Here is a 919,621-nt window from a genome sequence, read left to right on the forward strand (position 1 = left end):
GCCGGATCAGCATGAACCTGGAGACCTGGGACCTGCTCGGCCGCACCGACCGGGAACTGGCCGTCGGCCGCCGCCTCGACACCGGCGCCCCACTCACCGGCGCCGCCGAGCACGACGTGCCCGACTTCGCCGCCACCGGCCCCGACGGGCTGACCGTCATCCCCGACTTCTCCCACCTCACCCGCGCCCACGTCGGCGACGACCGGCTGAAGATCCTGCGCCGCCCCTACAACTACGACGGGGTACCCACCGCCGAGGGGCACGCCGACAGCGGCCTGATCTTCGCCTCGTACCAGGCCGACGTCGCCCGCCAGTTCCTTCCCATCCAGCGGCGCCTCGCCGAGCGGGACCTGCTCAACGAGTGGACCACCCCGATCGGCTCCGCCGTCTTCGCCGTACCGCCCGGCTGCCCCGAGGGCGGCTGGATCGGCCAACAACTGCTCGGCTGACCACCACCCACGAGGAGAAGCACCAGACATGCACACCCGGCCCCGCCGCCCGACCCTCGTCGCCGCCGCGCTGGTCGCAGCCGCGCTGCTGCTCGTACCGGCCGCCCCGGCCGCCGCGCACAACACGCTGCGGGCAGCCAGCCCCGCCGACGGCGACCGCCTGGCGACGCCGCCGACGCGGGTCACGCTGGAGTTCACACAGCGGCTCGACCCCACCTTCACCACCATCGCGCTGTCCGACGCCGCCCGGCGGAAGATCCCCACCGGGGCGCCGGCCGTCGACGGCACGAAGGGCACGGTGACGGTCGACGAGACGCTGGGCGAGGGCACCTACACCGTCGCCTACCGGATCGTCTCCGCCGACGGGCATCCCGTGCAGGGGTCGTACACCTTCACCGTCGCCGCTGGCGGCGACACCGCCGGCGGCCCGACCGCCGCACCGGCCGCCGCGCCACCTGCCGCCGGATCCGCCGCCGCCGCGACCGGCCCCGCCGCCGCGACCGGCTCCGACGGTTCCGGTACGGGCGTCGTCGCGCTGGTGGCCGCCGGGGGCCTGGTCGCCGTCCTCGGCGGGGTCGCGCTGCTGCTGCGGCGCCGCCGGACCCGCTGACCGGCGGCACTCCCCGACCCTGACACTCCGGGGCAGCGCCGCGTGACGCCGGGCGCCGCCTCCTTCCGCACACCATAGGGACACCGACGTGCCAGACACCACCTTCCGCCCCGCCCAGCCCGCCCGGGTCCGGGGCACCGACCGCGTAGCGGGCGACGCCGGGGCGGTCGCCCGCCCGCCTGGCACCCGCGGCCGAGGCCGTGGCGGGTGGCTCGTGCCCGTCGCGGCCGTGGCGTCGGCGGTGGCCGTGCTCCTGCTCGGGCTGCGGGCCGGCGACGCGCTCGCGGTCGCGATCCCCGGGCTGCCGGATCCGGGGCCCGTCACGGCGTGGGCGCTGCCCGTGGTCCGGCTGCTCGCCGACACCCTCGCCACCCTGACGGTCGGGATGCTGGTGACGGCGGCCTTCCTGCTGCCGGGCGACGGGCGCAGCGTCTCGGCGTACGGCTGGCTGCTGCTGCGTCGCGCGGGCGCGGCGGCTGCGGGCTGGGCGGTGGCCTCGGTGGCGCTGATCGTGCTGACGGTCTCGGACCTGCTCGGCGTCCCCGTGGACCGCCTCGGCGTCGCCACCGTGGTCAGCTTCGCCACCTCGATCTCGCAGGGGCAGGCGCTGCTGCTCCAGGCGGGGCTGGCGCTGGCGGTGGCGGTGCTGGCCCGGGCGGGCCTCTCGCGCGGGCTCGCCGCCGCGACGGCGTTGATCGCGCTGGTCGGGGTGCTGCCGCCCGCGTTCACCGGGCACGCCGCCGGGGCCGGCAACCACCAGATCGCGGTCTCCAGCCTCGCCCTGCACGTGCTGGCCGCCGCCCTCTGGGTCGGTGGGCTGGTGGCGCTGCTGATGGTGCGGCGCAGCCGGCAGCTCGCCGACGCCGCCGACCGGTACGGCCGCCTCGCCCTGGGCTGCTTCGTGGCCGTCGCGGTGAGCGGGTCGGCCAACGCCGCCGTACGCCTCGGCGACGTGGACCAGCTCTGGCAGTCCCGGTACGGCTGGCTGGTCCTCGGCAAGCTCGCCGCCCTGGCGGTCCTGGGCACCCTCGGCGCGTGGCACCGGTCGCGGACCCTGCCGGCCCTGCGCGCGGGTCGGCGGGGCGCGTTCGCCCGGCTGGCCGCCGGTGAGGTGGTCGTGTTCGCCGCCACCGTCGGGCTGGCCGTGGCGCTGTCACGCAGTCCCACCCCGGTGACGCAGGACCCCCTCGACGCCGACCCGATCACCGAGCTGCTGGGCTTCCCGATGCCCGCCGCGCCGACCCCGGAGCGCCTGCTGGGTCAGCCGCTGCCGGACATGTTCTTCCTGACCCTCACCGTGCTCGGCGTCGGCGGCTACCTGGCCGGGGTGTGGCGGCTGCACCGGGCCGGGCACCGCTGGCCGCCCGCCCGTACGGCGAGCTGGCTGGCGGGGGTGCTGCTGCTGGCCGCCGTCACCAACCTGGGCGTGGCCCGCTACGCGTACGTGCTGTTCAGCGCCCACATGGTGCAGCACATGGTGCTGTCGATGCTGGTGCCGATCCTGCTCGTCGGCGGCGCCCCGGTCACCCTCGCGCTGCGCGCCCTGCGTCGCCCCACCGACCCGCAGGTCCGCGGCGTCCGGGAGTGGCTGCTGCTGGCGCTGCACAGCCGGCCCGCGAAGCTGCTCACCCATCCCCTGGTCGCGTTGGGCATCTACGCGGGCAGCCTCTTCGGCCTCTACCTCAGCGACCTGCTCGGCACGCTGATGCGCTCCCACCTCGGGCACCTGGCCATGCTCACGCACTTCGTGCTCGCCGGGTACCTGCTGTTCTGGGTGCTCATCGGGGTCGATCCGGGCCGACCGAGGCTCGCCCACCCGCTCCTGGTGATCATCCACCTCGCGTCGATGATGGCGCACGGCTTCTTCGGCCTCGTACTGATGCAGACCACCACCCTCATCGCCCCGGACTGGTACGTCGCCGTCCACCCCGACTGGGCGTCGTCGCTCATGGAGGACCAGCGGCTGGGCGCGGGCATCGCCTGGGCGTTCGGGGAGATCCCCGCCGCGGTCGTGCTGGTGGTGCTGGTCCGCCAGTGGGTCCGCGCCGACCGGCGGGAACAGGACCGCCTGGACCGGGCCGCCGCCCGGGCCGACGCCAGCGGCGAGCCGGACGACCTGGCCCGCTACAACGCCTTCCTCGCCGCCGCCGGCCGAGCCGGATCCGCCGGTCCTGATGGTTCCGCCGGTCCCGCCGCCCCTGGTGGTTCCGCCGGTCCCGGCGACGGTCGGGCCGGCGCGCGGGGGGCCGGCTGAGGGCGCCTCAGCCGGACGCCGGTCAGGGCGCGGGCGGGTGGTAGGTGATGGCGGGCCGGCCGGTGGCCGGGTGCGCCGCGACGTCGGCCCGTACCCCGTAGACGTCGGCGAGCAGCCCGGGGGTGAGGACCTCGGCGGGCGTACCGGCGGCGACGACCCGCCCGGCGGCCAGGACGACCACCGCGTCGCAGAACATGGCGGCCAGGTTGAGGTCGTGCAGCGCCGCCAGCGTGGTGACCCCCGAGCGGCGGACCAGGTGCAGCAGGTGCAACTGGTGGCCGATGTCGAGGTGGTTGGTGGGCTCGTCGAGCAACAGCAGCAGCGGTTGCTGGGCCAGGGCACGGGCCAACTGCACCCGCTGCCGCTCCCCGCCGGAGAGGGTGTGCCAGCGGCGGTCGGCGTACCCGGCGAGGTCCACCCGGGCCAGCGCGTCCGCCGCAGCGGCGCGGTCGGCGGCGCTGTCGGACCAGCGCGAGCCACGGTGGGGCGTACGACCGAGCAGCACCACCTCGCCGACGGTGAGGTCCAGGTCCGTGTCGGCGTGCTGGGCGAGCAGCGCGGCACGGCGGGCCAGCGTGACCCGGGGCAGGGTGGCGACGTCGTCGCCGCCGACCGTGACCAGCCCGGCATCCGGCGCGGCGAGCCGGGCGACGACACGCAGCAGGGTGGTCTTGCCGCAGCCGTTGGGGCCGAGCAGCCCGACGAGGCTGCCCGCCGGCACCACGCAGGTGACGTCGTCGAGGATCCGCCGGGCCGCGGCGGACCAGGACACGCCGGTGACGGCGAGCATCAGCCACGCACCTTCCGGCGGTGCAGCAGCACCACGAAGGCGGGCACCCCGAGCAGCGCCGTCAGCACGCCGACCGGCAGTTCCCGGGGCGCGAACAGGGTCCGCGCGGCGGTGTCCACCCAGACCAGGAAGATCGCCCCGGCGAGGACGGCGACGGGCAGCAGGCGCCGGTGGTCCGCCCCGGTCAGGAACCGGGCGGCGTGCGGCAGGATCAGCCCGACGAAGCCCACCGCGCCACTGACGGCGACCAGCGACGCGGTGAGCAGCGCGGTGGCGACCAGCAGCAGCCACCGCACCCGGGCGACGGGGACGCCGAGGGTCGCCGCGGCGTCCTCGCCGAAGGCGAACGCGTTGAGCGTGCGGGCGTACGCCGCCATCAGGGCGAGCACGGCGGCCAGGACCGGCGCGGCCCAGGCCAGGGCGGCCCAGTCGACGCGGGCCAGCGAGCCGGAGAGCCAGAAGGTGATGCTCTGGGTGGCGTGCGGGTCGGCGACCCAGATGATGACGAACGAGGTCGCCGCACCGCAGAGCTGCGCGACGGCCACGCCGGCCAGCACCACCCGGGTGGGGGCCAGCACGGCCCGCCGGCCGGCCACCGCGGCCACCACCGCGAACGCGGCCAGTGCCCCGGCGAAGGCGCCCCCGGTGAGCGCGGCGGCCCCGCCGCCGAAGCCCAGGACGAGCACCGCGACCGCGCCGAGCGACGCCCCGGAGGAGACCCCGAGCAGGTACGGGTCGGCCAGCGGGTTGCGGGTGACGGTCTGCATGACCGCGCCGACGGCCGCCAACCCGCCCCCCACCGCCGCGGCCCCGAGCACCCGGGGCAGGCGCAGCCGCCAGACGATGTGCTCGCGCAGCAGGGGCACCTCGGCGTGCGGGAGCCCCAGGCGGTCGGCCACGACCGACCAGACGGTCGACACGGGGATGTCGGCGGGCCCGATGGTGACGGCCACGCCGATCGACACGACCAGGCCCGCCAGCAGGGCCACCAGCAGCACCGCCAGGCCGACCGGGTGCGCCGCGCGGAACCCGGCGTGACGCACGGTTCCGGGGCCGGCGGGCCGGGTCGGGTCGGCGGCCGTGCGGCGGACCACGGCGGTCAGCGGTCCGCCCCGGCGGGGAGCTGCGCCACGCCCGCGGCGAGCGCCTCGACGCCGAGCACGACGCGTACCCCGGCGGAGGTGGACGAGAACGGGATGACGACGAAGCGTTGCCCGGCCACGGCGGGCAGGTCCTTCAGGCTGGGGTGCCGGGTCAGGAATGTCCGCTTCGCGGCGGCCGGGTCCCAGCCCGCGTCGACCAGCACGATCGCGTGGGGATCGCGGTCCACGACCGCCTCCCAACTGGTGTCGGCCCAGCCGCCGGTGAGGTCGCCGAACGCGTTGCGCACCCCGACCGCCGACATGATCATGTTTGGGCCGCCGCAGCAGGCCCCGACGCTCGGGGCGTCGGTGCCGGCGTCCCACCAGAGCACGGAGACGTCCCGCGCGCCGCCGATCCGGGCGGCGGCCGTGGCGATCCGGGAGCGCTGGTCGGCGATGAGCTTCTCGGCCCGCTCCGGCACCCCGAAGACGGCCGCCACGTCCCGGATCTCGGCGAACACGTCCTCGACGGTCAGCCTCGCCGGCCGGTGCTGCTTCGGGCATCCGGCCGGCGAGAGGTACGTGCCGACGCCGAGCCCCGCCAGCGCGGCGCGGTCGCCGACGCCCTCGTCGCCGAAGGCACTGTGGAACGAGGCGTAGACGAAGTCGGGCGCCGCCTCCAGCAGCTTCTCCTTCGCCGGGTACCTGTCCGACAGCACCGGCACGGCGGCGTACGCGGCGGCGTGCTCGGGCAGGATCGCGTCGTCCAGGTACGCCGTGCCGGCCATGCGGTCGGCGAGGCCGAGGGCCAGCATGATCTCGGTGGCGGGCTGGTTGAGGGTGACCGCCCGCTCGGGCGGGGCGGCGACGGTGACCGGCGTACCGCAGTTGGTCAGCGTGACCGGGGCGGCGGCCGGCGGCGGCGCCGTGGCCGGGTCGTCCGTGGCGCAGGCGCCGAGCAGGACGACGAGGACGGACATGGGCGCAACGCGCCGGGACAGGGTGGACCGCACTGCGCGCACGCGCATCGGGACCGCCTTCCAACACCTCGTGGACGGGTCATCGCAGTGCCGTGGCCGGTCTCCTGGCTGACGGGAAATGCGTCCGTGGCCGGCCTTCCCAGGCTTGACGCCCAGTGACCTCTTACGACGAGGGCCGCGAACTTCCCGATCACAGTGGCGAGGGCCGCACCGGTCTTCCACCGGCTTCCCGAACACCACGGCAGCGTCACCCTAGCCGCCGGCCGCCCCGGAAGTCACGGTGACGAACACCATCAGGGACGGTCGCGCCGAAGGCGGCCGGCGGGACGGCCGGTCGGGGCTACGCGGCGGCCGGCAGGTCGACCACGCGGGTCGCCCAGCGGGCCATCAGCGCCGGGTCGTGGGTGATGAGCAGGACCCCGGCGGCGTGCTGCCGCTGGTAGTCGGTGATGACGGCCGCGAGGTGCGCCTGGGTGGAGGCGTCGAGCATGGCGGTGGCCTCGTCGCAGAGCAGGTAGTCGGGCCGGTGCACGAGCGCGCGGGCGAGGCAGGCGCGTTGCAGCTGCCCGTCGCTGACCGCGTGCGGGCGGCGGGCGAGCAGGTCGGGCGTGAGGCCGACGAGGTCGGCCAGCTCCGCCGCCCGGGCCCGCGCCTGCTCGTCGGGGGTGCCGGTGGCGCGCAGCGGCTCGGCGATGATGTCGGCGAGGCCCAGCCGGGGGTCGGTGGCCGCGCGAGGGCTCTGGAACAGGATCGCGACGCGCGTACGGACGGCGGCGGGCAGCCGGTGCCGGGCCCCCGCCACCCGGTGGCCGTCGAGGGTGACGTGCCCGGCCTCGGGGGCGTGCAGCAGGGCGAGCACCCGGGCGAGGGTGGACTTGCCGCTGCCCGAGGGCCCGCGCAACCCGACCGTCTCACCGGGGGCGACGCGCAGGTCGACGCCGTCGAGGACGCGCCGGCCGCCGTAGGAGACGGCGACCCCGTGGGCCGCGAGCGCGGTGCTGGTCATGCCGGCGCTCCGGCGGTACTGGTCATGCCGGCGCTCCGAGGGTCAGCGGGTGGTGGCAGGCGACTCTGCCCGGTCCGCCCGCCGGGGGCGCGGGCGGGGTGCGGCAGACGTCGGTGGCGCGCCCGCAGCGCGGGGCGAAGGCGCAGCCGGGCGGCAGGTCGGTGAGCATCGGCGGATGGCCGGGGACGGGCCGGAAGGCCCGTTCGGGCAGGGCGTCGAGCAGACCTGCGGTGTACGGGTGGGCGGGCGCCGCGAACAACTCGGCCGTCGGCCGCCGTTCCACGATGCGGCTGGCGTACATGACGGCGACCGTGTCCGCGACCCGACGGGCGGCGGCCAGGTCGTGGGTGATGAGCAGGACGGCTCCGCCGGAGTCGCAGCGGCGGCGCAGCAGGTCGAGGGTGTGGTCGACCAGTGGCCGGTCGAGGCCCGTGGTGGGCTCGTCGGCGAGCAGCAGCGGCGGGTCGGGAGCGAGGGCGAGGGCGGTGGCCAGGCGCTGGGCCATGCCGCCGGAGAGTTCGTGGGGATAGCGGTCGAGGTCGGTGGGGTCGAGACCCACCTCGGCGGCGACCCGCTCGGCCGCCGCGGGTGCCTCGCGCCGGGAGTGCCCGTGGGCGCGCAGGGTCTCCTCCAGCAGCCGCCGTCCCGTCCGTACGGGGTTCAGCGCGGTGGCGGGGCTCTGCGGCACCAGCCCGACGGCGCGTCCGCGTACGACGCGGGCGAGCTGGCGCTCGGAGGCGCCGGTGAGGTCGACCCGCTCCCCGGTGGGCCGGTGCAGGCGGGCCTGACCGGTGACCGTGGCGTTGCCGGGGAGCAGGCCGAGCAGGGCGTGCGCGAGCACCGACTTGCCGCAGCCCGACTCCCCGACCACCGCCAGCAGTTCGCCCGGGTGGACGGTCAGGTGCAGGTCGGTGACGGCCTGCACCACGGCGTCGCGGAGCTGGAAGCGGACGGTCAGCCCGTCGACCTCCAGCAGGCCGGGCCGACCGCCGGCGCCGACACCACCCGTGCCGCCGGAGTCGGCCGGATCGACGGTTCCGGGGGTGGTGGTCACAGGTTCAGCTCCGCTCGTACGCGCGGGTCGAGGCGGTCGCGCCAGCGGCCGGTGAGGGCGGCCAGGGCCAGCGTGACGACGACGAGGAGCAGGCCGGGCACGATGCTGGCCCACCAGGCGCCGGTGAGCAGGGACCGCTGCCCGTCGTTGATCATGTTGCCGATCGAGGCCAGGTGCGGGGGCAGGCCGAGACCGAGGAAGGACAGCGCGGTCTCGTGCCAGACGGCGTGCGGCACCATCAGCGTGGTGGCCAGCGCCAGCCGGGGCAGCACGTGCGGGAGCAGATGTCGGGTGATCACCCGGGTGCGGCTGGCGCCACCGGAGATCGCGGCGTCGATGAACGGCCGGGTACGCAGGCTGAGCAGCTCCGAGCGGACGATGCGGGCGGTGGAGAGCCAGTGCGTCAGCCCGATCGACAGGATCACCGCGCCCAGGCTCGGGCGCAGCATCGCGACGATGAAGATGCCCAGCAGCAGGTGCGGCAGCGCCGCGATGGTGTCGACCACCCGCATCAGCACCCGGTCGACCCAGCCGCCCAGGGTGCCGGCCACCGCGCCGACGAGGCCGCCGATCACGGTGGCGACGAGCGCGGCGACCGCGCCGACGAGCAGCGAGACCCGCAGGCCGTAGAGGCTGCGGTGGGCCACGTCGCGACCCAGGTCGTCGGTGCCGGCCGGGTGCGTCCAGGAGGGCGCGAGCCTGGTCCGGGCCAGGTCCACCGCGCTCTCGTCGAGCGGCCAGAGCACGGGGGCGAGGAGGCAGGCCAGGCCCGCGCCGACGAGCACGGCCCAGGAGACGGCGGCACCGGCGCGGCCCGTACGGAGCTTCGGCCGCCGGGTGCTGGCGGGCAGGGCGAGGTCAGTCATCGAGGCGTACCCGTGGATCGGCGGCGGCGTAGGCGAGGTCGGTGCCCAGGTTCGCGGCCAGCACCACGACGGTGGTGGCCAGGGTCGTGGCGGCGAGCAGCGGGAAGTCGCTGCCCAGCGCGCCCTGGACGGTCACCGCGCCGAGGCCGGGAAGGGAGAACACGGTCTCCACCAGGACGGCCCCGCCGATCAGCTCCGGCAGGTGGGTGCCGACGAGGGTGAGGAAGGGCAGCAGCGCGGTACGCAGGGCGTGGCCGAACAGGACCGTACGGCCCGGCAGCCCCCGCGCCCGGGCGGCGAGGACGTGGTCGTCGCGGAGGCTGTCGGCGACGGCGTCCCGGATGAACAGCACGAACCACGGCGTCTGGGCGACGGCCAGCACGCCCACCGGCAGGATCAGGTGCCGCGCCACGTCGGCGGGGTCGGTGCCGGTGGCGGTGATGTCGGTGAGCCCGCCCGCCGGCAGCCACCCGAGGGTGAGGGCGAACAGGGCGATCGCGGCCAGCCCGATCCAGAACACGGGCATCGACTGCACGGCGTACGCGGTGGCGCGCAGCGCCCGGTCGAACCAGCCGCCGCGCCGGTACGCGGCCAGTGTGCCCAGCAGCAGGCTCGCCACGAGGACGAGGGCGAGCGCGGCGCCGACGAGCAGCAGGGTCCAGCCGGCGCGGGCGGCGAGCACGGAGGTGACCGGCTCGTGGCGGCTGGTGGACCAGCCCAGGTCGCCCTGGAGCAGGTTGCCCACCCAGCGCAGGTACTGCACGGGCAGGGGGTCGTCGACGCCCCAGTTGGCGCGGATCTGCGCCAGGTTCTCCTCGCTGGTGGTGAACGCCGCCGCGCCCGCGTACTGCTGGGCGGGGTCGATCGGCGAGGCCGCGCCGAGGGTGAACATGCCGACGCTGGTCGCGGCGAGGATGGGTACGGCCACCAGCAGCCGCCGGCGGACCACCGCGCCGGCTCCCGCCAACCGCCGCGTCCGGCGCCGGGGGGTGGCCTTCGCCGGTGCGGCTGTCGGGGCGGAGGTCGTCACGACTTCCTCGTCCAGGTGTGGATGTTCCACCAGAGGCTGTTGGCGACGTCGTGCTCGTGCGGCTCCACCCGCGGGGTCACCCCGGCGAGCCCGTCCTTCACCACGTAGGTGTGCTGGAGGTAGGTGAGGAACACCCACGGCATGTCGGTGGCGAGCTGCTTCTGGAACGTGGCGTACGCGGCCTTGCGGGCGGCCGGGTCGGCGTTGGCGCGGCCGTCCTGCAACGCCCTGTCCGCCACCGGGGACCGGTAGGAGCCGGGGTTGAAGAAGCCCTGGCCGGCGAAGGCGGAACCGAACAGCTTGTAGGTGACGAAGTCCGGGTCGTACGGGGTGCCGTAGCCCATGACCAGCGCGTCGCTCTTCATCCGGGGGGTGATCGCGTCCCAGGTCAGCCCCTCGGGGGTGATCTTGATGCCCACCTTCTTCGCGTCGGCGGTCACCGCGAGCGCGAGTTCCTTGCGGAGGCTGTCCGTGGCCGGGTACATCAGCGCGAACGCGGCCTGCCGGCCGTCGCGGACGCGGATGCCGTCCGGGCCCGGCTTCCAGCCGGCGGCGTCGAGGGCGGCGGTCGCGGCGGCCGGGTCGGCGGCGGGTCTGCCGACGATCGAGGGCTCGGCGAACTCCGACGTCGGCGGGACCGGCCCGAACGCCGGCTCACCCGCCCCGCCGAGCAGCCCGGTGACCATCGCCGCCCGGTCCACCGCGGCGTTCAGCGCCCGCCGCACGGCGAGGTCGGCGGTGACCGGGTTGCCCATCGGCAGCATCACGCCCCGGTAGTCGGCGGTCGGCACCCGCTGCACCCGGTAGCCGGCCTGCCCGTCGAAGCCGGTGGCCAGCTTCGGCGCCAGCTCCGCGGCGTCGAACTCCCCCGCCCGCATCCGCTGCGCGCGTACGTTGTCGTCGGCGACGAACGCCACCACCACGCCGCTGTTGGCGGGCCTGCCGCCCCAGTAGCTCTCGTTGGCGGCGAGCACGAGCCGGTCGCCCGGCGTCCACGACGTCACCCGGTACGGGCCGGTGCCCACCGGCTTGCGGTTGAACTCGGCCTTGTTGATGTCCTGCCCGGTCAGCGCCTTGGCCGGCACGATCCCGAGGGCCAGCCGCTGCGCGAACGGCGCGTAGGCGTACTTGAGGGTGAAGACCACGGTCGACGGGTCGGGCGCGGCGACCGAGGCGAGCATGTCCAGGTCGGAGCGGAGCGTGGAGTCGACCTTCGGGTCCAGCACCGCCTGGTAGGTGAAGACCACGTCCTGCGCGGTGAACGGGCTGCCGTCGTGGAACAGCACGCCCTCGCGCAGCTTCGCGGTGACCGTCCTGCCGTCCGCCGACACGGTCGGCAGCTCGCGGGCCAGGGCCGGCACCAGCTCGTTGCGGGCGTCGCGGGCGACCAGCCCGTCGAAGATCAGGGAGCCGCCGTCGACCCCGAAGTTCAGTACCGGGTTCAGCGCGTCCGGCTCACCCGCCGTCGCCACGACGAGGGTGCCGCCACCCGCGCCCGTCGACGTGGTCGTCGGCGACGAGCAGGCGGCCACGGCGAGGACGCCGGCGACGGCCACCGCCGTCACGCGCCTGGACACACGCGTACGCATGACATGCTCCCGGGTCTGTTCGTCGCACGACCGCCCGGTGTGGTGTCGGGCCGGCGTCCTGGATCTGAGGTGCCGGGACAACCGGCCACTAACGCCAGCATTCCGCAATTGCCAAACTGATGCAACAAGCCACCGTCGGATGTGTCGCCCAGGCCACACCCCCGTGCGCGCCGGGGGTGGGGTCAGCCGGCGTCGCCACGGTCGTACGCGGCGCGGGCGCGATGGACCTGCTCGATGTGCGTCTCGGCCCAGTGCTTGATCGCCTGCTGGATCGGAAGGAGGGTACGGCCCAGCGCGGTGATCTCATAGTCGACCCGCACCGGCACCGAGGGCGTCACGGTGCGGGCGAGCAGGCCGTCGCGTTCCAGCTTGCGCAGCGTCTGGGTCAGCATCTTCTGGCTGGCGCCGGAGATGGTGCGACTCAGGTCGCTGTAGCGCCGGGGCCCGTCGGCGAGGGCGGCGAGAACCAGCGTGACCCACTTGTCGCTGAGCGTCGCCAGCAGCTGGTGACCCGGGCACTGCGCGAGGAAGGCGTTGTACTCGTCACGCTGACGCTCCCGCAGCTGGGCGGCGCTCAGGGTGGCCATGACGAACCTCCGGGAGGGTTACATACCTTCGGGTACCTACTTACCGCCGGAGAGTAGCAGCCCTAGCGTGAGCGGCATGAAGGCTGTCGCCGTACGCCGCTTCGGCGGCCCCGAGGTCCTGGAAGTCGTCGACGCCCCCGTGCCGGAGGCCGGGCCCGGCCAGGTACGCGTCCGCGTGGCCGCCGCCGCGGTCAACCGGATCGACCTCTCCACCCGCAACGGCGCGCTCAGCGCCGCCGGCCTGCTCGCCCCCGCCCCGGTGGTGTGGCTCGGCTGGGACGTGGCCGGGCAGGTCGACCAGGTCGGCCCCGGCGTCACCCGCTTCGCCGCCGGGCAGCAGGTGATCGGCCTGCGCGACGTGCTGTCGGCCGGCGGCGCCCAGGCGGAGTACGTCGTCCTGGACGACGACGCGGTGGCCCCGGCGCCGGCCGGCGTTCCCGCCACGCGGGCCGCCACCCTGCCGCTCAGCGGGCTCACGGCCGACCGGTCGCTCACCCTGACGGGCCTGCACGCCGGGCAGACGCTGCTCGTCACGGGTGCCGCGGGCGGTGTCGGCGGGATACTGCTCGAACTCGCCGCCATGCGGGGCGTCCGCACCGTGGCCGTCGCGGGCAGGGACGACGAACCGCTCGTCCGCGACCTGGGCGCGACCTGGTTCGTGCCCCGCACGGAACGGCTCGCCGAGGCCGTACGCCGAGAGGTCCCCGGCGGCGTCGACGCGGTGGTCGACGCGGCGGTGGTCGGCGTCGCGGCGCACGAGGCGCTGCGGCCGGAGGGCACCTTCGTGGCCCTGGTCGCCCCGTTCGCGCCGCCGCCCCTGCGGGCCACGCGCGTCGTCGTCCAGGAGGTGTTCGCCGACGGCGCGCGGTTGACCGAGCTGGCCGCGCTGGCGGGTGCGGGACGGCTCAGTACGCGCGTGGCGGGCACCCTGCCGCTGGACCAGGTCGACGTCGCCCACGGACGCCTCGCCGCAGGCGGCCTGCGCGGACGCCTCGTCCTCGTCCCCTGACCACGTGCGGACATCCGCAGGCGGGCCGGCCCGCCTGCGGATCAGCCGAGGGGCAGGGCGTCCAGCCAGTCCTGCCAGGCCCGCTCGGCCTGGGCCGGGTCCTGCCCGACGGCGAAGACGTGGTGGCCGAGGACCAGGGCGTCGCCCCGCTCGGCACTGGAGTGGAGGAAGCGGTAGAGCGCGTCGGGGGTGCGGACACCGACGTAGGTCGGGAGGCCGGCCAGGTCGACGACGCCCTCGATCGGCGGCAGGCCCGCGACGGTGAACCGGACGCGGTCGCCCTCGGCCAGCGGACCGGCGACGCCGAAGGCGTCGGTCACGGCTGTCCACGCCCGGTCCGCGCCGCCGACGCTCGGGCGGAACGCCGAGACGGGGGCCGCGGTCCGGCCGGAGAAGTGGGTGAGGTACGCGGCCAGCGTCCCGAGGTACATGTCCCAGCCGACCGCCATGGCCTCGTACTCGGTCTCCCAGTTGTCCCCGAGGACGCCACTTTGCACGAGCCGCAGGGTCGTACTGCCCCGCTCGCGGCCCTCGATGAGGTATTCCATGGCCATGAACGTCCCGTCCGGGGCCGGCTCGGTGCGGTCGGCGAGCCGCTTGCCGGGCTCCCACGCGGTGATCGTCGCCTCTTCGACGTGCCCGGCCAGCGTCAGGCGCGTACGGCCACCCTCGCCCGGCTCGACCTCGCTGCGGCCCATGAACCAGGAGTCGATGCCCGGCCCGGTGGCGATGGCCTCCCACACCTGCTCGGGCGTGGCGGCCAGCTCGACGTCCTTGCGCAGCTCGAAGTGGTGTCCCATGTCAGTGCTCCTCGGTCGCGGTCGTGTCTTCGGGGTCGGCGCTGGGGTGCAGGGCGACCACCACCCGGTGCTCACGGCCGCCGGGGGCGTTCTCGTCGTGGTACCTGCCGACCAGCGCGGTGACGGTGGCCGCCAGTTCCTCGGCGAAGGCCGCCCGGTCGCGCGCCGAGGCGAACCGGACGGTGCCGTCGACGGCGAAGGTGGCCACCCGCTGCTTCGCCCGGTCGGCGCCGGTGATGAGCGCGCCGACGTCCTGCACCAGGCGGGCGGCCAGCGCGAGCAGCCACCGCGCCGACAGCCGGTCCGGCGACTGGGCCGGGTCGGGCCGCACGGCGGCGAGGGCCGCGGGCGAGATGACGTACGACGCCGCCGTCGCCCGCATGACCCGCTCGGTCACGTTGCCCTTCCGGCGCTCCTCCACCAGCTCGACCAGGCCGTGCTGCTCCAGCGCCCGGAGGTGGTAGTTGACCTTCTGCCGGGGCAGGCCGACGCGGGCGGCGAGCATCGTCGCCGAGGCCGGCTCGGCGAGCGCGGCCAGCAGCCGGGCCCGCATCGGGTCCAGCGACGCCTCGGCCGCCGCCGGGTCCTCGATCACTGCGATGTCGAACATGACCACAGCGTCGCACCGACGAATTTTCTTGTCAAGACAATCCAGTTGTTCGGCGCGCTCCCTCACTCGTCCACGGGACGCAGGCGTACGCCGCGCAGGAGCTGGGCGTTGAGCGCCACCACGATCGTCGAGGCGGACATCAGGATCGCCCCGACCGCCGGGCTGAGCGTCACCCCGGCCCACGCCAGCACGCCAGCCGCCAGCGGAAGGGCGACGACGTTGTAACCGGCCGCCCAGGCCAGGTTCTGGATCATCTTCCGGTACGAGGCCCGGGACAGCCGGATCACGCCGGTGACGCCGCGCGGGTCGGAGGAGGCGAGCACCACCCCGGCGGACTCGATCGCCACGTCGGTGCCGGCGCCGATGGCGATGCCCACGTCGGCCCTGGCCAGGGCGGGGGCGTCGTTCACCCCGTCGCCGACCATCGCCACCCGCAGCCCCCGCCGCTGCAGGTCGGCCACGGCGTCGTCCTTGTCGGCGGGCAGCACCTCGGCGAAGACCTCGTCCACGCCGGGGCGGAAGCCGAGGTCGGCGGCCACCGCCTCGGCGACCGGCCGGGCGTCCCCCGTGATCATCACGATCTTGCCGACGCCCTGCTGCCGCAGCTCGGCGATCGCCGCCCGGGCCTCGGGGCGGACCTGGTCCTCCAGCGCGAGGGCGCCGAGCACGCTGGCCGCGTCGCCGTCGAGGCGCAGCAGGTGCAGCACCGCCGCGCCCCGCTGCGACCAGTCGGCCTGCCGCCCGGCCAGGTCGTCCGGCACCTGCGCGCGCAGCTCGCGGAGCAGGGCGGGCCCGCCCACCGCGTACGTCACGCCGTCGACCTCGGCGCGGACGCCGCGCCCGGTCAGCGAGCGGAACCCCGTCGCCCGCCGCGCCCCGCCGCGCTCGGCCCCGGCGGCCACGATGGCCCGGGCCAGCGGATGCTCGCTGTCCGCCTCCACGGCCGCGGCCAGGGCGAGCACCTCGTCCTCGTCGCCGCCCCCCGTGGCCGACACCCCCGACACCACGTGCTCGCCCCGGGTCAGGGTGCCCGTCTTGTCGAACAGCACCGCGTCGACCGTGCGCATCCGCTCCAACGCCAGCCGGTCCTTGACCAGGATCCCGCCCTTGGCCGCCACGGCGGTCGACAGCGCGATCACCAGCGGGATGGCCAGGCCGAGCGCGTGCGGGCAGGCGATCACGAGCACGGTGACGGTACGCACCACGGCGTCGCCGGGGTCGCCGAGCACGGCCCAGGTCACCAGGGTCGCCAGGGCCACCACGGTCGCCACGTAGAACAGCCAGGCGGCGAAGCGGTCGGCGAGCACCTGCGCGCGACCGCTGGACTGCTGGGCCTGGGAGACCAGGCGCTGGATCCCGGCCAGCGCGGTGTCCTCGCCGACCGCCTCGACGCGCACCCGGATCGCCGCGTCGGTGGCCACCGTGCCGGCGACGACCCGGTCCCCGACGTCCCGCGAGACCGGCCGCGACTCGCCGGTGACCATGGACTCGTCCAGCTCGGCGCCGCCCTCGGTGATCCGGCCGTCGGCCGGCACCCGCGCGCCGGGGCGGACCAGCACCAGGTCGTCGACCCGCAGGTCCGCCACGGACACCCGCTCGGCGCCGCCGTCCGCCGTCACCCGCTCCGCGTCGTCCGGCAGTAGCGCCGCCAGGGCGGACAGCGCGCCCTGCGCCTGCCCGATCGCCTTCATCTCCTGCCAGTGCCCCAGCAGCATGATCGTGACCAGGGCCGCGAGTTCCCACCAGAAGTCCAGGTCGAAGACGCCCAGCGCGGTCGCCGCCGAGGCCACGTACGCCACCGTGATGGCCATCGCGATGAGCAGCATCATGCCGGGCGCCCGGTCGCGCACCTCCCGTACCGCGCCGAGGAGGAACGGCCAGCCGCCGTAGAGGAAGACGACCGTGCCGAGGACCGGGCCGACCCACGCCACGCCGGGGAACTCCAGCCGGTAGCCGAACCAGTCCATCACCATCTCGCTGGTCAGCACGATCGGCACGGTGAGCGCCAGGCTCAACCAGAACTTGCGGCGGAACATCTCCGGGTCGTGCCCGGCGTGCTTGTCGTGCCCGGCGTGCTTGTCGTGCCCGGCGTGCTTGTCGTGCCCGGCGTGCTTGTCGTGCCCGGCGTGCTTGTCGTGCCCGGCGTGCTTGTCGTGCCCGGCGTGCTCACCAGGCCCGACAGGGCCGTGGCCGCGCCCGGCCTGCTCGTCGAGCCCGACGGAACCCTGGGCGCGCCCGGTCGACCCGTCGGCGTCGACGGCGCGCTCCTCCTGGTCGGGGGGCCCGTCGGCGTGCCTCGCGGCGGGTGGCCCACCCGGTGCCGGGCGAAGCGGCCGAGGATCATGGTGCTCGTGGCGCGGGTCTTGGGACATGGTCGCCTCCTCCCGACCACCCTATACCCCCCTCGGGTATCCGGCCGCCAATCCCGCAGACCAGGAAGTGCCCGACCCGCACCCCAAGGCCCCACCGCCCCGCCCCGCCCCACCCCACCCCACCCACCCCGGCACTGTTGATCATGAAGTTATTGCCCTGGGTAAAAGCTTTCCGGGGCAATAACTTCATGATCGTGCGGGTAGACCCCCGCCCGGGGAGTGGTGGCGCGGCGGCGCCGGCGTCCCGGCGGGACGCCGGCAGCCACGCGCGCCGGCCCGCGCGCGCCGGCCCGGGCCGGCCGTCGTGGGGAGGGTCAGCTCATGGTGGCGAGCAGTTCGCGGCAGGCCCGCTCGCACGCCCGGCAGGCGTCGGCGCAGACCCGGCAGTGCTCGTGCATGCCCGCGTGGCCGGCACACTCGTCGCCGCAGGACTTGCAGGCCGTGGCGCAGGCCTCCAGCAGGCTGCGGCTGATGTTGGCGTCGTAGCCGGTGTGCCGGGACAGCACCCGGGCGGTCGTCGTGCAGATGTCCGCGCAGTCCAGGTTCGTCCGTACGCACTTCGTCAGCTCGGCGACCATGTCCTCGCTGAGGCAGGCGTCGGCGCAGGCCGTACAGGCCTGGGCGCAGGTGTTCAGGGCGTCGATGACGGCGGCCAGCTTCGCCCGGTCCAGGTTGATCGACTTCGGGTACGTCTCGAGCATCGGCATCGTGGTGCTGGGCACGGCGTTCTCCTCTCGGTCGTTGCCTGTGCACTACCCGCGACCGTCGCGCGGCATGCCGTCACGGGCGGGCCGCGCCGATCCCGGCCCGGTCCGCGTCGACGAGCGGGCGCGCCCAGTGCCACGCGCCGGGCCACGACGCGGCCGGGTCCCACCGGCTGCCCGGTGCCGCGCGGCCGGGTGACCGACGCGTCCGGGTCCCACCGGCTGCCCGGTGTCGGGGGCGGGGGCGCGCCGGTCGCCGCGCTGGCCGATGATCGGTCCATGTTCAGACGCCTCCGCGAGACGGCCCGCGAGAACCGCCGGCAGCAGCGGCTCATGTCGAAGTCGAAGAACCCCGACGGGTGCTGCGACTGCTGCGACCTGGGGCTGTTCTCCACCCTGTTGATGCTCGGGTCGGCGACGGCGGCGGCGACCCGGGTGCCGGCGCTGGACCGGGCGGGGGTGGCGGCGATCCGGGGCTACCGTCGGTGGCTGTCGCCGCACTGGCCGGGGCGCTGCCGGTTCACCCCGACCTGCGGCGCGTACGGGCTGGCGGCGGTGGAGCGGCACGGGCTGGCGGTGGGCGGACGGCTGGCCGCCGAGCGGGTGCGCCGCTGCCGCCCCGGGGTGCCCCGGGGCACCCACGACCCGGTGCGCTGACCGACGCGCCCTGGCGTGAGCCGGCAGGAGATCGGGTAGAACCAGACCATGGGCCAGCTGAGCAGTTCCCCACCCCCACCGCAAGCCGTTGAGCTGCGCCGGTGGACCCTGTCGGAGGCGGCGGACCTGCGCAGCCTGCGCGCGTCCCTGCACGAGGAGCTGACCGGCGACGTGCTCGGCGAGGGCGAGGCCCTGGCGGAGGTCCCCGAGCTGGTGGCGTTGATCGCGACGGAGCTGGCCACGAACGCCCTGCGCCACGGGATCCCGCCGACCATCGTCCGGCTGCTCGCCACCGACGACTACCTCATCCTCGACGTCGCCGACCACGACCTGGGTTCCCTGCCGCAACTCGCCGAGGCGCGACCCACCGGCGACGGTGGGCGCGGCCTGGAGCTGGCCCGCGCCCTCTCCCTGGACGTCGGCTGGTACGCCACCAGCACCACCAAGAACATCTGGGCGTCCTTCCCCCGCTCCGAACACCTGACCCCCACCTGACCCCCGCGCGGGCGATCGTGCGGTCGTGGTGTCCCGATCGGGGCCCTTCCGAGTGTTCTGCACCCACCACGACTGCGTACCGACGCGGTCAGGGCTGTTCGCGGGGGCGGGGTGGGTCACCGGGCGTCCTACACTGGGTGCGTGAGGGAACCGGCATGAGCAGCAGGGCACGGCGCGGGGCGCCGGGCGGTCATCTCTGCTGGTCGTACGACGATCCGGAGGCCCTCGCCGACCAGACGGAGCGGCACCTCGCCGCGAGCCTCGCGGCCGGCGAGCGCTTCTGGTACGTGACGCCGCGCCCCTCGGACCTGGCGGCCGAACGGCTGCGCGCCCTGCCGGGCTTCACCGACGCCGAGCGCCGGGGCGCCGCCGCGGTGGTCCCCCTGATGTCGACCTACTCGCCCGACCACGTCGTCGACCCGGTGGCGCAGGTCGCGGCCTACGCGACCGCGACGGACGAGGCGCTGGCCGCCGGGCACACCGGGCTGCGGGTCGTCGCGGAGGCCACCGAGCTGGTCCGCACCCCGGCCCAGCTCGACGTCTTCACCCGCTACGAGCACCTCATCGACCGCTACATGCGCACCGGGCCGTTCAAGGCCGTGTGCGCCTACCACCGGCCGAAGCTGGGCGACCGGACGGTCACGGAGCTGGCCTGCATGCATCCGCAGAGCAACGTCGACGACCTGCTGTTCCGGTTGTACGCGGTGGCGCCCGAGGACGGGCACGCAGCGCTGGCCGGCGAGTTGGACATGTCGAACCACGAGCTGTTCCGCACCGCCCTGGACCGCGCCGACCTGCACCCCGTCGACGGTGAGCTGGTGCTGTCGGCGGCCAACCTGCGCTTCCTGGACCACCGCGCCCTGAGCCTCCTGGCCGAGTACGCGCACCGGCGCGGCGCGACCGCCGTGCTGCGTACGCCCCGCTCGGCCACCGCCCGCCTGGTCGGCCTGCTGCATCTGCCCGCGATCCGGGTGGAGGTCACGTCGTGAGGACGGGCGCGGCCGCCCAGCACCAGGGCTACTACCACGAGGCCGTCCGCTACGGCTCCGACGACGAGTTGCTCGCGGTGGTGGTGCCGTTCCTGCTCGGCGGCGCCGACGCGGGCGAGCCGACCTTCGTCGCGCTGGGCGAGCGCACCGGCGGACTGGTCCGCTCGGCGCTGCCGGCCGGGTGCAAGGTCGAGTTCCTGCCCGGTGGCGATCTCTACTCCCGGCCCGCCGCCGCCATCCGCTCCTACCGCGAGCTCCTCGCCGAGCAGGTGGCCGCCGGCGCCGGCCAGATCCGGATAATCGGCGAGATGCCGCCCGGCTCGTTCGGCGCGACCTGGGACTGGTGGGCCCGCTACGAGTCGGCGATCAACCACGCGTACGACGACTTCCCACTGTGGAGCATGTGCGCGTACGACACCCGGATCACGCCGCCGGCGGTGCTGGCCGACGTGGCCCGGACGCACCCCCGCTTCGCCACCGCCGACGGGCGGCACGTGCCGAGCCCGGCCTGGACGCCGCCGCGGGACTACCTGCGGCAGGACCTTCCGGTCGTGCCCGACCCCCTCCAGGCGCGGCCGCCGGCCGTCGAGCTGACCGACCCGACGGCGGCCGAGGCGCGCGCCGCCGTGCACAAGGTCGACCAGGGTCAGGTGCCGGTCGACGACGTGGAGGATCTGGTCGTCGCCGTCAGCGAGATCGTCACGAACGCGCTGCGCCACGGCAGGCCGCCGGTCCGGCTGCGCGTCTGGGCCGGCGACGACCGCATCGTGGCGACGGTCAGCGATGCCGGCGACGGGCCGGGCGACCCGTTCTGCGGGCTGCTCCCCGCGTCCAACGGCGCACCGGGCGGGCTCGGGCTCTGGATCACCTACCAGTCCTGCAACCACGTGACCTGGCAGCGCGACGACGACGGGTTCACGCTGCGGTTGACGGCCGGGAACGCGTACACCGGCTGAGCGCGGCGGGCTCGCGGCCCGGTGCCGGACCGGACGGTGGGGTTGCGGCGGAGCGCGCCGGCCGGCGCGGCCGGCGCCGGTGGTACCAGGCGGCGAACAGGGCGGTGGCGAGCAGAAGTTCGGCGACGTCGCCGCCGTAGTACATCAACCGGGCCGCCGCGCGCAGCGCCTCGACGTCCCGGTCGGGCAGCCCGGGCGGCAGGGTCGCGGCGTGCGCGTAGAGGTACTTGGCCAGCACGGCGTGCCCCGCCCCGGCGGCGAGCAGCGCGCCGGCCCGCACCGCCGGGCGCGGCCGACGCGGCGCCGGGTCCGGGCCGGCCACCGACCAGGCGAGGAGGTAGCCGGCGGCGACGTAGTGCGCGTGCAGGGCGTGGTGCAGCACGGGGTTGCGCTCGGCCGCCGCGTAGAGCGGCGTGAGCAGCACCAGCGCCAGTCCGCCGGTGCTGAGCAGCGCCGCCGTCACCGGATGGGCGAGCACGTGCACCGGCCTGGTGCGCAGGAGCCGGCCCACCCGGCGGCCGACCGGCGGCGGCACGACCCGCAGCAGCAGGGTCACCGGCGCGCCGAGGGCCAGCGCGAGCGGCGCGACCATGCCGAGCAGCAGGTGCTGCGCCATGTGCACGCGCGGATCGCCGGGGCCGGCCGCCAGCGGGCCGAGGGCGACCGCGAGCACCGCGCAGCCGGCCAGCCAGGCGACCGTACGGCGGCGACGCCAGCCGCGCCGGTCCCGGGACACAGCGAGCAGGTAGCCGGCGGCGAGCACCGCGACCGCCGCGAGCGGCAGCGGGTCCGGCCCGGCGGCGGCACCGGTGTGCGCGAGCGCCGTCACGGCACGTCGCGGCCGTGGCGGGAGCGCACCCGCCAGGTCACCCACGCGCCGAGCAGCAACAGCACCACCGCCGACACGTTCCACACCACGTCGTACGGGAGCAGGTGCACCCCGTAGCGGATCTGGTGCAGCCGCAGCACCTTGTGGTCGACGATGCCGTCGAAGAGCTGGAACGCCCCCGCGCCGAGCAGGAACCCGCCCCAGGCGGCCCGGGGCAGCAGGGCGCCCCGGCGGCGCAGGTCGGCGTACCAGAAGAAGCCGCCGACCAGGGCGACCAGCTCGGCCGAGTGCAGCAACCCGTCGGAGAGCAGCCCGACGGAGAGGGTGGACCGGTCGTAGAAGTGGTGCCAGCCGAGGATCTGGTGGAAGACGATCTCGTCGACGGCCGCCATCACGGCCACGCCGACGACCGCGGCGGCGAGGACCGACCGGCGAAGATCGGGCGCGGCGGGGCCGCCTACCGGCACTCCCGCCATCTCATCACCTCGCATCGCTCGCGTCGGTGTCGAACTACCCGGGGGCGGCCGAAGCATGCGGAAGTCCCCGCGACGGGACGGTCGTGCCGTACGGTTCCGGTGGCTCCGGTCACGACCGGCGGACGGTGGGCGGGCCCGCGGGTACCTTCGGCGGGCGGGCGACGATCGTCTCCCCGGGCGGGAACAGCAGACTCCGGGAGGACACGGCCGTGCCGGACGCCGAGGAACTGGTCAGCGACGCGCTCGCGGCGGTACGCGGCACCGACGTACGCCTCGCGGAGCGGCAGCTGGACCGGCTGATGATCGGCACGGGCGCCGCGGACGGCGCGGGCGCGGTGGACGCCGCCCTGCTGCGCCGCCTCGCCCTCGGCGTGGGGCGGCTGGCGCGGCACGGCTGGCAGCCGGTGGATCTCGGCCGGCTCGCCGCCCGCCGCCTCGGCCCCCGGGCGGCGGGGCTGGTCACCGACGCGCTGGCCGCGCACCGCCGCGACCTGGCCGGGCCGGTGCCGTCGTGGTGGGACGACCAGCTGCGCGACCTCGGCGCCGGGGTGTGGTGGGACGCCGACGAGGGCCACCTGACCGCCTGGGCGAACCGCGTCGGGTCCGACCGGTTCACCGCGCTGCGGGCGGCGGTCGACGCCCTGGCCATGGTCGAGGGGCTCCCGCCGGTCGCCGTGCTGCGCCCGCCGCCCGGCGCGCCGTCGACGGGCGTCACGAACGGCGGGTCGCACGGCGGATCCCGGATGCTCGACCGGGTACGGGCGCTGCTGGCGAAGGCGGAGTCGACCACCTACCCGGCCGAGGCGGAGGCGCTGACCGGCAAGGCCCAGGAGCTGATCGCCCGGCACAGCATCGACCAGGCGCTGCTGGCCGGCGTCGCCGAGCCCGCCGACCGCCCCGGCGGGGTGCGCCTCGGCACCGAGCCCCCGTACGCGGGCGCGAAGGCGCTGCTGGCGCAGGAGGTGGCGGCGGCGAACCGCTGCGAGGCGGTCTGGTCCGACGACCTCGGGTTCACCACCGTGCTGGGTTGGCCCGCCGACCTGGAAGCGGTCGAGCTGCTCTACACCTCGCTGCTGGTGCAGGCCACCACCGCGATGCTGCGCGGCCGGGGCGAACGGCGGGCCAAGGGCACCGGCCGGCGCACCCGGGACTACGACGAGTCCTTCCTCAACGCGTTCGCGCTGCGGATCGGCGAGCGGCTGCGGGCCGCCACCGACGCGGCCGACCGGGAGGCGACGGCGCAGGCCGGGCCGGAGCGGCTGCTGCCGGTGCTCGCCACCCGCGCCGAGGCGGTACGCGAACACCTCGACACGCTCTTCCCCGGCGTCGTACGGGGGCGGCTCACCGTCCGCGACGCCGAGGGCTGGTCGTCGGGCACCTCCGCCGCCGACCGGGCCTCGCTCGGTTCCGGACCCGCCCCGAAACGGCAGGTACGCGGGCGGCGCTGAGATTCCTCACCGCCGGATGTCGAAACCGGCGGTTCAGCTCCGACCCCTGTTTGGAGGCCCGCCGCCGTGGGCGGGCCCCGGCGTGAGGGCCGGCGGGTCCCGGCGTCAGCGGGTAGTCACATCGACGGACGCCGGCCGGCGTGCGGCACGGGGTGCAGGCCGGTCGGCGTCCCCCGTCGGGGTCGGCGACGCCGGTGCCCACCGGCTCAGGCGCGGCACTCGCGGCTCAGGCGCGGCACTCGCGGCTCAGGCGCGGCACTCGCGGCTCAGGCGCGGCACTCGCGGCTCAGGCGCGGCACTCGCGGCTCAGGCGCGGCACTCGCGGGTCAGCTTCGGCGGGATGCCGGTGAAGGTGGCGTCCATCCAGGCGGCCGGCCGGGGCGCCCGGGAACCGGCGTCGATGCGCTCGGCGGTGTCCTCGATCAGGGCGCGGATCTGCGGGTCGGCGGCCCGGCGGGCCTGCGCGCGTACGTCGTCGGCCAGCTTCGCCAGGTTGCGCCGGAGCTGGTCGGCGACCTGCTCCCCGGTCAGGTCACGGCTGACGGAGGCCGCCGAGTCGGTGGCGATCCTGCGGCTGCCGGCGACGATGGCCCGGTCGACCTCGCGGCAGACCTCGGCGGTGTTGGCGGCGGTCGTGGCGACCGGGGACGGGCTGGGAGCGGTGGCGCTCGCCGTGGCCGTCGGGCTCGGCGGGGTGGCGCCGCCCCGGGCGGCCTCCTCCCGGGCGCTGTCCTGGCATCCCACGGCCAGCACCCCGAGCGCCACCGTGGCGGCGGCCCGGCGCGCGTAGACGACGGATCGGGACACGGGACCTCCCGTTCGGGCTCTCGGGCCGTCCCGCGGGTGACGGCACGGGTTCGGCCGACGGCGGGCGGCGGGGCGTCAATGTGGCAACGAGGGGCACGGCCTGCGGGACACGTCCGCCGGACGCGCCAGTACGCCCTCCGCCGGGTCGGCCCGAAGACCGATCCGGCGGAGGGCGCGTACGCGTGTCAGCTCTTGAAGGCGTCCTTGATCTTCTCGCCGGCCTGCTTGAGCTTGGCGCTGGCCTGCTCGTTGCGCCCCTCGGCCTCGAGCCGCTCGTTGTCGGTGGCCCGGCCGGCGCCTTCCTTCAGCTTGCCGGCCGCATCCTCGGTCGTGTTGTTGATCTTGTCGTCGAAACCCATGTCAACCTCCCGATTGGCAGTGCCGGTACGCCCCTGATGTACCCCGTCCCGCCGCCGTCCAACCGTCCCGGTCACCCACCGGCGTCCCGCGGCCCGCGCCGGCACGCCGGCGGACCCCCGGCACGCACCGTGCCGCCGGGCCCGAGGGGCGGGCCGGCGGCACGGTGCGGAGGCTCAGGCGACCGGGCGGAAGCCCCGCAGCCGGAGGCTGTTGGCGACCACGAAGACCGAGGAGAAGGCCATCGCAGCGCCGGCGATCATCGGGTTCAGCAGGCCGGCGGCGGCCAGCGGCAGGGCCGCCACGTTGTAGGCGAAGGCCCAGAACAGGTTGCCCTTGATGATGCCGAGGGTGCGCCGGGCGAGCCGGATGGCGTCCACGGCGGCCGTCAGGTCGCCCCGGACCAGGGTCAGGTCGGACGCCTCGATCGCCACGTCCGTGCCGGAACCCATGGCCAGGCCGAGGTCGGCCTGGGCCAGCGCGGCGGCGTCGTTGACCCCGTCACCGACCATCGCCACCGTCCGCCCCTCGTCCTGGAGTCGCCGTACGACGTCGACCTTTTCGGCGGGCAGCACCTCGGCGACCACCTCGTCGATGCCCAGCTCGGCGGCCACCGCCCGGGCGACCGTCGTGTTGTCGCCGGTCAGCAGCACCGGCGTCAGGCCGAGCGCGCGCAGCTGTGCGATCGCCGCCCGGCTCGTCGGGCGGACCACGTCGGCCACCGCGAGGACGCCCCGGGCCCGACCGTCCCAGCCGGCCAGCACCGCCGTACGCCCCTCGGCCTCCGCCGTGGCCGCCGCCCGCGCGACCTCCTCCGGTACGTCGAGACCGTGCTCGCGCAGCAGCCGGGGCCGGCCGATCAGCACCTCCCGGTCCTCGACGGTCCCGCTCACCCCGAGCCCCTCGGCGTTGACGAAGCCGGCCACCGGCGGCAGCGTGCCCGCCTCGGCCGCGCCGGCGGCGATGGCCCGGGCGATGGGGTGCTCGGAGGCGGACTCCAGCGCCCCGGCGAGCCGCAGCAGCTCCGCGCGGTCCTCGCCGGTCGCCGGCACCACGTCCACCAGGGTCATCCGACCGGTGGTGACGGTGCCGGTCTTGTCCAGCACGACCGTGTCCACCTGCTTCGTGGACTCCAGCACCTCCGGGCCCTTGATCAGGACGCCGAGCTGCGCACCCCGGCCGGTGCCGACCAGCAGCGCGGTCGGCGTGGCCAGCCCGAGGGCGCACGGGCAGGCGATGATCAGCACCGCCACGGCGGCGGTGAACGCGGCGGTGGTGCCCGACCCGCTGCCGAGCCACCAGCCGAGGGTGCCCACCGCGAGGGCGATCACGATCGGCACGAAGACGCCGGAGATCCGGTCGGCCAGCCGCTGCACCGCCGCCTTGCCGGTCTGCGCCTGCTCGACGAGCCGGGCCATCTGGGCCAGTTGGGTGTCGCCGCCGATCCGGGTGGCGGTGACCACCAGCCGGCCGCCCGCGTTGACGGTGGCGCCGACCACGGAGTCGCCCGGACCGACCTCGACCGGGACCGACTCGCCGGTGAGCATGCTGGCGTCGACCGCCGAGGTGCCCTCGTCGACCACGCCGTCCGTGGCGATCTTCTCGCCGGGCCGGACCACGAACCGGTCCCCCACCACGAGCTGGTCCACCGGGATCCGGGTCTCCGTGCCGCCGCGCAGCACCGCGACGTCCTTGGCGCCCAGTTCGAGCAGGGCGCGCAGGGCCGCGCCGGCGGTCCGCTTCGCCCGCGCCTCGAAGTAGCGGCCGGCGAGGATGAACACGGTCACCCCGGCCGCCGCCTCCAGGTAGATGTTGCCGGCGCCGTCGGAGCGGTTGATGGCGAGACTGAACGGGTGGGTCATCCCCGGCGTCCCGGCGGTGCCGAGGAAGAGCGCCCAGACCGACCAGCCGAACGCGGCCAGGGTGCCGAGCGAGACCAGGGTGTCCATGGTCGCCGCGCCGTGCCGCAGGTTGATCCAGGCCGCCCGGTGGAAGGGCAGCCCGCCGTAGACCACGACCGGGGCGGCCAGGGTCAGCGACAGCCACTGCCAGAAGTCGAACTGCCAGGCGGGCACCATCGCCAGCGCGATCACCGGCACGGTGAGCACGGCCGAGACCCACAGCCGGGTACGCAGGCCGCGCAGCTCGTCCACCGGCTCGGCGGCCGGTTCGCCACCGGCGGGCGCGGGCGGGGGCGGCAGGGCCGCCGTGTAGCCGGTCTTCTCCACCGTGGCGATCAGGTCGTCCGGGGTGACCTCGTCGGCGTAGCGGACGGTGGCCTTCTCCGTGGCGTAGTTGACGGTGGCGGTCACCCCGTCCATACGGTTGAGCTTCTTCTCGATCCGGGAGGCGCAGGAGGCGCAGGTCATGCCGCCGATCGCCAGCTCGATCTGGTTCGGCGCGGTCAGCAAGGGCTTGGTGGTCATCACGGTCCCGTCAGTCGTGCCCGTGGCCGGGGACGCCGTGGCCGGCGTCGGCGGTCGGGGAGCTCGTGGCGGCGGGGGTGCCCGCCGTCGGGGTGCCCGTCGCGGCCGGGACACCCGGCGTGGTCGGACTGCCGGCGACGACGGTGAACTCGGCGGTACGCACCACGCCGCCGTGCTTGAAGTCCAGGTAGAGGCGGTAGGCCCCGGCCGACGGCATCTCCGCCGAGAAGCTCACCTCGGGGCCGGGCCGCGTCCGCCCGTCGCCCGGCTCGCCGTGCGGGTGCACGTGCAGGTACGCCAGGTCGCCCTGGCGCAGCGCCACCAGGTGGCCGTACGCGCCCAGGTAGGGCTCCAGGTCGGTGACCGGCGCGCCGCCTCGGCTCACGCTCAGGGTCAGCTCGGCGGTGCGCCCGGGCTGCGGGGCGCCGGCGAGGGTGACGGTGTAGCCGTCGACCGTGGTGCTGGTCGCCGGGGCAGGCAGGGGCCGCCCGGTCAGCGCGCCGGGAACGGTCACGTCGACGCCCAGGGTCAGCGCCTCGCCCCCGGTCGGGGTGAAGTCGGCGAACGCCCGCCAGACGCCCGGCCCGGCGAGCGGCGAGTCGACCCGCCAGGTGCCGTCCGGCGCCATCTCGGGGTGCACGTGCCGAAAGCCGGAGAGGTCGCGGCGGGCCACGATCAGGTGCATGCGCTTGTCGTGCGCCACGTCGTACGCGGTCACCGCCCGGCCGTCCGGACCGGTGACCTGGAAGGCGAACTGCCCGGCCGGGGCGTCCACCGGACGCAGGGTGTACCCGCGGTCGGAGACCAGCAGCCCGCCGGGCAGGTGGGCCGCCGCGCCGTTGTCGCCCGCGTGTCCGGCTCCGCCGTCGTCGCCGTGCCCCCCGCCGGCGTCGTGCGGGGCCTCGGCGGGCGGCGACACGGGGTCGGCCACCCGACCGACCCCGTACGTCGCGCCGAACACCACCGCGAGGCCGAGGGCGAAACCGCTCAGCTTCGTCGCCGTGTTCATGGTGTGCCTCGTCTTCCCCGTGCCCGCTCTCAGGCGCCGACGAGGTCGTAACCGGCCTCGTCGACGGCGGAGCGCACGGTGTCGGTGTCCAACGGGCCCTCGCTGGTGACGGTGACCCGACCGGCGGCGACGTCGACCTGGACGTCGCTGACGCCCTGGATCGCGCCGACCTCGTTGCTGACCGCGGTGGCGCAGTGCCCGCAGGTCATGCCCTGCACCTGGTACGTGGTGGTGATCATGGAACTCTCTCCTCTCGACGCCCCCAGCCTATACCCCCCAGGGGTAATACGGAGGCATTCGACTGCCCGTGCGGCGTACCGGTACCCGGTGGGGGTATCTCGGACACGGAGGACCGTACCATACCCCCGAGGGGTACGTTATCCTCGACCTCATGACCACACCGACGCCCACCCCGACCAGGGGCTACACCGCCACCAAGGACCAGCTGCTCGCGCGGCTGCGCCGCGTCGAGGGGCAGGTCCGTGGCATCGAGAAGATGGTCGACGACGACCGCTACTGCATCGACGTGCTCACCCAGATCTCCGCGATCCAGGCCGCCCTGGACAAGGTCGCGCTCGGTCTGCTCGACGGCCACGCGCGGCACTGCATGCACGAGGGCGCGGCCGAGGGCCGGGCCGACGAGATGGCCACCGAGATGATGGCCGCCGTCGGCCGCCTGATGAAGCGCGGCTGACCGCCGGCAGGTCCTTCATCCGTCGGCACACCGGGTCCACCCGACGGGCTCCTCCCGGCGAGGTCCGGCTGCGGCGCCCCGGCGCCCCCGGCCGGGGACGGTCGCGGCGTCCCGGCGCCCCCGGGTCGGGGACGCCGGGACGTGCGGGTCAGAACCGGCCGAGGATCTTGCGCATCGTGTCGATCTCCGCCTGCTGGGTGCTGGCGATCTGCTGGGCCAGGGCCTTGGCCTCCGCGTTCACGCCCCGGGCCAGCTCGTCGCGGGCCATGGTGATGGCGCCCTCGTGGTGGGCGATCATCATGGTCAGGAACTGCCGGTCGAACTCCCGGCCGGTGGCGGCCGCCAGCTTCGTCATGTCGGCGTCGGACATCATGCCGGGCATGCCGTGGTCCATGTGGGGCATCCCGCCCGGCGACGGCACCGGCCGACCCCAGGCCGCCAACCAACCGCTCATCGTGGCGATCTCGGGCGCCTGGGCGGCCTTGATCTCCGCGGCGAGCCGCTTGACCTCCGGGTCCGCCGCCCGCGTCGGCGCCAGGTCGGCCATCTCCACCGCCTGCCGGTGGTGCGGAATCATCATCTGGGCGAACATCGCGTCGGCGTCGCCGAACGCGGCCGCACCGGTGGCGGTGGCCGCCGGCCCGCCGGTGCCGGGGGTGCCGTGCCCCGCGCCCGGCGACGAGTGGTCGTCGCCGCCGCAGGCGGCGAGGGCGAGGGCGGTGGTGACCGCGACGCCGGCCAGGACGGCACGGCGCGCGAGGGTACGAGTGGTCATGGTGGACCCTTTCGGAGTCGGAACGTACGCGGCACGACGAGGACGCGGAACGGCGTGCAGCCGCACCCGCGTCGAACGCGTCCTACCTGCGCAGCACCGAGACCGTGGCGAGCCGCAGACCGACCGGCCGGGGCGGCGGGGCCCGGGGCGGCGGGAAGGCGCCGGCCGAACCGCCCCGGGTCGGGCCGACGGCGCGTACGCGGACCGACAACAGCGCCGCCAGCAGCAGCGCGGCCGCGAACGCGCCCAACACGGCCAGGCACACGCCCCACCCGGACGGCCCTCCCCCCGTGCCCCCGCCGGCAGGCAGCAGTTCCTCGGAGGCGCAGCCCCCGGGACAGCCCACCACGGCCTGGAGGGCCGCCCCCACGGCGTGCGGAGCGGCGACGTCCTGCGAAGGCGGCAAGAGCGCGGCGTGCGGGACGGGCGCGAGCGCGGCGTGCGGGACGGGCGCGAGCGCGGCGTGCGGGACGGGCGCGAGCGCGGCGTGCGGGACGGGCGCGAGCGCGGCGTGCGGGACGGGCGCGAGCGCGGCGTGCGGGACGGGCGCGAGCGCGGCGTGCGGGACGGGCGCGAGCGCGGCGTGCGGGACGGGCGCGAGCGCGGCGTGCGGGACGGGCGCGAGCGCGGCGTGCGGGGCGGAGGCGACGCGCGCGCGGGCGGCGTGCGGCACGGGCGCGACAGGCACGACCGCGGCGTGCGGGACGGGCACGACGGTGGCGTTCCGGGCGGGCGCGACGGCAATGTGCGGCGACGGGTCCGCGGGATGACCGGTCTGGTGCGACTCGTGGCCGATCGTGTGCATCGCGGCCAGCCCGAGCAGCGTGCCGACGAGCAGCAGGAGCCGCGCGCCCCGCGCCGCCGTCACCGTCTTCCGCACATCCGTCACGCTAGCGCGTCGGCCCGTTCCGCACGGGTACCACCCGCGGCGACCCCCGCACGTGAGCGCGGCCGGGCGTGCGTAGGTCACGCACGTGGGCGGGCCGGACCTGCGCGGCGAAGGTCCGCGTCGCGACACCACCCGCACGACCTGCGCCCCGATGCCGGGGTGGCTACCATTCGGCCGGTGGCCCTCCGGACTCCGCACCGCCCGCCCCGCGCCCCCCGCCGGGCGACGGCGCCGGTCACCCGTCGCCGGGCGGGAGCCGACGACCACGGCACGTGACCACACCGCCAGGTGGGGGACGGTTCCCGCCCCGCCTCCGTGGCGACGTTGAACCGACCGGCCCGCCGGCCCGTACCCCGCCCTGGATCCGTTGGGAGAAACTCGTTGGGCGCCGACCACACCCGTCCCGTTCCGTCCGCCCCGCCGAGGGTGCGGCGGATCCTCGTCGCGACGGTGGTGCCCCTCTTCGTCGCCACGCTGATCGCCGCCCTGGTGCTGTGGCCGTGGGACGCGCCCGACCCGGCGGCCGGCACCGAGCCACCCCGCCACCACGGCACCGTGACCCGGGTGGTGACGGAGCCGTGCCCGCCGGCCCCGGAGGTGCCGGAGGGAAGCCCCGACGCCCCGCGGGGCCCCTGCGGCACCGTCACCGTACGGGTCGAGGACGGCCCCGACGCCGGCCAGCAGGTCCAGACGCCGGTCCCGGCCGGCCCCGGTGCGCCGACCGTCGCCGTGGACGACGAGATCATCCTGGTCGAGCTCATCGACCCCGCCGATCCCACCGCCAGCTCCTACAACATCGCGGAGCACCAGCGCGGCAAGCCGCTGGTCTGGCTGGTGGCGCTCTTCGCGGCCGCGATCGTCGCCTTCGGGCGGTGGCGAGGGCTGGCCGCGCTGGCCGGCCTGGCGGCGAGCTTCGCCATCCTGCTGACCTTCGTGCTGCCGGGCATCAGCGCCGGGAGCCCCCCGCTCCTGGTCGCGGTCGTCGGCGCCGCCCTGATCATGTTCGTGGTGCTCTACCTGACCCACGGCGTGACCGCGCAGACCTCGGTCGCCGTACTCGGCACGTTGGGCAGCCTGGTGCTGACCGGCGTCCTCGGCACCATCGCCACCGCCGCGACCCACCTGACCGGCTTCGGCTCCGAGGACGCCACCACGCTGTCGATGTACCAGGCCGACGTCGACCTGCACGGGCTGCTGCTGGCCGGGATCATCATCGGCTCCCTCGGGGTGCTCGACGACGTCACGGTCACCCAGGCCGCCACCGTCACCGAGCTGGCGCACGCCAACCCGGGCCTGTCCCGCAGGCAGCTCTACCGGGCGGCGACCCGGGTCGGGCGGGCGCACATCGCCTCGACGGTGAACACGATCGTGCTGGCGTACGCCGGCGCCTCGCTGCCGGTGCTGCTCCTGCTCACCGCCGACTCGCGGGCGGTGACCCAGCTTCTCACCAGCGAGTTCCTCGCCCAGGAGATCGTCCGCAGCGCGGTCGCCACCCTCGGGCTGATCGCCGCCGTGCCGCTGACCACCGGTCTGGCGGCCCTGGTGACCACGGCGGGCCGGCGGGCCGGGGAGCCCACCGACCGCGCGGCCCCCGCGCCGACGCCTCGGCCGGCGGCCGACCGGGCCGAGGCGCTGGAGGCGCTCAGCGGGCCGCGCGGAGACGTGCCGTCCGCCGCTCCCGCCGGATGGCCCGACCACAACAGGAGAACGGACACCGCATGGTGACACTCCTCTGCGTGACGATTCGGGGTTCCCGCCCTGATAAACGCGTCACTGGTCACCGTCAGCCATTACGAAATAACGCATTTAGTCGGCTTAGGGACGTAGATCCCCGGGAGTGCTCTCAGGTAACCTCGCTGCCGGTCACCGCCGAAGGCGCGCAGCGGCGCCTGCGGTGCCGCCGCCCAATCGCCGCCAGGCGAGCCGGGGACCCAGGCACGTGGGGTGAATCCGCGACAGCGGTAGGGGCCACTTCCGCCCCGAACCCGTCAGCTAACCCGGTCGGCGGTCGACGGAAGGGAAAACTGTGACGGCACCCCTACGCCGCTGGCTGACGCCCGTGGTGGCCGTACTCGCCGCCCTGGCGGTCTTCGCCGGGCCTCTCCCGGCGGTGGCCGCGCCCACCCCACCCAAGCCCTCCGGCCACGGCGACGACGAGCCCAAGCTGCTCGACGACCTGATCGAGGCCCGCAACCGGTCCTACGTGCAGGCCAAGGCGAAGCTGGAGAAGTCGAAGAAGCGCCAGCTCGAACTGGCCCTGGAGGTCAACCGGGCACAGGCCGAACTGAACGCGCTGGCCCCGCAGGTCAGTCAGATCGCCGCCCAGTCCTACCGGACGGGACGGATCGGCGCGGTGTCGATGCTGCTGGACACCGCCAGCCCCGACTCGTTCGTCAAGCGCGCCGCCGCCCTCGACGAGCTGAACCTGGTCAACTCCAAGAAGCTCGCCGAGGTGAACGCGGTCAAGAACCGCGCCGAGCAGGCCAAGCTGGCGCTCGACGCCGAGGTCCGCGAGCAGCAGAAGCTGACGAACGAGATGGCGCGCGGCAAGCGGGAGGCGGAGAAGGCGCTCGCACTGGTCGGCGGCAGGGGGCTGACCAGTGGCAAGGTGGTCGCCACCTCGCCGGTGGCGAAAATCGCGCCGGGACGTACGGCCGACGGCGACTGGAAGCCCCTGGGCTGCACCGAGGACGATCCCACCACCTCCGGCTGCATCACCGCGCGCACGCTGCACATGTACAAGGAGGTCAAGCGGGTCGGCTTCAACCGGTTCGTCGGCTGTTACCGCTCCGGCGGGCCGTACGAGCATCCGAAGGGCCGGGCCTGCGACTGGTCGTTGCAGAGGAGCGGCTTCTCCCCCTGGCACAACGACGACACCTACATGTACGGCAACAACCTGACCGCGTTCCTGGTCCGCAACGCCGACCGGCTCGGCATCTACTACGTGATCTGGAACCGGCAGATCTGGTTCCCGGCGACCGGCTGGAAGTCCTACAGCGGCCCGTCGAACCACACCGACCACGTGCACGTGTCACTGCTCTAGCCGCCCGCCCACGGGCCGGCGAAGCCGGGACCGACACAGGGCCGCCCCCACCGGACGCGGGAGCGGCCCTGTGTCGTCGTGCGGCCCGACGACGACCGGTCGGGACGGCTCGGCGGGAGGATCAGGCGGCGCTGGCGGCCGGCTCCGGCGCGTCGACCGTACGGGCGGGCACGGCGGCCACCGTCCGCACCTCACCGGCGGTCAGCCGGTACGACATGCCGACCACGCCGCAGCGGCCGGCGGCCACCTCCGTGGCGAGGACGGCGGAACGGTCGAGCATCGCCTCGACGGTGTGCGCGATGTGGATGTCGACGATCCCGTCGATGTCCTCCACGCCCTCGGCGGCGGCCCGCCGCAGGCTGGGCACCACGGCGTCCACCACGGCGCAGAGGTGCCCGACCGGCGGGGCACCGGTGGCGTCCGCCGTACGCGCCGCCTGGACGGCCCCGCAGGAGTCGTGCCCGAGCACCACCACCAGGGGCGTGCCCAGGACGGTCACGGCGTACTCGACGCTGCCCAGCACCTCGGGGCCGATGGTGTGCCCGGCGGTGCGGACCACGAAGAGGTCACCCAGGCCACGATCGAAGATGATCTCGGCAGCGAGGCGGGAGTCGGAGCAGCCGACGATCACCGCGAAGGGGTGCTGCCCGTCGGCGACCGCGGTACGGTGCCCGGCGTCCTGGTTGGGGTGGCGCGGCGCGCCGGTCACGAACCGCCGGTTGCCGGCGTGCAGCTCGGCGAGCGCCTGCTCGGGACTCGCGGGGACGGCCGGCGCGGTGCTGGCGTCGGCCGGGGCGGTGCCCATGGTCGACACCGGCAGCGTCCGCTCCGGGCCCGGTTGAGTGCCTGGCGATCCGGGACGACTCATCCCAACACCTCGCTCCTGACGTGAACGGCCTGGTCACCCGGGCCGACGCTGGACGCGGGCTGCCACCACGGTCACACGCACCGCAAGGTACGTCAAGGTATGCGTGATATCCATTTCATATGTTTGTCGGCGCCTGGTACGCCGGCCGCCGGCCGCCCGCCGACCTGCGGTTCACGCGCAAGCGCGTCAGCCAGCGCGCGAGGGCGCACGGCAGGCGCGAGGAAAGGGCCATACGATGGCGGGCATGGCGACGACTGGGGAGAACGGGAGCACCCGCAACTGGACGTTCCTCACCAACCACGGGCACGTGCTGCTCGCCATCGCGCGCAACCCCACCGCCCGGCTCCGCGACGTCGCCGACGAGGTGGGTGTCACCGAACGGGCCGCCCAGGCGATCGTCGCCGACCTGGAGGCCGGCGGTTACCTCAACCGCACCCGGGTCGGCCGGCGCAACGAGTACACGCTCAACCCCGCCGGCCGGTTCCGGCACCCCGCCGAAGCGGACCGGCAGGTCGGCGCCCTGCTCGCCCTCTTCACCGACGAGCAGGAGCCGGTCGAGCCCGCCGAGGGCCCCTGACGGCGGCACCCACCCCGTCCGTCCCGACCGCCGGCCCCCCCGACCCGCGCCGCCCCCGCCGCGCTCCCGCCCATGCGGGACGCTCCGGTCCGGCGAGGCCGCCGTCCCGGTCCCGTGCCCCGGAGGCGGTGACGCGCGCCTGCGGCCCCCGGCGGTAATCTCACCGCGTGCGCGAGAGTTTCCGACCGGGCGGGACCGAGCGGGCCCGGCGACCCGGGCGCGGTGCCCGTGCGGTCCTGCGTGGAGCGGCCGCGGTCCTGCTCGGCACCGCCGTCGTCGTCCCGTCGCCCGCCTCGGCGGCCCTTCCCCGCTGTGGGCCCCCCGGCGTCGCGGCCCCCGCCGAGACGCCGTGGCCGCTGAAGCGACTCGAACCCTCGTCGGCCTGGCGGATCTCCCGGGGCGCCGGCGTCACGGTTGCGGTCATCGACTCCGGCGTCTCCGCCACCCATCCCGCGCTGAAGGGCCAGGTCAGGGTGGGCCGGGACTTCAACGGGCTGCCGCAGCAGGAGGGCCGCTGCGACCTGGCCGGGCACGGCACCATCGTCGCCGGCATCATCGCCGGGAAGGAGCGCGCCGGCACGTCGTTCAGCGGCATCGCGCCGCAGGCCAGGATCCTTCCGGTACGCGTCCTGCCCGACACCCGGACCACCGTCGACGAAGGGCTGCCGGGGCAGATCGCCACGGCGATCCGGTGGTCCGTGCAGAACGGCGCCGACGTCATCAACCTGTCGCTGGTGACCCTGGACCGCAAGGAACTCGCCGACGCCGTCCGCTACGCCCTCGACGAGGGGGTGGTCGTGGTCGCCGCCGCCGGCAACCGCCAGGAGAACCAGCAGGACATGCCCGCGTACCCGGCCGCCTACCCGGGCGTGATCGCGGTCGCCGGCGTGGACGAGGAGGGCGGCCACGTGGGCAGCTCGGTGAGCGGGGACTACGTCGACGTCGCGGCGCCCGGGCTGAACATCCTCGGTCCGGCTCCCGGGGGCGAGGGCTACCTGGCCGAGCCGCAGGGCGGCACCAGCTTCGCCGCCGCGTACGTCTCCGGGGTGGCCGCGCTCGTCCGGGCCGCCCACCCCGACCTCGGCCCGGAGCAGGTCGCCGACCGGCTGGTCCGGACGGCCGACAGCCCGCCCGAGGGGAAGAACGCCGAGGTCGGCCACGGGGTGGTGAATCCGTACCGGGCGGTGGCGAGCCTGCTCGGCAGCCGCATCGACCCGCCCGCCGGGGCGATGCCACCACCGCCCTCCACCGAGGATCCGCTCGCCTGGCAGGGCACCGTCGCGGTCTGGGTCGCCGCCGTGGGCGCGCTCGTCGCCGGGCTGCTGTTGTCCGTCAAGCCGATCCTGATCCGCGGGCGCCGCCGGGGCTGGCGCCCGGGCCGTCGCCCCTCCGGAGTGGACGCCACGACCGGCTGACGGCCCTTCCCACACCGCTGCGAGGGTGGGCCCAGGGCACGGCCTGCCTCATGAACCGTGACTGGCTGCGCCGGACCTCGGCGGCCGGCGGTGCAGTCCCCTCGGCTCGATACCACACGGGTATTTATATGCCGCGCAGGTATCAGCGTTCCGGCGGCAGTGGTTCCTCAACTCCACGCGCCTCCCACGTCTGCTGTCAGCCAGAACGCCGCCGGGACCGCGATCAGACCCGACACCCCGTGAGGCGTACGCCCCGCCACGCCCCTGGTCCCGGCGCACCTCGGGTGTCGGCGGGCGCCGCACGGCGCCCCGGACAGAGCGGAGCGCCGCCCACCGTGCGGTGGACGGCGCTCCGTCAGCGTCAGCGCAGGATGCCCGGCGTACCGCCGCCGTCGGCACCCCAGACGTCCTCGTCCTCCTCCAGCCAGGTGTTGCGCGCGGTCTCCTCGTCGCCGTAGCCGGCGCCACCCATACCGGCCATGCCACCGACACCCCGGGCCCCCGCGCCCTTGGCGCCGACACCGGCGGCACCCGCGCGCCCGCCGCCACGGCCGGCCCCGCCGGCCGCACCGCCGCCCATCATCGGACCCATGCCGCCCGCGCCCAGCTTGCCGCCGGCGCCGAGCTTGCCGCCGCCCCGGCCGCCGTTGCGTCCGGCGCCGGCCGCGCCCCCGCCCATCATCGGACCCATGTTGGGGCTCACCGGCCGGCCGAGCGAGCCGCCGCCCGGGATCACGCCCCCGCCGCCCAGGCCGCCGCCACCGGAGCCCAGCCCGCCACCGGCACCGAGCCCGGAGGTGCCGGGCAGGCCGCCGCCACCGGCACCGCCGAGGCCCGAGACGGGCGGGGCGCCGGCGCCGGCCAGCCCACTGCCGTAGTTCTCGCCGAGGCTGCCGGTGTTCGGCGGGTAGCCCCCGGTGCTCGGGGTGTAGCCGGTGCCCGGCGTGTAGCCGCCGCCGTTCAGGCCGGGGTGCGCGGTGGAGCCGACACCGACGCTCCCGGTCTCGGGCACGCCGGCCCCGCTGAGCGACGGCATGCCGCCACCCGGCATGCCGCCGGTCGAGGGCATTCCGCCCATACTGGGTGCGCCGCCAGGGCTGCCGGCGCCGGGGCCGCCGCCGAGGTCCGGCGTCTCCACGTTCGGAGTCCTGTCGAGGATCGGGGTGCTCTGGCCGGGCGTGCCCGAGTCGACGGTCACGTAGTCGCCGCTGACCTGGTTGTAGACCTTGGCCGCTTCCTCGGACTTGTCGTTGATCCAGTCGGCGAGCGAGGTGAGCGGGTCGAGCAGGCCCAGGAAGTCGGGCTTGACCTTCATCTCGAAGAGGCCCGTGTCGATCACGATCCGGCCGTTGCGTGCCTCCAGCACGTCGTTGACGCAGCTCGCGGGGATGGGGAAGTCGGCCTGCGCGGCACTGAGCTTGTCGGCGGCGGTCTTCAGCGACTGGACGATGCCGTTTTGCTTCTCGGCGTCGTCGACGACCCGTCCGGTGTCCGTGGCGATCTGCTTGATGTGAGTCTTGAAGGACTCGTACGCCGGGCCCTTCCACACCTCACCGAGATCGGCGACGTTCGTCTCCAGGCTCTCCTTGACGGAGTTCAGGTTCTTCAGCAGCTGCTCCCAGCCCAGCGCGGCGCTGGTGACGTCGCCCGGCCTGCCCGCGACGACGATCTGCTGGCACATCTCTTCCCAGCTCGGCATCCTGTCACCCTCCCGATCAGCCGTTGGATCCGTTGGTGGCGGCTTGGCTGAAGGCGCGCTCCATCTCGGCGGCGGACATGGCGTTCGCCTTCTCCGCCGTCTCGTAGTTCTCCTTGACCTCGCGCAGCGCGTTGGCGGCCTGGTAGAGGTCCTCGGCGAGCTTCCGGACGCTCTGCTGCGTGGCGGTGAAGAGGCTGCCGTGCTTGCGGGCCAGGTCGCCCGCCCGGTCGAAGGCGCCGAGCGGGCTCGTCGCCCCGCCGCCCACGCCGTTCATGCCGCTCGACGCCGCCGCGCCGCCCATCTTGTCCTGGATCTCGACCATCGTGTACGACTGCTTGTTGAGAAACGAGGCGTGCGACTCCAACCACTCGATGGCGCTGTCCAGGCTGGACGCGTCCCACTCCGTGTTGTCGCCGCTCTCGCCCGCCCCCGGCACCAGGCCGGAGGGCGTCTGCGCCCGGTTGACGTTGTCCATCGTGATGCCGCTGACGTGCACGGTGGGTGCCAGCGGGGTGATGGGCATGTAGGGGGTGTCCACCCGGATCTCGTCCGGCTGCTCCGTCCTGTCCACCCGTGGGCTCGTCCGGTCGTCCGTCATCGGTTCCTCCCCGTCGCCGACTGACAATCTGGCTTACTGCTGGTGCCCGCCGGGAGCCGGCGGAGGTGGGGGTGCCGTAGGCGCGGCGCCGGGCGGCGGCCAGGCCCCGGCCTGGGGTCCCGGCGGCGCACCGTACGGGTGGGGTCCGCCGGTGGGCGTCGGGCCGTACCCGGGCGGGGGCCCCGCCTGGGGCGGTGCGGGCATGCCCGGTGCTGCGCCATGCGGTGGGTAACCGGGCGGTGGGTAACCGGGCGGTGCGTGACCGGGCGGTGGGTAACCGGGCGGACCGGATCGGACGACGGCCGCCTTCCGTCGGGACCGGCGCACCAGCACGATCACGAGGATCAGCAGCGCGAGGGGCACGAGCAGGCAGAGCGCTCCCTGCACCAGCGCGCCGGTGTCCTTCTTCATGCTGATCGACACCGCCGGACCGTCGCCCTTCGACGGCGTCGCGGCACCCGCGGACGGGCCGGCACCCCCGGTGGCACCGGCGAGCAGTGGGTGCGCGTCCACCGCCGGCACGGACCGGGTCAGCGCGGCGAGCGGGTCGACCGCGCCGAAGCCGTACTGGTTGTCGCGGCCGGCCGGGCCCTTGTCGCGGGCGGTGCGGATCAACCGGTTCACCACGTTGGCCGCGTCCAGGTCCGGATACTTCGCGCGGACCAGCGCCGCCACCCCGGACATGATGGCGGCTGCGTCGCTGGTGCCGCTGCCGAGGCCGTAACCGTTGGGCGAGACGTACGTCGGCCGTGGCGAGATGATCTTCTCCATGGGCGCGGCGAGCACCGCCTCCGGCCCGCCGACGCTGTCGGCGAAGTGCCCGCCGTCCTTCGCCAGGCCGGTCACGGCGATGATGCCGGGAATGCTCGCCGGGCTGCCGACGCCCCGGGCACCCTGCTTCCGGTTGCCGGCGGAGGCGACCACGACGGCGTCCTTGTCCAGGGCGTACCGGACGGCCGCGACCTCCTCCGGGCTGGGCTGCGCGTCGGACCCGATGGACAGGTTGATCACGTCCGCGCCGGCGTCGGCCGCCCACCGGACGGCTTCCGCGACGTCTCCCGTGTCGAAGGGCCTGCCGAGCGCGACGGGCAGGATCCGCGCCTCGGGCGCGATGCCGAGGCACCGCATCACGCCGCCACCTCGCGACGCGATGATGCCCGCCATCGCCGTGCCGTGGGCCAACTCCCTGTCGTCGTCGCGCCGGCCGTCCGCTGCAGTCGCGGCGCCCACGCCCTTGCCCGGCAGGACCTGGCCGCGCAGGTCGGGAAGGCTCGCGTCGACACCGCTGTCGATGACCGCGACGGTGACGCCCTTGCCCTTGGTGAGCTTGTGGGCCTGCGGGATCTTCATCGTGTCGAGGTACCACTGAAGGCCGCGCACCGTGTCGGCGTGTGCCGGAGCAGGCGCGGCCAGTGGACCGGAACCGACGCCGACGACCACCGTCAGCGCCGCGACGGCCAGCCGGAGCTTGGACCGCGAAGGCTTGCCCGCACGCATGATTCTCCCAGGACCTATCGACGCACAACGCGACGCGGCTCCGGCCCGGTCGAACCGGACCGGAGCCGCGTCGGCGATTGTGTCAGTTCCACGCCTTGGCGTTGCTCATCTCGGTGCTGACGTAGTTCTCGCGGGCGATGCCCACCGCGCCACCGATGTCGTTCAGGATCTTGTTGATGTCCCGGACGGCGGCGTCCCACTGCGCCTGGTGCTGCTCGTAGGCGGCACGGTCCTCACCGTCCCACTGCAGCTTGGACAGCATCGAACGCAGCGTGTCCAGCTTCTCGTCGATGGTCCGCGAGATGGCCATCATCTGCTGGTTGCTGCTCTCGAGGACCGCGTAGTCGACCTTGATGCTCATGAGTTCCTCCCCTGCTCGTGTCGGCGGATCACGGGTTGAGTGCAGAGTGGAACTTGTCCAGCATCTGCTGCTGCTCTTCGTCGTTGACCTGGTGCGTCGTACCCGACTTGTCGAGCAGGTCGGCGATGTTGTCCATCGCCGTCAGCAGCTTGCCCGTGTCCTCGTTCCAGCGCTGCATGAGCGACTGGAAGCCGGTGGACGCCTGCCCCTTCCAGGCAATGGCCAGGTCGTCGACCACGTTCCACAGCTTCTTCAGCTCGCCGTCGACATCGCTGCGCGTGGAGCGCACGTCACCCGCGGCGGTATGCAGAGTCGCTGCTTCGACCTCGAACGCCATGCTTCACACCCTTCCGTCTTCTTGTGGCGGCGCAGTCGCCGCGTCCTCCCCCGCCGCAAGGCAATCACCCCACCGACGGACACTCAGCCAAGACGGTAGCGGACGCCGTCCAATATGCGCAGCCCTGCCCCAGCCAGCCGCTCGACGGCCGCGTCCCCTAGGAGGAACGGGAGTACGAGCGGACGTGCATCACCAGGCCCCCCACGAAGATGACGATCAGCATCACTACCGTGGCCCACTGCAGTCCGTCGTCCGCGACGGAGCCGAGAGCCACCGCGAACGCGGCCGCGCTACTGAGCACAACGATCTCCGCCACCCGCCGGACCGGACGCGAGCCGGTCACCTGCGCGACCAGCCCGAGCACGACGAAGACCGGCAGGGCGACCAGTGCGTACACGAACAGGACCGTCTGCCACGCCACGGCGCCGCCCACCTTTCGTCCGGCCGCTCAGGCCGTGTAGAACCCCGAATCCTGCACCCAGTCGATCTTGATGTCCTTGATGTCGGGATCGGGCCCCGAGGCGAAGCCCGGCCTGGACTCGGCGGTGAACTGGTGCACCTCGGCCCCCCGGAACGAGCTCGCGATGGTGGAGAGCGCCGACCCGATGTCCTGGAAGACGAGCGCGATGATCGCCATGCTGGCGGTCAGGCCGGCCACCCCGATCGCGTTCGCCAGCGGGATGGTGGGCGGGAACGCCTGGAGCGCCACCGCCGCGATCACCGCGATCAGGATCGTCGTCAACACGGCGACCAGCGCGTCGATCACGGAGTTGTAGTGGTCCTGGAGGCCCTGCAACGCGTCCTTGTTGGCGTTGAGCGCCTCGGCGAGAGCCGCGACCTCCATGTTGAGCTGCTGCACGAACGTGTCGAACGCCGCGCGGTCCTCGAAGTTCCACTCCTCGGCGGACGGCGGCACGCTCTCCATCGCCTTGCCGAACTGGTCCCCGCCGAGATAGGCGGCCGCGTCGCCCCAGTTCTTGACGGCCTTGGAGATCTCGTCGTTGTCGAAGGACTCGAGGTGGACGATGGCGGCGATGAGGATGCCGGCACCGGCCAGCCACATCCAGTTGGCGCGGGCCGCCCCGGCCAGCGTACGCACCGGCGCGGTCTGCGCCGCGACACTGTGCGTCCCCACCACCGAGCCCGAGGAATTGGCGATCAGGATCTCCGGCATCAGCGCCTCCCTGCGTCCTGCGCCCGCGAGGTCACTTGACCACCCAGGGCTGGTCCGACTTCTCCCAGTTGCTTGCGGTCTGCTGAAGGTTGTCGGCCGCCTTCTGCAGGTGCTCGACGCCCTTGCTCAGGTTGTCGACGTGCTCGTCGATCACCGCGTTGTGCCTGCCCACGGCGCCGATGCCCAGGATGGTCATGGACAAGCTGGAGAGCTTGACCTCGTCCAGCTTCTCCTTCGCGTTGCGCAGGAACGCCTTCGGGCCGTCCTCGGCGGCGAGCTTCTTCGAGGCATCCCTGATCGCGCCGACGTCGACCGTGTTCGCCACTGTCCTCCCCCTTCGTCGTCAGCCGCGCAGCCGGCGCAGCGGGTCGTTGATGTCCACCCCGAACTGACGGAACCACTCCTCGGGGGTCACCTTCCCCGCCTCGGCCCGCCGGATCAGGTCCGCGCCGCCGACCATCTCCTCCACCAGCTCGCGCTGCCGCTCGGCGTGCGCGGCGTAGGCGGCGTCGATCGCCGCCTGGAGCGACTCGACCAGCGTGAAGCTGTCCAGCCGCATGGCCCGGGGGTTGATCTCGATGTCGCCGACCTTCATGTCACCGTCGACGGTGACCTGGACCAGGCCGTCCGGGCTCTCCCCGACGACCCGCAGCTCGGCGCGCTGCCGCTGGAAGTCCGCGAGCCGGCGCTGCTGCTCCTGCGCCTGCTGCAGGAGACCCTGCAGGCCGGCCACTCCCGCGCCGCCGGGCGTCCACGATGTGCTCAAAACGGTCCCTCTCGTCGACTGCGACGCTCGTGCCGCAGGTTACCGGATGCCGTCACACCGGGGCGGTCCCGCCGACCGCCGCATCGGCGGGAGACCTCAGACCGGCTCCGCCCAGGCGGTCTGGATGAGCTGCTGGCCGTCGCGCCGGCGCACCAGCGTGCCCCGGCCCGGCGGCTGCGGGCTCGGCCGCAGCGTACCGAAGACCGCACCCTCCTCCCGGTTGCCCGACATCAGCAGGCCGGGCTGGTCCAGTTCGCGCAGGCGTTGCAGGACCGGCTCGTAGAGCGCCCGGGCCACGCCACCCACGCGCCGGGTGATGATCAGGTGGAGGCCGATGTCGCGGGCCTGGGGCAGCAGCTCGTGCAGGGCGCTGAGCGGGTTGTTGCCGCCCGAGGCGACCAGGTCGTAGTCGTCGACCAGGATGTAGAGGTCCGGCCCCTTCCACCAGCTGCGGTCGCGCAGCTGCGCGGTGGTGACGTCCGGGCCGGGCAGCCGGTTGGACAGGGCGCTGCGGATCGAGGCCAACCCCTGCGCGAAGACCTGGTTCGACGGCGCGTAGTCGAGCAGGTGGTCCCCCTCGACCGCGCCGAGCAGGCCGCGCCGGTAGTCGGCGATGACCAGCCGGGCCTGCGCCGGGCTGTAGCGCTCCGTGATGCCCCGCGCGATCAGCCGCAGCAGGTTCGTCTTGCCGCACTCGGCGTCGCCGAAGACCGTCAGGTGCGGCTCGTTGACGAGGTCGAGGTAGACCGGCGCCAGCGCCGACTCGTTGACGCCGATCGGCAGGCCCGGCGCCGAGCGGTCGACGACCCGGGCCAACTCGCCGAGGGGCAGCCGGCGCGGCAGCAGCCGGACCTTGGGTGCCGGCTGGCCCTTCCACGCCTCGGCGACGTGCCGGGACAGGGCGATGGACGCCTCGGTCAGGTCGTCGATGTCGCGCCGACCGTCGATCCGGGAGATGGCCGTGAGGAAGTGCAGCTTGTCGCGGGTCAGACCGCGTCCGGGCGAGCCGGTCGGGACGTTCGCCGCGGCCCGCCGGTCGATCTCCGACTCGTTGGGATCGCCGAGGCGCAGCTCCAGCTTCGTGCCGAGCAGGTCCCGCATGTTGATCCGGATCTCCGCCCACCGCACGGCGGTCAGCACCACGTGCACACCGAAGCCCAGGCCACGGTTGGCCAGGGTGGTGATGGTCTGCTCCAGCTCCTCGTACTCCTGGCGCAGGGTGTTCCAGCCGTCGACGACGAGGAAGACGTCGCCGAACGGGTCGTCGGCGAACTCCCCGGCCGCCCGGCGCCGGCGGTAGCTGGCCACCGAGTCGATGCCGTGCTGGGCGAACCGGTTCTCCCGCTCGTCCAGGACGGCCACCACCTCGGCCACCGTGCGGCGTACCGCCTCGGTGTCCCGCCGCCCGGCCACGCCGGCCGTGTGCGGCAGCCCGTCCAGGCTGCGCAGCGCGCCGCCACCGAAGTCGAGGCAGAAGAACTGCACCTCGCGCGGGGTGTGGGTGAGCGCGAGGGAGGCGAGCATGGAGCGCAGCATGGTGCTCTTGCCGCTGAGCGAGGCACCGACGATCACCACGTTGCCGCCGGCGCCGGCCAGGTCCACCAGCATCGGGTCACGGCGCTGCTCGTACGGTCGGTCCACGATGCCCACCGGAGCGGCCAGCCGCCCGCGCCCTACCCAGGAGGCGGTGCAGAGGCCGAACCTCGCATCGACGCTCAGCGGCGGCAGCAGCTCGCCGAGGCCCGGCGGCTCCGCCAGCGGCGGCAGCCAGACCTGGTGCGCCGGGCGGCCCCGCCCCTTGAGCCGGTCGATGAGCACGTCCAGCATCGCCACGACCTTGCCGTCGGCGGGCTGCTCCGGCTCGGGCGCGTCCGGCACCGGCATGGTCGGGTTCTGCAGGGGTACGAAGTCCACCCCGTACCGCACGATCCGGCGCTGCACCAGCGCCCGCGACGACGCGGCGGCCTGCCCCGGGGCGCGGTACGGCCCGGACACGTACGCGGCCCGGAACCGCAGCATGGTGCTGGTGTCGGTCTTCAGGTAGCCGTGGCCGGGGGCGTTGGGCAGCTCGTACGCGTCCGGCACGCCGAGCACGATCCGGCTCTCCACCGCCGAGAAGGTACGCAGACCGATCCGGTACGACAGGTGGGTGTCCAGGCCGCGCAGCTTGCCCTCCTCCAGCCGCTGGCTGGCCAGCAGCAGGTGCACGCCGAGCGACCGGCCCAGCCGGCCGATCATCACGAAGAGGTCGATGAAGTCGGGCTTCGCGGCGAGCAGCTCGCTGAACTCGTCACAGATGATCAGCAGGCTGGGCATCGGGTCCAGCGGCTCGCCGGCCGCCCGGGCCTTCTCGTAGTCGTATCGGGAGACGTAGTTGCCGGCGGCCCGCAGCACCTCCTGGCGGCGGGTCATCTCGCCGGCCAGCGCGTCCTTCATGCGGTCGACCAGCGTCAGCTCGTCGGCCAGGTTGGTGATCACCGCGCTGGTGTGCGGCAGCGCGTCCAGCGAGGCGAAGGTGGCACCGCCCTTGAAGTCGACCAGGACGAAGTTGAGCTCTTCTGAGGAGTGCGTCACCGCCAGCGCGCCGACGATCGTACGCAGCAGCTCGCTCTTGCCGGAGCCGGTCGCGCCGATGATCAGGCCGTGCGGGCCCATGCCCTCGTGCGCGGACTCCTTGAAGTCCAGCTCGACCACGTTGCCGTCCGGCCCGACGCCGAGCGGGATGCGCAGCCGGTCGCGGTGGCTGCGCGGGCGCCAGGTCTGCTGCACGTCGACGGCGGCGGCGTCGCCGACGCCGAGCAGGTCCGGCAGCTCCATGCTCTTGGCCAGCGGCTCCTCCGACGTGGTCTGCTGCTGCGACAGCCGGAAGGGGGCGATCTGCCGGGCCAGCCCCTCGGCGGCGGCCTCGGTGAGCCGGTCCGGCCGGCCGAGCCGCGACGAGGAGGTGCCCCGGACGAGTTCGAGGGCGCTGCCGTCGCCGACGTCGAGGCAGAGCAGCCAGCGGCCGGCGTCGCGGGGCACGGTGCCGGACAGGTCGATCACGGTCGCGCCGAGCAGCCCCGGCCCCATGAGCTGGCACGCCGCCGAGACCTCGCCGCCGTCGATCACCACGACCAGGTGCGGAGCGGTGGTCAGCGGCTTCGCCTCGGGGGCGAAGCGGGGCCGGCCGGCCAGCTCACCGGCGAGCGCCTCCTCCGCCTCGGCGAGGCTCGCGAAGACCATCCGGCGGGCGCCCGCCGCGTCGGTCCGCGCGCCGTGGTGGTTGTGCGGCAGCCACTTGACCCAGTCCCAGGACGGCTGCCGGTCCGGTGCGGCGACGATCGCGACGACCATGTCGTCCGGGGCGTGGAAGGTGGTGAGCTGACCGAGCGCGGCCCGGGTCAGGTCGAGCACCGGCTCCCGGTCACCGCGCAGCACCACCCGGCTGAACGCCCGTACCGAGAGCGCGGTCGGCAGGTCCGGCACGCTCGAGTGGGCGCGTACGAAGCGACGCAGCGCGATGGCGCTCATCGGCTCCAGGTCCTCGACCGGCTTGGTCTCCGGCGGGACGATCTCCACGGCGAGGCGCTGTGGGCCGGTGGCGATGCGGGTCTCGCCGAAGTCGTCCTCGGTGATCCGCCGCTCCCACAGCCGCCGGGAGGCGGCGATGGACCAGAGCGCGTCCGGCTCCGGGTGCCGCCAGGCCATGGCCGCCCGCTGCTGCTCGGCGGCGCGCCGGGTGCGCTTGCGCATCTGGGCCAGGTAGCGCATGTAGTCGCGCCGGTCGGCGTTCAGCTCGGCCTTGTCGTTGTTGCCGTGGCTGAGCGATCCGAGCGCCATGCCTAGCATCGAGACGCCGAAGAGGCCGCCGGCGATGTAGGTCATCGTGCCGCCGCCCCGGCCGGCGTAGAGGAACGCCATGGCGCCCACGCCGCAGACCATCGGCAGGATCATCAGCAGCTGCCCCATCCCGCGCGGGGTCGGCTCGGGCAGCTCCGGAGGCGACTCCAGCAGCACCTCGCCTCGCGGCAGCGCTGGCCCCGGCTGACGCGGGAGCCGGCGGAACACCACCGTGCTCACGGCTGTCTCCTCCCAGAAGCGGCCCTGATGAAGTTCGGCGAGCGACCGGAGTCGTCGGGTGGGCATCGTACGTGCCCGCCATCGTAGGTAATCTCCCGTGGGCGTCAGGAACCCGTGCGTCGGCGTCGCCGGCCAGGGGTGATCGTAGAGAGCGCGAGGAGGCCACTGTGGCGACGAAGACGGCGACCGGCGGCCTGAGCCGGATCACCATCGTGGCGCCCCGCACCCGGATGGACCTCGCGCTGCCGTCGGACGTACCGCTCGCCGACCTGCTGCCGACCCTGCTCCGTTACGCGGGTGAGGACCTGGCCGACGAGGGGGTGCGGCACGGCGGCTGGAGCCTGGCCCGGCTCGGCGGTCAGCCGCTGGACGGCGGCCGGACCGCCACGCAGCTCGGCATCCGCGACGGCGAGGTGCTCTACTTCAACCCCCGCTCGGCCACCGCGCCGGAGATCGTCTTCGACGACGTGGTCGACGCCGTGGCCACCGCCACCAACCAGCGCCCGGGCGCCTGGCAGGTCGGCACGACCCGCTCCTTCGCGGTGCTCTTCGCCGCCGCGGCCCTGGGCGCCGGCGCGCTGGCGGCGCTGTTCACCGGTCCGCCGCACCTGCCGGGCGCGCTGGCCGCGTTGGTGGTCGCGGTCGCCCTGGTGGTCACCGCGGCCGTGTTGTCCCGCGCCGCCGCCGACAGCGCGACCGGGTCGGTGCTGGGCGTCGTCGGCCTGGCGTACGCGGGGGTCGGCGGTCTGCTGCTGCTCGCCGGCGACCGCCCGCTGACGGAGCTGGCGGCGCCGCACGTGCTCCTCGCCGCCACGGCGGTGGTGGTCTGCGCGGCGGTGGCCGCGCTGGCCGTCGGCGACCGGCTTCCGCTCTTCTTCGGCGCGGTCGCGGTCGGCGCCGCCACCGGCCTCGGCGCGCTGGTCAGCCTGGCCTTCGACACCGACGCGCCGGCCGCCGCCGCGGTGGTCGCCGCGATCGCGTTCGGCGCGGTGCCGGCGTTGCCGATGGCGGCGTACCGGCTGGCCCGGCTGCCGGTGCCGTCCATCCCGACCGGGCCCGACGACCTGAAGACCGACACCGAGTCGGTGGACGGCCGGCAGGTGCTCCAGCTCAGCGAGCGCGCCGACGAGTTCCTGACGGGCCTGCTCTGGACGGTGTCGCTGCTGGTGCTCGGCGCCCAGGTGGTGCTCGCGCTGCACGGCAGCCTGCCGGCGGTGCTGCTCTGCCTCGTGCTGGCCCTGCTGTCGCTGCTGCGGGCCCGGCCGTTCCTGGGCCGCGCCCAGCGCACCCCGGTCCTGTTCGCCGGCACCGCGGGGCTCGGCCTGACCGCCGCCGCCACGTTCGGCAACGGCTCGACCGCCGTACGCCTCGGCCTGATCCTGGGCGGCCTGGTGCTCGCGGCCGTGGTGAGCCTGATCTACGGGCTCACCGTGGCCGGCAAGCGGATCTCCCCGGTCTGGGGCCGGCTGCTCGACATCGTGGAGATCATGCTGATCATCGCGCTGATCCCGCTGGCCGTCTGGGTCGTCGGCCTCTACGGCTGGATCGTCAACCTCCGCCCCTGACCTGCCCGCGCGCTCAGGCGGTCGGGTGCAGGGTCGTCACGGTGGTGGCCGCCGGGGCGGTGGCGTAGACGCCGGGGCCGTGCTGGCCGTCCACGGGGCGGGCCGGGGCGCCCGACCGGCGCGCCACCTCCCGCACCGCCTTGACCAGCGCCTCCACGTGGTCGTCGAGCGCCGCCACCCGCAGCATCGGCGGGGCGACGCGCCCACCGGGCAGCACCACGACGGCCAGGGTGTGCGACGGGGCGGACGTCGCCGTCACCGCGTCCACCAGCGGGCCGAAGGGCGCGTCGGCCCGGGGCCGCAGCACCAGGCAGCGCTGGGTCCAGCCGCCGCCGCGCAGCCCGGTCCAGGTCTCCGCCGGGGGCGCCGGCGCCAGGTCCAGCCCGGCCGCCGAGACCACCGCCGCCCGCAGCTCGTCGCGGCCGAGCGGCCGGTGGTCGAGCCCGGCCGCGGTCAGCGCCTTGCCCAGCCGGCCGATCCCGGCGGCCAGCGTGCGGTGCACGCCGGGCATGCCGCCGCCCCGGCTGACGGTCTCGACGCGGGCGTCGCGTACGGACAGCCGCAGCGCCAGCCAGACCGTCCGGTGCGCCGCCGGGGGCGCACCCGGTGCCGGGTACCAGACCAGGGTGTGCGACACCACCTGGGCGCGGGTGACCGGGCCGGTGAAGTCGGCCAGCACGCGCAGCGCCCGGTCCAGCACCGCCGCCTCGACCGATCCGGCGGGCGCCCCGGCGCGGCCCTGCAACGCCACCGCCGCGAACCAGCCCTGCGCGTCCTGCCCGATGCCGAGCCGGGTGCCACGGTCGGTGAGTTCCGTCACAGTCAGCTCGGGGGCGAGAGCGGCCAGCCTCGGGTCGGCCCCGCCGCCCGCCGCGACGGTGCTCCTGGCCGCCTCCCGACGCCGCCGCAGCCGGCGGCGCAGCAGCAGGTCCTCGTACCACCAGCGGCCGCCGCGGCGGGCGAAGACAGCGACCGCCACCGCCAGCGACAGCGCTCCGACGGTGGCGGCGAGCCAGACGGGGCCGCCCAGCGCCGCCCAGACGGCCAGGGCGCAGAGCTCCAGCACGACGAGCTGCCCCACGGCGACGGGACCGATCCGACCACGGTCGCGCCGGTCGGCCGGGACGACCGGCCGCCCGGCGACGCCGGACGGCTGCGGTGCCGGACGACCGGGTGGCGCCTGAACCTGCGTCATCGCTGACAGTCCTTTCTGGACGGCGGAGCGTCCGCCGGATCGGGTCGGGCGCTGGTCCCGGTGACCCGTCGACGGCCCCTTATCGTAGGGAAGCCCGCGACACCGACTCGGACCTGCTCGTCGCGGACCCACCCCCGCCGGAGGTAAGTCATGCGGACCCGCCGCGATCAGGTGCAGGCGTACCGCTTCGTCACCCGCCGGATCGTCTCGGCGCTGCTGTCGGGCGACCCCGAGACCAGCAACCTGCCGATGCGGCGGCTCGGCATGGCGGTCTTCGGCAGCGTGATCGCCGCTGCCGTGGTGCTCGGCGGCGTGGGCGCGTACGGGCAGTTCACCGGCAACACGGCGCCGCTGGAGCCGAACACCCTGGTGATCGAGCGGGAGACCGGGGCGACGTACGTCTTCGTCGACGGCAAGCTGCACCCGACCCTCAACTACGCCTCGGCCCGGCTGATTATCAACGAGCCGGCCCCGCAGGTGCGCACGATGTCCCAGGCGTCGATCCGGGACCGGCCCCGGGGCCGTACGGTCGGCATCGTCGGCGCCCCCGACGCGCTGCCGGACCGCAAGTCCCTGACGGGCCTGCCCTGGTCCGTGTGCGACGTCCCGGACCCGGCCGACCCCCGCCGCTCCGGCACGCGGGTGGTGATCGACCGCCCGCTGCCCGGCGGCGCGCCGCTCGGCGACCGGGCTGTGCTGGTGGAGGCCGACGGCCAGCGGCACCTGCTCACCGGCGACACGCGGTTGCAGGTGAGCGGCGGCGACTCCGCGCTGGCCGCGCTGCGGATGGCCAACGCGCCCCGCCTGCCCGTGGGGCAGCAGTTGCTCAACGCCGTGCCGGCCGGGCCGGTCCTGCGCAAGCCGGCGATCGCGGGCGAGGACGAGGCCAGCACCCTGACCGAGCGCCCGGCCAAGGTCGGTCAGGTGTTCCGGGCGGCGGGCCAGCACTACGTGCTCACCCGGGAGGGCCTCTCCGCGATCGGCGAGATCAGCGCGCTGCTGCTGCTGCGCGACGGCGGCCAGGTCACCGACATCACCCCGGCCCAGGCCGGCAAGCTGCTGACCGACCAGCGGGCGGAGGAGGCCGGGATGCCGCAGGCCCTGCCCACGCTGCACCCGGTCGACGCCGGCCGGACGGCGGTCTGCGCGACCTACCGGGCGGGCGCCGACGGTGGGCCGCCCACCACCACGTTGGAGGTCTTCGACCGCGTGCCGGCGGAGCTGGCCGAGCCCGCCGGTGTCCCGGTGCGGCAGAGCGCCCGCGACGGCGTACGGACCGCCGAGGGCGTGCTGCTGCCCGGCGGCAAGGGCGTGCTCGTGCAGGCCACCCCGGGCGCCGGCGAGAGCGGCACGGCCGCCCCCGGCGCCACCGTCCATCTGATCAGCGCCCAGGGCGTCCGCTACCCGCTCGGCGTCGGCGCGATGTCGGCGCTGGGCTACGAGGGGGTCACCCCGTTGGCCGTACCCGCGTCGCTGCTGGCCCTCGTGCCCACGGGGCCCACCCTCTCGCGGGACGCCGCGCTCTCCCACTTCGCGCCCGGCCCCGCGCCGTCGGCCCCGGCGAAGCCGACGGGCGGTGCGGCGAAGCCGACGGACAGCCCCGCCCCGGAGCGGTCCGGTGCGCCGGTGACGCCCTCCGGGGAACCGGAGTCGGAGGCGCCTGCCTCGCCGGACGCGTCGTCCGCCAGCCCGGGAGCGGACGGCTGAGGTCGGCCCGGCCGCGACCGGGGCGGGGCCGCGTCCGGACTTGACGGATCGACGCCGGTAGCGGGTCGCCCGCCTCGTGCCGGTCGACTAACCTGAGGCTCACCAACGGATATCGACGATGACGTACGGGGATGCCATGACCGGGCGCACGACAGTCGACCTGCTGTCCCTGGAAGACTTCCACCAGAAGTTGGCCAACCGGCTGACCGAGGCGGAGAAGGCGTTGCGGAAGCTGCGCACCGAGATGCAGAGCCGGCCACCGGCGCTGGGCTCGTTCGCCGACGCCACCGAGAACTCCCGCCGCTACTCCGAGATCCACCAGTCCTACGTGGACCAGGTCGACCGGCTGCGTGCCGCGGTGAAGGCGGCGCAGAGCGCCACCGCGACGATCCTGGCCAACTACCGCACCGCCGAGGAGCGCAACGCGGCCAACTCCGCCGACATCGCCGCCGCGCTCAACGGGGTGGACGACGCGTTGAAGCGGAAGGAGGAACCGCGTGTCTGAATACACCCAGCGCTACCAGCACGTCAGCCACCAGCAGCTCTACGACGGCGTGATGGCCGGTCAGCCGGGCCAGATCGACGGCGTCGCCGCGCAGTGGACGGCGCTCAAGGGCATGCTCGACGGGCTGTCCCGCGAGCTCAGCGGCGACCTCGACAAGCTCGCCAACACCTGGACGGGCTCGGCCTCGCAGGAGTTCCAGCGGCGGTTGACGCTCGTCACCGACTACGCCGACAAGCTCGGCGACGGCATGGCGGACGTCAGCCGGGGCCTGACCCTGATGGCCGGCGAGCTGCGCACCGCCCGCGCGCAGGCGGAGAGCCCGGCCGAGACCGACGACCACGACCAGGCGCTCTCCGGCGCGGCCAAGGGTGCCGTGTTCGGCGTGCCGGGCATCGTGGTCGGCGGGCTGCTGGGTCACCAGCAGGACAAGGCCGAGCAGGAGAAGGCGCACCAGCGGATGGTCAACGTGGTGGCCGAGCTGGCCGCCGGCTACGACCTCTCCGCCTACGGCCGGCTCGTCGCGCCGCCGCCGCCGCACCCGGACACCCCCGGCCTGACCAGCCGCGACTCCTCGACGACCCCGCGCAGCGGCCCGGGCGCCACCACGCCGACGGCCGCGCCGACCGCCTCCGGCCTCGCCGGGCAGCCGGGCGGCGTCACCGTCGCGGCCCCCGCCACGCCGAGTTCGGGGCCGGGTGGCGGTGGCTCCGGGACGGCCACGCCGGGCACCGTCGGCGGCGGGCACCCGGGCGTCAGCCCGGTCTCCGGCGCTCCGGGCGGCGTAGCGGCCGGCACCTCCCTCGCCGGTGCCACGCTGCTGACCGGCGTGACCGCCACGACGGGGTCCGCCGGGCTGGGCGGCACCTCGACGGCCTCGGCCGGCGGGCCGGGCATGCAGTTCGGCCCGCAGGGTGGCCCGGCCGGAGGGGTGCTCGGCACCGGTGCCCTCGCGGCGAGCGGCAACGCGCCGACCTCTGCGGTCCGCGCCGCCGGCGGCAGCCCGGTGGCCGACAACCGGTCCGCCGCCGGAATGGGCCGGCGCTTCGACAACGCGCGGGACGGTTCGCGACAGGGCGACCGGGCGGCCAGCGCGGCGGGCCGCGCACGCGGCGCCACGGGGCGCCCCGGCGTCCTGGGCGGCAGCCAGGGGGCGCACGACGACGACACCGACGGCCGGCTGACCTGGTTGACGGAGGACGACATGGTCTGGGGCGACGGCGCAGCCGCCGCTCCGCCCGTGCTCGGCACCGACGGCTGACCCACCACCGCACGACGACGGCCCACCCGGCGGGCGTACCACCGGGTGGGCCGTCGCACGTCCGGCGCCGCCCCGGCCGGACGATCCATTTCGGACACCGTGGCGGCGGTCACCCGTTCCCGGGCGGTCGCCGTGCTGCACGCGCCGGGCGCGGGCGATAGGTTGGACACGTGCCGTCCGTAGCGTCCGTCGACCCGTTCTGGTCGGTCACGCTGCGCTCCCTGCGCGAGCTGACCCGCCTGGCGGTCGCCGCGCTCGTGCTCGCCGTGGGCCTCGGCGCCGCCGCCGCACCGGCACCGTCCGCCACCGGCCCGGCCGCTGTCACCGCCGCCGTTCCGGCCGCCGACGCCCGGCTCGCGCTGACGCGTCGGGAGCCGATGGCGGAGCACGTCAGCGGTGCCGCCGCCGCACCGGCGCCGCGGATCGCCGCCGCACCGGCCGACACCTCCGCCGCCCCGGTGGCCCGCCCGGACGGCCCCGCCCGCGACCCCGGCCGGGGCGACCCCGCCCGGCGCGGTCCGCCCGTCGCCTGACCGTCGGCCACCGGCTGCACAGCCAGGGGCGCCGCCCGCGACGAACCGTCGCCGCGCGACACGGGTCCCTCCGACCCGCTCCCCTGCTCCGGTCGCCACGTCGCCGGCCCACCCGGCCGCCCGCCGCCCCGTGACGGTCCGCCGCCGGGTCGGCCACCGCCGCGGTACGCCCCGCACGCGCGCCCGATACCCACCCGCCCGTACGCCGGGCACAGACCCTGTCGATTCCCCTCGATCGACCGCGAGGTGCTGACCATGCAAAACGTGTTCTCCTCCGTCCTGCTCGACGTGCCCCGGGCCGCCGTGATCTGGCTGAGCCTGCTCGGCGTCGTCGCCGTCGCCGTGGCCGGCCTGCTGCTGCTGCGGCCCGGCCGGCTCACGTTCGACGCCGGTTCCCGGATCCGGCGCGCCGCGATGCCGAGCGAGTTGGAACGGGTCGAGGAGGAGCGCGAACGCTCCCGGTACGCCGGGGAGGTCTCGGTCGCCGCGGAACGGGCCGCCACCACCGCCGCCCGGTTGCGGGCCGAGTGGCTGGCCGCGCAGGAGGAGGTCGAGGCGGCCTGGCAGGCGTACGAGGCCGCCGAGGCGGACGTCCGTCGGCTGGCGGTCGCCGAGGCGATGCCCCTGCCGCGTACCGTCCGGACGCCCGCCGAGTACGCGGAGCGCGAGCGCTTCCTGCACCGGGCCGCCCTCGACGCGTACTGGCGCAAGGAGCTGTCGGTGGAGCAGCTCAGCGACGTCTTCGCGCACCGCGACGGCTGGGACCCGCGGCTGCACCCGGTCGAGCAGGAACTCGTCCTGCGCCGGGCCGTACGGGACAACCTGCTCGCCCGGCAGCGGGCGGCTCGGGAACGGGAGCAGGCCGCGTGGCGGGCCGCCGAGACCGCCGCCGAGGCGGCGCGCAGCCTGCGGGACGAGGCGTTCGCGGCGGTCAGCCCCCGCGCCGAGGAGTCGCCGTCGCTGCTGCCGCTGATCGAGGGCGCCGGTACGGCGGAGCAGACCCGGGAGTTCCCGGTGCTGACCGGCCGCGACGTGCCGTCGGTCGCCCGGGGCCGGGCGGCGGTCCCCGCGTACTGACCGGCGACCGGGGCGCAACCGGTCCCGCTGGGCTAGCGTGACGGTGTGTCCAGGGAAGCGTGGGTCGTCGTCGGCGTCGTGGCGGTCGTCACGTTGGTCGGCGCGGTGGTGCTGGCCATCCGTGTGATCCGCACCCGCCGGCTGCTCGGCACGCTCGGGGTGAGCGGCAAGGTGGCCTTCTACGGCGCGCTGCTCTACACCGTCCTGCCGATCGACCTGCTTCCCGACCCCATCTACCTGGACGACATGGCGGTGCTGACCGGCGCGCTGCTCTACCTCGGCCGGCTGGTCCGGCAGCGGCGCGCCGCGAACCGACCGCTGACCGGCGCACCCGACGTGCCGGCCGACCCCGCCCGGAGCCGGCGCCACGTGCCATGATCGCTGCCGCACCGCGAGACAGGGGACCGACATGCCCGGCGACCATCGGTTGGCGCCCCACGACGAGCGGGTCGTGGCGTTCTGCCGGGAACGGCACCTGGCCACGTTGACCACCCTGCGCCCGGACGGCACCCCGCACGTCGTACCGGTGGGGGTCACCTTCGACGCGGCGGCCGGCCTGGCCCGGGTGATCACGGGCGGGGCGTCCCGCAAGGCCCGGCACGTGGCCGCCGCAGGCCCCGGGGGCGCCCCGGTGGCCGTCTGCCACGTCGACGGGCGACGTTGGCTGACCATCGAGGGACGGGCCGTCGTGCGTGCCGACCGGCCGGCCGTGGCCGAGGCCGAACGCCGGTACGCCGAGCGCTACCGGACCCCCCGCCCGAATCCCGACCGGGTGGTCATCGAGATCACCGTGACCCGCCTGCTGGGCAGCCTGTGACCATCTGACCGGTTCGTCCGGTATCGCCGCCCCGTCCTCCGTCGAAGCCGCGCGATCGAGGACGTCGCCCGCACGGCGCCGGGCGTGTGACGCGCGGCATCCGTACGCCGGAATCCTGCTGCCCACCGGCCGGTTGAACCCGACGTGCGGCCGTACGCCGGCCGCGCGGGCCAGGAATGTCCTCCTCAGCAGGACCGTTGCGTCCCCGAGTACGCCCGCGGGCCGACCGCCGCGGGGCGTCGAATCCCCACAGAGCCGAGCGCCTTTCCCCGGTGCTGCACGCCTCCCCGCCGGAGGCGTCGACCCCCGATTGGAGCCCGACCATGAATTCGATCGTGCAGAGGAGCGGCCTCTCCGTCGCCGGTCTGCTGGTGGCCGGCGGCTGCCTCGCGGGCCCGGCGGCCACCGCCCAGGCCGCACCGGCGGCGACCGCGCCGGTCGGTTCGGTGCACACCGACGGCCACACCGACAGGAACGGCCGCGCGGACCGGCGCGCCGAGCGCTCGGTGGGCATCGAGTACCAGGCCCAGCCCAACTTCTACTACTGCGGCCCGGCCGCGACCCGGATCGCCCTGTCGGCGCTGGGCAAGGCGCTGTCCCAGGACGAGGTCGCCAAGCGGCTCGGCACCACCGAGGCCGGCACCGACTCCGCCCTGGACACCACCCGCGTGCTCAACGAGCTGACCGGCCGGGGATACCGGACCACCGAGATCCGGGACTCGGTGGCCAGGCCGGAGCAGGTCGACCGGCTGCGCTCCGACGTGGTCGCGGCCCTCGACGAGGGCCGGCCGGTGGTGGCCAACATCAAGGGCACCGCCGTCGACACGGTCGGCAACCCGCACTCGTACGAGGGTGGGCACTACCTGACCCTGGTGGGCTACCGCGACGGCGGGGACCTGATCCGCATCGCCGACCCGGCCGCCCCCGAGGGCGAGTACTGGATGACGCTGGAGAAGGTCGCCAACTGGATCGCCGAGCGCGGCTACTCGTCCTGACCCGTACCCCGACGAGGGCAGGTCCCCACGCGGGGCCGGCCCTCGTCGGCCGCTCGCGACCGGGACCGGCGGGCGGCCGTCGTCGGTGAGGGACGTCGATCGCTCGCCGTGGGTTCGGTCGACGGTTCGCGGGTACCAGGGCTCACAGCCGACCGTTCCGCAACCGGTAAGGGGCAGACATGACCAACCCATCCGCAACCAGCGGTCAGGACGTGGTGGACGTCCTCACCGCCGACCACCGTGAGGTCGAAGCACTCTTCGTGCAGTTGGAGAGCCGGCAGGGCACCCCCGAGCACCGCCGGCAGCTGGCCGACGTGATGATCGCCGAGCTGGTCCGTCACGCCGTCGCCGAGGAGATGCACGTCTATCCGACCGCCCGCAAGGCACTGCCTGACGGCGACCAGATCGCCGAGCACGAGATCTCCGAGCACGCCGACGCCGAGCGGACCATGAAGGAGCTGGAGTCGGTCGACCCGTCCGACCCGCGCTTCGACGAACTGCTGGCGCACCTGACCAGCACGATCCGGCACCACGTCAAGGACGAGGAGTCGGACCTCTTCCCCCGCCTGCGCGCCGCCGTGGCCAGCGAGGAGATGGTCGAACTGGCCGAGAAGGTGGAGGCGACCAAGAAGACCGCCCCGACCCGGCCGCACCCGGCCGCGCCCGACCGGCCGCCGGCGAACCGGCTGCTCAACCCGGGCGCAGGCCTGGTGGACCGGATGCGCGACGCGTTGAGCGGCCGCGCCACGTCGATGGCGGAGCTGGGCGAGAAGCAGCGCTGACCGCCCGCGCCCACGGTGGCCACGCCCGGCCCGGGGCGTGGCCACCTTCGTGCGCACCGGCGGCGCCGGTCGGGTCCGCCCCCGCGAGGTCACGCGGAGCCGGTCGGTCAGGGCTCCGGCGCGATCCGGCGCAGGCCGTCCGCCTCGGAGACGATGACCGCCTCCATCGGGCAGGAGTCCGCGGCGTCGACCAGCGCGTCGTCCGGCGCCACCCGCTCGACCAGCGGACGGGCCAGCCCGTCCACCAGCACGAAGTGCTTCGGCGCGGTGCCCGCGCAGATCCCCGACCCGATGCACCGGGTCGGGTCCACATGCACCCGCCACTGCTCGTTCGACTCACTCACCGGTTCACCACCTCACCGGCATGGCGACGAGGCCCCGCACCAGCAGGCCGCTCTTCCAGGTCAGTTCGGCTTCCGGCACGGCCAGCCTCAGGTCGGGCGTGCGGTCGATCAGGGTCTCCAGGACGACCTGGAGCTCCATCCGGGCCAGCTGGGCGCCGACGCAGTGGTGCACCCCGTGGCCGAAGCCGAGATGAGGGTTCGCCTCCCGGGTCAGGTCGAGGCGGTCCGCCTCGGCGAAGACCGTCTCGTCCCGGTTGGCCGACGAGATCGACACCACCACGGGCTCGCCGGCGCGCACCAGCACGCCGCCCAGCTCGACGTCCTCCAGGGCGTAGCGGGCGAAGGCCGAGGACGCGCCGAGCGGCACGAACCGCATCAGCTCCTCGACGGCACCCGGCACCAGCTCCGGCCGGGCCCGCAGCCGGGCCCACTCGTCGGGGTGGTCGAGCAGCGCGTACACGAAGTTGGGGATCTGGGTGACCGTCGTCTCGTGCCCGGCGGCGAGCAGCCCGGCGGCCAGCCGCACGACCTCGTCCTCCGCGAGCCGGTCGTCGGCGTCCCGGGCCCGGACCATCGCGCCGAGCAGGTCGTCGGTGGGCTGCTCGCGTCGCCGGGCGATCAGCTCGCCCATGTACGCGAAGAGGCTGTCGATGTACTCCTGGGCCCGCTCCGGGGTCAGCGAGGTGGTCGACACGATCGCCTCCGACCAGGTGTGGAAGCGGTCCTGGTCGGACACCGGGACGCCGAGCAGGTCGCAGATGACCCGGATCGGCAGCGGGGTGGCCAGGTGTGCCACGAGATCGGCCGGCGGACCGGCGGCGAGCATGCCGTCAACCAGCTCGTGGGCCACCTGCCGGGTACGCGGCCGCAGCTCCTCCACCCGCCGGGCGGTGAACGCCTTCGCCACCAGTCGGCGCAGCCGGGTGTGCTCCGGCGGATCCATCGACAGGATCCCGCCCTCCTGCTGCCGCGGCGAGTTGCGGGGCTCGTCCCGGCCCACCGAGGCGGCCCGGCTGAACCGGGCGTCGCCGAGCACGGTGCGGACGTCGGCGTGACGGGTGGCGAGCCAGGCCGGCTCGCCGTACGGCATGCGGATGCGGGTGAGCGGTTCGTCCCGGCGCAGCCGGGCGTAGCGCGGGTCGAGGTCGAGCCGGTCGGGGTCGCTGAACGGATAACGCTGGGGGGCGGTCGTCTCGGGGGCCTCAGTCACCGGATGACTTCCTCTCGTCACGGCGCCCCAAGGGGTGGGCACCGGCCCGGTCGGGGACTACTCCACGTTGAGTCATGTTCCGACTGCGGATGGTAGCGAGAGTGGTCGATCCTTGGCTAGCGGTACGCGTCGATCGGCGCAAAGCGAGCGTCCCGGGCCGTCGACCGCGACGACCCGGGACGCCCAACAGGCTCAGCGGACCTGGTCGCCCTCGCCGGTACGCGTCTGGGCCTGGTCCACGCCCTTGTCGATCTGCTCGTCGTACTTGCCGCCGGTGCGCTTGTCGGCCATGTCGCCGCCCTTCTCCAGGCCCTGGTCGACCTGCTTGTCGTGCTTGTCGGCGAAGTCCTTGGCCTTGTCCATGAAGTCGCTCATCGGGTCCTCCTCGAATCCGGGTCCGATCTCTGCGTTCCCTGAGGTCGCTGGCGCAAACAGACGGACGGGCGACCGGAGCGCGATCGGGAAACGGGTGGTCTGCCCCGGCGCCTGGGCCGCCCAACTAGCGTGAAAGGGGACGCGGGTGTCGGATGGACGCCGGCCGGGTACCGACTCGCCGGAGATCGAGGAGGGCCGACGTGGTCGCAGACGGTGCCGGGCGTACGCCCGAGGGGACGACGGACCGGGGCGCGGGCCCCCGACAGACCTGGGCCGCGCTTCCCTGGCTGGTCCGCTCGGCCGTGGTGTGGAGCGCCTGCCTGGTGGTGGTCGTCGCCGGGCTGTACCTGCTCGGAAAGATCGCGGTGCTGCTGGCGCCGCTGGCCATCGCGCTGGCCGCCACCATCTTCCTCACCGCCCTGCTCGACCCGGTGCAGCTCGCCCTGCGCCGGCTCCGGCTGCCCGCCTCCCTCGCCGCCCTGCTCACCGTGCTGCTGCTGCTCGGCCTGCTGTTCGGCGTCGGCGCGCTGGTGTGGAGCCTCACCGCGGGCCAGTTCAGCGAGTTGAGCCAGGAACTGGGGCAGGGAGTGCAACGCACCCGGGACTTCGTGACCTCGACGTTGCCGGTCACCGACCAGCAGATCGACCGGCTGCTCGGCCAGGCCCGCGAGGGCCTCGGGCAGGACTCGGTCGATCCGGTCTCCAGCGCCAGGACGGCCGCGGAGGTGCTCGGCTCGGCGCTGCTCGCGCTCGTCCTGCTGTTCTTCCTGCTCAAGGACGGCCGCTCCATGTGGCACTGGACGCTGTCCCGGGCGACCGGGCCGAACCGGACGGTGACCGCCGAGGCGGGCCGGACGGGTTGGCGGACGCTCGGCGCGTACAGCCGGGGCACGATGATGATCGCCGCGATCGACGCGATCGGCATCGGCCTGGCGCTGGTGCTGCTCCGGGTGCCGCTGGCCCTCCCGCTCGCGCTCATCACCTTCTTCGGCGGCTTCATCCCGATCATCGGGGCGACCGTGGCCGGCGCGGTGGCGGTGCTGGTCGCCCTCGCGGCGAAGGGACCGGTGACCGCGCTGCTCGTCCTGGCCGCCGTGATCGCCGTACAGCAGATCGAGGGCAACCTGCTCGAGCCGCTGATCATGAAGCGCCAGGTACGCCTGCACCCGGCGGTGATCCTGGTGGCGGTGACCGCCGGCACCCTGATCGCCGGCATCGCTGGGGCCTTCGTCTCGGTGCCGATCACCGCCGTCGTCTGGCGGATCGTCGACACCGTCCAGCAACACCGCCGACACCCGGCACCCCCGACCCCCGCCTGACCCCGGGGACGGCGCTCAGCGGGAGGCCGGCAGGTGGGTGGTGAACCAGTCGGCGGCGCAGTGGGCGACCTGCTCCAGGGTGCCGGGTTCCTCGAAGAGGTGGGTGGCACCCGGGATCACCGTCAGCTCGGCCGTCTCCGGCAGCGCCTCCTGTGCCTGCTCGTTGAGCGTGATCACCTGCTCGTCGAGGCCGCCGACCAGCAGCAGCGTGGGCGCGCGCACCTGGCCGAGGGCCGGGCCGGCCAGGTCGGGGCGGCCGCCCCGGGAGACCACCGCGCCGACGAGGTCCGGTCGGGCGGCTGCCGCCACCAGGGCGGCGGCCGCCCCGGTGCTGGCCCCGAAGAGGCCAATCGGCACCGCGCCGGAGGGTCGCTCGGCCGCCAGCCAGTCCACGATCGCGGCGAGCCGTTCCGCGAGCAGGGTGATGTCGAAGCGCAGCTCGGCGGTCCGGGCGTCCACCTGGTCCTCGGCCGGGGTGAGCAGGTCGACCAGCACGGTGCCGAGGGCGGCGCGGTTGAGCACGTGCGCCACGGCGGTGTTGCGCGGGCTGTGCCGGGAGCTGCCGCTGCCGTGCGCGAAGAGCACCACGCCGGCCGGCTCCGCCGGGATCAGCAGATCGGCCGGGAGTTCGGCGTCCCCCGCCGGGATCGTCACCGCACTGCTGCGCATGTCCATCTCGCCTCCGTACGTCCTCGGTCTCCGGCCGCATACCCGTCCTCCGGGCCGGCAAGCCGCCCGGCGCGGCCGGCGTTTGTCGCCCGGGGGCCCGGGTAGGCGGCGGATGACCGCAGGCCGTACCGGCGCAACCGCGCCCCGACGGATCGCGAGGATCGCCATGGCGCAGCAGCGAGAGACCCGGCAGCAGGACACGGACCGGGACCGGCGGGAACAGGACACCGAACGCGGCCGGGACTGGGCGGACGACGCGGCCCAGGCGCGCACGGCCGACGACCCGCGGGCGACGGCGCCCCGCGACGCCGCCGGCCGCCCGTCACAGGGCAGGCCCGTCTGACCGGCGGCGCCACCGTCGAGGGCACGCAGACCGGTGCCGCCGGCCCGTCGTGACGTACGCGGGCCGGCGGCGGCCGGTCACGGCTCGTTCTCGGGCAGGCGGAGCAGGGGCGCACGCCCCGGGGCCTGCTCCGGGGCCGGGCCGGACACCTCCGCCGGGGGGATCGGCATCGTCACCGGCTCCCCGCAGGTGACCCGCACCGGCTCGCCGTGGTGCCGCAGCTCCAGCACGTCCCCCGGGTCGCCGCGGCGCAGCGCGTACGTGGTCTCGTGCGGCCGGACGTCGACCCGCAGCCGCATCCCGCGCCACTGGAGCGAGAACTCCAGCCGCTCCAGCCGGCTGGACAGCCGCGGCGCGAAGGACAGGTTGCCGTCGTGGTCGCGCAGCCCGCCGAACCCGGCCACCAGGGCGATCCAGGCGCCGGCGAGCGAGGCCATGTGCACGCCGTCGCGGGTGTTCTCGTTGAGGTCGTGCAGGTCCATCAGGGCGGCCTCGCGCAGGTAGATGTGCGCCAGCTCCGGGTGGCCCACCTCGGCCGCCAGCACCGCCTGGGTGCACGCCGACAGCGAGGAGTCGCGCACCGTACGTCGCTCGTAGTAGAGGAAGTTGCGCAGCTTCTGCTCCGGGGTGAAGGCGTCGCCCCGCCAGTGCATCGCCAGGACCAGGTCCGCCTGCTTGACGACCTGCTTGCGGTACAGGTCGAAGTACGGGTAGTGCAGCAGCAGCGGGTACTTCTCCGGCGGGGTCTGCGCGAAGTCCCACTCCTGGAGCCGGGTGAAGCCCTCGACCTGCTCGTGGACGTCGATCTCCTCGTCGTACGGGACGTGCATGGCGGCGGCCGCGTCCCGCCAGGCCGCCGCCTCCTCGTTGGTGACGCCGAGGTGGAACGCCTCGTCCCGGTAGCGCGTCACGGCGTCGGCGGCGGCGATCAGGTTCCGCTGCGCCATCAGGTTGGTGTAGATGTTGTCGTTCTTGACGGCCGTGTACTCGTCGGGGCCGGTGACCCCGTCGATGTGGAACTGGCCGTGCCGGTCGTGGTGGCCCAGGGAGCGCCAGAGCCGGGCGGTCTCGACCAGCAGTTCGAGCCCGATCTCGCGTTCCAGTTCGGTGTCCTGGGTGACCTGCACGTAGCGGCGCAGCGCGTCGGCGATGCCGGCCGCGATGTGGAAGGCGGCGGTGCCCGCCGGCCAGTACCCCGACGACTCCGGCCCCTCGATGGTGCGCCAGGGGAACGCCGCCCCCTCCAGGTTGAGCGTCCGGGCCCGCTCGTGGGCGGCGGCCAGGGTGCCGTGCCGCCAGTGCAGCGCGTCCCGCACGGCGGCCGGATGGGTGTACGTGAGCACCGGCAGGACGAACATCTCCGTGTCCCAGAACGCGTGCCCGTCGTACCCCGGGCCGGTCAGGCCCTTCGCGGCGATGGGCCGCCGCTCCGCCCGGGAGCCCGCCTGGAGGACGTGGAACATGCCGAAGCGGACGGCCTGCTGGATCTCCGGGTCGCCCTCCACCACCACGTCGGCGGCCTCCCAGAACTCCTCGAGGTATTCGCGCTGCTCGCGGCGCAGCCCGTCCCAGCCGTCGAGTCGCGCCCCGGTCAGGGCGGCCTCGACCTGGTCGCGCATCGCCGGCAGCGACCGTCGGCTCGACCAGCCGTACGCGAGGTACTTGACCACCCGCAGCGTCTCGCCGGGCTGGAGCACGCACCCGATGGTGGTGCGCACCCAGTCCTCGTACCCCTCGGACTGGATGGTCTTGCGCGCCGGGGCGTACACCTCGTGTTCCATCGCGGCGGCCACCCGCAGCCCGGAGACCTTGGTCCGGTGGATCAGCAGCCCGCCGTCGGCGGTGGTGAGCTCCTCCTCGGCCTGCAACGGCGACTCCAGCACGGCCGCGACCCGCGGGTCCCTGCTCTGCGGGGGCAGCGCCTCGTTCGCCACGAGTTCCGACTGGAGGATCAGCCGCAGCGGGCCGTCCACCGCCTCCACCTCGTAGTTGATCGCGGCGACGGCGCGCTGGGTGAACGAGACCAGCCGGGTGCTGCGGACCTTGACCTCGCGGCCGGCCGGGGAGCGCCAGTGCAGTTCCCGGTGCAGGGTCCCGGCGCGCAGGTCGAGGACCCGCTCGTGGGCGAGGAGTTCGCCGTAGCGGACGTCGAGCGGCTCGTCGTCGACCAGCAGCCGGATCAGCTTGCCGTTGGTCACGTTGACGATCGTCTGGCCGGACTCGGGGAACCCGAAGCCGGCCTCCGCGTACGGCAGCGGGCGCAGCTCGTAGAAGGAGTTGAGGTAGGTGCCGGGCAGGCCGTGCGGCTCCCCCTCGTCCAGGTTGCCGCGCAGCCCGACGTGCCCGTTGGAGAGGGCGAAGACCGACTCCGACTGGGCCAGGACGTCCATGTCCAGCCGCGTCTCCCGGACGTGCCACGGCTCGACCGGATAGGCGCGTTCCCGGATCACGCGGGCCGCCCGGTGTCGAGCAGTTCGGCGAGGTCGGTGACCACGACGTCGGCGCCGTGGGCCAGCAGGTCGGCGGCCTGGCCGACCCGGTCGACGCCCACCACGTACCCGAATCCGCCGGCCCGCCCGGCGGCCACCCCGGCGAGGGCGTCCTCGAAGACGGCGGCGTCGCGCGGGTCGACCCCGAGCAGCCGCGCGCCGGCCAGGAAGGTGTCCGGGGCCGGCTTGCCGCGTAGCCCCTCGGCGCGGGCGACGAGCCCGTCGACCCGGGCCTCCAGCAGCGGTTCCAGCCCGGCGGCGGCCACCACCTCCCGGCCGTTGGCGCTGGCCGTGACGACCGCCCGGCGCAGGCCGGCGGCGACCGCCGCCTCCAGGTAGGTCACGGAGCCGGGGTAGACGTCCACGCCGTGCGTACGCAGCCGCTCCAGCAGCAGCACGTTCTTGCTGTTGCCGACGCCGTTGACGGTGTCGGCGTCCGGCGGGTCGTCGGGCGAACCCTCCGGCAGCACGATGCCCCGGGAGGCGAGGAAGGTGCGCACCCCGTCGGCGCGCGGCCGGCCGTCGACGTAGCGGTTGTAGTCCAGCCCCGGATCGAAGGGGCGGAACTCCTCGCCGGTGACGGCGGCGCGGCGGCGCAGGAAGCCGTCGAACGTCTCGGTCCAGGCGGCGTTGTGCACCCGGGCGGTCTGCGTCAGCACACCGTCCAGATCGAAGAGACAGGCGGTCACGTGAGCAGGCAGGCCCAACACGGTACGAATCTATCCAGACCTCCGGGTCCGCAAACCGCTTTCGGTCCCCTTTGCCGCCCGGCTCAGTTAGGGCGCAGCGTCCAGACCACGGTCATCTCGCCGGTCTGCTTGCCCTCCTCGGTGGCGATGGCCACCTGCACGGGGAACTCCGGCCGGCTGCCGGACTCCAGCTCCGCGACCACCTCGGCGACCGGTCGGCAGAGGCGCGCGGTGGCCCGCACCGGCCCCATGGCCAGCTTCCGGTACGCGATGTCGGCGCGCACGGCCAGCGGCGTGGCCCGGTCGAGCAGCGTGCCGAACGCGGCCAGCACGACGGCGCCGGAGGCGGTCTCGCCGAGGGTGAACATGGCCCCGGCGTGCGGGCCACCGACGTGGTTGTGGGTGGCCGGCGCGTCGGGCAGCCGGACGGTCACCCGTACGCCGCCCTCCGCCTCGGGGGCCACCTCGACGAATTCGATGCCGAGCGTGCGGGCGAACGGCACGGCCTCCAGGATGCCGGCCGCCACCTGGCGCGAGTCGATGGTCATGACCCGACGTTACTAGCCGGTAACTTCCCCGGCAAGGGTCGCCCCCCCCGTCAGCGCCAGCCCACGTCGATCCGGTCGCCGCGCTCGTCGAAGAAGTGCAGCGCGTCCATGCGTACGGAGACGGCCAGGGGGTGACCGGCGGAGACCCCCGGGTACGGCGCGAGCCGGACCGCCAGCTCGGCCGGGCGCCGGTGGTGCCGGCCCGGGTCGTTGAGCACGCTGGTGCGGGTCACACCGGTCGGCGCGGCCACCTCCTCCGCGGCGCGCCCGGTCAGCCGCTGCACGACCTGCCCGAAGCGGCGCCGGCCGCGCTGGGTGGCGGGCGCGTCGGCCCTCGCGCCCATCTCGTCCACCACGATGGCGGTGGCCCCGACGTCGAGGAAGGCGAGCGACTCGTGCCCGTGGTGCTCCAGGTAGCGGATCCGGCCGTGCAGCACGGCGCCCTGGGCGTCCGGCGCCACCGGGGTGAGCGCCTCGGCCCGCATCCCGACGACGATCCGTTCCCCGTGGTAGTGCGCGACGGCCCGGCTGCGGATGTCGTCCCACGGCAGGTGCAGCGCCTGCTCGCCGAGGGTGAGGGTGACGTAGCGGTCGAGATGGACGTAGACCGAGGCCTCCAGCAGGTTCATCCGCGGGCTGCCCAGGAACGCGGCCACGTAGAGGGTGGCCGGGCGGCCGTAGACCTGGGTGGGGGTGCCGACGTCCTGGAGGACGCCCTTGCGCATGATGGCGACCCGGTCGGCCATGGTCAGCGCCTCGGCCTGGTCGTGGGTGACGTAGATGGTGGTGACGCCCAGCTCCCGGGTCAGGCCCGAGATCTCCGCCCGCAGCTCGGCGCGCAGCCCGCTGTCGAGGTTGGACAGCGGCTCGTCCATCAGGAACACGCCCGGGCGGCGCACGATCGCCCGGCCCATCGCGACCCGCTGGCGCTGCCCGCCGGAGAGCTGGCTGGGCTTGCGGCCGAGCACGTCGCCGATGCCGAGCGCGCTGGCCACGTCGGTGACCCGCTCGTCGCGCGGCTCGGGCTCCAACCCGGCCAGCTTGAGCGGGAAGGCGATGTTGTCGCCGACGGTCATGTGCGGGTAGAGCGCGAAGTCCTGGAAGACCATGGCGATCTTCCGGTCGCGCGGCGGCAGGTCGTTGGCCAGCTCGCCGTCGAGCATGACCGCGCCCGACGTCGGGTCCTCCAGCCCGGCCACCATCCTCAGCACGGTGGACTTGCCGCAGCCCGACGGGCCGAGCAGCACCATGAACTCGCCGTCCTCGACGTCGAGGTTGACCTTGTCGACGGCCAGCGTGCCGTCCCTGAACACCTTCGTGACGTCCTTGAGCGCGACGGTTGTCACCGTGCCCTCCCCCCAGCTCGTCGGGCGAACCCCGAATGACTGTGACGAGGATCATCCGTTTCGCCCATCGGGTAAACGTGCCATGTTCGGCTTGTGACGGCCCTGTGACGCCCACCCGCCGGGACGACGCCGCGCGCTCACCGCTCGCCGAGGAAGACCCGCCGGACGACCCGCTCGGCGGCGTGGCCGTCGTCGAGCGCGCAGAACCGGGCCCGGAACCGCTGCCGGGCCTTGCGCGCCGCCTCCGCGTCGACCCCGCCGGCGCGGAACAGGTCGAGCAGGTCGTCGAAGCTGGTGGCCACCGCGCCCGGTGGCTCCGCGGTCACGTCGAAGTAGACGCCCCGGGCCAGCCGGTACGCCTCCCAGTCGGGGGCGTAGACCACGATCGGCCGGTCGAGCACGGCGTAGTCGAACATCGCCGAGGAGTAGTCGGTGATCAGCACGTCCGCCACGAGGTAGAGGTCCTCCACGCACGGGTGGCCGCTGACGTCGCGTACCCGGTCGCGCTCCGCCGGGCGGCGGGTAGGGCGGTCCCGGTCGTGGAAGTAGTGGCTGCGCATCAGCAGCCGGCCGGCCGGGCCGAGCACGTCGAGCAGCCGCTCGGGGTCGAACGGCGGCCGGTAGCCGGGCAGGTGCTCCCGGTGCGTCGGGGCGTACAGGACGACCTGCTCGCCGGGCCCGAGGCCGAACCCGGCCCGTAGCCGCAGCACCTCCTCGGCGGTCGCGGTGACCAGCCGGTCGTTGCGCGGATAGCCGACCTCCAGCGTCGTGTACGCGGCCGGGTACGCGCGCTCCCACATCTGGCTGGAGAAGCTGTTCGCGCTGATGCTGTAGTCCCAGCGGTCCACCCGGCGCAACAGCCCGGCGAAGTCCATCCCGACCGCGCCGACCGGGTACCGCTGCTGGTCGAGCCCCATCACCTTCACCGGCGTGCCGTGGTGGGTCTGCACGTGCACGGTGCCCGGCCGCTTGCGGACGTGGTCCGGGAAGTTGACGTTGTTGACGAGCCAGCGCGCCCGCGCCAGCGCCCGGTAGTACGCGCGCGTCCCGGCGACCACGTACGCGACACCCTCCGGCACGGTGTGCACGCGGTCGCGCCGGACGACCCACACCCCGCGCACCTGCGGCGCCAGCCGGCGGGCCGCCTCGAAGATCGCGGCCGGGTTGTCCGCGTACCCCCGGTACCAGTAGGCCGCGTAGACGGCCAGCGTGGGGTCGACCGGCCGGCGCAGCTCGGCCCGGTAGTACTCGCGCAGCAGGGTGTCCCGGGCCGCCCGGGCCGCGCGCCGGGCCGGGGGCGCCAGTCGCCGCTTCGTGCCCCGCGCGGTACGCCGGGCGGCGTCGCGCGCCCGGTAGGCGGCGCGCAGCGCGCTGAACGTACGCCAGCGGCCGGCGGCCACCAGCCGGTGCTTGAGCCCCTCGGCACCGGCCGGCGTCGGGTAGCCGCCCGGCGGCAGCCAGCGCGCGTGGTCGGCGGCGATCTGGGCGAAGAAGGCCGGGCGCAGCGCGGGGGCGATCCGCTCCCCGTTGCCGAGCACGGTCAGGTAGTGCCAGATCATCCGCTCGAACAGCGCGGGGCGCAGGTCGTCGACGTCCGCTCCGCCAGCGTCCAGCAGCCGGAACACCCGGTGCCACTGGTCGAAGACCTCGAAGTGCCGCTCGCCCCTGGTCCGGGTGATCGCCCCGGTGCGGCGCTGCCGGTAGTTCACGCAGACCCGGTCCAGCACGCCGATCCGCTCGGCGGCCAGCAGCACCGGGTAGCTGAACGAGACGTCCTCGTACCAGCCGGGGGCGAAGCGCAGGCCCTGCTCCAGCAGGAACCGTCGGCGGACCAGCCGGTTCCAGGCGGTGTGCAGCAGCCGCAGCATCTCGGGCCGGTCCCGCAGCCGGAAGGTCTGCTCGCCGGGCGACTCCGGGAAGACCTCCGCCATCGCGCTGCGGCTGGTGGCGTTGTTCCAGTGGGTCCGGACGTGGTCGACCAGGAGCACGTCAGGGCGGGTCGCGCGCAGGCGCCCGGCCACCTCGGCCAGGCAGTCCGGCGCGAGCCAGTCGTCGCCGTCGACGAACCAGACGTACTCGCCGGTGGCCCGGTCCAGCCCGACGTTGCGGGCCGGACCGAGCCCGACGTTCTCCGTCAGCCGGACGGCGTGCACCCGCGGGTCGCGGGCCGCGTACTCGGCGAGGAGCCCGCCGCTGTCGTCCGGCGAACAGTCGTCGACGCCGATCACCTCGATGTCGGCGACCGGCTGGTCGAGGATGGAGTCCAGGCACTCGCGCAGGTAGCCCTGCACCCGGTAGGCCGGCACGACGAAGCTGATCAGTGTCATCGGCCGGCCCCCTCCGTCAGCCCGGCGAGCGACCTCCCGCGCCGACCAGGCCCACCGACGCCCGCGCGGCGCGGGCGGGCAGGACCACCCAGGCGAGGGCGACACTCCCCACAAAAACCACGAGAAGGTACGTACCGAGTGTAGCCATCCCGATGCCCGCAAAACCGACGATCGCCGCCAGGGCCAGCAACACCGAACGGCCCTCCCAGCCCAGCGTGACGCCGTGCAGCGGCGGGGCCGACTGCCGCTTCTCCAGCCGCGCGGTCAGGTCGTAGTGGTGCAGGGTCAGCACGAAGACGTACCCGAAGATCAGCCACGGCGGCACGCCGCCGACCACCCCGACCGCGATGGCGAACAGGTACTCGCCCGCCCGCAGCGCGGCCGGCACCAGCCAGTCCAGCGGCCCGTTGTGCGCCGCGCCGGCGCCGAGACCGGCGGCCAGCAGCACCAGCAGCGCGGCCGGCACCGCCCACCGCAGGCCCTCCACCCCCGCGCCGTCGCGGGTCAGCAGCGCCGCCACCAGCAGCGCCGCCGGGCCCAGCGCCGCGCCGACCGCCAGCGTCAGCGGGCCCACCGGGCGGAGCACCGGCAGGACCCGGGCCAGCGGCCCGTCGTCGCGGTGCAGGGTGGCGTCGACCGTGTCCAGCACCGGCACCCACATCCAGCGGGCCCGCAGCGTCCGCAGCGCCCCGGTGTACGCGAACGCCAGCACCCCCCAGGCCAGCACCGCGTACAGGCTGACCAGTGGGCCGAACAGCGCCACGGTGATCGCGATCAGCGCCCACCGCTCCCCGATCGGGAAGACCACCGTCCGCTTCAGCCAGTACGACACCGAGCCCGTGTCGGCCTGCACCCGGTTGGAGGCGGCGTTCAGCTTGTCGCCGATGCCACCGCCGGAGGTGCCGACCGCCTTCGGCCGGCGGGCCGCCTCGTCGTGCAGCACGCCGTACCAGGTGTCGGTCATGTGCCGGACGGTCTGGAGGGTGATCGCGGCGATCGCCAGCGCCCAGCCGTACCGGAAACCGGCCTGGGTGGCCCCGTAGCCGAGGCCGGCGTAGACCACGTACTCCTTGGCCCGGTCGGCCATGGTGTCCAGCCAGCCGCCCCAGGCGCTGAAGTGCCGGGTGTAGCGGGCGAGCTGGCCGTCCACGCAGTCGAGCACGAAGCCGAGGTAGAGCAGCACCGCACCCGCGACCAGCGCCAGCCGGCCGCCCGTGCCGAAGAGCACGGCGGCGGCCACCGCGAAGGCCACCGAGATCATCGTGACGGCGGTGGGGCCGAGCCCGAGCTTCGCCGACGCCTTCGTCACGTACGGCGACCAGGTGCTGACGAAGAACGTGGTGAAGAAGTCGTCGCGCTCCTTCACCGAGAGCTTCAGCTCCGCCCGGTCCTCGTCGACGGCGGCCACGGCCGCCTCCGCGGCGGCCAGCCCCGACGGGTCGGCCACCCGGTGCGCGACGAGCAGGCGTACGCGCTGGGCGAAGGTGAGCGTGCCGAGCCCGGTGAGGCCCGCGAAGAGCCGGTCCACGGCGGGCCCGGCCGGCGCGGCGGCCGACGGCGCGCCGGCGGGGACCACCCCGGCGGCGACCGCGCGCGCGGCGGCGGCGAGCGACGGCAGGTCGTCGACGCCGACCCGCAGCGCGCCGCCGAAGACGCCGGTGGCCTCGCCGTCCAACGCCTCCGGCGGCCCGGCACCGACCACCTGGCCGCGCTCCTCGCGCACGGCCGTACGGCCCTCGCCGGGCGGGTCGGTGAGCACCAGCGCCACCGTCGGCCCGACGGGGCTGGTGGCCAGGTGCCGCAGGACGGCGGTGTGCGCGACCAGGTCGGCGCCGGTCACGAGCACCGGTCCGGTGGCCGCGTCGGCCAGGGCGGCCAGCTCGTCCAGGTCGACGACGTGGCGCACCTTGTCCGCCCCCGCGCGCCGGAGCTGGTCGGCCAGCCGGTCGGCGAGGGGCTCGCCCGAGCGGGTCGGCAGGCTCGCGGCCGGGGCGTCGGCGGCGAGCACGATCGCGAGCGTCACCGCGGAACCGCGGCGTGGTACGCGTGCAGCGCCTCGGCGATCGTGCCGTCGACGCTCAGCCGGCCCCCGTCGAGGTACAACCCCCGACGGCAGAACCGGGTCAGGTCCTTTTCGTTGTGTGACACCAGCACCAGAGTGCGCCCCTCCCCGAGCAGACGGTCGATCGTCGCATAACACTTCTTGCGGAACTCCTCGTCCCCGACCGCGGTCACCTCGTCCATGAGCAGGATCGGGTGCGGCAGGTGCGAGATGATGGCGAAGCCGAGGCGGACCTTCATGCCGGACGAGTAGTGCCGCACCGACGTGTCGACGGCCCGCTCCACCTGCTCGCCGGCGAACGAGACGATGTCGTCGAAGTGCCGGCGCAGGTAGCCCGACGGCAGCCCGTGCAGGCCGCCGACCAGGTAGAGGTTCTCCCGCCCGGTCAGGTCGCTGGAGAACCCGGCGGAGAGCTCCAGCAGCGGCGCGACGTCCCCGCGCACCCGGATCCGGCCCTCGTCGGGGATGAGCACGCCGGCGACCAGCCGCAGCAGCGTGCTCTTGCCGGTGCCGTTGCGCCCGACCACCCCGACGGTCTCCCCGGCGCCCACCGAGAACGACACGTCCCGCAGCGGCCAGAACCGGCCGTCGTCGGCACCGCGCCGCCCCCGGTGGATGAACAGCTCCCGCAGCCGCAACTGCCGCCGCCGGTTGCGGACGAACCGGATGCCGAGCCGGTCCGCCTCGATGATCGCCTCGGCCATCCCTACAGTTCCTTGAGCACGGCGGGCTCGAGCCGACGGAACGACCACCAGCCGGCGACCAGCACCAGCAGGCTGACGCCGACGGCGGTGGCGAGCAGCCGGGCGTCCGGGAACTCGTCGGGGTACCAGACCGCGTGGTGCAGCTGGAAGATGCCGACCAGCGGGTTCAACTCGTACGCGGCCTTCAGCCAGCCCGGCAGGTCGGCGTCGCGTACGAGGCTCAGCGGATAGATGATCGGGGTGGCGTAGAAGAGCACCCGGACGACCAGCCGCATGAAGCGCTCGACGTCGCGCATCAGCACGTTGACCGCCGAGAGCAGCAGGGCCAGCCCGACCAGCAGGACGCCCTGCACCGCCACCGCCAGCGGCAGGGCCAGCAGCGACCAGCCCGGCTCGACCCGCCCGGACGCGGCGTACCCGACGGCGACGGCGACGAGGATCGGCAGGCCGGCGGCGTACTCGGCGAAGCGGCCGGCGACCCGGCCGATGGGGAAGACCTGCCGGGGCAGGTTCATCGTCGTGATCAGCCGGGCCTGACCGGTCAGCGCGTTGGTGGCCTCGCTCAGCGCCGAACTGGTCCACATCCAGGCGAAGATCCCGGTGAGCAGGAACAGCGGGTACGAGTCGGCCGCGTCGCCGAGGTGGCGGTTGGTGTCCCGCGAGTAGAGGACGCCGAAGACGAACCAGTAGATCGCCCCCAGGCCGAGGGGCTCGATCAGCGACCAGAGGTACCCGAGCACGGACTGCTGGTACTTCACGGCGAGGTCGCGCCTGACGAGGATGCGCAGCGAGGTGCGGTGCGACCACAACGCCGCGACGCCAGAGGTCACCGCCGCCTCCCGCCTCACCGGACGGACGACAGGCTAGCAGTCGATGAACGAACGCCCCCTCAGCACTCGATCACGTTGACGGCCAGTCCGCCGCGCGCCGTCTCCTTGTACTTGACCTTCATGTCCGCGCCGGTCTCGCGCATCGTCTTGATGACCTTGTCCAGCGACACGTGGTGCACCCCGTCACCACGCAACGCCAACCGGGCAGCCGTGATCGCCTTGATGCTAGCCACCGCGTTGCGCTCGATGCAGGGGATCTGCACCAGACCACCAACCGGATCACAGGTCAACCCGAGATTGTGTTCCATGCCGATCTCGGCGGCGTTCTCCACCTGCTCGGGGGTGCCGCCCAGCGCCTCGGCCAGCCCCGCGGCGGCCATCGAACAGGCCGAACCCACCTCGCCCTGACAACCCACCTCCGCACCCGAGATCGACGCGTTCTCCTTGAACAACACCCCGATCGCGCCCGCCGCCAACAGGAACCGCACCACCCCCTCCTCGCAGGCACCCGGCACGAAACGGGTGTAGTAGTGCAGCACCGCCGGAATGATCCCGGCAGCCCCGTTCGTCGGCGCCGTCACCACCCGACCGCCGGCCGCGTTCTCCTCATTCACCGCGAGGGCGAACAGCGTCACCCAGTCCATCGCCCGCAGCGGATCAGCCGCATCGGACTCCGTCTCCAGGCTGCGGCGCAGCTCGGCGGCGCGGCGGCGGACCTTCAGACCACCGGGCAGCACCCCGTCCCGGGAGCAGCCCCGCTCGACGCACTCCCGCATCACCCGCCAGATCCCCAACAGACCGGCACGCACCTCACCCTCACCACGCCAGGAGAGCTCGTTGGCGAGCATCACCTCACTGATCGACAGCCCCGTCGACGCGGTCACGCCGAGCAGCTGCGCACCGGTCAGGAACGGATACCGCACCCGCGTGCCGTCGGGCTTGATCCGATCCGCCCCCGCCGCCGCCTCGTCCACCACGAACCCACCACCCACCGAGTAGTACGTCCGCACCCGCAACTCCGCGCCCGCGTCGTCGTACGCGACGAACGCCATCCCGTTCGGGTGGTACGGCAACGACCGACGCCGGTGCAACACCAGATCCCGGTCCACATCGAAATCAACCTCGTGCGCGTCGAGCAGACTCAGCCGCCCCTCGACGCGCACCCGCCCCACCCGCGCCTCCACCGCGTCCGTGTCGACCGACTCCGGAACCTCACCGGCCAACCCCAGCAACACCGCCCGATCACTGCCGTGACCATGCCCCGTCGCGCCCAGCGACCCGAACAACTCCGCCCGCACCCGAGCCGTCCCAGCCAACAACCCATCGGCCTTCAACCCCGCGACGAACGTACGGGCCGCCCGCATCGGCCCCACCGTATGGGAGCTGGACGGCCCGATACCGACACTGAACAGATCGAACACACTGATCATGGCTGCGCTTCCTCGCCGTCGTACCTCGTGGGTCTCCGGCACGGTCGTGGCCGGCCCGGTCGGGGCGGCCGTCCGGCACCCGGGGTGGGGGTGCCCGACCGGCGAGCCTACCCGCCCAGGTCAGCGCCCGCCCGTCGTTCGCGACCGGCCGTCGGGAGCCGGCGGAACCGGGGGCGTCGCGGGGCCGGTTCCCGGGTAACCACCTACGGGTACGGGCGCCGCCGCTCCTCCTCGCGACCGAGGGCACGGTGGCCACCCCTTCCTACCGTTGAGGGCAGAGGCGGCGAACGCCGCAGAGTGGGAGTACGACGATGAGTCGCAAACTGGTCCGCCCCCGTCAGGGGCGCATGCTCGCCGGCGTCTGCGCCGGCCTGGCCCAGCGTTTCGGCAGGTCGGCCGGCTTCATCCGGCTGCTGTTCCTGCTGTCGCTGCTGCTGCCCGGCACCCAGGTGGTCGTCTACCTGGTGCTCTGGGTCCTGATGCCGAACGAGGACCGCCACGCCGCCACCCGCTACTGAGCCCACCCGCCCCGCCCGACCCGCAGGCAGCACGAGGCGCCCGTCCCGACGACCGGGGCGGGCGCCGTCGCGTCCGTGGCGGCCCGCGTCACGGGGCGGTGTAGGTGACCGTCACCTTCTCGTAGCCGAGGGAGCGGAGCAGCCCCTCCAGCATCTTGCGGGTGTTCTCCTCGGCCCGCTGGGTCAGGCCACTGTCGCGGGCAGCCGTGGTGATCCGCTCCTCGGCGAGCTGGTAGACCTGCTGCTGGCGGTTGGGGTCGCCCTTGACCAGCTCGCCGACCCGGTTGAGCAGCCCGCGCTCCTCGGCGAAGACGTAGCTCTTCTCCAGGTCGAGGTTGGTCTTGGCGAGCTGCGGCGCCGGCAGCCTGATCTCCACCGACTTGCCGTCGGCCGACTGGACCACCGCGCCCTCGGAGATCTTGGCGAAGTCCACGTACGCCTCGACGCTGCCCGCGCCGACGAAGAGGGTGCGCTGGCTGAGCAGCCAGTCGGGCACGTTGCGCCGGTCGTTCTGCAGGTCGACGACCACCTGGAAGTTGCCCTCGGCCGCGACGTAGCGGCTGAGATCCTGGATCGACTTGAGCAGCGGCGGTTGGCTGCGGTCGGTCTGCTCCTTGGCGAAGGGGTTGCGGAAGTCCGGCAGCAGGCCGGTGGCCTGCACGCCGAGCAGCACCACCACCGCCAGCGCCGCCGCGCCGAGCACCCAGAGCAGGCCCCGGGCGGGCCCGCCCCCGGGCGGTGGCGCACCCGGCTCCGGCTCGGTCGTGACAGCCGAGCGCTCCTTGAGCGCCTCGCCGGTCGGATAACCGGGGAACTCCCTCGTGGGCTCGTTGATGTCACCGTCGCGGGCCATGGCCCTCACCGTCCTCGTCAGACACGTCGTCTGAGGATGACGGTACGGCTCCTGTGCGACACCCGCTCGGCGAAGGACGCACCGCCGCGCCGATCCGACAGAACCGCAGGTCAGGACGGGTCGGACAGCCGGCGTCCCGCGCTCACTCGATCGGGCCGGAGAGGACGAGCACCCGGGCGTGGATCTGGTTGCGCTGCTGGAGCGCCGCGCGCAGGGCGCGGTGCAGTCCGTCCTCCAGGTAGAGCCCGCCGTTCCACTGCACCACGTGCGGGAAGAGGTCGCCGTAGAAGGTGGAGTCCTCGGCGAGGAGCTTGTCCAGCGCCAACTCGCGCTTGGTGGTGATCAACTGATCCAGGCGCAGCGGCCTCGGCGGGATCTCCGCCCACTGCTTGAGCGTCAGGTTGTGCTCCGGATAGGGACGCCCGTCCCGGACCGCTCTGAAGATCACGACGGCACGCTCCCCTCCCCCTGGCCGGGCCGACCCACGACACCGGGTCGGGTCGCGGCGCGGCGCCCACGACCCGCGGCACCGATGACCGTGCCAGCGTAGCCGCCTGCACCACGCCGCGTTCTGCTCCCTGACGTCAGTTTCACTACCCACCGTCCGGTTCGCCAGCGGACGGCACGTCCGACGGGTCATCCGCCGCCGGTCAGCTCCACCGTCCCCGCCGGACGACCTCGTCCACCGGTCGGCGCCCCCGGCGCAGCGACGGTGACCGGTGGTCGGACGCACGGTAACCCACCGTGACGGCACCGACGGGCTCGTACTCCGCCGGCACCCCGAACGCCTCCCGGTACGCGTCGAGGCGCTGGGCGGGGATGCCGAAGAAGCACGCCCCCAGCCCCTCGTCCACGGCGGTCAGCAGCATCAGCAGGGCGGCGAAGCCGGTGTCCACGTACCAGTAGGGCACCGGCCAGCGCTCCGTCGAGCGGTCCGCCCAGCCCTTGTCGGGTTCCGCGTACCGCTCCAGGTAGGCCGACCGGTTCGCGTGCGGGACGACGATCAGCGGCGCCCGCCGCATCCCCGCCAGCCACCGCTCCCGGCCGCCGCCGCCCGGGGTGGTCGCCGTCCAGAACCGCTCCCGGTCCTCCGGCGCCTCCAGCACCAGGAAACCCCAGCCCTGGGCGAAGCCGGCCGACGGCGCGCGGACCGCGTGGTCGAGCAGCCGCTCCACCACGTCGGGCGGGACGGGACGGTCCGGGTCGTAGTTGCGCACCATCCGGCGCCGCCGGACCACCTCGCTGAACTCCATGCGCTCCCCCGCTCAGACCCCGGGCCGTACGCCCCAGACACCCCGCCAGGTCGCGCCCGGCTTCAGGGTGATCACGTCCCGGCCGGAGCGGAACGCGTCCGGCGGGCAGGTCATCGGCTCCACCGCCACCGACCGACGCCGCCGCTCGCCGGGCAGGGCGTCGCCGGTGAACACCTGCCACCAGCCGAACTCCCGGTCCGCCCAGATCCGTACGCCCGCCGCGCCGTCCGGGGCGGCCAGGCTGACCACCGAACCGCCGTCCTCGTCGCGGACCACGTCGCCGAAGCAGAGGTCGAGTTGGGCGCCGCCGATGCGGCGGGGGCTGGTCCAGTCGTACTCGGTGCCCTCGACCGGGGTGACGCCGATCGGCAGCAGCCTGCCGTCCACGTGCAGCCGCTTCCGGGCGGGCAGCCGCATCGACAGGTCGTCCACCGCCACCCCGGGCACCCGCAGGTACGGGTGCACCGCGAAGCCGAACGGCGCCGGCTCGTCGCCGAGGTTCGTCGCCTCGTGCTCCGCGCGCAGGCCGTCCGGCCCGACGCTCCACCGGGTACGCAGCCGCAGCGGCCACGGGTAGCCCGGCTGCGGCGGCAGGTCGTAGCCGACGGTCACCGCGTCGGACGACTGCTCCACCAGCCGCCACGGCACCCAGTTGACCAGCCCGTGGATGGCCACGCCCCGGTTCGGCTCGCTGAGCGTGAGCTGCAACGACCGCTCGCCGAAGGTGTAGCGCCCGTCGCGGATCCGGTTCGGCCAGGGGGCCAGCACCTGCCCGGCACAGCCGGGGCAGAGCTCGTCGGCGTCGTACCCGTCGAGGTGGTCGGTGCCGTCGTGCCGGTATGTCCGGACCCCGCCGCCCACCTCAACGATGACGGCCTCGTGGCCGGCGGCCGAAATGCTCCACTGCGCGCCCGAGGGCGGACGCTGGTCGGGGGTGTCCATGCGGGGGACCCTAACGGTTCCCGCCCCGCCGTCGCTCGCCCCGACCGGGCCCGTCACCCCCGGTCGTCGCCGGAGCGGGCCGCCGCCCGGTAGCGCAGCAGCACCGGGAACGCCACCGCGAGCAGCACCGCGAGCGCCGCCGAGATCAACCCGCCGCTGACCCAGGCGACGCCGCCGCCGAAGCCCGCCGCCACCGCGCCGGCCCGCAGGTCGCCCAGGCGCGGACCGCCGGCGATGACCACCGTGTTGACGCCCATGAGCCGCCCGCGCATCCGGTCCGGCGCGTAGACCAGCAGCAGCGACTGCCGCAGCACCGCGCTGACCAGGTCGGCCGCCCCGGCCACCGCGAGCAGCAGCACCATCAGCCAGAGCTGGCCGGCCAGCCCGGCCGCCGCCACGGCCAGCCCCCAGCCGACCACCGCCACCACCAGCACCAGCCCCTGCCGGCGCAACCGACCGATCCAGCCGGAGGTCAGCCCGCCGAGCATCGCGCCCGCCGCGATCGCGCTGTAGAGCCAGCCGACCGCCGCGCCGCCACCGAACCGGGACTCGGCGATCTCGGGGAAGAGCGCCCGGGGCATCGCCAGCACCATGGCGATCAGGTCGATCACGAAGGAGAGCAGCAGCACCGGCGTGGTCGCCAGGTAGCGCAGCCCGTCGACGATGCTGGCCAGCCCGGCCCGGCGTGGGGAGCCCGGGGCGGCCCGGCCCGCGTCCGGGTCCGGCTCCGGCGGCATGGCCGGCAGCCGCACGGTCGCCCAGACGGCCACGGTGTAGAGCGCCGCGTCGGCCGCGTACGCGATGGGCAGGCCCAGGTCCGTGCCCCACCAGGCGAAGATCAGGCCGGCGACCAGCGGGCCGAACACCGAGGCGGCCGTGTGGGTGGTGAAGTTCAGCGTGCTCGCCGCCGGCACCAACTCCGCCGGCACCAGCCGGGGCAGGATCGCGTTGCGGGTGGGCGAGCTGACCGCGAAGGCGACCGACTGCACCGCCACCAGGGCGAGCAGCAGCAGCGGGCTGCCGACGCCGAGCACCGCCTGCACCACCAGGCCGAACGTGGCGACCCAGAGCACCGCCGCGGTCGCCAGCAGCACCTTGCGCCGGTCGTGCGCGTCGGCCAGCGCACCGCCCCAGAGCCCGAAGACCAGCAGCGGCAGGAACGCCGCGATCCCGATCAGGCCGACCCAGAGCGAACTGCCGGTCAGCGCGTACATCTCCACCGGCACGGCGACCGCGGTGAGCTGGATGCCGAACATCGCGATGCCGTTGCCCAGCCACATCCGCCGGTAGGCCGGCACGGCCAGCGGGCTCAGGTCGATCGCGAAGCGGCGCAGCCCGCCCGGCCGGGGGGCCTTGAGCTGGGTCACGGGGCCAGCCGTTCCACGACCCACTCCCCGGCCCCGGTACGCCGGAACCGCAGCCGGTCGTGCAGCCGGCTGACCCGGCCCTGCCAGAACTCCACCGCGTCCGGCCGCACCCGCAGGCCGCCCCAGTACGGCGGGGCGGGGATCGGCTCGACCTCGGCGAAACGCTCGGCCGCCGCCCGGTACGCCTCGTCCAGCACGGCCCGCCCGGGGATCACCCGCGACTGGGCGCTGGCCCAGGCGCCGAGCTGGGAGCCGCGCGGCCGGCTGGCGAAGTACGCCTCCGTCTCCGCCCGGTCGACCCGCTCGACCCGGCCGGTGACCGTCACCTGCCGGTGCATCGGGAACCAGGGAAAGACCAGGCTGACGTACGGGTTGGCGGCCGCCTCGGCGCCCTTGCGGGACTCGTGGTTGGTGTAGAAGACGAAGCCCTCCGGGTCGTACCCCTTCAACAGCACGGTCCGGGCGCTCGGGCGGCCCGCGGCGTCGGCGGTGCCGACCACCATCGCGTTCGGTTCGGGCAGCCCGGCGGCGACCGCGTCGGCGAACCAGCGGGCGAACTGACCGTGCCAGTCGGCGGCCAGATCCGCCTCGGAAAGGCCCAGCTCCGCGGCGTACTCGTTACGCATGCCCGCCGGCCGGGCTGTGTCCCCCGTCACGTTCCCCCTCCTCCTCGTCGGCCCCGCCCACCCTCTGCGGCGCAGGCCAGCCCGCACCGCACAGTGTCACCGACGCGCTCCGGGCCACCCGGACCGGGGATGTCGTGTGCGGCACAGTCGCCGTGGGTCGCGAATCCGGTTACCCAGCAGGCAAGATGTCACGAACACATCCCTGAGGGTCGCCTAAGGTGCTCGACCGGCTGGGCCGGGACCGGAGCCCCGGGCGGGCGCGCCGAGCAGATCCAGGAGAGCGACATGGCCGATTTCAAACCCGGACTGGAGGGCGTCGTAGCCTTCGAGACCGAGATCGCCGAACCCGACCGCGAGGGCGGCGCGCTGCGCTATCGCGGGGTCGACATCGAGGATCTGATCGGCCAGGTCTCCTTCGGCAACGTGTGGGCGCTGCTGGTCGACGGGCGCTTCGGCCCGGGCCTGCCGCCGGCGGAGCCGTTCCCGGTGCCGGTGCACTCCGGCGACATCCGGGTGGACGTGCAGTCCGCCGTCGCGATGCTGGCCCCGTACTGGGGTCTCAACCAGCTGCTCGACATCTCCGACGAACAGGCCCGCGAGGACCTCGCCCGGGTGTCGGTCACCGCGCTCTCCTTCGTCGCCCAGTCGGCGCGCGGCCTCGGCCTGCCGGCCGTGCCGCAGAAGGAGATCGACAAGGCGTCCACCATCGTCGAGCGCTTCATGAAGCGCTGGCGCGGCGAGCCCGACCCCCGGCACGTCAAGGCCGTCGACGCCTACTTCATCTCGGCCGCCGAGCACGGCCTGAACGCCTCCACCTTCACCGCCCGGATCGTCGCCTCCACCGGCGCCGACGCCGCGGCCTGCATCTCCTCCGGCATCGGCGCCCTCTCCGGCCCGCTGCACGGCGGCGCCCCGTCGCGGGTGCTCAGCATGCTGGAGGCGGTCGAGCGCAGCGGCGACGCCGAGGGCTACGTCAAGGGCGTCCTCGACCGGGGCGAGCGGCTGATGGGCTTCGGCCACCGCGTCTACCGGGCCGAGGACCCGCGGGCCCGGGTGCTGCGCCGCACCGCCAAGGAGCTGGGCGCGCCGCGCTTCGAGATCGCCGAGGCGTTGGAGAAGGCCGCCCTGGCCGAGCTCCAGGCCCGCCGCCCGGACCGGGTGCTCGCCACCAACGTCGAGTTCTGGTCCGCCGTGGTGCTGGACTTCGCCGAGGTGCCGGCGCACATGTTCACCTCCATGTTCACCTGCGCCCGGATGGGCGGCTGGAGCGCGCACATCCTGGAGCAGAAGAAGCTCCAGCGGCTGGTCCGCCCGTCGGCCCGCTACGTCGGCCCGGGCACCCGCAAGCCCAGCGACGTCGAGGGCTGGGACGCCATCCCGCACGGCGTCTGAGCGTCACGCCGAGGGCCCCTTCCCGTCGCCCCGTCGACGGGAGGGGCCCTCCGTCGTACGCGGGCCCAGCCGGCGCGCGGGCTGTGGTGCACGCCTCAACGCCGCTGGTGGGACCAGGGGTCGGTGCGGCCCGAGCGGGTGGGAGGATGAAGGCCGGCAGTGTCGCCGGACCGGGCCCGGGTCCCGGCCACGTCGTGCGCCTGAGCACGCGTCCGCCGTTCGATCCGCGCCCGCCTGAACACCGGGCCCGCCCTCGCCCCTGCGGAAGGATCTCGACAACCGTGGCTGACGCACCGACCATCCGGATTCCCGACGACCTCAAGCCCGCCGACGGGAGGTTCGGCTGCGGGCCCTCCAAGGTCCGTCCGGCGGCGGTCTCCGCCCTCGCCGACGTGGCGACCAGCTACCTGGGCACCTCGCACCGGCAGAAGACCGTGCGTGACGAGGTGGCCCGGCTGCGCCGTGGCATCGCCGACTTCTTCTCCCTCCCCGAGGGCTACGAGGTGGTGCTGGGCAACGGCGGCACCACGGCGTTCTGGGAGGTCGCGACGTTCGGCCTGGTCCGCGACCGGGCCCAGTTCGCCAGCTTCGGCGAGTTCGGCGCGAAGTTCGCCAAGTCCGTCAAGGACGCCCCGTTCCTCGGCGAGCCCACCGTCCGCAAGTCGGAGGCCGGCAGCGCGCCGACCCTGACCGCCGAGGCCGGGGTGGACGTCTACGCCACCCCGCACAACGAGACCTCGACGGGTGTGGCCGTGCCGATCAGCCGGGTCGCCGGCGCCGACCCCGGCTCGCTGCTGCTGGTCGACGCCACCTCGGGCGCCGGCGGGCTCGACGTCAACGTCGGCGAGACCGACGTCTACTACTTCGCCCCGCAGAAGTGCTTCGGCTCCGACGGCGGCCTGTGGCTGGCCCTGATGTCCCCCGCCGCGCTGGAGCGGGCCGGCGAGATCAAGGCGTCCGGCCGCTACATCCCGGCCTTCCTCGACCTGGTCACGGCGATCGACAACTCGCGGCTGGAGCAGACCTACAACACCCCGGCGCTGGCCACCATCTTCCTGGCCGCCGAGCAGACCGACTGGATGAACTCCCAGGGCGGGCTGGCCTGGGCGGCCAAGCGCACGGCCGAGAGCGCCGCGATCGTGTACGGCTGGGCTGAGCGCTCCGAGGTGGCGACGCCGTTCGTCACCGACCCGGCGCTGCGCTCCAACGTGGTCGCCACCATCGACTTCGCCGACTCCGTCGACGCGACCGCGATCGCGAAGGCGCTGCGCGCCAACGGCATCGTGGACACCGAGCCGTACCGGAAGCTGGGCCGCAACCAGCTCCGCGTCGCGCTCTTCCCGGCCGTCGAGCCGGCCGACGTCGAGGCCCTGACCGCGTCGATCGACTACGTGGTCGAGCGGCTCTGAATCGTCGTCACGGTCGGTGGCCGCCGGGCGCGTCGGCGGCCACCGACCGTGATCATCGTCGCAGCTCAGTCGCGACATGCGGGTGTCGCATCCCCCACCTGCGGGCAGATGCGCGTACGGTGGTGCGAGGACGCCCGGGTGGCCGGCTCGTGGCGTGACGGCCAGCGAAGCGGGACGGAGGCAACGCCATGCGCCCAGTACGCTTCGTCGCCCTCTCCGAGGACGGCCAGGCCCTGGTGCTCGCCGACGAGGTCGGGCGACTGCTCGCCCTGCCCATCGACGAGCGGATCGCCGGCGCGTTGCACGCCGAGCCCGGCGCCCCGCCGCTCGCGGTGGCCCCGGCGGCGACCGCCGATCCGGTGCCCTCACTCTCCCCACGGGACATCCAGGCCAAGATCCGCTCCGGCGAGTCCGCCGAGGACGTCGCCCGCATCGCCGGCGTGCCCGTCGACCGGGTGCTGCGCTACGCCGGCCCGGTGCTCCAGGAGCGGGCCATGCTCGCCCAGCACGCCCGCCGCACCCGGCTCAAGGGCGCGGAGAAGCCCACCCCGCTCGCCGAGGTGGTCAACGGCCGGCTGGCCCAGCACGGGATCGACACCGAGAAGATCTCCTGGGACGCGTGGCGCCGCGACGACGGCACCTGGCGGATCGTGGCGACCTGGCCCTCGGGCAAGGCGACCGCGCAGGCGATCTGGGATCTCGACAAGACCCGGCAGGCGGTCACCCCGCACGACGACATGGCGCAATACCTGTGCGCCGAGCGGCCCACGCCGATCCTCGGCCAGGAGCCGGCGCCGGAGCGGGGCGGCCACGCGCTGCCCGGCCCGTCGCGCGGCGAGCCGACCCGGGGCGGGCACGGCCTGCCGGCGGCGGCCGAGCACAGCCGTCCCGGCCGCGACCCGATCCGGGCCGGGCGGGACGCCCTGCTCGCCTCGCTCGACCGTCCGCTCGGCTCGACCTCGGGCCGCGGGCTCGAACCCCGCAGCCCGGCCGCCCTGGCGGGGCAGGACGCGCCGCGCCAGCGGCCGGTAGGCGGCGGGGCGGCGGCGCTGCTCGGCGGCGGCCAGGGTTCCGCGTTCGACGACGACTCCGACGCGCCCAAGGAGGTGCCGGCCGTGCCGTCGCTGGCGGTGCTCCGGCCCCGGCGCACGGGCGCGCCCTCGGCAGCGGCGGCCGGCGAGTCGACCGACGCCGGCGGCAAGCCGCGCAAGCGCCTGCCGAGCTGGGACGACGTGCTCTTCGGCAGCGGCCCGGCGGCCCGCGAGTCCTCGTGACCGCCTGACTCCGGCGACGGATCCCCGTCGCCGGAGTCGACGCGAGGCACTCGAAGTGCCGCCGTGGGAGGGTGGCCTCATGGAGTACACGAACCTTGGCCGTACGGGCCTGTCCGTCAGCCGCCTCTGCCTCGGCACGATGAACTTCGGGCCGCAGACCACCGAGCCGGACAGCTTCGCGATCATGGACCGGGCCCTCGAGCACGGGATCAACTTCTTCGACACCGCCAACGTCTACGGCTGGCAGACCGGCGAGGGGATCACCGAGCAGATCATCGGACGCTGGTTCGCCCAGGGCGGCGGCCGGCGGGAGAAGGTCGTGCTGGCCACCAAGGTCTACGGAAAGATGGGCGAGTGGCCCAACGAGCAGGGCCTCTCCGCGCGGCACATCGTCCGGGCCTGCGAGGACTCGCTGCGCCGGCTCCAGACCGACACCATCGACCTCTACCAGATGCACCACGTCTCCCGCAGCACGCCGTGGGAGGAGATCTGGCAGGCCATGGAGACCCTGGTCGCCCAGGGCAAGGTGCTCTACGTCGGATCGTCCAACTTCGCCGGCTGGCACATCGCCGTGGCGCAGGAGGCGGCGGGGAAGCGTCACTTCCTCGGCCTCGTCTCCGAGCAGTGCATCTACAACCTGATGACCCGGCACGTCGAGCTGGAGGTGGTGCCCGCCGCGCAGCACCACGGGCTGGGTGTCATCCCGTGGTCGCCGCTGCACGGCGGGCTGCTCGCCGGGGTGCTGCGCAAGATGGCCGAGGGCGGGGCCGCACGCGGCGCCAGCGGCCGCTCCGCCGACGCGCTCGCCGAGCACCGGCCCACCATCGAGGCGTACGAGAAACTCTGCGGCGACCTCGGTCACGACCCGGCGGACGTGGCCCTCGGCTGGCTGCTGTCGCGGCCCGGGGTGACCGCTCCGATCATCGGGCCGCGCACCACCGGGCAGCTCGACCGTTCCCTGGGCGCCCTGACCGTCGACCTCGACGAGGGCACCCTCTCCCGCCTGGACGAGCTCTTCCCGCCCGTCGGCAACGGCGGCCCCGGCCCGGAGGCCTGGGCCTGGTGACCCGGGAGCGTCAGAGGGGCCAGGCGGCCAGCCGGTCGTAGGTGGGGCGGGGGCCGGGGTGGCTGCGCACGAGCACCATCTCGCCGGCCGGCCACTCCGGGCCCTCGTAGTCGTCGAGCGTGGCCACGTCGGCGGCCACGTCGGCCGGGGACACCCGGTCGCCGGGGCGGGCGATCGTCAGGTGCGGGCGGAAGGGCTTCTCGTCGTACGGCAGGCGGCCGTGCCGCAGCCGGGAGCGGATCAGCCGGGCCAGCACCTGCACCGGCTCCACCTCGCCCCGGAGGTCGACCCAGAGGACGGTGAACCGGCCCCGCCCGAACCGCCCGCCGCCGGCCAGTCGGAGCCGGGGCGCGGCCTGGCGGCCGTCGCGGGCCCACTCGGCGGCCAGCCCGAGCGCGCTCTCCACGGCGACCAGCCGGTCCGCCTCGACGTCGCCGAGGAAGGCGAGGGTGACGTGCGCGTTGCCGGGGTCGGCGAGCCGGACGTTGGTCCCGGCGGCGGCCGCCGCGCCGACGCGCAGCCGGGCGACCTGCGCGCCGAGGTGCGTGACCGCCCCGGGTGGCGGGTAGAGCGCGACGAAGAGCCTCACGCGCCACCCTCAGCGGTGCCGCTGCCGGTGGCCGGCCCGGGCGGCGGGCAGGGTCAGCCCGGCGGCGTGCAGCAGGCCCTCCACCCGGACCCGTTCCAGCTCCAGGTCGACGCCCTCCAGCTCGGTCAGGTGCTCGGTGAGCCCGAGGGCCCGGCAGGCCAGCCGGAGGCGGTCGTCGTACGCCCGCAGGATCGTGCCGTGCCAGACGGGCTGGCGGCCGTCGGAGGCGGCCCCCTGCCCGCGCAGACGACGCAGGTCGGCGGCGAGTTCCTCCAGCGGGCGGCGGTCGGGCCGGTCGAAGTCGGTGAGGTCGATGTCGCGGGTCAGCGCGTCGGCCTCGACGGCCCGGTCCAGCCGGGCGATGGTGCGCCGTTCCCGGCGGCGCTCCCGCCACTCCGCGTACGCGCAGGCGACCCGGTCGATGATCTCGTCCGCGCAGAAGGCCAGGGCGATCAGCACCGGCAGGCTGGCCGCGGCGACGAAGATCAGGATCAGCAGCAGCGCGCGCCCGGGCTCCACGTATCGACGCTAAGCCTCTTTCCTCCTTACCGCCACCGCTTTCGTGCCATCCACGCCATCCGCAGGATGGGACGGATCGTCCCACTCCGGGGCGGGGACGCTCAGCAGTCGGCGGAGGTGACGTAGAAGCGCGGCATCGGCAGGACGCGGAAGCGCAGCCGGGCGCCGGAGCGGCGCAGCTGCCAGGTGAGCGCGATCAGGATGGTGGCCAGCGAGATCAGCCCGCCGATCCAGATGCTGGCGCCGGCGCCGTAGGTCTCGGCGACCCAGCCGATGAGCGGCGCCCCGACCGGGTTGGTGCCGAGGAAGACCAGCACCCAGAGGGCCATCACCCGGCCGCGGAAGGCGGCGTCCGTGCCGAGCTGCACCCGCTGGTTGGCCGCCTGGGCGAAGAACACCATGAAGAAACCGGTCGGCAGCAGCAGGGTCACCACCATCCAGTACGCCGGGGCGAGCCCCACCAGCGTGCCGAAGACGGCGCAGCCGACCCCCGCGCCGAGCACCAGCCAGACCGACGGACGACTGCGCCGCCCGGTGCCGGCGAGCGCGCCGACCAGCGCGCCGACCGCCAGGGCGGTGCTGAACAGCCCGAACGAGGCGGCACCGGTCTGGAACACGGTCTTGGCCAGCGCGGCGAGGGTGAGCTGGAAGTTGAACAGCGACATGCCGATCACCGACATCACCGCCATGGGCAGCAGCAGGTCGGGCCGGCGCCAGACGTAGCGCAGGCCGTCGACCACCTTGGCCGACGCCCGCTCGTCGCGCGGCGGCAGCGCCTCCCGGTACAGCTCGGCGGGGCGCATCCGGATCACGGTGACCAGCGGGGCGATCGAGCTGAGCGCGGTGAACATGAAGACCGGCCCGACGTCGAAGGCGGCGATGGCCAGGCCGGCGACGGCCGGCCCGACGATCCGGGCGGAGTTGAACACCGCCGCGTTCAGCGAGAGCGCGTTCGGCAGCAGCGACGTGCCGACCAGTTCGGAGACGAACGCCTGCCGGACCGGGGTCTCCACGGCGTTGGCGACGCCGAGCAGGGCCGCGAACGCGAAGACGTGCCAGAGCTGCACGAGGCCGGTGATCACCAGCAGGCTCATGGCGAGCGCCAGCACGGTCCAGAACGCGTTCGCGACGAAGAGCAGCATCCGCTTGTCGTAGCGGTCGGCCAGCCGCCCGGAGAGCAGGGTGAGCAGCAGCACCGGGGTGAACTGGAGCGCGGTGACCACGCCGAGGGCGGTGGCGGAGTTGTCGGAGAGCTCGAGGACCAGCCAGTCCTGGGCGATGAACATCATCCAGACGCCGATCAGCTTGATCAGCTGCCCGGATGCGAAGAGCCGGTAGTTGCGGACCTGTAGGGACTGGAACATCGTGCTCAGCTTCGCCTGCACTCTTGGTGCGCCTCCTCGCGGTCGTACGCGTCATCGACGTCGGACGGCGCGGTGGCACGAGGCGCGGGTCAGGCGCGGGCGACCTGCTGAAGGATCTCGGCGGCCTGCCGCAGGGTGTCCCGTTCGGCTTCGGTCAGCTCGGCCAGCCGGCGGGCCAGCCACTCGTCACGGACCCGCTCGAACTGGTCGAGCACGGCCCGTCCCCCCTCGGTCGCCGCCAGGATGACCTGCCGGCCGTCGGTCGGGTGGGGGGTGCGCTGCACGAGGCCGCGCTCCTCCAACTTCGCAACGATCTTGGTCATCGTGGGCGGCTGCACCCGTTCCACGTCGGCCAGTTCCCGAGGCGTCAGCGCACCCGCCAGCCGGAGGCTGGTGAGCGCGGAGAGCTGGGTGACCGTGAGGTCGCCGACCGGCCGGGCCTGGCGGACCCGTCGGTTGAGCCGGGTGATCGCGTCACGCAGCTGGGGTGCCAGCTGCGCCGGTGGCACGCGTTTCGCCGTCACCGTCCGCTCCGTCACGATAGTTAGCCTAGCTAATTAGCCAGGCGAATGAGATGCGATATGACCATGCTCACGAGAAGTTTGCCCTGCTCCGGGCCGGGTACCTGAATCGGCCGACCGGCCCGGAGCGTGGCGTGTCGAGGATCAGAGCACCAGGGACTCGATCGGCCCGCGCAGGAAGTAGAGCACGAAGAGGGCGGCCACCCCGTACAGCAGCGGGTGGATCTCCCGTGCCTTGCCCCGGGCGAGCTTCACCACCACGTACGAGATCAGGCCGGCCCCGATGCCGTTCGAGATCGAGTACGTGAAGGGCATCAGCACGATCGTCAGGAACGCCGGGATCGCGATCTCGTAGTCCGACCAGTCGATCGTCCGGACCGCGGTCATCATCAGGAAGCCGACCACCACCAGCGCCGTGGACGCCGCCTCGAACGGCACCACCACGACCAGCGGCGCCAGGAACATCGCCAGCAGGAACAGCCCGCCGGTGACCAGGTTGGCGACGCCCGTACGGGCGCCCTCCGCCACACCGGCCGCGCTCTCGATGTACGACGTGTTGCTGGACGTGCTCGCCGCACCGCCGGCCGCCGCCGCGATCGAGTCGACCAGCAGGATCTCCTTCGCCCGCGGCGGGGTGCCCCGCTCGTCGAGCATGTTCCCCTCCTGGCCGACCGCGACCATCGTGCCCATGGTGTCGAAGAAGTCCGTGATCAGCAGGGTGAACACGAACATCAGCACGACGACCCAGCCGGCGCGGCCCCACGAGTCGAACACGTTGAAGTTGCCGAGCAGCGACAGGTCCGGCACGTCCACCCAGGTCTTCGGCAGCTCCGGGACGTTCAGCGCCCAGCCCTTCGGGTTGGGCTTGCCGTCGACGAAGGACGGCCCGATGTTCGCCACCGCCTCGACGATGATCGCCAGCACGGTGGAGCCGAGGATGCCGATCAGGATCGCGCCCCTGACGCGGCGCACCAGCAGCACGATGGTCAGCAGCAGACCCACCACGAAGACCAGCAGCGGCCAGCTGGCGAGCTTGCCGCCGATGCCCAGGCTCACCGGGACGGTGCTGTTCTGCACGTCCGGCACCCGGCGCACGAAACCGGCGTCGACCAGGCCGATGATGGTCAGGAAGAGGCCGATGCCGACGCCGATCGCCGTCTTCATCTGCGTCGGCACCGAGCGGAACACCGCCGTACGCAGGCCGGTCAGCACCAGCACCGCGATGATCACACCCTCGATCACCACGAGGCCCATCGCGTCCGCCCAGGTCATCTCCGGGGCGATCTCGTACGCGACCAGCGCGTTGACGCCGAGGCCCGCGGCGAGCGCCAGCGGGAACCGGCCGACCACGCCCATCAGGATGGTCATCAGGCCGGCGACCAGGGCGGTTGCCGCGGCGAGGGCGGCGATGGAGAGCTTCTTGCCGTCGCCGTCGACGGCACCACCGATGATGAGCGGGTTGAGCACCACGATGTACGCCATCGTGAAGAAGGTCGCCAGGCCACCGCGTACCTCGCGGCTCATCGTCGAGCCACGGGCGGAGATCTCGAAGTACCGGTCGAAACCGTTACGCGGGTGCGCTGGATCGGGTGGTGTGCCGTTCTCGGGCGGCGCTACTGACATCAGGTCCTCGCAGGTGATCTTCCGTTGTCGCGCGCATCGTCGCAGATCACCGGCCAGCAGGAAAAGTTGATCGCGTACGCTTGCCGCGTGCCGAAGGAGCAGCCACCGCGGCCCGAGCCGCTCGACCCGCCGATGGTGCCGTTCGCCCTCGCGGGGATGGCCGCCTGGGCGCTCGCCGGGCTGGTGCTGCTGGTCTTCTTCCGCGACTGGCTGACCGCGCACGATCACCAGGATTGGCTGTGGACCTGCCTGGCCGGTTTTCTGTGGGGTTTCCCCGGTCTCGCCGTGATGATGCGGCACGACGCCAACCGGCGCCGCCGCCGCGCAGGCCGCTGACCTGCGACGACACCGATCCGTCGGGCCGGCCCGCGCCCGGTCGCGTCAGGGGTGCCCGTACGGCTCCGCCGGCTCGGCCGCCTCGACGGAGCCCGGTGCCCGGCTGACCGCCACGGGCTCGACCGCGCTGTCGTCGTAGACCGTCGGCATCTCCTCGACCGGGGTCTCGGCGGCCTCGATCAGCGTCTCCGAGTGGGCCCCACAGCCGTGGTCGGCGCTGACCACCCGACCGTCGTCGGGGGCGTAGAAGTTGCCGCACGCCCCGAAGGCCTGCCGCAGGGCGCCGGCGAGCGGCAGGTAGAAGCCGCAGGTGCCGCAGCGGGCGGCGGCGGGGGCGGCTGCCGAGATCGCGGCGGACGGGCCGTGGTCGCCGTCGTACCAGCGCTGGGCGGCCTCGCTGCGCCCCTCGCGGGAGAGCACCCGGGTCCGGCCGAGACCGAGCTCCCACGCGGTCTCCTCGACCGCCGGGTCGTCGGAGAGCAGGTAGCCGGGCTGGAGCCGGTCGTCGTCGGCCGGGGTGGGCAGCAGGTCGCCGGGGCCGAGGTCGCCCGGCTTGAGCCGCTCCTGCCACGGCAGCCAGCCGGGGGCGAGCATCGCGTCCGTGCCGGGCAGCAGCACGGTCTCGCAGACCGTGACGTTGCGGCTGCGCGGCACGCGGGTGACGGTGACCGCCCAGCGCCAGCCCCGGTAGCCGGCGAGCCGGCACTCGAAGTAGTGCGTGACGAGCCGGTCGCCCTCCGCGACAGCCTGCAGGTGGTCGCCGACGTCCGAGGCGTCGACCTCGGTGATGGCGTCACGCGCCACCTCGACGGCGGCGGCACAGACCTGGTCGAGACGAGCGGCACGGGCGGAGGCGGGCCTGGTCACCAGACCATTGTTCCCCATGCGTACGGCAGACCGACAGGCACCCGCCGATGACGTTCTGGGACAGTGGTGCGGCACGGACGGACCGGATGGGTGAGGATGGTGGGCATGCCGCTGTTCTCCCGCTCCGGGCGGTCCGTACTCGGGCGGACCGTCGGCACCGGCATCAAGGCCGTCCGCCTGCTGTTCCGGGGCTCGGTCAGCGGTGGGCGCTGGATGACCCGCCGGGCGGGCCGGGCGCGCGCCCGGGGCGCCGGGGGCGAGGTCGGCATGGTCCGCCTCTTCGACCTGCACGCGCTCTCCTGCGCCGGCGACACGCTGATCGCCATCGGCCTCGCCGGGACGATCTTCTTCAACGTCCCGCTCGGCGAGGCACGCAGCAAGGTCGCGCTCTACCTGCTGGTGACCATGGTGCCGTTCGCCATGCTCGCCCCGGTGGTCGGCCCGCTGCTCGACCACTTCCGCCACGGCCGCCGGTACGCGCTGGCCGCCACCATGCTCGGCCGGGCCTTCCTGGCCTGGCTGATCTCCGACTACATCCACGGCTTCGGCCTCTACCCGGCGGCCTTCGGCGTGCTGGCGCTCTCCCGGGCGTACGGGGTGGCCCGCTCGGCGGCGGTCCCGCGCCTGCTGCCCGAGGGGCTGGGTCTGTCCCAGGTGGGCGCCCGGGCCAGCGTCTACGGCACGGTGGCCGGCGCCCTGGTCGCCCCGATCGGGCTGGCCGCCTTCTGGTTCGGGCCGCAGTGGCCACTCCGGGTCGCCTCGGTCATCTTCCTGGTCGGCATGGTGATCTCCCTGCGGCTGCCGCCGAAGGCCGACTCCGAGCCGCCGGAGCGGGTGCCCCGACCGCTGCGGGCGCTCGGCCGACGCGGCGGCGACCGCCCGCTGGGGCGGGGACGACCGGCGGGCCGGCTCGTGATCGCCACCCTGATCGGCGCCGCGACGCTGCGCGGCCTGTACGGCTTCCTGCTGCTCTTCCTCGCCTTCGCGATCAAGGCCGGCGACCTGACCACCGTCGTCTTCGGCCGCGACCTGGGCGACGAGGGGGCGCTGGGCCTCGTCGGCGCGGCGCTGGCCGTGGGCACCTTCCTCGCCACCGCGATCGGCACCCGGCTGCGCATCCACCGACCCGTGGCGATCCAGTCCAGCGGCATGATCATCGTGGGCGGGGTGGCGGTCCTCGCGGCGCTGATGTTCTCGCTGCCGATGGTCGCCCTGCTCTGTCTGGTGGCCGCGCTGGTCAGCGGCATCGCCAAGCTCGCCGTGGACGCCTCGATCCAGGAGCGCATCCCGGAACGGCTGCGGGCCAGCTCGTTCGCCCACTCCGAGACCGTGCTGATGCTCGCGTTCGTCGCCGGGGGCGGGCTGGGGCTCGTCCCCTTCGACGGCCGGATCGGCATCGCCGTCGCCGCCGGGGTCGGCACGCTGGCCGCCGTGCGCGGCGTGGTGGTGGCGGGCCGCCTGCGTGCCGAGCGGCTGGCCGGCCGCCCGCTCGCCGACGACGAACTGGCCGACGACGCGGGCGGGGACGACGGCAGCGGCGGGAACGACGGGCGCGACACGGCCGGCGCGCACACCGGCACGGCAGACGCGACCGGCACGCGCGGCACGGGCAGCGGCGCCGGCGCGCGCACCGAGGCGGAGGCCGGTCCCGAGACCGGGGTCGCGCCCGTCTCGCCCGCCCCGGCGCAGGGCGGCCGGCCGCTGGACGACCCGTCCCTGGCCCCGCCCGGGTACCACATCTACCGGCCGTCCTCCGCCGTCGCCGGGACGGGCGGAGCGGACGACGAGACCCGCCGGGAGCCGCAGGGACCCCTGCCGTGACGGGCCTGCTGGTCGTCACGGCGGTGCCCGCCGAGGCCGAGGCGGTCCGCGCGGGCCTTCCGGACCCGTCGACGGCGGTGCTGCCGGTGGGGGTCGGGCCCGCCGTCGCCGCCGCCACCACCGCCCGGCTGCTGGCGCTCGCCGAGGCGGCCGGGCGCCCGTACCGCGGTGTGGTCAGTGCGGGCGTGGCGGGCGGCTTCGCCGGCCGGGCGGACGTCGGCGCGACGGTGCTGGGCTCCGTGTCCGTCGCCGCCGACCTGGGTGCCGAGTCGCCGGCGGGCTTCCTCCCGGTGGACGAGCTGGGCATGCCGCCGGAGTGGCTCGGTGGCGGCCTCGCGCTCGCCGCCGATCCGGGGCTGCTGGCCGCCCTGCGGGCCGGGCTGCCGACGGCGACGGTGGGCGCGGTGCTCACCGTCAGCACGGTGACCGGCACCGCTGCGAGCACGGACGCCCTGCGCCGGCGCCACCCCGACGCCGTCGCCGAGGCCATGGAGGGGTACGGCGTGGCCGTCGCCGCCGCGCAGGCCGGCGTCCCGTTCGCCGAGCTGCGTACCGTCTCCAACCCCGTCGGTCCCCGCGACCGCGACGCCTGGCGCATGCGCGAGGCGCTCGCCGCCCTCACCACCGCCGCCGCGGCCCTGACCTGAACCCGCCTACGCCGAGGGCCAGTTCGCAGCCGCGGGCCGACGGTCGAGGCGCAGGGCCCACGGCCGGCTCGTCTTGAACTGGTATCCGCAGGCGAGCAGCAGATCGACGCCGGTGTCCTCGGCGATCGCGTGGGCGGTGCGGATGCCGGAGCGATCCATCTCGTCGGCCAGCAACCCGACCAACCGGCGCCCGATGCCGAGCCGTCGACAGCCCTCCGCGACGAGAACACCGTCGAGCACGACCTCCCGTTCCTCACCCGGATCGTCGCCGTCGACCAGGTGCGGGCTGCGCTCGTGGGCCCGCAGCTCACCCACCAGCTCCCCGCCCGGCAGTTCCGCCACGAACCGCCACGACGTCGCCGGCAGGCCGCCGCCAGTCACGCGACGCAGCCGTACCGTCCGCTGGATCTCCATGGCACGTCGACGCCGGTCCCGGTGGCGACGATTCCGCTCGTACGTGGCCGGTGGCAGCGGTAGCGGCCAGCGCGCCGGGGGAAGGTTGTACCAGTTCGCCCACCAGGCACCCGGCCAGTCCTTCGGCTCCTTGACCTCCCAGACGTCGAGGTGAGCCGGGTACCGACGCCCTGCTTCGTCCCGCAGCGCCTCGTGCGGCACCGGTGGCAGCACCCGGTCGGCGGTCGCGGAGGTGTCGCGTACGCCGACTGCCACCTCCCCGCCGGCGGCCCGGAGGAGCCGTTCCACCGTACGGAACCGCGGGTCGGTAGCCCGGCCCGACTCGATCCGGGCCAGGGTCGCCTGGGGCACCCCCGACCGCTCGGCCAGTTCCCGCTGGCTCAGGTCCGCTCGGCGTCGTAGCGCCCGCAGGGCCGCACCAAGGTCGACGGCATCCGTCAGCTCTGCCACGACAACATGCTCCCGGTGCAACGCCTCGCCCTCAACACCCGTCCGCAGCCTGTGGATAAGCTTGTGGACAACGTTGACGCCAAGGGGTCGACCCACGGCACCGGACCGTCCACCGATCGGAACAGCCGCTCAAGGACGAGGACAGGACTCCTTCGCGACGCTGTCGAGCTGAATCGTCTACGACATCAGGCACCGCTGCGCGCGGCGCGTCCCAGGTGTCCCGCCCTGGCAGGGAGAAGAGCCGTGACCGCAGCGGCGATGAGGCAGCGGGCCGGGAGTGGGCGGCGGACGCGAGCAAGGCTGAATCGTCTACGACATCAGCTCGAAAGGACGCGTCAGGCAGGATCCGGCCGGCAGAGCGGAAGAGGTCAGGCGGGCGCGGCGGAGCGGATCCGGGTCACACCGGCGCTGGCGCGGTCGGGCGCTGGCACAGGGCGGGGATACGGTGAGGGCGTGGCGCTCTCGCTGGCTATCTCGCCCTGCCCCAACGACACGTTCGTCTTCCACGCCCTGGTGCACGGCCTCGTGCCCGGCGCCCCGCCGGTCGACGTCACGTACGCCGACGTGGACGTGACCAACACGGCTGCCGAGCGGGGGGCGTTCGACCTGGTCAAGGTGAGCTACGCGGCGCTGCCGTGGCTGCTGGACGACTACCACCTGCTGCCCTGCGGGGGTGCGCTCGGCCGTGGCTGCGGTCCGCTGGTGCTGACCCGCGGCGACCGCGGCCCCGGCCAGCCCGACGGCTCCGGCCGCGCCGACCTGAGTGGTGCCACGGTGGCGGTGCCGGGCGACCGGACCACGGCGTACCTGCTCTTCCGGCTCTGGGCTGCCGAGCGGCCCCCCGCGCGGATCGAGGTCGTGCCGTTCCACGAGATCATGCCGGGCGTCGCGGCCGGCCGGTACGACGCCGGGCTGGTCATCCACGAGGCCCGGTTCACCTACCCGCGGCACGGCCTGACCGCCCTGGTCGACCTCGGCGAGTGGTGGGAGGCCGACACCGGCCTGCCCATCCCCCTCGGGGCCATCCTGGCCCGGCGCGGCGCCGTCGACCCGGAGGCCGCCGCCGGGTGGGTCCGCGAGTCGGTGCGCCGGGCCTGGGCCGATCCCGCCGCCAGCCGGGAGTACGTGCTGGCGCACGCCCAGGAGATGGAGCCCGACGTGGTGGACCGGCACATCGGGCTCTACGTGAACGAGTTCACCGCCGACCTGGGGGACGCGGGGTTCGCCGCCGTCCAGGCGTTGCTCGGCCGGGCCGCCGACGCCGGGCTGGTGCCTCAGACCTCCAGCTCGTTGGCGACCGCGTGGACCAGCTGAGCGATCTTCTGCGCCGTCTTGCGGTCCGGGAAGCGACCCCGGCGCAGGTCCGGCTGGACCTTCGCCTCCAGCACCTTGATCATGTCCTCGACGAGGCCGTGCAGCTCCTCCGCCGGCCGGCGGCGCAACTCCGCCATCGACGGCGGGGCGTCGAGCAGCTTGACCCCCATCGCCTGCGAGCCCCGGCGGCTGTCCACCACGCTGAAGTCGACCCGCTGACCGCCCTTGAGGTCGGTGACACCCGTCGGTAGCGCGCCCTTGGGCAGGAACACGTCGCCACCTTCGTCGCTGGTGACGAACCCGTATCCCTTGGCCGCGTCAAACCACTTCACTCGACCCGTCGGCACCTGAGAACCCCTGCTTCGCTTGAGCTTGAGACGTCTACCGCTCCAAGGCTAGCCGGATCATCCCGTCGAGCGCCGCCGGGAATCCGGTGAGATCGTCCAGCACCACCGCCGCCCCGGCCGCGCGCAGCTCGTCGGGGGTGCACGGGCCGGTGGCGACCGCGATCCCGGGTACGCCCGCCGCCCCCGCGGCCGCCATGTCGGCCACGTGGTCGCCGACGTAGTGGGTCGCGCCGTGCTGCCGCAGCGCGGTCGCCTTCCCCTCCGCGAACAGGTCGCCGGCCACCTCGTCGACCACCAGCCCGAGGTGGTCGAGGTGCAGCCGGGCCAGGCGGCCGTGCTTGGCGGTCACCACCAGCGCGCGACCTCCGCTGTCGCGTACGGCGTCGAGCGCGGCGACGGCGCCGGGGAGCGGGACCGTGGGGGTGATGGCGTACGCCGGGTAGAGCTCGCGGTACGCCCGGACGGCCTCGTCGACCTGCTCTGGCGGGAACCAGCGGGCGATCTCGGTACGCAGCGGCGGGCCGAGCCGCGACACGACGGCCTCGACGTCCACGTACACGCCCGTGCGGGCGATCAACGCCCGGAAGGTGTCGGCGATGCCGGGACGCGAGTCGACGAGGGTCATGTCGAGGTCGAAGCCGACCGTGAGCGCTGCCATGCGGAAGAACGTACCCGCCCATCCCCGGGTCAGCCGGACGTCCGAGGGGCGCGAGGACCACCTGCCGGGCTAGCGTGGAACGACGATGACCACCTCACTCGCCGACCACCTGCGGTCGCTGCCCGACGAGTCGCTCGCCGCCCTCCTCCAGCTGCGGCCGGACCTCGTCGTACCCGTGCCGGCCGACGTCTCCGCGCTCGCCACCCGGGCCCAGTCCCGGGTCTCGGTGGCTCGCGCCCTCGACGCGCTGGACCAGTTCACCCTGCTGATGCTGGACGCCGCCCGGCTGACCCGGGACGCGGCCGAGCAGACCACCTCCACCGACGCGGTCCTCGCCATGGCGACCGCCGGGCCGCAGCCGCCCGCCCCCACCACCGTCCGCGCCGCCGTGCACCGGCTGCGCGCGCTCTTCGTGCTGTACGGCCCCGAGCACGCCCTGCGCGTGGTGGCGAGCGTCGACGAGGTCTCCCCGTACCCGGCGGGGCTGGGGCGACCGGCGACGGAGCTGGACGCGCGGGCGGCGGCGCTCTGCGCGGACCCGGCGAAGCTGCGGCGGACGCTGCTGGCCGCGCCGCCCTCGGCCCGGGCGATCCTGGACCGGCTGGCCGCCGGACCGCCGGTCGGCAGCGTGCCGGCGGGCGCGTTGCAGGCGCCCGCGCTCGGCGCGGAGGACGACCTGCCGCCGGACCCGACCAACGGCGGCGCGCCCACCGGCTCGCCGGTGCGCTGGCTCGTCGACCACCACCTGCTGGTGCCGGTCTCCGGCGGCCGGGCCGGCGTCACGGGCACCGTCGAGCTGCCCCGCGAGGTGGGCCTGCTGCTGCGCCGCGACAGCGGCCCGCTCGGCCCGCTGTGCAGCAGCCCACCGCCCGTGGCCGCCGCGCCGCGCGAGCCGAAGGCCGCCGACTCCGCCGGGGCCGGGCAGACCATGGAGGTGGTACGCCACACCGAGGCGCTGCTGGAGCAGCTCGCCGCCGAACCGGCTCCGGTGCTGCGCTCGGGCGGCCTGGGCGTCCGTGACCTGCGCCGACTCGCCAAGGCCGTCGGGTTGGACGAGCCGGCGGCGGCCCTGCTGCTGGAGACGGCGTACGCGGGCGGGCTCGTCGGCGAGATCGACCTGCCCGGGGCCACCACCACCCGGCACGGCGCCGACCAGCAGGTCCTGCCCACCGCCGGGTACGAGGTGTGGCGGGCCGGGACGCTCGCGCAGCGCTGGGAGCAGCTCGCCCGGGCCTGGCTGACCATGACCCGGCAGGCCGGGCTGGTGGGGCAGCGCGACGACCGGGACCGGCCGATCACGGTGCTCTCCGCCGAGGCGGAACGGGCCGGCGCGCCGGCCGCCCGACGGGCAGTGCTGGAGGTTCTCGCCGACCTGGAACCGGCCACCGGACCCACCCCCGAGGAGGTGCTGGCGCTGCTCGACTGGCGGGCGCCACGGCGCAGCCGGGGGCGGGAGGCCGCGCACCGGGAGGTGCTGGCCGAGGCGGCCACGCTGGGCGTGACGGGGCTGGGGGCGCTCACCTCGTACGGGCGGCTGCTGCTCGCCGACGTGACGGCGGCCGACGAGCGGGGCGGCGACGACCCGCTCGGGCTGCATTCGGACGCCGAGAGCGGCGACGCGTCCAACGCCGTACGCGCGCTCGACGCGCTGCTGCCCGCCCCGGTCGACCACTTCCTCGTGCAGGCGGACCTGACGGTGGTGGTGCCCGGCCCGCCCGATCCGGCGCTGGCCGCCGAGCTGGAGGTGGTGGCGGAGCACGAGTCGGCCGGTGGGGCGAGCGTGCACCGGGTCACCCCGGCGAGCGTGCGCCGGGCCCTGGACGCCGGCTACTCGGCCGACGACCTGCACGCCCTGTTCCGACGGCGGTCCCGCACCCCCGTCCCGCAGGGGCTGACGTACCTGGTGGACGACGTGGCCCGCAAGCACGGCGGGCTGCGGGTCGGCTCCGCCGGTGGGTACGTGCGCAGCGACGACGAGGCCCTGCTGACGGAGGTGCTCGCCGACCGGCGGTTGGAGCCGCTGGCGCTGCGCCGGCTGGCGCCGACGGTGCTGTCGACGCCGTACCAGGTGGGTCGGATGCTGATGGCGCTGCGCGACGCCGGGTACGCCCCGGTGCCGGAGGACGCGAGCGGGGCCGCGGTGCTGGCCCGCCCGAAGACCCGGCGGGCCCCGGCCCGGGTGCCGGTGACGACCAGGACGCTCGACCCGCTGACCGCACCGAAGCTGGCGATGCCCCGCCTGCTGGGAGTGGTGGAGCAGATCCGGCGCGGCGACGCGGCGGCGCGGGCCGCACGGCGGGCGCCGGCCGTGGTCCGGGGCGGGGTGGGGCGCACCGGTCCGGCGCCGGTGCTCTCCCACAGCGACGCGATCGCCGTGCTCCAGCAGGCGGTCCGGGACCGGGCGCTGGTCTGGGTGGGTTACGTCGACGCGCACGGGGCGACCGCGTCCCGGCTCGTCCGGCCGGTCTCCATGGGCGCGGGCTACCTGCGCGCCGAGGACGACCGCACGGAGATGCTGCACACCTTCGCCCTGCACCGGATCACGGCGGCGGTGCTGGAGGACTGAGCGGGTCGGGTCAGCGGCGGCTGCGGCGTACCGTGCCGACGACGGAGACGATCAGCAGGAGCGTGAACCCGGCGCCGGCGGACTCGCCGACCGAGTCGACGAAGCCCTGTTCGAGCACCAGCCAGCCGAAGAGGAACCAGCCGACGAGCACCACCGCCGCCATCGCGTACGCGACCACGGTGGCGGTGGAGACCTCCTCGACGGGCGACCGGTCGTGCGCGGGACTGTGCTCCGGGATCACTTCTCGGTCGACCGTCATTCCCAGCCTCCCCGTCCGGTTCGACGCCTGACGTCCAGCGTGACACCGCCGTGGCGCGAGTGACAGGGGATAAAGCCCGGATCGGACGAGTTGTGCGATGTCTCAGAGGCGTGTCGGGGCGGTTCAGGTGCCCCGGGCGGCTCAGGTGCCGGGGCGCCGCCCGACCAGCACGACCTTGCTGCCCACCTTGCCCAGCTCCCAGAAGCGGACGGCGTCGCCGGGGAGCAGGTTGACGCAGCCGTGCGAGCCGATCGACTTCTCGTGCAGGTAGGTGGTGGTCTGGTGGAAGCCCATGCCCCGGGTGAAGTGCTGCCAGTACGGCAGCCACACCTCGTACGGGTCGGACCACTCCTTGACGTTGCGGTAGTTGATCGTGAACGTGCCGGCCGGGGTGCGGTAGCCGGGCATGCCGGTGCGGGTGACGGTCGGCTTGACGAGCACCCTGCCGTTGCGCATGACCCAGGTGGTCTGCCGGGTCAGGTCGATGCAGAAGGTGGTGCCCGAGCCGGCCCGGCAGCGCGCCGTGTCGGTGGTGGCGAGCCGCTTAGCCACGTCGTGGGTCGTGGGGCCGGCGCGGCCGTGGGCGGGGCGGATGTCGTACCGCTTCTGGAACTTCTTGATGGCCGCGCAGTCGGCGGCGGACTGGCGGCCGTCGACGGTCACCCGCCCGAACCCGCCCAGCCGGGCGAGGTACGCCTCCACCGCGCGCTGGTGCTCGCCCTGCGGGCAGCCGGCGGCGGACGGCGACGTGGTGGGTCTCGTCGCGGGGCGCGTCGGCTTCACCGTGGGGCGCGTCGGTGCCGGCGTGCCCCGCGTCGGCTTGACCTTGGGCTTCGGCGGCGCCGTGCTCGGCCGCGCCCGCTGGTCCGGCCCGGGCGCACCGCTCGCCCCCGTTACCCGCTCCGCAGCCCCGGCCGCGACGGGTCCCCCGCCCCCGCCGCCGTCGGCCTGCGGATCGAACGTGCACGCACCGGCACCGACCAGCGTGACCACTGCCAGAGCGACGAGCCGGCTGCTGATCCGGACGTGTTTCATGCTGCCTCCCTGACAGGTGTCCCCTTTGCTAGACGTTGCGAGTGCCGCTCCGGTTGCTCCAGGTGAGCAGATTTTTCTGCCGTCACCCGGGTGCGTGCAACACTGGTGGGTCGGCCTGGGCGGGTCAGTCGCCTCCCGGACAGCCGGCGACCCGAGGCGGAGGAGAGGCACTGGCGTGAGCGGTGGACCCCTGATCGTGCAGTCGGACAAGACCCTGCTGCTGGAGATCGACCACCCCGACGCGCAGGCGTGCCGGATGGCCATCGCGCCCTTCGCCGAGCTGGAGCGCTCCCCCGAGCACGTGCACACCTACCGGCTGACCCCGCTCGGGTTGTGGAACGCGCGCGCCGCCGGCCACGACGCCGAGGGCGTGGTCGACTCCCTGATCAAGTACTCGCGCTACCCGGTGCCGCACGCGCTGCTGGTCGACGTGGCCGAGACGATGGACCGGTACGGCCGCCTCCAACTCGCCAACGACCCGGCGCACGGCCTGGTGCTGCGGGCACTGGACCGGGTGGTGCTGATCGAGGTAGCGAAGAGCAAGAAGCTCGCCGGGATGCTCGGCGCGAAGCTCGACGACGACACGATCGCGGTGCACCCGTCGGAGCGCGGCCGGCTCAAGCAGGCACTGCTCAAGCTGGGCTGGCCGGCGGAGGACCTGGCCGGCTACGTCGACGGCGAGGCGCACCCCATCGAGCTGGCCGAGGCCGGCAAGGACGGCGGGAAGCCGTGGACGCTGCGGTCGTACCAGCGGGAGGCCGTGGAGGCGTTCTGGGCCGGCGGGTCGGGCGTCGTGGTGCTGCCGTGCGGCGCCGGCAAGACGCTGGTCGGGGCGGCGGCGATGGCCGAGGCGAAGGCGACCACGCTGATCCTCGTCACGAACACGGTCGCCGGGCGGCAGTGGAAGCGCGAGCTGATCGCGCGCACGTCGCTGACCGAGGAGGAGATCGGCGAGTACTCGGGCGAGCGCAAGGAGATCCGCCCGGTCACCATCGCCACGTACCAGGTGCTCACCTCGCGCAAGAAGGGCGCGTTCACCCACCTGGACCTGTTCGGGGCCCGCGACTGGGGCCTGGTCGTCTACGACGAGGTGCACCTGCTGCCCGCGCCGATCTTCCGCTTCACGGCGGACCTCCAGGCCCGCCGCCGGCTGGGCCTCACGGCGACTCTGGTACGCGAGGACGGCCGCGAGGGCGACGTGTTCAGCCTGATCGGCCCGAAGCGGTACGACGCGCCGTGGAAGGACATCGAGCAGCAGGGCTGGATCGCCCCGGCCCAGTGCACCGAGGTACGCGTGACCCTCACCGACGCGGAGCGCATGTCGTACGCGACGGCGGAGGCCGAGGAGCGCTACCGGATGGCGGCGACCGCCCGCACGAAGCTGCCCGTGGTGAAGGCGCTGGTGGACCGGCACCCGGACGAGCAGGTGCTCGTCATCGGCGGCTACATCGACCAGCTCCACCAGCTCGGCGAATACCTGGACGCCCCGATCGTGCAGGGCTCGACCACCAACAAGGAACGCGAGCGGCTCTTCGACGCGTTCCGCTCCGGCGAGGTACGCACGCTGGTCATCTCGAAGGTCGGCAACTTCTCCATCGACCTGCCCGAGGCGGCCGTGGCGATCCAGGTGTCGGGCACGTTCGGGTCACGGCAGGAGGAGGCGCAGCGGCTGGGGCGGGTGCTGCGTCCCAAGGCCGACGGCCGCCAGGCGCACTTCTACACGGTCGTCTCCCGCGACACCATCGACACCGAGTACGCGGCCCACCGGCAGCGCTTCCTGGCCGAGCAGGGGTACGCGTACACGATCGTCGACGCCGACGACGTGCTCGGCCCGAAGCTACCCACGGTCGACTGACAGTTCTGCGGTCAGGCGGCTCGGAGCTTGCGGAGGACGTACTGGTTGAGGCTCATCCCGTCCTCGGCTGCCTGGATGGCGAGTTCCCGGTGCAGACTCTCTCCGACACGCAGGTTGAACTTGCCTGAATAGCTACGCTCGGCGAACGGCTGCGGCACCGCTTCGCCCTGCTCCTGCATGTCCTCAATCACCTCGCGCAACAGGTCCTGAAGCCCCTGCAGAGCCTCGATCTGGGAGGAAGCCAGCCAGGAGAGTGAGGGAAACTCGGCGCATGTGGCGACGAACTCGCGGTCCTCGGCGGACCAGGTGACGCGGTAGGTGTAGTGGGTGATCTCGGGACGGGGATCGGTTTGCATCACATGGCCTCCTTCTTGTCGATCGCCTTGAGCACCTGCCCGGACCTGGTACGCCTTCGCCTTACCCTTGTCGTTCTGAATGTTCACACGTGGGTCGCCGGCCCAGGGCGTCTTGAACACCGCGTGAGAGCTGCCAGCTTGGCGCGGCTTCCCGAAGTAGTGTTCGCATGCCCGGTAGAGATCGTTGCAAGCGATGTTCTGCTGGCTTGTCCGCATCGCTGCAACGACCTTGTCTATGGACGCCACGCGGCCGATGGTACTGCGGGCGGTACCATAATCGCAAGCACCTCACGGTGTACGGGCACCAGGGAGTGGGACAACCAGGACAGCGCCCAAGCGGTGCTCGGGGTCATACGCGGCCGCACTCGAACGCTTCCCGAACGCACTGGAGTCCTCGCTCCGGTCCCTGCCCTGGCTCTATCCCGATCGCGGGGAGGACTTCCCGGACCAGCCGAGCAGCAACCATGTTGCGGTGATCACCATCAACACCAGAGCGGGACCGGCCACGACCTCCGTCACGACAGCCCAGGCCGGAAACGGGCCACCGTCGTTCGGGACGCTCACGAGAAAGCCGCCATATGCGGACCGGACGAGGATCGGACCGGTCCACAGATGAAGCAGGGCGCGGCCGGGCCTGACCCGATGACGAACCAGCAGCCCACCGGCGGCGAACAGAACGGCCGCGCCGGTCACCGAGGTGACCACCAGCATCAGCAGCAGGACGACATCCATTCCGCCGCCGTACATCGCCTCCGCGTCAAGCGCGTCACGAAGGACGATGCGGGCTCCGCTCGCTGATTGCGCAAGACCCAACGCACCACCAGCGAACAGCAGGAGGGAAGGACGCACGGGGCACGCTATCAAGCTGGACGGGGAACGAATCGCGTCCATGTGGACGGGAATTCCGGCTCACCGGCTCAGGACGGTCTCCCGTTCCATGTGGGACAGCTTCTCGGGATTGCGTACGGCGTAGATCCCGGTGATGAGGCCGCCGTCGACGCGCACGGCCAGGACCGTGTCCATCTCGCCCTTGAGGTGGAGGATCAGCGCCGGGTGGCCGTTGACCTGTGCCGGCCGCCACGACGTGGTGCCCGCGACCTTGCCCCATCCGCCGGCCAGCAGGCGGGCCACCTTGTCGGCTCCGAGGATGGGCCGCAGGACTGCCTGCTTGATGCCGCCACCGTCGCCGAGCAGGACCACGTCCGGCGCGAGGATGTCGAGCAGGCTCTGCAGGTCGCCGGTCTCGACCGCCCGCTGGAACGCGTCGAGCGCGTACCGGGTCTCGGCCGCGGAGACGACGCGGCGGGGCCGGCGCGCCGCGACGTGTGCCCGTGCCCGGTGGGCGATCTGCCGGACAGCGGCGGGGTTCTTGTCGACGGCTTCGGCGATCTCGTCGTACCCGAGGTCGAACACCTCGCGCAGCACGAACACCGCCCGTTCGGTCGGTGCCAGCGTCTCCAGCACCAGCAGCATCGCCATCGAGACGCTGTCGGCCAGCGCGACGTCCTCGGCGACGTCCGGAGCGGTGAGCAGCGGCTCGGGCAGCCAGGGGCCGACGTAGGACTCCCTGCGGCGGCTGAGCGTACGCAGTCGGCCGAGTGCCTGACGGGTGGTGACGCGGACCAGGTAGGCGCGCTGGTCCCGGACCGTGCCCAGGTCGACGCCCGCCCACCGCAGCCAGGTCTCCTGGAGGACGTCCTCCGCGTCGGCGGCCGAGCCGAGCATCTCGTACGCGACGGTGAAGAGCAGGTTGCGGTGGGCGAGGAACGCCTCGGTGGCCGGGTCCGGGCGATCGTCGGCAGCGGTCTGCGGCGTACCCACCATGGGTGCCTCCTGTTCCCTCGCGACTGCGTCACCCATCAGATGCCGGACCGGGCCGTTCTGTGACACCTCCGGCTGTGGCAGTCGTCACCCCGGCCGCGCCGTCACGCGGCGCTGCACGCCGGCATCTCGTGTCCGTCCAACCGAACCCCAGGAGTGAAGGACGGAAGCATGGACGCCCGATTCAACTTGTTCGACAACGAGGTCGCCGGGAAGTTCGCCAAGCGGTTCGCGAACGCCGGCCTGGTGATCCAGCAGTCGCCGCTGCCCAAGGCCACGCAGGAGCTGGTGTCGCTGCGGGCCAGCCAGATCAACGGCTGCGGCTGGTGCATCGACATGCACACCAAGGAGGCCGCGGCGGCCGGCGAGAGCGCGGTCCGGCTCAACCTGGTCGCCGCCTGGCGCGAGTCCACCGTCTTCACCGAGGCCGAGCAGGCCGCGCTGGCGCTCGCCGAGGAGGGCACCCGGCTCGCCGACGCCTACCAGGGCGTGTCCGACGAGACCTGGGCCGAGGTACGCAAGCACTACGACGACGACCAGGTCGCCGCGCTGGTCGCGCTGGTCGCCCTGATCAACGCGGCCAATCGCCTCGCCGTGATCGTGCATCAGCGGGGCGGTTCCTACCAGCCGGGCATGTTCGCCGCCGCGTTCGACTGAATCGAGATCCGGCCCGGCCCGGGATCAGCCGGTCCGGGCCGACGGTGGCGGCCGGTCGACGACCGGCCGCCACCCGCGCACTGCGTCAGCCGGCGCCGCCGGCCCGGAACGCGACCCAGGCGTCGCTCATCCGGTCCGCCTGGCCCGGCGTGAACATGTTCATGCAGGAGTCCTGCGTGTAGTCCATGAAGTTGTGGATCGGGTCCAGCCCGGGTGCGGTGCAGGTGTCCGCGCCGACCGGGCAGTTGAACTGCGGCGTCGCCTCGCGCGGGGTGTCCGCGACGAAGTCGCCGGAAGCCGAGCAGCCGTGCGCGAAGGTGTGCTCCAGCATCAGCCAGTGCCCGACCTCGTGCGTCAGCGTGTCACCGAGGGCGTACTTGCCGGCTGTGCCGCCCGGCATCGACTCGTCGAGCATCACCACGCCGTCGATGAAGTCACGGCCGTTGTTGTAGCCCTTCGGGAAGTACGCCCAGCCGAGCAGGCCACCGCCGATGTTGGCCGCGTACACGTTGAGGGTCTCGGAGTCGCCGGTGTGCAGCGCCTTCTTCATGTCGCGCTCGTTCTTGCCCGGCACGACGGTGTACCAGGCGCTGTTCACCGTCCACGTCGTGTCGACGAGGTCGAACCGGAACGGCGTGTCGGAGGCGTTGGCGGCGGTGCGGCCCGCGAACGAGTCGTTGAGCACCTTCATCTGCGCCGCGATCAGGGTGTTCCACCTGGTCGTCTCGGCAGCGGTGAGCGGGTGGTCGGAGATCATGTGGAAGACCGTCGGCACCGTGACGCTGCCGTTGGCCAGGCGCGGGGCGTCCTTGATGACGCCGTAGGCGTTCGCCTCGTTCTTGGAGTACAGCTCCGGCTCCTGGGCGGTGGCGCCCTCGGCGAGGCGGGCCGCGCCGTGCCCGTGGGCGTCCGGCTCGCACTCGGCGCCACCCGGGGAGACGGGCACGGGCGCCGCCGATACCGCGCCGTAGGCGCCACCGGACGCCAGGAGCGTCGCGGCGGTGGCGGTGAGGACCGCAAGTCGGAAGATCGGTCTCCTGTGCATCGGTGCACCTTTCAGGAGGATGAGGGCGGTGCGGAGTCGACGCGGGGTTGCCACGACCAGGTCGATGGCGTCGTCTTCCCGGTATGAGACCACGCCGATCGCGCATGCAACAGACCTGCGGAAAGGGCCTTTCTTCCCTGTAACGCCAGGGGGCCGGGGAGCGCTGATCGAAGGCGCGCGGGGCGTTCCGCGGGCCGCGCCGCGCCTCTTCGGGACGTACCGGCGAGGCTCGTTTCGTCCTTTCGGACGGCTACGGTCGGCGGACCCGGTAGTAGAGGTGGGTGACCCGGTCGCCCGCGACGACCGTCGGGTCGGACAGCTCGACGGGGGCGTCGCGGACGTGGTCGAAGAACGGTACGCCGTCGCCGAGGAGCACCGGCACCAGGTTGACCCGGATCTCGTCGAGCAGCCCGGCCGCCAGGCACTGGCGGGCGATGCTGCCGCCGTTGACCGCGACCCAGCGCCCGCCGGCCAGCTCGCGGGCCCGCCCGACGGCAGCCTCGACGCCCTCGGTGACGAAGGTGAACGGCGCGCCCGGCCGGGGCCAGCCGTCCGGCACGTGGTGGGTGACGACCACGACCGGCTTGTCCATGGGGTGCCGGCCGTCCCAGCCGCCGACGAGGTCGAACAGCCGCCGGCCGACGACCAGGGCGCCGGTGTCGTCCAGGGTGTGCCGCAGGTGCCCGGCGCTCGCCTGCGAGGTGCGGAACGTCATCTCCGGCTTGGCGGTCGCGGTGGCGACGTCGCCGTTGCCGTACCACTGGAAGAGCCGGTCGAAGCCGGTCTCGCCCGGGCCGGCGATGTAGCCGTCCAGCGACATGCTCGCCTCGGTGTAGACCCCGCCCATCTACAACACCCGGGTGATCTGCTCGGCGGCGATCCGGGCGTCGAGCCGGGCCGGGTCGAGGTTGGCGCAGAGCACCACCGACGCGCCGACGGCCAGCGGGGCCAGCAGCCAGTACACGGGCTGCTCGTGCTCGGCGACGTCGACCAGCAGCCGGTCGCCTGCCCGCAGGTCGAGCCGCTCGGCGACGGCCAGCGCGACGCTGCCCCACTGGCGGTAGCTCGTGCCGTCGGGGCTGGCCGCGTGGGCGCTGGTCAGCGGGGCGGACGCGGGCAGCGCGTCGGTGTGCCGGCCCACCTCCGCGAGCCAGTCCCGGTATTCCTCGGAAGCGGGGGCGCGCGGGGTGACGCCGAGGGAGAGGACGAAGCGGTGCCGCGCCTCGGGCACGTCCTCCAGCCAGTCGTCGAGCCGCTCGGCGCTGACGAAGACGGCGTCGTACGGCTCGTCGGCGCCCGGCTCGACCGGCGGCAGGCCGGCGGTCGCCCGGGGCCGGAAGGACACCGCCACCCCGGCCGACCAGGCGCCCAGCAGCACGGCGGCGCTCTGCCAGTGCGCCGGGAGCAGTACGGCCGCCCGGTCGCCGACGCCCAGCTCGCAGCCCTCGCGCAGCAGCCCGGCGGCCCGCGCCGCCCAGCCGCCCAGTTCCGTGGCGGTCAGGTCGACCCGCTCACCGGTCGCGTCGTCGAGGTAGGTGAGCAGCGGCAGGTCCAGCTTGGTCGCCCGGCCCTCGGCCAGCGGCTCCCGGACGAGGGCATCGGTCATGTTCATGGCGCACTCCTCGGCAGGCTGCGGCCAGCCTACTCAACCGTCGACGGGCCGGAACGGCATCGCCGCGCCGGTCCCGGGCATTGACCGGCGTTGCCACACTCGTGGCGCGGACGGTCCGCCGAGGCCCAGGGAGGCTGCACATGCAGACGGACGAACGAGTGCCCCGGGCCCGTCGAGGCAGGACGCTGCGGGGCGCGGTGGCGCTGGTCGTGCTGCTCGCCGGGGCGGCCCTGGCCCGGCCGGCGCCCGCCGCGGCGGACCGGCTGCCGGATCCCAACCCCACGGTGACCGCCACGGTGTGGGCGCACTCCCCGACCACGGCCGAGTACCGCATCACCGGCGGCTACAGCGCCCACTCCGGCGACGGCGACGTCGTCGTGCGGCGCACCGGCACCGGGGCGTACACGGTGGTGCTGGAGGGGGCGGCGACCAGCGGCGGGGTGACGCACGCGGTGGCGTACGGCGGCGGGCCGGTCTTCTGCACGGTGGTGAGCTGGTACCGCAGCCCGATCGGTGCCCCCGACCTGCTGATCCAGGTGCGCTGCTTCGCCGCGACCGGCAGCCCCGTGGACAGCCGCTTCGTGGCCACCTTCACCAACGTCCGGCAGGTCGGCCAGGGCCGGCTGGCGTGGTTCGTCACCGACCAGGCGCAGCCGACCGGCGTACGCACCCTGCCCGCCGCCTACCGCTACGACTCGACCGGCGGCACGATCTCCTACGAGCGCCTCGACAAGGGCCGGTACCGCTTCCTGATGAATCCGAACCCGCCCAGCGAGGGCGGGGCGACCTTCCCGATGGCGCACGTGACCGCGCTGGGCGGCACCGCCGTGCACTGCCAGCTCGATCCGCCGGACGTGTGGGTGGTGCACTGCGCGAACGCCGCCGGCAACCCCGTGGACGCCCGCTTCGTGGTCACCTACGGCTCCCGGGTGGACCTGCTGGGCCGGGCGTTCGGGCCGCGCTTCGCCAGCGGCGTGTTCTACGGCGAGGACGTACGCGACACCTGGATCGGCGGGGAGAGCTACAACTCGACGATCCCGGGCTTCGGCGGCGCGGCGGGCACGGTGCTCGGCACCGGCCGCTACCAGGCGCGTTTCGCCGGCACCGGGACCGGCTACGGCACCGCCTTCGTGAACTCCTTCGCGACCAGTCTGGGGCGTCCGCCGCGCGGCTACTGCGTACTGGCCGGCTGGTCCCCGTCCGGGGCCGACACCCTGGTCTCGGTCAACTGCTACGCCTGGCTGGGCGTGCCGGCCAACCTGAACGCGCGGATCTCGTACACCACCTGGCCGGCCGCCTGACGCCGCTGCCCGGCCGGCCCGCTCCCGCCGGCCGGGTGCTGTCAGGGGGCGGGCAGTTCGGGGCCGCCGTCGAGCAGCGGGGCCAGCAGGTCGCCCTGCTTCTCCACCCGCTTGAGCACCTCGCCCGCCGTGTACGGCTTCGTCGCCGGCCGCTTCCCCGCCGCGCCCGCCTCGACCTCGTCCCAGGTCAGCGGGGTGGAGACGGACGGCACGGACTGCGCCCGCAGCGAGTACGGCGACACGGTCGTCTTGGCCGCGTTGTTCTGGCTCCAGTCGATGAAGACCTTGCCCAGCCGCAGGTTCTTCGCCATCTTCGACACGACGAGCTTCGGGTGCGCCCGCTCCAGCTCCTGCGCGATCCGTTTGGCGTAGGCCGAGACGTCCTCGGCGTCCTGGGTGCCGGCGACCGGGCAGCACAGCTGCATGCCCTTCTTCCCGGACGTCTTCGGATAGCTGTCGATGCCGTCGTCGGCGAGCCGGTCGCGCATCAGCAGCGCCACCTGGCAGCACTGGCGCAGCGCCGCCGGCGGCCCGGGATCGAGGTCGACGACCATCATGTCGGGATGCTCGCCGACCTTCCACTGGGGTGTGTGCAGTTCCAGCGCGGCGAGGTTCGCCAGCCAGACCAGGGTGGGCAGGTCGTCGGCGACCACGTAGTCGATGGTGTCCCGGCCCTTGCTGGACCCGGGCGCGGGCAGCGTCTCGGTGCGTACCCAGCCGGGGGTGGCGGCCGGGGCGTTCTTCTCGAAGAACGAGCCGCCCGTGACGCCGTTGGGGAAGCGGATGCGGGTGAGCGCCCGGTCGGCGAGGTGCGGCAGGAGCACCGGGGCGATACGGGTGTAGTAGTCGATCACCTCGCCCTTGGTGAAGCCGGCGTCGGGATAGAGCACCTTGTCCAGGTTGGACAGCTCCAGCGCGCGCCCCTCGACGTCCACCCGGAACCGCTCAGCCGGCATCGTCGACCTCCTCGGCGGGTTTGTCCGGCCGCAGCCGGAGCACCCGGGGGAACCGCAGTCGCCCGTCCGGGGTGCGCTGGCCGTACTTCACCTCCACCACGACCCGTGGTGTTACCCAGATCGCGCCCCGGGCATCCTCGCGCGGCACGTCCCCGGCGAACGGCGACGCGCCGCTGCGCAGCGGCTCCAGCTCGCGCAGCAGCTCCCGCTCGATGGCCGCGCCGATGCCGCCACCCACGCGCCCCCGGTAGGTGAGCCGGCCGTCGGGGCCCGGCACCCCGACCAGCAGGCCGCCGATCCGGCGCGCACCGGGCCGCCAGCCGCCGACCACGAAGTCGCCGGTGACCTCCAGCTTGACCTTCATCCAGTCCGGGGAGCGCACGCCCGGCCGGTAGACCGACTCGACCCGCTTGGCCATCACCCCCTCCAGGCCGTGCTCGCCGGCCGCCTCGTAGGTGGCCGGGCCGTCGCCGAAGAGCGGCGACACCGCCCATCGGGCGCCGCCGAGCGCCAGGCCGTCCAGGGCCTCCCGCCGGCGGGCGTACGACCAGCCGGTCAGGTCCTCGCCGTCGAGCCGGAGCAGGTCGAAGATCATGTACGTCACCGGGGCGACCGCCGCCAGCCGGGCGGCCTTGTTGCGGTCGCGCACGTGCATCCGCTCCGCCAGGGCCGTGAACGAGGGCTGGCCGGTCTCGCCGAGCAGCACCACCTCGCCGTCGAGCAGCGCGTCGCCCACCTGCTCGGGCAGGGCGGCCAGCTCCGGGTAAGCGACGGTGATCTCCACGCCGCTGCGGGCGTACAGGTGCTGCCGGCCACCGGAGATGTCAGCCAGCGCGCGGACGCCGTCCCACTTGAACTCGTAGGCCCAGCCGGCACCCGCCGGGAGCTGCCCGGTCATCGCGAGCATCGGCTTGAGCGGCGCGCCGGGCACGTCCCGACTGTACTTGCGCACCGAAGCGCTCGCGTGGCCTTCGATCATTTGCGATCCTGGGCTGTACCGGCGAGAGGAGCACGGGGATGCGGGCCATCTGGAAGGGAGCCGTCTCGTTCGGCCTCGTCTCGATCGGGGTCAAGCTCTACTCGGCCACCGAGGAGAAGGACATCCGCTTCCACCAGGTGCACCGGGAGGACGGCGGCCGCATCCGCTACAAGCGCACCTGCCAGGTCTGCGGCGAGGAGGTCACCTACGACGACATCGCCAAGGGCTACGACATCGGCGGCGGCGAGATGGTGATCCTCACCGACGAGGACTTCGCCGAGCTGCCGCTGTCCAGCTCGCGCGCGATCGACGTGCTGGAGTTCGTCCCCGCCGAGCAGGTCGACCCGATCCTCTACAACAAGGCGTACTTCCTGGAGCCGGAGGGCACCGCCACCAAGCCGTACGTGCTGCTGCGCGACGCGCTCGCCGACTCGGAACGGGTGGCGATCGTCAAGGTGGCGCTGCGCCAGCGGGAGCAGCTCGCCACGCTGCGGGTCCGCGAGGGCGTGCTGCTGCTCAACACCATGCTCTGGCCGGACGAGATCCGCAAACCCGACTTCGGCTTCCTCGACGAGGACCTGAAGGTCCGCCCGCCGGAGCTGGCGATGGCCAGCTCGCTGATCGACTCGATGGCCGGCGAGTTCGAGCCGGACGCGTTCACCGACGACTACCGGGCGGCATTGCAGGAGGTCATCGACGCCAAGGTGGAGGGCCGCGAGGTCGTCCAGCCGGAGGAGGTCGAGGAGGCGCCGGCCGCAGCGGTGGACCTGATGGCGGCGCTGAAGGCGTCCGTGGAGCGCGCCCGGTCCGCCCGGGGCGAGGCGCCGGCCGGCGGCGGCGGGGAGCCGACCCCGATCTCGGCCGCCCGCTCGGCGCAGAAGAAGGCCGCCGAGAAGAAGGCGGCGAAGGCCCCGGCCAAGAAGACCGCCGAGAAGAAGGCCGCGCCGAAGAAGGCCGCCGCCAAGAAGGCCGCCGAGGGCGAGAAGAAGCCGGCGGCGAAGAAGGCCGCGCCGAAGAAGGCCGCGCCGAAGAAGGCCGCCCGCAAGACCGCCTGACCCCGGTGGTTCGCGTCCCCCGCACGTCGGAGGCGTGGCGTACGCCGAAGGCACCGCGCGGTCCGACGTTTGCCTTGACGCCGGTGGCAAGGTCTAGCGTCGGTCGGGTCGGACGAGGGAGGTCGGATGCTGATCGGTGAACTGGCGGAACGCGCCGGCACGAGCACCCGGGCCCTGCGCTACTACGAGACCCACGGCCTGGTCCGGGCGGCCCGCTCCGCCAACGGCTACCGGGTCTACGACGAGGCGGAGCTGCCCGTCGTACGCGAGATCCGGGCCCTGCTGGCGGTGGGCTTCGGCCTGGACGACATCCGCCCGTTCGTCGCCTGCCTGCGGGCCGGCAACGCCTCCGGTCACGTCTGCCCGGACTCGGTGGCCGTGCTGCGACGCAAGCTGGCCGAGGTCGACGCCGGCATCGACCGGCTGCACGCGGTCCGCCGGGAGCTGCGCGACCAGCTCGCCCACGCCATCACCCACCGGGAGGAAACATGCTCGAGACTGCGTCGGACGGCTCGCTGACCGTCGTCACCGACGACACCTTCGCCACCGTGGTGCTCGCCGCCGACTGCCCGGTCGTGGTCGACTTCTGGGCCGACTGGTGCCCGCCGTGCCGGGCCGTCTCCCGCAGCCTCGCCGAACTCGCCGAGGAGTTCGCCGGGCGGATGGTCGTCGCCACGATCGACACCGACGCCAACCCGGCGGCCACCCGCGCGTACTCGGTGATGTCCCTGCCCACCCTCCTGGTATTCCGCCACGGCACGGTGGTCGGCTCGATCGTCGGGTCCCGCCCCAAGCACCACCTGCGCCAGTCCCTGGCACGGCATCTGGACGGCTGAGCCACCGGCCGGTGTGGGCGGTCTCGCCCGCCACCGGCCACCGCGGGTACGCTCCGCCGGCCCCCGCCGCGAGAGGAACCCCATGCCGTACACCCCCGAGCTGGACCGGCTGCTGACGCCCGGCGCCCGCTTCGCCGACGAGCACGCCACGTACGTCATGGAGGTGCACCCGGTGGGCGACGTCGTGCTGCCGACGGGGCGGGTGGTCGGCTGCGATCCGGTGGCCTGCCCCGAGGACGAACCGTTCACGGTCGAGGTGGCCCCCGGCCGCTACCCGGCGCGGGCGTGGGTCGCCGTGGTTCGGGGCGAGGACACCGAGGCGGACCGGCGGGTGGCCGCCCTCGAACTGGTGATCCACGACGAGCCGGCGGCCCGCTGGGAGATGGCGCTGGTCGGCGACCAGGACGTCGCGGACCTCAAGTCCGACGGCTGGTTCGGCTACGGGGTGGACACCGGCATCGGCACCCTGGCCGACCCCACCGCGCTGGCCGCCCTGGAAACGTGGGACGAGGACGCGGTGACGGACGTCTTCGTCGCGGACGAGCCGGCGGGCGGGCCGGTGCCGGGGCACGTCGCCGCGGTGCTCGACGAGACGACCGGGGCCAACGTGGTGACGGTCTGGTCCGGCTGGGGCGACGGCTGCTACGGCACCTGGATCGGGCGTACGGCGGACGGCCGGGTCACCTCGTTCGTGACCGACTTCATGGTGGTGCCGGGGCCGGCGTGACCTGTGCGGTGGGAGCGGCCACCGTCGAGGGGGCGCGGTGGGCGGCCGGGCGGGTACCGTGTGCGTCGGCTTTCCCCCCGGCACTCCGATGCCGGCCACCACCTTCGCAGCAGGGAGTCGACGCCGTGAGCGAGCGTACGCAGAACCGGTCCCAGAAGTCGGAGCGGCGGCTGGCCGCCCAGTTGGCCGCCCAGAAGGCGGCCGAGGCGAAGCGCCGCCGGCAGGCCTGGGCCGGCGGGCTCGCCGGGGTCGCCGTCGTCGCGGTGCTGATCACCGTCTTCGTGACGATCGGGCGCAACAGCGACGGCGACAAGGACCAGACGGCCGGCGCCCCCTCGGCGGGCCCGTCCGCCAGCGCCCCCGCCGCCGACACGCCCCCCGCCCCGCAGCTGCCGGAGGGGGCCGACCCGGCCCTGGGCAGCAAGCCGACCGTCGCCGCCGGCAAGGGCGAGCTGAAGAAGCTCACCGTGACCCCGCTGATCAAGGGCAAGGGCCCGGCCGTGCAGAAGGGCCAGACGATCACCACGAACTACGTCGGCGTCTTCTACAAGGACGGCAAGGAGTTCGACTCGTCGTGGAACGGCGGGCAGCCGGCGTCCCTCGCCATCGGCGTCGGCCAGGTCATCCCAGGCTGGGACCAGGGCCTCGTCGGGGTGACCGTCGGCAGCCGCGTCCAGCTCGACATCCCGGCCGAGCTGGCGTACGGCACGAACCCTTCCGGCGGCCGTCCGGCCGGCCCGCTGCGCTTCGTGGTGGACGTGCTCGCGGCGCAGTGAGCCGTCGGTCCGCCGGTGACCGGCCCGTTCGTCCCGGCCCGCCCGTGACCGGTCCGTTGCCCCGCGGTGGCGGCCCGGTTCGCCCGGGATGTCGCCCGTTGTTGATGCAGTAGCCCACATGGGGCTTCCGGCCCCTCACCCACTCGCAGTAGGTTCAGCGTCACCCCGGGCGGTCGGCCGTCCGGGGTGACGACCGGACCGGACGCGGAGGTGCACGTGACGGCGCTGGACGAAGCGGGGCGGGCCGCCCGGGTGATGTGGACGCACTACGAGCCCGTCCACGCGATCACCTACTTCCACCCCCGCGCCCGGGCCGCCTTCGAAGCGGTCGGCCTGCGGGGCTTCTGGCGCGGCTACTTCGCCGGCCGGGCCGCGCCGCTGGGGCCCGCCGAGGCCGCGCCGGTCACGGCGGCGTTCTTCAACTTCGCCCCGCACACCGTGGCGCGGGCGCTGCCGGCCGTCTGGCGGCTGGCCACGCCGGAGGAGGCGCTGCGGGCGCGGCTCACGGGCGCGGTGCAGGCGCTGGCCGAGCTGACCTACGAGCTGCCGGAGTCGCACCTGGTCGAGGCGGCCGAGCTGCTGGAGGCCGCCGCCGCCGAGGCGGAGCCGGCCGGCCGGGTGCTGGGCGCCGCCAACGCCGCCCTACCGCGCGGCGAGTACCCGCTGGCCCGGCTCTGGCAGGCCGCCACCACGCTGCGCGAGCAGCGCGGCGACGGGCACATCGCCGCGTTGGTCGCGGCCGACCTCGACCCGGTGGAGACGCTGGCCTGGCGGGTCGCGGTCGACATCTCGCCGCTGAACCTGCTCGGGCGCGGCTGGTCGGAGGAGCAGTGGGCCGCCGCCCGCGCCCGGCTGGCCGAGCGGGGCTGGCTGACCCCCGACGGGGAGCCGACCGAGCAGGGCCGGGCCCGGTTCCAGGCGATCGAGGACGCCACCGACGCCGCCGCCGCCCGCCCGTGGCGGACGCTGGGCCCGGAACGTACGGGTCGGCTGCGCCAACTGCTCGAACCGATCGCGCGCGCCGCGCACACCGTCATCCCCGAGGGCAACCCGATCGGCCTGCCCGCCCTGCGGACCTGACCGCCCGCCGGACCGCTGCCCGCCGCTGCCCACTCGCCTGCGCGCTGCCCGCCCCTGCTCGCCGCCCTGCCGCCCTGCCGCCCGCATGCTCGCCGGCTCGCCGCCCTGCCGCCCGCTGACCGCCGCCGCCTGCCCGCTGGCCGCCGGTGGGGCAGGATGGGTTCGTGGCGGATGCGGTGATCTTCGACCTGGACGGCGTGATCGTGGACTCCGAGCCGGTGTGGGAGGAGGTCCGGCGGGCGTACGTCGCGGCGCACGGCGGCACCTGGCAGCCCGACACGCAGCGCCGGCTGATGGGCATGAGCACCGGCGAGTGGGCGCGCTACCTCAGCGGTGAGCTGGGCGTCGACCGTAGCCCCGAGCAGGTCGCCACCGAGGTCGTCGAGGAGATGACCCGGCGCTACGCGCAGCGCGTACCGCTGATCGACGGGGCCGACGAGATCGTACGCCGGCTGGCCGAACGGTGGCCGCTGGGGCTGGCCAGCTCGTCGCCGACGCGGCTGATCGCGGCGGCGCTGGCCGCGACGGGCCTGACCGGGGTGTTCGGCGCCACGCTGTCGACCGAGGAGACCGAACGGGGCAAGCCTGCGCCCGACGTCTACCTGGCGGTCGCCGAGCGGCTGGGCGTCGACCCGGCCCGCTGCGTGGCCGTGGAGGACTCGTCCAACGGCGTCCGGTCGGCTGCCGCCGCCCGGATGACCGTGGTGGCGGTGCCGCACGGGACGTACCCGCTGGACCCGGACGCCGAACGGCTAGCGGCCGTGGTGCTGGACGCCATCGGCGACCTGACCCCACAGGCCATCGACCGCCTCGGCTAGGCGGCCCACCAGCACACACCACGACGCGCCAAGCGCCAGCGCCAGCGCCAACCCGGTGATCAGGACGCCCTGGACCCTAAACCCGCCCGGTAACGTCCATCGCGTCCTGATCACCGGTGCTCGCAGCGCCCGCACCACCGCAGGGCGGGGTGCTCGCACCGCCCGGCAGGTTGCGCGTCCGGGCGGTGGCGCCCGGGTTGTCCGGGTTGTGGGGGGGCGGGATCGGCATGAGCGGGGATCCGCCGGGTACCGCAGCCGACGGCGCCCCGCCGGGGGCCGCCGGGTGAGGAGACGGGGATGAAGGCGATCGTGTACGAGCGCACCGGCGACGCCTCGGTGCTGCAACTTCTCGACCGGCCGGTGCCGGAGCCCGGCCCCGGCGAGGTCCTGGTGCGGGTGGCCGTGTCGGGGGTGAACCCGACCGACTGGAAGGCGCGCCGGCAGGGGCCGCTGCCCGACGGCTGGCAGACACCCGGGCAGGACGGCGCGGGGGTGATCGAGGCGGTCGGGGAGGGTGTCGACCGGGACCTGATCGGCGAGCGGGTCTGGCTGTGGGAGGCCGCGTGGCAGCGGCCCTGGGGCACCGCGGCCGAGTACACGGTGGTGCCGGTGCGGCAGGCGGTGCCCCTCGGCGACGCCTCCTTCGACCTGGGGGCCTGCCTGGGCATCCCCTTCCTCACCGCGCACCGCTGCCTGACGGCCGGCGAGTACACGCCGGACCGGTTGCACGCGGGCGCGCTCAGCGACCACACGGTGCTCGTGCAGGGCGGGGCGGGCGCGGTGGGCAACGCGGCCATCCAGCTCGCCCGGTGGGCGGACGCCTGCGTGGTCGCCACGGTCAGGAGCCCGGAGAAGGCGCAGTTGGCGGCGGCGGCCGGGGCGTCCTTCGTGATCGACTACCGGCGGCAGGACGTGGTGGAGGAGGTCCGCAAGATCGCGCCCGACGGGGTGCACACGATCGTCGAGGTCTCGCCGGCACGCAACGCCGCCGTCGACGTAAAGCTGCTCCGCCGCGGTGGCGCGGTCTGCGTCTACGCCGACGACGGTGGGGACGAGGTGACCCTGCCGATCCGGCCGTTGATGGCCCCGAACGCGCGGTTCCAGTTCGTGCTCGTCTACACCGAGCCGAAGGCGGCCAAGGCCCAGGCGGTGGTGGACGTGGCTGCCGCGGCTGCCCAGGGCGGGGTCCGGGTGGGCGAGGACGCCGGCCTGCCGCTGCACCACCATCCGCTCTCGGCGGCCGGCGCGGCCCACCAGGCGGTGGAGAACGCGGTGGTCGGCAAGGTGCTGATCACGACCAGCGAGAGCGGGTGACGCCCAGCCTCACGGAAAGCCTTCTGAGGTGGGCAAATTTCCCCATAGTGGGCACAGAGGCGAACAAGTTTCGCAACAATGACGGTGCGGGTCACCCGCATGGAGCGGGCGGCCCCGGCGCGGTGCGAACGCCGGGGCCGCCCCTGGGGAGGGATTTCAGGAGTGGTCCCTACCCCAACAGGCGACGGTGCGCCTGAGAACGTTACGGGGCGGTCAGCTCCCGGACACTCAGTTCGCCCCCGGCGTACCGGGAACGGACGACCTTCTTGTCGAACTTGCCGACGCTGGTCTTCGGCACCGCGTCGATGACGGCCCAGCGCTCCGGCAGCTGCCAGCGGGCCACCGACCCGGCCAGGAACTCCCGCAGCTCCTCGGCCGTCGCCGACGCCCCCTCGCGGAGCACCACCGTGGCAAGCGGCCGCTCACCCCAGCGCTCGTCGGGCACCCCCACCACGCAGGCCTCGAGCACGGCCGGGTGGGCCATCAGGGCGTTCTCCAGCTCGACGGAGGAGATCCACTCGCCGCCGGACTTGATGACGTCCTTCGCCCGGTCCGTGAGCGTGATGTAGCCGTCCGGCGAGAGGGTGCCGACGTCTCCCGTACGTAGCCAGCCGTCGCGGAACTTCTCCTCGTCGGGCACGTCGTCGCCGACGTACCGGGCGGTCACCCACGGCCCGCGTACCTCCAGCTCGCCGACGGCCGTCCCGTCGGCGGGCAGCGGCTCGCCCAGCGGGCCGACGATGCGGGCCTCGACCCCGGCCGGCACGCGGCCCTGCGTGTAGCGGTAGCGCCAGGCGTCCTCGCCGGTCGCGCCGGCCGGCGGCCGGGAGACCGAGCCCAGCGGGGACATCTCGGTCATCCCCCAGGCGTGGATGACGTCGATGCCGTGCCGGTCGGCGAACGCGTGCATCAGTGCCGGCGGGCAGGCCGAGCCGCCGACGATGACCTCCCGCAGCGAGGAGCTGTCCACGTCGTGGGCGTCCAGGTGGGCCAGCAGGTCGTTCCAGATCGTCGGCACCGCGCCGGCCAGGGTGGGCCGCTCCGCGGCGATCATCTCCGCGATCGGCCCGGCCTGGAGGAACCGGTCCGGCATGATCAGCGACGCCCCGGAGAGGAAGGCCGCGTACGGCAGGCCCCAGGACATCGCGTGGAACATCGGCACGATGGCCAGCTCGCGGTCGGTCGGCCCGAGGCCGAACCCCTCCGGCATGCAGACCTGGAGCGAGTGCAGGTAGATCGAGCGGTGCGAGTAGGCGACGCCCTTCGGGTTGCCGGTGGTCCCCGAGGTGTAGCAGAGGGCGGCGGCGTCGCGCTCGTCCACCTCGGGCCAGTCGAAGACGTCGGGGCGCTCGGCGAGCAGCGCGTCCCAGTGGTGCACGGCGATCCGGTCGCCGGCCGCCGCCGTGAGCGGGGCCGGGTCGCCGCCGCCGACCACCACCACGTGCCGCACCGTCGTCATCTCGCCGATGACCCGGGCCAGCAGCGGGATGAGCGTCGAGTCGACCAGCACCACCCGGTCCTCGGCGTGGTTGGCGATGTAGGCGACCTGGTCCGGGAAGAGCCGGATGTTGAGGGTGTGCAGCACCGCGCCCATGCTGGGCACCGCGAAGTACGCCACCAGGTGCTCCGCGTTGTTCCACATGAAGGTGGCGACGCGCTCGTCGCCGGTGACACCGCACTCCGCGCGCAGCGCGTGGGCCAGCCGGGCCGCCGTGCGCCCCACCTCGGCGTACGTCATCCGGCGCGGCTCGGCGCCCGTCCAGGTGACCACCTCCGCCGTGCCGTGCACGGTGGCGCCGTGGCCGAGGATCCGGGAGACCTGGAGGGGGGCGTCCATCATCGTGCTACGCATGGGTAACAAAGTAGTGTCGGCGGTCACAGGTTGGGAACCCTAGAATGCCGGTCGACCCCGAACCGGCCCCGTAAATTGTCCGGGTGAGCATCTCCTGGGCCGATTCGTACGTGGGACAACTGCGCGCGCTCGCCGGTGACCGGACGCTGATGTTCGTCGGCGCCCGCGCCGTGGTCCGCGACAACGCGGGACGCCTCCTGCTGATCCAGCGCTCCGACAACGGCCAGTGGGCCATGCCCGCCGGTGCGATGGAGCTGGGCGAGTCGATCGCCGACTGCGCCGTCCGCGAGGTACGCGAGGAGACCGGGCTGCGCGCGCTGCGGGTCAGCGCCTTCGCCCTCTACACGGGCCCGGACCGCACCCACACCAACATGTACGGCCACACGTACCAGATCTTCACGACCGCGTTCCGCGTCGACGAGTGGGACGGCGAACTGGCCCGGATCACCGACGAGACGATCGACGCGGGCTTCTTCCACCGGGCGCAGCTGCCGGCCCCGCTCTCCGCCAGCGTCGCCGAGACCCTCGCCGACCTGGACGTCTTCGAGCAGACCAACCGGCTGATCCTCAAGTAGTGCCGACCGGGCCGGCCTCGGGCGCGGCCCGGCCCGCCCGGTCAGAGCATCGTCTGGCTCTTCGCCTCCATCTCGGCGGCCGCCTCCTGCTTCGACTCCTTGGTCAGCGGCTTGCCGCCCGGTGCCGGTCCCTCGCCGCCCAGGCCGTCCGTGCCGCCCGTGGCGCCGTCCGGGCCCGCGCCACGCAGCTTGTCGTCCGGCAGCGCCAGGGTGACCAGCACCGCGACGATCGCGATCAGGCCGGTGGTCAGGAAGACCAGGTGCAGCGACTCGACGAACGCCGCCTGGACGGCCTCGCGCACCGGTGCCGGGAGCGCCAGGATGGTCGCCGGGTCGTTCACCGAGACGTCCGCCCCGCCGCTCGCCGCCACGGCGGCCTGCTGCTGCGGCGGCAGTTGGGCGATCGCGCCCGGCATCCGGTCGGCGAGTTCCGCGGTGAGCCGTGACGACAGCACCGCGCCGAGGATGGCGACGCCGAACGAGCCGCCCAGCGACCGGAAGAACGTCGCCGACGAGGTGCCGGCGCCCAGGTCCCGCATCGACACGGCGTTCTGCACGGCCAGGATCAGCGACTGCATGCAGAGCCCCAGCCCGACGCCGATCACGACCATGTAGCCGAAGGCCAGCCAGAGCGAGGTGTCCACCTCCAGCCGGGTGAACAGCAGCATGCCGACCACCAGCACCGCCGCGCCGACCACCGGGAACCACTTGTAGCGCCCGATGCGGCTCATCGCCCGGCCCGTCAGCACCGAGGTGACGATGACGCCGGCCATCATCGGCAGCATCAGCAGGCCGCTGCGGGTCGGCGAGGCGCCCCGCACGATCTGGAGGTAGAGCGGGATGAAGATGATCGAGCCGAACATCACCAGGCCGAGCACGAAGCCGGCCGAGTTGGCCAGCGCGAACGTGGCGCTGCGGAACAGCCGCAGCGGCAGGATCGGCTCGGCCACCCGCGCCTCCTGGAGCACGAAGAGCACGCCGAGCACCGCGCCCGCGACGAAGAGGCCGACGATCACGCCGGAGCCCCACGCGTACTCGTTGCCGCCCCAGCTCAGCGCGAGCAGCAGGCAGCTCACCCCGGCGACCAGCAGCGCCGCGCCGATCCAGTCGATCGAGTGGTCACGCCGGGTGAACGGGATCAGCCGCAGCACCCGGGAGCACACGATGAGTGCCAGGATCCCCAGCGGCACGTTGATGTAGAAGATCCACCGCCAGTCGGTCTCGGCGAAGTAGCCGCCGACCAGCGGACCGGCGACCGAGGAGAGGCCGAAGACCGCCCCGAACAGGCCCTGGTAGCGACCGCGTTCCCGGGGCGACACCACGTCCGAGATGATGGTGAACGCGAGCGTCATCAGGCCGCCGGCGCCGAGGCCCTGGACCCCCCGGGTGACGATGAGCTGGGTCATGTCCTGCGACAGGCCGGCCAGCAGCGAGCCGAGCAGAAACGTGCCGATGGAGAAGAGGAAGACGGGGCGTCGCCCGTACAGGTCGGCCATCTTGCCGTAGAGCGGCGTCGAGGCCGTGGAGGCGAGCAGGTACGCCGTCACCACCCACGAGTAATGGTTGATCCCGCCCAGTTCGCCGACAATGGTCGGCAGCGCGGTGCCGACGATGGTCTGGTCGAGCGCGGCCAGCAGCATGCCGGTCATCAGGCCGAACATCAGCAGCCGGATCTGCCGCCCGCCGAGTGCCGGGGCTTGCGTGGTCATCCCGCCTCCTTTCCCCGCCCACCCGAGACATGCGCGAGGAACGGCGTACACCTCGTCGGTCGTGGGTCGGCGCCGCTGCGGGCCACCGACCGCACGACCGACGACCGGTCAGCGGGACGAGTGCGGGCCCTCGGCGAACTCTTCGACGATCCTGGCACAGAAGGCCGGCAGGTCGTCCGGCTTACGGCTACTGACCAGGTTGCCGTCCGTGACGACCTGCTCGTCGACCCAGGTCGCGCCGGCGTTCGTCAGGTCGGTGCGCAGGCTGGGCCAGGAGGTGACCCGGCGGCCCCGCACCACGTCCGCCTCGATGAGCGTCCACGGCCCGTGGCAGATCACCGCGACCGGCTTGCCGGCGTCGAAGAACGCCCGCACGAAGCGCACCGCGTCCGGATCGGCCCGCAGGAAGTCCGGGTTCGCCACCCCGCCGGGCAGCACCAGCGCGTCGAAGCCGCCGGCGTCCGCGTCGGCCACGCTCACGTCCACGTCGTACGTCTTGGACTGGTCCAGGTGGTTGAAGGACTGGATCGTGCCGGGCTTGAGCGAGACCAGCTCCACCGTGGCGCCGGCCTGCTCCACCGCCTCGCGGGGCTGGACGTACTCGACCTCCTCGACGCCGTCGGCGGCCAGGAACGCGATCCGCTTGCCCTGAAGTGTCGTCGCTGCCATGTCGGTGTCTCTCCTCTCCGGGGTACCGTCCGTCCCTTCCCGGGGCCCGGTGCCCGAAACCCCGTCCCGGGGGGCGGCAGGTGTGCGCCCCGTCCCCGGTGGCGGCAGGTTTGGCCCGGATGCCCCGGGGGACCCGGGACGGCATGGCAGGAGGAGCAGCGGAACAGCGCCGGCTCGCCGCGGTGGTGGAGGGCTGGCTCGGGCGTCCCGTCCTGGTCGTCGGTGACGCCATGCTCGACGAGTGGCGGTTCGCCGAGTCCGACCGGCTCTGCCGGGAGGCGCCCGCCCCGGTCCTCACCCTGCGCCGGCGGATCTCCGCGGCCGGCGGGGCGGCGAACACCGCCGTCAACGTCGCCGCGCTCGGCGGTCGGGCGGTGCTGGTGGCGCCGGTGGGCGCCGACGTGGCCGGCGACGAACTGCACGACTGTCTGGACCGCGCCGGCGTCTGGGACCGTACGGTCGCCCAGCCGGGCCGGCCCACGCCGGTCAAGCGGCGCATGCTGGCGGGCAACCAGATCCTGCTCCGGGAGGACTCCGGCGACGCCGACGACGCGCTCGACGACGACGGGGTGGCCCGGCTGCTCACCGCGCTGGACTGCGCCACCGAGGAACTGCGCGCCGCCGGCGGCGAGGCACCGACCCTGGTGGTCTGCGACTACGGTCTGGGCGCGCTGTCCGCCGCCGTGCGCGCCTGGCTGGTGACCCACCGGGAGCGGTACGCCACGGTGGCACTCGACGCCCACGACCTGGCGGACTGGCGCGGCCTGGCGCCGACGGTGGTGACCCCCAGCTTCGCCGAGGCGACCCGGCTGCTCGCCCGGGCCGCCGGAACCCGGCCGGCGCCCGGTGCCGGGCTGCACCTGGACCACCCCGACGGCGACCCGGCCGACGGCCCCTCCGAACTCACGGTGGGCGTCTCCCCGGGCGGCACCCTGGCGCACCACGCCGCCCACCGCCCCGGCCCGACGAACCCGACCGGTGAGCCGACGGCCGGCGAGGGCCGGGTGGCGATGACCGGGGACGGGCTGACCGTGACCGGCACCGGCGTCACCGTGAACGCCACGGCCGGCGAGGGCGTCGACCGGGCCGTCCTCGCCGAGTCCCGCCTCGCCGAGCTGCGCGCGCACACCGGCGCGGACGTGGTGGCGGTGACCCTGGACACCGAAGGCGCGGTGGTCGGCGGGGCGGACGGCGAGCCCCGGCGCAGCCACAGCACCCCGGTGCCGGCCAGCCACGCGGTCGGGGCGGGCGACGCGTACCTGGCGGCGATGACGCTCGCGCTGGCCGCCGACGCGCCGCTGCCCACCGCCGCCCAGCTGGCCCAGCTCGCCGCGACCATCACCGTCTCGGACACCGGCACCTGCGTGTGCCGCCGGGAGGACCTGCTCGTGGCGCTGGACGCGCCGGTCGGGCGGGCGGGCCACCGGGCGCTGGTCGGCACCGACGAGCTGGCGGCGATCGTCGCGGAGCATCGCCGGGCGGGCCGGGCCATCGTCTTCACCAACGGCTGCTTCGACGTGCTGCACCGGGGCCACGTGCGCTACCTGGAGCAGGCCCGCGCGCTCGGCGACCTGCTGGTGGTGGCGGTCAACTCCGACGGCAGCGTACGCCGGCTGAAGGGCCCGGACCGGCCGGTGAACCCGGTCGAGGACCGCATCGCCCTGCTCGCCGCGCTGGTCTGCGTCGACCACGTGGTGGTCTTCGAGGAGGACTCCCCGGCGGAGCTGATCGAGACGGTCCGCCCCGACGTGTACGTCAAGGGCGGCGACTACCCGCCGGAGATGGTGCCGGAGGCGCCGCTGGTGCGCCGCCTCGGCGGGCAGGTCCGCACCCTCGGGTACGTTCCCGACCGGTCCACCTCGGCGATCATCGACCGGATCCGGGCGCACGGCCAGGAGCCGCACGAGGACACCTCCCTCACGCCCGAGCCGTCGTGAACCGCCCGTTCGACCTCGGCACGGCCGGCGGGTTCCGCGCGCGACGGCTGCTCGACGTGCTGATCCCGACCCGCAACCGCCCCGCCGAACTGGCGGTCACCCTCTCCGGGCTGGCCGCCCAGGAGGGTGTGCCCGGCTTCGGGGTGGTGGTCAGCGACCAGTCCGACGGCGACGCCGCGTACCGGCACCCGGCGGCGGCCACCATGGTCCGGGTGCTGCGCCACCGGGGGCATCCGGTGCTGCTGACCCGCCGGCTGCCCCGGCGCGGGCTGGCCGAGCACCGGGCGTACCTGCTGGCCGCCTCCGCCGCCCGGTACGTGCTCTGCCTCGACGACGACGTCTGGCTGGAGCCGGGCGCACTGCGCCGGCTGGTCACCGCCATCGACGAGCTGGGCTGCGGCTTCGTCGGCAACGCGGTGCACGGGCTGTCGTACGCCGACGACGTCCGGACCGAGACGCACCGGCACTACGAGGAGTGGAGCGGCCGGCCCGTCCCGGAGCGGATCCGCCCGGGCACCCCGCAATGGGAACGGGCGTCGATCCACTCGGCCGCGAACCTGCTGCACGTCACCCGCCGGCTGGACCTGCCGGCGGGGGCCTGGCGGGCGTACAAGGTGTCGTGGATCGGCGGCTGCGTGCTCTACGACCGCGCGAAGCTGCTCGACTCCGGCGGGTTCGACTTCTGGCGGCGGGTGCACGAGAAGCACCAGGGCGAGGACGTCGCCGCGCAGCTCGCCGTGCTGGCGCGCTTCGGCGGCGCCGGCGTCCTGCCCAGCGGCGCGTACCACCTGGAGTCGCCGACCACGGTCACCGAGCGCGACGTGGAGGCGTGGGAGGTCGTCCTCGCCGAGGAGGAGTCGACCCAACCGGCCTGAGACCGACGCGGGCGTCCGGCCGCGCGGCGGCGGCACCCGACAGACGTCGGCGCTCAGGGGGCGCCGGGTTCCGGACGGAGCAGTTCGCGGGCCGCCTCCAGGACCTCGACGACCGGCACGTCGGTCACGAAGGAGTCCCGGTGGGGGCACTCGCCGTCGCCAGGGCGGTGCGGGTAGATGCCCGGGGTGCAGTCCACCCCGCAGACCGGGCAGAGCACCGTCCACGAGCTGATCGGCCGGTGCCGGCCGCGCAGCAGGTTCGCCACCGTGATCAGGTTGCCGACCCAGTAGACGCCGACGGTCGCGGTGCCCACGGCGGCGGCCAGGTGCAGCGGGCCGGTGTCGTTGGAGACCACCAGCTCGCAGCCGGCGTAGCAACCGGCCAGCCCGCCGAGGCTGAGCGTGCCCACCTGCGGCCGGAGGGGCACCCCGGCCGCCGCGACCACCCGGTCCACCACCTCCTGCTCGGCGGGGGTGCCGGTGACCAGCACCTCGTACCCGTCGCCGACCAGCTCGCGGGCCACCTGCGCGAAGCGTTCGGCGGGCCAGCGCCGGCGGGTGTCCGTGGCGCCGGGGTGCAGCGCCACCCTGGGCCGCCGTGCCGGGCCGAGCACCTCGTCGGCCTCCGCCCGGTCGGCGTCGGTCACGGCGAGCGTCGGGACCATGGTGGTGGCGCCCGCGCCGACCAGCCCGGCCACCTCCAGGTAGCGGATCACCTCGTGCTGGTAGTAGACGTACCGGATCCAGCGGTCCAGCGGCGGCGCGTCCTCGGCGCGCAGCCCGGCGGTGACCCGCGCGCCGAGGGCGGCGACGAACGGGTTGGAGTTGGCGCCGCCGCCGTGCAGCTGCAACGCCAGGTCGAAGCGTTCCCGGCGGGCCGCGGCGAGGAAGTCGTCCGGCGCCGACTCCGGCTCGCCCGGATCGGGGCCGCGGATCCCCGGCGCGGGCGGCACCACCAGCACGCGGTCCACCGGCCCGGGCCGGTCGCGCCAGAGCTTCGCGTGCCACGGCGCCCCGAGCAGCACGATCTCCGCCTTCGGGTACGCGGCCCGCAACGCCTCCAGCGCCGGCAGGACGAAGATGAAGTCGCCGAGCGCGTTGGCGCGCAGCACGGCGATCCGCTCGACGTCGGGCACGCGCCCGGCGGCGGAGCCGAGCAGGTCCGGGGTGACCACGCGGCCCGTTACGGCCGGTCGGTCTCGTCGAGCGCGATGTCCGGGCGGTGCATCTCCCGGTCCGCGGCCGGGTCGACGACGCTCGGCGTACCCCCGGCGGGGCCGGCGGAGCGGGGTCCGGTGCGGCCGACGGTGATGGAGCGCGGCGCGGGCCGGGCGGCCCGGGGCAGTCGCACCCGGAGCAGGCCGTGGTCCATGACCGCGTCGATGGCGTCGGGGTCCACCCGGGACGGCAGGTCGACGCGGTACTCGAAGCCCCGGGTCTCGAAGCCGCCGGGGATGCCGTGGTCGGCGTTGACCTCGGCCTCGGAGCGGGCGCGGACGCAGAGCTCGCGGTCGTCCAGCTCGACCGCCACCTCCTCCGGCGCCACCCCGGGCAGCCGCACCACGGCCTCCCAGCCGTCGGCGGTCTCGGTCAGCTCGACGTCCGACGACCCGGTCCGGCCGCCGACCAGCCGGCGCAGCTCCGAGCGCAGCGACTGGAGTTCACCCATCGGGTCCCAGCCCTGCTGCCGGCCGCGCCAACCCCGGCCGGAACCGCCGCTCTGCTCGCTCATGCCAGCCCTTCCGCTCTGCTCGCTCATCGCGCCTCTCCGATCCGCTGGGTGGCCGCCGGGGGCCGCAGTGAGCTGGGGGCGTCCAGGCCGGCCTCCCGGTCCACGCCGACGCCGAGCCGGTCGACGAGTTCGCCGCCGAGCCAGGCGCTGACGCCGAGGATGGCCAGGGCGACCACCTCGATGGCGATCAGCGCGCCGCCGGCGCCCCGGGAGTCGGCGTTGAGCCGGACCACCCAGATCGCGGCGAAGAGCAGGATCACCGCCACGTTGGCGGCGGCGTGGGTCAGCGCCACCCGCTTCGCGCGGGTGTTCGGCGGGATGGCCAGCAGGTCGAACGTCCCGGCCGCCGCGGCCAACAGGCCGCCGACCAGGCCGACGGTGATGTTCCAGTACGCGACCTCGCCGAGGAAGTCCGGCCCGCCGACGGTGTCCACCAGGTCGAACAGCACCGCGGTGACCAGCAGGCCGACGGGGAACATGACGAGCATCGGGTGGACGGGGTGGCCCAGCACCTTGAGTCGGCTCTCCATCGGGCCTCCACTGCTCGGTCTCTCCGGGCGGGTCGGGTGAGGCGGTACCCCCACCTCGGAGTGACAAACCTGGCGCTCGTCGCGCCCTCCTAGGCTGAACTGACGGCGGGCAGGCCGCCACCGGGGTCAACGCACGGGGGAGGATCACGTGACGGTGGAGATCACCTCGCACGAGGAACTGCGCGAGCTGCTGGGGGCGCCGACGCCGCGGGCGCTGGCCAAGGAGCGGCCCGTCCTGCACCAACGGGACCGGGACTGGCTGGCCGCGTCACCGTTCTGCCTGGTGGCGACGGCGGGCGCGGACGGCAGTTGCGACGTCTCGCCGAAGGGCGACCCGCCCGGCTTCGCGCTGGTGCTGGACGAGCGGACCATCGCCGTCCCGGAGCGGCCCGGCAACCGGCGGGCCGACGGTTACCGCAACATCCTGGACAACCCGCACGTCGGGTTGATCTTCCTGATCCCCGGGCGCACCGACACGCTGCGGATCAACGGCCGGGCCCGGTTGGTGCGCGACGCCCCGTGGTTCGACGACATGGTGGTCGAGGGGCACCGGCCGGTCCTCGCTCTGGTGGTGGAGATCGAGCAGATCTTCTACCACTGCGCGAAGGCGTTGCTGCGCTCCGAGCTGTGGCAGCCGAAGAGCTGGCAGCCGGACGCGCTGCCGTCCCGGGCCCGGCTGGTCAAGGAGGTCGAGAACCCGGCGGAGAGCCTGGCCGACCTGGAACGCCACTACGGCCCGCGATACGCCACCACCATCTACAGCTGACGCCGCCCCCTTCCCCGCCCCGAGGCCTGCCGCTACCGGACGCTTTTTACGTCCATGGCGCCCTGATCACCTCTGGCTGATGCCTTCGGGACGGCGTCGCGCGGGGTGGGTGGCGCAGGCGTCATCCTTCGCGATGCGCCCTGCAGCATTGCTGAAGCTATCTTTATAAAGATAGCTTTAGCGTATGTCGCTGCCCGAGGTGAAGCTCTCCGACCCCAAGGCCCTGCGCGGCTACGCGCATCCGCTGCGGATGGCCATCATCGGGCTGCTGCGCCAGCACGGCCCGCTGACCGCCACCCAGACCGCCGAGCGGCTCGGCGCAAGCGTGCCGAACTGCTCGTTCCACCTCCGGCAGCTCGCCAAGTACGGGCTCGCCGAGCGGGTGCCCGGCGCCGACGCCCGGGAGCGGCCCTGGCGGGCCACCGCGCACAACACCTCCTGGGACGACGACTCCGACGACCCGCAGGTAGTTGCCGCCACCAACGCCCTGAGCGCGACGCAGCTCGCCCTCTACACCCACCGCGCCGAGGAGTTCCTCGCCCGGCGGGCCGACGAGCCGGTGGCCTGGCGGGCGGTCACCGGGTTCACCGACCGGCCGCTGTACGTGACCGCCGACGAGATGGGCCGGCTGACCCAGCGCATCGAGGCCCTGCTCGCCGAGTACGACGACCGGGTCACCGACCCGACGAAGCGACCGGCCGAAAGCCGGAAGGTCACCCTCGTGCAGCTGGCCGTCCTCACCGAACCACCACCCACCGATGCCCTCGCCGACACCACCGGCCCGACCGCCCCTACCGCTGCCGCCAGCGCCAACGCGACCGCCCCCGGAGCCAGCCCGCCCAACGCCAACACGGCCACCGCCGGCGCCGGAGCCGGTCCGACCGCCGACCACGCCGACGCGGCCACCGCCGGCGCCGTCAGCGGCTGCGACGGGGAGCTTCCGGTCAGCGGACCGGTTGCCCGCGACCCCGGCAAGCAGAAGGGCGACCGGTGAGCGGTCAGGCAACCGGCATTCCGGTTGCCGCCCCGCCCGGCGGTCCCGCGCGGCGCGGCCCGCTGCCCCGGCTGCTGCGCGAGCGGGTGTTCCGCCGGTACTGGTCGGCGCAGACCGTGTCGTACTTCGGCGACGAGATCTCCACCCTGGCCCTGCCGCTGCTGGCCGTGCTGGTGTTCGGCGCGTCCCCGGCCGAGATGGGCTACCTGACCGCCGCCGCGCTCGCCCCGAACCTGCTCTTCCCGCTGCTCGCCGGCGCCTGGGTGGACCGGCTCCCGCACAAGCGCCGGGTCATGATCCTCACCGACCTCGGCCGCGCGCTGCTGCTGATCGCGGTGCCGGTCGCCCACCTGCTCGGCGTACTCACGATGGCACAGCTCTACGCGGCGGCCTTCGCCGTCGGCACGCTCGCCGTGTTCTTCGAGGTCGCCCGGGGGCCGCTCTTCGTGTCCATCGTGGCCCGACCCGACTACGTGGCGGCGAACACCCTGGTCAACGGCAGCCGCGCGATGTCACAGGTGGCCGGGCCCAGCGTCGGCGGCATCCTCGTTCAGGTGCTCACCGCCCCGTTCGCCCTGGTCGCCGACGCGCTGTCGTACGTCGTGTCCGCGTACTTCCTGGGGCGGATCCGGCCGACGGAGCCGGCGCCCGCGCGCGGCGGCGGCCTGGCCCTCGGCGCCGGGCTGCGGTTCATCGCGCGGACGCCCATGATGCGCGCGATCCTGCTCGGCACCACCACCGTCAACCTGTTCAACTTCATGTTCATCGCGCTCTTCGTGCTCTACGCGACGCAGGAACTCCACCTCGCGCCCGGCCTGCTGGGCGCGGTGCTCGGCGCGGGCGCGGTCGGCGGACTGGTCGGCGCGACCGCCACCGGCCGGCTGGCCCGCAGCTTCGGGGTCGGCCCGGCGCTGGTCGCCTCGTTCGTCCTCTTCCCCGCTCCCCTGCTGCTCGTTCCGCTGGCCAGCGGACCGGGCCCGCTGGTGCTCGGGATGCTCTTCGCCGCTGAGTTCCTCTCCGCCGCCGGGGTGATGATGCTCGACATCGTGGGCGGCTCGGTGCAGACCGCGCTCACCCCGCCGGCGCTGCTGGCGCGGGTGACCGGGGCCCGGCGCACGGTCAACTACGGCATCCGGCCGATCGGCGCGCTGCTCGGCGGCGCGCTCGGGACCGCCCTCGGCGTACGGCCGGCGCTCTGGATCGCGACGACGGGTGCGCTCGCGGGGGTGCTGTGGGTGGCCTTCTCGCCGGTCCGCCGACTGAGCGGGCTCCCCGAACAGGCCGCCTGACCGGCCGGGCCGGGGGCGCGCCGCGGCCCTCCGATGTGGTGTCTCGGCAGGTCGGGTGGTTGAGCGTCCTCGGCAGGGGTAGGAGTTTGTTCGACGAGGACGGCTCTCCCCACCGAACGAGAGCGGTTCGACCTGACGAGGAGGATTACCCGTGACCACGAAGGTCGAGAAGTCCATCGAAGTACAGGTTCCGGTCAGCACCGCCTACAACCAGTGGACGCAGTTCGAGGAGTTCCCCCGGTTCATGGGGGGCGTGCGTGAGGTCCGCCAGCTCGACGACCGGCGGATGCACTGGGTCGCCGAGATCGGTGGCGTCCAGCGCGAGTGGGACGCCAAGGTCCTGGAGCAGGTGCCCGACCAGAAGGTGGCCTGGGCGGCCACCGAGGGCGTGACCAACGCCGGCGCGGTCTACTTCCAGCCCGTCGACGCCGACCGCACCGTGGTGCGGCTGCACCTGGAGTACGAGCCCGAGGGCCTGATCGAGAAGGCCGGCGACAAGCTCAACATCATCGAGCGGCAGGCCGAATCCGACCTGCGGAAGTTCAAGACGTACATCGAGGAGCGGGGCGTCGAGACCGGCGCCTGGCGCGGCACGGTCGACAACGGTGTCGGTGTCGGCACCCCGGGCGTCGAGCACGCCGCCGCTACCCGCGGCGACAACGGCAGCGCCGGGGTGTCCGGCAAGGCCGTGGCGGCGGGCGCCGCCGTGGCCGGGGTGGCAGCGGCCGGAGCCGCCGCGGCGGCGAAGCGCCGTTCCGACGCCGACACCGACGACCGGCCGGCCACCACCACGACGACCGACACGGAGTACTTGGTGACCGAGGTCGAGGTCGTCCCGGAGCCGGGCACCGCCGGCTACCCGCACCGCCCCCTCTGATCTCCTCCGTAAGCCTGCCCCTGTCACCGGACGGCCCGGGTCCACACGACCCGGGCCGTCCGGTCGTGGCGTCCGGAGGCACGCCGCCGTCCGGGTAGAGGCCCGGCCGGGCGGCGCCTCGCGGGCGGCGTCAGTGCGCCTCGGCGAGCACCGTCCAGAGGTGACCGTCCGGATCGGCGAAGGTGCCCGTGTAGCCCCACGGCTGCTGGCCCGGCTCCACGACGATCTGCGCGCCGGCCGCCCGCGCCCGCCCGACCAGCTCGTCGACCTCGGCCGGCGTCGCGGCGGGGAGGCTGACGACGCACTCGCTCTGCCCGCGCCGGGCCACCTCGTGGTCGCCGATGACCCAGCCGAAGCCGCCGGTGGGCACCAGCATGACGCGCAGGCCGTCGTTGAGCGCGTACTGCAGGGGCTCGGGGACGCCGTCGTCGGCCGGCTCGCCGACGGCCTGCAGGCCGAGCCCCTCGGAGTAGAAGCGGAACGAGGTCGGGCGGTCGGCGATCGGCAGGGCGACGACGACGGGTGCGTACGGCATGAGGCTGCCTCCACGGAGTTGACGGCTGCGTACGTTCAGTGTGTATGTCGCCGGGCGAATGTCGTGGATCCCGCCCGGGGGTGGCGCGGGTGTCAGGCGTGCCAGCCGGCCGCGTTGGTGCAGGACTCCCGGGAGATGCCCGAGCCGGTCTCCGGCCATCCGCCGAACCGCTCCCTGTGCAGGTGGGCGAAGAAGTAGCACATGGCCTCGCACTCGCCGTCGGGCACGGCGACCCGGGGATCGGCGCTCACCGCCTCGTAGAACCCGCGCCCGAGCGCGACGACGTGCCCCCGGCAGTAGAGGAACCCGTCGTCGGAGCCGTCGGTCACCTCGTGCACGTCGGCCCGGTCGATGTCGTGCAGCTTGCGCTCGACCACCCGGTCCAGGTCGGTCAGCTCCCGGCTGGACAGGTCGGCCGTGAGCTGGCGGAGGTTGTCGAGGAACCGGTCGAGCCAGGCGTCGATGGCGTAGAGACCCTCGTCGCCGGCCTCGGGGTCCCGCGTGAGCAGCGCCCGCCGGAGCGCCGCGGGCTCGTCGCCGAGCCGCTCCCAGGCCGCCTCGACGAGGGCCCAGAACCTGGCCTCGTCCTCCACGCTCGGCACCCGTGTGCCATTCACCGGATCAGTCACGCCGGGAGGGTAGCGACCACGACCGACAGGAAATCGGGGGTCGCCCACGTACCCGCAGCTCCCGGCTCCGGTCTCCGCACCGCAGGCGGCGGGGTCGCGTCAACGCACGGTCTGCGCGGTCAGCTCCCGGATGATCCGGAACAGGTTGCCGGGCCCGGGTGCGACAGGCGTCAGCGACCGTCGTGCCGGGCGTGCCGGCCGCCCGCGGCGGGTGCCGCCGGGACCGCACCCTGCTCCGTGTGCCGGGCGGCCCGCTCGGAGATCAACTGCCCGAACAGCCCGCTGGGCCCGCCGCAGTCGCCGCACAGGAAGTTGTCGTCCAGTCGCCCGCCGCCGCAGTGGTCGCAGCGGCCCCGGTCGCGCGGATCGTGGTACGCCCGCAGCGCCTCCACCAGGGCGCGGGCGACCGGGGCGCTGAGCGCCAGTCTCGACTCGACGCCGCGCAGGCCGACGACCAGCTCACCCCGCGGCGGGGCGGCCGGATCGAGCGCGTCGACGCGGGCGACGAAGTCGCGGAGGGCGGCCAGGACGTCATCGGGGGCGGACATGGACCGACCGTACGACACGGCCCCGGCGCCGGGCTCGCGGACGCCGCCAGCGGCACTTCCGTGCGAAGGAGACGGCACCCGTAGGATCCGGCGATGACCGACGAGCCGCTGGGCCCCGGCCCGCCGACCATGGGGCGCGAGCCGTCGCCTCGGCCGTCCAGCATCGTCGCGAGCATCCTGCTGCTCGCGTTCTGGTTGGCGTACACGGTCGCCGTGAACACCGTGCTGCTCGCCGACGTCGGGGGCACGGGAAACTGGCTCACCATGGTCTGTTGCACGGTGGTGGCAGCAGCCGTGCTCCGGGGGCTCTGGCGCGGCAGCCCGACGGCGTGGTGGGTGGTGCACCGCTTCGCCGCTCCGGTCGCCGCCGCGTTCCCGGTCGGGCTCGGCATCATGCTGCTCTTCGGACCGCGCCTCGGCTCCCTCGTCACGCCCCCGATCGACCCGGCCTTCATCGCCGCCACAGCGGGCGCGGTGCTGGCGGTGCTGGCGCTGCTGGTCAGCGGGCTGCTGGTCCGTACGGCGCCGGCCCGTGCCTGGTGCGGCCGCCCGAGCCCGTCCCGGCGGTGACGGGGTCCGACCGAGGGCCGCCCGTACCCGGTCGGATACTTTCTCCGCAGGCGGGAGGCGAAATCTCCACAGCCGACGACAATGGCGCGGTGCACCCCACCTTCACCGGCCTGCTCCTGCTGCCCCTGACGTCCCCGCTCAGGCGTACCGTCACCGTCACCTCGCGCGACGGGACCCCGGTCGCCGTCATCCGTCGCCGGTTCGTCTCCAAGCGGCGACGGTTCGAGATCCGCGACGCCACCGCCGCCACCGTGCTGGCCACCGGCGCCGCCACCAGCTTCGCCAACGACCACTACCGGCTGGTCGGGCCGCAGTCCGAGTTCATCCTGGATTTCATGATCGACTACTCGGGTCGAAGACGCGGCGCGGTGACCCTGGCGGACGGCCGGGCACTGACGACCGGAGGCAACTGGAGCGCCCGGGACTTCACCATCGCCGACGACTCCGGCAACCTCGTCGCCACGCTGGTGACCACGAGCAGCGCGCTGTCGATGCGCTCAGCCGACCTGGCGTTGGACGTCAGGGCACCCGTGATGTCGCTGCTGCAGGCGATCGGCATGGCGCAGTGCCTCCTCACGGCGGTGGGTTCGCCCCGAGGCGACGCCACCTGAGACGGCGACGAGGCTTCGGCTGCCGCCCGGTGGGCCGACGGCAGGCAGAAGGCCCGGCTCATGACCGGCGATCGAGCCGGTGACCTGGTATCGGGCAAGGATGCCCTCCGGTCGGTACGTCCCGCACCGATATCAGCGGTCAGAGTGAACCAGCGGCAGCGCCGGATGTCCGCACCAGCAGGGCACACCCCAGCGCCGAGACGACCGCCTGCGCGAGCAGCCAATGCCAGCCGAGCGCCTCTGGCGCCTGCAGCGTCACCAGGCCGGCCGAGACCGGCAGAGTCAGGACGGCCAGGACGTCGATGCCGTTGAGGAGCCACAGCAGCATGCCGGCTGGGAACGCCCCGAGCGGCGTGTCGACCAGGATGGTGCCGATCGAGGCGGCGCTCGCCTTCGCCCGTTGGAAGGCGCCCACCGCGACGGCCGGGCCGGCCAGCAGACCGAGCGCCCACCACGGTCCGGCGAGCGAGCCGGCGGCCTGCAGCGCGGCCAGGGTGACGGTGAGCCACACGCCGGCGACGACAGCGGGGACCACGAGCCGCTGAGCGGTCATCTGGCGGCCCGTGACGCCGAGCAGCCGCAGCATCGCCGGGTTCGAGGCGTCGCCGTGGGTGGACTCCGCGGTGAGGCCGGCGGCGGCGAGCGCGCCGATCAGGACCACGCCGAGAAGGAGCCAGGCGGGGCCATTCGCGAGGTAGACCGGGACGGCGGCCGCACCCAACGGCCACCAGAGCCGCGCGGCCTTGCGTCGCAGGATGATCAGATCCTGGGCGATGAGCGGCGGGACCCGGCGGGCGGTCAGGAGGCGCGTCGTCCGTATCCGGGTGCGGCTGCGCCAGAAGCGGCGGGCGCTCATCTCGGTCAGGTAGGACGGTTCGACCGCGTAGACGACGTCGGCGTACGCGCCCGCGTTGATCGACGCCTCGGCGATCGGCGCGGTCGGCCAGTTCTCCAGCGCCCGCCAGGTCAGCACGATCGCGATCAGCCCGACGGCCAGGGCGGCGGCGCCGGTGGCGAGCACTGCCACGGGCGGTATGAGCGGGGAGGGCAGGCGGTGGTCGCCGGTGGTGCGCAGCGCGGCGGCCAGGACGAGGCAGCCCGCGCCGATCGCGATGCCGATGCCGTCAGCGAGCCGGGCGAGGGAGGGCCGTCGCTGGCAGGCGAGCGCGAGCAGCGTCGCGAGAACCGCGGCCGCCGCGCCGGTGATGGCGCCGGCCCCCAGCACCAGGAGCCCGGCCGGGCGGGCGGCGACGTGCCCGGTCACGGCGATACCGGTGACGGCGCCGACGACAAGCGCGGCGACGGTGGTCAGAGTGAGCGCCGGTGCGAGCAGGGTGCGCCGGGGAAGCGGAGCCGGCAGCAGCCAGGTGGCGTCGCTACGGCTGACTGACAGCGGACCGAGCTGACGCAGTACGACGACGAACGCGGCGGAGACGGCCACGGCCCCGAGGAACGGAGTCAGCGCCGGGTCCCCGTCGGGCGCGTCCGGCGGCCAGACGACGCGGACCAACGGCTGTCCGAGGAGCGCGACGGCCATCAGTAGAGCGAGGGTCGCCGCGTAGACCGTGCCGATGTCGGCGCGGCCCTCGACGGCGATGCGGCGGCGGCGAATCCAGCGGCGGGCATCGACGGCGGCGGGGACGCCCCGCCGGGCCGGGGCCTCGATTGCGGTCACCTCAGCTCTCCGGGCGGGTGAGCACGATCTCGTCCGCGCCGACGCCGACCCGGAACCCGTCGTCGTGGCTCGCCATGATCAGCGTGCCGCCGGCCCTCACGTACGACCGCAGGTGCGCCGCGATCGCACGCTTGATCCGAGTGTCGAGACGCTGCTCGGGCTCGTCGAGGACGAGCAGCCGGCTGGGCCGTACGAGGGTCGCGGCGAGCAGGAAACGCTGGCGCTGGCCGGAGGAGAGCGTGATGGGCAGGCTGTCGCAGAGCCCGGTCAGGCCGAGGGTGGTGCAGAGTTCGTCGATGTGCCCGTCGCCAGGGTCGCCGCCGTTGACCACCCGGACCAGGTCGAGATGCTCGCGCACGGTCAGGCCCTGGTACCAACTGGGCGACTCCACCGTGGTGGCGACCTGCCGCCAGAAGTCCGCGCCGCGTCCGGGCACCGCCTCGAAGACGGAGATGTCGCCGGCGGACGGCTCCTGAAGGCCGGTGATGCAGCGCAGCAGGGTGGACTTGCCGGCGCCGTTCTCACCGACGAGCGCGACGGCGGCGCCCTCGGGAACCCGCAGGTCGATACCGTCCAGCACCAGCGTCGAGCCGTAGGTGACAGTCACCTGCCGGACGTCGACGGCCGAGGTCATCGCAGCAATCTCAAGATCAGGACTCCGCATTCCGCCGTAGAAGTCGTATCGCTTTCACCGGACATGGTGACAGGAATTCGGCGGCAGCCGGAAGCGCGCGCCGGGAAGCCCGTGGAGGGCGAATATGGGATGCGCGGCATCGTGTCGCCCGGCATCGACGGCACCTGGCCCCTCGCAAGGATCACCGCCCGACTCACCCGTGCTGTCCTGTCCCCGCGGTCGCTCGACCGTGGCCACACCCTCGCCGCCGCCGAGCGGTTCGACGCCCCGACCCACCTGGTCGCGAGCCGCAATGTCCGCCGGCCTTTTGTGGACCGGATGCGGACCGCTGACCCCTGATCCGTGGCCTCGACGCGAGGCCGGTCACGGACGGGGCAACGATTTGGCGTGGACGACGGGTAGCATCGCCACGTTTTGACCTGCAACGGGGAAGAAGATTCACATGCGATGGAAGCTACCGGCCGGCGTCCTAATGGCGCTGGCCTTCCTGGTTCCGGCGGCGCCGGCGACGGCTCAAACCGAACCGCCCGTGCTGAACGAGGCCTGCCAAACGGTCGAGCGCAAGGTGTACAAGGACATCCGCGAACTTGTCACCATCGACCTGGATTCCGCCACCGATGTGGAGGTGCGCGTGTTGGCCAACCAGATCCTGGCCGCGGCGAAGGCCGACTCGTTGCCCGTTCTGCCTGACGCCATTCAGGAGCGCCTGGACGGCACCGCGGATGATCTGCGCGCATTCCTCAAGGCGGACGTGCGGAAGGCCTGGTCAACGGCGCTGAGGGTCACGGTGGTCCGGACGTTGACGGGCGCTGGTGTCAACGTGAAGGCGGCCGCGCAGAAGGCGCTTGATGAGGGGACCGTCGATGTGTACCTGGCTTACCTGAACAACGGCCTGTACGCCGCACGGGCGCTCGACTGCGCGTCTCAGCCCACGCCGACGGCAACGTCTCAGCCCACGCCTGCACCGAGCACCACGCCCAGCCCCGCGACGACCATTGCACCGACTCCTGCTTCCTCCGCCAGCCTGGGCGCCCCCGGCGGCGGCGACGGCGGCGGGCTGCCCGTCACCGGTGACGGCACCGGGACCGTGGCCGGCATCGGCGGTGCGCTTCTGCTCCTCGGCGGCGCTGGCTACCTGATCGGACGCCGACGCCGTTCCCGCTTCGTGGCATAGCCCGCTCGACGCGCCCGGCTCGACGCTCCGTCGGGCTGGGCGCGATCGGCGCCGTGCGCTGCGCGGTTCGTCGCGGTCGCTGCGCGGGTGCGGACCACCTTGGGGACTGGCACCACCGGCGGCGGGGTGATCGACCTCGGGAACGGCGAGTCCCAGGTCGTTGAGCTGGGCTTCTTCACCGCTGACGGAGCCGAACCGCCGACCTACGCTTACCGGATGTCACGGTCCGGAGTTGTCATTGGTCGCTGAAATCCGCCGTTGAATTGCATGGACCCCATCTTCGATTCATCGACGCTCGACAATGGCAGTCGAACTTGACAGGGTTTTTCGGGGGCACCGATACTGTTGCCGGGACGTCCGCGCGGCCCTGTCCCGCACCCAATTCGGATACCGTCGCCACCGACGCCCGCAGGGCCCCGCAGAGGGCTTTCCCAGCAGTCGCCCGCCGCCAGCCAATCGCCCATACGACCTCAGGTAGTGCTCGCGTCTGACCGGCGCGCCGCCCCTATGGATTTCGTCAAGCGGTGACAGGATGGTTCGGCGTGGTCAATAGGAAATATTGTCCCGGAGCAAGGCGCAGAGGACGTCGCAGCGGCGTCGGGCGAGGCGGACGGGGGCGGCGTTGCGGCCGTTTGCCTTCGGCTCTCTCTTGCGGTCGCAGCAGACCCTCCTGATGGAGTCGGCGAATGCGGCGAGGAAGAGCGCGCGGCTGAGCTGTTTGTTGCCGCCTCGGGGCGGGTGCCAGTCGCAGATGCCGCCGCCGGATCGTGGGGTGACCGTTGCGAGGCCGGCGTAGGCGGCGAGGTGGCCTGGTGTCGGCAAGGTGGTGCCGTCGCCCGACTTCACGCAGGATCCGGGCTGCGGGCCTGACGCCGGCGCCGGGCACCGAGCACTCCGGTAATGGTCGACTCCAGTTCAGGATCCGCACCGCCGAATCCGCGGACTGCGACTCAACGGTCCAGCGGGCCACTTTCCGGCATAGCCAACTTGACGCCCGCCTGGAACCTGGTTTCGACTCCGAGATATTCCAACAGTTCACCAACTCGCCGGCTGAAAGTCCTCGGCGAACAATTCAACTGATGGCTGGCAGCAACGTCCGTTGCCCCGCTGAGCAGGGCCGCGACAATTACGTTTAGGTGCGGAGGGATTGGCTTCAGGGGGAAGGATTCACCGCCATCGCGATCACGAATAGCCCCGTCAAGCTTACTCTTTGTCATCCCAACTTCCTTATCCAGCAGTCACCACGAGGCAGGCGCGGACTTCAACAACGAGGCCGACCGCGCGACCCCCATCCTGCCAGAGGGGCACCAGGTAGGCGTTGTTACAAAATGGCAAAGACCTGCCGGAAAAAGCAACCACACGGTTACTCAAAGTGCGAACGACTAGCGAAATGTTGAACATCTTGCGGGGGTGCCCGTGACACAGAACACTGGCCTAGTCCGATTATGATCATTTTGTTCCGGAACCCTCGCCGACACCGGAGTCGAGCCTCGGGCAAATCCGACAGAGGAGCGGTCGTTATCTACCAACTAGATGCGATGCGTTGATTAGGGCGTCTTTGCCTGGCTGTCGCCGATCGATAGCGACCCCACGAGCCGCGCGAGGAGGGGCGGGCTCGGACAGGCACCCGACCTACGCGGTCCACTCGTCGGTCCGTTCGGCCCGTTCGGCCAGGGGCGGCCCCGACGAGCGGATGATCGCCAATCCCCTAACTTGATCTTCAACCCGTTCGGCGTGGCCGGGGCGTGCGGGACGGCTTCGGTATCGTTTTCGTCGTGCCGGACTCGGTCCGAGCGCATCCGCGCGAGGATCTGCACGGGCAGATCACGCAGGAGGAACGCCAACCGGGCGCGTCGTGGGCGTCAGCCACCACCAGGATGTTCGGATCGCCGGCCTGCCACCGGCCGGCCGCGACCGGCCGTCCCACGATGTCCCGCAGCTGCCCGGCGGTGACCGCCGCCGCGTCGTGACCAGGCACCAACCGCACCGCATCAGCGGCGCAGTCCACCAGACACGGCCCGACTCCAACGCCACGACCGTCGAGTACGGCCAGCCAGGGACCGTGATGGCCTGGCCCTCGCCGCATCCGTCTCTCCCGACAGGAAGAACGATCGACCAACTGTCACCATGATCAGCCGGGTCACCGACCAGCCGCCAAGGCGAAACATCAAGTCGGACAAGGCCCGGAGCACCGACGGCGGGAACTGGCGGCAAGACGCCGACAACGCCGCGCCTCGCCCGGTCTGCTGTCCGGCATCAGCTCGGTGGTGTTCGCGCCCGGGCGGACTCGGCGGCGCGCACGATTCGGCGACACGCCCTCACGGTCGGTCCACCCCGCCTCGCCCAACCATCCCCTGCCGCCCGAGGCCTTCCTTCAGGTGCGCGGCGGTCGGTGTGACCGCCGCCAAGACCCAGCGGCAGAGCACCGGCACCGTTCAGGAACGCCGACGATGTCGGGCCAACGCCACGCCGGTCGTCGCCATGGACACCGCCGCCAACCCGGCCAGCAGGCCCAGGCCCGTCAGGACCCTCCCCAGCTCCAGACTGTCGTTGAACGAGTCGCGACACAGTTCCACCGCCCAGTTGACCGGGTTCGCGGCGATCGCCGCGGCAACCCATCCCGGCACCAGGTCCTTGGGCATGAAGGCACTGGAGAGGAACGTCAGGGGCATCACGATGAAGTTGACCATCGCGATCAGGGACTCCTCCCGCCCCACGATCAGCGCGACGGTGCTCGACAGTGCGGCGAGCGCGCAGGCGACCCCCGCGAGCGCGAGGATCATGACGACAACTCCGAGCACGCCCCCGTGGAATCGCACCCCGAGCCCGTAGCCCACCACGAGCAGGATGGCCGTCGGGATCACCGCGTTGACCACCTGCTGCACCAGCGGACCGATGATCAGGGCGATCGGGCGCACCGGGGACGCCAGCAGCCGGTCAAGGGTCCCCCGCTCCATGTCCGCCAGCAGGGACAGACCGTTCCAGCCACTCGCGAGCAGGACCGTCATCACGATGAGCCCCGGCAGGAAGAACTGGGCGTAGTTGTCGGAGCCAAATCCGGGGATGTCGGCGATACGGCGGAAGGTCCCGCTGAACAGCAGCAACCACAGGAACGGCTGGACGAGGTTGATCGCGATGAGCCAGGGCTGACGGAACGTGTGCAGGATGTGCCGACGCGCGATGTAGGCGGACTGTCCGACGAGCTCACTCACGATGACTGCCCTCCGGCGCTTGCCCCGGCATCCGCCTGGGTAGCGAATCTGCGTCCCGTGTACGCCAGGTACACGTCATCCAGGGTCGGCTGGGACACGCTGACCGACCGTACCGCCATGGCTTCCTGGCCGAGCCGCGCGAGGACGACCGGAACCGCCGCCCCGCCGATCGGCGCCCGTGCGTGCAGCCGGCGTCCGTCGACGCGGATCTCGTCCAGACCGTCGAGCCCCGCCAACGCGCCGCGGATCGCTTCCTCGGACTGGTCCGACTCGAACTCGACCTGCAGGGTGTCCCCCCGCAGCTTCTGCTTCAGCGTCTCCGGGCTGCCCGTCGTCACGATCCGGCCGCTGTCGATGATGGCGATGTCGTTCGCCAGGGCGTCGGCCTCTTCGAGGTAGTGGGTGGTCAGCAGGATCGTGATCCCCTCCTGCCGGACCAACGCGGTGAGGTCGCTCCAGAGCTGCACGCGGATGTCCGGGTCGAGGCCGGTCGTCGGCTCGTCGAGATAGAGGACCCGGGGGCGGTGCACGATCCCCATGGCGATGTCGACCCGACGCTTCATGCCACCGGAGCAGAAGCCCGCCTGCCGGCCGGCGACGTCCGAGAGCGCCAGCATCGAGAGCACCTCGTCGGTCCGGGTCGCCAGCGCCCGGCCCTTGAGGCCGAACATCCGGCCCTGGAGGAGCACGTTCTCGCGCACGGTGGCGGTGGGTACGGCACTGAGGCGCTGTCCGACGAGACCGATCCGCCTACGCACCTCGGTCGCCTGCCGAACGACGTCGTACCCGGCGACGAGTGCCTGCCCCGAGTCCGCCCGGGCCAGCGTCGAGAGGATCCGCACCGCCGTGGACTTGCCAGCCCCGTTGGGTCCCAGCAACCCGAACAGGGTGCCCTCAGGCACAACGAAGCTCAGCCCGTCGAGGGCCCGGACGCCCCGCGGGTAGCTCTTGACCAGGTCACGTACCTGGATGGCCATCTCGGCCATGTGCGTTCCTCTCGTCCTTGGTGGATGTCAGAGGTCGAGCTCGGCCAGCAACAGTTCGCCTAGCCGCGCCGAGGCCGACCCGAGGAAGTCGTGCCCGCCCGGCATGATCCGCAGGGTGAAGTCCTTGCTTGTGTGGTCCTGCCACATCGCGAGGTCCGCGAAGTCCACCGACGCGTCCTCCCGGGCGCCGACGACCGTGACCGGCATCCCGAGTGGCGCACCGGGCTGGTAGTCCCAGTTCTCGTAGACGGCGAAGTCGGCGCGGATGGCCGGTTCGAACATGCCGAAGAGGTTCCGGTCCGACAGCACCGACTCGGGGGTGATGCGGGAGTCCCGCAGGTAGGTGATCAGGTCCGGCTCGGCCAGCGTGTGGATCCGACGCTCGGGGGCGACGGCCCTCGGCCCCGGCGAGGCCAGCACGATGAGCCGGACCGGCGGACGACCCGCCTGGGCCAGCTCGCGCGCCACCTGGTAGGCGACGAACGACCCCGAGCAGTAGCCCAGCAACGCCAGCGGCACGCCGTCCCACTCGCCCAGAGTCTTGATCACCTCCGCGACGGTTTCGTGCATGTCCGTGAGCGGGGTCTCCCGTCGGCGGGACTCCCGGCCCGGCAGTCGCAGGGCGCAGAGGTCGACGCTCGGCGGGAGGACCGTGCTGAGCGGCCGGAAGGTCGCCGTACCGCCGCCGGCCTGTGGAAAGCACAGCAGCCGGACCCGCGGGTCGTTCACCGCCCCGATCCGGACGATGGTGGATTGGGCTCGGACGGTCATGCCGAGTCCGCCTCCATCAGCAGCCGCAGGCTGCGGGGCCGCATGTCGGTCCAGACCGTGGTGATGTGGTCGAGGCACTCCTGCCGGGGGCCGGAGGGGCCGGACGCCGTCCACCCAGCCGGGATCGGGCGGTCGTCGGGCCAGATCGAATACTGTTCCTCGTCGTTCATGACCACCTGGTAGGTGCGCCCGTCGTCGTCGAACACCTTGCTCACTCTCCGTTCTCGCCTCGGTACTGCTGACTGTCGACGCAGGTCAGCCTGAACTCCGCCGTGTAGCCCCGGCCCTGCGAATCGCGCAGCCACAGCTGGTCGGGTCCCGGCAGCATCTCGGTGATCGAGACGCTGCCACCGGGGTCACGTTGCCGGCCACGGCGCAGCTTCGCCCAGAGCGTGTCGATCAGGGTGTCGTCGCGCAGGTCGACGTAGATCGGCTTGGCCTCGCCCGCGACGACCCAGAACGCGACGTCGGGCAGCCCTCGGCCCGCCGCGACCTGCCGTACGTGCGACACCACCGTCGCCAGCCGGGCCTGCGCGAACTCGGCGAACTCGGTGAACGGGAGCTGCCATCGCTCACGCGACACGACGACCCGGTCGATCTGGATCCGTGGCTGGTACGGGGACGGAGCCAGCAGCCCGAACCGGTTGAACGCGGCCAGGGCGAGGTAGTCGTCCAGCACCTCGATGAGGTCGGCCTCGAAGTCGTCCACCACGGAGCGGACGATCAGCCGTCCAGCCTCCCGGTGCACCCGCAGCGCGCCCGCCGCCACGACGTCGGCCCGCGGTGGCGCGTACGACTGCTCGGAGGAGACCCCCAGGTAGGTGTAGCCGGGCGAGTGGTACGCCTCGGGCGGGCCGGTACGGGAGTTCACCAGGCCGTCGGTCATCGAGTAGAGCGGGACGATCCGCTTCGGCATGTCGCTGTCGATGTCCCGCCGCAGCCCTGCCTGGTCGGGGTGCGACCACGAGAAGCACAACTGGTCGAGCGAGTTGATCGTGGGGTGGACCTCGCCGAGGACGGCCAACCACCGGCCGTCGCGCAGGTCCTCCGGGCTGGCCGCCGCGAGCATGAGATCCGGACTGTGCCACCGTGCCGTCGGCCAACCCGGCGCCGTGGCGGGGAAGGCCGTGAGGACCTTGTCCCGCAGCTCCTGCGACGAGTACGTCACCGGACCGGTCATCGGCTGCGGGGCCAGAATCTCCGTCCAGCGTCGACGCAGTTCACGCGTCGCGGCGCCGGTCGGTCCGGTCGTACTGTCCTGGAAGGTCGGGGCGAGCTGGGCGAGCAGCCTGGGCAGGGGGTAGCCGGCGGCGGACCGGTCCGGCTCCCGCGCGAGCAACTCGCCGACCAACGACCGGTATCCCCGGGCGATCTCGACCGAGAACCACCGCGCGCTCTGCAGCAGGAGGCCCAGGGCCGGTGCCACGTCAGCCCGCAGCTCCGCCCCAAGCTCCGGGACGGTGTCGGCGCGACATTCCTCGTAGACGACCGTACGGCCGGCGTAGTACCTGCCGTCGTGTCGCCGCGACGACTCGAGGGCGATGGCGGTGAACCGTTCGTGCAGCGCCTCCAGCGCCGAGGCCACCGCGGCCGGGTCGCCCACCGCGGCCGCGACCCGGTCCCGGGCCCGCACCAGCGACGTCAGTTCGTCCTGTGCCGCCTGCCGGCGCACGGGATCGGCCACCCGGGCCAGCTGCATGGCCAGCCGGCGCTCGGGGTGCTGGGCCTGCGGAATGAAGAACCCCCGGGTCAGCACCCCCATCGCCTGCAACTTACGGATCTCGGTGACGACCCGCGCGGCGTCGGCGGTCCCGTCGTCCAGGACAGCCGCCACATCCGAGACGGTCCGGAAGCCGTCGACCGCCCCGAGGACCCGTTGGCCCGACTCCGACAGGGACAGGAACGAGCCGTCGCCCAGGTGGACGCCGCCCGGCCCCGGCGCCACGGCCGACGCCACCTGCGGGACCGTCCAGTCATGCAGGTCGTGGCGCTCCGCGAGCGCCCTGCCCACCGCCTGGACGGCCCACATCTCGAAGAACACCTGGCCCCTGGTTACCGACCCCTGCTCGGGAACGACCGTGTCACCGTCGGTCCAGCGGCCCCAGGCCGTCGGTCCGAAGAACCCGATCGAGTCGTTCTTCACGCAGTACCGCGACCGGTAGCTCGCCAGCGTCCTCGACAGATCCCGCTTCATCGGCCTGCCGTCGGCGACCCGGCGTTGGGCGAGCTCGGCGACCTCGAGGTGTTGCCAGGTCAGCGCCTCCAGGAACAGCGGTTGCCGGACGATCTGCGGATCAGCGACCCAGTCGAACGGCATGCCGGCGCTACGCAGGCAGAACCGACGCCAGACCGAGAACTCCTCGTCGCCCAACGGCAGCAGATGATCGGGGATCATGCGCCAGCGCTGATCCCGTACGTGGCGCGAAGCGTCTGAAGGCAGGTCTCGTAGCCGCGCTGGGCGGTGCCCGCCGGGGCGATCACGACCTCGTCGACGCCGGCCTGTCGGTAGGCGGCCAGACCGCGGGACACCTCCTCCGGGTCGATCGCGACCAGGGCCGACACCATCCGGTCGTCGGCCCGGCCCGTCTCGACGCAGTTGGCGAACCCGCTGTTGCCGAACAGCGTGCGGTAGGTCGCCACCCGCAGGTACGACGCGAGGAGCCGGCCGAACAGCTCGCGGTCGCGGTCGGGTTCGTCGCTGATCGCCACGTGCATCATCGCGACCACGCGGAAGCCGGCCGGGCGACCACCCCGCTTCGCCCAGCCGCGACGCAGCGCGGGCAGCACGACATCGGTGACGTACTGCGGCGTGCACATCCAGAGGATCGCCCCGTCAGCGACCTCCCCGGCCAGTTCGAGCATCCGCGGGCCGAAGGCGCCGAGCAGGACGGGAAGGTCGTCACGCTGCCCCGCCGGGAGCGAGGCGTGCCCGCCGTACCATTCACCGTCGACGTTCACCTCGCCCTCACGGCACAGCTGCGTGACGACGCCGAGATACTCGCGGGTCCCCGCGATCGCCGGCACCGAACGGCCACCGACCATCCAGTCGCCGATTCCCCGGTGACCCAGTCCCAGCCCGAGGTTCACCCGCCCGCCGGACATCTCGTCGATGGTCACCGCGGTCTGCGCCATGACCACCGGAGGGCGCGAGTACATCGGCAGGATCGCCGTGCCCAGTCGCAGCCGGTCCGTCGTGACGGCCAGCCCGGCGAGCAGCGTGCCGACCTCGAGCTGATTGGGCATCTGCGGCAGCCACACCGAGTCCATGCCCAGCTGTTCCACGTCGCTGGTGAGCCTGAACATGTGCTGCGCCGACATGCCCTGGCCGCCCACGACGGCCCCGACAGCGAGCCTGTCAGCCGGCATCGGTGGTCAGCCCCATCGTCTGCGCGACCTGCTCTTCCGACATCGCCGAGATCTTCGCCACCAGGGCGGCCTCGATGACCTGGCCCAGGCCCCGCACGTGGCGGGAGTCGAACAGCTGAGCGGCCGAGACGTCGACCGAGAAGCGCTGCCGGATCCGGGACACCAGCTGGACCGCGAACAACGAGTTGCCGCCGAGGTCGAAGAAGTCGTCCTCGGCCCCGATCTGCTCGACGCCGACCGTGTCCGACCAGAGTTGCGCCAGGGCCCGCTCGAGGTCGCTGCTCGGTTCCACATACGGCGTGGACAGGGTCCGTGCCGTGCCCGTGGAGGTACCGCCGGCGGTCAACTGCTCGGTGACCGCCGCCCGGTTGACCTTGGAGGTACGCCGCAACCGGACGTCGAGGCCCTCCGGGCACCAGATGACCTGCGGGCCCACGGCGCCACCGAGAATCAGGCGCAGTGCCTCCGCCCCGGCCTCGGGGGTGACCTCGTCCAGCGGCTCGGCGACGGCCGGTGCGGCGACCGACGTCCCCTGGGTCCGCTCGGGCAGGTCCTCCGGCATCCGGAAGATGGTGAACCGCTCCACCGTCAGAACCTCGTTGCCGTCATCGTCGATGAGCGTCACGTCGGTGCTGGCGGTCTCACCGAGGGTGTCGTCGAGGTGCCGGATGATGGCGTGCACCCGGCCGGGCAGCGCGCTGTGGACGCGGATGCGACCGTAGCTGAACGGCAGGTAGAAGCCCTCGCCCCGGATGACCTGGCCGATCCCGATGCTGCAGTCCAGGATCGCCGGATGCAGGTGGTACTCGTCGAGGTCGGAGCGGAACCGCTCGTCGAGCTCGACGGTCACCAGCTCCATGCCCGGCGCGGACCAGCGGCCCCGGATTCCGGACCAGCGGGGGCCGAACTTGAGCACGCCCTCGAAGTTGGCGAGATCGGGGACGGAGATCTCCGTCGCCTCGGCCCGGAGTTGCGCCAGGTCGTGCTTGGTCGGGTCGACGGCGTCTCCCGGGCCGACCCGGCCCTGTGCGTACTGGTTGCCGTCGGGACTGCGCAGCACCACCTCGAACCCGTCGGGCTGCCGGCGCAGATCGAGCTGACACCGCAGGCCGGGGTGGGCGACCAGTGGCTGGACGAGCATGAGGTCGGTGATCTCACCGTGCTGCTCGCCGGTCAGATCGGCGAACGCGGCGCGCACCAGCTCGATGATTCCCGTGCCCGGCATCGTCGGGATGCCGGTCATCCGGTGCTCGTCGAGAACCCAGTTCGTCGCGGACAGGTCGACGTCGAAGGTGCTGAGCGAGTCGTCGACGTCGGTCCGTGCGGAGAGCATCGGGTGCGCCACCGGACGGACCTCCGCGTCGGCGGGCTGCTCCCCCCAGGCGATCTGGGCGAAGATCGACGGGGCCTCGACCTCCTGCGCCATGCCCACCTCGGCGAACGGCGGCCAGTTGATGGAGACCGTGTGCCGGCCCTCCGCCCACCGTGCCTGTGCGAAGGCGTCGAGCACGGCGTTGGCGCCGACGTAGTCACCGAGGCCGAAGTCGGAGGAGAGCACCGCGATCGACGAGTACAGCACCATCAGGTCCGGCTGGAAGATCTCGTCGAGCAGGTACGTGCCGCGCACCTTCGGCGCGAGCACCGCCTGCGCGTCCTCGTGGGACCGGGTCTCGAGCATGCCGCCACCCGCCACGGCCGCCAGGTGGAACACCCCGTCGACCGGTCCGAAGTGGTCGAGCACCCGGTCGCGTACCGCCCGCATGCTGTCGGCATCGGTGACGTCCGCCGCCAGCGTCAGAACCTGCCCGCCGGACTCCTCGATCTCCTGGACCGCGCGGATCCGGTGCGCGACCGGCGCCTGCGGGGTGGCGGCCAGCACGGCCGGCCACTCCTCCCGGTCGGGCAACCCGCTGCGACCGAGCAGCACCACCTTCGCCGACACCAGGTCGACGAGCTGACGGGCGAGGACCAGGCCGAGCCCGCCCAGGCCGCCGGTGAGGAGGTAGACACCACCCTGACGGAGCGCCGGCGGCGCACCCGCCGGCGCCGTCACCGAGATCCCGGCGTACGACCAGGCCCAGCGCTTGCGACCACGGTAGGCGACCTGCTGCTCCGTGCCCTTCCCGGCGATCTCCGCGAAGAGCTGCGCCATCGCCAGGTCCTCGCGGTACGTCCCGCCGAGGTCGATGCTGCGGCTGGTGACCGATTCAAGCTCCTTCGGCGCGAGCTTGACCACGCCCAGTACCGCTGCCTTGGCCGGCTCGACCAGGCCGTCGCCGGTGACGTCCTGCATCTGGCTCGTCACGACGACCAGCTCGACGGGCGTACCCGGCAGCCGGCGAACGGCCTCCTGGAGCATCCGCAGCACGCTGTGGAAGCCGTTCTCCAGCCAGTACCCGGCGGCGGCGGCCTCGGTCAGGCCCTCGGGCCGGGTCCCGACGCAGAGCCCGTGCACCAGCGTCACCGGCGCCGGCAGGTCCGCCGGCAGGTCGGCCAGGAGCGCCATGGCCTGCTCGTCCGTCGTCGCCAGCAGCACGCTGGCGCCGGCGGCCCTGGCCCGCTCCGCCACCCGGGGCAGGACGGTGTCGTCCGGCGGGGAGAGGACGAGCCAGGTCCCCTCCGCGGCGACCGGATCCGGTGCCGGGGTCTCCAGCCACACCGGTGCCGTGTACGCACCAACCGGTCCGGCCGTGACAGCCGCCCCGCCGACAGCGGCCGGCTCTTCCTCGTCAGGTTCGATCCAGTAGCGCTGACGCTGGTAGGGGTACTCGGGCAGGGCCAGCAGGTTGCGCCGCTCGTCCGACCAGAACCCGGCCCAGTCCACCGGCACGCCCTCGGCCCAGAGCCGGCCGACCGCGCCGAGCAGGGTCTCCGCGTCGGACTGCTGCTGCTTCGGGTGGCGCAGCGTCGCCACCGCCACCGCCGAGCGGTCCTGGGCGGTGACGTAGCCGGTGAGGGTCCGGCCGGGCCCCACCTCGACGAAGGCCCGGTCGCCGTCGGTGGTCAGCAGCTCCACACCGGCGGCGAACCGGACGCAGCCGCGCAGGTGCCGGGCCCAGTAGCTCGGGTCGGTCGCCTCGTCGTCGGCGATCCAGGTTCCGGTCAGGTTCGACACGAAGGGAATCGCCGGCGGGTGCAGGGTGGTCTTTCGTACCGCCTCCTCGAAGCGGTCGAGGATGCCGTCCATCGTCCGGGAGTGGAACGCGTGCGAGGTGTGCACCCGGCGGCTGGAGACGCCGTGCAGCATCAGTTCGTCCTCGAACCGTTCCACGTCCTCGGTCCGGCCGGCGACCACGCACACCCCGGGTGCGTTGATGGCCGCGATGTCCAGCGTGTCGTCCAGCATCGGGACGAGCAGCTCCTCGGGCAGGGTCACCACGAGCATCGACCCGCTCTCGGCCGTCTGCATGAGCGCACCCCGCTCAGCCACCAGCCGCACCGCGTCGTCCCGGCTGAACACGCCGGCCAGGGCCGCGGCCACGTACTCGCCGATGCTGTGCCCGAGCATCGCGGTCGGCTGGATGCCGAGGCTCTGCATCGTCCTGGCGAGCGCGTACTCGATCGCGAACAGCAGCGGCTGCGTGTTGCGCGTCTGGTTCTGCGTCTCGCTGTCCGCCTTGAGCAGCAGGTGCAGCAGGTCCACGTCGTGGGTGGCGCGCAGCGCCGCCGCGCAGGCGTTGTACTCCGCCCGGAACACCGGCTCCGAGTGGTACAGCTCGAGGGCCATTCCCGGGTACTGCGCCCCCTGACCGGGGAAGAGGAAGGTGGCGCCGCGTGCCGCGGTGGCCCTGAAGGCGGGCAGGTCGACGGTCAGCCGGGCGGCGGCGTCCGCCGGGGCGCCGGCCACCACGAAGCGGCGCAGCGGCAGCGCCCGACGGCCCGTGCTCAGGGTGTACGCGAGGTCGGCGAGCTCCTCGTCCGTGCCGGACAGCCAGTCGGCCAGCCTGCCGGTGAGCGCGTCGAGCGCCTCCGGCGTGTGGGCGGAGACGGGGATGAGCTGGAAGGACCGCCGCCCGGGGCGGGACGCCGCGCGGGCCGGCGGCTGCTCGATGATGACGTTGGCGTTGGTCCCACCGATGCCGAACGAGCTCACGGCGGCCCGCCGGGGACGGTCCGACGCCGGCCAGGAGCGCAGTTCGGTGCTGACGTAGAACGGGCCGTTGACGAAGTCGATGCGCGGGTTGGGCTCGTCGAAGTTGATGACCGGGGCCAGCACTCCGTCCCGGACGGTGCAGACCGCGTTGACGAGACCGGCCACGCCGGCCGCCGCCCCGAGATGACCCACGTTGGCCTTGACCGACGCGATCGCGCAGTAGCCGGCCTCGTCGGTCTGCTCACGCCACGCGGTGCTGAGCGCGCCGACCTCGATCGGATCGCCGACGAGGGTGCCCGTGCCGTGCGCCTCGACGTAGCCGATGGTGGCGGGATGAACGTCGGCGTCCCGCAACCCGGCGCGGACCACCGCGACCTGGCCGGAGGCGCTGGGTGACGAGAAGGCACCCTTGTCGCTGCCGTCGTTGTTGATCGCCGTGCCGCGGATGACGGCGTGCACGGGGTTGCCGTCGGCCAGCGCGGCGGCCAGCGGCTTGAGCAGGACGGCACCACATCCGTTGCCGAAGACGGTGCCCTGGGCCTGGGAGTCGAACGGCCGGATCCGACCGTCCGGCGAGAAGATCCCGCCGTCCTTGTAGACGTACCCGCCGATCTCCGGCAGGCAGATCTCGACGCCACCGGCGAGGGCGACCTCGCACTCACCGGCGCGCAGCGCCCGCACGGCGACGTGGACGGCCACCAGTGAGGTGGAGCACGCGGTCACCATGCTGATCGCCGGGCCGGTCAGGCCGAGTCGGTAGGCCACGCTGGTGGCCAGGTAGTCCGTGTGGTTGCTGATCGAGGCCAGCAGGTTTCCCGCGCTCCGCATCGCCTGCGTGCTGCGGTAGATGTTGTCCTCGAGGTAGTTGTTGGGCCGCGATCCGGCGTAGACACCGATCCGGTCGCTGCCCTGACCGGGGACCACGCCGCCGTTCTCCAGCGCCGAGTGGCACGTCTCGAGGAACACCCGGAACTGGGGATCCACCAGCTGAGCCTCGCGGCTGCTGAGCCCGAACAGGGCGGCGTCGAACATGTCGACGTCGCCGATGACCGGAGCTGCCCGCACGTACGCCGGGTCGGCCAGCTCGGCGTCGGTCACGCCGGCGGCCCGCAACTCCTCGTCGTCGAAGAAGGAGATCGACTCGACGCCGTCGAGAAGGTTGTCGCGGAACTCCTCAACGGAGCGGGCACCGGGGAATCGACCCGCCATGCCGATAATCGCGATGGGTTGTCCAACCGTCCGGGCGACGGGATCAAGACCAGCCTGATGCGCCATGGGGCACATGCTTGTTTCTCGTGGGTCCACGCATCAAGGTCGCGGCGAGTTCCTGGCGACAACTCGCCAGGTTCTTCCCGGCCACCGAGCGGCCCTTGCATCCTTTGGCAATGCTGGACAGGAATCGGAGGATCGCACCGACCCCGGTCTCAGAGCTCCTCGTGACGCGTGGCGGCGACCATCACACGGTACTCCTCAAGCACGAGTGTCGACATCCGTCCGGCTCAGTGAAGGAACGGACCGCCCTCGGTCTGCTGCGTGCCCTCGACCGGGAGCGACCACTGGTGGCGGGCACAGTGGTGGTGGAGTCCACGTCGGGCAACCTGGGCATCGCGATGGCGCGTCTGTTGGCCGACATCGGCTGTCACTTCATCGCGGTCGTCGACCCGAAGACCCCGGCCGTCTCCCTGCGGGCGCTCACCGAGGCCGGCGCCGAACTGCACCTCGTCGAGGAGCACGACGGTCGGGGTGGATACCTGCTCACCCGGCTCGACGCGGTACGGCGGATCCTCCGGTCACGGCCGGACTACCGCTGGCCGAACCAGTACGAGAACCCGGCGAATCCGGATGTCCACGAGGAGAGCACCGCGCCGGAGATCATCGAGCAGGGCGGCCAGCACCTGGACGCCGTCTACGTCGCGGTCTCCACCGGTGGCACCGCCGCCGGGATCGCCCGGCACGTCCGCGGGTCGGGCAGACGAATCCGGGTGATCGCCGTGGACGTGTTCCACTCGCTGGCGAGCGAGGTCTCCCCGGGTCCGCCCACGGAGATGCCGGCGACCGCCCGTCTCCTCCCGGGGATCGGTGCCAGCCGCCGGTCGTCGTTCCTCGAGGCGGGTTCCGTCGACGGCCGGCACCAGATCCGCGACAGCGACGCGATCGCGATGTGCCGGATGCTCCGGGAGGACACCATGATCGGCATCGGCGGTTCGGCGGGATGCGTGTTGACCGCGTGTGTGACCGACCTGTTCGGGCCGGCGGCTCCGGCGTTCCCCCTGCTGCTGATGCCCGACGACGCCAGCAAGTACGAGGACACGGTCTACGACGACGCCTGGCTGGCCGAGGTCGGGCTGCTCGATCCGGTCGAGTCCGCGATCCGGTCGTTCCGCCGGCAGGGCCTGTCGTTCAAGGCGAGCGAGCCGGCGCGGGCCGGCTGACCCCTCACTCGCGGCGCCGCAGGCCCCGCCGGACGACGGCCAGGCTCAGCAGCAGGCCGACGACACACCACAGTCCCAGGACCAGGGCCACCCGCCCCAGCTCCCAGGAGCCGGCCAACTCCTGCGCTGCCATCGTGTCCGGCAGGAACGCCGCCCGGAACCCCTGGCCCATCCACTTCAGCGGGAACAGGGACGACAACGTGGTCAACGGCGCGGGCAGCACGGTGATCGGGGTGACGAAGATACCCGAGGTGAAGACCAGGACGAGATAGGTCAGGTTCGCCGCCGCGCTCGCCCCACGGACCGACCTGGCCAGCCCGCTCAGGACGATACCCAGCAACGAACACGCCGTCGCTCCCAACAGGAACACCCAGGCCAGGGTCAGCCAGGACCCGGGATCCGTCGGCAGCGCCAGGTCGAACAGCAGCACGCCCGTGGCCACCATCAGCACGGCCTCGGTGACGCTGACCACCAACACGAGAAGCAGCTTGCCCAGGACGTACGCGGCCGGTGGCGCCGGCAGCCCGCGCAGCCGCTTCAGCGTCCCGTTGGCCTGGTCCTCGGCGATGCCCACAGCGAGAGTGACGAAGGTGGCGGAGGCGATGCCCGCCGCGATCATGCTCGCGGTGATGTGTTGACTCGCGGTCACACCGGTTCCGGCGTACTCGGTGGAGAAGATCGATCCGAGCAGCACGAGCAGGACGATCGGCAACGCGAACGTGAACAGCACGGTGTCGCGTTCCCGGAAGAAGGTCCTGATCTCCACGGCCCCACGGGCCAGCCCGAGCCGGCCCGTACGGGTCAACGAGTCAGTCGTCGCGTGCGTGGTCACGGCTTGTTCCCTCCCACCAGGTCGAGGTAGACGTCCTCCAGCCGGGGGCGGCTGACCGTCAGTCCGGGCACGGACGGCCCGAGCCGGGCGACCAGCTCGTTGACGAACGCGCCCGGGTCGGCCGTCCGGGCGCTGCGCGCCTCGGCGTTCTCCAGCCAGCTCACCGTGGCCTCCCCGCTCATCCGGCCGCCGAGCGTCGCCGGGTCACCGTCGGCGCGGACGACCCCGTCGGCGATCACCACCACGCGGTCCGCCAACGCCTCGGCCTCCTCGAGATAGTGGGTGGTCAGCAGCACGGTGGTGCCCTGCTCGTCCCGCAGGCCGCGGACCAACTCCCAGAACTGCCGTCGCGCCTGCGGGTCGAACCCGGTGGTCGGCTCGTCGAGGAACAGCAGCCGTGGCCGGCCCACCACCCCGACGGCAACGTCGAGCCGACGCCGCTGACCGCCCGAGAGGGTGCGGACCCGGCGCCCGGCCGCCTCGGCCAGGCCGACCTTCCGCAGCAGGTCGGTCGGATCGTGCGGGGACGGGAAGTAGCCGCCGAAGTGCCGCAGCGTCTCCAGCACCGTCAACTCACCCGCGTCGCTCGCCTCCTGAAGGACGATGCCGATGCCGTACCGCCAGGACGACGGGGCCCGCCAGGGGTCCACGCCGAGCACGCTGACCTCGCCGGCGTCCCGACGCCGGTGCCCCTCGAGGATCTCCACGGTCGTCGTCTTGCCGGCGCCGTTGGGCCCCAGCAACGCGACCACCTCACCTTCCTGGATGTCCAGGTCGATGCCCTCCAGCGCGACCACGGGCCCGTAGCTGCGCCGCAGGCCGCGTACCGTCACCACGGGGCCGGTCATGTGGCACGCACCTCCTCGGGATGTCCCATGCCAAACTCCTCAGGATTTCCGACGATGCCGGCGACGACCTTGCCGAGACCCTCGATGTGTGGCGGCAGCATAGAGGTGATGTTGCCACCGGATATCCGGTGCACCTCGACGCCGGCCGGCACCAGGCGCCGCCACCGGCCGACGTAGCCCTCAGGCTCGAGACCGGCCAGGCTCTCGTGCGTGCCGTTGACGAGGTCGTCGCAGGTGAGCAGGTGCAGCTTCCCCTCGTACGGCTGGTACAGGTACGAGAGCCGGGCCTCCATCTGCTGCCGCCACGACCGCACCGCCAGGGGCCAGACGTGGTCGAAATCGGGATCGCGCAGCGCGTCGTGGAAACCCTCCACGACGATGCGCGGCAGCAGCTCGGCTATCTCCGCCCGCAGTTCGACGGCGCGTCCGGGCGCCGGGTCCTGGGCGAGCTCCTGGTACGCCCGATCGCACCGGGCCAGCAGCCGCAAATTCTCGCCGCCGTCGCCGGGGACGTCGGGCAGCTGGAGCACCGGGTCCTGGAGGATGAGCGTCACGCTCTCGTCGGTCGCGCGCAGGCCCCGGGCCATCTCCCAGGCGATCGGCCCCCCGCCACACCAACTGAAGATGTGGTAGGGCCCCTGCGGCTGATCGGCACGCAGCTCGTCGAGGTAGCGCCGGGCCAGATCCGCGGTCGAGCGGGACGCCTCCCCCGGATCGAACAGACCGGGATGCTGATACGCGACCACGTCCAGGCTCTCCGGCAGGTGCCGCGCCAGGTTGTCGTACCAGTGCGCGCTTCCCCCGCCCGGGTGCACGCAGTGCAGCACCGACCGGCTGCCGTTCCGGCGTACCCGGATCTGGCTGGAATCGGCCGTCCCGACCACGGACAGCACCTTCGCCCGCGGGTCGGGCGCCGGCCGGTCAGGCTCGGGCACGGGGGACGGCGACGGGGCGGCGGGCCGCGGGCCGGGCTGCTGCCCGGCGCCGCCGGGGCCCGTGCGCGCGGCCTCCGGCGCGGCGCCCTGCCGCCCCGCGATCAGCTCGGCCAGGGCCGCCACCGTCCGCCGCACCAGGATGTCCGTCGGTGAGATGACCATGTCGAGCTGACGGCCGAGCCGGATCGCGATCCGCATCGCCCCGAGCGAGTCCCCGCCGAGTTCCAGGTAGTCACGCTCGACGCTGACCTCGCCGCAGCCCAGCTCGCGCTGCCACACCTCGGCGATCGTCCGCTCCAGGGCGTCGCGCGCGGGGACGTGGTCCGCCGCCGTGCTGCCGTCGTCCTCCGGCCTGGGCAACGCCCGCCGGTCGATCTTGCCGCTCACGGTCATCGGGAACTCGGGCAACACCACGAAGTGCGCGGGAACCAGCAGCGCGGGCAGCTGGGCACGGGCGTGCGCCCGCACCGCGTCGACGTCCCACTCGAGGTCGGGGCGGGTCAACAGGTACGCGGCCAGGCGCGGCGCATCGTCGTCGGAGACCACGGTCACCGCGGCGGCCCGCACCGCGGGATGAGCCGACAGCACCCGCTCGATCTCACCCGGCTCGATCCGGACCCCACTGATCTTCACCTGCTGGTCGAGCCGGCCCAGGTACTCGATGACGTCGCCGTCGAGCCACCGTACGAGGTCACCGGTCCGGTACAGCCGACCACCGGGTCCACCGAACGGGTCAGGCACGAATCGGCTGGCGGTCTCGGCCGGTCGGCCCACGTAGGACTGCGCGACACAGTGCCCGCCGAGATACAGCTCGCCCGGCACGCCGACCGGCACCGGGTTGAGGTCGACGTCGAGGACGAGGTTCGTCACGTTGTCGATCGGGCGGCCGATCGGCACGCTCGTCGCCCCCGGGTGCGGCTGCGGGGCGAGCTCGTACCAGGTGCAGGCGATGGATCCCTCGGTCGGCCCGTAGAGGTTGTACACCCTGGCGTCGGTCCGCTCGGCCAGGCGCCGGGCGGTCGACAGGGTGAACTTCTCCCCGAGCAGCATGACCTCACGCAGACAGCCGGGGATCCCCGGTACCGCGTCGAGGAACGCGTCCATCATCGACGGTACGAAGGTCGCGTGGCTGACCTGGTGCCGCTCGATGAACGCGGCCAGGCCCAGCGGGTCGAGGTGCAGCCTGTCGGGCGCCATCACCAACGTCGCCCCGGCGACCAGCGGCCGGAAGATCTCGCCGACCGACACGTCGAAGGTGTAGGGGGTCTTCTGGACGACCCGGTCACCGCCGCGCAGCGGCAGCGCCCGTTGCAGCCAGTGCACGTAGTTGGCGGCACCCAGGTGCGGCACGGCGACACCCTTCGGGCCACCCGTGGACCCCGAGGTGAACAGGACGAAGGCGGGGTGGCCTCCGGTCGCCTCGACGGGTGCCCGCTCCGGGCCGCCCGCGTGGGGGCCGAGCACCGGCACGACGCCGGTCAGCACCTCGTGCAGTTCCTCGTCGGCCACCACCAGCGCGACGTCCGCGCCGACCAGCCGCTGCCGCAGCCGCGCCGCCGGATCGTCCGGATCGAGCGGCACGAACGCCGCACCGGACTGGAGGATGCCCAGCAGCACGGTCACCAGGTGGGCACTGCGCCGCATGCAGACGGCGACCGGCCGGTCCGGCCCCGCCCCCGCCGCCGCCAGTCGCCGGGCGAGTGCCGTCGCGGCCACGACGAGCTCCCGGTACGTGAGCGTCCCGGTGTCGTCGCGGACCGCCACGGCGTCCGGGGTCATCGCCGCCTGCCGGAGGACGCCACCGTGCAGCGTCGTCTCGGCCGGGGAAACCGGCGCGGACACCGGCCCGGACAGCCGCCGCGCGAGCTCGGCGCCGGAGAGCAGCGGCCCGGTGGCGGACCCGCCGACATCGGCGAGCATGTCGGTCAGCACCCGGTGGTACGCCTGCGCCAGCCAGTTCAGACGTTCCGGGCGGACCCGCTCCGGCATCGCGGTGAACATGACGTACCCGGGCAGGACGGTCACGGCCAGCGGGAACTCGTTGGGGCTGTCGTCCTCGGTCTGGGACGTCTGCACCGCGGTGTCGCGCAGCAGGTAGTAGTCGAGGAAGTTGAAGACCGCCTCGACCAGCGGCTGCGTCGTCCCGGCCAGCGACTGGAGCCGGGGCAACGGGTAGCGCCGATGGGGCAGCAGTCCGGTTTCCGCCTCGGCAGCGGCCCGGATCAGGTCCAGCCAGGTGCCGCGCGGGCGCAGGCCGAGCACCGGCGGCGTGTTGAGGTACATCCCGAGCACCTCGTCACCACCGCTGACCTCCGGGCGGCCGTTGCTCACCAGGCCACACAGGAAGCCGTCGGCGCCGCTCAGGGCGCTCATCGTCTTGAAGAACGCGGCCAGGTACACACTCTTCACCGGGACGCCGACCGCCGCGGCCAGTTCTCGCAGCCGGTCGGCGTCGGTACCGAGCGGCTGCGCCACCGTGTGCGGGGCACCGGACTCGGCCGCTCCCCACTCCTGAGGAAGGCGCAGCGTCTCGTACCGGTCCAGCATCCTGGTCCAGTACTCGCGGCTCTCCGGATCGGCGACCACCGCGCGTTCCATGGCGATGAAGTCCGCCCAGCGACGCGCCGGCCGGTCCATCGACGGCGGGGTCCGCTCCTCCCGCGCCGCCACGTAGCGGTCCATCAACTCGCCGAGCAGCGAGTTGTGGCTCCAGCCGTCGAGAATGACGTGGCACTCCACCCAGGCCAGCACCCACTTGGTGGCACCGGTGCGGTAGGCGAAGAGACGCCACAGCGGCGCCCGGTCCAGCACGACGGGAGCCAGCCGGTGTCGGGCGGCCTCCTCCCGGATGAGGAGCTCCTGCTCGGCCTCGTCGAGCCCGTCGAGATCCTGCACCACCACCTCGGCCCTGGCCGACGCGTGCACCAGTTGCAGCGGCTCACCGTAACTGGTGAGGTCGAAGGAGGTACGCAGCACGTCGTGCCGGGCCACGACCTGCCGCACCGCGGCCCGCAGGGCGGCGGCTGACAGCGGCGCACCGTCGTCGACGACGTACAGCGTCACGTTCTGGTACGGCCGGCGTTCCGCGTCGGCCATCAGCTCGTAGAGCATGCCGGCCTGGACGTCCGACAACGGGTAGGCGTCGAGCACGTCCTCCGGGAGCTTCGCCCGGTCGGCGGCCGATATCTGCCCGAACTCCTCGGTCACCAGGTCGTCCGGCCGGTCGTCGAGGCACTGCCGGGCCACGGCGGCGACGGCGGCGACGGTGCGGTGCTGGAAGAGGTCCTGCACGCTCACCGCCAGGCCGGCCTCGCGCAGCGCACCGACCAGTCTGATCGCGCGCATCGAGTCGCCGCCGAGGGCGAAGAAGTCGTCCGCGCCGCCCACCTGTCGCACCTGGAGGACCTCGGCCCACACCCGCGCGACCAGGTTCTCCTCCGGGGTGCTGGGCGCGACGTACGCGGTGCTGGTCGTGCGGGCCTCCTGCTCCGGGGCGGGCAGGGCGCGACGGTCGATCTTCCCGCTGCTGGTCCGGGGAAGTGCGTCCAGGGACACGAACCGGCCGGGCACCATCGCCGCCGGCAGCACCCCGGAGAGTCCGGCGCGGAGCCGGTCCGGCGTGGCGTCCGCACCGTCGCGCGCCACGACGTAGGCGACCAGTTGGGCGGGCATGTCCGCGGGCCGGTGCAGGGAGACCGCGGCCTCCGCGACCGCCGGGTGCTCCATCAGCCGTGCTTCGATCTCACCCAGCTCGATCCGGACGCCGTGCAGCTTGACCTGCGCGTCGATGCGGTCGAGGAAGTCGATGGTCCCGTCGGCGCGCAGCCGGACCAGGTCGCCGGTGCGGTACATCCGTTCGCCCGGCACGGACGAGAACGGGTCCGGCACGAACCGCTCGGCGGTGGTGCCGGGCCGGTTGCGGTACCCGTGAGCCAGCCCGATGCCGGCCAGGTAGAGCTCACCGGGCCAGCCCACCGGCACCATCCGCAGCTGCTCGTCCAGGATGTGGACGCGGATGTTGCTGATCGGCGTGCCGATCGGTACGCCGGCGGTGTCGAGGGTGGCGAGCAGCCGCTCGTCGACCCGTTGGGCGGTGACGTCGACCGACGCCTCCGTCGGGCCGTACAGGTTGTGCAACGCCGCCGACGACCAGGCCGCGAAGCGCCGGGCGGTGACGGCGCGCAGCGCCTCGCCACTGCAGAACACCTGCCTGAGGCTCGGCGGCGCCTGCGCGACGACGGCCAGGAAGGCGTCGAGCATCGACGGCACGAAGTGCAGGTGCGTCACCGCCTCGTCCCGGATCAGGCGGGCCAGCTCCAGCGGGTCCCGGTGCACGCCCGGCGGCGCCACCACGATGGTCGCGCCCGTGATCAGCGGCCAGAAGAACTCCCACACGGCCACGTCGAACGTGAACGGGGTCTTCTGCAACACCCGGTCGCCGGGACGTAGCTGGTAGCTCTCCTGCATCCAGGTGAGCCGGTTGACTATCCCGCCGTGATCGATGACCGCGCCCTTGGGGCGCCCGGTGGAGCCGGAGGTGTAGATGACGTACGCCCGGTCGTGTGCGGTCAGTTCCGGAAGGCCCGTGGGCTGCCCGTGGAGGTCGGCCGCCCCGTCTTCCGGGGCCCCGGTAACCGGAGGGACCACCGGCACGTCGCCGAACGCGGCCGCGTGGTCGGTTCCGGCCACCACCGCACGTACCTGGGCGTCGGTCGCCACCTCCGCCCGGCGCGCAGCCGGGTCCTCCGGGTCGAGGGGCAGGTAGGCGCCGCCGGCCTTCAGGACCGCGAGCAGCGCGCCGACGAGTTCCGCGCTGCGGGGCAGGCAGACCCCGACGACGTCGCCCCGACCGACGCCGTGCCGGCGGAGGGTGTGGGCCAGGGCGTCGGAGAGCTGGTCCAGCTCGCCATAGCTCCACCTGCGTCGCCCGTCCCGTACCGCGACCGCCGCCGGGTCCCGCCGGGCGCGGTCCCGGACCAGCTCGTGCAGGGGGCTGGCGGGGACGTCCCGGCGGACACCGGTCAGCACTGCCCGCAGCCGGTGGCGCTCAGCCTCATCGAGGACGTCCAGCGCGCCGACCGACGTCCCCGGCGCGGTGACGGCGCGTTCCAGCAGGACGAGGTAACGGGTGACGAGCTCGTCGACGGTCCGCTCGTCGAACAGGGCGGTCGCGTAGTCGATCGCGCCGAACAGCCCGTCGGCGGTCCGCCGCAGCCCCATGCTCAGGTCGAGTTTGACGCCCCGTGGCGGGGTGGCGACGTCGACGACGTCGAGGTCGTCGAAGCGTCCCGGCAGCCCCCCGTTCTCGTCCTCGAACAGGAACATCGTCGACACCAGCGGGTTGCGGGACAGGTCCCGCTCCGGCGCGACCGCGTCGACGACCCGGTCGAAGGGGATGTCCTGGTGGCTGACGGCGGCGTGCAGCGTGTCCCGCACCCGGTCGACCAGCAGGTCGAAGCTGGGTGCACCGGAGCAGTCGCAGCGCAGCACCAGCGTGTTGAGGAAGGGGCCGACGACGGCGTCCACTCCCGTCCGGGTCCGGCCGCTCACCGGCATCCCGACGGCGACGTCGTCCTGCCGCGTCAGCCGGGCCAGCAGTGCGGCGAAACCGGCGAGCAGCACGACGTACGGCGTGGTCCGGTGCCGCTGGGCCAACTCGGCGCAGGCCCGGTCGACGTGCGCCGGCACCGCGAAGGTCACCCGGGCGCCGGCCGGATCTCGCGGGGCCGACCGGGGCCGGTCGGCGGGCAGGTCGAGTTCGGTCAGCCCGGCCAGGGCGTCCTGCCACCAGCGCAGACCAGCCTGTGCCTCCGCTGTGCCGAGGTGTCGCTGCTCCCATCTCGCGTGCTCGGCGAACTGTCCCGGCCGGGCGGGCTGCGGGGCCCCGGTCCGGGCCGCGTGGTAGAGCCCGGCGAGGTCGGCGCAGAGCAGCTGCACGGACCAGCCGTCGCAGGCGATGTGGTGCAGGTGCGCGACGAGTACCTGTTCGTCGTCGCCCAACCGCACCAGGACCGCTCGCCATACCGGGCCGGCGGCGAGGTCGAATCCGCGTCCGGCCTGGTCGGCCAGCAGGGCGGCGAGCCCGGCCTCGTCGGTGGTCACGACCGGCAGGTCGACCGGCGCGGGCGGATCGATGACCTGGACCGGCTCCCCGTCGTGCAGCTCGTACCTCGTCCGCAGGATGTCGTGACGGGCGGCCAGGCTGGTCAACGCGCCGCGCAGCGCCTCGACGTCGAGCACACCGCGCAGCCGCAGCACGAGGGGCACCAGGTAGTCCACCCCGCCGGGCGCGAGTTGGTCCAGGAACCACATCCGGCGCTGCGCCGACGACAGTGGCGCCGGCCCGGTGTCGGTCACGTCGGCAGCGGGTCCCTCGTCGCGCCGCCGTACCCGGCCCGCGAGGCGTTGCGCCACCAGCCGGCGACGCAGCTCCGCCCCGCTGTCGGCCGCCGGACGTGGCCCCGCGGTGTCGCTCATCGTCTCTCCCCAGGCTCGTCCTGATCCAGCAGGAGCGCGGCCACCTCGTCCTCGGGCAACGCGTCGACCTCGTCGACGACGAGTCGGGTGACCAGTTCCACCTGTTGCCCGACCGTCGTCGCCCCGAACAGGTCCCCCAGCGGGATGGTCACCGCGAAGAGGTCCTGGATCCGGGTACGGACCCGGGTGGCCAGCAGCGAGTTACCGCCGATCGCGAAGAAGTCGGCATCGTGCTCGACCGCGGGGAGACCGAGCACGGCGCACCAGATCTCGGCTATCAGGTCCTCGACGGTCGCCTCGGCGGACGCCTCCCCGGTGCGCTCGCCCTCGTCGTCGCCGGCCTCGGCGGCGATCGGCGGGAGCGCCCTCAGGTCCACCTTCCCCGCCCCGGACTTCGGCAGCTCGGCGAGGAAGACCCAGTGCCGCGGGACCATCGCCTCCGGTAGCCGTGCCCGCAGGTACGCACCGAGATCGCGCGCGTCCGGTGGGGTGGGGTCGGCGGCCACGACGTAGCCGACAAGCTGCGCTGCGCCGCCCCGCGTGGCGGCGGTGACACTCGCCGCCCGGATCCCCGGGTGGGTGAGCAGGCACGCCTCTACCTCGGCGGGCTCGACCCGGAAGCCGTTGATCTTCACCTGACGGTCCGCCCGGCCGTGGAAGTCCAGCACCCCTTCGGCGTTCCGGCTGACCACGTCACCCGTGCGGTACATCCGGGCCCCGGGCACCGTCGAGAACGGATCCGGCAGGAAGCGCTCGGCGGTGAGCGAGGGGCGTCCGTGGTAGCCACGCGCGAGGCCGCCCCCCAGGAAGAGCTCGCCCCGGGCGCCGGGCCGCACCTGTCGCAGCTGCTCGTCGAGCACGTAGCCGACGGTGCGTCCCACCTCGGTGCCGATCGGCACGACCGCCCCGTGGGGCAGGCCGGCGGCACGCGCCTCGGTGACCTCGTAGAGGGTCGACGTGACGACGGCCTCGGTCGGCCCGTAACAGGCGATGAAGCGCGCGTCGATGCCGAGTTCGTGCCACCGGTGCACGTCCTCGGCGTACACCACGTCCGTACCGATGTTGACCGCGCGCAGGGTATCCAGCCGGCTGTCGGCCTTCACGACCCGGTCGAGCATGTCCCGCCACGCCATCGGCGGCAGGTCGAGGAAGGTGACCCGCGTGGCGGCGACCAGATCGGGCAGGTCGGCCGGGCTCCACCCGCCGGCGGCGGCGAGCACCAGGGTCGCGCCCGACACCAGGGTCATGCCGAGGTGTTCCATCGCGACGTCCACGAAGGGCGGACTCGTCGTCAGGATCCGGTCGGTGGCGGCCAGCCCGTACCGCAGCGCCACGTCCTCGCAGTGGGCCAGGAACGCGCCGTGTTCCACCTGCACGCCCTTGGGCTCGCCGGTGGAGCCGGACGTGTGGATGAGATATGCGAGCTGTCCGGCAAGGGCGGTGTCCGGCCGGTCTCCGGCTCCCGGGCGTCGTACCCCGCCGTCGTCCGTGGGGGCGGACGTCCGCAGGTCCTCCGGCACCAGCACCGCCGGGCCACCGGAGGGCACCGACCCGACGGCGTCCGGCGTCACCACCACGACGGCGGGGTCCATCGACGCCACGATCGACGCCAGCCGCGCTCCTGGCCCGGTGACGTCGAGCGGGGCGTGCACACCGCCGGCCGCCATCACCGCGAGCGCGGTCACGATCAGGTCCAGGCCACGGGGAAGACAGACCGCGACGGTCGACTCGGGCCCCACCCCGGCGGCGCGCAGGCGGGCCGCCGCCACGCTGACCCGCCGGGCCAACTCACCGTAGGTGAGGCGGTCGCCGCCCTGCTCCACCGCGACGGCGTCCGGCCGCGCCGCCGCCTGACGCCCGAGCAGTTCGGGCAGGGTACGGGCGGCCAGCCCACCGACGGACGCGTCCGGATCGGTGGCGACCTGCTGGAGCAGGTGTCGGTAGCGGCGGATCAGCCGTTCGATGCTCGCCGGCCGGAAGAGGTCCGTCGAGTACTCGACGAGCCCCAGGTAACCACCGTCCGGTTCCTCGCTCAGCGTGACGGTGAGGTCGTAGATCGCCGTCGGCCACGGCAACGGCAGCAGATCCAGCTGCTCCGGCAGGTCGGGAAGGTACGACGGCCGCTCCTGCCCCACCTCGAACATGATCTGGAACAGGGGGTTACGGGAGCGGTCGCGGGCGATCCGCAGGCTGTCCAGGACCCGGTCGAACGGGATGTCCTGATGCGCGTAGGCGGCCAGGGAACTCTCCCGGGTCCGCCGCAGCACGGCTCGGAAGTCGTCGCCCGGGTCCACCTCGGTACGCAGCACGAGGATGTTCGCGAAGTAGCCGATGAGCTTCTCCACCGCCGGGTTGGTCCGACCGGCGACGGGTGCGCCGACGACGATCTCCCGGGTGCCGGTCAGCTCTGCGAGCAGGCAGTTGAACGCTGCCAGGAAGGTCATGAACGGGGTGGCGCCGAGTTGCTGCCCGACCTGCACGAACGGGGCGGCGACCGGGGGCGGCACCCGGAACACGTACAACGCGCCACGGCCCTGCCAGTGGGCGGGCCGGGGCAGGTCGGTGGGGAGTTCGGTCGCGCGTGCCCCGCGGAGCAGCCGCTGCCAGTGCTCGAGTCCACTGGCCGCCTGCGGGCCCGCCAACCAGGACGACTGCCAGGCGGCGTAGTCGGCGTACTGAACGGCCGGTGCGGCGGCCGGCCCGGGGGACGACAGTTCGGCGGCGAGGATCTGCGTCGACACGCCGTCCCAGGCGATGTGGTGCACGAGCAGGACCAGCGACTGCCGGTCGGGGCCGGAGCGGACCAGCCGGGCGCGCAGGACCGGGTCGGTGGCCAGGTCGAAGGACCGCTGGGTCAGCTCCCTGATCTGCCGGGTCACCGCGTCCGCGCCGGTGGCCTCGACGAGCTGGATCTCGACAGGGGCGGGCGGATCGACGACCTGGGTGAGCTGCTCGTCGACCATCTCGTAGCGGGTACGCAGGATCTCGTGCCGCTCGACCACGCGGGCGAGTGCGGCGCTCACCTCGGTGAGCGTCATCTGCGCCGGCAGCGGCACCACCACCGGCACCATCTGCTCCGGGCTGCCCGGACTCAGCTGCTCCGCCATCCACATCCGCTGCTGTCCGGCCGACAACGGCAGCAGCCCGTTTCTGGGCAGCACCTCGATCTCGGGTGCGGCGGGTCGGTCCGCCGCGTCGGTCCCGTTGCCGGCCACCGCCGCGTCCCGGCGCAGCAGGTCGGCCTGGTCGGCGACGGTGGTGGCCTGGTACAGCTGTGCCAGCGAGACGGCCCCACCGGTACGCGTCCGCAGCCGGGCCGCCAGTTCCCCCAGTTGCAGGGAGTGTCCACCGAGCGCGAAGAAGTCGTCGTGCCTGCCCACGGTGTCGGCGGTCGCCAGTACCGTGGCCCACTCCTGCGCGACGACCTGTTCCAACTCGTCGGTGGGCAACGCCCGCTCGCCGGGCGGCAGCCCGTCCGGAACCCCGTTCAGCAGGGCAACCGCGTCGATCTTGCCACTGGACGTGGTGGGTATCGCGTCCACCCGGACGAACAGCGCGGGCAGCATCGCCTCCGGCAGGGTCCGACGCAGGTGCGCACGCAGCGCACCGGTTTCGATGGCGGCGTCGGTGACCAGGAACGCCACGAGCTGACGCCCCCCGTCTGGACGCGGACGCCCCAGCACGACAGCCGCCCGCACCGGGGGATGCGTCTCCAGCGCCCGCTCGACCTCGCCGGGCTCGACGCGGACACCGTTGATCTTGATCTGGTCGTCCGCCCGGCCCACGAACTCGAATTCCCCACCGGACCGCTGCCGCGCCAGGTCACCGGTGTGGTACATCCGCGATCCGGGTGGCCCGTACGGGTCGGGCACGAACCGGGCGGCGGTCAGGTCGGGCCGCCCGACGTACCCCCGGCCGACGTTGACGCCGCCGACGTAGAGCTGGCCGACGGCCCCCCGGGGAACCAGTTCGCCGTCCCGGCCGAGCAGGACCGCCCGCAGCCCGTCCAGCGGGCTGCCGATCGGCACCGGCCCCCGGCTCTGCTCCTGTGGCCACCGGTACGCGGTCACGTCGATCGCGCACTCGGTGGGCCCGTACGTGTTGACGATCGTGACGTCGACCCGGTCGCGGACCTGCGCACACAACTCACCGGTGAGCGGCTCGCCGGCGCTGAACAGCAGCCGCAGCGAGGTGCAGCCGGCCCAGCCGTCCGCGGCGAGCAGCTGCCGCAGCACCGAGGGCACCACCTGGAGCACGGTCACCGCCCCCTCGGCCACCGCGCGCAGCATCACCGCCGCGTCACGTGGCGCGTCGGGCGGGGCGACGACGACGGTGCCGCCACTGATCAGCGGGCCGAACATCTCCCAGCCCGCGGCGTCGAAGGTCAGCGCCGTCTTCTGCAGCACCCGGTCCGACGCGCCGAGCCCGAGCCGGTTGACCGGCCACCAGACCCGGTTGGCGATGCCGCCGTGGGTGACGACCACACCCTTGGGTCGCCCGGTCGAGCCGGAGGTGTACATCACGTACGCCGCGTGCCCGGCCGCGAGCCGGACCTGGGGGAACGGGACGCCGCGCGCGGATTCGTCCACCGTGAGGACCTCGACTCCGAGCTCCGCCAGGCGTCCGGCGTCGGCCGGGGCCGCGAGCAGGGTCCGTACGCCCGCGTCGGCGACGATCGTCTCGATGCGCGCCCGCGGGTGCTCGGGGTCGAGCGGGACGTAGCAGCCCCCGGCCCGCCAGACCGCCAGCAGAGCCACCACCGCGGCGGCGCCCCTCGGCAGGTGGACCCCGACCGGGGTCTCCGGCCCGACACCCCGCTCGGCCAGGCGGGCGGCCAGCGACTGCACCTGGTCCAGCAGCTCCCGGTAGGTCAGCGAGGTGCCGCCGTCCTCGACCGCCACGGCGTCCGGGGTGCGGGCGGCCTGCGCGGCGACGAGTTCGGGCAACAGCGCCGGTGGCGTCTCGGACCCGCCCGTGACTGCCGACCTGGCGGTGAGCGGCACCCGGCCCACCGCGAGCGCCGGGTCCGCCGTGAGCCGGTCCACCAGCTCGACGTACGTGGTCAGCAGGTCCGTGGCCGTCGACTCGTCGAACAGCGCGGTGGAGTATTCGAGTTCGACCCGCAGGGCGCCCTGCGCGGCCGGTACGACGTGCACGGTGAAGTCGAGCAGCGACCCCTGCGGTGTGATCGGCAGTGCGGGCCGCACCCGGTAGGCGGTGTTCTCCTGCGTCGGCATGTTGAAGCCGACCTGGGCCAGCGGCGGCTGGCTGGGACTGTGCGTCGGGCTGGTCTCGCGCACCACCACGGCGAACGGCACACCCTGGTGCTCCAGGGCCTCCGCCACCCGGTCACGGACCTGGGGCAGCAGCGTCTGGAAACTCTCCCGGCCGGTGACCGTGGCGCGGATCGGCACCACGTTGACCAGCATGCCGATCATCCGTTGCAGCTCGGGCCGGACCCGACCGGACACGCTGGCCCCGACGATGAGATCCGAGTCGCCGGTGTAGCGGTGCAGCAGCACGAGATAGGCCGCGAGCATCGTCATGTAGGTGGTCGCGCCGGACGCGCGGCCGACGGCGTGCAACCGGTCCACGACCGCCTTCGGGACGTCCCGGTGGATGGTCGCGCCGGAGAGGTCGCGGTGCGCCGGCCGGGGCCGGTCGGTCGGCAACGCCAGCGGGTCGGGCAGCGCCGCGAGCCGTCGGCGCCAGTAGTCCAGGTCGGCCTTCGCGCCGCCGTCGCGGATCCGGTCCCGCTGCCAGACGGCGAAGTCGAGGAAGCCGACCGGCGGTGGACTCCCCCCACTCGCCATGTCCTCGATGACGAGGGCGAGCGACGCGGCGTCCAGGGCGATGTGGTGCGCGGCGAACAGGGCCAGCCGGCGTCCCGAGGGCGTGGTGATGACCGCGGCCCGCCACAGCGGCGCCTGGTCGAGCCGGTACGGCCGGGCGGTGACGGCCAGGGCGGCGGCGAACACGCCGTCCGGACCGTCCCCGTCCGCCGCCGTCAACTCCTCCACCTCGACGGGCACCTCGGCGGCCACGGTCAGCAGCGGCCTGCCGTCGGCGCCCGCCTGGATCGCCATCCGCATCGCGTCGTGGCGCTCGACGACCCCGCGCAGCGCCCTCACGAAGCTCGCCGCGTCCGTGCCGTCGGCCATCCAGTCCGCGGCGACCACGTTGAACAGCGGCACGTCACCGGCGATCTGGTGCAGGTGCCAGACCGCCTCCTGGGCGTACGAGAGCGGCACCGGATCGTTGCCGCGCCGGCGCGGCAGTGTCGCCGGCGCCGGCATCGGTGCGCCCACGCCGCCGCCCTTGATGATCTGGGCGAGCAACTGCCGCTGGAGCGGCGAGAGTTCGGCACTCACGACAGGTCCTCCTTCGCCGGGACGAAGTTCTCGATCCGCGCGCCGAGACCCGTGTCCCGGGCGATCCTGACGGCCAGCCCGGCCACCGCCAGGTCGAGCACACCCAGCCCGAAGGGAGAGACGACGGTGACCCGGTGCGGATCCCGCGGGGGAGTCCCCGGCCGGGCCGCGAGTTGACCGATGGTGGCGGCGATGAAGTCGTGGTGACCGACCTGTCGTGCGGCGACGTCGACCGAGGTCGCGGCGCGCAGGACGTGGTCGACGTCGTCGACCACGTTGACCGCCTCGAGGACGGCGTCGGGCAGCACGTCCCGCAGCGAGATGTGCAGCACCAGCGTGCCCGGCCGCAGCTGCCGGGTGTCCAGGTACGGCGTCAGCGCGTTGGTCGCGACACTCACCAGGGTGTTGCGGCCCAACGCCCGCCCCTGGTCCGGCTCGACGTGCACCGTGAGGGAGGGCAGCACCTCCGCGCACCGGGCCTGGAACGCGGTGGCCCGCTCCGTGTCGACGTCGTGCACCGTGACGTCGGCGAGGCCGGGGACGACCTGACTGAGGAACCGCAGCACGGCGAAGTTGATGACCCCGCAGCCCAGCAGGGTCACCCCGGCCTGGTCGCTCTCGGCGGGCAGGAGCCGGGCCGCCAGGGTGGCGCTGGCGGCCGTACGCCAGGCGGAGACCCGGGCCCCCTCGAGCAGCACCTCGGGCTGCCCGGTGCGCATCGAGTTGAGGATGATGGCGGACGACGCCCGCGGCACCCCCTGCGTGATGTTGGCCGGGAACGACGAGATCCACTTGACCCCGGCCGTCGGTTCCGGGCCACCCAGGTAGGCCGGCAGCGCGATGATCCGGTTCCGGTCGTTCTCGGGGAACCGGAGGAACACCGAGTGCGGCAGCGCCGACCGCCCCGCCTCGTGCGCGAGATACGCCTGCTCCACGGCGTGCAGCACCTCGGCCTCCCGGCCGTGCAGGGCCGCGCGCACGTCGGTGCTGGTGAGGATCAACATGGGTTCTCCGTTCGCCCTGCGTCGGCCAGGCCGGGCAGCACCCGCGCCCTACGGTCCACCGCGACCATGCGGAACTCGCTGGTGTAACGCCGTCCTGCCGCGTCCCGCAGCCACAGCTGGTCGGGGCCGGGCAGCATCTCCTGGAGCACGACCGGTCCCCGGTCGGCCCGCCGCCAGCTGCGAGCCAGGTTCGTCACCAGCAGCGGCGCGTCACGATCGACGTAGAACGGCTTCGGTTCACCCGGCAGTTGTGCGAACAGGTGCCGTGGCAGGCCCCGCTCGGTGAGGAAGGCGCTGAGCACCTCGGGCCGGTAGCCACGGGCGCCGAGCACCTTCGGCGGTAGGTCGTCGGCCGCGAACGCCCAGGTCGCCCGCCGGATGACCAGGTCGTCCAGGGTGATCCGCGGGCCGGGCCCGGGAATCCGGAACCGGTTGACCGTGATGGCCGAGAGGAACTCGCCGAAGAATTCGGCGACCGGCAGCTCCCACCGCCCGTCCCGGGGGCCGGCGGTGAGCCCCTCGTCGCGGTCCCGGACGACGAGTCCCGCCGCCGGCAGGACCGACACGCCGTCCGGGGCGCCCATGTCCGTGCTGTGCGCCCAGTACAGGTACCGGTCGGGCACGTGCACGGTCAGCGGCGGATACCGACGCGAGTCGATCTGCGGCCCGTACGGATAACTCGGCACGATCCGGCCACCGGCCATGTCCCGGGCCGTCAGCTCCACCAGTTGCCCGGGCTCGTCCGCGAGGGTGTGGAAGAACCGCGACTCCAGGGTGTTCATGGCGGTGTGCAGCTCACCGAGGACCCAGAGCGGCCGCCCCCCGCCCGTGGCGAGCATGAGGTCGGGACTGTGCTGCCGGGCCGCCGCCCAGCCGGGCTCGCACGGGGGGAACAGCCGGTCGACCAGCGCCTCGATGTCCTCGCTGGCCAGTTGGACCGGGTCGGTGCCGGTCGCGTCGCGCAGGATCTCCGACCACCGCAGCCGGAAGTCCTCGGCGATCTCGTCGATGAGCGTCCCGGGGGCGCCGGCCAGCACGTCCGCCGCGGCGATGTGCAGGTCGGAGAGGAGGACCGTCTCCCGCCGGTTGCGCAACTCCGCGTAGGCCTCGCACAGCCGTTCGTCCACGGCCGCCCGCACCTCACCGGTCAGCCACCGGGCCGACTGCAGGAGCAGCCCCAGCGGCTCAGCCACCTGATCGACGAGGCCGGCGGGCACCACCGCGTCGAGGTCCCGCCGGCAGTCGACGTACGCGAGGGTGCGTCCGGCCGCCGCCTCGTCCTTGGTCCGCTGGGCGGCCTGGCCGGCGAGTTCGGCGAACCGCTGTTCCACCGCGGTCAGCACCGGGGCCAGTTGCGCCGGCTGCCGGACGAACCGCTCGGCCGCCGCGAGCTGGTCGATGAGGCCCGTCAGGTCCGCCACCGCCTGGTCGCGTGCCTCGGTCTCCGGCAGCTTCACCAGGTGGGCCAGCAGTTCCTGCTCCGGATGCGCGCCCGGTGGCAACACGAACTCGGCGACGACGATCCGGTCGGCGACCAGTCGGGCCAGGGCCAGCCGCTCGTCGGCGCTGAGCTCGGCCTCGGTGAAGCCGGCCTTGGCGAGGCGGTCCAGCAGGGCGAGCTGCGTCGGCTCCAGCGTCAGCGGCGCCTGGAACGGCCGGTGCGCCCGTCCCTCGTGGACGCTGACGCTGGGCACCCGTCGCACCGGGAGATGCGGCCGGATGGCGGGGTCCTCGGCCCACCGCTGCGCCAGGGCGCGCACCGCCCACAGTTCGAACGAGGCGCTGGTGCTGCGTACCCCCGCCGTTCCGGTCACCCTGAGCGAGTCGCCGGCCGCGCCACTGAAGGTGGCCCAGCCGACCGGGCCGAAGAAGCCGATGCTGTCGTTCTTCGCGCAGTACCGCTGGGCGTACCTGGTCAGCACCCCCGCGCGGTACGAGGTGAGCGCGGAACCGGGCCGCCGGGCCCATTCGGCCGCTGCCGGATTCTGCCAGGTGAGCGCGGCGAGGAAGTCCGGCTCGGCCAGCAGCTCACGGACGGCGGCAAGCCCGTCCTCGGCGAAACCGGCGAGCCAGTCGAACGGCATGCCGGCAGCGCGTACCGGGGCCACCGGCCACAGCGCCCAGTCACTGGTGAGCACGACGGGTTCGTTCACCGAAGTCCCTGCTCCCGCAGCAACGTGGCCAGTGCCGCGATCGTCGGGTAGTCGAAGATCGCCCCGATCGAGAGTTCCACCTGGAACGTCTCCCGGATGGCGGAGATCAGCGCGATGGCGGTGAGCGAGTTGCCGCCGACCGAGAAGAAGTCGACGTCCATGCCGATGTCCGGGTCGCCGATCGCCTCGACCCACAGCGCCTTCATCCGGGACTCCAGGCTGTTCGCGTCGCCCGGCGCGGCGGTGGCCGCCACCGGCCCGGCCGACGCCATCCCCGCGACCGCCCCGGCCAGGGCGTCGACGACCGCGGTGGGAACTGCCGCTGCCGGGAGCTGACCGACGGCCGGACCGGTCGGACCCGGCCGTTCGGGAACTTCGCGGCTGCGCAGCGGCTGGGCTCCGCTCTCCACGAGAACCTGCCCGGGATGCCGGGCGCCGAGGATGGCCAGGGTCAACGCGACCCCCAGCCGGGGTGGGATCCCGTCGGCCGCCTCGCTCGACCCGCCGTCAGAGGGGACGGTCACCTTCGTGCCGGGTTGGATCTGGCGCAGGGTGTACCCGGTCGCCACGCAGAGCGGCTGCCCGTCGAGCCCGAGCAACTCGAGATCCGCCCGGATCACACCCGGCCCGCTGGCCTGCCGCCGCACATGTACGAACACCTCTGCCGGCAACCGGCCGTAGAAGGCGATCGACTCGCAGCAGAACGGCAGGTGGAAGCCGTCGTCGGGCCGCCGGAACGCGGTCGACGCCGAGTCCAGCACGGTGGGGTGCGCCGGGTACACCTTCAGGTCGTCGGCGAACTCCTCGGGCAGTCGCAGCTGTACCAGCAGCTCGGAGGTGTCCTCCCCGGTCCGGGTCCAGGTGGCGACGGTGTTGTCCCACCTGCGGCCGAGGTGGAACAGCCGCGGCCCGTCGGCCTCCGACTCCATCAGCTGGTGGTTGAAGGACGAACGCAGCTCCTCGATCGGCCGGGGCCCGCCCGGCTCACCGGCCGCGACGACCCGGGCGCTGGCATGCCGTACCGCCGGGGCGCCCGGGTCGCTGCCCGAACGCGACCACGACTCCAGGGTGCCGTCGGTGTGCAGCCGGATCTCCACCCGTCGCTCGTCCTCGGTGGCGAGGACCTGGTGGTAGACCACGTCGGTGAGCCGCACCGGCAGGTCCCGCCCGGTCAGCTCGCAGTAGCCGCGCAGCATGAGGTCGAGCTGCCCGGTCCCGGGCAGGATCGCCTCGCCCTCCAGCCGGTGCTCGTCCATGATGGGGCTGAGCGCCGGGCCGATGGTGGTCGACCAGGTCCGCACCCCGTACTCGGCGGCCATCCCGACCTCCGCCCAGGACGGCCAGTTGATGGAGACCGCGGGCACCCCCGCCCGGCGCAGCGTCACGGCGTACGCGTCCTGGAAGGCGTTCGCGGCGGCGTAGTCCGCGCTGCCGACCAGCCCGTCATGGGCGGCCCGGCTGGAGAAGCAGGCGAAGAAGTCGAGTGGCGGGCCGGACCGCAACGCCTCGTCGAGCACCACCGTCCCCCGGACCTTGGGGTCGAGCACCGCCGCGACGTCGTCGAGTTCGCGCAGCCGCACCAGGCCGTCGCCAGGCAGCCCGGCCAGATGGAAGACCCCGTTGACCGGCCCGAACCTGGACACCGTGACGTCGAGGGCCCGGCGCAGTCCCCGGCGGTCGGCGACGTCGCCGGTCAGGACGCGGACCTGTGCGCCCAGCCCGGTGATCTCCGCGAGCTGGGCGCGCAGGCGCTCGGAGCGTTCGTCCGTCGCGTCGTCGTTCAGGCCGGTGCGGCTCAGCAGGATCAGCCGTGGTTGCAGCCCGGTGCCGGCGAGACCGCGCGCCAGCGCCATGCCGAGTCCGCCGGTGCCACCCGTGATCAGGTAGACCCCCTGCCGCCGCAGCGGCGACGGCGACTCCCACGGCGCCGCGTCGAATGCCACCTGGGTCGGCACCCAACGCCGCGTACCGCGCAGCGCGACGACCTCGTGCCGCCGCCACTGTCCCAGCTCGCACGCGAGCTCGTGGTCGGCGGGCAGGGCCACGTCCACCACCCGGCAGCCCAGCTCGGGCGCCTCCTTCGCCAGCGAACGGGCGAAACCGACGAGCATCGCGGCGGTCGGGTCGATCGGCTCGGCGCCCGTGACGTCGACCGCTCCCCGGGTGAGCACCAGCAGCCCCGCCGTGCCGCCCGCCGGCAGGGCGGCGACCGTCTGGGCGGTGACGAAGAGGCTGGTGAAGCCGGCCTCCACGGCCCGGTTCACGCCCGCGCTGGTCAACGCCGGGTCGGACCCGGCGGTGAAGGCGTGCACCACGAGCGTGACCGGTGTCCCCCGGCCGGCCAGCGCGGCCAGCACCCGGTCCAGGTCGACCCGGGAGCCGGGGCGGATCCGGAATTCCGCGCCCACCTCGGCGTACGCGTCCGCCGGCCGGGCGACCGTCACGGCGGCGCCGGCCTGCTGCACCGCCAGTACGACGGGAAGGCTGTCCGCCTCGGACGCCGGCGCCAGGAGCAGGCACAGCCCCGACACGGTGCTCTTCGGCAGCGCCTGCGTCTCGGTCCACACCACGGTGGACAGTGGTGTCCCGGCCTCGGTCGGCTCACCGCTGACCGGGAGGGCCGCCTCGACCGCCGGGACAGCCGCCACCGCCGGCGGCGTCGTCTGCGCCGGTGCGTCCACCCAGTGCCGGCGCCGCTGGTAGGGGTAGCCCGGCAGCGGCACCCGTCGTACCGGGCCGCCGTCGTCCGGCTCGGGCCACTCGACGTCGTGTCCGTCGACCCAGAGTCGCGCCACCACCGCCAGCAGCCCGGCGAGGTCCGTGTCGGTCCGCGGCAGGGCCGGCGTGAACGAGGAGCCCGGTCCCCCGGTTCCCCTGCCGAGATCGCTGAGCACCCGGCCCGGCCCGACCTCGAGCACGCGACGTGGTCCGTCGCCGAGCACGGCGGCCACCGCCCGGTCGTACCGGACGACGCCGGCCACCTGGTCGGCCCAGAAGTTGGGGTCGACAGCCTGGTCCTCGCCGATCAGACCGCCGGCGGCCGCGGAGTAGAACGGGATCGTCGGCGCCGACAGCTCGACTCCGTCGAACGCGGCGGCGAACTGCACCGCGGCCGGGATCATCAACGGGCTGTGGAAGGCGCCCGCGGTCGGCAGGACCTTGGCCAGGATCTTGCGGCTCTGCAGCTCGGACTGCGCGGCGAGCACGTCGTCGCGGCTGCCGCTGAGGACGACCTGTCGGGGTTCGTTCACCACGGCCACCGTCAGGCCGGCCAGCAGGTCGGAGGAGAGTTCCTCCAGGGGAGCGGCCACCGCCAGCATCGCACCCGTCGTGACGGCGGACATGGCGCGGGCCCGCGCCGCCACCAGGGCGACCCCGTCGGCCAGCGAGAACACCCCGGCCGTCACGGCGGCGGCCAACTCGCCGACGCTGTGCCCGAGCACCGCCCCGGGACGCACCCCCCGGGCCCGCAGGGACCGCACCAACGCGCACTCGACGGCGAAGAGCGCCGCCTGGGTCACGACGGTGCCGGCCAGCCGGTCCGGGTCGCCCGAGAGCCAGTCCTCCCGAACGTCGATTCCGTGCGCCCCGAACAGATCGAGCACCTCGTCCATGGCCTCGGCGAAGGCCTTGTCCTCGCGGTAGAGACGGTGTCCCATTCCCGCCCGCTGGGAGCCCTGACCGGGGAAGGCGAAGACCAGGTCCCGCCGCTCCGCACCGGCTCCCCGCAGCACGCCGTCGTCAGCGGCGAGTCGCGCGGCGGCCACCGCCGGGTCGTCCGCGACGACCGCGGAGCGCAGGGGGTACGGCCGGCGGCCGTGCTGCAGGGTACGCACCGCCGCGGGGAACGTCTGCGGGTCGTGGTCGGTGAAGTACCGGGCCAGGTTCTCCTGGTACTGCCGGCCGGCGGCCTCGCTCTGCGCCGACCAGACCACGATCCGGGGTTGTGACCGCACCGGCTGCGGTACGCGCGCCGGAGGCTCCTCGATGACCACGTGGGCGTTCGTGCCCCCCACGCCGAAGGAGCTGACCCCGCCGACCAGGGGCACTCCGGGGGCCCGGGTCAGCGGCGTGAGCCGGTCGGCGATGACGAACGGCGTCGAGTCCAGGTGCAGCTTGGGGTTCGCCTCCTGGAAGTTCACCGTGCCCGGGAGAGCACCGTGCCGGAGGGCGAGGACGCCCTTGATCAGCGAGGCGATACCCGCCGCGTGACCGAGATGTCCGATGCTCGACTTGACCGAACCGAGCGCGACTGTGGTCCCGGCGTCGTCACCCACCGCCTGCAGTGCGCGATGCAGCGCCGCCACCTCGATCGGGTCCCCGAGTGGGGTGCCGGTGGCGTGACACTCGACGAACGCCAGTTCACTCGCGGACACCTCGGCCATGGCGAACGCCTCGGCCAGCATCGTCGCCTGGCCGATGACGGAGGGGGCGGTGAAACCGGCCTTCGCCGATCCGTCGTTGTTGAGCGCGGTGCCCCGCAGGACGGCGTGCACGGTGTCGCCGTCGGCGAGCGCGTCACTGAGTCGCTTGAGCACCACGGCGCCCGCGCCGGTGGAGAAGAGCGTGCCGTCGGCCTTGCCGTCGAAGGGTCGCACGTGGCCGTCGCGGGAGAAGGGGCTGCCCTGGGCCCACAGATAGCCGTGCCCGAACGGCATCTCCACCTCGGCGCCACCGGCGACAGCCAGGTCACACTCCCCGTTGCGCAGCGCCTGGCTGGCCAGGTGCACGGCGACCAGGGAACTCGAACAGGCCGTGGAGACGGAGATCGCCGCCCCCCGCAGGTTCATCTTGTACGCGGCGGTGATCGCGACGTAGTCGGTGTTGTTCAGGGAGGTCAGCGCGAAGCTCGTGCTGGCCGAGGCGTCACTGTTAAGGCCCAGGTTGTCGACGTACCGGTTGGTGCCGGCGGAGCCGTAGACCGCGATGGTCGCCTCTTCGCGGTACGGGTCGTAGCCGGAGTGCTCCAGCGCCGCGTGTGCGCTCTCCAGGAACATCCGGATCTGCGGGTCGGTGAAGTCGGCTTCCTTCGGGGTGTAGCCGAAGAGCGCCGAGTCGAAGTCCTGGACCCCCGGGGCGGTGGCCACCGCCTTGACGTAGTCCGGGTGCCGCAGCATCTCCTCCGAGACCCCGTACGCGCGCAGTTCGTCGTCCGTGGGGAACTGGACGCTCTCCACCCCGTCACGCAGGTTGGCCCAGTACTGGTCGAGATCCGCCGCTCCCGGGAATCGGGCAGCCATCCCGACGATCGCGATGTGGTGCCGGTCGCTCATGACATGTCCCTTCGCAATGTCTCGCGTATCCGCAGCCGGCGCGCGGAGTCCAGGGAGACTGGTCGCCTGACGGAACGGACCTCGACCGCTGTCTCCTGCTCGCCCGCGACATACGCGGCGAGCGATCGAACCGTCGGAAGTTCGAAGAGTTTGAGCACCGGCACGGGGCGTCCGAGGCGCTCCTCCAGTGCCTGCTGTACGCCGATCGCCAGCAGCGAGGTGCCACCGAGGTCGAAGAAGTTGACCTCGCGGCCGACCTGCGCGACGCCCAGCACGTCCTGCCAGGTGCGGGCGATCGTCTCCTCGACAGCCGTGGCGTAGACCGGGGCGGCGGTCTCCTCCGAGGCTCCGTCGACGCCCGGCCGCCACGCCGGCAGGCGGGTCCGGTCCGGCTTGCCGTTGGCCGTCAACGGCAGGTGGTGCAACCGCACCACTCCCGCCGGCAGCATGTGCGCCGGCAGCAGGATGCGCAGGTCCGCTCGCAGCTGGGCGGTGGACACGGCCTGGCCGTCCACGGAGGTGAGATAGCTGACCAGGCGTGCCTCGTCACCCGAGCCGACCAGCACGGTGACGCAGTCGGTCACGTACGACAGGCTCCGGGCCGCCACGTCCACGTCCTGGAGCTCGACCCGGTATCCGGCGATCTTGACCTGGCCGTCGTCCCGGCCGAGCACCTCGATCATGCCGTCCGGCAGCGTCCGTCCCAGGTCGCCGGTGTGGTATTCCGGACCGCACCCGTCGGCGAGCGCCTCGCCCCGTACCACGATGCGACCGCGCTCCCCCACCGCGGCGGGGCGGCCGTGCCCGCCCAGCACGACGACGCCGCCGCCGTGGATGCCGGTGTCGACCGGTATCCGGCGATCCGGTCGACCCACCGGCTGACCCGGCCGGATCGCCGACCAGGCCGCGACCTGCGGGGTTTCGGTGGCCCCGTAGGCGTTGACCACCGTCACCCCCGGGGCCGACCGTCGGATGGCGGTGACGTCGCCGGCGAAGAGCTGGTCGCCCGCGACGACGGCGAGCCGCAGGTGCGGCAGCGGCAGGTCCGCGACCAGGAGCAGCCGCAGCAGCTGCGGCGTCAGGTGGACGACGGTGACGCGCTCCCGGACGAGCCAGGCGTGCAGCTCGTGTGGGGAGCGGATCACCTCCTCGGGCGGTACGCAGAGCGTCGCACCGACGGTCAGCGGCGCGAAGACGTCCCGCAGCAACGGGTCGTGGCCGAGACCGGAGAGCAGGGCGAACCGGTCGGCCGGCCCGAGGCCGAACTCCGCGGTGTAGCGGGCCAGGAAGTGGGCCAGCGGTGCGTCGCCAGCCCGCACGACGCGCGGTCTGCCCGTCGTGCCCGAGGTGAAACCCACGTGACCGGCCGGGCCGGCCACCGGGGAGAACTGGCCACCGCCCCGGACCGGACCGACCTGGATCACGGTCGGCGCGATCGCGGCGAGAGCGGACGGCAGATCACCGTCGACGAGGACGGCTCGGGCCTGCGCGATCTCGCGGAGTTGCGCCACCAGCCGGGCGGGCGGATATCCAGGGTCCAGCACGCAGAACCGCGCGCCGATCGACGAGACGGCCAGCAGCGCCGCGACCAGTGCGACGCCGCGCGGCGCGAACACCGCCACGAGGTCTCGACGGTGTACCTCGCCGAGCGACAGGTCCTGGGCGATGGCGCTGACCCAGTCGCCGAGCTCGCGGTAGGTGAGCGTGCCGCCGGACGCGCTCAGGGCCGTCGCCTCCGGCGCGCGCTGCGACTGCTCCGCGAAGCGGGTGCTGACCACGACCTTCTCGGCGTGGTCCAGCTTCGGGGTCAGGGGCGCGGCAGGTGCCGGCGCGCCGCCACCGACGCCCAGGACCTGCCGGTCGAACGGCATCTCGGGGTCGGTCGACATCGCCGACAGGATCTCGATGAACTGGTCGAGCAGTTCCGCGCCGAGGCGGGGCTCGATCGTCGCCCGGTCGTGCACGACGGTCACCGCGATCCGGTCACCGAGGTCGGTGAGGTAGACGTTCAGGTCGAAGATCGCCCCCGCCGGGTCCTGGTCGACGACGCGGGTGGTGAGGCCGGGCAGCTCCGGGGGGATGTCCGGGCCGCCGAGGAAGTTGAACCAGGAGGTGAAGGACAGGTCCGTCCCGCGCCTGCGCAGATGGTGGTGCAGCACCTCGAAGGGCACGTCCGCGTTGGCGGCCGCGTGCGCGACCGCCGCTCTCGCCGCGCGGATCAGGTCCGCGTACGACGGCGCCTCGGGCACGGTCACCCGCAGCGCGGCGGTGCTGACGAAGAACCCCACGAGCGATTCCGTGCCCGGCACGGTACGGGCACCGAACGGTGCCCCGATCAGGGCCTCGTCCTGCCCGCTCCACCGGCGCAGCAGGCCGGCGTAGGCGGCCAGCAGCGTCACGAACATGGTGCTGCGGTACTCGGTCGCCAGCTCCCTGAGCTCGGCCGTCCGGTCCGCGTCGAGGTGCCGGCGATGGGTGACCGTCCCGGGCACGGCGTCGGCCGGGGCCGGGAAGCGCTCCGCCGGGACGCAGCCGTCCAGCCGATCGACGAGTTCGGCGAGCTGCCCCTCGTAGGCTCCGGCCGCGAAGCGGCGAGCCTGCCAGGCGCTGTAGTCGAGATAGGTCAACGAGCCCGGTGGATCGGCCGGTGGAGGGTCTGCGGCAACGGCGGCCCGGTAGTGCCGGCCGAGGTCGTCGAGGATGATCCGGACGCTCTGCCCGTCGGCGACGAGATGATGCAGGGTGAGCACCAGCCGGGAGTCCGCGCCGGGCAGCCGGACCAGGGCGGCCCGCAGCATCGGCGGCCGGGCCAGGTCGAACGGACGCCGGATCTCGGCGTTGATCCACTCCTCGGCCTCCTGCGGACCGGCCACCTCGACCTGGCGCAACGGCGGTGTGGCCAGGTCCCGCACCCGCTGCCGGGCCCGGCCGTCGTGGACCTCGAACGCCGTACGCAGGGCGCCGTGACGGCGAACCAGACCGGCGACGGCGGCAGCCAACGCGGGCACGTCCACCTGTCCGTGCAGGGCGAGGACGATCGGGATGTTGTACGCCGAGGAAGCCTTGTCCGTCTTGTCCAGCAGCCAGAGTCGCTGCTGTTCGGGAGCGAGCGGACCGACCAGGGCGGCCGTGTCGACCGGGACCGGCTCGGCGGCGACGGCCCGGCTGACCAGCCCGGCCAGCTCTCCGAAGGTGGGCTGGGTGAAGAGCACACCGGGCGGCAGTTCCACGCCCAGCTCGGTCCGGACCCGGATCACCAGTTCCGCCGCCCGGAGCGAATCCCCACCGCAGTCGAAGAAGTCGTCGGTGCCGCGTACCCGGTCGGCGGCGAGCAGTTGCGACCAGATCCGCCGCAGCGCCTCGCGGGGACCGTGCCCGGCATCCTCGGCCGGCACCGCCTCGAACCCTCCGGCTGCCACCTCGGACCGCAACGCGGTGAGGTCGACCTTGCCGCCCGAGGTCGTCGGCAGAACCGGCACGACAGCCATCACGGTCGGCACCATCGCCCGGGGCAGACGAGCGGCGACCCACCGACGTACCTCGGCGACATCCAGCTCGGTGCCCGGATCGGCCGAGACCAGGTAGGCCGCGAGCACCGTCCGTGCGTCGTGTTCGAGCAGGTCCACCCGGGCCGCGCCCACGCCCGGACAGTCGGCCAGGACGGTCTGCACCTCCGCGAGACTCACCCGGACGCCGTTGACCTTGACCACGTCGTCCAGGCGCCCCAGGTGTACCAGGACGTCGTCGGCGTCGTAGTTGACCAGGTCCCCGGTGCGGTAGAGGCGGGCTCCCGGCGGCCCGTGCGGAGCGGGCACGAAGCGGGCCGCGGTCGCGGCCGGATCGCCCAGGTATCCGCGCGCTACCTGGCCGCCACCGAGGTACAGCTCACCGTGCCGCACCGGCTGCAGGTCCTCGTCCAGCACCAGCACCTCGGTCGAGGCGAAGGCTGTGCCGATCGGCACGCTGCCCTGGGAGTAGCCGGCGTCGACGTCCGTCTCGTACCAGGTGTTGTCGACCGTGACCTCGGTGAGACCGCAGGTGTTGAAGATCCGGACACCCGGGCCGGTGACCGCACGGGCCGCGCGGTACTCGGCACCGGACCAGAGCTCGCCACCGACGACGAGGTGGGTCAGGCAGTCCAGCCGTTCCCCGGCAGCCGCCAGGTGGGCGACGAGCGGGCGGAGCACCGACGGGGTGATCTCGACGTACTCGACGTCGGCGGCGCGGATGAGCCGGACCAGGTCCGGCGGGCTGAGCACCGTCTGCTCGGGGCACATCACCAGGCATCCGCCGGTGAGCAGGGTACGCGCGACGTCGGCGGTGGCGACGTCGAAGCCGAAGCCGGCGAGCTGGAGGACCCTGGTCACCTTCTCCCCCACCCCGTACAGCCGGCGGTAGGAGTCGACCAGGGACAGCAGGGACCGGTGGCTGACGGCGACGGCCTTCGGCTGGCCGGTCGAACCGGAGGTGTGGATGACGTAGGCCAGGTTGTCGGGGTGGACCGGTGCCGCCGGCGACGCCGCCGCCCTGTCACAGACGTCGGCTGCGCCACGCTCGTCGTCCCCCGCGCACCGCTCGTCGATGACGAGCGTGGGAGCGCCCAGCGCGTCCGCTCGCCGGCGCAGTCCCGACTCGGTGAGGACGGCGGCCGGTCGCAGCTTGCCGCCGATCGACCGCAGCCTCCTACGCGGCGTGTGCGGGTCCAGGGCGATGTAGGCGGCGCCTGACTGCCAGACACCGAGTACGCACGCCGGCAGCGCGGCCGAACGATCCACCATGACCGCGACGAGCGACTCCGGGCCGACCCCCAGGTCGCGCAGCAGTCCCGCCACCGCGTCCGCGCGGCGGTCGAGTTCCGCGTAGGTCAGGATCCGCTGACCGTCGACCACCGCCGGTGCGCCCGGCCGGTCCGCGACGACCGCGCGGAATTGGCTGTGGCAACTCACCGGCTGTCGGTCCCGCCAACGCACCACTCGAGGACCGCCTTCGCGCTGTGGAACTTCTGCTCCGCCTGCCGGAAGGCGATGCTGGCCGGCCCGTCGAGGACCGCGCTGGTCACTTCCTCGCCGCGGTGTGCCGGAAGGTCGTGCATGAACACCGCCTCCGGGTACCGGGCCATCAGTTCACCGTCGACCTGGAACGGCGCGAACGTGTCCCGCCAGTTCGGATCCGGCTTGGACGTCCCCGTCGTCTGCCAGCGCGTGGTGTAGACGACGTCGACCTCGGACGGCCCGGCCGCCAGCTCGTGCGTCTCGGTGATGCTGCTGGCGTTGGTCTCCGCCGCGCGCTGGGCGCGGGCGAGCAGCGCCGGGTCCATCCCGTATCCCCGGGGGGTGGCCAGGCAGAGACTGACGTCGCGGAACCGGGCCAGCGCGAGAGCCAGCGCGGCAGCGGTGTTGTTGCCCTCGCCCACGTACAGGATCCGGATGCCGTCGACCCGCCCGAACTGCAACTCGATCATGGAGAGGTCCGCGATGGCCTGGGTCGGGTGTTCGTCGGCCGTCATCGCGTTCACCACGGCCATGCCGTCCTGCGCGGTGAGGGCGGCCAGTTCGGCCGGGTCGCCGGCGGTACGGACCACCAGCGCGTCCAGCATCATGCCGAGCACCCGGGCCGTGTCGGCCATGGTCTCGCCCGTGTTCAGCTGCAGATCGTGCGGACCGTAGGCGATGTGGGACGCGCCGAGCCGCAGCGCCGCCGACGCGAAGGCCGTCCGGGTCCGGGTCGAGGTCGCACGGAAGTAACTGCCAACGACCCGGCCGCGAAGCGGCTGCCCGACGGCCTCACCTTGCTCCGCGTACCACGCGGATCGCCGGACAAGCCGGTACAACTCGTCATCGCTCAGATTGTCAACCGAGGTGAGGTGCCGCACGCCGTACAGCCTGGCCGAGCGATGACCGGGCATCAACGCCACCGGAGAACGTTGGCGAGAAGTCGTCACCACCTTGACCAGCCCAGACGGATCACATCATCCCGACGCACGCCTGAAGCGAACCCAGTGGCCCCGGCCTGGCGGTCCAGCGGTCCAGCGGTGAAGGACGGATGCCGGACCTCAGCGCCGACGGAGGCGCTGCGCGCGCTGACCCGGCCTTGTCTCGTCATGGCGTTCGGGGCGGATCTCATCACGCCCCCGCAGAGCGGACGTGACGTCGAAGAGACCGACTGGAAGGCTGGCCGCGCTGGTCTTAGGCTGTCGCGGCGCTGGTCTCAGGCCGTCGCCGCGCGCAGGCAGACGGCTCCGCCCGGGGCGCAGCCCATACGATCAGGGGAAGAACCATGGCGTTGAGCCGAGAGACCTACAACTACCGCGATGGCCGTGTCGGCATCGCGATCGACTCTTCACCCGAGTACGGCAGCCCGGCCATCTGGCCCTCGGTCGGCGAGTATCCGATCTACGATCCGTACCTCTACTACGCGATGAGCAACGACACCGTCCGGAACGACGCCTTCCGGGCGGCGCTGCTGCCGGCCTGCCCGGGTCGCCGGGTGCTCGACATCGGCACCGGCGAGAACGTCCACTGGGCGCTGGAGGCCGCCCGTCAGGGAGCCCAGAGTGTCGTCGCCCTGGAAGCCATGCCCCGCAGCCACGCCGTGGCGACGAAGCGGCTGGCCCAGGCACCGGAACGCGAGAAGGTCGACCTCCGCTACGGCGTCTCCTTCGACCACGACCTCGACCCCCGAGCGGACGTCTGCGTCGCCGAGCTCATTGGCTCGTTCGCCAGCTCGGAGGGAATGCTGGCGGCGATGGCGGACGCCCACGCACGGCTGCTGAACCCCGGCGCGGTGGTCGTCCCGGCCGCCTGCGACACGCTCGTCGCCCCGGTCTCCCTGCGCGATCTCTTCCCGGCGGGCCTCGCCTTCTCCAGCGACGCGCTACCGTATCTGCGGCAGATCTTCGATTTCAACGGCGGCCCCTTCGACCTCCGCCTGACGGTCGTCAACCCCGATCCGGGCTGCGTGCTGTCGAGCGGCGGGGTCGTGGAGCAGCTCCGGTTCGATCGTGCGGAGCCACTCGACGCCACGACCGAGGTGGAGCTCCGGATCGAGCGGGCCGGAAGGGTCGACGGGCTGCTGTGCTGGATTCGGCTGGACGCCGGTCCCGGCGCAGACACGACGATCGACTCGCTCCTGGACAAGACCAACTGGACGCCCGCCTACCTTCCGTTGTTCGATGAGAGCCTCGACGTGTGCGAGGGCGACGTCGTCACGGTGAGCTTCGAACGCCGGACGAGCCCCGACGGCGTCCATCCCGATTACCTCGTAGACGCCACGCTGACCAGATCCCTCGGCGTCGTTTCGGGCAGCTTCGTGTCGTGCTACCGGGGGCGGTCGTTCGGCACCGCTGCCGTCTACCGGGAACTCTTCTCGTCCTGACCGCCTGCCGGTCGCTGGCCTCGGCCTCTCACGCCGCTGTGGCTCGACAGTGCACGTGCCCGAGGAGTTCCGGGCGACCTTGCGGCAGACTTGGACCTTGTGCCAACTCAGCCGCTGCTTCGCAAGGTTCGCTTCGAGATCCGTCCGTGGGGCCAGGGTCCCGACCCGGCGCGCGAGTTATTGCCGTACGCCGACAACGTGAGCTTGGTGGACCTGGTTTCGGGCTTCGAGCACGCCGCTGGCCACGATGTGCCCGGCGCCTATGCCGGAATCGTTCTCGATCACTTCAACTTCGGTGACCTGGCTGCCTACCTCACCGGACGATCGGACTCCGCCTACCGGTCCAGGCAAGGCGTGATCGCCCTACTCGGTTGCGACTGCGGCGAGGTCGGCTGCTGGCCCCTGGAAGCGCAGGTGGTTACTACCGAGGACTCGGTGATGTGGCGCGGCTTCTCCCAGCCCTACCGCCCCCAGCGCGACTATGGGGACTTCGGCCCCTTCGTGTTCCGTCGGGACCAGTACGAGCGCGCAGTTCGCGAGGCGATGGCCGCCAGCCTGCCCCCATCCCCCCGATAGGGTGTCAACGCGGGGCTGTTCGGTGACGACCTGGACGCGGTCGCCAACCGGCTGGACGAGGCGTTCGCGGCACGGGATGCGGATCATTTGCGGACTGGCACCACGGACGGTGCACCGTGACCGACCTCGGGAAACGGCGAAGCCCAGGTCGTTGACCTGGGCTTCTGTACCGAGCCGCCTGACGGAATCGAACCGTCGACCTACGCATTACGAGTGCGTCGCTCTAGCCGACTGAGCTAAGGCGGCAACGATCAGCAAGTGTACGGCACGACCCGCCCGCCGATCGAACGGGATCCCCATCCGGACATCCGGCCCCGATCCGTCGTCCGCCGGACAGCGACCGCCGCCGGCCGGGACTACGCTGCGGCGGGTGAACGACGATCGCGCCCCCGCCGCGGATCCGCAGGACGCCGCGGCGGTGAGCCCGCACGCGAGCGAGGCGGCCGGCGGGCGGACCGCGCGCCGGCCGCGTGGCGTCGACCCCCGGGAGCTGGGCTTCACCCCACGCAGGCCGGTGCCGTGGCTCGCGCCGTTCCTGCTGGTCAGCACCGGCATCCGCACACTGCTGGCGATGCTCTTCGGGGCGTACCTGGACAAGCGGGAGCTGCAGAACTCCCTCGACGCGGGCATCGCGCGACAGGTCGGGCCGGACGGCGGGCTCTGGCTGGACTACGTGGCCGACCTGGGCGACGGTTTCAACGCCACCTACTCGGTGGCCTACCTGATCGCCCAGCCGGAGCTGGAGGTGGACGGGCACCGCCTGCCCCGCGCGCAGACCCTGGTGATGGGCGGCGACCAGGTCTATCCGTCGGCGGCCTTCGAGGCGTACGAGGACCGCTGCAAGGGGCCCTACCAGGCCGCGCTGCCGGTCACCCCGCCCGAGCGGCCCACGCTGTTCGCGGTACCCGGCAACCACGACTGGTACGACGGCCTGACCGCCTTCCTGAGGCTCTTCGTCCGCTCCCGGGACCGGCACTTCGGCGGCTGGGACACGGGCCAGTCCCGCTCGTACTTCGCGGTGGAGCTGCCCGCCGGCTGGTGGCTGCTCGGCCTCGACGACCAGTCCGGCTCGTACCTGGACGATCCGCAGCTCACCTACTTCGACCGGGTCGCCGAGCGGCTGGGCCCCGAGAGCCGGGTGATCCTGGCCGTGCCGGCGCCGACGTGGGTCAAGGCCGTCGACCAGCCCACGGCGTACGACTCGATCGACTACTTCGTCCGCACCATCGTCGCGCCCACCGGCGCCCAGGTGCGGCTGCTGATCTCCGGCGACCTGCACCACTACGCCCGCTACGCCGGCCCGGACCGGCAGCTGATCACCTGCGGGGGCGGTGGCGCGTACCTCTACCCGACGCACAAGCTCCCGGAGCGCATCGAGGTGCCGCCGCGCGACACCCTCGCCCGGCGGGCCAGTGCCTCCCACCCGTACGAGTTGGCCGGCCGCTACCCGGACGCCGCCCGCTCCCGGCGGTACGCCTGGGGCATCTTCCCCCGCCTGCCGCTGCGCAACCCGGGCTTCACCACGCTGCTGGGCACCCTGCACACGCTGCTGATGCTGGCGATGGCCGGCGTCGCAAGCAACCCGGAGGGCATCGAGCAGCGGCTGTTCAGCGTGCCGCTGATGGTGATGCTGATCGTCACGATGCTCGGCGCCGCGTTCTTCGCCAAGCCGCCCAGCTCCGGCGGCAAGCGGCACGCCCGGCACTGGATCCTCGGCGTGGGCCACGGCCTGGCCCAGATCGGGCTGGGTGCCGCCGGCACCTGGGCCTGGCTGGCCCTGCCCTTCTACGACTGGCCGTGGCCACTGCCGGCCGTCGCCGCGGCGGTGCTCTACGGTCCGGTGATCGGGCTGGTGTCGAGCCAGTTGGTGGCCGCGTACCTGCTGGTGGCGGGCGCGTTCGGGGTGAACGTCAACGAACTCTTCGCAGGGCAGGGCATCGAGGACGCGAAGGCGTTCCTGCGGCTGCGCATCGACCCCGACGGCACCCTGACGATCTACCCCATCGCCGTCGACCGGGTCGCCCGCGACTGGCAGGTCAACCCGGACCAGTCCGCCGAGGCTTCCTGGCTGGCCCCGAGGCAGCCGCTGCGCCCCCGCCTGGCCGAGCCGCCCACCACCCTCACCCCCTGACGGGGAACGCTGCGGCCCGAACCGGCCGTCGCCCTGTCCCGCCGGCACTCGACTGCCAAGGGCGGGGCGGGATCACCGCCGTCGGCGCCGACGTACGTCGGTCATCGCGCTGCGCCCGCCGGACCTGTCTGGTCACGGCCTTCGTAGGCGCGGCGGGAACCGCAGACGTCGGCGCGGGAGCACATGGAGCGCGAGCCGTCGGCGTCCAGGCGTACGGTCACGGCGTCTCTCGGGACGCTGTGGCCGACCACGCGGCCGTCCCCTTCCGGCGTGGTGACGCGGGTGCCGACCGCCGGGGCGGTCTCCTGGAACTTGGCGTAGAGGGGATGTTCGTACTTCAGGCAGCACATGAGCCGGCCGCACGCGCCGGAGATGCGCAGCGGGTTGAGCGGCAGGTCCTGGTCCTTCGCCATCCGGATGGTGACCGGCTCGAAGTCGGTGAGGAAGGTGGCGCAGCAGAGGTCCCGGCCGCAGGAGCCGATGCCGCCCTGCACCCGCGCCGAGTCCCGGGCGGAGAGCTGGCGCAGCTCGACCCGGCAGTGCAGGGTCGCGCCGAGGTCCCGCACCAGCGCGCGGAAGTCCACCCGGTGCGGGGCCGTGAAGTAGATGGTGCTCCGCTCGCCGCCGCCCTCGGCGGCTCCGAGGACGTGGTCGATCGCCACCACCTTCATCGGCAGGGCGTGCTCACGGATCAGCCGCTTCGCCGCGACCTTGGCCTCGGCCTTGCGGCGGCGCACCGTCTCGTCGCGGCGCAGGTCGTCCTCACCGGCCAGGCCGGCCAGCCGGGGAAAGCCGTCGGTCTCCTCGGTGACCCACTGCGCCGCCCAGACGCACTCGGCCACCTCCGGCCCGTCGTCGGTCGGCACCAGCACCTTGTCGCCGACCTGGGGCCGCAGCTCGCCCGGGTCCAGGTAGTAGAGGCGCCCGTACCGCTGGAAGCTGACCGCGCAGAGCATGCCCATGTCTGACACCCTACGACGCGCGGGCCGGGGCGGCCCGGCCGGCCGTCGCGGCCCGGCTACGGTGCGCAGCCATCCACGCCCGCCGAATCGGCGTGGTGCGGCGCGCGTCGTGCCGGCACGAGCACGCCGGCAGGGGGCGTCACCAGCCGACGCGGGTGGGGGTGTCGTAGCGGGGGCGTTCGGCGACCGGCTCGCGCCAGCGGGACTCGGCGAGGCTCGGCGCCCACTGGCGCAACAGGGTCTCGGCCCCGTCGTACGCGACGCAGAGCACCGCCAGCACCCGCGCGGCGATCTCGGCGGCCTCCGTCCCGCCCGGCCCCGCCGCCCCCGGCGCGCGGGTCGGCACCGACGTCGCGGCGACCACGGTCACCGCCTCGGCGCAGCGCAGGACGTCGGCCAGCGCCCGGGCCAGTGCGAGCCGGCTGCCCTCCACCCAGTCGGCGAGCGCGTCGGCGTAGCCGGCCGTCGACTCCAGGCGGCCGACCAGGCTCTCCGGCCCATCGTCGAGGTGGCGCAGCAGGGCCGCCCGGGCCTGCCCGTACGACGACGCGGCCGGACCGGACCAGAGGACCGGGTCGGTCAGCGCGGCGGAGGCCTCGTCGTAGCCACGCACCAGGCGGCGGGCGGTGTGGCCGGCGGTCGCCAGCGGCGCCGGATGCAGATCGAGGAAGTTGCGGACGGCCTCGCCGGGAAGCACCTGCATCCGGCGCAGCAGCGGCCACACGCGGTGCCCCTCGGGGGCGCCGACGGCGAGCAGCGTGTCGACCCGGCGGAGCAGGTCGAGGCCGGGCTCGGCGAGCCGGTCCAGCGCGTCCATCACGCCTCCCCGGTCAGCCGGTAGCGCGCGGCGCGGTCGACGTCGGCGTAGTGGTCGGCGGCGGCCCGCACCGCCGCCGCGACGGCGGCCAGCCGTTGGGCGGCGACGTGGGCCTCCCGGGCCCGGTCGCCGGTCGCGGCGGTCCACTGCCGGTGCAGGGCCCGCCCGATCTCCCCGGGCCGGCCGGGGGCGTCGGCGCCGAACGCGGCCTGGGCCGGGTCGCCTGCGGTGACCGTGCGGGAGACGGTGGTCATGGTCTCGCTCGCCTCGTCGAGCCGGGCGGCGAGGGCGCGCAGGCTGTCCATCTCAGGCTCCCGCCAGCGGCCGGTAGGCGGCGAAGGTCTCGTTGTGCAGCTTCTCCCGGGCCCACTGGGCCGCGTCGGCCGCCGCCGTGACCGCCGCCTGCACCGAGCCGGCGACGTCGCGCGGGTTGCGGGAGTGCAGCGGGCCGCGGAAGCGCACGTCGGTGATCCGCCCGCCGGCGGTGACCACCACCTCGACCAGCCCGTCGGGCGATCGGACGGTGACCTCGACGGTCGACACCGCCTGGTCGAACTCGGCCTGGAGGGACTCGATCCGGCGGTAGCGCCGCACCGCCTCCTCGATCCAGGCCTCGTCGATCTCCCCCCGCGGCATCGGCGGACTCCTCCCGGAACAGGGAATCACTGTGCGTGCCGCCACGGTCACCACGGCACACCGGACCGTACCGCACAGCAATCGCGCCTGTCGATGCCTGTGGACGGCCGGTCCGGCCGGCGGGACCCATCCGCGCGGGACCAGCCCGCGCGGCCGGTGGTCGGCGGGCTCAGCCCTTCCAGAGCGCGAGCATCATCGCCTCGACGGCGATGCGGGGCTTCACGTTGGCCTCGATGGCCGCCCGGCACTCCAGCACCGCCTCCAGGCGGCGCAGCGTCCCCTCAGCGTCCCATTTCTGGGCGCCCGCCCCGGCCAGCGCCGCGGTGTCGGTGTGCACCGGCGCCACGGGGGCGCGCAACGCCATGGTGAGCGCGTCGCGGTAGAAGCCGGCAAGGTCGACCAACGCCCGGTCCAGCGCGTCCCGCTGCGCCCGGGTGGCCCGGGACCGCTGCCGCTTCTCCAGGTCCTTCAGCTGCCCGGCGGCGCCCCGGATCGCGCCGGCCGCCCCCCGCCCGGTGCCGCCGGCGCCGAGCGCGGTCTCCAGCGCCGCCCGCTCGGCCGCGTCGGCCTCCGCCACGGACGCCTCGGCCTCCGCCTCGGCCGCCTCGATCAGCGCCGACGCCGCGTCGAACGCGGCGCCCACGCCGGTCAGCCGGCGCGGCACCGCGAGCACGGCCTCCCGGCGCTTGCGCGCCTCCGGGTCGCGGGCCAGCCGCCGGGCCCGCCCCACGTGCCCCTGCGCGGCCGCCGCCGCCCACCGCGCCACGTCGGGCGTGACCCCGTCGCGGCGGACCAGCACCTCGGCCACCGCGTCGGGCGAGGGCTGCCCCAGCGGTACGACCCGGCAGCGCGACCGGATGGTCACGGAGATGTCCTCGGGGTGGGTGGACGGGGCGCAGAGCAGGAACACCGTACGCGGTGGCGGCTCCTCGATGGCCTTGAGCAGCGCGTTGCCGGCCGCCTCGGTGAGCCGGTCCGCGTCGGAGATGACCACCACCTGCCAGCGCCCGCCCGACGGGGTGCTGGCGGCGCGCAGCACCAGCGCCCGCATCTCGTTGACGCCGATGGAGAGCCCCTCCGGCACCACCATCCGGACGTCGGCGTGGGTGCCCGTCATCGTGGTGTGGCAGCCGGGGCACGCGCCGCAGCCGGTGCCGTACGCGCACTGGAGGGCGGCGGCGAAGGCCCGCGCCGCCACCGAGCGGCCCGACCCGGGCGGCCCGGTGAAGATCCAGGCGTGCGTCATCCCCGCCCCCGCGTCGGCGGCGGCGGACGTCGGCGGGCCGTCCGACTCCTCGGCGAGCGCGTCGGACCCGTCCCCGTCGGAGTCGGTCGTGGGCGCGACGGCGGCAGCGCGCAGCACGGCGGACGCCGCGGCGGCGGCGCGGCGCAGCGTGTCGACCGCCTCGTCCTGCCCGACCAGGTCGGCGAAGACGTCGGGCATCAGGTCCGGTGCTCCATCGGTACCAGCTCCGATTCGGATAACTCCGGCTGCACCGAGGTGTCCGGCCCGTGCGCGGGGCGGGGGTGCACGATGCCGCCGGGAGTGCCGAACATCTCCTCGATCCGCTGGGCCACCTGCCCGGCGATCTCCTCGACCGGGCGGGACGCGTCGAGCACGAGATAGCGCTTCGGGTCGGCGGCGGCGAGGTCGAGGAAGGCGTACCGGACCCGCTCGTGGAAGGCGACGGACTCGGCTTCCAGGCGGTCGGCCGCCTCGGCGCGGGCCGCCGCCCGGGCCAGGCCGGTGCGCGGGTCGACGTCCAGCAGCACCACCAGGTCGGGCTTGAGCCCGCCGGTGGCCCAGGACGACAGCCAGGAGACCTCGTCGACGGGGAGCGTGCGCCCCGCCCCCTGGTACGCCAGGGACGAGTCGACGTACCGGTCGCTGATCACCACCGCGCCCCGGACCAGCGCCGGCCGGACGACGGTGGCCACGTGGTGCGCCCGGTCGGCGGCGTAGAGCAGCGCCTCGGCGCGCGGCGACGGCCCGTCGGAGCCGGGCGCGCCGAGCAGCAGCGACCGGATCCGCTCGCCGACGGCGGTGGCCCCCGGCTCGCGCGTCACCACCACGTCGCGCCCCTGCCCGCGCAGCCGCTCGGCGAGCGCGGCGAGCTGGGTGGACTTGCCGGCGCCCTCGCCGCCCTCGAAGACCACGAAGAGGCCGGCGGAGACGAACGGCTCGGCCGGCATCAGCGGGCGGCCCCGGATCGAGCCCCAGAGGTCGGCCAGGACGGGGACGCCCTTCTTGTCGTCCATCTGCCCGAACGCGCTGATCCCGGCGAAGATGCCGGCGGCGCCGGCGGCGAGCAGCAGCAGTCGGGTGGACGAGATCGACACGCCCAGGTCGGCCAGCTCCAGCCGGCGCGAGCCGCCGACGCCGGCGAGCAGGCTGCCGAGGCCGATCGCGAGGATCAGCACCAGCCGGGTGCCGATCTGCACCACCGCGAAGACCCGGCCGCGCACCTCGTCGGCGATCTCCCCGCCGAGCAGGGTGGTGCCGGAGAGGAAGGCCATCCCGGCGCCCGCGCCGACCAGGATCGCGCCGACCATCGCCATGGAGAGGTGGATGGCGAAGGCCAGGGTCATCACCGAGGCGCTGGCCAGCACGATGCTCATGCCGAACCAGCGCCGCCGGGACATGTCCTTGACGATCATCGGGCCGAGCCCGATGCCGAGCGCGAGGCCGACGAAGATGGCGCCGAAGAGCAGGTAGAAGGCGGCGTCACCGGCGCCGAGCGAGATGGCGAAGAACTTGGCGGTGCCGATCACGATGCCGCCACCGGCGAACGCGCCGAAGATGCCGAGCACCAGGCCGCGCACCAGCGGGGTCTGGCCGATGTAGCGCCAGCCCTCCTTGAACTGGCGCAGCATGCTCTGCTCGCCCCCGCCCCGCTCGGCGGCCTGCCCCTGGCTGATCTCCTTGATGCCGTACGCCACCACCAGCGCGGTGGCCAGCCGGGAGAACGCGTTGAACCAGAGCGCCAGATCGGCCGGCTCGGCCCAGTCCGGCGCCGCGCCCCCGGTGACCCCCCGCACGATGCCGTCGAGCGCGGCGAGGATCAGCGCGGCGAGGACCGGGGTTAGGCCGTACGTGGTGATCAGCGTGAGCTGGTTGGCGGCCTCCAGCCGGGCGCGCGGGATCAGGTTGGGGACCGCGGCCTCCTTGGCCGGGATCCACAGCAGCGTGAGCGACTCGATCAGGAAGGTGGCGATCGCCGCCCAGAGGACCACCGCCCCGCCCGAGGCGCCGAGCAGCGCCACCAGCGGGATCGAGGCGAAGAGCAGGAACCGCAGCACGTCGCAGATGACCATGGTCCAGCGCCGGTCGAAGCGGTCGGCCAGCACGCCGGCGATCGGGCCGAGCACCAGCGCCGGCAGCAGCCGGATGGCGATGACGCCACCGAAGGCGGCGCCCTTGGCGGTGCTCCCCTCGACCTGGGAGGCGGCGAAGACGCTGGTGGCGAGCAGGCCGAACCAGTCGCCGAAGGAGGCCGCGCCGAGCACGATCCAGAGCCGGCGGAACGGGGTGATCCGCAGCACCGAGCGGATGCCCGCGTAGCCGGACAGGTCGGCACCGGACTTCTCGGCGGCGCCGCCGGACGGGTTCGGGGACGGCGACACGCCGGGCGACTCGCCGTTGAACTGGCTTTCGATGGCCGTACCTCCACGTGCCGGCCCATCGCTGGGCAGTCCCGGTGGAACACTCTAGACCCGGCGGGGACCCGCCCCGCCGCGACATTCTCCTGTTCGCCGAGCCTAGGCCGCCGTGACCACCGCCCGCAGCCCGGACAGACGCGAGGGTGTTTCGCATTGCCTCCCAGACAGTTAGCGTGCACACGTGGCCATCGAAAGCGACAAAGTTCGTGAGCGCCTCGACCGGGCGACCGCGCACCTCGACCCGCCGTACGCCGTCGTCGACCTCGCGGCCTTCGACGGCAACGCCGCCGCGCTGGCCGACCGCGCCGCCGGCAAGCCGGTCCGGATCGCCAGCAAGTCGGTCCGCGCCCGGGACCTGATCGGCCGGGCGCTGGCGCGACCCGGCTGGGCAGGCGTGATGGCCTTCACCCTGCCCGAGGCGAGCTGGCTGGTCCGCACCGGCGTGACCGACGACGCGCTGGTGGCGTACCCCACGGTCGACCGGGGGGCGCTCGCCGCGCTCGCCGCCGACCCGGCGCTCGCCGCGGCCGTCACGCTGATGATCGACGGCACCGACCAGCTCGACCTCGTCGACGCCGTGTGCCCGCCCGGCCGCCGCCCCGAGCTGCGGGTCTGCCTCGACCTGGACGCCTCCTGGCGGCCGCTGGGCGGGCGGGTGCACGTGGGGGTGCGCCGCTCACCGGTGCACAGCGCCCGGGCGGCCGGCGCGCTCGCCGCCACCGTCGCGGCGCGCGCGGGCTTCCGGCTGGTCGGGCTGATGGCGTACGAGGCGCAGATCGCCGGCCTCGGCGACGCGCCGCCCGGGCGGGCGGTGCTCGGCTCCGCGATCCGGCTGGCCCAGCGCGGGTCGTACCGCGAGTTGCTGGCCCGCCGGGGCGCGGCGGTGGCCGCCGTACGCGAACACGCCGACCTGGAGTTCGTCAACGGGGGCGGCACCGGCAGCGTGGCCGCGACCAGCGCCGATCCCGCGGTCACCGAGGTCACCGCGGGATCGGGCCTGTACGGGCCGACGCTGTTCGACGCGTACCGCGCCTGGCGCCCCACCCCGGCGGCGGCCTTCGCCTGCGCGGTGGTGCGCCGCCCGGGGCCCGGCCTCGCCACCGTGCTCGGCGGCGGCTGGATCGCCTCCGGCCCGGCCGAGGACAGCCGGCTGCCCCGGCCGTGGCTGCCGGAGGGCCTGAAGTTGATCGGCACCGAGGGGGCCGGCGAGGTGCAGACCCCGCTGGCCGGTTCGGCGGCCGGCGCCCTGCGGGTCGGCGACCGGGTCTGGTTCCGGCACGCGAAGGCCGGTGAGCTGTGCGAGCACGTCAACGAGTTGCACCTGGTCGACGGCGACACGGTCGTGGCCACGGTGCCCACCTACCGGGGTGAGGGCCACGCCTTCCTCTGATCCGCCGGCCCGGCGCGTCCCGGACCGTTCGCGCCCGGGCCGAAGCCCGCAGGCGGGCGCCGGCGCGGCCGGGTCAGCCGGGCTGGCCGGCGTCGGCCAGCGCGTCGACCTGGCGGTGCAGGTACTCCCGGATCAGCGCCTTGGCCTCGGCCAGCACCCGGTCGTCGCCCTCGGGCAGCCGGCGGAACGCCAGCTTGATCAGCGCGTCGGCCGCCTCCACGGCGATCTCGAGGTGGAACCGGAGATCGGGGACGTCCAGCCCGAAGCGCTCGGCGAGCACGCGGGCCAACTGGTCCGCGATCACCCCGTTGTTGTCCCGCTGCTCGTCGAGCAGGTGCAGGTCGACCACGTCGCCGAAGTGCAGGGTACGGAATCCCGGAACGGTACGGTGCATCGTGATGTACTCGTCGATGCCCGCGTCGACCCCGTCCCACCAGTGGGTCAGGTCGTCGGAGGCGAAGCGCTCGTCGAGCCGCTGGAGGTAGGACTCCATCGTGCGCAGGGTCAGCGCCTGCACGATCGCCCGCTTGTCCGGGAAGAACTGGTAGACCGACCCGATCGCCACCTCGGCACGCTCGGCGAGGAGGGTCGTGGTCAGTCCCTCGTACCCCACCTCGTCGACGAGTTCGGCGCAGGCGTCCAGCATCCGCTGGACCCGCGCGACACTTCGACCCTGCACCGGTACGCGGCGCAGCGGCCCGGCTGTGGCGGCTGGTGTGGACACTCGCCACCCCCCTTCGACGGATGAACATATCTGCACGTCACGGGTTCGTGACTACCGGTACAACGAGCAAACCTCGATTGCGGTATTTACCTGCTACAACGTTCCTGATATGAAGTCACTTCACGTTCATGTCGAGGAGTGCGCATGGCCGGCACCGCACCGCCCACCCTGGCAGGCTGGTCCAACTGGGCCGGCAACCAACGCGCCACCGCCACCGCCATCCTGCGCCCCACCTCCCTCGCCGACGTGGCCGACGCCGTGCGCGCCGCCGCGACGACCGGGGACCGGATCAGGGCGGTGGGCAGCGGCCACTCCTTCACCGGCGTCGCGGTCACCGACGGGCGGCGGATGGAACTGGCCGACCTCGACACCGGGGTACGGGTCGACGTCGATCGCCGACTGGTCACCGTACCGGCCGGGACCACCCTGCGCGCGCTCAACGATCTGCTCGCCGCCCACGGCCTGGCACTGCCCAATCTGGGCGACATCGACGCCCAGACGATCGCCGGGGCGATCTCCACCGGCACCCACGGCACCGGCGCCGGGTACGGCTGCCTCTCGACGTTCGTCGAGGCGCTCACGCTCGTCACCGGCACCGGCGAGGTGCTGCGCTGCTCCGCCGACGAGCACCCCGACGTCTTCGCCGCCGCCCGGGTGTCGCTGGGCGCGCTCGGCGTACTCGTCGAGGTGACCCTGCGCTGCGTGGACGCGTTCGTGCTCCTCGCCCACGAACGGCCCGCGCCGCTCGCCGCCGTGCTCGACGAACTGCCCTCGCTGGTGCGGGAGCACGACCACGCCGAGTTCTACTGGTTCCCCTACACCGATCGGGTGCAGGTCAAGACCAATGACCGGGTGCCCGCCGACGACCGGCCGCTGCCCCCGTGGCGCGGCTGGCTCGACGACGAGTTCCTGTCCAACACCGTCTTCGCCGGGGCCTGCCGGCTGGGCCGCGCCGTGCCGGCGCTCGCCCCGGGCATCAGCGCCGTCTCCGCCCGCGCGCTCACCGAGCGCCGCTACACCGGCCGCTCCGACCAGGTCTTCTGCACCCCGCGCCGGGTCCGCTTCTTGGAGATGGAGTACGCGCTGCCGCGCGACGCCCTGCGCGAGGCCCTCGACGCGCTGCGCCGGATCGTCGACGGGCTGCCGTTCAAGGTGCTCTTCCCGGTCGAGGTGCGCTTCACCGCCCCCGACGACATCTGGCTCTCCCACGGCTACGGGCGCGAATCGGCGTACGTGGCCGTCCACCAGTACGTCGGCATGCCGTACGAGCCGTACTTCCGGGCCTTCGAGCAGGTCGCCGCGAGCCTCGGCGGCCGACCCCACTGGGGCAAGCTGCACTGGCGCGACGCGGAGTCACTCGCCCCGGCGTACCCCCGCTGGGCGGACTTCCAGGCGCTGCGCGCCCGCCTCGACCCGCACCACCTCTTCACCAACCCCCACCTCACCCGAACCCTGGGCTGACCCCACCGCCGCCCGCCGCCCGCCGTTGGGGAGCGGCGCCGTTGGGGAGCGGCGAGATCTTGGCAGGAAGCGGCCCTCAGACGGGCCGGTAGCTTCCAAGATCTCGTTGCGGGGTCAGCCGGACCAGCCCGCTCTGCGCAGTGCCGTACGAAGTTGGGCCATGACCTCGGCCGGGTGGGCGCGGAGGGCCCAGGAAGGGAATCGGAGGACGCGATCCCCTTCGGCCCACAGGTCGTTCTGGCGGCGCATGTCGGCCCAGGCCGCACGCGGGTCGAGATGCTGTCCGCCGTCGATCTCGACGTGCACCTTCCACTCCTCGAAGTACGCGTCGAGGTAGCGGCGCCGGCCCGTGGCGTCGTACCTCATCTTCTGTCGAGTGGGTTCGGGCAGTCCGGCACGGCGGGTCAGGGTCAGGAAGTCCAACTCGGCCAGGGAGTGCGCCCCGCCGCCCGCGTCCGTGGCGACGCTCAGGATCAGTTTCCGGCGACGCAGCCGTGGCATCCGGTCGAGGACCTCGCGCAGGTCCTCCTCGGACACGATCCGTTGCTGGAAGCCTGCCGCGACGATCGCCCGGGCCTCCGCGTCGGTACGCGCCCACTGCGCCGCGTCCACGACCGACCGGGCGGGCATCGTCCGACGTGGCTGCCCGACGGCGAGCACGTCTCGCTCCGGCAGATGGGTCGTCCGGTGTGCCACCACTCGTTGCGGCAGCTCCCGCCGCCGGCCAGCCGGCAACAGGAGATGGACCGCCAAATCGGGAAAGCCGCGTAGGCCTCCCGCCTGGGCGGCCGTGAGCCCACCGAGCATCGCGCCCGGCCCGGCGGCCAGCACCGCGATCCACCGAAGCTGTGCGGGGCCGATCGGCCCGCTGTGGGCGACGAAGACGGCACGGTGAACGTGTCGCCACCGTCCGCTGGTCACCCGGTGCCGGATCGCCTTGTGGGTCAGGTGTCGAAGCGCCTGGTCGAGGCTGATCACCTCGTCCTGCCGGAAGAGCAACCAGGTCAATTCGTCGGCGTCGTCGCCGGGCACCGCCCGGCCCAGCGCCGCCAGGGATGGTGTGAAGCGGGCTATCACGCCCTCCACCCTGCCCACGCGGCACCGCCGCGCGCTGCCCCTGTGGACAAGGCAAGAGATCTTGGCAGGCGGTGGCCCTTCCAAGGGCCGGGACCTGCCAAGATCTGTTGCGGCAGCAGTTGCCGGCTAGCGGTGGGCGGTCAGTCGGGGCTGGTGGTGGCCTTCCGGGGGGCCGCCTTCTTGGCTGGGGCCTTCTTCGCCGTGGTGGCCTTGGCCGTCGTGGTCTTCTTCGCGGCCGTCGACTTGGTCGCCGCGGCCGTCTTCTTCGCCGCCGTGGCCTTCTTGGCCGGCGCCTTCTTCGCGGGTGCCTTCTTCGCGGCGGTCTTCTTCGGCGCCGGCCCCTTCGCCCGCTTCTCGGCGAGCATCTCGGAGGCCTCCTCGATGCTCAGCGCCTCCGGGGTCTGGCCGCGCCGCAGCGACGCGTTGGTCTCGCCGTCGGTCACGTACGGGCCGAAGCGGCCGTCCTTGATGACCAGCGGCTTCTCCGTCAGCGGGTCGACGCCCATCTCCCGCAGGGGCGGCGCGGCGGCCCGACGCTGGCGGGCCTTCGGGGCGGCCAGCAGGGCCAGCGCCTCGTCCAGCGTGACGGTGAACATCTTCTCTTCGGAGTCCAGCGAGCGGAACTCGTCGCCGCGCTTGACGTACGGGCCGTAGCGGCCGTTGTTGGCGAGCACCTCGGCGCCGTCCGGGGCCAAACCGACCACCCGGGGCAGGCTGAGCAGCTTCAGCGCCTCGTCGAAGGTCAGCGAGTCCGGCGACTGCGAACGCAGCAGCGACGACTTGCGCTCGCCGCTGGCCACGTAGGGGCCGAAGCGGCCCGACTTGAGCAGGATCGGCTCGCCGGTGGCCGGGTCGTCGCCGAGCTTGCGCTCGCCCCCGCCGCCGAGGAACAGCTCGTGCACCTTCTCGGGGGTCAGCTCGTCGGGCGCCAGCCCCTCGGGGATCGGCGCCCGGTCGCCCTGGCCGCCGCCCTCCTCGCCCTCGGCGGCCGGCGCCTGCTGCTCGCCCGGCACCGCCCGCTGGAGGTACGGCCCGTAGCGGCCCACCCGCACGACGACCTCGCGGCCCTCGTCGTCGGTGAAGAGCGGGATCGAGTTGACGCTGCGCGCGTCGATCTCGTTGAGGTTCTCGGTGACCAGCTTCTTCAGCCCGCCCGAGCGGGCGATGTCCTGGTCGCCGGCACCGTTGGCGCTGCCGAAGTAGAACGCGGTGAGGAAGTCGACGGCAGCGTGGTCACCACCGGCGATCTCGTCCAGCTCGTTCTCCATGCTGGCGGTGAAGTCGTAGTCGATCAGGCGCGGGTAGTGCCGCTCCAGCAGGCCGATCACCGCGAACGCCAGGAAGGTCGGGATCATCGCCTGGCCGCGCTTGGTCACGTAGCCGCGGTCCTGGATGGTCTGCATGATCGACGCGTACGTCGACGGGCGGCCGATGCCCAGCTCCTCCAGTGCCTTGACCAGCGACGCCTCCGTGTAGCGCGACGGCGGCTGGGTGTGGTGGCCCTGCGCGGCCAGCTCGTCGGCGGTGAGCGGCTGGTCCTTGACCAGGTTGGGCAGGCGGCGCTCGGCGTCCTCGGCCTCGGCGTTCTCGTCGTCGCTGGACTCGACGTACGCCCGCAGGAAGCCCGGGTCGGTGATGGTCTTGCCGGTCGCGCCGAAGTCGGCCTCCTCCTGGGCGGAGGAGACGGCGCGGATGCGCACCGAGACGCTGGAGCCGACGGCGTCGGTCATCTGCGAGGCGATGGTGCGCCGCCAGATCAGCTCGTAGAGCTTGAACTCCTCGGCCGACAGCTCCTTGGCCACGTCGCCCGGGGTGCGGAAGTTGTCCCCCGCCGGGCGGATCGCCTCGTGCGCCTCCTGCGCGTTCTTCACCTTGCCGGTGTAGCGGCGCGGCTCCGGCGGCACGCTGCGCTCGCCGTACAGCTCGACGATCTGCCGGCGGGCCGCCGCGATGGCGGTCTCCGACAGGTTCACCGAGTCGGTACGCATGTAGGTGATGTAGCCGTTCTCGTAGAGGCGCTGCGCGGTGCGCATCGTCTGCTGCGACGAGAACCGCAGCTTGCGGGCCGCCTCCTGCTGGAGGGTGGAGGTGATGAACGGCGCGTACGGGCGGCGGCGGTAGGGCTTCTCTTCGACCCGGGTGACGGTGAACGGCCGGCCCTCCAGGCGGGCCGCGAGCCCCCGGGCGCCGCCGGAGTCGAGGTGCACGACGCCGGCGCCGGCCTTCACCCGGCCGGTGGTCGGCTCGAAGTCCTTGCCGGTGGCGATCCGGTCACCGTTCAGCGCGACCAGGGTGGCGTTGAAGGTGCGCGGCCCCTCACCGGCGTTCGCGACGGCCAGCGTGGCCAGGATGTCCCAGTATTCCGCCGTGCGGAAGGCCATCCGCTGCCGCTCGCGCTCCACCACGATCCGGGTCGCCACGGACTGCACCCGGCCCGCCGAGAGCTTCGGCATGACCTTCTTCCACAGCACGGGTGAGACCTCGTAGCCGTAGAGGCGGTCGAGGATGCGCCGGGCCTCCTGGGCGTCGACCAGGTCCCGGTCGATCTCGCGGGGGTTGGCCACCGCGGCCTGGATGGCCGGCTTGGTGATCTCGTGGAAGACCATCCGCTTGACCGGCACCTTGGGCTTGAGGGTCTCCACCAGGTGCCAGGCGATCGCCTCGCCCTCGCGGTCCTCATCCGTCGCCAGGAAGATCTCGTCGACCTCCTTGGCGAGCTTCACCAGCTTGCTGATCTGCTGCCTGCGGTCGGCGGAGACCACGTAGAGGGCGTGGAAACCGTTGTCGACGTCCACCCCGAGACGGGCCCAGGGCTCGCCCTTGTACTTCGCCGGCACGTCGGCGGCGTTGCGCGGGAGGTCCCGGACGTGGCCGAAGCTGGCCTCCACGACGTACCCCGGGCCGAGATAGCCCGAGATCGTCTTGGCCTTCGCCGGTGACTCGACGATGACCAGACGGGTGGTTCCAGCTTTGCTCGGCACGTCTCTCCCCGACCTCACTCCTGCTCGTAGCCACCGGCGCCCGGTTCGGGCCGCATTCGGCCCGCCGACCCCCGGCGGTCCGGATGTCCAACGTAACGCGCCGCCCGCGTTTCGGGTTTCGCGGGCGGCAAACCGTCCCGTGGGGCGGCCTCTTCGATCCACCGGCGGCTGGGCGTGCCGGACGGCGCCACCGTACACCGTGCGTGTGCCGTCGGGCGGGACACTGTGACGATGGCGGACCCTCGGCCGAGGCGTCACCCGGCCGTTTTCTGCGAAATTGCGCACTTGCTGTCCCGCATCGGACAGGCGCGACCGGCTCGACAGGGCGGGCGCCGCCGGGCGGTCAGGAGCGGGCCGGCCACTCCGTCGCGGGGGCGGTGGGCGGCGGGTCGCCGACCAGCTCGGCCAGGCGGGCGAGCCGCCGGCGGCCGGTGATCCGGTACGCCGGCCCGCCCTCGCCGGGCCCGAGCAGCGCCCCGGAGAGGCCGACCGCGTCGAGCGCCCCGCCGACCGGCCCCCAGCACTCCTCGTCGTCGGCGCCGAGCCCGAGCAGGAAGCCGGACGGCTCGGCGGCCCCGGCCGCGGCGAGCCAGATCCGCAGCCGCCGCCCGTTGAGGTGGAGGCCGGCGGGCGGTCGCTTGCCGGTGCCGCGCAGCCAGGCCACCGCGAGCGGCTTGAGGGTGCGCGCGTACGAGGTGCGCACCGCGTGCCGGCCGTCGGCGGTCGCCTCCCAGGTGGCCGCCACCCCGCGCAGCGCCAGCTCGGCGATGAGCACGTGCACCCGCCAGGCGGCGTCGACCACGACCGAGAGCCGGGCCGTGCCGCCCATCCGGACCACCTCGCCCGGGCCGGCCAGCAGCCCGGCGAGGTCGGCGAGGGACGGGTCCGCCGCCTCCGCGCCGAAGAAGGTCAGCTGCCGGGCGGAGCCGTCGGCGTCGGCCGGCGGGGGTGCGGCGGTACGGCGGGCGGCCGGCGCGACCCGCTCCGCGGGGGCCGGGAAGAGCACGGGCAGCGCCTCGCCGCCCGCCGGGTCACCGGTCCCGCTCAGCGACACTCCGGCACCTCGTCGAAGGCGCGTTTCAACTCCTCGGAGTTGAGCCGGCTGGTGTCGAGCGCGCTGGCGTCGTACTCCTTGTTCAGGGTGTCCACGGCGGCGCGGACGCCGTCGTAGAAGACGGTGGGCTGGCCGGTGCCGAGCCCGTCGATGGTGTCGCGGGCCCTGCCGTACGCGTCACGCATCTTGGCCAGCGACGTGCGGAAGCCGGCGGAGACCTCCTCGCCCTGCTCGGCCTCCGGGACGCCGGCCTCCTCGACCTTGCGTCGGGCGGTCTCGCTGGCCTGCTCGGCGCCCCCGAAGAGCCGCACCAGGTTCTCCTTCGCCTGCGCCGGGGTGGTCTGGGCGGTCATCTGCTGGTCGGTGCTGCTGGTCAACTTGCTGATCTCGGCCCGCCACGGGGTGAGCGCGGAGCAGACCGACGCCGCCCACGCCCGCGGGCTGGGGCCGCCGCCGCAGCCGGCGAGCACGAGTACGAGCGTGGCCAGGACCACCGTGAGCTTTCCGGCGGCTGCCGCCCGGCACGTGCGCATGCGTTGCAGCGTACGGCCTCTGTCGAGTCGCGGCACCGGACAGGTTTGCCGGGCGGACGGGCGGTCCCCGGCCGGCCACGCGGGCCGACCGGGGACCGGGACACCGGACGGATCAGGCGTTGACCGTTTCCGGCCGCTGGCCGGGGCTGCCCGCGCCCGAGCCCGAGTCGGAGTCGGACATCGCCACGCCCTTGCGCTTGCTGAACACCACCGCCGCGACGATGATCAGCGTCGCCACCACGGCGATCCCCACCCGCAGGGCGGTGTTCCGCTCGTCGCCCACGCTCCAGGCCACCACGGCCGGCGCGATCAGCAGCGAGACCAGGTTCATCACCTTGATCAGCGGGTTGATCGCCGGACCGGCGGTGTCCTTGAACGGGTCGCCGACGGTGTCGCCGATGACCGTGGCGGCGTGCGACTCGGAGCCCTTGCCGCCGTACGCGCCGTCCTCGACGAGCTTCTTGGCGTTGTCCCAGGCGCCGCCGGAGTTGGACAGGAAGACCGCCATCAGCGTGCCGGCGCCGATCGCACCGGCCAGGTACGCCGCCAGCGCGCCCGGCCCGAGGCCGAAGCCCACCGCGATCGGCGCGAGGATGGCGAGCAGCCCGGGGGTGATCAGCTCGCGCTGCGCGTCCCGGGTGCAGATGTCGACGACCTTGCCGTACTCGGGGCGTTGGGTGCCGTCCATGATGCCGGGCAGTTCGCGGAACTGGCGGCGTACCTCCATCACGACCGCGCCGGCCGAGCGGGAGACCGCGTTGATGGCCAGGCCGGAGAAGAGGAACACCACCGCGGCGCCGATGATCAGGCCGACCAGGTTGCGCGGGTTCGCCACGTTCAGCGAGTTGAGGATCTCGGCGCCGACGTCGCCCACCCCCGCGTCGGAGTACGCGCTGCGCAGCGTGTCGGTGTACGAGCCGAACAGCGCCGTCGCGGCGAGCACCGCCGTGGCGATCGCGATGCCCTTGGTGATCGCCTTGGTGGTGTTGCCGACCGCGTCCAGCTCGGTGAGTGTCCGGGCGCCGTGCTCGTCGATGTCGCCGGACATCTCCGCCACGCCCTGGGCGTTGTCGGAGATCGGGCCGAAGGTGTCCATCGCGACGATCACGCCGACCGTGGTCAGCAGGCCGGTGCCGGCCAGCGCCACGGCGAACAGCGAGAGCGTGATGGAGCTGCCGCCGAGCAGGAACGCGCCGAACACGCCGGCGCCGATCAGCAGCGCCGAGTAGACCGCCGACTCCAGGCCGACGCTGATGCCGGCGAGGATGACGGTGGCGGCGCCGGTCTGCGAGCTCTTGCCGATGTCCTGCACCGGGCGCCGGTTGGTCTCGGTGAAGTAGCCGGTCAGCGCCTGGATCGCCGCCGCCAGCACGATGCCGATGACGACCGCGCCGATGGCGACCACCCGCGGGTTCTCGCTGACGTCGGTCAGCCCGCCCTCCAGCTCGGCGAAGGTGGCCGGCAGGTACGCCCACGTGGCGATCGCCACGAGCACCGCGGAGAGCACCGCCGAGATGTAGAAGGCCCGGTTGATCGCGGTCAGGCCGTTGCGGTCGGAGGCGCGCAGCCGGGTGATGAAGACGCCGACGATCGCGATGAGCACGCCGATGGTGGAGACGATCAGCGGGAAGACCAGGCCCTGCTCGCCGAACGCGGCGCGGCCGAGGATCAGCGCGGCGACCAGGGTGACCGCGTACGACTCGAAGAGGTCGGCGGCCATGCCGGCGCAGTCACCCACGTTGTCGCCCACGTTGTCGGCGATGGTCGCGGCGTTGCGCGGGTCGTCCTCGGGGATGCCCTGCTCGACCTTGCCGACCAGGTCGGCGCCGACGTCGGCGGCCTTGGTGAAGATGCCGCCGCCGACCCGCATGAACATGGCGAGCAGCGCGGCGCCGAAGCCGAAGCCCTCCAGCACGGTCGGCGCGTCGCTGCGGTAGAACAGCACGACCAGCGCGGCGCCGAAGAGGCCGAGGCCGACGGTGAGGAAGCCGACCACGCCACCCGTACGGAAGGCGATCTTCATCGCGGCTTCCCGGCCGCCCTCGCGCTCCCGGGCGGCGGCGGCCACCCGCAGGTTGGCCCGGGTGGCCAGCCACATGCCCGCGCCGCCGATGAACGCGCTGAACAGCGCGCCCACGACGAAGAAGACGGACCGGCCGATCTTCACCGCCGTCTCGCTGCCGTCGGTGTCGTGCACCGGCAGCAGGAAGAGCAGCACCACGGCGACGACCACGAAGATCGCCAGGGTCCGGAACTGCCGCAGCAGATAGGCCGAGGCGCCCTCCTGGACCGCGCCGGAGATCTCCTGCATTTTGTTGGTGCCCTTGCCGGCGGCCAGCACGGCCTTCGTCAGCGCGCCGGCGAAGGCGAGCGCCACCAGCGCGATGACCGCGGCGATGACGACGTACGTGACGTTGTTTCCGGTGAGGGAGATCCCGCCGCCCTCGGCGGCCAAGGTGTCGGACATCTGTGTCCTCCTGTACCGAACGCTCGCGCCGGCCGGTGGAGACGCACCGCCCGGCGCCTGGATGCGGAGTCGCAAGCGCGCGCCACCCCACCCCGGGCGGACCAGCGATGAACAACCGTTCCCGCTGGCTGCGGGATGGATCACTTGCTGACAACCCGCGTACTGTAGCCCTCCACAGTGTTGGAGGTCACACCGAGGGGGCACCCCGGGCCGATGATCTTCGTCGCTGTGTTATGAGGAAAAATCTGATATAGGAGTCCATCCATGCCAGAGAGGCCGCGCCCCGGCGGGACACGGCCTCTCACGGCGTACGACGCCCTCGACGAGGGCGGTGGAAGATCAGCTCAACGGCCGACGGGCCAGACCATCCGCACCTCGGTGCCGACGCCCTCCTCGACCGGGCGGACCTGGAGATCCTCGACGAAACCGGCCAGCAGGGCGAAGCCGACGCCGGTGGTCAGGTCGTCCTCGTTGAGCGACTCGTTGGCGAGCTGGTCGGCGTTCAGCGCGGCCAGGCCGAGACCCGCCTCGATCGGCGCGCGGTCGACGACGCGCACCGCGTACACCCCCGAGTCGGACATCTCCACGAGCACGGGCTCGGGCACGCCGTACTGGCGGTGCAGGGCGACCGCGCGCGTGCACGCCTCGCCGATGGCCAGCCGTACCTCGTCGAGCAGCTCCTCGCGGACCCCGGCCCGCCGGGCGACCGCCACCCCGACCAGGCGCGCGGTGCGCACGTGCACCGGGGCCGGCGAGAAGGAGAGCTTGACGGTGGCCATCAGACGCCGGTGCCGGCCGGGCCGGCGCCGATCGCCGCGTCGACCGTGGGATGCAGCGGGAAGACCTGGTCGAGCGCCGTGATCCGGAAGATCTTGAGCAGCGGCTCCTTGTCGCAGACCAGCGCGAACGAGCCGCCGGCCGCGCGCAGCCGCTTGAGCGCGCCGACCAGCACGCCCAACCCGGTGGAGTCCAGGAAGTCGACCCGGCCCAGGTCGACCACGACGTGGCGGGCCCCGCCGTCGATCAGCTCGAGGAGCCGTTCCCGCAGCCGCGGCGCGGTGTAGACGTCCACCTCACCGCCGACCTCGAGCACCGTGTGCTCGCCCACGGTGCGGGTCGTCAGCGACAGCTCCATCGGTCCTCCCTCGCAAGAGCCGTAAACTCTCCTGGGCATCTAACCATCCCCGCCGGAGACCGGCTCTGCTCACCGGCGGAGGCCTCCCCATACCCCGGCCCCCCGTATTCCATCTCCGAACACCAGTGCGAGAGTGCAGGACGTGACCTCCGACCCGGCGCGCCGCAACCCGGGGCCGTCGTCCGCAGCCACCGTAGTCGCAGGTGGCGGGCTCGGGCGAACGCCGGCCGACCTGCTGGGCAGGCTGCGCGCCCGCACCGGCGCCGACCCGGTCACCCACGTCGAGCGGGTGCCGGCACGGGCCGGCGAGCCCGCCGGATGGCCGGACTGGGCGCCCGAGGAACTGCGCGCGGCGTTCGCCCGCCGCGGCGTGGTCGCGCCCTGGCGGCACCAGGCCGAGGCGGCCACCCAGGCGTACGACGGCCGGCACGTGGTGGTGGCCACCGGCACGGCGTCCGGCAAGTCCCTGGCCTACCAGCTTCCCGCGCTGGCCACCCTGCTCGCCGACCCCCGGGCCACCGTGCTCTACCTGGCGCCGACGAAGGCGCTCGCCGCCGACCAGTTGCGCGCCGTCGCCGCGCTGGAGCTGGAGGGCGTACGCCCGGCCTGCTACGACGGCGACACCCCACGCGCCGAGCGGGAGTGGATCCGCAAGCACTCCCGGTTCGTGCTGACGAACCCGGACATGCTGCACCACGGCATCCTGCCCGGGCACGCCCAGTGGTCCGGCTTCCTGCGCCGGCTCACGTACGTCGTGATCGACGAGTGCCACACCTACCGCGGCGTCTTCGGCTCGCACGTCGCGCACGTGCTGCGCCGGCTGCGCCGGCAGTGTGCCCGGTTCCGCAGCACGCCCGTCTTCGTGCTGGCCTCGGCCACCTCCGGCGACCCGGCGACGGCGGCCGGGCGGCTCACCGGGCTGCCCGTCGCCGCCGTCACCGAGGACACCTCGCCGCGCGGCGGGGTGACGTTCGCGCTCTGGGAACCGCCGCTGCTGCCGCCGCCGGACTCCGCCGCCGACCAGCAGGCGGACCTCACCCAGGTCCGCCGCTCGGCCCTGCGGGAGACGGCCGACCTGCTCGCCGACGCGGTCGCCGAGGGCGTACGCACGCTCGCCTTCGTGCGTTCCCGGCGCGGCGCCGAGGTGGTCGCGGCGAACGCCCGTCGCGCCCTCGACGAGGCGGTACCGGGGCTCGGCGACCGGGTGGCCGCCTACCGGGCCGGCTACCTGCGCGAGGAGCGGCGCGAACTGGAACGCGCACTGCTGCACGGCGACCTGCTCGGGCTGGCCTCGACCAACGCGCTGGAGCTGGGCGTCGACCTGGTGGGCCTCGACGCGGTGCTCATCTGCGGGTACCCGGGGACCCGCGCCTCGCTGTGGCAGCAGGCCGGCCGGGCGGGGCGCTCCGGGCAGGAGGCGCTCGCCGTGCTGGTCGCCCGGGACGACCCGCTCGACACCTACCTCGTGCACCACCCCGAGGCGGTCTTCGGGCGCCCGGTGGAGGCCACCGTGCTCGACCCGGCCAACCCGTACGTGCTGGCCCCGCAGCTCGCCTGCGCGGCGGCCGAGGCGCCGCTGACCCCCGACGACCTGGCACTCTTCGGCGACGGGGCGAAGGAGGCGGTGGACCAGCTGGTGGCGGCCGGGGCACTGCGGCAGCGGCCGACCGGCTGGTACTGGCGGCACCGGGAACGGCCCGAGGTCGACCTGCGCGGCGAGGGCGGCGTGCCGGTCTGCGTGGTCGAGGCGGCGACCGGGCGGCTGCTCGGCACCGTCGACGGCGGCTCCTCGCACTTCCTGCTCCACCCCGGCGCGGTCTACCTGCACCAGGGCGTCTCGTACGTGGTGGACTCGCTCGACCTGGCCGACGGGTGCGCGCTGGTGCACCCCGAGGAGCCGGACTGGTCCACCCACGCCCGCGACGTCACCTCGCTGTCGGTGGTGAACGTGCGCTCGTACGTGGACGCCGGTCCCGTCGGGCTCTTCCTCGGCGAGGTCGACGTGACCAGCCAGGTGGTGTCGTACCAGCGGCGGCGGATCGCCACCGGCGAGGTCATCGACACCCGTCCGCTGGACCTGCCGGCCCGGGAGCTGCGTACCGTCGCGGTCTGGTTCACCCTGTCGCCGCAGTCGCTGACGGCCGCCGGCGTGGAGCCCGCCGACGTACCGGGCGCACTGCACGCCGCCGAGCACGCCGCGATCGGCCTGCTGCCGCTCACCGCGACCTGCGACCGCTGGGACATCGGCGGGCTCTCCACGGCTCTGCACCCGGACACCGAGGCCCCGACCGTCTTCGTCTACGACGGGCACCCGGGTGGGGCCGGCTTCGCCGAGCGCGCGTACGGGACGGCGGCCGCCTGGCTGCGCGCCACCCGGGACGCGATCGCGGAGTGTGGCTGCGAGACGGGCTGCCCGTCCTGCGTGCAGTCCCCGAAGTGCGGCAACGGCAACAACCCGCTCTCCAAGCCGGACGCCGTCCGGGTGCTGGAGGTGGTACTCGCCAACCTGCCCGACGGCGTACCGGCCCCCGGCCCGTCCGAGGGCCGGCCGGGCGACCCTCCGGTTCCGGCGGGACGCGCCGCTCCGGACGACGACACCGTCCCCGGCGCGCCGAGCGGCCCGGGTGCTCAGCGCGATCCGGGCGGCCCGTCCCGGCTCGCGGAGGCGGGCTCGGGGGACGTTGCCGTCCCGGGTGGTGGAAAGCAGGCATAGAACCCCTTCGCTCGGGGCAACTGAAGGCATGGGAGCGCTTCCACCGGTGCTCGCGGATCCATAGCCGTCCTTGCCGTCCTCGCCGTCGAAGGAGGAGTCGTGGCCGACACCATCGCCGAGACCGTCGACCTGCTCTACACGATCAACCAGGAGAAGCTCACTCCCGACCAGCAGATCGCCTTGGGCACCGCGCTAGCCAGCCTGGCGCAGGCCGAACGCCTGGAACAGATCAACGAGCGGCTGCGCAGCATCCACCAGGTCCTCAACGCGTGGGCGCTCAAGGCGACCGTCGACGGGGGCCGATGAACCCGGCCGTCCCGGATCAGCGAGGGCCCCGCCAGCAGCAGCGCACCGAGCAGCCCGACGAGACCGCCCGCCGGGCTCGGGACGGATTGCGCAGGCGGGGCGGCTTGCGCAGGCGGGGCGGCTTGCGCAGGCGGGGCGGCTTGCGCAGGCGGGGCGGCTTGCGCAGGCGGGGCGGCTTGCGCAGGCGGGGCGGCTTGCGCGGGCGGGGGGTGGCACCGCCCGGGTAGCGGGGGTGGTCGGGGCAGCCGGTGGCCGGGCGGGGACGGCTTCGGGCACTCCCTTCGGGGGCGGCAGCCTTGTGGCGGGAGCGGTAGCGGCGGCGGTGGGTGGGGCCCGGCGCGCCGAACTTCGGTCGGGCGGGCGCGTGACCTGCGGGGAGGGCCGCGTGACCTGTCGGCGGCGGCGCGGTTGAAGCTGTGCGACACTCCGGCGACCCCTCGAAGGAGAACCCATGCAACTCGACAACCTGCAGGCCCAGCAGCAGTTCCACATCCGGCAGCGGCTCCGGATGATGGTCAACCAGTACGAGGTCCACGCCGTCGCACCGGACGGCTCCGAAGGCGGGCTGCTGGCGTTCGCCCAGCAGAAGCGGCTCGCCTTCAAGGAGCAGGTGACGATCTACACCGACGACTCGAAGCAGCAGCCCCTGCTCGGGTTCAAGGCCCGCCAGCGCCTCGACATCGGCGCCACGTACGACGTGACCGACCACGCCGGCAACCCGATCGGCCTGTTCCGCAAGGACTTCGCCCAGTCCCTGCTGCGGTCCACCTGGCACGTCGAGCAGCCCGGCCTGCCGCAGGTCACCGGCCAGGAGCGCAGCATGCCGGTGGCGCTGCTGCGCCGGTTCGTCGACTCGCTGTCCTGGCTGCCTTACCACTTCGACTTCGTCGCCGGCGGTCAGCCGGTCTTCTCCGTCATCAAGCAGTGGGGCCTGCGCGACCGGTACGTCGTACAGATCCACAACCCGCAGGTCGACCGCCGCCTCGTGATCGCGATGGCCGTCGCCCTCGACGCCCTCCAGGGGCGCTGACCCGCCCGGGTCGGGGTGCCGACTGCCGTCGCCCCGGCCCGGTCGTGTCCGTACCCGCCTGCCGCTCAGCCACGGACGGGGCCGGCGCGGGCGCTCGCCGTCGCCACCCGCGCCAGGCCGGGCAGCGGGGTGACGGCGACCTCGGCGGTCACCAGGAGGTCCAGGCCGTCGAGCCGACAGGCCAACAGCCGCCCACCGTTGGCGCCGGCGATCTCGGCGGCCCGACCGCAGGCCGCCGACTCACCCAGGAGGGCCTGACCGGCACCGGCGAGCGCGCCGAAGTCCGCCGCCACCCGGGCCTGCTGCCGGGCCGTGCGGGCCGCACCGACGGCCGCGCCGAACAACCCGACCACGACGAACGCCAGCCCCACGGCGAGCAGGCAGACGGTCGCCCCACCACGATCTCCGGTAGGCCGCGCCCCTTCCTCCCGCGCTTGCGCCGAGCCGCCGCGCCGGTGACCGGCGCCCCTGCCCCGCCCGGTGACCGCCCGCCCTCCCCCGGCTCGACGGTCGGCGTCGCGACCTGCGCGGCACCGGCGGCCGGCACCCCTGGGCCGCCCGGTCACGGCCCGCTCTCCGCCGGCTCGGCGACCGACGTGGCGGACTCCGCGACACCGGGCGGCGCCGACGCCCCTGGGGTGGTCGACCGGACAGGTCTGCCGGCGGACTCCGCGACGCCGGGTTCGATGGCTGCCACCGCCGTGGCGGTCACGGAGATGCGGGGCAGCCGGGAGCCGAGCGCGCGTACGGGCGCCCGGACGGTGGCGACGACCCGCTGGCCATCGACGGTGACGGTCACCTCCGCTCCCGGCGGGGTCGCTCGGCTGGCTGCGGCCGCCCCGTCGGCGCCCCGGGAGGCGGCCAGCGCCGCCTCCCGGGCCGCGTGCAGGCAGCCCGCCCTCGTGCCGACGGCGTTGACCGCCGACAGCCCGGCGAGCAGGAGCAGCAGGAGCGCCGGCAGGCCGGCCGCCAGTTCGGCCGTGAAGGAACCCCGGTCACGGCCGGCCGGCCGGCGCCGGTTCACTTGAGTGCCCGGTCGATGACGGCGGTCAACGCGGACTGCACGTTGCCCGAGGTCAGCACCTTCAGCAGGATCCCGGCGAAGGCGACCGCGGCCAGGGTGCCGACGGCGTACTCCGCGGTGTTCATTCCGGCGTCCCCGCGCAGGCGGGCGAGCAGTTTGCGCACGTTCTGGTCCTTTCTCGAAGGTGGTCAGAGCACGTCGCCGAGGACGGCGACGATCACCGGCACCAAGCCGGCGAGAATGAAGGCCGGCAGGAAGCAGAGCCCCAACGGCAGGACGATGAGCACACCGGCCCGGCGCGCGGCCGCCTCCGCGGCGGTGGCCCGGTCGGCGCGCAGGTCGTCGGCGAGTCGGGTCAGCGCGCCGGCCAGCGCGGCTCCGCTGTTGGCGCTACGCAGCACGGCGGCCGTCAGCCGGTCGGCTCCCGGCACCGCCGCGAGCGGCGCCCACGCCTCCTCGGGGCCGCCGCCGAGCCGCAGCAACCGGCCGACCCGGGCGAGTCGGTCGGCGAGCGGCCCGTCCAGCGCCCCCGCCACGGCCAGGACCGACCTGTCCACGGGCGCCCCCGCGCGCATCGCCGCCGCCAGCAGGTCGGCGGCGAGCGGCAGGTCGGCCGCCTCCCGCAGCCGCCGGTTCCGTACGGCCGGGGGCTCGATGCGACGGAGCAACCGGTCGAGCAGCAGCGTCGTCGGCAGGGCCGCCACCACCCCGGGCCAGCCGCCGACGACGACCACCACCGCCACACCGCCCAGGCCGGAGGCGACCCGGATGGCGTCCGGCCGCCGCCGGGGACGGGCGCCATCGGTCGCGGCGTCACCGGGCCCGGCAGGTAGGCGGGGCGGCGCTGCCGGGTGGACGCCGACGGGTGCCCTGCGCAGGGCGCGCAGCCGGCGCAGGGGCCGCCGGCCCGCCGCGAGCGTCGCGGCGAGCAGGGCCACCGCCACCACGAGGCCCACCACCAGCGTCAGCCGGGGCATCAGCTCGCCCGTCCCGGCGTCGCGCCGAGCCGTTCGGCCCAGAACAGCCCCGCGACCTGGAGCGCGATGGCGACGACCGCGCACGCGCCACCGACGGGGGTGTGCAGCAGGACCGCCACCGGATCGACGCCGATGCCGTAGCCGAGCCCGATGCCGCCGAGCGGCAGGGCGGCGAGCAGCAGGGCGGTGGCACGCGCCCCGGCCGCCTGCGCCTCCGCCGCGGCCAGTCCACGGTCCGCCGACCGGGCGTCCGCCTCGATCCGCTCCAGCAACTCCGCCAGCGGCGCGCCCGTCTGGTCGGCGAGACGTACGGCGGCGCGGGCCAGGTGGTCCAGGCGTCCCGGCCGGCCCCGCTCGTCGCGGCCGGCCGCGTCGCCGCCTGCGGTTCCGCCCCCGCCCGGACTGCCACCGTCGCCCGTGGTTCCGCCCCCGCCCGTGGTCCCACGCCTGCCCGGGATTCCGCCGTCCCCCGAGGTGAGCCGCTCGGCGGCGACCGGCACCGGCAGGCCGGCCCGGAGGTCGGCGGCCAGCCCGCAGAGCTGGTCCAGCCGGCGCCGCCGGGCCCGGACGGCGTACCGGCCCTCCCTGCGTCGGAGGAGCGCGCGGGCGGCCAGCGTGCCGTAGGCGCCGACGGCCACCGCCGCGACCGGACCGGCCAGCAGCAGGCCCACCCCGGTGCCGGCCGCCGCGGCGAGCAGCAGGACGCGCCCCCGCGACGCCGTCGACGCGTACGACCGCAGCCACGCCGGTCGCCGTTCCTCGCCGGGCGGACCGGTCGCCGCGCCGGGCCGGCGAGACGAGGCAGCTGGCGGGGCGGGCGTCCCGCCGGGGCGTCGGGCATCCCGCCGGGCCGGTGGCCGCAGCCGATCGGGGCCGCCGCCCCCGGGTCTGGTCGATCCCGTCGCGCCACGGTCGTCTCCGGCCGGCCAGGGCCACGGCGACCGGTCGACCGCGTCCCACGACGCCCACCGCGCCCCGCCTTCCGCCTCGCGCACACCTCGGAGGGTGCCGCCGGCCGGAACGCTCGGAGGCTGCCCCGGACGGACCGGAGGTTCGTCGTACGGGTTCCGCCGGTCGGCGGCACGCGGACGAACGACGCCTCCGGCCGTGCGCGCCGCCGCAGCGGTCTCCGCGCCCTGATCGGGTGTCCGGCGCAGCTCGGTGACCCAGGCGACGAGCGGGTCCTCGGTGCCGGCGCCCGCGCTTCCCCCGCCGACGGCCAACACGCCCCGCCGGTTGCGACCGCCACGCACCACCCCGGCCACCAGCACCGCCGCGGCGAGCGCGGGCAGCAGCGCCACCAGCGCGTACGGGGCGGTCACTTCGGTCCCGCCGATCCGGGCCACGGCTCGGTCAGGACCGGCGGCACCGGTACACCCCGCTCCCGCAGCAGCTCGGCGAGCGCCGGTGCGGCGAGGTCGGGCCCACGCCCGCGTACCCAGGCGGGAACCGCCGTGACCAGCCGGTCCGGGCCCTCCGGCAGGAGCAGGCAGACCGACTCCAGCACCCGCCCCTCGGCACCACGGCGCACCTGGAGCAGCACCTGGAGCGCGGCCGCCACCTGGGCGTGGAGCGCCGGGCGGGGCAGCCCGCCGAGCATCCCGAGCGCCTCCAGCCGCGCCGGCACGTCCGACGGGGTGTTGGCGTGCAGGGTGCCGGCACCTCCGTCGTGGCCGGTGTTCAGGGCGGCGAGCAGGTCGACCACCTCCCCGCCCCGGCACTCGCCGACGACCAGCCGGTCGGGCCGCATCCGCAGGGCCTGCCGCACCAGGTCGGTGAGCCCGACCGCGCCGGAGCCCTCCACGTTGGCCGTCCTCGCCTGCAATCCGACGACGTGCGGGTGCCGGGGGTGCAGCTCGGCCGCGTCCTCCACCAGCACGATCCGCTCGGTGCCCGGGACCAGCCCGAGCAGCGTGTTCAGCAGGGTCGTCTTGCCCGAGCCGGTGCCGCCGGTCACCAGGTACGCCAGCCGGGCCGCCACCACGGCGGAGAGCACCGGCGCCACCGGGCGGGGAACCGTCCCCTGGCTCACCAACTCGTCGAGGGTGAATGGCCGCTGCCGGAAGGTCCGCAGGGACAGGTAGGGCCCGTCGGTCGCCACGGGCGGCAGCACGGCATGCAGCCGGGTGCCGTCGGGAAGCCGGGCGTCCGCGTACGGGGAGCCGTCGTCGAGCCGCCGGCCGGCGCTGGCGGTGAGCCGTTGCGCGAGTCGGCGTACGTCGTCGACCGTGCCGAGCGGCACCGCGACCTGGTGCAGGCCCCGCCCCCGGTCCACCCAGACCCGCACGCCGTTGACCAGCACGTCGGTGACCTCCGGGTCGGCCAGCAGCGGGGCGAGCGGCCCGGCTCCCACCAGGTCGTCGTGCACCTGGTCGGCCATCCGCAGCACGGCGGTGTCGCCGAGGACGGCGGCGGTGGGCTCCGCCCGTACGGCCGACACGATCGCGGCGGGGGTGACCGGGGCCGCGGCGGCCGCGATGCGCTGTCGCACCCGTGCGGCCAGGGTCTCGCCCTCGGACGGCCCGGTCATGCCGCACCCGCCGCCGGCGCACCGGTCAGCTCCGCGACGATCCGCTGGCAGAGCGCGGCCAGCGGCCCCCGACCGTGCGCGGCGGGTGCCTCGCCCCGCTCCAGCCCACGGGTCAGCGCGGGTTCCGGGCGCAGCGTGCCGGCCAGCGGCAGCGCGAGCGCCCGGGCCACCTCCGCCGCGCCGAGGCGGCCCGGTGCCGGACCGCGCACGATCACCGACATCGCGGCGCAGTGCGGAGCGGCGGCGGCCACCACCCGGGCCGCAGCGGCGGTGGCCCGCAGCTCGGCCGGGACCACCACGTAGACCTGGTCCGCCGCCTGCAACGCGGTAACGGCCGCGTCGTCCAACTGCCGAGGCAGGTCCACCACCACGAAGTCCCGGCCCCGCCGGGCGGCGTCGACGGTCGCGGCCATCGCCTGGGCGGGAAGGGCGAGCAGGTCGCCCCGGTCCCAGGAGAGCACCACCAGGTCGCCCCGGCTCGGCAGGGCCCGCACCAGCGCCGGCGCGTCCACCCGGCCGTCGGCGCCGGTCAGCGCCGGCCAGCGCAGCCCCTCCAGCTGCTCCCAGCCAAGCACCAGGTCGAGCCCGCCGCCAAGCGGGTCGGCGTCGACGAGCAGGGTGCGCAGCCGGGCCCGGGCGGCGGTGACGGCGAGCCCGCCCGCCAGGATGCTCGCGCCGGCACCGCCCCGCCCGCCCAGGACGGCGACGATCCGGGCGCCGCCCCGCTCGACGCCCTCCGGCCCACACTCGGCGAACCGGTCGACCAGCCAGGGCTCGGCGGCCGGCAGCGTCGCCACGTGCTCCGCGCCGATCAGCTCGGCAACCTGCCAGCCGGGGTCGAGCTCTCCGGACCGGCCGACCAGCACCATCCGGAGCCGCTGCGGCAACCGCGCCCGCAGGCAGGGCTGGGCCTGGTCGGCGCCGACCAGCACGAGCGGGGCAGGCAGCCAGCGGGTGCGGGCCGCGGCGGGGTCGGCGGCGAGTTCCACCTCGACGCCGCCCGCCGCGGCGAGTCGGAGCAGGTCGTCGAGCAGGTCGCCGTCCGAGGTGACGAGCAGCGGCAGGGGCCGGTGCGGCGGGACGGAGGTACGGGGTGGCATCGCGGCCTCCAGCGGTCGGGGTTGCTGACCGAGACCCTGCTCCAGTGCCACCCCGGTCGCCGCCCTGTACCCACAGCCTGTGGACAACCGCGCGCCCTGTGGACAACGCCCGCCGGGCGAGTCGATCTGCTATGGACTCCGGCGGGCCGCACGCGCCCGCCCGGTCCGGAATCACCCCGGCTACCGCGCCGGCGGCGCGGGCTCCATGCGGGCCGTACGGATCGATAGTCTGCGCTGCATGCATCGCAGTCGCGTGTACGCCGTCCTGATCGACACCCCTCGTGCCGAGGCTGCCCGGGCGGTGTCCTTCTGGTCGGGAGCCCTGGGTGTCCCAACCGAGTCCGACCCGTCGTATCCGCAGTTCATCGGCCTGCATGACGCCCTGCCCGGGCTGGTCATCGCCGTGCAGGCGGTCGACGACGAGCCCCGTTTCCACCTCGACTTCGAGACCGACGACGTCGAGGCCGAGACCGCCCGCCTGGTCGCCCTCGGTGCCACCCGGGTGGCGCAGTGGCAGGAGTGCCGGGTGCTGCGCGTACCCGGTGGGCATCTGGTCTGCGTCCTGCCCGTGGAAAGCCCGCCGGAGGTCTTCGACGCGGAGGCCCGGACCTGGCCGTGACACCTGTGCCAGCACACCGAGAGCCGCCCGGCGAGCCGGCCCGTCGACGAGCAGATGCCGGGCATCGTTACGCCCGCCTTCGCAGGTTGTCGGCTTTCCTCGGCTGGGCGCTCTACGTCGCAGCGGGCATCGGGCTGAGGTGGTACCCGAAGTGGTGGTAGGCCAGAGCCGGCGTGCTCTGGCTGCCCTCGCTGGTGCGTTCCGGGCTGCTCGGCCAGGTCGTCAGCCCCGGCCCGCATCGGTCCCGCCCCGCTGGCCGGACCGGGATGGTGTCGAGTGGTCCGCCGAGTTCATCACCGAGCGGGAAGCAATCGTCTGCGTGGCGCCGAAGGCTGTCGGCGGAATGCGGTTCCACGATCTGAGACACGCCTACGCTACCTGGCCACCAACGGCGTCCCGATCAACCTGGTGCAGCGGGTCATGGGCCACGAGCAGGCGTCAACGACGCTCAATCGTTATACGCACACCCCGGACGACTACGCCGCCCGGGTCCTGGTGGCCTACGGCCTCTCTGCTGCCTCCGGCCGAGAATCCGCCTCCGGAGAGCGGCCTCCATGGGGATTGAGACGACCTGCGGCCTGGGTAGAAGCGCTCCAAGGGGAAAGGGACGACCCCCGTCGGGGGGAGACGGGGGTCGTCGAAGGTTCGGCTCCGGGGGGGTCGAGCCGAACCCACTCGGCGGTCACGGGGGGTGCAACCGCCGAGGGTCTGCCTGTTGTACGAGATGTGAACACTCGTCGCGTCGTCAAGTCTGCCTGAGCGGACCTGTATACGTCGAGTGGTGTCGCCTCCACTCCCTGCGAAATAATGTTCGCAGAGTGTGACCATCGTCACTATGCGCGAGGGTGGGTGGGGGCCGGCCCGCAGGTCCGAGGGGTCGCCGGGCCCCGGGCACCCGCCGACCATAGACCATCCGGCTAGACTTTCGCGCCGTGGGCCGAAGTGCCGCTTTCTTCGATCTGGACAAGACCGTCATCGCCAAGTCGAGCGCCCTGGCGTTCGGTCGGCCGTTCTACCGGGACGGCCTGATCACCCGGCGTGACGTGGTCAAGTCGGCGTACGCGCAGCTGATGTTCCGGCTGGGCGGCACCGACGAGCAGACCATGGCCAGGACCAGGGACTACCTCGCCGCGCTCTGCAAGGGCTGGCAGGTGGAACAGGTCCGCCAGATCGTCGCGGAGACGCTGCACGAGCTGATCAACCCTTACGTGTACGCCGAGGCCGCCGCTTTGATCGAGGAGCACCAGGCCGCCGGGCGGGACGTCGTCCTGGTCTCCGCCTCCGGCGAGGAGATGGTCCGACCGATCGGTGTGCTGCTCGGGATCACCGACGTGATCGCCACCCGGATGGGCGTGGTCGACGGCCGCTACAGCGGCGAGGTCGAGTTCTACGCCGCCGGCCCGAGCAAGGTCGACGCGGTCGGCGAGCTGGCCGCCGAGCGCGGCTACGACCTGGCCGACTCGTACGCCTACTCCGACTCGTACAGCGATCGGCCGCTGCTGGAGTGCGTCGGCCACCCGTCGGTGGTCAACCCGGACCGGCAGCTGCGCCGGCTGGCGGTCGAGAACTCCTGGCCGGTGCTGGAGTTCCGGCACCCGATCCCGCTGGGGCGGCGGCTGCGCGAGCGCCCGGCCGTCCCGGTCGCCGCCGCGGCGCTGGGCGTGGGCGTCGGCGTGGCCATCGGCATCGCCTGGTACGGCCGCCACCGCCGCACCCGCACCGCCCCCGCGCCCGCCTGAGCCCCGCCCGCGCCACGAGAACGGCGCCCGGCCCAGCCCGAGGACCGCGCGCGACCGCCCGAGCCGCGAGGACGGCGCCGACGACAACGCGGGGACGGGCCGGCTCAGGCCGCCGCGAGGACCTCGTCGCCGATGGCGGTGAGCTGGTCGGCGCCCACCTCCACCGCCGCCATGTAGTGGCGCAGCCAGGAGCGCAGGCCGTCCGGGGTGCCGGTGGCGAAGGCGCCGGCCGAGCCGACGTACTCGGGCTCGCGCTCGTGGTGACCCACGTCCACGGCGAGCAGGCCCCGCGGGTCGAGCCCGCTGGACAGCAGCACCAGCCGGGCGGCGCCCCGGGCCACCACCCCGGACGGCCCGGCGAAGGGGCGCAGGTTCAGCAGCTCGCCGTGCACGACGGCGGCCAGCACCAGCGGCGAGACCTTCGTGCCACCGGCGACGAGCCCGGCCAGCGCGTCCAGCCGGGCGGCGACGACCGGGTCCGCCACCGGCCGGCCCAGCTCGGCCTCGCCGACGACGTCGCGGGCGGCGAGCACGTGCAGCCGGGCCAGCGCCTGCCGGGGCGCCTTCGGCCAGAGTTCAGACAGCCCGGGCAGCGCCCCGGCGACCCGCAGCGCGCCCTGCACCACCGGCTCGGTCACGGTTCCGGCGCGTACCGCCTCGCGCTCGCGGGCGTACCCCTCCAGGGCGGCGCTGGCCACCGCGGACCGGAGGCTGACCTCGGCCGCGACCTGGCCGCCGTGGCGGCGCAGCGCGCGGTGCCCCAGGGCCTGGTCGAACCGCTCGCGGGCCCGCTCGACGGCGGAGGCGATGTCGGCGAGCGCGAGCAGCGGGGCGAGCGGGTCAGCGGTCACCCCGTCACGCTATCGACTGCCCGGCGCGACCCGCCGGCGAGCCGCCCGGAAGCGACCACCGCCACCCGCGGCCGGTCGGCCGGCGAGCCCTCCCGGACAAATGGCGTCGGCACGGCGGCCCGCGTCGCCGTCCGGCGCGCGGTGGGGGCCGCTCGGCGCGCGTCGGCCGGACCGGCGGTCGCCCGCACCGGCCGCCACGACTAACCTCGTGCCCTAGAGAGACGCAGGTCACCTGAGCGACGAGGGAGTACGGCATGAGCGAGGCATTGGCAAATCTGCTGAACGAGACGCGCCAGTTCCCGCCGCCGGCCGAACTCGCCGCGAACGCCAACGTCACCGCCGACGCGTACGCGGAGGCCGAAGCCGACCGACTGGCGTTCTGGGAGCGACAGGCCGGGCGGCTGACCTGGGCGCGGCAGTGGGACCAGGTGCTCGACTGGTCGAAGCCGCCGTTCGCCAAGTGGTTCGTCGGCGGGCAGCTCAACGTGGCCTACAACTGCCTGGACCGGCACGTCGAGGCCGGGCTGGGCGACAAGGTCGCCATCCACTGGGAGGGCGAGCCGGGCGACACCCGGACCATCACGTACGCCGATCTGCACCGGCTGACCTGTCAGGCGGCGAACGCGCTGACCGACCTGGGCGTCTCCGCCGGCGACCGGGTGGCGATCTACCTGCCGATGGTGCCGGAAGCGGCGGTCGCGATGCTCGCCTGCGCCCGGATCGGTGCCACGCACAGCGTGGTCTTCGGCGGCTTCTCGGCCGACGCGTTGACCAACCGCATCCAGGACGCCAGCGCGAAGGTGGTGATCACCGCCGACGGCGGCTACCGCCGGGGCAAGCCGTCGGCGCTGAAGCCGACCGTGGACGAGGCGGTGGCGAACTGCCCGTCGATCGAGCACGTGCTGGTGGTCCGGCGTACCGGCGAGGAGGTCGCCTGGTCGGCGAAGGACCGCTGGTGGCACGAGACGGTCGAGACCGCGTCGGCCGAGCACGCCGCGCAGCCGTTCGACGCCGAGCACCCGCTGTTCATCCTCTACACCAGCGGCACCACGGCCCGCCCGAAGGGCATCCTGCACACCACGGGCGGCTACCTGACCCAGACGTCGTACACGACGCACGCGGTCTTCGACCTGAAGCCGGAGACCGACGTCTACTGGTGCACGGCCGACATCGGCTGGGTGACCGGGCACTCCTACATCGTCTACGGCCCGCTCTCCAACGGCGCCACCCAGGTGATGTACGAGGGCACCCCGGACACCCCGCACAAGGGCCGGTTCTGGGAGATCGTCGGCAAGTACAAGGTCAGCATCCTCTACACCGCCCCGACGCTGATCCGCACGATGATGAAGTGGGGCGACGACATCCCGGCCGGCTACGACCTGTCCTCGCTGCGGCTGCTGGGCAGCGTGGGCGAGCCGATCAACCCCGAGGCGTGGATGTGGTACCGGCAGCACGTCGGCGGGGGTGAGCTGCCCATCGTGGACACCTGGTGGCAGACCGAGACCGGGGCGATCATGATCTCGCCGCTGCCGGGCGTGACGGCGACCAAGCCGGGCTCGGCGATGACGCCGCTGCCCGGGATCGTCGCCGACGTCGTCGACGACCAGGGTCAGTCGGTGCCGAACGGCGGCGGTGGCTACCTGGTGCTGCGCGAGCCGTGGCCGTCGATGCTGCGCACCATCTGGGGCGACGACAACCGGTTCATCGAGACGTACTGGTCGCGCTTCGAGGGGATGTACTTCGCCGGGGACGGAGCGAAGAAGGACGACGACGGGCACGTCTGGCTGCTCGGCCGCGTCGACGACGTGATGCTGGTGTCCGGGCACAACATCTCCACCACGGAGGTGGAGTCGGCGCTGGTCTCCCACCCGTCGGTGGCCGAGGCGGCGGTGGTCGGCGCGACCGACCCGACCACCGGGCAGGCAATCGTCGCGTTCGCCATCCCGCGCGGCACCACGGACATCGCCGGCGACGCCGGTGAGAAGCTCATCGCCGAGCTGCGCAACCACGTGGCGAAGACGCTCGGCCCGATCGCCAAGCCCCGGCAGATCATGCTGGTGCCGGAGCTGCCGAAGACCCGTTCGGGCAAGATCATGCGCCGGCTGCTGCGCGACGTCGCGGAGAACCGCTCGCTCGGCGACGTCACCACGCTCCAGGACTCGTCCGTCATGGACCTGATCTCGTCCGGCATGGGCGGCGGGAAGTCCGACGAGGACTGACACGCGTACGCCCCGATGGGTGACGGCCCGCGCGGGCCGTCACCCATCGTCGTCTCTTACGCATGGGCAACCGGCCGGATGCGGGCTGTCACATCGGTCGGTCGGGTGAGCCGGGAGAAGCTGAACGGACACAGGCAGTCGTCGACCCCTGTCAATCGCCTGTTTTCTGATTTAGGTTCACGCAGGTCGGGTCGGTTCGATGGATGTCACATCGATGGAGGGCCGGCCGACTTCTTCCTCCCCCATGCCCGAGAAACGGAGCGGCATGAACCAAAATCCGCAATCCGGGTCGCGTCGACGCCTGCTCGTCGCGCTGCCCGCCATCGCCCTCGCCGCCACGTCACTGACCGTGACCGGTGGCGCGGCGGCGGCGGAGCCCGGCCCCGCCCGAGCCACGATCGGCGCGGACGAGTACTACATCAACTACGCCGAGCCGGCCGTCCAGCCGGACAGCAGCGGCCGCGAGGTCAAGGGCAAGGGTGGTGTCTTCGCCCCGGCGGTCGAAGAGGCGCGCGCCTTCGACCGCAAGTACGCCCGCGGCAACCCCGTCGCGGCCGAGCAGCTCGCGAAGCACGAGGCCAAGGCGATCAAGACGGGCAAGAGCCCGCGGCAGATCAAGCAGGCCCCGAGCACCCAGACCGCCAAGCTGCTGACCCTGCTGGTGGAGTTCAACGACCAGGCCAACGACGACTTCACCGACGTCATGGTGCCCAGGACGGTCTTCGAGGACCGGAGCTGCGTCCTCGGTTCCGTGCAGAACGGGCCCCTGCACAACAAGATCCCCAACCCGGCGAACCTGCCGCACGAGGACAACAACTCGATGTGGGTGCCGGACTTCTCGCCCACCCACTACGACAAGATGCTCTACACCAAGGAGGGCATCACCGAGCGGGTCCGCCCGGACCTGACCGGGCCGGACGGCAAGCCGGGCGTCAGCCTGGCCGGCCGGACCATGCACAACATGTACCTGGAGATGTCCAAGGGCGCGTACACGGTCGACGGGCAGGCCAGCCCGTGGATCAAGGTGCCGCACTCCGAGGGCTGGTACGCGGCCTCGCGCTGCTTCCAGGACGAGAACGGCAACTGGGTCCCCGGGCGCCAGCAGTCGATGAACGGCCACCCGGACAACCCGCAGGGCGCGGGCCGGCTCGCCACCGACGCGATCGACACCCTCGCGAAGACGGACCCGGACTTCCCGTGGGCCGACTACGACATCGAGGACCAGGGCGACCGCGACGGCGACGGCAACCTCTTCGAGCCGGACGGCGTGATTGACCACCTGGTGCTGGTGCACGCCGGACAGGGCAAGTCCCGCGGCGGCGGCGCCGAGGGCACGTACGCCATCTGGGCGCACTCGTCGTCGATCGCCGGCGGCTACACCATCCCCGGCACCGACCTGCAGGTCTCGAACTACATCGTGCAGCCGGAGGATGCCGGCGTCGGCGTCTTCGCCCACGAGTTCGGCCACGACCTGGGCCTGCCGGACCTCTACGACACCTCCGGCAACGCCGACTCCGACGTCGACTTCTGGGACCTGATGGCCTCGGGCTCGCACTCGGGTGAGATCTTCCAGGCGCTGCCGACGCACATGGGCCTGTGGGACAAGTGGGTGCTCGGCTGGGCCGACCCGCTGACCCTCGCGCCCGGCTCCGACCCGCGTTCCGTGCAGCTCGGCCAGACCTCGCGGACCCCGCGCGGCACCAAGGACGGCATCAAGATCGACCTGCCGGACAAGGTGATCACGCTGGCCACGCCGCACAGCGGCGCGAACATGTGGTACTCCGGCGCCGACCAGGACTGGGCGGACGTCAAGATCGCCCGTCAGGTGGCCGTGCCGGCGGCGGCCGACGCGAAGTTCTGGATGTGGAACAACTTCGTCATCGAGGCCGACTGGGACTACGGCTTCGTCGAGCTCTCCACCGACGGCGGCACCACCTGGACCGAGCAGAAGGTCTACGACTCGACCGGCAAGCTCGTCACCACGAACGACGGCTACGCCGACCCGAACGGCCGGATGGTGGACTTCGGCAACAAGAAGTACGGCCTCACCGGTGACACCCACGGCTGGCGGCACGACTACGTGGACCTGTCGGCGTACGCCGGGCAGACCGTGCAGCTGCGGCTGCGCTACGCCACGGACGAGGCGTTCGCGGAGCGCGGCTGGTTCGCCGACGACTTCTCGGTGACCGGCGGTGGCGCCACCACGTGGAGCGACGACGTCGAGGGCGGGGCCAACGGCTGGACGGCGACCGGCGGCACCTTCGTCGACACCACCGGCCAGGGCTGGCACATCGACACCGGCACCTCGACCCAGGCGCACTACTACCTGGCCGAGTGGCGCAACTTCGACGGCTTCGACGAGGGCCTGAAGTACACCTACGACACGATCTACTCGCGCGACGCGTGGAAGGTGGACCGGGTCTCCTACAACGCGCCGGGCATGCTGGTCTGGTACCGCGACACGGAGCGGGGCGACGTCAACCACACCACGGCGCAGATGACCGCGCTGCCCAGCTACGGCGCCAAGGGCGGTCTGCTGATCGTCGACTCGCACTTCGACCCGTACCGCCGCACGGGTGAGGCGGCCGTCAAGGACCCGTCGGTGCTGGACAACCTGCCCAGCCGCCCGCAGTCCGCGAACGCGGCCTTCTCGCTCAAGCCCACGTACCCCTTCAAGGAGTGCCTGGAGGCGGCGGACGAGCCGTACAGCGAGTACTGCACCAGCTTCGGCCCGCAGGCGCCGGTGCGGGGCTTCACCGACGCGAAGGGCTGGTACCCGGGCATCGAGATGCGCGACGGCTCGCCGTACGCGCGGGACAACGACGCCTCCGTGGTCGTCCCGTCGAAGGGCAACGCGCCGTACACGACCCGGGTCACCAACCCGGACGGTACGCCGGCGACGTCCTACTACGGGGTCACCCTGGGCGGCGGGGCGATCGTGCTGGGCACCGGCAACCCGGGTGACCAGGGCGTGTCCTACGGCGTCACCATCACCATCAAGCGCGCCGCGAGGGACAACTCGTACGCGACCGTGCACGTCACGCCCGCGCGCAACTGACCCGAGGGTCGGCCGAGCGGTGACAGGCGGGGCCCGTCCGGGAGCACACTGCTCTCCGGGCGGGCCCCGCCCACGTGTTCGCGGAGGCCGCACTCCCGCGAGCCGGAGTCGAGCCGGCGGCCCGCCCCGTGACGGTTTCCCGGTTCCCAGCGCTCCCCTAAGGGGACCTCAGAATCACCGTCACCCACAGTGATCGTGGCCAAAACGTGACGTTAAAACGCGTCATCGGGGGACGGCTTTTGGGTCTCATTTATGCGCATTTACGGGCCCAGACGTGCGTTCTCCAGCGTCAGTCGACCCGTGACAAGCACCCACGCGCTCTGTAATGGTGAGTCCCGCATCACATGACGGGTGCGGCTCGTACCGCGCTCGTCATGTAACAGATCCACAAAGGAGGAGGACCTTTGAGGAGACGAGTCACAGCCGGTCTGGCCTCGGCCGCGGCCGCGCTGCTGGCGGCGGGAGTCGTGTCGGCGCCGGCCTCCGGCGCACCGGCCGCGGACCCGGCCCCCGGTTCCGACAAGGCGAAGCACGGCAGGGACAACCTCCCCGATCCGAAGTCGGATCAGCAGCGGGAGATCCGGAAGAAGGCCATCGCCGACCTGCTCTCCGGCAAGGCCAAGCTTCAGACACGCAACGGCTCGAAGGTCATCCAGGTCAAGGACGACCTGTTCGTCGAGTACCAGCAGGCACCGAAGACCGACCCCATCTTCACGATGCTGGTCGAGTTCGGCGATCAGACCGACCCCCGGACCGGTGGAGCTGCCGGCCCGGCGCACAACCAGATCGCCGAGCCGGACCGCAACTGGGACGGCAACTCGACCGACGACAACAGCACGCTGTGGCGGCCGGACTTCAACCGGGCGCACTACCAGGACATGATGTTCGGTCCTGGCGAGTCGATGCGGGACTTCTACTACAAGCAGTCGGGCGGGCGCTACACCGTCAACGGTGACGTGACCGAGTGGGTGCAGGTTCCGTTCAACGAGGCCCGCTACGGCAGCAACGCCATCCCCGAGTCCGACGGGTACTGGAACTTCGTCAAGGACACCGCCACCGCCTGGTACCAGTCCCAGGTCGCGGCTGGCAAGACGCCGGAGCAGATCAAGCAGTACCTGGCCCAGTTCGACATCTGGGACCGGTACGACTTCGACGGCGACGGCGACTTCAACGAGCCCGACGGCTACATCGACCACTTCCAGGCGGTGCACGCGGGCGAGGGCGAGGAGGCCGGCGGCGGCGCCCAGGGAGAGGACGCCATCTGGTCGCACCGGTGGGCGGCGTTCCCGAACCTGGCCGGCAGCGCCGGTCCGGACACGAACAAGGCCGGCGGTGTCCAGATCGGCGACACCGGCATGTGGATCCGTGACTACACCACGGAGCCGGAGAACGGTGGCCTGGGCGTGTTCGCCCACGAGTACGGCCACGACCTCGGCCTGCCGGACCTCTACGACACGGCCGGCGGCGACAACGGCGTGGGCTTCTGGAGCCTGATGTCCTCCGGTTCGTGGCTGAGCCGCGGCAAGGACGACATCGGGTCGACCCCGGGTTACATGGACCCGTGGTCGAAGCTCTACCTGGGCTGGCTGAACTACTCGGTGGTCGAGGAGAAGAGCGGCACCACCCGGGTCACGCTCGGCCCGGCCGGCGACAGCGACGGGCCGAAGGCCCAGGCGGTCGTGGTCAACCTGCCGGCGCAGACCCAGACCACCAGCTACAACACGCCGTTCGGCGGGTCGTACGAGTGGTGGGGCGGCAGCGCGGACGACCTGAACACCACGCTGACCCGTCAGCTCGACCTGACCGGTACGACGTCCGCGTCGATCACCGCCAAGGCCTGGTACGACATCGAAGAGGACTACGACTACCTCTACGCCGAGGTGTCGACCGACGGCGGTGCCACCTGGACGGCGCTGAGCAACTCGTCGGTCGACGCCGGTGAGACCGGGGTCGACGGCTCGACCAGCGGCGCCTGGGTGGACCTGTCCTACGACCTGTCCGCGTACGCCGGGCAGGCCGTGCAGTTCCGCTACCGCTACCAGACCGACGGCGGCGTGCACCTCGCCGGCGCCTTCCTGGACAACGTGTCGCTGATCAAGGGCGGCACCGTCGCCTGGACCGACGACGCCGAGACGCTGGCCGCCGAGTGGACCGCCAAGGGCTTCACCCGGATGACCGGCTCGGTGACCGACACGTACCCCCGCTTCTACATCGCGGAGAACCGGTCCTACGTCGGCTACGACGACACGCTGCGGACCGGCGGGTACAACTACGGGTTCAACAACACCCGCCCGAACTGGGTGGAGCGGTTCTCGAACCAGCCCGGCATGCTGGTCTGGTACGTGAACTACGCCTACGGCGACAACAACACCTCGGAGCACCCGGGCTACGGCCTGAACCTCCCGGTGGACGTCCGACCGAACAAGATCACCGTCGACGGCCAGGGCACCATCACCAACCGGCGCAACGGCTTCGACGCCACGTTCAGCCTGTACGCCAAGCCGGCGCAGACCTTCCACCTCAACGGTGTCCCGGTCACGCTTCCGGCGCTCGCCCCGCAGCCGGTCTTCTCCGACAGCGGGCCGAACAAGTACTGGACGGCCGGCAACCCCTGGAACTCGGTGAAGGTGGCCGGTTCCGGCACCCGGATCGAGATCCTTCAGCAGGGCACCAACCCGACCGACGACATGGTCGTCAAGGTCAGTAACTGACGATCGGGGCACTCGTGGGGCCGGTGGCGGTGACGCCACCGGCCCCACTTTTCGCGTACGCGATCACTCCTATCGAAAACCGTCTCTTTCTTCTCCGGGCCGGCCGTTCGCGCTGCTCACGGTGTCGGTGAACGGCCGGGATGTGACGGTGAAAAGCATTCCCAACAAAACTTTGCAACAAATCGACGCACGCGTCTTCCCACCGGTCACACGAGTGTCTATGTTCACCATTGGTCCCACTAGTGGGATCGATCTCCACCGGCCCGTACCCCCGTTGGGCCGGTTCCCTCACACCGGAGGTACCACGTGCGCAAAGTCGCAGTGGGTCTGCTCGGGCTTTCGCTGACCGCGACAGGACTGGCGTTCGGTTCGTCCGCCACCGCCGCGCCGCAGCCGAAGTTGCCGACGGCCGCTCCGTCGGTCGCCGAGCCAGCCCATGTCGACCACGACCTGCCGAACCCGCTGGAGGAGAAGCGTCGCGCCCTGCGCCAGGAGGGGCTGAGCGACGTCCTCTCCGGCCGGGTCAAGCCGCAGAAGGTCAACGGCAGCACGGTCGTCAAGGTCGGCAAGACCCAGGCCGAGGGGGCCAACGCCCGCTCGACCCGGGCCAACGCCGCCACCCAGACCGAGGACCAGTACGTCGAGCTCTCCCGGGAGAAGACGGACCGGATCTTCGTCATCCTGGCGGAGTTCGGCAACGAGCGGCACCCGAACTACCCGGACCAGGACACCGACCCGGACACCGCGGGTCCGACCCGGTTCGACGGGCCGCTGCACAACGAGATCCCCCAGCCCAACCGGGCGGTGGACAACTCCACGGTGTGGCAGGCGGACTACAACGCCGACTACTACCGCAAGCTCTACTTCGGCACCAACCCCGGTGACGAGTCGGTGAAGCAGTACTTCGAGGCGCAGTCCTCGGGTCGCTACAGCGTCGACGGCACCGTCACCGACTGGGTGAAGGTCCAGTACAACGAGGCCCGCTACGGCCGCTCCGGCGGCTACCCGTGCGCCTCGAACGTCTGCACCAACACCTGGGCGCTGGTCCGCGACGCCGCGAACCAGTGGGTCGCCGACCAGAAGGCCGCCGGCCGCACCGACGCCCAGATCGCCGCCGATCTCAAGGCGATGGACGAGTGGGACCGGTACGACCACGACTCGGACGGCAACTTCAACGAGCCGGACGGCTACATCGACCACTTCCAGATCGTCCACTCGGGCGGCGACGAGGCGGACGGTGACCCGCACCAGGGCGAGGACGCCATCTGGAGCCACCGCTGGTACGCCTTCGCGTCCGACCAGGGTTCGACCGGCCCGGTCGGCAACCCGCTCGGCGGCACCCAGATCGGCAACACCGGCCTCTGGATCGGCGACTACACCATCCAGCCGGAGAACGGTGGCCGGAGCGTCTTCTACCACGAGTACGCCCACGACCTCGGTCTGCCGGACGACTACAACGTCACCAGCGGTGGGGACAACAACAACGAGCACTGGACCCTGATGGCCCAGAGCCGGCTCGGCGCCAAGAACGACGCCGGCATCGGTGACCGGGGTGGCGACCTCGGCGCGTGGAACAAGCTCCAGCTCGGCTGGCTCGACTACGAGGTGGTCGTCGCGGGGCAGAAGCGGACCATGACCCTCGGCCCGCAGGAGTACAACAGCGACGAGGCGCAGGGCGTCGTCGTGGTGCTCCCGCAGCGGGACTACACGTTCGAGCACGGCGCCCCGTTCGAGGGCTCCAAGCAGTTCTTCTCGGGCAACCGGGACGACCTCAACAGCACGATGACCCGGACCCTGGACTTCACCGGGAAGTCGTCGGCGTCGCTGTCGATGAAGGGCCGCTACAACATCGAGGCCGACTACGACTACCTGTTCTTCGAGGCGTCGCTGGACGGCGGCCAGTCCTGGGTGACCCTGCCCGGCACGGCCAACGGCCAGCCGCTGAAGGAGATCTCGGCCGGCCGCTACGCGCTGGACGGCAGCAGCGGCGGCGAGTGGGTCGACGTCGTCATCCCCATGGACGTGGCGGCGGGCAAGGTCGCGCAGTTCCGGCTGCGCTACCAGACCGACGGCGGCGTCTCCGAGGGTGGCTTCTACGGTGACGCGATCACCGTGACGGCCGACGGTCAGACCGTCCTCTCCGACGGCGCCGAGACCGGCGCCGCGGGCTGGACGCTCGCCGGTGGCTTCGAGACCGCCGAGGAGAGCTACACCAAGGCGTACGACAACTACTACATCGCGGGCACCCGGCAGTACATCTCGTACGACAAGTACCTGAAGACCGGCCCGTACTTCTTCGGCTACCAGAACACCCGCCCGGACTACGTGGACCACTACGCGTACCAGGAGGGTCTGCTGATCTCCTACTGGAACACCCGCTGGGCGGACAACGACACGTTCGCGCACCCGGGTGAGGGTCGCAACCTGATCATCGACGCGCACCCGCGGCCGATCTACAACCTGACCGGCCAGCCCTGGCGGGCCCGCGTCCAGGTCTACGACGCGCCGTTCAGCCTGAAGAAGGCCGACTCGTTCACGCTGCACCTCAACAGCCAGCCGCAGTACATCCGTGGCCAGGCCGCGCAGCCGCTGTTCGACGACACCAAGCAGTACTGGTTCCCGGAGCTGCCGAACCACGGCGTCAAGCTCCCGGCCACCGGCACCAAGATCAAGGTTCTGGAGAAGGACGGCGTCTACACCAAGATCCGTATCTCCTGATCCACTGATCGCGCACCACCCGCACCACGCGATGCCCGGGCAGGTCACCTGCCCGGGCATCGCCCTTTCCACGTGCACCGGGGCGGGAACCGACGCGGCGCGCGGCGCGTCGGATGGGCCGTGACCCCCACCATCCGTGCGACCCTGGGCACGCTCGGCCCCGGCGTCGCGCTCACGCTGGCGCTGTCCGGCTGCGCCGGGTCGCGGAACGGAGACGTCGTGTCCGCCGAGCAGACCCCCGGCGCCCCGTCGACCGGCGCGGCCGGTTCCGACCCGGCCGCCGGTTCCGCCGACGCCGCGCCGACCGCCGGCGCCACCGGTGCCGCCCCGTCCGCTCCGGGCCCGACATCCCCCTCCGGCCGGAGCACGCCGCCGCTGTCGGCGACCCGGCCACCCACCCTCGGTCCGCCGACGGCGCCGCCCAGGTGGCCCAGCGACCTGCGCATGGCCAACGTCCTGGCCGGGCGGATCACCCGGGGCGGCGCCGGCCCCTGCTACGGCCTGGTCACCGACGACGGCCGCGAGTACGCCCTGCACGGCCCCGACAAGGGCGCCTTCGCCACGGGTGCCTGGGTACGGGTGACCGTCGGCCCCGCCGACCCGACGGCGGACTGCGGCCCGGGCACCCCGGCCAGCATCGTGAAGATCGATCCGGTCGGCTGACGGCCACCCCGCCCGCCCGTCCCTACGCGGCACGGCTGCGCCGCCACCCGCATCCCGACCGCTTGCAGACGCCGGCCGGGTCGGGCCAGTGAGCGGTCCCGGCCACCCCGCGGGGTCGGCGACGGAACGGACCGGCGACGGGGACCTAGGCTGTCCCCATGACCGAGCAGCGCGGCGGGCCCGTCGACGAGTCGTGCGTCCTCACCGAGGGGCCGTGGACGCACCGGTTCGTCGGCGCCAACGGCAGCCGCTTCCACGTCGTGGAGGCCGGCACGGGCCCGATGGTGCTCTTCCTGCACGGCTTCCCCGAGCACTGGTGGGCCTGGCACGAGATGCTGCCGGCCGTCGCCGACGCCGGCTTCCGGGCCGTCGCGGTCGACCTGCGCGGCTACGGCGCCAGCGACAAGCCGCCCCGGGGGTACGACGGCTACACCCTCGCGGCCGACGTCGCCGGGCTGATCCGGGCGCTCGGCGAACGCTCCGCCACCGTGGTCGGCACCGGTGTCGGGGGCATGATCGCGTGGACGGTGGCCTCGTTCCACCCGTCGCTGGTGCGCCGGCTGGTGGTGCTCGGCGCCCCCCACCCCCTGCGGCTCCGGGCCGCCATCTTCGCCGATCCGCGCGGGCAGTTCGCCGCCGCCACGCCCACCCTGAAGTTCCAGCTCCCCCGCTACGAGCACGTGCTGACCCGCGACGACTCGGCGGCCGTCGAGGAGATGCTGCGCCGCTGGGGCGGGCCGCGCTGGGTCGAGGGGCCGGGCTTCGAGGCGTACGCCCAGCGGTGCCGGGAGGCCATGCGCATCCCGCAGGCGGCGTTCTGCGCCCTGGAGGGCTACCGCTGGGCGTTCCGCTCGGTGCTCCGCCTGCACGGCTACCGCTTCGTCCGGCTGATGCAGAAGCCGCTCGTCACGCCGACCCTCCAGCTGCACGGCGCGCTGGACGAGGCCTCCCTGCCGCGCACCGCCCAGGGCTCCGGCCGGTACGTGGTGGCGCCCTACGAGTGGCGGCTCCTGGACGACATCGGGCACTTCCCGCACGTGGAGGCCGGCGACCTGGTGTTGGGCGAGGTCCTGCGCTGGGCGAAGTCCTGAGTCAGACCCGCTGCTCACGCAGGTCGGCGACCTCGGCGGCGGGCGCCCAGCCCTGGTAGACGCCGAAGTCGAAGACCTCCAGCCCCATCGCCCGGGCCACCGGCCAGCGTCCGCCCGTGTACTCCACCCGCAGCCAGCCGTCGTGCTCGCCGAGGACGATGAACGGCTGCCCCTGCCAGGTGCAGGTGGTCCGCACGTACGCCAGGTCGTCGAGCTCGGTGGCCGGCAGCACCCGGACGTAGCGGCCGGGGCGGATCTCCTCGAAGCCCTCGTCCGGCTCCGGCTGGTAGAGCCGGACGTCGTCGCCGTCCGGACTCGCCTGGTACTCCCGGCCCTTCCAGCGGGCCACGTAGCCGTCGCGCGTCACTGCTCACCGACCTGTCGCCACCGCAGCGCGTCCGTGTCGAGGATGGCGACCACCCGTTCGGTGCCGTCCGCGCCGATCCGCCACAGCTGCGCGCCGTGCGGCAGCCGGGCGCTGTCCACCTTGAACTCCGCCACCACGTCGCTGCTCTCGCCCGGCGCAAATCCGTTGCCCCGGAACGGCGGGCGCTCGATGACCCAACCCTCCATGGCCCGCATGGCGGCCTCGTTCTGCCCGCCGTACGGGATGCGGTAGAGGCTCGGCCGGTGCGCGGGCCAGCGCAGCACGTAGATCTCCCCGGCGTCGCGGGCGAAGGGGGAGTCGGGGTAGCCGAGGCCGAGCGCGTCGTGCAGCTGGGCGGGGGTCGTGAGGTGGGCCAGCTCGCCGGCCCGGTGCACGAAGCCGGAGACCCGGTCGTAGCCCCGCTCCAGGTAGTACGCGAGCTGGCTGGGCGCGACCGCCTTCTGCATCACGATGGGGCGCGCCGGATCGGGCGCGGGCGGGGCGTAGCGGGGGCGGCTGACCGGCTCCTCGGCGGCAGGCGGCTCGGCCTCGGTCCCGGTGTCGTCGCCGAGGCCCACCTCGGCCGCCCAGTTGGCCAGCCCGACGATCTGCTCACCGGGCAGCTTCGCCCCGACCGGGGTGCCCGGGTTGACCGCGAACGACCAGGCCTCGTCCGGCCAGCGCCGGATCAACTGGACGAACCTGACCTCGATGGTCTCGACGGTCGCGTCGGTGTGGTCGGCCAGCCGCTCCGGCGAGGTGTGCACGACGACGAACGTCTCGCCGTCCAGTTCCTCCGTACGCCACACGAAGCCGGGCTCGCCGGGCCGGCTGCCCGGCGCGGAGTCGGCCGCGACCGGCAACAGCACGCGGGCCAGCAGCAGGGTCGACAGGAACGTGTCGGTGCTGCCGGCGCCGGCGGCGTCGAGGAGGTTCTCCTCGACCTCGTTGGCCGGCTGGAAGCCGACCGGCTCGGAACCGGCACCCGACGACCCGTCCGCGGTCCCGGTCAGAGGCGCAGTGACCGGCTCGTCGGCGATCGCCGGACCGGGCACCGGCGGCCCGACGTCGGGAACGCCGGCGTCGGGCCACGCCGCGTCGGCAGGCGACTCGGGATCCAGGGAAACGGTCGGGTCCAGAGACACCGTCGCATCACCCGACGACACAACCGGCTGCGTCCGATCCAACGACACCGTCGGATCCAAAGACACCGTCGCATCACCCGACGACACAACCGGCTGCGTCCGATCCAACGACACCGTCGGATCCAAAGACACCGTCGCATCCAGAGACGCGGTGGCGTCGCCGGACCACGACGGGGCGGCGGACCGCACGGTGTCGGCGGGCGGCGACGGACGGGCGGGCGCCGTTGGTGCGGGCTCGGCGGTCACCGGTTCCCGGCGGCGCCGGACCGGCTCGAACAGCGAGACGGTCTCTTCGGCGGGCGGGCCGGGCTCGGGGGCGGGCGGCCCGGTGAGGTCCCGCGACTCGATGATGGTGCCCTCGATGACGATGGGCGTGAACCCCCGTCGGGAGGCGGGTGGCCCGGAGACCGGTTCCGCGTCCGCCACCGGCTCGGGCCCGACCGGTTCGGGGGTGGTCTGCCGGCGCGGCAGCGCCTGGGTGAGGTCCTCGGCCGGCTGCGGTCGGTCTGCGCCGTATCCCGGTGGCGGCGGCCCGGGGTCCGGGCCGGGAGCACGGAGGTCCCGGGTGGCGTCCTCGCCGGACCCGCGCGGCGGCAGCACCTGCGTGGCCTCGCCGCCGGGCATCGCGAAGGCCCGGGTGGGCTCGCCGCCGGGCGCCGTGAAGGCGTGGGTCGGCTCCCCGGCGGGCGCCGTGAAGGCGTGGGTCGGCTCCCCGGCGGGCGCCGTGAAGGCGTGGGTCGGCTCCCCGGCGGGCGCCGTGAAGGCGTGGGTCGGCTCCCCGGCGGGCGCCGTGAAGGCGTGGGTCGGCTCCCCGGCGGGCGCCGTGAAGGCGTGGGTCGGCTCGGCACCGGTCGGCGTGCTCGGGATCGGGCGGGTCGGTTCCTCCGGCACCGGCTCGCCGAGCGGCCGGCGGCGGGGGAACGGCTGGCTGCCGGCCGCGAGGCGGGACGGCGGCACCGCCCGCTCGCCCGAGCGCAGCGCCTCCTGCCGGTGCGCGGCGGCACGGCCGGAGGCCGGCTCGAAGAACGACCGGTTGGGTCGCTCCGGGGCCTCCCCGGCCGGGCGGCCGTTGGTCCCCGGCGCCGGGTGGGCGTCGGGCGTCGGCAGGCCCCTCGGGCGCTCGGTGAGCGGCGAGGGACGCGGCAGCGGGACCCGCTCGGGGGCCGCCACGGCGTCGGTCCGCGCGGGTCCGCCGGCCGTCGGGTCGCCGCGCCGCGGATCGAGGTGTTCCGTCGGGAAGGCGGGCGGGCGGGCCGGCTCGGCCGGCGCAGGGACCCGGCCCGTACTCGACGCGGCCGTCGGCGCGGGCCGGAGCGTGCCGTTGGGCCGGGCCACGCCAGTGGTCGGCCCGACGTCCGGCCCGGGCGGCATGTCGTGACCGGCCGCCTGGGCCCGCGCCCGGGCGGCCGTCTCCACCCGTTCCAGCCGGGCCCGCGCGCCCATGGTGCGGCCGGGCAACCGGACGTCGCCCCGTGAGAGCTGGGCGACGAACCAGGCCGGCAGGTAGCCCTCGATGGGCAGCCCGGGGTTCACCGCCAGCCACCACTCGTGGTTGGGCCAGCCGTCGGCCAGGTCGGGGTACGAGACGCGCCGGACGGCGCCGCCGTTCTCGCCGAGGCAGGCGCGTACGGCCGCCCCGGAGGTGAACGCCAACACGTGGGTGCGGCCACCCGTGGTCCAGGTGCCCCAGCCCACCGGCGCCGTCCCCGCGAGCGCCTCGGCGGAGACCGGCAGCAGCAGTTCGGTCCGGGCCAGGACGCGGAAGTAGAGCTGCTGGTCGTTGGCGCGCAGCGCGTCCCGCATCGCCGCCTCGGCGTCGGTGGCCGGCTCCCACTCGGTCACGGCCACCCCTCCTCCCGCGAACAGGCCATACGTATCGCGTACAACCTACAAGGTAAAAGCAAGATCACAATCGCTGGCCGGCGGCGGTGCGCCCATTGCCGCCGGAGGCGCTAACATCCCGTTCCGGAGTCGACACGATACGGAGGCGGTCGATGTCCCGGTCCCCCGCGCGCCAGCTTCTCGCCGCCCTCGCGACGGCGTTGCTGACGGCCCTCCCGGCCACCGCCGCGCCCGCCGGACGCCCGGCGGGACCCGCCCCCGGCCCGGTGCCGGCCGGCCGTTCCGCGCCCGCGCCGACCGCCGCGCGCGCGGCCCCCGGCTGCGCCTCCCCCTCGCCCCGGTCCGGCCGGTTTCCGCGCGTCCCTGGCCCCAGCAGCGGTACGCCCCGGAGCGCCTGGCGGCGCTCGCCACGGGCGCCGGGGTGACGGTCGCGGTGATCGACTCGGGCGTGGACCGACGGCACCCGCAACTGGCGGGCCGCGTACTCGACGGCACGGACCTGCTCGACGCCGGCGGCGACGGCAGCCGGGACTGCGCCGGTCACGGCACCGGTGTGGCGAGCATCATCGCCGCCGCCCCCCGCGACGGGGTGGCGTTCCACGGCCTGGCCCCCGGCACCCGGATCCTGCCCGTACGGGTCAGCGAGCAGCAGGTGGTCGAGGGGCGGGAGTCGGGGCGCACGGTCAGCGCCGGGGACTTCGCCCGCGCCATCCGCTGGGCGGTGGACCACGACGCCGACGTGCTCAACCTCTCCGTCGTCCTGTACGCGGACGACCCGGCGGTGCGCGCCGCGATCGGCTATGCGGTCGACCGGGACGTGATCGTGGTGGCCGCCGCCGGCAACCTGCACGACGCCGGCGATCCCCGGCCCTACCCGGCCGCGTACGACGGGGTGCTCGGGGTGGGCGCGATCGGGGCGGACGGATCGCGCGCCCCGTTCTCCCAGACCGGCGCGTACGTCGACCTGGTCGCCCCGGGCAGCGACGTGCTGATGGCCGCCCCCGGTCAGGGCCACCACTGGGCCGAGGGCACCAGCTACGCGGCGCCCTTCGTGGCGGCCACCGCCGCGCTGCTGCGCGAGTACCGGCCGGAGCTGACCGCGGCGCAGGTGGCGCAGCGGATCGCGGCGACCGTCGATCCGGCCCCGGGCGACGGTCGGGGCGGCGGGTACGGCGCGGGGGTGCTGAACCCGTACCGGGCGGTCACGGAGACCGGGGGCGGGGTGCCGGAGCGGGTACGCCAGGTCACGGCGCTCGCGGACGACCGGGCCGAGCCGGCGGTGCTGGCGCAGCGGGCCCGCCGGGCGGCGGCCCGGGACCGGGCGTTGCTGGTGGCTGGGGTCAGCGGAGGGGTGGTGGCCCTGGCGGCGCTGCTGGCGCTGGTCGTGCCGCGCGGGGCGCGCCGCCGCTGGCGGCCGGCCGGACCGGCCTGACCGGACCGGCGGTCGCGCCACGGCCCAGGTCGTCGGTGCGGTGGGTGGTTGCGCCGCCCCGGACGGCCGATGGTGGCGCCGACCGGCTCACGGTCGACGCCACCACCGGGCGGGGCTCACTGGAACAGGCCGACGTTCTTCTTCTCCGTGTCGAGGTAGTCGGTGGCGGAGTCGTTCACCGCGAGCTTGATGTCGCGCAGCATGGCCTGGAGGTCCTGCGAGGCGGAGCGCCAGCGGGCCTGGCGCTGCTCGTAGGCCTGGCGGGCCTCGCCGGACCAGCTCGCCACGAGCGGGGCGGCGTCCCGTTCGAGCTGCCCGAGTTGCGAGTCGAGCGCGTTCAGCGCCTTCTGGATGTCCGCGCCCGCCTGTTGCAGGGCGGCGAAGTTGACGACGAGTACACCGTGGTCCATCGGATGTCTCCTCCCCCGAGGCCGGGTCAGAGCGGCAGCTGGATGCCGCCGCGGTTGGTGGTGGACACGCGGCTGGCGGCCTCGGCGTCCGAGACGTCGTAGTGCTGGCCGGCCGTGCGGATGGCGCCGGCGGTCTCGCGCAGCGCCCGTTGCAGCGCCGCCTGGTCCTGTGCCCACTGCTGCTTGACCTGCTCGAACGAGCGCCCGCCAGCACCGCGCCAGGCCTGCTGCAACACCTCCAACTCGGCCATCAGGCTGCTCAGCATGGACTGCAGGGACTGGTCGACCTGCTCGAACTTCGCGGCGGTCTGCTGCATCACCGCTGCTTCCGCCTGGGTCTGGGACACCTGGGACGTCACCTCGTCTCGTCGGTCGTGGCTGGCCGCCGGCGCGCCCGCCCATTGGGCCGCCGCTCGCGCCGCCCGGGCGTCGAGCGCGGCGGGCGCGGGGTCAGCAAACTCGTCGCTGACGGTAGCGGTCCGGTCGCGGTTCTGCTACCCCGTGGGCCTCCCCTGTGGACGACCGCGGCCCCCATCCCGTCGGGCGCTCCGCTTACGATGGGCGGCGTCGATGTCGCGGCGAGTGACCGGTCGAGGAGGCGCGGTGACGGTGACGACCGGCGCGGGTCCGCACCGGCCGGCCCCGGGCCCCGGTCCCGGTCCGGCCGCCCCGGCCCTCGTGCCGGCAGCGCCCGGCTCGGCTGGACCGCCCGGCCCGGGCGGCGTGGTGGCGGGCGCCCCTACCTCCCGCGTCGCCCCGCCGGCAGCGTGGATCCCGGCCGGCCGTCGCGGTGGCGCGGGTGTCCGGGCCGGTCAGGTCGTCGCCACGCAGGTGGCGGTGGCCGCCGTGGTGGCGGCTGCCGGTCGCGGGGTGCTGGCGACGATGGCCGCCGTGGGGGTGGCCGCGCTGCTGCTGCCGGTGGCCTGGGTGCGGCTGCGGGGGCGGTGGCTCTTCGAGTGGCTGACCACCGGGCTCGGCTACGCCACGCGTCGGCGCGCCCTGCCGCCGGCCGCCGGCCCGACGGCCCTGCTGGACCTGGTCGACCCGGGTGCGGTCGTCCGCCCCGCCGAGCTGGCCGGCGCGCCGGCCGCCGTGCTGGACGACGCCGCCGGCATGGTGGCCGTGCTGGAGGTCGGCGACCCGGCCGATCTGCTCGGCGACGCTCCCCGCGCGCTGCCCGTCCCGGCGTCGCTGCTGCCGGCCGCCGCGTCGGACGGTCCCCCGGTCCGGCTCCAGCTCCTGCTGACGGGCTCGCCGGCGCCGACGGTCGGCGCGGGTGGTGGCGCGGTCGCCACCTCGTACCGGCAGCTCACCGACGGGCGGCTCGCGGGCCGGGAGCGGGCCGTGCTCGCCGTGCGGGTGCTGCGCGCCGAGGGCTGGACCGCGGAGGAGCTGCGGCGGGCGCTCTCCGGGACGGTGCGCCGGATCGCCCGCCGGATCGGGCCCGTCACCGCCCGCCCGCTGGGCGAGCACGCCACGCTGCGGGTGCTGGCGGAGCTGGCCCACCACGACGACCACCCCGCGCAGGAGACCTGGCAGGCGGTCCGGGCCGGCGACCTGCTCCAGACCACGTTCCGGCTGCGCCGCTGGCCCGACGCGCGTGGCGACGCCGGTCGGCGGCTGGTGTCCCGGCTGCTCGCGCTGCCCGCGACGGCGACCACCGTCTCGCTCGGCGTGGGGCCGTGGGCCGGCGCCGACCCCGCGTCGGCGCCGACCGAGCTGGCCGTACGACTGGCCGCCGCCACCCCGGCGGAGCTCTCGATCGCGGCGCAGGCGCTGCGCCGGCTGGTGGCCGAGGTGGGCGGCGAGGTGCACCGGCTCGACGGCGCGCAGCTCGACGGGCTGGCCGGCACGCTGCCGCTCGCGGCGGCGGGCGCGTCGGGTCCGGGTCCGGCGCCCGACGGCCTGGAGCTGGCCCTCGGCGAGGCGGGGCTGATGGTCGGCGCCAACCGGCACGGCGGCGCGGTGACCGTCCGGCTGTTCCGGCCGGAGAGCACCCGGGTGATGCTGGTCGGCGGGGTGCGCGCGGCGCAGCTGGTGGCGGTGCGGGCCATGGCGCTCGGCGCCCGGGTGGTGGTGCAGACCGCCCGCCCGCGCGCGTGGGAGCCGTTCGTCCGGGGCGTCGGCGCCCCCGGCACGATGATTCCGGTGGTGCCGCCCGGCCGTCCCGTGGGCGAGCCGGGTTCGCCGCTACGTCCGCTGCTGGTGGTGGTCGACGCCGGTGCCACGCCCGCCGAGACGGAGCCGGGCTCGGCGTGGCGGACGACGTTGCTCGTACGCGACGAGCTGACCCCCGCCGACGCCGACGCGCTGGGCCGCGCCGACCTGGCCCTGCTGCAACCGCTCGACGCGGCCGAGGCCGCCGTGGCGGGCGGCGCGCTGGGGCTCGGCGCGTCGGCGGAGTGGCTGACCCGGATCCGGGACGACATGGTGGCGGTGGTCAACCGGCGGGCGTTGCGCTGGGCGCTGCTCTCCCCCACCCCGATCGAGTCGCAGCTGATCGGCCGCCCCTCCCGTCGATGAGCGGCGATCTCGCGGCTTCCGCACGTTGTCCGTCCGTGGCACGATCCCGGCCATGGGTTTCCTCAAAGGTCTGCTGATCCGGCTGGGCAGCACGGCGCTGGCCTTCTGGCTGGCCACGCTGCTCATCCCGGGCATCACCCTGGATTCGGCGTCCGCCAGCGAGACGGTCGTCACGCTGGTCCTCGTCGCGGTGATCTTCGGCGTGGTCAACGCGGTGCTCCAGCCGATCATCAAGACGGTCGGCTGCGGCTTCTACCTGCTGACCCTCGGGCTGATCGCGCTGGTGGTCAACGGGCTGTTGTTCCTGCTCACGAGCTGGATCGCCGACCAGGCCGGGCTGCCCTTCCACGTCGACGGCTTCTGGCCGGAGGCGGTGCTCGGCGCGCTGTTCGTCGGCATCGTGACCTGGATCCTCGGCGCCGTCCTCGACCGGGACTGACGGGGCCGACCAGCGGCGGGCCGCGAACCAGGTGGGCGGGCCGCGACCAGAGGGCGGGAATTGGCCGCTGTCCGATGCGGGTGGCCGGGTTAGCGTCGCGGCATGTTCACCCTGACCCGCGCCGACGGCTACCTGCTCAGCACCGACCCGGACCGAATCGACCTGGGCCTCGTGCACCACTGGCTCTCCACGGACGCGTACTGGGCGATCGGGCGGGACCGGGAGACGGTGGCCCGGGCGTTCGCCGGGTCGGTGCCGTTCGGCGTCTACCGCCCCGGTGACGGCCGGCAGGTCGCGGTCGCCCGCGTGGTCACCGACGGGGCCACCTTCGGCTGGCTCTGCGACGTCTACGTCGATCCCGGTGAGCGCGGCCGGGGGCTGGGCACGTGGCTGGCCGGCGCGGTCCGCGACCACCTCGCCGCCCTGGGCGTACGCCGGATCCTGCTGGCCACCGCCGACGCCCACGCGGTGTACGCGAAGGTCGGGTTCGCCCCGATGACGGATCCGCACCGCTGGATGCAGCTCGACCAGCGGGAGCAGCCCGTGAGCCGGGTCACCGGCAAGGATCCGGACGGCCGGTCGCCCCTTACGGTGGACGCGTGACGCCACTCCGCCTCGGCTACCTCTACGGCTTCATCGCGTACCTGCTCTGGGGGTTCTTCCCGCTCTACCTGCGGCTGCTGCGCCCGGCGGGGTCGATCGAGATCCTGGCCCACCGCATCGTCTGGTCGGTGGTGTTCGTCGCCCTGCTGCTGGGTGCGCTGCGCAACGTCGGTTTCCTGCGGGCGCTGCTGCGCCGGCCCCGGGCGCTGGCCGGCATCGGCGTCGCCGCCGCGCTGATCGCGGTGAACTGGGGCACCTACATCTACGGCGTGAACTCCGACCGGGTCGTGGAGACCGCCCTCGGCTACTTCATCAACCCGCTGGTGGTGGTGCTGCTGGGCGTCACCGTGCTGCGCGAGCGGCTGCGCCCCACGCAGTGGGTGGCCCTCGGCATCGGCGGCCTGGCCGTGGCCGTGCTGACCGTCGACTACGGCCGGCTGCCCTACCTGGCGCTGGTCCTGGCGTTCAGCTTCGCCGGGTACGGCCTGGCCAAGAAGCAGCTCGGGCTGCCGGCCGCCGAAGGGCTCTTCGTCGAGTCGGCGGTGCTGGCGCTGCCCGCGCTGGCGTACCTGGGGTGGCTCACCGCCGTCGGCGACGGCACCTTCGGGCAGGTGTCGGTCGGGCACACCCTGCTGCTGGTGTCGGCCGGGGCGGCGACCGCGATCCCGCTGCTGCTCTTCGCCGGGGCGGCGAACCGGCTCCCGCTCACCGGCCTCGGCATGATCCAGTACCTCGCCCCGATCCTCCAGCTCGGCTGCGGGGTGCTGATCTTCCACGAGCCGATGCCGCCGGCCCGCCTCGCCGGCTTCGCGCTGGTCTGGGCCGCGCTCATCGTCTTCACCGTCGACGCCGTGCGCCACTCCCGCCGTACCCGCGCCGCGGCCCTCGCCGCCCGCCGGGCCGAGGCCGTCGCCGCGACCCGCTGACCGACGCGCGGCGCGGTCAGCGGACGTCGTAGGCGAGGACGGGGGTGCCGTCGGCGCGCAGCAGTTCCAGCCGCACCAACTCCGCGTCGGTGAACCGGGTGGCGCCGGTGATCCGCAGGTCGTCGCCGGGCGCGGCGAGCCAGGACCCGATCTGCTCCGTCGCGCCGCCCGGGCCGTGCGCCACCAGCCGGAAGGCGTACGCCTTGGCGTAGCCGGCCTTCGCGTCGTACCCGCAGCGCATCCGCACCTCCGTGCCCCACTCGGTGCCGTTGAGGGCGATCTCGGCGTGCACCGGCACCGTGCCGGCGACCGGCTGCATGGCGACCATCCGCACCTCGACCGGGGTCGGGGCGGTCGCCTCCCGGGGCAGCAGGACGGCGGTGCCGACGCCGACGAGCAGGGCCGCCACGGCCGCCGCGAGCGTGGTGAGGGCGTACCGGCGGCGGGTGGCCGAGCGGTCGCGGCGGCGGCGCTCCCGCGCGGCGGCGAGCAGTTCGGGCACCCGGGGGTTCTCCGGCGGCGGCAGGAACTGTTCCAGGCCGGCCGGGTCGAGGCGGCCGAGCAGGCCGGGCAGGACGGCGATCTCGGCGACCGCCTGGCGGCAGGCGGCGCAGCCGGCGAGGTGCCGCTCGTAGGCCACCCGTTCGGCGGGAGCCAGCGCACCCAGCACGTACGCGCCGTCGTCGTGCGCGAACTCGCACCGGGTCATTCCGTCACCCCCATCTCGGCCAGGACCAACCGTAGTGAGCGCAGGGCGTAGTGGGTCCGGGACTTGACCGTGCCGGCCGGTACGCCCAGCCGGGACGCCGCCTCCGCCACCGACCGCCCCTGGTAGAAGCACTCGACCAGCACCTCCCGGTGGGTGGGGCTGAGCCGGTTCAGCGCCTCGGCGACGGTCCACGCCTCCACCGCGCGTTCCGCCTCGTCCACGGCCTGGACGGGCTCGGGCAGCTCGTCGGTGAAGACCTCGCCGACCCGGGCGGAGCGGCGCCGCCAGGCGTCGATGGCCAGGTTGCGGGCGGTGGTGAAGAGCCAGGAACGGACCGAGCCGCGCGTCGGGTCGAGCGACTCCGGGTGCCGCCAGGCCCGCAGCAGCGTCTCCTGCACCAGGTCCTCGGCCCGTTGCCGGTCGCCGTTGACCAGCCGCAGGGCGTGCGCGTACAGCGCCTCCGCGTGCTCGTCGTGCAGCGCGCGGAGCAGTTGGGCGTCGTCGTCGCTGATGGCGGTCTCCTCGCTGTCGACGCGAGTCCGGCGGTGGCGTTCGCCCGGGAATACGTGCCGCCGCCCCGATCGGTTCAGCCGCAGGTCACCGTGGGATTCCCGGCCGAGGTGTTCACGCCCGGTTCACGCCGCCGCCGACGGTCGCTCACCGCGCCCTCCTAGCGTCCGGCGGGTACGCACGCCAGCGGCTGGTCCGGCGTGCACCGACCCCCATCAGGAGGCTCCTTCCATGAGCGACCGTCCCCGGCTGCTCCCGTTGCTGGGCGCCACCCGCCACGGCAGCCGCGACGCCATGACCTGTCTCTACCGGTGTGGCAACGCGTGCGACCACCCGGTGCCGAACACCTCCGACAACGCGTACTTCGGGGACGTGGTGAACGCGGAGGTCTCCCGGCGCGGCCTGGTCCGGGGCGGCGCGGTCGGCGCGCTGGTCCTCGGGTTCGGCGGCGCGGTGGCCGGTGCCGCCCCCGCCGCTGCCACCCCCGCCGCCCCCGTGGTCCCCGAGGCGGCCGGCTTCGCCCGCCCGGCCGGCGGCGTCGGCAACGGCGCGCTGACCTTCAAGCCGGTCCCGCCGAACACCCTGGACAGTCTCGTCGTGCCCAACGGGTACGACCACGCGGTCGTCATGCGCTGGGGTGACCCGGTCGTGCCGGGCGCCCCCGAGTTCGACCTGCACGCCCAGACCGCCGCCGCCCAGGCCCGGCAGTTCGGCTACAACAACGACTTCGTCGGGGTGCTGCCGCTGGACGGACGTCGGCGCGCGCTGCTCGTGGTCAACCACGAGTACACCAACGAGGACCTGATGTTCCCCGGCTTCACGGGCCAGGACGCGCTGAGCGTCGAGCAGCTCCGGATCGCCATGGCCGCGCACGGCATGTCCGTGGTGGAGCTGGAGCGGGTCGACGGCACCGGGCAGTGGCGGCCGGTCACCAAGGGCCGGCGGCCGTACAACCGGCGGGTCACGGCGCTGGCCACGAAGTTCGAGCTGACCGGGCCGGCCGCCGGTTCGGCGCACCTGCGGACGGCCGCCGACCCGAAGGGCCGTACGGTCGTCGGCACGCTGAACAACTGTGCCGGCGGGGTGACCCCGTGGGGCACCGTGCTCTCCGGCGAGGAGAACTTCAACCAGTACTTCGTCGGCGGCGACGCGGTGGCCGAGGAGGTCAAGCCGAAGCTGGCCCGGTACGGCGTCACCACCACCACCCGTTACCCGAGCGGCAGCCGCAAGTGGGAGCGCGCCGACGAGCGGTTCGACCTGGCGAAGCACCCGAACGAGGCCAACCGGCACGGCTGGATCGTGGAGATCGACCCGTACGACCCGGAGAGCCGCCCGCGCAAGCACACCGCGCTGGGCCGGTTCAAGCACGAGGGCGCGAACGTCATCGTGGCGAGGAGCGGGCACGTGGTCGCGTACATGGGCGACGACGAGCGCTTCGACTACCTGTACAAGTTCGTCTCCGACAAGAAGTTCATGAAGGGCAACTCCTGGGTCGCCCGCCGGCACAACCTGACCCTGCTGGAGTCGGGCACCCTCTACGTCGCCAAGCTCGACGAGACCAGCGCCGGCGAGATCGACGGCTCCGGCCGGCTCCCGTCCGACGGCGCGTTCAACGGCCGGGGCCGGTGGATCAGGCTGGTCAGCGGCAACCGCTCGTACGTCGACGGGATGACGGCCGCCGACGTGCTCACCTTCACCCGGCTGGCCGGCGACAAGGTCGGGGCGACCAAGATGGACCGCCCGGAGGACGTCGAGCCGAGCCTGCTCACCGGCAAGGTGTACGTGGCGCTGACCAACAACACCGACCGGGGCAAGGCCGGCAAGCCGGCCGCCGACGAGGCCAACCCGCGCAACCTCAACAAGCACGGCCAGGTGCTGGAGCTGGTCGAGGACCGTGGCGACAACGCGGGCGAGACCTTCGCCTGGTCGCTGCCCATCGTCGCCGGTGACCCGGCGGACCCGTCGACCTTCTTCGCCGGGTACGACAAGACGAAGGTCTCCCCGATCTCCTGCCCGGACAACGTGGCGTTCGACGCCACCGGGAACCTCTGGATCTCGACGGACGGCAACGCGCTGGGCAGCAACGACGGCCTCTTCGCCACGGCCGTCGAGGGGCCGAAACGGGGTCACCTGAAGCAGTTCCTCACCGTGCCGGTGGGCGCGGAGGCGTGCGGCCCGTTCATCACCGGGGACAACCGCTCGGTCTTCGTGGCGGTGCAGCACCCGGGCGAGCTGATCGGGGCGTCGGTCGAGAACCCGGCCTCGAACTGGCCGGACGGCGACTTCGCCAAGCCGGGCGTGGTGGTGGCCTGGCGCCTGGACGGCGGCCCGATCGGCAGCTGACCCCTCCTCGGGCGGTCCGGCGCTGGACCGCCACCGGGGCCCTCTCCCAGCCGGGGAGAGGGCCCCCGGTCGTTGCGGCCCGACCCGACCGGCGCCGGGGCAGCAGCGGGACACGGAAGCGTGCCCCGGGGCCGCCCGCCCGGCCGGGGGCGGGCGGGCGGGCTCAGCTGTCGGCGACCAGGTTGTCGGCGATCGTCCGGGCGGCGGTGAGCAGCTTCGCCCGCACGACTCGGGCGGAGGTCATCATCTCGCCGGCCGGCAGCGCGCAGGCCAGCACCACCCGGCGTTCCATGTCCTTGTCGGGGCTGACCAGCACCGCCGCGCAGGCCACGCCCTGCCGGAACTGCCCCAGCTCCAGCTGCATGCCCCGCCGGTCCCCGGCGGCCAGGTCGACCTCGAACGCCTCGGCGGTCGTCAGGGTCGCGGAGGTGAACGGGCGCATGCCGTAGTCGCGCAGGTAGCGGAAGCGTTGCTCGGCGGTCAGGGTGGCGAGCAGGGCCTTGCCGAGGGCGGTCGCGTGCGCGCCCTCGTCGAAGCCGGGCACCAGGTCCTCCAGGTACGGCGAGCGCGGGCCCTCGGCCACGGCCGTGACCGCCACCTGGCCGCCGACGAAGCGGCCGAGGTAGTGGCTGTAGCCGGTGTCCACGGCGGCCCGGCGCAGGCTCTCCCCGACCGACGGCGGCCCCCGGAACGCCGTGACCAGCTCGCGGTAGCGGTCGGCCACCTCCAGACCCACGATGTACGTGCCGTCCTCGCGCCGGATCACGTAGCCCTCGTAGGCGAGGGTACGGACCAGGTGATAGGTGGTCGCCACGGTCAGCTCGCAACGCCGGGCGATCTGCTTGACGGTGAGCCCCTTCGGGGCGCGACCGACCGATTCGAGCACTCGTAGCGCGCGGGACACGCTCCGGATGAGGTCCGAAGGTTCCGCCAAGGGGTCGCGCACAACCACCTCCGCCGCCGGGGACTTACACCATATGAAAAACAGGCGCGGTGCGAAATGCCTGTTCGGGTGGAGGATGCCAGATCGTCGTGAACGGCACGTGCCCCGACAGGCACGTTCCGTGACGTAATCGCTGCTCGCGTAGGTTTGCCGGACCATGACCGACACCGCGTTGCAGCCACCCCCGGGCCTCGCGCCGTCCCGCCCCGCCCGGGCGGTGACCGGGGCCGTCGCCGTCACCATCGCCTGTGTCCTGCCGGTCTTCCTACTCGGCGGCCTCGCCGTGCAGATGGGCGAGGACCTCGGATTCTCCCCGGCCGGCCTGGGCCTGGCCGTGTCGGTCTACTTCGGCGTCGGCGCGCTGGCCTCCGTGCCCTCCGGCGTCCTCGCCGAGCGGTACGGGCCGACCGTGGTGGCCCGTGCCGGCATCCTGCTCTCCGCCGCCTGCCTGCTGGCCGTGGCGGGGCTGGCCCGCTCGTACGCCGTCCTGCTCGGGCTGCTCGCGCTCGCCGGCACCGCCAACGCCCTCGGCCAGCTCGCCAGCAACGCCACCCTCGCCCGGCACGTGCCACCCCGCCGGCAGGGCCTGTCGTTCGGGGTGAAGCAGGCCGCCATCCCCGTCGCCACCCTGCTGGCCGGGGCGGCGGTGCCGACCGTGGCGCTGACGGCCGGCTGGCGCTGGGCGTTCGTGGCGGCTGCCGGCACGGCCCTGGCCGCGCTGCCGACCGTACCCGCGCGGGAGCCCCGCCCGGCGCGGACGGCCGCCCCCGCCCGCGCCGGCCGCGCCACCGCGGCCCTGGTGGTCGTGGGGGCCGCCGGGACCTTCGCCGCCGCCGCCGCGAACGCGCTCGGCACCTTCGTCGTCGACTCCGCCGCCGGCCGGGGGCTGTCCCCCGGGCTGGCCGGGCTGACCCTCACCCTGGGCAGCGCGGTCTGCGTCGCGGCCCGGGTCACCGTCGGCTGGCTCGCGGACCGCCGCGCCACCGGGCACGTCGCCCTCATCGCCGGCATGCTCATGGTCGGCGCGGCCGGGCTGGGCCTGCTGGCCGTGGCCGGGCCCGTGCCACTGGTGGCCGGCGTGCTGCTCGGCTTCGGCCTGGGCTGGGCGTGGCCGGGCCTGATGACCTTCGCGGTGGTCCGGCTGCACCCGCGGGCCCCGGCCGCCGCCACCTCGGTCACCCAGACCGGGGTGTACGCGGGCGGCTGCCTCGGCCCGCTCGGCCTGGGTGCCGTGGCCGCGCACGCCGGCTACCCGACGATGTGGCTCGTGGCCGCCGCCTCGATGCTGCTGGCCGCCGCGCTGATGCTCACCGGCAGCCGGATGCTCGCCCGCCCCTAGCGGGCGCGTCGGGCCGAACTACCCACGACCACGCGCACCCGGACGCCGGTCTGCCCGCTCGGCCGGCGCGTCAGCTGGTGCGGTCGGCGATGTAGTCGCAGAGCGATTCGAGGGCGCGGCGGGCCGGGCCCTGCGGGAGCGGCGAGAGCTGCTCCCGGGCCTCCTCGGCGTAGCTGCGGACCGTCTCCCGGGCCCGCTTCAGCGCCGGGCTCTCACGCAGCAGGCCGAGCGCCTCGGCGTGCAGGGCGTCGTCGGTCAGCGGGCCCGTCGCCAGGATCTCCCGCAGCCGCACGGACGCGGCGTCGGCGTCGTCTGAGGCGAGCGCGTAGAGCACCGGCAGGGTCGGCACGCCCTCGCGCAGGTCGGTGCCGGGCGTCTTGCCCGACTCCACCGACTCGGAGGCGATGTCGAGCAGGTCGTCGGAGAGCTGGAAGGCCACGCCGATCGTCTCGCCGTAGCCGGCCAGCGCCTCGGTGTGCTCGGGGGCGGCGCCGCCGAACATGCCGCCGAAGCGGGCCGAGGTGGCGATCAGCGAGCCGGTCTTGCCGGCGATCACGTCGAGGTAGTGGGCCACCGGGTCGTCGCCGGGGCGGGGGCCGACGGTCTCGGCGATCTGGCCGTGCACCAGCCGGGCGAAGGTGCGCGCCTGGAGGCGTACGGCCTCGATGCCCAGGTCGGCGGCGATGTCGGCGGCGCGGGCGAAGAGGTAGTCGCCAACGAGGATGGCGACCGAGTTGGTCCACCGGGAGTTGGCGCTCGGCGCCCCCCGGCGCACGTCGGCCTCGTCCATCACGTCGTCGTGGTAGAGCGTCGCCAGGTGGGTGAGCTCCATCACCACGGCGGCCGGCACGACCTGCGCGTTGGTCGGGTCGCCGAACTGCGCGCCCAGCGCGACCAGCAGCGGCCGGAACCGCTTGCCGCCGGCCTCCACGAGGTGCCGGGCAGCCTCCGTCACGAACGGGTCGGCGCTGGCCACGCTCGCGCGCAGCTCCGTCTCGACGCCCTCCAGCAGGCCCAGCACGGACGCCTCGACGCGGGGGTCGGCGAGATAGAGGCCGAGCGCGCCGAACTGACTCGTGCTCACCCTGGTCCGACGGCCGCCGGACCCGGGGGCACCTGAACGTTCGCCAGCCGGATTCACCACGCCATCAACCATGCCACACCCCTCCGACCTGCCCGGGACGGGGGATACGGCGCGGGGGCCGGCACGCCGTGGCGTACCGGCCCCCGCGGGCGTCAGCGTCGGTCATCTGACAAATTCGGCGGCGCCGCTGGCCAGGTCGAGCAGCGGCGCGGGCGCCACACCGAGCACCAGCGTGGCGAGCACGCCGATCATCAGCGCGGCCGAGGTCAGCCCGCCGGGCACGGCGACGGTCGGCGTCGACTCGCCGGGCTCGGAGAGCCACATCATCACCACGACCCGCAGGTACGGGAACGCCAGCACCATGCTGGTCAGCACGCCGGCGATCACCAGCCACGCCTGCCCGCCGTCGAGCGCCGGGCCGAAGACCGCGAACTTGCTCGTGAAGCCGCTGGTCAGCGGGATGCCGGCGAAGGCCAGCAGGATGAAGGTGAAGATGCCGGCGTAGAACGGCGAGCGCCGGCCCAGCCCTGCCCAGCGGGACAGGTGGGTGGCCTCCCCGTCGGCGTCGCGCACCAGGGTCACCACGGCGAACGCGGCGAGCACCGAGAAGCCGTACGCCACCAGGTAGAACATCGTCCCGGAGATGCCGTCGGCCCCCGGCGCCAGCACGCCGACCAGCAGGTAGCCGGCGTTGGCGATCGAGGAGTACGCCAGCAGCCGCTTGATGTCGGTCTGGGTGACCGTCAGCACCGCGCCGACCAGCATGGTCAGCACCGCCACCGCCCCGAGGACCGGGGTGAAGTCCCACCGGGCGCCGTCGAAGGCGACGTGGAACACCCGCAGCAGCGCGCCGAACGCGGCGACCTTGGTGCAGGCGGCCATGAAGCCGGTGATCGGGGTCGGCGCGCCCTGGTAGACGTCCGGCGTCCAGACGTGGAAGGGGGCGGCGGCGGCCTTGAAGAGCAGGCCGATGGCGAGCAGCGCCATGCCGGCGAAGAGCAGCACCGGGCTGGCCGGCGAGTCCGTGACGGCGGCGTCGATGGTGGCGAAGTCGACACCGGCCTGCCGGCCCGGGGTGCCCGCCGTGAAGCCGTAGATCAGGGCCACGCCGAACAGGAAGAAGGCCGAGGCGTACGCGCCGAGCATGAAGTACTTCAGCGCGGCCTCCTGGCTCAGCAGCCGCCGGCGGCGGGCCAGGGCGCAGAGCAGGTACAGCGGCAGCGAGAAGACCTCGAGCGCGATGAACATGGTCAGCAGGTCGTTCGCCGCCACGAAGATCAGCATGCCGCCGATCGCGAACGTGGTCAGCGGGTAGACCTCGGTGAGGCCGTTCTTGCCCTCGGCCTGCCGCCGGTCGTCGGCCGACTCGGCGGTGACCGCGGCGTGGGCGACGAACGCCCCGCCCCGCTCCACCGAGCGCTCGCCGATGAGCAGCAGCGCCATCGCGGCGAGGACCAGGATCGCGCCCTGGAGGAAGAGCGTCGGCCCGTCCACGGCGATCGCCCCGCCGATGGTGATCTTCCGCTCGTCGGCCGCGAGCACCACCATGGTCAGCGCGGCGAGCACCGCCAGCAGGGCCAGCGTCAGCTGGACCACGTGCCGGAGCCGGCGGGGCACGAACGCCTCGACCAGCACGCCCAGCAGCGCGGCGCCCAGCATGATCAGGGTAGGCGCGAGCGCCGCGTAGTCGATCGAGGGCAACTTGAGCTCAGTCACTGCGCAAACCTTTCGTTCGCGACTGCGGGGCCCACTCGCTCCGCTCGTTCACTCCTCGCGCTCACTCGGCCTCTTTCGATCGCGACTGCGGGGCTCGCAAGCTCACTCCTCGCGCTCACTCGGCCTCTTTCGATCGCGACTGCGGGGCTCGCAAGCTCACTCCTCGCGCTCACTTGGCCGCCTCCTGGACGGTGCCGCCCGAGGTCGGGGCTGGGTCGGTTCGGCCGACGTCCTGCATGGTCGCCTGCACGGCCGGGTTGATCACGTCGGTGACCGGCTTCGGGTAGAAGCCGAGCAGCACGATCAGCGCGATCAGCGGGGCGACCACGACCTTCTCGCGGAGGTTCAGGTCGCGCTTCATGCCGTCGATCTGGGTCAGCGCCGGGTTGAGCGTGCCCTGGGTGGTGCGCTGCACCATCCACAGCACGTACGCGGCGGCCAGGATGATGCCGAGCGTCGCGATCACCGCGACCGGCTTGTTCACCGTGAACGTGCCGATCAGCACCAGGAACTCGGAGACGAACGGCGCGGTGCCGGGCAGCGCGAGCGACGCCAGGCCGGCGAAGAAGAGCACCCCGGCCAGGAGCGGCACCAGCTTGCCGGCGCCGCCGAAGTCACTGATCAGCGCCGAGCCCCGCCGGGCGATGAGCATGCCCACCACCAGGAAGAGCAGGCCCGTGGCCAGGCCGTGGTTGACCATGTAGAGCACCGCGCCGGTGCCGGCCTGGGTGGTGAAGGCGAAGATGCCGACCCCGATGAAGCCGAAGTGCGCGATCGAGGTGTACGACACGAGCCGCTTGAGGTCGTTCTGGCCGACCGCCAGCAGCGCGGCGTAGATGATGCCGATCACGCCCAGCGCCAGCGCCCACGGCGCGAACCACTTGGCCGCGTCCGGGAACAGCGGCAGGCAGTAGCGCAGGATGCCGAACGTGCCGACCTTGTCGAGCACGCCGACGAGCAGCGCCGCCGCCCCCGCCGGGGCCGCGCCACCGGCGTCCGGCAGCCAGGTGTGGAACGGGAAGAACGGCGCCTTGATCGCGAAGGCGAGGAAGAAGCCGAGGAACAGCCAGCGCTCCGTGCCGGTGGAGATGTCCACCTGGGACAGCGCCTGCCAGTCGAACGTCTTCCCGCCGACGACCCAGAGGCCGATCACCGCGGCGAGCATGAACAGGCCGCCGACCAGCGAGTAGAGGAAGAACTTCACCGCCGCGTACTGCCGCTGGTGGCCGCCGTAGCTGCCGATCAGGAAGTACATCGGCACCAGCATGACCTCGAAGAACACGTAGAACAGGAAGACGTCGGCGGCGGCGAAGACGCCGATCATCGTGCACTCGAGGACGAGCAGCAGGGCGAAGTAGACCGGCACCGACCGCTTGGACGACTCGGCGTCGTGCCACGACGCCAGGATCACCAGCGGTACGAGCACCGCGATGAGCATCAGCATCACCAGCGCGATGCCGTCGGCGGCGAAGGTGAAGTTGACGCCCCAGTTCGGGATCCACGCGTAGGACTCGCGGAACTGGAAGCGGTCACCGCCGACCTTGAAGGTCACCCACATGACCACCGACAGCGCCAGCACCAGCAGCGACCAGCCGAGCGCCACCTGCTTGGCCAGCTCCGGCCGGCTGCGCGGCAGGAAGGCCACCACCAGGGCGCCGACCAGCGGTGCCACGGTGAGCACCGAGAGGAACGGGAAGTCGGACATTATGCGGCCTTACCTCCGTCGTCACTGCGCGGTCCGCCGGTGACGGCCGCCTGGAAGAGGTCGATCACGTCAGCCACCCCGCCTCGACGGCCAGGAACGCCGCCAGGACCAGCAGCGCGCCGGTCAGGATCGAGGTGGCGTACGACCGGACGAAGCCCGTCTGGAGCCGCCGGAGCCGGCCCGAGCAACCCCCGATGCCCGCCGCCAGACCGTTGACCAGCCCGTCGACGCCCCGGTTGTCCAGGTAGACCAGCGCCCGGGTGAGGAAGATGCCCGGCTTCTCGAAGACCGCCTCGTTGAACGCGTCGGTGTAGAGATTCTTCCGGGCGGCGGTGACCAGCACGCCGGCCGGCTGCGGCGCGGTGGCCGTGCCGTTGCGGAAGAGGAACCAGGCCAGACCCGCGCCGAGGATGGTGATCAGGATCGACAGGATCGTGATCACCGTGTGGGAGAGGACGCCGTGCGCCTCGCCGCCGGGCTCCTCCCCGAGCACGGGCGTCAACCAGGAGGCGACTCCGTCGTTCCAGGCCATCAGCCCACCGGCCACCACGGACCCGATCGCCAGGAGGATGAGCGGGATCGTCATCAGCTTCGGCGACTCGTGCGGGTGCTCGATGTCCTCCGTCCAGCGCTTCGGCCCGTGGAAGGTGAGCACGAAGAGCCGGGTCATGTAGAAGGCGGTCAGTCCGGCACCGAGCAGCGCCGCGCCGCCGAAGAGCCAGGCAGTCCAGCCCTCCCGCTCGAAGGCGCTCGCGATGATCGGCTCCTTCGAGAAGTAGCCGGAGAGCGGCGGGATGCCGATGATCGCCAGCCAGCCGGCCGCGAAGGTCAGCCACGTGATCTTCATGTTCTTCGAGAGACCGCCGAATCGGCGGATGTCGACCTGGTCCTTCATGCCGTGCATGACCGAGCCGGCGCCGAGGAACATGTTGGCCTTGAAGAAGCCGTGCGCCAGCAGGTGGATGATCGCCAGCGCGTAGGCGCCTCCACCCAGGCCGACGCCGAGGAACATGTAGCCGATCTGGCTCACCGTCGACCAGGCCAGCACCCGCTTGATGTCGTCCTTGGCCGCGCCGATGACGCAGCCGATCAGCAGCGTCAGCGCACCGACGCTCACCACGACGAGCTGGAGCGTGGAGTTGGCCGAGAAGATCGGGTTCGACCGGGCGATCAGGTACACGCCGGCGGTGACCATGGTGGCGGCGTGGATGAGCGCCGACACCGGGGTCGGACCCTCCATCGCGTCCGGCAGCCACGCCTGGAGCGGGAACTGGCCGGACTTGCCGGTCGCGCCGAGCAGCAGCAGCAGGCCGAGCACCAGCACCGTGGTCGCGGTCAGCGAGCCGACCCCGTTGAAGACCTCGTCGTACTGGGTGGTGCCGAGGGTGGCGAACATGATGAAGATGCCGATGGCCAGGCCGGCGTCGCCGACCCGGTTCATCAGGAACGCCTTCTTGCCGGCGGTGGCGGCGCTGGGCCGCTCGTACCAGAAGGAAATCAGCAGGTACGACGCCAGACCGACGCCCTCCCAGCCGAAGTAGAGCATCACGTAGTTGTTGCCGAGCACCAGCAGCAGCATGGCGGCGACGAACAGGTTGAAGTAGGCGAAGAAGCGCCTACGCCCCGCGTCGTGCGACATGTACTCGACCGCGTAGAGGTGGATCAGGAAGCCCACCCCGGTGATCAGCAGCACGAAGACGGCGGCCAGCGGGTCGAAGAGCAGACCGAAGTCCACCCGCAGGTCGCCGACCGTGATGAAGTCCCACAGGCTCAGCTCGACCGACTTGTTCTCCAGCCCACGGAGCTGGAGGAAGTAGGTCAGGCCCAGCACGAACGCGGCGCCGATGGCGGCCACCCCGAGCCAGTGCCCCCAGCGGTCCGCCCGGCGGCCGAGCAGCAGCAGGACCACCGCGCTGACCAGCGGGATCGCCACCAGCAGCCAGACGCTGCCCAGCAGCCCGTCCGCCGTCGCGTAGGCGACGGTGCCCACCGGCTCAGCCGGGGCGTTCGTCAGAATCGTTCCCACCGCAGGACCCCTCAGTACTTCAGCAGGTTGGCGTCGTCGACGCTCGCGGAGCGCCGGGTCCGGAAGATCGCCATGATGATCGCGAGCCCGACCACGACCTCGGCCGCCGCCACCACCATCACGAAGAACGCCATGATCTGTCCGTTGAGGTCACCGTTGATCCGGCTGAAGGTGACCAGGGTCAGGTTGGCCGCGTTGAGCATCAGCTCGACGCACATGAACAGCACGATCGCGTTGCGCCGGATGAGCACGCCGACCGCGCCGATGGTGAACAGCACCGCGGCCAGTACCAGGTAGTAGTCGGGGGTCATTTGTCCGTCCCCTTCAGGGTGGTCTCCTGGGCGGTCAGCTCGCGCACCGGCAGGATGTCCGGGGTGCTCCGATCGGTCAGCCGGCCGTCCGGCAGGCGGGCCGGGGTGGCCACGGAGGAGGAGGTCGCGTAGACACCCGGGCCGGGCTTCGGGCCCGGGTAGTTGCCCGGGGCGAAGCGCGCCCGCATCGTCTTCGGCTGGTCCAGCTTGTCTTCCTTGCGCCGCTCGATGTGAGCCAGCACCATCGCGCCGACCGCGGCCGTGATGAGCAGCGCCGAGGTCAGCTCGAAGGCGAAGACGTACTTGGTGAAGAGCAGCCGGGCGATGCCCTGCACGTTGCCCTCGGCGTTCGCCTGCTCCAGGCCCACCGCCGTGGTGCCCTCCAGCGCGCGCCACAGCCCGCCGCCGACCAGGCCGGCGAAGCCGAGCCCGAGCACCACCGCCGCCACCCGCTGGCCCCGCAGCGTCTCGATCAACGAGTCCGAGGCGTCGCGGCCGACCAGCATCAGCACGAAGAGGAACAGCATCATGATGGCGCCGGTGTAGACGATGATCTGCACCATGCCGATAAACGGCCCGGCCTGGAGCACGTAGAACACGCCCAGGCAGAGCATCGTCAGCACCAGCCACAGGGCCGAGTGCACCGCGTTGCGCGCCGCGACCATGCCGATCGCGCCGATCAGCGCCAGCGGGGCCAGGATCCAGAAGGTCACCTGCTCCCCACCGGAGACCCCGCCCGCCGCGGCGAGCACCGTCTGCGTGGTCATGCTCCGTCTCCCTTGGCGGCCGCCGCCCGCTGGGCGTGCTGCTCGGCGCCGGGGAAGGTCACCCCGGGGTGTTCCTCCACCTGGTACCGGCCCGGGTTGTTGGCCGAGTGCTCCGCCCCGGCCGAGGTGCCCGGGTTGGTCAGCGCGCCGACGTAGTAGTCCTTCTCGCTGTCGCCCAGCCGCATCGGGTGCGGCGGCTGCTCCATGCCCGGCAGCAGCGGCGCGAGCAGCTGCTCCTTCGTGAAGATCAGATCCTGCCGGTTGTCCCGGGCCAGCTCGTACTCGTTGCTCATGGTGAGCGAACGGGTCGGGCAGGCCTCGATGCAGAGCCCGCAGAAGATGCAGCGGGCGTAGTTGATCTGGTAGATGCTGGCGTACCGCTCACCCGGCGAGAAGCGCTGCTCGTCGGTGTTGTCGCCGCCCTCGACGTAGATCGCGTCGGCCGGGCAGGCCCAGGCGCACAGCTCGCAGCCGATGCACTTCTCCAGCCCGTCCGGGTGCCGGTTGAGGATGTGCCGCCCGTGGTAGCGCGGCGCCGACACCGGCGGCTTGAACGGGTAGTCGGTGGTGATGACCTTCTTGAACATGTGCGAGAAGGTGACACCGAAGCCCTTGAACGTTCCGGTGATCGCGCCCACGTCACACCTCCCTGGAGTCCGGGCCGGCGGCGATGTTGGCCGGTTCCCGCTCGGCGACCACGCGCCTCGTGCGCGGGCTCGGTGGTACCTGCAGGTCCATCGGGGGCAGCGGGAAGCTGCCGTGCGGCCGGTCGTTGACCTGCTCCTGGACCGTCGGCTTCGGCTGCGGCTTGCGGCTCGGCCAGAGCAGCGTGGCGAGCAGCAGGATGCCGGCGGGGATGCCGACGGCGATCAGCTTGCCGCGCGAGTCCCAGTCCTCGATCGAGCGCAGGCCGGCCAGGACCATGATCCAGACCAGGTTGATCGGGAGCAGGACCTTCCAGCCGAAGCGCATGAACTGGTCGTAGCGCAGCCGGGGCAGGGTGCCCCGCAGCCAGACGAAGACGAACACCAGCATGACGACCTTGCCGAAGAACCACAGCATCGGCCACCAGCCGGAGTTGGCGCCCGCCCAGAAGGCGGTGATCGGCCACGGCGCGTGCCAGCCACCGAGGAAGAGCGTCACGGTGAACGCCGACATCGTGACCATCGCGACGTACTCGCTGAGCATGAAGAGGGCGAACTTCAGCGAGCTGTACTCCGTCTGGAAGCCCGCCACCAGCTCCGACTCCGCCTCGGGCAGGTCGAACGGCGCCCGGTTCGTCTCACCGACGATCGCGATGAAGAACATGATGAAGCTGGGGAGCAGCAGGATCGCGTACCAGCCGGGGGCCGGAAGCTCGAAGCCCCCGATGTTCAGCCGGGTGCCGTCGCCCTGGGCGGCGACGATCCCGCTGGTCGACATGGTGCCGGCGGTCATGAAGACCGCGACGACGCTCAGGCCCATCGTGACCTCGTACGAGACCAGCTGGGCGGCGGAGCGCAGGCCGCCGAGCAGTGGGTACGTCGAGCCGCTGGCCCAGCCGCCGAGCACGATGCCGTACACGGCCAGCGAGGAGAAGGCCAACACCACCAGCACCGCCACCGACACGTCGGTGACCTGCAACGGCGTCCGGTGCCCGAAGATGCTGACCATCGGCCCGAACGGGATCACCGACAGCGCGGTGACCGCGCAGACCACCGAGATCACCGGGGCGAAGAAGTAGACGACCTTGTCGGCGGTCCTCGGGAGGATGTCCTCCTTGAAGGCCAGCTTCAGGCCGTCGGCGAGGGTCTGCAGCAGGCCGAACGGACCGGCCTGGTTGGGGCCGGGCCGCACCGCCATGCGGCCCACGACCCGGCGCTCGAACCAGACGCCGAGCAGCGTGGCCAGCACGGCGACGACGAACGCGAAGACGATCTTGCCGAGAACCAGCCACCAGGGGTCCCGGCCGAAGTCGGCCAGCGTCGGATCCTGGGCCAGGTAGACCGCGTTCACTGCTGTACACCCCCTGCGTTGAGGAGCGGGCCCGGACGGTCCGCCGCGTCGGCGGCGACCGCGGCGGCGGAGATCCGCACGAACGCTCCGGACGTCGCGCCGAGGCTGCGTCGCACGGTCGAACCGGGCGAGTTGGTCGGCAGCCAGACGACGCCGTCCGGCATCTCGGTGATCGCCGCCGGCAGGGTCAACGCGCCGCGGTCGGTGCCCACCGTCACCGGATCGCCGTCGGCGACGCCGAGCGCCTCCGCGGTGCCCTTGCCCAGCCGGACCACCGGCGGGCGGGCGGTACCGGCGAGGTACTCGTCGCCGTCGGTCAGGCTGCCCAGGTCGATCAACTGGTGCCAGGTGGCGAGCACCGCCTCACCGGCCCCCGGCTCCCGGACCGTGGCCGGCGCCACCGACGGGGCGGCGGGGCGGTCCGTACGGGTGCGGGGCAGCGCGCCCAGCTCGCGGCGGACGCTGAGCACGTCGCCGGTGCCGAGCTGCACGTCGAGCTGCGCGGCGAGCGCGTCCAGCACGCGGCCGTCGGTCATCGCGGCGGTGTGCAGCACCGCCTCGAAGGTGCGCAGCCGGCCCTCCCAGTCCAGGAAGCTGCCGGCCTTCTCGGCCACCGGCGCCACGGGGAGGACGACGTCGGCCCGGCGGGCCACCGCGCTCATCCGCAGCTCCAGGCTCACCAGGAACGGCACCTCGTCCAGGGCCTTCTCGGCCAGCCGCGGGTCGGCCAGGTCGGCCGGGTCGACCCCGGCCACCACCAGCGCGCCGAGCTGACCGCCGGCGGCGGCGGCGAGGATGCCGTCGGTGTCGCGGCCGGCCTGGCTCGGGATCACCCCGGCGGGGATGTCCCACGCCTCACCCAGCTCGGCCCGCGCGGCCGGCTCGTTGACCAGGCGGCCACCGGGCAGCAGGTTGGGCAGGCAGCCCGCGTCGACCGCGCCGCGATCACCCGCGCGCCGCGGCACCCAGGCCAGCTTCGCACCGGTACGCCGGGCCACGTCGGCCGCCGCGGAGAGGCCGCCCGGCACGCTGGCCAGCCGCTCCCCGACGATCAGGATCGCGCCCTCGGCGCCGAGCGCCTCGGCGACGGTGGCGTGCTCGGCGAGCACGGTCGCCTCCTCGCCCGGCACCACCCGGGCCAGCTTGGCGCCGAGCTTCTCCAGGCCGCGGGTGGCGAACGGCGCGATCGCGTAGACCGTCAGCTTCTTCTTCAGGTACGCCTTGCGCAGCCGCAGGAAGAGGATCGGGCACTCCTCCTCCGGCTCCAACCCGACCAGCACCACCGCCGGCGCCTTCTCGACGTCGGCGTACGTGACATCGGTGACTCCGGCGACCGAGCTGGCCAGGAAGTCCGTCTCCTCGCGGGAGACCGGCCGGGCCCGGAAGTCGATGTCGTTGGTGTTCAGCGCGACCCGGGCGAACTTCGCGTACGCGTAGGCGTCCTCGACGGTCAGCCGGCCGCCGGTGAGCACCGCCGTGCCGCGCCCACCTTCGCGCGCGGCGCGCAGGCCCTCGGCGGCGACGGTCAGCGCCTCGCTCCACGCCGCCTCACGCAGCTCACCGGTCTGCGCGTCGCGGACCAGCGGGGTGGTGAGCCGGTCGAAGGCGCGGGTGTACTGGAAGCCCCACCGCCCCTTGTCGCAGTTCCACTCCTCGTTCACCGCCGGGTCGTCGCCGGCCAGCCGGCGCAGCACCTTGCCCCGCCGCCAGTCGGTGCGCTGGGCGCACCCCGCCGAGCAGTGCTCGCAGACGCTGGGGGTGGAGACCAGGTCGAACGGGCGGGCCCGGAACCGGTACTGGGTGCCGGTCAGCGCGCCGACCGGGCAGATCTGCACCGTGTTGCCGGAGAAGTACGAGTTAAAGGGCACGTCGCCGGAGTCGGCCTCGTCGGCGCCGGGGCAGCCCGCGCCCACGTCCACGCCGTAGTCCTCGTCCCGGTAGATGTTGATCTCCTCGGCGGACGACCGGCCCATCAGGTCGATGAACTTGTCGCCGGCGATCTCCTCGGAGAACCGGGTGCAGCGCTGGCAGAGCACGCAGCGCTCGCGGTCGAGCAGCACCTGCGTGCTGATCGGCAGCGGCTTCGGGTACTCCCGCTTGTGCTCGTGGAACCGCGAGTCGGCGCGCCCGGTGGACATCGCCTGGTTCTGCAGCGGGCACTCGCCGCCCTTGTCGCACATCGGGCAGTCGAGCGGGTGGTTGAGCAGCAGCAGCTCCATGACCCCCTCCTGCGCCTTCTTGGCGACCGGGGAGGTGAGCTGGGTACGCACCACCATGCCGTCTGCGACGGTCTGGGTGCAGGAGGCGACGGGCTTGCGCTGCCCCTCCACCTCGACCAGGCACTGCCGGCACGCGCCGGCCGGGGCCAGCAGCGGGTGGTCGCAGAACCGGGGGATCTCGGTGCCCAACTGCTCGGCGACCCGGATCAGCAGCGCCCCCTTGGGGGCGGTGACCTCGACGCCGTCGATGGTGAGCGTGACGGTCTCGGTCTGCTTCGCTACGTCGGTCACAGTGCTTGCCTTTCGCTCGCGACTGCGGGGCTCGCTCCGCTCACTCCTCGCGCTCGCATCAGTGCGCTCCCACTAGCTGCTTGTCCGACAGCTTCGGCGCGGTACGTCCCTCGATGTAGTCGAGGTAGTCCTGCTTGAAGTACTTCAGCGACGAGGTCACCGAGCTGGTGGCGCCGTCACCGAGGCCGCAGAACGAGCGGCCGAGGATGTTGTCGCAGGTGTCCAGCAGGGTGTCCAGGTCCTCGTGGGTGCCCTGACCGGCGAGGATCCGCCGGTAGACCCGGACCATCCAGTAGTTGCCCTCGCGGCACGGGGTGCACTTGCCGCACGACTCGTGGTGGTAGAACTCCAGCCACCGGTAGGTCGCGTAGACCGGGCAGTCCTGGTCGGAGAAGATCTGGGTGGCCGTGGTGCCGAGGATCGAGCCGGCCGCCGCCACCCCCTCGAAGTCGAGCGGCACGTCCAGGTGCTCGGCGGTGAGCAGCGGCGTCGACGAGCCGCCCGGCGTCCAGAACCTCAGGTTGTGGCCGGGCTGCATGCCGCCGGCCAGCTCGATCAGTTCCCGCAGGGTGACGCCCATGCCGCACTCGTACTGGCCGGGGTTGGCGATCCGGCCGGAGAGCGAGTAGATCATCGGGCCGGACGACTTCTCCGTGCCCATCGTCTTCCACCAGTCGGCGCCGCCCAGCACGATGTAGGGCACGCTGGCGATGGTGCCGACGTTGTTGACCACCGTCGGGCTCGCGTACAGGCCGTGGGTGGCCGGGAACGGCGGGCGCAGCCGGGGCTGGCCCCGGAAGCCCTCCAGCGAGTCCAGCAGCGCGGTCTCCTCGCCGCAGATGTACGCCCCGGCGCCCGAGTGCACCACCAGCTCCAGGTCGTACCCGGAGCCGAGGATGTTGCGGCCGAGGTAGCCCTTGGCGGTCGCCTCCCGCACGGCGTTGCGCAGCCGGCGCGCGGCGTGCACCGCCTCGCCCCGGATGTAGATGTAGGCGCGGTTGGCCCGGATCGCGTACGACGCGATGATCACGCCCTCGACGAGGGCGTGCGGGTCGTGCGTCATCAGCGGGAGGTCCTTGCAGGTGCCCGGCTCCCCCTCGTCGGCGTTGACCACGAGGTAGTGCGGCTTGCCGTCGCCCTGCGGGATGAACCCCCACTTGAGACCGGTCGGGAAGCCGGCGCCGCCGCGACCGCGCAGGCCGGAGTCCTTGATCAGCTGGATCAGGTCGTCCGGGTGCGCCTTGAGCGCCTTGCGCAGGGCCGCGTAGCCGTCGAGCTTCTCGTAGGTGCCGATGCGCCAGGCGTCCGGCGACAGCCAGCGCTTGGTGAGTACCGGCGTCAGCTTGGCCAGGGTCTCCGGCCGGGGAGTGGTCACTTCTGGACCCCCGTCTCGCTCGCGACGGCGGAGCCCGCGCCACCGGCGCTCGTCCCCGCCTCGGCTTCCTTGAGGTTGCGCTCCTGCGCCCCGGCATCGTCGCCGGCGGGCTTGCCGTCGCCGGCCGGCGCGTTGGCCGCCACGCCGGCGGCCTCCGCCTCCCGCGCGTCGCGGGGAGCCGGCGGGGCGCCGTCCACCGGAACCTTGGTGCCCGGGGCGTCCGGCACGGCGGTCGCCGCGTCGGGCTGCCGGGTCTCGGCCGTACGCACCTCGGGCGACTTGGCGTCCGGCGCCTTCACGTCGCGGGTGGTGCTGCCGGCCGCCTGCGCCGGGGTCGCCGGCTCGCCGGTGCCCGCGTTGCCGGCGGTAACCGGGCGCGCGGCGCCACCGTTCGACGGGGCCGGCGCGGTGCCGGCCGGCTTCGCGGCGGCCTTCGCCTCGGCGGTCTTGTCCGCCTCGCTGCGGGCCTTCGCCTCGGCGGCGGCCTTGTCGGCCTCGGCCTTGCTGCGGATCGGGGTGTTCGGGTCGAAGCCCGGCACCGAGATGCCGTGCTCCTGCGCCAGTCGCAGCCCCCGCAGGGTGGGCTCGCCCGGCCCGCCGTCGGCGACCGCGCCCTCCCGCTCGTCGGCGAAGCCGGCGAGCTGCACCGCCATCTCCTTGAGGGTGCAGAGCCGGGCGCCCCGGGTCGGCATCGGCCGGCCACCGGCGCGCAGCTCGTCGACCACGCCGCGCGCGGTCTGCGGGTCGACCCCGTCGAAGAAGTCGTAGTTGACGGTCATCACGGGCCCGTAGTCGCACGCCGCCAGGCACTCGGCGTGCTCCAGGGTGATCTTCCCGTCGGCGGTCGTCTCGTCGTGCCCCACGCCGAGGTGCTCGGCGAGGGTGTCGTAGACCTCCTGGCCGCCGAGCACGTTGCACATGGTGTTGGTGCAGACGCTCACCAGGTAGTCGCCGGTCGGCCGGCGCTTGTACATGGTGTAGAAGGTCGCGACCGCCCCGACCTGGGCCTTGTTGAGGCCCAGCACCTCGGCGCAGAACGCCACACCGGCCGGGGAGACGTAGCCCTCCTCGGCCTGCACCAGGTGCAGCAGCGGCAGCAGCGCCGACCGGGACCGGTCGGCCGGGTAGCGGGCGATGATCTCCCGTGCCCGTTCGCGGGTCTCGTCAGTGAAAACACTCATCGGTCACAACCACCCATCACAGGGTCCAGCGAGGCGCCGCCGGCGATCACGTCGGCGATCAGGCCGCCCTCGGCCATCGCCGGGAGGGCCTGGAGGTTGACGAAGCTCGGCTCCCGGTAGTGCACCCGGTACGGCCGGGTGCCACCGTCGGAGACGGCGTGCACGCCCAGCTCGCCGCGGGGCGACTCGATGCCGACGTAGACCTGCCCCGGCGGCACCCGGAAGCCCTCGGTGACGAGCTTGAAGTGGTGGATCAGCGACTCCATCGACTGACCCATGATCTTCGCGACGTGCTCCAGCGAGTTGCCCATGCCGTCGACGCCGATGGCGAGCTGCGCCGGCCAGGCAATCTTCTTGTCGGCCACCATCACCGGGCCCGGCCGGAGCCGGTCCAACGCCTGCTCGACGAGCTTGAGCGACTCCCGGATCTCGGCGAGCCGGACCAGGTAGCGGCCCCACACGTCGCCGTCGGTGTGCGTCGGCACGTCGAACTCGTACGTCTCGTAGCCGCAGTACGGCATGGTCTTGCGCAGGTCCCAGGCGAGGCCGGCGGAGCGCAGCACCGGGCCGGTCACGCCCAGCGCGAGGCAGCCCGTCACGTCGAGCACCGCGACGTTCTGCGTCCGCTCGAGCCAGATGGGCTGCCCGGAGAGGAGGTTCTCGTACTCCTTGAGCCGCTTCGGCATCAGCTTCAGGAACTCACGGATCTTGACGATCGCCTCGTCCGGCACGTCCTGCGCCACGCCGCCCGGGCGGACGTACGCGTGGTTCATCCGCAGGCCGGTGATGATCTCGAAGATCTCCAGCACGTACTCACGCTCGCGGAAGCCGTAGAGCATCATGTTGATCGCGCCCAGCTCCATGGCCGTGGTGGCCACCCAGACCAGGTGCGAGGAGATCCGGTTCAGCTCCATCATGAGGACCCGGATGGTGTTCGCCCGCTCGGTGATCTGCTCGGAGATCCCGAGCAGCTTCTCCACCGCGAGCGCGTACCCGGTCTCGTTGAAGATCGGGGCGAGGTAGTCCATCCGGGTCACGAAGGTGCTGCCCTGGACCCAGTTGCGGTATTCGAGGTTCTTCTCGATGCCGGTGTGCAGGTAGCCGACGACCGAGCGGGCCTCGCGGACCGTCTCGCCCTCCAGCTCCAGGACCAGCCGGAGCACGCCGTGCGTCGACGGGTGCTGCGGACCCATGTTGACGACGATGCGCTCGTCGTTGATCGGGTCGGTGCCCGAGACGACGCTGTCCCAGTCGCCACCGGTGACGGTGAAGACCTTGCCCTCGGTGGTGTCGCGCTCGCTGGCGTAGTTCGACGTGGTCACTGGTAGGACCTCCTCCGGTCCGGCGGCGGGATCTCAGCGCCCTTGTACTCGACGGGCACGCCGCCGAGGGGGTAGTCCTTGCGCTGCGGGTGCCCCTCCCAGTCGTCCGGCATGAGGATCCGGGTCAGGTTGGGGTGACCGTCGAAGACGATGCCGAACATGTCGTACGCCTCGCGCTCCTGCCAGTCCGCCGTCGGGTAGACCGACGTGACGCTCGGCAGGTGCGGGTCCTCGGCGGAGACAGCGGCCTCCAGCCGCACCGTGCGGCGGTAGGTCATCGAGGTGAGCTGGTAGACGACGTGCAGGCGGCGGGCGTCGGCGCCGAGGTAGTCGACCCCGGACACCGAGGAGCAGAGCTCGAAGCGGAGCGCCATGTCGTCGCGCATCACCTGGCAGACCTCGGCGATCCGCTCGGGGCGGATGTGCAGCGTCAGCTCGCCCCGGTCGACCACGACCTTCTCGATGGCGTCGGCGAAGTCCGGGTACGCCTCCTCCAGCGCGTCGCGGACCTCGTCGAAGTAGCCCCCGTACGGCCGGGGGGCGTCCTCGATGGTGCGGCGCTGGCGGACGAGGCCGCCGAAGCCGGACACGTCCCCGGAGCCCTGGTTGCCGAACATGCCCCGGCCGGCCGGGCTGGCCGGGGGGTACTCGGCGGGCGCGGTGCTGCTGGCACCGGCCGGCGTGACCGGCACCGGTACGCCGCCGTCGTCTTTCCTGTCCTGAGGCGCGGTCACTTCTGGACACCCCCGTGCTGCAGGTGGTTCTGGGCCTTCATCCAGTTCTCGATCCGCAGCTGCTCCTCGCGACCCTCACGGACCGCCTTGGTCCACTCGGCCCGCCGGGCCTTGTCGCTGCGGTACGACGACGGCATCGAGCCGTACGGGACGACCGGGACGTCGCCGCGGGCCTGGCGTGCCTCGAGCATCTTGCGGCCGTTCGGGCCGAGCGGCTCGTGCCCGATCTTCTCGCGCAGCTTGAGGACCGCGTCGATGAGCATCTCGGGCCGGGGCGGGCAGCCGGGCAGGTACATGTCGACCGGGACGATGTGGTCGACGCCCTGCACGATGGCGTAGTTGTTGAACATGCCGCCGCTGCTGGCGCAGACGCCCATCGAGATGACCCAGCGGGGCTCCGCCATCTGGTCGTAGATCTGGCGCAGCACCGGGGCCATCTTCTGGCTGACCCGGCCGGCCACGATCATCAGGTCGGCCTGCCGGGGCGAGGCCCGGAAGACCTCCATGCCCCAGCGGCCCATGTCGTAGTGCGGGCCACCCGCGGCCATCATCTCGATCGCGCAGCAGGCCAGGCCGAAGGTCGCACCCCAGACCGACGTCTTGCGCGACCAGTTGACCAGCTTCTCCACCGAGGTGAGCAGGACACCGGCGGGGAGCTTCTCCTCGATACCCATCTGAGGTTCCTCCCTCAGTCCCAGTCCAGGCCGCCGCGCCGCCAGACGTAGGCGTATGCGACGAAGACCGCGACGATGAACAGGACCATCTCCACGAAGCCGAAGATCGGCAGGGCGTCGAAGGAGACCGCCCAGGGGTAGAGGAAGATGATCTCGATGTCGAAGACGATGAAGAGCATCGCCGTCAGGTAGAACTTGATCGGGAACCGGCCGCCGCCGACCGGCTGCGGGCTGGGCTCGATGCCGCACTCGTACGCCTCGAGCTTGGCCTTGTTGTAGCGCCGGGGACCGGCGAAGCGGGCAGCGGCCACGGAGAACAGCGCGAAGCCCGTGGCGAGGGCGAACAGCCCGATGATCGGTGCGTAAGGCGAGAGCGACATCGTTTTCTCCTGCTCGTCCTTCCCTGCCCCTGGTCCTTGTCAAAAATCACACTATTCACGTCCCTCGCGACGGTTGTCGGCGGGGGTCGATCTCCCATGTCCGCGCCCGCGCCCGTCGCCGACCGTGGACGGGGCCGTCACACGCGTCTGCCTTCGTTCGCGACCGCGGGGGTTCGCACGATCACTGAGAGCTACACGGCCGGCGCCACTCTCGTCATCGCGTTGATGACGCGGTCCATGGCGTCCCCGTCCCGGGGGTCGGTCAGGTTGGCCAGCAGCTTCAGCACGAAGCGCATCAGCATCGGGTGCGGCATGCCGTGCTTCGTGGCCATCCGCATGATCTCGGGACGGCCGATGAGCTTCACGAAGATGCCGCCGAGCCGGTAGTAGCCGCCGAAGCGGGCCTTCAGCTCCGTCGAGTACGCCGCCAGGGCCCGTTCCCGGTCCGCGCCGGCGGGGCGCGCGAGCGCCTGCACGGCGATCTCCGCGGCCAGCTCGCCGGACTCCATCGCGTACGCGATGCCCTCGCCGTTGAACGGGTTGACCATGCCGCCGGAGTCGCCGACCAGCATCACGCCCCGGGTGTAGTGCGGCACCCGGTTGAAGCCCATGGGGAGCGCTGCGCCGAGGATCGGGCCCTCCGCGTTCGCCTCGTCGGTCATGCCCCAGTCGGCCGGCGTGTTGGCCAGCCAGTCGGTGAGCAGCCGACGGTAGTTGGTCTTGCCGAACGCGGACGACGAGTTGAGCACGCCGAGGCCGACGTTGACCCGGCCGTCGCCCAGCCCGAAGATCCAGCCGTAGCCGGGCAGCAGGTTGTCGCCGCTGTCCTTGCTGCGCAGCTCCAGCCAGGACTCCAGGTAGTTGTCGTCGTGCTTGGCCGGCGAGCGGTAGTAACGCCGGACGGCGACGCCGATCGGCCGGTCCTCGCGCTTGGCCAGCCCGAGGGCGAGCGGGAAGCGGCCGGAGACGCCGTCGGCGGCGACGACCAGCGGCGCGTGGAAGGTGGCGGGCTCCTTGCCGGGGCCGACCTCCGCCTCCACGCCGGTCACCCGGCCGTCGGGGCCCAGCACCGGGCCGGTGACGTTCACGCCGGTACGCAGCTTCGCGCCGGACTCGACGGCACGCCGGGCGAGCAGGTCGTCGAAGTCGAGCCGGGTGCGCACCAGGCCGTAGTTGGGGAAGCTCGCCAGGTCGGGCCAGTCCAGCTCCAGCCGGACGCCGCCGCCGATCACCCGCAGTCCGCGGTTGTGCAGCCAGCCCGCCTCGGGCGAGGTGTCCACGCCCATCCGGATCAGCTGTCGCACCGCGCGCGGGGTCAGCCCGTCGCCGCAGACCTTCTCCCGGGGGAACTCGGTCTTCTCCAGCAGCAGCACCCGTACGCCGTGCCGAGCCAGGTGGTACGCGGTAGCCGACCCACCGGGACCGGCGCCCACGACGATCACGTCGGCGTCATGTTCCACCGCGGTCATCCCGCGCCTCCTCCCGCATGCTCGTGAAATGCTTCACAAGCCAGACGGAGGGAGTCTATGACCGACGTCATGACCACGCCGGATCAGGGGTACCTAAGTTGCCCGGGACACGTCCGCCGAGGTCGGGGCCGGGGTGCCGGGGCGGGGCGTCAGCGCCGGGCGGCGGTCGCCCGGTCCAGGCCGGCGTCGTGCCGGATCGTCTCCGGCAGGTGCTCGCGCAGCGCGCCGCCGGCCGCGCGGTCCAGGGCCGCCAGCACCTCGACCACCACCTGACGGACGTCGGCGGGATCCGCGCCGGCCAACTCCTTGAGCTGGGCGATGAGTTCGGCCGCGTCGTCGTCGGTGGCCTCCGCGCCGACCGCCTGGTCTGGTCCCGTCATGGGGGCGAGCTTACGGAACAAAGTAGAGCAAAAAGGGATACTTGCGGAAATCCGGCCGGATCGACCTATTCGCGGACCGCGCGGTGCAGCGCCGCGATCCCGCCGCTCAGGTTGCGCCAGGCCACCCTGCCCCAGCCCGCCGCGCCGATCCGCGCGGCCAGGGCCGGCTGGTCGGGCCACGCCCGGATCGACTCGGCCAGGTAGACGTACGCGTCGGGGTTGCTGGAGACGGCACGCGCCACGCTCGGCAGCGAGCGCATCAGGTACGACAGGTAGACGGTGCGGAACGCCGGGTTCACCGGGGTGCTGAACTCGCACACCACCAGCCGGCCGCCCGGCCTGGTGACCCGGGCCAGCTCCCGCAGGGCGGCGTCGGTGTCGTTCACGTTGCGCAGCGCGAACGAGATGGTCACCGCGTCGAAGCTGGCGTCGGCGAAGGGCAGCCGCAACGCGTCCCCGGCCAGCAGCGGCACCCGGGGGCGGGTGCGCTTGCCGACGCGCAGCATGCCCAGGGACAGGTCGGCGCCCACCGCGTACGCGCCCGACTGGGCCAGCTCCTCCGTGGAGACGCCGGTGCCGGCGCCCACGTCGAGCACCCGCTCACCCGGCCGCAGGTCGAGCGCGGCGCGGGTGGCCCGCCGCCAGAACCGGTCCTGCCCGAAGGAGAGGACGGTGTTGGTCAGGTCGTAGCGAGCCGCCACGCCGTCGAACATCGCGGCGACCTCGTGCGGCTGCTTGTCCAGGCTGGCGCGCTGGCCCTGCGGGGTACGGCTCACCCCTCCACTCTGCCAGCCCCGCCCGCCGGGACGCCCGGTGGGTCGTCCCGGCGGCGCGGGCCGCTGCTCGACGCGCCGACGCCCGGGTACGACGCGGGGGCGGGGCAGTCGCCCACCCCGCCCCCGCGTCGTCGTACGTCAGTCGGTCGACCTCTCGTCGCCGGGCGCCACCAGGACGACCTTGCGCCGCCGGGAGAGCAGCAGCAGCGCGCCGCCGGCCAGCAGCACGGCCGCGCCGATGCCGCCGATCAGCCCCGCCTGCACGCCGGTCACCGGCAGCCCTCCGTCGCCACCGCCACCGCCACCGGTGCCGGGGGTGGTGGTCGGGCCCGCCGTGGGTACGCCGGTCGGGGTGGCCGTGGGCGCCACCGTCGGGGTCGGCGTCGGGGTCGGGCTCGGCTGCGCGGACAGGTCGACGAAGGCCTCGAAGATCGTGTGGTTGTCGCTGATGTCGACCTCGGAGAAGGCCTTCCGCTGCGCCTGGCCGGCCACCCGCGGCTCCTCCTCCGGCTCGCCCTCGGCGGCGTCCAGCCCGTACGCGAAGAGGTCGCCCTCGCGCAGCACCGGCTCGGTCACGTCGTCGCCCACCTTCACCGTCACGTCGGCGGTGTAGTACTGCCCCCGGCGGATGATCGCGCCGGCGTCCTCGCAGAACGCCTGCTCCTTGCCGAGGAACACCTGCTGGGCGCAGCCCTGCGGCAACGTCACGAAGCTCACACCGGGCGGGAGGGTGATGCCGTAGAAGACGCCGGTGGCGGGCCGGCTGCCGTCGTTGTAGACCGCCCAGTCCAGCGGGACGGTCTCGCCCCGGCGCACCGGCTCGAGGTCCGGCTCGTCGGCCACCGCGCCGTTGACCACGACGCCTGCCTGGATGTCCTGCACCCAGGCGGTGAGGTCGTAGCCGGGCTTCGTCACGGTGACCGGCACGACGACCTTGTCGCGAACCTCGCCCCCGGGCGTCGCGGTGACGACGTGGACGACGAGCTTGCCGCCGTCGCCCCGGCCGCCCTTGCTGAACAGCGGAACGCCGAAGTCCTTGCTGGTGCCGGCGGGCAGGTCGCCGAGGGAGCACTGGTAGAGGTGGTTCTCGATGGCGCGGCAGCCCTCGGGCACCAGGAAGCCGACGCGCTTGTCCTTGAGCTGCCGGGTGTTCACCCGGTACGAGACGTCCTCCGCCGTGGCCGTGCCGGCGTTGGTGACGGTGAACTTGAACGGCTTGCTCCGGGCCGCGTCGACACCCTTCGCGAGCTGGGTGCTGATCGGACTCAGGGCGAGGTCCGGCCCGTCGGCGGCCTGGGCGGGAACGGCGACGGCGGTCAGGCCGCCCGCCGCGAGAAGTGCCACGGCACCGGCGCGGGCCAGGGCCGAGCGATGGAACAGGGTCATCGGTCCCCCGGGGGGTTAGGGAAGAAACGAATGGTTGCGGAACCCGGGCGGACGCTATCGGAGGTCGATGCGGCGCGCCAGCAGGGAGAACGTGTTTCGTCCGTCCGTCCGGCCGATCCGGACGGACGGCCCGACGCACAGCGGGGGCGGGATGGTCACCCATCCCGCCCCCGCTGCCGTGCGTTATGTGAACGACCCTCGCGGGTCGATGGAGGACGACCGTCAGGCCGTCGGCTTCTCGTCGCCCGGGGTCACCAGGACGACCCGGCGCCGCCGCGCCACCATGAACATGGCCGCGCCCGCGACCAGCACCACGCCGCCGATGCCGCCGATCAGCGTGGTCTGCGCGCCGGTGACCGGCAGGCCGCCGTCGTCGTCACCGCCGCCCGCGCCGCCCTTGGCCGCGACGATCACGGCGTAGCCGTCGGAGTTGTCGGTGGCGTCCACGTCGGAGGCCTGCAGGCCGGTGACGTTCTCCGGCAGGGTGACCGCCGCCGTCCGCGCCCGGGTGGGCTCGGAGCCGACCGGCTCGACGCTGACCAGACCGCCCTTGAGGGCGCCCGGCTTCACGTCCGCCGCCACGTCGAACAGGTGGTAGAAGCCGTAGGCCGAGTAGAGCTTGTCCTCGGCGTTGGTGTCCTCGTCCTGCGGGATCAGCCCGAAGTTGGCGTAGGTGCAGGTGAAGGTGGACTTGTCGGCCGCATACTCGCAGCCGGGCTCCACCTCCGTCGGGGTGACGCCCTTGGGCAGCTTGACGCTGATCTTCAGACCGGCCGCGGCCTTGTCACCCTGGTTGGTGATGAAGTAGGTCAGCGCAGAACGGCCGCCCGCGTGCAGGTCGCCGGAGTAGACCGGGTTCCCGTCGACGATCTTCACGCCCTGCTTGACGTCCTCGGCGACGACCGAGAGGTCCGGCCCGCTGGCGTCCGAGAAGTCCAGCGTGGCGGTCTTGGTGTTGTTCGCCGCGTTGGTGTCGTCCTTCGAGACGAGCTTGAAGGAGAGGGGCGCCTGGTAGGTGCCGGTGCCCTCGAACTTGAACAGGACGACCGGCAGGTCCGTGGTCTCGCCCGGGCCCGGCAGGCCCTTCTCCGTCGCGTAGCAGATGAACGCGGTCGGCTTCTCCCCGGCGAACTCCACGTCGCAGCCGTCCTCGACGGCCGGCACGGCGGCGACCTTGTCGAAGTCGACCTTGGACACGTCCACCCGCACGGCCAGCTCGCTCGGGGTGTTCTTGCCGGTGTTGGTCACCTTGGCGTAGGCGAACTTGCCCTGCGCGTTGGCGGCGACCCGCGTGCCGGCCACCTCGATCGCGAGGTCCGTCTCGGTGCCCGAGGCCTGGGCCGGGCTACCGAAAGCGGTCAACGCGCCGGAGGCGAGCAGCGCGCCGGCGCCGATACGCGCCAGCGAACGGTTACGGAAGATCATGGAAAGGGTCCCCCCGTTGGGGCGAAGGAAAGGTACGGCCGGGGACGTTAGCGGTAAGCGATCACGCTCGCCACCCCCAAGGTCGGGCGCGTTGAACAGCCAGGCTAAGAATCACTTAAGGAATGCCCGGATTGATATGTCTTGCTGCCCAGGCCACCTCGCGGCCGACTCCGAACGGCAACCCAATCGAGATCAACGGTCCACGGGAATTCACCCGATCGGCCAGCCGGCGAGGCCGCCAATGATCACTCTCCGTACGGCGGCGCTCCACGCAGGGACCCGCGTACGACGGCACCCCACCGCCGGGGACGACGGTGGGGTGCCGGGGTCGTACGGGTGAGCGCGTCAGCGGACGTCGACCAGCGGCAGGGACTTCCCGGCGCCGCCGCCCGGTATGGCGATCGAGGAGAAGTGCGAGACCACCCGCTCGTCGGTCGGGTCGTCGGCCGGGGTGTGGTGCACGGCCAGCCGGTTGTAGAGGGTGTCGCGCTGGGCGGGGATCCGGTCCGCCGAGCGGATCATGCCGATCAGCTCGTGCAGGTTGGAGCGGTGCCGCGCGCCGGCGGAGGAGATGACGTTCTCCTCCAGCATGATCGAGCCGAGGTCGTCCACGCCCATGTGCAGGGCGAGTTGCCCGACGTCCTTGCCGGTGGTCAACCAGGACGCCTGCAGGTGCGGCACCGTCTCGAAGAAGAGCCGGGCCACCGCGACCAGCCGCAGGTACTCCAGCGTGGTCGCCTGCGTACGGCCCTTGAGGTGGTTGTTCTCCGGCTGGTACGTCCACGGGATGAACGCCCGGAAGCCCTTCGTGCGGTCCTGCACGTCGCGGATCATCCGCAGGTGCTCGATCCGCTCGGCGGCGGTCTCGCCGGTGCCCATCATCATGGTGGCGGTCGACTCGACGCCCTGCCGGTGTGCCAGCTCCATGACCTCCAGCCAGCGCTCGCCCGACTCCTTCAGCGGCGCGATGGCCTTGCGCGGGCGGGCGGGCAGCATCTCGGCGCCGGCGCCGGCGATCGAGTCCAGCCCGGCCGCCTTGATCCGGGCGATGGCCTCGTCGAGGCTGACACCGGAGACCTTGGCCATGTGCAGGATCTCGCTGGGGCCGATCGAGTGGATGGCGAGCTGCGGGTAGGCCTTCTTGACCGAGGAGAACAGCTCCTCGTAGTACTCCACGCCGTAGTCCGGGTGGTGCCCGCCCTGGAGCATGACCTGGGTGGCGCCCAACTCGACCGCCTCGCCGCAGCGGCGCAGGATCTCCTCGGTCGGGTGGGTCCAGCCCTCCCGGTGCTTCGGGGCCCGGTAGAACGCGCAGAACTTGCACGCCGTCACGCAGACGTTGGTGTAGTTGATGTTGCGGTCGATCAGGTACGTGACGACGTTGTCCGGGTAGCGGCGTCGGCGTACCGCGTCGGCGGCCTCGCCCAGGGCGTGCAACGGCGCCTCGGTGTAGAGCAGCAGGGCCTCCTCGGGCGTGATCCGCCCGCCGTCCGCGCCACGCTGCAGGATGTCGTCGATCTCCCGGCTCACACTCACCCCCCGAGCCTACGTCGCCCCGCCCCGGGGCCGCCCCGCCGGACTCCTGTCGGCCACGCCACAGGCTCCGCCCGGGCGGCGGCCCGAGGGACTTACCCCTGCCGCATCGATCAACTAGCATCAATGGATGATTTTCCCCGCGCCTTCGCCCGCACCTCCACCCCTACGTCGCCGGGCGCTGCTGGGCCTCGTACCGCTCGGGGCCGCCGCTCTCGCCGTCGCCACGGTGGGCCGACCGGCACGCGCGGCCACCACGGCCCGGGCGCCGGAGTGTCTCGCCGACCTGACGGCGGCCTGATGGCGACCGTCCCCTGGCTCGCCGACGTGCTCCGCGCCGCCGGCGTCACCGTGGTGGAGCACGGCAACTGGCTCGGCCGGGTCTCCGGCAGCTCGTTCGCCCCCATCGGCGTGCTCTGGCACCACACGGCGGCCACCTCCAGCGCCGGCAACCCGCACCCCGCGCTGAACATCTGCATCAACGGCCGCTCCGACCTGCCCGGACCGCTCTGCCAGGCCCTCGTCGACTACCACGGCGTCTTCCACGTCATCTCCGGCGGGCGGGCCAACCACGCCGGCGTGAGTCGCGGCAGCGGCCCCATCCCGGCCGGCGACGGCAACACCCTGATGATCGGCTGGGAGATCGACTACAACGGGGTCAACCAGGCCATGACCGGCGCCCAGTACAGCACCTCGGTGCTCGCCACCGCCGCCGTGCTGCGCCGGCTCGGCCGCGACGCCAGCCACGCCCGGGGGCACCGGGAGACCAGCACCAGCGGCAAGATCGACCCGTCGTTCATCGACCTGGACTCGATGCGTGCCGACGTGGCCCGCCAGCTCGCCGGCAACCCACCCCTCGACCTCACGGAGAACGACATGAAGCTCATCCAGTCACCCGGCCGCGGCATCGCCCTCGTCGGCCCCGGCTACTTCCGCCAGCTCCGCAACGACGAGGAGGTGCACGCCGCCGTCGCACTGGCCGGCAACCCGCTGGTCGGCAACGACCGCCAGTTCGACCTGTGGCGCAGCATCGCCTACGACGGCCAGGTCAAGGCCCCGAGCTGACCCTCACGCAAGGGGTCGGCGGGTGCGACGCGGTGCCTGCGCCGACCCGCCGACCCGGCTGCGCCCGCCGAGCGGCGGGCGGACCGGTCAGGCGTCGTAGTCCACCGTGAGCCGGTCGGTCGTCGGGCTGGACTGGCAGGTGAGCACGTAGCCTGCGGCCACCTCGTCCGGCTCCAGCGCGTAGTTGCGGGCCATCGTCACCGCGCCGTCGACCACCTTGGCCTTGCAGGTCGAGCAGACCCCACCCTTGCAGGCGTAGGGCAGCTCGCCGCGCACCTTCAGCGCCGCGTCCAGCACCCGCTCGTCGCGCCGCATCGTGAAGCGCGACGACCGGCCGTCCAGCAGGATGGTCACCTCGGCCCCACCCCCCGGCTCGTCGGCCGGACGTCGCGGCGGGGCCGGGGCCTCGGCGACGTGGAACAGCTCCGTGTGCACCGCCGACTCCGCCACGCCGCGCGCGGCGAGCACCTCCCGGGCGTCCACCACCATGTCGTACGGGCCGCAGAGGAACCACTCGTCGACGGCGTCGCCGGGCACGACGGTGTCCAGCAACCGGCCCAGCCGGTCGGCGTCGATCCGGCCGGAGAGCAACGGCGACTCGCCCTGCTCCCGGGAGAGCACGTGCACCAGGTGCAGCCGGGTCGGCCACCGGTCCTTCAGGTCGGCCAACTCCTCGGCGAACATCACGGTGTTCGCCGTGCGGTTGCCGTACACCAGGGTGAACGTGCTGGCCGGCTCGACGGCGAGCGCCGTCGCGACCAGCGCGAGCACCGGGGTGATGCCCGAGCCAGCGACCACCGCGCCGTAGTGGCGGGCCCGCTCCGGCGCGAAGGCCGTGGTGAAGTGCCCGAGCGGCGGCAGCACCTCGATCGTGTCGCCGCCGCGGAGCGCGCCGCAGGCGTACGCGGAGAAGGCACCACCCGGGATCTCCCGCACGCCGATCCGCAGCCGGCCGTGCCGGACCAGGTCGTCGGGCGTGGAGCAGATGGAGTACGACCGCCGCACGTCCTCGCCGGCGTCCGTGCTGCGCCGCACGGTGAGGTGCTGGCCGGCGGAGAACGCGAACGTCTCGCGCAGCTCCTCCGGCACGGCGAAGGTGACCGCCACGGCGTCGTCGGTGAGCCGGTCGACGGCGGCGACGGACAGCGGGTGGAAGACCGGCCGGCGACGGACCGGGCGGGTGATCGTGACAGTCACAGCGCCTTCAGGTGGTCGAAGGGTTCACGGCAGGAACGGCAGCGCCAGAGCGCCTTGCACGCGGTCGAGCCGAAGCGGCTGACCTGCTCGGTCTCGGGCGAGCCGCAGCGCGGGCAGCGGACGGCGAGGGTCAGCGGCACCACGTTGTCGGCGCGCGCGGGCGCCGGTGGGGCGATGCCGGCGGCGGCGAGCTTGGCCCGCCCGGCGTCGGAGATCCAGTCGGTGCTCCACGCCGGGCTGTAGACCGTCCGCACGTCGGCGTCGGGGCGGCCGACGGCGGCCAGCGCCCGCCGGATGTCGGTGCGGATCACGTCCATCGCCGGGCAGCCGGTGTAGGTGGGGGTGATGGTCACGACCACCCGGCCCGACGCCGGGTCCTCGTCGACCGCCCGCAGGATGCCGAGGTCGTCGATGGTGACCACCCGGATCTCCGGATCCACCACCGCCGCCACGGCCTCCCGCGGTGTCACCGGTGCCGCCTCGCGCTCACCAGCGGGCCCCGGGGTGGGCGCGGTGCAGCACCTGCATCTCCGCGAGCAGGTAGGACAGGTGCTCGGTGTGCACGCCGTCCCGCCCGCCGGCCGGCGCCCAGCCGGACTCCGGCCGGGTCAGCGTGGCCTCGTCGAGCACGGCCGCGACCCGGGCGTCGAAGTCGGCCCGCAGGGTGGCCGGGTCGACCGGCGCCGCCGGGTCGGGGGCGAACAGCTCGTGGACGTACGGCCAGACCTGGTCGACCGCCGCCTGCATGCGCCGGTGCGACTCCTCGGTGCCGTCACCGAGCCGCCGTACCCACGTCGACGCGTGGTCGAGGTGGTAGGCCGACTCCTTGCGGGCCTTGGCCCCGATCGCGGCCAGCCGCTCGTCGGCGCACCCGGCCAGCGCCGTGTAGAGGGGGAGCTGGTAGGCCGCGAGGAAGAGCAGCTTCGCCATGGTCACCGCGAAGTCGCCGTTGGGCAGCTCCACCAGCAGGCAGTTGCGGAACTCGCGGTCGTCGCGGAGGAACGCCAGCGCGTCCTCGTCCCGGCCGGCGGCCTCCAGCTCGCCCGCGTACGACAGCAGGAGCCGGGCCGCGCCGAGCTGGTCGAGGGCGATGTTGGCCAGCGCGATGTCCTCTTCCATCTCGGGCGCGCGGGTGGTCCACTCGGCCAGCCGCTGCGCCGCGATCAGCGCGTCGTCGCCGAGCGCGAGAGCGAAGTCGAAGCGCCCGCTCACAGGTGGGCCACCCCCTCCGGCACGTCGTAGAAGGTGGGATGGCGGTAGACCTTGTCGGCCGCCGGGTCGAAGAAGGCGTCCTTCTCGTCGGGGCTGGACGCGGTGATCGCGGCGGCGGGCACCACCCAGATCGAGACGCCCTCCTGGCGGCGGGTGTAGAGGTCCCGCGCGTTTCGCAGGGCCAGCTCGGCGTCGGGGGCGTGCAGGCTGCCGACGTGGGTGTGCGACAACCCGCGCCGCGCCCGCACGAAGACCTCCCACAAGGGCGAAGGACCGCTCACGCCGCGCTGGTCCGTCCGCTCGCTACGCTCGCTCACGCCGCCACCTTCTCCTTCTGCTCCACCCGCTTGGCGGCGTACGCCGCGGCGGCCTCACGCACCCAGGCGCCGTCGGCGTGGGCGCGGCGACGGTGCTCCATCCGCTGCCGGTTGCACGGGCCGTTGCCCTTGATCACCCGCATCAGCTCGTCGTAGTCGGGCTGGGTGAAGTCGTACGACTGGCGCGACTCGTTCCAGCGCAGGTCCGGATCCGGGATGGTCAGGCCGAGGATCTCCGCCTGCTGCACGCACATGTCCACGAAGCGCTGGCGCAGCTCGTCGTTCGAGAAGCGCTTGATCTTCCAGGCCATGGACTGCGCCGAGTGGGTGGAGTCGGTGTCCGGCGGGCCGAACATCGCCAGCGACGGGTACCACCAGCGGTCGAGGGCGTCCTGCGCCATCGCCTTCTGCTCGGGCGTGCCGTGCGCGAGGGTGTGCAGGATCTCGTAGCCCTGCCGCTGGTGGAACGACTCCTCCTTGCAGACCCGGATCATCGCCCGCGCGTACGGCCCGTAGGAGCAGCGGCAGAGCGGGACCTGGTTGACGATGGCGGCGCCGTCCACCAGCCAGCCGATCGCGCCCATGTCGGCCCAGGTCAGCGTGGGGTAGTTGAAGATCGAGCTGTACTTCTGCCGGCCGTTGAGCAGCAGCTCGACCAGCTCGTCGCGGCTGATCCCGAGGGTCTCGGCGGCGGCGTAGAGGTAGAGGCCGTGGCCGGCCTCGTCCTGCACCTTGGCCAGCAGGATCGCCTTGCGCTTGAGCGAGGGGGCGCGGCTGATCCAGTTGCCCTCCGGCTGCATGCCGATGATCTCGGAGTGCGCGTGCTGCGCGATCTGCCGGATCAGCGTCTTGCGGTACGCCTCGGGCATCCAGTCGCGCGGCTCGATCTTCTGGTCGGCGTCGATGACCTCGGCGAAGTACGCCTCGAGGTCCTCGTCCGGGCCGGGGGCGCCGCCCCGGCGGCCACGTGCGGCGGCCTCCCGCAGGGCCGCCTCCGCTGCCTCGACCTCGCCGAGCAGGCCGCCGCCGGGTGCGTCCTCGGCGGAGAAGTCGTTGCCATACATGGGGTCAAGTGTTACAGCTCGCCTCTCGGGACACCAGAGGGTGTAACAGGTTTCCGGAGACACTTTCAGCGCGGCCCGGCGGCTCCCGGCAGCCGGTCAAACTATGACTTGGGTCACTATGGAAAGGTGAATCCACCCAACAGCCGCATAGCGGCTCGATATCCCGCCTACTTGGCAAGTTGCCAGGTGTCGGGTTCTGGCGCCGCGCCGATCCGCACGTAGACTTCCCCCGTCACACCGATCGGCTGCCGACGATCGCCCGAGAAACACGGAGGGCGCATCCCCCGCCTCGGCGAGCCGCCGATCCGTCCGACAACCAGCCGGGCCCCCCGGCCCTGACATCTGGAGCTCATCCACTCATGCGATCCCGCGTGACCCTGGTGCTCGCCGTCGTGGCGGTCCTCCTCGGTGGCGGCCTGCTCGTCCCGGCCGCGTACGCCCGACTCGCCGGCGACGACTCCGCGAGCGGCGGAAGCGGTGGCGGAAGCGTCGCGGCGCCCGCGCCGGTCCCGCCCGCGCCGCCGACCCTGGCCGCCGGCCCGGTGGCGGTGGACTTCAAGGGCGAGTTCTTCTCGTGGGCCCTGATGGACCGGGAGACCGGCGAGATCTCCGGGTCGAAGAACCTGGCCTCGACCAGCTCCACCGAGTCGATGATCAAGGCCTGGTTCGCGGCGGACTACCTCCGCCAGCTCGGCGACAAGCCGCTGCCGGCCGAGCGCAAGAAGCAGATCACCACCGCCATCCGGGACAGCAACGACGACGCCGCCAACGCCCTGTACGGCGCGGTGGGCCGGGCCGCCACGATCAAGCGGATGATCAGCACCTGCGAACTCACCGACACCAAGCCGGGCAACGTGCCCGGCTACGTGGGCTGGTGGAGCTTCACCCGGATGTCCCCGCGCGACGCCGTCCGGCTCGGCGACTGCATCGCCGACGGCACGGCCGCCGGCCCCAAGTGGACGAAGCTCCTGCTGGACGAGATGAGCAAGGTCAGGGGCAGCACGGCCGCCAAGGACCAGAAGGCCCGGTCCGGCGGCGGCCGCTGGGGCATCATCGACGGCCTCCCCCCGTCGATCGTCAGCCAGGGCCCGGTCAGCATGAAGAACGGCTGGACGCCCCTCAACTACGACGGCAACTGGCACGTCAGCTGCCTCGCCGTCACCGACAGGTGGAGCCTCGCGGTGATGCTCCGCTACCCGCAGAAGAGCGGCCTCACCTACGGCGCGCAGGTCTGCGCCTCGGTCGCCAGCCAGCTCGTGACCCCGCAGCCGGGCGCCGCTCTCAAGGTGCCGCAGCCCGTCGGGAAGCTCTGATGGCGCGGCAGCGTCGGGCCTCCGGGTCGGCCGACGCCTCCCCCGGCAAGCTGATCGTCATCGCGGTGGTCCTCATCGGCCTGGTGCTCGTCTCGCTCCGGTTGCTGCCGGGCTCGCCGTTCGAGTCCACCGCCGCCGCGAAGTGGGGCACCCCCGCCGGCTCCGCCGAGCGCGCCACGACGGCTCCCAGCGACCGCAGCTCGCGGCCGTCCCCGTCGCCGACGCCGAGCCCCGCCCCGGAGCCGCTGCCGTTCGAGGCGAAGGACCTCGACCTGGACATCGAGGGCTGGTACTCCTGGAGTGTCCTCGACCGCCGCAACGGCGAGATCATCGGCTCGGACAACATGGACGAGACCAGCACCACCGCGTCGCTGATCAAGGCGTGGATCGTCGCGGACTACCTGCGCCGCGCCGATGAGAAGGGCCAGACCCCGAGCGCCGCCAAGCTCGCCGACGCCACGAAGATCATCCGGGACAGCGACAACACCCGGACCCAGCAGTTCTACAACGCGCTGGGCGGGTCCGCCTCGATCAAGCGGCTGCTCTCCAAGTGCGAGCTGACCGACAGCAGCGTCGCCAGCGACGGCGGCTGGAGCCGTACCGCCCTCTCCCCCCGGGACACCGCCCGGATGGGCGCCTGCATCGCCGACGGCCGCGCCGCCGGGCCGCAGTGGACCAAGTGGCTGATCGGCGAGATGCGGCTCGTCCGGGGCGGCGGGGACTTCGGCATCCGCAAGGCGTTCCCGGCCGCGGAGCGCAAGACCATCGCCATCAAGAACGGCTGGATCGACCGTACGCGCGAGCAGGAGATGCACATCAACTGCCTCGCCATCGGCGACACCTGGACGATGGGCGTGATGGTCCGCTACCCGATCGGCAAGGGCTACGAGTACGGCATGAAGAACTGCCAGAAGATCACCGAAGCCCTCCTGCGCCCCACCACCTAGACCCGGCCCCCGCCGGTTCGGTCGAAGGGCTCAGCCCATGAAGAAGGCGGGACCGGCGGCGGGCAGGGGCGGGGCGGCGCCGACGGCGGCGGCGCGGCGGGCGAACTCGCGCAGGCCGGCCACCTGGCGCTCCCCGAGGGAGAAGTCCAGCGCCCGGAAGTACGTCGCCAGCGTCGCCGCGTCGAAGGGCTCCCAGCGGGCGGCCGCCTCGGCCACCTGGTCCAGCTCCGCCAGGCAGAGGTCCCGGGAGCGCAGGAACGCCTCGTGCACCTCCTTGACGAGGCCGGGGTGCGCGGCGGCGAAGTCGCGGCGTACCGCCCAGACGGCGAAGACCATCGGCAGGCCCGTCCACTCCCGCCACGCCTGCCCGAGGTCAGTGACCTCCAGCCCGCGCTTCGGTGCCTCGTAGAGGGCGCGCAGCGCCACGTCACCGATCAGCACCCCGGCGTCGGCCTCCAGCAGCATCTGGGTCAGGTCGGGCGGGCAGCGGAAGTACTCCGGGCTGACCGCGTACCGCTCGCCGAGCAGCAGCTGGGCCAGCAGCACGCCGGTCCGCGAGGTCGAGCCCAGCGCCACCTTGCCGTGGTCCAGCTCGGCCAGCGGGCGGGTGGAGACGATGTTGACGGACAGCACCGGGCCGTCGCTGCCGACCGCCAGGTCGGGCAGGAGCAGCAGCTCGTCGGCGTGGCGCAGGTACTCCACGTGGGAGATCGGGCCGATGTCCAGGTCACCGGCGACCAGCGCGGCGCTGAGCCGGTCCGGGGAGTCCTTGTGCAGGTCGACGTCGATCAGGGCACCGGAGCGCATCAGCCCCCAGTAGATCGGCAGGCAGTTCAGGAACTGGATGTGCCCGACCCGGGGGCGTGCGACGTGCTCAGCCATGCCCCGACCGTATCCCCGCCACCGCCCGGTGGCTCAGCGGGCCGGGGCGGGAGTGGCCAACCCCGCATCCGCCGCCGGCCCCTCCTCCCGCCCCTCGACCGGCCCGCCGTGCCCGGGTGCCCCCGATCCGGCTGGGGCGCCGGTCGCCCGGGCACGGCGGACGGACCGGACGACGACCGGCACGAACGCCGCCACCACCAGCAGGCCGGCCACGCCGGCGCCCGCGATCAGGGGGCGCGGCGCCAGCAGGGCCAGCAGGGCGCCCCCGATCAGGTAGCCGCCCATCGAGCCGCCCTGCACCGCCGCGCCGTAGAGGGCGTACGCCCGGCCGCGCGACACCTCCGGCACGCGCCGGGCGGTGAGCAGGTTGGCGAAGACGTTCTCCCCGCCGTTCGCCGCGCCCGCGACCAGCCAGAGCGGGACCAGCAGCGCGGCCGTGGGCACGGCGGCGGCGACGATCACCGTCAGGCAGATGCCACCGAGCGTCGTCAGCACCCCGTACACCAGGGCGGCGTCGTCGCTGAGGCGGTGGGCGAGCCGGGCGCAGAGCCAGCTGCCCGGCAGCATCCCCGCCATCCAGGCGGCACCGACCAACCCGTACGTGGTGGGCGTGCCGCCCAGGGTCTCCCGGATGAAGAAGACCTCGATCACGTTGATGCCGCCCACGGCCGTGATGACCGCGGCCGTGCCGAGGACGACGACCAGCAGCAGCGGGTCGCGACGCAGCCGCCACGCCGGGGCGCCCTCGACCCCGCGCGCGGGTGTGGCGGCGGCCCGTCGGCCGCCCCGGCGGGTGCGCAGCAGCAGCCCCGCGACCACCAGCGCGAGGTAGCTCCCAGCGTCGATGAGCAGCGGTACGCGCGTGCCGAACTGCCCGACCAGAAGCCCGGCGAGCACCGGGCCGGCCAGCGCGCCCAGGGTGCTGGCCGTCTGGCTGATCGCGCTGGCCCGGGGCAGGTCGGCGGGGCGCACCATCGCCGGCAGCAGGGCCGCCAGGCAGGGCTGGGTCACGGCGAGCCCGCAGGCGAGCAGCGCGACGAGCCCGACGATCAGGGCCGGGTGCTCGGCGAAGGCGAGCAGGGCGCAGACGCCGGCCTGCGCCAGGCCGGCGGTGACCAGCAGCGTACGGCTGTCCACCCGGTCGGCGAGCCGTCCGGTGAGCGGGGCGAGCACCACCAGCGGGAGGGTGGCCGCCAGCAGCAGTCCGGAGACGGCGAGGCCGCCGGCCCCGGCGGCCTGGAGCGCGAGCGCCAGGGCGGTGGCGGCGAGGAAGTCGCCGCACATCGAGGTGCCGCGCGCGCCGGCGGCGAGCCAGACGTCGGACCAGCGCGATCCGTCAGCCATGAAGGACATACTTCGAAAATAATCCTTCACAACTGCGCGGGGCAACCCCTCCTACGCCAGCGGCACCGTCCGGTACTGCACCGCCACCGTGCGCGCCCCGGCCGGCGGATCGGCCTGCCGGTTGCGCTGCCGGTACGGCTCGAACAACGCGCTGACCGCCTCGTTCAGCCCGGCCAGTTCGTCGGCGGTGAGCAGCAGCAGGGTGTCGCTGAACAACGCGACGTCGTACCACTCGGCGGGCTCGTCACCGGCGCGGCGCAACCAGTCCCGCGTCCGCTGCATGTCGCGGGCCGCGTGTGCCTCCACCAGCGCTTCCTCGGCGGCGCGCGCATCGGGGCCGGCGGAGCGACCCGCGTCGACCATCAGGCTCCGGCCGACCGTGCGCCACAGCCGCTCGCGCGCGTCCCCCCGGCTCGGCGCCTGCTCCACCAGGCCCGACTTCGCCAGCGCCCGGAGGTGGTAGCTGGTCGCGCTCGGCGACAGCCCGGCGACCTCCGCGCACTCGGTGGCGGTCGCGCCGCCCTCCACCACGCCCAGGTGTTCCATGATCGCGATTCGGGCCGGATGGGCCAGCGCCCGCATCACCTGCGGGTCGCTGACCGTCATCCGGCGCTGTTCGGGACGCGCCTCCGTCATGCGCCCATGATTCCTGGTCGCCCGCCCGCGTGGGCCGCCGGCCGGGCAGTACCGGGGGTTCGCCCGGCGGCGGCGCCACGGGCGAAATCCGGTGGAGCGTGCCGCGCCGGGCGCGTAAAATGTCAGGCCGCTGACGGCCATGGTGAGAGTGACCACCGCATCGGACGTCCCGCGCCGGGGGCCGGCCATCCGCCCGCCGGACACGCGAGCGATCGGCAGATGACCCGATGGGATCCACCGTGACCGCACTCGACCTCGACCTCGATGCCGACCTCGCCGCCGAGCGCCAGCACCTCGCCACCTCCCGGGCGGCCCTGGCCCAGATGCGGCAACGCGCCGAGGCCCTCTTCTCCACCGGCGACCAGGTGGCCGGCGACGCGTACGCGGCCGAGACGCTCGGGCGCACCCTGGCCCGCCGGGTCGCCGAACTCGCCGACGACCCCACCACGCCGCTCTTCTTCGGACGCCTCGACTTCGGCCCGGCGACCGGCGCCCCACCCGCCGACGACGACCGCCCCGGGGACCCCGACGACGGAACCGACGGGTGGCACGCGGACCACGCCGGACGGCGCTACCACGTCGGCCGGCGGCACGTCACCGACGACCGGGGCGAGCCGCTGGTGCTGGACTGGCGGGCGCCGGTCTCCCGGTCGTTCTACCGGGCGAGCGCCCGCGACCCGCAGGGCGTGGCGGTACGGCGCCGCTTCGGGTTCAGCAACGGGACGCTGACCAGTTTCGAGGACGAGCGCCTCGACCGGGGTGAGGAACTGGGCACGGCCAGCCGCATCCTGACCGCCGAGATCGAACGGCCGCGCGTCGGACCGATGCGCGACATCGTGGCCACCATCCAGCCGGAGCAGGACGAGCTGGTCCGGGCCGACCTAGCCGACTCCATCTGCGTGCAGGGCGCCCCGGGCACCGGCAAGACGGCCGTCGGCCTGCACCGGGCCGCGTACCTGCTCTACCTGCACCGGGAACGGCTGCGCCGCTCCGGCGTGCTGATCGTGGGGCCGAACCGCACCTTCCTGTCGTACATCGCGGCGGTGCTGCCGGCGCTCGGCGAGGTGGAGGTCGAACAGGCCACGGTGGAGGACCTGGTCGCCCGGGTGCCGGTGCGGGCCGTCGACGACCCGGCGGTGGCCGCGGTCAAGCACGACGCCCGGATGGCCGAGGTGCTGCGCCGGGCGGTCGACGCGTACATCGGCGAGCCGGCCGAGCCGATCATGGTGTCGGACGGCTCGTTCCGCTGGCGCATCGGGCTGGACCCGCTGCACCGGGTCGTCGAGGAGACCCGCCGGGAGCGGCTGCCGTACGCCACGGGCCGCGAGCGCGTCCGGGCCAGAGTGGTGGCGCTGCTGCAACGGCAGGCCGAGGCGCGGCGCGCCGAGTCCCCGAGCGACGCCTGGCTGCGCCGGATGGGCAAGGCCACCCCGGTCACCGCCTTCCTCGACGCGGTCTGGCCGGCGCTCACCCCGGAAGGGCTGGTGCACGCCCTGCTCGGCGACCCGCAGCGGCTCGCCGCCGCGGCGGACGGGCTGCTCGACGCCGAGGAGCAGGCGCGGCTGCGCGGGCTCGCCACCCCGGCCGGCGCGGCCGACCCGACGGCGGTCGGCGCCACGGAACCGGCGCGCGCGTCGGCGCGACGCCCCGCCCCGGCCGGCACGAAGCTCGGGCGTACGCCGAAGGCCACGAAGTGGACGGCGGCCGACGCCGTGCTGATCGACGAGGCGGCCGGGCTCATCGAGCGGCCGGGCGGCTTCGGGCACGTCGTCGTCGACGAGGCGCAGGACCTGTCCCCGATGCAGTGCCGCGTGATCGCCCGGCGCAGCGAACACGGGTCGATCACCCTCCTCGGCGACCTGGCCCAGGGCACCGCCCCGTGGGCCGCCGCCGACTGGCGGGATTCCCTGCGCCACCTCGGCAAGCCGGACGCCGTCGTGGTGCCGCTGACGGTCGGCTTCCGGGTGCCCGCCGCCGTCGTCGCTTTCGCCAACCGGCTGCTGCCGGCTCTCGCCGTCGACGTGCCCCCGGCCGAGTCGCTGCGCCGCGACGGCGCGCTCGACGTGCGTACCGTCGACGACCTGGCCGCCGCGACGGTGGCCGAGGTGCGCGCGGCGCTGGCGTTCGACGGCTCGGTGGCGGTGATCGCCGCCGACGACGCGGTCGGCGACCTGCGGGCGGCGCTGGACGCCGCCGGCGTCGACACCGCGACCGTCGACGAGCCGGCCGCCACGGCGCGCGTCACGGTCGTGCCCGCGACCCTGGTCAAGGGCCTGGAGTACGACCACGTCATCGTCGTCGAGCCGGCGGCGATCGTGGCCGCCGAACCGCGCGGCCTGCACCGGCTCTACGTGGTGCTCACCCGGGCGGTCTCCCGGCTCGCCGTGCTGCACGCCCGGCCGCTGCCCGCGCCGCTCGGGTGACCGGCGACTTGCGCCGGGGCGGTAGACAGGTGTCCGTGACACCCTCGACGAGCGTCCCGTGATCCTCGCCCGCGCCGAGGCGGTCAGCCGCCGCTACGGCGACGTGCTCGCCCTCGACCGGGTCGACCTGGAGGTCTCCGCCGGTGAGTTGGTCGGCCTGCTCGGCCCCAACGGGGCGGGCAAGAGCACCCTGCTGAACCTGCTCGTCGGGCTGCGCCGGCCCACCGCCGGCCGGGTCGAGCTGTTCGGCGGCGACCCGCGCGACCCGGCGAGCCGGCGGCAGATCGGGGTCACCCCGCAGGAGACGGGCCTGCCCGGCACGCTGCGGGTCGGCGAGGTCGTGGACTTCGTCGCCGCCCACCACCCCGACCCGGTCCCCCGGGGCGAGCTGCTCGACCGCTTCGGCCTGGGCGAGCTGGCCCGGCGGCAGACCGGCGGCCTCTCCGGCGGGCAACGCCGCCGGCTCGCGGTGGCGCTCGCCTTCGTCGGCCGGCCCCGGCTGGTGCTGCTCGACGAGCCGACCACCGGGCTGGACGTCGCGGCGCGGCACACCCTGTGGGAGGCGATCCGGGCGTTCCACGACGACGGCGGCACCGTGCTGCTGAGCAGCCACTACCTGGAGGAGGTCGAGGCGCTGGCCCGGCGGGTGGTGGTCATCGGGCACGGCCGGGTGCTGGCCGACGACACGGTCGACGCGATCCGGGGGATCGTCGGCGTACGCCGGGTCAGCCTGGTCGCCGACGAGCTGCCCGCGCTGCCCGGTGTGGTCCGCACCGAGCGGGTCGACGGGCGCACCCACCTGCTCACCACCGACGCCGACGAGCTGGTGCGGGCCCTGGTCACCGCCGGGGTCGCGTTCGCCGACCTGGAGGTACGCCCCACCTCGTTGGAGGAGGCGTTCCTCGCCATCACCGCCGCACCGGGCTCGGAACCCGGCCGTCCGACGGCCGCCGTGGCCGGCCCGCCGGCCACCGCCTGAGGGAACGGATCAGCCATGCGCCTCGCCCTCGTCCACGCCCGCTACCAGCTCCTGGAGACGGTCCGCATCCCGGTCGCCGTCGTCGGCAGCGCCTTCTTCCCCGCCGTGGCGATGCTCTTCTTCGTGGTGCCGTTCGCCGGGAAGGACCCGGTCGCCGCCACGTACGCCACCGCCGCCATGGTCACTTTCTCGGTGATGAGCGCGAACGTCTTCCAGTACGGCGTCGGGGTCGCCGAGGACCGCGACCAGCCCTGGAACCCGTACACCCGCACCCTGCCGGCGGGCCCCGCGCCGCGCTTCGCCGGGCGGGTGCTGGCCGGGCTGGCGCTCACCTACCTCTCCCTGGTCCCGGTGGTGGTGATCGGGGCCACGCTCACCGAGGCGCGGATCAGCGCACCCGCGTTCCTGCTGGCCCTGGCGACCGTCACGGTGATCTCGGTGCCGTTCACGCTGCTGGGGCTCGCCATCGGCTACTCGATGCCGAGCAAGGCGGCGATCGTGGTGGCGCAGGTCGTCTTCTTCCCCCTCGCCTTCGGGGGCGGCCTGCTCTCCGCCCCGGACCAGGCGCCCGGGTTCGTCGAGGCCGTCGCGCCGTTCCTGCCGACCCGGGGCGCGGTGGAGCTGATGTGGGCGGCGACCGGCGACTACCCGGTCGACCCGCTGTCGATGGTCATGCTCGGGGTCTGGGTGGTGCTGCTGGCGGTGCTGGCCGGGTGGGCGTACCGGCGCGACGAGGGTCGACGGTTCAGCTGACGATTCGTCCGATCCGCCCCGTGACGCGGCGGGTCGGTGCCACGATTCCGGCAGGGGCGTGCCGGCGTGGCCGTCCCCCGCCGAGAGGGGTCGTCGTGAGCACCGTCCCGCCGGGCACACCCTGCTGGGCCGACCTCGCCACCCCCGGGCTCGCCGAGGCGCGCCGGTTCTATCCCGAACTGTTCGGCTGGACCGGCCGGATCGACCCGGAGCCCGAGGCCGGCGGCTACACCGTCTTCCTGCTCGACGGGCGGGCCGTGGCGGGCGCGGGTCCGCCGGCCGTCCCCGACCAGGTGCCGATCTGGTCCACGTACCTGGCGACCGACGACGCGGACCTGGTCGCCGGCCGGGTCGAGCGGGCCGGCGGCCAGGTCGTGGTGCCCCCGTTCGAGGTCTTCGACCAGGGCCGGATGGCGGTCTTCGCCGACCCGGCCGGGGCGGCGTTCAGCGTCTGGCAGCCGATGGCGATGCCCGGCGCCGAGGTGTTCGACGTCCCGGGGGCGCTCACCTGGACCGAGCTGGTCACCCCCGATCCGGAGGGTGCCAAGGTCTTCTACGAGCTGGTCTTCGGCTGGCACCCGGACGACCAGCGGGCGGGCCCGGTCACGTACACCGGCTGGCGGCTCGGCACCCGGATCGTGGCCGGCATGGTGCCGCCGCTCGGCGACGGGTTCCCGGCGGACACGCCCGCGTACTGGTCGGTGCACTTCGCCGTGGCCGACGCCGACGCGGCCGCCGCCCGCGCCGCCGAACTCGGCGGCACGATCCTGGTCCCGCCCCAGACCACCCCGGCGGGCCGCTTCGCCGCCCTGCGCGACCCCCACGGCGCCCTCTTCAACGTCCTCACCCGCCCCTGACCATCCCCACCCGCGCGGGGCAGGACGGTCAGCGACGAGGGCGGATCGGGACCACCAGGGGGCCGTGGTCGCCGTCGACGACGCGGACGGTGGCGCGGTACCAGGTGGCGAGGAGCTGCTCGGTGAGCACCTCGCGGGGGGTGCCGGCCGCCACCACCCGGCCCTCGGCCAGCAGCACCATGCGGTCGGCGTACTCGCCGGCGATGGAGAGGTCGTGCATGGTGGCGAGCACCGTCAGGCCGTGCTCGCGGCGCAGCCGGTCGACCAGCTCCAGCACCTCCTGCTGGTGGCCGATGTCCAGCGCGCTGATCGGCTCGTCCAGCAGCAGCAGGGTCGCGCCCTGGGCCAGCGCGCGGGCCAGGAAGACCCGCTGCCGCTCGCCGCCGGAGAGGGTGGCCAGCTCCCGGTCGTGGAAACCGGCCAGGTCCAGCCCGTCGAGCACCTCGTGGGCGGCGGCCAGGTCGGCGGTGGACTCCCGGCCCAGCGGCGCGATGTAGGGGGTGCGGCCCAGCAGCACGTAGTCGAACACCGACATGCCGGCCGGCACGACCGGGGACTGGGCCACCGTGGCGACCACCCGGGCGCGGTCGCGGCGGCGCAGCGCCTCGCTGGGCGTACCGAAGAGGGAGACGGCGCCCGACGCGGGCAGCAGGCCGCCGACGGCGCGCAGCAGGGTCGACTTCCCGGCGCCGTTCGGGCCGATCACGGTCACCCACTCGCCGGCGGCGACGGTCAGGTCGACGCCGGCCAGGATGGGCGTGCCGTCCAGGCGTACGTGCAGGTCGCGCACCTCGACGGCGGCCACGGCGGCCGCGTCGGAGGACCGCACGGCCCCACCGTCCGCCGGCCGCGCGGCCGGCACGCGCCGCGCGCTCACCCGAGCACCCGGCGGGAGGTACGCAGGACCAGGACGAAGAACGGGCCGCCGAGCAGCGCGGTGACCACGCCGATCGGGATCTCCGACGGGGCGGCGACGGTGCGGGCCACCACGTCGGTCAGGGCCAGGAAGGCGCCGCCGAAGAGCAGCGACAGCGGCAGGATCACCCGGTAGCTCGACCCGGCGAGCAGCCGGACGGTGTGCGGCACGATGATCCCGACGAAGCCGATCAGGCCGGACGCGGAGACGGCGGCGGCGGTGCCGAGCGAGGCGGCGGCGATGAGCAGGTAGCGGGACCGCTGCGGGTGAAGCCCGAGGCTCGCGGCCTCGTCGTCGCCGACGGAGAGCACGTCGAGCTCCCGCCGGTGCAGCAGCACCACCAGGGCGGTGAGCAGGAAGTACGGCAGCACCAGCCGAACGTCGTGCCAGCCGGCGGTGGCGAGCCGCCCGAGCAGCCACGAGTAGACCTGCTGGATGCTGTCGGAGTTGCGTTGCAGCAGGTAGGTCTGCCCGGCCGAGAGGAACGCGGAGACGGCCACCCCGGCGAGGATCAAGGTGGCCGTGGAGCGTCCGCGCCCGCCGGAGGCGCCCAGCAGGTAGGTCATCGCCACGGCGCCGATCGAGCCGACGAACGCGGCCAGCGGGATGGTGAGCGGCAGCCCGGTGAGCGCGCCGGCCGTCCCGGCGCCGAGGGTGATCACCGCGGTGACGGCGAGCCCGGCCCCGGCCGCCACCCCGAGCAGGTACGGGTCGGCCAGCGGGTTGCGGAACACCCCCTGGTAGCAGCCGCCGGCCAGGGCCAGCAGCCCGCCGACCAGCAAGCCGAGCACCGCCCGGGGCAGCCGCAGCTCGGTGACGATGGCGATCTCACGCTCGGTCAGCCCGCTGTCGAGGCGTACGCCGGGGATGAGGTTGAGCAGCTCGGCCGCGACGCTGCCCGGCGGCAGGCTGACCGGGCCGAGGGACACCCCGGCGACCAGCGCGACCAGCACCGCGGCGACGCCGGCGAGGAGCCAGCGGGGCCGCAGCCCGGCGGGCCGGGACGCGGGGAGCGTCCCGGCCGGCCGGGCGGGCGGTGCCTGCACGAGCGGGCGGCTCATGGACGGTTGCGACTCACGCGGGGACCTTGGCGGTCGCGTCGACGATCACGCGGAGCAGGTCCACCACGCGGGGACCCCAGCGGGAGGCCACGTCGTCGTCGAGGGCGACGATCTGGTTGTTCTTGACGGCGGTGACGCCCGCCCACCCGGCGCGCGCCTTGACCGTCTCGGCGCTCTGCTGGCAGCACTTGCTGTCGGCGAGGAAGACGAAGTCCGGGTCGGCCTTGACGATGACCTCCTGGGAGAGCTGCGGGTAGCCACCCTGCTTGCCGTCGGCGTCGGACGCGTCGGCGATGTTCTCCAGGCCCACCATCGTGTAGAGCGAGCCGATGAAGGTCTTGCTGGTGGCCGTGTAGAGCTCCGGGCCCAGCTCGTGGAAGTAGGTCAGCTTCTCGGCGCGCTTCGGCAGGTCGGCGACGAGCTTGGCGATGTCGTCCTTCATCCGCTTGGTCAGGTCGGCGGCCTCGCCTGCGTGACCGGTGAGGGTGCCGAGGTCGGTGATCTGCCGGTACGAGTCGTCGAGCGTGGTCGCCGCCGGGGTGAGGTAGACCGGGATCTTCAGCGTGGTCAGCTGCTCGACGATCTTGTTGCGGTCGTCCGAGAGCACCACCAGGTCGGGGCTCTTGCCGGCGATCGCCTCGGCGTTCGGGGTGAAGCCGGAGAGGTCGCTCTTCGGGGCGTCGGCCGGGAAGTTCGACTGGTCGTCGACGGCGGTGACCTGCTTGCCGGCGCCGATGGCGAAGAGCATCTCGGTGGCCGTCGGGGAGAGCGAGACGATCTTCTCGGGCCGCTTCTCGAGGGTCACCGAGCCGACGGTGGCCGGGAAGGTGGCGCCGGCCGAGCTGGCGCCGGCGGCGGGGGTGTCGTCGGAGCTCTTCTCGGCGCAGGCGCCGAGGGCGAGCGCGGCCACCGCGAGGGTCGCGGCGAAGATCCGGGGGGTACGTCTGAGCACGGGTCCTCCTGTCGGTCGAGGAGCGTGGTGCTTCGCCGACAGGGAGCGGTGGCGCCCGTCCGCGAGGCGCCCTTCCTCGAGAGCGCGTGTCGCGACCACGGACGCAGGCGACCTGGCTCGTCCCCGCCGCGGCCGGCGTTCGGCCGGGGTGGCGGGACATCACAGTTGCGGGACAGCGCCGGTTTCGCACCGGCTTCGCTGCGCGTGGTCGGTAGAACGGTAGCGCACGCCCCGGACGTGCCTCGTCGATCCGGGGCGCATCGGCGCTCGTTGATCATCAACGGCGGCGATATGCCCTGGATCGACGTCTGGTGGCCGGTGGTGGGGCCCCGCCCGGGGGCGGGGCGGGGCCCCACCCGGTTCAGGAACTGGTGATGGTGACGTTGTCCACAGCCGCCTCGACCAGGCTCGCGCCCGAGGCGTCCGCCGCCTCGACGAGGATCCGCACCGACTGGCCGGCGTACGGGGTGAGGTTGGCGTTGGACACCGCCCAGGCGCCGTTGCGGTTGGTGGCCGCCCCGGACTGGGTGAACAGGGCCGTGGTGCCACCGTTGTGCACCACGCTGACCCGCAGGTAGTCGGCCGCCGACGCGTTGGAGCCGTGGGCCAGGTACCAGGCGAGGGAGAGGGTCAGCGTGCCGCTCGACGGCAGCGTCACCGCCGGCGACCGGGCGCTGGTCACGCCGCCGTCGACGTCGTAGTCACCGGCTCCCGTGCCGGCCAGCCGACCGGTGACGAGGTCGTTGCTGCCGGCGTACGGGGTGAGCTGCTTGGCCCCGCTGGAGCTGGTCGCCTGGGCGGCGCCCCGCTCCCACGCCCCGGTGGTCGCGGTGTCGGTGCCGTTCGGGTTGATCGTCCAGCCGGTGGCCGTCTCGAAGGTGTCCGACCAGACCGTGGTGCCGCCGCCACCGCCGCAGTACTGCGCCTCCTTGCCGATGGCCCGGTACGGGCAGTCGGCGTACTCGCTGAGCAGCAGGACCGCCTCCCGGTTGCGCGACGTCTGGGCGGGGATCACCTCGTCGGGCGGGTAGAAGCCGCCACCGCCGGCCGAACCGGGGTACATCTCGAAGGTGTACGCCCAGATGCCGTGCTGGCCCCACATCCAGTCGATGCTGTCACCGTCGGTGATGTAGAGGTCGCTGGACTGCTGCGGGGTGTAGCCGTTGGTGTTCGCCATCTGCTGGCCCAGGGTGGCGAAGGTGTTGTACTGGTCCGTCGTCATCCCCGGCGCCGTGTTGTTGTACGTGTAGCCGAACGGCCAGAGCACCAGCTCCGAGTACGTGTGGAAGTCGATGTTGGCCTTGATCTGCTGGGTGCCGCCGACGACCCGGCTGTTGACGAAGTTGCGCAGCGCCGCGGTCTCCGGCGCGGAGAACGCCGACGGGCCCCGGTAGGTGTCCGACGAGGTCGAGCCGGACGAGCCGCCGCAGCAGCCCCACTGGTAGGACCAGTTGCGGTTCAGGTCGGTGCCGACGTACGACGAGCCGCTGTTGGGCTGCCGGTTCTTGCGCCAGGAGCGGTACGAGCCGGTGGCGATGTCGTACTCGCTGCCGTCCGGGTTGACCGTGGGCACGATCCAGATCTCCCGGGTGTTCACGATGTTGGTGACCCGGGAGTCGCTGCCGTAGCTGTCGGTGAAGAGGTTGAGCAGGTAGATCGCCATCTCGACGGTCAGGTGCTCGCGGGCGTGCTGCTGCGAGTTGAACAGGATCTCCGGCTCGTTCTCGTCGGTGGCGACGTTGTCGGAGATCTTCACCGCCATCAGGTCCCGGCCCTCGTACGAGGAGCCGATGCTGATCTTCCGGGCGATCGACGGGTGGTCGGCGACCACCTTGTTCACCACGGCGGTCAGTTCGGCGTAGTCGTGGTAGTTGGAGTCGGCGGGCGGGAAGGCGGCCGTGCCGACGTCCCCGTCGGCGTGGTCGTGCCCGTCGGCCGACGGGGCGGCGACCGCCTCCAGCCGGAAGCCGAGCCGGGTGATCGCCGCCGCCTCGGCCGGGGTGGCCGAGACGTTCAGCACGCCGTGCTCGACGAAGTCGATGGCGGCGCCGGTGCCGGCGACGGCGGTGCGGTCGTCGACGGTACGCGGGCCGAGCACCCGGTAGGACGTCGTCGCGGAGTCGGCCCGGTCGGGGGCCGGCCGGGCGGTGGCCGGCGCGGCGGCGACCGCGAGCAGGCCGAATCCGGCTGCTACGGCCACCGCCAGGCGACGGCGGAGGGCGGTGTTGCGGAAGGCCATGGACAACCTCCTCGGGGGGCGGGAGAAGATCCCGCTCGGTGGAGGACACTCCACCACGCCCGCATGGTCATATCAACATTCATCGCTGCCTTGTTCCATGTCATCCTGGTCGTCACATCGGCAAGGATTTTCCAACTGTCGGCCTCTGGCGAAAGTTCCCTCCGAGCGGGACACTGACCCGCAACGATCCGTCCGTCCCTGCGGAGGACCCATGGCCAGAACACGCCTGCGCACGGCCGCCCTCGCGGCCGCCACCGCGCTCACCCTTCTCGGCACCGCGGCACCCGCCGTCGCCGCCGCACCCGTCGCGGCCCCGTCGACCAGTCGACCGGTGGTCCACGACGAGCAGATCACCTTCCAGGACTGGTCGCGCTACCCCGACTGGCGTCGCGGCAGCCACGCCGGCACCCGGGCCGTCCCCGGCGTCCGGCCCGGCGTCACGCTGGCTGGACCGCTCGGCACCACCGACTACACCGACCCGCACACCGGCGTGACCAGGAGCTGGGAGTACGGGACCTGGACCTCCCCGGTCACCCAGATCGGGTTCGACGCCACCGAGCTGATCGCCTCGTGGAACGCGCAGACCCCGGCCGGCACCTGGATCCAGGTCGAGATGCAGGGCACGTACAACACCGGCGTGCAGACCAAGTGGTACGTCATGGGACGGTGGGCCTCCGGCGACGCCGACATCAAGCGGACCAGCGTCAACCGGCAGGGCGACCCCTGGTCGACCATCTGGACCGACACCTTCAGCATCGACGACGCCTCGGTCGGCGTGCTGCTGCGGGCGTACCAGCTGCGGCTGACCCTCTACAAGGCCCCCGGCCAGCGCGCCGCGCCGGTCGTGCACACCGTCGGCGCGATGAGCTCCAACGTGCCCGACCGGTTCACCGTCGAGCCGAGCGCCGGCGGCATCGCCTGGGGCAAGGAACTCGCCGTGCCCCGCTACTCGCAGAACATCCACACCGGCCACTACCCCGAGTACGACGGCGGCGGCCAGGCCTGGTGCTCCCCCACCTCCACCACCATGGTGATCGAGTACTGGGGCCGCAAGGCGTCCGAGGAGGACACCTCCTGGGTCGACCCGACCTACCCGGACCCGACGGTCAACCACGCCGCCCGGATGGTCTACGACTACCAGTACGACGGCGCCGGCAACTGGCCCTTCAACACCGCGTACGCGGCCAGCTTCCCGGGCCTGGAGGCGCGGGTCACCCGGCTGCACTCCCTGGACGAGGTGGAGCGCTTCATCGCCGCCGGGATCCCGGTCGTGACCAGCCAGTCCTTCCTCGCCAGCGAGCTGGACGGGGCGGGCTACGGCACCTCGGGCCACCTGTTCGTGGTCGTCGGCTTCACCGCCGACGGCGACGTGATCGTCAACGACCCGGCCTCGTCCAGCAACGAGGCGGTGCGCAACGTCTACAAGCGTGAGCAGTTCGAGCAGATCTGGCTGCGTACCAAGCGGACCAACGCCAGCGGCGGCGTCTCCGGCGGCTCCGGCGGCGTCGTCTACCTGATCAAGCCCACGTTGAAGCCGTGGCCGAAGGTCGCCAGCGCCACCAACTGGTGACCTGACACCGACCCGATCGTTCGAGGGGTCCGCGTCGCCCGGCTCAGCCGGCGACCGGGCCCCTCGGCCGTTCCCGGCCACCGACCCGCTCGGCCGACCGGGGCACCTGCCCGCAGCGCGGCGAAGTGCGGTCGGAGCCTGGCCCTTTCATCGAGGCTTCGCTGGTGGTAGGTGACGGATCCGGTCGCTGGCTGACGGTTCGGGCGCAACCCGTGCCGGGGCGCGACGGTTCTGAGCGGGTACCAGCCGGCCCGCGACCTCGACCACCCCGACACCTGGTGACACCACCCCGGCGCCGATAGGAAATTGGAGGACCCGACCGTTCACTCATCTGCGAGGCGACATGAACGCCGGCCGGCGACGCAAGTTCCCTCGTCCCGATACCACAGGGGTATTTTAATGCCCCTCAGGTATCAGCGTCCCGGCGGCATTGGTGCACCAGCTTCACGCGCCTTGCACGTCTCCCGTCAGCCAGAACGCCGCCAGGGCTGCGCGCAGGTCCTAGTTGGGCGGCGTCTCCCCGTCCTGATCCTCGCCGGCGAGGGCGGAGCGGAGGCGCTCCTTCTCGGCACGGCGCCGCTCGGCGGCGGTGGCCATCTCCTCGGCCATCTCGTCCCGCCAGCCCTTGAGCAGGAAGAACGACAGCGCGGCCGAGAAGGCCAGCGCCACCATCAGCTTGATGAAGATGTTCATCTCGACCAGCCAGAGGGCCGCCAGCACGGCGACGAACAGCCCGATCCGGCCCAGCGTGTACTTGACCGCCGCGCTCACGTTCCGCACTCCGTTCTCCGCCGCCGGGACCTCCGGCGGCAGGTTCAGCCCGTCCGGCGGGCCAGCCAGTGGACGCCGTGGAACCAGACCACCGCGTACCCGATGGTGAAGGTCGCCGCCCCCAGCCCGCCGGAGAGCAGCGGCGAAAGCCCGGCGGCGAGGCCGGCCACCACGAGCCCGGCGACCATCCCCACCGCGGCGGCCGCCAGGGCCGCCACCACCCGGGCCGCGCCGAACTCCCAGGCGCGGAAGTCGTCCCAGAACAGCCAGGCCGGCAGGATGATCGCAAGCCAGCCGTTGGCGCCGCCGAAGTCGCCGGCGCCGATCAGCTCGAACGCCCAGTCGAACAACACCACCGCCAGCACGCCGATGACGAGGCCGGCCAGGCTCACCCCGAGCAGGTCGCCCAGGGTGAGGATGCGCCCCTCGGCGTCCCGCCGGGGGAACCCGCTCCGCTGCTCGGTCATGGCCTCAGAGGGTACGTGCCGGCTCAGGCCCAGACCTGCTGCGGCTCGGCGCGGCGCTCGGCCAGGGACGGGGCGGCGTCGTACTCGCGGACCACCTCGTAGCGGGTGTTCCGCTCGACGGGGCGGAAGCCGGCGTCCCAGATCAGGTGCAGCAGGTCGTCCCGGTGCATCGTGTTCGGGGTGCCGTACGAGTCGGCGTCGTGAGTGATCTTGTATTCCACGACCGAGCCGTCCAGGTCGTCGACGCCGAAGTTCAGCGAGAGCTGGGCGACCGACAGCCCGTGCATGACCCAGAAGCACTTCACGTGCGGGACGTTGTCGAAGAGCAGCCGGGAGACCGCGAAGGTCTTCAGCGACTCGGCCGGCGAGGCCATCGTCGTACGGGCCTGGATCCGGTTACGGATCTTGCCGTCCGCCGAGTCGACGAAGTCGTGCTGGTAGCGCAGCGGGATGAAGACCATGAAGCCGCCGGTCTCGTCCTGGAGCTCACGCAGCCGCAGCACGTGGTCGACGCGGTGCCGGGGCTCCTCGATGTGGCCGTAGAGCATGGTCGACGGGGTCTTCATCCCCTTGGTGTGGGCCAGCCGGTGGATGCGCGACCAGTCCTCCCAGTGGCAGGCGTGGTCGACGATGTGCTGGCGGACCTCCCAGTCGAAGATCTCCGCGCCGCCGCCGGTCAGCGACTCCAGGCCGGCGTCCATCAGCTCGTCGAGGATCTCGTCGGCGCTCAGGCCGCTGATCTTCTCGAACCACTGCACCTCGGTCGCGGTGAACGCCTTGAGCTTGACGTTCGGCAGCGCCGCCTTCAGCTCGCGCAGCACCTTCGGGTAGTAGCGCCAGGGCAGGGTCGGGTGCAGGCCGTTGACGATGTGCAGCTCGGTGAGCTGCTCGTCCTCCATCTCCTTGGCCTTGCGGACCGCCTCGTCGATGCGCATCGTGTAGGCGTCCTTCTCGCCCGGCTTGCGCTGGAACGAGCAGTACGCGCACGAGGCGGAGCAGACGTTGGTCAGGTTGAGGTGCCGGTTGACGTTGAACATCACCCGGTCGCCGTTGAGCTCGGTGCGCCGGTGGTGCGCCAGCCGGCCCAGCCACGCGAGGTCGTCGCTGTCGTAGAGGGCGATCCCGTCCTCGCGGGTCAGCCGCTCGCCGGCGTACACCTTCGCTTCGAGCTCACGCTTGAGTCCGGCGTCCATCGAAAGCCACGTCCCTTCCACCTGCGGTAGGAATCGAGCGTACGTCGGCCCGCCGACGCCGCCGCAGCACGGTCGGCCCCCGTGCGCCCGCTCACCGAACTCTCAGGCTCCTGTTACCCCCAACGCATCGACATCGCTGCGTGGGTGCGGTAAGACAGGGTGGGACGTTCGCCACACGCTGGTAGCGTCCCCACGGCCGCGCCCACCCGGCGCGGCGAGTCACGCCGGACGGGGAGCGGAATGGTCGACAGTGGGCGCGGGCGACGGCAGCGACGACGGAGCCCGGTGATCTCGCCGGTGCTGCGCCCGGCGCTCTGGTCCGCACTGCTCGGCGCCGTCGCCGCCACCGTCCTGGCCAACCCGGTCATGGCCGACCCGGCACTGCCCACCAGCGTCCCCGACACCGGGTCGCGCCCCTCCTACTCGGGGCCGCTCCAACTCCCCGGCGGCGTGCCGGTCCCCGGCCTGCCGGGCACGGTCCCGGGTCTGCCCGGCACGGTCCCGGGTCTCCCCGGCGGGCCCGGTGCTGTCCCCGGCGTGCCCGCCGGCAGCCTCGGCACCGGCCCGCTGGCCGCCCAGATCTACGCCGCCGAGGCCCAGGTCGGGCAGCTTCGTGACCAACTGCTCTCGCTGCGGCAGAAGCGCACCGAGGCCGAGGGGCAGCGCGCCACCGCCGAGCGCAACCTCGCCCAGGCCCGGGACGCGGTGGCCCGCGCGCAGGAGAGTGCCGACGTTGCCGCCGCAGGCGCCTTCAAGGCCGCCGCCGCCCTCCCGCCCGGCGAGTTCGCCAACGACCTGCACGAGCTGAGCCGGCTTTCCCGGATCATCCGGGGCGAGAAGGCCGAGGGCGGCACCACCGCCGCCGAGGGCGAGGTGTCCCGGGCCCGCGTCGGCGAGCAGGCCGCCAGCCAGGCGATGGTCTCGGCCGATTCCCGCCTCGCGGGCGCCAAGACGGAGTACGCCGCCGGCGAGAAGGCCCTGCGCGAGGCAGAGAAGAAGCTGGAGAAGCTGAAGCGGGACAACGCCGCTCAGCTCATCCAGATCGAGCGCCAGCAGGAGGCCGCCGAGCAGCGCCTCGGCGCCGGCTACCTCGGCAACGAGACCGCCAACGGCCTGGCCGCCCACCCGACGGCCCTCAAGGCCCTGGCGTACGCGAGGGCGCAGCTCGGCGACCCCTACCTGTGGGCCGCCGAGGGGCCGGACCGCTTCGACTGCTCCGGCCTGATCTACGCCGCCTACCGGTCGGCGGGCTACTACGGGCTGCCCCGGGTCTCGCGCGACCAGTACTACGCCACCCGTTCCCGCACCGTGTCCCGCACCGCGCTGCTCCCCGGCGACCTGCTCTTCTTCGCCTCCGGCACGAGCTGGACGACGATCCACCACATGGGCATGTACGTCGGCGGCGGCAAGATGATCCACGCGCCGACCACCGGCGACGTGGTCAAGATCTCCACCGTGCGCTGGTCCCGGCTCTACGCCGCCACCCGCGTCATCGGGGCGGTGCCCGCGCCAGCCAGCACCCCCTCGCCCACGCCGACGCCGAGCAAGCCGCCCGCGACGAAGCCGCCGGCCAGCCCGAAGCCCACCGCCAGCCCGAAGCCGACCGCCAGCCCGAAGCCCACTCCCAGCCCGAAGCCCACCCCAGCGTCGCCGAGCCCGTCGACCTCGCCGTCGCCGACGCCGACCGGGTCCCCCACGCCCACGCCCACGCCCAGCACCTCGCCGTCGGCGTCGGCGTCGGCGTCGGAGACCTCTTCGCCGAGCGCCTCGACCGGTAGTGTGGCGCCGACCACGGCGCAGAGCAGTTCCGCTCCGTCGAGCAGCACCCCGGCCAGCGCCTCGGCGAGCGCCGGTAGCTGACCAGGGCCCTCGGCAGGCCGTCCGACCGGGCCGGCCGGCCGCCGACCGAGGGCGGGCCGACACGGCCCCGCAACGCGCTCCGGCTGTGCCGCCGGGCCGGAATGTGGCACGGTGACAGTCAGGCACGCCCGGTCCGACGTAGCGGATCCGGGCGCGAGCGTGCGCGGAGGGCGAGCATGGCCGAGCAAGAGGTTCCGGCGGAGCCGGTCGACCACGGATCCGCGCCCGACCGGAGCCGTGCCGGGGCACCGCACCCCCTGACGCCCGTCGGCGCCCCGTCGGCGCCCCCGCCCGGGGGCGCAGCCACGGCGGCGGCCGGCTCCGCGGAGCCGTCCGGGTCGTCGTCCGAGCCGCCCGCCGACGACGTACGCCGACAGCCCGCCGCGCCGGCCCGGGGCCGGGTGTCGGTGACCACCGCCGCCGTGCCCGCCAAAGGCGACGCGGCGCCGTCGACCGGCCCCAGCGCCGGCACCACCTACCGGGCCGGCGGAACGGCCACCCCCGCCGCTGCGGTCCCCGGGCAGCGGGGCACGGCGGGGGCGCGGGCCAGCGCCGCCGTACCCGGAATGAGGCGGATCTCGGCCGACGAGGCCGGGGCGATCCGCTCCCGGACGGGCGAGGCCCGGATCTACCGGGCGGCGCCGGTCAACCCGGAACCCCCGGAGCCCGTCCAGCCGCCGGAGCCGGCTCAGCCACCGACCCCACCGATCCCGGAGCCCGAGCCGGCGCCCGCCCCCACGCCGCCGGTGCCGGGCCCGAACCCGCCGTCGCCGGCCCCGCCGGTCCCGACCCCCACGCCCCCGGTCCCCGGGCCCTACCCGCCCGGTCCGGTGCCCCCGGGCCCGGGGCCCAGGCCCCCGGCGCCGGTACCGCCCGTGCCGGGTCCGCCCGTGCCGCCACCCGGACCACCGGTGCCGGCCCCGCCGCCCCCGCCCGGCCCGATGCCGGCGCCACCGTTCCCGCCGCCGCCCCTCACGGCCACGCCCGGCGCCGGACCGGGACCCTTCGCGGGCGCCCCGCCGTTCTCCGCGCCCCCGACGAGCGCCCCGCCGTCCTCCGCCCCGCCGGCATTCGCGCCGCCGTTCTCTGCGCCTCCGGTGAGCGCGCCGCCGGCAGCCGCTCCGCGACCGGTCGCGGCCTCGTTCTCCGCGCCGCCTGCGTCCGCCCCGCCGTCCTCCGCGCCGCCGGCGAGCGCCCCGCCGTCCTCCGCGCCGTCGTTCTCCGGGTCGGCGTCCGCGCCGCCACTCTCCGGGTCGGCGTCCGCGCCGCCGGTCGTGCCCGCGCCCGCGCTGCCGGCCTGGCCGCCGCCCACCAGCCCCGGCGACCGCCGGCCGGGTGGTGCGGAGCCCGCCGCCGCGCCCCGGGAGGCCCGCAAGCTGGCCGGCGGCGGCTCCGCCACGCGCGCCGGACGGCCCGAGGGCACCGCGGCGGGCCGCTACGACGGCGGGCCCGACCTGGGCACGATCTACGGTGCCGGCACCGAGGGCCCCGGCTTCAGCACGGTCGCGTTGCCGAGCAACCCGGTGGAGAACTCCGGCTCGTTGACCGGGCACATCCTGGCCCAGGGCTGGACGGAGACCCCCACCGAGGAGCGCTCCAGCACGACCAAGGTGGTGGTCGTACTGGCCGCCTCGCTGGGCCTGCTGGTGGCGATCAGCGTGCTCGTGGTGCTGCTCGCCAACGACACGGTGGGCGGGCTGGTGGGCGGCGTCCTGAGCAAGTGAGCCGCGTACGACGTCGATGGTGAGCCCGCCCACTACCCTTCCAAGGTCGGGTGGCGGGTTCGTCCCGTCCCCGTACACTGGTGAGGATCACTGACCCGGCGCGCCCCGCGCGCCCATGGGCGATCTTGCGGGCGATTCGGCGGCGTTCAGCTGCGGCAGGCCATCGCGAAGATGCGCCCCGCTCGAAAGGCATTTCTTGACGACCTTTGCTGAACCCAGCACGTTTCTGCCCGCCCTCGACACCGCCGACGCGCAGACCGCCGTCGAGCGGGACGGCACCGGCCAGGACCCGGCCGCCCCGGTGACTCCCGAGGCCACCGACTTCGCCGCGTTGGGGCTGCCCCAGCCGCTGGTCCACGCGCTCGCCCGACAGGGCATCACCACCCCGTTCGAGATCCAGCGCGCCACCATGCCCGACGCGCTCGCCGGCCGGGACGTCCTCGGCCGGGGCCAGACGGGCTCCGGCAAGACCCTGGCCTTCGGCCTGCCCCTGCTGGCCCTGGTGGCCGACCGCAACCGGGCCCGGCCGCTGCGCCCCCGGGCCCTGGTCCTGGTGCCGACCCGGGAACTCGCGATGCAGGTCAACGACGCGCTGATGCCGCTCGGCAAGGCCGTCGGCGTGTTCCTGAAGACCGCCGTCGGCGGCGTGCCGTACGACCGGCAGGTCGACGCCCTGCGGCGCGGGGTGGAGATCATCGTGGCCACCCCGGGCCGGCTGGGCGACCTGATCGCCCGGGGCGTCTGCCACCTGGACGACATCGAGGTCACCGTCCTCGACGAGGCCGACCAGATGGCCGACATGGGCTTCCTGCCCGAGGTCACCGAGCTGCTCGCGAAGACGCCGGCCGGCACCCAGCGGCTGCTCTTCTCGGCCACCCTGGACGGCGACGTCGACGCGCTGGTCAGGCGCTTCATGACCGACCCGGTGACGCACTCCACCGCGCCGTCCACCGCCTCGGTGTCCACCATGGACCACCACATGCTGCTGATCCCGCCGCACGACAAGTTCCCGGTCGCGGCGTCCATCGCGGCCCGGGACGGGCGGACGATGGTCTTCGCCCGTACCCAGCTCGGCGTCGACCGGCTGGTCGAGCAGTTGGCCGCCGTCGGCGTACGGGCGGGCGGGCTGCACGGCGGCAAGACCCAGCGGATGCGTACCCGCACGCTGGCCGAGTTCCGTGAGGGCCGGATGAACGTCCTGGTCGCCACGGACGTGGCGGCCCGGGGCATCCACGTCGACGGTGTCACGCTGGTGCTGCACGTCGACCCGCCGAAGGACCCGAAGGACTACCTGCACCGTGCGGGTCGTACCGCCCGGGCCGGCGAGTCGGGCGCGGTGGCCACGCTGGTGCTGCCGAAGCAGCGGCGGACCACCCTCGCCATGCTGGAGAAGGCCGGTGTGGCGCCGGCCGAGACCCGGGTGCGCGTCGGCGACCCGGCGCTCGCCGAGCTGACCGGCGCCCGCGAGCCGAGCGGCGTCCCGGTGCGCGTCGAGGTCGACGAGCCGCGCCGGCACGGCGACCGGCCCGGCGGCCCGCGCCGCTACGGCGACCGACCGCAGGGTGAACGGCGCTACGGCGACCGACCCCAGGGCGAACGCCGCTACGGCGACCGGCCGACCGACGGTCGTGGCTACGGCGAGCGGGGCTTCGCGGACCGTGGCGAGCGGCGCTACGGCGACCGGCCCACCGAGGGCCGCAGCTACGGCGACCGGCCGCAGGGCGAACGCCGCTACGGCGACCGCCCCACCGACAGTCGTGGCTACAGCGACCGGCCCCAAGGCGAACGCCGCTACGGCGACCGGCCCACCGACAGCCGCAGCTACGGCGACCGGCCGCAGGGCGAACGCCGCTACGGCGACCGCCCCACCGAGGGTCGCGGCTACGGCGACCGGGGCGGCTTCCGGCCCGAGGGCCGGGGGCGGGACGAGCGGCCGCGCGACGATCGGCGGGGCTTCGGCGGGCGCCCGCCGGCGCGTACGCACTGATTTCCAGCGTCATCGGCGAACGCCGCCTCGGGGCCCCGGCTCCGGGGCGGCGTTTCCGCATCCGCTGCCGGTGTCGGCCGGGTCGCGTAACGTCCGGCTCATGCCGACCATGCCGAAGTCGCTCTTCTGGACCCGGACGGACACCGCCGGCGCGGAGCACGCGTTGTTCGACGACGGCCGTGGGCTGACCGCGCGGGGCACCCTGACCGCCGTCGACCCGATCCCCTACACCTGCCGCTACCAGCTCGCCACCGACCCGCAGTGGGCCAGCGCCCGGGTGGAGGTCGAGGCGGAGGGCACCGGATGGCTGCGGAGCGTACGCCTGGAACGGGTGGGCGACGGATGGCGGGTCACCACGGCCGAGCAGGGTGACCTGGACGCGGCGCTGCGGGCGGCCGGCCACCCGCCGGTCGGGCTGCCCGGCAGCGACGACCCGGGCCGGCTGGCCGGTGCGGTGGACGTCGACCTCGGCGGGGCGGCGCTGTTCAACACGCTGCCGGTGCACCGGCTCGGGCTGACCCGTGCCGCGGCCGACGTCCCGCACCGCATCGACGTCGCCTGGGTGCTGGTGCCGAGCCTGCTGGTGGTGCCCGCCGAGCAGGTCTACACGCCGCTCGGCCCGGGCCGGGTGCGCTTCACCAGCGACACCTTCACCGCCGACATCGACCTGGACGGCGACGGCTACGTGGTGCGCTACCCCGGGCTGGCCGAGCGCGTCGACCCGCGCTGACCGGGCTGCGAGGCATCGGCCCGGCGACTCCGGCCGGCGGGCGGCTCAGGCCGGCCAGGCGCCGGTGGTGAGGAAGCGTTCGACCGTCGCGAGGTGCGGCGTCGGGTCGAGCCCCTGGGCGGCCAACCAGTCGTCGGAGTAGTAGGTGTCGGCGTAGCGGTCGCCGGCGTCGCAGATCAGGGTGACCACCGAGCCGGTACGTCCGGCGGCGAGCATCTCCGCGATCAGCCCGAAGGCGCCCCACAGGTTCGTGCCCGTCGAGCCGCCCACCCGGCGCCCGAGCACGGCCGAGCCGGCGCGCATGGCGGCCAGCGAGGCGGCGTCGGGCACCTGGACCATCCGGTCCACCACCGACGGCAGGAAGGACGCCTCCACGCTCGGCCGGCCGATCCCCTCGATGCGGGAGCCCCGCCCGGTACGTACCGACCAGTCGGCGGCCTGCCAGGCGGGATAGAACGCGGAATTCTCCGGGTCGACCACGCACAGCTTGGTGGGCAGCCGCTGGTAGCGGGCGTACCGGCCGATGGTGGCGCTCGTGCCACCGGTGCCGGCGCCCACCACGACCCACGCCGGCACCGGGTGCCGTTCCAGGGCGAGCTGCGCGTAGATCGACTCGGCGATGTTGTTGTTGCCCCGCCAGTCGGTGGCCCGCTCGGCGTAGGTGAACTGGTCCATGAAGTGCCCGGCGGAGTCCTCCGCCAGCCAGCGGGCCTCCACGACCACCTTGGCCGGGTCGTCGACGAGGTGGCAGCGACCGCCCTGGAACTCGATCTGGGTGATCTTCTCGGGCGAGGTGGAGGCGGGCATCACCGCGATGAACGGCAGCCCCAGCATCCGCGCGAAGTATGCCTCGGAGACCGCCGTGGAGCCGGAGGACGCCTCCACGATCGTGGTCTCCGGACCGATCCAGCCGTTGCACAGCCCGTAGAGGAAGAGCGAGCGGGCCAGGCGGTGCTTCAGCGAGCCGGTCGGGTGCACCGACTCGTCCTTGAGGTAGAGGTCGATCCCCCACGACCGGGGCAGCGGGAACGGCAGCAGGTGGGTGTCGGCGGAGCGGTTGGCGTCCGCCTCGACGGCGGCGATCGCCTCGGTCACCCAGCGCCGGCTGGCCTCGTCGCACCGGTCGAGATGAGTCACGCTCGAAACCTAGCAAGCCGTTCAGTCCCCAGTGGCCCCCACCCGACGGCGCTGGCGGCGCTGGCCGGCCCGGCCGGCCGCGAGGATCAGCGGGGCGAGCCGCACGGCGGCACCGGGCAGCGCGTCGAGGAGCCGGACCTGCGCGCCGCGCCAGCGGGGGACACTGACGACCGGGCGGGGCCGGCGGGCCAGCCGCGCGGCCCGCCGGGCCACCCGCTCGGGGGTCAGCAGCGTCCCGGTGAAGGAGGCCGCGGCGCCCGGGTCGTCGAGCCGGTCGTGCAGCATCGGCGTCCAGATCCCGTCCGGGCACAGGCACGACACGTGTACGCCCCGGTGCCCCGCCAGCCGCAGGTCGGCGAGGGTGCCGATGCTGAAGGCGATCAGGGCGTGCTTGCTGGCCGCGTAGACGGTCTCGCCGGGCGCGGCCACCAGGCCGGCCAGCGACACGACGTTGACCACGTGCCCGTGCCCCTGGGCCCGCATGACGGCCAGCGCGGCGAGGGTGCCGTTCATCGCGCCGAGGGCGTTGACCTCGACCACCCGGCGGCGGGTCGCCGCGTCGTGCTCCCACGAGGGGCCGGTGACGAGAATCCCGGCGTTGTTCACCCAGAGGCCGAGCCCGCCCCGGCCGGCCGCCTCGGTGGCGACGGCGGCGCAGGCGTCCTCGTCGCGTACGTCCAGCGGGCGGGACCAGCCGCCCAGCGGCGCGGCGGCCCGGGCCACCGCCTCGCCGTCGTGGTCGGTGAGCAGCACCGGCCAGCCGTCGGCGTGCAGCGCGGTGGCGATGGCGCGGCCCAGGCCGCCGGCCGCACCGGTGACCACCGCCGTTCCGGGGGCTGGCTTCGTCATCGGCGCACGCTATCGCCGTCCGGCGACCGCGCGCCAGAGCTGGCCGGGGCGGCGCCGGGGACGGGTCAGGCGGCGGGCGGCACCGGGGCCTGCGGGCGGTTCTCCCACTTGGTGGAGAGGGCGATGCCGGTCCGGGTGGAGGCGACGCCCGGGGTCCGGTTCAGCCGCACGATGAGCCGTTCCAGCTCGGCGATGGTGCCCACCCGGGCCTTGAGCATGAACGACTCGACGCCGGCCATGAAGTAGCAGGATTCGATCTCGGGCATCTGCCGGAACGCCTCCAGCACGTCGTCGGTGTCGCCGCCGGAGTCCTCGACGATCCCGATGAGCGCGGTGACGGCGAAGCCGATCGCCTCGGGGTCCACCTCCGCCCGGTAGGCCCGGATCACGCCGCTGGACTCCAGCTTGCCGACCCGCTCGTGCACGGCGGGCGCGGAGAGGCCGACCTGCCGGGCCAGCTCGGCGTAGGACAGGCGGGCGTTGCCGCGTAGCAGCTCCACGAGGTTCAGGTCGATGGCGTCCACGGACTGTGACCCTAGCGGTCCGGGCGTAACGTCGGGCATCCGGCGCGCGTTGGACATGACAGGGTGTAGTCGTTCGCAAACTCGCAGTCAAGGGAGCCGCACGCAGGTAATATTTCCTAACTTCCCACTCAGTGCGTTTTTCGCGTTTGGCGGACAGGCCAGGTCGCTGGTGCTGTAATTGCCATACGTCCCTCATGACGGCTCTGGGCTCGCACCGGCCGGGGGCAGTGTGTTCAGCCGGGGGCTTCGTCGACGCGAGGAGGGGGCTGTGGACACTGGAGATCGCCTGCTGACACCGGGTGAAGTTGCCGCGCTGTTTCGGGTTGACCCGAAGACTGTGACGCGCTGGGCGGCGGCGGGCCGGATAGGCAGCATCCGGACTCCAGGCGGGCATCGCCGGTTTCGGGAATCCGAGGTGCGGGCCCTGCTTGAGGGGGAGGGCATGTTGGACGAGGCGGAAGACGTCGGCAAGCCGCGTAACGCGGGGCCGGCCGCCTCGACCGGGCCGGGCCCGGCCAACGCCGGCATGTACTGAATGGTGCGGATCATCGCGCGGACCGGACGCAGGCTCCGGTCCGCGTCCCGGTGAGCCGGGCCCGGGTCACTCCCGCGCCGCGCCGAGCTCACCCGACCAACGGCGGAACAGCGTGTGCGGTACGCCGAGGGCGTCCAGCACCTTGCCGGCCACGAAGTCGACGAGCTGCGGCGCCGAAGCCGACGCCCCGGCCCCATAGAAGCCGGGGCTGGCCGGCAGCACCACCGCCCCGGCGTCGTGCAGCGCGATCAGATGCTCCAGGTGGCTGCGGGTCACCGGCGTCTCCCGGGGCACCACCACCACCGGCCGGCGCTCCTTGAGGTTGACCTCGGCGGCCCGCTGCAACAGGTCCTTGGAGAGCCCGATCGCGATGCCGGCGCAGGCCGCCGTGCTCGCCGGGACCACCGCCATCCCGCGTACGCGGTAGGAGCCGCTGCTCGGGCCGGCCGCCAGGTCACCGGCGGGCCAGTGCCGCACGTCGGCTCCCGTCAGGTCGCGGCCCAGCCAGGCGGCGAGGTCCTCGGCCCAGTGCCCGTCCCGGAACGGGCGGCCGGTCTCGTCGAGGACGGTCAGCCGGGCGGCCCGGGAGACGATCAGGTCCACCGGCTCGCCCGCGTCGAGCAGCGCCCGCACGACGGCCGCCGCGTACGGCGTGCCGGACGCCCCGGAGACTCCGACCACCCATGGTTCACGCATGCCTCCAGCCTGCCTGGTCGCCTCCTTCCGACGCCGGGCACCCCGCCCGCTGCGTCCGTGATGTCCCCCTCGGGTGTCGGTTGTCCTGCGGCGGGCGCGATGTCGGGCCGGGAACGCGCCCATCCCCGTGGCCTGACATGCTGCCGGTGGCAATTCGCACGCGAAGCGGATCGCACCCGGAAGGAATCGGTGATGACCGGCGAGGTCCTCTGGTCGCTGCGCTCCGAGTGCCCGATCCCGCCCCGGCTCTCGCCGTACGCCGACCGCGTGCAGGAGTGGCTGGTCGGCGACCTGCTGCCGGGACTCGGCCTGGCCGCCGACGACGCGGCCCCGGGGCGGCTGGCGCACGCCGGCGTCGCCCGGTACGCCGGCCGGCTCTACCCCCGGGCCGCCGAGGCCGACCTGCGGGCGTTGACTGCCCTGTTCACCTGGTTCTTCCTGGTCGACGACGCGTGCGACGGGCCGGGCCGGCTCGGCACCGACCGGATCCGGGCGCTGCGCGACGGGGCGCTCACCCTGCTGCACGCCGGTCCCCGGCTCCGGCACGCCGGCCTGACCGGGCCGCTGCGGCGGCTGCTGGTGCACGGGTGGCGGGAGCCGCGCCGGCGGATGCCGGCCCGCTGGCGGCTGCGCTTCGCCGACGCCGTCGCCGACCACCTCGACGGCACGTGGCGGGAGGCGACGAACAAGGCGGCCGGCCGCCGCCCCGGCGTCGCCGAGTACGTGGCGCTGCGGCGCGCCACCTCCGCCGCGTACGTGTCGTATCCGCTGGTGGAGTTCGTCACCGGGCGCCCGCTGCCCGACGCGGTCCACCACCACCCGCTGCTGCGCGAGATCGCCGACACCGGCAACGACCTGCTCTCCTGGTACAACGACCTCGCCTCGCTGGAGCGCGACGAGGCCACCTCGGGCGGGCACAACCTGGTCCTCGCGACGGCGGCCGAGCAGCGGGTGCCGGTGGCGGCCGCCGTGGGGCTGACGGCCGAGCGCTGGCGGGCGTCGATGGGACGGTTCGTCGAGTTGCGCGCGGCGGTGCCGTCGTTCGGCCCGGGGCTGGACCGGGCGGTGGCCGACCACCTCGACGGGGTGGCGAACGCCGTACGGGCCACCGTCGACTGGACCCTGGAGAGCGCCCGCTACCCCGGCGCCCGCGCCGAGCCCGTCGCTCTCCGCTGAGCCGCCGGGCCTCGCGAGGAGCCAGGGCCGGCGTCGGCGACCGGCCCAGGGTCAGGCGCGCAGGCCCAGGCGGATCACCAGGTCGAGCAGCGCGAAGACGAACAGGGCGATGCCGACGAACCCGTTGGCGGTGAAGAAGGCCCGGTTGACCTTGCTCAGGTCGGTCGGGCTGACCACCAGGTGCTGGTAGCCGAAGGCGAGCGCCGTCAGCCCCAGCCCGATCCACCAGAGCCAGCCGAAGCCGATCAGCGCCCCGAACCAGATGAACAGCGCGAACGTCACCACGTGCGCCACGGTGGAGGCGTGCAGCGCGAACCGCAGCCCGTAGCGGGCCGGCACGCTGTGCACGCCGATCTGCCGGTCGACCTCGGCGTCCTGGCAGGCGTAGATCAGGTCGAACCCGCCGATCCACAGGCCGACGGCCACGCCGAGCAGCCACGCGGGCCAGGAGCCGTCGAGGGTGCCGGTGACACCCAGCCAGGCGCCGACCGGCCCGACGGCCTGGGCGACGGCCAGAATGGCGTGCGGCCAGTTGGTGAACCGCTTGCCGTACGGGTAGACGACCAGCGGCACCACGGCGAGCGGCGCGAGCACCAGGCAGAGCGGGTTGAGCAGGGCGGCGGCGGCGAGGAAGACCGCGAGCGCGACCGCCGCGCCGGTCCAGGCCGTCCGTACGCTCACCGCCCCGGTGACCAGCTCCCGGGCGGCCGTACGCGGGTTCCGCGCGTCGATCCGGCGGTCCAGGATCCGGTTGGCGGCCATCGCGAACGTCCGCGCGCCGACCATCGCCACGGTGATCAGCAGCAGGTCCAGCCACCGGACCCGCCCCCCGTGCACCTGCATGGCGGTGAGCGCCGACAGGTAGGCGAACGGCAGCGCGAACACGGAGTGCTCGATCGCCACCAGCTTGAGGAAGGACTTGACCCGGCCCGGCCGCTGCGCCGGTTCGACGGCGGTGACCATCAGATGCCGTACTCCTTCCAGCGCTTGTCGACCAGGGAGATGACCTCGGGGGCCATCCGCATCTCTTCCGGCCAGCCCCGCGTGTAGCCCTCCTCGGGCAGCTTGCGGGTCGCGTCGACGCCCGCCTTGCCGCCCCAGAACTGCTGGTAGGAGGCGTGGTCGAGGTGGTCCACCGGGCCCTCGGTGAGCAGCAGGTCCCGGGCGTAGTCGACGTTGCCGAAGGCGCGGAAGGCGACCTCGTTGTAGTCGTGCACGTCGCAGTCCTCGTCGACGATCACGATCAGCTTGGTCAGCGACATCATGTGCGCGCCCCAGATCGCGTTCATGACCTTCTGGGCGTGCTTCGGGTAGCGCTTGCGGATCGACACGATCGCGCAGTTGTGGAAGACCCCGGCGGCGGGCAGGTCGTAGTCGACGATGTCCGGGATCAGGAAGCGCAGCAGCGGCGCGAAGATCCGTTCGGTGGCCTTGCCGAGGCCGTGGTCCTCCTGGGGCGGCTGCGACGTGACGATCGTGTGGTAGACCGGGTCGCGCTGCATGGTCATGCACTCGACGTGCATGACGGGGAAGGGCTCCACCGGCGTGTAGAAGCCGGTGTGGTCGCCGAACGGGCCCTCCGGGAGCCGCTCGCCCGGCTCGATGTAGCCCTCGAGGACGACCTGCGCGTGCGCCGGCACCTGCAACGGGACGGTCAGGCAGTCCACCATCTCGACCCGCTCACCGCGCAGGTAGCCGGCGAACAGGTACTCGTCGATGTCGGCGGGCAGCGGCGCGCTGGCCGAGTAGGCGACCGCGGGGTCGGCGCCGATGGCGATCGCCACCGGCAGCCGCTGCCCGAGCCGTTCGGCGACCGCGTGGTGCGCCGTGGAGTTCTTGTGGATCTGCCAGTGCATGCCGATGCTGTTCTGCGAGTGCTGCTGCAACCGGTAGAGCCCCAGGTTGCGCTTGCCGGTCTCGGGGTGCTTCGTGTGCGTCAGCCCGAAGTTGTGGAAGATCCCGCCGTCACCCGGCCAGACCTGGAGCCCGGGCAGCCGGTTCAGGTCGACGTCGTCGCCCCGGTAGACCACCTGCTGGCAGGGCGCGGTCCTGACCTTCTTCGGCGGCATCGAGGTCAGCTGCCTGACCTTGCCGAGGCCGTCCATCATGCCCGAGAGGCCGACCGGCAGCTCCGGCTTGAGCATGTTGCCGATCCGCTCGCCGATCTCGTCCAGCGACTCGACGCCGAGCGCCATCGCCATCCGCTTCTCGGTGCCGAAGAGGTTGACCGCCACCGGCATCTCGCCGCGCGTCGGCCGCTCGAAGAGCAGCGCCGGGCCGCCCGCGCGGACCGTCCGGGTGACGATCTCGCTGATCTCCAGGGTGGGGTCGACGGGGGCGCTCACCCGCCGCAGCTCGCCCGCGCGCTCCAGCGCCGCGAGGAAGTCCTTGAGATCGGTGTACGGGAAGCCACGTGCCGCCATGCCTGCCAGTCTCCCGCACCGGCCTCGGCGGCGACCACGCCGGGTGGTGTGACACCCGCGATCACACGGCAGGCCCCCAGGCGTACGCGGCCAGGGGCGCGTCGAGCGGCGCACCGGTGAGCCGGTTGGCGAAGGTGGAGATGGTGTACGTGCCGACGCCGAGCACCACGTCCAGCGCCTGCCGGGGCTGGTAGCCGGCCGCCAGGAAGGCGGTGATGCCGTCCTCGGGCACCGCGCCCCGGTGGTCGAGCACGGCGAGGGTGAAGCACCGCAGCGCCTCCAGCCGGTCGTCGGGCAGGGGCGTGCCGGCGCGCAGCGCGCCGATCAGCTCGGGCGACGCGCCGTGCCGGGTGAGGGCGGCGGTGTGCATGGCGACACAGAGGTGGCACTCGTTGCGGGTGGCGACCGTCAGGACGACGACCTCCCGCTCGACGGGGTCGAGGGCACACTTCTCGAAGATGCCGTTGACGGTGAGGAACCCGTCGAGCAGCTCCGGGGAGCCGGCCATCAGGCCGACGGCGGCGGGCAGGTGCCCGAGCCTGCGGCGTACGCCCTCGATGGTCGGCCGGGCGGCGGCGGGGGCGGTCTCGACGGTGTGCGCGGTGAACGGGGGCACGGGGAACCTGCTCTCGGGAGGTCGGGGACGGTCGGCGTCGCGCCGCGCGTGACGTATGATCGTCAACGTGGTTGTCGAAATAGTAAACGTGGTTGTCGAACATGGCAACGACTGAACCCGACCGGCCCGGCTTCCTGCTGCCCCTGCTGCTGCTGGCCGGCTTCCGTACGCTCATCGACGACCTGCACGCGGAGCTGGCCCGGCAGGGGCACCCGGAGCTGCGGCCGCTGCACGGCTTCGTCCTCCAGGCCGTCGGCGGCGACGGCACCACCGCCACCGAGCTGGGCCAACGACTCGGCGTCTCCAAGCAGGCGGCCGGCAAGACGGTGGACCGGCTGGTCGCCCTCGGCTACCTGGAGCGCGCCGACGACCCGCGCGACGCCCGACGCAAGCTGGTCCGGGCGACCCCGCACGGCCTGGACGGCCTGCGCCGCTCGGCGGCCGTCTTCGACCAGCTCCGGCAGCGGTGGGCCGCGACCCTCGGCCCCGACCGGGTCGCCGCCCTGGAGGACGACCTGCGCACGGTCACCCCGACCAACCTCTTCCGCCTCGACGCGCCCGGCTGGTTCGGCGGCTGACCACCCTCCCCTGGCGTTCGCGGCCGGGCTTGGTTCCCCGTGTGGGACCTGCCCGGAGCCGGGAGCGGGTCGGCGTGGGGGTCGCCGTCGTGCGTCGAGCGGATGAACCACTGCCGCCGGAACAGCGATACCACACAGGCATATAAATGCCTGTGTGGTATCGGGAGGCACCGACCACCCGTCGAGAGTCGAGGTCCGGCGCAGCCGCTTCGAGCCCAGGGCGGGCGACGAGCAGTTCGCGCGCCCGCGTCTCCGAGCGGGCGGGTCGGCTCAGTCCAGGCCGCCGTACGAGTGCAGGCCCTCGAAGAAGATGTTCACGCCGAAGAGGTTCATCAGCATGGTGAGGAAGCCGACGATGGCGAGCCAGGTCGCCACGTTCCGCTTCACACTCGGGGTGGCCCGGGCGTGCAGGTAGCCGGCGTAGATCACCCAGGAGATGAACGACCAGGTCTCCTTCGGGTCCCAGCCCCACGGCCGCCCCCACGCCGCCTCGGCCCAGATCGCTCCGGCGATCACCGCGAAGGTGAAGACCGGGAACGCGAAGGCGTGCAGCACGAAGGTCAGCCGCTCCAGCGCCGCCGCCGCCGGCAGCCGCTTCGCCAGGGTGTACGGGAAGCTGCGCCTGCCCTGCTCGTAGCCGGCGCGCATCAGGAACGCCACCGCCGGCACCGCGCCCAGCAGGAAGATGCCGGAGGCGAAGACGATCGTCGAGACGTGGATGACGAACCAGTACGAGTTGAGCGCCGGCACCAGCGGCACGATCGGGGTGTAGAGCACCAGCTCGGCGGTCGCCACCAGCAGCACCATCACCAGCGACAGGAAGAGCCCGAGGCGGCGAAGCTGCGGCCGCTTCCAGAGCACCACCAGCCAGCCGGCGACCCCGATCCAGGTGCCCGTGAGCACGAACTCGTACATGTTGCCCCAGGGCATCCGGTCGGCGGCGAGACCGCGCGTGACCAGCGCCCCGAGGTGCAGCAGCGCCCCGAGCGCGGTGGCCGCGACGGCGACCAGGCCGCCCAGCCGGGCGCGTCGGGCCGTACGCTCGGCCGCCGCCGCGCCGGGGTCGACGGGCGCGTCGGGGGTGCTGCCCCCGGCCGCGCCGACGCCGGCGCCGACCAGCTCGCGGGCGGGCGCAGCGGCGACCCGGGCGCGGGAGTTACCCAGCGCGTACTCGACGGCGTGGCTGATCATCGCGACCAGGTACGCCAGGATCGCGAACGACACCAGCTGGTCGGAGAGTGCGGACATCACTCGGCTCCTTCTCGCGCTCCGGCCCGGTCGCCGCCGTCGCGGTCGACGCCGGCCTCGTCGTCCGGCCGCCCGTCGCCGCCGATCGCGGCCACGAGCTGCGCGAACTCGTCGGCGAACCCAGGGTGGTCGGTGCGCGGCAGGCCACCGGCCTCGACCAAACTACTACCGCTCGTCGGAGATCCACTCGTCGGGTCGGCGGTGCCGGCCGGCAGCACCCGGAAGAAGACCCGGCGGCGCCGCCCGAACAGCGAGCCCATCAGCCCGACCAGCAGCACGCCGGAGCTGACCAGCAGCGGCGTCGCGCCGGGGTCGTACCGGACCGACAGGGTGATGTACGGCACGGTGCCCAGGAACTCGACGGTGGTGCCGTCGTCCAGCTCCCAGGTCTCGCCCTTGCGGAGCAGCTTCGTGCCGACCTCCTTGACCTTGCCGGCGCGCACCTGCCGCTGGTCCAGCTCGTAGACCGAGCCGGGGATGCCGGCGTCCATGCCGAGGTTGCCCCGGTAGGCGACGAGGTTCAGCGCGGGATTGCGCTCGGTCGGGTACTCGGAGCGGGCGAACGGCGCGGCGGCCGGCGCCGTCGGCAGGTAGAGACCGGAGAAGGCCATCTGGAGGTTCGGGTCGCGGGTGCCCGTGGCCGGGTCGACGTTGATGTCCGGGAACGCCGCCAGCCCCTCGCTGGTCAGCCCGACGTCGCCGGTGGTCAGGAACGGGAAGTTGCTGGTCTGACTCTTGCCGAACCGGTCGGTGTAGCGGATCACCGGGGCGTAGCCGTGACCGAGCAGGTAGACGTTCGCGCCGTCGAGGCGCAGCGGGGAGTTGACCGAGAAGTTGGCCTGCCGCCGCTCGCCGTCGGCCTCGTCCACCGTCACCTTGGCGTCGAAGAACTCCGGCTGGCCGGACTCCAGGAACCGGGCCTCGAAGTCGTCGAGCTGGATGCAGAAGCCCGGCAGGTCGGCGCTGCTGACGCGGGGGCCGAGCTTGCTCTCGGCGTACTGCTGGCGGGTGTTGCAGAACGCGTTGTCCTTGCCGGCCACCAGCAGCTTGTTGCCGCTCCAGCCGTACCAGGAGCCGAGCGCGACGCCGACCAGCACGACCACCATCGAGCTGTGGAAGAGCAGGTTGCCGGTCTCCTTCAGGTAGCCCTTCTCGGCGGAGACCTCGTCGCCGCGCACCACCACCCGCCAGCGCCGCCGGCGCAACGCGTCCGCGATCGCCGCCGCGCCGCCCTCGGGCGCGGCCAGCACGGCGTGCTGGGGCAGCCGGTCCAACCGCCTCGGCGCGGCCGGCGGCTTCGACCGCAGCGCCCGCACGTGGTCGCGCAGCCGGGGCGTGATGCAGCCGATCAGCGACGTGAACAGCAGCAGGTAGATGGCGGAGAACCAGACCGAGCCGAACGCCTCGAAGGCGCCGATCCGGTCCAGCACCGGGGCCAGGTCGGGGTGCGCGGTGAAGTAGTCCTGCACGTCCTCCGGGTTGACCCCGCGCTGCGGCAGCACCGAGCCGGGAATGGCGGCCACCGCGAGCAGGAAGAGCAGCACCAGGGCCGTACGCATGCTGGTGAGCTGCCGCCACGAGTTGCGCAGCAGGGCCAGCAGTCGGTTGGGCCGGCGCCGGGGGGCCTCGGCCGGCGGTGCCGGCCGGTCGTCGACGGCGGTCATCAGATACTCACCTCGCCCACCCCGACGGTGGTCTGCAACCAGATCACGAAGTTCGTCCAGCCGCCGGTGACCAGCGCGAGGCCGATCAGGACCAGCAGCGCGCCGCCCAGCCGGGTGACCCAGCGGCTGTTGCGCCGCACGGCGCGGAACACCCCGAGCAGGCGCTCGAAGCCCAGCCCGAAGACGACGAACGGTATCCCCAGCCCGAGGCAGTACGCCACGGCGAGCACCACGGCCCGGTCGGTCTGCCCGCCGACGGCGGCCATGCCGATCACCGCGCCGAGCGTCGGGCCCACGCAGGGCACCCAGCTCAGCGCGAAGACCGCGCCGAAGACCGGCGCGCCGAGCAGCCCGGCGGCGGGCAGCCGCTGGAACCGGAACTCCCGCTGCAACCCGGGAACCAGCCCCACGTAGCTCAGCCCGAGCACGACGATCAGCGCGCCGATGACGATCTCCAGCGTCCGCTCGTACTCGAAGAAGACCCGGCCGACGCCGGCGAAGAGAATCGCGGTGGCGGTGAAGACGGCGGTGAAGCCGGCGATGAACAGCATCGTGCCGGCCAGCACCCGGCCCTTGACCGCGGCCTTCGGCGCCTGGGTGCGCTCCCGTACCGCCACCCCACCGCCGCTGCCGGCGCTGTCGTTCCGCACGCTCGGCCGGCGGGCTTCGAGGTCCGCGCCGGCGAGGCCGGTGACGTACGACAGGTAGCCCGGCACCAGCGGGAGCACGCACGGGGAGAGGAAGCTGACGAGCCCGGCGAGCGCCGCCGCGCCGATGGCGAGCAGCAGCGGCCCCGACTGGGCGAGCTCGGAGAACGTCCCGCCCATCAGCGGGAACCGTTGGGGGCCGGCTTCTCGGCCGCGATCCGCTCGACGATGGGCTGGAGGCCCTCCTGCTTCACCGCCGCCCGGATCACCACGGCGATGCGGCCGTCGCGGTCCAGCACGACGGTGGCCGGGATGGTGTTCGGCGGGATGTCCAGGGCGAGCGCCAGCCGGCTCGGCGGGTCGAAGAGACTCGGGTAGGTGACCTTGAAGCTCTCCTCGAAGGCGAGCGCCTTGTCCCGCTGGTCCTGGATGTTGATGCCCAGGAACGTCACCCCGGAGGCCTTGGTGGCCTGGTAGGTGTTCTCCAGGTCGTCGGCCTCGGCCCGGCACGGCGCGCACCACGAGCCCCAGAAGTTGACCACCACGACCTGCCCCCGGTCCCTCGCCACGTCGTGGCTGCCGCCGGTGAGCAGCTCACCGGCGAGCTTCGGGGCGGCCGAACGCTGGTCGGGGGCGCACTCGATGATGCCGCCGGAGTTGTCGCAGGCCTCCTCCCCGTCGCGCGACGAGCAGCCGGCCAGCGCCACCGTCGCGACGGCGGCGAGCAGACCCGCGGTCCACCTCCGGGCGTTCATCAGGCCCCCTTGGCCGTCCTGGCTGTCGGCGACATCGCGATCAGGTGGGCGGCCGGCTCGGAGTAGCCGATGCCGACGACCTTGGCGCCGTCGAAGTGGAAGGAGGTGAGGCTCGCCAGCCCGCACTGGCGCTTGCGCGGGTCGTGCCAGAGCCGCTTGCGCTCCACGTACCGGCGCAGCGTCCAGATCGGCAGCTGGTGGGAGACCAGCACGGCCTCGCGCCCCTCGGCCGCCACCCGGGCGGCCTGGAGTGCGCCGAACATCCGCTCCGCGATCGCGCGGTAGGCCTCGCCCCAGGACGGGGTGACCGGGTCCCGCAGCACCCACCAGTTGCGCGGGTCGCGGAACGAGCCGTCGCCCGGGGAGACCTTCTTGCCCTCGAACCAGTTGGCGCTCTCGATGAGCCGCTCGTCCACGCCGACCGGCAGCCCGAACTGCGCGGCGATCGGCTCGGCCGTCTGCTGGGCGCGTTCCAGCGGGCTGGCCACCACGTGCACGACCTCCCGCTCGGCCAGCCCCTGCGCGGCGGCCTTGGCCATCTGCACCCCCAGCTCGGAGAGCCGGAAGCCCGGCAGCCGGCCGTAGAGGATGCCGTCCGGGTTGTGCACCTCGCCGTGCCGCAGCACGTGGACCACCGTCTTGCTCACCGTACGCTACCCCCCGTGACCCGCCGCTGCCGCAGCGTTGGCCGCCACCGGCAGGGCGGCGGCGATCTGCTCCAGAGCGGCGTCGTCCAGCGCCGCAGACACGAACCACGCCTCGAACGCGCTCGGCGGCAGGTAGACGCCGCCGGCGAGCATCGCGTGGAAGAACGCCTTGAACGCCGGCACCTGCTGGGTGCGGGCGCTGTCGTAGTCGACCACGTCGGCGTAGGTGAAGAAGATCGAGAACATGTTCCCCGCGTACGACAGCCGGTGCGGGACCCCGGCGGCGGCCAGCGCGTCGGCGGCGAGCCGGCCCACGACGGCGGCCGCGTCGTCCAGCTTGCGGTAGAGCGCGTCGTCGGCGAGCCGCAGCGTGGCCAGGCCGGCGGCGCAGGCCAGCGGGTTACCGGAAAGCGTGCCGGCCTGGTAGACGGGGCCGGCGGGGGCCAGGCGTTCCATGATCTCCGCGCGCCCGCCGAACGCCGCGGCCGGCAGCCCACCACCCATGACCTTGCCGTACGTCCACAGGTCGGCGTCGGAGGGGTCGAGGCCGTGCCAGCCGGCGCGGGAGACCCGGAACCCGGTCATCACCTCGTCGACGATGAGCAGCGCGCCGTGCGCGTGCGCGATCCGGGCGAGCTGGGAGTTGAAGCCGTCACGCGGGGCGACCACGCCCATGTTGCCGGCGGCGGCCTCGGTGATGATCGCGGCGATGTGCTGGCCCTCGGCGGCGAACGCCTGCTCGACGGCGGCCACGTCGTTGTACGGCAGCACGATCGTGTCGCCCGCCGCCGCGCCGGTCACGCCCGGCGAGTCGGGCAGGCCGAGGGTGGCCACCCCCGAGCCGGCGGCGGCCAGCAGGCCGTCGGAGTGCCCGTGGTAGCAGCCGGAGAACTTGACGATCCGGGGGCGGCCGGTGAACCCGCGCGCCAGCCGGATCGCCGACATGGTGGCCTCGGTGCCGGAGTTGACCAGCCGGACCTGCTCGACCGGGGTCCGGTCGACGATCTCGGCGGCCAGCTCGACCTCGCCCGGGGTGGGGGTGCCGAAGCTCGTGCCCCGGGTCGCGGCCGACCTGATCGCGTCCACGACCTCCGGGTGGGCGTGGCCGAGGATCAGCGGACCCCAGGAGGAGACCAGGTCGACGTAGCGCCGGTCGTCGGCGTCGTAGAGCCAGGGCCCCTCCCCCCGGACCATGAAACGCGGCGTGCCGCCGACGGCACGGAACGCGCGCACGGGGGAGTTCACCCCGCCGGGCACGATGGCCTTGGCGCGGTCGAACAGGGCCTCGGAGGCCGGCGCGTCGGCCGGGTAGCGGCCAGATCCGGCGGGAAACATATCGGTCACGATGCCGCCATTGTGTCAGCGTCGGACGGCGAATCGGCAGGCACCCCGCACCGGGGTTACCAGGCTCACCCGGACCGGCCTCCCGCACTCCCCCGGCGGATGCCCGGGACGCCTCCGCCCCGCCATCCCTGAGAGCGGGTCCGCCCGCACCCCGCCGGGACGACGACTCCGCTCCGCACTCCGGGAGGGCGCGGCCGTCGCGCTCCGCTCTTCGCAGGCGCGGCCGTCGCGCTCCGCTCGCACTCCGGGAGGGCGTGGCCGTCGCGCTCCGCGCGTCGGGAGGGCGTCGTCGGCGCCCAGCACCGCCGGGTGGGTGTGGTCGGCGCCCTGGTGTGGGGATGTTTGCGCTGGCGGGAGCGGTGTCGCGGCACTCGGCTGGCTCCGTCGCCACCGCTCGACAGGCCGGGTCACTCGGATCGCGCTAGGCTGACCCGGTGGATCGTGCCGAACTGTCCATCACGCTACACCGGACGGGTGACGAAGCCGTGCTTCGCCTGGCCGGTGAGATCGACATGCTCACGGCCGCCCAGCTGTCGACCGTCGTCAACGAGGTGCTCGCCGAGCCGCCGCCGCGGATCGTCCTCGACCTGGGCGGGGTCACCTTCTGCGACTCGCAGGGTCTCGGCACCCTCGTCGTGCTGAGCCGCAAGGCCAGTCACGCCCAGAGCCTGCTGATCCTGACCAACGTGGGCGACTTCCTGCTCCGGGTCCTGGACATCACGGGCCTGCGCAGTGCCCTGATGATCCGCAACGACCAGACCACCGGCTGACCCGCCCCCGGCCCACCGGGCTGACCTACCGCCCTCTTCCCGGCCCCTCCGCGCCCTGCGCACCGGTCGCACGTTCCGCGCAGGCGGCGAGACCTTGGTGGGAAACGGCCCCTCCGGGGGCCGCCAGCCACCAAGATCTCGCTACGCACGTGGGTGGGTCAGGGGGTGTTGCCCCAGCGGGCCTCTTCGAGGAGCTGCACCGCGCGGTCGCGGGCGTCCGCCTCATCCAGGCGCAGCATCGTGGTGGCCTCGTCGACCGCGTCCGTCAGCACCCGCAACTGCGCGTCACGCTCCCGCACCAGGTCGGACTGGGCCGCGAGCTGCCGGGTCTTCACCCACAGCTCGACGAAGACCGACACCTTGGCGCGCAGCACCCACGGGTCGAACGGCTTGGTCAGGTAGTCGACCGCGCCGACCGCGTACCCGCGTAGCGCCAGCTGGGCGTCCCGGTCGGCGGCGGTGAGGAAGATGATCGGCACGTGCCGCGTACGCTCGCGCCGCTTGATGTGGCTGGCCGTCTCGAAGCCGTCCATGTCCGGCATCTGGGCGTCCAGCAGGATCACCGCGAAGTCGTCGACCAGCAGCTGCTTCAGGGCCGCCTCACCGCTCTCGACGGCGACGGACTGCACCGGCAGGCCCTGGAGAATCGCCTCCAGTGCCATCAGGTTCTCCCGGCGGTCGTCCACCAGCAGCGCCTTTGCCATCTGGGTCACGAACTCTCCTCGGTTCGGCTGCCGCTGATCCAGGACGACATGAGTTCGATCAACTCGTCCAGGTCGACGGGCTTGGTGATGTAGTCACTTCCTCCGGCCGCCAGCGCCGACTCGCGGTCGCCGGGCATGGCCTTCGCGGTCAGGAAGACGATCGGCAGGTCGGCGAACCGGTGGTTGCGCCTGATCTGTCGGGTCGTCTCGTACCCGTCCTGATCGGGCATCATCGCATCCATCAGGACGATGTCCACCTCCGGATGCTCGGCCAGCAGGCGGACGCCGTCCGCCCCGTTGTCCGAGTACAACACGGTGAGGCCGTGCAGCTCCAACGCGCTGGTCAGCGCGAAGACGTTCCGGACGTCGTCGTCGATGATCAGCACGGTGGCGCCCTCCAGCCGCCGGGTCGCCGGCGTGGAGGCCGGCTCGGGCAGCTCCGGCGGCGGCATGAGCAGGGACGACGGCAGCCCGGCCCGCGCCGGTGACGGCGGCAGCGGCGCCACCACCGCGTCCGGGGCGAGCACGTCCGGCACGAAGAGGGTGAACGTCGAGCCCTGGCCGGGCGCCGACGCCACCACGATGCTGCCGCCCAGCAGCCGGGCCAGGTCGCGGCTGATCGACAGCCCCAGGCCCGTACCGCCGTAGCGGCGGCTGGTGGTGCCGTCGGCCTGCTGGAACGCCTCGAAGATCAGCGACAGCTTGTCGTCGGAGATGCCGATGCCGGTGTCGACCACCGTGAACGCGATGACCTGCCGCGCGTTGGTCAGGGCCGGTACGTCGAAGACCGTGCTGTCGGGCGCCGGCGCGATCCGCAGCGTCACCGCCCCGTTGTCGGTGAACTTGACCGCGTTGGAGAGCAGGTTGCGCAGGATCTGCTGGAGCCGCTGGGCGTCGGTGACCAGCGCCTCCGGCAGGTCCTTGCTGATCCGTACCTGGAAGTCGAGGCCCTTCTCCTCCGCCTGCGGCGCGAACGCCTGCTCCACGTAGCCACGGATCTCGTCGAACCGGACCGCGGTGGGCTCGACGTCCATCCGCCCCGCCTCGATCTTGGACAGGTCCAGGATGTCGTCGATCAGCGACAGCAGGTCGGAGCCGGCGCCGTGGATCGTCCGGGCGAACTCGATCTGCTTCGGCGTCAGGTTCTGCTCCGAGTTCTCGGCCAGCAGCCGGGCGAGCAGCAGCAGCGAGTTCAACGGCGTACGCAGCTCGTGGCTCATGTTGGCCAGGAACTCCGACTTGTACGCCGACGCCCTCGTGAGCTGCTGGGCCTTCTCCTCCAGGCCGAGCCGGGCCAGCTCGATCTCCCGGTTCTTCGTCTCGATGTTGCCCTTCTGCTCCGAGAGCAGCTGCGCCTTGTCCTCCAGCTCGGCGTTGGTGCGCTGGAGTTCGGCCGACTGCTCCTGCAACTCGTGGGCGAGCCGCTGCGACTGCGCGAGCAGTTCCTCCGTACGCCGGTTGGCCTGGATGGTGTTGACGGCGATGCCGGTGGTGAGCACGAGCCGCTCCAGGAACGACAGGTGCAGCTCGGAGAAGGCCGCGACGCTGGCGAACTCGATGACGCCGAGCAGCTCGCCCTCGAAGAGCACGGGCAGTACGACCAGGTCGGCCGGCGGGGTCTCGGCGAGCCCGGAGCGGAGCATCAGCTTGCCGTCCGGTGCCCCGCCCATCCGGATCGTGCGACGGGACAGGGCGGCCTGGCCGACCAGACCCTCGCCGGGGCCGAACGTGACCTCGTGCCCCCGGGCGACGTAGCCGTAGGAGGCGGTCAGCCGCAGCCGCATCACGCCCTCGGAGTTGTCCGCCAGGAAGAACGCGCCGAGCTGCGCGTCGACCAGCGGGGTCACCTCCATCATGATCATGCGGCAGACCTCGCCGAGGTCGCGCTGCCCCTGGAGCAGGCCGCCGATCCGGGCCAGGTTCGAGTCGAGCCAGCCCTGCTCCGCGTTCTTCTTGGTCGTCTCCCGGAGGGTGACGATCATCTGGTTGATGTTGTCCTTCAGCTCGGCGACCTCGCCCTGCGCCTTGACCGCGATGCGCTGGGTCAGGTCGCCCCGGGTCACCGAGGTGGAGACCTGTGCGATGGCGCGCAGCTGGGTGGTGAGGGTCGAGGCGAGCTGGTTGACGTTCTCGGTGAGGTCGCGCCACGTGCCCGAGACGCCCTTGACCTGGGCCTGGCCGCCGAGCTTGCCCTCGCTGCCCACCTCGCGGGCCACCCGGGTGACCTCGTCGGCGAACGACGAGAGCTGGTCCACCATCGTGTTGACCGTCGACTTCAGCTCCAGGATCTCGCCCTGGGCGTCGACCGTGATCTTCTGCGACAGGTCACCCTTCGCCACGGCCGTGGTGACCGAGGCGATGTTGCGCACCTGCGACGTCAGGTTCGACGCCATCGAGTTCACGTTGTCCGTCAGGTCCCGCCACGTACCGGAGACGCCCTTGACCTGGGCCTGGCCGCCGAGCTTGCCCTCCGTACCCACCTCGCGGGCCACGCGCGTCACCTCGTCGGCGAACGACGACAGCTGGTCCACCATCGTGTTGACCGTCGACTTCAGCTCCAGGATCTCGCCCCGGGCATCCACGGTGATCTTCTGCGACAGGTCACCCTTCGCCACGGCGGTCGAGACCTGGGCGATGTTGCGCACCTGGGCGGTCAGGTTCGACGCCATCGAGTTCACGTTGTCCGTCAGGTCCCGCCAGGTGCCGGCGACACCTCGCACCTGGGCCTGGCCGCCGAGCTTGCCCTCCGTACCCACCTCGCGGGCCACCCGCGTCACCTCGTCGGCGAACGACGACAGCTGGTCCACCATCGTGTTCACCGTCGACTTCAGCTCCAGGATCTCGCCCCGGGCATCCACGGTGATCTTCTGCGACAGGTCACCCTTCGCCACGGCCGTGGTGACCGAGGCGATGTTTCGCACCTGCGACGTCAGGTTCGACGCCATCGAGTTCACGTTGTCCGTCAGGTCCCGCCACGTACCGGAGACGCCCTTGACCTGGGCCTGACCGCCCAGCTTGCCCTCCGTACCCACCTCGCGCGCGACGCGCGTCACCTCGTCGGCGAACGACGACAGCTGGTCCACCATCGTGTTGACGGTGTTCTTCAACTCCAGGATCTCGCCCTGGGCGTCGACCGTGATCTTCTGAGAGAGGTCACCCTTCGCCACCGCCGTGGAGACCTGGGAGATGTTGCGGACCTGGCTGGTCAGGTTGCCGGCGAGCTGGTTGACGTTCTCGGTCAGGTCGCGCCAGGTGCCGGAGACGCCGCGTACCTGGGCCTGGCCGCCCAGCTTGCCCTCGATGCCCACCTCACGAGCCACCCGGGTCACCTCGTCGGCGAACGACGACAGCTGGTCCACCATCGTGTTGACGGTGTCCTTCAGCTCCAGGATCTCGCCCTGCGCCGCCACGGTGATCTTCTGCGACAGGTCGCCCCGGGCCACCGCCGTGGAGACCTGGGCGATGTTGCGCACCTGGGCGGTCAGGTTCGACGCCATCGAGTTGACGCTGTCGGTCAGGTCCTTCCAGGTGCCGGCCACGTTCGGCACCTCGGCCTGGCCGCCGAGCTTGCCCTCGGTGCCCACCTCGCGGGCCACCCGGGTCACCTGCTCGGCGAAGAGCCGCAGGGTGTCGGTGAGGTAGTTCATCGTGTCGGCCAGCTCGGCGACCTCGCCGCGCGCGCTGACCGTGATCTTCTGCGACAGGTCGCCCTTGGCCACCGCCGTCGCCACCTGGGAGATCGACCGCACCTGGCCCGTCAGGTTCGACGCCATGGTGTTCACCGAGTCGGTGAGGTCCTTCCAGGTGCCGGCGACGCCGCGTACGTCGGCCTGGCCGCCGAGCTTGCCCTCGGTGCCCACCTCCCGGGCGACCCGGGTGACCTCGTTCGAGAAGGACGAGAGCTGGTCGACCATCGTGTTGACCGTGCGGCCGATCCGCAGGTACTCACCGCGCAGCGGCCGGCCGTCGATCTCCAGGGCCATGTGCTGGGAGAGGTCGCCGTCGGCCACCGCGACGATGACCCGGGCGATCTCGGTGGTCGGCCGGCCCAGGTCGTCGATGAGCGAGTTGACCGCCCGCTGCCCCTCCGCCCAGGAGCCGTCCAGGCCCTCGTCGTCCAGGCGCTCGGTGAGCCGGCCGTCCCGGCCGACGATCCGGCTGATCCGCCGCAGGTCGAGGTACTGCCGCTCCTGGAGCGACACGACCTCGTTGAAGGCGTCCGCGACCTCGCCGGCCCGGCCCGCCCGGCGGGGCAGCCGGACCTTCAGGTCGCCCCGACCGACCCGCCGCAGCGCCTCGGTCAACTCGCCGAGGAGCGCCTCGTGGTCGGGCGCGGACGGGTCCACGGTCGCCGACTGTTTCGTGGTCATCATTCCTCGCTCAGCTCGGGGCCACCGGCTCCTGCCGACGCCGGCCATCCCCTCATTGTGCCCGCGACCTCCCCCACACCAAGCCCACGCGCCCACCCACCCCGCCCCGACCCCGCCGAACCCCACCGCCCCCCCACCCCACCCCGGGCGGTTGACCATGCAGTTGCGGCGCCCCGCAGAACGGGCCAGTCGTCAGGAGATGCCGGCCACAGATGCGTGATCGACGGGGTGGGAGGTGGGGAGTGGCTTGGCAGTCGCGCGGGTGGCGGTGGAGGATACGGGGATGTCGGCGGAGACGGGGCCCGCGGCGACCGGGGGCCGAGACGAGCACGTCCGGCGTGTCAGGCTCCCCGCAGACCGGCGTACGCCCGCCGCCGCACGGGCCCTCGTGCGGTCCGTCCTCACCGAGGCCCACCTGGACGGGTTGGCCAACGAGGCCATGCTGCTCACCACCGAGCTCTCCACCAACGCCGTGGAGCACGCCCGCACCGAACTGGACATCGAGGTGGTCGCCGACCCGGTCGGGATCACCGTCACCGTGTCCGATTTCGCCGCCGGCCCCGTGGAGGAGCTGATCGTCGGCGTCCGCAACGACGCCACCGACATCGACGAGGTCTCCGAACGCGGTCGGGGGCTGCTGCTCGTCGACCACTTCGCCAGCCGCTGGGGCACCACCTACCTGCCCACGGGCAAGGGGGTCTGGTTCCGGCTGGACCTGCCCGACCCGGGCGGGCGCGACCGGGTGGCGGGCAGGCCCGCCGCCGCGACCGCCGGGGGCGGCACGCCGACGATCCCCGAGAGCTCCGCGCCGAGCGCCGGGGCCATGAGCGAACTGATGCAGACCACCCCCGACCCGTACGCCGAGGATCCGTTGCCCGACTTCGCAACCAGCCTGCTCACCCGGGTGGCGGAGATGGTCGGCGCGGCGGGCGGGGTGGTACGGCTGGACCGGGGCGACGGGCAGGGCATCCAGGTGCTGGCCCGGTACGGCCGCCAGCCCCGGCCCGGCAACGAGCTGCTCCGGGTGCCGCTGGCCGTGCACCGTCCGTACGCCGGCGAACTGGAGCTGGACGCGGCCCCGTCGGCGTACGCGCGGCCGCTGGCCGTGCTGATGGCCGAGCGGCTCTCGCTGCACCTGGAGAACGACCGGCTACGCCGGGCGGACGTCCGCCGGCAGGCCTGGCTGACCTTCCTCGCCGAGGCCAGCGAGCTGCTCGCGCAGTCGCTCGACGTCGAGTTGACCATGGCGCTCGTCCCGCAGCTCGTGGTGCCCCGGCTCGGGCAGTGGTGCGCGGTGCACACGACCGACGAGTGGGGCCGGCTGCGCCTCGCGGCGGCCAGCCACGCCGACGAGTCGGTGCTGCCCCAGCTGCACCAGGTGCTCGAGGAGACCGGGCCAGACTCGGTCCAGGCCCGGCTACGCGAGGCGTCGCGCAACGGCGCCCAGATGCCGCTCGGCGCGCCGATGGAGGGCTTCGCCGTCCCACTGATCGCCCGTGGCCAGCGGCTGGGCACGTTGGCCGTCGGCCGGCACCAGCGGCACCGGCACGACCCGGACGAGGTCGCCGTGCTGGAGGACGTCGCCCGGCGGTCGGCGCTGGCGATCGAGAACGCCCGCATCCACGCCGAGCGTCGGCGCGTCGCGCACACCCTCCAGCAGTCGCTGCTGCCGCCGGTGCTGCCGGTGGTCGAGGGCATCGGCTTCGCCGCCGAGTACGTCCCGACCGGCGGCGACGTCGACGTCGGCGGCGACTTCTACGACGTGGTGCCCCTGCCGGACGGCCGCTGGCTGGTGGTGATCGGCGACGTGTCGGGCAAGGGCGTGCAGGCGGCGACGGTCACCGGCCTGGTCCGCGACGTCATCCGGGTGCTGGTGGGCGACGGCAAGCCGCTGCCGGAGGCGCTGGCCCGGGTCAACGAGACGCTGTTCGAGCGGGGCGGCGGGCGCTACTGCACGCTGGCCCTGGCGGCGGTGGGCCCCGGCGACGGCGACCAACTGGACGTCTCCCTGCACCTCGCCGGCCACGACCGGCCGGTCCTGCTGCCCGCCCGGGGCGGGGCGCGTTTCGTCGGCACCGGCGGCACCGCGCTCGGCCTGCTCGACTCGATCGCCTCCCCGACGGCGGTGGTGCCGCTCGATCCGGGCGACGCGCTGGTCTTCTACACCGACGGGGTCACCGAGCGGCGGCGCGGCCGGGAGCTGTTCGGCACCGACCGGCTGCGCGACGCCGCCGCCCCGCTGGCCGGCTACTCGGCCGACGTGATCGCGGCCCGGCTCCGCTCGACGGCGATCGGCTTCTCGACCGAGGCGCCGCGCGACGACATCGCCATCCTGGTGCTGCGCAACGACGCCAGCTGACATTTGCACTTCACCTGGACTCGGGCCTGATCTGCCAATATTCAATTGGCACCCCGCCCACGTCGACCTCCAATTGCCACAGGCCACGAGCGGCCATCCTTCGGCGAGCGCCACCACCATGGATGACGACTCGAACACCGAAAGTGAGGGATGGTCGAGGCTGCGGCAGCCCTAGTTGATCACCACGAGGGCGATCTGAGCGAGAAGCTTAAATGGAGTGACTGAGATCACAGGAGGCCCTACAACGTCCGCTATAGTCACATTTCATGCATTTCATATGGCACACTTCTTCTCACATTCCGAGAAGATGCAGATCCGCCACTCGCCTTAGTGATATTCAATAACGCGCCCACGCGCGGGTGCGCACGCCCGGGGGCACGGGCGCGTGTGCACGCGCGATCCAAAAGGCGTATACGCGCGCGCACGCGCGCACGCGAGCAGCGCACATAACTGCGTGCGGCCAGAGAGCCTTTAGGCGAATACGCACGCACGCAACGCGCGATTATCACTCCAATTGCCGTCCGGCAACCCGCTCCAATCGACCCACCGGGGTCGGAAACGGAGTGACTTGACGGCCAATCTGCCAGCCGTTCAAATTGGCACTGGTCAGACCAGAGGATGTCCAGATCGGGTTCGCCTGGACACAAAGAGAACGCCCGGCTGCCACCGGGCGTCCTCGACGACTCCGGTCACCTGACATGTCACCGCAGGCAGGAGGAGCCTTGACGACCGTAACAAGCAACGAGAAGCGGGACAACGAGACGCCGGCTCGGCACCGGTTGGTACTGGCATACCTGAGGACACTGCCCGCCACGCTGACCGGTGTGGCTGCCCTCATCGCGGCATTGGCCGCACTGTGGAATCGCTGACGGGCCAGTGAACGTGACCGGGCCTGATCTTCAAGGGCCCGGTCACGGCGTCCGCACGTGGCATCTCGGCCCGGTCAGAGGCCGCCGGGGAGGCGGCCCGGGGCGAGGCGGTGGTGGGGGTCGAGGTGCGCCTTGGCCGCGCGCAGCCGGGCCAGCCCGGCCAGCTCGCCCCACAGGTCGACGGCCCGCCGGACGGCCGGCGGCGCGGAGACCACCACGCACCGGCCCTGCCGGGCGAGGAGCACGCCGCGGACGGCGGCCAGGATCGACGCCACCCGGTCGGGCGACATGGCGCCGGGCAGGGCCGCGTGCACCACGCCGAGGCCGGCGGAGCCGCGCACCGGGACGGGCCCGCCGGCGGCGTCGCGCAGCGCGTAGACGGCGGCGTGCAGGTCGGCGATGGGCACCTCGATCCGCAGCGCCGTGTCGCCCGGGCCGAACGGGTAGCGCCGCCACCAGTCGGGTGCGGCGTGACTCGCGGCCGCGCCCGGGCCGAGCAGCGCGACGAGCCGGTCCGCGCGCTCGGCCACGTCGGCCGGACCGCCCTCCAGCAGCACCACCAGCCGCCCGGCACCGCCCGGGCCGCCGCGGACGCGCCCCGCCATGGACGGGTGCGCGGCCATCGCGGCGGCCCGGGTGCCCTGGCGCGGCCGGGATCCCGCGCCGGCCGGCAGGTCGAGCTCGACCGCCGCCGGGTCGAGGCGCGCGGCGAGCACGGTGCGGATCAGGTCGTGCACCTCCAGCGGGGTCCAGACGGGTCGGCTGACCCAGATCCGGCCCGCCGGGACGGCCTGCACCCGCAGGGTCGCGGAGACCAGCACGCCGAGCGCTCCCTGCGAGCCGCAGAGCAGGCGGGCCAGTTCCAGACCGGCGGCGCCACCCCCGGCGTCGACCAGCTCGCCGTCGGCGTCGAGGTAGCGCACCCCGACGAGCTGGTCGCAGGGGCTGCCGTGGCGGTGCCGCAGCGGCCCCGCCTCGCCGGCGGCGAGCACGCCGCCGAGGGTGGCGCCGGGCGAGGGGGCGTCGAGCGCCAGGCGTTGCCCGGTGCGCTCCAGCGTGGCCTGCACCGCGCGCAGCGGGGTGCCCGCCCCGACCTGCGCGGTGGGCGAGCCGGCCGGCTCGTGGCCGATCCCGGCGAGCCGGCCGGTGTCGAGCATGATGTCGACCCGGTCGGGGGCGGCACCCCAGTCGATCTTCGTGCCGGCCCCGCGCGGCACCACCGTCAGGTCGTGCCGGGCGGCGAGCCGCAGCACCTCGGCCGCGGCGTGCGCCCCACCCGGGACGGCGACCCAGCGGGCCGGGCGGCCGGCCACCTCGTCGGCGGGGCCGGCGAAGCGGGCGAACGGCGGGCCGCAGATCTCGGTCAACCGCCGGGTGATGTCGAGGGCTCCGGGCCGGTCGGTGGAACTCGCTGCAGCCGCCATGCCGGCCATCGTACACATGTTCGAAAGATGTGGCGGCGGGTCGTCGACGAGGCCGCGCGGCGGGCGGCGCGCGGCCGGTAACGTGACGCCGTGACCACCGAGACCCCCGTGCCCACGGCGAAGCGGGTGCCCAGCGAGCGCACCCACCACGGCGACACCGTCGTCGACGAGTACGCCTGGCTCACCGCCAAGGACGACCCGGAGACGATCGCCCACCTCACCGCCGAGAACGCGTACACCGAGGCCCGCACGGCGCATCTCGAAGGGTTGCGCGCCGAGCTGTTCGAGGAGATCCGCCGACGCACCCAGGAGACCGACCTGTCGGTGCCCGGCCGCAAGGGCGGCTACTGGTACTACACCCGCACGGTCGAGGGCCAGCAGTACGGCGTGCAGTGCCGCCGGTCGGTCCGCGACGGCGAGACCGAGCCGCCCGTCAGTGTGGACGGCGCTCCGCTCGACGGCGAGGAGGTGCTGCTCGACGGCAACGTGCTCGCCGAGGGGCACGACTTCTTCTCGCTCGGCGCGTTCGACGTCAGCCCGGACGGGCGGTGGCTGGCCTACTCCACCGACTTCTCCGGCGACGAGCGGTTCACGCTGCGGGTCAAGGACCTCGCCACCGGCGAGCTGCTACCCGACGAGGTCCCCGGCACGTTCTACGGCACCGCCTGGTCCGCCGACGCCTCCGTGCTGTTCTACGTGACGGTGGACGAGACGTGGCGCCCCAACCGGGTCTGGCGGCACACCCTGGGCACGGCGTCCACCGAGGACGTGGTGGTCTACCAGGAGGACGACGAGCGGTTCTGGGTCGGCGTGGAGCTGACCCGTTCGGAGCGGTTCGTCCTCATCGACGTGCACAGCAAGATCACCAGCGAGGTGCTGGTGATCCCGGCCGGCAACCCGACCGGCGCGCCGGCGTCCGTGGCGCCCCGGCGGCAGGGCGTGGAATACACCATCGAGCACCACGGGCACCGCTTCCTGATCCTGCACAACGACGGCGCCGAGGACTTCGCGCTGGCCTGGACCTCGGCGGACGCGCCCGGCGACTGGGTGCCGCTGATCGAGCACTCGCCCGGCACCCGGCTGGAGGCGGTCGACGCCTTCGCCGACCACCTGGTCGTCTCGCTGCGCACCAACGGGCTGACCGGGCTGCGGGTGCTGCCCGTCGGCGGCGGCGACGCGTACGACATCGACTTCCCGGAGCCGCTCTACAGCGTCGGCCTGCACGACAACCCGGAGTACCGCACCGGGCAGATCCGGCTCCGCTACGCCTCGCTGGTCACCCCCGACTCGGTCTACGACTACGACCTGGTCACCCGGCAGATGGTGCTGCGCCGGCAGAAGCCGGTGAAGCCCGGGCCGGACGGGCGGGCGTACGACCCGGCCGACTACGAGCAGCACCGCGACTGGGCGCTCGCCGACGACGGGACCCGGGTGCCGATCTCGCTGGTCTGCCGGGCCGGCACCCCGAAGGACGGCTCCGCCCCCTGCGTCATCTACGGCTACGGCTCGTACGAGGCGAGCATGGACCCGTGGTTCTCCATCGCCCGGCTCTCCCTGCTGGACCGGGGCGTCATCTTCGCCGTCGCGCACATCCGGGGCGGCGGCGAGCTGGGCCGCAGCTGGTACGACCAGGGCAAGCTGCTGGCCAAGAAGAACACCTTCACCGACTTCGTCGCCTGCGCCCGGCACCTGGTCAAGGCGGGCTGGACGGCGAGCGACCGGCTCGTCGCCCGGGGCGCCTCGGCCGGCGGGCTGCTGATGGGCGCGGTCGCCAACATCGCCCCCGACGCGTTCGCCGGGATCGTCGCGCAGGTGCCCTTCGTGGACGCGCTCACCTCGATCCTCGACCCGTCGCTGCCGCTGACCGTCACCGAGTGGGAGGAGTGGGGCAACCCGCTGGCCGACCCGGAGGTCTACGCGTACATGAAGTCCTACACGCCGTACGAGAACGTGCGGGCGGTGGACTACCCGGCGATCCTCGCGGTGACCAGCCTCAACGACACCCGCGTGCTCTACCACGAGCCGGCGAAGTGGATCGCCCGGCTGCGGGCGGTCGCGCCGCAGGGCGACTACCTGCTCAAGACCGAGATGGGCGCCGGCCACGGCGGCCCCAGCGGCCGTTACGACTCCTGGCGCGAGGAGGCGTTCGTCAACGCCTGGATCCTCGACCGCCTCGGCCGCGCCTGAGCAAGGTCGGGCGGGGCCCCTCCTCACGCCGGGAGGGGCCCCGCCCGACGCTCTCAGCCGAGGACGCCGGCCAGCACCGCCGGGTCGACGTTGCCGCCGGTCACCACGGCGACCGTACGACCGGGCGGCAGCTCGGCGGCGCGGAACAGCCGGGCGGCCACGGCCACGGCACCGCTCGGCTCCACCACCAGGCGGGAGTCGCGCACCAGGCGGCCCATCGCGGCCCGGATCTCCTCCTCGGTCACCGTGACGATGCGGTCCAGCCGGGCCCGCAGGTGGGCGAGGGTCAGCTCGGACGGCGGCAGACGCAGCCCGTCGGCCATCGTCCGGTAGGTGCGCTCCTCGCCCCAGACCACCACCGAGCCGGCCGCCAGCGAGTCCCGCGCGTCGGCGGCGAGTTCCGGCTCGACACCGATCACCGTCGCCGCCGGGCGCAGGGCGGTGACCGCGGTCGCGACGCCGGAGGAGAGCCCGCCGCCACCCACCGGCACCAGCACCACGTCGACGTCGGGCAGGTCCTCGACGATCTCCAGCCCGACCGTGCCCTGCCCGGCCACGATCCGCCGGTCGTCGAAGGGCGGCACCAGCACCGCACCCGTCGTCGCGGCGATCCGCTCCGCCTCCGGGCCGCGTCGCGGGGGCGGCACCAGCAGCACCTCGACGCCCAGCGCGCGGATCCGGTCGACCTTGGCCGCCGGGGCGCCCTCGGGCACCACGATCCGGCACGGCACACCGGCCGCGCGGGCCGCGTACGCCAGCGCCAGGCCGTGGTTGCCCGACGAGTGGGTGACCACGCCGCGCGCCCGCTCCTCGGGCGTCAGCCGGGCCACCGCGTGGGTCGCCCCGCGCAGCTTGAACGACCCCACCGGTTGCAGGCTCTCCGGCTTGAGCCACAGCTCCGCGTCCCATCCGGTGCGCAGCAACGGGGTACGCAGCACGGTGCCCGCGATGTCGGCGGCGGCGTTGCGGACGTCGGTGATCGAGACCAGCTCCATCGCCCCATCCTGCCCGACGCGCGGGGGCACCACGGGTCCTGGATCGCCCGGTCGCCGCGCGGCACGTGGGCCGACCGAGGCGTGTCCACCCGTCCGGGCGTCGGCGCCCGGTGGGCCGCCCGTCGGTGCCTAGACTGCCGGAGTGACCGGGGCCGGGGTGGACGACGACGAGGCGGCCGAGGACGTGCCGGCGGCGGGATGGCGGGCGGCGGCGCGCGACCGTCGGGTCTGGGCGATCCTCGCGGTGGTCGCGTTCCTGCTGGTGTGCTGCTGTTCCACCGCCGCCGGAACGCTGCTCGCGCTCTCCGCCGGCCTGTTCACCGCCGGTTGACGCGCCAGGCGTCAGAAGGGCGCCCGTCCCTGCGTCCCGACCAGTGCGGCCGCCTCGCCGGTGCGTACCATCCGCTGCCAGCGCAGCCGGTTGCCGACCAGCGCGGTGACCACCGACTGCACCACCACCAGGTACATCACCTGCCGGTAGATCAACTGCTGGAACGGCAGACTCCACAATGGACCGAAGCGTTCCCGGTCCAGTCGCAGCGCGTACGCGGCGGTGAGCGCCTGGAGCAGCAGCAGCCCCGCCCAGGCCAGAACCAGTGTCGACCAGGGCAGGAACAGCAGGCCGTAGACGGCGTAGACGTCCACCGCCGGGGCTGCCAGCGGCAGCACGATCTGGAACACCGTCAGGTACGGCAGGCCGCGCCGGCCGAGCCTGCCGCCGGCGCCCCGCTCGCGCAGCGCGTGCCGGTGCTTCCACATCGCCTGCATCGTGCCGTAGCACCAGCGGTAGCGCTGCCGCCAGAGCTGCCGCAGCGAGGAGGGCGCCTCGGTCCAGGCGATGGCAGCCTCCTCGTAGACCACCCGCCAGCCGGCCCGCAGCACCTTCATGGTGAGGTCGGTGTCCTCCGCCAGCGTGTCCGCGGGCACCCCGCCGACGGCGAACAGCACCTCGCGGCGGAACGCGCCGATCGCGCCGGGGATCGTCGGCATGCACTCCAGCACGTCGTACATCCGGCGGTCTAGGTTGAAGCCGATCACGTACTCCAGGTGCTGCCAGCGGCCGAGCAGCCGGCGCCGGTTGGCGACCTTGGTGTTGCCGGAGATGGCCCCCACCGTGGGGTCGGCGAAGCCCTGCACCAGCCGGTGCACGGTGTCCGGCTGGAAGACGGTGTCGCCGTCGACCAGCACCAGCAGGTCGGCGCGGGCGGCCCGGATGCCGGTGTTCAGCGCCGCCGGCTTGCCCGCGTTGGCCTGCCGGACGACCCGCACCCCGCGCAGGCGGAGCCGCTCGACGATCCCGGCGGTGTCGTCGTCGGACCCGTCGTCCACGACGATCACCTCCAGCGCGGGATAGTCACTGGCCACCAGCGACCGGACGGTCGCGGCGATGTTCGCGGCCTCGTTGTAGGCCGGCACGATCACCGACACCGGGGCGGTGACCGTCGGCGGCACCCGCCTCGGTCGGCGGACCCGCCGCACGTGCACCTGGGCGCAGGCCACCTGCACGACCAGCCGGGCCACGCCCAGCACCAGCGCTACCCCGAGCAGCAGGTCCATCGCCCCGGCCAGCCAACCGGCGCCGGCCTGGGTCCACCGCAGGGCGTGGCCGCTCAGCCGACTGCCCCCGCCCGCCGGCACCATGGAGGCCGGCGCGTCGATCCCCCCGGAGACGGTGGTGAACCGGTAGCCCTGCCGGGTCAGCCCGGGCAGCAGCCGGTCGAGGGCGGCCACCGTCTGGGCCCGGTCGCCGCCGCCGTCGTGCATCAGCACCACCGCGCCGCGCCCCCGTTCCGGGGTGGCGGCCTCGACGATGGCGGGTACGCCCGGCCGCTGCCAGTCCTTGGTGTCCCTGTCGGCGAGCACGGCGACGTGCCCGGTGCCGGCGGCGGCGCTCAGCGCGGCGTACTCGGGACCGGTCAGCGCCGACGGCTGGGACGAGAACGGCGGCCGGAGCAGGGTGACCTCGCGGCCCACCGCCCCGGCGACCGCCTTGCGGGTCAACGAGAGCTCCAGGTCGCGCCGCCAGTCCGGGGCGGAGCCGAGGTCGGCGTGGGTGAAGCTGTGCGAGCCGATCTCGTGCCCCTCGGCGAGGATCCGGCGGACCAGCTCCGGATGCTCGTTGACCCGGGCGCCGACCACGAAGAAGGTGGCGCGCGCGCCGTGCCGGCGCAGCGCGTCGAGGACCTGCGGCGTCCACCGCGGGTCCGGCCCGTCGTCGAAGGTCAGCGCGACCGTACGGTCGGGCATGGCCCGGCTGACCGGCCGGTCCTGGTCGAGCCGCAGCACCGGCCCGCCGGTGACGACCTCCTTCGGCACCGCCGGCCCGGCGGACGTGTCCGCCCGTGCCCCGCCGGAGCCGCCGGCGAGCCCGGTGACCAGACCGTCGACGGTGAGCGCCGCCAGCAGCAGCGCCAGCCCGAGCAGGAGCAGGACCCAGTGTGCCCGCGGGTCCCGGCGGGCGATGTGCCGCCCCACCGCTACCTCGGCTTGCCCGGGGACCGGCTGGGCTTCGCGGTGCGCCGTTCGTCGCCCCGGCCCGGCTCGTCGGACCGGCTCGGCCGGACGGTGGGAACGCCGGTGGCCGGGGCGGTGCCGTCGCCGGCCGTGCGGGTGGGAACCGGGACCGAGGTGCTGGTCACGGGCGACGGACGGGGGCGGGCCGGTGGCCCGCCGCCCATCTCGCCGCGGACGTCCGCCTCGGCTTCGCGCGGTGCCGCCGGGCGGGTGTCCGACCAGCCGGGCAGCGACACCGACGAGTCCATGAAGAGGCCGGCGGCGATCAGGCCGAGGCTCGTGAGCAGGCCCAGACCCATCGCGGTGCCGGCGATCACCGTGAGCCGGCGCCGCCGTCCGGTCCGGTCGACGAACACCGGCGGCGCTCCGCCCGGCTGGTTGCGCATTTACTGACTCCCGCTGCCGCACACACCGGGGGCCGTCGGACCCCCGCCGGGCCCGTCGGCCGGGCCTCCGAGCAGACAGCGTCCGGGTCGCCGCCGGCGTTACAGCTCAGGTCGTCCGCAGCTCCTCCACCGCCGTGCTCGCGCGCAGGAACAGCAGGCCCACCCCGAGGTGGACACCGCGTCACCACTCACCGGGTGAATCGTGACGGTGAAGGAGGCCCGCGCGGCGGGGCGCCGCGCGGGCCCGTGGCTGAGGTGGGCTAGATCAGGCTCAGTCGAGCGCCGACCAGCCCGGGTCCCGTCCCGTCAGGGCGAGCAGGCGGTCGATCTCCGGGGCATCCGACGACGACGTGCCCACCGGCGCCGCGAAGACGCCCCGCTCCCGGGCCGTCGGCCCCAACTGCTCGGTCAGGGCGCACAGCGGGGGCAGCACCTCGGGAGCGGGCTGGTACGGCTGCCCGGTGGCGACGGCCAGGTCCCAGGCGTGCACGGTCAGATCCAGCAGCACCATGCCGCCGACCGTCTCCTGTGGCAGCCCCAACCCGGGCGAGACGCCATCCAGCACGGCCGGGTCCGACCACGCCTCGACCAGCTTCGCGGTCTCCGCCTCGAACCGGTCCCGCCAACCCTCGGCCAGATGGTCGGGCTTCTCCGCCCACTCCGGCTGCCGCCTGTGCGCGAGGGCCTGGAAGTTGACCACCACGTCGTGGAGGTGGTTGAGCAGGTCGCGCACCGTGTAGTCGCTGCACGGGGTGGGCAGGTCCAGTTGGTCGTCCGAGATGCCCCGGACCACCGCGACGGCGCGGGGGGCCGTGGCTGCCAGCAAGTCACCAGTCTTCGTGGCCATGGGCTCAGGGTACGAGGATGCCCCCGGCGTTGCCGCCCCCCGCGAGGCCGACCGGAGGCCGGCTCAGTTGCGGCGCAGGGCGACCACGGCGACGTCGTCGTGGATCTCCGGCGGAGCCAGCTCGACCAGGAGCCGCTCGCAGAACCGGTCCAGGGCGTCGTCGACCCGGCCGGCGGAAGCGGCCAGGGCGGCCAGCCCGTCGTCGATCGTGGCGTCCCGGCGTTCGATCAGGCCGTCGGTGTAGAACACCAGCGTCGCCCCGGCCGGCAGCACGAACTCCAGGTCGGGCGGCCGGGGCGCGCGGACCCCGAGCAGCGGGGCCGAGTGCTGCACGAACTCGACCTTGCCGTCGAGGCTGAGCAGCGGCGGCAGGTGACCGGCGCTGGCCAGCCGGATCCGGCCGCTGGGCGGGTGCAGCAGCAGTACGCAGATCGTGGCCAGCTCGTTCGGCAGCAGGGTGCGCATCAGCTCGTTGACCCGTTCCAGGATCTCGCCCGGCTGGTGCCCCTCCACCGCGTACGCCCGCACCGCGTGCCGCAGCTCGGCCATCACCGTCGCGGCGTGCAGCGAGTGGCCGGCCACGTCGCCGATCGCCAGCAGCAGGTGGCCGTCGAGCATCACCAGCTCGTAGAAGTCGCCGCCCACCTCGGTCTGCGCGCTCGCCGGCTCGTAGCGCACGGCCAGGTCGAGCCCGCTGACCTGCGGTATCCGGCGCGGCAGCAGGCTGCGCTGGAGGGTCACCGCGATGCGGTGCTCCTCGTCGAAGGAGCGCTGCGCCTCCACCGCCGCCGCCACCGCCTGGGCGAGCTGCCGAAGCACGGGGGTGCGGGCGGTCTGCGTGGCGGTGGGCACGACGACGTAGAGCGGCGCGCGGTCCTCGCGCAGCCGGGCGGCGGCCACCGTGACCGTGTCGTCCGCCGGCCACTCGATGAGTCCCCAGGCGGCCGGATCGTCCACCCGGACCGTCGTCCCGGTCGGCACCCCGGTGTCGTCGACGATCCAGGGGACGATCGTGGCCGCGCCGTCGGAACCGTCCGCGATTCCGGCGAGACAGTCGCCGTCGAACGTCTCGGCGACCACGGCGGCCGGACTCTTGAAGATCTGCGCGGCGCCGGCCGCCGCCGCCTCCAGCAGCCTCGCGAAGTTCGGGGCGGAGTGCACCGCCATGGTGGTGTCGGCCAGCCCGAGGAGCCGTTCGGCGAGCAGTTCCGCGCGCTGCCGGGCCCGGTAGTAGCGCAGCACCGCGTGGGAGGTGGCGACCAGTTCCTCCGGCTCGATCGGCTCCGCCAGGTACGCGTCCGCGCCTCGGGTCAGTCCCTGCGCCCGGTCCGTCACGTCCACCGCGTGCGCGGACACGTGGATCACCGGCATCGCCGGGTGCGCCGACTTGATCCGTTCGCAGACGTCGAACCCGTTCAGGTCGGGCAGCCGCACGTCGAGCACCACGAGATCGATCGGGTCCACCCCGACCCGGGCCAGCGCCTCGCCGCCGCTCTCCGCCTCCAGCACCGCGAAGCCCGCACGGGAGAGCCAGCTCACCAGGAGATAGCGCTTGGTGGGGCTGTCGTCGACCACCAGGACCGTCGCCGGGCCGCCCTCCACGTCACGCTCCGCCTACAGGCAGGGTGACGGTGAACGTGCTGCCCCGGCCCGGCTCGCTGGACACCACCAGGCTGCCGCCGAGCAGGGTCACCAGCCGCCGCGCGTACGGCAGGCCGAGGCCGGTGCCGCCGACCCGGGTGGCGCCGGGCACCTGGTAGAACTCCTCGAAGATCCGCTCGTGCAACTCCGGGGGGATGCCCGCGCCGGTGTCGGAGACGGCCAGCGACCACTGGTCGTCCCGCCGCTCCGCCCGCAGCCGGACCTGCCCGCGCTCGGTGAACTTGAGCCCGTTGTGCAGCAGGTTGCGCAGGACCTGGGCGAGCAGCACCTCGTCGGTGCGCAGCGTCGAGGGCACGGGCGGCTCCTCCACCACCAGCTCGACGTCGGGCCGGGTGGCGAGGGCGCGCAGCGTGCCGCGCAACTGGCCGAAGACCGGCCGCAGGTCGACCTCGCTCCAGTCGGGCTCGATCCGGCCCGACTCGGCCTTGGCCAGGTCGAGCAGCTCGTTGACCAGCGTGAGGAGGTCACCCGCCGACGAGCGGATCAGCCCGACCTGGCGGGCCTGCTCGGCGGTGAGCGGGTCGGAGGCGGAGTCGCCCAGCAGCCGGCCCAGCCCCATGATCGCGGTGACCGGGGCCCGCAGCTCGTGGCTGACGTTCGCCAGGAACCGGCTCTTCGACTCGCTCGCCGCGCGCAGCTGGGCCGACTTCTCGTCCAGCTCGGCGTAGAGGGCGACCACGCCCCGGTTGGTCTCCTCCAGCTCCTCGGTGAGCTGGTTGTAGAGCGCCATCACGCCCCGGTTGGTCTCGGCCAGCTCCTCGTTCAGGACGGCCAGCTCGTCGCGCTGGCTGCGTACCTCGTCGAGGGCGGCGATCAGTTGCGCGTTCTGGGCGGCCAACTCGTCCAGGGCGCTGCCCGGCGCGTTCCGGTCGAGCTCGGCGCGCAGCTCGGCGAGACGCTCGGGGGTCAGCACCTCTGCGGTGACCGGGACACGTCGGGACATCCTCACGACCGTATCCCCCTCCCGTGGCACCACGCTCAACTTGTCCACCAACCGCGCCACCGCGCCGGACCGCGGCTCGTACCGCCCGTCGGGCAGCGGACGCACCGGGAGGAGGTCCACCCGCAGGTGCCGCCTGCCGTCGGCGGGATCACCGACGAGGACGAACGCCACCTCCGCCCCGCCGGCCGAGTGCAGCAGGTCGCGGGCCACCTCGCTGAGCGCCGTGGCGATGCGTACCTGGTCCTGGTGTTCCAGCCCCACCGCGGCGGCGACCTCGCGGCCCCGCTGCCGGACGACGAAGATGTCGTGTTCGACCCGCAGCGCCATCGTCAGCAGGGGCGCCCCGGCGGGCCCGGTCACGACCATCCCCGCGCGACCAGGACGCACGCGTCGTCGCGACGCGTGCCGGCGTCCCGCAGCAGCGTCGCGGCCACCACCAGGGGCGACCGGTCGACGAGACCGGGATAGTCGGCGAGCTGCCAGCGGTCGACCACCCCGTCACTGTGCATGACCAGCAGGGTGTCGGCCTCGAAGGGGTAGTCGTACTCCCGGATCGGGGGGCGCTGGTGCCCGGCGATGCCGGGCAGCGAGACCAGGCCCCGCCGCTTGCCGTCGGCGCCGATCACGGCGGCGGAGATGTTGCCCAGCCCCGAGTAGCGCAGCACGCCGGCCGACGGATCCGGCTCGGCCACCGCGAGCGCCGCGCCCCGGGTGTGCGACATCGAGCGGTGCAGGTGCGCGACGACCGCCGCCGGCGCCCCCGCCGGTGCCTTACGGAACGCGTCGAGCGCGGCGTCGGTGGCGGCGGAGGCGAGCGGCCCGTGTCCCAGGCCGTCGCAGACCAGCACCTGACGACGGCCCTCGACGATCCGCCACGCGTACCCGTCGCCACTGACCGACTCCCCGGCCAGCGGCCGGCTGAGCGCGCCGACCCAGGGCCACCGCTCGTGCCCGCCGGGGCGGTTCGGCCAGATCTGCACGGCCAGCACCGTGCCGCGCTCCGGTCGGGAGTAGCCGTCGAACCAGGTGGCCTGCCGGACGATCGCGCCGAGGCCGATGCCGAGCGTCCCGGCGGTGGAGTGCCCGTCCTGGGAGGAGGCGGTGAGGTCGGCCATCCCCGGCCCGGTGTCGAGGGCGACCAGTTCCACACCGGCCTCCCCGTCGCGCCGCACCGGACGCAGCAGCAGGACACCGTCGTCGGCGTGCTTGACCAGGTTGCTGGTCAGCTCGGCGGCGACGATGGCCAGGTCGGCGGTGCGGTCGGCACCCAGATCGAGCTGGACGCCGAGCCGCTCGGCGGCCCGACGCACCGTGCTGGCCGCGCTGCCGTTCTCGACCCGGAACCAGACTCCGCGGTCGGAGACCGCGTCGTCGTTCATCGGGACCACTTGGTGACCGTGATCCTGGTTCCCTCACCAACGGCGGTCTGGATGTCGAACTCGTCGACGAGCCGGCGTGCGCCGCTGAGCCCGAGACCGAGCCCGCCGCCGGTGGTGTAGCCGTCGGTCAGCGCCAGGTCGAGGTCGGCGATGCCCGGGCCGGAGTCGGCGAAGACGATCCGCACGCCCCGCCGCCGGCCGTTGTCGACCGTGGCCACCTCGACCGTGCCGCCGCCGCCGTACACCAGGGTGTTGCGGGCCAGCTCGCTCGCCGCGGTGACGACCTTGGTCTGGTCGACCAGCGAGAGCTTGACGGCCACCGACACCGTACGCACCAGCTGTCGGACGCGTACCACGTCCTCGTCGCTGCGGATCGCCTGCGCCTGCGGCTGGCCCAGGTCGACTCCGGCGGTCATGACAACGCCGTCGTCTCGGCGTCCGGTTCGTCGTCGAACGCGAGCTCGTCGGCGTGGGCCGCCGCGATCAACTCCATGCCCCGCTCGACGTTGAGCGCCGTCCGGATGCCGTTGAGCGACAGGCCCAGCTCGACCAGGGTGATGGCGACGGCGGGACGCATGCCGACCACGACCGTCTCCGCGTCGAGCACCTTGGAGATCGAGGCGATGGTCGACAGCATCCGCCCGACGAAGGAGTCGACGATGTCCAGGGCGGTGATGTCGATGATCACACCGTGGCAGCCGGTGGCGACGATCCGCTCCGCGAGGTCCTCCTGGAGCTGGACCGCCGTCTGGTCGGACATGTCGACCTGGATGGAGACCAGCAGGATGTCGCCGATCTTGAGGATCGGCACCCGTTCCATCAGGCCTCCCGGCGCTGGCGGCGGCCGGTCTCGACCCCGGTGAGCCGGAGCACGTGCCGCAACGCGTCGGCGAGGCTGGCCTTGGTGGCGATGTCGCCGAACTCGATGCCCAGCGCCACGATGGTCTGCGCGATCTGCGGCCGGATGCCGGAGATGATGCAGTCGGCGCCCATCAGCCGGGCGGCCACCACGGTCTTGAGGACGTGCTGGGCGACCTGGGTGTCCACCGCCGGTACGCCGGTGATGTCGATGATCGCGTAGGGCGAGCCGGTGTCGACCAGGGTCTGGAGCAGCCGCTCCATCACCACCTGGGCCCGGGCCGAGTCGAGGGTGCCGACCAGCGGCACGGCGACCACGCCCTCCCAGAGCTTCACCACCGGGGTGGACAGCTCCAGCAACTGCTCCGCCTGGTCGGCGATGAGGCTCTCGCGGGTGCGCACGAAGCTCTCGAAGGTGAACAGACCCATCTGGTCGATCAGCCCGGAGAAGGCGACGTAGTCGCGCAGCCTCTCGGAGCCGCCCTCGGCCTCCAGCAGCTCCAGCAGCACCTCCTTCAGCGCGAACACGCTGATCGCGGTCTCGGAGGCGGAGAAGCCCTGCCGGGCGCGCCCCCTGGACAGCTCGGAGAGCACGGCGCGCAGCTCCGTGGCCTGCTCTGAGTCCAGGTCGACGGCGCCCTGCTCACTCGCAGTGATCATGCTAGAGTGCAGCTCCTGCACCTGCCGACGCAGCTCGCCCTGGCTGAGCCGCCCGCGCAGGGACGCGGCGACGATCTCCGTCCAGCGCTGCGTGACCCGCTCGGCGTGACCGGTCAGCAGACCGGCCAGCCGGTTGCCTTCCTCCGTGCTCAACGCCATGGTGAACCCCCTTCGACCTCGACGGCGGACTCTATCACCGGAGGCCGGAGCGCTAGTTGCCGCAGGGCAAACGAATGAGCACGGCCACCGGATACCGCCTCCCGTTCTGCGTACCACCCCGATGGTGGGATACCGTTTCCCCGATAACAGGAGGTCTGGCGAATGTCCTTGACGGTGCACACGGAACAGCGCGGCGACGTGGTCGTCGTCTCGGTCGCGGGCGAGCTGGACATGGCGACCGCACCGCAGCTTCAGGACCAGATCACCGACCTGCTCGACAAGGGTCGCAGCCGACTCGTCTTCGATCTGGCGAACGTCTCGTTCTGCGACTCCACGGGGCTGTCGGTGTTCGTCCGGGCCAAGAACAGCTGCGACGAGGCCGGCGGCGTGGTGCGGCTGGCCGCCCCGCAGCGGGGCGTGCTGCGCATCCTCGAGGTGAGCGGCCTCGTCGAGGTGCTGCACACCTACCCCACGGTCGAGCAGGCCGTGGCCGGCGACCCCACGCCCGCCACCTCCTGACGGTTCCCCTCACGCCTCGTCCTCGATGTGCCGGGGACGGGCGATCACCATGCCCGCGCCGGTCTGCACGGCGAGTGCCACCAGCAGGAACCCGATCGGGACGGTCCACCCGCCGGTGGTCCCGTAGAGGATGCCCACGAGCAGCGGCCCCAGCGCGGCGATGAGATACCCGACGCTCTGGCTGAACGCGGAGAGCGCCACCGTCCCCTCGGCGGTGCGCGCGCGCAGCCCGATGGTGGCCAGGATCATCGGGAAGGCGCTCTGCCCGATCGCGAGCAGCACCACCCAGAGCAGCGCCCCGTCGTGCGGCGCGACGGCCATCCCGACGTAGGCGAGGGCCATCGCGGCGGAGAGCGTCAGCACCAGCGGGTGCAGGGTGCGCAGCCGCCCGGCCAGGGTGGGCATCAGCAGCGCGATCGGCACGCCCAGGGCGGTCACGCCGGCGAGCAGCAGGCCCGCGTCCTGCGGTCGGTAGCCGGCGTCGCGGAAGAGCTGGGCCAGCCAGCCCATGATCGCGTAGGCGCCGAGCGACTGCGTCCCGAAGTAGACCGCCATCGCCCAGCCGAGCCGGGTCCGCCCGGGCCGGATCCGCCCGGGGCGGGACGCCGCCGCCGTCGGGGTCGCCGCCCGTCGGGCCGCGCGCGCCCGCAGCGCCAGGGGCACCCACGGGAGTACGGCCACCATGGCCAGCCCGGCCCAGACGGCGAGCCCGGCCCGCCAGGTGCCGAAGAGGTGCGCCACGGGCACCGCCGCCGCGGCGGCCACCGTCGCGCCCACCGTCAGCGTCATCGAGTACGCCCCGGTGACCAGTCCGATGCGGTGCGGGAAGTACTGCTTGACCAGGAGCGGGAGCAGGACGTTCGCCACCGCGATCCCGGCCAGCGCGAGGGCGCTGCCGGCGATGAAGACCAGCGCGGAGTCCGTGCCGACCCGGACGAGCTGCCCGGCGGCGAGGATCAGCATCGCCACCACCAGCACCCGGGCCGGGGAGTGCCGGCGGACGAGCCGGGGCGTGAGCGACCCGAAGACGGCGAAGGCCACCGCGGGCAGGGTGGTCACGACCCCGGCCAGCGCCCCGGAGAGGGCCAGGCCGCCGCGTACCTCGTCGAGCAGGGCGCCGAGGCTGGTGATGGCGGCCCGCAGGTTGAGCGCCACGAGCAGCATGCCGACGAGCACGAGCAGCCCACCGGCGACCGGTCCGGCCGGCGCGGGGGTGGCGCCGACGGGGCCGGCGGCAGGAGCCGTCGCATCCGCCGGCGCGGGCACGTCGTCCGGCCCGGCGATCGTCTCCCGCGCGGAACGCGGCGAGGTTCCGGCGTCGACAGCGGCGGTGGTTGGCGGGGTCATGCGTCCGAACCTACAATCATGGGATGAATTCCTGGCGGGTGTTGTAACCAGTGCCACCGTCGGTTGATTCCGCCGCCGCGCCGCCCCGGGGGCACCGGGTGCGGCAGACCATCGCGCAGCTCAGGGAGCGGATCCTCGGTGGCGAGTGGGCTGTCGGCGGACGGATCCCCACCGAGCCGCAACTCGTCGCGGCGCTCGGCGTGGGGCGCAACACCGTCCGCGAGGCGGTACGGGCGCTGGTGCACGCCGGGGTGCTGGAGTGCCGGCAGGGCTCCGGGACGTACGTGGTGTCGACCGACGAGCTGGCCCCGGTGGTGGCCAGACGGCTCACCGCCGACCGGATGGCCGAGGTGGTCGAGGTGCGCCGCGCCTTCGAGGTGGAGGCCGCCCGGCTCGCCGCGCTGAGGCGTACGGCCGAGGACCTGGCGGCCCTGGACGGCGCGCTCGCCGCCCGCGAGGCGGCCTGGCGCGACGGCCGGTTCGACGAGTTCGTGGCGGCCGACGCGGCGCTGCACACCGCCGTGGTCGCGGCGGCGCACAACGGCATGCTCGCCGAGCTGTACGCCTCGGTCGGCACCGCGCTGCACAGCACGATCGCCCAGTCGATGGGCGGCGCGCTGGAGCCGGAGCGCTACGCCGACCACTCCCGGCTGGTCGAGGCGATCCGGGCCGGCGATGCGGACCGGGCGGCGATCGAGGCCGGCGCTTTTCTGGAGCCCACGCCCGGGGCATAGGTTGTGCCGGACGAAAGACCGGACACCTCGGGAGTACGGATGTTCAAGGGCTTCAAAGAATTCATCATGCGCGGGAACGTCGTCGACCTGGCGGTCGGTGTCGTCATCGGCGCCGCGTTCACGGGCGTGGTCACCCAGCTCACCAAGTCGTTCCTGGAACCGCTGATCCGGGTCTTCGTGCTGCTCATCACCGGCAGCGACAAGGGCCTGGCCGGCACCGCGCCGATGTTCCGCGGCATCGCCTTCGACTGGATCGCGTTCGTCAACGCGCTGATCACGTTCCTGCTCACCGCGGCGGCGCTCTACTTCCTCGTGGTGTTCCCGATGAACAAGCTGGCCGAGCGGCGCAAGCGGGGCGAGGAGCCGCCGCCGAAGGCGCCGAGCGAGGAGGTCAGGCTGCTCACCGAGATCCGCGACGCCCTGGTCGCCGCCGGGCACACCACCCCCGGGCAGCAGCGCGGCGCGCTCGACGACGTGCTCGGCCGCCGGGAGGAACCGCCCACCCCGCGCTGAACCCGGCGCACGCACATCGGCCCCTGCGGGAATCCCGCAGGGGCCGCACATTTTCGTACGTCTGTTCGATAGAGTCCCGCCATGGAGCAGCGGAAGCACTGGTGGAACGGGAAATGGGGCCGGCTGGCCCGGCGCGACGTCTTCCTCCGGGTGGACGGCGACCGGTGGCACGTCGAGCAGCGCGCCGGCGGCTCCGAGGGCGTCTCCCGCTTCTACGAGCACGGCACCGCCGACGAGGCCGAGGAGACGGTCCGAGCACTGCTCCAGGGCACCGACACGTGGCGCGAGCTCTCCCCCCGCCCGCCGAGCGCCTGGTCCCCGGAGTCCTGACCGGTACGCCACCACGAGATCTTGGACAGTTGCCGTTCGGCCCGAGCGACAACTGTCCAAGATCTCGACGATGGTTTAGCCGGAGCGGGGGCCGGGAACCGCGCCAGGATGGAGCAGCAGGGCACCGAGCGGCAGACGACAGTTTCCCGGGTCACCACGGGCATGCGGGTGATCGACGTCGACGGCACCGAGTTCGGCACCGTCGACCTCGTCCAGCGGGGCGACCCGAACGCGGTGACCGTGCAGGGCCCCACCGCCGACCCGGGCAGCAGCCTCGACGAGCTGATCGAGTCGACGGCGGTCGAGGAGCCGGACGTGCCGGCCGACCTGGCGGCCCGCCTGCTGCACAGCGGCTACCTGAAGGTCTCCACCGACCTGGCCCGCACCGGCGCCGTCTACGTGCTCGCCGAGCAGATCGCCGCCGTCGCCGACGGCCAGGTCCGCCTCGACGTCCCCGCCGGCGACCTGCCGCCGGAGGAGTGACGCGCCACTCCGACCGCCGACGCGCCACTCCGACCGCCACAGCCGCACGCCATCGCGGCCGGCGGACGCTCAGTCGCCGTCGGCCCGGCCACCGCTTGGCGACGAGGCGACCGCGACGGAGTCCGGCCCGGGTGACGCCGGCCGTGGCGGCGCGGTCGCGGGTTCGGATGGTGGTTCCGGCGCGGTTGGCCCGTCGGAGCGCCGGCGGAAGAGCAGGAGCATCACCCCGCCGGCGACCAGGCCCCAGAACGCGCCACCCACGCCGAGCAGGGCCACCCCGGAGGCGGTCACCACGAAGGTGACCACCGCGGCCTCGCGGGCCGCCGGCTCCGCCAGCGCGGAGGTGAGCGCGGTGGCCAGCGCGCCGAGCAGCGCCAGCCCGGCGACCGCCTCGATCAGCACCGGCGGGGCGAGCGCCACCAGCGCGGTGGCCGCCCCGGCGCCCAGCCCCAGCAGGGCCAGCCCGATCCCGGCGGTGACCGAGGCGATCCAGCGACGGTCGGGGTCCGGGTGGGCGTCCGGGCCGGCGGCCAGGGCGGCGGTGATCGCGGCGAGGTTGACCGCGTGCCCACCGGCGGGCGCGGCGACCACGGTGGTCAGCCCCGTGGCGCGCAGCGCGGCGCCGAAGGGTGGACGGTAGCCGTAGCCGACCAGCACCGCCATTCCCGGTACGTTCTGTGCGGCCATGGTGACCAGGAAGAGCGGCAGCGCGAGGCCGACCATCGCGGAGACGTTCCAGGCCGGGGCGGTCAGCTCGACCACGGGCAGTAGCCGCGCGCCGCCGAGCCCGGAGACCGGGGTGGTCAGCGCGATCGCCGCCACCGCGACGACCAGCGCGCCGGGCACCGCCCAGCGGCGGGCGAACCGGTGCAGCAGCAGCCAGGCCAGCACCACTGGGACGGCCAGCCGGGGCACCTCGACCAGCGCGCGGACGGGGGCGGTGCACAGCGGCAACAGGACCCCGGCGAGCATCGCGCCGGCGATCGGCCGGGGGATCGCCGCGACGGCCCGCCCGAGCGCGGGGAACAGCCCGGCGGCCACGATCAGCGCGCCCGAGACGAGGAACGCCCCGACGGCGACGGGCCACCCGCCGGGCATCGCACCGGTGGCGACCAGCAGCGCCGCGCCCGGGGTGGACCAGGCCACGCTCATCGGGATCCGGTGCCGCAGGCCCAGCCACACGGCGGAGAGCCCGGAGGCCACGCACACCGCCAGCAGCCCGGAGGCGGCCTGCGCGTCCGAGGCGCCGACGGCCCGCAGGCCGGCCAGCACCACCGTGAACGAGCTGGCGAACCCGACCAGCGCGGTCACCACGCCCGCCAGCACCGGTTGCGACCGTCCCGCCATCCCACTCCCCCGACCGTTCCGTTTACGGAACAAGAACCTGTAGCACCATAGCGGGGTGCCGCAGACGTCACCAGTCCACCGATCGGCCCCCGATCCGGGCGCCGAGGCCGTCGGTCGCCGGGTACGCGCCCTGCGCGAGGAGCGCGGGATGTCGCTGTCCGCCCTCGCCCGGCTCGCCGGGGTGGGCAAGGCGACCCTCTCCGGCCTGGAGAACGGCACCCGCAACCCGACCCTGGAGACGCTCTACGCGATCACCGCGCAGCTCGGCGTACCGCTGACGGCCGTGCTCTCCGGCCCGGCGGCCGGGCCGGTCGTACGCGGCGCCGCCGTCAGCGCCATCCTGCTGGAGGTCTTCGAGGACGGCGACGCCACCTACGAGCTGTACCGGATGCTGGTCGCGCCCGGCCCCGAGCAGCTCTCCCCCGCGCACCAGCGGGGCGTCACCGAGCACGTCACCGTCTTCTCGGGCGTGCTGCGCGCCGGCCCGGTCGACGCGCCGCTGACCGCCGCCGCCGGCGGGCACCTGCGCTGGACCTCGGACGTGCCACACGTGTACGCGGCCGTCGGCGACGAGGAGGTCGCCGCCAGCCTCCTGCTCCGCTACCCCCGCCCCTGAGCACCCGTCGGCGACGCGGGCCGCGCCGGCCCGGCCGGGCGTCGGCTCAGCCGTCGACCGGCGTCGGCACCGGCAGCCGCCGCTGCACCGCCCAGATCGCCGCCTCGGTACGCGACGCGGACCCGGTCTTGCGCAGCAGGTTCGACACGTGCACGGTGACGGTCCGCACCGAGATGCCGAGGGCCCGCGCCACCTGCTTGTTGGACATCCCGGCGACCAGGCAGCCCAGCACCTCGATCTCCCGCCCGGTCAGCTCGGCGTCGACCGGGTCGGCGGGCCGCTGCGGCGCCGCCCTCGGCACTCGCGGGGCGGGCGGCGGCCGGAGCAGGGCCTCGGGTCCCCGGGCGGCGTGGGCGGCGAGCAGCTCGGTGAGCGCGTACGGGTTGCCGCCGGTGCGCTGCCAGACGGCGCGCACCAGCCGGCCGGACGGGCGCGGGTCCGCGTACACCTGGGTCAGCACCTCGGCGACCTCGGCCGGCAGCAGCGGTCCGAGGTGTTGGCGGACGGCGCCCCGGACGCCGCAGAGCCGGGCCAGGGCGCGGACCGCGAGGTCCGGCGCGACGGCGTCCTCGGCGGGCCGGCTCGCCACCACCAGCAGCGCCGGCAGGTCGGCGGCGGTCGCCAGCTCGCCCACGAGGTTCAGGCTGGCCGGGTCGAGGGCGTGCAGGTCCTCCACCACCAGTACGGCGGGGCCGGCGCCGACGAGCAGCCGGACGACCCGCACCGCGAGCCGGAGCAGGGTGCCCGGCGCGTAGCGCTCGCGCGGCGCGGTGGGCTGCTGGGCGAGCCAGGCCAGCGCGTCGGGCGGCAGGTCGAGCCGGCTCGTGTCGCGGCCCGTGAGGACGGCGGCCAGCCAGTCGTACGGCGCGGGGCTGTGCACGCGCGCGGCGCCGGAGAGCACCACCGCCGGTCGGGGGGCGAACGCGTCCAGGGCGGCCGCGACCAGCAGGGACTTGCCCACCCCGGCCTCGCCGGTGAGCACCGCGACGGCCGGCGTGGGGCGCCGGGAATCGACCACGGTGGACCACGCCCGGTCGAGCTCGGCCAGCTCACCGGCGCGCCCGACCATGGACACCGGCATCATTCCCCAACCCTACGCAGTAGTGCGTAGAGACGGCGGCAGGGTGTTCTTGGCAAGCTTGACCCCATGACGCTGATCCTCCGCTCGGCCATCCTCAACGACATCGGCCTGGTCCGCACCAACAACGAGGACTCGGCCCTCGCCGGCGACCGCCTCGTCGCGGTCGCGGACGGCATGGGTGGCCTGCCCGCGGGCGAGGTGGCGAGCGAGATCGTCATCCGCATCCTGGACGAGCTGAGCCCGCCCACCACCCCCGACGAGGCGGCCGGAGCCCTGCGGGCCGTGGTGAGCACCGCGAACCGGCGCATCCACGCCGCCATCACGGTCGACCCGGCGCGCGACGGCATGGGTACGACGCTGACCGCCGCCCTGCTCGCCGGGGACGCGCTGGTGCTGGCCCAGGTGGGCGACTCCCGCTGCTACCTGCTGCGCGACGGGGAGCTGACCCAGCTCACCCGGGACGACACCTTCGTCCAGGCGCTGGTCGACCAGGGGGCGCTCTCGCCCGAGCAGGCGCGGCACCACCCGCAGCGGTCCCTGGTGACCCGGGCGGTGCAGGGCTCGGACACGCCCCCGGCGATCGGGGTGCTCACGGTGGTGGCCGGCGACCGGCTGCTGCTGTGCAGCGACGGGCTCTCCGACTACGTCGAGGACGGCACGATCGCCGCCGCGCTGAGCACGTACGGCGACCGGCACCAGTGCGGCGAGCAGCTCGTCAAGCTCGCCCACCAGGCCGGCGCGCCGGACAACGTGACCGTCGTGGTCTCGGACGTCGTCGCCGTCTGAGCGCGTCCGGGCTCCCGTCGCGGTCGGCCGCCGGCAGCTAGGTAGTTGTGCCAGCTAGGTAGTGCCGCTATGTTCCTCGGGTGGATTCCGACCGGCGCGGGCAGTGGCTGCGCGGGGTGCTCGACCTCTGCGTCCTGGCCCTGCTTCGCGAGGGCGAGTCCTACGGCTACCAGCTCGCCCAGTCGCTGGAGGCCGCCGGCATCGGGCCGATCCAGGGCGGCACGCTCTATCCGGTGCTGCTGCGCCTGCAACGCACCGGCCTGGTCACCGCCGACTGGCGGGAGGGCGCGTCCGGTCCGGCCCGCAAGTACTACCGGCTCACCGACAGCGGGCGGGCGACCCTACGCCAGGGCGGCAGCGCCTGGCTCGCGTTCGTCGCCCCGGTGACCGGCCTCGTCACGAAGGGGGTCGACGGATGAACGCCGACGAGTGGCTGCGGGCGTTCGCGGCCGAGCTGAACCGGCGCCGGGTCCGGGCGGACGCCGCCCGGCACGTGGTCGCCGAGGCCGCCGCGCACCTGCGCGACGGCGGGGGCGACCCGTGGGCCGTCTTCGGCCGGCCGCAGGACTACGCCGCCGCGATCGTCGAGACCATCGGCACCTCGCCCGCTGCGCGCCCCGGACCGGTCCGGCTGGACGCGCGGGGCATCACCAAGCGGTACGGGCGACGCACGGTCCTGCGCGACGCGTCCCTGGCCGTCCGGGCCGGTCAGATCGCCGCCGTGATCGGGGCGAACGGCTGCGGCAAGAGCACCTTCCTGCGCGTCTGCGCCGGGCTGGTCTCCCCCGACGCCGGGGACGTGACCGTCTCCGGCCGGGTCGGCTACTGCCCCCAGCAGGGCGGCACCGCCGACTTCCTGCTGCCCGACGAGCACTTCGTGCTGATCGGCGCCGGCCGGGGCGTGGCCCGGGGACTGGCCCGCCGTGCCGGTCGGGCGGCGGCCCGCCACCTCGGCTGGGAGGCCGACGGCGACGTCCTCGCCCGCAACCTCTCCGGCGGCACCCGGCAGAAGCTGAACCTGACCATGTCCACCCTCAGCGAGCCGGACGTGCTGCTGCTCGACGAGCCCTACCAGGGCTTCGACCAGGGCACGTACGTCAACTTCTGGGACCAGCTCGCCCGGCTGCGCGACGAGGGACGGGCGATCGTCGTGGTGACCCACCTGCTCAACCAACTCGACCGGGTCGACCTGGTGCTCGACCTGACCCCGGCCACCCAGGGAGGGCGTGCGTGAACCGGCTCGTCACCGTCGCCGAGATGACCCTGCGGGAGCTGCTGCGCCGTCGGGGCGTGCTCCTGCTGCTGCTGTTGATGCCGCTGGCGTTCTGGCTGATCCGGCGGGACTCGCACGTCGGGCAGTCCGTACGCTCGCTGCTGCTCGGCATCAGCTGGGCCGTCAGCACCGCCGCCCTCTTCGCCACCGGCGCGGCCCGCGAACTGGAGCCCCGGCTGCGGCTGGCCGGCTACCGCCCGCACGACCTCTACCTCGGCCGGATGCTCGGCCTGTGGGCGACCGGGCTCATCCTGTCCGTGCCGTTCTTCGTGCTCACCGTCGTCGACGCGCCCGAGCTGCGGCACGGCGGGGTGGCGGTGGCGATGCTCTGCTGCGTGGGCGTGGCCGCGCCGTTCGGGATGCTGATCGGCGCCCTGCTCCCCCGCGAGCTGGAGGGGACGCTGCTGCTGCTCACCGTGGTGGCGGTGCAGATGCTGATCGACCCGGCCGGCACCGGCGCGAAGCTGACCCCGTTCTGGTCCAGCCGGGAGATCGCCACCTGGGCCGTGGACCACACCGACTCCGGCTACCTGACGCGGGGGTCGCTGCACGGGCTGGCCGTCACCGCGCTGCTGATCGGCACCGTGGCGACCGTGTTCAGCGTCCGGCTGCGCCGCCGCCGGCACCTTCGACACCTGCCGATCGGCTGACCGTCCGCCGGTCCGGTCACCGGCGATTGCGGTTGCGGCGACCGCCGGGCCGGGATGGGATGGGCGGATGACCGTCCGCCGGGTGAACGCCGAAGAGAGACTGTCCACCAGCTTCGCGCTCGGCGCGTACGCCTTCGAGGCGTCGCCGCGCAGCGCGGCCCGGGCGGAGGAGTTCCGCGGCTACCTGCCCTACAACGAGGGCAACCGGACGCTGGTCGTCGAGGAGGGCGGCGTCACGCTGGCCGCCGCCTCGGCGATCCCGATGCGGCAGAACGTACGCGGCGAGGTGCTGCCGATGGCCGGCGTCGCCGGGGTCGCCACCCATCCGCTGGCCCGCCGGCGCGGGCACGTACGCACCCTGCTGCACCGCCTCCTCGACGAGATGCGCGACGAGGGGCACCAGCTCAGCGCGCTCTACCCGTTCCGGCCGTCGTTCTACGCCCGGTTCGGCTACGTGGGGCTGCCGAAGCCGCGTACGGTCACGTTCTCGCCGGCCGACCTGGGCGAGCTGCTCGGTGCCGACCTGCCCGGCGAGGTCGGCTGGCAGCGCATCGGCGAGGGCTACCAGGACTGGCGCCGGTTCACCGAGCGGTGCCTGAACGAGCGGCACGGCTTCGCGATCTTCCCCAGCTACCGGGACGTGGGGTTGCGCGACCGCGACGAGCACTGGCTGCTGACGGCCCGCACGGGCGGCACGGTCACCGGTGCCGTGATCTACCGCATCGACGACCACGGCGGCACGCTCACCGCCGGTGACCTGCTCGCCGCCGACCCGGTCTCCCGGGCGCTGCTGTTGCAGTTCTTCGGCCGGCACGTCGACCAGGTGGAGCGGGTCACGGTGCAGGTGCCCGTCGACGAGGCGCCGGAGCTGTGGCTGACCGACCTGGCGGTGCACGTCGAGGCGCAGGTGGCCCGGCCGGGTTCCTCCGCGCCGATGGCCCGGCTGTTGTCGGTCGACGCGCTGGCCGGGCTGCCCGTCGGCCCGGGCCGGGTGCGGGTGGAGCTGACCGGCGACCGGTGGCTGGCCGGGTCGTACCTGCTGGACGGCACCACCGGCACGCTGGAGCTGGTCACCGGCACCGCCGCCACGGCCGGCTCGCCGCCGACCAGCACGCTGACCGCCGCCGGCATCTCCGCCCTGGCGTACGGGGTGCTGGACCCGGTCGAGGTGGGTCTGCGCGGGCTGGGCGACGTGTCGCCGGAGGCGGCCGCCGAGCTGCGCCGCCTCTTCCCCCGTCAGCACCCGTACCTCTTCGCCGACTTCTGACCCCACCCGCGCCCCGCCTTTTCGATCAAGAGGTTTGCGTTCTCCGGGGCGTCGATCCGAGGCGCGAACCTCTTGACCGACCGAGTGGTGGCGGACGCGGTCGGCGTGGTCAGTAGGGGTTGCCGTGGCCGGCGGGGCGGCCACGCAGCAGGGCGGTGGGGCGGCCCGGCAGGTCGCCGGCCGCCGACATCGGCGGGCCTGCGGCGTGCGCGCCGTCGGCCATGCCGGCGAAGAGTTCCTTCAGCGCGCTGAGCGCGTCGTGGCGCGGGTGCCAGCCCAGCTCCGTCTCGGCGCGCTCGCTCGACATCAGCGGCGCGTGCAGCGCCAGCTCCACCCAACCGGCGTCGATCGGTTGCAGCCGCGCCCGCCAGGTCAGCGCGGCGGCGGCGCGCAGCACCGGGGCGGCGACGGGCACCGTCCAGCCGTGGAAGTGCCGGGCCACCAGCTCCGGGGTCAGCACCGGGTCCGCGGCGACGTTGAACGCGCCGCGCGCGTCACCCAGGACCGCCCGGGCGTACGCGTCGGCGACGTCGTCGGTGTGCACCGCCTGCATCCTCAACCGCCGGTTCGTCGGCACCAGCGGGATCCGGCCGAAGCGCAGCAGCCGGACGGGCGCGAACGGGCCGAGGAAGTAGCGGGTGATCTCGGTGGCCGCCGCCCGCTGGAAGTTCAGGCCGGGCCGCAGCCGCACCACCCGCAGCTCCGGGTGCTCCCGCTCCGCCCGGTCGAGCAACGCCTCCACCTCGGCCTTGTCCCGGCTGTACGACGAGCCGGGCACCCCGGTCGCCGGCCAGCGCTCGGAGACCGGGTGGTCCTTCGGGCCGGACGCGTAGACGCCGACGGACGACGCGTACACCAGAGCCGGCACGCCGGCGCGGACCACGGCGTCGATCACGGCCGCGCTGCCGCCCACGTTGGTGCGGTGCAGTACGCGCTGGTCGTGGCTGGGCTGGATCTGCCAGGCCAGGTGCACCACCGCGTCGGCCCCGGCGAAGACCTCGGCGAGCTGGTCGGCGGCGCCGGGCAGGCCGACGTCGCAGGAGTGCCACTCCACCTGCTCGTACGGCTCACCGCACTCCGGCCCGGGCAGCCGGCGGGCCACCCCGGCGAGATCCACTCCGCGTTCCCGCCGCAGCCGGCGCAACACCGCGGTGCCCGCGTTGCCGGTCGCCCCCACCACCACGATCCGCATGCCCGACCCCTACCCGTTCCGCAGCGCGTCAATCGCTTCTGGGGCAACGGCTCCCGCCGAAAACTAGTACGCTCGCGGTCGCGTCCGGCGGACTCGATCACGGCAGCGGCGCGGGGCGGCGGTCGCGGGGCGAGCGGCGGAAAGGGTGGGCAGGATGGAGAACCACCTCGATCGAAGCGGCCGGCCGCGGGCGACCGTCTATCCGGCGTCGCTGACCCAGAGCCGCCTGATCAAGGGGCGTCACGCGCCGGGCGGCCCGCCCGCGCAGATCGTGGGCACCCACCTGCTGATCCGCGGGGCGCTGGACGTCGACCGGCTCCGCGACGCGCTGATCGGACTCGTCCGCCGGCACACCATCCTCCGCACCAACTACGCGTTCGCGGAATCGGGAGAGGTCCTGGCGATCGTCCATCCGGGCGAGGGCCCGGACGTGTTCACGATCGCACCGGCCACCGGGCTGTCGGACGAGGACGAGATACGCAAGCACGTGAGCGACGTCCTCGACGGCGCCACCCACCGGTTCACGTCCCCGGACCGCCACACGATGCTCCAGGCGATCCTGATCCCGCACACGCCAGGCGTCCACAGCCTCCTACTGGTCATCGACCACATCGCGATCGACGAGCGTTCGAGGGCGGTTCTCCAGCGCGATCTGGCCGCGCTCTACGCGGGCCGGTCGGAGGATCTCGCCGAGCCGTACGCCTACGATTCGTCCGCCGTCCGGAACACGTTCCCGAGCATCGAGGACTCGCCGGAGATCCTCGATCTCCTCACGCCGCTGCCGCCACGATTCCTGACCGATCTCGAGGCGGAGACAACTGTGCCGGTGGTGACCGAGGGTCTGCTCGGCCCGGAGATCTCCGCTCGCATGGGCGCCGCGGCGAGGCGGTTGGGCTGCACGCGCTTCATCATCCACGTCACCGCGCTGCTCTGGGCGCTGAAGCAGTTCTCCGGGACCGACGACGTCAGCCTCGTCACGGCCGTGGACACCCGACTGCGGCCGCAGGACTTCGACACCGTCGGCTTCTTCCAGAACCTGATCCTCCTGCGCTCCCGCTCGCCCCGGTCCGCGGGCCTGCAGCGGACCTTCGAGGAGTGCCGGACGCTCGTACGCGACTCGCTGCGGCGGCGTGACTACCCCATCGCCTCGCTGATCGCCCACGCCGCCGAGAGGCGCGAGGGAGGCACCCGCCGGAACCCGCTCTACCAGGTCGTGCTGGCGTACGCGCGGGAGGACGTGGACCTCAACTGGGCGCTGGACGGTGTCGACGTGCGAGCGATGGAGATCGATCACCCACAGGCGTCCATCGAGCTGCTCATGTTCGTCACCGAGTCCCCGTCCGACACGAACACGCTGCTGATCGGCGCGGCGGACGTGCTCGGAGCGGACGATCTGCACCGACTGCTGGCCCTGTGGCGGGAGACGGTCGGCGAGCTCACCCGGGACGGATCGGTCCACCCGGCCGGCACCCGGGCGGAATAGTCGCGAAGCCGCCGACGTCGCCCGCCGTTCCGCAGGCCGGCGCTGGCCGGGTGGTGGTCAACGCGTGGCCAGGTGCTCGGCCAGGAAACGTTCGACGGCTTCGTAGTAGGCCTGCCGGTTCTCCGGGCGGGTCAGGCCGTGGCCCTCGTCGGGAAAGAGCAGATAGTCGTACGGCACGCCCTTGGCGCGAAGCGCGGCGACGATCTGTTCCGCCTCGTCCTGGGTGACCCGTACGTCGTTGGCACCCTGCGCGACCAGCACCGGGACGGTGATGTCCTCGACCCGCGACAGCGGCGACCGCTGCCACAGCATGTCCTGCTCGGTCTCCGGGTCGCCCACCTGCGTCCGCATGAACGCGGCCAGCGGCGTCCGGTACGGCGCCCCGCCGGCCAGCATGGTCAGCAGGTTCGACGGGCCGCACAGGCTGATCGCGCAGGCGAACACCCCGGGGGTGAACGCCACACCGGCCAGGGCCGCGTACCCGCCGTATGAGCAACCCATGATCGCGAGCCGGGACCGGTCGACGGCGCCGGACGCGACGAGGTGGTCCACGGCGTCGAGCAGGTCGGTGTGCATCGCGGCACCCCACTGCTTGGTGCCGAGGTTGCGGAAGTGCTTGCCGTAGCCGGTGGAGCCGCGGAAGTTGACCTGGACGCAGGCGTATCCCCGGTTGGCCAGCAGTTGCGCCTCCTCGTCCAGACCGAACGAGTTGCGTGACCACGGCCCGCCGTGCACGTTCACGACAGCCGGCAGGTCCCGGCGCTCGGCGGCGGGTGGCCAGGTCACGTAGCCGTGCACGGTGACGCCGTCGCGGGCGGTGAACGTGAAGGGTTCCATCCGGGCGAGCCGGTACCGGTCCAGCTCGGGCTGGTGGTTGAACAGGTACGTCAGCCGGCCGGCACGGCGTTCGTAGAGGTAGTAGCGGACCGGGTCGGCGCTGGTGACCACGGAGAGGATCCAACGTTCGTCGGCGCGGTCGGTGCGATCGACGTACACCTCGGCGTCGATGCCGGCCACCGCCAGGTCGCTGTGGATGCGGGCCAGGTCCTTGGCGTACTCCTCGTCGAGGAAGACGCGCTCGTCGCGGTCCTTGGCGAACACGACCGCCTCCGGTCGGCGCGTCGCCGGGTCCAGCTCGACACGGCGGATGTCGTACGTGGGGTCCGCGGCGAGAAGCGTCTGCGCACCGGTGGTGGTGTCGACCGCGTACAGCCGGTTGGCGTTGGCCCCGATCGACGACAGCAGATAGCACGTCGCGCCGTCGCGGGTGAATCCGAGGACGCGGGTGCCCATGGTGTCCTCGTACGGGACGTCGAGCCAGGGTTCACCGTCCAGTTCGATGGTGGTGCCGCCGTCCGGGCGCATCCGCGTGCCGCCGCGGACCCGCAGGTCGGTGTCGACGATCCAGCTCAGATACCCCGGGTTCGTGGCGACCTTGGTGAGCGTGCCGGTCGGCAGGTCCAAGCGGTACACGTCGTGCAGGTGCCGCTGGTCGCGATTCAGGCCGAGCAGGACGACGTCCGGATGCCACCGGTTGTGTGCCATGATCCGCGTCTGGACTCCGTCGAACGGGGTGGCGCAGCGCTCCGCGCCGGTCACCAGGTCGACCAGATACAGCCGCCAGCTCTCGTCGCCGTCGGCGTCGCGCAGGTAGAACAGCGTGCGGTCGTCGTGGCAGACGCCGAACGTGCGGACCCCCCGGCGCCGGTCCCGGGTCACGGGCGTGGCGGCGCCCGGGTCGTCCACCGGGGAGCTCCAGACGTTCAGCACGCCGTCGTACGGTGCCAGGAACAGCAGGCGGGTGCCGTCCGGGGAGATCTCCGGTTTCAGGTAGGCCGGGTTACCGAACAGCGTGGCGTACGGAATCAGGGGTACGTCGTCAGCGCTCATGTCGTGCTCCTCACCGGGGCGGAACGCCACCAGTCGTGCAGCCGCGGATACTGGGCGATCGCGTCGTCCGTGCTCAGCAACGCCGGCGGCGGCTCGGCCAGGGCCTGCCGCGCGGCCTTCCCGACCGCCGACTCGGGGGCGATCAGGGTCTGCGCCCCGAACAGTCCGGTCAGCAGCGTCCGATCGCCCAGCATGCAGCGGCCCAGCCGCAGGCGCAGGGGCGCCGGGACGGGGGCGGCACCAGCGTCGCCGCGGTCCTTGCCGACCGCCATCCGCCACGGCGTGTCCACCTCGGACGCCACGGCGGCCTGTAGTTCGGCGCTGTGCGCGGGACCGGGTCCGTGCCGGGCCAGTGCGCGCTGCAGCGCACGGGCGCCCAGCGCGGCCACCGACATCCCGTGCGAGTACACCGGATTCGTGGTGGCGAGGGCGTCGCCGAGCACCATGAAGCCGGCGGGGCCCGGGTGGTGTTCGAAGTAGCGGCGACGGTTCGCGGTGACCCGGTACGGCCGGACGTCGCCGAGCGGTTCCGCGTCGGCGAGCAGTTCCGCGATGATCGGGGAGCCGAGCGCGTACGCGCAGGAGGTGAACTCGGGCGCGGTGACCGGCGGCCGGTTGCCGCGGGTGCCGGTCAGGGTGACGATCCACCGGTCGCCCTCGATCGGGAAGAGTGTCGCCCCGTGTCCCTCGCGGCCCTGTTCGGTGCGCGGGTGCAGCATGATCGCCGGTAGGCCGGTGCCGAGTCCGGGCGGCGCCCGGTAGACACGGGTCGAGTACGCCAGCCCGGAGTCGACCGTCTCCTCCCGCACCGGCGGCCCGCCGAGGGCGGCCAGCCAGCGGGGGGCCTGCGAACGTCGGCCGGTGGCGTCCACCACCAGGTCGGCCGGGATGGTCCCGGTGCCGTGCGGCCCGGTGACGGCGACACCGGTGACCTGGTCGGCGTTCCCGGTGAGGCCGCGCACCCGCGTCCCCTCGCGGACCCGCACCGCCGCGTGGGCGAGGACGCGACGGCGTACCACGTCGTCGGTCAGCCAGCGGCTGCACGAGATCACGTAGGCGTCGGTGTGGTGCCGGTGGAACCAGCCGTCGGCGCCACGGATCAGGGCATCACCGGTGAGCCCCCGCCGGTGCGCCCCGGCGGCGAGCAGGGCCGCCACCGTGCCGGGAACCAGCGCGTCCAGGGCGCGGGCGCCGCCGGTGACCAGCACGTGGTTGTGGTGTGCCTGGGGCAGGCCCGGCCGTGGACCGGGCCTCGCGGGGTACCGCCCGGACTCCACGATCGTGACGTCGTCGACGTGACCGGCCAGCACGTATGCGGCCAGGACGCCGGCGAACCCGCCGCCGAGGACCACGGCGGTGGTCATGCCCGGTTCCTTCCGATCATGCCTGCACGGTCTCGACGAGCATGCCGCGCTCGACCATGGTGTCGAGGAACGCGTCCACGTCCGCCCGGATGCGCGCGCCGATGGCGGCGTTGCCTGCCCCGTACAGCAGCGACAGCTTGGTCTTCACGGCCTCCGGGTCGCCGTCGTCGGAGAGCAGCACCCAGATCTTCGCGGCGGTGTCGTTGAGTGAGCGGAACTCGCCGGTCTCGACGTGGTAGAGCGAGACGCCGTCGCCCATCTCGTTCCAGATGACGGCATCACTGATGTGCAGGGACACTGTCCGACCTCCTCGGTACCGGCGTGACGGGGATGAGCTGGCCGGCCCGGATCGCCGGGGCCGGCGGGGCGACGTACGTCTTCCACTGGTCGTACACCTCGTGCACGGCACCGTCGGCGACCCTGCGCGGAACCGTCATCGCCTCGTCGTTGGCGGCGATCTCCGCGCGGCTGACCCCCGACTCCTGCCAGAGCTGGGTGACCAGGCCGTGGCGCAGGATGCGGCAGTAGTGCCGGTCGTTGCGCCGCAGGTCACCGGAGAGCGACATGTGGGTGGCCCGGCAGCCGCCGCCGCAGTTGGAGCGGATGTAGCAGGCCCCACAGTCGGCGTGGAACTCGCCGCCGTACACCGTGCTGCGCCGCATCGCCCCCAGCACGGGGCTGGCGAAGATCTCGGCGAGTGGCTGCCGGCGGATGTTGCCGGCGTGCTCGGCGCGGCCGGTGACGAGCTTGCACGGGTAGACGTCGCCGAGCGAGTTGATGTAGATCTCGTTGCCGCCCAGACCGCAGTTGCCCTTGACCGAGCAGGGGGTGACCGGCCGCGGCCCGTCCGGGCGCAGCGGCCCGGCGATCGGCGAGGTCCAGACGAGCTGCTGGACCCGCAGGTGGTCGGCCCAGCCGAAGTCGTACTCGTCGTCGACGCCACGGCCGAGCTGGCTGTGGTTCATCAGCCGCACGCTGTGCACCCGCAACCCGGCGATGAAGGCCCCGAAGTCCTCCAGCTCGTCGATGTTGTCGGAGGTCACGATGTGGTTGATCCGGGGCTCCACGCCCGCGTCGTTGAGCAGTCGCACGGCCTGGTGCGTCTTGGCGAACGAGCCCTTGCCGCGGGTACGGTCGTGGGTCTCCGCGGTGCCACCGTCGAGACTGATGGTGACGGCGTCGAAGAGCTCGGCGAACCGCTGCGCGATCTGTGCGCTGCGGATCATGGTGGCGTTGGTGATGACGTTGCACAGCAGGCCGCGGGACTTGGCGTGCTCGACGACCTGGAAGAGGTCCTTGCGCAGCATCGGCTCGCCACCGGTGAAGATGATGGTCCTGGTGCCCATCGCGGCGACCTGGTCCACCAGGTCCAGCGACTCGGCCGTGTTCAGCTCCCCCGGCAGGCACTTCTCGGAGGAGGCATAGCAGTACGGGCAGCGCAGGTTGCAGCCGTCGGTGATGGCGTAGTAGGCAGTGTTGAGCGGCGACTCACTGACCGTGACGGTCGGCCGGTGACCGTTGAAGTAGACGATCCATTGCAGGATGAGCTTGCCGAGCGTGCGTTCGGTCGCCTCGTCCGGCTCCAGCGGCGTCCCGGTGACCAGTGCCCGCAGGACGCCGAACTCCCGCGTCGTGAGCACGCAGCGGGCGCCGACCTGCGGATTGATGACAAGGTGGGACTCGCCGTGCACGAAGTACGTCAGGTCCTCCGGCACGTCGAACCGGCTGCGGTTGCGAACCAGGTGCCCGCGCATGAACGCCTCCTTCCGATGGGCGCCGAGTGCGGCCCGGTGTCCGGGCCGCACTCGGCGCGCGGGTCGAGCTAGTTGGCCTCGCCGGAGCCGGACCAGAGGCCGCACGCGCACATCATGGCCGCGTCGAAGCCCTGCTCAGTCGCCTTCGGCTCGGACCACTCCTGGCTGTGCGCCACCACGTCCGGGAAGAACGACACGAGCCGGTTGCGGGTGGAGATGAGCACCTGCGTCTCCTGCTCGGTCAGGGTGTTGCAGAACTCCTCGAGCTCCGGCGACATCTGGCTGCCACCGATGATGCCGGCTTCACGGAGGGCGTCCGCTGCGTTGAAGGTCATCATTTTCCTTTCGCTGTCGCGGGTCGAACTCGATGCGATCGAGAATGCGGTTCGAAATACCGTCCCGGCAACCCCACGAATGTGGGGTCGAGGGCAATTCGACGACCATTTTTTGGGCAGGCGGAAAGAGCTCTTCAGAACGGGTTGAAAGCCGAGTTCAGACCAGGTCAGATCGGCGCCGACAATTCGATCCGGGTGCCTCAGAAAGGTGGGCCGATCCCGCCGAGGGCGAAGCCGGCGCTACGGGACGACACGAGCTGGATGAACGACGGCATCGCGGCTCACACTTCTCCGGATGTCGGCTGGAGCAGCACGGGCAGTTGGCGTACGCCGTGCAGGAACAGCTCCGGCGTCCACCGCAGATCGGCCGGGTCGACGGCGAGCCGCAGCGCCGGGAAACGGCGTACCAGCGTGCCCACCGCCGCCCGGGCCTGCATCCGCGCCAACGCGGCGCCCAGGCAGAAGTGGATGCCGTAACCGAAGCCGAGGTGCCGGTTGGGGTGCCGGCCGATGTCGAAGACGTCCGGGTCGGCGAAGACCGCCGGGTCGCGGTTCGCGGCCAGCAGCACCGGCACCACCACGTCGCCGCGCGGGATCACCGTGCCGCCGATCTCCACGTCGGCCAGCGCGTACAACTGGCCGGTGTGCCCGACCGGGCCGTTGAACCGGATCACCTCCTCGATCGCCGAGTCGATCAGGTCCGGTGCCGCCCGCAGCCGGGCCAGTTGGTCGGGGTGCCGCAGCAACTCCAGCACCGCGTTGCCGATCAGGTTGACGCTGGTCTCGTCGCCGGCGAGCAGCAGCTGGAACACCCCGCCGAGCAGCTCGGCGCGGCTGAGCCGCCCACCGTCGCGGTGCGCCCGGATGAGCTCCGACAGCAGGTCGTCGCCCGTCGCTTCGCCACGTTCGGCGATCACCTTCGTCAGGTAGGAGGTGAACTCCACCCCGGCCCGGTGCGCCCGCCGCGGGTCGCGGCTGCGGGCGATCTCATCGCTCCAGTGGCGCAGCCGGTCCCGGTCGTGCAGTGGGAACCCGAGCACCTCCGCGACGACGAGCACCGGCAGCGGCAGCGCCAACGCCTCGATCACGTCGACGGGCCCGCGGGCCGGCGCCATCGCGTCGGTCAGTTCGGCGACGACGCGGCGTACGTGCCTGTCGATCGTGGCCATGGTGCGGGCGCCGAACGCGGGTGCGAGCAACCGCCGCAGCCGGGTGTGGTCGGGCGGGTCCAGGTGGAGCACGTTGCGCCGTAGCATCACCAGCGGATCGCCCGTGGCCTGCCGGTGGACGGTGGCCAGGTTCGGCGGCAGGCGGTCGAGCTGACGGCCGAGTTGCGGGTGGAGCAGGGCCCGCTGCACGTCCGCGTAGCGGGTCACGTACCAGAACGCGCGGCCGCTGCGCGGGGCCTGGTGGCGGTAGACCGGAGCCTGCGCGCGCATCCGGTGCAGCAGCGGATGCGGGTCCGGGCGGTGCCGGGCGGCGGTCGGGTCGAACACCGGGGCGGTGGCGGTCCCGCCGGTCACCGGGCACCCCGCCGCCGGTCCGGCGACCGTGACGTGCCCGGACGCGACGGCTTCCCGTGGTGCCATGTGCGCGTCACCCCGGTTCACAGGTTCCGGGTGCGGCGCAGCAGTGCCCGGCCGGCCACCACGTTCGTGACGGCCGCGACCGCGACCAGCACCAGCAGGCTGGGCCAGGCCGCACCGAAGCCGGACACCAGGGCGTCGCGCATCCCGTTGATCGCGTACGTGACCGGGTTGACCACTGAGATCCAGCGCAGCACCGTCGGCAGTTGCTCCACCGGTGACACCGACGGCGCGGTGAACACCAGCACGAGCACGGAGACGGTGCTGAGCACCGAGAACGTGCGGTAGTCACGGATCAGGATGGCCGCCGCCAGAAACAACCCGTTGAACGCCACCGACGCCAGCACCAGGGCCGCCAGCATGGTGATCCAGTGCGACACCGGGAACGGATACCGGAACAGCACGACGGCCACGCCCAGCGCCAGCAGGGTCTGCGCGAGCACCAGCGACACTCCGGCGAGGATCTTGCCCAGCAGGAACCGGGACCGGCGCAACGGCCAGGACCACAACTGGGTCGACACGCCGCTCATCTCCTCCTGGAACAGCGCCATGCCCGTGGTACCGGACGCGCTGACCACCGACATGGCCAGCACCATCGGCAGGAGGAACATCTCGAACGGCAGCGTCGTGCCCCGGTAGTCGATGTCGCCGACCACATTGCCCAGCGACGTGTTGACCAGCAGGAGGTAGACGAGCGTCGGGGCGAGACCGAAGATCAGGTTGACCCGGTTGCGGGCCAGCAGGGCGTACTCGCGGTAGAACACCGCGGACAGGTCGGCGGCCTTCGCCGTCGAGACCGGCGGGGTGTGCGTGAACGTCAGCTCGGCCACGGTCAGCCTTTCTCGGTCATCCGCAGGAACACCTGCTCCAGGGAGTCGGTGACGGTGCCGAAGCTGCTGATCGCGACGCCCGCGTCGGAGCAGTGTCGGACCAGCGCGGGCAGCACGTCGTGGTCACCGGCGTTGGCGATGCGCACCTCGGTGTCGTCGACGGTGGCCAGATAGCCGGCGCCGTCCGCCCACTCCGCGACGACCTTCGCCGCCACCTGGTCGGCCGTGGTCACCACGAGACCGCTACCTCCGAACTCGCGGATCAGCTCGCGGGGCTGGGCGAAACGCAGCACCCGGCCCTGGCTGATCACCAGGACCCGCTGGCAGTTGCGTTCGATCTCGTCGATGTGGTGGCTGGTCCAGAGCACGGTCACGCCGTGCTCGGCACGCAGCCAGTGCACGAACCGCTCCACCTGGTGGCGGCCCGCCACGTCGAGGCCGGCGGACGGCTCGTCCAGCACCAGCAGCCGCGGGATGGTCAGCAACGCCCGGACCAGTTGCAGCCGCTGCCGCTGCCCGCCCGAGAGCTGGAAGACCAGCCGCTGCAACGCGTCGGTCAGCCCCAGGTACGCGGCCACCTCCATCGCCCACGGCTCGGTCTCGCGCCAGGACAGCCCACGGAACCGCGTGGCAATCTTGAGATTGTCCAGGCCGGACAGCATCTGGTCGTAGGGGCCGGACTGGTGCATCGCGCCGATACCGTGCTTGGTGACCACCGGATCCTCGACCGGATCCCGACCAAGGACCCGGATCCGGCCGCTGGTCGGAGGGGTCACCCCGCAGATCATCTTCATCAGGGTCGTCTTGCCCGCACCGTTGGGTCCGAGCAGCCCGACGGTCTCCCCCTCGTTGATCTCGAACGATACGCCGTCCACGGCCGGCGTCGCCTTGCCGCGATAGCACTTGGTCAGCTCGGCCGCGTCCACCATGTCACCCGCCACGTCCCCTCCCTCCTTCGCCATCGCCAAATATTGCTGCGACCGTACGGGAACCAGATCGCAGGGAAACCACCTCGAACGGAACTGCCGCGAAGCTGCCGCCTAGCTGCCATTGCAAGCCGTTCCCGGTCCCTAGCATCTGTGTATGGCACTGTCCGGTTCCAGTGAGCAGAACGCGCATCCCGCCGTGGTGCTGGTGAATGGCGCGGGCGGCGCGGAACTGACCGGCGTGCACGAATTGCTGACCGACGGATTTCACACGCCGTCAATTCTGCTGACCGCCCGCGACCTGTCCGCCCAAGCTGTCGGCCTGGATCCGGAAACGGGGACCCTGGAGGTCGCCGGGCGCCGGGTCCGGCCCGCGGTGGTGTGGACCCGCCACTGCGCGCCCGACACGCTGACCGCGCACGCCCGGCCGGCCGGCTCGGTCACCGCGCTCGACGCGGTGGCGTGCTCGCGCTTCCTCGCGCAGCTCGCCGCGGCCGCCGACGTCACGGTGCCCGGACCCGCCCCGCTCGGCACCGACCAACTGCGGCAGGCACGACCGCTCGGCGTACGCACCCCGCGCACGCTGCTCACCACAGACATCGCCGCCAGCGCCAGGAGCCTCGGCGCGGCCCGGGTGATCGTGAAGACGCCCGACTTCCGACTGGTCGAACCGGACCCGGAGCGCTGGGCGTCGCACCTGCCGGTCGTGCTCGACGCGGCCACGGCGACGGGGCACCCCGGCCGGCCGGTGGTCCTGCAGGAGTACGTGGAACACGCCGCCGAACTGCGGGTCTACCACCTCGACGGCGGCCTCTGCGCGTTCCAGGTGCGCCAGCCCACACCGGCGGCGCGGTGGACCGACCCGGACGTCGTGACGGTGACCCGGGTGGAGTGCCCGGCCGCGGTCGCGGCGGCGGTACGCACGCTGGCCACCGCGTGGGGACTGCGTTACGCCGCGTTCGACCTGCTCCTCACCTCCGCCGGTGAGGTGGTGCTGCTGGAGGCGAACCCGGACGGCGACTGGCTGTTCTACCAGCGCCGGGCCGGTTGGACAGGGATGTCGTTCCTGGCCGCGGTGATGGTGCGGCAGTTGTTCGTCGAGGCGACGTCGAGAGGAGGCCGTTCCGATGCGCGCACCGCCACTTGACCGGGTGTCTGCCCGCGACCTGCAGTTGCTGGCCATGCTGGCGCGTGGCTACACCACCGACCGCGCCGCCCGCGAGTTACGGCTCAGCCGACACACCGTGGGCGAGGAGATCAGTGTGCTGCTCGGCCGGTTCGGCTGTCGAAACCGGGCCGAGCTGGTGGCTTACTGCTATGTCCACCGGCTGCTGCCGATCGACATCTGGCCGCCACCGTACGACCGTCCGGACGTTCCGACCCATTTGGTAGGTGAGCAGAATGCATGACCCCCTGGACGCCCTCCGCTCGGCGGGCTGCCCCGTCGACCAGCTCAGCGCGGCGCAGTGCGAGGTGCTGGCGGCGCTGACGGAGGCCGAGACGGCCGTGCTCGTCGCCCTGCAACAGCGGTTGCGTGACGCTGAGGGCGACGTGCTCGCCCACAACCTGAAGCTCCTCTGAGCGCGGGAGGCGACGCCCGGTGAGCCGCAGACTGGTGGTGGTCCTCTTCCTGGATCTGGTCGGCTGGACCCGGCTCGCCGAACGCGTCGATCCGGAGCCCCTGCAACTGATGCTCGAGCAGTACTACGAGCTGTGCTCCGGCGCCGTGCAGGAGCACGGCGGCGTGGTGGAGAAGTTCATCGGCGACGCCGTGATGGCGGTGTTCGGCGCCACCCACACGCGGGAGGACGACGCCTTGCGGGCGCTACGGGCGGCGGGGCAGATCCGCACCGACGTGGCCGGGCTGGCCACGCCCGGCCCGGGTGGTCCACCGGAGATCCATTGCGGCATCGCTGCCGGTGAGGCGCTGGTCACCCACTCATCCCGGGCCGGGCTACGGGTCGTCGGCGACGTGGTGAACCTGGCCGCACGCCTGCAGTCGGCGGCAGGTCCGGGCGAGATCATCGTCAACGAGACAGTCGCCGACCTGGCCCGGCCGCACTATGCCATGCAGCCGGTACCGCCGCTGACGCTGAAGGGCAAGGCCCGACCCGTGCCGGCACTGCGGGTCGCCGGACCGGCTGGCGACGCCGACGACGACGGCTCCCCGATGGTGGACCGCGACGCCGAACGCCACCGCATACGCGCCGCGTACCACCGGGTGGCGGCGGACCGGCGGGCCCGCACCATGCTCCTGGTCGGCGCGCCGGGGATCGGCAAGACCCGCCTGGCCCGGGAGGCGGTCGGTGAGCTCCAGCGCTCCGGTGCCCTTTCGTACGCCGCCTACGGCAGTTGCCCGTCCTACGGCCCGCGCGGCGACGCCGTCGCGCTGGTGCAGGTGCTGGACCAGTTGGCACAGCGGTCTCCGGCCGTCGGCGCGCTGCTGCGGACGCGCCCCCGGCTGGCCGCGGTGCTGGACGACGTACGCGCGGCCGCGCGCGGGCGGGCCCCCTCCGCCTGTCTCGGAGCGGGTGTCGAGGAGGTGGCCTGGGCCGCCCGCGAGCTGATCACCGCAGCGGCCACCACCCCCCTGGTGGTGGTCTGGGACCATCTGGAGTGGGCCGGGCCGTCACTGCTGAGGCTGCTCGGCGAACTGTCCGCCGACCTGGTCCGACAGCCGGTGCTGATGATCTGCGTGGCGCGGCCCGAGCTACGTGAGTCGCAGGCGGCGTGGCTGCGTACGCTGCCCGCCCGCGACGTGCTCGAGGTGGCCGCGCTGACCCCGGACGACAGCGCGCAACTGGCGGCGCAACTGGCCATGGCCGGCGCCGAGGTGCAGGCGCACGACCTCGGGGTGGTTGACCGGGTGACCACGCACAGTGCCGGCAATCCGCTGTTCATCCGGCTGATGCTGGAGTCCGCCGCCCCCGGACGGCCCGCCGACGTGGTGCCGCCGACCATCACCGCCCTGGTCGGCGCGATGCTGGACCGGCTGCCGACGCCGGCCCAGGAACTGCTGGCCGCGGCCGCGGTCGTCGGCGCCACGTTCGCCGCGGACGAGCTCGCCGCGCTCGGCGTAGCGGCGACGGAGGCCGACCTGGACGCGCTGGTCGCCCGGCACCTGATCGCGCCCACCCTGCCGGCCGGCCGGTACCGGTTCGTGCAGCAGCCGGTGCACGAGGTCGCCTACGGACGGCTCGACAAGCACCAGCGGCTGGCCTGGCACCGGCAGCTCGCCGAGCACGACATCAGCCCTGCGTTCCATCTGGACGCGGCCGTACGCCTCCTCGACGACCTGCGCCCGGACGACCCGGATCGGGGGCACCTGGCCCGCTCGGCGGCCCGGGCCCTGCTACGGGAAGGCACCGCCGCGCTACGCCAGCGCGACCTGCCGGCGGCGATCGGCCTGCTGGAACGGGCTCTGGCGCGCACTCCGCAGGCCGACGACCGGTCGGTGGCGGCGCTGCGGCTCAGCGACGCGCTGCTGCTGACCGGTGACACCCGGGGTGCGTTGACGGCAGCCTCCGCGCCTGGGAGCGGGCCGGACACCGGGCCGGGGCCAGCCTGCCGCGTGCAGCAGCAGGTGCTCAGGGCTCGGCTCGGCGCGCCGGACGAGATCGCGGTGGCGGCGCTGCACGCCGAGCTGGACAACGCCGGCGCGGACCGGCTGGCCCGGTGCCGCCTGGCGCAGGTGGACATGTTGCGCCAGCTGGACCAGGGCAGGTTCGGCGCGGCGGAGCGTGCGGCCCGGACCGCGCTGGCGCACGCCCGAGCCGCCGGCGACGACTACGAGGAGGACCGGCTACTGGTGGCGCTCTGTGAGCTGCGGCAGTGGGCGCCGACACCGATCAGCGAGCAGTTGGCCGCCTGCGCCGAGCTGGCGGATCGGTTCGCCGCCGACCGGTTCCTGCTGGTCCCGGTGCTCGCCGCACGGGCCCGGGGCCTGGCTCTGATCGGCGACGACGCCGGGGTCCGCGCGGCACTCGACGAGGCGGGGACGGCCGTCGTGGAGCTGCGGCTGACCATGGGCCGGGTGCTGATCGACCAGGTTTCCGGGCTGGTGTCCTCGTTCGCTGGCGCGCACGCCGAGGCGGCGCTGCGGTACCGCCATGCGGCGACCGTGCTGGAGCAGGCCGGGCACGCGTCGACCGCGCTGACGCTGCGCGTACAGGCGGCTCGGGAACGCGCGCGCTGCGACCCGTCGAGCGCGGAGATCAGCGCTCTGCTCGCCCGCAGGGCGGAGATGGACGCCCGCGGGCGACTCCTGTGCCTGTCCACCGCGGTACGCCTCCGGCTGGACAACCTGGCCGCGCTGCAGGCCGAACTGGAGGCGCTGCTCGCCGGTACGGACGACGCCGTGCTGCGCGGCGACGTGTGGGCCGAACTGGCGCGGGGGCACCGGGAATGGGGCGACCCCGCCGCGGCCCGGGCCACGGCGCTGGCCGCGATCGACAGCTACGCCACGGTCGGGGCGACCCGGCCGATGGGGGAGGTGCGGGCATGGCTGTGAATCCTCTGCCGTGGCGACGGGAACGCCGCAGGCACGCGCGCGGCATGCCCGCCTGGGGCATGTCGCAGCAGGACTCCCGGGACAACCTGGTGCCGGCCAGTCTGTTCGGCAGCATCGACCGGCAGTGGGCGCTGGCCGGCGCAGACGGCACCGGGGTCCGGGTCTGCGTGCTGGACAGCGGCGTGGACGGCGACCATCCGTTGGTCGCGCCGGTGGAGCAGGCGTGGGAGGTGGTGACTGAGGAAGGCCGTTCGCCGCGAATCAGCGAGTGCGAGCCCCGCGACCCGGCCGGTCACGGTACCGCCTGCGCCGGAATCATCCGCGAACTCGCCCCGCGGGTGTCGATCAGCTCGGTCAAGGTGCTCACCGACGGCCGCTCGGGCAGCGGGGGCGCGCTCATCGCGGGGCTGGCGCACGCCATCGACCAGGGCTTCGACATCATCAACATGAGCCTGTCCACGAGCCGGCTGGAGTACCGCAACCGGCTGTCGGAGCTGTGCGACCGCGCGTACTTCCGCCGCTGCACGCTCGTGGTGGCCGCGCACAACCTGCCGATCCAGAGTTTTCCGTGGAACTTCGCGTCGGTGATCTCGGTGGCCAGCCACACGGAGCCCGACCCGCAGCGCATCTACTACAACGCCACACCGCCGGTGGAGTTCTGTGCGCGTGGCGTACGGGTTCCGGTGGCCAGCCCCGGTGGCGGCACCACCCGCAACACCGGCAACAGCTTCGCCGCGCCGCACGTCGCCGGAATCGCGGCGCTGGCCCTGAGCAAGCATCCGTGGCTCACGCCGTTCCAGCTCAAGAGCGTGCTTTACCACTGCGCCGCGAACGTATCGACCGAGGGGAATGAAGGTGGAGTACATGTCGCACCCGTCGCATAGCGAGATCACCGAGCGTCAGCTGCTGCAGTCCATGGTCTCGGTCGCCCGGCACGTCTACGCGGCGGCGGCGTCCTCGGTGTTCATGGTCGACCCGCAGACCGGCGAGCTGACGTTCGCTGCGGTCGCCGGCGCGGGCCAGCAGAGCCTCGTCGGCATGCGGTTCCCGGCCGGCACCGGCATCGCGGGCTGGGTGGCGGCGAGCTGCCAGACGCTGATCGCGGACAACGTGGTGGAGACGGACCGGTTCGCCCGCGACGCCGCGGCCTCCACCGGTTACCTGCCGACCAGCATCATGGCGGCGCCGCTGATCGCCGACGACGAGTGCGTCGGCGTGCTGGAGGTGTTGGACCGGCGTACCGCGGCTTCCGACGCGCAGGAGCTCGACGACCTGGAACTGCTGGACCTGCTGGCCGCACAGGCGGCGCTGGGGCTGGCGTTGCTGCGGCGCCGAGAGCGGACCGCGGTGGTGCCGCGGATGGGCAACCTCGTCGCGCGGCTGTCCGAACACGCGGCGATGGATTCGTACGACCCGCTCGCCGTCGCGCTTCTCGGCGTCTCGCTGGACCTGTTGGAACGCACTCCTCCGGAGGCGTCCATGTCGGCCTGAGAAGCTTGACCGCCCGCCCGTCGTCCTAGATGATTTGGATGTCTCTATCGGGCTAGACGTGCGAATGGAGTCGGAAGATGAACGAGCCGCTTGCGGACCCGCGAGTCAGACCATGACCGAGGTCGCCATGCCCCTCGCGCCGCTCGGGTCCGACACCGCCGCCGATCGGCCCTTTTCCGAACTGCTCCGCCGCCAGCGGATCCGGGCCGGGCTCACCCAGCGGGCGCTCGCGGACCTGTCCACGGTCAGCGCCCGGGCCATTCGCGACCTGGAGGCGGGTCGGGCCAACGCCCGTACCCAGACCATCCATCTGCTCGTCGACGGCCTGCGGTTGCAGGGCGTGGCCCGCGAGGAGTTCATCCGGGCCAGCCTCAGTGGCCGCCGCACCGGCCCCTTCGATCTCGACGGCACGGCGGCGGCGCCGGGTGCGATCGGTGCCCTGCACGGCCGCGACGCCGAGGTCGGCGCCCTGGTCAAGATGCTGTCTTCCGGCAGCCGGCGGATGGTCTCGCTCTCCGGGCTGCCCGGGGTGGGAAAGTCCCGGATGGCCGCGGAGATCGCGGCCCGGGTGGGCTGCGGACACGACTGGCCGGTGCTCTGGCTCGGCACGGAACTGCCGGGCGCCGGACCCACGCTCGAGCCGGCACCGCGCTCGCTGCGGGCGCTGCTCGACGAGTCAGCGCAGGACGCGATCGCCCACCTGCGCCGGCTCGTCGGCCGGCACCGGGCGGTGCTGGTACTCGACGGCGTGCCGGAGGCCACCCTCGCCGCCGGGGTGGCGGACCTGTTGTCGTACTGCCCCGGGCTGCGGCTGATCAGCACGTCGCGTGCCCCCTGGCACGTGCCGGGGGTGCAGGCGGCGGTGGTCTCGCCCCTGGCCACGCCGGGTCCCGAAGGGCCAGCCGGCTACCGCCCGGAGACGCTCGCCGAGGTGCCGTCGGTGCGGTTGTTCGTCGAACGGCTCGGCGAGGTACGGCCCGGCTTCACCCTCGACCGGGCGAACGCGGGTGCCGTCGCCGCGCTCTGCCGGCGGCTGGACGGCCTGCCGCTGGCCTTGGAGGTGGCCGCGTGCCAGGGCCGGGTGCTCAGCGTGCATCAGCTGACCCAACTGCCAGTGCCCGAGTTGCTCGACCTGGGCGTGCCGGCCCGCGGCGACGAGCGACCGCGGACACTGGGCGGGCTGCTCGGCGCGACCGTGGCCCGGCTGAGCGACGGTCAGCGAGCGCTGCTGCGGGAACTTGTGCGCCACGACCGGGCGTGGACCGTGCCGGAGGTGGCCGCCGTGGCCCGCTGCCCGTTGGGCGAGACGGTCGGCGCACTGGACGTGCTCGTCGGCCGCGGACTGGTCCGGACGTCACACGGCGAACCGGCGGACGGGCTGCGGGTGCCCAACCTGCTGCGGACGTACCTGCGGCGCGAGCTCGCGGCCGGGCGATCATGAGCCGGCGGGCAGTCGGTCACGACCCGACGGGCAGCGGAGTGCACCCTGCGGCGCCGGCGTACAGGTCCAGCCGTCGGTGGACATTGTCGCGCAGCGCGGGGCAGGGTGGCATGCCCTCCCGCCACAGCTTCGGGCACGCGCCACCGCAGACCGGCAGGATCGCGCAGTCCCGGCACGCGGTGGCGCCCGCGTCCACCGTGTCGTACCAGTCGTCGAACGCTCCGGTCGGCCGCAGCTCCGCCGGGTCTAGAGTGGAGAGCCGGCCCAGATGATCATCGCTGACACCCGGCACCAACGGCTGTTCGGTGCAGCTGTAGATCCGCCCGTCCGGCGCGGCGACCTCGCTGTGCCGGGTGGTGGCGGCGCAGACCACCGGCCGCGGCGCGGACGGCAGGAGCGAGAACCGCAGCCCGTGCCGCCGGTACGCGGCGAACCAGGCCAGCTCCGCGTCCGCCATCGCCCGCCGGGACACCGCCATGTCCGTGACGTCATTGCCCCACGAGTGGATCGGCGCCGGGTAACAGACCACCCGGTCGTGGGCCAGCCCGGCGCCGGCCAGCGCGGCGGCGAACGGCTCGGCCAGCTCGGCGTTGTGTACGCCCACATTGGTCCGCACCACGAACCGCAGCCCGGCGAGCTCGGGCTCGGCCAGCGCCGCGGCGAGCACCCCGACGATCTGGTGGAAGGAACCGCCGCCGCGCTTGAGTGGTCGGCCCGCGTCGTGCGCCGCGGCCGGTCCGTCGAGAGTGACCTCGATCCGCTCCACCCGGCACTCCCCGTGCAGGGTGCGCAGCTTACGCACGTCCAGCAACACGCCGTTGGTGACCAGCCGCGCCGAGTACCGCACACCCGCCGCGTCGGCGCTCGCCGTGAAGCTGCGGGAGAGGTCGCGCAGGACCGCGTACGCCATCAGCGGCTCGCCGCCGAACCAGCGCACCGCGAGTGCGTCGTACCGGCCGGAGCCAACCGCGCGGTCCGCCCGCTCGGTCAGCGCGGCGCGATGCCCACTGTGCAGGAGGCTCCGCTCGTGGCGCTGCCCGCAGTAGCCGCAACCCATGTTGCAGTACGCGCTGGGCATGACCACGAACTCACGGATGCGCCGGTCCCGGGCTGCGGCACGGCTGGCGGCGAGCACCTCGGCGGCCTCGTCACGCTGGGCATCGACGAGCAGCCCGGCGGCGGTGAGGCGCTGTTCGCGGTCCCCGTCCCCCGGGCCCGGTTGCCGGCCGTCGAGCCGGGCCGCGGTGTCGAGGTCGGCGAGGAAGACCCGGGCGGTCGTGGTCAGCCACACGGGGCGTACCAGACGGCCGGACGGGTGGCGGAAGGTGGTAGCGCCTACGACGACGTATCGACTGGGTCGCAGCACGGGACGCTCAGCACTCGGAACAACCTCCGTTGACGCTGACTATGCCGTTGTCAAGGCCGGTGGGGGTGTAGGTGATCTCCTCCAGCAGCACCTGGGACTCGTGCGGGGCTGCAGAGAGGGCCAGCATCAGGTGCGTCGCCGCGTGCTCGGCCAGGTCTGCCGCATGCAGAAGGAGCCAGGATTCGAACAGCAAAGTGCCACCCCTGATCCTAGATTGTGGGACGTGTCGACTATCCAACATCCAAATCTTGCCAGATGACCAAGTAAAGTCAAGCGGTCAAGAGGTGCCCGGCGTCCAGATTCCTTTGGGCGTACCACTATGATCTTCAAACCGCATCTAGTTGAAGGGGATGAAGCCATGGCCGCGGCCCCTCGCGTCGTCTCAGACGTCCAGACCCTCAAGGCGCTCGCCGATCCGGCCCGCCTGGCGATCCTGGAACTGATGATGGGCGACTACGCGCGCTCCTGGACCGCGAAGGAACTCGCCGCCGAGATCCAGATGCCACCCAAGAAGCTCTACTACCACCTCGGCCTGCTGGAACAGCGCGGGCTGCTGGAGGTGCGCGCCACCCAGGTCGTCAACGGCATCATCGAGAAGCACTACGGCGCCGGGCAGCGCAGCATCACGTTCCAGCGCGGCTCCGGCGCGGCCGAGGCGGTGGAACTGGCACCGGACACCGCCGAGGAGATGGGCCAGGTGGTGACCACCCTCTTCGACACGGTGCACGCCGACATCCTGGCCGGCCTGCGCTCCGGCGCGACCGTGATGCACCGCGAGGCGCCAGACGCCAAGCGGGTGGTGGTCAGTTACGCGACAGCGGGCATGCCGCCGACGCGGGCGGGCGAGTTCCGCGCCGCGTTGCTGTCTGTGGTGGAACAGTTCCAGGCCGCCGCGGTGCCGGGCGAGCCCCGGTTCGAACTGCTCGTGGCGATCGCACCGCAGTCCGACACCGCGTCCGCCACGCCGCCTGGCTGACCCGGTCGGTGACCCCCAAAGGTCGTCAGTCCCCACCCAGGTAGCCCTCGCGCTGCGCGTCGTACAATCTCGCGTACAGGGGCACGGCGAGCAACTGCTCGTGCGGACCCACCCCGGCCACCCGGCCCTCGTGCAGCAGGACCACCTCGTCGGACGCGGACGCGAGCGACATCCGGTGGGTGACCACGACGACGATCCCGGCCCGCTCCCGCGCGACGGCGCGTGCCCGCGACATGAGCCGGTCGAGCAGCATCTCCTCGGCGATCGGGTCGATGGCGGCGGTCGGCTCGTCGAAGAGCAGCAGAGCGGCATCCGACCGCAGGAAGCCCCTGGCCAGTGCCACGCGCTGCCACTGTCCGCCGGAGAGGCGGCGCCCGTTCGTCAGGGTGGCGCCCAACGGCAGCCCGAGGCCGTGCTCCCTGACGAGCTGCCCCAGGCCCGCGCTCTCCACCGCGTCTTCGACGTCGGTGTCGGTGAACCGGTCGTCGCCGAGCCGCACCGCGTCGCCAAGCTCGAACTCCAGCTCGGCAAAGTCCTGGGTGATGTAGGTGGTGTCGACAGTCCGCCCCGGCGCCCGGCCCTGGTCGGCCGCCCCCGCACCGACCAGCCGGATCTCCCCGGACGAGGGGGCGATCAGGCCGCTCAGCAGGCTCACGAGGGTCGTCTTCCCGCTCCCGTTCGCGCCCACGAGGGCGTAGATGCGGCCCTCGACGAGCCGGAGGGAGACGCCCTCGACCGCCGCGGTGGCGGCTCCGGGATAGCGGTAGGAGACGTCGTGCAGCTCGATCGCGGAGACCTCGCCCGCCGGGCTGTCCTCGACCGGGTCGCGGCGCAGCCGCCCGCGCACCCGGTCGAGGGAGCGGACCACGCGGACCGAGTCCGCGCAGGACGCCAGATAGCGCGCCAGGGCGCCGACCAGCGACGTGGTCGTCGAGAGCAGCAGCAGCGAGGCCAGCGTCGTCGCCATGCCCACGGTGCCGTCCGCGAGCGCGTGGACGAGGCCCGCCACTCCGACGGCGAGCGCCGCACTCGTCAGGACGACCCCGAGCATCGTCCACCGGGCACCCCGCCACAGGCCGGCGGTCCGCGTCGCCTCCGCCGCCGTGGCCGAGGCGCGGTGCGCTGCCAGGAGGTACTCGCTCCCCCGGGACAGGACCAGCTCGTCGGTGTACTTCTCGTCCATGCCGATGCTCGCCAGTTCGCCGCTGACCCGCGCGTTCTCCGCGGCCGCCCGCTGGGCTGCCCCGACGGCCGCGTCGCGCCGCCGGACGCACAGGTACGCGCCCACGGCGGCGAGCGGCATGAGCAGGAGCCACGGAGTCGCCAGCACCGTGATGACCACGGTCATGGCCAACCGGACGGTCGTGCCGAGGATGAGACCGACGACGTCGGCGCCCTCGGTGAGCCGCGCCTGCTCGGAGCGCACGATCTGCAGGTCGTCGACGAAGGGCCGCTCCGAGAAGTGCTCGGTCGACCTGGCGTCGTAGAGCGCGCGCTGCACGTCCTCGTCGATGAGCCGGTTCGTCCGGTCGATCAGCACAGCGGAGACGGCGAGCGAGTAGCGGCCGAGCAGCACCTGCGCCACCAGGGCCACACAGGCCAGGCCCAGGAATGGCACCCCCGCCGCGGGCTCCCCCGCGGCCCAGAGGGCCACCATGATCGCGATCGCGACCGACGCGGCGACGGTGGCGACGGGTCGTACCGTGAACGCCACGAGGGTGACCCAGGCGGCACGCCGATCCGCCCGGATGGACAGGCCCAGAAGCTCGCGGAGCGCGGCCCGGAAGGTCATCTGGCCACGCCCCCCTCGCTCGGCGTCCGGTAGCGGTCGGCCTGCGAGCGGAACATCCGCGCGTACGTCCCGTCGTCGTGCATGAGCGTCGCGTGCGTCCCGCGTTCGGCGATCGTGCCGTCGTGGAGCACCAGGATCTCGGCCGCTCGTCGGACGCCCGCGAAGCGGTGCGACACCATCACCGTCGTCCGGCCGGGGCCCGCGAGTTCGCCGAGCTGGGCGAAGAACCGCGCCTCGGCCTGCGCGTCGAGCGCCGCCGTCGGCTCGTCCAGCACCAGCACGCGCCGATCGTCGTCCACCATGCCCGCGAGCGCGCGCGCCGTCGCGAGGCGTTGCCACTGCCCGCCGGAGAGGCCGGTCCCCGCGCCCATCGCCGCCGTGAGGCGTGGTGCTCCCGGCACGAACAGCTCCGGATCGAGGTCGTCGAGCAGGGCCCGCACCCGCGGTTCGCGCACGGCCGCACTCTCCGCGCGGCCCAACGTCACGTTGTCGTACGCCGAGGCCGGGTAGCGGACGTACTGCTGGCCGAGGAACGCGAACGAGTCGCGCCAGGCGACACGCAGCGCCTCGGACGACACCTCGACCCCGTCGCAGAGGATCCGTCCCGAACTGGGCGCGAGCAGCCCGACGAGCAGCTTCAGCAGGGTGGACTTCCCCGCTCCGTTCGCGCCGACGATCGCCAGGCTGCGCCCGAGTTCCACCTCGAAGCTCAGCTCCGAGAACACCGGCTCGGCCGCACCGGGATAGCGGAACGTGACCCGTTCGAACTGGATCCTGCTGCCCGGCCCCGCTCGGGGAGCACTCCAGCCGGTGCCGACCGGACGCGGGTGTGCCGTCGTCGTCGCGAGCCGGACCCGGTCGAAGACCTCCACGCCCATCGACGAGTAGACCACGTCCATGGTGACGCCGAAGACGAGCATCAACGCGACCAACGAGGACACGCCCATCACCACCTGGGCGGGCGCCAGGCCGGCCCGCATCAGCACGAACAGCGCGAACGCCATCGCGACCACCGCGAGGACCGACGCCGCCAGCAGCGGCGGGCCGATGCGCGTGGCCGGACGGGCACCGTGAGCGGCCTCGCGGAACCTGCTGATCACCCAGTCGGTCGCGCGGAAGACGATCACCTCGCGGGCCGTGCGGCGGTGGAACGCCAGACCCGCGAGGTACACCGCGCGCGCACTCGCCTCGTCCGCCGAATACGCCGCCGACTGCTCGGCCGTGTAGTCCTTCTCCATCGTCACGGACAGCACGACGAACGCGACCAGGACCGGGACGCCCGCGAGCGGCTCCACGAACACGAGCACGAGTCCAGGGATCACCGCCTGCGCACGCAGCAGCAGGTAACGCACCGTCGACACCACGAGCCGCCGCATCGGCGGCGCGGAGCTGACGGCATCCAGCGCCTCCCGGAGAGCCCACGAACCCGCACCGGGGTCGGACAGGCGGGCTCGGATCAGGGCGCGCTCCGACTTCTCCTGTATCCGGCCCCCGTAGCGCTCCGCGAGGACGTCGATCACCACGTTGCAGAGCTGACCGACGACGAAGAGGACCACGAACGCCGCACCGGCCAGCACGACCGCTGACGAGCCGCTGGCCGCGCCTCCCACGACGAGACCGATCGCCACGATCGACGCGGCCGGCACCGTCGCTGTCGCCAACAGGAGCAGGACGATGCCCAACGTGAACCCGGGGAGCAGCCGCCACCCCAGGGCGAAGAGGTTCAGCCGGAGCCGCCTGACCACCGTCGTGCCGACGCCTGGACGTGTCGGTGCCACCCGTCGCTCCGTCACCTGCTCATTCAACGGTGACCTGCGATGGCCGCCGGCGGCGGCCTCCCCACCCGCCGACGAGCCGGCTGCCGCACCGTGGGTGTCCCGAAGCCCTCATTCGTCCAGTCCCTGCTCGACCATGTCCACGATCGCCTCCACGGTCTCCGCCGTGAGCAGGTCCAGGACGTCCAGGACCACTCCCCACCGCTTGCCGATGAGGTTGACGACGGCGAGCAGGTCGACCGAGTCGATCCCGAAGTCGAGCAGCCCGACCACCATGAGTTGGTCGTCGTTGAGGTGAGCGAAGTCGCCGCGCTGCCGAAGCACCTCCACGAGCCCGCTGACGATCTCCTCCCGCCCGGGGCGGGGTCTCGTCCCGTCTTCCGGCCGGGCGACTCCACTCGCCTCGGCCTCGGCCGCCGCGCGCTGCGGGGCAGGCGCGGACGCCCGGCCCGCGACGCCGCCGACGCCGATCGACAGGCGCTCCCGGCCAGGCACGTCGTGCCCGTCCCCGGGCCCGCCCGGCCGGGCACGTCCAGCGGAGAGCACCATGTGCACGCTCGTGCCGCTCGCCCCGAAGCCGCTGACGCCGACTCGCGCGGCATCCGTACGGAGCGGAACAGGACGGAACGACGGCTGGGCGATCCATTCGCGCGCGTCGGCGTTCAGTTCCTCGAAGTGCACCGTCGGCGGCATCCAGCCGCGCTTCAGCCCGAGCAGGACGTTCACGAGGGACGCGACGCCCGCAGCCGTGTCGAGGTGACCCAGCGCCGGCTTCACCGATCCCACGGGAAGGGCGTCCCGGCGCGTGCCGAACACCTCGTGGAGGGCGCCGAGTTCCACGATGTCGCCCACCGTCGTTCCCGTGCCGTGCCCTTCGACGTACGCGATGTCGTCCGGTCCTACGCACGCGTCGTCCATCGCCCGACGAATGACCCGTACCTGACCGTCGAACGCGGGCGCGGCATAACTGGCACGCTGCGCGCCGTCGCTGGCGGAGAAGATTCCCTCGATCACGCCGTGGATCGTGTCGCCGTCGGCGACGGCGTCGGCGTGGCGCCGAAGCACGAAGACGCCCCCGCCGCTACCGCCGACGGTGCCGTCGGCCCGGGAGTCGAACGCCCGGCACTCCCCGGTCGGCGACAGGATCCCGCCGCGCTCCCACTGGTAGCCCCGACGATCGGGGAAGTACAACGCCGCGGCGCCCGCGAGGACGGTGTCGACCCGGCCGCTGCGGAGCAGGAGCACCGCGTGCTCCACCGCCGCGAGCGCCGTCGAGCAGGCCGTCTGGACATTCACGCTCGGACCGATCAGCCCGAGCCGGTAGGAGACCCGTCCGACGCAGTGGTCACTGCTGTTGCCGATGAGGATCTCCGGGAAGGCGAGCTGGTCCCGCAGGGTGAGGTCCCGCTGCAACCGCGTCGTGAAGTACGAGTCGAGCGACTGGCCCGAGTACAGACCCATGCCGATGCCGCCGACCACGCCGATCTCGCGGCCACGAACGCTGTCGGGACTCATCCCCGCGTCGTGCAGCGCCCCGATGCAGCAGTCGAGGAAGAGCAGGTGCTGCGGATCGGTGATCGTCAGTTCATGTGGGGTCAGGCCAGCCAGGTGGCGTGCGGTGTCGGGCGTCCACGCCGCCCTGGCCGACCGCGCGACGTAGCCTTCGCGGCCGAAGTCCGACTCGGCGACTCCCGCGGCGAGCATCTCGTCACGGGAGACATCCACGACGGCGCTCGTTCCCGACCGCAGGAACGAGTCGATCTCTACACGCTCACGTCCGGCAGGCAGACATGCGTCGTACCCGACGATGGCGATCTCGCCGCTCACCCGACATTCCTCTTCCCGCTGTCGTCGATGTGGTCCGCGAGTGCCGCGAGACTCGGGAACCGCATCAGCTCCAGTACTCCGATCTTCCGGTCGGTACGGCCCGCGAGAGCGCGGGCGAGGTTCGGTAGGTCGACCGACGTCAACCCCAGGTCGAACCAGCTGGCGTGCGGGCGCACCGTTTCCGCGCCGACGAGCGGGCGCAACGCGAGCGCGAGCGCCTTGACGGTCGGCGACCACCCGGTCTCGTCCGTCGTCCCGACATCCGAAGAGTCGGAAGTGGACGAGTGTTGCGCGCCGCCGTCCCGCTGCGGGAGGAACGCGACGTCCTCGCGCACCCCGAGCAGCACGGAGCGGGAGGGCCGGGCCAGTAGGCAGGAGGCGATGTCCAGGACGCTGATCTCGTCGAGCCCCAGGGCCTCGGCCACGGCCACGTTCGCCTCGTCGGTCTGCCGTGCCTCGCGCACCGACGTCACCGACACGACGGTGACGGGGATCCGGGTGGCCTGCTCCGCGATCATCTCGGCCGCGGCGCACGCCGCCGAATAGGTCTCCACACCCGTCCCCGCGACGTGCGCGTTGACGGAGGAGACGACCGCGAGCGGGGCATCCAGGGCGTGCGCCAACTCGACGGCTGTGCGGACCCCGTCGGTCTTCGGACCGAGAAGCCGCTCGAGCGCATCCTGCGGCGCGGGCCGTGGCTCCCCCGCCAGGTGGACGACCAGGGTCCGCTCCGCGGGAGCCCACCCGGTCTTCTCCAGCAGGTCGCCCACCGCCGCGGTCGAACCGATGTCGGTGAAGACCCGGTCGAGCCCGTCCGCCGGGGCGCTCCCCGGCCGGGCGCGGTGGCCGACGAGCGTGACGCGCAGGCCGCGAGCGGACAGTTCGGCGCCGAGCGCCTCGCCGAGTCGTCCGGTGCCACCGAGGAGCACGGCATGGGTCGCCGGCGGGACGTCGCCCCCGATGGAGACCGGCGCGAGGACACGACGCCAGAGGTCACCGCCAGGGCCTACGAACAGATCCGCGACGGCCGGGCGCGCGCCCGCCGCCGAGGCCAGCTCCTGCGCCAGGACGTCGTCGAGTTCCTGCTCGTGCACGAGCGGATGCACCCAGACCGTACGTACGGAGCGCGCGCCCGCCCCGTGCGCGACCGCGCGGAGGAACGCCGCCACGGGATGCGACCGGGGTAGCCGTCGAGCGTCACCCTCGCGCGCCTCGACGAGGATCACGACGTCCTGCCCCCGCAACCGGTCGGGTTCAGCCATGTGACGCCAGTGCTCGAGCACCTCGTGCAGCTGCCGCGGTGTGCAGCCGGCCATGGCCGAGTGGACCAACCCGCGCCCGCGCAGGACGACCGGCTTGCGGACCTGACCCTGCGCTCCTGCCGGTGTCACCTCCGAGGAGGCCGGCCGGGCAACCCACGCCAACTCCCACAGCCGCGGCGGGTCGGGGTTGACGAACCTCCGCACGAGCCTTCCCTTGCGGACCTTGCCGATGCTGGTCCGTTCGATCGCACCCGGCGGAATGTCGACCACGTGCGCGACGGGCACGCCGATGATCGTCTCCACGCACCGTCTGACTTCGCCGCGCACCGTCGACGCGTCGCCGTCGACGGCACAGAACACGGCGATCTGATCACGATCGAGACTCGGCGCCCGGAAGGAGGTGATCGCGCAGGTTCCCGGCACCACGCCGTCGACCTGCTCGACCTCGCCCTCAAGGTCAGCGGAGTTCCAGGTCACGCCGTTCGCGACGATCCTGGTGCCGTCCCTGCCGACGAAGTGCACGCCGCTGTCGTCGATCCGGGCGAGGTCGCCGGTCCGGAACCAGCCGTCGGCACCCATGGCGAGGTCTCCGCCCACCAGATAGCGCTCCAGCACCGGTGAACCACGAACTTCCAGGTGCCCCACGCCGAGGCCGTCCTCCGCGGCGTCCGCCGCCACGATCCGGACCTCCACCCCGGGAAGCGGAAAGCCGACCGAGACTGTCGGAGACGAGTCCGCGAGTGGGTCGTAGTGCGGGGAGTACAGGACCCCGGAGCACGTCTCCGCCATGCCCCAGGCCGGTGCGATCGTGCCCTTGGGCAGGCCCAGACGGCCCAGTGCGTCCTCGAAGCGCGCGCAGTCCCTGGCGGAGACCGCCTCGCCGCCGTTCAGACAGAACCGGATGCTCGTGAGGTCGACGGAGGCGTCGGCCGGGATGTTCCCGGCCTCGTTGGCCAGCAGCCGATAGGCGAAGTTGGGCGACCACACCGCGCTGACGCGGTGCTCGGTCACGAGCCGGAACCACTCCGCGGGATTCGTGAGGATGCGTTCGGTCGCGACGGAGAGGTGCCTGGCCGCGATCACGGCGTCCCGGACGTGGGCCATGAGCATGCCGCCGACATGCGAGAGCGGCATCCAGTTGAAGCCGACCGTCGCGGAGTCGAGCCCGTTCACGGCCACGGCGCCGAGCGCCATGTCGATGATGCCCCGGTGCCGCTGCGGCACCACCTTCGCGGCGCCCGTGCTCCCCGAGGTCATGAAGTGCACCAGCGACAGGGGACCGTCCTCGGCGGCAGCGGGATCGGCGCCGTCGTGCCCGCCCGGCTCGTCCAGGTCGAGCGGAATCGGGTCGATTCCCCACTTCAACGCCTCGGAGACGACCCGGAATCGGGCGGCCCTGGCGTGGACGAGTGCGCGGACAGGCGCGTGCTCGGCGAGCGCGGCCAACCACTCGCCCCCTCCCGCGCGATCGTCGAGGAGCTCGGCCGGCACCAGCAACGGCTCGGCCCCCGCCACGACGCTGCTCCAGAAGAGCGCGAGGATCTCCGACGGTTCGGTCGCGGCCACGACCACGATGGAGCCGCGGTCGAGGCCCCCGCGACGGGCGTCGCCGGCGATCAGCCGTACGCGGTCCCGGAAGACTCGCCAGGTCTCTTCGCGCTGCGTCCCGTCGGAGTCGATCGTGCCGACGGTGGACGTGCCTTCCGCCGCCCGGTCGAGGACCTCCGAAAGGCTCTGCGGCGTCCCCTCGGTCCGTACCGTGGCAAGGGGCTGACCCGCAAGCTGGGCGATAACGCGGTGCTCGGTCTGCATCTTTACCGACTGACCACCGGACGCCCGTCACGCAGGACGTTGAACTGCGTGTGCGGGTTGTTCGCCGGGCTGATGACCTTGTCGCCCCACGGGTCGATCGCGATCCGGTTCATGCCGTCCGGGGCGTACTCGACGACGAGCGCCTTGCGCGTCCAGTTCTGGAAGTTGCCGCCGGTCATGTGCGGGAGCAGGCCCGCGAAGACCATGATGGATCCGGCCCGCATCGGCAGCGGGATCATTCCGGACGGGTCCTCCGCGAACACCCGGTTGCCGAACTCGCCCTTCTCGTGCACGAGCGGTCCCACGCGGTGACTGCCGGGAAGCACCCACATGCACCCCGAATCCTCGTCCGCGTCGGTGAGCGCGAACCAGGCGGTGACGATCTTTCCGGGCTGGTCGACGTACGTGTAACCGGTGTCCTGGTGCCACGGGAAGGCCAGACAGGAGTTCGGGCTCTTGTAGACCGACTGGTCCCAGTACAGGCGGACGTTCGGCCCGATCAGGTCGTACATCATGTGCTGCAGGAGCGGCAGCGCGATGAGCTTGCGCAGCGGTGCCGAATGACGCGCGAGCTGGACGTTGAACGACACCTTGCCGGCCTGCGTGATGTTGTTCTTGCCGCCGGCGGCGTTCGCGGCCGTCACGCGCTCCGCTTCGAAGCGGTCGAGGTCGGCGACCACTTCCTCCAGGAACGCCTTGCTGAGCACGTCTTCGACGATCACGTAGCCGTCGCGGTCGTACGCCTCGGCCTCGGCGTCGCTGAGCACCCGCTTGCCGCTGCCGACCGATCGCCAGAGAAAGCTGTCGCTGAGCGGGTGACGGCGGAACGACGGCCAGCGCGAGGACCGGAGCCCGAACCGTTCCTGGCAGAACAGCGCCCAGTCCGCACGGGCGTCGTTGACGATCGGACCACGACCGTTCGTCATGGACACGGCGAGATCGGAACCCACGATCGCCTGAGCGCTGTCGGGAATCGTCCTGTCCTGGAAGCCGTACTGCGCCGCGATCCGCGCGTCTGGCTCCACCCACGCAGCGAACTGGCGGAGTTCCCCGAACGTCGTCCTGACTTCCTGAGCCATTCCTTCACCCCTCGATCGAAGCAGCCTGACTTGTCTCAGATGCGCGCGGTAACCGTGCGGCTCAACTGGCTGACCGTCGGATTGTCGAAGATCAACGCCACATCCAGCTCGGTGCGCAGCTCCTGATTCAGGATCGCCATGATCCGGATCGCGTCGACCGAGTCGCCACCCAGATCGAAGAAGTCGTCCTCGTCCCCGAACTCGACGGACCCGTCGAGCACGCGCTTCCAGATTCCCCGCACCAGCTCGGGAACGTAACCGTGGATCTCCGCGCCGGCCGGCCGGCGGCCGTCACCGTCGTGGTCCGGATCCACCTCGCCCACGTACTCGTCGACCAGCGCCCGGAGCGCCGCCATGACCTCGGCCCCCTGGTCAGCTCGCACCGAGCGGAGCACGTGCGACAGGGCCGCGTCGAGGTCCTCGGCCGACGACGGGCTGAGTGCGAGCCCCTCCTCCGCGCCCACCATCGCCCAGCGGCTCAGCGCGAAGACGGTGCGGTCGCCATCGGACCCTCCGCCCGACCGGCCCGTGCCCACGATGACGAGCCGACCGGACGCGCCCGCCTCACGAACCCGGCCCGCGAGACCCACCATGCCGGTCACCAGCAGCGCGACGGTGGCGTCGAACGCGGTGTCGATGTCGATCACCACCGCCTCGGCGTCGAGAGACCCCGGTTCCTCCTCCGCGAGGACGCGCGCGGACGCACGTGCCTTCGTCACGACGAGGTCGAGCGGACGGACTCGGCCATCGAGCCGCGCCTCGGCCGCGCCAGGGTCCCCCAGGGGCGCGGCAAGGCCACGGACGAGCCGGGCGAGCGCCTGCGCCGAGACCCGCTCCGCGCGGTCCACGCCAGCGTCCTCGCGGCCCCGCTCGTCGCCCGCCGTGGCCGCTTCCGGCTCGGCCGTCGGAACGAACCGCTCCTCGAGACCGCGAATCAACCGCGCGAGCAGCAGTTCGCCCCGGTCCTGCGGAAGGAACGCCCGCGCCGCGTCGATCGACAGTTCGACGTCGCCACCGGGCCGCTGGGTGAAGGTCACGGCGAGCGGGAAACGGACCACGTCGGTGGGCATCGACACCTCGTCGACCTGGTGGCCACCCAGTGCGAACGCCTCGAGGTTGTCCCACGACACCGTCACCGTGGGCGTCTGCACGCGACGGGTGACGTCGTTGAACACCTGACGGAAGGTGAGCGAGCCGTGTTCGACCCCCGACATGACGGCGCCCTTGACCGAGGGGCGCGGGTCGTCCCCGGCCACCGGGCCCAGCCAGAACGGCGCCAGCACGGCACAGCTGCCGTACTCCACCACCGACGGCTTGGCAGGGAACGCGTAGAGGTGGTGACGTCCGAGCGTCTCATCGATGATCTCCGCCGCCGCCCGGAGAGCCTCGGCGAACGACGTCGACCGCTCGGAGCGGGCGTACGACGCGAGGCCCGCGCGCAGGTCCGAGGCGAGGCGACCCGACAGCCGGTAGCCACGGCGGTCGAGGGTCCGCGCGTCGAACCCGGTCTCGAACGCCTCGTCCGGCAGGGCGTTCACCCACCGGGTCCAGTGCGCCCGGTCCCGCTCCCTGCTCTCCCGGTCGAACTCCGCCACCGGGGGGATCGCCAGCGCCTGGACGGGCCTGCCCTGATAGCGCGCGGCGACGGAGTCGAGCAGTTCGGCGAATCGCATCCCGTCGAGGACGACATGCGACGCGCGGAGGTTGACGAACACCCCGGTGCCCGAGCGCTGGCAGGTCAGCCGGACGCCGCAACGCGCGACAGGGTCGAGCGGTTCGGCGGACGACCTCACCCTGATGGCGGCAGCGAAGTCTGCCACGGACTGCGCGACCCCGTCGATCAGTTGCCAGCTCCGGCGATGCGCCTCGCCAAACGGCTCCACCCACCCGTCAACGCCATCCGTATTGACGCGTAGACGATAGGCAGGCTGCGCCTCGATCGTGTCGAGATAGGCTCGCCGCAGTCGGTCGAGATCGACTGCCGGGGAGATGAGGAAGGTGCGGTCGATGACGTACGCCTCGCGCGTCTCGGCGCTGATCTGACACGCGGCCCAGATCTCGCGGGCGGCTCGGCTGATCGAGACGGGAAACGGGTCCCGCGCCGCCGAATCGACGGGCTTCACCTCATCCGCGCGGTGGGCCACCCCGGCATCGGGCTGGTGCACCGGCCGAGGTTCCGTACGGTCACCACCGGACTCGCCCGGCACCGCGTCGATCTTCTCGGCCGGTTCGGTCGGCTGCTCCGCTGTCGACGCCACTTCGGTGGTGGTGCTCGCCAACCGCTCGCTGAGCCGGCCGAGCGCTCGCATCGTGTCGTTCCACGCCTGCCCCGGTGGCAGGAAGTCGACGAGACACGCGATGTCGGTCACGCCGAGCCGGGCGAGCGCGGCGGTCAGCTTCGACCACTCCTCCTCGGGGCCGACGAGCGACAGCCCGTCGCGCAGCCGACTCGCGGCCGCCTTCATACGCGGCGCCCAGGTGCCCACCGAGACCAGTTCGGGGTTGTCGTGCGTGCTGCGGAAGGTGGCGAACATGTAGCGCTCCAGCGCTTCCATGTTCCGCTGCTCCGCCGCCTCGTCCGTGGACACCGCCGCGTGGAGCAGGACCGTCACGTCTCCGCCGTCCGGCGGGAGCCCACCGTCGCGCCGTCCCTGCCGATAACGTTCGAGGTTGCCGGTGAGCTGGGCCAGGTCCTGCTGGATCAGATTGGTGAGCACACCGCGCCCCGCCCGGCCCGCCTCGTAGAACGAATCAGGCGACCCGACGCACGCCTGCCATAGTCGAAGTTCGCTCAGTGGGCGCGGGTGCAGCCGGACCTCCGTACGCTCGCCGGACCCCCCTTCGATCGCGAGGGCTTCGCCGCGCCAGAGACGCTCCAGTTGCGCGACACGCGTCCGGAAGAGCTCGCGGCGATCGGCGTGGGTCCCGTCGGAGAGGACGAAGTCGCGCTTCATCCAGCCGGATGCCACGCCGAGCCCGACCCGCCCGCCGGAGGCGACGTCGACCATCGCCCAGTCCTCCGCCACGGACATCGCCGAGTGGAGCGGCAGCACACTGCTGCCCGCCCGAATCCCGATCCGCGAGGTGCGCATCGCGACCATGGCGCCGAGCACCGCCGGGTTCGGCGAGAACCCTGCGAAGTCGTCGAAGTGACGCTCGGGCAGCCAGACGTTCTCCAAACCCTCGGCCTCCGCGACTTCGACCAGGTCGAGCAGGCGCGAGTAGATGTCGTTCTCGCCGTTGGCCGCGAAGCCGAACAGCGCGAGGCTCACCGACGGGGACCGACCGCTCTCAGGCGCGACCTCAGCGTCGCCGCCGCGGGCGAGCCGCTGTGTCGCGCCGGCGACCGCATCGAGGACGGCGCGGCGGACACCGGCCGTGTGGGCGGGCGACAGGAAGCAGTTCCCCGTCTCCGGTACGAGTACGCCTTCGGCGATCATCATCCGCCGGAACTCGTGGAACGCCTTTCCGCCGTACGCGAAGCTCGTCGAGGCCGCAGGCACGAAGCGGAAGAAGGACCCGGTCCCCAGCACGCGGACGCCGACGCCGGAGTCCTCCAGGACTCGCGCGATCGCCTCACGCAGGTCTTCGCCCGCGGCGTTGAGTTCGGCGAGTACGCCGTCCCCCTCCCGGGCGAGCTGCCGCAGCACCGCCCCCGCCGCGGCCACGGACAGCGGGTGCTTCGCGTAGGTCCCCCCGGTGAACGACAGGCGGTCCGGGTCGGCGCGCACCTCGTCGGTCCAGGGCCCCCCGTCGATCAGGTCCATGATGTCGGCACGGCCCGCCACGGCGGCCATCGGCAGACCGGCGGCGAGCGTCTTCCCGTAGGTGGCGAGGTCCGCACGGACGCCATAAATCTCCTGGAAGCCCCGGACGTGGAACCGGAACCCGGTGAGGACCTCGTCGAACACGAGAAGGGCGCCCGCCTTCTCGGTGAGGCTCCGCGCCGCTCGCGCGAGCGAGCCGAGATCGACGCCCGGCGACTGGTTCAGCCGGGGCTCCATCACCACGGCGGCGACCTCCTCGCCGTGCGCGGCCATGAAGGCGGTCAAGTACTGCTCGCTCACGGGCAGTACGCGGACATCTTCCGCGGCGCCCGGGGACACACCGGGAAACGACGGGGTCGCCAGGTGGTCGCGGCGCCTTCCCGGACGCGGGCTGAAGAGGGTGGAGTCAGAGTGACCGTGGTAGGCGCCCTGCAGGAGAACGACGAGTGACCGTCCCGTGTAGGCGCGGGCGAGGCGCATCGCGGTGAAGACCGCCTCGGTTCCGGTGACACAGAAGTTCACCCGGTCCATCTGCGTCAGCTCGCAGAGCAGCTGCGCCACCTGCGCGGTTTCCGCGACCTCGGCGCCGATGTGAAGCCCGCGCTCGATCTGCCGCTCGACTGCCTCACGGACGAAGTCGGGATTGTGGCCGAAGAGGTGAGCGCCGTAACCCATCGTGAGGTCGATCAGCTTCCGCCCGTCGACATCCCACACGTGGGCGCCGCTCGACCGGTCGATCCAGATCGGATAGGACGCCGCGCGCTCCTCGTGCTCACGCTGGGCGATCTTCCGGTTGTTGCACAGGTGCCCCTGGCTCCGCTGACTGAGCGCACGCGAAGCGACGGTGGCCGCGGCGTAGGTCGCGCCTCGGTCCCGCTGGTGCCCCGGTCGTTCCACCGCCGGCGCCGCCTGGATCTCACCGGCGCCACCCCGGGCAGCAGGCGTCGCCGACGGCTCACCACTCACCACGACCGGCTGCGACACCACCACGCCACCGCCGCCCCGAACCACCGATTCCGAAACCCACCGCCCCACAGCACGAACCGTCACCACATCCTCAAGCAACTGCTGAACCGAAACATCAACCCCGAACCGCGACTTCACCTCACGCGACAACTCAACCAACACCAACGAATCAGCACCCAGATCCAACAACGGCACCGAACGATCAACCGACCCCGGATCCAACTCCAGCAACTGCTCCACAAGACCAGCCACCGCACCCTCGACGTCGCCAGCGCCGCCCCCCGAAACAGGCACCACCGCCGACTCACCACTCACCACGACCGGCTGCGACACCACCACGCCACCGCCGCCCCGAACCACCGATTCCGAAACCCACCGCCCCACAGCACGAACCGTCACCACATCCTCAAGCAACTGCTGAACCGAAACATCAACCCCGAACCGCGACTTCACCTCACGCGACAACTCAACCAACACCAACGAATCAGCACCCAGATCCAACAACGGCACCGAACGATCAACCGACCCCGGATCCAACTCCAGCAACTGCTCCACAAGACCAGCCACGGCATCCTCAGTCAGCAATCGAACCCCTCCAGTCGCCTACGCACGAAAGCGTTAGCCGCCGAAGGCGCCTTATGGGCCGCCTCACGCAGAGATTGTTGAGTCACCCGGTGCACCCTCGCAGCGAATCGCGCTCACGGTAGCACCCGCCCCCACACCACGGAACACTTCGCCCGCTGATGCCAGCGAACCCTCAGCACCCTCCCCGGCACTCTGACGTCCGGTGTGGAGTCGGTGCGGGACAAGACATCCAACTATGTCCGCACAAGGCGGTGAAGATGCGATAGCTGTTATCGGCCGAGTATCCTAGCCAAAATGGCTGGTCACCGGCCGGAATGACCGGCGGCAGCCCTCAGCCGCCTACCCGATGACCCCTGTCGCTACTTTGTGCTCCTTGACTGCAACGGGCAGGATCTGATAGAGGACCGACGGCATCACCTATATATTTGGCAACACCATCTATAGTTCTGGCGACATCACCTATAGACGCAGCGACGCGCAGAACCAGCGCGCCTACGGCATGTCGGAACGATATCGCCCCGGCATCGTCGTCGGGGGACGACGACCGCCCGCCGGACGTGCGGCTGGCGATCACAGGCCGGCACGTGAGCGGCACTTTCCGTCTTCCACCACGGCGATGCCGGCAGTCGGAGACACGGCGGCATCGTCGCCCAGTCCCTTCCCGCCCGGCCATTCCCGCCCGCCCGCAACCCCACTCGACACACGTGCTCGCCCGGCCGCTTCGGCACCCGCACTCAGTAGACCGGCATCCGCAGGCCGCGTAATTGGTGGCCGGAGCGAGACAGGCTCCTCACAGCGAATTCCAGACCGATGTCCCCCTGGGCCGGGAGACGATTGCGTGAGCGTTCGTTCCGGAAAGACCGAACGCGCTGACGCCCACATTGTCGATCTTGTCAGGATGGTCGAACTCGCCGAATGCCGGCCGGATGTTGTGCTCTGCCCAGGGGATCAGCTCACTGGGTTGGCCCGTGCCCGTCCTGCCGGGTGGACGCTGATTCTCGAGGACCTCGATCGCGACCATCAGGGACAGCAGCCCTGATGCCGACTCAAGATGCCCGAATCGGGGCTTGTTGGATCCGATGAGCAGCGGGGATTTGCGGTCCGCAGTGCGATAGGCCGCCGCGAGTGCGGCGACTTCGATGGGATCCCCGAGCGGAGTCCCCGTCCCGTGCGCTTCGATGTAGTCGATCTCGGAGGCGTCGAGTCCGCTCATGCGTAGTGCGCGCTCGAGCACGTCGCGCTGTGCTTTGAGATTCGGGACGGTCAGGCCCGCGGTGCGGCCATCGTGGTTGACCGCGCAGTGCACCCGCCCGAGCGAACGCGCCCCGGAACCCTCGGGCGCGAGAACCACAGCCACGACACCCTCACCAATGGTGAATCCGTCGGCCCTGGCGTCGAACGCCCGGCAACTGTTGGACGCCGAGAGCGCCCCTGTCACCGCGCGGATCATCTTTCCGAAATCGCTTCGCACCAGGTGGCTCGCGATGACGAGCGCGAGATCGGCGTCGCCGCTGACCAGCGCCATGATCCCGTGGCGGAGGGCGACGAGCCCGGAGGAGCACGTCGTGTCGACCTGCCAGCTGGGGCCGTGGAGGTCGAACGTGTAGGAGACGCGGCCCGCGGCCGCCCCACGGACATTGCCGATACCGAGATACGACCGGTTCCTGTCGGCGATCTTGTCCACGTCGAGTGTGTGCACGAAGTCCGATTCGCTCATCCCGACGAACACGCCGGTCTGGCTGCCCGCAAGGTCCGTCGGGTGGATACCGGCGTCCTCCAGGGCGCGCTCGGCGCAGTCCAGGACCAGCAGGTGCTGCGGATCCATGACCCGGGCCTGACGTGGAGCGATCCGGAACCGAGCGAAGTCGGTCCGGAGTTCGTCGTCAGAGAAGGCGATGGCCCGGTCACCGTGGTCTTCGTCCTCGAACAGTGCCGCGCCGAAATCCGCCCGGCTCCGCACGCCCCCAGGAAGGAACATCGACGCTCCGACGACGTGTACGTTCATGCTTTCCCTCTCTACCGTCACCCCCGGCCGACCGGGACACCGACCCGAACGCCGTCCTAGTTGACGCCGCGCCTGATCGGTATCGCAGAACTGACTCGGTCACTCGCGAGCGCGAGTCTGGTCGCGTCCAGCTTTCCACTCAGCGTCAGCGGAATATGCTCGAGCACGGTGAAGACTCGCGGTATCGCCGATACCGGCAGTTCTTCCCGAAGGTGGCTCCGCAACGACTTCGTATCCGGCGGGCTGGCCGGATCTGCCGGGATGACGTACGCGCTGAGACCTGTGCCGTTGTCGTGGACGACCACGGCGTTACGCACATCCGGGCATCGCCGCAGCGCGGCCTCGACCTCGCCGAGTTCGATTCGCTGACCGTGAATCTTGACCTGGCGATCGTTACGCCCGAGAAACTCGATGTCGCCACTGGCGAGCCGGCGAACCGTGTCACCGGTTCGATATGCGATCGCGGGTCGCGCGCCGGCGGTAGACGATCCGAGCCACGACGGGAGCGGCACGAAGCGCGCACGGGTGGCGTCCCGTGACCCCAGATAGCCCAGGGCCACGCATTCTCCCCAGACCAGGAGTTCCCCTGTTTCACCCGGACGCACCGCGCGGAGGTCCTCGCCCACTACTTCGACCGACACTCCGTCGATCGGTTTTCCGAGCGGAACGTGAGCGCTCGAGCGATGCTCCTCTCGGCGTGGATCGACCGCGTAGGTCAGCACCCCGATCGTCGTTTCGGACGGGCCGTAGTGATTGAGCACTTCGCACGTGCCATCCTGCGCCACCTGGTCGACGAGATCCCAGCTCAGAGGCTCTCCACCGAAGATCATGAGCTTGCGGGGGAGAACATCGCGGGCACCGTGGTCAAGATGCACCGAAATGTGCGACGCCGTCGACTTGAGCACGTCAACCGAGTGCGCACGCATGTAGCTTCCGAATGCCAGCGGGTCCATCATGGTGGGCTTGTCCACGAGATGCACCGTGTCGCCCGAGACCAATGCCGGAAAGATCGCCGTGTGGCCCAGATCGGTCGCAAAACTGGTCACGCTGGCGCACGACAACGGAGCGCCTACCGATCTGACCTGATCCAGCACGGAGGAAAGGAACTGCGAGTAGTTGTTGAGGGCACGGTGCGGAACAGCTACCGACTTGGGCGCACCTGTCGTCCCGGAGGTGAAGACGATGTAGGCGGCATCATCGACGTCGGGCGAGGCCAGCTCAGGGCCGGGGCCCGTGTCCTCGACGGTCGAGATGCGCAACGTCGGAACGCCTTCGGCAGCGTACGCCGCATTCGCCTCCCCCTCTACGACGAGCCACGTCGCGAGGGAAGCGCGAATTTGTGCTCGACGACGTTCAGGCGCCTCGTCAACATCGACGATCGCGAACGGTGCCCCGATCCACATCGCCGCGAGCGCCGTGATGATCTGGGGAGTTCCACGACGGAGCGCGATGGCTGTGATATCACCATCGAGCACTCCGCAACGCTGCATCTCGCCCGCTGCGGCTGCCACGCGCCGGACGAGCGCGCTGTAGGTCAGCGTCCCATCTTCCGCCACCAGCGCGGCACGCTGGGGATACAGCTGAGCATTCTGCACCAGCGACCGCATGATCCAACTCATCGTCATGAACCTACCGGTGAATCGGGCGCTCCTGTCAAGGAAGACGACGCCACCACCACCGCCCCGGCCTGTCGGACAGGATGTCGGTCCTACCCGAGCGGGAAAGCCCAGCGGCAGTGAAGAAGGACCCTGCTGCTGCTCGGCGGACAGCCGACTCCGGTCGATCTGAGGTCCGCACCAATGACGGTCGAGGTCAAGGTCGCGATTGTGACCGTCAAGGGCGGGGCGAGTGGCGGACCCAGCTCTTCTGCCCGCCCCGGCGGCGGCCGGCGGAGGCGGCCAGACAGCGTGGGCAGATCCGGCCGACCGGATCCGCCCCGGTGAGCACGTCCGTCGAGGTGTACTCGAACCGCACGTGCGGGAAGCGGCGCAGCCGGGTCCGGCTGAGCGGCAGCCCGCAGACGGTCTGGTTCTGCCCCGGCAGCCAGGCGTGCACCTCGCCGGCCGGTTCCCGTACGCCTTCGGGGCCCGTCTCCTCGCCGGAGGCCGCCACGGCCGGGGTGCTGCTCATCCTCATCCGGACACCATTCCCCGACGCCGACCGCCCATGCCTGCCGCCTCGGCCGCGCGGTCGGCCGGGTGCTCCGCGAGCCGCCCTTGCGGGGCCCGACCCGCGAGCCGCCGTGGCGGCGGCCCGGCGCGGCGTCGCTCAGCCCCGCCCGGCCAGCAGGGCGGCGATCAGGCAGGCGAACGCGGCCACCGAGGAGATCGTGCGGACGATGTTCCCGCGCACCCAGGTCGCCTCGAACCAGGCCCGCACCTCGCTCAGGTCGGCGACCCGGTCCACTGGACCGGCGGCCTCCAGCCGGTTGTTGAGCGGCACGTTGAGGCCGACGGTGACGCCGAAGGTGACCAGATGGCAGGCCAGCGCGGCGACGGTCCAGAGCAGGACCGGCCCGCCCCGGGTGAGATGGGTGGCGACGGCTGCGGCGAGCAGTGGCAGCGCGCCGAGGAAGGCACTCAGGAACCAGCCGTTGAGAATCTTCCGGTTGATCGATTGCATGGTGCCGACCAGCGTCCGGTCGTCGGTGGCGGCCAGCCCCGGCATCACCGCGCAGGTGAACGCGAAGAACAGCCCCGCCACCAGCCCGGTCGTCAGGGTCGCCCCGGCCAGAGCGGCGGTACGGATCGTCTCGGTCATGGGTGGTGGCCCTTCCCCGTCGTCGTTCCACCAGTCAACCGGACGTCACCCCTCCCACCCACGACCGCGCCGCCCCGCACCCCTCACCCGCTCCTCACTCGGCGACACCCACGTCACGTTTGGTGGTGGGTCTCCAGCCTCGAACTGATCGTCGTGAAACCCCCGCCGTCCCGGGCGGCGGCGGCGATGGCCGTGAGCACCTCGAGGACGTGGAGCCCCCGTGTCGCCGAGGCCAGCGCGGGCTGCCCCGCCAGGATGGCCCTGGCCATCTCGACCAGGCCCATCCCCATGAATCCGTCGGAGTCGCGTGGGCCGGGGAGCACCTCGACGAAGTCGGTGCTGCCCGCTGCCGTGAGCAGCACGGGGCCGCCCCACGAGTTGGCCTGCGCCGCGACGATCGTGCCCTCGGTGCCGTGGATCTCGAGGTGCGGCGTACGCGTCGCCACGACGTCGAAGCTGGTCACCAGCATGCCCGTGGCCCCGCTGGCGAACTCCAGGACGCTGTTGACGTGGGTGGGCGTCTGCACGCTGAAGGTCGACCCCGCGCGGGGTCCGGCCAACACGACCCGCTCGGTACGCGCGGTCGCGCCCAGCGCCCCCACCCGGACGATGGACCCCATGAGTTCGGTCAGGACGGTGAGGTAGTACGGACCGATGTCGAACAGGGGCCCGGCACCCTCCTGGTAGAGGAACTCCGGCTCGGGGTGGAACCGTTCCGGCCCGGCGTTCATCATGGCGGCGTTCACCGAGGTCGGGGTGCCGATCGCGCCTTCGGCGAGCAGTGCGGCGCAGGTCTGCGCCCCGACGCCCAGGAAGGTGTCCGGAGCGGTGCCGACCTGCAACGACCGCGCCCGGGCGGCCTCGACGATCCGGTGACCGTCGGCCATGGTGGTCGCCAGGGGTTTCTCCGTGTAGACGTGCTTGCCGTGCTCCAGGGCCCGCAGGGTCACCTCGGCGTGCGCCCTGGGTGGGGTCAGGTTGAGGACCAGGTCGATCTCCGGATGGGCCAACAGGTCGGCTACCGGGTGCACCTCCGGCACCGCGTGGGCAGCGCCGAGCGCCCGCGCGCGCGCCGGGTCGGCGTCGGCGCAGGCGACGACGGTGACCGCCGGTTCCCCGGCGACGTTGGCCAGGTAGCGGGAACTGACGTTCCCGCACCCCACGACCCCCACCCGCACCGACGCTCCGATACCGACCATGTCACGAGAGCCTGATCTCGTGGCCGGCCCGCGCCGACTCGTAGATCCCGTCGAGCATGCGCATTATCTCCGTACCGTGGGAGACGGGTGCCACCTGCTCGGCCTCGCCCAGGCACAGCGCGACGAAGTGCGCGATCTCGTTGGCGAACCCCTCCGCGAAGTCGAAGCTGAGGTGGTCGATCTGTGGCCCCACGTTGAGGACGGTGTCGTGCATCTCGGTGGCGATCCGCAGCTGGGGTTCGAGTTCCGCGCCACCGCGCTCGCCGAACACCGCCACTTCGAGGCGGTCCTCGAGCGCGTGCAGGGAGTAGCTGGTCTCCAGCGTCAGGGACGCCCCGTTGTCGAACCGGATGAAGGCCGCGGCGAAGTCCTCGACGTCGCTCCGGGTCGGGTCGTAGTCCGCGACCTTGTACCGCGACAACGACGTGACGTTCGCCCGGTTGCCCAGCCGGGCGTGGGTGACCGCGCTGACCGTGACGGCCCTGGGGGTGCCCATGAAGTACCAGCAGAGGTCCAGGACGTGCACGCCGATGTCGATGAGCGGTCCCCCGCCGGACCGCTTGTGGTCCGCGAACCACCCACCGGGGTTGCCGAGTCGTCGGATGTTGGTCGCGCGGGCGTGGTAGACGTCGCCCAGCAGCCCGCTGTCCACGAACGACTTGAGGACCTTGGCGTTCGCGCCGAACCGCCGGACGAAGCCGACCTCCAGGTGCCTGCCACTGCGCTCGACGGCCTCGACGAGCGCCTCGGTCTCACCGGCCGTACGACTCAGGGGCTTCTCCACCAGGACGTGCTTGCCGGCGTCGAGCGCCGCCGTGGCGATCTCCGCGTGGCTGTCGTTCCACGTGCAGATGCTCACCGCGTCGATCTCGGGGTCGGCGAGCAGGCTGTCGAGCGTCGGGTGCACGCGGGTCACGCCGAAGGTCTCGGCCTTCTGCGCGCTCCGCTCGTGGTTGACGTCGAACACCCCGACGAGGTGGACGTCCGGGTTGGCGGCGTACGCGCCCAGGTGCATCTCCGCGATGCTCCCGACGCCGATCACGCCCACGCCGAGCCGGCTCACTTGGCCGCCTCCGCTTCGGCGAAGAGCCGCTTCGCGTTGGCGAGACCGATCGGGTTGGCCATCAGGCACTCCTCGATGCCCTCGAACTCGATGGACACGAAGCCGTCGTAGCCGGCGTCGACGATGCCCCGCACGATCCTGCGCATGTCGAGGTCGCCGTAGCCGACGATGGAGCCGAGCAGGTAGGTGCCGCCCGGGGTGTGGTGCCAGCCGTCGCCCGGGTACTGCGAGCGGACGTAGAAGTCCTTCAGGTGCACGATGCTGGCGTACGGGGCGTTCTCGGCGACCGACACCACCGGGTTGTCGTCCACCGACATGAAGTTGCCGACGTCGAGGGTCGTCTTGAAGTTCGGCTCGTCGACGAGGTGGATGAGCCGGCGTACGCGCTCACCGCCGTTCATCAGCAGCCCGTGGTTCTCCACGCTGGTGGTGATGCCGTACGGGGCGGCGTACCGGGCGATCTCCTTGCACGCCTCCACCATGCGGGGCAGCAGCGCCTCGAACTCGGCGACGTCCTTGGCCCGGTGGGCCCACTTGGCGACGTCGTGGCGGAAGAGGGTGATGTCCAGCGCGGCCGCCACCTCGATGTGCCGCTTGACCCGCGCCATGTTCTTCGCCGCGTCCTCGCCGAGGAGGTCGGCCGGGACGACGAGGTTGGACAGGGTGACGCCCTGGTCGGCCGCGCGGGTCTTGATCTCCTGGACGAATCCGGGGTCCTGGTCGAGGGTGGAGGTGTCGTTGGAGATCTCCGGGGAGAGCGACACCGTCGCGATCTCCATGTGGGTGGCGTCGCTGGCACCGATCCAGTCGATGACCTCGAGGAGGCTCATCCGGCCGGTGCGCAGGTGCTGGTAGAAGGAATAGGAGCTGAAGCCGAACTGCACGGGTACTTCCTTCGGTCGGGTTGGAGGGGTCAGGAGGAGAGCGCGGCGTACTGGCGGCGTCGTTCCGCCTGGCGTGCCGGGTCAGGGATGGGCGACGCCATGAGCAGCCGATTCGTGTACGCATGGCGCGGTCGCGACGTGACGGTGTCACCGTCACCGGTCTCCACGATGCGGCCCTTGAGCATGACCGCGACCCGGTGGCAGATGTAGCGGACCACCGACAGGTCGTGGGAGATGAAGAGGTACGCGACGCCGGTCTGCTCCTGGATGTCGATGAGCAGGTCGAGGATGCGTGCCTGGGTGGAGAGGTCGAGGGCGCTCACCGGCTCGTCGCAGACGATGAGTCGGGGCTTCAGCGCGAGGGCGCGGGCGATGGCGATCCGCTGCCGTTGCCCGCCGGAGAACTCGCGCGGGTACCGTCGTCCGGCGTCGGCTTCCAGGCCGATCTGGCCCAGCAGCTGACCGATCCGCGCGGAGGCTTCGGCCCCGGGCACCCCCTGCGCCCTGAGCGGCTCGGCGAGGATGCTCTCGACGGACATCGCCGGATTGAGCGACGAGTACGGGTCCTGGAAGACGACCTGGATGTCCCGGCTCAGGGCCCGGCGGGCGCGTCGGTTCGCCCGGGTGATGTCGGCCCCGTCGAACGTGACCGTGCCGGCGCTGATCGGGGCGAGCCCCAGGAGCGCCCGGCCCAGGGTCGTCTTTCCCGAGCCGGACTCGCCGACCAGGCCGACCGTCTCTCCCGCCCGGATCTGCATCGAGACGTCGTGCAGCGCGTGGAAGGACGGACTGCGCCATCGGGACCCGCGATAGACGACGTTGACGTCGCGGACGTCGAGCAGTGGGGCGCCGGAATTGTCGCGGGTGCTCATGACTGCGCCTCCTGAAGGTCGTCGCGCGACCGCCGGGGAGGGGCGTCCTCCAGGGTCGCGTCCAAGAGCATGCGGGTGTACTCGTGCTGTGGGTTGGCGAAGAGTTCGGCGACCGGTTGCTGCTCGACGACGAGGCCGTCCCGCATCACCGCGACCCGGTCGCAGAGGTCGGCGACCACACCCAGGTTGTGGGTGACCAGGATGAGGCCCATGTCGCGCTCCCGTTGCAGGTCACGGAGGAGTTCGAGGACCTCCGCCTGGACCGTGACGTCGAGGGCGGTGGTCGGCTCGTCCGCGATGAGCAGCTCGGGATCGCAGGACACGGCGCCCGCGATGAGCACCCGCTGTGCCATTCCTCCGCTGAGCTGATGGGGGTAGGCGGCGAGCGTGCGGGCGGGGTCGGGAATGCCGACGCGTTCGAGCAGGTGCAGGGCCCGCTCGGTCGCGGCCTTCCTGGACAGGTTGAGCTTGCGCCGCATCGGCTTCGTCAGTTGGGCACCAATGGTGAAGGACGGGTCCAGGTTGGACATCGGCTCCTGCGGCACGTAGGCCATCTTCGGCCCGCGCAGCTTCTGCAACTCGCCCTCGCGCAGCCCGATCAGGGACCGCCCGTCGAGGGAGAGGTGCCGGGCGGACACGGAGGCATCGGGTGGCAGGAGTCCGAGGATCGCGAAGGACGTCTGGGACTTCCCGGAGCCGGACTCCCCGACCAGGCCGAGCACCTCTCCTCGCGCGACGTGCAGCGACACGCCCCGCACCACGTCCTTGGTAGCTCCGTCCTCGGCCACGTACCGCACCGACAGGTCCTCGACGCGGAGCAGGGTGTCCGCGGGGAGGGCGGTCGCGGGCGTACGGGCGGTTTCGCCCTGGGTGATCGTCGTGTCGTCCCGGCGGGCGGACCGCGCCGCCCGCTCGGCCTTTGGTTTGCGGCTGACCCCCAGCGAATCCGCCAGGGCCGTGCCGAAGAGCACGAGTGCCATGACCGTGCAGCCGATGGCGACGCCGGGTGCGATGACCAGCTCGGGCGCGCGTTGGAAGTTCTGGAAGGCGTTGCTGAGTTCGCCACCCCAGCTGGGGCGCTGCGGGTCGCCGAAGCCGAGGAACTCCAGACCGGACTGGACGATGATCGCCATGCCGAAGATGAACGAGGACCGCACGAGGACCGGCCCCAGCACCACGGAGAGCACGTGGCGAAAGATGATGCGCAGGTCGGACAGTCCCGCGACGCGGGCGGCGTCGAGGTAGAGCTCCTCGCGCACCGCGATCACGGCGCTCCGGGTCAGCCGGAAGATGTCCGGCGACGCCAGCACGCCAAGGGTGATCATCGTCGGGGCGAGGCCGCTGCCGAGGGAGGCGATGACCACGATGATGATGAGGATCTCCGGCAGGGACATCAGCATGTTGAAGATCCAGCTCGACACCCCGTCGAACCGCTTCGCGTGGTAGCCGGCGAGGAGACCCGCGGGAATCCCGCACAGGAGAGCGACGGCGACCATGATCGCGCCCGCCTGGAGGCTCACCCGGCCGCCCCACAGGAGGCGGCTGAGGATGTCCCGCCCGTTTCCGTCCGTGCCGAGCGGGTGGTCGCCGCTCGGCGGGCGGAGCGCCTCCGAGAGCACCACCAGGTTCGGGTCCTGCGGGGCGAGCAGCGGCGCGAGGATGCTCGCCACGACGATGGCCAGCAGGACACCGCCCGCCACCACGCCCATGGGGTTACGCAGGAAGGAGCGGAATCTCCTGGCTGTCAGGCCCGCGCGGGCCGTCACGTCGGCGCTCATGCGTTCCGTACCTTCGGGTTCAGTGCGGCGTAGAGGATGTCGACCGCGAGATTGACGAGTACGACGACGAGCACGGTGAAGAGCAGGACGCCCATGATGACGGGGATGTCGCTGTTGCCCGAGGCGTTGATGGCGACGGCGCCGATGCCTTGGAGGCCGAACACCCGCTCGATGATGGCGGCGCCGCTCATCGCCGCGATGAACTGCAGGGAGAGCATCGTCAGCGCCGGCGGAGCCGCGTTGCGCAGGACGTGGGTGAGCAGGATGTCGCGCTGCGAGAGACCCCGGCTGCGCAGCGTACGGACGTAGTCCTGGCTGTTGACGGTGATCACGGAGTTCCGCAGCTGTTGGGCGATGGCGGCGATCGAACCGATCGACAGCGCGACGATCGGCAGGGTGATGGACCAGAGCCACCCGCCGGGTGAGTCGCCCAGGTGGACGTAGCCCGTGGCGGGGAACCAGCCCAGTTGCACGGCGAAGACCAGGGCCAGGATGATCGCGACCCAGAAGTTCGGAAGGCTGAAGCCGAGCACCATGAACACCTGGAGTACGCGGTCGAACGTCCCGGGTCGGGTCGCCGCGAGCAGCCCGAGCACGACACCGAGGACCGCGGCCACCAGGACGGCACCCAACGCCAGGGAGACGGTGACCGGCAGCCGCGTCACGATGAGGTCGCTCACCTCGGCGTTCTGCGCGGACGAAACCCCCAGGTCACCGCGTACGACCCCGCTCAGCCAGCTCAGATACTGCTCGACGAGCGGCCGGTCGAGGCCGAGCTGCTCCCGCTTGACCGCGACCTGTTCCTCGGTGGCGTAGAGGCCGAGCGCCCCCCGGGCCGGATCGGAGCCGGTGAGCATGAGGAAGAAGAACATCCCCGTCACGACCGAGAACGCCAGCAGCAGGCCCGTGGCCAACCGCCGACCGATGAAGCCCAGCATGCCTGCTACCTCCTAGATGAGCTGTAGTGATCCACCGGATGGGCCGGCCCGTCGTCCGACCCATCCGGGGTTGATCGGCGGTTACTTCGCCGGGGCGAAGAAGCGGAGGCTCGGCATGAGCTGCGCCTGCTGCATGGTCACGTCGATGTCCGACTTGAACAGGTAGACGTTCTCCTGCGTGACGATCGGCGCGAACCAGGCCTGCTCGACGAGGTGGGTGTTCAGCTCCTTGTAGAGAGCGGCCTGCTTGTCACCCTGCGCGGCCGGGATCTCCTTGAGCAGCCGGGTGACGGTCTCGTCGGTGTACTTGAAGTTGTTCCACAGCGACGTCGGGGTGAGCTTGTTCAGCACGTCCGTCCACGCCGGGATGTTCGTGGAGAACGAGAGCATGAACGCCGGCTGGCCCTTCAGGGTCTCCAGGCCACCGTTGGCGAAGCCGTTGACCGGCACCTGCTCGACCGTGATGCCCACGTCGCCCAGGTACTGGGTGACGATCGGCACCAGCGGGGACATGAAGCCCTCGCTGTACGAAACCTTGATCTTGAAGCCGCTGCCGTAGCCCGCCGCGGCCAGCAACTCGCGCGCCTTCGCCGGGTCGTACGGGTAGCGCGCGTTCAGCTCCGGGACCCACGCCTCGCTGGACGGGTTGAAGGTCTGGGTGGATACCTGGCCGAAGCCGCCGTAGTGGGTGTCGAGGATGGCCTTGCGGTCGAGCGCGTGGTTGATCGCCTGCCGCACCCGCACGTCGCCGAGTGCCGCCGACGCCTTGCCGGCGCGGTCCTGGAGGATGATGCCCTGCCACTCGCCGGGCACCGTCTTGACGGTGAGCCCGTCGGTCTTGGCCTTCGGCACCATGTCGGGGGTGCCGTACATGAACTGGATCTGGCCGGTGGCGAGCGCGTTGTACCGGGCGGTGAACTCCTCGTACGGGCGGATCACGACGTTCTCGAAGGGGAACGCCTCGCGGTTCCAGTAGCCGTCGCGTGCCTTGAACGTGTACTTGACGCCCTTCTCGGAAGCGCCCGAGTCGTACGTGTAGGGCCCGGAGCCCACCGGGTTGGAGGCGATGGTGCCCGAGCTGAGCGCCGTGGGGCTCGCCATGTATCCCAGGTACGTCGCCAGGGCGGCCAGGAGGCCGGGGCTGGGCTCGCTGAGGTGCAGGCGCACCGTGGCCTTGTCCACGACCTCGACGCGCTCGATCGCCCGGGCCGCCTCGGAGGCGCTGCCCGCCCCCTTCTTGCGCGCTTCGAGGTTGACCTTCACCGCGTCGGCGTCGAAGGCGGCGCCGTCACTGAAGGTGACGCCGTCGCGCAGCTTCAGGGTGAGCTCGGTGAGGTCGGCGTTGTACTCGTACGCGGTGGCCAGGTTGCCCTCGATCTTCGACTCGGGCGTCTTGCGGAGCAGCGGGTCGTAGACGGCCTCCGCGTAGTGGATGACCGCGCCTTCCTTCATCTCGGCGGGGTCCCAGGTCAGCACGTCGCCGTTGTTGCCCAGTACGAGCTGGGACGAGCCTGCTTCATTCGCCTGCCCGCCACCGCTACAACCGGCGAGGGCGAGAGCGACTACGGCAAACGCTGCCGTCAGCGTGCGTGTCAGTTGCACCGTGTTCCCTTCTATTGCTGCAAAGCCAGCGCCGGTCGGCGTCGCTCCAGGTGACGGGGATCGGATCGTGCGGTTCAGGCGATCCCGAGTTGTTGGCTCATGACCATGGCGGTCGCGCCGCGCAGGACGATGTCGTCGCCGAGCTCCGAGAGCCGCAGGACGATGTCGCCGTGGACCTCGGTCAGGGCGCGCTGCCGGATGGTTTCCATCGCCGCGGCGGCCAGCGGTCCTTCCAGCACCCGGTGCGGCCCGCTGAGGACGATTTCCGAGACGTTGATGGCGGCCACGATCGGGGCCAGCACGGAACCGAGGGCTTCGCCAGCGGCGGCGAGGACCCGGGTGTGCTCCGCATCGGTACGGGCTTCCGAGAGGTCTTCCTGGATGCGCCGGGTCGACAGCCAGGTCTCGAGACAGCCGAACTTTCCACAGACACAGGCCCGCTCGCTGCCGGTGTCCACGACCACGTGGCCGATCTCGCCGGCCGCGAACCTGCTGCCCAGGACGGGCGTCCCGCCGAGCAGCAGACCCGCCCCCACGCCGACGCCGACCCGCACGAGGAGGGTGTCCGCCGCGCTCTCGCCGTAACTGCGCTCGGCGAGCGCGGTGGCGTTGGCGTCGTTCGACACCACCACAGGGCAGGCGAAGTGCCCGGTCAGCACCGAGCGGAGGTCGAGGTCCTTCCACCCCAGGTTGGGTGCGCTGAGGACGACGCCACCGAGGTCCACGATTCCCGGGGTGCCGATGCCGATGCCGAGCAGCGGCGCCGTCACCTGTTCGCGCAACGCCCCGACGAGACCGACGACCTTCGCCAGCGCGTCGGCGCCGGTGCTGCCCTCGATCTCGACCTGCTGACGAGCCACCACTGATCCACCGAGGTCGAACACGGCCCCCCGGTAGAGCGTCGAGTGGCTCAGGTCCACGGCGACCGCCTGATAGGCGTGCTCGTTGAACTCGAGCATCATCGCCGGCTTCCCGGGCCGCGTCCCCGCCCGCGTACCCACCTCGACCACGAGGTCGTCCGCGAGGAGGTCGCTCACGACGTCCGAGACCGAGACCCTCGTCAGCCCGGTGCGCCGCGCCAGATCCGCCCGGCTGTGCGGCCCCTCCCGGTAGAGCATGCGCAGCAGCAACTCGCGGTTGTGCACGCGGGCCTGCTCCGGGAGCACCTTCTCGCCGGAGCGGACCCGGGCCGGAACCCGGTCTCGCCGCACGGTCCCCACCGCGCGGCCCTGTGGCTCCGGCGGCGTGGTCCCCGTCTCATCAATGCACGTCACACGGTTAGTACAGGCGGCTAACAAACCGCCGACAAGAACGCGGCTCGCGTTGTTCCCAAGTTGTTACATTCCCATGGCCCGGTTTTTGCGGCAGCTTCGACCAGCCAACACCCCTGGTGGAGCCGCCGGTAACGGCGCTGGGCGAGCCCACCAGCGCGCCGGCGAGCCCGCACGGCGACGAGGAGGGACACCGCGGGCGCCGACTCTCCGATAGGGTCCCACCGGAGGATCGCCAGCCTTCTTCGGCATCGATCACCGGACCACGTCCGGCCCGGCCTGCCAAGATCAAAAGGCCTCTGCGGGCCGCGGCCAGGAGGGCAGTTGACCTCCCGGCACCGTCCGCGCCGCCCGGCCTGACTCTTCCCGTACGCCCGGAGGCGCCGCCGTGGCCGGGCGACGAGGCGCGCTCCTCCCCTGAGCTGCCGGTTCTTCCTACGGCACGAAAGCCGAGAGTCGCAACCGGCCGCCTTCCGGTAACCTGAGCGCGCGGGCCGCTAGCTCAATGGCAGAGCTGTGGACTTTTAATCCATAGGTTCAGGGTTCGAGTCCCTGGCGGCCCACTCCTCCGCAGGTCACCGGCCCCTTCGCGGGGCCGCTTGCACCGTGATCTTGGCTCGTGCAGCAGCACCCGTGGAGCCACCGTCAGGTCGACCAGGGACGAGACGCAGGTCCGTCCGACGTACAGTTTCCTGTACCTACCCCCGGAGGTGGTCATGCGGACCGTGAACTTCACCCAGCTACGGCAGAACCTGGCCGCCGAACTCGACAGCGTCATCAACGACGCGGAGGAAGTGGTGGTGACCCGGTCGGGCCACGAACCGGTGGTCATCGTGCCGCTTGCGGAGTACGAGGCGATGAAGGAAACCGAGTACCTCCTCCGCAACCCGGCCAACGCCGCAGCCCTGCGCCGCTCGATCGCGGAGCTTGAGGAGGGCGACGCGGCCGAGCGGGACCTGGTCGACCCGGCCACGGTGCGGGACGTCACGTGAGGCTGGTCTTCACCGCGACGGCCTGGAACCAGTACCTCAGCCACACCGACCGAAAATTGGTCAAGCGCATCAACGACCTCATCGCGGACGTGATGCGCAACGGATACGAGGGCATCGGCAAGCCGGAACCCCTTCGGGGAGAGCTGTCCGGCTTCTGGTCCCGCCGGATCGATCGCGAACATCGGCTGGTGCATCGGATCACCACGGACGACATCGAGATCATCGCCTGCCGCTACCACTACGGCGATCGATAGCGGACCGGGCTGGAGTTAGGAACGTCGGTTGTCCCGACCGAGTCCGTACGTCCTACCGGTCGAAGCGCGCTGCCGGGTCCAGCGCCACTGTGCAGATGTTGGGCAGTGGCACGCTGACCACGGCGACCTTCCTTCCTGCCGCTTCGTGCCACGCATTCCGCACAGCAACCCGCAGCGGCTGCAGCCGCATCCCATGAGTGAGTGCCACTGAGCACAGCGACCAGACTCCCGCAGGCATCCACGGTTGTCGGCCGGTCTGGTGCCCTCAGTCCAGCAGCCCACCGGTGCGGCGGGACAGTTCGTCACCTACGACAAGTCGGTGGTGTCGCCACATGACGGCTCGGTTCTCGGGCTGCCGTTCGCGGTAGCGGTCGGGCATGTCGGGCGAGCGATGGCGCCGGAGCTGGCGGATCTGCCGGCGCGGCCGAGCGTCGGCAAGGACTTGTTCTGGCCTGCGGATTTCGCTCGCGCCTTTGGTTCCCGGCCGGCTTCAGCCACGCCGCTGCACGGTGTGGTGCTGTGCGAGGCCGACTTCGCGGCGTCCCGTATCGAGGTGCTGACCGACGTCGACCAGGACGAGCGGCGGATCGCCCTGGAACGCGACATGACGGACTTCGGCGACGCCATGATCCCGCAACGGCTGAGGACCGGCCGCACGCGGGACGCCGAACTGCCATCGCTTCCGGCCGAGTGGTCGGTGATGCCCTGGGTCCGGCCACGGGGAAATCCATGGACCATGACCCGCGATACCGTGAGCGCCGTGCGGACAGCGTTCGACTTCCAGAGAGTCGTGTGATGACGATGCGGGTGAAAGCCGTCCTGCTGGACCTAGACGGCACTCTGCTGGACCACAGGGGTGCCGCGGAGAAGGCATTCCTCGCCGCCTGCCTGCAATGGCTTCCCGACCTCGACGAGGAGGCGCGGTACGCGGCTCACACAGAGTGGCAGCGGCTGGAGGCCGTCCACATGCGGGCGTACTTGGACAAGACAATGACCTTCCAGGAACAACGGCGGGCTAGGCTCCGCGGTGTGCTGTCCGCCTATGGACGAGACACCGGAGCCGTGAGCGACGACCAAGCCGACGACCTCTTCACGATCTACCTGCGCCACTATGAGAATTCCTGGGCAGCGTATGGCGACGTCCCGGAGGTGATGCGTTTCCTCGGCGGGGCACCCGCCGGTGTGGCGGTGTTGAGCAACGGCGATCGCGCGCAGCAGGAAGCTAAACTGGCCTCGCTCCGTCTCCCCTCGACGCCACCGCTGTTCACGCCCTCCGACGTCGGTGCTTCGAAGCCGAATCCCACAAGCTTCCTCGGCGCCTGCGAGCGGATGGGCTGGGAACCCTCCGAGGTTCTGTACGTCGGTGACGATCTTCAGGGCGATGCCTTAGCGGCCGCCGCCGCGGGATTACGGGGATGCTGGCTGGACCGGCAGCAGACGTACGGGGCCGCGGCGCCCGAGGGCATCCTTCGCGTACACAGCCTGTTCGACCTTGCGACGGCCGACCTCTTCGACCGGAGCACGGCCTAGCTGTGCTGCTATCGGTTGGGGGAGGCGTAGGACGGAGAGAAACCAGAATGTCCCCGGCAAAGAACCACAAGGGATGGCTGATTGCTGCCATCCCGATCGCCCTGTACTTGACGGCGCTTTTCGTCCCGCTCATTTCGCCCTTTGCGCGATATCCGATCTATTTCATAAAATGTGGCGGCCGCCCTGTAGTGGCGACGGATTTTGCAGCGGCTTACACGTACCGTGCACCCGGCAACGACGACTACGGCGTGGACGTTCTGGTGACAGATTTCTTCTGCACGGAGGCCGAAGCCCAGTCTGCAGGATTCAGTCGGAGCGATCTGCCAGCCCGGTGACTACCGCCGTGCCCGTTGCTGGGCGCTGGAGGCCAAGGCGTCGGAAGGTCGTCCGTGTCCACTCGGCCAACCCGGCAGGTGCGGGCAAGATGGCCCAGGCCCTGCGACGGTGGGGAGACCAAGTCCGGATCGCCTCCAAATCCAAAGCAGTCGTCCCCCTGACGAGGTGACCGGAGTCTCGGTGCGGCCAACGCGACGAGATCGGGCGCTCGGTGGTTACCTTCGCCAGGCGGAGCCGTCAAGATCAGGGATCGGACCAGGGCACCCGATACCCGGAGGCGTCACCATGACCCCAGACGAGGCTGAGCAGCAGGCGAGAATCAGATTCCTCCTCGCCGGGACGGCGTTCTTCCGCGCCGGGCAAGTGGCGGCGTGGGTCGGGGTGACCTACGCCCTCGTAGCGTTGGTTCAGCGGGTCAGCGGCTGACAGCCCGGGAACCTCGACGGCGCAGACGACCGTACCGCGCGATGCTTCCACGATCACGAGCCTTCCGGCCGGGGCAGCGCCGCAGTTCTGGTGAACCTGCGGGCGAGGTGTGCGAAGGCCTCGTTCAGTTCGGCGGGGCCGACGACTTCGATGTCGGCGTCGTCGGGCGATGGTGGCCGCGAGGCTGGGCCAGGACCAGGAACCGAGGGTGAGGCGGCAGCGGCCGGGGCCGGCCTCTTCGAGGATGCCTTCGCGGGTGTACTGGGCGACCGTGGTGGCGGGCAGGTCGAGGATCACCGTGCCCTGGCAGGGCCACCCGCCGCCGTCGCCCGCTCCACGGAACGTGTCGACGAGGTAGGTGGCGACGTCTCCGCCGGGGAGTTCGCGTGGGGTGAAGCGTGCTGCGCCACCACGACCCGAGCGCCGGACAGATCACCGTCGGCGGCGTGGACCTGCGCGACCTCGGCGACGCCGACCTGCGGCGCACGGTCACCGTGGTGCCGCAGGACGTCCACCTGTTTCCCGGCTCGATCGCCGACAACATCCGGCTGGGCCGCCCGGACGCCACCGACACGGAGGTTCGTGCCGCAGCCGGCGCCGCCCAGCTCACACCGTTCCTCGACGCGCTACCGGCCGGTCCGGACACGCCGGCCGGTGAGCGGGGGGCGGCACTGTCCGGCGGTCAACGGGCCCGGGTCGCCGTCGCCCGGGCCCTGATCACCGGCGCACGGGTGCTCGTCCTCGACGGCGGGCGGATCGTCGCCGACGACGCCCCTGAGCAGCTTCGCAGCCGGGGAGCACTCGCCGCTGCGGTCCGGGGCGGGGAGGCTGATCCGTAGCTCCGACGGGGCCAGTCAGCGGGTCTTCTTCGTCGCCCGCTTGCGGGGTGGCGTCAGCAGGTCCGCGATCGCGGCGATCGCGGACGGCACCAGGCGGTAGTACGCCCAGACGCCACGCTTCTCACGCTCGAGCAGACCGGCCTCGGTGAGGATCCGAAGGTGGTGACTCACGGTGGGCTGGGAGAGACCGAGCGGCGCGGTGAGGTCGGTCACGGATGCTTCGCCCTCCGGCGACGACTGGATCAGGCTGAGCAGTCGCAGCCGGGCCGGGTCGGCGAACGCCTTCAGCACTCCCGCGAGCCGCTCGGCATCGGCACGATTGATCGGCTCGCCGGCAAGGGGCGACATGGCAGGCGTCGTAGTCTTCGCAGTTCCCACGTCTTGCATCGTTGCAGCAACACCACCCGTAGGCCGGTCAAACGAGGGCTGGATCACGACAAGTTCCGCAGGAGGCGAACAGCGAGGGTCGCGGCGCGGCGGCTCGTCCGGGTGCAGAAGGTACGGCCAGCCGGGAGCGCTTGACGGTGTCGTCAGCAGCAGGTCATCAGGTACGACTGGAGCTCGGCCAGCGCCGCGACTGCGCCGTCGCGGTCGGCCCGGTAGTACACGGTCTTGCCTTCGCGGCGCGAGGTGACCACGCGCCCACGGCGCAGCAGGGTCAACTGCTGCGACGCCGTGGCCTGACTGATGCCCGCGAGCTCGGCCACCTCCCCGACCGACAACTCGGCGCCCCGCGCGAACAGCATCATGATCCGCTGTCGCGTCGGGCTGCCCAGAGCCTTCAGGAACTCCTGGGTGTCCAAACCCAACCCGGTCGGCCCGGCGCTTCGCGCCCCGGCTGCGGGTGTCGAGTGGTCCATGGCTCCACCCTCCCGCACCACCTTCATATTGTCATTCAACGAAAAGACAATATGATGTCGAGGTGAGCGCCTCCCCGGAACCTGTGATCATCGTGGGCGGCGGCCAGTCCGGCCTCGCCGCCGCTCGTGCCGCCCTGTCCGCGCGCCTGCGCCCGGTCGTACTCGAAGCGGGGGAGGAGTCGGTCGGCTCGTGGCCGGACTATTACGACAGCCTCACCCTGTTCTCCCCGGCGCGCTACAGCGCACTGCCCGGCAGGGCGTTCGACGAGGGGGATCCGGACCGCTACCCGACGCGCGGCGAGGTCGTCTCCTACCTGCGCCGCTACGCCCGCCACCTCGACGCCGACGTCCGTACCGGCGTCGGTGTCACCGCCGTGCGGCAACGCCGGGGCGGCGGCTACCTGGTGCACACCCGCGCTGGTGATGAGATCGCGGCGGCGGGCGTGGTCGCCGCCAGCGGCTCCTTCGGCAACCCGCACCTGCCGGAGCTGCCCGGTCGCGTCGAGTACACCGGCGAGGTGCGGCACGTCGCGCGCTACCGGCGGCCCGAACCGTATGCCGGCAAGCGGGTCGTCGTGGTCGGCGCCGGCAACTCCGCCGTCCAGGTCGCCCACGAACTGGCCCCGCTCGCGAGGGTCACGCTGGCGACCCGGGCGCCGGTCCGGTTCGTGCCCCAGCGCATCCGCGGCCGGGACCTGCATCACTGGCTCCACGTCACGGGGGCGGACCGCCTTCCGCGCCCGGTGCTCACCCGCCTGATCCGTCATGCCGCCGTGCTCGACACCGGCGTCTACCGCGACGCCATCGCCTCCGGCCTGCTCCCCCGGCGGGACATGTTCACCGCCTTCACCCCCGACGGCGTCCGCTGGCCCGACGGCACGTCCGAGCCGGTCGACGCGGTCATCTTCGCGACCGGCTACCGCCCGAACCTCGGCTATCTCGCCACGCTCGGAGCCCTGGCGCCCGACGGCACGCCCCGGCAGATCAGCGGGGTCTCCACCACCCATCCCGGGCTGGTCTACCTGGGGTTGGAGTTCCAACGGTCGTTCTCGTCGAACACCCTGCGCGGCGTCGGCCGCGACGCCGCGTACGTCGTCGCCGCCATGGCCGAGGGCCTGCGCGGTGCGGGGCTCGGACCGTGGCTCAGGCGTCGGCGGCCGGTTCGACGGTGAGCAGTGCGGCGAGTTGGCGCAGGATGACGGGCCGGGCCCGGTAGTACACCCAGGTGCCCCGCCGCTCGGCATCGACGAGGCCCGCCTCGCGCAGCGTCCTGAGGTGGTGCGAGATGGTCGGCCCGGTCAGGTCGAACGCGGGCGTCAGGTCACAGACACAGGCCTCCCCGCCCTCGGCCGACGCGATCATCGACATCAACTGCAGTCGCACCGGGTCACCGAGCGCCTTGAACGCCGGCGCGAGGACAGCGGCGGCCTCGGCCGGCACCCGGCGCTGCGCCAGCGGCGGGCAGCACGGCGTGTCGGCGGTGAGGTCGAGGACGGGAAGCGACGCCGCTTGCTTTGACATCCCTCTAGGTTGACAGGCGTCTAATCAGCGTGCAACTCTCTGCTTCGACAAACGTCGAGACAGGCACCACGGAAGGGGACCCCATGCACGGCCCGGCGGTCGGCGGGAGCACGGTCCTGCGGCTCCCGCGCCGGCCGCCCCGACACCCGCTAGACTTCCATCGTCGATCGGCGATAGACGATAGAAGGAGGCGGGTGGGCGTGGACGAGCTCCTCGAACGGGCGACCGCACAGCGGTACGCGTCGTGGTTCCGGGCTCTCGCGGACCCGACCCGGGTGCAGATCGTCGAGTACCTCGCCCGCCACGCCAGGCCGATGAGCGTGGGAGAGATCGTCGCCGCCGTCGGCCTGGCCCAGTCCACCGTCTCCCAGCACCTGAAGATCCTCACCGAGGTGCGGTTCGTCCTCGTCGACCCGGTCGGCACGGCCCGGCACTACCGCATCAACGACGCCTGCGTCGGCTGCTTCCCCTCCGCCGCCGACGTCGTCATGGGCCGGCCCGCTCCTCACCCGAACGGAGCCTGCTGATGACCGACATCACCGTCCGCCCCATGGCGGCCGACGACGCCGAGCGGGTCCTCACCATCTACCAGGCGGGCCTCGACGACGGACAGGCCAGCTTCGAGACCGACGCACCCACCTGGGCGACGTTCGACGCCGCGAAGCTGCCCGCGCACCGCTTCGTGGCCGTCGACGGCGACGACCTCGTCGGCTGGATCGCCGTCTCGCCCACCTCGACGCGCGCCGTCTACGCCGGCGTGGTGGAGCACTCCGTGTACGTCGACCCCGCCGCCCAGGGCCGAGGCGCCGGGCGGCGGCTCCTCGATGCGGTGATCGCCTCCACCGAAGCCGCCGGTATCTGGACCATCCAGTCCGGCGTCTTCCCCGAAAACGCCGCCAGCCTCGCCCTGCACCGGCGGGCCGGCTTCCGGATCATCGGCACCCGCGAACGCGTCGGGCGCCACCATGGCCGATGGCGCGACGTCGTCCTGCTCGAACGACGCAGCCCCGCCATCACCTGACCAACCCCAGCCCGGGCAGAGCGCCCGTCCGCCTCACTGATTCGACAGTCTTCAAGACAGAGGAGTTACCTGATGAGCACGCTGACCCAACTGCCCGTCGTGGTGATCGGCGCCGGCCCGGTCGGTCTGGCCGCCGCCGCGCACCTGCACGAACGCGGCATCGCCTTCACCGTCCTCGAAGCCGGCGACACCCCGGGCGCGGCGGTGCGGCAGTGGGGGCACGTGCGGGTGTTCTCCCCCTGGCGGTACAACATCGACCCGGCTGCCCGCCGGCTCCTCGACGACGCGGGCTGGGTCGCCCCCGACATCGAGGCCCTGCCCACCGGCGCCGAACTCGTCACCGCCTACCTCCAGCCCCTCGCCGAGCTGCCGGCTCTCAAGCCGCACCTGCGCTACGGCACCCGCGTCGAGGCGATCAGCCGACCGGGCCTGGACCGGCTGCGCACCGCCGGCCGCGACACCACCCCGTTCCTCGTCCGCCTCGCCGACGGCGAGGAGATCCTGGCCCGGGCAGTCGTCGACGCCTCCGGCACCTGGGGCAACCCGAACGTCCTCGGCGCCTCCGGTCTGCCCGCCCGCGGCGAGCGCGACGCGACCAGGTACCTGGAGCACGCGCTGCCGGACGTCCTCGGCGGCGACCGGGACCGGTTCGCGGGCCGGCACACCCTCGTCGTCGGCGCCGGCCACTCCGCCGCGAACACCCTGCTGTCCCTCGCCGAGCTGGCCGCCGAACAGCCGGGCACCGAGGTGACCTGGGCGATCCGATCCTCCTCGCCGGCGCGCTCCTACGGCGGCGGGGACGCAGATGCCCTGCCGGCGCGCGGCGCGCTCGGCTCGCGGCTGCGCACGCACGTCGACGCCGGCCGCATCCGGCTGCTCACCGGTTTCTCCGTGCACGCCCTCACCCCGACCGACGACCGCGTCACCGTGCTCGTCCGGCACGCCGACGGCAGCGAGGAAGCGGTCACCGTGGACCGCATCGTCGCGGCCACCGGCTTCCGCCCCGACCACTCCATCGCCGCCGAACTGCGGCTCGACCTCGACCCGGTCATGGGCGCCACGCGCGCCCTCGCCCCACTGATCGACCCGAACGAGCACTCCTGCGGCACCGTCCCCCCGCACGGCGTGGACGAACTGTCCCACCCCGAGCCGGGCTACTACGCCGTCGGCATGAAGAGCTACGGCCGGGCCCCCACCTTCCTCATGGCCACCGGCTACGAGCAGGTCCGCTCCGTCGTCGCCGCCCTCGCCGGTGACTGGCGGGCAGCCCGCGACGTCCAGCTCGACCTGCCCGAAACCGGCGTATGCAACAGCAACCCCGACGACTCGGCGACCAGCGACAGCTGCTGTGGGCCGGCCCCGGACGCCGAGCCGGCGGCACGCGGGCTGGCCACCGGCGTCTCCGGTGGGCTACTGGCCGCACCGTTGCAACTGGTCACCCTCGACACCGCACCCGCTGGCGGTCAGGCTGGCGGCTGCTGCGGCAGCTGATGCCCGCCACCACCACAGTGCCCGCCGGCCGCACGGTCGGCGGGCACCACGCCCAGGGTTGGCGGATCGTCGCCGCTCTCGCCGTCACCTCGACCGTCGGCTACGGCGTCCTCTACTACGCCTACGCGGTCCTGCTGGCCCCGATGGCCGCCACCCTCGGCGTCTCCACCACCGCCGTCACCGGCGCGCTCACCGCCTCCGTCCTCGCGGGCGCCCTCACGGCCATCCCCGTCGGCCGGTGGCTCGACCACCACGGCGGACGTGCGCTCATGACCGCTGGTTCGCTCGCCGCGACCGGCCTGCTCGTGGCCTGGTCGCAGGTCCGCACCATCAGCCAGCTCTACGCCGTCATGACCGGCATCGGGATCACGAGCGCGATGGTCCTCTACGAACCCGCCTTCGCCGTCATCGTCTCCTGGTTCACCCCTGACCGACGCACCACGGCGCTGCTGGCGGTGACGGTCGTGGCCGGGTTCGCCAGCACCATCTTCATGCCCCTGACCGGCCTGCTCGAGGCACACCTCGGCTGGCGCGACACGCTGCTCGTCCTCGCCGCCATCCACGGCCTGCTCGCCGTGCCCCTTCACGCGCTCACCGTCCGCCGCCCGCCGACAGCGACGACGGCACCCGCCAGCACCACGCGGACCGGGCACGCCCAGCGGCGCGCGGTCGTCACCGCCGCGATGCGCGACGCCCGGTTCTGGATCCTCGCCGGCAGCCTCGTCGCCCACGGCGCCGCCACCAGCACCATGACCGTGCACCTCATCGGCTACCTCGTCAGCCGTGGGCACCCCACCACCTTCGCCGCCACCGCGGTCGGCCTACTCGGTGTCCTGTCCGTCACCGGCAGGCTCGTCCTCACCGCCGCCCGCCGACACCTGCGGGTCACCACCATCGTCGCCGCCGTCTTCGCCATCCAGGCCGCCGCCGTCCTCGCGATGCCCCTGCTCGCCGACACCCGCACCGGCGCCATCGCGACCGTCGTCGGCTTCGGACTCGGCTTCGGCATCACCAGCCTCGCCACGCCCGCCCTGCTCGCCGACCGGTACGGCACCACCGCCTACGCCACCATCGCCGGGCGACTCACCGCCCCCGTCACCATCGCCAGAGCCGCCGCGCCCCTGGTCGCGGCCACCCTCCTGCACACCGCCGCGGGGTACGTGCCGCTACTCGCCGCCATCGCTGGATGCTGCGCCATCGCGGCCATCGGCATGCTCGCCCGCGCCGCCACCACACCACCCGCCCCGGCCGGCTGAGACGGAAACCGCACGACACCGGCGCGCCACCCGCCAGCCCGGGCCTCAGCCGCGTTCCCGCCGCCGGCTCCCTCGCCTGGGCACGGCCATGGACAGGTCAGCGACGCGCCGAGACGGTGGCGGACGTGTCCGCTCGGGGAGCCGCCGTCGTGGTGCGCGCAGAACGGAACCGCGTCGGGCAACTCAGAAGGTGCGCACCTTCGTCCGAGCGTTCAGGATCAAGGTCCTGGGATCGGGGGAGTCGCGACCGACCGCGTCCCGGGCGGCGACGACCGGCAGCATGCCGGGGATCCGCCGTCGGGACGTGCGGGTCGCAGTCCTCGCGAGACCGTGACACGACCGGGTGCCCGGGGGTGTCCATGGTCGGCGCCGCCGCGACGTGCCCGCCGACGAAGTCCGATCCACGGGACTCACCACCCGGGGATCGGGCCCGTCGATGCCCTGCCCATCCGCTCCGCCCGAGGTCGTCCAGCCCGTTCGACCGTCCCTGACATGACACAGTTGAGGAGGACAGCTCACCCGTGAAGGGAATCGTCCTGGCCGGAGGATCCGGTACGCGGCTCTATCCGTTGACCATTCCGGTGTCCAAGCAGCTGCTGCCCATCAGCGACAAGCCGATGATCTACTACCCGCTCTCGGTCCTCATGCTCGCCGGCATCAGGGAGATCCTGATCATCGGCAAGGCCGCCGACCTGCCGCAGTTCCGGACCCTGCTCGGGGACGGCTCCCACCTCGGCCTGGACCTCACCTACGTCGCGCAGCCGGAGCCGCGCGGCATCGCCGAGGCGTTCCTGCTCGGTGCCAACCACATCGGCGACGACCAGTGCGCCCTGGTCCTGGGCGACAACATCTTCCACGGCACCGCCTTCTCGAAGCTGCTCCGTGACGAGGTCCGGGACCTGCGGGGTTGCACGCTCTTCGGCTACTCCGTCAAGGATCCGGAACGCCACGGCGTGGGCGTGACCGACGAGCACGGCAAGCTGATCGACATCGAGGAGAAGCCGTCCCGGCCGCACTCCAACCGCGCGATCACCGGCCTGTACCTCTACGACAACGACGTGGTCGACATCGCCAAGAACCTGCGCCCGTCGGTCCGGGGGGAACTCGAGATCACCGACGTCAACCGGGCGTACGTCGCGGCGGGCCGGGCCAAGCTCATCGACCTCGGCCGCGGCTTCGCCTGGCTGGACGCGGGGACACCGGAGGCGATGCTCCAGGCCAGCCAGTACGTGCGGACGCTGGAGGAGCGGCAGGGCGTACGCATCGCCTGCATCGAGGAGACGGCGCTGCGGATGGGCTACATCGACGCGCAGACGTGCTACCGACTGGGCACGAGCATGTCGGGCTCGAACTACGGTCGGTACGTGATGGACATCGCCGAGGAGTTCGGGGCGTTGGTGTGACCAGGATGCTCGTCACCGGCGGAGCCGGTTTCATCGGTACGAACTTCGTGCGCCACACCCTGGCGCACCACCCGGGCTACCGCATCCGGGTGCTCGACAAGCTGACCTACGCCGGTCACCGGTCCGTCGCCGAAGACGCGGAGTTCGTGCACGGCGACGTCTGCGACGCGGAGCTGGTCGAGCGGCTGGTGGCCGGCAGCGACATCGTCGTCCACTTCGCGGCCGAGTCGCACGTCGACAACTCGCTGCGGGACGCCGACGCGTTCGTGCACAGCAACATCATCGGGACGTACGCGCTGCTCCAGGCGGTGCGCCGGCACGACGTACGGCTGCACCACATCTCCACCGACGAGGTCTTCGGCGACCTGCCGCTGGAGGGCTCGGAGCTGTTCCACGAGGGAACGCCCTACAACCCGTCGAGCCCGTACGCGGCCACCAAGGCGGCCTCCGACATGCTGGTCCGGGCGTGGGTGCGTTCGTACGGGGTGGCGGCGACGTTGTCGAACTGCGCCAACAACTACGGCCCCTACCAGCACGTGGAGAAGTTCATCCCCCGGCAGGTCACCAACGTCATCGAGGGCCGGCGGCCCCGCCTGTACGGCCAGGGGGTCAACGTCCGCGAGTGGACGCACGTCGACGACCACAACCGGGCCCTGCACCTGATCCTGGACCGGGGCCGGATCGGCGAGACGTACCTGATCGGCTCGGGCGACACCCGCACCAACCGGGAGGTCGTCGAACTGGTGAACCAGCTCATGGGGAGGGATCCGGGCGACTTCGAGCACGTCCGGGACCGGGCCGGGCACGACCTGCGCTACGCCAACGACAGCACGAAGCTGCGCAGCGAGCTCGGGTGGGCTCCGGAGTACGCGGACTTCCGGGCCGGCCTGGCGGCGACCATCGACTGGTACCGGTCGAACCGGGACTGGTGGCAGGAGGACAAGGTCTCCACCGAGGCGGGTTACGCACTCGTGGATCAGTAGAACCGCGCCACCGACCAGGCGGGCGCCGATTCCGTCGCGCTCTTTCGCTCCGATCACCCCCCAGCGGACGCGTGAGGGCTACGGGCACACATCGGCGCCCGCCTCTTGTCGCAAACGCGACACATTTCATTCGCCGCCGGTTCTCCGGATCGGGGTGCCGACCGCCGCCCGTCCGGAAGACCGTCCGCGCCCCCTCCGCGCGCTGGCGCATCCCCCTTTTCTGCCACGCGCAGCGGAGGGCCGTAACAACAATTACAGGGCCCCGCGAATGGCCTGCCTTCCGTTCCAAACCGGAGTCGTGCGTTCCGCCCTTCGCGCCGGCCATCGGCCCCCACCTCGGGTGATCCGCCGTTCCTCGCGCCGCGCGTCGCTCCCGCCGATCCTCCGCGAGGACGCCCCGCCGCACGTGATACAAAGACAGCCTCCGATGTCAGGGCGCCTTTGGTGGCGCCCGGTCGCCCTCGTCCTAGGCGCGCGCAGAGCGGACCAACCACACCAATTTCGCAACTCGCCCAAAATCTACAGTTCCGCCATAGGCAGGCTATGGCCCAAATGCCATAAAGCTATCCGAATCATCACGAGGCGGGCGGTAATCGCACGGAAATAGTCCGCCTGAGTCTGATATGCGGACCAGTCATTCGACTACTTTCCGCAACGTTGACCGCCACTTTCCGTTGACATAGCATCGAGTTGGCCCATTGAGGCGCGGACATTGTTTTCGCAACTCGGCAATTGGTAACCAGTCACCCGACCGCACTCGCGCATGGCGAGGCGGGCCTTTCATGACCAAAATCCAAATCATTACCAACGACAGGGTCTCTCGCAACGGTAGCGTCAGGGACCTGTTCGCCGACATTTCCTCTCGTTGGGGGCATGATGGAAGATCACGTCAGAACAGCGATCCAACGCGTCATCGAGAAAATGCACAGCGATGTGGGTGAGCAGTTCACCGTGGACGAAATGGCACGCACGGCCGGGTTCAGCAAGTTCCATTTCTGCCGGGTCTTCCACCGGATGACCGGGGTCTCCCCCGGGCGCTTCCTCTCCGCGCTGCGCCTGCAACGGACGAAGTACCTGCTCGTCTCCACCTCGTTGAGCGTCACCGAGATCAGTCACCTGGTCGGCTACACCAGCGTCGGCACGTTCAGCACCCGCTTCAGCAGCAGCGTCGGCACCTCACCCACCAACTACCGCCGGCTCGGCGGGGTGCTGCCCCGGCCCCGTACCGACCAGTGCACGCCCCCGCCCGCCGGCACGGGCCCGGCGCTGCGCGGCGAGGTGCGCACGCCGCCGGGCACCAGGCCGCACTGGATCTTCCTGGGGCTCTTCCCGAGCCGGATCCAACAGGGCGAGCCGGTGCGCTCGGTCTTCCTGCCGGGTCCGGGGCCGTTCGTCCTCGACCAGGTGCCGGCCGGCGAGTGGTACCTGATGGCGCACGCGGTCGACCCGGGCGCCGGCGCACCCCCGGCCGCGGACACGCCCCGCGACCTGCTCGTCGGCGCCCACGGGCCGGTCGTGGTCCAACGTGGCGCCCCGCCCCGGCCCGTGGACCTCGTCCTCCGGCCGCGGGAAGCCTTCGACCCGCCGGTGGTGCACGCCGTCGCCGACGCTCCCCCGGGCGAGGGGCTCCTCGACGCGCGGGCCGGCGGGCCGACCGTCGAGCCGTACGGCCCGGTGGGCGACCACGCCCGGTGCGAGGGTGCCGGACGCTCGCTGGTGGTCTCCGCGCGGCCGCGTCGCATGACCGACGGCGTACGGCCCAGCCGGCCCACCCCGACCCGGGCCCCCGGGCCGTCCCGGCCGGGACGGAACACGCGGCCGTACCTTCCGTGGCCACCGCCGCGACCCGAAGGGCCGACGCAGCAGTCCACCGACGAGGTGGACGGCGGCAACCGCGGCAAACAGTGAGGCTCACGGCCCGGCCGAGGTCCCGTCGGCCGGGCCGTGCCATCCCTACGTGTCGACCCGGTCGGCCTTGACCAGGGCCGCTGCCACCCGCTCCCGGGCAGGTGCCGCAGGCGTACGCGCCGACGGGGCCGGCATGTCCCGCGACAGCCAGAGCACCCGGGCGAGCAGCCGGAACCGCCACAGCTCCCGGGGGCGGTCGATCAGGCCGGCGAACCGCATGTACGCCCGGGTGACCTCCGGATCCTTCGTGCTGGCGTACTGCACCCGGCGCAGGTAGGCGTTGTAGATCCGGGTACGCAGGGGACGGGGCGCCACCACCCCCGGGAAGTCCAGGTCGCCCCGCGTCGAGATCCGCCAGGGGTCGATCATGAGTCGGGCCACGTCCCGCAGGAAGGGGCGCGGGTCGGCGGCGACGTCGCGGGCCAGGTGCCGCCGCAGGGCGGTGATCTGCATCGCCGCCGCCGTCATCCCCTGCCCGTAGACCGGGTTGAAGCTGCACACCGCGTCACCGAGTACGACCAGGCCGGCCGGGAACCGGGACAGCCGCTCGTAGTGCCGCCAGACGCTGGCGGGAAACGTGAACGACATCGGGGCGCTGGTCGGCTCGGCGTGCTCGACCGCCTGGTAGATGTCGGGCACCGGCAGCGACCGGACGTACTCCTGGTAGCCGTCCGGATCGGTCGGCGGGTGGTCGCCGAGGATCCCGGTCAGCGACAGCCGGACGTCCCCGGTGGCGGTCTGGCCGAAGAAGGCGCCCCGGGGGTGGGCCGGCGAGGCCACCGGGTTGATCGCCATCGGGCCGTCGAACGTGCCGGGCGGCCGACGGTAGGTGCGGGTGGTGTAGGCCAGGCCGATCGTCATCCGTTCCTCGGTCGGGCGCTCGTACCCCAGCTCGGCCAGCCACACCGGCAGGCGGGAACCCCGGCCGGTGGCGTCCACCACCAGGTCGGCCCCGACCTCGAACGCCTGCTTGCCCTCCCCTCGCTCCACCAGCCGTACGCCGGTGACCCGGCTCCGGTCGGGCGAGGAGAGCAGCCCGAGCAGTTCCGTGGACTGCCGGTAGGTGACGTTCGGCAGCTCCGCCACCCGCGTACGCAGGTAGTTCTCCAGGACCGGTCGGTTGCCGGCGATCGACAGCAGGCCGGTCTCCGTGCGGTACATCGGCCGGCCGTCGAAGTACCACCGCATCAGACCGAAGTCGCGCACCGGCAGGCCGAGTTCCCGCGCGTCCTCCAGCAGGTTCGGAAACAGCTCCGCGAGGATGCCGTACCCCCGGGCGTGCAGGCCGTGCGCGTGCACGGCGTGCGAGGCGCCGCGCCGCGGGCCGACCGCGCCGAGCACCTCGTCCCGGTCCACCACCACGACCTCGCGGTACCACTCGGACAGCACCCGGGCGGCCAGGGTGCCCGCGATGCTCCCGCCCGCCACCACCGCCCGCTCGCCGATCAGCCGGGGGGTCGGTGCCGCCGGCGGCCGTCCCCGGATCGCGGCCAGCAACCGACCGACCAGCCCGCCGTCCCGGTCGCCCGTGCCTGCTCCAACTTGGTCGCCCATCGCTCCGATGCCTCCTGTGGGGTCGCCCGGTTCGCGAGGGTGGACGAGGTCGCGTCCACCGTCGCGGCGCCGAGCCGCAGCAGGGCCACCGAATCGCCCGTGCGCACCGCCCGTGTCGTGAGGCTCGGCCGTGTGCTGCCCATGCAACCACCGGGCGTCCGGCCGGATCTTCCTCCAACGTGCCCAGTCCCCGCCGCCCCGCGCGACCGGTACGCCCCAGCGCATTCTCGAAGGTGAATCCGGTGCCGGCCTCGGACCATCGTCATACCGGCGGTCGCAGTCACCGCCCCCGCCGTCGGGTGGGCTGCGAGATGAGGACGGACAGATGCCCCAGTTGACTCACAACGAGGACGGCTCCACCACTCTGAGCATCAACTCCAACGAGTTGAAGGCCCTGCGGGACCTCGTCATCGACCGCGTACCGGAGCTGAAGCGGGTGCGGGAGATCGCCGACAACCCGGACGTCCGGACGACCCTGCGGTTCGTGAAGTCCGTCATCAGCTGACCGCACGACACCACGTGCGGTCGGTCGCCTGTGCTCCTCGCCCGCCCAACTGGAAGGACGATGACGTGAGCGTCATGACGAGGGACGTACGCCGCAGCGGGGGTGCGGGCACCGGCGGCGGCCGGTCGCCGGCGATCTTCGGCATCCGGGGCCTGGCCGCGCTGGCCCTGCTGACCGTCCACGTGGCCATGTTCTCGGGGCTGCTGGGCACCAAGGCGTTCGGTACGCCACGCCCGCCGAGCAACTGGCTGGGCGCGTTCTTCGTCAGCGGGCTGCCCTCGTTCATCGGGGTGTTCTTCGTCCTGCCCGCGCTGTTCCTGTACCTGCCCCTGGCCAAGGCGATCATCGCCGGCACCGAGCGTCCCCCGCAGGGCCGCAACGTCGTACGCCGGCTGATGCGGCTGCTGCCCGCGTACTACGCCATGTACCTGGTGGTGCTGGTCCTGCTCAACCGGGACGCGGTCGACGGACTCTGGTACGTCCTGCGGCCGATCCTGCTGCTCCAGATCTACTCGCCCACCCCGTTCGCGCCGAACTTCATCAACGGCATGGAGGTCAGCTGGACCGTGCCCAGCATGGTCCAGTGGTACCTGGCGCTGCCGCTGATCGCCGCGGCCACCCACCGGTTCGCGGCCAAGGGCGCCACGCCGGTGAGCCGGGCCCGACGGCTGCTGCTCCCGGTGCCGGTGCTCATCGGCGTCGGGGTCGGCTGGCTGTTCCTGGTCAAGGGCAACGGCTGGGACAACCGGATGGTGTTCTGGTGGCCGCAGGGCTTCGCGCCCACCATCGGCATCGGCATCGCGCTGGCCGTCCTGCTGGCGTTGTCCAAGGTGTCGCCCGCCGACACCCCCCGGCTGCTCCGCGCGGCGGCGGCCCGTCCCCACCTGTTCTGGTTCGGCGCGCTGCTGGTCTACCTGGTCAACTGCGCCCGCCCGTTCAGCGTGATCGGCATGGACGCGATCTACTCGACCAGCGGCCTGTTCATGACGTACGTGATGGTCGCGCTCTTCGGGCTGCTGGCGTCGCTGCCGCTGATCTCGCCCGGCGCGGCGCCCTACCGGCCGGTCCACGCGGTGCTGACCGCCCGGCCGATCGTCCACCTCGGCCGGGTCTCCTACGGCGTGTACCTGTGGCACTTCGCCGTGATGCACTTCTACCTGCAACCCGGCAACATCCTGCGCGGCGAGGTGCGCCCCATCCGGGAGCTGTACGGCCAGGCCGGGTTCTGGGAACTGGAACTGGTCACCCTCGGCGGCGCGGTGCTCCTCGCCTCGCTCAGCTACTACCTGCTCGAACAGCCGCTGGCCGCGCGGGTCGACCGGCTCCTGGGGCGGGGGAAGGCACGCCCGCGCGCGCTGCCCCGGGCCCCGCTGGTCGCGACGCCCGCCGCCGTGGTGCTCAGCGGGGACGAGGCCGCCACGACCGTGGCCACGGTGGTGGCCGACCGGGACGCCATCCAGGCCAACCTCGTCGACCTCGAGCGCGGCTTCGAGCGGCAGCCGCTCGTCGGGACGGAACTGACCGGTGGGAGCCGGCAGAGCAGGGACCGGGCGCGGGCCGATCTGGCCCGGCTGTGGGAGATCTTCAACGCCTACTCGGCGGTCGTCGACGAGGTGGCCCGCCCGCTGGCCGCCGACCGTGGGCCGACCGCCGCCGACCTGGACCGGATCAGTGCCCTGCTGAGTCAGGCGTCGATCCTGGTCGAGGGCCCGCCGCCGCCGCTGGTCCAGCGTCACATCACCGAGGACGGCCGGGTCCGGTTGACGGTCGCGGCGGCGGTCGAGCAGATGAACGAGCTGTTCCACCGCACCGCCGTGCTGGTCGCCGCGGCCCAGGCGGTCCGGACGACCGTCGCGCCCCGGCTGGCGCAGCTCGACGCCGACCTGGTCTCGGCGGGGCGTCTCGTCGCGGACCACGGCGACGAGTCGCTCGCCACCGCCCTCGCCACGGTGCGGGACGACCTCCGGCGGCTGCACGACACGTTCCGCACCGACCCGCTGGCCCGCTGGCGGGACGGCGAGGTCACCACCGCCGACCTCGACGAGCTGCGGGACCGGATCGCGGCGGCGCGGGATCGCGTACGTGCGCACGCCCCCGAGGCGCAGGACGCCTCCAGCTGACCGTCAGCCGACCGGCTGGCCGTCCCCGAACCGGACAGGAGACCCGCATGACCGTAGCCGTGCACCGTAGCGGCGTGACCACCTTTCGCGGCCGACCCATCACCCTGCTCGGCCCGGAACTGCACGTCGGCGACACCGCACCGGACTTCACCGTGCTCGCCAACGACTTCACCCCGGTCACCCTCGCCTCGTCGGCCGGGACGACGCGGATCTTCTCGGTGGTGCCGTCGCTCGACACCGACGTGTGCGACCAGCAGACCCGCCGGTTCAACGAGGAGGCCGCCCGGCTGGACGGGGTCAGCGTGCTGACCGTCTCGGCGGATCTGCCCTTCGCGCAGAAGCGCTGGTGCGGTGCCGCCGGCCTGAGCGGCGTCGAGACGCTCTCCGACCACCGTGACCTCTCGTTCGGCACGGCCTACGGCGTGGCGGTGGCCGAACTCCGGCTGCTCGCCCGCGCCGTCTTCGTGGTCGATGCCGGGGACCGGCTGGCGTACGTCGAGTACGTGCCGGAGATCGGCCAGCATCCCCGCTACGACGACGCCCTCGCGGCGGCGGCGCGGGCCGGCGGCTGACCCGACCTCCATCCACCGCGTCGTCGGCGACAGTCCGTACGACACGAGGTGCCCTCCGATTCGGTGACCGGATCCACGTCCGGCCCACCGAATCGGGGGGCACCGTCCGTGTGTGGCGAATCGTCGACGGGTCGGCCCGCCCGTACCCGATAATCCTGGGCAAGCGGACCGGCCCGGCGGGGACGCCGGGGCGCGGGTGGCCGATCGGACAGCTCCTCCGCACCCCCGGCCTGGCCGGTCCCGACGATCTCCGGCCGGATGTCGTGACCGGCAGCTCGGCTTCGACATCATCGGGACGGACGTCGCACAGCGGTTACTCCCCAGCGATCCAGGGCAAGAGGAGACGACATGACAACGCCACGGGCGACGTCCCAGCGGGTACACGCGGCTGAGGAGCGGTTCATCCCGGCCAACGACGTCGAACTCTGCGTCGAGACCTTCGGCGACCCGGGCGCGCCGCCGGTCCTGCTGATCAGCGGTACGGCGTGCTCGATGGACTGGTGGGAGGACGACCTCTGCCGGCGACTGGCGGCCGGCGACCGGTTCGTGATCCGCTACGACCACCGGGACACCGGCCGGTCCACCGGTTTTCCGTCGGGCGAACCGCCGTACCGGTTCGACGATCTCGTCACGGACGCGGCGGTGCTGCTCGAGCGGCTCGGGGTGGGGCCGGCGCACGTCTGCGGCGTCTCCATGGGCGGCGCCGTCGCGCAGCGTCTCGCCATCGAGCACCCCCGCCTGGTGTCCTCGCTGACCCTGCTCTCCACCAGTCCGGCGCTCCGGGTCAACAAGCGTCCCCACCCCGACCTGCCGCCGATCTCGCCGGCGCTGCTCGCCAGCTTCGCCGAGGAGCGGCCGACGCCCGACTGGACCGACCGCGCGGCGGTGATCGACCACGTCGTCGCCGGTCAGCGCCCGCTGGCCGGCGCGCTCGCCATCGAGGAGACGCGGCTGCGCCGCATCGCCGGACGGATGTTCGACCGCAGTGGCGACATCGCCACCAGCCTCTCCAACCACTGGATGATCGACGGCGGGTCGGACTACCGCTCCTCGCTGTCTCGGATCACCGTGCCCACGTTGGTGATCCACGGCACCGAGGATCCGCTGTTCCCGCTCGGGCACGGCGAGGCACTGGCCGACGAGATCCCCGACGCCCGGTTGCTGCCGCTGGCCGGGGTCGGGCACCAGATGCCCCCGGCGGCCACCTGGGAGACGGTGGTGCCCGCCGTCCTGGCGCACACCGCGGGCTGATCGGCCCCGGCACTTCCGTACTCGTGGATGTCCGACCGCCGGAGGTACCACCCCGGCGGGGCCGGACCGGGGACCCCTGCCACCCGATGGGACAGTCCCTTCAGGACGGATGTACCCGCATGAGATTTCTACCGGCCAGGATTCCACCGTTGAGCAATCGCGCGTAAGACAGCACGCCCCCGTTCTGGGAGAGTCGACACGGCTTCGCGGCGGTGATCCACCGCAGACCCGGGGCCGACCGACCTGGGAGCGTGACGCCATCACCGACGCCCGACCCGACGCGCGGAGCACCTGCTTCCCGATCCCGCAGGGCCGCGCCGTCGGAGTGACGGCGCGGACGTCGTCGGTCCCGCCCCGTCCCGGAACGTACATGTAGAGGCTCGGTGGTGGCCGTGCTCCGTCTCGTCGCCCTGCGCCTCGCGTGGGCCCTGCCGATGTTGTTCGTCGTCTCCTTCTTCTGCTTCCTGCTGGTGTCGCTCGTGCCCGGCGACCCGGCCCGCTCGGTGCTCGGCCCGCTCGCCCCGCAGCAGCAGGTCGACGCGCTGCACCAGCAGATGGGGCTCGACCGGCCGCTGCTGCACCAGTACGTGAGCTGGCTGGGCCGGTCCGTCCAGGGCGACCTCGGCGTCTCCGTGATCACCGGGGCCGAGGTGGGGCCCATGCTCAACGCGCGGCTGGCGCCGACACTCTCCCTGATCGTCCTCGCCACCCTCACCGCCATGCTGTTGGGCGTGGGCCTCGGCGTGTTCAGCGGGGTCCGCGGCGGCCCGCTCGGCCGGATGGTCGACGTGCTCTCCGTGGTCGGCCTCGCGGTACCGGGCTTCTGGCTGGCCCTGATGCTGGTCTCCTGGTTCGCCGTACGGTGGCCGCTCTTCCCGGTGACCGGGTACGTCCCGGTCACCCAGTCCCCGGGCGACTGGCTGGGGTCCCTGGTGCTGCCGGTGGCGGCCACCTCGCTGGCCGCCGTCACGGCGGTGGCCAAACAGACCCGCGACTCCATGCTGGACACCCTCGACCGCGACTTCGTCCGGGTCATGCAGGCCAACGGGTTGTCCCGCCGGTCGATCGTCTACCGGCACGCCCTGCGGACCGCCGCGGTGCCGGTGGTGTCCCTGCTCGGGGTCATCTCCGCCAGCCTGCTCGGCACGACCGTGCTGATCGAGAACATCTTCGGCCTACCCGGGCTGGGCTCCGGCGCCGCCCTGGCCGCCGCCCAGCACGACATCCCGGTGCTGCAGGGCGCGGTGGTCTACTTCACCCTCATCGTGATCGTCATCGGCCTGCTGGTGGACCTCTGCCAGGCCTGGCTCGACCCCCGGGTGCGGCACCGGTGAGCGGGCCGGAGAGCTTCGCGCTGCGGCTGCTGCGCCGGCCGCTGGCCGTGGCCGCCCTGCTGTGGCTGGTCGTCGTGGCGGTGTGCGCCCTCTTCCCCGACCTGGTCACCGACCGGGACCCACTGGAACAGGACCTGATCGCCGCGTTGCAGGGGCCCTCGGCGGAGCACCCCCTCGGCACCGACCGCCTCGGTCAGGACCTGCTCAGCCGCCTCGTGCACGGGGCCGGAACGACGCTGTGGGGCGTCCTCGTCGCGGTGCTGACCAGCACGGTGCTCGGTGTGCTGCTGGGTCTGCCCGCCGGCTACCTGGGCGGGGTGGTCGACGCGGCGATCCTGCGGGTCTCCGACCTGCTCTTCGCCGTCCCCGCGATCATCATCCTGCTGGTGGTGGTGGCGGTGTTCCCGGAGAACGTCACCATCGCGATGGTGACGTTCGGTGTGCTGCTGGCCGCCGGCCTGATCCGGGTGGTACGCACGGCGACCCGGTCCACCCGGGAGGAGCTGTTCATCGCGGCGGCCCGGGTCTCCGGGCTGTCCTCCGGGCAGATCCTGCGCCGGCACGTGCTCCCCCGGCTGCGTGGCCTCGTCATCGTCCAGGCCTCCCTGATCGCGGCGGTCTCCCTGGTCATCCAGGCGGGGCTGGCCTTCCTGGGCTTCGGGCCGCAGCCGCCGCAGCCGAGTTGGGGCGGCATGGTCGACGAGGCGCGCGACGTGATCGTGCAGCACCCCTGGGCCCTGGTCCCGCCCGGCCTCGCCGTCGCCATCACCGTCCTGGCCTTCACCCTGCTCGGTGACGCCGTACGGGACACCGCCACGCAGTCCTGGTCCTCGTCGAAGCTGGTCCGGTCCACGCCGCGGCGCGGGTCGGACCCGGCGCCGAACGGCGCGGCCACCCTGGTGCCCGAGGGCGTCCTGCTGTCGGTCCAGCACCTGTCGGTGGAGATCCCGGTGCGCTCGGGACCGCCCGGCGCGCCCGCGGCACCGGTTGTCGGCGACGTGTCGTTCGACGTCGCCGACGGCGAGATCGTCGGCCTGGTCGGCGAGTCCGGCTGCGGCAAGACGGTGACCGCGCTCAGCATCCTCGGCCTGGTGCCCGGCGGCGGGCGGGTCACCGGCGGCGCCTTCCTGTTCTCGGACCACGACCTGGCGCGGGCCTCGGAGAGCGAGTGGAGGGAGGTGCGCGGGCGCGGGATCGGGTACGTCGCGCAGGACTCCATGGTCAGCCTCGACCCGGCCGTCCGGGCCGGTGCGCAACTCGCCGAGGCGGTCCGGCGGCACACCGGGGTCCGCCGGGCGGAGGCCGCCGACCGCGTCCTGGAACTGCTGCGCGACGTGGGGGTGCCCGACCCCGCCCGGGTCGCCCGGCTCTATCCGCACCAGTTGTCCGGCGGGCTGGCGCAACGGGTGGCCATCGCCTTCGCGCTGGCCGGCTCCCCGAGGCTGCTGATCGCCGACGAGCCGACGACGGCGTTGGACGTCACGGTCCAGGCGGAGATCCTGGCCCTGCTGCGCAGGCTGAGCCGGGAGCGCCGGATGGCCGTACTGCTGGTCACGCACGACCTGGGCGTGGTGGCCGAACTGTGCGACCGGGCGGTGGTCATGTACGCCGGGCAGGTGGTCGAGGTGTGCCCGGTGTCGCGGATGTTCAGCCGCCCGCGCCACCCGTACACGATGGGTCTGCTGGCCGCCGATCCGCACCGGGCCGCACCCGACGGGCGGCTGCCGACCATCGCGGGAACGGTGCCGGCGCCGTCCGACTGGCCGACCGGCTGCCGGTTCGCCGACCGGTGCCGCCTCGTGGAGGAGCGGTGCCGCCGCGAGCCGGTCGGACTGAGCCGACCCGAACCGGGACACGTCGCGCGCTGCCTGCGTGCCGACGACGATCTCCAGCGAGAGGTTGCAGTGTGACGCGACACCCTCTGCTCGACGTCCGGGACCTGACCGTGGAGTACGGCCGGGGAAGGACCGCCTTCCGCGCGGTCGACGGGGTGAGCCTCTCCGTCGCGGAGGGAGAGACCGTGGGCCTGGTGGGCGAGTCCGGCTCCGGCAAGTCGACCATCGGTCGGGCCGTCGTCGGGCTGGCCGCCGCCACCGCCGGCTCCGTCACCTTCGACGGCGAGGACATCACCCGGGCCACCCGCCGACGGCGGCGGCAGCTCAGCGCGGCGTTGCAGATGATGTTCCAGGACCCGTACAGCTCGCTCAACCCGGCCCGGACGGTGGGTGACAGCCTGGTCGAGCCGCTCCTGGCCCGGCGCGACGTGGAGCCGCGCCGGCGCCGGGAGCTGATCGAGGCCGCGCTGCGCCGGGTGGGCCTGCCGGCCGACACGGCCCAGCGCTACCCCGCGCACTTCTCCGGCGGGCAGCGGCAGCGCATCGTGCTGGCCCGGGCGCTGGTCGGCACGCCCCGGCTGGTGATCTGCGACGAGCCGGTCAGCGCCCTGGACGTGTCGGTGCAGGCACAGGTCATCAACCTCCTCGCCGACCTCCAGGCCGACCTCGGGCTGAGCTACCTGTTCATCGCGCACGACCTGGCCGTGGTCCGCCACCTGTCGCACCGCGTCGTGGTGCTCTACCGGGGCCAGGTGATGGAGTCGGGCCCCGCCGAGACCGTCTACTCCCGACCCGCGCACCCGTACACCCGGGCCCTGATCGCGGCGGCTCCCGTGCCCGACCCGGCGCGGGCGCGCACGGGAGCCGACTCGCCCGTCCAGCCGGACCAGCCCGCCGAGCGGTCGGCACCGGCCGGCGGGCCGGGTTGCCGGTTCGCCGGCCGGTGCCCGTACGTCGTCGACGAGTGCACCCGCCGGCGCCCCCCGCTCACCCAGGCCTGGAGTGGTTCCCAGGTCGCCTGCCTGCGGCAACGGGAGATCGCGGACCTCGCCCGGCCCAAGGTCGCATCCATGGCCCACTGACCACCACTCGCCGAACCCCCTCCGACACCGGCAGTACGCCGGGAAAGGACGACCATGTCTCGTCATGTCCTACGAGCGGGCACGCGCCGGGTACGTCTCCTGGCCGCCGCCTCGCTCTTGGCCGCCGCGGCGCTGACCGGATGCTCCGGCGCCGCCACCGACGGCGCGTCGAACGCCGACACCCAGACGCTGACCCTGGCGATCTCGGCGCCACCCAACCTCGACCCGTACAAGGCCAACATCGACCTCAACAACATCCCGACCGTCGCGTTGGCCTACGCGCCCCTGATCCGGATGAACGCCGACCGCACCTTCACCGGTGAGCTCGCCGAGTCGTTCGGGTACGTCGACCAGCAGAACAAGACCTTCCAGATGAAGCTCCGCCCCGGGCTGACCTTCGCCGACGGCACGCCGTTGGACGCCAAGGCGGTGGTGGCCTCCCTGGAGTACATGCGCAAGGTCAGCCCGAAGGCGAAGACCTGGGCGGGCACGATCACCAGCATCACCGCCCCGGACGCCAGCACCGTGGTGGTGACCAACAAGGCGCCCAACCCCTCCATGCGCCAGATCTTCAGCCAGGCGGTGCTGTCCGGCTCGATCATCTCGCCGGCCGGGCTGGCCGACCCCGACCAGTTGGCCCAGCGGACCTTCGGCGCCGGCCCGTACGTGCTCGACGCGGCCGAGACCGTGCCGAACGACCACTACACGTACGTGGCGAACCCCCGCTACTGGAACAAGGCGGACCAGCACTGGAAGAAGGTGGTGGTGCGGATCATCCCCGACTCGAACTCCACCGTGCAGGCGATCCAGTCGGGTCAGGTGGACTACGCCGCGCTGAACGCCGACGCCGGCCCGGCGGTCAAGGCCGCCGGTCTGCGGCACGTGACCGCCAGCGTCGCCCTCGTCGGTGTGGTCCTCGCCGACCGGAACGGCACCGTGGCGCCGGCGCTGAAGGACGTCCGCGTCCGCCAGGCGCTCAACCACGCCATCGACCGGGCCACCATCACCAAGACCATCTTCGGTGACTTCGCGCACCCGACCAGCCAGACGGCGGCGCCCGGCTTCGACGGCTACCAGCCGGCGCTGGACGACCGCTACCCGTACGACCCGGCGAAGGCGAAGCAGCTGCTGACCGAGGCCGGCTACCCGAACGGGTTCACGCTGAAGGTCGAGGCGCACACCCCGGGCATCGGCGTGGTCACCCAGGCGGTGATCGGGCAGTGGAAGAAGATCGGCGTCAACGTGGAGCTGACCACGGACACCCAGGTGCAGCAGTGGCTGGAGAACGTGCTGTCGCGCAAGTTCCCGGTGGTCGGCTTCGGCTACGGCAACCTGCCCACCTACCTGTCGTCGCTGGACTTCATGCGTCCGGTGCCCAACCCGTTCAACCCGTTCGCGACCGCCGACGCCGAGCTGGCCCGGCTGCTCGACCAGGCCATCGCCGAGCCCGACCAGGGAAAGCAGTCCGCGCTGTTCAAGCAGGCGGTCGCCCGGACGACCGAGCTGGCCTGGTTCGCTCCGGTGGTGCGGATGGACGGGATCGGTGTGATGGGTCCGCGTACGGCCGGGGTGCAGACCACCGCGGACAACGGTCTGCCGAGCGTGGTGACGCTCCGGCCGGCCTCCTGAGCCGCTGACGAGCGGATGTGCGACATCTCTGCCAGATAGGGCAATCGGGGAGATGTCGCGCATCCGCTCCTCTGTCACGATCAAGCCGCAACATCAGCAGCCGGTAGGAACCGCCGCCGGGCGGAACGGCACCGGCCCCACCTTCCTCGACCGTGGAGCTCAGATGCGCGTGCTGTTCACCACCGCACCGATGCACGGTCACCTCTTCCCGCTCGTGCCGTTGGCCTGGGCCTGCCGGGCGGCGGGGCACGAGGTGCTGGTCGCCACCACGGAGCACTTCGTACCGAGCGTCGTGCAGGCCGGCCTGCCGGCGGCGCCCGTCGGGCCGGGAATGACGCTGAGCGAGTTGGCCGCCCCGACCGCGGCACACGGCATCGACGACGCCCCGTACGCCCACGGCGAGGTGTTCGGGGCGATGGCGTCGCGGAACCTGGCCGACACCCGCGCCCTGGTGGAAACCTGGCGCCCCGACCTGGTGGTCAACGAACGCTCCGAACTCGCCGGTCCGGTCGCCGCAGCCGCAGCCGGCACACCCCACGCCGAGCTCCGGTGGGGGGTGGCGGAGCTGACGGAGTACCGGGTGGCGGGCGAGGACGTCCTGCGCGGCCAGCTGCGGGCACTCGGCCTGCCCGGGCTCCCGACACCCGGGCTGAGGCTGAGCCCGTGGCCGCCGAGCCTCCGGCTGCCGCACGCCCGTGCCGACCTCAGCCTCCGGCACGTGTCCTACAACGGGGCCGCCGTGGTGCCGGCCTGGGCGTCCGCGTCCGGCACCCGGCCACGGGTCTGCCTCACCCTCGGGACGGTGATCCCGCTGCTCTCCACCGACGGCGCGGCCGGGTTCCTGCGCCGGCTGGTGGACAGCCTGGGCGGGCTCGGCTGCGAGCTGGTGATCGCGGTCGACGACACGGTGGCCGAGGAGTTGGGCACGCTGCCGGAGACGGTGCTGCACGCCGGTCGGGTGCCGCTGGCCGAGGTGCTGCCGGGCTGCCGGCTCCTGATCCACCACGGCGGCCAGGGGTCGGCGCTGACCGGCCTGGCCGCCGGGTGCCCCCAGGTCGTCCTGCCCCGGTTCGACGACGCGCTGGAGAACGCCCAGGCGGTGGTCGACGCCGGGGTCGGCCTGTCGCTGCGGCTGGAGCAGGCCACCCCGCAGGGGGTGGCGGACCACGCCGGGCGCGTCCTCGCGGACCCCCGGTTCCGCGCGGCCGCCGCGACGGTGGCCCGGGAGATCGCCGCCCAGCCGGCCCCCGCCGAGGTCGTCGGCGTACTCGAACGGCTGGTGGCGGGCGGAGCCGCAGCCGGACCCGGGCGGCCGGCGGAACCGGCCGCCGGCACCGCCACCTTCACCGGACGCCGCTGAGGCCGATCACGGCCGCCGGGCCCGGCCGACCGACGGCGGGTTCGTGGACGTCGGCGCGGTCGCTGCCGTTCCCCACCGCCTCCGGCCCAGCGCCGGTCCGAGAACCACCGCGTCCGTCGCACCGTTTTGTCGTGACCAGGAGAGGAAACACACCATGAGCGACCGCAAGGCTCTGCTGCTGGACGAGGTACGCAAGTACCACCAGGACGTGCAACCCGACCGGGCGTTCGAGCCGGGCGTCACCGAGATCTGGCCCTCCGGTGCCATGCTCGACGCCGACGACCGGGTGGCCCTGGTCGAGGCGGCGCTGGACATGCGCATCGCGGCCGGAGGCTACGCCCGTACGTTCGAGTCACGGTTCGCCCGCACGCTGGGCCGGCGCAAGGCGCACCTGGTCAACTCCGGCTCGTCCGCCAACCTGCTCGCGGTCACCGCGCTGACCTCCGAGGTGCTCGGGGAGCGGCGGCTCCGCCCCGGCGACGAGGTGATCACCGTCGCCGCAGGCTTCCCGACCACCGTCAACCCGATCATCCAGAACGGCCTCCTGCCGGTCTTCGTGGACGTCGAGCTGGGCACGTACAACACCACGGCGGAGCGGGTGGCCGCCGCGATCGGGCCGAAGACCCGGGCGATCGTGCTGGCGCACACGCTGGGCAACCCGTACGAGGCGACCGAGATCGCCGAGCTGGCCCGGGAACACGGCCTGTTCTTCGTCGAGGACAACTGCGACGCGGTGGGCTCCACCTACGACGGCCGGCTCACCGGCACCTTCGGTGACCTCACCACGGTCAGCTTCTACCCCGCGCACCACCTGACGATGGGCGAGGGCGGGTGCGTCCTGACGTCGAACCTGGCGCTCGCCCGGGTCGTGGAGTCGCTACGCGACTGGGGCCGGGACTGCTGGTGCGCGCCCGGGGACTCGAACACCTGCCTGAAGCGCTTCAAGCACCAGCTCGGCAACCTGCCGGCCGGGTACGACCACAAGTACATCTACTCGCACGTCGGCTACAACCTGAAGGCCACCGACCTGCAGGCCGCGCTCGGCCTCACCCAGTTGGCGAAGCTGGACGACTTCACCGCGCTGCGGCGCCGCAACTGGCGTCGGCTGCGGGAGCAGTTGGACGGCGTACCGCACCTGCTGCTGCCGGAGGCCACGCCGCGCAGCGAGCCGAGCTGGTTCGGCTTTGTGATCACGGTTGCCCCCGACGCCCCCTTCACCCGCTCGCAACTGGTGGCCTTCCTCGAGGATCGCAAGATCGGCACGCGACAGTTGTTCGCCGGTAATCTGACCCGGCAGCCGGGATATCTGAATCAGCCGTACCGGGTGGTGGGTGACCTGACCAACAGCGACATCATCACCGAGCAGACCCTCTGGGTGGGCGTCTATCCCGCGTTGACCGAAGAGATGATCGACTACGTCGCGGCCACGGTCACCGAATTCGCCACCGGTCGCGCATGACGTCCACGCCGGGCTGACGTCGAGGCGTTCCCGTCGGTTTCGACACAGTGGTGGGATAATGGGCGAGACCCATGGAGGTACCGTGAAGTATCTACTCCTGATCACCCATAATCAGCAGACACGGAACGCCTGGCAGAACATGTCCGAGGCCGAGCGCGAGTTGGGCCTCAAGGCTCATGCCGCCCTGGGCGGCGAGCTGGCCGAGGCCGGCGAGCTGATCGTGTCGGAGGCGCTGGCCGACCAGAGCCGCAGCAAGCGGGTCCTCGTGAAGAACGGCAGAGTGACCACCACCGACGGCCCTTTTCCCGAGGTCAAGGAGTACCTCGCCGGGTTCTATCTGATCGAGTGCGACGGCATCGACAGTGCCGTCGCGCACGCCGCCCGGATTCCGGAGGCCGCCTTCGGCCAGGTCGAGGTACGCCCGGTGCTCGGCGCCGGGGACACGGGACGGTGAGCACCGCCACGGATGTCGAGGACCTGCTGCGCGAACACGCGCCACAGGTCCTCTCCGCGCTCGTCCGCCGTCACGGCGGCTTCGACACCTGCGAGGACGCCGTACAGGAGGCGCTGCTGGCGGCGGCGGTGCAGTGGCCGGCGGACGGTGTGCCGGCCAACCCCATCGGTTGGCTGACCACCGTCGCCTCCCGCCGCTGGACCGAGCTCTGGCGCAGCGACGCGGCCCGGCGGCGCCGCGAGCGGACCGCCGCCGCGCTGGCGTCCCCGGGCTCCGGCCCGGTTCCCGAGGCCGACGACACGCTCGCCCTGCTGATGTTGTGCTGCCATCCGTCGCTCACCCAGGTCTCGCAGGTGGCCCTCACCCTGCGCGCCGTGGGCGGGCTGAGCACCGCCGAGATCGCCCGGGCGTTCCTGGTGCCCGAGTCCACCGTCGCCCAGCGGATCAGCCGCGCCAAGCAGCGGATCCGGGCCAGCGGGGCCGAGTTCCGGATGCCCTCGCCGGCGGAGCGTCCCAAGCGGGTGGCCGCGGTGATGGAGGTGCTCTACCTCATCTTCAACGAGGGCTACACCGCCTCCTCCGGCGCCGCCCTCAACCGGATGGAACTCACCGCGGAGGCCATCCGCCTGACCCGGCAGCTGCACGCCCGGCTCCCCGACGACGGCGAGGTGGCGGGGCTGCTGGCGCTGATGCTGCTCACCGACGCCCGTCGCCCGGCGCGCACCGGCCCGGACGGCGCCCTGATCCCGCTCGCCGAGCAGGACCGCTCGCTGTGGGACAGCCGGGCCATCACCGAGGGGATCGCCCTGATCACGAGGACGCTGGCCAGCGCCCCGGTGGGTCCGTACCAGATCCAGGCCGCCATCGCCGCCGTGCACGACGAGGCGCCCCGCGCCGGGGACACCGACTGGCGGCAGATCCTCGGCCTGTACGACCTGTGGCAGCGCATCGCGCCCGGTCCGATGGTCGCCCTCAACCGGATCGTCGCCGTCGCCATGGTGGAGGGCCCGCACGCCGCGCTGCGTCAGCTCACGGCGGCGGAGGCCGATCCGGCCCTGGCCGGGCACCACCGGGTGCACGCGGTCCGCGCCCACCTGCTCGACCTCACCGGTGACCGGAGGGCCGCCCGCACCCACTACGAGCTGGCCGCCCGGGAGACCCTCAGCCTGCCCGAGCAGCGCTACCTCTACTCGCGGGCCCGGAGCGCGACCGGCGGCTGACCCCCGCCCGCCCGCAGCCACCCTCCCGGTCGACCCGACCGCGTCCTTCGCCGCCGGGTCGCGGATGTCAACTCCGCAATTGCGGAGATGTCCGCACCCCCTCGATCAGTCCAGGATGGACGCGGCAGGTCGGTGTCGTACGCGACCGGGGGCGCCGCCGCCCCGGCGTCGAAGAGCCGGGTCTGCTCGTTGACGACATCCGACGACGGGGGCGCGCTCTCGACTGGAGCCTATTCTCGGCAACGGGCGGAATCCGGCTTCGGCAATAAGCCGGGCCGCCATTCGACGCGTCTTGATTCGGCGGGCAGAGGGCATTTCCCGGCTCGTTCCGCAGCACCATCCCTGGCCCGCACCCAGCTCTTATCCGGATGGCGCCGGTAATCGTCCTGACGGCCGGAAGACACTCAACGGTATCGAGGATTATCTTGCCGGACGCGACCGCGTAATCTCCCCGGCAGCATTCAGCTAGCGTCGGCCACCCCGCTACTCACGGCCGTACGCGGCACCGACCGGACTGCCCTGTCGGGACCGATCGGCAACCGGTACGACGTCACGTAAACGGAGGCCGTCCCGGCAAGATTGGATAGTGGAGAGCAGAACATGGCCATCCCCACAGCAAATGTCCCCAGCACCGCCACCAGCGGCTCCGAACGGCTCCACGCGCTCGACGCGGTACGGGCGGGAGCTCTACTGCTCGGAGTCGTCCTTCACGCGACACTCTCCTTTCTCGAACCGCGGACCTGGGTGGTGGGCGACGTGTCCACCAGCCCGGCCATGAACAGCGTCTATTTCGTGGTGCACGTCTTCCGGATGACGCTGTTCTTCCTGATCGCCGGCTTCTTCGCGCGAATGTTGCTGCACCGCCGGGGCACCGGCGGCTTCATCCGCAACCGGGCGGTACGGATCCTCGTGCCCTTCGTCGTCTTCTGGCCGCTGATGATGGTCTCGACCGTCGTGGTGATCATCTGGGCCGCCAACCAGGCCGGCGAGGAGGTGCCCGGTCCCACGCCCATGACCCCGAGCACCTTCCCGTTGACCCACCTGTGGTTCCTCTACTGGCTGCTCATGCTCTACGTGGCGGCGCTCGTCGTACGCGGGATCGTGGTGTCGCTGGACAAGGCCGGCAACCTGCGGTCGCGGGTCGTCGACCCGGTGATCCGGACCATCGTGAAGACCGACCTGACCCCGGTGGTGATCGGGGCGCCGCTCCTCGTGGCGTTCCTGCTCAAGGACGACTGGGAGATCTGGTACGGCGTGCCGCCGGCGGAGAACGGCGTCGTCCCGAACCCGGTGGCGGTGGTCGCCTACGGCACGGCCTTCGGCTTCGGCTGGCTGCTGCACCGGCAGATCGACCTGCTCCGCTTCTGGGAGCGGCGCGGGCTGCGCAACCTCGCGATCGCCGTGGTGCTCACGGGCGTCGCGCTCGCGATGGCGGGCACCATCCCGCCCGACGGGGCCGAGCCGATGGGGGCCAGGAAGATCGTCTACGCGGTCGTCTACGTGCTCGCGATCTGGGCCTGGACGATGGCGCTGATGGGGCTGGCGATGCGGTACCTGTCCAAGCCCAACCCGCGCATCCGCTACGTCTCGGACGCCTCGTACTGGATCTACATCATCCACCTGCCGGTGGTCATGGCGTTGCAGACGGCCGTCGCCCAGGTGGGCCTGCCGTGGTTCGTCAAGTACCCGCTGATCCTGCTGGTCGCCTACCCGCTGACCCTGGTCAGCTACCGCTACCTGGTGCGTTACACCTTCATCGGGCGCCTGCTCAACGGGCGTCGGCGCAAGGGTGAGTCGGCTGAGAAGGCGCCGGAGACGACGCCACCGGTGGCCGCTCACTGAGCCGGCCACCGAGCGAAATGCCCCGCCGCGTTCGCGGCGGGGCATTTCGCGTCGCGGGCCGGGCGGCCCCGGCCGGCGGGTCCGGACGCGGCGCCGGGAGATCCGGAGGCCGCGACCGGTGGACCCGGAAGCCGCAGTGCTCAGTGAGTCGGCGTCGGGTCGCCGGCGACCTGCTCGGGTTCGCTCTTCCGGGGAGCCCCGGTCAGCTCCGGAGACACGGTGATCCGCTCCAGGGCCAGGAGGACGACCACGGCGCAGACCAGGAGCACACCGGCGGCGATCCGCAGCGACAGGGCGTAGCCCTCGGTGGCGGCCACCGCGGGCGCCGCGCCCTCGCCCAGCTGGCTGTTGCCGAACCGCAGGGCCAGCGCGACCAGGACCGAGAGGCCCAGGGCCCCACCCACCTGCTGCATGACGTTCTGCATCGCCGAAGCCAGGCCCGTGTCCTGGGTGGTGACCTTCCACAGGGCGGTGTTGGCGGTGCCCGGCATGGCCAGACCGAAGAAGAGGCCCAGCACGATCATGCCCGGCATGATGCTGGCGGTGTAGGTCGCGTCGACATCGATCATGCTGGTGTAGATGAGGCCGGCGGAGGCGCCGATGAGACCGATGATGATCACCGGCTTCACGCCGAGCTTCGGGATCATCCCGGTGGACAGGCCGACGCCGAAGGCGATGCCGAGGCCGACCGGGATGAAGGACAGCCCGCCCTTGAGCGGCGAGTAGCCGAGCACCTGCTGCTCGAAGAGGGTCACCAGGAAGGTGAACCCGAAGAACGCGCAGGACAGGGCGAGGCCGACCAGGTAACCCACGGCGCGGGTGCGGTTGGCGAAGAACCGCAGCGGGATCAGCGGCGCCGAGGCGCGCGCCTCGATCAGGACCATGAGCCCGAGCAGCGCGACACCACCGAGCAGCGGCACGAGCACCTGCCAGGCGCCCCACGACCGCTCGGCGGCCTGCAACAGGCCGTAGACGATGGCCACCAGACCACCGGTCGCGGTCAGCATGCCGGTGAAGTCCAGCCGCTGGCCGCGGCGCTCCATCCTGGTCTCCGAGACCAGCCGGGGCACCATGATCAGCGCGAAGATGGTGACCGGCACGTTGATGTAGAAGATCCAGCGCCAGCTCGTGTCGTTGGCGATGAGGCCACCGACCACCGGCCCCAGGGTCCCGGCGATGCCCGAGAGGCCACCCCAGATGCCGACCGCCTTGACCCGGTCAGCCGGCTCGGAGAAGAGCAGGAAGACCATGCCCAGCGCGGCGGGGGCCGCGATCGCCTCACCGACGCCCTGGAGGAAGCGGCTGAAGATCAGCATCTCGGAGTTCACCGCGGCGCCGGACGTGACGGAGGCGACGGCGAAGATCACCACACCGGTCATGAAGATGCGCCGACGGCCGAACAGGTCGGCCAGCCGGCCGCCGAACAGCAGCAGACCACCGGCCATGAGCACGTAGCCGTTGACGACCCACGCCAGGCCGGCCCGCGACATCCCGAGATCGTCCTGGATCCGGGGCAGAGCCACGTTCACCACGGTCATGTCGATCACGAACATGAACTGGACGAACCCGAGCAGGGCGAGCGCGCGCCACCGGCGCGGATCCGTGCCCTCCCCGGGCGCACTCGGCGCGTCGTCCCGGCGCGGTGTTGTACCGGTGCTCATGTAGACCTCCCTCGACGTTGGCGCACTTTCAAGTGCATCCGTCTGCATGTCGAAGCTGCGGGATCGGTTTCGACATGGGGGTGGAAGGTTCGCCCAGCCCCACGGGAGGCAAGCAATGAAGTACATGATCCTGATCAACCACAACAAGCAGACCCGGGACGCCTGGCAGAACATGTCCGAGGCCGAGCAGGCGGTGGGCATGAAGGCCCACATGTCCCTCGTGGGGGACCTCTCCGAGTCGGGCGAGCTGATCGTGTCCGACGCGCTGGCCGACCAGAGCCAGGCCAAGCGGGTCCTGGTCAAGGACGGTCAGGTGAGCACCACCGACGGCCCCTTCCCCGAGGTCAAGGAGTACGTCGCCGGCTTCTACCTGATCGAGTGCGACAGCCTCGAGAAGGCCGTCGAGCACGCCGCCCGGATCCCGGAGGCCAACTTCGGCATGGTCGAGGTGCGCCCGGTCCTCAGCGCCGGCGGCCCGGACATGTGACGTCCGTCCGCACCGCAGGGACCTGCGGCACCACGTGCCGCGGGTCCCTGTCCGTCCGCGGCGACTCCCCCGGGCGTACGGCACGTCGGGCGGAGCCGCCTCATGGACGGGGTGGACACGACGAGGCCGTGGTGACGACTCTGTGCAGCCGTCACCACGGCCCCGCAACGGGTGGACCGAGCCGGTCGGCGCGCGGGCACGACCGGCCAGGGATCAGCCCTTGATCGGGCTGCTCTGGTGCGACACCAGCCTCACCTGGCCGTCCGGCTGCCGGACGATCACCCAGGTGGCCCTGATGAGGTTCTCCGACGCGATGTCCGTGTCCCCCGCCATGATGATGCCGCCCTCGGTGACGACCATGGCGACGTCCTCGGAGAGGAACGTGACCTCGACGGGCCAGCCCTTCACCCGCGCGCCCTTGAGGCCGCCCGCGAAGCCCTGGGCCATGTACTCCCGGATCTCCTCACGGCTGACCAGCTGGTTGTCCTGCATCAGCAGGCTGCCGTTGTCGGTGAACACCTCGGCGAACGCGTCCGCGTCGTTCGCCGCCCAGGCCGCCTGGACGCGCATGCACGCCGTCAGCGCCGCCTTCTCGTCCGGGGCGGTGAACCGACCGTAGTAGGAGGTGTCCTCCTGGACACCGGCCTTGGCGAGCAGCGTCGAGGCGTCGCCCCACCGTGCCTTCGTGGTCATGGACCCTCTCTCCTGTCGTGATTGTCCCGGTGGTGACGGCGGTCGATGCCACCATCGAAAGATCGATTCCGGAAGTGACCCGGTGCGGTCCGCGTGCCGGTCAGCCCGTCACCGGGCTGCTCTGGTACGAGGCGAGCCGCCAGTCGCCGTTCTGCTTGACGGCCACCCACATCATGCGGACCCGGTCCGCGTCGCCGAGCGATTCCTGACCGTCCGGAATGATGCCGCCGTCGGTGATGGCGATGGCGACGGAATCGGTCAGCATCCGGATCTCCCGGACGTCGGTGACCAAACTCGACCCCTTGAGTCCGCCCGCGAACGCCTCCGCCATGTACGACCGGATCTCCTCGCGGTTCATCAGCTGCCGGTCGCCGGCGAGGAAACTGCCGTTCTCGACGAACATGTCGGCCAGCGCCCCGGGGTCGTTGGCCGCCCAGGCGGCGCGGAACCTCAGCGGCGCGGTGAGGACGGCGCCCTCCTCACCGTTGGAGTAGTCCCCGTACAGCGTCGCCCACTCCTTGGCCCCGGCCACGAGCGCTGCGGCGTCGTTGCTCATCCTGCTCTCCTTCTCGTCGGATCGGTCACCAGCGCAGGGTGGCGCCCTCGCCGCGCGGGCTGTTCTGGTAGCCGGCGAGCTGCCACTGACCGTCCTTCTTCACCGTGACCCAGGTGGACCGCACGGCCAGCTCGGGCGCGATCTCGGCCTGCCCGGCCGCGAGGATCCCGCCGTGGGTACGGATGAGGGCCACGTCGTCGGAGAGGATGCGCAGGTCGACGGGGTTGCCGGTCACCCCGGTGCCCTTGAACGGGCCGGCGTACGCGGCGGCCATGAACGAGCGGATCTCGTCCCGGCCCTTCTTGTAGACGTCACCGGGAAGGATGAGGATCCCGTCCTCGGTGAAGACGTCGGCCACCCCGTCGGCGTCGTTGTGGGACCACGCCCCCACCAGGCGCAGCGGCACGCTGAGGACCTCCTTCTCCATTTCACTGGTGAAGGGCCCGTAATAGGCGTCGAGGGATTTCTTCTGGGCGGTGGTCGTGGACATTTCGGTGACCCCTTCTCCTATAACGAGATGCGAGACCGGACAGCGCTGGTCGGCCGGCGTAATCCGTTTCTCCATCACCATCCTCACGCCTGTGGTGGGGACGGACATCTTTCTGCGTGCGAACCGTAGGGCGGGGAGGGAGGACCCATTATTCGGCCAATGCCGATGCGCACGGCAGCCATTGAATCGACAGCCGCAGCGACGGCTCCGGCACCGGTCCACCCCGGCGTCGTGCCGGCTCGTGGCGTACGCGAAGGTCTCCGGTGGAGGGTCGAGCGCAACCCTCCACCGGAGACCTCGCTACCTGTCGGACTCCGGCGCGCGGAGCTCGTCAGGTCGGTACGGGCCCGGCACCGACCTCGGCCGGGGCCCTAGGCGGCCGGGGCCCCGGCCGCGCCCGCCGGGACGGGCTCGGCGTCGGCGACCGGCCGGAGCGCGTCGATGATGTGCTCGGCGAGCGCGGTGATGGTCGGCTTGTTCCACAGGATGTTCGGCGGCAGGTCCAGCCCGTAGCGGCGCTGGAGCCGCACCCGCAGCGCGACCGTCATCACCGAGTCCACCCCCAGTTCGACCAGCGGGCGCCGCAGTTCGAGGTCGGCGGGGGCGAGGTTGAGTTCGGCGGCGGCCTGCTCGCGTACGTCCGCCGTCACCTGCGCCCGCAGCTCCTCCTCCGGCAGGCTCCAGTCGACGACCGGTCCCTGCGCCTCGTCGTCGCCGGTCTCCGACCTGGTCGCGGTCAGCTCCCGCAGCATCGGCATCCGGGGCGCGTTGGGCGGCGTCGGCAGCACCCGCAGGATGGCCTGGTACGGGGTGTCGAACCGGTCCGCGAACGCCCAGGCCCGGAACGCCTCGGTCACCGAGACCGCGTCGAGGCCCCGCGAGTTGGCCTCCATCATCGTGGTGGAGATGGACTGGGACATCCCCACCCCGCGCCACGACGTCCAGCCGAGACTGGTCGTCTCGTGGTGCCCGCTGGCGTGCCGGTGGGCGGCCAGCGCGTCGAGGAACGAGTTCGCCGCCGCGTAGGTCGTCTGGCCGGTCAGCCGGGTGAACTGCCCGCAGGAGGAGAACATCACGAAGAAGTCCAGCGACCCCGGGGGGAAGAGCCGGTGCAGCACCATCGCGCCGTGCACCTTGGGGCCGAGCACGTCCCGGAGCCCCTCCCGGTCGACCTTGTCGACCATGGCGTCGCGCACCACGCCCGCGGCGTGCACGATGCCCCGGACCGGCGGCATCCCGTGCGAGGCGGGATCGAGGGCCGCCGCGACCTCGTCGGCGTCGGTGATGTCCAGCGCCAGGGCGCGGACGGTGACGCCGAGCGCCTCTAGTTCCAGCACGCCCTCGATCTGCCGGCGGGTCTGGTTGTCCTGCTCCCGGCCCCACTCCGCGCGCGGCGGCAGACCCCGCCGGCCGGCCAGCAGGATCCGGCGGGCGCCCCGGTCGGCCAGCCAGCGGGCGACCATCAGGCCGAGCACCCCGAGGCCGCCGGTGATCAGGTACGTGTCGGTCGGCCGGCACTGGAGGGCCGCCCCGTCCGAGGGGCGCTCGATCTGGCTCAGCCGGGCCACCGACACCCCGTCCGCCCGGACCGAGATGACGTCCTCGCTCCCGCCGAGCTGCCGGAGGACCTGCATGATCTTCTCGACGGTGTCCCCGTCGACGGCGTCGACGTCCAGGACTCCGCCCCACATGTCCGGCTGCTCACCGGCGATGATGCGGGCGATCCCCCACATCGGGCCGTGTGCCAGCGCGCTCTCCGCGGCGGCGTCCCGGACCCCCTGGGTGACGGGCCACAGCCTGGGCAGCGGAGCGCTCGGGTCCCCGCTGGCCGCCTTCGCCTCGATCAGGGCCTGCGCGGAGCGGATCAGCGTCCAGCCACAGCGCTCGGCCGCCTCCTCGGGTGCCTCGTCGGGCTGGCCCGCCGCCGGCACCACCAGCACCGCGTCCAGCTCGGAGACGGGCAGGAGGGCGAGGTCGTCCGGCGTGGCGACCTGGCGGGTGTCCAGCCCCGCGCCGATCAGGCGCGCGGCCAGCCCGTCGGCGCCGGCGCCGGCGCCGACCACGGCCAGCCGGGTCAGCTCCTGCGCGATGCTGTCGTCGGTCAGCTCCATCGGGCGCCACACCATCTCGTGCACCAGCTCCCGGGGCGCCGCGACCGAGCTGTCCTCGTCCGAGATCGCCGAGAAGCGCAGCCCGCGTACCTGGCAGACGACCCGGCCGGTCTCGTCGGCGACGGACACGTCCACGGTGTCCTCCGGCGAGCGGGGCGACCGCACCGAGTGCACGGTGATCTTCGCCGGCGGGTCCCCCCGGAAGACGACCGAGTCGATGTGCGAGGACATCCACTGGTGCCGGGCGTACTCGGGGGTCACCAGCACGGCGCTGATGGTCAGCGCGCCGTCGATCACGTGCGCCCAGCTGGTGGCCCGCTCCGCCGGCGGCGGCACGATGGTGATCTCCGCCAGCTGCTCGGTGCCGTTGCGGCGCAGCTCGTGCACGTCCCACGGGAAGGCGTACCCGCCGACGCCCATCCGCCGGAACATGTCGTCGACCCGCTGCCACGACCACTCCTCCGGGCAGCGGGCCTTGACCGCGCCGCCGTCCACCCGTCCCTCGACCAGGTCCGTGCTCCAGTCGATGGTCGCGGTGGAGTGGGTGATCCACTCGTACTCCTCGTCCTCGCTCGCACTGTCGCCCTGACCCGCGATCCGGGTCGCCAGCCGGGCGGTGTTCTCCGACAGGACGATCTGGACGATCCGCGGCGGCGCCACCGCCAACGGCGTACGCAGCACGATGTCGGCCAGGCCCGGCAGGCGGCCGCCCTGCTCCGCCGCCAGGGCGAAGCTGTTGATGATGACGGCCGCCGGGGTGATCTCGACGTCCACCACCTCGTGGTCCAGCGGGTACGGCCGGCTGTCCATGTCGAGGTGGGTCTGCCACACCTGGCGCGGCGGCGCCCCGCTGACCGTCATCCGGCCACCGAGCAGGCTGTGCTTGTCCGGGTCGTGGCCGCCACCCGGGCCGGCGTCGGCGTGCGCCTCCGGGAAGATCCAGTAGGGCCGGTGCTGCCAGGCCATCGCGGGCAGGTCGACCAGCCCACCGGCCGGGTGCTCCCGCGACCAGTCCACCGCCGCCCCATGGCAGTGCAGCTCGGCGAGGCTGCCCAGCAGCGTCTCGGTCTCGTTCGTCTCCCGGCGTAGGGAGTGGATGACGATGGCCTCCTCCACCCCGGCCCGCTCCAGGCCCTCCCGGATCGAGTGGGTCACCACCGGGTGCGACGAGATCTCCAGGAAGAGCCGGTGGCCGTCGGCGAGCGCGGCCTCCACCGCCTCGGCGAACCGTACCGGCTGGCGGAGGTTGGCCGCCCAGTAGTCGCTGTCCCGCGCGGCTGTCGACCGCGGGTCCGTCATGGCGGTGCTGTACAGATCGACCCGGGCGGGCCGGACGGTCAGCTCGCGGGCGGCGTCGGCGACCTCCGCCACGATCGCGTCGACGTGCGGGCTGTGGAAGGCGATGTCGGTGTCGACCCGCCAGACCCCCAGGCCCTCGCCGCGCCATTCCTCGGCCAGCCGCTCGACGACCTCCCGGTCACCGGAGACGACGGTCGACTCGGGGCTGGCGGAGATCGCGGCGACGACCTCCGTACGCCCGGCGAGGCGCGCCTGCGCGTCGGCGAAGGAGAGGCCGACGAGCGCCATGCCACCCTGTCCCTGGAGCCGCCGCAGGGCCGTGGCCCGCCGGCAGGCGAACCGCGCGGCCTCGATCATGTCCAGGCTGCCGGCCACGACGGCGGCCGCGATCTCGCCCACCGAGTGGCCGATGACCGCACCCGGGGTGACCCCGTGCCGCCGCCACACCTCGGCGAGACCCACCTGCGTGGCGAAGGTCAGCGCCTGCACCTCGTAGCTGCTCCACGGGCCTCCCGACGCGAGGGCCTCCCGGGGGGTCCAGCCGATCTCGTCCCGGAACACGTCGGCCAGGGCGTCGATGGTCTCGGCGAACACCGGCTCGTCGCGCAGCAACTGCTGGCCCATGCCGGGCCACTGCGACCCGTGTCCGGAGAAGACCCAGACCACGGGGGACGACTCGCCGGCGGCGACGCGTGCCGTGACCACGCCGGGCGAGCGCTGCCCGTCGGCCAACGCGCGGAGCCGTTCGGCCAGCTCCCGGGTGGAGCCGGCCACCACGGCGGCGCGCTGCGCCAGGTGCGAGCGACGCTGGGAGAGGGTGTGCCCGACCGAGGCCAGCGCCACCGTCGGGTTGGCCTCCAGCCAGTCGGCCGTCCGGGCGGCCATCCCGGCGAGCCCGGCCTCCGACATCGCGGACACCGGGAACACCGCCAGCTCGCGCTGGAGGCCGGCCCCCTCGGACGCGTCCGTCGGCTCGGCGGTGACCGCCGGCGCCTCCTCGACGATGATGTGGGAGATCGAACCACCGACGCCGTAGCTGGAGACCCCCGCCCGGCGCGGCTCACCGCCGGTGGGCCAGGGCTTCGGCGCGCCGACCAGGCGCAGCCCGGAGCCGACCCAGTCGAAGTCCGGGTTCGGCTCCCGGTGCAGGCTCGGCGGGATCTCCTCGTGCCGCAGCGCCAGCACCGTCTTGATCACTCCGGCGATTCCGGAGCCGGCCTCCACGTGGCCGATGTTCGGCTTCACCGAACCGATCAGGCACGGGTCGTCGGCCGGCCGGTCGGCACCGAAGACGGCGGCGAGGGCCTGTGCCTCCTCCCGGTCGCCGACCGGCGTGCCGGTGCCGTGCGCCTCCACGTAGTCGACCGTCTCCGGCGCGATGCCGGCCCGCGCGTAGGTCAGCCGCAGCATGTGCTCCTGGGCCGTGCCGTTCGGGGCCATCATGCCGTCGGAGCGGCCGTCCTGGAAGACGCCGCTGCCACGGATGACGGCCAGCACCCGGTCACCGTCGCTGAGGGCGTCCACCAGGCGCTTCAGCACCACCACGCCGGCGCCCTCGCCGCGGCCGTAGCCGTCGGCGTCCTTGTCGAAGGCCTTGCTCCGCCCGTCCGGCGCCGTCGCGCCGGCCGCGTCGAGCGCGACGAACAGCGCCGGGGTGGCCATGATGTTGATGCCACCGACGATCGCCACCGGCGTCTCGCCCTCACGCAGGCTCTGGCAGGCCATGTGCAGGGCGGTCAGCGAACCGGCGCAGGCGGTGTCGACGGCCAGGCTCGGCCCGCGCAGGTCCAGGAAGTACGAGACCCGGTTCGCGATGCCGTAGTAGGTGGTGCCGTTGACCGCGTACGCCCCGGTGCGCGGGATGTCCTCCAACAGGCGCCGGCCGTAGTCGTTCGAGTTCGCGGCGACGAAGACGCCGGCGTCGCTCCCGCGCAGCGACATCGGCGGGATGCCGGCGTCCGCGAGCGCCTCCCAGGACAGCTCCAACACGATGCGCTGCTGCGGGTCGAGGAAGTCCGCCTCGCGGGGAGAGATTCCGAAGAAGTCGGCGTCGAAACCCTCGATGTCCTTCAGGAACGAGCCCAGGCGGGTCGTCCGGCGCATGATCGCCGTCGCCTGCGGGCTGGTTGAGGCGTACGGCTCCCAGCGCTTGTCCGGCATCTCGCTAACGGCGCTGTGGCCGCCGGCCAGAAACTCCCAGAACTTTTCCGGGGAGTCAAGGTCAGGGGCAAATCGGCAACTCATGCCGACGATAGCCACTGCGTCAGAAATCTCCCGATCCTGCCTCACGTCCAGGCTCCTCTCCCAGTCACCGACCGGATCCGCTTGCAGGATCGAATCCAGTGATTACCACCGTTCGGAATTGTCATCGGTTCCGCCGTTGCCAGGGCCACGGAAAGCGTCGGTGCGGTGGCCGCCGTCCGGCGGGCGGTGCCACCGGGCCCGGCGGCACCGCCCGCGCTCGCACCGGCCGCGAGCTGGTCACCGTCGAAGCAGATTCCCCCAGCCCACGGATCGCATCGACAGAGGCGGACACCGACATTGACTGCGACACATCATGTGTGGGGGCGGATCGGCCCAGCATCTTCGTGTGTGCGATGTGCCGAGCGGTCCGCTTCGGCGTGAGAATGCGCACCGACACCGCCCGACCGAACGGGAGTCCGCGCCCCCATTCGATTCATGTCGGAGATTGCGGTCACCGGGCCGAGCATTTCAGGAGAAGGCTCCGGATGCGTCGGTCCGTACCGTTTCCTCACGGAGATCGGCGCATTCGGCGCGTCGACCGGCACGCACCCCCGCGGACCGCGCGGATCCCCCACTCCGCAGGAGGACGAGATGTCTACGCACCCGATCCGGTCGACCCGCGCGGACGTCGTCCCCTGGCCGGAGGACGTGGCGGCCCGCTACGTCGCGGACGGCTTCTGGTCGGGCCGCTCGCTGGGCGCCCACCTCTACGCCGCCGCGGACGTCGACCCCGAGGCGGTCTGCCTGGTCGACGGCGCGACGCGGCTGACCTTCGGGGACCTGACGGCACGGGCGGACGGGGCCGCGACCCGGCTGCGTGCCCTCGGCATCGGCGCCGACGACCGGATCATCGTGCAGCTGCCGAACTGCTGGGAGTTCGTGGTCCTGATGGTGGCGTGCTTCCGGCTCGGCGCCCTTCCGGTGATGGCCCTGCCGGCGCACCGCCGGCGGGAGCTCACCGCCATGGCCGAGCTCACCGGGGCCCGGGCGATCGTGGTGGCGGACGAGGTCAAGGGCTTCGACCACCAGGAGTTGGCGCACGAGGTGGCCGCCGGGTCGGACACCCTGCGGCACGTCCTGGTGAGCGGCTCCCACCAGCGTCCGGACAGCGTCGACCTGGCTTGGTTGTGCCGGCCCGCCGCCGACGTGGCGCGAGCGCGCCGGGAGCTCGACGGCATCGCCCCGGACGGCACGGCGGTCGCCCTGTTCCTGCTCTCGGGCGGCACCACGGGGATTCCCAAGCTCATCGCCCGGACCCACAACGACTACGCGTACATGGCGGGTCGGGCCGCCGAGATCTGCGGTCTGGACCGGAGCACGGTGTGCCTCGCCGTCCTGCCGCTCGCTCACGGCTACCCGATGGCGGGGCCGGGCGTCCTCGGCACGCTCCTCGTGGGAGGCCGGGTCGTCATCCTCCCCTCCCCGGCGCCGAAGCGGGCCTTCGAGACGATCGAGCAGGAGCGGGTGACGTTCACCTCGCTGGTGCCGGCGGCCGTGCAGCGGTGGTTGGAGTACCGGGAGGAGGACGTCAGCCACGACCTCGGGTCGCTGCGGCTGCTACAGGCCGCCGGGTCCCGGCTCGCGGACAGCGTCGCCGTCCGGATCACGCCGACCCTCGGCTGCCGCCTGCAACAGGTGTACGGCATGGCCGAGGGGCTGCTCTGCATGACCCGCCCGGACGACCCGCCGGAGGTCATCTGGCACACCCAGGGCCGCCCGATCTGCCCCGCCGACGAACTCGTACTGGTGGACGAGGACGGCGCCCCGGTGCCGCCGGGCGAGCCGGGGGTGCTGCTGACCCGGGGCCCGTACACGCCTCGCGGCTACTACCGCACGCCGGAGCTGACCGCCCTGGCGTACAGCCCCGACGGCTGGTACCGCACGGGCGACATCGTCCGCCTGCGTCCGGACGGCAACCTGGTCGTCGAGGGCCGGGACAAGGACCTCATCAACCGTGGTGGCGAGAAGATCTCGGCCGAGGAGGTGGAGAACTTCGCGTACCAGCTCGACGGCGTACGGCTGGCCGCGGCGGTGGCCATGCCCGACGCCGACCTGGGCGAGCGGGTCTGCCTGTACGTCGCGCCGCAGCCGGGCCGGCAGGTGTCGCTCGGGGACGTGCGTGCCCTGATGGAGCGCGCCGGTGTCGCCCACTTCAAGCTTCCGGAGCGGTTGGAGGTCGTCGACGAGCTGCCGGTCACCCCCGTCGGGAAGGTCAACAAGAAGGCGCTCCGGGCCGACATCGCCCGGCGGCTCGTCGCCAGCTGAGCCGGGCGCCCCGGCGGTCCCCGTCCGGCTGTCAACTCCTGGAGTGCCATTCGGCCGATCACCTACTGTAGTCGTCCTACTTCCGCAGGTAAGCGGGCCAAAGCCGCTCTGAGAAAGGCATTCGAGGAGATGTGCGCTCAGCGGTTGACCGAGATCATGGGACGGCGCGACGTCGCCGACCGGGCGGCGATCCCGCCGGCCGGGTGCCGCCCCCTCGCGTCGGCGCCACGCACCCGAGGCCACGCCTGTCGACGGTTGGACACCATAGTCAAGGAGACCGGATGAAGGTCCTGTTCGTACCGCACGCCAACAGGGCACACCTGCACATCATGGCGCCGTTGGCCTGGGCGCTACGGACAGCCGGGCACGAGGTCCGCATCGCGAGCCAACCCGAGATCGCCGACGCCATCATGGCCGCCGGCTTCGTTCCGACCGAGGTCGGCCAGGTCCGTACGGCGATGCCCGACTTCTATCCGGGGCGGCGGGCCGACGAGGCCCAGCCCATCGTGATGGCCCCCGGCGACCGTCAGGAGATGCCGCTCCAGCAGGACCTGAGCCGCGACGGTGCGCTGGAGAAGCTGTCCCGCGCGTCGTGGGGGTTCGCGCTCTTCTCCACCGAGGCGATGATCGCCGACCTGGTCGACCTGATCCGGGCCTGGCAGCCGGACCTGGTGCTCTGGGACTCCATGGTCTACGCCGCACCCGTCGCCGCGAAGGTGTGCGGGGTCGCCCAGGCCCGGATCATGATGGGCCCGGACGCGATCACGCAGCTCCGGCAGGCCACCCGCGACGAGGGCGATCCGCTGCGCGACTGGCTGGCGCCCGTGCTGGAGGGGTACGGCTCGCGCTTCGACGAGGACGTCGCGGTCGGCCAGTGGAGCATCGACCCGATGCCGCCCTGGCAGTGGCGGCCGGAGGGGCCACACTTCGTGCCGATCCGGCCCATCCCCTTCAACCCGCCCGCCCGGATCCCCGACTGGCTGCGCCAGCCGCAGGAGCGGCCCCGCGTCTGCCTCACCCTCGGCGAGTCGCACCGCAACGGCCGGGGGACCGAGGCGCCCACCTCCGACCTGCTGGACGCCGTCAGCGGAATCGACGCCGAGGTGATCGCCACGTTCAACGCGAAGCAGCTCGCCACCGTGGACCGGCTCCCCAGCAACGTCCGGGTGGTCGACTTCGTCCCGCTGAGCGTGCTGCTGCCCACCTGCTCGGCGGTGGTGCACCACGGCGGCGCGGGCACATTCTCCACCGCGCTCGACTGCGCCGTGCCGCAGCTGATCATTCCCGGCACCCACTGGGGTTTCCAGTGGTGGGGTCCGGTCGCCCACGCCAACGGGCTGCAACAGCAGGGCGCGGGCCGCTTCGTGGCCGACGCGGACCACCTCACCAAGGAGGCCCTCGCCGAGGACCTGGCCCTGGTCCTGAAGGACCCGTCGTTCCGGGAGAACTCGGAGCGGCTGCGCAGGGAGATCACCGGCGTACCGACGCCGAACGACATCATCCCCGTCCTGGAGAAGCTGACCAGGGAGTACGGGGCCGGCCCGACGACCAGTTGAGGTGAGTGTTGTGACGGAACAACTGCGGATCCCGACGACAGTGGGCACCTTCGACGCGCTCGCCGCCGGGCCCGGGGACGGGCGGCCGGTGCTGCTGCTGCACGGATTTCCGCAGGGCGCCCGGGAGTGGGACCACCAGCTCGCCGCCCTGGCCGACGCCGGCCACCGCGCCGTCGCCCCGGACCAGCGCGGCTACTCGCCCGGGGTACGACCGGACGAGAGCGACGACTACCGGATGGACGAACTCGTCGCCGACGTGCTGCGGATCGCCGACGGCCTCGGCTGGGCGCGGTTCGACCTGGTCGGGCACGACTGGGGAGCCGCGGTGGCCTGGGCGCTGGCCGACCGGCACCCGGATCGGCTGCGGACGCTGACCGCGGTGTCCGTCCCGCATCCCCGCCCGTTCGGCGACGCGCTGCGCGACGACGAGGATCAGCAGCGCCGCTCGGCGTACCTGGCGATGTTCCGTCAACCCGGTCAGGGCGAGCAGATGCTGCTCGCGAACGACGCCGCCGGCGTCCGTCAGATGCTGGCGCGGGCGGTGCCGGCCGAGAAGCTGGAGGAGTACGTGGCGCGGATCGCCGCGCCCGGGGCGGCGACGGCGATGCTCAACTGGTACCGGGCGACCCGACCCGAGGAGGTCGAGGCCGGCACCGTCACCGTGCCCACGCTGTACGTGTGGAGCACCGCCGACGCCGGCGTGGGGCCGGCGGCGGCGAAGGGCACGGGCGACTGGGTGTCGGCCCCCTACCGGTTCGAGACGTTCGAGGGCGTGTCGCACTGGATCCCGGAGGAGGCCCCGGAGCGCCTGTCCACCGTCCTGCTCGAGCATCTGGCCGCGCACCCGGGCTAGCCCGTACGACCGGTCGGCGGTGGGGGTGTCTCGTCCTCCGCCGCCGACCGGCGTGCCGGTCGCACCCCACCGACAGCCACCGCCCGGCGAGCGGCCCCCGGCCCTCGCCGTTCCGCGTTGAACCACGGCCACAGAAAGAGACGATCATGACCATCGACTTACCGGGCGCCGGGGCCACGACGTCCACCGTCGACGCGCCTGACTTCCCGATGACCCGCATCTGCCCGTTCGATCCGCCCGAGGAGTACGTGGAACTCCGCGCCAAGGAGCCGGTCAGCCTCGTCCGGGTGCCGGACGGCCAGCTCGCCTGGCTGATCACCCGGTACGCCGACGTCCGGCGGCTGCTGGTCGACCCCCGGATCAGCTCGAACCGTCATCACCCCAACATGCCGCTGACCGAGTCGGTGACCCCGCAGACGCGGCGCAACATCGCCGCCGTCGGGCGCTCGCTGATCGGGCTCGACCAGCCGGAGCACGGGCCGCAGCGGCGGATGCTGATCCGGGAGTTCACCCTCCGCCGGGCGCAGGAGATGCGGCCACACATCCAGCACACCGTGGACCGGTGCGTCGACGAGATGCTCGCCGGGCCGAAGCCGGCGGACATCGTGACGGCGCTGTCCCTGCCCGTGCCGTCCACCGCCATCTGCACGCTGCTCGGCATGCCGTACGCCGACCGGGAACTGATCGAGCGCAGCGCCAACGCGCAACTGCGCCGCAACGTCTCCGCCCAGGAGCGCCAGGACACCAGCAGCGAACTGCGTGACTACGTCAACCGGCTGGTCAGCGCGAAGGAGGCCGAGCCCACCGACGACCTGCTCGGCCGCCTGATCCTGCAGAACCGCGAGACGCCGCTGTTCGACCACGACATGCTGGTCGGCCTGGCCATGCTGCTGCTGGTCGCGGGCTTCGAGACCACCGCCAGCATGATCTCCCTCGGGGTGGCCGGCCTGCTGGCGAACCCGGACCAGCTGGCCGAGGTCACCGCCGACCCGTCGGCGATGGGGCTGGCGGTGGAGGAACTGCTGCGGTACTTCAGCGTCGTCGACGCCCTCCCCCGGGTGGCCACCGCCGACATCGAGGTCGGCGGGGTGACCATCGCCGCCGGGGAGGGGCTGCTGCTGTCGTTCGCCTCGGCGAACTGGGACGAGACGATCTTCCCCGACCCCGGCATGCTCAACGTCCGCCGGGGCGCCCGCAACCACATGGCCTTCGGGTACGGCATCCACCAGTGCATCGGCCAGAACCTGGCCCGGGCCGAACTGGAGATCGTGTTCCGGACGCTCTTCACCCGCATCCCCGGGCTACGGCTGGCCGTCGACGTGGACGAACTGCCGTTCAAGAGGGACTCCAACATCTACGGCGTCGACCGGGTGCCGGTGACGTGGTGACCGGGAGGCAGCAGGAGATGCGGCTCGTCGTGGACCGTGAACTGTGTGTCGGGGCCGGGCAGTGCGCCCTGTCGACCCCGGAACTCTTCGACCAGGGCGACGACGGGCGGGTCGTGCTCCGGCGGACGCTGCCCGAAGGCGAGCTGGCGGCGAAGTCCCGCACCGCCGTGGACCTGTGCCCGTCCGGGGCACTGACCCTGACCGACGACTAGCGCCTGTCCCACAGGCTGAACGAGGGTGTGATGACAGGCTTCGAGGGAAGAGTCGCCGTGGTCAGCGGCGCCGGGCGGGGCATCGGGCAGGCGATCTGCCGGGCCCTGGCCCGCCGGGGCGCGGACGTGGTCGCCGTCGACATCGTCGATCCGGTCGAGACCGTCGGCATGGTCGAGGCCGAGGGCCGCAAGGCCGTCGGCCTCACCGGCGACGTGTCGGACCCCGACGACGTACGCCGGATCGGCCAGCAGGTCACCGAGCGGATGGGCCGCTGCGACATCCTGGTCAACAACGCCGGCATCTATCCGGCGAAGAACGTCTTCAAGCTGGACTACGACGCCTGGCGTCGGGTGATGGCGGTCAACCTCGACTCGCAGTTCCTGATGACCAAGGCCGTCCTGGACCACATGTGCGAGGCCCGGTGGGGCCGGATCATCAACATCACCTCGAACTCGGTCGGGCTCGCCCTGCCGGGCTTCACCCACTACATCGCCAGCAAGATGGGGTCCATCGGCTTCACCCGGGCGCTGGCCAGCGACGTCGCCTCGTTCGGCATCACCGTCAACGCGGTCGGTCCCACCCTGTCCCGGACGCCGGGCCTGGCGGAGAGCGTCATCGGCGACGGCGCCCTCCAGCACGTGAGCGGGCTTCAGGCGATCAAGCGTCCCGGCGAGGCCGAGGACGTCGTGGGCACCGTGCTCTTCCTGGCCGGCGACGACTCCGCGTTCGTCACCGGCCAGACGATCATGGCCGACGGTGGACTGGTACGTCTCTGACCGTGCGGCGGTGCCGGCCCGCCCCGGCGGGCTGGCACCGACCGCCGGGAGCCCCGACGGCGTCCACGGCAGCACACGGTCGCCGAAGGTCCCCGAAGGGTCACCATGGGTGGTGGATGATGTCCATCGGACATGGAGAGACAGCGTTGAGGAGCCACTGTGACTCTGACGAACAGGCCCACGGAGGCCCCCGGTCGGCTGCGGTTGGGAAGCGAGCTGGACGTCAACCGCCTGGGGTTCGGGGTCATGCAGCTTCCCGGGCCGGGCTGTTGGGGACCGCCGAGGGACCGACGCGCCGCGCTGGCGGTGCTGCGACGCGCCGTCGAACTGGGCGTCGACTACATCGACACCAGCGACTTCTACGGGCCGCACGTCGCCAACGAGCTGATCCGCGAGGCCCTGCACCCGTACCGGGACGACCTGGTGATCGGCACCAAGGTCGGTGTCGTCCGGGACGGCCGGGGCGACTGGCGGCCGGCCGGTTCGCCCGACCAGCTCCGTACGCAGATCGAGCAGAACCTCGCCCGACTGGGCAAGGACCGGCTGGAGCTGGTCTACCTGCGGGTGGGTGGTGACGGGCTCCTCCCGGCCGGCCGGGACGCCTTCGGCGAGTCCGTCGCCACCCTGGTCGAGCTGCACGGGCAGGGGGTGATCGGCGCCCTCGGGCTCAGCGGGGTCACCACCGGGCAGCTTCGCCAGGCACTGGCCACGACCCCGGTGGTGGCCGTGCAGAACCGGTTCAACCTGCTCGACCGGGGCAGCGCGGACGTGCTGCGGCTGTGCGAGGAGAACGGCGTCGCCTTCGTGCCGTACTTCCCGCTCGCGGCGGGCACGCTCGGCCCCGGCGGGCGTGGCCTGCCCTTCGGCCCGACCCTCGACCGGGCCCGGGCCAAGGTCCTGGACCGGATCGCCGACGCGCACCAGGCGACCCGGGCCCAGGTCTCGATCGCCTGGTTGTTGGCCCATTCGCCGACGATCCTGGTGATCCCCGGTACCAGTTCGGTGGCCCATCTCGAGGAGAACCTGGCCGCCGGTGGGCTGCGCCTGTCCGAGGCGGAGGTGGCCGCCCTCGACGCGCTGGCCTGAGCAGCCCCGACGGCCGGGGCCCATGGCCCCGACCGTCGGCGGTGCCGCGCCGGGCCGCGCCCTCAGGGCGTGTAGGGCGTGTCCGTGTGGCTGACCTCGACGAGCCGGCTGCCGCTGAGCTGGTAGACGGCCGTACGCCGGACGGCGACCTCCGCCGCGGAGGCGTCCTCGGGGCGGGTCAGGTAGACCACCGTCGCCCGCCGGGAGCTGATCGAGACGGACTCGACGGGCGTCCGGTCGCCGATGTCGACCATCGTGACGTAGACGGGTCGACCGTCGATGTTGCCGTACATGACGATCTGCCAGAACTTGCCGGTCCCGCCCCCGTCCATCAGCACCGGGACCAGCGCGTCGGCCGCCTCGTCGCCGGTCAGGTCGCCGATGGCGCAGGGCTGTTGCAGGTGGACGACGGTGCCGTCCTCGCCGGACCACATGCCGTCGACCAGCGGGATCGGTTCGGCGTAGCCGTTGTACCGCTCACTTCCGTTGCCCAGCGCGGCGGTCTTGAGCTGCTCGCAGGTGAGGGCCCGCAGCGTGGTGGGCGCTCCGGTTGTGTCCGGTACGGCCGAGGGCGCCGGGTCCGCGGTCTCGTCGTCCGCCACGCCGGTGCTGACCGTCGGTTGTCCGGAGGCCACCGGCTCCGGGTCGTCCGCCGGTGCGGTGATGGTGACGCATCCGCTCAGCGCCGCCACCAGGGCGAGAGCCGCGACGGGCAACAGGGTCCTACGCATTGGTCTTCCCTCTCCTTCAGGTCGCCCGGAGCGTAGTGCGCCCCCGCCACAGGGCTCCTATGTGGAGCCGAGAAAAGCGCGGCCGGAGCGGGGGCGGTGGGGACGGCGGGCCGGAGCGGGGAGAGCGGGCCGGGCCGGGCCGGCCGAGGTCCGTTCAGGTACGCCGGCCGCCGTGCTGGTGCAGCCGGTCGCGCAGCGTGTCGGCGAAGCCCTCGGCCATGGCGAGCTGGTCGCGTAGCGCGCCGACGCGCGCGGTGGCGGCGGCGTGGAACATGCCGAGCCGGTCGAGCAGCGCCGCCCGGTCGGCGCCCTCGGCGCTGTCGAGGGCGTCGAGGACGGCGAGCAGGTCGCGCATCTCGTCGAGGCTGAAGCCGAGCGGCTTCATCCGCTTGACCACGGCGAGCCGGTCGAGGTCGGGTGCGGTGTAGAGGCGGAACCCGCCGTCGCTGCGGGCCGAGGGGACGATCAGGCCGACGTCCTCGTAGTGCCGGATGGTGCGGATGCTCAGCCCGACCCGCTCGGCGGCCTCACCGATCTGCATCAGCCGCCCTTCGGCCGCACCGCCGACGGGCTCCGCAGCCGGGCCGGGGACGGGGCCCGCAGCCGGGCCGGGGACCGGCTGCGGGCCGGCCGTACGGTTGCCGGGGACCATCAGTGGCCGACGCCGAGCCGGCCGGCGAGGGTGCCGTGGATGTGGGCGCTGGGACGGTTCAGCTCGACGATCTCCACGGTCTTGCCGCGGGCGGCGTACTTGGTGGTGACGGCGTCGAGCGCGGCGACGGAGGAGGCGTCCCAGACGTGGGCATGCGTCATGTCGATGACCACGCTGTCGGGGTCGTTGGCGTAGTCGAACTGGCCGACCAGGTCGTTGCTGGAGGCGAAGAACAGCTCGCCGTGCACCGAGTAGATCCGGGTCGTCCCGTCGGGGTCGAGGACGCTGGTCACCTCCACCAGGTGGGCGACGCGGCGGGCGAAGACGACCATCGCGGTGAGCACGCCGACGACGACGCCGACGGCGAGGTTGTGGGTGGCCAGGGTGGTGACGACGGTCGTCACCATGACGATCGTCTCGCCGTACGGCATCCGCCGCAGCGTGGCCGGGGCGACCGAGTGCCAGTCGAACGTCGACACCGCGACGATGACCATCACGGCGACCAGGGCGGCCATCGGGATCACCGCGACCACGTCGCCGAGCGCGACCACCAGGATCAGCAGGAAGACGCCGGCCAGGAAGGTCGACAGCCGCGTACGGGCACCGGACGCCTTCACGTTGATCATCGTCTGGCCGATCATGGCGCAGCCGCCCATGCCACCGAAGAACCCGGTGACGATGTTCGCCACGCCCTGTCCCCACGACTCCCGGGTCTTGCTGGACGGGGTGTCGGTGATGTCGTCGACCAGCTTCGCGGTCATCAGCGACTCCATGAGCCCGACCAGCGCGATCCCCAGGGCGTACGGGGCGATCAGGGTCAGGGTGTCCATGGTCCAGGGGATCTGCGGCAGGCCGAGCGTGGGCAGGCTGTCCGGCAGCGCCCCCTCGTCGCCCACCGTCGGCACCGCCAGGTGGGTGGCCACCGTGACCCCGGTCAGCACCACGATGGCGACCAGCGGCGCCGGGACGGCCCGGGTGAGCCGGGGCAGCCCCACCATGATCGCCAGTGCGACCGCCACGAGCGGGTACACCAGCCACGGCACTCCGAGCAGGTGCGGCACCTGGGCGGCGAAGATCAGGATGGCCAGGGCGTTGACGAAGCCGACCATCACGCTGCGCGGGATGAACCGCATCAGCTTCGCCACCCCGAGCACGGCCAGCAGGATCTGGATCACGCCGCCGAGGATCACCGCGGCGATCAGGTGGTCGAGGCCGTACTCCTTGGCGAGGGGCGCCACGACCAGGGCGATGGCGCCGGTGGCGGCGGAGATCATCGCCGGGCGGCCGCCGCAGATCGCGATGGACACGGCCATCGTGAACGAGGCGAACAGGCCCACCCGGGGGTCGACCCCGGCCAGGACCGAGAAGGAGATCGCCTCCGGGATCAACGCCAGGGCGACGACCAGGCCGGCGAGGACCTCGGTGCGGAACACCTTCGGGGACAGCCAGGACGGGCGGGGCAGGCGCGGGCGGGAGGCCACGGACGGCACAGAGGACATACAGCCATTTCCACTCGGGGGAGGCGCGCACGGCGCGGCGACCCGACGGACCCTACTCTTCCGCAACGGAAGAGTTCCCTTCCGCGTGGCGATCGTCACCACCGGTACCCGCCGCGCGGCACGTCCTCCCCGCCCGGCGGCGTGCCCCGGAGGTCAGGTCGGCCCGGCGCCCGGGGCCGGGACCGCCTGCTCGGCGGCGCGGCTCACCTCTTCCCAGCCGGCCCAGACATCCATGCGTCGCTTCGAGATGTCGAAGGCGAGGTCGTAGACCATGCTGCCCAGCAGCAGCCGCAGCGGCGGGTCGTCGCTGGCGACGAGCTTCATGAGCGCCTCGGCGGCCAGCCGGGGTTCGCTGTCGATCGACCCCTCGGCCCACTGCCGCGCCAGTTCCTCCCGCAGCGGGTCGTACGCGGGGTTCGAGGCGGCCGCCGTGCTGCGGGCGTAGAGGTCGGTCCAGTAGCCGCCCGGCTGGACGATGGTGACCTTGACGCCGAAACGGGCGGCCTCGGCGGCCAGTGCCTCGCTCATGCCCTCCAGCGCGAACTTGCTCGCGCTGTAGAGCCCGGTGCTGGGGAAGCCGCCGAGCGCGCCGATGCTGGAGACCTGCACGACGTGCCCACCGCCCTGGGCGCGCAGGTGCGGCAGGACGGCCTGACTGACCCAGAGCGCGCCGAAGAAGTTGAGGTCCAACTGGGCGCGGGCCTCGGCCTCGGTGAACTCCTCCACCATGCCCATGAAGAGCGCTCCGGCGTTGTTCACGACGACGTCGAGGCGGCCGAAGTGCCGTACCGCCCGGTCGACGACGTCGACGACCGCCGCGCGGTCGGTGACGTCGAGGCGCGCCGCCAGCAGGCGGTCGGGATGCCGGGCGGCGAGGTCGTCGAGCGGCGAGACGTCCCGGGCCGCGCCGACGACCCGGTCGCCGGCGGCGAGCGCGGCCTCGGTGAAGGCGCGACCGAGGCCGCGGCTGGCGCCGGTGACGAACCAGACCCGCGGCACGGCGGTGACTGAGGCTTCCATGCCTGCCCTCCTCCTTGGCGAGACGGACCGTCTCGTCTTGTTGACGGGAGTGACCATACCCGAACCCGGCCCCCTGTCAAGACGGACCGTCTCGTCTCATCTTCTTGCTAGATTGGGTCCGTGCCCACGCCCAAGGTCGCCCCCGACTCCAGCCGACGCAGCGAGACCGCCCGCCGCGCCATCCTCGCCGCCGCCTTCGACCTCGTCGGCGAAATGGGCTACGCGAAGCTGAGCATCGAGGGCATCGCCGCCGCCGCCGGCGTCGGCAAGCAGACGATCTACCGCTGGTGGCCGTCGAAGGGCGCGCTGCTCTTCGACGCCTTCCTCGCCCTCACGACCGACGGCGGCCAGGGCGGCGCCCTACCGGACACCGGCGACCTGGCGGCCGACCTGAAGCTGGTCCTGCGGGCCACCGTCGACGAGCTGCACGACCCGCGCTACGACCTGCCCATGCGCGCCCTGCACACCGAGATCGTCCACGACCCGGCGCTGGCCGCCGACTACGCGACGCGGCTGGACGGGCCCATGCGGGAGCTGAAGAAGGAGCGCCTGCGCGCCGCCCAACGCGCGGGCCAGCTCGCCGAGGACGTCGATCTCGACGTGGCCGTCGACCTGATCTTCGGTCCGCTCCTCAACCGGTGGCTCCAGCGCACCGGCCCGCTGACGCACGCGTACGCCGACCAGGTGGTGGACACCGCGCTGGGCGGCCTGCGTCCCCGCGAGGCGTAGACCTGGGCCGGTCCCGCGTCCCCGGACGGACACAACACCGGGCCCCCGGTCGTCGTTGATCCGGTCGTACGCGCCCCGCCCGCCACGACGGTGCGGGCACCGACCGTGGAGGAGGCACGCCGATGACCAGTCAGCGCGAGACCGTGGAGGTCGACCCGGTCCTGTTCCGCGCCGTCTACGACTCGCCCGCCTCGCTGCCCGGCCGGCACCGGTGGACGACCCCGGAGTCGGACGTACGGCGGATCGAGAAGCTGCTCGGCATGCCGCTGCGCAGCATCGGCGCCCCGCTGTGGGTCAGCGGCGACCAGCCGGACTGCCCGAAGTGCGGCCGCCGGGTGAACTGGTACGACATCGTCTCCTCCGCCCTCTCGGGCGTGCACGACCGGATGATGATCGCGACGGTCATCCTCGGCGACCGCCGGTACGTCAACACGGAGGTGCCGGACGCGATCGCCGGGGTGCGCTGCACCGACTGTCGCACCGCGATCGAGGGGTTGCGCAGCTTCAAGTGCCACAACTGGGCGTACGCCTTCGAGGCGCTGGAGACCGTCCGGCAGCGGATGTCCGGCGCGTCAGTCGTCGGCCGCCAGCCCGCGGGCGAACCGCAGCCCGGGGCGCCCGTCGAGTGACACCTCGCCGACCGGCGTGAAGCCGGTACGCCGGAGCACCGCCAGCGAGCCCGCGTTGTCCAGCGTGGTCCCGGCGGTCAGCCGGCGCAGCCCGTACGCCTGGCGGGCCAGTGCCACGACGCGGCGCACGCCGTCGGTCGCCACCCCGCGCCCGGCGGCCCGCTCGGCCACCCGGTAGCCCAGCTCGGCCCCGCCGTCGGCGACGTCGACCAGGTTGAACCGGCCCAGCACCGACCCGTCCGGCTCGACCAGGACGTGGAAGTGGCAGCCGCCGGTCTCCTGCTCGGCGAGCAGCCCCGCGTGCCGCGCGGCGAAGTCGGCGAAGTACGCGTCGCCCCGGTCCGGCACCGACCGCGCGAACCACTGCCGGTTCTCGCGCTCGAAGCGCAGCAGCGCGGCGGCGTGGTGGGCGGCGAGCCGCTGGAGATCCGACACCGCGCCACCCTACCCAGGCGCGCCGTCCCGCCTCAGCGGTCGCCGGCGGAGCGGCGGGCGGGTCGGCGGCCGGGCGGGGAGGGCGGCTCCGGCCCCGGGTCGGGCACCTCGGGCATCGGCCGGGTCACCGGCCCGGCGCCGGTCACCCGCAGCGGCTCGCCGTGGTGCCACACCTCGACGCCGGTCTCCGGGTCGGCGTCCGGCAGCTCGTAGCGGGCCTCACCGGAGGTCAGGGTGACCCGCAGCCGGTGGCCGTGCCAGCGCAGGCTGAAGGCCAGCTGGTCGATCGCCGCCGGCAGCCGGGGGTCGAAGGAGAGCACCCCCCGGTCGTCGCGCATCCCGCCGAAGCCCTGCACGAGGGCCAGCCACGCCCCGGCCAGCGACGCCAGGTGCAGCCCGTCGCCGGTCTTGTCGCCCAGGTCCGCCAGGTCCTGGAGCACCGACTCGGCGAACAGGTCGTACGCCAGGTCGAGGTGCCCGACCTCGGCGGCGAGCACGGCCTGCGGGGAGGCCGACAGCGACGAGTCCCGCACGGTCCGCGCCTCGTAGTAGGCGAAGTTGCGGGCCTTCTCGTCGGCCGTGAACTCCCCCGGGCAGCGCTGCATGGCGAGCACCAGGTCGGCCTGCTTGACCACCTGCTTGCGGTACAGCTCCAGGTAGGGAAAGTGCAGCAGCAGCGGGTAGTCGTCGTCGGAGGTGTCGGCGAAGTCCCACTCCGGCTGCTCGGTGAAGCCGGCGGACTGCTGGTGCACCCCGCGCTTGCGGTCGTACGGGATGAACACCGCGTCGGCTGCGGCGCGCCAGGCCGACACCTCGGCCGGATCGACCCCGAGCCGGGCCGCCGCCTCGGGGTGCCGCTCGGCGGCGTCGGCGGCGCCGCGCAGGTTGCGCCGGGCCATCAGGTTGGTGAAGAGGTTGTCGTCGGCCAGGGCGCTGTACTCGTCGGGACCGGTCACGCCGTGCAGGTGGAAGGTGCCCGTGTCGGACCAGTGGCCGAAGCCGTGCCAGAGCCGGGCCGTCTCGACCAGCAGTTCCAGCCCGGCCCCGGCGAGGAACTCCTCGTCGCCCGTGGCGCCGACGTAGCGCAGCACCGCGTCGGCGACGTCGGCGTTGAGGTGCAGCCCGGCCGTGCCGGCCGGCCAGTAGCCGGAGCACTCCCGCCCGCCGAGGGTGCGCCACGGGAAGCTCGCCCCGGTCAGCCGCAGCTCCGCCGCGCGCTCGCGGGCCTCCGGCAGGTGGGCGTGCCGCCAGCGCAGCGCCGAGCGGGCCAGCGGCGGGTCGAGGTAGGTCAGCACGGGCAGCACGTAGCCCTCGGTGTCCCAGAGCACGTGCCCGTCGTAGCCGTTGCCGGTCAGGCCCTTGGCGGGGATGGTCCGGTCGCCGTCCGCCCGGCCCGCCTGGAGCAGGTGGAACACCGAGAACCGGATGGCCTGCTGGAGTTCGTCGTCGCCGTCGAGCTGCACGTCGGCGGTCCGCCAGGCCACGTCCAGCGCCGCGCGCTGGCCGGCCAGCAGCGCGTCGAAGCCCTCCGCGCGGGCCGCGTCCGCCTCCGCCACGACCTGGCGGGCCAGCTCCGTCGGGGGCACGGCGTCCACCGGGGTGCACTCGTACGCGGCGAACTTGGTCAGTTGCAGCCGCTCCCCGGCGCGCAGCGTCCCGGCCAGCGTGAGGCGCAGCCGGTCGGGGGTGCAGTCGACGCCGGGGGCGAAGCCGTCCGGGGCGTGTACGTCGTGCGCGACGGCCACGGCGACCCGCTGTTCGCTGTGCCCGGTGCGGTGGACGAGGACACCGTCGTACCCGTCGGAGTGTCGGTACTCGGCGGTCAGCGGGTCGGTGATCACGGAGGCGGCGCGGGGGTCGTCGGAGCGCTCCGGCACCCGCTCGTTGGCGAGCAGGTCGGCGCAGACCCGTACCTCGACCGCGTCGTCCAGCGGCTCGACGGACCACCGGACGGCGGCCACCGGGCGCCGGGCCAGGGAGACGAGCCGGACGCTGCGCACGCGTACGCCGTGCCCGGCCGGTGAGATCCACTCGGTGTGCCGCTCGACCACGCCGGCCCGCAGGTCGAGCACCCGCTCGTGGGTGCGCAGGGTGCCGGTGCGCACGTCCAGCGGCTCGCCGCCTACCCAGAGCCGGATGAGGGCCGCGTTCGGCGCGCTGATCACCGTGTCGCTGAACTGGGGGAAGGCGTAGCCGTCCTCGGGGTAGTCGAGTTCGCGCCGCTCGTGGAAGCCGTTGAGGTAGGTGCCGGGCATCCCGTAGGGCCTGCCCTCGTCCAGGGTGCCGCGCCAGCCGACCCAGCCGTTGCCCAACGCGAAGATCGACTCGGTCTCGGCGAGGCGGTCCATGTCCGCCTCCGTACGCCGGATCCGCCAGGCCTCGTCGTCCCCCGTGCCCTGCCCGGTCGGCGGCCGATCGGCGATGGGGGTGTCGTGCACTGCGCCTCCAGGGAGTCCGACGTACCGGGGCCAATCGAAGCAGACCGGGCTGAGAGGTCGCTGAGACGAAGGTCAGGGTCGCCACCCGACCAATGCACACTGCGCCCGACTTCCAGATGTTCCATGGTTGTCTGCGAGGTAAACGAGGTATGAACGATGCGTGAGGTGAATCATGATTGATGCCGACTCGCCGGATGTTCCGGAGATCAGTGTCGAGTGGTACCAGGACATCGTCGACTTCGCCGCCGACACCCCGCAACCGGTGCAGTGGTTCGCCGAGCACTTCACCGAGGGCGCGATCCTGCTGCTCGGCGCGCTGTGGCTGATCGCCGCCGTGTCCCGGCTCGGCGGCGGCCCACGCGACCGGGCGTACGCCCTGGTGTCGCCCGCGCCGGTGGTGCTCGCGTACGGGTGCAGCGAGCTGTTGAAGACGGTGGTCGACCAGGAACGCCCCTGCCGGGCGCTCGCCACCGAACTCACCATCATCGCCGGCGAGTGCCCGCCGACGGGCGACTGGTCGTTCCCCAGCAACCACTCCACCATCGCGGGCGGACTGGCGGTGGCGACGCTGCTGCTGTCCCGCCGCGTCGGGCTGGTGGCGCTGCCGTTGGCGGCGCTGGCCGCGCTCTCCCGCACCTTCGTCGGCGTGCACTACCCGCACGACGTGCTCGCCGGCGTCCTGCTCGGCGCCCTGTTCGCCGCGCTGCTCACGCCGCTGTTCGCGCGCCCCGCCGCCGGGCTGCTGCACCGCCGCGCCCGCCAGGCGGAGCGTCCCGTCCGCGACCCGGCCACCCCGACGTCCCGCCGCTGACCGCAGCGGGTACGCGGCCTGCGCCCGCAGGACGGAGGAGCGGCCTGCGGAGGGCGGATCAGAGCAGGAGGAGGGCGGCGAGAGCGCCGAGGACGAGGAACGGGCCGAAGGGGAGGTCGCTGCGCCAGCCGACACGGCGGGTGGCCAGCAGCGCGACGCCGACCGCCCCGGCGAGCAGCAGGGCGCACACCAGCCCGGCCACCGGCACGGCCCAGCCGTACCAGCCCAGCAGCGCGCCGACGCCGAGCGCCAACTTGGCGTCGCCGAGGCCGAACCCGCGCCGGCCGAGCAGCAGCGTGGTGGAGGCGAAGAAGAGCGCCAGCGCGACGCCGGCCGCGGTGGCGCGCAGCCAGGGCCCCGGGCCGGCCCCCGCGACGGCGGCCAGCCCCAGCAGCAGCCAGGTCCCGCCCGCGGCGGGCCAGGTGAGCCGGTCCGGCAGCCGGCGCACGGCCGCGTCGACGAAGACCAGCGGGATCGCCCAGGCCAGCCACCAGGCCGTGGCCGCCAGCACCGGCGCGGGCGGCCCGAGCAGCACCAGCGCCCCGACGGCCGCCACGACGGCGAACTCCACCGTGCCGGGCGGCGGGCCGACGCGCGCCCCGCACCGCCCGCACCGGGCCGTCGGGCCGAGCGCCGGCCAGGGCCGGGCCAGCCCGATCGGGGCACCGCACCCGTCGCACCCGGTCCGGACCGCCACCCCCGGCGGTACGGCGTGCCGGATCGCGGCGAGCCGGAGTGCCGGGGCGAGCGCGAGCGCGGCGAGCAGCGGCGTCCCGCGCGCGGCGAGCTTCGGCGCGGTCGGCCCCGCCACCGTCGGTGGCCCGGTCAGCGCCACGAGGGCCCCCCGACCTCCGCGCCGGGCACGAACACGCAGGGTAGCGACCCGGGCGTCGCGGAGTGATGGCCGAAGCGGCCCGCACCCCTCCCGCGCGCCGCGCCGAGCCGAGCGCGGAAATGGCGCACCGACCCGCGCGGGAATCCCGCGTGAACGGAATATCGGTGCGATTCGCCGGGGGACGGATCGGACCAGCCGCCACGTCCGGGACAACCGCCCGCCGCCACGATGTCGCACCGACCGCAGCGCGCGGTTTCCACGCCGTCGTCACGCCGGCCGCCCCGCCGACCCCCGCCGCACCGCCCGCCCCCACCAGCCACGACCACCCGCCGTCACCACCCGTCATCACTCACGGTGTTCGATCGAATTGCCTCTGTTGCATCGGCGAACGTCAGCCTATGCTCGCCCCTTGGGTGTGGTGCAACCCACATCGAGACGACGAGACGAAGCGGGACATCGCATTCACATAGATCCACAAGGGTAAATGCAGCGGCGCTTTCCGACAGGTCCGGACGACCTCATCCGGGCGCGCCGCCGCATGCCCGGAGGTCGGCACGCCGGCCCCGGGCCCCCACCGAGGAGGCACGACGTGCGCGGACGGCGGTTCGGCCGATGGGCAACCTGCCTGCTCGCCATCGCGGCGCTCGGCGCGGCCCCGGCCTGCGGCGTCGAGCCCGGACCGGCCCCGGGCGCGGCGCCTGTCGGGGACGCGCCCGCCCCCACCCGCCCGGCCGCCGACGAGCAGGCGGCGAGGAGGGCGGCGCTGGAGGCGTACGCCGGATATCTCGCCGCCTCGCGCGCGGCGAGCGGACGCGGCGATCCCCACCACCCGGAGCTGTCCCGGTTCCTCGCCGACCCGCTGCTGACCCGGGTCCGGCTGACCATCCGCGACGCGAAGGAGCACGGCGCGATGCGTACCGGCACGTTGGTCTCCGACCCCACCGTGACCTCGGTGAGCCTGGATTCGAGCCCGCCCACCGTGGAGATCCAGGACTGCCTGGACGCCACCGGCTACCGGCTGGTCTACGCCAGGGACAAGCGGGTCGTGCCCGGCACCGGCGGAACGCGGCACCTGGCCACCGCCACCGCCACCCGCTTCCCGGACGGTCGCTGGCTGATCAACGCCGGCGTCTCCCACGAGGACCTGCCGTGCTGACGCGGGCGGGACGGATCCGCACCGCCGGGGACGGACACCGGACGGAGCCCGGCGATCCGAGGCACGGCCGGGGCGGGGCGGCCCGCCGGTCGCTCGCGGGCGCCGGCCTGGCCCTGCTGCTGGCGCTCGGGGCGGCCGTGCCCGCGATCGCCGCCGGGCGCGCGGACCCCGGCGCGGAGTGCCCGCCGGGGCAGAGCGACTGCAGCGTCTGGGACGACGACCCCGGCACCCCCGGCGACCCCGGTGGCGGGGGCGACGGCGGGGGCGGCGACCCGGATGGCGGGGGCGGCGGCAAGTGCCAGTGGAACGGTCGCACCGTCAAGTGCTACGACGACGTGCTCGGCTGGTTCAACAACGGCGACGGCTGCTACTACAAGCTCGCCGAGCCGCAGCCCGAGGCGCCCGAGGGCCAGCAGTGGTACACGCGCACCTGCAACGGCGGCGACCTCGGCACCCAGACCAACGTCCTGCGGGACACCCCGCCGCCCGGCTTCGGCGCACCGCCCGACCCCGAGGAACTCGCCCGCCGGGCGCTGGCGAAGATCACCATCGCGGCGCCCCGGATCGCGGTCGCCCCCCGCCGCAGCAACGGTCCCGGCCTGGTCGGGCTGCCGGTCTGGATGTGGGGCAGGAACGACGACCGGAAGTACTTCGGGCCGACCCAGCGGGCGTCGGAGACCGACCGGGGCCTGACCGTACGGATCACGGCGACGTTCGACCGGATCGTCTGGGACATGGGCGACGGCCGGAAGGTCACCTGCCGGGGCGCCGGCACCCCGTACCGGGCCGACGGCCCGCTCGCCGGCCGCCGGTCCCCCGACTGCGGTTACCACAGCGGCTACCCGAAGGCCGGCGACTACCGGGTACGCGCCACGACGTACTGGACGGTGACCTGGGAGGGCGGCGGCCAGAGCGGCGTCATCCCGGTCAACCGGACGACGGGCACGGTGCCGGTCCGGATCAACGAACTACAGGTGGTGGCTCAATGAGTGTGGCGACCCGCAACGGAACGGGACCGGCGGACGCGCCGGTCGCCCCGCCCAGGGTGGTCCGGCAGCGCCGGATGCGGCCCGGGCTGCTCGGCCTGGCCGTGCTGCTGATCGCCCTCGGCGGCCTCGGGGCGGCGTTCGCGGTCACCTCGGTACGCGCCACCGGCAGCTACCTGGCGGTGGCCCGGCCGGTCGAGGTCGGCCGGCAGGTCAGCGCCGACGACCTGGTCCCGGTGCAGGTGGCCGGCGGTCAAGGGCTGTCCCCGGTGCCCGCCGGCCGGCTCGACGAGGTGGTCGGCAAGCGGGCCGCCGTGTCGCTGATCCCCGGCACGCTGCTCACCATGGCCCAGCTCACCGACGCCCCGCTGCTCGGGCCCGGTCAGCAGCAGCTCGCGCTGGGACTGGGCCCCGCCGAGGTACCCGCCCGCAGGCTCCACCCGGGCGACAAGGTCCTGCTCGTGAGCACGCCGGACGGCAACGACGACCGCCCGGCCGGCGCCGCCACCCGGTTCGAGGCGACGGTCATCGACGCCGTCGCGTCCGACCGGGACGACGAGGTGGTGGTCTACCTGGCGCTCGCCGTCCGGGACGTGCCGGCCGTCGTCGCGTTGTCCAGCCAGGAGCGCATCGCCCTCGTACTGACCGAGGCGGCCTGAGGATGGCGATCATCGCGCTGGTGTCGGCGAAGGGCTCGCCGGGCGTCACCACCACCGCCCTGGCCTGCGCCCTGAGCTGGCACCGGCGGCTGGTGCTGGCCGAGTGCGACCCGGCCGGCGGCTCGATCCTCGCCGGCTACCTGGGCGGCGCCCTCGACGGCCCCCGGGGCATCGGCGAGCTGGCGGTCGGGGAGCTTCGCGACGGCAACCTGGAGTCGGCGTTCTGGTCGCAGCTGGTCGACCTGGACGCGCCGAAGCGGGAGCGGCTGCTGCTGCCCGGCGTCGTCGATCCCGCCCAGGCCGGCAGCGTCATCCCGCTCTGGCAGCGGTTCGCCGACTTCTTCGGCGCCCTGGAGGGCGGCGACCCGCCGTACGACGTGGTGGTGGACTGCGGGCGGCTGCACGTCGTCGGTCCACCGTGGCCCATCCTGCGCGCCGCCTCGGTGGTGCTGCTGGTCAGCGGCGCCCGGCTCCCCGACCTCTCCGGCACCCGGGCGATGGTCAGGACGATCGAGCGGGACTTCGCCGAGCACCGGGTGCCGTCGGGCACCCTGCGCCTGCTGCTGGTCGGCGACGGCCACGGCAGCGGCGAGGTCAGCAAGGCCCTGCGGCTGCCGGTCATCGCCCGGCTGCCGCACGACCCGCGTACGGCCCAGGTGCTCAGCCTCGGCGGCACGGTGCGGGCCGGGCGGCCCCTGATGCGCGCGGCCGGGGCCCTGGAGGTGCCGGTCGGGGCGCTGCTGGAACGCCGGCGCGCCCGGCTGGCCTGGCCCATGTCGCAGGGGGTACCGGATGCGGTTTGAACCGGTCTCCGGCGACCCGCGCCGACAGCCGCCCGGCGCCACCTCGACCGCCCCGCCGCTGGCCCCGCCCGACGGGCGCCACCATCCCGTGCCGCTTCCGGTGCCGGTCACCGCGTCGCGGCCGGAGCAGCCCCCGCCCCGCGCCCGGGTCGACTTCCAGGTGGTCCGCGAGCTGCGCCGGGAACTCAGCGAACGGCTCGCCCTGTGGCAGCGCGGGCGGGAGTTCACCGTCGACGAGGAGGACACCGAGCGCGCCCGGCTCGCGGTGGCGGTGGTGGCCGAGTACGCCGACGCGGTGCGCCGGGCCGGCACCCCGATGGCGTCCGGCGAGGAGCGGATCCTGCTCGACCAGGTGACCGCCGAGCTGGCCGGGCTCGGCCGCCTCCAGACGCTGCTGGTCGACGACACCATCGAGGAGGTGCACATCCTCGGCTGCGACCAGGTGCGCGTCACCCGGCACGGCGGCGGGGTCGACTGGGTGGAGCCGATCGCCGACAGCGACGACGAGCTGGTGGAGATCCTCCAGGCGGCGGCCCGCCGGGCCGGGGCCACCGAGCGTTCGCTGTCGACCTCCAAGCCCACCCTCGACCTGCAACTGCCCGACGGCAGCCGGCTCGCCGCCGTGTTCCTGGTCAGCCACCGCCCGTACGCGGTGATCCGCAAGCACAACACCCTCGACGTGAGCCTCGACGACCTCGCCGGTGGCCGGGGCGACCTGGACGAGATGGTCGACCCGCTGGTGCGCGACTTCCTCCGCGCGTCCATGCGCGCCGGGCTGAACATCATGGTGGCGGGCCTCGCGGGCGCCGGGAAGACGACCGTGATCCGGGCGCTGATGGACGAGATCCCGGCCGACGAGCCGTACGTGCTGCTGGAGGAGAGCCGCGAGCTGCTGCCGGCCCGCCGCCGGCTCAAGCACCGGGCGGTGATGAGCTTCGAGGCCCGGGAGGGGCACGGCGAGCGCGGGGCGGACGGCCGCCCGGCCGGCGAGGTGAGCATCGCCGACCTGATCCCGGTCTCCCTGCGCATGGGCGTGCTGCGGATCATCGTCGGCGAGGTCCGGTCCCGGGAGATCGTCCCGATGCTCCAGGCCATGACGACCAGCCGCGGTTCGATGTGCACCATCCACGCCCGTACGCCCGCCGGGGTCAGCGAGCGGATCATCGAGCTGGCGCTCGCACACGGCCGGGAGATGACCGTCGACCAGGCCCGCCGGATGGCCGGCAATGCGCTCGACCTGATCGTCTACGTCACCGTCGAGGACGAGACCGCGATCGGCGGGCGCAAGCACCGCTTCGTCTCGCACGTCGAGGAGGTCATCGGCGTCGGCGACGGCAACCGGATCACCACCACCCAGGTGTTCGGGCCCGGGCCGGACGGTCGGGCCGTACCCCGGCACCTGCCCGAGCGGATCCGCGCCCAACTCCTGCGCGTCGGCTACGACGCCCGGCTGCTCAGCCGCTGGATCGAGGCCGGCACGGGCGCGTGGCGGCGGCCCCGGCACACCCGGCTCGGACGGCGGTGACGCCGGTGCCGGACAACGTCGAACTCGTCGCGGTGGCCTCCGGGGCCGCCTGCGTCGCGGGGCTGCTGCTGGCGGTCGTCGCGCTGGTCGGCACCCGCCGGCCCCCCGGCGGCGGACCCGGCGCGGGCCGGGGCCTGGGCCGCCTGTGGAAGGGCCCGAGCGCCAACCCGCGCGAACAGCGGGCCCACCAGGCGCTGCTGGTCGGCGCCCTGGTCGCGGGCGCGCTGGCCTTCCTGGTCACCGGACTGCCGGTGGTCGGGCTGCTGGTCGCGGTGGCCGTCCCGGGCACCCCGTGGCTGTTCTCCGTCGGCAAGGCCGAGCAGCGGGCCATCGCCCGCATCGAGGCGGTCGGCGAGTGGACCCGCCGGCTCAAGGACGTCTCCGCCACGGGCCAGGGGCTCCAGCAGACCATCATCGGCACGGTCGCCACCGCGCCCGAGGAGATCCAGGAGGAGGTACGGCTGCTCGCCGCCCGCCTCCAGGCCGGCTGGCTGGCCCGCTCCGCGCTGCTCGCCTTCGCCGACGAGATCGGCGACCCGGTCTGCGACCAGGTGGTGGCGGCGCTGATCCTGCACGTGACCGACCGGGGCGAACGCCTCGGCGACGTGCTCGGCTCGATCGCGCACGCGGCGGCGGCCGAGGTCGCCACCCGCCGCGAGATCGAGGCGAAGCGCACCCAGCCCCGCTTCGCGGTCCGCTTCCTCACCGGGATGACCCTGGCCACCGTCGCGTACGGGCTGCTCAACACCGAATACGTCAGCCCGTACGGGACGCCCTCCGGGCAGCTCGTGATGGCGGCGCTCGGCGCGGCCTTCGTCGGCCTGCTGGCCTGGGTGCGGTCGATGAGCCAGCCGCGCCGGCCGGCGCGCTTCCTGCCGGCCCCGGACCCGGAAGAGGTGCTCGCGTGAGCGTCGTCCTCAACTGGCAGCTCGCCGTCGCCGTCTGCGGCGGGGCGGCGGTCGGGCTGGGCGCCTTCCTGGTGGTCCGCGAGCTGGTGCCGGCCACCCCCGCGCTCGGGCCCGCGCTGCGCCGGCTGCACCGACCGGCCGGCGCCGGGCAGCTCACCGCGCCTGCCGACCGGCGGCTGGAGTGGCTCACCGGGCTGTCCCGCTGGCTGCGGCCACCGCACCGGCAGCTCGCCCTGATCGACCGCACGCCCGAGCAGTACGCCCTGTCGATGCTGCTCTCCGCGCTGATCGGGCTCGCCGCGCCGACGCTGCTCGGCGTCACCCTGTTCACCGTCGGCGTCCGGCTGCCGGTGGTCGTACCCGTGCTCGGCAGCCTCGGGCTGGCGCTGCTCTGCGCCCTCGTCGCGCACCGGTCGGTGCTGGATCGGGCGGACAAGGCGCGCGACGAGTTCCGCCAGGCGGTCTGCACCTACCTCGACCTCGTCGCCCTGCAACTCTCCGCCGCGCACGGGCCGGTGCAGTCGCTGGAACGGGCGGCGGCGGTCTGCGACGGCTGGGTCTTCGACCGCATCTCCGAGGCCCTGCGGATCGCGCAGATGCAGATGCACTCGCCGTGGGACGAGCTGCGCGACCTCGCCGAGCGCATCGGCATCCCGGAACTCGGCGACGTCGGGGCGATCATGCGCGCCTCGGGCAGCGAGGGCGCGCAGGTGCACGAGACCCTGCGCAGCCGCGCCGACTCGCTGCGCGACCAGATCCGCACCGACAACCTGGCCCGGGCCGAGGGGGTGACCAGCCGGCTCGACATCCCCGGGGCGCTGCTCGTCTTCGTCCTGCTCGGTTTCGCCGTCTATCCGTTCATCGCCCGCCTGTGATCCGACCCTGAGAGAAGGAGCACGTCATGTCCGTCATCACCCGCCTGCACGTCGCGCTGACGACACGCCTGGCCGAGCTGCGCGAGGACGGCGAGCGGGGCGACAGCCCCGTACCCACCGCAGTGATCATCTTCGGTCTGGTCGCCGTCGCGATGGCGGTCACCGCCGCCGCCCTCGGCGCCGCCAACGACTGGATGAGCAACATCCCGAAGGCCCCGAAGTAGCACCGGGCCGTGCGCCGAGCGAACCCCGCCCCGGGGCGCCGGGTGGCCGCCGCCGCCCGGCGTCCCGTCGTGCCCGCCACCCGGTGCCCCGTCCGGTCAGCAGCCCGATGCGGCCTTCCGGTTGCCGTCCGACGGCTCGTCCCGGCCGCCGCCCGGCGGCTCACGGCCGGTGGGGTCGATCGGGGGGCCAACCCGGTCGAGTTGGCGGTGGCGATGCCGGCGATCCTGCTGCTGCTCTTCGCCTCGATCCAGACCGCGGCCTGGTTCGTCGCCCGCTCCACGGCGCTCAACGCCGCGCAGAGCGGGGTCAACGCGCAGCGGCTGCACCAGGCTCCGGCGGGGGCCGGTGAGGCCCGGGCCGTCCGGTTCCTGCGGGCCTCGGGCGGCTGGCTGGTCGGCTGGGAGGACCCCGCACCGAGCTGCCTCACCGCCGCGACCGAGGTGACCTGCACGGTGCGCGGTCGGTCCCTGTCGGTCGTCCCCGGGGTCAGCTTCCCCGTACGCCAGACCGCGCACGGGACCGTGGAACGGTGGACGACGCCGTGAGCCGTACCGCCGAGCGGGGCTCGGTCTCGATCGAGGTGGCGGTCCTCGCGCCGGCCTTCATCGCGCTGATCGTCCTGGCCGGCGTCGCCGGGCGTACGGCCGTGGCCGCCGAGGCGATCGACGCCGCCGCCCACGACGCCGCCCGCGCCGCCTCGATCTCCCGCGACGCCCGCACCGCCCGCGCCGAGGCCCGGGACGCGGCCCGCCGGCAGCTCGACTGGCGCGGCCTGAACTGCGCCGGCACTCCCGAGGTGACGTTCAGCGGCGCGGTACGCGGCGCCCCCACCAGCTTCGACGCGGCGTTCCGCAGCCCGGCCGGGCAGGACGCCTCGGTCACGGTCCGCATCGCGTGCACGGTCTCCTACGGGGACCTGCGCCTGTCCGTCCTGCCGGGGATGCCCGCGAGCAAGCGCGTGTCGGCGAGCTTCACGTCGCCGCTGGACCGCTACCGGAGCCGGGGATGACCGCCGTCGCCGGCCGGCACGACCAGGGCCGGGTGAGCGTCTTCCTCGCCGTGGCCATGGTCGGCGTGCTCTCCGTCATCGGGCTGGCCTTCGACGGCGCGGGCCAGCTGCGCACGTTGCAGCGGGCCGACAACCTCGCTGCCGAGGCCGCCCGCGCCGGGGGCCAGGCCATCGACCGGGCTACCGCCATCGAGGGCGGGCCGACCCGGATCGACCGTCCCCAGGCCCGCCGGGCCGTCGCCGACTACCTGGCCGCCGCCGGCGCCGCCGGCCACGCCGTCAGCTTCCCGGTCGTCGACGGTGAGACCCGGGTCCGGGTACGCGTCACCGTCACGCACCGCCGGGCCATGCTCGGCCTGTTCGGCTTCGACGAGACCGTCACCGTCTCCGGCGAGGCGACCGCGCGGCCGCTCACCGGGGCACCGTAGGAAGGGAAGGCAGCCATGGCCACATCGGGGCGTTCCGCCGTACGGCGGACCGGACGCATCCTGACCGGGTTCGGCGCGCTCGTCGTGCTCTGCGCGGTGCTGGTCGGCGCGCCGGTGGCGCTGCTCGCCCTCGCCGGCAACCCGCTGCCCGACCACCTGCCCAGCCTCGCCGAGGTCGGCTCGACGCTGACCAGCCGCGACGACGGGCGGCTCTTCCTGCGGGCGCTGGCGCTGGCCGGCTGGTTCGGCTGGGCCACGTTCGCCTTCTCCGTGCTGGTCGAGCTCGGCGCGCAGGCGCTGCGCCGACCCGCGCCCCGGCTGCCCGGGATGAGCCGCCAGCAGCGGGCCGCCGCCGCGCTGGTCGGTTCGGTCGCGCTGATCCTCGCGGCCAGCCCGGCGGCGAGTGCCGCGACGGCGATGACCGGCCCGTACGCCCTGCCGGCAGCGCCGCCGGCAACGGTCGCCTCGTCCGCCCCGGCCACCTCCGACGACGCTCAGGCGGTCTACCGGGTGGCCCGGGGCGACCACCTGGGCGCCGTCGCCCGGCGTTACCTGGACGGGTTCGCCGACTACCGGGAGCTGGCCGAGCTGAACCGGCTCGGCGACCCCGACCGGATCCACCCGGGTCAGCTGCTGAAGCTCCCCGGGGACGCCGAGGACCGTGGTGCCCGCCGGCACGCCACCGGCCGCCTCGTCGCCCGCCCGGCCCCACCCGAACCCGCTCGCCCGGCACCCCCTCGCCCGGCCCCTGGGCAGGCCGTCCCGGAGCGGGCGACGCCGCCTCCGCCGGCAGCCGAGGCCCCCGTGCCGCCCCCGGCGGGAACGAACGCCGGTGAGGCCCCGACCGTGACGGTGGGAGCCGCCCGGGCCGGCCAGCCCGATCGGGTGAACCGGCCTCTCGCGGTCTCCGCCGTCCTGGCGGTGGCGAGCATCGTCGGCGCGCAGATCGGCGCGGTCCTGGGCCTACGTCGCCGCCCGGGTCACGTACCGGCCGGCGGGTCGGCCGGCCGGGCCCACCCGGGCTCGGCCCGCGACACCTCGATCGGCCGTCACCGCCGCCCGTGACCAGCCCCTGACCCGCTCCTGACCACCGCCCCGGGCGAAGCGAACCGCCTCTCCACGTCGCCGCCCGCCAGACGCTCCGGGCCGGGCCGGTAGACATCGATCAAGAAGTTCGGTCAACCCGGGAGATCGAACCCGACCCGAACCTCTTGATCGCCCCCGGGAGGCTGAGCCGGGAGGCCGGGAGTCGCGGCGGCCGGAAGGCCGGGGCGCGGCGGCCGGGCCGGTCAGGGGAGGCGGGTCTCCAGGACGCCGTCGACGATGCGGGTCGGCAGGACCTGCTGGTCGTTGCCGGACGGGCCGTGCACCACCTCGCCGCCGTTGAGGCGGAACGCGCTGCCGTGCCACGGGCAGACCACGCACGCGTGACCGTCGATCTCCTGCACCTCGCCCTCGCCCAGCGGACCGCTCTGGTGCGGGCAGCGCTCCAGCATGACGGTCACCTCGTCGCCGTGCCGGTAGAGGATCACCGAGACGTCGTCGACCTCCCGGGTGATCAGTTGGCGCTGCGGCAGGGCGGCCATGTCGGCGAGGGAGTGCCACCCGTCGCTCATCCGGTGCAGCTCGGAGATGCTCTGGTTGACCTGGGCGCCCTGCTTGTACGCGAGGTGCCCCCCGATGTACGCGCCCATGCTGGCCGCACCGAGGCCGAGGAAGCCGAGCGTACGGCCGAGGTTGTGCCGGCCGGTCATCCGGGCGGCCACCGAGCCGGCGTAGAACGCCAGGCCGACGCTGTTGGACGCGGCGTGCACCAGGCCGACCCGGCGCTGGTCGCGGGCCAGTGCCGCCCAGTCGTTGAGGCCGGCGACGGCGGCCGGGAGGGCGCTGACGGTGCCCACCGCGCACAGCGTGGTGGCGGCCCGGCGCTGCCCCGGCATGAGGTCCAGCACCGCCGTGCTGATCCACGCGCCGACCGGCACCTGCACCATCGCCGGGTGCAGCGGATGGCCCAGCCACACGCCGTGCAGCAGGTCACGGACCCGCTGCGGTCGGAGGGTGGCCTGGACGGCGCGCTGCAACCGGTCGCCGACCCGGTCCAGCCCGGATGCCTGCTCGATCTTCGTCAGGAGTGCTCGCACCCGTACCGACTTCCCGGCAGGAGCCGCCGCAAACCGGTCGGCGGTGACGGATCCGCAGCGGTACGTGAGGAGCGCCCCGCCGACCCGGAACGGGACGCCCCCACCGAGGTCAGCGTGGGCAGGACTCGCGGGCCAGCGCGGTCAGGGCGCCGTCGGGGCCGCCCAGCGGTCGTGGTGGATCGCGTCGGCCAGCGGGCGCTTCTGCCGCCAGCCGTGCCGGGCGAGGTCGGGTACCGCCTCGAAGTGGGTGACCGGCCCGAGGCAGAGCCACGCCACCGGTCGGATCCCGTCGGGGATGCCGAGCAGCTCGGCGAGCCAGAGCTCCCGGTAGAACGACACCCAGCCCACCCCGAGCCCCTCGGCGGTCGCGGCGAGCCAGAGGTTCTGGATGGCGAGGCAGGTCGAGTAGAGCCCGGTGTCGGCGATGGCGTGCCGGCCGAGCACGGCGGGGCCGCCCCGGGCCTGGTCGTGGGTGACCACCACGGACAGCGTCGACTCCAGGACACCGTCGATCTTGATGCGGGCGAACCGCTCGGCCACCTCCCCGTCGAGCGTCGCGGCGAAGGCGTCCCGCTCGGTGTGCACGTGCTCGTGGAACCGGCGGCGCAGCTCCGGGTCGCGCACCACGACGAAGTCCCAGGGCTGCGAGTAGCCGACGCTCGGCGCGGCGTGCGCCGCCGCCAGCACCCGGTGCAGCGTCTCCTCGGGCACCGGCGCCCCGGTGAACTGGGCGCGTACGTCCCGGCGGCGGTGGATGACGTCGTACAGATCCAAGGCAGGCTCCCGCTGCGCTCGGCCCACGCCACACCGGACGCGGGCACCGGACGCGAGGCCGGTCTTCGGACTCCCGGATCGACGCCTGGCCGTCCGCCTTCCCGGCCCGGGCGGGCCAGTGGCTGCGCGTACGCGTGGACGGTGGCTCCCCGGTCACCGCGGCGGGCCCGTGCCGGATTCGCACCGGCTTCCCGATTCTCCCCGCTCGCGCGGGGCACCTCACATGATCGTGCCGTCGGCGATGCTAGCGCCGCCCGGCCCGCCCCGGTCCGGCGGGCGGCGCAGCGCACCCGCAGCAGTGGAAATCCGGTCGCGGGCCGCACGCTCCGGTACCACTGTGGTCCGGGTGTACGCACTCTCCTCCCGCCCGCTGCCGGCCGGTCGACCGGCGACCCGACTGACGCTCGCGCTGGGGCAGCCCCGGGCCGTGCCGCCGCCGCTGCTGATGCTGCTCGGCATGCTCTCCACCCAGGTCGGCGCGGCCGTCGCCAAGCAACTCTTCGGCAGCACCAGCGCCAGCGGCACCACCACGCTGCGGCTCGGCTTCGCCGCGCTCATCCTGCTGGTCCTGGCCCGGCCGGGGCTGCGCCTGGGCTGGCGTACCGCCGGTCTGGTCGCGGCGTTCGGGCTGGCCCTGGCGGTGATGAACCTCGCCTTCTACGCGGCCCTGGACCGGGTGCCGCTGGGCGTCGCGGTCACCATCGGCTTCGCCGGGCCGCTGCTGGTGTCGCTGGCCGCCAGCCGCCGGCTCACCGACGTGGCGTGGGCGGCGCTGGCCGGCGGCGGGGTGCTGCTGATCAGCGGGCTCGGCGGGACGGGGGTGGACCGGCTGGGGCTGCTGTGCTGCGTGGCCGTCGCGGCGGGTTGGGCCGGCTACGTGCTGCTCGGCAAGGCGGTCAGCGCCCGGGTGCCGGGCAGCCGGGGCCTCGCGCTGGGGATGGCCGTCGCCGCGCTGGCCGTGCTGCCGTTCGGGGTCGCCGGCAGCGGCACGGCCCTGCTCGACCCGTGGACCCTCGCGCTGGGCGCGGCGGTGGCGCTGCTGTCGTCGGTGCTGCCGTACTCGGCGGAGATGGCGGCGCTGCGCCGGATGCCGGCCCGCGTCTTCGCGATCCTGCTCAGCCTGGAGCCGGCGATCGGCGCGCTGGTCGGGCTGGTGCTGCTGAGCGAACTGCTGGCCTGGCCGCAGGTGGCCGGGGTGGCCTGCGTGGTCGGCGCCGCGCTGGGCGCCACCCTGGTCCGCCCGGCCAGGTCCGCCCCGCGCTGACGCCCCTGGCGCCGCCGGCACCGCCGGGGGCATGCTGTCGGAATGGGCGTACGCGTCGAACGTGCCGCGGCGGTGACCACGGTGATCCTGGACCGCCCGGCGGCCCGCAACGCGGTCGACGGGCCGACGGCCCGGGCGCTGGCCGACGCGTTCCGTGCCTTCGAGGCCGACCCGGACGCCTCCGTGGCGGTGCTCTGGGGGGCCGGCGGCACGTTCTGCGCCGGGGCCGACCTGAAGGCCATCGGCACGCCGAGCGGCAACCGGGTCGAGGCGCAGGGGGACGGCCCGATGGGCCCGACCCGGATGACGCTCGGCAAGCCGGTGATCGCCGCGATCTCCGGGCACGCGGTGGCCGGCGGGTTGGAACTGGCGCTCTGGTGCGACCTGCGGGTCGCCGAGTCCGACGCGGTGCTCGGGGTGTTCTGCCGCCGCTGGGGGGTGCCGCTGATCGACGGGGGCACGGTCCGGCTGCCCCGGCTGATCGGCGAGAGCCGGGCCATGGACCTGATCCTCACCGGCCGGCCGGTGCCGGCCGAGGAGGCGTACGCCATGGGGCTGGTGAACCGGCTGGTCGCGCCGGGTGAGTCCCGGGCGGCGGCCGAGCGGCTGGCCGCCGAGATCGCCCGGCATCCGCAGACCTGCCTGCGCAACGACCGGGCGGCGCTGCTCGCCGGCGCCGGCCTGCCCGAGCCTGAGGCGATGACGGGCGAGCTGGCGTACGGGATGGACTCGCTGGCCGCCGACGCCGCCGCCGGGGCGGCCCGGTTCGCCGCCGGTGCCGGCCGGCACGGCGCCCCGGCCCACTGACAGCCGGCAGCCCGACGGTCCGGTCTGGTCCGGTCAGGACATGTCGCGCAGCGCGTCCTCGATCGCCCGGTGGAAGGTCGGGTAGGCGTAGATCATCTGCCGGAGCCGGGCGAGCGGCACGGCCGCGTGCACCGCCACCACCAGCGCGGAGAGCACCTCGCCGCCGGCCGGCCCCACCGAGGTCGCGCCGATCAGCACGCCCTCGTCGGCGTCCGCCACCAGCTTGACGAAGCCCTCGTTGCCGGCCTTGTGGATCCAGCCCCGGGCCGACGACGGCACCCGGGCGAGACCGACCTGCACGTTGACGCCCCGCTCCCGGGCCTGGTGCTCGGTGAGGCCGACCGCGCCGACCTCGGGGTCGGTGAACGTCACCCGGGGCAGCGCCCGGTAGTCGGCGCGCGGCACCGCACGAGCGGCACCGCCCGCCCCGGTGGCCCCCGCCGCGCCACCCGTCGCGCTCGCGGTGCCGCTGGGATCGGCCCCGGCCCCGGCGCGCCGGGCGTGGTCGAGCACGTCGGCGACGACGATCCCGGCCTGGTACATCGCGACGTGCGTGAACGCCCCCTCGCCGGTGACGTCGCCGACCGCCCAGATCCCCTCGGTCACGTGCAGCCGGTCGTCCACGGTCAGGTAGCGCCGGCCGGCGTCCACCCCGACGGTGTCCAGGCCCAGCTCGTCCAGGTGCGCCCGGCGACCGGTCACCACCAGCAGCCGCTCGGCGGTGAACTCCGCCCCGTCCGCCCCGCGCAGGGTGAAGCCCCGCCCGTCGTGGCTCACCCGCTCCGCCCGTACCCCCGTGTGGATCTCCACCCCGTCGGCGCGCAGCGCGGCGGCGGCCACCTCGGACGCCTCCGGCTCCTCGACGGCGAGCACCCGGTCCAGGGCCTCGACCACGGTGCCCCGTACGCCGAACCGGGCGAAGACCTGCGCCAGTTCCAGCCCGATCGCCCCGCCGCCCAGCACCAGCAGCGACTCCGGCAGCTCCTCGACCTCGATCGCCTGCCGGTTGGTCCAGTACGGCGTGTCCGCCAGGCCGTCGACCGGCGGCACGGACGGCCTGGTGCCGGTGCCGAGCACGATCCCGTGCCGGGCCTGGAAGACCCGCTCGCCCACGCGCACCCGGCCGGGCCCGTCGAGTCGGGCGGTGCCCCGGACGAACCGGCCGCCCTTGCCGGTGAACCGCCGCACCGCCACGGTGTCGTCCCAGGTGTCGGTGGCCTCCTCGCGGATCCGCCTCGCCACCGGTGCCCAGTCGGGCCGCACCTCGGCGGAGCCGGCGAGCCCGTCGACGCGGCGGGCCTCGGCGATCGCGTTGGCCGCGCGGATCATCATCTTGCTCGGCACGCACCCCCAGTAGGGGCACTCCCCGCCGACCAGGTCGCGCTCGACGCCGACGACGCTCAGCCCCGCCTCGGCGAGCCGCCCGGCCACCTCCTCGCCGCCGACCCCGAGCCCGACCACGACCACGTCCACCAGTTCCGGATCAGCCATTCCGCCAGCATCGCGCACCGCCCGGCGGCCGGCCAGCCGGCCGCGCCGGAATTGCGCTGCCCGCCGACGTCCCGACCTCCTACCGTGGCCGGATGCGCGCACGCTTCTCCGCCGTCCACGACCGCTTCGCCGAGCTGCTCGCCGAGGGCCGGGAGACCGGGGCCAGCCTGGCGATCTGGTACGACGGCGAGCCCGTGGTCGACGTCGTCGGCGGCGAGCGGTCACCGGGACGGCCGTGGCTGCCGGACACGCTGGTGAACGTCTACTCCGTCGCCAAGCCGGTGGCCGCCCTCTGCCTGCTGACGCTGGTCGACCGGGGCCGGCTCGACCTGGACGACGCCGTCGCCGAGCACTGGCCCGGCTTCCGCGCCCCGGCGACCGTCCGCCAGGTGCTGACGCACACCGCCGGGCTGCCGGCCTTCCCGGTGCCCCGGCCGGCCGCCGCCGTCGCCGACTGGAACCTGCTCTGCGCCGACCTCGCCGCCGCCGAGCCCGAGTGGCCGCCCGGGTCCGTCGCGGGCGAGCACGCCTGGACGTACGGGCACCTGGTGGGCGAGCTGGTGCGGCGGGTCGACGGGCGGTCGGTGGGCCGCTTCCTGGCCGAGGAGATCGCCGGTCCGTGGCGGCTGGACCTCGGCTTCGGTCTCGGCGAGGCGGACCAGCGGCGCTGCGCCGAGCTGCGGTACGGCGATCCGGGCTGGCCGGACCGGGTCGCCGGGGAGCCGGGTTCGCTCTGGGCGCGGGCGCTGGACAACCCGCCCGGCGGCCGGGACCTGGCGGTGGTGAACAGCCCGCTCTGGCGCGGCGCCGAGGTGCCGGCCGTCAACCTGCACTCGACCGCCGGCGCCCTGGCCCGCCTGTACGCGGGCCTGCTCGCCGGCGGCGTCCTCGACGGGGTGCGGCTGTTCAGCCGGGAGCTGGTGGCCGAGGCCACCCGGGTCCAGTACGACGGCGACGACCTGCTGCTCGGCCGGCGTACCCGGTGGACGCTGGGCATGCAGTGGGAGGAGGACGGCAGCTGGGGCATGGGCGGGATCGGCGGCAGCTCCGCCTGGGCCGACCCCGGACGCGGCTACACCTTCGCCTACGCCACCTCGCACCTGGCCGACCACGACCGCGTCGACACCCTGGTGGAGGCCCTGCACTCCTGCCTCTGACGGTCGCCCGCCGCCGACCACCCGGTCGCCTCCGACGAACCGGGCGTGGCCGGTCGGCGGCAGGGACCCGTCACGGGATGGACGGGACCAGCGGGCCGGGCGCCAGGGCGGGTCCGGGGATCACCACGGGGGTGCCGGCGGGGGTGATCAGGGCGCGGGCGGCCACCGCCATTCGGCGGCGCTGCGGCACCAGCGCCCGGTCGGCGAAGACGTCGTAGTCCCGCGCGGCCACCTCGTCGAGGATCCCGCCGTACAGCGCGTACGCGGTGCGCATGCAGGCCTGCGAGGCGGGCGCCAGCAGGGTGATGCCGGGGGCCGCCGCGGTGTAGTGCGCCTGGGCGCGGCTCACCTCGTACGCGATCAGCTCCCGGACGCGCGGCGTGGCCCGGCCCCGGGCACGCGCCTCGACCAACTCCTCGCGGGTGACGCCGAACTGGGCCATGTCGTCGTCGGGCAGGTAGGTGCGCCCCCGGTCGAGGTCCTCGGCCACGTCCCGGATGAAGTTGGTGAGCTGGAAGGCGAAGCCGAGCTGGCGGGCCGGCTCCCGGGCCGCCGCCGGGTCCGAGCTGCCCAGGATCGGCAGCATCATGGTGCCGATCACCGCCGCCGAGCCCTCCATGTAGTCGAGCAGGTGCCCGTAGGTGCGGTACGAGGTGACCGTCAGGTCCATCGCCATGCTCTTGAGGAACGACGCGAAGTCGTCCCGGTCGAGGTCGAAGACGGCGATCGTGTGCAGCACCGCCGGGAGCAGGGGGTCGTCCACCGGTTCGCCGTGCAGTCCGGCGACGAAGCGGCCGGCCCAGTCGTCGAGTCGCGCGGCGCGCTCGGCGGGGGGCAGCTCCTCGGTGCGGTCGACGATCTCGTCCGCGTAGCGCGTGAATCCGTACAGGGCGTGGACATGCCGCCGTTTCCAAGCGGGTAGGAGCCGGGTGGCGAGATAGTAGGTGCGGCCGTGCCGTTTGTGCAGCTCACGGCAGCGGCCATAGGCCGCGGCGAGATCGGTTTCCACCGGCCCTCCTCAATTTCGACGCACAAATCGACGCAACTCGTAAGCCTAGGGTACGCTCGGCCGCATGGCCAACGACGCAGTTGCGGGTAATTCGCTCCGCGTGGCCCCCGCCGGCCCGGCCGACGGGGACGATCCGGTGCGCGCGGTCCTTGCCGCTTACACGAAGGACCTGGTCACGGCGGTGGAGGACACCATCGCCGCCTTCCTGGCCGCGGAGGTCGACGCGCTGGGCGAGATCGACGCGGCGATGGGCGGATTCGCCGCGACGGCGCGCGACTGCGTGCTGGCCGGTGGCAAGCGCGTCCGCCCCACGTTCGCCTACTGGGGGTGGCGCGGCGTGCCCGGCGGCACCGGCCCGCTGCCGCCGGTGCTCCCCGCCTTCGCCGCCCTGGAGCTGCTGCACACCTTCGCCCTCGTGCAGGACGACGTGATGGACGCCTCCGCGACGCGCCGGGGCCAGCCGAGCGTGCACGAGGCGCTCGCCGCCCGGCACACCGCGTCCGGCCATCGGGGCGACCCGCGTCGGTTCGGTGAGTCGGTCGCGGTGCTGATCGGCGACCTCTGCATGGTCTGGGCCGACCGGCTCCTAGCGCACGCGGCCCTGCCGCCGGCCCGCCTGCTCGACGTCCGGCGCTGCTACGACCAGATGCGCGTGGAGACGATCGCCGGGCAGTACCTCGACGTGCTCGGCGAGAGCGACGCGGCGAACTGGTCGGTCGACCGGGCGCTGCGGGTGGCCCGCTACAAGACCGCCAGCTACACGGTGCAGCGCCCGCTGCTCTTCGGCGCCCGCCTGGCCGGCGTCGGGGACGACGCCCCGCTGACCGCCGCGTACACCCGCTACGGGCTCGCCGTCGGCGAGGCGTTCCAGCTCTGCGACGACCTCCTCGGCGTCTACGGCGACCCGGCCACCACCGGCAAGCCGGCCGGTGACGACCTGCGCACCGGCAAGCCGACCGTGCTGCTCATGCTGGCCAGGCAGCTCGCCACGCCCACCCAGCGGCACGTGCTGGACGGCCTCGGCGCCGGCGTCGGGGACGCGGAGGTCGCCCGCCTCGCCGAGGTGGTCGCCGACACCGGGGCCGTCGACCGGGTCGAACGCATGATCTCCGAACGCGTCACCGAGGCGCTGACCGCGCTCGGCACCGCGTCGATCGACGAGACCGCGCGCACCGCGCTGACCGGTCTCGCCACCGCCGCCACCAACCGGCGGGCATGATGGTCAACTTCGCACAAGGAGGTGGTCGCGTGCGCACCGTTGACGGGCGTACGGACCGGGTGGTCGTCGTCGGCGCCGGGCTGGGCGGGCTCGCCTGCGCGCTGCACCTGGCGGGCAGCGGTCGGCAGGTGACCGTGCTGGAGCGCGAGCCGGTGCCGGGCGGCCGGGCCGGCCGGCTCAGCGTGGACGGCTACGAGTTCGACACCGGGCCCACCGTGCTCACCATGCCCGACCTGATCGCCGAGGCGCTCGGCGCGGTCGGCGAGGAGCTGGACGACTGGCTGGACCTCACCCCGCTCGACCCGGCCTACCGGGCGTACTACCCGGACGGGTCGACGCTGGACGTCATCACCGACACCACGCGGATGGCCGCCGAGATCGCCCGGGTGTGCGGCCCGCGCGAGGCGGACGGCTACCTGCGCTTCGTCGACTACGCGCGCAGGCTCTGGCAGTGGGAACGCGCCGACTTCATCGAGCGCAACCTGGACGCCCCCACCGACCTGCTCACCGGCAACCTGGTCAAGCTGCTGGCCGGCGGCGCCTTCCGCCGGCTCCAGACGAAGATCAACCAGTTCTTCCGCGACCCGCGCACCCAGCGGATCTTCTCCTTCCAGGCCATGTACGCCGGCCTCGCCCCGCACGACGCGCTGGCCATCTACGCGGTCATCGCATACCTCGACTCGGTCGCCGGGGTCTACTTCCCGCGCGGCGGCATCCACGCCGTCTCGCGCGGCATGGCCGGCGCCGCCGAGAAGCACGGCGTCGAGATCCGCTACGACACCACGGTGACCAGGGTGCAGACCGCCCACGGCCGGGCCACCGGAGTGGTGACCGCCGACGGCGAGCTGATCCCGGCCGACGTGGTCGTGCTCAACCCCGACCTGCCGGTCGCCTACCGCGACCTGCTGCCGCCGAGCCGCCCGCGCAAGCTCACCTACTCCCCCTCCTGCGTGGTCCTGCACGTCGGTTCGACACAGGGATATGGGAAGATCGCCCACCACAACATCCACTTCGGACGGTCGTGGAAGGGCACCTTCGATGAGGTCATCAGGCGGGGCCAGCTGATGAGCGACCCGTCCCTGCTGGTCACCAACCCGAGCCGGACCGACCCGTCGGTGGCCCCGGCCGGGCGGCACACCTACTACGTGCTCGCCCCGGTGCCCAACCTCGACCGGGCGCCGTTCGACTGGCGGGGCGACTTCACCGAGCGCTACGCCGATCAGCTCGTCGGCACCCTGGAGGAGCGCGGCTACCTCGGCTTCGGTGCCGGCGTCGAGGTGCTGCGGGCCGTGACCCCGGCCGAGTGGGCCGAGCAGGGCATGGCCGCCGGCACCCCGTTCGCCGCCGCGCACAGCCTCTTCCAGACCGGCCCGTTCCGCCCGTCGAACCTGCACCGCACGCTGTCGAACGTCGTCTTCGTCGGCTCGGGCACCCAGCCCGGCGTCGGCGTGCCCATGGTGCTCATCTCCGGCAAGCTCGCCGCCGGCCGCATCACCGGGGATGCCTGATGGCCCGCCCCCTCGGACCAGGGAGACACCTGCCGTGACCAGCCGCGAGACGCACCTCGTCGAGCTCGTGGACGACGCCGGACTGGCGCGGGGCGAGACCACCGTGTCGTCCGCACACCAGCCCCCGGGCCAGCTCCACCGCGCCTTCTCCGTGCTGCTCGTCGACCCCCGGGGCCGGGTGCTGCTGCAACGGCGGGCAGCGGTCAAGACCCGCTTTCCGCTGCGCTGGGCCAACGCGTGCTGCGGCCACCCGGCGCCCGGCGAGTCCCTCGTCGAGGCCGCCAACCGCCGGCTGCGCGAGGAGCTCGGCGCCGACCCGGTCGAGCTGACCGAGGTCGGGGTGTACATCTACTACGCCGAGGACCCGGCCACCGGTCGGGTCGAGTTCGAGTACGACCACGTCCTGCGGGGCGAGTTCCGGCCGGGCAGCCCACTGCTGCCGGATCCCGACGAGGTGGCCGAGCTGCGCTGGGCCGACCCCGCCGCGCTGACGGCCGACCTCGACGCCGACCCCCGCGCGTACGCCCCCTGGCTGGGCGGGGTGGTGAACCGGCTGCTGCGCCCGTCGGGGCCCGCCGCCGGCCCGCCGGGCCAGCCCGGCACCCCGTCCGGCCCGCCGGCGAACGACGCGTCGGAGCGGTCGGGTGGCCGATGAGGCGCTGAGCGCGGGAGCCGTCGCCCGACGGCTGGGCGTGGCCGTGACCACCCTGCGCACCTGGCACCAGCGCTACGGCCTCGGGCCCAGCGAGCACGTACCCGGGCACCACCGGCGCTACACGCCGGCCGACCTCGCGCGCCTGGAGATCATGCGGCGGCTCACCGCCCAGGGGGTCACCCCGGCGGAGGCGGCCCGCTGGGCCCGTCGGGCGCCGGACGCCGTGCCCGCCGACGCGGCCGTACCCCCACGGGTGCGCGCCGTCGCCGGCCGCGACGGCGGCGGTTCGACGATCCCGGTCGGCCGGGCCGGACCGGCGGCCCGAGGGCTGGCCCGCGCCGCCATGCGGCTGGACTCGGTGGTGATCGGCGAGACGATCGCCCGGGCCCTGGAGGCGGACGGTGTGATCGCCACCTGGGAAGGTCTGCTGCGTCCCGTGCTCTTCGGCATCGGCGAGCGGCACGCCGCCACCGGCGGCCTCGTCGAGGTCGAGCACCTGATGTCGCGCTGCGTCTCGGAGGCGTTCGCGGTGGTCGCCCGCGCCGCCGCGCCCGCCGGGCCGGCGCGCATCGTGCTCTCCTGCGCCGACGAGGAGCAGCACACCCTGCCGTTGGAGGCGCTCGCCGCCGCGCTCGCCGAGGCCGGGGTCGGCTACCGGATGCTCGGCGCCCGGATGCCGCTGCCCGCGCTGCTCGAGGCCGTCAACCGGACCGGGCCGGCCGCCGTGGTGATCTGGTCGCACACCCGGACCACCGCCGATCCCGCCCAGCTCAACGCCCTCCTCGCCGCGCCCCGCCGGCCGCTGCTGGTGCTCGCCGCCGGGCCGGGTTGGCTGGCGGACTCGCTGCCCGCCGGGGTGGTCCGGCCGGTCGACCTCACCGAGGCGGTCTCGCTGGCGCTCGCCCTGCGCGACTCGCTGGACCAGGCGTCGGCGGACTGACGGGGGATCCCGGGGCGGGACGCCGTCCACTAGCGTCGGGAGGTCCGCCGACCCCGACCCCCTCCGGGAGCGAACGATGCGCCCACGCGCCGTGCTGGCCGCCGGCCTGGCACTGGTCCTCGTCCTCGGCGGCTGCGGCGACGGCACCACGAGCGGCCGGCGGGCCGCCGGTCCCGCACCCGTCGCCTCCGCCCCGCTGCCGGCCGAGCCCGCGCCGTCGGCCGCGCCGCGGCCCAGCCGCACCACCCCGCCCCGGCGCCTGGTCCGCCCGCTGCCGACCAAGCTGCCGACGGGGCTGCGACGCACCACCGGCGTACGGGCGGTGGCGTTGACCTTCGACGACGGGCCGGACCCGACCTGGACGCCGAAGGTCCTCGACCGCCTCCGGGCGGCCCGGGTCACCGCCACCTTCTGCGTGGTGGGCAAGCAGGCCCGGCGCCATCCCGACCTGGTCCGGCGGATCGTGCGGGAGGGCCACCAGCTCTGCAACCACAGTTGGAACCACGATCTGGATCTCGCCCGACGGCCGGCCGCCGAGATCCGGCGGGACCTCCTGCGCACCAACGCGGCCATCCGGGCGGCGGTGCCGGGCGCCAAGGTGCCGTTCTACCGGCAGCCGGGCGGCCGGTGGACGGCCGAGGTGGTGACGGTCGCCAAGCAGCTCGGCATGCGGTCGCTGCACTGGCACGTCGACCCGCAGGACTGGGGCAAGCCGACCGCCGCGACGATCGCCAAGCGGGTACGCGCCGCGGCCCGCCCCGGCTCGATCGTGCTGCTGCACGACGGAGGCGGCGATCGGGCGGCCACGCTGGCCGCCAGTCCACGCCTGATCGCCGACCTGAAGCGCCGCTACGGCGTCGCCCGGCTCCGCTAGAGCCCCCTGACCTGCGGTTTTGCGGGGCGCTGTGGCTAGGGCCATACCGGTTTGGTCGACGGACCGATCATCACGTAAGCTATCCAAGCCTCCGGCGGGGCCGGATGGGAGCAAGTCCGCTTGAAGTTGCGAGTGTGCAATGATGGCGGGGCCGCCCTCATCGTCTAGCGGCCCAGGACGCCGCCCTTTCAAGGCGGTAGCACGGGTTCGAATCCCGTTGGGGGCACGGTCCGGCTTCGGCCGGAGGCAACAAAGCTAGGTCCTGTGGAGCAGTTGGAGTGCTCGCCGCCCTGTCAAGGCGGAGGTCGCGGGTTCAAGTCCCGTCAGGACCGCCAGCGGAGAAAGCCGCGCCCTGCGCGGCTTTCTGCGTATCGGGGCATGTGACCCTTCCGGCGGAGAACCCGCCGTGCGGGTAGCATGAACCGAGCAACACGGCCAGGTAGCTCAGTTGGTACGAGCGTCCGACTGAAAATCGGAAGGTCGGCGGTTCGACCCCGCCCCTGGCCACATAGCCTTTCGCCGGGCTACTGAAGCGCCGACCAGCGGAAACGCCGGTCGGCGCTTCTGCGTACGGGTTGCTGCCGTGGGCCGCCACCGGGTAGCGACCGGCTTCTCGCTCGCCGCCGCGGTGCCCGCGTGTCCGCCCGCGGACGCTTCAGTCGTGTTCGGGGATGCCGCGCACCCGGTGCGAGGCCGCGTGCATGACCTCGGTGACCAGCCGACGCACGTGACCTCCTCTGCCGCTGTAGAGCGCCCGCCGGCCGTCGCGCCGCATCGTGACCAGTCCCGCCAGGCGCAGCTTGCCGAGGTGCTGCGACACCGCCGGCCGCGCCACTCCCAGCGCCGTCACCAGGGCCGTGACGTCGTGCTCTCCGTGGACGAGCAGCCACATCAACCGCAGTCGGGTGCCGTCCGCGAGCATCCGCACCATCTCGGTAGCTGCCTCGACGTGGCTGTCGACAGGGAGACGTTGTTGCAGGTCGTTGGCACCTGCCGCATTGTCGCGTGCATACATGGGCACATATTATCGCCGTCGTCGGGGATACCGGTCCGCTGAGCCGTCAGGGACGTTGGGAGACGCGGTGGAAGACCACGAGCACGGCCACGACCACCCGCACGATCACGGTCATCACCAACAGGGGCGGCTCGCCGCCCGCTGGCATCGGCTGACCCACGCGGTCGTCCCGCACTCGCACGACTCCCGCGCGAAGGTCGACCCCGCGCTGGAGTCCTCCCGGGAGGGCCTACGCGCCCTGTGGATCTCACTCGTCGGCCTCGGGGCCACCGCCGTCGCCCAGGCCGTCATCGTCGTGCTGTCCGGCTCGGTCGCCCTGCTCGGCGACACCCTGCACAACGTCGCCGACGCCCTCACCGCCGTACCGCTGGCCATCGCCTTCCTGCTCGGCCGGCGGGCCGCCACCCGCGCCTACACCTACGGCTACGGCCGCGCCGAGGACATCGCCGGCATCATCATCGTCGCGGTCATCGCCGCGTCCGCCGTCGCCGCCGCCTGGACCGCTGTCGCCCGGCTGCTGCACCCGGCCGAGGTGACCCACCTGCCCTGGGTGGCCGCGGCCGGCCTCGTCGGCTTCGTCGGCAACGAGCTGGTCGCCCGCTACCGCATCCGCATCGGCCGCCGCATCGGCTCCGCCGCCCTGGTCGCCGACGGCCTGCACGCCCGTACCGACGGCTACACCTCCCTCGCCGTGCTCCTCGCCGCCGGCGGGGCCGCCCTCGGCTGGCGCTGGGCCGACCCGGCCGTCGGCCTGGCCATCGCCGTCGCCATCACCCTCGTCCTCAAGGAAGCCGCCCGCGAGGTCTACCGACGGCTCATGGACGCCGTCGACCCCGCCATCGTCGACCAGGCCGAAGCCACGCTCCGCGCCGTCGACGGCGTCCGCGACGTCACCACGGTCCGGCTCCGCTGGATCGGTCACCGCCTCCACGCCGAAGCCGAACTCGTGGTGGACGCCCACCTCAGCCTCGTCGCCGCGCACGGGATCGCCGCCGACGCCGAACACCAGCTCACCCACGCCGTGCCCCGGCTGACCAGCGCCACCGTCCACACCGATCCCGACTGCCATCCCGGCGCCCACCATCACGCAGACCTGTCGCACGAACGCCGGCAGACGATCTGAACGGCCCCCGGTGCACCCCGTGCCCGGGTGTCCGCGTCCCACGGGCCGCCGGCGCGTGCTCAGCTGACGGCAGCCCCGAACCACCTCGGCAGCTGACCGACCAGCCCCGCCTGGTCGTCGCCGACCCAGGCCACGTGGCCGTCCGGCCGCAGCAGTACGGCGGGCACGTCCAGTTCGTCGCTGCCGTCGACGACGTGGTCGACCCGGTCGTCCCACCCGGCGACCGAGAGCCGACCGGTCCGGTCGAGGAGCAGCCCCCGGCCGGCGTGCAGCAGCTCGTAGAGGCGTCCCCGCTTCAGGCCCACGTCGCGCAGCCGCCTGCCGAGTAGTTCGTGGCCCTCGCCGAGGTCGTAGCGGACCCCGATCGCGGTGATCTTCTCGATCAGGTGCCGGTTCACGTCCTGGAAGTCCATCAGCTCCGACAACAGTCGACGCACCGCCTGCGGGCCCGGCTCAGTCGACAGCAGGTGCATCTGCGCCAGGGTGTTGTCCAGCACGTCGGCGGCCACCGGGCGACGTTCGGCCTGGTAGCTGTCCAGCAGCCCCGCCGGGGCCCAGCCGTCGATCTCGGCGGCCAGCTTCCAGCCGAGATTGAACGCGTCCTGGATTCCGAGGTTGAGCCCCTGCCCACCCGTAGGCGGGTGGACGTGCGCCGCGTCGCCGGCCAGGAGCACCCGGCCGATCCGGTAACGCTCCGCCAGCCGGGTGGCGTCGCCGAAACGGGAGAGCCAGCGCGGGGAGTGCACGCCGAAGTCGGTGCCGGCAGTCACCCGTAGCTGCTGCCGGAACTCCTCGATGGTCGGCGGGACGGCGCGGTCCTCGGCCACCCCCGCGGCGGGCACGACGACCCGGTAGCACCCGTCCCCGAGAGGCGCGGCGCCGAACCTCAGCTGGGTCCTGCGGACCTCCGCGACGACGGCGGCAACCGTGGCCGGGTCCTCGGCCACCTCCATCTCGCCCAGCAGCGTCTCGACCCTGGTGGGCTCACCGGGGAAGCCGACGCCGAGCAGCTTGCGCACGGTGCTGCGGCCGCCGTCGCAACCGACCAGGTAGCGCGAGCGCAACCGGGTGCCGTCGGCCAACTCGGCGTTCACCCCCTCGTCGTCCTGGCTCAGCCCGACCAGCTCGCAGCCGCGCCGCACCTCGGCGCCGAGTTCGGTGGCGCGCTCGGCCAGCAGGCGGTCGGTGGTGGTCTGCGGAATGCCGAGGACGTACGGATGGGCGGTGTCCAGCCGGTCCGGCGCCGGCTTGGGGATGCCGGCGAAGAAGCCGCCGAGCGGATGCTGCCCACCGAGCGCGCGGAAGCGCCCCAGCAGGCCCCGCTGGTCCAGCACCTCGATGCTGCGCGCATGCAGGCCGAGCGCGCGGACGAACCTGGTCGGATCCCGCTCCTTCTCCAGCACGAGCACGCGTACGCCGTGCAGCCGCAACTCGCTGGCCAGCATCAAGCCGGTCGGCCCGCCGCCGACCACGATCACGTCGATCATGGTGCCCCTCATTCACGAGATGGGAACTGGGCCAGCCGCCGCGCTGTGCCGCCGCGCCGGTCTCCCGCAGCCGCGCCGCGGGTCCGTCGGCGTCCGACGTCCCGCCCCGGACCGTACGCCGACAACGGCACGGAACGCGCAAAGCTCTGATTTCCGCAGGTTCTGGCCTCGGCCGACAATTCTGGGGCACCACCCGGGTCTTGCGGCAAGTCCCCCCGTCCGATATACGTTGAAGGTGGCGGGAACGAGATCCCGCACCCTCCTGGCCCTTCCCCGCAGTCGGTTCGCTACTTCGGCTGTCGGACGTGGGCGATACCGTCCCGCCATGGCGACCAGGATCAGTCTGACTCTCGACTGCGGCGACGCGAAGCTCCTCGGCGAGTTCTGGAAGACGGCACTGGGCTACGTCGACGAGCCCCCGCCCGCCCCCTTCCACACCCGCGAGGAGTGGCACGCGAGTTTCGACCTGCCGGAGGACGACCCGGTGGACGACGCGGCGTGGCTCTGCGACCCCGAGGGCGTCGGCCCCGCACTCTCCATCCTCAGGGTCCCCGAGCCCAAGACGGCGAAGAACCGGTTGCACATCGACGTCCGGGTGCCGGGTCACGGCACCCCCGAGGAGCGGTGGGCGCGGATCAGCGCAGAGGCCGAGCGGCTGGTCCGGGCGGGCGGGACCGTCCTGGAGGAGGTCACCGGGCACCACGTCGTCATGGCCGACCCGGAGGGCAACGAGTTCTGCGTCGCCGCCGCCTCGGCGTGACGGCGCGCCCCGTCCGCCCGTGCCGGCGACGCCGATCGACGGATCCGGGACAGCGGTGGACGGCCCGGCCGTGCCACGCTGACCCCGACCCGCCCTCGCGACCGGTGCGCGTCGCCTCCGCCGCGCTGATCGCCGTCTTCGTGGTGGGCACGGCCGCGCTGCGAGCCCTCGGCTGATCGCCCCGGCGTGGCGGCCGAGCAACCAGCCCGGCGCGGGAGACGAATTCGGTTGCAGCGGGGGGCCGCGCTGCGATTGCGTACACCCATGCTGACCGTCCGTGTCGATTCGTACTTCGTCTGCGGCACCCCGCGCACCGGCAGTTCGCTCCTGCTCGGGTTGCTGGAGTCCACCGGCGTCGCCGGTCGTCCCCAGGCATACTTCCGCTCCCCCGACGAACTGCTGTGGGCCGACCGGTGGCGGCTCCCCCGCACGGCCGACGGCGGCTTCGATCACGCGGACTTCGTACGCGCCGCGCTCGCCGCCGGCCGCACCGACAACGGCATGTTCGGCGCGAAGCTCATGTGGGGAACGCTGGAGGAACTGCTGGCCAGGCTCGGGGCGAGCCATCCCGACCTCGCCGGCGACGACGTCGCGTTGCTGGGCAGGGCGTTCGGCCGTACCGGTTTCGTCTTCCTGCGACGCGACGACGTGCTGGCGCAGGCGGTGTCGCGGCTGCGCGCCGAGCAGACCGGCGAGTGGTTCGACGGGGGCAGTGGGGAGATCAGCGGCGACGCCGGCAACGGGCGGGCACCCCGCTTCGACGCGGACGGCATCCGCCACCACCTCGACGAGATCGGCGAGCACAACGCGGCCTGGGAGCAGTGGTTCGCCTCGCGGGGGATCCGACCGCACGTGGTGCGCTACGAGGAACTGGCCGAGGACATGGCCGCCACCACCCGCCGCATCCTCGACTTCCTGGGGCTCGACGTGCCCGAGGACGGCTGCGCCGTCGTTCCCCGGCACCGACGCCAGGCCGACGAACTCAACCGGCAGTGGATCGAGCGATACCGGGCGGAGATGATCGGCCGCTGACCGCCGGGCCGCCGAGCCCGGCCCGGCGCGGATGGACCTGCGGGTCGGCCTGCCCCGGCGCGGGTGGGCACGCCCCGGCGCTCACCCCGCCGGCCGTCTGGGCCGCCCGTCAGCGCCGCTGCTGGCGGTGCTGGGCCACCCCGTCCTGGATCGCCTCCCAGACGCTCCGGCCGGCCTGCCGGAGCGTCTCCCCCGCCTGCTCGGCGAGCTGCGCCGCGCTCTGCGCACCGCCCGAGGTTCCGGGTCGTCGACCCGAGCCGCCCTCGGGCGGACCCTCCGGCGACTCGGCCCCTCCGGCCTCCTGGCCACCACCGGGTCCGCGATCCCCGCCGCCCGTTGCGGCGGTGCCACCGCCGGGACCGCCGACCCGTTCACCGCCCGGTTGCCGCGCGCCCTGTTCCTCGCGCCCCGGCCGCTGCCCGCCGTGCTCCTCGCCGCCCGCCTCCGACTTGCCGCGCTCCGCACCGCCCGGTTGCTGCCCGCCCGGCCCGGAGGCAGCCGGCTGCCTTCCGTGCTCGCCGCCCGCTTGCTGCCCGCCGCGCTCCGGGGCGTCCTGGGCGTGTTCCTGTTCCCCGGGCCCGGTCGGCTGGCGGGCCGCCTCGCGCCCCGCCTGCTCGCGTGCGCGCTGCGCCTGCCCCTGCTCGCCCCCGCCCCCGGACCCGCTGGCGAGGCCGCCACCCCGAGGAGCCTGCCCGGCTCCGGGAGCCCCGCCCGGTCCGCCTTCCGGAGCCCCGCCCGGTCCGCCTTCGTGGGCCCCGCCCGGTCCGCCCTGCGCAACCCCGCCCGGCCCAGGACCACCCTGCCCGGGGCCGCCCGGCTCACGCAGGGACCGGTCGGCGACCGCACCGATGGCGCCGACCTGCTGCCCGAGGTCGTCGGTCGCGCCGCCGGCCCGCTCCAACGGGGGCTGCCCCGCCGGGCCGGTGAGCTGCTCCACAGGGCCGACGGCCCGCTCGCCCAGGTTGGCGATCCGCTGCGTCGCCCGGTTGACGTCGTCCAGCGAGGCCGTCGCCGTACGCGACAGCGCCTCGATGATCTGGGGGTTGCGGTCGATGGTGGTCAGCGCCCGGTCGAGGATCTCCACCAGCTTCTCCAGCCGCACCTTCAGCAGCGCCTCGGCGTGCACCCCGGTGATGTCCAGCTCGACGCCCTTGAGGTGCACCCGGACCCCGGCGTCGAGCTGGAGGAGATTGGCCAGCCGGGTTCGCAGGGAGACGTCGGCGTCCAGCTCGTCCACCGCGAGCCGCACCGAGTCGACCGACACCTCGGGTATGTCCAGCAGGACGTCCGGCTCGGCGTCCCCGCCCCGACGGGCCGGCTCCATCCCCCTGTCGCGGCGGGGCGGCTCGGCCTCCCCGTCGCGCCGGTTCGATCGACCGCCGAGCTGGTCCGGATTCCGCTGCTGCGCGTTCTCGCTCATGCTCCCCGCTCCGCATCCTCCGGCCGGGCCGGCCGGGACCGTTCGGCGCGGGTACCCGCTATCCGGCCGAACATCCCGCCGGACGACCGCGCGAGCGGCCACACGGGCCGGGACGGGATCGCCGTCGGCCCCGGCCGGGGAGGCGCGGAGCGGACGGTCGCGAAGCTGCGCACCCGGGCATCAGCCGGTATGGTCCGGGCCTATGGGACAGGAGATGGCTGACCCGGCCGGCATCCGGCAGGAGTCCGAACGGTTCGCGCTGCGCAGCGCCCTCCTGGTCCCCGCTCCCGCCCAGCGGGCGTTCGAGGTGTTCACCGGCGGCCTGGCGCAGTGGTGGGTGGTGGAATACACCTGGTCGGGGCCGGAGCAGCTCGCCGACCTGGGCATGGAGCCGCGCGCCGGCGGCATGCTCTACGAGATCGGCCCGTACGGCTTCCGCTGCGACTGGGGCCGGGTGCTGACCTGGGATCCGCCCGAGCGGCTCGTCTTCACCTGGCAGATCGGGGCGGACCGGGCACCGGTGCCGGATCCCGCCAGGGCGAGCGAGGTGGAGGTGCTCTTCCACCCGGAGGGGCCGGAGCGGACCCGGGTGCACGTCGAGCACCGGCACTTCGACCGGCACGGCGAGGCGGCGGAGGGCTACCGGCAGGCCCTGACCGCTGGCTGGCACGAGCTGCTCACCCGCTACGCCGCCCGGGTGGCCGACCGCACCGCCGACTGACCGGCCTCCGACACCACACCGCCCGTCACCGGCCACCGGCTGCTCCGGTGCGTCGCCGCCAGGGTCGTGGCGGGTCAGCGGCCGAGGCCGGGACGCGCGGCCCGCGCCGTGGCGGCGTCCCGACCGCCGAGGTCGGCGCGACGGCCCGCCTCGGCGCCCCGGCCGAACCCGCCGCCCGCAAGCCGGCGCGGCGCGGCGGTACGCAACTGCGGGTACACCTCGGCGACGCGGTGCCGGACCCGGTCCGACCGGTCGGCCAGGACCAGTGCCACCGAGGGCGCGCCCGCCTCGGCGACGGCCCCGGCCTCCGCCGCCCGGAGCCGCACCCCGACCACGTGGGCGAACCCGGCCAGCCACGAGCGCCGGAAGGCGGCGACATGCGCGCCGGCCGGCGGCGCGGCGCCGGCAAGTCCGTGCGCGGCCTGCACCAGCAGCGACGTGAACAGCAGTTCGACGCGTTCCAGGTCGCTGGCGAAGCCGAACAGGTGCATGGCGAAGCCGGTACCCTCCCGGCGGCGGACGCAGCGGCAGCGCAGCGGGTCGGCGACCGCGGCGAGCAGGCCGGCCTTGTCCCGGGCGTACGGGGCGACGACCTCGACCACCCGGTCGCCCACCGGGTCCGAGGCCGGGTCGCGGGCGGCCAGCAGCGCCCGGTCCACGCCGTAGCGGGCGATCAACTCGGTCGCCTTGGCGGTGAACGCGGCCGACTCGGCGGGGGTGCAGGCCGGGTCCTCGGCCTGGGCCAGCAGCTTGCGCACCTTGCTGAGCATGGCGTCGGACATGCCGCTCAGCCTGTCACGCCGGCCCGGCCCCGCCGCACCGCGACCGGCGGCCGGCGGATGACCCGGTGACCGACCACGCCGGCCCGACCTCGCCGCACGGCGGCGGCCCGACCTCGCCGCACGGCAAGTCGGCCGGACGCGGTGACCGTGCCGACGACCGGCGAGGGGTGCCCAACGGAGAGACGGGTCAGACGGCCCGGCTACGCAGCGTAGCCACGGTCGAGCCGGCGAGCGTGAGCAGGCACTCCGGCAGCAGCCCGTCGGCCGCCGCCGCCCCGAACAGCGCCTCGCCGGTGTCGTCGTCGGCGTTGGCGTACGCGCTGACGAAGCGCGCCACCCAGCGGGTGTCGTAGCCCGCCTCCTCGATGCCGGGGAAGTCCAGCGCGCACGTGCCCGGCGGCACCGGGTCGCCGACCATGGTGGCGGCGAGACACCAGGCCACCCCGTACGCGCCGGCCAGGCCGGACCGGTCGACGACCGCGTCGAACGCCCCCGCCACCGCGTCGCCGTCCCCGGCCAGCGCCGAGCGGAGCACGGCGGTCGCGTCGTCGAGCGTCTGCTGTGGTGAGTCCGTCACCCACAGCACGGTAGGGGTAGGGGTCAAGCCACCCGGCGGTGGTTACTTTCCGTAGTTAGGGCGGGCGACCTGCGGATTGAGCCGCCTCCGTGGTCCCGCGGCACGGCCCAGCACGCTAATGTGCGCAGCGGACCTTCGCCGGAGGAAGGACGACCATGTTCAAGTCACGCGCCTCGCGGGCGGCCACCCTGGCTGCCTGCGCGACGTTCCTGCTCGCCACGAGCGCCTGCGGGACCGAAGAGCCCGAGGAGGCGGCCACCCATCAGGTGCGCCTCTACGGCACCGACGGCAACATGCTGAACTCGTACCCCGCCGAGCTGAAGGATCGCGCCAGCCTGGTCGACGGCATGAAGGGCACGACGCCGCTCACGCCCCTGCCCGAGGACTTCAAGAACCGGCTCCGGTCCCTCGACCCGAAGCTGGGCGACTTCCTCTACTCCGCCGAGGCGTACGACGCGGTGGTGATCAGCGCGATCGCCGCCCAGCTCGCGGGCACGACGGATCCGGCGGCCATCGCGAAGCAGATCGTCGGGGTGACCAACGGCGGGCAGCGCTGCGAGACGCCAGCGGAGTGCCTGGCCCTGGCCCGCGCGGGACGCGACGTGGAGTACCGCAGCGTCTCGCTGACCCGGGCCGGCTTCACCGACGCCGGCGAGCCGTCCACCGCGAGCTACGGCACCCTGCACTTCGACGGCCAGCGGCTCAACGACGGCAAGACGGAGTTCGTCGGGGCCGGGGACGAGTCGGCGGCGAGCACCAAGGCGCCGCCGAAGGCGAAGAAGCAGCGCGGCGGCCGCACCGACCGCAGCGACGGCTCACCGCTGGTCATGGGCGGCCTGCTGCCGCAGACCGGTGACCTGGCGCTGGCGTACCCGCCGATCTCCGCCGGCACCAAGCTGGCGATCAGGGAGATCAACGCGGCGGGCGGGGTGCTCGGCGAGCCGGTGGTCTGGATCGACGGCGACGACGGCACCAACCCGGCGGTCGCCAAGGCCACCGTGGCCAGCCACGTCGCGCGGAACGTCCACGTCATCATCGGCGCCGGCGCCTCCGGCATCTCCCGCGCCGTGCTGCCCGACGTGGTGCAGGCCGGGAAGGTGCTGTTCGCCCCGTCGAACACCGACGCCAGCCTGACCGAGCTGGACGACAACGGCCTCTACTTCCGTACCGCGCCGCCGGACAGCCTCCAGGGTCGGGCGCTGGCCGACGTGATCCTCCGCGACGGCCCGCAGAAGATCGCCATCGTGGCCCGTAAGGACTCCTACGGCGAAGGGCTCCAGAACACCGTCCGGGCCGAGCTGGAGCGGGCCGGCATCGGCGGCGACCGGCTGAAGCTGCTGACCTACGAGCCGCCGGCCGACACCAAGGCGAACCCGGTGGACTTCGGCGCCGGCGCCAAGGAGATCAAGGACTTCGGCGCGGAGGCCGTGCTGATCATCGGCTTCGCCGAGTCCGCCCAGGTGATCCGGGCCCTCGCCGACGCTGGGGTGCAGATCCGGCACTGAGCCACCTCGGAACACGGACGGCCGCACCGGTGACCGGTGCGGCCGTCGTCGTCGCGGGAATCAGCGGGGGCGGCGCCGCTCGAGGAACTCCGTCATCCGCCGGTGCTTCTCCTCGTCCTCGAAGAGCACCGCCTGGCTGACCAGGTCGAGGTGCGGGTGCGCGGCGGCCGGCGCGTCGACCGCCAGCTTGGTCAGCCGCAGCGCCAGCGCGGAGCCCTTCGCCATCTCGTCGAGCAGCCCGTGCGCGGTGGGCAGCAGCTCGCCGGGCTCGGCCACCACCCGGTTGACCAGCCCGATCCGCAGCGCCTCCTCGGCGTCCACCCGGCGGCCGGTGAAGAGCAGTTCCTTGGCCCGGGCCTCCCCGATGAGCGCCGGCAGCCGGTGGGTCGCGCCCGCGCCGGCCAGGATCCCCAACCGGACCTCCGGCTGGCCGAACACCGCCCGTGCCGTGCAGACCCGCAGATCGCAGGCGTACGCCAGCTCGGCGCCGCCGCCCAGCGCGGGCCCGTCCACGGCCGCGACGGTCGGCATCGGCAGCGCCCGGATCCGGGCGAAGGCCGCCGAGTTGATCGCCGCGAGGGCGTCCAGCCGGCCCCGCTCGCGCAACTGCCCGATGTCCGCCCCACCGGCGAAGATCCCCTCGGTGCCGCCGGTGAGCAGCAGCAGGCGGGGCCGCGCCTCCAGCTCCGCGCAGACCTGGTGCAACTCGGCGATCAGGTCGGCGTCGATGGCGTTGCGCTTCTCCGGCCGGTCGAGCGTCACCACCAGCCGGTCCGGGTGCTCCTCGATCCGCAGCCCGCTCATGAGCGCACCCCGCCTTCCCAGCGGTAGAAGCCCTCGCCGGACTTCTTGCCCAGGCGGCCGGCGGCCACCATCTCCTCCAGCAGCGGCGGCGGGGCGAACCGGTCCCCGTACGCGGCCTGCAGGGTGCGCGCGATGTCCAGCCGCACGTCCAGGCCGACGATGTCGGTCAGCTCCAGCGGGCCGACCGGGTGCCGGTAGCCGAGCACCATCGCCTTGTCGATGTCGGCGGGGCTGGCCACCCCGTCGGCGACCATCCGGATCGCCTCCAGCCCGAGGGTGACCCCGAGCCGGGAGGTGGCGAAGCCGGGCATGTCGCGTACGACGACGGGGTCCTTGCCCAGCCGGCCGGCGAGCGCGACCGCCTCGGCGGTGGTCTCCGCCGCGGTGGCCGGGCCGACCACGACCTCCAGCAGGGCCATCGCCCAGACCGGGTTGAAGAAGTGCAGCCCGAGGAAGCGCTCGGGCCGCGCCAGCCCCTCGGCCAGCGCGGCGATCGGGATGCTGGAGGTGTTGCTGCCCAGCAGCGCCGGCCGCAGCGCCTCGGCCTCGCGCAGCACCGCCCGCTTCAGGTCCGGCCGCTCCGGTACGGCCTCGACCACCACGGCCGGCTCCTCGGCGACCTCGGCCAGCCCCGTGCGCAGCGTCACCCGCTCCCGGTTCGTCGCGGCCCGCTCGGCGTCCAGCTTGCCGCGTGCCACCGCCCGGTCCCACAGCTCGCCGAGCCGTTCGAGGGCCGCCGCGCCCCGTGCCCGGTCCACTTCGACCAGCTCGACGGCGTGCCCGGCCCCGGCGGCCACGTACGCGATGCCGAGCCCCATCGTGCCGGCACCGACGACGACAAAGCGGTCGCTCATGACGCCTCCCTGTCTCCGGTGGCGGGACGGGGTCGACCCGTGCCCCGCCGCCCGCTCCACTCGCTCATGGGCCGACCCTATGCAGCGGCGATCTCCCCGGCATGCGTGGGGGCGCGGCGGATCGGGTACCACGGCACCCAACCGAGGGAAGGACGGGCCAGATGAGCCAGGCACCGGAGACCGTGCACGCCGCCGACACGGCGGAGACCGTGGAGACCCGCGGGGACGAGCGGGTCGACCTGCTGCGCGCCGACACCAACAACGACGGCCGCACCGACGTCTGGGTGGTCGACACCGACGGGGACGGCAAGCCCGACCTGTTCCAGTTCGACACCGACGGCGACGGCAAGGTGGACATCACGATGGTCGACCTCGACGAGGACGGCACCCCGGACGAGGTGGTCGACGGCGACGGTGGCCTCCCGCCCGAGCAGCTTCCCCCGACCGTCCAGGTCTGACGCCCGCGCCCCGGGTTCCCGCCGCGGGCGGGAATCCGGGCGTGCGGCCCTCCGCCGGGGCGTCAGCCGGCGAGGCGCAGGGTGGCGAGGTAGTACGGCGCGTCCCGGTCGTCCACGTCGGTCAGTCGCCAGCCGCTGCCCCGGACCAGCTCGGCCAGCTCGTCCGGGGAGCAGACCAGGTAGTCGAACCACTCGGTGCCCAGCTCCCGGTAGCGCAGCCGGAGCCGGAGCTGCCCGCCGAAGCGCCCCCGGCGCCGGTTGCGCTCGTGGTAGCCCGTGTGCACCGGGTCGCGGGTGCCGTACGGGTCGGTGCCCTGGGCGATGACCTGTGCTCCCGGCCGGGCCAGCGCGGCGAGCGCGGCCAGCAGGGCCGGTGCCCGTTCCCGCCCCTCCAGCAGGCCCACGTTGTTGCCGAGCAGCAGGAACGTGTCGTAGCGGCGGCCGTCGGCGGCGTGCGCGTCGACCGTGCCGTGCACCAGGTCGCGTACGCCCCGGCGGCGGCAGACGGCCAGCGCCCCGGCCGAGGTGTCCAGCCCGGTGACGGGCACCCCCCGCTCCTGGAGCAGCAGCGCGATCCGGCCCGCCCCGACGCCGACGTCCAGGGTCGCGCCCCGGACCCGGTCCACGGCCCGGTGGTCGTACGGCTGCCAGTCCGCCGGCCCGTCGAGGTAGTGGGCGGCGGGCGCGCCGTTGATGAGCCCGTCGTCGCGCTCGATGATCTCGATGACCGGTCGCGGCAGCCGCCCGCCGGCCAGCGGCCGGGGGCCGACCCCGGTGGCCACGGCGTACGCGTCGCGCAGCATCTCTCCGAACACGTCACCGATCCGTGGCTCCGCCGTCACGGGCTTCACGCTATCCGGCCGGTCAGTCAACGCGGCGGCCGTATCCTGGCGGGATGACCACCCTGGACCGCCTCGGCGCGGAGAAGTACATCCTGCTCACGACCTTCCGCAAGGACGGTCGGGCGGTGCCGACCCCGGTCTGGGCGGTGCGCGACGGCGACGCGCTGGCGGTGTGGTCGGCGGCGGACGCCGGAAAGGTGAAGCGGATCCGGCGCAGCGGCGACGTCACGGTGGCGCCGTGCGACGTGCGGGGCCGGCCGCACGGCGAGGCGGTCGCCGCCCACGCGACCCTGTGCGACGCGGCCGGCACCCGGCGGGTACGTGAGCTGATCAAGCAGAAGTACCGGCTGGTCGGCCGGCTCAGCCTGCTCGGCAGCCGCCTGCGTCGCGGCGAGAGCGGCACGGTCGGCATCCGGGTCGTGCTCACCGACCGGCCGTCGACCGACGCCTGATCCATCCGCCGTACGTGGGCGGGACGAGACACGACGAAGGGCGGCGGACCATGTCCGCCGCCCTTCGTCCACACCTGTTCACTCCCGGTCGGTCAGTCTCCCTGCCGCTGCTGCGGGATCTGACCCTGCAACAGTGCCCTGACCTCCGACTCCCGGTACCGACGGTGGCCACCCAGGGTGCGGATGGCGCTGAGCTTGCCCGCCTTGGCCCACCGGGTCACCGTCTTCGGGTCGACACGGAACATCGACGCCACCTCGGCCGGTGTGAGTAGCGGCTCTGGTTCGTGCGTTCGCGATGCCATCGGTCACTCCTCCACATGTATAGACATCGGCCGGGGTCCCGCCGGCCGACGCGTCTCCCATGGTCCGGCTAGTCCCCGATGTCCGACATGGGCCGAACGGCCGAACGTCCCTAGACGGACGGATGAACCATGCCCGATTTATGCGACTTTTACACGGCAGAAAGTACCTTATTCGGACTCATGATCACGGTTCGTGATGAGTCAACTACGAGCTTGCCTCGACTTGGGAGCGCTCCCTGGGCGTTTTCGCCTCAGTTGCACCGTTCCAGCAGCTGGACCGCCCGCCAGCGCGCGACCAGCCGGTCGTACGCCGCCGACGCCTCCTCGGCCTCGCCCTGGGACAGTCCGGCCAGGCCGGTCGCCACCAGCTCGGGCGAGTCGTCGGCGGCCAGCGTCTCGTCCGACAGCAGCTCGACCAGGCCCCCGTAGTCCAGCTCCACCATCGAGCGGGGGTGGAACTCCTCCAGCCAGCGGGCGGCCTCCTCGACCGCCTCCGTGATCGGGGCGTCGCCGATCGACTTGCGCAGCACGGACAGGGCCCGCGACGACCGACGCCGCGCCTTGGAGATCTCCGTCCGGTAGCACAGCGCCCGCAGCCCGGGGTGGGTCACGTGGTTCCGCTCCTCCGGGTCGAAGAGCACGAACCAGCGCAGCGGCACACCCCACGTCGCGGTCTGCTCGTGTACCCGTGGCACGCCGTGCTCCAGCACCCGGGCCCCGCTGCGCCAGTCCTCAACCGCCGCCTTCGCCTGCCCGGCGAGCACCGGCGGGACGAAGGCGTCGGCCAGCACCGGCGGCACGCCGTCGCGGGCGTTCAGCGCCGCCTCGGCCACCCGGATGCGCAGGTTCCACGGGCAGACCAGCAGGGTCTCGTCGGTCTCCAGGACGTACGCCTCGTCCGGCAGGTCGGGCAGCCGGGTCCAGCCGGCGCCGAGCGCCTCCAGCACCGACGTCCGTTGCCGGACCGGCCCCTCCACCGGTGCCACCGCCCGCCCCTGCTCGACGTAGCGCCGCCAGTACGACTGGCGGTCCCGGTCGAAGGCGGTCAGCGGCTCGTACACGCGCAGGTATGAAGCGAAGAGCGACGGCACGGCGCGATCCTCCCACGAATCGGAACCCGGCCGACGTCGGCGGCCCGATCACGCGCGCCTTGGGCGGCCGGACGGCGTCGGCCGATACTAGGCTCACCGACACCGGCAGCATCCCGCCGGCGGTCCACAGGTCCGCGTCCCACAAGGACGCACCCCACACCAGGAGCGAGTCATGGGCGTATTCGCCACCACCGAAGACCCGGGGTCCAGCGGTCACGAACAGGTCGTGTTCTGCCAGGACAAGCAGACCGGCCTCAAGGCGATCATCGGCATCTACTCCACCGCCCTGGGCCCCGCGCTCGGCGGGACCCGGTTCTACCCGTACGCCAGCGAGTCCGAAGCCCTGGCCGACGTGCTCGACCTCTCCCGGGGCATGGCCTACAAGAACGCTCTCGCCGGGCTGGACCTGGGCGGCGGCAAGGCCGTCATCTGGGGCGACCCCGAGCGGATCAAGAGCGAGGCGCTGCTGCGCGCGTACGGCCGCTTCGTGGAGTCCCTCGCCGGGCGCTACTACACCGCCTGCGACGTCGGCACCTACGTCGCCGACATGGACGTGATCGCCCGCGAGACCTCGTACGTCACGGGCCGCAGCGTCGAGCACGGCGGCGCGGGCGACTCCTCCATCCTCACCGCGTGGGGCGTCTTCCAGGGCATGCGGGCCGCCGCCGAGCACGTCTGGGGCGCCCCGAGCCTCGCCGGGCGGCGCGTCGGCGTCGCCGGCCTGGGCAAGGTCGGCAAGTACCTGGTGGGCCACCTGGTCGACGACGGCGCCGAGGTGGTGGCGACGGACGTGAACCCGAAGGCCCTGGAGTGGGCGCGCGCGACCCACCCGCAGGTCGCGCTGGTCGACGACGCCGCCGCGCTGGTCGCCGCCGACATCGACGTGTACGCCCCCTGCGCGCTGGGCGGCGCGCTCAACGACGACACGGTGCCCGCGCTGCGCGCCAAGGTCGTCGCGGGCGCGGCCAACAACCAGCTCGCCCACTCGGGCATCGAGAAGCTGCTGGCGGACCGCGGCATCCTCTACGCCCCCGACTACGTCGTCAACGCCGGCGGCGTGATCCAGGTGGCCGACGAGATCGAGGGCTTCAACTTCGAGCGGGCCAAGCTGCGCGCGACCCGGATCTACGACACCACCCGGGAGATCCTGCGGCTGGCCGACGCCGAGGGCGTGCCGCCGGCGGTGGCGGCGGACCGGCTCGCGGAGCGGCGGATGGCCGACGTCGGCCGGCTGCGCACGATCCACCTGCGCTGAGCGCCCCCGGGGGCGGAGCGTCGTTCCGCCCCCGGCCCCGCAGGGCGGCCCGTCCCGTTAGGCTGGATTCAGGAGGCTTTGCCCGGTGTCACGGGCGCTCCCGGTGCCGCTCCTTACCGGGTACAATCGGTGACGGCCGGATGACCGCGACGCGCGGTGTCGGTCGACGGTAACCCGAGGTGCCGAACGATGGCATCCCCATGTACCGTAAGAGCCACGAGAGATGCCTGACGTCATCGGGGCCCGCCTTCGGGCTGCCCCGCATTCTGTGCGAGGGGGTCGAGCCATGGGGCGCGGCCGTGCTAAGGCCAAGCAGACGAAGGTGGCCCGGGAGTTGAAGTACCACTCCCCGAACACCGACCTCACCGCCTTGCAGCGCGAACTGGCGGGTGCTGGTAAGTCTGAGCACAACTTCGACGACGACTACAAAGAGTATGTCGACGACGATGATGAGGATCACGCGGACGAAGACCCGGATCCCTGGGTACGTCCGCCCCGCTGACCTCCGGTAACAGCTGAGCACGCGGTGTCGCCCGCGTGCTCACGCATGTGCCCATCGAAGCGGCGCCAAGACCGACGATCAGGGACCTGCCCGTGCCGGAGAACCCTCCGGCCGACCGGCAGGTCCCTGATCACGGTCCGGCTCAGCGGGGACGGTTGTTCCAGTTGTAGAACGTCGGGATGTTCTCGAAGTGGTTCCAGGCACACACGGCGCTCGCGCCGTCGCCGCCCGCCACCTCGGCCCGTAGTCGCCGCGCGGCCTCGGCCTCGTGGAGGAGTGCGGAGAGTCCCGGCGCGGCTTGCCGCACCCGATCGGCGACCTCGTCCGGGGTGTCCGTCCTCCGGTCAGGCTGCCGGTGACTGGTGGTCTCGGGCATGCTCCAACACTCCCTCCAGTAAGTGGATCTTGCTGTTGCGGCAGTGCGCGGTCTGCGTACCGTCGAAGCGCCCCTGTTCGAAGTAGCGGTTGGCCGCGTGGCCCCCGCCGCAGAACCCGAAGTAGGGGCAGGACGAACGGCACGCCTCGACGCCGGCGAGGAACTCGCCGACCCAGGGCGTCCGGTCCGCGTGGGCGAGGATCTCGGCCAGCGGGGTGGTCAGCACGTTGCCGCTGCTGAAGTCGCCGTAGCGGACGTCGGTGAAACCGGCCAGCTCCGGGGAGAGCACGATCACCGAGCCGTCGTGGCCGACGGTCGGGATCGGGTCCAGCCGCCGGGGGAGCACGTCGTCCGCGCTGCCGTCCAGCACCGCCGCGGCGTACCGCAGCGACCACTCGACCTCACGCAGGTGGATCCGGGGCTCCCGGCGCCAGGCCGCCACCAGCTCCGCCCAGAAGGCGGTCACCAGCTTCTCGTCGTGGGAGTTGTCGCGGAGGTTGACCCCCTCGGTCTCCTCGATGTTGACCCCGAGCACGTCACAGCCGAGGTCGAGGAAGTAGTCGTACAACTCGGTGGCCAGGCCCGGCCCGGGGCGGCCCACCACGGCCAGCGCCGAGAACGGCAGGCCGTGCCGGCGCAGCGCCGCCACCCCCCGCATGATCCGGTCGTACGCGGGGCCGCCGCCCCGGGTGACCCGCTCGCCGTTGCGCTCCCGGGGACCGTCCACGCTCACGCTCACCCGCACCCCGTGCTCGACGAAGAACGCGCACCAGGCGTCGTCGATCAGCGTGGCGTTGGTCTGGACGTGGTGCTCGACCTGCGGCCCGAACGGCGCGATCAGCGCGGCGAGGTGCTCCCGGCCGGCGGCCAGCGGCTCGCCGCCGTGCCACACCACCGAGAAGCGGCCCGCCGCCGCCCAGGGATTGACCGACGCGGCCACCGCCTCGGCCACCGGCACCGACATCCGCCGGTCGACCGCCCGCAGCGGCAGGTAGCAGTAGGCGCAGTCCAGGTTGCACAGGGTGGTGGGCTGCATGACCACGTACGAGGGGACGGCGGCCAGGCCGCGCATCCCGCTGAACGACCGTCCCCGAGCAGCCATTGCCCTCCTCAGCGCCTGAAGGGCTGTCGGGAACCCGGGCGGGTGACCCGACAGCTTGAGGGTGCCCTTCAGGCTAGGCGGCTACGGCCACTCGGGTGAAGCCCTGATCAGGTGCCCGTACGATCACCGCGAGTTGATCAGCCCCGGGTGTGCTGGCCGATCATCTGCACGTTGCCGGAGCCCTCGATGATCTCGCCGGCCTGCCACGCGTCGACGCCCCGGCCCGTGAGGGTGGCCAGCGCGCGGTCCGCGTCCTCGGCGGAGACGATCGCGAACATGCCGACGCCCATGTTGAAGGTGGCCTCCATCTCCGGGTCCTCGATCCGCCCCTTGGACTGGATCAGGTCGAAGATCGGCTGCGGCTTCCAGGTGGAACGGTTGACCACCGCGTCGACGTGCTCGGGGAGCACCCGGACCAGGTTGCCGGGGATGCCGCCGCCGGTGACGTGGGCGATGGAGCGCACCTCCGCCTCGGCGATCAGCTTGAGGCAGTCCTGCGCGTAGATCTTCGTCGGGGTCAGCAGCTCCTCGCCGAGGGTGCGCTGCCGGCCGAAGTCGTCGATCACCACGTCGAGCCGCATCCGGCCCGCGCCCAGCAGCACGTGCCGCACGAGCGAGTAGCCGTTGGAGTGCAGGCCGGAGGAGCGCATCGCGATGACCACGTCGCCCACCTCGACCCGCTCCGGGCTGAGGATGTCGCTCTCCTCCACGACGCCGACGCCGGTAGCGGAGATGTCGTACTCGTCCGGACGCAGCACGCCCGGGTGCTCGGCCGTCTCGCCGCCCAGCAGGGCGCAGCCGGCGTAGCGGCAGCCGTCGGCGATGCCGGCGCCGATCTCGGCGACCTTGTCCGGCACGACCTCGCCGGTGGCGATGTAGTCGAGCAGGAAGAGCGGCTCGGCGCCGCAGGCCACCAGGTCGTCGACGACCATCGCCACCAGGTCGATGCCGACCGTGTCGTGGATGTCCATCTGCTGGGCGATCACCAGCTTGGTGCCCACGCCGTCCGTGGACGAGGCGAGGATCGGGTTCTTGTACTTCTTCGTGTCCAGGCGGAACAGCCCGGCGAAGCCGCCCAGGTCACCCATCACCTCGGGGCGCCGGGTCTGCTTCACCTTCGACTTCAGCAGCTCGACCGCGCGGTCGCCCGCCTCGATCGAGACGCCGGCGTCCGCGTACGAGACCGAGCGTTTGCGCGCCGGGCGGCCGGTGCCGGCCGTCCAGGGCTGGCGGTCGCCGTTGGCGCCGGTCGGGCTGCTTCCTGCGCCGCTGCGCTCGGACACGTGCGTCACGGTTCTCCCCTTTGGTTCTGGCGCCGTGCCGGCGGTGACCGGCCGCGCCGGGTGGTGCTACGGGCGGTGTGTGGTCACGCCGCCCGGAGTGGCGACGAGCGGGGCGGTGTGCTCCGAGGTGTCGGACGCCTGCGCGGCGACCCGCCGGCCCACCCCTTCGAGCACGTGCTTGCCGATCAGGTTGCCGGCGGGGAGCTCGATCGGGTATTCCCCGTCGAAGCACGCACGGCACAGCCGGGTCTTCGGCTGCTCGGTGGCGGCGATCAGGCCCGGGAGCGACACGTAGCCGAGCGTGTCCGCCCCGATGGAGCGCCGGATGCCGTCGTTGTCCAGCCCGTTTGCCAGCAGCTCGGCGCGGGTGGCGAAGTCGATGCCGTAGAAGCACGGCCAGTTGACCGGCGGCGAGGAGATGCGTACGTGCACCTCCAGCGCGCCGGCCTCGCGCAGCATCCGCACGATCGCCCGCTGCGTGTTGCCGCGCACGATCGAGTCGTCGACCACGACCAGCCGCTTGCCCCGGACGTTCTCCCGCAGCGGGTTGAGCTTGAGCCGGATGCCGAGCTGGCGCAGCGTCTGCGACGGCTGGATGAAGGTGCGCCCGACGTACGGGTTCTTCATCAGGCCGGCGCCGTAGGTGATGCCCGACTCCTCGGCGTAGCCGATCGCGGCCGGAGTGCCCGACTCCGGCACCGGGATGACCAGGTCGGCCTCGACCGGGTGCTCCTTGGCGAGCTGGCGGCCGATCTGCACCCGCGCGGAGTGCACGTTGCGCCCGGCGATGGTGGCGTCGGGGCGCGCGATGTAGACGTACTCGAACAGGCAGCCCTTGGGCTCCGGGGCGGCGAACCGGCTGGAGCGCAGCCCGTCCTCGTCGATCGCGATCAGCTCGCCGGGCTCGACCTCGCGGACCACGCTCGCGCCGACGATGTCCAGCGCGGCCGTCTCGCTGGCCACCACCCAGCCACGCTCCAGCCGGCCGAGCACCAGCGGGCGCACGCCGTGCGGGTCGCGGGCCGCGTAGAGGGTCGACTCGTCCATGAACACGAAGCTGAACGCGCCCCGCAGCCGCGGCAGCACCTCCAGCGCCGCCGCCTCGACCGACAGGTCCGGGCGGCTGGCCAGCAGCATCGTCACCAGGGAGGTGTCGTTGGTCGAGCCGTCGGCGAGCAGGCCCCGCTCGCTGACCTCGCGCTGGAGCTCCGCCGTGTTGACCAGGTTGCCGTTGTGGGCCAGCGCGATCGTGGTGCCGGACGTGGTGGAGCGGATGGTCGGCTGGGCGTTCTCCCAGGTCGAGCCGCCGGTGGTGGAGTAGCGGGCGTGCCCGATCGCCACGTGCCCGCGCAGGCTGGCGAGGGTCGGCTCGTCGAAGACCTGGGCGACGAGGCCGAGGTCCTTGTAGACCACCACGCCCGAACCGTCGCTGACCGCGATGCCCGCGGCCTCCTGGCCACGGTGCTGGAGGGCGTAGAGACCGAAGTACGTCAGGTTGGCGACCTCCTCCCCGGGCGCCCAGACGCCGAAGACGCCGCACGCGTCCTGGGGGCCTGGTCGTTGGGGATCAAGGTCGTGGCTCAGCCGGCCGTCGCCTCGGGGCACCTGCGCTCCCTCATGCTGGTCTGGACCGGCCTTGCGGAATCACGCGGGGGCGGGATCCGCACTCCTCGGCCGGGACCACTGTCGTCGCCTGACAGTGTACGCGAATCCATGTCGATACAGAAAGTCACGATACGGCTCCGACGCGTCACCGGTCGATGGACATCGCGGCAGCTAGAGCGGTAGGTACGCGGAGAGATCGGCCCGGATTCCGCTCACCCGTACGCGACCGTGGGTGATCGCCTCGGCCCATTCGAGCCGTCCGGTGGCCACCTCCAGCCAGGTCCCCGGCTCCATCTCGACGACGTTCGCGGGGGTGCCGCGGGTGTGTCGGGGACCGGAAACGCACTGAACTGCGCCGTAAGGTGGGACACGCACCTCCACCGATCGGCCGGGGGCGCGCTCCGCGAGGACGGTCAACAGGGCACGGACCGCCTCCCGGAGGACCGGTCGATCGGGCGTACGCCCCTCGTCGAGCGCCGACAACGCCGCCGCGACCGCGGCGGACTTAATGTGCGGAGAGGACACGACGGGACGATACGGCTTCAGCGCGCCACGCCTGACGCTGGCCCTGGGTCGCGCCGATCCGGTCAGACAAGGCATAGTTGCCGACGGCGTATTCGTACCGTGATGATCCCCGGCCCGGCGACCCGCCGCCGAGGGAAGTCAGTCCGGAAGGCGGTGGACGTGTCAACACACCGACGTGCCTGGAAGCAGCGGGCCGGTGTGGTCGTGGCGCTGGTTGTCGGCGCTCTGCTCGCTGCCCCCGCCACACCAGCCCTGGCCGCGGACGTCACCGTGTCGCCCGGCTCGGTCACCGTCAACGCCGGCAGCGACGCCGCCGTCACCGTGCAGGTGACCCCCCGGGACGGCGACGAGAAGGTCCAGATCAGCCTCGCCGGCCTCCCGGGCGGCGTGAGCTGCGCCGGCGGCTGCGGGACGATCGACTTCAACAACGACCGGCCGAGGTCCCAGCTGCTGCGGCTGCGGGCCAACGACAACGCTGGCGACGCCAACGTCACCGTCACGGTGGCGGCCGAGGGCGACAAGTCCGGCCCCGGCACCGCCACCTTCCAGCTCGGCGTCAAGGGCAAGGCCCAGCCGTCCCAGCCGGCCCCGGTGCAGACCGTCAAGTCGGTCTCCGGCAAGGTCGTCGTCCAGGCCAACGGCAAGGCCGTGCCGAACGCCGTGGTCATGCTCCAGGACGGCGCCGGCAAGAAGATCGACACGATCAGCGACGACGACGGCAACTTCCGCTTCAGCGGCAGCAGTGAGAAGCCGATCGCGCCCGGCCGGCTCGCCGTCGGCGCCAGCGTCGGTGAGGTGTACGCCACCAAGAGCTTCGACGCGTCCGCCGGGCAGAGCGTCACCGGCCAGCGCATCGCCCTGGCGATCAAGGTCGAGACGACGCCGAGCGCCACCCCCTCGGCCACCGAGGAGGCTCTCCCCACCGAGGAGCCGGTCGAGGAGACCCCCGAGGAGAGCGCCGAGGCGACCCCGGGCGCGGCGGCCAACGCCAGCAACGAGGACTCCGGCGGCATGGGCTCCTGGCTGATCATCCTGCTCGGCGGCCTGCTCGTCGCCGCCGGTGTCGGCACGATCGTGCTGCTCTGGATGCGGCGCAAGGACAGCGGCGACGAGGTCGACGACACCCCGGCGGGCGCGGCGGCTGCCGGCGCGGTCCCGGCGGCGCGCGGGGCGTTCCGGGGCGCGGACGACCAGACCCGGGTGGTCAACCGGGTGGGCGCCACGCCGGATCCGACGATGGTCGGCGGCACCGCGCTGAGCGACGCCCCGACGATGATGCACCGCCCCGTGGTCGACGACGTACCGCCGGACCCGTACGGCGCCCCCCCGCAGCCCTACGGCGCGGCGGGCAACCAGCAGGGCTGGGCCGGCAGCGGCTACGGCGACGAGCCGGCCGGCCCGGGTGGCTACGGCGCCGCCGGCTACGGCAACGCGCCCTCCTCCGGCGGCGGCTACGGCAGCGGCGGGTCCGGCGGCGGCTACGGCAACGCGCCGTCCTCGGGCAGCGGCTACGGCAGCAACGACTACGGCGCTCCGACGGGCGCGGCCGGAGCCGCGGGCTACCCGCCGGCGGGCGGCGGCCGGGGCTACGGCGAGCGCTACGACGAGCCGACCGGCCGCTACACCGGCGACGCCACGCAGTACCCGGCCCCGGCCGACCCGTACGCGACCGGCGTCTACCAGCCGGAGCAGGGTCAGGGCTACGGCCAGTCCGAGCCCGGGGCGTACGGCCGCGGCGGCGAGTCGACCGGCGGCTACGAGCGGGGCGGCTACGGTCAGTCGGGCGGCTACGGCGGTCAGGAGCCCCCGGCGTCGCGCGGCGGCTACGGCCAGCCGAGCGGCTACGACCAGCCCACCTCGTACGACAACCAGGCCGGCTACGGGCAGGGCGGGTACGGGCAGGAGCCCCCGCAGCAGCGCGGCGGCTACGAGGACCGTGGCGGCTACGGCGGCCAGGAGCCCTCGACGTCGCGCGGCGGCTACGGCCAGCCGGGCGGCTACGACGAGCCGACCGGTCACGGCCGCCCGGACGGCCCACCGCAGCAGGACCGGGGCGGGCGCCGGCTGGACTGGCTCGACGACTGACCCGCGCGGGGTACGCCCCGACGACACAGCACCACGGCGAGGGCCGTCCGGATCCCGGGCGGCCCTCGCCGCCGCTCGCGGCTCCATCCAGGACGGGCCGGACTCCGGGCACCCTTGCCGCTCGCGGCTGCGCCGGGATCGGGCCGGATCGTCGCAGCCGGCCGACGGCCTGCGCGAGCCCGTACAGCAGGTCGCGTCGAGGCCCGCGCGGCAGGGCCGTCAGGTGGCGGAGAAGACGCCCTGGCGCAGCACCGGGACCACGCCCGACACGCCGACCCGGACGGCGACCTCGACGTCCTCGCCGAAGCCGCCCTCGGTCAGCTCGCGGCCCGACACGCTGCCACGGACCGCGGCGGGCACGTCGGGGGTGCTGGCGAGCGCGGCGAGCGCCATCGCCGCCTCCACGGACAGACCGCCGGGCACACCCGACAGGGCGTCCAGCACGCAGGCCGCCCCCAGCTGGTCCTCCACGGAGGGCCGAAGCGAGCCGTCCGGCCAGCGCTCACCCGAGGCGATCACGCCGATCGGCGCGTCCGTCGCGCCGTACCCCTGGTGGGTGAGCCAACGGCCGACGGCGCGCGCGTTGCGCAGGCAGGCCGCGACCACCGGCAGCCCGGTGGCGCTGGCCGCCGCGCTGATCGCCGAACCGTTCGGCGACGGCAGCACCAGGTCGGCGACGACCGGCGCGGTGCTCAGCGCCGCCGGGGAGAGCGACCACGGATGGTCCGGGCCCACCTGCCGGCGGCCCACCGCCGCGACCGCGCCGACCCGCCGCGCGTAGTCGGCCGCCTGCTCGCCCCACGGGAACGGGTGCACCCGCATGCCGCGCCCGACCGCGACGTCCACGGCGGTGGTGAACGACAGCACGTCCACCACCACCAGCACCGCGCACACCCGGCCCAGCTCGGCCGCCCCCGTCAGCCCCCAGTCGAACCGGGCACCGGAACCGGGTTGGACGTGGACGGCCGCGGCCACCGCCTCAGCGCTGACCGGGCTCGGTGTCACCGGGCTCGGGAACCGACCCGGCGGCCTCGGCCGCCGGCTGCTCCGGGCGGGGCCCGGCGGTCTCCGCCTGGGCCACCGGCTCGACGGCACCCGTCGGCGGGACCGGCGCGGCCGACGCGATCGGCTCGCTCGCGACGGCCGACGGATCCACCGACGCCGCCTCGGCCGACTCGGCGACGGGCAGCGGCACGGCCTCCACCGCACCCGCCACGCCGGCGGCCGGGGCGGGCACCTCGACGACCCCGGCGCCCCCGAAGAGGCGCGGCAGCGTCTCGCTGTGCGCCGCCCGCAGCTCGTCCAGGCCGATCCGGAACTGGCCGTGCACCTCGAGCGCCCCGCCGGTCGGGTCGGTGACGCCGATCAGCTCGAACGGCACGCCACGCTCGGCGCAGAGGGCGGTGAACGCCTTCTCGTGCCCGCGCGGCACCGACACCAGGACCCGGCCGGCGGACTCGCTGAACAGGTAGACGAACGGCATCGAGCCGCCGTCGAACCGCTCCGGCACCGCGATCCGGGCGCCGACGCCGCGCCGCAGGCAGGACTCCACGAGGCTCTGCGCGAGGCCGCCGTCGGAGAGGTCGTGCGCCGAGCTGAGGTGCCCGACCCGCGCGGCCTCCGCCAGCAGGTCGGCCAGGAGCCGCTCGCGGGCCAGGTCGACCTGCGGGGGTACGCCGCCGAGGTGCTCGTGGGTGACCCAGGCCCACTCCGAGCCGGAGAGCTCCACGTGCGTGTCGCCGAGCAGGAAGAGCTGGTCGTGGTCGCCGCCCGGCCGGGCCACGAAGCCCATCGGCACACGATCGGCCACGTCGTCGAGCACGCCGAGCACACCGACCACCGGGGTCGGGTGGATCGGCGCGGCGCCCGTCTGGTTGTAGAAGCTGACGTTGCCACCGGTGACCGGGATGCCCAGTTCGGCGCAGCCGTCCGCCAGGCCACGGACGGCCTCGGCGAACTGCCACATCACGCCCGGGTCCTCCGGCGAGCCGAAGTTGAGGCAGTTGGTGACGGCGATCGGCTTCGCGCCGGTGACGGCCACGTTCCGGTACGCCTCCGCCAGCGCGAGCTTCGTGCCGTGGTAGGGGTCGAGCCGCGCGTACCGGCCGTTGCCGTCCACCGACAGGGCCACGCCGAGGCCGGTCCGCTCGTCGATCCGGATCACGCCGGAGTCCTCCGGCTGGGCGAGCACGGTGTTGCCCAGCACGTAGCGGTCGTACTGCTCGGTGACCCAGGTCTTGTCGGCCAGGTTGGGCGACGCGATCATCCGCAGCACGGTCTCGCGCAGCGCCTCCGGGTCGGCCGGCCGGGGCAGCGTCTCGGCGCGGTCGGCCTGGAGCAGGATCAGGTCGGCCGGCTCGCGCATCGGGCGGGCGTAGACCGGACCGTCGTCGACCAGCGAGCCCGGCGGCACGTCCACCACGAGCTGGTCACGCCAGGTGATCAGCAGCCGGCCCGGCTGGCCGTCCGGCGCCGGCGGGGTGACCTCGCCGATCGCCGTTGCCCAGACGCCCCACTTCTCGGCGGTCTTGAGCACCGCGTCGAGCTTCTCCGGCTCGACGACCAGCAGCATCCGCTCCTGCGACTCGCTGGCCAGGATCTCGTGCGGCTCCATCGAGGGCTCGCGCAGCGGCACGCGCTCCAGCCAGACCCGCATGCCGGTGCCGGCCGCCGCGGCGGTCTCGGTCAGGGCGCAGGTCAGGCCGGCGCCGCCGAGGTCCTGGATGCCGACGACCAGCCGGGCGTCGTAGAGCTCCAGGCAGGCCTCGATGAGGAGCTTCTCCATGAACGGGTCGCCGACCTGCACGGACGGGCGGCGCTGCTCGCTGCCCTCGTCGAAGGTGGCGCTGGCCAGCACCGACACGCCACCGATGCCGTCCCGGCCCGTCCGCGCGCCCATCAGCACGACGACGTTGCCCGGGCCGGCGGCGGCCTTGTTCTGGAGCCGGTCGACCGGCAGTACGCCGAGGCAGAGCGCGTTGACCAGCGGGTTGCCCTGGTAGCAGGGGTCGAAGACGACCTCGCCGCCGATGTTCGGCAGGCCCAGGCAGTTGCCGTAGCCGCCCACGCCGGCGACGACGCCGGGCAGCACCCGGGCGGTGTCGGGGTGGTCGGCGGCGCCGAAGCGCAGCGGGTCCATCACCGCGACCGGGCGGGCGCCCATGGCGAGGATGTCCCGCACGATGCCGCCGACGCCGGTGGCCGCGCCCTGGTAGGGCTCGACGAAGCTCGGGTGGTTGTGCGACTCGACCTTGAAGGTCACCGCCAGCTCGTCGGAGACCTGCACCACGCCGGCGTTCTCGCCGATGCCGGCGAGCAGCCGGTCGCTGGGCGGGGCCTTCTCGCCGAACTGGCGCAGGTGCACCTTGCTCGACTTGTAGGAGCAGTGCTCGCTCCACATGATCGAGTACATCGCCAGCTCGGCCTGGGTGGGCCGCCGGTCGAGGATCTGTCGGATCCGCTCGTACTCGTCGTCGCGGAGCCCCAGCTCGGCGTACGGCTGGAGCTCACCGGGGGTGTCCCCGGCGCGCGGCACGGTGTCCAGGCCGTCGGCCCAGTCGGCGGTCGCCGGCCCGGTACGCCCGGCTGGCGGCACGACGGCGGCCGGACGCGGCTCCACCGGCTGCGCCGGCGCGGCCGGGAAGGCCTCCGGGTTATCCCGTACCTCGTCCGGATGGGTGGTCATGACGTCTCCTCGCTGCGCTCGCGTCCGCCCGACGGGCGGGTGAGCCGACCGATGATGCCGCGCACGGTCACGCCGGCGCCCCCACCAGGTGCTTGAGCACCGAGGTGAAGAAGCCGAGACCGTCCAGGGAGGGGCCCGTGAGCGCCTCCACCGCGTGCTCGGGATGCGGCATGATGCCGACCACGTTGCCGGCGGGGTTCGTGATCGCGGCGATGTCGCGCTGCGACCCGTTGGGGTTGCCGCCGACGTAGCGGGCGACGACCCGGCCCTCGGCTTCGAGCTGGTCCAGCGTCGCGGTGTCGGCGACGTAGCAGCCCTCGCCGTTCTTGACCGGGATCAGCACCTCCTGGCCGGGCTGGAACGCGTTGGTCCACGCGGTGCCGGTCGACTCGACGCGCAGGACCTGGTCGCGGTTGCGGAAGTGCAGGTGCTGGTTGCGGGTGAGCGCCCCGGGCAGCAGGTGCGCCTCGCAGAGGATCTGGAATCCGTTGCAGATGCCGAGCACGGGCAGGCCGCCCCGGGCCGCGTCCACGATCGTCTGCATGACCGGCGCGAACCGGGCGATGGCGCCGCAGCGCAGGTAGTCGCCGTAGGAGAAGCCACCGGGCAGGACGACGGCGTCGACCCCGTGCAGGTGCGGGTCACCGTGCCAGAGACGGACCGGTTCGGCGCCCGCGATCCGTACGGCCCGGGCCGCGTCCCCGTCGTCGAGCGAGCCGGGGAAGGTGACCACACCGACCCGGGCGGTCACGAGCGGGCGTCCACGGTCTCGTCGGCCTCGACCACGCGGACCGTGAAGTCCTCGATGACCGGGTTGGCGAGCAACTTGTCGGCGATCTCCCGGGCGCGGTCCAGGTCCGGTTCACCGGTGAATTCGATCTCGATCCGCCTGCCGATCCGAACCGAGGCGACGTCGCTGACGCCGAGCCGGGGCAGCGCGTTTGCGACGGCCTGGCCCTGGGGATCGAGGATCTCGGGCTTGAGCATGACGTCGACGACGACGCGAGGCACTGGGCACTCCTGACTGTGTACGCAGTTGGGTGCCGACCCACAACGGGCGAGCGCAGCCAGCCTACCTGGCAGATACCGCCCCGGACGCACCGGCCGGACGCGGTTCAGACAGTGATCGACATTCCCGGCGTGGGGCCGGGAGACCGATACGGGTTCGTTGCGATCCCGATGCGTATCCGTTGCCGACCAGCCCGTTTCGCCCCGCTCCGTCGGGACGTCGGACTGCCGCCCGATCGCCCGGCCCGCCATACCATCTCATCCATCATTTCCGATGGATCTCTTGTGAACGACATCTCAGGGGCCCTACCGTACATCGTCGTACGTCGATCGGACGTGCCCGACCGTCGGGCCACCCCCGCCCGCCGGCCGTCAGCTCGACCCGGTGAACCCGGGCCCCGTCCCCGAAGGAGCCCCCATGCGCATCCGATCCATGATCGCGGTGCTGGCCACCGCAGCGGCCGGCCTGCTCGGCGCCAGCTCCGGCGCCCTCGCCGCCCCGGCCGGCCCGCAGCCGATCATCGGCGGTGGCACCGTCTCGTCGGCCCCGTGGGCCGCCGCCGTGTTCAGCAACGGCTCGTTCACCTGCTCCGGCACGATCATCGCACCGCAGTGGGTGCTCACCGCCCGGCACTGCGTGAGCGGCACGATGTCCGTCCGGGTCGGCAGCGTCTACCGCTCCTCCGGCGGCCAGACCCGCACCGTCAGCGCCAGCTACAGCCGCTACGACCTGGCCCTGCTGCGCCTGTCCAGCTCGGTGAGCACCTCGTACGTCACGCTGGCCACCAGCAACCCGCCGATCAACTCCACCAACTCGATCTACGGCTGGGGCATGACCTGCTACAGCGGCTGCTCGGCCTCCAGCCAGCTCAAGACCGCGTCGGTCCGGGTGACCAGCAACAGCGCCACCGACGCGTACGGCGGCCAGGCGATCCGGAGCACGCGGATCAACGGCAACGCCTGGCGGGGCGATTCGGGCGGCCCGCAGTTCTACAACGGCCGCCAGGTCGGCGTCGCCTCCACCGCCGACGGCCAGAGCATCCAGAACTACGGCAGCGTCGCGTACAACCGGGCCTGGATCTCCCAGACGGCCGGTGTCTGACGGTTAGCGCCACGCTAGGCGCGGATGGCCGGCAGCGCGCCGGCCGTCCGCGCCGCGCCGTTTTGCAGCATCCGATCAGGTGAACAAGGCCGACGATCGGGCGCCCGCCGCCCTGACAACATCGGAAGCGTGCTGGTCGTGACGACGGAGCAACTGCCCGGGTACGAGATCCGCCAGATCCTCGGCGAAGTGGTGTCATCGATGGCCAGGACGCGGAACCCGTACCGCGAGGGGGTCAAGAACCTGCGCGGTGGCGCGTACGACCCGATGGCCCCGGACAACCTCACCCGGTGGCGTACGGACTCGGTGGCCCGGCTCGGCGAGGAGGCCCGTCGTATCGGCGCGAACGCCGTGGTGGGGATGCGCTTCGACAGCCGCGACTGCGGCGAGATGTGGATGGAGATCTGCGCGTACGGCACGGCGGTGGTGGTGGCGCCCAAGATGCCCGACGTCATGCCGCCCGACCAGCCGCTGGTCGCCGCGGAGACCGCGCACGACCCGGCCTTCGCCGAGTCCCCGGGCGGCATCGCCGAACCGGCGAGCGCCCCCAACCTCCGCACCGCGGCGGAAACCCCCACCCGCGACGCCTGACCCATCCACCCCGCCCGCGCCCGTCCCGACCCCGTTGGGCGAGGGATCAGAGGATGGGGGGTGGGGTGTAGGTAGCGGCCTGGGGGTGGGCGTCCGTCACGGCGGCGATGCGGCGGGCGACCGCCTCGACCTGGGCCGGGGCGGCGCCTACGAAGGCGGAACGGTCGGCGACCAGCGCGTCGATCTCGGCGCGGGTCAGGCCCAGGCGGCCGTCCGCCGCCAGGCGGTCGAAGAGGTCGTTCTCGGCGGCGCCCTTCTCGCGCATGGCCAGCGCCACCGCGACCGCGTGCTCCTTGATCACCTCGTGGGCGACCTCGCGGCCGACGCCACGCCGGACCGCCGCCACCAGGATCTTCGTGGTGGCCAGGAACGGCAGGAAGCGCTCCAGCTCCCGGTTGACCACCGCCGGGTACGCGCCGAACTCGTCCAGCACGGTGAGAAAGGTCTGGAACAGCCCGTCGGCGGCGAAGAACGCGTCCGGCAGGGCGACCCGGCGGACCACCGAGCAGGAGACGTCCCCCTCGTTCCACTGGTCGCCGGCCAGCTCGCCGACCATCGACAGATAACCACGGATGATCACGGCGAAGCCGTTGACGCGCTCGCTGGAGCGGGTGTTCATCTTGTGCGGCATCGCGCTGGAACCCACCTGGCCCGGCTTGAAGCCCTCGGTGGCCAACTCCTGGCCGACCATCAGCCGGATCGTGGTCGCCAGCGACGACGGGGCGGCGGCGATCTGGGCCAGCGCGGAGAGCACCGCCAGGTCGATCGAGCGCGGGTAGACCTGCCCGACGCTGTCGAGGACCCGGTTGAAGCCGAGGTGCCCCGCCACCCGGCGCTCCAGTTCCGCCACCCGCTCGGCGTCGCCGTCGAAGAGGTCGAGCTGGTCGGCGGCGGTGCCGACCGGGCCCTTGATGCCGCGCAGCGGATACCAGTTGATCAGGTCGTCCAGCCGCTCGTACGCGATGAGCAGCTCCTCCGCGGCCGACGCGAAGCGCTTGCCCAACGTGGTGGCCTGCGCCGCGACGTTGTGCGAGCGGCCGGTCATGACCAGGTCGGAGTGCTCGACGGCGAGGCGGGCGAGCCGGGCGAGGGTGGCGACCACGCGGTCGCGGATCAGCTCCAGCGAGCGGCGCACCTGGAGCTGCTCGACGTTCTCGGTGAGGTCCCGGGAGGTCATCCCCTTGTGCACGTGCTCGTGCCCGGCGAGCGCGCTGAACTCCTCGATCCGGGCCTTCACGTCGTGCCGGGTGACCCGCTCCCGCTCGGCGATCGAGGCCAGGTCGACCTGGTCGAGCACCCCCTCGTACGCCTCGACGACGCCGTCGGGCACGGGGACGCCGAGATCCCGCTGGGCCCGGAGCACGGCGAGCCAGAGCCGCCGCTCCATCCGGATCTTCTCCTCGGGCGACCAGAGGGCGACCAGCTCGGGTGAGGCGTACCGGTTGGCGAGCACGTTCGGGATCGTCACGTACCTCAGTCTTTCACGTCGCCCGGGACGGCCCGGACGAGGACGTCCGCCCGCCCGACCGCGCGGACACCGTGCTCGACCGGCGCAGGATATTCCGGAACAGGACCAGGGCAGCGCTGGAGAGGACGGCGACTTTGCCGCAGGGGAGGTGGGAAGGCCGGCGCTCCGGCTGCCAAGCAGGCACGCCGCGCGTGCCACCTCACTGGCCGGGCAGTTCCCGCCCCGGTGCCCGACACGAAGCGATCTGTTGCGGCCGGTATCACCAGGCGGGGCGGGCGGCCGGGTCGAGGGCGAGGTCCCGGAGCTGTTCCGGGGTGAGCACGAACCGTCCGTCACGGCTGTGCAGCCAGATCCTGATCCAGGTGCCGTCGGGGTACAGGACGTCGACCCGCCGGAAGTGGGTCACGTCCCCGCCCCCGAAGGCTTCCATGACGCGCGCGGTCTCCCGGACGCGCGCGCCGTCCGGCCCCGTCGACAGGCCGCACGAGTCGACGATCTGCTTCCCGCAGTCCATGACGTCGCGGTTCAGGCCCGGCTGCGGCTCGGCCAGCGCCAGGACGGACAACTCGTTGCCGAACGCGCCGGTGGGGTCGACCGGATAGGCGCGCACCGAGAAACCGACGTTGCGGTAGTCCTCGGACGCGACCCCGGCCGGCGCGTCGCGGGCCGGTGCCGTCGGAACGACGCCGCGGCCCACCCCGGTCGGTGGCACCCACCGGACTCCGGGCGCCCGCGCCACGAGGGCCGCCGCCACCCCGTCCCGGTAGCGCCCGGCCGCCTCCGTGGGCAGGTGCTGGTTGCTCTTGCGGTGCGGGGGGCGCGAGGCGGACGCCGGGGCCGCCGGCTGCAGGTCCGGACGGTCGACCACCAGGCCCGCGCCGAGCACCAGCGCGAGCACCCCGCCGGCCGCCGAGGCGTACGCCCCGAGCCGGCGCGTGCGGACCAGCCGGCGCTGCCGCAGGATCACCCCGTCCAGGTCGATCGAGGAAGGCGGCGCGTGGCCGATCGCCGCGTCGAAGATCTCCCGGTACGTCACGCGAACCCTCCCGTCCGCAGGGCCGGCTGGTCCACGGCCAGCAGGCGTAGCGACTCCAACGCTCTGGCGGCCTGGCTCTTCACCGTGCCGGTGGTGACGCCGAGGATCTGCGCGGTGTCCTCCACGGAGAGGTCGCAGTAGAAGCGCAGCACCACCACGGCGCGCCGCCGCTCGGGCAGCTTGCCGAGCAGTTCGAGCAGCAGCTCCCGGTCGGCCAGGTCGGGTTCGGAGTCCGGCGCGGCACCGTCGGGAACCTCGTCGGTGCTGCGTTCGCGCCGCCACGGCCGCCGCCGCTCGTCCAGCCAGACGCGCGTGAGCACCCGCCGCACGTACGCGTCGACGTTCTCCGCCGCGCGGACCCGGGGCCAGGCCCGGTAGAGCTTGCCGAGCGTGATGGAGACGAGGTCGTCCGCGGTGTGCCAGTCCCGGCAGAGCAGGTACGCCGTGCGGCGCAGGTGATCCAGCCGGGCACCGACGAACTGCCGGTACTCGTCCTCGTCCGCCCGCCTCATCCGTCCCGCCTCCGCCGCCTCATGCCCAGGGGACGGAGCGCGGGGCCGCGCGGGTTGCCCGCGCCGGGGTCAGCGTTCGAGGATGGCGGTCACGCCCTGGCCGCCTGCGGCGCAGATGGAGATCAGGCCCCGGCCGCCGCCCTTTTCCGCCAGCAGCTTCGCCAGGGTCGCCACGATCCGCCCGCCGGTGGCCGCGAACGGGTGCCCCGCGGCCAGCGACGAGCCGTTGACGTTCAGCTTCTCCCGGTCGATCGCGCCGAGCGGGGCGTCCAACCCCAGCCGGTCCTTGCAGAACTCGGGGGACTCCCAGGCGGCCAGGGTGGCCAGCACCTGCGAGGCGAACGCCTCGTGGATCTCGTAGTAGTCGAAGTCCTGAAGCGTCAGCCCGGCCCGCTCCAGCAGTCGGGGCACCGCGTAGGCGGGGGCCATGAGCAGCCCCTCGTCGCCGTGCACGAAGTCGACGGCGGCGGCCTGCGACCAGGAGAACCACGCCAGCACGGGCAGGTTGTGCTCGCGGGCCCACTCCTCGCTGGCCAGCAGCACCGTCGAGGCGCCGTCGGTCAGCGGCGACGAGTTGCCGGCCGTCATGGTCGCCGCCTCGGCGTCGGGTCCCTTCGCGCCGAAGACCGGCTTCAGCGTGCCGAGGCGCTCCAGGCTGGTGTCGGGACGCAGGTTCTGGTCCCTGGTGAGCCCGAGGTAGGGGGTGACCAGGTCGTCGAAGAACCCCCGGTCGTACGCGGCGGCGAGCCGCTGGTGCGAGCGCAGCGCCAGCTCGTCCTGGGCCTGCCGGTCGACCTGCCAGCGCAGCGCCGTGCGGGCGGCGTGCTCCCCCATCGACAGCCCGGTACGCGGCTCCGCGTTGCGCGGGATCTCCGGCTTGAACGGCTGGGTGGGGCGCAGCTTCGCGGCGATCCTCAGCCGCTCGCCGAGGGTGCGGGCGCTGTTGAGCCGGAGCAGTGTGCGGCGCATCTCCTCGTTGACCGCGAGCGGCGCGTCGGAGGTGGTGTCCACGCCGCCGGCGATGCCGACCTCGATCTGCCCGAGGGCGATCTTGTTGGCGACCAGGATGGCGGCCTCCAGCCCGGTGCCGCAGGCCTGCTGGATGTCGTACGCGGGGGTGTGCGGGTCGAGCTTCGAGCCGAGCACGACCTCGCGGGTCAGGTTGAAGTCCTTCGCGTGCTTGAGCACCGCGCCGGCCACCACCTCGCCGACCCGCTGGCCGGCCAGGCCGAACCGGGCGACGAGCCCGTCCAGCGCGGCGCCCAGCATGTCGGCGTTCGACGCGCTGGCGTACCGCGAGTTGGACCGCGCGAAGGGGATGCGGTTGCCGCCGATGACCGCGACCCGCCGGATGCTCTGCACGATCCCGCCTCCTCGAAAGACTTGCCCTTACCTTACTCGCCAGTAGGCTACGCCTATGACCGACAGGTACGCGAGCTTCGTCCGATCGGGGGCCGGCCGCACGCTGGTCAAGCGCCTCGGGCTGCCCGACCCGCCGCGACTGCGCCGACACACCCCCGGCGACCCCATCGTGCCCGGCCCCGTCCTGCTGGGCGCCGCGACCGGCGGCCGGCTCGCCGAGCAGGCCGGCAAGGTCCTGACCGCCGCCGGGGTCGAGCTGCGCGATCCCGGCGCCGTGGAGTCCACCGAGCGCTTCGCCGCCCTGGTGTACGACGCCACCGGCGTCACCGACTCCGCCGAGCTGCGCCAGCTGTACGACTTCTTCCACCCGCGCGCCCGCTCGGTGCTGCCCAGCGGCCGGGTCGTCGTGCTCGGCACCCCGCCCGACGAGTGCGGCTCGCCCCGGGAGGCGACCGCCCAGCGGGCCCTGGAGGGGCTGACCCGCAGCATCGGCAAGGAGTTCGGCCGGGGCGTCACCGCCCAGCTCGTGTACGTGACGAAGGACCCGGACGCCGGCACCTGGACCAGCGTGGAGGCGACCCTGCGGTTCCTGCTCTCCGGCCGGTCCGCGTACGTCTCGGGGCAGGTCGTGCGGGTCGGTGCCGGCACGGCCGTCGCCCCGGCCGACTGGGACCGCCCGCTGGACGGGCAGGTCGTGCTGGTCACCGGGGCGGCCCGGGGCATCGGCGCGGCGCTGGCCCGGGTGCTGGCCCGCGACGGCGCCCGGGTGGTCGCGCTGGACATCCCGGCGGCCGGGGACGAGCTGGCGGCGGTCGCCAACGAGATCGGCGGCACGGCCGTCCAGTTGGACCTGACCGCCCCCGACGCCCCGGCCCGGCTCGCCGCGCACTTCGCCGACCGGCACGGCCGGGTCGACGTGGTGGTGCACAACGCCGGCATCACGCGCGACAAGACCCTCGGCCGGATGGACGCCGACCGGTGGGACTCGGTCATCGACGTCAACCTCTCCAGCCAGGAACGGATCAACGACGTGCTGCTGGAGCGGGAGCTGATCCCGGCGGGCGGCCGGATCGTCTCGGTCTCCTCGATCGCCGGCATCGCCGGCAACCGGGGCCAGACCAACTACGCCACCAGCAAGGCGGGCGTGGTCGGGCTGGTGGAGTCGCTCGCCCCGGCGCTGCGCGGGCGGCAGATCAGCGTCAACGCGGTCGCCCCCGGGTTCATCGAGACCCGGCTGACGGCGCGCATCCCGCTGGTGATCCGCGAGGCGGGCCGGCGGATGAACAGCATGTCCCAGGGCGGGCTGCCGGTGGACGTCGCCGAGACCATCGGCTGGCTGGCGTGGCCGGCCTCCGGCGCGGTCAGCGGCAACGTCGTCCGGGTCTGCGGCCAGAGCCTGCTGGGGGCGTGATGGCGAGGAGAGGACAGCCGCCGCAGGAGCCGGACGACCTGTCGGTGCACGAGCTGATCGACGGCCCGACCGAGATCCTGTCGCAGGACACCCTGGACGCGATCCGCGGGCCGGAAGCGTCCGGCCACGACCTGAGCCTCGAACAGACGCACGACCTCTCCGCCTCCGCCGTGGAGGTGACGCAGGACCTCGCCGGCGCGGTCGGGCCGGCCGGGACGGGTGCCCGGGAGCGCGTCGAGCTGCCCCGGATGCCGGCGGCCGGTGCGCTCTACCGAAGGGCGCTGCTCGGCGCGCTGCCCGGCCTCGGCGGTGGGCGGCGCTCGTCGGGCGTCCCGGCGGTCGAGTTGGCCGTCGGCGGGATCGCCGTCGACCGGACGCACCTCGCCGACTACGACCGGGTCTGCGGGTTCCGGCTCACCGACCGGCTGCCCGCCACGTTCCCGCACGTCATGGGCTTTCCGTTGGCCCTGCGGCTGATGACCGCGCCCGAGTTCCCCATCCCGCTGACGGGCGTGGTGCACGTCGGCAACCGGATCACCGTGCGCCGCCCGGTCACCGCCGACGAGACCCTCGACTTCTCCGCGTACGCGGAGAACCTGCGTCCGCACGACCGGGGGCGGCAGGTCGACGTGGTGCTCGTCGGCTCGGTCGGCGGGGAGGAGGTCTGGCGGGGCGTCTCGACGTACCTCGGCAGGGAGGGCAAGCGGGGCGGCGGCGGGCGGCGCGACCAGCCCGGGCGGCCCACGACGCCGGCCGGCTCGGCGCGCTGGCGGGTCGAGCCCCGCGTCGGTACGGACTACGGCCGGGTCTCCGGCGACCACAACCCGATCCACACTTCGCGCCTCGGCGCCCGGCTGTTCGGTTTCCCCCGGCCGATCGCGCACGGGATGTGGAGCAAGGCGCGCTGCCTGGCCGCGCTGGAGAACCGGCTGCCGGACGCCTACACGGTCGAGGTGGCCTTCAAGCTGCCGGTGCCGCTGCCGAGCACGGTGAGCTTCGGGCTGCTGCCGGAGGGCGGGTTCGCCCTGCACGACTCGCGCGGCCGGCCGCACCTGGCGGGCCTCGTGCGCTGAGCCGCCCCCGGCCGACGCTGAGCCGCCCCCGCCGAGGCTGACGCGCCCCTGACGAAGCCGACACGCCCCTGCCGGATCCGCTCCCGGGCTTGGCAGGGGCGTTTCGGTGCGCTAGGTTGTTCTCACATCGAGATGTTCTCAGGATGAGAGAGACATGGTTGACGAGCAGGACTTCCTGGCCGCGTACGACCCCCGGGCCTATCCGTCGGTCGCCGTGACCGTCGACGTGGTGGCGCTGACCATCCGGGACGGCGCGCTGCACCTGCTGCTGATCCGGCGCGGCCAGCCCCCCTTCGAGGGCCACTGGGCGCTGCCGGGTGGATTCGTCCGCCCCGACGAGGACCTCGCGGCCGGCGCCCGGCGGGAGCTGGCCGAGGAGACCGGGCTCGGGGGCGAGGGGCTGCGCCGCGTACACCTGGAGCAGTTGGGCAGCTACGGCACCCCCGACCGCGACCCGCGGATGCGCGTCGTCTCCGTCGCCCACCTCGCGTTCGCCCCCGACCTGCCGGACCCGGCCGCCGGCACCGACGCCGACGAGGCGATCTGGCTGCCGGTGACCGCGCTGACCAGCCGACAGCTCGCCTTCGACCACGGCCGGATCATCGACGACGCGCTGGAGCGGGCCCGGTCCAAGCTGGAATACACCCCGCTCGCCACGCGCTTCCTCGCCGGCGAGTTCACCGTCAGCGAGCTGCGCGCCGTCTACGAGACGGTCTGGGGCCACCCGCTGCACGCCGGCAACTTCCACCGCAAGGTGCTCTCCGTGCCGGGCTTCGTCGAGAGCACGGGCACCAGCACCGAGCGCGGCGGCGCCCGCGGCGGCCCCCGCGCCCGGCTCTACCGGGCCGGCGACGCCCGGCTGCTGCACCCGGCGCTGCTGCGCCCCGCCCGGGAGGAGACGGTGCGATGAGGACCGCGGAAGCCGTCCGCCTGGTCACGGCGGCCCGCACCGACGCCGACCTGTTCGGCACGGACCAGTCGGCCCGCCGCTACCGCGAGCTGGTCGCGGCCCTGCACCCCGACCGCCTGCCGGCCGACCCGGCCGTACGCGCCGAGGCCACCGACGCTTTCATCCGGGTCACCACCCGCTGGCGGGCCCGGCAGGTCACCGTGCTCGGCGACTACCGCCTCGGCACGCCGGCCCACTCGGGCGACCTGGCCGACCTCTACGACGTCGGGGCCGACCGGCTGCTCAAGCTGCCCCGGCGCCCCACCGACAACGACCTGATGGCCCGGGAGGCGCACGCCCTGCGCACCATCGCCGAGCGTGGCGACCCGCGCTACCTGCCGTACGTGCCCCGGCTGGTGGACTCGTTCAGGCACTCCGACGCCGCGACCGGCGCCGAACGGCGGATCAACGTGCTCGCCACCGCGCCCGGCCTGCACGACCTCGACGAGATCCGGCGCGCGTACCCGGACGGGGTCGACGCCCGCGACGTGGCCTGGATGTGGCGCCGGCTGCTGGTGGCGCTCGGCCTGGCCCACCAGGCGGGCGTCGTGCACGGCGCGGTCCTGCCGCCGCACGTGCTGATCGAGCCGGACGGGCACGGCGTGGTGCTGGTCGACTGGTGCTTCTCCGCGCCCGTCGGCAGCACCGTCCCCGCGCTGGTGCCCGGCTACGACGCGCGGTGGTACCCCGACGAGATCCCCCGGAAGCGCCCCTGCGGGCCGGGCACCGACATCGCGATGGCCAGCGGATGCATGAGCTGGCTGATGGGGCCGCGCGCGCCCCGCGAGCTGGACGCCTTCGCGCGGGGCTGCCGGCAGCGGGCGCTGGGCGCCCGGCCCGACGACGCGTGGCTCCTGCTGCGCGAGCTGGACGAGGTGCTGGACCGGCTCTACGGGCCGCGCACCTTCCGACCCTTCACCCTCACCCCGTAAGGAGCTGTCATGGGCAGTGGAATGTGGTCCACCGACGTGTACGACGCCGCCGACCGCTACCGCCGGAAGACCGGCAAGAGCGCGTTCTCCTACAGCGACAGCGGGGCGCGCAAGGTGCACCCCGCCCTCGACCCCCGCGACGCGATGCGCGAGAGCCGCGACTCCGCCGAGCACCCCCGGTCGACGCCCATCGCGGTGCTCTTCGACGTCACCGGCTCGATGCGCAACGTGCCGCGCGTCCTGCAGACCAAGCTGCCGCAGCTGCTCGGGCTGCTGCAACGGCAGGGCTACGCCAGCGACCCGCAGATCATGTTCGGCGCGATCGGCGACGCCACCTGCGACCGGGTGCCCTTGCAGGTCGGCCAGTTCGAGTCGGACAACCGGATGGACGACGACCTGGGCCGGATCGTGCTGGAGGGCGGCGGCGGCGGGCAGATGACCGAGTCGTACGAGCTGGCCATGTACTTCATGGCCCGGCACACCGTGACCGACGCCTGGGAGAAGCGCGGCCGGCGCGGCTACCTGTTCATCATCGGCGACGAGCTGGCGTACCCGCAGGTGAAGTCCCGGGAGGTGGCCCGCGTCATCGGCGGCGACCTGCGCGAGGACGTGCCGCTGCGGCAGATCGTCGACGAGGTGACCCGCCGCTGGGACACCTACTACCTGCTCCCCGCGGGCAGCCACTACTCCGGCAACGCCAAGGTGCTCGACTCGTGGCGGGACCTGCTCGGGCAGAACGCCGTCGTGCTGGACGACCTCGACGCGGTCTGCGAGACGATCGCGCTCACGGTCGGTCTCGGCGAGCAGGCCATCGACCTGGACGAGGGCCTGCGCGACCTCGACCGGGCCGGCTCCGGCGCCACCGGCACCGTCTCGAAGGCGCTGGCCCGCCTGCGCGGCGGGCGGCGCGCCGAGGTGTCGACGCTGCCCGCGTTCCGCGACACCGGCGGCGAGGTGACCCGGCTGTGAGACCCGTGGCGGTGGTCGGCCCCGGCTCCGGAGAGGTGACCCGGCTGTGAACCACGTGGCGGTGGTCGACCTCGGCTTCGGCGACGCCGGCAAGGGCACGGTCGTGGACTGGCTCTGCGCCACCCGACCCGTGCACACGGTGGTCCGCTTCAACGGGGGCGCGCAGGCGGCGCACAACGTCGTGCTGCGCGACGGGCGGCACCACACGTTCGCGCAGTTCGGCGCCGGCACGTTCCATCCCGGCGTCCGTACGCACCTGTCGCGGCACGTGGTGGTGGACCCGCTCGCGCTGGCCGCCGAGGCCGACCACCTCGCCTCGGTCGGGGTGCCCGACGCGCTCGACCGGTTGACCGTCGACGGGGAGGCGCTGCTCGCCACCCCGTACCACCGGGCCGCCAACCGGGCCCGGGAGATCGCCCGGGGAGCCGACCGGCACGGCTCCTGCGGGCTCGGGGTGGGCGAGGCCGTCGCGTACGGTCTCGCCCACCCAGACGAGGCGCCCCGGGTGGCCGACTGCGGCGACCCGGGGCGGCTGCGCCGCCGGCTGACCGCCCTGCGGGACCGGCTGACCGCCGAGCTCGGCCCGCTGGACGCGCCGCCCGTCGCCGACTGCCTGCCCGCGTTCACCGGCTTCGCCGCGCGGGTCGCGATCGTCGACCGGAGCTGGCTGGCCGGGGCGCTGCGCGCCGGCACCTGCGTCTTCGAGGGCGCGCAGGGGGTGCTGCTCGACGAGTGGCACGGCTTCCACCCGTACACGACGTGGAGCACCACCACCTTCGCCAACGTCGACGGCCTGCTCGCCGAGGCGGGCCAGGCCGGTACGGCCACCCGGATCGGGGTGCTGCGCGTGGTCACCACCCGGCACGGCCCCGGCCCGCTGGTGACCGAGGACCCGGCCCTGCCGCTGACCGACCCGCACAACCCGACCAACCCGTGGCAGGGGCGGTTCCGGTTCGGCCACTTCGACGCGGTCGCCCACCGGTACGCCCTCGCCGCGGCCGGCGGGGTCGACGGCCTGGCGCTCACCCACGTCGACCTCGCCGGCCCCGGGCTGCGGATCTGCCGCCGCTACGACACCACCGACCGGCTCACCCCGGGCCCGCCCGGCGACCTGGACCGGCAGGCCGCGCTCACCACCCACCTGCTGCGCTCCCGCCCGGTGTACGACGACGCCCCGCCGCCCGACTGGACGGCGGCGGTGCAGGAGGAGCTGGGCGTGCCCGTGGTGTTGACCTCGCGGGGTCCCACCGCCGACGACAAGACCCCACACGGTCCGCTGCCCGCCCGGCGCCCCCTCCCGTCGGCCAGAACGCCGGCCGAGGCGTCGGCGTGACGCCGGGCGTCGCCGGAGGCCCGAGAGGGTCGATCCGGCGACTCGGCCACCGGGCGGATCGCGCCCGGCCAGCATGGGAGACATGGAGTCCGCGCTCGACCTGCTCCGGCAGCTGGTCACCTCACCGTGGGTGTACCTGCTGATCTTCGGGCTCACCGCGGTCGACGCGTTCTTCCCCGCCGTACCCGGTGAGGCGGCCGTGATCACCGCCGCCGTGCTCGCCACCGGCGGCAACCCCAACCTGGTGGTGGTGATCGTCGCCGCCGCGCTGGGGGCCTTCGCCGGCGACCACGTCTCGTACGCCATCGGGCGCGGCGGCGGCGCGAGCCGGCTCGCCCGCCTCCCGGACGGCAGCCGGCGCCGGGCCAGCTCCGAGTGGGCCCGGCGGGCGGTGCACCGGCGCGGCGGGCTGATCCTGACCACGTCCCGGTACGTCCCCGGTGGCCGGACGGCGGTCACCCTCACCATGGGCGCGGTCCGCTACCCGCTCCGGTCGTTCCTGCTCTTCGACGCCGTCGCGGCGGTGAGCTGGGCGCTCTACTGCGCCCTGCTCGGCTACTTCGGCGGGCTGGCCTTCGAACGCGACCCGATCAAGGGCATCCTCGCCGGCGTGGGCCTCTCGCTGGCGATCACGCTGCTGCTGGAGGCGCTGCGCTGGCTACGCCACCGCAGGCGCCGCTGACCGGGCGACGACTACTGCCGCGCGGATGCCCGCCGCCGGTGGGCAGGCGGGGTGGCGGGTCAGGACGGGGGCACCAGTGGGTGCCAGGTGGCGCCACGGAGGAGTTGGCCGGCGCCCAGCCAGGCGACGTTCATCATCCGGGTCGCAGTCTTCTCCGGGTCCGCGTCGGGGTGGTCGGCGAGCCAGTCCGCCAGCGACTCGGTCGCCCCCACGAGGGCGTACGCGACGACCTCCAGGTCGGTCTCGCCCACCTCGCGGCCCTCGGCGCGCAGCGCGTGGTCGAGCATCCCGGCGACCACGTCGACCAGCCGGGCCCGCATGCCGGCCAGTTCGCCGGCGAAGGGCTGCTCGCCCCGGGCCTGCCGGTAGAGCACGGCCCACCCGTCGCGGTGCGCCCCGACGAAGCCGAAGAACGCGCGCAGCCCCCGCCAGAGTCGCTCGTCGGCCGGCAGTTCGGGGGCGGCCGCCCCGGCGATGGCCTGCATCATCCGGGTGCCCTCCCGGTGCAGGCAGGCGACGAAGAGTTCTTCCTTCGTGCCGAGGTACGCGTAGACCATGGGCTTGGAGATGCCGGCGTCCTCGGCGATCTCGTCCATGCTGGCCGCGTGGAAACCCCTGCGTGAGAACACTTTCACGGCCGCGTCGAGCATCTGCTGCTCGCGTACGGCGCGGGGTAGGCGCTTGAAGGTGGGTGGGGTGGACACCTTGCGAGCATACCTACTCGCCCGTAAGGTTACGCACGAGTAGCCAATACCCGGAAGGTGCAGCCCCATGACTGACTTCGACCCGGCCAACTTCGCGAACGTCGGCCCCAAGGAGTTCGCCCAGCTGGTCAAGTCCACCCCGGACGACAAGATCGCCGAGGTGATGTCCGGCGACCTGCGCGGCAAGATCCTCGGTGAGGTCTTCGGCCGGATGCCGCAGCTCTTCCGCGCCGACCGGGCCGGCTCGACCAACGCGGTCATCCACTGGAACATCACCGGCCGCCCCGACGGTGGCACCGACACCTACGAGGTGGTCATCGCCGACGGCGCGTGCACCGTCAACGAGACCCCGCAGCACGACCCGAAGCTCAGCCTCACGATGGGCCCGGTCGAGTTCCTGAAGATCGTCTCCGGTGGCGCGAACCCCGTCATGATGTTCATGACCGGCAAGCTCAAGGCCAAGGGCGACCTGGGCCTGGCCGCCAACATCGCCAACCTGTTCGACATCCCCAAGGCCTGACATGGCCGAGTTCTCGCTCGACCTGAACGAGGAACAGCGGGATCTGCGCGACTGGGTGCACGGCTTCGCCGCCGAGGTCGTGCGCCCGGCCGCGGCCGAGTGGGACGCCCGGGAGGAGACCCCCTGGCCGATCATCCAGGAGGCGGCGAAGGTCGGCCTGTACGGCTTCGAGTTCCTCGCCACCTGCTGGGCCGACCCCACCGGCCTCTCCCTCCCGATCGCCAGCGAGGAACTCTTCTGGGGTGACGCCGGCATCGGGCTGGGCATCTTCGGCACCTCCCTCGCGGTGGCCGCCATCTACGGCGCCGGCACGCCCGACCAGATGGTCGAATGGGTGCCGCAGTGCTTCGGCACCGTCGACGAGCCGGCCGTCGCCGCGTTCTGCACCACCGAGCCCGAGGCCGGCTCCGACGTCGGCGCGATGCGCACCCGGGCGGTCTACGACGAGGCCACCGACGAGTGGGTGCTGCGCGGGCAGAAGGCGTACGCCACCAACGGCGGGATCGCCGGGGTGCACGTGGTCACCGCCTCGGTCGACCCGGCGCTCGGCTCCCGCGGGCAGGCGGCGTTCGTCGTACCGCCGGGCACCGCCGGCCTCACCGCGACCCGCAAGCTGCGCAAGCTGGGCCTGCGCGCGTCGCACACCGCCGACGTCTTCCTCGACGACGTACGCGTGCCGGGGCGCTGCCTGCTCGGCGGCCGGGACGCCCTGCTCGAACGCCTCGACCGGGCCCGCTCCGGCAAGCGCGCCTCGGGCCAGGCGGCGATGCGCACCTTCGAGCTGTCCCGGCCCACCGTCGGCGCGCAGGCGCTGGGCGTGGCGCGGGCCGCCTACGAGTACGCCCTGGACTACGCGAAGGAACGGGTGCAGTTCGGGCGCCCGATCATCGAGAACCAGGCGGTCGCGTTCGCGCTGGCCGACATGAAGATGGAGATCGACGCCGCCCGGCTGCTGGTCTGGCGGGCGTCCTGGATGGGCCGCAACAACCGGCCCTTCACCGCCGGCGAGGGCTCGATGTCCAAGCTGAAGGCCGGCGAGGTGGCCGTCTCCGTCACCGACAAGGCCGTACAGCTGCTCGGCGGGGCCGGCTTCCTGCGGGACCACCCGGTCGAGCGCTGGTACCGCGACGCCAAGATCTACACCATCTTCGAGGGCACCTCCGAGATCCAGCGGCTGGTCATCTCCCGGGCCATCTCGGGCGTCCAGATCCGCTGACCGGCCGCTGGCGCGCGCTGCCGTACCGGACACGTGCCGGTCCGGGCGGCCGCAACACCCGTACCACTGCGCACCTGATCTCCAGACCGCCCGCGTGGGGCCCCGGCCCGGGGTCCCACGCGCACCGCCTGAGGAGGTTGCGTCATGGACCTGCCGTTCGTCGTCGCCACCCTGACCCGACGCGGGCTACTCACCCCCGGCCGACCGATCCGCGTCGCCGCCCAGCTCCAGGCGCTGCGCAGGTGGGGCTGGAACATCGCCGGCGAGCTGCGCCAGGCCGCCGCCCGCGACCCCGACCGCACGGCCGTCGTCGACGAGCAGGGCACCAGGACGACGTACGCCGAACTGCTCGACCGGTCGGAGCGGCTGGCCCGGGGGATGCGGACGGCGCTCGGGGTGCGGCCCGGCGACCGGGTCGGCGTGCTCTGCCGCAACCATCCCGGCCTGGTCGAGTCGATCGTGGCCGCCACCCTGCTCGGCGCGGACGCGGTGCTGGTCAACACCGGGCTCTCCGCCGCGCAGCTCGCCACCGTGGCCGAGGAGCAGCGGCTGCGGGTGCTGGTGCACGACGCCGAGTTCGTCGACCGGGTCGCCAATCTCGCCGCCGAGGTGCTGCGCCTCGACGAGCGCGCCCGGGAGGAACTCGTGGTCGGCTCGCTTTCCGGCGAGCTGCGTCCCCCCGGGCGCGACGGCCGGATCATCGTGCTCACCTCGGGCACCACCGGCGCGCCCAAGGGCGCCCGGCGCCCCACCCCGAACGGCTTCGGCCCGCTGGTCTCCATCATCGACCGCATCCCGCTGCACGCCCGGGACACCGTCATGATCGCCGCGCCGCTCTTCCACACCTGGGGGTACGCCGCCCTCCAGGTCTGCTTCGCCCTGCGCGCCACGATCGTGCTGCACCGCCGCTTCGACCCGGCCGCCACGCTGGCCGCCCTGGTGGCACAGCGCTGCGACGCCCTCTTCGCCGTACCGGTGATGCTGCAACGGCTGCTGGAGGTGCCGCCGCCGGAGCCCCGCCCCCCGCTGAAGGTGGTCGCGGTCAGCGGCTCCGCGCTGCCGGGCGGCCTCGCCCCGCGGTTCATGGACGTCTACGGCGACGTCCTGCACAACCTCTACGGCTCCACCGAGGTCTCCTGGGCGTCCATCGCCGGCCCCGCCGCGCTGCGTGCGGCGCCCACCACCGCCGGCCGGGCACCGCACGGCACCCGGTTGCAGATCCTCGACGCGGCCGGCGAGCCGGTGCCACCCGGGCGGGTCGGCCGCATCTTCGTCGGCAACGAGATGCTCTTCGAGGGCTACACGTCCGGGACCACCCGGGAACACCGCGACGGCCTGCTCGACACGGGCGACCTGGGGCGGCTGGACGCCGACGGGCTGCTCTTCGTCGACGGCCGGGCCGACGACATGATCGTCTCGGGCGGGGAGAACGTGTTCCCGTCCGAGGTGGAGGACCTGATCGCCCGGCTGCCGCAGGTACGCGAGGCCGCCGTGATCGGCGTACCGGACCCCCGGTACGGCCAGCGGCTCGCCACGTTCCTCGCCCTGCACCCCGGCGAGACGCTCGACCCGGAGGCCGTCCGCGAGTACGTCCGGCACTACCTGGCCCGGTTCTCCGTACCCCGGGACGTGGTCTTCGTGAAGTACCTGCCCCGCAACGCCACCGGCAAGGTGCTGGCCCGCGAGCTGCACCGCTACTACTACAGCTGACCGTTCCCCGGCCGTTACTGCCCGGATGCTCCCCCGCCCCTAGGCTGGCGGCACCATGATCGGTTCCGGACCGCGCCGCCGTGCCCGACACCGCCACCATGCCCGTCACCGTCCGCCACGACCCCGGATGGCACCGCTCCTGCTGGTCGAGGCGGCGACGCTGCTCTCCAACACCGGCAACGGGGTGGCCAACGTGGCCCTGCCCTGGCTGGTGCTCGAACGCACCGGCAGTCCCACCGCGGCCGGCGTGGTAGCGGCGGCCACCGCCCTACCGATGCTGCTGTCCGGCCTCGTCTCCGGCACCGTCGTGGACCTGCTCGGCCGGCGACGTACGGCGCTGGTCTCCGACACGCTCTCCGCCGTCTCGGTCGCCGCGATCCCGGTGGTCGACGCGCTGCTCGGGCTGAACCTCGGCTGGATCGTGGCGCTGGCCGTGCTCGGGGCGGTGTTCGACCCGGCCGGCCTGACCGCCCGGGAGACCCTGCTGCCGGCCGCCGCACAGGCCGCAGGCTGGCGCATCGAACGCGCCAACGGGGTGCACGAGGCGGTCTGGGGGCTCGCCTTCCTCATCGGGCCCGGCGTCGGCGGCGTGCTCATCGCCGCGATCGGCCCCGGCTCGACGCTCTGGGTCACCGCCACCGGATTCGTGCTGGCCGTCGCGATGATCGCCGCCGTCCGACTGCCGGGGGCCGGCCGCCCCGAACGCCCCCCGTCCGGGCTGTGGCGCGGCACCGTCGAGGGGCTGCGGTTCGTCTGGCAGGACCGGCTGCTGCGGACCATCGCGCTGCTCACGATGGTGCTGGCCGCGCTCTACCTGCCGGTCGAGGGCGTGCTGCTGCCGGCGTGGTTCGTCGGCCGGGGGGAGCCGGCCCGGCTCGGCGCGCTGCTCATGGCGATGAGCGCCGGCGGAGTCGTCGGTGCGCTCGCCTCCGGGGTGGCGGGCCGGCTGATCCGGCGGCACACCCTGATGGTGATCGCCCTCGTCGTCATCGGAATGGCCCTCGTGGGGCTGGCCACCCTGCCGCCGTTCCCGGCCATGATCGGCTTCGCCGTCGCGATCGGGCTCGCGTACGGGCCGGTCAACCCGCTGTCCAACTACGCCATGCAGACCCGCACGCCGGAACGGTTGCGCGGGCGCGTGGTCGGGGTGATGACCTCGTTCGCGTACGCCGCCGGCCCGGCCGGCTACCTGCTCGCCGGGCCACTGGTGGAGTGGCTCGGCCTGCGTACCGCCTTCCTGGTGCTGGCCGTGGCGCTGCTGGTGGCGACCCTGGGCGCCGCGCCGCTGCCGGCACTACGGGCGCTGGACGAGCCACCCCGCTACCCGCCCGCCCCGCCCGGCGGCCCGACGAACCGGGTGGAGGAACGCGTCCCGCTCAACGGGCAGTACGCCCCCGCGACGCGCCGGGACGCGCCCCGCGTACAGGGGCGCGTCCGGGTCGAACAGCTGTGGCCGCCCGCCCCGGACCGGGACGCACCCGTTCGGGGCTGACTTCCCGCGTCAGGGATGGAGCGTCAACCCGGGCGTGGTGGCGATGGCCGTCAACTGCGCCACGGTGAGCACCGGCGGCGGGCCGAACCGGAACGTCGGCGGCACACCGTTCTCCCCGCCCTCGATGTGGTGGTTGTCCGTCGTCACCGTCACGGTCGTGCCGTCCGCCCGCTGCACCTGCGCCCAGCGCTGCTCGAAGCCCTCGTCGCCCGGGGTGACCGTGCTGGTGGTGAGGGTGCCGCCGTCCGGCAGGCGGCTGCTCGTGCAGGTACGGGGATCGGGGGCGGCGGCGCATCCCTCGGACGCGTCGACGGCCGTCGGGATCAACGACACCGTCACGTTGTCGGCCTGCCCGTTGCCGCGCAGCCGGGCGTGGGCGTAGTAGTGCCAGTGGCTCTTCTCGTAGGTGAACTGCACCGGGTCGCAGCCCGGGATCGTGCCGTGGACCGTCAGCCCCGCCGGCACGACGGCCGCCAGCGCGGGACGCAGCACGAGGGTCAGGCGGGCCACGCCGGCGTCGGGGCGTTCGGTCGGCCGGTCGCGCACCGTGTCGTACGACTGCTGCGGCGCCGGCGGTCCGCTGGGCTCCGGTTCCGCCACCGGGCAGAGCGCCGCGTCGGCGGACGGCGAGCCGTCACCGGTCGGCAAGGTGGGCCCGCCCGGTCCGGCGGCCGGGCCGACGAGCAGCGCCGGTGTCAGCACGACCGCGGCGACCAGGGCGGCGACCCCGGTGCCCGCCGTCGCCCACACCCGATGACGGCGTCGTCGCCGGTCGTCGGCGAGCAGCCGGTCCACGTCGATCCGGGTGGGCGGCGGCGACGCCACCGCGGTGCGCAACTGCCGGGCGAGTTCATCCATCGGTGCGTGCCTCCTCGGCTCGGGCCGGCGCGCCCACGAGGCGGCTCCGCAGCGCCTCGATCGCGCGCGCCGACTGGCTCTTGACGGTGCCGGTGGTGCAGCCGAGTTCCCGGGCGGTCTCCTCCACGGACAGGTCGCAGAAGTAGCGCAGCACCAGGACCGCGCGGCGGCGCGGCGGCAGCTCGGCCAGCAGGGCGAGGATGGTCAGCCGGTCCGCGGCACCGTCGGTGGCGGAACGGACGGCGCCGTCGGGGACCTCGGCCCAGGCGGCCTCGCGCCGCCACGGCCGGCGCCGCTCGTCCAGCCACACCCGCAGCAGGGTGCGCCGGACGTACGCGTCGGGGCTGTCCATCCGCGACACGCGCCGCCAGTGCCGCAGCAGCTTGACCAGCGCCGTCGACACCAGGTCGTCGGCCGTGTGCCAGTCGCCGCAGAGCAGGTACGCCGTGCGGCGCAACGGTTCCAGCCGCGCCCCGACGTACTCGCGGTAGCCCTCGATGTCGGCAGGCAATCCCGCCACCTCCTCGCCTCACCGCTCAAACGGAGGCGGGGAGGGTGGAGGTTGCCCGGTCAGCCCGGAATGCTGATCCGCCCCTCGACGGCGGCGGAGGCGATGTCGGTGCGGTGCTGTGCCCCGGCCAACTCCACCCCACCCACCAGCGCGTACGCGGCGTCCCGCGCGGCGGGCAGGTCGGCGCCGGTGGCGGTGGCGCAGAGGACCCGGCCACCGGCGGAGCGCAGCGCCCCGTCGGCGTCCCGGCGGGTGCCGGCGTGGATGATCCCCGGCGCCTCGCCCCCGGTGATCACATCGCCGGTACGCGGGGCGGCCGGGTAGCCCTCGGCGGCGACCACGACCGTGACGGCGGCGCCGTCGCGCCAACGCAGCGGTGGGTGCCCGGCCAGCGTGCCGGTCGCGGCGGCGTGCAGCAGCCCGGCCAGCGGCGTCTCCAGCAGCGCGAGCACCACCTGCGTCTCCGGGTCACCGAAGCGGGCGTTGAACTCGATCACCCGGGGGCCGTCGGCGGTGATCGCCAGCCCGACGTAGAGCAGGCCCGCGAACGGGGTGCCCCGGCGGGCCATCTCCGCCAGGGTCGGGTGCACGACGTCGCGCATGACCTCGTCGACCAGGCCGGACGGCGCCCAGGGCAGCGGCGCGTACGCCCCCATGCCGCCGGTGTTCGGGCCGGTGTCGCCGTCGCCGATCCGCTTGAAGTCCTGCGCGGGCAGCAGCGGCACCGCCGCCTCGCCGTCGGTGACCACGAAGAGGGAGACCTCCGGGCCGGCCAGGTATTCCTCGACGACGACCCGGCCGCACTCCTCGGCGTGCCGCAGCGCGGCGGCGCGGTCGTCGGTCACCACGACACCCTTGCCGGCGGCAAGCCCGTCGTTCTTCACCACGTACGGCGCGCCGAACTCGTCCAGCGCCCTGGCGGTGCTCTCCGCGTCCGTGCAGGTGTACGCGCGGGCCGTCGGTACGCCAGCAGCGGTCATCACGTCCTTGGCGAACGCCTTCGACCCCTCCAGCCGGGCCGCCTCGCCGGACGGCCCGAAGGCGGCGATCCCCTTGGCGCGTACGGCGTCGGCGACCCCGGCCACCAGCGGCGCCTCCGGCCCGATCACCACCAGGTCGGCCCCGGTCTCCACCGCCAACGCGGCCACGCCCGCCGGATCGCACGGATCGACGCTCCGCAACGAGGCGAGCGGAGCAATGCCGGGATTACCGGGCGCCGCGACCAACTGCTCGACGGCCGGATCCGCAGCCAGCCCGAGCGCGAGCGCATGCTCCCGCCCCCCACCACCAAGAAGAAGTACGCGCACACCCGCATCCTACTGACCCCCTCCCCGACGGCGATGGCCCGACGAACGGTGTCAGGGACGTAGGCGGGGTGCAGGGTGTCGGCCCAGGTGAAGCGGAGGATGGTCCAGCCGGCATTGACCAGGCGGTTCTGGCGGCGGCGGTCGGCGTGGACAGCCTCCGGGGTGCCGTGCGGACCCCGCCCGTCGGCCTCGGCGATCACCCTCGGGCCCCGCCAGCCGAGATCCCCGATCCCGAGCAGGTAGCCGTCGTCGTCGCGCACCTCGAGTTGGAGGGCATCCGGTGGCACCCGTCCGTCGACGCAACGTAATCTCGTCCGCGTCTCCAGCGGGGACTGCGCCCGGCCGTCCGCCTCCGCAAGATGAGAACGCGCCGCCACCGCACCGCGTCGACCTCTGATCAGGCGCGACACGGCGAGCAGGTCGTCGTCGGTGACGAGCCCCCGGTTCAGCGCGGAGTCCAGCACGCACACCGCGGTGTAGCGGTCTTCCCGCAGGACCAGGTCGGCGACAGTCCGCAGCGGCGAGGTGACGGCGATGCCGTCGAGCCGGACCAGTTGACCGGGCGCGACTGTCAACTGGTGCACCACCACCTCGGGATGAGCCAGCCGGGAGTGCCTCGCGACCGGACCGGGCATCGACAGGTGGATCGCCTGTGTCGACCGGGGCCCCGCGATGCCGTGCAGTTCGGCGGCCGTCGTCAGGACCGCTGCGGCAGGCGCACCGAAGGATGCGACAGCCGCCCTGATCCGCGCCCGTCGAGGGATGCCGTCGTAGCAGTCGGCGTCGACGAGGTAGCCGCCACGGATCACCGCGCGCCAGCGACCGGATCGACAGAGCCGGTGCACGTCGTGCACCGTGAGCCCGGCCGTACGCGCCTGCGCAAGCGTCACGATGCCGTCGCGCGCACCAGCCATCGCGCGTACGACTGCCAGCGGATCCGTCCCCATACCGCTCAACTGTCCCGGCATCCGGCGACCGGCGAAACCCCCTGTGGATAACCCGCCCCGCCCTGTGGACAGCCCCCCGATCCCACCCGGTTGATCATGAAGTTGTTGCCGTCGGCGTCGGCGTGTCGAAGCAATAACTTCATGATCAACTCGGAGGGGGGTGGGGGGCCGGGGGGGTTAGAGGAGGGGGTGGCGGAGGACGTTTTCCTCGCGGCCCGGGCCCACGCCCACGACGCTGACGCGGGTGCCGCAGAGTTCCTCGATGCGGGCGATGTAGCGGCGCGCGTTCTCGGGGAGCTCGTCCTCGGTGCGCGCCTTGGTGATGTCCTCCCACCAGCCGTCGAGCTCCTCGTAGATCGGAGTCGCGTGGTGGAAGTCGGTCTGGGTCATCGGCATGTCGTCGAAGCGCTCGCCGTTGATCTCGTACCCGACGCAGATCGGCACCTTCGGCAGGCCGGTGAGCACGTCGAGCTTGGTGACCACCAGGTCCGTGACGCCGTTGAGGCGGCAGGCGTACCGGGCGACGACGGCGTCGAACCAGCCGCAGCGGCGCTCCCGGCCGGTGGTGGTGCCGTACTCGTGGCCCACCTTGCGCAGGTGCTGCCCGTTGTCGTCGAACAGCTCCGTCGGGAACGGCCCGGAGCCGACCCGCGTCGTGTACGCCTTGCTGACCGCGATCACCTTGCTGATCGCCGTCGGCGGGATGCCGGCGCCCACGCAGGCCCCGCCGGCGGTCGGGTTCGACGAGGTCACGAAGGGGTACGTGCCGTGGTCCATGTCGAGCATGGTGGCCTGGGCGCCCTCCAGCAGGACCGTCTCGCCGCGGTCCAGCGCGTCCCAGAGCATCACCCGGGTCTCGGCGATGTACGGCTTGAGTCGCTCCGCGTACCGCAGGTATTCCTCGACGGTCTCGTCGACGTCGATCGCCTTGCGGTTGTAGATCTTGAACAGGAGCTGGTTCTTCTCGCGCAGCGCCAGTTCGAGCTTCTTGCGCAGGATGCCCGGGTCGAGCAGGTCCTGGAGCCGGATGCCCATCCGGGCGACCTTGTCACCGTAGGCCGGGCCGATGCCCCGGCCGGTGGTGCCGATCCGGGAGCTGCCGAGGTAGCGCTCGACCACCCGGTCCAGGGCCCGGTGGTGCGGCATGATCAGGTGCGCGTCGCCGGAGATCCGCAGCCGGCTGACGTCGACCCCGCGCTCGGCGAGCCCGTCGATCTCGGCCAGCAGCACCTTCGGGTCGACCACGACGCCATTGCCGATGACGATCATCGCGCTCGGGGAGAGCGCGCCCGACGGCATCAGGTGCAGCGCGTACTTCTGGCCGTCCGGCGTGATCACCGTGTGGCCGGCGTTGTTGCCACCGGAGTAGCGCACGACGTAGTCGACCCGCTCACCCAGCAGGTCGGTAACCTTGCCCTTGCCCTCGTCGCCCCACTGGGCACCGAGCAGCACGATCGCTGGCATCTTCTCGCCTCCAGAAGGCTCGGGTGCCAGGTGGCGACCGGTCGGCGAGCCCGGGGTGTCAGGCTAACAAGTAGTGGCGGCGCGGCCGGCAGGGGTCGCGTCGGGAGGCAGGAGGCCTTTTCGTGTACGACGTGGTGCTGCTCACCCTCGGCTCGGAGCGCGACGCGCCCGCCGGGGCCTGCGGCAGCGGCGGCTGCTGCGGCGCGGCGCCTGAGAAGGGCGCCGCGACGGCCGACGACGGCGCGAAAGCCGACGCCTGCGCGACCGACGGCGCGACGGCCGACGCCTGCGCCCCCGCCGGCGGCGCGACGGTCGACGGGCGCTGCGACACGCCACGGGTGCCGGTGCTGGCCTGCGCGGACGCGCTCACCGCCCGGGGCGCCCGCGTCGAGACGGTCACCGCCCGCTCCGACGCCGAGATCGACGAGGTGCTGGCCCGGTTCGACGGCCCGACCCGCCCGGACGGTCTCCCCTGGCCCGACCCGGACTCCAAGACCCGGCTCGTGGTCGCCTCGGCCAGCGACGCCCAGTTGCGCGCCGTCGTGCGCCGGCTCGTCCGGCGGTACGCCCCACCGCCGAGCCGCCGCCCCGACGACCTGCCCGGCAACCGGACGGTGCCGGACCTGCCGCCGATCGGCGTACTCCCGCTCGATCCGGCGCGGAGCACGACGCACCGTGACCTGGCGGCGCAGCTCGGGCTGCCCCGGGACCCGGCGGCGGTGGCCGCCGCGGTGCTGGACGGCACGCCCCGCCGGCTCGACCTGCTGCGCAACGACGGCGGCTCGGTGACCCTGGACGGCGCGCTCGTCGGCGCCGCCGACGACAACGGCCGGCCGCTGCACTGGCGCGGCCGGGTGGAGGTGGACGACGCCGTGCTCTCCAACGGCGACGACCCGCTGCTGGCCTGCGCGATCGGCAATGCCGGCGGGTACGCCCAGCTCGACGACGTGGCCCTGCTCGGCGCCCCGGACCCGACGGACGGCCTGGTCGAGGTGGCGGTGGCCGTGCCCGTGGTGACCCGCTCGGCGTTGGGCAGGAAGCGGGTGCGGCTGGAGGTACGACGCGCCCGGGGGCGGGCTGTGGCCGTGCTGCCCCGCGAGGGGAAGGTCCCGTTCCTCGACGACGGAGCCGAGGGCGAGCTGAGCCGGAAGCGGTCCTGGTGGACCGAACCGGGCGCCTGGGCGGTCTGGGCGAGCTGACCTCGGCGTCCCCGACGCGACCGCCGCGACCGGCCCGTGACGGCCGGCCGGGCGCGGCCACTGGGCCTATCCTCGGCAGGAGGAATGGGGAGGAACCGTGGTGGACGAGAACGTCGACCGGGTCCACGCGCCCGGCCAGCAACCGATGCCGGAGCGGGACATCGAACCACTCTGGCCGCCGGACCAGATCGGCGCCGGCACACCGCCCTGGGCGTCGACCGCCTCACCCCCGTCCCCCGTACCGCCCCCGGTCCGGCCGGGTCAGCCGCCCTCGCCGGCCGACTATCCGTCCCTGACCGGCGGCGTGCCGATCCCCGGCGGGGCACCCGTCTCCGGCGCGGCACCCATTTCCGGCGAGGGGACGACCGCGCCGCAGGGCCCGGGCGCCGGCTGGTCGCCCCCACCGGTCACGACCTCGGGGACCGCATCGGCCGCTGCCTCGGGGCCTCCGCCGGTCGCGGCCCCGTTGCCCCCATCGGTCGACGCCTCGGGAACCGCATCGGTCACAGCCTCGGGGGTTCCAACGGTCGCGGCATCGGGGGCCTCGGCGGCCGACGCCTCGTGGGGGCCGGACGCCTCGGCCTGGGCGCCGCCGACACCCGCGCAGGGCAGACCGGCCACGCCGGAGACGGCCGGAGGCGTGCCCGCTCCCCGGGCCCCGCAGACCGGCCCCGGCCTGGTCGACCTCGACATGCCCTTCAGCCTCGACCAGCCGGTGGTGCCCGTGCCCGTCACGTCCCCGCGCCCGCTGACTGCCGCCCGGACCTCCCCGGGTGCGGGCGAGCCGACGCAGGGGCTCGCCCGGCGGCGGGAGGATGCCTCGCCGGTCACCGTGGCTGACGCCTCCCCCGGTAGCCGGCCGTCACCCCACGACACGGTGCGCGGCCCCGACGCGCCCGCCGAAGCTGACCGCCCCGGTCCGGCCGCCGACGCCGCGAGGCCCGGCCCCGGCGAGCCCGCCGGAACTGACCGCCCCGGTCCGGCCGCCGACGCCGCGAGGCCCGGCCCCGGCGAGCCCGCCGGAACTGACCGCCCCGGTCCGGCCGCCGACGCGACGACGCCCGACGGCCCGTCGACGGGAGGACACGAGACCGGCAGCCGGGCGAACGGAATCGCGGCGACGAACGACAGCCCCCCGAACGGGAGTGCCGGCGGCCCGGCCAACGGAAGTGCCGGCGGCCCGGGGAGCACCGATGGCGGCAGTCCGGCCAACGGGAGTGCCGGCGGCGGGGTGGCGAGCGGCGGTCCGGTACCGGGCGGCGGGGCCCGGATGCCGGCGGAGTCGCCGTGGGCGCAGCCGCCGCAGCGCCCCGCCGCCGCAGCCGCCGCGGCCGGCCCGGGGCCCGGTGCCGCCGGCCAGACGCCCGCGTCCCAGGCTGCCGAACCAGGACAGGTCTCCCAGCAGTACCCGAGCCAGCGCGGCCCGGCCGACCAGGGCCCGCACCCGTGGCACCCGGGCGAGCAGGCCCCGCCCCAGACCGACGCCCTCCACGGCCCGAGCCCGCAGGGCCAGGCTGGGCAGGACCCGCCGGTCGGGACCGCCACGGACCTCGGGGCCGACCCGGCAGCGCCACAGCAGGCCGCACCGCCCGGGCCCTACCCGCCCCAGCAGGCCGCACCGCCCGGGCCGTACCCGCCATCCCAGGCCGGGCCGTACCCGCCGCAGCAGGGCGCGCCGCCCCCCGGGCCGTACCCGCCCGGTTGGTATCCGCCGCCCTGGCCGCAGGCCACCCCGGGCGGCCCGGCTCCGCAGCAGGCGTACCAGCCGGCGGAGGGGGTCACCGCGGTGCCGCCGGCGCAACCCGACGCCACCTGGCATCCGGCGATCACCGACCCGCCGACCGCCGAGGACTTCGCCCGCCGCCGGCAGGTGCGGCCCGCCGACCCGGTGGCCACGATGGGCGTACGGGCGGTGGTCAACCGGATGGGGCTGCGGCTGCCGCCCGGCCGCCACGAACAGGAGGTGCGACGGGACATCGAGACGGTACGCCGCAACTTCGGCGGGCTGCGCCAGGTGACCGTGGTGAACCCGAAGGGCGGCGCCGGCAAGACGGTGGCCATCCTGCTGCTGGCGATGACGTTCGGCCAGAAGCGCGGCGGCTACGTGCTGGCCTGGGACAACAACGAGACCCAGGGCACCCTCGGGATGCGCGCCCAGCAGGACTTCCACTCCCGTACGGTGCGGGACATGCTGCGGGACCTGGGCCAGTTCCAGGGCGCGCACGGGCGGGTCGGCGACCTGTCGCAGTACGTCCGCTCGCAGGGCGAGGGGATGTTCGACGTCCTCGCCTCGGACGAGTCGGCCACCGGCGGCGAGATGCTCACCGCCGCCGCGTTCGCCGAGATCCGCGAGGTGGTCAGCCGGTTCTACAAGCTGATCTTCGTGGACACGGGCAACAACGTCCGGGCCCAGAACTGGCAGGCCGCGATGGACGCCACCGACCAGTTGGTGGTCACCATGTCGGCCCGCAACGACTCGGCGGAGACGGCCGCCCGGATGCTGGACCACCTGGAACAGAGCGGCCGGCAGCGGCTGGTCCGGCAGGCGGTCACCGTGGTCTCGATGCCGCCGTCACGCAAGGAGATCGACCTGCCGGCGATCCAGGAGCACTTCGCGGCGCGCACCCGGGCGGTGCTGCTCGCGCCGTACGAGCGCCTCATCGACACCGGCGAGCCGATCCGGTACGGCGGGCTCTCCGCAGCCAGCCGGGACGCCTGGCTGAAGATCGCCGCCGCCGTCGCGGAGGGGTTGTAGGGCGTCGCCGATGGCCCCGGTCACCCACCTGGCGACCTGCGGGCCGCCAGGTGGACGGCCAGGGGGACCTGGGCGAGCCGACGGCCGGGGCGGGCTGAGCCGCGCCGGCCGTCGGACCCGCCGTCAGTTGCTGGCCAGCGCGTCCGCGGCGGCGGGGTCGCAGTCGCGGAGGAACTGGGCGCAGCGGGCCGCCTCGTCGGACTCGCCGATCTCGTCGGCCGCCCGCGACAGCACGTAGAGGCAGCGCAGGAAGCCCTGGTTCGGCTCGTGCGACCACGGCACCGGGCCGAAGCCCTTCCAGCCGCTGCGGCGCAGCTGGTCCAGGCCCCGGTGGTAGCCGGTGCGCGCGTAGGCGTACGCCGGAACGACCTGGTCGGCGGTGAGGGCCCGCGCGGCCAGCGCGCCCCAGCCGGCGCTGTAGGTCGGGAAGCGCGCCGCCACCTCGGCGTGGGCCTCGTCGCTGCCGGCCTTCTCGGCGGCGGCCAGAGCGGCGTCGGCCTCGTCGTGCGCGGGGAGGAGGGTGGCCGGTGGTTCCGGCAACAGGTTCTGCATCGCCCCATTCAACCCGCTTCGCACCGGGGTGCGCGAGGGGGTTGGGCGAGCCGGCTGGCTGAACGGCTGAGGAGTTGGTCACGCCTGCGGCCCATGCCCCCGGCCGATACTTTCGACTACAACTATTGGTCCGGAGCCTCCCCAGGACCGGGTACTGCGGAAGCCCGGCGGCCACGACCGCCGGGCTTCCGTCGGTCCGGCCCAGGTCAGGCGGCGAGCCGGCGCAGGTTTGGCCGGTTGACCCGGCGGGGCAGGATGGCCAGGGTGCCGACCCCACCTCCCGCGGACGTCATCGAGCCGCACACCTGCACCGACGAGATCGAGACCCGCGCCGAGTTCGACCGGCGGCTGACCACCGGCAGCCTGGTCGGGCTGACCGTGCAGGGGCTGCGGCTCGACCTCGATCCCGTCCCCGACCTGACCGCCGTCGAGGTGACCGGCACCCTCTTCGTGGGCTGCCGCTTCGCCTCCCGCGAGGTCGGCGCCGACCTGGTCCGGCGCGGCGCGAACGTCGTACCGCCGTTCTCCGGACTGCCCTACCCGACGCAGCCGTCCCACCTCTACACGCCGGAGGACCTGGCCGCCGGCTTCGCCGAGGGCGGCTTCGCCGGGATGTACGACACCCAGGTCTACGAGCACTTCCGGGCGCACGGCGGGGCGCTGCCGGACGTCCGGGAGGCGCTCGGTCAGCGGCTGCACGACCACGGCGTGGACAACGCGCTGGCCGACGCCACCCGCGCCTGGCTGGCCACCCACGGGCCGCAGTCGGTGGTGGGCATCATGGGCGGGCACGCGGTGCCGCGCGGCAGCGCGCCGTACCGGATGGCGGCGGTGCTGGGCTGGGAGCTGGCCCGGGCCGACCGGCTGGTGGTGACCGGCGGCGGCCCCGGGGTGATGGAGGCCGCCAACCTCGGCGCCCACCTCGCGCTGCGGCCGGTCGAGGACCTGGACGCCGCGATCGACCTGCTCGCCACGGCGCCCGACTTCACCGACCACGACCGTTACACGGCGGTGGCGCTGCGGGTCCGGGAACTCTACGGCCGGCCGGTGGCGCTGCCCCGACCCGAGGCCGCCGACCCCGGCAGCGTCTCCCGCGCCGACTCCGCGGAGCTGGCCGGCGGCGACGTGGACTGGGCCCGCGCGGGCGGGCTGGCCATCCCGACCTGGCTGTACGGGCACGAGCCGGCGAACCTCTTCGCCGGCCGGATCGCCAAGTACTTCTCCAACGCCATCCGCGAGGACACCATCCTGCGGCTGGCCCGGGGCGGGATCGTCTTCGCCCCGGGGCGGGCGGGGACGGTGCAGGAGGTGTTCCAGGCGGCCACGAAGACCTACTACGGCACCGACGGGGCCAGCGGCGCGTACGTCTTCCTGGACCGCGCGTACTGGACGCACGAGCTTCCGGTGGAGGCGCTGCTGCGGCCGCTGCTGGGCGCCTCGCCCTTCGGCGACCTGTCGTCCTCCGTGCACCTCACCGACGACGTCCACGAGGCCGTCCGGGTGCTCACCGCGACGGCCTGACGGCCCCGGACACGCCGACGGCCGGCTCCCGGGGCGGGGAGCCGGCCGTCGGTCGTACGCGTCAGCGCGTCACTTCGCCAGCGTGGTGCCCGTCGAGCGCAGGTGCTCGCAGGCCTCCGCGACCCGGGCGGCCATGCCGGCCTCGGCGGCCTTGCCCCAGACCCGCGGGTCGTACATCTTCTTGTTGCCGACCTCGCCGTCCACCTTGAGCACGCCGTCGTAGTTGCGGAACATGTGGTCCGCGACCGGCCGGGTGAAGGTGTACTGGGTGTCGGTGTCGATGTTCATCTTCACCACGCCGTAGTCGAGCGCCTCGCGGATCTCGGAGAGCAGCGAGCCGGAGCCGCCGTGGAAGACCAGGCTGAGCGGCTTCTCCTTGCCGTACTTGGCGCCGACCGCCTCCTGGATCTGGTTGAGGATCTCGGGGCGGAGCTTGACGTTGCCCGGCTTGTAGACGCCGTGCACGTTGCCGAAGGTCAGCGCCGCCATGTAGCGGCCCTTCTCGCCCAGGCCGAGCGCCTCGACCATGGCCAGGCCGTCCTCGACGGTGGTGTAGAGCTTGTCGTTGATGGCGTTCTCGACGCCGTCCTCCTCGCCACCGACCACGCCGACCTCGATCTCGAGGACGATCTTGGCCTCGGCGGCCCGGTCGAGCAGCTCGGCCGCGATCTGGAGGTTCTCCGCCACCGGCACGGCCGAGCCGTCCCACATGTGCGACTGGAACAGCGGCTCCTGGCCGGCGGCCACCCGCTCCTTGGAGATCTGCATGAGCGGCCGGACGAACTTGTCCAGCTTCTCCTGCGGGCAGTGGTCGGTGTGCAGGGCGATGTTGACCGGGTACTTCTTGGCCACCTCGTGCGCGTACGCGGCGAACGCCACCGCGCCGGTGACCATGTCCTTCACGGAGGGGCCGGAGAGGTATTCCGCGCCACCGGTCGAGACCTGGATGATGCCGTCGCTCTCCGCGTCGGCGAAGCCCTTCAGCGCCGCGTTCAGGGTCTGCGAGGACGTCACGTTGATCGCGGGGTACGCGTACCGGCCGGCCTTGGCGCGGTCCAGCATCTCCGCGTAGGTCTCGGGGGAAGCGATGGGCATGTCGAACGCTCCTTACTTACCGCTGTCGGCCGTCACCGGCCGCTGTTGTCCCTGGGTGCGCCGGACCGCGCTGTCCACCGTCGGCAGTATCCCGTAGAAGACGGGGGCCGGCACAACCGACCCGGTACGCGCCCGGTCCCTGGCCGCCTCGTCACCGCCCCTCCCACCTGTCGGGCACGACGACGCTGATCAGCCAGGTCACCACGGCCATCACGATGGCACCCCAGAACGCGGCCCAGAAACCGTCCACGTGGAACGGCAGGTCCAGCGCCCGGGCGATCCAGTCGGTCAGCAGGAACAGCAGGGCGTTGACCACCAGCGCGAACAGGCCGAGGGTGAGCAGGTAGAAGACGCAGCCGACCACCTTGACCAGCGGCTTGAGCACCGCGTTCACCACGCCGAAGATCAGGGCCACGACGACCAGCGTGAGGGCGGAGTTGGTGCCGGACCGGCCGCTCACCTCCACCCCGGGCACGACCAGCGTGGTCACCCACAGCGCGACGGCGGTGATCGCCAACCGGATCAGGAAGCCCACCGTCCCATCCTGGCACCGGGGGCACCGGCCGGTGGGCCGATTCGGTCGACTCGGCTTCCGAGCGGCGGGCGGGTGCAACCCGTACGGTGTGTGGGGAACTGTCCGCCGAGATCCCGGGAGGGACTGATATGGGTCAGCCCGAAGAGGACTTCGCACCCAGCGACCACCTCAGCCCCGAGGAGCGCGACATGGAGGCCGAGCCGGCCGACGCGGTCGAGCAGGCCGCCGTGGTCGATCCGGGCGACGCCGACACCGAGCCCCACCGTGGCCTGGAGGTCGGCGACTGGGACGCGATGGAGCAGGCGCGGGTGGTCGCCGCCGACGAGGACGACTACCGCTGAGCCGTACGCGGGCCGGACGACGCCGGACGACCCCGGTGGCGTCCGGCCCGCGCGTCAGCGGGTGCCGTTGACCCGGTCCGGATGCCGCGCCACCCACTGCGCCAACCGGTCCTCCCGCAACGCCGCGAGGAACGCCGGGGCTTGCTCCGGGTCCGGTGACAGCCGCCAGCCGAGGTCGTCCGGCGGCCCGACCGGGAGGCTGAGCCCGACCGGGTCGACGGACTTCAGATCCGGAAGCACCCGCAGCAGGTCCACGAGAGTCGTGCCCCCGTCGTCCGTCATCACGTCCGTGCCGACGATGTCGGCCAGGGTGAGGAGCCTGACGGGGTTGGTCAACACCCCCTGTTGACTGGCCTGCCGGATCAACCCGGCGGCGAAGAGCTGCGCGTGCCGGTCCCGGTCGAGCCCGCCCTCAGGCAGTCCCCGCCGCTGCCGCAGCAGGTCGACCGAGGCGGCGCCGTCGAGCCGCTGGCAGCCGCTCGCGAAGACCCGCTCGGTGTGGACGGAGCGCACCTCGCGCGGCAGGCAGACCTCCACGCCACGGACCTCGTCGGTGAGCCGGACCCCGACAGCACGCGCCCCACCCCAGACCCACCCGACGGCACGGCGCGCGCCCACCGTCCGGGACCGGCACGACCGGACGAACCCGGACCATCACGGGTTTCCGGGGGAGCCCCGCCCGCAAGCACCCCGAAAACGGGGCGACGCAAGATCGACGCGGCTGAGACCATGGGCGCGTGCTGCTCACCCTGACCACCACGCACCGGCCGGCCACCGACCTCGGGCACCTGCTGATCAAGCACCCCGACCGCGTGCACTCCTTCGACGTGCCCGTCGGCACCGCGCACGTGTTCTACCCGGAGGCCGGCGAGCAGCGCTGCACCGCCGCCCTGCTGCTCGACGTCGACCCGTTGCGGCTGGCCGGCGCGCGGGGCAAGGGCCGCGGCCGGCAGCAGGCCCCGACCCCCGACAGCTTCACCCTCGGGCGGTACGTCAACGACCGACCGTACGCGGCGTCCAGCCTGCTCTCCTCCGCGCTGTCCAAGGTGTACCGCTCGGCCCTGCGCGGCGAGTCCCGCGAGCGCCCCGACCTGGCCCGTACGCCGATCCCGCTTCAGGTGCGGGTGCCGGTGCTGCGGTGCCGGGGCGGCGCGGACGTGGCCGTCCGGATGTTCGGCCCGCTCGGCTGGGTGGTGACCGCCGCCCCGATCCCGCTCGACGAACGGCACCCGGAGTGGAGCGACAGCCGGTACGTCGACCTGACGCTGACCGGCACGGTGCGCGTCGCCGACGCGCTCAACCACCTCTACGTCCTGATGCCGGTGCTGGACGACGCCAAGCACTACTGGGTCGCCCCGGACGAGGTCGACAAGCTGCTCCGGGCTGGCGAGGGCTGGCTGGCCGCGCACCCGGAGCGTGACGTGATCATCCGCCGCTACCTGGCGCACCGGCGGGCGCTCGCCGGCCTGGCCCTGGCCCGGCTCGCCGAGCGACGCCCGACCGACGAGCCGGCCGCCGAACCGACGGTGGACGAGGCGACCGGCGACGCGACGAACGGGGACGAGGCGAGCGGCGGGGACACCGGGGGCGGGCAGCTCGCCGCCCGGCGGGCTTCGCTGGCCGCGCGACGCCGGGAGGCGGTGCTCGGCGCGCTGACCGAGGCGGGTGCGAGCCGGGTGCTGGACCTCGGCTGCGGCGGCGGTGCCCTGCTCGCCGCGCTGGTCGGCGACCGCCGGTTCACCGAGATCGTCGGCACCGACGTGTCCACGCACGCGCTGACCCTGGCCGCCCGGCGGCTGCGGCTGGACCGGCTGCCCGAGCGGCAGCGGGACCGGATCCGGCTGTTGCAGTCGGCGCTGACCTACCGGGACGACCGGCTGTGCGGGTACGACGCGGCGGTGCTGATGGAGGTGATCGAGCACGTCGACCCGCCCCGGCTGCCGGCGTTGGAGGATGCCGTACTCGGTCACGCCCGGCCGGCGACCGTCGTGGTGACCACGCCGAACGTCGAGTACAACGTCCGCTACGAGGGGCTGCCCGCCGGGCGGTTCCGGCACGCCGACCACCGCTTCGAGTGGACCCGCGCGGAGTTCGCCGCCTGGGTCGACCGGGTGTGCGCCACGTACGGCTACACCCCCGCGATCGGCGGGGTCGGCGACGACGATCCCGAGGTCGGCGCCCCCACCCAGCTCGTCGTGCTGACCCGGAAGGAGATCCCGTGAGCACCCTCGACATCCCCGAGCTGGCCCTGGTCGCACTCGTCGGCGTCTCCGGCTCCGGCAAGTCCACCTTCGCGCACCGGCACTTCGCGCCCAGCCAGGTGCTCTCCTCGGACACGTTCCGGGCGATGGTGGCCGACGACGAGAACGACCAGTCCGCCTCCGCCGACGCCTTCGACGCGCTGCACCACGTCGCCGCCACGCGGCTGCGCCGGGGCCGGCTCACCGTCGTCGACGCGACCAACCTCCAGCCGCACGCCCGGGCCGCCCTGGTGCGCGTGGCCCGCGAGCACGACGTGCTGCCGGTGGCCGTCGTGCTGGACGTGCCGGAGGCGCTGGCCTGGGAACGCACCGAGGGCCGCGCCGACCGCACCTTCGGCCGGCAGGTGCTCGCCCGGATGCAGCGCGACCTGCGCCGCTCGTACGGGCAGCTGGCCCGGGAGGGCTTCCGGAAGGTGCACGTGCTGCGTGGCGTCGAGGAGATCGACGCCGCCGAGATCCGCTACGAGAAGCTGTTCAACGACCGGCGCGAGCTGACCGGGCCGTTCGACATCGTCGGCGACGTGCACGGCTGCCGCGCCGAGCTGGAGGCGCTGCTCGTCCGGCTCGGCTGGGAGCTGCGCCGCGACGAGCGGGGCCGGCCGGTGGACGCGACGCACCCGTCGGGGCGTACCGCCGTCTTCGTCGGTGACCTGGTGGACCGCGGCCCGGACTCCCCCGGCGTGCTCCGCCTGGTGATGGGCATGGTCGCCGCCGGGCACGCGATCTGCGTGCCCGGCAACCACGAGCAGAAGCTGCTGCGCCGGCTGCGCGGCCGCGAGGTGCGGCTCACCCACGGGCTGGCCGAGACGATGGAGCAGCTGGCGGCGGAACCGGACGCCTTCGTGGCCGAGGTGGCGAGCTTCATCGACGGCCTGGTCAGCCACTTCGTGCTCGACGGCGGCCGGCTGGTGGTCGCGCACGCCGGGCTGAAGGAGGCCTACCAGGGCCGCGCGTCCGGCCGGGTGCGCTCGTTCGCGCTCTACGGCGAGACCACCGGCGAGACCGACGAGTACGGGCTGCCGGTGCGCTACCCGTGGGCGCGGGAATACCGAGGCTCGGCGATGGTGGTCTACGGGCACACGCCGGCCGCCGTGCCGGAGTGGGTGAACAACACGATCTGCGTCGACACCGGCTGCGTCTTCGGCGGCCGGCTCACCGCGCTGCGCTACCCGGAGAAGGAGCTGGTCTCGGTGCCGGCGGAGCGGGAGTGGTACGCCCCGGTCCGCCCGCTGTCCGCCGCTCCGGCCCGGCCGGACCAGGTGCTGGAGCTGACCGACGTGACCGGCCGGCGGCACATCGAGCACGCGTACGGGTCGCTGACGGTGCCGGCGGAGAACGCCGCCGCCGCGCTGGAGGTGATGAGCCGCTTCGCGGTCGACCCGCGCTGGCTGGCGTGGCTGCCGCCGACGATGGCGCCCTGCTCGACGGCCACGGCGGGCGGCTTCCTGGAGCACCCGGCGCAGGCGTTCGCCGACTACCGCGCGGCGGGCGTGGACCGGGTGGTCTGCGAGGAGAAGCACATGGGCTCGCGGGCGGTGGTGCTCGTCTGCCGGGAGCCCGACGGCGGGCCCTTCGGGCCGGGCGGCGGGGTGGTGCACACCCGAACCGGCCGCCCGTTCTTCGGGGCGCCGCTCGACGCGGAACTGCTCGACCGGGTGCGCGCGGCGGTCGGCGGGGTGGGGCTCTGGGACGAGCTGGGGACCGACTGGCTGCTGCTCGACTGCGAGCTGCTGCCCTGGTCGGCGAAGGCGGGTGGCCTGATCCGCGAGCAGTACGCCGGGGTCGGCGCCGCCGGCCGGGCCGCGCTCCCGGCGGCGTTGGAGGCGCTGGAGGCGGCGGCCGGCCGGGGCCTGCCCGTGGCCGGGCTGCGCGACCGGATGGCCCGCCGCCGCGACGAGATCCTGGCCTACTCGGACGCCTACCGGGCGTACGTGGGGCCGACCGACGGGCTGCGCGGGGTGACCCTGGCTCCGTTCGCGGTGCTGGCCGGCGCGAAGGCCAGCTACGCCGACCGGGACCACGGCTGGCACCTGGGGCTGGCAGACCGGCTCTGCGCCGCCGACCCGGAGTTCTTCACCCCGACGCGCCGCCAGGTCGTCGACCTGGCCGACCCGGCCGCCGAGGCGGCGGCCACCGAGTGGTGGCTGGCGCTGACGGCGGCCGGCGGCGAGGGCATGGTGGTGAAGCCGTACGCCGGGCCGGCGGCCCGCACCGAGCGGGGTTCGCTGCTCCAGCCGGGCATCAAGTGCCGGGGCAGGGAGTACCTGCGGATCATCTACGGTCCGGGCTACGACGAGCCGGAGCAGCTCGCCGCGCTGCGCCGCCGGTCGCTGGGGCGCAAGCGGGGGATGGCGCTGCGCGAGCACGGGCTGGGGCTCGCGGCGCTGGACGCGCTGGTCGCCGGTGCTCCGCTGTGGCGCCGCCATGAGCTGGTCTTCGCGATCCTGGCCTGCGAGTCCGAGCCGGTCGACCCCCGGCTGTGACGTCGAGCACCAGCGTGGGGGGCAGCCACCTAGACTACGGACGTTCCGTCACCGACCGGCATACTTCGGAGGTCGCCTCGTGCCGACGCCCACCACCACCCTGGCCCTGGGGCCGAGTTGGCTCGATCCAGAGGTGTTGATCTCGACGTTCGGGCTGATCGGCATCCTGGTGATCGTCTTCGCCGAGTCCGGCCTGCTGATCGGGTTCTTCCTGCCGGGCGACTCGCTGCTGTTCACGGCGGGGCTGCTCACCGCGGACGGGAAGTACATCACCTACCCGCTGTGGCTGGTCTGCCTGCTCATCACCATCGCGGCGATCGCCGGCGACCAGGTCGGGTACGCGTTCGGCCGCAAGGTCGGTCCGGCGCTGTTCCGCCGGCCGAACTCGAAGCTTTTCAAGCAGGAGAACGTGCTCAAGGCGCACGAATTCTTCGAGAAGTACGGCGCGCGCTCCATCGTGCTGGCCCGCTTCGTGCCGATCGTGCGGACATTCACGCCGATCGTGGCCGGGGTCAGCCGGATGAACTACCGCACGTTCGTGATCTACAACGTGATCGGCGGCGTGCTCTGGGGCACGGGCGTGACGGTGCTCGGCTACTTCCTGGGCCAGATCCCGTTCGTCAAGGCGAACATCGAGGCGATCCTGATCGCCATCGTTTTGATCTCGGTGGTCCCGATCGCCGTCGAACTGCTCCGCGCACGGATGGCCGCCAAGCGGGGCACCACCCCGCAGGAGGTGGCCGCCGCCGAGGAGGCGATCCGGGAGACCCGCGAGCACTACGGCAAACACTGACCGCCCGGCCGTCCGGTGCCGTTCCCGTTGGGGGATGGCACCGGACGATCGGTGAAGGTCAGCGCGCCTTCTTGGTGGCGCGCTTGCGCGGCGGCGTCAGCAGATCGGCGATCGTGGCGATCGCCGTCGGCACCAGCCGGTAGTAGGCCCAGACACCACGCTTCTCCCGCTCCAGCAAGCCGGCCTCGGTGAGGATGCGCAGGTGGTGACTGACCGTCGGCTGCGAGAGGCCGAGGGGTGCGGTCAGGTCGCACACGCACGCCTCGCCCTCGGGCGCCGACTGGATCAGGCTGAGCAGCCGCAGTCGAGCGGGGTCGGCGAGGGCCTTGAGGACCCCCGCGAGACGCTCGGCATCGGCACGTTCGATCGGCTCGCCGGCAAGCGGCGAGATCTGAGGCATAGTCATTTCAGCCAACGCAGTTCCCACGAATTCCATCCTTCCACCAGCAGCATCGATCCGCCTGCATATCGGCGGATCCGAATCGGCAGACTTTTACGCCACAAGGCCGAGGTCAGCCAACGTAAAGGCCGCCCGATACGGCAATCCGGCGGCTCGCACCGCGTCGCCGGCGCCTCGATCAACAATAACCGCCACACCCACGATCTCGGCCCCGACCTCGCGAAGGGCCTCGACCGCCGTCAACACGCTTCCCCCGGTGGTGGACGTGTCCTCCACCGCCAATACCCGCCGGCCGGCCACGTCCGGCCCTTCGATCCGACGCTGGAGCCCGTGCGTCTTTCCCGCCTTGCGAACCACGAACGCGTCCACGGGGCGATCGGTGTCGGACGCGGCGTGCACCATCGACAGCGCCACCGGGTCGGCGCCGAGGGTCAACCCGCCCACCGCTTCGTATTCCCAGTCGGCCGTCAGGTCACGCATCACGCGCCCCACCAAGGGAGCGGCCTGGTGATGGAGCGTAACGCGACGTAGATCGACGTACCAGTCGGCCTCGCGGCCAGAGGAGAGCACCACCCGGCCGTGGACCACAGCCAGGTCAGTGATGAATTTACGCAGGTCGTCGTGGTCCCCCATGCCGATAGAGGGTACTGCTCAAGTCTGTACGTCGCGTGTGGGGTCCACCCGGGTCAGCCCCGGGAACGACCTCGGGTGGCGAGAACCGGCTACGCTGAGCGACCGTTCAGTCGGACATAACAGGCAATCGAGGGGGGTCGACGCAACGAGCCGTCGTCGAGCCGCCACTCAGCCGTCGTCGCGGCCGATCCGCCCCCGGGTGTCGCGGGACACCGCCTCCAGCAGTCGCCTGGGCGCGTGCCGCAGCCCCGCCACGGCGAGCTTGTACTTCCACGCCGGAACGCTGACCAGCTTGCCTTTCCGCAGGTCACGCAAGGCTTCGTCGACCACGTCGTCGGCCCGCAGCCACATCCACTCCGGCGTCTTCGACATGTTGATGCCGGCGCGCTCGTGGAACTCCGTACGCGTGTAGCCGGGGCAGAGCGCCATCACGCGTACGCCGAAGGGCCGGGCGGACTGGCCGACGGACTCGCTGAAGTTGGTAACCCACGCCTTGCTGGCGGAGTATGTCGAACCCGGCATGACCGCGCCGAAGGCCGCGACCGAAGAGACATTTATCACTGCCCCGGAGCGCCGCTCGGTCATCGGGCGCAGGGCCGCGAGGGTCAGCCGCATCACGGCGTGCACGTTGAGGCGCAGCAGCCGCGCCTCGTCCTCGGCGGAGGACCGCAGGAACGGGGTGTTCAGGCTGATCCCGGCGTTGTTCACCAGCAGCCCGATCGGCGTGCCCTCGGCCAGCCGCCGCTCCACCATCGCGCAACCGTCGTCCGTGGACAGGTCGGCGGGGATCGTCTCGACCTCCCGGCCGTGGCGCCCGGTCAGCTCGTCCGCCGTCGCGGTCAGCCGGGTCGCGTCGCGGGCCACCAGCACCAGGTGCCAGCCGTCGGCGGCCAACCGGCGGGCGAAGGCGGCACCGATGCCGGCGGTCGCTCCGGTGATCAGGGCCCGCCGCTCGCTGGTCGGCTCGTCGAGCGTCACGGGCGGTCCTCACCTCGGCGGGTACGGGGGCGCGGGCGGCGCCCCGGGCGGCTGGTGCGGGTGTGGCGACGCGGGCGACGCCGGGTGGTGCTGCAGGGCGGACGGCGCGGGCCGCCGGCGGAACCAGGCGCTCGCCGCCGGCAGTGCCAGCAGCACGGCTACCACAAGGTAACCGAGCACCTGGCCGACGGAAAGCCCCGCCCCCAACGGGATCCACCAGGACGGGTAGGCGTCGGCGAGGAGGCCGAAGAGTTCCGCCGTCGCCCGATCGTCCTCACCCGACCCCAGCGGGGTGGCGCGCTGGCCGATCAGCAGCGCCAGACCGCAGCACCCGGCGACCAGTCCCAGCGCCGAGATCACCCAGGTCGCCGTGCGGGCGCCGTCGCGGCCGGCCCGCAGGCCGGCGGCGAGGCCGGCGAGGAGCAGCCCCGCGAGCAGGCTCACCACCGCCGTCAGCACGGTGGACACGCCGAGCAGGCCGACCACCCGGTCGATCTGGTCCGGGCCCGCCGAGGTCTCCGCGGCGTCGGCGCGGAACCGGTCGACGGTGCCGCCACGCGTCGCCACGCTGGCGACGGCGTACGCGAGGGCGGCGACCGCCATCAGCGCCAGCAGCGCCACGGCCGCCGTGACCACGGCCGGGCGGCGGGCCGGTGCCCGATCGGGGTGCGACACGACGGGTCCCTCCGGTAGGCGTCGGGTTGCAACCTACTCGGAGGGACCGTCGGCGTCGCTGTTATCGACCGGTCAACTCACCGGCGGCGGGGTCGGGCCGGGACGGTCCGGTCCCGGCTGGTCGCCACCCGGGTTCGACCCCGGCTGGTCCCCGCCGTACGGAGCGGACGGCGGCGGGTAGCCCGGCTGGTCGGAGCCCTGCGGCTGCCCCGGGGCCGGCGGATAGCCCGGCTGGTCGGGGGCCGACGACTGGCCCGGCGTCGACGGGTACCCCGGCGTGGGCGGGTAACCGGGCTGGCCCGTCTGCGGGTAGCCGGGCTGACCGGACTGCGGGTAGGCCGCACCCGGGGTCGGGGGCTCCCAGCCCTGCTTCGGCTTGCGGAAGAACTCGTTGGCCTTCGGCAGCGCCAGCAGGATCAGCGCGGCGAGCAGCGCGAGCAGCCCGAGCACGCCCAGGAGGGTGGTGACCGGGTTGAACCAGCCGGGCAGCGCCTCGTCGAGGCGACGCTGGATCTCCTCCGCGCTCGGCGCGTCGCCGGTCGTCTGACCGGTGCCGATGCCGCCGCCAAGGCCGCTGACCAGGCCACCGCCCGTGCAGCAGACCATGATGCCGCCGAGCACCCAGGTGGTGATCCGCGATCCGTTGCTGCCCTTGTTGTTGAACACCCCGAGCACGGCCAGCACGACCGCGAGCAGGAGCACGAAGACGGCACCACCGATGGTGATCATCGTGGTGATGTCGGCCAGGTTCTGTGTGCCGTTGGCGTCGGTGCCCCGGTACGCCTCGTCGAGCACCTCCGAGATGGTGCCGACGGTGGCGAGCGTGATGATGAGGCCGATCAGCTGGGTGAGCGCGAACAGCCACAGCAGATACGTGGATATGGTCACCACACCCGGCCGGGTGCGGGCCGGCGTGTTGTGGGAATCGACCATGATTCTCCTTCCCTAGATCGCGGTCACACCGTATCCAGGTCGGGCCACTCCGGCACGTCAGACGGACATTGACCCGCCGAGACGGCGACGATCGCGGCCCCGGGCACGCCTCAGTAGCCGCGCCACTCCGCACGGGCGTACTCGAGCACCCGGGGCTGGAGCAGGGTGGAGGCGGGCACGTCGACCCGGCGGCGGTCGGCCGGGAAGTTGGCGGCGGCGGAGAGGGTCGCCGCGTCGAGGAAGCGCAGCGCGGGCGCGGCCGGCGGCAGGGCCAGGGCGGGCGCGGTCGGCCCGGGGGCCGCGAGCAGGAAGCCCCAGTCGCCGAAGGACGGCACGTCCACGTGGTACGGCGTGGTCGCGAAGCCCGCCTCGCGCAGCGACGCCTCGATCGACCAGTAAGACCGGGGCGCGAAGTACGGCGAGCCGGACTGCACCACCAGCCGGCCACCCTCGGCGAGCACCGCCCGTACCAGCGCGTAGAACTCGACCGTGTAGAGCTTGGCGGTGGCCGTCTCGTCCGGGTCGGGCAGGTCGGCCACCACCGCGTCGAACCGGTCGGCGGCGGTACGCAGCCAGGCGAACGCGTCGGCGTGCACCACCCGCACCCGGGGATCGTCGAGCGCCCCGGCGTTGAGCCGGCGCAGCTGCGGCTCGCTGCGGGCCAGCGCCACCACCGCCGGGTCCAGGTCCACCACGGTGACCCGCCGGACGTCCGGGTAGCGCAGCAGCTCGCGTACGGCGAGGCCGTCCCCGGCGCCCAGCACCAGCACCTCGCCGCGCGGGCCGTTGAGCACCGGATGCACCAGTGCCTCGTGGTAGCGGTACTCGTCGACGGAGCTGAACTGGAGGTCGCCGTTGAGGAAGAGCCGCAGGTCGGTGCCGGCGTGGCCGGTCTCGGCGACCGAACGGGTGAGCACGATCTCCTGGTACCGGCTGCGCTCCGCGTGCACCACCGGATCCCGGTAGAGCTGCTGGCGGGCGGTCAGCTCGAAGTCGTGCGCGGTCACCCACGCGTACCCGAGGCTGAGGAAGACCACGACGCTGCCGGCGCCGAGCGCGACGCGCGCCCGGCGGCTCAGCTCCCGCCGGAACACCGTGCAGACCAGCGCGAGCCCGGCGACGGCGTTCACCGCGCCGACCACCAGCGCCCCCTTGAGCTGGCCGAAGACCGGCAGCAGCAGGAACGGGAAGGCCAGCCCGCCGAGCAGCGCGCCGACGTAGTCGGCCGCGAACAGGTCGGCCACCGCGCTGCCGGCGGCCTGCTCCCGGATGCGTTGCAGCAGCACCATGAGCAGCGGGATCTCCGCGCCGATCAGCAGGCCGAGCACGAACGCGGTGCCGATCAGCGCGGGGCCGTACAGGTCCAGCCACGCGAAGGCCGCGTAGAGGCCGAGCACGGAGAGGCCACCGAGCAGGGCCAGGGCCAGCTCGATCGCGGCGAACGCGGCGGCGGCCCGGGGCTGCAACGGCTTCGCGGCCAGCGCGCCGACGCCCATCGCGAACACCATCACGCCGAGCACGATCGACGCCTGCCCGACCGTGTCCCCGATCAGGTAGCTGCCGAGGGCCACCAGGGCCAGCTCGTAGACCAGGCCGCAGGCGGCGCAGACGAAGACGGCGACGAGCACCGCCGCCCGGGACAGCCGCCACCGGGCGGGCGGTGCCGGCGCCTCGACGGTCACCGACCCTCCGGCGTACGCCCGCCGGCCGGCACGCCCTTCGCCCGCGCCGTCCCCTCGGCGCCCTTACGGCGCTGGCGACTGCGCTGCCAGAAGCCGGCGGCGAACAGCAGCGCGGTGAACAGCAGCAGGCCGATCGCGGCGAGCAGGTAGCCCCAGCGGTCGCGCCAGAGGTCGCTACCCGCGTCGGGCAGCGGCGCCGGCTCGGCGGTCGCCGCCGCCGGGGTCGGCGCCGGCTCCACCACCCCCGCCTCGGCGGCGAGCAACGGCAGCGAGACGGCCGCCCGGGTGACGGCCCAGCCGGGCTCGTCGACGAAGGCGTCCTCGGTCAGCCCGAGCCGTTCCAACCCGTTCTGCATCCGCAGCCGGGCGGTCGCGGAGACGTCGTCGGACGCCTCCACCGTGACGCGGGCGAAGTCGTTACTCTCGCTGCTCTCCGAGGTGTATGCGACCCGGGCGACCACCTGCACCCAGCGCGGGCACGCCGCGTTCTCCTCGACCGCCACCCCGTCGCCGAGGTTCGACCCGACGCTGAGGTCGGTGTAGCCGTAGTAGTCCTGGAGCACCCAGCCGTAGCAGACGCCCTGGCTGGCGCTGGAGCGTTGCAGGATCGGCACGGTGTCGCCGCGTTCCTGAGAGGTCGGCGGCGGCACGTCGTCCCCGCCGTCGCGGCCGTTGACCACGCCGATGCCCACGCAGCAGAGGACGACCACCCCGATGACCACCCAGACGACCCAGGTGCCCTTGGTCGCGTTCGCGCCCGCCGCCTTCTGCCCGCCGGTGGTCTTCGCCCCGGCCATCAGCTGATGGCGGCGGCGATGATCGCGCCGGTGGCGAGGTGCACGACGGCGGAGACCCAGACCGCCGGGTGCGGCTGCTGGTCGACCAGGATCTCGCCGAGTTTGCCCGGCGTGGCCACGTCGAGCAGTACGAACGCCGCCGCCATGATAACCAGGCCGAGGATCCCGTACGCGGACGCGCCGACGATGCCGAGCACGAAGTCGTCGTCGCTGGCGGCGATCGCGGCGACCACGATGATGCCGACGCCGGCCAGGTTCGAGGCGAGCAGCAGCGCGGCGTTGCGGTTGCGCTCGGTCCAGATCAGCTGGTTCAGCCGGCCGGGGGTGGCGAGGTCCACCAGGACGTAGCCGATACCCATCAGCAGGACACCGACCGCCCCGTAGGCGAGGGTGACCAGCAGATCGGTGACGAGGGTCTGCACAGGAGGCTCCAGGGTGAGGGGGGTCGGTGCGTCACTTGCCGCTGCCGGGGCCGCCGCCCCGGACGGTGCTGCCACGGCCCCAGCCCCAGTGGGAGCCGACCGTGGAGTGGTAGCGGGGATAGGCGGTGCTCATGCGCTCCAGCAGGATCACCGAGCCGGCGGCGATCGGCAGGATCACCACCGAGTCGTCGTCGTAGCGCAGGTACACGCCGCTGCCGTCGACGTACTGGTCGGCCGGCTGCCACGCGTCGGTGACCTCCTTCGCCACCTGACTCGGCGAGCGGGGCGAGGTGTAGGCGACGGCGTTGCGGCCGATGTCGTGGCTCGCCGCCCGCTTGTACTTGTCCTCCACGTAACCGCGCGGGGAGAAGCTGCCGTAGAAGATGGCGAAGGCGGCGACCAGGGCGCCGATGACGGCGAACGCCACCCCCACCACGAACCAGCGTCGGTACGTCATCGCAGTGCCACCACCGTCTCGGTCAGGACCAGCTCGTTGGTCTGGGGATACGCGTGCCAGGTGCGCCAGGCGAGGGTGCCGGCCGGCGGGTCGGGGCGGACCGCCAGCGCGGTCACCGCGTCGGCGTCGCCGGGAAACACGCCCACCAGGGCGTACGGGTCGTCGGCCAGGTCGGCGCGCAGGGCGGCCACCTGCTCACTCAGCCCCGCTCCGGCGGGTCGCAGCACGGTCGCCGTGAAGTGGTAGCCGCTCGTCTCGTCCCGCACCGCACCGGGCAGCTCGGGCGGGCGGCCGGGCAGGCAGGCGACCGTCTCGGTCAGCGTGGCGCCGGGCGCGTGCAGGACCACCTGGTGCGAGGCGCCGAGCAGCCGCAGCCGCAGCCGGACGCCGTCGGGCAGGTCGAGGTCGAGCACGTGCAGCGCGGGCCGCTCGACGTCGTCCAGCGCGAGGCTGAGGTCGGCGGCGCTGGTGTCGACGTACGGGGCGTCGAGGGTGACGAGCATCAGCCCACCTCGGACTGCGGATAGATCATCACGTCGCCGCGGTGCAGCAGCTCACCGAGCGCCACCTCCCAGCCCGCCTCGCCGTACGCCTCGAAGGAGAGCCGGGCCCCGCCGGGCGCCTGGTAGTCGTGGTACCGCATGGTGCCGGTCGGGTCGAGGCCGGTGTTGCCGACGGCGGTGAAGCGCGCCTGGCCGGACTCGTTCCAGTTGTAGCGGCGGCCGGCGAAGTCGATCGTCGGCGCGCCCGGGGTGACGGTGGCGCCCTGCTCGGCCCCCCAGAGCACCAGCTCCAGCTCCGGGTCCTCCTCCACGGAGAGCCAGCGGCGCACGCCGGCGGCGTCGTCGAGCAGGTGTTCCGCCCAGCTCCAGCCGCCCTCGACGAGGCGGATCGAGCCGCGCACCGCGTACGACACGCCCCGGATCTCGACGATGTCGCCGGGCTTCAGGCGACGCGGGTCGCCGCGCAGCGCGTCGGCGTCGCGGTCCCGCAGCGGGTCGCCCGGCCCCTTGGCCCGTTGTTGCGGGCGGGACCGCGTCCGGTTCCAGGCCACCACGGCCACCACCAGACCCGCGACCCCGACCAGACAGCCCATCGCCGCCAGCACGTATGCGATCGTCCCGCTCATCCCGACCACCTCCCCAGGTACGTCGGCGGAGACGGTAACAACCCCGCGCACCTGGGGAAACATGCTGTCTCCTGAGTGAGGGAACGGTCACCCGGCGTACCTGCGCCAGTGTCGTGCCCCGGAGCCGTTCCCGAGTGGCCGGGGTCAGCCTCGGGAGTGGTGCTCGGTGGCGTACTCGCGCAGCGTGGTGCGGCCCATGACGCAGCCGGTGAAGGTGCCGAACTCGGCAGGGTCGTCGCGCAACGCCGTCCAGGCGGCCCGCCCGGCTGACGGGTCGGCACGCTCCAGCAGCGTGGCGGCGTAGACGCGCCCTGCCGGGGTGCCTTCGGCGAGCAGCCGGTCGAGTTCCCCGCGTACGCCCTCGGGGTCGTCGGCGAGCGCCGCCTCCACCCGCCGGTACGCCTCGGTCACCGGCAGCAGCGTGCCGGCGATCCCGACCCCGCCGAACGCCACCGTGTCGGCCTGCCGCAGCTCGTCGAGCGCCGACGACAGTTCCCGGTCCCGTTTCTTCCCGATCCCGAACATGCCCCTGTTCCTTCCCCCGCCGCGGCCCGCCCACCCTGTCGATCAAGAGGTTTGCGTCGCCGACCGAACGCTGCCGGGACACGAACCTCTTGATCGTCACGGTTCGCCCCGGTCGGCGGCGCCGGCCGGGGCGAGGCGGAACGGTCAGGCCGCCGAGACCCTCAGGGCGTCCTTGGCGTCCGCCAGGTCGACCTCGACCGTGTCGCCGTCGCGGATCTGGCCCGACAGGAGCGCCTTGGCCAGCTGGTCGCCGATCGCCGTCTGGACCAGGCGACGCAACGGGCGGGCGCCGTAGATCGGGTCGTAGCCGTGCTCGGCGAGCCAGACGCGGGCCGGTTCGGTGATCTCCAGGCCGAGGCGGCGGTCGGCGAGCCGCCTGCGCATCCGGTCGAGCTGGATGTCGACGATGGCCCGCAGGTCGTCCCCGCGCAGCGCGGCGAAGACCACGATGTCGTCGAGACGGTTGAGGAACTCCGGCTTGAAGTGCGAGCGGACCACCGCGAGGACGCCCTCCCGCCGCTGCTCCTCGGCCAGCGTCAGGTCGCCGATCACCGACGAGCCCAGGTTGGAGGTGAGGATCAGGATCGCGTTGCGGAAGTCCACCGTGCGGCCCTGCCCGTCGGTGAGCCGGCCGTCGTCGAGCACCTGGAGCAGGATGTCGAAGACGTCCGGGTGGGCCTTCTCGACCTCGTCCAGCAGGATCACCGAGTACGGCCGGCGGCGCACCGCCTCGGTGAGCTGGCCGCCCTCCTCGTAACCGACGTAGCCGGGCGGGGCGCCGACGAGCCGGGCGACGGAGTGCTTCTCGCCGTACTCGCTCATGTCGATGCGGACCATGGCCCGCTCGTCGTCGAAGAGGAACTCGGCGAGCGCCTTGGCCAGCTCGGTCTTGCCGACGCCGGTCGGGCCGAGGAAGAGGAAGCTGCCGGTCGGGCGGTCGGGGTCGGCGACGCCGGCCCGGGCGCGGCGTACCGCGTCGGAGACGGAGCCGACCGCCTCGGCCTGACCGACCACCCGGGCGCCGAGCGACTCCTCCATCCGCAGCAGCTTGGCGGTCTCGCCCTCCAGCAGCCGGCCGGCGGGGATGCCGGTCCAGGAGGCGACCACGGCGGCGATGTCGTCGGCGCCGACCTCCTCCTTGAGCATCGCGCCCTCGGCCTGGAGCCGGGCCAGCTCCTCCTCGGCCTGCTTCAGCTCGGTCTTGAGGGCGGGGATGCGGCCGTAGCGCAGCTCGGCGGCGCGCTCCAACTCGCCGTCGCGCTCGGCCCGCTCGGCCTCGCCGCCGAGCCGCTCCAGCTCCTCCTTGGCGGTGGAGAGCTTGGTGATGTGGCTCTTCTCCAGCTGCCAGCGCTCCGACAGGGCGGTGAGCTGCTCGCGCTTGTCGGCCAGCTCCTTGCGCAGCCGCTCCAGCCGCTCGGCGGAGGCGGCGTCCGGCTCCTTGGCCAGCGCCATCTCCTCGATCTCGAGCCGGCGCACCGCCCGCTCGATCTCGTCCACCTCCACCGGCCGGGAGTCGATCTCCATCCGCAGCCGGGACGCGGACTCGTCGACCAGGTCGATGGCCTTGTCCGGCAGGAACCGGTCGGTGATGTAGCGGTCCGACAGGGAGGCGGCGGCGACCAACGCGGCGTCGGTGATGCGTACGCCGTGGTGCACCTCGTAGCGCTCCTTCAGGCCGCGCAGGATGCCGATGGTGTCCTCGATGGTCGGCTCGCCGACCAGCACCGGCTGGAAGCGGCGCTCCAGGGCCGGGTCCTTCTCGATGTGCTCGCGGTACTCGTCCAGCGTGGTCGCGCCGACCATCCGCAGCTCGCCGCGGGCCAGCATCGGCTTGAGCATGTTGCCGGCGTCCATCGAGCCCTCGCCCTTGCCGGCGCCGACGACGGTGTGCAGCTCGTCGAGGAAGGTGATGACCTGCCCGTCGGAGTTCTTGATCTCCTCCAGGACGGACTTCAGCCGCTCCTCGAACTGGCCCCGGTACGACGCCCCGGCGACCATCGCGCCGAGGTCGAGCGAGACGAGCTTCTTGTCCCGCAGCGACTCGGGCACGTCGCCGGCGACGATCCGCTGGGCCAGGCCCTCCACGATGGCGGTCTTGCCGACGCCCGGCTCACCGATGAGCACCGGGTTGTTCTTGGTGCGGCGGGAGAGCACCTGGATCACCCGGCGGATCTCCGAATCCCGGCCGATGACCGGGTCGATCTTGCCGTCGCGGGCGCTCGCGGTCAGGTCCACGCCGTACTTGGCCAGGGCCTGGTAGGTCTGCTCGGGGTCGGCGCTGGTGACCCGCCGGTCCCCGCCGCGTACCGACGGGAACGCGGCGACCAGCGTCTCCTCGGTGACGCCGGCGGACTTGAGCGCGTTCGACACCGCGCCGCCCACGCGGGCCAGGCCGGCGAGCAGGTGCTCGGTGGAGGTGTACTCGTCGCCGAGCGGCCGGGCGATCTGCTCGGCGGCCCCGATGGCGTTGACGAACTCCCGGGCCAGGGTCGGCTCGGCGATGCTGGAGCCCCGCGCGGCGGGCAGGTTGTCGACCGAGCGCTGGGCGACCCGACGCAGCTCGGCGGGGTCGGCCCCAACTGCGCGCAGCAGGCCGGCGGCGGTCGAGCCGTCGGTGTCCAGCAGTGACAGCAGCAGGTGCCAGGGCTCCACGGTGGCGTGCCCGCGCTGGTTCGCCAGCGCGACGGCACCGGTGATGGCTTCGCGGCTCTTGGTGGTGAGACGTTCCGTGTTCATGGGCTCCCCCGGATCGGCGTGTCCACTGAGAAGGACACAACCAGAGTTGAGCCTATTCCGCTCAACCCTGGGAGCGTGAGCCGGATCACACCTGCGACCCCGGGAGCCGCCCGGCGGTCGCGGCACACCCCGATGTCGTACGCCATCCTCGCGGCCGGGCACGGGCGTCCGTCCGTGGCGGACGGGTACCGCCGGATCACTGAGCGGTAACCGGCCTCCTGACGATATTCGCAGGTGACAGCGGGGAGTAGCCTGACCGCCGTGCGCGTACGTGTCGAACAGACCGCCCTGCCCGGCATCGGGGTCCGTCACGATCTGCTGACGGAATCCGGCCGCCGCCTCGGCGTCGTCTCCCACCGCAATGGCCGCCGTGACCTCGTCCTGTACGACCCGGACGATCCCGACTCATGTCAGCACGACATACCGCTGACCGACGACGAGGCGGAGGCGCTCGCCGACATCCTCGGCGCGTCCCTGATGCTCGGCCAGCTCTCCGGGCTGCGCGAGCAGGCCGCCGGGCTGCTCACCGAGCAGATCGCCATTCCGGCCGGGTCGAAGTACGTCAACCGCAAGCTCGGCGACACGCAGGCACGCTCCCGCACGAGCGCCTCGATCGTCGCGGTGCTGCGCCACGGCGAGGTGATCGCCTCGCCGGACCCGTCCTTCCGCTTCGCCGCCGGTGACGTGGTGGTCGTCGTCGGGACCCGCCGGGGTCTCGACGGAGTGACAGCCATCCTCGCCGACAGTGACCCGGACGGCTGAGGCGCGGATGCACCACACCACGACCCTGCTCGTCGAAGTCGGCGCGCTGCTGTTCCTGCTCGGCCTCCTCGGCCGGCTGAGCCGCCGCATCGGCCTCTCGCCGATCCCCCTCTACCTGCTCGCCGGGCTCGCGTTCGGGCACGGCGGGTTGCTCCCGCTCAACGCCAGCGAGGAGTTCTTCGCCGTCGGCGCCGAGATCGGCGTGATCCTGCTGCTGGTGATGCTCGGCCTGGAATACTCGGCCAACGAGCTCGTCGGCAACCTGCGTGCCGCCGCCCCCGCCGGCCTGATCGACGGGCTGCTCAACGCGTTGCCGGGCGCGGCGTTCGCGCTGCTGCTCGGCTGGGACTGGGTGGCCGCCCTGGTGCTGGCCGGCATCACCTGGGTCTCCTCCTCCGGCGTCATCGCCAAGGTGCTCGGCGACCTGGGTCGCCTCGGTAACCGGGAGACGCCGGTGATCCTCTCGATCCTGGTGATCGAGGACCTCGCCATGGCGTTGTACCTGCCGCTGCTGACGGCCGTGCTCGCCGGCAGCGGCCTGCTCGGCGGCGGGATCGCGCTCGGCGTCGCGGTCGGCACCGTGCTCCTGGTGCTGATGGTCGCCATCCGGTACGGCAACCTGATCTCCACGGCCATGTCGGCGAAGGACCCGGAGGCGCTGCTGCTCGGCGTACTCGGGATGACCCTGCTGGTGGCCGGCATCGCGGCGAAGCTCCAGGTGTCGGCGGCGGTCGGGGCGTTCCTGGTCGGCATCGCGCTCTCCGGGCCGGTGGCGCACCACGCCACGGAGCTGCTCACGCCGCTGCGGGACCTCTTCGCCGCGGTCTTCTTCGTCTTCTTCGGGCTGGTCACCGACCCCCGGGACATCCCGCCGGTGCTGCTGCCCGCGCTCGCGCTGGCCGTCGTCACCATGGGGACGAAGACGCTCACCGGCTACCTGGCCGCCCGCCGCGTCGGCATCGCCGAGCCCGGTCGATGGCGCGCCGGCCTGGCCCTCGTGCCACGGGGTGAGTTCTCCATCGTCATCGCGGGCCTCGCGGTGGCCGCCGGCAGCGTCGAGCCGAAACTGGCGGCGCTCGCGACGGCGTACGTGCTGATCACCGTGGTGACCGGGCCGATGCTGGCACGCCTGCCCGACTTCACGTGGTTCAAGCGCTGGCTGCGGCAGCGCGGCGCCGCCCAGCAGACCAGGCCGGCAGCCGTACCGGACTGACCGCCATCTGCCGAGGGCCGAGCCCGTAGCCGAGTGCCGATGGCTGTGGCCATGGGCCGGGTGCCCGGGCCGGGGGCCGGATCGACCGTACGGTCGGCCCGGCCCTCGGCCGACGGATGTCGAATTGCTCCCCGCAGGGTCTACCGCCGAACAGCGCTCCGGGTTACCGTTTCGCCCCAGCAGCCAGAGCTCGCGGGTGGCCGACGCCCCCTGCGGACGAGAGCGGAAGGTTGGCCGTGAGCGTGCAGGAGTCGACGTTCCACGGCTTCGCCAACCCCGTCGACCCGAGCCCCACCGAGCTGCGCGCCTGGGCCTACCAGCCCGACTCCGTACCGCTCACGTCGATGCCGCCCGACTGGGACCTGCTGGTCTCCGGCGACCGGCTGGTGGCGGTGCTCTTCGACCTGGCGATGGACCCGTCCTGCCCGGCGCGCCGCTTCGCGCTGCACTGCCTCTACATCTACGCCGCCGACGGCATCCGGACGAACTTCCGCGCCCACCCGAAGCGGCGCTTCCGCAAGCTGGTGGAGCAGGCCGAACGCAACGGCGACGACCTGATGCGCACCTGGGCGTACAACAGCCGGGCGCTGCTCGCCCGCCCGGAACTCTTCGTCTACCGGGACTGGTGCGAGGGCGGCCTGGTCCGGGAGAACCGCCGCATCGCCTGAACCCCGGATCGGGCCGGGCGTCCCGGCCCGCGCTCTTCGACGGCGCACGGGCCAGACCCCGCACGGAACCCCACGGCGTCCCGGCCCCGCAACCGCGAACGGGCCGGGACCCCCCGTGGGTCCCGGCCCGCACGTCGGCGGATCGTCAGTGTTCCGATCCGCCCTGCTCGCGGCGTCCCGTCCGGTCACGCTCCTGGTCGGTGCCATGGTCGGCCCGATCGGCGAACGCGCCCTTCTTGACCTTGTCGGTGAAGCGGCCCTCGGTGACCCGGTCGAACCTCTCCCGGGCGTTCTTCGCCACCTCCTGGAGCCGTTCCTCCGCCTGCTCGGCAACCTTCCGCGCGGCTTCCGTCATGGCTCCCCCTGCCATTGGAGTCCGGATTAAGCGGGTTGGACCTGATTCGCAGGTTAGCCGATCCGGCACCTTCCGCGCGGGCGAACCGGCAACCGCGCGCGAGTGGACGCGCCCGGCCGGCGCGGAGGCCCGGTGCAAGGCGTGCGGGCCCCTCAGGGACGACGCGAGCCGTGCAGAACCGCCCGGCCGGCACGAGCGCGCGCAGAATCCGCCAGGGCTGCGCAACCGCGCGGGGCCGCCGGGCGGGCCGGGAAGACGGTCGCGCCCGGCCGCGAAAGGGCGGCCGGGCGCGATGCGGTGCGGTGTCGTCAGCGCTCGGGGCGGCGGGGACGCCAGACCACCAGCGCGGTGGAGGTGCGGTTGGTCGGCACCAGGTCGCTGCCCGGGAAGCGCGCCAGGGCCTCCAGCTCGGCGATCCGGCGGTACGCGGCGTCCAGTTCCGCCTCCAGCCGGGCCACCCGCTGCTGCGCCTCCTCCAGCAGCCGCTCCAGCCCGATGATCCGCTTCACCCCGGCGAGGTTGATGCCGTCGTCCTGGCTGAGCCGCTGCACCTCGCGCAGCAGCACCACGTCACGGACGCTGTAGCGCCGCCCGCCGCCGGCTGCCCGTCCCGGCTGGACGAGGCCCAACCGGTCGTACTGACGCAGGGTCTGCGGGTGCATCCCCGCCATCCGCGCCGCCACCGAGATCATCAGCACCTTGGCCTCGTAGGCAGGGTCACTCGAGCCGACGAACTCGTCCGACATCCCGCTCACCTCCGCGTGCGCTCCACCGAGCCGACTGAACACCGGGTCAACTGAATCGACGTACCCGCGCCTCGAGATGTTCCCGGGCGGCCGGCGGGGTCTGCGCGGCGAAGCTCTCCAACGCCGCACGCGCCTCGTCGGACACCTTCGCGGGCACCACCACGTCGAGCGTCACCAGCAGGTCGCCCGCCTGGCCGTCCCGGCGGACCACCCCCTTGCCCCGGGCCCGCAGGATCCGGCCGCTCGGCGTGCCCGGTGGCACCCGCAGGGTCACCGTGCCGTCGAGGGTGGGCACCCGCAGGTCCGTGCCGAGCACGGCCTCCGCGAAGGTGACGGGCACCGTCAGCGTGAGGTCGTCGCCGGTACGCCCGAACAGCTCGTCCGGCCGCACCTTGACGTGTACGAAGAGGTCGCCCGCCGGGCCACCCCGCGCACCCGGCTCGCCCCGCCCGGCCAGCCGGATCTTCTGACCGTCCGCCACGCCGGCCGGGAAGCGGACGTTCAACGTGCGGGTCTTGGTCACCCCGCCGGTGCCGTGGCACTCGGGGCACTTCTCCTCCACGACCGTGCCCACGCCCTGGCAGTTGCGGCACGGCTCGGAGAAGCTGAACGACCCCTGGTTGCGGTTGGTCACCCCGGCCCCGTGGCACACCTGGCAGGTGCGCGGCGAGGTGCCGGGCTTCGCCCCGTTGCCGTGGCAGGTGTCGCAGACCCCGGGCGCGCGCAGCGTCAGCGGGAGCGTCACCCCGCGTACGGCGTCGCCGAAGTCGAGGGCCACCTCGGCCTCGACGTCGCGCCCCCGGGCCGGGCCACGGGCCGCCGTACCGGCGGGACCGCCGGCGCCGCCCGAGAAGATCGAACTGAACAGGTCCTGGAAGCCGGCCCCGCCGAAGCGGCGGTCACCGCCTCCGCCGGCGGCGCCCCCGAACAGGTCGGAGACGTCGAACGGCACGCCGCCGGGCTGGCCGGCGCCCCGGGCGCCACGGCGGAAGGCGCCCGAGCCGAACAGCGACCGCAGCTCGTCGTACTCCCGCCGCTTGGCGTCGTCGCCGAGCACGGCGTACGCCTCGGAGGCGGCCTTGAAACGCTCCTCGGCCTTCGGGTCGCCGGGGTTGTGGTCCGGGTGCGAATCCCGGGCCACCTTCCGGTACGCCTTCTTGACGTCGTCGGCGGAGGCGGCCTTGTCCACGCCCAGCACGGCGTAGAAGTCCTTCTCGATCCAGTCCTTGGAACTCACCGGTCCACCCCCTTCCCTAGCTGGGGACCGACCGTCCCGCCCGCCCTCGACGGGCGGGCGGGACGGTCCGGTCGTCGTACGGCACTACTCCGGGTCGGCGACCGCGACCATCGCGGGCCGCAACAGCCGCTCACCGACCTGGTAGCCCCGGCGCATCACCTGTACGCAGGTGGCCTCGGTGACGTCGGCCGAGGTCTGGTGGGCGACCGCCTCGTGCCGGGTCGGGTCGAACGGGTCGCCCTGCTCGCCGAACGGGGCCAGCCCGAACTTGCCGAGCGCCGCGACGAGCTGGTCGGCCACGCTGCCGAACGGGCCGACCAGGTCGCCGTGCTCGCGGGCCCGGTCCAGGTCGTCGAGGATCGGCAGCAGCGCGGCGAGCACCGCGCCGGTCGCCTGCTCGGTGACCAGGCCCTTGTCCCGGTCCACCCGCTTGCGGTAGTTGGCGTACTCCGCCGTCACCCGCTGGAGGTCCCGGGTCCGCTCGTCGAGATCCTTGCGCAGCGCCTCGAGTTCGGCGCCGAACGCGGTCGGACCACCGTCGACCGGCTGTGCCGGGGCGTCCACCACGGGCGGGCCGGTCACCTCGGCCGCCTCGACCTCGATCTCGTCGACGACGACCTCGGACTCCTCGACCAGGCCCTCGGCGGGGGCGTCCGAACCGGCGTCGGCGGCGGCCGGCTCGGACGTCTCGCTGATCTTGCGGTTGTTACGGATGACGACCCGCGGCCCGTCGCCGGCCTGCTCGGCGGGCGCGGAGCCACCCGGCGCCGACCCGGTCGCACCCGGGTCGGCAGCTCGTGGCTTCTCCGTCATGGGGCTACCTCATCCCTCTGCCGTGGTTCCGTGTCCGGGGACGAACCGTCACTTCTTGTCCTTGTCCTCGTCCACGATCTCCGCGTCGACCACGTCGTCCGCGCCACCGGCGGGGCCGCCGGCCTGCGGGCCACCGGTCGCCCCGGCGCCAGCGGCGCCCGCCGTACCCGGGCCGGCCTCGCCCTCCTGCTCGCCCTGCTGGTTGTAGAGCAGCGAGCCGGCCTGCTGGGAGACCTGCGCCAGCTTCTCGTGCGCCGACTTGATCTTCTCGATGTCCTGGCCGCCGAGCGCGCCACGCAGCTCGCCGAGCGCCTCGTTGATCTGGTCACGGGACTCCGACGGCAGCTTGTCGCCGCTCTCGGCCAGGAACTTCTCGGTCTGCCACTGGAGCGCCTCGGCCAGGTTGCGGGTCTCGGCCTCCTCGCGGCGACGCTTGTCGTCCTCGGCGTGCTCCTCGGCGTCGCGGCGCATCCGCTCGATGTCGTCCTTCGGCAGCGAGGAGCCGCCGGTGATCGTCATCTTCTGTTCCTTGCCGGTGCCGAGGTCCTTGGCGTGGACGTTGACGATGCCGTTGGCGTCGATGTCGAAGGTGACCTCGATCTGCGGCACGCCGCGCGGCGCCGGCGGGAGGCCGGTCAGCTCGAAGGTGCCGAGCTTCTTGTTGTAGGCCGCGATCTCCCGCTCGCCCTGGAACACCTGGATCAGCACCGACGGCTGGTTGTCGTCCGCCGTGGTGAAGACCTCGGAGCGCTTGGTCGGGATGGTGGTGTTGCGCTCGATCAGCTTGGTGAAGATGCCGCCCTTGGTCTCGATGCCCAGGCTCAGCGGGGTCACGTCGAGCAGCAGGACGTCCTTGACCTCGCCCTTGAGCACACCGGCCTGGAGGGCGGCGCCGACGGCGACGACCTCGTCCGGGTTCACGCCCTTGTTGGGCTCCTTGCCGGTGAGCTGCTTGACCAGGTCGGTCACGGCCGGCATCCGGGTCGAGCCGCCGACCATGATGACGTGCTCGACGTCGGAGACCTTGATGCCGGCGTCCTTGACGGCCTGCTCGAACGGGCCCTTGCAGCGGTCCAGCAGGTCCTGCGTCATCCGCTGGAACTCGGCCCGGCTGAGCGTCACGTCGAGGTGCAGCGGGCCCGCCGCGCCGGCGGTGATGTACGGCAGGTTGATGTTGGTGGTGGTGGCGGCGGACAGCTCGATCTTGGCCTTCTCGGCCGCCTCGCGGAGCCGCTGGAGGGCCATCTTGTCCTGGCCCAGGTCGATGCCGTGCTCGCCGCGGAAGGTCTTCACCAGGTGGTCGATGATCCGCTGGTCCCAGTCGTCGCCACCGAGGTTGTTGTCACCGCTGGTCGACTTGACCTCGACGACGCCCTCGGCCAGCTCCAGCAGCGACACGTCGAAGGTGCCGCCGCCGAGGTCGAAGACCAGGACGGTCTGCTCCTTGGAGCCCTTGTCCAGCCCGTACGCCAGGGCCGCCGCGGTCGGCTCGTTCACGATCCGCAGCACGTTGAAGCCGGCGATCTCGCCGGCCTCCTTGGTGGCCTGGCGCTGGCCGTCGTTGAAGTAGGCCGGGACGGTGATCACCGCGTCGGTGATCTGCTCGCCCAGGTACGCCTCGGCGTCCCGCTTGAGCTTCATCAGCGTGCGGGCCGAGATCTCCTGCGGGGTGTACTTCTTGCCGTCGATGTCGACGGACCAGTTGGTGCCGATCTCCCGCTTGACCGAGCGGATCGTCCGGTCCGGGTTGGTCACCGCCTGGCGCTTGGCGACCTCACCGACGAGCACCTCGCCGTTGCGGGCGAACGCGACGATCGACGGGGTCGTCCGCGAGCCTTCAGCGTTGGCGATGACGGTGGGCTCACCGCCCTCCAGGACGCTGACGCAGGAGTTCGTCGTGCCGAGGTCGATACCGACCGCACGTGCCATCTTCGCTTCCTCGCTTCATCACGTTGTGGGCAGGTGACGGGCGACGCCCGTCGAGCTGCCCGGCGGGCGTCGCCCGCAGCGACCCCACCACAAGTTGAGTGAACTTGACTCAATAGTGCCACGCCCCGCGAAATCGTCAAGTCGAGGTTGAGCCGACCCGACGCAACCCCAGGTTCTTACCGATCGGTTGTCTTCCCTTGCGTCGGTCGGGCACGCTTTAGCGGTGACGACGCACGGCGATCCCGCCACCCCGGCCGGCACGCCCACCGTCGCAGCCCGCACCGGCCCCACGGACGCCGGGGAGGACCGGCCCGCCACCACCGGGGACGACAGCCTGCCCGCCGCGCTGGCCGGCCTGCGCGCCGCGATCGGGGCGGCCCGGTTCCCCCTCGCGCTGCCCTCCGCCGAGCCCGCCCGGCGCGCCGGCGGAAGCCTCACCGACCAGCTCGACGACTACCTGCTGCCCCGGCTGCGCCGGCTCGACGCGCCGCTGCTCGTGGTGGTCGGCGGGTCCACCGGCGCCGGCAAGTCCACCCTGGTCAACAGCCTGGTGCAGGCGCGGGTGAGCGCCGCCGGGGTGCTGCGACCGACCACCCGTTCCCCGGTGCTGGTCTGCAACCCCGCCGACTCGGGCTGGTTCCGCAAGGGCGAGCTGCTGCCGGGCCTGACCCGCACCACCGAGCCCAGCGAGGACCCGCGCACCCTGCAACTGGTCACCGCCCCGGCCCTGCCCGCCGGGCTGGCCTTCCTCGACGCCCCCGACATCGACTCGGTGGTCGACGCCAACCGGGCCCTGGCCGGTCAGCTCCTGGCCGCCGCCGACCTCTGGCTCTTCGTCACCACCGCCGCCCGCTACGCCGACGCCGTGCCCTGGGAGCTGCTGCGCAGCGCCCGCGCCCGGGGCGCGGTCATCGCCATGGTGCTGGACCGGGTGCCCCCGGAGGCGGCCGACGAGATCGCCGCCCACCTGTCGGAGATGCTCGCCGCGCAGGAACTGGGGGCGGCCCCGCTCTTCGTGCTGCCGGAGACCTGGGTCGACGGGCAGGGCCTGCTGCCCGACCGGGTCACCGCGCCGCTCGCCGCCTGGTTCGCCCGGCTGGCCGCCGACGCCGACGCCCGCGCCGCCGTGGTCCGGCAGACCCTGGACGGCGCGCTCGGCGCGCTGCACCCCGCGGTCGAAGGGCTCGCCGACGCCGCCGAGGAGCAGGTCACCGCCGCCGACGCACTCGACGAGCGGGTGCTGGCCGCGTACCGGGGGGCGCACCGGACCGTCGAGCAGGGGCTGAAGGACGGTCGGCTGCTCCGCGGCGAGGTGCTCGCCCGCTGGCAGGAGTTCGTCGGCACCGGCGAGTTCTTCCGCACCCTGGAGGCCCGCATCGGGCGGCTGCGCGACCGGGTGGTGGCGGCGGTCACCGGCCGGCCCGCGCCCGCGTCCGAGCTGCGGGACGCGATCGAGTCGCAGCTGGTGACCCTGCTGCGGGGCGTCGCCGCCGAGGCGGCCGAGAACGCGTACACCGGGTGGAAGGCGCATCCCGCCGGGGCGGCGCTGCTCGGGCCGGAGCTGGCCCACCCCTCCGCCGACCTGCCGGAACGGGCCGAGCGGCTGGTCCGGGAGTGGCAGCGGGGTGTGCTGGAGCTGGTCCGCGCCGAGGGCGGCGACCGCCGCTTCGTGGCCCGCACGGCCGCGTACGCGGTCAACGCCACCGGGCTCGCCGTGATGATCGCGGTGTTCGCCTCGACGGCGTTCATCCCCACCGGCCTGGAGGTGGCCACCGGGGCCGGCACGACCGTCGCCGCGCAGACCGTGCTCCAGGCGATCTTCGGCGACCAGGCCGTGCGTACGCTGGCCGCCAAGGCCCGGGCCGACCTGCTGGACCGGGTGCGGGCCCTGCTCGACGACGAGGCCGCCCGCTACCTGGACCGCACGGCGCAGGCCCGGCCCGCCGCGGACACGGCGGAGGCCCTGCGCGGTGCCGCCGACCGGGTGGAGATCGCGCGCAACCGCAGCGGCCTCGCCGGCGCGGCCGCCGCGGGCCTGCCCGGCACCGGGGGTGGAGGGTCATGACCAACATCGTCGGGCGGATGCGCGAGGCGTTCCGCGGAGACCAGCGGGTGGACGCCGACGCGCTCGTCGCCCGCCTCGACGCCGTACGCCGGTTCCTCACGGTCGTCGACGGCCACCTGCCGGACGCCCAGCTCGTGCCGGCGCACACCCTGGTCGAGCGGGCAGGCACCCGGCTGGCGCTCTCCCGCGACCACACCGTGGTGGCCCTGGCCGGCGCGACCGGCAGCGGCAAGTCCAGCCTGTTCAACGCGCTCGCCCGGATGGAACTCTCGACGGTCGGGGTGCGCCGCCCCACCACCGGCGTCGCCCACGCCTGCGTCTGGGGGCCGCTCGACGGCGGCAACCGCCTGCTCGACTGGGTCGGCGTGCTGCCCCGGCACCGTTTCGTCCGGGAGAGCGTGCTCGACGGCGACGACGAGTCCGCCCTGCACGGGCTGATCCTGCTCGACCTGCCCGACTTCGACTCGGTGCAGCGGTCCCACCGGCTGGAGGTGGACCGGCTGCTCGGCCTGGTCGACCTCGTGGTCTGGGTGGTCGACCCGCAGAAGTACGCAGACCGCCTCATCCACACCAGCTACCTGCGCGAGTTCCACCGGCACCGGGACGTCACCCTGGTCGTGCTCAACCAGGCCGACCGGCTGCCCCCGGCCGAGCTGCCCCGGGTGCTGGCCGACCTGCGCCGGCTGCTCGACTCCGACGGCCTGGACGGCGTACCGCTGCTGGCGACGACCGCCGTCGACCCGGCGGGCATGGCCGGGCTGCGGGAGGCGCTGGAACGCACGGTCGCCGAGCGGCAGGCCGCGCTGCGGCGGCTCCAGGGCGACGTGGACGCGGTGGTGGCCGGGCTCGACGAGTTGGTAGGGGACGCCTCGCCGGCCGGCGGGCCGGACGACGCCGCCGTCACCGCGCTGCACCGGGCGCTGGCCGGCGCGGCCGGGGTGCCGGCGGTCGCCGAGGCGGTCGAGCAGGCGTACCGGCACCGGGGCGCCGCCACCACCGGCTGGCCCCTGGTCCGGGGCTGGCGGCGGCTGCGGCCCGACCCGCTGCGCCGGCTGCACCTGCCGGGCCCCGCCGCCGACCGCGACGCACCGGCGGAGAGCCTCGTCGCCGCGACCTCGGTGCCCGACCCGACCGCCGCCCAGCGCTCGGCGCTCGGGCTGGCGATCCGGTCGGTGGCCGACCGGGCCGGGGCCGACTTGCCCGCCTCCTGGCCGACGGCGGTCACCGCCGCCGCCCGGTCCCGCCTCGGCGACCTGCCGGACGCGCTGGACCGCGCGGTGGCCGGCACGGACCTCGGCATGGACCGGCGACCGCTCTGGTGGCGGTTCGTCGGCGGCCTCCAGTGGCTGGTGACCCTGGCCGCGCTCGCCGGGCTGGGCTGGCTGGCGCTCGGCTACGCGCTGCGCGCGCTGGGCCTGCCGGCGCTGGAACACCCGATGGTCGGCGAGGTGCCGCTGCCCACCCTGCTGCTCCTGGGCGGCCTGCTCGCCGGGCTGCTGGTGGCCGCCCTGACCAGGCCGATCGTCCGCTGGGCGGCCCGCCGGGCCCGGCGCCGGGCCGAGCGGCGGCTCACGGCCGCGGTGGCGACGGTCGGCGAGGAACACGTGCTGACCCCGGTGCGGGGAGTGCTCGCCTCCTACGCCGAGGCCCGTACGGCGCTGGAGGAGGCCGCCGGGCGCTGAGCCGGAAATCCGGTTCCGTCGGCAACCGCAGGTCGGCGGCGTGCCGCCGCGACGCGGGCCGGACGCTCGGGTCGCTCGTACCCTCCCGGGGCGGGCGGCGGCGTAGGGTCGGTGGATGGGAACGCCTCAGACCCCGTACGACGCGGTGCTGCACGCCGCCCGCGACGTGGCCAAGCTGGACAACGCCCTCGACGCGGAGATGCTCGGCGCAGCCCTGCTCGGCAGCGTCTACTCGGTCGCCGAGACCGAGCGTGACGCCGCCGTCCGGGACTTCGTGGCCGGCTTCCTGGCCGCCACCTCCCGCCGCCGGTCGGCCGCGGCGACCACCATCCGCTCCGTCTTCGCCGCGCTGGTGCCCGACGCCGAGGGCGCCGGCCGGGTCCGGCCGGGCGCCGCCACCCCCGCCTGGGTCGCCCAGCTCGGCCGCGTGCACCTGACCGGCTGCTGGTCCTACGGCGACGTGTACGGCGACCAGAGCTCCTACCTGGCGACCTTCGCCTACGACGACCCGGCCGGCGGCTCGGCGCACGCCGTGGTGACGCTGCTCGACCACAACATCGGCATCACCAAGGACGTCTTCGTCGGCGGGCCGCCCGACCGGATCCTCGACCAGGTCCGGCAGATGTGCTCGGGGGACGAGCTGACCTGGTTCCGCGACGAGGAGCCGGCCAGGATGCGCGCCGAGGTGACCCGCCACCTGGCGATCACCGACGGACTGACCGAGCTGCCCGGGGAGGGCTCGCTCGCCACCGACCGCGCCCTGCTCGGCGCCCGGCTGGCACTGCTGCCCCGGGCGGCCGGGGCGGCCCCCGCGCCCGCCGAGCCGCTCTCCGCCGCCGAGCGTACGGACCTGGTCCGTCGCTTCCTCGCCTCGCCCGAGGCGGCCCGCTTCGGCCTGGACGCCATCGACGGGGCGGAGCTGGCCTCGCTGCACTTCTGCCTCAGCCTGCTGCTGGACCACGCGGCCAGCTTCCCGGACGCCGACCCGATGCGGTGGAGCCCCACCGTGGCCGGGCTGTTCCTGCTCGACTGGGTGCACCGGCGGGCCGTGCTGGACATGGACGACGCCGCGCTGCTGCCCCGGGTGCTACGCGCCTGGGCCGGGTACGCGGCCCGTAAGCGCGGGCTGCCCGCGCAGGCGGCGGCCCAGACCGACACGGCCATCGAGGAGATGGTGCCGGAGTTCGCGCGCCTCTACAGCACGGGCGAACGCCGCAGCCCCGCCACGGCCGCCGTGGCGCAGCTCATGGCCGACGGCGTCGACCCGGACGACCCGGCCGCCCTGAACGCCTGGATCGAGGCCAACCGCCACCGGCTGACCGACGACCCCGCCTGACGCCATCCCGGCGCGTCTCGTGTCGTCGGTGGTTCAGGCGGCCCGCCGCGTTGATCATGAGGTTGGCGATGTCGATCTTCCTGGCTGCCGCCAATCTCATGATCACGGCCGGACCCGCGGAAGCGGCGACGCGCGGGGCCCAGGTCAGGGAACGCGTCCTAGTCACCAGCGGCCAGGCGTTGGGCCTGCCCGTGGTGCACATCGCTCACCCACTCCCAGCCGGGCTTGGCCGAGGGGCCGATCCGTGGGTCATCGGGCTCGCGGCCGGCACGCAAGGCGAGCACGTACGCCCGGTCCCGCTCGATCCGCTCGTGCACCTGACCGGCTCCGCCGACCGACCCGTGACCTGGGACGACGACGTCGACGTCGGCCGCCACGCCCTCCAACAGCCGCAACGCCGCGAGGTAGTCCTCGATCGGGTCGGCGGCGCCGTCCAGGTCGAGCATCGGGATCAGGACGTCGGAGAGCATGTCGCCGGCGACGAGAACCCCGCGCTCCTCGACGAGCAGCGCCGCGTGGCCGGGCGCGTGCGCTCGATGCTCGACGATCCGGACTCCCGGACCGTCCCAGGGAATCCGCGCCGTCCCGGCGGGCAGGGCGGTGATGAGGCCATACAGGTCCAGCGACACCTGCCCGGCGATTTCCGTCTCGGCCAGGTGTTCGGTGATGTGGGCCTTCGCCTCCGGGTCGGACAGCTGTTCCTGGGCGGCGGCCGCGCAGCGGGCCGTGCCGTAACGGGGCGCTTCGCCGAGCTGTGCGTGCCAGAGCAGGTGATCCCAGTCCGGATGCGTCGAGAAGCCCGCCACGACGGTCCGGCCCGATGCGGACAGGTCGTTCGCGAGGCAGGCCAGTTCGTGGTCCTGCAACCCCGGGTCGATGAGCAGCACGCCGGCGCGGCCCTGCACGACGATGGTGTTGCTCTGGAGGAATTCGCTCTCGTGAACCAGTACGCCGTCCGCGACCTGCCTCAGCACGAGTTCGTCTCCCGGATGGCGTAGTGGTGCATCGTGACGCCCTGCTTGAACGATCGCTGCTCGATCAGGTCGAGCTCGATCGGCATGTCCCAGTCATCGAACAGCGGCCGGCCGAAGCCGAGGATCGCCGGGTGGGTGAAGAGCAGCAGTTCGTCGAGAAGCCCCGCCCGGAGAAGCTGCGTGGCGAGCGCCGCGCCGCCCACACCGAGGGTGCCGTCGGTCTCAGCCTTGAGGGCAGCCAGTTGCTCGATCGCGTCGTCCCCGCCGATGATCCGGGTGCCGTGATCGGCGCTGTGGCGGGTGCGGGAGACGAGCACCTTGGGCGCGGAGGTCCAGATCTCGCCGTACTCACGCATGAAGTCCGGCAGCGACGCGTCCTCGCGCGCCCGCGGCCAGAACTCCTCCATCGTCTCGTGGATGACCCGGCCCTGGACCATGCCCGCGAGCGTTCGCGCCCGCGCGTTGAACTCCCGGTGCAGTTCCTCGTCGATGCGCAGCCACTCGCCGGCGCCGTCGTCCCCGGGAACCTGCTCGATCCGCAGGTCGAGGGACACATTCATCCAGTACAGGAAGCGGCCCATCATCCCTCCTCCGCCAGTGGTTGCGATTTGCAACCACTATATTGGGGGCCAAGTACCTGTCAAGGAGGAGTCGTGGAACCACGGTCCGGGTGTCCGATCAACGCGGCCGTCGAGGTGCTCGGAGACCGATGGGCGCTGCTCGTGCTCCGCGACGTCATCTTCGGCGACCGCCGCCACTTCCGGGCGCTGCTCACCGGGTCGATCGAGGGCATCGCCTCGAACATCCTCGCCGACCGCCTCGTGCGGCTCGTCGAGGCGGGGATCCTCACCCGCGGCACCGCGATGCGAGGGCAGCGCGCCCGCTACAGCCTCACCGAAGCCGGCATCCGGACGGTTCCGGTCCTCTACGCGCTCGGCAACTGGGGCCTCGACTGGCGCCCGGGCACCGAGAAGCTCCAGATCCGACAGCGGATGATGCGCGACGCGGGTCCGGCGTTCATCGAGGAGCTCATGGACGAGCTCCGGGTACGCCACCTCGACGCCCCGCCGAAGCCCCACGATGGCCCGGGCCCCCTCGACCGCCTGAACGCCGCCTACGCCGAGCAGAAACGCCGCGACTAGCTAGGGCCGGTTCCGCGCCGGAGCGGCGACGGCCGGTTCCGCGGGAGTCAGCGCAGGGGGGCGAAGACCAGGGCGGCCACCAGGGCGCCCAGGGCGAGCCCCGCGACCACCTGGGGCACGGTGTGGTCGCGTAGGCGGACCCTGGACCAGCCGACCAGTGCGAGCAGCGGCGCCGTCGCCAGCAACCCGGCCCCGAACGTGAGCACCAGCACGACCACCGTGCCGGCGGCCACCGCCGAGTGGATCGACATCTTCCACCAGTGGCTCACCGTCACGGCGACCACCAGGCCGACGAGCCCGGCCGCCGCCAGGGCCAGCACCGGGCGCGGAGCGCCGAGCACCGCGAGCAGGGCCAGCCCGGCGGCGACCGAGCAGAGCCCGAACAGCAGCGGGACCCGGCGCTGCTCGCGGATCCCGACGTGGTGGTCGGTCAACCGGCCCCGTCGCACACCGCCGAGGATGTACGCGAACGGGATCCCGCTGACGAAGAGCGTGGCCAGCAGCCCCCACGCGAGGCCGTGGGTGCCCCGGGTGCTGTGCCAGCCGACCGCCAGCGTCAGCGCCGAGACCAGCACGGCGGGCGCGGTCAACTCGGTGACGAACCGGGCGAGCCGGAGGGTCGGGCCGGGCCGGGGCACGGCGGTCTGCCGGGTCTGAGGCCCCGCGTCCGAACCGCCCGATCCGCTCAGCGTCCCGCCTCTGCTCCGCCCCGGGCCGCCGCCCGGGACCGTCCCCGTCCGCTTCCGGCGCGCCGGCGGGACCGGGCCCCGTCGTGGATCACGTGCCGTCGACGTCACCGTACCCGCGACGAACCGGCCCGGTGCCCGGTCCCGGCCGGTACCGCCGGTCAGGCCGGATCGACAACGCGGCTGGCACCGCCGGTCGAGCCGACCCCGCCGGTCGAGCCGACCCCGCCGGTCGGGCCGAGGTCGACGGTCGGGCCGAGGTCGACGCGCCGGCCGGGAGCGACCCTCGATCCGGAGCCGACCGGCGGGCCGGCGGCGGTCGGGCCGGCGGTCGGGCCGGCGGTCGGGCCGGCGGTCGGGCCGGCGGTCGGGCCGGCGGTCGGGCCGGCGGTGGAGCCGGGAGCGGCGGTCGGGCCGGGGTCGACGGTCGCGCTGGCGGTCGGGCCGTCCGGTGACGGGGGCGCGGGCGTCGCCGTTGGCCCGGGCGGCGGTAGCGAGAGGCTGCTCGTCGGCTCCACCGAGGTCGGCTCGGCGGTCGGCGTGGGCGCCGGACTCGGGCTCGGCGACGGGCTCGGCGACGGCGGCGGGGAGGGCTTCGGGGACGGGCTCGCCGGGGGCCGCGGGACCGGCCGGCCGCCGGGCCGGGGCGGCGGCGGGGGCTTCGGGCGCGCCGCCGGGGCGTGCGCCGGGGGCGGGGCCGGCGCGGCGACGATCGGCGTACGCGGGAAGGGCACGACGGTCCGCCAGTCGCCCGGGGCGGGCACGGCGGGGGACGGGGTCGCCGGGACGACCGGCGGCTGACCCGTCGCCGGCACCGGGATGACCACCGGGCCGATCGAGGGGGTCGGCAGGAACGGGGTGCTGGTGTCCGGCAGGGCGGTGCTGCCGACGGTGGCGGAGCCGGTGCTGATCGCCGCGAGGATCGGCATCGACGCCGTGCCGGCGAGCAGCGCCACCGTGAACAGGTAGCCCCGGGACGGTCCGCCCTGACCGGGCGCCCGGTGCGCGCCGACCAGGCGGCGGTAGCCGCCGGCGGCACGGTGCCGGCCGAGGAAGGGAGTGGCGGGATCTCGACCTGGCTCGGACACCACGCACTCCTCCTCGTCGCTCCGGCGGCGGACGGGTCGTACAGGACCGTCCGGGGCGCCGCCCCGACGCGCGGGAGCGGCAAACCGCCCGACGCGAACGATCCCGTGCCAAACAGCCTGGACCAGTGACGCTGGGTAAGCCAACCCTGCACAGCGTGTCGACACGCGTATATGGCCGAACGGTGACGAACCACCGCCGGATCGGCCGGGCGTCGATGCAACGGACACCGGGCACTTCGTGCGACGAAGCGGGCCGCCGCCCCTGCCTGGGGAAGGCGCACTGTGGGCACGCTCACGTGTGATGCGAATATGGACCACGACGGCAACGCAGCCACGACCTCCGCGCACCCTCGCGGCAGGCGCGGCTGGGCGCCGGCGCTCCCGAACCGGGTTCGGCCAGAATCCGGCTCACGCCGCGCGGCAACCCCTACCGGGGCTAGGCGCGGCCGCCAGGAACCCGTCCGGCACCAGCCGGGCAGGCGCACGAGTTGCGCGGCCGGGTGACCCCCCGGTGCCGACGCAGACAGACAGGGAGAGACGGATGGCAAAGGGCGACCCCGGGGTCTCCAGTCGCGGCCGACGGGCCGCACCCCGGTCCAGGAAGGGTGCGACCGGCGACCCGCAGCTGGTGCAGCTGCTCACCCCGGAGGGTGAGCGGATCGAGAGCGCGACCGGCCCGGACGGGACCGAGTACCGCGTCGACTTCACCGACGAGGAGTACCGCGGGCTCTACCGCGACCTCGTGCTGGTCCGCAAGCTCGACGCCGAGGCCACCGCGTTGCAGCGCCAGGGCGAGCTGGGCCTGTGGGCCAGCCTGCTCGGCCAGGAGGCCGCGCAGGTGGGCTCGGGACGCGCGCTGCGTACGCAGGACATGGCCTTCCCGACCTACCGGGAGCACGGCGTCCTCTACTGCCGGGGCATCGACCCGATCATGCCGCTCGGCCTGTTCCGGGGCGTCGACCAGGGCGGCTGGGACCCGAACGAGTTCAAGTTCAACATGTACACGATCGTGATCGGGGCGCAGACCCTGCACGCGACCGGGTACGCCATGGGCGTCCACATGGACGGCAAGACCGGCACCGAGGACGGCGAGGCGGTGATCGCCTACTTCGGCGACGGCGCCACCAGCCAGGGCGACGTCAACGAGGCGTTCGTCTGGGCCAGCGTCTTCAACGCCCCGCTGGTGTTCTTCTGCCAGAACAACCAGTACGCCATCTCCGAGCCGCTGGAGCGGCAGACCCGCGTGCCGCTCTACCAGCGGGCGGGCGGCTTCGGCTTCCCCGGTGTGCGGGTGGACGGCAACGACGTCCTCGCGTCGTACGCGGTGACCCGGCACGCGCTGGACAACGCCCGGCTCGGCCAGGGCCCCAGCCTGATCGAGGCCTACACCTACCGGATGGGCGCGCACACCACCTCCGACGACCCGACCCGCTACCGGATCGCCAGCGAGGTCGAGGCCTGGCAGGCGAAGGACCCGATCGCCCGGATGAAGGCGTTCCTGGAGAAGCAGCAGATCGCCGACGCGGACTTCTTCGCCGCCGTCGACGAGCAGGCCCGCACCGAGTCGGTGCACCTGCGCGAGCGGGTGCTCGCCATGCCCAACCCCGATCCGGTGACGATGTTCGACCACGTCTACCCCAACGGGTCCCCCGAGCTCGACGAGCAGCGGGCGCAGTTCACGAAGTACATGGAGTCGTTCGAGGGGAGCGCCCACTGATGGCCACGGAGACGCTCACCCTCGGCAAGGCCCTCAACACCGGTCTGCGCAGGGCCCTGGAGAACGACCCGAAGGTCGTCATCATGGGCGAGGACGTCGGCAAGCTCGGCGGCGTCTTCCGGATCACCGACGGCCTCCAGAAGGACTTCGGCGACCAGCGCGTGATCGACACGCCGCTCGCCGAGTCCGGCATCATCGGCACCGCGGTCGGCCTGGCCATCCGCGGCTTCCGGCCGGTCTGCGAGATCCAGTTCGACGGCTTCGTCTACCCCGCGTACGACCAGATCGTGTCGCAGGTGGCGAAGATGCACTACCGCTCGCAGGGCAAGGTGCGGATCCCGATGGTCATCCGGATCCCGTTCGGCGGCGGCATCGGCGCGGTCGAGCACCACTCGGAGTCGCCGGAGGCGTACTTCGCCCACACCGCCGGCCTGAAGGTGGTGTCCTGCGCCAACCCGCAGGACGCGTACACGATGATCCAGCAGGCCATCGCGTCGGACGACCCTGTCGTCTTCCTGGAGCCGAAGCGGCGCTACTGGGAGAAGGGCCCGGTCGAGCTGGACGCCCCGCTGTCGGGGGCGTACCCGCTGCACTCGTCCCGGGTCGTGCGGACCGGCACGGACGCCACGGTGCTGGCGTACGGGCCGATGGTGCGGACCTGCCTGGACGCGGCGACCGCCGCCGCCGAGGACGGCCGGGAGCTGGAGGTCATCGACCTGCGCTCGATCTCCCCGCTGGACCTGGCCGCCGCGTACGAGTCGGTGAAGCGCACCGGCCGCTGCGTGGTCGTGCACGAGGCCCCGGGCAACCTGGGCCTGGGCTCGGAGATCGCCGCCCGGATCACCGAGGAGTGCTTCTACTCCCTGGAGTCCCCGGTGCTGCGGGTGACCGGCTTCGACACCCCCTACCCGGCTTCCCGGGTGGAGGAGGAGTACCTGCCCGACCTCGACCGGGTGCTCGACGCCGTCGACCGCACCTTCGGTTGGTGAGCGGCATGTCACGGATCAAGGAGTTCAACCTGCCCGACCTGGGCGAGGGCCTGACCGAGGGTGAGATCCTCGCGTGGCTCGTCAAGGTCGGCGACGTGATCGAGCTGAACCAGCCGATCGTCGAGGTGGAGACGGCCAAGGCGGCCGTCGAGATCCCGGCGAAGTGGGCCGGCCAGGTGCAGGCGATCTTCCACCCGGAGGGGAGCACGGTCGAGGTCGGTACGCCGATCATCGCGATCGACACCGACCCGGGCGCCGGGCCGATCGAGCAGTCGACGACCGGTGCGCCGGCCTCCGCCCTGCCCACCCCGTCGGCGGCGTCGCTGGCCGCGGTCGAGGTGGCGCCGGCCGAGGGCGCGGTCGAGCCGGGCCTGATCGGCGGTCCCGCCCCGGGCGGCCGTACCGCCGTGCTGGTGGGCTACGGCCCGCGCACCGCGGCGGCCAAGCGCCGCCCGCGCAGGGGCGACGCACCGGTGCCGGCCCAGGCTACGACGCCGGTCGCACCGACGCAGCCGGCCCCGGTGGTCGCCGCGCCGTCGAACGGTCACGGACCGGCCGGTGGGCCCGTGCTGGCCAAGCCGCCGGTACGCAAGCTCGCCAAGGATCTCGGCGTCGACCTGTCCACGCTGACCGGGTCGGGGCCGCTGGGCTCGATCACCCGGGAGGACGTACAGCGGGCGGCGAGCGGGGCCACGACGGTGGCCGAGCCGCTCGCGGTGTCGGCGCCGGCCACGGCGGCTGCGAGCTTCGGCGCGGACCGCGAGCAGCGCATCCCCGTCAAGGGGGTACGCAAGCTCACCGCCGAGAACATGTCCCGCTCGGCGTTCACCGCTCCGCACGTCACGGAGTTCCTCACCGTCGACGTGACCCGGGCGATGAAGGCCCTGGACCGGCTCCGCAACCGGCGGGAGTGGCGCGACGTACGGGTCTCGCCGCTGCTGCTGGTGGCCAAGGCGGTGCTGCTGGCGGTCAAGCGTCACCCGATGGTCAACTCGACCTGGGCCGGCGACGAGATCGTCGTCAAGGACTACGTCAACCTGGGCATCGCGGCGGCCACCGAGCGCGGGCTGATCGTGCCGAACATCAAGGACGCCGGCCGGCTCTCGCTGCGTGAGCTGGCGGACGCGATGACCGACCTGGTGCAGACGGCCAAGACCGGAAAGACCTCGCCGGCCGACATGTCCGGCGGCACGCTGACGATCACCAACGTCGGCGTGTTCGGGGTGGACACCGGTACGCCGATCCTGCCTCCGGGCGAGTCGGCGATCCTGGCCTTCGGCGCGGTCCGCGAGATGCCCTGGGTGCACAAGGGCAAGGTGAAGCCGCGTCAGGTCACCACGCTGGGCCTGTCCTTCGACCACCGCATCATCGACGGTGAGCTGGGCTCGAAGTTCCTGCGCGACATCGGGGAGTTCCTGGCCGATCCGGAGGCGGCGCTGCTCGCCTGGACCTGACGGTCCTGAAGCCAGCCGAACGGCCGGTGTGCGACGGGTTGACGCCCGGCACACCGGCCGTGTCCGTTTGGGGGCGTGCTCACGCCCGGCATCGGACCGACTCCAGAGACAGAGGAATGCGTCGGTCACAAGCCCTTCACACCTTCGATTGTTCGGCTCGTGTCCCAGCTCACCTAATAATCGTTGGAAGTTGGCGCCGTCTTGGGGTTCAATGGAGTCATCAAGGGGCTGACAACCGAATAGCCAGGAGGAGAGACCCGTGAGCATGATCGAGCGAATCCGTAACCGCCGCGACGCCAACCGCCGCGCCCGTGCCATCGAGCACGCGCTGCGCTCCGCGAACTCGCCCGCGGTCCGCGAAGAGATCCTCGCCATCGCCCAGCGTCACATGAGCTGACGCCCGGAACCTTCCTCACCTCCTCCAGATCGACGACCCGCCCGGTCCCGCCGGGCGGGTCGTCGGCGTTTCGCAGCGGTTGGCACCGGGATTCCACCTCGCCCCAGCGCCCGGTACGGTGGGCTTCGGTCGTCGCCCGCCGACCCGGAACAGTCGAGTCGATAGAAGCCGCTCGACACCGTCCGGCCACGGGGAGTGACGGCCGTGCTCCCCGGACGCCCTCGGGTGGTCACCCGATACGGTGCGGGGAGCCGGCACGGCCGGTACACCGGCGACGCCGGCCACCCTGCCGAGAAGACCGATCGGCAGCGGCGGCCGACAGGTGATGGAGGAGGCGCACGCATGACGTCCGAGGGCACGCACCACCCCGGCCAGCAGCCGGACGAGGTGTCGCCGGGCGCCGGCGGACCGGCGCCGTACGGCGACCGCCCGGCACAGCAGGACAACGGCTACGGCGCCGGCGCCCCCGACCTGGGCTGGGCGCCCCCGCCCCCGTCGGGCCGACCGAACCCGCCGGCCTGGGGCGCGCAGGGTGAGCAGCAGCAGGCCCCCGCGTGGGCCGCCCAGGCGCCGCAGCAGACCGACCCGGCCCAGCCCGGCCAGTGGGGGCCGCCCAGCGGATCGCCGCAGCCGGCGTGGCCCGGCGCGCAGGAGCAGTCCGGCCCGGCGTGGGCCGCCGCCGCTCCTCCTCCGCAGCAGCCGCCGCACGCCGGCCCGGAGCAGCCCGCGTGGGCGCCGGCCGAGCAGGCGTCCCCCGCCTGGGCCCAGCCCGAGCCCGCCGCCCGTGGCGCCGCCCGGGTCCCCCAGGCCGCACCCGCCCCCCAGCCCTGGCCCGCCCAGGACGACCCGGCCCGCTCCGGCGGCTGGAACGCAGCCGAGCAGCAGCAGGGCGAGCAGGCACGTCCCGGCGCCTGGGCCGACGGTGCCGCGCCGGACGACCGCCCCCCGCAGGCCGACTGGGCCGCACAGCAGGACGACCCGAACCGCTCCGGCGGCTGGAACGCAGCCGGCCAGCAGCACGACGACCCCAACCGCTCCGGCGGCTGGAACGGCGGCGGCCAGCAGCAGGACGAGCAGGCGTCGCCCGCCTGGGCCCAGCCCGAGCCCGCCGCCCGTGGCGCCGCCCGGGTCCCCCAGGCCGCACCCGCCCCCCAGCCCTGGCCCGCCCAGGACGACCCCGCCCGCTCCGGCGGCTGGAACGCCGAGTCCCCTCAGGACCCGGCCGGCAGCTGGCCCCCCGCAGCGCAGCAGGACGACCCCAACCGCTCCGGCGGCTGGAACGGCGCCGAGCAGCAGCAGGACGAGCAGCCCGGCTGGGACGCCGGCGCGGAGCAGCGTCCGGACGGAAACTGGACCGCGCCCCGCGACGACCAGCCCCAGGGCGACGAGTGGTCGGCCCGGGACGAGCGCTCCGCACGGGGTGCCGCCTCCGTCCCCCCGCCGCAGCCCGACGACCGGGACGCCAACGGCTGGGGTGCCGCACAGCCCGCCGCCACCCCGCCCGGCCGCGCATCCGTCCCGATGCCCGGCGACGGCGGGCAGCAGCCGTGGGGTTCCGCCCCCGAGAGCCTGCCGCAGCGGGGTGCCAGCGGCGAGCGCCCGGCCGTACCGGACGTCGAGCCCTGGTCTGCGGACGAGGCGTGGGGTCGCGCGGAGACGGGCGAGCCCGCACCGGCCCAGGCCGGCAACGGCTGGGAGCCGGAGCGGGCCGAGGAGCCGCCGATCTACCAGCCCGCACCGGGGCCCGGCATCTCGCCGGCCAACGCCGTACCACTGCCGCCGCAGGAGCAGCGGGTGCCCGGCGCGAGCCTGGCCGCCGCGCCGCCCGCCGACTACGCCCCGCCGGCCCAGTTCGCCCCCGAGCAGCCGGGCCGCGACGGCACCCCGCAGGCGTACGAGCACGAGCAGCCGGGCTGGGCCCAGGCCGGCTCCCGGCACGACGAGCCGCAGTCGCCCGCCGGTCCGGTGGTCCCCGCACCCCGTACCTCGCCGGAGGCGGGCGGGCGGGCTTCCGTACCGTCGCCGGAGGCTGCCGATCCGGCGGCCGGCAGCGTGTCGGCGAGCGCCTCGGTGCCGCTGGCCAGTCGGGTCATGCCGCCCACCGACCAGGCACTGCGGCCGGTCGGCACGCCGGCGCCGCAACCCCGGGTGTACGGCAGGCCGGCCCGCCCCGAGCCTGCGGACGAGCCGGAGCAGGACGCCCCGGGCGGGCACCGGCCCGACCACCCGCCGGCGCCCAGCTTCAACCAGGGACCGGAGCCGCGCTTCGGGCAGGGGCCCGACCCCCAGTTCGACCAGGACCCGCGCTTCGGCCAGGGGCCGGATCCCCGCGTCGACGAGCCGCGCTTCGGCCAGGGCCAGGACAACCGGTTCGGCCAGGGCCAGGACAACCGCTTCGACCAGGGACCGGACGAGCAGTTCGACCGGAGCCCCGACAGCCGGTTCGACCAGGGTCCGGAGGCTCGCTTCGACGACCGCGACCGGGCGCCGAGCGGGACCGCCGTCTTCGGCGCGGTCGCACCCATGGCACCCGCCTCGCCGGCCGCGCCCCCGGCCTTCCCGCCGGGCGTGCCGTCCTTCGTCGACCCGCCGGCCAGTGACCGGCCGGTGAACGGGGTCCGGCCGCACGACAGCGCGGACCGGCCCGCCGACCCGTTCGGTACGCCGTCCGGCGGCGCGGCACCCGGCTACGGGCCCGCCCCGACCGCCGCGCCCACGTCGGGCGGCGCGTTCCCGGCGGCGTTCCCGCCGCCCCCGCAGCAGCCCGGCCCCTGGGACCAGGGCGGCCCGGAGCAGGAGCAGAACCGCTTCGACTCGTTCAAGCCGATCGCGGAGCCGAAGGCCGAGCCCGCCCCCACGCCCAAGGTCCGCAACGGCCGGGTGCTCGCGGCGGTGCTGGTCGCGGCGGTGCTCATCCTGGCGGTACCCCTGGGCCTGCTCATGCTGCTCGGCAAGGTCGGCGGCGACGACCCGGCCCCGGCGTTCGACCCGGCGGTCGGCAGCTGCGTGAAGAAGTCGGGCGAGAGCGCGGCGGCGGCGCAGTGCGGCGAGGCGGGCGCCTTCACCGTGGTCTCCAAGGTGGACGCGAAGGACAAGTGCGCCGACCCGACCCAGCCGCACGTGGAGCTCCAGGGCGGCGGGACCAACCGGGTGCTCTGCCTCAAGCCGGCAGGCCAGTAACTCACCGCGCGACGGCGGGGCCACGGTCATCCGTGGCCCCGCCGTCGCTTGCACCGCCGAGGATCAGGCGCTTGGGGGGGGACTAATCAGAGGACCGCCCCAACCCGTCCCGGTGGAGAGGTAGAAGGTGGTTTGCTCCTCAACAGTCGAGTGGTCGGCTCGCCCGTCTCCATTGAGGTCCACCCACCCGTTCCCACTGATGTAGCTGTAGTTCCCGGACGGGTGCGAGTAGGTGACGCCGAAGGAACTGCCGTTCGACACCGTGCAGACGCCGAGAGCGTTGGTGATCCGACAGAAGTCGAGGCGGCCGTCACCGTTGAAGTCGGCCCATCCTCGGGTGACCCAATAGCCGACATCCATGGCAGCCGAGGTGATGGTCGACCCGAAGTTGTTGCCCGTCGAGAGCGTGCACTGGACCGACTTCGAGAAATTGCCGACAACCCGGCAGTAGTCGACCCGCCCGTCGCCGTTGAAGTCGACCCAGTCACGGCTGTCGTCCCATCCGCCGTCCAGGTTGGCGGACGTGAAGGTGGTGCCGAACCCCGTGCCCGTGGAGAGCGTGCACTGCAGCTTGCTGGAACTGACGACGCGGCAGTAGTCGGCTCGGCCGTCCCCATTGACGTCCGCCCAGTCCCGGCCGGCGTCCCAGCCCGCGTCGATGTTGCCGGAGGTGTAGGTGGCGCCGAAGCCGGTGCCCGTGGAGACGGTGCACTGGACCTTCTGGCTCCAGGTCCCGATCACCCGACAGAAGTCGGCACGCCCGTCCGCGTTGAAGTCGACCCAGGCCTGACCCGCGGTCCAGCCCGGGTCGAGCCCTCCTGACGTGTACGTCGACCCGAACGACGTGCCGTTCGACAGGGTGCAGGACAGAGATTTACCTCCGGCCGCGACCACCCGGCAGTAGTCGACCCGACCATCACCGTTGAAGTCGACCCAGGCCCGCCCCTCCTGGTAACCAGGGTCCTGGTTGAACCCCGTGATCCGCTGGCCGAGGCCGATACCCGTTGAAAGTACACACCTCAGTTCCGTAGACGACCAGTCAGAGCAGTAATCAGCCTTCCCGTCGGCGTTGAAGTCGACCCAGGCCATGCCGAACTGAACGTTGGTGGTTGGCGATTTGGCGTGCACGACGGCTGGCGGCGTAACGGCAATGGAACCGATGAGGAGAGCGGCGGCAAACAGCACACGAGCCCCCCATCTTCTGAGGTTTCGTTCGTACAGCATTCGTGGACAACCCACTTTCTCGTGCTGCGGAGATTGCGGCTACAAATGATTCTTTTCGCCAATCAGCGGAATTCACACGCTCCGACTGGCGTCAGCACTGATGATGTCCCGACCTCTCGCCCGCACGCCTGAGTAGTGAATACTCAGATAAATGTGCCCCAGGTCACACAAGGCCCGCAGGGCAGGGCTGTGGACGGGCAGCGGTGTCCGGCAGCCGGGGGCATCGGCGAATGGGCGGGACGGCTACCCGTCTGGGCAGGGCGAGTCGACTGGACGTGCCGGCACCCGGGCCTGGCGCTCGATCTAGGAGGCCTGCCAGCCGGATATCCTGGCAGACCGGCCTCGTGACCCCGGTGCTGCGAACACCCGCCCAACAGGAGTTCCCGTGCCCGACGCGATGATCAGCTCGACCGCTCAGATCGGACGGCGGTGGCCACTGGTGGGCCGCGACCCCGACATCGACCGGACGATCGATCGGCTGTTGGCGCCCGAGGGGCGCGCAGTGCTGGTCACGGGGCCTACCGGAGTGGGCAAGAGCCGGGTCCTGGAGGCCGTCCTGCACCGTTGCGTGGCCAAGGGCCACCATGTGCTGCCAGCCAACGGAACCATGACGGACCAGGGTGCTCCGCTCGGCGTGGCCCGTCACCTGGCTCCGCAGGTGGAGCCGCTCGACACCGCGCCGGCAGGAGCCCTGCACCGGCTCATCGAGAGCCTTCCTCGGCCGACCGGCCAGCACCTGGTGGTTCTCGCCGTCGACAACGTGAGCGGCCTGGACGAGGCTGCCGCACGACTCGTGGGAAAACTGGCCTCGGAGCAAAGGGTGCGGGTGCTGCTCGCGGCAGCGGAGACCGCGATCGGCACGGGCCCGGTCGATGTGCTGCGCCGGACCGTACGGCTCGACCGGGTGGATCTCGCACCACTGGATTGGCAACACACCAGGCAGCTGATCTCCGCCGCGTTCGGTACCGACGTCGACGGGCTCACCGCGGACGGATTGTGGCGGCTCACCGGCGGTAATCCGCTCCTCCTGCGCGAACTGCTGCGGAACGCGGTAGAGAACGACGCGCTGACCCTCCACGATCACGTGGTGGGCTGGCGACAGGGCACGGTCGTCCGGGCCTGGGCCGGTGACGCGTTGACGGGACCGTTGGAGCCGCTGTCGACGGAGGAGTCCGCGGCACTGCGATACATCGCCTATGGGGACGGGGCTCCGGTCGACGTGATCGAACACCTGGCCCCGATGTCGGTGATCGAACGTCTGGAGGAGCTCGGCCTCATCCGGCTCGACCAGTCCGATCCGTCCACGCTGGTCACCGTGGCCCACCCAATCACCGCTCGTACCGTCCGTACGCGGACCGGGCCGTTGCGGGCCCGGCGCGTGCACGCCGAGTTGGTCGCGGCGCTGGAGGCGACCGGGTCCCCCGACCGGGTCCGCGACGTCCTGTGGCGGTTGGCCGCCCGGTTCGAGGTTCCCGATGACGAGGTGCTGCGAGCCTCCGCGGAGGCGCTACTCGGCCACGACGCGGCCACCGCGGAGCAACTCGCACGACAGGTGCACGGGCCCGCAGCCGCCTGGCACCTCGGCCGCGCACTGCTTGCCCGAGGCAGTCATCGCTCGGCAGAGCGCTGGTTGGCCGAGGCGTACCGGAACCTGACCGATCCGGCGGCACGCGCGAACGCCGCCGCCCTGCGCGCCGTCAACCGGTGTTGGGGAATCGACGAGCCGGACAGCGCGCTCCGGATGATCGCCGAGGCGCGGGCCGCGCTGCCCGCCGACGTCCACGCCGACCTGCTGGCGGCCGAGGCGTTCGTCATGGCCTTCGGCGGCCCGGCCGCCGAGGCGGCCGACGCGGTGGACCAGCTCTCGCAGCACCCGCCGCGCGACCCGCTCCTGGCGGGCGTGGTCCCGCCGCTCCGCCCGCGACTCCTGCTGCTGGGCGGAAGACCCGAGCGGGCCGTCGCGGAGTTCCCCACGGACCTGAGCGGAAAGCCCTCGATCTGGCCGGCGATGCGCGCGCTCCTCCAGGCCACTCACGTGCAGGCCCTCATCATGGCCGGTGCCGTCCGCCAAGCGGCGGACCTGGTGGGACGCCACTACCGGGACGCCGTGGAGCACGGCACGCCGGACGGGGTCGCCACCATCGCCCTCGCGGGCGGGATCTGCGCCTACTACCAGGGGAACGCCGGGCAGGCGGCACGGTGGTTGCGTGAGGCCCGTGCGCTCACCGCCGAGCGGGTCGGCTTCAGGTTCCGGGAAACCCTGCTGGCTATCGGCGTCGGTGTCGAGGCACAACTCGGGCAGGTCGAGAAGGCACAGGAGCTGCTTTCCCGACTCCGTCGGGGCGCGACGGCACGCACCGCTTCCGACTATGGCGCCTTCGGCGAGGTGTGGGCGCTGGTCATCTCGGGCAACCGGACCGGAGCCGCCACCCTCCTACGCCGCCTGGCGGCCGAGGCGGCCAGGGCCGGGGATCTGCTGATGGCCACGGAGTTCCTGCATGTGGAGGTGCGGCTCGCCCCGTCCGCCGCCGCGGCCAGCCGGGTCCGCGAACTCGCCGCCAAGACGGACGGCAGACTCTTCGCCCTCCTCGCCGAGCACGCGGAGGCGTTGGCCCGCCGGGACGCGCGGGTACTCAACCGGGTCAGCGCCACGTTCGAGGAGCTCGGATACCGCGGTTTCGCATTGGAAGCTGCGGCCAACGGGGCGATGTTCGGTGGCGGCCGGGTCACGAACGCACTGGCCAGAAGGACCCAGCGGTTACTCGGCGAGCACCAGGGCACCTGGCCGGAGTGGCTGCCCGAGCCCAGGACCGCTCCGGCTCTGACCGACCGGGAACGGCAGGTCAGCGAACTCGCCGCGACGGGTATGGACACCCCCGCGATCGCCAGGGCGCTGACCATCTCGGCGCGCACCGCCGAGAACCACCTCCATCGCGCCTACAGCAAGCTCGGCATCCATCGCCGTCACGAACTCGCCAGGGCGCTCGCCGAGGACGGTTTCGTCCTCCCCACGATCGCCCGCCAGGTCGTGTAACGGCCCCGGTCGACCTGTCGCGGCCCGTCGGCCTGCCAGCCAACCATCCCGTGGGACGACCGGCACCGAAATGGCGTCCGCAGCGTCGGCCCCGGCTAGCGCCGGTTCGCCCGCGTGACCAGGAACCAGACCAGGCCGCCAATGAGCGCGGCGGACGAGACCACACAGCACAGCGTGGCGAGGTGCCACGGCTTGAGAGCACCCATGCCACACACCGTACCGATTCGCCACCGTCCCGAGGAGCCCCCGATGCCCGGCTCGGCTCCAGCAAGACATGGCAGGCTGGCTGACATGGGATCGACAGCGCGCGTACGTGCCCCCGAACTGCGGGGCCGGCAGTGGCTCAACACGGGTGGGCGGAACCTGACCTTGAAGGACCTTCGAGGTCGCTGTGTCTTGTTAGATTTCTGGACCTTCTGCTGCATCAACTGCCTGCACGTGCTCGACGAGCTGCGCCCGCTGGAGGAGAAGTACGGCGACGTGCTCGTCGTGATCGGCGTGCACTCGCCGAAGTTCGAGCACGAGAAGGACCCGGACGCGCTGGCCGCCGCCGTGGAACGGTACGGCGTGCACCACCCCGTGCTCGACGACCCCGAGCTGGAGATGTGGCAGCAGTACGCGGCCCGCGCCTGGCCCACCCTGTCGGTGATCGATCCCGAGGGCTACGTGGTGGCGACGATGGCGGGCGAGGGTCACGCCGAAGGGCTCGCCCGGCTCGTCGACGACCTGATCGACACCCACGAGGCGAAGGGCACGCTGCACCGGGGCGACGGCCCGTACGTCCCGCCGGCCGAGCCGGAGACCACGCTGCGCTTCCCGGGCAAGGCGGTGCTGCTGGAGAGCGGCAACCTGCTGGTGTCCGACTCGGCCCGGCACTCGCTGGCGGAGCTTGCGCCCGACGGCGAGACGCTGGTCCGCCGCATCGGGGCGGGCACCCGGGGCCGGGCCGACGGTCCCGCCGGGGCCGCCACCTTCTCCGAGCCGCAGGGGCTGTGCCTGCTGCCGGCGCACACCGCCGAGGTGGCCGGCTACGACCTCGTGGTCGCCGACACCGTCAACCACCTGCTGCGCGGCGTACGGCTGGCGGGCGGCGAGGTGGTGACCGTCGCCGGCACCGGCCGGCAGTGGCGTTCCACGGTTGACGACCACTCGCACGACGCGCTCTCGGTCGACCTCTCCTCCCCCTGGGACCTGGCCTGGTACGACGACAAGGTCGTCGTCGCGATGGCCGGCATCCACCAGCTCTGGTGGTTCGACCCGGTGAAGCGCACCGCCGGCATGTACGCGGGCACCACCGTCGAGGCCCTGCGCGACGGCCCGCTGGCGGAGGCGTGGATGGCACAGCCGTCCGGCCTCTCCGTCTCCGCCGACGGCGCCCGGCTCTGGGTGGCCGACAGCGAGACCAGCGCGATCCGGTACGTCGAGAACGACGTCATGGGCACCGCAGTCGGGCAGGGGCTCTTCGACTTCGGGCACGTCGACGGGCCAGCGTCGGAGGCGCTGCTCCAGCATCCGCTGGGGGTGTGCGCGCTGCCGGACGGCTCGGTGCTGATCGCCGACACGTACAACGGGGCGGTCCGCCGCTTCGACCCGGAGAGCGACCGGGTCTCGACGGTCGCCGACGGGCTGGCCGAGCCGAGCGACCTGCTGCTCACCCCGGCCGGCGAGGTGCTGGTGGTGGAGTCCGCCGCGCACCGGCTGACCCGGCTGGCACCGGGCGCGCTCTCGGCGGCCGGCGCCAGCACCGTCGACGGCCCCCGGCACCGCACCGAACGCAAGTCCACCGACGTGGCGGCCGGCGAGGTGACCCTGGACGTGATCTTCACGCCCGCGCCGGGGCAGAAGCTCGACGAGACGTACGGCCCGTCGACGCGGCTGGTGGTGTCGGCGTCGCCGCCGGAGCTGCTGGTGGAGGGCGCGGGCACCGGCACCGAACTGTCCCGGCGGCTGGTGGTCGACGGCACGGTGGCGGGGGGCGTGCTCCAGGTGACCGCCCAGGCGGCGACCTGCGACGCGGACGTCGAGCACGCGGCCTGCCACCTGACCCGGCAGGACTGGGGCGTGCCGGTCCGGGTCGTCGAGGGCGCCGCCGTGCGGCTCCCGCTGGTGCTCCGCGGCCTGGACGACGCCTGACGCCCGGCCACGGCCGACGCCGGGCGGGTCCCGTCCTTCGCGGGACGGGGCCCCGCTCAGGCGAACGGAGTGAGCGTCACCCCCGCGTCGATCAGGGCGGCGCGCACCAGTTCGGCGCAGCGCACCGCGCCGGGCGTGTCGCCGTGCAGGCAGATCGACTCGACCGGGCACGGGACGACGCTGCCGTCGACCGCGACCACGGTCCGCTCGACGGCCATCCGCACGGCCCGGGCGGCCACCTCCTCCGGGTCGGTGACCAGCGCCCCGGGTGCGGTGCGCGGCACCAGCGAGCCGTTGGGCAGGTAGCCCCGGTCGGCGAAGCCCTCGGCGACCACCCGCAGCCCGGCGCCGGCGGTGAGCTGGGCGAGGACCGAGCCGGGCGGGCAGAGCAGCGGAAGCTGGTCGTCGTAGTCGCCGACCGCCGCGACCAGCGCCGCCGCCTGGGCCTCGTCGCAGGCGGCGGCGTGGTAGAGCGCGCCGTGCGGCTTCAGGTAGCGGACCCGGGTGCGGGACAGCCGGCAGAACGCGTCGAGGGCCCCGAGCTGGTAGGTGACCTCGTCGCGCAGCTCCGCGAAGGCGTACGCGACGTGCCGCCGGCCGAAGCCGGCGAGGTCCCGGTAGCCGACCTGGGCGCCGACGGCCACCCCGCGCGCGGCGGCGCCCTCACAGACCCGGCGCATGGTGGACGCGTCGCCGGCGTGGAAGCCGCAGGCCACGTTGGCGGAGGTGATCAGGTCCAGCAGCGCGGCGTCGTCGCCGAGTTGCCAGATGCCGAATCCCTCGCCGAGGTCAGCGTTGAGGTCCATGGAACCTGACCGTAGTCCCTGGCCGGGCCTGCGCGAGCGGGGTCACGTCGTCCACCACCCCGACGACGGGGTACCCGCCGGTGGTCGGATGGTCGGCGAGGAAGACCAGCGGTTGACCGTCCGCCGGCACCTGCACCGCGCCGAGCACGATGCCCTCGCTGGGCAGTTCCCCGGCCACCGCGCGGGGCAGCGCCGCGCCGGTGAGTCGCGCGCCGACCCGGTTGCCCACCGGGCTCACCGTGTACGCACTGCCGAACAGCCGCTCCAGCGCGGTGGCGGTGAACCAGTCGTCGCGTGGGCCGAGGCGCAGGGCCAGCCGCAGCTCGGTCGGGACGGGTGCGGCGACGGTGACGTCCACGCCGGCGGGCGGTCCGGTCGGCGTACCCAGGGGCAGCCGGTCGCCGTCGCGCAGCGGGGGCGGGCCGAGCCCGGAGAGGGTGTCGGTGGCGCGGCTGCCGAGCACCGGCTCGACGGCGATGCCGCCGCCGACGGCCAGCCAGTTGCGCAGGCCCTCGTGGGGCGGGCCGATCCGCAGCACGGCACCCGCCGGCACCGCCAACGGCCGGCCCACGTCGCCGGGGCGGTCGTCGATCCGTACGGCGGCGTCGGCACCGGTCACGGCGACCGCCGTCGCGCGAAGGAACCGCAGGTCGCAGCCGGTCATCGTGATCTCCAGGCCGGCGGCGGACTCCGGGTTGCCGACGAGCCGGTTGGCCAGCCGCAGCGCGACCGGGTCGAGCGCGCCCGACCGGGGTACGCCCAGGTGTGCCCAGCCGGCCCGGCCCAGGTCCTGCACGGTGGTCAGCGCCCCGGCACGCAGTACCTCGACGGCGCGGGTCACGCGGCTACCAGGCGTACCCGGGTGCCCGGGGCGAGCCGGGCCGGCGGATCGGCGTGCACGTCGAAGAGTTCGATCCCGGTGCGCCCGACCAGCAGCCAGCCGCCGGGCGAGGCCGCCGGATAGATCCCGGCGTACGGGCCGGCCAGGGCGACCGCGCCGGCCGGCACCCGGGGGCGCGGGGTGGGCAGTCGGGGCACCGCGAGTTCGGCGGGGAGCCCGGTCAGATAGGCGAAGCCGGGGGCGAAGCCGCAGAAGGCCACCCGGAAGGGGGTGCGCCGCAGCCGGTCGACCACCCCCGGCACGTCCACGCCCCAGTGGTCGGCGACTCGGGGCAGGTCCTCCCCGTCGTACGTCACCGGGACGTAGACCGGCCCGTCGCCGGTTGCGGCGGTCGTCGGGCCGGGTGCCTCGGGCGGGCCCGGGCGGGGCTGCCAGGCGGCGATCCGCGCGGCCGTCGTGGCCGGATCGGGTACGCCGTCGAGCAGGACGGTGGTGGCCGCCGGCACGATCTCGACGGCGCTCAGCTCGCCGCGTTCGCGCCGCCGCCACAGCTCGGCCCGCCACGCCTCCACCTGGTCGGCGCCGGCACAGTCGATCAGCAGGGCGTGCGCCCCGACGGGTCGGATCCGCATCCCGCCATACTCCCCGACGGGCGCGAGGCGCCAGGGTCGGTCGACCGCCGTCCCACGTGACCGAACGCTCTACTTGAAAGTAACCTACGGTGTCGTAACCTAGTTGCGTGACCACCTCCGCACCGCTTCGACTGAAGCCGGTCGACATCGGTAAGCCCCGGATGCGCGGCTGGCTGCACACGTACGCCTTCTTCGTCGCCCTCGTCTGCGGCATCGTGCTCAGCGCGGTCGCCGCCACCCGGCCCGGCTGGGCCCCGCTGGTCAGCTGCCTCATCTACAGCGTGACGGTGTGTGGGCTCTTCGGCACGAGCGCGCTCTACCACCGGCGGGTGTGGTCCGAGCGCGGCTACCAGATCATGCGCCGGATGGACCATTCGATGATCTTCGTGTTCATCGCCGGCACCTACACGCCCTTCTGCGTACTGCTGCTGGAACCCCGGCCGGCCGCGATCATGCTGGCGCTGGTCTGGGGCGGCGCGCTCGCCGGCGTGGCGCTCAAGCTGGTCTGGCCGCACGCCCCGCGCTGGGTCTCCGCGCCGCTCTACCTGGCGCTCGGCTGGGTCTCGGTCGCGATGCTGCCCGACATCCTGCACCAGGGTGGCGTCACCGCCCTGGTGCTGCTCATCGTGGGTGGCGCCATCTACAGCGTGGGCGCGGTCTTCTACGCGCTCCGTCGACCCAACCCGTGGCCCACCGTCTTCGGCCACCACGAGTTCTTCCACGCCTGCACGCTCCTGGCGGCGCTCAGTCACCACATCGCCATCTACTTCGCTCTCTTCGCCTGACGGCACGCACCGGGGGCCCCGCCCTGCGGCGGAGCCCCCGGAGAAGATGTCGCGGATCTCAGACGGTGCGGCGCGGTCGACGCACCTCGCGGTACTCCTCCACCACGCGGTCGTCCTGCACCGGCACGACCTGCTCGGCGACGACCCGCTCACCGCGCACCGGGGCGACCACCGCCCGACGGCGCGAGTTCCAGAAGTGGAGGGTGAGCAGCAGGCCGGCCACACCGGCGAGCATCAGCACCCAGCCGACCACGGCCAGGTTGAGCCAGCCGAGATCCGCCTCCACGGCGAACGCGAAGATCGCCCCCAACGCGATCAGGAAGATACTGCCACCAAAGCCCATCTCGTCGCCTCCTCGGCTGTCCCCTGGCGTTTCCTTCCGCCGCGGCCATCGATGAGGTTGCGGCATCCATCGACTTACCCAGGCGCTCTGATCGCCAATCGGGCAAGCTGAGGGCATGACGGACGCTTCCGCCCAGGGGCGCACGCTGGTGCTGCTCCGGCATGCCAAGGCCGAGCCACCCGGAGAGGGGCCGGACGCGCGGCGTCCCCTGGCCGCGCGGGGGCATGCCGACGCGGCCGCCGCCGGCGTGTGGCTGGCCAAGCACGACCTGCTGCCGGACGTGGTCGTCTGCTCGACCGCCCGGCGCACCCGGGAGACCTGGCACGGCGTGGCGATGGGGATGACCGGATCCCCGCCGGAGGGCGGTTCGGCCGGTCCCGCCCCCGTCGTGCGCTACACGGCAGAGGCGTACGAGGCACACCCGGAGGACCTGCTCACGCTGCTCCGGGCCGTGGACCCGACCGCCCGCACGGTGCTGCTGATCGCACACAACCCGGGCATCTCGCTGCTCTCGGTACTGCTCGACCCCGAGCGGGCGGACCAGGACGGCATGCGCACCAGCGACGTGGTGGTGCACCGGCCCGACGTCGACTGGCCGGAACTCGCCCCGAACCGGGCGCCGATCACCGACCGGCACACCGCACGCGGCTGAGCCACCCGCCGACACGTGACGGGTGGCTCAGCTCGCCGCTCTCGGGCCCGGCCGGCTCGCGGGCCGTAGACGGTGGATCAGGACCGACGGCGCAGTCGGCCGTGGGTCAGGACGGCGGTGCCGTCGGCGGCGGCGGGTCGGGCGGCGGTGGCATCATCGCGGTCGGATGCGAAAGCCGGTTCTCCTCGACGATGAGGGTCCGCGCCCGCTTGCGGCGGTCCTGCCAGAACCAGAGCGTGGTGAGCAGGACGCCCAGCCCGGCCAGGATGAACACCCAGCCGACCGCGCGCAGGTCGACCCACCAGACGTTGGCTCTGATGGCGAAGGTCAGGATCGCGCCGATGGCGATCAGGAAGATTCCGCTACCAATGCCCATGTGCGCTGCACTCCCCCGTGCGGTGGCTCTGGGCGTTCTCTGACGTGACCTCGCGACGGTTACCCGCCACACCGCCCGGCTACCCGGATGAGGTCTGCGAATAGCACCCGCCGGGGCCCGCCGCTGCGGTACCGCAGTCGCCGTCCTCGCCTCGGCCGCCCCGCCATCGCTTCAACTACGCAGGGTGACCAGATCCGGAGGAGCCGCCACAACTACCGACAGTCACACCTTTCTGACGCAACGAATCGGACTATCAACCTTAAATACCGCATTAGTGGCCGCTGATAGCCCGATCGGTGCCCCACTGCCCCCACCCTCACGGCCGCTTTGCTCTGCAGCCACGGGCGCACCAGTAACTCCGGGTGCCCGGTGCGTCCGTGGCTGCAGAGCAAAGCGTCGAAAGGGGTGGGGTCTAGGGGATCGCTTGACGTGACGTTCCGTTAGCGGTCTGCCGCTTACATCAACGAGTTGGTGGGGGTCGACGTCCGGCACCGCCTCGGCTCGGCAGGCCGGCATACCGCCAAGCCCGCCAAGCCCGGCTGCCCGGCAGCCGGGCAGCCGGGCAGGCGGCGAGCGTGCACCGGCGCCGCGGCTGAGCTGCGTCCGGTTCAGGGACGGACGACGACGGCTGGCGGGCTGTCGCCCACCGGCCGTCGTGCCGATCATCGTCGAGTCACCGCCGGGTCACCCCGGCTGGCTCCGTCGCCGCGCCGAGGCGCGCTACGGCGTACCTCAGAAGGCCTCTTCCGGGAGGTCCATGATGTCCAGGTCGGTGCCCTCGACGATCCGCCGGTCGGCACCGATGCGGGGCAGCACCTCGCGGGCGAAGAACCGGGCGGCGGCTACCTTGCCGGTGTAGAACGCCTTGTCGGCGGCCGAAACCTCGCCGGCCAGCGCCTTCAGGGCCACGTCGGCCTGCTTCTGGAGCAGCCAGCCGACGACCAGGTCGCCGATCGCCAGCAGGAAGCGGCGGCTGCTCAGGCCGACCTTGTAGAGCGCCCGGGTGTCGCCGCCCTGCGCCTCGCCCAGCCAGCCGGTCATCACGCCGAGCATGTTCTGGATCTCGGCGAGCGCCTTGCCCAGCGCCTGCCGCTCCTCCTTGAGCTGGCCGTTGCCGGCCTCGGTGGCGATGAACTCCTGGATCTCACCGGCGACCGCCATCAGGGCCTTGCCGTTGTCCCGGACGATCTTCCGGAAGATGAGGTCGAGGCTCTGGATCGCCGTGGTGCCCTCGTAGAGGGTGTCGATCTTGGCGTCCCGGACGTACTGCTCCAGGGGGTAGTCCTGGAGGAAGCCGGAGCCGCCGAAGGTCTGCAACGACTCGTGGCCGAGCAGCTCGTACGCGCGCTCCGAACCGACGCCCTTGACCAGCGGGAGGAGCAGGTCGTTGACCCGCTTGGCGAGCTTGGTCGCCTTCTCGTCGCCCGCCGCCTCGGCGATGGCGACCTTGTCCTGCCAGGTGGCGGTGTAGCAGACCAGGGCGCGCAGGCCCTCGGCGTACGACTTCTGCAGCATCAGCGAGCGGCGCACGTCCGGGTGGTGGGTGATCGTGACGCGCGGCGCGGTCTTGTCCGCCATCTGGGTCAGGTCGGCGCCCTGCACCCGGCTCTTGGCGTACTCGAGGGCGTTCAGGTAGCCGGTCGAGAGGGTGGCGATGGCCTTGGTGCCGACCATCATCCGGGCGCTCTCGATGATCATGAACATCTGCCGGATGCCCTCGTGCTTCTCGCCCAGCAGCCAGCCCTTGGCCGGTACGCCGTGCTCACCGAAGGTCAGCTCGCAGGTGTTGGAGACCTTCAGGCCCATCTTGTGCTCGACGTTGGTGGCGAAGACGCCGTTGCGCTCGCCCAGCTCGCCGGTGTTCTCGTCGAAGTGGTACTTCGGCACCACGAAGAGGGACAGGCCCTTGGTGCCCGGGCCGCCGACACCCTCGACGCCGACCGGACGGGCCAGCACGTAGTGGATGATGTTGTCGCTCAGGTCGTGCTCGGCCGACGTGATGAAGCGCTTCACGCCCTCGATGTGCCAGGAGCCGTCGGGCTGCTGGATGGCGCGGGCCCGACCGGCGCCCACGTCCGAGCCGGCGTCCGGCTCGGTGAGCACCATCGTGGAGCCCCACTGCTTGTCGACGAAGAGCTTCGCCCACTTCTTCTGCTGCTCGGTGCCCTCGACCTGCAACACGTGCGCGAAGGACGGGCCGGAGGCGTACATCCACACGGCGGCGTTGGAGCCGACGATCAGCTCGGCGAGGGACCACACCAGCGCCCGGGGCGCGTTGCTGCCGTCCAGCTCGGTCGGGAGCTCCAGCCGCCAGAACTCGGAGTTCATGTACGCGCGGTAGGACTTCTTGAACGACTCCGGCAACGGCGCGGTGTGCGTGGCCGGGTCGAAGACCGGCGGGTTGCGGTCGCTGTCCGTGTAGCTGGCGGCCAGATCCTCACGGGCGAGGCGGTCGACCTCGGCGAGGATGTCGCGCGCGGTGTCGACGTCCAGGTCCGTGTACGGCTCCTGGCTGAACGCCTGGTCCGCCCCGAAGACCTCGAAGAGGTTGAACTCGAGGTCCCGAAGGTTGCTCTTGTAGTGGGTCATGCTCGCTGGCCCCGCTTCCGGACAGGTGTTACCGATCAGTAACCCTGACTGTATTACCGATGGGTAGGCAGCGACAAGCCGATCTCGGAAGTGACGGCGATTACACACTTCCCGTTCAGGTTGCGAACGGGCCCGCGTACCCACATCCGGCGGGCCGGCACGACGCAGCCGAGCGGGGTACGAACGGCGCCCACCGCGCCGGTCGGCTCAGCTCTCGGCCGCGCCGACCTCCCAGCTCGGCACGGCCACCGTCGCGGCGCCGCGCGAGCCCGTGTACTCCATCAGGACCAGGGCGATGTCGTCGTCGAGCCGGCCGTGCACCCACTCCACCAGGGCGGTCTCCAGCGAGGCGAGCCCGTCGCCGACGGTGCCGTGGCCGAGCAGCCGCCAGGCCCGGTCGGCGGTCGGGAAGAACTCCCCGTCCCGGCGCGCCTCGCCGAGCCCGTCGGTGAAGAGCAGCAGCCGGTCGCCGGGCTCCAGCCGCTCGACCCGGGGGCGCACCACCGGCATGAAGCCCAGCGGCGGGGCGGGGGCCGGCGGTTCGAGCGGGATCACGGCACCCCGGCGCAGCAGCAGCGGCGGCGGGTGGCCGCAGTTGACGATGGTGAGCGTGCCGCCCCGCTCCTCGACCAGCGCGGCGGTGACGAAGTCCTCGTCGCCCACGCTGCGGGCCACCGCCCGGTCCAGGTCGGTCACGACGGCCCGCAGGTCCGCGCGCTCGTACGCCACGTGCCGGTACGAGCCGAGCACGATGCTGGCGAGCCGTACCGCGTCGAGGCCCTTGCCCCGCACGTCGCCGATGATCATCCGCACCCCGTACGGCGTGTCGACCGCCTCGTACAGGTCGCCGCCGATCTCGGCCGTGGCGGTGGACGAGATGTAGCGGGCAGCGACCGAGAGCGAGCCGACCTGTGGTCCGAGCGGGCGCAGCACGGCCTGCTGGGCGACCGAGGCGAGTCGGGACAGCTCGGCGATCCGCTCGGCCTGCCGCTGTCGTACGGCTGCCGTGGCGACCGCGATCGCGGTGCCCAGCGCGATGCCCGCGACGGCGACCGTGGTGGGCAGCGCCACGGTCTCCTCCCAGAGGGCGAAGCCGGCCCCCAGGGCCGTGGCGGCCAGGCCCACGCCGAGCGTGATCCGCCACGACGCCAGCGCCGCGGTCAGGAACGGCGCGGCCACCATGAGCGCGATGTAGTTGGCCGGACGGCCGTCGGCCAGCTCCACGGCCGAGACGATCGCGAGCAGGACGAAGGCCGCGCCGAGGCCGGCGCGGGATCCGGGGCTCAGTGGGCCGGGGCCCGACTGGAAGGGTCGCGTGCGTACGAGGGACAGCATGCCTGATTGACGTGAGCGGGTGAATGAACCTGGCCCGTCGTCCGAGAATCTTCTGGCCGGCCGGATCGTGCCCGCGGGCCGATCGCCACCCGGCGCGTGCTCAGCCGAGCACCTCGTAGCGGACCTCGACGTGGCCGGCGTCGAGCGAGGCGATGTCGGCGAAGGCGGCCCGGGACAGGTCCAGGCAGCGCCCCTCGATGAACGGGCCACGGTCGTTGATGCGTACGGTCACGGACTTGCCGTTGGCCGGGTTGGTCACCCGGACCCTCGTGTCGAACGGCAGCGTCTTGTGGGCGGCGGTCAGCGCGGACGGGTCGAAGTTCTCACCGTTGGCGGTGAGCTGCCCCTCGGAGTAGAAGGACGCGCCGCACGAGCCGCTGTCGACGACCGGGCGGGCCGTGCTGCTCCTCTTCGTCGCGGTGGGCTTCGGCGCGGCGGCACGCGGCTTGCTCCGGGACGGTGCCTGGGTGGACCGGCTGGCCTTGGGCCTCGCGGTCGCGCTCGGCGACGCGCTGGCGCTCGGCGAGCCGCTCGCGCTCGGCGCGACCGCCGGCGAGCTGGGAGCGCCGGTGGGCAGGCCGGTGGGCGCGGGGTCGACGGCGGCGGGCCGGGCGCTCGGCGCGCCCGAGGTCAGCTGCACGGCGCCGACGGTGCCACCGACGGCGAGGGCAACCCCGACCGCCGCGGTGGCCGCGATGCCGGCCGGCGAGGAGAACATGCGGGTACGGGAGTGCCTGCCAGTCACCGGTGCGGTCCTTTCGCCTTCCGAGCAAATCGGGTCGGACCGTAACGAGAGAAGCACTTCCGAAGTCAACGTGATCATGATGGTATGGCCGGAATTGCAGCGATACGTGTAGCCGATCATCCGACCCGTGGTGGCCCGGGCGGCCCGGGTACAGCTGCGGCTCGGCGCCCTGGAGCCGGATGGGGCGGGCCACCCGGGTCGCTCCCGTGCCGGAGGATGGGTGCATGCCATCCGAGCTGAGCGGACGCCTCGCCGCGCTGGTCAGGTGGATCGACCCCGGCCCCGGCGCCAGCCACCTGGTCAGCGACGTGTCCGGTTGGTGGCGGGACGCGGAGATCCTCGCCCGGCTGGGACCGGCCCTCGTGGCGCCGTTCCGGGCCGCCCGGCCCACGGTGGTCGTCTCGCCGGCGGTCACCGGCTACCTGCTCGGCCCACTCGCCGCGACGGCACTCGGGGTCGGCTTCGTACCGGCGCACAAGCCGGGCGACGGCCGGCTGCCCGCCGGGGCGCTCACCTGGGCACAGAGCCCGCCGGACTTCCGGGGCCGGCGGGTCGACCTGGCCGTACGCGACCACGGGCTCGGCCGGGGCGACCGGGTGCTGGTGGTGGACGACTGGGTGGCCACCGGGGCGCAGGTCCGCGCGCTCTACGAGATCTGCGCCGCGCGCGGGGCGGAGCCCGTCGGCACCGCCACCGTCGTGCTCGACTGCCCCCCGACGGTCGCCACCGAGCTGCGCGTCCGGGGACTGGTGGACGGCGCGGACCTCACGGCGTGACCTGAACCTCGGTTCGACTCCGAGGATCGCCCCATGGGTGAGATCCTGCCGCCGTGGCGACCCTGCGGCCGGCGCGCGTGGCCGCCGCCGGACATGCCGGTCAGCTGATTCGAACGAAGTCCTCGACGGCCGTGCAGACCCGGCCGAGCGCCTCCGCCGAGCGGGCCAGCGGGCCCGGCACCATCAGCGCGTGGTCGGCCTGCTCGATCTCCACGACGTGCGGGGTGAGCCGGCGGGCGAGCGAGCCGTCCCAGGACGGGTCCGCCGTGCCGCCCACCAGCAGGAACGGCGCGGTGGCGCGGCGCAGGCCGTCGACCACGGCGGGCACGTGCAGCAGCGGGGTCAGCCAGACGGCCGGCAGCCGGCGGTCGGCCGCCAGCGGCGTGGCCATCGAGCCGAGCGACTTGCCGACCAGCAGGTCCGTGGGCTCGGCGAGGGTCGGGGCGACCTGGTCGATCACCCATTCGACGGCCTGCCCCGGCCCCTCCCGGTCGGGTGCCAACCGCTCCGGCACCTCCCACGTGACGGCGTGCAGGGCGTAGCCGGCGCGGCGCAGCGCCTCGCCGGCGTAGACGAAGAGCGGGAACCGGGTGTCGTAGCCCCGACCGGGGATGAGCACCACGCGCCTGTCCGCCATGCCGCCTCCCGATCGTCGCCCCACCCACCGTAACGTCCGCCGCACCCACGGTGGGGGCGGAAATGCCACGGCGGGTGGCCGGCGGCGCCGGTACCGTCGGCAGGATGTGGCCTCGGATCGGTGGACTGCGCACCCTCGCCCTCGGCACCCCCGGTGAGCTGCGGGCGCGGCTCAACACCCTGGTCCTCGCCGGGGTGAAGACGGCGACCGCCGGGCTGACCACCGAGTACGCCGAGGAGGGCGAGGAACTGGAACACGTCGGCGAGCGGTTGGCCTTCGTCGACGACGAGGACGCGCTGGTCGGTGTCGTGGAGGTCACCGGCGTCGAGGTGGTCCGCTTCGCGGACGTGCCGTGGGACTTCGCCCGCTCCGAAGGGGAGGGTGACCGTTCCATCGAGGAGTGGCGGTCGGGCCACGCCGCCTACTGGGCGCGCGTGGGCACCCCCGTGACCGACGACAGCGAGGTCGTCTGCATCCGGTTCCGGCTGGTCTCGGGCGGCGACGGCGGCATCGCCACGGGGGACCTCGGCACCTGAGCGCGCCCGGCCACGGCCGACCACGACCGGGCAGTGCGCGTGGGCGGCCGCGATCCGCCGCACCGACCGGGACACCCCGCCCCGCGGCTGCCCGACGCGCCCGTCGGCGTGCTCAGGCGCGACGCAGCTCGGGCAGCAGGCGGGTCGCCACGTCCACCAGGACGGCCTCGTCGCCCGCGTACCAGCTGCTGTCGCGGGGCCAGTGCGTGACCACGTCGGTGAAGCCGAGGGCGGCGGCCCGGCCGACCTGGTCGGCGAAGAACTCGGCGCTGCTCAGGGAGAAGACCGGCGCGGAGTCGAGCGAGAGGTAGCGGTCCAGGGTGCCCGGGTCGCGGCCGGCCGTGGCGAGCGTCGCGTCCATCCGGGCGGCGGCCTCGGCCACCTCGGCCCACCAGCTCTCCAGGTCCTCCACGGCCGGGCCGGTGGTGACCCAGCCCTGGCCGAAGCGTGCCACCAGCCGCATCGACCGGGGCCCGTTGGCGGCCACCACGAACGGCACCCTTGGCGTCTGCACGCAGCCCGGGTTGCTCCGGGCGTCCACGGCGGAGAACCACTCCCCGCGCCAGGTCGTGCCGTCCTCGCGCAGGATCAGGTCGAGCAGCTCGGTGAACTCGGCGAACCGGTCCACCCGCTGGCGTGGCGGCAGCGTCTCCCCACCCAGCACGGCCGAGTCGAAGCCGATGCCGCCCGCGCCGAGGCCGAGCAGCAGCCGCCCGTCGGAGACGTCGTCGAGCGCGGTGACCTGCCGCGCGAACGCCGCCGGATGCCGGAAGTTCGGCGAGGCGACCAGCGTGCCGAGCCGGATCCGGGAGGTCACCGTCGCGGCGGCGGTCAGCGTGGTCACGGAGTCGAACCAGGGCCCGTCGACCAGGTCCCGCCAGCCCAGGTGGTCGTACGTCCAGGCGTGGTCGAAGCCCCACTCGTCCGCCTGCCGCCAACGGCGCCGGGAGTCGGACCAGCGCTGGTCGGGAAGGATCACGATGCCAATCCGCATGGCCGCCAGCCTAGAGCCGCCGCCGCCCGGCCGCCCGACCGCGCGGACCTTGACCATATATCGATGATCTGACTATCGTGTCGCCCGTGACCGCGATGCGTGAGCCGACCTTCCTGATCCTCACCGCGCTGGCCGGCGGTCCACGGCACGGCTACGGCATCATCCGGGAGGTCACCGCCCTGTCCGCCCAGCGCGTCACCCTGCTGCCGGGCACCCTCTACACGGCGCTGGACCGGTTGCACGCGCAGGGGCTCGTCGCACCCGACCGCGAGGAGACCGTCGACGGCCGGCTCCGCCGCTACTACCGCCTCACCCCGGACGGGATCCGCGCGCTGGACGCCGAGACCGTCCGGCTGCGTCAGCTCACCACCGCCGCCGAGACCCGGCTGCGCGCGCTGCGCCCCGGCACCGCCTGACCGCCCGCACCAGCGGAGCCCGTACGCCGCACCGTACGACCGCACCGCCTGCCACCTCCCGCACCGGCCCGCCGGTGCGTACCGATCGGAAGGACAGCCATGCCGACGACCGGCGACCCGCTCGCCCGCCGCTACCGGCGGCTGCTGTTCTGCCACCCCCGCGCCTACCGGCGGGCCCGGGCCGACGAGATCGTCGGGGTCCTGCTCGACGCGGCGCTGGCGGGCCGCACCCGCCCCACGCCGCGCGAGGCCGCCAACCTGATCCGGCACGGCCTGCGCTGCCGGCTGGGCCGACCGGCCAGCCGCACGGTCGGCGTCTGGGCCACCCTCGCCGCCGTCATCTGCGGCCTGTTCACCGCCGCCCTCGCCACCCGCGCCGCCTGGGAGACCTCCGCCCCGCAGCCCGACCGGGCCGAGACCGCCGCCGTCTTCGCCGCCGTGCTGCCCGGTCACGAACTCGGCGACGTCGACCTGGCGCCGGCGCTCTTCACCTTCTACGGCCAGCCGCTGACCGTGCGGGCGCTCGACAACCTGCTGCTGGGCGACGGCGGCGAATACCAGCGGAGCGAGGTCCTGGCCGGCACCGCCGGCACGCCCCGGATGTCCGCCGACGAGACGCTCGCGCTGGCACAGCGGCGCCTGCGCGAGACCGGCTGGCAGACGTACGCCCCGACGGTGCACAGCTATCCGGGCTGTGTCGACAAGACGTGCGCCCCCGCCGTCACGATCACCGACACCACCCTGCTCGCCCGGCGCGGCGACACGGTCCTCCAACTCCATGTCGCCACCCCGCCCTCGCCCGACGGCAGCCACCTGTCGCTGGCCCTGAGCCGGACGGCCCCAACGGTCGTGCTGCCGGCCGGTGTCGCCGGCGGACTGATCGGGGCGGCCCTCGGCTGGCTGGTCTTCGGTTGGGCCAGCCGGCGCACCGAGGCGGCACACCCCGCCCGGGGAGCGGTCGGCGTCCTGCTCGCGATCACCCTGTTCCTCTGGTGGACGCCCGTCCTGCTGACCGTCCCCAGCCTGCTGCGACACCACCGCGCCGAGCCGCACCCGACCTGGCACCCGCTGTGGGAGTGGCTGGGTCAGCCGGCTGCCTCCCTGCCGTTCGTGGTGGGTGCGGCGAGCGCGCTGCTGACGCTGGCGCTGGCTGCCGCACCCCGACGCAGCCCGCTGCCCACGACCGCCGTCGGCTGACGCCGCCGGACTGATCCGAGATCAGTCCCACCAGAACGACCAGGAGTGCGCGCCGAGGAGCTGATCGGCGTAGGCGGCCAGCGTTTCGGCGCCCTGCCAGACGTTGTCCGGGCAGAAGGCGAAGTGCTCGGCCGCGACCGCCAGGGCGTGCCCGGTGGTGGTCGGTGGCGCGGCCACGCTGACGTACAGGGTCGCGAATCCGACGCCGACCACGCGTACGCCGAACCGGTCCTCCCAACTCCGCAGCACCGCCGAGATCTCCCCGGCGTCGCCCGTGTGGTTGGTCGGGCCGGACCAGCCCGCCACGGCGAGGGTGTCCGCGCCGCGGACAGCCGGCACGAGCCCCAGACGCGTCCGCCCGTCCACGAGGAACTCCGCGCACTCGTCGGCGAGCTGGTCGGGCGGCTCCGCCTGGTCGCCGGGCGTGGCGAGGCCGGGCCAGTCCTGGCCGAACGGGGCCGTGACAGCCGACCCACCGTCCTCGTCGGTCGTCGCACAGCCGGCCCACCACCGGGCCAGCAGCTCCGCCACGTCGTGCTGCTCCGGCGACGACATGTCGGCCGGAGACACCTCGCCGGCGACCCACGGGCGCCTCTCGTCGCTCGACAACCCGGTCAGCAGCAGCGGCCAGAGCCCGGACTCCGGATGCCGCGACCGCAACCGCGCCCACAGTTCGAGATCAGGTGGAGCGTCGCTCAGCCAGTACGGCGCAGGCCCGCCGTCCTCCGGCTCGACCAAGCGGCCGGACGGCAACGTCGTGGGCGGTAGCGAACTCAGCAACTGGGAGAGGTCCGGAATCACGGCGAGAGCGTAGGCGACCCGTACGACCTAACCGGCCGGCGTCAGGATCAGCCATCCGAAGCCGACGACGTCGCGGTAGCCGTCGAGGTATTCGGCACGCCGTTCGTCGGCGAACGCACGCGCCTCCGGGGTGCCGAGGCGTTCGACGCCCGCACGCCAGTCTGACTCGAAGTCGTCCCACTCGGCGATCGTGGACACGGCGATGTGCAGCGGCCGGAATCCCGCGTCCACCGCGAGCTGGGCCAGGGTCGCCAGGTCGGGCAGGTCGCCGAAGGTCTCACGGACCTGCGCGCCGGGCCTGGTCTGGTAGAAGCCGTCGGCGAACAGCAGTTTCCCGCCGGGGTTGGTGAGCCGGTGCAGGGCGGTGAGGGCCCTCGCCGTGTCGCCCCAGATGTGGCCGGCGCCGACGTTGACGACGAGGTCGGCGGGCCGGTCCCAGGTGGCCGCGTCCGCGCTGTGGAACCTGACCCGCTCGGCGGCTCCCCGTTCCGTCGCGCGTCGCCGGGCCCGTTCACCGTCGTCGGCGTGGCGTTCCACGCCGTCGCCGGCGATGCCGTGAGCCTCGCACAGCCGCAGGAGCAGCTCGCCGTTGCCGCAGCCCAGGTCCAGGGCTCGCCAGCCCGCCCCGGTGGGGGCCAGTCGCCGGACCAGGTCCGTCACCCGATCCTCGCCGAGCGGCGCGTTGTAGGTCAGGTTGGCCGCGGCGGCGGCCAGGTACGTACTGCGATCCTGGCTCTTCACCGGGCCACGGTACGACAGTGTGCCCGTGCCCGAGGGACGTCACGGCGGCGGCCGGGACTCCCCCAGTTGTATGGAGGGCCCGGAACCGAAGTGGGATGCTGTTGGTTAATTCGGGTTCTGCTGCTTCGCCCCGTCGGATCTATCCGGCGGGGCGAAGTTGTGCGAAGTGGCTGATGCGGGCGGCGGCTCGGGGTGTTTCGGTGAGGTGGGCGTCTATCCGGGCGAGGTTCATCGCGGCGCCGGTGAGTTGGTGTTGCAGGGCAGTTTTGTCCAGGCCGCGGTAGCGGGATCTGCGCAGGCCGCAGCGTTGGACGCCTTGGGAGATGGTCCCCTCGACGCCGGCGCGGATCTTGTAGCGGTGTTTCCAGTCGTCGGTCTGCTGTTGTCGTCTGGCGTTGCGGACGGTGTCGTGTTCGGCCCGGTGGCGCAGAGTGAGCTCCCGGCGTTCGGCTTTGGGTGAGCTGACGCAGTCGCGCAGGCTGGGGCAGACGCGGCAGTCGGCGGGGTTGAACCGGACCCGGATCACCGGCAGGCCGTGCTGGGAGCGCCGATGATGCCATTGCGTGCTGGTGACGCCGGTGGGGCAGGTCAACATGCTGCCGGTCCCAGTCGATAGTGAAGGCATCCTGCCCATGGCGGCTGCCGCGTTGCGTCGTGGTGTCGGCACCGATACGCCCCTGCAGGTCGACGTCGTGTTGGGTGCGGGCAGCCACAACTTGAGCGGCGTTGGGGTATCCGGCATCGACCCAGTGCTCCGCGGGCAGGCAGTCACGCCCGGCGAGACCGGCGTGGATCACCTCTGCCATCACGCTGTCCGCGACGGTGGCGCAGGTGGTGGCCACGTTCGTGACCAGGTTCGGGGCGTGCGGCTCACAGGTCTTGGTGAGGTGGACCTTGTATCCGTCCCAGCAGGTGTCCCGCTTGACGCTGCCGCGTGCCTCGGCGTCATGCGGGGTGACCAGGCGTATCGCGCCCGGCGGCCGGTCTTTTGGGTCCCGCCGTCGCACCTCGCCCTCGACCAGGTGGAAGTGCTGGACCCACACCTGCCGCAGGATCTCCACCGCCTCCAGCTCCCGCGCCTGCTCAGGCGAACCGGCCGAGAACACCGCCTCCAGCCAGCCCGGGGCATCCCGAGCGAGCGCGTTCAACGCCGCACGCAGTGTCTCGACGACCATCCAACCAACACAGCTCACGAGCCGCCGAGACCACGTGCGTGGAGTCGGTCCTGGCCCGACCCGTCGTCTTCAGCAGCCCTTTCTCCCGGGCTGCGGCCAACACGCCGTCCAACACCCGCCGCCCCGCGTCCGCCTGCACCAGCCGGTCCCTGAACTCCGACAACACCGAGAGGTCGAAGCCCGGATCATCCAGCTCCAGCCCCAAGGCGTACTTGAAGTCGATCCTGGCCCGCACCGCCTCCGCGGCCTGCCGATCGGTGAGCCCCTCAACGAACTGCAACACCAACACCACCACCAACCGGCCCGGTGACCAGGCAGGCTTCCCCCGGACCGGGAACAAGTCCGCGAAATCAGCGTCGGTGAACAACACCCCCAACTCGTCGCGCACCCGAATCGCCAGGCTGCCCTTCGGGAACGCGGCCCGCGCCACCCGCACCGTCTCCGCCGGAATCTCCCCCAACACCCGCAACCGCAACGACACCCGCAACCCACCCCAATACGAAAACGTCGGCCTTCAAGACCACAACCAGGTCTTGAAGGCCGACGTCACGCAGAACCCGAATTAACCAACAGCATCCCGAAGTGGTGCCGGGCCCTCGCGCGCTGGTGGTGCTCAGCCGGCCGTGATGGTGAACGAGGTGGTGTCGTCCGCCGGGTCCACGTCGGTCAGGCTCACCACGTAGTCCGAAGTGGGCGTGTATGAGCCCGTGCCCAGTTCACCCGTCGGGGTGCCGGCCGGCGCGGTGAGGATGACGTCGAAGGTGCGCGCCTCACCGGGCACGAACCGGCCGCCCGGCACGGTGAACCAGTCCCAGGAACTCGGCATGTCCTGCGGCTCGATGTGGTCCACCACGACGCCGGCCGGCAGGTCGGCGATGACGTTGAGCCCGAACGAGGGCGCGTCGTTGCCGTACCGGACGGTCAGCGGCATGCGGCCCTGGAGGCTCCCGTCCGGGAGCCGGTCGAGCCTGACCTGGTTCGCGCTCAGCGAGACGTCGGTCTGGGTCGCCTGCACGTACGGCCGAGGCTTGGTGATCTTGCCCTTCGTGGAACGGAACAGGGTCGTGAACGGGGCGCTCTGGACCGGCTCCTGATCGCCGTTCGGCACCACGCCGATCCAGCTGCCGTCGACGACCATCGGGTAGTCCCGAGGGGTCGTCCCGACGTGGAACCGGACGCTGTGCGCCCGGCTGGCACCGGACGCCAGCTCGCCGCTCCCGCTGCCGCAGTTCACCAGGGTGCGGACGCCGACCACGCCCTGCCAGACGCAGGCGTCCTCGGGGAAGACGTGGCCCTCCGCGGCGCCGGCCGGTTCGAGGAAGCTCAGGCTGTAGTAGCTGGCGGTCGGGCCGTTGTTCGTGACCGTGGCATTGAGCGTGCCGACGTAGCCCTGGTCGGTCGGCTCCAGGATCAGCCGCTGCGCCGCGATGGACAGCGTGCCGGTGCCGGACGTGTGCGGCGCGGCGACGGCCGGGGCCGCGCTGGCGACGGCGGCGGCCGCAACGACCGCCAGGCCGAGCGCGGCGGCCGAGACGCGACGCCCTGTGGACAGAGTGATGGACATGCTGGACGCACCTTCCCCCGTGGTTCATCACGCGCCGTAGCGGACGCGTGCTGCCCGAGCAACATAACCAGGCTCGTTCCGTCCACGCTGTCCCCCGGGACGAAACGGACCAGCCGCCTCGATCTGCCCTGCCGGCGCCGGCTCTGCCGCCGGTCCACTCGCGACGAGCGCAGCGGCACGTAGCTGGAAGGGACGCACGGGCCAGCGGCCATCGTCTTGCTCCCCACTGGCATGCTCGTCGCATGCACCCCCACCAGCCCCGCTACGAGCCGATCATGGCTCCGCCCGCACGCCCGGGCCGATGGCGGGTGTGGCTGGCGGTGGTCGCCGGGGCACTCCTGCTGTCCTACGCCCTGTTCACCATCGGTCAGGTGCGCTACCTCGACGCGAACGGCGTCACCACTCAGGCAGAGGTCGTGGACAGGCAGCTCGGTGGCCGCTCGGACTTCGTGCGCGTGCGCGTCAGTTCCGGGGAGGAGATGAACCTCTGGGCGTGGGAGGGATCTCCCGAGGTCGGCGAGACGATGACGGTGGTTCACCTTCGGGGGTCGGACTGGGCCAAGGACGCCCGCGCGTTCGCGCCGGAAGGAAGCGTCTGGCCGGACCTGTGGCTGGGCGCCCTGTTCCTCGGCGGAGCGCTGTGGCAGCAACGCCGCACCCGGCGCGCGTCCGCACCGGGCGGGTACTGACGCGGAGAGTGATTCCGGCAGGTCGGACCGGCACCACTCGGGCAGGCTCTCCGGGCGCCACCGGCCGTCGCGCTTGATCGACTGCCGATGCTGGTTGGCCGGTACCGGGGCAGACCGGGTTCGAGACCTGGCCAGGACGGCATCTTGGTCTGCCAACCCGGGACCGGGGCGGCAGGCCAAGGGTATTCGACCGACGGACGACGGTCAGGAGCTCTTGGGGAGTTCCTGAGGCCACCGCTGGCGGTCGACGCTGTCCCGCCAGTCGGCCACCGGGCCCGATCGCCCAGCACGGGCCGCTTCCCGGTCAACGACCGGGAAGTCTGCCCCGCCAACCAGTTGGTGCGTCCCACGCCCCTGCTCCGTCTTCGCCGCCAGCACATAGGTCGTGCCGGGCCGCAGCAAGGGCTCGCCCTCGACCCGCCAGGTGTCCTTGCCGAGGGTCCCACCCAACTGGACCACCCGTAGCGTCTTGACCGGCTCGCCCTTGAGGGTCATGTCCACTGTCACGTCGAAGACGGTGTAGGGCGCACCGTCGCGCTCCTGCACCTCGGCGACACGGTCCACCGTCGCAACGACGACGTAGTCGGCGAACCCGGCCACCTTCGTCTCATCCTTCACATCGAACGCATAGGACGAGTGCACCGAGTGCATCTCACCCGCGCGCAGCGAGTCGTAGGCCAACCACCCGCCAGAGGCCACCGCGATAGCGACGGTGCCTGCGACCAGCGGTCGAACAAGGCGGCGATCCATGCTCAGCACCCCCATCGTTGTGGTACGAGTCGATGTCCCACGACTACAGGTCGTTGCTCACGTTCGGGTTGTAGCCGTCCACGTGATGCGTGTTCAGTTTGCTGGCTCGATGGTTGTCAACGAACCTGACGATCAGCGAACGCCACCGCATGGGGTAGCGATCACCAGGAACTGCCCGCAGTCCGGTTCGGGCACCACCGCCGACTCGACGGGCCCTAGCATCGTCGGCATGGCAACGCGGCTCGTGCAGATCAACATGAAGGCTCGGGACGACTCCGCCCTGGGCGGCTTCTGGGCCGAGGTGCTCGGGTGGGGAGTCTCCAGCGAGGGCCCCGGCGTGACCAACCTCGAACCCGAGGGCTTCGTCTACCCCGACCCCGTCGCCGTCTGCATCGACCTCATCGTCTCCCCGGAACCGAAGACGGTGAAGAACCGCGTGCACGTCGACCTCGCCACCACCTCTGCGGTCCATCAGGCGGAGATGGTCGCGCGCCTGAAGGAACTCGGCGCGACACCCGCCGACGTAGGCCAAGGCGACGTCCCCTGGACGGTCATGGCCGACCCGGAGGGCAACGAGTTCTGCGTCCTGGACCCCCGTCCGCTCTACCGCGACACCGGGCCGATCGCCGCGGTGGTGGTCGACTGCGCGGATCCGCGTGCCATGGCCCGCTTCTGGGGCGAGGCCACGGACTGGACCCTGCACGAGGTGACCGACCACCACGCGGTGCTGCGCTCCGCCAAGGGTGTCGGCCCATACCTGCGGTTCCTCCGCACACCCGACGCGAAGACCGTGTGGAACCGCGTCCATCTCGACATCCGCCCGTACCCGGGTGACGACCTGGCGGCCGAGGCGGCCAGACTGCGATCCCTGGGTGCCACCGTCATCGACCTCAGCCAGGACGATGTCCCGTGGACCGTCCTCGCCGACCCGGAGGGCAACGAGTTCTGCCTCCTCACTCCCAGCTGACCCGGACCCTCGTCGACCGCGTTCAATGGGGCGCGGCGACAGGTGGAGCTAGGCGATCGGCTGCTCCGTCCACGGAACGGACCGCAGCGCGATCGGCCGATGGGCGCTGGCTCGGTCGACAACCTCGACCGGTGTCAATTCCGGTGCAACCGTGAAGATCAGATCCGAGATGTCCGGGTAGCCCAGGTCGCGTTCGAGCCGGTCCAGCCAGTCGCTCAGCTCGGCGTCGTCCGCGTAGTCGAGCCGCATGATCCGCTCGACGAGCTGAATCGCCTCGTTCCGCGTCAGCTTCGCGGGCAAGGCGCCTCCTCCGACCGGGGCTGATGGCACGCCATCGGCGCGCCGCATGATCCTTGACCGTGGAACCGCGAAGGCCCCGACCGGATCCAAATCCTGGTCGGGGCCTTCGCGCTGGAGCGGGTGACGGGAATCGAACCCGCACTGTCAGCTTGGGAATCAGTTTGGGAGGTGCCTTGACTCGCGAACATGCTCCAACGGCCGTGCTGGTGATCAGGTCGGGCTCCCCGCCACTCGCTGTCGGGGTCGGGCTGGGAGGTGCCGTTGGTGCCCCTTGTTGACCGGTCCTGCGGGCACACAGCGGGCACGGCGAGCAGTCAGTCCGATCTTGCTACGGTGCGGCTATGCGATTCGATAGCCGTCCCTGGACGGGCATATTGGCGGTTGGACTCGGGTTGCCGGTGGGTTGGCTTTCGGCTGGCGCTGGCGGCTCGGTTCAACGCGCCCCCGCCGCCGTCCTCGTGATGGCGCTCGGACTTGGCGGCGCTGGCCTACTCATCGGCCTGGTATCGGGCTACGGGAATCACGGACGTTGGTTTGTTTCGGCGCTGGTGCTGCTGGCCGGCTTTTACGCCGGCACGTGGCTGAACTCGCCCCACCACAGCCCCGCCGGGGATGCGCTCGTCCTAGCCATCTCCGCCATCCCGGCTTGCGTTGGTGCCGGTCTCGGGTCCGCAGTCGGTCAGCACCTCGCGACCCGGCGACCTCAGACCCCTTCGGTGTGAAGGAACCATCGCTGACTAACGAGCTGCGCGCCCGACAGAGGTGACCTGCTCGAACGGTCCGCCAGAGTCCGCAGGCGTCCGTCTTCGCTCACCTCGGTCGTCACCCGGTTAGTCACTCAGTCCACGGGCGGGCTTCCTTGGCCGCGTGCGTTCTAATGGCCTCGTGCCGAAACCCTCGACCCCCTCACTTCTCTACTACCTGCGGTTCCCCTTGTGGCTCTTCATGTTGCCCGTGCTGCTGTTCGCCGGCCTTCCTGCCCTGATGTTGGCCGGTCACGGCGAGTTTGGCGCAGCTGCGCTGGCCTTGATCAGCAACGTCTACGCGATCATCCTCGGCCGCCTGCTCCTCGCTAGAACGCTTCTCGGGAAGGGAAGGGTGAAGCCCGAGGACTTAGCCTGAACGCTTCCAAACTCGTCCCCCGTCTGCGCTCGTCAAGCGGGCCTTGACGCACGTACGGACGCTGCCGGAGTCGATGTCGGCTCTCGTGTCACGGACCGCGCCCCCGGCGGACACCGCCACAGTGGCGCAGTTGACCTAACCTCGCCCGGCGCGGACCCGGCTCCCGGGGTCGGAGGTGGCCACCGGCGGCCACCTCTCCCCCTCCCAGGTGAGCGGTTGATCTGACCTGAGTGGCTGTGGAGCCGGCTCCTGGACGACCGGCATGCCGCCGCGCGGACACCGCCCCCATGCTTGGGGCTTGCCGCGCGGACCCGGCGCGCGCCCTCCTTGCGCCGCGCTGCTCGGGCGCGGCGCGGCCGGCTGCCGGCGACGGACCTTCACCACTCTCTGAGCCACCCCCGTCTGCGGCGGCCCCTCCGGGCTTTCCGCTCTCCGCGCCAGCCGCCGGGCGTGTTGCGTGGCCGGAGTCGGAGCGCCAGCGGAGCGACGGACGCGCGCCCAGGCGGCGGCGCGTGCGGCCCGTTCAGGGCCGCCTTGAAGACGTACAGAAAGTTCTCACCACTGCGCCGGCAGGCGGCCTGTCCTCCGTCGGCTGATGTGCGACACGCGTCCGCCAGGTGATCTGCGACAGTGGTCGGTTTCGGCACTCTGAGCCCGACGTCTCCGCGGGGCGTCGGGACTCGGGGAGGCCGGGATTGGCGCTGGTTGTCTTGTCGGTTGTCGAGCAGCGGTTGGACGCGGTCCGTGCGGTGCTGGCCGGGTCGGATGTGGTGGAGGTGGCCGCCAACTGTGGGGTGCATCGGTCGACGGTGCATCGGTGGGTGGGCCGGTATCTGACTGAGCAGTTGGCGGGGTTGGCTGACCGGTCGCACCGGCCTCACTCGTGCCCTGGTCAGGTGGCGGAGGCGGTTGAGGTCGCGGTGGCGGAGATGCGTCGGGAGCATCCCCGGTGGGGGTCGCGGCGGATCCGGTTGGAGATGCTGCGCAAGCCCGGCCCGTGGGTGGTCGAGGACCTGGCGGTGCCGTCGGAGCGGACGATCGACAGGATTTTGCAGCGGCAGGGGCTGCTGCGGGTCCGGCCCCGGAAACGGCCGAAGGACTCGTATAAGCGGTGGGAACGGCCTGCGCCGATGCAGTTGTGGCAGATGGACATCGTCGGCGGAGTGCAGTTGGTCAACCCGGCCACTGGTGTAGTGCGGGAGGCGAAGCTGGTCACCGCCGTTGACGACCACTCCCGGTACTGCGTGATCGCGAAGGTCGTCGAACGGGCCACCGGCCGGGCGGTGTGTCTGGCGCTGGCGGAGGCCCTGACCCGGTTCGGGGTCCCGGAGGAGATCATCACCGACAACGGCAAGCAGTTCACCGACCGGTTCGGCAAGTATCGTCCCCGCACCGGTGAGGTGCTGTTCGACAAGATTTGCCGCCATAACGGCATCACGCACCGGCTCACCGCGCCGGCTTCACCGAACCAGAACGGCAAGGTGGAACGGTTCCACGGCACCGTCCGCCCGGACTTCCTCGACACCGCCGAGGCGTTCACCAGCCTCCGGGAAGCCCAGGCCGCGGTGGACGCGTATGTGTTGCACTACAACACCGACCGGCCCCACCAGGCCCTCGACCCGAGAACACCGGTCACCCCTGCTGACCGGTTCCAGCCGGTCGGAGCCCAGCAGCGGACGCTGGTCGACCTGTGGCTGCCGCCCACCCTGGACCCCGTCCCCTCCACCGAGGTCCAGCCGGTGGCAGCCGACGCACCACCGGTCCAGGCCCAGGAGACGGCGGTGGAGCCGGGTGGACCCGTGGAGTTCGACCGGGTTGTCCCGGCATCGGGCAATCTGATGGTCTGCCAACGCCAGTTCTGGATGGGCACCCACCGGGCCGGCATGGTGGCCCGGATCTGGGCCGACTGCGACCTGATCCACGTCCTCATCGCCGGCATCCGGATCAAGACCGTCCGGTCTCACCTGAGCGTCAACGACCTGGCCACCCTCGTTCGCCAGGGCGCCGTCCCGGCCGGCCCCGCACCGCTGCCGCCGATCGAGGACGGCGACGCCATCGAGGTCGAACGCTGCGTCAACCGAGGCGGCGGGGTCTCACTGGGCCAACACATCGTCCTGGCCGCAGAGATCCTCGCCGGCCGCCGCGTCGGCATCCGCATCGAGCCGACCACCCTTATGTTCTACGACCTGGACACCCGCGAACTGCTGCGCACCCGCGCCAACCCGCTCCGCCCGGAACAGATGAAGCGCCTGCGTGGCGCCCGACCGGCAGGACCACCACCACGACCCTCCGTCGAACCCGTTCGGGTGCAACGGAGGGCTTCCAACAGCGGGATCATCATGGTCGCCGGCCAGAAAGTAGCCCTCGGCCGGCTGCACCGCCACCAGACAGTCACCGTGACCGTGTCCGAAACGACCCTGGCCATCGAACTCACCGACGGCGACACCAAGGTCATCCGACGCACGACCACGCAGCCAGTCCGTAGCATCAAAGGCCAGCGACCGCGGATCGCTACCTCAGTTTCCTAGACCACCCGTCGCACATCACCTGGCAGAGCTGCGTCGCACATCAGCTGTCGGATCACACGCCGGCAGGCGGCCCGGAAGGGTGTTGCGTTGAACGTCTTACGCACGGGGACAATGGCAACGTGACCGGAGATAACACGGATGATGTAGGCGATGCGGAGTGGTGGACGACCTCGGACGTTGCGGCGTACTTGGGCGTCCAGGTGTCGACGGTCACGAACTACCGGAAGCGTGGGCAGATGCCCGAGCCCGACATGACCGTCGGTCGCACGCACATGTGGCGGCCTGCCCGAATCAGGTCGTGGCAGCAGGAGCGTCCTCGGCCTGGCGTCGGTGGTCGACGGGCGGGCCAATCGGGATCGGCTAGCTGACGCTTCTACGCGGCGAGCGTCCGCACCTCTTCGAGGTAGGACGACACATCCGGCTGCTTCGGGTAGCGCTGGGCCAAGAAGTTCGTCAGCTCGCGAGAGCACATCAGCAAGGACGGCAGGGACTTCCGGTCACCTTGCAGAGCCTTGCGGCCATGTGCGATTGCGGCCTCTACATCGCCAGCGCGAGCGGCGGTAACTCCGAGCGTTATCCGTGCTTCGGCTATCCGCATCGGCTTGCGTTCCTGTCCGTTCGGGTCGGTCGATGACTTGATGACCTCCCGGGCGTACATCTCGGCAAGTCGGTCTTCGCCGGCGATGCGGTAGCAGTCCATGGCGTAGAAGTCGAACTTGGCGGGATCGACCACAAAGTGATGGTCGGTGTCCTCCGGGTAGGGCAGGGATTCCAGCAGCCGGCGGCCACGGTCGAGGGAAGTCTCTACCTGCCGGCGGTCGCCGAGTCGCGCCCATGCCTTTGCCTGTTGCGCGGCGAGTTGCACCGCCGCGCCGTCGCTGCTCGCTGTCGCCTCGCCGGCTTCGGCCGCTGCGATGACGCCTCGGTAGTCGCCCTGAGTCAGCGCGTACCAGGCTCGCATCTCGTAGGCCCATGCGGATACGGCGGCATTACCGGCTTCCTCGCCGAGTGACAAGGCCGCCTTGCGCGTGCCTTCCGCCGCCCTTCGCTGCCCCATGTCGTACTCGACGCAGCCGACCAGCAACGCAATCCAGCCCGCGAGCGTCAACACCTCTCGGTGCTGAGCCAGTGTCAGCCGCCGATCCATGAGCGAGGTGATCCGCCGTAGCCAGGCGTGGCCTTCCGCGTGCAGTTGCTCGGGAGGTAGGTAGGGATACTCGCAGCACAGCCGATCGGCGGTGATCCGCAAGGCATCCAAGGTTGCGGGCGAAACGTCAGACGCTCGGACTCTCGCGACGACTTCGAGCGTCTCCATTCCCGTGCCTGCGAGTAGAACGTCGTCTCTCTCCCGGGCGGCCTGGGGAGGGAAAAACGCGGCGGTCACGGTGCCGAACGTCTCCGCTACAAGCGTCTTGTAGAAGGTGTCGGGCTCGGACCCGCCGGCTTCCCAGCGCTTCCAGTTGCGAAGCAGGGTGCTATCGGCCGGTAGCGGCTCCCTGGAATGCGCTCGCATTGCCCGAACCGCGTCCGCCTGCGACCACCCTCGGGCGGTGCGCTCGGCGCGGAGCCTGGTTGCCCAGACGGGCCGGTCGTCGGTGTGGTCCAAGCTCTCTGCCATACGTCCAGTATTGCCCTTCTCGACGGGGACATGGGAGGGGACATCTGCCTGTCACCGCAGTGACACCTGTCGTTGTCTGCGCGTCAAGGTCATCGTTGAGATCGACGCGCCGACCTCAACGCGAGGTGTAGGCACTTACCAACTGAGTTGGTATTGTCGCGTCTAGAGATGGCCCCAGCGGGCTGCCACCCGCTGAGGCCGGTGCATCGGTCTACCTCTGCGAAAGGACCACACGATGCCTGTTCAGCGTACCCATGTCCCTGCGCGTCGCGTCTCGGGTCTTCAGACGAACGCCCCGGCCCTGCCGTCTGTGTATCGGCAGCGTTCGGCGGCGTCGACCCCTGTGAAGGCGTCCTTCGACGCGCCTGCTGGTGCTCGTTCGCACCTGGCTCTTGCTGACCTTCGGCCCACTACCACCGGCACCGCTACCGCCACCACGACCAACCCCATCAACGAACGGCTACGCGAGACTCTGCTCTCGCTTGGCGAGTCACCGGCTGACTTCGCCACGAAGCTCGGCGTCGATCCGAAGACCGTTGAACGGTGGATCAGCAACGCCAACCGTCACCCGCATCCACGTACCGCCTACCAGGCCGCACGGCTGCTCGACGTGGATGTCACCTACCTGTGGCCCACCATCCACGGCAACCGCCTGAGCAAGATCTCCGGCACCGACGAACTGACCGCGTGCTGGCCCGGACGGGCCAGCGTTCCGCTCGGACTGTGGACCCAACTGGTCACCGACGCGCAACGGCGCATCACCATCATGGGCGACTTCGGACTGCCCGACCTCATCGTCAACCTGCCCCGCCTCCTAGCCGACAAGGCCGCCCAGGGCGTCCAGGTGCGGATCATCGTCGCTGACCCGCACGCCGCTACCAACCCCGTAGACACCGCCCGTGCCCTCGCGGCCGAAGCCATCTTCGCGCCCCTGGCCGACCACGGCGTCACGATCGCCCGCTACCCCGGGCACCTGTCCACCACGATCCTGTGGGTCGACGACGACCTGATCGTCCGCACCGGCATCGACGGCTGCCCCGCCGCCTTCGCGCCGATCATCCACCTACGGGCCCTGCCGAACGGGCCACTGTCGCGGCTCTACCTGACCAGCCTCGACGCCATCACCGAAAACTCCGTCCCCGTCGTCACGACGACCATGTCGGCGGTGGCCTGATGACCACCACCCCCGCTCCCGTGGCCTACGTCTGGCGTCAACCCCGCCTTGCCAGGGGTTGGGAACCCGTCCAACTCATCGGCCGCATGAAGATCCTCGCCGCTCGCGACGGGATCGAGCTGCCGAAGACCTACCAACTCATCCGCGACATCTACCTGTGGGAACACCACCGGGCCGACCTGCCCGCGCACGTGGCGTCCCTGCTCGGCCGGATCTTCGATCACCCGAACCCGTTCGGCACCGGCCCCATCCAGCACCTACCAATGAAGGCGGTCCGCACCCGTGGCCGCTGACCGCACCACCGGCGTCTCGGACCAGACTCACCCGTCTGGTCCGGGGCTCCGGCCCACCACCGGCTCGTTCGTCGGCCGCGACGAGTCCGCCTTCGCCCGCGCCTGCGACCCGCAGGTGTTCGACTGGCTGGATCACGTGAAGGCAGCCGCGGGCTGCTCCCAACCTGTTCGCCTCTCGGGTGAGGTTGCCACCATCGACCGGGCCACCGGCCGACTTCTGGCCTCGGTGTCGACTGCTGACCTGCCGGATGGGGAGATCTACAAGCCGTGCGGCAACCGTCGCCAGGCCGTGTGTCCCTCGTGCGCCCGCACCTACCAGCGCGACGCCTACCAACTCGTGCGCGCCGGACTCACCGGCGGCAAGGGCATCCCGGCCTCGGTCGCCGGGCATCCGGCGGTGTTCGTCACGTTCACCGCCCCGTCGTTCGGTCCGGTGCACACTCAGCGCACCGACCGGCACGGCCGGTCGATGCCGTGCCGTCCCCGCCGTCAGGCTGAGCCCTGCCCGCACGGTGTGCCCGCACGCTGTCACCGCACCCATGCCGACGACGATCCGCAGCTCGGCCAGCCGCTCTGCCTAGACTGCTACGACCACCACGCCCAGGTCGTGTGGAACCACAGCGCGCCGGAGTTGTGGCGCCGCACCACCATTGCCGTCACTCGCCACATCCGCGCCCGCGCCCGCGCTCTCGGCCTGCCCTGGGTCGAGCAGGTCACCGGCAGCGGGAAGGTCCGCCGGGTGCCGCCGGTCAAGCTGTCCTTCGGCAAGGTCGCCGAAATGCAGCGCCGGGGCGTCGTGCACTACCACGCCATCGTTCGCCTCGACGGCGTCGACACCGACCCGAGCGCCATTGTGCCGCCGCCGGCCGGGCTCGGCGTCGACGACCTGACCGCCGCCATCGAACGCGCCGCCGCCACCGTCGCGTTCACCACCCGCCCCCACCCGACCATGCCCCTCGGATGGCCGGTCGCCTGGGGCGAGCAGACCGACGTACGGCCGGTCAACGCCGCCGGCGACATCACCGACGGCAAAGTCGCCGGCTACCTCGCCAAGTACGCCACCAAAAGCACCGAGGTCACCGGCCATGTCTCCCGCCGCCTCGACGGCGAAATCATCGACCTCTACGCCAACGAGCACGGCAACCACCCCGAACGACTCATCGACGCCTGCTGGACCCTCGGCGGACACCGCGACTGGCAGATGCTCCGACGTTGGGCGCACATGCTCGGCTTCGGCGGCCACTTCCTCACCAAAAGCCGCCGCTACTCCGTCACCTTCCGCCTCCTCCGTGACGCCCGCATCATCTGGCGACGCACCGAAACCGGCCACGAGTACGCCGACGACCAGGGCGACGACACCACCCTGATCGTCGGCCTACTCACCTACGCCGGCTCCGGCTGGCGCACCACCGGAGACGCCCTCCTGGCCAACACCGCCGCCGCCATGGCCCGGGAGCGACACGAAACCGCCCGAGAGGAGATGGCTGCTGCCGCCTGAATCCGCGCCACCCATCCGTCATCACGAAAGGAGTACCGCTCTGAACGAACCCCGCGACGTCGACATGCTCACCGTCGAGGAAGCCGCCAAGCGACTCGGCACCGGAGTCCGCTTCGTGCGCCGCATCGTCGCTGAGCGCCGCATCCGCTTCTACAAGGTCGGCAAGTACGTCCGGTTCCACCCCGACGACATCACCGACTACATCCGTCAAGGCCGCATTGACGCCATCCGACCTGTCCTGCGCTACCGGAAGGGAGAGCACGTCTATGGCTGACAAGCGTCGCTTCGGCCGCGTCCGCAAGCTGCCCTCGGGCCGGTATCAGGCTCGCTACCTCGGCCCGGACGGCATCGACCGGCCGGCACCGCACACCTTCGCAAGCAAGACCGACGCCGACCGGTGGCTCACCGCCATTGAGGCGGACATGATCCGGGGAACCTGGCGTAACCCGAACCTCGGCCGAGTCGCCCTCGGCTCGTACCTGGCCGAGTGGATCGATCACCGTCCCGGGCTGCGCCCGAGGACTCTCGATCTGTACCGGTGGCTGCACCGGAAGTACATCGAACCGACGTTGCGTGATCGCCTGTTGAGCGAAATCACGCCCGGCATCGTCCGCGCATGGCGAGCCGAACTCCTGGCCGAAGGCGTCAGCCCGACGATGGCCGCCAAGGCGTACCGTCTGCTGCGCGCTGCCCTGAACACCGCCGTTGATGACGAACTCATCCGGCGCAACCCTTGCCGGATCAAGGGTGCCGGCACCGAGCGCGCGGCTGAGCGACCTACCGCCACTGTCGCCCAGGTCTTCCAGCTCGCCGACAACGTGCCCGGCCGGTTTCGCGCCCTGGTCCTGCTTGCCGCCTTCGCAAGCCTCCGCTACGGAGAGCTAGCCGCCCTGCGCCGTCGCGACTTCGACCCGCGCTGTCGGACCCTCACGGTCCGCGCGACTCTGGTCGAGCGCTCAGACGGGAGCCTCGCCTTCGGACCGCCGAAAACCGATGCGGGCATCCGGACCGTCACCATTCCCGACGCGATCCGCCGCGACATCCGCGCACACCTGGACGACCTCGTCAACGAGGACCAGGACGCGCTCGTCTTCACCGGAGCCAAGGGCGCTGTCCTGCGCCGCTCCAACTTCCAGACCGCCTGCAAGTGGCGTGACTCGGTGGCTGCGGTCGGCCTGCCCGGCTTCCACTTCCACGACCTGCGGCACACCGGAAACACCCTGGCGTCTCGAACCGGTGCCAGCCTCGCGGACCTGATGGCCCGGATGGGTCACGCCTCGACTCGGGCCGCGATGATCTATCAGCACACTGCCCGCGAGCGTGACGAACACATCGCAGACGCACTCAGCTCGCAGATCAAGCAAAGCCAGAATCGGGCACGTAGCGGGCACGGCCAGCGCAAGAAGCGATAGCAACGAATGGGGCCCCAGCCAGGGAATCTCTCCTGAGCTGGGGCCTCACGTTGGAGCGGGTGACGGGAATCGAACCCGCACTGTCAGCTTGGGAAGCTGATGTTCTGCCATTGAACTACACCCGCAGGCGGCACCACTGTACCTGAGTCGTCACGCCGGTGCACCCAGGCACCCCTCCGTCGCTCCCCGGTGTCCCGACCTTGGCAGCGAACGGCCCCCACAGGGGCGTGAACCCGCCAAGATCTCGCCACGGCCTCACGGCGACCTCGCCGGGCCGCCCCCGCCCACCGGCAGCCGTCAGCCGCACCCCCGGCCAGGAAAAAGTTTCAGCGCGGCAACATATGGCCGTTCTCAAATCCATCGATCAGTTGTAACGTCTGCCCAACGTTCTCAGCCACGGCGTGGCATACCCCCTGTCGCGCCGCCAGAAAGAGGTGGGCCCATGGGACTCCGTCCCAACCTGCTGACCCGGCGTACGGCCGGCGTCGCGTCGACGACCCTCGCGTTGCTGCTCAGCACCGCCGCCGTCGGCGTCGTGCCGGCCGCTTCGGCCTTCTCCGCCGCCCCGGGCGAGGTCTGCGTCGAGCCGGCCGACGTCCACTCGGACGCCCGCATGAAGCCGGGCGGCGGGGCCAAGCACGAGCCGAACGAGCTGACCCTCGCGGAGACCCGCGAGCGCGAGGCCGACCTCGCCGCCGCGCTGCGCGAGCGGGCCCGGTTCCGCGCCGGTGCCGGCGCCACCACGATGGCGGCCACCGTCACCATCCCCGTGGTGGTGCACGTGATCCAGGAGAACAGCACCCGGACCGGCGGCAACATCCCCGACTCGATGATCAACTCACAGATCAGCGTGCTGAACCAGTCGTTCAGCGGGGCGACCGGCGGCGCGTCCACCGCGTTCAGCTTCCAGCTCCAGACGATCAACCGGGTGACGAACCCGTCCTGGTACCCGATCGTGCAGGGCTCGTCGGCGGAGCGGTCGATGAAGAACTCGCTGCGCACCGGCGGCAAGAACACCCTGAACATCTACCTGGGCGAGCTGAGCGACAGCCTGCTCGGCTGGGCGACCTTCCCGACCCGGAAGCTCAACAGCATGGACGGCGTCGTCGTGCTGAGCGAGTCGCTGCCGGGCGGCACCGCCACCAACTACAACCAGGGCGACACGGGCACCCACGAGGTCGGCCACTGGCTGAACCTCTACCACACCTTCCAGGGCGGCTGCTCCGGCTCGGGCGACAGCGTCAGCGACACGGCGGCCGAGGCATCCCCGGCCTACCAGTGCCCGACCGGGCGGGACACCTGCACCGCCCCGGGCACCGACCCGATCACCAACTTCATGGACTACACGTACGACTCCTGCATGTACCAGTTCACCGCCGGGCAGGCCAGCCGCATGCTGACCGCCTGGAACGCGTACCGCGCGGCGTAGTTCCGCCGTACCTCCGCACCGGTGCCGGCCTCGCTCGACGGGGCCGGCACCGGCGTCTGCGCGGCCGGGTCGGCGCGCGGGAGCGGGACGGTGGTCACGGTGTGGCGGCGTGGCGCCCCGGGCGGGGGATGGCCCGGGGCGCCACGCCGCGTCTCAGGCGGCCGGGCGGGCGGCGTGGCCGCCGGCGCTCCCCGACCGCGTATCGGGCAGCACGGCGGTGCCCGAGGCGGCCGCGCCGGGATCGAGCCACACCTGGACGGCGGGCCGGCCGTGCGACTCCGCGGCACCGCCTGCCACGCCGGACTCGCGGCGGGCCAGCATCGCCACGTCGACGGTGAACTCGAAGACCCGCCAGTCGACCTGCGGCGCGGCCCGGTGGCTGCGGGCCAGCCGGGCGACCCGGGCCGGATCGGTCACCGGCCGGGCGTGGCCGGCGACGTAGGCCTCGTCGTCGCTCTCCTCGGGCGGAAAGGAGTGCAGCGCGTAGCGGCCGTCGCGTTCGAGGTCGCGCCGCTTGGGCGAGTCGACGACGAAGCAGAAGAGCCCCTCGTCGGTGATCACGGGAGAGACCGGGTGCACCCGGGGACCGCCGTCGGCGCGGACGGTGGCCAGGTAGCCGAAGCCCGGCCCGTACTGCTGCATGAGGAGGCGGATCCCGTCGGCGAGGCGGGGCTCGTCGGCGGCGAATTCGGACCAGGAAGCCATGCCGGCATTCTATCGAACAAACGTACGAAGATGCACTCCGACACGCAGGTCACGCGTGTCGCTCGCTAAGGTGTGCGGATGCTGCTCTCCGACCGCGACCTGGCCTCCGAGATCGAGGCGGGGACGCTCGCGCTGGAGCCGTTCGAGCCCGCGCTGGTGCAACCGTCCAGCATCGACGTACGCCTGGACAAGCTCTTCCGGGTCTTCAACAACCACCTCTACACCCACATCGACCCCGCGCAGCAGCAGGACGACCTCACGTCGATGGTCGAGGTGCCCGAGGGCGAGCCGTACGTGCTGCATCCGGGCGAGTTCGTGCTCGCCTCGACGCTGGAGGTGATCTCGCTCGGCGACCAGCTCGCCGGCCGCCTGGAGGGCAAGTCGAGCCTGGGCCGGCTGGGCCTGCTCACCCACTCCACGGCGGGCTTCATCGACCCGGGCTTCTCCGGTCACGTGACCCTGGAGCTGTCCAACGTGGCGAACCTGCCCATCACCCTCTGGCCGGGCATGAAGATCGGCCAGCTCTGCATCTTCCGGCTCTCGTCGCCGGCTGAGCACCCGTACGGCTCGGCCGTCTACGGCTCCCGCTACCAGGGGCAGCGCGGCCCGACCCCGAGCCGCTCCTGGCAGCACTGGCGCACCTGGCCGACGCGCTGACCCGACCCTCGGCCGGGCGGAGGGCCCCCGCCGGGCAGGGATCCTCCGGGCACGTCAGCCGGGCCGGCCGTAGCTGTGGATCGGGCCGTCGTCGACCTTCTTCATCCTGACGGGCACCCCGGCGCGGGAGGCGTGCACCACCCAGCCCCCGCCGACGTACATGCCGACGTGGTGCAGGTCGCTGTAGTAGAAGACCAGGTCACCCGGGCGCAGTTCGCCCCGGCTGACGGACGCGGTGGCCCGGCGCTGCTGGGCGGCGTTGTGCGGCAGCGAGACCCCGGCCTTCGCCCAGGCGGCGAGCATCAGGCCGGAGCAGTCGTACGAGTTCGGCCCCTCGGCGCCCCAGACGTAGGGCTTGCCGATCTGGGCACAGGCGAACTTGACGGCGGTGCCGGCCGGACCGCCGGGATAGCCGGTCGGGCAGGGGGCGGGACGCAGCGGCCCGCCGCCGCCGTTGCCGTAGACGCGCAGCCGCAGCTTCTGCAACCGGTCGATCTCGGCGTTGATCTGCTTCTTCTTCGCCGCGAGCTGGGCCTCGGTGCGGCTGAGCTGGGCGACCATCTCGTCCAGCGGCGCCTTCTTCGCGGCCAGCCGGTCGCGCAGCTCGGCGACCTGCCGTACGTCCTGCTGCTGATGCTGGGCGAACCGGTCGAGCAGTTCGAGCTGCCCGACCATCTCGCCGGGCGAGCGGCTGCCCAGCAGGGCGTTGACGACGGAGACGTTCTCGCCCTTGTAGGCGCGGGCGGCCAGTGCGCCCACCTTCTCCATCGCCTGGTCGACCTGGCGCTCCAGCGGCCCGATCTGCGCGGCGAGCGCGTCGGCCTGCCTGCGCCTGGCGGCCAGGTCCTGCCGGGTGGCGTTGTGCCGTTCGATGACGGGTTCGAGCTTGTTCCAGTCCTCGTCGATCTGCCGCTCGATCTCGGCGACCGTCGGTTCGGCGTGGGCCGCCGTGGCGCCGCCGGTCAGGACGACGGCGAACGCGGCCAGGGCGGCGAGGGCGGTGGTGCAGCGGTACCAGCGTGGGCGCGGCGCAGCCGTCGTCGGATCGGCGAGGGCCGACCGGACCGACGGTGGCCGCGGGGCATGGTGTGCCACCGGGTTCCGTACTCCTTCTTCCGTACCGCCTACCGGGTTAGCTGACGGGTTCGGGCGGGAAGGGGCGCCCTACCGCAGGGACTGCGGATTCACCCCGGGGTACCTGGGTCCCCGGCTCGCTCGTGAGCGACTCGGCGGTGTCGGACCGTCACCGCCCTGGTTGGACGGATTGTCACCGGCCGACGAATGACCAGAGTAGAGACGACCGTTATCGATCCGCAACCCTCGCGGCGGTGACACTCCGTACTCACCACGGTCGGGCGATTCCGCAACCCGGGGGGCGAAGATTTTCTTCCTTCTGAAGTGTCTGGCAGAAAGGTATTGACCAGAGGCGGCGGACGGGGCGAAGGTGGCCCCACCTTTGCCCGCCCGAACTGGGGGTCTGATGCACCTGTCAGCGACATCGAGGAGCAGACGCGTCCTGCTGGCCGCCGCCGTGGCCGCCGCCCTTGCGGCGACGCCGCTCACCGCCGCCGGATCCGCCGCCGCGGCGCCGACCAACGACCGGCAGCAGCAGTACGCCGCCGCGGCGGCCGAGTACGGCGTGCCGGAGAGCGTCCTGCTCGGGGTCTCCTACCTGCAGTCCCGCTGGGACACCAACGCCGGCACGCCGAGCACCAGCGGCGGGTACGGACCGATGCACCTCACCGACGCCGAGCACGTCGCCGCCTCCGGCGGCACCCACCACGACGAGGGCACCGAGGACCCGCGCGGGGACGACTCCCGCCGTTCCCTGGCCGAGGCCCACGAGCCGCCGGCCGCCGCCCCGCCCGCCGAGTCGGCACTCCGTACGGTCGACGCCGCCGCGGACCTGACCGGCGCCAGCGAGGAGGCGCTGCGCACGGACGTCACGACGAACATCCGGGGAGGCGCGGCGCTGCTGGCCGCGTACCAGAAGGAGATCGGCGCCCCGGTCGGCGCCGGCACCGACCCTGCGGCCTGGTACGGCGCGGTGGCCCGGTACTCCGGCGCGGACAGCGCCGACGCCGCGGCGGCCTTCGCCGACGAGGTGTACGCCACCATCGCCACGGGCGACAGCCGGCTGACCGACGACGGGCAGCGGGTCACGCTCGCCGGCAGCGCGGTCCAGCCGGAGCGCTCCTGGCTGGACCGGCTGCGCCTGCGCAAGCTCACCCGGCCCGACGGCCTGGAGTGCCCGAGCGACATCTCCTGCGAGTGGATCCCGGCCCCCTACCAGCAGTACGGCCCCACGCTCGGCGACTACGGCAACCACGACCTGGGGAACCGGCCCGCCCAGCAGAAGATCGAGTACATCGTCATCCACGACACCGAGGGCTACTTCGGTCCCAGCGTCAACCTGGTCAAGGACCCGAAGCGGGTGGGCTGGCACTACACCCTGCGCTCGGTGGACGGCCACATCGCCCAGCACATCAAGACCAAGGACGTCGGCTGGCACGCCGGCAACTGGTACGTGAACTCGAAGTCCATCGGCCTCGAGCACGAGGGCTTCGCGGGGCACGGCACCTGGTACACCGAGGCGATGTACCGCACCTCCGCCAAGCTGGTCCGCCACCTGGCGCGAGCGTACAACATCCCGCTGGACCGCAACCACATCATCGGGCACGACAACGTCCCCGGCACCGTCGCCGCGAACGTGCGCGGCATGCACTGGGACCCAGGCCCGTACTGGAACTGGTCGCACTACTTCGACCTGCTCAAGGCGCCGTTCAAGTCGACCGGCACGCACCGCACCGGGCTGGTCACCATCAACCCGGACTTCGCCACCAACCAGCCGCCCTTCACCGGCTGCAACCGGCAGCCCCCGGGCGTGCCGAACCCGCCCCCGGCGGCCGCCCCCTGCCCGCTGCGCGGCTCCTCGGCGCTGTTCCTGCACAACGCGCCGAGCCACGACGCGCCGCTGCTCAACGACATCGCGCTGCGACCCGACGGCACCCCGAACACCACGTACGTCTCCGACCACGGCGCCCGGGTCTCGGCCGGACAGACGTACGCGCTGGCCGAGGTGCAGGGCGACTGGACCGCGATCTGGTACCTCGGCCAGAAGGGGTGGTTCCACAACCCCGCCGCCAAGCCGACGGCGAAGTGGTCCGTCGGGCTCGTGGTGACCCCGAAGGCCGGCAAGGCCACCATCCCGGTGTACGGCCGCGCCTACCCGGAGCAGGCCGCGTACCCGGAGGGCGTGCCGTACCAGGCGATCTCGCCGCTGCAGTACACCCTCTCGGCCGGTGAGCGGTACGCCGTCGGCAACCTGCTCCCCGGCGAGTACTACCGGGCCGTCACCTTCGACGGCTCCGCCCCGGGTGACCGGACGGTCGTCCGCGGCGACAACCGGTACGTGCAGATCCAGTTCGGTCACCGGATCATGTACGTCAACCTGGACGACGTGAACCTGGTGCCCTCCCCGCTGGGCGCGCCCCGCTGATCCACCCGCACGAGAGCTGATCCACCCGCACGAGAAGAGCCCCCGGTCGATCCGACCGGGGGCTCTTCCGTCGCGTACGCGGGATCAGCCGGGCCTGCGGAACCCGGCGACCGGCATGGTGTTGATGCTGGAGACGTTGACCGGCTTGCCGGCCCGGGGCGCGTGCACCATCTTGTCGTTGCCGAGGTAGAGGCCGACGTGGTGCAGGTCGCTGAAGAAGAAGACCAGGTCACCCGGACGCGCCTCGGAACGCGGGATGGCCTTGCCCTCGTTCCACTGTGCACCCGTGAAGTGCGTCAGGTGGATCCCCGCCGCCTTGTAGGCGTACTGGGTGAGACCGGAGCAGTCGAACGAGTTCGGGCCGGTGGCACCCCAGACGTACGGATCGCCGACCTGCGCGCAGGCGGTACGGATCGCGGTGCGGGCCGCGTCGCTGACCACGCCGTTGATGGTCGGGCACTTCTCCGTCTTGACGGTCGTGACCGGCAGCGACGCCTCGAGCTTCTTGATGTCGGAGTCGATCTGCTTCTTCTTGGCAGCCAGGTCGTTCTGCTGCTTCGTCTGCGAGACGATCAGCGTGTCGAGCTTCTGCTTCTCCGCGTCGAACTTCTGACGGACCTTGGTCACGCCCTCGAGCTGCTTACGCTCCTGCGCGGCGAGGCGGTCCAGCAGCGTCAGCTGCTCGGTCAGCGTGTGGGGCTTGGCGCTGACGAGCAGCGCGCCGATCTCCTGCGACGGGCCGGAGATGTAGTAGCGGGAGGCGAGGGCGCCGACCCGGTCCATCGCCAGCTCACTCTCCAGCGCCAACGGCTGGATCTTCTTCTGGAGGTCCTCCGACTTCTTGCGGTTGACCTTCAGCTGCGCCCGCACCTTGTTGTACTGCTCGATGGTGGGCTCGAGCTGCTCCCACTTCTGGTCGATCGCGGCCTCGATCTCGTCGACCGAGGGCTCGGCGTGGGCGGGCGCGGCCAGCATGCCGGCGCCGACCGCCGCCGCGGCGACCAGGGTGAGCAGACGGTGGGCGACCCTGCGCAGGCCACCCGGACGAGCAGACCGTCGAGGTGCGTGACGATGAGGGGGCATGGTTGCCACCGGCACCGACTCCTTTTGCAACCCGGCCGCTTGGCGCCTCGCGCGAGGGAAGAGGGGCGAGACAGACGACCCACAGCGGCCGGTGCCCAACATTAGGGAAGGCCGCCAGCGGAATCAAGGCGACCGAGGTCCACTTCACGCCTGCGCAACCGCTTGCGCACCAAGGGTATCCGCCCGCTGCTCAAAGAGGGCAATCGATGCGACGGCGGGCGTGACCACCCTCCCGGAGGGTGGTGACGATCCCCGGTCGCGGCGCAGAAGGCCGCCCGCCCCGCCGGGCCCGGCTACCGTCGGGACATGGCACCGCTCACGCTCGCCCACGAACTCGCCCTGCTCGGCTACGACGACGCGGGGGACAACCGGCTCGGCCGGCCCACGCTCGACTACGGCCTGGCCGGCGCCCTGCTGCTGGAACTGGCGCTCGCCGGCCGGGTCGAGATCGTCGACGGCCGGATGGTGGTGACCGACCCGACCCCCGTCGGGCAGCGGCAGCTCGACGACGCGCTGACCCGGATCGCCGCCGACGAGAAGCGGCGCAAGCCGACGGACTGGATCGGCCGGCTCGCCAAGGACCTGCCCGAGCAGGTGCTGGACGGGCTGGTCACCGCAGGCGTGCTCCGCCGCGACTCGGACAAGGTGCTGTGGGTCTTCCCGCGTACCCGCTATCCCTCGTCCACCGGCGCGGAGCCGGCGGTGGAGACGCAGGCCCGGCAGCGGATGGTCGCCGCCGTGGCCGGGGAGGGCCCGGTGGACGGGCGCACGGCCGCCCTCATCGGCCTCGCGCAGGCCGTCGGCCTGGATCGCAAGCTGTTCGCGGAGCTGCCGAAGGAGCACGTCAAGCGCCGGCTGACCGAGATCGCCGCCGGCGACTGGGCGTCCGCCGCCACGAGGAAGGCCATCGAGGAGACCCAGGCCGCCGTGCTGATCGCCACCACCACGGCGACCACGGCCGCCATCATCACCACGACCTCCTGAACGCCGACGGCGGCGGCACCGGGAGGGTGCCGCCGCCGTCGGGGCGTCGCAGGGGGTACGCGTCAGCCGGCGACCGGCAGCCGCTCGGTGTCGGTGCCACCCGGTGCGTCGGGCTTGACCGACCGGAGCAGCACGCTGGCCACGTCGACGACCTCGACCTGTTCCCCGGCGCCCTTGCCGTTCACGCCGTCGTTGAGCATCGTCGAGCAGAACGGGCAGCCGACGGCGACCGTCTTCGCCCCGGTGGACATGGCCTCCTCGACCCGGTCCACGTTGATCCGCTTGCCGATCTTCTCCTCCATCCACATCCGGGCGCCGCCGGCGCCGCAGCAGAAGGAGCGCTCGCTGTTGCGGGGCATCTCGGTCAGCTCGCCGGAGATGGCGGACCCCAGCACCTCGCGCGGCGGGGCGAAGACCCGGTTGTGCCGGCCCAGGTAGCAGGGGTCGTGGTAGGTGACGCCGCCGTCGACCGGCTGCACCGGGGTGAGCTTGCCGGTGGCGACCAGGTGCGCCAGGAGCTGGGTGTGGTGGACCACCTCGAACTCGCCGCCGAGCTGGCCGTACTCGTTGCCGAGGGTGTTGAAGCAGTGCGGGCAGGTCGCGACGATCTTCCGCTTGCTCTTCTCCCGGCCCTCGAACGCCTCGTTGAGGGTCTCCACGTTCTGCTGCGCGAGCATCTGGAAGACGAACTCGTTGCCGATGCGGCGGGCCGGGTCGCCGGAGCAGGTCTCGCCCTCGCCGAGGATCGCGAACTTGACGCCCGCCTCGTTGAGCAGCGTGGCGACCGCCCGCGTGGTCTTCTTGGCCCGGTCCTCGAACGCGCCAGCGCAGCCGACCCAGAAGAGGTACTCGAAGTCGTCGACCTCGCCGACCCGCGGCACCTCGAAGTCCAGGCCCTTGGTCCAGTCCTCGCGGGTGTTCTGCGGGGCGCCCCACGGGTTGCCCTTGTTCTCCAGGTTGCGCAGCATCACGCCGGCCTCGGACGGGAAGCTCGACTCGATGAGCACCTGGTAGCGGCGCATGTCGACGATGTGGTCGACGTGCTCGATGTCGACCGGGCACTGTTCGACGCAGGCGCCGCAGGTGGTGCAGGACCAGAGCACGTCCGGGTCAATGACGCCGCCCTCCTCGGCGGTGCCGATCAGCGGCTTCTCGGCCTCGGCCAGCGCCAGCACGTCCATGTGGGCGAGCTGGGCGGCGGTGGCCTTCTCCTCGCCGGTCAGGTCCTTGCCGCCGCCGGCCAGCAGGTACGGCGCCTTGGCGTACGCGTGGTCGCGCAGGCTCAGCACCAGCAGCTTCGGCGACAGCGGCTTGCCGGTGTTCCAGGCGGGGCACTGCGACTGGCAGCGGCCGCACTCGGTGCAGGTGCTGAAGTCCAGCAGGCCCTTCCAGGTGAACTGCTCGACCTGGGCGACGCCGAACTGGTCCTTCTCGGGGTCGGCCTCCTCGAAGTCCAGCGGCTTGCCCTGGCTCGTCATGGGCCGCAGGGCGCCGAGGCCGGAGACGTTGGCGCCGGGGTCGCGCTTGAAGAAGATGTTGAAGAAGGCCAGGAAGCGGTGCCAGGCGACGCCCATGGTGACGTTCAGCGCGATCACGATGAGCCAGGTCATCGAGATGGCGATCTTGATGAGCGCGGCGATGCTGACGCCGGCCTCCCAGTTCGGCAGCACGCCGCCGACGGCGTGGCTGAGCGGGGCGGCCCAGACCGGGTACTCGAAGTGGTCGGTGGCGACCTTGAAGCCCCGGATGACGAAGCCCATGATCAGTACGGCGAGGATGATGCCCTCGACGAAGTAGCCCTGCCACATGGTCGAGCCGGTGAACCGGGACTTCCCACCCGGCCGGGTGGGCCGGTTGCGGAGCCGGATCGCGATCAGCACCAGGATGCTGACGAGGCCCAGGATCGCGAGCCACTCGGTGACCAGCCCGTAGATCGCCCAGTTGCCGACCAGGGGCAGCCCGCCGGTCGGGGAGACGACCTCGAAGTACGCCTCCAGCACCAGCAGCGACAGCACGATGAAGCCGACCATCACGAACCAGTGGGCCGCACCCACGACGCTCCAGCGGAGCATGCGGGTGTGGCCGGCGGTCTCGGCCAGCATGGTCTTGGTGCGGGTGCCCTTGTCACCGAAGCGGGTCGGATCCGGCTGACCCAGCCGGATGACGGCCACCATCTTCATGACCGCGCGTACCGCAAGCCACACCGCCACGGCGGTGATGGCGAACGCGAGGATCGTGGTGACGATCTGGACGCTGCCCATCGAGTTGGCCTCCCCGGTCTGCTGCCTGTCGAGCGGCTCGGCGACCGGGGCCGGGTCAGGGCGCGATCGGCGAGCCGCAGCTGCCGCACCCTCGACCGGACCGGTCGATGACCTCGCTCCGCTCGGTCATGCAGTGCAGCCTACGCGCAAGGTTACCCAGCAGTAACGTGAGTCATCTCGCACCCAGGCCGCGCCGCCCTGCGCACACCATAGGGCGCGGGCACCGTCACCGCCGGGCAGGGGCTCCACCGGGTGACATGGATTGCCGGCAGCGGCCGGGCCGCGGCACCGTCGACGGCAGGGGTGGTCGCGCTCGGCGGCCCCGCCGCCGGGCCGGCGGCGGGGTCGCGACGCTCAGCGCCAGCGGGAGAGCAGGATCAGGGAGGCGACCATGGCGCCGAAGCCCACCGCGAGGTTCCAGTAACCCCACGCCATGACCGGGTACTCCTGCTCGGAGAGGTAGTAGACCACCAGCCAGCCGATGCCGAAGACGATCAGGGCGACCGCCGAGACCGGCAGCCAGACCGGGCTAGGCTTGCGCGTCGCCGCCGTCGCCGTCGGACGGACGTCCGTCGGCGGGGTGTACACCTTCTTCTTGCGGACCTGAGACTTGGGCACGACGCTCTCCAGAGGGGTTACGACCTCGTCCGGCCTGACAACCGGGCGCGGGGGCGACGGTCCATGGCCAATAATGTTCGACAGCTAGCGTAGTCCCGAAGGCCCGTCCAATCCACGAATGGGGCGAGGCCGATGCAGCCAGTGACCGAAAAAGGCGGGACTGTTCGGGTCGCCGCAGCGGTCCGCGCCTCCGCGGGCTGAACCAGACGACGGGGAAGGAACGCTCGGTGGAGTACACATCCGGCGCGGCCTCCTGGCAGAAGGTGCTCCGGCGGGCCGTCGCCGGGCTGCTGCCTCGGCGCCCACGGCAGCGACGACCGGGCTGGTCGATCGGGGTGCCGCTGATCGCCGCCGCGGCCGGGCTGCTCTTCACCACCACGGCCACCACCGCCGGCGGCACCGCGCTGCGGGAGGACCGCCGGCCCCAGCTCAACCAGTTGATCGAGGACCGGCGCGCGGAGGTGGCGGCCAGCGAACAGCGGGCGGCCAACCTACGCGCCGAGGTCGAGGGCCGCACCAACGCCCTCGCCAGCTCCGACGGGCCGATCAGGGAACAGCAGAACCGGGCCGCCGCCAGGCGGAACGACGCCGGCTTCACGGCGCTCGCCGGCCCCGGGGTGACGGTGGAACTCGACGACGCGCCCCGCCGCAACGACGGCGCGCTGCCCGCCGGGGCCACCAACGACGACCTGGTCGTCCACCAGGGGGACGTGCAGGCGGTGGTGAACGCGCTCTGGGCGGGTGGCGCCGAGGCCATGTCCATCATGAACGTCCGCGTGCTGTCGACCAGCGCGGTACGCTGCGTGGGTAACACCCTGCTGCTGCACGGCCGGGTGTACTCCCCACCATTCAAGATCGTAGCAATCGGCGATCCCGCTGCCCTCCAGCAGGCCCTCGCCGACTCTCAGGGAGTCCGGTTGTTCAGGGACCTGGTCGACGACTACAAGCTCGGTTACAAGGAGACGGTCTCCACGGTGACCGTGCCGGCGTTCGAGGATTCGACCACGCTGCGCTCGGCGACGGTGCCACGGTGAGTCGCCCCCCTGACGACTGGTCCGAGGACCGGGACGGCCGCCACCGCGACCAGGGTGACGGGCCGACCGCCTTCCTACCCAAGGTCGACCGGCCCGGCCCCGCCCCCGCCCGTCCCGCCCCGGCTGGCGCCTGGCCGGAGCCCACGCTCCCGCCCCAGTCCCCGGCCCTCCGCCCGCCCCACGTGCCCGGCCCGGCCGCCGACGGCCGCCCGGGCGCCGAGTGGTCGCGCGACGCGCCGGGGCCGGGCCGCCCGACGCCGGAGCCGGGCCGTCGCGCCAACCCCGGCAGGTTCCCGAGCGCCGACCAGCCCCGTTATGCCGGCAACCCCGCCCGGCCCACCGAACCGGGCCGTCCCGGTCCCACGGACTTCGACCGGCCGAGCCCCGCCGACTTCGGCCGCCCCGGCCCGGACCAGCGCGGGTCGGACTTCGACCGGCGCGGAGCCGACTTCGACCAGCGCGGGTCGGACTTCGGGTCCGGTGACCTCGGCCGACCAGCGTCCGCCGACTTCGCCCGGTCTGCCGGCGGCGACCGCCCCGGGCCCGCCGGCTTCGACCGGTCGGGTGCGGACGCCCCCCGCCGTCCCGGCCCCACGGGCGTCGACCGCCCGGACTCCGCCGACTTCCGCCGGCCCGGCCCGACCGGTTCGGGCCCGTCCGCGGGGTCCGGTGCCGGCCCGCTGCCGTGGTCCGGTGCCGGCCCGGTCCGGCCGGCCGCTCCGGCGCATCCCGGTCCGCCGTCCGACGACCGCCGACGTCCGGGCGCCGCCGAGGCCGGTAGTGGGCAGCACCCGTCCCGCCCGCCGGTCGATCGCGCCACCGCCCGGGAAGGCCGGCCGACCGGCGACGCGCCGACCGCCTTCATCCCCAAGGTGGGCGCGTCGGCCACCGGCCCGTCGGCCCCGGTCTCCCCGGCCGCCCCGCGCGACGTCGATCCCGGGGCAACCGCCCTGATCCCGGCCGTGCCCGGGCGTACGCAGGCCGCCCCGGCCGCGCTCGTCGAGTCGACCGCCCTGATGGGCGCGGTGCCGCGTCCCCCGAAGACGGACGAGCCGGAGAGCTCCGACGCCCCTGCCGGCGAGCAGCCCCGGCCGCGCCGGGGTGAGCGGGTGGTCCAACTCCGCCCGGAGCAGACCGGGGAGGGTTACAAGAGCGTCTACTCGGAGCTCACCCGGCCGTCGCTGGGCTCCCGGCTGCGTACCGGCGTCCGGATCAGCGGCGAGCTGCTGATCACCTTCGGTCTGGTGGTGCTGCTCTTCGCCGGCTACGAGGTGTGGGGCAAGTCCGCGATCGTCGACGCGCACCAGAACGACCTCAGCCAGCAGTTGGCGCAGGCCTGGGGCCCCGAAGGCGACCCGACCGTGGCACCGTCGGCGAGCGCGTCCGCCAAGCCGAAGCCGCCCGTACAGGGCAAACCCATCGCCGGGCTCCACATCCCCAGGCTCGACAAGAACTGGGTCGTCGTCGAGGGCGTCACGCAGAAGGACATCCGGTACGCGCCCGGCCACTACCCGTCAAGCGCCCTACCGGGCCAGGTGGGCAACTTCTCCGTCGCCGGGCACCGCAACCGCGCCACCTTCTGGCGGCTCGACGAGCTGGACGACGGTGACGCCATCGTGGTGGAGGGCAAGACCGAGTGGCACGTCTACAAGGTGACCGAGAGCCGGATCGTCAAGCCCACCCAGATCGAGGTGGTGGCGCCGGTGCCCGGCAGGCCCGGGAAGAAGCCGACCAAGGCGATGCTCACCCTGACGACCTGCAACCCTAAGTTCGACAACTACCAACGCCTGATCATTCATGCCGAGCTGGCGCGCAGCCAGCCCAAGTCGGCCGGGCGCCCGGCGGAACTGGGGACCTGACGGTGTACGGCTGGATCTGGCGCAAGCTTCCCTTCGGGCTGCCCGGCAAGTTCGTCGGCAGCCTGCTGATCGCCAGCGCGATGGTGGCCCTGCTCTGGTACGTGGTCTTTCCGTGGGCCGAGCCCCTGCTGCCCTTCGACGACGTGCAGGTCACCCAGGACTCCGGCGACCCCGGTGGCGACGTGGTGCCGGGCGGCGGGGAGGGCGACGGCGCCCCGACCGGCGACGAGCACGACCTGCCGTACGACACCGAGCAGAACAACACCCCTCCCGCCTCCCCGGACGAGTGAGCCCCTGATGCGTGTCCTGGTGATCGACAACTACGACTCGTTCGTCTTCAACCTGGTGCAGTATCTGGGCCAGCTCGGCGTCGACTGCGACGTCCGGCGCAACGACGAGATCGAGGTCGCCGAGGTGGGCAGGGTTGGCGCGGCCGGCGTCCTGCTCTCGCCCGGCCCCGGCAGCCCCGACCGCGCCGGCATCTGCCTCGACGTCATCCGCGCGTACGCGGGCGAGCTGCCGATCTTCGGCGTCTGCCTGGGTCACCAGGCGATCGGCGAGGCGTTCGGCGCCACCGTGACCCGCGCCCCCGAACTCCTGCACGGCAAGACCTCCGAGGTACGCCACCGCGACGTCGGGGTGCTCGCCGGCCTGCCGGACCCGTTCACCGCCACCCGCTACCACTCGCTCGCCGTACTGCCCGAGACGCTGCCCGAGGAGCTGGAGGTCACCGGCTGGACGGGTTCCGGGGTGGTCATGGCGATGCGGCACCGTACGCTGCCGATCGAGGGCGTCCAGTTCCACCCGGAGTCGGTGCTGACCGAGGGCGGTCACCTGATGCTGGCGAACTGGCTGGCAGCCTGCGGCCACCCGGAGGCGCTGGAGCGGGCTCCGGCGCTGGCCGCCGAGGTGGACGCGCGCCGCCGCGCCGCCTTCGCCACGGCCTGACGCGAGGGTCTGGCGCCCGGGGCGGGGGTCAGTCCCTGAGCGCGTCCTGGACCGCCGGGTCGGCGGGCGAGCGGACCGCAGGCGGGCGGCGTCGGACCGCGTCCCAGGCCGCCTTGCCGCTGGCGAAGTAGTCGCGGACGCCCTTGCCGACGAGCAGGACGGGCCCGCAGCCGGGACAGCGGGCGAGCACCCCGTCGACGTCGAGGCCGAGGTGCCGGCACAGCGTCACCGCACGGGACAGGTGGTAGGACTGGGTCACGATCAGGGCGCGTTCGACGCCGTACACGTCGCGCGCCCGGGCGCAGGTGTCGTAGGTGTCCAGGCCGTACGGGTCCGCCACGACGCGACGCGCGTCGACGCCGAGTCGCTCGGTCAGGTGGGCCGTCATGGCCGCCGTCTCGTCGCCGGATGCGCCGCCCCCGTCGCCGGACACGAGGACGACCCGGGCCCGCCCGCTGGTCACCAGCGCGGCGGCGGTCTCCAGGCGGCCGGTGAGCCGGTCACCCGGTTGACGGCGGTCCGCCGCCACCGCCGTGCCTAGGACGATCACGACGTCGGCGGCCGGCGCGTCGGCCTCGCCGTACAGGTGGCCACGGGCGGCGGTCGTCGTCCAGAGCCAGGGGAGGCTGGCCAGGAGCAGCGCCACCAGGCCCAGAGCAGCGGTACGGATCAGGCGTCGCCGCCATCGGCTCGCGCGGTCCGCCGCGCCGGTCGCCGGCCGTCCGTCGTCGCCGCCAGCCAGAGGGCGAAGCCCGGCGGCAACAGAAGGATTCTGCTCGGCGGCGTCGACAGGGTCCTGACCGGCGGCATCCGCAGGGCGCTGCCCGGCCGGGTCCTCCGCGCTCACGAGCGCGTCAGCGCTCGGGGAGCCGGATCGGCGGAGTGGTCGGCAGCGGGAGGCCCCCGCCGCCACCGCCGTCCCCGGGGGTGGTCGGCGTGGTGCTGGGCGTCGGGCTCGCCGAGTCGGTGGGCGTCGGCTCGGCCTGCGGCACGGTGACCACGATCGTCACGGTCTTGCCCCTGGCGAGGTTGCTCCCGGCCGGCGGGTCCTGCTTGGTGACCTGGCCGGCCTCCTCCGGCGGCACCTCGCGGCCCTGCTTGACGTTGACGTCGTAGCCGGCCTCGTCCAGCTCCTCCTTGGCGTCGTCCTCGCTGTCGCCGACCACGTTGGGCACCTTGCCGACGTTGCCCCTGGAGACGGTGAGGGTGACCGTGCTCTCCGCGGCGACCTGCTTGCCCGGCGCGGGCGACACCTCGAGGACGATGCCCGCCTTCTCGGCGTCGTCCTTCTCCTTCTTGTCCACCTTGAAGCCGGCCGCCTCCAGCCGCTCCTTCGCGCTCTCGTAGGTGGAACCGACGAGGCCCGGCGGGATGGTCTTCATCTCCACGCCGCCGCAGACCTGGACGACGACCTCCTGGTTGGGCTCCAACGGGGAGTTCGCGGGCGGGGCCTGGTTGACCACCTGGCCCTTCTGACAATCCTTGTTGAAGACCTGCTCGCCCTCCTTGGGCACCAGGTTGGCCTGCGAGATCCGGGCGAACGCCTCCTGCTGGGTCAAACCGGTCACCGTGGGTACCGTGACCCGGTCGTCGCCGTCGCGCTGGCTCAGCAGGGCGGCGGCAAGGGCGATCACCGCGAGGACGCCCACCGCCGCGAACGTCGCGATCAGCCAGGAGGACGCCTTGCGTCGGCGCGGGTCGCCGACCCGGGCCGGCATCTGCCGGGTCTGCGGTGCTCCGGGGGCGCCCGCGTAGCCGGCGGCGGCCGGGGCGAGCTGCGCCGTCTCCTCCTGCGGCAGCACCGGGGTCGCCATCACCGGGCGGCCGGCGGCCGCGCGGAGCAGGTCGGCGCGCATCTCGCCAGCGCTCTGGTAGCGGTTCAGGGGGTTCTTCGACAGCGCCTTGAGCACGATCGCGTCGACGGCCGGGTTGACGTCCGGGTTGATGTCGCTCGGGGTCGGGGGCGTCTCGCGTACGTGCTGGTAGGCCACGCTGACCGGGCTGTCCCCGACGAACGGCGGGTGCCCGCAGACCAGCTCGAAGAGCACGCAGCCGGCGGCGTAGACGTCGGAGCGGGCGTCGACCGCCTCGCCGCGCGCCTGCTCCGGCGAGAGGTACTGCGCCGTACCGATGACCGCGCTGGTCTGGGTCATGGTGGTGGCGCCGCTGGCCAACGCCCGCGCGATGCCGAAGTCCATCACCTTGACCTGGCCGGTCTGGGTGAGCATCACGTTGCCGGGCTTGATGTCGCGGTGAATGATGCCGTGCCGGTGGCTGAACTCCAGGGCCGCGCACATGTCGGCGCAGATCTCCAGCGCCCGGCGCGGCTGGAGCCGCCCCTCGACGCCCAGCACCTCCTTGAGGGTCCGCCCGTTGACGAACTCCATGACGATGAACGGCAGGGTCTCCCCGGTGGGCGCGGTCTCCTCGCCGGTGTCGTAGACGGCGACGATCGCCGGGTGGTTGAGGGACGCGGCGTTCTGCGCCTCCCGGCGGAACCGCATCTGGAAGGTGGCGTCCCGGGCGAGGTCGGTGCGGAGCATCTTGATCGCGACGTCCCGACCGAGCCGGAGATCGCGACCGCGGTGCACCTCGGCCATACCGCCATAGCCGAGCAGCTCGCCGACCTGGTACCTGCCACCGAGCAGGCGGGCCTGCGCTGTCATCGCGTCTGTCGTCCTTCGCTCGTCGTCTCGTCGCTGCCCGACCGGGGCAGTTCCTGTCGACGGTACGACGTTCCGGTCGGATCGTCGCGTCCGTCGGGCCACAGCGCGCCGACCCTCACCGCCGGCGGAGTGACCGCGCTCGACTTCGTGCTCTCCCGCACGCTGTAGGAAATCACGCCGGAGCAGACGAGGACCAGCACAGCCACGATGATGGCGAGGAACACCATCCCGGGCCGGGACCGCTGGCCACCCGGCTGGTGCGCCGGCGGGGCGGCGTGTCCCGCGTACGACATCGGCCGGGCCGGCTGAACGGGCGCCGCGCCGCGCGGGTAGCCGGTCGGTGCCATCTGCGGATGCTGGGCCGGCGCGGCGGGCGCGACCGAGGTGGGGCGGTGCGGCGCGGCGGGCGCGACTGAGGTGGGGCGGTGCGGCGCGGCGGCCGGCCGGGGGCTCGCCACGGGCGGCCGGTGCGCCGCCATGGGCGGACGCGGCGGCTGCGCGGCGACGTTCGGCTGCCGGTGGGGCGGCGACGCCGGCGGACGCGGCGGCGGCACCTGGGCGCGCCCGGGCGGGCCGGCCGGCGACGCCGGGGCGGCGGAGATGGGCTGGCCTGCCGCCCGGGCCTGCTGGGAGAGCTGGGCCTTCAGCTGGCGGGCGACCCCGGCCAGCGTGGCGGCGCTCGGCCAGCGTGCCGCCGGGTCCTTCGCCAGGGCCCGCTCGACCACCGCCCGGACCTGCGGCGGAATGTCGGCCGGCAGCGGACGGGGCGTCTCCCGCACGTGCCGCATCGCGATGTCGAGGGGATTGTCGCCCTCGAAGGGGCGTCGGCCGGCGAGGCACTGGTAGGCCACCACGCCGAGCGCGTAGACGTCGGACGCGGGCGTGGCGACGCCGCCGGTGGCCTGCTCCGGGGAGATGTACGAGGCCGTACCGAGCACCGAGCCGGCCGCCGTGAGCTGGGCGACCAGCTCCGAGCGGGCGATGCCGAAGTCGGTCAGCACGAGGGTGCCGTTGGGCCGGACCAGCAGGTTGCCGGGCTTCACGTCCCGGTGCACGATGCCCTTCACGTGCGCGGCGTGCAGCGCGTCGGCGGCCTGGGCGACCAGCGCCATCGTGCGGGCCGGGGTGAGCCGGCCGACCCGGGCCAGCGTGGCGGACAGCGCGTCGCCCTCGACGTACTCCATGACCAGGAAGGCGATCTGCTGGTCGTTGCCGAAGTCGTAGACGTCGACCACGCCAGGATGGTTGATGGTGGCCATGGTGCGGGCCTCGCCGCGGAAGCGCTCGGCGAAGTCGGGGTCGTCGAGCAGCGCGGGGAGCAGGCTCTTGACGGCGACCGTACGGCCGAGCACCTGGTCGGTGCCGCGCCAGACGTCGCCCATGCCGCCGCTGGCGATCCGCTCGTCCAGGCGGTAGCGGTTGCCGAGCTGCACCCCGGGGCTCAACATGTCAGCGGCCCCCCGGGTCGGTGATGGCGGCGCGCATGACCTGCCCGGCGATCCGGGCCGCCTCAGCGCTGCCACCGGGGCCGGCCTGCTCGAGCACCACGCAGACCGCGGAGACCGGCGTGCCGTTCTTGTCCAGGGCGAAGCCGATGAACCAGCCGTGGTCCGGCCGGTCCGGCGCGGACTGGGCGGTGCCCGTCTTGCCGCCGACCGTGTAGCCGTTGATCCGCGCGTTCTCGCCCGTGCCGTTCTTGACCACGCTGACCATCATGTCCCGCAGGTCACTGGCGACCTGGCCGCTGACCGGCTGCCGCAGCTCCTTCGGCTTGGCCGTGTAGTAGCTGGTGGTGCGGTCCGGGGCGAGCAACTGACGGACCAGGTACGGCCGCATCTGGCTGCCGTCGTTGGCCACCGCCGCAGCGATCATGGCGCCCTGGAGCGGGGTCATCCGCACGTTGTTCTGGCCGATCGAGGACTGCGCCAGCGCGGCCGGGTCGGTGCTGCCGTCCGGGTTCTGCATGTCCCCGGTCCGGCTCGCCGCCACCGGGTGCCCGCCCTTGTCGACGCGGCCGACGGTGAGGTCCTCCTGCTCGAAGCCGAACTGCCGGGCCTTCTCCTTGACCTTGTCCGCGCCGAGCCGGACGCCGAGCTGCGCGAAGCCGGTGTTGCACGACTCGGTCACCGCGTTCATCAGGGTGACCTCGTCCTCAGGGCAGATCGACGGCGCCGCGTTGCGGATCGGGGAGCCCGAGGTGGGCGGCGTGTAGCTGGCACCGGCCGGGATCCGGGTCTCCTGACCGACGCCGTTCTCCAGCGCCGCGGCGGCCACCACGATCTTGAAGGTGGAGCCCGGGGGCAGCACCTCGCCGAGGGCCCGGTTCTTCAGCGGACCCGCCGGGTCCTGCTCCAGCTTGTTGTACGCGGCCGTCGCCTCGTTGGTGCTGTGGCTGACCAGCGGATTCGGGTCGAAGCTGGGCATCGAGACCAGCGCCTGCACCGCCCCGGTACGCGGGTCGACGGCGATCGCCGCGCCCCTGGCGGCGTCGACCCGGTTGTTGCGCAACTGCTCGAACGCCGTGTTCTGGGCGCCCTTGGAGACCGTGAGCAGCACGTTGCCGCCGCCGGTCTGGTCGCCGGTGAACATGTCCTTGACCCGGTTGGCGATGAGCGCGTCGCTGGTGCCCGCCAGGAAGTCGTTCTCGAACTTCTCGATGCCGGTCTCGGCGAGGTTGACCGGCTTGTAGCCGAGCACGTGCGCGTACCTCGCCCCGCCGGGGTAGCTGCGCTGGAACTTCAGCTCGCCGTCGGTCTCCTTGCTGACCGCGAACGCGGTGCCGCCGGCCTCGATGTTGCCGCGCTTGCGGTCGTACTCGGCGACCTGGACCCGGCCGTTGTAGTCGCTGGTGCGGTACTCGTCGGCCTTGTAGGCCTGGATCCAGTTCAGGTTCGCGAAGAGCAGGCCGAAGAGGACCATGACGACGATGCCGACGCGGCGCAGGGGTGCGTTCACGGCTTGATCACCTCCGTGGGGGCACCGTGCAGCTGCTCCGGTGGGCCGCCGGACGGTCGGGCCGCCTTGCCGCCGGCGCCGGTGACGGACCGGCGGGCGCCGTCGGAGATCCGGAGCAGGACCGCGATGAGCAGCCAGTTGGCCATCAGCGAGGAACCGCCGGCGGAGAGGAACGGGGTGGTCTGGCCGGTCAGCGGGATGAGCTTGCTGATCCCGCCGACGATCACGAAGACCTGGAGCCCGAGGGTGAACGCCAGGCCGCCGGCCAGCAGCTTGCCGAACGAGTCCCGCACCGCCAGCGCCGCCCGCAGCCCGCGCTCGACGATCAGCAGGTAGACGACGAGCAGCGCGGAGAGGCCGAAGAGCCCGATCTCCTCGCCGATGCCGGCGAAGATGAAGTCGTTCTGCACCTCGGGCAGCAGGCCCGGCTGGCCGCCGCCCGGGCCCGCGCCGAACAGGCCGCCCGTGCCGAGGGCGAGCAGCCCCTGCACGAGTTGGTAGCCGTCCTCGTACGGGTCGGCGAACGGGTCCAGCCAGATCTGCGCGCGCAGGTAGAAGTTGGCGAACGGCCCGCCGACCACTTCCCCCAGCACGTACGCCAGGTAGACGCCGCCGAAGAAGAGCACCAGACCGATGAGCAGCCAACTGACCCGCTCCGTGGCGATGTAGAGCGTCACCACGAACATGCCGAAGTAGAGCAGCGAGGTGCCGAGGTCCTTCTCGAAGACGAGGACCAGGACGCTGATCAGCCAGACCACGACCACCGGGCCGAGGTCGCGCCCGCGCGGGAAGTCGATGCCGAGGAACCGGCGGCTCGCCAGCGACAGCACCTCGCGCTTGCGCACCAGGTAGTAGGCGAAGAAGACCAGCAGGGCCAGCTTGGCGAACTCGCCGGGCTGGATGGAGAAGCCCCCGACCCGGATCCACAGCTTCGCGCCGTTGATCTCGGAGAACCGGCCGGGCAGCACCGCCGGGATCATCACCAGCACGATGCCGGCCAGCCCCAGCGTGTACGCGTAGCGGGACACCGAGCGGTGGTCGCGCATGAGGGCGAGCAGGCCGGCGGCGAGGACGACCGAGGCGAGCGTCCAGGCGAGTTGCCGGCCACCCGTGCCGGCGAAGATGGCCAGGTCCTCCCGCTCGGCGGGCGCCGCGTTGCCCAGGTCGAGCCGGCGCAGGAAGCCCACTCCGATCCCGTTGAGCAGGGCGACCGCCGGCAGCAGGGCCGGGTCGGCGAAGGGTGCCAGGAACCGGATCACCAGGTGCAGGCCGAGGAACACGGCGGTGAGCGCGGCGGCCGGCATCCAGAAGTCGGCCGTGATCGTGTCGAGCACCTTCGCCTCGACCATCGCCCCGTACGCCGCCACCAGCGCCATGGCGACCAGCAGCAACGACAACTCGGCGTTGCGCCGGGACCGGGCCAGGCGTACGCCGGGCTGCTCGCCCGTGGTGGCGGGCGAGGGTGCCGGAAGGGCCGCTGCGGTCACGGAACGTCCTCGGATCGAGCCGCGCCTACTCCGGCGACCGGCACGCGGCGGGGTCGAGCGCCGGCGAGTCGGTGTCGGAGGGCGGGGCGTCGGGCGTGGTGGTCGGCGCGGCCGGCGTGCTCGGTCGACCGCTGACCGGGGCGCTCGCGCTGGCGGTCGGGGCGGGCGACACCGGGCCGGTGGTCGGCGTCGGGGCGGTGGTGACCGCGGCGGCGCTCGGGCTGGGGCTCGGCGGGCAGATGGGCTTGAGGTTCGGGTTCATCGGGTTGTCGCTGGTCAGTTCGGCCAGCCGACGCTCGGCGTCGGGCTCGCTCTTGGCCGGGATGCCCTGCTTGACCTGCTCCTGGGCGGCCAGTGTCAGGTCTTCGAGGTCGGCCGAGCTGGTGGAGTGCACGGTCGACAGGTCCATGCCGGCGATCTCGCCCTGGATGCCCCGGAACACGGCGACCTGGCCGTTCTCGGTCGCGCCCACGTAGTACTGGCGCTGGGTGTAGCTCCAGCCGCCGAAGACCGCGCCGCCCACGAGGACCAGCAGCGCCACCGAGATCGCGGCGGCCCGCACCGGACGACGCCTCGGGCGCTCCGACTCGTCGTCGGCGCCGGCCGACGGCTCCTCGGGTGCGGGCGGGCGGGGCGCGGAGAGGGCGGACGCGCGGGCGGCCGGAGTGGAGACGTCGGCGGAGGTCGCCATGCCCCGGTCCCGGGCGGCGGCGCCGCCGACGATCGGGCTCGCCTCGACGATGTCCTGGTCGGTGGCGTCCGCGATGATCACGGTGATGTTGTCCGGGCCGCCGCCGCGCAGGGCGAGCTGCACCAGCCGCTCGACGCACTGCTGCGGGTCGGCGTACTCGCGCATCGTCTCGCCGATGGTGTCGGCGCTGACCACACCCGAGAGGCCGTCGCTGCAGATCAGGTAGCGGTCGCCGGGGAGCACCTGGCGGACGCTGTATTCCGGGTCGATGTCGCGGCCGTCGAGCGCGCGGGTGAGCAGCGACCGCTGCGGGTGGCTGCTCGCCTCCTCGGCGCTGATCCGGCCCTCGTCGACGAGCATCTGGACGTACGTGTCGTCCTTGGTGATCTGCGCGAACTCGCCGTTGCGCAGGAGATAGGCCCGCGAGTCACCGATGTGGACCATGCCCAGCTTGCTGCCGGAGAAGAGGGTCGCGGTGAGCGTGGTGCCCATCCCCTCCAACTGGGGGTTGGCGTCCACGGTGTCGCGGAGCTGCTGGTTGGCGGTGCCCACGGCCGAACGCAACGCGTCGACGAGAGCGTCACCTGGGACGTCCTCGTCGAGCGGCGCCATGGCACCGATGACGATGTTGCTGGCGACGTCACCGGCGGCCATGCCGCCCATGCCGTCGGCGACGGCGAGTAGCCGCGGCCCGGCGTAGACGGAATCCTGATTACCGTCTCGGATCAGACCGCGGTCGCTGTGGGCCGCATAGCGCAGGGTCAGAGTCATGGCCGTAATTCGAGAGAAGTGCGGCCGATCCGGATCGGCACGCCGAGGGGGACGGGGGTTGGTCCGGTGACCTTAGCGCGATCCAGGTAGGTGCCGTTAGTCGAGCCGAGGTCCTCGACGAACCACTGGCCGTCGCGGGGCACCAGACGGGCGTGCCGTGCCGAGGCGTAGTCGTCGGTGATGACGAGGGTCGAATCCTCGGCCCGGCCGATGGTGATCTGGGCTTCGCCGAGGGTGATCCGGGTCCCGGCCAGCTGACCGGCGGTCACCACGAGCTGGTGCGCCGCCCTGCCCCGCTTCGCCTTCGCCGGCTTCGACGCCTGCCCGAGCGTGGCGCCGACCGCCCGGGGGGCGGCCACCAGCCGGCCCGACCGGGCGCCCGCGAAGAGGTCCCGGCGGATCACGCCGACCACTGTGAACACGAAGATCCACAGCAGGATGAGGAACCCGAACCGGGCGACGGTGATGACGAGTTCCGGCAACGCGGGTCAGCCGTCCACGCGGAAGGTCAGCGTCGTGGTGCCCAGCTGGATCATGTCGCCGGGGTTGAGCGCGACGGCGGAGACCCGCTGGCCGTTGACCATGGTGCCGTTGGTCGACCCGAGGTCGGTCAGCACGACCTGACCGCCGTCGAAGTCCAGCCGGGCGTGTCGCCGCGAGATCCCGACGTCGGGCAGGCGCAGGTTGGCCTGGTCGCCACGGCCGATCACGGTCGAGCCCATCTGGAGGGGATAGGTGCGCCCGTCGCCGGAGACCAGCCGCACGTTGCGGCCGCCGCCATGGCCGGGCGGGGGACCGTAGCCACCCCCCTGGTCGTACGCGGGGTAGGCGGGCTGGCCCGAGTCGTAGCCGGGTGCCGAGACCGGGGCGACCTCGCCGCCGGTGTAGACCTCGGCGGTGACCCGGAACATGCCGGTGTCCAGCCCCTCGCCGCGCTCGATCTCGACGATCACGTCGCCGTAGACCGTCCAGGCCTGCTCGCCGATGAACTCCGCCTGCGACTGGGCCAGCTCCTGGGCCAGCGCGGCAGCGTACGGCGCCAGACGACTGTGGTCGTAGGGCGAGAGATCGATCACGTAGCGGTTGGGCACCAACGTGCGCCCACCGGCCAGGATCGCCTTGTGCGCCTCGGCCTCCCGCTGCATGGCGTTGAGGATCTCCACGGGGTGGACCACCCCTTTGAAGACCTTGGCGAAGGCCCCCTCGACCAGGCCTTCCAGACGCTTCTCGAAGCGTTGCAGCACGCTCACCGGCTCCTCCTCGGGTCCCGAGGACATGATGGTATCCGGCCGGCGCGCGCGCAGCTCACACGCCGCTCGGCCGTCTGACGGCGGCCCGTTCGGACGGGCCGATACTGCCGTGCTACTCTTTCGTCCGCCACGAACGGTAACCGCTCCTCGGACGGTAACCAATCGTCGCAACGATCACGGACCGGGTAGGATGTCCGGGCCCGCTGGAGACAGCAGGACCGGCACAGACTACAGTGTTCGAGGTCAAGCCACGGGGAAGTGGCGGAATGGCAGACGCGCACGGTTCAGGTCCGTGTGCCCGAAAGGGCGTGGGGGTTCAACTCCCCCCTTCCCCACCAATACGCGAGGGCTCCGCAGCGATGCGGGGCCCTTGCGCCGTATCGGGGCGTGCCGTACGTCACGCTATGCTCCGATGGTTTCTGCCTCCGACGGACCAGGAGTGTCGTGTGAGTGTCGCGTTCGTGACCGGGTCGGGCGGTCTGATCGGCTCCGAGGCGGTCCGGCACTTCGCCGGCCTCGGTCTCGAGGTCGTCGGCATCGACAACGACATGCGGCAGGAGTTCTTCGGCGAGGAGGCGTCCACCGCGTGGAACGTCCGCCGGCTGACCGACGAGCTGGGGTCCGCGTACTCGCACCACAGCATCGACATCCGGGACCGGGCCGCGCTGGCCAAGCTCTTCCAGCGGTACGGCACCGACGTCGCCGTGGTGATCCACACCGCCGCCCAGCCGTCGCACGACTGGGCGGTGCGCGACCCGTTCACCGACTTCGACGTGAACGCCGCCGGCACGCTCAACGTCCTGCAGAACGTGCGCGAGCACTGCATCGAGGCGCCGGTCATCCACTGCTCGACGAACAAGGTCTACGGCGACCGGCCGAACAGCCTGCCGCTGGTGGAACTGGAGTCGCGCTGGGAGATCGAGCCGGGGCACCCGTACGAGCAGGGCATCCGTGAGGACATGTCCATCGACGCCTGCCTGCACTCGATCTTCGGCGCCTCGAAGGTGGCGGCCGACGTCATGGTGCAGGAGTACGGTCGCTACTTCGACATGCGTACGGCCTGCTTCCGGGGCGGGACGCTGACCGGCCCGGCGCACTCCGCGACGGAACTGCACGGCTTCCTCGGCTACGTGATGCGCGCCAACATGGAGCGCCGGACGTACAAGATCTTCGGCTACCAGGGCAAGCAGGTCCGCGACGCGATCCACAGCTCGGACGTGGTCTCCGCGTTCGAGGCGTTCTTCCGTAACCCGCGCCCGGCGGCGGTCTACAACCTCGGCGGCGGGCGGCACTCGAACACCTCCAACCGCGAGGCGTTCGCGCTCGCCGAGCAGATAACCGGCCAGGAGATGGTCACCGAGTACGTCGAGGCCAACCGGATCGGCGACCACAAGTGGTGGATCGGCTCGAACGAGGCCTTCCAGGCCGACTACCCCGAGTGGAAGCAGATCTACGACGTGCCCATGATCATGCGGGAGATCTACGAGGCCAACGTGGACAAGTGGGTGCCGGGGGCATGACCGCCAAGGGCAAGCGGAACGTCCTCGGGGTCCTGGTCGACGCCACCGACTACGCCGCGGCGACCGAGCAGGTGGTGGCCGCCGCGCAGGAGCGCCGCCCGCTGGCGCTGACGGCGCTGGCCGTGCACGGCGTGATGACCGGGGTGCTCGACCCGGCGCACAACGCCCGGCTGAACTCCTTCGACGTGGTCACCCCCGACGGCCAGCCGGTGCGCTGGGCGCTCAACCTGCTGCACGGCGCGGGGCTCACCGACCGGGTCTACGGCCCCACCCTGACCCTGCACGTGCTCTCCCGGTTCGCCGACGAGGGCCTGCCGGTCTACCTCTACGGGTCGACCGAGGAGACCCTGGCCAGGCTGATCCCGGCGCTGGAGCGGATGTTCCCGGCTCTGAAGATCGCCGGCGTCGAGCCGTCCAAGTTCCGGGCGGTGCAGCCGGGCGAGGACGTGGAGATCGCCGACCGGATCAGGTCCAGCGGGGCCCGGCTCGTGCTGGTCGGCCTGGGCTGCCCGCGCCAGGAGGTCTTCACGTACGCCATGCGGCCGCTGCTGGACATGCCGCTGATGGCGGTCGGGGCGGCCTTCGACTACCACGCCGGACTGCTGCGCCAGCCCCCGCCGTGGATGCAGCGGGCCGGCCTGGAGTGGTTCTGGCGCCTCGGCCTGGAGCCCAAGCGGCTGTGGCGACGCTACGTGATCCTCAACCCGGCCTACCTGACCCGGCTCGCCGGGCAGAAGACGGGGCTGTGGAAGGCGCGGCCGCCGGCCCCGGCCACGGATCGGCCGGCGACCTTCTCCGTCTGAGTCTGCGGCGGCGGAAGCAGAGTCCGGTCCGGCTTCACCCTGCCCGGCCGGCCCTCGGCGGCTGTGCATGGAGCATGCGCCAAAAGGGCAGGTGGTGGGCCTGGAGTTCCGGGTCCACCACCTGCCCTCACACGAATGCCGGATCAGTCGTGCGGCAACCGCAGCACGACTCGGCGGCGCCGGAACAGCACGATCAGCACCGCACCGAGCGCGAGCACCGCAGCGCCCGCGCCCGCGAGGAAGCCGGCCGGTACGCCGGTGACCGGCAGACCGCCGCCGGAACCGCCACCGTCGGTGGTGATGACGATGCGGGCGGTGTTGTTCGGCGGATTGGACTCGGCGGACGCGCCGACACTGCGGGCGTGGACCGTGCCGTCGGTGCCCGGCTCTGACTTGATCTTCAATTGGACGGTCGCCGTGATCCTGCCGTAGCCGGAGGCAACGGTCGGGAACTCGCTCTCGAAGTTGCAGCGCAGCTTCGTCGATTCCGGCAGCGACTCGTATTCGGTGCCGTCGGTGTAGCACCACTCGGCGGGGAGCAGCACCGTACCGGTCGGCGCGGTGATGACCACTGACGGGCCGCCACCGTCGGACGGGCCGTTGTTCACGACCTCGTACGTGAGGTCGACGGTCTGCCCGACGGCACCCTTGACGGCCGGGGCGGTGACGGCCACGTCAAGCGTGTTCCCCTTGCTCCAGAACGCGAAGTCCGCCTGGTTGTCCGACTCGTCGAGTTCTCGTCGCGTGTCGACGTCGCCCTTCGCGACCTTCGCCTGCTGCTTGCGTACGGCCGCTGCGAACGACGGACCGGTACCTTCGGCACGGGCGGTCTTCTTCGCCCCTCGTGCCTCCCCGGCAAGGGCCACGTCGAAGAAGCCGTAGTACTCGAGCGGACCCGCCAGGTTACGGCCGAAGGTGACGTTGAACAGCGACTTTCCTGTCGCGTCGTCGAACAGCCACAGGGCGTCTCCGGGTGCCAGGGTCAGTGGCACGACGCAGCTGACCTCGCCCGGTCCGTAGACGTAGGGCCGCCCGGTGTCCTTCGGGTAGTAGTCCGTGTAGGTGCAGTCGCTGTACCGCTCGACGAACGTGGCGCCGGTGGGGACGACGACCCTGACGGTGAAGTCGCTCGCGGCCGTGTCGCCTTCGTTCGTGACGCGCGTGTACAGCGGGACGACATCGCCGGGGCCGACCAGGTCGTCCTTGCTGTTCAGGTTCCGCGCCGCGGCGACCAGGTCGGGGCCGGACGGACTCACCGTGACCGGGAACGAGGTGGTGTTGTCGCCCGGGGAAATGTCGTCTTCCGCGCCGGCGATGGTGACGGTGACCGATCCCGCGTCGCCAGGAACGGCACCCTGGCGGCTGGCCAGCGACAGCGGGCTCACGGTCGTGACCTGGCCGGCCTGAAGGACACCGATGGCACAAGTGACCTTGGCATCGGCAAGCTTGCAGGAATCGGTCCACTCCGGCACCGAGACGGTGACCGAGTCGGCGACCTTGCTCAGGTCCAGCGTCACGGTCACCGCGGTGGCGGTGGCACCGCCGTAGTTGTAGACGTACATGCCGACGGTGGTGCCGTTGTTGTCGATTTCGGCAACCGGGTCGCGGTCGAACGAGACAGACAGGTCGGGCAGCGGATCCGCGGCATGGGCGGCCGTTGGGGCACCAATCATCGCGACGGTTGCCAGTACGGCCGCCCCTGCCGCGACGCGAGACCATACCCGGGGCTCATGTGTCATTTTTTCTCCGGTCAATTGACATAGATGCCGCACTTTATCCTGCAACCTGAGGCAGAACACCTGACCGATCGTCCTAAGATCATCACAAGCGGGCATGGCGCGACAGTGCGGGCCCCGGCCAGGTCGTCGGCCAAGGCCCGCAGGCGTCAGGAAGGCCCCTTCCCTACGCCCGCGTGGATGCGTTGGGAAGGGGCCTTCCTCGTCACTCTGTCAGAGGGTGAGCGTCCAGGTGTTCAGGTACCCGGTGTCGCCCGAGTAGACGTCGCGCACCCGCAGCTGCCAGGTGCCGTTCGCCGCCTCGCTCGACAGGTTCGCCGTGTAGGTGGTGTTGATGTTGTCCGCGCCGTCCCAGAAGCTGCTGTTCTTCAGCCGGTAGGACGAGCCGTCCGGGGCGACCAGGTCGATGACGAGGTCACCGCGGTAGGTGTGCACGATGTTCACCGCGACGGTGGAGGCCGACGAGGCGTTGCGGGCGCAGCCGGAGATCACGATCGAGCTGCTGGCCGTGGCACCCGTGTCCGGGATCGCGACGTCGGTGCCGTTGGTGCCGGAGCAGCCGCCGCCACCGGTGCCGGTGACCGTCAGCGAGTAGGTCGCGGTCCTGCTGCCGGAGGCCGCGGTGCCCGTCACGGTCACGGAGTAGGTGCCGGGCGGGGTGCTCGCCGAGGTGCTGATGGTCAGCGTCGAGGAACCGCCCGAGGTGACGGTGGCCGGGCTGAACGAGGCGGTGGCCCCGGACGGCAGGCCGCTGGCGGACAGGCTCACCGACTGGGCGGAGCCGTTGGTGGTGGCGGTGGCGACCGTGGCGGTCACCGAGCCGCCCGGCGCGGTCGAGCCCGAGGTCGGCGAGACCGAGACGGAGAAGTCGTTGGTCGGCGGGGTGTCGCCGTTGACGACGTAGAGCAGCTTGTTGGGCGAGCCGGTGCCCGGGTTGGTCACCACGTTGCTGGTGGCGTTGTTGACCAGGTAGTCGCGGACCTGCTGCGGCGTCCAGGCCGGGTTGGCGCTGGCCACCAGGGCCGCCGCGCCCACCACGTGCGGGGTCGCCATCGAGGTGCCGCTGATCGTGTTGGTCGAGGTGTCGCTCGTGTGCCACGCCGAGGTGATCGACGAGCCCGGCGCGAAGATGTCCAGGCAGGTGCCGATGTTGGAGAACGACGACCGGGCGTCCGTGTTGGTCGTCGACCCGACGGTGATGCCCTCGGCGGTGCGGGCGGGCGAGGTGTTGCAGGCGTTGCCGCCGGAGTCGTTGCCGGCCGCCAGGCCGTAGCTCACGCCGGAGTTGATGGAGTTGCGTACGGCGGTGTCGAGCGTGGTGTTCGCGCCGCCGCCGAGGCTCATGTTGGCCACGGCCGGCTTGGCCGCGTTGGCGGTCACCCAGTCGACACCGGCGATGACGCCGGCGTTCGTGCCGCTGCCCTGGCAGTTCAGCACCCGTACGCCGACCAGCTGGACGCCCTTGGCGACGCCGTACGCCGAGCCGCCGACGGTGCCGGCGACGTGTGTGCCGTGCCCGTTGCAGTCGTCGGCCGAACCGCCGTCGACGGCGTCGTAGCCGGAGACCGCCCGGCCACCGAAGTCGCTGTGGCTGAACCGGATGCCGGTGTCGATGATGTAGGCGTGCACGTTGCTCGCCGTGTTCGGGTACGTGTAGGAGCTGTTCAGCGGCAGCGCGCGCTGGTCGATCCGGTCGAGGCCCCAGGAGGGCGGGTTGGTCTGGGTGCCGCTGATGGAGACCGTGTGGTTCTGCTCGACGTACGCCACGGCGGGGTCCGCGGCGATGCGGGCGGCGGCCTTCGCGCCGACCCGGACCTCGAAGCCGCGCAACGCGGCGGCGTAGGTGCGGGCGACGGAGCCGCCGTGCCGGCCGACCAGCCGCTGCGCGGAGTCATCGACCCCACCGCGGGCGACCGAGCTGTCCTTGAAGACGACGATGTAGCTGTCGGCCACGGCGGTGGCACCGCCCGCGGCGCGGATCGTGCCCACCGGTTCGGCGGCCATGGCCGGCGTGGCGGTGGCCACCATGGCCAGCGTGGCCACCCCGACGAGTACGGACCTGCGTGGAAGACCCATCTTCTACTCCCTCCGACCGGCACCGACCGTCCAACTGTTCGTGACGAGTGAATCGATGAATGCCGATCAAGCTGAGGGTAGGTGGGGGTAAACCGGAATTCAAACATGTCGACTTACCCATAACATCGAGAAGATGGCCCCTAGGGGAGGCGGCTGCGGGACGAACCGGGGACCTGCCCGGATTCATGACCGTCGAAAACGGGCAAGGCTGTGGGTCATGGAGAGTCACCTCGCCGTGCTGCTGTCGCTGACCGCCGTCTGGCTCGCCGCCGGATGGCTCGCGGACGGGCTGCCCCGGCTGGACCACGCCCGCACCCTGCGACGGCGCACCGGATGGGTGCTCGCCCTGACGCTGACCGGCCTGGGGCTGACGGCCGCCGTGCTGGTCGCGGGGCTCTCCAGCGCCGGCGCGACCGCCGCCGACCGGGCGGCCGCCGGGCTCACCCTCGCCGCGCTCCCCGCGCTCGTGGTCGCCGCCTGCACGGTGCGCCGGGTACGCCGGCTCCGGGCGGGTGCGGGCGCGCTCTCCTCGGCGCCGGAGACCCCGGCGCCACACGGCCTGCGGGCCTCCGCCGCGCACCCGCTGATCGGGCTCCCGGTGCAGGTCACCGGCCTGGCGATCCTGCCCGCGGTGATCGCGGCGAGCACCCCGGATCTGCTGTTCGGACCTGGCGTGACCGGTCCGGCGATCACCGTGGGCGTGCTGGGTGTCGCCGCCATCGGCGTACGCCACGCGCTGCGCCACAACCGGCTCGTCGAGCGGGCCGCGCCCGCCCGGCCCGCGCCCGCCCGGCCCGCGTCAGCGCGAGCGGCCGGGCCCCTGCACGTATAGCAGCTCCAGGATCGCCCGGGTGGCCTCGAACCACCGGTCGAGCCAGCCGGGCGGCGGGACGCTGCCCTTCGGCGGCAACTCCATCAGCAGCCCGCGCAGGAGCGGGTGGTCGACCAGCGACTCGGCCGGCTCCACCGACCAGCCACCGGGCGGGAACGACGGCTCCGTCAGCGGATTGGGATCCAGCGAGGGCAGGGAGAGCGGCGGACCGGCCTGCTCCGGCGGGGCGGCCGGGGCCTCCCGGGCGCCGATCTCGGTGTCGGTCGACACCACCTCCGTGAGGACGGTGTCCCGGCGTGCCCCCCGGTACTTGCCCCCGAACCGTTCCGGCTTACCCGGCCCGTTGGTGAGGTTGTCTGACCCGATCGTCGTCATCCGTCTCGCCTGCCTCGCTCGGTTGCCGTCCGTGCGGCGGGTCGTCGACCAGCGCCGTACCCGAGGGGTACAACGACACGGGACCCGATGTGGCGACGCCGACGGCGGGACGTCTTCGTCGGCCGGGGCGGACGCGGACACGACGATGCCCCGTCCGGCGCGCAGCCGGACGGGGGCACCCCGTCAGATCACGGTCCCGTCAGCCCTTGTCGAACACACCGCCCCTGGTGCCGGCGACGAAGGCGTGCCAGTCACCGGGAGCGAAGACCAGGGCCGGGCCCGTCTTGTCCTTCGAGTCCCGCACGCCGACCGCCCCCGTCACGTATGCCACCTCCACGCAGTTGTCGCAGTTCGGCCCGCTCTTCGAGCTCTTGAACCACGTCGCCTGCGTCAGGTCCACGGGGAACCCATTGGTCGCCATTTCCACAACGGCTCCTCTGCCAGTTTCGCGATGTGTGCGATGGACTCCTCCGGACGAATGGCCGCCGCTCGGACGTGATCGAAGATGAAGCTGTACTTCTGCAGTTCGTCACTCTTCTCCAGGAAGAGCCCACCCGTGGCATTCTCCGCGTACACGACATCCGGATCACCGGGCTCAGGGAAGCTGAGGATCGTGAAGGTGCCGTCCATGCCGGCGTGCGCCCCCACCGCGAACGGCAGGATCTGGAGCGTCACGTTCGGCAGTTCCGCCACCTCGACCAGGTGTTTGAGCTGGTCACGCATTACCTCGTCCCCGCCCACCGGACGGCTTACCACCGCCTCATCGAGCACCACCCACAGATCGACCGGATCATCCTGCGTCAACAACGACTGACGGCCCAGACGGACACGCACCCGTTGCTGCACCTGCTCCGGCGTGAAGTCAGGCCGGGCGGCCCGGATCATCGCACCCGCGTACTCCTCGGTCTCCAGCAGCCCGGGCACCACCTGCTGCTCGTACGCCCGGATCGAGCTGGCCGCGGCCTCCAGCCCGACGTACGCGCCGACCAGCACCGTGCTGTAGGGGTGCCACCAGCCCTTCTGCCGCGCCTCCCGGGCGATCTGCACCAGCTCGTCGCTCTCGGCACCCACCACGCCGTAGATCCGCAGCATGTCCCGCACGTCGCGCGGGGTGGCCGTGGTGTGGCCGGTCTCGATCCGCGAGACCTTCGACGCCGAGCACTCCAACTGCTCGGCGACCGCCTCGATGGTGATCCCCGCCGTCTCCCGCTGCCGACGCAGTTCGGCGCCGAGGCGACGACGTCGGATGGTGGGGCTGCGCCGCTCGCTCACGGGGCCACCTCGGTCCGTGACCGCGGGTCGGGCCCACCTGTCGCGGTCACGGGACCACCGGCCCCGCTGGTCGGGACCACCGGCTGTCAGGCCTCACCGGTCCACCTCCGCCTCGCCGTGCGCCACTGTCGGCACCCGCCAGGGGCGCGACCGTCGTACGGCGGGCGTCGTTCGCGGCGTGGGGTGGTGCCGGTCATCGGCCGGCCGCGACGGGCGAAACCGGACCCCAGTGTGCCGGGCGGACATGAACCCCTTCAAGCGCTGCTTTGCGCGAGCCGCTCATGTATCGGCAAAAGTCGACGTGCAACTTGCATGAAGCACGTCGCTGATGCAGTCTGTCCGTATGGCACGGGTTACTCACCGTCTCCGTCCGCTTCCCCGCCGTGGTGATCCCACGGGCCACGGGACGCGCGGCAGTGGGGCCGCCCGTCAGTCGACAACCAGACCTGCCCCGGGTTGATGACCTCGCCGCTGTACGCCAGTTGGCTGCGGCGGCGGGAGCGGTACCCGGAGCAGCCGGGTGTTGGTCGGGTGGCGGTTCGCCACCAGCGGGTACGGCCCGACCACCACCGCCCGCGACAGCCGGTCCACGAGGCACGACCCGCCACCGGGCCACCGACGTCCCCCGACCCGCACCGCCGGCCCGTGCGCCGGCCGACCCTTCCCAGGAGCCCATGTGCTTCCCCGCTCCGGTGACGTACTGCACGTGACTCGCGCGGCGAGTGTCCAGTTCCTCAGGCCCATCATGTTCCGGGTCATCCGGGTCCTCGACTGGCCGACCTACGACGGCTGGATCTGGCTCGAAGGCTACGAGCTGAACGCATCGGGGGACGCGGTCAGCCGGCGCTCGATCTTCGTCCAGCGGGAGGGGCTGCGCCACCTGCGGTCGGCCCCCGAGCCGCGCCCGCACACCGTGCGCGCGCCGCGGCGGCCCGTCGCCCGCACCCCGGTCCGGGTGGGCTGACCTGCGCGATCGGCAGCCCGGGGGCGTGCCGTCGCCATAGAATGAGGTACGCCCACCCCGGCACGTTCCACCCCGCGCGTCCAGGACCCCGAACCTGGGATGGCCATGGTCCTTCAGCCCGCCGCGCGGCGGCACCACCGCTCCCGTATCGCCTACGCCTTCGGACTCCTGGCGCTGATCGGCGCCGCCACCCTGCTGGTGGTAGTGGTCCGTGATCCCGCCCTCTCGTCCACGACGCGGCTGACCACCCCGGTCCCCGCACCGGAGATCACCGTGGTGGACGAGGACCCCGACGACGAGCCGGACGCCCTCGACGCCCCGTACGCCTGGGGCGGCCCGGACGAGCCGGACGCGCTCGGTGCCGCCGACGAGCCCGAGCCGGCCGTCGCCGGGACCGACGTACCCACCGACGCCCAGGCCGGCGCGGCGCAGGCCGGCCGTCCCGCACCGGACGACGTCCGCCGTTCCCTCTTCTGGTCCGGCATCTTCGGCCTGGCCATCTCGCTGGCCGGGCTCGGCATGGTCGGCACGAGGCGACGTATGTGGTGACGCGGCGGCCCCGGTCAGCGGCCCACCGGGTCAGCGGCTCACCGGGTGGCGGTCGGTTCGACCGACGGCGTGACCCCGTCGGTCGGCGAGGCGGCCTCGCGGGCCACCACCAGCGTGACCTCCTCGTCCCGCGGCACCAGCTCCCCCGCCTCCGGCTCGCTGCGGATCACCGTGCCGGCGGGACGGTCGGACGTCTCGTACTCCACCCGGTGGCCCAGCCCGACGTCGTCCAGGATGGCCTGCGCCGTCGCCAGCGGCAGGTTCACCACCGGCGGCATCGGCAGTTCCACCGGCGCCGAGGGCGACGGGGACGCCGAGGGCGACGCGCTGGTGGGGGCGGCCGAGGTCGGTGCCGGAGTGGTCGGCGACGCGCGGGTCACCGACGGCGACGGCGACGGCTCCGGCCCGCTCGGGTCGTCGTCCCCCGACTGGAGGGCCAGCCACAGCCCGACGCCGAGGAGGCCGACCAGCAGCAGCACGATCACGCCCCACAGGATCGGCAGCCACCAACGCCGCGCGCCCTGGTCCTCGGCGTACCACTCGGCCTCCGGCTGGTCGGCCGGACCGGCGGGCCGCACCTCCGCCCGGCCCGACCACGTCGCCGGCATGGCTGCCGTACGGTCCAGCGGGGCGGTGCCGTCGACGGGCACCGGCCGGGTGGCGTCGCCGGCATCCGCGGCACGCCGGTCGGGGCGCGGCAGTGGCTGCGTACGGTCGGGTTCCGGCCCGGTCGGGGCATCGCCCGGCGGAGGCAGCGGGCGGGTCTGGTCGTCGTGTTCCCCGGCGGACGGTTCCCGGCGATCGTCGCTCATGCCGGCACTCCGCTCCGCTGCGTGCCGACCTGAGACACCACCGCACTGTGCCGATGACTCGCTCGCTGACGCTCGCTCATCGCACGTCCTCTCCCGGCCCGGGCGGGCGTCGCGGGCCCCTGACCGCCAACCTAGCGGTCCCCGGGGCCATCGGCCGGGATCAGCGTGCCGGAGCCGTCACGGTGTCGGGGAGGCCGATCCGTCGTCCTCCGGCACGTCGCCGCACCAGATCGACACCTGGTCGTTCCACCGGCCCGTGCCGTCGCCGGCCGGATCCTGACGGCTGACCGTGCCCGTCCTGCCCGTGCGGTACTGCGGGTAGAAGCCCTCGTCGACGAGTTCGTCCGCCGCGTCGTCGCAGTCGTCGCCCACCACGTCCGGCACGGTCGCGGCCGGCGCCGGACCGCTCACGTAGAGCGTCACGGTGCGCCCGGGCTGCACCTCCGTACCCACCGCCGGGGAGGTGCGCTCCACGGTCGTCCCGGTGCCCCGGCCGAAGACGAGCCGCCAGCCCAGCCGCTTCTCGCGCAGCTCGTCGCGGGCGTCCGTGAAGTCCTCGCCGACGACCGCCGGCACCGTCAGCCCGGCGGAGCGACTCGGCCCGGTCGTGCGGGGAGCCGCCGGCGCGGACCGGCCCGGGGTCGACCGGGCGGCACCGGGGGTGCCGGTTGCGGAGGGCAGGCGTTCCGCCGCTGCCGGCGGTGCCGCCGGTGGCTCGTCCTCGCCGGCCAGCAGCCAGCCGCCGGTCGCGCCGACGGCGGCCAGCAGCACGACCGCCAGACCGCCCCTGAGCAGCACCGTCGACCGCTCCGCGGCGGCGTCGTTCCGCTCGCCCGTGTCGCCGTCCGTCATCCGCCCACCCCGCCTCGATCACCGGCGACCGTACCCGTCCGCGCCGGCGTCGGCGTCATCGCGGTCCACCCTGGCGGACCGTCACGACTCGCCGCGCCGACCTCGGGACGTTACGCTCCCCCGCATGGCCAGACGGGGCTGGGGAGGATCGATCGCGACCGCGGTCGGCGTCGCTGCCGGCGCGGGCGCGGCCCAACTGGGCTTCGGCTACGGGCTGGGCATCATCAACTGGGCGCCGGCGGACGCGAGTGCCGGCGCGACCGCCTGGGTGGCGGGCCTGATCTGGGCCACCTGGATCGCGGCCACCTCGACGGTGTTCGGCGCGGTCTGCGCGCAGCGACTGCGGGACCGCGCCCCGGCGCCGGACGCCGATCCGGCTCCGGCCGGGCCCGGCGGCGGCGCCCTCGGCTCCGCCGCGCTCGCCGTGGCCGCCGGGGTGGGCGCGCTGATCACCGTGCTGCTGGTGGCCGTACCGGCCCGCGAGGCGGTGGCGGTGGCGGACACCGGCTCGCCCCGCAACGTCGCGGCGGCGTACGCGGCCGTCGGCGTGCTGGTCGGCGTGCTGACGGCGGTCTGGGCGCTGCGCTCGCGGGCCGCCGCGACCAACGTCATCGCCACGGTCGGCTGGCTCTGGCTGCTCGCCGTGATCGCCGTCGTGGACGGCGTACTGGCCGGGCGGGGCCTCACCAGTGCCCAGCTCGGGATCTGGCAGCTCGGTCCCGACGACGGGCGCTACTGGATCCGCGACTACTTCTACTGGCCCGGCGCGCTGCTGTCCCTCGGCTCCGCGCTGGTGATCGGTGCCCTCGCCGCCCGGCGGGACGCCCGCGACCCCGACCGTCGGGTCGGGGCGGCCGCCTCGGGTGCGGCCGGGCCGCTGCTCGTCGCGACCGCGTACTTCCTGGCGGTGCCGAGGCTGACCGCGATCAGCCCGGAGCAGGTGTCGGCCCACCTGATCGCGCCGTACGCGGTGATCATCGGGGTCGGCGGTGCCGTCCTGGTCACCGGCCTCGCCCAGCGGGCCGCCCGGCGGGCCACGGCCCGGGGACCGGTGCGGGTGCCCCGCCAACGCACCGGCGAACCCGCCGACCAGCAGAGTGACCCGGCCCGGCCGGACGGTCCTGGTGCCGGCGACCCGTCGTCGGGACGGCACACCCCACCGGCCGGAGACACCGTCGCCACGCCGGGCGGCACCGACACCGACGCGGCGGCGCCCGGCTCCCTCGCGGCGCCGGGCGGCTCCGGCGACCACGGGACGCCGGTCGGCACCGCACCGGGCCGGGACGCCATCGCGGCGGGTGCGGGGACGCCCACGGGCCTCCCCGCCGACCGGGGACCGGTGCCGGCTCCGGCCGCCAGCTTCGCGGCCACGTCCGGCCCGTCGGCCGGGGAGCCGGCCACCCCGTCCGCCGGCACGCCGGCGTCGGCGCCCGCCGGAGAGCCGGCCGAGCCGGCCGCCGACGAGCCGACGGAACCGCAGGCCACTGGCCGTCGCACTCGTTCCGGTCGCCGTACGCGCTGAGCGCCGGCCCGGCCCGGGTCAGTCGACGGGCCAGGTGTGCACGGGTTCGTTGCCGCGTTGCAGTTCGGCGTAGCGCTGCACCATGTGGTGCAGGGCGGCGTCCCGGTCCATGCCCCGGTGCCGCTCGGCCGCCCACACCGCCTCGGTCTGCCAGACCGCGCCGTTGCGGCCCGTACGGCAGCGCTGCTCGATGATGCCGAGCAGCCGGTCGCGTTCGGCCGGGGCCACCCCGAACCGGTCGAGCCCGGCGGCGGCCGTGGGCAGCAGGACGTCCAGGACCAGCTTGGTCACCGGCACCTCGCCGAGGCGGGGCCAGTGCTGGACGGCGTCCATGCCGCGCCGGGCGGCGGCGTGGAAGTTCTCCTCGGCGGAGCTGAAGGTGAGCTGGCTCCAGATGGGTCGTTCCGCCTCCGCCAGCCCTCGCGCCAACCCGAAGTAGAAGGCGGCGTTGGCCAGCATGTCGACCACGGTCGGGCCGGCCGGCAGGACCCGGTTCTCCACGCGCAGGTGCGGGCGGCCGTTCATGATGTCGTAGACCGGCCGGTTCCACCGGTAGACGGTGCCGTTGTGCAGGCGCAGCTCGCCCAGGACCGGTACGCCGCCGCCGTGCAGGACCTCGACCGGGTCCTCGTCCTCGCAGATCGGCAGCAGCGGCGGGAAGTAGCGGACGTTCTCCTCGAAGAGGTCGAAGATGGAGGTGATCCAGCGTTCGCCGAACCAGACCCGGGGGCGTACGCCCTGCGCCTTCAGCTCGTCCGGCCGGGTGTCGGTGGCCTGCTCGAACAGGGCGATGCGGGTCTCCGCCCAGAGTTGCCGCCCGTAGAGGAACGGCGAGTTGGCCCCGACGGCCACCTGCACGCCCGCGATGGCCTGGGAGGCGTTCCAGTAGTCGGCGAAGCTGTCCGGGGCGACCTGGAGGTGGAACTGGAGGCTGGTGCAGGCCGCCTCGGGGGCGATCGAGTCGGTGTGGGTCTGGAGGCGTTCGACGCCCCGGATGTCGAGTTCGATGTCCTCGCCCCGGGCGCCGACGATCTGGTCGTTGAGCACCCGGTAGCGCTCGTTGGTGGAGAGGTTGTCCTCGACCAGGTGGCGTTCCGTGAGGGTGGGCAGGATGCCGACCAGGACGATCTTCGCGTCCGACTTGGCGGCCCGCTCGTCGGCGCGCGAGAGGCTGCCGCGCAGGTCCTGCTCGTAGTCGGCGAACCCGTTCCCCTCGATCAGCCGGGGCGGCGCGTTCAGCTCGAGGTTGAACTGGCCAAGCTCGGTCTGGAAGAGCGGATCGGCGATGTCGGCGAGGATCTGGTCGTTGCGCATCGCCGGCTCGGCCGCCGAGTCGACCAGGTTCAGCTCGATCTCCAGCCCGGTCATCGGCCGGTCGGCGTCGAAGCCGAAGTCGTCCAGCATCAGGGCGAAGACGTCCAGGCAACGTCGGACCTTCTGTCGGTAGCGGACCCGGTCCTCCCGGGAGAAGGCGCCCTGCTCGACGTCCCTGCCCATGTTTCCTCCCGGCGCGAGGCGCAGTCGGGCCGTGCCGGCCCGGTTAGCGCGTGGTGAACCCTCCACGTTAGGAGTGTCGCCATCGTCGGGACCAGAGGAGGTCCCGGCGATCCCACGGCCGGGACGCCCCTGTTCCGGTCGGCGGACGCGCTCCCGGCCGCATCTCTACCCAGCCGGTGCCGCCGGCACCGGGCCGGACCGCGAATGAGTCGTGACAAATTACACCCGCCCGGCGCTGCGCACCCCCGTACACGCGTCGGGCCCGCGCCGCGGTGCGGCGCGGGCCCGGAGGCGGTACGACGGATCAGGCTTGGCGGACGGCCTCGCCCTCGATCTCGATCTTGATCTTCTTGCCGACCAGCACGCCCCCGGTCTCCAGGGCGACGTTCCAGGTCAGGCCGAAGTCCTCGCGGTCGATCTCGGTCATGGCGGAGAAGCCGAAGATGTCCTGCCCGAACGGGCTACGGCCGACGCCCTCGAACTCGACCTCGAGGTCGACCGGGCGGGTGACGCCCTTGATGGTCAGCTCGCCGGAGAGGACGAACTCGTTGCCGTCGCGGGACTTCACGCCCGTGCTACGGAACTCCAGGGTCGGGAAGCTCTCGACGTCGAGGAACTCGGGGCTGCGCAGGTGCGTGTCGCGGTCGGCCTGGTTGGTGTTGATGGTGGCCGCCTGGATGGTGGCGCTCACCGCCGACTGCATCGGGTCCTCGGCGACGGTGATGGTGGCGCTCGCGTCGGCGAACTCACCGCGCACCTTGCTGACCATCATGTGCCGGGCGACGAAGCCCACGCGCTTGTGTGCCGCGTCCAGCAGGTAGGTGCCGGCGGTCGGGATCGTGAGGCCGTCCCAGTCGCGGGTGACCGGTGCGGTGCTGCTGGTCATGGAAACTGCCCTCCGTGGGGGAATTGGTTTAGTAGCCCAACGACTGTCACAGCAACTATAGGCATAACAACATTCCCGGTGTCAAGTACTGCTACGATGGGCGGGTGGACCAGAACGTGTTCGATGACCCCCGGATCACCGCCGTCGGCCTGCTCGTCGAGGCGCACGCCGGGCTCTCGGCCCGGTTCGCCGCCCAGTTCGAGGAGCACGGCCTCTCCCCGGTCGAGTTCGAGGTGCTGACCAGACTCGCCCGCTCACCCGGCAACCAGTTGCGCATGACCGACCTGGCCGCGCAGACCTCGCTGTCGACCAGCGGCGTCACCCGCGTGGTGGACCGGATGGAACGCGACGGGCTGCTCACCCGCCGCGCGTGCCCCTCAGACCGGCGCAGCTCGTTCGCCGTGGTCACGGCCTCCGGCCTGCAACGACTCGACGAGACCCTGCCCGGGCACCTGCGGATCATCGAGCAGTGGTTCACCGGCCAACTCGACCCGGCGGCGCTGGGCGCCCTGCTCGACGGGCTGCGCCGGGTCCGCGACGCGGTGCACCCCGGCGCCACCGCCGGAAGCACCGGATCCGCCGCCGACCTGGACGAGACCGGCACCCCGTCCTGACGCGTACCCGAGGGCCGCTCGGCACCGGCAGAAAGAGCGGCAGAACTGCCGCACCCACGCGCCGATAGACGATCAAACCGGACGAGGCCGCGTGCGGGCGGTGGCTAGTCTTCGGGCAGTGGGGACGCACCGGGGGGTGACGGCGCGGACGACGAGCGAGGGGTAGCAAGAGGGGCTCCGTCGTCCGCGCCACCCCCGGTCCGGTCCGCGGACCAGCCCCTTCGCCGACCCGGCCGCCACCGCGCCGGCCCGCCTTCCCCGCGCTATCCGTTCCGGCTCGCGGTCGACGCGCGCAGCAACTCCTCCTCGTGCGGCAGCAGCCGTACGCCGCTCTGCCGGCAGGCCCGCTCCAGGTGGTCCATGACCACGGGATCGCCCGAGCTGGCGGCCAGGCCCACCAGCGCCTCCACCACGTCCCGCCGGTCCTGACCGCCGGCGCCCGCCGCCGCGGCGGCGGCGAACCACTCCGCCGCCAGCTCACGATCGCCCCGGTGCAGGGCCAGGTTCCCCTCGATCAACGCGCAGATCCCGTCCTCGGGTCGCACCCCCTGCGTCACGCCCGGAAGGCGCCCCGGCGGCCAGGCCTCCCCGAGGCGCGGCGCGGGCGGCCCCGGGGGCGGGCGCAGCTCGGCCAGCACCGCGACGGCCTCGGCGGAACGGCCGGCGCGGGCCAGTGCCAGCCCCACCGTGCCGAGCACCCGACGGCGGTGGCCGGGGTCGCCGAGGTCCGCCAGCGCCGCCACCACCCGCCGCCCCTGGTCGACGGCGTCGGCGTACCGGCCCTCCAGGCGGGACACCTCGGCCAGGTTGGCCCGGGCGAGGACGCGCAGCCGCTGTTCACCGCTCTGCGCGGCGAGCCGGTCGACCGTGGCCAGCCGGCGCCGGGCAGCCGCCAGGTCGGCGACCCGGATGTCGTGCCAGGCCAGGTTGTTCTGCGCCACCGCCATGTCCCGGACCCGCCCGTGCCGGACGGCCAGCGCGAGCACCGTCTCGGCCTGCGTGCGCGCCTCCCCGTACTCGCCGAGGGCGATCAGGAGGGCGCAGAGCACCGTGCGCGCCTCCAGCTCGCCCGTGACGTCGCCCGCTTCCCGGAACGCGGCCAGCGCCTCCCGCGCCGCCGGCAGCTCCTCGGCCCCGGCACCGTGCTCCGCCGCGAGCCGGGCCACCCCGAGCGACGCCCACGCCCGCAGCACCGGGTCGACATCGGCCGTACGCGGGTCCGCCAGCAGGCGCCGCAGCCACTGCCGGCCCGGCACGTCGCGCCCCCGGAACCGCCACCAACGCGACAGCGCCGCCGCCAGCCGCAACGCGGTCAGCGGGTCGTCGACGGCGGCGTGCGCCAGGGCGGAACTGATGTCGCCGCTCACCTCGTCCAGGCGGTGCACCGCCGCCGGCAGGTCGGCGCCGACCAGCTCCGGTGCGGTCCGCGCCACCAGCCGGGCGACGACCTGCGCGTGCCGGCGCCGGATCGCGGTCAGCTCGCCGGCGCCGGTCGCCTGCTCCGCGGCGAAGTCGCGTACGGCGTCGAGCAGGCGGAACCGGAACGGCCCGCTGCCCCGGACACTCAGCAGGCCGAGTTCGACGAGCCGGTCGAGCAGCGGCACCGGGTCCACGACCACCGTCCCGTCGGTGTCGGCGGGGTCGGCGAGCATCTCCTCGGCCAGCGCGACCGACCAGCGGTTGCCGAACGCGGCGAGCCGGCGCAAGGCGGCCCGCTCGTCCGGGGCGAGGAGGCGGTAGCTGACGGCCACCGCGTCGCGCAGCGTCTCCGCCACCGCCGCCCGGGGGCTCTCCGGGCGGCCCGGATCCCTCGTGTCCCAGCCCGGCCGCTCGGCCGCCCCGGACGAGGTGGCCAGGTCGAGGACGCGGTCGCCGTACCGGTCGAGCAGCTCGTTGAGGTCGAGGATCCGGCCCCGGGCCGCCATCAGCTCGATGGCGAGCGGGAGCCCGCCGAGGCGACGTACGAGGGCGGCGAGGGCGGGCAGCTCCGCCGGACCGGGCGGCTCCCGGCGCACCTGGGTGAGGCGGGCGATGAAGAGGGCCACGGCGGGGTAGTCGCCCAGCGCCGCCGGGCCCTTCCGCTCGCTGCCCGGCGGCGGTACGTCGAGGGGGGCGACCGGCCACACCCGCTCCCCGGGCAGGCCGACCGGGTGCCGGCCGGTGACCAGCACCCGCAGCGACGGCACCGCCCCGGTGAGGCGGTGCACCGTCTCGGCGACCGCGTCGGGGGCCCGCTCGGCCGCGTCGACGAGCAGCAGCGCCGCTCGGCCGTCGAGGCGGGCGGTCAGTTCGGACAGCCGGGCGACGCCGAAGACGGCGACCGAGGCGGAGAGGACGTCGGCGGCGTCCGAGCCCTCGCCGATGAGCACGCCGGCCGCGCCGCCGGGATGCTCGCGGGCGACCGCGTGGACCACCGACAGGGCCAGCGCGGTCTTGCCCACGCCGGCCAGCCCGACCAGGCTGACCAGCCGGGGCCCGTGCCCGTCGGTGAACAGCCCGGCCAGCTCGACCAGGTCCCGGTCGCGGCCGACCAGCGCGACCGGGGGCGGGAGCGGGGCCGGCGTACCGGCGTGGTGGTCGAGGTCGACGCGGGCCGGCGGGGCGCCTCCGGGGGTGACCGGCCCGGCGGCCGGGACCGGCCCCCGGGCGGCGGCCAGGAACGCCGACCGGGCGGGCCCGGCCAGCTCCAGCGCGCTGGCGAGCAGCTCGACGGTGGTGCGCTGCGGCCGGGACGAGTGGCCCCGTTCGAGGTCGCGGACGGTCCGGACGCCGACGCCGGCCCGGCTCGCCAGCTCGGCCTGGGTCAGGCCGGCGGCGAGCCGGTGCCCGCGCAGCAGTGCAGACAGTCCGGTCCGACCGCCCGGTTGCGGCGAACGATCATGATCCGGAGTCATGGGCAGGAAGGGTACGGACGGGGTACGACCGACGGCAGACGACCGTCGTCCTGCCGACGCACCGGTGCGGAAATCCGACAGGGGTCCGGACGGACGACGACGCGCGACGGGCCCGGTGGCGCGAGGGGGGCCGCCCCACGCCACCGGGCCCGCGCCGGGTCACATACCCAGGTCGCGCGCAATGATCATGCGCTGCACCTCGGACGTGCCCTCGCCGATCTCCAGGATCTTGGAGTCGCGCCAGAACCGCGCCACCGGGTACTCGTTCATGAAGCCGTAGCCGCCGTGGATCTGGGTCGCCTCGCGGGCGTTGTCCACGGCGATGGTGCTGGCGTGCAGCTTGGCGATGGCGGCCTGCCGCTTGAACGGCTCGCCGGCGAGCATCCGCGCCGCCGCGTCGTAGTAGGCCAGGCGGGCGGTGTGCGCCTTCATCTCCATGTCGGCGATCTTGAACTGGATCGCCTGGTAGTTGCCGATCGGCTGGCCGAACGCCTGGCGCTCCTTCGCGTACCTGACCGACTCGTCGACGCAGCCCTGGGCCAGGCCGACAGCCAGGGCGGCGATGGCGATCCGCCCCTCGTCGAGGATGCGCAGGAACTGGGCGAAGCCCCGGCCGCGCTCGCCGAGCAGGTTCGCCGCCGGCACCCGGCAGTCGTCGAAGGTCAGCTCGTGGGTGTCCGAGGCGTTCCAGCCGACCTTGGAGTAGCCCGGCGCGACGGTGAAGCCCGGCGTGCCGGAGGGCACGATGATGGTGGAGAGCTCCTTGGAGCCGTCCGGGCGGGTGCCGGTGACCGCGGTGACGGTGACCAGCGCGGTGATGTCGGTGCCCGAGTTGGTGATGAACGCCTTGGACCCGTTGATCACCCACTCGCCGGTGGACTCGTCGAGCACCGCGCGGGTCTGGGTGCCCCCGGCGTCCGAGCCGGTGCCCGGCTCGGTCAGCCCGAAGCCGGCCAGCGCCTCGCCGCTGAGCAGCTTCGGCAGCCACGTCGCCTTCTGCTCGTCGGTGCCGAAACGGTAGATCGGCATCGCGCCGAGCGAGACCGCCGCCTCCAGGGTGATCGCCACGCTGGAGTCGACCCGGGCCAGCTCCTCCAGGGCGAGGCAGAGCGCGAAGTAGTCGCCGCCCATGCCGCCGTGCTCCTCGGCGAAGGGCAGGCCGAACAGGCCCATCTTGCCCATCTGCCGGATCACCTCGTACGGGAAGGTGTGCTTCTCGTAGTGCTCCGCGATGACCGGGGCGACCACCTCGCGCGCGAATTCCCGCACGCTCTCCCGCAGCGCCTCTTGCTCCTCGGTGAGCCGGAAGTCCATGGAATCCTCCTGTGTGGATGGGCCGCCGGGCGCTCGTGACGCCGGGAACGGACAGGTCGCTGGTGCGCGGTGCGGATCCGGGCCGGCCGGGTGGGCCGGCGACGGGATCAGACCGGGGTGACGCCGTGCCGGCGCCGGGAGAAGTGCCGCTCCTTGGTGCGGGCGGCGGCGAACCGCCGGACCAGCTCGGCACGCAGCTCGTGCGGCTCGATGATCGCGTCGACGACCAGTTCGCTGGCGAGCCGCACCACGTCGATGTCGCGCTCGTACTCCTCGCGCTTCGCGGCGACGAACGCGGCCCGCTCGGACTCGTCCTCGATCGCCGCGATCTTGTTCGCGTAGACCGCGTTGACCGCCGCCTCGGCGCCCATCACCGCGATCTTGGCGGTGGGCAGCGCGATCGTGGCGTCCGGCTCGAAGCCCGGCCCGGCCATCGCGTAGAGGCCGGCGCCGTACGCCTTGCGGACCACCACGCAGATCTTGGGTACGGTCGCCTCCGAGATCGCGGTGATCATCTTGGCGCCGTGCCGGATGATGCCCTGCTTCTCCACCGCGCTGCCGACCATGAACCCGGGCACGTCGGAGAGGAAGAGCAGCGGCACGTTGAACGCGTCGCAGAGCTGCACGAAGCGGGTCGCCTTGTCGGCCGAGTCGACGAAGAGCACGCCGCCCTTGAACATCGAGTTGTTGCCGACCACGCCGACGACCTCGCCGTTCAGCCGGCCGAAGCCGATCGTCAGCTCCTTGGCCCAGAGCGCCTGGATCTCGAAGAAGGAGCCGTCGTCGAGCAGGCCCTTGACGTACCGTCGCATGTCGAACGCCTGCCGCTCGCTCGCCGGCACCAGCGCGGCCAGGTCGGCCTTCTCCGGCGCTTCGACGGCGGACGCGGCCGGCGGCTGCTGCGTCCAGTTGGTCGGGAGGTAGGACAGGTAGCGCCGCACCACGTCGAGGGCGTCGGCCTCCGTCTTGCAGAGGAAGTGCCCGACGCCGGACTCGGCGCAGTGCACCTTGGCCCCGCCCATCGCCTCCAGCGTGGTCTTCTCGCCGGTGACCATCTCGACCATCCGGTCGGAGCCGAGGTACATGCTGGCGTTGCCGTCGACCATGGCGACCACGTCGCAGAACGCCGGGATGTACGCCCCGCCGGCCGCGCTCGGCCCGAACAGCGCGCAGACCTGCGGGATGGAGCCGGAGGCGCGGACCTGGTTCCAGAAGATCTTGCCGGCGCCGCGACGGCCGGGGAAGAGGTCGACCTGGTCGGTGATCCGGGCGCCGGCCGAGTCGACCAGGTAGACCATCGGCACGCTGGTCGAGTAGGCCCGCTCGATGATCCGGATGATCTTCTCGACGGTACGGGCGCCCCAGCTACCCGCCTTGACCGTGGAGTCGTTCGCCATCAGGCAGACCGGGCGGCCGTCGATGGTCGCGGTGCCGGTCACCACGCCGTCGGCGGGGAGCCCTTCGGCCATCGCGTTGGCGTAGAGGCCGTCCTCGACGAAGGAGCCCTCGTCCACCAGGAGCGCTACCCGCTCCCGGGCGAAGAGCTTGCCCTTGGCGGCGTTCGCCGCGTGGTACTTGTCCGCACCGCCGGCCCGGGCCCGCTTGCGCAGCTGCTCCAGTGCCTCACCGTCGAGCGTCACGCCGACTCCCTCGCCACCTGAGCCGGTCACCTCGCGGCGGACCGGCTGACCTGAACGATCGTTAGGCTAGCGCATCTGCACGGAGCTCGGCGAGCCGCGGGCGCGGAGGAGTCGGAACCGGGTCGCACCCGTCGGCCAGGCATTGAAAATCATGAATTTATAGGGCTACGCTCCGGATACCCCTCCACCCGGATTGGAGTCAGCGATGACCTCACGACTCAACCGGCTCGCGGCCGCGTTCGCCGCGACGGCGCTCGCCACCCTCGGCGTCACGGTCGCCAACCCGACGCCCGCCTCGGCTGCCATGACCATCTGCTACAACACCAGCCAGGCGGGCAGCTTCGCCGGTACGGCCAACCAGGCCGCCTCGATCTGGAACAACGCCACGTCGAACCTGACGCTCACGGCGAACTGCGGCTCCAACCTGCGGATCTACCAGATCACCGGCGGTGGCTCGTACGCCATCCGGACCAGCCTCGGCAACGGGCGGGTCTACATCGACACCCAGCAGGCCCAGCAGTACAGCCCGCTGCGGATCATGACGCACGAGATCGGGCACATCCTCGGCCTGCCCGACAACTACAACGGCAACTGCGCGCTGCTGATGTCCGGCGGCAGCGCCGGCACCAGTTGCACCAACCCGTACCCGAGCACCACCGAGGCCAACCGGGTGTCCAGCCTCTTCGCCGGCACCCTCAGCACGAACCGCGTCGGGTCGCAGATCTTCCGCGACAGCTGGCCGGCCACGCCCGCCACGGTGGGCTGACCGACCGGGTACGTCGGAGGGGCCGGCATCGTGCCGGCCCCTCCCCGCGCGCTATCAGCCCGGCAGCGGCGTCAGCCGGGTACGCGGGCCCGCGCGGAGCACCCCGGACGGAAGCTGCCTGCCGACCAGTTCCTCGGCCAGCTCGGCCACCTCGATCAGGGCGTCCAGGTCGATGCCGGTATCGACGCCCATGTCGTGCAGCATGTGCACCGCCTCCTCGGTGGCCAGGTTCCCGCTGGCTCCGGGCGCGTACGGGCAGCCGCCGAGGCCGCCGACGCTGGCGTCGAACTCGGTCACCCCCAGCTCCAGGGCAGTCAGCATGTTGGCCAGCGCGGTGCCCCGGGTGTTGTGGAAGTGCAGCAGCACGGGAACGTGCGCGTTGCGGTCGCGTACCGCCGTCAGCAGCTCGCGCACCCGCCGGGGCGTACCCATGCCGGTGGTGTCGCCGAAGGCCACGCGGTCGGCGCCGTCGCGGACCACCCGGTCCACGATGGCGGCCACGCGCGCCGGATCGGTGTCCCCCTCGTACGGGCAGCCGAAGCTGGTCGCGACGATCACCTCGGCCTGCGCGCCGACGCCGTGCAGCAGGTCGATCAGCTCGGCGATGTCGTCCAGCGACTCCTCGGTGGAGCGGTTCACGTTGCGCCGGTTGTGCGTGTCGCTGGCCGAGACCACCACCTCGATCTCGGTGAACCCGGCGGCCAGCGCCCGCTGCGCGCCCCGGGTGTTCGGCACCAGCGCCGAGTAGCGCACGCCGTCGGCCTTCGCGGCCCGCTGCCACACCTCGTCGGCGTCGGCCATCTGCGGGATCGCCTTCGGGTGTACGAAGGAGACGGCCTCGATCCGCTTCACCCCGGTGCCGGAGAGGGCGTCGAGCAGCCGCACCTTGGCCTCGGTCGGGATCGGCTCCTCGTTCTGGAGCCCGTCGCGGGGCCCGACCTCCCGGATCGACACGGAGTTCGGCATTTCCGCCATAAGGGGTCACCTCACTGTGACGCAGTGCTTGTGCTGGGTCCCTCCAGCCTCCCACCCACCCCGCCCGTTCCGCACCCAGCCGCGAAGGGTCAGCACATGCGGGAGACGATGCCCGTGTCGTAGTCGCCGGAGAGGAACTCCTCGTTCTCCAGCAGCTCGGCGAAGAAGGGGAGGTTGTTCTTCGGGCCGGCCAGCTCGAACGCGGCCACCGCCGCCCGCGCCCGCTCGATCGCCTCGGCCCGGGTCGCGCCGTCGACGATCAGCTTGGCCATCAGGCTGTCGTAGAACGGAGTGACCGTGTTGCCCTCGACGTAGCCCGAGTCCACCCGTACGCCCTCGCCGGCCGGCTCCACCCAGGTCTTGATCACGCCGGGGCCGGGCAGGAAGCGCTTCGGGTCCTCGGCGTTGATGCGCAGCTCGATGGCGTGCCCGCGCGGGGCGAGCGCGTCCGGGTCGAACGTCGGCGCCAGGCCGGCGGCCACCCGCAGCTGCTCCTCGACCAGGTCGACGCCGTAGACCAGTTCGGTGACGGGGTGCTCCACCTGGAGCCGCGTGTTCATCTCCAGGAAGAAGAATTCCTCGGAGCCGGAACCGTCGCCCTTGGCGTCCCGCTCACGCGGGACCAACAGGCACTCGACCGTGCCCGCGTTGCGGTAGCCCACCGCCTCGCCGGCGCGCACGGCGGCGGCCAGGATGCGCTCGCGCAGCTCCGGGGAGACCGCCGGCGACGGCGACTCCTCGACCAGCTTCTGGTTGCGCCGCTGCACCGAGCACTCCCGCTCGCCGAGGGCCACCACCCGGCCGTCGGCCAGGCCCAGGATCTGCACCTCGACGTGGCGCACCCGGGGGAAGTACCGCTCGATCAGCACCGAGCCGTCGCCGAACATGCGCTCGGCGAAGGAGCGCACCTTGTCGTACTCGGTGCGCAACGCGGCCTCGTCGGTCGCCACGCCCATGCCCATGCCGCCGCCACCGGCCGCGGCCTTGACCATCACCGGGTAGCCGATCTCCGCCGCCGCCGCGACCGCCGCGTCGAGGTCGGCCGCCGGGTCGGTGGTGCCGGGCGCGACCGGCACGCCGGCCGCCGCCATCAGGTTCCGGGCATTGATCTTGTCGCCCATCGCGGTGATCGCGTCCGCGCCGGGCCCGATCCAGATGAGCCCGCTCGCCTCGACGGTACGGGCGAAGTCCGCGTTCTCCGACAGGAAGCCGTAGCCGGGGTGGATGGCCTGCGCACCGGTCGACTTGGCGGCGGCGAGGATGGCCTCGACGTTGCGGTAGCTCTGGGCCGGGTTGGCTGGTCCCACGCACACCGCCTCGTCGGCCTCCGTCACGAACGGCAGGTCGGCGTCGGCCTCCGAGTGCACCGCGATCGCGCGGATGCCGAGCCGCCTGGCGGTCCGGATGATCCGGCGGGCGATCTCGCCCCGGTTGGCGACCAGCAGCGACTCGATCATGTTTCCTCCCAGCGTCCGGGGGTGGGGACGGGTGCTAGGGAACCATGGCCGGAAGGTTACTCACGAGTTGGCCCGGGGTCAGGAGCCGGGGTGGGCCAGGAGGGCGGCCAGGGTGGCGGCGCGGAGCAGCTCGGCCCGGCGGCGCCGGTCCACCTCGCCGCCCAGGAACGGCGTCGAGTTCATCAGGCCGAACGCGGCGTGGGCCAGCACCCGTGCCTCGCCGTCGGGCATGCCCGGGTGCAGCGCGGTCAGCACCGTCACCCACTGCTCGACGTAGAGCCGCTGGAGCCGGCGGATCCGGCGGCGCGGCTCGTCGGGAAGGCGGTCCAGCTCGTGCAGGTGCAGGGCGATCACCGCCGGGTTGGCCAGCGCGAAGTCGACGTGGAAGTCGATCAGCGACTCCAGCGCGCCGCGCGGGTCGTCGGGGTGGCCGGCGGACCGCTGCTGGCCCCCGGCCAGCAGCTCCTCGCTGACCGGGATCAGCGCGGCGACCAGCATGGCCTCCTTGCCCGCGAAGTGGTGGTAGAGCGCCGGGCCGGTGACCCCGGCGGCCGCGCCGATGTCGTCCATCGAGACGCCGTGGTAGCCCCGGGAGGCGAAGAGGCCGACCGCGATCTCCAGGATCTCGTCCCTGCGGGACCGGCGCCGGCCCGACCCCGCGGCACCGTTCGCCCTGCCCCGTGCCTGCTGCTCCACCGTCACCGGGCAAGCGTAGACCTCGACCGGCCTGCCGTGGAGCCTCCGTTACCCGTCGGTTGGCTCACGTCCGCCGCCCGTGACGCCAGGTTCGGGCCCCAGTGAAGCGTGCGGTCCTGCGCGCGCAGGAGGAGCGGGCGGGGCGGCCGGAGCCTCGCCCCCACGGCGCTGCTGCGCCCTTGACCCTCGACCGGGTCGAGCCCCGAGGGTCGCCGCCATGACCGCACCCCCGCTCGGCCGCGACTACCGACTGCTCTGGTCCGCCGCCGTGTCCTCGCGCCTGGGCGACGCCCTGCGTACGCCGGCGCTGGCGCTGCTGGCCGCGACGCTGACCCGCGATCCCCGGGTGATCGCGGCGGTGACCGTGGCCGGGCAACTCCCGCCGCTGCTGTTCGGCCTGCTCGGCGGCGTGTACGCGGACCGCTGGGACCGCCGTCGGACGATGGCGGTGGTGGACGGCCTGCGCGCGGCGGTGGTCGGCGGACTCGCCGTCGCGGTCTCCCTCGACCGGGCGGGCGTCGCCGCGTTGGTGACGGTGGCGTTCCTGCTCGCCGCGCTCGGCACCCTCTTCGACTCCGCCTCGTTCGCGCTGCTGCCGTCGGTGGTGCCGCCGGCCGCGCTGCCCCGCGCCAACGGCCGCCTACAGGCTGGCTCGGCGGTGGCGGGTGGCTTCCTCGGCGCCCCGGCCGCCGGCGTGCTGTTCGCCCTCGCCGCGCCGCTGCCGTTCGCCATCGACGCGCTCACCTTCCTCTGCGCCGCCCTGCTGACCCTCGCCCTGCGCCCGACCCCGCCGCGCCCCCGCCGCCCCGAGACGCGCCCCCGCCGCCCCGAGACGCGACCTCGTCGCCCGGAGAGAGGCCCGGAGAGCGGGCGGGCGCGGACGGTGTGGCGGGAGGCCGTCGAGGGGGTGCGGTGGGTACGCGGCGACGCGATGCTGTGGCGGCTGACCGTGGCGACTGCCGGAAGCAACCTGGCGATCAGCGGGCTGATGGCGGTGCTGGTGCTCTACGCGCTCGACGTGCTGCGGGTGCCGACGGCCGGGTACGGCCTCTTCGCCGCCGGGGCCGTCCTCGGTGGGCTCGCCGGAGGACTCGGGGCTGGCCGGCTGGCGGCGCGGCTCGGCACGGTGCCCGCGCTGCGCCTCGTACTCGCCGGCCAGGCCGTCGCGCTGACCGGGCTGGCGCTGGCCCGGCACCCCGTGCCCGGCGGGCTGGCGCTGGCGGTGTTCGCGGCCGGCACGACGGTGTGGAACAGCCTCTGGGCCTCGTACGGGCAGCGCCACGTGCCGGCCGCCCTGCTCGGCCGGGTGGGCGCCGCCCAGCGGCTGGTCGGCCTGCTCACCGCGCCGGTCGGGGCGGCGCTCGCCGGGCTGGGCGGCGCGGCGTACGGGGTGGGGCCGGTGGCGGCGGCGCTGGCCGGGGTCTTCGTGCTGGTCACCCTCGCGGTGTGGCGGTTGCTGCGGCCGGTCCCGCCGGCACCGGCCGCCCTGTTCCACCGGGCAGCCAGCCGCGCGACCCACCGGGATGCCTAGTCGTGCGCACCGTCGCGGTGGTGCAGGCCGGAGAGGCGCATCGCGACCCGGTGCCGGGCCGGCGGCACGGCGCCGAGCAGGCGGAGCAGCAGGTTCCGGGCCGGCCGGGCGGCCGGTGGCAGGGTGGCGAGCCGGGTCAGCCGGGCGGCGAGGGCCACCACCTCCTCGGCCATCGGGCGGCGCCGGGCCGCGTACGCGTCGAGCAGCGTCTCGGGCGCGCCGGCCAGCACGTCGGCGAGCGTGTGACCGAGGTCGACCGCGTCCACGATGCCGAGGTTCATTCCCTGCCCGCCGGCGGGGCTGTGCACGTGCCCGGCGTCGCCGGCGAGCAGCACCGGCCCCCGGCGGAAGGTGTCGGCGATCCGGTGGTGGATCCGGAACCGGGATCCCCAGAGCACCTCCGTCACCCGGTCGGGGCGGCGGGCCGGCCCGCGCTCGTCTAGCAGCGTCTGGAGGTGTGCCCGGTCGGGCGCGGCGGGCGCCTCGGCCACCGCCGCGACCAGCCGCACCACCCCGTCGGGCAGCGGCGCCCAGACCAGCGGGCCGGAGCGGGCCAGGAAGAGGGACACCCGGTCGCGGGGCAGCGCGCTCTCCAGCCGGACGTCGGCGAGGACGAACGACTCCTCGCCGCCGGCCGGACCGGAGAAGCCGATCCCGGCCCGCTCCCGCACCGTGCTGTGCATCCCGTCGGCGCCGACCAGGTAGCGGGCCCGGACCGTCGCGCCGCCCGCGAACGTGGCGACCACGCCGGCCGCGTCGGGGGCCAGTCCGGTCATCGCGTACGGGCGCAGCACCGGGACGCTGAGCGCGGCGAGCTGCCCGGCGAGCACCTCCTCGGTGACCGACTGGGACACCATCAGCGCGTAGGCGTGCCGGGAGGGCAGCGTGTCGAACGGCACGGTGAGCAGCGCCCGGTCGCGGTCGCGGACGGTGAACCCCGGCGACCGCAGCCCGCGCGCCACCAGCGGGGCGCCGGCGCCGATCCGGTCCAGCGTCTCCAGGGTGTACGCGTGCACGACCGCCGCCCGGGAGGTCTGCGGCGGCCGGTCCAGCCGGTCGACCACGGTCACCCCGACCCCGCGCAGGGCCAGGGCCAGCGCGGCGGTCAGCCCGGTCGGGCCCGCCCCCACCACCAGGACGTCCGTGCTCGTGGGCAGCATCGTCGGCCTCCGTCCGTCCATGCCAACGCCTGTTGGCAAACGCTTGTTGGCAACGTTAGGCCGGCCGCCGATGGAGTGTCAACAGGTGTTGGCATACGGTCGTGGGCATGACCGACGCCGCGCCGACCCGTACCCGCCGCTCCGACGCCACCCGGGCGGCGATCCTCCGCGCCGCCCGCGAACGCTTCGCCGCCGACGGCTACGACCGGGCGACCATCCGGGCCATCGCGGCGGACGCGCGGATCGACCCGTCGATGGTGATGCGCTACTACGGCAGCAAGGAGGGGCTCTTCGCGGCGGCGGCCGAGTTCGACCTGCGGCTGCCCGAGCTGGCCGACGCGCCACCCGAACAGCTCGGCGAGCTGCTGGTCCGGCACTTCGTCGACCGGTGGGAGACCGACGGGACGATGGCCGCGCTGCTGCGTACGGCCGCCACCAACCACGCGGCCGCCGAGCGGATGCGGGGCATCTTCGCCGACCAGCTCACCACGGCGGTGGCCCGGGTCGTGCCGGAACCGACGCAGGCCCACCGACGGGCGGGGCTGGTCGCCAGCCAGATGCTCGGCCTGGCGCTGACCCGGTACGTGCTCCGGCTGCCCCCGGTGGTCGACGCCGACCCGGCCGAGCTGGTCGCCTGGATCGCGCCGACCGTCCAGCGCTACCTGCGCGGCGCACCCGACGCCTGACCGGACCGCAACAGCCGCGCGGCCCATCACGTGGGATTTGAGCACCCGGCGCGTGGTCGCCGGTCCCGCGTCGTCGCGCCGACGCCGTCCGGCACTTCGCGAACGGCCACCCAACCTTTTCCGGGTCCCGGTGCGTCTGGCTGGTGACGCGGAACGCGCGACGGCCGGCCGGAGGGAGGGCGGATGGGACCGCCGACGACCGACGACGGGCGGGACGGCTACGTCACCTTCGTCGAGTGCCACCAGCACCGGCTGCTGCGCGCGGCCTACCTGGTCTGCGGCAACCGCCACCAGGCCGAGGACCTGCTCCAGGAGGCTCTGCTCAAGCTGGCCCTGCGCTGGCCCGTCGTGCGGCACGGCGACCCGGCCGCGTACGTGCGGGCCATCCTCTACCGCGACGCCGTCTCCTGGTGGCGCCGGCGCCGCCGCGAGTGGCTGGCCGCGTACCCGCCGGAGCGGGCGACGACCGAGGGCGACGGGGTGCTGCGGCTCGCGCTGCGCGACGCCCTCGGCCAGCTGCCGCCCCGGCAGCGGGCCGTGCTGGTGCTTCGCTACTTCGAGGACCTCACCGAGGCCGCCACCGCCGAGGCGCTCGGCGTCACCGTGGGCACCGTGAAGAGCCAGTGCCACGCCGCGCTGCGCCGGCTCCGCGAGGTGGCGCCCGAGCTGGCGCGCGACGAGGGGCGCTCCGGCGGCCTGGCCACCGGCATGGAGGTGAACCCGTGAGGGAAGAGAATCTGCACCGGCTGCTCACCGTCGCCACCGAGGACGTCCGGCCGACGCACCCGGCGGCGACCGGCTGGGAACGGGCCCGCCGGGTGCGACGAGCCCGCCGCGCCGCCGGCGCCACCGTGCTCGCCGTCGCCCTGCTCACCGGCGGTACGGCACTGGCCCTGCGCCCCGCCGACCGGCCACCACCGGCCACCACCGCGACACCCGGGAAGAGCCCGACCCCGCACCCCGTACCCGTGCAGACGCCCCCGGCCGAGCTGGCCTATCCCGGGCACCCGCTGGGCCGCCTCGGCGACCCGGTCGGCGCGACGCTCTCCGACCGGCCCGTAAGCCGGGCACTGGCGCTGCACCAGCCCGTCGACCCGGGAACCGGCGTCGCCAGCGGGATCCGGGTCCTCGGCGACGACGGCGTCGTACGCGACCTCGACGTGTTCACCCCCGCCCCGACCCGCGACGCCTGGGGCAACGAGGCGGTGCCGTTGAAGAGCGGCAGCCTCTCGCCGGACGGGCGGACGGCCGCCTTCGCCCAGACCGACGAGGTGGTCGTGGTCGACCTGACCACCGCCGCCGTACGCCGCCACCCGCTCAAGGGCTACCTGGAACAGGTCGTCTGGTCCGGCGACCGGCTGCTCGTCGGCGACGACGACACCACGTACGAGCTGGACCCGAGCACGGGCGCCAGCCGGAAGGTCCCGGTGTCGCCCTGGAACGTCGTCGCGCCCGACTCGACGGCCCCGCCGAACGTTCTGCTCGAACTGGGCGGCACGCCGCCGAACCTGACGGCGGTCCGGTGGAGCGACGACGAGACGCACCGCGGCTACGGCGCGGTCGACTTCCGCGCGCTACCGCCCGGCCACCGGGTCGACGAGTTCTACGGGCGGGGCTGGCAGCGCGGCGAGCGGGTCGCCCGCGCCGGCTGGATCACCACCGACACCATGGGCGGGCTGGAGGGTGTCGCGCTGCTGAACGCCCGGACGCGCGTGGTGACCTATCTGCTCGACCTGGGCCGCGACCGGTGGAAGGGCTGCTGCGAGGTGCTCGGCTGGGACTCCGACGGCGCGGTGCTGCTGCGCCACAACCCGGGCGGGCTGCTGCGCTGGCAGCCGGAGACCGGCGAGGTGACGGGCGTGACGCGGAACCTGTTCGGGGCGGTGTCGCTGGCCGCCGGTTGAGCGGGCGGCCGGAAGGCGCCGGGCGAGGTTGACGCCCGTCCTGCCGTCGTACGGCAGCGGGGCTGGTCCCCGCGCGACCGCGACGGGCGCGCGGGGACCAGCCGACGCGTCAGTCCGCCAGGCCGCCGGGCTGGTCGCCCTTGACGACGGGGGCCCGGACCAGGTTGCCCCACTCGGTCCACGAGCCGTCGTAGTTGCGCACCTGCGGGTAGCCCAGCAGGTGCCGCAGCACGAACCAGGTGTGGCTCGACCGCTCGCCGATGCGGCAGTAGGCCACGATGTCGTCGTCCGGGCTGAGCCCGAGCTGGTCGGCGTAGATCGCGCGCAGCTCGTCCGCCGACTTGAACGTGCCGTCGTCGTTGGCGGCGGACTTCCACGGCTTGCTGACCGCCCCCGGGATGTGCCCGCCGCGCAGCGCGCCCTCCTGCGGGTAGTCCGGCATGTGCAGCATCTCGCCGGTGTACTCGCCCGGCGACCGGACGTCGACCAGCGGGCGGCCCGCCGCCACGTGCGCCATGACCTGCTCGCGGTACGCCCGCACCGGCGCGTCGTTGCGCTGCGGCACCGGGTAGTCGGCGTGCGGACGGGCCGGCTTGTCGCGGGTCAGCTCGCGCCCCTCGGCGACCCACTTCTGCCGCCCGCCGTCGAGCAGCCGCACGTCCGGGTGGCCGAAGAGGGTGAACACCCACAGGGCGTACGCGGCCCACCAGTTGAAGTTGTCGCCGTAGAAGACGACCGTGTCGCCCCGGCCGATGCCCTTGGCGGCGCACAGCTCGGCGAAGCTCTTCGCGTCGAGGTAGTCGCGGGTCACCTGGTCGTTGAGTTCGGTGTGCCAGTCCACCTTCACGGCACCCGGGATGTGGCCGGTGTCGTAGAGCAGCACGTCCTCGTCGCACTCGACCACGACGAGGCCCTCGTCGCCCAGGTGCTCGGCCAACCATTCGGTGGTGACCAACCGCTGCGGGTCCGCGTACGACTGGAGTCGGGGATCGGGATCGCTCGGCACAGACATGATCCCCAAGGTACGCCGCATCCCGGTCCACGGCCGGCCATCGGCAACCGGCGTCGCCTGACGGTCAGGCGCGGCGGTGGGCGATCCGGCCGGCGACCACGGTCACCAGGCAGGCGCCGTCGGCGCCGAGGACCGCCAGGTCGGCCCGACCGCCGGGTGCCAGCGTCGGCGGTGCGGCGGCGGCCAGCACCAGCAGGTCGCTGCGCTCCACGGCGGCCCGCAGCGCCGGATCGGTGAGGTGACCGGCCAGCACGGCGGTCACCCCGAGGCGCAGCAGCGCGTGCACCCGCTCGCGGGGAGTGTCGGCGACCGGCAGCGGCCCGTCGTGCAGCAGCCCCGGCCCGAGGGTGCCGGGCCAGCGGCGGATCCGGGCTTCGGCGTACGCCTCGGTCAGCTCGGCCAGCGGGCCGACCGCGAGGATCCGATCGGCCCGGACCGCGACGGCGGCCCCGGCGACGGGTGCGGCGTCGGGTGCGGTCCGCAGCAGCGGCGCGGCGTGCAGGGTGAGCACGACTCAGTCGGCGATCGGGTCGAGCGACGGGCGCTTGGCGGTGACCGTGTCGCCGGAGGACCGGCCGGTGAGGCGGCGCTTGATCCACGGCGCCAGGTGCCGCCCCGCCCAGCGCAGGTCGGCGGCGCGGGCGGCCAGCCAGGGCGTGGGCGCCGGGTGCGGCGGCACCAGCAGCCAATCCTCGTCGCAGCCGACGCCCAGCGCGGTGAGCACCTGCGCGGCGACCCGACGGTGCCCGGCCTCCGACAGGTGCAGCCGGTCGGTGCTCCAGAGCATCGGGTTCAGGTACGCCTCGTCGGCGTACAGGTCGACCAGGATCGCGCCGTGCCGCTCGGCGGTCTCGCCGACGGCCCGGTTGAGCAGTTGCACCCGGGGCGCGACGAGCCGCTGACCGGGCAGCCGGGCCATCACGTCGGCGAACCGGAAGAGGACCACGTCGGCGCCGCCGGAGCGCAGCCGGCGCACCACGTCGTCGAAGCGGGTCACCAGGGCGTCCGGGTCGAAGGTGCGGCGCAGCACGTCGTTGCCGCCGGCGGCGAAGCTGATCAGGTCAGGCTTCATGGCGAGCGCGGCCGGCACCTGCTCGGCCACCACGCCGGGGAAGAGCCGGCCCCGGATGGCCAGGTTCGCGTAGCGGAAGTCGGGGCCGGTCTCGGCGGCCAGCCGGGTGGCCACCAGGTCCGCCCAGCCCCGGTAGCTGCCGTCCGGGTACGCGTCGTCCATGCCCTCGGTGAAGCTGTCCCCGACCGCCACGTAACTGCGCCAGCGCACCTGATCATCCCTCCGACGTGCGGCGGGGAAGGGCGCCTCGTCATCGCTTCCGGTGGAGGAAGGGGCCCTTCCCGACGCGGGACAGTCTTCACCAGGAGGGCCGGTGCCGGGGGGCACCGACGGACAAACGTGGCGGAGGTCATCGTGGACGGCCGCGGCCTGATCTTCGCTCCGCTCGGGATCAAGGAGTTCGATGGCGCTGTCGGCCATCCGTCGGAGCGTTCCATTTGCGGGGACTGCCGGCCGGCCGGCACCGTCCGGTCAGGTGGATGGGGGCGCCAGCAGGTGCGCCGCGGTCCCCGGTGTGCGAGCCTCGTCCAAGCCCTTTCACCAAGGTCAAACCACTTGTCACCGCCGGGTCACCCTCTGCACCGCAGACGGCGACGCCGCCCGTACGTCCTGGGAGAAACACCGTGCCGAACCTCGACATGGCACTGAAGACCGCGATGAGCATCGACGGCGCCATCGGCGCTGCACTCGTCGACTACAACAGCGGGATGACCCTCGGCGTGGCAGGCGGAACCGGGGAGATCGACCTGACCGTCGCCGCCGCCGGCAACACCGATGTCGTACGCGCCAAGCTGCGCACCATCGAGATGCTCAACCTGAACGACGAGATCGAGGACATCCTCATCACCCTCGGCACGCAGTACCACCTGATCCGCCCGGTGACCAGCCGCACCGGCAAGGGGCTCTTCCTCTATCTGATGGTGAGCAAGAGCCGCGCCAACCTGGCGATGGCACGCCACCAGCTGCGCAGCATCGAGGAGAGCCTGGAGCTGTGAGCGGGATCGAAGACACCGAGACTCCCCTGCCCCGCCGCACCGCACGTGGCACGGGAACCCTCCCGCCGCCTCGACCGTTGCCCCCGTCGCTCGCCGGGAGCACGTCGCTGCCGTACCCGGCGATCGGGCACGAACTGTCGGAGCTGCGGCTACAGATCCCGGGGGTGCACGGCTGCGTCCTCGGCGGCGTGGACGGCCTGCTCATCACCCACAACCTGCAGACCGACGTCGACCCGAGCGACCTGGCGGCGCTCGCCGCCACCACGTACGGGCTGGGCCGGCAGGTCGGGCTCCGGCTGGGGCAGGGCGACTTCCAGCAGTCCACCGTCCGCAACGCCAGCGGCTACCTGAGCGTCTACGCGGTCAGCTCGCAGGCGCTGCTCGCGGTGGTCGGCGAGGACAGCATCAACGTGGCCCGGCTGCACCTGCACGCCCCGCCGGTGGCGAGGCGCCTCGAAGCCCTGCTGGAGCAGGCCGTCCACGGTTCCTGAGGGCCGGCCCTGCCCGCCGGCGGGCAGGGCTGACCGCTTCACCCGAAATGGATCGTCGCCCTGCCGCCAGCCGCCGTACGCTGCGCCAATGCTGCTACGCATGTCGACCCTGCTGCTCCGGACCCTGCGCGAGGACCCGGCGGACGCGGAGGTGCCGAGCCACCGGCTCCTGCTGCGCGCCGGCTACGTCCGTCGCGCCGCCCCGGGCGGCTACACCTGGCTGCCGCTGGGCAAGCTGGTGCTGGACCGGGTCACCGAGGTGGTCCGGCAGGAGATGGCGGCGATCGGCGACCAGGAGGTGCACTTCCCGGCGCTGCTGCCGGCCGAGCCCTACCGGACCAGCGGCCGGTGGACGGAGTACGGCGACGACATCTTCACCCTCGCCGACCGGCGCGGCGCGGAGCACCTGCTCGCGCCCACCCACGAGGAACTGGCCGCGCTGCTGGTCAAGAACCTGTTCAGCTCGTACCGGGACTTCCCGGTGACGCTCTTCCAGATCCAGACGAAGTTCCGCGACGAGGCCCGGCCCCGGGCCGGCCTGCTGCGCGGGCGCGAGTTCCTGATGAAGGACGCCTACTCGTTCGACCTCGACGAGGTGGGCCTACAGGCCGCGTACGAGCGGCACCGGGGCGCGTACCGGCGGATCTTCGACCGGCTCGGGCTGGAGCACACGATCGTGCGCGCGACGTCCGGGGCGATGGGCGGTTCGGCGTCGGAGGAGTTCCTGGCGGCCACGCCCGTCGGCGAGGACACCTTCGTCGGCTGCACCGCCTGCGACTACGCGGCCAACACCGAGGCGGTGACCACGCCCGTCCCGCCGGCCGGCGACCCGGACGCCCAGCCGGCGGCCGAGGTGCACGACACCCCCGAGACCCCGACCATCGCCGGCCTGGTCGCGCTGGCCGACGCCCGGCGCCTGGGCGGGCGGGACGACTGGACCGCCGCCGACACCCTGAAGAACGTGGTGCTCGCCCTGCGCCGCCCCGGCGCGGAGGGGCCCGAACTGCTGGTGGTCGGGCTGCCCGGCGACCGGGAGGTCGACCTGAAGCGGCTCGGCGCGGCCGTCGCCCCGGCCACGGTGGACGTCTTCGACGGCTGGGACGACCACCCGGAGCTGGTCCGGGGCTACATCGGTCCGCAGGTCATGGCGAAGCTCGGCATCCGCTACCTGGTCGACCCCCGGGTGGTGCCGGGCAGCGCGTGGCTGACCGGCGCGAACGAGCCGGGCCGGCACGCGACAGGGGTGGTCTGCGGCCGGGACTTCGTCCCGGACGGCACGATCGAGGCGGCCGAGGTGCGTCCCGGCGACCCCTGCCCGGCGTGCGGCACCGGGGAGCTGACCATGCGGCGCGGCATCGAGATCGGACACATCTTCCAGCTCGGTCGCCGCTACACCGACGCCTTCTCCGTCGACGTGCTCGGCCCCGCCGGCAAGCCCGTCCGGCCGACCATGGGGTGCTACGGGATCGGGGTGTCCCGCGCGGTCGCCGCGATCGCCGAACAGCACCACGACGAGCGGGGGCTGGTCTGGCCGGAGGCGGTCGCGCCGTGCGACGTACACCTGGTGGCCGCCGGGAAGGGGCCGCAGCTGGAGGCGGCGCTGGAGCTCGGTCGGCGGCTCGCCGCCGCCGGCCTGCGGGTGCTCGTCGACGACCGGACGCACGTCTCCGCCGGGGTGAAGTTCACCGACGCCGAGCTGATCGGCATCCCGTGCGCCGTCGTGGTCGGCCGCCGTCTCGCCGAGGGGTACGTGGAGCTGCGCGACCGGGCGTCCGGCGAGCGCGACGAACTGCCGGTCGACAAGGTGGCTGACCGACTCGTCGAACGGGTACACCGGGAGCGCGGGAGCGTGGTGTAGCGAACGTGTCACGGGGTACCGCAGTCCGATCGGCGCAAGTGTTCTGGAGGCTCTCATGACCGGTTACCGGGTCAGCGACGTGATGACGAAGCAGGTCATCTACCTGCCCGCCGAGACCAACCTGGACGAGGCGGCCCGGGTGATGAAGGAGGCGGACATCGGCGACGTGGTGGTGACCGACGGCGCCACCCTCGCGGGCATGCTCACCGACCGGGACATCGTCGTACGGGCGGTGGCCGAGCGCAGCGACCCGGCCACCACCACGATCGGCTCGATCATCACCCGGGAGGTGGTGATGATCGAGCAGCACTCGACCGCGGCCGAGGCGGCGGCCCTGATGCGGGAGCGGGGCATCCGGCGGGTGCTGGTCTGCGACAGCGAGCGCAAGCTGGTCGGCATCGTCTCCCTCGGCGACCTCGCGATGCAGCTCGACCCCCAGTCGGCGCTGAGCGAGATCAGCGAGCAGGCGCCCACCGTCTGAGGTGTACGGAAGGGCCCTTCCCCAGGTTCCCGGTAGCGGAGGGGTCCCTTCCCGGCGGCGGTAGCCTCGGGGGCATGTCATCCATGCCGGCCAGGCTTTCCGAGATCGTCGACGAGTTCGCCGCCGCGCCCCGCGACGTGGTGCTGGAGATGCTGCTGGAGTACGCCGATGTCGTCCCGCCGCTGCCCGCCGGCTCCGCCGACCGGGATGGCATGGAGCAGGTGCCGGAGTGCCAGACGGCGTTCTTCCTGCGCGCCCGGGTGACTCCGGAGAAGACGGTGGAGACCCTCTTCGACTGTCCGCCGGAGGCGCCCACCACGCGCGCGTTCGCCGGCATCCTTGCCGAAGGGCTGGCCGGGGCGAGCGCGGACGAGGTACTCGCCGTGCCCGACGACCTCTACCAGCGGATGGGGCTGGCCCAGGCGATCAGCCCGCTGCGGGTGCGCGGCGGCACGGCCATCCTGGCCCGGCTCAAGCGGCAGGTCCGGGAACAGACCAGCTAGTGCGGTGTCCACGAACCTTTGCGGGGTTCGTCGGCGGGAAGATTGTCGTACCGGTGGTGTTGGCTTCGGTTTGTGCCTCGTCGTCGGGATCCTGCTGCGCCTGCGGTGGTGTATCGCACCGCTCGTGTCGCGCTGCGGGTAACGCCCGCGCAGCGGCGGCGGTGTTTCGGGCTGCTGCATTCGGCCGGTGATGTGTGGGCGACGGCCACCGCGTGCGTGTCCCGACGGCGAGGGGCACCCCGGCGTTGTGGGTGCGCCTGGCCCGTCAGGTGCCGTATCCGGTCGAGCAGGTCCGCTCGATCACGCTGCTGCACGAGGGCGGCCGTCTGTTCCTCGACGTCACCGCCGAGGTTCCGATCACGGTGTACCCGTCGGGTGAGGGTCCGGATCCCGGCCGGGTCGCAGGCGTGGACGTGGGATCATCCACCCGTACGCCGTCGCCGGCTGTGGCGGGGAGGCGTTGTTGGTGTCGGGGCGGGCGATCCGCGCTGAGCACCGCATGCACCTGGCCGACACCAAAGCCCGCCATCGTGCCGTGGCCCGCCGGGCACCGAAGCCGGGTCAGCGGGGGTCGCGGCGGTGGCGCCAGTATCGTGCCCGGGCCCGTAGGGTAGAGGGTCGGCATCGGCGGCGGGTTCGGCAGGCCCAACACGAGGCGGCCCGCACCGTCGTCGACTGGGCCGTAGATCAGCGGGTCGGGGTGTTGCACGTCGGCGACCCCCGCGGCGTCCTCAACCTGCCGGCTGGCCAGCGGCACCACCTGCGGCTACGCCAGTGGCAGATCGGCCGACTCCTGCAGATCCTCACCGACAAGGCCGCTCTCGCCGGCATCACCGTTCATCTCGTCGACGAACGCGGCACGTCGTCGACCTGCCCCATCTGCCGCAAACGCGTACCGAAGCCACGCGGGCGGAGCCTGACCTGCCCGCACTGCCAGTTTTCAGGCCACCGCGATGTCGCGCGGCGGCCAGCATCGCCACCCGCACCCCGGGCGGCGGACCCACCGCCCCCACAGCGGTTACGCTGCCCGGGGTGGTCACGCACCGTCGAGCCTGCCGGCACCTCCCCGGAACCGGCCAGTCCCGACGTGACCCCCGCCGCCCACCCGGCGGCGCGGAGGTCAAGATGGCCCGCGGTGGCCCGCCCCACCACCCTGTGGGGAGTCGCTCGCCCGCACGGCGAGGATCCACAACACCCCACCGGAAACCCGGTGAACGTTATTGGACACCGCACTAGACGGAGGGTTGTCACCCGACATGGAGATCGAGATCTACGCCGACGTCGTGTGCCCCTGGTGCTACATCGGCAAGCGGCGGCTGGAGCAGGCCCTGGAGTCGTACGACGGCGAGGTGACCGTCCGCTACCGGCCGTTCCAGCTCGACCCGTCGCCGGTGGCGCAGCCGCGTCCCCTGGTGGAGGCGATGGCCGCGAAGTTCGGCGGGCCGGACCGGGTCCGGCAGATGTTCGGTCAGGTGACGGAGGTGGGGGCCCAGGTCGGCCTGAAGCTCGACTTCGACCGCGCGGTCGCCGCGAACACCTTCGACGCGCACCGCCTGGTCGCCTGGGCCACCGACCGGGGGCGCGCCGCCGAGATGGTCGACGCGCTCTACCGCGCCCACTTCACCGACGGCGTCGACGTGGGCTCCCGGGACGCGCTCGCCGGGCTCGCCGCCGAGGTGGGCCTGGACGCCACCGAGGCCCGCCGCTTCCTCGACTCCGACGAGCGCGTGGCGGAACTCTCCGACGAGCTGGCCACCGCCCGGCAGATCGGGGTGACCAGCGTGCCCACCTTCGTGTTGGCCGGCCGGTACGCGGTCACCGGCGCCCAGGAGCCGGAGACGTTGCTCGCCGCCCTGGCCGAGGTGGGCCGCCGCGAGGCCGAGGCCGGCTGAGCCGGCCGCAGGGCGACGACGGCGGGGTCGACCACCGGACATCGACGCGCACGATGTTTCACGTGCAACGGTATCGACGTCGGTGAACGGTCAGGCCGACCTGGCCAGCCCCTCCACCACGCGCGCGCCGGGCAGGGCGCCGAGCGCCGGCCCGGGCAGCGCGATCTTGCTGTGCCGTACGCCCGACCCGATGATCACGTGCGGGGCGGCGATCACCCGCGCGTCGACGAGGAGCGGCCACTGCTCCGGCAGCCCGATCGGGGTGATGCCGCCGTACTCCATTCCGGTCAGCTCCACCGCCTCGGCCATCGGCGCGAAGCTCGCCTTCCGCACGTCGAGCGCGCGCCGGACCACGCCGTTGACGTCGACGCGGGTGGTGGCGAGCACGACGCAGGCCGCGTAGCGCACGACCCCCTCACGCTTGCCGGCCACCACGACGCAGTTGGCCGACTCGTCCAGCCCCACCTCGTACGCGGCGCAGAAGGCGGCGGTGTCGGCCAGTTCGGCGTCGATCGGCGCCACCAGCACGTCGTCCACGTCCACCGGCGCCTCGGCGGGCCACTGCCCGACGGCGGTGGCGACCGGCGGCGCCAGCAGGTCGAGCCGGTTGCGGGCAGGTTCGGTCTTCAGCGTCCCCATCACGCCTGCGATCCTCGCACCCGGCCACACCCGGGCCGCCACCACACCCGTCGACGGGCGGAAACGTCGGCGGCAGGGGCCACCCCTATCGATCCGGAGACGGGTTCCGGCGGCGTGTGGGAGCCGGCGATGCCGGGTACCGGCGCCAACATGAGTGATCTTCCGCTGCACATCCTGACCGACGCCGGCTTCACCACCGACGAGGCGAACTCCATCGTCGACCACCTCCTGAAGGGCGTGGACACCCACGACGGCAGGGGCGAGACCGACCGGATCGACGTCGAGGCGCTCCCGCCGGAGAAGAAGGCCGCCATCGACAAGTTCAACCTCGCCGTGGCCGCCGACTTCTAGCCGTCCGGCGCACCGGCCCGTCCCGGAACCCCCGGGACGGGCCGGCCGGGCGGGGCGCCGCCCAGATAGAGCGGGCCAGACCCAGAGCGGGCCAGGCGCAGAGCGGGCCTAGCGCCGGCCGGGCCAGGCGCAGAGCGGGCCTAGCGCCGGCCGGGCCAGGCGCAGAGCGGGCCTAGCGCCGGCCGGGCCAGGCGCAGAGCGGGCCAGGCGCAGGCCGCGCCGCCGGGTGGCGCCGGTCAGTTGCCCGTGAGGAAGCCGTTGTCGCGCAGCAGGGCGCGGTCGCGTACGGCGGCCAACTCCTCGGCCCGCTCGGCCTGGACCCGGCGCACCTCCATCTCCTCCAGGGCGTGGCGGATGGCGAGCCGGATCACGCCGTAGAGGAAGACGAAACCGGCGACGTACAGGATGACGGTGGCGACCATGGCGAACATGGCGTCACGGTAGGCAGGACGTGAACGCGGGAGCCGTTCATCTTGCGTCGGTTCCCCCGTACGTGTCGGCGAGGTGGTCGGCCCAGGTCCGGGTGCCCGTCGGGGTCGCCTCGGTGACCAGGCCGCCCGAGCGCAGGGCACGGCCCAGCCTGCCGGGTATCCGCACCGGCAGCAGCGGGCGGCGGGACCGCCGGGCGGCCGTCCACGCGCGGGCCGCGTCGTCGAAGCGGAGCACCTCCGGGCCGCCGTACTCCTCGATGCCGCGCAGCGGGCCGGCGGTGAGCCGGCGCACGAGGTGGTCCGCGACCTCGCCGGGGTCGACCGGCTGGGCGAGCACGGCCGGATCGCCGACCACCGGGCCGAGGCGGCTCGCCCCGCGCAGCATCCCGTCGAGGAACTCCGGGAACTGGGTCGCCCGCAGCACGGTCCACGGCACCGGCCCGGCGGCCACCACCTGCTCGGCGGCGAGTTTGTGCCGGTAGTAGGGGATCGGCACCCGGTCCACCCCCACGATCGAGACGTAGACCAGGTGCCGTACGCCCGCCTGCCCGGCGGCGACGACCAGCCGGCGGGTGCCGAGCACGTCGACCCGGTGGGTCTGCCGCCCCCGGTTGGGCGACGAGGCCAGGTGCAGGACGGCGTCCACGCCGGACACCGCCTCGACCAGCCCTTCCCCGGTGGCCAGGTCGACCACCACCCACCGCGCCGACGGGTCGGTACGCGCCCGCCGGCTCGTCGCCCGGACCTCCCAGCCCTCGGCGCGCAGCCGGGGCAGCACCACCCGCCCGAGCCGACCGCCCGCCCCGGTGACCAGCACCCGCATGGTTCCCTCCCTCTCCGGCCGCCGCACGCCCGCCGCGCGACAGTGGGCAGACGGCACCCGACCCGCGCGTGTGACCGACTGTGCGGCGCCTCACGGCGGCCCGTAACCACGGCCATCGAGAGGATGGTCAGGAGCCCATCGTCCCGGGCCGGCGGTCGCCACCGGCCCGGATCGGCACATCCGCCCACCCGCGGCGGTGGGGCGGTCAGCCGGCGCGGATCCCGGGCACGCCGGGCACCACCCGACCGGCGAGCACGACGCCCAGCAGGGCCAGCCCGGAGGTCACCGCGAGCGTGCCGGCGTAGCTGGCCGGCCCCGGGGCCGCGCCGGCGGCGAGCACCGCGCCGGTGAGCGCCAGCACGGTCGCCGCGAAGAGCGAGTCGCCCAGTTGCAGCGAGGAACTGTTGCGCCCCTGCTCGCCGGGCGCGGACAGCTCCAACGTCAACACCGACAGCGACGGGTAGAGCAACCCCATGCCGAGGCCGGCGGCGGCCCAGCCGAGCACGCCCACCCAGACCGGCACGGCCGGCGCGACGGCGAGCGTGACCACTGCCGTACCGGCCGCGATGCACGTCAGTCCCGCCCTCGGCAGGGTGGCCCGGGAGCGCGGGGCCGGCATCCGACCCTGCAACCAGGAACCGGCCGACCAGGCGAGCGCGCCGGTGGTCAGGACCAGGCCGGCGGCGGTCGGGGACAGCCCGCGCTCCCGGGAGAGCACCAGCGGGATCACCACCTCGGCGCCGACGAACGCCGCCGAGGCGAGGCCGCGCAGCCCGACCACCGTCGGCAGGCCCCGGCCGGCGCGCAGGAACCCGGCCGGCAGCAGCCGGGGCGCGCAGACCAGCAGCCCCGCCAGCGCCAGGGCCACCAACCCGACGGCGGTGGCGCCGCGCTGCTGCCCCCCGATGTGCAACAGTGCGGCGCTCACCCCCGCCCCGCAGGCCCAGCCGATCCGGGCCGCCGCGCCGGACGGCAGCCCGGTCGCCGTGGTCGCCCCGACCGCCCGCAGACCGGGGTGGATCAGCAGCACCGCCGGCACCGCCACCGCCGGCACCGCCAGGAAGACCCAGCGCCAGCCGAGATGCTCCACGATCAGGCCGGCCAGCGCCGGCCCGACCAGGGACGGTACGACCCACGCGGCGGCGAACGCCGCGAAGATCCGCCGGTGCAGCGCCTCCGGGTACGCCTGCCCGACGATCACGTACAGCGCCACGGAGAGCAGCCCGGAGCCGAAGCCCTGCACGATCCGGCCGGCCACCAGGACGCCCATGCTCGTGGCGCTGCCGGCGAGCACCAGCCCCAGCACGAACCAGACGAGCCCGTGCCACATCGGGACCCGGGGGCCCCGGGAGTCGCACCAGATGCCGGAGGCGACCATGGCGAGCACCCCGGCGGCGAACGGTCCCCCGAAGGCGATCCCGTAGAGGGCCAGCCCGTCGAGACTGCGGGCGACGGACGGCATGGCAGTGCCCACCGCCAGCGCCTCGAACGCGAGCAGCGAGATCAGCGCCACGCTGCCCACCGTCATCGCCCGCAGCCGGGGTGCGAAGAGCCCCGCCTCCTCGACGTCCGGGGCGACGGGCGCCACCGTGTCGGTCACCTCCGGCCCGCCGGGCGCGGCAGGCACAGCGGTCGGTGGCCGGGGCGGGCCCGTGGGTACGGCGTACCCGCCTCGGCGCCGAGCAGTTCGATCAGCATGGGGTCAGCCTGGGACCTCAATCCGGGTTGAGGTCAAGGGTGACCCGCCTCTCTCCGGCCCTCCGAGGCCGACGGACACCCTCGGACACGACGGCCGCGCGGGAGAAACCTCCGCCGCCCGGGGGCATAACCGACCACCCACCGGGAAGCCAGGCCGCCGGAGCGCAGGCGTGGGAGGCGTGATGGCGTACGGCGGGAGCAGCGGTGGCGAGGGGCCTGACCGGCGCCTGTCCGGTCGTACGCCTCGATGATCTCCCTGGGCCGCGCGGCCGGCCGGCTCCTTCCGGCGGTCCCGGTGCCGCCGGTCGTCGGTGAGGCGTCCCGGAACGTCGGCGCCGTCGCCGCCCGGCTCGCCCGGGTCGCGGGGCTGAGCCGACGCCGGGTCTGGTCCCGCCCCGGCCGACACCACATCGAGGTGCTCGGGGTCTGCCAGGACGGCGGTGACGTCCTCGCGCGGCAGGTCGAGGCGGCGCTGGAGCGGATGTCCGGCGTCGAGTGGGCCCGGGTCAACGCCCCGTCCGGCCGGGTGGTCGTCGCCGTCGGTACGCCGGAGCCCGCCCTGCGCGACCTCATCGCGACCGTCGCCCGCACCGAACGCACCTGCCCCCACGAGCCGGACCAGGGGATCCCGCCGCCGCACCCGCCCGAGGAGGGGCCCCGCACGCCGCGCACCCTCGGCGGGCTGGCCTCCGACGCCCTGGGCCTGACCCTCTCCGCCGCCACCCGGATCCTGCCGTTCACGCCGGTGCCCGGGGAGGTCGCCGGGCTGCTCGGCGCGGTCGACCTGCACCCGAGGCTGCACGCGCTGGCGGACCGCGGGCTGCGCGCCGACCCCCGGGCCGAACTGCTGTTCCCGCTCGCCGAGGCGGTGGTGCAGGGCCTGACGGGTAGCTGGACCGGGCTCGTGCTCGACGGTGCGCACCGGGTGGTGCAGTGGGGCGAGGCGCGCGCCCAGCTCCACGCGTGGGCACGGGCCGAACCTCGGCTGACCGGGCATCCGGAGCGGGCCGCCGCCCCCGTGTCGAAGATCGAGCGCCCCCGGCCGAAGCCGGACGGCCCCGTCGAGAGGTACGTGTCCCGGACGCTCGACGCGGGCGCCGTCGCGGCGGCCGCCGCGACACCGGTCGTGGGTGGAAAGCGGGCCGCCGCGCTGGGCCTCTCCACGCTGCCCAAGGCTCCTGGCAGCGGACGCGAGGGTTATGCCGCGCGGCTCGGCCTGATCCTCGCCCGGCGCGGGGTCATCGCGATGGACCGCAGCGTGCTGCGCGAACTGGACCGGATCGACACCCTGGTGCTGGACGCCGCCGTGCTCAGCTCCGACCGGGGAGTGCTGGCGGACCTGGCGCCGCTGGCGGGGGCGGACACCGGTCGGGTGGCGGCACGCGCGTTCGCCCTCTTCGACCCCGCCGCGCCCCGGGAGCCACGGCACGCCGACGGCTGGCGGCTCGGACCGCTGGACGCGCTGGACGTCGAGAATCCGGGCGACACCGCCGACAGCCGGCGGCTGCGCGACGCGGGCGGACTGCTGCTCGGCCTGGCCGACGGCGGCACCCTCGCCGCCGTGCTGCGGGTCGAACCGGAGCCGGCGCCGGGCGTCGACGCCCTGCCGGCCGCCGCCCGCCAGGCCGGCCTGCGGCTGGTCGTGGCCGGCGACGACGAGCAGCGGTACGGCTTCGCCGACGCCCACCTGCCGGGCCGCGACCGGCTGGTTGAGTCGGTGCGTGACCTGCAACGCGACGGGGCGATGGTGATGGTGGTCTCCGCCGACCGCGCCGCGCTCGGCGCCGCCGACTGCGGACTGGGGCTCAGCGGCCCCGAGGAGCTGCCGCCCTGGGGGGCGCACCTGCTGGTCGGCGCCGACCTGCGGGTCGCGGCACTGCTCATCGAGGCGGCGGGGGTGGCCCGCCGGATGGCCCGGCAGAACATCGGCCTGGCCATGGCCGGCACCGGCCTCGGCGCGCTGAACGCGCTCACCGCCCCCCGCGCGCGGCTGCCCGGACGCGCCGTCGTGGCCGTGAACGGGGCGGCCGCGCTGGCCTTCGCGCACGGCGTACTGCGGGCGCAGCGGCTGCCCGACCGGACGGACGGCCCGACCCCGGCGGTCACCGCCTGGCACCTGATGCCGTCCCCGACCGTGCTCGACCACCTCGACACCGGCCCCGACGGGCTCACCACCGCCGAGGCCGAGCGCCGCCGGGGCGACCGGAGCGTACGACCCGACGGACCGACGGGGCTGCTGCGCGCCTTCGTCGACGAGCTGGCCAACCCGCTGACCCCCGTACTGGCCGCCGGGGCGGTGCTCTCGGCCACCTTCGGCTCGCCCGTCGACGCCGCCCTGGTCGGCGGCGTGGTCGGCGGGTCCGCGCTGCTCGGGGCGGTGCACCAGCACAACACCGAACGGTCGCTGGCCGAGCTGCTGTCCCGCTCGGCGGTCACCGCCCGCGTACGCCGCGACGGGACGGAACGGACGCTGCCGGCCGAGGAACTGGTGCCCGGGGACGTCGTCCTGCTCGAATCGGGCGACGCCGTACCGGCCGACTGCCGGGTGCTGGAGTCGGCCGGGTTGGAGATGGACGAGTCCTCGCTCACCGGCGAGTCGCTGCCGGTCGGCAAGACCGACCAGCCGGTGGTCGCCGCCGCCGTCGCCGACCGGCGCTCGATGCTCTACGAGGGCACCAGCGTCGCCGCCGGAAACGGGACGGCGGTGGTGGTCGCGACCGGTGCGGACACCGAGGCGGGACGGAGCCTCGCGATGGCCCGGCAGGCCCCGCCGTCGAGCGGCGTGGAGGCGCGGCTGGGCCGGTTGACCCGCGCGGCGATCCCGCTGGCCGCCGGCTCGGCGGTGGCGGTGGCCGGCGCGGGGCTGCTGCGTGGCGTACCGCTGGCCCAGACCGCCGCGACCGCCGCGAACCTGGCCGTCGCGTCCGTGCCGGAAGGGCTGCCGTTCCTGGTCAGCGCCGCGCAGCTGGCCGCCGCGCGGCGGCTGGCGGAGCACGGCGCGCTGGTCCGCAACCCACGCACCATCGAGGCGCTCGGGCGGGTGGACGTGCTCTGCTTCGACAAGACCGGCACCCTCACCGAGGGCCGGCTGCTGCTCGCCGGGGTCGGCGACGACGGCCGGTACGCACCCGTCGACCGGCTCGACGACGCCCTGCGGGACACCCTCGCGGCGGCGCTGCGCGCCACCCCCGGCGCCGACGAACCCCACGACCTGGCCCAGCAGACCGACCGCGCGGTCCGCTCCGGCGCCCAGGCGGCGGGCGTGACCGAGCAGACCGGCGCCGGGGGATGGGAGCCGGTCGACGGGCTGCCGTTCGAGCCGTCCCGGGGCTACCACGCCACCGTCGGCCGGGCCGGGGACCGGCTGCTGCTCAGCGTGAAGGGTGCCCCGGAGTCGGTGCTGCCCCGGTGCTCCGGCCGGCGTACGCCCGGCGGCGAGGACGAGCCGCTCGACGACGAGGGGCGCGCCGGGCTGCACGCCATGCTCGCCGACCGGGCGGGGGCGGGGCACCGGATCCTCGCCGTGGCCGAGTGCCGGGTCTCCTCGCCCGACGTCACGGACGGGCAGGTGCGCGACCTGACCTTCGTCGGCTTCCTGGCCCTCGCCGACGGGGTACGCGAGAGCGCCGCGCCCGCCGTGCGCCGCATCCGCCAGGCCGGCGTGCACACCATCATGATCACCGGTGACCATCCGGCGACCGCCGAGGCGATCGCGGCCACCATCAGCGACCACGAGGACCAGCGGGTCGTCACCGCGACGGAACTCGACCAGCTCGACGACGAGGCCCTCGGCGCGCGGCTCGCCGCCACGGACGTGGTGGCCCGGTGCACCCCGGCGCACAAGGTCCGGATCATCCAGGCGCTGCGCGCGTGCGGGCGTACGGTCGCGATGACCGGCGACGGCGCCAACGACGCCGCGGCGATCCGGCTGGCCGACGTGGGCATCGCCCTCGGTCAGCGGGGCACCCCGGCCGCCCGGGCGGCGGCCGACGTGGTGGTCACCGACGACCGGCTGGAGACCATCATCGCCACCCTGGTCGAGGGCCGGGCGATGTGGTCCTCGGTACGCCACGCGCTCAGCATCCTGGTCGGCGGGAACCTCGGCGAGATCGCGTTCAGCGTGCTGACCGCCGCCGCCACGGGCCGCTCGGCCCTCACCGGCCGGCAACTGCTCCTGGTCAACCTGCTCACCGACCTGGCACCGGCCCTGGCGATCGCGATCCGCCCACCCGCGGCGGACCACGCCGAAAGCCTGCTCCGGGAGGGACCCGACACCTCGCTGGGCGAGCCGATGACCCGGGAGATCGGGCTGCGCGCCGCAGCCACGACGCTGGGCGCCACCGCCGGCTGGACGCTGGCCCGCTACACGGGGCGACGCCGGCGGGCGGGCACCGTCGCGCTGGTCTCGCTGGTCGGCACCCAGCTCGGGCAGACGCTGCTGGCCGGCGGCACCAGCCCGGCCGTACTGGCCTCCACCGCCGCGTCGCTCGGGGTGCTGACGGTGGTGGTCCAGACGCCCGGGGTCAGCCACTTCTTCGGCTGCACGCCCCTCGGCCCGGTCGGCTGGACCATCGCGACGGGCTCCGCGCTCGGCGCCACCTTCGCGAACGGCGCGCTCACCCGCCTCGTGGAGCGCCTGCCCGGGTCCGGCGCGGACGGCGAACCGGCGTGACCGCGCCCGGCGTCCGCAGGCGACCAGCACGCCGCGGCCCCGGCCGGAATGGGCCCGCCGGTCACGGGTAGGGCTACCGGTGGAGGTGCACATGTCGACGACGCAGCCCGAGGTCACGTTCATCGGCACCGCCACCACGGTGCTGCGGATCGGCGGGTTCACCCTGCTCACCGACCCGAACTTCCTGCACCGGGGCCAGCGCGCGTACCTGGGCAAGGGGCTCTGGTCGCGCCGGCGCACCGACCCGGCGCTGCGGATCGCCCAGCTGCCGTCGCTGGACGCGGTCGTCCTCTCCCACCTGCACGGCGACCACTTCGACCGCGTGGCCCGCCGGGAACTCGACCGGGAGCTGCCGATCGTCACCACCCCCGCCGCCGAGCGCAAGCTGCGCCGCTGGGGCTTCCGGGCCGCCGAAGGGCTGCCCACCTGGAACTCCCGGGAGCTGCGTCGCGACGGCGAGACGCTACGCCTGACCTCGATGCCGGGCAGGCACGGGCCCGGCGCGCTGGACCTGCTGCTGCCCGACGTGATGGGCACGATGATCGACCTGGAGCGCGACGGCAGCCGCCGGTTCCGCCTCTACGTCACCGGCGACACGCTCAACCGGCCGATGCTGGCCGACATCCCCGAGCGGTACCCGGACATCGACGCGATGCTGATCCACCTCGGCGGCACCCGGATCGCCGGGCTCCTGCTCACCATGGACGCGCGGCAGGGCGCCGACCTCGTCGAGCTGATCCGGCCGAAGCTCACCGTGCCGATCCACTACGACGACTATCCGGTGTTCCGCTCGCCGCTGGGCCACTTCGTGGCGGAGGTACGGCGGCGCGGCCTCGCCGGGAGCGTCCGCACCGTCGCCCGCGGCGAGACCGTCCCGCTGACCCCGCCCGGCTGAGCCGACGACCCGCCCGATCCCCGCCGGGCGGGCGGACCCGCGTACGCCGATCGCCGCCTCCCGGCCGGGCCGGAGGGCGGCGATCGGTCGTGACGCGCGGTCAGACGCGCTCGGAGATGGCCTCGATGAGGTCACCCACCGGGCGCTCGGGCAGGGAGCGGGCCACGTCGGCGACGGCCACGATGCCGACGAGCTCGTGCCCGTCGATCACCGGCAGCCGGCGTACCTTGTGCTGGCTCATGGTCCGCAGGATCTCCGCCGCGTCGTCGTCGGCGCCGATCGTCACCGCCTCGCCCTGGGCGAGCTCACCGGCGGTGACCCGGGCCGGGTCGCGGCCCTCGGCGAGGACCTTGACCACGATGTCGCGGTCGGTCAGCATGCCCTTGAGCCGGTTGTCGTCCCCGCAGATCGGCAGCGAGCCGACACCCAACTGGGCCATCTGCTTCGCGGCCGTCCTGAGGTCGTCCTGCTCACGGATGCAGGTCACGTCGTTCGTCATGATCTCGCGTGCGGTCGGCATTGGCTGACACCTCACTTCCAGGGGGTCGTTGCCGTTCCTCCTACCCCCGTCCTCCCGGCCCATGCACACTGGAGGAACCGCCGGCACCGACAGCCGACGTTGCACGGCGTCGCAACCCGTGGGGAGCCGGCGTCGCCTGACGCCGGGTGCCCGCGCCCGCCTCACGCCGCCGGGTGCCAGGTGGCGGCGGCGCGGCGCAGCCGGTCGTTGACCGCGCGGCCGACGCCCACCTCGGGAACCGGCTCGACCAGGATCTCGGCGACCCCGGCGGCGTCCAGCTCGTGCAGCGCGTCGAACAGCCGCGCGGCGGCCTCGGTCAGGTCACCGGCGGCCGAGAGCACCTCCACCGCCGCCCAGTCGCCCGCCGGCCGGTCCCGGAAGGCCAGGAAGCCGCGCCGGACCCCGTCGGCCGCCGGCGGCTCGCCGCCCGACGCCAGCCGCAGCGGCGTACGCGGGGCGTAGTGCGCCGCCAGCGTGCCGGGCGCGACGGGCTGCCCCGAGCTGCCCGGGCGTACGGTCACCGGGCCCACGGCCTCCTCCAGCGCCTCCACGGGCAACGCGCCGAGGCGCAGCACCACCGGCCGCCCGTCCCGGGCGTCCACGATCGTCGACTCGATGCCGCACCGCGTCGGCCCCCCGTCGAGCACCACGTCGACGGCGGCGCCCAGCCCCCGCACCACGTGCTCCGCCCGCGTCGGGCTGAGCTGGCCGAACCGGTTCGCGCTCGGCGCCGCCACCGGCACCCCTGCCTCGGCGATCAGCGCCCGCGCGTACGCGTTGTCGGGCACGCGGACCGCCATCGTCGGCAGCCCGGACGTGACGATCGGCGGGATCGCCGCCGGCCGGTCCACGATCAACGTGAGCGGCCCGGGCCAGAAGCGCTCGGTCAACGCCGCCACCGCCGCCGGCACCGCACCCACCAGTTTCTCCAGCTCGGCGGCGTCGGCGAGGTGGGTGATCAGCGGGTCGAAGCTGGGGCGCGCCTTCGCCTCGAAGATCCGGGCGGCGGCCCGGGCGTCCAGCGCGTTCGCGCCCAGCCCGTAGACGGTCTCGGTGGGGAAGGCCACCAGCCCGCCGGTACGCAGGACGGAGGCCGCCTCGGCGATGCCGCTGTCGGCCGGGAGCACGCGTGGGGATCCGGTGGTCACACCTGCGACGCTAACCTGCCGGGGCGGGCGGCTCGTGGGCGGCCGTGCGGGTCCGTGCCCGGCGGGCGGTGGCAGCGCCCGGCCGTGACCGGACGTACCGCCGGCCAGCCTGGTGACGGGCCGCGAGGCGACGGTGCATCGACAGTGGTGACACCCGTTCCGGTACGCGAGGATGGCACCATGCTTCGTACCCCTCGGGCTCTCCTGCTGGACTTCGGCGGCGTCCTGGCCGACGCGCCACCCCAACCGCCGGCCCCGCCGGGGCTGGTGCGGCGCCTCGCCGAGCTCGTCGACGGCGCGGTGCCCCACGAGCAGATCGCCCGGGACCTGGGCGAGGGCGCGCGGGCATACTCCCTGTGGCGCGACGACGTGGGCAGGGCCGGCGATCCCACCGAGCTGCCGCACGCCCAGGTGTGGGCCGACTTCGTGACCCGGTCCTGGCCGCGGGAGGCCCGCGACGCCGTCGAGCGCGAGGCGACCCCGCTGGCGTACGCCTGGACCTGGCGCCAGGAGTGGGCGGTGCGTCCCGGCATCGGCGAGGCGCTGCGCCACGCCGCCGACGCCGGCCTGCCGATGGCGGTCGTCAGCAACACGCTTTGCGGTGCCGCCCACCGGGACTTCCTCTCCGCCGCGGGGCTCTCCGGGCTGTTCAGGGCGGAGTTCTACAGCGACGAGGCCGGCCCCCGGAAGCCGAACCCGGAACTGGCGCTGCTGGCGTCCCGCGCCGTCGCGGTGCCGATCGGCGACTGCTGGTTCGTCGGCGACAGCGTGCACCGCGACATCGTGTGCGCCCGTCGCGCCGGTACGGGCGCCGCGATCCTCATGCGCTCGCCCCGCACCGACCGGGAACCGGCGCTCGCGGGCGTCGAACCGGACGCGCGGATCGAGGACGGCCACGGACTCCTCGCGCTGCTACGCGAGTACGCCGACGCCTGACCCTCTACAGGCCGATTCGCACCGGCCTGGGCGGGACGCCACCGGCGACCAGTGCCGCCAGCAGCTCGGCGAGGTCGCGTGGCCCGAACAGGTCGGACCCCCGGTAGGCGACGATGTCGGACAGGGGCCACCATCGGAATTCGCTGATGTTCTCGGCGGCCAGTTGCTCATCGGACATGGTGCCTCGCGGGATGAAGGCAGCGGTACGGACGAGGAAGTAGTCGTTGACCACGCCGTCGTAGCCTGGCAGGTGTCCGGGCACCACGAACTCCTGGTGCCACACGTGAGGTGGCTCGGCGTCCACGGCCAGCCCTACCTCTTCCTGCAGCTCGCGACGAAGGGCCGCAAGCGCTGTCTCGCCGCTCTCGACGCCTCCACCGGGCGCTGCCCAGACGAATCGTCCGGGCGGATCGGGAATGGAGTGTCGGCAAAGCAGGATGCGGTGGTCCTCCGTTAGGAGGATCGCGCGGACTGAGTGACGCAGTTTCGGTGACGGCACCTCGGCATTCTCGATGGCGCATCCCGTATGAGGCCGCCATTTCCATCGAGCGGCCGTGGCAGTTGCCGTCGACCAGTACCGTCCAAGCGCCAACCACTCACGGCACGGGGGAACCCTTTGACGAATTCCTTCAGCTCCCGGCGCATGCTCGCCTGGACCGCGCCCGTGGCGCTCGCGCTGACCGCGCTCGCCCCAGCCCTGCCAGCCCAGGCCGCGCCGAAACCCACGCCCACCGTCACCACCGGCCCGGTCGACAAGGACCTCAACGGCGACGGGGTGCCCGACCTGGTCGCTGTCGGCGGTCCGGGCACCGGTCTCGGCTCCGGCGTCTGGTCGGGGCTCGGCGTGAAGTCCCGCAAGACCGGCGTAGGCACCGGCCAGGTGCAGACCCCGGCCAGCAACGTCGGCCTGCGCGGCAACGGTGTCACCGGCAACGACTCCCCGGCCGACTTCGATGGCGCCCAGGTCATCACTGGGCGCTTCACCGGCGTCGACCACCAGGACTTCCTGTACTACTACCCGACCGGAACTTCCGCCGGTAACGGTGGCGTCATCCGCGGCGCTGGGGACGGCACGATGGCCAACCCTTACGGAAACCAGTTCTCGATCTTCTCCGACAATCTGATCGATGCCAACGGCAACAGCCCGCTGCAACTGGTGAACGCGTTCCAGGCTGACGGCGTCGACACCGGCATCCCGGATCTCCTCGGCATCGCCGGTGACGCCACCAACGGCTACCGGCTCGGCTACCACCCCAACTACTTCGCGCCGGGCCTCTACTACGGCGTCACCGGCCTGACCAATCCCACGCCGACCGGCGGGACCGACTGGCAGAACTGGAGCCTCGCCAGCACCGAGACCGCCTCAGGGATTGCGCTCTTCCTGCGCAATGCCGGCACCGGTGACCTGTACCTGTGGACCGGAGTCACCATGGTCGACAACGGCGACGGCACCGGCACGCTGACCCACACCCAGTACCAGGTGGCGGCAAGCTGGAACACCGGCGTCACGATCAGCACCCTGCAGGCCGCCGACATCGACGCCGACGGCACCCCGGACCTGTGGACCGTGCTGCCGGACGGCACCTACCGGGCGTACCTGATCTCCGGCCTGTCCAACAGCGGCACCGCCACGGTCACCGCCACCCGCGCCCGACCGCTGGCCTGACTTCTGTGGGCCCATTGCCGGGCCGAAAAGATCCCCACCTGCGGAAACGCCGGTGGGGATCTTTTCGTACGCACGTTTGGCGCTACAAATGGCTGCACTCGGGACCGAGATCAACCAAGGAAAGTGCTGGTGGAGCCCAGGGGACTCGAACCCCTAACCCCTGCCTTGCAAAGGCAGTGCTCTGCCAGTTGAGCTAGGGCCCCGGGAGGCGGACGAATCCGCCGGTGCCGACAGTGCCGGCGGGGATCAGCGCAGGTCGGGCGCGGTCGTCGCCTCGTGCCACAGGGCGCGCTCGTCGTTGGAAGCCTTGACCTTCCTGGCCACCACGGCTGCCACACCGACGATGCCGGCAAGGATCAGAAGCTTCTTGAACATGGGCCCTACCCTCGCGCTCGACTGCCGTCGGACGATGTGCGGTGGGGCTAGCTGGAATCGAACCAGCGACCTCAGAGTTATCAGCTCTGCGCTCTAACCGACTGAGCTATAGCCCCGCGTGGCGACGAGCAAGGTTAACCCATCCGTCCGTCCGGCCCCAAATCGGGGGCCGCCGCGACGTCCGGGTGTTGCCGTCGCCTCTGAACCTACCGGAGGCCTGCCGCCCGGCCCAGCCGATTACGCCGTCCCTGCGGCGGGTCGACGCGCCCAGAATGCACGGAAGCCGGGGCGCCGCGCCTCGGCGGTGCCCCGGCTTCCGAGGTGGCTCAGTCGCGCTCGGCGAGGGTCAGCTCGATGCCGCCCACCAGGTCCGCGCAGACGTTGTAGACGAACGCCCCGAGCGTGGCGAGCGCCGTGAACAGCACGACGTTGACCAGGCCGATCAGCGCCGAGCTGAGGATCACGCCCTTGGCGGTGATCTGGAAGCCGCTGGTGCTCTGGCCGCCGCCGGCGCTGACCAGGTCGGTCAGGCTGTCGTTGACGCTGGTGAACACGCCCATCGCGTCGAGGGCCAGGTAGAGCACCGAGGTGGCCACCACCACGACGATGAAGAGCACCACCGAGACCGCGAACGCGAACTTCATGACGGACCAGGGGTCGATCCGCTTGAGGTTCAGCCGGGCCCGGCGCGGTCCGCGCGACGCGGCCGAGCTGACCGACGTACGCGCGGCGCGTACCGCGTCACCCACGCGCGCCGCCCCGACGGCTGCGGCGCCACTGATCCCCGGCGGCAGGCCACCACCGTTGGCGGGGCGACCGGCGCCGGTCGGGCGGGCGCCGTCCGACTGCGGCTTGGCGGTGCCCGTGACGCGGGGCTGCGTGCCGGTGGCGCCCGTGATCCGCGGCTGTGTGCCGGTGGTGCCGGTCGACTGGGCGGCACCGACCTTCAGCGGCTGTGTCGTCGTCGGTGTGGCGGCGGCCGGCTTGGTGGCGGGGGCCGGCTTGTCGACCCCCACGGCTTCCGTCCGGTCCGGGGCGTCCCCGTCCTCCGATGGCTTGTCCGGAGGCGGTGTCATTCCGGGAGCCCGGGTGAATTTCGGGGCAGGCGCGTCGGCGGGGACGGTTGCCCGACCCACGGCCGCGCGGCCGGTCGCTGGTGTGCCGCTCTTCGCGGCCTCCTCGTCGACCGGGGTGGCCGAGGTCCCCGTGTTCCCCGACTTCGCCTGTGTCTCCGTCATTCAACTAGTCCTGTTCGTCAGGCTCGTCGGCATTGCGAGCAATCGCCACGATAGTCACGCCATCCGGGAGGTCCATCAGCTTGACCCCCATTGTGTTCCGGTCACGCGTACGGCGTACAGGCTTCACCGGAGTCCGGATGACACCACCGTTGCTGGTGATCGCGAACAGCTCGTCGTCCGGGTCGATCACCACCGCGCCGACCAGACCACCGCGCCGCTCAGTGATCTTCGCAGTCAGCACGCCCTTACCTCCCCGGCCCTGCACGGGGTATTCCTCGATCGGGGTGCGTTTCGCATATCCCCCGTTCGTGGCCACCAGCACGTCCAGCCCTTCGCGGACGACCTCCATGGCAAGCAGGACGTCGTCCTCGCTGAAGCGCATGCCGATCACACCCGAGGTGGCGCGCCCCATCGGGCGCAACGCCTCGTCGCTGGCGTTGAACCGGATCGCCTGCGCGTTCTTCGAGACCAGCAGCAGATCCTCCTCCGGCGCGACGAGCGCCGCCCCGACCAGCTCGTCCTCGTCGCGCAGGTTGATCGCGATGATGCCGCCGGACCGGGGGGAGTCGAACTCCTCGAGCCGAGTCTTCTTCACCAGGCCGTTCTTCGTGGCAAGTACCAGGTAGGGAGCCACCTGGTAGTTCGGAATCTCGATGATCTGCGCGATCTGCTCGTCGGGCTGGAACGCGAGCAGGTTGGCCACGTGCTGGCCCTTGGCCACCCTACTGGCCTCCGGCAGCTCGTACGCCTTCGCCCGGTAGACGCGCCCCTTGTTGGTGAAGAAGAGCATCCAGTCGTGCGTCGAGCATACGAAGAAGTGGCTGACGATGTCGTCCTGCCGGAGGGTCGCCCCGCTGACACCCTTGCCACCGCGGCGCTGGGACCGGTAGAGGTCGACCTTGGTCCGCTTCGCGTAACCCGTACGGGTGATCGTGACCACCACGTCCTCGCGGGCGATGAGGTCCTCCATGGAGACCTCGCCCTCGAACGGCACGATCTTGGTGCGCCGTTCGTCGCCCCACTTGGCGACGATCTCGCCCAGTTCCTCCGAGACGATCCTGCGCTGCCGCTCGGGCTTGGCGAGGATGTCCTTGAGGTCGGCGATCTCCAGCTCCAGCTTGGCCAGGTCGTCCAGGATCCGCTGCCGCTCCAGCGCGGCGAGCCGGCGCAGCTGCATGTCGAGGATCGCGGTCGCCTGGATCTCGTCGATCTCCAGCAGCCGGATCAGGCCCTGCCGGGCGTCCTCGACCGTGGGCGAGCGCCGGATCAAGGCGATCACCTCGTCGAGGGCGTCCAGCGCCTTGGACAGGCCGCGCAGGATGTGCGCCCGCTCCTCCGCCTTGCGCAGCCGGAACGCCGTCCGCCGGCGGATGACGTCGATCTGGTGCTCGACGTAGTAGCGGATGAACTGGGCCAGGTTCAGCGTGCGCGGCACCCCGTCGACCAGCGCCAGCATGTTGGCGCCGAAGGTCTCCTGGAGCTGGGTGTGCTTGTAGAGGTTGTTCAGCACCACCTTGGCGACCGCGTCGCGCTTGAGCACGAGCACGATCCGCATGCCCGTACGCCCGGAGGACTCGTCGCGGATGTCGGCGATGCCGGCGAGCTTGCCCTCCTTGATCAGCTCGGCGATCCGCTCGGCCAGGTTGTCCGGGTTCACCTGGTAGGGCAGCTCGCTGACGACCAGGCAGGGGCGGCCCCGCTTGTCCTCCTCGACCTCCACCACGGCGCGCATCCGGATCGACCCGCGTCCGGTGCGGTACGCGTCCTGGATCGCCTGGGTGCCCACGATCAGGCCGTGGGTGGGGAAGTCCGGCCCCTTGACGATCTCCAACAGCGCGTCGAGGGTGGTGGCCTCGTCCTCCTCCGGGTGCTCCAGGCACCACTGCACGGCCGCGCCAATCTCGCGCAGGTTGTGCGGCGGGATCTTGGTGGCCATGCCGACCGCGATGCCCTCGGAGCCGTTGACGAGGAGGTTCGGGATCCGCGACGGCAGGATGGTGGGCTCCTTGGCCCGACCGTCGTAGTTGTCCTGGAGATCGACGGTGTCCTCGTCGATGTCCCGCAGCATCTCCATGGCCAGCGGGTCGAGCTTGCACTCGGTGTTGTGGCTGACGAAGCCGTCCGAGACGAACGAGTGGTCGTCGGTGTCCACCCGGATGCTGTAGACCGGCTGGACCCCCGCGTTGACGACGTCGGCGACCTCGGCGTAGTAGAAGCGGCCGTCGACCAGCGGCTCGACCACGTCGAGCACCTCGGTCTCGGTGATCCGCGCGGCGATCTCGTCGCGGTCCCGCTCCCAGCGCTCGATGCGGTCGACGTTGTGCCGACGGAGCCAGTCCCGCTCGGTCCAGCGCGTCGCGCCGTGCTCCCGGATGAAGTCACCCACCAGCGGCACGTGGTCGCCGGAGAGCGCGGTGCTGGTCGCCGGGACCGACGCCAGCTCGGACTCCAGCTTGGCCTGCTTGCGGCCGAGGAAGCCGACCTGGGCGGCGAAGATGCGCGCATCGCGGCGGTTGGTCACCACAACCTTGATCTCGCCGTTGTCGTACCGGCACTGCTTGCTGACCACGCCGAACTCCAGCAGCAGCTGCTGGACCTCGCGGGCGAGCCGCTCGCTGCGGGTCGAATACGAGATCTGAATGGTGTTGCGCGGCAGCAGCGACGAGGAGCCGTCGCCCTCGAAGAGCGCCTGGAGGAAGGCCCGCTTGACCGCCGCCGGCCCCTGCCAGACGAACTCGGGCACGAACTTGGCGGCGCTGCGCGCCCCGACCAGCTCGCCGAGGAGACTCTTGCGGAGGGCGGAGAGGTCATGGACGTCGAGTTCGTGCAGCAGGCTGCCGGAGGCGATGGTGCGCTGGCTGACGTACCGCTGGCCGCCCACGGCGAGGTCGTAGGCCGCGAGGACCCGGACGAAGAACTCGCGGTCCACGTTGTTGAAGCCCGCGCGCCCCTCCGAGACCCAGCCTTCGCTGACGAAGGCGCCGGCGAGGACGGCCGCCTCGACGTGCTCCAGCATCGGGTAGCCGATCTCGTCGGGCACCGTGCGCTGGAGCACCACCCGGTCGCCCGGGGAGATCTCGGCCAGCAGCTTCCACAGCAGGGTCGGCACGCCGGCCACGTCCACCAGGCAGAGCACCGGGTGGTTGTGGGTGCCGGTCAGCTCGTACCCCTCGCGGGTGCGCAGCTTCAGCGTCGGGTGCTCGCCGGAGTGGAAGAACTTCGAGGCGCGGACCAGGTCGCCGTTGCGGTCGCGGACCTTGAGATCGATGTCCGTCTCGCTGCTCGGCGCCGCGCCGGGCACCAGGTCACCGACCCGGATGCTGCCGCCCGCCGCCCGAATTCGGACATCTCCTGACAAACAGTAACGCATGGCGGCAGCAGGATCGTTGCCCGGCGAGCCGAAGTTGCCGTTGCCGTCGACCAGCGGGTAGCGCAGCGACCAGGGCTGTGCCATCCGGACCAGCGCGTCGTAGATCGCCGAGTCGCCGTGCGGGTGGAACTGACCCATCACGTCGCCGACCACGCGGGAGCACTTGACGTAGCCCCGGTCCGGCCGGTAGCCGGAGTCGAACATGGCGTAGAGGATCTTGCGGTGGACCGGCTTGAGCCCGTCCCGGACGTCCGGCAGCGCCCGCCCGACGATGACGCTCATCGCGTAGTCGAGGTAGGAGCGCTGCATCTCCACCTCGAGCCCGACCGGTTCGATGCGGTCGTGCGCGACGACGGCGGCGAGGGTCTCGGGGACCTCGGGCTCGTTGGGTGTGGACTCGGGGATATCGGTCACTTGTTAACCCTTATCAGACTCAGAGTCGTTTTCGTGCTGTGGATAACGGCTGTGGATACCGGCCGCGCTGTGGATAACTCTGTGGATCGGTGGGCCGGCCGGTGGATGACCGGCCGGCCCGCCGAGGCCCGTCAGATGTCCAGGAACCGGACGTCCTTGGCGTTGCGCTGGATGAACGAGCGGCGCGCCTCGACGTCCTCACCCATCAGCACGCTGAACAACTCGTCGGCGGTGGCCGCGTCGTCGAGCGTGACCTGACGCAGCGTACGCGTTGCCGGGTTCATCGTGGTCTCCCACAGTTCGGGGTAGTTCATCTCGCCGAGGCCCTTGAAGCGCTGGATGTCGTCCGGCTTCGCGTTGGGCTTCTTCTGCTGACGCAGTGCGATCAGGCCGTCGCGCTCGCGGTCCGAGTACGCGTACTGCGCGTCGTCGCCGCGCTTGTTCCACTTGATCTTGTAGAGCGGCGGGGCGGCCAGGTAGACGTGTCCCATCTCGACCAGCGGGCGCATGAAGCGGAAGAGCAGCGTGAGCAGCAGCGTCTGGATGTGCTGGCCGTCGACGTCGGCGTCGGCCATCAGCACCACCTTGTGGTAGCGCAGCTTCTCCATGTCGAAGTCGTCGTGGATGCCGGTGCCCAGCGCGGTGATCAGCGCCTGGACCTCGTTGTTCTTCAGCACCCGGTCGATCCGGGCCTTCTCCACGTTGAGGATCTTGCCCCGGATCGGCAGGATCGCCTGCGTACGTGGGTCGCGCCCCTGCTTGGCCGAGCCGCCGGCCGAGTCGCCCTCGACGATGAAGACCTCGGACTCGCGCGGGTCGGTGGACTGGCAGTCGGCCAGCTTGCCCGGCATCGAGCCGGACTCCAGCAGGGACTTGCGCCGGGCCAGCTTGCGCGCCTGCTGCGCGGCGATCCGGGCGCGGGCGGCCTGGGACGCCTTCTGGATGATGATCTTCGCCTCGGCCGGGTTACGGTCGAACCAGTCGACCAGCCACTCGTTGCAGACGCGCTGCACGAAGCTCTTCACCGGGGTGTTGCCCAGCTTGGTCTTGGTCTGGCCCTCGAACTGCGGGTTGGCCAGCTTGACCGAGATGATCGCTGCCAGGCCCTCGCGGATGTCCTCGCCGGAGAGCTTCTCGTCGCCCTTGAGCAGCTTCTTGTCGGCGCCGTAGCGGTTGACGACGCTGGTCAGCGCGGCCCGGAAGCCCTCCTCGTGGGTGCCGCCCTCGTGGGTGTTGATCGTGTTGGCGAAGGTGTAGACCGACTCGCCGTACGACTCGTTCCACTGCATGGCGATCTCGACCGACATGCCCTCCTCCTCGGCGCCGAACTCGACCACGGTCTTGTGGATCGGGTTCTTCGAGGCGTTGAGGTGCCGGACGAAGTCCGCGATGCCGCCCTTGTAGCAGAAGGTGACCTCGCGCTGGCGGCCGTCCTCCTCCTCCGGGACCCGCTCGTCGAGCAGGTGGATGGTGAGGCCCCGGTTGAGGAAGGCCATCTCCTGGATCCGCCGGTAGATCGTCTGGAAGTCGAAGTCGACCGTCTCGAACACGTCCGGGTCGGGCCAGAAGGCGACCGCGGAGCCGGTCCGGTCGGTCGACTCGCCCTTCTCCAGCGGGGTCGGCTTGGAGTTGTGGTACTGCTGCCGCCAGACGAAGCCGGACTTGTGGATCTCCACCGCCATCTTCGTGGAGAGGGCGTTCACCACGGAGACGCCGACGCCGTGCAGGCCGCCGGAGACCGCGTACGCCTTGCCGTCGAACTTGCCGCCCGCGTGCAGCACGGTCAGCGCCACCTCGACACCCGGCTTCTTCAGCTTCGGGTGCAGGTCGACCGGGAAGCCCCGGCCGTTGTCGGTGACCCGGACGCCGCCGTCGGCGAGCAGCACCACGTCGATGGTGTCGCAGTGGCCGGCCAGCGCCTCGTCCACCGCGTTGTCGACGACCTCCCACACCAGGTGGTGCAGACCGCGCTCACCGGTGGACCCGATGTACATACCGGGGCGCTTCCGGACCGCCTCCAGCCCCTCGAGAACGGTGATCGACCCGGCGCCGTACTCCTGCTTGTCCTGCGCTGCCACCTTCGGCCACTTTCTCGCGCCGTCCGCACCTGGTGGCGCGTCGGGCGCGGGTTCGGCGGACAGGACGCGACGTCGGCGCGCGGACCGACACCGGGGACAATTCCGGGGTGCGGGTCGAACGCGCCGGTCGCCGCGGTTGCCCGCGGATCGCGATCGGCTCGACCCGACGTGGACAATGATCGCGGGCCCCGCTCCGGGCCCGTGTCTCGTCGCTCCGCACCGGGTCTTCGTCTCAGGGTCAATCTTACTGTGCGCGGACGACAGAACCACCACTCGGCACCCCCTGCGAGGCGGCTGAGACCGACGTAGCCGCCCGAACCGCGCCGCCCACGACTCCCCCTACACGCCTTGGGGCGTTCGGGGGCGCCGCCGCCTGACGATCGGTGCCGGTCGGACGGCCGGAGACGCGACCGCCGCCACGCCGCAGGCCCGGCCTTGATCTTTTCCGGCCGGAACCGGACGATCGAGCCGATAGGAACTACCCGTGCTCTCGAAGAGGTGACGCCAGATGGGGCTGGACAACGTCGCGGTGCAGTGGCCGCGGACCGGCCGCTTCTACGACCCGGTCGCGCCGGCCGAGTTCGTCGACTTCGGCGACATCGTCGACATGCCCCGCATCTCCGCGCCCACAGCGGCGCTCGCCGAGCTGATCGCCAAGACCGGCACCGTGCGGGCGACCGCGTACACCGAGCTGGTCGACCTGCTGCTCGGACTGGAGGGTGTGCTCTACGCCACGGACGCGGCCGCCGAGGACGAGGACCCGGTGATCGATCCCGACGGCTGCGCCTGGGTCGCCGGCGGCATCGAGCGGTTCGTGGCGGGCCACCGTCCGCACGGCGAGGCCGTCACCTTCGAGTCGGTGAGCGCGGTGCTGCGGTCGCTGCTCGCCGACGGGCGGTTGGCCGAGCAGCAGTTGCGCTGGCTCGACAGTCGCCTGGACGCGCTGCGCGACGAGAGCGGCGAGCCGCCGCAGTGGAACTTCACCTGCGCCGAGCTGGCCGTGCTGGCCGCCTTCTACCGGCGCTGCGCCGACCGCGGCTTCGCCGTCTACGCCGACGCCTGAGCTTCCGAGGTGGCGGCGGACCCGCCCGCGCGGTTGGCGGCGTCGATGACCCGGGTCAGCACGGTGTGCAGGTGGCGCAGCTCCTCGACCGGCATGCCGAGTCGCTCGACGATCGCGGGCGGGATCCGCTCGGCCCGCTCCCGCAGGGCCTGGCCGGCTGCGGTCAGCGTCACCGCGAGGCTCCGCTCGTCGGCGGGGTCGCGCTCGCGTCGGACGTAGCCGGCCGCCTCCAGTCGCTTGAGCAGCGGCGACAGGGTGCCGGGATCGAGTTGGAGCAGCCGGCTGAGGTCGCGTACGGACAGCGGCGCGTGCTGCCAGAGCGCGAGCATCACCAGGTACTGCGGATGGGTCAGCCCCATCGGTTGGTGTACCAATGTTTTGTAGACCAATTGTTCAGCGCGCACCGGAGGCCAGGCGATGACCGAGGAGAAGCCCACCCCGAAGGCTCCCGGCGAGGGCGGCCGCCTGATGGCCTGGGCGTTCCGGCGCCTCGCGGGCCCGCCCGAGGTGCAGGGCGCGGTGCAGGGCGGCTCCAACCACGCCCGGGAGGCCTGGAAGCAGGACCTGGAGCGGCGCAAGCAGTGGAGCCGGGAGCAGCGGGAACGCAAGCGCGCCGAGCGGGAGGCCCGGCGCGAGGGACGCTGAGCGTCAGCCGTAGGTGTCGCGCGGGCCGCGGCCACGGACCCGGCGCGGGCCCTTCGACCAGGACGGCGCGGCGGGGCCGTGGATGTGCAGCTTGCGCACCACGTTGTGGCCGACCTCGCTGGCGATCTGCTTCAGCAGCGAGCCGGCCAGCAGCCGCAACTGGGTGGCCCACGCGGTCGAGCGGGCCTCCACGGTCAGTTCGCCGTCCTCCAGCTTCACCGGCCGGCTGTGCTGGGCCACCTCCGGGCCGACCACCCGCTCCCAGGCGCCGAACACCGTCGCCTCGGCCGCCGGCTGCTGCCAGCCGCGTGCCTTGACGAGCCGGTTGAGCACCGCACCGAGCGGCTGCGGGTCGCGCGGGTCCGGCCCCGGGCCGGAGTAGCCCCGCAGGCGCCGCTGGCCGCCCTCGCCGTCGCCGCCGCCCCCGCCGGGGGTACGCCGGCGCGTGCGGGCCGCCGCGTCCCGGCGCGCCTTCGCCGCGTCCAGCACCGCCCGCGCCAGCTCCGGGCCGCTCGCCCCGGCCGCCGCTTCGCCGCCCGCCGCGCCGCCGGGCTCCCCGCCGGACGGTGCGCCGCCGCGCCCGGGGCCGAGGCGGGCCGGCGGAAGCTGCTGCTCATCCGACACGCCGCACCGTCCCCTCGCCCACCGCGTACCGGGTGCCGCGCAGGGACACCGGCACGTCCTCGTCGACGGCGCAGGTCACCAGCAGCTGGCTCGCCCCACCGACCAGCTCCGCCAGCCGCTCCCGCCGTCCGGCGTCCAGCTCGGCGAAGACGTCGTCGAGCACCAGCACCGGCTCGATGCCGTCGGAACGCAGCAGGTCGTAGCCGGCGAGCCGCAGAGCCAGGGCGTACGACCAGGACTCGCCGTGGCTCGCGTAGCCCTTGGCGGGCAGCGGCCCCAGGGTCAGCGCCAGCTCGTCGCGGTGCGGGCCGACCAGGGTGGTGCCCCGCTCCACCTCGGCGGCGCGGGACTCGACGAGCGCGGTGGTCAGCGCCGCCGCCAGCGCCTCCCGGTCGGTGGTGGGCTCCGCCAGCTCCACCGACGGCCGGTACGCGATCCCGGCGGCACCCCGTCCCGCCGCCACCGCGTCGTACGCCTTCGTGACGTGCGGGCCCAGCGCGGCCACCAGTTCGAGCCGGCCGGCGAGCAGCTCGGCGCCGTGCCGGGCCAGGTGCGTGTCCCACACCGCCAGGGTCGACAGGTCCCCGCCGCGCGACCCGCCCGTCTTGCGGGCCAGGTACGCGGTGCGCAGCAGTGCGTTGCGCTGCTTGACCACCCGCTCGTAGTCGGCCCGCACCCCGGCGTAGCGGGGCTGGCGGCTGACCAGCAGGTCGTCGAGGTAGCGGCGGCGCTCGGCGGGGTCGCCCCGGACGAGTTCAAGGTCCTCCGGGGCGAACAGCACGAGCCGCAGCGCGCCGAGCACGTCGCGCGCCCGCCGCGCCGGCGACCGTCCCAGCCGGGCCCGGTTGGCCTTGCCCGGCACGATCTCCAGCTCCACCAGCAGCTCGCGGCCCTCGTGCACGACCGCGCAGCGGATCACCGCCGAGGCGGCGCCCATCCGGACGAGGGGGGCGTCCGTGGCGACCCGGTGCGAGTCCAGGGTCGCCACGTAGCCCAGCGCCTCGACCAGGTTCGTCTTGCCGACGCCGTTGGCGCCGATCAGGACGTTGGCCCCCGGCTCCAGGTCGACGCCGACCTGCTCGTACGAGCGGAAGTCGACCAGTTCGAGCCGGCGGACGTACACAGGTGCGTGGATTCCGGTCAGCGCTTGTGGACGGCGTGACCGCCGAACTGCTGACGCAGCGCGGCGACGGCCTTCATGGCCGGCGAGTCGTCCTGGCGGGAGGCGAAGCGGGCGAAGAGCGAGGCGGTGATCACGTTGAGCGGCACGGCGAGCCGGACCGCCTCGTCGACCGTCCAGCGGCCCTCGCCCGTGTCCTCCGTGTAGCCGCTCAGCTCGGCCAGCTCCGGGTCCTCGTCGAGGGCCCGGTCCAGCAGGTCGAGCAGCCAGGAGCGCACCACGGTGCCCTCGCGCCAGGACTTGAACACCCCCGGCACGTTGGTGACCAGCTCGGACTTGGCCAGCAGCTCGTAGCCCTCGGCGTAGGCGTGCATGAGGCCGTACTCGATGCCGTTGTGCACCATCTTGGCGTAGTGCCCGGCGCCGACCGGCCCGGCGTGCACGAAGCCGAACTCGCCCTCCGGCTTCAGCGCCTCGAAGATCGGCATCAGCCGGTCGACGTGCTCCTGGGCGCCGCCGACCATCAGCGCGTAGCCGTTCTGCCGGCCCCAGACGCCGCCGGAGACGCCGACGTCGATGTAGCCGATGCCACGCTCGTTGAGCCGCTCCGCCCGCGGCGCGTCGTCGCTGAAGCGGGAGTTGCCGCCGTCGATGATGATGTCGCCCTCGCCGAGGATGCCGGCGAGTTCGTCGATGGTCGCGTCGGTGACCCCGGCGGGGACCATGACCCAGACCGCGCGGGGGGACTCCAGCTTCTCCGCCAGCTCCGCCAGGGTCGCGACATCGCTCAGCTCCGCGTTGTGGTCGAAGCCGACCACCTCGTGCCCGGCGGCGCGCAACCGCTCGCGCATGTTGCCGCCCATCCGGCCGAGCCCTACCAGGCCGAGCTGCATGTGTTCCTACCTCCGTGCGTCGGGGTCTTCTCGGGGTGCGATCAGCGGGAGACGCGGATCGGCATGATGAGGTACCGGTACCCGGGGATGACCTCGCCATCCTCGCCGGCGGGCGAAATCACCGCGGGCTTGAAGGCGTCGACGAACGAGAGCACGGCGAACTGGGCCCCCAGGTTGGTCAGGCCGTCGATCAGGTACTGGGGGTTGAAACCGATCGTCAGCGGGTCGCCCGTGAAGGTGGCCTCCATGGCCTCGCTGGCCCGCGCCTCCTCGGTGCCGCCGGCCTCGACCACCAGGCCGTCGGCGCTGAAGCTGAGCAGCACCGGGGTCGTCCGCTCGGCCACCAGGGCGACCCGCTTGACGACCTCGATCAGGGTGCTGACGGGCACCCGGGCCTCGGCGTTGTGGCTGGCCGGGAAGAGCGAACGCACCGGCGGGTAGTTCGCCCCGTCGAGCAGCCGGCTGGTGGTGCGCCGGGTGCCGCCGGCGAAGCCGATCATCCCCTCGCCGGTCTTGCCCTGGGACAGCGCCATGGTGACCTGGCCGCCGATCGGGCCGAGGGCCTTGGCGGTGTCGTTCAGGGTCCGGGCCGGCACGAGGGCGTTGATGCTCACCTCGGGGTCGTCCGGGTTCCACTCCATCTCGCGCAGGGCCAGCCGGTAGCGGTCGGTGGCGAGCATGGCCAGCGTGCCGCCGGAGAGCTCGATGCGTACGCCGGTCATCATCGGCAGCGTCTCGTCGCGGCCGGCGGCCACGGCGACCTGGGCGACCGCCGAGGCGAACGCGGCGGCGTCGATGGTGCCGGCGCTCTCCGGCATCTCCGGCAGGGACGGGTAGTCCTCGACCGGCATGGTGGGCAGGGTGAACCGGGCGCTGCCGCAGACCAGTTCGAGGTGGGCGCCGACGGCGGCGATGTCCACCGGCTTGGCCGGCAGCGCCTTGGTGATCTCGGCGAGCAGCCGGCCGGAGACCAGGGCGGCGCCGTCGGCGTCCCCCTGCACCTCGACGGTGACCTGGCTGGAGACCTCGTAGTCGAAGCCCGAGACCTGCAGGTTGCCGTCGGTGACGCGCAGCATCACGCCGGCCAGCACCGGTACGGACGGCCGGTTGGGCAGGCTCTTCGCGGTCCAGGCCACGGCCTCGGCGAGCGCGTCGCGCTCCACTCGGAACTTCATCAATGCCTCCGCGTCGACGTCAGCGACAACTCTCTCATGCCGACCGCTGCCTACCGACCCGCCTGTCCGTGCGGGTACCCATCGCACCTTAGGGCGCGTGGGCATCGGCTGTGCGCCCGACCCCGTGGACTTCTGGTGCCGGGAGGCCGTCGACGACGGCGTTCCGGCCAATCCACAGGAAGTCCAACGGTGATGATTGGTTTTTGTTCTCTTAGAAGAGATAACTCGTCATCTTCATCGCACCTGTGCAAACTGTGGAGAACCCGCGTTTGCGCAGCTCAGACACGTTATCCACCGGTGGTTTACCTGTGGAGAACCCGGGGTACAACTCGTGTCCCGGTCCACAGGCGGTCGGCGCCCCCAGGTTGTCCACCGTCGTCCACCGGTTATCCACCGGTTATCCACCGACTTTCTCCCCAGGCCTGTGGACAGGCGGAAGCCGTGCCGACGGCGTCATCCCCAGAACCTTCAACAGGTTTCCCACAGGCCCACCGTCGTCGGTGGACAACGAGCTGGTTGTCCCCAGGCATCCACAGCTCGTCCCCAGGGTTTGTCCACAACCTGTGGGTAACCGGGGCGTGGACGGACCGTAGTTTCCCACAGGCTGTGGACGACGAGTTGTGGACAACGATCCGGGCTGTGTACGGACACGGGCTCGATGCTGTGGCCTACACCATGTCGAGGGTCAAGCCGGACGGGCTGTGGAGAACGAGGAAGCGCCCGGCGGATGGTCCGGCCGGGCGCTTCGGTGGCCCCTCTCCGCCACGCGGGCGGCGGGGGTACGCGATTCGACAGCGTGCGTGCGGCGCGCCTGACACCGCGCGGCGACCTGTCGGGCGTCGCTCAGGTGTTCTGCTTGATCCGGTTGGTCAGCTCCGCGATCTGGTTGTAGAGCGAGCGCCGCTCGGCCATCTGCTGACGGATCTTGCGGTCGGCGTGCATGACCGTGGTGTGGTCACGGCCGCCGAAGGCCTGCCCGATGCGGGGCAGCGACAGGTCGGTCAGCTCCCGGCACAGGTACATGGCCACCTGGCGGGCGTTCACCAGCACCCGGGAGCGGGAGTGACCACGCAGGTCCTCCAGGCTCACGCCGAAGTAGTCCGCCGTGGAGACCATGATCTGGTCGGCGGTGATCTCGGGCCCGGCGCCGTCGGGGATGAAGTCCCGCAGCACCTCCTCGGCCAGCGACAGCTCGACCGTCGAGCGGGTCAGGCTGGCGAACGCCGTGACCCGGATCAGCGCGCCCTCCAGCTCCCGGATCGAGTTCGACACCCGCGAGGCGATGAACTCCAGCACGTCCGGCGGCGCGTAGAGGCGCTCCTGCGCGGCCTTCTTCTGCAGGATCGCGATGCGGGTCTCCAGGTCGGGCGGTTGGATGTCGGCGAGCAGCCCCCACTCGAAGCGGGTACGCAGCCGGTCCTCCAGGGTCGCGAGCTGCTTCGGCGACCGGTCCGAGGTGATCACGATCTGCTTGTTGGCGTTGTGCAGGGTGTTGAAGGTGTGGAAGAACTCCTCCTGCGTGCGCTCGCGGTTCTCCAGGAACTGGATGTCGTCGATCAGCAGGATGTCGACGTCGCGGTAGCGCCGCTGGAACGCGCTGGTCTTGTCGTCCCGGAGCGAGTTGATGAAGTCGTTGGTGAACTCCTCGGTCGAGACGTACCGGACCGAGCGGGCGTTGCCCAGCGTCGTGGCGTAGTGCCCGATGGCGTGCAGCAGGTGCGTCTTGCCCAGCCCCGAGCTGCCGTAGATGAACAGCGGGTTGTACGCCTTCGCGGGCGACTCGGCGACCGCGACGCTCGCGGCGTGGGCGAAGCGGTTGGACGAGCCGATGACGAACGTCTCGAACATGTACTTGGGGTTGAGCCGGTTGCCGCCGCTGTCGGCGCCGGGCAGCCGGCGGTCGTCCCGGCCACCGGGCCGATGGTGATCCGCGCCACCGCGTCCGGGCCCGCTGTCGGTGCCGGTGTCGCGGGGCAGGGCCCGGATGACGTGCTGGTCGCGGGGGGAGACGGCGTCCTCGCGGTAGCGGGGCTCGTAGTCCCGGGCGTCGGCGGCCGGCGGGTCCAGCCTGGCGGCCTGCTCGTCGTAGCCGCGTCGCTCGCCCGGGTGCCGCGGCGGCGCCGACCGGTCGGGCCGCGGCGGCTCGGCGAAGGCGGTGCTGAACAGGGCCTCCTGCCCGCCCCGGTCGCCGGGCCGGTGCCCCTCGTCGCCCGGCGCCGGGCCGTCGGGGCGACGCTGGGGGTGCGCCTGCTCGGGGATGAGCGGCGGCTGCCCGCGGTCGAAGGCCCCGCCGTCGCGCTGACCGAGCATCCCGTCGAAGCCGGCCGGCGCGTCGACGTGGTCGAGCGGCCCGCCGTCGTGGTCGGTCGGCCCGGACTCGGGGACGCTGCGGTAGACGGTCCCCGCCGGGCGGCCGGAGCCGTCCTCGGGTACGCGGACGGTCACCGCGACCTGGATCGGCCGACCCAGCCGGCGGGTGAGCGCCTCCGTGATCGCCGGGCGCAGCCGCGACTCGATCACGTCCCGGGTGAAGGCGTCCGGGACGGAGAGCAGCGCGGTGTCCTCGACGATGGCCCGCAGCCGGGTCAGCCGCAGGTACGCCCGCTGCTGCGCGGAGATGATCTCGTCGGCGAGTTCGTCGGTCGTCGCCGTCCACACCGCGGCAAGGTCGGTCGTACCGGTCACCGTCGTGCCACCCCCCTCGCCTCTGCTGCGCCGACGCCGCCGTCATCTCCGGTCGGCCGTTCCCGTACCCGCCGCGTACGCGCGGGTGGAACGACACCCACCGGGCGACCGACCGGCCCTCGTCCACAAGTTATCCACAGCCTGTGTACGCACCGATTGTGGCCGCCCGCCGGACGCGGGTCGGACCTGCCCCCTGCCTGGACGGGCGCTGAAGCGGGTTCACCGTGCCGAACGATCCACTACCTTGTCCGGTCTTGCCCGCCGGCGACGACCGGACCTTTCGACGCTGACCGCAATCGGGCACGGTAACAGCGTTGTCGGCACGCCATCAACCGCCGACGCGCGGCGACCCTTGGCAACATCAGCGAAAACCGCCGCATCGGTCGCCACGGGGCCCGGTGTCCGCCCTGCTGGAGGTGTTTGACGGTGGTTGCCGCCCTGCGTAGGCTGGAACGGCTGCTCTCTCGCCCTCTGCTAGGGTGATAGGTGCTTGCTGTCCACGGTCGCTTCCCCGCATCGCCGAGGTCCCGCGCCGCCGGGCAGCACCGATCGGGGCCACCGCCGAGGTGGCCTGGACCACCACACGATCCCGGCGACCCCTCGCCCGGGGCGTACGAAAACGGAGAGCCTGACGTGAGCAAGCGCACCTACCAGCCGAACAACCGCCGGCGCGCGAAGACCCACGGCTTCCGGCTGCGCATGCGCACCCGTGCCGGCCGCGCCATCCTTTCGACCCGTCGCTCCAAGGGCCGCGCCCGCCTGTCGGCCTGAGGCCGACCGGGTCAGGTCCGGGGGACGTGGGCAGTCGTGCTGGCGGCCGCACAGCGACTGCGGCGCAGCACTGACTTCGCCGCAGCGGTCCGAGGTGGCCGACGCGCCGGCCGTGGCGCCGTCGTCGTCCACCTGAGCCAGCCGACGACCCCCGAACCCGCGACAGCAACCTCGCCGGAGCCGGCGTGGAGCATCGGTACGGAGCAACCCTCCGCACCGGCCCGCGCCGGCTTCGTCGTGTCCAAGGCCGTCGGCAACGCAGTGGTCCGCAACCGGGTCCGTCGTCGCCTGCGACACCTGGTCCGCGAGCGGCTGGCCGCTCTGCCCGCCGGCAGCACCCTGGTCGTACGGGCGCTGCCCGCCGCTGCCGACACGTCGTACCCGCGACTCGGTGCCGATCTGGACGCGGCGATCGCCGCCGCGAAGGCGCCCCGCGGACGGCGGTCCCGGTGACCACCGGAGCGACCGGCCCCCGGCCCGCGACGATCGGTGCCCGGGTGCTGAGCGGGCCGATCGTCGCGTACCGTCGGTGGATAAGTCCGGCTCTGCCGGCCCGCTGCCGGTTCTACCCGTCGTGCAGTGCCTACGCCCTGGAGGCGGTGGCGGTGCACGGCGCGATCCGGGGAGCGGGCCTGACGGCCCGGCGGTTGTTGCGCTGCCACCCCTTCCACCCAGGTGGACACGACCCGGTGCCGGAGCCGGGCGGCCGCCGCCGTGCCGATGTGACTGGAGCCTGAGAATTGAGTCTCGACTGGATCTACTACGCGATTTCGTGGATCCTGCTGGCCTGGCATGGGGCCTGGGACGCCATCGGGGTGCCGGACGCGGCCGTGATCGGCACCAACTGGGCCTGGATCCTCGCCATCGTCTTCCTGGTGGTCACCGTCCGGGTGATCCTCTTCCCCGTCTTCGTCAAGCAGATCAAGTCGCAGCGGGCGATGCAGGCCCTCCAGCCGCAGGTCAAGGCGCTGCAGGAGAAGCACAAGGGTGACCGGGAGACGCTCCAGAAGGAGATGATGGAGCTCTATCGGAAGGAAAAGGCCAACCCGCTCATGGGCTGCCTTCCGATGTTCCTCCAGATCCCCGTCTTCCTGGGCCTCTTCCACGTGCTCCGCCGCCTCAACCCGGACAAGAGCGAGGCCGGCAAGACCCTCTACGGCTGGACGCTCGGCCAGTTCGAGAGCGCCTCGGCGGCGAAGCTCTTCACCGCCCCGATCGCCGGCAAGTTCGGCTCCACCGCCGAGGAACTGGCCCGGCTCGGCGCCAACGGCACCACCGTGAAGATCATCGCCGGCATCCTCGTCCTGGTGATGATGGGCACCACCTACCTCACCAGCCGCCAGATGATCCTCAAGACCGGCTGGGCCGAGGACCCGCAGCAGCGGATGATCCAGAAGCTGATGCTCTACGGCATCCCGCTGTCGCTGCTCATCTCCGGCGCCATCTTCCCCATCGGTGTGATCATCTACTGGGTCACGAACAACCTCTTCACCCTGGCGCAGCAGCAGTGGGTGCTGCGGAAGTTCCCGCCGCCGCCCACCGCCACCAGCAAGCCGGGCACCTCGACCCGCAACCCGGTGCAGCCGGCGAAGACGGGCGGCCTGCTCGGCCGCGCCAAGGCCGCCCCCCAGGCACCGGCGAAGCCGGCCGCGCCCAAGGTCGCCGGCCCCAAGCCGGGCGCCAAGCCGGCCAACCCGAAGAAGAGCCGCCCCGCCAAGCGGCAGGGCTGAGGACATCCGGGCCGCCGTCGGGAAACCGACGGCGGCCCGTTCCGCACCGCGCAGCCGCCGTACGGCCGGCGCCGGGCGGAACCGCCGCGCGCGGCGCGGCCCACGGGCGAGACTGCCCGTACGACAGACGTGCCCGTGGGCACCGGCGACCTCCCGCCGGCCCCGGGAAACCAGCGGACCCGACGGTCCGGCCGAGCGAGTACGGAGATGAGACCGTGACCGACACCAGCACCCCCCGCGCCGACGAGTCCCTGGACGAGGAGGGGACCGAGCCGACCGCGGTGAACGGCGAGACCGAGGAGACCGACGAGGAGTCGAGCCCCAAGGAGAAGAAGGCCGTCGGCGAGAGCGAACTGTTCCGGCAGAGCGAGATCGCGGCCGACTACGTCGAGGGCCTGCTCGACATCCTCGACTACGACGGCGACATCGACGAGCTGGTCTCCGGCGGTCGTCCCGTCGTCGAGGTGGTGGGCGGCCGGCTGCAGAACCTGGTCGGCCAGCGCGGTGCCACCCTGGAGGCCCTCCAGGAGCTCGCCCGGCTGGCCGTCTTCCGGCAGACCGGCACCCCGAGTCGGCTGCTGCTCGACGTCGGCGGCTACCGGGCGACCCGCCGCAAGGAACTCGCCGCCGTCGCCAAGAACGCCGTGGAGAAGGTCAAGGAGTACGGCGAGTCCGTACGCCTGGAGCCCATGTCCGCGTTCGAGCGCAAGTGCGTACACGACGTCGTCAACGCGATGAGCGGCGTGGAGAGCGAGTCCGAGGGCGTCGAGCCGAACCGCCGCATCATCGTCCGGCCGGCGGACTGACCGGGTGACCCACGACGACACCACGGCCGGTGCCGTGGACGGCCCGGGTGGCACGCCGCCCGGGCCGTCGCCTGTCCGGCCCGAGCCGCCCGTGAACCCCGACACCGCCGCGCCCCCGGCCGACGCTCCTGCGGCTGCGACGCAGTCCCCGGCCGACGCTCCTGTGGCCCCGACGCCTTCGGCCGACGCTTCTGCGGCCATGCCGCCTTCGGCTGCCGCTCCCGAGGGCCGGCCGTCCTCGGCTACCGCTTTTGGGGCCGCGTCGTCGCCGGCGGCGGACCCGCAGTCTCCGGGCGACGCCTCCGAGGGCGCGACGCCCCCGGCCGTGGCTGCTCGGGATGCGCCCTCCCCGACCGTGGCGGTGCTGCCGCCGGAGCTGGCCGGCGCGGCCCGCACGCTCTTCGGCGACCGGCTGGACCTGGCGGCCGCGTACGCCGAACTGCTCGCCACCGACGGCGTGGTCCGCGGCCTGATCGGCCCGCGTGAGGCGCCCCGGATCTGGGACCGCCACCTGCTCAACTGCGCGGCGGTGGCCGAGCGGATCCCGCAGGGGGCGACGGTCCTCGACGTCGGCTCCGGCGCCGGGCTGCCCGGTCTGGTGCTGGCCATCGCGCGTCCCGACCTGACCGTGACCCTGATCGAGCCGCTCGCCCGCCGCACCTCCTTCCTCATCGAGGCGGTGCAGCACCTGGGCCTGGCGAAGATGGTCCGGGTGTTCCGGGGGCGGGCCGACGAGGCGGCGACCGGCGCGACGGGCGTCGGCCCGTTGCGCGGGGACGTGGTCACGGCGCGCGCTGTCGCGCCGCTGGACCGGCTCTCGACGTGGTGCCTGCCCCTGGCCCTCCCCGGCGGTCGGCTGATCGCCCTCAAGGGCGCGTCCGCGGTCGACGAGATCGCCGAGCACGCGCAGACGGTCGCCCGGCTCGGCGGCGGTGAGCCCGAGGTGCACCGCTGCGGCGAGGGCGTGATTGATCCGCCGACGACGGTGGTGGAGATCGTGCGGGAGCGGATGGTCGGGCCGGCCCGGCCGAAGGCCCCGAAGAGGTCGCGAGGCGGCCGGTCCCGGCGGCGCTGAGTCCCTCTCGGACATCGTGCCGGATGTACGCGATACCGGCTTCCCGGCCGGCGGTTGCGTCGTTGAACCGGTACGGGTGGACGGAAGGATGAGAACCCGACGTGGACCGGCTGCGCCCGTGAGCCGTAGGCTGGCTGCGCGTCGATAGTGTGGAGCGGGCGGCAACGGACGTTCACCGGTCCCGCCGCTCCCGCCGGGCCGTACGCTCCGCGGTGCGATCGCGTGCGGCCAGTTGACGGGGTGCGGACCGACCATCCGAAGCGGGCAGGGATGACAGGTGCATGACGACGGAAGGCACGACGATCCACGCGTGACCGGGTCACCGGGCGACCCCGTTTCACGTGAAACCGACTACCCCAACTGGGCGCCCGGCGGGGCGTCGTTCCGGCCGCCCGGCTGGGACGCGGCCGCCCCGCCGTCGGACGCCGAGGCGGTTGGGCCGGAGCACCCGGCGACGCGCGCCGCTCCCGACGTGCCGCGCGCCGGCAACCCGGCCGGCGGCCGGGTGATTCCGATCCGGCGCAACGCCTCGGCCTCGGCCCGCTTCGAGCTTCCCGTGCCGCAGCAGCCCACCCCGGACTCCGTGCCGGACGCGACCCCCGAACCCGTTCCCGTCACCGACACGACCGCCGCCCCGGGAGCCAGTGCTGCCGAGGCCGCGTACGTTTCACGTGAAACCCCGACGCGCGAAGAGGATGACCCACCGTTGGCTATGGAGGCGATGCGCGCCGTGCAGATCCTTAATCCGAGTGGCGAGGTGACGATGCCTCGGCCGGAGCGGACCCGGGTCATGTGCGTCGCGAACCAGAAGGGCGGCGTGGGAAAGACCACGACCACGGTGAACCTTGCGGTGGCACTCGCCCTGCACGGCAACCGGGTGCTGGTGGTCGATCTCGATCCGCAAGGAAACGCCTCCACCGGGCTGAACGTCCCGCACCACACGGGTGTGCCGGACGTCTACGACTGCCTCATCAACAGCGTGCCGCTGGAGGAGGTGGCCCAGGGCGTCGAGGGCATCCCCAACCTCTGGTGCGTACCGGCGACGATCGACCTCGCCGGCGCGGAGATCGAGCTGGTGTCGGTGGTCGCCCGCGAGTCGCGGCTGGCCCGGGCGATCGCCGCCTACCCCGGCCACTTCGACTACGTCTTCATCGACTGCCCGCCCTCGCTCGGTCTGCTGACGGTCAACGCGCTCGTGGCCGCGCAGGAGGTGCTCATCCCGATCCAGTGCGAGTACTACGCGCTGGAGGGGCTGAACCAGCTGATCAACAACATCAACCTGGTCCGCCAGCACCTCAACCCCAAGCTCGACGTCTCCACCATCCTGCTCACCATGTACGACCGGCGTACCCGGCTGGCCGACGCCGTCGAGCAGGACGTACGGAACCACTTCGGCGACAAGGTGCTCCAGGCGGTCATCCCCCGCAACGTCCGCGTCTCGGAGGCACCCAGCTACGGCCAGTCCGTGATGACCTACGATCCGGGGTCGCGGGGGGCGACGAGCTACTTCGAAGCCGCCCAGGAGATCGCCGAGCGTGGCGTCAAGGAGCCGGTGGGCCGGAATGCGTAGTGCGGAACAGTCGCTGGGAGGCGTGGCATGAAGAACCGTCCTCGGGGCGGTCTGGGGCGGGGCCTGGGGGCCCTCATCCCGACCGGGCCGGCGCCGACCGCAGTGGTGGAGCCGACCCCCGCCGTCGAGCCGCCTGCGACGGCTGAGGCGTCGACCGCCGTCGGCGCCCCGGAGGAGTCGGCACCCGTCGTGGCGAGCCCGCCTGCGGCTGCCCAGCCCGAGCCGGAGCCCGTACTCAGCCCTGTGCCGGGGGCCCGGTTCGCCGAGATCCCGGTCGACGCGATCGTGCCGAACCCGAAGCAGCCCCGCCAGGTCTTCGACGAGGACGCCCTGGAGGAGCTGAAGACCTCGATCCAGGAGGTCGGCTTCCTCCAGCCGATCGTCGTACGGCAGCTCGACGACGAGAAGTACGAACTCGTCATGGGCGAGCGGCGTTGGCGGGCCGCGCAGGCCGTCGGGCGGGAGAAGATCCCGGCGATCGTCCGGGACACCCAGGACGACGCGATGCTCCGCGACGCGTTGCTGGAGAACATCCATCGGGCGAACCTGAACCCGCTGGAGGAGGCGGCCGCGTACCAGCAACTGCTGGACGAGTTCGGCGCCACCCACGAGGAACTCGCCCGGCGCATCGGGCGGAGCCGGCCGCAGATCTCGAACACCATCCGGCTGCTCAACCTGCCCGCGCAGGTCCAGACCCGGGTCGCCGCAGGCATCCTCTCCGCCGGACACGCCCGTGCGCTGCTGAGCCTCGACGAGGCCGAGGCGCAGGAGCAGCTCGCACGGCGAATCGTCGCCGAGGGGATCTCGGTCCGCGCGACCGAGGAGATCGTCGCGCTGGCCCTGAGCGACGGTACGACGAAGAAGGAGGCGGCCAAGCGCCGCCCGAAGCCGCACGCCCCCGCCCTCACGGATCTGGCCGACCGGCTCTCCGACCGGTTCGACACCCGTGTGAAGGTCGACATCGGTCGGAGCAAGGGCAAGATCACCATTGAGTTCGCTACGGTCGATGACCTGGAGCGGATCGTCGGCCTTATCGGCGTCGGCCAGGAGGAGGAGCCGGAGGCCTGACCTGGCCGGCGCAAGCCGGCTCTACGGGCGGATCCGCGTCGGTTGGAAGGCAGACATCGCCAGCCGCGTGACCTTCAGGGTCACGCGGCTGTTCTGTGTCGGCCCGCAGTCGAGTTCCTCGTCCCGCGAGTCGCAGCGCTGTTGGTCCGTTGCTCGCATGGCGACGGCTCGCGGAGGCCGGGACCGTTTCACGTGAAACCGTGGGCGGCGGCCGTTTCACGTGAAACCGCGCGGGCGGTGCCCGTTGGTTCGGCCGTCGCCGTGGCCGTTTCCGTGAAACGGCCACGGTTCTGCGGTTTGCGGCCCGGCGGTTGAGATGGCATCGAAGAGTACGGGCGAGACCCACCCGAGCAGATGAACGCCAAGCGGTAGCGGGGCTCTGCCGAAGGGGACCGCGAGGCAGCCGTAGAGGCTGTGAGAGGGCGTCGGAGCCCCTCGTGCCGGCTCTGGCACCCCGAGGGCCACCCCTGCGGTTTGGCGGGACCGGTAGCGCTGTGAGGACGTGGATGGGCCCGCCAGGATCGAGCCTCAACCCCACTGGACGCACGCTGCCCGGCCCATCTTGTGTCGGGTGCATCCGCTCGAGCCGTCGCCGGGTCGTGGGATGCCAGTCGCACTCGTGCTGCCGGCAAAGCGCTCCGGACGATCCGGCGGCATGCGTGCCGACATGCAGCATCCCGACGTCCCGCTACGCAGAGGGCGCCCCGTCGCAGTCGTGTCGTCGCCGTTCTCAGCTTCGCTTCCGGCGGGGTCGTGTCAACGGATGCACGACGCCGAGGCGCAACCCTGGTCGGCCCCGCCGAACGGGCACCACAGCACCTGCAACAGGTCCACCTCGCTGGCGTGGGGCCGGTCGGGGACATCCCGCGACGAGCTGGCCGTTGCGGCCATGTCTTCAGGAACCGCGACAGTCGAAGCGCGATGGGTGGCCATCGGTCGAAGGCCGGAGGCGTCGGACTCAGCGGCGTCGACTCGGAACGGCGGATTGGGAAGCGCCGGGGCTCAAGGGCAGCGGACTCGGAAGCGGCGGATTCGAGGACGGCGGATTCGAGGACGGCGGATTGGGAGGTGCCGGGTTCGAGGACGGCGGACCCGCAGGCGGCGGATTCACAGGCGGTGCCACCGGAAGGCACGGAGCGGCGATCACGGGATCGGAAGCTCGATCGGCGGTCGGGAGCGGCGCCGACGATGACGGCCCGGTGGTCGCGCGAGCGACGATTATCGGGCGGGGTGATGGCGAGGATGGAGCGACGGCGAAGTGCGGCCGACGTCGACGGCGTGTTCTGGTTTCACGTGGAACCGTCCGCAGCCCCGTCCCGCAGCCCTCAGGCCCGAAACGGAGCCTTCAGGTCCAAAGTTATCCACAGGGGTTATCCACAGGCTCCCCTGTTTCACGTGAAACCCCGTGTGGAACAGGGTGACAGCCTGTGGATGACGGCATGTGTCCGGCGTCTCATCAGCCTGTGGATGCCTGTGCGTGCCTGTGGATAACTTCGCTTCGCGCTGCGACCTCAGGGCCGGAGCGGCATCGCTCCGTGGCGCATTCGGGTAGGGACAGCGGTGCCGGAACCGGTTAGTGTCAGCGTCGTGCACGACACCCCTCCCTCCGTTCCGGACTTCACCCAGTGGCCGTCCTTCCCCTTCGAGGGCGACCTTCGTGTCAAGCAACTCGATGATCCGGTCCCGGTCGAGCCGCCGCGCAGGGGCGAGGGACATCGGGAATGCACCGCCTGCAACGCCCCGGACGACGCGTACATCTGGGTGGGCGAGCGATGGCGGGTACGCGCCATGGACCGTCCCACCGGGCTGCCGATGGTGCTGATCCTCGAATCCCGCTCGCACCTGGATCTCGGCGACCTGCCGAACCTGCTCGCCGCCGAACTGGGGGTGATGACCGTACGGCTGGAGCGGGCCATCCGGTCCCTCGACGGCGTGGCCCGGGTGCACGTCAACCGCTGGGGCGACGGCTCCGCGCACCTGCACATGTGGTTCCTCGCCCGGCCCTACGGTCAGCTTCAGTTGCGGGGGACCTTCCTCTCCCTGTGGGATTCCATCCTGCCGCCCATCTCGGAGTCGCAATGGCGAGAGAACCTCGCCATGGTCGCGGCCTGGCTGGCGGAGTTCGGCGGACGCCCGCTGGCCGAGCCGCCGCGCATCCAGTGGCAGGCGCCCTCCAGCTTCACCGGGCAGTCCCCGGTCGAGGACGAGCCGACGGAGGGCGAGGCGGTTTCCGTGATCGAGTCCGCCGAGGAGGTCCCGCCCGCGGAGGAACCGGGAGACGAGGCGTCCGCCGCGGAAGCCCGAGGGCCGCGCGTCTAGGGCTCGTCCGTCCTGCCGATCCCTCGAACGGGCGCTCGGTGGCTCCGAGCGGGACGTCCGGCGAGACCGGCCACCGCAACACCCTCGATCGGCAGCCGGCGCACATGCCCAACCGGTGGGCCCACGATCGACCGGACGAGACCCCGGAGAGAGACGGGCCGGTCAGGGGCGCCGGGTCGCGGCGCGGGCCACCAGGGTTCCGAGCGTCCTGCCGAAGTCCAGGCCAGCGGCCTGGACCGCGAGCGGCAGCAACGAGGTCTCGGTCATCCCCGGCGAGACGTTGACCTCCAGCACGTGCGGCTGCCCTGCGGAGTCCACGATCAGGTCGACGCGGCTGAGGTCGCGCAGGCCCAGTGCGGTGTGCGCGGCCAGCGCGACGTCGGCGACCACGCCGGCCACCTCCGGCGCCAGCCGTGCGGGGGTGTGCCAGGTCGTCCGGCCGGCGGTGTAGCGGGCCGCGTAGTCGTACACCCCGTTGCGGGGCACGATCTCCACCGCTGGCAGAGCGCGCGGCCCGTCGCCCAGGTCGACCACGGAGACCGCCACGTCCATGCCGGGCACGTACCGCTCGACCAGCGCCGTCGAGTCGTACGCGAAGCAGCCGACCATCGCGGCCGGCAGGGACGCGGCGTCCCGGACCACGGCGGCGCCCAGCCCCGAACCGCCCTGCGTGGGTTTCACCATGAGCGGCAGCCCCAGCCGCTCGACGACCCGGTCCAGCACCGCCACGGCACCCAACTCGGAGAACCGGTCGTGCGGCAGGGCGACCCAGTCGGGGGTCGGGATGCCCGCCTCGCGGAGCACCGCCTTGGCCGACGGCTTGTCCCACGCCAGCCGCGACGCGCGGGCGTCGCACCCCACGTACGGGATGCCGCAGAGGTCCAGCACGCCGCGCAGCGACCCGTCCTCGCCGGTGGCGCCGTGCAGGGCGATCACGACGGCGTCCGGCGGGTCGGCGTCCAGGGCCGGCAGCAGCGCCACGTCGGCGTCCCGCATCTCGGCGTCCATGCCGACGGCCCGAAGCGCGTCCAGCACCCGGCGCCCGGACCGCAGCGAGACGTCACGCTCATAGGAGAGCCCGCCGGCGAGCACCAGCACCCGCAGGTCGGCGGTGGCGGCGGGGTCGGTCACGAGGGAACGCTCGGCAGCGGTGGGAACCATGCCGGAATCATGCCAAGTCGGGTCCCGGCGTGTCCGAGCCGGCCTGCCCGCGTCGCGCCCCGGGGCGGCCGACCGCGCCGAAGACCCGCCGCATGGCGATGTCCTGCTCCATCACGCCGGCCAGTCGGCGTACGCCTTCGCGGATCCGTTCCGGCGACGGGAACGAGAAGTTGAGCCGCATGTTGCCGGTGCCGGTGCCGTCGGCGTAGAAGCCGGTGCCCGGCACGTACGCCACCCGGGCGGCGATGGCCCGGGGCATCATCGCCTTGGAGTCGAGGCCGTCGGGCAGGGTCGCCCAGACGAAGAGGCCGCCGCCCGGCGTCGTCCAGGTCGTGCCGGCGGGCATCAGGTCGTCCAGCGCGGCGAGCATCGCGTCGCGCCGTTCCCGGTAGACCTCGCGGTAGACCTTGAGCTGCTCCCGCCACGGCATGGTGCCGAGGTAGGTGGAGACGGCGGCCTGCGCGTAGCCGCTCGGGCAGAGGATCTGCGCCTCGCTGGCGATGACCAGCTTGTCGCGGACGGCGTGCGGCGCGAGGATCCAGCCGACCCGCAGGCCGGGAGCGAAGGTCTTGGAGAAGGTGCTGAGGTAGAAGACCCCGTCACGGCGCCGCGCGCGCAGCGGCGCGGGCGCGTCCCCGGCGAAACCCAGCTGACCGTACGGGTCGTCCTCGACCACGAGCAGGCCGGCGCGCTCGCAGACGTCGAGCACCCGCTCCCGCCGCTCCTCGGTCAGCGTCACGCCGGTCGGGTTCTGGTAGGTCGGGATGGTGTAGAGGAACTTGACCCGCCGGCCGGCGCGCGCCTGCTCGGCGATGGCCGCCTCCAGCGCCTCCGGGATCAGCCCGTCGTCGTCCATGGGCACGTGCGCCACCTGGGCCTGGGCGGCCTGGAACACGCCGAGCGCGCCGACGTAGGTGGGGCCCTCGGCGAGCACCACGTCCCCCGGGTCGAGGAAGAGCCGGGCCACCAGGTCGAGGGCCTGCTGACCGCCCACGGTGACCACCACGTCGTCCGGGGAAGCGCCGCACGCGGCGTCGATGCCGGAGAGCGCCATCACCTCGCAGATCCGTTCGCGCAACTCCAGGGTGCCCTGCCCGATGCCGTACTGGAGGGTGGTGGCACCGTGCTCGGCACCGAGCCGGCCGAGCATTTCGCCGACCGCGTCGAGCGGCAGCGCTGCGATGTAGGGGGCGCCGCCAGCGAGCGAGACCACCTCCGGGCGACTGGCCACCGCGAAGAGCGCGCGGATCTCCGAGGCGGTCATGCCCCGCACGCGGCGGGCGTACCGGTCGGTGTAGTCGTCGAGCGTCGTGCCGGTCATGACATCACCTCGATGGCTGCTCGGGTGGCTCCCGCCCCGGCGTACCCGGGACACCGACGACCATGGCGACGCGGGACGCCGGGTGTCGATCCTAGTCGCCGCCTGCCAGGATGCCACCGTGACGGCGGTCGGCGTCCACATCGCGGACCTGGCGGGCGCCCCGACGGGAGGGGCATTCGCGCGTCCCCTCCCGCCGCGTCCGTTTGCGGCGTACGATCGCTCGTCGGGGGCAGGAAAAGCGGCGTTGTCGTTCCGTGCCGGTCTCACCTCCGAGCCTAATGTGGGGATGCACGAATGTCGCGACGTCTGGTCAGCTTGACCCTGGACACCCTGGAGGACCTGCCCCGTCCGTGCCGGCAGTGCGTCTACTGGGAGCTTGATCCGGTCTCGGCGGACCGGGCCTGCGCGGCCGGCGATCCGGGGCTGGAGAAGGAGGCCTGGGTCTCGCAGACCCTGCTGGAGTGGGGTTCCTGCGGCAAGCTCGTCTACGTCGACGGCATGCCGGCCGGCTTCGTCCTCTACGCCCCGCCGGCCTACGTGCCGCGCTCGATGGCCTTCCCCACCTCCCCGGTCTCCGCCGACGCCGCGCTGCTGATGACGGCCAACGTGGTGCCCGCGTTCGCCGGCGGCGGGCTGGGCCGGATGCTGGTCCAGGGCGTCGCCCGGGACCTCACCAAGCGCGGCATCAAGGCGATCGAGGCGTTCGGCGACGCCAAGTTCGGCGACGCGGCCGACCCGGCCGGCACCTGCGTCGCGCCGGCCGACTTCTTCCTCTCGGTGGGCTTCAAGACGGTCCGCCCGCACCCGCGCTTCCCGCGGCTGCGGCTGGAGCTGCGTACGGCGCTGAGCTGGAAGTCCGACGTCGAGTACGCGCTGGAGAAGCTGCTCGGCTCGATGAGCCCCGAGACGCTGCTCCGCCCCGTCCGCCCGGCCCCGGCCACCCGCTCCACCGCCAGCTGACCCTGCGACGGGCGACTCCGGGCGGCGGCAGGCGGCAACGGGCTCAGTCCACCACCGTGCCGGCGGCCACCACCGCCCGCAGCTCGCTCACGTCGATCGAGCCGGTGGGGACGTCCCGCTCGACGGGGAAGTACATCCGCTGCACGGCGGCGACGATGGCCTCCGCCACCCGGTCCCGGAACCGGGGGTCGACCAGTCGGCCCCGGTCGGCGGGCGAGGTGAGGTAGCCGACCTCGACGCGTACGGCTGGCATCCGGGTCAGCCGGAGCAGGTCCCACGCCTTCGCGTGTGTGCGGCAGTCGCGCAGCCCGGTGCGGGCGACGATCTCGCGCTGCACCAGCCCGGCCAGCCGCTCCCCGGTCGCCGAGGTCACCCCGTTGTCGGTGCCGTAGTGGTAGGTCGCCACCCCCTCGGCCTCCGGGTTGGCATGCCCGTCGACGTGCAGCGAGATGAACACGTCGGCGCCGAGGGAGTTGGCCAGCTCCGCGCGGTCGACGTCCGGCAGGCACTCCTCCTGGGCCGGCCCGCGGGTGAGCTGTACGCGGACGCCGGAGGCGGCGAGCCTGCCCTCCAACCGGCTGGCCAGGTCGTGCACGAGATCCGCCTCGGTCCACCGCAGCGACCCGTCCGGCACCAGCACGCCGGGGTCGGTGCCCCCGTGCCCGGGGTCGATGACGACGGTCCGCCCCACCAGCGTCGGGCCGGACTGCCGGATGGCGTCGGACTCGCGCAGCCACTGCGGGCGCCCGCCGACGACCTTGCGGCCGAGCCGGCGCAACGCGTTCATGGTGTGCGGGCCGCACGAGCCGTCGGGCGTCAGCCCGACCTCCCGCTGGAACTGGGCGACCGCCCGGGAGGTCCGTACGCCGTAGATGGCGTCCGCGCGCCCCACGTCGTACCCCATCTCCAGCAGCCGTTCCTGGAGCGAGCGGACGTCCTCGCCGGTGAGCGGATCCGGTACGGCATGGTAGAGCGTGCGGGCGCCCAGCCGCCAGCGGGCGGCGTCCAGGGCCCGCCAGGTCTCGGCGCCGACGCGGCCGTCCACGCTGAGCCCCCGGGACTGCTGGAAGGCCCGTACCGCGCGTTCGGTGTGCGTGTCGAACTCGTCGGCGTCCGGCGCCGTCGGGGTGAGAAGGTCGAGGCCGGTGAGCACCGTACGGATCTCCGTCACCGCGGGTCCACGGTCACCGGGTCGGATCGGACGCACGCACGACCCCCTCTGCAGGACGGTTGCTGGCCGGGCGGCCCCGGGTTGAGGTTATGCGCTCCGAAGGCTCCGGGGCCCCACGTCGGGAAAAACGCGTCGACCCCGTGCCCGGCGGACCGGGTACGGGGTCGACGCGTGTCGGTGCTGCTCAGAGCGCCGATTCGATGAGCTTGACGAGCTCGCCCTTCGGCTTGGCGCCGGCGATCGACTGCACCGGCTCGCCGTTCTTGAAGACCGTCAGGGTCGGGACCGACATCACCCGGTAGGCGCGGGCGGTCTCCGGGTTCTCGTCGATGTTGAGCTTGACGATGGTGACCTGGTCGCCCATCTCGCCGGCGATCTCCTCCAGCAGCGGCGACACCTTGCGGCACGGGCCGCACCACTCGGCCCAGAAGTCCACCAGAACCGGCTTGTCGGACTTCAGCACGTCGACGGCGAAACTCGCGTCGGTGACCGACTTCGTTGCTCCCACTATGACCCTCCTCCGGAATGTGTTTCGGTTGTTCAGCCCTGCAGCGTGGCGATGAAGCGCTCGGCGTCCAGCGCGGCGGCACAGCCCGTGCCGGCGGCGGTGATCGCCTGCCGGTAGGTGTGGTCCACCAGGTCGCCGGCGGCGAAGACGCCGGGCACGCTGGTGCGGGTGCTGGGCGCCTCGACCTTCACGTAGCCCTCGTCGTCCATCTCCACCTGGCCCTGGAACAGCTCGCTGCGCGGGTCGTGGCCGATGGCCACGAAGACGCCGGTGACGTCGAGGACCTTGGACTCGCCGGTGTGCGTGTTGCGTACCCGCACCCCGCAGACCTTGCCGTCGTCGCCGAGGATTTCCTCGACCACGGTGTTCCACTCGACCTTGATCTTGTCGTTGCTCAGTGCCCGCTCGGCCATGATCTTGCTGGCCCGGAAGGAGTCCCGGCGGTGGAGGATGGTGACCGAGTCGGCGAACCGGGTGAGGAAGCTCGCCTCCTCCATCGCCGAGTCACCGCCACCGACGACCACGATGTGCTGGTTGCGGAAGAAGAAGCCGTCGCAGGTCGCGCAGGACGAGACGCCGTGGCCCAGGTACTCCTGCTCGCCGGGAACGCCGAGCGGACGCCACGCGGAGCCGGTGGCGAGGATGACCGCCCTGGCCCGGTACGCGGTCTGGCCCACCCAGACGGTGCTGACGGCGTCGGAGCCCACGCTGCCGGTGTCCTTCAGCTCGACCCGCGTCACGTCGTCGGTGAGGAACTCCGCGCCGAACCGCTCGGCCTGCTTGCGCATGTTGTCCATCAGCTCAGGGCCGAGGATGCCGTCGGCGAAGCCGGGGAAGTTCTCCACCTCGGTGGTCGTCATCAGCGCACCGCCGGACTGCACGCCCTCGATGATGAGCGGTTTGAGGTTGGCGCGCGCCGCGTAGACCGCCGCCGTGTAACCGGCCGGCCCGGAGCCGATGATGATCAGGTTGCGGACCTCGTCCACTGCCGTCTCCCGATTCGTGTTGTTCGTCATCGGCGCGCACCGATGCCGATCCGATGCCGACGCCCCTCGGTGCCGGCACTTCGATGTGCAGAACGTCATCGTACGAACCGGGGATTCCCGAGCCGGTCATCCGGTGGGTCAGGTCACGTGGACGGTCAAACGTCCGGTGGCCGCGAATTCACCCTACCCGCGTGCGGTAGCGGCTGTCCGAGCCGGACCCGGGGACCCCGCATTCCGGGCCGCTGGCCCAGGCCCAGCCCGCCCCCGTGGCGTCGGTGAAGCGCACGATCAGCGCCGGGCGCCCCTGGAAGCGGGCGTAGTCGACCACGTCGACCACCAACGGACCGTTGCCGTGCTCGGCCTTGATCGCGCCGATGCAGGCGCCCAGCGCGGCGGGGTCGGTGAGCCGATCGAGGCCGAGGGCGGAGCTGGGCAGCCGCCCGCCCTCCGCCTGGACGCCGGGCTGTTCCCCGGGCGGTCCGCCGGTGAACGGCCGTGCCTTCGGCGACGACGGGAGGGCGGCCAGTGACTCCGGCGTGTAGTCCGTGCCGCTGCGTACCGACGGCTCGCCGGAGATTCGGAACGGCGTGGCGGTGGCCGGGCCGGCTGCCTCCTCGCGGTGGGCGGAGCCGGGCAACGCCGTGTCCGCGGCACCGCCGGTCTGCTGATCCCTGGTGAACTGGTCGACGCCGAGGCCGACCGCCGCGATGGACACCGCGGCCAGCGCGACGGGCCCCGCCAGGCGGCCCCAGCGGCGTCGCCGTCGGCCGGGCCCGGTGGCCCCGCCGCGACCCGGTTCAGAGCGGGGTACGCCCGCCGGACGCCTGCCGGAACCGCCGAGCGGCTGCGTGGGCACCGCGCCGGCGCCGATCCTGACCCCCGGCTGCGCCCCGGCGTGTTCTGCTCCCGCGCCGCCAGCCGAAGGACCTGGTTCGACGTCGTCAGACCCCGAAGGGCCCGGCCCGGCGAGGACCGGCTCGGAGTCGCTGCCCGGCCCGAGGGCCGCGGCGCCGGTGGCGGTGGCGTGGGCCAGCGCGGCGGCGATCCGGTCGGCGACGTCGGCCGGCATCTCGGGTGCGGTGGTGCCCCAGGCGGCCAGGCCCGCCCGGACGTCCGCCACGGCGGGGGCCAGCAGCGCGTACGCCTGCGCCCAGTCGGCGTCCTCGTCGACCAGGCGTGCGACGAGTTCCTCCTCCGGGGTACCGTCCAGCGCCCCGCCGAGGTAGTCGGCGAGCAGGTCGTGGTCGACCTCCCTGAACCCCCCGGCCGTCACGCGTCCTCCTGGTGGGCATCCCGCCGGGACCGTCCCGACCCCGATCGGACGCCCTCGGGCGACCGCGGGTTCCCTCGGGTGACGGCCGGCACGTTCGGACCCGCCGTCGGGGCCGGCTCGGCCCGCTGCGGGGTGGACCGCTCCTCGGCCCGCTGGGGGCGCAGGTGGCCGAGCTGCGTCGCCAGGCGGGCCCGTCCCCGGGCGCACCGGCTCTTGACCGTGCCCTCGGCCACGCCGAGGATCCGGGCCACCTCGGCGACGGGGTAGCCCTGCACGTCGACCAGGATCAGCGCCGCCCGCTGCTCGGCCGGCAGCTCGGCGAGCGCCTGCCGGACCACGAGCGCCGTGTCGTGGTCCTGTACGGGTGCCGCCGGCTCGACGCCCCCGGTGCCGGAGTCGGTGTCGCGAACCCCGTCCGGCAGCGGCACCGTGGGGTGCGCCTGGCGGCGGCGGATCCGGTCCAGACAGGCGTTCACCACGATCCGGTGCAGCCAGGTGGTGACCGCCGAGTCGCCCCGGAACCGGCCGGCGGCCCGGTGGGCGGACAGCAGGGCGTCCTGGAGTGCGTCGGCGGCCTCCTCACGGTCGCCGAGCGTACGCAGGGCCACCGCCCAGAGCCGGTCGCGGTGCCGGTGGAAGAGCTCGGCGAAGGCGTGCGGGTCGCCGGCCACGTGGGCGTGCAGGAGGTCGAGGTCCGCAGCCCCGGCCGGCGGCGCCGACGACGAGACCGGTGGACCCACCGGTCCACCGGTCGCTCGTTCCCCGGGCACGCCCATCACCACGTCCGGCGGATGCGGTGCCCGGAGCGCGGGGACCGGCTCACGATCCCTGGACCGTGATCTCCTGGACGCCGAGCTTGTAGCCGCCGTCGCTCGACGGCAGCTCGGTGATCCAGAACAGCAGGTAGCGGTACTTCTGGTCGGCGTTGAAGCCGTTGAAGGTCATCTTGGTGCCTTCGTGCTCCTCGAACGGCTGGCCGATCGCGGTCTTCTTGTATTCGGTGACGAGCGCGTCGTCCCCCGCCGAGGTCGAGGGCTGGTCGTTCGTACCCGCGAGGAGCTGGGCGGAGGCGCCCCGGGCGGAGAGCACGACCTGCACCGACTTGACGGTGCGCTGGTCGCCGAGGTCGATCCAGACCCCCATGCCCTTCTTCAGGTTGCCGAAGTTGGACCGGTTGTAGGTGTCGGTCTCCCAGCCCTTGTCCTCGTCGTTGTCGAAGACCTTGTCGGCTCCCTCGAGCTCGTCCCGGGACTTGCTGTCCGGGTCGATGATCCGGGCGGCGCTGATCTTCAGCGGCCCCGCCGTGACGGCGGCCGGGGTCGCGTCGCCACCGGGCGCGCTCGACGAGGGCGCGGCGACCGGGTTCGTCTGGGGGTCGTCGTCACCACCGCGCAGGGTGGTGATGCCGATCAGCAGGCCGACGAGGGCGACCGCCAGCAGGCCGGCGATGCCGATCGCGACCTTGCGCCCGCCGGCGGCGGCCAGCGGCGACGGCTCCTCGCCGGTGTCGGCGGTGAAGCGCAGCGGGCCGGCGTTGTCGAGGAACTGCTCGTCGGCCGGCACGTCCAGCCGGGCCAGCTCGGCCGCGAGCACGTCCGACGAGGACGGCTCGATCTCGGCGTCGAGCAGGTCCATGGTGAGGTCATCGAGGTACGCCGGTACGCCCGCCCGGACCTGCCGGGGCGCGGCGAGCGCACCCCCCGCGTCGCGTACGGCGTCGGGGATGGCGGCCCGGCCGTGGCCGGCGGTGGCGCCCCGCAGCGGGGCCTCCACGTGCGGCCAGTGCCCGGTCAGGGCGAAGTAGAGGACCCCGCCGATCGCCCGGACGTCGCTCTGCTGGCTGTCGGCGCCGTCGGTGCGCGCGTCGGCCAGCACCACCCGGCCGTCGTCGCTGATCATCACCGTGCCGGGGTGGACGTTGCCGTGCACCATGCCGGTGGCGTGCACGGCGGCGAGGGCGCTGGCGACCGCGTTGCCGATGGTGGTGGCGCGCGCCGGGTCCAGCGGGCCGTCGACGACCAGCTCGCGCAGCGACTGCCCGTCGACCCACTCCCGCACCACGTACGCCCGCTCGGCCTCGTCGATCGCGTCGTAGACGCCGACCAGGTTGGGGTGGATGACGCGGCTGGCCGCGACGGCGCCCTGGAGCATCTCGGTGGCCGAGTCGCCACCCGGGTAGCGCAGCACGACCGCGACGGGACGGCGCAGGATGACGTCGACCCCGCGCCAGACCAGCCGACCCGCGCTGTCGTTGTTGATGTGCTCGACCAACTCGTAACGCTCGGCGAGGATCTCACCGGCCGTGGGAGCACCGAAGGTCATGACCTGAGGAGCGCTCTCCTCCGCCTCCTGACCTTCGCCGACCTGGGTCACCCGTCCTCCCTCGGTGATCGTGTCGATCGATGGACCCGCGCTGCTGGGCATGTGGCTTCCCGCTCTGCCTTCGAAGGAACCGGTCGACCGGTGTCGACGCGGAGCGTCGGCGCCTGCCGTACCCGTCGAGAGCGACCTTACCCGGGTTGGCCGTCTCCCCGACATGTCATCTTCGCGCCGCTCCCGGGCTGAGCTGCCGGCAGGCGACCGGCTTGTCCGGTTGCGCCCGTTGTCGGCCACGTTGCTGGCACATGTACTGGCCAATCTAGAGGTTGACCGCAAGCACCCGCAGAGAGGGGGCCGGCCGGTGCGGCGATCGCGCCGACGCCGCCGGGTTCCCCCCGACCGGCCCGTCATGCTCATCCGTACGGTTGGTTATCCACAGGCCGATCCGGTGGCTGAGCGGTGAATCGCGGAGTTATCCACAGGCGCATCCCCAGGCTGGTGATCCTCGTTCACACAGAGTGGAGTCCGCCCGCAGGACGGCCGCCGGCCGGGGAGTCGGGGATCGGTCAGCGGCCCAACCGGCGCCGGACCATGCCCACGACCTCGGTGATCTCGCCGATCCGCAGGACCGTCGCCAGCCCGAGGTACGTCCCGCCGATCACCGCGCCGCCGACCACCAGCTGCACGATGGCCTCCAGGCGGCTCGGCGTGTCGTCGCCGGGCAGCAACTTGACCACGATCAGGCCGACCACCGCCGAGCCGAGCGCCGCGACCAGGACCCGGCCGCCGGTCCGCATGATCTCGCCGAGGCCGATCCGGCCCACCCGGGGGCGCAGCAGCCAGGCCGAGGCGACGGCGGCAGCCAGGTAGGAGACGGCGTTGCCGATCATCATGCCGGCACCCACGAAGCTCGCCGAGAAGGCCACGTAGAGCACGACCTGCACCCCGATGCGCAGCGCCACCACCGGAATGTTGATCAGCGCCGGGGTGCGGGTGTCCGGCAGCGCGTAGAAGGCGAAGGTGAACAGCTGACTCACCGCGAACGGCACCAGGGCGAGCGCGGCGGCGAGCAGCACCACTGAGGTGGCGGCGGCGTTGTTCGCGGTGAAGGCGCCGTGCCGGAACAGGGTGAACGCGATCGGGGTGGCGAGGACCGCGTAGCAGACGGCGATCGGCGCGAGCACCGCGGTGACCGTCCGGGTGCCCCGGGACAGGTCGGCGGCCACGTCGGCGTACCGGCCGTCGGCGGCGGCGGCGCTCATCCGGGGCATCAGCGCGGTGATGATCGAGACGGCGATGATGCCGTGCGCCGTCATCAGCAGCAGGAAGACATTGTTGTAGATCAGCGGGCCGGCGGCGCTCTCCCGGCCGGCCCGGTTCAGCAGGTTGAACAGCACGATCAGGCCGATCTGGCTGACCGCGACGTAGCAGAACATCCAGGCTCCGAGCCGGCCCAGCTCGCGCAGGCCCAGCTCGCGGAAGTCGAAGCGCAGCTTCCAGCGGAAGCCCACCTTGCGCAGCGCCGGCAGCAGGCCGGCGGCCTGGACGGCCACGCCGAGCAGGGTGCCGCCGCCGATCAGCAGGATCCGCCCGGTCGTCATCTCGTCCGGCTTGATGATCTTCGCGCCGAAGATCGCGATGTAGAGGCCGGCGGTGGCGATTACGACCAGGTTGTTCAGGATCGGCGCCCACATCGGGGCGGCGAAGTGGCCCCGGGTGTTGAGCACCGCGCTGATCAGCGCGCTGAGGCCCGAGAAGAAGATCATCGGCAGCATCAGGCGGGCCAGCGCCGTGACCAGATCCGAGTAACCGTCGGGCGACTCGCCGCTGCCGTAGAGCCAGGTCAGCCACGATGCCGCCAGCACCGCCAACACCGCGGCCACGCCGAGCGCCAGCACCGCGAGGGTGAGCAGCCGCTGGGCGTACGCCTGGCCGCCGTCCGCGTCGGACTTGCGCCGCCGCACCAGCACCGGGATCAGCACGCTGGTGAGCACTCCGCCGAGCAGGAACTCGTAGACCATCCCGGGCAGGATCTGCGCGGTCGTGTACGCGTCACCGACCAGCGCGCCGCCGAGCGCCGCCGCGATCACCAGGTTGCGCAGGAAGCCCGTACCCCGGCTGACGAGGCTGCCGATCGCCATCACCGCGCTGTTGGTCGCGGCGCTGGCCTCGGCCACCTGCTCCTGCGGCGGCGCGGTCGACTCCAGGGCCGGCTGGTTGAGCGGCTCGGCGGAGATGAACGTGGCGCCGTCCGACGGCCGGCCGGGCGCGGCGCCGCCCTGGGCGGCATTCGCGCTGCGGTAGAGACCGCCGCTCATCTTGTCGCCTCCAAGGCAGAGAGGTACGTCGCAGCCGGGGCCCGGCCCGCACGTCACAGACGATAGTCAACGGCCACCCGTTACCCGCGCCCGGCGGACCACATCCCCGCCGGGACCGATAGGCTGGCGCTCCCATGTCCGACGCCTCCGCTCCCCACGCCGCCGACCGCCGCGAACTCACCGCCGCGCAGCGCAACGCCGTCGCCGAACTCCTCCGGGTCTCCCCGGTCGCCGACGAGTTGGGCCGCCGGTTCGCGCGGGCCGGCCACGAGCTGCACCTGGTGGGCGGTTCGGTACGCGACGCCCTGCTCGGCCGCCTCGGCGACGACCTCGACTTCTGCACCGACGCGCACCCCGACGAGACCCTGCGCGTCGTACGCGGCTGGGCCGAGTCGATCTGGGAGACCGGCCGGGAGTTCGGCACCATCGGGTGCCAGCGCGACGGGCTGCGGCTGGAGATCACCACCTTCCGCGCCGAGTCGTACGACCAGGTCAGCCGCAACCCGGTCGTCGAGTACGGCACCGACCTCGCCGAGGACCTGCGGCGGCGCGACTTCACCATCAACGCGATGGCGGTCAGCCTGCCCGAGCACCGGTTCACCGACCCGCACGGCGGGCTGGACGACCTGGCCGCCAAGGTGATCCGCACCCCGGGCACCCCGGCGGAGTCCTTCGGCGACGACCCGCTGCGGATGCTGCGCGCGGCCCGCTTCGCCGCCCAGCTGCGCTTCGCGGTGCACCCCGACGCATACGCGGCGATGGCCCGGATGGCCGGCGACCTGGACCGGATCACGGCCGAGCGGATCCGCGACGAGTTCACCAAGCTGCTCTGCGGCGCGGACCCGCTCACCGGGCTGCGGCTGCTGGTCGACACCGGGCTTGCCGAGCGTTTCCTGCCGGAGCTGACCGGGCTGAAGCTGGAGATCGACGAGCACGCCCAGCACAAGGACGTCTACGAGCACACCCTCACCGTGGTGAGCAACGCCGTCTCGTACGAGACCGAGGGGCCGGACTTCGTCCTGCGGATGGCCGCGCTGATGCACGACGTCGGGAAGCCGGCGACGAAGGCGGTGGGCCAGGACGGCCGGGTCAGCTTCCACCACCACGAGGTGGTGGGCGCCCGGCTCACCAAGGCCCGGATGAAGGCGCTGCGCTACCCGAAGGAGATCACTGCCAAGGTCACCGCGCTGGTGGCGCTGCACCTGCGCTTCTACGGCTACGGGCGGGGCGAGTGGACCGACTCGGCGGTGCGCCGCTACGTCGCCGACGCCGGTGACCTGCTGCCGCGCCTGCACAAGCTGACCCGGTCGGACTGCACGACCCGCAACCGGCGCAAGGCGGCCCAGCTCGCCGCCGACTACGACGCGCTGGAGGAGCGGATCGCCCGGATCGCCGCCGAGGAGGACCTGGCGCGGGTCCGGCCAGACCTGGACGGCAACGCCATCATGGAGCTGCTGGGCGTACCGCCGGGGCCGGTTGTCGGGCAGGCCTGGAAGCACCTCAAGGAGCTGCGCCTGGAGCGCGGCCCGTTGGACCGCGACGAGGCCGAGGCGGAGCTGCTGCGCTGGGCCCGCGACGAGGGCATCGTCGGCTAGTCCGCCGCGTTCCGCGGGACAGGGCCGACGGCCAGGGCGACCACCGGCACCGACAGCAGCGGCGCGGCCCGGCTCCGGCACGAGAAGGGCGCCGCCCCCTGCCGGGGACGGCGCCCTGTCGCGCTCAGCGGCCCGACCGCTGTGCGGCTGGCGTCAGCGGGTCTCGACGGCCGAGCCGTCGACCGGCGGCTTGCCGTTGCCGGTGGTCGCCGCCGCCGAGCCGAGCTTCCCCAGCAGGCCGGCCAGGTCGATGCCGGTCAGGTCGCTGCCGAGCTGGAGCCCCTGGGCGACGTTGCCCGCCACCGACTTCGTCAGGGACGAGGCGCCGTCGGTGGAGATGACGGTCATCTTGTCGATCGCGCCGATCGGGGCGCTGGCCGCCTCGACCACCTGCGGCAGCACCTTGACCAGCAGGTCCAGCACGGCGGCCTCGCCGTACGCCGCGAAGGCCTCGGCCTTGCGGGCCATCGCGTCGGCCTCGGCCTGGCCCTTGGCCAGGATGGCGGCGGCCTCGGCCGCACCCTCCCGCTCGACCGCCTCGGCGATGGCGGAGCGGCGGCGCTGCTCGGCCTCACCCTCCTTGGCGCCCTCGATCGCGTTTGCCTCGGCCAGCGCGGCCCGGCGGGCCCGCTCGCCCTCACCGGTGAGCCGGGCCTGCTCGGCGGCGGCCTGGGCGGCGGCGATGACGGCCTGGCGCTGCGCGTCGGCGTTCAGCACGGCCGCGTTGCGGGACGCCTCGGCCTCCTGCTCCACCTTGTATCGGGCGGCGTCGGCCGGCTTGCGCACCTCGGTGTCGAGCTGGCGCTGCTTGAGCTCGGCGTTGCGCTCGGCGACCTTCTGCTGCTCGGAGAGGATCGCCTGGTCCCGCTCGGCCTGGGCCAGCGGCCCGGCGGCGGCGGACTTCGCCTTGGCCGCGTCGATCTCCGCCTGGATGGCGGCCTGCTTCAGCGACAGGTTCCGGTTGGCCTCGGCGATGGCCTCCTCGGCGAGCAGCCGCTCCTGCTCGGCCTGCTGGCGGGCCCGCGCCTCGGCGATGGCGGCGTCCTTGAGCACCCGGGCGGCCTCCGGCCGGCCCAGGTCCTGGAGGTAGGAGCCCTCGGCCAGGATGTCCTGGAGCTGGAAGGTGTCCAGCACCAGGCCCTGGTTGGTCATCGAGTGCTCGGCCTCCTCGGCGACCGCGCTGGCGAACGCCGCCCGGTCCCGGATGACCTCCTCGACGGTGAGCCGGCCGACGATCGAACGCAGCGCGCCGGCCAGCACCTCCCGGGTGAAGTCCTCGATCTCGTCCTGCTGGTGCAGGAAGCGCTGCGCGGCGGCGCGGATGGCGTCCTCGGTGCCGCCGACCTTGACGATCGCGACGCCGTGCAGGTCGGCGCGGATGCCCTGCTTGCTGACGGCGCCCTTGATGCCGACGTCGATCCGCCGGCTGGACAGGTCGAGCGACTGGAGCTTCTGCACCACGGGCAGGACGAAGACGGACGCGCCGAGCACGACCTTCTGCCCGGAGTTGTCGGTCGACCGGCCGCCGTCGGCGGTCTGGGTGGTGCGGCCCTTGCGGCCGGTGACGATGAACGCCTCGTTCGGCCCGGCCACCTTGATGCGGGAGAGCACGAAGAGCACGAGCACGAGGACGAGGAGGACCGCGCCGCCGATGGCGATGAGAAGGGGCATGTGACCGTCCTGTTTTCTATGAGGGGGTTCAGTAGGTCTCGACGTGCACGCTGGTCTCGCTCAGCGCCTCGACCACGAAGATCTGGGCGCCGACCGGGATCGGTCGGTCGGCGCGGGCGTTGAGCTTGACCGGCTGGCCGGCCACCCGGACCCGGACCTCGCCGTAGCCGTCGACGGGCACGGGGGTGACCACCAGGCCGAGCGCGCCGACCAGGTGGTGGCGGGTGGGGGTGGGATCGGTGCGCATGTCGCGGGCCGCCCGGCTCAGCCGGGCCGCGGCCCAGGCGGTGGGCACGGCCGCGACGACTCCGCCGGCCAGGGCCACGGCGATCATCCCGGGCGTACGCCCACCGACCAGCTCGTTGACGATCGCGGCGCCGAAGCCGAGCGCTCCGGTGAACCCGGCGACCGCCTCCACCGACACCGGACCGTCGAAGTCCGGGTTGCCGAAGTGGAGCAGCTCGCCGCCGAGCAGGGCGAGCGCCAGGACCGCGACGCCCGCGCCGCCGATGATGAGGAAGATCAGCGTCCCCGTGGCCACGACCTGCACGGTATCGGTGGCCCGCAAACGTCGGGCGGGGCGTCGGCGGCTCGGGCGGGAGACCAGGTCGGGGCGCGGGGGACAATGGCGGGATGCGCTGGACCGTGCTCGACTCCCCGATCGGCGAGTTCTCCGTCGCCACCGACGGGTTCCACGTGTGCCGGGCCCACTTCGGCCGGGCCCCCGCAGCGGCCGAGGAGCCGTACGACGAGGCGGCCCGGCAGGCGCTGGCGGAGCTGCGGGCGTACTTCGCCGGCGAGCTGACCGCCTTCACCGTGCCGCTGGCGGCGCCGGGCGGCTCCGACTTCGAGCGGGGCGTCTGGCGCGAGATGACCCTCATCCCGTACGGGGAGACGCTCACCTACGGCGAGGTGGCCCGGCGGCTGGGCGACCAGGGCGCGGCCCGCGCGGTCGGGGTGGCCTGCAACCGCAACCCGATCCCCGTGCTCGTGCCGTGTCACCGGATCGTCGGCGCGGGCGGCAAGCTGGTCGGCTTCGGCGGCGGCCTGGACCGCAAGGTGACGCTGCTGGAACTGGAGGCGGGGGTGGCCCTGCGGCGCGCCTGGTCCTGACGCGGCGTGAGACGGGCCCCTGCGCGTACGGCCGGGCAGGGTGGACGCGGCGAGGGCCGGGTCCACGGACCCGGCCCTCGGCGGTGCTGCTGTCGGCGCGTCAGCGCTCGGCGTCACCGGCGATGAACGCCTCCACGGCGGCGTGCGCGTCGTGGTCGGCGTACTGCACCGGCGGGGACTTCATGAAGTACGACGAGGCCGACAGGATCGGGCCGCCGATCTTCCGGTCCAGCGCGATCTTCGCGGCGCGGACGGCGTCGATGATGACGCCGGCCGAGTTCGGCGAGTCCCACACCTCGAGCTTGAGCTCGGCGTTGAGCGGGGTGTCGCCGAACGAGCGACCCTCCAGGCGGATGTACGCCCACTTGCGGTCGTCCAGCCACGGAACGTGGTCCGACGGGCCGATGTGCACGTCGCTCTTGCTCATCTCGTGCGGGATCTGGGAGGTGACCGACTGGGTCTTCGAGATCTTCTTCGAGACCAGGCGGTTGCGCTCCAGCATGTTCATGAAGTCCATGTTGCCGCCGAAGTTGAGCTGGTACGTGCGCAGCAGCTCGACGCCCCGGTCCTCGAACAGCTTCGCCAGCGCGCGGTGCACGATGGTGGCGCCGACCTGGCTCTTGATGTCGTCACCGACGATCGGCAGGCCCGCGTCCTCGAACTTCTTGGCCCACTCCGGGTCGGAGGCGATGAAGACCGGAAGCGCGTTGACGAACGCGCAGCCGGCGTCGATCGCGGCCTGGGCGTAGAACTTGTCGGCCTGCTCGGAGCCGACCGGCAGGTACGAGACCACGACGTCGACCTGCGCGTCGCGCAGCGCCTGGGCGACGTCGACCGGCTTGGCGTCGGACTCCTCGACGATCTCGCGGTAGTACTGGCCCAGACCGTCGAAGGTCGGACCGCGCTGGACGGTGACGCCGGTCGGCGGCACGTCGCAGAGCTTGATGGTGTTGTTCTCGCTGGCGACGATCGCCTCGGCGAGGTCCATGCCCACCTTCTTGGCGTCCACGTCGAACGCCGCGACGAACTGCACGTCCGAGACGTGGTAGTCGCCGAAGGTGACGTGCATGAGACCCGGGACGCGGTCGTTCGGGTCGGCGTTGCGGTAGTACTCCACGCCCTGCACGAGGGACGAGGCGCAGTTACCCACACCGACGATGGCGACGCGGACGGAGCCCATAGCGTCTGCCTCCTTCTTCTTCATCACGGCCGCTCATTCCTGGACTCTCCAGGCGGAGGCGGGCTGTTGTCTTCTCGTCGACCGCCGGCCGTCCCGGTTGACGGGATGGTCGGGGCACGGCCGGAGCGCTCGTTGGCGATGAGCTCCTCCAGCCAGCGGACCTCGCGCTCACAGGCGTCCAAGCCGTGGCGCTGCAGTTCCAGGGTGTAGGCGTCGAGGCGTTCGGCTGCCCGGCCGAGCACGTCGCGAAGTCCCTCGCGGCGTTCCTCGATCTTCCTCCGGCGACCCTCGAGGATGCGGAGTCGGGTCGCCTGGTCGGTCCGGGCGAAGAACGCGAAGTGCACGCCGAAGCCCGTGTCGTCGTACGTCTCCGGCCCGGTCTGTGCGATCAACTGGGCGAAGCGTTCCTTGCCCTCCGCGGTGATTTCGTAGACCACCCGGCCTCGCCGGCTGGTCAGCGCGGGAACCTCCTCGGTGGTGGCGGGTGCGTCGGCGGCCTCGGCGATCCACCCCGCCGCCTGGAGGCGGCGCAGGGTCGGGTAGAGCGAGCCGTAGCTGATCGCCGCCCTGATCGCACCGAGCTTGGCGGTCAGCTCCTTGCGCAGCTCATAGCCGTGCATCGGAGACTCCTGCAGGAGGCCGAGGATGGCGAGCTCGAGCACGGGCCATCCTCTCTGTACCCTCTACGCGGAGCGGTAACCGCCGCGATGTATCGGACCGATACATCGCACGCTAGCGGATCGCCGTGATCAGGGCAAACCCTCGTTTCCGCGGTTCCGTGGTCACGCATCGTCACCGTGGTCGCCCCGTCCGGCGAGACCGCGTACCCTTCTCCGCATGCGTACGCAGCGCCAGGTGGTCGACTACTCGCTCCGGAAGCGAGCGGTGCTGCGTGAACTCCTCGCGGGCAGGGTGGGCACGTACGACGTCTGCGACGCCTCGCCCTACCTGAAGAACGCCGCCCGCTTCCACGGTGAGCCGACCGACGAGCGGTGTCCGATCTGCCGGAGCGAGAACCTGACCCACGTCCACTACATTTACGGCGACGAACTCAAGCAGTCCGCCGGGCAGGCCCGGACACTGGCCGAGTTGCCGATGCTGGCGATGACGGTGCGTGAGTTCCAGGTCTTCGTGGTGGAGGTGTGTCTCGGCTGTGACTGGAACCATCTCGTCGAGCAGTACCTGCTCGGCCGGGACGGGCTGACCGGCAGCCCGGAGGGCGGGCCGGATCAGGACGCGGTGGGCGGCGTGGCCGCCACAGGCAACGGTGCGGGTGGTCGACGGAGGCGAGAGGCGCAACGGTGATCTTCGCTCGATCGGCCGACCCCGGCCGTACGCACGCCCGGGGAGACCGACGGATCGTTGGTCTGATTGGCCCGATTGATTCGCAAGTGGCACCGGTCGACCGGCACGTACGTGCCGCCCTCGACGGGTGTCCCATCTCACGGCAAACCGGTGGCGGCGCAGCCGCGTCCCACCGCGACGGCAGGGTGTGAGGAATGAACTCGTACGGCGATTCCAGTTCCCCGCGCGGGCGGGCCCAGATTCCGGGCCAGCACGGCGACCCCGGCGGTGACGCCCGCGGGGGCGGCTGGTCGGCTGCACAGGAGGGTACGGCACCCGCGGGCCGCGCTTCGGTAGCGCCCCGGGCCGCCGGTGCCGGGCGGGCCTCGGTCGGCGGCTCGGCGTCCGTGCCGCAGCGTGGCGCTCCGGCCTCCGGTTCGGCCTCGGCGGCCGTCCCGCCGCGAGGCGGCTCCGCCGCCGGTTCGGCCTCGGTGGGTTCCGCCTCCGTGGGGCGGGCGGGGCCGGGCCGGGCCTCCGTGCCCGTCTCGCCGGCACCGGCCGCCGGCCGGGCAGCCGGCGCGGGTCGCGCGTCGGTGCCGGTCTCCCCGGCCGCCAGCGGGTCGGCCGGTCGCGCCACGGTCGGTACGGCTGCCGTGGGCGCCGCCTCGGCCGGACGGGCCAGTGTCGGGTCGGCGGCCGTCGGTGGCGTGAGCGGCCGGGCCACGGCGCGGGCGAGCGTCTCGCCGGCCTCGGGTGGACCGGGTGGGCCCGGCGGGCCGACCGGCCCCGGCCGACGCGCGCGGGGAGCGGGCGACCCGGCCGGCGCGGCGCGGGCGAAGAAGCGCAAGCGGGTGAACCTGGTGATCGCCAGCTTCGCCGTCTTCATCATGCTCGCCGGGCTCGGCGTGGTCGGCTTCACCTACTACTCGACCAACGTCGTCCTCCCGGAGGAGGTCCCGCTGCCACTCTCCACCTCGGTCTACGCCAGCGATGGCAAGACCCTGGTGGCCCGGCTGGGCAACGAGAACCGCACCTTCGTCACGATCGATCAGATCCCTGAGCACGTCCAGCACGCCGTGGCGGCGGCCGAGGACCGCAACTTCTACAAGCACTCGGGCGTGGACTACAAGGGCATCGCGCGGGCGGCCTGGAACAACGTCAGTGGCGGCGACAAGCAGGGCGCCTCGACGATCACCCAGCAGTACGCCCGCAACGCGATCGAGAACCTGAAGGACGACACCTACGCCCGGAAGGTCAAGGAGGCGATCTTCGCCTCCAAGCTGAACGAGAAGTACACCAAGCCGCAGATCATGCAGCATTACCTCAACGTGATCTACTTCGGGCGCGGCGCGTACGGCATCGAGGCTGCCGCGCAGACCTACTTCCGCAAGCCGGCGATCAAGCTCACGGTCGCCGAGGGCGCGGTGCTCGCCTCGCTGATCAAGCAGCCCGTGCCCAGCACGACCCACAAGGGCTACGACCCCGCCGTCAACCCCGTTCAGGCCAAGGAGCGGTGGGAGTACGTGATCGGCGGCATGGTCGAGGAGGGCTGGCTGAACGCTGCGGAGCGGCCCACCGCGTACCCGGAGGTGCCGGCGCCGGCGAAGAACGGCAACGGGTTCGGTGTGGCGAGCCCTCGGGGCAACGTCGTCAACTACGTCCGCCAGGAGATGGAGAAGTGGGGCCTCTGCTCCGACTCGGGCGCGCCGGGCAAGCCGACCTGCGTCGACGAGCTGCGGACCGGCGGTTACAAGATCACGACCACGATCAACGCCAAGATGCAGACGGCGCTGGAGAAGGCGGCCCAGCCCGACCGGAAGGGGTCGGTGCTCTATGGGCAGCCGAAGAACCTGATGGCGGCGGTGGTCTCCATCGAGCCGAGGTCCGGCAAGGTGCTCGCCTACTACGGCGGTGACAGCGGCGCCGACTTCGACTACGCGGGCAAGAACGTCGACTCGAACGGTGACATCGTCGGTGGCCACCCGCCGGGCTCCTCCTTCAAGGTCTACACCCTGGCGGCGGCGATCGACGCCGGGATCTCAGTCAAGTCGCTCTGGGACGCCACCCCGTTCAAGCCGAAGGGCTCCGACACGGAGATCGGTAATGCCAACCGTGGCGCGGGCGTCTGCGGAAAGTCCTGCACGCTCCACGAGTCGACCGTCCGCTCGTACAACGTGCCCTTCTACTGGGTGACCGACAAGATCGGCGCCGCCAAGGTTGTCGACATGGCGAAGCGGGCCGGCGTGACCACCATGTGGACCGTCGATCCTCGCCAGGAGTACGACCTGGTCAAGACGCCGGCCGAGAAGATCGCTCCCTCGAAGTTCGACAACTGGACGGGTTTCGGCAAGTACCCGGTCACCGTTCTCGACCATGCGAACGGGCTCGCCACGTTGGCCAATGACGGCAAGTACAACAAGGCGTACTTCGTCAGCAAGGTGGAAAAGCAGAACAAGGCCACCGGTAAGTGGATGAAGGTGCCGGGCACCGGCGCGAAGCTCAACCCGCAGCAGCGCATCAAGAAGGAGGTCGCCGAGGAGGTGACCGCGGTGCTGAAGGAGATCCCGGAGAAGAACAACGCCGGACTGGACGGCAGGGACGCCGCCGGCAAGACCGGCACTTGGGAGCATGCCGGCACGCCTCGTAACGCGCACGCCTGGATGGTCGGCTACGACGACAATCTCGCCACTGCGGTCTGGGTCGGCAGTCGCGACAGTAGGAAGCCGACCATCGTTGACAAGAACAAGAAGGACATCGGCGGTAGCGGCTTCCCGGCCGAACTCTGGAAGCGATACATGGATGACGCCCTGAAGGGCGAAAAGAAGTCGGAGCTGCCGAGTGTCACCGGCATCGGTGACGACAAGGCTGGCAACGGCGAAGAGCCGCCGCCCCCGCCGCCCCCGTCGGGCCCGCCGAACTGCGGTCCACTCGAGCTGTTCTGCCCGCCGGGCGGTGGCAACAACGGCGGTGGCAACAACGGCGGTGGCAATCCTCCGGGCGGCCCGACCGCCCCCACCGCTCCCACCAACCCGACCGAACCGCGGCCGGGCGGCGGAGGCGGACTCCTACCGACCAGCACACCTCGTATACGGGACTGAGTTCCTCATCGCCGAAGGCCGCCGGACAATTGTCCGGCGGCCTTCGGCGATTTAGATCCCTACGGATTCGGTCATGCCGGATGACCTGTCCAGTCACCGACTCCCGAAGAGCGACCGATAGTCACGGGCTGGTCGCTGTGGTCACCGTGGATGCTCGTGCAACCGCTGCTCAGTACCAGGAGGTGCAGAGGGTTCCAGTGACTGGCCCATGGTTGGGCATGCAGGCGCGAGCTTGAAGATCGGCGTCGTTGAGCATTGCGGTGTAGTTGGTCCCGTAGTCTTCCTTGGTGAAACCGGCGGTCGCTCGATGGCTGCCGCTCAGATAACGGCTTTCGACGTAGAAGTAGGAAGCGCCCCACGTGGTGCGGGCCCATGCGGTACGGCACCGCGGACTGTATCGCAACTCGATTGACGCCGAAGAGGTTCTTTTGTCGTAGTTGGCGAGCGGGCTTGGCGTTATCGCATCGTCGGCGCAATAGTAGTAGCAGGTCGTGCAGCTGTTGTAATAGATGCGGTAAGAAGCCGGATTCTTGTAGTCGCACACCTGCCCACACCCGATGGCAGCCAGAGTGGCCGCATCGATGAAGGTGCTGTCTTCGGTGATCATTTCGGCCATCGTCAGCTGACCCGCTGTATCGCTCGGCATCGCTGGAGCGGCGGCGTTGGCAGGTGTGGGGGTCAGGCCCAGGGCCAGCCCCAGAGCTAGGGCAGCACCAAGGGCGTTGAGCAGTTTTCGCACGGACGGTTCCTTTCTTGCCTGACCGGGGCAGATCGACAGATCAGTACCAGCCGGTGCAGTAGAGGTCGTACGGCCCGCTCGGTTGGACGCAGGCGCGCGCCTGAAGGTCGGCGTCGTCCAGCATCACGGTGTAGTTGCCCACGTATTCGGTGACGGTCGTACGGTGGCTGCCGCTCAGGTATCGACTGTCCGCCTTGATGTACGAGTTCGCAGAGTAGTTGCTCTTGGCCCACGCAGTCCTGCAGCGAGGGCTGTACCGGATCATGATGGAGATGACCGGATCCTGATGCTTCAACTTGTCTACTGCGTCGTCCGCGCACTTGTAGTAGCAGTTCGAGCAGTCGTCGTAGAAGACTCGAAAACTGGCTGGATCCTTGTAGTCACACAGGGAACGACAGCCGTAGGTCGCCAGGGTGCCGGCGCTGATGAAGATTGCTTGATCGGGATCGGCGAGGGCGCTGACCACCTCTGGATTCCTGAGCGTGCGCTTGGTGAAGCCATCGTCGACCGCAGCGGTCGCAGTGGGCTTCTGCGCGCTGTCCGGGGCAGCGACCGCGGGCCCGGCTCCGACGCCCACGAGGGCGGTGGTCAGCATGGCCGCCGCGGCGGCCAGCCGAGCCAGTTTCAGTCCAACCGTCGATCTGTCCTTCATGTGCACGACCTTTCGGAACGGCGCCGCTCAGCGGAACGAGTGGCGCGGTGACTGAGCCGACTATCTGGGGCCGCGCCACCACCTCATCATCGCCGTGTCCCGCGTGCGTGGGATCCGGTAGGCCGAACGATGATCAGGAGGTGCCCGTGCCTTTAGGTTGAGCCGCGACCTGAATGGACCGGAGAGGACTGGACCATGGCCTGGTCAGGGGTGCGGAACGTGGTAGCGGTCGCCGCGCCTGCCCTTGGCGAGATGCTGGCCACCTTGCGGCTGCACGAAGGTGGGCCGTACGCCCAGCGGGACCGCGCACGAGGGCTGTCCCGGTCCTGACCGTTGCAGGGCAGCCGGATCACCTGATGGAGCACGCCGACTCAGTAGCTCGCGATGGCGTTGCTGAGTACTTTGAGAGCCTGCGTCGTCTCGGTCAGCGCACGGTGAATGGCCTCCGCGGCTTGGCGTTTCAGTTGAGCAGACTCATCCGCCTCGGCCACGTCGGCGCCGAGGAGCCGGCGGTGGAGATCGTGCACGCCGGTTCCGGCATTGATGCCGAGTTCGCGCGCCAACCGGAGCTTGAGTTGGTGCAGCACGTGCACCGCCTCGGCTGTCCGTGATCCCGCGTGCAGCGCCTCGGCGAGAGAGCAGTGCAGGCCTTCGTGGTAGGGATAGTGCTGTACCCAGGAGTAGAGGTCGGTCGTCATCGCACTGTGCCGCTGGCGGCTGAACTCCACAGCCACCACTGCCTCGATCGCCCTGAGTCGGGCCTCTTCCCACCTTACGATGTCGCCCCGCAAGGCCGGTGAGTCGATGCCCTGAATGGTCGAACCGCGCCACAGCGTCAGGCCGGCGTGCAGGAGGCTGGCTGCCCGGTCAAGCTGACCGGCGCATCGCGCCTGCTCCGCCTGAGTGCAGAGCTGCCGGAACCGGAGCCCGTCGATCTGTTTCTCGCTGACCTCGAGGGCGTAGCTGTTGCCGGTGCGGGTGATCCGTTGCCCGCCTGAGAGGAGCAGGGCCCGAAGCCTGCCCAATCGGTTCTGGATCTGTTGACGGGCGGTGCCAGGCGGATGATGGTCCCAGACCACATCGATGAGCCGCTCGACGGAGACAGGCTGATTGGAGTTGAGCAGGAGAGCCGCGAAGAGCTTCTGACTGCGCTCGCCCGATAGGTAGACTGATGCGGCCCCTGATCTAATGGTCAGTGGGCCTAGAAAATAGAATTCCAAGATGTATCCCCCGTGTTACGCCTGCTGCCCGACCCTCGTCGGGCCGTGCTCAGCATAGCCGGTACTCAATGTTCGTCAACATTGATCACTCGTTGACATAAGTGGCGAAAGTGGATACTTCGCATCTTTCGCAGGCGCTTCGAGGCTTGGATGTCACTATTCACCACGCAGGGACTACATTGTGTAGTTGTGGCACGGATCACGACGGCGCAAGGCTCAAGCTACCTATTTATTTGAGTACGACGCTCCGAATTGCTCGGGAAGGTGCGTCGTCCGACTGACTGCAAATTGGTGCAGGAATGGGAGTTCGGCGGCCGAAGGTACGCCTCTCTTGCGCCTGGGATCGAGGCTGGGACGCCTCCTCGCCCGACCGGCCGCAGGCAGTACCGGCGGCCCCGGGTGCGACGGCACCCGTAGCAAGGTTCTCGTGGGAGAGCGCGACATAGGGCAGGATGCCAATCCATGAGCACCCAGTCGACGCCCCGCAGCGACGGCACAGCCGCCAACGACCATCCGTCACGCTCGGATGGGTTCGTCCGCGGGGTGTCCGGCCTGATCGGGGGCCCGCTCGGTGATCACGCCGTCGCACTGGACCAACCCCCGGGGCGTGAGAGTCGATTCTGGACGGCGACCCGCATCGTCCTGGCCATGGTCTGCCTGACCCTGGCGTTGCACTGGGTGCAGAAGTCGCCCTGTCAGGACGGCGCCTGGCAGAACAACGTGCAGTACACCCGGTTCTGCTACACGGACGTGCTGGCGCTCTACTACGCCGAGCGGCTCAACGAGGGCGCGGTCCCCTACCAGGACCACCCCGTCGAGTACCCGGTGCTGACCGGGTACTTCATGGGTGCCCTCGGCCTGCCGGTGCACGCCATCGGCCAGGACGACCCGGGGCTCAACCAGGGCATGTGGTTCTACAACCTGAATGCCCTGGTGCTCGGCGCGCTGGCGGTGGCCACGGTGGCGGTGCTCCTCGCCCTGCGCCGCCGCCGACCCTGGGACGCGGCGCTCTTCGCACTCGCCCCCGCGCTGATGCTCACCGCCACGGTCAACTGGGACCTGCTCGCCATCGGTCTGGCCGCGTTCGGCCTGTTCGCCTGGGCGCGCAGGCGACCACTGGTGGCCGGTGTCCTGCTCGGTCTCGCCGGGGCGGCCAAGATGTGGCCGCTGTTCATCCTCGGCCCGATCCTGGTGTTGGCGCTGCGCGCCGGGCGGCTCCGCGCCGCCCTCACCGCCTTCGGCGCCGCACTGGTCTCCCTGGTGCTGGTGAACCTGCCGGTTGCCATTCCCTACCGGGAGAACTGGGACCGCTTCTTCGAGCTGAACTCGACCCGGCCCATCGACTGGGGCACCCTCTGGTACATCGGGCGCTACCTGGACGGCAAGTTCGGCAACGCCAACCCCGCCGACCTCGGGCCGTTCGAGTGGCTGAACATCAACATCCCGACCCTGAACACCTTGTCGTACGCCCTCTTCGGGCTGGCCTGCCTCGGGGTGGCCGCGCTGGGACTGCTGGCCCCGCGCCGGCCCCGGCTCGCCCAGCTAGCGTTCCTGGTGGTCGCCGCCTTCCTGATCTTCAGCAAGGTGTGGTCGCAGCAGTTCGTGCTCTGGCTGCTGCCGCTGGTGGTGCTCGCCCGCCCGAAGTGGGGCGCCTTCCTGGCCTGGCAGGTGGCCGAGGTCTGCTACTTCGTGGCCTTCTACGGCGAACTGCTCGGCGCGGCTACCAGCCGGCCGGTCTTCCCGGAGGGCGTCTTCGTGCTGGCCTCGACGCTGCGGCTGGCCACCGTGGTGGTGCTCTGCGTGTTGGTCGTCCGGGAGATCCTGCGACCGGAACTCGACCCGGTGCGGCGAACCTACGCCGACGACCCGGACGGCGGGCTGCTCGACGGCGCCCCCGACGCACCCTGGCTCGACCGCTGGCGACGCCGGTCCGTGGCGCCCGACGAGGGAGCCGCGACGAGCGCAGGGGCTCCGGCGCGAGGGCTGTCCACGTGAACGGCCCCCGCGCCGGAGGCCTACCGACAGGTGGCGCTCAGTAGCGTGCCGTGCAATACATGATCCGGCGGTTGCCGGCCTCGTAGTCCCACTCGGTGTCGTACTGGTAGAAGCACGCCCGTGCGGTCATGCCCTTGTCGTTGACCATCAGCGACCAGGAGCCCGACGATCCGGTGTCGTCGACCGTCATGCGCAGCGTCCCGTTGGAGTTGTAGCTCTGGACCAGTACTCCGGAGAGCCAGCCGAAGCTGCCGGTCTGCCGTGCCCACGCAGTTCGGCAGAACGGGCTGTACCGCAACTCGACGTAGGTCGCGCTGTACGGGGTCTCCACGTCGATGAAGTTGCACCGCATGGTCTTCCCGTCCACCGTCGCGAAGTAGGTGTCCGGGTCCTTGCGATCGCACACTGAGCCGCAGCCCGAGGTCGCCGCCATCGCCGGTGCCTGGAAGCCCATGACGATAGCGACTCCCATGGCCATCACCACCATGAGCCTGGAGCGCCACGAGTGCCTGTCGGGGCGTGCGCCGAGACGGGACATCTGAGTACGAGCCATTCTCTCTCCTCGCGAGGTAGGGCAACCATTCGAACGGGTCACGGCATAGGACCCGGGCTACGGGAGGAAAGTTTGAGGCGCCTTCTCATCGAGGTATCACCGCCACGTCATGGTGACAGTGCGGGTGGCGAGCTGGTCACCAGCGCCAGGGCGGTACCGTGAGCGGGGTGCGCCCGTCGGACTCCTGCGTCGTCTGCGGACTCGGCACCATCCATCTCCTGCCTTGTGCACGCTGCATGACCTGATCCCTTCGTAGAGATCGGTTGCGCCGCGACGTGCGGTATGTCGGCGGCGCCACCGGTGGCCCGCAGCATCGCCGGAGGCGCCATTACGCGATCACCGTCGCCACACCGCTGCACGCAGGGATGCCAGGCGATGGTGCGGAGGTGGGTCAGAGGCGGTAGACCACCACGTCGCCGATCTCCTCGCGGGTGATGCCGAGCCCGTCGACCGGCGCGTCGACGGTGATCTCCCACGGCGTGCCGGCGATGTGATCGCGCATCAGCAGCACGTTGCGGACACCGAGGACGCGCAGGTAGTCGACGCTGACCTGGTCGGGGAAGGAGAGCGTCACCCGGCGTACGTCATCGAGCTGCCGCGGCGTGAAGCCGCTCCCTCCGTTCACCACGTCCTGGAATCTGGTCGTGGACCAGAGCATCACCGGCTGATCGAGGCTCTGGTTGCTGGGCAGCACCAGCAGCGGCCCGTCCACGGTCCGCATCGCGGCCGGCTGGGGCGGCACGACCGGGTGCGGCGTGGAGTTCAACCCCTCGCCGATCACCAGCACCAGCGGCAGCAGCGTGGCCAGCCGCAGCCACGGGCTGGGCCAGGAGGGGATCCGCTCGGCGGAGATCTCCCGGACCCGGGTGGCGAACGCGCTGACCGCGCCCGCCGCGAGAAGCCCGAGCAGCAGCGTCGTCCAGAGCATCAGCCGCCCCGGCGTACGCAGGCCGTTCCAACCGGGCAGGTACTCGAACAGCGGCACGTAGGTGAAGGTGCCGTCGAAGAACCGGGTGCCCATGGCGAGCACCATCGTCACCACCACCCCGGCGAGCAGCAGCAGCCGGTGGCGCAGCTTCCACACCGAGAAGAAGAGGCCGCCGGCCGCGAGCGCGTAGAGCACGAAGCCGGGCAGCAGGGTCATCTCCGGGTGCCAGGGCAGCAACGCCCTCGCCCCCTCGTGCAGCCCGCCCCACACCCGCGACTCGGCGGGCGCGGTGAAGAAACCGCTCGCCGGCGGGGAGAAGATGGCGATGTCGCCGATGGAGCGCTTGGCGTTCGGGTGCGCCTCCGCCACCGTGAAGAACGGAATGGCCAGCAGCGCGCCGACGCCGGCGAAGAGCAGGCCGCCGACCAGGTCCGCGATCAGCAGCCGGCGGCCGAACGGGCGCTTGACCGGCCGGACGACCCACCGCCGCAGGAACCAGGTCACGGCCGCGACCAGCACGGTCCCGGCGAGGAAGTACGCGAACGGCAACCCGATGCCGAAGCCGAGACTGAGTTGCCAGGCCGCCACCAACCAGCCGGTGTAGACCCAGCCGTCGTGCCGGCGTTCCGGACGGTACCCGTGCCGCAGCGACCAGCCGTGTCCCCGGGCGAGCATGGCCAGCGCCAGTGGGATGCCGCCGTTCGAGATCACGTGCAGGTGCCCGGCCTGGGCCAGCAGCCACGGCGCGTACGCGAAGCTCACCCCGGCCACCGCGGAGCCGATCCGGCCCGCGCCGAGCTGCCGGGCCAGCGCGTACGCCCCGAGCGTGGCGAGCGCGTGGGCCAGCACGAACATGATGTTGTAGCGGAGCACGGCGGCCTCGGGGCCGGTGCCGAGCATGCCCGCGGGGGCGTACCCGAGCAGGGTGTCGGAGAAGGCGAAGCTCCACGGCTCGGGGAAGAAGGTGTTCGACTGCCACAGCTGCGCGGGGTTGGTCAGCAGGATGTGCCCCGACCAGGCCATCTGCCATGCCTGGAGGCTGGGGTCCCAGTAGTCCTGCGGCAGGGTGTGCCGCGGGTAGCGCAGGGTCGGCCAGGTCAGCAGCACCGCCAACGCCAGCGAGGCCAGCGCCGCGAGCGTCCACTCGTGCACCAGCAGGCGGCCGACCGCCCGGGTGGCGCGCCCGAGCCGGGACGGTACCGGTTCGGGCGCGGACGCGAAGGCCTCCCAACGGTCGGGCTTCCCGTCCTCGGCCTTACCGCTCCCGTCCTCGGCCTTACCGGTGGCAGCCTTGCCGCCGTCCCCACCCGCGCCCTCGGCACCGGTCGTACCGGCTGCGCCTGCCTTGCCGGTCGCATCCGTCCTGCCAGACACATCCGTCTTGCCGGTCACGTCCGTCTTGTCCGAGGCGCGGGTCTCGGCCTCTCTCTTGCCGGTCGTGCCTGCCATGGCGGCGTCCGCCTTGCCGGCGGCGTCCGCCTTGGCGTCCGTCCCGCCGGTCGCGCCAGCCTCGGCGCCGTCCTTGCCGGTCTTGCCGGCGGCGTCCGCTTTCCCGGCGATGCCGGCAGTGTCGGCGTTCCCGGCGATGCCGGCGGCGTCCGCTTTCCCGGCGATGCCGGCAGTGTCGGCGTTCCCGGCGATGCCGGCGGCGTCCGCCTTCCCGGCAGTGTCGGCGTTCCCGGCGATGCCGGCGGCGTCCGCCTTCCCGGCAGTGTCGGCGTTCCCGGCGGTGGCGTCGGGACGAGGGCTGCCGGCGGCGGACTGCTCGGTCGTCATGCCGCAGGGCTCCCCGCGCCCAGCCGGTCACGCAGGAAGGCGATGTCGGCACCCTGACCGTCGACCCCGCCGGGGGTTTCGACGATGACGGGTGCGCCGGCCGCGCGGATCACCGCCACCACCAGCTCCGGGTCGATCGTGCCGCCGTCGAGGTTGTCGTGCCGGTCCTGCCCGGAGTTGAACGCGCCCTTGGAGTTGTTGGCGTGCACCAGGTCGATCCGCCCGGTGATCGCCTTGATCCGGTCGACGAGGCCGAGCAGTTCCTCGCCGCCGGCGTGCGCGTGGCAGGTGTCCAGGCAGAAGCCCACCTCGTGGTCGCCCACGGCGTCCCAGAGACGGGCGAGTGCGTCGAGCCGCCGGGCGCAGGCGTTGTCGCCGCCGGCGGTGTTCTCGATCAGGACCGGCACGTCGAAGCCGCCGGAGTCCGCCGCGTACGCGAAGGTCTTGCGCCAGTTGTCGAAGCCGACGGCCAGGTCGTCGCCGGCGTTGACGTGCCCGCCGTGCACGATCAGTCCCTTCGCGCCGATGGCGGCGGCCGCCTTGGCGTGCCCGAGCAGCAGCTTGCGGCTGGGGATCCGGATCCGGTTGTTGAGGGTGGCGACGTTGATGACGTACGGCGCGTGCACGTAGAGGTCGACGTCCGCGGCCCGCAGCCGGTCCGCGTCCTCCCGCGGCTTCGGTGCCTTCCACCCCTGCGGGTCGGAGAGGAAGAACTGCACGGCCTCCGCCCCTCGGGCGGTCGCCTCCGCCATCGGGTCGGTCGAATCGACGTGGGCTCCGATACGCATGCAGGGGAGCCTACGTCGCGTCTCCGACAGCCGGGATGACGGCGGTGGCGGACTCGCCGGCCCCACGCGTCACCTCCCGGCACGGGCGGTCGTTGATGCGAGTGGGATCCACGGTTGCCGCAGCCGGCCCGGAACGGCCGCCGGTCGGCCGACCGGAGGTACGCGTGAAACCGCCCGTAAGGCAGGGGCACCCCCGTCCGCGCGGCCCGGCGCGGCGGGGGCCCGCCCTGACGGAAGCGGGCTCATCGGGAAATTTGTCGGAGAATTCCGCCATTTCCCCCGACAAGGGGCAAGAGCCGTTGTAACGTCAGGTAACAACACGATAAAGCTCCGCGGGGCGTCCCCGGTCCAACCTCATCGGTGTGGTCGTTCCTCCCCAGGTCCCACCCAAGGAATGCGGACGGGACGCCCCGCGGCCTCGTGTACGGGGGCTCGCATCGACAGCGACGTCGAGGCGGGCCCCCGTCGCTTCGCCCGGCGGACGGCCCCCGCCGACCACCCCGGGCATGATCGTCGGGACCGGGTATCCTGGTCCGGTTGTCCGCGTCCGGCCGGGTCCCCCCGGAACCGGCGTGGGCCACGACGCAGACCTCCTGCCACGGAAGGACCGTGGCCGCTTAGCCCACAGGAGGTGAGCACGTCTTGCGTCATTACGAAGTAATGGTGATCCTCGACCCCAGTCTCGAGGAGCGCACCGTCGCCCCGTCGCTCGACACGTACCTGAACGTGATCCGGACCGCGGGTGGCTCGGTGGAGAAGACCGACGTGTGGGGCCGCCGGCGCCTCGCGTACGAGATCAACAAGAAGGCCGAAGGCATCTACGCCGTCGTCGACCTGCAGGCGACGCCCGCGGCGGTGGCCGAGCTGGACCGTCAGCTGCGGCTCAACGAGTCCGTGCTGCGCACCAAGGTCATCCGGCCGGAGATGCGCTAAAAGCATTCAACCCGGTTCACCCGGATCAGCCTCATCGGCACTGTCGGAGGGCTCTGAGAGCCTGTACGGCAGAACAGATGAGTGCGCGAGGAGATGGTCATGGCAGGAGACACCACCATCACGGTCATCGGCAACCTGACCGATGACCCCGAGTTGCGGTTCACCCCCTCCGGTGCGGCGGTCGCCAAGTTCCGGGTCGCTTCGACGCCCCGGTTCATGGACAAGGCCTCCGGCGAGTGGAAGGACGGCGAGCCGCTCTTCCTGGCGTGCACCGTGTGGCGGCAGGCGGCGGAGCACGTCGCCGAGTCGCTCCAGCGGGGCGCCCGCGTGATCGTCTCGGGCCGGCTGCGTCAGCGGTCGTACGAGACGCGCGAGGGCGAGAAGCGCACCGTCATCGAGCTCGAGGTCGACGAGATCGGCCCGTCGCTGCGCTACGCCACGGCGAAGGTGCAGAAGATGTCCCGCTCCGGCGGCGGTGGCGGCGGCTTCGGCGGCGGTGGTGGAGGTGGCCAGGGCGGCGGCGGAGGCAACTTCGACGACCCCTGGGCCTCGGCTGCACCGGCACCCTCGCGCGGTGGTTCGGGTGGCGGCAACTTCGACGAGGAGCCCCCGTTCTAATGGCGCCGAGCGCCCGCGATCGCAAACCAGGAGCACGAGCAATGGCCAAGGCCGCTGCACTTCGCAAACCGAAGAAGAAGGTGAACCCGCTCGACAAGGACGGGATCACCTACATCGATTACAAGGACACCGCGCTGCTGCGCAAGTTCATCTCCGACCGCGGCAAGATCCGCGCTAGGCGGGTGACCGGCGTGACCTCGCAGCAGCAGCGGCAGATCGCCCGTGCGGTCAAGAACGCCCGTGAGATGGCGCTCCTGCCGTACACGGCCACGGCCCGCTGAGAGGAGGCACCGATATGAAGATCATCCTGACTCAGGAGGTGTCCGGCCTCGGTGCCCCGGGCGACATCGTCGAGGTCAAGAACGGCTACGGCCGTAACTACCTGCTGCCGCAGGGCTTCGCGATCGCCTGGACCAAGGGTGCGGAGAAGCAGGTCACGGTCATCAAGCGGGCCCGTTCGGCCCGGGAGATCCGCGACCTCGGCCACGCCAACGAGGTCAAGGGCCAGCTCGAGGGCCTCAAGGTCAACCTGAAGGCCCGCGCCGGCGACGGCGGTCGGCTCTTCGGCTCGGTCACCCCGACCGAGATCGTCGACGCCGTCAAGGCCGCCGGTGGCCCGGTCCTCGACCGTCGTCGGCTGGAGCTGTCCGGTCCGATCAAGTCGACCGGCTCCTACCCGGTGCAGATCAAGCTGCACCCCGAGGTGACCGCCAAGTTCGACCTCAACGTCGTCCAGGGCTGACACCTCACCCCGCACCACGACACAGGGCCCGCACCGACCGGTGCGGGCCCTGTGCGTCGTACGGCCGCTCGTGCCGCTTCCCGGCGGGCCCTGACCGTCACCGGCCCGGGGTGCCAACCTCGACCGCTCAGCCGATCGGCTGCCCGGTCACCGCGCTGATCATCACCGTGGACAGGCCGCCGCCGACCACCGCCGCCGCCAGTGCGACGCTGGCCGAACGCCACGTCGTACCGACCCGGCGCAGCAGCAGCGCCACGACCAGGCTGCTGGCCAGCGCCAACCCGAAGCGCGGCAGGCCCGACGCCACCGAGCCGAGCGCCCGCGACCTCGGTGAGTCGCAACCTCCTCCGCTGATGTCCGTGACGCACCCCGCCGGCACCTGCCCGTCCAGCGTCAGCAACCAGACGAAGATCAGCACCGCCGGCACCAGATAGCAGGCGACCGTGTAGAGCAGCGACCGCCACGGTCCACCCGGATCGGGATCGAGCAGGTCGTCCTCGATGCGGCGGCTCCGGACCCCCGAACGGGCGGTCCCGGACGATCGTCGTACGGCTGCCCCAGCGGCACCGGCCGGCTGCGCCGCCCTCGCCGTCGGTGCCGCCACCCGCCTTCGCGGCGCGGTGTAGGGCGCGACCGGTGACCGGGGTGCCGCCGCCGACGGACCCGCCCACCGGGGATCGTCGCCCGCCAGGCGCGTGCCGGACCAGAAGCCCTCCTCGCGGTCCTCGCGCCCCGGCCAGGGCCAGCCCTCCGCCGGGGTGCCGGAACCGGGCGCGGTCCGGTCCCATCCCCCGCCGTCGGCATACCGCTCCCACTGGCCGGTGTCGTCGGTGCGGTCCCACCGACCGGTGTCGTCGGACCGGTCCCAGCGGTCGGGGTCCGCGTGCTCCCAGCGGTCGACCTCCCCGGCCGAACGCCACGCATGCACACCCGAGGCGTCCCACGTGTGCACACCAGAGGCATCCCACGCGTGCGCACCCGACGCGTCCCACGCGTCCACGGTCGGAGTGCGGGAGGGCGGGATCTCGGGCGCGTCGGAAAGCGCTCCCCGGTCCCAGGGATCGGTGGTGGGTCGGTCCTCCGCCGCCCACCGATCCCGGCGGGCCTCCCGGTCCGGTACGGGCCCGGCCGCCTCCGCCTCTTCCAGCCCGGACCAGACGACCTGCGGGGGGTGCGACGGCGAGCGCCTCGGCCGGCTCGGCGGTGCCGCTCCCGAGACGGGATCGTCCTCGGCCCGCCGGCGCCCGGAGTAGCCCCGCTCCCGCAGGTGGTCGAACGTCCACTCCCCGGTGTGCTCCGACTCCGCCGCCGCGCCGTACGCCGGAGCCGTACGCCAGCTCGTCTCGCTGACCCGGCGCCAACTGCTCGTGGTCTCGGTGGTCCGCCAAGCGGCACCGGAAGACGGTCGGTCGGCCTCGACCCCCACCTCGTCGTCGGGCGCGGCGTGTCGTCCGCCACCGTCCGCGCTGCGGATTCCCGACTCCAGCGCCCAGCGGGGCAGGTAGCTGTCGACCGGCTCCCCCTGGCCGCGTTCGGCGGCCCGCCGCCGGCTCGGCGTGCGGTGCCGAGCGGGTGCGCGCTCGTAGGGACCGGCCGGTGCGGGGTCGGCGGGATCGTGCCAGGGGGCTACCGGCCGTCGCTCGCGCGGCACATCCTCCCCGCGTCCCCAGTCCCGGTTACTCACGGCGGGAGCGTGACCCTTCTCAACCGATGGCGCAATCCGCTGTCCAGGTGTAGCCGTTCGCTGGAGATAGTACGGGACGTTCGACCGGGCAGTTCGACCGAAAACTTGTCGTCCACAGGCTGGGGATTGCGTTTCCGCAGTTCACGGCCCTGCGACGGAGAATTCCCCAGTCGTTGTCCACAGGTTGTGCACATCCTGCGCACATGCTCGTCCCCCGGCGTCCACAGGTTGTCCCGAGGCTCGTCCACCGACGTGGTTGAGGGGCTGACCTCGGGTTCCGTATGGTTGGCCCCCGACCGGCCGTGCGATGACCCCCGATCGACCGGCAGGTCGAGGTTGTCGTACCCCGGCGATACGGCTGGATCCGGATCCGACGCAGTGGAGGGGGAACCCGTGTCGGTCACCGACGACATGCGGGCGGACTCGCGAGCGGGTGGGGGGCAGGCGTCCCCGCCGCCGCAGCGCGACGGCCAGTTCGACAAGACCCCGCCCCAGGACGTCGCCGCCGAGCAGTGCGTGCTCGGCGGCATGCTGCTGTCCAAGGACGCCATCGCCGACGTCGTCGAGATCCTGAAGACCAACGACTTCTACCGGCCGGTGCACGCCACCATCTTCGACACCATCCTGGAGATCTACGGCCGCGGCGAGCCGGCCGACTCCATCACCGTGGCGGCGGCCCTGGCCGACTCCGGCGATCTCGTACGCATCGGCGGCGCCCCCTACCTGCACACGCTGATCGCCAGCGTGCCCACCGCCGCGAACGCGGCGTACTACGCCCGGATCGTCAGCGAGCGGGCGGTCCTGCGGCGCCTCGTCGAGGCCGGGACCAAGATCGTGCAACTGGGCTACGGCACGAGCCAGGGCGGCAGCCGCGACGTCGACGACATCGTGGACCTCGCCCAGCAGGCGGTCTACGACGTCACGGAGCGCCGCGTCAGCGAGGACTTCGCCGTACTCGCCGACATGCTCCAGCCGACGCTGGACGAGATCGAGGCGGTGGGCGCCCAGGGCGGCGTCATGACCGGCGTCCCCACCGGCTTCACCGACCTGGACCGGCTGCTCAACGGCCTGCACGCGGGGCAGCTCGTGATCGTTGCCGGACGCCCCGGTTTGGGAAAGGCGCTCGCGCTGGACACCCCGCTTCCCACGCCGACAGGCTGGACAACGATGGGGGACGTCAAGATTGGCGACGAGTTGCTCAGCGCTGACGGCCTGCCGACGAAGGTCACCGCCGCGTTCGAGGTACGGCACGACCGACCGTGCTACGAGGTCGAGTTCTCCGACGGCTCGGTGATCGTTGCCGACGGCGAACACCTGTGGAAGACCACTACGCGGGCGAGTCGCCGCGCGGCCCCCGCCCGCCGGAGCAACCACTGGTCTCCCGAAGCCATCGAACGACTACACCGGGCCGCCGCACGCGCCACGCCCAGCGACGATGTCACGATCGCGGAGTTGGCCGCCGTACTCGGCCCGGAGTTCACGCACACCGCTCAACGGGTGGCGCATGACATCGCTGACGAGTCGCCCGTCGTCATGCGCAGGCGCCCGCGTGTGCGCCCGGCCAGGGCGTATCCGGCCCGCCGCCTCTACCGCCAGTTGCTGGATCGCGTCGAGCAGTGGTCGGAGAGCCTGGCGGCGGCGGAGTTGCACGACGTGGTGACGACGGAGCAGATACGAGCGACCCTGCGTACGAACACGGCCGACCGACGACTCAATCATGCGGTCGAGAACGCCGCCGCACTCCGCCTTCCGGAACGCGAACTCCCGCTTGCGCCGTACACGCTCGGCGTCTGGCTCGGCGACGGCCACTCGGCGGAAGGAAGGGTCACCACCGTCGACCCGGAGATTCTGGCCGGAATCGAGTCCGACGGCTTCGAGGTCAGGCCTTCGGGGCCGATGGTCTACACCATTCGTCCGCCGCGGCTGCCCGCGATCCCCGACCGTGAATGCGTCGTCTGCCACGCGGTCTTCACGCCTCGTGGCCCGGCGGTCCACACCTGCGGCCAGTCGTGCGGGGGCCGGTCGAAGGGACTCGTCCCTGCGGCACGGCGCGAAGGTTGCGCCCACTGCGGGAGAGTGGACGCCAGCGCCTGGAACGCAAGTCGCAGGTGCCGTGACTGCCACAAGCGTTACGGCTCCTTCCGTGGTTACCTGCGGGCGGCCGGGGTGTTGGGCGACAAGCACATCCCCGCCGCGTACCTGCGGGCCTCGGAGGCGCAGCGGCGAGCGCTGCTGGCCGGGCTGCTCGACACCGACGGCACCGTGACCGTCAGCGGGAACGTGCAGTTCACCACGACGTCCCCCCGCCTCGCCGAGGACGTGCACGAGTTGGTCGTCAGTCTCGGATACCGCTGCTCGATCAGTCGGAAGGCCGTCGAGGGGCGCACCGCGGAAAGCTCGATCGCCTTCAACTTGAACTTCACGACGAGGGACGAAGTGTTCCACCTGCCCCGCAAGCGGGAGGCGCACCGGCTGCGGCGCCGCAGCGAGAGCAACTCCCGGACGGACAGCCGTTTCATCGTCGACGTCCGACCTGTGCCGAGCGTGCCGGTCCGGTGCGTCACGGTGGACAATCCGGAGCACCTCTACCTAGCGGGTCGGGCGATGATCCCGACACACAACAGCACCGCGAGCATGGACTTCGCGCGCAACGCCGCGATTCGGGCAAATCAGGCGTCGGCCATCTTCTCGCTGGAGATGAGCAAGGTCGAGATCGTCATGCGGCTGCTGTCGGCCGAGGCGCGCGTGCCCCTGCACGTCCTGCGCAGCGGCCAGCTCTCCGACGACGACTGGACCAAGCTCGCCCGCTGCATGGGCGAGATCAGCGAGGCGCCGCTCTTCGTCGACGACACGCCGAGCATGAACCTGATGGAGATCCGGGCCAAGGCGCGCCGGCTCAAGCAGCGGCACGACCTCAAGCTGATCGTGGTCGACTATCTCCAGCTGATGACCTCTCCGAAGCGCACCGAGAGTCGGCAGCAGGAGGTCGCGGACCTCTCCCGTGGCCTCAAGCTGCTCGCCAAGGAGGTCGAGTGCCCGGTGATCGCGGTGAGTCAGCTGAACCGTGGCCCGGAGCAGCGCACCGACAAGCGACCGCAGCTGTCCGACTTGCGTGAAAGTGGATCAATTGAGCAGGATGCCGACGTTGTCATCCTGCTGCACCGTGACGACTACTACGACAAGGAGTCACCGCGGGCCGGGGAGGCGGATTTCATTGTTGCCAAGCACAGAAATGGTCCGACCGATACGGTGACGGTGGCCGCGCAACTCCACCTGTCGCGCTTCGTGGACATGGCAATCGTCTGAGGACGGTCGCGCCTCCGCCCCGGGAGAGGGAACCGGTCAGCCCAGAGCAGCGGGAACCTGTCAGCCCAGCAGTGGGAACCAGCCGGCGACCTCGCCGAGTTCGAGCTGGTCGCGGTCGGTGAGTGGCAGTCGGCCGGCGGCCTTGAGCAGGTACTCCGCGTCGCTCCAGGCGGCCGGTCGGACGGCGTCGTCGCTGAGCAGGCCGTCCATGGTGGTGACGGCGACGCCCGTGGCGAGCACGCCGGGCAGGGGTGCGTCGGGCAGGTCGAGGACCAGGTCCAGGTGGTGCACGACGGCCTCGGTGGTCAGGGTGGCGAGCAGGTCCGGCACCCGCAGCACGTGCCCCTGGGTGGTGACGTGGCCGTCGGGGTCGGCCGCGCCGGCGGCGCGTACGGCGGCGGGGGCGGTGTCGGTCCAGAGCCGGACGATGGCGCCGGGCCGGTCGAAGGCGGCGGCGGAGCGGCGGGCCCACCAGGCGTGCCGTGCGTCGTCGCCGTCCTCGTCCTCGCCGGGCGGGATCGCGCGCCAGTAGCTCACGTCGTCCACGTCGGGCGGGCCGTCGGCGGGGCTGGCCAGGGCGACGAGGGCCCGTTGGGCGTCGCAGAGCACGTGGAACAGCAGGTCTGCGACGAGCCAGCCCCGGCACCGGGTGGGCCGTTGCAGGTCGGCGTCGTCGAGGTCGGCGACGACCCGGGTGATCCCGTCGTACGCCTGCGCCAGCGGATAGTGCAGCGTGTGCGGCGTCATGGGGGCAGCGTCGCACGACGGCCGTCGTGCGGCACGGCGAGCGGCGCGGAACCACGGGTGACCGGGCCGGTCGAGGCACCGGCCCGGTCGACGAGGTGGCTCAGCCGAACATCTCGTCCAGGAAGCTCTTGTGCTTCTTGCGCTTGTAGTGCCCGTGGTAGCCGTGGTGCTGCTGACCGTGGCCGTAGGCGGGGGCCGGCGGGTAGCCGTGCACCGGCGGGGGCGGCGGCGGGACGGCGCCGTAGCCCGGCTGGTGCGGGGCGGGGGCGGGCGGCGGCGGGGGCGGCGGGGGCGCGTAACCGCCCTGCTGGTGGCTCGGCTGGCCGGGGTAGCCGCCCTGCTGCTGGGTGGGCTGCGCCGGGGCCGCACCGCCCTGCTGGCGGTTCCAGTTGGCCTCCGCCTCGAACAGCTTCTCCAGCTCGCCGCGGTCGAGGAAGATCCCCCGGCACTCGCCGCACTGGTCGATGACGACGCCGCTGCGTTCGTACTGGCGCATTTCTCCGTGACACTTGGGACAGGTCAGGCTCATCCTCCGACCGTACCCGGTCCGGTCATGCGGTCGCGGTCAGCGCTTGCGTGACTTCGGAGTCGGAAACCTCGTGGAAGTCCTCGTAGTAGGCGCTCACCGCCATGAACTCCGGCGGGTGCTGGGCGCAGACGACCTGGTCGGCCTCGGCGGCCAGCATCTCGTACGCCTCCTGCGAGCCGACGGGGACGGCCACCACGACCCGGCGGGCGCCGAGGTGGCGGGCGACCTGGACGGCGGCGCGGGCGGTGGCACCGGTGGCGAGGCCGTCGTCGACGATCACGGCCGTGCGGCCGGTCAGGTCGAGCGGCGGCCGGCCGGCGCGGTAGAGCCGCTCGCGGCGTTCCAACTCGGCCTGCTCGCGGCGGACGACCTCGGCGACGTCGCCCTCGGTGAGCCGGCTGGCCACGACGTCGTTGAGGACCCGCACGCCGCCGGGGCCGAGCGCGCCGAAGGCCACCTCGGGTGCCCACGGCATGCCGAGTTTGCGGACGACGAGCACGTCCATGGGCGCGCCGAGACGCTCGGCGACCACCCGGGCGACGGGCACGCCGCCGCGTACCAGCCCGAGCACGATGACGTCGGGTTCACCGATGAGGGCGGTGAGCCGGTCGGCGAGCGTCCGGCCCGCCTCTTCGCGGTCGCGGTAGGTGGTCATGCCTCAGGTCTACGCCGTGTCGCCGGTCTCCGCCCGCCAGTTCGCGGAAACCGGGGGGCGCAGGGCGGGGGCCCACGCCAGGAGGGCGAGCGGGTAGAGCAGGTAGCCGAAGCGGGTCGTGGGCATCAGCAGGATCGCGGCGAGCAGACCGTACCCGCAGGTCAGGGCGGTGGCGACGGCGGTGCGGGGCGGGCGGCGGGCGAGCCGGACGGCGATGGCCAGCCCGGCGGCGAGCAGCAGGGCGGCGGCGACGGCGCGGCCGGCGGGCAGCGCGGTGGCGATCAGGTGGCCGGGGAACGGGGATTGCGCGGGGCTGGTGACCAGGCCGTGCCCGAGCGGGAAGCGGAGCACGTTCTCGACCAGTGCGTCGCGGTCGACGAGGAGGGCCGGCAGCAGGGCGGCGGCGGGCAGGCCGATCGCGCCCGCGGCGACCCGCAGTCCGGCGCGTCGGGTCAGGCCCCAGATGATCAGTACGAGGGCGACCGGCCAGGCGAAGAGCTTGAGTGCCCCGGCCAGGCCGACGGCGAGGCCGGCCCGGCCCGGTCGGCCGGCGGCGGCGAGGGCGAGGGCGAGCAGGCAGAGCGCGAGTACGGGCAGGTCGTCGCCGCCGGTGGTCAGGGTGAGTGCGCAGATCGGGAGGACCGTGGCGGCTTGTACGCCGCGCAGGAGGGCGGCCCGGGTGTGGTCGTCGGCGGCTCGGCGCGCGCCGCGGGTGAGGGCGCGGACCGCCAGGGCGAGGGCCAGCGCGGTGCCGACGGCGAACCAGACGCGGGCGTCGGTCCACCAGGCGTCGACGGCGGCCCGGGGCAGCCCGAACAGGGCCATTCCCGGCTGGTAGGGGGTGTAGCCGAGCAGTTGTCCGTCGGGTGGCAGTGCGGCGATCGCGTCGTGCCCGAGATACGGGGTGCCGGTGTCGACCAGCCGCTGGCCGGACTCCTCGACGACCAGCACCTCCTCCTGCGCCCGGTCGGTGCGTCCGCCGGCCCGTTGGATGCTCTGCCAGGCCAGCGGCAGCAGGGCGGTGGCGAACCAGGCGAAGCCGGTGACGGCCCAGCGGGCCCGCAGCCCGGCTGGCGGCGAGGCGGGGTCGCGGCGGCGGGCCAGGAGCTGGCCGGTCGCGGCGAGGGCGGCGAGGAGGTAGCCGACGGCGGCGACGGCGCCCCAGGCGCGGTGCGGGACCAGGGTGGAGGTGGCGGCGGTGATCGCGGCGAACGCGGCCGACGCGGCGTACAGGCCGAGGTCGAGGGCGAGTCCGCCGGCGGCGGAGTCGAGGCGCTGCCAGCCGGGGCGGCGGGTGGTCGGGGCGGCGGTCACGCGGGCCAGTCTGGCAGCAGGCGCGTGCCGCCGGGTCAGGTGGGCAGCTGGCGCGTGCCGCCGCGTCAGGCGGGCAGGTGGCGGTCGGTTCGGCCGCGCCCGCCCTGCCGGCGGCCGGGGGCGAACCGGATGACGGCTCCCGCATCGTGCAGTGGGGGCGCGAGCGTGCCGGGGCTGCCCCCGGAGCCGCGCCGGAACGCCGCGAGGAGGGTGCCGGCGGGCATCGGCCGGGCGAAGAGGTGTCCCTGGCCGGCCGTGCAGCCCAGCTCCCAGAGGGCCCGGCGCTGCGGCTCGCTCTCCACGCCCTCGGCCACCACCTCGAGCCCGAGGCTGCGTCCGAGGTCGAGGGTGGAGCGGATGACGGCGGCGGCCTCGGCGGAGCTTTCCATGGCGGTCACGAAGCTGCGGTCGATCTTCAGCTCGTGCACGGGGATGCGGGAGAGCAGCGACAGGGAGGAGTAGCCGGTGCCGAAGTCGTCGAGCGCCAGGCGGACGCCCTCGTCGCGCAGCCGGCTGAGCACCCGGTCGACCACGTCGAGCTGGCTGAGGGTGAGCGTCTCGGTCAGCTCGAGGACCAGCCGGTCGGGGGGCAGGTCGTGGGCCCGTAGGCGGGCCAGCACGGAGCCGGGGAAGCGGGCGTCGAGGAGGCTGCGCGGCGACACGTTGACCGCCACCGGCACGTCGAAGCCGGCGTCGCGCCAGCTGCCCGCCGCGATGAGGGCCTGGTCGAGGATCGCCTCGGCGAAGGCGGGGAGCAGGCCCGAGCGTTCCACGGCCTCCAGGAAGCGCAGCGGGTCGATCATGCCGTGGGTGGGGTGGTGCCAGCGGGCGAGGGCCTCCGCGCCGGTGACCCGGCCGGTGCCCAGGTCGACGATGGGCTGGAAGTTGACGGTGAACTCGTGGTCGGCGACGGCGCGCGGCAGTTCGCCGCCGAGGGTGAGCCGGCCGAGGTCGGCGGTGTCGCGGGTCGGGGCGTACGTCGAGGTGCGCTGACCGGCCCGCTTGGCCTGGTACATCGCGACGTCGGCGCGGCGCAGCAGCTCCGGCATGCCGCCGGTGGCGGGTGCGGCGGCGATCCCGCCGCTGGCCTCGACGCTGATCCGCATGCCGTCGAGGTCGAACGGTTCGTGCAGCGCGGCGAGCAGGGTCTCCGCGCGGTGTGCGGCCACCGCCGGGGCCGGCAGACCCCGCAGGAGTACGGCGAACTCGTCGCCGCCGAGGCGGGCCACCAGGTCGCCGTCCTGGGCGGCGCCGCTCAGCCGCTCGGCGACCTGCACCAGCACCTGGTCGCCGGCGGCGTGCCCGAGGGTGTCGTTGACCTCCTTGAAGTGGTTGAGGTCGATCAGCACCAGGGCGGTCACGCCGTCGGCGTGGCGGGTGCCGAGGTGTTCGCTGCCCTGGTCGAGCAGGTGCCGGCGGTTGGCGAGCCCGGTCAGTGCGTCGTGGGTGGCGGCGTACGCGTGTTCGTCGGCGACGCGGGCCAGCTCGGCGTACGCCTGCGCGTTGCGGACGGCGGTGCAGAGCGCCGAGGCGAAGGTGCGCAGCGTGTACTGCTCCCGCTCGGAGAGGGCCACGGGACCACGGAACCGCAGTCGCAGGATGCCCACGTCGACCGTCCGGTCGTGCCCTTCCAGCGGGGCGGGGACCACGGTGCCGTCCGCCGGGGTCGGCTCGCCGGCGGGCCCGTCGTACGTGATGGCGACCGCGCCGCCGCGCACGGTCCGGCCGCCGTCGCGCAGCTCGATCTCCACCTCGTCGGCGGAGAACAGCTCGGCGGCCTGGGTGACGGCGGTGGTGAGGACCTTGTCCAGGTCGACCACGTTCAGCGCGTCGGTGGTGCGGGCGAGGCGCTGCCACGCCTGCTGCTCGGTGCGGGCCTTGACCCGGTTGGAGTAGAGCAGGTGGAGGCTGAGCACCAGGGGCGGCACCGCGAGCAGGAGCCGGGGGTCCGCGTGGAGGATGAACAGCGTGGTGACGATGAGGACGAAGCGCGCCAGCGCGCTGGTCAGGCGCAGCCCGAGGTCCTCGCGGAAGAGCTGCCGGAGCCGGGTGCCGGTGGCGAGTGCGATGACCGGGAGGGTCAGCAGCTCGTCGAGGATCACCGCGACGGCGTAGGCGAGGCCGATCGGGCCGAGGACCTGCCAGAGGTCGGTGATCGGCGGTGACCCGCCGGCGGCGTGCAGGGCTGTCCCGCCGCCCACCGCCAGGAGCATGGTCTTGGCCACTCCGAACGCGGCCTTCAGCGGCGGGAGCTTGGCGAAGTACTGGGCCATCGCCGCTCCGATCCCGGTGGTCAGGATGACCAGGGGGGTCGGAGCGACCGCCAGGCTCAGGATGATGGCGGTCTCGCTCCAGGAGATCGCGTGCACCGTCGCGCGGATCCGGATCCGCCACTTGATCGTCATGCCCAGGAAGGCCAGGCAGATCAGGGCGAGGGAGAGGGGCAGGTGATTACGGGACCAGTCCAGCCGGGTCAGCTCGCGCAGGCACAGGGCGGCCGCGATGGCGGCCACAACGCAGACGAGGCCGACGTGCAGCGTGAGCCGCCGCTCGGCCTCTGTCTTGCCCACGTCCGGTCGTGTCACCGCGTCCCGACTGCTCTCGCCTGCGAAGCACGCCAAGATTACCCGCGGTCACGCGCCAGCCACAATGCTCAGTTCCACTCGTGTGCCGACATCGCTATCCCTCCCCGGTCTCGCGTTGGCCCTTGCGCCGCTGTGTTCCGCGACGCCGACAGCCTAAGTGCGGTTCGGCCAATTATGGAGGGATATATGTAACTATGGGCAATGGATGAGAAGCGCGCCCGCTGGCGTGACTTTCTGCTTCTGGGCGGGAACTCAGTGCTGTGTTTCTATCGACTTCCGGTTAACGCTAGATAATGGACCGGTGGAGGCCTTCACGGCATCGGACACGACGGTGCAGTTTGCAGCGGGAGGCGGCTGCGGCACCGGCCCGTGGGCCGGCCCCCGGGCGCGTCGGGTGGCCGAGGCACCGCTTCCGCGCCGGTACGCCCCGTCCGCCGGGCAGATCCGTCGGCGTGGCCACCCGCCCACGGGCCCGGGCGTCGTCACGGAATGACAGGGAGCAAGATGCACTCCGTACGTTGCCCGTCGCCGCCGGATCGCCCGGCAGTGGGTAATTCCCCGCCGGCGATGATCGCTTCTCGGGTCGGTGAAGGGCCAATGACGTCACGCGGTTACCGGACGACATCCCGGTCCAGCGTCGCGCTGGGGAGGACGACTATCGGACCGGCCCGTGGAAGCGGGGTGGAAACGGTCGTGGCGCAACGAGCCGGAAACGCGTTCCCTCTCCCGGTCAATTCGCGACAGGACGGTGTCACCCGCCGGATAGGCTCGCGACCGTGACCGATCCCGCGCAGCTCACCCATGTCGATCCGGCGGGCGCGGCCCGCATGGTCGACGTCTCCCCGAAGGCGGTCACCGGCCGCCTGGCCGTCGCCGCCGGCCGGCTCCGCACCACCAGAGAGGTCGTCGAGCTACTGCGCCGCGACGGGCTGCCGAAGGGCGACGCGCTGGCGGTCGGCCGCCTCGCCGGCATCATGGGCGCGAAGCGCACCCCCGAGCTGATCCCGCTCTGCCACCCCATCGCCCTGCACGGCGTCACGGTCGACCTGACCCTCACCGACGACACCGTCGAGATCACCGCCACCGCGCGGACGGCCGACCGCACGGGCGTGGAGATGGAGGCGCTGACGGCGGTGGCCGTCGCCGGGCTGGCGCTGATCGACATGGTCAAGGCGGTCGACCCGGCGGCCAGCGTCGACGCGGTCCGGGTGCTGCGCAAGGAGGGCGGCAAGACCGGCCTGTGGGTGCGCCCGCAGGAGCGGTCGTGATCCGCGCGCGGGTGGTCGTGGCGTCGAACCGGGCCGCCGCCGGTGTGTACGCGGACACCAGCGGCCCCCTGCTCGTGGCCGGTCTGCGCGACCTCGGCTGCGAGGTGGACGGGCCGGTGGTGGTGCCCGACGGCGAGCCCGTGGGCGAGGCGCTGCGGGCCGCCCTGGCCGACGGGATCGACGTCGTGCTGACCAGCGGCGGCACGGGGATCAACCCCTCCGACCGCACGCCCGAGGTGACCCGGGCGCTGCTCGACCACGAGGTCCCCGGCATCGCCGAGGCGATCCGGGCGCACAGCCGCCACAAGGTCCCCGCCGCCGCGCTCTCCCGGGGGCTCGCCGGCGTCGTCGGCCGGATGCTGGTGGTCAACCTGCCCGGCTCGACCGGCGGGGCCAGGGACGGTCTCGCCGTACTCGGGCCGATCCTCAGCCACGCCGTCGACCAGCTCCGCGGCGGCGACCACTGACGACCGGCCCGGCCCACGGCCAACCGGTGGGCGCGGTGCCGCTGACGGCGCGAGCGGGGCGCCCCACCGTTAGGCTCGGCCGGTGAGCACGGAAACCGTACCGGCCGCCGAGCCGGTCAGCGCGCCCCCGCCCGCCGGCTGGGAGGAGGCCCGGTCCCGGGTGTACGCCGTCGGCCTGGCCGCCGCGCTGCCCGCCGTCAGCCGGCCGCTCGCCGAGACCGACGGGCACACCCTCGCCGAGCCGCTGGCCACCCGTACGGACCTGCCCGCCTTTCCCACCTCCAGCGTCGACGGCTGGGCGGTGCGGGGTGCCGGTCCGTGGCGGCCGGTCGGGCGGGTGCTGGCGGGCGGCACCCCCGCCCCGCTGGCCGACGACGGGACGACCGTCGAGATCGCCACGGGCGCGATGGTGCCGGAGGGCGCCACGGCCGTGCTGCGGGTGGAGGAGTCCCGCCGTACGCCGGAGGGGCTCGTCGACGGCACGCCCCGGCCGGCGCCGGAGTGGCGGGAGCCGGGCGAGGAGGCGTACGCCGGGGAGGAACTCGTGCCCGCCGGCACGCCGGTGGACCCGGCGGTGATCGGCCTGGCTGCCTCCTGCGGGCACGACCGGCTGTTGGTACGGCGCCAACCCCGCGCCGCGCTGCTGGTCTTCGGCGACGAACTGCTGACCGCCGGCCCGCCCGGCGCCGGGCGGGTGCGCGACGCGCTCGGGCCGGCGGTGCCGGCGTGGCTGCGCCGCTACGGCTGCCTCGTCCGCCCCTCGGACGTGGTGGGCCCGGTTGCGGACACGCTCCCCGCGCACGTGGCGGCGCTGCGCGCCGCGCTGGGCACCGCCGACCTGGTGTGCACGACCGGCGGCACGATGCACGGGCCGGTCGACCACCTGCATCCGGCGCTGGAGGCGCTCGGCGCCGACTACGTGGTCAACACGGTGGCGGTGCGGCCCGGTTTCCCGATGCTGCTGGCGCGGCTGGCCGACGCCGACGGCCGGGTCCGGTTCGTCGCCGGGCTGCCCGGCAACCCGCAGTCGGCCATCGTCGCCCTGGTCTCGCTGGTCGCTCCGCTGCTGGCCGGCCTGGCGGGCCGCCCGATGCCGGTGCTGCCGCACGTCACGCTCGCCGAGCCGGTGCGCGGCCGGGGCGCGTACACGCACCTGGCGCTGGTGCGGGTGGACCGGACCGCCGGCACCGCCCAGCCGGTCCGGCACGTCGGCTCGGCGATGCTGCGCGGGCTGGCCGGCGCCGACGGGTTCGCCGTCATCCGCCCCGGCACCTCCGGCGAGCCGGGCGACCGGGTGCCGGTCGTACCGCTGCCGCTGCTGCCCGGGGAGCGTGCGTGGTGACCGCGCCGACGGCCGACGCGTCGGGCCGGCCCGTGGCCCGACAGCCCGCGACGTTCGGTGAGGTCACCGAGCGGCCGCTCGACCTCGCCGCGCACGAGGCGGCGGTCGCGGACCGCCGGGCCGGCGCGGTGGTCTCGTTCCAGGGGGTGGTCCGCGACCACGACCACGGCCGTGCGGTGACCAGCCTGGAGTACGAGGGCCACCCGAGCGCCGAGCGGATCCTGCGCGAGGTGGCGGCCGAGGTGGCCGCCGACCCGGACGTGTACGCGGTCGCGGTGTCGCACCGGGTCGGCCCGCTCGCCATCGGCGACGTGGCCCTGGTGGCGGCCGTCAGCACCGCCCACCGGGCCGCCGCGTTCGCGGCCTGCGCCCGGCTGGTCGACGAGGTCAAGGCGCGGCTGCCGATCTGGAAGCGGCAGGTCTTCGCCGACGGCACCGAGGAGTGGGTGAACTGCCCCTGAGTGGGGCGGCTCCATCCCGTCAGCGGCGGACGCCCGGCACGGCCTGGCGGCCGAACCGGTCGCCGTAGAAGGCCGGCTCGGCGCCGGGGCGCCACGGCAGCGCGGCGACCAGCAGGATCAGGGCCAGCGCCAGCGAGTTCTCCATCAGGGCGCCGAAGAGGCCGTCCTGGTAGTGCGACACCTCGGGGAGCTGGTGCTCGTACGGCCAGATCGGGGAGATCAGGAAGAGCAGGTAGAGCCCGATCGCGGCGGCGCCGTGCCGTAGCCCGGTCAGCGTCGGGTACCAGATCGGTGGGCGCAGCCCGGTCACCCCCGGCGGGCCGCCGTAACCGCTCTGACCGGACCGCTGGGCCAGCCCACGACTGGCGTCGCGGCGGCGTACGGCGGCGTCGGCGAGCACGATGATCGCCGGGATCACCCAGACCAGGTGGTGCGTCCAGGAGATCGGGCTGATCACGTTGGCGGTGAGGCCGACCAGGGTGAACGCGGTCAGCTCGTCGCCGTCGGCGCGGGCGTTGACGGCCCGGGAGAGGCCGACCGCCAGCATCAGCACCGAGAACGCCAGCCAGAGCAGGCCGGGCGTCTCGATCGAGTCGTACAGGCGGGCCAGCAGCCCCGCCAGCGACTGGTTGGGCGTCATGTCGGCGGCCCCGACCCGCTCGGTCTGCCAGAGCACGCCGCCGAAGTAGGCGCGCGACTCCGTGCCGACGACCGCGAAGGAGCCGAGGGTCACGGCGATCACCGTGCCGATGGCGGTGGTGGCGGCGCGCCACTGCCGCGTGATCATCAGGTAGGCGATGAACAGCGCCGGGGTCAGCTTGACCGCCGTGGCCAGGCCGATGCCCACGCCGGCCCAGGCGCCGCTGTAGACGAAGCGCAGCAGCGGTCCGTCGCTCGGGGCGATGTGGGTGCCCCGGCGCGACCGCCAGCGCAGGCCGATCAGGTCGGCCATGATCAGGGCGAAGAGGAGCAGGTTCACCTGGCCGTAGCCGAGGGTCTCCCGGGCCGGCTCGATGGCGACCGCCAGCGGCGTCGCGAGGCCCACGGTGAACCAGAGGGGCCAGCCCAGCCGGTCGACGATCGGGCGGAGCAGCCCGGCCAGCACGACGGCCAGGGCCGCGACGCTGGCGAGCGCGTTGACGATGCCGGCCAGCTCGACCGGCAGGTGCGCCATCGGGAGCATCACCAGGCCGCCGAACGGCGGGTAGGTGAAGCCCAGGGTGGTGCCGGGTGCGATGAACTCGTAGAGCTCGTGACCGCTCGCCCACCACACCACCGCGCCGTGGTAGATCTTCATGTCGAAGAAGTTGTACGGCCGCCCGAAAGCACCGATGGCGAGCCATGCGGCATAGGCGACGGCGGCCACGATGCCGGTCCGTACGACTGTCCTACGATCGATCCCACGCGTTACGCGGCGGACTGGGGCGAGGCGGTCCACCCGTCTTCCGACGGTCGCCGGCATGGCGTGGCCACCCCCGTACCAAGGTCGTCCTACCCGTCCAGGTCCTGCACGGAGCCTAGAACGGCGCCTCACGTTAATGCCTCCCGCGTTATGCGACCGTGTCCGATCCCACACATGTTTTTGACATTTCCACCGCGTTAACGCCTGTCGGGTGGTTCAGGTGATTCGCGGCGTTGACACGTGAGGGGTCGGCCGGGGGAGGTATCGACGCAGGTCAGCCGGGCAGTCGTCGGGCCGTCGCTGCCGATCGTACGGCGATCCGGGCCTCCCTGCGGGCGGTACGGACGGCTCGCTGCACGGAACGTCGGGAGTGGCCGATCCGGTGACCCGTCCGCCAGCGCAGCCCCGGCTTGCCGCCGGTGTCCGCCGAGGCGAGCAGCAGTCCGCCGAGGAGGCCGAGGTTCTTCAGGAAGTGGATCTGGTTGTTGTGCCGCGTCGTCGGGTCGTCGTTGTTCCAGAAGGGATGCCCGGCGAGGGTCACCGGGACCAGCGTGCCGGCGAGGACGAGCGCCGCAGGCCGGGCGAACCGGCCGGTGGCGAGCATCAGCCCGGCGCCCACCTGCACCGCCGCGTTGGCGCGGATCAGCGTCTCAGTGTCGGTGGGGATGCGGGGATCGGCCTTCTCCAGCAGCGGGGTCACCCGGTCCGTCACGGGCTTCGCGGCCGGGACCAGCCGTCCGGGGTTGCGGAGGTTGGTGAACCCGCTGACCACGAAGATGCCGCTCAGCATGGCGCGGGCGAGGGAACGCACGGGTTTCATGGGTCAGTCATACCCCGTCGCCGGCCCCGCTACCCCCGCAACCGCCGATCCGGATCGGCGGACGTGCACGTCGCGCCACGCCGATTCGAGCGACCGTCGCTGATGGACCGCCTGTGAGGGGTAACGTGCCCGGCGTGACGACGCTCCGGTTGCGACCTGAGGACCCGGCCGACACCGGCGCGGTCCGCCGGGTGCTCGCCGCCGCGTTCGCCCGCCCCGACGTGACCACGCCGCCGGAGGTCGGGCTGGTCGACGAGCTGCGCGGCAGCGACGCTTGGGTGCCGGAGCTGGCGATGGTCGCCGAGTACGGCGGCGAGGTCGTCGGCTACGCCCTGCTCACCCGGGTGCGGGTGAAGTCCGACGACCACGTCGCGCCGGCGCTGGCGCTCGGCCCGGTGGCGGTCGCGCCGCACCGGCGACGGATCGGGCTCGGCACGGCGGTGGTGCAGGCCGCCATCGAGGCGGCCACCGAGCTGGGCGAGCGGCTGGTGGTGGTGCTCGGCGACCCGGCCTACTACCACCGGTTCGGCTTCGGTCGGGCCGACCGGATGGGCCTGACCAGCCCCTGGTCGGGTCTCGGCGACCCCTGGCAGGCGCTGGTGCTGCCGCCGGCCACGAGCGGCGAGGGCCCGCCGCCGCGCGGCGAGGTGCTCTTCCCGCCCCCCTGGTCCAAGGTCTGACGCCCCGCTGGCCCGACGCTCGACGCCCGCGCCGCGCCGGGCCCGCGCCGCCCTGATCGGCGTGGCGCCCGTCCCGGTCCGTGGTGGCTGGTCAGGCCGGTTGGGTACGCAGGTAGCGGCCGAAGTGGGGGACGGTGAAGGCGACCGTGCCGCGTTCCCCGGAGTAGATCAGCCCCTTCTTGATCAGCGCGTCGCGGGCCGGGGAGAGGCTGGCCGGCTTGCGCCCCAGGGCGCGGGCGATCTCCGCCGTCGGCACCGCGGCGTCCATGTCGTCCCGGCCCCCGCCGTCGATCTCGCCCTCCACCAGGGACAGCGTGGCCATGGCCCGCATGTACTCGCGTTCGGCCGGGGTGGCCCGCTCGAAGCGGGAACCGAAGAAGCCGACCGCCAGCTCGGCCTCGGCCTCCGGCGCGGCGACCCGTACGTCGGCGGCGGTGATCGGCGAGCGGGGCGCGTGGTCCCAGGTCGCCTTCCCGTACGCCTGGACGAAGTACGGGTAGCCGCCCGACTTCTCGTAGAGCAGGTCGAGCGCCTTCTGCTCGTACTCCACCTCCTCGCGCTCGGCCGGCGCGCAGAGCGCCTGGTCGGCGGCGATCCGGTCGAGCCGGTCGATGCGCTGGTAGCGGAACAGCCGCTCGGAGTACGACTTGGCCGCGCTGAGAACGGCCGGCAGGTGCGGCAGCCCGGCGCCGACCACGATCAGCGGCGCGCCGAGCTGGGACAGCTCGTGGCAGGCAGCGCAGAGCGCGGAGACGTCCTCCGGGCCGAGGTCCTGCATCTCGTCGATGAAGATCGCGATGCCCGTGCCGACGTCGGCGGCCACCGCCGCGGCGTCGGTGAGCAGCTCGACCAGGTCGATCTCGATGTCGCCGGAGTCGGCGCGGCCGCTGGCGGCGGGTACGTCGATGCCGGGCTGCCAGCGGTCGCGCAGCTTCGGGGCGGCGTTGCCGCGACCGGTCGGCGCGGTGCGCTGGGCGAACGCCTTGAGCACGCCGAGGAAGGCGTCGATCCGGTCGGGGGCGCGGTGGCGGGGCGCCAGCTCCCGGACGGCCATGTGCAGCGCGGCGGCGATCGGGCGGCGCAGCGACTGGTCCGGCCGGGCCTCGATCTTGCCGCTGCCCCAGAGGTGGTTGATGGCCTGGGAGCGGAGGGTGTTGAGCAGCACGGTCTTGCCGACCCCGCGCAGCCCGGTGAGCATCAGGCTGCGTTCGGGCCGGCCCCGGGCGATGCGCTCCAGCACGACGTCGAAGACGTCCAGCTCGCGCCCCCGCCCGGCGAGCTCGGGCGGGCGCTGGCCGGCGCCCGGGGCGTACGGGTTGCGGACCGGATCCACGCATCGCACAGTATCGGGCCGTCTAGCTGCGGGACTAGACATGCGTAGATGGGGCAACCGGCGTGTCGGGGCGTCGGAAGCCTCTCGACACAAAACTAGGGCTGTCTAGCGTCCACGCTAGACAGCCCTAGTTTTGGTAATCAGCGCTTCTTCAGGCAGAGCACGTAGTCGAGGAAGTCCAGCGAGTTGTCGTGCACGTAGTTCGCGGTCGCCTCCGGGGCCCGGGTCTTGCACCGGTCGCCGTCCGCCGTGCCCGGGATCCGCAGCAGCACCTCGTACGTGTTGGGGCCGCAGGGCACCTTCCGCAGCTCGGCGTCGGTGGCCGTACCGTCGTTGACGACGCAGTCGCCCTTGGCGAAGTCCCTCCTGCTGGGGCTCGGTTTGGCGGAGGTCGGCGCGGCGCTGGGCTCGTCCGTGGGCTCGCTCGTCGGCCGGCCCGTCGGCTGGCCGCTCGGGTTCACCGGAGCGCTCACCGTCGGGGTCGCGATCGGATCGTCGTCCTCGCCAGCCTGGTAGAACCCCCAGCCGACGAGGGCGAGGCAGGGGCAGAGCAGGAGGACCACGACCAGGCCGATGATCAACGCGACCTTGCCGGCGCCGCTCTTCGCCGGCGGAGCGGCCGGCGGCATCCCGTACGCACCGGGGCCCGGCGGCGGGGCGCCCCACTGGTTACCCGGGGCGGGCGTCGGCCCGGCCGGCGGATACGGCCCGGCCGCCGGGTAGCCGCCCTGGTCCGCCGGCGACGGGTAGCCGGCGCCGGAACTGGGCGGCGGATAGCCCGCGCCGGAACTGGGCGGCGGGTAGCCCGCGCCGGAGGTCGGTGGCGGGTAGGCCGGCTCCGGGGTCGGCGGCTGCGGCTGGTTCCACATCGGGTCCGACTGCCCCCACTGCGGCTCACCACCGGACGGCGGCTGGCCCCACTGCGGCTCGCTGCCGGGCTGCTGCTGGCCCCACTGCGGGTCACCCCCCGGCTGCTGCTGGCCCCACTGTCCGGCGGCCGGCGGCTGACCCCACTCGGGCAGCGTCGGGTCGATGGGTGGCGGGCCGCCCGGGGTGCCGGGTGGGCGCTGGTAGGGGTCCTCCGGCTGCGCGGGTGATCCGTAGGTCGTCATCTCTTCCTCAGGGGTGCGGGTGGATCAGGGGTGCGTGGTCCAGGGTGCGGTGCTCAGGGGGTGTGGATGGTGCCGGTCGCGGCGCTCAGCGCTGCTTCAGGCAGAGCACGAAGTCGAGGGTGTCCAACTCGCTGTCGAAGAAGTACCAGTTGGTGTAGCCGTCGACCTTCGCGCACTTCGCGGCGGCGTCCTTCTCGCCGCTGGTCGCCCCGTCGATGCGGCGCAGCACCTCGTACGTCTGCGGGGCACAGTCGCTGATCAGCAGCTTGGGCTTGCCGCCGGCGGGGCCGTCGTTGCGGACGCACTGGCCCGCCTTGACGAAGCGCGGGTCGGCCGAGGACTCGGGGGCGGGCGGCGTGCCCGGGGCGGCGGTGGCCGCGCCCGTCGTCGCCGTCGGCGGTTCGGTCTTCGCCGCGGGTGCGGGCTCGCTCGGCGTGGCGACCGGCGTGTCGTCGTCCTGACCGAGCAGGTAGAGCACGGCGGCGCCGCCGACGACCAGCAGGGCCACCGTCGCCAGCACCGCGACGACCGGGCCCGCCCGCCCGCGTCGGCGCTGCGGGGGCGGGGCGGGACTTCCCGCGTACGGGGCCTCCCCGCCACCCCACCCGCCGGCCGGCGGACCGTACGACTCGTCGGGGCGTCGCCCGTGCCACGGGTCCGGGTCCCCGTGACCCGGTGCTCCGTAGTTCGCCATGCACGCCTCCCGTGCGAGTGGTGAGAGGCCGGCCACCAACGAGGGACGCCGACGCCGAGGCCACCGTAGCGTGTCCACCGATGAGCCCACCTCCACCGAGTGCACCGCCGCCGGCCGACGCCGGCACCCGAACGGGCCCGGGAGCCGGGACCGTTCGTACGGCTGCCGCCAGGCCGGCGCTGCTCTGGACCGCTCTGCTGCTGGTCTACGTCCTCTGGGGCTCCACCTATCTGGGCATCCGGATCGCGGTGGAGTCCATGCCGCCGCTCGGTTCCGCCGCCGCCCGGTTCGCCGCCGCCGCCCTGGTGCTGGCGATCGTGCTCCGGTTACGGCGGGGGCGCGGCGCGCTGCGGGTCGACCCCTACCAACTCGCCTCGGCAGCGCTGGTCGGCGTGCTCCTGCTGGCCGGCGGCAACGGGCTGGTGGTGCTCGCCGAGTCCGGGCCGCCGGGGGTCGCGGTGCCCTCGGGGATCGCCGCGCTGCTGGTGGCCACCGTTCCGCTGCTGGTGGTGCTGTTGCGTACGGTCACCGGCGACCGACCCCGGTCGTGGACGCTGGCCGGGGTGACGCTGGGCTTCGTCGGGCTGGTGCTGCTGGTGCTGCCGACCGGCGGGACGGGTGCCGTGCCGCTCACCGGGGCGCTGACCGTGGTCGTCGGCGCCACCTGCTGGTCGGTCGGCTCCTTCCTCTCCGGGCGCATCCGGATGCCCGCCGATCCGTTCGTCGCCACCGTCTACGAGATGCTCGCCGGGGCGGCGGCACTCGCCGTTCTCTCGGTGGGCCGGGGCGAGCTGCGCGGCTTCGACCCGGGCACGGTGACGACCCGGTCGTGGCTCGCGCTCGCGTACCTGACGGTGGCCGGCTCGCTGGTGGCGTTCACCGCGTACGTCTGGCTGCTGCACCACGCCCCGATCTCGCTGGCCTCCACGTACGCCTACGTCAACCCGGTGGTCGCGGTGGCGCTCGGCGCGTTGTTCGTGGCCGAGCCGGTCACCGCGCGGGTGGTGCTCGGCGGCGCGGTCATCGTCGCCGGGGTGGCCCTGGTGGTGAGCACCGAGAGACCGCGACGTCCCGCACCGGGGACCGCGCCGGAGCCGTCGCGGCGGTAGCGTCCGCCCCGTGTCGACGGGGCTGCTGGCGTGCGTGACACTGCTCGGCGCCCTGGCCGGCCTCGTCGCTCCCCGGGCCGCCCGCCACTTCACCGCCCCGCCCGCCGCAGGTGTCGTCAGGGCCATGCCGGGTGCGGCCGCGGGGGCGGTCGTGTTCGCCGGGCTCGCGGCGGCGCTGGGGGCCGACCCCGTTCTGCCCGTCCTCCTCGTGCTGGCGGCCGTCGGGCTGGTGCTCGCCCTGGTCGACCTGGCCTGCCTGCGGCTGCCCGACCCGCTGGTCGGCACCGCCGCGCTGGTCGCCGCCGTCGGCCTGGCCGGCGCGGCGCTGAGCTCCGGCAGCCCCGGGCGGCTGCTCGGGGCGGCGGCCGGGGCCGCGCTCTGCTTCGCCTGCCACGTGGTGCTGGCGTTGCTGCCCGGTTCCCGGCTGGGCTTCGGCGACGTGAAGCTCGCCGCCGTCCTGGGCCTGCCGCTCGGCTGGCTCGGCGGCTCGTCCCTGGCGCTCGGGCTGCTCCTGCCGCACCTGCTGCACGGCGCGGTGGTGCTCGTCCTGCTGGCCGCCGGCAGGGTGCGCCGCGACACCCCGCTCCCGCTGGGCCCGGCCCTGCTCACCGGCGCCTGGCTGGCCGCCCTGACCGCCTGAGGCCGCCGCACGGACAGGTGCACCGGCCGCCCTGACCGCCTGACGCTCCGCACGGACAGGTGCACCGGGCGCCCTGACCGCCTGAGCGCTCACCCCGCGGCCGGACCGAGGCCTACGGTCCGAGCGCGGGTGGCTCAGATCAGGCGGAGCTGGCGGTCGCGGGGGCGGCGGGGCTCGGCCTCGCCGAAGCGCTCGAACAGGCCCGGGTCGATGGCGCCGAGGAACGGCGACGGTACGCACTCGCGTTCCGTTCCGTGTCGGCTGCGACGGGCGGCGTGGGTGACGTACAGCCGGTCCTGGGCGCGGGTCAGCCCGACGAAGAAGAGCCGTCGCTCCTCGGCGATCGCGTCGTCGTCGGGCATGCTGCCGGGCCAGCGCAGCGGGAGCAGCCCGTCCTCGGCGCCGACCAGGAAGACCACCGGGAACTCCAGCCCCTTGGCGGCGTGCAGGGTGAGCAGCGTGACCGCCTCGGCGCGGGGGTCGAGCGCGTCCACCTCCGCGCCGGTGGCGAGCTGGGAGAGGAACAGCGGCAGGTCGTCGCCGCAGCGGCGGGCCAGCGGGGTGAGCAGGTCGACGGCCGAGCGGACGTCCTCCGGGCGTACCGCGCCGGAGCCGTCCAGCGTGGGCACCGCGAAGCGCTCCGCCAGCACCTGCCCGGCCAGCCGGACGCGGGCGGCCAGCGAACCGTCGAGCCCGTCGGCGTGGCGCAGCTCGCGGGCGATGGCGGACACCCCGGGCCGGTCCCGCAGCCGGTCGTGCGAGCGCTTCTGCACGGGGATGTTCGCCCGCGCCAGCGCGTCCACGATCGGTGCGGCCTGGGCGTCGGTGCGGTAGAGCACCGCGATGTCGGAGAAGGAGAGCGAGGTGGACCGGCCGTCGATGCGCCCCGAGTCCAGGGACCGGTGGGAGAGCCCGCCGACCAGCTCGTCGATGGTGCGTACGACGAAGTCGGCTTCGTCGGCGACGGACGCCGCCGGGTAGCGACCCACCAGCGGGGCCTCCGGGTCGAGCCGGGCCGGGTCGAGGCGGCGACCCCGGACCAGCGACGACGGCGCGATGGCCTGCACGGCGGCGGCCAGGATCGGGGCCGAGGAGCGGTAGTTGCGGTTCAGCCGGACCAGCCGGGCGTCGGTGAAGTCCTGTGAGAAGCGCAGGAAGTAGCCGACGTCGGCGCCCCGGAAGGAGTAGATCGCCTGGTCCGGGTCGCCGATCGCGCAGAGGTTGCCGTCGGCGGGGCTGAGTAGGCGCAGCAGCTCGTACTGCACCTCGTCGACGTCCTGGTACTCGTCGACGAAGATCCAGCGCCAGCGCTCCCGGTACCGCTGCACCAGCTTCTTGTCGGCCTTCAGCAGCGCGACCGGCAGGGTCAGCAGCTCGTCCAGGTCCACCAGGTCCTGCTTGCGTAGCAGTGCCGCGTAGGCGGTGTCGTCGTCGCCGGCCTCGGCGCGGGCCTCCGCCCGCTGGGCGTCGTCGGCGATCCGGAAGTCCGCCGGGAGGCCGACGGCGTCGGCGTTCTCCCGCAGGATCGTCAGCCCCAGCGAGTGGAAGGTGCCGACGGTGACGTCCTCGGCGACCGGGCCGAGCAGGCCGTCGAGGCGGTGCCGCAGTTCCTCGGCGGCCCGCCGGGTGAACGTGATCGCCAAGCACTGCTCGGGGAAGACGTTCAGCTCCGCGCAGAGGTAGGCGATCCGGTGGGTCAACGTCCGGGTCTTGCCGGTGCCCGGCCCGGCCACGATGAGCAGCGGACCGCCCGGCGCGGAGGCGGCCACGCGCTGCATGGCGTCCAGGCGGTCCAGCAGGCCGGTGCCGACCTCCTCCATCCCGGCGAGCATCGGCTCGAACGGCTCGTGCGGCGAGGGCGTCGGCGCGATCGGGGGCGGCGGCGCGGGCGGTGCGGCCTTGCGCTTGGGCTCGGCCCTGGCCGCCGTCGGGCGCTTGGCCCGGGGCTTCGGCGCCGGCTCCGCGGGGGTGCGCTGCGCCGGCACGGGTACGTCGAAGAGGGTCTCCTGCGCCGTACCGGCGTCGCCGCCCAGCTCGGCCGGGTCGAAGAGGGTGATGACGCCGTACTCGCCGTCGTAGCCGGGGACGCGGCGCACGTCGCCCCGGCGCAGCCGGCCGATGCCCTCGGCGAGCAGTTCCCCGCCGACCCGGCCGATCTCGTCGAGCGGCGTGGTGGTGAGGATCTCCAGCTCGGGGCCGAGCGCGGCGATCAGCTCGTGGAGTTTCCCCTCGACCCGCTTGGACCGGGCACCCACCTTGTTGAGTTCGCCGAGGATCTCGGCCAGCGGCACCAGGTGGGTGACGTCGCGGGCGTGCGCGGGGCGGTGCCCCGACGGGCGGTCGGCCAGCTCCTCGATCCGGCTGAGCACGCCGACGGTCAGCGGCTTGCCGCACTCGGGGCAGCGGCCACCGGCGGCCCGGGTCTGCTCGGGCGACCAGTTGACCCCGCAGAGCCGGTGCCCGTCCGCGTGGTACTTGCCCTCCTCGGGGAAGAACTCGATGGTCCCGGCGAGCCCGTCACCCGTACGCAGGGCGTCGCGGATGGCGAAGTAGTCGCGGGCGGTGGCGAAGACGGTGGCCTCCCGGGCCAGCGCCGGCGGCGAGTGCGCGTCCGAGTTGGACACCAGTTGGTAGCCGTCCAGGCTGCCGACGCGCCAGTTCATCCCGGGGTCGGAGGAGAGGCCGGTCTCCACCGCGAAGATGTGTTCGGCGAGGTCGGCGTAGCAGTCGGCGATCGCGTCGAAGCCCGACTTGGAGCCCAGCGCGGAGAACCACGGGGTCCAGATGTGCGCCGGCACCAGGTAGCCGTCCGCGCTGGCCTCCAGCGTGATCTCCAGCAGGTCCCGGGAGTCCAGGCCGAGGATCGGCCGGCCGTCCGAGCCGAGGTTGCCGATCCGCCCGAGCGCGGCGTTGAACCGGGCCACCGCGTCCAGGTCGGGCAGGTAGATCAGGTGGTGCACCTTGCGGGTGCGGTCGTCCCGCTTGTAGATCGTGGAGATCTCCACGCTGAGCATGAACCGGACCGGGTCCGCCTCCGCCTCGCTGGCCAGCCGGGGCGGCAGCCGGCGGGCGATGTCCCGCTCCGCCTCCGGGCTGAGTCGGTGCAGGCCGGGCTCGGCCGGGTGCAGCGTCTCGCGGAGGTGGTCGTACCAGGCGGGGTGGGTGAAGTCGCCGGTGCCGAGCACTCCGATGCCCTTGCGCCGTGCCCACCAGCCGAGGTTGGGCAGGGTCAGGTCGCGGCTGCACGCGCGCGAGTACTTCGAGTGGATGTGCAGATCCGCGACGAACGGCGAAGGGCCGCCGGGGGGTGCGGGACTGAACGGAGGCACGCCGCATCCTGTCACGACCGCGCCATAACCCACCCGTCGCCACGCACACCCGTGACCTGAGCATCCGGTGCTGGACAACACCGGCCGCCCGCGCTATGGGTCAGCGGGAGCGCAGCTCCACCAGGGTGATCTGGGGTTCGGCGCCGACGCGCACCGGCGGGCCCCAGAAGCCGGCGCCGTTGGTGACGTAGACCTTCGTGCCGTCGACCTCGCCCAGGCCGGAGACCACCGGCTGCTGGAGCTTCACCAGCAGGTTGAACGGGACCATCTGGCCGCCGTGGGTGTGCCCGGAGAGCTGGAGGTCGACGCCGAACTTCGCCGCCTCGACCGCCGCCACCGGCTGGTGGGCGAGCAGCACCACGGGGCGGTTCGGGTCGCGGTCGCCGAGCGCCGCCGCGTAGTCCGCCGGGGCGGCCAGGCCGGTGCCGGCGGCCGTGACGTCGTTCACCCCGGCCAGGTCGAGTACGCCGCCCCGGGCCTGGATCTCCGTCCGCTCGTTCTGCATGACCCGCAGGCCGAGGCGGTCCAACTCCTGGACCCACTCCTCGACGCCCGAGTAGTACTCGTGGTTGCCGGTGACGAAGTAGCTGCCGTGCCGGGACCGCAGCCCGCGCAGCGGCTCGGCGGCCTCGCCCAGCTCCGCGACCGAGCCGTCGACCAGGTCGCCGACGACGGCGACGATGTCGGCGTCCAGGCGGTTGATCGCGGCGACGATCCGCTCGGTGTGCGCCCGGCCGCGCAGCGGGCCGAGGTGGATGTCGGAGACGGTGGCGATCCGCAGGCCGTCCATGCTGCGGGGGAGCTTGGCCAGCGGGATCTGCACCCGGTCGAGCTGCGGCGGGCCGAGGGCGGTGCGGATGCCGTACCCGGTGAGACCGGTCGCCGTGAGCCCGGCGAAGATCGCGGCCCCACGGGCGAGCAGCAACCGGCGGGCCGGGTCGTGGTCGGGCTGCCCGACGGCTCCGGCGGCCGGCGGGTCGGCCGGACCCGCCGCGCCCACCGCGGAGGGCTCGGGCGCGGCGGAGACCATGGCGGGCTCGGGTGCGGCGGCGGTGGGCTCCGCGGCGGCGACCTGGCGACGCAGCACGAGCTTCGTCACCGCCATCGGCACTTCCAGCGCCACGAGCAGGACGAGCAGGTAGAACATGACGGCGAGCCAGAGGTAGCCCGGCCACGCGAGCCAGTAGAGGCCCGCCTGGGTGCCGACCATGGTCGCCGGTACGAGCAGCGCGAGCACCAGGGCGGTGATCCCGCCGATCCGCCGCCAGCGCCCCGGGGTGGTGGTGTCCCGCACCAGGCGCTTCCACAGGTAGAGGTGGATCAGGCCGGTGACCAGCCCTATGGTGGCGACGAACGCCAGTGCCGCCAGCATGTGTGCGCCTCCCTCAGCCGCCCGCGAAGGGCGGCAGGACGTCGATCGTGGCCCCGGCCGGAAGCGGTGCCCGCCGATCATGACAGGTCACGCCGTCGACGAGGAAACTCGCCACCTTCAGCACGGCGGCGAGCCGTTCGCCGTGCCGTTCGGTCAACTCGACGAGGAGTTCGTCCAGGGACCGGCCGCCGGATGCGGTCTCCTCGGACCGGCCGGCGGCGGCCCGCGCCCCGGCGAAGTAGCGGACGGTCAGCGGCGCCCCGGCGCCGGCAGCCGGTTCGGCCGGGGTCGGTTCGGGCTCGGCCGGGCCTGTGTGCGCCGGTGGGGCCGGGGCCGCTGCCCAGGTACGGCCCGCGTGCGTCGGTGCCGCCACGGTCAGCCTCCGATCGCGGACATCGGCCGGGCGGGCTGGAGGAAGGCCGGGTCGTCGATGCCGTGCCCGGCCCGCTTTCCCCACATCGCGGTGCGCCAGCGCCGGGCCAGCTCGTCGTCGTCCGCTCCGGCCCGCAGGGCGCCGCGCAGGTCGGACTCCTCGGTGGCGAAGAGGCAGGCGCGGACCTGCCCGTCGGCGGTGAGCCGGGTGCGGTCGCAGTCGCCGCAGAACGGCCGGGTGACGCTGGCGATCACGCCGACCCGGGCGGGGCCGCCGCCGACCAGCCAGGTCTCGGCCGGCGCCGCGCCGCGCTCCGCCGGGTCGGGGGTCAGGTCGAACTCCCCGCGCAGGGAGGCCAGGATCTCGTCGGCGGTGACCATGGTGTCGCGGTTCCAGCCGTGCTGGGCGTCCAGCGGCATCTGCTCGATGAACCGCAGCTCGTAGCCGTGCGCGAGGGCGAAGCGCAGCAGCGGTGGCGCCTCGTCGTCGTTGACGCCGCGCATCAGCACCGAATTGATCTTGACGGGGGTGAGCCCGGCGGCGGCTGCCCCGGCCAGCCCGGCGAGCACGTCCGCCAGGCGGGGGCGCCGGGTCAGCCGGGCGAACCGCTCCGCATCCAGGGTGTCAAGCGAGACGTTCACCCGGTCCAGCCCGGCGGCGTGCAGCGCGGGGGCGAGCCGGTCCAGCCCGATGCCGTTGGTCGTCAGTGAGATCCGGGGGCGCGGCTCCAGCGCCGCCACGGCGGCCACGATGCCGACCAGGCCGGGCCGGATCAGCGGCTCCCCGCCGGTGAACCGCACCTCGGTGACGCCTAGCAGGCGCACCGCGACCCCGACCAGCCGGACGATCTCGTCGTCGTCGAGCAGTTGCGGGCCGGGCAGCCAGGCCAGCCCTTCGGCCGGCATGCAGTAGGTGCAGCGCAGGTTGCACTTGTCGGTCAGGGAGACCCGCAGGTCCCGGGCGACGCGGCCGTACCGGTCGGCGAGGACGCCGGCGGTCGGCGGGGCGGCGGTCACCCGTCGACGGTAGCGCGCCCGAGCCCGGCCAGCGCCGCCCGGGCGGTACGGGCGACCGCATCCCGGTACGCCGCGCCGAACAGGGCGGCGTGCACCAGCATCAGGTGGAGCTGGTGCAGCGGCACCCGCTCCCGCCACCCGTCGGCCAGCGGCCACTCCTGCGCGTACGCGGCGAGGATCCGGTCGAGGTGCGGTGCGCCCCCGAAGAGGGCCAGCTGAGCCAGGTCGGTCTCCCGGTGCCCGCCGTGCGCCGCCGGGTCGACCAGCCAGACCCTGTCGTCCGCGCCCCAGAGCGCGTTGCCCGGCCAGAGGTCGCCGTGGATCCGGGCCGGCGGCTCGTCCCCGCCGAACTCGCCGATCCGCTCGACGACCTGCTCGACCAGCACGGCCTCGACGTCGGTGAGCCCGCCGCCGGCCACCGCGCGGCGCAGGTGGGGCAGCAGCCGGCACCGGGCGAACCAGCGCGACCAGGGGCCGTCGTCCGGCCTGTTGTCCTGCGGGAGGGACCCGACGAAGCCGGCCCAGTCGGCCCCGAACGCCGGTGCGCCGGCCCGGTGCAGGGCCGCCAGCTCGCGACCGAACCGTTCGGCCGCCTCGGGCGTCGGCTCGCCGGGCTCGATCCACTCCAGCGCGAGCAGCCCGGGCAGCGCCACGACCACCTCCGGTACGGCGACCGCCCCGGCCTCGCGCAGCCACCGCAGGCCGGCCGCCTCGGCGGCGAAGAAGCCCTCGGGCACCGGTCCTCCGGCGGTCTCCGGCCAGGTCTTGGCGAAGACCGAGTGCCCGTCGTCCAGGGTGAGCCGGGACGCGGCGCAGATGTCGCCACCGGCGACCGGCGTCTCCCGGATCCGCTGGTGGGTCAGGAAGGTCGGCAGGTGCTCCGGGTGTGCCCGCAGGTACGCCAGATCCATCTGCGCAAGGTAACGCGCCGACGGCGTCCCGTCCCGCCGGAAACGGGCTGTCGTGAATCTTGGACGATTTCGGCCCCGCAGAGGGCTTGTTAGCTCCAAGATCGCCGGGGCTCGGTGCGGGGCGTGCCCGTTGGGGGTGGCGTCCGAGGGGCGAGAATCGGCTGAGCTGCATAGATACTCTCCGTGTCTGTGGATAACCCGTGTGTCGTCCACAGGGGCCGGCAGTCGATCCGCCCCCGCCGCAGGCTGCAGCCATGACCCCGACCGACCGCCCCCGGCTCGCCGTCCGTTCCCCCGCCGACCTCATCGCCGCCGTGCCCTTCCTGCTCGGCTTCCACCCGACCGACAGCGTCGTCGTGGTGGCGATGCGGGGCCGCCGGATCACCTTCGCCGCCCGCGCGGACCTGCCCGACCTCGCCGACCCGCGGGACCCTGCCGGCCACCTCGCCGGCGTCGTCGCCCGGCAGCACGCCGAGACCGCCACGGTCCTCGGCTACGGTCCGGCGCCGCTGGTCACCCCGGCGGTCGACGCCGTGCGCGCCGCGCTCACCACCGCCGGGCTCCCCGTGCTCGACGCCCTGCGCGTCACCGAGGGCCGCTACTGGTCGTACCTCTGCACCGAGCCGGCGTGCTGCCCGCCCGACGGCACCCCCTACGACGTCGGCGCGAGCGAGGTCAGCGCGGCAGCCGTCTTCGCCGGCCAGGTCGCGCTGCCCGACCGGGCCGCCCTGGTCGCGCAGGTCGCCCCGGTGACCGGTCAAGCCCGTTCGGCCGTACGCCGGGCCACCGCCCGCGCCGGGCGACGCCTCGCGGCCCTGCTCGACCAGGAGCCCGCGACCGACCCGCGGGGCGGGCGGGCGGTCCGCGCGGCGGGGACGGCGGCGGTACGCTCCGCGCTGCGCCGGCAGCGGCGGGGGCAGCGCCTCAGCGACGACGAGGTCGCCTGGCTGAGCGTGCTGCTGACCCAGGTGCCGGTACGCGACCACGCCTGGGAGCGCACCGACGGGCGGGACGAGGACATCGCGCTCTGGACCGACGTGCTGCGCCGGGCCGAGCCGGAGCTGATCGCCGTGCCGGCCGCGCTGCTGGCGTTCGCGGCGTGGCGGGCGGGGCAGGGTGCGCTGGCGGCCGTGGCCCTGGAGCGGGCCCTGGCCGAGCACCCCGGCCACTCGATGGCGCTGCTCCTCGATGACCTGCTGCGCCGGGGCGTGCCGCCGTCGGAGCTGGACGGCTGGCCGGCGGTGGAAACGCCCGGGGTGCTACGCCGCCGGCGCAGCCGACGCGGCCCCCGCTGACTCCCGTCAGAGCATCCCGAGCGCGGCTCCGATGACGGCCTGAGCCGTACGGCTGAGCTCCTCACCCTTGGCGTCGGTCCCGGTGATCGAGTACTGCGTCCGGAACCGGCCGTCGCGGGTGGACGCCACGCCGGTCAGGTAGCCGAACCGGGAGCCCGTCTTGATCCACAGGACTTCGCCTCCGGGCAGCGGGAACGCGGTGAGCCCGGCGCTGTAGCGGGCCGGACCACCGGAGACGTCGGGGACAGCGGGCAGGGTGAACATCTCGGCCAGTTGGGCCGGCGGCACGACCCGGCCGGCGAAGAGCGCGGTGACGAACGTGTCCAGGTCGGCGAGGCTGGAGATGACGTTGCCGGAGGCGGGGGTGAAGGTCTGGCTCCAGGTCGTGGCGTCCATCAGTTCGGTGGCTCCGTCGCGTACGACGGCCTGGTATCCGTGTGCGTGCGGACCGAGGATGCGCGGGTCGTCGCCAGGGGCGTACGTGTCTCGCAGGCGGAGCGGGCGGGCGATCCGCCGGTCCAGCTCCCGCGCGTACGCGTGGCCGGTGACCTTCTCCACCAGCAGGCCGGCGACGATGTAGCCCATGTTGGTGTAGTGCTGCTTCGTCCCGGGTGCGAACTGCCTGGGGTTGCGCAGGCCGAGTCGCACGATCTGCTCCGGGGTCCACCTGTCGTACCGGTGGGCGAGCTGCCACTCGATGCCGTCCGGCATGGTCGGGCTGGGGATGCCGTTGGTGTGGTCGAGCAGTTGGCGGACGGTGACGGTCGGGTAGTCGGCGGGCAGCAGCCCGGGCAGGTGACGCTGCACCGGGTCGGCCAGGCCGATGCGGCCCTCGGCGACCAGTTGCAGCACCAGTGCGGCGGTGAAGACCTTGGTGACGCTGCCGATCCGGAAGCGTGCGTGCGGCGGCACGGGGGCCTGACTGCGCAGGTCCCGGACGCCGGTGGCGCCGGTCCAGCAGCCGTCCGGGGTGATGATCCGGACCTGGGCGCTGGTGGCGTCGGAGTTGGGTAATCCGGCGATCGCCTGCCGGAGTGGGCCGGGGTCGAGGGTGCCGGGGCGGCAGCCGGCGGCGGAGCGGGCCGGGGGTGCGGCGGTGACCGCGCCCGGGGTCACGACGGTCAGCACGGTGGCGAGCGCCGTCGCGACGAGAGCGGTCCGGCCATTCACGATTCTCATGACATCGAGCCTTGCCTCCCGGTGCCGGCCGGGCATCGGGGAGATTCCCCTGGCGCACCCGCATCGGACGATCGGGGATAACCCGGTCATCCGTGGCAGCGGCTCGACCTCGGGGACACCAACGTGGCAGGCGTGCATGGCCGCGCGGCAGATCAGGTCCGGCGACGTCCTGTCACCCCCCGTCCTCCTCGCGCGTGGCCCGCTGTCGGTAGCTGCTCAGGGAGAGGCCGAGTACCGACCGGAACTCGTTGGCGAGGTGGGCGTGGTCGCTGTAGCCGAGGTCGGCGGCGACCGTGGCCAGGGTCGTGTCCGGGTCGGTACGCAGGCGTTCGGCCGCCTCCTGTAGCCGACGCCGACGGATCATCGTCGACGGCGGCAGCCCGACGTACCGTCCCGCGAGCCGCTGCAACGAGCGGGTGGACAGGCGCACGCGTACGGCGGCATCCTCGACCGTCCGGATCGTCGGATCGGTGTCGATGGCCTCGGCCATCGCGTTGGCCAGCAGCGCCTCGTCGTTCGGCCGTGGGATCGTGTCGCTGAGCCACCCCGCGAAGGCATCGACGGCCCGGCGGTGCCGGGTCTGCCGGTCGCCCGGCCCGGTCATCTCGCGGTGCACCCGCTCGTGCAGGACGGGTAGGTCCACGGCCTCGTAGCGGTCCCGCAGGGCCGCCGGATCCGCGACGAGATGGCGTACGGCCGCCGGCCGCAGCAGGGCGCCGACGGCCCAGCCCGTGCCGGTGAGGTCACGGTACGAACCGCCGGTCGTCGGTCCGGAGATGCCGACCGCGTCCGGTTCGACGACGAGGTTGCAGGCGGGGAAGGCGATCAGCTGCTGCCGGGAGGACCGCCCCGGCTGGATCTGCCACTCCGGGATCCAGAACCATCGCACAAGCTGCCGCACCGCATCCGGCGGCGGGAGCCGGTCGAACGTGGGCAGCCGCGCCGGGTAGAGGACACCCCGTGGGCTCGCCGCATCCGTGCCGGCCGCCTGGCGCGAATCTTCAAGCCGGCCCACGCCCGCCATTCCTACGATCGGTCACATGACTGCAACGAGCCGAGCCGCCGACGGTGAGCACACCACGAACGGTACGCCGCACGGCGCCACCAGCCTGACCCCCTTCCTGGCGATCCCCGACGCACGCGGCGCCATCGACTTCTATCGGGACATCTTCGGTGCCCGGGTGGTCGACGTGACCGAGATGGGCGGAGTCGTGGCCCACGCCGTCCTCGACTTCGGCCACGGGCTGCTGCAACTCGGGGAGCCGATGCCCGACTACGGGCTCGTCGCGGCACCCGAAGGGGACCAGGACTGCTACTCGATGGGCCTCTACTGCCCGGACGTGGACGCGGTCGTCGCCCGGGCCGAGGCGGCCGGCGCCGTCGTCCGTGAGGCGCCGTCCACCTTCGTGTCCGGCGACCGGTTCGCCAGCATCAGGGACCCCTTCGGCGTACGGTGGTCGGTCATGACCCGGGTGGAGGACCTCTCCGAGAAGGAGAGCGCGCGACGGGTCGCCGAATGGGCCGAGCAGCAGAACCAAGCGAGCTGACACGAAAAGGCGAGCGTCGCCTGGAAGACCTAACGTGTCGGGCGTGAGGAACGAAGGCTGGTTGGCGGGACACCAGGGACTCCTACGAGACGGTCGTGACCTCGCCCGAGAGCAGGCTCGGCGGCATCCTCTTCGCACGTCGGCATCCCTAGCCCTGTCCCGCGAGCCATGGCCGTTGTCAGGCGGGTCCGACCCGAGCGGTACGGGGCCGTGGGAGACGCCGACCGGCCGGTAGGGTCGTCCGCGTGGACCTGGACGACACCGCCGCCCGGCTCGGGGTGCCCGTCGAGGACGTCGAACGCGTACACCGGCTCGCCGGTGACCGGCCGTCGGCTCCGCTGCCCGCCAGGGCCGACGCGCCCGCGATCCTCGACCGGCTCGCGGTACGGCCGGACGACGCCGCCGAGATCATGGCGGGCTGGCCCGACTCCGACTCCCCACTCTGGACGCCGGAGCTCCGCTGGCTGCTCGACCGGTCGATCGCCCTGGTCCGCGCCGATCTCGGGGGCCACGGTTGGCTGCCGCCCGGTCCGGAGTTGCCGCGCGAGCGGGGTCCCGCCTGGCGGCATCTCTACGTGTACGCGTACCTCGCCCTGCTCGACGCTGTCAGGGGATACCACCGCGACCACGGCATCGCCGACGCCGTTTCGTGGGCGACCCTCGCGGACCTGGGCCGCAACCTCGCGATCGACCGGCGAATGCAGCGCGAGGGCTGGCCGGTCATGCAGAGCTGGCTGACGCTGCACGCCCGCGGCGGCCTCTACGAGCTGGGCCGGCTGCAACACCAGCGCGGCGGCACCGCCCTCGACCTGCACATCCCCGAGGCGGGGCCGCTCACCTCGGAAGCGGTCGCGGCGTCGCTCGACCAAGCCCGCGCGTTCTTCCCGCGTCACTTCCCCGACGAGCACTACACCGCGTTCGCCTGTGGCTTGTGGCTGCTCGACCCGCAGCTACTGGAGTACCTGCCCGACGACTCCAACATCGTCCGGTTCCAGCGGATGTTCGAGCTGGAGCCCTACGAGGAGCCGGAAGGGCTGGACGCCGACGTCGAGGTGCTGCGGTTCGTGTTCCGCACCCTGACCACGCCACTCGACGAACTGCCGCGCCACACCGTGCTCCAGCGCGCGATCGTCGATCACCTGAAGGCCGGCCGCCACTGGCGCATCCGCCGAGGCCGTTTCCCGTTCTAGCGCGTGTTTTAGAAGCGGTGCGGTCGGATCGCAGTCCTGGCGCGTTCCGACGGCGTTCCGGCAGGCGGAAGACCTGGACGGCGCGCAAAGCTGACGAACCACTCCCCCGGGAACGCCGATACCTGTGCGGCATAAAAATACCCGTGTGGTATCGGGCGAACGGACTACACGCCGTCGTCGAGATCCGGCGCAGCCAGTCACGGCTTATGAAACAGAAGGTGGCACCCCAGCCCCACTCCGGCCGTCTGCGGCTGCGTGTACGAGGGGTCAATTCCTGAGCCTGCGCACCGCAGTCGAAGACACCGTGACCAGTTCGGGCTGCGCGGGCAGGAACACCGTGGGGACACCGAGCGACTCGTTCATCGCGGCGAGCTGGTACTCGCTCTGCAGGTCGGTGGTGTTCCGCAAGCCGCGGACGATCACTCCTACTCCGTGGTCACGGCAGTAGGCCAGCGGCGAGGTGGCGACGTACTACGCGAGGCACCGGCGAGGTTACCCGCCCGAGGTGCTCGACGCCCTCGTCGGAGCGTTCGGCCTCGACGCCGACGACACGGTGGTCGACCTCGGCTGCGGCACCGGCCAGTCGAGCCTCCCGCTCGCCGCCCGGGTCGGGGCCGTCGTCGGCGTGGACCCGGAGCCGGACATGCTGGTCCTGGCCCGCCAGGCCGCCCTCGACGCCGCGACGGTCAACACCACGTGGCTGCTCGGCGCGGACAGCGACCTGCCCGCGCTGGACCACGCCACTACCGGGAGGACCGCCTCCGGGAGCGCCACTACCGGGAGCGACGGCATGGCGTTCTCCGTCGAAAGATGTAGGGGACGTTCGTTCCACGGACCGAGTCGGCGGGTACGGTGCCGGCACAGAATGGTTCCGTGCCCCAACCCACCGCGAGCACCGCATGAGTGTCGGACTGCTGCTGACGCTCGCCGGCCTGGCCCTGGTCGACAGCACGAGCATCGGCACGCTCTTCATCCCCGTCTGGCTGCTGCTCGCACCCGGGCCGGTCAACGCCCGCCGGATCCTCGGCTACCTCGGCACCATCGTCGTCTTCTACTTCGGCGTCGGGCTGCTGCTCGCCCTCGGCGGCAGCCGGCTGGCCGACGTCCTCGGCGGGGCGATGGACAACCGGCCGGTGCTCTGGGCCCAACTCGTCCTCGGGGTCGGGCTGTTCGTGCTGAGCTTCCGCTACGACGGCAAGCGGCGTCCGCGCAGCGGAGGCGTGCTGCGCTGGCGGGACCGGGCCACCGCCGGCGACTCCTCGGCGCGGTGGCTGGTGGGGCTGGCGCTGCTCGCCGCGCTCGCGGAGGTGGCGACGATGCTGCCGTACCTCGGCGCGGTCGGCCTGCTGACCACCTCGGGTCTCGGCGCGGCCGAGATGGTGGGGCTGCTCGCCGGCTACTGCCTGGTCATGGTGCTGCCGGCGGTGCTGCTGCTGGCGGCCCGGGTGACCCTGCCGAGGCTGATCGAGCCGGTGCTGGCCCGGCTCAACGCCTGGATCATGCGGACCTCCGGCAGCATGCTCGGCTGGGTCCTCGGCATCGCCGGCTTCCTGCTGGCCCGCGACGCCGCGTTCCGGCTGGGGCTGTTCAGCTAGGGGCGCATTTCAACGGCATGTGAGGCCTGGCGAACCACTGCCGCCGGAACGCTGATACCTGTGGGGCATAAAAATGCCTCTGTGGTATCGAGACGGAGAGGACCACACCGCCGCCGTCGAGCCCGGCACACGACGCGGGGTCAGGTGGCTGTTCCGGCCGTGGCCACGCGGTCGGGGCGGGCGTAGACGTTCATCGCGTCGCCGCGCAGGAAGCCGACCAGCGTCAGCCCGGCCTCCTCGGCCAGCTCCACCGCCAGGGTGCTCGGCGCGGAGACCGCCGCGAGCAGCGGCACCCCCGCCATCCACGCCTTCTGGGTCAGCTCGAAGCTCGCCCGCCCGGAGACCAGCAGGACGTGCCCGGCCAGCGGTAGCCGCCGCTCGCGGACCGCCCAGCCGACCACCTTGTCGACGGCGTTGTGTCGGCCCACGTCCTCCCGCAGCACCACCAGGTCGCCGTCGGCGGTGAACAGACCCGCCGCGTGCAGGCCGCCCGTGCGGTCGAAGCCGCGCTGCGCCGCGCGCAGCCGGTCCGGCAGCGCGGTCAGGACCGCCGCCGGCACGGTCAGCGGGTCGTCGCCCACCGCGAAGACCGATCGGGTACGCACGGCGTCGATGCTCGCCTTGCCGCACACCCCGCAGGAGCTGGTGGTGTAGAAGTTCCGCGCCGGGTCGACGGCGGGTTCGGGCACGCCGGGTGCCAGCACCACGTCCACCACGTTGTACGTGTTGGGCGTCTCCGCGCCGGCGCAGAGCTGCGCGGTGCGTACGTCGTCGGCGGCGCGGATCAGCCCCTCGGTCAGCAGGAAGCCGATCGCCAGGTCGAGATCGTCGCCGGGCGTACGCATGGTCACCGCGAGCGGCCGTCGCCGCCCGGGGCCGGCCGCACCGACCCGGATCTCCAGCGGTTCCTCCACGGCCAGGCTGTCCTGCCGGCGTACCGAGGTGCGGCCGGTGGCCGCCGCCGCGTCGAGGTCGATGCGGAGCACGCCGCGCCGGTCAGTCGCCCGTCCCATCCCGTCATCCTGCACCCCCGGCCCGGGCCGCCGCGCGGCTACCGTGGCCGGATGGACGCGTACGCGGCGGTGGTGCTGGCGGGCGGGGCAGCGCGGCGGATGGGGGGCGTCGACAAGCCGGCCCGGACGGTCGGCGGCCTGCCCATGCGGGAGCGTGTGCTCGCGGCGGTCGCCGACGCCGCGCCGCGCATCCTGGTCGGCCCGCCCGGACCGGTGCCCGCCGGGGTGCGGCTGACCCGGGAGGATCCGCCGGGCGGCGGTCCCGTCGCCGCCTCGGCGGCCGGGCTGGCCCTGCTCGACCCCGGTACGCCGGTGGTCGCCCTGCTCGCCGCCGACCTGCCCCTGCTCACCCGCGCGGCGGTCGGGGAGCTGCTCGACCACCTCGACGCCGGCCACGACGGCGCCTGCTACGTCGACGTCGACGGCCGGCGGCAGACCCTCTGCGGCGTCTGGCGGGTGGCTCCGCTGCGCGCCGCCCTGGACCGCCTCGCCACCGAGCGCGCTGGCGGGCGCCCCGGCAGCTCCGTCGCGTCGCTGGCCGGGGCACCGATCAGGGCGCTGCTCGCCGGGCTGCGGGTGCGCGAGGTGCCGTGGGCCGGTGGTGGCCCGCCGCCCTGGTTCGACTGCGACACTGACGAGGACGTACGCCGGGCGGAGGAGTGGACGCGATGACGGTCATGGACGACTGGGTGACGGCGGCCTGTGCCGAGCTGGACCTCGACCCCGCCCAGGTGCCGGTGCCGGCCGTGCTCGACCTGGCCAAGGACGTTGCGCACCAGGTGCTGCGCCCGGGCGCGCCCGTCAGCGCGTACCTCCTCGGGCTCGCGGTCGGGCGGGGCGCGGACCCGGCCGGCGCCGCAGCCCGGCTCAGCGCGCTGGCCGCCCAGTGGCCGGTGGGGCTCGACGCCGAGCGGCCGGGCGGGACACCCGCCTGACCTCCGCTGTCCGATCACGGTCGGGCTGATTCGCCTCCCCCTTCCCGTGGGTAGGGTGACCTTGACGGACGGAGGCGATCATGACGGCAGACCACCCCTCGGCGCCGGGCGGCGACTCGCCCGGCATCCTGCCGGCGCACCACGAGCCGATCCTGCTCGACGAGCCCAGCACGGCCGACCTGCGGGCCAAGGTCACCCAGGCCTGGCACGAGTTCGCCCGCGCGCTGGCCGGGCGGTTGGCGGCGCTGCCCACGGGCACGCACGTGGAGCTGACCCTCGACCCGACGGCCTCCGGCACCGGCGACGCGGTCTACTCGGTCAGCATCGACGTGCGCGAGGAGGGCCAGCTGGCCGCCCGCGCGGTCGGCAACGCGACCCTGCCGGAGGGCTACCGGCTCGACCGGGCCGCCGTGGCGGACATGATCGCGCTCGGCTGGTCGCCGCCCGGCGTGGTGCCGGGCTCCGGGGAGTACTTCGGGCTGGACAGCGGCACCGCCGAGGCCACCCGGCTGGCGGCCCTGCTCACCCGCACGCTGCGCGACGTCTACGGCGCCCCGCACCCCGCCTTCCTCGTCTACCTCATCCACGACGCCGAGGGCGAAGCGCTGCCGGTGGAGCCGCTGGGCACCGCGCGCAGCGAGTTCGGCCCCGACCGCAACGTGGAGGCCGACCTGGACGAGGCGCTCGCGACGGCCGCCGCCGCCCAGGCGCCCGAGCACGACGCGGCCGCGCTCGCCGAGCAGGTCCGCACCGTCGTCTCGACCATGCTCAAGTCGGAGCCGGACCGGTTGCAGGTCGACTCCGACGGCGACATCAACATCCGCGCCGGTTCGGCGATGGTCTTCGTCCGGGTCCGGGACAACCCGCCGCTGGTGGACGTCTTCTCCCCGGTGCTCACCGAGGTCGAGCCGACCGAGCGGCTCTACGTGAAGCTCTCCGAGCTGACCAACCGGATGCCGATCGGCCGGCTCTACTGCGCCGACGACACCGTGTGGGCGTCCATCCCCGTCTTCGGCCGCAACTTCCAGGCCACCCACCTCATGCTGGCGGTCCAGGTGATGACCGGGCTGGCGGACGAGCTGGACGACCGCCTGCACGGCGAGTTCGGCGGGAAGCGCTTCTTCGGCGAGGGCGACAAGCCCGTCAAGCGGGACCAGGGCGAACACCGCACCGGCATGTACCTCTGATCCACGCCCCGCCACCGGTGGGCGACGGGGTGGAGCCCGGATCGGTGGTGGCGGGTGGAGCCCGGAAACCCCGAGAAACCGGGCCCCACCCGCCGGGGAGGGAGGATCAGGTCACGGGGAGCCAGTCGAGGCTCCGGGCGGTGGCCGGGTCGGTGGCCCGCAGGCCGGCGGCGGAGACGGTCCAGAGCACGTCCCCGACCAGCAGCGACCGCAGCACCGGGCCCGACGGGCCGGTGTGGGAGACCGTGCCGACCTCGCCGATGTCGGTCCCGGACACCCGCAGCAGGCGTACGTCGTCGCCGACCGGCAACGCCACCAGGCCCGTCTCCGGGTGGTGCAGGAAGGCGTGCGTGTCGTGCTCCAGCGCGGAGTACGCCCTCGGCACGTGCCACTGGTCGAGTCGGCTCGGACGGGCCGGATCGCGGACGTCGAACAGCGACACCTGGAGCCCTTGCGTCCGCCCCCGCCGGTCGGCCTCCTGGCCCACCCCGAGCAGCCGGCCCTCCGGCAGCGGGTGCAGGTACGCCGAGTACCCGGTGATCTTCAGCTCGCCGGTGACCCGGGGCGCGGTCGGGTCGCGCAGGTCGACCGCGTAGAGCGGGTCGGTGAGCCGGAACGTGACCATGTACGCGGAGCCGCCGAGGAAGCGCACGGAGTAGATCCGCTCGCCGGGGCCGAGGCCGGTGACCGCGCCCGTGCTAACCAGCGTGCCCCCGTCGGGGCGCAGCACGTGGACGGCCGACTCGGAGGTGGGGCGGGCGCCCCACGTGTCGCCGGTGGTGGTGGCCACCCGCAGGTGCCCCTGCCACTCCGAGAGCGCGTACTGGTTGACGAGCGAGCCGGGCACCGAGCCGGAGGCCACGTAGCGGGGACGCCCGGGCGCGCCGGTGTCGAACCGGTGGATCTCGGTGACCTGGGGCCCGCGCCGCCGGACGCCCCCGCTGGGCGGGCCGGGCCGGGTCGTCTCCGGCCGCTCCCCGGCGAGGTAGAGGCTGGACCCGGTGCCGTAGGCGGTGGTCGCGTCGGCGGCGACGCTGACCGGATCGCCGTCACCGAGGCGGTCGCGGCCGAGGTCGAAGCTCAGCACGGTCAGCATCGACGTGCCGGACCAGGCGGGCGGGCGGCTCAGCCGGTCACAGCCGACCCGGCCGGCGTGCCGCTCCGCCCCGGCCGTCCACTCGTACGCGGGCAGCCACGCCTCCACCCCGGCGGTGGCGATCACCGCGCGGTTGGCGGCGGTCCGCGTCGCGTCGGTGCCCCGTTCGGCGTACGGGAAGACCAGCCGGGGGCCGGTGCGGACCACGACCCGCGCGGTGGACCCGGTCTGCCGGGCGTCGACGAGGTTGCCGTCCATCCGGTAGGTGCCGAGCACCCGTGGCGTGCCCGCGAGGTCGACGAGGATCAGGCGCGGGGCGGTGCGGGGCCGCGCGCCACGGGTCGCCGGCTGCATCTCCGGGCCGACCTGCGTCAGCACCAGCGCCCGGTCGCCGTGCAGCAGCAGGTTGGCCTGCTCTCCCCAGCTCAGCTCCGGCATCGTCCGCGTGAGGTCGAGGCGGCCGGTCTCCCGCCGGGCGGCCGGGTCCACCACCCGCAGCACGCCCCGGGTGACGGTCACGATCCGCCGCCCGTCGGTCTTGACGAGGTCCGGCTCGTCGGCGCCGGCCTCGTGCACGTTGGTCGTGGAGTGCTCCTGCGCGGGCTGGGCGGACTGGGCCGACGCCCGGGACCCGGACGCGCCCTTCGCGGCCTCGCTGAAGGCGGCACCCGTACGCCAGCCGTCACCGAAGCCCCACGGGCCGACGGAGGCTGCGGCGGCGGCGCGGAGCCCGGCCAGCGCCTCGGCGCAGGAGTCGTAGGAGACCAGCACGGGCGCGGCCGTGGGCTGCCGGGGGCCCGGTGGGTCGGGCGGCACCGCCGGGATCGCGCTGCCGCCGAGCAGGGTGAGCGCGGCCAGCGTGCCGACCGCGAAGATGGGGGCTCCCCGTGTCATGGGCGGTTCGACGCGCCCGGCCGCCGGGCGGTTCCGGCCTTCCTCCGCCCTTCCGCGCCGCTTCTCCCGGGGTGCCGTCTCGCCGGCGGCCCGCGCGGGTCAGCGGGGGGAGGGACCGACGCCGGGGGACTCGACCAGCCGGGAGAGCACGATGGTGCTCCGGGTCGAGGTCACGAAGGGCTCGGCCCGCAGCCGCTCCAACGCCGCCTCCAGGTGCGCGATGTCGGCGGCCCTCAGGTGTACGAGCGCGTCGGCCTCGCCCGAGACGGTGTACGCGCCCACCACCTCGGGGTGCCGGCGGGTGGCCACCCCGATCTGCGCCGGCGTGGTGCGTCCGGCGCAGAACAACTCGACGAACGCCTCCGTGGTCCAGCCGACGGCGGCGGGGTCGACGACGGCGGTGAAGCCCCGGATCACGCCGGCCGACCGCAGCCGGTCGACCCGCCGCTTGACCGCCGGGGCGGAGAGCGACACCCGCTGGCCGATGTCCGCGTACGAGGCGCGGGCGTCCGCGACGAGCAACGCAATGATCCGCTGGTCTACGGCATCTATCTGCAACGTTCCGCCTCTGGGAAGCAACGGTTGTGGCTGTTACCAAAGTTCGAGGGTACCTACCCTTGGTCACCGTGAACCAGCAGCGAGTCCCGCGAAAGCGGACATATCTCATGTGCTCGCCCGAGCACTTCGCGGTCGAGTACGCGATCAACCCGTGGATGGACGTGTCCACCCCGGTCGACTCGGAGCTTGCGGTCAAGCAGTGGGACCGGCTGCGGGAGACCCTGGTCGGCCTCGGCCACGAGGTGCACCTGCTGACGCCCGAGCGGGGCCTGCCCGACATGGTCTACGCGGCCAACGGGGCGTTCGTGGTCGACGGCACGGTCTACGGCGCGCAGTTCAAGCACGAACAGCGGGCCGCCGAGGCCGCCGCCCACCGGGCCTTCTACGAGTCGCGGGGCTGGCGGTTCATCGCGCCGATCGAGACCAACGAGGGCGAGGGCGACTTCGCGTACCTGCCGGAGGCGCACGGTGGGCTGATCCTCGCCGGGCACGGCTTCCGTACCGAGCTGCCGGCGCACGCGGAGGCGCAGGAGGCGCTGGGCCGGCCCGTGGTGTCGCTGCGCCTGGTCGACCCGCGCTTCTACCACCTGGACGTCGCGCTCGCCTCCATCGACGACGAGAACGTCGTCTACTACCCGGGCGCCTTCTCCGCCGCCAGCCAGCGGGTGCTCACCCAGCTCTTCCCCGACGCGGTGGTCGCCGACGCCGAGGACGCCCTGGCCTTCGGCCTCAACCTGGTCAGCGACGGGCTCAACGTGGTGCTCAACAGCGAGGCGACCCGGCTGGCCGGGAAGCTGAAGGCGGCCGGCTACCACCCGGTCCCGGTCGAGCTGGCCGAGCTGAAGAAGGGCGGCGGCAGCGTGAAGTGCTGCATCGCCGAACTCCGCCCCTGACCCGTTTCCGCCATGCCGCCCCACCCGCCCACCCACGGTGGGTGGGCGGGGTCAGCCCAGGGTGGCCAGTTCGGTCACCAGGACGTTCGAGAGGACCTGCCCGTCGAGCTGCACCTCGCGCAGGTACCACTTCTGCTGCGGCGTACGGGGCTGGTTGAACTGCCACAGCCCGCGCGGGCTGTCGATCTGGCCGATCTTGCCGAGGGCGAGGTTGACCTGCTGCGGGGTGGGTGAACCGCCCGCGAGCCGGATCGCCTGGTCGAGCACCTGCGCGGCGTCGTACGAGGCCATGGCGTAGGTGGTGGGCGAGGTGCCGTGCTTCTTGCGGTACGCGGAGGCGAACCGGCGGTTGGCCGTGTTGTTCAGGTCGGACGAGTAGTTGAGGGCCGTCTGGATGCCCAGCGCGTCCTCGGCCTTGACGCTGCTGAGCACCGCGCCCTCGGTGAGGAAGCCGGGGGCGTACACCTTGCCGGTGAACCCCTCGATGCGCAGCTGCTTGATGAACTCGACGGCCGCCGGCCCGGCGAAGAAGCAGAACACCGCCGACGGGTTCCGGCCCAGCGCCGTGCGGATGTCGGCCCGGTACGCGGACTTGGACGGGTTGGTGTGGACGCCCGTGGAGACCGTGGCGTCCTTGATCCGGGGGTCGGACTCGCCGAACTCCTGCCGGAAGCCCCGGATGACGTCCTGGGCGGGGACGCTGTCCGGCGCGATGATCGCCAGCCGCGCCGAGTCCGGCAGCTGTTCGCGCAGGTAGCGACCCAGTGCCCGGCCCGCCTCGTCCAGCACGTACGACGTCCGCCAGATGTAGACGACGCTCTGGAGGCTGGACGGCGAGGCGTTGGAGCCGATCAGGGGCACCCGGGCCTGCTCGACGGTGTCCCGGATGCCGGACATGACGTTCGCGTCGACCACGCCGGTGAGGGCGAGTACGCCCTGCTTGAGCAGCCCTTCGACGGCCGCCTTGCCGGTCTTGACGCTCTCGCCCTCGTCGGCGGTGAGCAGGGTGGTCGGGTGCCCACCCAGCAGCTTCTCGTTGAGGTCGAGGAAGAGCTGGAAGCCGTTGGTGATCTCATCGCCGATCGCCTTGAGGCCGCCGCTGGTCGGCGCCACGAGGCCGATCTTGATGGGGCTTCCGGGGCTGGCCGACTCGCCGTCGGCGTCGTCGGTGCCGCATCCGGCGACCAGTCCGGCCGTACCGAGAGCGGCCAGGAGTTGGAGGGCCCGCCTGCGGTTCATCTGCGACACCGAGTTCCTTCCGGGGGAGCGTTGCAGGGCGGATCACGCCCCCTCGGCGTTCTACCCGGTCAGCGACGCTGCGTCAATGCCTAACGATCTTCCTGGAGGGATCGGAAAGCAGCCGTGATCTGCGGCCATGCCGCCGACTCCGGATCGATGAGCCCGAAATGCTCGCATTCTGGCAGCTCAAGAAGGGCGATATCGCCACCCGAGGCGCGGCCGGCCGCCACGAACTCCCGGCTCATCGCGATGGGCACCTGCTGATCCAGTGCGCCATGCGCGACTACTGTGCGTGTTGGTGTTGGCACCGACAATCGTGGATCCGCCTCGGCGTACCGCTCGGGGTGCTCCACCGGTCCGCCGCCGAGCAGCGCGGCCACCGCCCCCTCGTCCAGATCCAGCCGGTACGCCTCCGCGAGGTTCGACACCGGGGCCAGCGCCAGTACGCCGCCGACGGCGGCCGGGGCGGTCGTGGCCACGTACAACGCCAGGTGTCCCCCGGCCGAGTGGCCCACCAGCAGCGGCGGCCCGGCGGCGACGCGGCCGGGCAGCGCCTCGGCCGCGAGCCGGGGCAGCTCCTTGACGCCGGTCAGCACGTCGGTCAGCGTCGCCGGCCAGCCGCCGCCCGGCTGCCCCGTCCGCCGGTACTCCACCTGGGCCACCGGGTGGCCCAGCGCGGCCAGCCCGACGGCCAGCGGGTCGGTGTGCCGGCGGTCGTACTCGGCCCGCCAGAAGCCGCCGTGCACCACCACGACCAGCCGTCGGGCCGGGCCCGACCCGGCGGGAGCACGCAGGTCGGCGACCTGGTCCGGATGGTCGCCGTAGGAGACGGTGACGTCGGGGGCCGCGGTGGGCCGGCTGAGCACGTCGCGGGGGTCGGCGGGCATGGCGCGACCGTAGCGCGGATCACGCGGGGTTCCGAGGTCGGGGATCGGTCCCCGGACGCATGGGCGCTCGCGGCTGGGTAAAGATGGTTCCCATGACCGAAGCGCACTCCGCTGGACAGAACGACGAGCCGGGCCAGGATGGCACCGGTCGCTCCGGAACGGTGGTGGTGGTGGGCCCGGACGGGCGGCCCGTCGGCACCGTGCAGACCGACGAGGCACACGGCGAGGACCCGACCCGACTGGTCGAGCAGCCGGCCAAGGTGATGCGGATCGGCAGCATGATCAAGCAGCTGCTGGAGGAGGTCAAGGCCGCCCCGCTCGACGATGCCAGCCGGCACCGGATGCGGGAGATCCACGAGCGGTCGATCGTCGAGCTGAAGGAGGGGCTCGCCCCCGAGCTGCGCGAGGAGCTGGAGCGCATCTCGCTGCCCTTCACCGAGGAGAAGGCGCCCAGCGAGGGCGAGCTGCGCATCGCGCACGCCCAGCTCGTCGGCTGGCTGGAGGGCCTGTTCCACGGCATCCAGGCGGCCCTGGTCGCGCAGCAGATGGCCGCCCGCGTGCAGCTGGAGCAGATGCGCTCCGGCCGGCAGGCGCTGCCGAGCGGCCCGGGCGCCGGCATGCTGCCGGGCATGCCGGGGATGGGCCAGCCGCCGCAGGGCGGCGAGGGCCACAGCACCGGCCAGTACCTCTGACCGTCCGGCCGGCCGGGGACCCCGGCCGGCCGCTCACCCCACCCCGAAGACCTTTTCCAGGTACGCGGCCACGCCGTCCGCCGAGTTCGCCGCCGTGACCTCGTCGGCGATCTCCAGGACGGCGCGGTGCGCGTTCGCCACGGCCACTCCCCGCCCGGCCCAGGTCAGCATGGGTACGTCGTTGGGCATGTCGCCGAAGGCGAGCACGTCCCGGGCGTCGATGCCCAGCCGCGCGCAGTACCAGGCCAGACCGGCCGCCTTCGTCACGCCGGACGCGGAGATCTCCACCAGCCCCGAGTACGACGAGTGGGTCGCCTCCGCCAGCCCTTCCAGGGCGGCGGCCACCAGCGCGACGAACGCGTCGGGATCCTGTTCCGCCGAGCGGGCCAGCAGCTTCACCGCCGGCGCCGCCAGCAGCTCCTCGGGGGTCTCGACCGCCCGGATCGCGTCGTGGTCGGCGTCCCAGCGCAGCGGGTAGTGCGCCTCGTGCCGCATCTGCCGGCTGTCGACGATCTCGACCGCGAAGCTGACCTCGGGCACCTCGGCGCGCAGCCGCTTGGCCACCTCGGCGAGCAGGTGCGGGGCGAGCGGGTCGGCCCGCAGCACCTCGTCGGCGACCGGGTCGTAGACCACCGCGCCGTTGGCGCAGATCGCCGGCAGCGGCTCGGCGAGCTGCTCGTACACCATCTTCAACCAGCGGATGGGACGGCCGGTGACCAGCACGACCGGCGTGCCCCGCGCGGAGAGCCGGGCCAGCACCTCGGCGGTGTGCGGGCTGAGCGTGCGGTCGTCCCGGAGCAGGGTGCCGTCGATGTCGGTGGCGATCAGCCGTGGTGCCTCTCCCATCAGCGGGACAGTAGCCGATCGAGGTACACCGCCACCCCGTCGTCGTCGTTGCGCAGGGTCACCTCGTCGGCGACGGCCCGGACCAACGGGTGGGCGTTGGAGACCGCGACCCGGGCCCAGCCGGCCCACTCGAACATCGGCAGGTCGTTGGGCATGTCACCGAAGACCAGCACCTCGGCCGGGTCGACGCCGAGGCGCTGCGCCACCACGGTCAGCCCGGTGGACTTGTCCACCCCCGGCGGGCAGATCTCGACGAAGTCGAGCCCGGCCTGGGTGAGGGTGGCCACCTCCGGCGGGACGATCCGCCGGGCCACCTCGAGCAGTTCGTCGACGTGGTGGTCGGCGGTCCGGACGAAGGCCTTGATCACGTCGCAGGAGAGACAGTCGGCGCGGCTGCGCGTCTCGAACTCGTTCTGGTAGGGCCAGCTCGCGTGGTAGTCGCCCCAGAGCGGGGCGCCGTGCTCGTCCGACGCCTCGACCATCACCGTCAGCGGCCCGACGGTCGCCTCCAGGTCGGCCAGCAGCGTGGCCAGCACCTCGGCGGAGAGGCGCTCGTCGCGGAGCACCACCGGCCCGGCCGGGTCGCTCTGGTCGACCACCCGGCCGCCGCCAGCCATCACCAGGAAGTCCGCGGCGCGGATGTCGTTGCGGGTCATCTCGGCCAGCCGGGGCCCGCGACCGGTGGCACCGACCACCGGGATCCCCGCGGCCCGCACCCGGTCGAGCACCTCATGGGTGTACGCGGAGACGGTGTCGTCGCTGCGGACGAGCGTCCCGTCGAGATCCGTGGCGATCAGCTTGGGCAGTCCCGGGCGGGTCATCGTTCCTCCTTCGCCCGCCGCCGTCGCAGCCAGCCGTCTCGGTCCTCGGTGCCTCGACCCTGAGTGACGGCGGGCAGCAAACGTACCTCGCGGGAGGGGCCCCGGCCATGGCGTTCCGGCGAATGCCGTGCCAACGGACGACGGCCCGCCGGTGTCCCCGTCCGGGACCCTCCACCTGGCCGGGCCGGGCGGTCCCGGCCTCGTCGGGCCGAGCGGGCGCCGGGTCGAGCGGGCGGGCCGGAGCGGAGCCGGGTCAGTCCTGGAGCTCGGGGCGGGCGAAGGGGATGGCCGGCCCGACGGTGAGGTCGGCCGGCGCGGGCGGGCCGTCGTCCGCCACGTCCCGCGCCCTGCGGCGACGCCAGCCCACCGGCTCCGGGTCGTCGGCGTCGTCCGCCGCACGCCCCTCGTCCGCCTTCCCGGCGGGCGGGGCGGCGCCGGCCGGGGCCAGCTTCAGCGACGCCGCGAACAGGGCACAGGCCACGAACGCCGTCACCAGGCCCCGGCCGTACTCGACCTGGAACCCGTCGTCCGTGGAGTAGAAGAAGACCCGCTGCGCGGCCTCGTCCAGCGAGGCGGCGGCCGCGACCAGCAGCCCCAGCAGCGCCACGGCCAGGGCCAGCCCGGCGAGCCGGGCGTTGGGGCGTACCGCGCCAGTGCCGCGCAGCGCGAGCACCACCGCGCAGACCAGGGCGAACAGCCCGACCAGGTAGCCCACCCCGAAGCCGCCGATGTCGGACACCCCGCCCGGCACCCGCAGCGGCGTGTTGCCCTGCGGCCCGCCGTTGGGGATCGTCATGATCTGCCACTCGCCGAGCATCGAGGCGAGGGCGGCCACCGCGCCGAGCCCCGCGAGCAACACCGGCAGTCGGCGGTCCCGGCCCAGGCCGGAGAACGTACGCCCGAACCGGCGCGGCCCGGCCGGCTCCGCTGTGCCCCACTCCAGGACGGCCGCACCGTCGGACCGGTGTTCCTGCCGGGGAATGGGGGAATCCTGGGACATCGGCCACCCTTCCGCGTTCGCGGGCCTGCCCCGAATCATGACACAGTACGCACCCCGCGACTCGGAGCGTGAACGGTCGCCGGCTCGTGCCCGGTGGGCTAGCGTCGGGTGCATGCCTATCCGTACCGCTTCCGCACAGTGGCAGGGCAACCTCACCGAGGGGTCCGGCACGATCCGTACCGGCAAGGGCGGGTTGCAGGGGAACTACTCCTTCAAGTCCCGTTTCGAGGAGGGCGAGGGCACCAACCCCGAGGAGTTGATCGGGGCGGCCCACGCCGGCTGCTTCTCGATGGCGTTCTCCAAGGCGCTCGCCGAGGCCGGCTCTCCCTCCACCTCCGTGGAGACCACCGCCAAGGTCCACCTCGACAAGACCGACGCCGGAATGACGGTGACCCGCATCGAGCTGGACACCGTCGGCCAGGCGCCCGGCATCGACGAGGCGCAGTTCACCAAGCTCGCGGAGACCGCCAAGGAGAACTGCCCGATCTCCCGCCTGCTCTCCCCGGGCGCCCAGATCAGCCTGACCGCCCGCCTCGCTTCCTGACCGTCCCACCCTCGGTGTCGACCGCCACGGGAAGGACGTTCCCGTGGCGGTCCGCCGGCCCTACGCGGACCGCCCTGCCGAGCGGCCGGGGATCCGCCCTCCCGACCGGCGCGGGCGGGCCGGGTCGTCGGGCAGAATGGGCGGGGTGCCGGTGGAGATGAGTCGCGAGCGCTTCGAGGAGCTGGTCGGCGACGCGCTCGACGAGGTGCCAGAGGAACTCCTCGCCCTGATGAGCAACGTCGTGATCCTGGTGGAGGACGACCCGCCCCCCGGCGAGGACCTGCTCGGCCTCTACGAGGGGCACGCCCTCACCGAACGGGGCTGGGACTACGCCGGCGTGCTGCCGGACCGCATCCTGATCTACCGCAATCCGATCCTGCGCATCTGCGACGACGACGAGGACGTCGTCGACGAGGTCGCGGTGACGGTGGTGCACGAGATCGCCCACCACTTCGGCATCGACGACGCCCGCCTGCACGAGCTGGGCTGGGGCTGACGGGGCGTGGCAGGGCCGGTCGGCCGGTGGTCGGCGGTTGCCACGGTCGCCTACCGTCGGTCCAGGTACCACGAACTCAGGAGGCACTTCCATGCGCAGCGAGCTGTTCTCGGCGGAGAACCTTGAGAAGGAGTCCGCGCAGCCCGGCATGCGGCTGCAGAACTCCAAGATGCTGAAGATCGAACTCAACGGCGAGGCGATGGCCCGGGTCGGGTCGATGGTCGCCTACCAGGGGCAGGTGCAGTTCCAGGCGCTCGGCTCCGGCGGGCTCGGCAAGTTCCTGAAGCAGAAGCTGACCGGCGAGGGCGTCCCGCTGATGAAGGTCTCCGGTCGGGGGGACGTCTTCCTCGCCGACTTCGCCAAGGACGTGCACGTCATCGACCTGGAGCCCGGCGACGCGCTCTCGATCAACGGTTCCAGCGTGCTGGCCTTCGACTCCACCCTCCAGTACGACATCCGGATGGTCGGCGGGGCCGGCATGGCGTCCTCGTCGGGCCTGTTCAACTGCGTCTTCAGCGGGCACGGGCGGATCGCCATCACCACCAAGGGCACCCCGGTGGTGCTCAACGTCGACGCGCCCACCTACGTGGACCCGCAGGCCGCGGTCTGCTGGTCGGCCAACCTCCAGACCGGCTACCACCGCGCCGAGCAGCTCGGCCTCGGCACGCTGCTCGGCCGGCGCACCGGCGAGTCGTTCACGATGAGCTTCGCCGGGCAGGGCTTCGTCGTCGTCCAGCCCTCCGAGGAGCCGCCGATCATGGGCAGCGGCTCCCAGGAGCAGCAGGGCGGTCTGCTCGGCGGCCTGCTGAGCTGACCCGCGCCACCCGCCACCGCCCCCGCACCGCGCTCGTCCGGCCCCGCCGGCCCCGACGCCGGCCGGGGGCGGTGCCGTTGCGGGCCCGCCGTCGGCAGCGCGAGCCGTGCCGGTTCCGGGCCCGCCGGCGGTGGTGAGGGTCGCGTCGTCTCCCGACCGCCGTCGGCGGCGAGAAGCGTGGCCGGGGCCGCGCTCAGTTCAGGTCGCCGGCGCGGAGGCGGGCCAGCCAGGCGGCAGCGTCGGCATAGTCGGCGTCCGAGAGGCCGGCCGGGGCCGGGATCGGGCGGTCGCCCGCCCCGGGGAACCTCTGCCGGGGGTACGAGCCCAGGAAACGCACGTCGGCGCAGACCCGGCGCAGCCCCTGCAACGCCTCGCCGAGCCGTACGTCCGCCACGTGGCCGGCGCAGTCGAGGAAGAAGACGTAGCGGCCGAGGGCCTCGCCGGTCGGACGGGACTCGATCCGGCTCATGTTGACCCCCCGGACGGCCAGCTCCATCAGCACCGACAGCAACGCGCCCACCCGGTCGTGCGCGATGTAGACCGCCAGGGACGTCACGTCGTCGCCGGTCGGTGGCGGGGGCGGCCCGGGACGGGACACCAGTGCGAAGCGGGTCACCGCGTCCGGGTGGTCGGCGATCTTGTCGGCGAGCACGTCGAGCCGGTGCCGGCCGGCCCCGATCGGGGCGCAGATCGCCGCGTCGTACTCGCCGGCGGCGGCTCCGGCGGCCGCCGCGCCGTTGGAGAGCACGTCGACCACGACGGCGTCGGGCAGGTGCGTGCGCAGCCAGCCACGGCACTGGGTGGACGCCTGCGGGTGGGCGGCGACGCTGCGCACGTGGGGAAGGGCCGTGCCGGGCCGCGCGGCGAGCACGAACTCGACCGGCAGGATCACCTCGCGGGTGATCACCAGGGGTTCGCCCTCGGCGAGTTCGTCCAGGGTGACCCCGACCGCGCCGCCGATCGAGTTCTCCAGCGGCACCAGGGCCGCGTCGGCCTCCCCGGCCCGTACGCTCTCCAGCGCCTCCGGCACGCTGCGCGCCGGCGTGCGGCTGCCCCGCTCGGCGGCGGGGAGGCTGTTCAACGCCTGCTCGGCGAAGGTGCCCTCCGGCCCGAGGTAGACGAAGCGCGTCGGCGGTGTTCCCGGCATGGCGACAGCCTACGCACCAGGTACGTCGAGCGACCCGGCGTCGCAGACGCGCGTCCGGATGCCGGGCGGCCCGGCGGCACGGACCTCGGCGGTGCAGACGTCGGTGCCGGCGGTGACCAGCCGCGGAGCGCCCGGCCGGCCCTGCGTGACCACCTGGAGCGTCTCGTGCCCGGTCACGTCGAGCACGGTGTAGTGCCACTCGCCGGCGCAGAGCGGCCCGGTGCGCACCCGGACCCGGACGCCGTTCGGCAGCACGCCACCCCGGCCCCGCACCAGGTCCACGATCCGCGCCCCGGAGGGGCCGTCGGGGCAGGGGACCGCCACCAGGCCGGAGTCGGGCGTGGGGGTGACCGCCCCGGTGTCCGGCAGGCCGGTGGGGGGCGGGGGGCTCGGTGGGACGCTGGGCGTCGCGGGGGGCACGGAGCGGGTCGGGACGGTGGTCGGCGCGGGCTCGCGCAGCTCCGGCGGGGTGCCGCAGCCGGCCAGTGGCACCGCGACCAGCAGCGCGACGGCCGCGAGCCGTCGGGCGTGCGGCGAGACCGGGGTCCGGCGGGCGTACGGCGGCGGGGCCGGCCGGTCGGGGTGCGGGCGCGATCGACCCGCTCCGGGCCCGGCGGCGGGGCCGGGCGGTCGGGCGGAGGTGTCGTGGCGCGAGGGGGTGGGCGGCACGGCCGATCCTCGGGACATCGGGGAGCGTCACTGCGGCCGGGAGGCCGAGCCCATCCTAGGAGCATCCGGCGGCCGGGTGAAGATCAGCCGAGGACGCGATGGCCGGCGCGTTCCAGCGCGGCGGTCGCCTCGCGGAGCCGTACGGCGGGAACCAGCAGGTAGTCGGTGTCGTAGGTGGAGAAGGCGACCACGCTGACCCGGGCCGCGGCGAGCGGGTCCACCAGCGCGGCGAGGGTGCCGCTGACCGCCAGGTCGAGCGGCTCGGCGACCCGCAGGCAGCGCCAGGCGGTCTCCCCGACGGCCTGCTCGGGCGCCCGGTCGGCGGGGCAGATCAGCGAGATCCCGTCGGCCGTCCAGCTCACCGTGACGACGTCTCCGTCGCTCAGCCCGCCCGACAACTCGGGCGGCAGGGCGGAGCCGGCGGCCAGGCGGCAGACGGCGTACTTCCCCGGCAGCAGAGCGATATCGAGCATGAGGGCACCTTACGGCCTCGGTACGGGCCCGCCCCAGATTCGCCGCGTGCGGCGAACGCCACATCCCGCCGCTGCTCAGACCGGGGAGAAGAACGTGAGTGAACCGGCGACCGTCCCCCTGGTGAACACCGGGGTGGAGATCGCGTCGACGGTCGAGTCCGGCGCGTCGGCCGACGCGCCCTGGACCCGCAGCAGCCCCCGGGCCAAGCGCCCGGAGGAGAGGGCGAGCAGCGGCGGGATCTTGTCGATCTCGGGCTCGGTCAGCTCGCAGCGGTTGGCGGTGAAGTCGAGCAACCGCAGCCCGCCGTCGAGCAGCGGCAGCCCGGTCACGTCCTCCGGGTCGCCCAGGCAGAGCAGTTCGCAACCGGCGTCGGATACGGCGACGACCCTCGTCCCGGCGTCGATGAGCAGGCACGGCTCGGCGGCGCTGGAGACGGTCGACGACCACCGACCGAGGTTGTCGAACTCCTGCTCTGTCGATGTTCCCGCCGCGGGCACGAACACGTCAGAGAGCGAGAGTTCGACGTGGGCCACCGCGCCTCCTATGTACACCGACGGTCCGTCCACGCTAGCCGGTCGTCGCGGGTGTCGCCGACCGCGCGGGGTCGCCGGGCCGCCGGTGGGTGAGGGAATGCCCTGACCAGGCGGCCGGCGACGGCGCGGCCGACGGGTGCCGACCGGCGCCCGGGTGCGTGGCGTCGCCGGTGACGTTACCGTCGGTTGGCCGGCTTGTCAGCGGCCGTTCGGCCGTCCTCGTACCACCGGTAGTCGGCGGCCGGACGGTACGCGCCGTTCAGCCAGGTCTCCGGGTGCTGCGCGACCCGGGACAGCTTCTCGGCCGTGGCCGGGCTGATCCGGCTCCCCCCGGCGACGAGCAGGCGGTCCAGCTCGCGGTGGGTGGCCATGAGGCAGTCCTTCGGCAGGCCGTAGACGCTGATGACGCCGGAGCCGACGAAGGTCAGCACCGGCGTCACCGGGATCGGCAGCCCCACCGCTTCGGAAAGGGCCTTGCTGGCGCGCTTGGCGTCGCGGCGGGCCTCGGCCACGTAGGGCGGCCGCTTCCCGTTGATCTGGACCACGTCGCCGGCGACCAGCACCCGGGCGCGGCCGTGGTCGGCGATGGTGACCGCGAAGAGCCCGCTCGGACCGATGGCGAGGAAGCCTGCGCGTTCGTCGCGTTCGTGGTCGAGCAGGAGGTCGGTCGCGTCCGTGCGGGGCCACTCGATGACGTGCCACGCGGGCCCGAGATGGTCGAGCCGGCCGAGCGCCCGTGCCCCGGCCGCCTCCAGCCGCCGGGCGTCCCGCTCCGCGCGACGGCGGCGGGCCCACTCCAACGGGGACGGACGGACGGGCGCGAGCACCCCCGGCGACTCCACGCGGGGGTGTGGCACCGCTGCGGGCGGCAGTGCCCGACTGGACGGTACGGCTCGACGAGCGGGAAAGACAGTCATCGCGACCTCCGGCAAAAGGTCCCTCGAAGTTATGTCCTCACTACCCTACGTTGCCAGTCCCCCGTGTCGGCAAGTTGGAACGCCGGAGTGAGTGCGGATGAATGCCATATTCATCCACCCCTGTTTTATCGGATGCCGCCAAACCCTGCCCTACGCTGCGAGGGTGACCCACTACGTGGACAGCGAAGTCGGTCGGCTCGGTACGGTGCTCCTGCACCGCCCCGGCCCCGAACTCGCCCGGCTCACCCCCCGCAACAACGACTCGCTCCTGTTCGACGCGATCCCCTGGGTCGGACGCGCCCAGGAGGAGCACGACGCCTTCGCCGCCGCCCTGCGCGAGCGCGGGGTCGAGGTGCTCTACCTCGCCACCCTCCTCGCCGAGACGCTCGCCGTCGCCGACGCGCGGGCCGAACTCACCGAGCAGGTGCTCGGCTCGCCGAGGCTCGGCGACTCGCTGCGGGCCCGGGTCGCCGAGCACCTCGCGTACCTCGACCCGGTGGCGCTCGCCGACGTGCTCATCGCCGGGCTGGCCCACGAGGAGTTGCGGGTCAGCCGGGAACGGCCGGGCGGTCTCGTCTACTCCCTGATGGACCGGCACGACTTCGTCATCGACCCGCTGCCGAACCTGCTGTTCACCCGGGACTCCTCGTTCTGGGTCGGCGACCGGGTCGGGGTGACCAGCCTGGCGATGCCGGCGCGGCGGCGCGAGACCACGCTGACCGACGCCATCTACCGGTACCACCCGCGCTTCGCCGGCACGGAACTCGTCTACCAGCCCGGCCTGGAGCACCTGGAGGGCGGCGACGTGCTGCTCCTCGCGCCGGGGGTGCTGGCCGTCGGCGTGGGCGAGCGGACCACCCCGGCCGGCGCGGAGCGCCTCGCGCGGCAGGTCTTCGCCGCCGGGCTCGCGCACACGATCCTCGTCGTGCCGATCGCCCAGGAGCGGGCGACCATGCATCTGGACACCGTCTGCACGATGGTGGACGTCGACGCGGTGCTGATGTACCCGAACATCGCCCACACGCTGTCGGCGTACACCGTCATCGCTGGCGCGGACGGCGCGGACCCGCGGGTCGACGGCCCGGCGCCGTTCCTGCGGGCCGCCGCCGACGCGATGGACCTGCCCCAACTCCGGGTCATCGACACCGGCCTGGACCCGGTCACCGCGGAACGCGAGCAGTGGGACGACGGAAACAACACCCTGGCGATCGCGCCCCGGCTCTGCGTGGGCTACGAGCGCAACACCGAGACCAACGCGCAGCTGGAGCGGGCCGGCATCGAGGTCATCCCGATCGCCAGCTCGGAGCTGGGCTCGGGCCGGGGCGGGCCGCGCTGCATGTCCTGTCCCCTGGTCCGCGAGCCGCTGGGCGGGGCGAAAACGCCCCCTGCCAGCCGCCCGTAGCCGCACCGGTGCGGACCACGAGGCCGCCGGGCCGGGCCCGCCCGGTGCCCCCGCCGCGACGGCGGGGGCACCCGGCTCAGCGCAGGGTGAGCTGGCGGCCGAGCAGGCCGTGGCGGGCCCGCCGGCCGGCGGCGTCCAGCGGGGCCGGCTCGGCGAGGGCCTCCGCGTACCGCTTGGCGAAGTCGGCGACCGGCTGCTCCCAGTCGGCGGCCGGGACGTCCTCCGGCAGGTCCCAGACGGGCACCAGCCGGCCGTGGGCCCGGAACATGCCCGCGAACCGGGTGTTCCCGCCGAGGACCAGCGTGCCCGCCACGCTCAGCCGGGCCAGCGCGTCCAGCGCGGCGTCCTCGTCGTCGGGCAGCACCCAGCGCACGTGCGCCTTCTCCGGCACCTGGCACCAGTACGCCGCGCGGGCGGCGGTGAGCCGGACGGTCGGATAGATGGCGGCGTTCGCCCGCTCCAGGGACGCCTGCACGTTCGGGTCGTCGCCGGCCCCCGGGTCGAGCCAGAACTCGAACCCGTCGTGCATGCTGACCTCCAGCGGGCCGTCGACCAGGACGTCCTGCAACCGGGGGCCGGGGCCGGGCAGCGGCGGCACGGCCACGGGGCGCCCCGGCTCGGTCCGCAGCGCGCAGAGCAGCGCCTCAGCCAGGTCCCGGGAGACGTCGCCCGACTGGATGTGGCGCTGGAGCCCGATGAGGACCCGCCCGTCGGGCTTGGTCATGGCAGGGGTGGCCATCGGCAGCACGGTGGCCAGGACGACCTCCCGGTCGCCGAACTCCTCCACCAGGGCGGGAGCCAGCCGCAGCGGCGCCGAGGCGGCCGGCACCAGTTCCCGCAGGGCGATCCACTCCGGCTCGTCGGTCAGCCCCTCGAACGGTCGGGGCACGAAGATGTCCCGCACCTTCTCCCGCTTGGGGGTGGCTTCGGCGGCCCGCTGGCTCTTTCGACGCTTGCTCACGGCGACACAGCCTAGAGGCCCCGGCCGGGCGGCGGGGGCAGGACCCGCCCTCGCGGTCGGTCAGCCGGCCACGGCCAGGTCCGACCGGGTGATCTCCGCCGGGTCGAACTCGGCCCACACGCTCTGGCCCAGGCCGTCGCGCTCGACTCCCCAGCGGTCGGCCAGCCCCGAGACGATGTGCAGCCCCCGGCCGTCGGCGGCGTCGGTGTCGGCGACCCGCATGGTGGGGCCCGCGGCGGCGCCGCCGTCGGTCACCCGGAGCTGCACCTGTTGCCCGCCCAGTGCGGCGCGTAGCCGCCAGGCCACCCGAACCACCCCGCCCGGCAGGGGGTCCGCGTGCCGGACCGCGTTGCCCACCAGCTCGGCCAGGACCGCGACGAGGTCGGCCAGGAGCGGCGGGGGTACGACGTCGGTCAGTTCCTCGGCGAGCCGTCGCCGCGCCAGCCGTGCTCCAGCGGGGTGGTGAGGCACCACCACGCACCATGCCCGATCGGCAGCTCCCGTCGACACCTTCGCCCCTTCACGCCCCCGTTGCCCGTCGCCGTCACCCGCGGGGCAGCCGCACCTCTGCGACCGTACCGCCACCGGCCCTCGGCCGTAGGGATACCCATCCATTCTGCTGTTCAACGATCCGACGGACGAGATAGAGGCCGAGTCCGGCCCCGGGATAGCGGCGACGGTCGCCCGACTCGCCCTGCCAGAACCGGTCGAATGCCCGCTCCACGTGCTCCGGCGGGATGCCGACGCCTCGGTCGCCGACCTGGAAGAAGACCGTCGACCCGTCGGCCCCGGCGGTGATCTCGACGGGCGAGTCCGGCGCGGAGTACTTGCCGGCGTTCGTGCACAGCTCCGTGAGCATGGTGGCCAGGCTCGGCCGGTGGCCGAGCGCCTTCGGCAGGTCGGCGGGGAGGCTCAGGACGAGCCGCCGCCGCAGCTCCGCCGGCAGGTCGGCCGCCGCCGTGCGCAGCGCGTCCCCGAGGTCGTACGGGGCGGGGGGATCGTCGCCCGGCCCCGCCTCGGCGGCGGAGGAGAGCAGCCGGTCCACCAGCCGGGCCAGCTCGTTGGCGCGTTGCCCGATCACCCGGGCGGCCTGCCGCCGGTCGGTCTCGGTCAGCGACTCCCAGTGGTCGGTGAGCGTGTCCGCGTAGCCCTTGATGACGGTCACCGGCGTACGCAGCTCGTGGCTGGTCACCGCGACGAAGAGGTCCCGGTCGTGGTCGCGGCGCTGCTGGTCGGTGATGTCGCGGAAGGTGACCACCCGCAGGGTGCCGGGACCGGGCAGCTCACCCGAGGTGATCTTCAGCCAGCGCCCGTCCGGCAGCCGGTGGTCGAGCACCCGCCCGGAGGGGGGCAGCGGGAAGGGCAGCGGCCGGTTGAGTGCCTGGTCCGTGGGGCGGCCGGTGACCCGCGCGGCGGCCGGGTTCCAGAGCCGGACGTGACCGTCGCGGTCGACCACGGCCAGGCCGTCCGCCAGCGCCGCCACCACCGGCCCGTCGCCGTGCACGGGCAGCCCGGTCTGGTCGCCGTACATGTGGGCGATGCAGGAGGCGACGTAGCCCACTACGGCGTGCTGCTCGGCGTCCAGCCGGTCGGCGCCGTCCGGGTAGAGCACGTGCAGACTGCCGACCGTCAGGCCGCCGACCTCCGCGCGGGAGACCACCATCCGCCGCAGGCCCCGCTCGGCGAGTGCGCCGGAGAGCCCGCCGGTGCACTCGTCCGTGCGGGCCTGGCGTACGCGGGCGCCGGAGAGCAGGCAGACGGTGGCGGGGTCGTCGGCCGGCACGGGGTGGCCGACGGCCCACTCGGCGGCGCCGGTGGCGGCGATCACCCGGCCGCCGGTCGGCGCGAACTCGACGAACGCCGTACCCGCCGCACCGAGCGCCGACTGGGCGACGTCGAGCAGGTGGATGAGCACCGGCAGGCCGGTGCCGCCCGAGTTGATCATTTCGATCACCGTGGTGTGGCCGGCGATGAGAGCGGAGAAATCGGTGCGCTCCGGCATGCTCCGAGTGTGCCCCGCCGGCCCGTCCCGGGACACCCCTGCCCGGCGCTCAGCACGACCGCCCGCGCGGGCTGCCGCCCGGCGGCTGCCTGCCCGACCGGTCCGTCGCTCGGCGCCACGCCGGTCAGCGGCCCAGGCGGGCCAGCGTGTGCGCCGGCCGGTCGGTGATGATGCCGTCCACCCCGGCGGCCAGGACGAGGTCCAGGTCGGCCGGCTCGTTGACGGTCCACACGTAGACCTGGTTGCCCGCCGCCCGCAGCGCGGGCACCAGCTGCGGGCGGGCCCGCACCAGGGCGACGCCGGGGCCGGCGGTCCGGATGCCGAACGGCAGCCGCCCCAGCCGCACCCAGCGCGGCAGCACGTCCAGCAGCAGCACCGTGGGCAGGCCGGGGGCCAGCCCCCGGGTCCGGCGTACGGCCAGCGGGGAGAACGACATCACGGTGACGCGTACCGGATCGTCCGGTTTCGGCTCGGCCAGGCCGTAGCGGCGCAGCAGCGCGACGAGCCGGCGCTCGACGTTCCCGCCGTGACGGGAGGGGTGCTTGGTCTCCACCAGCAGCCGCACCGGCCGGCCCGCGGCCAGAACCGCGTCCAGCAGCCGCTCGAGGGTCAGCAGCCGGGTGTGCGACTCGTCCAGCACCTCGTCGCCGTCGGCGGGCGCGCAGCCGGGGTGCCAGGAGCCGAAGTCCAGCGCCTCCAGCTCCGCGAGGGTACGGGCGCTGACCAGCCCCTGGCCGTTGCTGGTGCGGTCGAGCCGACGGTCGTGCACGCAGACCAGGTGCCCGTCGCGGGTCAGCCGGACGTCGCACTCCAGCCCGTCCGCGCCCTCGTCGAGGGCACGCAGGTAGGCCGCGAGAGTGTGCTCGGGCAGGTCGTGGGAGGCACCGCGGTGGGCGAAGACGAGAGGGGCGTCCATCCCGCCCGTCCTAGAGGACCCGGCCCGGCTGCCCGTCCTCGCCGACCACCGGTCGCCCGGCGGCGGCCCACTCGCCCATCCCGCCCTCGACGTTGCGCACCTGGTCCCAACCGTTGCGCATGAGGTAGGTGACGACCTGCGCGGAGCGCCCGCCGGAGCGGCAGATGACGGCGACGTCGCGGTCGGTCGGCACTTCGGCGATGCGGGCCGGCAGCTCCATCATCGGCAGGTGGTGCGCGCCGGGGGCGTGGCCGGCGTTCCACTCGTCGTCCTCCCGGACGTCGAGCAGGTACGCGTCGTCGGCGATCTCGGGCACGGTCACGGTGGGAACCTGGGATCCGAACACGGGCCAAGCCTAGATCCTCGCCCGGCCGGCCGGCGGCGGGCCGGTCCCCGGCGTCACAGTCGGGTGACCCAGCGCGGGTTGGCCCGCGCCCAGTCCGGTACGCGGGTGCCGCGTACCGCCTCGAAGAGGCCGTTCCCGCCGTTGTCGAGGACCACGTACGACACCTGGTCGATGGTCTGTGGGTGGGAGGGGACCTGCACGCCGCGCAGCGCGTCGGCCGGCAGGTCGCGTAGCGCGAGGACCAGCTCCTCCAGCGGTACGCCGTTGGTGTCCACGGTCAACGAGCCGCCGACGGCGCGGATCACCTGGTCCAGCTTGACCGGGTTGGTCCGCAGCGACGTCTCGCTCGTGCGTTCCAGCACGGCCCGGAGCAGTTGCTGCTGGTGGGTCTGCCGGTCGTAGTCGCCGCCCGGCAGGTCGTAGCGCTGCCGGACGTAGTCCAGCGCCTCGCCGCCGTCCATCTGCTGGCAGCCGGGCGGGAAGACGCGATCGGTGTGGATCGAGCGGACCTCGGTGTCGACGCACATGCGTACGCCGCCGAGCAGGTCGATGACCTTGCGGAAGCCGGAGAAGTCGATCAGGGCCGCGCCGTCGAAGCGGATGCCGGTCAGCCGGGCCAGGGTGGCCGAGAGCAGCCGGGTGCCGGGCTGGCCGCCCCCGCCGTGCTCGTACGCCGCATTGATCTTGTCCTGGCCGCCGCCGTAGCCGTTGCCGGCGGGGATGGCGACGAGCAGGTCACGGGGCACGGAGACCAGGTACGCCTCGCGCCCGCCGGCCGGGACGTGCACGATGAGGATGGTGTCCGAGCGGCGGTCCGCCGCGCTGCCGCTCTGCCACCGGTCGGTCCCCACCAGCAGGTAGTTCAGTGGCCCGTCGGGGTCGGTGCGCTTCTGGCGGGCGCTGGGGTCGAGCAGTTGCTCCCGCACGACGCTGCGCTCGTAGCGGTCGGTCAGGGTGCGTAGGCCCGCCACGGCGAGCCCGGCCAGCAGCACGAGGGCCAGGCCCAGGCCGAGCAGCAGCCGGGGCCAGCGGACGCGGCGCGGCCGGGCGGGCCGGGGAGCGACCCCCCGGCTCCGGCCGTCGTCCGCCGATCTGGACGTGACGCCTCCCCGCGACCCGTACGTGAACGCTTCTCACGTCAGGCTACGAGGCGATCAGGGCGGCCCGGGCCGCTTCGCCGACATTGCCCGGCCCGGGCTGCTTGGCGGGAATTGCCCGGCCGGGGCCGCTTCGCCGACATTGCGCGGCCCGGTCGGCCATCCGGCGGGCCGGTATCCCCGGGCGGGCCCGGCTACTCGCGGTTGGAGACCACCTCGGGGTTGGCGAAGACGAACTCGGCCAGCTTGTCCTGCTTCGCCGCGCGGAACATGTCCAGCGTCTGCGCGCTGAGCGTCTCGCGGGTGCCGTCGCTGTGGAAGGTGCCGCCGTTGGTCTTCAGCATCACCAGGTCGTTGCCGGTCACCCCGCGCATGGTGAAGACGAAGTCGGCGACCGGCACGCCGCCGGTGTCGAGGATGAACGCCTTTCCGGCCGCGTCCATCAGCTTGTTCAGCTTGATCGGGTTGGTCAGCGTCCCGTCCTGGGTGGCCTTCTTCGCCATCGCCTTGATCAGCTGCTGCTGGTTCTGCTGCCGGTCGTAGTCGCCGTTCTTGAGGCTCTTGCGCTGCCGGGAGTAGTCCAGCGCCGCCCAGCCCTCCATCTCGCGGCAGCCCTTCTTGTGCACCACGGGCGTCCGCTGCTTGCCGGTCTTCTTCGCGTCGGCGTTCCACATCGGCTTGCCGTCCACGTACGACATGTGGATCGACTCGACCTCCTGCTTGACGCAGATGCGGACGGTGCCGAGGGCCTCGATGACGTTCTTGAAGCCGCCGAAGTTGATGATCGCCGCGCCGTCGAAGCTGATGCCGGTCATCTTCTTGATCGTCTGCGCCATGAGCTGGGCGCCTCCCTCCCAGCCGCCGCCGTTGCGCGCGCCGGCCTGGAACGCCGCGTTGATCTTGTCGGTGCCGCCCGAGTAGCCGCTCTTCTTGAACGCCGGGATCTGCGCCTCGGTGTCCCGGGGGATCGAGATCAGGTACGCCTGGTCGTGCGTCGCCGGGATGTGCAGCACGATGATGCTGTCCGCCCGCACGTCGTCGGCGGCCCACCGCTCCCGGGCGTCCACGCCGAGCAGCAGCATGTCGATCGGACCGTCCAGGCTGGCGCCACCCTCGGCGTCGGTCTTGCCCGCGTCACCGAGCAGGTTGCGCTGGGCGATGTTGCCGGTGGCGCTGCTGATCAGGGCCTTGCTGCCGACGATCGCCGCGCCGCTGGCCACCATCAGCACGGCGCCGAAGATCAGGGTGAGTCGGGCCCAGAGCGGGTCCTTGCGGCGCGACCGCTTCCTCGCGGACCCGCCACCGGGCTTGCCGCCCTTGACGGGCTGCTTCGGGATGCTCGTGGAGGCCCGGACCGGGCCACGGGGGGACTCCAGCGCCGGAGGGCGACGGCTGGTCTGAACCGGCATGCGTGCTCCAGCTCGCGTTGTCAGGGGGCGGGATCACTTTACGGACGCTTTCCCGTCCTGGCGAGGTCGTCCGACCGTCAAATACCGTTCGTACGGCCGTCATCCAGGAGAACTGACCGAATGGACAGATCGATACGGCTGATCGGCGGTTGGCTCACAGGAAGCGGCCGGCCGGCCCTCCGAATCGTGATGACGTCCGTCGATCACGAGGGAGAGCCGGCCGGCGGCGCCGCTCAGTTTCCGGTGCCGTCCTTCTTCTGGTTGGCCTCGACCCAGGCAGTCATGGTGTCGGCCGACATGGCCTTGTACATGGTCAGCGCCTTCTCCTTGTCGGACACCACCACCGACTCCCCGTTGATGGTCTGGCTGCCGACGTGCGGACTGGTCACGAAGGTGAGGTTCTCGCCGCGCAGGTTGCGGAACTGCACCCCCATGTCGACCAGCGAGAAGCCCTGGTCGACGGTGACCGCGGCGGTCACCGACTTGAGGAAGTCGTTCAGCTTCTTCGGGTTGGTCAGCGTGCCCGTGCTCGCCGCCTTGTCCATCAGGGCGCGGAGGAACTCCTGCTGGTGGCGCATCCGGGCGAAGTCGCCGTCCGGGAACTGCTTGCGCTGCCGGATCCAGTCCAGCGCCTCGGCGCCGTCCATGTGGTTGGTGCCCTTGGTGAACGTCCGGTACGGCTTGTGGATCGAGGTGACGGTCCGCTCGACCTTGAGGTCGACGCCGCCGAGCGCGTCGGTGACCTGCTTGAAGCCGGCGAAGTCGATCGCCATCACGTGGTCGAGCCGCACGTCCGTGAAGCACTCGACCGTCCGGACGGCCAGCGGCAGCCCGCCGAAGGCGAAGGCACCGTTGATCTTCCCCCGCTGCCCGGAGCCGCAGTCCGCGCTGGCGCTCTCCGGGATCGGCACGTAGAGGTCGCGGGGGATGGAGACCAGGTAGGCCTTCTGGTGGTCCGACGGGATGTGCATCACGATGATCGTGTCGGCCCGCCACTTGCTGGACTTGTCCACCGGGGCGTCCGGGTCCCGGGAGTCGCTGCCGACCAGCAGGATGTTCAGCGCACCGTCCACCGCCTTGGCCGGGCGGCCCCCGGTGATCTCCGAGAACGGATCGGTGCGGGCCAGGTCGTCGTTGAGGCCGCGGGCGTAGAACCAGGCGCCCGCCCCGCCGAGCACCGCGAGCACCAGCACCGCCACGCCGGCCACCAGGGCGATGCGGCCCCAGCGTGGGCGTACGCCCCGCCTGCCCGGCCGCTCCGGCCCGCCCGGACCGGTCGTCCCACCCGGCCCGCCGGGGCCGGCGGGACCACCCGGGCCACCGGCGCGTGGCTCGTCCGGGGACGGGGACCAGCGGGCCTCGGCGGGCCGGGCGCGGCCGGCGTCCCGGCCGGAGCCGGGCACCGAGGCGCGCCCGGCGCTGCGGTGCAGGTGCGGGAGCGGAACTCCGGCGGGCATGGTCGCTGACATGTAACTCAGGGTACGTACGCGCGGCCACTGTCGCCCCGTAGCGCCGCCGACGTGTGCGCCGACGGCTGGCACGCCCGCTAGACCATCCGCTCGCGGAAGTACTCGATGGTGCGGCGCAGGCCGTCCTCGGGCGCCACGGTCGGCTCGTATCCGAGCAGCTCGCGGGCGAGGGTCAGGTCCGGCCGGCGCATCTCCGGGTCGTCCGCGCTGCGGGTGATGTACGTCACCTCGGAGGCGCTGCCGGTGAGCGACACGATCGTCTCGGCCAACTCCCGCATGCTCATCTCGTGCTCGGTGCCGCAGTTGATCGGCCCCGTCTCGCGCGAGTCGAGCAGCAGCAGGATGCCGCGCACCAGGTCGGAGACGTAGCAGATCGAGCGGGTCTGGTTGCCGGTGCCGTGCACGGTGATCGGCTCGTCGCGCAGCGCCTGGGAGATGAAGGTCGGGATGGCCCGGCCGTCGTCCGGGCGCATCCGTGGGCCGTACGTGTTGAAGATCCGGACGATGGCCGTGTCCAGGCCCCGGCTGCGGTGGTAGGCCATGGCGGCCGCCTCGGAGAAGCGCTTCGCCTCGTCGTAGACGCTGCGGATGCCGATCGGGTTGACGTTGCCCCAGTACGACTCGCGCTGCGGGTGCTCCTTCGGGTCCCCGTACGCCTCGGAGGTGGAGGCCATCAGGAAGCGGGCGCCGTCGGCGACCGCGCGGTCCAGCAGGTGCAGGGTCGCCACCGAGCCGACGCGGAGGATCTCCACCGGCAGCTTCTCGAAGTCGGTCGGGCTCGCCGGCGAGGCCATGTGCAGGATGGCGTCGAACCGCTCGGCCAGCGCCGGGTGGGTCGGCAGGCCGTCGGAGATGTCGGCCTCGACCAGGGTGAAGTTCGGCTCGTCCAGCAGGTGGGCGACGTTCTCCTTCGACCCGGTGACGAAGTTGTCGAGCGCGACCACGGTGCAGCCGCGGGCCATCAGGGCGTCCACCAGATGCGACGGTACGAAGCCGGCGCCGCCCGTGACGAGGATGCGGTGACCGGGTCCGAAACGGGCGACAGCGTTCATGCCGGTCAGCCTACCGAGTGCCCAGGGCCGCCCCGGCGCAAGGAAGGGGCCCCCGTCGCCGGGGGCCCCTTGCGCACTGCTGCCGGCCGTCAGTGGGCGCCGGCGCCGGTCACGGCGCGCACCTCCAGCTCCGCGTACTTCTCCTCGTCGTGCTCCTTGGAGATCACGGTGCCGATCCAGCCGCACAGGAAGCCGAACGGGATGGACAGGATGCCCGGGTTGGACAGCGGGAACCACTGCCAGTCCTGCTCGGGGAACATCGAGGTGGGCGCGCCGGAGACCACCGGCGAGAAGAACACCAGCAGGACGGCGGAGAGCAGGCCGCCGTAGATGGCCCACACCGCGCCCGAGGTGTTGAACCGCCGCCAGAACAGGCTGTAGAGGATCGCCGGCAGGTTGCCCGAGGCGGCCACCGCGAAGGCCAGCGCCACCAGGAAGGCCACGTTCAGGTTCTGCGCGTAGATCGACAGCACGATCGAGATTGCGCCGATCACCAGGGCGGAGACCCGGGCGACCTTGACCTCCTGCCGCTCGGAGGCCTTCCCGTCCTTGATGACGTTGGCGTAGAAGTCGTGCGCCAGGCTGGACGAGGAGGCCAGGGTCAGGCCGGCCACCACCGCCAGGATCGTGGCGAAGGCGACCGCCGCGATGATGGCGAGCAGGGTGGCGCCGCCCAGGTCGCCGCCGAGGAAGTCGATGCCGAGCGCCTCGGCGAGCTGCGGTGCGGCCGTGTTGCCGGCCTTGTCCTGCGCAGTGATCGCCTCTCTGCCGACCAGGGCCGCCGCGCCGAAACCGAGGGCCAGGGTGAGCAGGTAGAAGGTGCCGATGATGCCGATCGCCCAGAGCACGCTCTTGCGGGCCGCCTTCGCCGTCGGCACGGTGTAGAAGCGGATCAGGATGTGCGGCAGCCCGGCGGTGCCGAGCACCAGCGCGATGCCGAGCGACAACAGGTCCATCTTGTTGTAGAAGGTCTGCATCGCGTTGCCGGCCACCTCCACGCCGTACCGCCCGCCCGGCTTGAGGAAGTTCTCTCCCTTGCCCGATGCCGCCGCCGCGTCGCCGAGCAGGGTGGAGAGGTTGAACTTGTAGTGCGCCAGCACCAGCAGGGTCATCACGAGGGCGCCACCCATGAGCAGGAACGCCTTGACGATCTGCACGTACGTGGTGCCCTTCATGCCGCCCACCGTGACGTAGATGATCATCAGGGCGCCCACCATGATGATGGTGGCCACCTTCGCGGTGTCGGCGTCCATGCCGAGGAACGTGGTGCCAGGCTTGATGCCGAGCAGCAGCGCGACCAGCGCGCCCGCGCCGACCATCTGCGCCAGCAGGTAGAAGATCGACACGGTGATGGTGGAGACGGCCGCGGCGGTCCGCACCGGGCGCTGGCGCATCCGGAAGGCCAGCACGTCGGCCATCGTGTAGCGGCCGGAGTTGCGCAGCAGTTCGGCGACGAGCAGCAGCGCGACCAGCCAGGCGACCAGGAATCCGATGGAGTAGAGGAAGCCGTCGTAGCCGTACAGGGCGATCATGCCGGCGATGCCGAGGAACGACGCGGCCGACATGTAGTCGCCGCCGATCGCCATGCCGTTCTGGAACCCGGAGAAGGAGCGCCCGCCGGCGTAGAAGTCGGTGGCCGTCTTGGTCTGCCGGCTGGCCCAGATGGTGATGACCAGGGTCACCGCCACGAAGACCAGGAACAGGGCGATGGTGAGGTTGCGGGCGGTGGTGTCGCCCGCCTCAGCCGCGAGGACCGTGTTCATGGCCCACCTCCCCCATCTCGGCGCGGATCCGGTCGGCGACCGGGTCGATCTTCCGGCCGGCGAACCGGGAGTAGAGCCAGGCGATGAGGAAGGTGGAGACGAACTGGAGCAGACCGAAGACGAGGGCGACGTTGATGTTGCTGCCGAAGAGCTTCGTGCCCATGAAGTCCCGCGCGTACGCGGACAGGATCACGTAGAGCGCGTACCACAGGAAGAACGCGACGGTCATGGGGAAGATGAAGCCGCGCAGCGTGCGTCGCAACCCGGCGAACTCGTCCGACCGCTGTACGGCCAGGTACCGCTCCGCCGCCGAGGCCGACGGCGTGGACGCGGGTGTGTCCGTGGACATTTGTGGATCACCACCTTCACAGGCATGGGGGAGTTTCGCGCACGGTAGAAAGCGCGCTCCCCGCCGGGGAAGGGCGAGATCGACGTCGGTCGGCGGCTGCGCCGAACGGCACGGTGGGTGCGCCGAGTGACCCAGCTCACTCCGTTCACCGGTAGCGGGCGCGGCGCCGACCCGCCGAGCGGTCGTCCGGTCGCCGCGGTGCGGTGTCGACGTCAGGCCGGGCCCGGAGCCGCCGTCGTCAGGTCAGCTCGCGGTAGCGGCCCCGGTAGTGCAGCAGCGGGTCCGTCTCCCCGGCCAGCTCGACCGCCTCGATCGTGGCCTCCACCAGCAGGCCCCAGCCGTACCCGCGGGCGGAGTCGAGCCGGCACCCCGCCCAGCCGCCGGCGTCGGCCGGCACGGGACCGTAGGGGGTGTCGGTCCACGCGCCGGTGGCGAACAGGCCGCCGGGGGACGGGAAGAGGCCCGCGAACCGGTCGGCGAGTTGCCGGTGCGCCGGGCCGAGCGGGGTCACCGCGAAGCGGCCGGCGGACTCGACCGCCGCCCACAGGTCGGACTCCGGGTCGACCAGGCCGAGCAGCCGGTCCGGCTCACCCTCCGCGACCAGCGTGGAGGAGACCGTCAGGCCCGCCGGCTCGGGCGCCGTCCAGAGCGTCACCGGCGACGCCAGCCGACCCCGCAGCCGGCGTACGGGCGAGCGCTGACCAGCGGGCACGGCGAACGGGTCGGTGTGGTGGATCTCGGCACCCGGCTCATGATTCACGTGAAACATTGTGCGGCCTGCCCCGCCCCGACGGGCCCGGAAGTGGCCCCTGGCGAGTGTACGAATACTGCGCCCACGACCCTGAGCGGCGAATCATGGACGTTCTGCGCCCCTCCAGGGGCCGTTTCCTTCCAAGTCTCGACTGCTGAAGGGGTCAGTCGTCGGCGGCCAGGGAGCGGCGGGCGGCGGCCAGCACCTCCGGGTCCGCGCAGCCGGCGGCGTACCCGGCGATCCGGCGGCGGATGTCGCGGCCGAGCAGCCAGGAGCCGATCCGCTCCGCGACCGGGCGCAGGAACGCGGGCCGGCAGCGGAAGTTGTACCGCCAGGTGGCGACGGTGGAGCCGGGCTCCGTGGCAGGCGCGAACCGCCAGCCGCCGGCGAACATCTCGAAGAACCACGGCCCTCGCACCATCTTCATGCCGACGTGGCTGGGTGGCGCCCAGGAGACGTACTCGCTGACCATCGCCAGGCCGTGCCGGGACCGGGTGAAGGTGCGCACGCCCTTGCCGGGCCGGGTCGCCCCGTCGGTGAAGTGCTGCTCACGGACGAACGGGTCCCACCGGTAGCGCACCGGCGCCGTGGTCTGGGAGACCGCGAAGGCCAGCTCGGGCGGGACCGGCACGGTGACCACCGCTTCGACGACGGGCATCAGGCCATTGTGCCGCCGACCGGCAACCACCGCGTCCGGAGTGCGCCGGCGTGCCATCCGCCCCCGCCGGGCTGGCGAACGTCGCCGGTGCCCGCCCGCCGTCAGCGGCGCGGGGTCACCGTGGCGAGCAGCTCCGGCATCCGGCGGTCCAGCACGTCGCCCGCCAGGTACGCGCCGAGCAGCGCCGCACCGAGGCCGTACGCGGCCCCGAGCGGCAGGGCCAGCCAGAGCCAGACGTCGCCGAGCAGCCCTGCGGCCACCACCATCGGCACCGCCGCCACCGCCGTGGCGAGCATCGCCAGCAGGGTGAGGAAGCTCTTCGCGATGCCGGCACCGGTGTTCAACGCGAACGGGTTGCTCGTCTCCGGCAGCGAGTACGCCCCCAGCACCGAGACGAAGCAGTTCACCGCCAGCCCCGCGCCGTACGTGGCGAACAGGGTGCCCGCCATCAGCCCGATCCAGCCGGGCTCGCCGAGGACCACCGCGACGACCACGGAGATCACCACCAGCATCGGCAGGACGTAGAGCGAGAACGCGGCCATCCGGGCGCGCAGCTCCTGCTGGCCGGAGACGCCCGCGACCACGTTCGCCGCGTACGCGCTGCCGTCGAAACCGAACTGGTTGGCCACGGTGACGGCGGCGAGCAGCCCGACGAAGAGCATCGACACGCTCGACAGCAGCGGGGACGAGTCGAGACTGGCGGTGAACCCCTCCGCGCTGTCGACGGTGAAGCCCGAGCCGCCCAGGTTGACCATGACCGGCACGAAGAGACCGACGACCGCGACGGTGATCAGGTTGGCCCGGCGTCGGGCGTCCCGCCACCAGTAGCGGGCCTCCCTGGCGACGAGGGCGCCGAACCGGTCCCGCCGGGCCCAGCCGACCGCCCTCGGGAAGAGCTGTGCGACCGCCCCGCCGGTCGTACCGCGCTGGGCGCGGACCGGCCCGGCACTGGCGGCACCCACCATGGCGGACTCCAGGGAGCGGGACCACCAGGCCAGCAGCGCGACGATCGTCGCCGCCGTGATCAGCAGCTTCACCGGCGCGGCCCAGAGGCGGCCCGCGGCCATGTCGATGCCGGCCGTCCAGGGCGCCCCGAACGGGGTCCAGCCGACCACCTCGGCCACCCCGTCGAGCCGGTCCCAGTCGGCGTCGCCGAGGGCGGCGACGCCCAGGAGCTGCAACGGCCCGATCAGCGCCGCGAGCACGGCGAGCAGCACGGCGGCCAGGTCACGGACCCGGCGGGACCGCAGGGCGGTGGCGAAGGCGCTGGTCACGGCCCGTGCCGCCGCCACGCAGAGTAGCAGCCCGGCGACCACCCCGACGAGGGCGACCGCGGCGGCCGACCAGCCGCCCAGCGATCCGGCGGTGACCACCAGGCCGCACAGGGCCAGCAGCACCGCGATCGTGGGGACGCTGACGAAGGCGGCGGCGAAGAGCCCGGTGACGAGCGTACGGCGGGGCAACGGCAGCAGCGCGAACCTCGCCGGGTCCAGCGTCTCGTCCACCCCGAAGAAGACCAGCGGCAGCAGCAGCCAGCCGAGCACCGTCAGGCCACCGCCGAAGGCGGCCACCATGAGCGCGTAGCGGCTCTCGCCGGCCAGGCCGGGCGCGGCGAAGAGGAAGAAGCCGGTGCCGGCGAACCAGAGCCCGAGCACCGCGCCGCCCACGAAGAGCGCCACCCGCCAGGCCTGCCCCCGGAAGTTGTTGCCCATCACCCGCAGCTTGAGCCGGACGAAGTGCCGGGCCGAGACCGGCCGGGCGGGCGCGGCGGAGACGGTCGGCCCACTCACTGCGACAGCCACGCCAACTCCTCGCCGGTCGCCGTGCGGCCGCCGACCACCTCGACGAAGACCTCCTCCAACGAGCGGCCGTTGCGCACCTCGGCGATGGGGCCGACCCGCTTGATGGTGCCCGCCGCGAGGATCGCCACGTGCGAGCAGAGCCGCTCGACGACCTCCATCACGTGGCTGGAGAAGACGACCGTGCCGCCGCCGGTCACGTACCGGTGCAGGATGTCGCGGATCAGTGCGGCCGACACCGGGTCGACCGCCTCGAAGGGCTCGTCCAGCACCAGCAGCCGGGGCCCGTGCAGCAGCGCGCAGGCCAGGCCGATCTTCTTCTTCATGCCCGCCGAGTAGTCGACCACCAGGGTCCGGCCGGCGTCGCCGAGTGCGAGCACGTCCAGCAGCTCCGCGGCCCGCTGGTCGACCACCGCCGGGTCCATCCCCCGCAGCAGGCCGTGGTACGCGAGCAGTTCCGCGCCGCTGAGCCGGTCGAAGAGCCGTACGCCGTCGGGCATCACGCCGAGCAGTTGCTTCGCCCGTACCGGGTCGGTCCAGACGTCGTGACCGAGCACCCACGCGCCGCCGGCGTCCGGCCGGAGCAGCCCGACCGCCATCGACAGGGTGGTGGTCTTCCCCGCGCCGTTCGGGCCGAGCAGGCCGTAGAAGGAACCGGCCGGCACGTCGAGGTCGACACCGGCCACCGCGACCTTGCCGTCGAACTGTTTCGCCAGGCCACGCAGGGAGAGCGCCGGGTGCTCAGCAGTCATGCGTCGACCGTATCCGGCCCGGACCAGCCGGCGCTCCGGCCGCAGGATGATCCCCGGTCATCCCCGAGTCGTACCCGGGTCCGGCCGGCGCGCTACAGCCGCAGCGCCTCCGGCGCGTGCAGGCGGAGCATGGTCGCCCCGACGTCGGCCGGCGCCCGGCGGCGGGTCACCACCGAGACCGCCACCATCACGGTGAAGGCGAGCGGCACCGTCCAGGCGGCCGGCTGCGCGGTGAGCGTCGCGGGCCAGCCGGACAGCGGCGGACCGAGCACCGTGACCAGCACCGCCGCGACCGCCGCGCCGCCGCCGACCAGGATCCCGGCGGCGGCGCCGAGGTCGGTCAGGCCACGCCACCAGATGCCGAGCACCAGCAGGGGGCAGAAGCTGGACGCGGCGACCGCGAAGGCCAGCCCGACCACCTGCGACACGTCCAGGTCGGCGAGGTTGAGGGCGAGGACCGCCGGCACGGCCCCGGCGATCACCGTGGCGAGGCGGAAGCCGCGTACCGAGCCCCGCCCCAGCACGTCCGTCGAGATCACCCCGGCGACGCTGGTGAGCAGCCCCGACGAGGTGGAGAGGAAGGCCGCGAACGCGCCGGCCGCGACCAGCGCGGCGAGCAGCTGGCCGGTGGTGCCGTCGCCGAGCGCGGCGCCGGGCAGCAGCACCACCACCGCGTCGGTCTGCCCGGTCACCAGCAGTTGCGGGGTGTAGATCCGGCCGAGCACCCCGTAGATGGTGGGCAGCAGGTAGAACGCCCCGACGAGGGCGAGCACCACCAGCGTGGTGCGGCGGGCGGCGGCGCCGTCCGGGTTGGTGTAGAAGCGCACGAGCACGTGCGGCAGCCCCATGGTGCCGAGGAACGTCGCCAGGATCAGCGAGTAGGTGGCGAACAGACCCCGGTCGTCGTCCCCGGCGGTGCTGGGCAGCAGCCAGTCGGCGGCGTCCGTGGCCACTCCGGAGACCTCCGGCACCGGGTCGCCGGCGGCGAAGGAGAGCTCGTCGCCGGGGCGTACCTCCTGGATCCGGCCGTCGGGCAGGGTGAGGGTCGCGCGGTGCTCGACCACGACGGTGGTCGCGGTCCGGAACGTCGGCCCGTCGGGCGGGGTCACCGCCGGGCGGGCGTCGGCATGCCACTGCAACGCCAGGAAGATCGCCGGTACGGCCAGCGCGGTCAGCTTCAGCCAGTACTGGAAGGCCTGGACGAAGGTGATCGCGCGCATGCCGCCGAGCGCGACGTTGGCGGTGACCACCACGGCCACCAGCAGGGCCCCCAACGGGTACGGCGAGCCGGTCACCGTGGCCAGCGTCAGCCCCGCCCCCTGGAGCTGCGGCACGAGGTAGAGCCAGCCGATGAAGATCACGAAGACGGTGGCCAGGACGCGCAGCCGGCGCGACCCGAGCCGCAGCTCGCAGAAGTCCGGCAGGGTGAACGCGCCGGAGCGGCGCAGCGGCGCGGCCACGAAGAGCAGCAGGGCCAGGTAGCCGGCGGCGAAGCCGACGGGATACCAGAGCACGTCGACGCCGTACTTGAGGATCAGCCCCGCGACCCCCAGGAAGCTCGCCGCCGACAGGTACTCCCCGCCGATCGCGGCGGCGTTCCAGGTCGGGCTGATGACCCGCGAGGCGACCAGGAAGTCGGAGGTGGTGCGCGCCAGCCGCAGCCCGTAGAAGCCGATGCCGACGGTGACCAGGGTGACCGCCACGATCGCCGGTACGACGAAGCCGTTGCCCACCCTCAGCGCTCCGGCCGCTGGACCAGGTCGGTGAAGTCCTGCTCGTTCCGTTCGGCGAGCCGCACGTACGCCCACCCGACGGCGATCAGGAACGGGAACGACACCACCCCGAGCAGCAGCCAGGGCAGGTGGACGCCGAACACGGTGACCCGGCCGACGGCGGGGGCGACGGCGAAGAGCCACGGCAGCCCGCCGAGCCCGATCGCCACCACCAGGGAGAGCCGCAGGGCCAGCGCGAACTGGGCCCGGACCAGCCCCCGGACGAGGGCGTCGCCGACGCGGGTCTGCTCGGCCAGCTCGGCGCGGGTACGTTCCGCGCGGTCCTCCCGGCGGGACACCTCGGCCAGCACGATCCGCGCCCTGGGCTGGGGTGGCGTGGGCTGCCCCGGCACCCCGGGCCGGCCCGCGTGCTCCGGCGCCCCGGGCCGGCTCGACCGGGGCGCCGGGACGGGATCGTCGGCAGCGGCCACCTCGGCAGTCTCGCCCGATCGCCGTGATTGTCAAGGGCGCTCCGTCGGCGTCGCGCCGGTGGGGCGGCCCCGACCGGACCCACCCCACCGGGCCTGTGGACAACCTGTGGAGAACGGGTCACCCCTGTGGATAACTCTGTGGGAACCGGTGACCGGCTGCCGGCCACTCCGCCCCGACGCTCACTTTGCGCCGGCGTGCTCCAGCCCCACGCGCTCCGGGCGGGCGGAGGCGGAGCCGAGCCAGGTGTGCGGGTTGCCGTACCAGCACCAGCCGAGCTTCGGCGCGTTCTGGCTGATCCAGAGCGCCGGCACCCGCTTGTCGCCGCAGCGGGAACCGACCAGCGAGAAGCACTTGTTCTTCGCCAGCGCCTCGGGGTGCAGGGTGACGAAGGCGAGCCCCTCGTCGATGGTGAGCGGCAGCCGCCCCTGGCCGGTGACCACCTCCATGGCGGCGGCGGGGGCCAGGTTCAGCGTCTCCTCGCCCCGGTCGACGTCGAAGAGCAGGTACGCGGGACCGGCCGGCACCTCCAGCTCCTTGATCGGATCGAACTTCGGCAGGTCGCCCTCGGCGTAGTGCCGGTCGACGATGCCCGGCTTCCGCTTGCCGGCCAGGGTGGTCAGCGCGACGCGCTCCTCCACCGGCACCAGGTCACGGGTGACCACCAGGAGGAAGGGCACCCGCCCCTCCGTCGGGGCGGGCAGGCCCGCCGATCCGGCGACGGCCGCCGCGCGCAGCGGCGCGACCAGGTCACGGAAGGCGTCCTCGGTCAGCTCGGCCAGGGCCGGATAGCCCAGCTCCACCAGCCGGTCGAGCTGGCGGTCGAATTCGGTCGCGGCGTCGAACAAGGCGGCCTCCTTTTGTCGTACGGAGTACCGTACAGCGTACGACGACGCGTGCCTATTCCCGGCCCGCGAGGAAGATCCGGGTCAGCGGTTCCAGTCCTGCTTCGCCGCGCGGACCAACTTGTCCTTCAGCTCGCGGGTGTGCCGGCGGCTGACCGGCAGCTCCGCCGAGTCGATCACCACGACGTAGCCGGAGTTGACCAGCCGCAGCTCCGCGATCAGCTTCAGCTGCACCAGGTACGAGCGGTGGATCCGGACGAACCCGGCATCCGCCCAGCGTTCCGCGAGCGTCGCCAGCGACACCCGCACCAGGTGGGAGCCGTCGGCGGTGTGCAGGCGGGCGTAGTCGCCCTGGGCCTCCACCCACCGCACCGCCGAGCGGGGCAGCATCCGCGTGGTGCCCGCCAGCTCGATGGGGATGGTGGGATCCTCCTCCGCCCGGGCCAGCGCTGCCGGGTGCGACGGCACCACCCGCGCGCCGATCACCCGGCGCAGGGACTCGGCGAGCCGTTCGGCGCGTACGGGCTTGCGGACGTAGTCGGTGGCGCCCAGGTCGAACGCGTCCACCGCCCCGTCGTCGTACGCGGTGACGAAGACGATCGCCGGTGGCCGGGCGAAGCGCCGCAGCACCCGGGCCAGCTCCATGCCGTCCAGCCCGGGCATCCGGATGTCGAGGAAGACCACGTCCACGTCGCCGTCGCGCAGCACCCGCAGCGCCTCCGTCGCGTCGCCCGCCGTGTGCAGCCGCGCCACCCGGGGATCGGCCCGCAGGTGGTACGCCAACTCGTCCAGCGCCGGCGGCTCGTCGTCGACCGCCAGCACCCGCAGGAACCCGGCCGTGCCCACCTCCGCGGTCCGCTCGATCACGAGCCGGCCCGTACGCCGGGGTGGAACTTCGGCACCCGCATGCTCACCTTCGTACCCGAGCCGAGGCCCGTCTCGACGACCAGGCCGAAGCCGTCGCCGAAGACCGACCGGAGCCGCTCGTCGACGTTGGAGAGCCCGACGTGCTGGCCCGGGTCGTCTCCGACGCCGGCCAGTGCGGCGTCGCCCGGGCCCCCGGCGGCGCCGGCCAGCTCGGCGATGCCGGCGGTCAGCGTGCTCGGATCCATCCCCACTCCGTCGTCCTCCACGGTGATGTGGCACTCGGTTCCCGCGTCCCGGGCCTCGATGCTCACCATGCCCGTGCCCGGCTTGCGGGACAACCCGTGCCGGACGGCGTTCTCCACCAGCGGTTGCAGGCAGAGGAAGGGCAGCGTCACGGGCAGCACCTCCGGGGCGATCTGGAGCCGCACCTGGAGCCGGTCGCCGAACCGGGCCCGCTCGATGGTCAGGTAGCGGTCGATCGAGCGCAGCTCCTCGGCCAGCGTGGTGAACTCGCCGTGCGCCCGGAACGAGTACCGCGTGAACTCGGCGAACTCCAGGATCAGCTCCCGGGCCCGGTCCGGGTCGGTGCGGACGAACGAGCCGATCGCGGTCAGCGCGTTGTAGATGAAGTGCGGGCTGATCTGGGCGCGCAGGGCGCGTACCTCGGCGCGGGCCAGCCGCTCCCGCGACGAGTCCAGCTCCGCCAGGGCCAGTTGGTTGCCCGCCCAGTGCGCGGTCTCCAGGGTGGCCTGCACCAGGCCCGGCTCCGGCTGACCGTCGGCGACCGCGACCAGTGCCCCGACCCGACGCCCGTCCGCGCCGGTCAGCGGGGCTACGACCGCCCCGCGCACCGGGCAGTCCACCCGGTCGCAACGCAGCTCCGGATCGCCGAGGACGGTCGAGCGGCCGGACGCCACCGCCCGCCCGGCCGCCGCGACCAGCTGCGCTTCGTGGTGCCCGCCCCGCCCGTCGAGGGCGAGCACGCCCTCCCGGTCCGTCAGCGCCAGCCCGGCCGCCCCCACGAGCGCCCGCAGATGGCGTACGGCCTTCGCCGCGTTCGCGGCGCTCAGGCCCGCGCGCAGCGGCTCGGCGGCCAGCCCGGCGGTGTGCAGCACCTCGTACGTGGCCCGCTGGGTGGCCGTGGCGATGCCCCGCCGCGCGCGCAGCCGGACCACCGCGAACACGGCCGCCCCCAGCGCGGCGAGCAGCGAGACGACACCGAAGACGCCCGAGAGGTTGCCACCCACGCAGCGATCCTGGCCCCTGCCGGCCCGCAGGCCAAGGGTCAGTACGCGCCCTTGCGGGCGAGCACCACCCCGACCGTGCGCCACAGGATGCTCAGGTCGTACGCCAGCGACCAGTTGTCGACGTAGTAGAGGTCGAGCCGGACCGCCTCGTCCCAGGACAGGTCGGAGCGGCCGGAGACCTGCCACAGCCCGGTCATGCCCGGCCGGACCAGCAGCCGGCGGCGTACGTCGCCGAGGAAGTCGCCGTCGTCGGCGGGCAGCGGGCGCGGCCCGACCAGCGACATCTCGCCCTTCAGCACGTTGATCAGCTGCGGCAGCTCGTCCAGCGACGAGGCCCGCAGGAAGCGGCCCACCGGGAAGACCCGGGGATCCTGTTTCATCTTGAACAGCATGCCGTCGGTCTCGTTGCGGTCGACGAGGCTGGCCAGCCGGTCCTCCGCGTCCACGTACATGGTGCGGAACTTCCAGACCCGGAAGGTGCGGCCCTCGTGGCCCACCCGGGGCTGGCGGAAGAAGACCGGACCGGGGTCGGAGAGCCGGATCGCGACCGCGATGGCCAGGAAGACCGGGGCGAGCAGCAGCAGGCCGAGCCCCGCGGCCACCCGGTCCATCAGGTTCTTGGCCAGCAGCGCCGGCCCGGAGAGGGTCGGCTCCTCGACGTGCAGCAGCGGCAGGCCCTCGATCGGGCGGATGTGCACCCGGGGGCCGGCGATGTCGGTGAGCTGCGGGGCGACGACCAGGTCGACGCCGGAGCCCTCCAGCTGCCAGGCCAGCCGGCGCAGCTCGCCCGGCTCCGAACTCGCCGAGCCGCAGACCGCGATCGTGTCGCCGCCGACCTCCCGCACCAGGGCGAGGACGTCGCGGCCCGCGTACACCGGGACGGGGGTCTCGATGCCCTTGGCCGCCGCGTAGCCGTCGGTGATGTGGATGGCGACCGGCATCAGCCCGGCGGCCGGATTGCGGGTGACCGCCGTGTAGACCTCCAGGCACTCCGGCAGGGTGCCGATCAGCACCATCCGATGGCCGGCCTGGCTGATGTTGCGCCGGACCACGTGCAGCACGAAGCGGCAGAGGATCCGGTTGAGCAGGATCAGCAGCAGCGCCGCGAGCAGGGCGGTGCCGACCGTGTAGCGGGACAGGTCGGTCTTGGTGGCGAAGGCGAGGAAGGACACCGTCGCGGCGACGGCGACGCCGGCCCGGATCACCCGCTTGTACTCGTCCGGACCCAGGCCGAGGTAGCGCCGGTCGTACGCCCGGTTGGCCCAGAGGCTGACGATCCAGCCGAGCGGCAGGAGTACGAACGCCACCGTGTGGAACCACGTGGGGTCCTGCTCGGCGTTGTAGAAGCCCGCGCGCGACTGGTCGAACGTCTCGATCGCGATCAGGCTGGCCACCGCGGCGGCTGCGAAGTCGAGCAGCAGCAGGAGGGTGATGTAGGGCCGGTGCCAGCGGGACACGCGGCGGCGGGCCCGAGCCCACGCGGACCGGGGTACGCCGTTGTGGGACGGCGGTGCCGGCGGCTGGATCTCGAAGCTGTCGACGTGCCGCACGAGTTTGCTCCGGCCTGTGTTGGTTACCGGGCGCTGGAGGCTTGTCGTCACCTCACCCATGTCCTCCCGCATGACACGGGCCGCTCACTCGCCGTGAGGGCCCGGTCGCCCACCGTCCCAGTCTCCCACGCGGGCGCCGACCCGCGCGCTGCCCCGAGGGACAATGCGCCGGTGTGGTGCCGCCGGGCGTCTGGCCGGCTCCGCGCCATTTCAGAAGCCGGGGACCGAGCCACTATACCGATGGATGACGGGCCCGGTAGAGCCGCAACTCAGACCTTCGACGCGGGACGGCCGATTCCGTTCCGTAGTCGGCAGTGTCGTCACTCACCGTACAAGTCGAGAGAGCCGACGGTCAGCGAGCGGCTTCCCGCCGGTCTGGCAGGTCGCGCAGTACTGGAGGCTGGAATCGGCGAACGAGACCTCGCGGACGGTGTCCCCGCAGACCGGGCAGGGCTGCCCCGTGCGGGCGTGCACCTTCAGCCCCGAGCGCTTCTCGCCCTTCAGCTCGGCCGCCTTCTGCCCGACCGACCGGCGCACCGCGTCGCCGAGCACCTCCCGCGTCGCCGCGTGCAGGGTCGCCAGCTGGTCGTCGGTCAGCCGATTGGTCAGCGCGAACGGCGACAGCTTCGCCGCGTGCAGGATCTCGTCGGAGTACGCGTTGCCGACCCCGGCCAGCACCGTCTGGTCGGTGAGCACGCCCTTGACCTGGCCCTTGCGGCTGCGCATCCGCTCGGCGAAGGTGGCCGCGTCGGCGGCGAGGGCGTCGGGGCCGAGCCGGGCCACCCCGGGCACCGCCGCCGGGTCCGTGACCAGGTAGACGGCGAGGCTCTTCTGGGTGCCGGCCTCGGTCAGGTCGAAGCCCGAGCCGTCGTCGAGGCGTACCCGCAGCGCGATCGGTCCCTTCCCGGGGCGCAGCGGGGCTGCGGACGGAAACGCCTCCCGGTAGTGCAGCCAGCCCGCCCGGGCCAGGTGAACCACCAGGTGCAGCTCGCCGTCGAGCACCACGTCGAGGAACTTGCCATGCCGGCGGGCGTCCGTCACGGTCCGCCCGGCGGCGGCGGTCGGCGCCGGGTCGTACGTCTTCAGGGCGCTGATCGCGGCGACCTCCAACCGGTCGACGCGCCGCCCCACCGCGCGCTCACGCAGGTAGTCCGTGAGCGCCTCGACCTCCGGTAGTTCGGGCACCAGCCAACGGTAGCCTTCTTTCCCGTGAGAATCGTGGTGGCGCACAACCGGTACCGGGAGGCTCAGCCCTCCGGTGAGAACACCATCGTCGACGCGGAGATCGCCCAGCTCACCGCGGCCGGGGTGGAGGTGCTGCCGTTCATCCGCAGCTCGGACGAGATCCCGTCGATGTCGAAGTCGGCCAAGGCGCTGCTGCCGATCTCGCCGATCTGGGCGCCCCGCGCGCAGGAGGACCTGAGCCGGCTCATCACCGAGCACCGGCCCGACGTGCTGCACCTGCACAACCCGTACCCCCTGATCTCGCCCTGGATCGTGCGGACCGCGCACCGGCACGGCGTGCCGGTGGTGCAGACGGTGCACAACTACCGCCAGGTCTGCTCCTCGGGGCTCTACTTCCGCGACGGGATGATCTGCCAGGACTGCCGGGGCCGGGCCCTGGGCGTGCCGGCGATCGTGCACCGCTGCTACCGGGGCTCGCGGGCGCAGAGCGCCCTCATGGCGACCACGCTGGCCGTGCACCGGGGCACGTGGCGCTCGGTGGACCGGTTCGTCGCGCTCACCTCGGCGGTCGCCGACCACCTGCGCGACTACGGCATCCCGGCAGAGCGGATCGTGGTCAAGCCGAACGGCATCCCCGACCCGGGGGCGCCCGCGCCGCTCGGCGACGGCTTCCTCTACATGGCCCGGCTGTCCCCGGAGAAGGGGCTCGACCTGCTGCTGGACGCCTGGCGGCGGCACCCGGACGGGGCGCTCGGCCCGCTGCGCATCGCGGGTGACGGCGAGCTGCGCCCGCTGGCCGAGGCCGCCGCCGCCGAGCGCGCCGACGTGACCTACCTCGGGCCGCTGGACCGCGCCGGGGTGCGCGCCGCGATCGAGGCCAGCGCGGTCATCGTGGCCGCCTCCACCTGGCACGACGTGCTGCCCACCGTGATCATCGAGGCGTTCGCCGCCGGCCGCCCGGTGCTCGGCACCGCGCTCGGCGGCATCCCGTACCTGCTCGGCGCCGACGCCCCCCGCGAGCCCGCCGGCACCGGCCCGGCCGCCGTCGCCACGGCCGCCCCGGGGGAGGGTCGCGTCGCGCTGCCCACCGGCGTGGCGGCGGGCGAGGCGGGCTGGGTGGTGCCCCCGGAGCCGGCCGCCATGGCCGCCGCCCTGCCGGTGGCCCGGGCCGGCGCGGCGACGCTGGCCCCGGCGGCCCGCGCCCGCTACGAGCGCACGTTCCACCCCGACGTGGTCACCAAGCGCCTCCTCGACGTGTACGCCTCCTTGAGCTGACCGCCCCTCCGCGCTGCACCACCTCGCTTGCCGGGGCGGCGGTGTATCGGACGCTCGTGGGCTCTCTGAGCGGACGGCACCCGTAGTGGCCCGCCGCTACTCGTTTCCGCCATGGCGGTGAGGTCGTCGCCGCTGAATATGACGCAGCCGAGGATGTCGGCCAGGACCCTCCGCTGTAGGTGTGTCAGGGCGTTCACGAAGATCGCGGCGTCGATTCCTGCCGCCCGGCACGCCTCGGCGATTTCCCGGACCTTGCCGTGTGTCAGCAGCGTCCGGCGGGAGAAGGGTTGGGACATCCGGGCAGCCCCTCCTGGGCGCTCCTGCCACCGGTCGGAAGCGCCTCGGCGCTGAACGTACCGACCCACCACCCGGCTGCCGCGGGCCTCGGCCAGGGCGGCAAGCTCGTCGAGCCGGCCCTCGTACTGCTTCTCCTTGGCCGAGAACAGACCGATGAGTACGACGTCGGCGCCGTCGAGCGGGTTACCAGCGTCCCCGTACTGCTTCACGCTGACGTGATCGCTTCTACCGTGCCACCTTCCGGGAACTCCATTCTGCTGCTTGGGACGGCTGGAGATCTTGGTAGGAAAGTGCCCCTGGAGGGGCGCTCTCCTGCCAAGATCTCCGCCGCCACGGTGATGGGCGACTCACGTGCGGTCAGTCGTGGTGTCGTGCCGTCCGAGCGGTCGCACAGACGGGGCAGCTCGACAGGGGCCGAAGAGGGGTAGGCCGCCCCGGCGTCGCACCTCAGCGCAGTGAGGCGCGGGCGGAGAAGGCGATGCTGGCGAGCAGGAAGCCGCCGTTGACGATCGTGAACGCCACCATCACCCAGAGGACCAGACCCGGGGCGAAGGCCAGCACCAGACCGGCGGCGAAGATCACCGCGCCGTAGTCGCGGACCAGCTTCACGAGGCGTACGGGCAGGGAGGTCGAGGTGACCATGCTGGCGGCGTTCGGGCCGGCCTGCATCACGGAGGTGACCAGGTTGACCATCCAGGTGCCGGCGAAGATCGCGACCAGCCAGCTCGGCGTCGACGGCTCCTGCGCCACGGCCGTCGCCGCCAGGGCGGCGACCAGGGCGATCTGGGCGGCCACGTCGCACAGCACGTCGACCCGGGCACCCGCCGCGCTGCCCTGACCCGTCACCCGGGCCAGCTGGCCGTCGGCGCAGTCCAGGCAGTACGCCACCTGCCAGCCGACCAGCGCGAGCAGCCCGACCGCCCAGGCCGGTACGTCGCCGGCGGCGACCCGCCCGGCGAGCGCGACCACGGTGACCGAGGTGGCCAGGCCGAGCACCAGGTTGGCGATGGTCAGCGCCGTCGGGCGCAGCCCGAGGCGCTGGGCGACGAGCGCGAAGACCGCGCCCAGCCACTGGCTGATCGATTCGCTGAACAGGCCGCCGCCCCGGTTGACCCGGTGGAAGTCGGCGACGGTGGGACGGGGCTCAGCCAAGGTGGTCGCGGATTGCACCGGCGTAGTCTGCCAGCCGCTCCCGCGTCTCGGTAGGCGACATCGCCAGGTGTTCGAGGATCGTGTAGCGGTCCGGCCGGGTCCGGGGCGCGAACTGCACGGCATCGACGAACTGCTCGTCGGTCAGGCCCAGGTCGCCCGGCGTGGTGGCGAGGCCGTGCCGGTGCAGGCAGTGGGCGAGGCGACCGAACCGGTCGGAGTCCCCCCGCAGGAACGTGCAGAAGAGGGCGCCGAGCCCCACCTGCTCGCCGTGGGCGGCGGTGCCGGGGTGGAGCCGGTCGATCGCGTGGGAGATCTCGTGGTCGCCGCCGCTGGCGGGGCGCGTCGAACCGCACACGGAGCTGGCGATGCCGCCCATGATCAGCGCCTCGGCCAGCGTGGTGAGGAAGCCGTCGTCGGTGATCTTGCCGGGGTGGTTGAGCAGCGCCTCGGCGCCCGTCCTGGCCAGCGTCACCGCGAGCCCGTCGATGGGCTCGCCGCGTACCTCGTGGGCCAGCTCCCAGTCGGCGCAGGCGTTCAGGTTGCTCACCGCGTCGCCGATGCCGGCCTGGGTCTGCCGGTCCGGGCCGTTCTCCACGAAGTCGAGGTCGACGATGACGCCGATCGGGATGTGCACCCCGTAGGAGCCCTTGCCGCCCTCGTGGTCGAGCGAGGCGGTCGGGGAGGCGATGCCGTCGTTCGCCAGGCTGGTCGCCACCGTCACCATCGGGATCCCGTAGCGGGTGGCCGCGTACTTGGCGGTGTCGATGGTCTTGCCGCCACCGATGCCCACCACGGCGTCGTAGTGGCGGCGGCGCAGCCGGTCGCCGAGGTCGTTCGCCGCGTCGATGGTGCCACCGACGACCGTGAAGACGTCGGCCGCGCCGAGCGACGGCCGGCACAGCTCGACGATCCGCTCACCCTGCCCGGGGCCGACCACCACGGCCACGTCCCCGCCGGCCGAGATCCGCCGGTCGGCCAGCAGCGGCCCGAGATCGGCCACCGCGCCCCGCCGGACCTCGATCACGAGCGGGGTGTTGACCGTACGGGCTAGTAGCGGCACGCGATCTCCCGCGCCCGGGCCAGGTCGGCGTGGTTGTCGACCTCGACCCAGGAGACGTCGCCGATCGGCGCCGCCCGCACCTCGCCACCACGGTCGGCGAACTCCTGGTAGCCGTCCTCGTAGTAGAGGTTCGGGTCACGCCGCCACGTCGCCTCCAACGCGTCGGCGAGGGTGTCGGCCACCTGCGGCTCGATCAGCGTCGCGCCGATGTACTCCCCGTACGCCTCGCCCGGGTCCATCAGCTTGGTGATCCGGGTGAGCTGGCCGGCGGCGTCGAAGGTGGTCTTCATCTCCTCCTCGGCCAGCGGCTTGATGGTGTCGACGGCGAGCAGGATGCCCGGGCCGCGCTCGGCCAGCAGGGTCTTCTCCACGCTCACCGGGTGCACGGTGTCGCCGTTGACCAGCAGCACCCCCCGGGAGAAGTGCTCGCGGGCCAGCCAGAGCGAGTACGCGTTGTTCCACTCCTCGGCCTTGTCGTTGTGCACGAGGGTGATCGTGACGCCGTACCGCTTCTCCAGGTCGGCCTGGCGGGAGACGACCGCGTCGGCGGCGTAGCCGACCACGATCACCACGTCGGTGAGCCCCACCTCGGCCAGGTTGCGCAGCGAGATGTCCAGGATGGTGGTGTCGCCGTCCACCGGCACCAGCGCCTTGGGCAGGGTGTCGGTGTACGGGCGCAGCCGACGCCCCGCCCCGGCTGCGAGCACCATCCCGATCATTGAGGCGTCCTCCGTCGTACGAGTCCCGGTCACCGCTGGAGGATAGCCCCGGGCGGCGGCACCGCTGCGGTCAACCGGGTCAGCCGGGCAGCGCCGCCAGGTCCGCCAGCACCCCCAGCCGCTCCTCGGCGCTCAGCACGGCGTACGGGGCGGCGGCCCGCCGGTCGGTCTCCAGCTCGATGGCGAGCTGCTCCGGGCCGGGCGGCAGGGCGGTGGCGCTCGCCGCGTCGTGCCCGGCCGCCGTCCACGCGGCGGCGTGCGCGTCGGCTCGGTGGTAGCGCATGGTGCCGAGCCGGTTCAGCAGCAGCACGCCGGGTGGGGTGCCGTCCGGCTCGTACGGCGGCGCCGACGCGGCGAACGCCGCACCCGCCTGGGCGCCCTGCTCGTCGGCCAGCACCAGCGCGCACGTGAGCACCCGGCCGAACGCCTCCACCAGCCGCAGCACCCGGTCCTCGTGCCCCGCCCAGAGTTCCTCGGTGACCTCGGCGTGCACCTGCCAGATCTCGGCGAGGAAGGCCAGCCCCCGCTCGGTGGCGGTGAGCCCCCCCTCGGGGCTGCGGTGGATCATCCCGTACGCCACCTGCTTGTCCAGGGCCCGCCGGCACTCGACCGGGTCCCGGTAGCGGGTGACCGCTGCGAAGCCGGCCTCGTCGACCGTCCCGCCCGGTGCCGCGAGGCGGGTGCGGAACTCCAGCAGGAAGCCGGTGGCCGCCGGCCCGCCGTACCGCTGGCTCAGCTCGGCGCCGCCGCCGTCGCGGCCGGCGAGGATGCCGGCGACGAACGCCCGGTCCACCGCCGGGGCGACGAGGCCGGCGAACCGGTGCGGCGCCAGCTCGACGGTGTCGTTCACAGACCGATCGAACGCAGGGCGGCGAAGCCTTCGGCCGCGATCCGGCGGATGAGGCCGTCGTTGACGTCGCGGTGCTCGTCGAGCAGGTCGAGCTCGTCGGCGGCGAGCCACCGGAACTCGGTGTGCTTGCCGGCCTCCAGCGTCGGCCGGGCCAGGTCGCCGTCGACCCGGACCAGCCAGTCGCGCTCGACGCGGGCCAGGCCGTCGTCGGCGACGTAGCGGTATTCCCCGACGTGGCCGAGCACGTGCGACACCGTCCAGCCGGTCTCCTCGGTCACCTCCCGGCGCAGCGCGTCCATCCAGTCCTCGCCCGGTTCGAGATGGCCGCCGACGATGTCCCAACAATTGGGAAAGATGCGCCGGTGGGGAGACCGTCGCTGGACGAAGAGTCGACCGTCGTCGTCGACGATCAGCGCGCCGGCGCAGCGCAGAGGCTCGGTGGACACGCCACGACAGTAGCGAGCGGGGGCGTGTTCCGGCGACGCCCGGTCTTGTCGCCGGGCAGCGCCCGGGCGCACCATGTCCCCTACCGGGTGCCACCGTCCCGAAGGGGTGATGCGTGATGCAGGTTCGGGAAGCGATGTCCAGCGAGGTTCTCGTGGTCGGCCCGGAGCACACGCTCCGCCAGGCGGCCCGGATGATGTCGGCCCGCGGTGTCGGGTCGGCGGTCGTGATCGACCCGGAGTCCGAGGGGGTCGGCATCATGACCGAACGGGACGTGCTCAAGGCCATCGGGGCCGGGCTGGACTGCGACGTCGAGCGGACGGCCGCCCACCTGACCTGGGACGTGGTCTACGCCGGCCCGGAGTGGACGGTGGAGGAGGCGGCCGCGGCCATGGCCCGGGGCGGCTTCCGGCACCTGGTGGTGCTCGACGGGCGCGAGGTGGCCGGGGTGATCTCCGTCCGGGACATCATGCGGGTCTGGGCGGCCAGCCGGATGGCCGGCACGACCTGAGTCGCCGCTCGGCGGAGGGTGTGGCGGGCCGATCGACGGGTAAGGATCCCATGCGGGCGCGGACGGACCGTGACCCGCGTCGGAGGTCCTCATGCGTGGCGCGGATCGGCTGGTCGAACAGCAGTACGCGATGCTCCTGCGGCGGGACGTGGCCCGGCTGCCGGACCTATACGCGGCCGACGCCTTCTACTCCATGCCGGGCGTCACGGTGCGCCCGATCGAGCTGCCCGCCCTGCTGCGCACCTGGACCGGGGCCTTCCCGGACCTGGTCGTCGACCCGATCGGGTCCGTGCAGACGGCGGGTGGCGCGGCCGTCGAGCAGCGGCTGACCGGCACCCACACCGGGGTGCTGCACACCCCGTTCGGCACGGTCGCGCCGACCGGCCGGGTGGTGAGCTGGGAGGTGGTGGACGTCGTCCGGGTCCGGCGCGGCCGGATCGCGGCCTGGCGGTCCTACTTCGACTGGGGGCAGCTCATCGCGGCGCTCGGCCTGCACGTGGACGGGCTCTCCCGGGAAGCGCAGCACGACCCGCTCGGCCTTCCGGTCTGACCTGCCGCCGACCGGTCGACGCCGGTCACCCGTCCCGGTGGCTCAGGATGCGGACATCGCCGTGCCTGGCGCACGCACCCCGTCGCCTTCCGTACGCTGAACAGCCATGACCGCCGAGCAGCTGATCTCCTTCGCCCGTGGCGCTCCCTCCCTGGACATCGTCGATGTCGAGGGGCTCAAGGCCGCCGCCGTCCGCGCGTTCGACGCCGATCCCGCCGGGGTGACCGCTTACGGCACCTCCGTCGGCTACCTTCCGCTGCGGAAGTGGATCGCCGAGAAGCACGGGGTCTCCGCCGACCAGGTGCTGATCACCAACGGGTCGTTGCAGGCGGACGCGTTCCTCTTCGACCACCTGGTCCGCCCCGGCGACGCGGTGGTGGTGGAGCGGCCGACGTACGACCGGACGCTGCTCAACCTCCAGCGGATGGGCAGCGAGCTGCACGGCGTCTCGATCCAGCCGGACGGGCTCGACACCGCCGAGCTGCGCAAGCTGCTGGAGTCGGGGGTGCGTCCCCGGCTGGCGCACGTCATCCCGAACTACCAGAACCCGGCGGGCGTGACGCTCAGCCTGGAGAAGCGCCGCGAGCTGCTCGACCTCGCCGCCGAGTACGAGTTCACGATCTTCGAGGACGACCCCTACGCCGACATCCGGTTCCGGGGCGAGGCGCTGCCGTCGATGCTCTCGATGGACACCCGCGGCGTCGTGGTGCACGCCTCCAGCTTCACCAAGACGGTCTGCCCCGGCGTGCGGGTCGGCTACCTGGTCGGCCCGGCCGACCTGATCGGCGACATCGCGAAGAAGGCGACGAGCCTCTACATCTCGCCGGGCATGGTCTCCGAGGCGATCGTGCACCAGTTCTGCGTCTCTGGCGACATCGAGCGCTCCATCGAGACGGTGCGCGCGGCGCTGGGCGAGCGGGCCCGGGTGCTGGCCGAGTCCCTGCGCCGGCACATCCCGGAGGCCCGCTTCGTGGAGCCGGACGGCGGCTACTTCCTCTGGGTGGAGCTGCCCGAGGACGTGGAGGTCGACCGGCTCGCGCCGGCGGCCGCCGAGCGCGGCGTCGCCGTGGTCAAGGGCAGCGACTTCGTCGTCGACGGCGGGCGGCACGCGCTGCGGCTGGCGTACTCGGCGGTGACCGCCGACCGCATCGACGAGGGCGTCCGGCGCTTGGCGGAGGCCATGGCGGCCGTACGGGGCTGAGTTTCTGTCAGATTTCTGACAGTTGCGCGATCGTGGCCGTCCCGGGTCTCCCGCCGGGGCGGCCGACGGCCCACAATGCTGCGAGCGTCACTCACCACGTGTAGCGGAACTCACCGCCCGGTGCCGGCCCCCACCGCGCCCGGCGGCCGAGCCCCCGCCGGCCCGACCGGCGACACGGGGAGTGTCGCGACCAGCACAACCCCCGCCCCCAAGGGCGCCGGGCTGGGCCGGGTCGCCCCCTCACCCCCCCTGAAGCGACCCGGCCCACCCGGCGCCGCCCTGCTGGGGATCGTCACCGGCGGTGATCATCGACGGCGGCGTACTGTTCACCCTCGGCAGCGCGTGGGGAGGGGGCGGGATGACGGACCGGGGGCAGCAGGGGCGGACCACCGCGCCCAACGGCGGACGGGTGCTCAGGCCCCGCGACTGGGTGGCGCCCGTGCGGGCGATGACCCGCCGGCTCAACTCGGACCATCCGCAGCAGGCCTCCGCGCCGGCCGGCCCGCAGCGCAGCCCCGTGGTCGACTGCGCGCTCTACGTGGACGGCCGCCGGCAGCCCGGCGACTGGCGGTACGCCGAGGCGCTCGCCGCTGCCCGCAGTGCGGAGAACGGCTTCGTCTGGCTCGGCCTGCACGAGCCCGAGTTGGCCGAGATGACCGCCATCGCTGCCACGTACGGGCTGCACGAGCTGGCCGTCGAGGACGCCGTGAAGGCCCAACAGCGCCCCAAGCTGGAGCAGTTCGGCGAGGTCAGCTTCCTGGTGTTGCGCACCGCCCGCTACTGCGAGCACGCCGAGCTGACCGAGCACTCGGAGGTCGTCGAGACCGGCCAGGTGATGCTCTTCATCGGCCCGAACTTCCTGATCAGCGTCCGGCACGGGGACGCCTGCCGGCTGGCTCCCGTCCGGGCCGACCTGGAGACGAAGCGCGACCTGCTGCTGCACGGCCCGTGGGCGGTGGCGTACGCGGTCACCGACCGGGTGGTCGACCTCTACCTCGAGGTCGCCGACCGGCTGGAGGACGACCTCGACATCCTGGAGGCCGACGTGTTCGACCGCCAGTCCAGCGGCCGGATCCAGCGGATCTACCAGATGAAGCGGGAACTGGTGGAGTTCAAGCGGGCCGTGATGCCGTTGCAGCGCCCTCTGCTCACCCTCACCGCGCAGATGAACCGCGACGTGCCGAAGGAGATCCGCCGCTACTTCCGCGACGTGCAGGACCATCTCAGCCGCACCGTCGAGCAGGTCAACTCGTACGACGACCTGCTCAACTCGATCCTCCAGGCGCGGCTGGCCCAGGTCACGGTCGACCAGAACAACGACATGCGCAAGATCGCGGCGTGGGCCGCCATCGCCGCCGTCTGGACCGCCATCGCCGGCATCTACGGGATGAACTTCGAGGTGATGCCGGAGCTGAAGATGACGTACGGCTATCCCGTCGTCCTCGCCCTGATGCTCGCGATCTCGCTGGCGCTGTACCGCTGGTTCCGCCGCAACGGCTGGCTCTGACGGCCCGAGCCGGACGCGCAGCCCCCGCCGCACCCGGCGCCGCCTCACCCCGCAGCCCCCGCCGCCTGAGCCCGCAGCTTCCGTCGTCGGACGCGGAAGCGCCGGCGGGGCGGCGGGGAGCCGCTTCGCCGGCGCTTTCCGGGACCGACAGGGGTCAGCGGCGGCCGTTGGTCCGCGCGCCGCCCTTCCCGAGAGCCTCGGTCAGGTCGTCCGCGGGACGACCCGAGGTGTCCTTCGCGCCCTCGGCCACCGACGGGACCTTGTCCGTCGCGTGCACCGTCGGCTGCTTGCCGGGGGTGGTGGTGGAGGCGCTGTCGCCGCCGGCCACCGCCGAGCTGCCGGCGCCGGTCGGGCCACCGGCCACGCCCGAGCCGCTCGACATCGTCGACGCGTCGGTCACCGGCGTGCGGATCTCCATGGTCTCCACCTCGTCGCGCATCGGCTCCAGCTTGCGGGTCGGGTCGTACTCGGCCCACTCCTGCTGCTCCCGACGCCGCCGCATCGCCACGGCGGCGACCCCGGCCACCGCGCCGGCCGCGAGCAGGCCGGTCATCATGGACCCGCCCCGCCGGGAGTTCTTCTTCCGGGACGCCTTCATGTTCTTCGCCTTGACCTTCCTGCCGGCCGCGACCTGCTTGGCTGCCAGGGCCTTCCGGCCGGTGACCGCCTTGCCCGCCGCCTCGGCCTGCGCCTTGCGAACGGCCAGGGCCAGCGGCGCGAGCGCGGCGACCGTGGACGCGAGGCCGCTGGACGCGCGGTCGCGCACGATGACGGCCGTCGGCGCGACCGCGCCCCGGGCCGCCTGGACCCGCGGGGCGACGGTGGCGCCGGCACCCTTCGCGGCGTACGTCGCGGCCTGCCTCAGGTGACCGAGTCCCTGGTTCAGCTCCACCTTGGCCAGCTGCCCCTGGGTCTTACGCCGCCCGATTCCAAACACGGTCCCACCTCCTGGGAGTTGTTCCTTCGTCATCCTCCACCTTCGGATGCCTCCGCACTGCCAGATCGGGCACATGGGAGGATCCGCATGGAACTGACCAACGACTGAGGAGTACCCGTGGCCGAGGCTGTCTACGCCACCTTGCACACCAACGCTGGCCCGATCCGGCTGGAGCTCTTCCAGAACCACGCCCCGAAGACCGTCAAGAACTTCGTCGACCTGGCGGAGGGCACCCGCGAATACACCGACCCGCGTACGGGTCAGCCGGGCAGCGGGCCGTACTACGACGGCACCATCTCGCACCGGGTGATCAGCGGCTTCATGATCCAGATGGGCGACCCGACCGGCACCGGTCGCGGTGGCCCGGGTTACAAGTTCGGTGACGAGTTTCACCCGGAGCTGCGCTTCGACCAGCCGTACCTGCTGGCGATGGCGAACGCCGGGCCGGGCACCAACGGCTCGCAGTTCTTCATCACCGTGTCGCCGACGCCGCACCTGAACAACCGGCACACCATCTTCGGGAAGGTGGCCGACGAGCAGTCGGTGAAGGTCGTCGACGCGATCGCCAACACCCCGACCGGCCCGAACGACCGGCCGTTGCAGGACGTCGTCATCGAGCGGGTCGAGATCGAGCGGAACGCTGCCTGAGCGGTCCGCGAGGTACCTTTGCCGACATGACTGAGCGCTCCGAGGGCCGGGACCGGTTGGTGGGTCGCGCGATCCGCGACGGCGGGCGCGCACGGTGAGCGAGTCCCCACCCACGACCCCGGTCTGCTACCGGCACCCGGGCCGCGAGACGTACGTGCGGTGCACCCGCTGCGACCGGCCGATCTGTCCGGACTGCATGCGGGAGGCGTCGGTCGGGTTCCAGTGCCCGGAGTGCGTGGCGGAGGGACGTCGTAGCGTGCGGCCGGCGCGTACCGCCTTCGGTGGCGGTGCCGCCGGCCGGCACGGCTACGTCACCAAGGCACTGATCGCGCTCAACGTGCTGATGATGCTGCTCTCCATCGCCAGCGACCGGGGCGGGGACGCGGCGATCGGCGGCTCCGGCTTCGGTGGCCTGATGGGCGGCAGCACCCCGCTGACCGACTGGGGCTCTGTGCTCGGCAACGCGATCTTCCCCGACGGCACGGTCGGCGGCATCGCCGAGGGCGAGTGGTACCGCCTGGTCACCGCGATGTTCCTGCACTACGGCGTGGTCCACCTGCTGCTGAGCACGTGGGCACTGTGGGTGCTCGGCCGGTACCTGGAGGCCAGCCTCGGGCCGCTGCGCTTCCTGGCGCTCTACCTGGTCGCCGGGCTGGGCGGCAACGTCGCCGCCTACCTGTTCAGCGCGGAGAACCAGCTCACCGCCGGAGCCTCCACGTCGATCTTCGGCCTGTTCGCCGCGCTGGTGGTCGTCGAACGGAAGATGGGCCGGGACATCTCCCAGGTGCTGCCCATCCTGGTGGTCAACCTGGTCTTCACGTTCACCGTGCCGAGCATCTCGATCCCCGGGCACCTGGGCGGCCTGGTGGTCGGCGCGCTGCTGGCGCTCGTGTTCGCGTACGCCCCGCGGTCGCGGCGGTCGCTGGTGCAGCTCGCGGGCGGCGCGGTGATCGTGGCGGCGCTGATCGGCCTGGCCCTGGTCCGCACCGCGGCCATCGTCGGCGGCTGACCTCCGGCCCGGTCCCCGCCTTCCGGCGCGGGGCCAGCCGGGGCCACCGCCGCGACCTGCCGCTCAGTGCGGGCGGGCCTCGTGCAGGGCCTCGGCCACCTCGGCGGGGTCCGCGCCGAGGTCGTGGCGGCCGAAGAGGTGCAGCGACTCGCCCGCGTCGATCTCCAGCAGCTCGCTGGTCAGGCCCCGCCGCGCGCGGCGGTCCACGGTCACCTTCTCGATGCTCGTCCAGGGCAGCCGCCGGCGCCCCGCGAAGCCCTGGACGACCGTGATCCCGGCCGGGTCCACCGCGAGCCGGACCGGCGCGAGAAGGTCGCGCACCGCCCAGCCGGCGAGCGCGACGGCCGTGAGGACGGCCAGCGCCAACCGGACCCGGTCGCTGCCGTCGAGGAGCAGCGCCAGCGCGAGCAGCGCGACCGCGCCGGTCAGCTTGAGCGCCGGCAGGGCGGCCGGCACCCGCCACTGCCGGCTCGGGGACGGGTCTGCGGACATCCGTTCAGCATGCCAGGGGACCGGGGGAGGACGCCCGGCCCGCCGACGACGTAGGATCGGGGCCAGCCCAAGTTACCGGGGAGTAGTCATGAGTGACGCAGTCATCGTCGGCGCGGTACGCACCCCGGTGGGGCGGCGCAAGGGCAGCCTGGCCGCCGTGCACCCGGTCGACCTCTCGGCGCACGTGCTGCGCGCCCTCGCCGAGCGCACCGGCATCGACCCGGCCCAGGTCGACGACGTGGTCTGGGGCTGCGTCTCCCAGGTCGGCGACCAGTCGTGGAACGTCGCCCGCAATGGCGTGCTCGCCGCCGGCTGGCCCGAGTCGGTGCCCGGCACCACGCTCGACCGGCAGTGCGGCTCCAGCCAGCAGGCCCTGCACTTCGCCGCCGCCACCGTCCTCTCCGGTCAGGCCGACCTGGTCGTCGCCGGTGGCGTCGAGTCGATGACCCGGGTCGCCATGGGCTCCAGCGTGGCGGGCGGGTCGCCCTTCAGCGACCAGCTTCGTGACCGCTACCGCGGCGTCGAGGGCTTCGCCGACGACGCGCCGCTGCCCTTCAACCAGGGCGTCGGGGCGGAGCTGATCGCCGAGCGCTGGCGCTTCTCCCGCGCGCAGCTCGACGAGTTCGCCCTCGCCAGCCACGAGAAGGCCGCCGCCGCGCAGGACGCCGGCGCCTTCGACGCCGAGATCGCCCCGGTCGCCCTGGCCGACGGCGGCAAGTTCGCCGCCGACGAGGGCATCCGGCGGGACACCTCGCTGGAGAAGCTCGGCGAGCTGGCCACCCCGTTCCGCGCCGACGGCGTCGTCACCGCCGGCTCCGCGTCGCAGATCTCCGACGGGGCGGCGGCGCTCGCCGTCACCACCAGCGAGTGGGCCAGCCGGCACGGCCTGCGCCCGCTGGCGCGCGTACACACCGCCGTCGTCGCCGCCGACGATCCCGTCACCATGCTCACCGCGCCGATCCCGGCCACCGCGAAGGCGCTGCGCCGCGCGGGGCTGGGCATCGAGGAGATCGGGGTGTACGAGGTGAACGAGGCGTTCGCCCCGGTGCCGCTGGCCTGGCTGGCGGAGACCGAGGCGGACCCGGAGCAGCTCAACCCGCGCGGCGGCGCGATCGCGCTGGGCCACCCGCTCGGCGGCTCCGGCGCCCGGATCATGACCACCATGCTCGCCCACATGCGCGACAACGACATCCGCTACGGCCTCCAGACGATGTGCGAGGGCGGCGGCATGGCCAACGCGACCATCGTCGAGCTGCTTTAGGGCTTGTGTCGAACTGGTGAGGCCCGTCACGCAGAAGGCGCGGAAGCCTGACGAACCACTGCCGCCCGAACTGTGATACCTCTGTGGCATAAAAATACCCGCGAGGTATCGGCGGGCGGACTACACCGCCGTCGAGATCCAATGCATTCAGTCACGTCCAACGAGCAGAAAGTAGCGGACGGCTGTGGCCGGTCGGCCTCCCACCAGGCCGGTTCGCCGCTGGTCGGCGTGCCGCCGTGGACGACGGAAAACGCGTGGTCCGGTGCGGCGGGTGGCGGTTAGGTTCCCGGCGTGACCGACGCCGCCACGCCACCCGCAGACCGGGCCGCCACGCCGTACGCCGACTGGGCCAACGCGCACTGGCGGGACACCGCCCTCGACTGGGTCGGCGAGCACCTCGCCCGGCACGGCCGCCGGGTGGCCGGACCGGTGGAGCCCCGGGTCCGGCCCTGGTCGCTGGTCTGGCGGGTGCCCACCGACGCCGGGGACGTCTGGTTCAAGGCGAACAACCCCGGCACCCGGCACGAGGCCGCGCTGCTGGGCGCGCTGGCCCGGCTCGTCCCCGGCCGGGTTCTCGACCCGGTCGCCGTGGACGCCGGGCGAGGCTGGTCCCTGCTGCCCGACGGCGGTCCGACGCTGCGCGAGGCGCTGGGCGGCGACCGCGGCCTGCTGACCCGCTGGGAGCGGGTCCTGCCCGCGTACGCCGACCTCCAGCGCGCGGTCGCGCCCGCGGCCGGCGGACTGCTCGCCCTGGGCGTGCCCGACCACCGGCCGGAGGCGCTGCCGGAGCTGTTCGGGGCGCTGCTCGACGACGAGGAGTCGCTGCTGCTCGGCGAGGAGGACGGGCTCTCCGCCGAGGCGTACGGGCGGCTGCGCGCCCACCGCTCCGCCTTCGCCGAGGACTGCCGGCGGCTGGCCGGCTCCGGCGTCGCGCCGACCGTCCAGCACGACGACCTGCACGACGGCAACGTCTTCGTCGCCGGCGACGGGTACCGCTTCTTCGACTGGGGCGACGCGTCGGTGGCCCACCCGTTCGGCACGCTGCTGGTGACGCTGAACTCGGTCGCGGACGCGTTCGGGGCTGCCCGGAGGCGACCCGGCGCTGGCGCGGCTGCGCGACGCCTACCTGGAGCCGTGGTCGGACGGGCACGACCGGGCGACGCTGCGCGAGGCGGCCCGCCTGGCCGTCCGCGTGACCCGGGTCAGCCGGGCGCTCTCCTGGCGTCGCGCCCTCCAGGGCGCCGACCCGACCCGCGCCGAGTACGCCGCCGCGGTGCCCGGCTGGTTGCAGGAGCTGTTCGCCCCGGACCCGGTCTGAGCCGCCCCGGCGGCGGCGCGTCTCCGGCCCCGACGGCGCGGCCCGTCGCGTCATCGGCCCCGGCGACGCCGCCCGGCCCGTCCCGCCCGTGGCCGGTGGCGGAGCCGGACAGGCGGTGCGACGCGCACCCGTGGAACTTCCAATAATCCGGCGTGACCCATGTCACCCCAGGTCGCGCCTCGTTGGGCAGGGCATGGACGTCTTCTCCCGAACGTTCCTCCCGGCCGCCTCCGAGGCCGGGCTGGCGGTGCAGACCGTCACCCGGCACATGCCGGTCTTCCGACGCTGCGTCGGTTCCGGCGACGCCACCATCCTCGTCACCCGCTGCGCCCGGCCCGAGCGCCCGATGGCCGGCGAGTACCTCCTCCTGCTGACCCACCGGCGGCTGGTCGTCACCCAGCAGACCCGCGTGCTGCACCGGCTGCGCCTGCACCTCAACACGGACCTGCGGGAACTCAGCAACGTCACCTGGAGCCCCGACCCGCGCCTGCACTCGGTCGAGCTGGCCGCCACCGCCATCGACGGCATCCGCGAGCGGTTCCTCATCCGCACCCGCCACCCGAAGCAGGTGTGGCAGCTCGACGCGCTGCTCAACCACGCCTTCCGGACCCGGCTGCGTACGCCCCGGGAGCGGCTCGTCGCCACCATCGGCGAGGCGCCGCCCGTCGCGCGGCCCGCCACCTTCCGCCCCGCCGTGGTGCGCTGAGCGCCTTCTTACCGAACCCGAACATCCGCCGCCCCTGCGGCGCCGCCGCGTCGGCAATCATGGGCCGGTGACCGCCGACGCCCCGCCTCGCGGGCTCGTCCTCGTGGTGGAGGACGAGCCGGCCATCGCCGACCTGGTCCGGCTCTACCTGAGTCGGGACGGATTCGGCGTACACCTCGAACGGGACGGGGTGGCCGGGCTGGCCGCCGCCCGCCGCCTGCGCCCGGTCGCCTGCGTCCTCGACATCGCGCTGCCCGCCCTGACCGGCACCGAGATCTGCCGCCGCCTGCGCGAGGCCGGCGACTGGACGCCGGTCATCTTCCTCACCGCCCGCGACGACGAGGTGGACCGCGTCGTCGGGCTGGAGCTGGGGGCGGACGACTACGTCACCAAGCCGTTCAGCCCCCGCGAACTGGTCGCCCGGGTGCGGGCGGTGCTGCGGCGCACCGCCGGGGCGCCCGAGGGGACGGGCCTGCCCCGGGTCGTCGGCGCGGTGGCTCTCGACCCGACCCGCCGGACGGTGACCGTCGAGGGCGCCCCGGTCCAGCTCACCTCCACCGAGTTCGACCTGCTGGCGTACCTGATGGCCCGGCCGGGCCGGGTCTTCACCCGGGAGGAACTGCTCGCCGGGGTGTGGGGGTACGCGGCGCACGCCGGCACCCGGACCGTCGACGTGCACGTCGCACAGGTCCGGTCGAAGCTGGGCGGAGCCGGCGTGATCCGCACCCACCGGGGCGTCGGGTACGCCGCCGATGGCTGAGCCGACCGCCGCGTCGCCACCGCCGCGGCACCGTCCCGGCCGGACGCTGACCTCCCGCGCGGTGCTGGTCACCTGCGCGGTCGCCCTGGTCTCCGTGCTGGTCACCGCGATCGTCGCGGTGCCCCTGGCGGTACGCGGCGTGGAGCGGCGCGACCAGGAGGCGCTGGCCGCCCAGGCGCGGCTCGCGGCCGAGGTGCTGCGACCCCGGCTGGAGACCGGCCGGACCGCCGACGAGGAGCGGCTCATCCGGCAACTGGACGCCCAGGGCGTGGACGCGTACCTGATCCGGGGCGGGGTGGCCGAACGCCCCGGACTGCCGCCGCGGGTGGTGCGGCGCGTCGCCGAGGGGCGCAACGTGTCGACCCGCCGGCCGCTCGACGGGCGGCGCACCCTCATCGAGGGACGTGCCCTGCCCGGCGGCGACGGGCTGGTGCTCACCCGGTCCCGGCCGACCGCGCCGTGGCGCCAGGTGGTGCCCAGCCTCTGGCTGCCGCTGCTGGCCGGGCTCGCCGCCGGGGTGGCCGCCGGGCTGCTGCTCGCCCGCAGGCTGGCCCGACCGATCCGGCGGGCCGCCGACGCCGCCGCCCGACTGCGCGCGGGGGACCGGGCGGTACGCGTACCGGTGGAGCCGCCCGACGAGGTGGCCGACCTGGCGTACGCGCTGAACGGGCTGGCCGCCGCGCTGGCCACGAGCGAGGGCCGGCAACGGGAGTTCCTGCTCTCCATCTCGCACGAGCTGCGCACCCCGTTGACCGCGATCCGGGGCTACGCCGAGGCACTGGCCGACGGGGTGATCGGGCCGGCGGACGCGGCCGGTGCCGGTCGTACCGTGCTCGCCGAGGCGCAGCACCTGGACCGGCTGGTCAGCGACCTGCTGGCCTTGGCCCGGTTGGAGGCCGCCGACTTCCCGCTCGAACCGGTCCCGGTGGACCTCGCCCGGCTGGCCGCCGACGCGGGTCGGACCTGGGCCGACCGGTGCGCGGCGGTCGGGGTGCCGTTCCGCGTGGAGGCTCCCGACGCCGCCGTGCCGGCGTACACCGATCCGGGCCGGATCCGGCAGGTCGTGGACGGGCTGCTGGAGAACGCGCTGCGGGTCGTACCGCCGGGGGCGCCGGTCGTGCTCGCGGTCCGGCCGGCTGGCGCGGACCCGGCGGCGGGCGGCGTCGTCGAGGTCCGCGACGGCGGACCGGGCCTCACCGACGACGACCTGGCGGTGGCCTTCGAGCGCGGCGCCCTGCACCAGCGCTACCGGGGCGTGCGCAAGGTCGGCAGCGGGCTGGGGCTGGCGCTCGCCGCCGGCCTGGTCCGCCGCCTCGGCGGGGAGGTCGCGGCCGGGCACGCGCCGGAGGGCGGCGCCGCGTTCACCGCCCGGCTGCCCCCGGACCCTTACCTGACCCGAACATCGGTCTGACCTGTCGCTCGCGGTGCGGCGGCAGGCTGGGGTCCCACGGACGAGAGGGAGACTCATGGCACGTTGGTCAATCGCCACCACCACGCTGCTCGCGGCGGTCGCGCTCGGCGTCGGCGGATGCGGCTCCGCCGAGGTGGCCGGTCAGCCGGCCCGGGAGACCGCCGTCGAGGTCGTCGCCGCGCTCGGCGCGGAGGGCCAGGCGCTGGCCGCGATGGGCTTCGACGCCGGCGACCTGGACGTCGAACCGCTGGCCGCTCCCGCCTCGCCGCAGGCGTCGCCGGGCCCCGCCGGGGAACGGCGACGCGAGCGCGCGGAGGAGCGGCGCGAGCGCCGGCAGGCCCGGGTGCAGCTGCGGAGGAACACCCTGCACGGCGAGGCCGTGGTGCGTACGAAGGACGGCGGGACGAAGACGGTCGTCGTGCAGCGGGGCGAGGTGACCGCCGTCGACGGCGACTCGATGACCGTGAAGTCCGCCGACGGCTTCACGATGACGTGGACCTTCGGCGACGACCTGCGCGTCGTGGAGCGCCGCACGACGATCCGGTCCGCCGACGTGAAGGTCGGTACGACGGTCGGCGTGGCGGGTGCCAAGGCGGGCGACGGCGGGGTAGCCCGCCTGATCGTCGTGCCGGCCCGGCAGAGGTAGGTGGGGTGGCCCGTCGGCGACGGGCGCCCCGGACGGCGCGAGCGGTGCCGCCCCGGCAAGGGCGACACCGCTCGGCGTCGGTCGAACTCAGTAGATGCGGGATCCGATGAAGTCGTCGTGCCCGTAGCCCACCGGGTTGGCGAAGTTGCGCGACTCGAAGGACCACTGCTGGCGGGTGCTGGTGGAGCAGGCGGCCAGGCGCAGCCGGGGGGTGCCCGAGGCCGGGCTGTCGAACGCCAGGCAGAGGTTGCCGTTGCCGGCCGTCCTGATCTGGTTGCCGGCGAACACGAACTTCTGGTTGGCTCCACCGTGGCAGTCGTAGATGTTCACCGCCGTGCCGGCGCTCGACGATCCGCCCGCGACGTCCAGGCAGCGGTCGTGGGAGAGCTCCGAGTGCAGCGACTGGCGGGTCGGGTCGTACCAGAAGCCCTGGTTGCGTCCGCCGTGGCAGCCGTACGACTGCTGGGCGGTGCCGTTGCGCGAGTCGTAGCCCTTGCCGTCGACGCAGGTGCCGGTGGCGGCGTTGCGCAGCTGTTTGAACTCGAAGAGCCCGTCGTAGAGCACGCCGTTGCCGGTGCTGGCCGGGTCCACGCAGGTCGCCCGCTGCCGCCCCGAGTCGACGAACTGGGTGATGCACTGGGCGAACATGCCGTGCCCGCGCTTGTTCGGGTGGAACGACTGCCGGGCCGCGTTCTCGTCCCAGACGCCGATCTCGATGAACAGGCCGCGTACGGAGGTGCTGTCGGTGCACACCTCGTGGCCGTGGAAGAGCCGGCTGGCGTCCAGGTAGCGGGTCCCCGTGTTGGTCGCCGCCGCCCGCAGCGCCGACTCGAACAGCGGCACCGCCTTGTTCCGGGCGAACGCGGCGTCGGCCAGGTAGAGCAGGCAGCCGCCGGAGTACCAGCCGGGGAAGTTCGGGTTGTCCTCCACGTCCGGGCTGCCGGGGCTCGGGTACGACATGAGCACCAGCTCGTAGTCGGACTGTAGGTAGCCCGCGCCGGTCATGGTCCGCCGGATGTCGGTGAGCGCGTCCTCGACCGCCCGGCGGCTGCCGTCGGTGCGGACGGTCCACTGGTCGGTGTAGGTGGGGTAGCAGGGCCCCTGGAAGAAGACCCGGCGGACGGCGCAGTCGGTGGCGACCGGGCCGAACTGGATCGTGCCGTCGCCGTTGGCGCCGACCACCACCCAGATCAGTTTGATGTGCGTGTTGCGGGCCTTGATGGCGAGGTGGTCGCCCTGGTTCAGCTCGTTGTGCTGGGTTGGCCCGCCCCGGATGAGGTTCCACGGGGTCGCCCCGGAGCAGGCGAAGTTGTACTTCTCGTCGGCGGTGATCCCGGTGCGGAACACCGCCTGGTCGTACGAGCGGTCGCACCAGTTGCCGGGCTGGTGGGTGCCGGGGACGTAGTTGCCGACCCCTTCGCCGGAGATCTCGCTGTCGCCCATGGTGATCAGCGCGGTGCGGCGCTGCTCGATGGGGCGGACGGCGGGCGCGCCGTAGAGCGCGGTGGCCTCGGCGGCGCGGATCGCCTCCAGGTTGGCGGCGAGTGGCTGGATGGCGGGACGGTCGGCCGCAGTGGCGGGGGAGGCCGTTCCGGCGAGCATCGGCAGGACGAGAGCGGCGGCGGCGACGACGGTGGACACCCGTCGTCGGGTCGCGCGTTCGCGCCTGGCAGGGGAACCAAGCATCGACGCACTCCTTTCGGCTCGATCGCGGGACGTCGATCGAGTTACCAGAAGGTAGCGTCGGCTTCGAGGTATGTGAATGCGTCTCGGAATCGTTGCGCGCAGAGTGCAGAACCTGGCGATAGGGGCAAACCGCGCGGCAGGCGGTGGCTCAGCGTCCGGGCGGGAGGGCGTAGCCGACGTAGCCCCGGAACTGCACGCGCCAGCCCGCCGGCACCAGCGCCGTGCACGCCGGCCGGCTGCCCGTACAGACGATGGCGTCGACCGAGGCCGGGTCGGCCGGCGGGCGCCCGGGCAGCACCGACTGGAGCGCCAGCAGCTGCGGCGGGCTGCCGTCCGCGTCGCGTAGCAGCAGCCACCAGGGGTACTCCCAGTTGTCGTTCTGCTGCACCAGGCCGATCCGGCGGGCATTCGTCGCGCGTACCGCGTCGGCGGCCCAGCGGAACTCCTCCGCCCACTGGGGACGGCGCAGGAACCGGGTGTCCCATTCCGAGGTCGTGAAGACCGAGCCCGCCCCGACCAGTCGGCGCGGGAAGCCGTACGACACCGCCAGCACCCCGGCCAGCGCGCAGGTGGCCAGCACGCTCACCGCGAGCCCGGCCGCCACCGACCGCCGTCCCCCGGCGCCTGCGGCCCGGCGCCGGAACAGCGCGTCCAGCCAGAGGCCCGCCAGCGGTACGGCCAGCGTCAGCGCGTAGAGCAGCAGCCGGTTGCCCCACGGCTGCCACTTGATCATGGCGGTGTGCAGCAGCGCGGCCGCCACCACGACCACCGCGTACGCCCGCAGCGACCCCGCCCGCGTCGGGCTGATCCGGCCGGGCCGGGCCAGCGCGTACGCCGCCCCGATCGCCGCCAGCGCCCCGACCAGCGGGAAGGCCACCCGGTCCTCGTCGGGATACCAGGACGGCACCGGGAACCGCTCCCGTCCGAACGTGGTGGCCCGGTCCTGCGGGTCCACCCCGATCAGCTCCGCGCCGCCGACGATCGCCCCGGCGCCTGCCCGGCGCAGCGGCGCGAGCGGGGTGTCGAACGCCGTGTGCGCGATCCGCAGCGCGTTGACCACGAGCGACGGCGGGTCGTGCCGCTCCATCGGGATGGACTCGCGCAGCCGGGGCGGCCCGAGCGGGTGCCCGAACTCGGCCGTCACCCGCGCCAGGAACGGCCCGACCACCACCACCGCGACCAGCAGGATCAGCGCCGATCCGGCGATCGTCCGGCGCACCTGCCGCGACCCCGAGCCGCCGGCACGGGCCAGCCGGAGCTGGGCCAGCCCCCAGAGCAGCAGCAGCGGCCCGACCGCGACCAGGCCGCTGGTCTTGGTCAGCGCGGTCAGCCCGGTGGCCGCCCCCAGCGCCAGCATCGCCCCGACCCCGGCGCGGCGGCGCAGCCCGTCCAGCGCCACCGTCGCCGCGCAGGCCACCCAGGCGGCGCAGACCAGGTCCGTCTGGGTGCTGGTCGCCTGGAGCGCGACCATCGGGGTGGTGGCGAGCACGAACGCGGTGAGCAGCTGGGCCCGCCGCCCCCCGCCGAGTTGCGCGGTGATCCGGGTGGCCGCCAGCAGCACGCCGACACCCGCCGCCCACTGCACCAGGTTGTGCAGCGCGTCCCCGCCGGTGAACAGGCGCAGGTGCAGCAGCAGGTACTCGGCGCCGGGCGGGATGGTCACCTGCCGGTGGATGGCGGTGGGCCAGAAGTCCAGGCCGCCCCGGGCGACCCAGTGCTCCACCTTGGGCAGGTGGTAGGTCTGCGAGTCGAAGTTGTTCGGCTCCGCCAGCAGGGCGATCAGCAGCTCGACCAGCAGCAGCCCGCCGACCGTGCCGGCGAGCAGCCGCTCGCCCCGACCCGCCGTACGCCAGGCGTGGGCCAACCGGGTCGACCAGCCGGCGGGGCGGGAGGCGACGCCGGGGTCGGCGGCCGGCGGCGGCGGTGCGGGTGCGGGTGCGGGGGTGCCGGCGGTCGGGCCCGTCGTCGCGCCGACCAGCGCCGGCTCGCGCGCGGCGACGACCTCGACCGTGCGGTGTGCGGCGGCCCGGAGCCCGCCGTGCGCGGCGTCGCGGCGGCGTCGTCGGCCGGCGGCGACGGCTGCGGCGGCGAGGAAGGCCAGCCAGGCGGCGGCGAACGCCGGCAGGGTGAGCAGCCGCAGCGCGCCCAGCAGTTCCACCGTGAGCACCGCGAACGTGCCGGTGACCAGAGCCGCCCTGACCAGTGCGAGGCGCCGCCGGGCGACCGCGGCGGGCGCGACCGGGCGCAGCGCCACGGCGAGGAGTCCGATCGCGGCGACCGGGGCCAGCGCGAGCGGGTAGCCGAGTGCCGACATGGCGGCAGTAAACACCATGAACCTGGGGCTGCCGCGCCCAATGCCCGCAGTGCTGAGCACCGGCCCGCTGGCTGCCAGGCTAGGCTAGGGCCGACATATCGTCGCCACCGTGGAGATTCCCGTGAAGCTCTCGATCCTCATGCCGGTCTACAACGAGGAGGAACGCATCGCGGATGCCCTCAAGCAGGCATTGGCGGTCGACTACCCGTGTGAGATCGAGCTTGTAGTGGTCGACGACGGCAGCCGGGACGGCACCGGTGAGATCCTCGGTCGGGCCGACGACGCGCGTCTGCGGGTCATCACGCACCAGCGTAACGCCGGCAAGGGCGCGGCCATCAAGACGGCGGTCGACAACGCCGAGGGCGACTACATGGTCATTCTCGACGCCGACCTGGAGTACGACCCGCTGGACATCCCCAAGCTGCTCGACCCGGTGCTCGACGGGCGGGCCACGGTGGTCTACGGCAACCGCACCTTCGGCAGCCACAGCGCCTACAGCTTCTGGTACGTGATGGGCAACAAGGGCGTCACCATGGCGGCGAACGTCTTGTTCAACTCCTACATCGGCGACCTGGAGACCTGCTTCAAGCTGATGCCGGTGGCGCTCTACCGCTCGCTCGACGTCCGCTCGCGCGGCTTCGGCATGGAGGCCGAGGTCACCGGAAAGCTGCTGCGCCAGCGCATCCGCCCCTACGAGGTCCCGATCAGCTACCGGGCGCGGGGCCGCGAGGAGGGCAAGAAGATCACCTGGAAGGACGGCGTCGAGGCGCTCTGGATCCTCGGCCGCGAGCGCACCCGCCGCCGCCCCCTCGGCGCCCCGACCCGCTGACCTAGCGGCCGGCCGGCACCGGCGCCGCGTCCAGGAACCCGGTGACCGAGCGGCGCAGCCCGGCGGCGCCCAGCCCGTGCCAGCGGGTGTGGTCCTCGGCCGAGCCGTAGCGGCGCAACTCTCCGCGTCCCACGCCGAGCGCCAGCAGCCGGTGCGGCCGGTCGGCCAGGGCCGCCGACACCACCCGGGTCGACGTCCCGGCCAGGTAGGGCTCCACCAAAACCACCGTGTCGCCGGCCAGCGCCCGCAGACCCGCCGTGTCGAACGGCCGCGGCCGGTGGGTGTAGGCCACCGTCACCCCCAGGTCGCCGACCGCCGCCAGCGCCGCGTCCAGCACCGGCCCGACCGCGACCAGCAGTGGCGCGCCCGGCCCCGCGTCCCGGAGCACCCGCAGCGCGCCGTCGCCACCGTACGGGCGGGCGTTGCGCAGCGTGGACAGCCGCAGGTACGCCGAGCCGTCGCCGGCCACCGCGTCCCGCAGCAGCGCCGGCACCTCGTCGGGGTGCCCGGGAACGTGCACGGTCCAGCCGTGCAGGGTGTCGATCAGCGAGACGTCGGCCGGGGACAGGTGGGTACGCCCCGACTCCGCCCGGTCGTACGACGCGCCGATGCTGACCAGCACCGCTCCCACGCCCTGGTGGTCCAGGTCGAGCTTGATCTGTTCGTACGCCCGCTCGATCAGGAACGGCGCGTAGCTGTGCGCGATCGGCCGTAGCCCGGTCAGGGCGAGCCCGCCGGTCACGCCCAGCAGCAGTTGCTCCCGGATCCCGACGTTGAGCACCCGGTCCGGGTGCCGGTACGCGGCCGGGGCGAACGCGTCGGCGGAGATGTCCGCCAGCACCAGCGCCGTACGCGGATCCTCCGCCAGCAGTGCGGTGGTCGTCTCGACGAATCGCTCCCTCACGTTCACTCCCCCTGGTCGACGACCGCGACGACGACGTGCGGCCGGTGGTTGTCGTGCCCGGTCAGGGCGGTGTGCAGGGCGTCGTGGTCGTGCCCGTCGACGGTGGCGGCGGTCCAGCCGTTGACGGTGAACCGGGCCGCGGCGCCGCCCGGCCAGCCGTGCGTGGCGGAGCCGTTGTCGATCACGATCGCGGTCAGGCTGCCCAGCCCGGTCGCTCCCGCGTACGCGATGGCCTCGTGGTTGGAGCCCTCGTCCAGTTCCGCGTCGCCGAGCAGCACGTGGACCCGGGGCGCGAGCAGGCCCTGGGCGCGCAGCCCGAGCGCGGTGCCCACGCCGAGCCCGAGCCCGTGGCCCAGCGAGCCGGAGCCGATCTCCACGCCGGGCACCAGCACCCGGTCGGGGTGGTCGCCGAGCAGGCTGGCGGGCCCGCCCTGGTCGTCGAGCCAGTCGGCGGGGACGAATCCCTTCGCGGCGAGTACGGCGTAGTAGCCGGCGACGGCGTGCCCCTTGGAGAGCAGGAACCGGTCCCGGCCGGGGTCGTCGACGGTCTCCGGGGTGACCCGCAGGATGCGGTCGTAGAGCACCCAGAGCACGTCGACGGTCGAGAGGACGTTCGCGCCGAAGTCGCGACCCGCGCGGATCCGTTCGTACAGCGGCGCGACGGGGCCCGGCAACGGCGGGGCGCCCGGATGACGGGGTGGCGCGGACACGGGGTCGCGGGGCGGCGCGGCGGTCCGGGCCGGGCCCGCGCTGGCGGTGGTCGTGGTCATGCCGTTAGCCTGCAAGTTGAAGTCCACTTCAACTCAAGGCGAACGTGATGCACGAGTCTCTGACCATCGGCCAGCTCTCCATCCGCAGCGGTGTGGCGCCCTCGGCGTTGCGCTACTACGAGCGGCTCGGGCTGATCCGGGCGGAGCGGACGGGTGGCAACCAGCGCCGCTACGCCCGCACCGAGCTGCGCCGGGTGGCGTTCGTCCGGATCTCCCAGCAGGTCGGCATCTCGCTGGAGGAGATCCGGGAGGCGCTGGACTCCCTGCCCGCGTCGCGGGTCCCGACCGCGGAGGACTGGGCGCGGCTCTCCGCGACGTGGCGGGAGCGGCTGAACGAGAAGATCCGGCTGATGACGAAGCTCCGCGACGACCTTGACGGCTGCATCGGCTGCGGCTGCCTGTCCCTGCAACGCTGCACGCTCAACAACCCCGGCGACTCGCTCGCCGGCGAGGGCCCCGGCGCCCGCCTCGTGCTCCCCCGCGCGGCCGAGCAGCCGACGCCCTGAGCGTCAGCCGGTGGTGAGCAGCACCTTGCCGACGTGGTCGTTCGACTCGACCAGCCGGTGCGCCCGCGCCGCCTCGGTCATCGGCACCCGGCGGTCCACGACCGGCCGGACCGCGCCCGACTCGACCAGCGGCCACACCTCCTCGCGGACGCCGCGGACGATCTCGGCCTTCTCGTCCAGCGGCCGGGAGCGCAGCGCGGTGGCCGTGATCGTGCCCCGCTTGGCCAGCAGCGCCCCGAGGTCCAGCTCGCCCTTGCGGCCGCCCTGCATGCCGATCACCACCAGCCGGCCGCCCGTGGCCAGCGCCGCCACGTTCCGGGGCAGGTAGGCGGCGCCCATGATGTCGAGGATGACGTCCGCGCCCCGACCGCCGGTGACCCGCCGGACCTCCTGGACGAAGTCCTGCTCGCGGTAGTCGATCGTGTGCGCCGCGCCCAGTTTCCGCAGCCGCTCGTGCTTGGCGGCCCGCGCGGTGACCGCCACGGTGGCGCCGAGCGCGACCGCGAGCTGGATCGCGAAGGTGCCGATCCCGCTGCCGCCGCCGTGCAGCAGCAGCGTCTCGCCCTTGGCGAGCCCGGCCACCCGCACCACGTTCGACCAGACCGTGCAGGCGACCTCGGGCAGCGCTGCCGCGTCGACAACGTCGACGCCGGCCGGCACCGGCAGGAGCTGCCCGGCCGGCACCGCCACCCGCTCCGCGTAGCCGCCGCCGGCCAGCAGCGCGCAGACCTCCCGGCCCACCTCCCAGCCGGCCACGTCGGGGCCGATCGCGCTGATCACCCCGGAGCACTCCAGCCCGGGGTACGCGGACGTGCCGGGCGGCGGCGGATAGTGCCCCTGCCGTTGCAGCAGGTCGGCCCGGTTCACCGCGCTGGCCCGCACGTCGACGATCACCTCGCCCGGCCCGGGCTCGGGATCGGGCACCTCGCTCCAGACCAGTGCGTCGGGTCCGCCGGGCTCCGGGATCGTCATCGCGCGCATGTTCCGTGTCTACCCCACCCGTCCGTCGGTCCACGCCCGGGCCAGGATTTCGTCCACCGTCCGCGCCGGGGTCAGCGCCGAGCTGTCGAGCCAGAGCCCGATCCGGGGCGTCTCCGCCCGGAACTCCGCGTCCAGCGCGGCGACCGGCCAGTCCCCGTATCCCTTCTTCTCCCGTGCGTCCTCGCGGGCGGCGACGACCTCGGGGCTCGGCGCGAGCACCACGACCGCCAGCGGCCGGTGCCGGACGCGGTCGACCATCGCCGGCAGCTCCGCGCCGAGGATCACGTCCTGCAACACCACGGTGAAGCCGGCGGCGGCGTACCGGTCCGCCGCCGCCGCGGCGAGGTCGTAGCGCAGCCGCAACTGCCGCCACGCCTCCGCCGACGGCGCGGCGGTCATCTCCTCCCGCCCGCTGACCACCATCCGTCGGAACACGTCGCCGCGCAGGTGCACCGCGCGGGGCAACCGCCGGGCCAGCGCCTCGGCCACGGTGGACTTTCCGGCGGCCATGATCCCGCTGATCAGCACCACCGACGGGCTCTCCCACACGCCGCCGATCATCCCAGGGCGGGTGCCGTGCCCGCTCGCCCGCAGCGGGTCCGTGGCAGACTAGGCACGGTCGCGTACCTCACGGGCGCGGCGCGGGAGGGTTCGCCTAGTGGCCGATGGCGCTGGTCTTGAAAACCGGTAAGGCAGCGATGTCTTCGTGGGTTCGAATCCCACACCCTCCGCTTCATTCGATCTCCGGTCGAGCAGCTCAGCCCCGGGTTTCTAGGCCGGGGCCGCTGCGCCGGAACCTCGACGGCCGGCGGTGTAGTCCCCCACCTCGATACCACACAGGTATTTTTATGCCTGGCAGGTATCAGCGTTCGGCGGCAGTGGCTCATCGGCTTCTGTGACCCCTTCGCCCGGGGAACGGCTCGGCGATCACCACCGCCCCGGTTCGATCGCGGGCGCCGACGGGGTAAGAAGGGGGCGGAGAGACAACCGCGCACCGGAAGGACTGCCCCGATGACCCTGGAACGACCGATCGCCCCGGACCCGTACGAGCTGCTGCCGACCGTCCCGTCGTTCACCCTGACCAGTGACGACGTGCAGAACGGCGAGCCGATGGACGCCGCGTACGCCCACGGCAGCGTCGGCGGCGACAACGTCTCGCCGCAGCTCACCTGGTCCGGTTTCCCGGCCGAGACCAAGGGGTTCGTGGTGACGTGCTTCGACCCGGACGCGCCGACGGGCAGCGGGTTCTGGCACTGGGTGCTGGTCAACCTGCCGGCCGGCGTGACCCGGCTGCCGCGCGGCGCGGCCGGGGACGACCTCGGCGACGCCTTCACGGTCCGCAACGACTACGGCGAGCAGGGCTACGGCGGTGCCGCCCCGCCCGCCGGCGACCGGCCGCACCGCTACGTCTTCGCGGTGCACGCCCTGGACGTGGAGCGCCTCGACGTCACCCCCGACGCGACCCCCGCCTACGTCGGCTTCAACCTGGCCTTCCACACCCTGGCGCGGGCCGTGATCCGCCCGACCTTCCAGGTCAAGGACTGACCCGGGCCGGGATGGGAGACGGTCAGGAGGGTACGCGGGCCACGGCGAAGACGGACTGCCCGAACGGGGGCAGGAGGCGCTGCTCGGCCGCCTTGGTGACGGGGAGCACCAGGGTGTCGTAGACCTTGACCATCGGGCCCTCCTTCGGCATCAGCCGGAAGACCTTGGTCGCCATGAAGTAGCCGATCAGGCCGAGCGCGTTCGCGTAGTGGATCTTCTCCACCGTCAGGCCGGCGTCGGTCATCGCGGCGGCCAAGGTCTTCTTCGTGTAGCGGCGTACGTGGCCGGTGGCGATGTCCGCCGGGCTCATCGCGAACTGGAACGCCGGCACGATGATGATGACGTTGCCGCCGGGTCGGACCAGGTCGCGCATGCTGCGCAGCGCGCCCACGTGGTCCTCGATGTGCTCCAGCACGTTGTACGACACCGCGGCGCTGTAGTCGCCCCGGTCGGGGTGCGGCAGCAGCATCTGCCGGACCTCGATGTGGGGCTGGTCGGCCAGCCGCTCCTTCAGCGAGACGAGCCGGTCCGGGTCGGCCTCGGTGGCGGTGAACCGGGGCAGCCGCTCCGCCCACTCCAGCGCGTAGTCGCCGAGCCCGCTGCCGATCTCGATCGGGTCGTCACCGAGGTACGGCAGGGCCAACTCGACGAACCAGCGGCGGTGGTTGACCGCCGTCGCGAGGCCCTCCAGGACCTCGGACTGCACGCGCTGATCCCCAGTGATTTCTGCCATGCGTCGATTCCTCACGATATGAACTCGACCCGCGCCTGGACCGACAGAGTGAATCATCCGCACTGGCGGCAGAAAAATCGGGGCACCCGGGGTGGCCGAAATGCGGTCGGAGGTTGGCACGTGATCGGCGGTCGGCGAACCCGGCACATAGTACGCCAGTACCCCGAAACATGTCACGGCGGCGCCATAGCCTGACTACTCTACGAATCGTCATGACTACTCCTGAATCGGGCCTCCCCGCCGGCGGGTCAGGGCCCGGGGTGTCGGCGGACGAGCCCGACCGGGGCGTACGGGCCTGGCAGGGGTGGTGGGTCGACGCCGCCGCCGTGGCGAGCTTCGTGGCGCTGGGCTTCTGGGTGACCGCGCGGCTCTGGCTGCGCCCGTCGCACGGCATCCGGGACAACCGCACGGACCAGTCGCAGTTCGAGTGGATGATGGCGCACGGCGCGCGGGTGCTGACCGATTTTGTTGATCCATTCACCTCCGACCGGATGAACGTGCCGGAGAGCGTGAATCTCATGGCAAATACGTCCGTATTATCCGTATCTCTGCCAATGACGCCCGTCACGCTCCTGCTGGGCACCCGGGCGTCGTTTCTGCTCTTCCTCACGCTGGGCATGATCGCCACGGCCACGGCCTGGTACTTCCTGCTGTCCCGGGTCGTCGTCGACAGCCGGGGGCCGGCCTGGCTCGGCGCCGCCTTCTGCGCGTACGCGCCCGCGATGGTCTCGCACGCCAACGCGCACCCCAACATCGTCTCGCAGTACGTGGTGCCCCTGATCGTCTGGCGCACCCTGCGACTCGCCGAGCCAGGGCGCTGGCTGCGCAACGGGCTGCTGCTCGCGCTGGTCATCGTGTGGCAGGCCTTCCTCAACCTCGAGGTGCTGCTGATGACCGCCATCGGGCTGGGCGTGGTCGTCGGGGCGCTCGCCCTCGGCCGACCCGGGTTGCGCCGCCGGGCCCGGCCGTTCCTCGCGGGGCTGGGGGTGGCCGCCGCCGGGGCGCTGGTGGTGCTCGCGTACCCGCTGTACGTCCAGTTCTTCGGCCCGGGGGCCTACAACGGGCTGTCCCGGCTGATCCGGGGCTACTCGACGGACCTCGCGTCGTTCGTGGCGTACTCGCGGGAGTCCCTGGCCGGCGACGCCCGCAGCGCGCAGGGGCTGGCGAAGAACCCCACCGAGGAGAATGCCTTCTTCGGCTGGCCGCTTGTGGTGCTCGTCGTCGCCCTGTTCTGGTGGCTGCGCGACAACGTCGTGGTACGCGGCCTCGCCGTCCTCGCGCTCCTCTTCGGCCTGCTCTCCCTCGGGCGGGAGGTGCAGCTGGGCGGCAGGGAAACCGGGATACCCGGCCCGTGGGCGGCGCTGGAGAACCTGCCCGTCCTGCACTCGGTGGTGCCGACCCGGTGGGCGCTGGCGATCACCCCGATCGTCGGGGTGCTGCTCGCGTACGGGGTGGAGCACGTACGCGCCCTGGCCGCCCGGCACCCGCGGGCACGCCCGCAGATCCGTTTCGCCACCGCCACGGTCCTGGCCATGGCCCTGCTGCCGATCCTGCCGACCCCGCTGCCCACCACCCGGCTGGAGCCCGTACCCGACTTCGTCACCTCGGGCGCCTGGCGGCCGTACGTGGAGGGCGGGCGGAGCATCGTGACCCTGCCACTGCCCGACACCCACTACGCCGATCCGCTGCGCTGGTCGGCGCGGACCGGGCTGGACATGCCCATCGCCCGCGGCTACTTCCTCGGCCCGGACACCCGCCCCGGCCGCGACCGGGTGGCCCTGTTCTCCGCGCCGCCCCGCCCCACCAGCGAGTTCTTCGGCGAGATCCGGCGAACCGGCGCGGTGCCGCCGATCACCCCGCAGGCGCGGGTCGACGCGGTCGGTGACCTGCGGTACTGGCGGGCGGGCGCGGTCGTGCTCGGGCCGCACCGGCAGGCCGACGCGCTGCGCCGGGGCATGACCGAGCTGACCGGCGTCCATCCCACGTACACCGGAGGGGTCTGGCTCTGGGACGTGCGCCCGCTCACGGACTGACGCCGGCGGGATCGGGGCGTGGGGAGCGGCGGCGTGCCGGACGGCCGGTCGTCAGGTCTGGCGGACGCAGCAGCCCTGGCAGATCTTGGGCTTGGGGAGGGTGAACGCGAGGCAGCAGGTGCGCCGCTGCACGGTCGGCTCGCCGTTCGGGCCCGGGACCAGTTCCACCAGGTCGGCGAGGTCGAGCGCGCCGAGCAGCGTCTCGATCGTCTCGACCGACGAGCCGGGCAGGGCGTCGGCGGCCCGGAGGATGCCGTGGGCGATGCCCGAGGCCACCGACCCGAGCAGGGTGCGCGCGCCGATGCGGACCTCGGCCTGGATCGCGGCCACCATGGGGGCCAGGTGGGTGTCGAGCAGCGAGGCCCGGAGCGCCCGGAGCAGTTCCGCCTCGTCCGCGACGACGCGCACCTCGGGCAGCCCGGCGAGCGCCAGCGGGTCGCCCGGCAGGACCGCGACCGTGGTCGAGTGGCGCAGGCCCATGGTGAGCAGTGGCCGGTGGTCCTCGAAGTGGATCAGCACGTCGGCCGGGTCCAGCAGCGGAACCCGGCGGGCCGAGGCCCAGCCCAGCACCACGGGCAGCGCCGTCCAGTAGCTGTACGACTTCCAGGCCAGCGCGGCGCACGCGTGCGGGGTGCCACCCCAACGCGAGGCGGCCGAACGCAGGAAGTCGGGCAGGAGAGCGCCGCCGACCAGCGCGGTGGCCGGCTGCCAGCCGAACTCGTCGTGCACCAGCAGGCCGGGCGCGAGACCGGGCACGTCGTCCGTGCCGAACATCGCGCGCATCGTGGCGGTGACCGGCGCCAGCGGCGCGGCGGCCACGTCCCGCTCCGGCAGCACCGCTGTCACTGGACTCACCCGCCCCCTCATCGCCGTCGCCGGGCGGTACGCCCGTCACTGGTAAGGCTAGCCTAACCACAGTCTGTGCGGTAAGGGAAGCCTCGCCTCTGTCGGATCAGGAGGGGCCGGTCACTTCGCCCACTGGTCGGCGTACTACCCGACCCCCGGGCGGAAAACCCGCCCCAGTATCGACAGTCATCGCTTCCTGTCAACGTTCGTGTCGGCAAGGTGCCAGTTCCGTGTGCGCGTCGCCACAGAACGTGAAACTGATACTCCCGGCCACGAGGAAGCTGATGACCTCACCGCTCGATCGGGCTGCCGACTCCTTCGCCGCCGAGGTCGCCCGGCACCGCACAGGTCGGGGGCTGTCCAAGAAGCAGCTCGCTACCCTGATGCGCTTCGACCCGTCGTACGTCAGCCACGTCGAGGGGCGGCGGCACCGCCCCACCGAGGACTTCGCGCGCCGCGCCGAGGCCGTGCTGGAGGCCAGCGGCGCCATCTGGCAGCGCTTCAAGGAGTACGACGAGCTGCGCCACGCCCGGGCCGAGCGGGCGCACCGGGAACCACCCGTACCCGGGCAGTGGATGCCGCCCGGCACCGGCCTGATCGTCGAGCGGGAACTCGCCACCCTCACCCACCTGGACGACGCCTACCGCTGCGTCATCCGGCGCGAGCTCTACAACGCCGGCACCGAGCCCGTCACCCGCTACCTGGTGCGGGTCGCCGTCGACCGCTACCCCAACGACCCCGGGCGCTCCAACCTGCACCACCGGGAACACCCGCTGACCTTCGCCGAGCTGCGACTACAGGCGTACCGGGAGGACGGGGACGAGCGGGAGGCGATGCACTGGCGGGCCAAGCACGACCGGGACGCCTTCAAGGAACTGTGGCTGCTCTTCGAGAACACCGACCGGCGCTTCCCGCTCTACCCCGGCGACCGGGCCACCATCGAGTACGCCTACTGCGTCGGGCACGACAAGTGGGGCCCCTGGTTCCAGCGGGCCGTCCGGCTGCCCACCCGGCAGATGGCCGTACGCCTGGACTTTCCGGCGGCCCTCGACCCGCAGGTCTGGGGCGCGGAGACCTCGCTCTCGGCGGAGGAGGGCCCGCTGCGCACGCCGGTCACCAAGCGGGAGGACGCCGACCGGGTGATCTTCGACTGGGCGACCGAGGACCCCCCGCTCAACGCGCGTTACCGGTTGCAGTGGCGGTTCCGCAGCCGGCCGGAGGCCGAACCGGAGGAGGCCGGGCGGGTCCGACCCAGCGAGCGGATGCGCGGAATCGGCATCGTGCAGCGCGGCGACGACCTGCTCCGCCAGCCGGCGCGCCCGTTCGACCTGCCCCGCGAGGAACAGGCGGCCCGGGAGGTGGCCGACCGCCTCGCGGCGACCCTGGTCCGCCTCGACGAGCTGCACCCGTTCCGCAAGGGGGTGGGCATCGCCGCCCCGCAGCTCGGCCTCGGCCGGGCGGTGGCGGTCGTCCGGCCCCCCGACCGGTCGGCCGACCCGGTCGTGCTGCTCAACCCCCGCGTCGTCGACGCCTCCCCCGACAGCGACGAGCAGTACGAGGGCTGCCTCTCGTTCTTCGACCACCGTGGCCTGGTGCCCCGGCCGCTGCGGCTCGACGTGGAGCACGCCCAGTACGACGGCAGCCGGATCATCACCTCGTTCGAGTTCGGCATGGCCCGGCTCGTCGCCCACGAGATCGACCACCTGGAGGGGCGGCTCTACGTCGACCGGATGGCGCCGGGCGTGCCGCTGGTCCCGGTCGAGGAGTACCGCGAGACCGGCCAGCCCTGGCGCTACTGACTCCATGCGCCAGCCGGGCGGCACGACCACGTCCGCGCGGGTGGGAAGGACGGCCGGGCGGACGTGGTCGTGCGGGGCGGTGCCGGTCCGCCCGTCTGGGGGACCGGGGCGCGTGCCCCAGGGGGCAGAGGCACGCGCCCCGGTTCGGGGGGAGGAACGCTTCTAGAGGTTGCCGAAGGTGTCGTAGCGGGTGTTCTCCGGCGGGACACCGTCCTCGGCGAGGACCCGGAGAGTGGCCCGGACCATGCGGGCGGAACCGGAGACGTAACAGTCGTGCGCCGTCCACGGGCCGTACCGGCTGACCACCTCGGAGACGTCGCCCAGCTCGCCGTCGAAGTCGGGATCCTCGCTGCACGCCGGGGTGACCGACAGCCACGGGTGCGCGGCCACCAGCTCCTGGAGCCCGGCCAGGCCGTACAGGTCCGCCGCCGTACGGGCGCCGTAGAAGACGTGCACCCAGCGGGTCCGGTTGTAGCCGGCCAGCTCCTCCACCAGCGCCTTGATCGGAGCCAGCCCGACGCCGCCCGCCACGCAGAGGATGTCCCGCTCCGAGGCGCGGTCCAGGGTCATGGACCCCATCGGCGCCGCCACCCGCAGCAGGTCGCCGGGCTTCACCCGGCGCACCAGCGCCCCCGACACCCAGCCGGCGCCGGCCGGCGTACGGACGTGGAACTCCAGCAGGTTGTCGTCGTTCGGGGCGTTCGCCACCGAGTAGGTGCGCCACACCCGGGGAAGGTGGCGGGGCACCTCCAGGCTCACGTACTGCCCGGCCTTCCACGACAGCGGAAACTGCAACGCCCGGCAGGTCAGCACGGCCGTGTCCCTGCCGTACCGCTCGTGGGTCAGCACCTCCGCGTGCCAGAACGGCGGGTTGTCGTCGGCAGCCGCGCCGGCCAGCATCTTCTCCGTGATCGCCGCGTACGCGTCCCGCCACGCCTGGTCGTACTCCAGGTTCCAGCCGTCGCCGGCGACGCTGCGCAGCGCGTCCAGCAGCGCCACGCCCATGGTCTCGTAGTGCGCCGCGCCGACGTGGTACTTGCGGTGGTCCCGCCCCAGCGCGCGCAGGTACTCGTCGAAGCTCTCCGGGTCGCCGACCGTCTGGGCGGCGGTGACGATGGCCTCCAGGATCCGGTCGCCCTGCCCGGTCATCTCCACCGGGAAGAGCTTGCGCAGCTCGGGGTCGAGGAGGAAGAGCCGGGCGTAGAAGTGACCGCTCAGCCGCTCCCGGTGCTCCTCGACCAGGGTCCAGCTCTCCTTCAGCAGCCTTGCGAAGTCGTCCACGGGGCGCGCTCCTTCTCCTGACGGCGGATCGGGCACCCATAGAATGTCCACGGAGCGTGTCGACTGGTCGCACAGAATGTGCGATCGGCTCGTGAGGCTCGTTCGGGCGGTGCCGCCGCCCGGTGACGTCGGCGCGGTCGCCGGTCTCACCCCGAGAGGCGTCGGGCAGAGTGGTGCGGTGACCGTTGAGCTGCAACGCCCGGCGACGCGCCGGATGCTCGGCACCGAGACGCTGCTCGTACTCGGCCTCTCGCTCGGCCAGTCCGCCGTCTACGCGACGGTGTCGATCATCGCGAAGCTGACCGCCGACGGGCCGCTGTCGAAGCAGACCGCCGCGCTCAACACCTCGGCGTCACCCCGGCAGTGGCTGGACCTGACGTACCAGCTGCTCGGGATCGTCTTCGCGCTGCTGCCGGTGCTGCTCGCCGTACACCTGCTGGCGCGGGACCCCGGCGACCCGGCGCGGACGCTCGGCCTGGACGCCCGGCGGCCCGGTCAGGACCTGGCCCGCGGCGCCGGCCTGGCCGCGCTCATCGGCCTGCCCGGCCTGGCGCTGTTCTGGGCGGCGGCCCAGCTCGGCGTCAACGCGACCCTGGTGCCGGCCGCGCTGCCCGAGCTCTGGTGGACGGTGCCGGTGCTGATCCTCGCCGCCGTGCAGAACTCGGTGCTGGAGGAGGTGATCGTCGTCGGCTACCTGGTCACCCGCCTGCGCCAACTCCAGTGGCGGATCGGCGCGATCGTCGCGACGAGCGCGTTGCTGCGCGGTTCGTACCACCTCTACCAGGGCTTCGGCGCCTTCCTCGGCAACGTGGTGATGGGCGTCGTGTTCAGCCTCTTCTACCTGCGTACCCGCCGGGTCATGCCGCTGGTCGTCGCGCACACGCTGCTCGACGTCGTCGCCTTCGTCGGCTACGCCATGCTGCCGCGGGAGTGGTTCGACTGGCTCTGACCCCTGCCAGCCCCTCCCCTCCCCGCCCCTCCGCCGGGTGCCGCCCTGCTCCGAATCTGCTTGTAGATCTTGGCAGGAAAGTGCCCCTCCGGGGGCCGTTTCCTGCCAAGATCTCCGGCGATCCGCCTCTTCCCCGGGGAGGGGGGCTCGCTCAGGCGGGTGGGCGGCGGTGGTCAGCGGGTGCGGGTCGCCGGTAGGCGGTGATCGCGCGGGCGGCGAGCCGCTCGGCCGCCGCCGCGTCCCCGGCCGCCGCCACGAGCACCGCCGCGCCGGGCAGCAGCCGGGACGCCATCCGCAGCGCCAGCCAGCCGCCGGCCTGGGCGGCCAACGGCGCCGCCAGCCGCCACGCCGCCTCCGCCGCCCGGGGCCAGCCCGCCTCGTCGGGCGCGTCCGCCGCCCGGGCCGCCGCCAGCGCCGCCCGCGCGCTCTCCGCGTCCGGGTGCACGCGGGTCAGCACCAGCAGATCCACCGCCCGGTCCGGATGCGCCGGATCCCGGCCGTACGCCGCCGCGAGGTGCAGCACCAGGTTGGCCTGCGCCCACAGCACGGCCGCCAGCTCGGCCACCGGCGCGAAGAGCCCCGCCAGTGCGGCGGTCGCCCCGCCCGCCCCGGCCTGCCGGACGAACCGCCTGGTCGCGAGCCGCGCCAACCCGTCGGCACCCGCGTCGGGGTACGCCTCCCGGAGCCGCTGCGCCCAGTCGCGGGCGCGCGGCCCGACCGCCTCGACGGCGGCCAGGGCCAGCAACTCCGGCGCGAACCCGGGATGCTCCAGCATCCGCGCGGCAGCCAGCCGAAGGACAGTTTCCGGCGTACGCCCCAGCGGTGTCTCCGCCGCCGCGTCGCCGGTGTGCCGCTCGACCACCTGCGGGCGCGCGGCGGCGTCGGGCGTGGCGGCCGGGGCCTGGAGCGGGGCCTCGACAGCTGCCGGCGCCGGGGTCAGCGTCGCCGGGGTGGCCTTCTTCGCGGGCGTCGCCTTCCGGGCGGGCTCGGCGCTCGCGGCGGGTGTGGCCCTCCTCGCGGGTGTCGCCTTCTTCACGGGCGCGGCCTTCCGGGCGGCTGTGGTCTTCCGAGCGGCCGTGCCCTTCGTCGCAGCCGGGGGCGCCGCGCCCTCCGCCGTCGCCGGCTCTGCGCCTGCCGTCGCCTCGGCCTGGACTGCCGCGTCCCCCGCCCTCGTCGGTCGCGTCGGCGCGGTCTTCTTCGTGACCGCCCTCTTCCCGGGCACCTTGCGCGCGGGGGTGGCGTCACCGCCAGAGGTCTCCACGCCGGAGGTGGGCGGGCCCGCAGCGGTGGCGGATCCCGGCTGATCGCCGGCAGGGGCGGGCGCGCCGCCGCCGGTGTGCGCGATGTCACTTCCACGGGTCTCGCCCGCCTGGCCGGGCCGCTCCCGTGGCGCCTGTTCGGCCGCTCGGTCGGCCTGGCGGGGCAGCGGCGGATCGGCCGAGGGCGGTTGGAAGAGCACCGCGGGCGCCGGCTTCGCCCGCCGGGGGCGCTTCCCGGGGTCCTCCTGCCCGCCTGGCTCAGGCGGGGCGGCCGGCGGACTGAAGGTCGCCTTCGGGGAGCGGCGGCGTGCCCCCTCAGCAGGCTCTCGGCGGTTCGGCTCGCGCGGCGGCTGCTCCTGCATATCGATGGAGCGTAGTCCTGATCACGCCCGTGCACAGCAGTGGAAGGCGAGGCCGGGGCGAGGGCCGGGGTCGCCGGAGGCGGCGCGGCGCAGAGGTGGAGGGCGCGTCGGGGGAAGTCGCTTTGCCCCCGATGGGTGGTGCCCTGTATTCTCGGGCGCGGTGGTCTGCAGGGCCACCAGGGAGACTTCGCCTAGTCTGGTCTATGGCGCCGCACTGCTAATGCGGTTGGGGTCTTAAAGCCCCTCCCGGGTTCGAATCCCGGAGTCTCCGCGCGAAAGCCGGGTGTGTAGACTGGCCAAGCACCGAGCGCCCGTAGCTCAATGGATAGAGCATCTGACTACGGATCAGAAGGTTAGGGGTTCGAGTCCCTTCGGGCGCACTTCACGATCAAGGCCGTGACCAGCGGAAACGCCGGTCACGGCCTTGATCGCTTCCAAGCCTTGGGACGGATCTTCCCAAGGCTTGGAATCTGGTGCTCCGATGGTGCTCCGTTGTCGCTGTGCTGTTTTGGCGGGGTTTGGTGCTGGGGCGAACTGCGTCGCTACGTGGTGATGGGCTGGTCCTGGACATGGCTGCCGGTGCATCCCTACGACTGCGACCGCATCGCCGGCACAATCCCCGACGCGCCGGCGGCCAGCAGCCCCACTCTCGCTAAGCCCCGCTGAGGGATGGCCTGCGGCAAGTCGTCACATCTACGGTCTGTCCGAAGGGCCAGGTGGGCCCGGCAGTGGAGACGCCGGGACCCACCTGTGTGATCGTGCACCTGTGCGGCGCGGGTCAACAGTCAGTTGTTGTACGACGGCGGTCCGCCCCAGTTGTCGCTGCCTCCGTAGCGGACGCCCGCCCACCACTCCCAGGCGATGCCCAAGCAGTGGGACTGCTTAGTGTACGGACCGGAGACATCGAAGTAGTTGTAACACCGCTGCCGCAGCACGGTGTGGAAGTAGTCGTCGCACTGGCTGCGGAACTGGCCCCATGCCCCGCTGTAACAACGGTCGTGCTGTCGGCAGAGGTCGCCGACGGGCACCAGGGTGGAGCTAATCGCCGAGGACACCCGCCAGGTGTCCGAGTCGGGTCCGTAGTACCCGCCAAGGAATGCCGGCACGGAGCAGTAAAGGGCGGCTTGCGCTGGGTCCGGCGCGGGGTCGTATGCGGCCAGCGGCAGTCCGAACAATGCTGCCATTAGGATTGCCACGGTCCGGCGTATGGCCCGGCGGGTGCGTGTCGTCTTCATGGGATGCCTCTCGGTTCTCCAGATATCTGGACCTTGAAGCAGTCATGTTGGCATGTGACACCTCGAAACGGCCATGCGTGCCGATCAATATAGGGGTCCCCTGGTGATTGATGGTGGTGCGTCCCAAAACGGGCATAGCGCCCGACCGGGTTGGTGGACACCTGCGGGACTACGGACAGCCTGTGCTCGGTGCCGGTGTTCACTCTGAGGACGTCTTGGATTGGCGCCGATCAGTACCGGCACGGCGAAGCACACGCACCGGGTCATCGACACCCTCGCGCCGCTGCTGGCCCTGGCACCGGTGCGTAAGCGGCCGGTCGAGCAGATCGCCATCGACGCCAGCACCCGCCTGGTCATCGCCGTCGGCGACCCGCAGCCCGGCACCCGCAACGACACCATCGTCTACCGCACCTCGGGCATCGCCGAGAAGCTGGACGGGCGGCCGGTGATGGCCGACGGCGGCTACCGAGGCAACCCCGAGGTGATCATGCCGTACCGCAAGCCCGCCGACGGCACCGACCTGCCAGCCTGGAAGGAAGCCCTCAACGTCGAACACCGCACCGTCCGAGCGGGGGTCGAACACGCCCTGGCCAGGATGAAGTGCTTCAAGAGCCTGCGCGACTAACGCCGCGTCGCCCACACATTGACGACGCCGCTTCCGGCATCGCCAACCTCCACAACATCATCCTCGCCGGCTGACCGCCGACCCCGTCCCAGGCAACGCCCTCACCCGGTTACGAGACATTCCTCAGGAGGTTCGCACCGTCGGTGTCGGCAGCGGCACCTCGTGGCTGTTCGGGCTGCTCTTGCTGGCTTTGATGCCGGCGATGCAGGTGCAGCTCGCTCGCGTGCAGGTGACCGGGCCGACGGGGAAGATGAGATCGCGGTCGCGGATCGTGCCGAGCGGTTCGCCGACGCCGCACACGCTGCGCAGAACCTGGTCGAACTCCACGAACAGCGTCTCCTGGCCGATCGCGCACTCCCAGCCCAGCCAGTGGTTGTCCTCACCGAGGATCAGCTCGATCGGCGTGACCGGGGTCGCGGCGCCGTCGGCGGCAAGCCGCAGCATGTCGCCCTTCAGAAGGGTGCCACGCGGAAAGCGCACCGGACGCTCGCCACCCATGTTGGCGTTCCAGAGGACCTGCGTGGCCTGCGGGTCGTAGCCGCCACTCATCCGTCGCCAGTGCTCCATCATCGGCTTGTAGTGCACGGTGGCGGCCGGATGGCGGTTCCGCAGCTCGTCGCTGATCGCCAGACACTCGGCGAAGCGGTCGGGCACCATGACTACGTTCACTTGGGTGGGGATGACCGCTGAGAGCTGTGCGACGCGGTCAGAGAAGTGCTGGACGTCGGCCTGCTCGATGTGGAACGACAGCAGAGCCTCGTCGAGATGCGGCAGCGCCTCGGTCCACCACGCCTCAGGCCGGCTGCCGTTGGAGAGAATCGCCACGGATGCGCCCATCGCGCGGGTCGCCGCAGCCAGCTCCATGAAGCGGCGGTAGCGCGACGGCTCGCCGCCGGAGAACAGGACGGTCACGTCCTTGCCGAGGGCGGTGTAGTGGCGGATCGCCCGGGAGCAGAAGTCGACCATGTCGTCGTACTCCGGCCAGCGGATGCGGCCGTCGTGGAGGATGTCCGGGCAGTACGAGCACTTGTAGTTGCAGATACTCGACATCACCCACTCGATGACGACGCGATCGCGGTCCTCGGCGTCCTGGGGCAGGAGAGCGACATAGTCCGGGTTCACGGTTCTCCGATCTGCTCTGTCGGCCTTGGCGCCGGGAGCGAGGTGTCACGGCGCTGCAGGAGCTGTTCGGCGGCCGCGGCCAGCGATCGCGCGTCAAGGCCACAATGCTCGAGGAGCGCTTGGCCCGAGATGTGGCGGCCGGGATCGACGTACCCGCGGACGAGGCACCGCTCGGAGAGGCCGGCCCGGTCGAAGAGCAGCGCGCGCACGGGGGTCGCGGTGGTGCTCGAGGCGACCACTACCGCGGATCTCTGTCCGAAGATCCTGCGCTCGTCGGCCGGGGAGAACCGTCGGCGTGCCTCGGGTACGCCGAACGCCGCGAGGTCGTGGACGACGACCTGACGCACGACCCGGTGCGGATCGCCGGCGCGAAGCAGCGCCGCCGCGCGGCTGAGTTGCGGGTGCGCTACGTCGCCGATGCCCACCAGAACGATGTCGGGGTCGGCGTCCGGGTCGTCGCCGCTGAGGATCGAGTAGCCGGTCTCGATCTCCGTGGCGATCGTGTCGGCCGGCAATCGGGTGCCGGTCTCGTAGTACTTCCCGGCGACGATGACGTTCAGGCCTTCGGAGTCGTCCATGACGCGATCCAGCGTCGCTTCCAGGCGCAGGTCGTCGGCCGGCAGGTAGATGCTCGTCTTGGGAAACCCACAGTCGAGCACGGCCGTCAGGAAGGTCTGGTCCTGATGGGTGTAGGTGTTGTTCCAGCCGAGGCTGGTCAGCAGATAGTTGCAGCTCGCAACCGGCCGGCTGCCGGCGGCCAGGCGGCGATACTTGGCGTACTGCCGGACGAGAGACGTGTTGAGGACCGCGAACGCCTCGTACGAGATGAACAGGCCCGTCCGTCCTGTCTCGAGGTAGCCCTGCAACCACAGGTGGCACAGTTCCTCGTTGAGCACCTCGATGCTGCGGTCCGTCAGTACCGGATGCCGAGGATCCAGAGTGTTGGAGGTCAGCTCGTCGGGCGAGAAGACCCTCCAGGGCCGCCGTCGGCGGCCGAGGGACCGTAGGACCGCGGTGGCGAAGGCGCCGCCGTGCTCGCCGCCTCGTCCCGCCGGATCGGGCCGGACGTCCGGCGTCGGGTCTGCGGGCGCGGGCGGCCGGGTCGGCCGCAGCGCCCGCCGGATCGAGGTCGCCGGAGCCCCGTCCGGGTCGATCAAGGCCGCCGGCCGGTACCGCGTGAGCCAGGCTCCCAGCGCCGCGAGCTCTGCGGCGTTCTCCCGTGGTCGTTTCAACGGCGTCTTGTGCACCTGGGGCGTGCCCTGGATCTGGCGGCCCTCGACCCGCTCCGGGCCGCCCAGTCCCTTGGGCATCGTCACCACGACGACGTGCCGGTCGGCGGCGGCGAGGTCACCAGTCGCGGCGAGGGCGGCGGCGAGCGTGTCCCGCAGGACCCCGACGTCTCTGCCGTCCACCAGGTGCGGGGTCCAGCCGAGCCCGGCGAAATATGCCCGCAGCCGACCCGCGCTCATCCTCCCGAGCAGCGAACGGTCGCCCATCCGCAGGCCGTTGACCAGGACCACGGGCAGGACGATGCCGTGGCCTGACGAACCGCCGCTGTGCATCGCATCGGCGCCCAGCCACGCGCTCGCCAGGATGCCGGTCTCACACTCGCCGTCTCCGATCAGGGGGACGACGAGCCGGCCGGGCGCGTCGAGAGCGGCCCCGCAGGAGAAGGCCAGCGAGCCGCCCAGCTGCCCGCCCATGTAGAGCTGGTGCGGCAGTTGCGGGCCGATTTCCGTGCCCAGGCCGTGCCGGCCGCGCGGGAACTCCCGGACGAGCCGCTCGAGCGCGTCCCGCGACCAGGCGAACCTGGGGTACCGGCGCCCCAGCTCCCCGCTGAGGTAGGACATCGCGAGCGCGCTGGGGCCGGCGTGCCCGGCACCGTGGACGATCATCACCTCGTCGCCGGAGAGTCGGTGGCGCAGCGGGGCGAGAGCGGCGAGGACCGCGTTGACCGGTGGGCCCACCCCCCAGTGTCCGGCTGGCGCCGGCTGGACGTCCGAGGCGCTCAACGGCCGCTCCAGCAGCACGTTGTCGTGAAGGTACAGCTGGGCCACGCAGAGGTAGTCGAGCGCGTCCTTGACCGCTTGGAGGTCGGCCGCGTCGGCGGTCGTCAGGTCGGCGATCCAGGCCGAGACCGCCGTACGGTGGTCGATCATCCCGGCGGTCAAGTCTGCTCCTCGGGCACCGGCCGCAGGGAGGCGAGCACGTGTCGTTTCCGCGCCTGCCTGATCTGCGGCGTGGAGGCCTCGCGGAGCATCGTGATGATGAGCGCGAGTTCGTGATCCGGCACGCCGCCCAGGTCGAGCGCGGCGTCGTGGGCCTCCTCGACCAGGTCTCGCGGCAGATGGAGGTCACCGCGGGCCGCGAGCGGACTCAGCCGTACGGGCACGACCGTGTCCAGGGCGATCGAGGCGACCACGCGGTCGAGCAGGATCGCCCGGCCGTCCGAGCTGATCACCACCCGGGTCTGCGGCGGCCGCCCGTCCAGCTCCGTGCGGTAGCGGACACCGCGGGAGCGGCCCACCGGGGCGCTGAAGGGAAGCACCAGCACAAGCCGTCCGCGGACATCGGACACGCGTCCCTCGGTCACGATCGCCTGTCCCGGGTCGCTGGGCAGCACGGGGTATGACGGTGTCATCGGAGCCTCATCCATGAGGCACCGGGAAGGTGATGAGGAATCCCTGAACCGTCCGCCCTGCCGCACGCACCGCGGCCTTCTCCCGGAACAGCATCTGGTCGACGGAGCCGAGCATCAGATCGGCCGTCTCCCGGGCGTCGTCCCGCTCGCCCAGCACGGTGTCGTGCGGGAAGACGCCGTACCCGAAGGAGACCGTACGGGGCAGCCGCTCGATCATGCGGTCGCGCAGGACACCCAACCGCTCGGGGAACAGGGACCGCTCCTGCCGGTCCAGCCGAACCGCCACGATTACTTCGTCGCCGCCGAAGGTGGCCACGCACCCGGCGTCGTACGGCATGTCGTCGAACCACTGCGCCGCCACTGAGCCGAGCTCGTTCATCAGCGCGCACCCGGCCATGTGACCGAATGCCCGGGGATCGACGTCGCGGGAGCGCTCGACGTACTCCTTGAGGCCGTCTACGTCGCCGATCGCCAGTCCGAGGCTCTGACCCGCCCCGAAGCACTCACCGATCATGGTGGGCAGGGCGGCGTTGAAGTCCGGGAAGGCGACCAGGCCCGTGATGGGGTCCTGCCGCGCCGTGCGGCACCAGCCGCGCGTCGGCAACGGCTGCGGCGTGCGCTCTTCCCAACGGCGCGGGTCCAGCTGTCGTGGCAGCATGCTCAATTGCCCCCGTATTCTCTCGGGCTGGCCGGATGGATGGGCGGCATCGGACCGATGCCCAGTAGTCCGGGAAGCTCGCGTAGATCCCCGATTGTGGGAGCCTCCGGGGCCGGATGGGTGACCGCCGGATCGCGACGGAGCCATACCGCCTGCGATCCGGCGTGCAGCGCGGCCAGCACGTCGGTCTCGTACGCGTCCCCGACGTGCAGGATCCGGGAGGCGGGCGTGCGGAGCGCGTTCGCCACCCGCTCGAACGCCGCCGGGCTGGGCTTCGCCACGCCGATGTCGCAGCTGAGGAAAACGGCGATGTCGAGACCGAGCACGGGACTGGTGCCCGGCGGGGCGACCGCGCCGAGGACGTTGCTGAGCATGGCGAGCCGGACGCCGCTGTCCGCCAGCCGGGAGAGCGCCGGGGCGGCGTCGTCGAACACGACGGGACGCCTCGCCTCGTCGGCCAGGGTGCCGAGCAGCTCGACCAGTTCGGCCTTGCGGTGGGTGGCGCCGAAGGCCTCCGCGAGCGAGACTGCGAGCTGCTCGACCGGGGACCGTCTCGCCTTGAAGGGTTGGAGGTGGTCGCGCACCTCGGTGAAGTCGCAGCCCAGCACCTCGGCGAGCTGCCGGGTGAACGAACCGTGCGGTGTCTGCACGACTGTGCCGCCGATGTCCAGGCACACCACGTCGATGTCGGTCAACATCGGGTCCTCATCCCAGGATGATGGGTTCGCCGGAGCGGAACCGGAGCTCTTCTCCCGAGCGGCAGGACAACCTGCCACCGGCTGGACGCGCCGGATCGACGCTGCACCTCTGACGTCGTGGCTCCTGGGTCAGGTGGTATTCCAACCACGGCACGGTCACGTCGTCGGTGTACGCCGCCAGAAGCAACGCGGAGCGCAGCGTGCCGCCGTGCGGCACCGTCGGCACCCCTAGCTCGCGGGCTGCCCGCGCCGTCGCGAGGGCCTGTGTGATGCCGCCGCTCCAGCCCACGTCTGGCTGCCACACGTCGACGCTGCCCGAGCCGAGCAGCCGCCACTGGTCGGCGGGCTCGTAGGCGTGCTCGCCGGCCGCGATCGGGGGCCACGTCGCCTCAGGTCGCCCCAGGCCGGCCAGATCGCCGCACGGCTCCTCGACCCACCGGATGCCCAGATCGGCCAGTACGGGCAGCAGCCGCCGCGCGGTCGCCTTCGACCAGGTGCCGATGGCGTCCACCATGACGGGCGAGGGGCTGGCGGCGTGCAGGACGCGCTCCAGGGCACGCAGGTCGTCCTGGCCGACGTCACCGCTGTGGTCGGCGACCAGCCGCCACTTCTGCCCGGCGTACCCTTCGTCGTGCAGCCACCGGGCCAGCTCGGGGGCGACTGGAGCGTTGAGGTCGAACCCCATCGCCGTGGCGTAGCAGGCGACGGTGTCGCGTGTGCGGCTGGCCTGCGGGGCGACGGTGAGCCGGAAAGCCAGCTCGTCCACCGCGGCCTGCGCCAGTCGGAAATGGCTCCCGCTGCGATGCCTTCCCTCGCAGGGCAGCGTGCCATCCGGCCGGGGAAGCGTGGTGAGGCTGCTGAGCGCCGGGCCGAACTGGTCTCTGACCAACTGCGCGACGACCGGGCTCAGAGGACCGACGACCGCCTCGTAGCCGGCCATGTCCCGGGCGCTGAGGGCGAACGACGAACGCTCCTCCGGCCAGGTCGTGTCCGGCCGGATCCAGGGTTGCGCCCACCCGGGCACCACGTGCTGCACGGGTGCGGGTTCGAGCTCTCGGATCGTGACCGCGACGGTCGCCTCGGTCCGCACAGTCAGATCCTGGCGCCGGTGATCTGCTCGTCCGCAAAGGTGAAGTACCACAGCGGGCGGTAGTTCTCCCACGGCTTCGGCCGCAGCCCGGAGTCGTGGAACAGGCGTTCGATCTGTTTGCGCATGGACAGGTAGTAGTCCATCTGCTGCCCGCCCGGGGTGACGTACATGTCCATGAACGGGCTGTGCGGCTGGAAGATCTGGAAGCGGGGGAAGGTAGTCGTGTGCGGGGCGTACTGCTCGAGGTATTTGATCGCGAGGTCCTCCGGGTCCAGCCCGACGATGTACGTGTAGTCGGCCAGGACCCCCGCACGGCCGCACTCGCGCAGGATGTCGATCACGTCCGTCGGCGTCAGGCTGGCCTTGGACTCCTTGAGGACTTCCGGCCGCCGTCCGAAGCACTCGACCGTCGTGGTGAGGTGGAACGGTCCCGCGGCCGCGACCTGCTCGATGGCCTCCCGCGACCGCAGCACGCTGGAGAGGAAATGGATGTATCCGGTGCAGCCATGCCGGCCCATCGCCTCGCGCACCTCGGCGAGGTGCTTGAGCGCGAGCGACTCGTAGTGGAAGCAACCGGTGCAGATCGTCACCTTGTCGATTCCGGACATGTCCGGTAGGCCGAAGTCCTGCACCAGCGCCGCGAGATAGCTGTCCAGGTCGTCGAGGGCGGCCAGCCGCGGGTCGGAGGCAGACTCCATGGTGTTCGGACAGAACGCGCAGCCGATGCATTGGCTGCGGGCATTGGAGTTCAGCGTCAGCACCTTCGTGCCGTTGCGGAAGTAGCCGAGCACGGCATCGTCGTCCTCGAGCGCCTCGATCGAGGCAATGCGGCTTCCCCGGAAGTACAGCGCGTCCTCGGTGAGCTCAAACGGAGAGTCGATCCGTCCCAGCGACAGGATCAGGAAGATGTCCTCGTCGGATCGGGTCTGCAACCGCAGTTTGATGCGCATCCGCGGCTTCGGGATGCGGGATTTCACGCCGCATTTGTTGAGGGCGATCAGGAGGATGTCCTCCTCGTTGACGTCCCACTTCCGCGACAGGGACCGGAGTTCTTCGAAACTCTCAAGTATTGCCGTCATCGAAATTACCTCCGAGCATGGCAGAGTTGAGCCTCGTCAGGGATGGGGATCCTCAAGGAGGGCGTCGAAGCAAGGTGGAGAGAGTGGACGGCCGAAGTCGGCCGTCGTCAGACGATCATCTGGCCGTGAGAAGGTAAAATTTTATTTCCTCGGGATAGCTTCCCGAGCGGTCGAATTCGAGCAGACGTGTGCGTACTGCTTCCTCGAAATCGTCGTGCTCGTCGCCGACAACGTGGCGACCAGCGAACGACGTGGATCGAAGATAACCTAGGATTCCGTCCATCGACCAGTTGAAGGTGGTCGAGTATTCGGTGGTGGCGACCTCGTAGCCGCAGTCCCGCAGAACGTCCTCGTGTCGCTTGGCTGGCTGTTTGAACACGCCGTCCGAGCCGGCGCGGCGCTCAGGGCCCAGTCGCTGCTCTATGACGGCCCGGACCTCGCGCTGCCACGCGGCGTCGCTGGTCCAGGTGCTGGGGCTTCCGGCGATCACGAGCGCGCCGCCCGGCCTCAGCCACTGGCGGGCGCGAGTCGCGATCAGCTCGCGATCCATCCAGTGGAACGCGGCACCGATAGTGACGACGGCTGTCGAGTGTGTACCGAGCTGCACAGACTCTGCGGTTTGGACGCGCCAGTCGATCGCCAGTCCCGCCGGCGCTCGGCGTTGCCCCACCGCCACCATGTCCGGATCGGGATCCACGGCGATGACCCGCCTTCCTCGCCGGGCCAGCGGCACGGCGAGGTTCCCGGTCCCACAGCCGAGGTCGAGCGCGACACCCTCACCGACACTGCTGTCGATGTAGTCGATCAATGCGTCCGGATAGGGCGGGCGATGGACGGCATAGTCCTCGGCCGTTCCCGCGAATTTGCTCATGTCCCCCTCACGGCACGGCTCAGAATGGCTCTACAAGACCTCGACAGTGATCACCGTCCTAGCACGACAGAACTTCAGCAGAGTCGTCAGGCGATGTCAAGGCAAGTGGATGGATGCAGGGTTCTGGGCAGGTTGGGAGTACCTGAGGACGAATAGGCAGTGGCGGGGATTTAGGGGTTGCCGGTGCCGTGCGCCGCGCCGAACACTGGGAGCCGGCGGCTCGGCCAGCACCGCAGGCAGCCCAGCAGCGGTTTCGAACACCGCCACAGTCGGCGCGCAGGACAAGGACGAGCTCAGCGTTACCATGACCAGCCGCTCCGGCCGACAAGCCCTCACTGGGCCATGATCACGATCCCCGGCTGGCGCACCAACCTGACCGAGGACACCATGGCGCTCGTGTTCGAGTCGGCGGGCTTGCGCCGACGGCCGAATCTGGCAAGCTGGCATGTGGGCATGATCGGTGTGGCACCGCAGCAGTCAGGCATCCCATGACGTTCTCGGAAGTGAGGAGCGGTTGTGTGGCCATCACCGGTCACCGACGGGCAGGACAGCGCAATTTCCGTTGGTATTGGATCGGTCAGGTCGTCTCCGGAACCGGCAACGAGATCACGTCCTTCGCCATTCCGGCGCTGGCGGTGTCCGTCTGGGGCGCCACGCAATCACAGCTCGGCCTGATCAACGCCGCGCAGTTCTTGCCGTCGGTGTTCGTCATCCTGTTCGCCGGCGCATACTACGACCGCTCCGACACGAAAGCGACGCTCTCCGTCAGCAATGTGTGCTGCGCTGCGTGCCTGCTGGCCATGCCCCTGATCGCGCTCCGTGGTGAGACCGACGCTCTGGTCGTCCTCGGAATCGCCGCTTTCGCCCTCGGCGTCTTCCGCGTGTTCGTCAACGTGGGCAGCGCCAAACTGCTGCCCGAGATCGTGAGCTCCTCCGCGCTGACGCTGGCCAACTCGCGGGTCACCGCCACGGCCGCCGCGCTCAGCATCGGCGGCGCCGCCGTCGCCGGACTCGCCGTCGACGCGATCGGCAACAGCTGGGTGCTCGCGCTCGACGCGGCGACGTTCGTGGCGAGCGCGCTGCTGCTGACCGGGATCGAGCAGTTGCGGGCGACGCCGCCGCGCGAGCGTCGCCCGGTGCGGGCCGACATCGTGGAAGGACTGCGCATCGCGTTCAAGGATCGAACGCTGCGCAGTCTGGCGTTGATGGCATCCTGGTTCAACCTCTGCGAGCGGATGGTGCTGACCGCGCTCTTCTACTACCTGCTCGTCGACCAGCAGCGGTCGGCCACGGCGCTGGGCGTGTGTCTGGCCGTCGGCGGTGCCGGAGGGCTGCTCGGGGGGCTCGGATCACCGTCGGTGATCCGAGCCTTCGGCTCGGTGCGGGCCATGCAGGGGGGCATGGGCGCCGGCGCTCTCGGCCTGGCCACGGTGGCGCTGTGGCCCGGTGCCGGGACGCTCGGCGTCGTCGGGTGCGCGGTATCCCTGTTCCTGCACGGATTCGGCATCGGCATCTACAACCCGTTGTCGAACTCGGTGCGGCAGCTCGTCTCGCCGCCGCAGGCTCTCGGCCGGGTCGTCGCCTCCTACCGCCTCGTTTCCATGGGCTCCATCCCGCTGGGCGCGCTGCTCGCCGGATTTCTGGCTGCGGCCGCCGGCGCTCGGCCTACCATCCTGATCGCCGGCGGCGCCTGCCTGGTCGTCGCCGTCTACTACGTCTGGTGGGTCCGCCACCGGATGGACACACGTTGGCTCGTCTATGTTGAGGAGGGCATAAGCCGGTGACTTCAGCGTCCAGGGAAGTCCGTCCGGAGGATCGGGTGCTCCTACAGGTCAATGACCTGGTGTCTGCCGTCTGGCGATCCTCGCTCCTAGAAGGAGCACTGGCCGGGGAGGTCCTGGTCGAGCTGGCCGCGGCTGGCTCGACCACCGCTGACCTGGGCACGCGCGCGGGCGGCGACCCGCAGTTGGGCGCCGAGATGGCGGCCGTGCTGCAGGACCTCGGGCTGGTCGAGGTCGAGTCCGACTCGGTGCGCCCGACATCCGACCTCGAGGACCTGCTCGGCAGCGGGCAGCTGGGGTTCGTGCGGGCACGACTGACCGCCAACCGCCTGCAGGCCGCGCAGTTCGCCCGTCAGCTGTCCACCGGGGAGTTGCGGTCGGGGTGGCTCCCTCCGGACAGCGAGTACGTCCGCAGCCAGGCGGAGCTCAGCGGCACGGGGCTCGTGGGATTTTTCGAGCGACATCTGCTGACCCGCTCTCCGGCGCTGCGCAGCGCGCTGCGCGAGGGTGCGAGCCCGCGCTTCCTGGACGTCGGGTGCGGCGCTGGCGAGCTGTCCATCCAGATGCTCAAGACGTTCCCGCGGCTCGCCGCGGTGGGAGTGGAGCGGGTGGGCTGGATCGCCGAGCTGGCCCGGGAGCGCGCCCGGGCCGCGGGTGTCGAGCAGCGGTTCACCGTGCTCGACGGCGACGTCGTCGACCTCGATCCGGGCGCGGGCTTCGACCTGGTCTGGTTGCCGCACGCCTTCGTGGGACCCGGTGCTCTGCATGACCTCCTGCGCCGGAGCCTCTCACTGCTCGCCCCGGGCGGCGTGGTCTGGCTCTTCGGGGTGGTGCGGACGCCTTCGACCGAGCGGGACCGGCTGGCCCGGATGAGATCCGCCTGGTGGGGTGGCACCGTGCTCAGCACCGCGGACGTCAGTGCCCTGGCGGACGAGCACGGATTCTCGTCGGTGGATCATGTGCCCAACCGGTCGATCGGTGAGTTTGACCATGTTCTTCTCTGGAGGTGACCATGCCGGCGCTACCCCGACGATTCGTCGAGGAGAGGATGGTCGACGAATCCGGCGTGTCCGGCACCGGGCACGTCACTTACGGGTGCCAGTTCCCGAACGGCATCCGCATACCCCGGCGGCACGTCCGGCGGCCGTCGCCCGACGCCTACGACTCGACAGGTGATTCTGCTCGACTTCCACGAACACAAGGGATCATCGCCCGTCGTGTTTCTCGAGAAGGAGTGATCCGGCCATGACGACCGCGATGGTGTCGATCACCGAGAGCTACGGGGCACGCATCGGATGGATACGTCCCGACGACGCGGTGGGACTGCGCCGCCAGGACGTGCCCGACGACGTGAACCTGGTCCGAGTCCGTCTCGATCGCCGCGACGACGAGCAGTGGGAGCAGTTGCGCCGCGCCGGGTTCGTCGTCAAGCCGGGTTACGTGCACTGGGTCAGCGAGGTCGGCGAGTCCGAGCAGAGCTACGCCGCCAGACTCGCGGGCAAGGCCCGGCGGGGGGTCGCGTACGCCCGCCGGCGGGTCGACGACGATGGCGTGACCATCAGCTGCGAGCCCCTCACGCCGGACTCCTTCGACGGCTTCCACTCGCTCTATGCCCTACAGATCGCGGGCATGCGCTGGGGCTGGAACTTCGCGGCCGTCAAGCGCGAGGAGGTGCTCGACGACATCGACCGGTACATCATCGTGTCCGGCAGACGGGGGGAGGAATTGCTCGGCGCCTGCATCGTCCGCCTTGAACCAGAGAACAGCTTCGCCCGCGCCCGGTTCACCGCCTACGCGCCCGAGCAGCGGTCCCAGGGTCTGTCACGCGTCCTGCTCTGGTCGGCTCTCAACGAGGCCCGCGCCCGGGGTTTCGCCCGGTTCAGTCTCGGCGTCGACCCGAACCTGTACGGCCACATCGCCGAGCCGGGTCTGATTCGCTTCAAGGCCCGTCTGGGCTTCGTCCCGGTACCCTCCCACCACCTCGAACCCGAACTCGGCGGCTACCACGCCGAAGCGGTGGTCGGAGCGGACTTCTTCGCCGACCCCTGTGTCGCGCTGGAGTATCGCGACTCCACCTCGGCGTACGGCGTCGCTGTCATCACCCATCGTCGCGACATCGACCTTGCCGAGTACACCACCACCGTCGCGCCGCACGGCGTACGGCTGGCGCCCAGCCCTCTGCAGAAGGGATGACCACACCGATGAGCCACCCGCGCAACGCGCTGCTCCTGAAATGGAACAGACGGCTCGTCGAAGCGCTCACCGCCCGTGGCGTCTCCTACGCCGCCGTGGTCACGGACTACGAGCTCGAGCGCCGCCGCTTCACCCTCGACGACCTGCGCGACGCCGACGAGATCTACCGGATCGGATCGCACGACTCCGCCTCGGATCTTTTCGGCGTCGCGGCGCGTCTGCTGACCGAGGACCGCCGCTACGACCTCGTCCTGAGCCCCAGCGAGTTCAGCCATTACGCGCTCGCCGTCCTCGCATCGGTCGTGCCCGGAACGGCGCTGACCGCCCGGCAGGTGCTGGAGACCCGGGACAAGCGGGTCATGAAAGGCCTGTTCCGCCGGGCCGGTGTCCGCAGCAGCGAGGAGTACACGTCCGCCGGCAAGGCCGCCGACGCGCTTGAGGCCGGCATCGAGCCCGTGGGTGTGGTGGTGAAGCCGACCGACGGTGCCGGCGCGCGTGCCACGGTCATCGCGACGTCGGCTGCGGAACTGGCCGACGCTGTCGACCGGCTCAACGGCCGGGCGTTGCTCGAGTCCGGTCTGGACGGCGACGAGTACCACGTCGACGCCGTCTGGAGCGGGCGGAGGCTGACCTGGCTCTCCATCTCGCGCTATCTGCTGCCGCGGGCTCGGGTCGTCCACTCCACCATCCGCAACGGGGCGCTGCTCGTCGATCCGGCCGAGGAAGCCGACCTGTACGCGCGTGTCTTCGACGACCAGCGCAGGCTCATCGACGCGGGCGACTTCGAGACCGGGATCAGCCATGGCGAGTTCTTCCGCACCGGGCACGGCCTGGTCTGGACCGAGATCGCGAGCCGCCCGGGTGGCGCCTGCGTCGACCACATGGTCGGAGCGGCCACCGGTCGATCGTTGACCGAGCGCTGGGTGGACGCGCTCCTGGGGGACGACGTCACCATGGAACCGCTGCCCCGCGACCTGGGCCGCGCGGTCGGGTGGCTGAACCTCGGGCCAGCCGGCAGCGGGACCGTCGTGCGTTGCCCGAGCCTCGACGAGGTGTCGGCCTGGCCGGGCGTGATCGACGCGGACATCAGGCTGCACACGGGCGACCGGATCGACATCACCGATCCAAGCGCCTGGTCATGTCTGGTCGTGCTGGAGGCCGCGGACAGCGCGGAGTGGGAGCGCCGGCGGCGGGTCGTCGAGGCGCTCGCCCACGAGGCGTACGAGATGCAGCCGGCGACGCCTTGATGCGGTGCGGGACGCCGTACCTGACATCCTCGGCTCGCACCGGTCCACAGGTCGGTCGCCGTTGGCCTGGTCTGGCGACGCTGTTCAGCCTGGAGGCCAGCGCGGAGGATCTTGGTTCGTGGAGCGGGAAGTCGGTCGGGGCTACCCGGACCGGCCCTGCGCGGCTGCTCGCTCCGATTCCGATGGCGAGCGGCTGACCGCGTGGGCCGGCCGGCGGCAGGGCCAGGTCAGAGTGCCGGGGACAGGTGCAGGAGACGGTTGGGCGAGCCAGCCCCCGGGTTGATCACGACCGGGCTGGCGACGCTGAACAGGTAGCTGGCCACCTGGGCCGGTGTCCAGGTCGGGTTGTTGCTGAGCACCCGAGCGGCGACGCCGGCGACGAGCGGCGCGGCGTGTGAGGTGCCGCTGATCGTCTGGGTCGCGGTGATCGAGTTCCACCAGGCCGACGTGATGCGCTCGCCGGGAGCGAAGATGTCCAGGCAGGGACCGAAGTTCGACCAGCTTGCCCGGTTGTCGTTCGTCGACGTCGCGCCTACGGTCAGCGCGGCCGGCACCGACGCGGGTGAAACGGTGCAGGCGCTCACGTTCGAGTTGCCGGCCGGAACCGTTACCGTGATGCCGTCGGCGACCGCGTTCGTCACTGCGGTGTTGAGCGCGACGGTGGGGCTGGTCAGCACGCCGATGTTCGCCACGGCCGGCTGCCCGGCGGGGTGGTTGGCGATCATCCAGTTGATCCCGTTGATCAACATCGACAGCGTGCTCGGCAGGGCGCAGTCGAACACCTTGACCGCGACCAGCACGACGTTCTTGGCTGCCCCGTAGGTCGTCCCGCCGACGGTGCCGGCGACGTGGGTGCCGTGTCCGTTGCAGTCGTTGGCCGGGAGCGCGCCGTCGACGGCGTCGTAGCCGTACACCGCCTGGCCGCCGAAGTCGACATGGCTGATCTGGATCCCGCTGTCCACGATGTACGCCCGGACGCCGGTGCCGACACTGGTGAAGTTGTAGGTACCACTGAGTCCCAGTGATGCGTCGATCCGGTCGAGGTTCCACGGCGCGATCGTCTGGGTGGTGGCCAAGCTGGTCAAACGGTCCTGCTCCACGACCGCCACCGCCGGGTCGGCGGCCAGCCGGCGGGCCACCGGCTCGGAGGTCCGCACGGAGAAGCCGTTCAGCGCGTCGCGCCAGACCTGGTCCGGGCGGAAGCCGTACCGGTCGGCGAGGCGGGACACGCCAGCCTGCCGATCGCCGACCGCACCGCCGCTGTCCTTGAGGGTGACCACGTAGCTGCCCGGCACGCGGGTGGCGTTGCCGGTGCCGAGGATCTCGCCGGTCGTCCCGGACCGCGGCTCGGCGGCGGGTGTCGCGGTGGCCGATCCGGCAGCCACGGTGAGGAGCATGACCGTGGTGGCGAGCGTGGCCATGGCGGCCGTTCCGGGTCGACGCCCGCGGGCGAAGATCGTGTGGCGGTGGAGTCTCATTCCCGGCCTCCCTTTGTTCCGGCCATTCCGGCGGGCACACGACGCGCCGATTGAATGGTCCGAACGGTTTTGCTGGATCGTACAGCCGATATAAGTCCGGATTCCATCGCGGAAATCGTGAATCCAATCGATGAAAGTCTTTTTGGGCATGGAGTGGGAAGAGTCCTTGATCGATGTATCAGGGCTGCTTCCGGGGCCTCTGCCGCGGCTGCTCTTCGATCGAATCTAGGGTCTTGTCCCCCCGCCGCAGTCCGCGTGCCGACGACGCCGGTCCGTGCCGCTCGTCCGCCTGCCCGGGCCACCCCCGCCAGCTACCGGCCGAACTGTCGATAGCGCTCCTCGGTGCGTTCCTTGACCGGCTTCCACCACCACTCGTTGTCTCGGTACCACTCGATCGTGGCGGACAGCCCGGCGCGCAGGTCCGGGTACCGGGGCCGCCAGTCAAGCTCGCGGCGCAGCTTGCCGCTGTCCGTGGCGTAGCGCAGGTCGTGGCCCGGGCGGTCCGGGACGTGGTCGTACCCGCCGGCGGACTCGCCCATCAGGTCAAGGACGAGTTCCAGCACCGCCTTGTTGCTGCGCTCGTCGCCGGAGCCGATCATGTACGTCTCACCGAGCCGGCCCCGGTCCAGGATCAGGTGCACCGCCGCGTTGTGGTCGTCCACGTGGGTCCACTCCCGCACGTGCGCGCCCGTGCCGAACAGTTTGGGCCGGTGACCGCTGAGCAGGTTCGTCACCTGCCGGGGAACGAACTTCTCGACGTGTTGGTACGGGCCGTAGTTGTTGGCGCAGTTCGACAGCGTGGCCCGTACGCCGTAGGAGCGCACCCAGGCCCGCACCAGCATGTCGGACGCGGCCTTGGTGGCCGAGTACGGGCTGGACGGATCGTAGCGGCTCTCCTCGGTGAACTTCCTGTCGTTGCCCAGGCCCAGGTCGCCGAAGACCTCGTCCGTGGAGATGTGGTGCAGTCGCCGGTCGTGGCGTCGGACCGCCTCCAGGACCGTGTAGGTGCCTAGCACGTTGGTGCGCACGAACGGCGACGGGTCGTGCAGGGAGTTGTCGACGTGCGACTCGGCGGCGAAGTGCACCACCAGGTCGGTGTCTGCGACCAGCCCGTCGACCAGGTCGGCGTCGCAGACGTCCCCGTGCACGAACTCGATCCGGTCGTCGACGGCCGCCAGGGTCCGCCGGCCACCGGCGTAGGTGAGCGCGTCGAGGACCCGGACGGTGTAGTCGGGCCGGTGGGACAGGGTGTGGTGCACGAAGTTCGCGCCGATGAAGCCGGCTCCGCCGGTGACCAGCATCCGTGTCACGACGCACCCCCGGGCCGGGTCGGGTGCCGGCGGGGCTCCAGGGACCCGGTCGGTCCTTCCGGACGCCTCGTACCCTCGTCGCCAGACATGGCTGGGACACCTCCTCGTCGACGTGCCCGGACGGTGACCGGGCGGGTCGGTTGTAGGGCATGGCGGGCGTCGGCCGGCGCCACGCTGTCGGGCGCCCTCGCGAGTGCCGAACTCCCTGCCGGGGTCAGTAGACGGCCGCGGCGGCCGACCGCTGCGACGAGGGCAGCTGGTGCGGCAGGCAGATCCGTTCCGGTTCCCCGGTGAGCAGGTGCCGGGCGACGTCGGCCCCCATCTTCATGGCGTGGTCCATGTTGCCGTACTCGTACATCCAGACGCCGAAGCGGCCACGGGAGTAGATGCCCCGTCGTTCCAGGTGGTCGAGGATCAACGCCACGGCGTCCGTGCGGTCCAACGTCGGGATCGGGTACGCCATCGGGATCCGGCGCACGTACCGGGAGACGACGGCGCCGGAGTCGGGCAGCAGCCCGGCCCGCTCCAGCCCGGCCACGGTCTGCCGCACCGCCGCGTCGTCGTCCGGCGAGCCGCCGTCGGCCGGCAGGGCGATCTCGGCGAGGTACGACAGGTGGCGATCGTGCGGCTCCGGCATGTTCGCGCCGGCGAACAGGCCCATGTTGGTGATCCGGTAGAACGGGTAGTCGGCCTCGGGGAAGTACAGCCAGTGCCACGCCGGGTCGACCCGGCCCCGGGCTCCGACCCCCACCACCAGCACCCGGTTGTGCCGCAACGCCGCGGTGGCGGCGCGCACCTCCGCCGGGCACCGGGTGAGCGCCGACACCAGCGCGGTCAGCGGCATCGTGGAGACCAGCCGCTCGTACGGCAGCACCTCGCCCGAGCCGTACGTGACGGTCCGGGCGTCCGGATCGATCCGCCGCACCGGCGCCTCGTACCGCACATCGGGCAGCCGGGCCGCCAGGCGTCGGAACGGCTCACCAATGCCGCCGCGGCCCGGGTAGCTGAAGGTGCTGTTCGGTCCCCAGCCGGGAGCGGTCCGCCGCTCGACGAGGTTGCGCAGCGCGCCCCGCCAGTCGACCGTGGCCACCCGGTGGGTCACCCAGTCGGTGGACATCTCGTCGATGGGCACCGTCCACAACTTCTCGTGGTACGGCCGCATGAACCGCTCGACGACGCCGGTGCCGAAGTTCGCCAGCAGCCAGTCCTCGTAGTTGCGTACCGTGCCGTCCGGCCGGTCGATCATCTTGACCAGGCAGTCCACGGCCTCGTCGGTGGGCAGGGCGCTGAGGTTGTGCTGGAACGGGTACGGCACCCAGCTGTCCCCGTAGCGGATGTAGGAGGAGCGCTGGTGGCGCAGCACATCCCCCTCCATGACGTCGTCGAGGAGGGCGTCGAAGTCGCCGAAGTAGCTGAAGGCGACGTGCGCACCCTGGTCCCACACGAATCCGGCCCGGTCCGTGAAGGAGGAGGCGAGCCCGCCGGCCACCGCCCCGCGTTCGAGGACCACCGGGCGCGCGCCGGCGCGGTGCAGTTCGTGGGCGGCGGCAAGCCCGCACGGGCCGGCGCCGATGATGAGATGGTCGTGTCGCATCCGTGTGTTACCTCCGCGAGCGGAATGGGGACGATCCGGCGGCTCGGGCGGTCGGCCCGGCCGGACCGGGGCTCAGTCGGCGGGCATCGGCCGGATGACGACGCTCGCCAGGTCGACGCCCTCGGGCTGGCCCAGCACCCAGAGGATGCTGTCGGCGATCTGGCCCGCTGTCAGGCTCCCGCCCGCCGGGGTGCCCCCGGCGGGCGCCCAGAAGGCGGTGTCGACCCGGCCCGGCGCGATCAACGTGACCCGGATCCCGTCGCCGGTGACCATCAGCCGGATGTTCTCCGCGAGCCCGGTGACCGCCCACTTCGTGGCCCCGTACAGGTTGCCGCGGGTGGCGACGAGGCCGGCGAGGCTGCCCACCAGGATGATCTGGCCACGGGTGCGGCGCAGGCTCGGCAGCGCAGCGCGCACCAGCAGGGCCGGCCCGAGCACGTTGACGAGGACCATCTCCCGCCAGCCTCGTGGGTCCCCGTCGTCCATGCCGTCGAAGGTGGCCATCCCGGCGTTCGCGATCACGGTGTCCAGCCGGCCGAAGCGCTCGACCGTGGTGCGTACGGCCCGCTCCACCGCGGCGGGGTCGGCCGCGTCGCCGGGCACCACCACCAACCGTTGTCCGGCGTCGGCCCGGGCGGCGAAGCGTGCGAGCCGCTGCGGGTCACGGCCGGTCACCGCGACCCGGTGGCCCCGGCGTAGCAGCCGCTCGGCGGTCGCCGCCCCGATGCCGCTGGCGCCGCCCGTGATCAGGGTGACCGGAGTGTCCGGCATGGCAGCCTCCTCCTCGGCACCGGCGGCACGGGGTCGGCGGCCGGGCCCCGGCGCGGCCGGCGATGTCGCGCCCGCCGCAACCATCTTCGGCCGCCGTCACCGGTCCGGGCTTCTCTGAGCTTGCCGGGCCCGGACACGCGTGCGGGGCAGGGCCCAGGCCGGCCCTGCCCCGGACAGACGCGTGCGGGGCAGGGCCCAGGCCGGCCCCACCCCGGACAGACGCGTGCGGGGCAGGGCCCGGGCCGGCCCCACCCCGCACGCGGGCTCACTCAGCCGGCCTGCGCGGGCGCCTCCGCCGCGGCCGTGCCGCTGGCCGGCTTCTGCGGCTTCGGCGGCGGGGGCACCGGGGCCACCTTGCGCAGCGCGGCCACGGAGAGGACGGCCAGGCCGAGCACGACGATCGCCCCGACCAGGGCGACGGTGTTCAGACCGGCGGTGAAGGCGTCGTGCGCGGCGTCGACCAGGCCGCTGCCCAGCGGGCTGGGCAGCGACCGGGCGGCGGTTTCCGCAGCCTCGACACTGGCCCGGGCGGCCTGCGCCGCCTCGGTGGTGACGCCAGAGGGCAGCCCGTCGGTCAGCTCGGTGCGGTAGACGGCGGCGGCGACGCTGCCCAGGGCCGCGATGCCGAAGGCCACCCCGAACTCGCTGCCGGTCTGCATCACCGCCGATGCGGAGCCGGTCTTCTCGGTGGAAACCGCCCCGATCGCCAGGCCGGTCACCAGGCCGAGCGGGATGCCCACGCCGAACAGCACGATGCCGAAGCCGATCAGCACGGGCGCCAGCCCGCCGGTGCGGGTGACCTGGCTGAGCACCACGTACCCGAGAGCCGCGACGACCATCCCGAAAGCGAGCACGTACGCCGGGCGGATCCGTTGCGCCAGACCGGGGCCGAGCATGAGTCCGACGATCAGACCCAGGGTCGGCGGCAGCATCCACAACCCGGTGCCGAGGGTGGAGAGGCCCTCCACCGTCTGCAGGTGCAGGGTCACCAGCAACGAGCTGCCACCCTGCACCGCGCCGCCGAGCAGGCCGAAGATTACCGCGGCGGCGAAGATCTGGTTGCGGAACAGCTTGGTGTCGAGCATCGGGTCGCGGAGCGACCGTTGCCGCACGACGAACGCCACGGCGGTCACGAGGCCGACGACCACGGCGGCGACGGGCACGGGGGCCCAACCGTTCTTGGCCAGTTCCTTGAGGCCGAAGATGACCAGCAGCACGCCGGCCAGGGAGAGCGCGACGCTGGCCAGATCCAGCGGGCCCCGGTGCGGGTTGCGGTACTCCGGCAGCAGCCGTGGACCGGTCAGCAGCAGCAGGAGCATCACCGGCACGCCGATCAGGAACACCGAGCCCCACCAGAAGAACCGCAGCAGGACACCGCCGACGACCGGGCCGATCAGCAGACCGCCCATGAAGCAGCTCATCCAGGAGGCGATGGCCATGCCGCGCTGGGCGGGATGGGCGAACATGTGGCTGATCAGGCCCAGCCCGCAGGGCATGACGGTGGCGGCCGCCACGCCCATCAGCGCCCGGGCGCCGAACAGCATCCAGAACGACGTGGAGAAGGCGGCGACCACCGAGGTGACCCCGAACAGCGCCGCGCCCAGCAGCAGCAGCTTCCGCCGGCCGACACGGTCGCCCAGGCTGCCCATCGTGATGAGGAAGCCGGCGGTCATGAAGCCGTAGATGTCGACGACCCAGAGCTGCTCGGTGCTGTTGGCACCGAGCGCCACGCTCAGGTGTGGCAGGGCGAGATAGAGCACGCTGAGGTCCAGCGACATCAGCAGCGCGGCGAGGGCCAGCACGGCCAGTCCGGCGAATTCGCGGCGGCCCGCCAGCGCGCCGGGAGCGGCGGAGGCGTCCGACGGCATGTCGGCATGGGACGACATGTTGATCCTTCCTTCTCGTCGGCCGTCCGGGGACGGCGGAACAGGGTCACCGGACGTACGGGCGGCTCTTCCGGTGATTGCGCAACGCCTCGCCCCACCAGACCAGCTCGTCGAACATGCGCCGCGCGTCCAGGGACACGGCCTCGGCCTCGACCGGCTGGCCGTCGGCGTCGAAGAGCGCCCGGTGGTTCGGCAGGCTGACGGTCTCCCGGATGGTTGCCGACCCGAGCGCGGCGAACACCTGCCGGAGTTGCTCGGCGGCGCGCAGGCCGCCCGCCGGGCCGCCGTAGCAGAGGAAGCCGACCGGCTTGGCCTGCCACTCCTCCCGGTACCAGTCGACGGCGTTCTTCAGCGACGCCGGAAAGCTGCGGTTGTGTTCGGGCACCACCACCACGAAGGCGTCCGCGCTGGCGAGCCAGGGGCTCAGGTCGCGTACGGCCTGCGGCCGCACGTCGCCCTCGGCGAGGCGTACCTCCGGCAGACGGGCCTCGGCCAGCTCGATCAGGTCGACCTGGAGGTCGCTGCGCAGCTCGGCCTGGCCGGCGAGCCAGCGGGCCGCGACCGAGCCGAAACGCCCGGCCCGGATGCTGCCGACGACAATTGCCAGACGTAATCGCGATGACGGCATTCCACGAACTCCTCGCATTTTCGTTGGCCGGCGTCCGTCGAAGTGGTATTAGCCCAGGTCATTGTCGCCGCGGGGGGTTCCGGAATCGTTCCGGTGCTGTTCGGGCGCGTCGGAGCAACGCCGAAACGCCTCGTCACGCATTCTCTGCGGCTCCTCGGTTAGAGTGTCCGCATGCGCTTTGGTGTGCTCGGCCCACTGGAGGTGTGGACCACCAATGGGCGGCACGTCAAGATTCCCGAGTGGAAAGTCCGCGCACTATTGGTGAACCTGCTCGCGCAGTCCGGTCGGGCCGTCACGGCGGACCGACTGATCGACGATCTGTGGGGTGACCGGCCGCCGGCCAACCCGCACGCCGTGCTCCGCAGCAAGATCTCGCAGTTGCGCCGGGTGTTGCGCGACGCCGAGCCGGGCCTGCCCGACCCGGTCGTGCGGCGCGGGGCCAGCTACGCGCTGGACCTCCCGGCGGACGCGGTCGACGCGCACCGCTTCGAGGCCCTGCTGGCCCGGGCGGAGCACCTCGGTGATCGGCGGCAGCGGGTCTCGGTCCTGGCCGAGGCGCTCGCGCTGTGGCGCGGACCGTGCTTCGCGGGTTTCGCCGACGCACCGTTCGCCGCCGGCGCGGTGGCCCGGCTGGAGGAGCGGCGGCTGACCGCGCTGGAGGAGCAGGTCGCGCTGCGTGCCGAGCTCGGCGAGGACGTGACGCTGGTCGGCGAGCTGGCGGACCTGGTGGCCGACCATCCGTTGCGGGAGCGGTTCCGGGCCGCCCAGATGCGGGTGCTCTACCGCCTCGGCCGGCAGGGTGACGCGCTCGCCGCGTACCGGGACCTGCGCGAACGGCTCAGCGAGGAACTGGGGCTCGAGCCGGGCCCGGCCGTGGTGGCCCTGCACCAGGCGATCCTGCGGCAGGAGGAGAGCCTGGCGGCGGCGCCCGCCGCTCCGCCGGTCCGGCGTCGGCTGACCAATCTGCCCACGCCGCTGACCGGCCTGGTCGGCCGCGACGGCGCCGTCGACGAGGTGCGCGCACTGCTGGAGGCTGGCCGGCTGGTCAGCCTCGTCGGCCCCGGCGGGGTGGGCAAGACGAGGCTGGCGGTCGAGGCCGCCCGCGGGCTGACCGCGGACTTCCCCGACGGCGTCTGGCTGGTCGAGCTGGCCGCCCTGGACCGTACGGCCGGTGCGGCGGACCCGGCCGAGGCCGACCGGCCCGCCCTGCAGGGCCTGGTCGACCGGGTCGCCGCCGAGCTGGACGTGCGGGCGCCGACGGGTGCCCGGTCCTGTGTGGAGAGGCTGGCGGACGCGCTGCACGACCGCCGCCTCCTGCTGGTGCTGGACAACTGCGAACACGTGGTCGACGACGCGGCGGAGCTGGTCCGCCGGATGCTCGGCGGGCTGCCCGGTCTGCGTGTGCTCACCACCAGCCAGGAGCCGCTGGGGGTGGCCGGTGAGCAGGTGTGGGTGGTGCCACCGCTGGCGCTGCCCGAACCGGGGGCCGACCACGACCCGGCGCGGTTGTTCCGCTACGGCGCGGTCGAGCTGTTCACCCTGCGCGCCCGGGCCGGGGCGGCCGGCTTCACGATCGGGCCGGAGAACGCCGCCGATGTCGCGGCGGTCTGCCGCCGCCTGGACGGCATTCCGCTGGCGCTCGAACTCGCCGCCACCCGGGTCCGGGCGATGGGCATCCGCCAGCTCGCGGCCGGGCTGGACGACCGGTTCGGGTTGCTCGCCTCCGGGCGGCGTTCCGAGCCGGCCCGGCAACAGACGCTGCGCGCGATGATCGACTGGAGCTGGGAGCTGCTCAGCGGCCCGGAGCGGGCGCTGCTGCGCCGGCTCGCGGTGCACGCCGACGGTTGCACGCTCGCCGCCGCGCGCGAGGTCTGTGCCGGCGGTGAGGTGGATCCGGCTCAGGTGCCGGACCTGTTGGCCCGTTTGATCGACCGGTCCCTGCTGGTGCCGACGGAGCAGCCCGACGGCCCCCGGTACCGCCTGCTGGAGTCGGTCGCCGCCTACTGCCTGGAGCAGTTGAGCGAGGCGGGCGAGCTGGCCGAGGTGCGCGCCCGTCACGCCGAGTGGTACACGGCCCTGGCCGAGCAGGCCGACGAGCGGCTGCGGGGAGTGCACCAGCGCACCGCGTTGCGCCAGATGGACGCCGAGGCGGCCAACTTCCGCGCCGCGCTGCGCGTCTGCGTGCACCGCCGCGACGCCCACCTCGCCCTGCGCCTGACCTGTGCGCTGGCGTGGTACTGGGTGCTGCGCAGCCGGGTCGGGGAGGGGCGCCGGGCGCTGGCCACCGCGTTGACCGTTCCGGGCGTCGCACCGGAGGGCCTGCGCGGCACGGCGATGACCTGGCAGGCGGGCATCGCCGCGCTGGCCGGCGAGCCGCCGGACGCCCTGATCGAGCCGCGGTACGCAACCGCGAAGAGCTACGTCGACGATCCGCACGACCCGGCGGGCCGGGCCCGCGCCGCCCTGCTGCTGGCGGTGGTCACTCCGCTCGATGTCACCCGGCCGGCCGCGAACCCGGTCAACCGGCTGTTGGCGACCTTCCGCGCGCTCGGCGACCGGTGGGGGGAGGCGGCGGCGCTGGCCGTGCTGGCGTACCACGCCCAGTTGCGCGGCGACTTCTCCGCCCTGCGCCGCGACGCCGAGCGCAGCCTGGTCCTCTTCCGCGAGCTGGGCGACCACTGGGGCATCCTCCAGGCGACCACCCCGCTGGCTGAGCTGGCCCAGTTCACCGGGGAGTACGACCGCGCCGGCCGGTGGTTCGCCGACGGGTTGCACATCGCGCAGGAGCTCGGCCTACGCGCCGAGGTGGCGCGGCAGCTCAACGGGGCGGGCCGGATAGCCCAGCTCCAGGGCGACAACGTCCGTGCCCGGGAGCTGTTCCGGCGGGCCCGTACGCTCGCCGCCGAGGAGTCGGTCAAGGCCATGGAGCAGGTCGCCGACCTCGGGTTGGCGGTCGCGGACCGGTGGGAGGGCAACCTCGACGCGGCCGAGCGGCGGCTGCTGCCGTGGTTGAGCTGGAACCGTCGGGCCGCCTGGCCGGCGGGCATCGCGGCGGTCCAGGCCGAGCTGGGCTTCGTCGCTGAGCAGCGCGGCGATGTCGACACCGCCTCGGAGCGGCACCGGGAAGGCTGGGAGGCCGCCCGGCAGACCCGGGAGAGCCGGACGGTCGCGTTGGCGCTGGAGGGCCTGGCGGGGGCGCGGGCGGTGGCCGGCGACGGGGTGGGCGCCGCCCGGCTACTCGGCGCGGCGGCGGCGACCCGCGAGTCGGTGGGGATGGCTCTGCCGCCGGCCGAGCGCGGAGACGTGAAGCGGATCGCCGCGCTGGCCCGTGGCGCGCTGGGCGAGGACGGCTTCAAGAGCGAGTTCGAGTACGGCGCCGGTCTGCGGCCGGAGGAGTGTGTGGCGCGGGCTCTGACGGAGAGGGCCGGCACCGTCGTCGCGGACGGGCGGTAGCGGCGCGGGCCCGCGTGGCGGAACCAGTCGAACAGGTGAGGTGCCCACAGGGCACGGAGGAAGAGGTGGATCATGACCGAGAGCATCTCCGCGACCGGCGGCACGACCGTCCGGGCGAACGGGGTGGAGTTGTGCGTCGAGACCTTCGGCCGGCCCGGCGACCCGGCCGTGCTGCTGCTGGCCGGGTCGACGTCGTCGATGTTGATGTGGGACGAGGAGTTCTGCCAGCGGCTGGCCGACCACTCCCGCTTCGTGGTGCGCTACGACTACCGGGACACCGGGCGGTCGGTGACGTACCCGCCCGGGAAACCGCCGTACGCCCTGCGTGATCTCGCCGCGGACGCCGTCGGCGTGCTGGAGGCCCTCGACCTGCCCGCAGCCCACCTCGTCGGCCAGTCGATGGGCGGCATGGTGGCCCAACTGGTGGCGCTCGACCACCCCGACCGGGTCGCCTCCCTGGTCCTGGTCTCCGCCAGCCCCGGCGTGCCGGGGCCGGAGAACCCGGACCTGTCCGCCATGCCCGACGAGTTCCAGAAGGCGTACGCGGACGTCCGGCTGCCCGACTGGTCCGACCGGGAGCAGGTCATCGAGTACCGGTTGTCCCTGCAACGGCCCTGCACGGGCTCCGACCGCGCGTTCGAGGAGGGGCGGTACCGGCGGCTGATCGGGCGCGAGTTCGACCGGGCGGTCGACATCGAGGCGAGCATGAAGAACCACTTCGCCATGGCGGACGTGCCCCCGTGGCGCGAGCGGCTCGGCGAGCTGGCCGTGCCCACCCTCGTGATCCACGGCAGCGACGACCCGGTGCATCCCTTCGACCACGCCACCGCGCTGGTCCGGGAGATCCCGGGCGCGTCGTTGCTGCGTCTCGACGGGGTCGGCCACGAACTGCCCAGCCAGGACTGGGACACCATCGTCGCCGCCGTGGTGACGCACACGGCCTGACCGCCGCCCGTACGGCCGAAGTGAGCAGCCTGCGAGATGTCCGGCCCGCCGGGCCCCACCATGCTGGGACGGAGGGGCCCCGGCCGGGCCATGGCGCGGTCCGGCGACCGATCCGGCGCCCCGATCCACGTCGTGGTCCGCCGCCCCCGCCCTGGCGGGTCGGCGCGGCGGGTCGACCCAGGAGGAGCGCTCATGCGGATGCGGATGTTGGCAGGGATCGTCACCCTGGGGGTGGTCGCCGGCTTCGCCGGCGTGGCCCCGGTGGGGGCCGGTGAGCGGCCCCGCGTGCCGTCGGTACGCGACTGGTCCGTCGCCGGGCAGAACACGCACAACACGCGGCACGCTGCGACCGAGCGAACCATCGACGCCCGCAACGTCGCGCGGCTGCGGCCCCGCTGGGTGTTCACCGCCAACGGCGACATCAACGCCACTCCGGCGGTGGTGGACGGCATCCTCTACGTGCCGGACGCCGGTGGGACGCTCTGGGCCATCCGTGCCTCCGACGGCACGCCGGTGTGGTCGCATCCGATCAGCGACTACACGGGGCCGCCGGTCGACGGTTCCCGCACCACCCCGGCCGTCTCCGGCGACCTCGTCGTGATCGGCAAGGGCTTCACCATCGAGTCGCCCAGCGGGGCCGCCGTGATCGCGGTGAACCGGGGCGACGGCTCGCTGCGCTGGCTCACCCAGGTCGACCCCAACCCGCGGGCGAAGGTGACCGGCGCCCCCGTGATCGATCGGGGCGTGGTCTACGTCGGCATCTCCTCGTCGTCGGAGATCCTGCCGCCGCCGCACACCTTCCGGGGCAGCGTCGTCGCACTCGACCTGCGTACCGGCCGGATCCTGTGGCGGACCTACATGGCACCGCCGGGCTACACCGGCAGCGCCGTCTGGGGGAGCAACCCGGTTGTCGACCGTCGCCGGGGCCTGGTCTACGTCGGCACGGGCAACAACTACACGGTGCCGGAGGGCGTGTGCACCCACCCCGAGCAGACCGACTGCGAGCTGCCGGCCGCCGACGACTACTTCGACGCGGTGGTCGCGCTCGACCTGCGGACCGGCCGGGTCCGCTGGGTGCACAAGACCATGCGCGCCGACGCGGTGTCCGAGCTCGACCCGCCACCGGGCACCGACATGAACTTCGGCTCGTCGCCGAACCTCTTCACCACCACGATCGGCGGGCGCCAGCGCGAGCTGCTCGGGATCGGGCAGAAGAGCGGCGACTACTGGGCGCTGGATCCGGACGACGGCCGGGTGGTGTGGAAGACCAAGGTGGGGCCCGCCGGCGGCATGGGCGGGATCCAGTGGGGCTCGTCCACCGACGGCCGGCGGATCTACGTGGCGCTGGCCAACTCGGACCGTATCCCCTTCAAGATCCCCTCTCCCGACGGCGGTGAGATCACCCTGACCGGCGGGATGTGGGCGGCGTTGGACGCCTCGACCGGCCGCATCCTGTGGCGCACCCCCGATCCGCAGGGCGCCATCGACATGGGCTACGTCACCTCCGCCAACGGCGTGGTGTACGTCGGCTCCGGCGCCGGCACCGGCGACAACATGTACGCCCTCGACGCCCGCACGGGCGCCATCCGGTGGCGGTTCGCCAGCGGCGGCTCGGTGATCGCGGGTGCCGCCGTCGTCGACGGGTCCGTCTATTGGGGATCCGGGTACCACATCGGCACCGGCAACAACAAGCTGTACGCCTTCGACCTGCGCTGACCGGTAGGCCGGGCGGGGCGGCCCGCCCCGCCCGGCGTCCCACCAACGTCTGGGTGGCTGAGGGATCATGATCGAATCTGGTTCGCGGACCGACCGTCGGGAGCGGCGCGGCGTCACGCCCGGCCCGGGCGCCGGCACGGCGCTCTGGCCCGATCCGCCGATGCGCGGGATCCTGCTCGCCGGCGGCACCGGCTCGCGGCTCTGGCCGGTGACCAAGGCGATCTCCAAGCAGCTCGTCCCCGTCTTCGACAAGCCGATGATCTTCTATCCGTTGTCCACGCTCATCTCGATCGGCATCCGCGAGATCCTGGTGATCACCACACCCGGCGACCGGGATGCCTTCGTCCGCCTGCTCGGCGACGGCTCCCAGTGGGGGCTGCGGCTGGAGTACGCCGTGCAGCCCCGGCCGGAGGGGATCGCCCAGGCGTTCCTGATCGGCGAGGAGTTCCTCGGCGGGCGCAGCTCCGCGCTGATCCTCGGGGACAACCTGTTCCACGGCGTCGACCTTGGGCGCTGGTCCCGGCCCGGTGCCGGGGTGGTGGGCGGGCACATCTTCGCCTGGCCGGTGCCGAACCCCTCGGCGTACGCCGTGGTGGAGTTCGACGACGCCGGCCGCGTGCTGTCCATCGAGGAGAAGCCGTCCCGCCCGCGCTCCCGGTACGCCGTACCCGGCCTCTACTTCTACGACAGCACCGTGGTGGAGGTCGCCCGCGGGCTTCGGCCCAGCGCGCGCGGCGAACTGGAGATCACCGCCGTCAACGACCACTACCTCCGGCAGCGCCGGCTGGGCGTGACCGTCCTCGACCGGGGCTCGGTGTGGCTGGACACCGGCACCGTCGCCGACATGGCCCGGGCCAACGAGTACGTCCGGGTCGTCGAGGAGCGGCAGGGCTGCAAGATCGGCTGTGTCGAGGAGGCCGCCTGGCGGGCCGGGCTGATCAGCGACGCGGAGCTGCGCGAGCTAGCCCGGCCGCTGTTCAGTAGCGGGTACGGCGAGTACCTGCTGGGGCTGCTGGGCTGACCGGCCGCGGCCGGGCCGGCATGATCGAAGAAGACGCCGTCCCCGCCCGGGGTCGAGAATTGGGACGCGGGCGCACCGGTCGCGACTGCCGGGGCGGTCCCCCCTCCGCCCGCACCCGCCACAGCCGAGCGCCCGCCGCCGGCGGTGCGCTCCCGCCACCCACCGCAGAGACGCGGGGTGACCCATGCCGTCACGACGACCGGCCGGACCCGGCCTGCGCCCCCGCCCGGCCCGGGCGCCGCCGGGGCCGGTAACCACCGGCGGGTGAGTGCCCGCCGTCACCGTCGAGCATCCGGGGGCCGCCAGATGGAAGGGTCGATCATCCGCCGCCTCACCCACGACCACACCCGGGTGCTGGTGTCCGTGTCCGGCCTGCCGGGAGCCGCCGACGTCGCCGCCGTCCTCGCCGCCGTCGGCCGGGTCGGCGCGGTGGCGGAGATGCTGACGCTGCTGCCGGCGCCCGACGGCACCGGGCTGAGCTTCGTCACCGCCCGGTCGGACGGCCCGTCGGTCCTGGTGGCACTGGCCGAGAGCCGGCCGGCGGGCGGCACCGTGAGCGTGCGCTGCCGCGACGACGTGGCCCGGTTGACCCTGCACGGCCAGGGGATCCGCGCCGACCCGCAGGTGCTGCCCAGGTTCCAGCACGCGCTGCACGGGGTCGGGGTGACGACGCTCGCGATGTCCGTGTCGAACACACTCGTGGAGGCGGTCTGCGCCGCGGACGTACTGCACCGGGCGTTACGCAGCCTCGCCACCGCGTTCGGCTGCGAGGCGTCGCCCGTGCCGGCGCCCGCCCCGACGCACCGGCCGCGCTCCCTGCCCCTCCCGGCCGCCCGGCCGGCCGTGGCGGCCCGTCCCGTGCCGCCACTGACCATCGCCCGACGTTAGGAGAGACCTGTGCGCGTCCTGTTCGTCACCCCACCCGCCCTCGCCTCGCACCTGTTCGTGCTGACCCCGCTGGCCTGGGCCCTGCGTACCGCCGGACACGACGTCCGCGTCGCCACCCAGCCGGACCTCGCCGAGAGCATCGTGCAGGCGGGCCTGACCGGCGTGCTGGTCGGCTCGGGCATGGGGGAGACCCTGATGAGGGTCGCCGCCGCCGAGCCGGCGGAGAAGCCGGCCGCCCCCGACCGCCCCCGGCAGGAGGACTACGCCCGCGAGGACCCGTACGGCGAGCTGGACTACCTCACCCGCCACCTGCTGCGGCACCTGTGCCCCGACGACATGCTCGACGATCTCGTCGGCTTCGCCCGCGCCTGGCGTCCGGACCTGGTGATCTGGGACGGGCTGAGCTATGCCGGCGCGGTGGCGGCCCGGGCCTGCGGCGCCGCGCACGCCCGCCTGCTGTTCGGTGCCGACGGGTACGTCCAGCTCCGTAACGCCGCGCTGCGCCGACGCCCGGACCGGGACCCGCTGCGCGAGTGGCTGGAGCCGCTGCTGGAGCGCTACGGCAGCGGGTTCGACGAGGACGTGCTGACCGGCGACTGGACGATCGACACCCAGCCGCCGTGGATGTGGCGTCCGGCGGGGGCCCGCCACCTGCACGTGCGGCCGACCGCGTTCAACGGCCCGTCGATCGTGCCGGACTGGCTGCACCGACCGGACGGACGGCCGCGGGTCTGCCTCACCCTCGGCGTCTCGCACCGGGCCGCCGACGTCGCCGAGGCGACCGCGGCGGACCTCTTCGAGGCGGTCGACGGGATGGACGTGGAGGTGGTGGCCACGTTGAACGCCGCGCAGGTGGGCGACACGCCCGTACCGGCGAACGTGCGGCTGGTCGACTTCGTGCCGCTGAACGTGCTGCTGCCCACCTGCCGGGCCGTGGTCCACCACGGCGGCAACGGCGCGTCCGCGTCGGCGTACGAGCACGCCGTTCCGCAGCTCGTGGTGCCGGGGACGTACTGGAGCGAGAAGTGGTTCGGCCCGCTGGCCGTGGCGAACGGGGTGGAGGACCAGGGGGCCGGCGTCTACGTGGCCGACTCGGACAAGCTGACCGGGGAGCTGCTGCGCAAGGCGCTGGACCGGGTGCTCGGCGACCCGTCGTACGCCGAGAACGCGAAGCGGCTGCGCCGCGAGCTGCTTGCGGTGCCGACGCCCCGCGACGTGGTGCCGCTGCTGGAGGGGCTGACCGCGCAACACCGCCGCGACCGGCCCTGACCGGGTGCGACGAGCGCGGGCCCGGCCGGACGACGTCCGACCGGGCCCGCGCTCCTTGCGGCTCAGCCGCGGGATCGCTCGGCCACGAACTCCCGGATCGTGCGCCCCACATACGTGGTCATCTCCTCCGTGATGCCGGGATAGACGCCGATCCAGAAGGTGTTGTCGACGATGATGTCGCTGTTCTCCAGGGTTCCCACCACCCGGTAGTCGACCTGGCGGTACGCCGGGTGACGGGTGAGGTTGCCGCTGAACAGCAGCCGGGTGCGGATCTGCCGCGACTCCAGGTGCAGCACCAGGTCGTTGCGGGTGAACGGGGCCGACGGCCGGACCGTGATGACGAAGCCGAACCAACTGGGGTCGCTGTCCGGGGTCGCCTCCGGCAGCAACAGGCCCGGCACCCCGTCGAGGTCGGCGCGCAGCTGCTGCCAGTTCTTGCGCCGGGCCTCGCCGAACGCGGCCACCCGGTCGAGCTGGCGCAGCCCGAGTGCGGCCTGCAGGTCGGTCGTCTTCAGGTTGTAGCCGATCTGCGAGAACGTGTACTTGTGGTCGTACCCGAAGGGGAGCGTGCCGAGCTGGCAGCCGAACCGTTTGTGGCAGCGGTCGTCCTCACCGGGCCGGCACCAGCAGTCACGTCCCCAGTCCCGGAAGGACTGCACCAGGTGCGACAGCTCCAGGCTGTTGGTCAGTACGCAGCCGCCCTCGCCCATCGTGATGTGGTGCGCGGGATAGAAGCTGACCGTGCTGAGGTGTCCGAAGGTGCCGGTCGGCCGGCCCTGGTAGAGCGAGCCCACCGCGTCGCAGTTGTCCTCGACGAGCCACAGGCCGTGCTCCTCGGCCAGCGCCATCATACCCACGGCGTCGAAGGGGTTGCCGAGCGTGTGGGCCACGATGATCGCCTTGGTCCGTGGCCCGATCGCGGCCCGGACCCGCTCCACGGTGGTGTTGTAGGTGCCGAGGTCCACGTCGACGAAGACGGGCACCAGGCCGTTCTGCACGATCGGGTTGACGGTGGTGGGGAAACCGGCCGCCACCGTGATCACCTCATCGCCCGGGCGCAGCCGCCGGTCGCCCAGCTCCTGCGCGGTGAGCGCCGACAGGGCGAGCAGGTTGGCCGAGGAGCCGGAGTTGGTCAGTTGCGCCTTGCGCATCCCGAAGTGGCGCGCGAAGCGCCGCTCGAACTGCACCGCGTACGTGCTCGCCGCGATCCGCATGTCCAGTGCGGCCTCGACCAGCGCGGCCCGCTCCGTCTCGTCGAAGACCGGGCCGGACGAGAGAACCGGCGTCTCGCCCGCCACGAACTCCCCGGCGCCGCTCTGCTCCCGGTGGTACTCGTGCACCAGTTCGAGGATTCTCGCCTTGAGGTCAGTCATGCCTGCTCGCCCTTCTCTCTTCCATGAGTCGCGTGGCCGGGTCGTCGGCGTACGCGTACGCCCAGACGTCCCGGACGGTCGTGCTCAGCGAGCGGCGCGGCGACCAGCCGAGCACCGCACGGGCCCGCCGGATGTCCGCCAACTGCCAGCCCGCGCCGGCCGCCCGGGCGGTTCCTGCCGGGGCCGGCACGAGGACGAGGTCGTGGCCGACCCCGCTCGCGCCGGCGAGGGCGCGGACGACCTCCTCCGCCGAGCGGGCCACGCCCGAGCCGACGTTCAGCGTCCGGTCGTCGCCCACCGCCGCGGTTGCCGCCGCGACCACCGCGTCCGCGACGTCCCGGGCGTCGACGTAGTCGCGGTGCTGCCGCAGGTTCAACAGGCGCAGCTCGGCCCGCCCGCCACGGCCGCGGGCGGCCCGCAGCGCGGCCAGCGCGGCACCCAGCACGCTCACCGGCGACATACCGGGCCCGATCGCGTTAAACACGCGCAGCACCACGGCGTCGAGCCCATGAGCGGCGGCGACCGCGCCCAGCCGGCGGCAGCCCTCCAGCTTGGTCCGGCCGTAGGGGCTCGTGGGCCGGGTGGGTGTCCGCTCGTCGATTGCGACCGGCGGCGGCACCGGGGCGTACTCCAGGCACGAGCCGAGATGCACGAGCCGGGCCGGGACCCCGCTGTCCGCCAGGGCGAGCGCGATCTGCTCCGGCACCTCGGCGTTGGCCACCGCCATCGCCGCCGGCTCGGGACGCCAGATCAGCCCGGCCGCGTTGACCACGAGGGCTGGCGACAGGTCGCGCAGGGCCGGCGCCAGCACGGGGCGCAGCGGCCCGGCGGGGGGCAGGGTGATCCGCCGCGGCCCGTCCGGGTGGCGGGCGGCGGCGACCACCTGCCAGCCGGCGGTCGTGAGCGCGGAGCGCACATGCCGTCCGAGGAAGCCGCTGGCACCGACCACCACGGCGCGCGGGCGGGTCACGGGGTCTCCACACCGGCGTGGCGGCGGACCGCGTCGGCCAGGGCGGCCCGGCCGATCACCTCGTCGTGGTGGCGGCGCAGGTCCCGTCGCGTCGTCACCGCTGCGGCGAAGTCCGCGACCAGCGCGGCGAACTGGTGGTGGCCGCGGAGGGTGCGCCGCCGGGTGCCGGCCGCGTCGTGCAGGCTCAGCACGGGCCGGTGCTCCGGCGGCGGGGTGAACGCGCGTTCCAGCACCAGCCGGCCCTCGCCGCCCCACAACTCGTAGGCGTTGCGGTAGGCGTGGCCGAAGCCGAACGACACCGCCGCCTCGACGCCCTCCGGGGAGGCGAGCAGGGCGGAACCGGCGACGTCCACCCCCGACGGCCCGGAGAGCAGGTGGGCGCCGATCACCCGCAGTTCTCGCCCGAGGAACATCTGTGCGGTCCGCAGGGGATAGAAGCCGAGGTCGAGTAGCGCCCCGCCGCCGAGTTCCGGCCGGTAGCGGGTGTCCTCCGGTGGCAGCGGCGGGATGCCGAACACGCTGGTGAGAGTGCGCAGCGGGCCGATCTCGCCGGCGGCGACCAGCCGCCGGACGGCCTCGTGCTGCGGGTGCAGCTGGAACGCCGCGTTCTCCATCAGGACCAGGTTCGCGGCGGTGGCGCGGGCGACCAGCTCGCGCGCCTCGGTGCCAGTGCGGCCCAGCGGCTTCTCGGCCAGCACGTGCCGGCCGGCGGCGAGGGCGGCGGCGACCCACCGCGGCAGCAGCCCGGCCGGCAGCGGCACGTACACCGCGTCGATGTCGTCGCGGTCGAGCAACCGGTCGTATCCGGTGACCGGCGCGGCGCCGAACCGGTCGGCGAACCGCCGCGCACGCCGGCCCTCCCGGCTCGCCACGGCCACCAGCCGCAGCCGTGGCTCGGCGAGCACCGCCGGCAGGGTACGGCGCCAGGCGATGTCGGCGCAGCCCAGCAGGCCCAGCCGGAGCGGCTCGGGGCGGTTCACGGGCACGACCCGGCGAGGCTGTAGAGCGCGGCGAGCAGCGACCGCCCCTCGACGTTGACGTAGTGGCTGTGCGCCAGCAGCGTGGCAAGCTGGCGCGGCGTGACCCACCGGAACTCCTCCGACGGTCGCACCGGCACGCGCTCGTCGGCCTCCACCACCATGTACCGGTTCTCCGCGTGGTGGAACCGGCCGCCCTCCTCGGAGAGCACGCAGTCGTATCGGATCCGTTCGCGCGGCGCGGACAGCACCGCGTCCAGGAACGGTGGCCGGCGCGACATCGGCAGGTGGGCGTAGTTCTCCGGCCGGCACTGCACGGTCGGGCCGATCTCCGGCGCGTCCCGCAGACCTGGCTGGACGGCCGCACGGGCGAGCACGTGCAGCACTCCGCCGATCGGCCGGGCGAGGAACGCGACGATGCCCCGCCCCCGGGGCCGCAGCAACGGCTGCCGCCAGCCGGGCACCTCCCGGACGGTGGTGCGCACCTCCACGCCGATGATGCCGAAGTGCCGGCCGCCGTCGTGGTCGATCGCGTACCGGTCACGGTGCCAGCCGCTCACCGTCGACAGGCCGATCCGCCGAACGTCCAGGGGACGGTGGCTGCGCAGCGCGGTGAGCCAACTCAACACGTCGACGTCGCGCTCCACCGCGCCGGCGGTGGGGGAGAAGCCCCGGGCCACCAGGCCGGCGAACGCGTCGCCCGTCGTCCTGGTCGGCGGGGGCAGCGCCGCCGCCAGGCAGGCCAGTACCGTGCGGGTGTCCATGTTGACCACGTTGTCGAGGCCCATGAGCAGTTGCAGGTCCCGCAGGGTGATCCAGCGGAAGTTCTCCTGCGCGGGGACCGGTCCGGCCGCCTCGACCACCATGTTCCGGTTGCGCTTGCCGAGGAACCAGGAGCCCTGCTCGGACTGCAGCACGTCGGCGACCACGCTGCCCCGCGCCGGCCGGACGAAGTGCTCCATGTACGGGGTCCCGGCGCCGCCGTGGATGCGCGTGTAGTTGCTGCGGGTGGCCTGCACCGTCGGGGAGATCTGCACCCCGTTGACGTTGCCGGGCTCCATCTTGGCCTGGACCAGGCACTCCAGCCCGGCCCTGCGGCGCACCAGCAGGCCGAGCAGCCCGATCTCCGGTTGGGAGATGATGGGCTGCTGCCAGCCCGGCACCGGCCCGCCGTCGCCGCGCACGTCCAGCCCGGTCACCGTGAAGAACTGACCGCTGCGGTGCCCGAGGTCCCCGGTCACGGGGTCGGTCCGCCAGTCGCGCAACGCGTCCAGCGGCACCTGCGTCACCGTGCTGGTGCTGGCTTCGCGCCGCTGCTCGTACCATTGCCGCAGGTCGGGATCGGGCCAGCCGGTGCCGGTGGCCGACGCCGTGCCGGCGCGTGCCGCGCCGGTCACCGGTCTGCCCCCCGTCGGAGGGCGGGCCGGCCGGAGGGGACGCGCGGCGCGGCGGTCACCGGGGACCGCCAGGGGCGGTGCGGCGGCACGGTCAGCGCGGGTCGCATGGCGTGACCAGCCGTTCCAGGACCCGGACCACCTCGTTCGGGGTCGGCTCCGCCAGCACCTCGGCCCGCAGGCGGTCGGCGGCCGCCCGGAACGACGGCTCGGTGACCAGCCGCAGGACCGCCTCGCGGACCACCTCGGGGGTGACCTCCTCCTGCGGGATGCTCAGCCCCGCCCCCAGTTCCTGGATCCGTGCGGCGCGGACCGGGGCGTCCCACTGGGCCGGTACGAGGGTGAGCTGGGGCACCCCGTAGCGGGTGGCCGTCGCGCCGATGCCGGCCGCACCGACGTGCACCACGGCCGCGCAGGAGGGCAGTAGCGCGTGCATGGGCACGAAGTCGACCAGCCGTACGTTGTCAGGCAGGTCGATCGTCTCGCCCTCGGGCGGCACCAGCGTGGCGACGACCTCCAGATCCAGGTCGCCGAATGCCTGGAGGGTCTTGAGCGGGAGCGGGTCGTGGCCGTGGAAGCCGCGCATCGAGATGCCCGCCGTGATGCAGACCCGGGGGCGCGTGGGTGGCTCACGCAGCCAGTCCGGCAGCCGCGACGGCCCGTTGTAGGGCACGTACTGCGCCGTGACGGTGGGTAGGCCGAGCGGCAGCCGCATGCTGGCCGGGGACTGGTCCAGGGTGTGCTGGCCGGTGATCAGCTCCTCGTCGTACGAGGCGCCGAAGCGCTCCGCGGTCTGCGCCAGCCACTCGCCGAGCGGGTCCCGTCGCCGCTGCGGCGGCTGCTGTGCCAGCAGTGACAGGAAGTGCTGCCGCATCCGGACCATGACGTCGGCGCCCCAGAGCAGGCGTACGTGGGGGGTCCCGGTGGCCCGGGCGGCCACCGCCCCGGCGAAGGTGAACATCTCCCAGACGATCAGGTCCGGCTGCCACTGCCGCGTGTAGGCCACCAGGTCGTCGACCATCGGGTCGTTGAAGACCTGGCCCGAGTAGATGGTGGCCTCCCGCAGGAAGCGGACGAAGTCGTCGTACGCCACGCCGGCGGGGTCGATGAGCACGTTCGCCACTCGCTCCGACCAGCCCTCGTCATCGGACTTCTCCACCAGCACCTGGTCGAAGCTGTGGTCCCGGCCCACCGACACGGCGGGCAGCCCCGACGCGACGATGGTGTCCTGGAGCGCGGGCTGGCTGGCGATCCGGACCTCGTGCCCCGCGGTACGCAGCGCCCACGCCATCGGCACCATCTGGAAATAGTGGGTCCGTTCGGCGTAGGTGACGAAGAGAACCCGCATCTGATAACCCTTCCTGAATGGATCGGGGGAATGTCGGGCGGCCGGCTCGAATTGATCGGCAGGTGTCTTGTCCACAACGGCCTCGGGCCGATTCCGGAGCGGCTCGCCTGACGCCCGTCGGGTGCCCGGCTCCCATTCTGCGTCCGTCGCCCTCAGGGGGTCTTCTCGCAGATTGCGCGGTCGATGACCCCGCCGAGCAGCCCGCCGGACGCCGCAGCGGCCACCCGCGGTGCCGCCGCGGCCAGCACGGTCAGCGCGGCGGCGTAGCCCGGCGGCGCCGGCAGGTCGGTGAGGTGGGCGGGCGGGCGCACCCGCGACCGGTAGCGCAGCAGGGTCGGCCCCGGTCCGAGGACGACCTCCGACATGGGCACCCGCAGCCCGTCGCCGGTGGCCTTGAGCACCGACTCCTTCCTCGTCCAACACCGCAGGAAGCCGGCCCGGGAGCGGATCGGGTCGCCCTCGTCGGGGCCCTGGATCCGCCGGGCCAGGCGCCGCCAGTCCAGTTCCACCTCCTGCTCCACGTCGAGGCCGACCGGCCCGGCGGCGGTCACCGCCACGCCGACGAGCGTCCCGGCGTGCGTCACCGACAGGTGCAGCGGACAGCCGGGCAGGGTGACCCGGCCGTGCGGGCCCCCGCAGTCCGGGCAACGGCGCCGCAGGGGCACCCGACGCGCCGGGACGCCGAGGCTCGCGCCGACGGCCAGCCGCGCCAGGGCCGCGCCGAGGGTGAACCGGTCGCGGTCGGCGTCGCGGGCGAAGCCCTCGCGCCGCCGTAGCTCGTCGGCGTCCAGCAGTTCCAGATGCGCGGAACGCAATTCCTCCAACCGTGCCCACCAGACTTCGCACAATTGGTCCGACCGCATTCGAAAATGATGGCACGGGTGCGCCGATTGCGTGGCCGGCATCAGTTCCGCGGGCTGCGCAATTTCAGAGATGCACCCCACGGAGGGTCGGCCGACGATGGTGACGGAATGACCACCGAATAGGGGTCGCGACATCCTGCGGCCCGAATTCCGGACGGGCCCGCCCTCCGCTCGCCACCCGGCGGAGAGGCCCGGTTGTCGTGTGCCCGCGAACGGAGGAAGCCATGCGCACCCAGCTCCGGTCCGACACCCCGCTGCTGGAGTTCTGGGAGGCCACCCGGCTGAGCGCCGACGACGCCCGCTACCCGGACCAGGCCGAGCCGGCCGCCGGCACGGAGGAAGCGATCCGGGCCGCCCTGGCCGGCGTGCTCGTCCGCGGGTGCGGCCAGCGGACCGGCACCGTCCTGGCCAAGGGCGGCAACTTCGTCCAGGCCCGCACCACCCCGTCGGCCGGCGCGCTGTACCCCTTCGAGGTGCTGGTCGGCGTGAGCGTCGGCGAGCGGTGCGTCACCTACCTGTACGAGGTGGACTCCGGGCAGCTCAACCCGCTCGCCTCGGCGCCACCGGTGCCGCTGGCTGAGCTGGTCGCCGAGGCGGGGCTGGCCGACGCCGCGCCCGCGCCGGTGCACGCCGTCGTCACCCTGGTCGCCCGGCCCTGGACCGCGATGGCCAAGTACGGGCGGCGCGGCTACCTGTACACCTACCTCGACATCGGCCACGCCGCCACGAACCTGGCCCTCGCGGCCCGGGCGGCCGGCCTGGAAGCCGCCATCCACCTGCGTTTCCGCCGCCAGTGGCTGACCCACGCCCTGGGCCTGGCCGGCACCTGCCGGGAACCGCAGGCCGTGGTGACGGTCACCGTGCCCGGCCCGGCGTCGGCCGGCCGAGCGGCCGTCGAGCCGCCGACCGGCGGGGACGGGGTGCTCACCCCCGTGTGGCGGGACCGGCGGCAGGCCTGGCTGGAGCCCCCGGGTGACCCGGAACGCCGGAACTTCGAGGCACTGCGGGACATCAGCCTCTCCTACGCGCCGACGGCGGTCGTCCGCCCCGGCCAGGTCACGTCGGTGGCCGAACCACCGGTGGCCGACCCGTCGGCGGACGTCGCGTTGCGCCGGAGCACGGGCGGGCCGGTCGCGCACGCGGCGCTGGCCGCGCGCCGGCAGTCGGCCAAGGGCTTCCTCCCGGCGGCGGTCTCCCTCGACCAGCTCGCCGGTCTCCTCGACGGGCTGGACGGGCGGCTCGCCGCCGACTTCGCCGAACTCGCCGGGGCCGGCGTCGGAGTCCGCCTGGTGGCGCGCGCGGTGACCGGGATCGCCCCCGGCGCGTACGCCTACTCCGTCCGACGGCACGCCCTGCACCCGGCCGGCGGCGGTCCGGTGGACGAGGAGGACGTGCTGGCCACCTGCCAGCGGCAGGACGGGCTGCGGCACGCCGGCGCGCTCGTACTGCTGCACACCCCGCTGCGCGAGCTGCTGCGCGAGCAGGGCCGGGCCGGCCTGGCGGAGGTGCACCTCCACGCCGCCGCCGTGGCGCAGCGCCTGTGCCTGAACGCGGCCCGGGAACGCGTCGGCGTCACCTGCGTCGGCGGCTTCGACGAGGCGTACGCCGCCCGGCTGGGACGCCTGCCCCGGGACGAGGAAGTGATCTACCTGATCGCTGTGGGGGTCGCCGACCCGGCGGCCCGGAAGGCCGACCGGGATCCGGTCGCGTACAGCCACGGCCGCACGGCCGCCGGCTTCATCTGAGCACGGCGCAGATCGGAGTACGAAGTGAGCGACCCATGGTGACCGACACCGTCCTCGCGGCACGGCTGACCCCGGCGCACCACGACCTGGCCCGCGTCGCCGGTGAGCTGTTCACGCCGGAACGGCTCGCCGGCTGGCGGGACGGCCCCGACGGACCGCTGACCCCGCGCGCCTGGCGCGACATCGCCGCCGCCGGCCTGCTCGGGGTGGCCCTGCCGACCGCGCTCGGCGGCCGGGGGCTGGGCCTGCTGGGCAGCCTGCTGCTCGGCGAGGCGATGGCCCCGCTGGCGGACGCCGGTGTCCTGCTCGGCATGCACGTGCACAACGACGTGGCGGCGTACTGGCTGGCGGACGCCGTGCCCGAGCTGCGGGACCGGTACCTGCCCCGGCTGCTCGACGGCACGCTGGTGGCCTGCCAGTGCGACACCGACCCGTCCGCCGAGGAGCCGACCACGGCCCGCCGCGAGGGCGACGAGGTGGTCGTCCGCGGGTCCAAGCGGTACGTCGTCAACGGTGCGATCGCCGGGCTCTGCTTCGTCACCGTCCGGCTGGACGACACGCCGGCCCTCGTGCTGGTGGAGAAGGACCGGCCGGGCGTGCGGGTCGGCACGGTGTACGACAAGCTCGGCACCCGGTCGGTGGACTCGGCCCGGATCGACTTCGCCGACGTCCGGGTTCCGGCGGCGCACGTGTTGTCCCGGGGCGGCGTCGCCCAGCTTCTGCGCTGGAACCGGGTGATGACGCGGATGCGCTACCTGATCGCGGCCGACGCGTACCTGATCCACCGGCGGCTGCTCGACCACATCGGCCGGCACACCACCCGGCGCAGCCTCGGCGGACGGGCGCTGTCGGCCTGGCCGGTCAACGCGCACGCGCTGGCCGCCGCGCGGGCCGACCTGGAACTCATGGCGGCCGGCCTGGTCGACCTGCTGGACCGGGTCGACGGGCCGGCCCCGGCGGTGCCGGAGGTGGCCGAGCTGAAGTGGTTCTGCGTCGAGCGGGCCAGCGCGCTGGCGACGCTCTGCTGCGACCTGGAAGGCGGCGCCGGCTACATGTGGGGCAGCCCGTCCCTGCGTGACCTCGCCCAGTTGCGCGGGCTGCGGATGGCCGGCGGTAGCCAGACCACGATGCTGACCCTCGCCAACCACAGCTTCGCGTGCCGGGCCGAACTGGCCGGCACCCCGCGCCCGACGGCCGCACCGGTCGGCACCGCATCGGCGGCCGGCCATGTCTGAGCACCGGCTCGACGTCACCGTCCGAGCGGCGTGTGCCCGCTTCGCCGACCGGCCGGCGCTGAGGCAGGGCGCCGCGGTACTCACCTACCGGGAGGTGGCCGACCAGTCGTCGCGGCTGGCCGCCGTCCTCGACGACGCCCTCGCCGGGCGCGCCGGCCCGGACCCCGACCGCGTGGCGGTGTACGCCCACAACAGCGTCGACTACCTGCTGTCCTACTTCGCGGTCGTGTTCAGCGGCCGGGTGCCGGTGCTGATCGACCGGGCGTTCGGCGAACGTGAGCTGACCGCCATCCGGTCCGGCTGCGGGGTCACCGCCTACCTGGTGGAGGCCGGGTCGGCGGCGGAGTTCCCGCTGGCGCCCAGCTCGGCGGTGCCGCTCGAAGGCAGCACGCACGCGCTGGTCACCGTGCCCGCCGACGGGGACGTGCCGGCCCTGCTCCCGGACACCGCCGTCTGCCGGTTCACCTCCGGCACCACCGGCGTGCCCAAGTGCCTGGAGTTCTCCGGGTTCGCGGTGCACAGCGCGGCCCGCAACTGGGTCGCCGGCACCGGGCTCGACGCGGCGGACCGGATCCTGTGCCTCGCCGCCTTCACCAACGGGCTGGCGTTCAACACGTCGCTGCTGTCGAGCTTCCTGGTCGGCGCCGAGCTGGCCGTGCATCCGGGACTGCCCACCTCGGCGAGGATCGTCCGGGCGCTGGCCGACTCACGTGCCACCCGGCTGGTCGCCTTCCCGTTCGTCTACCGGATGCTGGCGGACGCCGAACTCGCCGCGGCCCGCTTCGCCGGCCTCGACGTGGCCGTCTCGGCCGGGGCGGAGCTTCCCACGGGGGTACGCGCCCGCTTCGAGAAGCAGTACGGGGTACGGATCGCCGACTACTACGGCGTCGCCGAGGCGGGCCCCTGCACCTTCGAGCGGGACCCCGCGTACCGGCAGGGTCTGGGCACGCCGCTGCCCGGGGTGGTGCTGCGCACCCGCTCCCGTTCGGCCGGGCGGTCGGAGGTGCACCTGCGCACCAGCTCGATGGCCAGCCGCTACCTCAACGCTCCCGGCCTGCTGGAGAGCCGCATCGACGCGGAGGGCTACTACGCCACCGGCGACCTCGGCCACGTCGAGGAGGGGCGGCTGTTCATCACCGGACGGTTGGCCGGGCCGATCAACCTGGCCGGCCGCAAGGTGGATCCCCGCGAGATCGAGGAGGCGGTCCGGGAACTCGACGGGGTGCGGGACGCGGTGGTCTTCGCCGACACCGGCGCGGACGACCAGGTGCTGCTGCACCTGGCGGTGGTGGGCCGCCCGCCGCTCGGCCGCGCGGGGCTGGTCGCCGGGTGCCGGGACCGGCTGGCCGCGTACAAGGTGCCGCAGCGGATCAGTTTCGTGACGGAGATCCCGCGCTCGTCGACGGGGAAGGTGCGCCTCACCGACCTGCGCGCCGTCGTCGCCGAATCGGCGGACCGACCGGACCACGGGATCCGGTCGTGAGCGTGAAGGAGGACAGGATGACCGGAATGGACGTGCGGACCGGCGATCCCGGGCTGCGGGAACAGGTGGAGTCGCTGGTCGTCCTGGCCACCGGGCGGGCGGTGTCGGTGGACGACCTGCGCGGCTGCGGCGGGTCGCTGGACGTGGCCGGGGTCAACTCGATCGCGTACATCAACCTCATCGAGGCCCTGGACCGGCAGTTCCACGTGGTGGTCGACCCGGAACGCGACGCCGAGGCACTGTCCCAGGTGGACGGGATCGTCGGGCTCATCCGGTCGGCCGGCGTCGTCGACGGGCAGGACCGGACGTGAACGCCCCCACCCTCGCCGGCAGCTCCCGCGGCGACACCCTCCGCCGCCTGCTGGCCGAGCTGGCGCCGGTCGGCGCACCGGCTGCGGAGGTGTCCGAGGCGGTGCTCGCCGCCGGCCCGCGGGTCGGCCTGCCGGACGCCCTCGCGGTGCTCGAACACGCCTGCGGGGTGCGGCCGCTGCTGGACCTCCTCGCCGGGGCCGTACACCCGACCGTGGCCGCGGTCCGCGCCGGCGATCTGCCCTGCGCCCTCGCCCTGTTCACCCCGGACGCCACGCTGGCCCTTCCCGTGCCCGGGGTCCGGGCCCGGTCCGGCCCGGCCGGGTTCGTCCTCGACGGTCGCTACCGCTACGGCAGCCCGGCCGGGGCCGCGCTGCTCGTCGCCGAGGCGGCGGACGGCCCGCGGCTGTGCCTTCTCCGGCACGACGAGCCGGGCGTGCGGATCACCGGCCCCGACGGGTGGGGCTGGGCCGAACTGACCGGCGTGACCGTCGACCCGGCGCTGGTGTCCGGGCCGGTCTCCTGGCACCCGACGGGCCCGCTGCTGGCCGTCGTCGACGCCTACGCCTGGGCGTACGCCCCGGTCGCCGCGGCGCACGCCGCGGCGACGGTGGCGCAGCTGCGGCGGGAACTGGCCGACCCGGCCGTCGGGGTGCTCGCCGCCTCGCAGTACCTCGCCCACGAGCTGACCCGGCTGGACATCGAGTTGGCGCTGTTGTCCTCCGCCGCCCGCTTCGGGCCCCGGCTGCGCGGCGGGGAGGCCGGCGGCACCGCCGTCGTGGCGGTGCTCACCGCCTGCGCCACCCTCACCCACCGCACCGCGCAGGTCGCCGCCGACTTCGCCACCGGGTTGGGCGTGCCGGGCGGCGCCGCCGCGGACCCCGCCTGGCGGGTGGCGGTCCAGGCCGCGTTCGGTGGGCGGCGGATGGTCGAGGGTGAGCTGGCGCGCCGGATGGGCCTGCTGGCGGGGCGGAGCTGAGATGGCCCTGCCCACCGTCGTGTGCGGACGCAACGGCCGGATGGCGAACCTGCTCGCCGGGGCCGTCCGGGACACCACCGACCTGGCCCTGGCCGGCCGGCTCTGCCTGCGCGACCCGGCGGCACCGCCGGCCGACGGCGTGTTCACCTCGCTCGCCGCGCTACCCGCCGCGCCCGCCGTGGTGGTCGACTTCACCCACCGGGCCGGCACCGTCCGGCTGCTGCGGGCCGCCGAGGACACCCCGTGCGCGCTCGTCGTCGGTACGAGCGGCCTCACCGGGACGGACCAGGCGCTACTGCGCCGGGTGGCACGGCGACGGCCCGTCCTTCAGGCGGCGAACTTCAGTGCGGTCATGGCGCTGCTGCGCCGCTTCGTCGGCGAACTCGCCCAGACCTTGGACGACAGGTGGGACGCCGCCGTCGT

The 919,621-nt window shown here is 73.0% G+C and carries 819 protein-coding genes, 12 tRNA genes, 12 pseudogenes and 5 riboswitches (2 of these 848 cut by a window edge); of the genes and pseudogenes, 361 read left to right on the plus strand and 482 right to left on the minus strand.

The annotated features are described in order from the left end of the window. The 3 genes from GA0070610_RS24660 to GA0070610_RS24670 form a co-directional block, all read left to right on the plus strand. A protein-coding gene (locus GA0070610_RS24660; RefSeq protein ID WP_392567270.1) for a Dyp-type peroxidase crosses the window boundary here: on the plus strand, positions 1-449 show its end. The gene continues 757 nt to the left of window position 1, outside the view; the window shows 449 of its 1,206 coding nt (coding positions 758-1,206); the start codon falls outside the window, past its left edge; it ends in the stop codon at positions 447-449. A 28-nt stretch (positions 450-477) separates the two neighbouring features. Beyond that, positions 478-1,059, plus strand: coding sequence for a copper resistance CopC family protein (locus tag GA0070610_RS24665; protein WP_089002251.1), 582 nt, complete (start codon positions 478-480; stop codon positions 1,057-1,059). 88 nt (positions 1,060-1,147) lie between these two features. Then, the gene (locus GA0070610_RS24670; protein ID WP_331716477.1) at positions 1,148-3,313 is read left to right on the plus strand and encodes a bifunctional copper resistance protein CopD/cytochrome c oxidase assembly protein; all 2,166 of its coding nucleotides are present in this window, start codon (positions 1,148-1,150) and stop codon (positions 3,311-3,313) included. 22 nt (positions 3,314-3,335) lie between these two features. Here GA0070610_RS24670 and GA0070610_RS24675 read toward each other — a convergent pair whose 3' ends face one another. The 9 genes from GA0070610_RS24675 to GA0070610_RS24715 all read right to left on the minus strand — a co-directional run bounded on the left by GA0070610_RS24675 (position 3,336) and on the right by GA0070610_RS24715 (position 12,297). Continuing rightward, on the minus strand, positions 3,336-4,103 hold the full coding sequence (locus GA0070610_RS24675) for an ABC transporter ATP-binding protein (RefSeq protein ID WP_089002252.1): 768 nt from the start codon (positions 4,101-4,103) through the stop codon (positions 3,336-3,338). Next, positions 4,103-5,197, minus strand: coding sequence for a FecCD family ABC transporter permease (locus GA0070610_RS31255; RefSeq protein WP_231925799.1), 1,095 nt, complete (start codon positions 5,195-5,197; stop codon positions 4,103-4,105). The genes GA0070610_RS24675 and GA0070610_RS31255 overlap by 1 nt, the downstream gene beginning before the upstream one ends. Positions 5,198-5,202: 5 nt before the next feature. Next, a complete protein-coding gene (locus GA0070610_RS31260) occupies positions 5,203-6,213 on the minus strand; it encodes an ABC transporter substrate-binding protein (RefSeq protein ID WP_089002253.1) in 1,011 nt (336 codons plus the stop codon). 29 nt (positions 6,214-6,242) lie between these two features. Further along, positions 6,243-6,421: riboswitch (cobalamin riboswitch) on the minus strand. A gap of 84 nt (positions 6,422-6,505) precedes the next feature. Next, complete coding sequence (locus GA0070610_RS24690; protein WP_089002254.1) at positions 6,506-7,171, minus strand: ABC transporter ATP-binding protein; 666 nt, start codon at positions 7,169-7,171, stop codon at positions 6,506-6,508. 22 nt (positions 7,172-7,193) lie between these two features. Continuing rightward, positions 7,194-8,225 carry an ABC transporter ATP-binding protein gene (locus GA0070610_RS24695; RefSeq protein ID WP_231925800.1) on the minus strand — a complete coding sequence of 344 codons (1,032 nt, stop codon included), beginning with the start codon at positions 8,223-8,225 and terminating at the stop codon, positions 7,194-7,196. Then, a complete protein-coding gene (locus GA0070610_RS24700; RefSeq protein WP_089002255.1) occupies positions 8,222-9,091 on the minus strand; it encodes an ABC transporter permease in 870 nt (289 codons plus the stop codon). The genes GA0070610_RS24695 and GA0070610_RS24700 overlap by 4 nt, the downstream gene beginning before the upstream one ends. Next, positions 9,084-10,121: an ABC transporter permease gene (locus GA0070610_RS24705; protein WP_089002256.1), complete on the minus strand. Its 1,038-nt coding sequence runs from the start codon at positions 10,119-10,121 to the stop codon at positions 9,084-9,086. Before GA0070610_RS24705 ends, GA0070610_RS24700 begins: the two co-directional genes overlap by 8 nt. Continuing rightward, complete coding sequence (locus GA0070610_RS24710) at positions 10,118-11,710, minus strand: ABC transporter substrate-binding protein (RefSeq protein ID WP_089002257.1); 1,593 nt, start codon at positions 11,708-11,710, stop codon at positions 10,118-10,120. Before GA0070610_RS24710 ends, GA0070610_RS24705 begins: the two co-directional genes overlap by 4 nt. A gap of 182 nt (positions 11,711-11,892) precedes the next feature. Continuing rightward, a complete protein-coding gene (locus GA0070610_RS24715; RefSeq protein WP_089002258.1) occupies positions 11,893-12,297 on the minus strand; it encodes a winged helix-turn-helix transcriptional regulator in 405 nt (134 codons plus the stop codon). Between the two features lie 76 nt (positions 12,298-12,373). Here GA0070610_RS24715 and GA0070610_RS24720 point away from each other — a divergent pair, with 76 nt between their 5' ends. Further along, positions 12,374-13,306: an NADP-dependent oxidoreductase gene (locus GA0070610_RS24720; RefSeq protein WP_089002259.1), complete on the plus strand. Its 933-nt coding sequence runs from the start codon at positions 12,374-12,376 to the stop codon at positions 13,304-13,306. 41 nt (positions 13,307-13,347) lie between these two features. Here GA0070610_RS24720 and GA0070610_RS24725 read toward each other — a convergent pair whose 3' ends face one another. The 4 genes from GA0070610_RS24725 to GA0070610_RS24740 form a co-directional block, all read right to left on the minus strand. Continuing rightward, complete coding sequence (locus GA0070610_RS24725) at positions 13,348-14,106, minus strand: SRPBCC family protein (RefSeq protein WP_089002260.1); 759 nt, start codon at positions 14,104-14,106, stop codon at positions 13,348-13,350. Between the two features lies 1 nt (position 14,107). Then, positions 14,108-14,716, minus strand: a complete 609-nt coding sequence (locus GA0070610_RS24730; RefSeq protein WP_172896588.1) for an ArsR/SmtB family transcription factor — start codon at positions 14,714-14,716, stop codon at positions 14,108-14,110. A gap of 62 nt (positions 14,717-14,778) precedes the next feature. After that, positions 14,779-17,088: a copper-translocating P-type ATPase gene (locus tag GA0070610_RS24735; protein WP_269458858.1), complete on the minus strand. Its 2,310-nt coding sequence runs from the start codon at positions 17,086-17,088 to the stop codon at positions 14,779-14,781. 314 nt (positions 17,089-17,402) lie between these two features. Beyond that, positions 17,403-17,810 (minus strand): four-helix bundle copper-binding protein, encoded by a 408-nt coding sequence (locus tag GA0070610_RS24740; protein WP_231925801.1) that lies wholly within the window; start codon positions 17,808-17,810, stop codon positions 17,403-17,405. A gap of 261 nt (positions 17,811-18,071) precedes the next feature. Between GA0070610_RS24740 and yidD (GA0070610_RS24745) the strand changes: the two genes are divergently transcribed. From yidD (GA0070610_RS24745) to GA0070610_RS24760, 4 genes are all read left to right on the plus strand, one after another. Continuing rightward, positions 18,072-18,449, plus strand: coding sequence for a membrane protein insertion efficiency factor YidD (gene yidD, locus GA0070610_RS24745; RefSeq protein WP_089003717.1), 378 nt, complete (start codon positions 18,072-18,074; stop codon positions 18,447-18,449). Between the two features lie 48 nt (positions 18,450-18,497). Then, the gene (locus GA0070610_RS24750; protein ID WP_089002261.1) at positions 18,498-18,944 is read left to right on the plus strand and encodes an ATP-binding protein; all 447 of its coding nucleotides are present in this window, start codon (positions 18,498-18,500) and stop codon (positions 18,942-18,944) included. Between the two features lie 155 nt (positions 18,945-19,099). Next, positions 19,100-19,933 (plus strand): MEDS domain-containing protein, encoded by an 834-nt coding sequence (locus GA0070610_RS24755; protein ID WP_089002262.1) that lies wholly within the window; start codon positions 19,100-19,102, stop codon positions 19,931-19,933. Further along, positions 19,930-20,889 carry a sensor histidine kinase gene (locus GA0070610_RS24760; protein ID WP_089002263.1) on the plus strand — a complete coding sequence of 320 codons (960 nt, stop codon included), beginning with the start codon at positions 19,930-19,932 and terminating at the stop codon, positions 20,887-20,889. Before GA0070610_RS24755 ends, GA0070610_RS24760 begins: the two co-directional genes overlap by 4 nt. Here the strand turns inward: GA0070610_RS24760 and GA0070610_RS24765 are convergent. After that, complete coding sequence (locus GA0070610_RS24765) at positions 20,849-21,718, minus strand: cytochrome c oxidase assembly protein (RefSeq protein WP_089002264.1); 870 nt, start codon at positions 21,716-21,718, stop codon at positions 20,849-20,851. The two genes, GA0070610_RS24760 and GA0070610_RS24765, sit on opposite strands and share 41 nt — an antisense overlap. Beyond that, positions 21,715-22,194 (minus strand): DUF2243 domain-containing protein, encoded by a 480-nt coding sequence (locus GA0070610_RS24770; RefSeq protein ID WP_089002265.1) that lies wholly within the window; start codon positions 22,192-22,194, stop codon positions 21,715-21,717. The genes GA0070610_RS24765 and GA0070610_RS24770 overlap by 4 nt, the downstream gene beginning before the upstream one ends. 209 nt (positions 22,195-22,403) lie before the next feature. Between GA0070610_RS24770 and GA0070610_RS24775 the strand changes: the two genes are divergently transcribed. Next, on the plus strand, positions 22,404-23,642 hold the full coding sequence (locus GA0070610_RS24775) for a DUF2786 domain-containing protein (protein ID WP_089003718.1): 1,239 nt from the start codon (positions 22,404-22,406) through the stop codon (positions 23,640-23,642). 306 nt (positions 23,643-23,948) lie between these two features. Here the strand turns inward: GA0070610_RS24775 and GA0070610_RS24780 are convergent, their stop codons facing one another. The 5 genes from GA0070610_RS24780 to GA0070610_RS24800 form a co-directional block, all read right to left on the minus strand. Continuing rightward, positions 23,949-24,449, minus strand: coding sequence for a hypothetical protein (locus GA0070610_RS24780; protein WP_089002266.1), 501 nt, complete (start codon positions 24,447-24,449; stop codon positions 23,949-23,951). Between the two features lie 185 nt (positions 24,450-24,634). Then, positions 24,635-24,808: a CsbD family protein gene (locus GA0070610_RS24785; protein WP_089002267.1), complete on the minus strand. Its 174-nt coding sequence runs from the start codon at positions 24,806-24,808 to the stop codon at positions 24,635-24,637. Between the two features lie 174 nt (positions 24,809-24,982). Beyond that, entirely contained in the window at positions 24,983-27,232 is a 2,250-nt protein-coding gene (locus tag GA0070610_RS24790; RefSeq protein ID WP_089002268.1) for a heavy metal translocating P-type ATPase, read from the minus strand. 10 nt (positions 27,233-27,242) lie between these two features. Then, positions 27,243-28,241: a hypothetical protein gene (locus GA0070610_RS24795; RefSeq protein ID WP_089002269.1), complete on the minus strand. Its 999-nt coding sequence runs from the start codon at positions 28,239-28,241 to the stop codon at positions 27,243-27,245. 29 nt (positions 28,242-28,270) lie between these two features. Then, positions 28,271-28,480 carry a heavy-metal-associated domain-containing protein gene (locus tag GA0070610_RS24800; RefSeq protein ID WP_089002270.1) on the minus strand — a complete coding sequence of 70 codons (210 nt, stop codon included), beginning with the start codon at positions 28,478-28,480 and terminating at the stop codon, positions 28,271-28,273. A 152-nt stretch (positions 28,481-28,632) separates the two neighbouring features. On the opposite strand from GA0070610_RS24800, the gene GA0070610_RS24805 reads away from it, so the two are divergent. Next, positions 28,633-28,935, plus strand: coding sequence for a metal-sensitive transcriptional regulator (locus tag GA0070610_RS24805; RefSeq protein ID WP_089002271.1), 303 nt, complete (start codon positions 28,633-28,635; stop codon positions 28,933-28,935). Between the two features lie 148 nt (positions 28,936-29,083). Here GA0070610_RS24805 and GA0070610_RS24810 read toward each other — a convergent pair whose 3' ends face one another. Together GA0070610_RS24810 and GA0070610_RS24815 are read right to left on the minus strand one after the other, a co-directional pair. After that, positions 29,084-29,710, minus strand: a complete 627-nt coding sequence (locus tag GA0070610_RS24810) for a DUF305 domain-containing protein (RefSeq protein ID WP_089002272.1) — start codon at positions 29,708-29,710, stop codon at positions 29,084-29,086. Positions 29,711-29,792: 82 nt separating this feature from the next. Further along, positions 29,793-30,590 carry a hypothetical protein gene (locus tag GA0070610_RS24815; RefSeq protein WP_089002273.1) on the minus strand — a complete coding sequence of 266 codons (798 nt, stop codon included), beginning with the start codon at positions 30,588-30,590 and terminating at the stop codon, positions 29,793-29,795. 390 nt (positions 30,591-30,980) lie between these two features. Here GA0070610_RS24815 and GA0070610_RS24820 point away from each other — a divergent pair, with 390 nt between their 5' ends. Both GA0070610_RS24820 and GA0070610_RS24825 read left to right on the plus strand, forming a co-directional pair. Next, positions 30,981-32,324 (plus strand): YibE/F family protein, encoded by a 1,344-nt coding sequence (locus GA0070610_RS24820; RefSeq protein WP_089002274.1) that lies wholly within the window; start codon positions 30,981-30,983, stop codon positions 32,322-32,324. Between the two features lie 166 nt (positions 32,325-32,490). Then, a riboswitch (cyclic di-AMP (ydaO/yuaA leader) is annotated at positions 32,491-32,622 on the plus strand. A gap of 3 nt (positions 32,623-32,625) precedes the next feature. Beyond that, positions 32,626-33,642 (plus strand): coiled-coil domain-containing protein, encoded by a 1,017-nt coding sequence (locus GA0070610_RS24825; RefSeq protein WP_089002275.1) that lies wholly within the window; start codon positions 32,626-32,628, stop codon positions 33,640-33,642. Between the two features lie 121 nt (positions 33,643-33,763). Here GA0070610_RS24825 and GA0070610_RS24830 read toward each other — a convergent pair whose 3' ends face one another. Beyond that, a complete protein-coding gene (locus tag GA0070610_RS24830) occupies positions 33,764-34,510 on the minus strand; it encodes a carbonic anhydrase (RefSeq protein ID WP_089002276.1) in 747 nt (248 codons plus the stop codon). 235 nt (positions 34,511-34,745) lie between these two features. Between GA0070610_RS24830 and GA0070610_RS24835 the strand changes: the two genes are divergently transcribed. Together GA0070610_RS24835 and mycP (GA0070610_RS24840) are read left to right on the plus strand one after the other, a co-directional pair. Next, positions 34,746-35,087: a helix-turn-helix transcriptional regulator gene (locus GA0070610_RS24835; RefSeq protein WP_089002277.1), complete on the plus strand. Its 342-nt coding sequence runs from the start codon at positions 34,746-34,748 to the stop codon at positions 35,085-35,087. A 167-nt stretch (positions 35,088-35,254) separates the two neighbouring features. After that, positions 35,255-36,502: a type VII secretion-associated serine protease mycosin gene (gene mycP / locus GA0070610_RS24840; RefSeq protein WP_231925802.1), complete on the plus strand. Its 1,248-nt coding sequence runs from the start codon at positions 35,255-35,257 to the stop codon at positions 36,500-36,502. 361 nt (positions 36,503-36,863) lie between these two features. Here mycP (GA0070610_RS24840) and GA0070610_RS30710 read toward each other — a convergent pair whose 3' ends face one another. From GA0070610_RS30710 to eccCa, 10 genes are all read right to left on the minus strand, one after another. Next, positions 36,864-38,201 (minus strand): WXG100 family type VII secretion target, encoded by a 1,338-nt coding sequence (locus GA0070610_RS30710; RefSeq protein ID WP_157747227.1) that lies wholly within the window; start codon positions 38,199-38,201, stop codon positions 36,864-36,866. A 16-nt stretch (positions 38,202-38,217) separates the two neighbouring features. Then, positions 38,218-38,799, minus strand: coding sequence for a hypothetical protein (locus GA0070610_RS24850; protein ID WP_231925803.1), 582 nt, complete (start codon positions 38,797-38,799; stop codon positions 38,218-38,220). A 33-nt stretch (positions 38,800-38,832) separates the two neighbouring features. After that, positions 38,833-40,296, minus strand: coding sequence for a S8 family serine peptidase (locus GA0070610_RS24855; RefSeq protein ID WP_089002278.1), 1,464 nt, complete (start codon positions 40,294-40,296; stop codon positions 38,833-38,835). Positions 40,297-40,378: 82 nt separating this feature from the next. Then, entirely contained in the window at positions 40,379-40,657 is a 279-nt protein-coding gene (locus GA0070610_RS24860; protein ID WP_089002279.1) for a WXG100 family type VII secretion target, read from the minus strand. 28 nt (positions 40,658-40,685) lie between these two features. After that, positions 40,686-40,994, minus strand: coding sequence for a WXG100 family type VII secretion target (locus GA0070610_RS24865; RefSeq protein ID WP_089002280.1), 309 nt, complete (start codon positions 40,992-40,994; stop codon positions 40,686-40,688). Between the two features lie 157 nt (positions 40,995-41,151). Continuing rightward, positions 41,152-41,415, minus strand: coding sequence for a hypothetical protein (locus tag GA0070610_RS24870; protein WP_157747228.1), 264 nt, complete (start codon positions 41,413-41,415; stop codon positions 41,152-41,154). Positions 41,416-41,442: 27 nt separating this feature from the next. After that, positions 41,443-42,168 carry a hypothetical protein gene (locus GA0070610_RS24875; protein WP_172896589.1) on the minus strand — a complete coding sequence of 242 codons (726 nt, stop codon included), beginning with the start codon at positions 42,166-42,168 and terminating at the stop codon, positions 41,443-41,445. Positions 42,169-42,199: 31 nt separating this feature from the next. Then, positions 42,200-42,493 carry a hypothetical protein gene (locus tag GA0070610_RS24880; RefSeq protein ID WP_089002283.1) on the minus strand — a complete coding sequence of 98 codons (294 nt, stop codon included), beginning with the start codon at positions 42,491-42,493 and terminating at the stop codon, positions 42,200-42,202. Positions 42,494-42,511: 18 nt separating this feature from the next. After that, positions 42,512-42,934 carry a YbaB/EbfC family nucleoid-associated protein gene (locus GA0070610_RS24885; RefSeq protein WP_089002284.1) on the minus strand — a complete coding sequence of 141 codons (423 nt, stop codon included), beginning with the start codon at positions 42,932-42,934 and terminating at the stop codon, positions 42,512-42,514. A 96-nt stretch (positions 42,935-43,030) separates the two neighbouring features. Continuing rightward, positions 43,031-46,993, minus strand: coding sequence for a type VII secretion protein EccCa (gene eccCa, locus GA0070610_RS24890; RefSeq protein ID WP_089002285.1), 3,963 nt, complete (start codon positions 46,991-46,993; stop codon positions 43,031-43,033). Between the two features lie 167 nt (positions 46,994-47,160). Between eccCa and eccD the strand changes: the two genes are divergently transcribed. Next, positions 47,161-48,558 carry a type VII secretion integral membrane protein EccD gene (eccD, locus tag GA0070610_RS24895; protein ID WP_089002286.1) on the plus strand — a complete coding sequence of 466 codons (1,398 nt, stop codon included), beginning with the start codon at positions 47,161-47,163 and terminating at the stop codon, positions 48,556-48,558. 13 nt (positions 48,559-48,571) lie between these two features. Here the strand turns inward: eccD and GA0070610_RS24900 are convergent, their stop codons facing one another. Continuing rightward, positions 48,572-49,753: a type VII secretion protein EccE gene (locus GA0070610_RS24900; protein ID WP_089002287.1), complete on the minus strand. Its 1,182-nt coding sequence runs from the start codon at positions 49,751-49,753 to the stop codon at positions 48,572-48,574. A gap of 150 nt (positions 49,754-49,903) precedes the next feature. Between GA0070610_RS24900 and eccB the strand changes: the two genes are divergently transcribed. The 9 genes from eccB (at position 49,904) to GA0070610_RS24945 (ending at position 57,427) form a co-directional block, all read left to right on the plus strand. Then, positions 49,904-51,460 (plus strand): type VII secretion protein EccB, encoded by a 1,557-nt coding sequence (eccB, locus tag GA0070610_RS24905; RefSeq protein WP_089002288.1) that lies wholly within the window; start codon positions 49,904-49,906, stop codon positions 51,458-51,460. A gap of 118 nt (positions 51,461-51,578) precedes the next feature. Further along, positions 51,579-51,965, plus strand: coding sequence for a hypothetical protein (locus GA0070610_RS24910; protein WP_231925804.1), 387 nt, complete (start codon positions 51,579-51,581; stop codon positions 51,963-51,965). Then, positions 51,958-53,223, plus strand: coding sequence for a WXG100 family type VII secretion target (locus GA0070610_RS31740; RefSeq protein WP_089002290.1), 1,266 nt, complete (start codon positions 51,958-51,960; stop codon positions 53,221-53,223). The genes GA0070610_RS24910 and GA0070610_RS31740 overlap by 8 nt, the downstream gene beginning before the upstream one ends. Positions 53,224-53,393: 170 nt before the next feature. Further along, a complete protein-coding gene (locus GA0070610_RS24920) occupies positions 53,394-53,756 on the plus strand; it encodes a hypothetical protein (RefSeq protein ID WP_089002291.1) in 363 nt (120 codons plus the stop codon). Between the two features lie 255 nt (positions 53,757-54,011). Next, a complete protein-coding gene (locus GA0070610_RS24925) occupies positions 54,012-54,833 on the plus strand; it encodes a hypothetical protein (protein ID WP_089003722.1) in 822 nt (273 codons plus the stop codon). Positions 54,834-54,878: 45 nt separating this feature from the next. Beyond that, positions 54,879-55,211, plus strand: a complete 333-nt coding sequence (locus tag GA0070610_RS24930) for a DUF1232 domain-containing protein (RefSeq protein ID WP_089002292.1) — start codon at positions 54,879-54,881, stop codon at positions 55,209-55,211. A 31-nt stretch (positions 55,212-55,242) separates the two neighbouring features. Continuing rightward, a complete protein-coding gene (locus GA0070610_RS24935) occupies positions 55,243-55,650 on the plus strand; it encodes a pyridoxamine 5'-phosphate oxidase family protein (protein ID WP_089002293.1) in 408 nt (135 codons plus the stop codon). Positions 55,651-55,973: 323 nt separating this feature from the next. Further along, positions 55,974-56,645: a C39 family peptidase gene (locus tag GA0070610_RS24940; protein WP_089002294.1), complete on the plus strand. Its 672-nt coding sequence runs from the start codon at positions 55,974-55,976 to the stop codon at positions 56,643-56,645. A 179-nt stretch (positions 56,646-56,824) separates the two neighbouring features. Continuing rightward, positions 56,825-57,427 (plus strand): hemerythrin domain-containing protein, encoded by a 603-nt coding sequence (locus tag GA0070610_RS24945; RefSeq protein WP_089002295.1) that lies wholly within the window; start codon positions 56,825-56,827, stop codon positions 57,425-57,427. A 107-nt stretch (positions 57,428-57,534) separates the two neighbouring features. On the opposite strand, the gene GA0070610_RS24950 is transcribed toward GA0070610_RS24945, so the two are convergent. The 3 genes from GA0070610_RS24950 to GA0070610_RS24960 form a co-directional block, all read right to left on the minus strand. Further along, complete coding sequence (locus GA0070610_RS24950; protein WP_089002296.1) at positions 57,535-57,771, minus strand: ferredoxin; 237 nt, start codon at positions 57,769-57,771, stop codon at positions 57,535-57,537. Between the two features lie 4 nt (positions 57,772-57,775). Beyond that, positions 57,776-58,981 carry a cytochrome P450 gene (locus GA0070610_RS24955; protein ID WP_089002297.1) on the minus strand — a complete coding sequence of 402 codons (1,206 nt, stop codon included), beginning with the start codon at positions 58,979-58,981 and terminating at the stop codon, positions 57,776-57,778. A 192-nt stretch (positions 58,982-59,173) separates the two neighbouring features. After that, positions 59,174-59,356 (minus strand): antitoxin, encoded by a 183-nt coding sequence (locus GA0070610_RS24960; protein WP_089002298.1) that lies wholly within the window; start codon positions 59,354-59,356, stop codon positions 59,174-59,176. Positions 59,357-59,556: 200 nt separating this feature from the next. Between GA0070610_RS24960 and GA0070610_RS24965 the strand changes: the two genes are divergently transcribed. Beyond that, on the plus strand, positions 59,557-60,675 hold the full coding sequence (locus GA0070610_RS24965; RefSeq protein WP_231925805.1) for an AI-2E family transporter: 1,119 nt from the start codon (positions 59,557-59,559) through the stop codon (positions 60,673-60,675). Positions 60,676-60,690: 15 nt separating this feature from the next. On the opposite strand, the gene GA0070610_RS24970 is transcribed toward GA0070610_RS24965, so the two are convergent. Beyond that, complete coding sequence (locus GA0070610_RS24970) at positions 60,691-61,350, minus strand: dienelactone hydrolase family protein (RefSeq protein ID WP_089002300.1); 660 nt, start codon at positions 61,348-61,350, stop codon at positions 60,691-60,693. A 160-nt stretch (positions 61,351-61,510) separates the two neighbouring features. On the opposite strand from GA0070610_RS24970, the gene GA0070610_RS30985 reads away from it, so the two are divergent. Further along, positions 61,511-61,687 (plus strand): hypothetical protein, encoded by a 177-nt coding sequence (locus tag GA0070610_RS30985; RefSeq protein WP_172896590.1) that lies wholly within the window; start codon positions 61,511-61,513, stop codon positions 61,685-61,687. A gap of 77 nt (positions 61,688-61,764) precedes the next feature. On the opposite strand, the gene GA0070610_RS24975 is transcribed toward GA0070610_RS30985, so the two are convergent. The 9 genes from GA0070610_RS24975 to GA0070610_RS25015 form a co-directional block, all read right to left on the minus strand. Then, positions 61,765-64,137, minus strand: a complete 2,373-nt coding sequence (locus GA0070610_RS24975; protein WP_089002301.1) for a glycoside hydrolase family 65 protein — start codon at positions 64,135-64,137, stop codon at positions 61,765-61,767. Then, positions 64,134-64,886: an HAD-IA family hydrolase gene (locus GA0070610_RS24980; RefSeq protein WP_089002302.1), complete on the minus strand. Its 753-nt coding sequence runs from the start codon at positions 64,884-64,886 to the stop codon at positions 64,134-64,136. Before GA0070610_RS24980 ends, GA0070610_RS24975 begins: the two co-directional genes overlap by 4 nt. A 62-nt stretch (positions 64,887-64,948) precedes the next feature. Continuing rightward, complete coding sequence (locus GA0070610_RS24985; RefSeq protein ID WP_089002303.1) at positions 64,949-65,413, minus strand: DUF4442 domain-containing protein; 465 nt, start codon at positions 65,411-65,413, stop codon at positions 64,949-64,951. A 50-nt stretch (positions 65,414-65,463) separates the two neighbouring features. Next, positions 65,464-66,759, minus strand: coding sequence for an ABC transporter ATP-binding protein (locus GA0070610_RS24990; protein ID WP_089002304.1), 1,296 nt, complete (start codon positions 66,757-66,759; stop codon positions 65,464-65,466). 137 nt (positions 66,760-66,896) lie between these two features. Continuing rightward, positions 66,897-69,086 (minus strand): bifunctional glycosyltransferase/CDP-glycerol:glycerophosphate glycerophosphotransferase, encoded by a 2,190-nt coding sequence (locus GA0070610_RS24995; protein ID WP_089002305.1) that lies wholly within the window; start codon positions 69,084-69,086, stop codon positions 66,897-66,899. 16 nt (positions 69,087-69,102) lie between these two features. Further along, on the minus strand, positions 69,103-71,109 hold the full coding sequence (locus GA0070610_RS25000) for a DUF5941 domain-containing protein (protein ID WP_089002306.1): 2,007 nt from the start codon (positions 71,107-71,109) through the stop codon (positions 69,103-69,105). After that, complete coding sequence (locus tag GA0070610_RS25005; protein ID WP_089002307.1) at positions 71,106-71,852, minus strand: ABC transporter ATP-binding protein; 747 nt, start codon at positions 71,850-71,852, stop codon at positions 71,106-71,108. The genes GA0070610_RS25000 and GA0070610_RS25005 overlap by 4 nt, the downstream gene beginning before the upstream one ends. A 2-nt stretch (positions 71,853-71,854) precedes the next feature. Beyond that, the gene (locus GA0070610_RS25010) at positions 71,855-72,682 is read right to left on the minus strand and encodes an ABC transporter permease (RefSeq protein ID WP_089003723.1); all 828 of its coding nucleotides are present in this window, start codon (positions 72,680-72,682) and stop codon (positions 71,855-71,857) included. Between the two features lie 59 nt (positions 72,683-72,741). Continuing rightward, a complete protein-coding gene (locus tag GA0070610_RS25015; protein WP_089000476.1) occupies positions 72,742-74,112 on the minus strand; it encodes an L-serine ammonia-lyase in 1,371 nt (456 codons plus the stop codon). Positions 74,113-74,423: 311 nt separating this feature from the next. Between GA0070610_RS25015 and GA0070610_RS25020 the strand changes: the two genes are divergently transcribed. Continuing rightward, a complete protein-coding gene (locus GA0070610_RS25020; protein WP_089002308.1) occupies positions 74,424-74,630 on the plus strand; it encodes a PspC domain-containing protein in 207 nt (68 codons plus the stop codon). Between the two features lie 88 nt (positions 74,631-74,718). On the opposite strand, the gene GA0070610_RS25025 is transcribed toward GA0070610_RS25020, so the two are convergent. The 6 genes from GA0070610_RS25025 to pdxH all read right to left on the minus strand — a co-directional run bounded on the left by GA0070610_RS25025 (position 74,719) and on the right by pdxH (position 79,671). After that, positions 74,719-75,483, minus strand: coding sequence for a DUF4230 domain-containing protein (locus GA0070610_RS25025; RefSeq protein WP_089002309.1), 765 nt, complete (start codon positions 75,481-75,483; stop codon positions 74,719-74,721). Positions 75,484-75,625: 142 nt separating this feature from the next. Then, the gene (locus tag GA0070610_RS25030; RefSeq protein WP_089002310.1) at positions 75,626-75,931 is read right to left on the minus strand and encodes a type II toxin-antitoxin system VapB family antitoxin; all 306 of its coding nucleotides are present in this window, start codon (positions 75,929-75,931) and stop codon (positions 75,626-75,628) included. A gap of 202 nt (positions 75,932-76,133) precedes the next feature. Then, positions 76,134-76,736, minus strand: a complete 603-nt coding sequence (locus GA0070610_RS25035; RefSeq protein ID WP_089002311.1) for a nitroreductase family protein — start codon at positions 76,734-76,736, stop codon at positions 76,134-76,136. 12 nt (positions 76,737-76,748) lie between these two features. Continuing rightward, positions 76,749-77,678, minus strand: coding sequence for an aldose 1-epimerase family protein (locus GA0070610_RS25040; protein ID WP_089002312.1), 930 nt, complete (start codon positions 77,676-77,678; stop codon positions 76,749-76,751). A gap of 53 nt (positions 77,679-77,731) precedes the next feature. Continuing rightward, the gene (locus GA0070610_RS25045; RefSeq protein ID WP_089002313.1) at positions 77,732-79,045 is read right to left on the minus strand and encodes an MFS transporter; all 1,314 of its coding nucleotides are present in this window, start codon (positions 79,043-79,045) and stop codon (positions 77,732-77,734) included. Further along, positions 79,042-79,671 (minus strand): pyridoxamine 5'-phosphate oxidase, encoded by a 630-nt coding sequence (pdxH, locus tag GA0070610_RS25050; RefSeq protein ID WP_089002314.1) that lies wholly within the window; start codon positions 79,669-79,671, stop codon positions 79,042-79,044. The genes GA0070610_RS25045 and pdxH overlap by 4 nt, the downstream gene beginning before the upstream one ends. A 285-nt stretch (positions 79,672-79,956) precedes the next feature. Between pdxH and GA0070610_RS25055 the strand changes: the two genes are divergently transcribed. The 4 genes from GA0070610_RS25055 (at position 79,957) to GA0070610_RS25070 (ending at position 84,812) form a co-directional block, all read left to right on the plus strand. Further along, a complete protein-coding gene (locus GA0070610_RS25055) occupies positions 79,957-81,063 on the plus strand; it encodes a citrate synthase 2 (RefSeq protein ID WP_089002315.1) in 1,107 nt (368 codons plus the stop codon). 281 nt (positions 81,064-81,344) lie between these two features. Beyond that, the gene (serC, locus tag GA0070610_RS25060; RefSeq protein ID WP_089002316.1) at positions 81,345-82,472 is read left to right on the plus strand and encodes a phosphoserine transaminase; all 1,128 of its coding nucleotides are present in this window, start codon (positions 81,345-81,347) and stop codon (positions 82,470-82,472) included. A 188-nt stretch (positions 82,473-82,660) separates the two neighbouring features. Continuing rightward, positions 82,661-83,746 (plus strand): septation protein SepH, encoded by a 1,086-nt coding sequence (sepH, locus tag GA0070610_RS25065; protein WP_089002317.1) that lies wholly within the window; start codon positions 82,661-82,663, stop codon positions 83,744-83,746. A 79-nt stretch (positions 83,747-83,825) separates the two neighbouring features. After that, positions 83,826-84,812: an aldo/keto reductase gene (locus tag GA0070610_RS25070; protein ID WP_089003724.1), complete on the plus strand. Its 987-nt coding sequence runs from the start codon at positions 83,826-83,828 to the stop codon at positions 84,810-84,812. Positions 84,813-84,822: 10 nt separating this feature from the next. Here the strand turns inward: GA0070610_RS25070 and thpR are convergent, their stop codons facing one another. The 5 genes from thpR to GA0070610_RS25095 all read right to left on the minus strand — a co-directional run bounded on the left by thpR (position 84,823) and on the right by GA0070610_RS25095 (position 89,428). Then, complete coding sequence (thpR, locus tag GA0070610_RS25075; protein ID WP_089002318.1) at positions 84,823-85,401, minus strand: RNA 2',3'-cyclic phosphodiesterase; 579 nt, start codon at positions 85,399-85,401, stop codon at positions 84,823-84,825. A 9-nt stretch (positions 85,402-85,410) separates the two neighbouring features. Then, entirely contained in the window at positions 85,411-85,920 is a 510-nt protein-coding gene (locus GA0070610_RS25080; RefSeq protein ID WP_089002319.1) for a hypothetical protein, read from the minus strand. A gap of 101 nt (positions 85,921-86,021) precedes the next feature. After that, on the minus strand, positions 86,022-87,305 hold the full coding sequence (locus GA0070610_RS25085; RefSeq protein WP_089002320.1) for an MFS transporter: 1,284 nt from the start codon (positions 87,303-87,305) through the stop codon (positions 86,022-86,024). A 68-nt stretch (positions 87,306-87,373) separates the two neighbouring features. Continuing rightward, the gene (locus GA0070610_RS25090) at positions 87,374-87,823 is read right to left on the minus strand and encodes a MarR family winged helix-turn-helix transcriptional regulator (RefSeq protein ID WP_172896591.1); all 450 of its coding nucleotides are present in this window, start codon (positions 87,821-87,823) and stop codon (positions 87,374-87,376) included. A gap of 126 nt (positions 87,824-87,949) precedes the next feature. Continuing rightward, positions 87,950-89,428, minus strand: coding sequence for an NCS2 family permease (locus GA0070610_RS25095; RefSeq protein ID WP_089002322.1), 1,479 nt, complete (start codon positions 89,426-89,428; stop codon positions 87,950-87,952). Between the two features lie 87 nt (positions 89,429-89,515). Between GA0070610_RS25095 and GA0070610_RS25100 the strand changes: the two genes are divergently transcribed. Next, a complete protein-coding gene (locus GA0070610_RS25100) occupies positions 89,516-89,764 on the plus strand; it encodes a DUF2530 domain-containing protein (protein ID WP_089002323.1) in 249 nt (82 codons plus the stop codon). Positions 89,765-89,809: 45 nt separating this feature from the next. Here the strand turns inward: GA0070610_RS25100 and GA0070610_RS25105 are convergent, their stop codons facing one another. After that, a complete protein-coding gene (locus GA0070610_RS25105; RefSeq protein WP_089002324.1) occupies positions 89,810-90,649 on the minus strand; it encodes a DUF3027 domain-containing protein in 840 nt (279 codons plus the stop codon). Positions 90,650-90,736: 87 nt separating this feature from the next. Between GA0070610_RS25105 and GA0070610_RS25110 the strand changes: the two genes are divergently transcribed. Beyond that, positions 90,737-92,452 carry an MFS transporter gene (locus tag GA0070610_RS25110; RefSeq protein WP_089002325.1) on the plus strand — a complete coding sequence of 572 codons (1,716 nt, stop codon included), beginning with the start codon at positions 90,737-90,739 and terminating at the stop codon, positions 92,450-92,452. Then, complete coding sequence (locus GA0070610_RS25115; protein WP_089002326.1) at positions 92,449-93,099, plus strand: futalosine hydrolase; 651 nt, start codon at positions 92,449-92,451, stop codon at positions 93,097-93,099. Before GA0070610_RS25110 ends, GA0070610_RS25115 begins: the two co-directional genes overlap by 4 nt. Positions 93,100-93,105: 6 nt before the next feature. Here GA0070610_RS25115 and GA0070610_RS25120 read toward each other — a convergent pair whose 3' ends face one another. Then, positions 93,106-93,963, minus strand: a complete 858-nt coding sequence (locus GA0070610_RS25120) for a GNAT family N-acetyltransferase (protein ID WP_231925806.1) — start codon at positions 93,961-93,963, stop codon at positions 93,106-93,108. A 453-nt stretch (positions 93,964-94,416) separates the two neighbouring features. Between GA0070610_RS25120 and GA0070610_RS25125 the strand changes: the two genes are divergently transcribed. Further along, positions 94,417-95,277 (plus strand): 1,4-dihydroxy-6-naphthoate synthase, encoded by an 861-nt coding sequence (locus tag GA0070610_RS25125; protein WP_089002327.1) that lies wholly within the window; start codon positions 94,417-94,419, stop codon positions 95,275-95,277. Here the strand turns inward: GA0070610_RS25125 and GA0070610_RS25130 are convergent. Both GA0070610_RS25130 and GA0070610_RS25135 read right to left on the minus strand, forming a co-directional pair. Further along, the gene (locus GA0070610_RS25130) at positions 95,238-95,624 is read right to left on the minus strand and encodes a cold-shock protein (protein WP_089002328.1); all 387 of its coding nucleotides are present in this window, start codon (positions 95,622-95,624) and stop codon (positions 95,238-95,240) included. The two genes, GA0070610_RS25125 and GA0070610_RS25130, sit on opposite strands and share 40 nt — an antisense overlap. 34 nt (positions 95,625-95,658) lie before the next feature. Continuing rightward, complete coding sequence (locus GA0070610_RS25135) at positions 95,659-96,282, minus strand: HAD family hydrolase (RefSeq protein ID WP_089002329.1); 624 nt, start codon at positions 96,280-96,282, stop codon at positions 95,659-95,661. 85 nt (positions 96,283-96,367) lie between these two features. Here GA0070610_RS25135 and GA0070610_RS25140 point away from each other — a divergent pair, with 85 nt between their 5' ends. Continuing rightward, positions 96,368-98,848: a helicase-associated domain-containing protein gene (locus GA0070610_RS25140; protein ID WP_089002330.1), complete on the plus strand. Its 2,481-nt coding sequence runs from the start codon at positions 96,368-96,370 to the stop codon at positions 98,846-98,848. Between the two features lie 10 nt (positions 98,849-98,858). On the opposite strand, the gene GA0070610_RS25145 is transcribed toward GA0070610_RS25140, so the two are convergent. Both GA0070610_RS25145 and GA0070610_RS25150 read right to left on the minus strand, forming a co-directional pair. Then, a complete protein-coding gene (locus tag GA0070610_RS25145) occupies positions 98,859-99,107 on the minus strand; it encodes a hypothetical protein (RefSeq protein ID WP_089002331.1) in 249 nt (82 codons plus the stop codon). A gap of 141 nt (positions 99,108-99,248) precedes the next feature. Beyond that, entirely contained in the window at positions 99,249-100,142 is an 894-nt protein-coding gene (locus GA0070610_RS25150; protein ID WP_089002332.1) for a L,D-transpeptidase family protein, read from the minus strand. Between the two features lie 175 nt (positions 100,143-100,317). Between GA0070610_RS25150 and GA0070610_RS25155 the strand changes: the two genes are divergently transcribed. Continuing rightward, positions 100,318-101,997 carry a DNA repair helicase XPB gene (locus GA0070610_RS25155; RefSeq protein WP_089002333.1) on the plus strand — a complete coding sequence of 560 codons (1,680 nt, stop codon included), beginning with the start codon at positions 100,318-100,320 and terminating at the stop codon, positions 101,995-101,997. Positions 101,998-102,008: 11 nt separating this feature from the next. Here the strand turns inward: GA0070610_RS25155 and GA0070610_RS31575 are convergent, their stop codons facing one another. The 3 genes from GA0070610_RS31575 to GA0070610_RS25170 form a co-directional block, all read right to left on the minus strand. Then, positions 102,009-102,599, minus strand: coding sequence for a type II toxin-antitoxin system HicB family antitoxin (locus tag GA0070610_RS31575; RefSeq protein WP_231925807.1), 591 nt, complete (start codon positions 102,597-102,599; stop codon positions 102,009-102,011). Between the two features lie 171 nt (positions 102,600-102,770). Beyond that, complete coding sequence (locus GA0070610_RS25165) at positions 102,771-103,202, minus strand: hypothetical protein (RefSeq protein WP_157747229.1); 432 nt, start codon at positions 103,200-103,202, stop codon at positions 102,771-102,773. Positions 103,203-103,262: 60 nt separating this feature from the next. After that, positions 103,263-104,177, minus strand: coding sequence for an RNA polymerase sigma-70 factor (locus tag GA0070610_RS25170; RefSeq protein WP_089002335.1), 915 nt, complete (start codon positions 104,175-104,177; stop codon positions 103,263-103,265). A 168-nt stretch (positions 104,178-104,345) separates the two neighbouring features. On the opposite strand from GA0070610_RS25170, the gene GA0070610_RS25175 reads away from it, so the two are divergent. Continuing rightward, a complete protein-coding gene (locus GA0070610_RS25175; RefSeq protein WP_089002336.1) occupies positions 104,346-104,831 on the plus strand; it encodes a carboxymuconolactone decarboxylase family protein in 486 nt (161 codons plus the stop codon). Positions 104,832-104,916: 85 nt separating this feature from the next. Here the strand turns inward: GA0070610_RS25175 and GA0070610_RS25180 are convergent, their stop codons facing one another. From GA0070610_RS25180 to GA0070610_RS25190, 3 genes are all read right to left on the minus strand, one after another. Beyond that, positions 104,917-105,876: a zinc metalloprotease gene (locus GA0070610_RS25180; RefSeq protein WP_089002337.1), complete on the minus strand. Its 960-nt coding sequence runs from the start codon at positions 105,874-105,876 to the stop codon at positions 104,917-104,919. 250 nt (positions 105,877-106,126) lie between these two features. After that, positions 106,127-106,723 carry a dihydrofolate reductase family protein gene (locus GA0070610_RS25185; protein WP_089002338.1) on the minus strand — a complete coding sequence of 199 codons (597 nt, stop codon included), beginning with the start codon at positions 106,721-106,723 and terminating at the stop codon, positions 106,127-106,129. Next, positions 106,724-107,488 carry a TIGR03089 family protein gene (locus GA0070610_RS25190; protein ID WP_331716481.1) on the minus strand — a complete coding sequence of 255 codons (765 nt, stop codon included), beginning with the start codon at positions 107,486-107,488 and terminating at the stop codon, positions 106,724-106,726. A 140-nt stretch (positions 107,489-107,628) separates the two neighbouring features. Between GA0070610_RS25190 and GA0070610_RS25195 the strand changes: the two genes are divergently transcribed. Continuing rightward, complete coding sequence (locus GA0070610_RS25195) at positions 107,629-108,789, plus strand: hypothetical protein (RefSeq protein ID WP_157747230.1); 1,161 nt, start codon at positions 107,629-107,631, stop codon at positions 108,787-108,789. Positions 108,790-108,830: 41 nt separating this feature from the next. Here GA0070610_RS25195 and ligD (GA0070610_RS25200) read toward each other — a convergent pair whose 3' ends face one another. Next, the gene (gene ligD, locus GA0070610_RS25200; protein WP_089002340.1) at positions 108,831-109,745 is read right to left on the minus strand and encodes a non-homologous end-joining DNA ligase; all 915 of its coding nucleotides are present in this window, start codon (positions 109,743-109,745) and stop codon (positions 108,831-108,833) included. Then, positions 109,735-110,676, minus strand: a complete 942-nt coding sequence (gene ligD, locus GA0070610_RS25205; protein WP_089003728.1) for a non-homologous end-joining DNA ligase — start codon at positions 110,674-110,676, stop codon at positions 109,735-109,737. The genes ligD (GA0070610_RS25200) and ligD (GA0070610_RS25205) overlap by 11 nt, the downstream gene beginning before the upstream one ends. A gap of 86 nt (positions 110,677-110,762) precedes the next feature. Here ligD (GA0070610_RS25205) and ku point away from each other — a divergent pair, with 86 nt between their 5' ends. From ku to GA0070610_RS25245, 8 genes and pseudogenes are all read left to right on the plus strand, one after another. Continuing rightward, positions 110,763-111,779, plus strand: a complete 1,017-nt coding sequence (gene ku / locus GA0070610_RS25210; RefSeq protein ID WP_089002341.1) for a non-homologous end joining protein Ku — start codon at positions 110,763-110,765, stop codon at positions 111,777-111,779. 126 nt (positions 111,780-111,905) lie between these two features. Continuing rightward, positions 111,906-112,298 carry a MerR family transcriptional regulator gene (locus GA0070610_RS25215; protein ID WP_089002342.1) on the plus strand — a complete coding sequence of 131 codons (393 nt, stop codon included), beginning with the start codon at positions 111,906-111,908 and terminating at the stop codon, positions 112,296-112,298. Continuing rightward, entirely contained in the window at positions 112,268-112,615 is a 348-nt protein-coding gene (locus GA0070610_RS25220) for a thioredoxin family protein (RefSeq protein WP_089002343.1), read from the plus strand. The genes GA0070610_RS25215 and GA0070610_RS25220 overlap by 31 nt, the downstream gene beginning before the upstream one ends. Positions 112,616-112,697: 82 nt before the next feature. Continuing rightward, entirely contained in the window at positions 112,698-113,342 is a 645-nt protein-coding gene (locus tag GA0070610_RS25225; RefSeq protein ID WP_089002344.1) for a DUF4241 domain-containing protein, read from the plus strand. Between the two features lie 88 nt (positions 113,343-113,430). Beyond that, positions 113,431-114,118, plus strand: a pseudogene (locus GA0070610_RS25230) (FKBP-type peptidyl-prolyl cis-trans isomerase). A 255-nt stretch (positions 114,119-114,373) separates the two neighbouring features. Continuing rightward, complete coding sequence (locus tag GA0070610_RS25235) at positions 114,374-115,198, plus strand: SCO6745 family protein (protein ID WP_089003729.1); 825 nt, start codon at positions 114,374-114,376, stop codon at positions 115,196-115,198. Between the two features lie 164 nt (positions 115,199-115,362). Further along, positions 115,363-116,016 (plus strand): HAD family hydrolase, encoded by a 654-nt coding sequence (locus GA0070610_RS25240; protein ID WP_089002346.1) that lies wholly within the window; start codon positions 115,363-115,365, stop codon positions 116,014-116,016. 297 nt (positions 116,017-116,313) lie between these two features. Beyond that, positions 116,314-117,330: an NADPH:quinone reductase gene (locus GA0070610_RS25245; protein ID WP_089002347.1), complete on the plus strand. Its 1,017-nt coding sequence runs from the start codon at positions 116,314-116,316 to the stop codon at positions 117,328-117,330. Between the two features lie 202 nt (positions 117,331-117,532). On the opposite strand, the gene GA0070610_RS25250 is transcribed toward GA0070610_RS25245, so the two are convergent. Further along, positions 117,533-119,167: a fatty acid--CoA ligase gene (locus GA0070610_RS25250; protein WP_172896719.1), complete on the minus strand. Its 1,635-nt coding sequence runs from the start codon at positions 119,165-119,167 to the stop codon at positions 117,533-117,535. Between the two features lie 98 nt (positions 119,168-119,265). On the opposite strand from GA0070610_RS25250, the gene GA0070610_RS25255 reads away from it, so the two are divergent. Continuing rightward, positions 119,266-119,757 (plus strand): NUDIX domain-containing protein, encoded by a 492-nt coding sequence (locus GA0070610_RS25255; protein WP_089002349.1) that lies wholly within the window; start codon positions 119,266-119,268, stop codon positions 119,755-119,757. 41 nt (positions 119,758-119,798) lie between these two features. Here GA0070610_RS25255 and GA0070610_RS25260 read toward each other — a convergent pair whose 3' ends face one another. Beyond that, positions 119,799-121,466, minus strand: coding sequence for an MDR family MFS transporter (locus GA0070610_RS25260; protein WP_089002350.1), 1,668 nt, complete (start codon positions 121,464-121,466; stop codon positions 119,799-119,801). Positions 121,467-121,574: 108 nt separating this feature from the next. Then, complete coding sequence (locus tag GA0070610_RS25265; RefSeq protein ID WP_089002351.1) at positions 121,575-122,135, minus strand: type 1 glutamine amidotransferase domain-containing protein; 561 nt, start codon at positions 122,133-122,135, stop codon at positions 121,575-121,577. Between the two features lie 143 nt (positions 122,136-122,278). On the opposite strand from GA0070610_RS25265, the gene rfaE2 reads away from it, so the two are divergent. Together rfaE2 and GA0070610_RS25275 are read left to right on the plus strand one after the other, a co-directional pair. Beyond that, on the plus strand, positions 122,279-124,072 hold the full coding sequence (rfaE2, locus tag GA0070610_RS25270) for a D-glycero-beta-D-manno-heptose 1-phosphate adenylyltransferase (protein ID WP_089003730.1): 1,794 nt from the start codon (positions 122,279-122,281) through the stop codon (positions 124,070-124,072). Next, positions 124,069-124,947, plus strand: coding sequence for a glycosyltransferase family 2 protein (locus GA0070610_RS25275; protein ID WP_089002352.1), 879 nt, complete (start codon positions 124,069-124,071; stop codon positions 124,945-124,947). Before rfaE2 ends, GA0070610_RS25275 begins: the two co-directional genes overlap by 4 nt. A gap of 53 nt (positions 124,948-125,000) precedes the next feature. Here the strand turns inward: GA0070610_RS25275 and GA0070610_RS25280 are convergent, their stop codons facing one another. From GA0070610_RS25280 to GA0070610_RS25290, 3 genes are read right to left on the minus strand one after another with little or no spacing between them, the layout of a single operon-like run. Further along, positions 125,001-126,122: a glycosyltransferase family 9 protein gene (locus tag GA0070610_RS25280; protein ID WP_089002353.1), complete on the minus strand. Its 1,122-nt coding sequence runs from the start codon at positions 126,120-126,122 to the stop codon at positions 125,001-125,003. An 8-nt stretch (positions 126,123-126,130) separates the two neighbouring features. Next, a complete protein-coding gene (locus GA0070610_RS25285) occupies positions 126,131-126,679 on the minus strand; it encodes an Hsp20/alpha crystallin family protein (RefSeq protein ID WP_089002354.1) in 549 nt (182 codons plus the stop codon). A 23-nt stretch (positions 126,680-126,702) separates the two neighbouring features. Beyond that, positions 126,703-127,209 carry a DUF2231 domain-containing protein gene (locus GA0070610_RS25290; RefSeq protein WP_089002355.1) on the minus strand — a complete coding sequence of 169 codons (507 nt, stop codon included), beginning with the start codon at positions 127,207-127,209 and terminating at the stop codon, positions 126,703-126,705. A 148-nt stretch (positions 127,210-127,357) separates the two neighbouring features. Between GA0070610_RS25290 and GA0070610_RS25295 the strand changes: the two genes are divergently transcribed. The 4 genes and pseudogenes from GA0070610_RS25295 to GA0070610_RS31580 all read left to right on the plus strand — a co-directional run. Then, entirely contained in the window at positions 127,358-127,975 is a 618-nt protein-coding gene (locus tag GA0070610_RS25295; RefSeq protein WP_089002356.1) for a pyridoxamine 5'-phosphate oxidase family protein, read from the plus strand. Positions 127,976-128,159: 184 nt separating this feature from the next. Next, on the plus strand, positions 128,160-128,969 hold the full coding sequence (locus GA0070610_RS25300; RefSeq protein WP_089002357.1) for a winged helix-turn-helix domain-containing protein: 810 nt from the start codon (positions 128,160-128,162) through the stop codon (positions 128,967-128,969). Further along, positions 128,966-130,258 carry an MFS transporter gene (locus GA0070610_RS25305; RefSeq protein WP_392567271.1) on the plus strand — a complete coding sequence of 431 codons (1,293 nt, stop codon included), beginning with the start codon at positions 128,966-128,968 and terminating at the stop codon, positions 130,256-130,258. The genes GA0070610_RS25300 and GA0070610_RS25305 overlap by 4 nt, the downstream gene beginning before the upstream one ends. Before the next feature lie 151 nt (positions 130,259-130,409). Next, a pseudogene (locus GA0070610_RS31580) lies at positions 130,410-130,859 on the plus strand (SRPBCC family protein); the annotation flags it as partial. A 406-nt stretch (positions 130,860-131,265) separates the two neighbouring features. On the opposite strand, the gene GA0070610_RS25315 reads toward GA0070610_RS31580, so the two are convergent. From GA0070610_RS25315 to GA0070610_RS25325, 3 genes are all read right to left on the minus strand, one after another. Further along, on the minus strand, positions 131,266-131,670 hold the full coding sequence (locus tag GA0070610_RS25315; protein ID WP_089002359.1) for a VOC family protein: 405 nt from the start codon (positions 131,668-131,670) through the stop codon (positions 131,266-131,268). Positions 131,671-131,762: 92 nt separating this feature from the next. Then, positions 131,763-132,299, minus strand: a complete 537-nt coding sequence (locus GA0070610_RS25320) for a DUF4240 domain-containing protein (protein WP_089002360.1) — start codon at positions 132,297-132,299, stop codon at positions 131,763-131,765. Between the two features lie 170 nt (positions 132,300-132,469). Continuing rightward, positions 132,470-132,847 (minus strand): hypothetical protein, encoded by a 378-nt coding sequence (locus GA0070610_RS25325; protein ID WP_089002361.1) that lies wholly within the window; start codon positions 132,845-132,847, stop codon positions 132,470-132,472. Between the two features lie 93 nt (positions 132,848-132,940). On the opposite strand from GA0070610_RS25325, the gene GA0070610_RS25330 reads away from it, so the two are divergent. Next, complete coding sequence (locus GA0070610_RS25330; protein ID WP_089002362.1) at positions 132,941-133,417, plus strand: hypothetical protein; 477 nt, start codon at positions 132,941-132,943, stop codon at positions 133,415-133,417. Positions 133,418-133,506: 89 nt separating this feature from the next. Then, positions 133,507-134,028 (plus strand): hypothetical protein, encoded by a 522-nt coding sequence (locus tag GA0070610_RS25335; protein ID WP_089002363.1) that lies wholly within the window; start codon positions 133,507-133,509, stop codon positions 134,026-134,028. A 139-nt stretch (positions 134,029-134,167) separates the two neighbouring features. On the opposite strand, the gene GA0070610_RS25340 is transcribed toward GA0070610_RS25335, so the two are convergent. After that, positions 134,168-135,703, minus strand: a complete 1,536-nt coding sequence (locus tag GA0070610_RS25340) for a DUF6297 family protein (protein ID WP_089002364.1) — start codon at positions 135,701-135,703, stop codon at positions 134,168-134,170. Between the two features lies 1 nt (position 135,704). Continuing rightward, entirely contained in the window at positions 135,705-136,337 is a 633-nt protein-coding gene (locus tag GA0070610_RS25345) for an ABC transporter ATP-binding protein (protein ID WP_089002365.1), read from the minus strand. Positions 136,338-136,466: 129 nt separating this feature from the next. On the opposite strand from GA0070610_RS25345, the gene GA0070610_RS25350 reads away from it, so the two are divergent. Both GA0070610_RS25350 and GA0070610_RS25355 read left to right on the plus strand, forming a co-directional pair. Then, on the plus strand, positions 136,467-136,676 hold the full coding sequence (locus GA0070610_RS25350; RefSeq protein WP_089002366.1) for a hypothetical protein: 210 nt from the start codon (positions 136,467-136,469) through the stop codon (positions 136,674-136,676). 103 nt (positions 136,677-136,779) lie between these two features. Then, the gene (locus tag GA0070610_RS25355; RefSeq protein ID WP_089002367.1) at positions 136,780-137,511 is read left to right on the plus strand and encodes an LPXTG cell wall anchor domain-containing protein; all 732 of its coding nucleotides are present in this window, start codon (positions 136,780-136,782) and stop codon (positions 137,509-137,511) included. 546 nt (positions 137,512-138,057) lie between these two features. Here GA0070610_RS25355 and GA0070610_RS25360 read toward each other — a convergent pair. The 10 genes and pseudogenes from GA0070610_RS25360 to GA0070610_RS25405 all read right to left on the minus strand — a co-directional run. Then, a pseudogene (locus GA0070610_RS25360) lies at positions 138,058-138,400 on the minus strand (transposase); the annotation flags it as partial. 61 nt (positions 138,401-138,461) lie between these two features. Continuing rightward, positions 138,462-138,728, minus strand: a complete 267-nt coding sequence (locus tag GA0070610_RS25365; protein ID WP_089002369.1) for a helix-turn-helix transcriptional regulator — start codon at positions 138,726-138,728, stop codon at positions 138,462-138,464. 564 nt (positions 138,729-139,292) lie between these two features. Then, a pseudogene (locus GA0070610_RS31815) lies at positions 139,293-139,578 on the minus strand (transposase); the annotation flags it as partial. 368 nt (positions 139,579-139,946) lie between these two features. Beyond that, entirely contained in the window at positions 139,947-140,723 is a 777-nt protein-coding gene (locus GA0070610_RS25375) for an ABC transporter permease (protein WP_157747231.1), read from the minus strand. Beyond that, positions 140,720-141,709 (minus strand): ATP-binding cassette domain-containing protein, encoded by a 990-nt coding sequence (locus tag GA0070610_RS25380; RefSeq protein WP_089002371.1) that lies wholly within the window; start codon positions 141,707-141,709, stop codon positions 140,720-140,722. The genes GA0070610_RS25375 and GA0070610_RS25380 overlap by 4 nt, the downstream gene beginning before the upstream one ends. 27 nt (positions 141,710-141,736) lie before the next feature. Further along, positions 141,737-142,480, minus strand: a complete 744-nt coding sequence (locus GA0070610_RS25385; RefSeq protein ID WP_089002372.1) for a thioesterase II family protein — start codon at positions 142,478-142,480, stop codon at positions 141,737-141,739. Next, the gene (locus tag GA0070610_RS25390; RefSeq protein WP_089003732.1) at positions 142,477-142,686 is read right to left on the minus strand and encodes an MbtH family protein; all 210 of its coding nucleotides are present in this window, start codon (positions 142,684-142,686) and stop codon (positions 142,477-142,479) included. The genes GA0070610_RS25385 and GA0070610_RS25390 overlap by 4 nt, the downstream gene beginning before the upstream one ends. A gap of 5 nt (positions 142,687-142,691) precedes the next feature. Beyond that, positions 142,692-144,875 carry a lantibiotic dehydratase gene (locus GA0070610_RS25395; RefSeq protein ID WP_089002373.1) on the minus strand — a complete coding sequence of 728 codons (2,184 nt, stop codon included), beginning with the start codon at positions 144,873-144,875 and terminating at the stop codon, positions 142,692-142,694. Beyond that, positions 144,872-145,846: an LLM class flavin-dependent oxidoreductase gene (locus tag GA0070610_RS25400; protein WP_089002374.1), complete on the minus strand. Its 975-nt coding sequence runs from the start codon at positions 145,844-145,846 to the stop codon at positions 144,872-144,874. Before GA0070610_RS25400 ends, GA0070610_RS25395 begins: the two co-directional genes overlap by 4 nt. Beyond that, positions 145,836-151,223, minus strand: coding sequence for a type I polyketide synthase (locus tag GA0070610_RS25405; protein WP_089002375.1), 5,388 nt, complete (start codon positions 151,221-151,223; stop codon positions 145,836-145,838). The genes GA0070610_RS25400 and GA0070610_RS25405 overlap by 11 nt, the downstream gene beginning before the upstream one ends. Before the next feature lie 101 nt (positions 151,224-151,324). On the opposite strand from GA0070610_RS25405, the gene GA0070610_RS25410 reads away from it, so the two are divergent. Further along, positions 151,325-152,371, plus strand: coding sequence for a pyridoxal-phosphate dependent enzyme (locus tag GA0070610_RS25410; protein WP_089002376.1), 1,047 nt, complete (start codon positions 151,325-151,327; stop codon positions 152,369-152,371). Between the two features lie 4 nt (positions 152,372-152,375). Here the strand turns inward: GA0070610_RS25410 and GA0070610_RS25415 are convergent, their stop codons facing one another. Genes GA0070610_RS25415 through GA0070610_RS25455 form a run of 9 tightly spaced genes read right to left on the minus strand, consistent with a single transcriptional unit; the run spans position 152,376 to position 182,169 of the window. Continuing rightward, complete coding sequence (locus tag GA0070610_RS25415; RefSeq protein WP_231925808.1) at positions 152,376-153,203, minus strand: ABC transporter permease; 828 nt, start codon at positions 153,201-153,203, stop codon at positions 152,376-152,378. Then, positions 153,200-154,051 carry an ABC transporter ATP-binding protein gene (locus GA0070610_RS25420; protein ID WP_089002377.1) on the minus strand — a complete coding sequence of 284 codons (852 nt, stop codon included), beginning with the start codon at positions 154,049-154,051 and terminating at the stop codon, positions 153,200-153,202. The genes GA0070610_RS25415 and GA0070610_RS25420 overlap by 4 nt, the downstream gene beginning before the upstream one ends. Continuing rightward, positions 154,048-161,463, minus strand: coding sequence for a non-ribosomal peptide synthetase (locus GA0070610_RS25425; RefSeq protein WP_089002378.1), 7,416 nt, complete (start codon positions 161,461-161,463; stop codon positions 154,048-154,050). The genes GA0070610_RS25420 and GA0070610_RS25425 overlap by 4 nt, the downstream gene beginning before the upstream one ends. Next, positions 161,460-167,834: a non-ribosomal peptide synthetase gene (locus GA0070610_RS25430; RefSeq protein ID WP_089002379.1), complete on the minus strand. Its 6,375-nt coding sequence runs from the start codon at positions 167,832-167,834 to the stop codon at positions 161,460-161,462. Before GA0070610_RS25430 ends, GA0070610_RS25425 begins: the two co-directional genes overlap by 4 nt. After that, entirely contained in the window at positions 167,831-168,838 is a 1,008-nt protein-coding gene (gene sbnB, locus GA0070610_RS25435; protein WP_089002380.1) for a 2,3-diaminopropionate biosynthesis protein SbnB, read from the minus strand. Before sbnB ends, GA0070610_RS25430 begins: the two co-directional genes overlap by 4 nt. Continuing rightward, positions 168,832-170,991, minus strand: coding sequence for a lantibiotic dehydratase (locus GA0070610_RS25440; protein WP_089002381.1), 2,160 nt, complete (start codon positions 170,989-170,991; stop codon positions 168,832-168,834). The genes sbnB and GA0070610_RS25440 overlap by 7 nt, the downstream gene beginning before the upstream one ends. Further along, complete coding sequence (locus GA0070610_RS25445) at positions 170,988-176,264, minus strand: type I polyketide synthase (protein ID WP_089002382.1); 5,277 nt, start codon at positions 176,262-176,264, stop codon at positions 170,988-170,990. The genes GA0070610_RS25440 and GA0070610_RS25445 overlap by 4 nt, the downstream gene beginning before the upstream one ends. Further along, positions 176,261-181,210, minus strand: coding sequence for a non-ribosomal peptide synthetase (locus GA0070610_RS25450; protein WP_172896593.1), 4,950 nt, complete (start codon positions 181,208-181,210; stop codon positions 176,261-176,263). Before GA0070610_RS25450 ends, GA0070610_RS25445 begins: the two co-directional genes overlap by 4 nt. Then, entirely contained in the window at positions 181,207-182,169 is a 963-nt protein-coding gene (locus tag GA0070610_RS25455) for an ornithine carbamoyltransferase (protein ID WP_089002384.1), read from the minus strand. The genes GA0070610_RS25450 and GA0070610_RS25455 overlap by 4 nt, the downstream gene beginning before the upstream one ends. Positions 182,170-182,540: 371 nt before the next feature. Between GA0070610_RS25455 and GA0070610_RS25460 the strand changes: the two genes are divergently transcribed. Continuing rightward, complete coding sequence (locus tag GA0070610_RS25460; protein WP_089002385.1) at positions 182,541-183,638, plus strand: SAM-dependent methyltransferase; 1,098 nt, start codon at positions 182,541-182,543, stop codon at positions 183,636-183,638. A 99-nt stretch (positions 183,639-183,737) separates the two neighbouring features. Next, positions 183,738-184,214 carry a hypothetical protein gene (locus tag GA0070610_RS25465; protein WP_231925809.1) on the plus strand — a complete coding sequence of 159 codons (477 nt, stop codon included), beginning with the start codon at positions 183,738-183,740 and terminating at the stop codon, positions 184,212-184,214. Positions 184,215-184,386: 172 nt separating this feature from the next. On the opposite strand, the gene GA0070610_RS25470 is transcribed toward GA0070610_RS25465, so the two are convergent. Then, positions 184,387-184,460 (minus strand) — tRNA-Thr (locus GA0070610_RS25470). A gap of 46 nt (positions 184,461-184,506) precedes the next feature. Between GA0070610_RS25470 and GA0070610_RS25475 the strand changes: the two genes are divergently transcribed. Further along, complete coding sequence (locus GA0070610_RS25475; protein WP_392567343.1) at positions 184,507-186,345, plus strand: metallophosphoesterase family protein; 1,839 nt, start codon at positions 184,507-184,509, stop codon at positions 186,343-186,345. A gap of 101 nt (positions 186,346-186,446) precedes the next feature. Here GA0070610_RS25475 and GA0070610_RS25480 read toward each other — a convergent pair whose 3' ends face one another. From GA0070610_RS25480 to tmk, 6 genes are all read right to left on the minus strand, one after another. Beyond that, positions 186,447-187,307 carry a PSP1 domain-containing protein gene (locus GA0070610_RS25480; protein ID WP_089002386.1) on the minus strand — a complete coding sequence of 287 codons (861 nt, stop codon included), beginning with the start codon at positions 187,305-187,307 and terminating at the stop codon, positions 186,447-186,449. A gap of 139 nt (positions 187,308-187,446) precedes the next feature. Next, positions 187,447-188,124: a hypothetical protein gene (locus tag GA0070610_RS25485; protein ID WP_089003736.1), complete on the minus strand. Its 678-nt coding sequence runs from the start codon at positions 188,122-188,124 to the stop codon at positions 187,447-187,449. Continuing rightward, positions 188,124-188,429, minus strand: a complete 306-nt coding sequence (locus tag GA0070610_RS25490) for a hypothetical protein (RefSeq protein ID WP_089002387.1) — start codon at positions 188,427-188,429, stop codon at positions 188,124-188,126. Before GA0070610_RS25490 ends, GA0070610_RS25485 begins: the two co-directional genes overlap by 1 nt. A 1-nt stretch (position 188,430) precedes the next feature. Continuing rightward, positions 188,431-188,760, minus strand: coding sequence for a YbaB/EbfC family nucleoid-associated protein (locus tag GA0070610_RS25495; protein ID WP_089002388.1), 330 nt, complete (start codon positions 188,758-188,760; stop codon positions 188,431-188,433). Between the two features lie 169 nt (positions 188,761-188,929). Continuing rightward, positions 188,930-190,204 carry a DNA polymerase III subunit delta' gene (locus tag GA0070610_RS25500; protein ID WP_089002389.1) on the minus strand — a complete coding sequence of 425 codons (1,275 nt, stop codon included), beginning with the start codon at positions 190,202-190,204 and terminating at the stop codon, positions 188,930-188,932. Further along, positions 190,204-192,267 (minus strand): dTMP kinase, encoded by a 2,064-nt coding sequence (tmk, locus tag GA0070610_RS25505; protein WP_231926239.1) that lies wholly within the window; start codon positions 192,265-192,267, stop codon positions 190,204-190,206. The genes GA0070610_RS25500 and tmk overlap by 1 nt, the downstream gene beginning before the upstream one ends. Before the next feature lie 334 nt (positions 192,268-192,601). Between tmk and GA0070610_RS25510 the strand changes: the two genes are divergently transcribed. Then, positions 192,602-193,810: a type III PLP-dependent enzyme domain-containing protein gene (locus tag GA0070610_RS25510; protein WP_089002390.1), complete on the plus strand. Its 1,209-nt coding sequence runs from the start codon at positions 192,602-192,604 to the stop codon at positions 193,808-193,810. Between the two features lie 73 nt (positions 193,811-193,883). On the opposite strand, the gene GA0070610_RS25515 is transcribed toward GA0070610_RS25510, so the two are convergent. Beyond that, complete coding sequence (locus GA0070610_RS25515) at positions 193,884-194,456, minus strand: TetR/AcrR family transcriptional regulator (RefSeq protein WP_089002391.1); 573 nt, start codon at positions 194,454-194,456, stop codon at positions 193,884-193,886. A gap of 222 nt (positions 194,457-194,678) precedes the next feature. Here GA0070610_RS25515 and GA0070610_RS25520 point away from each other — a divergent pair, with 222 nt between their 5' ends. Then, on the plus strand, positions 194,679-195,995 hold the full coding sequence (locus GA0070610_RS25520; RefSeq protein ID WP_089002392.1) for a D-arabinono-1,4-lactone oxidase: 1,317 nt from the start codon (positions 194,679-194,681) through the stop codon (positions 195,993-195,995). Between the two features lie 114 nt (positions 195,996-196,109). Here GA0070610_RS25520 and GA0070610_RS25525 read toward each other — a convergent pair whose 3' ends face one another. The 7 genes from GA0070610_RS25525 to GA0070610_RS25555 form a co-directional block, all read right to left on the minus strand. Then, positions 196,110-197,072 carry a DUF559 domain-containing protein gene (locus GA0070610_RS25525; protein WP_231925810.1) on the minus strand — a complete coding sequence of 321 codons (963 nt, stop codon included), beginning with the start codon at positions 197,070-197,072 and terminating at the stop codon, positions 196,110-196,112. Positions 197,073-197,212: 140 nt separating this feature from the next. Then, the gene (topA, locus tag GA0070610_RS25530) at positions 197,213-200,053 is read right to left on the minus strand and encodes a type I DNA topoisomerase (RefSeq protein WP_089002393.1); all 2,841 of its coding nucleotides are present in this window, start codon (positions 200,051-200,053) and stop codon (positions 197,213-197,215) included. A gap of 343 nt (positions 200,054-200,396) precedes the next feature. Beyond that, positions 200,397-201,107: a hypothetical protein gene (locus tag GA0070610_RS25535; RefSeq protein WP_172896594.1), complete on the minus strand. Its 711-nt coding sequence runs from the start codon at positions 201,105-201,107 to the stop codon at positions 200,397-200,399. Beyond that, on the minus strand, positions 201,098-201,640 hold the full coding sequence (locus GA0070610_RS25540; protein WP_089002394.1) for a hypothetical protein: 543 nt from the start codon (positions 201,638-201,640) through the stop codon (positions 201,098-201,100). The genes GA0070610_RS25535 and GA0070610_RS25540 overlap by 10 nt, the downstream gene beginning before the upstream one ends. 112 nt (positions 201,641-201,752) lie before the next feature. Beyond that, a complete protein-coding gene (locus tag GA0070610_RS25545; RefSeq protein WP_089002395.1) occupies positions 201,753-204,107 on the minus strand; it encodes a sodium-translocating pyrophosphatase in 2,355 nt (784 codons plus the stop codon). Between the two features lie 344 nt (positions 204,108-204,451). Beyond that, positions 204,452-204,886 carry an ATP-binding protein gene (locus GA0070610_RS25550; protein ID WP_089002396.1) on the minus strand — a complete coding sequence of 145 codons (435 nt, stop codon included), beginning with the start codon at positions 204,884-204,886 and terminating at the stop codon, positions 204,452-204,454. Further along, entirely contained in the window at positions 204,886-205,242 is a 357-nt protein-coding gene (locus GA0070610_RS25555; RefSeq protein ID WP_089002397.1) for an STAS domain-containing protein, read from the minus strand. The genes GA0070610_RS25550 and GA0070610_RS25555 overlap by 1 nt, the downstream gene beginning before the upstream one ends. 142 nt (positions 205,243-205,384) lie before the next feature. Here GA0070610_RS25555 and GA0070610_RS25560 point away from each other — a divergent pair, with 142 nt between their 5' ends. The 3 genes from GA0070610_RS25560 to GA0070610_RS25570 all read left to right on the plus strand — a co-directional run bounded on the left by GA0070610_RS25560 (position 205,385) and on the right by GA0070610_RS25570 (position 209,291). After that, positions 205,385-207,955 (plus strand): DEAD/DEAH box helicase, encoded by a 2,571-nt coding sequence (locus GA0070610_RS25560; protein ID WP_392567272.1) that lies wholly within the window; start codon positions 205,385-205,387, stop codon positions 207,953-207,955. Positions 207,956-208,054: 99 nt separating this feature from the next. Next, positions 208,055-208,261 (plus strand): hypothetical protein, encoded by a 207-nt coding sequence (locus GA0070610_RS25565; protein WP_089002398.1) that lies wholly within the window; start codon positions 208,055-208,057, stop codon positions 208,259-208,261. A 451-nt stretch (positions 208,262-208,712) separates the two neighbouring features. Next, positions 208,713-209,291, plus strand: coding sequence for an LURP-one-related/scramblase family protein (locus GA0070610_RS25570; protein WP_089002399.1), 579 nt, complete (start codon positions 208,713-208,715; stop codon positions 209,289-209,291). 65 nt (positions 209,292-209,356) lie between these two features. Here the strand turns inward: GA0070610_RS25570 and GA0070610_RS32010 are convergent, their stop codons facing one another. The 7 genes from GA0070610_RS32010 to ssd all read right to left on the minus strand — a co-directional run bounded on the left by GA0070610_RS32010 (position 209,357) and on the right by ssd (position 214,922). Then, a complete protein-coding gene (locus GA0070610_RS32010) occupies positions 209,357-209,857 on the minus strand; it encodes an Rv3654c family TadE-like protein (protein WP_089002400.1) in 501 nt (166 codons plus the stop codon). Next, on the minus strand, positions 209,854-210,315 hold the full coding sequence (locus GA0070610_RS25580; RefSeq protein WP_231925811.1) for a TadE family type IV pilus minor pilin: 462 nt from the start codon (positions 210,313-210,315) through the stop codon (positions 209,854-209,856). The genes GA0070610_RS32010 and GA0070610_RS25580 overlap by 4 nt, the downstream gene beginning before the upstream one ends. Further along, positions 210,312-210,440 (minus strand): DUF4244 domain-containing protein, encoded by a 129-nt coding sequence (locus GA0070610_RS25585; protein WP_208418639.1) that lies wholly within the window; start codon positions 210,438-210,440, stop codon positions 210,312-210,314. The genes GA0070610_RS25580 and GA0070610_RS25585 overlap by 4 nt, the downstream gene beginning before the upstream one ends. 63 nt (positions 210,441-210,503) lie before the next feature. Continuing rightward, entirely contained in the window at positions 210,504-211,292 is a 789-nt protein-coding gene (locus tag GA0070610_RS25590) for a type II secretion system F family protein (RefSeq protein ID WP_089002401.1), read from the minus strand. Beyond that, positions 211,292-212,614 (minus strand): hypothetical protein, encoded by a 1,323-nt coding sequence (locus GA0070610_RS31825; protein WP_331716482.1) that lies wholly within the window; start codon positions 212,612-212,614, stop codon positions 211,292-211,294. The genes GA0070610_RS25590 and GA0070610_RS31825 overlap by 1 nt, the downstream gene beginning before the upstream one ends. Next, complete coding sequence (locus GA0070610_RS25600) at positions 212,611-213,822, minus strand: TadA family conjugal transfer-associated ATPase (protein ID WP_089002402.1); 1,212 nt, start codon at positions 213,820-213,822, stop codon at positions 212,611-212,613. The genes GA0070610_RS31825 and GA0070610_RS25600 overlap by 4 nt, the downstream gene beginning before the upstream one ends. Next, complete coding sequence (gene ssd / locus GA0070610_RS25605) at positions 213,819-214,922, minus strand: septum site-determining protein Ssd (protein WP_089003740.1); 1,104 nt, start codon at positions 214,920-214,922, stop codon at positions 213,819-213,821. Before ssd ends, GA0070610_RS25600 begins: the two co-directional genes overlap by 4 nt. A gap of 238 nt (positions 214,923-215,160) precedes the next feature. Here ssd and GA0070610_RS25610 point away from each other — a divergent pair, with 238 nt between their 5' ends. Both GA0070610_RS25610 and GA0070610_RS25620 read left to right on the plus strand, forming a co-directional pair. Next, positions 215,161-215,541 carry a VOC family protein gene (locus tag GA0070610_RS25610; protein WP_089002403.1) on the plus strand — a complete coding sequence of 127 codons (381 nt, stop codon included), beginning with the start codon at positions 215,161-215,163 and terminating at the stop codon, positions 215,539-215,541. Between the two features lie 932 nt (positions 215,542-216,473). Then, entirely contained in the window at positions 216,474-217,280 is an 807-nt protein-coding gene (locus GA0070610_RS25620; RefSeq protein WP_089002404.1) for an HAD family hydrolase, read from the plus strand. A gap of 104 nt (positions 217,281-217,384) precedes the next feature. Here the strand turns inward: GA0070610_RS25620 and GA0070610_RS25625 are convergent, their stop codons facing one another. Further along, positions 217,385-218,131: a Fic family protein gene (locus tag GA0070610_RS25625; RefSeq protein ID WP_089002405.1), complete on the minus strand. Its 747-nt coding sequence runs from the start codon at positions 218,129-218,131 to the stop codon at positions 217,385-217,387. Positions 218,132-218,385: 254 nt separating this feature from the next. Between GA0070610_RS25625 and acs the strand changes: the two genes are divergently transcribed. The 6 genes from acs to GA0070610_RS25655 all read left to right on the plus strand — a co-directional run bounded on the left by acs (position 218,386) and on the right by GA0070610_RS25655 (position 230,591). Continuing rightward, positions 218,386-220,350: an acetate--CoA ligase gene (gene acs / locus GA0070610_RS25630; RefSeq protein ID WP_089002406.1), complete on the plus strand. Its 1,965-nt coding sequence runs from the start codon at positions 218,386-218,388 to the stop codon at positions 220,348-220,350. A 265-nt stretch (positions 220,351-220,615) separates the two neighbouring features. After that, positions 220,616-223,408, plus strand: coding sequence for an immune inhibitor A domain-containing protein (locus GA0070610_RS25635; RefSeq protein ID WP_089003741.1), 2,793 nt, complete (start codon positions 220,616-220,618; stop codon positions 223,406-223,408). A gap of 404 nt (positions 223,409-223,812) precedes the next feature. After that, positions 223,813-226,119: an immune inhibitor A domain-containing protein gene (locus tag GA0070610_RS25640; protein ID WP_089002407.1), complete on the plus strand. Its 2,307-nt coding sequence runs from the start codon at positions 223,813-223,815 to the stop codon at positions 226,117-226,119. A gap of 321 nt (positions 226,120-226,440) precedes the next feature. Then, positions 226,441-228,837: an immune inhibitor A domain-containing protein gene (locus tag GA0070610_RS25645; RefSeq protein WP_089002408.1), complete on the plus strand. Its 2,397-nt coding sequence runs from the start codon at positions 226,441-226,443 to the stop codon at positions 228,835-228,837. Between the two features lie 120 nt (positions 228,838-228,957). After that, complete coding sequence (locus GA0070610_RS31265) at positions 228,958-229,500, plus strand: hypothetical protein (RefSeq protein WP_197697769.1); 543 nt, start codon at positions 228,958-228,960, stop codon at positions 229,498-229,500. 158 nt (positions 229,501-229,658) lie between these two features. Then, a complete protein-coding gene (locus tag GA0070610_RS25655; protein ID WP_089002409.1) occupies positions 229,659-230,591 on the plus strand; it encodes an alpha/beta fold hydrolase in 933 nt (310 codons plus the stop codon). Position 230,592: 1 nt separating this feature from the next. Here GA0070610_RS25655 and GA0070610_RS25660 read toward each other — a convergent pair whose 3' ends face one another. Beyond that, the gene (locus GA0070610_RS25660) at positions 230,593-230,958 is read right to left on the minus strand and encodes a hypothetical protein (protein WP_089002410.1); all 366 of its coding nucleotides are present in this window, start codon (positions 230,956-230,958) and stop codon (positions 230,593-230,595) included. After that, a complete protein-coding gene (locus tag GA0070610_RS25665; protein WP_089003742.1) occupies positions 230,955-233,945 on the minus strand; it encodes an SseB family protein in 2,991 nt (996 codons plus the stop codon). The genes GA0070610_RS25660 and GA0070610_RS25665 overlap by 4 nt, the downstream gene beginning before the upstream one ends. A gap of 152 nt (positions 233,946-234,097) precedes the next feature. Between GA0070610_RS25665 and mycP (GA0070610_RS25670) the strand changes: the two are divergent. Next, positions 234,098-235,377: pseudogene (gene mycP / locus GA0070610_RS25670) on the plus strand (type VII secretion-associated serine protease mycosin). Between the two features lie 116 nt (positions 235,378-235,493). Here mycP (GA0070610_RS25670) and GA0070610_RS25675 read toward each other — a convergent pair. Then, on the minus strand, positions 235,494-235,787 hold the full coding sequence (locus GA0070610_RS25675) for a WXG100 family type VII secretion target (RefSeq protein WP_089002411.1): 294 nt from the start codon (positions 235,785-235,787) through the stop codon (positions 235,494-235,496). Between the two features lie 26 nt (positions 235,788-235,813). Further along, positions 235,814-236,134, minus strand: a complete 321-nt coding sequence (locus tag GA0070610_RS25680; RefSeq protein ID WP_089003743.1) for a WXG100 family type VII secretion target — start codon at positions 236,132-236,134, stop codon at positions 235,814-235,816. Positions 236,135-236,357: 223 nt separating this feature from the next. Here GA0070610_RS25680 and eccE point away from each other — a divergent pair, with 223 nt between their 5' ends. From eccE to rarD, 4 genes are all read left to right on the plus strand, one after another. After that, entirely contained in the window at positions 236,358-238,310 is a 1,953-nt protein-coding gene (eccE, locus tag GA0070610_RS25685; RefSeq protein WP_089002412.1) for a type VII secretion protein EccE, read from the plus strand. 52 nt (positions 238,311-238,362) lie between these two features. Then, on the plus strand, positions 238,363-238,749 hold the full coding sequence (locus GA0070610_RS25690) for a phage holin family protein (RefSeq protein WP_089002413.1): 387 nt from the start codon (positions 238,363-238,365) through the stop codon (positions 238,747-238,749). Positions 238,750-238,851: 102 nt separating this feature from the next. Further along, positions 238,852-239,352: a GNAT family N-acetyltransferase gene (locus GA0070610_RS25695; protein WP_089002414.1), complete on the plus strand. Its 501-nt coding sequence runs from the start codon at positions 238,852-238,854 to the stop codon at positions 239,350-239,352. Continuing rightward, positions 239,349-240,278 carry an EamA family transporter RarD gene (gene rarD / locus GA0070610_RS25700; protein ID WP_089002415.1) on the plus strand — a complete coding sequence of 310 codons (930 nt, stop codon included), beginning with the start codon at positions 239,349-239,351 and terminating at the stop codon, positions 240,276-240,278. The genes GA0070610_RS25695 and rarD overlap by 4 nt, the downstream gene beginning before the upstream one ends. A 16-nt stretch (positions 240,279-240,294) precedes the next feature. On the opposite strand, the gene GA0070610_RS25705 is transcribed toward rarD, so the two are convergent. Beyond that, a complete protein-coding gene (locus GA0070610_RS25705; RefSeq protein WP_089002416.1) occupies positions 240,295-240,987 on the minus strand; it encodes an anti-sigma factor family protein in 693 nt (230 codons plus the stop codon). Further along, positions 240,984-241,478: a sigma-70 family RNA polymerase sigma factor gene (locus tag GA0070610_RS25710; RefSeq protein ID WP_231926244.1), complete on the minus strand. Its 495-nt coding sequence runs from the start codon at positions 241,476-241,478 to the stop codon at positions 240,984-240,986. The genes GA0070610_RS25705 and GA0070610_RS25710 overlap by 4 nt, the downstream gene beginning before the upstream one ends. Here GA0070610_RS25710 and GA0070610_RS30715 point away from each other — a divergent pair. Together GA0070610_RS30715 and GA0070610_RS25715 are read left to right on the plus strand one after the other, a co-directional pair. Next, complete coding sequence (locus tag GA0070610_RS30715) at positions 241,452-241,661, plus strand: hypothetical protein (RefSeq protein WP_157747233.1); 210 nt, start codon at positions 241,452-241,454, stop codon at positions 241,659-241,661. The genes GA0070610_RS25710 and GA0070610_RS30715 overlap by 27 nt on opposite strands. 67 nt (positions 241,662-241,728) lie before the next feature. Further along, positions 241,729-243,840: a PhoX family protein gene (locus tag GA0070610_RS25715; RefSeq protein ID WP_089002418.1), complete on the plus strand. Its 2,112-nt coding sequence runs from the start codon at positions 241,729-241,731 to the stop codon at positions 243,838-243,840. 163 nt (positions 243,841-244,003) lie between these two features. Here the strand turns inward: GA0070610_RS25715 and GA0070610_RS25720 are convergent, their stop codons facing one another. Further along, positions 244,004-244,786 carry an IclR family transcriptional regulator gene (locus GA0070610_RS25720; protein ID WP_089002419.1) on the minus strand — a complete coding sequence of 261 codons (783 nt, stop codon included), beginning with the start codon at positions 244,784-244,786 and terminating at the stop codon, positions 244,004-244,006. A gap of 154 nt (positions 244,787-244,940) precedes the next feature. Between GA0070610_RS25720 and GA0070610_RS25725 the strand changes: the two genes are divergently transcribed. Next, complete coding sequence (locus GA0070610_RS25725) at positions 244,941-246,122, plus strand: MFS transporter (RefSeq protein WP_089002420.1); 1,182 nt, start codon at positions 244,941-244,943, stop codon at positions 246,120-246,122. Positions 246,123-246,192: 70 nt separating this feature from the next. Here GA0070610_RS25725 and GA0070610_RS25730 read toward each other — a convergent pair whose 3' ends face one another. The 21 genes from GA0070610_RS25730 to mqnC form a co-directional block, all read right to left on the minus strand. Beyond that, positions 246,193-247,278: a polyprenyl synthetase family protein gene (locus GA0070610_RS25730; protein WP_089002421.1), complete on the minus strand. Its 1,086-nt coding sequence runs from the start codon at positions 247,276-247,278 to the stop codon at positions 246,193-246,195. A 90-nt stretch (positions 247,279-247,368) separates the two neighbouring features. Next, positions 247,369-248,922, minus strand: coding sequence for an NADH-quinone oxidoreductase subunit NuoN (gene nuoN / locus GA0070610_RS25735; RefSeq protein ID WP_089002422.1), 1,554 nt, complete (start codon positions 248,920-248,922; stop codon positions 247,369-247,371). Positions 248,923-249,091: 169 nt separating this feature from the next. After that, on the minus strand, positions 249,092-250,627 hold the full coding sequence (locus tag GA0070610_RS25740) for an NADH-quinone oxidoreductase subunit M (RefSeq protein WP_089002423.1): 1,536 nt from the start codon (positions 250,625-250,627) through the stop codon (positions 249,092-249,094). 64 nt (positions 250,628-250,691) lie between these two features. Beyond that, complete coding sequence (nuoL, locus tag GA0070610_RS25745; RefSeq protein ID WP_172896595.1) at positions 250,692-252,653, minus strand: NADH-quinone oxidoreductase subunit L; 1,962 nt, start codon at positions 252,651-252,653, stop codon at positions 250,692-250,694. An 11-nt stretch (positions 252,654-252,664) separates the two neighbouring features. Then, positions 252,665-252,964: an NADH-quinone oxidoreductase subunit NuoK gene (nuoK, locus tag GA0070610_RS25750; RefSeq protein WP_089002424.1), complete on the minus strand. Its 300-nt coding sequence runs from the start codon at positions 252,962-252,964 to the stop codon at positions 252,665-252,667. Next, positions 252,961-253,731, minus strand: a complete 771-nt coding sequence (locus GA0070610_RS25755; protein WP_089002425.1) for an NADH-quinone oxidoreductase subunit J — start codon at positions 253,729-253,731, stop codon at positions 252,961-252,963. The genes nuoK and GA0070610_RS25755 overlap by 4 nt, the downstream gene beginning before the upstream one ends. Beyond that, complete coding sequence (gene nuoI / locus GA0070610_RS25760; RefSeq protein ID WP_089002426.1) at positions 253,728-254,369, minus strand: NADH-quinone oxidoreductase subunit NuoI; 642 nt, start codon at positions 254,367-254,369, stop codon at positions 253,728-253,730. Before nuoI ends, GA0070610_RS25755 begins: the two co-directional genes overlap by 4 nt. A 1-nt stretch (position 254,370) precedes the next feature. After that, a complete protein-coding gene (nuoH, locus tag GA0070610_RS25765) occupies positions 254,371-255,726 on the minus strand; it encodes an NADH-quinone oxidoreductase subunit NuoH (RefSeq protein WP_089002427.1) in 1,356 nt (451 codons plus the stop codon). Next, positions 255,723-258,236 carry an NADH-quinone oxidoreductase subunit G gene (locus tag GA0070610_RS25770; protein WP_089002428.1) on the minus strand — a complete coding sequence of 838 codons (2,514 nt, stop codon included), beginning with the start codon at positions 258,234-258,236 and terminating at the stop codon, positions 255,723-255,725. The genes nuoH and GA0070610_RS25770 overlap by 4 nt, the downstream gene beginning before the upstream one ends. Positions 258,237-258,294: 58 nt before the next feature. Beyond that, positions 258,295-259,611, minus strand: a complete 1,317-nt coding sequence (nuoF, locus tag GA0070610_RS25775; RefSeq protein WP_089002429.1) for an NADH-quinone oxidoreductase subunit NuoF — start codon at positions 259,609-259,611, stop codon at positions 258,295-258,297. Continuing rightward, a complete protein-coding gene (gene nuoE / locus GA0070610_RS25780) occupies positions 259,608-260,792 on the minus strand; it encodes an NADH-quinone oxidoreductase subunit NuoE (RefSeq protein ID WP_089002430.1) in 1,185 nt (394 codons plus the stop codon). The genes nuoF and nuoE overlap by 4 nt, the downstream gene beginning before the upstream one ends. Further along, entirely contained in the window at positions 260,789-262,114 is a 1,326-nt protein-coding gene (locus tag GA0070610_RS25785) for an NADH-quinone oxidoreductase subunit D (RefSeq protein WP_089002431.1), read from the minus strand. The genes nuoE and GA0070610_RS25785 overlap by 4 nt, the downstream gene beginning before the upstream one ends. Beyond that, the gene (locus GA0070610_RS25790; protein WP_089002432.1) at positions 262,111-262,848 is read right to left on the minus strand and encodes an NADH-quinone oxidoreductase subunit C; all 738 of its coding nucleotides are present in this window, start codon (positions 262,846-262,848) and stop codon (positions 262,111-262,113) included. The genes GA0070610_RS25785 and GA0070610_RS25790 overlap by 4 nt, the downstream gene beginning before the upstream one ends. Further along, on the minus strand, positions 262,845-263,522 hold the full coding sequence (locus GA0070610_RS25795) for a NuoB/complex I 20 kDa subunit family protein (protein ID WP_089002433.1): 678 nt from the start codon (positions 263,520-263,522) through the stop codon (positions 262,845-262,847). The genes GA0070610_RS25790 and GA0070610_RS25795 overlap by 4 nt, the downstream gene beginning before the upstream one ends. Positions 263,523-263,536: 14 nt before the next feature. Continuing rightward, positions 263,537-263,902: an NADH-quinone oxidoreductase subunit A gene (locus tag GA0070610_RS25800; RefSeq protein WP_089002434.1), complete on the minus strand. Its 366-nt coding sequence runs from the start codon at positions 263,900-263,902 to the stop codon at positions 263,537-263,539. A 191-nt stretch (positions 263,903-264,093) separates the two neighbouring features. Further along, entirely contained in the window at positions 264,094-265,371 is a 1,278-nt protein-coding gene (locus GA0070610_RS25805) for a geranylgeranyl reductase family protein (protein ID WP_089002435.1), read from the minus strand. A 149-nt stretch (positions 265,372-265,520) separates the two neighbouring features. Further along, positions 265,521-265,751 carry a hypothetical protein gene (locus tag GA0070610_RS25810; RefSeq protein WP_089002436.1) on the minus strand — a complete coding sequence of 77 codons (231 nt, stop codon included), beginning with the start codon at positions 265,749-265,751 and terminating at the stop codon, positions 265,521-265,523. Between the two features lie 65 nt (positions 265,752-265,816). Beyond that, positions 265,817-266,527, minus strand: coding sequence for a demethylmenaquinone methyltransferase (locus tag GA0070610_RS25815; protein ID WP_089002437.1), 711 nt, complete (start codon positions 266,525-266,527; stop codon positions 265,817-265,819). 138 nt (positions 266,528-266,665) lie between these two features. Continuing rightward, a complete protein-coding gene (locus GA0070610_RS25820; RefSeq protein WP_089002438.1) occupies positions 266,666-267,913 on the minus strand; it encodes an LPXTG cell wall anchor domain-containing protein in 1,248 nt (415 codons plus the stop codon). 222 nt (positions 267,914-268,135) lie between these two features. Next, positions 268,136-269,338 carry an LPXTG cell wall anchor domain-containing protein gene (locus tag GA0070610_RS31595; protein ID WP_089002439.1) on the minus strand — a complete coding sequence of 401 codons (1,203 nt, stop codon included), beginning with the start codon at positions 269,336-269,338 and terminating at the stop codon, positions 268,136-268,138. A 345-nt stretch (positions 269,339-269,683) separates the two neighbouring features. Beyond that, positions 269,684-270,874 carry a cyclic dehypoxanthinyl futalosine synthase gene (mqnC, locus tag GA0070610_RS25830; protein ID WP_089002440.1) on the minus strand — a complete coding sequence of 397 codons (1,191 nt, stop codon included), beginning with the start codon at positions 270,872-270,874 and terminating at the stop codon, positions 269,684-269,686. Between the two features lie 127 nt (positions 270,875-271,001). Here mqnC and GA0070610_RS30995 point away from each other — a divergent pair, with 127 nt between their 5' ends. Then, the gene (locus GA0070610_RS30995) at positions 271,002-271,172 is read left to right on the plus strand and encodes a hypothetical protein (RefSeq protein WP_172896596.1); all 171 of its coding nucleotides are present in this window, start codon (positions 271,002-271,004) and stop codon (positions 271,170-271,172) included. Further along, entirely contained in the window at positions 271,172-271,936 is a 765-nt protein-coding gene (locus tag GA0070610_RS25835) for a peptidoglycan recognition protein family protein (protein ID WP_231925812.1), read from the plus strand. The genes GA0070610_RS30995 and GA0070610_RS25835 overlap by 1 nt, the downstream gene beginning before the upstream one ends. A gap of 87 nt (positions 271,937-272,023) precedes the next feature. Here GA0070610_RS25835 and paaE read toward each other — a convergent pair whose 3' ends face one another. From paaE to paaA, 5 genes are read right to left on the minus strand one after another with little or no spacing between them, the layout of a single operon-like run. Next, positions 272,024-273,133: a 1,2-phenylacetyl-CoA epoxidase subunit PaaE gene (gene paaE / locus GA0070610_RS25840; protein WP_089002441.1), complete on the minus strand. Its 1,110-nt coding sequence runs from the start codon at positions 273,131-273,133 to the stop codon at positions 272,024-272,026. Next, positions 273,130-273,603, minus strand: coding sequence for a 1,2-phenylacetyl-CoA epoxidase subunit PaaD (gene paaD, locus GA0070610_RS25845; RefSeq protein WP_089002442.1), 474 nt, complete (start codon positions 273,601-273,603; stop codon positions 273,130-273,132). Before paaD ends, paaE begins: the two co-directional genes overlap by 4 nt. A 16-nt stretch (positions 273,604-273,619) precedes the next feature. Then, a complete protein-coding gene (gene paaC, locus GA0070610_RS25850) occupies positions 273,620-274,345 on the minus strand; it encodes a 1,2-phenylacetyl-CoA epoxidase subunit PaaC (protein WP_089002443.1) in 726 nt (241 codons plus the stop codon). Continuing rightward, positions 274,342-274,662: a 1,2-phenylacetyl-CoA epoxidase subunit PaaB gene (gene paaB / locus GA0070610_RS25855; protein WP_089002444.1), complete on the minus strand. Its 321-nt coding sequence runs from the start codon at positions 274,660-274,662 to the stop codon at positions 274,342-274,344. The genes paaC and paaB overlap by 4 nt, the downstream gene beginning before the upstream one ends. Next, complete coding sequence (paaA, locus tag GA0070610_RS25860) at positions 274,659-275,726, minus strand: 1,2-phenylacetyl-CoA epoxidase subunit PaaA (protein ID WP_089002445.1); 1,068 nt, start codon at positions 275,724-275,726, stop codon at positions 274,659-274,661. The genes paaB and paaA overlap by 4 nt, the downstream gene beginning before the upstream one ends. Before the next feature lie 359 nt (positions 275,727-276,085). Here paaA and GA0070610_RS25865 point away from each other — a divergent pair, with 359 nt between their 5' ends. Both GA0070610_RS25865 and GA0070610_RS25870 read left to right on the plus strand, forming a co-directional pair. Continuing rightward, entirely contained in the window at positions 276,086-277,039 is a 954-nt protein-coding gene (locus tag GA0070610_RS25865; protein ID WP_089002446.1) for a hypothetical protein, read from the plus strand. Next, positions 277,039-277,986: a serine hydrolase gene (locus GA0070610_RS25870; RefSeq protein ID WP_089002447.1), complete on the plus strand. Its 948-nt coding sequence runs from the start codon at positions 277,039-277,041 to the stop codon at positions 277,984-277,986. The genes GA0070610_RS25865 and GA0070610_RS25870 overlap by 1 nt, the downstream gene beginning before the upstream one ends. Before the next feature lie 30 nt (positions 277,987-278,016). Here the strand turns inward: GA0070610_RS25870 and GA0070610_RS25875 are convergent, their stop codons facing one another. From GA0070610_RS25875 to GA0070610_RS25885, 3 genes are read right to left on the minus strand one after another with little or no spacing between them, the layout of a single operon-like run. Continuing rightward, complete coding sequence (locus tag GA0070610_RS25875; RefSeq protein WP_089002448.1) at positions 278,017-278,868, minus strand: menaquinone biosynthetic enzyme MqnA/MqnD family protein; 852 nt, start codon at positions 278,866-278,868, stop codon at positions 278,017-278,019. Positions 278,869-278,901: 33 nt separating this feature from the next. Then, complete coding sequence (locus GA0070610_RS25880) at positions 278,902-280,221, minus strand: MFS transporter (protein WP_089002449.1); 1,320 nt, start codon at positions 280,219-280,221, stop codon at positions 278,902-278,904. A gap of 42 nt (positions 280,222-280,263) precedes the next feature. Further along, positions 280,264-280,848, minus strand: a complete 585-nt coding sequence (locus GA0070610_RS25885; protein WP_089002450.1) for a winged helix-turn-helix domain-containing protein — start codon at positions 280,846-280,848, stop codon at positions 280,264-280,266. Between the two features lie 239 nt (positions 280,849-281,087). On the opposite strand from GA0070610_RS25885, the gene GA0070610_RS25890 reads away from it, so the two are divergent. The 4 genes from GA0070610_RS25890 to GA0070610_RS25905 all read left to right on the plus strand — a co-directional run bounded on the left by GA0070610_RS25890 (position 281,088) and on the right by GA0070610_RS25905 (position 285,860). After that, complete coding sequence (locus tag GA0070610_RS25890; protein ID WP_231925813.1) at positions 281,088-283,271, plus strand: HelD family protein; 2,184 nt, start codon at positions 281,088-281,090, stop codon at positions 283,269-283,271. 58 nt (positions 283,272-283,329) lie between these two features. Then, entirely contained in the window at positions 283,330-284,250 is a 921-nt protein-coding gene (locus tag GA0070610_RS25895; protein ID WP_089002452.1) for an ABC transporter ATP-binding protein, read from the plus strand. A 15-nt stretch (positions 284,251-284,265) separates the two neighbouring features. Then, the gene (locus tag GA0070610_RS25900) at positions 284,266-285,003 is read left to right on the plus strand and encodes an ABC transporter permease (protein WP_089002453.1); all 738 of its coding nucleotides are present in this window, start codon (positions 284,266-284,268) and stop codon (positions 285,001-285,003) included. Positions 285,004-285,098: 95 nt separating this feature from the next. Next, on the plus strand, positions 285,099-285,860 hold the full coding sequence (locus tag GA0070610_RS25905) for a VOC family protein (RefSeq protein WP_089002454.1): 762 nt from the start codon (positions 285,099-285,101) through the stop codon (positions 285,858-285,860). Positions 285,861-285,888: 28 nt separating this feature from the next. On the opposite strand, the gene GA0070610_RS25910 is transcribed toward GA0070610_RS25905, so the two are convergent. The 4 genes from GA0070610_RS25910 to GA0070610_RS25925 all read right to left on the minus strand — a co-directional run bounded on the left by GA0070610_RS25910 (position 285,889) and on the right by GA0070610_RS25925 (position 291,028). Beyond that, the gene (locus GA0070610_RS25910) at positions 285,889-286,665 is read right to left on the minus strand and encodes an ABC transporter ATP-binding protein (RefSeq protein WP_089003745.1); all 777 of its coding nucleotides are present in this window, start codon (positions 286,663-286,665) and stop codon (positions 285,889-285,891) included. A 68-nt stretch (positions 286,666-286,733) separates the two neighbouring features. Then, positions 286,734-287,837: a FecCD family ABC transporter permease gene (locus GA0070610_RS25915; RefSeq protein ID WP_089002455.1), complete on the minus strand. Its 1,104-nt coding sequence runs from the start codon at positions 287,835-287,837 to the stop codon at positions 286,734-286,736. Between the two features lie 13 nt (positions 287,838-287,850). Beyond that, positions 287,851-288,789: an ABC transporter substrate-binding protein gene (locus GA0070610_RS25920; protein ID WP_089002456.1), complete on the minus strand. Its 939-nt coding sequence runs from the start codon at positions 288,787-288,789 to the stop codon at positions 287,851-287,853. A gap of 111 nt (positions 288,790-288,900) precedes the next feature. After that, positions 288,901-288,983: riboswitch (cobalamin riboswitch) on the minus strand. Between the two features lie 167 nt (positions 288,984-289,150). Further along, complete coding sequence (locus tag GA0070610_RS25925) at positions 289,151-291,028, minus strand: M14 family zinc carboxypeptidase (protein ID WP_089002457.1); 1,878 nt, start codon at positions 291,026-291,028, stop codon at positions 289,151-289,153. 211 nt (positions 291,029-291,239) lie between these two features. On the opposite strand from GA0070610_RS25925, the gene GA0070610_RS25930 reads away from it, so the two are divergent. Next, the gene (locus GA0070610_RS25930; protein ID WP_089002458.1) at positions 291,240-292,598 is read left to right on the plus strand and encodes a C39 family peptidase; all 1,359 of its coding nucleotides are present in this window, start codon (positions 291,240-291,242) and stop codon (positions 292,596-292,598) included. Positions 292,599-293,099: 501 nt separating this feature from the next. Here GA0070610_RS25930 and GA0070610_RS25935 read toward each other — a convergent pair. From GA0070610_RS25935 to mqnE, 3 genes are read right to left on the minus strand one after another with little or no spacing between them, the layout of a single operon-like run. Beyond that, on the minus strand, positions 293,100-293,369 hold the full coding sequence (locus GA0070610_RS25935) for a DUF4229 domain-containing protein (RefSeq protein ID WP_089003746.1): 270 nt from the start codon (positions 293,367-293,369) through the stop codon (positions 293,100-293,102). A gap of 44 nt (positions 293,370-293,413) precedes the next feature. Then, positions 293,414-293,836, minus strand: coding sequence for a hypothetical protein (locus GA0070610_RS25940; protein WP_089002459.1), 423 nt, complete (start codon positions 293,834-293,836; stop codon positions 293,414-293,416). A 23-nt stretch (positions 293,837-293,859) separates the two neighbouring features. Beyond that, the gene (gene mqnE / locus GA0070610_RS25945; protein WP_089002460.1) at positions 293,860-295,029 is read right to left on the minus strand and encodes an aminofutalosine synthase MqnE; all 1,170 of its coding nucleotides are present in this window, start codon (positions 295,027-295,029) and stop codon (positions 293,860-293,862) included. A gap of 240 nt (positions 295,030-295,269) precedes the next feature. On the opposite strand from mqnE, the gene GA0070610_RS25950 reads away from it, so the two are divergent. From GA0070610_RS25950 to GA0070610_RS25965, 4 genes are all read left to right on the plus strand, one after another. After that, the gene (locus GA0070610_RS25950; RefSeq protein WP_089002461.1) at positions 295,270-296,889 is read left to right on the plus strand and encodes a C40 family peptidase; all 1,620 of its coding nucleotides are present in this window, start codon (positions 295,270-295,272) and stop codon (positions 296,887-296,889) included. 1,274 nt (positions 296,890-298,163) lie between these two features. Then, entirely contained in the window at positions 298,164-298,613 is a 450-nt protein-coding gene (locus tag GA0070610_RS31600; protein ID WP_157747235.1) for a hypothetical protein, read from the plus strand. Positions 298,614-298,809: 196 nt separating this feature from the next. After that, positions 298,810-300,600, plus strand: a complete 1,791-nt coding sequence (locus GA0070610_RS25960) for a DEAD/DEAH box helicase (RefSeq protein WP_172896597.1) — start codon at positions 298,810-298,812, stop codon at positions 300,598-300,600. A 109-nt stretch (positions 300,601-300,709) separates the two neighbouring features. Continuing rightward, positions 300,710-301,330, plus strand: coding sequence for a putative glycolipid-binding domain-containing protein (locus GA0070610_RS25965; protein ID WP_089003749.1), 621 nt, complete (start codon positions 300,710-300,712; stop codon positions 301,328-301,330). Positions 301,331-301,375: 45 nt separating this feature from the next. Here the strand turns inward: GA0070610_RS25965 and GA0070610_RS25970 are convergent, their stop codons facing one another. From GA0070610_RS25970 to GA0070610_RS25980, 3 genes are all read right to left on the minus strand, one after another. Beyond that, positions 301,376-302,467: an L-cysteine desulfhydrase Cds1 gene (locus tag GA0070610_RS25970; protein ID WP_089002462.1), complete on the minus strand. Its 1,092-nt coding sequence runs from the start codon at positions 302,465-302,467 to the stop codon at positions 301,376-301,378. Positions 302,468-302,488: 21 nt separating this feature from the next. Beyond that, positions 302,489-303,316, minus strand: coding sequence for an SDR family NAD(P)-dependent oxidoreductase (locus GA0070610_RS25975; RefSeq protein ID WP_089002463.1), 828 nt, complete (start codon positions 303,314-303,316; stop codon positions 302,489-302,491). Between the two features lie 65 nt (positions 303,317-303,381). Beyond that, positions 303,382-303,840, minus strand: a complete 459-nt coding sequence (locus tag GA0070610_RS25980; RefSeq protein ID WP_089002464.1) for an Lrp/AsnC family transcriptional regulator — start codon at positions 303,838-303,840, stop codon at positions 303,382-303,384. Between the two features lie 268 nt (positions 303,841-304,108). Here GA0070610_RS25980 and GA0070610_RS25985 point away from each other — a divergent pair, with 268 nt between their 5' ends. Continuing rightward, positions 304,109-304,375 carry a BldC family transcriptional regulator gene (locus GA0070610_RS25985; protein WP_089002465.1) on the plus strand — a complete coding sequence of 89 codons (267 nt, stop codon included), beginning with the start codon at positions 304,109-304,111 and terminating at the stop codon, positions 304,373-304,375. Positions 304,376-304,441: 66 nt separating this feature from the next. On the opposite strand, the gene GA0070610_RS25990 is transcribed toward GA0070610_RS25985, so the two are convergent. Continuing rightward, the gene (locus tag GA0070610_RS25990) at positions 304,442-305,071 is read right to left on the minus strand and encodes a UbiX family flavin prenyltransferase (protein WP_089002466.1); all 630 of its coding nucleotides are present in this window, start codon (positions 305,069-305,071) and stop codon (positions 304,442-304,444) included. A gap of 192 nt (positions 305,072-305,263) precedes the next feature. Between GA0070610_RS25990 and GA0070610_RS25995 the strand changes: the two genes are divergently transcribed. Then, positions 305,264-306,247: a terpene synthase family protein gene (locus GA0070610_RS25995; protein WP_089002467.1), complete on the plus strand. Its 984-nt coding sequence runs from the start codon at positions 305,264-305,266 to the stop codon at positions 306,245-306,247. A 51-nt stretch (positions 306,248-306,298) separates the two neighbouring features. Here GA0070610_RS25995 and mqnP read toward each other — a convergent pair whose 3' ends face one another. The 3 genes from mqnP to GA0070610_RS26010 all read right to left on the minus strand — a co-directional run bounded on the left by mqnP (position 306,299) and on the right by GA0070610_RS26010 (position 309,286). Continuing rightward, positions 306,299-307,210, minus strand: a complete 912-nt coding sequence (gene mqnP, locus GA0070610_RS26000) for a menaquinone biosynthesis prenyltransferase MqnP (RefSeq protein WP_089002468.1) — start codon at positions 307,208-307,210, stop codon at positions 306,299-306,301. Continuing rightward, positions 307,210-308,670 (minus strand): menaquinone biosynthesis decarboxylase, encoded by a 1,461-nt coding sequence (locus GA0070610_RS26005; RefSeq protein ID WP_089002469.1) that lies wholly within the window; start codon positions 308,668-308,670, stop codon positions 307,210-307,212. The genes mqnP and GA0070610_RS26005 overlap by 1 nt, the downstream gene beginning before the upstream one ends. A 61-nt stretch (positions 308,671-308,731) precedes the next feature. Next, on the minus strand, positions 308,732-309,286 hold the full coding sequence (locus GA0070610_RS26010) for a carboxymuconolactone decarboxylase family protein (protein ID WP_089002470.1): 555 nt from the start codon (positions 309,284-309,286) through the stop codon (positions 308,732-308,734). A gap of 101 nt (positions 309,287-309,387) precedes the next feature. On the opposite strand from GA0070610_RS26010, the gene GA0070610_RS26015 reads away from it, so the two are divergent. Then, positions 309,388-309,864 carry a MarR family winged helix-turn-helix transcriptional regulator gene (locus GA0070610_RS26015; RefSeq protein WP_089002471.1) on the plus strand — a complete coding sequence of 159 codons (477 nt, stop codon included), beginning with the start codon at positions 309,388-309,390 and terminating at the stop codon, positions 309,862-309,864. Positions 309,865-310,134: 270 nt separating this feature from the next. On the opposite strand, the gene ccsB is transcribed toward GA0070610_RS26015, so the two are convergent. From ccsB to hemL, 6 genes are read right to left on the minus strand one after another with little or no spacing between them, the layout of a single operon-like run. Continuing rightward, positions 310,135-311,112: a c-type cytochrome biogenesis protein CcsB gene (gene ccsB, locus GA0070610_RS26020; protein WP_089002472.1), complete on the minus strand. Its 978-nt coding sequence runs from the start codon at positions 311,110-311,112 to the stop codon at positions 310,135-310,137. Next, complete coding sequence (gene resB / locus GA0070610_RS26025) at positions 311,112-312,776, minus strand: cytochrome c biogenesis protein ResB (RefSeq protein ID WP_089002473.1); 1,665 nt, start codon at positions 312,774-312,776, stop codon at positions 311,112-311,114. Before resB ends, ccsB begins: the two co-directional genes overlap by 1 nt. After that, complete coding sequence (locus GA0070610_RS26030; RefSeq protein WP_089002474.1) at positions 312,776-313,603, minus strand: cytochrome c biogenesis CcdA family protein; 828 nt, start codon at positions 313,601-313,603, stop codon at positions 312,776-312,778. The genes resB and GA0070610_RS26030 overlap by 1 nt, the downstream gene beginning before the upstream one ends. After that, a complete protein-coding gene (locus GA0070610_RS26035; RefSeq protein ID WP_089002475.1) occupies positions 313,603-314,178 on the minus strand; it encodes a TlpA family protein disulfide reductase in 576 nt (191 codons plus the stop codon). Before GA0070610_RS26035 ends, GA0070610_RS26030 begins: the two co-directional genes overlap by 1 nt. Next, positions 314,178-314,825 (minus strand): histidine phosphatase family protein, encoded by a 648-nt coding sequence (locus GA0070610_RS26040; RefSeq protein WP_089002476.1) that lies wholly within the window; start codon positions 314,823-314,825, stop codon positions 314,178-314,180. Before GA0070610_RS26040 ends, GA0070610_RS26035 begins: the two co-directional genes overlap by 1 nt. A 6-nt stretch (positions 314,826-314,831) precedes the next feature. Then, positions 314,832-316,169, minus strand: a complete 1,338-nt coding sequence (gene hemL / locus GA0070610_RS26045) for a glutamate-1-semialdehyde 2,1-aminomutase (protein WP_089002477.1) — start codon at positions 316,167-316,169, stop codon at positions 314,832-314,834. 434 nt (positions 316,170-316,603) lie between these two features. Between hemL and GA0070610_RS26050 the strand changes: the two genes are divergently transcribed. Further along, the gene (locus GA0070610_RS26050; protein ID WP_089002478.1) at positions 316,604-316,939 is read left to right on the plus strand and encodes an STAS domain-containing protein; all 336 of its coding nucleotides are present in this window, start codon (positions 316,604-316,606) and stop codon (positions 316,937-316,939) included. Between the two features lie 158 nt (positions 316,940-317,097). Here the strand turns inward: GA0070610_RS26050 and GA0070610_RS26055 are convergent, their stop codons facing one another. Continuing rightward, positions 317,098-317,652: a response regulator gene (locus GA0070610_RS26055; RefSeq protein WP_089002479.1), complete on the minus strand. Its 555-nt coding sequence runs from the start codon at positions 317,650-317,652 to the stop codon at positions 317,098-317,100. Next, the gene (locus tag GA0070610_RS26060; RefSeq protein WP_089002480.1) at positions 317,649-322,016 is read right to left on the minus strand and encodes a HAMP domain-containing protein; all 4,368 of its coding nucleotides are present in this window, start codon (positions 322,014-322,016) and stop codon (positions 317,649-317,651) included. Before GA0070610_RS26060 ends, GA0070610_RS26055 begins: the two co-directional genes overlap by 4 nt. Positions 322,017-322,296: 280 nt before the next feature. On the opposite strand from GA0070610_RS26060, the gene GA0070610_RS26065 reads away from it, so the two are divergent. After that, entirely contained in the window at positions 322,297-324,372 is a 2,076-nt protein-coding gene (locus GA0070610_RS26065) for a SpoIIE family protein phosphatase (RefSeq protein ID WP_089002481.1), read from the plus strand. A gap of 943 nt (positions 324,373-325,315) precedes the next feature. Here GA0070610_RS26065 and GA0070610_RS26070 read toward each other — a convergent pair. Beyond that, positions 325,316-326,665, minus strand: a complete 1,350-nt coding sequence (locus GA0070610_RS26070; RefSeq protein ID WP_089003750.1) for an FAD-binding oxidoreductase — start codon at positions 326,663-326,665, stop codon at positions 325,316-325,318. Positions 326,666-326,755: 90 nt separating this feature from the next. Between GA0070610_RS26070 and GA0070610_RS26075 the strand changes: the two genes are divergently transcribed. Further along, positions 326,756-328,852: a S9 family peptidase gene (locus GA0070610_RS26075; RefSeq protein WP_089002482.1), complete on the plus strand. Its 2,097-nt coding sequence runs from the start codon at positions 326,756-326,758 to the stop codon at positions 328,850-328,852. Between the two features lie 53 nt (positions 328,853-328,905). Here GA0070610_RS26075 and GA0070610_RS26080 read toward each other — a convergent pair whose 3' ends face one another. After that, positions 328,906-329,847, minus strand: coding sequence for a threonine ammonia-lyase (locus GA0070610_RS26080; RefSeq protein WP_089002483.1), 942 nt, complete (start codon positions 329,845-329,847; stop codon positions 328,906-328,908). Positions 329,848-329,989: 142 nt separating this feature from the next. Between GA0070610_RS26080 and GA0070610_RS26085 the strand changes: the two genes are divergently transcribed. Beyond that, positions 329,990-330,178, plus strand: coding sequence for a hypothetical protein (locus GA0070610_RS26085; RefSeq protein ID WP_089002484.1), 189 nt, complete (start codon positions 329,990-329,992; stop codon positions 330,176-330,178). A gap of 11 nt (positions 330,179-330,189) precedes the next feature. On the opposite strand, the gene GA0070610_RS26090 is transcribed toward GA0070610_RS26085, so the two are convergent. From GA0070610_RS26090 to GA0070610_RS26130, 9 genes are all read right to left on the minus strand, one after another. Then, positions 330,190-332,322, minus strand: coding sequence for a bifunctional polysaccharide deacetylase/glycosyltransferase family 2 protein (locus GA0070610_RS26090; RefSeq protein ID WP_089002485.1), 2,133 nt, complete (start codon positions 332,320-332,322; stop codon positions 330,190-330,192). Between the two features lie 2 nt (positions 332,323-332,324). Then, entirely contained in the window at positions 332,325-332,747 is a 423-nt protein-coding gene (locus GA0070610_RS26095; protein ID WP_089002486.1) for a hypothetical protein, read from the minus strand. 271 nt (positions 332,748-333,018) lie between these two features. Further along, positions 333,019-333,594 (minus strand): TIGR03086 family metal-binding protein, encoded by a 576-nt coding sequence (locus GA0070610_RS26100; protein ID WP_089002487.1) that lies wholly within the window; start codon positions 333,592-333,594, stop codon positions 333,019-333,021. A gap of 63 nt (positions 333,595-333,657) precedes the next feature. Next, positions 333,658-335,196, minus strand: a complete 1,539-nt coding sequence (locus GA0070610_RS26105) for a SpoIIE family protein phosphatase (RefSeq protein ID WP_089002488.1) — start codon at positions 335,194-335,196, stop codon at positions 333,658-333,660. Position 335,197: 1 nt separating this feature from the next. Beyond that, complete coding sequence (locus GA0070610_RS26110; RefSeq protein ID WP_172896724.1) at positions 335,198-336,526, minus strand: sensor histidine kinase; 1,329 nt, start codon at positions 336,524-336,526, stop codon at positions 335,198-335,200. A 29-nt stretch (positions 336,527-336,555) separates the two neighbouring features. Further along, complete coding sequence (locus GA0070610_RS26115) at positions 336,556-337,578, minus strand: SpoIIE family protein phosphatase (protein WP_089003751.1); 1,023 nt, start codon at positions 337,576-337,578, stop codon at positions 336,556-336,558. Next, positions 337,575-337,994: an ATP-binding protein gene (locus GA0070610_RS26120; protein WP_089002490.1), complete on the minus strand. Its 420-nt coding sequence runs from the start codon at positions 337,992-337,994 to the stop codon at positions 337,575-337,577. Before GA0070610_RS26120 ends, GA0070610_RS26115 begins: the two co-directional genes overlap by 4 nt. Continuing rightward, positions 337,991-338,398: an STAS domain-containing protein gene (locus GA0070610_RS26125; protein WP_089002491.1), complete on the minus strand. Its 408-nt coding sequence runs from the start codon at positions 338,396-338,398 to the stop codon at positions 337,991-337,993. The genes GA0070610_RS26120 and GA0070610_RS26125 overlap by 4 nt, the downstream gene beginning before the upstream one ends. Further along, a complete protein-coding gene (locus tag GA0070610_RS26130; protein ID WP_089002492.1) occupies positions 338,398-339,255 on the minus strand; it encodes an STAS domain-containing protein in 858 nt (285 codons plus the stop codon). The genes GA0070610_RS26125 and GA0070610_RS26130 overlap by 1 nt, the downstream gene beginning before the upstream one ends. A gap of 162 nt (positions 339,256-339,417) precedes the next feature. On the opposite strand from GA0070610_RS26130, the gene GA0070610_RS26135 reads away from it, so the two are divergent. Then, entirely contained in the window at positions 339,418-339,774 is a 357-nt protein-coding gene (locus GA0070610_RS26135; RefSeq protein WP_089002493.1) for an STAS domain-containing protein, read from the plus strand. Positions 339,775-339,783: 9 nt separating this feature from the next. Here the strand turns inward: GA0070610_RS26135 and GA0070610_RS26140 are convergent, their stop codons facing one another. Next, positions 339,784-341,121, minus strand: coding sequence for an MFS transporter (locus tag GA0070610_RS26140; RefSeq protein ID WP_089002494.1), 1,338 nt, complete (start codon positions 341,119-341,121; stop codon positions 339,784-339,786). A gap of 50 nt (positions 341,122-341,171) precedes the next feature. Between GA0070610_RS26140 and GA0070610_RS26145 the strand changes: the two genes are divergently transcribed. From GA0070610_RS26145 to GA0070610_RS26160, 4 genes are all read left to right on the plus strand, one after another. Then, on the plus strand, positions 341,172-341,855 hold the full coding sequence (locus tag GA0070610_RS26145; RefSeq protein ID WP_089002495.1) for a FadR/GntR family transcriptional regulator: 684 nt from the start codon (positions 341,172-341,174) through the stop codon (positions 341,853-341,855). Positions 341,856-341,894: 39 nt separating this feature from the next. Next, positions 341,895-342,368: a large conductance mechanosensitive channel protein MscL gene (gene mscL, locus GA0070610_RS26150; RefSeq protein ID WP_089002496.1), complete on the plus strand. Its 474-nt coding sequence runs from the start codon at positions 341,895-341,897 to the stop codon at positions 342,366-342,368. Between the two features lie 81 nt (positions 342,369-342,449). Continuing rightward, on the plus strand, positions 342,450-342,698 hold the full coding sequence (locus GA0070610_RS26155; RefSeq protein ID WP_089002497.1) for a hypothetical protein: 249 nt from the start codon (positions 342,450-342,452) through the stop codon (positions 342,696-342,698). 108 nt (positions 342,699-342,806) lie between these two features. Continuing rightward, the gene (locus GA0070610_RS26160; RefSeq protein ID WP_089002498.1) at positions 342,807-343,181 is read left to right on the plus strand and encodes a hypothetical protein; all 375 of its coding nucleotides are present in this window, start codon (positions 342,807-342,809) and stop codon (positions 343,179-343,181) included. Positions 343,182-343,250: 69 nt separating this feature from the next. Here GA0070610_RS26160 and GA0070610_RS26165 read toward each other — a convergent pair whose 3' ends face one another. Continuing rightward, entirely contained in the window at positions 343,251-344,528 is a 1,278-nt protein-coding gene (locus GA0070610_RS26165; protein ID WP_089002499.1) for a benzoate/H(+) symporter BenE family transporter, read from the minus strand. Positions 344,529-344,676: 148 nt separating this feature from the next. On the opposite strand from GA0070610_RS26165, the gene GA0070610_RS26170 reads away from it, so the two are divergent. Continuing rightward, complete coding sequence (locus GA0070610_RS26170) at positions 344,677-345,144, plus strand: helix-turn-helix domain-containing protein (protein ID WP_231925816.1); 468 nt, start codon at positions 344,677-344,679, stop codon at positions 345,142-345,144. Positions 345,145-345,190: 46 nt separating this feature from the next. Here the strand turns inward: GA0070610_RS26170 and GA0070610_RS26175 are convergent, their stop codons facing one another. Then, positions 345,191-346,228: a helix-turn-helix domain-containing protein gene (locus GA0070610_RS26175; RefSeq protein WP_089002501.1), complete on the minus strand. Its 1,038-nt coding sequence runs from the start codon at positions 346,226-346,228 to the stop codon at positions 345,191-345,193. A gap of 63 nt (positions 346,229-346,291) precedes the next feature. Between GA0070610_RS26175 and GA0070610_RS26180 the strand changes: the two genes are divergently transcribed. From GA0070610_RS26180 to GA0070610_RS26200, 5 genes are all read left to right on the plus strand, one after another. After that, on the plus strand, positions 346,292-347,011 hold the full coding sequence (locus tag GA0070610_RS26180) for a PP2C family protein-serine/threonine phosphatase (RefSeq protein WP_089002502.1): 720 nt from the start codon (positions 346,292-346,294) through the stop codon (positions 347,009-347,011). An 80-nt stretch (positions 347,012-347,091) separates the two neighbouring features. Beyond that, on the plus strand, positions 347,092-347,430 hold the full coding sequence (locus tag GA0070610_RS26185) for a PadR family transcriptional regulator (RefSeq protein ID WP_089002503.1): 339 nt from the start codon (positions 347,092-347,094) through the stop codon (positions 347,428-347,430). Continuing rightward, positions 347,427-348,245, plus strand: a complete 819-nt coding sequence (locus GA0070610_RS26190) for an ATP-binding cassette domain-containing protein (RefSeq protein ID WP_089002504.1) — start codon at positions 347,427-347,429, stop codon at positions 348,243-348,245. The genes GA0070610_RS26185 and GA0070610_RS26190 overlap by 4 nt, the downstream gene beginning before the upstream one ends. Then, positions 348,242-348,934, plus strand: coding sequence for a hypothetical protein (locus GA0070610_RS26195; RefSeq protein ID WP_089002505.1), 693 nt, complete (start codon positions 348,242-348,244; stop codon positions 348,932-348,934). Before GA0070610_RS26190 ends, GA0070610_RS26195 begins: the two co-directional genes overlap by 4 nt. An 82-nt stretch (positions 348,935-349,016) precedes the next feature. Continuing rightward, a complete protein-coding gene (locus tag GA0070610_RS26200) occupies positions 349,017-350,201 on the plus strand; it encodes a GNAT family N-acetyltransferase (RefSeq protein ID WP_331716484.1) in 1,185 nt (394 codons plus the stop codon). A gap of 109 nt (positions 350,202-350,310) precedes the next feature. Here the strand turns inward: GA0070610_RS26200 and GA0070610_RS26205 are convergent, their stop codons facing one another. Next, complete coding sequence (locus GA0070610_RS26205; protein WP_089002507.1) at positions 350,311-351,393, minus strand: NAD-dependent epimerase/dehydratase family protein; 1,083 nt, start codon at positions 351,391-351,393, stop codon at positions 350,311-350,313. Between the two features lie 154 nt (positions 351,394-351,547). Between GA0070610_RS26205 and GA0070610_RS26210 the strand changes: the two genes are divergently transcribed. Further along, positions 351,548-352,876, plus strand: coding sequence for a condensation domain-containing protein (locus GA0070610_RS26210; protein WP_089002508.1), 1,329 nt, complete (start codon positions 351,548-351,550; stop codon positions 352,874-352,876). A gap of 57 nt (positions 352,877-352,933) precedes the next feature. Here GA0070610_RS26210 and GA0070610_RS26215 read toward each other — a convergent pair whose 3' ends face one another. The 8 genes from GA0070610_RS26215 to GA0070610_RS26250 form a co-directional block, all read right to left on the minus strand. Then, a complete protein-coding gene (locus GA0070610_RS26215; protein ID WP_089003752.1) occupies positions 352,934-354,766 on the minus strand; it encodes a S9 family peptidase in 1,833 nt (610 codons plus the stop codon). Then, positions 354,763-356,130, minus strand: a complete 1,368-nt coding sequence (locus GA0070610_RS26220; RefSeq protein ID WP_089002509.1) for an NAD(P)/FAD-dependent oxidoreductase — start codon at positions 356,128-356,130, stop codon at positions 354,763-354,765. Before GA0070610_RS26220 ends, GA0070610_RS26215 begins: the two co-directional genes overlap by 4 nt. 16 nt (positions 356,131-356,146) lie before the next feature. Further along, the gene (locus GA0070610_RS26225; RefSeq protein ID WP_089002510.1) at positions 356,147-356,428 is read right to left on the minus strand and encodes a PqqD family protein; all 282 of its coding nucleotides are present in this window, start codon (positions 356,426-356,428) and stop codon (positions 356,147-356,149) included. After that, positions 356,409-357,884, minus strand: coding sequence for a StsB family radical SAM/SPASM domain sactipeptide maturase (gene stsB / locus GA0070610_RS26230; RefSeq protein WP_089002511.1), 1,476 nt, complete (start codon positions 357,882-357,884; stop codon positions 356,409-356,411). Before stsB ends, GA0070610_RS26225 begins: the two co-directional genes overlap by 20 nt. 68 nt (positions 357,885-357,952) lie before the next feature. Further along, a complete protein-coding gene (locus GA0070610_RS26235) occupies positions 357,953-358,219 on the minus strand; it encodes a StsA-related sactipeptide RiPP (RefSeq protein ID WP_089002512.1) in 267 nt (88 codons plus the stop codon). 281 nt (positions 358,220-358,500) lie between these two features. After that, positions 358,501-359,808: a cytochrome P450 family protein gene (locus GA0070610_RS26240; protein ID WP_157747236.1), complete on the minus strand. Its 1,308-nt coding sequence runs from the start codon at positions 359,806-359,808 to the stop codon at positions 358,501-358,503. Between the two features lie 17 nt (positions 359,809-359,825). Then, positions 359,826-360,635, minus strand: a complete 810-nt coding sequence (locus tag GA0070610_RS26245) for an ABC transporter permease (RefSeq protein ID WP_157747237.1) — start codon at positions 360,633-360,635, stop codon at positions 359,826-359,828. Between the two features lie 2 nt (positions 360,636-360,637). Continuing rightward, complete coding sequence (locus tag GA0070610_RS26250) at positions 360,638-361,597, minus strand: ABC transporter ATP-binding protein (RefSeq protein WP_089002515.1); 960 nt, start codon at positions 361,595-361,597, stop codon at positions 360,638-360,640. A gap of 121 nt (positions 361,598-361,718) precedes the next feature. Here GA0070610_RS26250 and GA0070610_RS26255 point away from each other — a divergent pair, with 121 nt between their 5' ends. The 7 genes from GA0070610_RS26255 (at position 361,719) to GA0070610_RS26285 (ending at position 369,003) form a co-directional block, all read left to right on the plus strand. Beyond that, positions 361,719-362,708: an ATP-grasp domain-containing protein gene (locus tag GA0070610_RS26255; protein ID WP_089002516.1), complete on the plus strand. Its 990-nt coding sequence runs from the start codon at positions 361,719-361,721 to the stop codon at positions 362,706-362,708. Continuing rightward, positions 362,689-362,970, plus strand: a complete 282-nt coding sequence (locus tag GA0070610_RS26260) for a response regulator transcription factor (RefSeq protein WP_089002517.1) — start codon at positions 362,689-362,691, stop codon at positions 362,968-362,970. Before GA0070610_RS26255 ends, GA0070610_RS26260 begins: the two co-directional genes overlap by 20 nt. Next, positions 362,963-363,142 carry an aroma-sacti cluster domain-containing protein gene (locus tag GA0070610_RS26265; protein WP_089002518.1) on the plus strand — a complete coding sequence of 60 codons (180 nt, stop codon included), beginning with the start codon at positions 362,963-362,965 and terminating at the stop codon, positions 363,140-363,142. The genes GA0070610_RS26260 and GA0070610_RS26265 overlap by 8 nt, the downstream gene beginning before the upstream one ends. A 19-nt stretch (positions 363,143-363,161) precedes the next feature. Further along, positions 363,162-366,071 carry an adenylate/guanylate cyclase domain-containing protein gene (locus tag GA0070610_RS26270; RefSeq protein WP_089002519.1) on the plus strand — a complete coding sequence of 970 codons (2,910 nt, stop codon included), beginning with the start codon at positions 363,162-363,164 and terminating at the stop codon, positions 366,069-366,071. Beyond that, the gene (locus GA0070610_RS26275; protein ID WP_231925817.1) at positions 366,062-366,955 is read left to right on the plus strand and encodes a S8 family serine peptidase; all 894 of its coding nucleotides are present in this window, start codon (positions 366,062-366,064) and stop codon (positions 366,953-366,955) included. Before GA0070610_RS26270 ends, GA0070610_RS26275 begins: the two co-directional genes overlap by 10 nt. Continuing rightward, the gene (locus tag GA0070610_RS26280) at positions 366,936-367,562 is read left to right on the plus strand and encodes a GAF domain-containing protein (protein ID WP_089002521.1); all 627 of its coding nucleotides are present in this window, start codon (positions 366,936-366,938) and stop codon (positions 367,560-367,562) included. Before GA0070610_RS26275 ends, GA0070610_RS26280 begins: the two co-directional genes overlap by 20 nt. A gap of 112 nt (positions 367,563-367,674) precedes the next feature. After that, positions 367,675-369,003 carry a helix-turn-helix domain-containing protein gene (locus GA0070610_RS26285; protein ID WP_172896598.1) on the plus strand — a complete coding sequence of 443 codons (1,329 nt, stop codon included), beginning with the start codon at positions 367,675-367,677 and terminating at the stop codon, positions 369,001-369,003. A 16-nt stretch (positions 369,004-369,019) separates the two neighbouring features. On the opposite strand, the gene GA0070610_RS26290 is transcribed toward GA0070610_RS26285, so the two are convergent. Then, positions 369,020-370,294 (minus strand): radical SAM/SPASM domain-containing protein, encoded by a 1,275-nt coding sequence (locus tag GA0070610_RS26290; protein ID WP_231925818.1) that lies wholly within the window; start codon positions 370,292-370,294, stop codon positions 369,020-369,022. 82 nt (positions 370,295-370,376) lie between these two features. Beyond that, positions 370,377-370,562 (minus strand): hypothetical protein, encoded by a 186-nt coding sequence (locus GA0070610_RS26295; protein WP_089002524.1) that lies wholly within the window; start codon positions 370,560-370,562, stop codon positions 370,377-370,379. Positions 370,563-370,727: 165 nt separating this feature from the next. On the opposite strand from GA0070610_RS26295, the gene GA0070610_RS26300 reads away from it, so the two are divergent. Further along, the gene (locus GA0070610_RS26300) at positions 370,728-371,345 is read left to right on the plus strand and encodes an ArsR/SmtB family transcription factor (RefSeq protein WP_089002525.1); all 618 of its coding nucleotides are present in this window, start codon (positions 370,728-370,730) and stop codon (positions 371,343-371,345) included. 25 nt (positions 371,346-371,370) lie between these two features. On the opposite strand, the gene GA0070610_RS26305 is transcribed toward GA0070610_RS26300, so the two are convergent. The 18 genes from GA0070610_RS26305 to GA0070610_RS26390 all read right to left on the minus strand — a co-directional run bounded on the left by GA0070610_RS26305 (position 371,371) and on the right by GA0070610_RS26390 (position 400,522). After that, entirely contained in the window at positions 371,371-373,137 is a 1,767-nt protein-coding gene (locus tag GA0070610_RS26305; RefSeq protein ID WP_089002526.1) for an ATP-binding cassette domain-containing protein, read from the minus strand. Beyond that, positions 373,134-374,915 (minus strand): ATP-binding cassette domain-containing protein, encoded by a 1,782-nt coding sequence (locus GA0070610_RS26310; protein ID WP_157747238.1) that lies wholly within the window; start codon positions 374,913-374,915, stop codon positions 373,134-373,136. The genes GA0070610_RS26305 and GA0070610_RS26310 overlap by 4 nt, the downstream gene beginning before the upstream one ends. A 108-nt stretch (positions 374,916-375,023) precedes the next feature. Next, the gene (locus GA0070610_RS26315) at positions 375,024-376,739 is read right to left on the minus strand and encodes a beta-ketoacyl synthase N-terminal-like domain-containing protein (protein ID WP_089002528.1); all 1,716 of its coding nucleotides are present in this window, start codon (positions 376,737-376,739) and stop codon (positions 375,024-375,026) included. Beyond that, positions 376,736-379,813: an AMP-binding protein gene (locus GA0070610_RS26320; protein ID WP_089002529.1), complete on the minus strand. Its 3,078-nt coding sequence runs from the start codon at positions 379,811-379,813 to the stop codon at positions 376,736-376,738. Before GA0070610_RS26320 ends, GA0070610_RS26315 begins: the two co-directional genes overlap by 4 nt. Positions 379,814-379,815: 2 nt before the next feature. After that, positions 379,816-380,892 (minus strand): phytanoyl-CoA dioxygenase family protein, encoded by a 1,077-nt coding sequence (locus GA0070610_RS26325; RefSeq protein ID WP_089002530.1) that lies wholly within the window; start codon positions 380,890-380,892, stop codon positions 379,816-379,818. A 35-nt stretch (positions 380,893-380,927) separates the two neighbouring features. Continuing rightward, a complete protein-coding gene (locus tag GA0070610_RS26330) occupies positions 380,928-386,210 on the minus strand; it encodes a MupA/Atu3671 family FMN-dependent luciferase-like monooxygenase (protein WP_089002531.1) in 5,283 nt (1,760 codons plus the stop codon). 790 nt (positions 386,211-387,000) lie between these two features. Beyond that, the gene (locus GA0070610_RS26335; protein WP_157747239.1) at positions 387,001-388,215 is read right to left on the minus strand and encodes a beta-ketoacyl [acyl carrier protein] synthase domain-containing protein; all 1,215 of its coding nucleotides are present in this window, start codon (positions 388,213-388,215) and stop codon (positions 387,001-387,003) included. A gap of 56 nt (positions 388,216-388,271) precedes the next feature. Then, the gene (locus tag GA0070610_RS26340; RefSeq protein ID WP_172896599.1) at positions 388,272-389,834 is read right to left on the minus strand and encodes an amino acid adenylation domain-containing protein; all 1,563 of its coding nucleotides are present in this window, start codon (positions 389,832-389,834) and stop codon (positions 388,272-388,274) included. A 214-nt stretch (positions 389,835-390,048) separates the two neighbouring features. Beyond that, positions 390,049-390,345, minus strand: a complete 297-nt coding sequence (locus GA0070610_RS26345; RefSeq protein WP_231925819.1) for a hypothetical protein — start codon at positions 390,343-390,345, stop codon at positions 390,049-390,051. A 138-nt stretch (positions 390,346-390,483) separates the two neighbouring features. Further along, on the minus strand, positions 390,484-390,975 hold the full coding sequence (locus GA0070610_RS26350) for an anthrone oxygenase family protein (protein ID WP_089002535.1): 492 nt from the start codon (positions 390,973-390,975) through the stop codon (positions 390,484-390,486). Between the two features lie 113 nt (positions 390,976-391,088). Continuing rightward, entirely contained in the window at positions 391,089-392,174 is a 1,086-nt protein-coding gene (locus GA0070610_RS26355) for a Gfo/Idh/MocA family protein (RefSeq protein ID WP_089002536.1), read from the minus strand. 1 nt (position 392,175) lies between these two features. Continuing rightward, the gene (locus GA0070610_RS26360; protein WP_089002537.1) at positions 392,176-393,237 is read right to left on the minus strand and encodes a Gfo/Idh/MocA family protein; all 1,062 of its coding nucleotides are present in this window, start codon (positions 393,235-393,237) and stop codon (positions 392,176-392,178) included. Next, a complete protein-coding gene (locus GA0070610_RS26365; RefSeq protein WP_089002538.1) occupies positions 393,234-394,121 on the minus strand; it encodes a sugar phosphate isomerase/epimerase family protein in 888 nt (295 codons plus the stop codon). Before GA0070610_RS26365 ends, GA0070610_RS26360 begins: the two co-directional genes overlap by 4 nt. A 29-nt stretch (positions 394,122-394,150) precedes the next feature. Further along, positions 394,151-394,993: an ATP-binding cassette domain-containing protein gene (locus tag GA0070610_RS26370; RefSeq protein WP_089002539.1), complete on the minus strand. Its 843-nt coding sequence runs from the start codon at positions 394,991-394,993 to the stop codon at positions 394,151-394,153. Beyond that, the gene (locus tag GA0070610_RS26375) at positions 394,990-396,771 is read right to left on the minus strand and encodes a dipeptide/oligopeptide/nickel ABC transporter permease/ATP-binding protein (RefSeq protein ID WP_089002540.1); all 1,782 of its coding nucleotides are present in this window, start codon (positions 396,769-396,771) and stop codon (positions 394,990-394,992) included. Before GA0070610_RS26375 ends, GA0070610_RS26370 begins: the two co-directional genes overlap by 4 nt. After that, positions 396,768-397,709 carry an ABC transporter permease gene (locus GA0070610_RS26380; protein WP_089002541.1) on the minus strand — a complete coding sequence of 314 codons (942 nt, stop codon included), beginning with the start codon at positions 397,707-397,709 and terminating at the stop codon, positions 396,768-396,770. The genes GA0070610_RS26375 and GA0070610_RS26380 overlap by 4 nt, the downstream gene beginning before the upstream one ends. Before the next feature lie 81 nt (positions 397,710-397,790). Continuing rightward, on the minus strand, positions 397,791-399,311 hold the full coding sequence (locus GA0070610_RS26385) for an ABC transporter substrate-binding protein (protein WP_157747240.1): 1,521 nt from the start codon (positions 399,309-399,311) through the stop codon (positions 397,791-397,793). Positions 399,312-399,385: 74 nt separating this feature from the next. Continuing rightward, positions 399,386-400,522, minus strand: a complete 1,137-nt coding sequence (locus GA0070610_RS26390) for an ROK family transcriptional regulator (protein ID WP_197697770.1) — start codon at positions 400,520-400,522, stop codon at positions 399,386-399,388. A gap of 551 nt (positions 400,523-401,073) precedes the next feature. On the opposite strand from GA0070610_RS26390, the gene GA0070610_RS26395 reads away from it, so the two are divergent. The 7 genes from GA0070610_RS26395 (at position 401,074) to GA0070610_RS26425 (ending at position 404,959) form a co-directional block, all read left to right on the plus strand. Further along, positions 401,074-401,145 (plus strand) — tRNA-Lys (locus GA0070610_RS26395). 153 nt (positions 401,146-401,298) lie between these two features. Next, complete coding sequence (locus GA0070610_RS26400) at positions 401,299-401,574, plus strand: type II toxin-antitoxin system Phd/YefM family antitoxin (RefSeq protein ID WP_089003754.1); 276 nt, start codon at positions 401,299-401,301, stop codon at positions 401,572-401,574. Continuing rightward, a complete protein-coding gene (locus tag GA0070610_RS26405) occupies positions 401,571-401,828 on the plus strand; it encodes a Txe/YoeB family addiction module toxin (protein WP_089002543.1) in 258 nt (85 codons plus the stop codon). The genes GA0070610_RS26400 and GA0070610_RS26405 overlap by 4 nt, the downstream gene beginning before the upstream one ends. Before the next feature lie 244 nt (positions 401,829-402,072). After that, positions 402,073-402,624 (plus strand): hypothetical protein, encoded by a 552-nt coding sequence (locus tag GA0070610_RS26410; protein WP_157747241.1) that lies wholly within the window; start codon positions 402,073-402,075, stop codon positions 402,622-402,624. Next, positions 402,624-403,358: an HAD family hydrolase gene (locus GA0070610_RS26415; protein ID WP_157747242.1), complete on the plus strand. Its 735-nt coding sequence runs from the start codon at positions 402,624-402,626 to the stop codon at positions 403,356-403,358. The genes GA0070610_RS26410 and GA0070610_RS26415 overlap by 1 nt, the downstream gene beginning before the upstream one ends. Positions 403,359-403,405: 47 nt before the next feature. Next, positions 403,406-403,693, plus strand: coding sequence for a hypothetical protein (locus GA0070610_RS30730; protein WP_157747243.1), 288 nt, complete (start codon positions 403,406-403,408; stop codon positions 403,691-403,693). An 825-nt stretch (positions 403,694-404,518) separates the two neighbouring features. After that, on the plus strand, positions 404,519-404,959 hold the full coding sequence (locus tag GA0070610_RS26425; RefSeq protein WP_089002546.1) for an ATP-binding cassette domain-containing protein: 441 nt from the start codon (positions 404,519-404,521) through the stop codon (positions 404,957-404,959). Positions 404,960-404,974: 15 nt separating this feature from the next. Here GA0070610_RS26425 and GA0070610_RS26430 read toward each other — a convergent pair whose 3' ends face one another. Both GA0070610_RS26430 and GA0070610_RS26435 read right to left on the minus strand, forming a co-directional pair. Then, complete coding sequence (locus GA0070610_RS26430) at positions 404,975-405,346, minus strand: ArsR/SmtB family transcription factor (protein WP_089002547.1); 372 nt, start codon at positions 405,344-405,346, stop codon at positions 404,975-404,977. Positions 405,347-405,489: 143 nt separating this feature from the next. Further along, positions 405,490-405,819, minus strand: coding sequence for an ArsR/SmtB family transcription factor (locus tag GA0070610_RS26435; RefSeq protein WP_089003755.1), 330 nt, complete (start codon positions 405,817-405,819; stop codon positions 405,490-405,492). Positions 405,820-405,881: 62 nt separating this feature from the next. Between GA0070610_RS26435 and GA0070610_RS26440 the strand changes: the two genes are divergently transcribed. Further along, complete coding sequence (locus GA0070610_RS26440; RefSeq protein ID WP_197697771.1) at positions 405,882-406,991, plus strand: flavin-containing monooxygenase; 1,110 nt, start codon at positions 405,882-405,884, stop codon at positions 406,989-406,991. Here the strand turns inward: GA0070610_RS26440 and GA0070610_RS26445 are convergent. Beyond that, entirely contained in the window at positions 406,963-407,340 is a 378-nt protein-coding gene (locus tag GA0070610_RS26445; RefSeq protein ID WP_089002548.1) for an ArsR/SmtB family transcription factor, read from the minus strand. The two genes, GA0070610_RS26440 and GA0070610_RS26445, sit on opposite strands and share 29 nt — an antisense overlap. A 200-nt stretch (positions 407,341-407,540) precedes the next feature. Between GA0070610_RS26445 and GA0070610_RS26450 the strand changes: the two genes are divergently transcribed. The 7 genes from GA0070610_RS26450 to GA0070610_RS26480 all read left to right on the plus strand — a co-directional run bounded on the left by GA0070610_RS26450 (position 407,541) and on the right by GA0070610_RS26480 (position 415,402). Then, the gene (locus GA0070610_RS26450) at positions 407,541-407,867 is read left to right on the plus strand and encodes an ArsR/SmtB family transcription factor (RefSeq protein ID WP_089003757.1); all 327 of its coding nucleotides are present in this window, start codon (positions 407,541-407,543) and stop codon (positions 407,865-407,867) included. Further along, positions 407,867-408,361 (plus strand): GNAT family N-acetyltransferase, encoded by a 495-nt coding sequence (locus tag GA0070610_RS26455; RefSeq protein ID WP_089002549.1) that lies wholly within the window; start codon positions 407,867-407,869, stop codon positions 408,359-408,361. The genes GA0070610_RS26450 and GA0070610_RS26455 overlap by 1 nt, the downstream gene beginning before the upstream one ends. Before the next feature lie 72 nt (positions 408,362-408,433). Continuing rightward, a complete protein-coding gene (locus tag GA0070610_RS26460) occupies positions 408,434-409,852 on the plus strand; it encodes an FAD-dependent oxidoreductase (RefSeq protein ID WP_089002550.1) in 1,419 nt (472 codons plus the stop codon). Beyond that, on the plus strand, positions 409,852-411,108 hold the full coding sequence (locus tag GA0070610_RS26465; RefSeq protein WP_089002551.1) for an MFS transporter: 1,257 nt from the start codon (positions 409,852-409,854) through the stop codon (positions 411,106-411,108). Before GA0070610_RS26460 ends, GA0070610_RS26465 begins: the two co-directional genes overlap by 1 nt. Before the next feature lie 521 nt (positions 411,109-411,629). Continuing rightward, positions 411,630-412,511 carry a glucose-1-phosphate thymidylyltransferase RfbA gene (rfbA, locus tag GA0070610_RS26470; protein ID WP_089002552.1) on the plus strand — a complete coding sequence of 294 codons (882 nt, stop codon included), beginning with the start codon at positions 411,630-411,632 and terminating at the stop codon, positions 412,509-412,511. A gap of 5 nt (positions 412,512-412,516) precedes the next feature. Further along, on the plus strand, positions 412,517-413,494 hold the full coding sequence (gene rfbB / locus GA0070610_RS26475) for a dTDP-glucose 4,6-dehydratase (protein ID WP_089003758.1): 978 nt from the start codon (positions 412,517-412,519) through the stop codon (positions 413,492-413,494). Between the two features lie 921 nt (positions 413,495-414,415). Beyond that, positions 414,416-415,402, plus strand: coding sequence for a helix-turn-helix domain-containing protein (locus GA0070610_RS26480; protein ID WP_269458860.1), 987 nt, complete (start codon positions 414,416-414,418; stop codon positions 415,400-415,402). Between the two features lie 45 nt (positions 415,403-415,447). Here GA0070610_RS26480 and GA0070610_RS26485 read toward each other — a convergent pair whose 3' ends face one another. Then, positions 415,448-416,956 carry an FAD-dependent oxidoreductase gene (locus GA0070610_RS26485; protein ID WP_172896601.1) on the minus strand — a complete coding sequence of 503 codons (1,509 nt, stop codon included), beginning with the start codon at positions 416,954-416,956 and terminating at the stop codon, positions 415,448-415,450. Between the two features lie 325 nt (positions 416,957-417,281). Between GA0070610_RS26485 and GA0070610_RS26495 the strand changes: the two genes are divergently transcribed. From GA0070610_RS26495 to GA0070610_RS26555, 13 genes are all read left to right on the plus strand, one after another. Beyond that, positions 417,282-417,461, plus strand: a complete 180-nt coding sequence (locus GA0070610_RS26495) for a hypothetical protein (protein ID WP_089002554.1) — start codon at positions 417,282-417,284, stop codon at positions 417,459-417,461. Between the two features lie 74 nt (positions 417,462-417,535). After that, positions 417,536-419,581 (plus strand): acyltransferase family protein, encoded by a 2,046-nt coding sequence (locus GA0070610_RS26500; protein ID WP_089002555.1) that lies wholly within the window; start codon positions 417,536-417,538, stop codon positions 419,579-419,581. Positions 419,582-419,655: 74 nt separating this feature from the next. Beyond that, positions 419,656-420,153: a thiol peroxidase gene (gene tpx, locus GA0070610_RS26505; RefSeq protein WP_231925821.1), complete on the plus strand. Its 498-nt coding sequence runs from the start codon at positions 419,656-419,658 to the stop codon at positions 420,151-420,153. A gap of 348 nt (positions 420,154-420,501) precedes the next feature. Further along, complete coding sequence (locus tag GA0070610_RS26510; protein WP_089002557.1) at positions 420,502-421,404, plus strand: alpha/beta fold hydrolase; 903 nt, start codon at positions 420,502-420,504, stop codon at positions 421,402-421,404. 386 nt (positions 421,405-421,790) lie between these two features. After that, positions 421,791-422,738: an ABC transporter permease gene (locus GA0070610_RS26515; RefSeq protein WP_197697772.1), complete on the plus strand. Its 948-nt coding sequence runs from the start codon at positions 421,791-421,793 to the stop codon at positions 422,736-422,738. Continuing rightward, on the plus strand, positions 422,735-424,648 hold the full coding sequence (locus GA0070610_RS26520) for a dipeptide/oligopeptide/nickel ABC transporter permease/ATP-binding protein (protein WP_089002558.1): 1,914 nt from the start codon (positions 422,735-422,737) through the stop codon (positions 424,646-424,648). The genes GA0070610_RS26515 and GA0070610_RS26520 overlap by 4 nt, the downstream gene beginning before the upstream one ends. Then, complete coding sequence (locus GA0070610_RS26525; RefSeq protein ID WP_231925822.1) at positions 424,645-425,655, plus strand: ABC transporter ATP-binding protein; 1,011 nt, start codon at positions 424,645-424,647, stop codon at positions 425,653-425,655. Before GA0070610_RS26520 ends, GA0070610_RS26525 begins: the two co-directional genes overlap by 4 nt. Positions 425,656-425,709: 54 nt before the next feature. Then, positions 425,710-427,284 (plus strand): ABC transporter substrate-binding protein, encoded by a 1,575-nt coding sequence (locus GA0070610_RS26530; protein WP_089002559.1) that lies wholly within the window; start codon positions 425,710-425,712, stop codon positions 427,282-427,284. Between the two features lie 163 nt (positions 427,285-427,447). Beyond that, a complete protein-coding gene (locus tag GA0070610_RS26535; protein ID WP_157747245.1) occupies positions 427,448-428,644 on the plus strand; it encodes a nucleotide disphospho-sugar-binding domain-containing protein in 1,197 nt (398 codons plus the stop codon). A gap of 154 nt (positions 428,645-428,798) precedes the next feature. Continuing rightward, on the plus strand, positions 428,799-430,103 hold the full coding sequence (gene rfbH, locus GA0070610_RS26540; RefSeq protein WP_089002561.1) for a lipopolysaccharide biosynthesis protein RfbH: 1,305 nt from the start codon (positions 428,799-428,801) through the stop codon (positions 430,101-430,103). 82 nt (positions 430,104-430,185) lie between these two features. Then, on the plus strand, positions 430,186-430,557 hold the full coding sequence (locus GA0070610_RS26545; protein ID WP_089002562.1) for a YciI family protein: 372 nt from the start codon (positions 430,186-430,188) through the stop codon (positions 430,555-430,557). Further along, positions 430,554-431,777: an RNA polymerase sigma factor gene (locus GA0070610_RS26550; protein ID WP_089002563.1), complete on the plus strand. Its 1,224-nt coding sequence runs from the start codon at positions 430,554-430,556 to the stop codon at positions 431,775-431,777. The genes GA0070610_RS26545 and GA0070610_RS26550 overlap by 4 nt, the downstream gene beginning before the upstream one ends. A gap of 600 nt (positions 431,778-432,377) precedes the next feature. Then, the gene (locus GA0070610_RS26555; protein ID WP_089002564.1) at positions 432,378-433,619 is read left to right on the plus strand and encodes an acyltransferase family protein; all 1,242 of its coding nucleotides are present in this window, start codon (positions 432,378-432,380) and stop codon (positions 433,617-433,619) included. A 140-nt stretch (positions 433,620-433,759) separates the two neighbouring features. Here the strand turns inward: GA0070610_RS26555 and GA0070610_RS26560 are convergent, their stop codons facing one another. Further along, positions 433,760-435,280: a DHA2 family efflux MFS transporter permease subunit gene (locus tag GA0070610_RS26560; protein ID WP_157747246.1), complete on the minus strand. Its 1,521-nt coding sequence runs from the start codon at positions 435,278-435,280 to the stop codon at positions 433,760-433,762. 115 nt (positions 435,281-435,395) lie between these two features. Here GA0070610_RS26560 and GA0070610_RS26565 point away from each other — a divergent pair, with 115 nt between their 5' ends. Further along, on the plus strand, positions 435,396-435,767 hold the full coding sequence (locus tag GA0070610_RS26565) for a YciI family protein (RefSeq protein ID WP_089003762.1): 372 nt from the start codon (positions 435,396-435,398) through the stop codon (positions 435,765-435,767). Between the two features lie 213 nt (positions 435,768-435,980). Here GA0070610_RS26565 and GA0070610_RS26570 read toward each other — a convergent pair whose 3' ends face one another. From GA0070610_RS26570 to GA0070610_RS26585, 4 genes are all read right to left on the minus strand, one after another. Continuing rightward, positions 435,981-436,460, minus strand: a complete 480-nt coding sequence (locus GA0070610_RS26570) for an SgcJ/EcaC family oxidoreductase (protein ID WP_089002566.1) — start codon at positions 436,458-436,460, stop codon at positions 435,981-435,983. A 100-nt stretch (positions 436,461-436,560) separates the two neighbouring features. Continuing rightward, on the minus strand, positions 436,561-437,016 hold the full coding sequence (locus tag GA0070610_RS26575) for an SgcJ/EcaC family oxidoreductase (RefSeq protein WP_089002567.1): 456 nt from the start codon (positions 437,014-437,016) through the stop codon (positions 436,561-436,563). Positions 437,017-437,041: 25 nt separating this feature from the next. Beyond that, complete coding sequence (locus tag GA0070610_RS26580) at positions 437,042-437,506, minus strand: SgcJ/EcaC family oxidoreductase (protein WP_089002568.1); 465 nt, start codon at positions 437,504-437,506, stop codon at positions 437,042-437,044. Positions 437,507-437,877: 371 nt separating this feature from the next. Further along, entirely contained in the window at positions 437,878-443,205 is a 5,328-nt protein-coding gene (locus tag GA0070610_RS26585) for a type I polyketide synthase (protein WP_089002569.1), read from the minus strand. A 546-nt stretch (positions 443,206-443,751) separates the two neighbouring features. Between GA0070610_RS26585 and GA0070610_RS26590 the strand changes: the two genes are divergently transcribed. The 7 genes from GA0070610_RS26590 (at position 443,752) to GA0070610_RS26620 (ending at position 451,297) form a co-directional block, all read left to right on the plus strand. Further along, positions 443,752-445,425, plus strand: a complete 1,674-nt coding sequence (locus GA0070610_RS26590) for a (2,3-dihydroxybenzoyl)adenylate synthase (protein ID WP_089002570.1) — start codon at positions 443,752-443,754, stop codon at positions 445,423-445,425. 281 nt (positions 445,426-445,706) lie between these two features. Beyond that, positions 445,707-446,981: a nucleotide disphospho-sugar-binding domain-containing protein gene (locus tag GA0070610_RS26595; protein WP_089002571.1), complete on the plus strand. Its 1,275-nt coding sequence runs from the start codon at positions 445,707-445,709 to the stop codon at positions 446,979-446,981. Positions 446,982-447,003: 22 nt separating this feature from the next. Beyond that, entirely contained in the window at positions 447,004-447,834 is an 831-nt protein-coding gene (locus GA0070610_RS26600; protein WP_197697916.1) for an alpha/beta fold hydrolase, read from the plus strand. A 146-nt stretch (positions 447,835-447,980) separates the two neighbouring features. Then, on the plus strand, positions 447,981-449,222 hold the full coding sequence (locus tag GA0070610_RS26605) for a cytochrome P450 (protein WP_089002573.1): 1,242 nt from the start codon (positions 447,981-447,983) through the stop codon (positions 449,220-449,222). Positions 449,223-449,239: 17 nt separating this feature from the next. After that, positions 449,240-449,434 carry a ferredoxin gene (locus tag GA0070610_RS26610; protein WP_089003763.1) on the plus strand — a complete coding sequence of 65 codons (195 nt, stop codon included), beginning with the start codon at positions 449,240-449,242 and terminating at the stop codon, positions 449,432-449,434. A gap of 30 nt (positions 449,435-449,464) precedes the next feature. After that, positions 449,465-450,211, plus strand: a complete 747-nt coding sequence (locus GA0070610_RS26615) for an SDR family NAD(P)-dependent oxidoreductase (protein ID WP_089002574.1) — start codon at positions 449,465-449,467, stop codon at positions 450,209-450,211. A 159-nt stretch (positions 450,212-450,370) separates the two neighbouring features. Beyond that, positions 450,371-451,297, plus strand: coding sequence for an oxidoreductase (locus GA0070610_RS26620; protein WP_197697773.1), 927 nt, complete (start codon positions 450,371-450,373; stop codon positions 451,295-451,297). Positions 451,298-451,359: 62 nt separating this feature from the next. Here the strand turns inward: GA0070610_RS26620 and GA0070610_RS26625 are convergent, their stop codons facing one another. From GA0070610_RS26625 to GA0070610_RS26640, 4 genes are all read right to left on the minus strand, one after another. Continuing rightward, positions 451,360-452,028 (minus strand): hypothetical protein, encoded by a 669-nt coding sequence (locus GA0070610_RS26625; protein WP_157747247.1) that lies wholly within the window; start codon positions 452,026-452,028, stop codon positions 451,360-451,362. A 154-nt stretch (positions 452,029-452,182) separates the two neighbouring features. Further along, positions 452,183-452,680, minus strand: coding sequence for a MerR family transcriptional regulator (locus tag GA0070610_RS26630; RefSeq protein WP_089002576.1), 498 nt, complete (start codon positions 452,678-452,680; stop codon positions 452,183-452,185). Next, complete coding sequence (locus GA0070610_RS26635; RefSeq protein WP_089002577.1) at positions 452,680-454,179, minus strand: SulP family inorganic anion transporter; 1,500 nt, start codon at positions 454,177-454,179, stop codon at positions 452,680-452,682. Before GA0070610_RS26635 ends, GA0070610_RS26630 begins: the two co-directional genes overlap by 1 nt. Positions 454,180-454,332: 153 nt before the next feature. Then, positions 454,333-455,199, minus strand: coding sequence for an SDR family NAD(P)-dependent oxidoreductase (locus GA0070610_RS26640; protein ID WP_089002578.1), 867 nt, complete (start codon positions 455,197-455,199; stop codon positions 454,333-454,335). A gap of 120 nt (positions 455,200-455,319) precedes the next feature. On the opposite strand from GA0070610_RS26640, the gene GA0070610_RS26645 reads away from it, so the two are divergent. Both GA0070610_RS26645 and GA0070610_RS26650 read left to right on the plus strand, forming a co-directional pair. Continuing rightward, positions 455,320-455,928, plus strand: a complete 609-nt coding sequence (locus tag GA0070610_RS26645; RefSeq protein WP_089002579.1) for a TetR/AcrR family transcriptional regulator — start codon at positions 455,320-455,322, stop codon at positions 455,926-455,928. 122 nt (positions 455,929-456,050) lie between these two features. Beyond that, positions 456,051-456,557 (plus strand): hypothetical protein, encoded by a 507-nt coding sequence (locus GA0070610_RS26650; RefSeq protein ID WP_089002580.1) that lies wholly within the window; start codon positions 456,051-456,053, stop codon positions 456,555-456,557. Here GA0070610_RS26650 and GA0070610_RS26655 read toward each other — a convergent pair. Both GA0070610_RS26655 and GA0070610_RS26660 read right to left on the minus strand, forming a co-directional pair. Continuing rightward, a complete protein-coding gene (locus tag GA0070610_RS26655) occupies positions 456,501-456,992 on the minus strand; it encodes a GNAT family N-acetyltransferase (protein WP_089002581.1) in 492 nt (163 codons plus the stop codon). The genes GA0070610_RS26650 and GA0070610_RS26655 overlap by 57 nt on opposite strands. Before the next feature lie 32 nt (positions 456,993-457,024). Then, positions 457,025-459,340 (minus strand): glycoside hydrolase family 65 protein, encoded by a 2,316-nt coding sequence (locus GA0070610_RS26660; RefSeq protein ID WP_089003765.1) that lies wholly within the window; start codon positions 459,338-459,340, stop codon positions 457,025-457,027. 262 nt (positions 459,341-459,602) lie between these two features. Between GA0070610_RS26660 and GA0070610_RS26665 the strand changes: the two genes are divergently transcribed. Next, positions 459,603-460,241 carry a phosphatase PAP2 family protein gene (locus tag GA0070610_RS26665; protein WP_089002582.1) on the plus strand — a complete coding sequence of 213 codons (639 nt, stop codon included), beginning with the start codon at positions 459,603-459,605 and terminating at the stop codon, positions 460,239-460,241. A gap of 58 nt (positions 460,242-460,299) precedes the next feature. On the opposite strand, the gene GA0070610_RS26670 is transcribed toward GA0070610_RS26665, so the two are convergent. After that, positions 460,300-461,052, minus strand: a complete 753-nt coding sequence (locus tag GA0070610_RS26670) for a prepilin peptidase (RefSeq protein WP_231926247.1) — start codon at positions 461,050-461,052, stop codon at positions 460,300-460,302. A 613-nt stretch (positions 461,053-461,665) separates the two neighbouring features. Here GA0070610_RS26670 and GA0070610_RS26675 point away from each other — a divergent pair. The 12 genes from GA0070610_RS26675 (at position 461,666) to GA0070610_RS26730 (ending at position 470,715) form a co-directional block, all read left to right on the plus strand. Further along, complete coding sequence (locus GA0070610_RS26675) at positions 461,666-462,232, plus strand: hypothetical protein (protein WP_089002583.1); 567 nt, start codon at positions 461,666-461,668, stop codon at positions 462,230-462,232. Between the two features lie 107 nt (positions 462,233-462,339). Then, entirely contained in the window at positions 462,340-463,221 is an 882-nt protein-coding gene (locus tag GA0070610_RS26680) for a hypothetical protein (protein ID WP_089003767.1), read from the plus strand. Continuing rightward, the gene (locus GA0070610_RS26685; RefSeq protein WP_089002584.1) at positions 463,218-463,877 is read left to right on the plus strand and encodes an SAF domain-containing protein; all 660 of its coding nucleotides are present in this window, start codon (positions 463,218-463,220) and stop codon (positions 463,875-463,877) included. The genes GA0070610_RS26680 and GA0070610_RS26685 overlap by 4 nt, the downstream gene beginning before the upstream one ends. A 2-nt stretch (positions 463,878-463,879) precedes the next feature. Further along, positions 463,880-464,680 carry a P-loop NTPase family protein gene (locus GA0070610_RS26690; RefSeq protein WP_089002585.1) on the plus strand — a complete coding sequence of 267 codons (801 nt, stop codon included), beginning with the start codon at positions 463,880-463,882 and terminating at the stop codon, positions 464,678-464,680. Continuing rightward, positions 464,670-466,205, plus strand: a complete 1,536-nt coding sequence (locus GA0070610_RS26695) for an ATPase, T2SS/T4P/T4SS family (RefSeq protein WP_089002586.1) — start codon at positions 464,670-464,672, stop codon at positions 466,203-466,205. Before GA0070610_RS26690 ends, GA0070610_RS26695 begins: the two co-directional genes overlap by 11 nt. Then, the gene (locus GA0070610_RS26700) at positions 466,166-467,113 is read left to right on the plus strand and encodes a type II secretion system F family protein (RefSeq protein WP_089002587.1); all 948 of its coding nucleotides are present in this window, start codon (positions 466,166-466,168) and stop codon (positions 467,111-467,113) included. Before GA0070610_RS26695 ends, GA0070610_RS26700 begins: the two co-directional genes overlap by 40 nt. Then, positions 467,110-467,988, plus strand: coding sequence for a type II secretion system F family protein (locus GA0070610_RS26705; RefSeq protein ID WP_089002588.1), 879 nt, complete (start codon positions 467,110-467,112; stop codon positions 467,986-467,988). The genes GA0070610_RS26700 and GA0070610_RS26705 overlap by 4 nt, the downstream gene beginning before the upstream one ends. Before the next feature lie 26 nt (positions 467,989-468,014). After that, positions 468,015-468,212, plus strand: a complete 198-nt coding sequence (locus GA0070610_RS26710; RefSeq protein ID WP_089002589.1) for a hypothetical protein — start codon at positions 468,015-468,017, stop codon at positions 468,210-468,212. A gap of 69 nt (positions 468,213-468,281) precedes the next feature. Then, on the plus strand, positions 468,282-468,758 hold the full coding sequence (locus GA0070610_RS26715) for a TadE/TadG family type IV pilus assembly protein (RefSeq protein ID WP_089003768.1): 477 nt from the start codon (positions 468,282-468,284) through the stop codon (positions 468,756-468,758). Further along, complete coding sequence (locus tag GA0070610_RS26720; protein ID WP_089002590.1) at positions 468,743-469,222, plus strand: TadE/TadG family type IV pilus assembly protein; 480 nt, start codon at positions 468,743-468,745, stop codon at positions 469,220-469,222. Before GA0070610_RS26715 ends, GA0070610_RS26720 begins: the two co-directional genes overlap by 16 nt. Further along, entirely contained in the window at positions 469,219-469,650 is a 432-nt protein-coding gene (locus GA0070610_RS26725; RefSeq protein WP_089002591.1) for a pilus assembly protein TadG-related protein, read from the plus strand. The genes GA0070610_RS26720 and GA0070610_RS26725 overlap by 4 nt, the downstream gene beginning before the upstream one ends. Before the next feature lie 15 nt (positions 469,651-469,665). Continuing rightward, on the plus strand, positions 469,666-470,715 hold the full coding sequence (locus tag GA0070610_RS26730; protein ID WP_089002592.1) for a LysM peptidoglycan-binding domain-containing protein: 1,050 nt from the start codon (positions 469,666-469,668) through the stop codon (positions 470,713-470,715). Positions 470,716-470,939: 224 nt separating this feature from the next. Here the strand turns inward: GA0070610_RS26730 and GA0070610_RS26735 are convergent, their stop codons facing one another. Together GA0070610_RS26735 and bluB are read right to left on the minus strand one after the other, a co-directional pair. Next, entirely contained in the window at positions 470,940-471,791 is an 852-nt protein-coding gene (locus tag GA0070610_RS26735) for a Rieske 2Fe-2S domain-containing protein (protein WP_089002593.1), read from the minus strand. 141 nt (positions 471,792-471,932) lie between these two features. Further along, positions 471,933-472,565: a 5,6-dimethylbenzimidazole synthase gene (bluB, locus tag GA0070610_RS26740; RefSeq protein WP_089002594.1), complete on the minus strand. Its 633-nt coding sequence runs from the start codon at positions 472,563-472,565 to the stop codon at positions 471,933-471,935. A 50-nt stretch (positions 472,566-472,615) separates the two neighbouring features. Then, a riboswitch (cobalamin riboswitch) is annotated at positions 472,616-472,790 on the minus strand. A 121-nt stretch (positions 472,791-472,911) separates the two neighbouring features. Here bluB and GA0070610_RS26745 point away from each other — a divergent pair. After that, positions 472,912-473,829: an EamA family transporter gene (locus GA0070610_RS26745; RefSeq protein WP_197697774.1), complete on the plus strand. Its 918-nt coding sequence runs from the start codon at positions 472,912-472,914 to the stop codon at positions 473,827-473,829. A gap of 42 nt (positions 473,830-473,871) precedes the next feature. Next, positions 473,872-474,636 carry a crotonase/enoyl-CoA hydratase family protein gene (locus GA0070610_RS26750; protein WP_089002595.1) on the plus strand — a complete coding sequence of 255 codons (765 nt, stop codon included), beginning with the start codon at positions 473,872-473,874 and terminating at the stop codon, positions 474,634-474,636. A gap of 33 nt (positions 474,637-474,669) precedes the next feature. Here GA0070610_RS26750 and GA0070610_RS26755 read toward each other — a convergent pair whose 3' ends face one another. Then, positions 474,670-476,127 carry a dihydrolipoyl dehydrogenase family protein gene (locus GA0070610_RS26755; protein WP_089002596.1) on the minus strand — a complete coding sequence of 486 codons (1,458 nt, stop codon included), beginning with the start codon at positions 476,125-476,127 and terminating at the stop codon, positions 474,670-474,672. A 92-nt stretch (positions 476,128-476,219) separates the two neighbouring features. Between GA0070610_RS26755 and GA0070610_RS26760 the strand changes: the two genes are divergently transcribed. Next, positions 476,220-477,284: a serine hydrolase domain-containing protein gene (locus GA0070610_RS26760; protein WP_089002597.1), complete on the plus strand. Its 1,065-nt coding sequence runs from the start codon at positions 476,220-476,222 to the stop codon at positions 477,282-477,284. Positions 477,285-477,354: 70 nt separating this feature from the next. Here GA0070610_RS26760 and GA0070610_RS26765 read toward each other — a convergent pair whose 3' ends face one another. Further along, complete coding sequence (locus tag GA0070610_RS26765) at positions 477,355-478,293, minus strand: phytoene/squalene synthase family protein (protein ID WP_089002598.1); 939 nt, start codon at positions 478,291-478,293, stop codon at positions 477,355-477,357. A 64-nt stretch (positions 478,294-478,357) separates the two neighbouring features. Between GA0070610_RS26765 and GA0070610_RS26770 the strand changes: the two genes are divergently transcribed. The 8 genes from GA0070610_RS26770 (at position 478,358) to GA0070610_RS26805 (ending at position 483,996) form a co-directional block, all read left to right on the plus strand. Next, a complete protein-coding gene (locus GA0070610_RS26770; protein WP_089002599.1) occupies positions 478,358-479,512 on the plus strand; it encodes a polyprenyl synthetase family protein in 1,155 nt (384 codons plus the stop codon). Beyond that, on the plus strand, positions 479,512-481,020 hold the full coding sequence (crtI, locus tag GA0070610_RS26775) for a phytoene desaturase family protein (protein ID WP_089003770.1): 1,509 nt from the start codon (positions 479,512-479,514) through the stop codon (positions 481,018-481,020). The genes GA0070610_RS26770 and crtI overlap by 1 nt, the downstream gene beginning before the upstream one ends. 34 nt (positions 481,021-481,054) lie before the next feature. After that, a complete protein-coding gene (gene idi, locus GA0070610_RS26780) occupies positions 481,055-481,675 on the plus strand; it encodes an isopentenyl-diphosphate Delta-isomerase (RefSeq protein WP_089002600.1) in 621 nt (206 codons plus the stop codon). Next, a complete protein-coding gene (locus GA0070610_RS26785; protein ID WP_089002601.1) occupies positions 481,665-482,615 on the plus strand; it encodes a MerR family transcriptional regulator in 951 nt (316 codons plus the stop codon). Before idi ends, GA0070610_RS26785 begins: the two co-directional genes overlap by 11 nt. Positions 482,616-482,691: 76 nt before the next feature. After that, complete coding sequence (locus GA0070610_RS26790; protein ID WP_089002602.1) at positions 482,692-483,489, plus strand: polysaccharide deacetylase family protein; 798 nt, start codon at positions 482,692-482,694, stop codon at positions 483,487-483,489. Positions 483,490-483,642: 153 nt separating this feature from the next. Then, positions 483,643-483,715: transfer RNA gene (locus tag GA0070610_RS26795), tRNA-Glu, on the plus strand. 32 nt (positions 483,716-483,747) lie between these two features. Continuing rightward, positions 483,748-483,824 (plus strand) — tRNA-Asp (locus tag GA0070610_RS26800). Between the two features lie 98 nt (positions 483,825-483,922). Further along, positions 483,923-483,996 (plus strand) — tRNA-Phe (locus tag GA0070610_RS26805). A 148-nt stretch (positions 483,997-484,144) separates the two neighbouring features. Here the strand turns inward: GA0070610_RS26805 and GA0070610_RS26810 are convergent. Further along, on the minus strand, positions 484,145-484,504 hold the full coding sequence (locus GA0070610_RS26810; protein ID WP_089002603.1) for an ArsR/SmtB family transcription factor: 360 nt from the start codon (positions 484,502-484,504) through the stop codon (positions 484,145-484,147). 67 nt (positions 484,505-484,571) lie between these two features. Here GA0070610_RS26810 and GA0070610_RS26815 point away from each other — a divergent pair, with 67 nt between their 5' ends. After that, positions 484,572-485,627, plus strand: coding sequence for a cation diffusion facilitator family transporter (locus GA0070610_RS26815; RefSeq protein ID WP_231925826.1), 1,056 nt, complete (start codon positions 484,572-484,574; stop codon positions 485,625-485,627). Between the two features lie 59 nt (positions 485,628-485,686). On the opposite strand, the gene rox is transcribed toward GA0070610_RS26815, so the two are convergent. Beyond that, complete coding sequence (gene rox, locus GA0070610_RS26820; RefSeq protein WP_089002605.1) at positions 485,687-487,114, minus strand: rifampin monooxygenase; 1,428 nt, start codon at positions 487,112-487,114, stop codon at positions 485,687-485,689. A gap of 325 nt (positions 487,115-487,439) precedes the next feature. Here rox and GA0070610_RS26825 point away from each other — a divergent pair, with 325 nt between their 5' ends. Together GA0070610_RS26825 and GA0070610_RS26830 are read left to right on the plus strand one after the other, a co-directional pair. After that, positions 487,440-487,874, plus strand: a complete 435-nt coding sequence (locus GA0070610_RS26825) for a VOC family protein (protein WP_089002606.1) — start codon at positions 487,440-487,442, stop codon at positions 487,872-487,874. 264 nt (positions 487,875-488,138) lie between these two features. Continuing rightward, the gene (locus tag GA0070610_RS26830) at positions 488,139-488,906 is read left to right on the plus strand and encodes a Stf0 family sulfotransferase (protein WP_089002607.1); all 768 of its coding nucleotides are present in this window, start codon (positions 488,139-488,141) and stop codon (positions 488,904-488,906) included. 109 nt (positions 488,907-489,015) lie between these two features. Here the strand turns inward: GA0070610_RS26830 and GA0070610_RS31605 are convergent, their stop codons facing one another. After that, entirely contained in the window at positions 489,016-490,326 is a 1,311-nt protein-coding gene (locus GA0070610_RS31605) for a hypothetical protein (RefSeq protein ID WP_231925827.1), read from the minus strand. 202 nt (positions 490,327-490,528) lie between these two features. Between GA0070610_RS31605 and GA0070610_RS26840 the strand changes: the two genes are divergently transcribed. After that, positions 490,529-491,047, plus strand: coding sequence for an SRPBCC family protein (locus GA0070610_RS26840; protein ID WP_089002608.1), 519 nt, complete (start codon positions 490,529-490,531; stop codon positions 491,045-491,047). A gap of 74 nt (positions 491,048-491,121) precedes the next feature. Here the strand turns inward: GA0070610_RS26840 and GA0070610_RS26845 are convergent, their stop codons facing one another. Both GA0070610_RS26845 and GA0070610_RS26850 read right to left on the minus strand, forming a co-directional pair. Further along, positions 491,122-491,829 carry a DUF2786 domain-containing protein gene (locus GA0070610_RS26845; RefSeq protein ID WP_089002609.1) on the minus strand — a complete coding sequence of 236 codons (708 nt, stop codon included), beginning with the start codon at positions 491,827-491,829 and terminating at the stop codon, positions 491,122-491,124. A gap of 187 nt (positions 491,830-492,016) precedes the next feature. Further along, positions 492,017-492,406, minus strand: a complete 390-nt coding sequence (locus tag GA0070610_RS26850; RefSeq protein WP_089003771.1) for a hypothetical protein — start codon at positions 492,404-492,406, stop codon at positions 492,017-492,019. A 155-nt stretch (positions 492,407-492,561) separates the two neighbouring features. On the opposite strand from GA0070610_RS26850, the gene GA0070610_RS26855 reads away from it, so the two are divergent. Then, positions 492,562-493,911: an ABC transporter substrate-binding protein gene (locus GA0070610_RS26855; protein WP_089002610.1), complete on the plus strand. Its 1,350-nt coding sequence runs from the start codon at positions 492,562-492,564 to the stop codon at positions 493,909-493,911. Positions 493,912-493,971: 60 nt separating this feature from the next. On the opposite strand, the gene GA0070610_RS26860 is transcribed toward GA0070610_RS26855, so the two are convergent. Both GA0070610_RS26860 and GA0070610_RS26865 read right to left on the minus strand, forming a co-directional pair. Then, complete coding sequence (locus GA0070610_RS26860) at positions 493,972-494,715, minus strand: enoyl-CoA hydratase/isomerase family protein (RefSeq protein ID WP_089002611.1); 744 nt, start codon at positions 494,713-494,715, stop codon at positions 493,972-493,974. Beyond that, positions 494,712-495,569, minus strand: coding sequence for a 3-hydroxyacyl-CoA dehydrogenase family protein (locus GA0070610_RS26865; protein WP_089002612.1), 858 nt, complete (start codon positions 495,567-495,569; stop codon positions 494,712-494,714). Before GA0070610_RS26865 ends, GA0070610_RS26860 begins: the two co-directional genes overlap by 4 nt. A 161-nt stretch (positions 495,570-495,730) precedes the next feature. On the opposite strand from GA0070610_RS26865, the gene GA0070610_RS26870 reads away from it, so the two are divergent. Continuing rightward, positions 495,731-496,027, plus strand: coding sequence for a hypothetical protein (locus tag GA0070610_RS26870; RefSeq protein WP_089002613.1), 297 nt, complete (start codon positions 495,731-495,733; stop codon positions 496,025-496,027). 62 nt (positions 496,028-496,089) lie between these two features. Here the strand turns inward: GA0070610_RS26870 and GA0070610_RS26875 are convergent, their stop codons facing one another. Further along, positions 496,090-496,869, minus strand: a complete 780-nt coding sequence (locus GA0070610_RS26875) for a class I SAM-dependent methyltransferase (RefSeq protein ID WP_089003772.1) — start codon at positions 496,867-496,869, stop codon at positions 496,090-496,092. 53 nt (positions 496,870-496,922) lie between these two features. Between GA0070610_RS26875 and GA0070610_RS26880 the strand changes: the two genes are divergently transcribed. Then, positions 496,923-497,321, plus strand: coding sequence for a PPOX class F420-dependent oxidoreductase (locus tag GA0070610_RS26880; protein ID WP_089002614.1), 399 nt, complete (start codon positions 496,923-496,925; stop codon positions 497,319-497,321). Positions 497,322-497,413: 92 nt separating this feature from the next. On the opposite strand, the gene GA0070610_RS26885 is transcribed toward GA0070610_RS26880, so the two are convergent. Beyond that, on the minus strand, positions 497,414-497,623 hold the full coding sequence (locus GA0070610_RS26885) for a BldC family transcriptional regulator (RefSeq protein WP_007073996.1): 210 nt from the start codon (positions 497,621-497,623) through the stop codon (positions 497,414-497,416). A 251-nt stretch (positions 497,624-497,874) separates the two neighbouring features. Next, positions 497,875-498,714, minus strand: a complete 840-nt coding sequence (locus GA0070610_RS26890) for a hypothetical protein (RefSeq protein WP_089002615.1) — start codon at positions 498,712-498,714, stop codon at positions 497,875-497,877. Between the two features lie 172 nt (positions 498,715-498,886). On the opposite strand from GA0070610_RS26890, the gene GA0070610_RS26895 reads away from it, so the two are divergent. Continuing rightward, a complete protein-coding gene (locus tag GA0070610_RS26895; RefSeq protein WP_089002616.1) occupies positions 498,887-499,969 on the plus strand; it encodes a Glu/Leu/Phe/Val family dehydrogenase in 1,083 nt (360 codons plus the stop codon). 286 nt (positions 499,970-500,255) lie between these two features. Beyond that, entirely contained in the window at positions 500,256-500,471 is a 216-nt protein-coding gene (locus GA0070610_RS26900; protein WP_089002617.1) for a DUF3073 domain-containing protein, read from the plus strand. Positions 500,472-500,613: 142 nt separating this feature from the next. Here the strand turns inward: GA0070610_RS26900 and amcA are convergent, their stop codons facing one another. From amcA to GA0070610_RS26925, 5 genes are all read right to left on the minus strand, one after another. After that, complete coding sequence (amcA, locus tag GA0070610_RS26905; RefSeq protein WP_089002618.1) at positions 500,614-500,847, minus strand: multiple cyclophane-containing RiPP AmcA; 234 nt, start codon at positions 500,845-500,847, stop codon at positions 500,614-500,616. Beyond that, positions 500,816-501,919 (minus strand): cyclophane-forming radical SAM peptide maturase AmcB, encoded by a 1,104-nt coding sequence (gene amcB, locus GA0070610_RS26910; RefSeq protein WP_331716526.1) that lies wholly within the window; start codon positions 501,917-501,919, stop codon positions 500,816-500,818. The genes amcA and amcB overlap by 32 nt, the downstream gene beginning before the upstream one ends. A 167-nt stretch (positions 501,920-502,086) precedes the next feature. Continuing rightward, positions 502,087-503,241, minus strand: coding sequence for a phosphoribosylformylglycinamidine cyclo-ligase (purM, locus tag GA0070610_RS26915; RefSeq protein ID WP_089002620.1), 1,155 nt, complete (start codon positions 503,239-503,241; stop codon positions 502,087-502,089). Positions 503,242-503,298: 57 nt separating this feature from the next. After that, positions 503,299-504,837, minus strand: coding sequence for an amidophosphoribosyltransferase (gene purF / locus GA0070610_RS26920; protein ID WP_089002621.1), 1,539 nt, complete (start codon positions 504,835-504,837; stop codon positions 503,299-503,301). Positions 504,838-505,008: 171 nt separating this feature from the next. Continuing rightward, on the minus strand, positions 505,009-505,362 hold the full coding sequence (locus tag GA0070610_RS26925; RefSeq protein ID WP_089002622.1) for a sterol carrier family protein: 354 nt from the start codon (positions 505,360-505,362) through the stop codon (positions 505,009-505,011). 159 nt (positions 505,363-505,521) lie between these two features. Here GA0070610_RS26925 and GA0070610_RS26930 point away from each other — a divergent pair, with 159 nt between their 5' ends. Then, positions 505,522-507,447: a carboxypeptidase-like regulatory domain-containing protein gene (locus tag GA0070610_RS26930; protein ID WP_331716486.1), complete on the plus strand. Its 1,926-nt coding sequence runs from the start codon at positions 505,522-505,524 to the stop codon at positions 507,445-507,447. Positions 507,448-507,666: 219 nt separating this feature from the next. On the opposite strand, the gene GA0070610_RS26935 is transcribed toward GA0070610_RS26930, so the two are convergent. The 4 genes from GA0070610_RS26935 to purS all read right to left on the minus strand — a co-directional run bounded on the left by GA0070610_RS26935 (position 507,667) and on the right by purS (position 512,143). Further along, positions 507,667-508,422, minus strand: coding sequence for a 2-phosphosulfolactate phosphatase (locus GA0070610_RS26935; RefSeq protein ID WP_089002623.1), 756 nt, complete (start codon positions 508,420-508,422; stop codon positions 507,667-507,669). A 4-nt stretch (positions 508,423-508,426) separates the two neighbouring features. Next, positions 508,427-511,132: a phosphoribosylformylglycinamidine synthase subunit PurL gene (purL, locus tag GA0070610_RS26940; protein ID WP_231925828.1), complete on the minus strand. Its 2,706-nt coding sequence runs from the start codon at positions 511,130-511,132 to the stop codon at positions 508,427-508,429. Between the two features lie 67 nt (positions 511,133-511,199). Then, entirely contained in the window at positions 511,200-511,883 is a 684-nt protein-coding gene (gene purQ, locus GA0070610_RS26945; protein ID WP_089002624.1) for a phosphoribosylformylglycinamidine synthase subunit PurQ, read from the minus strand. After that, positions 511,880-512,143: a phosphoribosylformylglycinamidine synthase subunit PurS gene (gene purS / locus GA0070610_RS26950; RefSeq protein WP_089002625.1), complete on the minus strand. Its 264-nt coding sequence runs from the start codon at positions 512,141-512,143 to the stop codon at positions 511,880-511,882. The genes purQ and purS overlap by 4 nt, the downstream gene beginning before the upstream one ends. Before the next feature lie 415 nt (positions 512,144-512,558). Between purS and GA0070610_RS26955 the strand changes: the two genes are divergently transcribed. Beyond that, positions 512,559-513,242, plus strand: a complete 684-nt coding sequence (locus GA0070610_RS26955; RefSeq protein WP_089002626.1) for a S1 family peptidase — start codon at positions 512,559-512,561, stop codon at positions 513,240-513,242. A 24-nt stretch (positions 513,243-513,266) separates the two neighbouring features. Further along, positions 513,267-513,833: a YbjQ family protein gene (locus GA0070610_RS26960; protein WP_089002627.1), complete on the plus strand. Its 567-nt coding sequence runs from the start codon at positions 513,267-513,269 to the stop codon at positions 513,831-513,833. A gap of 46 nt (positions 513,834-513,879) precedes the next feature. Here GA0070610_RS26960 and purB read toward each other — a convergent pair whose 3' ends face one another. The 4 genes from purB to GA0070610_RS26980 form a co-directional block, all read right to left on the minus strand. Continuing rightward, a complete protein-coding gene (gene purB / locus GA0070610_RS26965) occupies positions 513,880-515,301 on the minus strand; it encodes an adenylosuccinate lyase (RefSeq protein ID WP_089002628.1) in 1,422 nt (473 codons plus the stop codon). Between the two features lie 259 nt (positions 515,302-515,560). After that, positions 515,561-516,337: a hypothetical protein gene (locus GA0070610_RS26970; RefSeq protein ID WP_089002629.1), complete on the minus strand. Its 777-nt coding sequence runs from the start codon at positions 516,335-516,337 to the stop codon at positions 515,561-515,563. After that, positions 516,334-516,849, minus strand: a complete 516-nt coding sequence (locus GA0070610_RS26975) for a SigE family RNA polymerase sigma factor (RefSeq protein ID WP_089002630.1) — start codon at positions 516,847-516,849, stop codon at positions 516,334-516,336. Before GA0070610_RS26975 ends, GA0070610_RS26970 begins: the two co-directional genes overlap by 4 nt. Before the next feature lie 69 nt (positions 516,850-516,918). Beyond that, a complete protein-coding gene (locus GA0070610_RS26980) occupies positions 516,919-518,211 on the minus strand; it encodes an acetyl-CoA C-acetyltransferase (RefSeq protein ID WP_089002631.1) in 1,293 nt (430 codons plus the stop codon). A 55-nt stretch (positions 518,212-518,266) separates the two neighbouring features. Between GA0070610_RS26980 and GA0070610_RS26985 the strand changes: the two genes are divergently transcribed. The 7 genes from GA0070610_RS26985 to GA0070610_RS27015 all read left to right on the plus strand — a co-directional run bounded on the left by GA0070610_RS26985 (position 518,267) and on the right by GA0070610_RS27015 (position 525,560). Continuing rightward, on the plus strand, positions 518,267-519,622 hold the full coding sequence (locus GA0070610_RS26985; protein ID WP_089002632.1) for a 3-oxoacyl-ACP reductase: 1,356 nt from the start codon (positions 518,267-518,269) through the stop codon (positions 519,620-519,622). A 248-nt stretch (positions 519,623-519,870) separates the two neighbouring features. Then, the gene (locus GA0070610_RS26990) at positions 519,871-520,695 is read left to right on the plus strand and encodes a MaoC/PaaZ C-terminal domain-containing protein (protein ID WP_231926248.1); all 825 of its coding nucleotides are present in this window, start codon (positions 519,871-519,873) and stop codon (positions 520,693-520,695) included. A 154-nt stretch (positions 520,696-520,849) separates the two neighbouring features. Continuing rightward, positions 520,850-521,605: an NUDIX hydrolase gene (locus GA0070610_RS26995; protein WP_089002633.1), complete on the plus strand. Its 756-nt coding sequence runs from the start codon at positions 520,850-520,852 to the stop codon at positions 521,603-521,605. Further along, positions 521,602-522,576: a serine/threonine protein kinase gene (locus tag GA0070610_RS27000; RefSeq protein WP_089002634.1), complete on the plus strand. Its 975-nt coding sequence runs from the start codon at positions 521,602-521,604 to the stop codon at positions 522,574-522,576. Before GA0070610_RS26995 ends, GA0070610_RS27000 begins: the two co-directional genes overlap by 4 nt. Before the next feature lie 9 nt (positions 522,577-522,585). Continuing rightward, positions 522,586-523,545 carry a hypothetical protein gene (locus GA0070610_RS27005; protein ID WP_089002635.1) on the plus strand — a complete coding sequence of 320 codons (960 nt, stop codon included), beginning with the start codon at positions 522,586-522,588 and terminating at the stop codon, positions 523,543-523,545. 46 nt (positions 523,546-523,591) lie between these two features. Next, complete coding sequence (locus GA0070610_RS27010; RefSeq protein WP_089002636.1) at positions 523,592-524,878, plus strand: adenylosuccinate synthetase; 1,287 nt, start codon at positions 523,592-523,594, stop codon at positions 524,876-524,878. Between the two features lie 82 nt (positions 524,879-524,960). Continuing rightward, positions 524,961-525,560: a DedA family protein gene (locus tag GA0070610_RS27015; RefSeq protein WP_089002637.1), complete on the plus strand. Its 600-nt coding sequence runs from the start codon at positions 524,961-524,963 to the stop codon at positions 525,558-525,560. A 59-nt stretch (positions 525,561-525,619) separates the two neighbouring features. On the opposite strand, the gene GA0070610_RS27020 is transcribed toward GA0070610_RS27015, so the two are convergent. Further along, a complete protein-coding gene (locus GA0070610_RS27020; RefSeq protein ID WP_089002638.1) occupies positions 525,620-526,264 on the minus strand; it encodes a TetR/AcrR family transcriptional regulator in 645 nt (214 codons plus the stop codon). A gap of 67 nt (positions 526,265-526,331) precedes the next feature. On the opposite strand from GA0070610_RS27020, the gene GA0070610_RS27025 reads away from it, so the two are divergent. The 4 genes from GA0070610_RS27025 (at position 526,332) to GA0070610_RS27040 (ending at position 531,202) form a co-directional block, all read left to right on the plus strand. Next, positions 526,332-526,784, plus strand: coding sequence for an SCP2 sterol-binding domain-containing protein (locus tag GA0070610_RS27025; protein ID WP_089002639.1), 453 nt, complete (start codon positions 526,332-526,334; stop codon positions 526,782-526,784). A 1-nt stretch (position 526,785) separates the two neighbouring features. Then, entirely contained in the window at positions 526,786-528,000 is a 1,215-nt protein-coding gene (locus tag GA0070610_RS27030) for an acyl-CoA dehydrogenase family protein (protein ID WP_089002640.1), read from the plus strand. Positions 528,001-528,144: 144 nt separating this feature from the next. Continuing rightward, positions 528,145-529,710: an AMP-binding protein gene (locus GA0070610_RS27035; RefSeq protein ID WP_089002641.1), complete on the plus strand. Its 1,566-nt coding sequence runs from the start codon at positions 528,145-528,147 to the stop codon at positions 529,708-529,710. A gap of 127 nt (positions 529,711-529,837) precedes the next feature. After that, on the plus strand, positions 529,838-531,202 hold the full coding sequence (locus GA0070610_RS27040; protein WP_231925829.1) for an MFS transporter: 1,365 nt from the start codon (positions 529,838-529,840) through the stop codon (positions 531,200-531,202). A gap of 9 nt (positions 531,203-531,211) precedes the next feature. Here the strand turns inward: GA0070610_RS27040 and GA0070610_RS27045 are convergent, their stop codons facing one another. The 4 genes from GA0070610_RS27045 to GA0070610_RS27065 form a co-directional block, all read right to left on the minus strand. Further along, the gene (locus tag GA0070610_RS27045; protein WP_089002643.1) at positions 531,212-532,060 is read right to left on the minus strand and encodes a hypothetical protein; all 849 of its coding nucleotides are present in this window, start codon (positions 532,058-532,060) and stop codon (positions 531,212-531,214) included. Continuing rightward, positions 532,053-532,571 carry a SigE family RNA polymerase sigma factor gene (locus GA0070610_RS27050; protein ID WP_089002644.1) on the minus strand — a complete coding sequence of 173 codons (519 nt, stop codon included), beginning with the start codon at positions 532,569-532,571 and terminating at the stop codon, positions 532,053-532,055. The genes GA0070610_RS27045 and GA0070610_RS27050 overlap by 8 nt, the downstream gene beginning before the upstream one ends. A 59-nt stretch (positions 532,572-532,630) precedes the next feature. After that, positions 532,631-533,878: a phosphoribosylamine--glycine ligase gene (gene purD, locus GA0070610_RS27055; protein ID WP_089002645.1), complete on the minus strand. Its 1,248-nt coding sequence runs from the start codon at positions 533,876-533,878 to the stop codon at positions 532,631-532,633. A 1,124-nt stretch (positions 533,879-535,002) separates the two neighbouring features. After that, positions 535,003-536,289: an adenylosuccinate synthase gene (locus GA0070610_RS27065; protein ID WP_089002646.1), complete on the minus strand. Its 1,287-nt coding sequence runs from the start codon at positions 536,287-536,289 to the stop codon at positions 535,003-535,005. A 122-nt stretch (positions 536,290-536,411) separates the two neighbouring features. Between GA0070610_RS27065 and GA0070610_RS27070 the strand changes: the two genes are divergently transcribed. Both GA0070610_RS27070 and GA0070610_RS31610 read left to right on the plus strand, forming a co-directional pair. Further along, positions 536,412-537,488, plus strand: a complete 1,077-nt coding sequence (locus GA0070610_RS27070; protein WP_089002647.1) for a diacylglycerol kinase family protein — start codon at positions 536,412-536,414, stop codon at positions 537,486-537,488. Positions 537,489-538,758: 1,270 nt separating this feature from the next. Further along, positions 538,759-540,243, plus strand: coding sequence for a MinD/ParA family ATP-binding protein (locus tag GA0070610_RS31610; protein ID WP_392567273.1), 1,485 nt, complete (start codon positions 538,759-538,761; stop codon positions 540,241-540,243). A gap of 123 nt (positions 540,244-540,366) precedes the next feature. Here the strand turns inward: GA0070610_RS31610 and GA0070610_RS27080 are convergent, their stop codons facing one another. Beyond that, the gene (locus tag GA0070610_RS27080) at positions 540,367-540,795 is read right to left on the minus strand and encodes a DUF3151 domain-containing protein (RefSeq protein ID WP_089002649.1); all 429 of its coding nucleotides are present in this window, start codon (positions 540,793-540,795) and stop codon (positions 540,367-540,369) included. A gap of 264 nt (positions 540,796-541,059) precedes the next feature. On the opposite strand from GA0070610_RS27080, the gene GA0070610_RS27085 reads away from it, so the two are divergent. Then, positions 541,060-542,316, plus strand: coding sequence for an LOG family protein (locus GA0070610_RS27085; RefSeq protein WP_392567274.1), 1,257 nt, complete (start codon positions 541,060-541,062; stop codon positions 542,314-542,316). Positions 542,317-542,385: 69 nt separating this feature from the next. Here the strand turns inward: GA0070610_RS27085 and fbaA are convergent, their stop codons facing one another. Then, positions 542,386-543,411 (minus strand): class II fructose-bisphosphate aldolase, encoded by a 1,026-nt coding sequence (fbaA, locus tag GA0070610_RS27090; RefSeq protein WP_089002651.1) that lies wholly within the window; start codon positions 543,409-543,411, stop codon positions 542,386-542,388. A 151-nt stretch (positions 543,412-543,562) separates the two neighbouring features. Continuing rightward, positions 543,563-543,946, minus strand: coding sequence for a phage holin family protein (locus tag GA0070610_RS27095; protein ID WP_089002652.1), 384 nt, complete (start codon positions 543,944-543,946; stop codon positions 543,563-543,565). Positions 543,947-544,074: 128 nt separating this feature from the next. On the opposite strand from GA0070610_RS27095, the gene GA0070610_RS27100 reads away from it, so the two are divergent. After that, entirely contained in the window at positions 544,075-544,287 is a 213-nt protein-coding gene (locus GA0070610_RS27100; protein WP_089002653.1) for a hypothetical protein, read from the plus strand. A gap of 54 nt (positions 544,288-544,341) precedes the next feature. Here the strand turns inward: GA0070610_RS27100 and GA0070610_RS27105 are convergent, their stop codons facing one another. After that, on the minus strand, positions 544,342-544,905 hold the full coding sequence (locus GA0070610_RS27105) for an LCP family protein (RefSeq protein ID WP_089002654.1): 564 nt from the start codon (positions 544,903-544,905) through the stop codon (positions 544,342-544,344). Positions 544,906-545,024: 119 nt separating this feature from the next. Between GA0070610_RS27105 and GA0070610_RS27110 the strand changes: the two genes are divergently transcribed. From GA0070610_RS27110 to GA0070610_RS27120, 3 genes are all read left to right on the plus strand, one after another. Further along, entirely contained in the window at positions 545,025-546,509 is a 1,485-nt protein-coding gene (locus GA0070610_RS27110; protein WP_089002655.1) for a 3' terminal RNA ribose 2'-O-methyltransferase Hen1, read from the plus strand. After that, on the plus strand, positions 546,506-549,031 hold the full coding sequence (locus tag GA0070610_RS27115) for a polynucleotide kinase-phosphatase (RefSeq protein ID WP_089002656.1): 2,526 nt from the start codon (positions 546,506-546,508) through the stop codon (positions 549,029-549,031). The genes GA0070610_RS27110 and GA0070610_RS27115 overlap by 4 nt, the downstream gene beginning before the upstream one ends. 79 nt (positions 549,032-549,110) lie before the next feature. Next, positions 549,111-549,824, plus strand: a complete 714-nt coding sequence (locus GA0070610_RS27120) for a DedA family protein (protein ID WP_089002657.1) — start codon at positions 549,111-549,113, stop codon at positions 549,822-549,824. Between the two features lie 58 nt (positions 549,825-549,882). Here the strand turns inward: GA0070610_RS27120 and GA0070610_RS27125 are convergent, their stop codons facing one another. The 13 genes from GA0070610_RS27125 to clpB all read right to left on the minus strand — a co-directional run bounded on the left by GA0070610_RS27125 (position 549,883) and on the right by clpB (position 561,191). Further along, positions 549,883-550,260 (minus strand): ArsR/SmtB family transcription factor, encoded by a 378-nt coding sequence (locus GA0070610_RS27125; RefSeq protein WP_089002658.1) that lies wholly within the window; start codon positions 550,258-550,260, stop codon positions 549,883-549,885. A gap of 57 nt (positions 550,261-550,317) precedes the next feature. Then, a complete protein-coding gene (gene pyrE / locus GA0070610_RS27130; protein WP_089002659.1) occupies positions 550,318-550,857 on the minus strand; it encodes an orotate phosphoribosyltransferase in 540 nt (179 codons plus the stop codon). Between the two features lie 168 nt (positions 550,858-551,025). Continuing rightward, a complete protein-coding gene (locus GA0070610_RS27135) occupies positions 551,026-551,835 on the minus strand; it encodes an SDR family NAD(P)-dependent oxidoreductase (protein WP_089002660.1) in 810 nt (269 codons plus the stop codon). A gap of 9 nt (positions 551,836-551,844) precedes the next feature. Further along, the gene (locus GA0070610_RS27140; protein WP_089002661.1) at positions 551,845-552,510 is read right to left on the minus strand and encodes a hypothetical protein; all 666 of its coding nucleotides are present in this window, start codon (positions 552,508-552,510) and stop codon (positions 551,845-551,847) included. Between the two features lie 72 nt (positions 552,511-552,582). Next, a complete protein-coding gene (locus GA0070610_RS27145) occupies positions 552,583-553,443 on the minus strand; it encodes a hypothetical protein (RefSeq protein WP_089002662.1) in 861 nt (286 codons plus the stop codon). A gap of 110 nt (positions 553,444-553,553) precedes the next feature. Beyond that, entirely contained in the window at positions 553,554-555,125 is a 1,572-nt protein-coding gene (locus GA0070610_RS27150; RefSeq protein WP_089002663.1) for a polyamine aminopropyltransferase, read from the minus strand. After that, positions 555,122-555,922 carry a hypothetical protein gene (locus GA0070610_RS27155; protein WP_197697775.1) on the minus strand — a complete coding sequence of 267 codons (801 nt, stop codon included), beginning with the start codon at positions 555,920-555,922 and terminating at the stop codon, positions 555,122-555,124. The genes GA0070610_RS27150 and GA0070610_RS27155 overlap by 4 nt, the downstream gene beginning before the upstream one ends. Further along, positions 555,922-556,344, minus strand: coding sequence for a DUF350 domain-containing protein (locus GA0070610_RS27160; RefSeq protein ID WP_089002664.1), 423 nt, complete (start codon positions 556,342-556,344; stop codon positions 555,922-555,924). Before GA0070610_RS27160 ends, GA0070610_RS27155 begins: the two co-directional genes overlap by 1 nt. A 31-nt stretch (positions 556,345-556,375) precedes the next feature. Continuing rightward, positions 556,376-556,801, minus strand: a complete 426-nt coding sequence (locus tag GA0070610_RS27165; RefSeq protein ID WP_089002665.1) for a DUF4247 domain-containing protein — start codon at positions 556,799-556,801, stop codon at positions 556,376-556,378. Beyond that, a complete protein-coding gene (locus tag GA0070610_RS27170) occupies positions 556,798-557,304 on the minus strand; it encodes a DUF2617 family protein (RefSeq protein WP_089002666.1) in 507 nt (168 codons plus the stop codon). Before GA0070610_RS27170 ends, GA0070610_RS27165 begins: the two co-directional genes overlap by 4 nt. Continuing rightward, the gene (locus tag GA0070610_RS27175; RefSeq protein ID WP_089002667.1) at positions 557,304-557,930 is read right to left on the minus strand and encodes a DUF4178 domain-containing protein; all 627 of its coding nucleotides are present in this window, start codon (positions 557,928-557,930) and stop codon (positions 557,304-557,306) included. Before GA0070610_RS27175 ends, GA0070610_RS27170 begins: the two co-directional genes overlap by 1 nt. A gap of 144 nt (positions 557,931-558,074) precedes the next feature. After that, on the minus strand, positions 558,075-558,455 hold the full coding sequence (locus tag GA0070610_RS27180) for a hypothetical protein (protein WP_089002668.1): 381 nt from the start codon (positions 558,453-558,455) through the stop codon (positions 558,075-558,077). Between the two features lie 144 nt (positions 558,456-558,599). Beyond that, positions 558,600-561,191 carry an ATP-dependent chaperone ClpB gene (gene clpB / locus GA0070610_RS27185; protein ID WP_089002669.1) on the minus strand — a complete coding sequence of 864 codons (2,592 nt, stop codon included), beginning with the start codon at positions 561,189-561,191 and terminating at the stop codon, positions 558,600-558,602. Positions 561,192-561,452: 261 nt separating this feature from the next. Between clpB and GA0070610_RS27190 the strand changes: the two genes are divergently transcribed. The 3 genes from GA0070610_RS27190 to GA0070610_RS27200 all read left to right on the plus strand — a co-directional run bounded on the left by GA0070610_RS27190 (position 561,453) and on the right by GA0070610_RS27200 (position 563,834). After that, positions 561,453-561,953, plus strand: coding sequence for a cation:proton antiporter regulatory subunit (locus GA0070610_RS27190; protein ID WP_089002670.1), 501 nt, complete (start codon positions 561,453-561,455; stop codon positions 561,951-561,953). A gap of 7 nt (positions 561,954-561,960) precedes the next feature. Next, a complete protein-coding gene (locus GA0070610_RS27195; RefSeq protein ID WP_089003774.1) occupies positions 561,961-563,166 on the plus strand; it encodes a cation:proton antiporter in 1,206 nt (401 codons plus the stop codon). A gap of 236 nt (positions 563,167-563,402) precedes the next feature. After that, positions 563,403-563,834 (plus strand): hypothetical protein, encoded by a 432-nt coding sequence (locus tag GA0070610_RS27200; RefSeq protein ID WP_089002671.1) that lies wholly within the window; start codon positions 563,403-563,405, stop codon positions 563,832-563,834. 145 nt (positions 563,835-563,979) lie between these two features. On the opposite strand, the gene GA0070610_RS27205 is transcribed toward GA0070610_RS27200, so the two are convergent. The 5 genes from GA0070610_RS27205 to dnaK all read right to left on the minus strand — a co-directional run bounded on the left by GA0070610_RS27205 (position 563,980) and on the right by dnaK (position 568,914). Further along, positions 563,980-564,189, minus strand: a complete 210-nt coding sequence (locus tag GA0070610_RS27205; RefSeq protein WP_089002672.1) for a hypothetical protein — start codon at positions 564,187-564,189, stop codon at positions 563,980-563,982. A gap of 308 nt (positions 564,190-564,497) precedes the next feature. Beyond that, positions 564,498-564,935 (minus strand): heat shock protein transcriptional repressor HspR, encoded by a 438-nt coding sequence (locus tag GA0070610_RS27210; protein ID WP_089002673.1) that lies wholly within the window; start codon positions 564,933-564,935, stop codon positions 564,498-564,500. A 46-nt stretch (positions 564,936-564,981) separates the two neighbouring features. Continuing rightward, entirely contained in the window at positions 564,982-566,172 is a 1,191-nt protein-coding gene (gene dnaJ / locus GA0070610_RS27215; RefSeq protein WP_089002674.1) for a molecular chaperone DnaJ, read from the minus strand. A gap of 84 nt (positions 566,173-566,256) precedes the next feature. Further along, positions 566,257-566,985: a nucleotide exchange factor GrpE gene (gene grpE / locus GA0070610_RS27220; protein WP_089002675.1), complete on the minus strand. Its 729-nt coding sequence runs from the start codon at positions 566,983-566,985 to the stop codon at positions 566,257-566,259. Between the two features lie 48 nt (positions 566,986-567,033). After that, positions 567,034-568,914: a molecular chaperone DnaK gene (dnaK, locus tag GA0070610_RS27225; RefSeq protein ID WP_089002676.1), complete on the minus strand. Its 1,881-nt coding sequence runs from the start codon at positions 568,912-568,914 to the stop codon at positions 567,034-567,036. Positions 568,915-569,137: 223 nt separating this feature from the next. Here dnaK and GA0070610_RS27230 point away from each other — a divergent pair, with 223 nt between their 5' ends. The 3 genes from GA0070610_RS27230 to GA0070610_RS27240 all read left to right on the plus strand — a co-directional run bounded on the left by GA0070610_RS27230 (position 569,138) and on the right by GA0070610_RS27240 (position 573,997). Continuing rightward, entirely contained in the window at positions 569,138-570,979 is a 1,842-nt protein-coding gene (locus tag GA0070610_RS27230) for a GTPase domain-containing protein (protein ID WP_089002677.1), read from the plus strand. Then, complete coding sequence (locus GA0070610_RS27235; RefSeq protein ID WP_089002678.1) at positions 570,976-572,661, plus strand: GTPase; 1,686 nt, start codon at positions 570,976-570,978, stop codon at positions 572,659-572,661. Before GA0070610_RS27230 ends, GA0070610_RS27235 begins: the two co-directional genes overlap by 4 nt. A 115-nt stretch (positions 572,662-572,776) precedes the next feature. Continuing rightward, positions 572,777-573,997 (plus strand): hypothetical protein, encoded by a 1,221-nt coding sequence (locus GA0070610_RS27240; RefSeq protein WP_089002679.1) that lies wholly within the window; start codon positions 572,777-572,779, stop codon positions 573,995-573,997. Positions 573,998-574,155: 158 nt separating this feature from the next. On the opposite strand, the gene GA0070610_RS27245 is transcribed toward GA0070610_RS27240, so the two are convergent. Both GA0070610_RS27245 and GA0070610_RS27250 read right to left on the minus strand, forming a co-directional pair. Beyond that, positions 574,156-574,971 carry an MBL fold metallo-hydrolase gene (locus GA0070610_RS27245; protein ID WP_089002680.1) on the minus strand — a complete coding sequence of 272 codons (816 nt, stop codon included), beginning with the start codon at positions 574,969-574,971 and terminating at the stop codon, positions 574,156-574,158. Next, on the minus strand, positions 574,965-575,552 hold the full coding sequence (locus GA0070610_RS27250; RefSeq protein WP_089002681.1) for a dihydrofolate reductase family protein: 588 nt from the start codon (positions 575,550-575,552) through the stop codon (positions 574,965-574,967). Before GA0070610_RS27250 ends, GA0070610_RS27245 begins: the two co-directional genes overlap by 7 nt. 72 nt (positions 575,553-575,624) lie before the next feature. Here GA0070610_RS27250 and GA0070610_RS27255 point away from each other — a divergent pair, with 72 nt between their 5' ends. Then, positions 575,625-576,113, plus strand: coding sequence for a winged helix-turn-helix transcriptional regulator (locus GA0070610_RS27255; protein WP_089002682.1), 489 nt, complete (start codon positions 575,625-575,627; stop codon positions 576,111-576,113). 47 nt (positions 576,114-576,160) lie between these two features. Here GA0070610_RS27255 and GA0070610_RS27260 read toward each other — a convergent pair whose 3' ends face one another. Beyond that, positions 576,161-576,751, minus strand: a complete 591-nt coding sequence (locus GA0070610_RS27260) for a phosphatase PAP2 family protein (protein ID WP_157747248.1) — start codon at positions 576,749-576,751, stop codon at positions 576,161-576,163. Positions 576,752-576,960: 209 nt separating this feature from the next. Continuing rightward, positions 576,961-577,887 carry a hypothetical protein gene (locus tag GA0070610_RS30735; RefSeq protein ID WP_157747249.1) on the minus strand — a complete coding sequence of 309 codons (927 nt, stop codon included), beginning with the start codon at positions 577,885-577,887 and terminating at the stop codon, positions 576,961-576,963. Between the two features lie 541 nt (positions 577,888-578,428). On the opposite strand from GA0070610_RS30735, the gene pdhA reads away from it, so the two are divergent. The 5 genes from pdhA to GA0070610_RS27295 all read left to right on the plus strand — a co-directional run bounded on the left by pdhA (position 578,429) and on the right by GA0070610_RS27295 (position 585,624). Next, complete coding sequence (gene pdhA / locus GA0070610_RS27280; RefSeq protein ID WP_089002685.1) at positions 578,429-579,604, plus strand: pyruvate dehydrogenase (acetyl-transferring) E1 component subunit alpha; 1,176 nt, start codon at positions 578,429-578,431, stop codon at positions 579,602-579,604. Continuing rightward, positions 579,604-580,593 (plus strand): alpha-ketoacid dehydrogenase subunit beta, encoded by a 990-nt coding sequence (locus tag GA0070610_RS27285; RefSeq protein WP_089002686.1) that lies wholly within the window; start codon positions 579,604-579,606, stop codon positions 580,591-580,593. The genes pdhA and GA0070610_RS27285 overlap by 1 nt, the downstream gene beginning before the upstream one ends. Positions 580,594-580,598: 5 nt before the next feature. Next, a complete protein-coding gene (locus GA0070610_RS27290) occupies positions 580,599-582,047 on the plus strand; it encodes a dihydrolipoamide acetyltransferase family protein (RefSeq protein ID WP_089002687.1) in 1,449 nt (482 codons plus the stop codon). A 259-nt stretch (positions 582,048-582,306) separates the two neighbouring features. Next, on the plus strand, positions 582,307-582,444 hold the full coding sequence (locus tag GA0070610_RS31005) for a hypothetical protein (protein WP_165947779.1): 138 nt from the start codon (positions 582,307-582,309) through the stop codon (positions 582,442-582,444). A 342-nt stretch (positions 582,445-582,786) separates the two neighbouring features. Next, positions 582,787-585,624 (plus strand): LppU/SCO3897 family protein, encoded by a 2,838-nt coding sequence (locus tag GA0070610_RS27295; protein ID WP_089002688.1) that lies wholly within the window; start codon positions 582,787-582,789, stop codon positions 585,622-585,624. Between the two features lie 63 nt (positions 585,625-585,687). On the opposite strand, the gene GA0070610_RS27300 is transcribed toward GA0070610_RS27295, so the two are convergent. Then, complete coding sequence (locus tag GA0070610_RS27300; protein ID WP_157747250.1) at positions 585,688-586,848, minus strand: FG-GAP repeat domain-containing protein; 1,161 nt, start codon at positions 586,846-586,848, stop codon at positions 585,688-585,690. 385 nt (positions 586,849-587,233) lie between these two features. Between GA0070610_RS27300 and GA0070610_RS27305 the strand changes: the two genes are divergently transcribed. Both GA0070610_RS27305 and GA0070610_RS27310 read left to right on the plus strand, forming a co-directional pair. Further along, a complete protein-coding gene (locus GA0070610_RS27305) occupies positions 587,234-589,882 on the plus strand; it encodes a helix-turn-helix transcriptional regulator (RefSeq protein WP_089002690.1) in 2,649 nt (882 codons plus the stop codon). Between the two features lie 291 nt (positions 589,883-590,173). Beyond that, positions 590,174-592,015: an NHL domain-containing thioredoxin family protein gene (locus GA0070610_RS27310; protein WP_089002691.1), complete on the plus strand. Its 1,842-nt coding sequence runs from the start codon at positions 590,174-590,176 to the stop codon at positions 592,013-592,015. Positions 592,016-592,071: 56 nt separating this feature from the next. Here GA0070610_RS27310 and GA0070610_RS27315 read toward each other — a convergent pair whose 3' ends face one another. From GA0070610_RS27315 to GA0070610_RS27325, 3 genes are read right to left on the minus strand one after another with little or no spacing between them, the layout of a single operon-like run. Further along, complete coding sequence (locus GA0070610_RS27315; protein WP_089002692.1) at positions 592,072-592,821, minus strand: LamB/YcsF family protein; 750 nt, start codon at positions 592,819-592,821, stop codon at positions 592,072-592,074. Then, a complete protein-coding gene (locus tag GA0070610_RS27320; RefSeq protein WP_089002693.1) occupies positions 592,805-593,662 on the minus strand; it encodes a 5-oxoprolinase subunit C family protein in 858 nt (285 codons plus the stop codon). The genes GA0070610_RS27315 and GA0070610_RS27320 overlap by 17 nt, the downstream gene beginning before the upstream one ends. Further along, entirely contained in the window at positions 593,659-594,294 is a 636-nt protein-coding gene (locus tag GA0070610_RS27325) for a 5-oxoprolinase subunit B family protein (RefSeq protein ID WP_089002694.1), read from the minus strand. Before GA0070610_RS27325 ends, GA0070610_RS27320 begins: the two co-directional genes overlap by 4 nt. A gap of 107 nt (positions 594,295-594,401) precedes the next feature. On the opposite strand from GA0070610_RS27325, the gene trhA reads away from it, so the two are divergent. Further along, the gene (trhA, locus tag GA0070610_RS27330) at positions 594,402-595,079 is read left to right on the plus strand and encodes a PAQR family membrane homeostasis protein TrhA (RefSeq protein ID WP_089002695.1); all 678 of its coding nucleotides are present in this window, start codon (positions 594,402-594,404) and stop codon (positions 595,077-595,079) included. A 58-nt stretch (positions 595,080-595,137) separates the two neighbouring features. Here the strand turns inward: trhA and GA0070610_RS27335 are convergent, their stop codons facing one another. Beyond that, positions 595,138-595,422 carry a DUF6458 family protein gene (locus tag GA0070610_RS27335; RefSeq protein WP_089002696.1) on the minus strand — a complete coding sequence of 95 codons (285 nt, stop codon included), beginning with the start codon at positions 595,420-595,422 and terminating at the stop codon, positions 595,138-595,140. 115 nt (positions 595,423-595,537) lie between these two features. Between GA0070610_RS27335 and GA0070610_RS27340 the strand changes: the two genes are divergently transcribed. After that, on the plus strand, positions 595,538-596,074 hold the full coding sequence (locus GA0070610_RS27340; protein ID WP_089002697.1) for a SixA phosphatase family protein: 537 nt from the start codon (positions 595,538-595,540) through the stop codon (positions 596,072-596,074). Between the two features lie 106 nt (positions 596,075-596,180). Here the strand turns inward: GA0070610_RS27340 and GA0070610_RS27345 are convergent, their stop codons facing one another. The 4 genes from GA0070610_RS27345 to GA0070610_RS27360 form a co-directional block, all read right to left on the minus strand. After that, positions 596,181-596,450, minus strand: coding sequence for a DUF6458 family protein (locus GA0070610_RS27345; RefSeq protein WP_013730795.1), 270 nt, complete (start codon positions 596,448-596,450; stop codon positions 596,181-596,183). A 732-nt stretch (positions 596,451-597,182) separates the two neighbouring features. Beyond that, the gene (locus GA0070610_RS27350) at positions 597,183-599,039 is read right to left on the minus strand and encodes an acyl-CoA dehydrogenase (RefSeq protein WP_089002698.1); all 1,857 of its coding nucleotides are present in this window, start codon (positions 599,037-599,039) and stop codon (positions 597,183-597,185) included. A gap of 207 nt (positions 599,040-599,246) precedes the next feature. Then, positions 599,247-600,374, minus strand: a complete 1,128-nt coding sequence (locus GA0070610_RS27355) for a PP2C family protein-serine/threonine phosphatase (RefSeq protein WP_089002699.1) — start codon at positions 600,372-600,374, stop codon at positions 599,247-599,249. Positions 600,375-600,474: 100 nt separating this feature from the next. Beyond that, entirely contained in the window at positions 600,475-601,119 is a 645-nt protein-coding gene (locus tag GA0070610_RS27360) for a septal ring lytic transglycosylase RlpA family protein (RefSeq protein WP_172896605.1), read from the minus strand. A gap of 224 nt (positions 601,120-601,343) precedes the next feature. On the opposite strand from GA0070610_RS27360, the gene GA0070610_RS27365 reads away from it, so the two are divergent. Further along, on the plus strand, positions 601,344-601,895 hold the full coding sequence (locus GA0070610_RS27365) for a phosphoribosyltransferase family protein (protein WP_089002701.1): 552 nt from the start codon (positions 601,344-601,346) through the stop codon (positions 601,893-601,895). A 100-nt stretch (positions 601,896-601,995) separates the two neighbouring features. Here the strand turns inward: GA0070610_RS27365 and GA0070610_RS27370 are convergent, their stop codons facing one another. Further along, entirely contained in the window at positions 601,996-602,532 is a 537-nt protein-coding gene (locus GA0070610_RS27370) for an alpha/beta fold hydrolase (protein WP_089002702.1), read from the minus strand. 104 nt (positions 602,533-602,636) lie between these two features. On the opposite strand from GA0070610_RS27370, the gene GA0070610_RS27375 reads away from it, so the two are divergent. Continuing rightward, positions 602,637-603,068: an ASCH domain-containing protein gene (locus GA0070610_RS27375; protein ID WP_089003776.1), complete on the plus strand. Its 432-nt coding sequence runs from the start codon at positions 602,637-602,639 to the stop codon at positions 603,066-603,068. A gap of 112 nt (positions 603,069-603,180) precedes the next feature. On the opposite strand, the gene GA0070610_RS27380 is transcribed toward GA0070610_RS27375, so the two are convergent. Beyond that, positions 603,181-604,062 (minus strand): LLM class flavin-dependent oxidoreductase, encoded by an 882-nt coding sequence (locus GA0070610_RS27380; protein WP_089003777.1) that lies wholly within the window; start codon positions 604,060-604,062, stop codon positions 603,181-603,183. A 95-nt stretch (positions 604,063-604,157) separates the two neighbouring features. Here GA0070610_RS27380 and GA0070610_RS27385 point away from each other — a divergent pair, with 95 nt between their 5' ends. Further along, positions 604,158-604,478, plus strand: coding sequence for a PadR family transcriptional regulator (locus GA0070610_RS27385; protein WP_089003778.1), 321 nt, complete (start codon positions 604,158-604,160; stop codon positions 604,476-604,478). A gap of 99 nt (positions 604,479-604,577) precedes the next feature. Then, entirely contained in the window at positions 604,578-605,675 is a 1,098-nt protein-coding gene (locus GA0070610_RS27390) for a hypothetical protein (protein WP_089002703.1), read from the plus strand. Between the two features lie 21 nt (positions 605,676-605,696). Here GA0070610_RS27390 and GA0070610_RS27395 read toward each other — a convergent pair whose 3' ends face one another. The 4 genes and pseudogenes from GA0070610_RS27395 to GA0070610_RS27410 all read right to left on the minus strand — a co-directional run bounded on the left by GA0070610_RS27395 (position 605,697) and on the right by GA0070610_RS27410 (position 609,956). Then, complete coding sequence (locus GA0070610_RS27395) at positions 605,697-606,476, minus strand: DUF4253 domain-containing protein (protein ID WP_089002704.1); 780 nt, start codon at positions 606,474-606,476, stop codon at positions 605,697-605,699. A 27-nt stretch (positions 606,477-606,503) separates the two neighbouring features. Beyond that, positions 606,504-607,217 carry a class I SAM-dependent methyltransferase gene (locus tag GA0070610_RS27400; protein ID WP_157747251.1) on the minus strand — a complete coding sequence of 238 codons (714 nt, stop codon included), beginning with the start codon at positions 607,215-607,217 and terminating at the stop codon, positions 606,504-606,506. A 139-nt stretch (positions 607,218-607,356) separates the two neighbouring features. Further along, positions 607,357-608,873 (minus strand): annotated as a pseudogene (locus tag GA0070610_RS27405) (IS1182 family transposase). Between the two features lie 132 nt (positions 608,874-609,005). Then, entirely contained in the window at positions 609,006-609,956 is a 951-nt protein-coding gene (locus GA0070610_RS27410; protein WP_231925830.1) for a hypothetical protein, read from the minus strand. Positions 609,957-610,198: 242 nt separating this feature from the next. Here GA0070610_RS27410 and GA0070610_RS27415 point away from each other — a divergent pair, with 242 nt between their 5' ends. Continuing rightward, positions 610,199-610,645: a hypothetical protein gene (locus tag GA0070610_RS27415; protein ID WP_157747252.1), complete on the plus strand. Its 447-nt coding sequence runs from the start codon at positions 610,199-610,201 to the stop codon at positions 610,643-610,645. Between the two features lie 204 nt (positions 610,646-610,849). Here GA0070610_RS27415 and GA0070610_RS27420 read toward each other — a convergent pair whose 3' ends face one another. Beyond that, positions 610,850-611,410, minus strand: coding sequence for a hypothetical protein (locus GA0070610_RS27420; protein ID WP_089002707.1), 561 nt, complete (start codon positions 611,408-611,410; stop codon positions 610,850-610,852). Between the two features lie 214 nt (positions 611,411-611,624). Here GA0070610_RS27420 and GA0070610_RS27425 point away from each other — a divergent pair, with 214 nt between their 5' ends. Next, entirely contained in the window at positions 611,625-612,362 is a 738-nt protein-coding gene (locus GA0070610_RS27425; protein WP_089002708.1) for a VOC family protein, read from the plus strand. Between the two features lie 48 nt (positions 612,363-612,410). Here the strand turns inward: GA0070610_RS27425 and GA0070610_RS27430 are convergent, their stop codons facing one another. After that, the gene (locus tag GA0070610_RS27430; protein ID WP_089002709.1) at positions 612,411-612,662 is read right to left on the minus strand and encodes an e9imm peptide; all 252 of its coding nucleotides are present in this window, start codon (positions 612,660-612,662) and stop codon (positions 612,411-612,413) included. Between the two features lie 885 nt (positions 612,663-613,547). Between GA0070610_RS27430 and GA0070610_RS27435 the strand changes: the two genes are divergently transcribed. Then, positions 613,548-613,784: a hypothetical protein gene (locus GA0070610_RS27435; protein ID WP_089002710.1), complete on the plus strand. Its 237-nt coding sequence runs from the start codon at positions 613,548-613,550 to the stop codon at positions 613,782-613,784. Between the two features lie 731 nt (positions 613,785-614,515). Further along, positions 614,516-616,312, plus strand: coding sequence for an IS481 family transposase (locus tag GA0070610_RS27440; RefSeq protein WP_269458884.1), 1,797 nt, complete (start codon positions 614,516-614,518; stop codon positions 616,310-616,312). 373 nt (positions 616,313-616,685) lie between these two features. Here GA0070610_RS27440 and GA0070610_RS27445 read toward each other — a convergent pair whose 3' ends face one another. Next, on the minus strand, positions 616,686-617,930 hold the full coding sequence (locus GA0070610_RS27445; RefSeq protein ID WP_231925831.1) for an XRE family transcriptional regulator: 1,245 nt from the start codon (positions 617,928-617,930) through the stop codon (positions 616,686-616,688). A 235-nt stretch (positions 617,931-618,165) separates the two neighbouring features. Here GA0070610_RS27445 and GA0070610_RS27450 point away from each other — a divergent pair, with 235 nt between their 5' ends. The 5 genes from GA0070610_RS27450 to GA0070610_RS27470 all read left to right on the plus strand — a co-directional run bounded on the left by GA0070610_RS27450 (position 618,166) and on the right by GA0070610_RS27470 (position 622,307). Beyond that, positions 618,166-619,104, plus strand: coding sequence for a helix-turn-helix domain-containing protein (locus tag GA0070610_RS27450; protein WP_157747254.1), 939 nt, complete (start codon positions 618,166-618,168; stop codon positions 619,102-619,104). Further along, entirely contained in the window at positions 619,104-619,397 is a 294-nt protein-coding gene (locus GA0070610_RS27455) for a hypothetical protein (RefSeq protein ID WP_089002712.1), read from the plus strand. Before GA0070610_RS27450 ends, GA0070610_RS27455 begins: the two co-directional genes overlap by 1 nt. Then, entirely contained in the window at positions 619,387-620,895 is a 1,509-nt protein-coding gene (locus GA0070610_RS27460; protein WP_089002713.1) for a replication initiator, read from the plus strand. The genes GA0070610_RS27455 and GA0070610_RS27460 overlap by 11 nt, the downstream gene beginning before the upstream one ends. A gap of 64 nt (positions 620,896-620,959) precedes the next feature. After that, the gene (locus tag GA0070610_RS27465) at positions 620,960-621,169 is read left to right on the plus strand and encodes an excisionase family DNA-binding protein (RefSeq protein ID WP_089002714.1); all 210 of its coding nucleotides are present in this window, start codon (positions 620,960-620,962) and stop codon (positions 621,167-621,169) included. Beyond that, complete coding sequence (locus GA0070610_RS27470; RefSeq protein WP_089002715.1) at positions 621,162-622,307, plus strand: tyrosine-type recombinase/integrase; 1,146 nt, start codon at positions 621,162-621,164, stop codon at positions 622,305-622,307. The genes GA0070610_RS27465 and GA0070610_RS27470 overlap by 8 nt, the downstream gene beginning before the upstream one ends. Positions 622,308-622,358: 51 nt before the next feature. On the opposite strand, the gene GA0070610_RS27475 is transcribed toward GA0070610_RS27470, so the two are convergent. Next, a tRNA-Gly gene (locus GA0070610_RS27475) sits at positions 622,359-622,432 on the minus strand. A 317-nt stretch (positions 622,433-622,749) separates the two neighbouring features. Here GA0070610_RS27475 and GA0070610_RS27480 point away from each other — a divergent pair. After that, complete coding sequence (locus GA0070610_RS27480) at positions 622,750-623,736, plus strand: zinc metalloprotease (RefSeq protein ID WP_089002716.1); 987 nt, start codon at positions 622,750-622,752, stop codon at positions 623,734-623,736. Positions 623,737-623,889: 153 nt separating this feature from the next. On the opposite strand, the gene GA0070610_RS27485 is transcribed toward GA0070610_RS27480, so the two are convergent. Continuing rightward, on the minus strand, positions 623,890-624,441 hold the full coding sequence (locus tag GA0070610_RS27485; protein ID WP_089002717.1) for a pyridoxamine 5'-phosphate oxidase family protein: 552 nt from the start codon (positions 624,439-624,441) through the stop codon (positions 623,890-623,892). Positions 624,442-624,519: 78 nt separating this feature from the next. Here GA0070610_RS27485 and dcd point away from each other — a divergent pair, with 78 nt between their 5' ends. Next, positions 624,520-625,098 (plus strand): dCTP deaminase, encoded by a 579-nt coding sequence (gene dcd, locus GA0070610_RS27490; protein WP_089002718.1) that lies wholly within the window; start codon positions 624,520-624,522, stop codon positions 625,096-625,098. Between the two features lie 54 nt (positions 625,099-625,152). Here dcd and GA0070610_RS27495 read toward each other — a convergent pair whose 3' ends face one another. After that, positions 625,153-626,193 (minus strand): C40 family peptidase, encoded by a 1,041-nt coding sequence (locus tag GA0070610_RS27495; RefSeq protein WP_089002719.1) that lies wholly within the window; start codon positions 626,191-626,193, stop codon positions 625,153-625,155. 12 nt (positions 626,194-626,205) lie between these two features. Further along, positions 626,206-626,340, minus strand: a riboswitch (cyclic di-AMP (ydaO/yuaA leader). Positions 626,341-626,578: 238 nt separating this feature from the next. On the opposite strand from GA0070610_RS27495, the gene GA0070610_RS27500 reads away from it, so the two are divergent. Beyond that, entirely contained in the window at positions 626,579-628,597 is a 2,019-nt protein-coding gene (locus GA0070610_RS27500) for an N-acetylmuramoyl-L-alanine amidase (protein ID WP_089002720.1), read from the plus strand. Between the two features lie 84 nt (positions 628,598-628,681). On the opposite strand, the gene GA0070610_RS27505 is transcribed toward GA0070610_RS27500, so the two are convergent. Further along, on the minus strand, positions 628,682-629,695 hold the full coding sequence (locus GA0070610_RS27505; RefSeq protein WP_392567275.1) for a C40 family peptidase: 1,014 nt from the start codon (positions 629,693-629,695) through the stop codon (positions 628,682-628,684). A gap of 291 nt (positions 629,696-629,986) precedes the next feature. Here GA0070610_RS27505 and GA0070610_RS27510 point away from each other — a divergent pair, with 291 nt between their 5' ends. Continuing rightward, entirely contained in the window at positions 629,987-630,664 is a 678-nt protein-coding gene (locus GA0070610_RS27510) for a GOLPH3/VPS74 family protein (protein ID WP_089002721.1), read from the plus strand. Positions 630,665-630,726: 62 nt separating this feature from the next. Here GA0070610_RS27510 and GA0070610_RS27515 read toward each other — a convergent pair whose 3' ends face one another. Together GA0070610_RS27515 and GA0070610_RS27520 are read right to left on the minus strand one after the other, a co-directional pair. Beyond that, positions 630,727-632,925: a (Fe-S)-binding protein gene (locus tag GA0070610_RS27515; protein ID WP_089002722.1), complete on the minus strand. Its 2,199-nt coding sequence runs from the start codon at positions 632,923-632,925 to the stop codon at positions 630,727-630,729. 354 nt (positions 632,926-633,279) lie between these two features. Then, positions 633,280-633,543, minus strand: coding sequence for a cell division protein CrgA (locus GA0070610_RS27520; protein WP_089002723.1), 264 nt, complete (start codon positions 633,541-633,543; stop codon positions 633,280-633,282). 227 nt (positions 633,544-633,770) lie between these two features. Between GA0070610_RS27520 and GA0070610_RS27525 the strand changes: the two genes are divergently transcribed. The 4 genes and pseudogenes from GA0070610_RS27525 to GA0070610_RS27540 all read left to right on the plus strand — a co-directional run bounded on the left by GA0070610_RS27525 (position 633,771) and on the right by GA0070610_RS27540 (position 637,384). After that, complete coding sequence (locus tag GA0070610_RS27525; protein ID WP_089002724.1) at positions 633,771-634,577, plus strand: DUF881 domain-containing protein; 807 nt, start codon at positions 633,771-633,773, stop codon at positions 634,575-634,577. 220 nt (positions 634,578-634,797) lie between these two features. Beyond that, positions 634,798-636,436 (plus strand): annotated as a pseudogene (locus GA0070610_RS27530) (class E sortase). Positions 636,437-636,438: 2 nt separating this feature from the next. Beyond that, positions 636,439-636,726, plus strand: a complete 288-nt coding sequence (locus GA0070610_RS27535; RefSeq protein ID WP_089002725.1) for a hypothetical protein — start codon at positions 636,439-636,441, stop codon at positions 636,724-636,726. Positions 636,727-636,733: 7 nt separating this feature from the next. Continuing rightward, on the plus strand, positions 636,734-637,384 hold the full coding sequence (locus GA0070610_RS27540) for an aminodeoxychorismate/anthranilate synthase component II (RefSeq protein ID WP_089002726.1): 651 nt from the start codon (positions 636,734-636,736) through the stop codon (positions 637,382-637,384). 28 nt (positions 637,385-637,412) lie between these two features. On the opposite strand, the gene GA0070610_RS27545 is transcribed toward GA0070610_RS27540, so the two are convergent. From GA0070610_RS27545 to GA0070610_RS27580, 8 genes are all read right to left on the minus strand, one after another. Beyond that, the gene (locus GA0070610_RS27545) at positions 637,413-638,030 is read right to left on the minus strand and encodes a SanA/YdcF family protein (RefSeq protein ID WP_231925832.1); all 618 of its coding nucleotides are present in this window, start codon (positions 638,028-638,030) and stop codon (positions 637,413-637,415) included. Between the two features lie 208 nt (positions 638,031-638,238). Beyond that, positions 638,239-640,050: a Stk1 family PASTA domain-containing Ser/Thr kinase gene (pknB, locus tag GA0070610_RS27550; RefSeq protein ID WP_089002727.1), complete on the minus strand. Its 1,812-nt coding sequence runs from the start codon at positions 640,048-640,050 to the stop codon at positions 638,239-638,241. Further along, a complete protein-coding gene (locus GA0070610_RS27555; protein WP_089002728.1) occupies positions 640,047-641,498 on the minus strand; it encodes a serine/threonine-protein kinase in 1,452 nt (483 codons plus the stop codon). The genes pknB and GA0070610_RS27555 overlap by 4 nt, the downstream gene beginning before the upstream one ends. 1 nt (position 641,499) lies before the next feature. Continuing rightward, a complete protein-coding gene (locus GA0070610_RS27560) occupies positions 641,500-643,005 on the minus strand; it encodes a peptidoglycan D,D-transpeptidase FtsI family protein (protein WP_089002729.1) in 1,506 nt (501 codons plus the stop codon). Beyond that, the gene (locus tag GA0070610_RS27565) at positions 643,002-644,492 is read right to left on the minus strand and encodes an FtsW/RodA/SpoVE family cell cycle protein (protein WP_089002730.1); all 1,491 of its coding nucleotides are present in this window, start codon (positions 644,490-644,492) and stop codon (positions 643,002-643,004) included. Before GA0070610_RS27565 ends, GA0070610_RS27560 begins: the two co-directional genes overlap by 4 nt. A 25-nt stretch (positions 644,493-644,517) precedes the next feature. Continuing rightward, on the minus strand, positions 644,518-645,954 hold the full coding sequence (locus GA0070610_RS27570) for a PP2C family protein-serine/threonine phosphatase (protein WP_089002731.1): 1,437 nt from the start codon (positions 645,952-645,954) through the stop codon (positions 644,518-644,520). Then, positions 645,951-646,436, minus strand: coding sequence for an FHA domain-containing protein FhaB/FipA (locus tag GA0070610_RS27575; protein WP_089002732.1), 486 nt, complete (start codon positions 646,434-646,436; stop codon positions 645,951-645,953). The genes GA0070610_RS27570 and GA0070610_RS27575 overlap by 4 nt, the downstream gene beginning before the upstream one ends. A 6-nt stretch (positions 646,437-646,442) precedes the next feature. Then, the gene (locus GA0070610_RS27580; protein WP_089002733.1) at positions 646,443-647,231 is read right to left on the minus strand and encodes an FhaA domain-containing protein; all 789 of its coding nucleotides are present in this window, start codon (positions 647,229-647,231) and stop codon (positions 646,443-646,445) included. A 225-nt stretch (positions 647,232-647,456) separates the two neighbouring features. On the opposite strand from GA0070610_RS27580, the gene GA0070610_RS27585 reads away from it, so the two are divergent. From GA0070610_RS27585 to GA0070610_RS27595, 3 genes are all read left to right on the plus strand, one after another. Continuing rightward, positions 647,457-647,542, plus strand: a tRNA-Leu gene (locus GA0070610_RS27585). Positions 647,543-647,608: 66 nt separating this feature from the next. After that, a complete protein-coding gene (locus GA0070610_RS27590; protein ID WP_172896607.1) occupies positions 647,609-648,724 on the plus strand; it encodes an NAD-dependent epimerase/dehydratase family protein in 1,116 nt (371 codons plus the stop codon). Beyond that, a complete protein-coding gene (locus GA0070610_RS27595; protein WP_089003783.1) occupies positions 648,721-649,527 on the plus strand; it encodes a WecB/TagA/CpsF family glycosyltransferase in 807 nt (268 codons plus the stop codon). Before GA0070610_RS27590 ends, GA0070610_RS27595 begins: the two co-directional genes overlap by 4 nt. Positions 649,528-649,670: 143 nt before the next feature. Here the strand turns inward: GA0070610_RS27595 and GA0070610_RS27600 are convergent, their stop codons facing one another. Both GA0070610_RS27600 and GA0070610_RS27605 read right to left on the minus strand, forming a co-directional pair. Next, a complete protein-coding gene (locus tag GA0070610_RS27600) occupies positions 649,671-651,326 on the minus strand; it encodes a DUF11 domain-containing protein (protein WP_231925833.1) in 1,656 nt (551 codons plus the stop codon). Between the two features lie 150 nt (positions 651,327-651,476). Next, positions 651,477-653,339, minus strand: a complete 1,863-nt coding sequence (locus GA0070610_RS27605; protein ID WP_089002736.1) for a S8 family peptidase — start codon at positions 653,337-653,339, stop codon at positions 651,477-651,479. A gap of 217 nt (positions 653,340-653,556) precedes the next feature. Between GA0070610_RS27605 and GA0070610_RS27610 the strand changes: the two genes are divergently transcribed. Further along, a complete protein-coding gene (locus GA0070610_RS27610; RefSeq protein WP_089002737.1) occupies positions 653,557-654,171 on the plus strand; it encodes a hypothetical protein in 615 nt (204 codons plus the stop codon). Here the strand turns inward: GA0070610_RS27610 and GA0070610_RS27615 are convergent. The 3 genes from GA0070610_RS27615 to GA0070610_RS27625 form a co-directional block, all read right to left on the minus strand. Next, on the minus strand, positions 654,139-654,546 hold the full coding sequence (locus GA0070610_RS27615) for a hypothetical protein (RefSeq protein WP_089002738.1): 408 nt from the start codon (positions 654,544-654,546) through the stop codon (positions 654,139-654,141). The genes GA0070610_RS27610 and GA0070610_RS27615 overlap by 33 nt on opposite strands. A 199-nt stretch (positions 654,547-654,745) precedes the next feature. Beyond that, positions 654,746-654,967, minus strand: coding sequence for a DUF397 domain-containing protein (locus tag GA0070610_RS27620; protein WP_089002739.1), 222 nt, complete (start codon positions 654,965-654,967; stop codon positions 654,746-654,748). Further along, on the minus strand, positions 654,937-655,818 hold the full coding sequence (locus tag GA0070610_RS27625; RefSeq protein WP_089002740.1) for a helix-turn-helix domain-containing protein: 882 nt from the start codon (positions 655,816-655,818) through the stop codon (positions 654,937-654,939). The genes GA0070610_RS27620 and GA0070610_RS27625 overlap by 31 nt, the downstream gene beginning before the upstream one ends. Before the next feature lie 676 nt (positions 655,819-656,494). On the opposite strand from GA0070610_RS27625, the gene GA0070610_RS27630 reads away from it, so the two are divergent. Beyond that, positions 656,495-656,782 carry a hypothetical protein gene (locus tag GA0070610_RS27630; RefSeq protein WP_089002741.1) on the plus strand — a complete coding sequence of 96 codons (288 nt, stop codon included), beginning with the start codon at positions 656,495-656,497 and terminating at the stop codon, positions 656,780-656,782. 99 nt (positions 656,783-656,881) lie between these two features. After that, on the plus strand, positions 656,882-657,331 hold the full coding sequence (locus tag GA0070610_RS27635) for a hypothetical protein (protein WP_172896608.1): 450 nt from the start codon (positions 656,882-656,884) through the stop codon (positions 657,329-657,331). Between the two features lie 38 nt (positions 657,332-657,369). On the opposite strand, the gene GA0070610_RS27640 is transcribed toward GA0070610_RS27635, so the two are convergent. Together GA0070610_RS27640 and GA0070610_RS27645 are read right to left on the minus strand one after the other, a co-directional pair. Next, positions 657,370-658,143 carry a PASTA domain-containing protein gene (locus GA0070610_RS27640; protein WP_089002742.1) on the minus strand — a complete coding sequence of 258 codons (774 nt, stop codon included), beginning with the start codon at positions 658,141-658,143 and terminating at the stop codon, positions 657,370-657,372. A 177-nt stretch (positions 658,144-658,320) separates the two neighbouring features. Beyond that, positions 658,321-658,995, minus strand: coding sequence for a PASTA domain-containing protein (locus GA0070610_RS27645; RefSeq protein WP_089002743.1), 675 nt, complete (start codon positions 658,993-658,995; stop codon positions 658,321-658,323). A gap of 124 nt (positions 658,996-659,119) precedes the next feature. Here GA0070610_RS27645 and GA0070610_RS27650 point away from each other — a divergent pair, with 124 nt between their 5' ends. Next, positions 659,120-660,517 carry a hypothetical protein gene (locus GA0070610_RS27650; protein ID WP_231925834.1) on the plus strand — a complete coding sequence of 466 codons (1,398 nt, stop codon included), beginning with the start codon at positions 659,120-659,122 and terminating at the stop codon, positions 660,515-660,517. An 18-nt stretch (positions 660,518-660,535) separates the two neighbouring features. On the opposite strand, the gene GA0070610_RS27655 is transcribed toward GA0070610_RS27650, so the two are convergent. Continuing rightward, positions 660,536-662,014, minus strand: a complete 1,479-nt coding sequence (locus GA0070610_RS27655; RefSeq protein WP_089002744.1) for a glutamate--cysteine ligase — start codon at positions 662,012-662,014, stop codon at positions 660,536-660,538. Between the two features lie 304 nt (positions 662,015-662,318). Beyond that, on the minus strand, positions 662,319-662,900 hold the full coding sequence (locus GA0070610_RS27660) for a YceI family protein (RefSeq protein WP_089002745.1): 582 nt from the start codon (positions 662,898-662,900) through the stop codon (positions 662,319-662,321). 104 nt (positions 662,901-663,004) lie between these two features. Between GA0070610_RS27660 and GA0070610_RS27665 the strand changes: the two genes are divergently transcribed. Next, positions 663,005-663,514: a MarR family winged helix-turn-helix transcriptional regulator gene (locus GA0070610_RS27665; protein ID WP_089002746.1), complete on the plus strand. Its 510-nt coding sequence runs from the start codon at positions 663,005-663,007 to the stop codon at positions 663,512-663,514. Between the two features lie 263 nt (positions 663,515-663,777). On the opposite strand, the gene GA0070610_RS27670 is transcribed toward GA0070610_RS27665, so the two are convergent. The 3 genes from GA0070610_RS27670 to GA0070610_RS27680 all read right to left on the minus strand — a co-directional run bounded on the left by GA0070610_RS27670 (position 663,778) and on the right by GA0070610_RS27680 (position 669,362). After that, positions 663,778-666,408, minus strand: coding sequence for an ATP-binding protein (locus GA0070610_RS27670; RefSeq protein ID WP_089002747.1), 2,631 nt, complete (start codon positions 666,406-666,408; stop codon positions 663,778-663,780). 159 nt (positions 666,409-666,567) lie between these two features. After that, a complete protein-coding gene (locus GA0070610_RS27675) occupies positions 666,568-667,722 on the minus strand; it encodes an acyl-CoA dehydrogenase family protein (protein WP_089002748.1) in 1,155 nt (384 codons plus the stop codon). A 107-nt stretch (positions 667,723-667,829) separates the two neighbouring features. Next, positions 667,830-669,362 carry an acyl-CoA carboxylase subunit beta gene (locus tag GA0070610_RS27680; protein WP_089002749.1) on the minus strand — a complete coding sequence of 511 codons (1,533 nt, stop codon included), beginning with the start codon at positions 669,360-669,362 and terminating at the stop codon, positions 667,830-667,832. Between the two features lie 205 nt (positions 669,363-669,567). On the opposite strand from GA0070610_RS27680, the gene GA0070610_RS27685 reads away from it, so the two are divergent. Next, a complete protein-coding gene (locus tag GA0070610_RS27685) occupies positions 669,568-670,128 on the plus strand; it encodes a snapalysin family zinc-dependent metalloprotease (RefSeq protein ID WP_089002750.1) in 561 nt (186 codons plus the stop codon). Positions 670,129-670,182: 54 nt separating this feature from the next. Here the strand turns inward: GA0070610_RS27685 and GA0070610_RS27690 are convergent, their stop codons facing one another. The 3 genes from GA0070610_RS27690 to GA0070610_RS27700 all read right to left on the minus strand — a co-directional run bounded on the left by GA0070610_RS27690 (position 670,183) and on the right by GA0070610_RS27700 (position 673,262). After that, on the minus strand, positions 670,183-671,103 hold the full coding sequence (locus GA0070610_RS27690) for a hydroxymethylglutaryl-CoA lyase (protein WP_089002751.1): 921 nt from the start codon (positions 671,101-671,103) through the stop codon (positions 670,183-670,185). Positions 671,104-671,192: 89 nt separating this feature from the next. Further along, entirely contained in the window at positions 671,193-672,560 is a 1,368-nt protein-coding gene (locus GA0070610_RS27695; RefSeq protein WP_089002752.1) for an acetyl-CoA carboxylase biotin carboxylase subunit, read from the minus strand. 78 nt (positions 672,561-672,638) lie between these two features. Continuing rightward, positions 672,639-673,262: a TetR/AcrR family transcriptional regulator gene (locus tag GA0070610_RS27700; protein ID WP_089002753.1), complete on the minus strand. Its 624-nt coding sequence runs from the start codon at positions 673,260-673,262 to the stop codon at positions 672,639-672,641. Between the two features lie 211 nt (positions 673,263-673,473). Between GA0070610_RS27700 and GA0070610_RS27705 the strand changes: the two genes are divergently transcribed. Continuing rightward, positions 673,474-674,787, plus strand: coding sequence for an MFS transporter (locus GA0070610_RS27705; protein ID WP_089002754.1), 1,314 nt, complete (start codon positions 673,474-673,476; stop codon positions 674,785-674,787). Here the strand turns inward: GA0070610_RS27705 and GA0070610_RS27710 are convergent. Beyond that, positions 674,784-675,947 (minus strand): FAD-dependent oxidoreductase, encoded by a 1,164-nt coding sequence (locus tag GA0070610_RS27710; protein WP_089002755.1) that lies wholly within the window; start codon positions 675,945-675,947, stop codon positions 674,784-674,786. The two genes, GA0070610_RS27705 and GA0070610_RS27710, sit on opposite strands and share 4 nt — an antisense overlap. Positions 675,948-676,054: 107 nt before the next feature. On the opposite strand from GA0070610_RS27710, the gene GA0070610_RS27715 reads away from it, so the two are divergent. From GA0070610_RS27715 to GA0070610_RS27725, 3 genes are all read left to right on the plus strand, one after another. Beyond that, entirely contained in the window at positions 676,055-676,633 is a 579-nt protein-coding gene (locus tag GA0070610_RS27715) for a TetR/AcrR family transcriptional regulator (RefSeq protein WP_172896609.1), read from the plus strand. Positions 676,634-676,816: 183 nt separating this feature from the next. Next, positions 676,817-677,359, plus strand: coding sequence for a SigE family RNA polymerase sigma factor (locus tag GA0070610_RS27720; RefSeq protein WP_089002757.1), 543 nt, complete (start codon positions 676,817-676,819; stop codon positions 677,357-677,359). After that, positions 677,356-678,537 (plus strand): hypothetical protein, encoded by a 1,182-nt coding sequence (locus GA0070610_RS27725; RefSeq protein WP_089002758.1) that lies wholly within the window; start codon positions 677,356-677,358, stop codon positions 678,535-678,537. Before GA0070610_RS27720 ends, GA0070610_RS27725 begins: the two co-directional genes overlap by 4 nt. A 109-nt stretch (positions 678,538-678,646) precedes the next feature. Here GA0070610_RS27725 and GA0070610_RS27730 read toward each other — a convergent pair whose 3' ends face one another. The 3 genes from GA0070610_RS27730 to GA0070610_RS27740 form a co-directional block, all read right to left on the minus strand. Further along, positions 678,647-679,549: a sulfurtransferase gene (locus tag GA0070610_RS27730; protein ID WP_089002759.1), complete on the minus strand. Its 903-nt coding sequence runs from the start codon at positions 679,547-679,549 to the stop codon at positions 678,647-678,649. Positions 679,550-679,613: 64 nt separating this feature from the next. Further along, positions 679,614-680,060, minus strand: a complete 447-nt coding sequence (locus GA0070610_RS27735; protein ID WP_089002760.1) for an imidazolonepropionase-like domain-containing protein — start codon at positions 680,058-680,060, stop codon at positions 679,614-679,616. 3 nt (positions 680,061-680,063) lie between these two features. Next, on the minus strand, positions 680,064-680,831 hold the full coding sequence (locus GA0070610_RS27740; protein WP_089002761.1) for an SGNH/GDSL hydrolase family protein: 768 nt from the start codon (positions 680,829-680,831) through the stop codon (positions 680,064-680,066). A 413-nt stretch (positions 680,832-681,244) separates the two neighbouring features. Here GA0070610_RS27740 and GA0070610_RS27745 point away from each other — a divergent pair, with 413 nt between their 5' ends. The 7 genes and pseudogenes from GA0070610_RS27745 (at position 681,245) to GA0070610_RS27775 (ending at position 686,841) form a co-directional block, all read left to right on the plus strand. Next, positions 681,245-681,616: a hypothetical protein gene (locus tag GA0070610_RS27745; protein WP_089002762.1), complete on the plus strand. Its 372-nt coding sequence runs from the start codon at positions 681,245-681,247 to the stop codon at positions 681,614-681,616. Then, positions 681,613-682,107, plus strand: coding sequence for a roadblock/LC7 domain-containing protein (locus GA0070610_RS27750; protein ID WP_089002763.1), 495 nt, complete (start codon positions 681,613-681,615; stop codon positions 682,105-682,107). The genes GA0070610_RS27745 and GA0070610_RS27750 overlap by 4 nt, the downstream gene beginning before the upstream one ends. 88 nt (positions 682,108-682,195) lie before the next feature. Next, positions 682,196-683,965, plus strand: coding sequence for a proline--tRNA ligase (locus GA0070610_RS27755; RefSeq protein ID WP_089002764.1), 1,770 nt, complete (start codon positions 682,196-682,198; stop codon positions 683,963-683,965). Positions 683,966-684,020: 55 nt separating this feature from the next. Next, positions 684,021-684,446: a CBS domain-containing protein gene (locus tag GA0070610_RS27760; protein WP_089002765.1), complete on the plus strand. Its 426-nt coding sequence runs from the start codon at positions 684,021-684,023 to the stop codon at positions 684,444-684,446. A gap of 74 nt (positions 684,447-684,520) precedes the next feature. Beyond that, complete coding sequence (locus GA0070610_RS27765; protein WP_089002766.1) at positions 684,521-684,949, plus strand: SufE family protein; 429 nt, start codon at positions 684,521-684,523, stop codon at positions 684,947-684,949. A gap of 499 nt (positions 684,950-685,448) precedes the next feature. Continuing rightward, a pseudogene (locus GA0070610_RS32015) lies at positions 685,449-685,895 on the plus strand (zinc ribbon domain-containing protein); the annotation flags it as partial. Positions 685,896-686,205: 310 nt separating this feature from the next. Then, on the plus strand, positions 686,206-686,841 hold the full coding sequence (locus tag GA0070610_RS27775; RefSeq protein WP_089002767.1) for a DsbA family oxidoreductase: 636 nt from the start codon (positions 686,206-686,208) through the stop codon (positions 686,839-686,841). A gap of 90 nt (positions 686,842-686,931) precedes the next feature. On the opposite strand, the gene GA0070610_RS27780 is transcribed toward GA0070610_RS27775, so the two are convergent. Further along, positions 686,932-687,480 (minus strand): YbaK/EbsC family protein, encoded by a 549-nt coding sequence (locus GA0070610_RS27780; protein ID WP_089002768.1) that lies wholly within the window; start codon positions 687,478-687,480, stop codon positions 686,932-686,934. A 150-nt stretch (positions 687,481-687,630) separates the two neighbouring features. On the opposite strand from GA0070610_RS27780, the gene GA0070610_RS27785 reads away from it, so the two are divergent. Next, positions 687,631-687,831: a hypothetical protein gene (locus tag GA0070610_RS27785; RefSeq protein ID WP_144082310.1), complete on the plus strand. Its 201-nt coding sequence runs from the start codon at positions 687,631-687,633 to the stop codon at positions 687,829-687,831. 236 nt (positions 687,832-688,067) lie between these two features. Here the strand turns inward: GA0070610_RS27785 and GA0070610_RS27790 are convergent, their stop codons facing one another. From GA0070610_RS27790 to GA0070610_RS27800, 3 genes are all read right to left on the minus strand, one after another. Next, positions 688,068-688,262, minus strand: a complete 195-nt coding sequence (locus GA0070610_RS27790; protein ID WP_089002770.1) for a hypothetical protein — start codon at positions 688,260-688,262, stop codon at positions 688,068-688,070. Between the two features lie 37 nt (positions 688,263-688,299). Beyond that, positions 688,300-689,085, minus strand: coding sequence for an SDR family oxidoreductase (locus tag GA0070610_RS27795; protein WP_089002771.1), 786 nt, complete (start codon positions 689,083-689,085; stop codon positions 688,300-688,302). A 205-nt stretch (positions 689,086-689,290) separates the two neighbouring features. Continuing rightward, on the minus strand, positions 689,291-690,685 hold the full coding sequence (locus tag GA0070610_RS27800) for an MFS transporter (protein ID WP_089002772.1): 1,395 nt from the start codon (positions 690,683-690,685) through the stop codon (positions 689,291-689,293). A 345-nt stretch (positions 690,686-691,030) separates the two neighbouring features. On the opposite strand from GA0070610_RS27800, the gene GA0070610_RS27805 reads away from it, so the two are divergent. Together GA0070610_RS27805 and GA0070610_RS27810 are read left to right on the plus strand one after the other, a co-directional pair. Then, positions 691,031-695,455 (plus strand): cation-translocating P-type ATPase, encoded by a 4,425-nt coding sequence (locus GA0070610_RS27805; protein WP_089002773.1) that lies wholly within the window; start codon positions 691,031-691,033, stop codon positions 695,453-695,455. Positions 695,456-695,546: 91 nt separating this feature from the next. After that, positions 695,547-696,350, plus strand: a complete 804-nt coding sequence (locus GA0070610_RS27810) for an MBL fold metallo-hydrolase (protein ID WP_089002774.1) — start codon at positions 695,547-695,549, stop codon at positions 696,348-696,350. A 100-nt stretch (positions 696,351-696,450) separates the two neighbouring features. On the opposite strand, the gene GA0070610_RS27815 is transcribed toward GA0070610_RS27810, so the two are convergent. Both GA0070610_RS27815 and GA0070610_RS27820 read right to left on the minus strand, forming a co-directional pair. Then, a complete protein-coding gene (locus tag GA0070610_RS27815) occupies positions 696,451-696,870 on the minus strand; it encodes a CBS domain-containing protein (protein WP_089002775.1) in 420 nt (139 codons plus the stop codon). 161 nt (positions 696,871-697,031) lie between these two features. Further along, positions 697,032-698,018: an L-threonylcarbamoyladenylate synthase gene (locus GA0070610_RS27820; RefSeq protein WP_089002776.1), complete on the minus strand. Its 987-nt coding sequence runs from the start codon at positions 698,016-698,018 to the stop codon at positions 697,032-697,034. Positions 698,019-698,198: 180 nt separating this feature from the next. On the opposite strand from GA0070610_RS27820, the gene GA0070610_RS27825 reads away from it, so the two are divergent. Next, positions 698,199-698,954 (plus strand): HAD family hydrolase, encoded by a 756-nt coding sequence (locus tag GA0070610_RS27825; protein ID WP_089002777.1) that lies wholly within the window; start codon positions 698,199-698,201, stop codon positions 698,952-698,954. 4 nt (positions 698,955-698,958) lie between these two features. Here GA0070610_RS27825 and GA0070610_RS27830 read toward each other — a convergent pair whose 3' ends face one another. Next, entirely contained in the window at positions 698,959-699,453 is a 495-nt protein-coding gene (locus GA0070610_RS27830) for an NUDIX domain-containing protein (protein WP_089002778.1), read from the minus strand. 117 nt (positions 699,454-699,570) lie between these two features. Between GA0070610_RS27830 and GA0070610_RS27835 the strand changes: the two genes are divergently transcribed. Continuing rightward, on the plus strand, positions 699,571-700,620 hold the full coding sequence (locus tag GA0070610_RS27835) for a hypothetical protein (protein ID WP_157747256.1): 1,050 nt from the start codon (positions 699,571-699,573) through the stop codon (positions 700,618-700,620). A gap of 127 nt (positions 700,621-700,747) precedes the next feature. Here GA0070610_RS27835 and GA0070610_RS27840 read toward each other — a convergent pair. The 6 genes from GA0070610_RS27840 to gyrB all read right to left on the minus strand — a co-directional run bounded on the left by GA0070610_RS27840 (position 700,748) and on the right by gyrB (position 708,095). Next, positions 700,748-700,823, minus strand: a tRNA-Ala gene (locus GA0070610_RS27840). 43 nt (positions 700,824-700,866) lie between these two features. After that, complete coding sequence (locus tag GA0070610_RS31615) at positions 700,867-700,995, minus strand: DLW-39 family protein (RefSeq protein ID WP_231920970.1); 129 nt, start codon at positions 700,993-700,995, stop codon at positions 700,867-700,869. Between the two features lie 42 nt (positions 700,996-701,037). Then, positions 701,038-701,111 (minus strand) — tRNA-Ile (locus GA0070610_RS27845). A 210-nt stretch (positions 701,112-701,321) separates the two neighbouring features. Beyond that, positions 701,322-702,233 (minus strand): DUF3566 domain-containing protein, encoded by a 912-nt coding sequence (locus GA0070610_RS27850; RefSeq protein WP_089002780.1) that lies wholly within the window; start codon positions 702,231-702,233, stop codon positions 701,322-701,324. Between the two features lie 4 nt (positions 702,234-702,237). Beyond that, complete coding sequence (gyrA, locus tag GA0070610_RS27855) at positions 702,238-706,017, minus strand: intein-containing DNA gyrase subunit A (protein ID WP_089002781.1); 3,780 nt, start codon at positions 706,015-706,017, stop codon at positions 702,238-702,240. A 131-nt stretch (positions 706,018-706,148) separates the two neighbouring features. After that, positions 706,149-708,095: a DNA topoisomerase (ATP-hydrolyzing) subunit B gene (gene gyrB, locus GA0070610_RS27860; protein ID WP_089002782.1), complete on the minus strand. Its 1,947-nt coding sequence runs from the start codon at positions 708,093-708,095 to the stop codon at positions 706,149-706,151. A gap of 508 nt (positions 708,096-708,603) precedes the next feature. On the opposite strand from gyrB, the gene GA0070610_RS27865 reads away from it, so the two are divergent. After that, positions 708,604-709,158 carry a hypothetical protein gene (locus GA0070610_RS27865; RefSeq protein WP_089002783.1) on the plus strand — a complete coding sequence of 185 codons (555 nt, stop codon included), beginning with the start codon at positions 708,604-708,606 and terminating at the stop codon, positions 709,156-709,158. Here the strand turns inward: GA0070610_RS27865 and GA0070610_RS27870 are convergent. Further along, complete coding sequence (locus GA0070610_RS27870; RefSeq protein WP_392567344.1) at positions 709,143-709,577, minus strand: MarR family winged helix-turn-helix transcriptional regulator; 435 nt, start codon at positions 709,575-709,577, stop codon at positions 709,143-709,145. The two genes, GA0070610_RS27865 and GA0070610_RS27870, sit on opposite strands and share 16 nt — an antisense overlap. Here GA0070610_RS27870 and GA0070610_RS27875 point away from each other — a divergent pair. Then, positions 709,576-709,803 (plus strand): hypothetical protein, encoded by a 228-nt coding sequence (locus tag GA0070610_RS27875; RefSeq protein ID WP_089002785.1) that lies wholly within the window; start codon positions 709,576-709,578, stop codon positions 709,801-709,803. The genes GA0070610_RS27870 and GA0070610_RS27875 overlap by 2 nt on opposite strands. A gap of 3 nt (positions 709,804-709,806) precedes the next feature. Here GA0070610_RS27875 and GA0070610_RS27880 read toward each other — a convergent pair whose 3' ends face one another. From GA0070610_RS27880 to dnaA, 5 genes are all read right to left on the minus strand, one after another. Beyond that, the gene (locus GA0070610_RS27880) at positions 709,807-710,427 is read right to left on the minus strand and encodes a DUF721 domain-containing protein (RefSeq protein WP_089002786.1); all 621 of its coding nucleotides are present in this window, start codon (positions 710,425-710,427) and stop codon (positions 709,807-709,809) included. After that, positions 710,417-711,550 carry a DNA replication/repair protein RecF gene (gene recF / locus GA0070610_RS27885; protein WP_089002787.1) on the minus strand — a complete coding sequence of 378 codons (1,134 nt, stop codon included), beginning with the start codon at positions 711,548-711,550 and terminating at the stop codon, positions 710,417-710,419. The genes GA0070610_RS27880 and recF overlap by 11 nt, the downstream gene beginning before the upstream one ends. A 17-nt stretch (positions 711,551-711,567) precedes the next feature. Continuing rightward, positions 711,568-712,440 carry a phosphogluconate dehydrogenase (NAD(+)-dependent, decarboxylating) gene (gnd, locus tag GA0070610_RS27890; RefSeq protein WP_089002788.1) on the minus strand — a complete coding sequence of 291 codons (873 nt, stop codon included), beginning with the start codon at positions 712,438-712,440 and terminating at the stop codon, positions 711,568-711,570. Between the two features lie 41 nt (positions 712,441-712,481). After that, a complete protein-coding gene (dnaN, locus tag GA0070610_RS27895) occupies positions 712,482-713,615 on the minus strand; it encodes a DNA polymerase III subunit beta (RefSeq protein ID WP_089002789.1) in 1,134 nt (377 codons plus the stop codon). 843 nt (positions 713,616-714,458) lie between these two features. Next, the gene (gene dnaA / locus GA0070610_RS27900) at positions 714,459-716,300 is read right to left on the minus strand and encodes a chromosomal replication initiator protein DnaA (RefSeq protein ID WP_089002790.1); all 1,842 of its coding nucleotides are present in this window, start codon (positions 716,298-716,300) and stop codon (positions 714,459-714,461) included. Positions 716,301-716,933: 633 nt separating this feature from the next. On the opposite strand from dnaA, the gene rpmH reads away from it, so the two are divergent. The 9 genes and pseudogenes from rpmH to GA0070610_RS27945 all read left to right on the plus strand — a co-directional run. Further along, entirely contained in the window at positions 716,934-717,071 is a 138-nt protein-coding gene (gene rpmH, locus GA0070610_RS27905; protein ID WP_089002791.1) for a 50S ribosomal protein L34, read from the plus strand. Positions 717,072-717,107: 36 nt separating this feature from the next. Further along, on the plus strand, positions 717,108-717,524 hold the full coding sequence (rnpA, locus tag GA0070610_RS27910) for a ribonuclease P protein component (RefSeq protein WP_089002792.1): 417 nt from the start codon (positions 717,108-717,110) through the stop codon (positions 717,522-717,524). Positions 717,525-717,568: 44 nt separating this feature from the next. Further along, positions 717,569-717,808 (plus strand): membrane protein insertion efficiency factor YidD, encoded by a 240-nt coding sequence (yidD, locus tag GA0070610_RS27915; RefSeq protein ID WP_231926251.1) that lies wholly within the window; start codon positions 717,569-717,571, stop codon positions 717,806-717,808. Between the two features lie 3 nt (positions 717,809-717,811). Then, on the plus strand, positions 717,812-718,801 hold the full coding sequence (gene yidC / locus GA0070610_RS27920) for a membrane protein insertase YidC (protein WP_089002794.1): 990 nt from the start codon (positions 717,812-717,814) through the stop codon (positions 718,799-718,801). 215 nt (positions 718,802-719,016) lie between these two features. Then, the gene (locus GA0070610_RS27925; protein ID WP_089002795.1) at positions 719,017-719,607 is read left to right on the plus strand and encodes a Jag family protein; all 591 of its coding nucleotides are present in this window, start codon (positions 719,017-719,019) and stop codon (positions 719,605-719,607) included. A gap of 325 nt (positions 719,608-719,932) precedes the next feature. Then, positions 719,933-720,682, plus strand: coding sequence for a 16S rRNA (guanine(527)-N(7))-methyltransferase RsmG (gene rsmG / locus GA0070610_RS27930; protein ID WP_231925835.1), 750 nt, complete (start codon positions 719,933-719,935; stop codon positions 720,680-720,682). Positions 720,683-720,959: 277 nt separating this feature from the next. Further along, positions 720,960-722,252 (plus strand): ParA family protein, encoded by a 1,293-nt coding sequence (locus GA0070610_RS31010; protein WP_089002797.1) that lies wholly within the window; start codon positions 720,960-720,962, stop codon positions 722,250-722,252. A gap of 27 nt (positions 722,253-722,279) precedes the next feature. Further along, positions 722,280-723,320 carry a ParB/RepB/Spo0J family partition protein gene (locus GA0070610_RS27940; protein ID WP_089002798.1) on the plus strand — a complete coding sequence of 347 codons (1,041 nt, stop codon included), beginning with the start codon at positions 722,280-722,282 and terminating at the stop codon, positions 723,318-723,320. Positions 723,321-724,907: 1,587 nt separating this feature from the next. Then, positions 724,908-725,580 (plus strand): annotated as a pseudogene (locus GA0070610_RS27945) (hypothetical protein); the annotation flags it as partial. A gap of 221 nt (positions 725,581-725,801) precedes the next feature. On the opposite strand, the gene GA0070610_RS27950 reads toward GA0070610_RS27945, so the two are convergent. Continuing rightward, positions 725,802-726,800 carry a D-alanine--D-alanine ligase family protein gene (locus GA0070610_RS27950; protein ID WP_089002800.1) on the minus strand — a complete coding sequence of 333 codons (999 nt, stop codon included), beginning with the start codon at positions 726,798-726,800 and terminating at the stop codon, positions 725,802-725,804. Positions 726,801-726,807: 7 nt separating this feature from the next. Next, positions 726,808-728,121 (minus strand): aminotransferase-like domain-containing protein, encoded by a 1,314-nt coding sequence (locus tag GA0070610_RS27955; protein WP_089002801.1) that lies wholly within the window; start codon positions 728,119-728,121, stop codon positions 726,808-726,810. A 294-nt stretch (positions 728,122-728,415) separates the two neighbouring features. Between GA0070610_RS27955 and GA0070610_RS27960 the strand changes: the two genes are divergently transcribed. After that, a complete protein-coding gene (locus GA0070610_RS27960) occupies positions 728,416-729,081 on the plus strand; it encodes a GNAT family N-acetyltransferase (protein ID WP_089002802.1) in 666 nt (221 codons plus the stop codon). A 43-nt stretch (positions 729,082-729,124) separates the two neighbouring features. On the opposite strand, the gene GA0070610_RS27965 is transcribed toward GA0070610_RS27960, so the two are convergent. From GA0070610_RS27965 to murJ, 7 genes are all read right to left on the minus strand, one after another. Then, positions 729,125-730,288 (minus strand): N-acetylmuramoyl-L-alanine amidase, encoded by a 1,164-nt coding sequence (locus GA0070610_RS27965; protein WP_089002803.1) that lies wholly within the window; start codon positions 730,286-730,288, stop codon positions 729,125-729,127. A gap of 148 nt (positions 730,289-730,436) precedes the next feature. Continuing rightward, the gene (gene trxA / locus GA0070610_RS27970; RefSeq protein ID WP_089002804.1) at positions 730,437-730,760 is read right to left on the minus strand and encodes a thioredoxin; all 324 of its coding nucleotides are present in this window, start codon (positions 730,758-730,760) and stop codon (positions 730,437-730,439) included. 32 nt (positions 730,761-730,792) lie between these two features. After that, positions 730,793-731,746, minus strand: a complete 954-nt coding sequence (gene trxB, locus GA0070610_RS27975; RefSeq protein ID WP_089002805.1) for a thioredoxin-disulfide reductase — start codon at positions 731,744-731,746, stop codon at positions 730,793-730,795. A 178-nt stretch (positions 731,747-731,924) separates the two neighbouring features. Next, positions 731,925-733,019 carry a hypothetical protein gene (locus tag GA0070610_RS27980; RefSeq protein ID WP_089002806.1) on the minus strand — a complete coding sequence of 365 codons (1,095 nt, stop codon included), beginning with the start codon at positions 733,017-733,019 and terminating at the stop codon, positions 731,925-731,927. Beyond that, a complete protein-coding gene (gene sigM, locus GA0070610_RS27985; RefSeq protein ID WP_089002807.1) occupies positions 733,016-733,795 on the minus strand; it encodes an RNA polymerase sigma factor SigM in 780 nt (259 codons plus the stop codon). The genes GA0070610_RS27980 and sigM overlap by 4 nt, the downstream gene beginning before the upstream one ends. Positions 733,796-733,838: 43 nt before the next feature. Beyond that, a complete protein-coding gene (locus tag GA0070610_RS27990; RefSeq protein WP_089002808.1) occupies positions 733,839-735,443 on the minus strand; it encodes a protein kinase family protein in 1,605 nt (534 codons plus the stop codon). A 461-nt stretch (positions 735,444-735,904) separates the two neighbouring features. Then, complete coding sequence (gene murJ, locus GA0070610_RS27995) at positions 735,905-737,656, minus strand: murein biosynthesis integral membrane protein MurJ (RefSeq protein WP_089002809.1); 1,752 nt, start codon at positions 737,654-737,656, stop codon at positions 735,905-735,907. 134 nt (positions 737,657-737,790) lie between these two features. On the opposite strand from murJ, the gene GA0070610_RS28000 reads away from it, so the two are divergent. Then, the gene (locus GA0070610_RS28000) at positions 737,791-739,251 is read left to right on the plus strand and encodes a CCA tRNA nucleotidyltransferase (protein WP_089002810.1); all 1,461 of its coding nucleotides are present in this window, start codon (positions 737,791-737,793) and stop codon (positions 739,249-739,251) included. Between the two features lie 153 nt (positions 739,252-739,404). Here GA0070610_RS28000 and GA0070610_RS28005 read toward each other — a convergent pair whose 3' ends face one another. Further along, positions 739,405-740,922, minus strand: a complete 1,518-nt coding sequence (locus GA0070610_RS28005) for a flotillin family protein (protein ID WP_089002811.1) — start codon at positions 740,920-740,922, stop codon at positions 739,405-739,407. Positions 740,923-740,950: 28 nt separating this feature from the next. Continuing rightward, on the minus strand, positions 740,951-741,472 hold the full coding sequence (locus GA0070610_RS28010) for a hypothetical protein (protein WP_231925836.1): 522 nt from the start codon (positions 741,470-741,472) through the stop codon (positions 740,951-740,953). 83 nt (positions 741,473-741,555) lie between these two features. Here GA0070610_RS28010 and GA0070610_RS28015 point away from each other — a divergent pair, with 83 nt between their 5' ends. Continuing rightward, positions 741,556-742,035 (plus strand): methylated-DNA--[protein]-cysteine S-methyltransferase, encoded by a 480-nt coding sequence (locus GA0070610_RS28015; RefSeq protein ID WP_089002813.1) that lies wholly within the window; start codon positions 741,556-741,558, stop codon positions 742,033-742,035. A 100-nt stretch (positions 742,036-742,135) separates the two neighbouring features. Here GA0070610_RS28015 and GA0070610_RS28020 read toward each other — a convergent pair whose 3' ends face one another. Both GA0070610_RS28020 and GA0070610_RS28025 read right to left on the minus strand, forming a co-directional pair. After that, a complete protein-coding gene (locus GA0070610_RS28020) occupies positions 742,136-743,215 on the minus strand; it encodes an inositol-3-phosphate synthase (protein ID WP_089002814.1) in 1,080 nt (359 codons plus the stop codon). A gap of 23 nt (positions 743,216-743,238) precedes the next feature. Then, a complete protein-coding gene (locus GA0070610_RS28025) occupies positions 743,239-743,877 on the minus strand; it encodes a PadR family transcriptional regulator (RefSeq protein ID WP_089002815.1) in 639 nt (212 codons plus the stop codon). 175 nt (positions 743,878-744,052) lie between these two features. Between GA0070610_RS28025 and GA0070610_RS28030 the strand changes: the two genes are divergently transcribed. Then, positions 744,053-744,520 (plus strand): DUF5318 domain-containing protein, encoded by a 468-nt coding sequence (locus tag GA0070610_RS28030; RefSeq protein WP_089002816.1) that lies wholly within the window; start codon positions 744,053-744,055, stop codon positions 744,518-744,520. A 194-nt stretch (positions 744,521-744,714) separates the two neighbouring features. Next, positions 744,715-747,597: a transglycosylase domain-containing protein gene (locus tag GA0070610_RS28035; protein WP_089002817.1), complete on the plus strand. Its 2,883-nt coding sequence runs from the start codon at positions 744,715-744,717 to the stop codon at positions 747,595-747,597. A 169-nt stretch (positions 747,598-747,766) separates the two neighbouring features. Here GA0070610_RS28035 and GA0070610_RS28040 read toward each other — a convergent pair whose 3' ends face one another. From GA0070610_RS28040 to GA0070610_RS28050, 3 genes are all read right to left on the minus strand, one after another. Then, a complete protein-coding gene (locus tag GA0070610_RS28040) occupies positions 747,767-748,336 on the minus strand; it encodes a DUF2690 domain-containing protein (RefSeq protein ID WP_157747257.1) in 570 nt (189 codons plus the stop codon). 40 nt (positions 748,337-748,376) lie between these two features. Next, positions 748,377-748,988 carry a DUF2690 domain-containing protein gene (locus GA0070610_RS28045; RefSeq protein WP_089002819.1) on the minus strand — a complete coding sequence of 204 codons (612 nt, stop codon included), beginning with the start codon at positions 748,986-748,988 and terminating at the stop codon, positions 748,377-748,379. Between the two features lie 371 nt (positions 748,989-749,359). Next, positions 749,360-750,208, minus strand: a complete 849-nt coding sequence (locus GA0070610_RS28050) for an AfsR/SARP family transcriptional regulator (protein ID WP_089002820.1) — start codon at positions 750,206-750,208, stop codon at positions 749,360-749,362. Positions 750,209-750,670: 462 nt separating this feature from the next. Here GA0070610_RS28050 and GA0070610_RS28055 point away from each other — a divergent pair, with 462 nt between their 5' ends. Then, positions 750,671-752,203 (plus strand): glycosyltransferase family 87 protein, encoded by a 1,533-nt coding sequence (locus tag GA0070610_RS28055; RefSeq protein ID WP_089002821.1) that lies wholly within the window; start codon positions 750,671-750,673, stop codon positions 752,201-752,203. 37 nt (positions 752,204-752,240) lie between these two features. Here the strand turns inward: GA0070610_RS28055 and GA0070610_RS28060 are convergent, their stop codons facing one another. The 3 genes from GA0070610_RS28060 to GA0070610_RS28070 all read right to left on the minus strand — a co-directional run bounded on the left by GA0070610_RS28060 (position 752,241) and on the right by GA0070610_RS28070 (position 756,248). Next, the gene (locus GA0070610_RS28060) at positions 752,241-752,675 is read right to left on the minus strand and encodes a DUF2690 domain-containing protein (protein ID WP_157747258.1); all 435 of its coding nucleotides are present in this window, start codon (positions 752,673-752,675) and stop codon (positions 752,241-752,243) included. A gap of 472 nt (positions 752,676-753,147) precedes the next feature. Next, positions 753,148-755,460, minus strand: coding sequence for a hypothetical protein (locus GA0070610_RS28065; RefSeq protein WP_089002823.1), 2,313 nt, complete (start codon positions 755,458-755,460; stop codon positions 753,148-753,150). Beyond that, on the minus strand, positions 755,457-756,248 hold the full coding sequence (locus GA0070610_RS28070; RefSeq protein WP_089002824.1) for a deoxyribonuclease IV: 792 nt from the start codon (positions 756,246-756,248) through the stop codon (positions 755,457-755,459). The genes GA0070610_RS28065 and GA0070610_RS28070 overlap by 4 nt, the downstream gene beginning before the upstream one ends. A gap of 642 nt (positions 756,249-756,890) precedes the next feature. Between GA0070610_RS28070 and rpsF the strand changes: the two genes are divergently transcribed. The 4 genes from rpsF to rplI all read left to right on the plus strand — a co-directional run bounded on the left by rpsF (position 756,891) and on the right by rplI (position 758,541). Continuing rightward, positions 756,891-757,181 carry a 30S ribosomal protein S6 gene (rpsF, locus tag GA0070610_RS28075; RefSeq protein WP_074315517.1) on the plus strand — a complete coding sequence of 97 codons (291 nt, stop codon included), beginning with the start codon at positions 756,891-756,893 and terminating at the stop codon, positions 757,179-757,181. A gap of 81 nt (positions 757,182-757,262) precedes the next feature. Then, positions 757,263-757,799, plus strand: coding sequence for a single-stranded DNA-binding protein (locus GA0070610_RS28080; RefSeq protein WP_172896610.1), 537 nt, complete (start codon positions 757,263-757,265; stop codon positions 757,797-757,799). A gap of 41 nt (positions 757,800-757,840) precedes the next feature. Next, positions 757,841-758,080, plus strand: a complete 240-nt coding sequence (gene rpsR / locus GA0070610_RS28085) for a 30S ribosomal protein S18 (RefSeq protein ID WP_007073789.1) — start codon at positions 757,841-757,843, stop codon at positions 758,078-758,080. A gap of 14 nt (positions 758,081-758,094) precedes the next feature. Beyond that, complete coding sequence (gene rplI / locus GA0070610_RS28090; protein WP_089002825.1) at positions 758,095-758,541, plus strand: 50S ribosomal protein L9; 447 nt, start codon at positions 758,095-758,097, stop codon at positions 758,539-758,541. 127 nt (positions 758,542-758,668) lie between these two features. On the opposite strand, the gene GA0070610_RS28095 is transcribed toward rplI, so the two are convergent. Beyond that, positions 758,669-760,225 (minus strand): hypothetical protein, encoded by a 1,557-nt coding sequence (locus tag GA0070610_RS28095; protein ID WP_089002826.1) that lies wholly within the window; start codon positions 760,223-760,225, stop codon positions 758,669-758,671. Positions 760,226-760,603: 378 nt separating this feature from the next. Between GA0070610_RS28095 and dnaB the strand changes: the two genes are divergently transcribed. Then, positions 760,604-763,531 carry a replicative DNA helicase gene (gene dnaB / locus GA0070610_RS28100; RefSeq protein ID WP_231926253.1) on the plus strand — a complete coding sequence of 976 codons (2,928 nt, stop codon included), beginning with the start codon at positions 760,604-760,606 and terminating at the stop codon, positions 763,529-763,531. Positions 763,532-763,591: 60 nt separating this feature from the next. Here dnaB and GA0070610_RS28105 read toward each other — a convergent pair whose 3' ends face one another. From GA0070610_RS28105 to GA0070610_RS28125, 5 genes are all read right to left on the minus strand, one after another. After that, positions 763,592-764,278, minus strand: a complete 687-nt coding sequence (locus GA0070610_RS28105) for a maleylpyruvate isomerase N-terminal domain-containing protein (protein ID WP_089002828.1) — start codon at positions 764,276-764,278, stop codon at positions 763,592-763,594. 100 nt (positions 764,279-764,378) lie between these two features. Then, complete coding sequence (locus GA0070610_RS28110; RefSeq protein WP_089002829.1) at positions 764,379-764,807, minus strand: TFIIB-type zinc ribbon-containing protein; 429 nt, start codon at positions 764,805-764,807, stop codon at positions 764,379-764,381. Positions 764,808-764,829: 22 nt separating this feature from the next. Next, positions 764,830-765,462, minus strand: a complete 633-nt coding sequence (locus tag GA0070610_RS28115) for a phosphoribosyltransferase (RefSeq protein WP_089002830.1) — start codon at positions 765,460-765,462, stop codon at positions 764,830-764,832. Between the two features lie 9 nt (positions 765,463-765,471). Continuing rightward, positions 765,472-766,776: a glycosyltransferase 87 family protein gene (locus tag GA0070610_RS28120; protein ID WP_089002831.1), complete on the minus strand. Its 1,305-nt coding sequence runs from the start codon at positions 766,774-766,776 to the stop codon at positions 765,472-765,474. A gap of 65 nt (positions 766,777-766,841) precedes the next feature. After that, a complete protein-coding gene (locus tag GA0070610_RS28125; RefSeq protein ID WP_392567276.1) occupies positions 766,842-769,346 on the minus strand; it encodes a putative bifunctional diguanylate cyclase/phosphodiesterase in 2,505 nt (834 codons plus the stop codon). A gap of 791 nt (positions 769,347-770,137) precedes the next feature. Here GA0070610_RS28125 and moaC point away from each other — a divergent pair. The 4 genes from moaC to GA0070610_RS28145 all read left to right on the plus strand — a co-directional run bounded on the left by moaC (position 770,138) and on the right by GA0070610_RS28145 (position 772,899). Beyond that, a complete protein-coding gene (moaC, locus tag GA0070610_RS28130) occupies positions 770,138-770,629 on the plus strand; it encodes a cyclic pyranopterin monophosphate synthase MoaC (RefSeq protein ID WP_089002832.1) in 492 nt (163 codons plus the stop codon). After that, on the plus strand, positions 770,626-771,096 hold the full coding sequence (locus GA0070610_RS28135) for a MogA/MoaB family molybdenum cofactor biosynthesis protein (protein ID WP_089002833.1): 471 nt from the start codon (positions 770,626-770,628) through the stop codon (positions 771,094-771,096). Before moaC ends, GA0070610_RS28135 begins: the two co-directional genes overlap by 4 nt. An 82-nt stretch (positions 771,097-771,178) precedes the next feature. Then, positions 771,179-772,438, plus strand: a complete 1,260-nt coding sequence (locus GA0070610_RS28140) for a molybdopterin molybdotransferase MoeA (protein ID WP_089002834.1) — start codon at positions 771,179-771,181, stop codon at positions 772,436-772,438. 32 nt (positions 772,439-772,470) lie between these two features. Continuing rightward, entirely contained in the window at positions 772,471-772,899 is a 429-nt protein-coding gene (locus tag GA0070610_RS28145) for a molybdenum cofactor biosynthesis protein MoaE (protein WP_089003787.1), read from the plus strand. Between the two features lie 19 nt (positions 772,900-772,918). Here GA0070610_RS28145 and GA0070610_RS28150 read toward each other — a convergent pair whose 3' ends face one another. Continuing rightward, positions 772,919-774,361 carry a glycosyltransferase 87 family protein gene (locus tag GA0070610_RS28150; protein WP_089002835.1) on the minus strand — a complete coding sequence of 481 codons (1,443 nt, stop codon included), beginning with the start codon at positions 774,359-774,361 and terminating at the stop codon, positions 772,919-772,921. Between the two features lie 214 nt (positions 774,362-774,575). Then, complete coding sequence (locus GA0070610_RS28155; RefSeq protein WP_089002836.1) at positions 774,576-775,121, minus strand: DoxX family protein; 546 nt, start codon at positions 775,119-775,121, stop codon at positions 774,576-774,578. Between the two features lie 125 nt (positions 775,122-775,246). Between GA0070610_RS28155 and GA0070610_RS28160 the strand changes: the two genes are divergently transcribed. Continuing rightward, positions 775,247-775,801, plus strand: coding sequence for a GNAT family N-acetyltransferase (locus GA0070610_RS28160; protein WP_089002837.1), 555 nt, complete (start codon positions 775,247-775,249; stop codon positions 775,799-775,801). 91 nt (positions 775,802-775,892) lie between these two features. Here GA0070610_RS28160 and GA0070610_RS28165 read toward each other — a convergent pair whose 3' ends face one another. The 3 genes from GA0070610_RS28165 to GA0070610_RS28175 form a co-directional block, all read right to left on the minus strand. Further along, complete coding sequence (locus GA0070610_RS28165; RefSeq protein ID WP_089002838.1) at positions 775,893-777,134, minus strand: ATP-binding protein; 1,242 nt, start codon at positions 777,132-777,134, stop codon at positions 775,893-775,895. Between the two features lie 140 nt (positions 777,135-777,274). Beyond that, positions 777,275-777,763 (minus strand): LppU/SCO3897 family protein, encoded by a 489-nt coding sequence (locus GA0070610_RS31830; RefSeq protein WP_392567345.1) that lies wholly within the window; start codon positions 777,761-777,763, stop codon positions 777,275-777,277. A 568-nt stretch (positions 777,764-778,331) separates the two neighbouring features. Beyond that, positions 778,332-778,940 carry an LppU/SCO3897 family protein gene (locus GA0070610_RS28175; protein WP_089002839.1) on the minus strand — a complete coding sequence of 203 codons (609 nt, stop codon included), beginning with the start codon at positions 778,938-778,940 and terminating at the stop codon, positions 778,332-778,334. An 80-nt stretch (positions 778,941-779,020) separates the two neighbouring features. Here GA0070610_RS28175 and GA0070610_RS28180 point away from each other — a divergent pair, with 80 nt between their 5' ends. Together GA0070610_RS28180 and GA0070610_RS28185 are read left to right on the plus strand one after the other, a co-directional pair. Then, positions 779,021-780,049 carry an EamA family transporter gene (locus GA0070610_RS28180; RefSeq protein ID WP_172896611.1) on the plus strand — a complete coding sequence of 343 codons (1,029 nt, stop codon included), beginning with the start codon at positions 779,021-779,023 and terminating at the stop codon, positions 780,047-780,049. Positions 780,050-780,059: 10 nt separating this feature from the next. Then, positions 780,060-780,689, plus strand: coding sequence for a prepilin peptidase (locus GA0070610_RS28185; RefSeq protein WP_089002840.1), 630 nt, complete (start codon positions 780,060-780,062; stop codon positions 780,687-780,689). A 134-nt stretch (positions 780,690-780,823) separates the two neighbouring features. On the opposite strand, the gene GA0070610_RS28190 is transcribed toward GA0070610_RS28185, so the two are convergent. The 5 genes from GA0070610_RS28190 to GA0070610_RS28210 form a co-directional block, all read right to left on the minus strand. Then, positions 780,824-784,018 carry a UvrD-helicase domain-containing protein gene (locus tag GA0070610_RS28190; RefSeq protein ID WP_089002841.1) on the minus strand — a complete coding sequence of 1,065 codons (3,195 nt, stop codon included), beginning with the start codon at positions 784,016-784,018 and terminating at the stop codon, positions 780,824-780,826. Between the two features lie 100 nt (positions 784,019-784,118). Continuing rightward, positions 784,119-785,390, minus strand: a complete 1,272-nt coding sequence (locus GA0070610_RS28195; RefSeq protein WP_089002842.1) for a metallophosphoesterase — start codon at positions 785,388-785,390, stop codon at positions 784,119-784,121. 13 nt (positions 785,391-785,403) lie between these two features. Continuing rightward, on the minus strand, positions 785,404-785,643 hold the full coding sequence (locus GA0070610_RS28200; protein ID WP_089003790.1) for a MoaD/ThiS family protein: 240 nt from the start codon (positions 785,641-785,643) through the stop codon (positions 785,404-785,406). Between the two features lie 122 nt (positions 785,644-785,765). Then, the gene (gene moaA, locus GA0070610_RS28205) at positions 785,766-786,779 is read right to left on the minus strand and encodes a GTP 3',8-cyclase MoaA (protein ID WP_089002843.1); all 1,014 of its coding nucleotides are present in this window, start codon (positions 786,777-786,779) and stop codon (positions 785,766-785,768) included. Next, positions 786,776-787,690 carry a fructosamine kinase family protein gene (locus GA0070610_RS28210; protein ID WP_089002844.1) on the minus strand — a complete coding sequence of 305 codons (915 nt, stop codon included), beginning with the start codon at positions 787,688-787,690 and terminating at the stop codon, positions 786,776-786,778. The genes moaA and GA0070610_RS28210 overlap by 4 nt, the downstream gene beginning before the upstream one ends. Before the next feature lie 254 nt (positions 787,691-787,944). Here GA0070610_RS28210 and GA0070610_RS28215 point away from each other — a divergent pair, with 254 nt between their 5' ends. Continuing rightward, complete coding sequence (locus GA0070610_RS28215; RefSeq protein ID WP_089002845.1) at positions 787,945-788,985, plus strand: DUF4192 domain-containing protein; 1,041 nt, start codon at positions 787,945-787,947, stop codon at positions 788,983-788,985. 6 nt (positions 788,986-788,991) lie between these two features. Here the strand turns inward: GA0070610_RS28215 and GA0070610_RS28220 are convergent, their stop codons facing one another. Continuing rightward, positions 788,992-790,164, minus strand: a complete 1,173-nt coding sequence (locus GA0070610_RS28220; RefSeq protein WP_089002846.1) for a serine hydrolase domain-containing protein — start codon at positions 790,162-790,164, stop codon at positions 788,992-788,994. Between the two features lie 172 nt (positions 790,165-790,336). Then, positions 790,337-791,179, minus strand: coding sequence for an AraC family transcriptional regulator (locus GA0070610_RS28225; protein ID WP_392567277.1), 843 nt, complete (start codon positions 791,177-791,179; stop codon positions 790,337-790,339). 25 nt (positions 791,180-791,204) lie between these two features. On the opposite strand from GA0070610_RS28225, the gene GA0070610_RS28230 reads away from it, so the two are divergent. Next, complete coding sequence (locus GA0070610_RS28230; RefSeq protein WP_089002847.1) at positions 791,205-791,711, plus strand: VOC family protein; 507 nt, start codon at positions 791,205-791,207, stop codon at positions 791,709-791,711. 245 nt (positions 791,712-791,956) lie between these two features. Then, the gene (locus GA0070610_RS28235; protein WP_089002848.1) at positions 791,957-792,901 is read left to right on the plus strand and encodes an acyltransferase domain-containing protein; all 945 of its coding nucleotides are present in this window, start codon (positions 791,957-791,959) and stop codon (positions 792,899-792,901) included. A 267-nt stretch (positions 792,902-793,168) separates the two neighbouring features. Here the strand turns inward: GA0070610_RS28235 and GA0070610_RS28240 are convergent, their stop codons facing one another. Further along, a complete protein-coding gene (locus tag GA0070610_RS28240) occupies positions 793,169-793,324 on the minus strand; it encodes a nucleotidyl transferase family protein (RefSeq protein ID WP_197697776.1) in 156 nt (51 codons plus the stop codon). A gap of 130 nt (positions 793,325-793,454) precedes the next feature. Between GA0070610_RS28240 and GA0070610_RS31625 the strand changes: the two are divergent. Beyond that, positions 793,455-793,580 (plus strand): annotated as a pseudogene (locus GA0070610_RS31625) (class I SAM-dependent methyltransferase); the annotation flags it as partial. A gap of 220 nt (positions 793,581-793,800) precedes the next feature. Beyond that, on the plus strand, positions 793,801-794,496 hold the full coding sequence (locus tag GA0070610_RS28250) for a GAP family protein (RefSeq protein ID WP_089002849.1): 696 nt from the start codon (positions 793,801-793,803) through the stop codon (positions 794,494-794,496). Between the two features lie 140 nt (positions 794,497-794,636). Here the strand turns inward: GA0070610_RS28250 and fdhD are convergent, their stop codons facing one another. After that, complete coding sequence (fdhD, locus tag GA0070610_RS28255; protein WP_089002850.1) at positions 794,637-795,509, minus strand: formate dehydrogenase accessory sulfurtransferase FdhD; 873 nt, start codon at positions 795,507-795,509, stop codon at positions 794,637-794,639. A gap of 51 nt (positions 795,510-795,560) precedes the next feature. Here fdhD and mobA point away from each other — a divergent pair, with 51 nt between their 5' ends. From mobA to GA0070610_RS28270, 3 genes are all read left to right on the plus strand, one after another. Beyond that, positions 795,561-796,181 carry a molybdenum cofactor guanylyltransferase gene (gene mobA / locus GA0070610_RS28260; protein ID WP_089002851.1) on the plus strand — a complete coding sequence of 207 codons (621 nt, stop codon included), beginning with the start codon at positions 795,561-795,563 and terminating at the stop codon, positions 796,179-796,181. After that, on the plus strand, positions 796,178-796,444 hold the full coding sequence (locus GA0070610_RS28265; protein ID WP_089003792.1) for a DUF6457 domain-containing protein: 267 nt from the start codon (positions 796,178-796,180) through the stop codon (positions 796,442-796,444). The genes mobA and GA0070610_RS28265 overlap by 4 nt, the downstream gene beginning before the upstream one ends. Before the next feature lie 80 nt (positions 796,445-796,524). Beyond that, positions 796,525-797,631 (plus strand): T3SS (YopN, CesT) and YbjN peptide-binding chaperone 1, encoded by a 1,107-nt coding sequence (locus GA0070610_RS28270; protein WP_089002852.1) that lies wholly within the window; start codon positions 796,525-796,527, stop codon positions 797,629-797,631. 106 nt (positions 797,632-797,737) lie between these two features. Here the strand turns inward: GA0070610_RS28270 and GA0070610_RS28275 are convergent, their stop codons facing one another. Both GA0070610_RS28275 and GA0070610_RS28280 read right to left on the minus strand, forming a co-directional pair. After that, positions 797,738-799,621 carry a beta-propeller domain-containing protein gene (locus GA0070610_RS28275; RefSeq protein ID WP_089002853.1) on the minus strand — a complete coding sequence of 628 codons (1,884 nt, stop codon included), beginning with the start codon at positions 799,619-799,621 and terminating at the stop codon, positions 797,738-797,740. A gap of 99 nt (positions 799,622-799,720) precedes the next feature. Continuing rightward, the gene (locus tag GA0070610_RS28280) at positions 799,721-800,179 is read right to left on the minus strand and encodes an Lrp/AsnC family transcriptional regulator (protein WP_089002854.1); all 459 of its coding nucleotides are present in this window, start codon (positions 800,177-800,179) and stop codon (positions 799,721-799,723) included. A 59-nt stretch (positions 800,180-800,238) separates the two neighbouring features. Between GA0070610_RS28280 and ddaH the strand changes: the two genes are divergently transcribed. Then, entirely contained in the window at positions 800,239-801,072 is an 834-nt protein-coding gene (gene ddaH / locus GA0070610_RS28285; protein ID WP_357659763.1) for a dimethylargininase, read from the plus strand. A gap of 51 nt (positions 801,073-801,123) precedes the next feature. Here ddaH and GA0070610_RS28290 read toward each other — a convergent pair whose 3' ends face one another. Both GA0070610_RS28290 and GA0070610_RS28295 read right to left on the minus strand, forming a co-directional pair. Next, a complete protein-coding gene (locus GA0070610_RS28290) occupies positions 801,124-802,320 on the minus strand; it encodes an ABC transporter substrate-binding protein (protein WP_089002856.1) in 1,197 nt (398 codons plus the stop codon). 80 nt (positions 802,321-802,400) lie between these two features. After that, complete coding sequence (locus GA0070610_RS28295) at positions 802,401-803,198, minus strand: alpha/beta hydrolase family protein (RefSeq protein WP_089002857.1); 798 nt, start codon at positions 803,196-803,198, stop codon at positions 802,401-802,403. A gap of 83 nt (positions 803,199-803,281) precedes the next feature. On the opposite strand from GA0070610_RS28295, the gene GA0070610_RS28300 reads away from it, so the two are divergent. Then, positions 803,282-803,890, plus strand: a complete 609-nt coding sequence (locus GA0070610_RS28300; RefSeq protein ID WP_089002858.1) for a bacterial proteasome activator family protein — start codon at positions 803,282-803,284, stop codon at positions 803,888-803,890. A 33-nt stretch (positions 803,891-803,923) separates the two neighbouring features. On the opposite strand, the gene GA0070610_RS28305 is transcribed toward GA0070610_RS28300, so the two are convergent. From GA0070610_RS28305 to GA0070610_RS28315, 3 genes are all read right to left on the minus strand, one after another. Beyond that, complete coding sequence (locus tag GA0070610_RS28305) at positions 803,924-804,736, minus strand: HAD family hydrolase (protein WP_089002859.1); 813 nt, start codon at positions 804,734-804,736, stop codon at positions 803,924-803,926. Beyond that, entirely contained in the window at positions 804,736-805,557 is an 822-nt protein-coding gene (locus GA0070610_RS28310) for an HAD family hydrolase (protein WP_089002860.1), read from the minus strand. The genes GA0070610_RS28305 and GA0070610_RS28310 overlap by 1 nt, the downstream gene beginning before the upstream one ends. 253 nt (positions 805,558-805,810) lie before the next feature. Beyond that, positions 805,811-806,557 carry a hypothetical protein gene (locus GA0070610_RS28315; RefSeq protein ID WP_089002861.1) on the minus strand — a complete coding sequence of 249 codons (747 nt, stop codon included), beginning with the start codon at positions 806,555-806,557 and terminating at the stop codon, positions 805,811-805,813. A 112-nt stretch (positions 806,558-806,669) separates the two neighbouring features. Here GA0070610_RS28315 and GA0070610_RS28320 point away from each other — a divergent pair, with 112 nt between their 5' ends. From GA0070610_RS28320 to GA0070610_RS28330, 3 genes are all read left to right on the plus strand, one after another. After that, positions 806,670-807,101, plus strand: coding sequence for an OsmC family protein (locus tag GA0070610_RS28320; protein ID WP_089002862.1), 432 nt, complete (start codon positions 806,670-806,672; stop codon positions 807,099-807,101). A 151-nt stretch (positions 807,102-807,252) separates the two neighbouring features. Continuing rightward, positions 807,253-807,597: a metallopeptidase family protein gene (locus GA0070610_RS28325; RefSeq protein WP_172896728.1), complete on the plus strand. Its 345-nt coding sequence runs from the start codon at positions 807,253-807,255 to the stop codon at positions 807,595-807,597. Positions 807,598-807,688: 91 nt separating this feature from the next. Next, positions 807,689-808,411, plus strand: a complete 723-nt coding sequence (locus GA0070610_RS28330; RefSeq protein ID WP_089002863.1) for an AIM24 family protein — start codon at positions 807,689-807,691, stop codon at positions 808,409-808,411. Positions 808,412-808,604: 193 nt separating this feature from the next. On the opposite strand, the gene pheA is transcribed toward GA0070610_RS28330, so the two are convergent. From pheA to GA0070610_RS28355, 5 genes are all read right to left on the minus strand, one after another. Beyond that, the gene (gene pheA / locus GA0070610_RS28335; RefSeq protein ID WP_089002864.1) at positions 808,605-809,558 is read right to left on the minus strand and encodes a prephenate dehydratase; all 954 of its coding nucleotides are present in this window, start codon (positions 809,556-809,558) and stop codon (positions 808,605-808,607) included. Positions 809,559-809,567: 9 nt separating this feature from the next. After that, complete coding sequence (locus tag GA0070610_RS28340) at positions 809,568-810,245, minus strand: hypothetical protein (protein ID WP_331716487.1); 678 nt, start codon at positions 810,243-810,245, stop codon at positions 809,568-809,570. A 65-nt stretch (positions 810,246-810,310) separates the two neighbouring features. Next, entirely contained in the window at positions 810,311-810,700 is a 390-nt protein-coding gene (locus GA0070610_RS28345; protein ID WP_089002865.1) for an ACT domain-containing protein, read from the minus strand. Positions 810,701-810,775: 75 nt separating this feature from the next. Next, on the minus strand, positions 810,776-811,234 hold the full coding sequence (locus GA0070610_RS28350; RefSeq protein WP_089002866.1) for a hypothetical protein: 459 nt from the start codon (positions 811,232-811,234) through the stop codon (positions 810,776-810,778). Between the two features lie 176 nt (positions 811,235-811,410). Then, positions 811,411-812,151 carry a hypothetical protein gene (locus GA0070610_RS28355; protein WP_089002867.1) on the minus strand — a complete coding sequence of 247 codons (741 nt, stop codon included), beginning with the start codon at positions 812,149-812,151 and terminating at the stop codon, positions 811,411-811,413. A gap of 163 nt (positions 812,152-812,314) precedes the next feature. Between GA0070610_RS28355 and GA0070610_RS28360 the strand changes: the two genes are divergently transcribed. Then, positions 812,315-813,553: an arginine deiminase gene (locus GA0070610_RS28360; protein ID WP_089002868.1), complete on the plus strand. Its 1,239-nt coding sequence runs from the start codon at positions 812,315-812,317 to the stop codon at positions 813,551-813,553. A 76-nt stretch (positions 813,554-813,629) separates the two neighbouring features. Here the strand turns inward: GA0070610_RS28360 and GA0070610_RS28365 are convergent, their stop codons facing one another. From GA0070610_RS28365 to GA0070610_RS28470, 22 genes and pseudogenes are all read right to left on the minus strand, one after another. Continuing rightward, a complete protein-coding gene (locus GA0070610_RS28365) occupies positions 813,630-814,514 on the minus strand; it encodes a DUF5926 family protein (protein ID WP_089002869.1) in 885 nt (294 codons plus the stop codon). Positions 814,515-814,574: 60 nt separating this feature from the next. Beyond that, a complete protein-coding gene (locus tag GA0070610_RS28370) occupies positions 814,575-814,991 on the minus strand; it encodes an ATP-binding protein (protein ID WP_231925838.1) in 417 nt (138 codons plus the stop codon). A gap of 67 nt (positions 814,992-815,058) precedes the next feature. Then, positions 815,059-816,516, minus strand: coding sequence for a PAS domain-containing sensor histidine kinase (locus tag GA0070610_RS28375; RefSeq protein WP_089002871.1), 1,458 nt, complete (start codon positions 816,514-816,516; stop codon positions 815,059-815,061). A 124-nt stretch (positions 816,517-816,640) separates the two neighbouring features. After that, positions 816,641-817,432 (minus strand): glycerophosphodiester phosphodiesterase, encoded by a 792-nt coding sequence (locus tag GA0070610_RS28380; protein ID WP_089002872.1) that lies wholly within the window; start codon positions 817,430-817,432, stop codon positions 816,641-816,643. Between the two features lie 10 nt (positions 817,433-817,442). Then, positions 817,443-817,778, minus strand: a complete 336-nt coding sequence (locus GA0070610_RS28385) for a rhodanese-like domain-containing protein (RefSeq protein WP_089002873.1) — start codon at positions 817,776-817,778, stop codon at positions 817,443-817,445. A 53-nt stretch (positions 817,779-817,831) separates the two neighbouring features. Further along, the gene (locus GA0070610_RS28390; protein ID WP_089002874.1) at positions 817,832-818,770 is read right to left on the minus strand and encodes an LCP family protein; all 939 of its coding nucleotides are present in this window, start codon (positions 818,768-818,770) and stop codon (positions 817,832-817,834) included. Between the two features lie 299 nt (positions 818,771-819,069). After that, the gene (locus GA0070610_RS28395; RefSeq protein ID WP_089002875.1) at positions 819,070-820,284 is read right to left on the minus strand and encodes an LCP family protein; all 1,215 of its coding nucleotides are present in this window, start codon (positions 820,282-820,284) and stop codon (positions 819,070-819,072) included. Positions 820,285-820,517: 233 nt separating this feature from the next. Beyond that, entirely contained in the window at positions 820,518-821,753 is a 1,236-nt protein-coding gene (locus GA0070610_RS28400; RefSeq protein ID WP_089002876.1) for an LCP family protein, read from the minus strand. A 77-nt stretch (positions 821,754-821,830) separates the two neighbouring features. Then, positions 821,831-822,805: a UDP-glucuronic acid decarboxylase family protein gene (locus GA0070610_RS28405; RefSeq protein ID WP_089002877.1), complete on the minus strand. Its 975-nt coding sequence runs from the start codon at positions 822,803-822,805 to the stop codon at positions 821,831-821,833. A gap of 89 nt (positions 822,806-822,894) precedes the next feature. Continuing rightward, positions 822,895-824,568 (minus strand): solute symporter family protein, encoded by a 1,674-nt coding sequence (locus GA0070610_RS28410; RefSeq protein ID WP_089002878.1) that lies wholly within the window; start codon positions 824,566-824,568, stop codon positions 822,895-822,897. Continuing rightward, the gene (locus GA0070610_RS28415; RefSeq protein WP_089002879.1) at positions 824,546-824,917 is read right to left on the minus strand and encodes a DUF485 domain-containing protein; all 372 of its coding nucleotides are present in this window, start codon (positions 824,915-824,917) and stop codon (positions 824,546-824,548) included. Before GA0070610_RS28415 ends, GA0070610_RS28410 begins: the two co-directional genes overlap by 23 nt. A gap of 238 nt (positions 824,918-825,155) precedes the next feature. After that, positions 825,156-825,698, minus strand: a pseudogene (locus tag GA0070610_RS28420) (flavin reductase family protein); the annotation flags it as partial. A 133-nt stretch (positions 825,699-825,831) separates the two neighbouring features. Beyond that, positions 825,832-826,326, minus strand: a complete 495-nt coding sequence (locus GA0070610_RS28425) for an SRPBCC family protein (protein ID WP_089002881.1) — start codon at positions 826,324-826,326, stop codon at positions 825,832-825,834. 101 nt (positions 826,327-826,427) lie between these two features. Continuing rightward, positions 826,428-828,128 (minus strand): ABC transporter permease, encoded by a 1,701-nt coding sequence (locus GA0070610_RS28430; RefSeq protein ID WP_089002882.1) that lies wholly within the window; start codon positions 828,126-828,128, stop codon positions 826,428-826,430. Then, positions 828,113-828,877 carry an ABC transporter ATP-binding protein gene (locus GA0070610_RS28435; protein WP_089002883.1) on the minus strand — a complete coding sequence of 255 codons (765 nt, stop codon included), beginning with the start codon at positions 828,875-828,877 and terminating at the stop codon, positions 828,113-828,115. The genes GA0070610_RS28430 and GA0070610_RS28435 overlap by 16 nt, the downstream gene beginning before the upstream one ends. Positions 828,878-828,969: 92 nt before the next feature. After that, complete coding sequence (locus tag GA0070610_RS28440; RefSeq protein WP_089002884.1) at positions 828,970-830,610, minus strand: sodium/solute symporter; 1,641 nt, start codon at positions 830,608-830,610, stop codon at positions 828,970-828,972. A 2-nt stretch (positions 830,611-830,612) separates the two neighbouring features. Continuing rightward, entirely contained in the window at positions 830,613-831,002 is a 390-nt protein-coding gene (locus GA0070610_RS28445) for a DUF485 domain-containing protein (RefSeq protein ID WP_089003795.1), read from the minus strand. Positions 831,003-831,260: 258 nt separating this feature from the next. After that, complete coding sequence (locus GA0070610_RS28450) at positions 831,261-831,926, minus strand: DUF5701 family protein (RefSeq protein WP_089002885.1); 666 nt, start codon at positions 831,924-831,926, stop codon at positions 831,261-831,263. An 81-nt stretch (positions 831,927-832,007) separates the two neighbouring features. Beyond that, the gene (locus GA0070610_RS28455) at positions 832,008-832,769 is read right to left on the minus strand and encodes a LytR/AlgR family response regulator transcription factor (RefSeq protein WP_089003796.1); all 762 of its coding nucleotides are present in this window, start codon (positions 832,767-832,769) and stop codon (positions 832,008-832,010) included. A 17-nt stretch (positions 832,770-832,786) separates the two neighbouring features. Next, entirely contained in the window at positions 832,787-834,037 is a 1,251-nt protein-coding gene (locus GA0070610_RS28460; RefSeq protein ID WP_089002886.1) for a sensor histidine kinase, read from the minus strand. A gap of 38 nt (positions 834,038-834,075) precedes the next feature. Then, on the minus strand, positions 834,076-835,647 hold the full coding sequence (locus GA0070610_RS28465) for a sugar transferase (protein ID WP_089002887.1): 1,572 nt from the start codon (positions 835,645-835,647) through the stop codon (positions 834,076-834,078). 264 nt (positions 835,648-835,911) lie between these two features. Beyond that, entirely contained in the window at positions 835,912-836,772 is an 861-nt protein-coding gene (locus GA0070610_RS28470; protein WP_089002888.1) for an Fpg/Nei family DNA glycosylase, read from the minus strand. A gap of 24 nt (positions 836,773-836,796) precedes the next feature. On the opposite strand from GA0070610_RS28470, the gene GA0070610_RS28475 reads away from it, so the two are divergent. Then, positions 836,797-838,047: a glycosyltransferase family 4 protein gene (locus GA0070610_RS28475; protein ID WP_089002889.1), complete on the plus strand. Its 1,251-nt coding sequence runs from the start codon at positions 836,797-836,799 to the stop codon at positions 838,045-838,047. On the opposite strand, the gene GA0070610_RS30745 is transcribed toward GA0070610_RS28475, so the two are convergent. From GA0070610_RS30745 to GA0070610_RS28505, 6 genes are all read right to left on the minus strand, one after another. Continuing rightward, positions 837,978-838,553, minus strand: a complete 576-nt coding sequence (locus GA0070610_RS30745) for an HflX-like GTP-binding protein (protein WP_172896613.1) — start codon at positions 838,551-838,553, stop codon at positions 837,978-837,980. The genes GA0070610_RS28475 and GA0070610_RS30745 overlap by 70 nt on opposite strands. Positions 838,554-838,791: 238 nt before the next feature. Next, complete coding sequence (locus GA0070610_RS28485) at positions 838,792-839,514, minus strand: CDP-alcohol phosphatidyltransferase family protein (RefSeq protein WP_089002890.1); 723 nt, start codon at positions 839,512-839,514, stop codon at positions 838,792-838,794. After that, complete coding sequence (locus tag GA0070610_RS28490) at positions 839,489-840,556, minus strand: iron-containing alcohol dehydrogenase family protein (protein ID WP_089002891.1); 1,068 nt, start codon at positions 840,554-840,556, stop codon at positions 839,489-839,491. Before GA0070610_RS28490 ends, GA0070610_RS28485 begins: the two co-directional genes overlap by 26 nt. After that, entirely contained in the window at positions 840,544-841,275 is a 732-nt protein-coding gene (locus GA0070610_RS28495; RefSeq protein WP_089002892.1) for a phosphocholine cytidylyltransferase family protein, read from the minus strand. Before GA0070610_RS28495 ends, GA0070610_RS28490 begins: the two co-directional genes overlap by 13 nt. Before the next feature lie 79 nt (positions 841,276-841,354). Then, the gene (locus GA0070610_RS28500; protein WP_089002893.1) at positions 841,355-842,125 is read right to left on the minus strand and encodes a hypothetical protein; all 771 of its coding nucleotides are present in this window, start codon (positions 842,123-842,125) and stop codon (positions 841,355-841,357) included. Further along, positions 842,122-842,571 (minus strand): NUDIX domain-containing protein, encoded by a 450-nt coding sequence (locus GA0070610_RS28505; RefSeq protein ID WP_089002894.1) that lies wholly within the window; start codon positions 842,569-842,571, stop codon positions 842,122-842,124. The genes GA0070610_RS28500 and GA0070610_RS28505 overlap by 4 nt, the downstream gene beginning before the upstream one ends. Before the next feature lie 116 nt (positions 842,572-842,687). Here GA0070610_RS28505 and GA0070610_RS28510 point away from each other — a divergent pair, with 116 nt between their 5' ends. The 4 genes from GA0070610_RS28510 to corA all read left to right on the plus strand — a co-directional run bounded on the left by GA0070610_RS28510 (position 842,688) and on the right by corA (position 846,338). Continuing rightward, positions 842,688-843,080 carry a CBS domain-containing protein gene (locus tag GA0070610_RS28510; RefSeq protein ID WP_089002895.1) on the plus strand — a complete coding sequence of 131 codons (393 nt, stop codon included), beginning with the start codon at positions 842,688-842,690 and terminating at the stop codon, positions 843,078-843,080. 91 nt (positions 843,081-843,171) lie between these two features. After that, positions 843,172-843,630, plus strand: coding sequence for an ester cyclase (locus GA0070610_RS28515; protein WP_089002896.1), 459 nt, complete (start codon positions 843,172-843,174; stop codon positions 843,628-843,630). A 106-nt stretch (positions 843,631-843,736) separates the two neighbouring features. Beyond that, positions 843,737-844,831 carry an aminotransferase-like domain-containing protein gene (locus GA0070610_RS28520; RefSeq protein ID WP_089002897.1) on the plus strand — a complete coding sequence of 365 codons (1,095 nt, stop codon included), beginning with the start codon at positions 843,737-843,739 and terminating at the stop codon, positions 844,829-844,831. A gap of 358 nt (positions 844,832-845,189) precedes the next feature. Next, positions 845,190-846,338, plus strand: a complete 1,149-nt coding sequence (gene corA, locus GA0070610_RS28525; protein ID WP_089003797.1) for a magnesium/cobalt transporter CorA — start codon at positions 845,190-845,192, stop codon at positions 846,336-846,338. A gap of 154 nt (positions 846,339-846,492) precedes the next feature. On the opposite strand, the gene GA0070610_RS28530 is transcribed toward corA, so the two are convergent. Next, complete coding sequence (locus tag GA0070610_RS28530) at positions 846,493-847,308, minus strand: hypothetical protein (RefSeq protein WP_089002898.1); 816 nt, start codon at positions 847,306-847,308, stop codon at positions 846,493-846,495. Positions 847,309-847,392: 84 nt separating this feature from the next. Here GA0070610_RS28530 and GA0070610_RS28535 point away from each other — a divergent pair, with 84 nt between their 5' ends. Together GA0070610_RS28535 and GA0070610_RS28540 are read left to right on the plus strand one after the other, a co-directional pair. After that, positions 847,393-847,923 carry a peptidylprolyl isomerase gene (locus tag GA0070610_RS28535; protein ID WP_089002899.1) on the plus strand — a complete coding sequence of 177 codons (531 nt, stop codon included), beginning with the start codon at positions 847,393-847,395 and terminating at the stop codon, positions 847,921-847,923. A gap of 94 nt (positions 847,924-848,017) precedes the next feature. Further along, positions 848,018-848,932 carry a rhomboid family intramembrane serine protease gene (locus tag GA0070610_RS28540; RefSeq protein ID WP_089002900.1) on the plus strand — a complete coding sequence of 305 codons (915 nt, stop codon included), beginning with the start codon at positions 848,018-848,020 and terminating at the stop codon, positions 848,930-848,932. A 63-nt stretch (positions 848,933-848,995) separates the two neighbouring features. On the opposite strand, the gene GA0070610_RS28545 is transcribed toward GA0070610_RS28540, so the two are convergent. Beyond that, positions 848,996-849,424, minus strand: coding sequence for a PH domain-containing protein (locus GA0070610_RS28545; RefSeq protein WP_089002901.1), 429 nt, complete (start codon positions 849,422-849,424; stop codon positions 848,996-848,998). Between the two features lie 88 nt (positions 849,425-849,512). Here GA0070610_RS28545 and GA0070610_RS28550 point away from each other — a divergent pair, with 88 nt between their 5' ends. The 6 genes from GA0070610_RS28550 (at position 849,513) to GA0070610_RS28575 (ending at position 855,526) form a co-directional block, all read left to right on the plus strand. Continuing rightward, positions 849,513-850,685, plus strand: coding sequence for a thiolase family protein (locus tag GA0070610_RS28550; protein WP_089002902.1), 1,173 nt, complete (start codon positions 849,513-849,515; stop codon positions 850,683-850,685). Positions 850,686-850,976: 291 nt separating this feature from the next. After that, positions 850,977-852,149 (plus strand): phosphotransferase, encoded by a 1,173-nt coding sequence (locus tag GA0070610_RS28555; protein WP_231925839.1) that lies wholly within the window; start codon positions 850,977-850,979, stop codon positions 852,147-852,149. Between the two features lie 47 nt (positions 852,150-852,196). Beyond that, positions 852,197-852,709, plus strand: a complete 513-nt coding sequence (locus GA0070610_RS28560) for a hypothetical protein (RefSeq protein WP_089002903.1) — start codon at positions 852,197-852,199, stop codon at positions 852,707-852,709. 67 nt (positions 852,710-852,776) lie between these two features. Next, the gene (locus tag GA0070610_RS28565) at positions 852,777-853,469 is read left to right on the plus strand and encodes a response regulator transcription factor (protein ID WP_089002904.1); all 693 of its coding nucleotides are present in this window, start codon (positions 852,777-852,779) and stop codon (positions 853,467-853,469) included. Beyond that, a complete protein-coding gene (locus tag GA0070610_RS28570; RefSeq protein ID WP_089002905.1) occupies positions 853,462-854,880 on the plus strand; it encodes a sensor histidine kinase in 1,419 nt (472 codons plus the stop codon). Before GA0070610_RS28565 ends, GA0070610_RS28570 begins: the two co-directional genes overlap by 8 nt. 55 nt (positions 854,881-854,935) lie before the next feature. Further along, entirely contained in the window at positions 854,936-855,526 is a 591-nt protein-coding gene (locus GA0070610_RS28575; RefSeq protein ID WP_089002906.1) for a hypothetical protein, read from the plus strand. Positions 855,527-855,613: 87 nt separating this feature from the next. Here GA0070610_RS28575 and GA0070610_RS28580 read toward each other — a convergent pair whose 3' ends face one another. Both GA0070610_RS28580 and GA0070610_RS28585 read right to left on the minus strand, forming a co-directional pair. Next, positions 855,614-857,212 (minus strand): ricin-type beta-trefoil lectin domain protein, encoded by a 1,599-nt coding sequence (locus tag GA0070610_RS28580; RefSeq protein WP_089002907.1) that lies wholly within the window; start codon positions 857,210-857,212, stop codon positions 855,614-855,616. A gap of 148 nt (positions 857,213-857,360) precedes the next feature. Continuing rightward, positions 857,361-859,526, minus strand: coding sequence for a hypothetical protein (locus tag GA0070610_RS28585; protein ID WP_089002908.1), 2,166 nt, complete (start codon positions 859,524-859,526; stop codon positions 857,361-857,363). A gap of 121 nt (positions 859,527-859,647) precedes the next feature. Between GA0070610_RS28585 and GA0070610_RS28590 the strand changes: the two genes are divergently transcribed. After that, positions 859,648-860,355 carry a glycosyltransferase family 2 protein gene (locus GA0070610_RS28590; protein ID WP_089002909.1) on the plus strand — a complete coding sequence of 236 codons (708 nt, stop codon included), beginning with the start codon at positions 859,648-859,650 and terminating at the stop codon, positions 860,353-860,355. Between the two features lies 1 nt (position 860,356). Here GA0070610_RS28590 and GA0070610_RS28595 read toward each other — a convergent pair whose 3' ends face one another. Together GA0070610_RS28595 and GA0070610_RS28600 are read right to left on the minus strand one after the other, a co-directional pair. After that, complete coding sequence (locus tag GA0070610_RS28595) at positions 860,357-861,259, minus strand: transketolase family protein (protein WP_089003798.1); 903 nt, start codon at positions 861,257-861,259, stop codon at positions 860,357-860,359. A 2-nt stretch (positions 861,260-861,261) separates the two neighbouring features. Then, the gene (locus tag GA0070610_RS28600) at positions 861,262-862,029 is read right to left on the minus strand and encodes a transketolase (protein WP_089002910.1); all 768 of its coding nucleotides are present in this window, start codon (positions 862,027-862,029) and stop codon (positions 861,262-861,264) included. Positions 862,030-862,076: 47 nt separating this feature from the next. Here GA0070610_RS28600 and soxR point away from each other — a divergent pair, with 47 nt between their 5' ends. Beyond that, positions 862,077-862,535, plus strand: a complete 459-nt coding sequence (soxR, locus tag GA0070610_RS28605) for a redox-sensitive transcriptional activator SoxR (RefSeq protein ID WP_089002911.1) — start codon at positions 862,077-862,079, stop codon at positions 862,533-862,535. 3 nt (positions 862,536-862,538) lie between these two features. Here soxR and GA0070610_RS28610 read toward each other — a convergent pair whose 3' ends face one another. Continuing rightward, positions 862,539-863,516, minus strand: a complete 978-nt coding sequence (locus GA0070610_RS28610; protein WP_089002912.1) for an NAD(P)H-quinone oxidoreductase — start codon at positions 863,514-863,516, stop codon at positions 862,539-862,541. A gap of 9 nt (positions 863,517-863,525) precedes the next feature. Continuing rightward, on the minus strand, positions 863,526-864,065 hold the full coding sequence (locus tag GA0070610_RS28615; protein WP_231925840.1) for an AAA family ATPase: 540 nt from the start codon (positions 864,063-864,065) through the stop codon (positions 863,526-863,528). Between the two features lie 95 nt (positions 864,066-864,160). On the opposite strand from GA0070610_RS28615, the gene GA0070610_RS28620 reads away from it, so the two are divergent. Further along, positions 864,161-864,247, plus strand: a tRNA-Ser gene (locus tag GA0070610_RS28620). Positions 864,248-864,527: 280 nt separating this feature from the next. Further along, on the plus strand, positions 864,528-865,061 hold the full coding sequence (locus tag GA0070610_RS28625) for a YbhB/YbcL family Raf kinase inhibitor-like protein (RefSeq protein ID WP_089002914.1): 534 nt from the start codon (positions 864,528-864,530) through the stop codon (positions 865,059-865,061). Between the two features lie 22 nt (positions 865,062-865,083). Here the strand turns inward: GA0070610_RS28625 and GA0070610_RS28630 are convergent, their stop codons facing one another. Beyond that, complete coding sequence (locus GA0070610_RS28630; protein WP_089002915.1) at positions 865,084-865,794, minus strand: class I SAM-dependent methyltransferase; 711 nt, start codon at positions 865,792-865,794, stop codon at positions 865,084-865,086. Positions 865,795-866,006: 212 nt separating this feature from the next. Between GA0070610_RS28630 and GA0070610_RS28635 the strand changes: the two genes are divergently transcribed. Then, the gene (locus tag GA0070610_RS28635; RefSeq protein ID WP_089002916.1) at positions 866,007-867,827 is read left to right on the plus strand and encodes a hypothetical protein; all 1,821 of its coding nucleotides are present in this window, start codon (positions 866,007-866,009) and stop codon (positions 867,825-867,827) included. A 51-nt stretch (positions 867,828-867,878) separates the two neighbouring features. Here the strand turns inward: GA0070610_RS28635 and GA0070610_RS28640 are convergent, their stop codons facing one another. Beyond that, positions 867,879-868,610 (minus strand): IucA/IucC family C-terminal-domain containing protein, encoded by a 732-nt coding sequence (locus GA0070610_RS28640; protein WP_392567346.1) that lies wholly within the window; start codon positions 868,608-868,610, stop codon positions 867,879-867,881. A 344-nt stretch (positions 868,611-868,954) separates the two neighbouring features. On the opposite strand from GA0070610_RS28640, the gene GA0070610_RS28645 reads away from it, so the two are divergent. Next, entirely contained in the window at positions 868,955-870,472 is a 1,518-nt protein-coding gene (locus GA0070610_RS28645; protein ID WP_089003800.1) for a peptide deformylase, read from the plus strand. Positions 870,473-870,634: 162 nt separating this feature from the next. Here GA0070610_RS28645 and GA0070610_RS28650 read toward each other — a convergent pair whose 3' ends face one another. Beyond that, on the minus strand, positions 870,635-871,753 hold the full coding sequence (locus GA0070610_RS28650; RefSeq protein ID WP_089002917.1) for a globin domain-containing protein: 1,119 nt from the start codon (positions 871,751-871,753) through the stop codon (positions 870,635-870,637). Between the two features lie 178 nt (positions 871,754-871,931). Between GA0070610_RS28650 and GA0070610_RS28655 the strand changes: the two genes are divergently transcribed. Then, a complete protein-coding gene (locus GA0070610_RS28655) occupies positions 871,932-872,702 on the plus strand; it encodes a CPBP family intramembrane glutamic endopeptidase (RefSeq protein ID WP_089003801.1) in 771 nt (256 codons plus the stop codon). A gap of 151 nt (positions 872,703-872,853) precedes the next feature. Here the strand turns inward: GA0070610_RS28655 and GA0070610_RS28660 are convergent, their stop codons facing one another. Beyond that, on the minus strand, positions 872,854-873,738 hold the full coding sequence (locus GA0070610_RS28660; protein WP_231925841.1) for a hypothetical protein: 885 nt from the start codon (positions 873,736-873,738) through the stop codon (positions 872,854-872,856). A gap of 765 nt (positions 873,739-874,503) precedes the next feature. Between GA0070610_RS28660 and GA0070610_RS28670 the strand changes: the two genes are divergently transcribed. The 3 genes from GA0070610_RS28670 (at position 874,504) to GA0070610_RS30750 (ending at position 874,989) form a co-directional block, all read left to right on the plus strand. Next, positions 874,504-874,594 (plus strand) — tRNA-Ser (locus GA0070610_RS28670). 36 nt (positions 874,595-874,630) lie between these two features. After that, positions 874,631-874,703: transfer RNA gene (locus tag GA0070610_RS28675), tRNA-Arg, on the plus strand. A 16-nt stretch (positions 874,704-874,719) separates the two neighbouring features. Then, positions 874,720-874,989: a hypothetical protein gene (locus GA0070610_RS30750; RefSeq protein WP_157747259.1), complete on the plus strand. Its 270-nt coding sequence runs from the start codon at positions 874,720-874,722 to the stop codon at positions 874,987-874,989. A gap of 119 nt (positions 874,990-875,108) precedes the next feature. Here GA0070610_RS30750 and GA0070610_RS28680 read toward each other — a convergent pair whose 3' ends face one another. Beyond that, the gene (locus tag GA0070610_RS28680) at positions 875,109-875,378 is read right to left on the minus strand and encodes a hypothetical protein (RefSeq protein ID WP_157747260.1); all 270 of its coding nucleotides are present in this window, start codon (positions 875,376-875,378) and stop codon (positions 875,109-875,111) included. A 400-nt stretch (positions 875,379-875,778) separates the two neighbouring features. Between GA0070610_RS28680 and GA0070610_RS28685 the strand changes: the two are divergent. After that, positions 875,779-876,257: pseudogene (locus GA0070610_RS28685) on the plus strand (transposase family protein); the annotation flags it as partial. Positions 876,258-876,306: 49 nt separating this feature from the next. Here the strand turns inward: GA0070610_RS28685 and GA0070610_RS28695 are convergent. From GA0070610_RS28695 to GA0070610_RS28730, 8 genes are all read right to left on the minus strand, one after another. Further along, positions 876,307-877,305, minus strand: a complete 999-nt coding sequence (locus tag GA0070610_RS28695) for a radical SAM protein (RefSeq protein ID WP_089002921.1) — start codon at positions 877,303-877,305, stop codon at positions 876,307-876,309. Further along, on the minus strand, positions 877,302-879,476 hold the full coding sequence (locus GA0070610_RS28700) for a phosphoketolase family protein (protein WP_157747261.1): 2,175 nt from the start codon (positions 879,474-879,476) through the stop codon (positions 877,302-877,304). Before GA0070610_RS28700 ends, GA0070610_RS28695 begins: the two co-directional genes overlap by 4 nt. After that, a complete protein-coding gene (locus GA0070610_RS28705; protein ID WP_157747262.1) occupies positions 879,473-879,946 on the minus strand; it encodes a hypothetical protein in 474 nt (157 codons plus the stop codon). The genes GA0070610_RS28700 and GA0070610_RS28705 overlap by 4 nt, the downstream gene beginning before the upstream one ends. 7 nt (positions 879,947-879,953) lie before the next feature. Next, positions 879,954-880,604, minus strand: coding sequence for a GGDEF domain-containing protein (locus GA0070610_RS28710; RefSeq protein ID WP_089002924.1), 651 nt, complete (start codon positions 880,602-880,604; stop codon positions 879,954-879,956). Positions 880,605-880,606: 2 nt separating this feature from the next. Beyond that, positions 880,607-881,302 (minus strand): HAD family hydrolase, encoded by a 696-nt coding sequence (locus GA0070610_RS28715; RefSeq protein WP_089002925.1) that lies wholly within the window; start codon positions 881,300-881,302, stop codon positions 880,607-880,609. 7 nt (positions 881,303-881,309) lie between these two features. Further along, positions 881,310-882,392, minus strand: coding sequence for an enolase C-terminal domain-like protein (locus tag GA0070610_RS28720; RefSeq protein ID WP_089002926.1), 1,083 nt, complete (start codon positions 882,390-882,392; stop codon positions 881,310-881,312). A gap of 2 nt (positions 882,393-882,394) precedes the next feature. Continuing rightward, on the minus strand, positions 882,395-883,471 hold the full coding sequence (locus tag GA0070610_RS28725) for a radical SAM protein (RefSeq protein ID WP_197697777.1): 1,077 nt from the start codon (positions 883,469-883,471) through the stop codon (positions 882,395-882,397). A gap of 115 nt (positions 883,472-883,586) precedes the next feature. Continuing rightward, the gene (locus GA0070610_RS28730; RefSeq protein WP_089002927.1) at positions 883,587-884,342 is read right to left on the minus strand and encodes a class I SAM-dependent methyltransferase; all 756 of its coding nucleotides are present in this window, start codon (positions 884,340-884,342) and stop codon (positions 883,587-883,589) included. A gap of 342 nt (positions 884,343-884,684) precedes the next feature. On the opposite strand from GA0070610_RS28730, the gene GA0070610_RS30755 reads away from it, so the two are divergent. The 5 genes from GA0070610_RS30755 (at position 884,685) to GA0070610_RS28750 (ending at position 889,563) form a co-directional block, all read left to right on the plus strand. Beyond that, positions 884,685-884,834 (plus strand): hypothetical protein, encoded by a 150-nt coding sequence (locus GA0070610_RS30755; protein ID WP_157747263.1) that lies wholly within the window; start codon positions 884,685-884,687, stop codon positions 884,832-884,834. 26 nt (positions 884,835-884,860) lie between these two features. After that, entirely contained in the window at positions 884,861-886,126 is a 1,266-nt protein-coding gene (locus tag GA0070610_RS28735; RefSeq protein ID WP_157747264.1) for an MFS transporter, read from the plus strand. A gap of 59 nt (positions 886,127-886,185) precedes the next feature. Continuing rightward, a complete protein-coding gene (locus tag GA0070610_RS28740; protein WP_157747265.1) occupies positions 886,186-887,133 on the plus strand; it encodes an SAM-dependent methyltransferase in 948 nt (315 codons plus the stop codon). 235 nt (positions 887,134-887,368) lie between these two features. Then, entirely contained in the window at positions 887,369-888,316 is a 948-nt protein-coding gene (locus tag GA0070610_RS28745; RefSeq protein ID WP_089002930.1) for a GNAT family N-acetyltransferase, read from the plus strand. Further along, the gene (locus GA0070610_RS28750) at positions 888,313-889,563 is read left to right on the plus strand and encodes an ATP-grasp domain-containing protein (RefSeq protein ID WP_157747266.1); all 1,251 of its coding nucleotides are present in this window, start codon (positions 888,313-888,315) and stop codon (positions 889,561-889,563) included. The genes GA0070610_RS28745 and GA0070610_RS28750 overlap by 4 nt, the downstream gene beginning before the upstream one ends. 227 nt (positions 889,564-889,790) lie before the next feature. On the opposite strand, the gene GA0070610_RS28755 is transcribed toward GA0070610_RS28750, so the two are convergent. From GA0070610_RS28755 to GA0070610_RS28780, 6 genes are all read right to left on the minus strand, one after another. Next, positions 889,791-891,041, minus strand: coding sequence for a S8 family peptidase (locus tag GA0070610_RS28755; RefSeq protein ID WP_089002932.1), 1,251 nt, complete (start codon positions 891,039-891,041; stop codon positions 889,791-889,793). Positions 891,042-891,352: 311 nt separating this feature from the next. Then, complete coding sequence (gene rfbB, locus GA0070610_RS28760) at positions 891,353-892,342, minus strand: dTDP-glucose 4,6-dehydratase (RefSeq protein WP_089002933.1); 990 nt, start codon at positions 892,340-892,342, stop codon at positions 891,353-891,355. 223 nt (positions 892,343-892,565) lie between these two features. Continuing rightward, the gene (locus GA0070610_RS28765) at positions 892,566-893,945 is read right to left on the minus strand and encodes a protoporphyrinogen/coproporphyrinogen oxidase (protein ID WP_089002934.1); all 1,380 of its coding nucleotides are present in this window, start codon (positions 893,943-893,945) and stop codon (positions 892,566-892,568) included. Between the two features lie 72 nt (positions 893,946-894,017). Beyond that, positions 894,018-894,716, minus strand: a complete 699-nt coding sequence (locus GA0070610_RS28770; protein WP_089002935.1) for an SDR family oxidoreductase — start codon at positions 894,714-894,716, stop codon at positions 894,018-894,020. Positions 894,717-894,985: 269 nt separating this feature from the next. Beyond that, on the minus strand, positions 894,986-896,602 hold the full coding sequence (locus GA0070610_RS28775; protein ID WP_231925842.1) for an MFS transporter: 1,617 nt from the start codon (positions 896,600-896,602) through the stop codon (positions 894,986-894,988). A 46-nt stretch (positions 896,603-896,648) separates the two neighbouring features. Next, on the minus strand, positions 896,649-897,230 hold the full coding sequence (locus GA0070610_RS28780; RefSeq protein ID WP_089002937.1) for an NADPH-dependent FMN reductase: 582 nt from the start codon (positions 897,228-897,230) through the stop codon (positions 896,649-896,651). Positions 897,231-897,401: 171 nt separating this feature from the next. Between GA0070610_RS28780 and GA0070610_RS28785 the strand changes: the two genes are divergently transcribed. The 6 genes from GA0070610_RS28785 to GA0070610_RS28810 all read left to right on the plus strand — a co-directional run bounded on the left by GA0070610_RS28785 (position 897,402) and on the right by GA0070610_RS28810 (position 906,522). Beyond that, positions 897,402-900,683, plus strand: a complete 3,282-nt coding sequence (locus GA0070610_RS28785; protein ID WP_089002938.1) for a BTAD domain-containing putative transcriptional regulator — start codon at positions 897,402-897,404, stop codon at positions 900,681-900,683. A gap of 72 nt (positions 900,684-900,755) precedes the next feature. Next, positions 900,756-901,628 carry an alpha/beta fold hydrolase gene (locus GA0070610_RS28790; RefSeq protein ID WP_089002939.1) on the plus strand — a complete coding sequence of 291 codons (873 nt, stop codon included), beginning with the start codon at positions 900,756-900,758 and terminating at the stop codon, positions 901,626-901,628. Positions 901,629-901,826: 198 nt separating this feature from the next. Next, the gene (locus tag GA0070610_RS28795; protein ID WP_089003803.1) at positions 901,827-903,344 is read left to right on the plus strand and encodes an outer membrane protein assembly factor BamB family protein; all 1,518 of its coding nucleotides are present in this window, start codon (positions 901,827-901,829) and stop codon (positions 903,342-903,344) included. A gap of 160 nt (positions 903,345-903,504) precedes the next feature. Continuing rightward, on the plus strand, positions 903,505-904,365 hold the full coding sequence (gene rfbA / locus GA0070610_RS28800) for a glucose-1-phosphate thymidylyltransferase RfbA (protein ID WP_089003804.1): 861 nt from the start codon (positions 903,505-903,507) through the stop codon (positions 904,363-904,365). Between the two features lie 306 nt (positions 904,366-904,671). Beyond that, entirely contained in the window at positions 904,672-905,253 is a 582-nt protein-coding gene (locus tag GA0070610_RS28805; RefSeq protein WP_089002940.1) for a hypothetical protein, read from the plus strand. Between the two features lie 9 nt (positions 905,254-905,262). Further along, a complete protein-coding gene (locus GA0070610_RS28810) occupies positions 905,263-906,522 on the plus strand; it encodes an activator-dependent family glycosyltransferase (RefSeq protein ID WP_089002941.1) in 1,260 nt (419 codons plus the stop codon). 62 nt (positions 906,523-906,584) lie between these two features. Here GA0070610_RS28810 and rfbH (GA0070610_RS28815) read toward each other — a convergent pair whose 3' ends face one another. The 6 genes from rfbH (GA0070610_RS28815) to GA0070610_RS28840 form a co-directional block, all read right to left on the minus strand. Then, the gene (gene rfbH, locus GA0070610_RS28815; protein ID WP_089002942.1) at positions 906,585-907,895 is read right to left on the minus strand and encodes a lipopolysaccharide biosynthesis protein RfbH; all 1,311 of its coding nucleotides are present in this window, start codon (positions 907,893-907,895) and stop codon (positions 906,585-906,587) included. Continuing rightward, positions 907,888-908,865 (minus strand): NAD-dependent epimerase/dehydratase family protein, encoded by a 978-nt coding sequence (locus GA0070610_RS28820; protein ID WP_089002943.1) that lies wholly within the window; start codon positions 908,863-908,865, stop codon positions 907,888-907,890. The genes rfbH (GA0070610_RS28815) and GA0070610_RS28820 overlap by 8 nt, the downstream gene beginning before the upstream one ends. Then, the gene (locus tag GA0070610_RS28825) at positions 908,862-909,851 is read right to left on the minus strand and encodes a Gfo/Idh/MocA family protein (protein WP_197697778.1); all 990 of its coding nucleotides are present in this window, start codon (positions 909,849-909,851) and stop codon (positions 908,862-908,864) included. The genes GA0070610_RS28820 and GA0070610_RS28825 overlap by 4 nt, the downstream gene beginning before the upstream one ends. After that, entirely contained in the window at positions 909,842-911,239 is a 1,398-nt protein-coding gene (locus GA0070610_RS28830) for an NDP-hexose 2,3-dehydratase family protein (RefSeq protein ID WP_172896614.1), read from the minus strand. Before GA0070610_RS28830 ends, GA0070610_RS28825 begins: the two co-directional genes overlap by 10 nt. 91 nt (positions 911,240-911,330) lie before the next feature. Beyond that, complete coding sequence (locus tag GA0070610_RS28835) at positions 911,331-912,584, minus strand: activator-dependent family glycosyltransferase (protein WP_089002944.1); 1,254 nt, start codon at positions 912,582-912,584, stop codon at positions 911,331-911,333. Between the two features lie 152 nt (positions 912,585-912,736). Further along, the gene (locus GA0070610_RS28840; protein WP_157747267.1) at positions 912,737-913,399 is read right to left on the minus strand and encodes a 4'-phosphopantetheinyl transferase family protein; all 663 of its coding nucleotides are present in this window, start codon (positions 913,397-913,399) and stop codon (positions 912,737-912,739) included. Positions 913,400-913,671: 272 nt separating this feature from the next. Here GA0070610_RS28840 and GA0070610_RS28845 point away from each other — a divergent pair, with 272 nt between their 5' ends. The 6 genes in view from GA0070610_RS28845 to GA0070610_RS28870 are tightly spaced (at most 35 nt apart) and all read left to right on the plus strand, a layout consistent with a single transcriptional unit that may run on beyond the window. Next, positions 913,672-915,192, plus strand: coding sequence for a nitroreductase family protein (locus tag GA0070610_RS28845; RefSeq protein WP_089002946.1), 1,521 nt, complete (start codon positions 913,672-913,674; stop codon positions 915,190-915,192). A gap of 35 nt (positions 915,193-915,227) precedes the next feature. Beyond that, positions 915,228-916,427 carry an acyl-CoA dehydrogenase family protein gene (locus GA0070610_RS28850; protein ID WP_089002947.1) on the plus strand — a complete coding sequence of 400 codons (1,200 nt, stop codon included), beginning with the start codon at positions 915,228-915,230 and terminating at the stop codon, positions 916,425-916,427. Further along, positions 916,420-917,910 carry a class I adenylate-forming enzyme family protein gene (locus GA0070610_RS28855; protein WP_089002948.1) on the plus strand — a complete coding sequence of 497 codons (1,491 nt, stop codon included), beginning with the start codon at positions 916,420-916,422 and terminating at the stop codon, positions 917,908-917,910. The genes GA0070610_RS28850 and GA0070610_RS28855 overlap by 8 nt, the downstream gene beginning before the upstream one ends. A 17-nt stretch (positions 917,911-917,927) precedes the next feature. Further along, the gene (locus tag GA0070610_RS28860; protein ID WP_144082282.1) at positions 917,928-918,221 is read left to right on the plus strand and encodes a hypothetical protein; all 294 of its coding nucleotides are present in this window, start codon (positions 917,928-917,930) and stop codon (positions 918,219-918,221) included. After that, positions 918,218-919,198: a hypothetical protein gene (locus tag GA0070610_RS28865; protein WP_089002950.1), complete on the plus strand. Its 981-nt coding sequence runs from the start codon at positions 918,218-918,220 to the stop codon at positions 919,196-919,198. The genes GA0070610_RS28860 and GA0070610_RS28865 overlap by 4 nt, the downstream gene beginning before the upstream one ends. 1 nt (position 919,199) lies before the next feature. Next, positions 919,200-919,621, plus strand: partial view of a 4-hydroxy-tetrahydrodipicolinate reductase gene (locus tag GA0070610_RS28870; RefSeq protein WP_089002951.1) — the 5' portion only. The gene runs 283 nt beyond the window's last position; only the first 422 of its 705 coding nucleotides appear in the window; the start codon lies at positions 919,200-919,202; its stop codon lies beyond the right edge, outside the window.

Source organism: Micromonospora echinofusca (genome assembly GCF_900091445.1).
GTDB classification, from domain to species: domain Bacteria; phylum Actinomycetota; class Actinomycetes; order Mycobacteriales; family Micromonosporaceae; genus Micromonospora; species Micromonospora echinofusca.

Coding starts and splice junctions, on each gene's coding strand:
- GA0070610_RS24665 (WP_089002251.1), top strand. CDS start 478: ATGCACACCCGGCCCCGCCGCCCGACCCTCGTCGCCGCCGCGCTGGTC.
- GA0070610_RS24675 (WP_089002252.1), bottom strand. CDS start 4,103: ATGCTCGCCGTCACCGGCGTGTCCTGGTCCGCCGCGGCCCGGCGGATC.
- GA0070610_RS31260 (WP_089002253.1), bottom strand. CDS start 6,213: ATGCGCGTGCGCGCAGTGCGGTCCACCCTGTCCCGGCGCGTTGCGCCC.
- GA0070610_RS24690 (WP_089002254.1), bottom strand. CDS start 7,171: ATGACCAGCACCGCGCTCGCGGCCCACGGGGTCGCCGTCTCCTACGGC.
- GA0070610_RS24700 (WP_089002255.1), bottom strand. CDS start 9,091: ATGACTGACCTCGCCCTGCCCGCCAGCACCCGGCGGCCGAAGCTCCGT.
- GA0070610_RS24710 (WP_089002257.1), bottom strand. CDS start 11,710: ATGCGTACGCGTGTGTCCAGGCGCGTGACGGCGGTGGCCGTCGCCGGC.
- GA0070610_RS24715 (WP_089002258.1), bottom strand. CDS start 12,297: ATGGCCACCCTGAGCGCCGCCCAGCTGCGGGAGCGTCAGCGTGACGAG.
- GA0070610_RS24720 (WP_089002259.1), top strand. CDS start 12,374: ATGAAGGCTGTCGCCGTACGCCGCTTCGGCGGCCCCGAGGTCCTGGAA.
- GA0070610_RS24725 (WP_089002260.1), bottom strand. CDS start 14,106: ATGGGACACCACTTCGAGCTGCGCAAGGACGTCGAGCTGGCCGCCACG.
- GA0070610_RS24730 (WP_172896588.1), bottom strand. CDS start 14,716: ATGTTCGACATCGCAGTGATCGAGGACCCGGCGGCGGCCGAGGCGTCG.
- GA0070610_RS24735 (WP_269458858.1), bottom strand. CDS start 17,088: ATGTCCCAAGACCCGCGCCACGAGCACCATGATCCTCGGCCGCTTCGC.
- yidD (WP_089003717.1), top strand. CDS start 18,072: ATGTTCAGACGCCTCCGCGAGACGGCCCGCGAGAACCGCCGGCAGCAG.
- GA0070610_RS24750 (WP_089002261.1), top strand. CDS start 18,498: ATGGGCCAGCTGAGCAGTTCCCCACCCCCACCGCAAGCCGTTGAGCTG.
- GA0070610_RS24755 (WP_089002262.1), top strand. CDS start 19,100: ATGAGCAGCAGGGCACGGCGCGGGGCGCCGGGCGGTCATCTCTGCTGG.
- GA0070610_RS24770 (WP_089002265.1), bottom strand. CDS start 22,194: ATGGCGGGAGTGCCGGTAGGCGGCCCCGCCGCGCCCGATCTTCGCCGG.
- GA0070610_RS24785 (WP_089002267.1), bottom strand. CDS start 24,808: ATGGGTTTCGACGACAAGATCAACAACACGACCGAGGATGCGGCCGGC.
- GA0070610_RS24790 (WP_089002268.1), bottom strand. CDS start 27,232: ATGACCACCAAGCCCTTGCTGACCGCGCCGAACCAGATCGAGCTGGCG.
- GA0070610_RS24795 (WP_089002269.1), bottom strand. CDS start 28,241: ATGAACACGGCGACGAAGCTGAGCGGTTTCGCCCTCGGCCTCGCGGTG.
- GA0070610_RS24800 (WP_089002270.1), bottom strand. CDS start 28,480: ATGATCACCACCACGTACCAGGTGCAGGGCATGACCTGCGGGCACTGC.
- GA0070610_RS24805 (WP_089002271.1), top strand. CDS start 28,633: ATGACCACACCGACGCCCACCCCGACCAGGGGCTACACCGCCACCAAG.
- GA0070610_RS24810 (WP_089002272.1), bottom strand. CDS start 29,710: ATGACCACTCGTACCCTCGCGCGCCGTGCCGTCCTGGCCGGCGTCGCG.
- GA0070610_RS24830 (WP_089002276.1), bottom strand. CDS start 34,510: ATGAGTCGTCCCGGATCGCCAGGCACTCAACCGGGCCCGGAGCGGACG.
- GA0070610_RS24835 (WP_089002277.1), top strand. CDS start 34,746: ATGGCGGGCATGGCGACGACTGGGGAGAACGGGAGCACCCGCAACTGG.
- GA0070610_RS30710 (WP_157747227.1), bottom strand. CDS start 38,201: ATGCCGAGCTGGGAAGAGATGTGCCAGCAGATCGTCGTCGCGGGCAGG.
- GA0070610_RS24850 (WP_231925803.1), bottom strand. CDS start 38,799: ATGACGGACGACCGGACGAGCCCACGGGTGGACAGGACGGAGCAGCCG.
- GA0070610_RS24855 (WP_089002278.1), bottom strand. CDS start 40,296: ATGCGTGCGGGCAAGCCTTCGCGGTCCAAGCTCCGGCTGGCCGTCGCG.
- GA0070610_RS24860 (WP_089002279.1), bottom strand. CDS start 40,657: ATGAGCATCAAGGTCGACTACGCGGTCCTCGAGAGCAGCAACCAGCAG.
- GA0070610_RS24865 (WP_089002280.1), bottom strand. CDS start 40,994: ATGGCGTTCGAGGTCGAAGCAGCGACTCTGCATACCGCCGCGGGTGAC.
- GA0070610_RS24875 (WP_172896589.1), bottom strand. CDS start 42,168: ATGCCGGAGATCCTGATCGCCAATTCCTCGGGCTCGGTGGTGGGGACG.
- GA0070610_RS24900 (WP_089002287.1), bottom strand. CDS start 49,753: ATGACGCAGGTTCAGGCGCCACCCGGTCGTCCGGCACCGCAGCCGTCC.
- eccB (WP_089002288.1), top strand. CDS start 49,904: ATGCGGACCCGCCGCGATCAGGTGCAGGCGTACCGCTTCGTCACCCGC.
- GA0070610_RS24910 (WP_231925804.1), top strand. CDS start 51,579: ATGACGTACGGGGATGCCATGACCGGGCGCACGACAGTCGACCTGCTG.
- GA0070610_RS24925 (WP_089003722.1), top strand. CDS start 54,012: ATGCAAAACGTGTTCTCCTCCGTCCTGCTCGACGTGCCCCGGGCCGCC.
- GA0070610_RS24935 (WP_089002293.1), top strand. CDS start 55,243: ATGCCCGGCGACCATCGGTTGGCGCCCCACGACGAGCGGGTCGTGGCG.
- GA0070610_RS24940 (WP_089002294.1), top strand. CDS start 55,974: ATGAATTCGATCGTGCAGAGGAGCGGCCTCTCCGTCGCCGGTCTGCTG.
- GA0070610_RS24945 (WP_089002295.1), top strand. CDS start 56,825: ATGACCAACCCATCCGCAACCAGCGGTCAGGACGTGGTGGACGTCCTC.
- GA0070610_RS24960 (WP_089002298.1), bottom strand. CDS start 59,356: ATGAGCGACTTCATGGACAAGGCCAAGGACTTCGCCGACAAGCACGAC.
- GA0070610_RS24970 (WP_089002300.1), bottom strand. CDS start 61,350: ATGGACATGCGCAGCAGTGCGGTGACGATCCCGGCGGGGGACGCCGAA.
- GA0070610_RS30985 (WP_172896590.1), top strand. CDS start 61,511: ATGGCGCAGCAGCGAGAGACCCGGCAGCAGGACACGGACCGGGACCGG.
- GA0070610_RS24985 (WP_089002303.1), bottom strand. CDS start 65,413: ATGACCATCGACTCGCGCCAGGTGGCGGCCGGCATCCTGGAGGCCGTG.
- GA0070610_RS24995 (WP_089002305.1), bottom strand. CDS start 69,086: ATGACACTGATCAGCTTCGTCGTGCCGGCCTACCGGGTGCAGGGCTAC.
- GA0070610_RS25005 (WP_089002307.1), bottom strand. CDS start 71,852: ATGGCCGAGGCGATCATCGAGGCGGACCGGCTCGGCATCCGGTTCGTC.
- GA0070610_RS25015 (WP_089000476.1), bottom strand. CDS start 74,112: ATGATCAGTGTGTTCGATCTGTTCAGTGTCGGTATCGGGCCGTCCAGC.
- GA0070610_RS25020 (WP_089002308.1), top strand. CDS start 74,424: ATGAGTCGCAAACTGGTCCGCCCCCGTCAGGGGCGCATGCTCGCCGGC.
- GA0070610_RS25025 (WP_089002309.1), bottom strand. CDS start 75,483: ATGGCCCGCGACGGTGACATCAACGAGCCCACGAGGGAGTTCCCCGGT.
- GA0070610_RS25035 (WP_089002311.1), bottom strand. CDS start 76,736: ATGGAGTTCAGCGAGGTGGTCCGGCGGCGCCGGATGGTGCGCAACTAC.
- GA0070610_RS25040 (WP_089002312.1), bottom strand. CDS start 77,678: ATGGACACCCCCGACCAGCGTCCGCCCTCGGGCGCGCAGTGGAGCATT.
- pdxH (WP_089002314.1), bottom strand. CDS start 79,671: ATGCGTAACGAGTACGCCGCGGAGCTGGGCCTTTCCGAGGCGGATCTG.
- GA0070610_RS25055 (WP_089002315.1), top strand. CDS start 79,957: ATGGCCGATTTCAAACCCGGACTGGAGGGCGTCGTAGCCTTCGAGACC.
- sepH (WP_089002317.1), top strand. CDS start 82,661: ATGCGCCCAGTACGCTTCGTCGCCCTCTCCGAGGACGGCCAGGCCCTG.
- GA0070610_RS25070 (WP_089003724.1), top strand. CDS start 83,826: ATGGAGTACACGAACCTTGGCCGTACGGGCCTGTCCGTCAGCCGCCTC.
- GA0070610_RS25095 (WP_089002322.1), bottom strand. CDS start 89,428: ATGTCAGTAGCGCCGCCCGAGAACGGCACACCACCCGATCCAGCGCAC.
- GA0070610_RS25105 (WP_089002324.1), bottom strand. CDS start 90,649: ATGGGGAACAATGGTCTGGTGACCAGGCCCGCCTCCGCCCGTGCCGCT.
- GA0070610_RS25110 (WP_089002325.1), top strand. CDS start 90,737: ATGCCGCTGTTCTCCCGCTCCGGGCGGTCCGTACTCGGGCGGACCGTC.
- GA0070610_RS25135 (WP_089002329.1), bottom strand. CDS start 96,282: ATGGCAGCGCTCACGGTCGGCTTCGACCTCGACATGACCCTCGTCGAC.
- GA0070610_RS25140 (WP_089002330.1), top strand. CDS start 96,368: ATGACCACCTCACTCGCCGACCACCTGCGGTCGCTGCCCGACGAGTCG.
- GA0070610_RS25145 (WP_089002331.1), bottom strand. CDS start 99,107: ATGACGGTCGACCGAGAAGTGATCCCGGAGCACAGTCCCGCGCACGAC.
- GA0070610_RS25150 (WP_089002332.1), bottom strand. CDS start 100,142: ATGAAACACGTCCGGATCAGCAGCCGGCTCGTCGCTCTGGCAGTGGTC.
- GA0070610_RS25170 (WP_089002335.1), bottom strand. CDS start 104,177: ATGGTGGGTACGCCGCAGACCGCTGCCGACGATCGCCCGGACCCGGCC.
- GA0070610_RS25175 (WP_089002336.1), top strand. CDS start 104,346: ATGGACGCCCGATTCAACTTGTTCGACAACGAGGTCGCCGGGAAGTTC.
- GA0070610_RS25180 (WP_089002337.1), bottom strand. CDS start 105,876: ATGCACAGGAGACCGATCTTCCGACTTGCGGTCCTCACCGCCACCGCC.
- GA0070610_RS25185 (WP_089002338.1), bottom strand. CDS start 106,723: ATGGGCGGGGTCTACACCGAGGCGAGCATGTCGCTGGACGGCTACATC.
- GA0070610_RS25190 (WP_331716481.1), bottom strand. CDS start 107,488: ATGAACATGACCGATGCCCTCGTCCGGGAGCCGCTGGCCGAGGGCCGG.
- GA0070610_RS25195 (WP_157747230.1), top strand. CDS start 107,629: ATGCAGACGGACGAACGAGTGCCCCGGGCCCGTCGAGGCAGGACGCTG.
- ligD (WP_089002340.1), bottom strand. CDS start 109,745: ATGCCGGCTGAGCGGTTCCGGGTGGACGTCGAGGGGCGCGCGCTGGAG.
- ku (WP_089002341.1), top strand. CDS start 110,763: ATGCGGGCCATCTGGAAGGGAGCCGTCTCGTTCGGCCTCGTCTCGATC.
- GA0070610_RS25215 (WP_089002342.1), top strand. CDS start 111,906: ATGCTGATCGGTGAACTGGCGGAACGCGCCGGCACGAGCACCCGGGCC.
- GA0070610_RS25220 (WP_089002343.1), top strand. CDS start 112,268: ATGCTCGAGACTGCGTCGGACGGCTCGCTGACCGTCGTCACCGACGAC.
- GA0070610_RS25225 (WP_089002344.1), top strand. CDS start 112,698: ATGCCGTACACCCCCGAGCTGGACCGGCTGCTGACGCCCGGCGCCCGC.
- GA0070610_RS25235 (WP_089003729.1), top strand. CDS start 114,374: ATGTGGACGCACTACGAGCCCGTCCACGCGATCACCTACTTCCACCCC.
- GA0070610_RS25245 (WP_089002347.1), top strand. CDS start 116,314: ATGAAGGCGATCGTGTACGAGCGCACCGGCGACGCCTCGGTGCTGCAA.
- GA0070610_RS25250 (WP_172896719.1), bottom strand. CDS start 119,167: ATGGACGCCCCCCTCCAGGTCTCCCGGATCCTCGGCCACGGCGCCACC.
- GA0070610_RS25260 (WP_089002350.1), bottom strand. CDS start 121,466: ATGACCACGCAAGCCCCGGCACTCGGCGGGCGGCAGATCCGGCTGCTG.
- GA0070610_RS25265 (WP_089002351.1), bottom strand. CDS start 122,135: ATGGCAGCGACGACACTTCAGGGCAAGCGGATCGCGTTCCTGGCCGCC.
- rfaE2 (WP_089003730.1), top strand. CDS start 122,279: ATGGCAGGAGGAGCAGCGGAACAGCGCCGGCTCGCCGCGGTGGTGGAG.
- GA0070610_RS25285 (WP_089002354.1), bottom strand. CDS start 126,679: ATGAGCGAGCAGAGCGGCGGTTCCGGCCGGGGTTGGCGCGGCCGGCAG.
- GA0070610_RS25290 (WP_089002355.1), bottom strand. CDS start 127,209: ATGGAGAGCCGACTCAAGGTGCTGGGCCACCCCGTCCACCCGATGCTC.
- GA0070610_RS25300 (WP_089002357.1), top strand. CDS start 128,160: ATGTCGCTGCCCGAGGTGAAGCTCTCCGACCCCAAGGCCCTGCGCGGC.
- GA0070610_RS25315 (WP_089002359.1), bottom strand. CDS start 131,670: ATGCCGTACGCACCCGTCGTCGTCGCCCTGCCGATCGCCGACCGCCCG.
- GA0070610_RS25325 (WP_089002361.1), bottom strand. CDS start 132,847: ATGTCCGCCCCCGATGACGTCCTGGCCGCCCTCCGCGACTTCGTCGCC.
- GA0070610_RS25330 (WP_089002362.1), top strand. CDS start 132,941: ATGACCGACGAGCCGCTGGGCCCCGGCCCGCCGACCATGGGGCGCGAG.
- GA0070610_RS25345 (WP_089002365.1), bottom strand. CDS start 136,337: ATGACCTCGGCCGTCGACGTCCGGCAGGTGACTGTCACCTACGGCTCG.
- GA0070610_RS25350 (WP_089002366.1), top strand. CDS start 136,467: ATGCGCGGCATCGTGTCGCCCGGCATCGACGGCACCTGGCCCCTCGCA.
- GA0070610_RS25355 (WP_089002367.1), top strand. CDS start 136,780: ATGCGATGGAAGCTACCGGCCGGCGTCCTAATGGCGCTGGCCTTCCTG.
- GA0070610_RS25365 (WP_089002369.1), bottom strand. CDS start 138,728: ATGACAAAGAGTAAGCTTGACGGGGCTATTCGTGATCGCGATGGCGGT.
- GA0070610_RS25380 (WP_089002371.1), bottom strand. CDS start 141,709: ATGGCCGAGATGGCCATCCAGGTACGTGACCTGGTCAAGAGCTACCCG.
- GA0070610_RS25385 (WP_089002372.1), bottom strand. CDS start 142,480: ATGACCGTCCGAGCCCAATCCACCATCGTCCGGATCGGGGCGGTGAAC.
- GA0070610_RS25395 (WP_089002373.1), bottom strand. CDS start 144,875: ATGATCCCCGATCATCTGCTGCCGTTGGGCGACGAGGAGTTCTCGGTC.
- GA0070610_RS25400 (WP_089002374.1), bottom strand. CDS start 145,846: ATGCCGGCTGACAGGCTCGCTGTCGGGGCCGTCGTGGGCGGCCAGGGC.
- GA0070610_RS25405 (WP_089002375.1), bottom strand. CDS start 151,223: ATGTGCCCCATGGCGCATCAGGCTGGTCTTGATCCCGTCGCCCGGACG.
- GA0070610_RS25410 (WP_089002376.1), top strand. CDS start 151,325: ATGCTGGACAGGAATCGGAGGATCGCACCGACCCCGGTCTCAGAGCTC.
- GA0070610_RS25420 (WP_089002377.1), bottom strand. CDS start 154,051: ATGACCGGCCCCGTGGTGACGGTACGCGGCCTGCGGCGCAGCTACGGG.
- GA0070610_RS25425 (WP_089002378.1), bottom strand. CDS start 161,463: ATGAGCGACACCGCGGGGCCACGTCCGGCGGCCGACAGCGGGGCGGAG.
- sbnB (WP_089002380.1), bottom strand. CDS start 168,838: ATGTTGATCCTCACCAGCACCGACGTGCGCGCGGCCCTGCACGGCCGG.
- GA0070610_RS25445 (WP_089002382.1), bottom strand. CDS start 176,264: ATGAGCGACCGGCACCACATCGCGATCGTCGGGATGGCTGCCCGATTC.
- GA0070610_RS25455 (WP_089002384.1), bottom strand. CDS start 182,169: ATGCCCGGTCATCGCTCGGCCAGGCTGTACGGCGTGCGGCACCTCACC.
- GA0070610_RS25460 (WP_089002385.1), top strand. CDS start 182,541: ATGGCGTTGAGCCGAGAGACCTACAACTACCGCGATGGCCGTGTCGGC.
- GA0070610_RS25480 (WP_089002386.1), bottom strand. CDS start 187,307: ATGGGCATGCTCTGCGCGGTCAGCTTCCAGCGGTACGGGCGCCTCTAC.
- GA0070610_RS25485 (WP_089003736.1), bottom strand. CDS start 188,124: ATGGACGCGCTGGACCGGCTCGCCGAGCCCGGCCTCGACCTGCTCCGC.
- GA0070610_RS25490 (WP_089002387.1), bottom strand. CDS start 188,429: ATGGACAGCCTGCGCGCCCTCGCCGCCCGGCTCGACGAGGCGAGCGAG.
- GA0070610_RS25495 (WP_089002388.1), bottom strand. CDS start 188,760: ATGCCGCGGGGGGAGATCGACGAGGCCTGGATCGAGGAGGCGGTGCGG.
- GA0070610_RS25500 (WP_089002389.1), bottom strand. CDS start 190,204: ATGCCCGACGTCTTCGCCGACCTGGTCGGGCAGGACGAGGCGGTCGAC.
- GA0070610_RS25515 (WP_089002391.1), bottom strand. CDS start 194,456: ATGCTGGACGCCTGCGCCGAACTCGTCGACGAGGTGGGGTACGAGGGA.
- GA0070610_RS25520 (WP_089002392.1), top strand. CDS start 194,679: ATGGCCGGCACCGCACCGCCCACCCTGGCAGGCTGGTCCAACTGGGCC.
- GA0070610_RS25540 (WP_089002394.1), bottom strand. CDS start 201,640: ATGCGCACGTGCCGGGCGGCAGCCGCCGGAAAGCTCACGGTGGTCCTG.
- GA0070610_RS25545 (WP_089002395.1), bottom strand. CDS start 204,107: ATGTCCGACACCTTGGCCGCCGAGGGCGGCGGGATCTCCCTCACCGGA.
- GA0070610_RS25550 (WP_089002396.1), bottom strand. CDS start 204,886: ATGGCCACCGTCAAGCTCTCCTTCTCGCCGGCCCCGGTGCACGTGCGC.
- GA0070610_RS25555 (WP_089002397.1), bottom strand. CDS start 205,242: ATGGAGCTGTCGCTGACGACCCGCACCGTGGGCGAGCACACGGTGCTC.
- GA0070610_RS25570 (WP_089002399.1), top strand. CDS start 208,713: ATGCAACTCGACAACCTGCAGGCCCAGCAGCAGTTCCACATCCGGCAG.
- GA0070610_RS25585 (WP_208418639.1), bottom strand. CDS start 210,440: ATGAACACCGCGGAGTACGCCGTCGGCACCCTGGCCGCGGTCGCCTTC.
- GA0070610_RS25590 (WP_089002401.1), bottom strand. CDS start 211,292: ATGCCCCGGCTGACGCTGGTGGTGGGCCTCGTGGTGGCGGTGGCCCTG.
- GA0070610_RS25600 (WP_089002402.1), bottom strand. CDS start 213,822: ATGACCGGGCCGTCCGAGGGCGAGACCCTGGCCGCACGGGTGCGACAG.
- ssd (WP_089003740.1), bottom strand. CDS start 214,922: ATGCCACCCCGTACCTCCGTCCCGCCGCACCGGCCCCTGCCGCTGCTC.
- GA0070610_RS25610 (WP_089002403.1), top strand. CDS start 215,161: ATGCATCGCAGTCGCGTGTACGCCGTCCTGATCGACACCCCTCGTGCC.
- acs (WP_089002406.1), top strand. CDS start 218,386: ATGAGCGAGGCATTGGCAAATCTGCTGAACGAGACGCGCCAGTTCCCG.
- GA0070610_RS25635 (WP_089003741.1), top strand. CDS start 220,616: ATGAACCAAAATCCGCAATCCGGGTCGCGTCGACGCCTGCTCGTCGCG.
- GA0070610_RS25655 (WP_089002409.1), top strand. CDS start 229,659: ATGACCGAGCAGCGCGGCGGGCCCGTCGACGAGTCGTGCGTCCTCACC.
- GA0070610_RS25675 (WP_089002411.1), bottom strand. CDS start 235,787: ATGGACCACGGTGTACTCGTCGTCAACTTCGCCGCCCTGCAACAGGCG.
- eccE (WP_089002412.1), top strand. CDS start 236,358: ATGTCGCGGCGAGTGACCGGTCGAGGAGGCGCGGTGACGGTGACGACC.
- GA0070610_RS25690 (WP_089002413.1), top strand. CDS start 238,363: ATGGGTTTCCTCAAAGGTCTGCTGATCCGGCTGGGCAGCACGGCGCTG.
- GA0070610_RS25695 (WP_089002414.1), top strand. CDS start 238,852: ATGTTCACCCTGACCCGCGCCGACGGCTACCTGCTCAGCACCGACCCG.
- GA0070610_RS25705 (WP_089002416.1), bottom strand. CDS start 240,987: ATGACCCGGTGCGAGTTCGCGCACGACGACGGCGCGTACGTGCTGGGT.
- GA0070610_RS25715 (WP_089002418.1), top strand. CDS start 241,729: ATGAGCGACCGTCCCCGGCTGCTCCCGTTGCTGGGCGCCACCCGCCAC.
- GA0070610_RS25725 (WP_089002420.1), top strand. CDS start 244,941: ATGACCGACACCGCGTTGCAGCCACCCCCGGGCCTCGCGCCGTCCCGC.
- GA0070610_RS25730 (WP_089002421.1), bottom strand. CDS start 247,278: ATGGTTGATGGCGTGGTGAATCCGGCTGGCGAACGTTCAGGTGCCCCC.
- GA0070610_RS25740 (WP_089002423.1), bottom strand. CDS start 250,627: ATGTCCGACTTCCCGTTCCTCTCGGTGCTCACCGTGGCACCGCTGGTC.
- nuoK (WP_089002424.1), bottom strand. CDS start 252,964: ATGACCCCCGACTACTACCTGGTACTGGCCGCGGTGCTGTTCACCATC.
- GA0070610_RS25755 (WP_089002425.1), bottom strand. CDS start 253,731: ATGACCACGCAGACGGTGCTCGCCGCGGCGGGCGGGGTCTCCGGTGGG.
- nuoE (WP_089002430.1), bottom strand. CDS start 260,792: ATGAGTGTTTTCACTGACGAGACCCGCGAACGGGCACGGGAGATCATC.
- GA0070610_RS25795 (WP_089002433.1), bottom strand. CDS start 263,522: ATGGGTATCGAGGAGAAGCTCCCCGCCGGTGTCCTGCTCACCTCGGTG.
- GA0070610_RS25800 (WP_089002434.1), bottom strand. CDS start 263,902: ATGTCGCTCTCGCCTTACGCACCGATCATCGGGCTGTTCGCCCTCGCC.
- GA0070610_RS25805 (WP_089002435.1), bottom strand. CDS start 265,371: ATGACCGCGGTGGAACATGACGCCGACGTGATCGTCGTGGGCGCCGGT.
- GA0070610_RS25810 (WP_089002436.1), bottom strand. CDS start 265,751: ATGACGGGACCAGACCAGGCGGTCGGCGCGGAGGCCACCGACGACGAC.
- GA0070610_RS25820 (WP_089002438.1), bottom strand. CDS start 267,913: ATGACCCTGTTCCATCGCTCGGCCCTGGCCCGCGCCGGTGCCGTGGCA.
- GA0070610_RS31595 (WP_089002439.1), bottom strand. CDS start 269,338: ATGATCTTCCGTAACCGTTCGCTGGCGCGTATCGGCGCCGGCGCGCTG.
- GA0070610_RS30995 (WP_172896596.1), top strand. CDS start 271,002: ATGATTTTCCCCGCGCCTTCGCCCGCACCTCCACCCCTACGTCGCCGG.
- GA0070610_RS25835 (WP_231925812.1), top strand. CDS start 271,172: ATGGCGACCGTCCCCTGGCTCGCCGACGTGCTCCGCGCCGCCGGCGTC.
- paaA (WP_089002445.1), bottom strand. CDS start 275,726: ATGTATGGCAACGACTTCTCCGCCGAGGACGCACCCGGCGGCGGCCTG.
- GA0070610_RS25865 (WP_089002446.1), top strand. CDS start 276,086: ATGCGATCCCGCGTGACCCTGGTGCTCGCCGTCGTGGCGGTCCTCCTC.
- GA0070610_RS25870 (WP_089002447.1), top strand. CDS start 277,039: ATGGCGCGGCAGCGTCGGGCCTCCGGGTCGGCCGACGCCTCCCCCGGC.
- GA0070610_RS25875 (WP_089002448.1), bottom strand. CDS start 278,868: ATGGCTGAGCACGTCGCACGCCCCCGGGTCGGGCACATCCAGTTCCTG.
- GA0070610_RS25880 (WP_089002449.1), bottom strand. CDS start 280,221: ATGTCCTTCATGGCTGACGGATCGCGCTGGTCCGACGTCTGGCTCGCC.
- GA0070610_RS25885 (WP_089002450.1), bottom strand. CDS start 280,848: ATGACGGAGGCGCGTCCCGAACAGCGCCGGATGACGGTCAGCGACCCG.
- GA0070610_RS25900 (WP_089002453.1), top strand. CDS start 284,266: ATGCGCCTCGCCCTCGTCCACGCCCGCTACCAGCTCCTGGAGACGGTC.
- GA0070610_RS25915 (WP_089002455.1), bottom strand. CDS start 287,837: ATGAGCCGCCCGCTCGTGCAGGCACCGCCCGCCCGGCCGGCCGGGACG.
- GA0070610_RS25925 (WP_089002457.1), bottom strand. CDS start 291,028: ATGGCCTTCCGCAACACCGCCCTCCGCCGTCGCCTGGCGGTGGCCGTA.
- GA0070610_RS25930 (WP_089002458.1), top strand. CDS start 291,240: ATGGCCAGAACACGCCTGCGCACGGCCGCCCTCGCGGCCGCCACCGCG.
- GA0070610_RS25940 (WP_089002459.1), bottom strand. CDS start 293,836: ATGACCGAGCAGCGGAGCGGGTTCCCCCGGCGGGACGCCGAGGGGCGC.
- mqnE (WP_089002460.1), bottom strand. CDS start 295,029: ATGGACGCCGGACTCAAGCGTGAGCTCGAAGCGAAGGTGTACGCCGGC.
- GA0070610_RS25950 (WP_089002461.1), top strand. CDS start 295,270: ATGGTCGACAGTGGGCGCGGGCGACGGCAGCGACGACGGAGCCCGGTG.
- GA0070610_RS25965 (WP_089003749.1), top strand. CDS start 300,710: ATGCCGAAGTCGCTCTTCTGGACCCGGACGGACACCGCCGGCGCGGAG.
- GA0070610_RS25975 (WP_089002463.1), bottom strand. CDS start 303,316: ATGACGAAGCCAGCCCCCGGAACGGCGGTGGTCACCGGTGCGGCCGGC.
- GA0070610_RS25990 (WP_089002466.1), bottom strand. CDS start 305,071: ATGCGTGAACCATGGGTGGTCGGAGTCTCCGGGGCGTCCGGCACGCCG.
- GA0070610_RS25995 (WP_089002467.1), top strand. CDS start 305,264: ATGACCGGCGAGGTCCTCTGGTCGCTGCGCTCCGAGTGCCCGATCCCG.
- mqnP (WP_089002468.1), bottom strand. CDS start 307,210: ATGGTCACCGCCGTCGAACCGGCGCAGCGGCCGGGCCGGGTCAAGTCC.
- GA0070610_RS26005 (WP_089002469.1), bottom strand. CDS start 308,670: ATGGCGGCACGTGGCTTCCCGTACACCGATCTCAAGGACTTCCTCGCG.
- GA0070610_RS26015 (WP_089002471.1), top strand. CDS start 309,388: ATGGCAACGACTGAACCCGACCGGCCCGGCTTCCTGCTGCCCCTGCTG.
- ccsB (WP_089002472.1), bottom strand. CDS start 311,112: ATGTCCGCACTCTCCGACCAGCTGGTGTCGTTCGCGATCCTGGCGTAC.
- resB (WP_089002473.1), bottom strand. CDS start 312,776: ATGACCGCCGTCGACGACCGGCCGGCACCGCCGGCCGAGGCCCCCCGG.
- GA0070610_RS26030 (WP_089002474.1), bottom strand. CDS start 313,603: ATGGGCGGGACGTTCTCCGAGCTCGCCCAGTCGGGGCCGCTGCTGCTC.
- GA0070610_RS26035 (WP_089002475.1), bottom strand. CDS start 314,178: ATGAACGCCCGGAGGTGGACCGCGGGTCTGCTCGCCGCCGTCGCGACG.
- GA0070610_RS26060 (WP_089002480.1), bottom strand. CDS start 322,016: ATGATGACCACGAAACAGTCGGCGACCGTGGACCCGTCCGCGCCCGAC.
- GA0070610_RS26065 (WP_089002481.1), top strand. CDS start 322,297: ATGTCGGCGGAGACGGGGCCCGCGGCGACCGGGGGCCGAGACGAGCAC.
- GA0070610_RS26070 (WP_089003750.1), bottom strand. CDS start 326,665: ATGGCGGCTGCAGCGAGTTCCACCGACCGGCCCGGAGCCCTCGACATC.
- GA0070610_RS26080 (WP_089002483.1), bottom strand. CDS start 329,847: ATGGAGCTGGTCTCGATCACCGACGTCCGCAACGCCGCCGCCGACATC.
- GA0070610_RS26095 (WP_089002486.1), bottom strand. CDS start 332,747: ATGCGCAACCAGCCGGGCGGAGCGCCGCCGGTGTTCGTCGACCGGACC.
- GA0070610_RS26100 (WP_089002487.1), bottom strand. CDS start 333,594: ATGGCCACGAAGACTGGTGACTTGCTGGCAGCCACGGCCCCCCGCGCC.
- GA0070610_RS26110 (WP_172896724.1), bottom strand. CDS start 336,526: ATGGCGCTGCGGGTCGAACACGACATCTTCGTCGTCCGGCAGCGGGGC.
- GA0070610_RS26115 (WP_089003751.1), bottom strand. CDS start 337,578: ATGAACGACGACGCGGTCTCCGACCGCGGAGTCTGGTTCCGGGTCGAG.
- GA0070610_RS26120 (WP_089002490.1), bottom strand. CDS start 337,994: ATGACCGCCGGAGTCGACCTGGGCCAGCCGCAGGCGCAGGCGATCCGC.
- GA0070610_RS26125 (WP_089002491.1), bottom strand. CDS start 338,398: ATGGAACGGGTGCCGATCCTCAAGATCGGCGACATCCTGCTGGTCTCC.
- GA0070610_RS26130 (WP_089002492.1), bottom strand. CDS start 339,255: ATGGCGTTGAGCACGGAGGAAGGCAACCGGCTGGCCGGTCTGCTGACC.
- GA0070610_RS26135 (WP_089002493.1), top strand. CDS start 339,418: ATGTCCTTGACGGTGCACACGGAACAGCGCGGCGACGTGGTCGTCGTC.
- GA0070610_RS26140 (WP_089002494.1), bottom strand. CDS start 341,121: ATGACCCCGCCAACCACCGCCGCTGTCGACGCCGGAACCTCGCCGCGT.
- mscL (WP_089002496.1), top strand. CDS start 341,895: ATGTTCAAGGGCTTCAAAGAATTCATCATGCGCGGGAACGTCGTCGAC.
- GA0070610_RS26155 (WP_089002497.1), top strand. CDS start 342,450: ATGGAGCAGCGGAAGCACTGGTGGAACGGGAAATGGGGCCGGCTGGCC.
- GA0070610_RS26160 (WP_089002498.1), top strand. CDS start 342,807: ATGGAGCAGCAGGGCACCGAGCGGCAGACGACAGTTTCCCGGGTCACC.
- GA0070610_RS26165 (WP_089002499.1), bottom strand. CDS start 344,528: ATGGCGGGACGGTCGCAACCGGTGCTGGCGGGCGTGGTGACCGCGCTG.
- GA0070610_RS26170 (WP_231925816.1), top strand. CDS start 344,677: ATGTCGCTGTCCGCCCTCGCCCGGCTCGCCGGGGTGGGCAAGGCGACC.
- GA0070610_RS26175 (WP_089002501.1), bottom strand. CDS start 346,228: ATGATGCCGGTGTCCATGGTCGGGCGCGCCGGTGAGCTGGCCGAGCTC.
- GA0070610_RS26180 (WP_089002502.1), top strand. CDS start 346,292: ATGACGCTGATCCTCCGCTCGGCCATCCTCAACGACATCGGCCTGGTC.
- GA0070610_RS26190 (WP_089002504.1), top strand. CDS start 347,427: ATGAACGCCGACGAGTGGCTGCGGGCGTTCGCGGCCGAGCTGAACCGG.
- GA0070610_RS26205 (WP_089002507.1), bottom strand. CDS start 351,393: ATGCGGATCGTGGTGGTGGGGGCGACCGGCAACGCGGGCACCGCGGTG.
- GA0070610_RS26210 (WP_089002508.1), top strand. CDS start 351,548: ATGGAGAACCACCTCGATCGAAGCGGCCGGCCGCGGGCGACCGTCTAT.
- GA0070610_RS26215 (WP_089003752.1), bottom strand. CDS start 354,766: ATGAGCGCTGACGACGTACCCCTGATTCCGTACGCCACGCTGTTCGGT.
- GA0070610_RS26220 (WP_089002509.1), bottom strand. CDS start 356,130: ATGACCACCGCCGTGGTCCTCGGCGGCGGGTTCGCCGGCGTCCTGGCC.
- stsB (WP_089002511.1), bottom strand. CDS start 357,884: ATGCGCGGGCACCTGGTTCGCAACCGCAGCCGGTTCGACGTGCCGGAG.
- GA0070610_RS26235 (WP_089002512.1), bottom strand. CDS start 358,219: ATGACCTTCAACGCAGCGGACGCCCTCCGTGAAGCCGGCATCATCGGT.
- GA0070610_RS26240 (WP_157747236.1), bottom strand. CDS start 359,808: ATGGCACCACGGGAAGCCGTCGCGTCCGGGCACGTCACGGTCGCCGGA.
- GA0070610_RS26250 (WP_089002515.1), bottom strand. CDS start 361,597: ATGGCGAAGGAGGGAGGGGACGTGGCGGGTGACATGGTGGACGCGGCC.
- GA0070610_RS26255 (WP_089002516.1), top strand. CDS start 361,719: ATGGCACTGTCCGGTTCCAGTGAGCAGAACGCGCATCCCGCCGTGGTG.
- GA0070610_RS26260 (WP_089002517.1), top strand. CDS start 362,689: ATGCGCGCACCGCCACTTGACCGGGTGTCTGCCCGCGACCTGCAGTTG.
- GA0070610_RS26265 (WP_089002518.1), top strand. CDS start 362,963: ATGCATGACCCCCTGGACGCCCTCCGCTCGGCGGGCTGCCCCGTCGAC.
- GA0070610_RS26275 (WP_231925817.1), top strand. CDS start 366,062: ATGGCTGTGAATCCTCTGCCGTGGCGACGGGAACGCCGCAGGCACGCG.
- GA0070610_RS26280 (WP_089002521.1), top strand. CDS start 366,936: ATGTCGCACCCGTCGCATAGCGAGATCACCGAGCGTCAGCTGCTGCAG.
- GA0070610_RS26285 (WP_172896598.1), top strand. CDS start 367,675: ATGACCGAGGTCGCCATGCCCCTCGCGCCGCTCGGGTCCGACACCGCC.
- GA0070610_RS26300 (WP_089002525.1), top strand. CDS start 370,728: ATGGCCGCGGCCCCTCGCGTCGTCTCAGACGTCCAGACCCTCAAGGCG.
- GA0070610_RS26305 (WP_089002526.1), bottom strand. CDS start 373,137: ATGACCTTCCGGGCCGCGCTCCGCGAGCTTCTGGGCCTGTCCATCCGG.
- GA0070610_RS26320 (WP_089002529.1), bottom strand. CDS start 379,813: ATGCAGACCGAGCACCGCGTTATCGCCCAGCTTGCGGGTCAGCCCCTT.
- GA0070610_RS26325 (WP_089002530.1), bottom strand. CDS start 380,892: ATGGCTCAGGAAGTCAGGACGACGTTCGGGGAACTCCGCCAGTTCGCT.
- GA0070610_RS26335 (WP_157747239.1), bottom strand. CDS start 388,215: ATGAACGTACACGTCGTCGGAGCGTCGATGTTCCTTCCTGGGGGCGTG.
- GA0070610_RS26340 (WP_172896599.1), bottom strand. CDS start 389,834: ATGAGTTGGATCATGCGGTCGCTGGTGCAGAATGCTCAGCTGTATCCC.
- GA0070610_RS26345 (WP_231925819.1), bottom strand. CDS start 390,345: ATGAGCAGCACCCCGGCCGTGGCGGCCTCCGGCGAGGAGACGGGCCCC.
- GA0070610_RS26350 (WP_089002535.1), bottom strand. CDS start 390,975: ATGACCGAGACGATCCGTACCGCCGCTCTGGCCGGGGCGACCCTGACG.
- GA0070610_RS26355 (WP_089002536.1), bottom strand. CDS start 392,174: ATGGTCGGTATCGGAGCGTCGGTGCGGGTGGGGGTCGTGGGGTGCGGG.
- GA0070610_RS26370 (WP_089002539.1), bottom strand. CDS start 394,993: ATGAGCACCCGCGACAATTCCGGCGCCCCACTGCTCGACGTCCGCGAC.
- GA0070610_RS26375 (WP_089002540.1), bottom strand. CDS start 396,771: ATGAGCGCCGACGTGACGGCCCGCGCGGGCCTGACAGCCAGGAGATTC.
- GA0070610_RS26380 (WP_089002541.1), bottom strand. CDS start 397,709: ATGCTGGGCTTCATCGGTCGGCGGTTGGCCACGGGCCTGCTGCTGGCG.
- GA0070610_RS26400 (WP_089003754.1), top strand. CDS start 401,299: ATGCGGACCGTGAACTTCACCCAGCTACGGCAGAACCTGGCCGCCGAA.
- GA0070610_RS26415 (WP_157747242.1), top strand. CDS start 402,624: ATGACGATGCGGGTGAAAGCCGTCCTGCTGGACCTAGACGGCACTCTG.
- GA0070610_RS30730 (WP_157747243.1), top strand. CDS start 403,406: ATGTCCCCGGCAAAGAACCACAAGGGATGGCTGATTGCTGCCATCCCG.
- GA0070610_RS26430 (WP_089002547.1), bottom strand. CDS start 405,346: ATGCAAGACGTGGGAACTGCGAAGACTACGACGCCTGCCATGTCGCCC.
- GA0070610_RS26435 (WP_089003755.1), bottom strand. CDS start 405,819: ATGGACCACTCGACACCCGCAGCCGGGGCGCGAAGCGCCGGGCCGACC.
- GA0070610_RS26445 (WP_089002548.1), bottom strand. CDS start 407,340: ATGTCAAAGCAAGCGGCGTCGCTTCCCGTCCTCGACCTCACCGCCGAC.
- GA0070610_RS26455 (WP_089002549.1), top strand. CDS start 407,867: ATGACCGACATCACCGTCCGCCCCATGGCGGCCGACGACGCCGAGCGG.
- GA0070610_RS26460 (WP_089002550.1), top strand. CDS start 408,434: ATGAGCACGCTGACCCAACTGCCCGTCGTGGTGATCGGCGCCGGCCCG.
- GA0070610_RS26465 (WP_089002551.1), top strand. CDS start 409,852: ATGCCCGCCACCACCACAGTGCCCGCCGGCCGCACGGTCGGCGGGCAC.
- rfbB (WP_089003758.1), top strand. CDS start 412,517: ATGCTCGTCACCGGCGGAGCCGGTTTCATCGGTACGAACTTCGTGCGC.
- GA0070610_RS26480 (WP_269458860.1), top strand. CDS start 414,416: ATGCACAGCGATGTGGGTGAGCAGTTCACCGTGGACGAAATGGCACGC.
- GA0070610_RS26485 (WP_172896601.1), bottom strand. CDS start 416,956: ATGGGCGACCAAGTTGGAGCAGGCACGGGCGACCGGGACGGCGGGCTG.
- GA0070610_RS26495 (WP_089002554.1), top strand. CDS start 417,282: ATGCCCCAGTTGACTCACAACGAGGACGGCTCCACCACTCTGAGCATC.
- GA0070610_RS26500 (WP_089002555.1), top strand. CDS start 417,536: ATGACGAGGGACGTACGCCGCAGCGGGGGTGCGGGCACCGGCGGCGGC.
- GA0070610_RS26510 (WP_089002557.1), top strand. CDS start 420,502: ATGACAACGCCACGGGCGACGTCCCAGCGGGTACACGCGGCTGAGGAG.
- GA0070610_RS26530 (WP_089002559.1), top strand. CDS start 425,710: ATGTCTCGTCATGTCCTACGAGCGGGCACGCGCCGGGTACGTCTCCTG.
- GA0070610_RS26535 (WP_157747245.1), top strand. CDS start 427,448: ATGCGCGTGCTGTTCACCACCGCACCGATGCACGGTCACCTCTTCCCG.
- rfbH (WP_089002561.1), top strand. CDS start 428,799: ATGAGCGACCGCAAGGCTCTGCTGCTGGACGAGGTACGCAAGTACCAC.
- GA0070610_RS26555 (WP_089002564.1), top strand. CDS start 432,378: ATGGCCATCCCCACAGCAAATGTCCCCAGCACCGCCACCAGCGGCTCC.
- GA0070610_RS26560 (WP_157747246.1), bottom strand. CDS start 435,280: ATGAGCACCGGTACAACACCGCGCCGGGACGACGCGCCGAGTGCGCCC.
- GA0070610_RS26565 (WP_089003762.1), top strand. CDS start 435,396: ATGAAGTACATGATCCTGATCAACCACAACAAGCAGACCCGGGACGCC.
- GA0070610_RS26570 (WP_089002566.1), bottom strand. CDS start 436,460: ATGACCACGAAGGCACGGTGGGGCGACGCCTCGACGCTGCTCGCCAAG.
- GA0070610_RS26575 (WP_089002567.1), bottom strand. CDS start 437,016: ATGAGCAACGACGCCGCAGCGCTCGTGGCCGGGGCCAAGGAGTGGGCG.
- GA0070610_RS26580 (WP_089002568.1), bottom strand. CDS start 437,506: ATGTCCACGACCACCGCCCAGAAGAAATCCCTCGACGCCTATTACGGG.
- GA0070610_RS26590 (WP_089002570.1), top strand. CDS start 443,752: ATGTCTACGCACCCGATCCGGTCGACCCGCGCGGACGTCGTCCCCTGG.
- GA0070610_RS26595 (WP_089002571.1), top strand. CDS start 445,707: ATGAAGGTCCTGTTCGTACCGCACGCCAACAGGGCACACCTGCACATC.
- GA0070610_RS26605 (WP_089002573.1), top strand. CDS start 447,981: ATGACCATCGACTTACCGGGCGCCGGGGCCACGACGTCCACCGTCGAC.
- GA0070610_RS26610 (WP_089003763.1), top strand. CDS start 449,240: ATGCGGCTCGTCGTGGACCGTGAACTGTGTGTCGGGGCCGGGCAGTGC.
- GA0070610_RS26615 (WP_089002574.1), top strand. CDS start 449,465: ATGACAGGCTTCGAGGGAAGAGTCGCCGTGGTCAGCGGCGCCGGGCGG.
- GA0070610_RS26625 (WP_157747247.1), bottom strand. CDS start 452,028: ATGCGTAGGACCCTGTTGCCCGTCGCGGCTCTCGCCCTGGTGGCGGCG.
- GA0070610_RS26630 (WP_089002576.1), bottom strand. CDS start 452,680: ATGGTCCCCGGCAACCGTACGGCCGGCCCGCAGCCGGTCCCCGGCCCG.
- GA0070610_RS26635 (WP_089002577.1), bottom strand. CDS start 454,179: ATGTCCTCTGTGCCGTCCGTGGCCTCCCGCCCGCGCCTGCCCCGCCCG.
- GA0070610_RS26640 (WP_089002578.1), bottom strand. CDS start 455,199: ATGGAAGCCTCAGTCACCGCCGTGCCGCGGGTCTGGTTCGTCACCGGC.
- GA0070610_RS26650 (WP_089002580.1), top strand. CDS start 456,051: ATGACCAGTCAGCGCGAGACCGTGGAGGTCGACCCGGTCCTGTTCCGC.
- GA0070610_RS26660 (WP_089003765.1), bottom strand. CDS start 459,340: ATGGACCGCCTCGCCGAGACCGAGTCGATCTTCGCGTTGGGCAACGGC.
- GA0070610_RS26665 (WP_089002582.1), top strand. CDS start 459,603: ATGATTGATGCCGACTCGCCGGATGTTCCGGAGATCAGTGTCGAGTGG.
- GA0070610_RS26685 (WP_089002584.1), top strand. CDS start 463,218: ATGAGTGTGGCGACCCGCAACGGAACGGGACCGGCGGACGCGCCGGTC.
- GA0070610_RS26690 (WP_089002585.1), top strand. CDS start 463,880: ATGGCGATCATCGCGCTGGTGTCGGCGAAGGGCTCGCCGGGCGTCACC.
- GA0070610_RS26695 (WP_089002586.1), top strand. CDS start 464,670: ATGCGGTTTGAACCGGTCTCCGGCGACCCGCGCCGACAGCCGCCCGGC.
- GA0070610_RS26710 (WP_089002589.1), top strand. CDS start 468,015: ATGTCCGTCATCACCCGCCTGCACGTCGCGCTGACGACACGCCTGGCC.
- GA0070610_RS26725 (WP_089002591.1), top strand. CDS start 469,219: ATGACCGCCGTCGCCGGCCGGCACGACCAGGGCCGGGTGAGCGTCTTC.
- GA0070610_RS26730 (WP_089002592.1), top strand. CDS start 469,666: ATGGCCACATCGGGGCGTTCCGCCGTACGGCGGACCGGACGCATCCTG.
- GA0070610_RS26750 (WP_089002595.1), top strand. CDS start 473,872: ATGGGCGTACGCGTCGAACGTGCCGCGGCGGTGACCACGGTGATCCTG.
- GA0070610_RS26755 (WP_089002596.1), bottom strand. CDS start 476,127: ATGGCTGATCCGGAACTGGTGGACGTGGTCGTGGTCGGGCTCGGGGTC.
- GA0070610_RS26760 (WP_089002597.1), top strand. CDS start 476,220: ATGCGCGCACGCTTCTCCGCCGTCCACGACCGCTTCGCCGAGCTGCTC.
- GA0070610_RS26770 (WP_089002599.1), top strand. CDS start 478,358: ATGGCCAACGACGCAGTTGCGGGTAATTCGCTCCGCGTGGCCCCCGCC.
- crtI (WP_089003770.1), top strand. CDS start 479,512: ATGGTCAACTTCGCACAAGGAGGTGGTCGCGTGCGCACCGTTGACGGG.
- GA0070610_RS26790 (WP_089002602.1), top strand. CDS start 482,692: ATGCGCCCACGCGCCGTGCTGGCCGCCGGCCTGGCACTGGTCCTCGTC.
- GA0070610_RS26810 (WP_089002603.1), bottom strand. CDS start 484,504: ATGTATGCACGCGACAATGCGGCAGGTGCCAACGACCTGCAACAACGT.
- rox (WP_089002605.1), bottom strand. CDS start 487,114: ATGATCGACGTGATCGTGGTCGGCGGCGGGCCGACCGGCTTGATGCTG.
- GA0070610_RS26825 (WP_089002606.1), top strand. CDS start 487,440: ATGGCGACCAGGATCAGTCTGACTCTCGACTGCGGCGACGCGAAGCTC.
- GA0070610_RS26830 (WP_089002607.1), top strand. CDS start 488,139: ATGCTGACCGTCCGTGTCGATTCGTACTTCGTCTGCGGCACCCCGCGC.
- GA0070610_RS31605 (WP_231925827.1), bottom strand. CDS start 490,326: ATGAGCGAGAACGCGCAGCAGCGGAATCCGGACCAGCTCGGCGGTCGA.
- GA0070610_RS26840 (WP_089002608.1), top strand. CDS start 490,529: ATGGGACAGGAGATGGCTGACCCGGCCGGCATCCGGCAGGAGTCCGAA.
- GA0070610_RS26845 (WP_089002609.1), bottom strand. CDS start 491,829: ATGTCCGACGCCATGCTCAGCAAGGTGCGCAAGCTGCTGGCCCAGGCC.
- GA0070610_RS26855 (WP_089002610.1), top strand. CDS start 492,562: ATGTTCAAGTCACGCGCCTCGCGGGCGGCCACCCTGGCTGCCTGCGCG.
- GA0070610_RS26860 (WP_089002611.1), bottom strand. CDS start 494,715: ATGAGCGGGCTGCGGATCGAGGAGCACCCGGACCGGCTGGTGGTGACG.
- GA0070610_RS26865 (WP_089002612.1), bottom strand. CDS start 495,569: ATGAGCGACCGCTTTGTCGTCGTCGGTGCCGGCACGATGGGGCTCGGC.
- GA0070610_RS26870 (WP_089002613.1), top strand. CDS start 495,731: ATGAGCCAGGCACCGGAGACCGTGCACGCCGCCGACACGGCGGAGACC.
- GA0070610_RS26880 (WP_089002614.1), top strand. CDS start 496,923: ATGACCACCCTGGACCGCCTCGGCGCGGAGAAGTACATCCTGCTCACG.
- GA0070610_RS26885 (WP_007073996.1), bottom strand. CDS start 497,623: ATGGCATCGCGAACGCACGAACCAGAGCCGCTACTCACACCGGCCGAG.
- GA0070610_RS26895 (WP_089002616.1), top strand. CDS start 498,887: ATGGGCGTATTCGCCACCACCGAAGACCCGGGGTCCAGCGGTCACGAA.
- GA0070610_RS26900 (WP_089002617.1), top strand. CDS start 500,256: ATGGGGCGCGGCCGTGCTAAGGCCAAGCAGACGAAGGTGGCCCGGGAG.
- amcA (WP_089002618.1), bottom strand. CDS start 500,847: ATGCCCGAGACCACCAGTCACCGGCAGCCTGACCGGAGGACGGACACC.
- amcB (WP_331716526.1), bottom strand. CDS start 501,919: ATGCGCGGCCTGGCCGCCGTCCCCTCGTACGTGGTCATGCAGCCCACC.
- purL (WP_231925828.1), bottom strand. CDS start 511,132: ATGACCACCCATCCGGACGAGGTACGGGATAACCCGGAGGCCTTCCCG.
- GA0070610_RS26955 (WP_089002626.1), top strand. CDS start 512,559: ATGCGCATCCGATCCATGATCGCGGTGCTGGCCACCGCAGCGGCCGGC.
- GA0070610_RS26960 (WP_089002627.1), top strand. CDS start 513,267: ATGGCCGGCAGCGCGCCGGCCGTCCGCGCCGCGCCGTTTTGCAGCATC.
- GA0070610_RS26975 (WP_089002630.1), bottom strand. CDS start 516,849: ATGAGGCGGGCGGACGAGGACGAGTACCGGCAGTTCGTCGGTGCCCGG.
- GA0070610_RS26985 (WP_089002632.1), top strand. CDS start 518,267: ATGACCGACAGGTACGCGAGCTTCGTCCGATCGGGGGCCGGCCGCACG.
- GA0070610_RS26990 (WP_231926248.1), top strand. CDS start 519,871: ATGCCGGCGGCCGGTGCGCTCTACCGAAGGGCGCTGCTCGGCGCGCTG.
- GA0070610_RS26995 (WP_089002633.1), top strand. CDS start 520,850: ATGGTTGACGAGCAGGACTTCCTGGCCGCGTACGACCCCCGGGCCTAT.
- GA0070610_RS27000 (WP_089002634.1), top strand. CDS start 521,602: ATGAGGACCGCGGAAGCCGTCCGCCTGGTCACGGCGGCCCGCACCGAC.
- GA0070610_RS27005 (WP_089002635.1), top strand. CDS start 522,586: ATGGGCAGTGGAATGTGGTCCACCGACGTGTACGACGCCGCCGACCGC.
- GA0070610_RS27015 (WP_089002637.1), top strand. CDS start 524,961: ATGGAGTCCGCGCTCGACCTGCTCCGGCAGCTGGTCACCTCACCGTGG.
- GA0070610_RS27025 (WP_089002639.1), top strand. CDS start 526,332: ATGACTGACTTCGACCCGGCCAACTTCGCGAACGTCGGCCCCAAGGAG.
- GA0070610_RS27030 (WP_089002640.1), top strand. CDS start 526,786: ATGGCCGAGTTCTCGCTCGACCTGAACGAGGAACAGCGGGATCTGCGC.
- GA0070610_RS27035 (WP_089002641.1), top strand. CDS start 528,145: ATGGACCTGCCGTTCGTCGTCGCCACCCTGACCCGACGCGGGCTACTC.
- GA0070610_RS27040 (WP_231925829.1), top strand. CDS start 529,838: ATGGCACCGCTCCTGCTGGTCGAGGCGGCGACGCTGCTCTCCAACACC.
- GA0070610_RS27045 (WP_089002643.1), bottom strand. CDS start 532,060: ATGGATGAACTCGCCCGGCAGTTGCGCACCGCGGTGGCGTCGCCGCCG.
- GA0070610_RS27065 (WP_089002646.1), bottom strand. CDS start 536,289: ATGCCAGCGATCGTGCTGCTCGGTGCCCAGTGGGGCGACGAGGGCAAG.
- GA0070610_RS31610 (WP_392567273.1), top strand. CDS start 538,759: ATGCCGGCGGAGTCGCCGTGGGCGCAGCCGCCGCAGCGCCCCGCCGCC.
- GA0070610_RS27080 (WP_089002649.1), bottom strand. CDS start 540,795: ATGCAGAACCTGTTGCCGGAACCACCGGCCACCCTCCTCCCCGCGCAC.
- fbaA (WP_089002651.1), bottom strand. CDS start 543,411: ATGCCCATCGCTTCCCCCGAGACCTACGCGGAGATGCTGGACCGCGCC.
- GA0070610_RS27100 (WP_089002653.1), top strand. CDS start 544,075: ATGGGTCAGCCCGAAGAGGACTTCGCACCCAGCGACCACCTCAGCCCC.
- GA0070610_RS27125 (WP_089002658.1), bottom strand. CDS start 550,260: ATGGAATTCGTGGGAACTGCGTTGGCTGAAATGACTATGCCTCAGATC.
- pyrE (WP_089002659.1), bottom strand. CDS start 550,857: ATGGGGGACCACGACGACCTGCGTAAATTCATCACTGACCTGGCTGTG.
- GA0070610_RS27145 (WP_089002662.1), bottom strand. CDS start 553,443: ATGGTCGATTCCCACAACACGCCGGCCCGCACCCGGCCGGGTGTGGTG.
- GA0070610_RS27155 (WP_197697775.1), bottom strand. CDS start 555,922: ATGGCCGGGGCGAAGACCACCGGCGGGCAGAAGGCGGCGGGCGCGAAC.
- GA0070610_RS27165 (WP_089002665.1), bottom strand. CDS start 556,801: ATGACGTACCGACGCTGGTTCGTGGTGGGGGTGGCGTTCGCCGTCATC.
- GA0070610_RS27170 (WP_089002666.1), bottom strand. CDS start 557,304: ATGCTCGTCACCCTCGACGCCCCGTACGTCGACACCAGCGCCGCCGAC.
- GA0070610_RS27175 (WP_089002667.1), bottom strand. CDS start 557,930: ATGAGCGGGACGATCGCATACGTGCTGGCGGCGATGGGCTGTCTGGTC.
- GA0070610_RS27180 (WP_089002668.1), bottom strand. CDS start 558,455: ATGTTCGGGATCGGGAAGAAACGGGACCGGGAACTGTCGTCGGCGCTC.
- clpB (WP_089002669.1), bottom strand. CDS start 561,191: ATGAACACGGAACGTCTCACCACCAAGAGCCGCGAAGCCATCACCGGT.
- GA0070610_RS27195 (WP_089003774.1), top strand. CDS start 561,961: ATGCACCACACCACGACCCTGCTCGTCGAAGTCGGCGCGCTGCTGTTC.
- GA0070610_RS27205 (WP_089002672.1), bottom strand. CDS start 564,189: ATGACGGAAGCCGCGCGGAAGGTTGCCGAGCAGGCGGAGGAACGGCTC.
- GA0070610_RS27210 (WP_089002673.1), bottom strand. CDS start 564,935: ATGTCGGACGAGTTCGTCGGCTCGAGTGACCCTGCCTACGAGGCCAAG.
- grpE (WP_089002675.1), bottom strand. CDS start 566,985: ATGACGGAGAAGCCACGAGCTGCCGACCCGGGTGCGACCGGGTCGGCG.
- dnaK (WP_089002676.1), bottom strand. CDS start 568,914: ATGGCACGTGCGGTCGGTATCGACCTCGGCACGACGAACTCCTGCGTC.
- GA0070610_RS27235 (WP_089002678.1), top strand. CDS start 570,976: ATGACCAACATCGTCGGGCGGATGCGCGAGGCGTTCCGCGGAGACCAG.
- GA0070610_RS27240 (WP_089002679.1), top strand. CDS start 572,777: ATGGGAACGCCTCAGACCCCGTACGACGCGGTGCTGCACGCCGCCCGC.
- GA0070610_RS27250 (WP_089002681.1), bottom strand. CDS start 575,552: ATGGGCCGCTTCCTGTACTGGATGAATGTGTCCCTCGACCTGCGGATC.
- pdhA (WP_089002685.1), top strand. CDS start 578,429: ATGGCAAAGGGCGACCCCGGGGTCTCCAGTCGCGGCCGACGGGCCGCA.
- GA0070610_RS27285 (WP_089002686.1), top strand. CDS start 579,604: ATGGCCACGGAGACGCTCACCCTCGGCAAGGCCCTCAACACCGGTCTG.
- GA0070610_RS27290 (WP_089002687.1), top strand. CDS start 580,599: ATGTCACGGATCAAGGAGTTCAACCTGCCCGACCTGGGCGAGGGCCTG.
- GA0070610_RS27295 (WP_089002688.1), top strand. CDS start 582,787: ATGACGTCCGAGGGCACGCACCACCCCGGCCAGCAGCCGGACGAGGTG.
- GA0070610_RS27300 (WP_157747250.1), bottom strand. CDS start 586,848: ATGCTGTACGAACGAAACCTCAGAAGATGGGGGGCTCGTGTGCTGTTT.
- GA0070610_RS27310 (WP_089002691.1), top strand. CDS start 590,174: ATGGGATCGACAGCGCGCGTACGTGCCCCCGAACTGCGGGGCCGGCAG.
- GA0070610_RS27315 (WP_089002692.1), bottom strand. CDS start 592,821: ATGGACCTCAACGCTGACCTCGGCGAGGGATTCGGCATCTGGCAACTC.
- GA0070610_RS27325 (WP_089002694.1), bottom strand. CDS start 594,294: ATGCGGATCCGACCCGTCGGGGCGCACGCCCTGCTGATCGACTGTGCC.
- GA0070610_RS27335 (WP_089002696.1), bottom strand. CDS start 595,422: ATGGGCTTTGGTGGCAGTATCTTCCTGATCGCGTTGGGGGCGATCTTC.
- GA0070610_RS27340 (WP_089002697.1), top strand. CDS start 595,538: ATGACGGACGCTTCCGCCCAGGGGCGCACGCTGGTGCTGCTCCGGCAT.
- GA0070610_RS27345 (WP_013730795.1), bottom strand. CDS start 596,450: ATGGGCATTGGTAGCGGAATCTTCCTGATCGCCATCGGCGCGATCCTG.
- GA0070610_RS27350 (WP_089002698.1), bottom strand. CDS start 599,039: ATGACCCACTACAAGAGCAACCTTCGGGACCTCGAGTTCAACCTCTTC.
- GA0070610_RS27355 (WP_089002699.1), bottom strand. CDS start 600,374: ATGCTGTCCCTCGTACGCACGCGACCCTTCCAGTCGGGCCCCGGCCCA.
- GA0070610_RS27365 (WP_089002701.1), top strand. CDS start 601,344: ATGCCATCCGAGCTGAGCGGACGCCTCGCCGCGCTGGTCAGGTGGATC.
- GA0070610_RS27370 (WP_089002702.1), bottom strand. CDS start 602,532: ATGGCGGACAGGCGCGTGGTGCTCATCCCCGGTCGGGGCTACGACACC.
- GA0070610_RS27375 (WP_089003776.1), top strand. CDS start 602,637: ATGTGGCCTCGGATCGGTGGACTGCGCACCCTCGCCCTCGGCACCCCC.
- GA0070610_RS27380 (WP_089003777.1), bottom strand. CDS start 604,062: ATGCGGATTGGCATCGTGATCCTTCCCGACCAGCGCTGGTCCGACTCC.
- GA0070610_RS27385 (WP_089003778.1), top strand. CDS start 604,158: ATGCGTGAGCCGACCTTCCTGATCCTCACCGCGCTGGCCGGCGGTCCA.
- GA0070610_RS27390 (WP_089002703.1), top strand. CDS start 604,578: ATGCCGACGACCGGCGACCCGCTCGCCCGCCGCTACCGGCGGCTGCTG.
- GA0070610_RS27410 (WP_231925830.1), bottom strand. CDS start 609,956: ATGTCCATCACTCTGTCCACAGGGCGTCGCGTCTCGGCCGCCGCGCTC.
- GA0070610_RS27415 (WP_157747252.1), top strand. CDS start 610,199: ATGCACCCCCACCAGCCCCGCTACGAGCCGATCATGGCTCCGCCCGCA.
- GA0070610_RS27420 (WP_089002707.1), bottom strand. CDS start 611,410: ATGGGGGTGCTGAGCATGGATCGCCGCCTTGTTCGACCGCTGGTCGCA.
- GA0070610_RS27425 (WP_089002708.1), top strand. CDS start 611,625: ATGGCAACGCGGCTCGTGCAGATCAACATGAAGGCTCGGGACGACTCC.
- GA0070610_RS27445 (WP_231925831.1), bottom strand. CDS start 617,930: ATGGCAGAGAGCTTGGACCACACCGACGACCGGCCCGTCTGGGCAACC.
- GA0070610_RS27450 (WP_157747254.1), top strand. CDS start 618,166: ATGCCTGTTCAGCGTACCCATGTCCCTGCGCGTCGCGTCTCGGGTCTT.
- GA0070610_RS27455 (WP_089002712.1), top strand. CDS start 619,104: ATGACCACCACCCCCGCTCCCGTGGCCTACGTCTGGCGTCAACCCCGC.
- GA0070610_RS27465 (WP_089002714.1), top strand. CDS start 620,960: ATGCTCACCGTCGAGGAAGCCGCCAAGCGACTCGGCACCGGAGTCCGC.
- GA0070610_RS27470 (WP_089002715.1), top strand. CDS start 621,162: ATGGCTGACAAGCGTCGCTTCGGCCGCGTCCGCAAGCTGCCCTCGGGC.
- GA0070610_RS27480 (WP_089002716.1), top strand. CDS start 622,750: ATGGGACTCCGTCCCAACCTGCTGACCCGGCGTACGGCCGGCGTCGCG.
- GA0070610_RS27485 (WP_089002717.1), bottom strand. CDS start 624,441: ATGGCTTCCTGGTCCGAATTCGCCGCCGACGAGCCCCGCCTCGCCGAC.
- dcd (WP_089002718.1), top strand. CDS start 624,520: ATGCTGCTCTCCGACCGCGACCTGGCCTCCGAGATCGAGGCGGGGACG.
- GA0070610_RS27500 (WP_089002720.1), top strand. CDS start 626,579: ATGCACCTGTCAGCGACATCGAGGAGCAGACGCGTCCTGCTGGCCGCC.
- GA0070610_RS27510 (WP_089002721.1), top strand. CDS start 629,987: ATGGCACCGCTCACGCTCGCCCACGAACTCGCCCTGCTCGGCTACGAC.
- GA0070610_RS27515 (WP_089002722.1), bottom strand. CDS start 632,925: ATGGGCAGCGTCCAGATCGTCACCACGATCCTCGCGTTCGCCATCACC.
- GA0070610_RS27540 (WP_089002726.1), top strand. CDS start 636,734: ATGCGTGTCCTGGTGATCGACAACTACGACTCGTTCGTCTTCAACCTG.
- pknB (WP_089002727.1), bottom strand. CDS start 640,050: ATGACAGCGCAGGCCCGCCTGCTCGGTGGCAGGTACCAGGTCGGCGAG.
- GA0070610_RS27555 (WP_089002728.1), bottom strand. CDS start 641,498: ATGTTGAGCCCCGGGGTGCAGCTCGGCAACCGCTACCGCCTGGACGAG.
- GA0070610_RS27570 (WP_089002731.1), bottom strand. CDS start 645,954: ATGACTCTGACCCTGCGCTATGCGGCCCACAGCGACCGCGGTCTGATC.
- GA0070610_RS27580 (WP_089002733.1), bottom strand. CDS start 647,231: ATGTCCTCGGGACCCGAGGAGGAGCCGGTGAGCGTGCTGCAACGCTTC.
- GA0070610_RS27590 (WP_172896607.1), top strand. CDS start 647,609: ATGCTCCGATGGTTTCTGCCTCCGACGGACCAGGAGTGTCGTGTGAGT.
- GA0070610_RS27595 (WP_089003783.1), top strand. CDS start 648,721: ATGACCGCCAAGGGCAAGCGGAACGTCCTCGGGGTCCTGGTCGACGCC.
- GA0070610_RS27605 (WP_089002736.1), bottom strand. CDS start 653,339: ATGGGTCTTCCACGCAGGTCCGTACTCGTCGGGGTGGCCACGCTGGCC.
- GA0070610_RS27610 (WP_089002737.1), top strand. CDS start 653,557: ATGGAGAGTCACCTCGCCGTGCTGCTGTCGCTGACCGCCGTCTGGCTC.
- GA0070610_RS27615 (WP_089002738.1), bottom strand. CDS start 654,546: ATGACGACGATCGGGTCAGACAACCTCACCAACGGGCCGGGTAAGCCG.
- GA0070610_RS27620 (WP_089002739.1), bottom strand. CDS start 654,967: ATGGCGACCAATGGGTTCCCCGTGGACCTGACGCAGGCGACGTGGTTC.
- GA0070610_RS27635 (WP_172896608.1), top strand. CDS start 656,882: ATGGCCATGGTCCTTCAGCCCGCCGCGCGGCGGCACCACCGCTCCCGT.
- GA0070610_RS27640 (WP_089002742.1), bottom strand. CDS start 658,143: ATGAGCGACGATCGCCGGGAACCGTCCGCCGGGGAACACGACGACCAG.
- GA0070610_RS27645 (WP_089002743.1), bottom strand. CDS start 658,995: ATGACGGACGGCGACACGGGCGAGCGGAACGACGCCGCCGCGGAGCGG.
- GA0070610_RS27650 (WP_231925834.1), top strand. CDS start 659,120: ATGGCCAGACGGGGCTGGGGAGGATCGATCGCGACCGCGGTCGGCGTC.
- GA0070610_RS27655 (WP_089002744.1), bottom strand. CDS start 662,014: ATGGGCAGGGACGTCGAGCAGGGCGCCTTCTCCCGGGAGGACCGGGTC.
- GA0070610_RS27660 (WP_089002745.1), bottom strand. CDS start 662,900: ATGACCAGCAGCACCGCACCGGTCACCCGCGACTGGGACGGCCTCACG.
- GA0070610_RS27670 (WP_089002747.1), bottom strand. CDS start 666,408: ATGACTCCGGATCATGATCGTTCGCCGCAACCGGGCGGTCGGACCGGA.
- GA0070610_RS27675 (WP_089002748.1), bottom strand. CDS start 667,722: ATGGACTTCCGGCTCACCGAGGAGCAAGAGGCGCTGCGGGAGAGCGTG.
- GA0070610_RS27685 (WP_089002750.1), top strand. CDS start 669,568: ATGACCTCACGACTCAACCGGCTCGCGGCCGCGTTCGCCGCGACGGCG.
- GA0070610_RS27690 (WP_089002751.1), bottom strand. CDS start 671,103: ATGGCGGAAATGCCGAACTCCGTGTCGATCCGGGAGGTCGGGCCCCGC.
- GA0070610_RS27695 (WP_089002752.1), bottom strand. CDS start 672,560: ATGATCGAGTCGCTGCTGGTCGCCAACCGGGGCGAGATCGCCCGCCGG.
- GA0070610_RS27705 (WP_089002754.1), top strand. CDS start 673,474: ATGACCGCACCCCCGCTCGGCCGCGACTACCGACTGCTCTGGTCCGCC.
- GA0070610_RS27710 (WP_089002755.1), bottom strand. CDS start 675,947: ATGCTGCCCACGAGCACGGACGTCCTGGTGGTGGGGGCGGGCCCGACC.
- GA0070610_RS27715 (WP_172896609.1), top strand. CDS start 676,055: ATGACCGACGCCGCGCCGACCCGTACCCGCCGCTCCGACGCCACCCGG.
- GA0070610_RS27720 (WP_089002757.1), top strand. CDS start 676,817: ATGGGACCGCCGACGACCGACGACGGGCGGGACGGCTACGTCACCTTC.
- GA0070610_RS27730 (WP_089002759.1), bottom strand. CDS start 679,549: ATGTCTGTGCCGAGCGATCCCGATCCCCGACTCCAGTCGTACGCGGAC.
- GA0070610_RS27755 (WP_089002764.1), top strand. CDS start 682,196: ATGCTGCTACGCATGTCGACCCTGCTGCTCCGGACCCTGCGCGAGGAC.
- GA0070610_RS27760 (WP_089002765.1), top strand. CDS start 684,021: ATGACCGGTTACCGGGTCAGCGACGTGATGACGAAGCAGGTCATCTAC.
- GA0070610_RS27765 (WP_089002766.1), top strand. CDS start 684,521: ATGTCATCCATGCCGGCCAGGCTTTCCGAGATCGTCGACGAGTTCGCC.
- GA0070610_RS27775 (WP_089002767.1), top strand. CDS start 686,206: ATGGAGATCGAGATCTACGCCGACGTCGTGTGCCCCTGGTGCTACATC.
- GA0070610_RS27780 (WP_089002768.1), bottom strand. CDS start 687,480: ATGGGGACGCTGAAGACCGAACCTGCCCGCAACCGGCTCGACCTGCTG.
- GA0070610_RS27785 (WP_144082310.1), top strand. CDS start 687,631: ATGAGTGATCTTCCGCTGCACATCCTGACCGACGCCGGCTTCACCACC.
- GA0070610_RS27790 (WP_089002770.1), bottom strand. CDS start 688,262: ATGTTCGCCATGGTCGCCACCGTCATCCTGTACGTCGCCGGTTTCGTC.
- GA0070610_RS27795 (WP_089002771.1), bottom strand. CDS start 689,085: ATGCGGGTGCTGGTCACCGGGGCGGGCGGTCGGCTCGGGCGGGTGGTG.
- GA0070610_RS27805 (WP_089002773.1), top strand. CDS start 691,031: ATGATCTCCCTGGGCCGCGCGGCCGGCCGGCTCCTTCCGGCGGTCCCG.
- GA0070610_RS27810 (WP_089002774.1), top strand. CDS start 695,547: ATGTCGACGACGCAGCCCGAGGTCACGTTCATCGGCACCGCCACCACG.
- GA0070610_RS27815 (WP_089002775.1), bottom strand. CDS start 696,870: ATGCCGACCGCACGCGAGATCATGACGAACGACGTGACCTGCATCCGT.
- GA0070610_RS27825 (WP_089002777.1), top strand. CDS start 698,199: ATGCTTCGTACCCCTCGGGCTCTCCTGCTGGACTTCGGCGGCGTCCTG.
- GA0070610_RS31615 (WP_231920970.1), bottom strand. CDS start 700,995: ATGTTCAAGAAGCTTCTGATCCTTGCCGGCATCGTCGGTGTGGCAGCC.
- GA0070610_RS27850 (WP_089002780.1), bottom strand. CDS start 702,233: ATGACGGAGACACAGGCGAAGTCGGGGAACACGGGGACCTCGGCCACC.
- GA0070610_RS27865 (WP_089002783.1), top strand. CDS start 708,604: ATGGGGCTGGACAACGTCGCGGTGCAGTGGCCGCGGACCGGCCGCTTC.
- GA0070610_RS27875 (WP_089002785.1), top strand. CDS start 709,576: ATGACCGAGGAGAAGCCCACCCCGAAGGCTCCCGGCGAGGGCGGCCGC.
- gnd (WP_089002788.1), bottom strand. CDS start 712,440: ATGCAGCTCGGCCTGGTAGGGCTCGGCCGGATGGGCGGCAACATGCGC.
- dnaN (WP_089002789.1), bottom strand. CDS start 713,615: ATGAAGTTCCGAGTGGAGCGCGACGCGCTCGCCGAGGCCGTGGCCTGG.
- GA0070610_RS27940 (WP_089002798.1), top strand. CDS start 722,280: ATGAAGAACCGTCCTCGGGGCGGTCTGGGGCGGGGCCTGGGGGCCCTC.
- GA0070610_RS27950 (WP_089002800.1), bottom strand. CDS start 726,800: ATGGTTCCCACCGCTGCCGAGCGTTCCCTCGTGACCGACCCCGCCGCC.
- GA0070610_RS27955 (WP_089002801.1), bottom strand. CDS start 728,121: ATGACCGGCACGACGCTCGACGACTACACCGACCGGTACGCCCGCCGC.
- GA0070610_RS27960 (WP_089002802.1), top strand. CDS start 728,416: ATGTCGCGACGTCTGGTCAGCTTGACCCTGGACACCCTGGAGGACCTG.
- sigM (WP_089002807.1), bottom strand. CDS start 733,795: ATGGGCGTGCCCGGGGAACGAGCGACCGGTGGACCGGTGGGTCCACCG.
- GA0070610_RS27990 (WP_089002808.1), bottom strand. CDS start 735,443: ATGCCCAGCAGCGCGGGTCCATCGATCGACACGATCACCGAGGGAGGA.
- murJ (WP_089002809.1), bottom strand. CDS start 737,656: ATGAGCGGCGGTCTCTACCGCAGCGCGAATGCCGCCCAGGGCGGCGCC.
- GA0070610_RS28000 (WP_089002810.1), top strand. CDS start 737,791: ATGTCCGACGCCTCCGCTCCCCACGCCGCCGACCGCCGCGAACTCACC.
- GA0070610_RS28005 (WP_089002811.1), bottom strand. CDS start 740,922: ATGCCCCTTCTCATCGCCATCGGCGGCGCGGTCCTCCTCGTCCTCGTG.
- GA0070610_RS28015 (WP_089002813.1), top strand. CDS start 741,556: ATGCGCTGGACCGTGCTCGACTCCCCGATCGGCGAGTTCTCCGTCGCC.
- GA0070610_RS28020 (WP_089002814.1), bottom strand. CDS start 743,215: ATGGGCTCCGTCCGCGTCGCCATCGTCGGTGTGGGTAACTGCGCCTCG.
- GA0070610_RS28030 (WP_089002816.1), top strand. CDS start 744,053: ATGCGTACGCAGCGCCAGGTGGTCGACTACTCGCTCCGGAAGCGAGCG.
- GA0070610_RS28035 (WP_089002817.1), top strand. CDS start 744,715: ATGAACTCGTACGGCGATTCCAGTTCCCCGCGCGGGCGGGCCCAGATT.
- GA0070610_RS28045 (WP_089002819.1), bottom strand. CDS start 748,988: ATGAAGGACAGATCGACGGTTGGACTGAAACTGGCTCGGCTGGCCGCC.
- GA0070610_RS28055 (WP_089002821.1), top strand. CDS start 750,671: ATGAGCACCCAGTCGACGCCCCGCAGCGACGGCACAGCCGCCAACGAC.
- GA0070610_RS28060 (WP_157747258.1), bottom strand. CDS start 752,675: ATGGGAGTCGCTATCGTCATGGGCTTCCAGGCACCGGCGATGGCGGCG.
- GA0070610_RS28065 (WP_089002823.1), bottom strand. CDS start 755,460: ATGACGACCGAGCAGTCCGCCGCCGGCAGCCCTCGTCCCGACGCCACC.
- GA0070610_RS28070 (WP_089002824.1), bottom strand. CDS start 756,248: ATGCGTATCGGAGCCCACGTCGATTCGACCGACCCGATGGCGGAGGCG.
- rpsR (WP_007073789.1), top strand. CDS start 757,841: ATGGCCAAGGCCGCTGCACTTCGCAAACCGAAGAAGAAGGTGAACCCG.
- rplI (WP_089002825.1), top strand. CDS start 758,095: ATGAAGATCATCCTGACTCAGGAGGTGTCCGGCCTCGGTGCCCCGGGC.
- GA0070610_RS28105 (WP_089002828.1), bottom strand. CDS start 764,278: ATGACGCCGCACACGCTGCACTATCCGCTGGCGCAGGCGTACGACGGG.
- GA0070610_RS28110 (WP_089002829.1), bottom strand. CDS start 764,807: ATGAGCCTGACCTGTCCCAAGTGTCACGGAGAAATGCGCCAGTACGAA.
- GA0070610_RS28115 (WP_089002830.1), bottom strand. CDS start 765,462: ATGACCACCTACCGCGACCGCGAAGAGGCGGGCCGGACGCTCGCCGAC.
- GA0070610_RS28150 (WP_089002835.1), bottom strand. CDS start 774,361: ATGCCGGCGACCGTCGGAAGACGGGTGGACCGCCTCGCCCCAGTCCGC.
- GA0070610_RS28155 (WP_089002836.1), bottom strand. CDS start 775,121: ATGAAACCCGTGCGTTCCCTCGCCCGCGCCATGCTGAGCGGCATCTTC.
- GA0070610_RS31830 (WP_392567345.1), bottom strand. CDS start 777,763: ATGCCGCCGGCCGCTCCGCCGGCGAAGAGCGGCGCCGGCAAGGTCGCG.
- GA0070610_RS28175 (WP_089002839.1), bottom strand. CDS start 778,940: ATGGCGAACTACGGAGCACCGGGTCACGGGGACCCGGACCCGTGGCAC.
- GA0070610_RS28180 (WP_172896611.1), top strand. CDS start 779,021: ATGAGCCCACCTCCACCGAGTGCACCGCCGCCGGCCGACGCCGGCACC.
- GA0070610_RS28195 (WP_089002842.1), bottom strand. CDS start 785,390: ATGCTGGCGGCACTGGCGTTCGTCGCCACCATAGGGCTGGTCACCGGC.
- GA0070610_RS28210 (WP_089002844.1), bottom strand. CDS start 787,690: ATGGATCTGGCGTACCTGCGGGCACACCCGGAGCACCTGCCGACCTTC.
- GA0070610_RS28215 (WP_089002845.1), top strand. CDS start 787,945: ATGACCCCGACCGACCGCCCCCGGCTCGCCGTCCGTTCCCCCGCCGAC.
- GA0070610_RS28220 (WP_089002846.1), bottom strand. CDS start 790,164: ATGAGAATCGTGAATGGCCGGACCGCTCTCGTCGCGACGGCGCTCGCC.
- GA0070610_RS28230 (WP_089002847.1), top strand. CDS start 791,205: ATGACTGCAACGAGCCGAGCCGCCGACGGTGAGCACACCACGAACGGT.
- GA0070610_RS28250 (WP_089002849.1), top strand. CDS start 793,801: ATGAGTGTCGGACTGCTGCTGACGCTCGCCGGCCTGGCCCTGGTCGAC.
- fdhD (WP_089002850.1), bottom strand. CDS start 795,509: ATGGGACGGGCGACTGACCGGCGCGGCGTGCTCCGCATCGACCTCGAC.
- mobA (WP_089002851.1), top strand. CDS start 795,561: ATGGACGCGTACGCGGCGGTGGTGCTGGCGGGCGGGGCAGCGCGGCGG.
- GA0070610_RS28265 (WP_089003792.1), top strand. CDS start 796,178: ATGACGGTCATGGACGACTGGGTGACGGCGGCCTGTGCCGAGCTGGAC.
- GA0070610_RS28270 (WP_089002852.1), top strand. CDS start 796,525: ATGACGGCAGACCACCCCTCGGCGCCGGGCGGCGACTCGCCCGGCATC.
- GA0070610_RS28275 (WP_089002853.1), bottom strand. CDS start 799,621: ATGACACGGGGAGCCCCCATCTTCGCGGTCGGCACGCTGGCCGCGCTC.
- GA0070610_RS28295 (WP_089002857.1), bottom strand. CDS start 803,198: ATGCCCGCCGACCCCCGCGACGTGCTCAGCCGGCCCACCGCGGCCCCC.
- GA0070610_RS28300 (WP_089002858.1), top strand. CDS start 803,282: ATGGTTCCCATGACCGAAGCGCACTCCGCTGGACAGAACGACGAGCCG.
- GA0070610_RS28305 (WP_089002859.1), bottom strand. CDS start 804,736: ATGGGAGAGGCACCACGGCTGATCGCCACCGACATCGACGGCACCCTG.
- GA0070610_RS28310 (WP_089002860.1), bottom strand. CDS start 805,557: ATGACCCGCCCGGGACTGCCCAAGCTGATCGCCACGGATCTCGACGGG.
- GA0070610_RS28315 (WP_089002861.1), bottom strand. CDS start 806,557: ATGTCCCAGGATTCCCCCATTCCCCGGCAGGAACACCGGTCCGACGGT.
- GA0070610_RS28320 (WP_089002862.1), top strand. CDS start 806,670: ATGCCTATCCGTACCGCTTCCGCACAGTGGCAGGGCAACCTCACCGAG.
- GA0070610_RS28330 (WP_089002863.1), top strand. CDS start 807,689: ATGCGCAGCGAGCTGTTCTCGGCGGAGAACCTTGAGAAGGAGTCCGCG.
- pheA (WP_089002864.1), bottom strand. CDS start 809,558: ATGCCGGGAACACCGCCGACGCGCTTCGTCTACCTCGGGCCGGAGGGC.
- GA0070610_RS28340 (WP_331716487.1), bottom strand. CDS start 810,245: ATGTCCCGAGGATCGGCCGTGCCGCCCACCCCCTCGCGCCACGACACC.
- GA0070610_RS28345 (WP_089002865.1), bottom strand. CDS start 810,700: ATGCTCGATATCGCTCTGCTGCCGGGGAAGTACGCCGTCTGCCGCCTG.
- GA0070610_RS28355 (WP_089002867.1), bottom strand. CDS start 812,151: ATGACTGTCTTTCCCGCTCGTCGAGCCGTACCGTCCAGTCGGGCACTG.
- GA0070610_RS28375 (WP_089002871.1), bottom strand. CDS start 816,516: ATGCCGGAGCGCACCGATTTCTCCGCTCTCATCGCCGGCCACACCACG.
- GA0070610_RS28380 (WP_089002872.1), bottom strand. CDS start 817,432: ATGGACGCCCCTCTCGTCTTCGCCCACCGCGGTGCCTCCCACGACCTG.
- GA0070610_RS28395 (WP_089002875.1), bottom strand. CDS start 820,284: ATGCCGGTTCAGACCAGCCGTCGCCCTCCGGCGCTGGAGTCCCCCCGT.
- GA0070610_RS28400 (WP_089002876.1), bottom strand. CDS start 821,753: ATGTCAGCGACCATGCCCGCCGGAGTTCCGCTCCCGCACCTGCACCGC.
- GA0070610_RS28405 (WP_089002877.1), bottom strand. CDS start 822,805: ATGAACGCTGTCGCCCGTTTCGGACCCGGTCACCGCATCCTCGTCACG.
- GA0070610_RS28410 (WP_089002878.1), bottom strand. CDS start 824,568: ATGAACACGGTCCTCGCGGCTGAGGCGGGCGACACCACCGCCCGCAAC.
- GA0070610_RS28415 (WP_089002879.1), bottom strand. CDS start 824,917: ATGTCCACGGACACACCCGCGTCCACGCCGTCGGCCTCGGCGGCGGAG.
- GA0070610_RS28425 (WP_089002881.1), bottom strand. CDS start 826,326: ATGCCCGTCGTCGAAGCGGTGGTCACCGTGCCGGTCCCGCCCGAGCTG.
- GA0070610_RS28435 (WP_089002883.1), bottom strand. CDS start 828,877: ATGACTGCTGAGCACCCGGCGCTCTCCCTGCGTGGCCTGGCGAAACAG.
- GA0070610_RS28465 (WP_089002887.1), bottom strand. CDS start 835,647: ATGGGTGAGGTGACGACAAGCCTCCAGCGCCCGGTAACCAACACAGGC.
- GA0070610_RS28495 (WP_089002892.1), bottom strand. CDS start 841,275: ATGATCGGGATGGTGCTCGCAGCCGGGGCGGGGCGTCGGCTGCGCCCG.
- GA0070610_RS28510 (WP_089002895.1), top strand. CDS start 842,688: ATGCAGGTTCGGGAAGCGATGTCCAGCGAGGTTCTCGTGGTCGGCCCG.
- GA0070610_RS28515 (WP_089002896.1), top strand. CDS start 843,172: ATGCGTGGCGCGGATCGGCTGGTCGAACAGCAGTACGCGATGCTCCTG.
- GA0070610_RS28520 (WP_089002897.1), top strand. CDS start 843,737: ATGACCGCCGAGCAGCTGATCTCCTTCGCCCGTGGCGCTCCCTCCCTG.
- corA (WP_089003797.1), top strand. CDS start 845,190: ATGACGGACCGGGGGCAGCAGGGGCGGACCACCGCGCCCAACGGCGGA.
- GA0070610_RS28530 (WP_089002898.1), bottom strand. CDS start 847,308: ATGACGAAGGAACAACTCCCAGGAGGTGGGACCGTGTTTGGAATCGGG.
- GA0070610_RS28545 (WP_089002901.1), bottom strand. CDS start 849,424: ATGTCCGCAGACCCGTCCCCGAGCCGGCAGTGGCGGGTGCCGGCCGCC.
- GA0070610_RS28550 (WP_089002902.1), top strand. CDS start 849,513: ATGAGTGACGCAGTCATCGTCGGCGCGGTACGCACCCCGGTGGGGCGG.
- GA0070610_RS28560 (WP_089002903.1), top strand. CDS start 852,197: ATGGACGTCTTCTCCCGAACGTTCCTCCCGGCCGCCTCCGAGGCCGGG.
- GA0070610_RS28570 (WP_089002905.1), top strand. CDS start 853,462: ATGGCTGAGCCGACCGCCGCGTCGCCACCGCCGCGGCACCGTCCCGGC.
- GA0070610_RS28575 (WP_089002906.1), top strand. CDS start 854,936: ATGGCACGTTGGTCAATCGCCACCACCACGCTGCTCGCGGCGGTCGCG.
- GA0070610_RS28580 (WP_089002907.1), bottom strand. CDS start 857,212: ATGCTTGGTTCCCCTGCCAGGCGCGAACGCGCGACCCGACGACGGGTG.
- GA0070610_RS28585 (WP_089002908.1), bottom strand. CDS start 859,526: ATGTCGGCACTCGGCTACCCGCTCGCGCTGGCCCCGGTCGCCGCGATC.
- GA0070610_RS28600 (WP_089002910.1), bottom strand. CDS start 862,029: ATGACCACGACCACCGCCAGCGCGGGCCCGGCCCGGACCGCCGCGCCG.
- soxR (WP_089002911.1), top strand. CDS start 862,077: ATGCACGAGTCTCTGACCATCGGCCAGCTCTCCATCCGCAGCGGTGTG.
- GA0070610_RS28610 (WP_089002912.1), bottom strand. CDS start 863,516: ATGCGCGCGATGACGATCCCGGAGCCCGGCGGACCCGACGCACTGGTC.
- GA0070610_RS28625 (WP_089002914.1), top strand. CDS start 864,528: ATGACCCTGGAACGACCGATCGCCCCGGACCCGTACGAGCTGCTGCCG.
- GA0070610_RS28630 (WP_089002915.1), bottom strand. CDS start 865,794: ATGGCAGAAATCACTGGGGATCAGCGCGTGCAGTCCGAGGTCCTGGAG.
- GA0070610_RS28635 (WP_089002916.1), top strand. CDS start 866,007: ATGACTACTCCTGAATCGGGCCTCCCCGCCGGCGGGTCAGGGCCCGGG.
- GA0070610_RS28640 (WP_392567346.1), bottom strand. CDS start 868,610: ATGCGCGCGATGTTCGGCACGGACGACGTGCCCGGTCTCGCGCCCGGC.
- GA0070610_RS28705 (WP_157747262.1), bottom strand. CDS start 879,946: ATGACACCGTCATACCCCGTGCTGCCCAGCGACCCGGGACAGGCGATC.
- GA0070610_RS28710 (WP_089002924.1), bottom strand. CDS start 880,604: ATGCTGCCACGACAGCTGGACCCGCGCCGTTGGGAAGAGCGCACGCCG.
- GA0070610_RS28715 (WP_089002925.1), bottom strand. CDS start 881,302: ATGTTGACCGACATCGACGTGGTGTGCCTGGACATCGGCGGCACAGTC.
- GA0070610_RS28725 (WP_197697777.1), bottom strand. CDS start 883,471: ATGACGGCAATACTTGAGAGTTTCGAAGAACTCCGGTCCCTGTCGCGG.
- GA0070610_RS28730 (WP_089002927.1), bottom strand. CDS start 884,342: ATGAGCAAATTCGCGGGAACGGCCGAGGACTATGCCGTCCATCGCCCG.
- GA0070610_RS30755 (WP_157747263.1), top strand. CDS start 884,685: ATGATCACGATCCCCGGCTGGCGCACCAACCTGACCGAGGACACCATG.
- GA0070610_RS28745 (WP_089002930.1), top strand. CDS start 887,369: ATGACGACCGCGATGGTGTCGATCACCGAGAGCTACGGGGCACGCATC.
- GA0070610_RS28750 (WP_157747266.1), top strand. CDS start 888,313: ATGACCACACCGATGAGCCACCCGCGCAACGCGCTGCTCCTGAAATGG.
- GA0070610_RS28755 (WP_089002932.1), bottom strand. CDS start 891,041: ATGAGACTCCACCGCCACACGATCTTCGCCCGCGGGCGTCGACCCGGA.
- rfbB (WP_089002933.1), bottom strand. CDS start 892,342: ATGCTGGTCACCGGCGGAGCCGGCTTCATCGGCGCGAACTTCGTGCAC.
- GA0070610_RS28765 (WP_089002934.1), bottom strand. CDS start 893,945: ATGCGACACGACCATCTCATCATCGGCGCCGGCCCGTGCGGGCTTGCC.
- GA0070610_RS28770 (WP_089002935.1), bottom strand. CDS start 894,716: ATGCCGGACACTCCGGTCACCCTGATCACGGGCGGCGCCAGCGGCATC.
- GA0070610_RS28775 (WP_231925842.1), bottom strand. CDS start 896,602: ATGTCGTCCCATGCCGACATGCCGTCGGACGCCTCCGCCGCTCCCGGC.
- GA0070610_RS28780 (WP_089002937.1), bottom strand. CDS start 897,230: ATGCCGTCATCGCGATTACGTCTGGCAATTGTCGTCGGCAGCATCCGG.
- GA0070610_RS28785 (WP_089002938.1), top strand. CDS start 897,402: ATGCGCTTTGGTGTGCTCGGCCCACTGGAGGTGTGGACCACCAATGGG.
- GA0070610_RS28790 (WP_089002939.1), top strand. CDS start 900,756: ATGACCGAGAGCATCTCCGCGACCGGCGGCACGACCGTCCGGGCGAAC.
- GA0070610_RS28795 (WP_089003803.1), top strand. CDS start 901,827: ATGCGGATGTTGGCAGGGATCGTCACCCTGGGGGTGGTCGCCGGCTTC.
- rfbA (WP_089003804.1), top strand. CDS start 903,505: ATGCGCGGGATCCTGCTCGCCGGCGGCACCGGCTCGCGGCTCTGGCCG.
- GA0070610_RS28805 (WP_089002940.1), top strand. CDS start 904,672: ATGGAAGGGTCGATCATCCGCCGCCTCACCCACGACCACACCCGGGTG.
- rfbH (WP_089002942.1), bottom strand. CDS start 907,895: ATGACTGACCTCAAGGCGAGAATCCTCGAACTGGTGCACGAGTACCAC.
- GA0070610_RS28835 (WP_089002944.1), bottom strand. CDS start 912,584: ATGCGGGTTCTCTTCGTCACCTACGCCGAACGGACCCACTATTTCCAG.
- GA0070610_RS28845 (WP_089002946.1), top strand. CDS start 913,672: ATGCGCACCCAGCTCCGGTCCGACACCCCGCTGCTGGAGTTCTGGGAG.
- GA0070610_RS28850 (WP_089002947.1), top strand. CDS start 915,228: ATGGTGACCGACACCGTCCTCGCGGCACGGCTGACCCCGGCGCACCAC.
- GA0070610_RS28855 (WP_089002948.1), top strand. CDS start 916,420: ATGTCTGAGCACCGGCTCGACGTCACCGTCCGAGCGGCGTGTGCCCGC.
- GA0070610_RS28860 (WP_144082282.1), top strand. CDS start 917,928: ATGACCGGAATGGACGTGCGGACCGGCGATCCCGGGCTGCGGGAACAG.